Origin of the sequence: Actinomyces sp. ph3 (genome assembly GCF_000308055.1) — a bacterium.
Taxonomy (GTDB): Bacteria; Actinomycetota; Actinomycetes; order Actinomycetales; family Actinomycetaceae; genus Pauljensenia.
Genome location: NZ_CAGY01000001.1, coordinates 1 through 771,476, shown reverse-complemented (window position 1 = coordinate 771,476; position 771,476 = coordinate 1). Strand labels below are relative to the sequence as shown.

General features: G+C 55.5%; 687 protein-coding genes, 23 tRNA genes, 4 pseudogenes and 1 riboswitch. Of the genes and pseudogenes, 407 read left to right on the top strand and 307 right to left on the bottom strand.

The genetic code is table 11. From position 1 onward, the window contains the following. Positions 1 to 33: 33 nt before the first annotated feature. The 5 genes from HGAS_RS03570 to HGAS_RS03550 all read right to left on the bottom strand — a co-directional run bounded on the left by HGAS_RS03570 (position 34) and on the right by HGAS_RS03550 (position 5,490). Positions 34 to 504, bottom strand: a complete 471-nt coding sequence (locus HGAS_RS03570) for a response regulator (RefSeq protein WP_019126509.1) — start codon at positions 502 to 504, stop codon at positions 34 to 36. Next, on the bottom strand, positions 501 to 2,603 hold the full coding sequence (locus HGAS_RS03565; RefSeq protein ID WP_019126508.1) for a sensor histidine kinase: 2,103 nt from the start codon (positions 2,601 to 2,603) through the stop codon (positions 501 to 503). Before HGAS_RS03565 ends, HGAS_RS03570 begins: the two co-directional genes overlap by 4 nt. After that, entirely contained in the window at positions 2,604 to 4,016 is a 1,413-nt protein-coding gene (locus HGAS_RS03560; protein WP_026066609.1) for an SLC13 family permease, read from the bottom strand. Between the two features lie 139 nt (positions 4,017 to 4,155). Continuing rightward, positions 4,156 to 4,662, bottom strand: coding sequence for a hypothetical protein (locus tag HGAS_RS03555; protein ID WP_019126506.1), 507 nt, complete (start codon positions 4,660 to 4,662; stop codon positions 4,156 to 4,158). 9 nt (positions 4,663 to 4,671) lie between these two features. Further along, positions 4,672 to 5,490, bottom strand: coding sequence for an HAD-IIA family hydrolase (locus HGAS_RS03550; RefSeq protein WP_019126505.1), 819 nt, complete (start codon positions 5,488 to 5,490; stop codon positions 4,672 to 4,674). Between the two features lie 46 nt (positions 5,491 to 5,536). Between HGAS_RS03550 and HGAS_RS03545 the strand changes: the two genes are divergently transcribed. After that, entirely contained in the window at positions 5,537 to 6,160 is a 624-nt protein-coding gene (locus tag HGAS_RS03545; protein ID WP_019126504.1) for a TrmH family RNA methyltransferase, read from the top strand. Here the strand turns inward: HGAS_RS03545 and HGAS_RS03540 are convergent. The 3 genes from HGAS_RS03540 to HGAS_RS03530 all read right to left on the bottom strand — a co-directional run bounded on the left by HGAS_RS03540 (position 6,157) and on the right by HGAS_RS03530 (position 9,606). Then, complete coding sequence (locus HGAS_RS03540; protein ID WP_019126503.1) at positions 6,157 to 6,906, bottom strand: glycerophosphodiester phosphodiesterase family protein; 750 nt, start codon at positions 6,904 to 6,906, stop codon at positions 6,157 to 6,159. The genes HGAS_RS03545 and HGAS_RS03540 overlap by 4 nt on opposite strands. A 52-nt stretch (positions 6,907 to 6,958) precedes the next feature. Beyond that, on the bottom strand, positions 6,959 to 8,377 hold the full coding sequence (locus HGAS_RS08460; RefSeq protein ID WP_019126502.1) for a DUF4032 domain-containing protein: 1,419 nt from the start codon (positions 8,375 to 8,377) through the stop codon (positions 6,959 to 6,961). 98 nt (positions 8,378 to 8,475) lie between these two features. Then, a complete protein-coding gene (locus HGAS_RS03530) occupies positions 8,476 to 9,606 on the bottom strand; it encodes an ABC transporter ATP-binding protein (RefSeq protein WP_019126501.1) in 1,131 nt (376 codons plus the stop codon). A 209-nt stretch (positions 9,607 to 9,815) separates the two neighbouring features. Here HGAS_RS03530 and HGAS_RS03525 point away from each other — a divergent pair, with 209 nt between their 5' ends. The 8 genes from HGAS_RS03525 (at position 9,816) to HGAS_RS03490 (ending at position 19,551) form a co-directional block, all read left to right on the top strand. Further along, positions 9,816 to 11,696: a serine/threonine-protein kinase gene (locus tag HGAS_RS03525; RefSeq protein WP_019126500.1), complete on the top strand. Its 1,881-nt coding sequence runs from the start codon at positions 9,816 to 9,818 to the stop codon at positions 11,694 to 11,696. 141 nt (positions 11,697 to 11,837) lie between these two features. Beyond that, on the top strand, positions 11,838 to 12,689 hold the full coding sequence (locus HGAS_RS03520; RefSeq protein ID WP_019126499.1) for a DsbA family protein: 852 nt from the start codon (positions 11,838 to 11,840) through the stop codon (positions 12,687 to 12,689). Between the two features lie 232 nt (positions 12,690 to 12,921). Continuing rightward, positions 12,922 to 12,997 (top strand) — tRNA-Thr (locus HGAS_RS03515). A gap of 170 nt (positions 12,998 to 13,167) precedes the next feature. Next, positions 13,168 to 13,533 carry an SdpI family protein gene (locus tag HGAS_RS08940; RefSeq protein WP_019126498.1) on the top strand — a complete coding sequence of 122 codons (366 nt, stop codon included), beginning with the start codon at positions 13,168 to 13,170 and terminating at the stop codon, positions 13,531 to 13,533. Between the two features lie 243 nt (positions 13,534 to 13,776). Beyond that, complete coding sequence (locus tag HGAS_RS03505; protein WP_019126497.1) at positions 13,777 to 15,459, top strand: FAD-dependent oxidoreductase; 1,683 nt, start codon at positions 13,777 to 13,779, stop codon at positions 15,457 to 15,459. After that, positions 15,456 to 15,761, top strand: a complete 306-nt coding sequence (locus HGAS_RS03500) for a metal-sensitive transcriptional regulator (protein ID WP_019126496.1) — start codon at positions 15,456 to 15,458, stop codon at positions 15,759 to 15,761. The genes HGAS_RS03505 and HGAS_RS03500 overlap by 4 nt, the downstream gene beginning before the upstream one ends. 95 nt (positions 15,762 to 15,856) lie before the next feature. Further along, the gene (locus tag HGAS_RS03495; RefSeq protein WP_019126495.1) at positions 15,857 to 16,036 is read left to right on the top strand and encodes a hypothetical protein; all 180 of its coding nucleotides are present in this window, start codon (positions 15,857 to 15,859) and stop codon (positions 16,034 to 16,036) included. Positions 16,037 to 16,200: 164 nt separating this feature from the next. After that, the gene (locus HGAS_RS03490; protein WP_233993688.1) at positions 16,201 to 19,551 is read left to right on the top strand and encodes an RICIN domain-containing protein; all 3,351 of its coding nucleotides are present in this window, start codon (positions 16,201 to 16,203) and stop codon (positions 19,549 to 19,551) included. Between the two features lie 89 nt (positions 19,552 to 19,640). Here the strand turns inward: HGAS_RS03490 and HGAS_RS03485 are convergent, their stop codons facing one another. Beyond that, complete coding sequence (locus HGAS_RS03485) at positions 19,641 to 20,327, bottom strand: uracil-DNA glycosylase (RefSeq protein WP_019126493.1); 687 nt, start codon at positions 20,325 to 20,327, stop codon at positions 19,641 to 19,643. A 121-nt stretch (positions 20,328 to 20,448) separates the two neighbouring features. On the opposite strand from HGAS_RS03485, the gene HGAS_RS03480 reads away from it, so the two are divergent. From HGAS_RS03480 to glmM, 45 genes are all read left to right on the top strand, one after another. Next, positions 20,449 to 21,027, top strand: coding sequence for a LytR C-terminal domain-containing protein (locus HGAS_RS03480; protein WP_019126492.1), 579 nt, complete (start codon positions 20,449 to 20,451; stop codon positions 21,025 to 21,027). Positions 21,028 to 21,093: 66 nt separating this feature from the next. Then, a tRNA-Ile gene (locus HGAS_RS03475) sits at positions 21,094 to 21,167 on the top strand. 250 nt (positions 21,168 to 21,417) lie between these two features. Beyond that, positions 21,418 to 24,903: a DNA-directed RNA polymerase subunit beta gene (rpoB, locus tag HGAS_RS03470; protein ID WP_009408765.1), complete on the top strand. Its 3,486-nt coding sequence runs from the start codon at positions 21,418 to 21,420 to the stop codon at positions 24,901 to 24,903. A 15-nt stretch (positions 24,904 to 24,918) separates the two neighbouring features. After that, positions 24,919 to 28,818 (top strand): DNA-directed RNA polymerase subunit beta', encoded by a 3,900-nt coding sequence (gene rpoC, locus HGAS_RS03465; protein WP_026066607.1) that lies wholly within the window; start codon positions 24,919 to 24,921, stop codon positions 28,816 to 28,818. A gap of 233 nt (positions 28,819 to 29,051) precedes the next feature. Then, on the top strand, positions 29,052 to 30,545 hold the full coding sequence (locus HGAS_RS03460) for an LPXTG cell wall anchor domain-containing protein (RefSeq protein ID WP_020424270.1): 1,494 nt from the start codon (positions 29,052 to 29,054) through the stop codon (positions 30,543 to 30,545). A 420-nt stretch (positions 30,546 to 30,965) separates the two neighbouring features. After that, on the top strand, positions 30,966 to 31,142 hold the full coding sequence (locus HGAS_RS08890; RefSeq protein WP_019126490.1) for a hypothetical protein: 177 nt from the start codon (positions 30,966 to 30,968) through the stop codon (positions 31,140 to 31,142). Between the two features lie 845 nt (positions 31,143 to 31,987). Beyond that, positions 31,988 to 32,362 (top strand): 30S ribosomal protein S12, encoded by a 375-nt coding sequence (rpsL, locus tag HGAS_RS03450; protein ID WP_009408771.1) that lies wholly within the window; start codon positions 31,988 to 31,990, stop codon positions 32,360 to 32,362. Further along, on the top strand, positions 32,362 to 32,832 hold the full coding sequence (rpsG, locus tag HGAS_RS03445; RefSeq protein ID WP_019126489.1) for a 30S ribosomal protein S7: 471 nt from the start codon (positions 32,362 to 32,364) through the stop codon (positions 32,830 to 32,832). The genes rpsL and rpsG overlap by 1 nt, the downstream gene beginning before the upstream one ends. A gap of 82 nt (positions 32,833 to 32,914) precedes the next feature. Continuing rightward, positions 32,915 to 35,038, top strand: a complete 2,124-nt coding sequence (gene fusA, locus HGAS_RS03440) for an elongation factor G (protein ID WP_019126488.1) — start codon at positions 32,915 to 32,917, stop codon at positions 35,036 to 35,038. A 162-nt stretch (positions 35,039 to 35,200) separates the two neighbouring features. Then, on the top strand, positions 35,201 to 36,391 hold the full coding sequence (tuf, locus tag HGAS_RS03435; RefSeq protein WP_009408774.1) for an elongation factor Tu: 1,191 nt from the start codon (positions 35,201 to 35,203) through the stop codon (positions 36,389 to 36,391). Positions 36,392 to 36,861: 470 nt separating this feature from the next. After that, a complete protein-coding gene (gene rpsJ / locus HGAS_RS03430; RefSeq protein ID WP_009408775.1) occupies positions 36,862 to 37,170 on the top strand; it encodes a 30S ribosomal protein S10 in 309 nt (102 codons plus the stop codon). Between the two features lie 11 nt (positions 37,171 to 37,181). Next, positions 37,182 to 37,847, top strand: coding sequence for a 50S ribosomal protein L3 (gene rplC, locus HGAS_RS03425; RefSeq protein ID WP_009408776.1), 666 nt, complete (start codon positions 37,182 to 37,184; stop codon positions 37,845 to 37,847). Between the two features lie 2 nt (positions 37,848 to 37,849). Next, entirely contained in the window at positions 37,850 to 38,494 is a 645-nt protein-coding gene (gene rplD, locus HGAS_RS03420) for a 50S ribosomal protein L4 (RefSeq protein ID WP_026066606.1), read from the top strand. Beyond that, positions 38,491 to 38,796: a 50S ribosomal protein L23 gene (gene rplW, locus HGAS_RS03415; RefSeq protein WP_009408778.1), complete on the top strand. Its 306-nt coding sequence runs from the start codon at positions 38,491 to 38,493 to the stop codon at positions 38,794 to 38,796. Before rplD ends, rplW begins: the two co-directional genes overlap by 4 nt. A gap of 24 nt (positions 38,797 to 38,820) precedes the next feature. Continuing rightward, entirely contained in the window at positions 38,821 to 39,657 is an 837-nt protein-coding gene (rplB, locus tag HGAS_RS03410; protein WP_009408779.1) for a 50S ribosomal protein L2, read from the top strand. A gap of 13 nt (positions 39,658 to 39,670) precedes the next feature. Then, on the top strand, positions 39,671 to 39,952 hold the full coding sequence (rpsS, locus tag HGAS_RS03405; RefSeq protein WP_009408780.1) for a 30S ribosomal protein S19: 282 nt from the start codon (positions 39,671 to 39,673) through the stop codon (positions 39,950 to 39,952). Positions 39,953 to 39,987: 35 nt separating this feature from the next. Next, complete coding sequence (rplV, locus tag HGAS_RS03400; protein WP_009408781.1) at positions 39,988 to 40,359, top strand: 50S ribosomal protein L22; 372 nt, start codon at positions 39,988 to 39,990, stop codon at positions 40,357 to 40,359. Next, positions 40,360 to 41,169, top strand: coding sequence for a 30S ribosomal protein S3 (gene rpsC / locus HGAS_RS03395; RefSeq protein WP_009408782.1), 810 nt, complete (start codon positions 40,360 to 40,362; stop codon positions 41,167 to 41,169). 5 nt (positions 41,170 to 41,174) lie between these two features. Beyond that, on the top strand, positions 41,175 to 41,594 hold the full coding sequence (gene rplP, locus HGAS_RS03390; protein WP_009408783.1) for a 50S ribosomal protein L16: 420 nt from the start codon (positions 41,175 to 41,177) through the stop codon (positions 41,592 to 41,594). Beyond that, on the top strand, positions 41,594 to 41,827 hold the full coding sequence (gene rpmC, locus HGAS_RS03385; protein WP_009408784.1) for a 50S ribosomal protein L29: 234 nt from the start codon (positions 41,594 to 41,596) through the stop codon (positions 41,825 to 41,827). Before rplP ends, rpmC begins: the two co-directional genes overlap by 1 nt. Positions 41,828 to 41,832: 5 nt before the next feature. Then, positions 41,833 to 42,099, top strand: coding sequence for a 30S ribosomal protein S17 (rpsQ, locus tag HGAS_RS03380; RefSeq protein ID WP_009408785.1), 267 nt, complete (start codon positions 41,833 to 41,835; stop codon positions 42,097 to 42,099). A gap of 95 nt (positions 42,100 to 42,194) precedes the next feature. After that, the gene (gene rplN / locus HGAS_RS03375) at positions 42,195 to 42,563 is read left to right on the top strand and encodes a 50S ribosomal protein L14 (protein ID WP_009408786.1); all 369 of its coding nucleotides are present in this window, start codon (positions 42,195 to 42,197) and stop codon (positions 42,561 to 42,563) included. After that, positions 42,563 to 42,997, top strand: a complete 435-nt coding sequence (gene rplX / locus HGAS_RS03370; RefSeq protein WP_009408787.1) for a 50S ribosomal protein L24 — start codon at positions 42,563 to 42,565, stop codon at positions 42,995 to 42,997. The genes rplN and rplX overlap by 1 nt, the downstream gene beginning before the upstream one ends. Before the next feature lie 2 nt (positions 42,998 to 42,999). Further along, on the top strand, positions 43,000 to 43,545 hold the full coding sequence (gene rplE / locus HGAS_RS03365; RefSeq protein WP_009408788.1) for a 50S ribosomal protein L5: 546 nt from the start codon (positions 43,000 to 43,002) through the stop codon (positions 43,543 to 43,545). Between the two features lie 2 nt (positions 43,546 to 43,547). Continuing rightward, positions 43,548 to 43,733 (top strand): type Z 30S ribosomal protein S14, encoded by a 186-nt coding sequence (locus HGAS_RS03360; protein ID WP_009408789.1) that lies wholly within the window; start codon positions 43,548 to 43,550, stop codon positions 43,731 to 43,733. A gap of 62 nt (positions 43,734 to 43,795) precedes the next feature. Continuing rightward, a complete protein-coding gene (rpsH, locus tag HGAS_RS03355; protein ID WP_009408790.1) occupies positions 43,796 to 44,194 on the top strand; it encodes a 30S ribosomal protein S8 in 399 nt (132 codons plus the stop codon). A gap of 15 nt (positions 44,195 to 44,209) precedes the next feature. Next, the gene (gene rplF / locus HGAS_RS03350) at positions 44,210 to 44,746 is read left to right on the top strand and encodes a 50S ribosomal protein L6 (protein ID WP_009408791.1); all 537 of its coding nucleotides are present in this window, start codon (positions 44,210 to 44,212) and stop codon (positions 44,744 to 44,746) included. Beyond that, a complete protein-coding gene (gene rplR, locus HGAS_RS03345; RefSeq protein WP_009408792.1) occupies positions 44,746 to 45,117 on the top strand; it encodes a 50S ribosomal protein L18 in 372 nt (123 codons plus the stop codon). The genes rplF and rplR overlap by 1 nt, the downstream gene beginning before the upstream one ends. A gap of 29 nt (positions 45,118 to 45,146) precedes the next feature. After that, the gene (gene rpsE / locus HGAS_RS03340; RefSeq protein WP_009408793.1) at positions 45,147 to 45,839 is read left to right on the top strand and encodes a 30S ribosomal protein S5; all 693 of its coding nucleotides are present in this window, start codon (positions 45,147 to 45,149) and stop codon (positions 45,837 to 45,839) included. Then, positions 45,839 to 46,021: a 50S ribosomal protein L30 gene (gene rpmD, locus HGAS_RS03335; protein WP_009408795.1), complete on the top strand. Its 183-nt coding sequence runs from the start codon at positions 45,839 to 45,841 to the stop codon at positions 46,019 to 46,021. The genes rpsE and rpmD overlap by 1 nt, the downstream gene beginning before the upstream one ends. A 2-nt stretch (positions 46,022 to 46,023) precedes the next feature. Then, positions 46,024 to 46,503 (top strand): 50S ribosomal protein L15, encoded by a 480-nt coding sequence (rplO, locus tag HGAS_RS03330; RefSeq protein WP_009408796.1) that lies wholly within the window; start codon positions 46,024 to 46,026, stop codon positions 46,501 to 46,503. 251 nt (positions 46,504 to 46,754) lie between these two features. Beyond that, on the top strand, positions 46,755 to 48,047 hold the full coding sequence (gene secY, locus HGAS_RS03325) for a preprotein translocase subunit SecY (RefSeq protein ID WP_026066605.1): 1,293 nt from the start codon (positions 46,755 to 46,757) through the stop codon (positions 48,045 to 48,047). Further along, positions 48,044 to 48,619 carry an adenylate kinase gene (locus HGAS_RS03320; protein WP_019126486.1) on the top strand — a complete coding sequence of 192 codons (576 nt, stop codon included), beginning with the start codon at positions 48,044 to 48,046 and terminating at the stop codon, positions 48,617 to 48,619. Before secY ends, HGAS_RS03320 begins: the two co-directional genes overlap by 4 nt. Before the next feature lie 95 nt (positions 48,620 to 48,714). Beyond that, a complete protein-coding gene (locus tag HGAS_RS03315; protein WP_019126485.1) occupies positions 48,715 to 49,707 on the top strand; it encodes a type I methionyl aminopeptidase in 993 nt (330 codons plus the stop codon). Positions 49,708 to 49,912: 205 nt separating this feature from the next. Next, positions 49,913 to 50,134, top strand: coding sequence for a translation initiation factor IF-1 (gene infA, locus HGAS_RS03310; RefSeq protein ID WP_009408800.1), 222 nt, complete (start codon positions 49,913 to 49,915; stop codon positions 50,132 to 50,134). Between the two features lie 43 nt (positions 50,135 to 50,177). Further along, positions 50,178 to 50,291, top strand: coding sequence for a 50S ribosomal protein L36 (gene rpmJ / locus HGAS_RS03305; RefSeq protein WP_003790577.1), 114 nt, complete (start codon positions 50,178 to 50,180; stop codon positions 50,289 to 50,291). 141 nt (positions 50,292 to 50,432) lie between these two features. After that, positions 50,433 to 50,807 (top strand): 30S ribosomal protein S13, encoded by a 375-nt coding sequence (rpsM, locus tag HGAS_RS03300; RefSeq protein WP_009408801.1) that lies wholly within the window; start codon positions 50,433 to 50,435, stop codon positions 50,805 to 50,807. 55 nt (positions 50,808 to 50,862) lie between these two features. Next, positions 50,863 to 51,270, top strand: a complete 408-nt coding sequence (rpsK, locus tag HGAS_RS03295; protein WP_009408802.1) for a 30S ribosomal protein S11 — start codon at positions 50,863 to 50,865, stop codon at positions 51,268 to 51,270. Positions 51,271 to 51,420: 150 nt separating this feature from the next. Continuing rightward, positions 51,421 to 52,419, top strand: a complete 999-nt coding sequence (locus HGAS_RS03290) for a DNA-directed RNA polymerase subunit alpha (protein ID WP_009408803.1) — start codon at positions 51,421 to 51,423, stop codon at positions 52,417 to 52,419. Between the two features lie 41 nt (positions 52,420 to 52,460). Then, positions 52,461 to 53,042, top strand: coding sequence for a 50S ribosomal protein L17 (gene rplQ / locus HGAS_RS03285; protein WP_019126484.1), 582 nt, complete (start codon positions 52,461 to 52,463; stop codon positions 53,040 to 53,042). 131 nt (positions 53,043 to 53,173) lie between these two features. Beyond that, positions 53,174 to 53,923: an ROK family protein gene (locus tag HGAS_RS03280; protein WP_019126483.1), complete on the top strand. Its 750-nt coding sequence runs from the start codon at positions 53,174 to 53,176 to the stop codon at positions 53,921 to 53,923. Next, the gene (locus HGAS_RS03275) at positions 53,911 to 54,897 is read left to right on the top strand and encodes a tRNA pseudouridine synthase A (RefSeq protein ID WP_019126482.1); all 987 of its coding nucleotides are present in this window, start codon (positions 53,911 to 53,913) and stop codon (positions 54,895 to 54,897) included. The genes HGAS_RS03280 and HGAS_RS03275 overlap by 13 nt, the downstream gene beginning before the upstream one ends. A gap of 225 nt (positions 54,898 to 55,122) precedes the next feature. Further along, positions 55,123 to 55,566, top strand: coding sequence for a 50S ribosomal protein L13 (gene rplM, locus HGAS_RS03270; protein WP_019126481.1), 444 nt, complete (start codon positions 55,123 to 55,125; stop codon positions 55,564 to 55,566). Positions 55,567 to 55,610: 44 nt separating this feature from the next. Next, the gene (gene rpsI / locus HGAS_RS03265; protein ID WP_009408809.1) at positions 55,611 to 56,102 is read left to right on the top strand and encodes a 30S ribosomal protein S9; all 492 of its coding nucleotides are present in this window, start codon (positions 55,611 to 55,613) and stop codon (positions 56,100 to 56,102) included. Positions 56,103 to 56,278: 176 nt separating this feature from the next. Then, positions 56,279 to 57,628: a phosphoglucosamine mutase gene (gene glmM / locus HGAS_RS03260; RefSeq protein ID WP_019126480.1), complete on the top strand. Its 1,350-nt coding sequence runs from the start codon at positions 56,279 to 56,281 to the stop codon at positions 57,626 to 57,628. 31 nt (positions 57,629 to 57,659) lie between these two features. On the opposite strand, the gene HGAS_RS03255 is transcribed toward glmM, so the two are convergent. Continuing rightward, complete coding sequence (locus tag HGAS_RS03255; RefSeq protein WP_019126479.1) at positions 57,660 to 58,685, bottom strand: LacI family DNA-binding transcriptional regulator; 1,026 nt, start codon at positions 58,683 to 58,685, stop codon at positions 57,660 to 57,662. A gap of 107 nt (positions 58,686 to 58,792) precedes the next feature. On the opposite strand from HGAS_RS03255, the gene HGAS_RS03250 reads away from it, so the two are divergent. From HGAS_RS03250 to HGAS_RS03230, 5 genes are all read left to right on the top strand, one after another. Next, complete coding sequence (locus tag HGAS_RS03250; protein WP_019126478.1) at positions 58,793 to 61,639, top strand: glycoside hydrolase family 2; 2,847 nt, start codon at positions 58,793 to 58,795, stop codon at positions 61,637 to 61,639. Positions 61,640 to 61,763: 124 nt separating this feature from the next. Continuing rightward, entirely contained in the window at positions 61,764 to 63,176 is a 1,413-nt protein-coding gene (locus HGAS_RS03245; protein WP_009408816.1) for an extracellular solute-binding protein, read from the top strand. Between the two features lie 76 nt (positions 63,177 to 63,252). After that, positions 63,253 to 64,164 (top strand): carbohydrate ABC transporter permease, encoded by a 912-nt coding sequence (locus tag HGAS_RS03240; protein ID WP_019126477.1) that lies wholly within the window; start codon positions 63,253 to 63,255, stop codon positions 64,162 to 64,164. After that, the gene (locus tag HGAS_RS03235; protein ID WP_019126476.1) at positions 64,161 to 65,093 is read left to right on the top strand and encodes a carbohydrate ABC transporter permease; all 933 of its coding nucleotides are present in this window, start codon (positions 64,161 to 64,163) and stop codon (positions 65,091 to 65,093) included. The genes HGAS_RS03240 and HGAS_RS03235 overlap by 4 nt, the downstream gene beginning before the upstream one ends. An 18-nt stretch (positions 65,094 to 65,111) precedes the next feature. Next, entirely contained in the window at positions 65,112 to 66,545 is a 1,434-nt protein-coding gene (locus tag HGAS_RS03230) for an alpha-L-fucosidase (RefSeq protein WP_019126475.1), read from the top strand. Here HGAS_RS03230 and coaA read toward each other — a convergent pair. Further along, on the bottom strand, positions 66,535 to 67,485 hold the full coding sequence (coaA, locus tag HGAS_RS03225; protein WP_019126474.1) for a type I pantothenate kinase: 951 nt from the start codon (positions 67,483 to 67,485) through the stop codon (positions 66,535 to 66,537). The two genes, HGAS_RS03230 and coaA, sit on opposite strands and share 11 nt — an antisense overlap. A 184-nt stretch (positions 67,486 to 67,669) precedes the next feature. Between coaA and HGAS_RS03220 the strand changes: the two genes are divergently transcribed. The 10 genes from HGAS_RS03220 (at position 67,670) to tsaD (ending at position 77,446) form a co-directional block, all read left to right on the top strand. Next, positions 67,670 to 68,563: a GRP family sugar transporter gene (locus HGAS_RS03220; protein WP_019126473.1), complete on the top strand. Its 894-nt coding sequence runs from the start codon at positions 67,670 to 67,672 to the stop codon at positions 68,561 to 68,563. Between the two features lie 49 nt (positions 68,564 to 68,612). Beyond that, positions 68,613 to 69,533: an ADP-dependent NAD(P)H-hydrate dehydratase gene (locus HGAS_RS03215; protein ID WP_019126472.1), complete on the top strand. Its 921-nt coding sequence runs from the start codon at positions 68,613 to 68,615 to the stop codon at positions 69,531 to 69,533. Positions 69,534 to 69,558: 25 nt separating this feature from the next. After that, entirely contained in the window at positions 69,559 to 70,797 is a 1,239-nt protein-coding gene (alr, locus tag HGAS_RS03210) for an alanine racemase (protein ID WP_019126471.1), read from the top strand. After that, on the top strand, positions 70,797 to 71,345 hold the full coding sequence (gene tsaE, locus HGAS_RS03205; protein WP_019126470.1) for a tRNA (adenosine(37)-N6)-threonylcarbamoyltransferase complex ATPase subunit type 1 TsaE: 549 nt from the start codon (positions 70,797 to 70,799) through the stop codon (positions 71,343 to 71,345). Before alr ends, tsaE begins: the two co-directional genes overlap by 1 nt. Positions 71,346 to 71,354: 9 nt before the next feature. Further along, entirely contained in the window at positions 71,355 to 72,050 is a 696-nt protein-coding gene (tsaB, locus tag HGAS_RS03200; RefSeq protein ID WP_019126469.1) for a tRNA (adenosine(37)-N6)-threonylcarbamoyltransferase complex dimerization subunit type 1 TsaB, read from the top strand. Continuing rightward, positions 72,047 to 72,592, top strand: a complete 546-nt coding sequence (rimI, locus tag HGAS_RS03195; protein ID WP_019126468.1) for a ribosomal protein S18-alanine N-acetyltransferase — start codon at positions 72,047 to 72,049, stop codon at positions 72,590 to 72,592. The genes tsaB and rimI overlap by 4 nt, the downstream gene beginning before the upstream one ends. Positions 72,593 to 72,799: 207 nt before the next feature. Next, positions 72,800 to 73,501 carry a succinate dehydrogenase cytochrome b subunit gene (locus HGAS_RS03190; protein ID WP_019126467.1) on the top strand — a complete coding sequence of 234 codons (702 nt, stop codon included), beginning with the start codon at positions 72,800 to 72,802 and terminating at the stop codon, positions 73,499 to 73,501. 15 nt (positions 73,502 to 73,516) lie between these two features. Continuing rightward, positions 73,517 to 75,523, top strand: coding sequence for a fumarate reductase/succinate dehydrogenase flavoprotein subunit (locus HGAS_RS03185; RefSeq protein ID WP_019126466.1), 2,007 nt, complete (start codon positions 73,517 to 73,519; stop codon positions 75,521 to 75,523). Next, the gene (locus HGAS_RS03180; protein WP_009408831.1) at positions 75,520 to 76,263 is read left to right on the top strand and encodes a succinate dehydrogenase/fumarate reductase iron-sulfur subunit; all 744 of its coding nucleotides are present in this window, start codon (positions 75,520 to 75,522) and stop codon (positions 76,261 to 76,263) included. Before HGAS_RS03185 ends, HGAS_RS03180 begins: the two co-directional genes overlap by 4 nt. A gap of 85 nt (positions 76,264 to 76,348) precedes the next feature. Next, positions 76,349 to 77,446, top strand: a complete 1,098-nt coding sequence (tsaD, locus tag HGAS_RS03175; RefSeq protein ID WP_019126465.1) for a tRNA (adenosine(37)-N6)-threonylcarbamoyltransferase complex transferase subunit TsaD — start codon at positions 76,349 to 76,351, stop codon at positions 77,444 to 77,446. Here the strand turns inward: tsaD and HGAS_RS03170 are convergent. Further along, positions 77,427 to 78,665 carry a class I SAM-dependent methyltransferase gene (locus HGAS_RS03170; RefSeq protein ID WP_019126464.1) on the bottom strand — a complete coding sequence of 413 codons (1,239 nt, stop codon included), beginning with the start codon at positions 78,663 to 78,665 and terminating at the stop codon, positions 77,427 to 77,429. The genes tsaD and HGAS_RS03170 overlap by 20 nt on opposite strands. Before the next feature lie 217 nt (positions 78,666 to 78,882). On the opposite strand from HGAS_RS03170, the gene groES reads away from it, so the two are divergent. Continuing rightward, positions 78,883 to 79,179 carry a co-chaperone GroES gene (gene groES / locus HGAS_RS03165; protein ID WP_009408834.1) on the top strand — a complete coding sequence of 99 codons (297 nt, stop codon included), beginning with the start codon at positions 78,883 to 78,885 and terminating at the stop codon, positions 79,177 to 79,179. A 172-nt stretch (positions 79,180 to 79,351) separates the two neighbouring features. On the opposite strand, the gene HGAS_RS03160 is transcribed toward groES, so the two are convergent. From HGAS_RS03160 to HGAS_RS03150, 3 genes are all read right to left on the bottom strand, one after another. Continuing rightward, positions 79,352 to 80,206: a cytochrome c biogenesis CcdA family protein gene (locus HGAS_RS03160; protein ID WP_019126463.1), complete on the bottom strand. Its 855-nt coding sequence runs from the start codon at positions 80,204 to 80,206 to the stop codon at positions 79,352 to 79,354. After that, positions 80,203 to 80,994 carry a DsbA family protein gene (locus HGAS_RS03155; RefSeq protein ID WP_019126462.1) on the bottom strand — a complete coding sequence of 264 codons (792 nt, stop codon included), beginning with the start codon at positions 80,992 to 80,994 and terminating at the stop codon, positions 80,203 to 80,205. The genes HGAS_RS03160 and HGAS_RS03155 overlap by 4 nt, the downstream gene beginning before the upstream one ends. A gap of 168 nt (positions 80,995 to 81,162) precedes the next feature. Next, entirely contained in the window at positions 81,163 to 81,456 is a 294-nt protein-coding gene (locus HGAS_RS03150) for a WhiB family transcriptional regulator (protein WP_009408838.1), read from the bottom strand. Positions 81,457 to 81,800: 344 nt separating this feature from the next. Between HGAS_RS03150 and HGAS_RS03145 the strand changes: the two genes are divergently transcribed. The 3 genes from HGAS_RS03145 (at position 81,801) to guaB (ending at position 85,746) form a co-directional block, all read left to right on the top strand. Next, positions 81,801 to 82,727 (top strand): MerR family transcriptional regulator, encoded by a 927-nt coding sequence (locus tag HGAS_RS03145; RefSeq protein WP_019126461.1) that lies wholly within the window; start codon positions 81,801 to 81,803, stop codon positions 82,725 to 82,727. A gap of 105 nt (positions 82,728 to 82,832) precedes the next feature. Then, positions 82,833 to 84,125 (top strand): AGE family epimerase/isomerase, encoded by a 1,293-nt coding sequence (locus tag HGAS_RS03140; RefSeq protein ID WP_019126460.1) that lies wholly within the window; start codon positions 82,833 to 82,835, stop codon positions 84,123 to 84,125. Positions 84,126 to 84,228: 103 nt separating this feature from the next. Beyond that, positions 84,229 to 85,746 carry an IMP dehydrogenase gene (guaB, locus tag HGAS_RS03135; protein ID WP_019126459.1) on the top strand — a complete coding sequence of 506 codons (1,518 nt, stop codon included), beginning with the start codon at positions 84,229 to 84,231 and terminating at the stop codon, positions 85,744 to 85,746. Between the two features lie 89 nt (positions 85,747 to 85,835). Here guaB and HGAS_RS03130 read toward each other — a convergent pair whose 3' ends face one another. Together HGAS_RS03130 and HGAS_RS03125 are read right to left on the bottom strand one after the other, a co-directional pair. Next, a complete protein-coding gene (locus HGAS_RS03130; protein WP_019126458.1) occupies positions 85,836 to 86,570 on the bottom strand; it encodes an exonuclease domain-containing protein in 735 nt (244 codons plus the stop codon). A gap of 112 nt (positions 86,571 to 86,682) precedes the next feature. Beyond that, the gene (locus HGAS_RS03125; protein WP_233993687.1) at positions 86,683 to 86,928 is read right to left on the bottom strand and encodes a hypothetical protein; all 246 of its coding nucleotides are present in this window, start codon (positions 86,926 to 86,928) and stop codon (positions 86,683 to 86,685) included. 319 nt (positions 86,929 to 87,247) lie between these two features. Here HGAS_RS03125 and HGAS_RS03120 point away from each other — a divergent pair, with 319 nt between their 5' ends. Further along, positions 87,248 to 88,369, top strand: a complete 1,122-nt coding sequence (locus HGAS_RS03120; RefSeq protein ID WP_019126456.1) for a GuaB3 family IMP dehydrogenase-related protein — start codon at positions 87,248 to 87,250, stop codon at positions 88,367 to 88,369. Between the two features lie 53 nt (positions 88,370 to 88,422). Here HGAS_RS03120 and HGAS_RS03115 read toward each other — a convergent pair whose 3' ends face one another. From HGAS_RS03115 to HGAS_RS08455, 5 genes are all read right to left on the bottom strand, one after another. Next, positions 88,423 to 88,902, bottom strand: a complete 480-nt coding sequence (locus tag HGAS_RS03115; RefSeq protein WP_019126455.1) for a hypothetical protein — start codon at positions 88,900 to 88,902, stop codon at positions 88,423 to 88,425. Positions 88,903 to 90,055: 1,153 nt separating this feature from the next. Continuing rightward, positions 90,056 to 90,397, bottom strand: coding sequence for a hypothetical protein (locus HGAS_RS03110; protein WP_019126454.1), 342 nt, complete (start codon positions 90,395 to 90,397; stop codon positions 90,056 to 90,058). Positions 90,398 to 90,507: 110 nt separating this feature from the next. After that, positions 90,508 to 91,917, bottom strand: a complete 1,410-nt coding sequence (gene fumC, locus HGAS_RS03105) for a class II fumarate hydratase (protein ID WP_019126453.1) — start codon at positions 91,915 to 91,917, stop codon at positions 90,508 to 90,510. Between the two features lie 77 nt (positions 91,918 to 91,994). Continuing rightward, entirely contained in the window at positions 91,995 to 93,329 is a 1,335-nt protein-coding gene (locus tag HGAS_RS03100; RefSeq protein ID WP_019126452.1) for an MFS transporter, read from the bottom strand. A 76-nt stretch (positions 93,330 to 93,405) separates the two neighbouring features. Beyond that, on the bottom strand, positions 93,406 to 93,747 hold the full coding sequence (locus tag HGAS_RS08455; RefSeq protein WP_019126451.1) for a dihydrofolate reductase: 342 nt from the start codon (positions 93,745 to 93,747) through the stop codon (positions 93,406 to 93,408). Positions 93,748 to 93,917: 170 nt separating this feature from the next. Here HGAS_RS08455 and HGAS_RS03090 point away from each other — a divergent pair, with 170 nt between their 5' ends. Both HGAS_RS03090 and HGAS_RS08935 read left to right on the top strand, forming a co-directional pair. Next, positions 93,918 to 95,162, top strand: coding sequence for an MFS transporter (locus HGAS_RS03090; protein ID WP_233993684.1), 1,245 nt, complete (start codon positions 93,918 to 93,920; stop codon positions 95,160 to 95,162). A gap of 4 nt (positions 95,163 to 95,166) precedes the next feature. Continuing rightward, positions 95,167 to 95,250, top strand: a pseudogene (locus tag HGAS_RS08935) (hypothetical protein); the annotation flags it as partial. A 58-nt stretch (positions 95,251 to 95,308) separates the two neighbouring features. Here HGAS_RS08935 and tatC read toward each other — a convergent pair. After that, positions 95,309 to 96,088 carry a twin-arginine translocase subunit TatC gene (gene tatC / locus HGAS_RS03085; RefSeq protein WP_009408876.1) on the bottom strand — a complete coding sequence of 260 codons (780 nt, stop codon included), beginning with the start codon at positions 96,086 to 96,088 and terminating at the stop codon, positions 95,309 to 95,311. Positions 96,089 to 96,125: 37 nt separating this feature from the next. Further along, entirely contained in the window at positions 96,126 to 96,326 is a 201-nt protein-coding gene (gene tatA / locus HGAS_RS03080) for a Sec-independent protein translocase subunit TatA (RefSeq protein ID WP_019126448.1), read from the bottom strand. 166 nt (positions 96,327 to 96,492) lie between these two features. Here tatA and efeU point away from each other — a divergent pair, with 166 nt between their 5' ends. From efeU to HGAS_RS03055, 5 genes are all read left to right on the top strand, one after another. Beyond that, entirely contained in the window at positions 96,493 to 97,365 is an 873-nt protein-coding gene (efeU, locus tag HGAS_RS03075) for an iron uptake transporter permease EfeU (protein ID WP_019126447.1), read from the top strand. Further along, a complete protein-coding gene (gene efeO / locus HGAS_RS03070) occupies positions 97,362 to 98,561 on the top strand; it encodes an iron uptake system protein EfeO (RefSeq protein WP_019126446.1) in 1,200 nt (399 codons plus the stop codon). The genes efeU and efeO overlap by 4 nt, the downstream gene beginning before the upstream one ends. 94 nt (positions 98,562 to 98,655) lie before the next feature. Then, on the top strand, positions 98,656 to 99,999 hold the full coding sequence (gene efeB, locus HGAS_RS03065) for an iron uptake transporter deferrochelatase/peroxidase subunit (RefSeq protein WP_019126445.1): 1,344 nt from the start codon (positions 98,656 to 98,658) through the stop codon (positions 99,997 to 99,999). A gap of 35 nt (positions 100,000 to 100,034) precedes the next feature. Beyond that, positions 100,035 to 100,868, top strand: coding sequence for a class I SAM-dependent methyltransferase (locus HGAS_RS03060; protein ID WP_026066600.1), 834 nt, complete (start codon positions 100,035 to 100,037; stop codon positions 100,866 to 100,868). After that, complete coding sequence (locus HGAS_RS03055; RefSeq protein WP_019126443.1) at positions 100,855 to 101,229, top strand: cupin domain-containing protein; 375 nt, start codon at positions 100,855 to 100,857, stop codon at positions 101,227 to 101,229. Before HGAS_RS03060 ends, HGAS_RS03055 begins: the two co-directional genes overlap by 14 nt. A 96-nt stretch (positions 101,230 to 101,325) precedes the next feature. Here HGAS_RS03055 and HGAS_RS03050 read toward each other — a convergent pair whose 3' ends face one another. The 9 genes from HGAS_RS03050 to pta all read right to left on the bottom strand — a co-directional run bounded on the left by HGAS_RS03050 (position 101,326) and on the right by pta (position 112,238). Continuing rightward, the gene (locus HGAS_RS03050; RefSeq protein ID WP_019126442.1) at positions 101,326 to 102,081 is read right to left on the bottom strand and encodes an ABC transporter ATP-binding protein; all 756 of its coding nucleotides are present in this window, start codon (positions 102,079 to 102,081) and stop codon (positions 101,326 to 101,328) included. Continuing rightward, entirely contained in the window at positions 102,078 to 103,088 is a 1,011-nt protein-coding gene (locus HGAS_RS03045; protein WP_019126441.1) for an iron chelate uptake ABC transporter family permease subunit, read from the bottom strand. The genes HGAS_RS03050 and HGAS_RS03045 overlap by 4 nt, the downstream gene beginning before the upstream one ends. Then, the gene (locus HGAS_RS03040) at positions 103,085 to 104,080 is read right to left on the bottom strand and encodes an ABC transporter permease (protein WP_019126440.1); all 996 of its coding nucleotides are present in this window, start codon (positions 104,078 to 104,080) and stop codon (positions 103,085 to 103,087) included. Before HGAS_RS03040 ends, HGAS_RS03045 begins: the two co-directional genes overlap by 4 nt. An 82-nt stretch (positions 104,081 to 104,162) precedes the next feature. Further along, positions 104,163 to 105,179 (bottom strand): siderophore ABC transporter substrate-binding protein, encoded by a 1,017-nt coding sequence (locus tag HGAS_RS03035; RefSeq protein ID WP_019126439.1) that lies wholly within the window; start codon positions 105,177 to 105,179, stop codon positions 104,163 to 104,165. Between the two features lie 147 nt (positions 105,180 to 105,326). Beyond that, positions 105,327 to 107,408, bottom strand: a complete 2,082-nt coding sequence (locus HGAS_RS03030) for an NAD(+) synthase (RefSeq protein ID WP_019126438.1) — start codon at positions 107,406 to 107,408, stop codon at positions 105,327 to 105,329. An 83-nt stretch (positions 107,409 to 107,491) separates the two neighbouring features. Then, complete coding sequence (locus HGAS_RS03025) at positions 107,492 to 108,226, bottom strand: NAD-dependent protein deacylase (RefSeq protein WP_019126437.1); 735 nt, start codon at positions 108,224 to 108,226, stop codon at positions 107,492 to 107,494. Next, on the bottom strand, positions 108,216 to 109,187 hold the full coding sequence (locus HGAS_RS03020; RefSeq protein WP_019126436.1) for a DUF3800 domain-containing protein: 972 nt from the start codon (positions 109,185 to 109,187) through the stop codon (positions 108,216 to 108,218). Before HGAS_RS03020 ends, HGAS_RS03025 begins: the two co-directional genes overlap by 11 nt. A 214-nt stretch (positions 109,188 to 109,401) precedes the next feature. Continuing rightward, positions 109,402 to 110,595, bottom strand: coding sequence for an acetate/propionate family kinase (locus HGAS_RS03015; RefSeq protein ID WP_019126435.1), 1,194 nt, complete (start codon positions 110,593 to 110,595; stop codon positions 109,402 to 109,404). Between the two features lie 149 nt (positions 110,596 to 110,744). Beyond that, entirely contained in the window at positions 110,745 to 112,238 is a 1,494-nt protein-coding gene (gene pta, locus HGAS_RS03010) for a phosphate acetyltransferase (RefSeq protein WP_019126434.1), read from the bottom strand. 129 nt (positions 112,239 to 112,367) lie between these two features. Here pta and HGAS_RS03005 point away from each other — a divergent pair, with 129 nt between their 5' ends. The 4 genes from HGAS_RS03005 to pgi all read left to right on the top strand — a co-directional run bounded on the left by HGAS_RS03005 (position 112,368) and on the right by pgi (position 118,213). Continuing rightward, positions 112,368 to 112,658 carry a DUF3017 domain-containing protein gene (locus HGAS_RS03005; RefSeq protein WP_019126433.1) on the top strand — a complete coding sequence of 97 codons (291 nt, stop codon included), beginning with the start codon at positions 112,368 to 112,370 and terminating at the stop codon, positions 112,656 to 112,658. A 105-nt stretch (positions 112,659 to 112,763) separates the two neighbouring features. Beyond that, entirely contained in the window at positions 112,764 to 114,104 is a 1,341-nt protein-coding gene (locus HGAS_RS03000; protein WP_019126432.1) for a dicarboxylate/amino acid:cation symporter, read from the top strand. 104 nt (positions 114,105 to 114,208) lie between these two features. Further along, on the top strand, positions 114,209 to 116,503 hold the full coding sequence (locus tag HGAS_RS02995) for a 6-phosphofructokinase (RefSeq protein ID WP_019126431.1): 2,295 nt from the start codon (positions 114,209 to 114,211) through the stop codon (positions 116,501 to 116,503). 42 nt (positions 116,504 to 116,545) lie between these two features. Continuing rightward, a complete protein-coding gene (pgi, locus tag HGAS_RS02990; protein WP_019126430.1) occupies positions 116,546 to 118,213 on the top strand; it encodes a glucose-6-phosphate isomerase in 1,668 nt (555 codons plus the stop codon). A 141-nt stretch (positions 118,214 to 118,354) separates the two neighbouring features. Here the strand turns inward: pgi and HGAS_RS02985 are convergent, their stop codons facing one another. Continuing rightward, a complete protein-coding gene (locus HGAS_RS02985; RefSeq protein ID WP_019126429.1) occupies positions 118,355 to 119,392 on the bottom strand; it encodes a cation diffusion facilitator family transporter in 1,038 nt (345 codons plus the stop codon). A 63-nt stretch (positions 119,393 to 119,455) separates the two neighbouring features. Then, positions 119,456 to 120,496 carry a zinc-dependent alcohol dehydrogenase family protein gene (locus tag HGAS_RS02980; protein WP_019126428.1) on the bottom strand — a complete coding sequence of 347 codons (1,041 nt, stop codon included), beginning with the start codon at positions 120,494 to 120,496 and terminating at the stop codon, positions 119,456 to 119,458. A gap of 140 nt (positions 120,497 to 120,636) precedes the next feature. On the opposite strand from HGAS_RS02980, the gene HGAS_RS02975 reads away from it, so the two are divergent. After that, positions 120,637 to 121,467 (top strand): exodeoxyribonuclease III, encoded by an 831-nt coding sequence (locus tag HGAS_RS02975; protein WP_019126427.1) that lies wholly within the window; start codon positions 120,637 to 120,639, stop codon positions 121,465 to 121,467. A gap of 4 nt (positions 121,468 to 121,471) precedes the next feature. On the opposite strand, the gene HGAS_RS02970 is transcribed toward HGAS_RS02975, so the two are convergent. Beyond that, on the bottom strand, positions 121,472 to 122,014 hold the full coding sequence (locus HGAS_RS02970; protein WP_009408915.1) for a 2'-5' RNA ligase family protein: 543 nt from the start codon (positions 122,012 to 122,014) through the stop codon (positions 121,472 to 121,474). Between the two features lie 158 nt (positions 122,015 to 122,172). On the opposite strand from HGAS_RS02970, the gene galK reads away from it, so the two are divergent. The 11 genes from galK (at position 122,173) to HGAS_RS02915 (ending at position 134,229) form a co-directional block, all read left to right on the top strand. Then, a complete protein-coding gene (gene galK / locus HGAS_RS02965; RefSeq protein WP_019126426.1) occupies positions 122,173 to 123,411 on the top strand; it encodes a galactokinase in 1,239 nt (412 codons plus the stop codon). An 80-nt stretch (positions 123,412 to 123,491) separates the two neighbouring features. After that, positions 123,492 to 124,100, top strand: coding sequence for an aminoacyl-tRNA hydrolase (gene pth, locus HGAS_RS02960; RefSeq protein WP_019126425.1), 609 nt, complete (start codon positions 123,492 to 123,494; stop codon positions 124,098 to 124,100). Then, the gene (gene mfd, locus HGAS_RS02955) at positions 124,101 to 127,733 is read left to right on the top strand and encodes a transcription-repair coupling factor (RefSeq protein ID WP_019126424.1); all 3,633 of its coding nucleotides are present in this window, start codon (positions 124,101 to 124,103) and stop codon (positions 127,731 to 127,733) included. 54 nt (positions 127,734 to 127,787) lie between these two features. Further along, positions 127,788 to 128,360, top strand: a complete 573-nt coding sequence (locus HGAS_RS02950; protein WP_019126423.1) for a hypothetical protein — start codon at positions 127,788 to 127,790, stop codon at positions 128,358 to 128,360. A gap of 222 nt (positions 128,361 to 128,582) precedes the next feature. Then, on the top strand, positions 128,583 to 129,863 hold the full coding sequence (gene eno, locus HGAS_RS02945) for a phosphopyruvate hydratase (RefSeq protein WP_009408921.1): 1,281 nt from the start codon (positions 128,583 to 128,585) through the stop codon (positions 129,861 to 129,863). Positions 129,864 to 130,013: 150 nt separating this feature from the next. Next, the gene (locus HGAS_RS02940; RefSeq protein WP_019126422.1) at positions 130,014 to 130,787 is read left to right on the top strand and encodes an FtsB family cell division protein; all 774 of its coding nucleotides are present in this window, start codon (positions 130,014 to 130,016) and stop codon (positions 130,785 to 130,787) included. 168 nt (positions 130,788 to 130,955) lie between these two features. Further along, positions 130,956 to 131,477, top strand: coding sequence for a DUF501 domain-containing protein (locus HGAS_RS02935; RefSeq protein WP_019126421.1), 522 nt, complete (start codon positions 130,956 to 130,958; stop codon positions 131,475 to 131,477). Between the two features lie 30 nt (positions 131,478 to 131,507). Beyond that, entirely contained in the window at positions 131,508 to 132,488 is a 981-nt protein-coding gene (locus HGAS_RS02930) for a Ppx/GppA phosphatase family protein (RefSeq protein WP_009408925.1), read from the top strand. Between the two features lie 8 nt (positions 132,489 to 132,496). Next, positions 132,497 to 132,570 (top strand) — tRNA-Leu (locus tag HGAS_RS02925). Positions 132,571 to 132,606: 36 nt separating this feature from the next. After that, entirely contained in the window at positions 132,607 to 133,569 is a 963-nt protein-coding gene (locus HGAS_RS02920) for a Bax inhibitor-1/YccA family protein (RefSeq protein ID WP_009408926.1), read from the top strand. Positions 133,570 to 133,830: 261 nt separating this feature from the next. Then, positions 133,831 to 134,229 carry an FKBP-type peptidyl-prolyl cis-trans isomerase gene (locus HGAS_RS02915; RefSeq protein WP_019126420.1) on the top strand — a complete coding sequence of 133 codons (399 nt, stop codon included), beginning with the start codon at positions 133,831 to 133,833 and terminating at the stop codon, positions 134,227 to 134,229. Between the two features lie 71 nt (positions 134,230 to 134,300). On the opposite strand, the gene msrA (HGAS_RS02910) is transcribed toward HGAS_RS02915, so the two are convergent. Then, the gene (msrA, locus tag HGAS_RS02910) at positions 134,301 to 134,927 is read right to left on the bottom strand and encodes a peptide-methionine (S)-S-oxide reductase MsrA (RefSeq protein WP_009408928.1); all 627 of its coding nucleotides are present in this window, start codon (positions 134,925 to 134,927) and stop codon (positions 134,301 to 134,303) included. Positions 134,928 to 135,025: 98 nt separating this feature from the next. Here msrA (HGAS_RS02910) and HGAS_RS02905 point away from each other — a divergent pair, with 98 nt between their 5' ends. Continuing rightward, positions 135,026 to 136,510, top strand: a complete 1,485-nt coding sequence (locus HGAS_RS02905; protein ID WP_009408929.1) for an AI-2E family transporter — start codon at positions 135,026 to 135,028, stop codon at positions 136,508 to 136,510. A 102-nt stretch (positions 136,511 to 136,612) separates the two neighbouring features. Here HGAS_RS02905 and greA read toward each other — a convergent pair whose 3' ends face one another. Continuing rightward, a complete protein-coding gene (gene greA, locus HGAS_RS02900) occupies positions 136,613 to 137,092 on the bottom strand; it encodes a transcription elongation factor GreA (protein WP_009408930.1) in 480 nt (159 codons plus the stop codon). Positions 137,093 to 137,209: 117 nt separating this feature from the next. Further along, positions 137,210 to 137,887: a PAQR family membrane homeostasis protein TrhA gene (trhA, locus tag HGAS_RS02895; RefSeq protein ID WP_019126419.1), complete on the bottom strand. Its 678-nt coding sequence runs from the start codon at positions 137,885 to 137,887 to the stop codon at positions 137,210 to 137,212. A 203-nt stretch (positions 137,888 to 138,090) separates the two neighbouring features. Here trhA and HGAS_RS02890 point away from each other — a divergent pair, with 203 nt between their 5' ends. Then, positions 138,091 to 138,852 (top strand): isoprenyl transferase, encoded by a 762-nt coding sequence (locus HGAS_RS02890; protein ID WP_019126418.1) that lies wholly within the window; start codon positions 138,091 to 138,093, stop codon positions 138,850 to 138,852. A gap of 96 nt (positions 138,853 to 138,948) precedes the next feature. Here HGAS_RS02890 and HGAS_RS02885 read toward each other — a convergent pair whose 3' ends face one another. From HGAS_RS02885 to xseA, 3 genes are all read right to left on the bottom strand, one after another. After that, entirely contained in the window at positions 138,949 to 139,896 is a 948-nt protein-coding gene (locus HGAS_RS02885) for a carbohydrate kinase family protein (protein WP_019126417.1), read from the bottom strand. Positions 139,897 to 139,989: 93 nt separating this feature from the next. Beyond that, a complete protein-coding gene (locus HGAS_RS02880) occupies positions 139,990 to 140,199 on the bottom strand; it encodes an exodeoxyribonuclease VII small subunit (RefSeq protein ID WP_009408934.1) in 210 nt (69 codons plus the stop codon). Positions 140,200 to 140,246: 47 nt separating this feature from the next. Beyond that, positions 140,247 to 141,509, bottom strand: a complete 1,263-nt coding sequence (xseA, locus tag HGAS_RS02875; protein ID WP_019126416.1) for an exodeoxyribonuclease VII large subunit — start codon at positions 141,507 to 141,509, stop codon at positions 140,247 to 140,249. A gap of 111 nt (positions 141,510 to 141,620) precedes the next feature. Here xseA and HGAS_RS02870 point away from each other — a divergent pair, with 111 nt between their 5' ends. Together HGAS_RS02870 and ychF are read left to right on the top strand one after the other, a co-directional pair. After that, the gene (locus tag HGAS_RS02870) at positions 141,621 to 142,673 is read left to right on the top strand and encodes a 4-hydroxy-3-methylbut-2-enyl diphosphate reductase (RefSeq protein WP_019126415.1); all 1,053 of its coding nucleotides are present in this window, start codon (positions 141,621 to 141,623) and stop codon (positions 142,671 to 142,673) included. 79 nt (positions 142,674 to 142,752) lie between these two features. Further along, positions 142,753 to 143,835: a redox-regulated ATPase YchF gene (gene ychF, locus HGAS_RS02865; RefSeq protein ID WP_009408937.1), complete on the top strand. Its 1,083-nt coding sequence runs from the start codon at positions 142,753 to 142,755 to the stop codon at positions 143,833 to 143,835. A 425-nt stretch (positions 143,836 to 144,260) separates the two neighbouring features. Here ychF and HGAS_RS08885 read toward each other — a convergent pair whose 3' ends face one another. The 5 genes from HGAS_RS08885 to HGAS_RS08880 form a co-directional block, all read right to left on the bottom strand. Continuing rightward, on the bottom strand, positions 144,261 to 144,449 hold the full coding sequence (locus HGAS_RS08885) for a hypothetical protein (protein WP_019126414.1): 189 nt from the start codon (positions 144,447 to 144,449) through the stop codon (positions 144,261 to 144,263). 177 nt (positions 144,450 to 144,626) lie between these two features. Beyond that, the gene (locus tag HGAS_RS02855) at positions 144,627 to 145,064 is read right to left on the bottom strand and encodes a hypothetical protein (RefSeq protein WP_019126413.1); all 438 of its coding nucleotides are present in this window, start codon (positions 145,062 to 145,064) and stop codon (positions 144,627 to 144,629) included. A gap of 122 nt (positions 145,065 to 145,186) precedes the next feature. Then, the gene (locus HGAS_RS08630; protein ID WP_019126412.1) at positions 145,187 to 145,591 is read right to left on the bottom strand and encodes a hypothetical protein; all 405 of its coding nucleotides are present in this window, start codon (positions 145,589 to 145,591) and stop codon (positions 145,187 to 145,189) included. Between the two features lie 689 nt (positions 145,592 to 146,280). Then, the gene (locus HGAS_RS02840) at positions 146,281 to 147,426 is read right to left on the bottom strand and encodes a low temperature requirement protein A (RefSeq protein ID WP_019126410.1); all 1,146 of its coding nucleotides are present in this window, start codon (positions 147,424 to 147,426) and stop codon (positions 146,281 to 146,283) included. A 245-nt stretch (positions 147,427 to 147,671) separates the two neighbouring features. Further along, entirely contained in the window at positions 147,672 to 148,304 is a 633-nt protein-coding gene (locus HGAS_RS08880; protein WP_233993682.1) for a hypothetical protein, read from the bottom strand. A gap of 341 nt (positions 148,305 to 148,645) precedes the next feature. On the opposite strand from HGAS_RS08880, the pseudogene HGAS_RS08700 reads away from it, so the two are divergent. The 3 genes and pseudogenes from HGAS_RS08700 to HGAS_RS02825 all read left to right on the top strand — a co-directional run. Next, positions 148,646 to 148,985, top strand: a pseudogene (locus tag HGAS_RS08700) (cytosine deaminase); the annotation flags it as partial. 244 nt (positions 148,986 to 149,229) lie between these two features. Beyond that, positions 149,230 to 149,538, top strand: a complete 309-nt coding sequence (locus HGAS_RS02830) for a DUF1778 domain-containing protein (protein WP_026066597.1) — start codon at positions 149,230 to 149,232, stop codon at positions 149,536 to 149,538. Beyond that, a complete protein-coding gene (locus tag HGAS_RS02825; RefSeq protein ID WP_019126407.1) occupies positions 149,538 to 150,056 on the top strand; it encodes a GNAT family N-acetyltransferase in 519 nt (172 codons plus the stop codon). Before HGAS_RS02830 ends, HGAS_RS02825 begins: the two co-directional genes overlap by 1 nt. A 72-nt stretch (positions 150,057 to 150,128) precedes the next feature. Here HGAS_RS02825 and HGAS_RS02820 read toward each other — a convergent pair whose 3' ends face one another. Both HGAS_RS02820 and HGAS_RS08875 read right to left on the bottom strand, forming a co-directional pair. Further along, positions 150,129 to 150,548, bottom strand: a complete 420-nt coding sequence (locus HGAS_RS02820) for a hypothetical protein (RefSeq protein WP_019126406.1) — start codon at positions 150,546 to 150,548, stop codon at positions 150,129 to 150,131. 212 nt (positions 150,549 to 150,760) lie between these two features. Then, on the bottom strand, positions 150,761 to 150,958 hold the full coding sequence (locus HGAS_RS08875) for a hypothetical protein (RefSeq protein WP_233993677.1): 198 nt from the start codon (positions 150,956 to 150,958) through the stop codon (positions 150,761 to 150,763). 149 nt (positions 150,959 to 151,107) lie between these two features. On the opposite strand from HGAS_RS08875, the gene HGAS_RS02810 reads away from it, so the two are divergent. Together HGAS_RS02810 and HGAS_RS02805 are read left to right on the top strand one after the other, a co-directional pair. After that, a complete protein-coding gene (locus HGAS_RS02810) occupies positions 151,108 to 151,998 on the top strand; it encodes a hypothetical protein (RefSeq protein ID WP_019126404.1) in 891 nt (296 codons plus the stop codon). 152 nt (positions 151,999 to 152,150) lie between these two features. Further along, positions 152,151 to 155,123 (top strand): AAA domain-containing protein, encoded by a 2,973-nt coding sequence (locus HGAS_RS02805; RefSeq protein ID WP_034233582.1) that lies wholly within the window; start codon positions 152,151 to 152,153, stop codon positions 155,121 to 155,123. 53 nt (positions 155,124 to 155,176) lie between these two features. On the opposite strand, the gene HGAS_RS02800 is transcribed toward HGAS_RS02805, so the two are convergent. Genes HGAS_RS02800 through HGAS_RS02790 form a run of 3 tightly spaced genes read right to left on the bottom strand, consistent with a single transcriptional unit; the run spans position 155,177 to position 156,559 of the window. Continuing rightward, positions 155,177 to 155,491: a hypothetical protein gene (locus HGAS_RS02800; protein ID WP_233993675.1), complete on the bottom strand. Its 315-nt coding sequence runs from the start codon at positions 155,489 to 155,491 to the stop codon at positions 155,177 to 155,179. A gap of 47 nt (positions 155,492 to 155,538) precedes the next feature. After that, entirely contained in the window at positions 155,539 to 156,117 is a 579-nt protein-coding gene (locus HGAS_RS02795; protein WP_019126401.1) for a GNAT family N-acetyltransferase, read from the bottom strand. Between the two features lie 16 nt (positions 156,118 to 156,133). Then, entirely contained in the window at positions 156,134 to 156,559 is a 426-nt protein-coding gene (locus HGAS_RS02790; protein WP_019126400.1) for an EamA family transporter, read from the bottom strand. Positions 156,560 to 156,841: 282 nt separating this feature from the next. Here HGAS_RS02790 and HGAS_RS02785 point away from each other — a divergent pair, with 282 nt between their 5' ends. Then, positions 156,842 to 157,459: a GNAT family N-acetyltransferase gene (locus HGAS_RS02785; protein WP_019126399.1), complete on the top strand. Its 618-nt coding sequence runs from the start codon at positions 156,842 to 156,844 to the stop codon at positions 157,457 to 157,459. Between the two features lie 116 nt (positions 157,460 to 157,575). Here HGAS_RS02785 and HGAS_RS08625 read toward each other — a convergent pair whose 3' ends face one another. From HGAS_RS08625 to HGAS_RS02735, 10 genes are all read right to left on the bottom strand, one after another. Continuing rightward, positions 157,576 to 159,963, bottom strand: coding sequence for a hypothetical protein (locus HGAS_RS08625; protein WP_051007840.1), 2,388 nt, complete (start codon positions 159,961 to 159,963; stop codon positions 157,576 to 157,578). A gap of 82 nt (positions 159,964 to 160,045) precedes the next feature. Continuing rightward, positions 160,046 to 161,098: a hypothetical protein gene (locus HGAS_RS02775; RefSeq protein ID WP_019126398.1), complete on the bottom strand. Its 1,053-nt coding sequence runs from the start codon at positions 161,096 to 161,098 to the stop codon at positions 160,046 to 160,048. A 54-nt stretch (positions 161,099 to 161,152) separates the two neighbouring features. Beyond that, positions 161,153 to 162,142 carry a hypothetical protein gene (locus HGAS_RS02770; RefSeq protein ID WP_019126397.1) on the bottom strand — a complete coding sequence of 330 codons (990 nt, stop codon included), beginning with the start codon at positions 162,140 to 162,142 and terminating at the stop codon, positions 161,153 to 161,155. Positions 162,143 to 162,197: 55 nt separating this feature from the next. Next, positions 162,198 to 163,415 carry a hypothetical protein gene (locus HGAS_RS02765; RefSeq protein ID WP_019126396.1) on the bottom strand — a complete coding sequence of 406 codons (1,218 nt, stop codon included), beginning with the start codon at positions 163,413 to 163,415 and terminating at the stop codon, positions 162,198 to 162,200. A gap of 108 nt (positions 163,416 to 163,523) precedes the next feature. Then, positions 163,524 to 164,552, bottom strand: a complete 1,029-nt coding sequence (locus HGAS_RS02760) for a hypothetical protein (RefSeq protein WP_019126395.1) — start codon at positions 164,550 to 164,552, stop codon at positions 163,524 to 163,526. Positions 164,553 to 164,561: 9 nt separating this feature from the next. Then, the gene (locus tag HGAS_RS02755) at positions 164,562 to 165,806 is read right to left on the bottom strand and encodes a hypothetical protein (protein ID WP_019126394.1); all 1,245 of its coding nucleotides are present in this window, start codon (positions 165,804 to 165,806) and stop codon (positions 164,562 to 164,564) included. Between the two features lie 93 nt (positions 165,807 to 165,899). Then, the gene (locus tag HGAS_RS08620; RefSeq protein WP_019126393.1) at positions 165,900 to 166,976 is read right to left on the bottom strand and encodes a hypothetical protein; all 1,077 of its coding nucleotides are present in this window, start codon (positions 166,974 to 166,976) and stop codon (positions 165,900 to 165,902) included. A gap of 176 nt (positions 166,977 to 167,152) precedes the next feature. Continuing rightward, on the bottom strand, positions 167,153 to 168,208 hold the full coding sequence (locus tag HGAS_RS08615) for a hypothetical protein (RefSeq protein ID WP_019126392.1): 1,056 nt from the start codon (positions 168,206 to 168,208) through the stop codon (positions 167,153 to 167,155). A gap of 176 nt (positions 168,209 to 168,384) precedes the next feature. Then, on the bottom strand, positions 168,385 to 169,287 hold the full coding sequence (locus HGAS_RS02740) for a hypothetical protein (RefSeq protein ID WP_019126391.1): 903 nt from the start codon (positions 169,285 to 169,287) through the stop codon (positions 168,385 to 168,387). 113 nt (positions 169,288 to 169,400) lie between these two features. Next, positions 169,401 to 170,117, bottom strand: coding sequence for a hypothetical protein (locus HGAS_RS02735; protein WP_019126390.1), 717 nt, complete (start codon positions 170,115 to 170,117; stop codon positions 169,401 to 169,403). 228 nt (positions 170,118 to 170,345) lie between these two features. Here HGAS_RS02735 and HGAS_RS02730 point away from each other — a divergent pair, with 228 nt between their 5' ends. Further along, entirely contained in the window at positions 170,346 to 171,866 is a 1,521-nt protein-coding gene (locus HGAS_RS02730) for an amino acid permease (protein WP_019126389.1), read from the top strand. A gap of 164 nt (positions 171,867 to 172,030) precedes the next feature. Here HGAS_RS02730 and msrA (HGAS_RS02725) read toward each other — a convergent pair whose 3' ends face one another. Together msrA (HGAS_RS02725) and rpsT are read right to left on the bottom strand one after the other, a co-directional pair. After that, a complete protein-coding gene (gene msrA, locus HGAS_RS02725; protein WP_019126388.1) occupies positions 172,031 to 172,825 on the bottom strand; it encodes a peptide-methionine (S)-S-oxide reductase MsrA in 795 nt (264 codons plus the stop codon). A gap of 174 nt (positions 172,826 to 172,999) precedes the next feature. Beyond that, the gene (rpsT, locus tag HGAS_RS02720) at positions 173,000 to 173,263 is read right to left on the bottom strand and encodes a 30S ribosomal protein S20 (protein ID WP_009408961.1); all 264 of its coding nucleotides are present in this window, start codon (positions 173,261 to 173,263) and stop codon (positions 173,000 to 173,002) included. A gap of 290 nt (positions 173,264 to 173,553) precedes the next feature. On the opposite strand from rpsT, the gene lepA reads away from it, so the two are divergent. The 14 genes from lepA to leuA all read left to right on the top strand — a co-directional run bounded on the left by lepA (position 173,554) and on the right by leuA (position 190,535). Further along, positions 173,554 to 175,413, top strand: a complete 1,860-nt coding sequence (lepA, locus tag HGAS_RS02715; RefSeq protein WP_019126387.1) for a translation elongation factor 4 — start codon at positions 173,554 to 173,556, stop codon at positions 175,411 to 175,413. Next, the gene (gene trmB / locus HGAS_RS02710) at positions 175,410 to 176,282 is read left to right on the top strand and encodes a tRNA (guanosine(46)-N7)-methyltransferase TrmB (protein ID WP_019126386.1); all 873 of its coding nucleotides are present in this window, start codon (positions 175,410 to 175,412) and stop codon (positions 176,280 to 176,282) included. Before lepA ends, trmB begins: the two co-directional genes overlap by 4 nt. A 425-nt stretch (positions 176,283 to 176,707) precedes the next feature. Continuing rightward, positions 176,708 to 177,970, top strand: a complete 1,263-nt coding sequence (locus tag HGAS_RS02705; protein ID WP_019126385.1) for a CynX/NimT family MFS transporter — start codon at positions 176,708 to 176,710, stop codon at positions 177,968 to 177,970. Next, on the top strand, positions 177,967 to 179,232 hold the full coding sequence (hemW, locus tag HGAS_RS02700) for a radical SAM family heme chaperone HemW (protein ID WP_019126384.1): 1,266 nt from the start codon (positions 177,967 to 177,969) through the stop codon (positions 179,230 to 179,232). The genes HGAS_RS02705 and hemW overlap by 4 nt, the downstream gene beginning before the upstream one ends. Positions 179,233 to 179,370: 138 nt before the next feature. Beyond that, positions 179,371 to 180,255 carry a DUF3097 family protein gene (locus HGAS_RS02695; RefSeq protein WP_081581509.1) on the top strand — a complete coding sequence of 295 codons (885 nt, stop codon included), beginning with the start codon at positions 179,371 to 179,373 and terminating at the stop codon, positions 180,253 to 180,255. A gap of 91 nt (positions 180,256 to 180,346) precedes the next feature. After that, on the top strand, positions 180,347 to 181,363 hold the full coding sequence (gene hrcA, locus HGAS_RS02690; protein ID WP_019126382.1) for a heat-inducible transcriptional repressor HrcA: 1,017 nt from the start codon (positions 180,347 to 180,349) through the stop codon (positions 181,361 to 181,363). A 21-nt stretch (positions 181,364 to 181,384) separates the two neighbouring features. Next, positions 181,385 to 182,503, top strand: a complete 1,119-nt coding sequence (dnaJ, locus tag HGAS_RS02685; protein ID WP_019126381.1) for a molecular chaperone DnaJ — start codon at positions 181,385 to 181,387, stop codon at positions 182,501 to 182,503. 16 nt (positions 182,504 to 182,519) lie between these two features. Beyond that, positions 182,520 to 183,335 (top strand): 16S rRNA (uracil(1498)-N(3))-methyltransferase, encoded by an 816-nt coding sequence (locus HGAS_RS02680; RefSeq protein WP_019126380.1) that lies wholly within the window; start codon positions 182,520 to 182,522, stop codon positions 183,333 to 183,335. 1 nt (position 183,336) lies between these two features. Continuing rightward, entirely contained in the window at positions 183,337 to 184,341 is a 1,005-nt protein-coding gene (locus HGAS_RS02675) for a PhoH family protein (protein WP_019126379.1), read from the top strand. Positions 184,342 to 184,344: 3 nt separating this feature from the next. Beyond that, entirely contained in the window at positions 184,345 to 184,794 is a 450-nt protein-coding gene (gene ybeY, locus HGAS_RS02670; RefSeq protein WP_019126378.1) for an rRNA maturation RNase YbeY, read from the top strand. Beyond that, positions 184,791 to 186,101: a hemolysin family protein gene (locus tag HGAS_RS02665; RefSeq protein WP_019126377.1), complete on the top strand. Its 1,311-nt coding sequence runs from the start codon at positions 184,791 to 184,793 to the stop codon at positions 186,099 to 186,101. The genes ybeY and HGAS_RS02665 overlap by 4 nt, the downstream gene beginning before the upstream one ends. 5 nt (positions 186,102 to 186,106) lie before the next feature. Beyond that, a complete protein-coding gene (gene era, locus HGAS_RS02660) occupies positions 186,107 to 187,243 on the top strand; it encodes a GTPase Era (RefSeq protein ID WP_019126376.1) in 1,137 nt (378 codons plus the stop codon). Between the two features lie 162 nt (positions 187,244 to 187,405). Beyond that, complete coding sequence (locus HGAS_RS02655; protein ID WP_019126375.1) at positions 187,406 to 188,695, top strand: threonine/serine ThrE exporter family protein; 1,290 nt, start codon at positions 187,406 to 187,408, stop codon at positions 188,693 to 188,695. Between the two features lie 79 nt (positions 188,696 to 188,774). Continuing rightward, positions 188,775 to 190,535, top strand: coding sequence for a 2-isopropylmalate synthase (leuA, locus tag HGAS_RS02650; protein WP_019126374.1), 1,761 nt, complete (start codon positions 188,775 to 188,777; stop codon positions 190,533 to 190,535). Positions 190,536 to 190,675: 140 nt separating this feature from the next. Here the strand turns inward: leuA and HGAS_RS02645 are convergent, their stop codons facing one another. Then, complete coding sequence (locus tag HGAS_RS02645) at positions 190,676 to 191,644, bottom strand: Dyp-type peroxidase (RefSeq protein ID WP_019126373.1); 969 nt, start codon at positions 191,642 to 191,644, stop codon at positions 190,676 to 190,678. A gap of 83 nt (positions 191,645 to 191,727) precedes the next feature. Further along, positions 191,728 to 192,357, bottom strand: coding sequence for a TetR/AcrR family transcriptional regulator (locus HGAS_RS02640; RefSeq protein WP_019126372.1), 630 nt, complete (start codon positions 192,355 to 192,357; stop codon positions 191,728 to 191,730). Positions 192,358 to 192,442: 85 nt separating this feature from the next. Between HGAS_RS02640 and HGAS_RS02635 the strand changes: the two genes are divergently transcribed. The 3 genes from HGAS_RS02635 to HGAS_RS02625 all read left to right on the top strand — a co-directional run bounded on the left by HGAS_RS02635 (position 192,443) and on the right by HGAS_RS02625 (position 195,183). Continuing rightward, positions 192,443 to 193,432, top strand: a complete 990-nt coding sequence (locus tag HGAS_RS02635; protein ID WP_019126371.1) for a DUF5692 family protein — start codon at positions 192,443 to 192,445, stop codon at positions 193,430 to 193,432. A 174-nt stretch (positions 193,433 to 193,606) separates the two neighbouring features. After that, on the top strand, positions 193,607 to 194,347 hold the full coding sequence (gene recO, locus HGAS_RS02630; protein ID WP_026066592.1) for a DNA repair protein RecO: 741 nt from the start codon (positions 193,607 to 193,609) through the stop codon (positions 194,345 to 194,347). Further along, the gene (locus tag HGAS_RS02625) at positions 194,344 to 195,183 is read left to right on the top strand and encodes an isoprenyl transferase (protein WP_019126369.1); all 840 of its coding nucleotides are present in this window, start codon (positions 194,344 to 194,346) and stop codon (positions 195,181 to 195,183) included. Before recO ends, HGAS_RS02625 begins: the two co-directional genes overlap by 4 nt. Before the next feature lie 102 nt (positions 195,184 to 195,285). On the opposite strand, the gene HGAS_RS02620 is transcribed toward HGAS_RS02625, so the two are convergent. The 6 genes from HGAS_RS02620 to HGAS_RS02595 form a co-directional block, all read right to left on the bottom strand. After that, entirely contained in the window at positions 195,286 to 195,822 is a 537-nt protein-coding gene (locus tag HGAS_RS02620) for a hypothetical protein (RefSeq protein ID WP_019126368.1), read from the bottom strand. Continuing rightward, positions 195,819 to 196,214 (bottom strand): Fur family transcriptional regulator, encoded by a 396-nt coding sequence (locus HGAS_RS02615; protein ID WP_019126367.1) that lies wholly within the window; start codon positions 196,212 to 196,214, stop codon positions 195,819 to 195,821. Before HGAS_RS02615 ends, HGAS_RS02620 begins: the two co-directional genes overlap by 4 nt. Before the next feature lie 44 nt (positions 196,215 to 196,258). After that, positions 196,259 to 197,191: a metal ABC transporter permease gene (locus tag HGAS_RS02610; RefSeq protein WP_019126366.1), complete on the bottom strand. Its 933-nt coding sequence runs from the start codon at positions 197,189 to 197,191 to the stop codon at positions 196,259 to 196,261. Continuing rightward, positions 197,188 to 197,955 carry a metal ABC transporter ATP-binding protein gene (locus HGAS_RS02605; RefSeq protein WP_019126365.1) on the bottom strand — a complete coding sequence of 256 codons (768 nt, stop codon included), beginning with the start codon at positions 197,953 to 197,955 and terminating at the stop codon, positions 197,188 to 197,190. The genes HGAS_RS02610 and HGAS_RS02605 overlap by 4 nt, the downstream gene beginning before the upstream one ends. Positions 197,956 to 198,046: 91 nt before the next feature. Then, positions 198,047 to 199,033 carry a metal ABC transporter solute-binding protein, Zn/Mn family gene (locus HGAS_RS02600; protein ID WP_019126364.1) on the bottom strand — a complete coding sequence of 329 codons (987 nt, stop codon included), beginning with the start codon at positions 199,031 to 199,033 and terminating at the stop codon, positions 198,047 to 198,049. A 33-nt stretch (positions 199,034 to 199,066) separates the two neighbouring features. Then, complete coding sequence (locus tag HGAS_RS02595; RefSeq protein ID WP_019126363.1) at positions 199,067 to 200,083, bottom strand: LacI family DNA-binding transcriptional regulator; 1,017 nt, start codon at positions 200,081 to 200,083, stop codon at positions 199,067 to 199,069. A 170-nt stretch (positions 200,084 to 200,253) separates the two neighbouring features. Here HGAS_RS02595 and HGAS_RS02590 point away from each other — a divergent pair, with 170 nt between their 5' ends. The 6 genes from HGAS_RS02590 (at position 200,254) to HGAS_RS02565 (ending at position 206,276) form a co-directional block, all read left to right on the top strand. Next, positions 200,254 to 201,480: a sugar ABC transporter substrate-binding protein gene (locus HGAS_RS02590; RefSeq protein WP_019126362.1), complete on the top strand. Its 1,227-nt coding sequence runs from the start codon at positions 200,254 to 200,256 to the stop codon at positions 201,478 to 201,480. A 110-nt stretch (positions 201,481 to 201,590) separates the two neighbouring features. Then, on the top strand, positions 201,591 to 203,177 hold the full coding sequence (locus HGAS_RS02585; protein WP_019126361.1) for an ABC transporter permease subunit: 1,587 nt from the start codon (positions 201,591 to 201,593) through the stop codon (positions 203,175 to 203,177). Continuing rightward, the gene (locus HGAS_RS02580; protein ID WP_019126360.1) at positions 203,177 to 204,073 is read left to right on the top strand and encodes a sugar ABC transporter permease; all 897 of its coding nucleotides are present in this window, start codon (positions 203,177 to 203,179) and stop codon (positions 204,071 to 204,073) included. The genes HGAS_RS02585 and HGAS_RS02580 overlap by 1 nt, the downstream gene beginning before the upstream one ends. Before the next feature lie 201 nt (positions 204,074 to 204,274). Beyond that, positions 204,275 to 204,664, top strand: coding sequence for a GntR family transcriptional regulator (locus tag HGAS_RS02575; protein WP_019126359.1), 390 nt, complete (start codon positions 204,275 to 204,277; stop codon positions 204,662 to 204,664). After that, the gene (locus tag HGAS_RS02570; RefSeq protein WP_019126358.1) at positions 204,661 to 205,557 is read left to right on the top strand and encodes an ABC transporter ATP-binding protein; all 897 of its coding nucleotides are present in this window, start codon (positions 204,661 to 204,663) and stop codon (positions 205,555 to 205,557) included. Before HGAS_RS02575 ends, HGAS_RS02570 begins: the two co-directional genes overlap by 4 nt. Continuing rightward, a complete protein-coding gene (locus tag HGAS_RS02565) occupies positions 205,554 to 206,276 on the top strand; it encodes a hypothetical protein (protein ID WP_019126357.1) in 723 nt (240 codons plus the stop codon). The genes HGAS_RS02570 and HGAS_RS02565 overlap by 4 nt, the downstream gene beginning before the upstream one ends. Before the next feature lie 158 nt (positions 206,277 to 206,434). Here the strand turns inward: HGAS_RS02565 and HGAS_RS02560 are convergent, their stop codons facing one another. The 3 genes from HGAS_RS02560 to HGAS_RS02545 all read right to left on the bottom strand — a co-directional run bounded on the left by HGAS_RS02560 (position 206,435) and on the right by HGAS_RS02545 (position 209,634). After that, complete coding sequence (locus HGAS_RS02560; RefSeq protein WP_019126356.1) at positions 206,435 to 207,304, bottom strand: hypothetical protein; 870 nt, start codon at positions 207,302 to 207,304, stop codon at positions 206,435 to 206,437. Positions 207,305 to 207,928: 624 nt separating this feature from the next. Continuing rightward, complete coding sequence (locus HGAS_RS02550) at positions 207,929 to 208,711, bottom strand: hypothetical protein (RefSeq protein WP_019126354.1); 783 nt, start codon at positions 208,709 to 208,711, stop codon at positions 207,929 to 207,931. Next, complete coding sequence (locus tag HGAS_RS02545; RefSeq protein ID WP_019126353.1) at positions 208,708 to 209,634, bottom strand: hypothetical protein; 927 nt, start codon at positions 209,632 to 209,634, stop codon at positions 208,708 to 208,710. The genes HGAS_RS02550 and HGAS_RS02545 overlap by 4 nt, the downstream gene beginning before the upstream one ends. A gap of 162 nt (positions 209,635 to 209,796) precedes the next feature. Between HGAS_RS02545 and HGAS_RS02540 the strand changes: the two genes are divergently transcribed. The 3 genes from HGAS_RS02540 to aroD are packed head-to-tail and all read left to right on the top strand — an operon-like array spanning position 209,797 to position 213,397. Next, complete coding sequence (locus HGAS_RS02540; RefSeq protein ID WP_019126352.1) at positions 209,797 to 211,191, top strand: glycine--tRNA ligase; 1,395 nt, start codon at positions 209,797 to 209,799, stop codon at positions 211,189 to 211,191. Continuing rightward, positions 211,192 to 212,514, top strand: a complete 1,323-nt coding sequence (gene dusB, locus HGAS_RS02535) for a tRNA dihydrouridine synthase DusB (RefSeq protein ID WP_019126351.1) — start codon at positions 211,192 to 211,194, stop codon at positions 212,512 to 212,514. A gap of 25 nt (positions 212,515 to 212,539) precedes the next feature. Next, a complete protein-coding gene (aroD, locus tag HGAS_RS02530) occupies positions 212,540 to 213,397 on the top strand; it encodes a type I 3-dehydroquinate dehydratase (RefSeq protein ID WP_019126350.1) in 858 nt (285 codons plus the stop codon). Positions 213,398 to 213,512: 115 nt separating this feature from the next. Here the strand turns inward: aroD and HGAS_RS02525 are convergent, their stop codons facing one another. The 4 genes from HGAS_RS02525 to HGAS_RS02510 form a co-directional block, all read right to left on the bottom strand. Continuing rightward, a complete protein-coding gene (locus HGAS_RS02525; protein ID WP_019126349.1) occupies positions 213,513 to 213,968 on the bottom strand; it encodes a Dps family protein in 456 nt (151 codons plus the stop codon). A gap of 179 nt (positions 213,969 to 214,147) precedes the next feature. Beyond that, a complete protein-coding gene (locus HGAS_RS02520; protein WP_019126348.1) occupies positions 214,148 to 216,154 on the bottom strand; it encodes a helicase HerA-like domain-containing protein in 2,007 nt (668 codons plus the stop codon). 35 nt (positions 216,155 to 216,189) lie between these two features. Beyond that, positions 216,190 to 216,792 carry a type II toxin-antitoxin system PemK/MazF family toxin gene (locus HGAS_RS02515; protein WP_019126347.1) on the bottom strand — a complete coding sequence of 201 codons (603 nt, stop codon included), beginning with the start codon at positions 216,790 to 216,792 and terminating at the stop codon, positions 216,190 to 216,192. A gap of 53 nt (positions 216,793 to 216,845) precedes the next feature. Beyond that, positions 216,846 to 217,958: a hypothetical protein gene (locus HGAS_RS02510; RefSeq protein WP_019126346.1), complete on the bottom strand. Its 1,113-nt coding sequence runs from the start codon at positions 217,956 to 217,958 to the stop codon at positions 216,846 to 216,848. 59 nt (positions 217,959 to 218,017) lie between these two features. Here HGAS_RS02510 and HGAS_RS08415 point away from each other — a divergent pair. Further along, positions 218,018 to 219,279: pseudogene (locus HGAS_RS08415) on the top strand (deoxyguanosinetriphosphate triphosphohydrolase). A gap of 64 nt (positions 219,280 to 219,343) precedes the next feature. Next, on the top strand, positions 219,344 to 221,302 hold the full coding sequence (gene dnaG, locus HGAS_RS02500; RefSeq protein ID WP_019126345.1) for a DNA primase: 1,959 nt from the start codon (positions 219,344 to 219,346) through the stop codon (positions 221,300 to 221,302). Positions 221,303 to 221,319: 17 nt separating this feature from the next. Here dnaG and HGAS_RS02495 read toward each other — a convergent pair whose 3' ends face one another. Continuing rightward, positions 221,320 to 221,814, bottom strand: coding sequence for a hypothetical protein (locus HGAS_RS02495; protein ID WP_019126344.1), 495 nt, complete (start codon positions 221,812 to 221,814; stop codon positions 221,320 to 221,322). Continuing rightward, positions 221,811 to 222,743 (bottom strand): hypothetical protein, encoded by a 933-nt coding sequence (locus HGAS_RS02490; RefSeq protein ID WP_019126343.1) that lies wholly within the window; start codon positions 222,741 to 222,743, stop codon positions 221,811 to 221,813. Before HGAS_RS02490 ends, HGAS_RS02495 begins: the two co-directional genes overlap by 4 nt. A 142-nt stretch (positions 222,744 to 222,885) precedes the next feature. On the opposite strand from HGAS_RS02490, the gene rimP reads away from it, so the two are divergent. From rimP to infB, 4 genes are all read left to right on the top strand, one after another. Beyond that, the gene (gene rimP / locus HGAS_RS02485; protein ID WP_019126342.1) at positions 222,886 to 223,356 is read left to right on the top strand and encodes a ribosome maturation factor RimP; all 471 of its coding nucleotides are present in this window, start codon (positions 222,886 to 222,888) and stop codon (positions 223,354 to 223,356) included. Between the two features lie 8 nt (positions 223,357 to 223,364). Further along, the gene (nusA, locus tag HGAS_RS02480; RefSeq protein WP_019126341.1) at positions 223,365 to 224,417 is read left to right on the top strand and encodes a transcription termination factor NusA; all 1,053 of its coding nucleotides are present in this window, start codon (positions 223,365 to 223,367) and stop codon (positions 224,415 to 224,417) included. Between the two features lie 19 nt (positions 224,418 to 224,436). Next, a complete protein-coding gene (locus HGAS_RS08695; protein ID WP_233993671.1) occupies positions 224,437 to 224,733 on the top strand; it encodes a YlxR family protein in 297 nt (98 codons plus the stop codon). A 108-nt stretch (positions 224,734 to 224,841) separates the two neighbouring features. Next, the gene (gene infB / locus HGAS_RS02475) at positions 224,842 to 227,718 is read left to right on the top strand and encodes a translation initiation factor IF-2 (RefSeq protein WP_019126340.1); all 2,877 of its coding nucleotides are present in this window, start codon (positions 224,842 to 224,844) and stop codon (positions 227,716 to 227,718) included. Between the two features lie 125 nt (positions 227,719 to 227,843). On the opposite strand, the gene HGAS_RS02470 is transcribed toward infB, so the two are convergent. Continuing rightward, the gene (locus HGAS_RS02470; RefSeq protein ID WP_019126339.1) at positions 227,844 to 229,436 is read right to left on the bottom strand and encodes an aspartate:alanine exchanger family transporter; all 1,593 of its coding nucleotides are present in this window, start codon (positions 229,434 to 229,436) and stop codon (positions 227,844 to 227,846) included. A 487-nt stretch (positions 229,437 to 229,923) separates the two neighbouring features. Here HGAS_RS02470 and HGAS_RS02465 point away from each other — a divergent pair, with 487 nt between their 5' ends. The 4 genes from HGAS_RS02465 to HGAS_RS02450 all read left to right on the top strand — a co-directional run bounded on the left by HGAS_RS02465 (position 229,924) and on the right by HGAS_RS02450 (position 236,212). Continuing rightward, positions 229,924 to 231,687 (top strand): acetolactate synthase large subunit, encoded by a 1,764-nt coding sequence (locus tag HGAS_RS02465; protein ID WP_019126338.1) that lies wholly within the window; start codon positions 229,924 to 229,926, stop codon positions 231,685 to 231,687. Then, positions 231,687 to 232,193: an acetolactate synthase small subunit gene (gene ilvN, locus HGAS_RS02460; protein ID WP_009409027.1), complete on the top strand. Its 507-nt coding sequence runs from the start codon at positions 231,687 to 231,689 to the stop codon at positions 232,191 to 232,193. Before HGAS_RS02465 ends, ilvN begins: the two co-directional genes overlap by 1 nt. Before the next feature lie 2 nt (positions 232,194 to 232,195). Then, entirely contained in the window at positions 232,196 to 233,221 is a 1,026-nt protein-coding gene (ilvC, locus tag HGAS_RS02455) for a ketol-acid reductoisomerase (RefSeq protein WP_019126337.1), read from the top strand. Between the two features lie 621 nt (positions 233,222 to 233,842). Further along, positions 233,843 to 236,212 carry an exo-alpha-sialidase gene (locus tag HGAS_RS02450; RefSeq protein ID WP_026066586.1) on the top strand — a complete coding sequence of 790 codons (2,370 nt, stop codon included), beginning with the start codon at positions 233,843 to 233,845 and terminating at the stop codon, positions 236,210 to 236,212. A 183-nt stretch (positions 236,213 to 236,395) separates the two neighbouring features. Here the strand turns inward: HGAS_RS02450 and HGAS_RS02445 are convergent, their stop codons facing one another. Next, the gene (locus HGAS_RS02445) at positions 236,396 to 236,797 is read right to left on the bottom strand and encodes a hypothetical protein (RefSeq protein ID WP_019126336.1); all 402 of its coding nucleotides are present in this window, start codon (positions 236,795 to 236,797) and stop codon (positions 236,396 to 236,398) included. Between the two features lie 88 nt (positions 236,798 to 236,885). Between HGAS_RS02445 and HGAS_RS02440 the strand changes: the two genes are divergently transcribed. Continuing rightward, the gene (locus tag HGAS_RS02440) at positions 236,886 to 237,398 is read left to right on the top strand and encodes a PH domain-containing protein (protein WP_019126335.1); all 513 of its coding nucleotides are present in this window, start codon (positions 236,886 to 236,888) and stop codon (positions 237,396 to 237,398) included. A 90-nt stretch (positions 237,399 to 237,488) separates the two neighbouring features. Here the strand turns inward: HGAS_RS02440 and HGAS_RS02435 are convergent, their stop codons facing one another. From HGAS_RS02435 to HGAS_RS02410, 6 genes are all read right to left on the bottom strand, one after another. Next, the gene (locus HGAS_RS02435; RefSeq protein WP_019126334.1) at positions 237,489 to 239,249 is read right to left on the bottom strand and encodes a DUF2075 domain-containing protein; all 1,761 of its coding nucleotides are present in this window, start codon (positions 239,247 to 239,249) and stop codon (positions 237,489 to 237,491) included. Next, positions 239,236 to 239,556, bottom strand: a complete 321-nt coding sequence (locus HGAS_RS02430) for a nucleotide pyrophosphohydrolase (RefSeq protein ID WP_019126333.1) — start codon at positions 239,554 to 239,556, stop codon at positions 239,236 to 239,238. Before HGAS_RS02430 ends, HGAS_RS02435 begins: the two co-directional genes overlap by 14 nt. A gap of 62 nt (positions 239,557 to 239,618) precedes the next feature. Further along, positions 239,619 to 240,608, bottom strand: a complete 990-nt coding sequence (locus HGAS_RS02425) for a nucleoside hydrolase (protein ID WP_034233555.1) — start codon at positions 240,606 to 240,608, stop codon at positions 239,619 to 239,621. 2 nt (positions 240,609 to 240,610) lie between these two features. Continuing rightward, the gene (locus HGAS_RS08410; protein ID WP_019126331.1) at positions 240,611 to 241,621 is read right to left on the bottom strand and encodes a LacI family DNA-binding transcriptional regulator; all 1,011 of its coding nucleotides are present in this window, start codon (positions 241,619 to 241,621) and stop codon (positions 240,611 to 240,613) included. Positions 241,622 to 241,645: 24 nt separating this feature from the next. Continuing rightward, complete coding sequence (locus tag HGAS_RS02415; RefSeq protein ID WP_019126330.1) at positions 241,646 to 243,001, bottom strand: MFS transporter; 1,356 nt, start codon at positions 242,999 to 243,001, stop codon at positions 241,646 to 241,648. Between the two features lie 171 nt (positions 243,002 to 243,172). Continuing rightward, on the bottom strand, positions 243,173 to 243,976 hold the full coding sequence (locus HGAS_RS02410) for a hypothetical protein (RefSeq protein ID WP_019126329.1): 804 nt from the start codon (positions 243,974 to 243,976) through the stop codon (positions 243,173 to 243,175). 815 nt (positions 243,977 to 244,791) lie between these two features. Between HGAS_RS02410 and HGAS_RS02405 the strand changes: the two genes are divergently transcribed. The 8 genes from HGAS_RS02405 (at position 244,792) to HGAS_RS02370 (ending at position 255,468) form a co-directional block, all read left to right on the top strand. Next, positions 244,792 to 245,850, top strand: coding sequence for a 3-isopropylmalate dehydrogenase (locus tag HGAS_RS02405; RefSeq protein ID WP_019126328.1), 1,059 nt, complete (start codon positions 244,792 to 244,794; stop codon positions 245,848 to 245,850). A 90-nt stretch (positions 245,851 to 245,940) separates the two neighbouring features. Next, positions 245,941 to 247,092: a branched-chain amino acid aminotransferase gene (locus HGAS_RS02400; protein WP_019126327.1), complete on the top strand. Its 1,152-nt coding sequence runs from the start codon at positions 245,941 to 245,943 to the stop codon at positions 247,090 to 247,092. A 235-nt stretch (positions 247,093 to 247,327) separates the two neighbouring features. Beyond that, on the top strand, positions 247,328 to 248,995 hold the full coding sequence (locus HGAS_RS02395) for an ABC transporter ATP-binding protein/permease (protein WP_019126326.1): 1,668 nt from the start codon (positions 247,328 to 247,330) through the stop codon (positions 248,993 to 248,995). Then, positions 248,992 to 250,797 carry a thiol reductant ABC exporter subunit CydC gene (gene cydC / locus HGAS_RS02390; RefSeq protein WP_019126325.1) on the top strand — a complete coding sequence of 602 codons (1,806 nt, stop codon included), beginning with the start codon at positions 248,992 to 248,994 and terminating at the stop codon, positions 250,795 to 250,797. The genes HGAS_RS02395 and cydC overlap by 4 nt, the downstream gene beginning before the upstream one ends. A 102-nt stretch (positions 250,798 to 250,899) precedes the next feature. Continuing rightward, entirely contained in the window at positions 250,900 to 252,090 is a 1,191-nt protein-coding gene (manA, locus tag HGAS_RS02385; RefSeq protein WP_019126324.1) for a mannose-6-phosphate isomerase, class I, read from the top strand. 68 nt (positions 252,091 to 252,158) lie between these two features. After that, on the top strand, positions 252,159 to 252,839 hold the full coding sequence (locus HGAS_RS02380; protein WP_019126323.1) for a DedA family protein: 681 nt from the start codon (positions 252,159 to 252,161) through the stop codon (positions 252,837 to 252,839). A 72-nt stretch (positions 252,840 to 252,911) separates the two neighbouring features. Then, positions 252,912 to 254,759, top strand: coding sequence for a dihydroxy-acid dehydratase (gene ilvD, locus HGAS_RS02375; RefSeq protein ID WP_034233552.1), 1,848 nt, complete (start codon positions 252,912 to 252,914; stop codon positions 254,757 to 254,759). Positions 254,760 to 254,778: 19 nt separating this feature from the next. Then, entirely contained in the window at positions 254,779 to 255,468 is a 690-nt protein-coding gene (locus tag HGAS_RS02370) for a Pr6Pr family membrane protein (RefSeq protein ID WP_019126321.1), read from the top strand. Here the strand turns inward: HGAS_RS02370 and HGAS_RS02365 are convergent. Then, positions 255,451 to 256,161 carry a YggS family pyridoxal phosphate-dependent enzyme gene (locus HGAS_RS02365; RefSeq protein WP_019126320.1) on the bottom strand — a complete coding sequence of 237 codons (711 nt, stop codon included), beginning with the start codon at positions 256,159 to 256,161 and terminating at the stop codon, positions 255,451 to 255,453. The genes HGAS_RS02370 and HGAS_RS02365 overlap by 18 nt on opposite strands. Positions 256,162 to 256,292: 131 nt before the next feature. Between HGAS_RS02365 and HGAS_RS02360 the strand changes: the two genes are divergently transcribed. The 5 genes from HGAS_RS02360 (at position 256,293) to HGAS_RS02340 (ending at position 258,492) form a co-directional block, all read left to right on the top strand. After that, positions 256,293 to 256,679, top strand: coding sequence for a YccF domain-containing protein (locus HGAS_RS02360; RefSeq protein ID WP_019126319.1), 387 nt, complete (start codon positions 256,293 to 256,295; stop codon positions 256,677 to 256,679). Positions 256,680 to 256,702: 23 nt separating this feature from the next. Next, positions 256,703 to 257,215 (top strand): Cys-tRNA(Pro) deacylase, encoded by a 513-nt coding sequence (gene ybaK / locus HGAS_RS02355; RefSeq protein WP_019126318.1) that lies wholly within the window; start codon positions 256,703 to 256,705, stop codon positions 257,213 to 257,215. Positions 257,216 to 257,392: 177 nt separating this feature from the next. Beyond that, complete coding sequence (locus HGAS_RS02350) at positions 257,393 to 257,671, top strand: type II toxin-antitoxin system RelB/DinJ family antitoxin (RefSeq protein WP_019126317.1); 279 nt, start codon at positions 257,393 to 257,395, stop codon at positions 257,669 to 257,671. Continuing rightward, positions 257,655 to 257,960: a type II toxin-antitoxin system YafQ family toxin gene (locus HGAS_RS02345; RefSeq protein WP_019126316.1), complete on the top strand. Its 306-nt coding sequence runs from the start codon at positions 257,655 to 257,657 to the stop codon at positions 257,958 to 257,960. The genes HGAS_RS02350 and HGAS_RS02345 overlap by 17 nt, the downstream gene beginning before the upstream one ends. A gap of 88 nt (positions 257,961 to 258,048) precedes the next feature. After that, positions 258,049 to 258,492, top strand: a complete 444-nt coding sequence (locus tag HGAS_RS02340) for a bleomycin resistance protein (protein WP_019126315.1) — start codon at positions 258,049 to 258,051, stop codon at positions 258,490 to 258,492. Between the two features lie 66 nt (positions 258,493 to 258,558). On the opposite strand, the gene HGAS_RS02335 is transcribed toward HGAS_RS02340, so the two are convergent. Then, entirely contained in the window at positions 258,559 to 261,321 is a 2,763-nt protein-coding gene (locus HGAS_RS02335) for a DEAD/DEAH box helicase (RefSeq protein WP_019126314.1), read from the bottom strand. 130 nt (positions 261,322 to 261,451) lie between these two features. On the opposite strand from HGAS_RS02335, the gene HGAS_RS02330 reads away from it, so the two are divergent. From HGAS_RS02330 to HGAS_RS02300, 7 genes are all read left to right on the top strand, one after another. Then, on the top strand, positions 261,452 to 262,930 hold the full coding sequence (locus HGAS_RS02330) for an alanine/glycine:cation symporter family protein (RefSeq protein ID WP_019126313.1): 1,479 nt from the start codon (positions 261,452 to 261,454) through the stop codon (positions 262,928 to 262,930). Positions 262,931 to 262,957: 27 nt separating this feature from the next. Further along, on the top strand, positions 262,958 to 263,725 hold the full coding sequence (locus HGAS_RS02325; RefSeq protein ID WP_019126312.1) for a fumarylacetoacetate hydrolase family protein: 768 nt from the start codon (positions 262,958 to 262,960) through the stop codon (positions 263,723 to 263,725). Between the two features lie 214 nt (positions 263,726 to 263,939). Beyond that, positions 263,940 to 264,470 (top strand): hypothetical protein, encoded by a 531-nt coding sequence (locus HGAS_RS02320; protein ID WP_019126311.1) that lies wholly within the window; start codon positions 263,940 to 263,942, stop codon positions 264,468 to 264,470. A gap of 48 nt (positions 264,471 to 264,518) precedes the next feature. After that, positions 264,519 to 264,959: a hypothetical protein gene (locus HGAS_RS02315; protein ID WP_019126310.1), complete on the top strand. Its 441-nt coding sequence runs from the start codon at positions 264,519 to 264,521 to the stop codon at positions 264,957 to 264,959. Next, positions 264,956 to 265,480, top strand: coding sequence for a hypothetical protein (locus HGAS_RS02310; RefSeq protein ID WP_019126309.1), 525 nt, complete (start codon positions 264,956 to 264,958; stop codon positions 265,478 to 265,480). The genes HGAS_RS02315 and HGAS_RS02310 overlap by 4 nt, the downstream gene beginning before the upstream one ends. A 1,214-nt stretch (positions 265,481 to 266,694) precedes the next feature. Then, positions 266,695 to 268,158, top strand: a complete 1,464-nt coding sequence (locus HGAS_RS02305; RefSeq protein ID WP_019126308.1) for a purine-cytosine permease family protein — start codon at positions 266,695 to 266,697, stop codon at positions 268,156 to 268,158. Positions 268,159 to 268,177: 19 nt separating this feature from the next. Further along, positions 268,178 to 268,981 (top strand): purine-nucleoside phosphorylase, encoded by an 804-nt coding sequence (locus tag HGAS_RS02300; RefSeq protein WP_019126307.1) that lies wholly within the window; start codon positions 268,178 to 268,180, stop codon positions 268,979 to 268,981. Between the two features lie 4 nt (positions 268,982 to 268,985). On the opposite strand, the gene HGAS_RS02295 is transcribed toward HGAS_RS02300, so the two are convergent. Beyond that, on the bottom strand, positions 268,986 to 270,149 hold the full coding sequence (locus HGAS_RS02295; RefSeq protein ID WP_019126306.1) for a MalY/PatB family protein: 1,164 nt from the start codon (positions 270,147 to 270,149) through the stop codon (positions 268,986 to 268,988). Between the two features lie 212 nt (positions 270,150 to 270,361). Between HGAS_RS02295 and gltX the strand changes: the two genes are divergently transcribed. The 5 genes from gltX to HGAS_RS08400 all read left to right on the top strand — a co-directional run bounded on the left by gltX (position 270,362) and on the right by HGAS_RS08400 (position 273,527). Next, positions 270,362 to 271,870: a glutamate--tRNA ligase gene (gltX, locus tag HGAS_RS02290; protein ID WP_026066580.1), complete on the top strand. Its 1,509-nt coding sequence runs from the start codon at positions 270,362 to 270,364 to the stop codon at positions 271,868 to 271,870. 142 nt (positions 271,871 to 272,012) lie between these two features. Further along, positions 272,013 to 272,087 (top strand) — tRNA-Gln (locus HGAS_RS02285). A 26-nt stretch (positions 272,088 to 272,113) separates the two neighbouring features. Then, positions 272,114 to 272,186: transfer RNA gene (locus HGAS_RS02280), tRNA-Glu, on the top strand. A 53-nt stretch (positions 272,187 to 272,239) separates the two neighbouring features. Continuing rightward, positions 272,240 to 272,312: transfer RNA gene (locus tag HGAS_RS02275), tRNA-Glu, on the top strand. 75 nt (positions 272,313 to 272,387) lie between these two features. After that, positions 272,388 to 273,527: a glycosyltransferase family 4 protein gene (locus HGAS_RS08400; protein WP_019126304.1), complete on the top strand. Its 1,140-nt coding sequence runs from the start codon at positions 272,388 to 272,390 to the stop codon at positions 273,525 to 273,527. Here HGAS_RS08400 and HGAS_RS02265 read toward each other — a convergent pair. Continuing rightward, positions 273,524 to 274,264: an IclR family transcriptional regulator gene (locus HGAS_RS02265; RefSeq protein WP_009409067.1), complete on the bottom strand. Its 741-nt coding sequence runs from the start codon at positions 274,262 to 274,264 to the stop codon at positions 273,524 to 273,526. The two genes, HGAS_RS08400 and HGAS_RS02265, sit on opposite strands and share 4 nt — an antisense overlap. A gap of 95 nt (positions 274,265 to 274,359) precedes the next feature. On the opposite strand from HGAS_RS02265, the gene leuC reads away from it, so the two are divergent. The 5 genes from leuC (at position 274,360) to HGAS_RS02240 (ending at position 279,685) form a co-directional block, all read left to right on the top strand. Beyond that, on the top strand, positions 274,360 to 275,766 hold the full coding sequence (gene leuC, locus HGAS_RS02260) for a 3-isopropylmalate dehydratase large subunit (protein WP_019126302.1): 1,407 nt from the start codon (positions 274,360 to 274,362) through the stop codon (positions 275,764 to 275,766). Between the two features lie 32 nt (positions 275,767 to 275,798). Next, positions 275,799 to 276,443 carry a 3-isopropylmalate dehydratase small subunit gene (leuD, locus tag HGAS_RS02255; protein WP_019126301.1) on the top strand — a complete coding sequence of 215 codons (645 nt, stop codon included), beginning with the start codon at positions 275,799 to 275,801 and terminating at the stop codon, positions 276,441 to 276,443. A gap of 93 nt (positions 276,444 to 276,536) precedes the next feature. Beyond that, positions 276,537 to 277,859, top strand: coding sequence for a UDP-N-acetylglucosamine 1-carboxyvinyltransferase (murA, locus tag HGAS_RS02250; RefSeq protein WP_019126300.1), 1,323 nt, complete (start codon positions 276,537 to 276,539; stop codon positions 277,857 to 277,859). Between the two features lie 23 nt (positions 277,860 to 277,882). Further along, positions 277,883 to 278,872 (top strand): diacylglycerol/lipid kinase family protein, encoded by a 990-nt coding sequence (locus HGAS_RS02245; RefSeq protein WP_019126299.1) that lies wholly within the window; start codon positions 277,883 to 277,885, stop codon positions 278,870 to 278,872. 90 nt (positions 278,873 to 278,962) lie between these two features. Further along, positions 278,963 to 279,685 (top strand): lysophospholipid acyltransferase family protein, encoded by a 723-nt coding sequence (locus tag HGAS_RS02240; RefSeq protein WP_019126298.1) that lies wholly within the window; start codon positions 278,963 to 278,965, stop codon positions 279,683 to 279,685. A gap of 11 nt (positions 279,686 to 279,696) precedes the next feature. Here the strand turns inward: HGAS_RS02240 and HGAS_RS08610 are convergent, their stop codons facing one another. Continuing rightward, on the bottom strand, positions 279,697 to 280,317 hold the full coding sequence (locus HGAS_RS08610) for an AMIN-like domain-containing (lipo)protein (protein WP_019126297.1): 621 nt from the start codon (positions 280,315 to 280,317) through the stop codon (positions 279,697 to 279,699). 189 nt (positions 280,318 to 280,506) lie between these two features. On the opposite strand from HGAS_RS08610, the gene HGAS_RS02225 reads away from it, so the two are divergent. The 4 genes from HGAS_RS02225 (at position 280,507) to HGAS_RS02210 (ending at position 283,990) form a co-directional block, all read left to right on the top strand. Next, positions 280,507 to 281,643 carry a D-alanine--D-alanine ligase family protein gene (locus HGAS_RS02225; RefSeq protein WP_019126295.1) on the top strand — a complete coding sequence of 379 codons (1,137 nt, stop codon included), beginning with the start codon at positions 280,507 to 280,509 and terminating at the stop codon, positions 281,641 to 281,643. A 9-nt stretch (positions 281,644 to 281,652) separates the two neighbouring features. Then, entirely contained in the window at positions 281,653 to 282,570 is a 918-nt protein-coding gene (locus HGAS_RS02220; protein WP_019126294.1) for an ATP-grasp domain-containing protein, read from the top strand. Between the two features lie 153 nt (positions 282,571 to 282,723). Then, positions 282,724 to 282,796 (top strand) — tRNA-His (locus HGAS_RS02215). 150 nt (positions 282,797 to 282,946) lie between these two features. Further along, complete coding sequence (locus HGAS_RS02210) at positions 282,947 to 283,990, top strand: NAD(P)-dependent alcohol dehydrogenase (protein WP_019126293.1); 1,044 nt, start codon at positions 282,947 to 282,949, stop codon at positions 283,988 to 283,990. A gap of 85 nt (positions 283,991 to 284,075) precedes the next feature. On the opposite strand, the gene HGAS_RS02205 is transcribed toward HGAS_RS02210, so the two are convergent. Next, positions 284,076 to 284,146, bottom strand: a tRNA-Gly gene (locus HGAS_RS02205). 87 nt (positions 284,147 to 284,233) lie between these two features. Here HGAS_RS02205 and HGAS_RS02200 point away from each other — a divergent pair. The 10 genes from HGAS_RS02200 (at position 284,234) to HGAS_RS02155 (ending at position 292,690) form a co-directional block, all read left to right on the top strand. Then, positions 284,234 to 284,307: transfer RNA gene (locus HGAS_RS02200), tRNA-Pro, on the top strand. A 198-nt stretch (positions 284,308 to 284,505) separates the two neighbouring features. Next, the gene (tig, locus tag HGAS_RS02195; protein WP_019126292.1) at positions 284,506 to 285,852 is read left to right on the top strand and encodes a trigger factor; all 1,347 of its coding nucleotides are present in this window, start codon (positions 284,506 to 284,508) and stop codon (positions 285,850 to 285,852) included. A gap of 234 nt (positions 285,853 to 286,086) precedes the next feature. Next, on the top strand, positions 286,087 to 286,695 hold the full coding sequence (locus tag HGAS_RS02190; protein ID WP_009409080.1) for an ATP-dependent Clp protease proteolytic subunit: 609 nt from the start codon (positions 286,087 to 286,089) through the stop codon (positions 286,693 to 286,695). Then, positions 286,695 to 287,342 carry an ATP-dependent Clp protease proteolytic subunit gene (locus HGAS_RS02185; RefSeq protein ID WP_009409081.1) on the top strand — a complete coding sequence of 216 codons (648 nt, stop codon included), beginning with the start codon at positions 286,695 to 286,697 and terminating at the stop codon, positions 287,340 to 287,342. Before HGAS_RS02190 ends, HGAS_RS02185 begins: the two co-directional genes overlap by 1 nt. 195 nt (positions 287,343 to 287,537) lie before the next feature. Then, on the top strand, positions 287,538 to 288,791 hold the full coding sequence (gene clpX / locus HGAS_RS02180) for an ATP-dependent Clp protease ATP-binding subunit ClpX (protein WP_019126291.1): 1,254 nt from the start codon (positions 287,538 to 287,540) through the stop codon (positions 288,789 to 288,791). Positions 288,792 to 288,807: 16 nt separating this feature from the next. Then, positions 288,808 to 289,119 carry a chorismate mutase gene (locus HGAS_RS02175; RefSeq protein ID WP_019126290.1) on the top strand — a complete coding sequence of 104 codons (312 nt, stop codon included), beginning with the start codon at positions 288,808 to 288,810 and terminating at the stop codon, positions 289,117 to 289,119. A gap of 103 nt (positions 289,120 to 289,222) precedes the next feature. Further along, positions 289,223 to 289,714: a hypothetical protein gene (locus HGAS_RS02170; protein WP_019126289.1), complete on the top strand. Its 492-nt coding sequence runs from the start codon at positions 289,223 to 289,225 to the stop codon at positions 289,712 to 289,714. Positions 289,715 to 289,785: 71 nt separating this feature from the next. After that, positions 289,786 to 290,799 carry an efflux RND transporter periplasmic adaptor subunit gene (locus HGAS_RS02165; RefSeq protein WP_051007848.1) on the top strand — a complete coding sequence of 338 codons (1,014 nt, stop codon included), beginning with the start codon at positions 289,786 to 289,788 and terminating at the stop codon, positions 290,797 to 290,799. Further along, positions 290,796 to 291,485 carry an ABC transporter ATP-binding protein gene (locus HGAS_RS02160; protein WP_019126287.1) on the top strand — a complete coding sequence of 230 codons (690 nt, stop codon included), beginning with the start codon at positions 290,796 to 290,798 and terminating at the stop codon, positions 291,483 to 291,485. Before HGAS_RS02165 ends, HGAS_RS02160 begins: the two co-directional genes overlap by 4 nt. A gap of 89 nt (positions 291,486 to 291,574) precedes the next feature. Beyond that, complete coding sequence (locus HGAS_RS02155) at positions 291,575 to 292,690, top strand: ABC transporter permease (protein WP_314967539.1); 1,116 nt, start codon at positions 291,575 to 291,577, stop codon at positions 292,688 to 292,690. A gap of 107 nt (positions 292,691 to 292,797) precedes the next feature. On the opposite strand, the gene HGAS_RS02150 is transcribed toward HGAS_RS02155, so the two are convergent. Together HGAS_RS02150 and HGAS_RS02145 are read right to left on the bottom strand one after the other, a co-directional pair. Beyond that, entirely contained in the window at positions 292,798 to 294,723 is a 1,926-nt protein-coding gene (locus HGAS_RS02150) for an AMP-dependent synthetase/ligase (RefSeq protein ID WP_019126285.1), read from the bottom strand. Positions 294,724 to 294,727: 4 nt separating this feature from the next. Then, positions 294,728 to 296,602, bottom strand: a complete 1,875-nt coding sequence (locus tag HGAS_RS02145; protein WP_019126284.1) for a chloride channel protein — start codon at positions 296,600 to 296,602, stop codon at positions 294,728 to 294,730. 229 nt (positions 296,603 to 296,831) lie between these two features. On the opposite strand from HGAS_RS02145, the gene HGAS_RS02140 reads away from it, so the two are divergent. Beyond that, the gene (locus HGAS_RS02140; protein WP_019126283.1) at positions 296,832 to 297,821 is read left to right on the top strand and encodes a malate dehydrogenase; all 990 of its coding nucleotides are present in this window, start codon (positions 296,832 to 296,834) and stop codon (positions 297,819 to 297,821) included. Between the two features lie 112 nt (positions 297,822 to 297,933). On the opposite strand, the gene HGAS_RS08390 is transcribed toward HGAS_RS02140, so the two are convergent. The 4 genes from HGAS_RS08390 to HGAS_RS02120 are packed head-to-tail and all read right to left on the bottom strand — an operon-like array spanning position 297,934 to position 301,590. Beyond that, positions 297,934 to 298,827, bottom strand: coding sequence for a metal ABC transporter permease (locus HGAS_RS08390; protein WP_019126282.1), 894 nt, complete (start codon positions 298,825 to 298,827; stop codon positions 297,934 to 297,936). Further along, entirely contained in the window at positions 298,821 to 299,693 is an 873-nt protein-coding gene (locus HGAS_RS02130; RefSeq protein WP_233993669.1) for a metal ABC transporter permease, read from the bottom strand. The genes HGAS_RS08390 and HGAS_RS02130 overlap by 7 nt, the downstream gene beginning before the upstream one ends. Next, complete coding sequence (locus HGAS_RS02125) at positions 299,662 to 300,411, bottom strand: metal ABC transporter ATP-binding protein (protein WP_233993668.1); 750 nt, start codon at positions 300,409 to 300,411, stop codon at positions 299,662 to 299,664. The genes HGAS_RS02130 and HGAS_RS02125 overlap by 32 nt, the downstream gene beginning before the upstream one ends. A 9-nt stretch (positions 300,412 to 300,420) precedes the next feature. Further along, on the bottom strand, positions 300,421 to 301,590 hold the full coding sequence (locus tag HGAS_RS02120) for a metal ABC transporter substrate-binding protein (RefSeq protein ID WP_019126279.1): 1,170 nt from the start codon (positions 301,588 to 301,590) through the stop codon (positions 300,421 to 300,423). A 225-nt stretch (positions 301,591 to 301,815) separates the two neighbouring features. On the opposite strand from HGAS_RS02120, the gene glyA reads away from it, so the two are divergent. The 6 genes from glyA (at position 301,816) to HGAS_RS02085 (ending at position 309,904) form a co-directional block, all read left to right on the top strand. After that, positions 301,816 to 303,105: a serine hydroxymethyltransferase gene (glyA, locus tag HGAS_RS02115; RefSeq protein WP_019126278.1), complete on the top strand. Its 1,290-nt coding sequence runs from the start codon at positions 301,816 to 301,818 to the stop codon at positions 303,103 to 303,105. After that, a complete protein-coding gene (locus HGAS_RS02110) occupies positions 303,102 to 304,004 on the top strand; it encodes a bifunctional methylenetetrahydrofolate dehydrogenase/methenyltetrahydrofolate cyclohydrolase (RefSeq protein ID WP_019126277.1) in 903 nt (300 codons plus the stop codon). Before glyA ends, HGAS_RS02110 begins: the two co-directional genes overlap by 4 nt. A gap of 456 nt (positions 304,005 to 304,460) precedes the next feature. Beyond that, positions 304,461 to 305,456, top strand: coding sequence for an ornithine carbamoyltransferase (gene argF / locus HGAS_RS02105; protein ID WP_019126276.1), 996 nt, complete (start codon positions 304,461 to 304,463; stop codon positions 305,454 to 305,456). Between the two features lie 7 nt (positions 305,457 to 305,463). Next, positions 305,464 to 306,402, top strand: coding sequence for a carbamate kinase (arcC, locus tag HGAS_RS02100; RefSeq protein ID WP_009409099.1), 939 nt, complete (start codon positions 305,464 to 305,466; stop codon positions 306,400 to 306,402). A 104-nt stretch (positions 306,403 to 306,506) separates the two neighbouring features. Next, positions 306,507 to 308,084, top strand: coding sequence for a YfcC family protein (locus tag HGAS_RS02095; protein WP_019126275.1), 1,578 nt, complete (start codon positions 306,507 to 306,509; stop codon positions 308,082 to 308,084). Between the two features lie 410 nt (positions 308,085 to 308,494). Continuing rightward, the gene (locus tag HGAS_RS02085) at positions 308,495 to 309,904 is read left to right on the top strand and encodes an amino acid permease (RefSeq protein ID WP_019126274.1); all 1,410 of its coding nucleotides are present in this window, start codon (positions 308,495 to 308,497) and stop codon (positions 309,902 to 309,904) included. A 970-nt stretch (positions 309,905 to 310,874) separates the two neighbouring features. Here the strand turns inward: HGAS_RS02085 and HGAS_RS08385 are convergent. Beyond that, positions 310,875 to 311,252, bottom strand: a complete 378-nt coding sequence (locus HGAS_RS08385; RefSeq protein WP_148331424.1) for a hypothetical protein — start codon at positions 311,250 to 311,252, stop codon at positions 310,875 to 310,877. Between the two features lie 86 nt (positions 311,253 to 311,338). After that, positions 311,339 to 312,724 carry a hypothetical protein gene (locus HGAS_RS02070; protein ID WP_019126271.1) on the bottom strand — a complete coding sequence of 462 codons (1,386 nt, stop codon included), beginning with the start codon at positions 312,722 to 312,724 and terminating at the stop codon, positions 311,339 to 311,341. Between the two features lie 290 nt (positions 312,725 to 313,014). On the opposite strand from HGAS_RS02070, the gene HGAS_RS02065 reads away from it, so the two are divergent. The 4 genes from HGAS_RS02065 (at position 313,015) to HGAS_RS02050 (ending at position 316,535) form a co-directional block, all read left to right on the top strand. Then, positions 313,015 to 313,296: an HU family DNA-binding protein gene (locus HGAS_RS02065; RefSeq protein ID WP_009409106.1), complete on the top strand. Its 282-nt coding sequence runs from the start codon at positions 313,015 to 313,017 to the stop codon at positions 313,294 to 313,296. A gap of 271 nt (positions 313,297 to 313,567) precedes the next feature. Next, complete coding sequence (gene nagB, locus HGAS_RS02060) at positions 313,568 to 314,341, top strand: glucosamine-6-phosphate deaminase (protein ID WP_009409107.1); 774 nt, start codon at positions 313,568 to 313,570, stop codon at positions 314,339 to 314,341. Positions 314,342 to 314,403: 62 nt separating this feature from the next. Then, positions 314,404 to 314,739 (top strand): DUF3039 domain-containing protein, encoded by a 336-nt coding sequence (locus HGAS_RS02055; RefSeq protein ID WP_019126270.1) that lies wholly within the window; start codon positions 314,404 to 314,406, stop codon positions 314,737 to 314,739. After that, the gene (locus HGAS_RS02050) at positions 314,736 to 316,535 is read left to right on the top strand and encodes a DEAD/DEAH box helicase (protein ID WP_019126269.1); all 1,800 of its coding nucleotides are present in this window, start codon (positions 314,736 to 314,738) and stop codon (positions 316,533 to 316,535) included. Before HGAS_RS02055 ends, HGAS_RS02050 begins: the two co-directional genes overlap by 4 nt. Positions 316,536 to 316,637: 102 nt before the next feature. Here HGAS_RS02050 and HGAS_RS02045 read toward each other — a convergent pair whose 3' ends face one another. Next, complete coding sequence (locus HGAS_RS02045) at positions 316,638 to 317,969, bottom strand: nicotinate phosphoribosyltransferase (RefSeq protein WP_019126268.1); 1,332 nt, start codon at positions 317,967 to 317,969, stop codon at positions 316,638 to 316,640. An 87-nt stretch (positions 317,970 to 318,056) separates the two neighbouring features. On the opposite strand from HGAS_RS02045, the gene HGAS_RS02040 reads away from it, so the two are divergent. From HGAS_RS02040 to HGAS_RS02025, 4 genes are read left to right on the top strand one after another with little or no spacing between them, the layout of a single operon-like run. Continuing rightward, positions 318,057 to 318,347: an ATP-dependent Clp protease adaptor ClpS gene (locus HGAS_RS02040; protein ID WP_009409111.1), complete on the top strand. Its 291-nt coding sequence runs from the start codon at positions 318,057 to 318,059 to the stop codon at positions 318,345 to 318,347. Next, positions 318,344 to 318,919: a DUF2017 family protein gene (locus tag HGAS_RS02035; protein WP_009409112.1), complete on the top strand. Its 576-nt coding sequence runs from the start codon at positions 318,344 to 318,346 to the stop codon at positions 318,917 to 318,919. The genes HGAS_RS02040 and HGAS_RS02035 overlap by 4 nt, the downstream gene beginning before the upstream one ends. Positions 318,920 to 318,928: 9 nt before the next feature. Beyond that, the gene (murI, locus tag HGAS_RS02030; protein WP_019126267.1) at positions 318,929 to 319,771 is read left to right on the top strand and encodes a glutamate racemase; all 843 of its coding nucleotides are present in this window, start codon (positions 318,929 to 318,931) and stop codon (positions 319,769 to 319,771) included. Next, entirely contained in the window at positions 319,768 to 320,577 is an 810-nt protein-coding gene (locus HGAS_RS02025; RefSeq protein WP_019126266.1) for an MBL fold metallo-hydrolase, read from the top strand. Before murI ends, HGAS_RS02025 begins: the two co-directional genes overlap by 4 nt. 83 nt (positions 320,578 to 320,660) lie before the next feature. On the opposite strand, the gene rdgB is transcribed toward HGAS_RS02025, so the two are convergent. Next, on the bottom strand, positions 320,661 to 321,296 hold the full coding sequence (gene rdgB / locus HGAS_RS02020) for an RdgB/HAM1 family non-canonical purine NTP pyrophosphatase (protein ID WP_019126265.1): 636 nt from the start codon (positions 321,294 to 321,296) through the stop codon (positions 320,661 to 320,663). Continuing rightward, the gene (gene rph, locus HGAS_RS02015; protein WP_019126264.1) at positions 321,293 to 322,072 is read right to left on the bottom strand and encodes a ribonuclease PH; all 780 of its coding nucleotides are present in this window, start codon (positions 322,070 to 322,072) and stop codon (positions 321,293 to 321,295) included. The genes rdgB and rph overlap by 4 nt, the downstream gene beginning before the upstream one ends. A 27-nt stretch (positions 322,073 to 322,099) precedes the next feature. Between rph and nudC the strand changes: the two genes are divergently transcribed. Together nudC and HGAS_RS02005 are read left to right on the top strand one after the other, a co-directional pair. Then, a complete protein-coding gene (gene nudC, locus HGAS_RS02010; RefSeq protein ID WP_019126263.1) occupies positions 322,100 to 323,134 on the top strand; it encodes an NAD(+) diphosphatase in 1,035 nt (344 codons plus the stop codon). Then, a complete protein-coding gene (locus HGAS_RS02005; RefSeq protein WP_019126262.1) occupies positions 323,131 to 325,200 on the top strand; it encodes an ATP-dependent DNA helicase UvrD2 in 2,070 nt (689 codons plus the stop codon). Before nudC ends, HGAS_RS02005 begins: the two co-directional genes overlap by 4 nt. Here HGAS_RS02005 and HGAS_RS02000 read toward each other — a convergent pair whose 3' ends face one another. Then, positions 325,201 to 325,959: a hypothetical protein gene (locus tag HGAS_RS02000; RefSeq protein WP_019126261.1), complete on the bottom strand. Its 759-nt coding sequence runs from the start codon at positions 325,957 to 325,959 to the stop codon at positions 325,201 to 325,203. It lies immediately after the preceding gene. A gap of 127 nt (positions 325,960 to 326,086) precedes the next feature. After that, positions 326,087 to 327,604 carry a zinc-dependent metalloprotease gene (locus HGAS_RS01995; protein WP_026066575.1) on the bottom strand — a complete coding sequence of 506 codons (1,518 nt, stop codon included), beginning with the start codon at positions 327,602 to 327,604 and terminating at the stop codon, positions 326,087 to 326,089. 166 nt (positions 327,605 to 327,770) lie between these two features. Here HGAS_RS01995 and HGAS_RS01990 point away from each other — a divergent pair, with 166 nt between their 5' ends. Next, entirely contained in the window at positions 327,771 to 328,955 is a 1,185-nt protein-coding gene (locus HGAS_RS01990; RefSeq protein WP_233993667.1) for a PDZ domain-containing protein, read from the top strand. A gap of 8 nt (positions 328,956 to 328,963) precedes the next feature. On the opposite strand, the gene HGAS_RS01985 is transcribed toward HGAS_RS01990, so the two are convergent. Next, complete coding sequence (locus HGAS_RS01985; protein WP_009409123.1) at positions 328,964 to 329,512, bottom strand: PPA1309 family protein; 549 nt, start codon at positions 329,510 to 329,512, stop codon at positions 328,964 to 328,966. A 93-nt stretch (positions 329,513 to 329,605) separates the two neighbouring features. Here HGAS_RS01985 and HGAS_RS01980 point away from each other — a divergent pair, with 93 nt between their 5' ends. Beyond that, complete coding sequence (locus HGAS_RS01980) at positions 329,606 to 332,623, top strand: UPF0182 family protein (protein WP_019126258.1); 3,018 nt, start codon at positions 329,606 to 329,608, stop codon at positions 332,621 to 332,623. A gap of 123 nt (positions 332,624 to 332,746) precedes the next feature. On the opposite strand, the gene HGAS_RS01975 is transcribed toward HGAS_RS01980, so the two are convergent. Further along, a complete protein-coding gene (locus HGAS_RS01975) occupies positions 332,747 to 334,204 on the bottom strand; it encodes a sensor histidine kinase (RefSeq protein ID WP_019126257.1) in 1,458 nt (485 codons plus the stop codon). Between the two features lie 88 nt (positions 334,205 to 334,292). On the opposite strand from HGAS_RS01975, the gene HGAS_RS01970 reads away from it, so the two are divergent. The 4 genes from HGAS_RS01970 to HGAS_RS01955 all read left to right on the top strand — a co-directional run bounded on the left by HGAS_RS01970 (position 334,293) and on the right by HGAS_RS01955 (position 336,868). After that, complete coding sequence (locus HGAS_RS01970; protein ID WP_233993666.1) at positions 334,293 to 334,838, top strand: DUF2505 domain-containing protein; 546 nt, start codon at positions 334,293 to 334,295, stop codon at positions 334,836 to 334,838. A gap of 63 nt (positions 334,839 to 334,901) precedes the next feature. Further along, the gene (locus HGAS_RS01965; protein ID WP_019126255.1) at positions 334,902 to 335,366 is read left to right on the top strand and encodes an OsmC family protein; all 465 of its coding nucleotides are present in this window, start codon (positions 334,902 to 334,904) and stop codon (positions 335,364 to 335,366) included. Between the two features lie 96 nt (positions 335,367 to 335,462). Further along, positions 335,463 to 336,266, top strand: a complete 804-nt coding sequence (locus HGAS_RS01960) for a thymidylate synthase (RefSeq protein WP_019126254.1) — start codon at positions 335,463 to 335,465, stop codon at positions 336,264 to 336,266. Between the two features lie 38 nt (positions 336,267 to 336,304). After that, positions 336,305 to 336,868 (top strand): dihydrofolate reductase, encoded by a 564-nt coding sequence (locus tag HGAS_RS01955; RefSeq protein WP_034233708.1) that lies wholly within the window; start codon positions 336,305 to 336,307, stop codon positions 336,866 to 336,868. Here the strand turns inward: HGAS_RS01955 and HGAS_RS01950 are convergent. Next, positions 336,821 to 338,026, bottom strand: a complete 1,206-nt coding sequence (locus HGAS_RS01950) for a DNA recombination protein RmuC (protein ID WP_034233706.1) — start codon at positions 338,024 to 338,026, stop codon at positions 336,821 to 336,823. The two genes, HGAS_RS01955 and HGAS_RS01950, sit on opposite strands and share 48 nt — an antisense overlap. Before the next feature lie 209 nt (positions 338,027 to 338,235). Between HGAS_RS01950 and HGAS_RS01945 the strand changes: the two genes are divergently transcribed. Then, positions 338,236 to 338,309: transfer RNA gene (locus HGAS_RS01945), tRNA-Met, on the top strand. A 118-nt stretch (positions 338,310 to 338,427) separates the two neighbouring features. Here the strand turns inward: HGAS_RS01945 and HGAS_RS01940 are convergent. Both HGAS_RS01940 and HGAS_RS01935 read right to left on the bottom strand, forming a co-directional pair. Then, positions 338,428 to 339,462 carry a hypothetical protein gene (locus HGAS_RS01940; protein ID WP_019126251.1) on the bottom strand — a complete coding sequence of 345 codons (1,035 nt, stop codon included), beginning with the start codon at positions 339,460 to 339,462 and terminating at the stop codon, positions 338,428 to 338,430. 27 nt (positions 339,463 to 339,489) lie between these two features. Continuing rightward, positions 339,490 to 340,515, bottom strand: coding sequence for a DUF11 domain-containing protein (locus tag HGAS_RS01935; RefSeq protein ID WP_019126250.1), 1,026 nt, complete (start codon positions 340,513 to 340,515; stop codon positions 339,490 to 339,492). A 382-nt stretch (positions 340,516 to 340,897) separates the two neighbouring features. Between HGAS_RS01935 and HGAS_RS01930 the strand changes: the two genes are divergently transcribed. Continuing rightward, positions 340,898 to 341,602, top strand: a complete 705-nt coding sequence (locus HGAS_RS01930; protein WP_019126249.1) for a hypothetical protein — start codon at positions 340,898 to 340,900, stop codon at positions 341,600 to 341,602. A gap of 156 nt (positions 341,603 to 341,758) precedes the next feature. On the opposite strand, the gene valS is transcribed toward HGAS_RS01930, so the two are convergent. Beyond that, positions 341,759 to 344,518 carry a valine--tRNA ligase gene (gene valS, locus HGAS_RS01925; RefSeq protein ID WP_019126248.1) on the bottom strand — a complete coding sequence of 920 codons (2,760 nt, stop codon included), beginning with the start codon at positions 344,516 to 344,518 and terminating at the stop codon, positions 341,759 to 341,761. Positions 344,519 to 344,714: 196 nt separating this feature from the next. Between valS and HGAS_RS01920 the strand changes: the two genes are divergently transcribed. The 6 genes from HGAS_RS01920 to HGAS_RS01895 all read left to right on the top strand — a co-directional run bounded on the left by HGAS_RS01920 (position 344,715) and on the right by HGAS_RS01895 (position 352,380). Beyond that, the gene (locus tag HGAS_RS01920; protein WP_019126247.1) at positions 344,715 to 346,073 is read left to right on the top strand and encodes a M20/M25/M40 family metallo-hydrolase; all 1,359 of its coding nucleotides are present in this window, start codon (positions 344,715 to 344,717) and stop codon (positions 346,071 to 346,073) included. A gap of 165 nt (positions 346,074 to 346,238) precedes the next feature. After that, positions 346,239 to 347,828 carry an ABC transporter substrate-binding protein gene (locus HGAS_RS01915; RefSeq protein WP_019126246.1) on the top strand — a complete coding sequence of 530 codons (1,590 nt, stop codon included), beginning with the start codon at positions 346,239 to 346,241 and terminating at the stop codon, positions 347,826 to 347,828. Further along, complete coding sequence (locus tag HGAS_RS01910) at positions 347,828 to 348,778, top strand: ABC transporter permease (RefSeq protein WP_019126245.1); 951 nt, start codon at positions 347,828 to 347,830, stop codon at positions 348,776 to 348,778. The genes HGAS_RS01915 and HGAS_RS01910 overlap by 1 nt, the downstream gene beginning before the upstream one ends. After that, on the top strand, positions 348,775 to 349,674 hold the full coding sequence (locus tag HGAS_RS01905; RefSeq protein ID WP_019126244.1) for an ABC transporter permease: 900 nt from the start codon (positions 348,775 to 348,777) through the stop codon (positions 349,672 to 349,674). Before HGAS_RS01910 ends, HGAS_RS01905 begins: the two co-directional genes overlap by 4 nt. After that, positions 349,671 to 351,281: a dipeptide ABC transporter ATP-binding protein gene (locus HGAS_RS01900; RefSeq protein ID WP_019126243.1), complete on the top strand. Its 1,611-nt coding sequence runs from the start codon at positions 349,671 to 349,673 to the stop codon at positions 351,279 to 351,281. Before HGAS_RS01905 ends, HGAS_RS01900 begins: the two co-directional genes overlap by 4 nt. Beyond that, positions 351,274 to 352,380, top strand: coding sequence for a peptidase C39 family protein (locus HGAS_RS01895; RefSeq protein ID WP_019126242.1), 1,107 nt, complete (start codon positions 351,274 to 351,276; stop codon positions 352,378 to 352,380). The genes HGAS_RS01900 and HGAS_RS01895 overlap by 8 nt, the downstream gene beginning before the upstream one ends. On the opposite strand, the gene HGAS_RS01890 is transcribed toward HGAS_RS01895, so the two are convergent. The 3 genes from HGAS_RS01890 to proC all read right to left on the bottom strand — a co-directional run bounded on the left by HGAS_RS01890 (position 352,358) and on the right by proC (position 356,497). Beyond that, entirely contained in the window at positions 352,358 to 353,959 is a 1,602-nt protein-coding gene (locus tag HGAS_RS01890) for an MFS transporter (RefSeq protein ID WP_026066571.1), read from the bottom strand. The genes HGAS_RS01895 and HGAS_RS01890 overlap by 23 nt on opposite strands. Positions 353,960 to 354,170: 211 nt before the next feature. After that, positions 354,171 to 355,532 carry a Na+/H+ antiporter family protein gene (locus HGAS_RS01885; protein ID WP_019126240.1) on the bottom strand — a complete coding sequence of 454 codons (1,362 nt, stop codon included), beginning with the start codon at positions 355,530 to 355,532 and terminating at the stop codon, positions 354,171 to 354,173. A 158-nt stretch (positions 355,533 to 355,690) separates the two neighbouring features. Further along, the gene (gene proC, locus HGAS_RS01880) at positions 355,691 to 356,497 is read right to left on the bottom strand and encodes a pyrroline-5-carboxylate reductase (RefSeq protein ID WP_019126239.1); all 807 of its coding nucleotides are present in this window, start codon (positions 356,495 to 356,497) and stop codon (positions 355,691 to 355,693) included. 183 nt (positions 356,498 to 356,680) lie between these two features. Here proC and HGAS_RS08380 point away from each other — a divergent pair, with 183 nt between their 5' ends. The 3 genes from HGAS_RS08380 (at position 356,681) to holA (ending at position 360,006) form a co-directional block, all read left to right on the top strand. After that, on the top strand, positions 356,681 to 357,469 hold the full coding sequence (locus HGAS_RS08380; protein ID WP_081581499.1) for a ComEA family DNA-binding protein: 789 nt from the start codon (positions 356,681 to 356,683) through the stop codon (positions 357,467 to 357,469). A 227-nt stretch (positions 357,470 to 357,696) separates the two neighbouring features. After that, the gene (locus HGAS_RS01870) at positions 357,697 to 358,962 is read left to right on the top strand and encodes a ComEC/Rec2 family competence protein (protein ID WP_019126237.1); all 1,266 of its coding nucleotides are present in this window, start codon (positions 357,697 to 357,699) and stop codon (positions 358,960 to 358,962) included. 72 nt (positions 358,963 to 359,034) lie between these two features. Next, positions 359,035 to 360,006, top strand: coding sequence for a DNA polymerase III subunit delta (gene holA / locus HGAS_RS01865; RefSeq protein WP_019126236.1), 972 nt, complete (start codon positions 359,035 to 359,037; stop codon positions 360,004 to 360,006). A gap of 33 nt (positions 360,007 to 360,039) precedes the next feature. Here holA and HGAS_RS01860 read toward each other — a convergent pair whose 3' ends face one another. Beyond that, positions 360,040 to 360,621, bottom strand: a complete 582-nt coding sequence (locus HGAS_RS01860) for a 1-acyl-sn-glycerol-3-phosphate acyltransferase (RefSeq protein ID WP_019126235.1) — start codon at positions 360,619 to 360,621, stop codon at positions 360,040 to 360,042. 190 nt (positions 360,622 to 360,811) lie between these two features. Here HGAS_RS01860 and HGAS_RS01855 point away from each other — a divergent pair, with 190 nt between their 5' ends. Continuing rightward, a complete protein-coding gene (locus HGAS_RS01855) occupies positions 360,812 to 363,376 on the top strand; it encodes a bifunctional lysylphosphatidylglycerol flippase/synthetase MprF (RefSeq protein ID WP_019126234.1) in 2,565 nt (854 codons plus the stop codon). After that, positions 363,369 to 364,631, top strand: a complete 1,263-nt coding sequence (locus HGAS_RS01850) for an alpha/beta hydrolase (RefSeq protein ID WP_019126233.1) — start codon at positions 363,369 to 363,371, stop codon at positions 364,629 to 364,631. The genes HGAS_RS01855 and HGAS_RS01850 overlap by 8 nt, the downstream gene beginning before the upstream one ends. A 71-nt stretch (positions 364,632 to 364,702) precedes the next feature. On the opposite strand, the gene HGAS_RS01845 is transcribed toward HGAS_RS01850, so the two are convergent. Next, positions 364,703 to 365,542, bottom strand: a complete 840-nt coding sequence (locus HGAS_RS01845) for a D-hexose-6-phosphate mutarotase (RefSeq protein WP_019126232.1) — start codon at positions 365,540 to 365,542, stop codon at positions 364,703 to 364,705. A gap of 112 nt (positions 365,543 to 365,654) precedes the next feature. On the opposite strand from HGAS_RS01845, the gene typA reads away from it, so the two are divergent. Then, positions 365,655 to 367,577 (top strand): translational GTPase TypA, encoded by a 1,923-nt coding sequence (gene typA, locus HGAS_RS01840; RefSeq protein ID WP_019126231.1) that lies wholly within the window; start codon positions 365,655 to 365,657, stop codon positions 367,575 to 367,577. A 45-nt stretch (positions 367,578 to 367,622) separates the two neighbouring features. Here the strand turns inward: typA and HGAS_RS08870 are convergent, their stop codons facing one another. After that, a complete protein-coding gene (locus tag HGAS_RS08870; RefSeq protein WP_019126230.1) occupies positions 367,623 to 367,937 on the bottom strand; it encodes a hypothetical protein in 315 nt (104 codons plus the stop codon). A gap of 52 nt (positions 367,938 to 367,989) precedes the next feature. Between HGAS_RS08870 and fdxA the strand changes: the two genes are divergently transcribed. Both fdxA and dapC read left to right on the top strand, forming a co-directional pair. After that, complete coding sequence (fdxA, locus tag HGAS_RS01830) at positions 367,990 to 368,322, top strand: ferredoxin (RefSeq protein WP_009409155.1); 333 nt, start codon at positions 367,990 to 367,992, stop codon at positions 368,320 to 368,322. Between the two features lie 8 nt (positions 368,323 to 368,330). Continuing rightward, on the top strand, positions 368,331 to 369,473 hold the full coding sequence (dapC, locus tag HGAS_RS01825) for a succinyldiaminopimelate transaminase (protein WP_019126229.1): 1,143 nt from the start codon (positions 368,331 to 368,333) through the stop codon (positions 369,471 to 369,473). 12 nt (positions 369,474 to 369,485) lie between these two features. On the opposite strand, the gene HGAS_RS01820 is transcribed toward dapC, so the two are convergent. Then, positions 369,486 to 370,166 carry a Maf family protein gene (locus HGAS_RS01820; RefSeq protein ID WP_026066570.1) on the bottom strand — a complete coding sequence of 227 codons (681 nt, stop codon included), beginning with the start codon at positions 370,164 to 370,166 and terminating at the stop codon, positions 369,486 to 369,488. Between the two features lie 77 nt (positions 370,167 to 370,243). Here HGAS_RS01820 and HGAS_RS01815 point away from each other — a divergent pair, with 77 nt between their 5' ends. The 6 genes from HGAS_RS01815 (at position 370,244) to HGAS_RS01790 (ending at position 376,641) form a co-directional block, all read left to right on the top strand. Beyond that, complete coding sequence (locus HGAS_RS01815) at positions 370,244 to 371,266, top strand: adenylate/guanylate cyclase domain-containing protein (RefSeq protein ID WP_019126227.1); 1,023 nt, start codon at positions 370,244 to 370,246, stop codon at positions 371,264 to 371,266. Positions 371,267 to 371,359: 93 nt separating this feature from the next. Further along, on the top strand, positions 371,360 to 372,040 hold the full coding sequence (locus tag HGAS_RS01810) for a response regulator transcription factor (protein ID WP_026066568.1): 681 nt from the start codon (positions 371,360 to 371,362) through the stop codon (positions 372,038 to 372,040). A gap of 17 nt (positions 372,041 to 372,057) precedes the next feature. Continuing rightward, positions 372,058 to 373,383: a sensor histidine kinase gene (locus HGAS_RS01805; RefSeq protein ID WP_019126225.1), complete on the top strand. Its 1,326-nt coding sequence runs from the start codon at positions 372,058 to 372,060 to the stop codon at positions 373,381 to 373,383. A 19-nt stretch (positions 373,384 to 373,402) separates the two neighbouring features. Further along, positions 373,403 to 374,398: a UDP-glucose 4-epimerase GalE gene (gene galE, locus HGAS_RS01800; RefSeq protein ID WP_019126224.1), complete on the top strand. Its 996-nt coding sequence runs from the start codon at positions 373,403 to 373,405 to the stop codon at positions 374,396 to 374,398. A gap of 3 nt (positions 374,399 to 374,401) precedes the next feature. Then, positions 374,402 to 376,072: a hypothetical protein gene (locus tag HGAS_RS01795; RefSeq protein ID WP_019126223.1), complete on the top strand. Its 1,671-nt coding sequence runs from the start codon at positions 374,402 to 374,404 to the stop codon at positions 376,070 to 376,072. Positions 376,073 to 376,128: 56 nt separating this feature from the next. Next, entirely contained in the window at positions 376,129 to 376,641 is a 513-nt protein-coding gene (locus HGAS_RS01790) for an NUDIX hydrolase (protein ID WP_019126222.1), read from the top strand. Positions 376,642 to 376,727: 86 nt separating this feature from the next. Here HGAS_RS01790 and HGAS_RS01785 read toward each other — a convergent pair whose 3' ends face one another. The 4 genes from HGAS_RS01785 to HGAS_RS01770 are packed head-to-tail and all read right to left on the bottom strand — an operon-like array spanning position 376,728 to position 382,691. Continuing rightward, on the bottom strand, positions 376,728 to 378,044 hold the full coding sequence (locus HGAS_RS01785) for an LCP family protein (protein WP_019126221.1): 1,317 nt from the start codon (positions 378,042 to 378,044) through the stop codon (positions 376,728 to 376,730). After that, positions 378,044 to 379,309, bottom strand: a complete 1,266-nt coding sequence (locus tag HGAS_RS01780) for an LCP family protein (RefSeq protein WP_019126220.1) — start codon at positions 379,307 to 379,309, stop codon at positions 378,044 to 378,046. The genes HGAS_RS01785 and HGAS_RS01780 overlap by 1 nt, the downstream gene beginning before the upstream one ends. A 36-nt stretch (positions 379,310 to 379,345) precedes the next feature. After that, complete coding sequence (locus HGAS_RS01775; protein ID WP_019126219.1) at positions 379,346 to 380,773, bottom strand: hypothetical protein; 1,428 nt, start codon at positions 380,771 to 380,773, stop codon at positions 379,346 to 379,348. Continuing rightward, positions 380,742 to 382,691 (bottom strand): C39 family peptidase, encoded by a 1,950-nt coding sequence (locus HGAS_RS01770; RefSeq protein ID WP_019126218.1) that lies wholly within the window; start codon positions 382,689 to 382,691, stop codon positions 380,742 to 380,744. The genes HGAS_RS01775 and HGAS_RS01770 overlap by 32 nt, the downstream gene beginning before the upstream one ends. A 118-nt stretch (positions 382,692 to 382,809) precedes the next feature. On the opposite strand from HGAS_RS01770, the gene HGAS_RS01765 reads away from it, so the two are divergent. From HGAS_RS01765 to HGAS_RS01720, 10 genes are all read left to right on the top strand, one after another. Next, complete coding sequence (locus HGAS_RS01765) at positions 382,810 to 383,823, top strand: glycosyltransferase (RefSeq protein ID WP_019126217.1); 1,014 nt, start codon at positions 382,810 to 382,812, stop codon at positions 383,821 to 383,823. Further along, positions 383,820 to 384,683: a glycosyltransferase gene (locus tag HGAS_RS01760; RefSeq protein ID WP_019126216.1), complete on the top strand. Its 864-nt coding sequence runs from the start codon at positions 383,820 to 383,822 to the stop codon at positions 384,681 to 384,683. The genes HGAS_RS01765 and HGAS_RS01760 overlap by 4 nt, the downstream gene beginning before the upstream one ends. 55 nt (positions 384,684 to 384,738) lie before the next feature. Further along, positions 384,739 to 385,905, top strand: coding sequence for a UDP-galactopyranose mutase (gene glf, locus HGAS_RS01755; protein WP_019126215.1), 1,167 nt, complete (start codon positions 384,739 to 384,741; stop codon positions 385,903 to 385,905). Further along, on the top strand, positions 385,902 to 386,780 hold the full coding sequence (locus HGAS_RS01750; protein ID WP_019126214.1) for an ABC transporter permease: 879 nt from the start codon (positions 385,902 to 385,904) through the stop codon (positions 386,778 to 386,780). The genes glf and HGAS_RS01750 overlap by 4 nt, the downstream gene beginning before the upstream one ends. Continuing rightward, positions 386,780 to 387,508, top strand: coding sequence for an ABC transporter ATP-binding protein (locus HGAS_RS01745; RefSeq protein ID WP_019126213.1), 729 nt, complete (start codon positions 386,780 to 386,782; stop codon positions 387,506 to 387,508). Before HGAS_RS01750 ends, HGAS_RS01745 begins: the two co-directional genes overlap by 1 nt. A 30-nt stretch (positions 387,509 to 387,538) precedes the next feature. Continuing rightward, positions 387,539 to 389,545, top strand: a complete 2,007-nt coding sequence (locus HGAS_RS01740; protein ID WP_019126212.1) for a DUF6541 family protein — start codon at positions 387,539 to 387,541, stop codon at positions 389,543 to 389,545. A gap of 92 nt (positions 389,546 to 389,637) precedes the next feature. Further along, positions 389,638 to 391,599 carry a glycosyltransferase gene (locus tag HGAS_RS01735; protein WP_019126211.1) on the top strand — a complete coding sequence of 654 codons (1,962 nt, stop codon included), beginning with the start codon at positions 389,638 to 389,640 and terminating at the stop codon, positions 391,597 to 391,599. Positions 391,600 to 391,814: 215 nt separating this feature from the next. Continuing rightward, a complete protein-coding gene (locus HGAS_RS01730) occupies positions 391,815 to 392,771 on the top strand; it encodes a glycosyltransferase (protein ID WP_019126210.1) in 957 nt (318 codons plus the stop codon). Positions 392,772 to 392,791: 20 nt separating this feature from the next. Then, positions 392,792 to 393,232, top strand: a complete 441-nt coding sequence (locus HGAS_RS01725; RefSeq protein ID WP_019126209.1) for a GtrA family protein — start codon at positions 392,792 to 392,794, stop codon at positions 393,230 to 393,232. A 48-nt stretch (positions 393,233 to 393,280) separates the two neighbouring features. After that, positions 393,281 to 393,961 (top strand): hypothetical protein, encoded by a 681-nt coding sequence (locus tag HGAS_RS01720; protein ID WP_019126208.1) that lies wholly within the window; start codon positions 393,281 to 393,283, stop codon positions 393,959 to 393,961. Positions 393,962 to 394,026: 65 nt separating this feature from the next. Here the strand turns inward: HGAS_RS01720 and HGAS_RS01715 are convergent, their stop codons facing one another. Further along, a complete protein-coding gene (locus tag HGAS_RS01715; RefSeq protein ID WP_019126207.1) occupies positions 394,027 to 394,761 on the bottom strand; it encodes a TIGR03089 family protein in 735 nt (244 codons plus the stop codon). Between the two features lie 273 nt (positions 394,762 to 395,034). Between HGAS_RS01715 and HGAS_RS01710 the strand changes: the two genes are divergently transcribed. The 3 genes from HGAS_RS01710 (at position 395,035) to HGAS_RS01700 (ending at position 399,756) form a co-directional block, all read left to right on the top strand. Further along, positions 395,035 to 395,328: a WhiB family transcriptional regulator gene (locus HGAS_RS01710; protein WP_009409184.1), complete on the top strand. Its 294-nt coding sequence runs from the start codon at positions 395,035 to 395,037 to the stop codon at positions 395,326 to 395,328. After that, positions 395,328 to 398,369: a glycosyltransferase gene (locus tag HGAS_RS01705; RefSeq protein ID WP_019126206.1), complete on the top strand. Its 3,042-nt coding sequence runs from the start codon at positions 395,328 to 395,330 to the stop codon at positions 398,367 to 398,369. Before HGAS_RS01710 ends, HGAS_RS01705 begins: the two co-directional genes overlap by 1 nt. 79 nt (positions 398,370 to 398,448) lie before the next feature. Next, positions 398,449 to 399,756, top strand: coding sequence for a DUF5719 family protein (locus tag HGAS_RS01700; protein ID WP_019126205.1), 1,308 nt, complete (start codon positions 398,449 to 398,451; stop codon positions 399,754 to 399,756). 117 nt (positions 399,757 to 399,873) lie between these two features. Here the strand turns inward: HGAS_RS01700 and HGAS_RS01695 are convergent, their stop codons facing one another. Beyond that, positions 399,874 to 400,293 (bottom strand): metallopeptidase family protein, encoded by a 420-nt coding sequence (locus HGAS_RS01695; RefSeq protein WP_019126204.1) that lies wholly within the window; start codon positions 400,291 to 400,293, stop codon positions 399,874 to 399,876. A gap of 93 nt (positions 400,294 to 400,386) precedes the next feature. Here HGAS_RS01695 and HGAS_RS01690 point away from each other — a divergent pair, with 93 nt between their 5' ends. Further along, positions 400,387 to 400,896, top strand: a complete 510-nt coding sequence (locus tag HGAS_RS01690) for a DUF3499 domain-containing protein (RefSeq protein WP_019126203.1) — start codon at positions 400,387 to 400,389, stop codon at positions 400,894 to 400,896. Positions 400,897 to 400,930: 34 nt separating this feature from the next. Here the strand turns inward: HGAS_RS01690 and HGAS_RS01685 are convergent, their stop codons facing one another. Then, positions 400,931 to 401,770 (bottom strand): RDD family protein, encoded by an 840-nt coding sequence (locus tag HGAS_RS01685; RefSeq protein ID WP_019126202.1) that lies wholly within the window; start codon positions 401,768 to 401,770, stop codon positions 400,931 to 400,933. Between the two features lie 19 nt (positions 401,771 to 401,789). Here HGAS_RS01685 and HGAS_RS01680 point away from each other — a divergent pair, with 19 nt between their 5' ends. Next, on the top strand, positions 401,790 to 402,779 hold the full coding sequence (locus tag HGAS_RS01680; protein ID WP_019126201.1) for a stage II sporulation protein M: 990 nt from the start codon (positions 401,790 to 401,792) through the stop codon (positions 402,777 to 402,779). Positions 402,780 to 402,786: 7 nt separating this feature from the next. Here HGAS_RS01680 and HGAS_RS01675 read toward each other — a convergent pair whose 3' ends face one another. Genes HGAS_RS01675 through HGAS_RS01655 form a run of 5 tightly spaced genes read right to left on the bottom strand, consistent with a single transcriptional unit; the run spans position 402,787 to position 408,164 of the window. Further along, positions 402,787 to 404,121 (bottom strand): DUF58 domain-containing protein, encoded by a 1,335-nt coding sequence (locus HGAS_RS01675; RefSeq protein ID WP_019126200.1) that lies wholly within the window; start codon positions 404,119 to 404,121, stop codon positions 402,787 to 402,789. After that, the gene (locus tag HGAS_RS01670) at positions 404,121 to 405,098 is read right to left on the bottom strand and encodes an AAA family ATPase (RefSeq protein WP_009409192.1); all 978 of its coding nucleotides are present in this window, start codon (positions 405,096 to 405,098) and stop codon (positions 404,121 to 404,123) included. Before HGAS_RS01670 ends, HGAS_RS01675 begins: the two co-directional genes overlap by 1 nt. Then, positions 405,095 to 406,249, bottom strand: coding sequence for a DUF4350 domain-containing protein (locus tag HGAS_RS01665; protein ID WP_019126199.1), 1,155 nt, complete (start codon positions 406,247 to 406,249; stop codon positions 405,095 to 405,097). The genes HGAS_RS01670 and HGAS_RS01665 overlap by 4 nt, the downstream gene beginning before the upstream one ends. After that, positions 406,246 to 406,878, bottom strand: a complete 633-nt coding sequence (locus HGAS_RS01660; protein WP_019126198.1) for a DUF4129 domain-containing protein — start codon at positions 406,876 to 406,878, stop codon at positions 406,246 to 406,248. The genes HGAS_RS01665 and HGAS_RS01660 overlap by 4 nt, the downstream gene beginning before the upstream one ends. Beyond that, positions 406,878 to 408,164 (bottom strand): glycerophosphoryl diester phosphodiesterase membrane domain-containing protein, encoded by a 1,287-nt coding sequence (locus HGAS_RS01655; RefSeq protein WP_019126197.1) that lies wholly within the window; start codon positions 408,162 to 408,164, stop codon positions 406,878 to 406,880. The genes HGAS_RS01660 and HGAS_RS01655 overlap by 1 nt, the downstream gene beginning before the upstream one ends. A 166-nt stretch (positions 408,165 to 408,330) precedes the next feature. Here HGAS_RS01655 and mtrA point away from each other — a divergent pair, with 166 nt between their 5' ends. From mtrA to hpf, 5 genes are all read left to right on the top strand, one after another. Then, the gene (mtrA, locus tag HGAS_RS01650; protein ID WP_009409196.1) at positions 408,331 to 409,014 is read left to right on the top strand and encodes an MtrAB system response regulator MtrA; all 684 of its coding nucleotides are present in this window, start codon (positions 408,331 to 408,333) and stop codon (positions 409,012 to 409,014) included. Positions 409,015 to 409,031: 17 nt separating this feature from the next. Further along, a complete protein-coding gene (gene mtrB, locus HGAS_RS01645; RefSeq protein WP_019126196.1) occupies positions 409,032 to 410,705 on the top strand; it encodes an MtrAB system histidine kinase MtrB in 1,674 nt (557 codons plus the stop codon). A 2-nt stretch (positions 410,706 to 410,707) separates the two neighbouring features. Further along, positions 410,708 to 412,399 carry an LpqB family beta-propeller domain-containing protein gene (locus HGAS_RS01640; RefSeq protein ID WP_019126195.1) on the top strand — a complete coding sequence of 564 codons (1,692 nt, stop codon included), beginning with the start codon at positions 410,708 to 410,710 and terminating at the stop codon, positions 412,397 to 412,399. Between the two features lie 188 nt (positions 412,400 to 412,587). Continuing rightward, positions 412,588 to 413,151, top strand: a complete 564-nt coding sequence (locus HGAS_RS08800) for a hypothetical protein (RefSeq protein ID WP_148331423.1) — start codon at positions 412,588 to 412,590, stop codon at positions 413,149 to 413,151. Between the two features lie 170 nt (positions 413,152 to 413,321). Beyond that, entirely contained in the window at positions 413,322 to 413,978 is a 657-nt protein-coding gene (hpf, locus tag HGAS_RS01635; RefSeq protein WP_009409201.1) for a ribosome hibernation-promoting factor, HPF/YfiA family, read from the top strand. 61 nt (positions 413,979 to 414,039) lie between these two features. Here hpf and HGAS_RS01630 read toward each other — a convergent pair whose 3' ends face one another. Further along, positions 414,040 to 414,825, bottom strand: a complete 786-nt coding sequence (locus HGAS_RS01630; RefSeq protein ID WP_019126194.1) for a FadR/GntR family transcriptional regulator — start codon at positions 414,823 to 414,825, stop codon at positions 414,040 to 414,042. 316 nt (positions 414,826 to 415,141) lie between these two features. On the opposite strand from HGAS_RS01630, the gene secA reads away from it, so the two are divergent. Beyond that, positions 415,142 to 417,949 carry a preprotein translocase subunit SecA gene (secA, locus tag HGAS_RS01625; RefSeq protein WP_019126193.1) on the top strand — a complete coding sequence of 936 codons (2,808 nt, stop codon included), beginning with the start codon at positions 415,142 to 415,144 and terminating at the stop codon, positions 417,947 to 417,949. Positions 417,950 to 418,023: 74 nt separating this feature from the next. Here secA and HGAS_RS01620 read toward each other — a convergent pair whose 3' ends face one another. Then, positions 418,024 to 418,491 (bottom strand): Rv3235 family protein, encoded by a 468-nt coding sequence (locus HGAS_RS01620; protein ID WP_019126192.1) that lies wholly within the window; start codon positions 418,489 to 418,491, stop codon positions 418,024 to 418,026. A 408-nt stretch (positions 418,492 to 418,899) separates the two neighbouring features. Next, a complete protein-coding gene (locus HGAS_RS01615) occupies positions 418,900 to 419,106 on the bottom strand; it encodes a helix-turn-helix domain-containing protein (RefSeq protein ID WP_178706837.1) in 207 nt (68 codons plus the stop codon). A gap of 259 nt (positions 419,107 to 419,365) precedes the next feature. Between HGAS_RS01615 and HGAS_RS01610 the strand changes: the two genes are divergently transcribed. After that, positions 419,366 to 419,827, top strand: a complete 462-nt coding sequence (locus tag HGAS_RS01610) for a DUF6912 family protein (protein WP_019126191.1) — start codon at positions 419,366 to 419,368, stop codon at positions 419,825 to 419,827. 3 nt (positions 419,828 to 419,830) lie between these two features. Here HGAS_RS01610 and HGAS_RS01605 read toward each other — a convergent pair whose 3' ends face one another. The 5 genes from HGAS_RS01605 to HGAS_RS01585 all read right to left on the bottom strand — a co-directional run bounded on the left by HGAS_RS01605 (position 419,831) and on the right by HGAS_RS01585 (position 427,044). Beyond that, entirely contained in the window at positions 419,831 to 422,896 is a 3,066-nt protein-coding gene (locus tag HGAS_RS01605; RefSeq protein ID WP_019126190.1) for an AAA family ATPase, read from the bottom strand. After that, a complete protein-coding gene (locus HGAS_RS01600) occupies positions 422,893 to 424,143 on the bottom strand; it encodes an exonuclease SbcCD subunit D (RefSeq protein ID WP_019126189.1) in 1,251 nt (416 codons plus the stop codon). Before HGAS_RS01600 ends, HGAS_RS01605 begins: the two co-directional genes overlap by 4 nt. Before the next feature lie 72 nt (positions 424,144 to 424,215). After that, positions 424,216 to 425,286 (bottom strand): ribosome small subunit-dependent GTPase A, encoded by a 1,071-nt coding sequence (gene rsgA, locus HGAS_RS01595; RefSeq protein WP_019126188.1) that lies wholly within the window; start codon positions 425,284 to 425,286, stop codon positions 424,216 to 424,218. Then, positions 425,279 to 426,592: a 3-phosphoshikimate 1-carboxyvinyltransferase gene (gene aroA, locus HGAS_RS01590; RefSeq protein WP_019126187.1), complete on the bottom strand. Its 1,314-nt coding sequence runs from the start codon at positions 426,590 to 426,592 to the stop codon at positions 425,279 to 425,281. Before aroA ends, rsgA begins: the two co-directional genes overlap by 8 nt. Next, complete coding sequence (locus tag HGAS_RS01585) at positions 426,589 to 427,044, bottom strand: hypothetical protein (RefSeq protein ID WP_019126186.1); 456 nt, start codon at positions 427,042 to 427,044, stop codon at positions 426,589 to 426,591. Before HGAS_RS01585 ends, aroA begins: the two co-directional genes overlap by 4 nt. A 238-nt stretch (positions 427,045 to 427,282) precedes the next feature. Here HGAS_RS01585 and HGAS_RS01580 point away from each other — a divergent pair, with 238 nt between their 5' ends. The 3 genes from HGAS_RS01580 (at position 427,283) to HGAS_RS01570 (ending at position 429,843) form a co-directional block, all read left to right on the top strand. After that, positions 427,283 to 427,876: a sigma-70 family RNA polymerase sigma factor gene (locus HGAS_RS01580; RefSeq protein WP_019126185.1), complete on the top strand. Its 594-nt coding sequence runs from the start codon at positions 427,283 to 427,285 to the stop codon at positions 427,874 to 427,876. A 387-nt stretch (positions 427,877 to 428,263) separates the two neighbouring features. Next, complete coding sequence (locus tag HGAS_RS08930; RefSeq protein WP_106406425.1) at positions 428,264 to 428,338, top strand: 50S ribosomal protein bL37; 75 nt, start codon at positions 428,264 to 428,266, stop codon at positions 428,336 to 428,338. Between the two features lie 620 nt (positions 428,339 to 428,958). Beyond that, positions 428,959 to 429,843 carry an alpha/beta hydrolase gene (locus tag HGAS_RS01570; RefSeq protein ID WP_019126183.1) on the top strand — a complete coding sequence of 295 codons (885 nt, stop codon included), beginning with the start codon at positions 428,959 to 428,961 and terminating at the stop codon, positions 429,841 to 429,843. A gap of 454 nt (positions 429,844 to 430,297) precedes the next feature. Here HGAS_RS01570 and HGAS_RS01565 read toward each other — a convergent pair whose 3' ends face one another. Continuing rightward, positions 430,298 to 430,900: a GDSL-type esterase/lipase family protein gene (locus HGAS_RS01565; protein ID WP_009409218.1), complete on the bottom strand. Its 603-nt coding sequence runs from the start codon at positions 430,898 to 430,900 to the stop codon at positions 430,298 to 430,300. 8 nt (positions 430,901 to 430,908) lie between these two features. After that, complete coding sequence (locus tag HGAS_RS01560) at positions 430,909 to 434,658, bottom strand: multifunctional oxoglutarate decarboxylase/oxoglutarate dehydrogenase thiamine pyrophosphate-binding subunit/dihydrolipoyllysine-residue succinyltransferase subunit (RefSeq protein WP_051007838.1); 3,750 nt, start codon at positions 434,656 to 434,658, stop codon at positions 430,909 to 430,911. 193 nt (positions 434,659 to 434,851) lie between these two features. Here HGAS_RS01560 and HGAS_RS01555 point away from each other — a divergent pair, with 193 nt between their 5' ends. The 4 genes from HGAS_RS01555 to HGAS_RS01540 are packed head-to-tail and all read left to right on the top strand — an operon-like array spanning position 434,852 to position 438,943. Beyond that, complete coding sequence (locus tag HGAS_RS01555) at positions 434,852 to 436,165, top strand: hemolysin family protein (RefSeq protein ID WP_034233692.1); 1,314 nt, start codon at positions 434,852 to 434,854, stop codon at positions 436,163 to 436,165. Continuing rightward, positions 436,162 to 437,226, top strand: a complete 1,065-nt coding sequence (locus HGAS_RS01550) for a hemolysin family protein (RefSeq protein ID WP_009409221.1) — start codon at positions 436,162 to 436,164, stop codon at positions 437,224 to 437,226. The genes HGAS_RS01555 and HGAS_RS01550 overlap by 4 nt, the downstream gene beginning before the upstream one ends. Positions 437,227 to 437,282: 56 nt before the next feature. Beyond that, positions 437,283 to 438,149, top strand: a complete 867-nt coding sequence (locus HGAS_RS01545; protein WP_019126180.1) for a M23 family metallopeptidase — start codon at positions 437,283 to 437,285, stop codon at positions 438,147 to 438,149. A 2-nt stretch (positions 438,150 to 438,151) separates the two neighbouring features. Next, complete coding sequence (locus HGAS_RS01540) at positions 438,152 to 438,943, top strand: glycerophosphodiester phosphodiesterase family protein (RefSeq protein WP_019126179.1); 792 nt, start codon at positions 438,152 to 438,154, stop codon at positions 438,941 to 438,943. 84 nt (positions 438,944 to 439,027) lie between these two features. On the opposite strand, the gene HGAS_RS01535 is transcribed toward HGAS_RS01540, so the two are convergent. Then, entirely contained in the window at positions 439,028 to 440,443 is a 1,416-nt protein-coding gene (locus HGAS_RS01535) for a sodium:proton antiporter (protein ID WP_019126178.1), read from the bottom strand. 53 nt (positions 440,444 to 440,496) lie between these two features. On the opposite strand from HGAS_RS01535, the pseudogene HGAS_RS08925 reads away from it, so the two are divergent. Further along, positions 440,497 to 441,315, top strand: a pseudogene (locus HGAS_RS08925) (sulfite exporter TauE/SafE family protein); the annotation flags it as partial. A 13-nt stretch (positions 441,316 to 441,328) separates the two neighbouring features. Here HGAS_RS08925 and HGAS_RS01530 read toward each other — a convergent pair. Continuing rightward, positions 441,329 to 441,401 (bottom strand) — tRNA-Arg (locus HGAS_RS01530). Between the two features lie 108 nt (positions 441,402 to 441,509). On the opposite strand from HGAS_RS01530, the gene HGAS_RS01525 reads away from it, so the two are divergent. Continuing rightward, the gene (locus HGAS_RS01525) at positions 441,510 to 441,947 is read left to right on the top strand and encodes a ribose-5-phosphate isomerase (protein WP_019126177.1); all 438 of its coding nucleotides are present in this window, start codon (positions 441,510 to 441,512) and stop codon (positions 441,945 to 441,947) included. A 21-nt stretch (positions 441,948 to 441,968) separates the two neighbouring features. On the opposite strand, the gene HGAS_RS01520 is transcribed toward HGAS_RS01525, so the two are convergent. Then, on the bottom strand, positions 441,969 to 443,198 hold the full coding sequence (locus HGAS_RS01520) for an Nramp family divalent metal transporter (protein WP_019126176.1): 1,230 nt from the start codon (positions 443,196 to 443,198) through the stop codon (positions 441,969 to 441,971). 153 nt (positions 443,199 to 443,351) lie between these two features. Here HGAS_RS01520 and argS point away from each other — a divergent pair, with 153 nt between their 5' ends. After that, the gene (gene argS / locus HGAS_RS01515; protein WP_420705272.1) at positions 443,352 to 444,992 is read left to right on the top strand and encodes an arginine--tRNA ligase; all 1,641 of its coding nucleotides are present in this window, start codon (positions 443,352 to 443,354) and stop codon (positions 444,990 to 444,992) included. A 109-nt stretch (positions 444,993 to 445,101) separates the two neighbouring features. Here the strand turns inward: argS and HGAS_RS01510 are convergent, their stop codons facing one another. The 3 genes from HGAS_RS01510 to HGAS_RS01500 form a co-directional block, all read right to left on the bottom strand. Further along, positions 445,102 to 446,484, bottom strand: a complete 1,383-nt coding sequence (locus tag HGAS_RS01510; RefSeq protein WP_019126174.1) for a dihydrolipoyl dehydrogenase family protein — start codon at positions 446,482 to 446,484, stop codon at positions 445,102 to 445,104. 100 nt (positions 446,485 to 446,584) lie between these two features. After that, a complete protein-coding gene (hrpB, locus tag HGAS_RS08365) occupies positions 446,585 to 449,077 on the bottom strand; it encodes an ATP-dependent helicase HrpB (RefSeq protein ID WP_019126173.1) in 2,493 nt (830 codons plus the stop codon). A gap of 22 nt (positions 449,078 to 449,099) precedes the next feature. After that, on the bottom strand, positions 449,100 to 449,978 hold the full coding sequence (locus HGAS_RS01500) for an aldose-1-epimerase (RefSeq protein ID WP_019126172.1): 879 nt from the start codon (positions 449,976 to 449,978) through the stop codon (positions 449,100 to 449,102). A gap of 186 nt (positions 449,979 to 450,164) precedes the next feature. Here HGAS_RS01500 and HGAS_RS01495 point away from each other — a divergent pair, with 186 nt between their 5' ends. Genes HGAS_RS01495 through HGAS_RS01485 form a run of 3 tightly spaced genes read left to right on the top strand, consistent with a single transcriptional unit; the run spans position 450,165 to position 452,849 of the window. After that, positions 450,165 to 451,490: an aminopeptidase C gene (locus HGAS_RS01495; RefSeq protein WP_019126171.1), complete on the top strand. Its 1,326-nt coding sequence runs from the start codon at positions 450,165 to 450,167 to the stop codon at positions 451,488 to 451,490. A gap of 19 nt (positions 451,491 to 451,509) precedes the next feature. Further along, complete coding sequence (locus HGAS_RS01490; RefSeq protein ID WP_019126170.1) at positions 451,510 to 452,217, top strand: gamma-glutamyl-gamma-aminobutyrate hydrolase family protein; 708 nt, start codon at positions 451,510 to 451,512, stop codon at positions 452,215 to 452,217. Next, a complete protein-coding gene (locus tag HGAS_RS01485; RefSeq protein ID WP_019126169.1) occupies positions 452,217 to 452,849 on the top strand; it encodes a sugar O-acetyltransferase in 633 nt (210 codons plus the stop codon). Before HGAS_RS01490 ends, HGAS_RS01485 begins: the two co-directional genes overlap by 1 nt. A gap of 92 nt (positions 452,850 to 452,941) precedes the next feature. On the opposite strand, the gene pflA is transcribed toward HGAS_RS01485, so the two are convergent. The 3 genes from pflA to pflB form a co-directional block, all read right to left on the bottom strand. Beyond that, a complete protein-coding gene (gene pflA, locus HGAS_RS01480; protein WP_019126168.1) occupies positions 452,942 to 453,823 on the bottom strand; it encodes a pyruvate formate-lyase-activating protein in 882 nt (293 codons plus the stop codon). 140 nt (positions 453,824 to 453,963) lie between these two features. Further along, complete coding sequence (gene grcA2 / locus HGAS_RS01475; protein WP_009409237.1) at positions 453,964 to 454,215, bottom strand: autonomous glycyl radical cofactor GrcA2; 252 nt, start codon at positions 454,213 to 454,215, stop codon at positions 453,964 to 453,966. 72 nt (positions 454,216 to 454,287) lie between these two features. Beyond that, complete coding sequence (pflB, locus tag HGAS_RS01470) at positions 454,288 to 456,408, bottom strand: formate C-acetyltransferase (protein ID WP_019126167.1); 2,121 nt, start codon at positions 456,406 to 456,408, stop codon at positions 454,288 to 454,290. 358 nt (positions 456,409 to 456,766) lie between these two features. Between pflB and HGAS_RS01465 the strand changes: the two genes are divergently transcribed. The 26 genes from HGAS_RS01465 (at position 456,767) to HGAS_RS01335 (ending at position 481,679) form a co-directional block, all read left to right on the top strand. Further along, positions 456,767 to 458,071, top strand: coding sequence for a homoserine dehydrogenase (locus tag HGAS_RS01465; protein ID WP_019126166.1), 1,305 nt, complete (start codon positions 456,767 to 456,769; stop codon positions 458,069 to 458,071). A 20-nt stretch (positions 458,072 to 458,091) separates the two neighbouring features. Continuing rightward, the gene (gene thrB / locus HGAS_RS01460; protein ID WP_019126165.1) at positions 458,092 to 459,054 is read left to right on the top strand and encodes a homoserine kinase; all 963 of its coding nucleotides are present in this window, start codon (positions 458,092 to 458,094) and stop codon (positions 459,052 to 459,054) included. A gap of 246 nt (positions 459,055 to 459,300) precedes the next feature. Further along, on the top strand, positions 459,301 to 460,983 hold the full coding sequence (gene rho, locus HGAS_RS01455) for a transcription termination factor Rho (protein ID WP_051007846.1): 1,683 nt from the start codon (positions 459,301 to 459,303) through the stop codon (positions 460,981 to 460,983). A 105-nt stretch (positions 460,984 to 461,088) separates the two neighbouring features. Continuing rightward, complete coding sequence (locus HGAS_RS01450; protein WP_019126163.1) at positions 461,089 to 462,753, top strand: DUF5129 domain-containing protein; 1,665 nt, start codon at positions 461,089 to 461,091, stop codon at positions 462,751 to 462,753. A 196-nt stretch (positions 462,754 to 462,949) separates the two neighbouring features. Further along, entirely contained in the window at positions 462,950 to 463,171 is a 222-nt protein-coding gene (gene rpmE, locus HGAS_RS01440; protein ID WP_009409245.1) for a 50S ribosomal protein L31, read from the top strand. Between the two features lie 89 nt (positions 463,172 to 463,260). Further along, positions 463,261 to 464,361, top strand: coding sequence for a peptide chain release factor 1 (gene prfA, locus HGAS_RS01435; protein ID WP_009409246.1), 1,101 nt, complete (start codon positions 463,261 to 463,263; stop codon positions 464,359 to 464,361). Continuing rightward, positions 464,358 to 465,227, top strand: coding sequence for a N5-glutamine methyltransferase family protein (locus HGAS_RS01430; RefSeq protein WP_019126162.1), 870 nt, complete (start codon positions 464,358 to 464,360; stop codon positions 465,225 to 465,227). The genes prfA and HGAS_RS01430 overlap by 4 nt, the downstream gene beginning before the upstream one ends. A gap of 6 nt (positions 465,228 to 465,233) precedes the next feature. After that, on the top strand, positions 465,234 to 465,878 hold the full coding sequence (locus HGAS_RS01425; RefSeq protein WP_019126161.1) for an L-threonylcarbamoyladenylate synthase: 645 nt from the start codon (positions 465,234 to 465,236) through the stop codon (positions 465,876 to 465,878). 19 nt (positions 465,879 to 465,897) lie between these two features. Next, positions 465,898 to 467,049 carry a glycosyltransferase family 4 protein gene (locus HGAS_RS01420; RefSeq protein WP_019126160.1) on the top strand — a complete coding sequence of 384 codons (1,152 nt, stop codon included), beginning with the start codon at positions 465,898 to 465,900 and terminating at the stop codon, positions 467,047 to 467,049. Continuing rightward, positions 467,046 to 467,474 (top strand): hypothetical protein, encoded by a 429-nt coding sequence (locus HGAS_RS01415; protein WP_009409250.1) that lies wholly within the window; start codon positions 467,046 to 467,048, stop codon positions 467,472 to 467,474. Before HGAS_RS01420 ends, HGAS_RS01415 begins: the two co-directional genes overlap by 4 nt. A 104-nt stretch (positions 467,475 to 467,578) precedes the next feature. Next, on the top strand, positions 467,579 to 468,466 hold the full coding sequence (gene atpB, locus HGAS_RS01410; RefSeq protein WP_019126159.1) for a F0F1 ATP synthase subunit A: 888 nt from the start codon (positions 467,579 to 467,581) through the stop codon (positions 468,464 to 468,466). 48 nt (positions 468,467 to 468,514) lie between these two features. After that, on the top strand, positions 468,515 to 468,718 hold the full coding sequence (gene atpE, locus HGAS_RS01405; protein ID WP_009409252.1) for an ATP synthase F0 subunit C: 204 nt from the start codon (positions 468,515 to 468,517) through the stop codon (positions 468,716 to 468,718). Next, positions 468,718 to 469,281: a F0F1 ATP synthase subunit B gene (locus tag HGAS_RS01400; protein WP_009409253.1), complete on the top strand. Its 564-nt coding sequence runs from the start codon at positions 468,718 to 468,720 to the stop codon at positions 469,279 to 469,281. Before atpE ends, HGAS_RS01400 begins: the two co-directional genes overlap by 1 nt. Then, complete coding sequence (locus HGAS_RS01395) at positions 469,281 to 470,069, top strand: F0F1 ATP synthase subunit delta (protein WP_009409254.1); 789 nt, start codon at positions 469,281 to 469,283, stop codon at positions 470,067 to 470,069. The genes HGAS_RS01400 and HGAS_RS01395 overlap by 1 nt, the downstream gene beginning before the upstream one ends. A gap of 38 nt (positions 470,070 to 470,107) precedes the next feature. Beyond that, complete coding sequence (gene atpA, locus HGAS_RS01390; RefSeq protein ID WP_009409255.1) at positions 470,108 to 471,748, top strand: F0F1 ATP synthase subunit alpha; 1,641 nt, start codon at positions 470,108 to 470,110, stop codon at positions 471,746 to 471,748. Positions 471,749 to 471,750: 2 nt separating this feature from the next. After that, positions 471,751 to 472,680: a F0F1 ATP synthase subunit gamma gene (locus HGAS_RS01385; protein WP_009409256.1), complete on the top strand. Its 930-nt coding sequence runs from the start codon at positions 471,751 to 471,753 to the stop codon at positions 472,678 to 472,680. Between the two features lie 26 nt (positions 472,681 to 472,706). Next, a complete protein-coding gene (gene atpD / locus HGAS_RS01380) occupies positions 472,707 to 474,155 on the top strand; it encodes a F0F1 ATP synthase subunit beta (RefSeq protein ID WP_019126158.1) in 1,449 nt (482 codons plus the stop codon). A gap of 1 nt (position 474,156) precedes the next feature. Then, positions 474,157 to 474,423 (top strand): F0F1 ATP synthase subunit epsilon, encoded by a 267-nt coding sequence (locus tag HGAS_RS01375; protein ID WP_009409258.1) that lies wholly within the window; start codon positions 474,157 to 474,159, stop codon positions 474,421 to 474,423. 58 nt (positions 474,424 to 474,481) lie between these two features. Further along, on the top strand, positions 474,482 to 474,889 hold the full coding sequence (locus tag HGAS_RS01370; protein ID WP_009409259.1) for a DUF2550 family protein: 408 nt from the start codon (positions 474,482 to 474,484) through the stop codon (positions 474,887 to 474,889). Positions 474,890 to 474,930: 41 nt separating this feature from the next. Continuing rightward, complete coding sequence (gene nucS / locus HGAS_RS01365) at positions 474,931 to 475,629, top strand: endonuclease NucS (protein WP_019126157.1); 699 nt, start codon at positions 474,931 to 474,933, stop codon at positions 475,627 to 475,629. Continuing rightward, positions 475,629 to 476,753, top strand: coding sequence for a DNA glycosylase AlkZ-like family protein (locus tag HGAS_RS01360; protein WP_019126156.1), 1,125 nt, complete (start codon positions 475,629 to 475,631; stop codon positions 476,751 to 476,753). Before nucS ends, HGAS_RS01360 begins: the two co-directional genes overlap by 1 nt. Before the next feature lie 36 nt (positions 476,754 to 476,789). Continuing rightward, on the top strand, positions 476,790 to 477,980 hold the full coding sequence (locus HGAS_RS01355; RefSeq protein WP_026066561.1) for an N-acetylglucosamine-6-phosphate deacetylase: 1,191 nt from the start codon (positions 476,790 to 476,792) through the stop codon (positions 477,978 to 477,980). Positions 477,981 to 478,030: 50 nt separating this feature from the next. Beyond that, positions 478,031 to 478,273: a hypothetical protein gene (locus HGAS_RS01350; RefSeq protein WP_009409263.1), complete on the top strand. Its 243-nt coding sequence runs from the start codon at positions 478,031 to 478,033 to the stop codon at positions 478,271 to 478,273. 115 nt (positions 478,274 to 478,388) lie between these two features. Next, entirely contained in the window at positions 478,389 to 479,750 is a 1,362-nt protein-coding gene (locus HGAS_RS01345; RefSeq protein ID WP_019126154.1) for a hypothetical protein, read from the top strand. 35 nt (positions 479,751 to 479,785) lie between these two features. Further along, the gene (locus tag HGAS_RS01340) at positions 479,786 to 480,766 is read left to right on the top strand and encodes a hypothetical protein (protein ID WP_019126153.1); all 981 of its coding nucleotides are present in this window, start codon (positions 479,786 to 479,788) and stop codon (positions 480,764 to 480,766) included. Positions 480,767 to 480,779: 13 nt separating this feature from the next. Next, positions 480,780 to 481,679 carry a tetratricopeptide repeat protein gene (locus HGAS_RS01335; protein ID WP_026066559.1) on the top strand — a complete coding sequence of 300 codons (900 nt, stop codon included), beginning with the start codon at positions 480,780 to 480,782 and terminating at the stop codon, positions 481,677 to 481,679. A gap of 80 nt (positions 481,680 to 481,759) precedes the next feature. Here HGAS_RS01335 and glgB read toward each other — a convergent pair whose 3' ends face one another. From glgB to glgX, 4 genes are all read right to left on the bottom strand, one after another. Beyond that, positions 481,760 to 483,946 carry a 1,4-alpha-glucan branching protein GlgB gene (gene glgB, locus HGAS_RS01330; RefSeq protein ID WP_019126151.1) on the bottom strand — a complete coding sequence of 729 codons (2,187 nt, stop codon included), beginning with the start codon at positions 483,944 to 483,946 and terminating at the stop codon, positions 481,760 to 481,762. 36 nt (positions 483,947 to 483,982) lie between these two features. Continuing rightward, complete coding sequence (locus HGAS_RS01325) at positions 483,983 to 486,001, bottom strand: maltotransferase domain-containing protein (protein ID WP_019126150.1); 2,019 nt, start codon at positions 485,999 to 486,001, stop codon at positions 483,983 to 483,985. Positions 486,002 to 486,123: 122 nt separating this feature from the next. Next, entirely contained in the window at positions 486,124 to 487,224 is a 1,101-nt protein-coding gene (gene trpS, locus HGAS_RS01320) for a tryptophan--tRNA ligase (RefSeq protein ID WP_019126149.1), read from the bottom strand. Between the two features lie 18 nt (positions 487,225 to 487,242). Next, positions 487,243 to 489,525 (bottom strand): glycogen debranching protein GlgX, encoded by a 2,283-nt coding sequence (gene glgX / locus HGAS_RS01315; protein WP_019126148.1) that lies wholly within the window; start codon positions 489,523 to 489,525, stop codon positions 487,243 to 487,245. Positions 489,526 to 489,630: 105 nt separating this feature from the next. On the opposite strand from glgX, the gene HGAS_RS01310 reads away from it, so the two are divergent. From HGAS_RS01310 to mnmA, 4 genes are read left to right on the top strand one after another with little or no spacing between them, the layout of a single operon-like run. After that, positions 489,631 to 490,440, top strand: a complete 810-nt coding sequence (locus HGAS_RS01310; RefSeq protein ID WP_019126147.1) for an electron transfer flavoprotein subunit beta/FixA family protein — start codon at positions 489,631 to 489,633, stop codon at positions 490,438 to 490,440. Then, entirely contained in the window at positions 490,437 to 491,435 is a 999-nt protein-coding gene (locus HGAS_RS01305; RefSeq protein ID WP_019126146.1) for an electron transfer flavoprotein subunit alpha/FixB family protein, read from the top strand. Before HGAS_RS01310 ends, HGAS_RS01305 begins: the two co-directional genes overlap by 4 nt. Before the next feature lie 9 nt (positions 491,436 to 491,444). Further along, positions 491,445 to 492,629, top strand: coding sequence for a cysteine desulfurase family protein (locus HGAS_RS01300; RefSeq protein ID WP_019126145.1), 1,185 nt, complete (start codon positions 491,445 to 491,447; stop codon positions 492,627 to 492,629). Then, positions 492,626 to 493,792: a tRNA 2-thiouridine(34) synthase MnmA gene (gene mnmA, locus HGAS_RS01295; RefSeq protein ID WP_019126144.1), complete on the top strand. Its 1,167-nt coding sequence runs from the start codon at positions 492,626 to 492,628 to the stop codon at positions 493,790 to 493,792. The genes HGAS_RS01300 and mnmA overlap by 4 nt, the downstream gene beginning before the upstream one ends. Positions 493,793 to 493,829: 37 nt before the next feature. On the opposite strand, the gene HGAS_RS01290 is transcribed toward mnmA, so the two are convergent. Next, positions 493,830 to 493,910: transfer RNA gene (locus HGAS_RS01290), tRNA-Leu, on the bottom strand. Positions 493,911 to 494,001: 91 nt separating this feature from the next. Between HGAS_RS01290 and HGAS_RS01285 the strand changes: the two genes are divergently transcribed. Continuing rightward, complete coding sequence (locus tag HGAS_RS01285; RefSeq protein ID WP_019126143.1) at positions 494,002 to 494,478, top strand: peroxiredoxin; 477 nt, start codon at positions 494,002 to 494,004, stop codon at positions 494,476 to 494,478. Positions 494,479 to 494,630: 152 nt separating this feature from the next. On the opposite strand, the gene HGAS_RS01280 is transcribed toward HGAS_RS01285, so the two are convergent. From HGAS_RS01280 to HGAS_RS01270, 3 genes are all read right to left on the bottom strand, one after another. Next, positions 494,631 to 495,221 carry a hypothetical protein gene (locus HGAS_RS01280; RefSeq protein WP_034233497.1) on the bottom strand — a complete coding sequence of 197 codons (591 nt, stop codon included), beginning with the start codon at positions 495,219 to 495,221 and terminating at the stop codon, positions 494,631 to 494,633. A 37-nt stretch (positions 495,222 to 495,258) separates the two neighbouring features. Then, positions 495,259 to 495,331: transfer RNA gene (locus HGAS_RS01275), tRNA-Lys, on the bottom strand. Between the two features lie 44 nt (positions 495,332 to 495,375). Beyond that, a tRNA-Lys gene (locus HGAS_RS01270) sits at positions 495,376 to 495,448 on the bottom strand. 115 nt (positions 495,449 to 495,563) lie between these two features. Between HGAS_RS01270 and HGAS_RS01265 the strand changes: the two genes are divergently transcribed. Beyond that, on the top strand, positions 495,564 to 496,265 hold the full coding sequence (locus tag HGAS_RS01265) for a metal-dependent transcriptional regulator (RefSeq protein ID WP_026066558.1): 702 nt from the start codon (positions 495,564 to 495,566) through the stop codon (positions 496,263 to 496,265). Positions 496,266 to 496,301: 36 nt separating this feature from the next. On the opposite strand, the gene HGAS_RS01260 is transcribed toward HGAS_RS01265, so the two are convergent. Beyond that, positions 496,302 to 496,742 (bottom strand): HIT family protein, encoded by a 441-nt coding sequence (locus HGAS_RS01260; RefSeq protein WP_019126140.1) that lies wholly within the window; start codon positions 496,740 to 496,742, stop codon positions 496,302 to 496,304. Between the two features lie 133 nt (positions 496,743 to 496,875). On the opposite strand from HGAS_RS01260, the gene HGAS_RS01255 reads away from it, so the two are divergent. After that, complete coding sequence (locus HGAS_RS01255; protein ID WP_019126139.1) at positions 496,876 to 499,809, top strand: leucine--tRNA ligase; 2,934 nt, start codon at positions 496,876 to 496,878, stop codon at positions 499,807 to 499,809. Positions 499,810 to 499,811: 2 nt separating this feature from the next. Next, the gene (locus HGAS_RS01250; RefSeq protein ID WP_019126138.1) at positions 499,812 to 500,942 is read left to right on the top strand and encodes an Fpg/Nei family DNA glycosylase; all 1,131 of its coding nucleotides are present in this window, start codon (positions 499,812 to 499,814) and stop codon (positions 500,940 to 500,942) included. A gap of 76 nt (positions 500,943 to 501,018) precedes the next feature. Here HGAS_RS01250 and HGAS_RS01245 read toward each other — a convergent pair whose 3' ends face one another. The 4 genes from HGAS_RS01245 to HGAS_RS01230 all read right to left on the bottom strand — a co-directional run bounded on the left by HGAS_RS01245 (position 501,019) and on the right by HGAS_RS01230 (position 504,026). After that, positions 501,019 to 501,519, bottom strand: coding sequence for a GNAT family N-acetyltransferase (locus HGAS_RS01245; protein ID WP_019126137.1), 501 nt, complete (start codon positions 501,517 to 501,519; stop codon positions 501,019 to 501,021). Positions 501,520 to 501,628: 109 nt separating this feature from the next. Further along, positions 501,629 to 502,246, bottom strand: a complete 618-nt coding sequence (gene cysE / locus HGAS_RS08360; protein WP_019126136.1) for a serine O-acetyltransferase — start codon at positions 502,244 to 502,246, stop codon at positions 501,629 to 501,631. A gap of 145 nt (positions 502,247 to 502,391) precedes the next feature. Then, positions 502,392 to 503,324 (bottom strand): cysteine synthase A, encoded by a 933-nt coding sequence (gene cysK, locus HGAS_RS01235; protein WP_019126135.1) that lies wholly within the window; start codon positions 503,322 to 503,324, stop codon positions 502,392 to 502,394. A 60-nt stretch (positions 503,325 to 503,384) separates the two neighbouring features. Continuing rightward, on the bottom strand, positions 503,385 to 504,026 hold the full coding sequence (locus tag HGAS_RS01230; protein WP_019126134.1) for a YigZ family protein: 642 nt from the start codon (positions 504,024 to 504,026) through the stop codon (positions 503,385 to 503,387). A gap of 204 nt (positions 504,027 to 504,230) precedes the next feature. Between HGAS_RS01230 and rpmF the strand changes: the two genes are divergently transcribed. Next, the gene (gene rpmF / locus HGAS_RS01225; RefSeq protein ID WP_009409287.1) at positions 504,231 to 504,401 is read left to right on the top strand and encodes a 50S ribosomal protein L32; all 171 of its coding nucleotides are present in this window, start codon (positions 504,231 to 504,233) and stop codon (positions 504,399 to 504,401) included. Positions 504,402 to 504,492: 91 nt separating this feature from the next. Then, a complete protein-coding gene (locus HGAS_RS01220; protein ID WP_019126133.1) occupies positions 504,493 to 505,209 on the top strand; it encodes a DUF421 domain-containing protein in 717 nt (238 codons plus the stop codon). A gap of 114 nt (positions 505,210 to 505,323) precedes the next feature. On the opposite strand, the gene HGAS_RS01215 is transcribed toward HGAS_RS01220, so the two are convergent. The 5 genes from HGAS_RS01215 to HGAS_RS01195 form a co-directional block, all read right to left on the bottom strand. Beyond that, positions 505,324 to 505,983, bottom strand: coding sequence for a LutC/YkgG family protein (locus HGAS_RS01215; RefSeq protein WP_026066557.1), 660 nt, complete (start codon positions 505,981 to 505,983; stop codon positions 505,324 to 505,326). A 7-nt stretch (positions 505,984 to 505,990) separates the two neighbouring features. Further along, positions 505,991 to 507,616, bottom strand: coding sequence for a LutB/LldF family L-lactate oxidation iron-sulfur protein (locus HGAS_RS01210; protein WP_019126131.1), 1,626 nt, complete (start codon positions 507,614 to 507,616; stop codon positions 505,991 to 505,993). 1 nt (position 507,617) lies between these two features. Continuing rightward, positions 507,618 to 508,415, bottom strand: coding sequence for a (Fe-S)-binding protein (locus HGAS_RS01205; RefSeq protein ID WP_019126130.1), 798 nt, complete (start codon positions 508,413 to 508,415; stop codon positions 507,618 to 507,620). Positions 508,416 to 508,775: 360 nt separating this feature from the next. Then, on the bottom strand, positions 508,776 to 509,399 hold the full coding sequence (locus HGAS_RS01200) for a hypothetical protein (protein ID WP_019126129.1): 624 nt from the start codon (positions 509,397 to 509,399) through the stop codon (positions 508,776 to 508,778). Continuing rightward, a complete protein-coding gene (locus HGAS_RS01195) occupies positions 509,392 to 511,062 on the bottom strand; it encodes an L-lactate permease (RefSeq protein WP_019126128.1) in 1,671 nt (556 codons plus the stop codon). Before HGAS_RS01195 ends, HGAS_RS01200 begins: the two co-directional genes overlap by 8 nt. Before the next feature lie 341 nt (positions 511,063 to 511,403). On the opposite strand from HGAS_RS01195, the gene HGAS_RS01190 reads away from it, so the two are divergent. Both HGAS_RS01190 and HGAS_RS08675 read left to right on the top strand, forming a co-directional pair. Then, complete coding sequence (locus HGAS_RS01190; RefSeq protein WP_019126127.1) at positions 511,404 to 511,994, top strand: hypothetical protein; 591 nt, start codon at positions 511,404 to 511,406, stop codon at positions 511,992 to 511,994. 203 nt (positions 511,995 to 512,197) lie between these two features. Beyond that, entirely contained in the window at positions 512,198 to 512,479 is a 282-nt protein-coding gene (locus tag HGAS_RS08675) for a helix-turn-helix domain-containing protein (RefSeq protein ID WP_081581506.1), read from the top strand. Here the strand turns inward: HGAS_RS08675 and HGAS_RS01185 are convergent. Further along, positions 512,441 to 512,513: transfer RNA gene (locus tag HGAS_RS01185), tRNA-Arg, on the bottom strand. The two genes, HGAS_RS08675 and HGAS_RS01185, sit on opposite strands and share 39 nt — an antisense overlap. A 230-nt stretch (positions 512,514 to 512,743) precedes the next feature. On the opposite strand from HGAS_RS01185, the gene HGAS_RS01180 reads away from it, so the two are divergent. The 3 genes from HGAS_RS01180 to HGAS_RS01170 all read left to right on the top strand — a co-directional run bounded on the left by HGAS_RS01180 (position 512,744) and on the right by HGAS_RS01170 (position 516,699). Next, positions 512,744 to 513,676 (top strand): methylenetetrahydrofolate reductase, encoded by a 933-nt coding sequence (locus HGAS_RS01180; protein WP_019126126.1) that lies wholly within the window; start codon positions 512,744 to 512,746, stop codon positions 513,674 to 513,676. A gap of 33 nt (positions 513,677 to 513,709) precedes the next feature. Next, entirely contained in the window at positions 513,710 to 516,019 is a 2,310-nt protein-coding gene (gene metE, locus HGAS_RS01175) for a 5-methyltetrahydropteroyltriglutamate--homocysteine S-methyltransferase (protein ID WP_019126125.1), read from the top strand. A gap of 260 nt (positions 516,020 to 516,279) precedes the next feature. After that, on the top strand, positions 516,280 to 516,699 hold the full coding sequence (locus HGAS_RS01170) for a winged helix-turn-helix domain-containing protein (protein WP_009409296.1): 420 nt from the start codon (positions 516,280 to 516,282) through the stop codon (positions 516,697 to 516,699). 59 nt (positions 516,700 to 516,758) lie between these two features. Here HGAS_RS01170 and ilvA read toward each other — a convergent pair whose 3' ends face one another. Then, positions 516,759 to 518,045: a threonine ammonia-lyase IlvA gene (gene ilvA, locus HGAS_RS01165; protein WP_009409297.1), complete on the bottom strand. Its 1,287-nt coding sequence runs from the start codon at positions 518,043 to 518,045 to the stop codon at positions 516,759 to 516,761. A gap of 105 nt (positions 518,046 to 518,150) precedes the next feature. Here ilvA and orn point away from each other — a divergent pair, with 105 nt between their 5' ends. The 3 genes from orn to ettA all read left to right on the top strand — a co-directional run bounded on the left by orn (position 518,151) and on the right by ettA (position 521,233). Then, the gene (gene orn / locus HGAS_RS01160; RefSeq protein WP_106427361.1) at positions 518,151 to 518,783 is read left to right on the top strand and encodes an oligoribonuclease; all 633 of its coding nucleotides are present in this window, start codon (positions 518,151 to 518,153) and stop codon (positions 518,781 to 518,783) included. Positions 518,784 to 518,916: 133 nt separating this feature from the next. Next, positions 518,917 to 519,456, top strand: coding sequence for a single-stranded DNA-binding protein (locus tag HGAS_RS01155; RefSeq protein ID WP_019126124.1), 540 nt, complete (start codon positions 518,917 to 518,919; stop codon positions 519,454 to 519,456). 94 nt (positions 519,457 to 519,550) lie between these two features. Then, positions 519,551 to 521,233, top strand: coding sequence for an energy-dependent translational throttle protein EttA (gene ettA, locus HGAS_RS01150; RefSeq protein ID WP_019126123.1), 1,683 nt, complete (start codon positions 519,551 to 519,553; stop codon positions 521,231 to 521,233). A 162-nt stretch (positions 521,234 to 521,395) separates the two neighbouring features. On the opposite strand, the gene HGAS_RS01145 is transcribed toward ettA, so the two are convergent. Beyond that, positions 521,396 to 522,352, bottom strand: a complete 957-nt coding sequence (locus HGAS_RS01145) for an acyl-CoA thioesterase (RefSeq protein ID WP_019126122.1) — start codon at positions 522,350 to 522,352, stop codon at positions 521,396 to 521,398. A gap of 141 nt (positions 522,353 to 522,493) precedes the next feature. Here HGAS_RS01145 and HGAS_RS08355 point away from each other — a divergent pair, with 141 nt between their 5' ends. Beyond that, positions 522,494 to 522,778 carry a PTS transporter subunit EIIB gene (locus HGAS_RS08355; protein ID WP_019126121.1) on the top strand — a complete coding sequence of 95 codons (285 nt, stop codon included), beginning with the start codon at positions 522,494 to 522,496 and terminating at the stop codon, positions 522,776 to 522,778. A gap of 43 nt (positions 522,779 to 522,821) precedes the next feature. Beyond that, positions 522,822 to 524,945, top strand: coding sequence for a 4-alpha-glucanotransferase (gene malQ / locus HGAS_RS01135; protein WP_019126120.1), 2,124 nt, complete (start codon positions 522,822 to 522,824; stop codon positions 524,943 to 524,945). Positions 524,946 to 524,948: 3 nt separating this feature from the next. Here the strand turns inward: malQ and HGAS_RS01130 are convergent, their stop codons facing one another. Both HGAS_RS01130 and HGAS_RS01125 read right to left on the bottom strand, forming a co-directional pair. Continuing rightward, complete coding sequence (locus HGAS_RS01130) at positions 524,949 to 525,425, bottom strand: PTS sugar transporter subunit IIA (protein WP_019126119.1); 477 nt, start codon at positions 525,423 to 525,425, stop codon at positions 524,949 to 524,951. After that, positions 525,422 to 525,652 (bottom strand): PTS transporter subunit EIIB, encoded by a 231-nt coding sequence (locus tag HGAS_RS01125; RefSeq protein ID WP_026066556.1) that lies wholly within the window; start codon positions 525,650 to 525,652, stop codon positions 525,422 to 525,424. The genes HGAS_RS01130 and HGAS_RS01125 overlap by 4 nt, the downstream gene beginning before the upstream one ends. 125 nt (positions 525,653 to 525,777) lie before the next feature. On the opposite strand from HGAS_RS01125, the gene HGAS_RS01120 reads away from it, so the two are divergent. The 9 genes from HGAS_RS01120 to HGAS_RS01080 all read left to right on the top strand — a co-directional run bounded on the left by HGAS_RS01120 (position 525,778) and on the right by HGAS_RS01080 (position 535,976). Then, positions 525,778 to 526,785 carry a glycosyltransferase family 2 protein gene (locus tag HGAS_RS01120; RefSeq protein WP_019126117.1) on the top strand — a complete coding sequence of 336 codons (1,008 nt, stop codon included), beginning with the start codon at positions 525,778 to 525,780 and terminating at the stop codon, positions 526,783 to 526,785. Between the two features lie 81 nt (positions 526,786 to 526,866). Continuing rightward, entirely contained in the window at positions 526,867 to 529,263 is a 2,397-nt protein-coding gene (locus HGAS_RS01115) for a TIGR03773 family transporter-associated surface protein (protein ID WP_233993660.1), read from the top strand. After that, positions 529,260 to 530,888: an anchored repeat ABC transporter, substrate-binding protein gene (locus HGAS_RS01110; protein ID WP_034233683.1), complete on the top strand. Its 1,629-nt coding sequence runs from the start codon at positions 529,260 to 529,262 to the stop codon at positions 530,886 to 530,888. The genes HGAS_RS01115 and HGAS_RS01110 overlap by 4 nt, the downstream gene beginning before the upstream one ends. A 59-nt stretch (positions 530,889 to 530,947) precedes the next feature. Continuing rightward, complete coding sequence (locus HGAS_RS01105) at positions 530,948 to 531,850, top strand: choice-of-anchor M domain-containing protein (protein ID WP_233993658.1); 903 nt, start codon at positions 530,948 to 530,950, stop codon at positions 531,848 to 531,850. Further along, positions 531,850 to 532,605, top strand: coding sequence for an anchored repeat-type ABC transporter ATP-binding subunit (locus tag HGAS_RS01100; RefSeq protein ID WP_019126113.1), 756 nt, complete (start codon positions 531,850 to 531,852; stop codon positions 532,603 to 532,605). The genes HGAS_RS01105 and HGAS_RS01100 overlap by 1 nt, the downstream gene beginning before the upstream one ends. Then, the gene (locus HGAS_RS01095) at positions 532,606 to 533,445 is read left to right on the top strand and encodes an anchored repeat-type ABC transporter permease subunit (RefSeq protein ID WP_019126112.1); all 840 of its coding nucleotides are present in this window, start codon (positions 532,606 to 532,608) and stop codon (positions 533,443 to 533,445) included. Positions 533,446 to 533,514: 69 nt separating this feature from the next. Then, on the top strand, positions 533,515 to 535,059 hold the full coding sequence (locus HGAS_RS08350; protein WP_019126111.1) for a sodium-dependent transporter: 1,545 nt from the start codon (positions 533,515 to 533,517) through the stop codon (positions 535,057 to 535,059). Then, on the top strand, positions 535,056 to 535,208 hold the full coding sequence (locus HGAS_RS08670) for a methionine/alanine import family NSS transporter small subunit (RefSeq protein WP_019126110.1): 153 nt from the start codon (positions 535,056 to 535,058) through the stop codon (positions 535,206 to 535,208). Before HGAS_RS08350 ends, HGAS_RS08670 begins: the two co-directional genes overlap by 4 nt. 9 nt (positions 535,209 to 535,217) lie before the next feature. After that, positions 535,218 to 535,976, top strand: a complete 759-nt coding sequence (locus tag HGAS_RS01080) for an HAD-IIB family hydrolase (protein ID WP_019126109.1) — start codon at positions 535,218 to 535,220, stop codon at positions 535,974 to 535,976. On the opposite strand, the gene HGAS_RS01075 is transcribed toward HGAS_RS01080, so the two are convergent. From HGAS_RS01075 to HGAS_RS01065, 3 genes are all read right to left on the bottom strand, one after another. After that, positions 535,962 to 536,822, bottom strand: coding sequence for a TrmH family RNA methyltransferase (locus HGAS_RS01075; protein WP_019126108.1), 861 nt, complete (start codon positions 536,820 to 536,822; stop codon positions 535,962 to 535,964). The genes HGAS_RS01080 and HGAS_RS01075 overlap by 15 nt on opposite strands. A gap of 31 nt (positions 536,823 to 536,853) precedes the next feature. Beyond that, on the bottom strand, positions 536,854 to 537,366 hold the full coding sequence (locus HGAS_RS01070; RefSeq protein WP_019126107.1) for a hypothetical protein: 513 nt from the start codon (positions 537,364 to 537,366) through the stop codon (positions 536,854 to 536,856). 166 nt (positions 537,367 to 537,532) lie between these two features. After that, a complete protein-coding gene (locus HGAS_RS01065; RefSeq protein WP_019126106.1) occupies positions 537,533 to 538,150 on the bottom strand; it encodes a DUF3043 domain-containing protein in 618 nt (205 codons plus the stop codon). A 100-nt stretch (positions 538,151 to 538,250) separates the two neighbouring features. Here HGAS_RS01065 and HGAS_RS01060 point away from each other — a divergent pair, with 100 nt between their 5' ends. The 6 genes from HGAS_RS01060 to HGAS_RS08345 all read left to right on the top strand — a co-directional run bounded on the left by HGAS_RS01060 (position 538,251) and on the right by HGAS_RS08345 (position 542,708). Then, the gene (locus tag HGAS_RS01060) at positions 538,251 to 539,603 is read left to right on the top strand and encodes a dipeptidase (protein WP_019126105.1); all 1,353 of its coding nucleotides are present in this window, start codon (positions 538,251 to 538,253) and stop codon (positions 539,601 to 539,603) included. Continuing rightward, the gene (locus HGAS_RS01055; RefSeq protein ID WP_019126104.1) at positions 539,604 to 540,560 is read left to right on the top strand and encodes a glycerate kinase; all 957 of its coding nucleotides are present in this window, start codon (positions 539,604 to 539,606) and stop codon (positions 540,558 to 540,560) included. Between the two features lie 90 nt (positions 540,561 to 540,650). Then, positions 540,651 to 541,004 carry an iron-sulfur cluster insertion protein ErpA gene (erpA, locus tag HGAS_RS01050; RefSeq protein ID WP_009409320.1) on the top strand — a complete coding sequence of 118 codons (354 nt, stop codon included), beginning with the start codon at positions 540,651 to 540,653 and terminating at the stop codon, positions 541,002 to 541,004. A 10-nt stretch (positions 541,005 to 541,014) separates the two neighbouring features. Further along, complete coding sequence (locus tag HGAS_RS01045; RefSeq protein WP_019126103.1) at positions 541,015 to 541,986, top strand: FKBP-type peptidyl-prolyl cis-trans isomerase; 972 nt, start codon at positions 541,015 to 541,017, stop codon at positions 541,984 to 541,986. 132 nt (positions 541,987 to 542,118) lie between these two features. Continuing rightward, positions 542,119 to 542,514 (top strand): response regulator transcription factor, encoded by a 396-nt coding sequence (locus tag HGAS_RS01040; RefSeq protein ID WP_019126102.1) that lies wholly within the window; start codon positions 542,119 to 542,121, stop codon positions 542,512 to 542,514. A gap of 11 nt (positions 542,515 to 542,525) precedes the next feature. Next, complete coding sequence (locus HGAS_RS08345) at positions 542,526 to 542,708, top strand: hypothetical protein (RefSeq protein ID WP_148331419.1); 183 nt, start codon at positions 542,526 to 542,528, stop codon at positions 542,706 to 542,708. A gap of 67 nt (positions 542,709 to 542,775) precedes the next feature. Here HGAS_RS08345 and HGAS_RS01030 read toward each other — a convergent pair whose 3' ends face one another. Continuing rightward, positions 542,776 to 543,417, bottom strand: a complete 642-nt coding sequence (locus tag HGAS_RS01030; protein ID WP_034233681.1) for a PolC-type DNA polymerase III — start codon at positions 543,415 to 543,417, stop codon at positions 542,776 to 542,778. A gap of 37 nt (positions 543,418 to 543,454) precedes the next feature. On the opposite strand from HGAS_RS01030, the gene HGAS_RS01025 reads away from it, so the two are divergent. From HGAS_RS01025 to HGAS_RS01015, 3 genes are all read left to right on the top strand, one after another. Continuing rightward, complete coding sequence (locus tag HGAS_RS01025) at positions 543,455 to 544,279, top strand: lysophospholipid acyltransferase family protein (RefSeq protein ID WP_019126099.1); 825 nt, start codon at positions 543,455 to 543,457, stop codon at positions 544,277 to 544,279. Between the two features lie 119 nt (positions 544,280 to 544,398). Then, on the top strand, positions 544,399 to 545,613 hold the full coding sequence (locus HGAS_RS01020; RefSeq protein ID WP_019126098.1) for a pyrophosphate--fructose-6-phosphate 1-phosphotransferase: 1,215 nt from the start codon (positions 544,399 to 544,401) through the stop codon (positions 545,611 to 545,613). 2 nt (positions 545,614 to 545,615) lie between these two features. Next, positions 545,616 to 547,031: a class II 3-deoxy-7-phosphoheptulonate synthase gene (locus HGAS_RS01015; protein ID WP_026066552.1), complete on the top strand. Its 1,416-nt coding sequence runs from the start codon at positions 545,616 to 545,618 to the stop codon at positions 547,029 to 547,031. 127 nt (positions 547,032 to 547,158) lie between these two features. On the opposite strand, the gene pknB is transcribed toward HGAS_RS01015, so the two are convergent. Next, the gene (gene pknB / locus HGAS_RS01010; RefSeq protein ID WP_019126096.1) at positions 547,159 to 549,141 is read right to left on the bottom strand and encodes a Stk1 family PASTA domain-containing Ser/Thr kinase; all 1,983 of its coding nucleotides are present in this window, start codon (positions 549,139 to 549,141) and stop codon (positions 547,159 to 547,161) included. Positions 549,142 to 549,237: 96 nt separating this feature from the next. On the opposite strand from pknB, the gene HGAS_RS01005 reads away from it, so the two are divergent. Beyond that, positions 549,238 to 549,588: an Rv2175c family DNA-binding protein gene (locus HGAS_RS01005; protein ID WP_026066551.1), complete on the top strand. Its 351-nt coding sequence runs from the start codon at positions 549,238 to 549,240 to the stop codon at positions 549,586 to 549,588. A gap of 51 nt (positions 549,589 to 549,639) precedes the next feature. On the opposite strand, the gene HGAS_RS01000 is transcribed toward HGAS_RS01005, so the two are convergent. Beyond that, positions 549,640 to 550,731 carry a polyprenyl synthetase family protein gene (locus HGAS_RS01000; protein ID WP_019126094.1) on the bottom strand — a complete coding sequence of 364 codons (1,092 nt, stop codon included), beginning with the start codon at positions 550,729 to 550,731 and terminating at the stop codon, positions 549,640 to 549,642. Positions 550,732 to 550,805: 74 nt separating this feature from the next. On the opposite strand from HGAS_RS01000, the gene HGAS_RS00995 reads away from it, so the two are divergent. Together HGAS_RS00995 and HGAS_RS00990 are read left to right on the top strand one after the other, a co-directional pair. After that, positions 550,806 to 551,207: a universal stress protein gene (locus HGAS_RS00995; protein ID WP_019126093.1), complete on the top strand. Its 402-nt coding sequence runs from the start codon at positions 550,806 to 550,808 to the stop codon at positions 551,205 to 551,207. A 107-nt stretch (positions 551,208 to 551,314) separates the two neighbouring features. Continuing rightward, on the top strand, positions 551,315 to 552,943 hold the full coding sequence (locus HGAS_RS00990; RefSeq protein WP_026066550.1) for an RNA polymerase sigma factor: 1,629 nt from the start codon (positions 551,315 to 551,317) through the stop codon (positions 552,941 to 552,943). A gap of 81 nt (positions 552,944 to 553,024) precedes the next feature. Here the strand turns inward: HGAS_RS00990 and HGAS_RS00985 are convergent, their stop codons facing one another. Genes HGAS_RS00985 through HGAS_RS08340 form a run of 3 tightly spaced genes read right to left on the bottom strand, consistent with a single transcriptional unit; the run spans position 553,025 to position 554,246 of the window. Beyond that, positions 553,025 to 553,492 (bottom strand): YbjN domain-containing protein, encoded by a 468-nt coding sequence (locus tag HGAS_RS00985; RefSeq protein WP_009409332.1) that lies wholly within the window; start codon positions 553,490 to 553,492, stop codon positions 553,025 to 553,027. 16 nt (positions 553,493 to 553,508) lie between these two features. Further along, positions 553,509 to 553,964, bottom strand: a complete 456-nt coding sequence (locus tag HGAS_RS00980) for a YbjN domain-containing protein (protein WP_009409333.1) — start codon at positions 553,962 to 553,964, stop codon at positions 553,509 to 553,511. A gap of 60 nt (positions 553,965 to 554,024) precedes the next feature. Beyond that, on the bottom strand, positions 554,025 to 554,246 hold the full coding sequence (locus tag HGAS_RS08340) for a DUF7455 domain-containing protein (protein WP_019126091.1): 222 nt from the start codon (positions 554,244 to 554,246) through the stop codon (positions 554,025 to 554,027). Between the two features lie 150 nt (positions 554,247 to 554,396). Between HGAS_RS08340 and HGAS_RS00970 the strand changes: the two genes are divergently transcribed. Genes HGAS_RS00970 through HGAS_RS00960 form a run of 3 tightly spaced genes read left to right on the top strand, consistent with a single transcriptional unit; the run spans position 554,397 to position 558,624 of the window. Then, positions 554,397 to 556,505, top strand: a complete 2,109-nt coding sequence (locus tag HGAS_RS00970) for a DNA gyrase/topoisomerase IV subunit B (protein WP_019126090.1) — start codon at positions 554,397 to 554,399, stop codon at positions 556,503 to 556,505. Positions 556,506 to 556,560: 55 nt separating this feature from the next. Continuing rightward, positions 556,561 to 557,580 carry a GNAT family N-acetyltransferase gene (locus HGAS_RS00965; RefSeq protein ID WP_019126089.1) on the top strand — a complete coding sequence of 340 codons (1,020 nt, stop codon included), beginning with the start codon at positions 556,561 to 556,563 and terminating at the stop codon, positions 557,578 to 557,580. 15 nt (positions 557,581 to 557,595) lie between these two features. Further along, positions 557,596 to 558,624, top strand: a complete 1,029-nt coding sequence (locus HGAS_RS00960; protein WP_019126088.1) for an N-acetyltransferase — start codon at positions 557,596 to 557,598, stop codon at positions 558,622 to 558,624. 43 nt (positions 558,625 to 558,667) lie between these two features. On the opposite strand, the gene HGAS_RS00955 is transcribed toward HGAS_RS00960, so the two are convergent. The 7 genes from HGAS_RS00955 to lpdA form a co-directional block, all read right to left on the bottom strand. Then, a complete protein-coding gene (locus tag HGAS_RS00955; protein WP_019126087.1) occupies positions 558,668 to 559,444 on the bottom strand; it encodes an amino acid ABC transporter ATP-binding protein in 777 nt (258 codons plus the stop codon). Next, positions 559,441 to 560,337 carry an amino acid ABC transporter permease gene (locus tag HGAS_RS00950; RefSeq protein ID WP_009409339.1) on the bottom strand — a complete coding sequence of 299 codons (897 nt, stop codon included), beginning with the start codon at positions 560,335 to 560,337 and terminating at the stop codon, positions 559,441 to 559,443. The genes HGAS_RS00955 and HGAS_RS00950 overlap by 4 nt, the downstream gene beginning before the upstream one ends. Positions 560,338 to 560,372: 35 nt before the next feature. Next, entirely contained in the window at positions 560,373 to 561,302 is a 930-nt protein-coding gene (locus HGAS_RS00945; RefSeq protein WP_019126086.1) for an ABC transporter substrate-binding protein, read from the bottom strand. Positions 561,303 to 561,435: 133 nt separating this feature from the next. Continuing rightward, positions 561,436 to 562,131, bottom strand: a complete 696-nt coding sequence (locus HGAS_RS00940) for a DUF4191 domain-containing protein (protein ID WP_009409341.1) — start codon at positions 562,129 to 562,131, stop codon at positions 561,436 to 561,438. 95 nt (positions 562,132 to 562,226) lie between these two features. Next, complete coding sequence (locus tag HGAS_RS00935; protein WP_019126085.1) at positions 562,227 to 562,805, bottom strand: YagU family protein; 579 nt, start codon at positions 562,803 to 562,805, stop codon at positions 562,227 to 562,229. A gap of 194 nt (positions 562,806 to 562,999) precedes the next feature. After that, positions 563,000 to 564,772 (bottom strand): 2-oxoglutarate dehydrogenase, E2 component, dihydrolipoamide succinyltransferase, encoded by a 1,773-nt coding sequence (gene sucB / locus HGAS_RS00930; protein WP_019126084.1) that lies wholly within the window; start codon positions 564,770 to 564,772, stop codon positions 563,000 to 563,002. Between the two features lie 25 nt (positions 564,773 to 564,797). Beyond that, a complete protein-coding gene (gene lpdA, locus HGAS_RS00925) occupies positions 564,798 to 566,171 on the bottom strand; it encodes a dihydrolipoyl dehydrogenase (protein WP_019126083.1) in 1,374 nt (457 codons plus the stop codon). Positions 566,172 to 566,362: 191 nt separating this feature from the next. Here lpdA and HGAS_RS00920 point away from each other — a divergent pair, with 191 nt between their 5' ends. Beyond that, on the top strand, positions 566,363 to 566,893 hold the full coding sequence (locus tag HGAS_RS00920) for a hypothetical protein (RefSeq protein ID WP_019126082.1): 531 nt from the start codon (positions 566,363 to 566,365) through the stop codon (positions 566,891 to 566,893). Here the strand turns inward: HGAS_RS00920 and HGAS_RS00915 are convergent. Both HGAS_RS00915 and HGAS_RS00910 read right to left on the bottom strand, forming a co-directional pair. Further along, positions 566,890 to 567,351: a tRNA (cytidine(34)-2'-O)-methyltransferase gene (locus HGAS_RS00915; RefSeq protein WP_019126081.1), complete on the bottom strand. Its 462-nt coding sequence runs from the start codon at positions 567,349 to 567,351 to the stop codon at positions 566,890 to 566,892. The two genes, HGAS_RS00920 and HGAS_RS00915, sit on opposite strands and share 4 nt — an antisense overlap. 1 nt (position 567,352) lies before the next feature. Beyond that, the gene (locus HGAS_RS00910; protein ID WP_019126080.1) at positions 567,353 to 567,892 is read right to left on the bottom strand and encodes a YbhB/YbcL family Raf kinase inhibitor-like protein; all 540 of its coding nucleotides are present in this window, start codon (positions 567,890 to 567,892) and stop codon (positions 567,353 to 567,355) included. Positions 567,893 to 567,990: 98 nt separating this feature from the next. On the opposite strand from HGAS_RS00910, the gene HGAS_RS00905 reads away from it, so the two are divergent. The 4 genes from HGAS_RS00905 (at position 567,991) to HGAS_RS00890 (ending at position 576,565) form a co-directional block, all read left to right on the top strand. After that, complete coding sequence (locus tag HGAS_RS00905; RefSeq protein WP_019126079.1) at positions 567,991 to 568,461, top strand: hypothetical protein; 471 nt, start codon at positions 567,991 to 567,993, stop codon at positions 568,459 to 568,461. A 1-nt stretch (position 568,462) separates the two neighbouring features. Then, entirely contained in the window at positions 568,463 to 570,037 is a 1,575-nt protein-coding gene (locus tag HGAS_RS00900) for a DNA polymerase Y family protein (RefSeq protein ID WP_019126078.1), read from the top strand. Between the two features lie 26 nt (positions 570,038 to 570,063). Beyond that, positions 570,064 to 573,243, top strand: a complete 3,180-nt coding sequence (locus tag HGAS_RS00895; protein ID WP_233993655.1) for a DEAD/DEAH box helicase — start codon at positions 570,064 to 570,066, stop codon at positions 573,241 to 573,243. Positions 573,244 to 573,304: 61 nt separating this feature from the next. After that, positions 573,305 to 576,565, top strand: coding sequence for an error-prone DNA polymerase (locus HGAS_RS00890; protein ID WP_019126076.1), 3,261 nt, complete (start codon positions 573,305 to 573,307; stop codon positions 576,563 to 576,565). A 6-nt stretch (positions 576,566 to 576,571) separates the two neighbouring features. Here HGAS_RS00890 and HGAS_RS08335 read toward each other — a convergent pair whose 3' ends face one another. From HGAS_RS08335 to HGAS_RS00870, 4 genes are read right to left on the bottom strand one after another with little or no spacing between them, the layout of a single operon-like run. After that, positions 576,572 to 577,867, bottom strand: a complete 1,296-nt coding sequence (locus HGAS_RS08335) for an AI-2E family transporter (RefSeq protein ID WP_019126075.1) — start codon at positions 577,865 to 577,867, stop codon at positions 576,572 to 576,574. Next, the gene (locus HGAS_RS00880) at positions 577,860 to 579,662 is read right to left on the bottom strand and encodes an AMP-binding protein (protein ID WP_019126074.1); all 1,803 of its coding nucleotides are present in this window, start codon (positions 579,660 to 579,662) and stop codon (positions 577,860 to 577,862) included. The genes HGAS_RS08335 and HGAS_RS00880 overlap by 8 nt, the downstream gene beginning before the upstream one ends. 31 nt (positions 579,663 to 579,693) lie before the next feature. Then, complete coding sequence (gene tgt / locus HGAS_RS00875; protein WP_019126073.1) at positions 579,694 to 581,013, bottom strand: tRNA guanosine(34) transglycosylase Tgt; 1,320 nt, start codon at positions 581,011 to 581,013, stop codon at positions 579,694 to 579,696. Continuing rightward, positions 581,010 to 581,687 carry a queuosine precursor transporter gene (locus tag HGAS_RS00870; RefSeq protein WP_019126072.1) on the bottom strand — a complete coding sequence of 226 codons (678 nt, stop codon included), beginning with the start codon at positions 581,685 to 581,687 and terminating at the stop codon, positions 581,010 to 581,012. Before HGAS_RS00870 ends, tgt begins: the two co-directional genes overlap by 4 nt. A gap of 93 nt (positions 581,688 to 581,780) precedes the next feature. Between HGAS_RS00870 and HGAS_RS00865 the strand changes: the two genes are divergently transcribed. Beyond that, on the top strand, positions 581,781 to 583,391 hold the full coding sequence (locus HGAS_RS00865) for an ABC-F family ATP-binding cassette domain-containing protein (protein ID WP_019126071.1): 1,611 nt from the start codon (positions 581,781 to 581,783) through the stop codon (positions 583,389 to 583,391). A gap of 31 nt (positions 583,392 to 583,422) precedes the next feature. On the opposite strand, the gene HGAS_RS00860 is transcribed toward HGAS_RS00865, so the two are convergent. After that, a complete protein-coding gene (locus HGAS_RS00860) occupies positions 583,423 to 585,888 on the bottom strand; it encodes a DNA gyrase/topoisomerase IV subunit A (RefSeq protein ID WP_019126070.1) in 2,466 nt (821 codons plus the stop codon). A 66-nt stretch (positions 585,889 to 585,954) separates the two neighbouring features. Here HGAS_RS00860 and HGAS_RS00855 point away from each other — a divergent pair, with 66 nt between their 5' ends. Together HGAS_RS00855 and HGAS_RS00850 are read left to right on the top strand one after the other, a co-directional pair. Next, positions 585,955 to 586,488: a DUF5998 family protein gene (locus tag HGAS_RS00855; RefSeq protein WP_019126069.1), complete on the top strand. Its 534-nt coding sequence runs from the start codon at positions 585,955 to 585,957 to the stop codon at positions 586,486 to 586,488. Then, complete coding sequence (locus tag HGAS_RS00850; RefSeq protein WP_019126068.1) at positions 586,478 to 587,620, top strand: alkaline phosphatase family protein; 1,143 nt, start codon at positions 586,478 to 586,480, stop codon at positions 587,618 to 587,620. Before HGAS_RS00855 ends, HGAS_RS00850 begins: the two co-directional genes overlap by 11 nt. On the opposite strand, the gene sepH is transcribed toward HGAS_RS00850, so the two are convergent. Further along, the gene (gene sepH, locus HGAS_RS00845) at positions 587,617 to 588,588 is read right to left on the bottom strand and encodes a septation protein SepH (protein ID WP_019126067.1); all 972 of its coding nucleotides are present in this window, start codon (positions 588,586 to 588,588) and stop codon (positions 587,617 to 587,619) included. The two genes, HGAS_RS00850 and sepH, sit on opposite strands and share 4 nt — an antisense overlap. 172 nt (positions 588,589 to 588,760) lie before the next feature. Between sepH and HGAS_RS00840 the strand changes: the two genes are divergently transcribed. From HGAS_RS00840 to HGAS_RS00825, 4 genes are read left to right on the top strand one after another with little or no spacing between them, the layout of a single operon-like run. Next, positions 588,761 to 589,063, top strand: coding sequence for a DUF4193 domain-containing protein (locus HGAS_RS00840; protein ID WP_019126066.1), 303 nt, complete (start codon positions 588,761 to 588,763; stop codon positions 589,061 to 589,063). Between the two features lie 18 nt (positions 589,064 to 589,081). Continuing rightward, positions 589,082 to 589,726, top strand: coding sequence for a DUF3710 domain-containing protein (locus tag HGAS_RS00835; RefSeq protein ID WP_019126065.1), 645 nt, complete (start codon positions 589,082 to 589,084; stop codon positions 589,724 to 589,726). Beyond that, positions 589,719 to 590,096, top strand: coding sequence for an OB-fold nucleic acid binding domain-containing protein (locus HGAS_RS00830; RefSeq protein WP_019126064.1), 378 nt, complete (start codon positions 589,719 to 589,721; stop codon positions 590,094 to 590,096). The genes HGAS_RS00835 and HGAS_RS00830 overlap by 8 nt, the downstream gene beginning before the upstream one ends. Beyond that, complete coding sequence (locus HGAS_RS00825) at positions 590,086 to 590,757, top strand: DUF3159 domain-containing protein (protein ID WP_019126063.1); 672 nt, start codon at positions 590,086 to 590,088, stop codon at positions 590,755 to 590,757. Before HGAS_RS00830 ends, HGAS_RS00825 begins: the two co-directional genes overlap by 11 nt. 8 nt (positions 590,758 to 590,765) lie before the next feature. On the opposite strand, the gene HGAS_RS00820 is transcribed toward HGAS_RS00825, so the two are convergent. Next, on the bottom strand, positions 590,766 to 591,449 hold the full coding sequence (locus tag HGAS_RS00820; protein ID WP_019126062.1) for a potassium channel family protein: 684 nt from the start codon (positions 591,447 to 591,449) through the stop codon (positions 590,766 to 590,768). Between the two features lie 3 nt (positions 591,450 to 591,452). After that, a complete protein-coding gene (locus tag HGAS_RS00815; protein WP_009409369.1) occupies positions 591,453 to 592,103 on the bottom strand; it encodes a potassium channel family protein in 651 nt (216 codons plus the stop codon). A gap of 122 nt (positions 592,104 to 592,225) precedes the next feature. On the opposite strand from HGAS_RS00815, the gene HGAS_RS00810 reads away from it, so the two are divergent. Next, positions 592,226 to 594,214, top strand: a complete 1,989-nt coding sequence (locus HGAS_RS00810; protein WP_019126061.1) for an APC family permease — start codon at positions 592,226 to 592,228, stop codon at positions 594,212 to 594,214. A 14-nt stretch (positions 594,215 to 594,228) separates the two neighbouring features. Next, positions 594,229 to 595,491, top strand: coding sequence for a class I SAM-dependent RNA methyltransferase (locus HGAS_RS00805; protein WP_019126060.1), 1,263 nt, complete (start codon positions 594,229 to 594,231; stop codon positions 595,489 to 595,491). Between the two features lie 112 nt (positions 595,492 to 595,603). On the opposite strand, the gene HGAS_RS00800 is transcribed toward HGAS_RS00805, so the two are convergent. Further along, positions 595,604 to 597,601 carry an alpha/beta hydrolase family protein gene (locus HGAS_RS00800; protein WP_019126059.1) on the bottom strand — a complete coding sequence of 666 codons (1,998 nt, stop codon included), beginning with the start codon at positions 597,599 to 597,601 and terminating at the stop codon, positions 595,604 to 595,606. A gap of 137 nt (positions 597,602 to 597,738) precedes the next feature. On the opposite strand from HGAS_RS00800, the gene dxs reads away from it, so the two are divergent. After that, positions 597,739 to 599,646, top strand: coding sequence for a 1-deoxy-D-xylulose-5-phosphate synthase (gene dxs, locus HGAS_RS00795; RefSeq protein ID WP_019126058.1), 1,908 nt, complete (start codon positions 597,739 to 597,741; stop codon positions 599,644 to 599,646). On the opposite strand, the gene HGAS_RS00790 is transcribed toward dxs, so the two are convergent. Continuing rightward, positions 599,632 to 600,870, bottom strand: coding sequence for an HRDC domain-containing protein (locus HGAS_RS00790; RefSeq protein ID WP_019126057.1), 1,239 nt, complete (start codon positions 600,868 to 600,870; stop codon positions 599,632 to 599,634). The genes dxs and HGAS_RS00790 overlap by 15 nt on opposite strands. A 3-nt stretch (positions 600,871 to 600,873) precedes the next feature. Further along, a complete protein-coding gene (locus tag HGAS_RS00785) occupies positions 600,874 to 601,422 on the bottom strand; it encodes a DUF3000 domain-containing protein (protein WP_081581495.1) in 549 nt (182 codons plus the stop codon). Between the two features lie 162 nt (positions 601,423 to 601,584). Between HGAS_RS00785 and HGAS_RS00780 the strand changes: the two genes are divergently transcribed. From HGAS_RS00780 to HGAS_RS00735, 10 genes are all read left to right on the top strand, one after another. Continuing rightward, positions 601,585 to 601,657: transfer RNA gene (locus HGAS_RS00780), tRNA-Gly, on the top strand. A 1-nt stretch (position 601,658) separates the two neighbouring features. Further along, positions 601,659 to 601,730, top strand: a tRNA-Val gene (locus HGAS_RS00775). A gap of 49 nt (positions 601,731 to 601,779) precedes the next feature. Further along, a tRNA-Gly gene (locus tag HGAS_RS00770) sits at positions 601,780 to 601,852 on the top strand. Between the two features lie 38 nt (positions 601,853 to 601,890). Then, a tRNA-Cys gene (locus HGAS_RS00765) sits at positions 601,891 to 601,961 on the top strand. A gap of 1 nt (position 601,962) precedes the next feature. Continuing rightward, a tRNA-Val gene (locus HGAS_RS00760) sits at positions 601,963 to 602,034 on the top strand. 98 nt (positions 602,035 to 602,132) lie between these two features. Next, positions 602,133 to 602,218 (top strand) — tRNA-Leu (locus HGAS_RS00755). Positions 602,219 to 602,331: 113 nt separating this feature from the next. After that, positions 602,332 to 603,036, top strand: a complete 705-nt coding sequence (locus HGAS_RS00750; RefSeq protein ID WP_019126056.1) for a DsbA family oxidoreductase — start codon at positions 602,332 to 602,334, stop codon at positions 603,034 to 603,036. Continuing rightward, positions 603,036 to 604,058: a GNAT family N-acetyltransferase gene (locus tag HGAS_RS00745; RefSeq protein WP_019126055.1), complete on the top strand. Its 1,023-nt coding sequence runs from the start codon at positions 603,036 to 603,038 to the stop codon at positions 604,056 to 604,058. Before HGAS_RS00750 ends, HGAS_RS00745 begins: the two co-directional genes overlap by 1 nt. 74 nt (positions 604,059 to 604,132) lie before the next feature. Then, complete coding sequence (locus HGAS_RS00740) at positions 604,133 to 605,230, top strand: FAD-dependent oxidoreductase (protein WP_019126054.1); 1,098 nt, start codon at positions 604,133 to 604,135, stop codon at positions 605,228 to 605,230. Between the two features lie 22 nt (positions 605,231 to 605,252). Beyond that, the gene (locus HGAS_RS00735) at positions 605,253 to 605,555 is read left to right on the top strand and encodes a hypothetical protein (protein ID WP_019126053.1); all 303 of its coding nucleotides are present in this window, start codon (positions 605,253 to 605,255) and stop codon (positions 605,553 to 605,555) included. A 69-nt stretch (positions 605,556 to 605,624) separates the two neighbouring features. Here the strand turns inward: HGAS_RS00735 and HGAS_RS00730 are convergent, their stop codons facing one another. Continuing rightward, on the bottom strand, positions 605,625 to 606,542 hold the full coding sequence (locus HGAS_RS00730) for an aldo/keto reductase (protein WP_026066546.1): 918 nt from the start codon (positions 606,540 to 606,542) through the stop codon (positions 605,625 to 605,627). An 88-nt stretch (positions 606,543 to 606,630) separates the two neighbouring features. On the opposite strand from HGAS_RS00730, the gene HGAS_RS00725 reads away from it, so the two are divergent. Further along, on the top strand, positions 606,631 to 607,488 hold the full coding sequence (locus HGAS_RS00725; protein ID WP_019126051.1) for an undecaprenyl-diphosphate phosphatase: 858 nt from the start codon (positions 606,631 to 606,633) through the stop codon (positions 607,486 to 607,488). 26 nt (positions 607,489 to 607,514) lie between these two features. Next, a complete protein-coding gene (locus HGAS_RS00720) occupies positions 607,515 to 608,198 on the top strand; it encodes an HAD family hydrolase (RefSeq protein WP_019126050.1) in 684 nt (227 codons plus the stop codon). Here the strand turns inward: HGAS_RS00720 and HGAS_RS00715 are convergent. Next, positions 608,192 to 609,037 (bottom strand): RecB family exonuclease, encoded by an 846-nt coding sequence (locus tag HGAS_RS00715; protein WP_019126049.1) that lies wholly within the window; start codon positions 609,035 to 609,037, stop codon positions 608,192 to 608,194. The two genes, HGAS_RS00720 and HGAS_RS00715, sit on opposite strands and share 7 nt — an antisense overlap. A gap of 81 nt (positions 609,038 to 609,118) precedes the next feature. On the opposite strand from HGAS_RS00715, the gene HGAS_RS00710 reads away from it, so the two are divergent. The 24 genes from HGAS_RS00710 to HGAS_RS00595 all read left to right on the top strand — a co-directional run bounded on the left by HGAS_RS00710 (position 609,119) and on the right by HGAS_RS00595 (position 632,113). Next, on the top strand, positions 609,119 to 610,153 hold the full coding sequence (locus HGAS_RS00710; protein WP_019126048.1) for a tRNA (adenine-N1)-methyltransferase: 1,035 nt from the start codon (positions 609,119 to 609,121) through the stop codon (positions 610,151 to 610,153). After that, positions 610,140 to 611,654, top strand: a complete 1,515-nt coding sequence (gene arc / locus HGAS_RS00705; RefSeq protein ID WP_019126047.1) for a proteasome ATPase — start codon at positions 610,140 to 610,142, stop codon at positions 611,652 to 611,654. Before HGAS_RS00710 ends, arc begins: the two co-directional genes overlap by 14 nt. Then, entirely contained in the window at positions 611,651 to 613,213 is a 1,563-nt protein-coding gene (dop, locus tag HGAS_RS00700) for a depupylase/deamidase Dop (RefSeq protein WP_019126046.1), read from the top strand. Before arc ends, dop begins: the two co-directional genes overlap by 4 nt. A gap of 2 nt (positions 613,214 to 613,215) precedes the next feature. Further along, a complete protein-coding gene (locus HGAS_RS00695; protein WP_009409389.1) occupies positions 613,216 to 613,401 on the top strand; it encodes a ubiquitin-like protein Pup in 186 nt (61 codons plus the stop codon). A gap of 1 nt (position 613,402) precedes the next feature. Further along, on the top strand, positions 613,403 to 614,803 hold the full coding sequence (locus tag HGAS_RS00690; protein WP_019126045.1) for a proteasome accessory factor PafA2 family protein: 1,401 nt from the start codon (positions 613,403 to 613,405) through the stop codon (positions 614,801 to 614,803). Continuing rightward, positions 614,800 to 615,810, top strand: coding sequence for an FKBP-type peptidyl-prolyl cis-trans isomerase (locus HGAS_RS00685; protein ID WP_019126044.1), 1,011 nt, complete (start codon positions 614,800 to 614,802; stop codon positions 615,808 to 615,810). Before HGAS_RS00690 ends, HGAS_RS00685 begins: the two co-directional genes overlap by 4 nt. A gap of 47 nt (positions 615,811 to 615,857) precedes the next feature. Further along, positions 615,858 to 617,078 carry a chorismate synthase gene (aroC, locus tag HGAS_RS00680; RefSeq protein WP_019126043.1) on the top strand — a complete coding sequence of 407 codons (1,221 nt, stop codon included), beginning with the start codon at positions 615,858 to 615,860 and terminating at the stop codon, positions 617,076 to 617,078. Beyond that, positions 617,075 to 617,605, top strand: a complete 531-nt coding sequence (locus HGAS_RS00675; protein WP_019126042.1) for a shikimate kinase — start codon at positions 617,075 to 617,077, stop codon at positions 617,603 to 617,605. The genes aroC and HGAS_RS00675 overlap by 4 nt, the downstream gene beginning before the upstream one ends. Then, a complete protein-coding gene (gene aroB, locus HGAS_RS00670; RefSeq protein WP_026066545.1) occupies positions 617,577 to 618,656 on the top strand; it encodes a 3-dehydroquinate synthase in 1,080 nt (359 codons plus the stop codon). The genes HGAS_RS00675 and aroB overlap by 29 nt, the downstream gene beginning before the upstream one ends. Then, positions 618,626 to 619,189, top strand: coding sequence for a shikimate kinase (locus HGAS_RS00665; protein WP_019126040.1), 564 nt, complete (start codon positions 618,626 to 618,628; stop codon positions 619,187 to 619,189). The genes aroB and HGAS_RS00665 overlap by 31 nt, the downstream gene beginning before the upstream one ends. Positions 619,190 to 619,215: 26 nt before the next feature. Continuing rightward, entirely contained in the window at positions 619,216 to 619,779 is a 564-nt protein-coding gene (gene efp / locus HGAS_RS00660; RefSeq protein ID WP_019126039.1) for an elongation factor P, read from the top strand. A 2-nt stretch (positions 619,780 to 619,781) separates the two neighbouring features. Further along, on the top strand, positions 619,782 to 620,327 hold the full coding sequence (gene nusB / locus HGAS_RS00655; protein ID WP_019126038.1) for a transcription antitermination factor NusB: 546 nt from the start codon (positions 619,782 to 619,784) through the stop codon (positions 620,325 to 620,327). A 441-nt stretch (positions 620,328 to 620,768) separates the two neighbouring features. After that, positions 620,769 to 621,080 carry an integration host factor, actinobacterial type gene (gene mihF, locus HGAS_RS00650; RefSeq protein WP_009409399.1) on the top strand — a complete coding sequence of 104 codons (312 nt, stop codon included), beginning with the start codon at positions 620,769 to 620,771 and terminating at the stop codon, positions 621,078 to 621,080. A gap of 31 nt (positions 621,081 to 621,111) precedes the next feature. Beyond that, positions 621,112 to 621,669, top strand: a complete 558-nt coding sequence (gmk, locus tag HGAS_RS00645) for a guanylate kinase (RefSeq protein WP_019126037.1) — start codon at positions 621,112 to 621,114, stop codon at positions 621,667 to 621,669. 36 nt (positions 621,670 to 621,705) lie between these two features. Further along, entirely contained in the window at positions 621,706 to 621,972 is a 267-nt protein-coding gene (gene rpoZ / locus HGAS_RS00640; RefSeq protein WP_009409401.1) for a DNA-directed RNA polymerase subunit omega, read from the top strand. Further along, a complete protein-coding gene (coaBC, locus tag HGAS_RS00635; RefSeq protein ID WP_019126036.1) occupies positions 621,950 to 623,188 on the top strand; it encodes a bifunctional phosphopantothenoylcysteine decarboxylase/phosphopantothenate--cysteine ligase CoaBC in 1,239 nt (412 codons plus the stop codon). The genes rpoZ and coaBC overlap by 23 nt, the downstream gene beginning before the upstream one ends. A 5-nt stretch (positions 623,189 to 623,193) precedes the next feature. Further along, a complete protein-coding gene (gene metK, locus HGAS_RS00630; protein ID WP_034233675.1) occupies positions 623,194 to 624,381 on the top strand; it encodes a methionine adenosyltransferase in 1,188 nt (395 codons plus the stop codon). Next, complete coding sequence (locus tag HGAS_RS00625) at positions 624,378 to 624,980, top strand: vitamin K epoxide reductase family protein (RefSeq protein ID WP_019126034.1); 603 nt, start codon at positions 624,378 to 624,380, stop codon at positions 624,978 to 624,980. Before metK ends, HGAS_RS00625 begins: the two co-directional genes overlap by 4 nt. A 61-nt stretch (positions 624,981 to 625,041) precedes the next feature. Continuing rightward, entirely contained in the window at positions 625,042 to 627,003 is a 1,962-nt protein-coding gene (locus HGAS_RS00620) for a primosomal protein (protein WP_233993653.1), read from the top strand. 21 nt (positions 627,004 to 627,024) lie between these two features. Next, a complete protein-coding gene (fmt, locus tag HGAS_RS00615) occupies positions 627,025 to 627,969 on the top strand; it encodes a methionyl-tRNA formyltransferase (RefSeq protein ID WP_019126032.1) in 945 nt (314 codons plus the stop codon). Then, on the top strand, positions 627,969 to 629,444 hold the full coding sequence (locus HGAS_RS00610) for a transcription antitermination factor NusB (RefSeq protein ID WP_019126031.1): 1,476 nt from the start codon (positions 627,969 to 627,971) through the stop codon (positions 629,442 to 629,444). Before fmt ends, HGAS_RS00610 begins: the two co-directional genes overlap by 1 nt. Beyond that, a complete protein-coding gene (rpe, locus tag HGAS_RS00605; protein WP_019126030.1) occupies positions 629,441 to 630,106 on the top strand; it encodes a ribulose-phosphate 3-epimerase in 666 nt (221 codons plus the stop codon). The genes HGAS_RS00610 and rpe overlap by 4 nt, the downstream gene beginning before the upstream one ends. A gap of 34 nt (positions 630,107 to 630,140) precedes the next feature. Beyond that, a riboswitch (FMN riboswitch) is annotated at positions 630,141 to 630,265 on the top strand. 56 nt (positions 630,266 to 630,321) lie between these two features. Next, positions 630,322 to 631,092 carry an ABC transporter permease gene (locus HGAS_RS00600; protein ID WP_019126029.1) on the top strand — a complete coding sequence of 257 codons (771 nt, stop codon included), beginning with the start codon at positions 630,322 to 630,324 and terminating at the stop codon, positions 631,090 to 631,092. A 25-nt stretch (positions 631,093 to 631,117) separates the two neighbouring features. After that, positions 631,118 to 632,113 carry an ABC transporter substrate-binding protein gene (locus HGAS_RS00595; RefSeq protein WP_019126028.1) on the top strand — a complete coding sequence of 332 codons (996 nt, stop codon included), beginning with the start codon at positions 631,118 to 631,120 and terminating at the stop codon, positions 632,111 to 632,113. Positions 632,114 to 632,123: 10 nt separating this feature from the next. On the opposite strand, the gene HGAS_RS00590 is transcribed toward HGAS_RS00595, so the two are convergent. After that, entirely contained in the window at positions 632,124 to 632,471 is a 348-nt protein-coding gene (locus HGAS_RS00590) for a hypothetical protein (RefSeq protein ID WP_019126027.1), read from the bottom strand. A gap of 103 nt (positions 632,472 to 632,574) precedes the next feature. Here HGAS_RS00590 and HGAS_RS00585 point away from each other — a divergent pair, with 103 nt between their 5' ends. The 5 genes from HGAS_RS00585 to HGAS_RS00565 are packed head-to-tail and all read left to right on the top strand — an operon-like array spanning position 632,575 to position 639,520. Further along, complete coding sequence (locus HGAS_RS00585; RefSeq protein WP_019126026.1) at positions 632,575 to 633,492, top strand: helix-turn-helix transcriptional regulator; 918 nt, start codon at positions 632,575 to 632,577, stop codon at positions 633,490 to 633,492. Further along, complete coding sequence (locus HGAS_RS00580; RefSeq protein ID WP_019126025.1) at positions 633,485 to 634,459, top strand: helix-turn-helix transcriptional regulator; 975 nt, start codon at positions 633,485 to 633,487, stop codon at positions 634,457 to 634,459. Before HGAS_RS00585 ends, HGAS_RS00580 begins: the two co-directional genes overlap by 8 nt. 29 nt (positions 634,460 to 634,488) lie before the next feature. Further along, the gene (locus HGAS_RS00575) at positions 634,489 to 637,191 is read left to right on the top strand and encodes a DEAD/DEAH box helicase (protein ID WP_019126024.1); all 2,703 of its coding nucleotides are present in this window, start codon (positions 634,489 to 634,491) and stop codon (positions 637,189 to 637,191) included. Between the two features lie 56 nt (positions 637,192 to 637,247). Continuing rightward, positions 637,248 to 638,762, top strand: a complete 1,515-nt coding sequence (gene lnt / locus HGAS_RS00570) for an apolipoprotein N-acyltransferase (RefSeq protein WP_019126023.1) — start codon at positions 637,248 to 637,250, stop codon at positions 638,760 to 638,762. Further along, complete coding sequence (locus HGAS_RS00565) at positions 638,762 to 639,520, top strand: polyprenol monophosphomannose synthase (protein ID WP_009409417.1); 759 nt, start codon at positions 638,762 to 638,764, stop codon at positions 639,518 to 639,520. The genes lnt and HGAS_RS00565 overlap by 1 nt, the downstream gene beginning before the upstream one ends. Positions 639,521 to 639,591: 71 nt before the next feature. Here the strand turns inward: HGAS_RS00565 and HGAS_RS00560 are convergent, their stop codons facing one another. The 8 genes from HGAS_RS00560 to pepN form a co-directional block, all read right to left on the bottom strand. Beyond that, positions 639,592 to 639,957 carry an RNA polymerase-binding protein RbpA gene (locus tag HGAS_RS00560; RefSeq protein WP_019126022.1) on the bottom strand — a complete coding sequence of 122 codons (366 nt, stop codon included), beginning with the start codon at positions 639,955 to 639,957 and terminating at the stop codon, positions 639,592 to 639,594. Between the two features lie 221 nt (positions 639,958 to 640,178). Continuing rightward, a complete protein-coding gene (locus tag HGAS_RS00555) occupies positions 640,179 to 640,715 on the bottom strand; it encodes a MerR family transcriptional regulator (RefSeq protein WP_009409419.1) in 537 nt (178 codons plus the stop codon). A 127-nt stretch (positions 640,716 to 640,842) separates the two neighbouring features. Then, a complete protein-coding gene (locus HGAS_RS00550) occupies positions 640,843 to 641,601 on the bottom strand; it encodes a MerR family transcriptional regulator (RefSeq protein WP_009409420.1) in 759 nt (252 codons plus the stop codon). Continuing rightward, complete coding sequence (locus HGAS_RS00545) at positions 641,598 to 642,032, bottom strand: FHA domain-containing protein (protein WP_009409421.1); 435 nt, start codon at positions 642,030 to 642,032, stop codon at positions 641,598 to 641,600. The genes HGAS_RS00550 and HGAS_RS00545 overlap by 4 nt, the downstream gene beginning before the upstream one ends. 67 nt (positions 642,033 to 642,099) lie before the next feature. Beyond that, positions 642,100 to 642,897 carry a DUF881 domain-containing protein gene (locus HGAS_RS00540; protein ID WP_019126020.1) on the bottom strand — a complete coding sequence of 266 codons (798 nt, stop codon included), beginning with the start codon at positions 642,895 to 642,897 and terminating at the stop codon, positions 642,100 to 642,102. A 2-nt stretch (positions 642,898 to 642,899) separates the two neighbouring features. After that, the gene (locus HGAS_RS00535; RefSeq protein ID WP_009409423.1) at positions 642,900 to 643,232 is read right to left on the bottom strand and encodes a small basic family protein; all 333 of its coding nucleotides are present in this window, start codon (positions 643,230 to 643,232) and stop codon (positions 642,900 to 642,902) included. A 1-nt stretch (position 643,233) separates the two neighbouring features. Continuing rightward, positions 643,234 to 644,064, bottom strand: coding sequence for a DUF881 domain-containing protein (locus HGAS_RS00530; RefSeq protein WP_019126019.1), 831 nt, complete (start codon positions 644,062 to 644,064; stop codon positions 643,234 to 643,236). After that, positions 644,061 to 646,640 (bottom strand): aminopeptidase N, encoded by a 2,580-nt coding sequence (gene pepN / locus HGAS_RS00525; RefSeq protein WP_019126018.1) that lies wholly within the window; start codon positions 646,638 to 646,640, stop codon positions 644,061 to 644,063. The genes HGAS_RS00530 and pepN overlap by 4 nt, the downstream gene beginning before the upstream one ends. A 78-nt stretch (positions 646,641 to 646,718) precedes the next feature. Here pepN and HGAS_RS00520 point away from each other — a divergent pair, with 78 nt between their 5' ends. Next, positions 646,719 to 648,278 carry a UDP-N-acetylmuramoyl-L-alanyl-D-glutamate--2,6-diaminopimelate ligase gene (locus tag HGAS_RS00520; RefSeq protein ID WP_026066542.1) on the top strand — a complete coding sequence of 520 codons (1,560 nt, stop codon included), beginning with the start codon at positions 646,719 to 646,721 and terminating at the stop codon, positions 648,276 to 648,278. Between the two features lie 37 nt (positions 648,279 to 648,315). Next, positions 648,316 to 649,797: a ribosome biogenesis GTPase Der gene (gene der, locus HGAS_RS00515; protein ID WP_009409427.1), complete on the top strand. Its 1,482-nt coding sequence runs from the start codon at positions 648,316 to 648,318 to the stop codon at positions 649,795 to 649,797. Between the two features lie 84 nt (positions 649,798 to 649,881). Here the strand turns inward: der and HGAS_RS00510 are convergent, their stop codons facing one another. From HGAS_RS00510 to xerD, 10 genes are all read right to left on the bottom strand, one after another. Then, complete coding sequence (locus tag HGAS_RS00510; RefSeq protein ID WP_019126016.1) at positions 649,882 to 650,319, bottom strand: hypothetical protein; 438 nt, start codon at positions 650,317 to 650,319, stop codon at positions 649,882 to 649,884. A 30-nt stretch (positions 650,320 to 650,349) separates the two neighbouring features. Further along, the gene (locus tag HGAS_RS00505; RefSeq protein ID WP_233993649.1) at positions 650,350 to 653,061 is read right to left on the bottom strand and encodes an N-acetylmuramoyl-L-alanine amidase; all 2,712 of its coding nucleotides are present in this window, start codon (positions 653,059 to 653,061) and stop codon (positions 650,350 to 650,352) included. Positions 653,062 to 653,398: 337 nt separating this feature from the next. Next, positions 653,399 to 653,472, bottom strand: a tRNA-Pro gene (locus HGAS_RS00500). An 86-nt stretch (positions 653,473 to 653,558) separates the two neighbouring features. Next, positions 653,559 to 654,272, bottom strand: coding sequence for a (d)CMP kinase (cmk, locus tag HGAS_RS00495; protein ID WP_019126014.1), 714 nt, complete (start codon positions 654,270 to 654,272; stop codon positions 653,559 to 653,561). Between the two features lie 2 nt (positions 654,273 to 654,274). Further along, positions 654,275 to 655,396: a prephenate dehydrogenase gene (locus HGAS_RS00490; RefSeq protein ID WP_019126013.1), complete on the bottom strand. Its 1,122-nt coding sequence runs from the start codon at positions 655,394 to 655,396 to the stop codon at positions 654,275 to 654,277. Between the two features lie 17 nt (positions 655,397 to 655,413). Further along, positions 655,414 to 656,163, bottom strand: coding sequence for a pseudouridine synthase (locus tag HGAS_RS00485; RefSeq protein WP_009409431.1), 750 nt, complete (start codon positions 656,161 to 656,163; stop codon positions 655,414 to 655,416). Continuing rightward, the gene (gene scpB / locus HGAS_RS00480; RefSeq protein WP_019126012.1) at positions 656,160 to 656,741 is read right to left on the bottom strand and encodes an SMC-Scp complex subunit ScpB; all 582 of its coding nucleotides are present in this window, start codon (positions 656,739 to 656,741) and stop codon (positions 656,160 to 656,162) included. The genes HGAS_RS00485 and scpB overlap by 4 nt, the downstream gene beginning before the upstream one ends. Beyond that, positions 656,738 to 657,526: a segregation and condensation protein A gene (locus HGAS_RS00475; RefSeq protein WP_019126011.1), complete on the bottom strand. Its 789-nt coding sequence runs from the start codon at positions 657,524 to 657,526 to the stop codon at positions 656,738 to 656,740. Before HGAS_RS00475 ends, scpB begins: the two co-directional genes overlap by 4 nt. After that, positions 657,516 to 658,382 carry a ParA family protein gene (locus tag HGAS_RS00470; RefSeq protein ID WP_019126010.1) on the bottom strand — a complete coding sequence of 289 codons (867 nt, stop codon included), beginning with the start codon at positions 658,380 to 658,382 and terminating at the stop codon, positions 657,516 to 657,518. Before HGAS_RS00470 ends, HGAS_RS00475 begins: the two co-directional genes overlap by 11 nt. Positions 658,383 to 658,451: 69 nt before the next feature. Beyond that, positions 658,452 to 659,408 carry a site-specific tyrosine recombinase XerD gene (gene xerD / locus HGAS_RS00465; RefSeq protein ID WP_019126009.1) on the bottom strand — a complete coding sequence of 319 codons (957 nt, stop codon included), beginning with the start codon at positions 659,406 to 659,408 and terminating at the stop codon, positions 658,452 to 658,454. 128 nt (positions 659,409 to 659,536) lie between these two features. On the opposite strand from xerD, the gene tkt reads away from it, so the two are divergent. Continuing rightward, positions 659,537 to 661,618, top strand: a complete 2,082-nt coding sequence (gene tkt / locus HGAS_RS00460; protein WP_019126008.1) for a transketolase — start codon at positions 659,537 to 659,539, stop codon at positions 661,616 to 661,618. A gap of 21 nt (positions 661,619 to 661,639) precedes the next feature. Here the strand turns inward: tkt and HGAS_RS08330 are convergent, their stop codons facing one another. The 9 genes from HGAS_RS08330 to uvrC all read right to left on the bottom strand — a co-directional run bounded on the left by HGAS_RS08330 (position 661,640) and on the right by uvrC (position 670,883). After that, on the bottom strand, positions 661,640 to 662,155 hold the full coding sequence (locus HGAS_RS08330; protein WP_267878822.1) for a YdcF family protein: 516 nt from the start codon (positions 662,153 to 662,155) through the stop codon (positions 661,640 to 661,642). 25 nt (positions 662,156 to 662,180) lie between these two features. Continuing rightward, on the bottom strand, positions 662,181 to 662,426 hold the full coding sequence (gene secG, locus HGAS_RS00450; RefSeq protein ID WP_019126006.1) for a preprotein translocase subunit SecG: 246 nt from the start codon (positions 662,424 to 662,426) through the stop codon (positions 662,181 to 662,183). 119 nt (positions 662,427 to 662,545) lie between these two features. Then, positions 662,546 to 663,325: a triose-phosphate isomerase gene (gene tpiA, locus HGAS_RS00445; RefSeq protein ID WP_019126005.1), complete on the bottom strand. Its 780-nt coding sequence runs from the start codon at positions 663,323 to 663,325 to the stop codon at positions 662,546 to 662,548. 3 nt (positions 663,326 to 663,328) lie between these two features. Continuing rightward, a complete protein-coding gene (locus HGAS_RS00440) occupies positions 663,329 to 664,522 on the bottom strand; it encodes a phosphoglycerate kinase (RefSeq protein ID WP_019126004.1) in 1,194 nt (397 codons plus the stop codon). 107 nt (positions 664,523 to 664,629) lie between these two features. Further along, positions 664,630 to 665,637 (bottom strand): type I glyceraldehyde-3-phosphate dehydrogenase, encoded by a 1,008-nt coding sequence (gene gap, locus HGAS_RS00435; protein ID WP_019126003.1) that lies wholly within the window; start codon positions 665,635 to 665,637, stop codon positions 664,630 to 664,632. Between the two features lie 184 nt (positions 665,638 to 665,821). Continuing rightward, positions 665,822 to 666,805, bottom strand: coding sequence for a DNA-binding protein WhiA (gene whiA / locus HGAS_RS00430; RefSeq protein WP_019126002.1), 984 nt, complete (start codon positions 666,803 to 666,805; stop codon positions 665,822 to 665,824). Positions 666,806 to 666,846: 41 nt separating this feature from the next. Then, entirely contained in the window at positions 666,847 to 667,851 is a 1,005-nt protein-coding gene (locus tag HGAS_RS00425) for a gluconeogenesis factor YvcK family protein (protein WP_009409444.1), read from the bottom strand. A 3-nt stretch (positions 667,852 to 667,854) separates the two neighbouring features. After that, on the bottom strand, positions 667,855 to 668,811 hold the full coding sequence (gene rapZ / locus HGAS_RS00420; RefSeq protein ID WP_019126001.1) for an RNase adapter RapZ: 957 nt from the start codon (positions 668,809 to 668,811) through the stop codon (positions 667,855 to 667,857). A 59-nt stretch (positions 668,812 to 668,870) separates the two neighbouring features. Then, positions 668,871 to 670,883, bottom strand: coding sequence for an excinuclease ABC subunit UvrC (uvrC, locus tag HGAS_RS00415; RefSeq protein ID WP_019126000.1), 2,013 nt, complete (start codon positions 670,881 to 670,883; stop codon positions 668,871 to 668,873). Positions 670,884 to 670,993: 110 nt separating this feature from the next. On the opposite strand from uvrC, the gene glnA (HGAS_RS00410) reads away from it, so the two are divergent. From glnA (HGAS_RS00410) to HGAS_RS00400, 3 genes are all read left to right on the top strand, one after another. Next, positions 670,994 to 672,418, top strand: coding sequence for a type I glutamate--ammonia ligase (gene glnA, locus HGAS_RS00410; protein ID WP_019125999.1), 1,425 nt, complete (start codon positions 670,994 to 670,996; stop codon positions 672,416 to 672,418). A gap of 73 nt (positions 672,419 to 672,491) precedes the next feature. Next, positions 672,492 to 674,351, top strand: coding sequence for an AMP-dependent synthetase/ligase (locus tag HGAS_RS00405; protein WP_019125998.1), 1,860 nt, complete (start codon positions 672,492 to 672,494; stop codon positions 674,349 to 674,351). A 33-nt stretch (positions 674,352 to 674,384) separates the two neighbouring features. Next, positions 674,385 to 676,298, top strand: a complete 1,914-nt coding sequence (locus HGAS_RS00400) for an AMP-dependent synthetase/ligase (protein ID WP_019125997.1) — start codon at positions 674,385 to 674,387, stop codon at positions 676,296 to 676,298. A 132-nt stretch (positions 676,299 to 676,430) separates the two neighbouring features. On the opposite strand, the gene uvrA is transcribed toward HGAS_RS00400, so the two are convergent. From uvrA to HGAS_RS00385, 3 genes are all read right to left on the bottom strand, one after another. Then, the gene (gene uvrA, locus HGAS_RS00395) at positions 676,431 to 679,295 is read right to left on the bottom strand and encodes an excinuclease ABC subunit UvrA (protein WP_019125996.1); all 2,865 of its coding nucleotides are present in this window, start codon (positions 679,293 to 679,295) and stop codon (positions 676,431 to 676,433) included. 67 nt (positions 679,296 to 679,362) lie between these two features. Beyond that, entirely contained in the window at positions 679,363 to 681,774 is a 2,412-nt protein-coding gene (locus HGAS_RS00390; protein ID WP_019125995.1) for an HAD-IC family P-type ATPase, read from the bottom strand. Further along, positions 681,771 to 682,772, bottom strand: a complete 1,002-nt coding sequence (locus HGAS_RS00385; protein WP_019125994.1) for a TerC/Alx family metal homeostasis membrane protein — start codon at positions 682,770 to 682,772, stop codon at positions 681,771 to 681,773. The genes HGAS_RS00390 and HGAS_RS00385 overlap by 4 nt, the downstream gene beginning before the upstream one ends. 207 nt (positions 682,773 to 682,979) lie before the next feature. Here HGAS_RS00385 and HGAS_RS00380 point away from each other — a divergent pair, with 207 nt between their 5' ends. Next, positions 682,980 to 683,894 carry a hypothetical protein gene (locus tag HGAS_RS00380; RefSeq protein ID WP_019125993.1) on the top strand — a complete coding sequence of 305 codons (915 nt, stop codon included), beginning with the start codon at positions 682,980 to 682,982 and terminating at the stop codon, positions 683,892 to 683,894. On the opposite strand, the gene HGAS_RS00375 is transcribed toward HGAS_RS00380, so the two are convergent. From HGAS_RS00375 to coaE, 4 genes are all read right to left on the bottom strand, one after another. Next, positions 683,870 to 684,613: a CDP-alcohol phosphatidyltransferase family protein gene (locus HGAS_RS00375; protein WP_019125992.1), complete on the bottom strand. Its 744-nt coding sequence runs from the start codon at positions 684,611 to 684,613 to the stop codon at positions 683,870 to 683,872. The genes HGAS_RS00380 and HGAS_RS00375 overlap by 25 nt on opposite strands. A 90-nt stretch (positions 684,614 to 684,703) precedes the next feature. Further along, positions 684,704 to 686,812, bottom strand: coding sequence for an excinuclease ABC subunit UvrB (gene uvrB, locus HGAS_RS00370; RefSeq protein WP_019125991.1), 2,109 nt, complete (start codon positions 686,810 to 686,812; stop codon positions 684,704 to 684,706). A gap of 153 nt (positions 686,813 to 686,965) precedes the next feature. Continuing rightward, positions 686,966 to 688,741 (bottom strand): glycoside hydrolase family 16 protein, encoded by a 1,776-nt coding sequence (locus HGAS_RS00365; RefSeq protein WP_019125990.1) that lies wholly within the window; start codon positions 688,739 to 688,741, stop codon positions 686,966 to 686,968. A 274-nt stretch (positions 688,742 to 689,015) separates the two neighbouring features. Further along, positions 689,016 to 689,687: a dephospho-CoA kinase gene (coaE, locus tag HGAS_RS00360; RefSeq protein ID WP_019125989.1), complete on the bottom strand. Its 672-nt coding sequence runs from the start codon at positions 689,685 to 689,687 to the stop codon at positions 689,016 to 689,018. A gap of 97 nt (positions 689,688 to 689,784) precedes the next feature. Between coaE and brnQ the strand changes: the two genes are divergently transcribed. Continuing rightward, the gene (gene brnQ, locus HGAS_RS00355; protein ID WP_019125988.1) at positions 689,785 to 691,134 is read left to right on the top strand and encodes a branched-chain amino acid transport system II carrier protein; all 1,350 of its coding nucleotides are present in this window, start codon (positions 689,785 to 689,787) and stop codon (positions 691,132 to 691,134) included. A 231-nt stretch (positions 691,135 to 691,365) separates the two neighbouring features. Here brnQ and rpsA read toward each other — a convergent pair whose 3' ends face one another. Both rpsA and polA read right to left on the bottom strand, forming a co-directional pair. Next, positions 691,366 to 692,823, bottom strand: a complete 1,458-nt coding sequence (gene rpsA, locus HGAS_RS00350; protein ID WP_009409460.1) for a 30S ribosomal protein S1 — start codon at positions 692,821 to 692,823, stop codon at positions 691,366 to 691,368. Between the two features lie 127 nt (positions 692,824 to 692,950). Further along, positions 692,951 to 695,635, bottom strand: coding sequence for a DNA polymerase I (gene polA / locus HGAS_RS00345; protein ID WP_019125987.1), 2,685 nt, complete (start codon positions 695,633 to 695,635; stop codon positions 692,951 to 692,953). 91 nt (positions 695,636 to 695,726) lie between these two features. Here polA and HGAS_RS00340 point away from each other — a divergent pair, with 91 nt between their 5' ends. Further along, positions 695,727 to 696,083 carry a PaaI family thioesterase gene (locus tag HGAS_RS00340; protein ID WP_233993646.1) on the top strand — a complete coding sequence of 119 codons (357 nt, stop codon included), beginning with the start codon at positions 695,727 to 695,729 and terminating at the stop codon, positions 696,081 to 696,083. 45 nt (positions 696,084 to 696,128) lie between these two features. Here HGAS_RS00340 and HGAS_RS00335 read toward each other — a convergent pair whose 3' ends face one another. Further along, the gene (locus HGAS_RS00335) at positions 696,129 to 696,719 is read right to left on the bottom strand and encodes an ANTAR domain-containing response regulator (protein ID WP_009409463.1); all 591 of its coding nucleotides are present in this window, start codon (positions 696,717 to 696,719) and stop codon (positions 696,129 to 696,131) included. Between the two features lie 72 nt (positions 696,720 to 696,791). On the opposite strand from HGAS_RS00335, the gene HGAS_RS00330 reads away from it, so the two are divergent. Then, a tRNA-Leu gene (locus HGAS_RS00330) sits at positions 696,792 to 696,868 on the top strand. Between the two features lie 175 nt (positions 696,869 to 697,043). Here HGAS_RS00330 and HGAS_RS00325 read toward each other — a convergent pair. The 16 genes from HGAS_RS00325 to aspS form a co-directional block, all read right to left on the bottom strand. Next, positions 697,044 to 697,259 carry a hypothetical protein gene (locus HGAS_RS00325; protein WP_233993644.1) on the bottom strand — a complete coding sequence of 72 codons (216 nt, stop codon included), beginning with the start codon at positions 697,257 to 697,259 and terminating at the stop codon, positions 697,044 to 697,046. Positions 697,260 to 697,407: 148 nt separating this feature from the next. Continuing rightward, positions 697,408 to 699,351: an acyltransferase family protein gene (locus HGAS_RS00320; RefSeq protein ID WP_019125985.1), complete on the bottom strand. Its 1,944-nt coding sequence runs from the start codon at positions 699,349 to 699,351 to the stop codon at positions 697,408 to 697,410. A 71-nt stretch (positions 699,352 to 699,422) separates the two neighbouring features. After that, positions 699,423 to 700,871: a pyruvate kinase gene (pyk, locus tag HGAS_RS00315; RefSeq protein ID WP_009409466.1), complete on the bottom strand. Its 1,449-nt coding sequence runs from the start codon at positions 700,869 to 700,871 to the stop codon at positions 699,423 to 699,425. Positions 700,872 to 700,880: 9 nt separating this feature from the next. After that, the gene (gene lgt / locus HGAS_RS00310; protein ID WP_019125984.1) at positions 700,881 to 701,828 is read right to left on the bottom strand and encodes a prolipoprotein diacylglyceryl transferase; all 948 of its coding nucleotides are present in this window, start codon (positions 701,826 to 701,828) and stop codon (positions 700,881 to 700,883) included. Between the two features lie 48 nt (positions 701,829 to 701,876). Then, positions 701,877 to 702,749 carry an indole-3-glycerol phosphate synthase TrpC gene (locus tag HGAS_RS08325; RefSeq protein ID WP_019125983.1) on the bottom strand — a complete coding sequence of 291 codons (873 nt, stop codon included), beginning with the start codon at positions 702,747 to 702,749 and terminating at the stop codon, positions 701,877 to 701,879. Between the two features lie 75 nt (positions 702,750 to 702,824). Then, positions 702,825 to 703,448, bottom strand: coding sequence for a prepilin peptidase (locus tag HGAS_RS00300; RefSeq protein ID WP_233993642.1), 624 nt, complete (start codon positions 703,446 to 703,448; stop codon positions 702,825 to 702,827). 125 nt (positions 703,449 to 703,573) lie between these two features. Then, on the bottom strand, positions 703,574 to 704,422 hold the full coding sequence (locus HGAS_RS00295) for a shikimate dehydrogenase family protein (protein ID WP_019125981.1): 849 nt from the start codon (positions 704,420 to 704,422) through the stop codon (positions 703,574 to 703,576). Then, entirely contained in the window at positions 704,422 to 705,831 is a 1,410-nt protein-coding gene (mltG, locus tag HGAS_RS00290; protein ID WP_019125980.1) for an endolytic transglycosylase MltG, read from the bottom strand. Before mltG ends, HGAS_RS00295 begins: the two co-directional genes overlap by 1 nt. Next, positions 705,831 to 706,301 (bottom strand): Holliday junction resolvase RuvX, encoded by a 471-nt coding sequence (gene ruvX / locus HGAS_RS00285; RefSeq protein ID WP_019125979.1) that lies wholly within the window; start codon positions 706,299 to 706,301, stop codon positions 705,831 to 705,833. The genes mltG and ruvX overlap by 1 nt, the downstream gene beginning before the upstream one ends. Continuing rightward, positions 706,301 to 709,009, bottom strand: coding sequence for an alanine--tRNA ligase (gene alaS, locus HGAS_RS00280; RefSeq protein WP_019125978.1), 2,709 nt, complete (start codon positions 709,007 to 709,009; stop codon positions 706,301 to 706,303). The genes ruvX and alaS overlap by 1 nt, the downstream gene beginning before the upstream one ends. A gap of 104 nt (positions 709,010 to 709,113) precedes the next feature. Continuing rightward, positions 709,114 to 709,737, bottom strand: coding sequence for a 30S ribosomal protein S4 (gene rpsD, locus HGAS_RS00275; RefSeq protein WP_019125977.1), 624 nt, complete (start codon positions 709,735 to 709,737; stop codon positions 709,114 to 709,116). Between the two features lie 120 nt (positions 709,738 to 709,857). After that, positions 709,858 to 711,234, bottom strand: coding sequence for a replication-associated recombination protein A (locus HGAS_RS00270; RefSeq protein ID WP_019125976.1), 1,377 nt, complete (start codon positions 711,232 to 711,234; stop codon positions 709,858 to 709,860). Positions 711,235 to 711,246: 12 nt separating this feature from the next. Then, a complete protein-coding gene (locus HGAS_RS00265; protein ID WP_019125975.1) occupies positions 711,247 to 712,665 on the bottom strand; it encodes a L,D-transpeptidase family protein in 1,419 nt (472 codons plus the stop codon). Between the two features lie 97 nt (positions 712,666 to 712,762). Then, positions 712,763 to 713,380, bottom strand: coding sequence for an L-threonylcarbamoyladenylate synthase (locus HGAS_RS00260; RefSeq protein WP_019125974.1), 618 nt, complete (start codon positions 713,378 to 713,380; stop codon positions 712,763 to 712,765). A 17-nt stretch (positions 713,381 to 713,397) separates the two neighbouring features. Continuing rightward, positions 713,398 to 715,773: a TIM-barrel domain-containing protein gene (locus HGAS_RS00255; RefSeq protein WP_019125973.1), complete on the bottom strand. Its 2,376-nt coding sequence runs from the start codon at positions 715,771 to 715,773 to the stop codon at positions 713,398 to 713,400. 156 nt (positions 715,774 to 715,929) lie between these two features. Further along, a complete protein-coding gene (aspS, locus tag HGAS_RS00250; protein WP_019125972.1) occupies positions 715,930 to 717,738 on the bottom strand; it encodes an aspartate--tRNA ligase in 1,809 nt (602 codons plus the stop codon). A gap of 209 nt (positions 717,739 to 717,947) precedes the next feature. Between aspS and HGAS_RS00245 the strand changes: the two genes are divergently transcribed. Beyond that, on the top strand, positions 717,948 to 719,330 hold the full coding sequence (locus HGAS_RS00245; protein WP_019125971.1) for an MFS transporter: 1,383 nt from the start codon (positions 717,948 to 717,950) through the stop codon (positions 719,328 to 719,330). 12 nt (positions 719,331 to 719,342) lie between these two features. On the opposite strand, the gene HGAS_RS00240 is transcribed toward HGAS_RS00245, so the two are convergent. The 22 genes from HGAS_RS00240 to glgA all read right to left on the bottom strand — a co-directional run bounded on the left by HGAS_RS00240 (position 719,343) and on the right by glgA (position 745,020). Beyond that, complete coding sequence (locus tag HGAS_RS00240; RefSeq protein WP_019125970.1) at positions 719,343 to 721,331, bottom strand: DEAD/DEAH box helicase; 1,989 nt, start codon at positions 721,329 to 721,331, stop codon at positions 719,343 to 719,345. Between the two features lie 191 nt (positions 721,332 to 721,522). Further along, complete coding sequence (gene hisS, locus HGAS_RS00235; protein WP_019125969.1) at positions 721,523 to 722,878, bottom strand: histidine--tRNA ligase; 1,356 nt, start codon at positions 722,876 to 722,878, stop codon at positions 721,523 to 721,525. Between the two features lie 65 nt (positions 722,879 to 722,943). Next, positions 722,944 to 723,687 (bottom strand): MBL fold metallo-hydrolase, encoded by a 744-nt coding sequence (locus tag HGAS_RS00230; protein ID WP_019125968.1) that lies wholly within the window; start codon positions 723,685 to 723,687, stop codon positions 722,944 to 722,946. Next, a complete protein-coding gene (locus tag HGAS_RS00225) occupies positions 723,684 to 724,997 on the bottom strand; it encodes a DUF349 domain-containing protein (protein ID WP_019125967.1) in 1,314 nt (437 codons plus the stop codon). The genes HGAS_RS00230 and HGAS_RS00225 overlap by 4 nt, the downstream gene beginning before the upstream one ends. A 165-nt stretch (positions 724,998 to 725,162) precedes the next feature. Further along, positions 725,163 to 727,469, bottom strand: a complete 2,307-nt coding sequence (locus HGAS_RS00220; protein WP_026066536.1) for a RelA/SpoT family protein — start codon at positions 727,467 to 727,469, stop codon at positions 725,163 to 725,165. Positions 727,470 to 727,511: 42 nt separating this feature from the next. Further along, the gene (locus HGAS_RS00215; RefSeq protein ID WP_009409486.1) at positions 727,512 to 728,054 is read right to left on the bottom strand and encodes an adenine phosphoribosyltransferase; all 543 of its coding nucleotides are present in this window, start codon (positions 728,052 to 728,054) and stop codon (positions 727,512 to 727,514) included. Continuing rightward, complete coding sequence (gene secF / locus HGAS_RS00210) at positions 728,054 to 729,121, bottom strand: protein translocase subunit SecF (protein ID WP_019125965.1); 1,068 nt, start codon at positions 729,119 to 729,121, stop codon at positions 728,054 to 728,056. The genes HGAS_RS00215 and secF overlap by 1 nt, the downstream gene beginning before the upstream one ends. Continuing rightward, positions 729,118 to 731,067, bottom strand: a complete 1,950-nt coding sequence (gene secD / locus HGAS_RS00205) for a protein translocase subunit SecD (RefSeq protein WP_019125964.1) — start codon at positions 731,065 to 731,067, stop codon at positions 729,118 to 729,120. Before secD ends, secF begins: the two co-directional genes overlap by 4 nt. Before the next feature lie 28 nt (positions 731,068 to 731,095). Further along, positions 731,096 to 731,470 carry a preprotein translocase subunit YajC gene (locus tag HGAS_RS00200; RefSeq protein ID WP_019125963.1) on the bottom strand — a complete coding sequence of 125 codons (375 nt, stop codon included), beginning with the start codon at positions 731,468 to 731,470 and terminating at the stop codon, positions 731,096 to 731,098. A 99-nt stretch (positions 731,471 to 731,569) separates the two neighbouring features. Further along, positions 731,570 to 732,604 carry a Holliday junction branch migration DNA helicase RuvB gene (gene ruvB / locus HGAS_RS00195; protein WP_019125962.1) on the bottom strand — a complete coding sequence of 345 codons (1,035 nt, stop codon included), beginning with the start codon at positions 732,602 to 732,604 and terminating at the stop codon, positions 731,570 to 731,572. Further along, positions 732,594 to 733,187 (bottom strand): Holliday junction branch migration protein RuvA, encoded by a 594-nt coding sequence (gene ruvA / locus HGAS_RS00190; protein WP_019125961.1) that lies wholly within the window; start codon positions 733,185 to 733,187, stop codon positions 732,594 to 732,596. The genes ruvB and ruvA overlap by 11 nt, the downstream gene beginning before the upstream one ends. 50 nt (positions 733,188 to 733,237) lie before the next feature. After that, positions 733,238 to 733,867 (bottom strand): crossover junction endodeoxyribonuclease RuvC, encoded by a 630-nt coding sequence (gene ruvC / locus HGAS_RS00185; protein WP_019125960.1) that lies wholly within the window; start codon positions 733,865 to 733,867, stop codon positions 733,238 to 733,240. A 2-nt stretch (positions 733,868 to 733,869) separates the two neighbouring features. Next, complete coding sequence (gene pdxT / locus HGAS_RS00180) at positions 733,870 to 734,466, bottom strand: pyridoxal 5'-phosphate synthase glutaminase subunit PdxT (RefSeq protein WP_019125959.1); 597 nt, start codon at positions 734,464 to 734,466, stop codon at positions 733,870 to 733,872. Further along, positions 734,460 to 735,362 carry a pyridoxal 5'-phosphate synthase lyase subunit PdxS gene (gene pdxS, locus HGAS_RS00175; protein WP_019125958.1) on the bottom strand — a complete coding sequence of 301 codons (903 nt, stop codon included), beginning with the start codon at positions 735,360 to 735,362 and terminating at the stop codon, positions 734,460 to 734,462. Before pdxS ends, pdxT begins: the two co-directional genes overlap by 7 nt. 3 nt (positions 735,363 to 735,365) lie before the next feature. Then, positions 735,366 to 736,127 carry a YebC/PmpR family DNA-binding transcriptional regulator gene (locus tag HGAS_RS00170; protein WP_009409495.1) on the bottom strand — a complete coding sequence of 254 codons (762 nt, stop codon included), beginning with the start codon at positions 736,125 to 736,127 and terminating at the stop codon, positions 735,366 to 735,368. Positions 736,128 to 736,508: 381 nt separating this feature from the next. Continuing rightward, complete coding sequence (locus tag HGAS_RS00165; protein ID WP_019125957.1) at positions 736,509 to 737,180, bottom strand: histidine phosphatase family protein; 672 nt, start codon at positions 737,178 to 737,180, stop codon at positions 736,509 to 736,511. 27 nt (positions 737,181 to 737,207) lie between these two features. Continuing rightward, positions 737,208 to 740,231 carry a bifunctional [glutamine synthetase] adenylyltransferase/[glutamine synthetase]-adenylyl-L-tyrosine phosphorylase gene (locus tag HGAS_RS00160; RefSeq protein WP_233993641.1) on the bottom strand — a complete coding sequence of 1,008 codons (3,024 nt, stop codon included), beginning with the start codon at positions 740,229 to 740,231 and terminating at the stop codon, positions 737,208 to 737,210. Beyond that, complete coding sequence (gene glnA / locus HGAS_RS00155) at positions 740,165 to 741,502, bottom strand: type I glutamate--ammonia ligase (RefSeq protein WP_019125955.1); 1,338 nt, start codon at positions 741,500 to 741,502, stop codon at positions 740,165 to 740,167. The genes HGAS_RS00160 and glnA (HGAS_RS00155) overlap by 67 nt, the downstream gene beginning before the upstream one ends. Before the next feature lie 9 nt (positions 741,503 to 741,511). Then, a complete protein-coding gene (locus tag HGAS_RS00150) occupies positions 741,512 to 742,465 on the bottom strand; it encodes an SPFH domain-containing protein (RefSeq protein WP_019125954.1) in 954 nt (317 codons plus the stop codon). A gap of 36 nt (positions 742,466 to 742,501) precedes the next feature. Continuing rightward, positions 742,502 to 742,933, bottom strand: a complete 432-nt coding sequence (locus HGAS_RS00145) for an NfeD family protein (protein WP_009409501.1) — start codon at positions 742,931 to 742,933, stop codon at positions 742,502 to 742,504. 35 nt (positions 742,934 to 742,968) lie between these two features. Continuing rightward, positions 742,969 to 743,757, bottom strand: a complete 789-nt coding sequence (locus HGAS_RS00140; RefSeq protein ID WP_019125953.1) for an ABC transporter ATP-binding protein — start codon at positions 743,755 to 743,757, stop codon at positions 742,969 to 742,971. A 51-nt stretch (positions 743,758 to 743,808) separates the two neighbouring features. Next, the gene (gene glgA, locus HGAS_RS00135; RefSeq protein WP_019125952.1) at positions 743,809 to 745,020 is read right to left on the bottom strand and encodes a glycogen synthase; all 1,212 of its coding nucleotides are present in this window, start codon (positions 745,018 to 745,020) and stop codon (positions 743,809 to 743,811) included. 118 nt (positions 745,021 to 745,138) lie between these two features. Here glgA and HGAS_RS00130 point away from each other — a divergent pair, with 118 nt between their 5' ends. Continuing rightward, positions 745,139 to 746,377: a glucose-1-phosphate adenylyltransferase gene (locus HGAS_RS00130; protein ID WP_026066534.1), complete on the top strand. Its 1,239-nt coding sequence runs from the start codon at positions 745,139 to 745,141 to the stop codon at positions 746,375 to 746,377. Positions 746,378 to 746,437: 60 nt separating this feature from the next. Here HGAS_RS00130 and HGAS_RS00125 read toward each other — a convergent pair whose 3' ends face one another. From HGAS_RS00125 to HGAS_RS00005, 25 genes are all read right to left on the bottom strand, one after another. After that, positions 746,438 to 746,953: an NUDIX hydrolase gene (locus HGAS_RS00125; protein WP_019125950.1), complete on the bottom strand. Its 516-nt coding sequence runs from the start codon at positions 746,951 to 746,953 to the stop codon at positions 746,438 to 746,440. Beyond that, on the bottom strand, positions 746,950 to 748,218 hold the full coding sequence (locus HGAS_RS00120) for a PrsW family intramembrane metalloprotease (protein ID WP_019125949.1): 1,269 nt from the start codon (positions 748,216 to 748,218) through the stop codon (positions 746,950 to 746,952). Before HGAS_RS00120 ends, HGAS_RS00125 begins: the two co-directional genes overlap by 4 nt. Further along, positions 748,219 to 748,842: a hypothetical protein gene (locus HGAS_RS00115; RefSeq protein ID WP_019125948.1), complete on the bottom strand. Its 624-nt coding sequence runs from the start codon at positions 748,840 to 748,842 to the stop codon at positions 748,219 to 748,221. After that, positions 748,835 to 750,013, bottom strand: a complete 1,179-nt coding sequence (locus tag HGAS_RS00110) for a glycosyltransferase family 4 protein (protein WP_019125947.1) — start codon at positions 750,011 to 750,013, stop codon at positions 748,835 to 748,837. The genes HGAS_RS00115 and HGAS_RS00110 overlap by 8 nt, the downstream gene beginning before the upstream one ends. After that, positions 750,014 to 750,934 carry a hypothetical protein gene (locus HGAS_RS00105; RefSeq protein ID WP_019125946.1) on the bottom strand — a complete coding sequence of 307 codons (921 nt, stop codon included), beginning with the start codon at positions 750,932 to 750,934 and terminating at the stop codon, positions 750,014 to 750,016. Beyond that, complete coding sequence (gene pgsA, locus HGAS_RS00100; protein WP_019125945.1) at positions 750,934 to 751,563, bottom strand: phosphatidylinositol phosphate synthase; 630 nt, start codon at positions 751,561 to 751,563, stop codon at positions 750,934 to 750,936. The genes HGAS_RS00105 and pgsA overlap by 1 nt, the downstream gene beginning before the upstream one ends. Next, positions 751,563 to 752,126 carry an HIT family protein gene (locus HGAS_RS00095; protein ID WP_009409511.1) on the bottom strand — a complete coding sequence of 188 codons (564 nt, stop codon included), beginning with the start codon at positions 752,124 to 752,126 and terminating at the stop codon, positions 751,563 to 751,565. The genes pgsA and HGAS_RS00095 overlap by 1 nt, the downstream gene beginning before the upstream one ends. Before the next feature lie 5 nt (positions 752,127 to 752,131). Continuing rightward, positions 752,132 to 754,120, bottom strand: a complete 1,989-nt coding sequence (gene thrS, locus HGAS_RS00090) for a threonine--tRNA ligase (RefSeq protein WP_019125944.1) — start codon at positions 754,118 to 754,120, stop codon at positions 752,132 to 752,134. Between the two features lie 134 nt (positions 754,121 to 754,254). Continuing rightward, positions 754,255 to 755,274, bottom strand: coding sequence for a lipid II:glycine glycyltransferase FemX (locus tag HGAS_RS00085; RefSeq protein ID WP_019125943.1), 1,020 nt, complete (start codon positions 755,272 to 755,274; stop codon positions 754,255 to 754,257). Between the two features lie 13 nt (positions 755,275 to 755,287). Further along, positions 755,288 to 756,538, bottom strand: coding sequence for a hypothetical protein (locus tag HGAS_RS00080; RefSeq protein ID WP_019125942.1), 1,251 nt, complete (start codon positions 756,536 to 756,538; stop codon positions 755,288 to 755,290). A 74-nt stretch (positions 756,539 to 756,612) separates the two neighbouring features. Then, the gene (locus HGAS_RS00075) at positions 756,613 to 757,095 is read right to left on the bottom strand and encodes a metal-sulfur cluster assembly factor (protein WP_019125941.1); all 483 of its coding nucleotides are present in this window, start codon (positions 757,093 to 757,095) and stop codon (positions 756,613 to 756,615) included. Beyond that, on the bottom strand, positions 757,095 to 757,562 hold the full coding sequence (sufU, locus tag HGAS_RS00070) for a Fe-S cluster assembly sulfur transfer protein SufU (RefSeq protein WP_019125940.1): 468 nt from the start codon (positions 757,560 to 757,562) through the stop codon (positions 757,095 to 757,097). Before sufU ends, HGAS_RS00075 begins: the two co-directional genes overlap by 1 nt. Then, on the bottom strand, positions 757,562 to 758,839 hold the full coding sequence (locus tag HGAS_RS00065) for a SufS family cysteine desulfurase (RefSeq protein WP_019125939.1): 1,278 nt from the start codon (positions 758,837 to 758,839) through the stop codon (positions 757,562 to 757,564). The genes sufU and HGAS_RS00065 overlap by 1 nt, the downstream gene beginning before the upstream one ends. 9 nt (positions 758,840 to 758,848) lie before the next feature. Then, the gene (gene sufC / locus HGAS_RS00060) at positions 758,849 to 759,601 is read right to left on the bottom strand and encodes a Fe-S cluster assembly ATPase SufC (protein WP_009409518.1); all 753 of its coding nucleotides are present in this window, start codon (positions 759,599 to 759,601) and stop codon (positions 758,849 to 758,851) included. Positions 759,602 to 759,661: 60 nt separating this feature from the next. Continuing rightward, positions 759,662 to 760,843 (bottom strand): Fe-S cluster assembly protein SufD, encoded by a 1,182-nt coding sequence (sufD, locus tag HGAS_RS00055; RefSeq protein ID WP_019125938.1) that lies wholly within the window; start codon positions 760,841 to 760,843, stop codon positions 759,662 to 759,664. Further along, positions 760,843 to 762,288, bottom strand: coding sequence for a Fe-S cluster assembly protein SufB (gene sufB, locus HGAS_RS00050; RefSeq protein ID WP_019125937.1), 1,446 nt, complete (start codon positions 762,286 to 762,288; stop codon positions 760,843 to 760,845). The genes sufD and sufB overlap by 1 nt, the downstream gene beginning before the upstream one ends. 39 nt (positions 762,289 to 762,327) lie before the next feature. Continuing rightward, positions 762,328 to 763,020, bottom strand: a complete 693-nt coding sequence (locus tag HGAS_RS00045; RefSeq protein ID WP_009409521.1) for a helix-turn-helix transcriptional regulator — start codon at positions 763,018 to 763,020, stop codon at positions 762,328 to 762,330. A 137-nt stretch (positions 763,021 to 763,157) separates the two neighbouring features. Further along, a complete protein-coding gene (locus HGAS_RS00040; protein WP_019125936.1) occupies positions 763,158 to 763,775 on the bottom strand; it encodes an NUDIX domain-containing protein in 618 nt (205 codons plus the stop codon). A 14-nt stretch (positions 763,776 to 763,789) separates the two neighbouring features. Next, a complete protein-coding gene (locus tag HGAS_RS00035; RefSeq protein WP_019125935.1) occupies positions 763,790 to 764,695 on the bottom strand; it encodes a copper transporter in 906 nt (301 codons plus the stop codon). 12 nt (positions 764,696 to 764,707) lie between these two features. After that, a complete protein-coding gene (gene steA / locus HGAS_RS00030; RefSeq protein WP_019125934.1) occupies positions 764,708 to 765,916 on the bottom strand; it encodes a putative cytokinetic ring protein SteA in 1,209 nt (402 codons plus the stop codon). Then, positions 765,913 to 767,598 (bottom strand): DNA repair protein RecN, encoded by a 1,686-nt coding sequence (gene recN, locus HGAS_RS00025; protein WP_019125933.1) that lies wholly within the window; start codon positions 767,596 to 767,598, stop codon positions 765,913 to 765,915. Before recN ends, steA begins: the two co-directional genes overlap by 4 nt. Beyond that, positions 767,595 to 768,452, bottom strand: a complete 858-nt coding sequence (locus tag HGAS_RS00020; protein ID WP_026066532.1) for an NAD kinase — start codon at positions 768,450 to 768,452, stop codon at positions 767,595 to 767,597. Before HGAS_RS00020 ends, recN begins: the two co-directional genes overlap by 4 nt. Positions 768,453 to 768,466: 14 nt before the next feature. Beyond that, positions 768,467 to 769,318, bottom strand: a complete 852-nt coding sequence (locus HGAS_RS00015) for a TlyA family RNA methyltransferase (protein ID WP_019125931.1) — start codon at positions 769,316 to 769,318, stop codon at positions 768,467 to 768,469. Next, complete coding sequence (locus HGAS_RS08830; RefSeq protein ID WP_019125930.1) at positions 769,318 to 769,455, bottom strand: hypothetical protein; 138 nt, start codon at positions 769,453 to 769,455, stop codon at positions 769,318 to 769,320. The genes HGAS_RS00015 and HGAS_RS08830 overlap by 1 nt, the downstream gene beginning before the upstream one ends. A 2-nt stretch (positions 769,456 to 769,457) precedes the next feature. Next, positions 769,458 to 771,476 (bottom strand): HAD-IIA family hydrolase (locus HGAS_RS00005; protein ID WP_019125929.1); only part of this gene is annotated, 2,019 nt, incomplete at its 5' end.

The window sequence follows — 771,476 nt, the reverse complement described above, 5'->3', positions numbered from 1 at the left end:
CACACTCCAACCGGGGCACTTCAGTCTATTTCGCTACCGAATTGACTCCATGATTCGAACTCCGTCAAGTATGGGCATGTAGGGAAGCGGGTCGATTCCGGTCTCAAGCACATAGTCCGTCAGCTGCTCGCGGACAACGTTTTGAAGCGTTTGTGGATCCCAAGGTTTGGCAATGTAGTAATCCAAACCCGCCTGGTTCAGCGCCTTGATGGTGTCGCTTTGATCGGCCTGTCCTGTGACCAACACCGTGCGAGTCGAACTAAACCTTGGATCTGCAGTCAGCTCAACAAGGAAATCGACACCCGACTTTCCCGGTAGACGATGATCGGAGAGGACCAGCGCAAGCTCATCCCCATCCGACTCAATTTCCTCGACAACGCTCCACGCATCGGAGGCGTCTTCTGCCAATTCCAAACGGACGCGACCGTCAAATTCCTCAAGGTCACGTTCTAGCGCCTGACGAACCTCGGCCTCGTCTTCGAGGGACAAAATGGTCAGCGTCATGATTCCTCCTCGTGAACATGGTGTGCTGGAATAAGGATCCGCATCGTAGTGGATCCCGGGTGAGAGTCAATGAGTAGTCGCCCATCCAAATCAGCGATGATCGAGTGGACGATGGACATGCCCATTCCCAAGCCGAAGCGCACGCGGCCAGCCTTCGTTGTGAAATGTGGTTCCATAATACGGTCCAAAACCTCGGGTGCGATACCGGGGCCGTTATCGCAGATCTGGACCTCGACTTGATCTCCATCCATTGCTACGCGGATGGTAATTCGCGCTTCGTCGTGACCGCGCGCGGGAAGGTAAATTCCCGAGGCCGGGTTGGCTTCTGCGCGCGCCTTGAGGTCTGCGGTCTCGTCCTCGATTGCTTCAGCCGCGTTCACAATGAGATTGGTCCAGACCTGCTGCAATTTGCTGGGGTGGGCTAGGACTGGCTCCACGTCCTCGTATTCGCAGACGACATCGATCCCGTGAACCCGGTGCGAGGTTAATCGCAGCACGTCATCGATTCCGCGCCGAACATCGACCTCTTTACGTTCGTCAGCATCAGGGCGTGCGTAGCCCTTTAGTGACTGAGTGAGTGTGATGATGCGCTCACCCGAGGCTAAAACCGATCGTAGGGAACTTCCCAGTCGAGCTCCTGCCTGGAAGGCAAGCAGCTGCTTGGGATCATCTGCGAGCTTCTGTGCCTGCTCGCGGTCACTCAAACCCGCGCGGACCAGTTGCCGGATAACGCTGCGATCGTGAAGGATCGGCAAGAATTCCTTTTGCAGTTCCCTTTCGCGAGCAGTTGAAAGCGGCGGCAAGTCCATCGCAGAGTTGAGCGCCTTGAGACATGCCTCCGGTTCGGGTGAACTGACAACGTCCTCGGTATCTTCGCGAAGATGCCCGGCCGCCCTCAAAAGCGCGGTGACGGGATTATTGAGCTCGTGGGCGATCCCAGCGCTGAGTTCGCCGAGCATGGCAAAACGCGCACCTTCGACAAGCTTTGCGCGCGTTGCACGCAGGTCTTCCAAGGTAGCCGCCAGTTCTTCTTTCTGGCGCTCCAAGTCTTCGGCCAGCATCGCATTTTCGACGTGAAGGTCCTCGGCGCGCATGAGGCGTCGCGTCAGTGAACGAATTGCCAACGCGGTTAAAACCGTTGAAATTGATGGATCTTCTGTCAGAGCGATCTGAAGCTGTTCGGTGGTTAGACGCACCACTGTTGCTTCGCTTGTCGTCAGCGCGGTGAAAAAGGCACTCTCGCCTCGCGCAAGCGAAATAAGACCAATGAGCGGACCCGAGGTTGCAAGGTGGGCAAGGACCTCGCCATGGCGTGAGTCGCGGTGGAGGGAAACCGTCCCCTCAAGGACCAGGTGAACTGCTTCGACTCTGTGGCCCTGCGTCAGCAGGTGAGTTCCCCGCGGAAGAATGATCCGAGGCCGAGGACCCAGAACCCTCTCGACACCTTCAAGTAATTCGTAGACAACCTGAGCCTCATTGAGATCGAGGCCTTCGAGGATTGGTCCTTGAACCGCAAAAGAAGGTGCACCCTGGATGAGAGCGAGGATCTCACCTCCGCAGTACCCGCATTCCTCGAGGTAACGGCGCATGGTTGAATACGCCTGGCCGGACAGCAAAGGTACTGTCCACGGGGAGCGCACGACGGAGGCTAAATGTCCCGATTCCGTACATACCGCAAGGTCGGTATGAATTTCCTGGTCGGTCACCAGCATCCACTGAGTCGACGCCATGAGAGAGGACGCGCGCGCAGATTCGATCAGGGTATCGACATTGGGGACCTCGCTGGTTGCGACTCCCAGAACCACGTGGTCATCGTCCCCTAGGTCCTCGAGGAAGACGCCTAGATCGTTGAGATCCTGGATGCGATCAAAGCAGAGGTTTGGGAAAGACTGCGTGAGATCACGCGTGAGAGGAGCGGCAATTTGGCGGGAATTATCTCCAACCACTAGGACGTGAATGTGATAGCCCGCCCGGTGCCCACCACTGCGGACATCGGTTCGTTCAAGAACCTGAGCATCTCCTTGCGCAGGGCCTTGCGTCCACCCGTGGGCAAGCCCAGGTGCGCTCGCGGAAGAGGCCTCGGCTGGGGGAAAGGACACCTACATCACCCCGATCGCACCCCAGGTCAAAGGCGCGACGAAGGACAGAAGGACGATGCCGATGACTCCGACGATGACACCAACAATGGCCATTTCCTTTGTCGGGGTGGTTCCTGTCGAGTAGGCGATTGCATTCGGAGGGGTCGAAATCGGCAGGCACATGCCCAGCGAGCAGCCGAGGGCAATGACCATGGCGATCTCTGCGGCGCCCGTCGATACCGTGGCTGCAAGGCCCATACCCATGGGGACCAGAAGGTTCGCCGAGGCCGAGTGCGAGATGACGTTTGAGGTGACCCAGCCGACCAGCGCCAGAACCAGAATCAGCAGTGCACCGGGGATTGAGGCCCACTTGATTGAACCGAGCATCCATTTATCCAAGCCGGTCGCGCTAACGCCGGAACCAAGCGCGATGCCTCCGGCAACGAGCCACAGAACAGGCCAATCCAATGCGCGAAGGTCGTCACCGCTCATCACCTTTGTCATGAGCAGAATGACGACGGGAAGGAAACCAACGATATTGGAGGAGATATGGTGCAGGGATTCGGTCATCCACAGCAGGATCGTCAGGCCTGCGACCGCATAGAAGATGATGGCACTCTTTGACTTCTCGAATCGCGCAGAGGTGTCAATGTCGAACTTTGCATTGGACGGAATGTAGCGCCACGCGATAAATGCCCATGACAAAGCCAGAAGAACCAGCATGAGCGGGACAGCTGCCAGCATCCACTGGAAGAAGGTCACCTTGATGCCCGCGTTTTCAAGGGCACCAAGGGCGATGGCGTTCGGCGGAGTGCCAACAGGTGTTCCCATGCCGCCAACATTCGCAGCAACCGGGATCGATAAGGCGATGCCCGTTCGTGCTTTACCTTCGGGAAGAGCCATGATGACCGGCATCATGACAGCGAACATGGTCGCCGTCGTTGCGGTGTTTGACATGAACATGCTCATGATTGCGGTAATGAGCATGACGCCCATGACGGTCAGTCGTGGCTTGCCGATGAATGGTTTCAGCAGCACTGCGGAGAGTGCACGGTCGACCTTGTACTTCGCGGCTCCGTCGGCAACCATGAATCCGCCCAAGAAGAGAATGATGACTGGGTTGGCCAGAGCTCCGAAGAACTTTGTGTAGGCGGGGGCTTTCTCGGGGATGCTCAAAAGAGCGTGGTCGGAGATGAAGAGGACCTCGAGGAAAATCACCAGGACCGCGGTGCCCGCAAGGGGGACGGCCTCGGTGACCCACAGGAGAATTGCCGCTAAGAAGATCCCAAACATTCGGGTTCCCGAGGCATCGAGGCCCGGCAGCTGGATGAACAGGCAGGTGATGATCGATATCAGCGCGCCCACAGCTCCAAACACCTTGAAGGGACTTAGGCGTTGCTTGGTCGCAGTAAAGTCGGCCGGTCGGGTCGACATGTTCTGCGCGGAGCGCGGGTTAATAGAGACAGATGCAGTACTGCGGTTGCGGCGTACCATGGGCAGACCTCGTTGTCTTCACGGAATGAGTACGCATAATTATATGTCATACATCACGTGATGATGACCATTTTGGTGATCAATCAGCAAGCGCTGGGGCGCAGTAGGTGAGTCCAGCTTTGCCTGCGAAATCCCGCGTCGAGGGGTCGGGGAGAAGCGAAACAATTCCGACCACCGTGGCGCCTGCAGCTTCTACAGCTTCATGAAGCGCACCGGTGTCGACCAATGAAGAGTTCGCTAGAAGGACCGCCGGACGCCCGTGGATGGGAGCGCCGGTGAAAGATGCGTCCGAGGCCGTCGCCTGAGTCGGACGAAGAAGTGTGGCATCCAGATCCAGCCCTCGCCCTCCCGCTGCGTGAATCATCGCGGCAGCAAGTGCGCCGTCACCTTCGGGTGCGATCACCACTTCATAGTCACCGATTGCGAGGTCATTTTCCTCAAGAAGATCAATGAGAACGTGACCGCAAACAGCCGCACCTTGAGCGCTCAAGGAAATCTCATTGAGGTGCACAAGTGGTTCTTCGGTATCCAGTAGTGGTGCGGTGAGGCTGCGTAGGGCAAGGAGCTGAGGATCGTGAGTGACCATTGTTCCCATTCAGTTGGATGCGGGCTGGACGTAACGGATCAGGTCACCAATTCCGTTGTAGATACGGTAGGGACGGTAGGGGAAGTTCGCCACGTCCTCTGAGTGCGTCGAACCCGAGAGCACCAAGAAGGTCCTCATGCCTGCCTCGACACCTGCGCGGACATCCGTATCCATGCGGTCGCCAACCATCGCAGCTTGTTCGGAGTGGGCACCGATCTTGTTGAGGCCGGCGCGAATCATGACGGGGTTTGGCTTACCAACAAAGTAGGGAGCCTTGCCGGTCGCTGCTTGGATCATTGCTGCGATGGAACCTGCTGCGGGTAGGGTTCCTTCATCGGAAGGGCCCGAGACATCCGGGTTGGTTGCAATGAACTTCGCACCGCGTTCGATCAGGCGGATTGCCGTGGTGAGTGCGTAGAAGTCATAGAAACGAGTCTCTCCAAGAACGACGTATTCGGGGTCCTGGTCGGTCATCACGTAGCCCGCGGTGTGCAGGGCCGTCGTCAGCCCCGCCTCGCCAATGACATACGCCGTGGAGTTGGGGGACTGCTGGGAGAGGAAGGCGGCAGTCGCATTGGCAGAGGTCCAAATGTGTTCCTCGGGGACCTTCAGGCCCGAGTTCGCAAGCCGAGCAGAAAGGTCACGGTTGGTGAAGATCGAATTGTTCGTGAGAACCAGGAATGGGATCCCATTTTCTTCCAACGCCGAGATGAAGTCCTGAGCACCGGGAAGAGCGCGATTCTCTTTTACAAGAACGCCGTCCATATCTGACAGCCATGCGCTAATTGGGGGCATATCCGACAGTGCGGTGGAAAGTGAATTCGTCATGCATCTAATGTATCTGTTTGCGGGTTCATTCGGTAGGAAGAAGGCGATGATGGACACAAACTCTCAGCCAGAAGTGGGCGTTGGCCCCTGGCCTGGCGGCCCCGAGAACTGGCCGAGCGATGATGTCTACGATCCCCAGCTCCTTGCCGATGGCGATCGACGTAATGTTGAGGACCGCTACCGCTATTGGAAAATGGAGGCGATCATCGCTGATATTGCTGCCCACGCACTTCCCTTTGAGATTGCCATTGAAAATCTGGGACACGACTTCAATATCGGCTCAATCGTCCGTAGCGCGAATGCTCTGGGAGTTAGTCGCGTACATATCGTTGGAAGGCGACGGTGGAATCGGCGTGGCGCAATGGTCACCGACCGATACCTAGACGTCGTCCACCACAGTGATGTCACGGAATTCGCTGATTCGGTTCGTGAACGAGGATTGTCGCTGGTTGGAATTGACAATGTGCCGGGTTCAATTCCGCTGGAAGGTCACCAGCTTCCCGCTCAGGCATGCCTGGTATTCGGGGAAGAATCCAGTGGTTTGAGCGAAGAAATGCGCGCTCAGTGCGGCGAGATCCTCCACATCACACAGCGGGGTTCGACTCGCTCAATGAACGTGGGCCACGCCGCGGCAATCGCCATGTGGGCCTGGGTGATTCAGCACTCTTAAGCGCGAGCCAGGGCCTCGGCGGGAAAATCTTGTACGCGGTCGGTAAAGATCCCGCTGACACCCCATTTTGCGGCTGTGCGTGCATCCTCAAGGGAATTGACGGTCCAGGCATTCACTTCGAAGCCCGCGCTCAGCATCTCACTCACTTCGACCTCGGTCAGCCCTTCCCAGGCGGGATGGATGGCGCGGCACCCAAGATCGGCAGCCTGACGCCAGGAGCCAGCAGTGACCTCGTCGCGACGGCACAGCCACGCCAGTGGAAGCTCGGGCATCGCCTGACGGACGGCGCTGAGAAGCTCGTGGTCGAAGGAAGAAATCAGCAGCCCACTCTTATTTTTGAAGGACTGTAGTGCAACCTCAAGGTTTTCAACCAATGTATCGCGGCGTTTCCCTGCGGCGCGAGGCTTCAGTTCAATATTGAAGGATGTCTGCGTCGCATTCGCAAAAGACACCACATCGGCCAGCTCAGGAATGCGTTCAAAACGATAGGTCGGAGAAAACCATGCGCCCGCATCAAGTCGGCGCAGTTCCCCGTAGCCCCAGGAATCCCAAGAACCTGAAGAATTCGTTGTGCGGTCGACCGTGTCGTCGTGGATCACCAACAGCGTCCCATCAGCCATGACGCCGACATCGCATTCGCACCAGCGTGCACCAATTTCCGAGGCCTTCGCGAAGGCTGCGATCGTATTCTCCGGTGCAAGGGTCGATGCGCCGCGATGGGCAATAATCTTTGGGAATTCGCTCATTGTGTATCCTTCATTTCTTCACAACACGTGCCGGTAGCGATCTAAGTCGGGTCTAGAAGTAATCGTCGACGGGAATTAATCCAATCCCCGGGACAAATTGCATCTTTGGGCGACCGGGATTCTCTTCGGTTTCATCAGCTTTCCCGTGCATGCCGTCAATTCCCGCGCGCTCTTCTTGGCGGCTGAAACCCTCTTCTTCAGTGAGCGTTTCCATCTCCGAGGCCGCGCCTTCGTCAGGTTGGGCCATCAGTGCCGGATCCAGCAGCATCGCTTCGTCACGCTTGGTCGGAAGAATGCTCTTGACGTAGGACTCAATCGCCTCATCTTGGGGGATATCGCGCCCAGCTTCTTCGGCCAAATACCAGCGGTGCTCAAGGAATTCGTGGAAGATCTGTGCGGGTTCAAGCTTTGCAGCAAGCTCCGCGGGAACAGCGCTGATGACGGGTTCGAAAACTTCGTTCATCCACTCGTGCGCAACGATTTCCAGTGGGGTCTTGTTCTTCCCGGTCATTGCACGGTAGGTCTCGATGTCATTGAGCATTCGCTGCGCCTGATTCTCGCCGACATCCATACCGGTCAAGCGCATGAGCTTTCGGTGATGGTGGCCGGCGTCGACGACCTTCGGGGTGATGATTATGTGGGTACCATCAAGATCCGAAGACATCTGAAGTTCTCCGACCTCGAAGCCCAGGTCATTGAGACGGCGGATACGTTGAGCAACACGCCATTTTTGGTTGGTTTCGATGACTTCAGGGCCCGTGAGTTCATTCCAGAGCTCAAGGTAGCGTGAACGAATACGGTCGCCGACTTCGATGGGGTCTTCTTCGCTGGGGAAGAAAGAACCGGCCTGCAGATCCATGAGCTCACCGATGATGTTGGTGCGCGCTAGATCGACGTCGTACAGGCGCTGCCCTTCGGTTAGGGAAGGATGGATTTCACCGGTTTCTGCGTCGACAAGGTAGGCAGAAAACGATCCGGCATCGCGCCTGAACAAGGTGTTCGACAGCGAAACATCGCCCCAATAGAAGCCCAGAAGATGGAGGCGAACAAGAAGGACGGCCAAAGCATCAATTAAGCGTCCCGCGGTGTCTGGGGTCATGTGCTGTGAGAAGACCGCGCGGTAGGGAAGGGAGAACTGCAGGTGTTCGGTCACCAATACGGCTGCGAGTTCCTCACCAAAAGCATCTCGCCGGCCGCTGACAACAGCCGTGGGGATAACCGAGGGAGCTCCCATTCGTGAGAGGTCGCGAAGGAGCTCGTACTCTTTGTACGCGACGCTTTCCCCGATCTCTTTAACTGCGATCACCCTGTCGGAAAGATTGACGAAGCGAACGACGTGGCGTGAAATGCCGCGGGGAAGTGCGGCAAGGATTTCCTTGGGCCAGTCTTCAAGGGGAAGGTCCCAAGGCAAATCCAGCAGTGCCGGATCAACCGTTGCTGCCGTGATCTCAAGCGTTGAGGGAATGGGCATGGCTCTATTGTCTCATTCATTGCACGATAGGGCACGGGGCCCGCAACCGTGTGGTTGCGGGCCCCGTGTGAGCCTTTTGAATGATCAGAAACTCTTGATCACTCGGGCAGACGATCGCCGGTGGATGCAGAGAAGTTGTGCTGCTGTCCAGCCTTGATGCGAGTGTGGATCACGCCGCCGGGCTTGGGAGCGGTGCGCGGAGGAACGCGGACGATCAGCTGCTCGCCCTTTCCTTCGTTGCCCGAACCCAGGCCGTGGCCGGAGTCTGCGCCTGCGAGGTGGCCGTAGATGTAGGCGTCCGAGCCCAGTTCCTCAACGAATTCAACTTCGATCGGAATGGTGTTCTCGGTGTCCTCAGAAACAACCTCGAGGCCCTCGGGACGGAAGCCGATGGTAATCATGCCTTCGTCTTCGGGAACCATGGCATCCAGCGTTGCCTGGGAGAGCGGAACCTCTGCGGTGCCGAGCTTTGCGACATTGCCTTCAACCTTGAACTTGCCGAGGTTCATGGCGGGGGAGCCGATGAAGCCTGCAACGAATTCGTTGGCCGGGTGCTCGTACATTTCCTGAGGAGTTCCCACCTGCTGGAGCAGACCGTTGTTCAGAACCGCAATGCGGTCACCCATGGTCAGAGCTTCGGTCTGGTCGTGGGTCACGTACACGGTGGTGACGCCCAGCTCACGCTGCAGCGAAGCAATCTGGGTACGGGTCTGGACACGCAGCTTGGCGTCCAAGTTGGACAGAGGCTCATCCATGAGGAAGACCTGAGGCTTACGCACGATTGCGCGGCCCATTGCCACACGCTGACGCTGACCACCGGAAAGTGCCTTCGGCTTACGATCCAAGTAGGGCTCCAGGTCGAGGATGCGTGCTGCTTCCTCAACGCGCTGAGCAATCTCAGCCTTGGGAGTGCCTGCGATCTTCAGTGCGAAGCCCATGTTCTCGCGAACAGTCATGTGCGGGTACAGAGCGTAGTTCTGGAAGACCATTGCGATGTCGCGGTTCTTCGGCTGTACGTCGGTGACGTCCTTATCGCCAATGAAGATACGGCCGGAGTTCACGTCTTCAAGACCTGCGAGCATTCGCAGGGAGGTGGACTTGCCACAACCGGAAGGACCGACGAGAACCAGGAATTCGCCATCCTGGATCTCAAGATCGAGCTGATCGACTGCTGGCTTGTCAGACCCGGGATAGATGCGGGTCGCCTTATCGAAAGTTACAGTTGCCATATTGAACCTCCACCGGCGGTACGTGCCGGACGATCCTTTGTAGAGACCAGACGACAGCGTCTTCACTGCCGCCGCGCTTGCCCCACATCAGATGTGAAGTTCGCACTCGCTCACCATAGCACCGCTTGTCGAACAAATTCCAGCCCGATTTGTTGCCGACAGTGCACTTGAGGCCTGAAATTTGTCAACCATTCGCTAGGCTTGGGGTGATGCGTGAGCAAGAAATGATTGGTGGGTACCGCCTTCTCAAGCGCCTGGGCGCGGGAGGCGCTGCCACCGTGTGGCTTGCCTGTGACGAGGCCGGAGAACGCGTTGCGTTAAAAATTCTTCACCCCGCCTTGGCTGCCGATGAGGGCTATCGTGAGCGCCTCTTACGTGAAGCTCGGACGGTTAACTCGATCCGCGGTGGAGGGGTTGCGCACATCTTAGATATTGAGATCGATGCCACCCAGCCCTTCGTCGTTAGTGAATACATCCCCGGCCCGACTCTGTCCGAACTTCTTGCCAGAGGGGCACTGAACATCGGTGGTGTTGCCGCGATCGGCGGCGCTCTTGCTCAAACCCTTGAAGATGTTCATGCGCGCCGGATTATTCATCGCGACGTCAAAGCCTCCAATGTCATTTGTTCACCCCGCGGCCCCGTACTCATTGACTTCGGTATTGCGATGGGCCAAGACGAGGCCCGGCTGACCCAAACTGGCCTCGTTTCCGGCACCGCGGGCTATACCGCACCCGAATTGCTCAGGGGAGGGCGGGCCTCGGCGGCTACGGACTGGTGGGGATGGACGGCAACTTTGCTGACTGCGCTCACCGGGCGTCCACCCTACGGAGAAGGCGCGACAGAAGGGATTTTGGACCGCGTCCTTAAAGGCGAACCTGATACGCGAGGACTTGATCCGCGAGTTGCCTCGCTCATGCGCATGGCTCTGCATCCCGACGCTCATGTGCGCCCAAGCCCGGATCAGGTAGTTCGAGAGCTGGCGCAGTGGGGCAGGTTCCGCCTCAGCGATATGGCGGTTTATGGCGGCTCTATGGCGTGGGAAGGTCTTAATTGGGCCCGTCTTCTTGCACCTGCAACCTCCTCGCAGGCTCCCACTGTAGTTGCTGGCCTGAGTGAACAAAACGAAGGTGAAGAGCGCTTTGCCTCTGAGAGTGAGCGTACTTCGGTCCTTGAGTCCGCAGACGCGGATGCAACTCGCGTAATGGAGAGCGGTTTTGCTGAAGATCCCTCCTATGTTGATCTCGAGGCCACGCAGGTTTATCCCCAGACCACTGCCGACTCTCGGGGCTGGGAAGGCAGAAATGCGGGAGGGGAAACTGCTTTTTTGCCGCCCGTTGCGCCAACGGCCTCGTCAATGGGAACTAGCTATCTTCCCGCAGAGGATGGATACCGTCAGGCGGCAATCCCCCCGAATGTCGAGTTCGTGACTGAACAACGTCATTACGAGTGGCAGCACCTGAAAACAGCGAATTTCATCGGACTTATTGCGCTGGCTGCGCTTGCTCTTGCACCTATATATATGGGGATCGGCGGGCTCATCTTTGTCGGTGTGATTACGGGTATTTTCGCGGTGCTGGGCGGTGCATACAGATGGCGTGAAAACCGCCGGATCCGCAATCAAGAGGTTCGTTCCAGTGACAACTGGGCAACATTTGGAATGCTTCCCTTTACGGGACTTGGAGCGCTGCTGTCGACAGCCATCGGTCTTTTCCCGGGGACAGCATTGGCTTGGGGGCAGTGGGTTCTCTTCTCACGTGATTTCTACGCGGAGATCGGCTGGTCAATTTATTCGGGCTTTTTTGCAACCAGGTTGGGCAATCCCGGCATTTCGTGGTTCCCTCTGGTTGTGACGGGGCAGACGCCCATTCACTCTGATTCTTGGCTAGCGATGAATCCATCTTGGGTTTTGCTGACGTGGGTGCTGACAACGATTTCCCTGTGGGGAATGTGGGTGATGCCAACGGGGCGTCCGCTTCGTACTGGCCTGAGTGTGGCGGTAAAGGTCTGTGCGCCGCGAGTATGGATGCAGGTCATTCTTGGGCTGATTGGTGTGCTTGCTATCGGTGTTATTCTCGCGGGGAATTTCTGACTGAGAGGTCGTGGATCGGCCGCGGTAGATGATCGTGTCAGCGACCTTGTGGAATTAAACGCGTAGCATCAGCGTTGGCATTGTGCGTCGGTGGGTAATGCTCGCTAGGCTTGGATGCACATCAACAGAAAGGCCCAGATAATGGCAAAGCCGTCTCGCTCGCAGGAAGTGCGTGAGAAAGCTCAGCAGCTGCGTGAGCAACAGGCACGTGCGGATCGTCGAACCCGAAACATCATCATCGGACTGGTCGTACTGATTCTTGTTGTGATCATTGGCGCGATCGCTGCGGTGATCATTCAGTCGAACCATAAGAAGGCTCAGGATAGCCAAGCTGCGACCGCTGCCATCGGTTCCTACGGGGACGGCGGACCGATTGTGGTTTCTCACTTGGGTATTGGAAAGGTTGACGAATCCCTTCCGACGTTGACGGAATACTTTGATTACTCCTGCCACGTCTGCGCAGCCTATGACGTTGCCTTCGGTGAGCAAGTCACTCGAGATGCTCTCGATGGCAAATTCAATATCAAGTATCAGCCGGTGAATACGGTGAAGGCGCCCTATCAGTACGCCGCAACCACCGCTTCTTTGATCGCCGCGCAAAAGGTCGATGCTCAGACCTGGGGCAAGTTCCACAATGCGCTTCTTGCTTACTTCAACGAGGCCTACAACTCGGGTAACGGTTCCGTTGTTCAGGACTTGTCGAAGTCAGCCAAGCAGGTCAAGACCATTGCATCGCAGGTTGGAATTCCCGAGGATGTTGTGAATTCCTTCCCCGAGAATGGCGTTGATGAATACCTGACCAAGACCACTCAGGCGTGGGGAAATGCCACCTACGAGGGTCGCAGTCCCAATTCCTTGGGTACTCCCGAGTTTGTCATCAATGACAAGACCGCTCTGGACTTCTCGAAGCTTGGTGTGACCAAGGTTGATGGTATCTACCCGGCAATTCAGCAGCAGCTTGCTGCCGCGGGAACGGCGTCCGCTTCGAAGTAAGGGCGATGTGATCCCTTAGGGTGATCGCGCTTCGGACCTTAAAGTGTTAGGGGCGCGTGCGTGACATGGTCACGCACGCGCCCCTTCTTTGTAGCTGTGGGGAAGGGCTGTGGGAGCGTAGCGTTTTTGTATTGATGCGCAGCTTGTTTCGAGTGCCTAAAGGTGGCGTGTGAGCCACATTGCGGTTTTTAATTCGTCTTTGTGGCCCCACTCATGGCACACTATGTGGGTTGCCACCTTAGCTCAGTTGGTAGAGCACCCGCCTTGTAAGCGGACGGTCGTCGGTTCGAGTCCGACAGGTGGCTCCATTTTTTTATTCGGGAGACCGACCCCTATTTTTCCCGTGTTTTCAAGCTTTCAAAGTGTTTTTGAATCTCATAAATTTAGGTTGTCGAAGCAGCAATTGCTCCGTTGGCGCGGTAAATTTGCAATTGTCGATCCAGATTACGCAAAGGCGCGCCTAGTTGACAGGAGAGAGATGGACGGACTCATCTCATTTGCTCTAGGACTCTTAACGTTTGTTGCCGCATTCTGCTTGGCTGGTCTAGCGCGAGCGATGCGAAATGACAAGTTGCCTCCGAATATGTGGGCGGGAATCAGGACGAAGGCGGCATTAGAGTCGGAGTCGTCCTGGTATCAGGTTCAACGAGCAGGTTCAGTCCCACTCATTTGCTTAGCCGTTGCTTATGCAGATTCAGGTTTACTCTTTATCCTTCAAGGAATCTACCATGAGACCATTTCTCCACTTATTCCGGTAGGTGTGTTTAGCGCGCAAAGTCTCGTCGGAATTATATGGATATATGTGGCGATCCGTGACTCCGATCCATCGCAAAAGTCGGAGTAGAACCAGTGAGGTCTCCGAAAGAATTAAAAAAGTGAATTCGGTAATCCTTGTGCGTCCAATAATTCCGAGTCAGAAGCGGGACGTTGCTGTGGAGCGTGCTCGAGCGAGCCTATGTGCGTGCGGCAGCCTCTCGAAGGCCATGGAATCTGCTGTATGCGGTGGAACCTTGTTTTCAAATACCCCCTGGGGTATTCTTGGAGGAGGCGAAGAAGACATTCCACCGAGCCAGAAAGTGAGCCGCACATGCGAGTACTCGTCGTCGGGGGAGTCGCCGGTGGCATGAGCGCGGCGGCACGCCTACGCAGGCGCGACGAGGGCGCCGAGATCATCGTGTTGGAGCGCAGCAAATACGTGTCATTCGCGAACTGCGGGCTCCCGTACTACGTCGGCGGCGAGATCGAAGACCCCGCCAAGCTCCTCCTCCACACCCCGCAAACCCTCAAGGCTGCGCTCAACCTCGATGTGCGCATCAACTCCGAGGTCACGGCGATCGACCCGGGTACCCGCAGCGTCCAGGTTACCGACACTGAGACCGGCGAGGCTTACACGCTCACCTATGATCACCTGATCCTTTCCCCCGGAGGGCTGGCCGCCCGTCCGCCCATTGATGGCCTTGACTCCCCGCGCGTGCACACCCTGCGCACGGTCGACGACGCCCTCGCCCTGCGCGAGGCCTCGGGCACGCGCGCCGTTGTCCTGGGTGCCGGGTTCATCGGCATCGAGGCCACCGAAGCCCTCGCGCAGCGAGGCTTCGAGACCCACCTCGTCGAGTTCGCCGAGCACATCCTGCCGCCCCTCGAAGTCGAGATGGCCACGCTGGTCACACAGGAGCTGCGCGCTCTTGGCGTGTGTGTCCATGCAGGCGTTGCTGCCCAGTCCGTCACCCACGGCGACGACCACGACTGCGTGACCCTTTCCGATGGGAGCGTCCTGACCGCCGACGTTATCGTCCTGTCGACCGGCGTGCGCCCCGACACTGCCTTTGCCGAGGCTGCGGGTATCGAGACCAAGCGCGGCTACATTCTGGTCGACGAGCACGGGCGTACCAGCGTGGACGACATCTACGCGGTCGGCGACGGCACGATGGGTCGCGACTACGACCGCCCCGTCGCCCTGGCCGGACCCGCAAACCGCGGGGGACGCCTCGTCGCTGACGCTATTGCCGACGCCGAACATGGCGAGGCTACCGCGCGCCCCATCCCGAAGCCTCAGGGCACCGCGATCGTTCGGATTGGGAGCCTCACCGCCGCCATGACCGGCGCTAACCGCCAGGCCCTCGATGCCTCGGGCGCGGAGTATTTCACGGTGCACACGCACGCTAACCAGCACGCGGGCTATTTCCCCGGCGCCAAGCCCGTGCACATCCTCATGCATGTCGGCACCGGCGGACAGATTCTCGGCGCGCAAGCCGTGGGCACCGACGGTGTGGACCGTCGCATCGACGTCATTGCGACCGCCATGCGGGCCGGCCTGAAGGCGACGGATCTCATCGACCTGGACCTCGCCTACGCCCCGCCCTACGGCCAGGCCAAGGACCCCGTCAACCAGACCGGAATGGTCGCGCACAACGTTCTGACCGGCGAGCTCGTCCTCACCGGCCCGGACGCCCTGACCGAGGACATGCCGGTCCTTGATGTACGCACGGCGGGGGAGTATGCGGCTGGGCACATGCCCAACTCACTCAACATTCCGCACACCCAGCTGCGCGACCGCCTCGATGAAGTCCGCACCTGGGTCGAGGAGAGCATCGGCGACCAGCCCTTCGTCGTAATGTGCGCCGCGGGCGTGCGCTCCTGGATTGGCTACCGCATCGTGCGCCACGCGGGCTTTAACGTCACCATGCTGTCGGGCGGCATCCAGACGCTGCGAGCGTGGCTCGGCGATCGGGCCGAGGCCGTCCTCGTTACGGGGGAAGGACGTTCATGACGACGCGCAAGCAGGTCATCAATCGCTTGAAGCGTGCTCGCGGGCAGCTCGACAGCCTCATTGACCACATCGAGAGTGGAGATGCGAACTGTCGGGACGTGCTGACCCAGTTTGCGGCTGTTAACTCCGCGATGAAACGCGCTAGCTACCTCGCGGTTGCGACGATCATGTCGCAGTGTGCGCTCGAGGATTCCAGCCTCGACAACGATGATGCGCCGACAGCCGAAGCGGAAGAATCTCTAGTCAAAACTGGGAGCATCTCGATCGAAGAACTCGAGCAATTGTTCCTCCGGCTAGGCTGATGCGACAAAGCAATCAGCCTGCCTAGAAAAACCTCATAACACCATGCAGCGGATCCTCTGACGGATTCGAGGTCCTATCAACGAAGGAGACAATCATGTGTCGACCCACCACCTGTGAGGTATGCGGAAAGATCACCTGGAAGGGCTGCGGCAAGCACATTGACTCGGTGAGGGAACAAGTGCCCCCGGATCAGTGGTGCGATAAGGACCATACCGAAGAGGAGTATGCCGCCGCGAAGAAGAAACGCGGTTTCTTCGGTAGCCTCTGCAGCTAGCCCTCGGCCCTTCTCGTATCGACGCGGACCGTGCATGTCAGGATCTTCGACACATTGATTGATTGATCAACTTACCTTCTCTTTCATCGGTAGAATCAACCCAATTCTTCCCTTCTATTTGGACGTATTCCCAGCGTCCGTGCCCCCGAAGGATGGGTTTGATCATGCATCATCAACACGCTCGAGTGCGTTCTGCCTCGATTCGAAAGCTGTCTCTTTCCGCTTTGCTCACCAGCGCGCTTGTATGCGGAACAGGTTTAGCTCCCGCTCTAGCGGAGCCAGCCTCTCCCACTCCCTCTCCCGAGGCCTCGGCGACCACCGGAACAGAAGCGCCCCAGGCAGCTAACGGAGTGGAAACCCCCCAGCCGACCAGCGAGGCCTCTCCTCTACCCTCCGCCCGCAGCGGTCAGGATCGGGCGGCTCGCGGAGCGACTGCCTCGTCGGATATGACCCTGACCAATGAACGCAATACGACGGATGTCGTCATTGAGCTCCCCGAGGGCGAAGCTGGCAAAGAACTCCGCGAAAGTGCGGATACTGTGCACCTGCGCGCAACAATGAGCTACCGCGGGAAAGTGACGCGCGAAATTGATCAGCGGATCTCATTGAAGGACTTTACTGACGACTACTACATTCTCGACTTCAAGAACTTCGGGAAGTTCACTGTTGAACTTTCGACCGAGAAAAATGGGGCGGTAGTCCGTAAATTCCCAAAGCGCACAGTCGGTGTGACCGCGGATAGCTACGTGCTTGCTCCAGTCAGTGCGACACTTCCCGTCGCGATGTTTTCACTGAACCTTTGGGGTAAGGATTCAGTTCGGGGAATCGGCCCTGTCATCGCCATGTTCGAGCGGCCCAATGCCTATGACTGGAATGCGCTGCCTGGCCCAAGAGCTCCAGAGAACGGAGTTTATGCGCTTCCTTACCTGACTGAGCGTGAGAACGCCTTCCAGCCTGGCGGTTTCGACGAGGCCGCGCAGCAGTTCCGTGATCGTATCGACGTGTTTGCTGATTACGTGCGTGATCTGCGTGAGTTGGATCCTTCTTCTGCTTTCCACCTTTACTCAGTCGACCTGTTCCCCAATATGGTCCAGAAGGTCATCTATGCGAACCGGATCCCTCAAGACCAGTACACGATCAACCTCATGACCGATGGAGCGTATTCCTACGTTAAGTTTGCCGATCTCTATCAAGGATCAAACCCGCGAGGAACGCACGAGCGGTTGCTTCGCGAGTGGAAAGAAATGAAGGAACACGCCTACGCCAATGGGCGTGCTGATGCGAAGGCATCCGACCAGGGGAGCACCGCTGACTATCTGTGGGCACTGGTTGATTCTGAGCCGAATGCACACTGGTGGCTGGCTCGCCCGAAGCTCTTGAGTACTTCTGGAGATGGGAACGCTTTTGCAACCCAGGTTCAAAAGTCGCCAAAGGTTCGAGGCGTTAATATCTCACAGCTGCTGAGTGCGAATATCAAGCCCTCGAAGGAAGCGACCGAGCAGTTTAAGGCCCTCTATAACTTCAACGATGGCTACTTCAGTGCCGCGGAACGTGAGGGGAAGGATGTCCTTCTGCTTCTTGGAACGATTCATCCCAATGAACAGGGTTTCGAAGACTATGCCCGCTTTACGAAGAGCTACTACGGGGATCGCTACGCCTACTACTACAAGGGGCACCCAGCGACGCCCACGGAAATGTCAGTTCCCAAGCAAGAACAACTCAAGCGCCTGGGAATGGATGATGTTGATGCCTCCATTGCGGCGGAATTGATTCTGTTCTTTAACCCGGGAATTGATATTGCCGGTTATCAGTCCTCAACTTTTGAGTCGACCCAGCCTGGGCGCTCGAAGGGCGTGTTTAACTACACCAAGGGTGAAGCTATGGCGAAGGCCGATTCACCATACCGTGATCTCGACTTCTGGATTGTCCCGATCGATCGGGCGTGGGACCGGCTGAAGCGCTTGTGTCCAGGTGGACACAGCTGCTATCAGGTGGAGTTCTCTGACGCGATCGCCGCGAGCGAAGGTTATACGCACGCGCTGTGGGATGCCACTGATTCTGTCATCGTCTACTACAAGAAGCAGGGGGATCGTTTCGAGAAGGTCCGCAGTCAAGATGCGATCGGTGAAAAGTCCTCGGTAGAGCCGGGGGAGTACTTCATTAAGTCAGCGCTGGCGGATCACTTGGTTCTGGATGTCCCCGGTGCTAGCCGCGATGATGGTGCGAATGTCCAGCTGTGGGACGCTAATCGAAGCGATGCCCAGAAGTGGCGCGTTTCTTATGATTCGCAGGGACTTGCGACCATCACCAATGTTGCCTCGGGCAAGGTGCTTGATGCCCAATGGGCTTCCTCGCGTCCTGGGACAAATGTTGATCAGTGGAGTTCGAATGGCACGCGTGCGCAGAAGTGGCGCATTACTTCGGGCGATCAGGGACGAATGAAGATCGTCTCAGCTTTGGATCCGGCAATCGTTTTGGATGTTGCGGCGGCCAATGCTTCAGCGGGCGCGAATGTCGGCTTGTGGAATGCAAATGGTTCTGATGCCCAGGAATTTTCATTCATTCCGACGCAGCCCAAGGTTTCCTCCGCGGGGCAGGCAGATATCACCTCGGGCTACTACGAGCTGGCAAGCGTCGTTGATCCCACGAAGGGGATTGATCTGAAAGACTTCGCGATGAACAACGGGGCCCGACTTCAGTTGTGGGGTTCAAGCAAGACCGATAATCAGATCTGGAAAATTAGCCGTGAATCTGACGGCTTCTACCGATTGGTGAATACCTGGTCGAATAAGTCCTTGGATTCCACTGATGGCACTCCGATTCCTGGTACTGAGCTCCAACTGTGGGATACGGACACGTCGAATATGAACCAGAAGTGGGCAATCTTCTCGGTGACGGGAGGGGCGTATATGCTCCGCAACGTTGGGACCGGTCTGGTTGTCAATCTCCGCTGGGGACAAGCGCGTAATGGTATGGGTATTGACGGTTATCTGGCCAATGGAACAACCTCTCAGCAGTGGCGTCTGAACCCGGTCCAAGGACCCCAAGAGATCCTGGACCAGTGGGCGAAGGAGAACCGCAACTTAGTTCCTGATGGTGAGTATCAGATCCGTCCAGTTGTTGCCCCGAATAATCGTGTCGAGGTCCAATGGGCATCTCGGAACGCGGGAGCTCGCGTGTGGTCTTACCACTCCAACGGAAGTGCAGCACAGAAGTGGCGTGTCAGTCACGATGACAAGGGCTACGTGACGTTGACCAACGCGGCTTCCGGGAAAGTCTTGGATGTCTTTGCGGCGTGGAAGAATTGGCCGGCTCGGGTAAACCAACAGCCCCCGAACTCCTCCGCGGCTCAAAAGTGGGTTATCCAAGAGCGAGGCGGCCATAAAGTTCTTGTTTCGGCCCTCTCACCCATGTTGGTCCTTGATCTTGAAGGTGGGCGTAGTCAGAACGAAACAATGGTTCACCTCTATCAGGACAATGGAAGTTTGGCCCAGCGCTTTGATTTCTTGAAGTAGCCAGCCGCTCAGCCAAAATATTGGGGTGCGTTCGCGTCACTATGCGCGAGCGCACCCCTGTTTGTTGTACGTGTCCCGGACGGCGAAATCTACGGCAATCTCCAGTCCACCGGCGCTGCTCCCTGCTTCTCGAGCAGAGTATTCGCTCGAGAAAAAGGCCGTGAGCCAAAGAATCCGCGCCTAGCTGACAGGGGAGAGGGATGCGCAGACTCGATGACTGGCGTGGATCCCAATTGCTCGCGCAGAGATTGTGCATCGCGCCCCCACAAAATTGCGACCAGAGGCAGTGGGTTCCCGGATGTATCCCTGCGGTTGACCAAAGCATCAATTGCGCAGGAGGTGACTTCCTCCCAGCCCATTTTTCGATGGGAACCGGCCTGTCCGGGGCGAACCGTCAACACGCGGTTGAGAAGGCACACTCCCTGCCTAGACCAGGGAGTGAGGTCACCGCTCGTGGGCATGGGAATGCCAACGTCGGTGGTGAGCTCCTTGAAGATATTGCGTAGCGAGGCCGGAAAAGGAATCCCCGGTGCGACCGAGAAACTCAAGCCAATTGCGTGTCCGGGAGTGGGGTAGGGGTCCTGCCCGACAATGAGCACCTTCACCTGGTCAAGAGGATAGGTAAAGGCTCTCAAGACATCGCTACCGGCGGGAAGATAGCCGTGCCCGGCCTCGATCTCCCGACGCAACTGAGCTCCCAATTCATGGATTTTTCCCTCAACCGGTGCCAGTGCCCGCGCCCAAGAGGGATCGATAACCGTATCCAAAGATTCCACGCACCTACTGTAACCGCAGGCGTGCTCAGGCAGGGCCTCGACAATAGGAGGCCTTCAGGGAAATCTAAGGCACGCGGGCAGGGACTATGCGGGAGCGGGGGTATTTCGCTACTCTGAAGCCGTGACTTCACAGTATCCAAAGGACGAATTTGACCGCGCCGGCGAAGACATGCCCCAGGGTATGCACCTTCAGCAGCCCTCGCGATGGAAGAGCGTATGGCCTTTCCTTGCGGTGCTGGTGATTGTTCCCGCTGCCGCGTGGGGGATCAGCCACATCCTGACCTCGGGCGGCGCTCAGCAGAAGGCGACCACAAGCGTCTCGACGACCGCTGCAACGAGCCAGGCCCCCGCCGCCTCTGCGACTACCGAGGCCACCCAGACTCCTTCCGCGGCCCCGACGACCAGCGAGACTCCCTCTTCTTCGCCGTCGATTCCCGTGCGTCACTCCGCGAAGATTTCCGTGCTGAACGGAACCGGAACACAGGGACTGGCAGCGCAGAAGGTTTCCGCGCTTTCCTCCGCAGGCTTTGACGGCGCCACTGCAGCGAACGCACGCGGTTGGGATACCGAAGTAACGACCGTTTACTACGAGGATCCAAACCTCAAGGCCACTGCTGAAGAGGTTGCGAAGGTCCTTGGAATTAGCCGCGTGCAACAGACGCAGACCGGCGATCCGGATGTCGTTGTCGTTCTGAAGTGAGGTTTATTAGCCGCTGAGCAAGGCTCGTGTTGCGCTGAAGGTGAGAGTTCGCGTTACACTTTCAGAGCCCCAATAGCTCAGTCGGTCAGAGCAGCGGACTCATAATCCGTGGGTCGTCGGTTCAAGCCCGACTTGGGGCACGGACCACGTTCTGCGAAGAGCTTCAATGGCTGAAGTTGGACTGAGCGCCAGCTGAACGTGAGGTTGGACATATTGTCCCTAGGGCGTTGCGCCCCTATATCCCTGTGCCTATTATGAGTATTTGCGCTTTATTGTGCCCGAGGTGACCCGTACCCATTCGCTGTAATAGGCGCTGGGCGGATGTGGACGGTGTCAGTTAATGGGCTAAAAGGCGTGTGCGCGCAATGAAAACGCAGGGAAGGACCCCCGTTGGCTGCAAGTACCAACACTGCCAACCAGCCCAAGAACCGCATTTCTTTCGCTAAGCTCCGCGAGCCCCTGCAGGCACCGAACCTGCTCGGCCTGCAGACCGAAAGCTTTGACTGGTTACTGGGAAACGATGCATGGAAAGCACGCGTGGATGCCGCAAAGGCTGCTGGACGCGTGGATGTTCCGGATGTTTCCGGCCTTGAAGAAATTTTCCAGGAGATCTCGCCGATTGAAGACGTGGCACGCACCATGTCTCTGTCGTTCCGTGATCACCGCTTGGAGCGACCGAAGTACTCGGTCGAAGAAGCAAAAGCTAAGGATTACACCTACTCGGCACCCATGTATGTGACCGCCGAGTTCATGAACTACAACACGGGTGAAATTAAGTCCCAGACCGTGTTCATGGGCGATTTCCCGCTCATGACCCCCCGTGGCACCTTCATTATCAATGGCACCGAGCGTGTCGTTGTCTCTCAGCTGGTCCGTTCGCCCGGTGTCTACTTCGAACGTACCTCGGATCGCGGTTCCGACAAGGAAATCTTCAACGCGAAGATCATCCCCAGCCGCGGTGCATGGCTGGAGTTCGAGATCGATAAGCGCGACGCTGTCGGCGTGCGTATCGACCGTAAGCGTAAGCAGTCGGTAACCCACTTCCTGAAGGCAATTGGCCTGACGGAAGGTGAGATTCGCGAGCAGTTCGCCGCGTACCCGATTCTTCTTGAGACTCTTGAGAAGGACACCGCGCGTACCCGCGAAGAGGCACTGACCGATATCTACCGCAAGTTGCGCCCGGGTGAGCCCGCAAACGTCGAGGCCGCTGAAGCGCTCCTGCACAACTTCTACTTCGATCCCAAGCGCTACGACCTGGCAAAGGTTGGCCGCTACAAGATCAACAAGAAGCTTGCGGTTGATTCCCCCGAAGGCACCTCTGAACTGGTGCTCTCGATCAACGACATCGTTGCAACGGTGAAGTACCTGCTTGCTCTGCACGCAGGTGAGAAGACCTTCGCAGGCGTCCGCCACGGCGAGCCCGTTGAGGTCCGCGTTGAGTCCGACGACATCGACCACTTTGGTAACCGTCGTATTCGCGCCGTGGGTGAGCTGATCCAGGCTCAGGTTCGCACCGGTCTTGCACGTATGGAGCGCACCGTCCGCGAACGTATGACCACTCAGGAAACGGACTCTATTACTCCGCAATCCCTGATCAATATTCGTCCCGTCGTTGCGGCAATCAAGGAGTTCTTCGGAACCTCTCAGCTGTCGCAGTTCATGGACCAGAACAACCCGCTGGCCGGTCTGACGCACAAGCGCCGTCTGTCGGCACTGGGCCCCGGTGGTCTGTCTCGCGATCGCGCCTCCATGGAGGTTCGTGACGTTCACCCCTCGCACTACGGACGTATGTGCCCGATTGAAACCCCTGAAGGCCCGAACATTGGTCTGATCGGTTCGCTGGCAACCTTTGCTCGTATCAACCCCTTCGGTTTCATCGAGACCCCCTACCGTATTGTTCGCAACGGACAGGTGACCGATGAGGTCAACTATCTAACCGCTGATGATGAAAAGGGACACTTCATCGCTCAGGCTTCTTCGCCTGTCGACGACGAAGGCCACTTCATTGATGAGCAGGTTCTGTGCCGTGTTGCAGGCGAGGATCCGACGCTGATCGCCCGTGATCGCGTGGATTACATGGACGTTTCCGCACGCCAGATGGTGTCTGTGGCAACCGCGTTCATTCCCTTCCTCGAGCACGACGATGCAAACCGAGCCCTCATGGGTGCGAACATGCAGCGTCAGGCTGTTCCCTTGCTCACCACGGAAGCGCCGCTGGTGGGTACCGGTATGGAACAGCGTGCCGCACATGACTCCGGTGAAATGGTTATCGCTCAGCACTCCGGTGTTGTCACCGAAGTTTCCGCCGACCTGGTCGTCGTGACCACGGACGAAGGTGGACGCGATACCTACCGCCTCGAAAAGTTCGAGCGCTCGAACCCCGGCAACTGCACTAACCAGCGCGTCATCGTTGATGAAGGCCAGCGCGTGGAGGTCGGCGATGTCCTCGCTGACGGCCCCGCTACCGACAACGGTGAAGTTGCACTGGGTAAGAACCTGCTGGTTGCTTACATGTCGTGGGAAGGCCTCAACTACGAGGATGCCATCATCCTGAGCCGTCGCGTTGTTGAAGACGATGTTCTGACCTCGATTCACATCGAAGAATATGAAGTCGACGCCCGCGAAACCAAGCTCGGTGAAGAAGAGATCACCCGCGATATTCCGAACGTTTCGGAAGAGTCGCTGGCTGATCTTGACGAACGCGGCATCATTCGTATTGGCGCCGAGGTCACCGCTGGCGACATCCTCGTCGGTAAGGTCACCCCGAAGGGTGAAACCGAGCTGACCTCCGAAGAGCGCCTGCTGCGTGCAATCTTCGGTGAGAAGGCCCGCGAGGTTCGCGATACCTCGCTGCGTGTTCCCCACGGTGAAGAAGGCATCGTCATTGGCGTTCGTGAATTCAACGACGACGAAGATGATCTCAACCCCGGCGTGCGCCAGACCGTTCGCGTCTATGTCGCACAGCGCCGCAAGATCACCATTGGTGACAAGATGGCAGGCCGTCACGGTAACAAGGGTGTCGTTTCCAAGATCCTCCCGGTCGAAGACATGCCCTTCCTCGAGGACGGAACCCCGGTTGATATCATCCTCAACCCGCTGGGTGTCCCCGGCCGTATGAACGTCGGTCAGGTCCTTGAGTTCCACCTCGGTTGGCTTGCCCACCAGGGTTGGGACGTCTCGGCAGCTGTCAAGGCTGGCGAAGAGTGGACCAAGCACCTGCCCAAGGACGGCATTACCGTTGCCCCCGAGACCCCCGTCGCGACCCCGGTCTTCGATGGCCTCGAGGCCGAAGAGCTCGCAGGTCTGCTGCGCAACGTCAACCCCAACCGCGATGGTGACGTTCTCACCAACGCCGAGGGCAAGGCACGTCTCTTCGACGGTCGTTCCGGTGAACCCTTCCCGTACCCGATCGCAGTGGGCTACGCCTACATGCTCAAGCTGCACCACCTGGTTGACGACAAGATTCACGCTCGCTCGACCGGTCCGTACTCGATGATTACGCAGCAGCCCCTGGGTGGTAAGGCCCAATTCGGTGGCCAGCGCTTCGGTGAAATGGAAGTGTGGGCCCTGGAGGCGTACGGCGCTGCCTACGCACTGCAGGAACTGCTCACCATCAAGTCCGATGACACCACCGGACGTGTCAAGGTTTACGAGGCAATTGTTAAGGGCGAGGACATCCCCGAACCCGGCATCCCCGAATCCTTCCGTGTTCTGATCCAGGAAATGCGTTCGCTGTGCCTGAACGTCGAAGCTCTCGACGCAGCCGGCAACGTGATTGACCTGCGTGAAGAAGATGACGACTTCAATGCGCGTGAGGAACTGGGCATCACTCTTGATGCGCGTCCGAACGCCGCGGCGACCATCGATGCGATCTGATAAGGAGCAATGACTTTGCTGGACGCCAAGACGTTCGACAGTTTGAAGATCACCCTGGCCACGGGCGACGATATCGCCTCGTGGAGCCACGGTGAAGTGAAGAAGCCGGAGACCATCAACTACCGTACGCTCAAGCCCGAGCGTGACGGTCTGTTCGGTGAGCAGATCTTCGGCCCCACCCGCGACTGGGAATGCGCGTGTGGTAAGTACAAGCGCGTGCGCTACAAGGGCATCATCTGCGAAAAGTGTGGTGTTGAGGTCACGCGCTCCAAGGTGCGTCGTGAGCGTATGGGTCACATTGACCTTGCCGCCCCCGTCACCCACATCTGGTACTTCAAGGGTGTTCCCTCGCGACTGGGCTACGTGCTGGATCTGGCTCCGAAGGACCTGGAAAAGGTCATCTACTTCGCTGCCTACATGATCACCGAGGTTGACGAAAAGGGCCGTGACGAGGATCTGATGGATCTGCGTTCTGAGCTCGAGGTCGAGAAGACCCACCTCGAAAACCAGCGCGATGCTGCGATCAACGAATTCGCAGAGCGCCTGGAAGCAGAGATTGCTGAACTTGAAGCAAACGATGCATCCGCAACCGAGATCGAGCGCCGCCGCAAGGCCGGCGAACGCGATATGGCCAAGATCCGTCGTCGTTACGAGGGCGATATCGAAGGCCTGGAGACGGTGTGGGAGCGCTTTAAGTCCCTCAAGGTCGGTGACCTCGAAGGTGACGAGCGCCTCTACCGTGCGATGGTTGCCCGCTATGGCACCTACTTCAAGGGTGACATGGGCGCATCCGCCATCCAGAAGCGCCTGCAGACCTTCGATCTGGAAAGCGAAGTTGAACAGCTTCGTGCAATCATCCAGAACGAAAATGGCCCGCGTAAGACACGCGCCATCAAGCGTCTGAAGGTTATCAACGCGTTCGTAGCTACCGGCAACAAGCCCGAGTCCATGGTTCTGACGAAGATTCCGGTTATTCCGCCGGATCTGCGCCCCATGGTTCAGCTTGATGGTGGCCGTTTCGCGACCTCTGACCTGAATGATCTGTACCGTCGCGTGATCAACCGCAACACCCGACTCAAGCGCCTGCTCGAGCTGGGCGCGCCTGAGATCATCGTCAACAACGAGAAGCGCATGCTTCAGGAATCTGTTGACGCGCTCTTCGATAATGGACGCCGTGGCCGCCCCGTTGCAGGCCCCGGTAACCGTCCGTTGAAGTCGATCTCTGACATGCTCAAGGGTAAGCAGGGTCGTTTCCGTCAGAACCTTCTGGGTAAGCGCGTCGACTACTCGGGTCGTTCCGTTATCGTCGTCGGCCCGCAGCTGAAGCTTCACCAGTGTGGTCTGCCCAAGCAGATGGCTCTGGAACTCTTCAAGCCCTTCGTCATGAAGCGCCTGGTTGAGAAGAACTTCGCCCAGAATGTGAAGGCTGCAAAGCGCAAGGTTGAACGCCAGCGCCCCGAGGTGTGGGACGTCCTTGACGACGTCATCCGCGAGCACCCCGTGCTGCTGAACCGTGCACCTACGCTGCACCGCCTGGGTATTCAGGCCTTCGAGCCCCAGCTCATTGAAGGTAAGGCTATCCAGCTGCACCCGCTGGCTTGTGGCGCCTTCAACGCAGACTTCGACGGTGACCAGATGGCAGTTCACCTGCCCCTTGGCGCAGAGGCACAGGCCGAGGCCCGTATCCTCATGCTGTCGACCAACAACATTCTGAAGCCTTCTGATGGACGCCCCGTTGCCATGCCTTCGCAGGACATGATCATCGGTCTGTTCCACCTGACTTCGGATCCCGATCCGTCGCTTCCGGTTACTCGTGATGAGAACGGCGAGGAAATCATCCCCGTCTACTCAACGGTTGCTGAAGCACGCATGGCCTTCGACAACGGTGATCTTCACCTGAACCAGCGCGCACGTATCCGCTTTGCGGGTATTGTTCCGCCGCTGGATTGGGAAGCACCCGAGGGCTGGAGCGAAGGCGACGACATCATTCTGGAAACCTCTCTGGGCCGCGCGATCTTCAACGAGCAGCTCCCTGTCGACTACCCCTTCGTTAACGAAGTCGTCGGCAAGAAGCAGCTGGGCCAGATCGTCAACACCCTGACCGAGCGTTACCCGAACGTTTTGGTTGCCGACTGCTTGGATGCACTCAAGTCCGCTGGGTTCCACTGGTCGACTTGGTCGGGCATCACCATTGCCTTCTCGGATATTCAGGCATCGCCGAACAAGCGTGCAATCCTTGCCCGTTACGAGGCCAAGGCCGCTGAGATCCAGGATCAGTTCGAGACCGGTATCATCCTCGAGGAAACCCGCTACGAAGAGCTGGTTGATTTGTGGCTGAAGTGCACCGAAGAGGTCGCAGAAGATATGCGCGATCACTTCTCCGCACGTAACACCGTGTACCGAATGGTTTCATCCGGTGCTCGTGGTAACTGGTCGCAGGTTCAGCAGCTGGCTGGTATGCGTGGTCTGGTGTCTGACCCGAAGCAGAAGCTGATCGAGCAGCCCATTAAGGCGAACTACCGCGAGGGCCTGACGGTTCTCGAGTACTTCATCGCTACCCACGGCGCCCGTAAGGGTCTGGCTGATACCGCACTTCGTACCGCTGAGTCTGGTTACCTGACCCGTCGTCTCGTCGACGTCTCGCAGGACGTGATCGTTCGCGAGGCCGACTGTGGCACCCGTCAGGGCGTGCGCATCAAGATCGCGCGGAAGAACTCTGCGGGTGAGTGGGAAGCAGTGGACACCATTGAAACCACTGCCTACGCACGTACTCTGGCCCGCGATGCGGTTGCGGAAGACGGCACCGTCGTCGCCCACGCTGGCGATGACCTCGGTGATGCACAGCTTGCTGAGCTGGTTGCAGCTGGAGTCGAGGAAGTTGTCTGCCGCTCCGTCCTGACCTGTGAGTCTCAGGTTGGCACCTGTGCGACCTGCTACGGTCGTTCACTGGCCACCGGCAAGCAGGTGGATATCGGCGAGGCCGTTGGTATTATCGCCGCCCAGTCGATTGGCGAGCCCGGTACCCAGCTAACGATGCGTACCTTCCACACCGGTGGTGCGGCCTCGGCAGCCGACATTACCCAGGGTCTGCCTCGTGTTCAGGAACTCTTCGAAGCGCGTAGCCCGAAGGTCGAAGCCAAGATGAACGAGGCCGCTGGCCGCGTTCACATTGACGATGAAGATCCCTCGGTACGTCGCATCGTCATCATCCGTGATGACGGTAAGGAAGATTCGGTCGTCGAGGTTTCTCGTCGCCAGAAGCTTCTGGTTGAAGAGGGCCAGCACATCGATGCCGGTACCGCACTGACCGAAGGCCAGCTGGATCCCAAGGAAGTTCTGCGCATCATGGGCCGCAACGTGGCTCAGAAGCAGCTTGTGGACGAGGTCCAGAAGGTGTACCGCGATCAGGGCGTTGGTATCCACTCCAAGCACATCGAGGTTATTGTCCGCCAGATGCTCCGCAAGGTCACCATCCTGGAGCCCGGCGATACCTCCTTCATGCCCGGCGAACTCGTCGACCGTATGGCCTACTTGGCGCAGAACCGCAAGGTTGCTGCTGAAGGTGGCCAGCCTGCATCCGGTCGTCAGATGCTCATGGGTATCACGAAGGCCTCGCTGGCAACCGACTCCTGGTTGTCCGCAGCGTCCTTCCAGGAGACCACGAAGGTTCTGACCGAGGCCGCTATGAACGGCAAGTCGGATCAGCTTCTTGGCCTCAAGGAGAACGTCATTCTCGGTAAGCTCATCCCGGCAGGTACCGGCCTGGCGCGTTACAACAACGTCACGGTTGAGCCCACCCCCGAGGCAATGGCGAACTCGAACTACTCCGAGCTCGATTTCCAAGATGGCCAGGTATCCGCGGACTTCCTGGATGCCCTTGGAGCGATCGACTTCGGTATGACCTTCAAGGAGTAACCGCCTCAGCGGTTTCCTGAAGTTCCCCGGCCTCTTCCGCATAAGCGTGACGAGGCCGGGGTTCCTTGTCGTGTCTGCTTGCTTGCCCTGAGCGCGCCGGGGATGTCTCACGGCGGCGCAGATCAAGCACTGGCGGCGACGATCGAAAATGACAAGTTCAACTATTTGGAAAGCTCACGCGCGGATGCTAGATTGGCCGCATACTATCCGTCAACGCTTAAGGATGTCTCCTCATGCGCCTGTCCAAGAAACTGGTCATTGCAGCGCTCGGCTCTGCGACCCTCGTTCTCAACTCGGTGGCAGCTTTCGCCGCCGGTCCCACGATTGAGGATACGGAAGGGCCGCTTGTCCGGATCGCCATCTCCGACAAGCTCAACTGCTCGATCAACTATCAGGGCGATAGGTACAACGAGTTCTACAACGGTCGATCCCCTCATCAGTCTCCAGCCGACTGTGGAACCTTCCTCGCTGTGGGATCCGAGCTCTTCGGTCCGAAGGAGCTGCATTCGCCAGCTGCGAGGAAGATGGGGACGATCGCCTGGACGCCGGTCTCGCAAACGAAGTCAGGAACGGGTACTCAAGCCGATCCGTGGGTCCTCACGACTGTCGTTCGCGGCGGTGGATTCGAGATCACGCAGACGGACACCTACTCAACGGGCAATGACTTCTACGCGACGACCTCGTCGGTGAAGAACATCTCGGATGCAGCTCAGGATTTTACTCTCTACCACGCGGCGGATTGCTTCCTCCAGGACAACGATTACGGCTTCGGTGAGTACGACGAGAGCACAGGGACGGTCATCTGCCGAGCGAAGGATCCGGAAACCGGCCAGCATACGGATCGTGGTCGAGTTGAGCAGTTCATCCCGACGACCGCCGGTTCGAACTACTACTACAGTTCCTATAACGAGGTCTGGGATAAGCTCAAGGATCGCGCGCCGCTGCCCAACAAGCTCGAGCGAGCAGATTCCAACCGGGACAACGGCATGGCTCTGAGCTGGACTCGTACCCTCGAGCCGAATGCGACGGCCGACTACTCTCTCGTCACCTCCTTCTCGCCGAAGGGCCAGGTCGCGCTGTCCTCCGCGACGTGCGCCGTCGCCCAGCCGGGCGCCGACTCCACCGCGACGCGCACCATCGGCGTGACGATCACGAACCCGAACCGTGATGTCAAGTCGGTTCAGACGGTCATTGCGACCCTGTCGGACGACGCCACCTACGTTCCCCAGTCGGTCAGCGGCGCCCCCGAGCCGACGGTCGCGGGTAAGGTTCTGACCTTCAAGAATCTGGAGCTTCCCGCCAACGGGTCGGTGAAGTTCTCGTTCCTTATTGCAGGCAGCGCTGAGGTTACTCCGCTCGTGAAGATCTCGGGGACGACGACGAGTGGTGCAGCCATCGTCGAGTCCGATACCTCGCAGTCTTCGACGTGCGATTTCCCCGAGCTTCCGACTCCCGAGCAGTCCCAGCCGACTCCTGAGCAGCCGCAGCCCACTGCCGAGCAGTCCCAGCCGACTCCTGAGCATTCGCAGCCTACTGCCGAGCAGTCCCAGCCGACTCCTGAGCAGGTGCAGCCGACTCCTGAGCAGGTGCAGCCCACGGGTGGCAAGAGCACTGAAGGCAACAAGCTTGCCAGCACTGGCGCAAACACCGGAGTTGCCATCGCGCTCGTCGGCCTGCTAGGCGTCGCCGGCGTCGGCCTCGTAGCGGCGAGGCGCCGCGCACACTGATCGGAGATCCGGTCGACAACGTCACAGGGCCCGGTCCCCGCGAGGGGGCCGGGCCCTCGTGCATCCCCTGTGATTGCCGTCGTCGGTGACGGGGCTGATACCGCCGTGGCGCCCCGGTATTAAGCTCCGCGGGCCCGACCTCGGTCAGGGAGCGAGGCTGTCGGGGAGAGAGACTTTCCACGTAGGTGGCGAAGCATGCGGGCGCCAGCTTGCCCACTCTGACAGATTGTGCACGCAATCCGACAGAACGCACGAGGTCCCACATCGAGGGGCCGACCGTGCGGTTGAATAGGTGGTGGCGGTTCCCGTCTGCCCTCTGGTCTGCGGTGCCCCACGTCTATGGAGACACAAACGGGGATGGAAAGGGAGCTGATCCGGCTCTGGGATGCAGGGTTTCGGAACTGAAAGAGGACATCAACAATGCTTTCCATCAACTGGTCTGATGTGTGGAAGATGGTTGAGTCGATCAAGGTCCCCTTGATCGTCATCGGCGTGGTGCTGGCGCTCGCCAGCATCGTCTCCCTCGCTGTCGAAGAACAATCCGACGAGCTCCTTCCTGGACGGCCTCCACAACGTTGGCTTCACCACGAACGATGAGCTGACGAACCTGTACACCTCCTACCGCGCTGAGCGCCCCGAGGTCGGCATGTTCAAGGCCGATTGGTCGCTGCCTGAACCCACGCAGGACAAGTATCGCGGACTTCCTGGATGCCCTTGGTGCAATCGATTTCGGTATGACCTTCAAGGAGTAATCCTGTCGAAGCTGTTTCGGTTGTAATCGAATGGCTTCGTGATTGACGGTCGTAAGGCCCGGTCTGCTTGTGCAGACCGGGCCTTTACCGTTTCTGCGTGGCGGCTAAGACCTTCGTCTGTCTTCTGTCGTCCGAGGTGCGTCGTCCTCCGCCCTTCGCGCTCTGCCCTTCGCACTTCTCACTCCGTACTCCGCCATCTCCTGGTTTAGCTCACTGATTCCGGGCCTATTGCTGTTCTGATGCCGCAGGTGAGCGAGCTAAAACAGGAATGGGTGAGCCAAACCCGGAATGGGGGAGCGAAACCGGGAATGGGGGAGCTAAGACAGAAGTGGTCAGTCCCACAAACAATGTGAACAATCTGGCTTTGACGGGACTGGGAATAGCTGACTATTCTTGAAAGCGGTACCCGTGACTGTGCGGGTTTCCTATGTCCACATTTCGTGTGGACAGTTCCCGAGCGGTTCTTCTCCGTGATCTCATCGCGGTGATTGTGAGCCAAATGTGGAACGCGCGGGCTCCCTCCGTCGGAGCTCCGGGTGTCATTCTCTGACGCGGCAAGGCCTCGTTATCATGGCACACCGGCCCCTGGCGGATCGCTGTGCGCGCTGGGGGATCTAAACAGTCGCGGAAGACTGAGACATGGGTTTAAGGAAATCCTTAAACCGTAGACGGAATTGAACTGGAGAACCAGTGCCTACCATTCAGCAGCTCGTCCGCAAGGGCCGCAGCTCCAAGCGTGCGAAGGTGAAGACCCCCGCGCTTAAGGGCTCGCCCCAGCGTCGCGGCGTGTGCACCCGTGTGTACACCACAACCCCTAAGAAGCCGAACTCGGCTCTGCGTAAGGTCGCTCGTGTGCGCCTTTCGTCTGGCATCGAGGTCACCGCGTACATTCCCGGTGAAGGCCACAACCTGCAGGAACACTCGATCGTCCTCGTTCGTGGCGGTCGTGTGAAGGACCTCCCCGGCGTGCGTTACCGCATCGTCCGTGGCGCTCTCGACACCCAGGGTGTCCGTGGTCGCCAGCAGGCCCGTTCCCGTTACGGCGCAAAGAAGGAGAAGAAGTAATGCCTCGTAAAGGCCCCGCTCCCAAGCGCCCCCTGGTCGACGACCCGGTATACGGCTCAAAAATCGTGACCCAGCTCGTGAACCGCGTGCTCCTCGACGGTAAGAAGACCGTTTCAGAGCGCATTGTTTACGGCGCACTCGAAATGGTTCGTGAGCGCACCGAGCAGGAACCCGTTTCCGTGCTCAAGCGCGCACTGGACAACATTCGCCCGGCCCTTGAAGTTCGCTCCCGCCGTGTTGGTGGCGCGACCTACCAGGTCCCGGTTGAGGTTCGCCCCGCACGTGCGACCACCCTCGCACTGCGTTGGCTCGTGGACTTCTCGCGCCAGCGTCGTGAGAAGACTATGACCGAGCGTCTCGCCAACGAGATTCTCGATGCCTCCAACGGTCTTGGCGCCGCTGTCAAGCGTCGTGAAGACATGCACAAGATGGCTGAGTCGAACCGCGCGTTCGCTCACTACCGCTGGTGATCACCCCTCCCGCTTCGCGATGACCCCATCCGGAGCGGGCAGGATGTTTTAACACCCTCACTTCAAACGAAGGACTGATGTAGTGGCACACGAGGTGCTTACTGACCTCAATAAGGTTCGCAACATCGGCATCATGGCTCACATCGATGCCGGCAAGACCACCGTGACCGAACGTATTCTGTTCTACACGGGCATCAACTACAAGATTGGCGAGACGCACGATGGCGCCTCGACCACCGACTGGATGGAGCAGGAAAAGGAGCGTGGTATTACCATCACCTCCGCAGCCGTGACCTCCTTCTGGAACGGTAACCAAATCAACATCATCGACACCCCCGGTCACGTTGACTTCACGGTTGAGGTTGAGCGCTCGCTGCGCGTCCTCGACGGTGCAGTTGCCGTGTTCGACGGTAAGGAAGGTGTCGAGCCCCAGTCTGAGACCGTGTGGCGTCAGGCTGACAAGTACGACGTCCCCCGTATCTGCTTCATCAACAAGATGGACAAGATGGGTGCGGACTTCTACTTCTCGGTTCAGACCATTCGCGATCGTCTTCACGCAACCCCGATCGTCATGCACCTGCCCATTGGCGCAGAGAATGACTTCGAGGGAACCGTTGACCTGCTCACCATGGAGTCCGTGCGCTACCCCGCCGAGGACGAGAACGGTCAGCCCACCCTGGGCTCCCTCGTCGTTCGTGGCGAGATCCCCGCAGAGCTTCAGGAAAAGGCAGAAGAGTACCGCGAGGCCCTCATGGAAGCTGCAGCGGAAGGCTCTGACGAGCTGACCGAGGCCTACCTTGAGAACGGCGAACTGACCGTTGAGCAGATCAAGCAGGGCGTTCGTGCGCTGACCATCTCCGGTCGTGCATTCCCCGTCTTCTGCGGTACCGCACTTCGCAACATGGGTATTCAGCCCGTGCTCGATGCGGTGATCGACTACCTGCCCTCGCCGCTGGATATTCCCGCGGTTCGCGGCTTCAAGCCCGGACACGACGAAGAAGAGCGCAACGAGGTCCGCGAGGCCTCGGAGAAGGAACCCTTCGCAGCGCTGGCCTTCAAGATCGCAGCTCACCCCTTCTACGGCAAGCTGACCTTCATCCGTGTCTACTCCGGCAAGCTGGAAGCTGGCTCGCAGGTCCTCAACTCGACCAAGGGCAAGAAGGAGCGCATCGGCAAGATCTTCCAGATGCACTCCAACAAGGAAAACCCGGTCGAAGAGGCGCATGCAGGCCACATCTACGCCGTCATCGGCCTCAAGGACACCACCACTGGCGATACGCTCTGCGCGATCGACAAGCCGGTTGTTCTTGAATCCATGACCTTCCCCAAGCCCGTGATCTTCGTGGCCGTTGAGCCCAAGTCGAAGGCTGACCAGGAGAAGATGGGCGTCGCCATCCAGAAGCTGGCTGAAGAAGACCCGACCTTCACCGTCGAGCTTGATGCCGAAACCGGCCAGACCGTCATCGGCGGTATGGGCGAGCTTCACCTCGACATCATCGTTGACCGTATGCGTCGCGAATTCAAGGTCGAGGCAAACGTTGGTAAGCCCATGGTTGCTTACCGCGAAACCATTCGTAAGAACGTCGAAAAGTTCGAGTACACGCACAAGAAGCAGACCGGTGGTTCCGGTCAGTTCGCGCGTGTCATCATCGCGCTTGAGCCCATCCCGGCTGGCTCCGAAGAAGAGTACATCTTCGAGGACAAGGTCACCGGTGGACGCGTTCCTCGCGAATACATCCCCTCGGTTGACGCTGGTATCCAGGACGCCATGCAGAATGGTGTTCTTGCCGGTTACCCGATGGTTGATGTCAAGGCAACCCTGCTTGATGGTGCATACCACGAAGTTGACTCTTCGGAAATGGCCTTCAAGATTGCAGGTTCGATGGCATTCCGCGAAGCCGCCAAGAAGGCTGCAGCGGTTCTGCTCGAGCCGATCATGGCCGTCGAGGTCCGTACGCCCGAAGAATACATGGGCGACGTCATTGGCGACCTGAACTCTCGTCGTGGTGCAGTCCAGTCTATGGACGAGCAGCACGGTGTGCGCGTGGTCCGCGCACAGGTTCCGCTGTCCGAAATGTTTGGTTACATCGGCGATCTTCGTTCTAAGACGCAGGGCCGCGCGGTGTACTCCATGCAGTTCGATAGCTACGCCGAGGTCCCGCGTAACGTCGCGGATGAGATCATCGGAAAGTCTCGGGGCGAGTGAGTCCCACAGGGTTGGATGCGGCTCAGGAACAGCCAAAATTGTTCCTGAGCTGTGACCGACCTGACAAGAATCAATAAACCTGTAGGTCTCATGCCCCATTGGGTGTTATGCTGACACCTAGCCATAGGCTGAGAATTTCTACCCGAGTCCAGGAGGACACAAGTGGCGAAGGCCAAGTTCGAGCGCACCAAGCCGCACGTCAACATCGGTACCATCGGTCACGTTGACCACGGCAAGACCACGCTGACTGCAGCAATCACCAAGGTTCTACACGACAAGTACCCGGATCTGAACGAGTTCACCCCCTTCGATCAGGTCGACAACGCTCCTGAAGAGCGCGATCGCGGTATTACCATTAACGTCTCTCACGTTGAGTACCAGACCGAGAAGCGTCACTACGCACACGTTGACGCCCCCGGCCACGCTGACTACGTGAAGAACATGATCACCGGTGCGGCACAGATGGATGGCGCCATCCTCGTTGTCGCCGCCACCGACGGCCCCATGGCCCAGACCCGCGAGCACGTTCTGCTCGCCCGTCAGGTCGGCGTGCCCACCATCCTCGTCGCCCTGAACAAGGCCGACATGGTTGATGACGAAGAAATGCTGGAGCTCGTTGAGGAAGAGGTTCGTGACCTCCTGTCCTCGCAGGGCTTCGACGGCGAGAACGCTCCCGTCATCCAGGTTTCGGCTCTGAAGGCCCTCGAGGGTGACCCCGAGTGGACCGCCAAGGTCGAAGAGCTCATGGACGCTGTGGACGACTACGTCCCCACCCCCGAGCGCGACATGGACAAGCCCTTCCTCATGCCGATCGAAGACGTCTTCACGATCACCGGTCGTGGCACCGTCGTTACCGGTCGTGTCGAGCGTGGCAAGCTGCCGATCAACTCCGAAGTTGAGATCCTCGGTATCCGCGAGCCCCAGAAGACCACCGTCACCGGCATCGAAATGTTCCACAAGTCGATGGACGAAGCATGGGCAGGCGAGAACTGTGGTCTGCTTCTCCGTGGTACCAAGCGCGACGAGGTCGAGCGTGGCCAGGTTGTGGCCGTCCCCGGCTCCATCACGCCTCACACCGAGTTCGAGGGCCAGGTCTACATCCTGAAGAAGGAAGAAGGCGGACGTCACAACCCGTTCTTCTCCAACTACCGTCCTCAGTTCTACTTCCGTACCACCGACGTGACCGGCGTCATCACCCTCCCCGAGGGCACCGACATGGTCATGCCTGGCGACACCACTGAGATCACCGTTCAGCTGATCCAGCCCATCGCCATGGAGCCCGGCCTCGGCTTCGCAATCCGCGAAGGTGGCCGCACCGTTGGTTCCGGTCGTGTGACCAAGATCCTGAAGTGACTTTGTTGATCGCCTAGCGATCGCTGAATCTTCAGTAGAGCAGGTCCGTTCTTTTGAACGGACCTGCTCTTTTCTTGTCTGAGTGTGGGGAATTGATTGTTTGCCTGCGGGGGAGTGGTGCGCGTGAAGGTGACCGATCTGACTTTGCGACACGCCCGAGTGCGGTGTAGTGTAGATATCCGGTGCGCAACGTACCTCCATTGGAGCAATGCATGCGCACGTCTTCTATGTCAGTGGATTCACATGGGTTTCCTTGGCCTCGAGCTTGAGGAAGCCTGCGTATTTCTGCCAAAATAGAAGGGTTGCCCCGCTAGAGGTGGGGCGGTTAGGCAGTGCAATCACTGCTTAATCGGGCAAAATGCCCAAGATCTTTGGACAAGACGCCGGTCCGCACCGGGCGCTCTCGCTAAGAGCGACACGCCCGGATACGGGTACCGGCGCCGAATCTGTACGAGAAGAGGTAAGACGGCATGGCGGGACAAAAGATCCGCATCCGGCTCAAGTCGTATGACCACGAGGTCATCGACAGCTCCGCGCGCAAGATCGTGGACACCGTGCAGCGAGCAGGTGCCACTGTCGTGGGCCCGGTGCCGCTGCCGACCGAAAAGAACGTGTTTGTCGTGATTCGGTCGCCCCATAAGTACAAGGACAGCCGCGAACAGTTTGAAATGCGTACGCACAAGCGGCTCATCGACATCATCGACCCGACTCCGAAGGCCGTCGATTCGCTCATGCGTCTCGATCTGCCCGCGGACGTCAACATCGAGATCAAGCTCTGAGGACATCTGCAATGACAAAGAATAAGCAGCACGCTGCTGCGCCTGTTAAGGCGCTGCTCGGCCGCAAGCTCGGTATGACCCAGGTGTGGGACGCCGACGGCCGCCTCGTGCCCCTGACTGTCGTGCAGGTTGGCACCAACGTTGTTACTCAGCTCCGTACTGAGGAAACCGACGGATACACCGCTATTCAGCTTGGCTTCGGCGATATCGATGCACGCAAGGTGACCAAGCCCCTGGCTGCTCACTTCGCGAAGGCTGGGGTTGCACCCCGCCGCCATCTCGCCGAGGTTCGCACCTCCGAGGCCGATAGCTTCGAGCTCGGCCAGGAACTGGATGCCTCAATCTTTGAAGCTGGACAGAGCGTCGATGTTTCGGGTAACACCAAGGGCAAGGGATTTGCCGGTGTTATGAAGCGTCACGGTTTCGCTGGCGTGTCCGCATCTCACGGTTCTCACCGTAACCACCGTAAGCCCGGTTCGATCGGTGCTTGCGCAACCCCCGGTCGCATCTTCAAGGGTCAGCGTATGGCTGGCCGTATGGGTGGTGTCCGTCGTACCGTCCAGAACCTGCGCGTTCAGGCCGTTGACGTGGAAAAGGGTCTGCTCCTGATTTCGGGTGCAATTCCCGGACCTAAGAACGGCATCGTGCTGGTTCGCTCCGCTGTGAAGGGTGCGTGATCATGTCTGAAATCCGTACCATCGATGTTCTTGACCTGAAGGGTAAGAAGGCCGGCACCGTCGACCTCCCCGCAGAGGTCTTTGACGTTGAGACCAACATCCCGCTGATGCACCAGGTCGTCGTCGCTCAGCTTGCTGCAGGCCGTCAGGGCACGCACGCAACCAAGACGCGCGGCATGGTTTCCGGTGGCGGTAAGAAGCCGTTCCGCCAGAAGGGCACCGGTAACGCTCGTCAGGGCTCCATCCGTGCGCCTCACTTCACTGGCGGTGGCATTGTCCACGGTCCTCAGCCCCGCGATTACTCGCAGCGCACCCCCAAGAAGATGAAGGTCGGCGCTCTGCGTTCGGCTCTTTCTGACCGTGCACGCAATGGTCGCATTCACGTCGTGACCGCTCTGTTCGAAGGCGAGAAGCCCTCGACCAAGCAGGCACTGGCCGCGGTTCGCGCACTCGTTGCTGACCGTCCGGCACTTGTCGTGCTCGAGCGCGGCGATGAGCTTTCAGCTCTGTCGCTCCGCAACGCTCGCGAGGTTCACGTGCTGTGGGCAGATCAGCTCAACACCTATGACGTCCTCGACAACGAAGATGTCATCTTCACCCAGGGCGCCCTCGAGGCATTCCTTGGCACCAAGGAGGAAACGAAGTGAGCTCGATCGAAGCCGCTAAGAACCCCCGCGACATCATTCTGCGTCCGGTTGTCACCGAGAAGTCCTCGATCCTGATGGATCAGGGCAAGTACACCTTCGAAGTTGATCCTCGCTCGAACAAGACCGAGATCAAGATGGCCGTCGAAGCGATCTTCGGCGTGAAGGTTGCCTCCGTGGCTACGCAGAACCGCAAGGGCAAGGTTTACCGCACTCGCAACGGAATCGGTACGCGCAAGGATGTCAAGCGCGCCATCGTGACCCTGCGTGAAGGCACCATCGACATCTTCGGCGAGCAGGCCTGAGCGTCGGAGAACTAGAGGAAAATCATGGGAATTCGCAAGTACAAGCCCACGACCCCGGGTCGTCGTGGTTCGAGCGTCTCCGACTTCGTCGAGATCACTCGTTCCGAGCCCGAAAAGTCGCTGGTGCGTCCGCTGCACAAGACTGGCGGCCGTAACAACAACGGCCGTGTGACTGCTCGCCACCGTGGCGGCGGCCACAAGCGCGCCTACCGCGTGATCGACTTCCGTCGTCACGACAAGGATGGCGTGCCCGCACGGGTCGCTCACATCGAGTACGACCCCAACCGCACCGCTCGTATCGCCCTCCTGCACTACGCAGACGGCGAGAAGCGTTACATCCTGGCACCTGCCAAGCTCAATCAGGGCGATCTTGTCGAGTCCGGCCCCGCGGCCGATATCAAGCCCGGCAACAACCTGCCCCTGCGCAACATCCCCCTGGGTACCGTCGTCCACGCTGTGGAGCTCTACCCCGGTGGCGGCGCAAAGATTGCACGCTCTGCTGGAACTTCGGTTCAGCTCGTCGCAAAGGAAGGCCGCTTCGCTCAGCTGCGTATGCCCTCCGGTGAAATTCGCAATGTCGAAATCACCTGCCGCGCCACCATTGGTGAGGTCGGCAACGCCGAGCAGTCCAACATCAACTGGGGCAAGGCTGGCCGTATGCGCTGGAAGGGCAAGCGCCCGCACGTCCGTGGTGTTGTTATGAACCCGGTTGACCACCCGCACGGTGGTGGTGAAGGCCGTACCTCTGGTGGTCGTCACCCCGTGTCGCCTTGGGGCAAGCCCGAGGGACGCACCCGTCGTCCGAACAAGGCCAGCGACCGCATGATCGTGCGTCGTCGCAAGACCGGCAAGAATCGCTGAGTAGGAGCTGGGAATGCCTCGTAGTTTGAAGAAGGGCCCCTTCGTCGACGATCACCTCATGAAGAAGGTTGACGCCGCGGTCGAATCCGGCTCTAAGAACGTTATCAAGACTTGGTCGCGCCGTTCGGTCATCACCCCGGATTTCCTGGGTCTGACCATTGCCGTGCACGACGGTCGTAAGCACGTGCCCGTTTTCGTCACTGAGTCGATGGTGGGCCACAAGCTCGGAGAGTTCGCTCCCACGCGTACTTTCCGTAGCCACGACAAGGACGATCGCAAGGGACGTCGGCGCTGAGCCGGCCTTGCGTAACGAAGAAAAGGCAGGATTTCATGGAAGCCAAGGCGCAGGCGCGTTTTGTCCGCGTCACGCCCCAGAAGGCACGCCGTGTCGTGAACGAGGTTCGCGGCAAGGCTGCTTTGGAGGCAGCCGACATTCTGCGGTTCGCCCCGCAGGCCGTCGCCACCGATGTCCGCAAGGTGCTCTTGAGCGCAGTCGCTAACGCGAAGGTTAAGGCTGAAGCCGCTAAGGAGACCTTCAATGAGGCGGATCTTTTGATCCTCGAAGCCTACGTTGATGAAGGTCCCACGATGAAGCGCTTCCGCCCCCGCGCTCAGGGCCGTGCAGGACGCATTCTTAAGCGCACCAGCCACATCACCGTTGTGGTTGGCACTAAGGAAGATCAGAAGAAGGGAGACCGGTAAATGGGCCAGAAGGTTAACCCCACCGGGTTCCGCCTGGGAATCACAACTGATCACCGGTCTCGCTGGTTCTCCGATTCGACGACTGCAGGTCAGCGCTACGCTGACTACGTTGCAGAAGACGTCGCAATTCGCAAGAACCTGACTGAGAACCTTGAGCGCGCAGGTATTGCAAAGGTCGATATCGAGCGTACGCGTGACCGCGTTCGCGTTGATCTGCACACCGCTCGCCCCGGTATCGTTATTGGTCGCCGCGGAGCAGAAGCAGATCGTCTTCGTCAGAACCTGGAAAAGCTCACCGGCAAGCAGGTTCAGCTGAACATCCTCGAGGTCAAGAACCCCGATCTGGATGCACAGCTGGTCGCACAGGGAATTGCTGAGCAGCTCGCTGCTCGTGTCTCTTTCCGTCGCGCAATGCGTAAGGGCATTCAGTCCGCACAGCGTGCGGGAGCCAAGGGCATCCGTGTCCAGGTCTCCGGCCGTCTGGGTGGCGCTGAAATGAGCCGTAGCGAGTTCTACCGCGAAGGCCGTGTCCCGCTGCAGACCCTGCGTGCAAACATCGACTTTGGATTCCACGAGGCCCGTACGACCTTTGGTCGCATTGGCGTCAAGGTGTGGATCTACAAGGGCGATATCACCGAGCGTGAGTTTGCCCGCCAGCAGGCTGAGCAGGCCAACCGTGGTGGACGTGGACGCGGCGATCGTCGCAACCCCCGTCGCGGACAGCGTGGCCAGCAGCAGCACGAGAACACTCAGCAGCAGGCAGCTCCGGCTGAAGCACCTGCCGCTACCGAGACCGGAACGGAGGCCTGAGCCCAATGCTCATTCCCCGTCGTACTAAGTGGCGCAAGCAGCACCGCCCGCACCGCACCGGTTTTGCTACCGGCGGCACGGAGCTCGCATTTGGCGATTACGGGATTCAGGCACTCGAGGGTGCCTACGTCACCAACCGTCAGATCGAAGCTGCTCGTATCGCAATGACCCGTCACGTTAAGCGTGGTGGCAAGGTGTGGATCAACATCTTCCCGGACCGCCCGCTGACCAAGAAGCCCGCCGAAACCCGTATGGGTTCTGGTAAGGGTGCAGTCGAGTGGTGGGTTGCTCCCGTTAAGCCGGGACGCATCATGTTCGAGCTGGCCGGTGTGCCCGAGAGCCTTGCTCGCGAGGCAATGCGCCGCGCCCAGCACAAGCTTCCGATGAAGACCCGTTTCGTGGTCCGCGAGGGTGGTGACAACTGATGGCAGATAAGGGTCTGACCACCGCCGATCTCGACGCCATGGACGATGCACAGCTGTCCAAGGAGCTTGAGAAGGCAAAGGCTGAGCTCTTCAACCTCCGCTTCGCGCAGGCAGTTGGCTCCCTTGAAGACAACGGTCGTATGAAGACTGTTCGTCGCAATATTGCCCGCATTTACACCATCGCGCGTGAACGGGAGCTCGGCTACCGCACCGCACCTGGCACTGAGGAGTGACTAACATGGCAGAAACCACTGTGCGCAACGAGCGCAAGGTCCGTCGTGGATACGTCACCAGTGACAAGATGGACAAGACCGTTGTCGTCGAGATCGAGGACCGTGTGAAGCACGCCCTCTACGGCAAGGTTATGCGCAAGAGCAAGAAGGTCAAGGTTCACGACGAGCACAACGAGTGCTCCGTTGGCGACCTCGTCCTGATTATGGAGACTCGTCCGCTCTCCGCCACCAAGCGGTGGCGCGTGGTCGAGATTCTCGAAAAGGCGAAGTGACCTTCGCCTAACAGACCGAAATCCGTTCGGCAAGGCTCGGCCCCGGAGGTAACTCCGGGGCAGAGAACCGGCTCGACGACAGGAGTCAGTAGAAAATGATCCAGCAGGAGTCGCGACTGAAGGTCGCCGACAACACAGGTGCCAAGGAAATCCTCACCATCCGTGTTCTCGGCGGATCTGGTCGGCGTTATGCCGGAATCGGCGACGTGATCGTCGCCACCGTCAAGGATGCAATCCCCGGCGGAAATGTTAAGAAGGGGGACGTCGTTAAGGCGGTCGTCGTGCGTACGCGCAAGGAGACCCGTCGCCCCGACGGTTCCTACATCCGTTTCGATGAAAACGCGGCAGTCATTCTCAAGAATGACGGTGAACCCCGCGGTACGCGTATCTTCGGCCCCGTGGGCCGTGAGCTGCGCGAAAAGAAGTTCATGCGAATCGTTTCTCTCGCACCGGAGGTGATCTGATGGCAGCGAAGATTCGTAAAGGTGACTTGGTCGAGGTCGTTCGCGGACGTACCTCGGACGAAAAGGAACTCGCAAAGCGCAACGCACGCCGTGCCGAGCAGGGCCTCGAGCCCCTCAAGCCCGGCGACAAGGGCAAGCAGGGTCGCGTTATTCGCGTTTTCCCCGCTCAGGAGAAGGTCCTCGTTGAGGGCATCAACCTGAAGACCCGCCACGTGCGTCAGGGACAGACCCAGGGCCAGGCTGGTGGCATCATCACCGTCGAGGCTCCGATCTCGCTGTCGAAGGTTGCTCTGGTTGATCCTGAGACGAAGCAGCGCGTTCGCGTTGGCTTCCGTGAGGACACCGTTGAGCGTGACGGCCGTACGCGCACCGTTCGCGTTCGCGTCACCCGTGGCGGAGCCCGTCGCGGCATCGAGCAGGGCAAGGAGATCTGATTATGGCCCCGCGTTTGAAGGAAAAGTACAACTCCGAAATTCGCGATGCTCTGCGCGCTGAATTCAAGCACGCAAACCCCATGGAGGTGGGCGGTCTGACCAAGATCGTCGTCAACATGGGCGTCGGCGAGGCTGCTCGTGACTCGAAGGCACTTGAGGGCGCGATCCGCGACCTCACCGCCATCACCGGTCAGAAGCCTCAGACGAGCAAGGCGAAGAAGTCCATCGCACAGTTCAAGCTGCGCGAAGGCCAGGTTATTGGCGCATACGTCACCCTCCGTGGCGACCGCATGTGGGAGTTCCTGGACCGCCTCCTCTCGACTGCGCTCCCGCGTATTCGTGACTTCCGCGGTCTGTCCTCGAAGCAGTTCGATGGACACGGCAACTACACCTTTGGCCTGACGGAGCAGTCCATGTTCCACGAGATCGATCAGGATTCCATCGACCGCGTTCGCGGTATGGATATCACGGTCGTTACCTCGGCCTCCACTGACGAAGAAGGCCGTGCTCTTCTGCGTCACCTCGGCTTCCCGTTTAAGGAGGACTGACCATGGCTAAGACGTCACTGAAGATCAAGGCTGCGCGTAAGCCCAAGTTCGGCGTGCGTGGCTACACCCGGTGCAACCGTTGCGGTCGTCCCCGCTCGGTGTACCGCAAGTTCGGACTGTGCCGTGTGTGCCTGCGTGAGCTCGCCCTTCGTGGCGATCTCCCGGGTGTCACCAAGAGCAGCTGGTAAAACTGACGTCGTAGGTCCCGGTTTTCCGGAGAAACCGCGACGAGGAAGGGGAGAATCCCCAAATGACAATGACTGATCCGATCGCAGACATGCTGACGCGTCTGCGTAACGCGAACCACGCGCGCCACGAGTCGGTTTCTATGCCGTACTCGAAGCTCAAGGCCGCGATCGCGAAGATTCTCGTCGAGGAAGGCTACATTGCCTCCATCGACGTCGAGGATGCCAAGGTCGGCCAGACGCTGGTTCTTACTCTCAAGTACGGCTCGCACCGCGAGGCCGCTATTGAGGGTCTGCAGCGCGTCTCCAAGCCCGGTCTGCGCGTCTACGCCAAGTCCACCAACCTGCCCAAGGTCCGCGGCGGCCTCGGCGTGGCAATTCTGTCCACGTCTTCCGGCCTGCTCACCGACCGTCAGGCAGCCGAGAAGGGTGTGGGTGGGGAAGTCCTCGCCTACATCTGGTGATGAGGAGGCTGAAGAATGTCGCGTATTGGTAAGAATCCGATCGAAATTCCTGCGGGCGTCGACGTCACCATCAATGGTGCAGACGTTACCGTTAAGGGCCCCAAGGGAACACTGAGCCACGTTGTGCCTGAACCCATCAGCGCCGCCATCGACGAAGGCAAGGTCGTTGTGACCCGTCCTTCCGATGATCGTGTTGCTCGTTCGCTCCACGGCCTGACCCGCACCCTGATCGCCAACATGATCGAAGGTGTGACGAAGGGCTTCTCGAAGCAGCTTGAAATTGCCGGTACCGGTTACCGCGTCGTTGCGAAGGGCAAGGACCTCGAGTTCTCCCTCGGCTTCTCGCACACCGTGTTCGTCCCGGCGCCCGAAGGCATCGAGTTCTCCGTCGAATCTCAGACGAAGTTCACCGTGTCGGGCATCGACAAGCAGCTCGTTGGAGAGACCGCCGCTCGCATCCGTAAGCTCAAGAAGCCTGAACCCTACAAGGGCAAGGGTATCCACTACGTGGGCGAGACCATCCGTCGCAAGGTCGGAAAGGCTGGTAAGTGATGGCGTACACAGTCAAGGGCAAAGGCAAGTTCGTCGCTCGCAAGCGTCGCCACCTGCGCCTGCGCAAGAAGGTTCAGGGCACCCCTTCGCGTCCGCGTTTGGTTGTCACCCGTTCGAACCGCCACATGGTCGCACAGGTTGTGGACGATACCATCGGTCACACCCTGGTCTCCGCTTCGACCAAGGAAGCAGCACTCGTTGCCGCTGAAGGGACGAAGAAGGACAAGGCCTACCAGGTCGGCACTCTCATTGCAGAGCGCGCAAAGGCCGCAGGCATCACCGCTGTGGTCTTCGACCGCGGTGGCAATAAGTACCACGGCCGCGTTGCGGCAGTCGCAGAAGCCGCCCGTGAGGGCGGACTTGAGCTGTGACTGAGCCTCGAGGAAAGAGAGATCAACTGATGGCTGCATCGCAGCGAGGCAGGAACGGTCAGGAAGGCGCCGAGCGCTCTGGCGACGGCGAACGCCGTGACCGCCGCTCCGGTCGCGAGAACCGCGACACCCGTCGGGGCGAAAGTAAAGATCAGTACATCGAGCGTGTTGTCACCATCAACCGCGTTTCCAAGGTTGTGAAGGGTGGACGTCGTTTCTCCTTCACCGCTCTGGTTGTCGTCGGTGACGGTGAAGGCACCGTCGGTGTCGGCTACGGAAAGGCCAAGGAAGTTCCCCAGGCTATTTCCAAGGGTGTTGAGGAAGCGAAGAAGAACTTCTTCCGCGTCCCGATGATCCGCCGCACCATCACCCACGTTGTTCAGGGCCGCGACGCGGCAGGTGAAGTTCTGCTTCGCCCCGCCGCCCCCGGTACCGGCGTTATCGCCGGCGGCCCCGTCCGTGCAGTCCTCGAGGCTGCAGGCGTCCACGACGTGCTGACGAAGTCGCTCGGTTCTGACAACGCAATCAACATTGTTCACGCAACTGTTGCTGCACTGAAGCTTCTGGAACAGCCTGAAGCAGTCGCAGCTCGCCGCGGTCTTCCGCTCGAGCGCGTTGCTCCCGCTTCCATGCTCCGTGCACGCGCAGAAGGCGAAGCTGAAAAGCGCGCTGCCGCTGAGGCAAGCGAAGCTGATAAGGCTGCTGCGGGGGTGACTGAGTGATGGCAAAGCTGAAGATCACGCAGGTCAAGTCCAGCATTGGCGCCAAGCAGAACATGAAGGACACACTGCGCACCCTCGGGCTGCGCAAGATCGGCCAGAGCGTCGTTCGTGAGGATGCAGAAACCGTTCGCGGTGCCATCCACACCGTTCGTCACCTGGTTACAGTTGAGGAGGTCGACTGACCATGGCGGACTCCACGAAGAACACCGGTGAGGAGCAGGGTCGCGTCGTTCGACTGCACCACCTGCGTCCCGCCGCTGGTGCAAAGACCGCGAAGACCCGCGTCGGTCGCGGTGAAGGTTCAAAGGGTAAGACCGCTGGACGTGGTACCAAGGGCACGAAGGCTCGTTACCAGGTTCCCGCAGGCTTCGAGGGTGGCCAGATGCCCATCCACATGCGCCTTCCCAAGCTGCGCGGCTTCAAGAACCCCTTCCGCGTTGAGTACCAGGTCGTCAACGTTGGTCGTCTGCAGGAGCTCTTCCCCGAAGGTGGAAAGGTGACTGTTGAGGATCTCGTTGCACGTTCCGCAGTGCGCGACGGTTGGGCAGTGAAGGTGCTCGGCACCGGTGAGCTCACCGTTAAGCTCGATATCGAGGTCGACTCCTGGTCGGCTTCGGCAGAAGCGAAGATTACTGCTGCCGGCGGTTCTATCAAGACCCGCTGAGTGGTGATTGCCACGGGGGTGGCTCGGTTTCCGGGCTACCCCCGTTTCGCTTTCTTGCACGTCGAGGCCGTTTCCCCAGTCGCTGAAGCCCCCGATTTCAGTGGCTCTCCAAGCGGGAGAGGGCCTTTACCCATATCACAGTTTCTCAAGTTCTCTACTTTTGATTCACAGTATCCCTGTCATTTCAGGTAGTCTTTTGAGAGTCGTGCGATCTAAATGGTCGCAATTATTTCGTTACGTAGGAGGAAGCCTTGCTCAGTGCGTTCGCGCAGGCATTCCGTACCCCAGATCTTCGACGGAAACTTCTATTCACGCTATTCATCATGGCGATGTTCCGTTTGGGATCTTTCATCCCAACTCCGGGCGTTGATTCGCAGGCAGTTACCAAGTGTCTTGCTCAGCAGAGTGACGCTTCGCTGCTGGATTTGGTGAATCTATTTTCTGGTGGTGCGCTCCTCCAATTGTCGATCTTCGCGCTGGGCATCATGCCCTACATCACCGCGTCGATCATCATCCAGCTTCTGCGCGTCGTGATTCCTCGTTTTGATGATCTGCACAAAGAAGGGCAGACCGGCCAGACGAAGCTCACGCAGTACACGCGTTATCTGACCATTTTCTTGGGCATTCTTCAGTCCACGACTATTATTTCGCTGGCCCGTTCCGGAAACCTCTTCGCAGGATGCTCTGAGAAGATCATCCCTTCGAATTCGGTGTGGACCTTCCTGCTGATGATGATCGTTATGACCGCAGGTACCGGTGTCATCATGTGGCTTGGCGAATTGATCACCGAACGCGGTATCGGTAACGGTATGTCGCTGTTGATCTTTACCTCTATTACCGCGCGTATGCCTTCTCAGCTTCTGACCATCGGCCAGAGCGGTAAGTGGGGAGCGGTCTTCGCGATCGTCGGCCTGATGCTTGTCGTCTCGATCGTCGTGGTTTATCTGGAGCAGGCTCAACGCCGAATTCCCGTTCAGTACGCAAAGCGCATGATCGGTCGCCGTCAGTACGGCGGTACGACGACTTACATTCCTCTGAAGATCAATATGTCGGGCGTTATCCCCGTCATCTTTGCCTCTTCACTTCTGGCATTCCCTCCGATGCTTGCACAGTTCGGCAGCCAGGACTCCAAGTGGGTTCAGTGGATTAGCGCGAACTTCCACCAGGACGCATGGCCCTACCTGACCAGCTACGCCCTGCTCACACTCTTCTTCACCTTCTTCTACACCGCGATCACCTTCGATCCCGATGAGGTGGCGGATAACATGAAGCGCTACGGCGGCTTCATCCCCGGATACCGCGCAGGCCGTCCTACGGCTGAGTTCCTGCGTTACGTGATGAACCGAATCACGACCGCCGGTGCGCTCTACCTGGTCATCGTCGCGCTCATTCCTTCGTTGGCGATCATTCCGTTGCACATTTCCCAAGGACAGATGCCCTTCGGCGGCACGACCCTTCTGATTATCATCGGTGTCGGCCTGCAGACGGTGAAGGAAATCAACACTCAGCTTCAACAGCATCACTACGAAGGATTCTTGCGATGACCGCTATCGTTCTCCTCGGCCCCCCTGGAGCTGGTAAGGGAACCCAGGCCGCGCGTATCGCCGAGCGCCTGAACATTCCCGCCATCTCCACCGGAGAGATCTTCCGCGCCAATATGTCTGAAGGCACGGAATTGGGTAAACGAGCCAAGGAATACATGGAACGTGGAGAGTTCGTTCCTGATTCGGTAACGAACCCCATGGTGAAGGTGCGCCTTTCCGCACCGGATACCGTTAACGGCTTCCTCCTTGACGGCTACCCCCGCACCCTGGAACAGGCGCACGTTCTACGTGACATGCTTGCCGAACTAGGTGTGAGCTTGGATGTTGTCCTAGAGATTCAGGTTGACGAAGATGAGGTCGTGGCTCGCATGCTCAAGCGGGCGACCGAGCAGAATCGCTCGGATGATACTGAGCCAGTGATTCGCCACCGCCTTGAGATCTACCACGAGCTGACTGAGCCCATGGCAACCTACTACGCCGATCAAGACCTACTTCAGGTCGTTGACGGACACGGTTCGATCGACGAAGTGAGCGAGCGCATTTTCGCCCTTCTCGACGGTCTCAACAAGTAAGCAACACGTACCCTGGCGCTGCTCAGCGCTGATACGGAACCGGGGCGCGGTGGTGAAAGCCATCGCGCCCCGGAGTTTCATCCAAAGGAAGCACAATGTCCCACATTGAATACAAGACTCTTGATCAGATCAAGTGGATGCGAGAAGCCGGGCTGGTTGTTGCGGAAATTCACCGAAGCCTGCGAGAAGCGGCACGTCCCGGCGTAACAACCGCTGAGCTGGATGAGGTCAGCGCAGATGCGATCCGTCGTTGCGGTGCGCGCTCGAACTTCCTCAATTACTACGGCTATCCCGCAACAGTGTGCATTTCCCCCAATGACGTGATCGTTCACGGCATTCCCGACAAGCGCAAGCTTGCAGTCGGTGACATTGTGACCTTTGACTGCGGTGCATGGCTTGAACGAAGTGGCAAACAGTGGCACGGAGACGCAGCCTTCTCGATGATCGTCGGAGATGAATTCACCTCTGATGAAGAGTTCGCGCGTTCATGGGTTCGTCGCCACCAGGGCCCGCGCGCAGGAAAGCGTTGGGGGAGCGCTATCCCTTCCGCTCCTCAAGGCGAGGCGGGGGAACCCGGTTCGGCCTCGGCAGGGGAAGTTTCAAAGCAGGGGAGCGTTGCGCGCAGGCGCGAGCTTGACCTCGTTACTCGTGAGGCGCTGTGGGCGGCGCTTGCCTCGGTTGCTCGTGGAAAGCGCGTGAGCGCAGTTGGCGAGGCCGTCGAGCGCGTCGTTGCCGAGCGTGCGGAGGACCTCGGTTGGGAAGCGGGAATTATCGAGGACTTCACCGGACATGGGATTGGCACCGCGATGCACCAGGATCCGGAAGTTCTGAACTACCGCGTGCGTGGTCTGATGCCCAAGTTGCGTCCCGGAATGGTTCTTGCTGTCGAGCCGATGCTGACAAGCGGAGACATTGAGAATGTCACCGAGAATGACGACTGGACGGTTCGTACCGTTGATGGCTCAGATGCTGCTCAATGGGAGCACACCATTGCGATTTTGGATGACGGCGTTGCGATCTTGAGTGCAGTTGACGGGGGAGTAGCAGGGCTCGCGCCCTTTGGTGTCACTCCTGTTCTGCTCGACTAGTCTCCCGCGCGTGTCTATGTTGATAGCTCGCAAGCATTAAGCGTGAGGCGATAGACACCGCATCCAGCTTTCCAAGAAGGGCCAAAATAGCGTAGGCTCGACCCTTGGACGTGTCTTTGGGGGCAGTATGCCTGCTTTCCGGGACAATCCCGAACGGTCTCAGGCCGTTCGAATCCGAAAAAGTAGTAGAGGATAGACGGAGGATATGGCGAAGAAGGACGGCGTCATCGAAATCGAAGGCACGGTTATCGAAGCCTTGCCGAATGCGATGTTCCGCGTGGAATTGAGCAATGGACACATCGTGCTTGGCCACATTGCCGGCAAGATGCGTCAGCACTACATCCGCATTCTGCCCGAGGACCGAGTGGTCGTCGAGCTGAGCCCCTACGACCTCTCCCGAGGCCGTATCGTCTACCGCTACAAGTGAACACACCGACACAAGCTACCTGCGGGTAGCGGAGGTACACACCATGAAGGTCAAGCCGAGTGTCAAGAAGATCTGTGACAAGTGCAAGGTGATTCGTCGCCACGGCAACGTCATGGTCATCTGTGACAACCCCAGGCACAAGCAGCGCCAGGGCTGAACCCTCGCTGCGATAACGCCGGAGTAATCCGGCAGCATCATTCCACACGCGCTTGCGCGACCCTCGGTTCGGAGGCCGGGGCCGGGTGGCTCACCCGGGAGGAGTGGTGACGACCTCCGATGAACAATTTGGAGCATAAACATGGCACGTATTGCCGGCGTCGACCTCCCTCGCGAAAAGCGTATGGAGATCGCGCTCACGTACATTTATGGAGTTGGACGCACCCGCGCCAAGGAGACCCTCGAGGCCACCGGCGTGAGCCCCGATCTTCGCGTGAAGGATGCCACCGAGGAAGACCTCGTCAAGCTTCGCGAATACATCGAGAACACCTTTAAGGTGGAAGGCGATTTGCGTCGTGAGGTCCAGGCAGACATCCGTCGCAAGATTGAGATCGGATCCTACCAGGGACTTCGTCACCGTCGTGGCCTGCCGGTCCACGGTCAGCGCACCAAGACCAATGCGCGTACCCGTAAGGGCCCCAAGCGCACCGTTGCAGGTAAGAAGAAGGCCAAGTAAGGCCGCTAAGTCCAGCGTGGACTTTTAACACACGACTTCGAAGGAACTGAAACACATGGCTGCAAAGACCACTCGTTCCGGCGCGGGACGCAAGCCGCGCCGCAGGATTTCAAAGAACGTCACTCACGGACACGCGTACATCAAGTCGACGTTCAACAACACTATCGTTTCCATTACCGACCCTACCGGTGCGGTGATCTCCTGGGCCTCCTCCGGCCAGGTGGGCTTCAAGGGTTCGCGTAAGTCGACCCCCTTCGCTGCTCAGCTTGCTGCCGAGGCCGCCGCGCGTCGCGCACAGGAACACGGCATGAAGAAGGTCGACGTCTTCGTGAAGGGTCCCGGCTCCGGCCGCGAGACCGCGATCCGTTCGCTTCAGGCTGCTGGCCTGGAGGTCGGTTCGATCCAGGACGTGACGCCCCAGGCATTCAACGGCGCTCGTCCCCCGAAGCGTCGTCGCGTCTGAGCCCCGGAGGGTGGAGATCCCACGGAAATCCACCCCCCACGTCTGGGCGGGATCACACAAGAATACGTGGCCTCGTCCTTACCTTTTCCCCGCAATGCGGGACCCCGATCCGGCGTCATATGGCGGGCGCCGGGAAGAAAGGACTAAGACGTGCTCATTGCAGAGCGACCCATCCTGACCGAAGAGAAGGTCAGCGAACTGCGCTCCCGTTTCATCCTGGAGCCCCTCGAGCCCGGTTTCGGCTACACGCTGGGTAACTCCCTGCGCCGAACCCTGCTCTCGTCGATCCCCGGCGCTGCCGTGACCTCCATCCGCATTGATGGTGTGCCTCACGAATTCCGGACGATCGAGGGCGTGAAGGAAGACGTTGCCGAGATCATCCTGAACATCAAGCAGATCGTTCTCTCCTCCGAGAACGACGAGCCTGTTGTCATGTACCTGCGTAAGGCAGGCCCGGGAGAGGTCGTCGCAGGGGATATCACCCCTCCGGCCGGCGTCGAGATTCACAACCCCGATCTGCATCTGGCAACCCTTAACGAAAAGGGCAAGCTTGAGATCGAGCTGACCGTCGAGCGTGGCCGCGGCTACGTGTCGGCTGCTCAGAACAAGGATCCCCAGGCTGAAATTTCCCGCATCCCGATCGATTCGATCTACTCTCCCGTTGTCAAGGTGACCTACAAGGTCGAGGCAACTCGTGTTGAGCAGCGCACCGACTTCGATCGCCTGATCATCGATGTTGAGACCAAGCCGGCAATCACCCCTCGTGACGCCGTTGCCTCCGCTGGCAAGACCTTGGTTGAGCTCTTTGGTTTGATGCGTGAACTGAACGAGGAAGCCGAAGGCATTGAAGTCGGTCCCTCGACCACGGATGCCACCCTCGCTGCCGACCTCGCGCTGCCCATTGAGAACCTCGGCCTGCAGTCGCGTTCCTACAACGCACTGCGTCGTCGCGGAATCCTCACTGTTGGCGAGCTCGTGGCTCACTCCGAGGCGGATCTGCTTGACATTCGCAACTTCGGTACGAAGTCGATTGAAGAAATCAAGGAAGCTCTTGCAACCCTTGGGATGACCCTGAAGGATTCCGTCCTGCCCTCCGGTGAGGCCAGCGAATCCGGTTCCATCCACTTCAGCGACGATCAGTCCATCTGACATGCTGCGTCCGATGGACGCATAAATTCCTAGGAGACAAAATGCCCACCCCCAAGAAGGGTGCTCGTCTGGGCGGAAGCCCGGCACACCAGAAGCTGATCCTCAAGAACCTTGCGACTCAGCTCATTGAACACCGCTCGCTTACCACGACCGAGGCCAAGGCTAAGGCCCTGCGCCCCTTCGTTGAGAAGCTCGTGACCAAGGCAAAGCGTGGCGACATGCACGCTCGCCGTACCGTGGCTCGCGTCATCACCGACAAGAACGCCCTGTACACCCTGTTCGACGTCATCGCTCCCGCGCTTGATCCCGAGCGTCAGGGCGGCTACACCCGCCTCACCCGCGTGGGTAACCGCAAGGGCGACAACGCTCCTCTGATGCAGATTGAGTTCTGCATGGAGGCCGTCGAGAAGAAGGCAGTCGTGAAGTCTGCTGAGAAGACCGCCGAAAAGGCCGCTGCAGCCGAGGTTGCAGCAGAGGCTGAGGAAGCTGCAGAAGCCGCTTCCGAGCGCGCCGAAGAGGCTCGCGAAGAGGGCGATCTTGCCATGGCTAACGAGGCTGAAGAAATCGCAGCCGAGGCCGGCGAAGAGGCTGACGCCGCCGAGCAGGTCGAAGAAGAGAAGTGATCTCTTTCGCGTAAGCGACTTGAAAGGGGCCGGTACCACTCGTGGTACCGGCCCCTTTGTCGTGCCGATCCTAGCCTTCATATTTCTTGTCTTTTCAGGATGAAAGCCACAGGTGGCTGTAGCCTGTAACTATGACTCGCGAGATGACACTGGCAGTGGATTGCGGCGGTGGCGGAATTAAAGCTTCCGTCCTTGATGGGCAGGGAACAATGGTTGCCCCGCCAAAACGGACGCCCACTCCCTACCCGCTTCCTCCTGAATTGTTGGTTCAGACGATCATCAACCTTGCCGCTCAGCTTCCAGAAGCTCATCGCGTGACCGTTGGGATGCCGGGAATGATTCGTCATGGGGTTGTTATTGCAACCCCGCACTACATCACGAAGGACGGGCCGCGCTCACGTGTTCTTCCCGAGCTCGTTGAGAAGTGGGATCACTTTGATATGGGGCAGGCGGTTGAGAGTGCTCTTGGCATTCCGACCAAGGTTCTCAATGACGCTGAAGTTGCCGGAGCCGGCGTGATCACCGGACGCGGTCTGGAAATGATCATCACACTGGGCACGGGGCTTGGAAACGCGGTCTTCGATGGTGGGCAGCTTTCGCCACACGTTGAGGTCTCACAGGGGCCGATTCGATGGGGTCTCACCTACGACGATTACATCGGCGAGCATGAGCGACTTCGCCTAGGAGACGTTCATTGGTCTCGCCGCGTACGCCGAGTCGTGGACGGCCTGCGTCCCATGTACATGTGGGATCGTCTGTATCTGGGCGGTGGCAATTCAAAACGAATTGTCCCAACCTACCGTGACCGTCTTGGTGAGGACGTGATCATTGTCCCCAACGATGCCGGCATTATCGGAGGAGTGCGCTCGTGGGAGCTCTAAGTAATTCCCAGCTACGAATCCGTCTGGATCTTGCCTACGATGGCACTTTCTTCCACGGCTGGGCCGCACAAGATGGCCTTCGTACTGTCCAGGGTGTTCTCACCCAGACGCTTTCGACAATTTTGCGCCGTCCTGTGATGTTGACTGTCGCAGGACGAACTGATGCCGGAGTTCATGCACGCCATCAAGTCGCCCATTTTGATTGCGCTTCTGACGCCTTCCAGTCTTTGATACGCGAATCCGACCGCCCCGAAGACGAAGAAGAACTCAACCAGGCCTGCTGCCGCGCACTGTTGCGACGCGTGAACTCGCTTCTTGGTCGTGAATATATCGAGCACATGGCGACAACCGGTCTGAGAGTGCCTCGGGGGACTGCTGATGCCCGTCTCTTGGAAGTAAGCGTGGTATCCGCAGACTTCGATGCGCGTTTCGCAGCGCTTGAGCGCTCCTACACTTATCGCCTCGTCCCCGAGGGGCAACTGCCTCTGGCGCGACGTTGGGATGTGTACGAGGTTGCCCAGCCCCTCGACACCGAGGCGATGAACCGAGCAGCGCAGCCTCTTCTGGGCGAGCACGAATTCCTTGCCTTCTGTCGCCCGCGTGAGGGGGCAACGACAATCCGCGAACTGCGTGAGTTGCGCATTGTTCCCGAGGCCGGGGGGACCGGGGTGCTCGAGTGTCATGTGTGCGCTGATGCCTTCTGCCATTCCATGGTTCGTTCCCTTGTTGGCGCTTTAATTGAGGTCGGTAGGGGAGCGCGCGAGGAAAGTTGGCCCGCGCAGCTGCTTGAGAAGGCCTCGCGCCAGGACGCGGCCCCCATTGCCCCCGCGCATGGGCTGACCCTGGAATCCGTGAGTTATCCTGACGAGGCCGAGTGGAGCGATCAGGTCCACCGGGCGCGCCGTATGCGTGGTTTTGCCTTTGACGGAAGCCTTGAAGAATGGGCCATGGGCGGCAATTGCTGCGCTGGTTGATTCAGAAACGATATGAGGAATAAGCCACACTCTGGTCTGCGCTTTGACCCCGCTGCCTTTTGGCGCATAAACTAACAGGTGCTGTGTGTCAGCTGGACCTCTGGTGCCTTCCCACTCGCCGGAGAAGAAATTCGGCTGATGCCTCGCGGAACCGTTTCATAGCGGGCCGGTGCGTCGAATATTCGATGCTAGGCCCCATGACAGAAAGAATTGAAGGTTACGCCCGTGCGCACCTATTCACCTAAGCCGGCGGATGCCGACAAGCAGTGGTACGTCATCGACGCCACTGACGTCGTCCTCGGTCGCCTGGCGGCTCAAGTTGCCGCTATCCTTCGTGGGAAGCACAAGCCGACGTTTGCCCCTCACCTCGATATGGGCGATTACGTCATCATCATTAATGCGGACAAGGTTGCCCTCACCGGTAAGAAGCTTGACCAGAAGATGGCCTACCGCCACTCCGGTCGCCCCGGTGGTCTGAGCGCAACACGCTATCGCGATCTCATGGCTGAGCGTCCTGAACGCGCAGTCGAGAAGGCAGTCCGCGGCATGCTTCCTCACACCAGCCTCGGCCGCGCGCAGTTCAAGAAGCTGCACGTTTACGCCGGAGCTGAGCACCCGCACATCGGCCAGCAGCCGATTCCCTACGAAATCACCCAGGTCGCCCAGTGAGCGCGTCGCGCTTCTGAGCCCAACGAACTGCACTGAGGAGAACTGTGGCTGAGACCACCGAGATTCTTGAGCTGGATGAGGAAGTTGTCCCCAGCTCCTACACCACAGAGACTGAGTCAGCGCCTGCTGGTGCTGGTCAGTCCATCACCGCGCCCGGCGCGGGCCTTGGCCGCCGTAAGGAAGCCGTTGCCCGTGTTCGCCTGGTTCCCGGCAACGGCCAGTGGACCATTAACGGACGCACTCTTGAAGATTACTTCCCGAACAAGCTGCACCAGCAGCTCGTGAAGTCCCCCTTCACCCTGCTTGATATCGACGGTCGCTTCGATGTGATCGCTCGTATCAATGGTGGCGGCATCTCCGGCCAGGCCGGCGCGCTGCGCCTGGGCATCTCTCGCGCACTGAACGAGATCGATCGTGACGCGAACCGCCCCGCACTGAAGAAGGCTGGCTTCCTGACCCGCGACGCCCGCGCTGTTGAGCGTAAGAAGGCAGGCCTCAAGAAGGCACGCAAGGCTTCGCAGTTCTCGAAGCGCTGATCTTCGCCTTTACTTCAAGGTGTGGCCCCAATCGGAAGATTGGGGCCACATTTTTGTAGTCGAAATGCCTAGTTCTCTGCTTGCTTTCCTGGAATGTTGGTTGCTGGTCAATCGATTGAGTGAACAGTGAGCAGCTAGAATAGCGGTGGATTAATTTTCGAGCGGGAGGTACCCCGATGGCCAGGTTGTTCGGAACAGATGGCGTGCGTGGACTTGCAAATGTCGACTTGACTGCGCCACTTGCCTTGGAACTGGGTGAAGCGGCAGCGCGCCTGACGATTCAGGGACGCCCGGCCTCGGGACATAAACCAAAGGCGATCATCGGCCGCGATACGCGTATCTCCGGCGAGTTCCTGGACCATGCGCTGGCGGCGGGTTTGGCAAGTGCGGGAATGGATGTTGTCCGCGTTGGCGTTGTGACCACGCCGACCGTTGCGCATCTGACGGCCTCATCCTCAGTTGACTTGGGCGTCATGATTTCTGCCTCGCACAACCCCATGCCCGACAATGGCATTAAGTTCTTCGCTCACGGCGGCTATAAGCTTCCCGACCAAGTTGAAGACCAGATTCAAGAGCTTCTCAACACTTCGTGGGATCGTCCGACCGGCGCTGCAGTCGGTGAGGTCGAATACGACGATGACTGGGCAGAAAAGTCCTACATCGAGCACTTGATGGCCTCCTTGGGTACCGATCTTGATGGTCTACGCATCGCGGTTGACTGCGCCAATGGTGGTGCGTCTTTCCTTGCTCCCGAAGCCTTCCGTCAGGCGGGCGCCGATGCCGTTGTCATTAATGCGGCTCCCGATGGGCGCAACATTAACGACAAGGCCGGTTCCACTCATCCCGAGCAACTTCAGGCCCTGACCGTTGCTTCCGAAGCTGATTTTGGTGTTGCTTACGATGGCGATGCCGACCGTTGCTTGGCTGTGGACCGCGATGGCAACATTGTTGACGGCGACAAGATCATGGGCGCACTTGCTGTCCATATGCGCGACGAGGGCCAGCTTGCCAAGGACACCTTGGTTGTCACTGTCATGTCGAATCTTGGCTTGATTCTTGCCATGCAAGAGGCAGGGATCAAGACGGTCCAGACCGGAGTTGGTGACCGTTATGTCCTAGAAGCCATGCTCGAAGGTGGGTACTCGCTGGGTGGAGAACAATCCGGACACATCATCGCGAAGAAGTACGCAACTACTGGCGACGGCATCCTCTCCTCGTTGCTGTTGGCACGCATGGTGAAGGAATCGGGTCGAGATCTGGCCGACCTCACAAGCTTCATCAAGCGCCTTCCTCAGACGCTGATCAACGTTGGGGGAGTGGATCGTTCGCGCGCGAACACCGACCCGGCCGTTCAGGAAGCAGTTGCCGCTGCCGAGGCCGTGCTGGGCAATACGGGTCGCGTCCTGCTTCGTCCCTCCGGTACCGAACCTTTGGTCCGTGTCATGGTCGAGGCCGCAACGCAGTCCCAGGCCGATGGCGTGGCTTCGCGCTTGGCTGATGTCGTGAAGGAAAACTTGGCGCTCTGAAACCGCTGAAGGCTCCGCGGCCTCGGCTCCTTTAGCCTCTACGAGCCACAGATTGTCTCCATACCGCGCGAGTTGGAATGGTGATGGTCTGTGGCTTGGCTTTTCCGCGAGGTTTCTCAACAGCCCTGATGATCGCGTCTACTGCTTGAGAAGTCATTTCGTGGAGTGGCCACTCTACGGTAGTGAGTCCCAGCTCTGAGCTATTCACGGGATCTTGGTTTCCGAATCCAAGGATCGAAAGGTCCTGGGGGACACGCAGGTCGAGTTCTGCTGCTGCCTTGAATACGCCGGGAGCTTGGGAGTCATCGGCAAGAGCAACAAGGCCGATTTCGCTGTTCTCCGAGAGTAAGCGTAAAGCTGCTTGATAGGCGGTTGACGCGTCCCAGTCCGGAAGTGCCAGCATGGCGAACCGCTTCCCAAATGTGGCTTCGAGCGGTTGTTGTCGGGAGTGATTCGTATTTGGCCCGGCAAGGAATACTGCGTGTTGTTTCCCTGATGTCTGCGCGCTGTGGTCGAGGATTTCCTGGACTCCCGCGCATTCGTCAATTCTGACAAGAGCGTGTGCACCTTGGCGGTCGTCGGTGTTAATCATCGACATAGCAACGACGGGAATCCCCAGATTCCCTAAAAGAGTAGAGGCGAAGCTCTCCGCCGAGGTGGTTTCGCGAATAACACCCGCTAATTGGGTATCTCCAAGAACGGCGCGGATCGTCTCTGCGTCAGAAGGGTCCGCACTAGATTGGAACAGTGGAAGCAGTAGGTATCCACGTCGTTGAATCTCAATCATCGCCGTTGTTAAAACGGTGTGGACCACGGGAACGAAGGGGTTGTCGGGGAGTTCAGCCATCAAAAGTGCGATGAGTCGTGAACTTCCACGTCGAAGCGAGCGTGCGGCAGCGTTGGGAATGTAGTTGAGAGTGCGCGCGGCATCTTGGACACGCTGGATCGTCGCGGGTGCAATCTTGACTTCGGGTCCGCGACCATTGAGCACGAGCGATACAGTTGAGGGAGCGACGCCCGCTGCGCGAGCGACGTCTGCCCGTGTGGCTCGATCCATTTCATCTCCCTGGTGCTGAGTCCACCGAATCTGCGTGAATGCAACAACTATAACGTGTTAGTCTAGGTGTGCTACAAGGCGTCGATGTTGACTTACCTGAAAGGCTCATGATGAAGACTACGCCCTCATATGCACCGAGAACAGGGAAACTTGCCTCACCACGTGCATATTTTGCTGATGACCCGGGTGAGTTGAGTCTGGATGGAACGTGGTTTTTCGACTATCACCGCAGTGATCCAAACCCCGATGCCAACCCCGAGTTGGCCTTCGAGCAGCCCTTTGTTCCTGAGACAGAGACTATTGACGTGCCCAGTCATTGGGTCTTGAGGGGAGAAGGTCGCTGGGGTGCTCCCGCCTACACCAACGTTGATTTCCCATTCCCCGTCGATCCACCCTTTCCTCCGGAAGAAAATCCTGTCGGCGACTATTCGCGGCGTTTCACGTGTCCAGAATCCTGGCTTACTTCGGGAGGGCAGGTTCGCCTACGCTTCGAGGGCGTTGAATCCCAGATCATTGTTTGGGTCAACGGCCAATGGATCGGAATGGCCCGGGGTTCACGCCTTGCGCATGAATTCGACATCACCCAGGCACTTGTCCCCGGTGAAAATACGGTGACTCTTCGCGTCCACCAGTTCAGTGCGGGGTCCTATCTTGAGGATCAGGATCAGTGGTGGCTTCCCGGAGTTTTCCGCTCAGTTTCACTGCGATACCTTCCCGACTTCTCCATTGAGGACCTGTGGATCGATACCGATTACGAGGCCGGGCAAGGATTTGTGGCCCTTGAGCTGAGAGTGCGCGGGGCGCAGAGTGAAACGCTTGGTGTGAATCTGGACATCGAGGGCCTCGGTACCTCAGTGCTGACGCTCACGCGAGGGGAGGATGGCCGTTACAGGAGCGAAAACATCGGCCTCGGAACTGTTCAGCCCTGGAGCCCGCAATCCCCGAAACTTTACGCCGCGCGCGTGCAAGCGGTGGGGGAGGGAGGCCGCCTGACGGAAGTGCGTCACCTGCGCCTCGGTTTCCGAAGGATCGAAATTGTTGATGGCGTGCTGCGTGCCAATGGACAGCCACTGAAGCTGAATGGTGTTAATCGCCATGAAATCCGTGCTGATGAGGGGCGAGTATTTAGCGAAGAATTCGCGCGCGCCGACCTTGAACTCATGAAGTCGATGGGAATCAACGCGATCCGAAGCTCTCATTACCCGCCTCACCCGCGCCTGCTTGATCTGGCCGATGAAATTGGGCTGTGGGTCATGCTCGAGGGGGATATTGAAACCCACGGTTTTGAGGGGAACCGTACCTGGATCGATAACCCTACCGACGATCCGCGCTGGGAAGCCTCCTACCTTGACCGCACTGAACGCGCTTTTGAGCGCGACAAGAACCATGCCAGCATTTTCTGCTGGAGCCTGGGGAACGAATCTGGAACAGGTCGCAACCTGGCGGCATCTGCGCATTGGCTCCATGAACGCACCAATGGGCGAGAGATCGTCCACTACGAAGGCGACCACGCCATGGAGTATGTCGATATCTACTCGCGAATGTATCCGACGCTTGAAGAAGTCGCCGCGGTGCTTGATGACACGGATCTGCATGCTCCTGTTGCTGTCCCAAGTCATCCGAGCGCGGCCGTAGATGATGCCGCGAAAGAACGTATTCGCAGCGCTCCCTACATCATGTGCGAGTATCTCCACGCGATGGGAACTGGGCCTGGTGGGGCTGCTGCTTATGCCCAGCAAATGACCCATCCGCGTCATGCGGGAGGCTTCGTGTGGGAGTGGCGTGACCATGCACTGTGGCGCACTCTTCCTGACGGGCGTCGTGCTCTTGCCTACGGCGGCGATTTTGGCGAGGAGGTCCACGACGGGAATTTCGTCTGCGATGGTTTGGTTGATGCGCTTTCGCGTCCCTATGCGGGGACCAGGGCATGGATTCGCGCGCTCGCACCTGATGCGCCGATCCTTCGTGAGCGTGCGCAGAAATCGGGTGGCGAGGCCGAGGAGCGCTTGCGTGCTCTGGCTTCCGCAGCTTCCTCTCTGCTTGCCCCTAGCGAGGCCGAGAGCAGCGCCGTGTTTGACGATCGCGGGCGCGTGGAGTCCGTGGGAGGGCTTCCGATCATGGCGGAGATCAGCGTCTACCGTGCGCCGACCGATAATGATCGCGGGCGCGGTCCCGTCGACTATTGGGGGATTTCTTCTGATGATCTAGGGCCGCTGGGAACGGGGACTGGGCAGTGGGGAGTCTCCCATGCCCAGCGTTGGGAAATGGTGCGTTTGCACCTTCTGCGCAGGACCTGGCACGGAAGCTCGTTTAAGCACGGAACGCGAGTGCTGATTGAACGTTGGGCGCCACCTGCTGCGCAGTTTGGACTTGAAGCACGCTGGACTTTTACTTCCGTAGACGGAGAAAACGAAGGCGCATCTGCGGGTGTTGCACTGCCGGGAAGTCGCCTCCTCGTCAAGGTTGAAATGACCCCCTATGGAGAGTGGCCCGAGCGTATCCCCCGCGCGGGGGTTCGTCTACGCATTCCGGGAACGGGGTGGACGGCCTCGTGGGTCGGGGAGACGGACATTGCTTATACAGATATTCCTGGCGCCAATCCAGATGGTTTTGGGCACGCTGAGCTTGAGGGGCTTTGGGATGTGGGAGTCAAACCCCAAGAAGGTGGACATCGACCGGGATTGAAGATTCTTGAGCTACGTGGGGAAGAGCGTGCACTCATAATCATTCCCCGCAGCGAGATGGGATGGAGTGCATCGCCCTGGAGCGAGCGAGAGCTTGCCCAGGCTGGTCATTGGGAAGACTTGTCGGAATCAAATCGGACTTTTGTCTGGCTTGACGCCGTTCAAGACGGCATTGGGACTCGCTCGTGTGGTCCTGATGCGCGCCCCGAATTCGGTGCTCGTATGGCAGCGCGCACCATGGAATTCATCCTTTGTGTAACGGATCTATAACAATTGTTCGCTATGCAACGTGAAGTCTGGCTGGCAACGGTAGCCTAGGCTTATCAACTAACACGAGATAGTTAGTGATTCGGTATTCATATCGATCTACGACACGAACCAACGGAGGTTTCGCATGTTGAAGAAAAGGATGGCCGCCGGTGTTGTCGCCCTGGCCATGATGAGCACTCTTGGGTTGAGCGCCTGCTCGAACGGCAGCGACTCTTCCTCGAATTCCGCAAGTAGCGGATCGGCATCGGGTTCTATCCCCAAGCCTGATGTTTCCTGCGATATTCCCGCAACGAATCTCGACGATTCGAAGATCGACACCTCGAAGGTCGAAGGTGAAATCACCTTCCAGACTCAGGGCCTCAAGACCGATTTCGGTGACTTCTTCACCAAGAAGATCAAGGAATTTGAGGACGCAAACCCCGGCGTCAAGATCAAGTGGACTGACCAGGCAGGTGGCGCTGAGTTCGACCAGACCATCACCGCACAGGCAACAAACTGCCAGATGGCGGATGTTGTGAACGTTCCTTCCTCGACCATCCTCGCTCTGTCAAAGTCCAACCTCCTCATGGACTTTGATGTGAAGGCTCCCGGTATCGGCGACAAGTTCGTTCAGACTATTTGGGATTCGACCAAGCTTGGTGCAAACAAGCACCACACTGCTCTTCCTTGGTACTTCGGTCCCTACATCACCACCTACAATAAGGAAGTTTTCAAGCGCGCAGGTCTGGATGAAAACACCTCTCCCAAGACCATGGAAGAGATGTTCGACTACGCCGCTAAGGTCGGTGCAGACGGCAAGGGCGATTACGGAATCTACGGCTCCCCGCAGTGGTACATGACCGCCCAGCTGCACGGCATGGGTGTCAACCTCATGAACGCTGACAAGACCGAGTTCAACTTTGCCGACAATGAACAGGCCATCAAGTATGTGACCCGCTTGGCTGAGCTCTACAAGAGCGGTGCAATTCCGAAGGACTCTCTGACCGGTGAACCCGATCCCGGCAAGGCATACGCCGATGGAAACCTCGCATTCGGTACCCCGAATGCCTCCTTCCTGAAGTCCGTGAAGGCCAACAACGCGACCGTCTACAACAACACCGGTGTCGGCCCCTTCCCGACCAACCCCGGAATCAAGCCGGTCTTCGAAGGCCAGTACATCGGCGTGTCCGTCTCGACCAAGAACGCTCCTCTGGCAATGAAGTTCGCCGAGTGGATCACCAACGCTGAGAACGAATACGCATGGACCCACGACGGCGGCGCGATCATCTTCCCGGCAGCAACAAGTGCTCTTGACAAGCTTGTTGCCAACCCGCCGGAGATCGCTAACGACCCGGTCTTCAAGGCTGCCTACGAAGAAGCTGCAAAGGCTGCAAAGGACGCCGAGGCCTACACCGACGTCTTCTACACCACCGGTGCTGTTCAGGACAGCCTGGTTGAGAATGTGAACAAGGCAATCCGCGGAGAGGTAGACCCCAAGACCGCTCTGAAGACTGCACAAGATCAGATGAACAAGAAGCTCAAGGCTCTTGGCGAATGATCTAACCCTTGCCGGGGCGAAACCACAGCGTGTTTCGCCCCGGCAAAACCTCTAAACAGCACCGAAGGACCTGACAATGTCGTCGCGTACAGGACGTGCCCCAAGCCGATCTCTTAATGGGGCAGCGCGTTTCCGCCCGGGATGGATGCCGTGGATCTGGATTACACTCCCGGTCTTGGCAATTATTACTTTCTACATTTATCCCTTCATCACAACGGTTTTCGTGTCTTTCACGAAGACCAAACCGCTGAGGAAAATTGGTCCCTTCATCGGGATCGAAAACTACACCTACGTTCTGAACGACCCGGAATTCTGGGGATCTCTGCGCAACTCACTCATCTACGCGGTCTGCGTTGTTCCTTTGATGGTGCTTCTCCCTCTTCTTCTTGCGCTCCTGGTCAAGTCCTATGTTCCAGGAATCGGATTTTTCCGCGCGCTCTACTATCTGCCGGCGGTTTCCTCGCTGGTCGTCATCTCATTGGCGTGGCGCTACTTGCTCAATGAAAGAGGTCCCGTCAATAACCTCCTGACCTCGTGGGGGATGGATACGGTTCCCTTCCTCTCGAATCAGTGGCTGATCCTGTTCTGCGCCATGCTCATTACCCTGTGGCAGGGCTTGCCCTACTACATGATTCTGTACTTGTCCGCCTTGGCGAACGTTGATAAGTCTCTGTACGAGGCCGCCGAGCTTGATGGGGCAGGAAGCGTCCGTCGTTTCTTCACCGTCACTGTTCCCGGTGTCAAGGTCATGATGTTCTTGGTTGCGACACTGACAACGATTGGCTGTCTCAAAATCTTCACCGAGGTCTATCTGCTTGGCGGAACCGCTTCACCAACGAAGACTTTGACCATGTACATCCGAGACTGGACCGATCCGACGTATGGCTCTCTAGGCAAGGGTGATGCCGCTTCAGTGTGTCTCTTCCTGATCACCTTCGGATTCATTATTGCCTCCCAGAAGCTCCAGAGGAAGGCTGAAGATCAATGAGTACCGCATCTGCAACTAGTGCAGCCACGTCCTCGTCGAAGTTTGCACAATGGCGCAAGGCTCGCAAACTTGAAAATCAGTCACGAAATGTGGCATCGCGCCAGATCAAGGGTTCTCGCCTTGTGCTGCGCTACATCACGCTGGTCGTCGTTGCAATCCTCATGGTCGGCCCGCTTCTGCTTCCTCTCCTTGCAGCATTCAAGGCACCTGGAGAGTCCGTCTTCGGCCAGGGCGCAACGATCTTCCCGCAACATTGGTCATTGGCAGCTTTTGCGACGCTGTTCAAACAAACTGGAATCCTGCGAGCAATCGGCAACTCGGTCATCGTTGCCACACTGACAGTCGTTTCAAACATCATCTTGTCCTGCTTGGGCGGATACATGCTTTCGCGGCGTGGGTGGACTGGCCGCAACATCATGTACTTCGTTGTCCTCTCGGCGATGATCTTCCCCTTCGAATCGATCATGCTGTCCCTGTACTCGATGATGGTCTCAATCGGCACGTACAAGACGCTTACCAGTGTGTGGATGGTCGCCATGATCGGCCCCTTCCAGATCCTCATGATGCGCGCGGCTTTCCTTGGAATCCCCGAAGAAATTGAAGACGCAGCACTGATTGATGGGGCGGGTGAATGGTCGCGTTTCTGGAGGATTTTCCTCCCTCAGGTACGCGGAACTCTCACGGTTGTTGGCCTGACATCCTTCATCGGTGCTTGGTCCGACTTCCTTTTCCCGTTGCTCATGCTTGTTGACAACGATAAGCACACCTTGATGCTGGAACTGACGGCAATTCAAAATTCCGCTCAGGGAACGACGTACCAGTTGGTGTTGGCTGGTGCTGTTGTGGCATTGGTTCCGGTTGTCCTAGTCTTTGCTTTCTCGCAGAAATACTTCTTCCGCGGGATTGAAGACGGCGGTTTGAAGTTCTAGACCTTTAAGGCATAACTCATGAGTGACGAACTGAGTGAAGATTTTGCCCCCGACGCGCTAGAGGCCGCAGGTGCTCTGCGTCAATATCCAGATCCCGGATATATTTGGCCCTCAGACCCGCGTACCCTCGCCGCCCTAGAAAAGTGGAGGGACCATAAGGTCGGTGTCATCATCCACTGGGGAATCTTCTCTCACATTGGACAGGATGGTTCGTGGTCACTGCACCGCCAGCGTTTGGGTGGCTTCACAGATCCGCCTGAAGAATGGACGGGGAGCGACGAGGAATACCACTCCTGGTATTGCGATCAGGCTCGCAGCTTCACCGGAGAAGACTTTAACGCCGAGGAATGGGCATCAGCCTGCGCAAAGGCGGGAATGCGCTATCTGGTCTTTACGACAAAGCACCATGATGGCTATGCCATGTACGACACCGATTTCTCGAACTTTAAGTCAACCAGTGAAGATGCGGGGCTGGGGCGGGACATTGTCCGCGAGATGTTCGATGCTTTCCGTGCATACAACATGGAGACAGGTGTTTATTTCTCGAAGGCCGATTGGAACCATCCAGGATATTGGGATCGTGCACGTACGATCACTGACCGCTATCACAACTTCGATATTGAGACGCACCGCGCAAAGTGGGATTCCTTCGTTCGTTACACCCACAATCAGATCGATGAGCTGCTGCGCAACTATGGCAAGGTCAACGTGCTGTGGCTTGACGCAGGATGGGTCCGCGAACCCGATGAGCCGATCGATATTGATCAGATAGCCGAGCATGCTCGCGAGCTCCAACCCGATATTTTGGTCGTGGACCGTGAGGTTCACGGGGTGAATGAAAACTATCGAACTCCCGAGCAGGAAGTCCCCGAGGATATCCGACTCTATCCCTGGGAATCATGCATCACCATGACTCGCGGGTGGTGTTCGATGCGCCCCGAGGAACCGATCAAGCCCATGCGCCACATCATCTCCAATCTCTTGGCGATTGTGTCTCGAGGCGGCAACTACTTGATCGGGATCGGCCCCGATGCCCAAGGGCGCATGTCGAGTTGGATCGGGCGAGGCCTCGAGGAGCTTGGTAGGTTCTTGGACGTCAACGGAGAGGGGATCTACTCAACTCGTCCGTGGACGGATATCGACCAGGTGTCGGGAGAAGAAGGATGGTCGTGGTACGCGACGCGGCCCAAGGATGATGACCAGCGGGTCTTCTTCTTTGGGATGCCCCCGGCTGCGCCCGCTGACGAGGCCACAGAACTTTCCGTCGAAGAGGCGACTTTTGCCCCTGCTGGCCTTGCGTCAACGTGGCTTGAGATTCCCGGGAAAGTTCTTGAAGCGCGAATCCTTGGGAGCGCCGAACCCGTCATCGTTGAGAATCGTGAAGGCTCATCACGCCTCGTGATCCCACAGACCGATTTGCACTACGCAATCGGACTCGAACTCACCTTCTGAGTCTGAGCGATTCGACTCGGTGATCTGAACCCTTTGTAAAGACCATCGTTGCGCGCTCGCGGGTTGGGGCAATGTTCTCCAGAAGGTTCGGGAGGTTAATTTCTTCCCAAATCGAGCGAGCCGTGGCCTCGGCCTGAGCATCGGTCAGCGAAGCGTAGGTGCGGAAGAAAGAATCTTCACGAGTAAATGCGGTCTGACGCAGCGTGAGGAAACGATCAACGTACCACTGCTCGATGTTGTCTGGTGAAGCATCAACGTAAATGCTGAAATCAAAAAAGTCGGAGACAGCCACCGGCATGACTCCGGGACCCCACTTGGGAGGTTGAAGGACATTGAGTCCTTCAACAATCAGGATGTCGGGGCAATCAACGACAACACTTTCGCCTTCGACGATGTCATAAACGACATGCGAATAGACGGGTGCTTGGACATGACGCTTCCCTGACTTCACCGCCGAGAGAAAAGAAATAAGGGCGGGACGGTCGTAGGACTCGGGGAAACCTTTTCTCCCGAGCAAGCCTTTGGAGCGGAGTACTGCGTTGGGGAAAAGGAAACCGTCCGTGGTGATCAGGTCAACTCGTGGGGTTTTCTCCCAGCGTGAGAGCAAGAAACGAAGAAGGCGTGAAACAGTTGACTTGCCCACTGCAACTGAACCACCGATACCGATGATGAAAGGTACATGAGTGCGGCACGGGCGCATGAGGAAACGTGAACGTTCCTGCTCGATGCGTCGATGTCCCTCAACGTAGAGCTGGAGAAGCGCAGTCAAAGGGCGGTAGATCGCGTCGACCTCGGCAATATCGATGGGATCGCCAAGGGTTGCTAGGCGTGCCAAATCAGTATGCGTCAGCGGAAGGGGAGTGCGGTCTGCCAGTTTGTCCCACTGGGCACGCGAATAGAAGTCGAAGGGAGAATCTTCGGAAGTGGTGCTGTCGCTCACAGTCAATATTGTGGCAAGCCCGTGGGAGCTTAAGCCAATTAATGATCCTGATTCTGTAAAAGTGTTACCTATTGCGCAGGTGAAGACGGCAACTTACATCTTGTGCAATCTCAATCATCTACTAGCCTGAAACAGTTGCCTAAACGGTTGTCTGTATTGACGTAAACGAAAAATGGAAGGTGTCATGATCGACTACTTCATCGCGCTACTTCCGGCTCTTTTCCTTGGCTTTATGTCCATCGTCCTTGTCGCTCAAGGCGGCGATGATCGACAAAAGACCCTGGGAACTTTGGGAGGTGCTTTCCTCTTCTCAGCTCTGGCAACCCCCTTCATCGATGTTCATTGGACAACCAAGACACTGCTCATTTCCTTCCTCTCAGGCTTGATCCTAGGATTCGGGCAGTATCTCCAAATTCTTTGTCTGAAGGTCCTCGGTGTCTCACGCACCATGCCGCTGACGACTGCAGGCCAGATTATCTTCATGTGCCTGGGTGGGATCATTCTCTTCGGTGAGATGAACCATGGCCTTGCGCTTGTCTTTGCACTGAGCTCTATCGCGCTTCTCACCCTGGGCGTCGTCTTCATCTCCAAGACTGAAAAAACTCAGGAGGCAGCCGCCGAAAACGTTGACTGGAAGCGCGGAACAATACTTCTCGTTATCTCAACCGCCTGCCTTGTCGCCTACCTCCTGATTGTTCAAGGCTTCGGCTTGGACGGACGCTCCGTGATCCTTCCTCAATCGGTTGGTTACTTCCTTGTCGGTCTCATCGCAACGATCCCCGCGCTTTCGCCTCAGCTTGGTAAGGAAGACCGCCGCTGGAGCTGGCTCACCGTCCGCCAGATCCTTCCTGGACTCATGTGGGGTGCGGCAATTCTGCTCACTCAGATTTCCTCGTCGCGCATGGGCGTCGCAGTTGCGTTCCCCCTGTCGCAGATGGGCGTTATCATCCAGACCTTTGGCGGGATCTTGATCCTTCACGAGACGCGAACTTCCCGAGAAATGCGCTGGACGATCATCGGAGTCGTTGTCATGGTCATCGGGGTCATCATGGTGGGTGTTGCTCGCTCATTCAGCTAGACCTCGCTCGTGTCGGATGTTCCCGTTGAACACGTGAAACAATGGGCATATGGCTGAGCAGATCCCTCTCTTCGATCCCCAAAGCGCGCGCGAGTTCCTTTTTGCGCCTTCCTCTGACGAGGATAAGTATCGCCGAGGCGTTGTCGGAGTTGTCGCGGGATCTGATACCTACCCGGGTGCGGGGTTGCTGGCAACCTTAGCCGCCTCGAATACCGGAGTGGGCATGGTTCGCCTGAATTCGACCCGCCGCGTAGAAGATCTTGTTCTTCACTACGCTCCCGGTGTTGTGACCGTGGGCGGTCGAATCCAAAGTGGAGTAATCGGTCCGGGGTGTACGAATGAGCGCTACGAGGATTGTCGTGAGCTCGCGCAATTTTGTATCGACTCCAAGCTTCCTCTGGTGATCGATGCGGGTGCGCTTGACTTAGTTAAAGGACTTCGTGACTACGCGGATGCGCATTCACGTTCCCTTTCGCGCACAATCCTCACCCCTCATCACGGCGAGGCCGCGCGTCTTCTCACGCAGTTGGGTAGCCCGCGTTCTCGCGCGGATATTGATGCTAATCCTGCCGCGTCTGCCAAGGAACTTGCCTCGCTCACGGGTGCCATTATCCTTTTGAAAAGCTCGACTACTTTGTGCTCGTATCTCCATCACGACCAGGGGAATCGAACGCAAGAAATCTTCTCGATTCCTCAAGAAACCCCCTGGGCTGGGGTCGCAGGCAGTGGTGATGTGCTTGCCGGGACGGTCGCGGGGATCACTGCGGGGTTCCAGGCACGAGCTGAGCGCCGTCAGGGGAACCCGTCGATTTCCGAGGCCGAATGCGCAAGCCTTGCGAGCCTTGGCGCGTGGGTGCATGCCCAAGCGGCCTTCCGCGCAAGCGTGAGTTCGGAAGGGCATGCACATCCCATTCAAGCTATTGACATTGCTCGCGCTCTTCCGGAAATCATCGGCGGACTGTGTTCCTAGTCCCTGAGAGTGCGATACTTGGGGAGTGGAAACTTCCAAACGTGGATGCGGATACCCCTCGGTAGCATCCGTTGATCTTGCAGCATTCGCGCATAATCTTGCCCATTTGCGAAGCTGCGCCCCGTCTTCTCTGCAGATGGCGATCATCAAGGCAGATGCCTATGGACATGGTTTGCTTCCCCTTGCTCACGCCGCCTTGGGTGCTGGAGCCGATTGGCTGGGCGTCGCTCAATTAGCCGAGGCCTTCGAACTACGTGAAGGACTCGATAGGGCGGGAATCGCGCGTGACAGTGCGCCGATCCTGGCATGGATTTCCACCAGTGGAAGTGATTTCGAATCCGCGATCTGCGCAGATATTGACCTGTCTGTGTCCTGGACATGGGTTCTTGACGAGGTCTGCGCAGCGGCACGTCGCTGCGGGCGCCCCGCAAGAATTCACGTCAAGGTCGACACAGGGATGTCACGTGCGGGTTCGACCTTGGCCGATCTTCCGGAGCTTGCCCAGGCTGTACGAACCGCAGAAGATGCCGGACTTGTCCAGGTTATTGGTGCTTGGAGTCACCTTTCGCGAGCAGATGATCCCAGCGTGGCCGGCGAAGAATCTACACGCCGGCACCGTCAGATTTTTGAAGAGGGTCTGCGCATTCTCGCCGAAGCAGGAGTGCATCCGCAGATTCGCCACCTTGCTGCAACCTCGGGAATTTTGTGGCACCCGGAAACTCACTACGACATGGTTCGCGCGGGGATCGGGATGTATGGACTTTCCCCTGATCCTTCAGTCGCCAGTGCTCAGGAATTGGGACTGACACCGGTGATGACGCTGAGCGCTCCACTAACGTCAGTGAAGGTCATCGAAGAAGGGACCCCGGCCTCGTACGGGGGAACCTGGCAGGCCCCAAGCCGTCGTTGGGTGGGTTTGGTTCCGCTGGGATACGGAGACGGGATCCTACGAGCGGCCTCCAATGGTGCGCCGGTTGCTGTTGAAACTGATTCAGGTCTGGTGAAGGCACAGATCGTTGGCCGAATCTGCATGGACCAATTCATCATCGACCTGGGGCCCGCTGAGGGGCGGGAAGGCACAGCTACGCAAAACAGTGGCAATGCGCCCGCCCAGGTTGGAGATCGAGCAATTCTTTTCGGTGATCCGGCCAAGGGATACCCGATCGCAGATGAGTGGGCCGCGCATGCGGGCACAATCAACTATGAGGTCATTACTCGTTTGGGAGAACGCATCCCCAGGCAGTACGTGAACGAAGAGGAATAATGACGCAAATACAGCAGTACAGCTATCGTGTGAGCGATGCGGAGCAGACTCGCGAGTTGGGTGAGCAGCTTGCGCATCACTTGCGCGCGGGCGACCTCATCATGCTCCGAGGCGGATTGGGTGCCGGTAAGACCACCTTCACTCAGGGGATTGGACGTGGACTTCAGGTTCGAGGGACCGTTGCCTCACCGACCTTCATTGTCGCGCGCGTTCACCCCTCGCTGGTCGGAGGACCCGACCTCATCCACGCTGATGCCTATCGAATTCGCGACCTCGATGATCTTGAGACGCTTGATCTGGATTCAACTATCGATCAGGCTGTGACGGTTGTTGAGTGGGGCGAAGGCAAGACCGAAGCCATGAGTGATGCGCGCCTTGAAATCGAGGTGCGGCGCGCGAGCGGGGGAGAGGCCGCACGTGACGGTGATGTTGTAGACCTCGAGAGCATGGATGACGGTCAACGTATCATCACATTTACGCCCTACTCGCACCGCTGGTACGGTGTCTTTGATGACCTCGCACCACAGTTACGTGCGAGCGTGGAATAGGATCGACTTATGACCGAATTGTGCATTGATACCTCCGGAGCAACTGCAGTAACCGTCGTTGATGACGGAAAGATACTGGGGAGCTCGAGGAATGAGTCGGGTCGTCATCACGCGGAATCAATTACCCCCTGCGTCCTCGAGGCCCTTGAAGAGGCCGGTTTGCCGACCGACGTCGCAAAGGCCGGTCTTGACGCCGTGTGCGTAGGCACTGGTCCTGCTCCCTTCACCGGTCTACGTGCCGGACTTGTTTCAGCACGTGTCTTCGCGAAAGCGGCGGGGATCCCGGTCTACGGCGTTTGCTCTTTGGATGTGATCGCCCGCGCTGCTTTGGATCACTTGTCTCCGGACACTCATGTGTATGCATTGACCGATGCTCGCCGTAAGGAACTGTATTGGGGACATTACCTTGCAGAAGGCCCCGATGATGTTCGTTTGGTCGGACGTCTTGAGGTTGGCTACGCGCGCACCCTGAGCAGTGCCTTGCGTGAACAAGAAGGACTGCTGGTTTCTGATGCGCCGATCCCGGCGCACAGTGTCGATGAACTTGCCGGCGCAGAAATGGGGCCGGTTCTTCCCCTAGATCCTTCAGTCATGGTTCGCATTGTCCGTGCGCGTTTGGCCCGCGGAGGAGAGGATCGTTTGGGTACTGAACCTCTGTACCTGCGTCGCCCCGATATTCATGGACAAGCGCCGGAGCGCATGTGAGCACAGCAGACCCCGGTGCCTCCGCCCAGGGAGCTAAGGAAACGCTGAGCGCGTGCGCGCACAGGCTCGCCCAGGCCTCGGGAGGAAAGCTTGTCGTGTTGGGTCCACAGGACTGGCATGCGGTTATCGCACTGGAACAGGCGATTTTCCCGGAGGACCCGTGGACGCCGGGGATGGTTGCTGAGGAGCTTTCCTCGGGACTGAGCGTCTACTTTGGCGTGTGCGCCGATGCTCCCCAGGGTGAACTTCCTGTGTTGTGTGGCTACGCGGGTGTCAAGATTGGGCTCGATAGCGACGTGATGACCATGGGTGTCCTTCCCGATTTCCGAGGCCGTGGCTTGGGCCGCGCGCTGATGGACGCTTTGCTTGAGCTTGCCCGTCAGCGGGGGAGTGAACGAGTTTTCCTGGAAGTGCGAGCGTCCAATACCCCGGCGATCACGCTGTACGAGCAATCGGGTTTTGAACGTGTCGGCGTTACGAAGGCTTATTTCCGGAACCCGCGCGAAGATGCGGTAAACATGCGTCTTGTTTTCGGCGCATGAAAATACGAAAAATTATGTTGCCCTAATACGGTGTTTTCTGACAGTTTTTGTCGACTTTGTGACGCATTTTTACTGGGCTCCTCCGCGCTGCTATTTCCCTGAAAAATCAGGGTTTTAGGGAAGACTTATCTGACGCTGTGAGCAGATAAGGAGCGCGCGGGCCAGCAGTCCTACGGAAATGACACTCCTTCAGCTTAGGCTTGAGTCATGGCCACAAAAACTGTCGCAACTCGCAAGCGTCGCGCATGGACTACGACCGTCTTCGTCAAGCAACTTATGGCGATCTCCGGCATCGTGTTCGTGCTCTTCCTTCTTTTCCACTCCTACGGCAACCTCAAGATGTTCTTGGGGCAGGAAGCCTACGATCACTACGCACACTGGCTGAAAGAAGAAGCCTTTGTGCCGATCTTCCCTCACGGTGGGTTTATCTGGGTATTCCGCGCAGCCATGGTTCTCATGCTGGTGATCCACATCTGGGCAGCAGCAGTGACCTGGAAGCGCTCACGCCGCGCACGTCGCAGTGCGTACGTCGTCAAGCGCAGTGCAGCTGATGCTTATGCAGCACGCACCATGCGTATGACCGGCGTTCTGCTCTTCTTCCTCATCGTCTTCCACATCCTGCACTTCACCACGGGAACCATCCGTACCGGATTCGTCGCAGACTCCACTCCTTATGAGCGCATGGTCGCGACCTTCCAGAACCCCCTGATGGTTGTTGTCTACCTGATCTTCATTGGTCTGGCAGCACTCCACGTTTCTCACGGTTTCTGGTCGGCATTCCAATCTCTGGGTTGGGTCCGCGGTGGAACCCGCAAGTTCATGGAAGTTCTCTCCGGCCTGGTCGGCGCACTGATCTTCCTGATGTTCGCGCTTCCCCCGCTGGCGATTGTCGCCGGTTACATCTCCTGACAAGGATATTGAGACATGACTGATACTTTGATTCACGGGCTGTACCGCGAAGGCGACGATATCGCCGACACCAAGGCCCCGCTGGATGTTCCCCTCGCAGACGCTTGGGAAAAGCGTAAGTTCACTGCGGCTCTGGTCAACCCCGCAAACCGCCGTAAGCTTCACGTCATCATCGTGGGTACCGGCCTTGCCGGTGGCGCAGCTGCCGCCTCGCTGGGTGAGATGGGCTACAACATCGACGTGTTCTTCTACCAGGATTCCGCTCGTCGCGCGCACTCCATTGCAGCGCAGGGTGGTATCAACGCCGCGAAGAACTACCGCAACGACAACGACTCCGTCTACCGCCTCTTCTACGACACCGTTAAGGGCGGCGACTACCGCGCACGTGAGACCAACGTCTACCGTTTGGCCGAGGTCAGCGCGAACATCATCGACCAGTGTGTCGCACAGGGCGTACCCTTCGCACGTGAATACGGCGGCCTGCTCGACAACCGTTCCTTCGGTGGCGTCCAGGTGTCGCGTACCTTCTACGCACGTGGCCAGACAGGTCAGCAGCTGCTGATTGGCGCCTACCAGGCGCTCGAGCGTCAGGTTGCTGCCGGTACCGTTACCGAGCACTCCCGCCATGAAATGGTCGAACTCATCGTTTCTGACGGCCGCGCTCGCGGTATCGTCGCGCGCGATATGACCACTGGCAAGCTTGAAACCCACATTGCGGATGCGGTTGTTCTGGCAACCGGCGGCTACGGAAACGTCTTCTTCCTGTCGACGAACGCCATGGGCTGCAACGCCACCGCAATTTGGCGTGCATACCGCAAGGGCGCATACTTCGCGAACCCCTGTTTCACTCAGATTCACCCGACCTGTATTCCGCAGCACGGAGATCAGCAGTCCAAGCTGACCCTGATGTCCGAATCCCTGCGTAACGACGGTCGTATTTGGGTTCCCAAGAAGGCAGAGGACTGCGACAAGGATCCTCGCGATATTCCCGAAGAGGATCGCGATTACTACCTTGAGCGTATTTACCCCGCATTCGGCAACCTAGTGCCTCGTGATATCGCATCGCGTCAGGCGAAGAACATGTGTGATGAAGGTCGTGGCGTAGGCCCCGCAATTCGCGAGACCGATGCCGAAGGCAATGATCGCGTCATGCGTCGCGGCGTCTACCTGGACTTCTCCGAGGCCATTGGTCGCTTGGGCAAGGCTGCAGTCTCCGCCAAGTACGGCAACCTCTTCGATATGTACGAGCGCATCACGGGCGACAACCCCTACGAAGTGCCCATGCGTATCTACCCGGCTGTTCACTACACGATGGGTGGCCTGTGGGTTGACTACGATCTGGAATCAAACCTCCCCGGCCTCTACGTTGCCGGTGAAGCAAACTTCTCTGATCACGGCGCAAACCGCCTGGGTGCATCCGCACTGATGCAGGGCCTGTCTGATGGCTACTTTGTTCTTCCGAACACCATCAACGACTACCTGGCACACTGCTTCAATCTCCCCAAGCTGGATGAGTCCTCCGAGGATGTTGTTGAGGCACTGAACTCCGCTCAGGGACGCATTGACAAGCTCATGTCGATCAACGGTTCCCGTTCGGTGGATTCCTTCCACAAGGAACTGGGCCAGATCATGTGGGAATACTGCGGTATGGAGCGTCGCGAAGCGGGACTGAAGAAGGCCATCGAGATGATCCGCAAGCTTCGCGCCGACTACTGGCGTGACGTTCGCGTTCCGGGCAAGTCGATTGGTGAACTCAATCAGTCCCTTGAAAAGGCTGGCCGTGTTGCAGACTTCATGGAGCTGGGCGAGCTTATGTGCATCGATGCCCTGCACCGTGAAGAATCCTGTGGCGGTCACTTCCGTGCGGAGTCGCAGACCCCCGAAGGTGAAGCCCTTCGCCACGATGACAAGTACCTCTATGTTGCAGCTTGGCAGTGGGGTGGCGAGGACCAGCCTCCGATCCTCCACAAGGAAGCCTTGATCTACAACAACATCGAGCTCAAGCAGCGGAGTTACAAGTGAACCTGACACTGAAGATTTGGCGCCAAAACGGACCCGAGGATCCGGGTGCCATGCACGAATACCAAGTCCGCGGCATCTCTGAGGAATCCTCGTTCCTGGAAATGCTCGACGTGTTGAACGAAGAGCTCTTTGCTCGCGGCGAAGAACCGATCGCATTTGACTCTGACTGCCGTGAGGGCATCTGTGGTCAGTGTGGCATTGTCATCAACGGCATTGCCCACGGCCCTGAGGTCACCACGACCTGCCAGCTGCACATGCGCTCCTTCAATGATGGTGATGTCATCACCATCGAACCCTGGCGCGCAGAAGCATTCCCGATCATCAAGGACTTGGTTGTTAACCGAAGCGCCCTGGACCGTATCGTCCAGGCCGGTGGATACATCTCGGTGAACACCGGTGCAGCTCCGGATGCTAACGGCACTCCCGTTCCCAAGCAGGATGCGGACCGCGCGTTCGAAGCCGCTGCTTGCATCGGTTGTGGCGCCTGCGTGGCTGCCTGCCCGAACGCCTCGGCAATGCTCTTCACCTCGGCGAAGGTTACTCACCTGCACCTGCTCCCGCAGGGCAAGCCTGAGAACTACCGCCGCGTTGTCAGCATGCTCAACCAGATGGACGAAGAAGGATTCGGTTCCTGCACGAACATCGGCGAGTGCGCGGCCGTCTGCCCCAAGCAGATTCCGCTTGATGTCATCTCCACGCTGAACCGTCAGCTTGGTAAGGCAGCGCTCAAGGGCGTGTGATCCTTTAAAGGGATCTTTACATCATCGGTGTGGGGACGACCCATTGGGGTCGTCCCCACACCTTTTTGTCGGAATGCGGGGGCGAATGCACCAAGCACAGCAGCGGACTAAACTGGGCCGGGTGAGTGAAAAAGATCCTTTAGTACTGGGTATCGAATCAACCTGCGATGAAACAGGCGTTGCGCTGGTGCGCGGCTGCGACCTTTTGGTCGATCGCACGGCTACATCAATGGATCAATACGCCCGTTACGGCGGAATTATCCCCGAAATTGCTTCACGCGCTCACCTTGAGTCTTTCCTTCCCACGCTTGAAAGCGCCCTTGACGAGGCCGGCGTGACTCTTAACGATGTCGATGCCGTGGCCGTCGCTGCTGGTCCTGGCCTGGTGGGCTCCCTGACGGTTGGTATTTGTGCGGCGAAGGCGCTGGCCTCGTCGATCGGGAAACCACTGTACGGGGTCAATCACGTGATTGGTCACCTTGCGGTCGATAAGCTCGCCGACGGTCCTCTGCCCGAGCGTTTCATTGGCTTGGTCGTCTCCGGTGGGCACTCGAATCTTCTGCTCATCAATGACATCGCAACGGATGTTCGTGAGCTCGGCGGAACCCTTGACGACGCTGCTGGCGAGGCCTTCGATAAGGTTGGCCGTCTCCTCGACCTTCCGTACCCGGGCGGTCCGCACGTCGACCGTCTTTCGCAAAAGGGCGACCCCACTGCGATCCGTTTCCCGCGAGGTCTGGCCGCAGGCAAGGACCAGGAACGCCACAAGTACAACTTCTCCTTCTCTGGGCTCAAGACCGCGGTTGCCCGTTACGTTGAAGGCCTTAAGGAACGCGGCGAGGAGATCCCCGCTGAGGATATTTGTGCGGGCTTTTCCGAGGCTGTCAATGATTCCCTAACGGCGAAGGCAGTTCGCGCTGCACTCGATCACGAGTGCTCGACGATCGTTGTGGGCGGTGGCTTCTCGGCAAATTCCCGGCTTCGTGCGTTGCTGACTGAGCGAGGCAAGGCTGCCGGTTTGGAAGTCCGCATGCCTCCGCTGCGTTTTTGCACGGACAATGGGGCGCAGATTGCCGCCATGGGCTCAGAGCTTGTACGTGCAGGGGTTGAACCTTCAGATTGGGATTTCTCTCCCGATTCCGGTATGCCCTTGACGCAAACCTCTATGCTTCCTCGGCACTGATCCGTCGGGCAATAATTGCCCGGTGCGACTGACCAATTCGAGTGGCGATAACGACTCCCGCTTGGCTCCCCGTGAGTTTGAGAGATCTGCGCAGCGCATCGGGCTGGATGTCGGCCCCGCGTTTCTTGACTTCGACACGTCCAATATCGTGTGCTCGAAGTGCCTGCTGGATATTTTTCGCGCGCAGGTTCACCTGATCGATCACTTCGAATGCTGCGGCGAAGGGAGTTGGCATCAGCTGCGATGCGCTGAGGTAAGCGATAGATTCGCTGATCAGATGCGCGTCAAGGTCTTCACTGAGCTTGGCGACCATTCCGGCGCGAATTACCGCAGAATCCGGCTCGTAGAGGTAGCTGCCGAGCTGCCCGACTATTGCCTGCCTAGCAGGGGAGTCGGCGAAAGGTGTCTCAGGGTCCTCAAGGGTATGGATCTCGTCGCGGGTAATCACGCAAGCCGAGCGTCCTGCCCCTTCGCTGGCTAGGGAAGGGGACCACAGTGCGGCCTCGAGAAGATCTCCATCAACACTGGTCCAGCGCGCGTGGAACCGGGAAGGGATGAGCTCGTAGGGGATACCAGGGGCAACTTTTACCCCTAAGCGCGGGACAGACTGTGCCCAGGACAGAACGCGGTCCAAAGAAGGAGACCAATCCGAGGGCGATGAAATGCGCTTGGAGCCGCCCTGTTTGCCTGTTCTGCGCGCGGGGTCAGCGAAAAGTGCGTCGAAACCTTCCGCCTCGAAATCTTCGGGACCCAGCGTGCTTACGTCGCGTTTCTCAACGCGTGCGGAGGGGAAAGGGGAAAGGTTTTCGCGAGCGGCGGAAAGGGCCTCGTCATTGATGTCGTAGGAGGTAACCCGCATGCCTGTACGCGCGAAAGCAAGGGAATCTGCACCGATCCCGCATCCGAGGTCTCCGATATGCGTTGCGCCGGCTTTGACGAAGCGCGCGGCGTGTTCGCGGGCAAGAACCCATCGCGTTGCCTGCTCATAGCCATCGCGCGTCCACAGCATCGTGCGCGCAAGGGAGCCGAATTTTCCTTCTGCCTGGGTGCGTAACTGCAGTTGAGAGGCGATTGCCGAGGCCAGAGCTGGGTCATCCGTTTGCGCGCGAATTGCCAAACTGAGCTCCATGGGTGAGAGGTGGCGGTATTCCTCGTTTTCTTCCCATTGAGCAAGAAGTTCACGTCCGGGGGAGCAGCAGAGTGGGTCAATGGAGGACATGGTCTCTATTGTTGCGGAATTTCAGGGAATTGGAGAAAAGATATGGGGCGTGTGGGAGGCTGAGTGGAGGCGGTAGACAGCATTGGCACTCAGCTTGCTAGAGTGCCAATCGAGCCCTAGACTGAGTGGGTAAGCACACATGCGATCCCAAACCTGACCCCCGCGACGGCAGGGACGGGATGACATTAATCGTTATGAGAAGAAAGGGAGTGCTGAAATGGCTATCACCATTAAGCCCCTCGAAGATCGTATTGTCATCCGTCAGGTTGACAGCGAAGAGAAGACCGCTTCCGGTCTGTACATTCCCGATGCCGCCAAGGAAAAGCCGCAGGAAGGCGAAGTTCTGGCAGTGGGCCCCGGCCGCGTTGATGACAACGGCAACCGCGTCCCCGTGGACGTCAAGGTGGGCGACCACGTGATCTTCAGCCGTTACGGTGGCACCGAAGTCAAGTACGACGGCGAAGAACTGCAGATCCTGTCTGCACGCGACGTTCTGGCAATTGTCGAGCGCTGAATAGACGTTGATGCATCCGCGTGATGCATGAAGCAGTGAGCCCGGAGTAATCCTCCGGGCTCACTGCTTTTTTATGTTCTGAGCGTGGGTGCTGTGAGCGCTATTTAGCGTGACTGCGCTGCGGCTGACAATGTTAGTGCTGCTGTGCGTCGCGACTGCGTACTGGCAATCGTTAGTCCTGTTGTTCTTCTGAAGGTGTGGAAGAGGGAAGAGAAGCAGAGCGCGGTTTCCAGAGCAAGGCAACAACAGCGCCGATAATGAGTGCTCCTGCAAGGGCGACCACCCATGCGGGTAGTGCCCCAAAAAGGCCCATGATGGATTCTTCCCACGAAGCAAGAGTGTCAATGGAGATGATCCCGCCAAGAGGATTGCTCAAGTCAATTTTGAAAATTGTGACACCCAAAATGATGAGAACCAGTCCAGAGACCACATTCGTCCACGTCGTCTGGCGCTTCAATAGAGTCACGGGTTTTGGACGCACGATCGCTTGGATACGCCCCGCGGAATGCTGCCAGAGTAGTGCGAGCACCAAGAGGGGAAATGCCATTCCTGCGGAATAGAAAATGACTGCGATGATGCCTTCGACGACTGAACCGCCCAAAGAGGAAGTTGCCAGTACTGCTCCAAGGATGGGGCCTGCGCAACCAACCCCTGCAATTCCGTAGGTTATACCCAGGAGGTAGACCGCCCATGCCGTATCGCGTGACCGAGAAGCCTTTTCTAGGGAACGCACGCGGAAAACAGGAACATCCAAGGAGAAGAGCGTGATCAGTCCAGCAATAATCACCAAAAGGGCGATGACTTGGGTAATGAAGGCCGAGTGTTCTCTAATCAGCGCGACAACGCTTGATAAGGCTGCCCCCAGCGGGATCAGAGGAGTGAGTAAGCCCAGCCAGAATATCCCGCAGTGAGCGATCAATTTCTGTGGAGATTGAAACGCATAGGAAAAGAAAGCGGGTAGAAGCATGACGGAGCACGGTGCGAGCAGCGTCAATACTCCACCAAGGAAAGCGATAAGAGGATTCACTTCTTGAGGTGTTCTGCCTGGTTCTGGATGGTTGCACGCACGTAGTCGGCATCGCGGAAGCCCGAGATGAAGCTATCGCCAATGAACATGAAGGGAGTGCCTTGGATGCCGATCTTGTAGGCGTCGTTTTGGGCCTGTTTGACTGCTGCTGCCGTTTCAGGATCGTTGGTATCAGCTTGGAAGCGTGAGATATCGGGGACTCCTGCCTTCTGTGCCAGAGCGGTCAAGGAATCCATCGTGTACTCGGGGTGGCCGGATGGGTTGGCCTCGCCATAGGCTGCGCTCACGAACTCCCAGAAACGTCCCTGGTTGGCTGCAGCGATGCCCGCCTGAGCGGCAAGGGGGGAAGACTTCGAAATTTGTGCCAGATCGCGCCACTCGATTCGCAAGGTACCGTTGTCGACCAGATCTTGCAGTTGTGGTTCGACTTGCTTCGCGAAACGCGTGCAGTAGGGGCAAGAGAAATCAGAGTAAAGCACCATCACGACGGGAGCGTCGATCGACCCCTTTGCTCGTGCATCATTGGCATCACGACGCTGCTGGGAGTGGATGATGTCGAGTCCCTGTTGATCGGTAACAGTTGGTGCGTAGGCTGCTTGTGTTTGCTGTGGGGCGGCGCTGCTTTCCTGTGCTTGCTGCATTGGAGCTGCGCTGGCCGATGCCATCATCTGGGGTTGAGAAGTTGACGGACGGCTGGCCCACCAGACTGCACCAGCAACAAGAACGACAGCACATGCAAGAAGAAGAACGGCAATGATTCTCTGCTTGCCGAGGCCTCGAGATTCCATGGGGCACCTTTCGCATTTCGCAGGGGATGACGGGGATGGGTTTCAGTCTATTCCATAGAGAGTGAGGAATAGAGGAAGAGAACGGGGCTACGGGTTGGTTGACACTAGGTAAAAGAAACTCGCTCGGAACACCGACCCGAGCGAGTTCGAGATGACGTAGTGAGTGTGTCAGGAGACTCGACGAATACGACGGCGCTGAATTTCTTCGCGACGTTCTTCTTCAGTCATGCCGCCCCAGATTCCATAGGGTTCCTGAGCTCGCAGAGCATATTCGCGGCACTGCTCAATGACAGGACAAGTTGCGCAAATGGCTTTTGCGTTGGCGGCACGGCGACGACGGGTTGAACCGCGTTCACCTTCGGGGTGGAAGAAAAGTTCCGTATCGAGGTCGCGACAGGCGCCCTGGTACTGCCATTCCCACGCGTCAATCGACGGGCCTGGCAGTCGAGAGACGTCAGACATGAGTACCTCCATTCATTGCGCTTCCCAGCGCGAGACGTTCTCGGCGAGAAGGACTGCAAGAAGGGTACCGAATTGTGCAAGAGTTATTCAAGGCCCCTTCACGGAATCATAGTTGTTTCACAGGAAACTTCAGATGACCGAAGTGACGCTGAAAACCGCATTATTACGGGAGATAACGAAACGCTGCAGAAATGCTGAAAGCGTAATTTTGTTGCCCGTTACATAGTCGTTCTTAGCTGTCAGCGGACAAAATCTGACCACTCGACTGGAAAAGACAAGAAGGAAAACTGACAATCAATTAGGTAGCATTCACTTAGGTATCCTTCATCACGTCAGGAGTGGTCATGCCCCGTGCACAGCTCGTGCTTCCCGCTGCTCACGATGCGCCGCTGACCGTCACTGCAGTTTCTGCGAAACTCGGTGTTTCGGCCTCGACACTGCGAACGTGGGAAAGGCGCTACGGTCTGGGCCCCGGAGAGCGCTCCGCAGGCAGCCACCGTCGCTACCTTCCGGAAGACGTCGCCAGGCTGACGCATATGATCGAGCTGATTCAAAGTGGAGTCACCCCCTCTGATGCCGCTGCGATCGTTCTTGCTCAAGACAAGGGAGAGTTGGAAGAAGTTCGTCCCCCACGCACGGCAGATGAACTGGTTGTTGCCGCGCGAGCAGGTGATCGGGACCGCCTTGTTCATCTGATCGAAGCCAGCGTCAGTGAAAAAGGCCTGCTTCATACGTGGATGCTTTTGGTCGAACCCGCTTTTGAAGTGATGGCTACCGATTATCACGGCGAAATTCCGGGAATCGCGGGTTCGTCAATGCTCAGCCAAGCGATGTATGACGTTCTTCGCGTCATGTCAGAGCAACGGCCCGAACCTAAGTTCCCGTCTTCGCCCAGCATCATTATTTTGGGCGATCGTGCGCACCTTCTTCCCGCGCATGTCATTGGGGTGGCCCTGCGTTGGTATGGCCCGAATGTTGTGGTGCTGGGAGCGTGTAGCCGCGGCTGGATTGGTGGCCGCGAAAAACTTGATGCTTTTGTTGAAAACATTGATTCACATGTCGCTGCTCTGATCACCATGGGACAGGGTGAGGACTGTAAGAACTTCGTTTCAGCGGCAGTTCACAACCACGGAATTGACGTCATCGAGGTGGGAACTCAATCCCCGCGCGTTCTCGACGACCATGTTCTTCGCGTTCGTACGGTCTCAGCGTGCGTTGAGGAGACTTTGGCCTTGCTCAGTGCGAAGGTCCCCGCAGCTTCCGTTCGCTGAGTTCTTCTGCGTTACCTCTTTCAATTACTGCATGTTCTTGCAACGTGTTAGCGTAGACGCGTATCTATTAGGTCGCGCAGGTGCGGCATGCACAGAGGATTAAAGATGACCCCGTGGGAAGATCGCCAGCTTATCGAAGCCTTCGATGAAGAATTCGAAGAACTTGTTCATTTTGCGGCGGGTTCGGTTGTAGATTGCGGTTTCGGGTACATGGATCGCAATGGGGTAGTGGATCCTTCAAAGCCAGTTGAACTGTGGATTACCGGGCGAATGACCTATGTTTTCGCGCTCGCGGCGCTTAAGGGGTACGACTGGGCAATCCCCTTGGTTGATCATGGTATTCGTTGCCTGACTGAAGGCCCCATGTACGATGCCGAAAATGGCGGTTGGTTCTCCGGGCTCGTGACAGAGATTGTTGAACGCGAGGATGGTCCGCATTGGAAGGCGATTGAACCAGCGAATGACGGCTTGAAGCAGGCATACGCGCATGCATTTGTCATCCTCTGTTCGAGCGCTGCAACAGTGCTTGGCCGTCCGGGGGCCCGCGAGCTTCTTGATCGTGCGCTGGCTGACCAAGAGCTCCACTGGTGGGAGCCTCAGTTCGGCCGCGTCTGTGAATCCTGGAACCGTGATTACACCCGTGGTGAGAGCTACCGTGGTGTCAATGCGAATATGCACACCGTCGAGGCTTACCTAGCTGCTTATGACGCGACGGGAGACCGCATCTGGTTGGATCGTGCACGCGGAATCTGTCGTTTCGTTGCCGAGGTCGCTGAACAGCTGCATTGGCGTATTCCCGAACACTTCGATTCCGAGTGGAACATGCTTCCCGATCACAACATCGATCGTCCTTCGGATCCTTTCCGTCCCTACGGCGCAACCCCCGGACACGGGATGGAATGGGCACGACTGATCCTTCACACCCGTGCGGCCCTGTTGGCTATGGGGGAGAGCGAAGATTGGATGCTTGAAGCTGCTGAGCAGCTTTTCAACCGCGCATGCTCTGATGGCTGGGATAAACATGGCGCCGAAGGTTTTGTTTACACCACTGACTGGGACGGTCGAGCGGTTGTGGATACCCGCATGCACTGGGTGCTGTGCGAGGCTGTCAATTCTGCATGTGTCTTAGGCCGTGTTCACGAAGAGGCCGGAGATGACGCGCGTGTTGCGGAGCTGAGTTCTCTGTATGCGCAGTGGGTCGATTGGGCGGACCGCTACCTTCGCGAGGCCACCGGTCGCTGGATCCACGAAGTCGACGCCTCGGGAGCGGAGTCTGGGACGACTTGGGAGGGGAAAGCGGATGCCTACCACGTTGCGCAGATGCTGCTTCTGCCGCAGGTTGGCAATACCCCGTGCTTTGCTCTTGCCTTGAAGGAGCAGGCAGAAGAAGAGGCGTAGTTCGCTTCTACTCTCACTGTTCTGGGGTGAACTTAGCCACGCATACTGGGTTTTAGGTCAAACCCAGTATGCTCTGGCCCACTTTCGGGCCTAAACTCTGTTCATGGCAGACATTCACAATGATCCTTTTGCTTTGACCGGACTGACCTACGATGACGTTCTGCTCCTTCCTGAACTGACCGATGTTGTTCCCTCTGAGGTTGATACATCTGCTCAGTTGACGAAGAAGATCCGCCTGCGTATTCCCTTGCTTTCTGCGGCGATGGATACGGTGACCGAGGCGCGCATGGCGATTGCAATGGCTCGCCAGGGCGGTATTGGAATCTTGCACCGAAACCTTTCGATTGAAGAGCAAGCTTCCCAGGTTCGTCAGGTGAAGCGTTCTGAATCGGGAATGGTTGAGGACCCGGTGACTATTGGCCCCGATGCCACCATCGAGGAACTGGATCGTTTGTGCGGCCACTACCGTGTCTCGGGCCTTCCTGTTGTTGACGATCAGCAGCAGCTCATTGGCATTATTACGAACCGCGATCTGCGTTTTGTTCCCACCGATCAGTGGGCAACCCTGAAGGTTCGTGATTGCATGACTCCTCGCGAACGTCTGGTGACGGGCAAGGTCGGGACCAGCCGTGAGGAAGCGAAGGCACTGCTTGCGACAAATCGCGTCGAGAAGCTCCCCATCATTGATGAAGATGGGCGTCTGACCGGTCTGATCACGGTGAAGGACTTCGTTAAGACCGAGCAGTACCCGAATGCGACGAAGGATGATCGCGGTCGTCTGATGGTCGGCGCAGCGGTTGGCTACTGGGGAGATACCTGGGAACGCGCCTGTGCGCTTCGCGATGCAGGTGTTGACGTCCTGGTTGTTGATACTGCTAACGGTGGCGCTGCCTTGGCTTTGGAAATGATCCGAAAGATCAAGGCTGACTCTTCTTTCGATGGTGTTCAGATCATCGGTGGCAACGTTGCAACAACCGAAGGTGCTCAGGCCCTGATCGATGCCGGTGTTGACGCTGTGAAGGTGGGCGTTGGCCCGGGTTCGATCTGTACAACGCGTGTCGTTGCCGGCGTGGGTGTGCCTCAGGTGACCGCGATCTACTTGGCATCTCTGGCATGCAAGCCGGCAGGTGTGCCCCTGATTGCTGATGGCGGCCTGCAGTACTCCGGCGATATCGGTAAGGCAATTGTTGCCGGTGCGGACACGGTCATGTTGGGCTCGCTTCTTGCTGGCTGCGAGGAATCACCCGGTGAGGTCGTCTTCACGAATGGCAAGCAGTACAAGCGCTACCGTGGCATGGGCTCCTTGGGCGCGATGAGTTCGCGCGGACGCAAGTCGTACTCGAAGGATCGCTACTTCCAAGCTGATGTCTCTTCGGATGACAAGATCGTTCCCGAGGGCATCGAGGGCCAGGTTCCCTACACCGGTTCGCTTGCTGCGGTTGTTTACCAGCTGGTGGGCGGTCTGCATCAGACGATGTTCTACCTGGGTGCCTCGACGATTGACGCTGTGAAGCGTAATGGTCGTTTCGTTCGCATTACCTCTGCAGGCTTGCGTGAATCGCACCCGCATGACGTTCAGATGACGACTGAGGCTCCGAACTATCACTCTTCGACGAAGTGATTCGTCAGTAAGAAGTCTTTAAGGGCACGGCTTTAAGCCGTGCCCTTAAAGTATTTGGAGCGTGTCCTTATTGCATTTGAGCCGCGCCCTTATTGCATGGGCCAGCGGCGATCGATATGCGTGTCCCTGCCCTTTGAGCGCATGAAATTCTCAAAGTTTTCTGCCCAAGCTGCGTGGGCGTCCTTCTGGAAGGCGTGGATTTCCCGGCAGCCTTTAGATGCACAGTCCGGATATTTCCGGGCAATAGCAGCCAGGACATCAAGGGTCATGATTACGTCGTATTCAGCAGTGTGTGCGTTTTCTGAGACAGGAACGCTGTAAGCCGCTGCCATTAGTGACAGCTGCTTCTTTCCTTTGCGGAAGCGCTCAAGATGGCGGTCCAATACCAGGGGATCAATGATCGGTGCCGGTTCTGGGGTTCCAAGTCTGTCGCACAGTGTTGGGAGCGAGTGACGGCGGAGCTCTTCTTCGAGCAGGGTGAGATCGTAGCTTCCATTAAAGGCAACGACTGGGTAGCCCTGCGCCATGTGCGCTGTCAGTGCAGATGCCACTTCTTCGAGGACTTCTTCGATGGGTCGCCCATGGCTGCGTGCGTACTGGGTGGTAATACCGTGGATTTGTGCGGCTGTGTCCGGGATGTCGACGCCCGGATCAGCTAACCACGTCTTAATAGTGTCGGAATCCGGGGATCCAGATGCGCCTTCGCTGCGCAGAACCAGAGCCGCACTGACAAGACGGTCGCGATGGGGGTTGACGCCTGTCGTTTCGGTATCGAAGCCCAGCCAGGGAAGCTGAGCCCAAGAATGAGGGTGTGTGTCTGCCATGACTTAAGTGTGCATCAGCGCCCTGTCATTTGCGTCCAGTTTTTTCAGTCCGCGGCACATAAAAGTGTCCCGCTTCGACGAAGAAGCGGGACAGAGTGGAACTGGCCAGTGATCAGGGATGCAAAGGCAAGGGGAAGGAGAAACGCGTGTATGCGCAGGGCATCTGAGCGCGATCTCGTGATTCGAGCTTCCGGGGTGCGCGTTCGCTTGTACGGCGCGATACATCCTGACGATTACGGTTTTCCGTGCGTGAACTGCGTCGGAAATCCTTGGTAATGGCAGCTGCTGCTGTCAACATGGTGACCTCCTGCGGATCAAATGACGAACACCGGTAGTAGGTGTATCTCTGTGATGACATACACAGTGTGCCTGTCCGCTCAGCCTGTTTCAAGTGTTTCGTGAAGCGGCTTTTTCGCTTTCGTCTCTAGGGAAAATCGTGATTGGGTAAAGGTGAGGAAGTGGTGAAGTTTACCCAAGGCCACCTCATAAAGAGAATAAAATTAAAGTAAAATTTTTGGGTTTTTTACCATGTGTCCACAGGCGTTTGTGATCGAATGTAAAACCGTATCGTCATGTAGACAATATGTGAAATAGCTTACATTATGTGGCCGGTGGGGCTTCGTGTCTTCCGCCCCTTGGTGACGCGTCCGACGAGATTGTGCGACTAGAATGGCGTCATGGCTAACGAGGTCGAAATTGGTCGAGGAAAACGTGGTCGTCGGGCGTATACCTTGGATGACATTGCACTAGTTTCGGCGCGTCGGACCAGGGATCCTGCGGACGTGAATGTTGGCTGGCAAATCGATGCGTATCACGTCGACGTCCCTATTATGGCCGCACCTATGGACTCGGTGATGAGTCCCGACACTGCGATCCTCTTTGGCAAACTCGGCGGAATTGGGGTCCTGGATCTGGATGGATTGTGGACTCGCTACGAAAACCCTCAGCCAATTTTGGACGAAATCGCGCAGCTACCTGCAGATGGCTCGATTGCGCGTTTGCAGCAGATCTATTCCGCCCCCATTCAAGAAGACCTCATCACCGAACGTTTGCAATATATTCGCAAGGCGGGTGTCGTTGTCGCCGGAAAACTTTCGCCGCAGCGTACCCAGCGCTACTGGCGTGCAGTTGTCGAGGCCGGGGTGGACCTCTTCGTCATCCGTGGGACTACCGTTTCGGCCGAGCATGTTTCATCGCGCGCGGAGCCTCTGAACCTTAAACGTTTCATTTATGAACTCGATGTTCCGGTGATCGTTGGCGGCGTCTCAACAGATACCGCTGCCCTGCACCTCATGCGAACCGGCGCCGCAGGTATTTTGGTCGGCTTTGGAGGGGGAGCGGCGCATGCAACGCGCCAGTCTCTTGGAGTCCATGCGCCTATGGCGACGGCCATCGCAGATGTTGCTGCAGCGCGTCGTGATTACATGGATGAATCGGGTGGACGTTATGTTCACGTGATTGCAGACGGTGGAATTGGGCGCTCTGGTGATATGACACGTGCGATTGCCTGTGGAGCGGACGCAGTGATGATGGGTGCGGCCCTGGCTCGTGCTGAAGAAGCTCCCGGACGTGGGTGGCATTGGGGATCCGAGGCCACGCACCCAGAGCTTCCGCGAGGGCATCGCGTTCGCGTGGGGACCTCGGGTACCTTCAGCGAGATTCTCTATGGGCCATCAACGCGGGCGGATGGAACGCTCAACTTCATTGGCGCGCTTAAGCGGACAATGGCCTCGACGGGCTATTCGGAAGTGAAGGACCTGCAGAAGGCCGAAGTCGTTGTCAGCCCTTACTGGCGCTAATAGATCTGGGTGGTGAACTTGAGCGTTCACCACCCAGAATGACAGGTGTTCACCTATGCTGTCTTTTCGCTTTCCGAGCCAAAAGTCGGCGTGTGGGACTTGAGTTCTCCCATCCTGTATGGAAGGAAAAGGTCGGAGAGAAGCGTGCCTGTGAACAGCCATGGCAGTAGTGCTGGCGCTGTAATGACATCGCTATATTCATTGAGGAATGCGCCAAAACTGGGCATTGCGTTCATCTGGAAGGTTCCAATCAGAACTCCCAGAGTTACGAACGGAATTGCGAAGTTGTAGGCGATCGCAATCCAGCGGATTGACCGTGAAAGTTGGACCAGATTCGCCAGCCTGAGGATCAATCCCGCAAGAGTTAATGCAAACCCAATGATGATGCCCCATGCGAGTGGCTTGGAGAGCCACAACATTGGCTGATCGCTGAACATTCCCTTCAATGAAAAGACGATTCCAAGGGTGCCAAGGAAGAAAAAGACGTAGATCAAGCTATCGAGTGACGATCTCTTCTCGTCGATGATTTTCATTGTAGGATCTCCTTTCTTATTGATAGGGGTTTGGTTCCCATTCGGTGCAGCATGAACCCACCGCATAAATGCAAAGTACCGCTAAGCATTGGATACGCTTGCGGCAAATGTCCATAGCCCAGCCACAGCGGTTCTTTGCGCATCCCCAGTCCAGTGTTTTGCAACGGCCTCTTGGTGCGTCTTGAGGGGTCGTATCGTTTGAAGTTGTACTGATCACTTCAAACGAACTCTCTAGCTTGAGGTTGGTTGAAACTTGAGAGATAGTTTCATTAATTGTTGCCTCTGGATTAGAGGGATTGTAGAGTCGCTGAATTGCGTACGTCCCAGAATGGGTATAGCCGACGAAAGTGTCGAGCTGTAGTTTTCCGGACCCTGACGCGCTTCGGTATCCCTGTGTAACACTAAAGTCGCTAGGCGTGGAGCCCGTAGTAGCTTGTTCCCGTGTCTGAATTACCTCTAATCCGTGGGTGAGTAGTTTGTTTGACTCTTCTAGCTCGTGTCTTGTTAAGGCGCGGGATGCCGAGCAACTTCTTTGTTCAGCTGCGTCCTGAGGGAGGTCGTTTGTAGCTGCAAATGATGGGGGGCGATGAAGGCTAGCGCTGTTGCAATCGCTAGTGCTTTTGTTAACTTCATTGTTTGTCCTTGGAGACGAAAAGGTTGAAATGAAGTGCCAATCTGGCGGTGGCGGCCGGGAAGCCGTGAGAAGATAACAAGTGGCGTGCAGCGATTCTTTGGTGCACCCGTGAATAATTATCCCTGCGAATTTAAGTATTGTCAATGATTTTTGTGCAAATCAGTGTATAAAAACGGGACGGCCACGAAGGGTCATCCCACGAAATAAACAACACGTTACGCCGTTTAAGCTGCCGAATCGATCAGCAGAACCGTGACAGATGGACTGAGAAGAATCAGTGCCATGACAAGGGCATAGCCCAGATTGCGCGCGTAAAATGCGCCGTCCGCTGCTGAATGGTTCCAGATTGCTGTGAAGGGCAGGAAAATAGCCGCAAGTAAACCGGCTACTAGAACGGCAATGCGTAGGCCGGGTAGAGAAAGCCTGTGATTTCAGTCAATTGAAAGTGTACTAATCTTCCCGTAGCTCACGTGGGAGAAAAAGTGATTGAGCGTCAAAGGTCTGGTGTGGAAGCAACAGTTATTGAGCGTCGAAGGTCTGAGCGAAGACCGAAATGCTATCGCGAAGCTTTTTGATGTTCTTGCGGTTCTGCTTCCCCTGGAATGCGGGAGCAAAACCCGTGGCTTCAACGCGCATTGCTACCGATGTGCCCTGCGGGATGGAGAAGGCTGAGATCCAAATCGTTTCACCGTAGGTCAACATGGACATATCGGTTGTTGCCTTAATGTGGCCGGTCGTGGGGGCAACCATATGAACTCCCCAACCAAGTTTTTGTATCTCTTGAACCAGTAAAGGAAACGCATTCTCAAATGGAAGCGCAACAATGAAGCCACCGTCGGTTTGACGTTCAAAAAGTGCCACCAGATTCCTCTTTCCTTCAAGATTTATGTTTGTATTCTATCGCGCAGAACTATGCCCCGGTTTGGACACCGTCCAAACCGGGGCATAAGTGCGAGTTATACCCAGTGGGTTTACTTGTCAGCGGCGCTGGGGTGCGTCATATCCGCGGGAACAACCCATGCATCGAACTCTTCGGGAGTGACAAAACCAAGCTCCAGAGCGGACTCGCGAAGCGAGATGCCCTTGTGGTGGGCGTTCTTCGCGATCTTCGAGGCCTTGTCATAACCGATGTGACGGTTCAGTGCGGTAACCAGCATCAGGTTGATATCCAGGTGGTGCTGAATCTTTTCGCGGTTCGGCTCAATGCCGTATGCGCAGTGGATATCGAAGGAAACGCAGGCATCACCCAGCAGGCGGATCGATTCCAGGACATTCCATGCCATGACGGGCTTGAAAACGTTGAGCTGGAAGTTGCCCTGTGAACCCGCGAAACCGACGGTTGCGTCGTTGCCGAAGACCTGGGTTGCGACCATGGTCATGGCCTCGCACTGGGTCGGGTTGACCTTGCCGGGCATGATCGACGATCCGGGCTCATTCTCGGGGATGATGAGCTCGCCGATGCCGTCGCGCGGGCCGGAAGCATACCAGCGCACATCGTTGGCGATCTTCATGAGTGCATCCGCCAGAACGCGCAGTGCGCCAGAGACCAGCACCAGCGCGTCGTGTGCGCCCAGGGCTGCGAACAGGTTCGAGGCCTGCTTGAACTCAATGCCGGTTTCCTCGGAAATCTTCTTGGCAGCCAGCTGGCCGAATGCAGGGTGAGCATTGAGGCCGGTTCCCACTGCGGTTCCGCCGATGGCCAGTTCGCGTGCACGAGAATCCGCGTAGCGAATGCCATCAAGCGCGAAATCGATTTGTGCAACCCAGCCGGAAATAACCTGGCCCAGGGTAATGGGCGTTGCGTCCTGCAGGTGGGTGCGGCCAACCATGACGACGTCGGCGTATTCCTTTGACTTCTTGTCCAGGGTGTTGCGCAGTTGCTCGACGCGTGGGTACATGGCCTGGAGCTCCTGGACCACGGCAATGTGCATTGCGGTGGGGAAGGTGTCATTCGAGGACTGGCCGCGGTTAACGTGATCGTTCGGGTGAACGGGAGTCTTGGATCCCATGACGCCACCCGCAAGCTCGATAGCACGGTTCGAGATCACTTCGTTGGCATTCATATTGGACTGAGTGCCCGAACCGGTTTGGAAGACAACCAGCGGGAAGTGGTCGTCGAGCTTGCCCTCAATGACCTCATCGGCTGCGCGTGCAATCAGGTCTGCAATATCTTGGGGCAGTTCTCCCAGCTCGGCGTTTGCCAGTGCCGCAGCCTTCTTCAGCGTTCCCAGTGCGCGCACCATAGGGCGGCCCCAGACGAAAGTATTACGGCCGATGTCGAAATTGTGCAGTGAACGTTCGGTCTGTGCTCCCCAGTAACGATCTGCGGCAACCTCAACGGTTCCCATCGAATCTGATTCGGTACGGGTTTCTTGTGCCACAGGTGGCTCCTTCGCGTAGGGCTTACGTACCCTCCTAGGATAGCGCCGCGCGCGCTGTGAGGTGTGGGGCACTCGTCCTAGTCGCGCGCGCGTGCCCCGATGTCCGCTCGGTGCAGGAGCCACCAGGCGCACGCGCACGACAGCGCGACCAGTGAGAGTGCCAGCGCGAAGGGCGACAGCGGCATCCAGCCGTACAGGGCCGTGGCGCTCACGGGGGCCACGATCCACGTGATCGCGCCGGTCGCGTTGATGACGCCGGCGATGCCGCCCTGCTCGCGTGCGCTCACCGCCAGGGATGCGCCCGCCGAGTAGCCGGGGGAGGCCATGCCCGAGGCGACGCCCATCGCGAACGTTGAGACAGCCAGCGCCCACAGCGACGGCGCGATCGTCAGGCACGTGAGGGCCACGAGGGCGAGCGTCATGCCGGCGCGCAGCAGTCTGCGCGGACTCCACCCCAGGCGCGGCACGACGATCAGCTGCATGAGCATGGCGCCAGCGGCGTTGGCCAGCAGCATGAGGGCGGTCACGGAGACGGCGGGCGTGGGATCGAGTCCGCCGCGATCCTGGACGAGAAAACCCATCGTGATCTGAACGACGCCGTTCGCAAAGTAGATGCCGAACACCGAAGCGATCCACGGGGCGATGCGCCGGTCGGTCCACCGCACGCGCGGGGGTAGGTCGGTGGTGGCCGTCGCACCGCTCGCGTAATTTGTCACCGGTTCAGTCGACGAGGCCGGGGCCGCTTGCTCGGATTCCGTGTTCCTGGCCGTCAGGCGGGGCAGGCTCCTCCTTGGGCGCGTCGATGCTCCGTCGCGGGGCAGCCAGAACAGGGCGATGGCCAGGGCGATGAGGACGAAAATCGGGGTGGCGTGCACGGGGCCGAAGATCCAGCAGGCTCCCAGTGCCGAGGAGACGAGGGAGCCGACCATGACTGACAGGTTGATCGTACCGGAAAACGCGGACGTGCCGCGCACGCGCGAGGTCTCGTCGGGGGTCACCTCGGCGACGAGGGCCTGGCCCGTCGGCGGGATAGCCGCGACGGCCGCTCCGAAGAAGGGGCCGCGCGCCGCCATGATGGCGCCCGCCGCGAGGAAAGCGCCGATGTAACCGGCCGCTCGCGCCCACACAGCCGCGGAAAAGAGCGTGCCCGCCGTGAGTGCCAAGAACAGCGCCAACAGGATGACGCGCCTGCGCCCCCAGGCGATCGAGCGGCGCCCCCAGAACTGGCTGAGCGCCGTCACCGCGGCGGCCGCCAAGGACACGGCCGCGCCCACGATCCACTCGGGCAGGTTCAGAGCGCGCGACAGGGGAGCGATCGACACGTTGAGCATGTTCTGCGCCGTGTACGTAAACAGCGCGATCGCCACGAGCGCGCGCAGCGTCGGATTCGTCAGCAAAGGTGATGAGGGCACAGTGCATCCTACGACGAAGGCCCCGCGCGATGCGCGGGGCCTTGCCGGACAGGTATCGAAGCGGGGGGAGCGTCGCTTAGCGCTGCACCCAGGTGCTCACCTTCCAGCGAGCGTCCCCGGAGCGCTCACGCCACTGCGCGTCACTGCGCTCCTCGTCCCTGCGCCACAGCGCCGGATCCAGCGGCGGCGCGTATACGAAGGTCGATCCCTCGGGAGCGCTCGCGGCCACGTCCAGCTCCAGGTCGGTCACCACGGCCTCGTCCAGGAGGGGAAGGGTCTGCGCGTAGAGCTGAGCCCCGCCCGTGATCCAGATGTAGGGGGCGTCCGTACGCGCCGTTTCCTCGCGAGCGATCTGAAGCGCCTCATCGACGGAGGAGACGACGAGAGCGCCCTCGGCGATTTTGTTGATGTCGCACACGCAGAGCTGGTTTCAGACTTTTGGGCTAGTGATGGTTTCCACCCCAGTGCCTCCGGTTATGAACAAGCATCCGGATTGGTTGTTCAGGCGATGAGCTTCCTTCCTGAAATGGCTGCTACTATCCGGTAGATATTAAAAGGGAAACCCGAAGCGCTCATAGGAGAGTGACGATGATGCCAGAACACACGCACTCTCGCAGGAGAAAAGCGCGCGTGGCAATCTGCGCGCTGTTCTTCACCAATGGGCTTCTTATTGGGAGCTTGGTGCTTCGCTTCCCAGAAATCAAGGATGTGTTTGGCCTCTCGGCAAGTGTTTACGGCGCCACGATCGCTCTATCATCGCTGGGAGGAATTCTTGCTGGCCCATTCGCTGCGAAGGTTGTTCGCCGCTTAACATCACGTATTGCGGCCTCACTTTTGACAATTGGGATCGGAATCGCGGTACTGACAATTGGCCTGAGTGCGACTCTGCGTCCCCTAGTTTCCAACGATTCTCTTCTCTCAGTCTCGTTGTATCTGCTTCTTGCGTGCGGATTCTTCTTGAATGGCTGCAGTGATTCTCTGGTGGATGTCGCACAAAATATGCAGGGCTTGCGTCTGCAACGTGAATATCGCCGCCCAATCATCAGTTCATTCCACGGGATGTGGTCCGTGGGTGCGGCTGCGGGTGGAGGCTTTGGAATTCTCACGACCGCCTTGCACATTTCGCTTCTGGCCCACACCCTCATTGCCTCTTTGGGCTGCATTGCACTTGGATTACTTGTTCTTCCCTTTACCCTTCCCGGCGCAGATCCTGACAACTCAGAAGAAACAGATCGAGAGGATCTCTCTCGTGTTCGAACTCGTCCCTTGGCGCCAGCGATTGTTTTGGGATTGCTTGTTGTTTTGTGTATTTCTGGAATGCTCATCGAGGATGCCGGATCTAGCTGGGCGACGCTTTTTATGCGTGATTACGCAAAGACAGGCGCGGCGCTCGCGGGAAGTGGATATGTTGTCCTGTTATCGACTCATGCTCTGGGACGCTTTATTGCAGATCCCTTGGTCGGAAGATTTGGCCCGCGCGCAGTCGTAGCGGGTGGGGGAGCGCTCATCCTTATCGGGATGGGAGGCGGACTGCTCATCGGAACAACCCCAGCCCTGCTGTTCGGTTTTGCGACGGCGGGAATTGGTGCCTCGGCCTCGGTACCTCTGGCCTACAACGCCGCTCACGATATCCGCGGAATGGATCCCGCGGTTGGCCTCACGATTGTCTCTTGGTTGGGGCGCTTGGCTTTTCTTGTCGCACCGCCTCTTGTCGGTGTTTTGGTTCAGCACACGTCTCTGCTGGCAGCAATGCTGGTCATTCCCACCGCGGGCCTTGCATTGATGGCAAGCTCCCTTGTGCTTGCCCCCAGGCAGCTACGCGTGCAAAAGTGAAGACATGGACTTTCTTGGAATCAGTGGACCCGAAGCGATCATCATCGCTGTGGTCGTCCTTGCGGTTCTAGGCCCCAAAGGAATGAGTGAAGCAGCGCGGCGCATCATTGATGTGCACAGGCGCTACCAAGCGCTCACCGCCTCGTTCAGGCAGCAGTCGGATCAAGCGATGGCGCAGCTTCGCGCTTACGCTGACGGCGCCGCGCAAGAAGATCGCGCAGCCAGCACACCCCAATCGCCCCAAAATACAGAGCCAGAAGCGCGCACATCTGAAGAATCATCGACCACAGGTCGGGAAGCGGATTTGTAATCGCGGCGAAGACGGTCGCCCCCACAACAGCCCAGCGCCAATGGCGAAGGATCTGCCCAGTTGAGGCAAGTCCCAAGGCGTGAATCCCAATAATGATCATGGGGAAAAGGAACGACGCGCCGATCACCAAGGTCAGGATCACGACGAAGCTGATATAGGAATCAAAATCCAGCAGCGCGGAGGTGCCTTGGGGAAGCTCAGAAAGTAAAAGGCTGACCGCGTGGGGGAGAAACCACAGCGCCGAGGCGACTCCCGCAAGGAAAAGAATCGCGCTGGGAATTGCGATCAGTGCGGTGCGTCGTTTTTCCGTGCGCGTCAGAGCGGGGGCGATGAAGAGCCAGAGTTGGGTCAGCCACCACGGAGTTGTCAGGATGAAGCCTGCCCAGAGCGCGAAGGTGATGTGGGTCGAAAAGGGGCCGATGATTGTGCGGAAGTTGATTCCCGAGGCCCCGGCTGAGGCGAGTGGACGCGTGAGCCACGTGGTTGCCGGAGTGTAGAGGAACCACGCGCCGATTGCTCCAACGAGGATGCCTGCAAGACTGAGCAGAAGCCGCGCGCGCAGCTCGAGGAGGTGGCGCGTCAATGACATATATGCGTCAGAATCAGCCCGGGTCATTGGTTCGCAGCGAAATGATGGCGCGTTGAGAGGGGAATTACTTCGACGAATCTGTGTTTTCAGGCTCAGACGTAGATGTCTGCTCGCTGGTGGATGAGGAGTCTTGAGACAGGTCGTTCATTTCCTCTTTGAGGATTTTTGCGCTCTTGCCGATGGATCGCGCCAAGTCGGGGAGCTTTTGAGCGCCAAAAAGAACAAGGACAACGATCAAGACGATGATCCAGTGGATGGGACGCATGTTTTCTCCTTCTTGGGCGGCATTCCTGGGATGAGCCTACACCGCCTTTCGTCTGTTTAGCGTGAGAAAGACAACGAAAGGGGGCGTACATAGGTAACACAGGTTATCCTAAGTTCAGTTAATTAGGTTATGAATGGTTGTCGTAAATCATTCGGTTGGGAGATAAATGTTCCTCGCGAACTTCCTGATTGCCCTCAGAGAGGGTGTCGAAGCCGCACTGATCGTCGGAGTTGTAGCGGCATACCTGGTGAAGGTTGGACGCAGGAACCTGCTCCCCAAAGTTTGGTTTGGCGTCATCATTGCCGCAGCGCTGCCCTTAAGCGTTGGTGCGATCATGACCTGGGGGCCCTACACGCTGTCATTCCAGGCGCAGGAAATTCTGGGAGGAACGCTCTCGCTTGTTGCGGTCGCTATGGTGACCTGGATGATCCTCTGGATGAGTTCAAATTCGCGTCAATTTGCGCGCAAGCTTCGTGAGGATACGGCAGCACAACTTGCATCTGGCTCGGAGTGGGGAGTTGTATGGATTGCCTTTATTGCAGTTGCGCGGGAAGGCATTGAAACCGCGCTCTTCGTATGGGCGACAATCAAATCTTCTGCCGAAAATGCAATTGCAGCGCCCGCTCTTGGCGTTGTGACCGGACTTGTGGTTGCCGTTATCATCGGCTGGCTCATCTACACCGGTGCAGCTCGAATTAACCTTTCAATCTTCTTCAATATCACCGGTCTTCTTCTGATTTTCGTCGCTGCAGGAATCGTTTCCTACGGTATCGGCGATCTTCAGGAAGCCTCGGTGATTCCGGGATGGGGAACCCCCATCTATGACATCACCGCATACCTAGATGGCTCGGTCTATTCGTGGCTGACCACCTCCACGTGGTGGTGGACGCTTCTGGAAGCAATGTTCAACGTCAATGCCGCACCCACCCACCTGCAGCTTATTGGCTGGGTGCTCTACATCGTCATTATTCTGCCGCTTTTCCTGGTGCGTTCCGGGATGATCGGCTCACAACACTACACCTCACAAGGAGAGAAATGAACGCCTCCCGCACGCGCCTCGTTATTGGAATTGCGGCTGTTTCAGCACTGGGTTTGAGCGCATGTGTTGCCAACAACCCCTCAAGTTCTTCGGCCTCGGGAAGTGCGGGCGCAAGCGACGCTCCCCTGAGCGTGACCATCACCGATGACACCTGTAAGGTCTCTGCTGCAAGCGTGCCTTCCGGCGTCGTGAACTTCAAGCTGACGAACAACGGAACCGTTCGCAATGAGTTCGAAATCCTTGCAGAAGACAAGCTCCGCATTGTCGGCGAGCGCGAAAACTTGGGCCCCGGAACCTCAGTTGACTACACCGTGACTCTGCAGCCCGGAAAGTACTTCACCGCCTGCAAGAAGAACATGGTTGGTGCACTTGTTGGCGCCACTGAGTTCACCGTGACCGACTCCGGAAAGCCCGTCGAGGTCAGCTCGGACGAGAAGGCACAGATCGATGCCGCCGTCACCAACTACACCGCATACGTCCGTGATCAGTCCGGTCAGCTCCTGGAGCAAACCAAGTCCTTCGCCGAGCTGTACAAGAAGGGTGACTTCGATTCGGCTCGCAAGGCATACGCTCCCGCGCGTATGTACTACGAGCGCATTGAGCCCACTGCCGAGGCCTTTGGCGACATTGACCCCGCTCTTGACCAGCGCGAAGCTGACTGGCAGGAAGAAGGCGCGGACGGAGAATGGACCGGTTGGCACGCGATCGAAAAAGACCTGTGGCGCCCGGATGGCTACCAAGGCCTGAATGAGGATCAACGTTCGAAGATGGCTGACAAGCTGGTTGAGGATACTCAAAAGCTCTACGATCTGGTCTACTCCGACAACTTCAAGATCTCGCTCTCCGATATTTCCAACGGCGCGATCTCGCTGCTTGAAGAGGTTGCCACCACGAAGATCACCGGTGAAGAAGAAGCCTTCTCTCACACTGATCTGTATGACTTCGTTGCAAACGTCGAAGGCGCCAAGGTTGCATACGGCGAGGTTGAAGATCTTGCGAAGGCAAAGGACCCCAAGCTGGCAGGAAAGATCTCCGATGCCTTCACCGAGCTTCAGCACGAGCTCGATAAGCACAAGGACGGCGACGGTTACGTCTCTTACGACACCATCGACGAAGCTGGCCGCAAGGCTCTTTCCGACAAGGTCAACGCGCTGCGCCTTCCCTTGGCTCAGCTGACCGCAGCAATCGTTCAGTAATTACTGAACACAGCGAGTTGGGCGTGGCGCACTTCGGAGGGGTGCCACGCCCAACCGCATCATCAAAATCCATCTGTCATTTAAGGACCCAGTCATGACTCAGCATCACGAAGCAGCTGAAAACAATGGCAATGCCGATCACGAGGGCACCAAAGAAGGACTCTCGCGTCGCCAATTTTTAGGATTAGCCGGCCTCGGCGCACTTACCCTTGGGCTGGGCGGTGGCGGCGGATTTGCCCTCGGTCGCCACGCGGGTGATGGCATCGATTCCGATGTCATGAAGAAGACCTACGAGTTCCGTGGTGAACATCAGCAGGGAATCATTACCCCAGCTCAGCAGCAGATGCACACTGCCGCATTCGACTTAACGACTACGAACCGTGATACGCTCATTGAGCTTCTCCAAGACTGGACCTTGGCCGCTGAACGCCTGACTCATGGCGAACTCGTCAAGGACTACACAACTTCCCTGACGAAGGCGCCGGCCGATACCGGTGAATCGATGGGGCTTGGTCCTGCAGGCCTCACCATCACCTTCGGGGTTGGCAAAACCTTGTTCATCGATGACGAGGGCCGAGATCGCTTTGGTCTTGGCGATAAACTTCCCGTTGCCCTGCGTGATGGAATTCCTCCCATGGCAGCAGAAAAGCTCGACCCCAAGCGCGGCGGTGGAGACCTCATCATCCAGGCCTGTTCCGAAGACCCCATGGTCAATCTCCACGCCCTTCACAACCTCACGCGTATCGCATTTGGTCGCGCGACCATGCGTTGGACGCAACTGGGCTATGGACGAACTTCCTCGACCTCAAAGTCCCAGGAAACGCCTCGTAATCTTTTTGGCTTCAAGGACGGAACCTCCAACATCAAGGCTGAGGATTCCCAGTCGGAACTCGATAAGCACTTGTGGATCCAAGCTGGGGATGATCAAGGTTCTTGGGCAGCCGGTGGATCCTACATGTGCGTGCGCAAGATCAAGATGATGATGGAAGTGTGGGACGAACTGGTCCTGGCTGAACAAGAACAGATCATCGGGCGCGACAAGATCCACGGCGCACCGCTGTCGGGCGGTGAAGAATTCACCAATCCAGATTTCGCGAAGGAAGGACAGCAAGGAAATCCCACCGTTGGATCTTCAGGGCTGGCAATCGCTCCCGATTCGCATGTTGCCATGATGAACCCAAATAACAACTCGGGGCGGCGTATGCTGCGCCGTGGATACAACTACCTTGAAGGTGTGGACTACCTGGGGCGCTTGGATGCTGGCCTGTTCTTCATTGCCTACGTTCGTAACCCCGCTGAGGGTTTCATTCCCGTTTTGGCGAAGATGAAGAGCGATCAACTGACCGAGTACCTCCAGCACTTGGCCTCAGGCGTGTACCTCATGTTCCCGGGCGTCAAAGAAACTGACACCTATGTTGGTCAAAAGCTCTTTGAGTAGGAAGGAATAGTGTGAGTGACAAGGATGTGACTGACATGCCTCAGGAAGAAGATAGCCAGAACGCATTACCGATTTCTCAGCGTCCGGCATCTACTGCACCCGGGCACTGGGTCCTCGCAAGAGTCGGAAAGAAAGTTCTGCGTCCCGGCGGCTTGGAACTGACTCTTCAGATGCTCTCCGACGCGAAACTAACGGGCTCCCGGGTGGTTGAATACGCTCCCGGGTTGGGGCGAACCGCATCGGAAATTCTTGCTGCGCGCCCGGCCTCGTACACCGGGGTCGACAAGGATCCGGTTGCTGCCAAACACGTGAGAGAGTTGGTCGGCACGCGGGGGACAGTGATCAATGCCGATGCCGCTGATACCGGACTGGAGTCGGGCTCTGCCGACGTTGTCGTTGGTGAAGCCATGCTGACTATGCAGGGAGAGAAGTCCAAGAAAGCCATCATTTCCGAGGCCGTGCGGCTGCTGGCACCGGGAGGACGCTATGCGATCCATGAGCTAGCCGTCCAACCCGATAGCATCGACGAAGAATTGCATACACAGATTCGCAAAGACTTGGCGCGTGCGATTCATGTCAATGCTCGTCCCCTCACCTGTGCGCAGTGGTCCCAGCTTTTGGAAGAATGTGGACTGACGGTCGATAGCGTTCACACCGCGCCTATGGCTCTCCTTGATTTTTCGCGGAATATTCGCGATGAGGGTTTTCTTCAAACCCTGCGGATTATTCGAAATGTTCTTTCAGATCGAGAGCTACGTGAGCGTGTGCTAGGAATGAGGAAGACTTTCCGCACCTATCAAGATTCAATGTGCGGGGTGACAATCGTGGCCCACAAGCCACTGAAAGGAGAACGCCATGACGCTCAGTGACGACACAAATCTTGAGGTCCCCGTGCCGATCATGACTGATGTTCAAGACATCGCCTCGATGATCCAGATCAACGAACAGGCCACGGTTTCTCGTACCGTCATGCACTGCGAAGGAATGCGTCTGGTGCTCTTCTCCTTCGATAAGGACGAGATTCTCAGTGAGCACACCGCGGCAATGCCGGTGATTCTTCAGACCCTCGAGGGTGCTCTGGAAATCACAGCTGATGGCCGTACAGTGATTCTGCGTCCCGGTGATGTCATCCACTTTGGAACACGCCTCCCGCATGCAGTGCGCGCATTGGAGCCCTCGAAGTTGGCGCTTTTCATGCTTGACTCGCGCGAGCGTGCGCCTAAGAAGTAAAAGTACTTTGCGCTTGTTGAGGGGGGTGAAGGCCGAGGCCTTCACCCCCCCTCAGTTCACCTCTAAAGGCGCGTGAAAATCGCAGTGCGTTAAGACCTAGAAATAGCTTGCAAGAGGCCCGTCTTCAGTTTTGATGACGTGAACCGGAGTATCGAATACATCAGTGAGTACTTGGTCAGTCATGATCTCTTCGGGAGTGCCCTGGTAAGCAACAGTGCCATCTTTGAGTGCAACGATGCGCGTGGCATAGCGGGCCGCGAAATTAATATCGTGAAGAACAATGACGATCGTGCGTTTAAATTCTTCAGCTGCCTGCCTGAGCAGTTTCATCATTTCAACGCTGCGTGCAATATCCAGATTATTGAGCGGCTCATCAAGAAGGATGTAGTCCGTTTCCTGGCATAAAACCATCGCAACGTAGGCGCGTTGGCGCTGTCCGCCAGAGAGCTGGTCGAGATAACGCGTCTCGATCGAATCAAGTCCCAAGAAATTGATGTAGCGAGTAATGATGTCTTCATCCTGGGCGTTGAGATGCCCATGGCTGTGAGGGAAACGACCGAAGGCGACAAGCTGGCGAACAGTCAGGCGCGAGACGAAGTGGTTCTCTTGGCGAAGAATAGACAAGATCTTCGCCAATTCCTTCGACTTTGTTGTTGATACATCCGCACCGCCGACTGTAATTGTGCCTTCGTCGATGCCAAGGAGGCGGCCAATCATGGTCAGAAGCGTCGACTTTCCGGCGCCGTTTGGGCCGACAAGGGCGGTGATCCCGCCACGCGGAAGCTCAAGGCTAACGGGACCGATGTGGACGGCCTCGGAATAATGCTTCGCGACTGTATTGAGCTGAATCATAGACGCCCCTTCTTCAGAATTGTCACGATGAAGGCCAAGCCACCGATAAATTCAATAATGATTGAGACAACACCCTGTGCGTTAAAGACATGGTTCATCAAGAAATATGAAGCGGAAAGAACCGCCAGTCCCAGGGCAACCGACATTGCGAATAAGTATTTGTGATCGCTGGTTGGTGAGAATTGATAGGAAAGCGTTGCTATCAAGAAGCCCAGGAAAGTCATCGGGCCAACGAGGGCGGTCGATGTGGCGATCAGCAGTGAAACCAGAACCAACACGATGATGCTGGTTTGTTTGTGATTGAGGCCGAGGTTAGTGGCGGTTTCGCGCCCTAATGCGATGACGTTGAGTCGGTTCGACAAAAGGAAAAGGGATACCGCTGCGATAGCAACGATGGGGAGAGCAACGGGGTAGTAGGCACGATCAGCGTTTGAGATCGAGCCGAATAAACGGGCGGTCAAGACGTCGAATTCACTGGGGGTCAATAACCTTTGCATGAAGGTGGCAACGGATCCAAGGCCTGCCCCCAGCATCACTCCAATCAAGAGCATTGCGTGCATTGACGCATGTTGGCTGGTCAAAAGCCACGAATAGAGCAGCAGAGTGAAAAGAACCATCATGGCCAGTTGGAAGATGAACATCGGTAGGTTCTGTGCAGCGTTAAACCCAGCAACACCGGCAAAGAAGATTACGGATGTATTGATCACGCGGTACAGAGATTCAAAACCGAGGATCGAGGGGGTGATAATCCGATTGCCCGCAACGGTTTGGAAGGCGACGGTCGCAAGGCCCTGACATATGGCGACAACAGCAATTGCAAGGATGGAAAACGCGCGTCTTCTGGCGATCGGCCAAAACTTTGGGCTGGTGACAGGAACGGGATTCTTCCACAGCAATAGACCAACACAGCAAATGGCCGCAACGATCAGTGTCGCGGCAAAGAGCAACCACCAGCGTCGCCGCGCAGACGAATTTACAAAGGAAGACGAAGATGAAGAGCGCCTCATTGCAATCCTCCTCTGCGGCTTTGGCGCAGGATGAGTGCGATAAAAACGAAGGCGCCGACAATCCCCAAGATGACAGAGACGGGCATCTCGAAGGGCGAAATGATCGTCCGCGCCAGAAGGTCAGCGATCGTGACAAGTGCGATACCGGAAAGACAGACCCAGGGAAGGTTTTGGCGAAGGTGATCACCCAGAGCCATAGAGATCAGGTTGGGAACGACAAGTCCAAGGAAAGGTAGGGAGCCAACGACAACGGTTACCACGCCTGTGGCCAAGGCGATCAACCCCGTGGCAATGAGGATTACTCGGTGATAGTTCACACCTAAGGTCGTTGCGATATCTTCACCAAGGCCCACCGCTGTCAGGCGATCAGCTAAAACGACAACACCAAGAACTGCAAGTGTGACGATCCACAGAACTTCATACTGGCCGGTATAGACGCTCGTGAAGGATCCCTGGAACCAGACGCTGAGGTTTTGAAGAGTATTTGTCTCAAGGGCAAGGAAGGTTGAAACTGCCGAAACGACCGCTCCCAGCATCATTCCCATGATTGGTACCAGCAGTGAAGAACGCAGCGATACTCTTCGGAGCAAGGCGAAAAACACCATGGTTCCCAAGAAGGCAAAGGCAACTGCTACCGTCATACGAAGAAGGACCGATGCACTGGGGTAAATGATCATAATCGCCAGTAATCCCAAGCCTGCCCATTCGGTGGTTCCCGTTGTCGTGGGTTCTGCGAAGCGGTTCTGAGTAATGATCTGCATAACCAAACCACACATCGACATCGCCGCGCCTGAAAGTATGAGTGCGACGGTCCTCGGGATGCGAACCGTGATGAACATGTCCCATCCGTCATCATGGGACAGAATCGAATATTCCCCGGTGCACAACGAAAGAATAAGAAGTCCAAGGACAATGAACGCAGAGACAAGCAGTGCGATTCGTCGTTTAAAGACCTGGGGTGAGTGCTGGTTTGTCACAGAAATTTGAGCCATAAGTGTTGTGGGTGTGTTGGCCCTCGAAAGGACCAACACACCCCTGTGTTAAGTCTGAGTTCTCAGACGAATCACTGGGAACTTACTTATTTGCTGAAGCCTTTTCGAAGGAATCAGCAATCGAGTTCAAAATCTCCGTGTAGGTGATGATGGACTCGTTCGTGTAGGTGTCATTCGGTGCGTAAACCGTCTGACCCTTCGTCAGGGCAGTGATATTCTTCAGTGCAGCATTCCCATCGATCACGGATTGTGCAGGGGTGTAGCTGCCATCCTTGGAAATCGCGGCGTCGCGGTCAAGAACGAAGATCCAGTCGGGGTTTGCCTGAGCGATGGCCTCGACGGAAATGTCATCACCGGTGTGAGAGTCGGTGCTGCCCTGAACTTCAAGCGCGGGCTTGAGGCCCAAAAGATCGAAGATCGGACCCCATGTGCGCCCCTTGGAAGGAGCAACGTAGCCGATGTTGCCACCGGAAACGTCCACGGCCATGACGGTGGACTTACCGTCGTATGCCTTCTTTGCGCGATTCAACGCATTGTTGAAGTCATCGACCAGCTTCTTCGCGTCTTCTTGATGTCCAAAAATCTCGCCGAGGTCGGTGACCTGACGGATGAGCTCTTCATTAAGAGGCTTACCGTCACGTGGCTCGAGGTTGATCAACGGGACTCCGGGGTTCATTTCCGCAATCTGCGCATCAAATCGAGTGAAACGCTGACCGGAGATGATCAGATCAGGGTTTGACGCCGCAAGTGCTTCAAGATTCGGGTCGCGGTGCATGCCGATGTCGGCGACGGAATCGGTGTTGTATGCCTTGATGGTCGAGGGGATGAGCTTCTTCGGGGCGGCGACCAAGGGCACGTTCCACTGCGCCAGGACTTCGAATGTACGGTTATCAAGGGATGCAACGCGCTGAACGGGCAGCTTGATTTCAACGTTTCCCTGGTCGGATTCGATAGTGACAGAGCTGGGTGCGGAGCTGCTTGAGCTTGCTGCAGCACTTGTTGAGGATTGGCTTGACGAGGCCGTGCCCCCGGAGCAGGCGGTCAGTGCCATCAACGAGGCTGCACCAAGAGCGGTCAGAGACAGGAGCTTACGCGACATGTTTTTCTCCAGCAGAATGTGAGAGTAGCGAGTGTGTAGGCTTTTAATTAAGAAAGGCTTACCTAAATAAAAATAGGTGAGCGTAGAAACCTGCAGCAACTCTTGCGGATCATCTCACTGTTTTGGCGGGCACTCCGTCAGATCGTGCTACTCAATCAGCCCCTGCACTGCAGTGTCCAACTCGCGCAGCCAGGCCTCGGCAGATACATCCGAAGGCATACGCCAGTCCCCGCGCGGGGAAAGCGACCCGCCAGCCATAACCTTGGGGCCATTGGGAAGTGCGCTGCGCTTGAACTGCTGAGTGAAATAACGACGGATAAACAAGCGTTCCCACTTCACGATCTCGTCCAAGGAGTATGAAACCTTGTCCTCTTCGGGGTAGCCAGCTGGCCAGTTGCCGCGAGAAGCATCTGACCAGGCGTGCTCTGCCAAGAATGCAATCTTGGACGGGCGAGCTCCACGTCGAAGCACGTAGTACAGGTTGAAGTCTTGCAGGTTGTAAGGGCCGATCTTGTCCTGCGTGGACTGCATCTTCTGTCCCGGCTTCGCGGGAACGAGCTCCGGAGAAATTTCGGTTCCCAGAATCGACAGTAAAATCTCGCCAACTTCGGGGGAGAACTGGCCGGAAGACACTACCCAACGAATCAAGTGCTGGATCATCGTCTTGGGGACGCCGGTATTGACGGCATAGTGACTCATCTGGTCGCCCACACCGTACGTACACCAACCCAGTGCAAGCTCTGACAGATCACCGGTACCCAAGACAATACCGCCCAGGTGATTTGCGAGGCGGAAAAGATAGTCCGTGCGCAGCCCTGCCTGAACGTTTTCGAAGGTCACGTCATAATCGTCGTGACCATCTGCGTAGGGGTGATCGATATCAGCCAGCATCTGCCTGGCCGCAGGGGTGATATCGATTTCCTTGAAGGAGACTCCCAATCTTTCGCATAGCGCAATCGCATTGGTCTTCGTGCGTGCAGAAGTTGCAAAGCCGGGAAGCGTGTAGCCCAGAATATCTGTACGCGGACGACCCAAGAGGTCCATCGCACGAGCCGCAACGATCAACGCGTGCGTTGAATCCAAGCCGCCAGAAACACCAATGACAACCTTGGGCTGTCCAATAGCACTCAGGCGCTTCGCGAGCCCCGCAACCTGGATGTTGTAGGCCTCGTAGCAGTCCTGCTCCAGCTGGCTCGGGTCGTCGGGGACGAAGGGGAAGCGATCGACCTCGCGTTCCAAACCTAGATCCGTTCGCGGCGGGTTCATCTCAATGGCAATGCTGTAGGGGCGTGGAATCGAGAGGCCGTCGAGCATCTTTTGAGCATTGTCGGTGAAAGAATTCTGGCGCGTACGCTCGGTGCGCAGATGCTCAATATCAACGTCGGCAATGGTGATTTGGGTTCCCGAGGCGAAACGCTCCCCGGCGGCAAGAAGCTGGCCGGCCTCGTAAATCAGGGTCTGCCCGTCCCAAGCAAGGTCAGTCGTTGACTCACCCGGTCCGGCGGCGGTGTAGACGTAGGCGCAGGCGCAGCGCGCGGAGGTCGACTGTGCCAAGAGCTTGCGTTCGTCGCCTCGTCCGACAGTGATGGGGGAGGCGCTCAGGTTGAGCAGCACGGTTGCGCCTGAGAGCGCAAGGAGTGAAGCGGGGGTGACGGGAACCCACATGTCTTCGCAGACTTCAATACCCACACACAGCCCCGGGATATCGGTGACATCGATCGTCACGGAGCCAAAAGGCAGCAGGGGAGCATCCCCCGTGTAGGGCTCTGTTGGGGCCCACGGAGCTTGAAGAAGATCGTTATCAAAGCTCGGCGGAGTGACGAAATGACGCTTTTCGTAGAACTCGCGGTAGTTCGGAAGATAGGACTTCGGGATGACGGCAAGTGCACGGCCTTGGTGAATTGCAACCGCGCAATTGTAGAGGGCTGCTCCCTTGCGCAGTGGCGCGCCGACGACGATCAGGGGGAGGAGATCTGCACTGGCAGCAATGATGGTGGTGAGTGCGCGCTCGACCTCATCAAGAAGAACATCTTGAAGGAGAAGATCATCGATTGCATACCCCGAAACGCACAACTCAGGGAAGAGTGCGATCGAGACGCCGCGTTCATCGCAGCTTCGCGCGGCTGCAATGATTTCTTCAGCATTGGCCAGTGGCTGTGCGGGATGAACGGGGAGCGTCACTGCCGCCACGCGCGTAAAGCCCTGGTCGTAAAGGGAATGGAAGTTCATGGCTTTCCTCCTGAGTCGCTAGGGCTATTGTCGCCTACTTGGGCGGCTTGTGCCTTCCCGAGGCCGTAGCCGGGTCAGTGTGTCTAGTTCAGTTCCTTTATCACAGCTTCAAAAGACTGAGCGACGGGGTCGCGGATGATGAGGTCTGCGTCGGCATCGGCATTTGTTGGTGTCGCGTTCATCAAGACCAGGTGTGAACCCGAGAAATAGTTGAGCAATCCGGCCGCGGGATAGACGACCAAAGATGTTCCAGCCACGATCAAGAGATCGGCGTGCGCAATCGCATGCACGGCACCACTGATGACATCCTCGTTCAGTGCTTCGCCGTACATGACGATATCGGGACGGAGCTGTCCGTGGCAGCGCCGGCAGGTCGGGACTAACTCCTCAAAGGCCTCGGGAATAGAAAAAAGGGGATAGCCGGCCCCACAAGCGGTGCACAGAAGGTGCTCCCAATTCCCATGAAGCTCCCAAACTGTGCGTGATCCTGCGCGCTGATGAAGGCCGTCGATATTTTGGGTGATGACGCATTCGAGAAGCCCATCTGACTCGAGCGTGGCAAGGGCGCGGTGGGCGCCATTGGGTTCGACCGGCTTGTGTACCTCGCGGAACCACTCCCAATACGCCTCGGGATGAACCGAGAAGAAATCGATACTGAGAACCTGCTCCAGGGGGATTGTGCGCTTGTGGAAGTAGAAGCCGTTCGCGCCGCGGAAATCTGGAATTCCTGACTCTGTGGAGACTCCCGCGCCGCCGAAAAATACCGTCGAAGGAGAGGTGTGAATCCAATTCGCAAGGGTTGAGATATCACTGGTCATATGTGCTCTTCTCGCTATGTGTTTGACGTATTTCAAGTGCTATGGGAGCGCTTGCTTTTGCGTGAATAAGTTGGAGTTTGCGGCGATCATCTTCTGACAGTTGCGGACTCGCCTTGAGGAAGGGACGGCTGTGACTGAGTAGTTCCGAATGACGAATGTTCTCAATGCCGCGCGCATGGAATTGCAGAGTTGATTCATAAGTAAAGCTACCGCGAAGTTGCTCGCGGAAAGTATCCCCAACCCACGCATAGGGACTCGAAGAATTGAGCTGATAGTTGCATGCGCGGCCGATGAGGGCAGCAATCCAATCGGCGCATTGAATATTTGATGACAGGTCAGAATCGATATATGCAGGGGCTTCTAAAATGCGCCGCATTTCTTGGTGTTCTTTCATGCGGGCATAGATATTTGCATAACTGCGAGCAACTTGTGCTTTTCGTTGGCTTTCATTAATCATGTCTTGGAACAAGAGAATATTTTGATTCTTGTAATCCGCGTGTGTGCACAGGCGGTTGATCGTCTCAGCAAGACATTGGAGTGTTCGCTCTTCTATACGTGACCGAGTCTCGGGGCTGCCGGGGGCGCTTCCCCACACCTGTCCGGGTGTACCGATCGCCTTTTCGCGAACGAAATAAAACAGACTCCCACCGGCAGTGGGCAGTTTCTCTAAAAGATCACGAAGCGCGAGTATTTCTCTGCGTCCTTTCGTGCGTTCCATCGCCCCTTTTTGGAATAGCTCGGCACCCTTCCTTTCCCAAGTAGGAATGAAATTATCTGTGGGATGAAGAAACGAAAAAAATTCCCTTTTCGTTTGCATGACTTGCCGAGAGAAATCATGAACCCGTTCTTCAGGAACGACAAAACCTGCGTATCCGAATACCGGCGAGGTTTTGAACTTGGCATGGTCGTATGAAACGAATGCTCCAGGTTCGCCAACTTCGTCAATATAGGCAATGAGCATGCCTTCTCCTCACTGAGAACAAACGCAAAAACCCACGCCGCACAATGTGCGCGCGCGGGTCCGCGGATTGGCACTCTGCGAGGACAAGCTCGCCGTTACCATTTGTCAATCTAGTTCAGCTGAAGGTGAGTGTCAACGCCTGTGGATAGACGCCGAGGCCGGGGTGCACATGGCAGCCCCGGCCTCGAATTGCGATGAAAAGTCGCGTCTAGACTCAGATCAGCGTCAGAGCCTGACGTGCGATTGCCAGCTCCTCGTTGGTGGGAACAACCATGACGGTGATCGAGGAATCATCGGTCGAAATGGTTGTGGGAGCAGAGAAACGCTGGTCGTTGATCTCGTTATCGATACGCACACCGAAGGGGAGCAGACGCTCGCAAACTTCGCGGCGCAGATCAGCATCGTTTTCGCCAATGCCAGCGGTGAAGGTAATGACATCCAGGCCGCCAAGTTCGGCGGTGTAGGAACCGATGTACTTGATGATGCGGGTGACGTAGATGTCCAGGGCCAGGCGTGCGCGGCGCGCAACCTCGGGATCCTCGGAATCAACCATGTCGCGGACTGCGCGCATGTCGTTTTCGCCGGTCAAGCCCTTCAAACCCGACTGCTTGTTAAAGAGGTCATCAACCTCGTCGGCGCTCCAACCGGTCTGACGCTGCAAGTGGAAAACAACGGCGGGATCAATGTCACCGGTGCGAGTTCCCATGACCAAGCCCTCGAGAGGGGTCAAGCCCATAGAGGTGTCAATGGGGCGGCCAGCCTTAACGGCAGAGACGGATGCACCATTGCCCAGGTGCAGAACGATCTGACGCAGAGCGTTATCGCCCAGCAGGGAGGCGACCTTTTCGGAAACGTACTGGTGAGAAGTTCCGTGAGCGCCGTAACGACGGACTGAATACTTCTCGGCAACTTCCTGCTTCAACGCGTAGGTTGCGGTGTCCTCAGGCAAGCGCTGGAAGAAAGCGGTGTCGAAAACCGCGACGTGAGGAGTATCGGGCATGAGCTCGCGAGCAACATCGATGCCCTTGAGGTGCGCGGGGTTGTGCAGGGGAGCCAGTGCGCACAGCTCATCGATGAGGTCACGAACTTCGTCGGTGATCAGAGCCGGACCGTCGAAGTACTTACCGCCCTGAACGATGCGGTGACCAACGGCCACGATGTTGGCCTCGGCAAGAGAGGGACCGACCTCATCGAAGAGGCGCAGAACTTCGCGCATGCCAACTTCATGATCAGCAATGGGCTCGTTCACATCGACGACCTTCTCGCCGTACTTGTGCTGGATGTGGCCCTCGGATTCGCCGATGCGCTCAACCAAGCCCTTGGCGATCGCATCGCCGTTGTCGGGGTTGATGAGCTGATACTTGATAGAGGAAGAACCAGAGTTAATAACAAGAACGGTGTCGGTCACGACGTGCCTTTCTAAGAATCACCTGCGAGGCCGCGGTGTGCGGGGCAATGTAATGCATGGATGAGTGGTCTGATGAGTGCAGTTTACGCGTGGAAGTGATGGAGACGGAATTCGGGGGTGTGGGATTGTCCCCACACCCCCGAGAATTCTCAGCCCTGCGCCTGAACGGCAGTTAGGGCGACGGTGTTGACGATGTCTTCAACCAAAGCGCCGCGTGAGAGGTCGTTCACGGGCTTGTTGAGTCCCTGCAGAACCGGGCCGATTGCGACCGCACCGGAGGAACGCTGAACGGCCTTGTAGCCAATATTTCCAGCGTTGAGCGAGGGGAAGATGAAGACGTTCGCGTGGCCGGCAACGGGGGAGTCGGGAAGCTTGACCGAGGCGACGGCCTCGTCAACGGAAGCGTCAAACTGGATCGGTCCTTCGAGGGCCAGATCGGGGGCCTTTTCGCGAGCCAAGCGAGTGGCCTCGACAACCGCGTCCACGTCCACGCCCGAACCGGAGGTTCCGGTCGAGTAGGAGAGCATTGCAACCTTCGGATCGAGGCCGAACTGGCGCGCGGTTGCAGCCGAGGAAATCGCGATATCTGCCAGCTGCTCGGGGGTCGGGTTGGGGTTGACGGCGCAGTCGCCGAATGCCCACACGCGATCCTTCAGCAGCATGAGGAAGACTGAAGAAACGATCGAGACGCCGGGAGCGGTCTTAATGATCTGGAAGGAAGGAACGATGGTGTGAGCGGTGGTGTGGATTGCACCAGAGACCATGCCGTCGGCGTCGCCCATGTGGACCATCATCGTGCCGAAGTAGGAGACATCGCGAACCTTGTCGCGAGCCTGCTCGATGGTCACGCCCTTCTTGGCGCGCAGGCGTGCGAATTCCTCCGCGTAGCGCTCCGCGTATGCGGGGTCGTCAACGGAAACGACGGTAGCTGCCGAGACATCCAGGCCAAGCTCCGCAGCGCGTGCGTTGATTGCCTGCGCATCGCCGAGCAGTACCAGATCGGCAATTCCACGTTCAAGAACAATGGCTGCTGCGCGCAGGACACGATCGTCTTCCGGTTCGGGCAAGACGATGCGCTTGCGGTTGGAACGTGCGCGGTCAATAAGATCCGCCTGGAAGGAAAGGGGGGTAACAACCTGGGGAGCTTCCAGTGCCGAGGCCGCATCCAGAGTTTGTGCGTTGAAAGGCAGTTCGAGAACGGGAAGTTGAGTCTTAACGTGCGAGGCGACTGCTGAGGGGAGAGCAACCGCTGCGAGGCGAGTTGCGTGCTGACGCGCGCGACGATCAAGAACCTCGATCTCGCGTTCAATAAGTTCGGGGGAGGCGCCTTCGGTATCGAAAGCTGCGATGACGCGAGCGTTGGTCGATGCCGCCACGTCGAGGTTCCATCCCAAGGTGTCGAAAGTCGAAACGGAGCCTTCGGGGAGTGCATCGATCAGGACAATATCCTCTGTGTGGCTGCGGATATCTTCCACGACGCGGGGGAGGGCTTGCTCGGGGTCGGAGGTGATGGCCTCGGAAGTGGAGGTACCGGCGGCGCTCACCCGTGCCAGCGTTGAAGCGGGGACAAGCGCTGCGAAGTCGTCACTGACCTGTGAGGCGGCTTCTGCCTGGGCGGCAATGACGATAAAACGGGTGCTCACGTCTACTCCTTTATATCGGTATGTATTTTTGGCTGGATTGGTTAACAATCAAGTGAGCCGACGGGTCTATCGTAGTCCGCTCATTTAAGTGCGTCGCGCTTATGTCTGCTTTCGCGATACCCTGAAGGCATGGAAGATCAGTCCTCGGGATCGACAGGTGGAGTCGCTACCTTAGTGAGCGTTGCCTTCGTTGTCCTTGCATGCGTGCTGATTACCCTTCTTGCTGTTTTTAATCACCCGCACAAAGCTGTCCTGGTCCTGGTTGTGACGATGTTCATCATGGCGGTGATGCGTGCGGTGTGGCCTGGGCGTCCCTGGTTCGCTTCAAGGCGTCGGTGGGCGGATGTTGGATTGTATGTCCTGCTTGGGGCCGTGATTTGGTACTTCTCGCCCTACACTGCAACGCTGGGGCTCGGGTGAATGTGACGCGGTAGACAAAGCGTCCATAATGTGGTCGATGGTGACTTCTTAGGCGAAAGCTGTCACTCTTGCCAAGTCCGTACTTCTTTATACGAGGTTTGAGCAATGAGAAAGTTTCTTGAACAGAGCGGCATCCTGATCTGGGTGCTGGTAGCGATCGTTCTGGCATTGGTTCTGGGATCTGTCACTATTGGTGATTCCCACATTATGCCGTCGGCACTGGGCGATGTCTTCGTAACTTTCTCTACTATTTTCGGGCAGTTCCTGTCCTTCTCAATTCCGCTCATCATCATCGGCCTGGTGACCCCGGCAATCGCTGACCTGGGTAAGGGTGCAGGCCACTGGCTGGGTCTGACTGCGGCTCTCGCCTACGCCTCGACAATGTTTGCAGGCTTCCTGACCTACGGAGTGTGCGCCTACTTCTTCCCGAAGGTTCTTGTTGGGCAGCTGACTCAGGTCGAAACTCCGAAGGAAGTCCTCAAGACCTACTTCACCATCGAAATGCCTCCGGTCGTTGGTGTGATGACCGCGCTCTTGCTGTCCTTCGTCGTCGGCATTGGCCTGTCCTTGGTGCCTCGGGGCGTTCTGCGCAAGGGCTTTATTGAGTTCCGTGCGATCATCACCCGCTTGATCGAGAACATCATCGTTCCTCTTCTTCCCCTGCACATCTTCGGCATCTTCTTGAACCTCACCTACACCGGCGAAGCGGTTCACATCATGCGAACCCTGATCCGCGTAGTTGTCATTGTTCTGATTCTGGAAGTAGTCATTCTGCTCACGCAGTACTTTGTTGCCGGTGCGGTTGGTCGCGTCAACCCCTTCAAGGCCATCTTCACCATGCTTCCCGCGTACCTGACCGCTTTGGGAACCTCGTCCTCGGCAGCAACGATTCCTGTCACCTTGCGCCAGACCCGAAAGAATGGCGTGTCCGATGCTGTTTCTTCGTTCACGATTCCTCTGTGTGCAACGATTCACCTGGCCGGTTCAACCTCGAAGATTTTCGCCTTTGCCTTTGCGATCGTCTACACCCAGGGCATGACCGTGACCACCACGCAGTGGGTCGGATTCATCTTCATGCTCGGCATCACCATGGTGGCGGCTCCGGGCGTCCCCGGCGGCGCAATTATGGCCGCTACCGGTATCTTGCAGTCGATGCTGGGCTTCGATGATTCTGCGGTTGCCCTGATGATTGCCACCTACATTGCTCTTGACTCCTTCGGTACCGCAACGAACGTGACGGGTGATGGCGCGATCGCGATCATCATGGACCGTCTGACCGGCGGCAAGCTGGGTCCCGAGGGCGATTCCGAACACACGCGTGAGCTGGCCTTTGACGGTATGGCCTACCTGCATAAGGTTTCGGTCGAGGGTGTTGTGACCAAGGAAGAACTTGCGGAATCCGCGGCTTTGAACGGCGTAACAATCACCGAAAGCCCGCGTTCCTGAACGTTTTTTCACCCGGGATCTAGGGTGGATGCAACTGCGTGCGTTAAGCAATAGACTTAAAGCAGTTGTTCACCGATGATCACTGTGGAAATGGAGCACGACTCGTGGAGCAAGTGAGTGTCACAAGCGCGTCCGAGCCCGTAAAGATTGGTATCCTCACCTCCGGTGGCGATGCCCAAGGAATGAACGCTGCGGTTCGTGCGGTTGTCCGCACCGCGCTGGCACGTGGCGCTCAGCCCTACGCAATCCTCGACGGTTGGGCGGGAGCAGTTAAAGGCGGAGCTTCCATTCGCCAAATGAGCTGGTCGGATGCCTCGGGAATCCTTGCAGAGGGTGGAACCGTCATTGGGACTGCTCGCTGCCCCGAATTTCGTGAATACGAAGGCCGTCACGCGGCAGCCTTGCACCTGATTGAAAAGGGAATCGATCGCCTGGTCGTCATCGGCGGCGACGGCTCGCTGTCCGGTACGGAAGAGTTCCGCACCGAGTGGTCTCAACACCTCAGCGAACTGGTCGATGAAGGGGCTATCTCTGCGCAGCAAGCGCAGCTGCACCAGCGCCTCTATATTGTCGGCTTGGTTGGCTCTATCGATAACGACATGGTCGGTACCGATATGACTATTGGGGCAGATAGCGCGCTCCATCGCATCGTTGATGCCATCGACCAGATTTCTTCGACTGCAGCCTCGCATCAGCGCACCTTTGTTGTCGAAGTCATGGGACGCCACTGCGGGTATCTACCGCTCATGTCAGCGGTAGCCGGCGGTGCTGACTATGTCTTCACTCCCGAGGATCCGGCACGTGATGGCTGGGAAGATGAAATGGTCGAGCGTCTGAAAGAAGGGCGTGCTGCAGGACGACGTGAATCCATCATCATCGTTGCCGAAGGCGCTACCGACCGCGCGGGTAACCCCATTTCCTCTCAAGACATCGCTGATGCCTTCAAAGAACGTACCGGAGAGGATGCGCGAATCACCATCCTCGGTCACGTTCAACGAGGCGGCGTTCCTTCCGCGTATGACCGTTGGATGTCCACACTCTTGGGCTTTGCCGCAGTCCAAGAGATCTTGAACCCAGCTGATCCTGATGTAGCGACAATTTTGGGTGTCCGCCATAATCGGGTGACCCGAATTCCGCTCATGGAAGCAGTCCATCAGACTCGAGGCGTCAAAGACCTTATCAAGGCTGGGGACTTTGCAGCCGCGCAGGCAGCGCGTGGACGCTCCTTCACCGCGATGGTTGGAATTAACCAGCTCCTGTCGACGCCTCCGACGCTGGCAGAGAATCCCCCCAGCGGATCCGCTAAGCGCGTGGCTATCATCCACGCAGGCGGTCTTGCTCCGGGAATGAATACTGCTGCGCGCGCCGCCGTCAGGCTTGGTATCGCCAAGGGCTGGACCATGCTTGGCATTGAGGGCTCTTGGGCAGGTCTTGCTGATAATCAGGTTCGCGAGCTGACGTGGGATGACGTTGAAGGATGGGCATTCCACGGTGGTGCTGAACTTGGAACGCGCCGCCCCGTTCCCTCAGTGAACGAGTACTACGCCTTGGGACGCGCAATCGAACGCAATGAAATTGACGCCCTCTTGGTGGTCGGTGGTCTTAATGCATACCTGGCCGTCAAGGAAATGACCTCGGAGCTCGATCGCTACCCGGCTTTCCGTATTCCCATCGTTCTGATTCCAGCCTCGATCGACAATAACCTTCCCGGCGCTGAACTGGCGATTGGCACCGATACCGCACTGAATAATGCTGTGTGGGCATTGGATCGTATTAAGGAAAGCGCGGCTGCCTCCAAGCGCTGCTTCGTCGCAGAACTCATGGGGCGACGCTGCGGCTACCTCACGCTCATGTCAGGAATCGCCTCGGGCGCCGAATACGCCTATTTGAATGAGGAAAACACGACCCTGGCAGAGATTGACGAGGATGCGCACCGCCTGCGTGAAACTTTCGAGGCCGGTCGCCGTCTATTCCTTGTCGTTGTGAACGAGGAAGCAGACGCGCATTACAACCGTGAGTTCCTTGCGAATGTTTTCGAGGCCGAAAGTGACGGGCTCTACGACGTCCGTTCCTCTGCGCTTGGACACCTCCAGCAGGGCGGTGCTCCCAGCCCCTATGACCGCCTTCTTGCGACTCGCTTAGTCTTTGCCGCTCTGGGTGAATTGGACAGCCAGTTCTCGCAGGGACGTTCGCAGGCTGTCTACATCGGCGACGTGGGCAATACAATCCAGGTCCGTCCGGTAGATCGAATGTTTGACGATTTGGACATGGCAAATCGTCGCCCCTTCGATCAGTGGTGGCTTGATCTTCGCCCGATTCTCACCGCAGTGTCCATGCAGTCCCAGCCGCGAGAGCTCGAGCCGGTGACTATCATGCAAGCAGAAAGCTTTAATCACTAAGCGGGAAATTCCCGTGACCGTCGATCATCAGGAGAAAGCACGATGAGCGCAATTGACCCGACGACAACCCCCGCTTGGGCAGCACTGGATGAGCATGCAGAAGTGTTCAACCCCGATCTGCGTAGCTGGTTCCAGCAAGACCCAGAGCGCGCCCAGAAGTGGACGAAGAAAGTCGGGGACCTGTACATCGATCTGTCCAAGAATCTGATTAACGAAGAGACTCTCAATCAGCTTCTTGAACTGGCAGATCAGACCGAGGTCTTTCCTCTTCGTGATGCCATGCTTCGTGGTGACCGCATCAATGTCACTGAGAACCGTTCGGTCCTCCACACCGCGCTGCGTCGCGCTCCCGGTGAGGAACTGATCGTTGACGGACGCAATGTCGTTGCAGATGTTCGCGAGGTTCTAGATCGCGTCTACTCCTTCGCCAACCGTGTGCGCAGCGGAGAATGGCTCGGCGTCACCGGTAAGCGTGTCGCAACCGTTGTCAACGTGGGTATTGGCGGCTCTGATCTGGGTCCCGTCATGGCATACGAAGCCTTGAAGCCCTACGTCCAAGAGGGATTGGAATGCCGTTTCATTTCCAATATCGACCCGACCGACGTGGGAGAGACCACCAAGGATCTGGATCCCGAAACCACTCTGGTGATCGTAGCCTCGAAGACCTTCACCACTTTGGAGACCATCACCAACGCCCATGCGGTTCGTGACTGGTTCTTGAAGTCGCTGCGTGAAAAGGGTGTCATCGGCGATGACCCCGAACAAGAAAAGGAAGCAATTTCCAAGCATTTCGTTGCTGTCTCGACCGCGCTGGACAAGGTCGCAGAATTCGGTATCGATCCGGCAAACGCCTTCGGTTTCTGGAACTGGGTTGGCGGCCGTTACTCGGTAGATTCTGCAATTGGAACCTCCCTGGCGATCGCGATCGGTCCTGAGCACTTCGAGGAATTCCTTGGAGGCATGCGCACGATCGATCAGCATTTTGCTTCGGCAGCGCCCAAGGATAATGTTCCGCTTATCATGGGCTTGCTCAACGTTTGGTATTCAAACTTCTTGGGTGCGGACACCCATGCAGTGCTCCCGTACTCGCAGTACTTGCACCGTTTCCCCGCATACCTGCAGCAGCTCACCATGGAGTCGAATGGCAAGTCCGTGCGTCGCGATGGAAGCCCGGTCTTCTATGACACCGGCGAGGTCTTCTGGGGTGAGCCCGGAACGAATGGTCAGCATGCTTTCTACCAGCTGATTCATCAAGGAACCCGCATGGTTCCCGCAGATTTCATTGCCTTCGCTCAGCCTTCGTGGCCGATTCGCGACGCTGATGCCGATATGCACGAGCTGTTCTTGTCGAACTTCTTCGCTCAGACCAAGGCCTTGGCTTTCGGTAAGACCGCAGAAGAGGTTCGCGCTGAAGGCACTGCAGAAGAACTGGTTTCTGCCCGTGTCTTCACAGGCAACCGTCCCACGACCTCGATTATGGCGCCCGCGCTGACCCCTTCGGTTTTGGGACAGCTCATTGCGCTCTATGAGCACATCACTTTCGTCGAGGGTGCGGTCTGGGGACTGGATTCCTTCGATCAGTGGGGCGTTGAGCTGGGCAAGGTTTTGGCCAAGCAGATTCTTCCCGCGATCGAGGGCGATCAGGCGGTCTTGGACCAACAGGATTCCTCAACTCGTTCGCTCATCGAGTTCTACCGCGCGAACCGCTGACATTGAACTAAGTTCGCGTCTGGGGGCCGTGGTCATTGCCGAGGCAGTGGCTGCGGCCCTCGCTTATGCGCGCACAGTGCCGTGTGGGTGTCTGTCCCTGAGCAGCTTGGGAGAAGTGGAGGGCGTAGAGCCGAAAAGGTTTTAGTGCTGAAGATGCTCGTGTTGTGCGTGAGAGATTGATTCGACCTGGAAGGTTGAGTGCGCGATTTCAACGGGGAAATGGTGCATCGCGCATTCGTTCAGTGAGTGAATGATCTGGTCTCGTTGGCTGGCGGTGACGGCCTCGGCAACCTCAATATGTGCGGTGACGGTGATGAGGTTCGAAGCCACTGAGCTCACGTGAAGGTCATGGACCTCCTCGACCAAGGGAATCGAGAGCATGTGCTGGCGGACCTGTGCAAGATCGATTTCCTCGGGCACTTCCTCCATCAAAATTCGCAGAGTGCGAAGTAGTAGCATGCAGGCTCGCGGAGCCATAAGCAGTGCGATGAAGATCGAGGCCACGGCATCTGCGCGATTCCATCCGCCGATCAATTCAACGATTGCAGCAATGATGACCGCCAGGGACCCCAAGGCATCATTGGCCACTTCAAGAATGGCAGCGCGCATATTGAGCGAAGCGTGGCGTCCACCGATCAGGACCAAGAGTGAGAGCGCGTTCGCCACCAAACCTAAAATTCCAACCCACAGCATGGGTGTTGCATGGACCTCAACGGGGGAGAGCAAGCGCTGAATGCCTTCAACCGCAACCAAAAGACTGATGATGACCAACATGCCAGCTTGGAAGGCTGCGGCAAGAACTTCCGATCGTGCCCATCCCCATGTCCGCCGGTTATCGCGGGGACGCAAAGCAAGCGTTGTCGCGATAAAAGCGATGACGAGCCCGGCAGAATCAACCGCCATGTGTCCGGCATCGGCCGCAAGAGACAAAGAAGATGTGAAGAAAGCGGCAACAAGTTCTGCGATGAAAATCGTCCCTGTAATTGCCAGCGCAATCGCAAGCCTCTTTCGAGAGGCAGCATGTCCGTGCGAATGATCGTGACCGTGGGAATGCGTTGTGGATTCAGTGCGTCCGTCAATGGTGTTCAGTGACTCTGCACAGGGATCTTCCTTCACCCCGGGTACACACGGAGCCGCCAGATGTTCGTCTTGGGGAGAAGGAGTGAGTGAAGAACGCATGAGGCAAGCATAGCGCCCTGTCTTGACTGAAGACAGGGCGCTGAGAGTTGACGGAGCTGGTGATTAGAGTGTCAACATCACCTTTGTTGCGCGGCGCTCGTCCATTGCGGAATAACCTTCGGCGGCTTGCTCAAGCGGCAGGACTAAGTCGAAGACGGCACCCGGGTTGATCTCACCGCGGTAGATCAGATCAATCATGGTCGGCAGGTACTTGCGCACGGCAGCGGGACCGCCGAACATGTGCACCTCCGCACTAAACATGCGACTCATGTCTAGGGAGACGCCGTGGGGAACGCCCACGAATGACAGGTGGCCACCGGGGCGCACGCAGCCCAGAGCTTGGTCGAAGGATGCTTCGTTGCCCACCGCCTCGACGACGCCGTCAGCGCCCAGGCCGTCGGTCATTTCCTTGATGCGTGCGATGCCCTCTTCACCGCGCTCTTCGACAATGTCGGTTGCGCCAAATGTGCGGGCCAGTGCCTGACGATCCGCATGGCGCGACATCGCGATGATACGGGACGCGCCCAGCTGTTTGGCAGCGATGATCGCACCCAAGCCCACGGCACCGTCGCCCACGACAACAATGGTCTTCCCGGGGGCGGCCCCGGCCTCGTCGGCGGCAAACCAGCCGGTGCCGAGGACGTCGGAAGCAGCTAGGAGCGAGGGAAGCTGCTCGGGTGTGGGGGCTGCGGGCGTCTTTACCAGGGTGCCGTCCGCGAGGGCCACGCGAGCGTACTCGGCCTGGGTGCCGCCCGCGCGCGTGCCGACGAAAGGATCTCCTTGGGCGGCGGCGGTCGCGCAGCGCGAGGGGTATCCGGCGCGGCAGATTTCGCACTCACCGCAGGAAATGCAGAAGGAACCGACGACGAAGTCGCCGGGCTTGACGGTTGTGACGGCGGAGCCAACCTCTGTGACCGTGCCGACGTACTCGTGGCCCATGCGCCGTTCGTGGACGGGCTGAGCACCGCGGTAAGGCCACAGGTCCGAGCCGCAGATGCACGTGGCCGCCAGCTTGATGATGGCGTCAGTGGGTTCCAGGATGGATGGCATCGGCATGTCTTCGACGGTGACGTTGCCGGGTTCGTGCATGACTACAGCGCGCATGACTCTCCTTGGGTAGAAGGATCTGTGCCCATAACGCTAGTTCGTAAATAGCTGGGTCTGCAGTTGATAGAGTGCGATTTCACTGAAGGCAAAGATTGCTCTCTCAGCCTGCTGATTCGTAAGCAAGTACACTGAAGCCCATGGCTTTCACTGTTACCAGCGTTAATGTCAACGGAATCCGCGCCGCACACCGCAAGGGCATGATGGAGTGGCTCGACGCCAACCCCTGTGATGTTCTTCTTCTCCAAGAAGTCCGTGCAGATGAAGAGATCGCCACCGAACTGCTGGGTGATTCGTGGGAAAGCATCATTCTTCCCTGCCGAATTAAGGGACGCGCTGGCGTTGCAGTCGCAGTACGCAAGGATAGCGCTCATATCAGTGGAGAACCGCGCCTTTTTCTTGATGATCAGGAAACCGATGTCGATTCGGGACGCTGGCTAGAAGCAGTGGTTGAAACCAAGGCGGGGCGCGTCCGCGTTGTTTCGGCCTACTTCCACTCGGGCGAAAAAGACACCCCCAAGCAGGACGCGAAGATGGCTCACCTTCCGCGCATTGGTCAGCGCATGGGAGAGCTTCTTTCCGAGGCCGAAGCGGGTTCTCCGGACGTCTTGGGAACCGTTGTGGCTGGAGATTTCAATATCGTTCGCACCAGGTCCGATATTAAGAATTGGACGTCAAACCACAATAAGCGTGCGGGCGTACTCGATGAGGAAATTGCATTCCTTGATCAGTGGCTTGACGCGGGGTGGCACGACGTCATGCGCGACCTTGCTGGAGATGTTCAGGGACCCTACACCTGGTGGTCCCAGCGCGGTCAGGCATTTACCAATGACACCGGTTGGCGCATCGATTACCAGTTCGCAACACCCGCACTGGCTGCAAAGGCTCAGTCTTTCTCAATCGGCCGTGCGGCCTCGTACGAGGAACGCTGGAGCGACCACGCCCCACTTTCGGTGAGCTACGAACTCTAAGAACTCAGGCGCTCTCGAAATCAAAGAGGGCCATGGAGGAGTAAACGCCGTTCTCATCCACGCGATCTAAGCGGAATCCGGGAACCATCCACGAGGCCTCGTCGCAGGGGCCCAAACTCATTGCGCGATCAAGGAGCGCGTCGGAGACACCCTGCGCCAGGGTCACGTGAGCGTGATAGGGGAAGCGTGCGGGTGCATCCAAGGGACCCGAGCGAATATCTTCGGCCAACATCGTGCACTCGCGCTCGCCCTCGGCAAGGGAAAGGTAAACCACGGGAGAAACGGGACGGAAAGTGCCGGTGTCTCCCAGGGTGACGCGGAAAGGCGTGTAACGCTGAGCGACGCCGCGAAGGTGTTCGATCACTTCCTCGCGACGTTCCATATCCACCGCTGTTGGCGGAAGAATCGTGATGTGCGCGGGCACTTTCGTACCCTGATCATCCCCAAGGCTTACGCGGATATCGGTAAGAACGCTTACCCATGGTTCAGGCAGGGCAATAACAACGCCCAGCCATTCTTGGCCCGGTAAGCGCTGTGGAAGATACATTGAACTACCTGAAATGGGGAATAGGAACCTGCTCATGGTACATGGACGTAGGGGTCCGAAGCACATTGAGCTGGCAAAGATCGTTGCGTAGAGAACTGCCTGAATAGGCTAGGCTTGTCGGTAGTGTACGAGTTTGAAACACCCAAGGAAGTGTGCACGTGGAACTGTCATGGTCAGCGGCTTTAAGCGCCGAAGAAGGACGCAAACTAGCTGCTCAGCTCTTTGAAGAAACTTTTGGCTACCAGCCCCAAGATGTCTGGTCTGCCCCTGGGCGTGTCAACGTCATTGGTGAGCACGTCGACTACAACGGTGGTCCCTGCTTGCCAATCGCGCTGCCGCATCGGGCATTCATTGCCTATGCCCCCCGCGAAGACCGTTTGTTGCGCTTGGTCTCGCCCCAGACTCGCGAGGCCGTCGATGAGTTGGACCTAGACCGCATTGCTCCGCGCGGCTGCGAGGGCGAAGTAAGCGGCTGGGCCGCGTATCTTTCTGGCGTTGCCTGGGCCCTTGAGAAATCGGGGTACGGTCCGCTTCATGGTTTCGACGCCGCGCTCTACTCGTGCGTGCCCCGCGGTGGCGGGCTTTCATCCTCGGCTGCGCTTGAGTGCGCGATGGCTGTTGCGATCGACGAGGCCGAGGGGCTGGGTCTGGCTGGAAACGTGAGCCAGCCCAATGACGCCGGTCGAACAATACTTGTCGAGTGTGCTCGCATGGCAGAAAATCAGATCGCAGGCGCGAACACCGGCGGCCTGGACCAGACTGCTTCACTGCGTTGCCAAAGCGGACACGCGCTGGCACTGGATTGTCGAGATATGAGTGTTGAGCACATTCCTTTCGATCTGGAATCGCAAGGGCTTGCTTTACTGGTCATTGATACCCGTGCTGCTCATTCACTCGCGGACGGGCAGTATGGTCAGCGTCGTGCCGATTGTGAAGAGGCCGCACGCCAGTTGGGCGTTGATCAGCTTGTTGACGTCGAGGACCTCGAGGCTGCCACTCAAGCTTTGAGTGATGAGCGCTTGATCAAGCGTATGCGTCACGTTGTTTCTGAAATTGCGCGCACCCGCGCCCTTATTGAGCTCCTTAAAGAGGGGCCGCTTGAGGGAGAGCGCCTCAAAGTTGTCGGCGCCCTCATGAATGATTCGCATGACTCACTGCGCGATGATTACGAGGTGTCGTGCCTGGAGCTCGACGTTGCCGTTGACGCCGCGCGAGCAGCCGGGGCCTACGGAGCGCGGATGACCGGTGGTGGCTTTGGTGGAAGTGCAATTGCGCTTGTTGACCGCGAGCGCCTAGAGGAAACCGCACAGGCGGTCGCGCAGGCTTATAGCGAACGTGGATTGGATGCCCCGGCATTCATTGTCGCTGTACCTTCCGAGCCGGCCGGCAAACTCTGATTCCTCTGATTGACGCATGAGCGAGGTGTGCCACCTCTTTCCTGGACGCAGATGCAGGAAGGGGGTGGCACAATCGTTCTATGACTTCAACGGATCCCTGGATGGTTGTCGGCCTGGGTAACCCTGGCGCGCAGTACGCCAATACCCGTCACAATGTCGGCCATATGCTCATCGATCTTCTTGCCCACAATGCGGGAGTGCAGCTCAGTTCACACCGCTCGGGAACCCACTGTGCGGATATTCGGCTGGGAATGCTCCCCGGAGGGATCCCCGGACCCCGCGTTATTGTCGCAACCAGCGATTCCTACATGAACACCTCCGGCGGCCCCATTGGTCGCCTTGCAAAGTTCATGAATGTTGATCCCTCACATCTTCTGGTTGTCCACGATGATCTGGACCTTCCGGCTGGCTCATTGCGCTTGAAGACAGGCGGTGGCGAAGGTGGGCACAACGGCTTGAAGTCGATCTCCCAGGTACTGGGGACAAAAGACTACAACCGCCTACGTATCGGGATTGGACGTCCGTCGGGACGTATGAATCCTGCTGACTACGTCTTAGCGCGGATGAATGGCAGCGAGCTTGATGACCTAGCCGTCACCATCGCCCAGGCCGCTGATGTTGTCGAAGATATTGTGACCACCAGTTTCAGTGAGGCGCAGCAGCGCCTGCACACGCGTCAGGGAGCCTAAGTGCCACAGTTTTCTGCTCTTCTTCCCGTCTTTGCTCAGGATGAGGCGCTTCATCGCGTCCTTGAATCCATCGATCACGGTGAATCAGGATGTGTTGTTGCTCCTGCGGGTGCGCGCATTCCTCTGATCGCATCGATGGCTCAACGCCGGGATAAGACAATTTACGTCGTCGTTCCTACGGGACGTGAAGCAGAAGAAACCGCAAGCGCTCTGCGCGCATGGGTTGAAGACGTCGAGGTTTTTCCCTCATGGGAAACGCTTCCTCATGAGCGCCTGTCGCCACAAGTCGACACCATGGCGCAAAGAATTGCCGTCCTACGTCGTCTGATCCACCCGCAATCGGGAGACGAACATGCCGGGGCGCTGAATGTCGTTGTCATCCCCGTTCGCGCTCTCATGCAGCCCATCATTCACGGGATCGCGGACCGCGCCCCCGTACGTGTCAAAGCCGGGGATATCGTCGATCTGCCCAACCTTGCCAGGGAGCTTGAAAACCTGGGTTATACGCGCGTCGATATGGTTGAGCAGCGCGGACAGTTCTCGGTTCGCGGTGGCATTCTCGATGTTTTCCCACCTCAGGAAGCGCACCCCCTGCGTATCGAATTGTGGGGGGATGAGGTCGATGAGATCCGCGCCTTCTCACTGTCAGATCAACGAACATTGGGAGTTGTTGATTCGGGTGTCTGGGCTGTTGCCTGCCGCGAATTACTGCTGACGCCGCAAGTTCGTGCAAAGGCCCGTAGCGAGATGGATCGCCTACCTGGCGCCGCAGAGATCCTCGAGCTTGCCTCTCAGGGGATTGCGGCTCCCGGCCTCGAATCTTTGGCACCGATCCTTGTCGGTGGAATGGATTCCTTCCTCGACCTAATCCCCGCGGGCGGATTATTTGTCGCAATCGATCCCGAACGTATTCGCGCTCGCGGCGCTGACTTGGTTGCAACTACCGAAGAATTTCTCTCTGCCGCATGGTCACAGGCCGCAGGTGGGGGAGCGGTCCCTCTCGAGGCGGGCGATGCCTCTTTCATTCCCCTAGAGGAAATTTGGGGAGCGCAGGGACGCCCGTGGTGGGAACTGACGGCGCTTCCCCCGGCTGAACTTGCCGAGGCCATGGCCAAGAATTCCCACGGCCTCGGGGAAGAGGCCGAAAGCGATGTCGCATCGGGAGCGCTGCTCAAAAAGGAAGCGCACTCGGTCATCGTGTCGGATACCTTGGTGGCGCTTGGTGCGCGCGATGTTCGCCCCTACCGAGGGGACTACACTCGCGCACTTGAGGATATTCGAACGCTTATTCGCAGCGGATGGACGCTTATCTTGGCCGCAGAAGGTGAAGGTCCGGCACGGCGTTTGTATTCGATTGCAACCGATGCGGGAATCGGAAGCCGAATTGTTCAAGAAATCGATCCCACGCAGGATTCATCGGTTCTTGATGTTGTGGCGGCTCCCCGCACGAAGGGCTTCGTCGCGCCGGATCTGAAACTGGCGATCATCTCTGAATCGGATCTTTCTGGGCGAGTTGGTGCAACGACTCGCGATATGCGCAAGATGCCCTCGCGGCGACGCAAGGGTGTTGACCCGCTCAGCCTGCATTCGGGCGACTACATCGTCCATGACCAGCATGGCATTGGGCGCTTCATTGAATTGGTGTCCCGAACCGTTGGACGCGGTGATGGCCAGGTGACCAGGGACTACCTGGTCTTGGAATACGCGCCCTCGAAACGCGGCCAGCCCGGAGACCGGCTATTCATCCCCACAGATAGCCTGGATCAGATCTCGAAATACACCGGCTCTGATCAGCCCGCACTGACCAAGATGGGCGGTGCCGACTGGGAGAAAACAAAAGCTAAGGCGCGCAAAGCTGTTAAGGAAATCGCGCAAGAGCTCATCCGTCTGTATGCCGTCCGTCAGGCGACGAAGGGGCATGCCTTCGGTCCAGATACCCCTTGGCAACGTGAATTGGAAGATTCCTTCCCCTACGTCGAGACTCCCGATCAGCTGGTCACTATCGACGAAGTCAAGGCGGATATGGAAAAGCCGATGCCCATGGACCGTCTACTGACGGGCGATGTTGGCTATGGAAAGACCGAAATTGCAGTGCGCGCGGCTTTTAAGGCGATTCAAGACGGGAAACAGGTCGCGCTACTGGTTCCAACGACCCTTCTGGTTCAACAACATGCGGAAACTTTTGCGGAGCGTTACGCGGGATTCCCGGTGACGATCGGTACCCTCTCGCGCTTCTCAACGCCGAAGGAAGCAGAGAAAGTCAAGGAAGGCTTGGCCTCGGGAGGAGTGGACCTGGTGATTGGTACCCACTCCCTGCTCAGCGGTGCCGTTGCTTTCAAAGACTTGGGTCTGGTCATCATTGATGAGGAACAGCGTTTTGGCGTTGAACACAAGGAAACGCTTAAGGCGTTGCGCGCGGATGTTGATGTTCTCTCGATGTCGGCAACGCCTATTCCCAGAACTTTGGAGATGGCGGTTTCGGGTATTCGTGAAATGTCGATCCTCCAGACTCCTCCCGAAGAACGACAGCCCGTCCTGACCTTTGTGGGTGCCCACACCGATGCGCAGGTTAGTGCAGCGATTCGCAGGGAACTCCTGCGCGATGGGCAGGTTTTCTACGTCCACAACCGCGTGGATTCGATTTCTTCGGTCGCAGCACATATTCAAGAGCTTGTTCCCGAGGCGCGAATTAGGGTCGCTCACGGAAAACTCAACGAACATCAGTTGGAAAGCGTCATCGTTGATTTCTGGAACCACGATTTTGACGTGCTGGTGTGTACGACCATCGTGGAAACCGGCCTGGATATTTCCAATGCGAATACATTGATCGTGGACCGCGCGGATACCTTTGGTCTGTCCCAATTGCACCAGTTGCGTGGGCGTGTGGGCCGAGGCCGCGAGCGCGCTTATGCGTACTTCTTCTATCCCTCGGATCGCCCGCTTTCAGAAACCGCCCACGAAAGGCTGCAAACGATTGCCCAGAACGCTGATCTGGGGGCGGGGCTTGCCGTTGCCCAGCGTGATCTTGAGATCCGAGGCGCCGGTAACCTTCTGGGAGGCGCTCAATCTGGACACATCGAAGGCGTGGGCTTTGACCTGTACGTCCGGATGGTTGCCGATGCGGTTGCGGCCTTCAAGGGGCAACGCAAGGAAGAGAAGAAAGACCTGCGCCTAGACGTGACCGTTGATGCGCATATTCCCGAAAGCTATATTTCCGCAGAACGCTTGCGTTTGGAGGTCTACGGCAAGATCGCTGCGGTGGAAAACAGTGAGCAGGAAAAGGACCTGCGCGATGAAATTACAGACCGCTACGGGCCCATTCCGCCTCAGGTGGACTTGCTCTTCGAAATTGCGCGCCTACGTGCTCTTCTTCGACAGATCGGAATCGACGAAGTCGCCACACAGGGCAAGTACCTGCGTATTCACCCGATCGAATTGAAGGAATCTCAGGCGCTTCGTCTGAAGCGTTTGTACCCCGGTTGTGTCGTTAAAGCTGCGGTTCGCCAGCTTTTGGTTCCTCTCCCCATGACGGCGCGGGTTGGGGGAGTACCTTTGACCGATCACGCCTTGATTGAATGGATCGAGAACCTTCTGACAAAGGTTCTGAATCCGACCGTGGCTTCAAAGCGCTGATGAGAGCGCTACACTGACACTGACTACGAAGTGAAAGAACCGGAGGATATTTTCATGGTTTCACGTGCGCGCGCATCAAAGGCCGCGATCCTTCTTGCCGTGTGTGGTTTGGGACTCGGAGCTTGCTCTGCTCACCCGGGAACCGCCGCAATCGTTGGAGATACGCGTATCAGTGAAGCCGATGTGAGCTTGACCAGTCAGCAGCTCAGTGGGCTGCTTGGTCAAGATGTCGATGCCTCACGGTTGCTTCCGACTCTGAACCAGAACCTGGCCATCGGCAAGGTTGCCGAGAAGAACGGCATCACGGTCTCTGACCAGGAAATCACTGACAGCCTTGCTGAGATGGGACAAGAAGTTGTTCAGCGTGGTGGGAAGAGCACGCCCATTACGAATCCCAGCCCTTTGCTGAAGACCATCATTAAGAACTCGATCGCCCAGCAGAAGCTGCGCTCTTCTGGGATGTCTCAAGAGCAATTGGCCCAGGCGAATGCGGAATTGGCAAACACGATCCAGACAACCAAGGTTGAAATCAACCCCCGGTACGGCACCTTGGATCCGCAAAGTGGTTCGCTGACTCAAGGTGTTTTCGCTGACGTCATCCGCGCCAATAGTGGAGCACAGCGGTAGCTCGACGAAGACTGATCGATCGTCTAAATGTGATGTATCGCCCACCCTTCGGGGTGGGCGATACGGCATTTATGGGGACCTATGTCTAATTTCCGCCAAATAACGAATGAATGCCGTCATGAATATGCAGCGGTGTATGGGTGTAGCAGTTCTGCTTGAGCTTCGAATGTACTAGCGTTAGACACGACAGTAGTCACGTAGTTAATCGATTGGAGAATTAACGTGGCAAGCATTGAAGCAATCGGAGCTCGCGAGATCCTTGATTCCCGCGGTAACCCCACCGTCGAGGTTGAGGTCGTCCTTGAAGACGGCACCTTTGAGCGCGCAGCAGTTCCCTCTGGTGCATCCACCGGTGCATTCGAGGCCGTTGAACGTCGTGATGGCGACAAGGGTCGTTACCAGGGCAAGGGCGTTCAAGACGCCGTTGACGCCGTGAACGAGATCATCGCCCCCGAACTCATTGACGAAGACGCATCCGATCAGCGTCGTATCGACGAGATCATGATCGAGCTGGACGGCACCCCGAACAAGGGCAAGCTCGGCGCCAATGCAATTCTCGGTGTCTCCCTTGCTGTTGCAAAGGCTGCAGCTGAGTCCGCAGGCCTGCCCCTGTACCGTTACCTGGGTGGCCCCAACGCTCACATCCTTCCCGTTCCCATGATGAACATCCTCAACGGTGGTTCTCACGCAGACACCAACGTTGACATCCAGGAGTTCATGATTGCTCCTCTGGGCGCACCGACCTTCCGTGAAGCCCTCCGCTGGGGCGCAGAGGTCTACCACACCCTCAAGGCAGTCATCAAGGAACGCGGTCTGTCTACCGGTCTGGGCGACGAGGGCGGCTTCGCGCCGAACCTCTCCTCCAACGCCGCTGCGCTGGACCTGATCATCGAGGCCATCGAGAAGGCTGGCTTCAAGCCCGGCACCGATGTTGCACTCGCACTGGACGTTGCTTCCTCTGAGTTCTTCAAGGACGGCCTGTACCAGTTCGAAGGCGAAGGCCGCTCGACCGACTACATGGTTTCCTACTACGAGAAGCTCATCCGCGACTACCCGCTGGTCTCCATCGAAGACCCGTTGTCGGAAGACGAATGGGATGCATGGACCGCACTGACCGCAGAAATCGGCAACCGCGTCCAGCTCGTTGGCGACGACCTCTTCGTCACCAACCCCGAGCGTCTGCGCAAGGGTATCGAGCTGCACGCAGCAAACGCACTGCTGGTCAAGGTGAACCAGATCGGTTCGCTGACCGAGACCCTGGACGCCGTGGAAGAGGCACACCGCAACGGCTACCGCTCCATGACCTCGCACCGTTCCGGCGAGACCGAGGACACCACCATTGCTGACCTCGCAGTTGCCACCAACTCCGGTCAGATCAAGACCGGTGCTCCGGCTCGTTCCGAGCGCGTCGCGAAGTACAATCAGCTCCTGCGCATCGAAGAGGATCTCGACGATGCAGCAGTGTACGCGGGTCGTTCCTCCTTCCCCCGCGCTTCCTTCTGAGAAGAACGCACTGACACGCTCCTAGAAGCGTGAATAAGGGTGGGTGACGAGAAATCGTCACCCACCCTTCATTTTGCGATCCGTCCCTCATTTGCTACCACGCGAGTTTTAGAGTCGACCCGAGTGCCCGATGTAAGGCACCATAGGGACATGGCTCAGAAACCGAAAAAGGGACGACCGGTCGTTCCAAGCGCCCGCAGGCGGCGCAGCGTCTCTGAGCCCGATGCGCAACGGCGGCCTCGGCAAGGAAGTCGAAATCCTCTGCGTTCTTCTGCGCCAGGCTCCCAGGCCTCGACTTCAGCGAGCTCTTCTCGCCCGCAAGGCGGAAGGAAGGAAGAGCGAGCGGCCCGGACGCGTACTTCTGCGTCTGCAACAGCGCAGCGCCCTGCCTCCCTGTCCTTTGGTGGTATCGAAATCTCTCTGAGGATCTTGGGACTTCTTCTTTTGGGTGCTCTCCTTGCCCTTCTTCTGGTTCCCTCATTTATGCAGCTGTGGAGCCAAGAACGCGAATTGTCTGCGATCAAAAATAAGGTTCAACAGACGCAAGCTGATAACGACGCCAAACGTCAGCAGCTTCAACTTTGGTCGAATCCGCAATACATTGCTTCTCAGGCGCGCGAGCGTTTGGGCTACGTGAAACCCGGAGAAACTCAGTATTCGGTTCTTGATCCGGGTAAGGACTATCAGGATCAGGCTCAGGTTGCCGCCGCGCGTGAAGCTGGGCCGGCCCGCCCGTGGATCCAGGTTTTTTCGCTCACCGTCGAAGAGGCAGACCACCCAACGGGGAATATCCAAACCGCGCAGACTGCGGGAGGCAATTCTTCGACCTCTCCCAGTCAGACTCCCCAGCCCAGCGAAACGGCCGGTACGGAGCAGGGTGGTGGCGCCTCGCAAACCCCAAGCTCGCAGGGGTCGGGAAATTAACTTCTTCTTCAGCGTTCACACCGGGCGGACGGCCTCGTAAAGTGGGCATATTCATCCCGGGTGAACTGTGCAGGTGGCAGCCCATTTCGTGTCTTTTTTCATTGGGCTTACTGCCGTCATCTGCCCGTGATCGAGTAAAATAAACCGGGTTTATTCGAAAGGTGAGGAATGATGAGCGCCATTACGCCGGCGAGCGACGCCGATCTTCAGGTCCTTGAAGAACAATTGGGACGCGTTCCGCGCGGCGTTGTTGGGATTGCAGCCCGCTGCGTGTGTGGAAAACCCACAGTCGTGGCAACCGCGCCTCGCCTTGAAGACGGAACGCCTTTCCCCACGACTTTCTATCTGACTAGCCCCGGCGCTGTCCGTGCGTGCTCGACCTTGGAAGCAACCAAGGTGATGGAGGAATTCAACCAGGACCTTGCCGAAGACGAGGAACTGCGCGCGGCCTATCAGCATGCCCATGAGGCCTACATCGCAGCGCGCGAGGAATTGGGCGCGCAGCTGAAACTTGATGTGCCAGAAATTCATGGGGTCTCTGCTGGCGGAATGCCGACCCGCGTCAAATGCCTGCACGCACTGGTTGGACATGCCTTGGCTGCTGGTCGCGGCGTGAATCCGATCGGGGATCGCGCGCTGGATATGATGCGTGAGCGCGGACTGTGGGACACGGCCGCCTGCACCTGCTGACTGACAATACGACTAAGAAAGAATGAGATCATGACGCGGGTAGCGGCAATTGACTGTGGAACAAACTCAATTCGACTTCTAGTGGCCGATGGCGTGCTTAAGGGCGATGCCATTGCGCTGGGCGATTTGACGCGCCAGATGCGCATTGTGCGCCTCGGGCAGGGCGTTGATCGAACGGGACGACTGGCTCCCGAGGCGATCGAGCGGACACTTGCCGCAGTGCGTGAGTACAAGCGCATGATTGACAATCTCGAAGCCGAAGAGATTCGTTTTGTTGCAACCTCTGCAATGCGCGATGCGGAGAACCGCGATGAATTCATTGAACCTGTGAAGGAAATCCTTGGCGTTTATCCCGAGGTCGTTCCCGGAACCGAGGAAGCCGCTCTCTCCTTCGCCGGTGCAGCCAGTGGCGTCGTTGGCCAAGAACGCGGCAGGGTACTTGTTGTTGATATCGGTGGGGGATCGACCGAAATGGTCGTGGGAACTTTGGGAAAGGGAGTTACCGAGGCTTATTCGGCAGATATGGGCTCCGTCCGCGTGACGGAGAAGTTCTTCGCTTCTTGCGCCAGTGACCAACCGATTCCCGACGGGGTGCAGGCGCAGGCAAGTGAGTGGATTGATGCTCGCCTTGACGAGGCCGAGGAGGTCGTTGATTTTTCTTCGGTCCGCGCCGTAGTTGGTGTCGCCGGCACCATCACGACGATTGCTGCGCATGCTTTGGGTTTGAGTTCCTACCAGCCCGAAAAGATTGACGGTGCTTTCTTGAGCCACGAGGCCACCGATTCCTCTGTGCGTTTTATGCTTGAGCAACCTCTTGCTGTGAAGGCCGCTCTGGGCTTTATGCCTGAGGGGCGTGCTGACGTTATTGCAGGCGGAGCGCTCATTTGGAAGCGTGTCATGGATCGAGTGACTCTTCGCTGTGAGAGTAGCGGACACGAAATCGCGGGCGCGTTGGTCTCAGAACACGATATCCTTGACGGTATCGCACTTTCGATGCTCAATCGTCGATAGTGGGCTGTGCCCCCATAGCCCAATTGGCAGAGGCAACCGACTTAAAATCGGTGTGTTGTCGGTTCGAGTCCGACTGGGGGTACTCAATAGAACAGGAACCGAGGGAAAGGAAACTAACATGTCAAACCCTGTGTTCTCAAAGATGGAGCGCGATTGGTCGCGCGCTGATTCGACTCCCGCTGGCTACCCGACCATGCCCGGCTACCAGCCAACGAATGCTCAGCCTTCTGGAACAACAGTGCTGGACCCGCAGCGCTACCCCTATGCTCAGCAGCAGGCCTCGGCGCAAACCTCTGCGCAGAACCCCTACGGTGCGCCAAGCGGGGCCCCGGCGGTTGATCCTTCGGCCTACGCCGATATGCAAGCCGCATACCAGGCGCCCTCTGCAGATGCCGTTGACCGCGGTCGCATGACCTACGATGATGCGCTGATCAAGACGGGCATCACTTTCCTGGTCCTGCTTTTGGGCGCAGCTCCGGCATGGATTCTGACGCTGACAAGTCCGCTTCTGGGACTCGGTCTTGCCGTTATTGGCGGCGTGGTTGCCTTCATTCTTGCTATGGTCAATATTTTCTCCAAGACCATCCGACCCGCACTGATCATCGCCTACGCCTTTGCTGAAGGACTCATGCTGGGTGCCATTTCGGCCGTCATGGAAATGGAATACCCGGGTATCGTCGCTCAGGCATTTATCGCAAGCGTTGTGGTTACCGGCCTGACCCTGGTGCTTTTTGCCTCGGGCAAGGTCCGCAACTCGCCCAAGCTCATGAAGTTCACGCTGATTGGTATCTTCGGCCTGCTGATCACCCGCATTGCAAATGCAGTGCTGGTTGCCTTTGGCTTGATGGCGCCCATTGATTCGATGTACATCATGGGTATTCCGCTGGGAATCGTTGTCTCGGTGGTTGCTGTTTTCCTTGCGGCGATGAGCCTCATTAGTGATTTCGATACCGTGAAGCAGGGCGTCGAACGAGGCGCTCCCGCAAAGTTCGCATGGTACTGCGCCTTCGGCATCATGGTGACGGTTGTTTGGATGTACATGGAGATCCTGCGCATCCTGGCAATTCTGGATCGTCGATAAGCTCGTTTGACGTTTAACGTTTGAAAGGGGCCGCTCTCACATAGAGGCGGCTCCTTTCCTATGCGCGGTGCATTCTTCCGCTGACCATCGAATGCTGCGTTGAAGTATGAATATGCCTGTTTGTCCAGTGAATCTAGGTTGATCTTTGGGAACATTTGTGCAATTTAGGGATCGCGTATCCTATCTCGCGCGCCTGGGTTGTGGGAATGTTTAACTAGAGCGTCACCATTTTTCCCCACTGTGATTCCCCAAGGAGGAAGCATGGAAAACATGAACGTCAGCGGCGAGTTCGGCCGCAAGCCCACTCTGGAATTTACCGATTCGACCCCCAGCGATGAACTGCTGGTTGAGGTTCTTCATGAGGGTGATGGCCAGGTTGTTGAACCCGGCGATACGATCCACTGCCACTACCTGGGTCAGGTATGGGATGGCAATGTTTTCGATAATTCCTATGATCGCGGCGCACCCCTGAGCTTCCAGATCGGCGTCGGCATGGTCATCCCCGGCTGGGATGAGGGCCTCGTGGGCAAGCGCGTGGGCGACCGCGTCCTGCTGTCCATCCCCGCTGAACTCGGCTACGGCGAGCGTGGCGTCCCGCAGGCGGGCATCCCCGGCGGCGCGACCCTCGTGTTCGTCACCGACATCCTCGGCGTGAACTGATCTCATCGCCAATGCGGGGCGGGTCGGCACATTCGTGCCGACCCGCCCCGTCCTATGCTCGCAGTACCCGTTTATTTGTGGGGGAGCGCCGGGCACGCGATGCCCGTGCGTGCGTGGCACTCGTAGCCGCCCGGGTTCTTGAAGAGGTACTGCTGGTGGTAGTCCTCCGCGTACCAGAAGCGCGCGGTGGAGTCCCCGTCGGGTGCGGCAGAAATGTCGGTCTGGATCGGGCCGAATCCCCGTTCGGTGAGCACCTCCTGGTAGGCAGCTCGCAGAGCCATCGCATCGTGCAGCTGGCTCTCAGTGGTCGTCCAGATCGCAGAGCGGTACTGGTCGCCGATGTCATTGCCCTGGCCGCCCACCTGCGTGGGATCGTGGATCTCAAAGAAGAGCCGAACCAGGTCAGCAGCGCTGGTGAGCGCGGTATCGAAGACGACGCGCACGGTCTCCGCGTGACCCGTCGAATGTGAGCACACCTGCTCGTACGTCGGGTTGGGCGAATGCCCGCCCATGTAGCCCGTCGCCGTGGTGACGACGCCGGGTGTATTCCACAGGGCCTTCTCGACGCCCCAGAAACACCCTGCGGCCAGGTAGATGACCTCCTGGCCTGTCCCGGCCTCGGCCCTCATGTTCGACCCAAGGACCGCGTGCGTTGTGGGATGAACATCCGTCTGCGCGAGCGTGAAGATATTTCTCATATCTGACAGTATGCGCTTCGTGTGCGCACATGGCGCGGTGCGCGAACGGAAATGGGGGAGTGGGGGGTACGCTTAGGGAAGAATGAAAAGGAGGGACCGTGGCCGATACTCAGGAACAGCCGCGCTGGAAACTATCCGACCTCATGGGCAGGCTTTCTGCGGCGCTGCCCGCGAAGCACACTGACGAACCCACGCCCGCTCCCGTCATGGTGTCGGTACGCGAGGAGCGCGAAGACGAGCGCGATGTCGCCGTGGCCGTCCCGCGCACCCTGCGCGTGGCTGCGGCATTCTCGTGGCGCACTCTGGTCGTCGCCGGCCTGGTCTTGGCTGTGCTGTGGGGCATCGCGCGCCTGACGATCGTCATCATGCCGGTCGCGATCGCGCTGACGGTGGCGGCGCTTCTCGAACCCCTCGTCTCCTGGATGCGCCGCCGCCTGCACTTTCCCTCGTCACTGGCCGCAACCGTCGGCCTGCTGGTCTTTTTCGCTGTCGTTGCTGGTGCACTGAGCCAGGCTGCCGCCGAACTCATCCAGCAGGTGCCGCAGCTGGCCTCGGAGGCCGCGGACGGCTTCCGCAAGCTGCTTGACGCGATTGCGCATAACGAGTTCTTGCAGGACGGCCCTCTCAAGATGGACACGACCGTCCTGACGAATGTGGCCGAGCAGCTGGGTTCCGAGCTGGTGAACTGGCTGAATAGCAATAAGGAAACGCTGGCGACCGGCGCCCTGAGCATCACATCGTCAGTGGGCACGCTGGCGACCTCCGGCCTGACGATGCTCTTCTGTCTGTTCTTCTTCCTCAAGGAGGGGCGCTCGATCTGGCTGTGGTGTGTGCGCCTGCTGCCCGCCCCCGCCCGCGTTCCCGTTCATGAGAGCGCAATCCGCGGCTGGGCGACCTTCGGCTCCTACGTGCGCACGCAGATCCAGGTGGCGGCCATCGACGCGATCGGTATCGCGCTGGGCGCGTTCTTCCTGGGCGTGCCCCTGGCCATCCCGATCGGTGTCATCACCTTCTTCGCCGCGTTCGTGCCCATTCTGGGTGCTCTGACGTCCGGTGTCATCGCGGTGCTGGTGGCGGCCGTGAACGGTGGCCTGACGAAGGCCATCATCATGCTGGTGATCATCCTGGTCGTCCAGCAGGTTGAATCCAACATTCTGCAGCCCTTCATGATGTCGAACGCGGTGTCCCTGCACCCCGTCGCCGTCATGCTCGTCATCACCGCGGGTTCGGCGATCGCTGGTATCGCTGGTGCGGTCTTCTCGGTGCCGATTGCGGCGTTCATCAATGCGACCGTCATGTACCTGCACGGGTATGACCCGATGCCCGAGCTCGCGACTGCGTCGGATCGCCCGGGTGGTCCTCCCGGCGCCCTCGAGGAGGAGATCGCAGCCTCCTACGCCGGTAAGCCCGACACGCGTCCCTACGTGGCTCGCGCGGAGTCGAGCGAGGACGAGGTCGTGGCGTCCGTGGATCTTCACGTCGAGGCCCGCGTCGAGTCGGAGGGCGACGCGACCCGGGAGGAAACGTCGGCTGATGAGAAGCAGAAGTCGGGGGCGCCTCCGATGCCCCACGTGGAGGCGTAAGGCTTCCTTAGCCGCATATGCAAGAGCGGGTCCCACCGGTTGGTGGGACCCGCTTCGCGTTGATTGAGGGGCGAGGCCGCGCGGGCCTGGCCGACTGCGGACTCAGCCTTCGAAGGGCGTGGCGTCGAGGATCTCGACCTCGATCATACGGCCCGTGGGGGCCTCGTAGGTCAGGGTGTCGCCCTTGCGGTGTCCGATGACCGCAGCGCCCAGCGGAGCCTGCGAGGAGAAGACCTGCACGCCAAGGTCGCCGCCGGCGTCACGTGAGCCCAGAAGGAACTTCTGTTCGCGGCCAGCAACCATGGCGGTCACAACCATTCCGGGCTCAACAACGCCGTCATCGGCAGGAGTTTCGCCGACCTGCGCATTACGCAGCATCTCTTCCAAGCTCTGAATGCGAGTCTCGTTCAAGGACTGTTCGTTGCGCGCAGCGTGGTAACCGCCGTTCTCGCGCAGATCGCCTTCTTGGCGCGCGGCGTCAATGAGACGTGCGATTTCGGGGCGGCGTACCTCGACGCGCTCCGTCAGCTCCGCCTGGAGCTTGTCATACTGGGCTTGGGTCAGCCACTGGGTATCAGCCATTACTTTGCCTCCGACATGTGTCGATGAGTATCGACGTGTGCTTTGACTCTACAGATTTGACAGCCTACCAGCCTTAAAGGCGGTGCGGGCGCATTTGCGCTATCTGTGGAAAAAGAATTACAAGACAGCGAGATACACGGCTACGCAGTGGCACGCCCACGCGAGCACGGTGCACAGGTGAAAGATCTCGTGGAAGCCAAACCAACGCGGTGAAAGGTCCGGTTTCTTCGTCGCGTAGACCACTGCGCCGATTGTGTACAGAATTCCGCCTGCAAGAAGCAGCCACACGATCACAGCGCCACCCAAGGCCCAAAACTGCGGTAGATACCAAACCGCAACCCATCCCAGAGCAACGTAGATCAGTGTTGCCAGCCACCGCGGTGCGGTCGGCCAAAAGAGATTGAGCAAAATCCCCAGGAGTGCCCCGCCCCAGACGATGGACAAGATTGTCACTGCCTGGTCATGGGGGAGGATCGCAATGGAGAGGGGAGTATACGTACCTGCGATCAGAAGGAAGATGTTTGAGTGGTCAAGGCGGTTCCACACGATTTCCCAGCGCGGGGACCAATAGAAGCGGTGGTAGAGCGCAGAAATCCCGAAGAGAATCAACGAGGCCGCAAGGTAGATTGCAGACCCGCCTTTGGTTGCGCCGGTGGGTGCAAGGCAGGTGAGGACAATCGAGGCCGCCAAAGACAGCGGTGCGGCGACAAGGTGAATCCAACCCCGCAGGTGGGGCTTAACCGATATCTTCTGTCCGGGAAACCACTGAGTGGGTTTGAGGGAAGCGATTTTCATGAGTGCCTCCACGAAAGATCAACCTACGCATGCGTAACTTACTACACCGTAGGGTACGCCAATTTAAAGGGAAAGGCAGCAGTCTTCCGCTGATTGTGAACAGTCAGACTGGATGTTTGCATGAGGAAGAAATATGCGATGAGCGTCATATTCGCGATACTCTTAACCCATGTTGACGCGCTCACGCGTGGGAGGGTTTAGCAGTGTCACAGTGGAATGTGCTTTACGACGTTTATGAAAAGCGCCTTCGTGCGTCTTTGTTGGGGCGTCCAATTCCTCGCCACGTCGGCGTAATTTTGGATGGGAATCGTCGCTGGGCCAAATCGATTGGCTTCACCGCGTCCCAGGGACACCGTGTTGGTGCAGGGAAAATCACCGAATTCTTGGGTTGGGCCGAAGAAGTAGGCGTTGAAATCGTCACCTTGTGGATGCTTTCGACAGATAATCTATCTCGCCAAAGTGATGAGCTCTCTGAGCTGCTCGCGATTATTTCCCAGGCTGTTTCGGCATTGAGCCAGGCCGGTAAGTGGCACCTGCGAATTGTTGGTGACCTACGACTGCTTCCTGAAGATATCGCCAATTCTCTTCGTCAGGCTGCTCAGGAAAGTCCCTCAAAGAGCGCTTTGAGTGTCAACATTGCGGTTGGCTACGGCGGTCGTCATGAGATTGTCGAGGCCGTGCGTGAGGTGATCCGTGACGCTGGGCAGCGGGGTGAGAGTCTTGAAGAACTTGCTTCGCGTTTGAAGGATTCGGACATTGCCGAACACCTGTATACCGGTGACCAACCCGATCCGGATCTTGTCATTCGAACCTCTGGCGAACAGCGACTGTCAGGCTTCATGATTTGGCAGTCTGCACACTCTGAGTTTTATTTCTGCGAAACCTATTGGCCAGATTTTAGGAAGATTGATTTCCTTCGCGCGCTTCGTGCCTACGCCCAAAGAGAGCGGCGGATGGGGAAGTAGTTCCCTGTGTGAAGGTTTCGGCTTGATACAGCGGGGGCGCGGATCTTTTGATCCGCGCCCCCCCTGCGTCTTTCAACGCCTTACGATTGAATCGTCTCAGGCTAGGAACTCAGCGAGTTCAGAGAGCCACGGGGGGTTCGCTCCCGCACGAGAGACCGTAATATCGCCAATTGTTGCCGCACGCTCCAAGATGAAGTCGACCTTTGAGGCATCCAAATCACGCAGAGCGGGACGCGACATGGCACCCACCAGACCGAGCGACCACAGGGCATCAATCAGGCCTCCCATGAAGGAGTCGCCTGCGCCAACGGTGTCTTCGACCTTGACATCTCCGGCGGGGATAGAACGGCGAACACCACTGGAGGTGAATGCCGCTGCGCCTTCCTTGCCCTTCGTGACAACGATGAGCGAGGGACCTGCGGTGAGCCAATCGCGGACTACATCCTCAATTTCGCGGCCGTTGGTGAGCCAGGCGATATCTTCGTCGGACACCTTGACGACATCAGAAATACCGATGAACTTGTTGACGGTCGCCAATGCTTCTTCAGGTGTTCCCATGAGAGCGGGGCGAGCATTGGGATCATAGGTGATGATGGCGTGCTGGCGTGCGGTGATCATTGCATCCAAAACGGCGTGTGCGCCGGGCTCGATCACTGCAGCAATGGAACCGGAGTGGACGATTCGAGCCTGTGTGGATACGGCGATGGGGCTATTTGGACACCAATCAAGATCAAAGGTGTAGGTTGCCGCGCCCTTTTCGTTGAGCTTTGCGAGTGCGGTCGGAGTGTGATCAGCACCGAAGGACTCCTCAGTGATGACAACGTGCGAGGCCGTGAAGTGTTCTTCGAGGATGTCTCCGCGTTCATCGTGTGCCAGCCACGTTTGCAGGCCAACGTTACGGCCCAAGCGTCCGAGCGTCATTGCGACGTTTGCCGGTGAGCCCCCGGGGATCTCAACGGCCGCGATAGGGCTGTCTGCGGGGACCACGATATCCATCAGGGCTTCTCCGATGGAGAGGATGTGGGGGTCGGTTGCGAGGTCCATGTTTCCTCCTGTTTCCAGACCACGTCGGCTGGTTTCCTCGAACAATTGACGTTCTCAGTCTAACCAATCTCTGGGGTCCTGGGCGACGGAGAATTAATTTTCTGTTCCCTGTTCCATCCGTTGGGTTGCTGCGTCCAAAATCGAGCGGCAGCGGGTGGCAAGGGCTTCGCCGCGTTCCCACATGGCAAGAGTGTCTTCTAAGGGTGCCTGTCCGCTTTCCAGCGTCTTCACGATGGCGATCAATTCATCGCGCGCTGCTTCATACGACAGGGATTCCGGTGCCGGGAGTGTATTTTCTGCCATGTGATCCTCCAAGTTGGGTGGCTGTTTTGGTGAGAAAGTCGGACGGTTTATTCGTTTGCCTGCGCTGCGTTACTTGTCGCTTGGGTGGAGCCAACGACTTGGGCGACCAAGCGGCCCGAGGCAAGGATGCCTTCGACCAAAGTGCCCTTCGGGACTTGCGAGGCGTCGCGAACCAATTCGCCAGAGGGAAGCTTGAGCATGGAATACCCGCGTTCCAAAGTGGCCTGCGGTGAGAGCGCACGCAGGGTTGCCGAGGCCTGAACGATTCCTTGGCGTTCCTCGCTTAGGCGTCGCTCTATCCGGGAACGCAAATTTGTTACCGCTGAATCGATGAGGACGCGATGAGGTTCCAGCGTTGCTGCCGGTGTGAGGAAGATGGGACGCGAAACGACAAGATCCAAATGATGACGTTCTTGTGTCAGTCTGCGCTCGATTGCATTGCGCATTGCTTGAGAAGCAGCAGCCAAACCCTCAAGCTCTTGGGCAAGGTCGGGAACAATGCGTCTGGCCGCATCCGTCGGAGTTGAAGCGCGGAAATCTGCCACATAATCCAAAAGTGGCGCATCGCCTTCGTGCCCGATTGCCGACACCAGGGGAGTGGAAGCGGCTGCAGCGGCACGTACCAAGGCCTCGTCAGAGAAGGGAAGAAGATCCTCAACGGAACCGCCGCCTCGGGCAACAACAATCACGTCAACTTCGGGGATTTGATCGAGCTCGGCAATGGCATCGCTGACTTCGCGCACCGCGTACTGCCCCTGGACCGCGACCTCACGGACCTCGAACCGCGCAGCGGGCCAGCGTGCACTTGCATTTACAATGACGTCATCTTTTGCCTTCGCATTTCGCCCGCACACAAGGCCAATAACGCGCGGAAGGAAAGGAAGAGGTTTCTTACGTCCTTCGTCAAAGAGGCCTTCGGCTGCGAGTATTTGACGCAGGCGTTCAATTTGAGCCAATAGATCGCCCAGACCTTGAAGGTGAACCTCGGCTGCTTGGAGGTTCAAGCTTCCGCTGCGTTCCCAAAAAACAGGCTTGACGCGCGTGACGACTTTGACGCCTTCTTCAAATCCTGCGCCAACGGCAGAAATGACATTCGGGAAAGCTGTAACGGTCATCGAGGTGTCAGATTCGGTGTCGCGCAAGGTGAAAAACGCCATGCGCGAGCCCGGGCGCGGGTTGTATTGGACGACCTGTCCTTCCACCCAGAGCGAAGACATCCGATCAACGTAGATCTTGATGTTCTGCGTGAGTCTACGCAGCGGCCACGGGTTTTCGCGCGTCGTATCAGCAGCTTTTGCTGCGGGGGGCATGTTCTCTGACACGAAATAAGCATGACACAGGCAAGGGGCATTTGCGTCCAGACTGGGAAGGAAAAGAAATTATGGTTCGCAGATGCACATGGCGGCCTGTACGGTTGATCTATGACTCATGACGACACCCTTCGTACTAGCGAAAGCGATTCCCGCGTCGAAGGTGGGAAGATCCTGCTTGCAGCGCCGCGCGGTTATTGCGCCGGTGTTGACCGTGCAGTTGATGTCGTAGAGAAAGCACTGGATTTGTACGGCGCCCCCGTGTACGTGCGCAAAGAAATCGTTCACAACAAATTCGTTGTGGAATCCTTGAGCAAGCGCGGGGCAGTCTTTGTCCAAGAAACCGATCAGGTCCCCGAAGGCGCGCGCGTAGTCTTTTCCGCACATGGAGTTTCCCCGCAGGTTCATGAGGTCGCAGCGCAGCGACACCTAGCAACCATTGATGCGACATGCCCGCTGGTGACCAAGGTGCATCGCGAGGCCGTGCGTTTCGCGAAGGATGATTACGACATTATTTTGGTGGGCCACGAAGGTCACGAGGAAGTTGAGGGGACCTTTGGTGAGGCCCCGGAGCATATTCAAGTCGTTGGAAGTCCTGAAGAAGTCGACAATCTGGTTGTTCGTGACCCCGAGCGCGTCGTGTGGATTTCACAGACGACCTTGTCGGTTGATGAGACTCGCCAGACTGTTGATCGCCTGCGCGAGCGTTTCCCCAAACTTGTTGATCCGCCCTCGGATGACATTTGCTATGCGACACAGAACCGACAGGGGGCCGTGAAGGTCATTGCTCCGCTGGTTGATGTCATGGTTGTCGTGGGCTCGGCGAATTCTTCGAACTCGGTACGTCTGGTTGATGTCGCGCTCGAATCGGGCGTTCCAGCTGCCTATCGCATCGATAAGGCCGAGGAACTACAAGAAGAATGGTTTGCGGGAGCCTCGACGGTCGGTCTGACTTCCGGTGCGTCGGTGCCCGAGATCCTTGTACGCGATGTTGTCGCCTGGCTGCAAGAACGCGGTTTTCCCACCGTTGAAGAGGTGCGAACCGAGACGGAGACGACGACCTTCGCGCTTCCACGCGATCTGCGTTCGGACCTTAAGGAAGCTGGTCACCTTGATAATCGCCCTCACGCGCGCCGTACTGCGGGGCCTGATCACACCAGCTGAGCGCAAGTTCACCCGCTTTTTCACGCACTTTCTAAGCGCGGGCGAACGGGAGTGCGGCCTCGTCGGATAGGATAGGGGCGTGTCTTTAACTATTGGTATCGCCGGCCTGCCCAACGTTGGCAAGTCCACTCTGTTTAATGCTCTGACCCGCGCGACCGTTCTGGCTGCAAACTACCCCTTCGCAACCATCGAACCGAATGTGGGTGTCGTTCCGCTTCCCGATGCGCGTTTGAACAAGCTCGCCGAGATCTTCGGTTCTCAGCGCATCATTCCCGCGACCGTTTCTTTCGTTGATATCGCGGGTATTGTGCGTGGTGCGTCTGAGGGTGAGGGCTTGGGTAACCAGTTCCTTGCGAACATTCGCGAGGCCGACGCCATTTGCCAGGTGACGCGCGCTTTTTCCGACCCTGACGTTGTGCACGTTGATGGCAAGGTTGATCCTGAGTCGGATATTGAAACCATTAAGACCGAGCTGATTCTGGCTGACATGCAGACGCTTGAGAAGCAAATCCCGCGTCTGGAAAAGGAAGTTCGCGGCAAGAAGACCGAGGCAATTGTCCTGGAAACTGCGCGCGCAGCAATGGAACTGCTTGAAAAGGGCGAACTGCTCAGCGGCCCCGCGGGGGCAAAGCTTGATCAGGATGCACTCAAGTCCTTCCAACTGATGACCTCTAAGCCCTTTATCTTCGTGTTCAATATGGATGCCGAAGAAATGGACAACAAGGAACTGCAGGACGAGTTGCGTTCGCTTGTTACCCCCGCTGAAGCGATCTTCTTGGATGCACAGTTCGAGTCCGAGCTTGTTGAGCTGGACGAGGATGACGCGCGAGAAATGTTGGCGGAGTCCGGCCAGAGCGAATCCGGCTTGGATAAGTTGGCGCGAGTTGGCTTCGATACCCTTGGGCTGCAGACCTACCTGACCGCTGGTGAGAAGGAAGCGCGCGCCTGGACAATCCACAAGGGCGATACTGCTCCCAAGGCTGCCGGCGTGATCCACACGGACTTCGAGAAGGGCTTCATTAAGGCTGAGATCGTCTCATACGACGATCTGATCGAGGCTGGTTCCATGGCTGCTGCGAAGGCTGCCGGCAAGGTCCGCATGGAAGGTAAGGACTACGTCATGCAGGACGGCGACATCGTGGAGTTCCGCTTCAACGTGTGAGTTCTTTGAAACGTAGTGGTGGCCGGGGCGTGTGCCCCGGCCACTTCTGTTTTGTATCTGACCTTTCTCAAGGGGGGGGCACGAAACCCGTTGGAAGAGCCGATCAGAATCTCAGGACGCCCTCACAAACCCCGCCTTCTCGGGCGTCGTTTTAAAATATGAATCACCTGCTTGCGCAGAAAGTCGCAATGGTCCGCCAGACTTCTGAGCGGTGCAGGCTTTGTTGTTCTCCGTACCTAGCCTCGACCTCCATACCTGACCTCGGTTCTGCACGAGAAAACGCTGTCATTCTGGCTGTTGACTTCCTCTTCAAGGCGTAGCCGCTGGAAGCGGTGACCAACGTCATCCTCAGAACATCCCATTCAGGGTGACAGTCTTGCTGATTGGGGTTCGCTGGTGTGAGGGAGTATGCACATCCATCGCGTCTACAGGCTCGCTTGGGTGATGTAGCCGTGCTCGTAGCGGTTCTTCATCTGCTTGAGCGCAACGAAGCCGAGAACAAGGCCGATAATGTTCACCGCGACGACGGGGATGGAGAAGAATTCGGCCACGAAGATGAAGCTGATCGGAGCCAGGTCCAGCCAGTGCTCACCGCTCGGAATCAGCACGTTCACCAGCGTCCCGAGGATGACTAGCGCGAAGATAACAAGCCCGGTGATCCCGAATCCGCGGCACGCTGCCCCTAAGGCTTTGCCCGGCTACGCGCAGGTACGCCGGACTGCTGGGGAACCTGCGCCGGATACCCGTTCAAGCCGGGGCCGGTCGAATATGGAGTCGTCACAGGTAGTCCTTCATTTGTCGAGGGCAATGGGACAGAGGCGTCCGGGATAAATTAGGCCCCCCATCAACCAGAGGATGGCCGTGATCTCGGCAACCAGAAACACAATCATCGGGGCTGCATTCATCCAAACCCCAACCTTGTACATCCTCTCGTGACGTGGGTCCTGCACCCGCTTGCGCCCATTCAAGCCGAGGATGAGACCGATGACGTTCATGATCGCGCCCGGGATGTAGATCGTCCCGGAGATGGCAATGAAACTGAAGGGAGCGAGAGCTTGCTCAACGGAATCTTTCGCACTAAATGCGGGATACACTCCCGAGAACAGTCCGCTAGCACAGAGGATGAGTCCAATAATCCCCAGGCATATGGAGGCCACGCCGAGGCCTTGGCCGGGTGGAGCCGCAACCTGCGGCGCCGGCTGCATGTCGGCGTAGGGGTTGCCCGGCACGGTACCGGGGTAGATCGGTGCGTTTCCGGGGTTGCCAGGCAGACCGGAATCGGGAGATGAGGCATTGTCATCATCGGTCCTTCAGTCGTTGTTCGTTGCGTCTGAGTACCCACCGGATGGGGTCACCGTGAGCGGCTCCGGGCCGCATACACCAAGATGAGCCCAGAGACCACCAGCATCAGGCCAAAGGGGACCACGTATAGAAGAAGTGCGACGCCGGCCCAGGCGAGCCCGTCGCCACTATCCCCATGGTCTCCAGGGATGAGATCAATCGCGATACAGCCAACGATCGACGCCACGATGATGACTGTGCCGAAGGCGGTCAGAATGATGCCGCCGATGCTCCGCCTCTTCTTCGGGCGAGGCGCGGGTTCCTGGCCCCAATAACCGTGCTGCGCGTCAGGCACATACCCCTGACCCATCGCACCGTTCATAGGCTGCGCGTCCCATTGAGTGGGAGCCGCGTACTCCGGAGGATACCCCGGAGCGGGATGCAAGTCCGGGAGGTGTGGATTCGGGGTTGTCACGGTCGGTCCTTCACGTGTTGATAGGTGCCACCCATGCGGGCTGCAATCACAATCCTAAAGGAGCGCATGCTCACGCCACGTATCGACAGTCACGGGACCCGACACACAGGCTCGTCGTTTGGTGCGGCCCCGCTGCTCGCACCCACATCACCCGCTTGGCAATTCCGACGCAGTACGCAAGGAGCACTGTCGGCAGACCAAAAAGCGCGCATGGGATGAGAAGAAGACCCGAAAGCAAGTATTGACCATCGCCATTATCCGAATGATCCACAGGCTCTAAATTAATCAGGAATGTCATGATGCTCGGAGCAAGGAGCAACAACAGCCCAATGACAGCAAAGAGGATCCAAATTTTGGGGACCCACGGCTTCTTTGGAAGAGGTTGCGTCGGCGGTGGTTGCAACACCATTGCCCGTTTCGACCAAGCAGGATGAGGCAACACACCATGAGGCACCCCATCGTGCGTGGTACCGGTGGCCGCCACCCCTACATGAATTTGTAAGAACCTTTCGCATTGAAAACGAACAGGATGTTAAAACTCAGCTGATTTCAGGGAATTACTTTTAGGTACTTTCAATGTCAGGATTTTAAAATGAGGTAAAAGCGAGACAATAACTAATGACTCCCATTTGGTTCTAAAATCTACGATACCTACGGAAGTTGATAGACGAATAATAGCCAAATTTAGTTTAGAAGAACCCCCAGTAAGGCACGGAATACTGTTTAGTACGTATAACCCAGAAAGAAATAAAATGACTAGCTATAGCTAGAGTAAAAATGGTTGCAACACTCAGCACTGTTATAGGATTAGAAGCGAAAACCAAAGAGACAATCAAGGCAGTTAGATAGAGTGTCGCTTGAGCACAGTAGTAACTTCTTGGATAGCGAAGATAGTTTTTGTTATAGGGCCCATTTGCTAGGACAGCAGCTTGGAAGAGGCCAATTCCGATATAAAAGAGGCTGATTGCAACGAGAAGATTAGCCTCAGGATTCAGAAGAAAACCCATCGAAACCGTCATCAACATAAGCCCAATGAAAATAGGATAGTGACTATAAATTATAAATACTCCCTTTTGATTGGATCCTTCATCAATAGCATGGTCAAATTCACCAAAATAAAACAAGAACAGGGAAACCATGATAACGAAATTAAGAACCGAATAAATCGAGAAATCCTCGATTGTAAAGAAGCTAACTAGCCCAACAACCATCTCTCCAAACGTAATGATGACAAGAAGGGAGACGCGCTCGATTAAATGGGGAAGATTTACCTGGAAATGCTCATCTTTAGTAATCAAGAAAATTGGCACAATAAATGTTAGCAGAATACTAGCAATAAAGATATAGACTCCAACGTAAATAGGGAAAAGAGCTGCCAGATAGACTCCTAAACTTTGTAGACCTGTTAACCATAGAAAACCTTTGATACTTTCCCGATCAGTATTATCGGTTGATTCTCTAAAAAACTCAACCAAATATTGAAGAAATAGGGTAAGGGTTAAAGTACCAACAGCCCAACAGGTATAATAGAACCATTGTTGCCAATTGTATCCAATCATATTGGATATAAAGAGCATAAGTCCCATGTTGATAAACATGATTACCATATTAAATAACGAGTTCGTTCCATAGCGATTGGTATAAATGGTTTGAATCATCCAGGAATTGATGACAACCAAGACAGAGATGAAGAAATCAAGTAAAGAATCCCAAGCCAAAATACCGTTATGAAGCGGGTGAATTAAAGCAGTTGCTTTTGAAATTGCAAAAACAAACACTAGGTCATAAAATAGTTCTGAAAATTCTACACGTTTATGCTTAACAAGAGTTCCCATCTTATGACCTTTCTATTTTATAAGTACAATTTATTATAATAGAAAATGGTACTTGCTACAATAAAACAAGGTTCATATTGGGTATGAACTGTTCTTTTCTGAGAAGTTGGCGCAATGGCTGCGATGAGTAGCGCGGCCCCACAGGCCCCCTCCGCGTGCGAGTACTGGGAAGGCGATCGGTACGCGGTGTCTCCATCGACTTATGCGGTGTGAATGGCGCACTCCTACCACCCATGAGGCGAGGATCACACGTTTTTACTTTCGAGATTATCCGGGTAACACGGGTCGGCCCCGGCCTCGTCGAGAGGGATGAGGCCAAGGCCAGGACATGCGTCAACGCTGAAGAGGGTTACTCTCGTCCCTCGCGTACGCTCGCGAGGATGCGGCGACGCAGCGGGACGGTTGCCTCGGAGGCGACGACTACGGTCCATGAAGCCGCGCGGGGACCCCATAGAGGACAGAGCACGCACCTGATCGGCAGAGTCGAGGACGCGAATCGACTGGTTGACCGCGGTCGACACGGCGCCCAGGGCGAGGGTGATCGCGAAGGTCAGCAGCATACCCCTGTTGATATCGCCGATGACTACGAGCGCAACCTCGTCGGTCCTCTCCCCGCTCATCGAGATCGCGGAGGAGGCCGGGTACATGATGTACACGAGGAACCCGACGAGGGCCACCGCCCCGAAGGAGCGCCAGAAGGTCCGTGGGTCGTCGGCCATGCGGCTCCCGGCCACCATCATCTGAGGGGTGCGCGCCACGGAGGCCATGATGCGACCCATGAGGCTGATCGACCAGACGCCCACTAGGTTGACGATCAGGAAGATAGCGCCCATGAAGCCCATGAACACGGCCATGCCGATCGCTGGTCCCAGACTCATCGCAGCCGTGCCGACGCTTAGCCACACCACAAGGAGGACCAAGCCGAGGACGGGGCCGACCGCGCTCACCCGGCCCGCCTGCGTACGGCGCGCGACGCCCAGGGGTGTGATTGCGACTGTGCGCATGGCTAGCCACGAGGACAGGGCGGCCAGGAGGATCATAGCGAGCCCCTCGACGAGGAGGGCAACGACCCCCAACCCACATCTCGCCGACCCCCATCGGGCGGCCCTGGAAGGACAGGGCGCCCCACGCGGGAAGCGTGACCGCGTACAGGATCGAGCCGACGACAACACCGACGGCCGCAAACACGCAGGTTTCGAGGATGCAGGCGAGCTTCGTCATCCACCTGGGCGAGTCCCACTCCGAGGCCGGATGGTCCGAGACGCGCACGACCGCACTGGCCGACCTGTGGAAGAGCGAGCACTCCTCGTCGTTCACGGCGATGCGCTCGCGTGGGTGCGGCTTCTCCTCGACGCAGTTCGTCGATCAGCTGGGCGTCATCGGACCCGACTGTCACGTCGCCCACGGCGTGTACATACGTGCCGATGACCGCCGGTGACTGCGCGCCCGCCAGACGGCCGTGGCGCTGTGCCCGCGCTCGAACCGGGGTGATCGGCCTGGGCGCGCCGCGCGGGAGCCGTCATAGCGCCTCTGTGATCATCTTCCTCCTTGGCCGCGACGAGGAGGCCCGCTGGCACCTGGCAGCGCATCTTCGCCCGCGGCGACTGCGCGTTGACCTCATCTCTGCGCGACCAAAGCACTAGCTAGCGCGCTAACGTACAACGCCTTGACACTACATAACCCTCTCACATGTATGGGGCAGAACACTTTGAAGGACACTAACGGAAGTGGTTCTTTGTATAGATCTATGCTATGTTAGGCAGGTGTACGGATAAACTCCGTACAGAAGAAAGAGAGACTCCAATGAGCACCATGAAGACACAGCGCCTGGACCTGCGCCTCACCAAAGAACAGGATGCACTCATTCGTCGAGCGGCTGAACAGGATGCCCGTAGCATCAGCGATTTCGTTCTCTCCACTGCAACACTGGAAGCGCAGCGACGTCTTGCCGACCAGCGCCTCTTCTTCATGAACGACGAACAATACGCCCGCTTCGAAGAAATTCTGCAGGCGCCGCCGACGGACGATCCCAAGCTGCGCAGGCTCTTCGAGCGCCCGTCGCCCTTCGGCACGCACATCAATCTGACCACTCCACGCACCTCTGATCAGTGATGTACGTATCAGTTCTGCAAGAACCTCGTCTTCTTGAACACAAAGACGACCGATCACGATTCCAGTCGGGCGACACCGAGATCGACGATTGGTTCCACCGCTTCGCATGGCAGAACCATCGAGAAGGTAACACTCGCGTTTTCGTCACGAGGCAGGAACCAGAGACGCTTGGTTTCTACGCCCTGTCTATGGGAGCAGTAGAACGCAGCACACTCCCAGATGCCCTCAAACCCGGTCGACGCCCGGACCCGTGTCCCATCCTTCTCCTCGCGCGGCTTGCCGTCGATCGACGCGTACAGGGAAACGGCATCGGTGCAGCGCTCCTCAAGGACGCCCTCTTGCGAGCCTACAAGCTCAGCAACGACGTCGGTTTTGCTGCCCTCCTGGTCCACTGCGCGGACGACCGGGCACGTGAGTTCTACCTCCACCAGTCCTCGCAGTTTGTTCCCTGCCCGGGGGCAGACAACCACCTCATGCTGCCGCTACGCGCACTCCGGGAGTTCATAGACGCTCTGTGAAGCACTTCGATTAGGCGCCAACATGTGAGGGCCCGGGATCGATACCGATCCCGGGCCCTCACAGGGTTAGATTCAGTTGGCGCCCGGCGTGATAACGACGGTGATCTCGGTGCTGATGCCGTCCGGATCGGTCAGGGTCACGGTGATCGGGTCGTCGTCCTCGCCCAGCGCACGCAGCGGGTGCAGGGTGACGATGTTCTTCTCGGACTTGCCCACCTCAAGGGCGGTCGGGTCAGAGACCTCGATCGTCCACTTGGCGGCCTTGTCGGAGTCGGCCAGCTTGACCTTCAGGTCGTGCTTCTCGGGGACCTTGATCCCGTGCTCGTCGATCTGAGCGATGGGACGCTCGACCGTCTTGACGTCCTTCGGGGTCACGTAGGAGTGAGCGGAATCGGAATCGGTGGCGCAGCCGGTCAGGGCGGTGACGCCCAGGCCGAGAGCCAGCACTGCAGTAAGGACGGAACGCTTGTTCATAAGCACAATACTAAGCATCCATCCTCACAGATATGCATCACAAGGTCTGTTTTGGGACGATGTCACATCATCTCACGTCACATGGACCAGACCAGCGCTCCCGATTCCACGTCCGCCCAGTACGAGCTGGCAAACTCCGCCCGCTGCTGCGGGAACTGCAGCTGCGGGCTGTGCGTGCCCCCTCGGATGATGCTTTCGCGGGCCCCCAGGTCGGCGGCCTCCTCGGCGTATCACGAGGGCGGCCAGATCTCGTCCTGGTCCCCGTACAGCATGTGCACGGGCACGCGCCCGGTGGCCGCGAGCGCGGGCGTGTCGGGGCGCAGCTCGGCCAGGATGCGGGCGATTCCGACCAGGTTTTTCGAGGCCGTATCGAGCGCGCGAATACGTTGGAATTCCGCCCATCCGACGCCGGGTTCGTCGAAGTTCATGTCGGGGAAGTAGGTGCGCAGCACCTGCTGGCGCGCGCCGGGCCCGTGGGCAGGGGGTCGAGGATCGGCGCTATCCGACGAAGCGTGAGTAATGCCTACTTCCAGTAGAATCGCACTACCTGTTTTCGATGTGAGTGATAAGAGGCAATATGAGCCAGGAGAAAGAACCTTTGTTCTCCGAAGAAGCCGCGCATGGCTATCAAGAAGATGAACTTCTTGACGCTCCCGTTTTTGAAGGTGAACTCATTGAAGATGATGAAAATGGCCCGCTGCTTTCTGAACTCTCAACGGAGGAGGGACAAGGGGCCTCGGTCTATGCGGTCTTCTTTCTGAAGAAGCTCGTGCGCATTCGGGGAGTGCGGATCTCCCGTGAAGACTTCCTGCGCCAAGAGCTTCAGAAAGCCCACTTGAGTGAGTCGCAGATTGAAGAGGCTATTGCCAGTGATCCGATCTCAGCGGGAATTTCTCAGAAACGTTTGGACAAATTGGCCAATGACGCGATTTCTTATGAAACGAAGAAATCGACCGCTCTCTCATTTGTCGCTGGTATTCCGGGTGGGCTCGCAATGGTGGGGACCGTTCCCGCTGACTTGGGGCAGTACTACGTTCACTCGCTTCGGATCGTGCAAAAACTTGCCTATTTGTATGGATGGAAAGAATTCCTGGCTGATCCAGAAGATGTTGATGATGAGACCATTGCACAGATGGGCCTCTTCTTCGGCGTCATGCTGGGAGTTGCCGGGGCTGCTGAATCGATGCGAGATTTTGCTCGGATGATCGTTGCTCCTGCCATTGAAAAGCGAGTTGCGCGCAAGGCCTTGATGAAGGGGACCTGGTATCCGGTCGTCAAGAAATCGCTCAAGGTCATCGGAATTTCCGTGACGAAGCAGGGCTTCACCAAAACAATGTCGAAGATCCTTCCGCTTATTGGCGGAGTGATTTCGGGTGGCATGACTTTCGTTTCGCTTCAGACTCAGGCCAATCGACTCAAGCAACACCTGCGTCAGCTCCCGCCTCCGGGTGCTGACGCTGAGGGCTGAAAAAACAGTAGAATATTGGCTCTTTCTTTCTCCCAATGAGTGTGTCCCGGTTGGGGAAAACTTTTACCTTGGAGTTTTCTAAGAAGAAGATGGAAAAAAATTAAAACGGTTCGTTGGTGCAAGTGCCCTTCATATTCTGAATACGACGACGGATGGAGGGCGATGAAGCCATGGACCAAACAAAAGAACACATCTTGATAAGGTCGAACGGTAGTCAAAATTTTTTCGACCGGACCGACGATGTTGTCCGTTGGGAAGATCGTGGTGACTATATTGAAGTGTTCTATATGGGTGTCCATGCCGTGGTTCCTCCCAGCAGCGGATACAAGTATCGTCGCGAGAACGTTCGTATCTATACCCAGATCAGTGAACATGACATTCATCCTCTTGATGAGGTCAAAGTTGACGGAGCAATCTGGACAAACGTCACCAAGATCTGGGTTTTGAGTTGGGAGGGGACGCCGTCCCAAGTTCGATACACAATTGCCTGTATAAACAAGAACGGTGAAATAAAGCTGCATCGCAGGGCCGCGGGGCAGTTAGATGTTCGTGAAGCGAGCGCTGCGCAGATTAAGTCGCAACTAGTCATTGATTATGTCTGCGAAGAAGTATTCGACTATGCGCACAGGCAAGGTGCTGAACTTTGCATCAATGACAAAGGTTATGAAGAGTGGTTTGGGGAGGGCGAGGCGGGGATAGCTGCGCAGCTCGCAACGATTTGGCAGCGGCTACCTCGTGCCCCAGAGGGATCTGCGCTCGAGGCGTTTCTGAGCGGGAATTGCGATGCAACAACAGGTGCTTCTGCGGAGGTCGTCATGCCTTTCCGTTCTAATTTTGATCAACGGCTGGCTATCAAGTCTGCTCTGAGGCATCAGATTTCGATTATTGATGGACCTCCGGGAACAGGCAAAACGCAAACAATCTTGAACCTCATTGCAACGCTTATATGGCAGGGGAAAAGAGTAGGGATTGTAGCGGGAGCTAATTCTGCGGTACAGAATGTCGTCGACAAGCTCACTGAGGAAGGGTATGGCTTCCTTCTCGCAAACCTGGGAAATAGAGAGCATGTTGACCAGTTTTGGGAAGATCAGGAAAAGCTGCAGAAATTGGAAGAGGAGTGGCGTTCAGCTGTGCTTTCTGATGTAGACACGACGCTACTACCAATGTTCAGAGAACGCCTACGCCAAACTGAAAATTCTTTAGTCTCATCGTGGGTCAGTTCACGAGAAATTCCGCGTTTGCGCGCACAACTGAGGGAGATAGAGAGAGAACGAGGAATCTTTGAAGAAAAACTCAGTCGTAGTGGTCTTGAATTGCCAGACCTCTCTGACTACGTATTTGCGCATGCCGATGCCGCTCTCATTGGCGATTTATTAGCATGCGCACTTGTGCAGCCGCGTCTTCCACGAGGAATAAAAGGTCTAATAGAAAGATGGCGGCGTTATCGAACCTACGGATCGCTTAAGGGGCTAGATCTTAGTGATGCAAGCGTGCAGTCCGTCATTCAATTGTTGCTTTACCAGGTTGTGGAACGTGAAGCGGAAGAACGCCTGAATGTTGAGTTAGAAAAATCGTCAGATAATCAGAACGATCAAGTCGGCAGAAGCTATCGCGACTATGCGCGAAAAGTTTTTAATGCTTCCTTACTGCGGCGTCTTGCCTCAGATGAAGAAAATGTTTTAGACGAGAGTGAGCGTATCAATGAACAGACAGAGGCTTTGCTGAATCGCTTTCCGATTGTTGCATCGACCTGTTTTTCAATTCGTAACAACTTAGCGAATGATGTGCTTCTCGACTGGATCATCATCGATGAGGCCTCGCAAGTTATTCTTCCTCAGGGATTAGCCGCACTTTCCAAAGCTAGAAATGCGGTGATCGTCGGAGATGAGAAGCAGATCGGACCGATTTTAAGCGGGTGGGAAGAGAGCGAATATGAGCCTCCGAATGAACGGTTTGATGTACGAAAACTGTCATTGCTGACAGCGACCAAAATGCTGGCGTATAGCGCAAATGTTCCCAGTACGTTATTGACTGAGCACTATAGGTGTCACCCAGCGATCATCGAGTTTTGCAATCGCATGTACTATGACGGCCAATTGGTGGCAATGTCTGAGCCGAGCGAAGATGCACCGTCGCCGTTTCAAGTTGTTTATGCGGCACCAGGACATCACTCGCGAACATTGCATGGCGAGCGAAAGAGGAATAAACGTTATTCTCAGCGTGAAATCGATATTATTGCGGAACTCAAAGAAATGAGGGTGCTCCGCGAAGACCTTGATCTTGACGGTGTAGACGCATCAGGAGACTTTCTACTGGGAGTCGTCACTCCTTATCGCGAACAGGCGAACCGAATTGCGGAGCGTCTAAAAGGAGAATTGCCTGCACCGAACGATCCCCGCTTGCTAGTCGAAACCGCACATAAATTCCAAGGCCGCGGAGCTGGAATCGTCGTGCTATCAACGGTGCTCGATAGCGAGGATGAAGCAGCCCGAAACGAGTATTACGATGACGACCGCCTAACGAATGTTGCAGTTTCGCGTGCCAAAGAGCAGCTCATCGTCGTGACAACGGGAAATGGAGTCCGGAAGAGTCGCAACATGAGAGCATTGCTTGACTATATCGAGACCTACGATCCAAGTGCAGTTACTCATTCAGAAATCGTCTCAGTCTTCGATGTTCTTTATCCGACCTATAGCGCTTCGCTTGAACGTTATGCCCGTGCGAAAAGTAAAGGAAAAGGAGAATCTCCTGCTGAGAATATTGCATTCGAGCTGTTAAAGGAGATTCTTCAAGTACCGCGTTATTCGGCCTTTAAATGCCAGATGCATCTACCTCTACGCGATATCTTACCAAACACGGAAAAGCTTGAAGACGAGCAACGTGCTTTTGTCTATACCGATAGTGCGATTGACTTTGGCATAAGTTCGAAAGTGAGCTCTCGCTTACTCCTTGCTATCGAAGTTGATGGAGTTGCTTTCCATGAAAACAATCCTGAACAGTTGAGAAGAGACAGAATGAAGGATGAAATATTGGGTCTCTATGGGGTTCCGGTTTTGCGACTTCCGACGAATGGGTCAGGAGAAGAGAAACGTATTCGCAAGGCCATGGACGCATTGCTTGAGTAGCGTTGCAAGCTGCCCGAAGACTAAAGGCTGTGGACGCGGAACAGTGATGCAGCCTACTTCCCTCTAAACACCCTCCACGCCCCGCGAATCAGAGGAATCTGAAGCGGCAGTCGAGCATACGCAAGTGCCTGTGCGCCCGCAGGCTTGCCTTCCTTGCGATAATCCACGGCCATCTTGATGTTCGCGGGGAAGACCGCGACATACAACGCGCTCGCGGCCAAGCCGGCCAGTCGCCTCGTCAATGGAAGTGCAAGGCCAGCGGCAATTGCCAACTCGGCCGCGCCGCTCACCAAGGTGTAGGTTCGCGCATTCCCGGGAAGGCTACGTGGCACAATCGCGTCGTAAACCTGCGGCGCCTTGAAATGCATAACTCCTGCTCCTGTGAGTAAAAGTGCATGCCAGTGTGCTGTTTTCATTAGAACTCCTGAACCGCGGCATCGCGCCGCAAAATGAACTCGCGGTCAGCGTGATCGCCGACCATGAATGAGTACTCACCGACCTTCGTGAAACCGTAGCGACCGTACAACCTCTGTGCGCCGTAGTTTTCGCTCCATGCGCCAATCCATAGTGTTCGCGGCCCGTCTGCCTCGAGCCAATTCAGCGCATGTTCAAGCATCCGTGAACCGCGCCCGCCACCTTGGTATTCCCGCAGCAAATACAGGCGCTGCACTTCTCCGTCGCCCTCCTTGACCTCGGGGTGGGGCAGGTGCGCGGGGCAAACCGTCACGTAGCCGATCAAGGTACCATCCGAGGCCTCGTCGACACGAGTGGGGGAGGGAGCGCTGTCGGCATCCAAGGAAGGCTCCTCGAAAAGCAACCAGGTCGCGCGCTTCGGATCCGCGAGCTCTGCGCGAAGGACCTCGGGGGAGTAGGCCTCGTGAATGAAACGTTCAAGGTCATCGGGTGCGTAGAGGTTGCCAAAAGTCTGCGTGAAGCACATAGACGCAAGCGTGGATAGAGCCTCTGCGTCTTCGGGTGTTGCGCGGCGCAGCATAATTCCCCTCCTTGGGCTAGCCGATGACCATCAGTACGGCCCCGGCACACATACCAGTGATCCCTAATAGATACCGTCCCGAGATGCCTTCACGCAATAGGAGTGCCGAGAATGCAACCGTCACCAGTATTGAAAGCTTGTCGATGGGGACAACGATGGATGCGGGGCCTTCCTGGAGCGCTCGGTAGTAGCACAGCCACGAGGCGCCGGTTGCAAGCCCGGAGAGGAAAAGAAAGAGATACGTGTGGGGTGTAATGGCGGTGAGCTCAGAGGCGAAGTGGCCTTTGATGCTGATGGCCGCCACAATCCAAGCTCCCAGGAAAACGACAGAAGTTCTCAATGCGGTGACAAGTGTTGAATCGTGACCGTGGATTCCAAGCTTCGCAAGTGCAGCGGTGATGCCAGCGAAGAATGCTGAACCTAATGCGAAGAGAAGCCACATATTTTCAGGTTAGCGCTAGTCAGAGGTCGTGAGCTTGTTGCTGTGGGGGTAGGTGTTGGTTTTGTTGAGAACCGCCACAGAGCTGCTAGGAAGTGCGATCGGATACTCGCCTGAAATTTCCTCAAAAAATTCCCGATACATTTATGAATGCAAACTGTTGCGAGTGCGCTGTTCTGCCTTCATACTGACTCTAGAAAGAACGGGTGCAGGTTGATGCATTAGCCTCAAAACCTCAGTATCCACTCCTACTCAGACATGAGGAACCGACGATCGGGGAAGGCCATGCACGTTTATTCTGCGCGCGAGGATCAGGTAGATAAACTCGCTGATCTCGCGGGTGCAGCCTTCGAAAATTACCCTCTTCACACGGCGGTGAAAGGGTTACTTGCTGAACCCGAAAAATTTTCCGACTGGATTCGTGATCTCCACGGCGTCATGATTCGCGTATTCGTGCGTTATCACACGGTTTTGGTCTTAGAAGATCAGGGGAGAATCCTTGGCGTTGCGCTGCTGAACCGCCGCCCGCCAGGGCTGCTTGAGTACTTGCGCTACTGCAGGCCACTCTTTGGGTACATGCGCTTTGATCGCTTGGTGCGTTTCTTCTCTTTTACCGAGGCCGCCGATTCAGTTGTCCGCAAAGCATCTGATTTTCAGTGGTTCCTGACGGTGATCGCAGTTGATCCGGAATTTCAACACCGAGGTCTTGGGCGGCTTTTCCTTGAACGTGGGATTGAAGGATATATCCGTTCCCATGGGGGAGGCTGCCTCGCATTTATTACCTGTACCCCAAGGAATGCGCACTTTTATTCGAGTGCGGGATACCGGATCGTTGGTGAGCACTCGGTGTCTTTAGATGGGAACGATGTGCCGGTGTGGTCTTTTGAGAAGGTAATCGAGTAGAGGTCTTCTGGCGCGTTCTTAATGGAGGGAAGAGTGCGTTAAAGGTTTCTGCAAAGAGGTTGAGGGCTTGGTATCACGTGATACCAAGCCCTCAACCTATCCTTGAGCTCTCGTACTCATTGTTGCTGCGTGGGTCCCTGCGCCCAGGGATTTGGCTGCTGGCCCTGTTGCCATTGCTGTCCTTGACCGGGCTGCTGGCCCTGTTGCGGTTGGCCGGGCTGGCCTTGCTGCCCATTCTGAGCGCCTTGACCGTTTTGCGGCTGCCACTGCTGGCCTTGTTGCTGTCCGGGGCCGTAGGGCTGCTGTGCGGGTTGTCCACCCCACTGCTGTGCCTGCTGAGCGGACTGCGCCTGCTGCCATTGCTGCCACTGCTGACCTTGCTGTTGTCCAGCGCCGTAGGGCTGCTGTGCGGGTTGCCCGCCCCACTGCTGGCCCTGCTGTGAAGCAGGTCCGTAGGGATTGCGAGAAGGCTGGCCGCCCTGCTGCCACTGCTGCTGAGCTGGTACCTGGCTCTGCGACTGCCATTGCTGGGTCTGGCTGGGCTGCTGGCCCTGTGCAGGTTGCTGTCCCCACTGCTGAGGAGCACCGTAAGGGGAACCCTGAGCCTGGGGCTGCTGGCTTTGTTGCGGAGCCGGTGGAACAATACTTTGACCGCGGAAGCTCATACCTTGCTGTTGTGGCTGTTGTTGCTGTTGGGGAGGAAGCGGCTGCCCCCATTGCTGACGAGGCGCCTGCTGCTGGCTGGGAATGGGAGCGTATCCCTGCTGTCCCCATTGTTGCGGTGCGGGTTGCTGCTGCTGTGGCCGTTGTCCCCACTGCTGTGGCGCTGCCAGAGGTGCACTTTGAGGTGCCGGGGTCTGTCCCCATTGCTGCGGGGCAGGCTGGGGCGCGGGGGACTGGGCAGGTTGAGGCTGCGTCCACTGCTGCTGCGAGCCTTGCCCAGGCTGCGGCTGAGCAGCTGGTGCCTGAGTGGGTTGAACAGCTGGTGCCTGGGTAGGTTGAGCCTGGGTAGCTTGCACAGAAGGAGCCGGAGCGGCTGGCGCCTGAGTAGCTTGCGTAGAAACAGTTGGTGCCGGAGCAACTGGCGTGGGGGTCGAGGCCGCTGCAGCCGCTTGCTCGTCCACGTGGGGCTTCGCCTGCACGGGTTCAGTCGTCGGTTGTGCGGAAGGTGCCGATTGCTTCGGTGTTTGAGCTTCAGGCTGGGAAACCTCAGAATGACGGGCGGGAGAAGGCTCTGACTTCGGTGCCGGAGGAATGTGCACTGCAGGTGCCTGGGGCTGTTTCTGCGGTGCAGCAGCTTGCGTTGTTGCCGTTTGAGACTGCGCCGCGGGAACCTGAGTCTGAGGCTGCGCGGCCTGTTGCTGAGCAGCCGGAACGGCAGCCTGGGCAGCAGCGGCTACGGGCTGAGATGCAGCCTGAGCTGCAGGGGCCGCGGGCTGAGCCACAGGAGCTACAGATTGAGAAGGGGCCTGGAAAGTAGCGGGAGCGGCACTCTGAGGAGCTGTGCCCAGCGGAGCCGAACCCTGAGGAATCGCACCGGGTGCGCTGCTCTGCTGACGAGCTGCCTTAGCTGCTGCCTTTGCACGCTTTCGCTCATCGCGCTCGCGACGCTTATCCTCACGAGTACGTTCGCGCCTTGGTGAAGCTGCTGCCTGTGCCTGTTCGTCTGCCGATGCTTGGTCAGCATTCTTAGACGCGGAAGAAAGGCGGCGAAGAACGAAAATAACGAGTGCTCCAACCACCAAGACACCGGCTACAACGCCACCGATAATCCAGATCAGTGACGATGAGGACGAAGAAGAAGTCGGAGTCGAAGGAGCGGTGCGGTTGCGGTCAGGCGCACTTGGTTCAGGAGCGGGCTCGGGCAGTGGGTTGAGGGTAGGAATATCAGTTCCAAATTGCCCATTCACTGTCGCGGGGCCCTCATAGGACTTCGTCTTTTTACCGTGGACTGCCACCTTTCCGGTGGGCTTTTGCCACGTCACGATCTGGTTAACCGGCGAGTATTCGTCGGTGCCACGCTTTGCGCGGTCTTCATCGTGGAACTGGGCACCTTCGGAGGCAGTATCAAGATCGAATACCAGTGGGCGGATATTGATGAAACCAATATCGCGCTGGCGGCCCAGGAAGTCAGTTTCTTTCATCAGCTGGTCTGCGGAATAGACCAAGGTGAAATCGCCCTGCTCGGTCAGCGAATAGTACTTCCCGACGGCATCTCCGCTTTCGAAGGGAGGGAAGACCGAGCATCGAGTGAAGTTATCACCCTGCGTGAATTCGATGCGATAGTCGCCATTCCCATTCGAGAAGGATTTACATTTTCCCTCATCGATTTGCTTGGAACGGTCGTAAATGTCGAAGGCCTTGCCGACGCTTCCCTTGTTATAGACGCTCAAACTCACGGAGACGGTCAGATCTGAATTAGCTGCGTGTGCTGTCGTTGCTGTTGGGAGCACGAGCGCTCCGGCAAGCACAAGTGCGGCTGCCGTCGAGTACAAACGCTTCATTGAGACATCCTTCGAAATTGAATCAAGCTGCTGCAAGCATATCGAATTGTTTTAGTGTGGCAAAAATGCTGAAGCAGAGTGCTTAGCTAGTTGGCGGTCCGTAGGGATTTCGCGGTGAATCTCCAGGGGCTCCGGGGAATTCAGTGGATGCGGAACCCGGTTTTTCGGAGCGTCCCTTGCCGTCGCCTGTTGCATCCGATTCGCCTTCCCAATCCGTCGCGAAAGGATTTGGGGAAGTGCGAGCAGAAGACCCCATCGCGCTTGGAATAGAAGAGGAACTGAAGGGGGACGGAGGTGTGGGAGTCTTCGTTTTGGCCTTGCGCTTCTGACGTCTGTCGAACCATGTACGCAAGAGAATGATCACAGATGCCGGAAATAAGATGCACAACGTCATCGCCAGAACCAGTCGTGTGAATGTTCCTGGGGAAGAGGATGATTCTGCTTGAGTCGTGGGTGAACTTGTAGCGCTAGCGCGACGCGCGTACGACGCGTCTTGAAGACTCGTTGGCAAGGGGACTGCAACAACCCCATTGAAGTTTTTACGTTCGATGGTGTGGAAATTCGCGGCTTTCTCTACAATCCCCTCAGCAGCGAAGGTGGGTGTGTGAATATTTAGCCACTCCACGGTACTGAAGTTAGGGTGGCTGTCATCCATCTGAGCGCCGCTACTGGTTTTAATGAAACGCATGTAAAACCCTGAAAGCGTGACACTCTGACGTGAAACGACTGTATTTTCGGGAAGAGCCAAAGACAGCTTCTCCAAGGTCAGTGGTGAAGTAGCGAATGTTAACTTCCCGTCTTCGTCGATGCCGACATAGGGATTCGCGTATCGGTTAAATTCCGTGCGGATCGTGCAATCGTTCGAATAGGTTGCTTGGGTAAAGGCCACCGAGGACCAATCCAGCGCAACGGGAGAAGCCTGGCAAGCCTCTTCAGTCAGCGTCTTCGAAAAATCATGCACCGTAACTTCGTGCGTGACCGAATTTGGTTGCTGAATTGTGAAGACTTCGTCAATTTTTGCTTCGTTTTCGGCGCTATAACCAGGGGTAGCGGCAAAAAGTGACAGGGCGATCACAGAAGCGCACACAGCCGCCCCAGTCTGGAGGCGGTGAAGGTGTCGGTGATAGGGGTGCATAAATTTCCTCAAGGTGAGCTTTGATTCAAGGATGCGCGTGCAGTGCTGCTCGATTTAAGCCGAAGGGTTACGCCACTCCGAATCGAAAGGATTGTGGGGTTCTTGAACAGTCGGGGTAGGCGTGGGGGGTGTCGAAGACTGGGCTTGGTAGTCGGAGGAGGCAAGGGTCCCCGCCTGAGTCTTATTTCGTTCTAAACCCTTCTTCAGTAGGCACCACATGCACCACACGAAAAAACCTCCCAGTCCCACGCCGATTACGGGGTTGATGACCCGGTTGATCAGCCACTCAAGACTAAAGGGTGATGGCGAGCTTGCTGTAGACGAAGGAGTGTATGAGCTTGCTGTAGCTGAAGGAGTGTATGGAGTCGGCGCCGCAATAGTGCGTGAATGCGGGAAATCTGTCATTTCGGTCGGTACTGGAACGGCCGTAAGCTCGTTGAAATCTTTGCGCTCAATCGGGTGGAAATAAGAAGAAGAACCTTGGATATATCCTTCGGCACCCACGATCGAACCGAGGTCATTAATCCATCTCACCGAATCGCTCGTAGGATCGCTCTCGACAAGTTCCGAGCCTTTTGTGCCCTTTGTGATGGTTAGGTAGGGGCCGGTGAAGTCAACTCGACGTGCTATCACGGAAATGTCTTCGGGAAGGCCAAGGGCGAGGTCTTTGAGCTCCAGCGGAGCCGCAGCAAAGGTCACCTTTCCATCCTGATCGACGCCAACGTACGGGTTTGTTGCACGCTTGAAATCCGTAGTAATTTCGCATTGGTTCAAATATGAGTCATCGGTGAATCGAGTCTGAGACCATTGCTGGACCATAGGAGATGCGTCGCAAGCGTCTTGGGTGAGCGTCTTTGAATAGTCGATTACCGTAATGGAGTGACTGACGTTGCCGTCCGACAAAATCATGAAAAACTCTCTGATCTCTGCCTGATTGCGAACAGCATGAGTGGGTGTTGCCCCGAATAAGGAAGCGGAAATCATGAGCGCACAGGCAGCGATACTGAGCAAAACGTGACTTCGTCTGGAAATAGATGCTCTCATGAGTAATTCCTTAGTTTTCGCGATTTCCTGCGGCTGTGATTGCGTAAGTCTGAAGTCATTCCTCGGGCGGCGCAAAACGATTGCGTCCTTCTGAGGCTTTGTGCGACGCTGTCCCGCCCTGCGTGGAAGAAGATGGTCGGAAAGGATCATCCGCGGCCTCGGCTGCCGACGCTGCCTCGGGAATCGAAGGAATGTCCGGGGTGCTGGACGCAGACTCTAAGGAGAAAGGATTGCGTTCCAGCGGGGTAGGGGATGGGGAGGGCTCGGGATGGGGGAGCGCTGTGGAGGCCTCGGCCTCGGTAACAGGCTGTGAACTTACATCAAAAAGATTCTCTGAGTTTGGCTGGGCAGGCGGCCGAGCTGGTTCGTAGTACTGGGGAATACTCAATGGCGACGGCTCTGCTTTCTTTTGCTTCTTCCTCTTCTTCTTCTTTTTGAGTGAGTCAAAGCCCCAGACAATCGCGATAAAGATGATGGCTATCGGAAGACCACCGTATTTTTGAAGCGAACTCAAGATGGTGTCAAAAAACGTAATGGCGTCAGGCGTGGAGCTTGAATTCTGCGAACTTGTTGCACGTCGCGACGCGGCTTTGGACGGAGCCGAGGTCGCTTGATTGACGGTAGTGAGGTCACTAGGAACATCAACTGGTGAAATACCCGCGCGCTCCATGCGGTTAATCGGTTGGAAATTTGAGTGCACCTTGAGCGTGCCAATAGCTGCGACGGGAGCATTCAGTGCATCGCCGCTCCACTGAACAATGACGGTGTGATTGCCGCCATCGGTAATAATACCCTGCGATGAAATCTGGGTAACTGCGGCGTTCGGTGCGCCTAAACTGATGGAACGCCTGCCTTTGATATCTGTATCAGCAGGGAAAGAAAGATGGAGGTCCTCAGCAGTTACCGGGCGTGCGGCAAAGGTGAAATCGCCCTGTTTATTGATCGCTAGGTAGGGATTATTGCCCATGAATTTTGCGCTAATCCTGCAATATGACTGGTTATTGTCATTTGAGAAGGTTGTTTCCGCGCCGAGGTTCGTCTGGGGCAGAGAATGGCATGCCTCTTCGGTCATTGTGTGAGAGGAATCCGCGATGTTGAGCTCATAGCTGATGAATCCGATATCGCTGAAGGTGAAGCTCTCGAAAATGGTGACATTGGCATTGTCAGCAAGTGCAGGTGTCGCCATCAGGGTGGACGCACCGCCGGCAACGAGGAACGTACAGGCTGACATACCCAGCAGGCGCGCCACGCGTCGCATCAGAGTAGATCGCATATGAGTCCTTCCAAGATCGTTGCCGAGGCTGTGGCCAGTCTAGTGGGAGTGTGCCCTCCTGTGTGGGGTGAGGTAGGTGAGCACTCCCGCTGTGCCAGTAGAAAATGCTCAGTTCTTTGGCGGCTCAAACGGGTTGTGCCAGCCGCTTGAAGAAGGAGAAGGCAGTTGCGCGCCGGCGGAGGGCGAACCCTGGTAGGGCGAAGTCGGTGCTGATCCAGCCTGTGGGCCCATGCTGGGCGGCGTATAGGGGCATCCGGGCGTCGTTGAGCCATATGGTTGGGGGATTGATACTCCGGCTTGGTATGAGCTGAAACCGCTTTGGTAGTAGGCGGTCTTCTTTTTATTCCTGCGTGAAATCAAAACTGCAGAAATAAGCACGAGAACGACGATGATGAATAGAGAGGAGAAGAGAACCAAACTCATGCCAGGAGTTCCAAAGAACATGCGCCCTAGCCCGCCGGTTCCTGTATCGCTGGACGGGGTCGTCACATTGGGGGCCTGAAGATCAGTGGGTACTTCAACAGCGCTAATGCCGTTAAAATCCTCGCGTTCTTGAGCGTGGAAACGGTCGTCGATTTCCACTGTTCCTTCGGCAGCGACCACTTCCTCAGAAACCTCATCCCAGTGAACGGTGTCGCCAGAATCATCGCGACGCACCGAGGCGCCTTCGCTCACACGTGATGTATTCAGGTTCCTCCCCGTCAAAGAAAAGCGATGCGAAGAAACAGTGGTATCGCTGGGAAGACCAAGGTTGAGGTCTTCAATTTTCACTGGTTTTGCAGCGAAAGTGAGGTGCCCACTTGAGTCAACCGCCACATAGGGATTCTTGTGTCGGTTGAAATCGGTTTCGATGTGGCAATAGTTGTAAGAAGAATTGGCTTCGAATTCGACAACCGACCATTGTTGAGCCAAGGGGACTGCCTCGCAGGCAGCTTCGCTCATAGTTTGAGTGCGGTCAAAGATCGATAGCTCGTATTGGGAGCGTCCGTTATTGCGTGCGTAAACGCTTTCGCTAATCGAGACCTCTTGCTCTTCAGCATGAGTAGGGGCGGGCAAACCAATTGCGGCAAGGAATCCACACGCTAAAGCGCAGGCAAGGAAAGAGCGCGCTGTGGGCCTCGGGAAAGAAGAAGGCATCAGATACTCCTAGAGGGAATTTCGCCAGTCGGTCGAGTACGGGTCTGGTGCTGAATCGGCGGCTTCCGCGGGACTTGCCGCTGGAGGCAGGGAAGAAGCGGGGTCAGGGGACGGCGCATAAGGGTTGTACGGCTCCGAAGATGGAGCAGGGGAGGGGGAAGGTGGAATTTGCGAGGTCGGCGTTTGTGAGGCCGAGGCCGGCTTGGAATCGCTGGGTGCGGGGCGGGGATCGGCGGGCACAGTGCCGCGCGGCGTGCTGGTTGAGGGGGCCTGCGATCCCGTTGAGAATGCGCTGGTAGAGGCATCCTTTCCGCTCACGCTGAAGGGGCTTGGCGTCTGTGAAGAAGTTCCCGGCATGCTGTGGGAGGGAAGCGGTGTAGGAACGCGTACTGGGAATCCGCCGCTCTGCTGCTTGTACTTGCGACGCCGGCGAGCGGAATACCTTGCTATAAACGTCGCGCCGCCAAATACGACGATCGCTGGGAGCAAGCGAATGATGAATTGCATGAGGCCGGACATCATTCCCGAGGAGCCTGAGCTCGAACGCGCTGACGTCGAAGAAGAGGATGGGCTGCTAGAGCTGCTTGCGTTTGCTTTGATAGCAGAGGATGCGTCTTGCAAATCGCCGGGCATATCAACGGCTTCGATACCTTGATAGGTCTTGCGTTCTTGAGTGTGGAAATCGTTGTCGGCATCGATAGTCCCCTCAGCGGCAACGACATCCTTTCCGATATTCCTCCAGGAGACGTTATCGCCTGTGCTGTCCTGGCGGGTTTCTGCTCCTGCGTTGACCTTCGTTGCGTGGAACCCTCTTCCGGTGAGGCTCACGGACTGGTAGGTGAGAGTCGTGTCTTCAGGAAGCTCAAGACCAAGGTCTTCAAGTGCGATGGGGCGAGCGGCAAAAGTTACGCTTCGATTCTGATCGACAGCTACATAGGGGTTCACGTGGCGATTGAAATCGGTCTCGATGGTGCATCGAGTTGAGGTTGGAGATGCGCTGAAGGTGACGCGAGACCACTCCAATGCCACTGGAAGAGACTCGCAGGCTTCCTTACTGATGAAGTTGGACTGCTCGATGAGCGAAAACTGGTGAGTGACACGTCCGTCAACTCGGATCCAGAAAGTCTGAGAAATACCGAAACGGTGGCCCGCAGCATGAGCTGATGGAGCATTGATCACTGGCGCGACCATCGCTAAAGCGCACAAACCGGCGAAAGAGATGGCCGCAACTCGCTTTGTCAAAGGGAAAGACATGTCATGCTCCTGTGAGGGGTTAACTGCCATCGGGGCGACCGCGGCTGCGCGCGGTCGCCCCGAAAAGTATTCACAACTGAGAGCGAGCGCTGCTCAGGCTTGTGGGTATTGTCCCGGTTGCTGGCCTTGCTCAGGGTATTGACCTGCCTCGGGTTGCTGGGGTGCCTGCGGGTATTGGCCGGGTGCAGGGTACTGACCGGGCTGAGGCTGTCCTGTGGGTGCAGGGTACTGGCCCGGTGCGGGGTACTGGCCGCCCATGGGCTGGACGGGGTACTGCCCCTGCTCGGGGTACTGCCCCTGCTCGGGGTACTGGCCGGGCTGAGGCTGTCCTGTGGGTGCAGGGTACTGGCCCGGTGCGGGGTACTGGCCGCCCATGGGCTGGACGGGGTATTGGCCGCCTTGGGGTTGGGCCTTCTTGCGGTTGCTCATGACAACGAATGCGCCAATGCCACCGATGACGATGACTGCCAGGACCAGCAGGAAGATCCACCTCGAGCCGGAAGAAGAGGAAGACGAGGTGGACTCAGGTGTAGAGGATGCTTCGCTGGTGGAGTCGGAATCAGCTGAGGCGCTGCTCGTCGAGCCACTCTTCGCTGTCGAACTGCTCTTCGCTGTTGAGCTCGCTGATGAAGAAGCAGCTGCCTTGCCGTTCGTGCTGCCTTCGACCTTGAGCGAAGTCGTCACGTCGGTCCAGGTGACCGTACCTGCAGCTTTGTCGATGGTGCCACCATTGTCAGCAGAGGTTGGAACCAAGCCGCCCGCGAACTTGGCGGTTACTTTTTGGATCTTATCGATCGGCATGGTCCCTGATAGTGTCTTGAGCGCATCGCCACTTTGGGACTTGAAAGTAAATGTGCTCCCCGAAGTTGTGAGAAGTTGTTTAACGTTGCTACCCGAAATCTTCTGGGTCACGTCGCAGATCGTCGATGAACCTTCAGTGCGGAAGGTAGGAGTTGCAGTGCCTCGTCGAGCCTTATCGCAATTCTCCTTGGTGATGATTTCTCCGTTGACATCGATAGTGCTTATTGTGTAACTGGCTTCCGTCGGAGAAGAGAAATCGTAGACCTCTTCCACGGCGATCTCTGGGTCGGCGAAAGCAGGGCCTGCTGTCAACGCAAAAGAGCTTGCAATGGCAAGGATGCCGATAGCTCCAATTGAGCGTCGTTTCATGGGAGTTCCTTTGTTTAGAGGGAATGTATTCAACAGAATAAATGCATTTGTGAATACAGACGAATTGGATGACGTTTAAATTCTGAAAATGCCGTGGCCTGAAGATCGCTGCGAATGTGAATGGGTGGTGTGCAAGCTCTACACACCACCCATTGCAATTATTGGCCTGAAACTGCTCAGGCTTGTGGGTATTGTCCCGGGTACTGGCCTTGCTCGGGGTATTGGCCCGCTTGGGGCTGCTCGGGTGCCTGCGGGTACTGAGTTGCCTGTGGGTACTGTCCCTGCTCGGGGTATTGACCGGGCTGGGGCTGTCCTGTGGGTGCTGGGTACTGTGCGGGCTGAGGTGCCTGCGGGTACTGACCTTGCTGCGGGTACTGGCCGGGTGCGGGGTGCTGACCCTGTTGCGGGTATTGGCCGCCCATGGGCTGGACGGGGTATTGGCCCTGCGGGTATTGGCCGCCTTGGGGCTGGGCCTTCTTGCGGTTGCTCATGACAACGAATGCGGCAATGCCGCCGATGACAATGATTGCCAGGACGAGCAGGAGGATTCCCCTCGAGCCGGAAGATGAGGAAGAGGAGGTGGAGTCAGGTGTTGAGGATGCGGCGGTGGTGGAGTCGGAGTCAGTTGAGGCGCTGCTTGTTGAGCCGCTCTTCGCTGTTGAGCTCGCTGTGGAAGAAGCAGCTGCCTTACCGTCCGTACTGCCCTTTACTTTGACATTAATCTTGACATTGGACCAAGTGACTGTGCCCGTCGACTTATCGATCGTGCCGCCATTATCGGCAGAACTGGGAACCAAGCCGCCAGCGAACTTCGCAGTCACCTTCCCAACGCTGTCAAATTTGTCGTTGGGGAACTCTTTAGACAGGGACTTCAACACGACATCAGACTCGGAAGTGAAGGTGAAGTTGTTTCCAGAGACCTCCAAGAACTCATCGATATCAGTTTCGTTGACCTCGGTGATTACATCACAGACGTTCACTGAGCCTTCTATGTGGAACTTGGTTTTGAGGTCCGAGTTAGTGCTTGAAATGTAGCTGCATGTTTGCTCTGTAATCAAAGTCTTCGAGCTGTCCCTGTAATGCTGGATGTAGCTCAAGTGAGTTGCAGAGGTGAAATCGTAGGTCTCATCCACGCCGAGATGCGGTTCGTCAGCGAAAGCTGGTCCTGTCGCCAACACGAGGCTGGCTGTGAGTGCTAGGGCGCCTGCTGCCCCGATCGTCCGACGCTTCATGAAAGTTCCTTTGTCTAGAGGGAAGCTTGCTCACAGAATAAGCAGTAACTAAGGTCTGTGACGAATTGAGTATCGTTTGAATAACGAAATGCTTTAAAGAAGCTGAATTGAGTGCAAAAGTGTGGTGGGTGGCGCGTATATAACGCGCCACCCACCATATGTATCACGACTATTGCTCAGGCTTGGGGGTACTGACCTGGCTGCTCTCCTTGCTCAGGAACTTGGCCCTGCTCAGGTTGCTGCGGAGCCTGCGGGTATTGATCCTGCGAGGGGGAGACACCTGACTGGGGCTGTTCGGTCGGCGCTGGGTACTGAGCGGGCTGAGGCTGTCCAGCAGCGGCCGGGTACTGCTCGGGGTATTGCCCGGGTACGGGGGGCTGGCCCTGTTGCGGGAATTGGCCTCCGAGAGGCGGGACGGGGAATTGGTCGGTTTGCGGCTGGGTTTTCTTCTTGCGGTTGCTCATGACAACAAACGCACCAATGCCGCCAATAACAACAACTCCAAGGATCAGCAGAAGGATCCACTTTGTCGAGGATGACGAAGATGAATAGATCTTGCCTTCGGTATGTACATCCGTTGACGCATTGATCCAGGTAACCGAATCGCCGGTTGGGGCAATCTGTGTGTCGCCACCGTCTGGAACAACTGCAGACTCGATCCTGTATCCCTTGGGGAAGGTCGCAATCACCTTCATGTTTTCAATGCCCATGCGGGAACCGATACTGCTTAAAACAGTGCGACTTTGTGATTCGAAAGTGAAAGTATCGTCGCTGACCTTCAGGATTTTTGCGACTTCGTCAGAAGGAGCGTCTTGGAAAATTGCGCAGGTAGTGCTGGAATTCACCTGCTTGAAAACTGTATTTGCACCAGCGGATCGCGCCTTCTCGCACGACTCCTTCGTGACCACGGTGCCCGAAGAATCGCTCATCCTCAAGGTGTAGGTCATCTTTGTCGCAGAAGAGAAGTTGTACTCCTCTTCAAGGCTGATGGTGGAATCAGCACTGGCGGTACCTGCAGACAGAGCCAATGCCCCGGTGAGTGCAATTGCTCCAAGAGATCCAAAAATACGGCGTTTCATGAATCGCCCCCTCTATATGTGATGTTTAAAGCGAAGACAGGATACAAAACCAGCGTCAGGTGATCCAGTTTTGTATCGACGTGAGAGTTTTTGAAGTGGGTAAAAGGCCCTAGCTAGCGCTGTTGGTGCTGGGCAGGCCGACAATCCTTCCCCTTACGCAGCCTTACGGTCCAAGCGGTGATGGCAGCAAGGAAGCAGACAAAAATAGAGATGTACTTCCCTGGTACTCCTCGGCTTCCGTCGTCGGACGAAGGCTCATCGCCATTGGTTGATGCCGAAGGAGCTGCTTGTTGGGTAGTGTCGATCTCTCCAGTCGCGCTGACTATAGAAGGTGCGTTGGTCCAATGCACTGCTCGCTTAGCCGGGTCAACTTCTCCTGAAGTATCGGCAGATGTTGGTACGTATCCCTCGGGGAATTGGGCGTTGATGTTAACTGTTGGGCTATCGCCGCTTGTATTAGCCCCATCGGTGATTCCCGCCAAGATTATTGACGTTTGGGATGTGAAAGAAAAACCTGTATCGGTGACGGTCAGGAACTGTGAGAGCGATGAACCCTCATAATCTGCTGAAATCCTGCATGTATGAGCTGCTCCATTGGTCTCAAAAATGGGGGTTTCTCTACCGAGCTGGAGCTTGCTGCACATGTCTTCCGTGAGGGTTGTCCCTGACGTATCGGTGATAGATGCTGTGTAGCTCATGTGTGAAGGCGTGGTGAAGTCATAGCCTTCGTCGACGCTGAGGGTAGGGGCTGCGTAACTTGCACTGCCAATGAAGAGCGCTGAAAGAGACAGACTGCATACCCATAACATCTTCGGAAGGTTTCGCCTCATAATTATTCCAATCATGCAGTTGTAGGATTGATCTGTTTTTCTCAAGGATACTGTGCTTCTTGGGGTTGCTGGTTGAATATGTTGGCGAAGTAACACGGATATAAATTCCGTCACAATCATGTCCAAAAGGTAAACAGTTTGGAAAAAGTGGGTCATTAGATGACATGCTGGTGGAACCAGAGTCGGCGGCGTACGGCCGCAGACTGATAAGCCAAAGGAGAGTGCGGCATGGAAACGCCGAACCCCAGTGCAATGGAAGTGAACCTTGAGACTGACCAGCAGGCACAGTCCAAGGACAAGCCCCAGCGCACGGAACTCAAGCGTGGTTTATCGGCACGCCACATGCAGATGATCGCGATCGGTGGCGCAATTGGTACCGGTCTCTTCGTCGCCTCGGGCGCAACGATCTCAACGGCTGGTCCCGGCGGCGCTTTGGCTGCCTACGCCGTCATTGGCCTCATGGTGCTTCTGCTTATGCAATCTCTTGGTGAGATGAGCGCACACATGCCCGTCGCGGGATCTTTCCAGACCTACGCCACACGTTTCGTCAGCCCTTCATTCGGCTTTGCAATGGGCTGGAACTACTGGTTCAACTGGGCGATTACCGTCGCAGCTGAGCTTGTCGCATCGGGACTGGTCATGTCGTACTGGCTGCCTGATGTTCCCTCGTGGGTTTGGGCAATTTCCTTCCTTGTCTTACTGACTGTTCTTAATGCCTTGAGCGCCCGTGTCTATGGTGAGGCAGAATTCTGGTTCGCCCTGATCAAGGTCATCACTGTCATCATCTTCCTGATTTCTGGCACCCTGATGATCTTCGGAATCTTCAATGACTCTCCGGGAGTGCAGAACTGGACGACCGGCGACGCTCCATTCCACGGCGGATTCTTGGCCATCATCTCAGTCTTCATGATCGCAGGCTTCTCCTTCCAAGGAACCGAGCTTGTCGGTGTCGCCGCAGGTGAATCATCGAATCCTCGCCGCGACGTGCCTCGCGCAATCAAGACCGTGTTCTGGCGCATTATGTTCTTCTACATTGGCGCCATCGCCATCATCGGCACTCTGATTCCTTTCACCGATCCGAACCTACTGCGTGATTCCGCCTCGGATATTGCATACTCGCCCTTCACCCTGGTCTTCGAGCGTATGGGCGTCGCCGCTGCGGCAGCCGTTATGAACGCCGTCATTTTGACCGCAATTCTCTCCGCAGGAAACTCTGGACTCTACGCATCCACTCGTATGCTTCACTCGATGGCACTGAGTGGCCAGGCTCCTCGCTTCTTTGGAAAGGTCACCAGCCATGGCGTGCCGATCTACGCAATGCTCGCGACCTCGGCTGTTGGCGCACTTGGATTCGTTGCAGCACTGGTGAGTGAAGATACCGCCTACACGTGGTTGCTCAACGTTTCAGGCCTCTCCGGATTCATCGTTTGGCTGGGTATTGCGGCATGCCACTGGCGTTTCCGCCGGGCATACGTCAAGCAGGGACGCTCCCTTGATGAGCTTCCCTACAAGGCGCCCTTCTTCCCCTTCGGTCCGATCTTGGCCTTCACCATGTGCTTGATCGTTCTGCTGGGCCAGAATTACGAGGCCGTCTTCCGCGGTCAGCTCCTGCAGGTTGCCTCCTCGTACATCGGCCTTCCGATCTTCTTGCTCATCTGGTTGGGCTACCACTTGGTGAAGAAGGATCGTACCGTCAGCTTGGACGAAATGGACGTTGAGGGCGTGACCATCACGCCTGAAGAGGCATGAGCCGCTAGCTGTTAAACGCAATTCGGGGGAGGCAGTTTCTGCCTCCCCCGAATTATTTGTTCCAGTATTGGAGCTGCTCTCAGTAGAGGAATGAAAGTGCGCCATGAGACCGCGCAGCTCTCTCATTCACAAAACTTCCGCAACCTGCTGCAGTGTATGAATCTCTACTTCGGCGGTTCGACATTCACTTGCGCGGGCGTATTGAGGATTCCCACGGGGCAGCTCACTCCATTGGGCCCGTGATTGCAATAGCCATCGGGGTTCTTTTCTAGGTAGGCCTGATGGTAGTCCTCGGCCAGGTAGAAAGGGCCACCTGACTGAGCAAAGCAGGCCCCGGCCTCGCCAATCGTTGTATAACAGCGGGCCCCCGGCACTGCGCGTTCCAACTCAGCCACCCACGCAGCGCGCAGAAGCGACGCCACCTCAGCCTGCCTCGGCGTCGTCACCCAAATCGCGCTGCGGTACTGAGTGCCCACGTCGTTCCCATGGCGGTTGGGGCGGGTGGAATCGTGGTTTTCAAAGAAGGTCTTGATCAGGCTCGCTCCGCCTTCGCCGGTTACGGAAGGGTCGTAGACAACAGCAACGGTCTCGGCGTGGCCAGTGCGTCCCGTACAGACCTCTCGGTAGGTGGGGTTTGCATTCCCGCCACCCATGTAGCCGACGGCCGTTGCCCACACGCCTTTTTGGCGCCAGAAGATGCGTTCAACGCCCCAGAAGCAACCCGCGGCAAGGTAGAGCACCTCGAAGCCGGTAGGAACCGGATCGGTCGCGCGTGTTCCGTTTACCGGGTGAAGTTCAAGCGCATCCAAGATTGGATGCCTGCCACCTGGAATGTCTGCGGGAAGAGTGCCCGCAGTAGGGGAGTCTAGGTAGCGCTCGGCGCCCTCTGGTAGACGAGGCCAGTCTTGGTGTGGCCCTGCAGCGAAGTGCTGAGTAGTGGGTGAAGGATTAGTGGTCATCTTCGGCTCCTTCAATGTGTGGCGGGCAAGGTGCAAACTGCCACGGAGAGATTGGTGTATCTGCCTCGTATTTTATGGCGATATCTATGCTTTGGCAGATAAAGATACTTAAGCCTTGGTTGATAAAAATGTGGCCCCTGCAGTTTCCTGCAAGGGCCACATCAAGCGATTAAATCAGCCGAGCGACTGGACGCGACGGGCAAGCTTGGACTTGCGGTTCGCGGCCTGGTTGCGGTGAATAACGCCCTTCGAGACGGCCTTGTCGAGCTTACGCGATGCGACGCGCAGAGCTTCAATAGCTGCTTCCTTGTCGCCAGCCTCGACGGCTTCGCGAGTCTTGCGCACCAGGGTCTTCAGTTCAGACTTGACTGCCAGGTTGCGCTGACGGCGCTTCTCGTTGGTGCGGATCCGCTTGATCTGAGACTTAATGTTCGCCACAGTCGGATTACTCCTTGGTCTTTCGTTCGTACAGGTCGGTGAGGGCTGTGTCAGTGTCGGGACTGGGGCATGGGGACACCCGCAAACGACTCTAACCAGACCCCCTGCCCGACCAGGCTGGGAGTCCGAAGGACAACTCTAGCAGAAATCGAAGCGCAGAACGACCTCCGATATCCCCATAAAAGCCCGATAAATGGTGAGAACGCACACCCTATCGGCGTGGAATTGGCACCCCGGTGCTTACTAATGGGACGATAGATCAGACGTCACAACCCTTCCGGAGGTCTTGCTTGTCCCCGATTCCTACTCCTGAGCAGCTCGCGCAGATCCAACCCGCGGCCACTCCGCAGGAACGTATCCGTAATTTCTGCATCATCGCTCACATCGATCACGGCAAGTCCACTCTGGCTGACCGCATGCTCCAACTCACCGGTGTGGTCGCCAGTCGAGATATGCGCGATCAGTACTTGGATCGTATGGATATTGAGCGCGAACGTGGCATCACCATCAAAAGCCAGGCCGTGCGTATGCCGTGGGCTTATGAGGGTGAACCTTTTGCGCTGAATATGATCGACACCCCCGGACACGTCGACTTCACCTACGAGGTTTCGCGATCTCTTGCCGCATGTGAAGGCGCGGTTCTCCTTGTTGACGCCGCACAGGGGATTGAGGCCCAGACTCTGGCAAATCTCTACCTAGCCATGGAAAATGACCTCACGATCATCCCAGTGCTGAACAAGATCGACCTTCCCGGAGCTCAGCCTGAAAAGTACGCCCAGGAAATTGGCCAGCTCATTGGCGTCGACCCCGAGGAAGTTCTGCGAGTTTCAGGCAAAACAGGTGAAGGTGTTCCCGCCCTTCTTGATCAGATCGTCCGTCAGATTCCCTCGCCTTCGGGTAACCCCGACGCCCCGACCCGAGCGATGATTTTCGACTCTGTCTACGACACCTATCGAGGCGTTGTTACCTATGTCCGAGTTGTCGATGGCATGCTCTCCACCCGCGAGCGCGTCCGAATGATGTCGACGGGCGCGACCCACGAGCTTCTTGAGATTGGTGTTATTTCACCAGAACCAACGCCTTCGCAAGGAATTGGTGCAGGTGAAGTTGGCTACCTCATCACCGGTGTGAAAGACGTTCGCCAATCCCGTGTTGGTGACACCATGACTTCCGCAGTTCGCGGCGCCGAGAAACCGCTGGCCGGTTACCGTGATCCACGGCCCATGGTTTTCTCGGGCATCTACCCGGTCGATGGATCGGATTTCCCGGATCTGCGAGACGCGCTTGAGCGCCTTCAGCTCAATGACGCTGCGCTCACCTTCGAACCCGAATCCAGTGCGGCACTGGGCTTTGGCTTCCGATGCGGCTTCCTGGGCCTTCTCCACCTTGAGATTGTCCGCGAACGCTTAGAGCGTGAATTCAAGCTGGACCTGATTGCCACAGCACCGAACGTTGTCTACAAGGTCGTTGCTGAAGATGGGACCGAAATCCAGGTCGATAACCCCTCAGAATTCCCCGAGGGGAAGATTTCTGAGGTCCGTGAGCCAGTTGTTAACGCGACGATCCTGACTCCGACTGAATTCACGGGCACGATTATGGAGCTGTGCCAAGATCGCCGTGGAACCATGCGAGGAATGGACTACCTCTCTGAGGACCGCGTTGAGTTGCACTATCAGCTGCCCCTGGCAGAGATCGTCTTCGATTTCTTCGATCATCTGAAGTCACGCACTCGCGGTTACGCATCGTTGGACTACCACGAAAGCGGCGAGCAGGTTGCCGACCTAGTGAAGGTCGACATTTTGCTCAACGGTGACCGCGTGGATGCCTTCAGTGCGATTGTCCACAAGGATCAGGCCTATGCCTACGGTCTGCGGATGACGAAGCGCTTGAAGGAACTGATCCCTCGTCAACAGTTCGAAATCCCTGTCCAAGCTGCAGTGGGTGCGCGCGTCATTGCCCGCGAGAACATTAAGGCTCTTCGCAAGGACATGCTTGCCAAGTGCTACGGCGGCGACATCACCCGTAAGCGCAAGCTGCTGGAGAAGCAGAAGGAAGGCAAGAAGCGTATGAAGTCGATCGGGCGCGTGGACGTGCCCCAAGAGGCCTTCATTGCTGCATTGACCTCTGACGTGCCCACCGGAAAGAAATGATCGTGGCAGAGGATAACGAGGCTGTGGGCGGGGCAGCAGCACAGGCTGCTGATATCGCTCAGTCCGCCGGCGCCAATATCCGCAATGGTCGCCGACCGGGAGACGCGCCCGAGGGCACCGTCTTCATGAGCCGGACCAAATCCTTCACTAGGCGCAGTCGTGAGCTTCCCCCAAACCTTGCGCGGACGTGGGATGCTCACGCCGAGCGTTACGTCATTGAGCCTCGCCGAGGTATTGGTTACACGACCGTTGCCGAAGATTTTCGACTTGACCCCGTGGAACTATTCGGTCGTAGTGCTCCGCTGACTTTGGAGATCGGCTCGGGAACGGGCGAACAGATCGTTGCTGCGGCTGCTGCTCATCCCAATCGTGATTATCTTGCGCTCGAAGTGTGGGTTCCCGGGATTGCCAAGTTGGTTTCAAAGGCTGTAGAAGCCGGCGTCGACAATATTCGTGTTCTCGAGGCCGATGCTGCCCAAGCCCTTCCCTTCCTTTTAGCGGATGCGAGCCTTGATGAGGTCTGGACGTTCTTCCCTGACCCGTGGCGAAAGGCGCGTCACCACAAGCGGCGACTTGTCAGTGATGAGTTCGCTAGAGAAGTTGCCCGAGTCCTTCGTGATGGGGGAGTGTGGCGTCTTGCAACCGATTGGGACAATTACGCATGGCAAATGCGTGATGTCGTCGAAGCCTGCCCGCTTTTTGAAAATCCCTATCGAGGGCAAAGACCTGATTCAGAAGATCCCGAACCTGAGCGCGGCGGATTTGCTCCCCGCTACGAGGGGCGAGTCGTTACCCATTTTGAAACCCGAGGCATTGACGCGGGGCGCAGGGCTCATGACATCGTCGGAGTCCGCGTGCCTCGACAATGATGACGATCGGAGCCCAAATTGTTGCGCGATCATCATCCTTTCCTCCCATGTCACAAAGAGATTCGCGTGACATTCTGGGTGTCAATATTTCACGTGGTTGACAAAGTTTTATATGCTGTCTGGTGCATTGAGCTTTCACCTTGCGTGAAACGCCGGCTTCCTCTTCGCGATAGGCGGATCTGCGAAGAGTGGAGATGCGTTCTCTCGAGAACGCGCGGGGCGGGGCTTCCTCGATGAACCGAGAATTCCCCGCCTCGGTCCGCAACGTGTGCCCGCTTCCTCGAAAAGAGGAAGCGGGCACGGTCTTATTCATTTGGAGTTGTGCCCCCTGTTTCGGAGGAATCTGTACGCTAGGTGATTTCCACCGCGAACTGTGAAAACATTGCTGATGGGTGTGTACGGTCACAACGAAGAAAGAGCTTGCCGTGAAACAGGGTACTTACGCGCGATTTTTCCAGCGTAGGTTCGTGTGGATCCTCATCATTCTCAGCGCCTTCATCCTTCTTGCCGGATCATTGCGAGGAGGCATCACCGCGCTGCCTCCGATCATTGACGTTGTCCAAAGAGAATTGGGACTTTCTGCGGCCCAGGCCGGCTTGGTCACTTCTATTCCCGTCTTCTGTTTTGGCTTCTTCACCCCGCTGACCTCGATTGTTCTTCGCCACTTTGCGCTCAACCAAGCCGTTTCTCTTGGATTAGCAATCGTTATTGTGGGTGCGATTGTGCGCTCTCTGGGATTGAGCTCAACCCTTTTTCTTGGGACCTTCCTGATCGGCCTTGGAACAACCGCGGGAAATCTTGTCATCACCATGCTGATCAGCAGGGACTTTCGCCACCGCGCAGGGATCATGACTGCCGTTTACTCCACGATGATCGATGTGACGATCGCGGCCTCGACGGCTTTTACCTTTCCCCTGGTTGCCTACATCGGTTGGCAGGGCGCTGCCGGTGTATGGGGAGTCGGTCCAGCTCTACTTGCGCTGGTAGCTTGTTTGATTGTCTATCCCCTCAAACACCCAGGGATTAGGCCGTTTTTGGCACGCAAGGCCGGTTGGAAGGTCCGCTCAGACGATGTGCTCGTCACCACTGAAGCGGTCACGGCCTCGGAAATCTATCGCTGGCCAATCGCTTGGCTCATGGCGCTTGCTTTCGCAATCAATACTTTCTGCTATTTCGGTGTTGCCGCGTGGTTGCCGCGAATCTTGGCAGAAATGCTGCAGATGAACAGCGCTGATGCCGGATTTGCGGCCTCGATCTACCACGTCATTGGAGTCATCGCGCCTCTGACAATGATGGCCCTTCAGCGATTGATCCGCGGCCAAACCTCGACAATCCTGGGGATCGTCTCTTGTGCATGGCTTCTCATGCCCCTTGGGATGCTTCTGCTTCCCTCCCTGTGGGTTGTGTGGAGCGCGTGCGGGGGACTGGGTCAAGGTGCATTCTTCTCAATTACCTTTACGCTGGTTATTGAACGCACGACCACCACAGCGCAGACACGAACGCTTTCGGCACTCGTCCAAAGCCTTGGTTATGGTCTTGGTGCGTTGGGACCGTGGGCTATTGGGCGCATGTTCGATCTGACAGCGAGCTGGTTTTGGCCCTTCATTGTGTTGACAATACTGACAGGAAGCCTTGTTGTGATTTCTCAAGTTGTTGCCCGCTCGACCTCCAGGCCGCACTCGCGATGAGCCCAGCACAGCCCGACGGTCAGCCCTGGGATTTACGCGGCGTACTTCTTCCGCAGCTCGCTGAAGCAAGCGCTGATCGCCCATTGTCGATCTATGTCCATATCCCTTTTTGTCAGGTCCGTTGCGGCTATTGCGACTTCAACACCTACACGGTGGGCTTCGGTCCCGGTGCAGACCGGGTGAGCTACGACTCCAGCGCGCTCGCGGAAATGCGCCTAGCCGCGCGAATTCTCAGCGACGCTCAGATGCCTGCGCGCCCGGCCTCGAGCATTTTCTTTGGAGGGGGAACCCCCACCCTTCTTGACCCCGCCGCCCTGGCCCGCCTGCTTGAGGGCATTCGCCAGAACTTTGGGATTGCTCCCGGTGCAGAAGTCACGGTGGAAGCCAATCCCGAAAGCGTTGACGAGGCGGTTCTTGAAAGTCTGCGTGAGGCCGGGTTTACCCGCGTGTCATTTGGCATGCAATCCGCTGTCCCCACGGTTTTGCGCACGCTGGACCGTCGCCATGACCCCACAAAACTTCCCGGACTGGTTTTAGCTGCTCGTCAGCTGGGTTTAGATGTCTCTGTTGATCTCATTTACGGTGCTCCGGGCGAAAGCCTGCAGGATTGGGAAGTTTCTCTTCGCGAGGCCATCGCAATGGAACCGGATCACATCAGTGCTTACGCGCTGGTGATTGAAGAGGGAACCAAGATGGGAGCGCAGGTAGCCCGCGGAGAGCTCCCCATGCCAGACCCCGACGATGAGGCCTCGAAATACGAAATTGCCGATCGCCTGCTGGGCGAAGCTGGATACGTCTGGTATGAGATCTCTAATTTTGCCCGGAGGGAATCGGGAGAAGAAGGCCCCTCGACCCAGCTTCGTCATGCCTCGAAACACAACCTTGCCTATTGGCGTGACTGGGATTGGTGGGGGTTCGGACCCGGAGCACACTCACATGTCGGTCGCTACCGCTGGTGGAATGTCAAGCATCCCTCTGCCTATGCGCAACGCGTTACTCAGGGGTTTTCCCCCGCGCAGGCAGGTGAAATTCTTGATGCGCAAACACGAGAAATGGAACGTGTTCTGCTTGCAGTGCGCACCAGCGAAGGCGTGGACGCGCCTCGCGCTGGGGCAGAGCGCGACACTTTCCTTCAAGCGCTCCCGACTTTGGCCTCGGAAGGCCTCATCGAGTCAGCACCCGCTGCCCAAGGCCGCGCGATCGTCACTCTTCAGGGACGTCTACTGGCGGATTACGTGACTCGGTGCCTCTTGGGATACTGAATCCCATCGGTTACTGAGTCCCCTGGGTTACTGAGCCTCTGTGGCTACTCAGTTAGGAGTCGCACAACTTCTCTGCATCCGAGTGTTGAAGCCTGCTTAGAGCACTCGCACTCATAGTGTGGTGCGGTGACTTCAGATATGTACGGGACAAATATCTTTGAATTCGACCCGCACCGCGATGGACCGGGTGCTCGACGACCGCGCTCAGTGGAGGTGCCCATCGAGTACGGCATGGTGCTTGAGGACATTTCCAGTGGATGGGTTGGTGCGGTAACTCGCGTCGAAAAATCCGGGGGAGTGCACCTGGTCGAGCTTGAAGACCGTCGAGGCCGGAAGCGTTCTTTCCCCCTGGGAGGCGGGTTTTGGCTGGAGGGTAAGCCGATTATTGCGCTCCCTCCGAAGGCTGCTCCCGCTCAAAAAGCTCCTGCGCTCACCACTGCGGGTGGTCGTGCGCTGACGAATTCGGGGTCGATCGCACCTGAGAAGCGTGTGGCTCGGGTTGCCAGGCAATCGCGCATCTGGGTTGAGGGTCGTCACGATGCGGAACTGATCCAGCACGTGTGGGGCGAGGATCTGGCCGATGTCGGCGTTGCTGTCCAGCTTCTAGAAGGTGTGGACCACTTAGAGGAAATCCTTGAGGTTTTTGGACCCACGAAGACCGTCCGTGCAGGAGTCCTGGTTGATCACCTGGTCCCGGGCTCCAAGGAATCGCGCATTGCCGAGGCCGTTTCGGCCCGTTGGGAAGACGCGGTGTTGGTCGTCGGGCACCCCTTCGTTGACATTTGGCAAGCTGTGAAGCCGCAGCGCCTGGGGCTTCAGGCCTGGCCGGATGTTCCCAGAGGAACCGACATTAAGCACGGAACCTTGGAATATTTGGGGTGGCCGCACGCAAACCAGGCGGATATTGCTCAGGGCTGGAAGCGGATCTTGTCAACCGTTCGTAACTACAAGGATCTTGAACCGGCACTTTTGGGTCGGGTTGAAGAGCTTATTGATTTTGTGACGCAGCCGGGGCTGGAATAAGTCGGCGGAAAGTATTGATGAGGGGACGAAAAAGGTAATCCCGCGGTAAACTGGCACTCAGATAGTGTGAGTGCCAAATGAGGGAGGATGAATGAACGACCGTCGTCTGGACGTTCTGCGTGCCATCGTGTCCCAGTATGTCCACACACGCGAACCCGTCGGATCTAAAGCGATCGCGCAATCTCAAGACCTCGGCGTATCTTCGGCGACTATTCGCAACGATATGGCCGTCCTTGAAGAAGCTGGGCTGATCTACCAACCTCACACCAGTGCAGGACGTGTCCCAACGGATAAGGGCTATCGCGCCTTCGTTGATCAGCTGTCCACTCTTAAGCCGATGAGCGCGGCAGAACGCCAAGCCGTCGAGAAATTCCTGGCACATGCGCAGGATTTAGACGATGTCGTCATGAATACCGTGCGTTTGCTTGCTCAAGTGACGCATCAGGTGGCGCTCATTGAATACCCCGTTCATTCGCGCTCGACGCTCAGCCGAATTGAATGCGTTGATCTGTCGGATCAACGATTGCTGGTTGTTGTCATTACCCAGCAGGGCAAGGTTTTTGAACGCCTTCGTGAGATGCCTCAGGACGTCACTCAAGATGATCTTTTGGCTGTCCGCGCGGTTCTTAATGCTGCTTATCAGGGGATGAGTGCCGCTCAGGTGCGCGCGCATTGCGAGACGCTCTCTCAGACCCTTCCCCCGACGCTGCTTGCATTTGCAACAGAGATTAGTGACACTGTTGCGACCTTGCTTCAAGGGGAGCCCTCCTCGCGCATCGCAATGGCAGGAATGTCGAATCTTGCGCGCAGCGGTGTTGATTTCCACGATATTGCACCGGTCTTGGATGCTTTGGAAGAGCAGGTTGTCCTTCTTCGTCTTTTTGCTGAGATGGATGAAGGCAACGGCGATGTTCACGTCTCCATCGGCTCTGAAAACGGCCACGATGCTTTCGTTGAAACTTCTCTTGTCTCCGGAACCTACGCTTCCGGGGAAAACTCCGCGCACCTGGGGGTTCTTGGCCCCACGCGCATGGACTACGCCTCGACAATGTCCACGGTCCGCGCCGTGGCCTCGTACCTCTCTAAATTCCTGAATTCCACACACTGAACGGGTTACAAAAGGACATTCGTGAACGACGATTACTACGCAATCCTTGGAGTCTCTCGCGACGCTGACCAGAGCGAGATTAAGAAGGCCTATCGCAAGAAGGCCCGCGAAACTCACCCCGATTACGGCGGGGATGAGGAAGCCTTCAAGGCGGTGTCGGTTGCTTATGAAACCCTCTCCGACCCAGAAAAACGTCGCATGTACGACATCGGTGGTCCCGATGCTGCGCGTGGTGGCGGCTACGGTGCAGAGTCCTTCGATTTCGGTGACATCCTGACGACAATGTTCGGCGGAGCCTTCGGTGGCGGCTTTGGCGGAAACCAAGGACCGGCCTCGCGTACTCGCCAGGGCCGCGACCAGCTGACTCAGGCTGCCATTACCTTGAAGGATGCCGCTTTTGGTGCTCACCAGCAGATTTCGCTCAACACCTATGTGACCTGCGAAGTGTGCCACGGAGCCATGTGCGAACCGGGAACCGAAGCGGTGACCTGCACGACCTGTAAGGGACAGGGATACTCGATCCAGCAGCAGCGCACCATGCTGGGAACCATGCAAACTCAGGTTCCCTGCCCAAGCTGTCAGGGTTATGGAACCGTTATTGAACACCCCTGCCACGAGTGCTCCGGTCAGGGACGCGTTCGTGCGCATCGCACCTTGACCATTGATATTCCAGCCGGCGCGGGTGACGGAATGCGCCTGCGTCTTGCCGGACAGGGCGAGGCCGGTCCCGGCGGTGGTCCCAACGGTGATCTCTACGTCGACATTGTTGAAAAGCGCGATCCTACTTTTTCGCGTCAGGGGGACGATCTGTACATGACGGTGACCGTTCCCATGACCGCAGCTGCCTTGGGAAGCACCTTTGAGCTGGAGACCTTGGATGGAGCCCAATCGGTGACCATTCAGCCCGGTACGCAGCCCGGCGATGAGGTTCGCTTGGATGGACTGGGTGTTGGACACCTCCAACGTCCCGGTCGCGGAGACCTTCACGTCGCAATTAACGTCGAAATCCCGCGCAAACTTGATGACCGCTCACGCGAGCTCCTCGAAGAGCTCTCCCAGGTTCGCGGAGAAGAAAGCGTCCGTCCTGAAAAGCGCGGATCCTCCTTCTTCGACAAGCTTCGCGAAACCTTCGGCGCCTAGTTAGGACATTACCTGTATGACGCTTCCGGTTTTCATCGCTCCCGACGCGGATGCATTACGTGCCTGCGCACGGGGAGATTCCTTCGTTCTAGACGGGGATGAAGGTTTTCATGCGGCAACCGTTCGCCGGATCGATGTCGGAGCCATGCTTGATGTCGTTGATGGGGCGGGGCTTCGTGCCCGCTGCACGGTTATTGATCGCGCCAAAAAGGCCCTGACGCTGAGCATTGGCCACCTTGAGCGTGAGGATCAGCCTGAGGTTGAGCTGCTGTTGATCCAAGCCCTATCGACGGGTGGACGCGATGAAATGGCCATCGAAATGGCAACGGAAGTTGGCGTTGACGCAGTAATGCCGTGGCAGGCAAATCGCAGTGAGGTCCGCTGGAAGGGCGAAAAAGCCGCGAAGGGTATGCGAAAGTGGGAATCCACCTTGCGATCAGCGACGAAACAATCGCGGCGCGCATTTATCCCGCGCCTTGAAGAAGCCCGTTCATCTGCTGCCTTAGCGCAATGGATTGCGCAGACCACTCAAGACGGCGCCTGGGTCCTGGTCTGTCACGAGAGCACCGATCGCCGCCTGAGTGAACTCCTGCCCGAGCTGCGCGAGCTAAGCGCCCGCACCTCGTCGGCCTCGGCCCCCGAGTCCCAGCCTTCTTGTCCTCCCAAGATTGCCGTCATTGTTGGCCCTGAAGGTGGGGTTGACCCCGATGAGCTTTCTCTTTTCGAGGCCGCCGGAGCGAAAATCTGCCTGCTGGGAAATACCGTCCTTCGCGCGTCAAGCGCCGGACCCGTTGCGCTTTCACTGATCAGCGACGCTATTGGGAGATGGTGACATGGACGCCAAACGAATCGATATTCCCCGCGGCGTGGATCCCGTCGTACTTTTTGGAACTTCAGACCGCGTTTTGCGAGCTCTTGAAAACGGCTTCCCCCAGGTTCGCTTCACCTTACTCGGCCGCACTTTATCCATGATTGGCCCCGAAGGAATTGTGGATATGACCGCTCAGCTGGTCGAAGAGCTGATTGAACTTGCTCGAGATGGGCATTCTCTTGACGCCGACGGCGTTGAACAGGCGATTGCCCTGCTCATGACGGCTAGCTCCACGGAACGCCCCCAAGAAATTCTGCGCTCGCGGGGACGGTCCATTCGACCGCAATCTGCCGGGCAAAAAGCATATGTCGAGGCGATTCAGCGTTCGACCGTCGTCTTTGGATTGGGGCCGGCCGGTACCGGAAAGACCTACCTTGCGATGGCCCAAGCGGTATCCTCTTTGCTTTCCGGACAGGTGCGCCGAATTGTCTTGACCCGCCCAGCGGTTGAAGCGGGAGAAAACCTGGGCTTCCTTCCGGGCACGCTCACGGACAAGATCGATCCCTATCTGCGTCCCCTCTACGACGCGCTGGGAGACATGATGGATCCGGATGCGCTGCCAAAACTCATGGCCTCCGGTGCGGTTGAGGTCGCGCCTTTGGCATATATGCGCGGACGAACGCTTAATGATTCATTCATCATCTTGGATGAGGCTCAGAATACGACGCTTGCACAGATGAAGATGTTCCTGACCCGTCTGGGCTTCAACTCAAAGGTTGTTGTTACCGGTGATGCCTCACAGATTGACCTAGCGGGGGAGCGCTCCAGCGGCCTCTTGGTCATTGAAGATATTCTCAGTGGCATCGATGACATAGAATTTTGTCATCTGACAAGCGCCGATGTTGTGCGTCATCGCCTTGTCGGCCAGATTATTGACGCATACGAACGTTGGGACGAATCCATGGCCAGCCTTAAAGCACGCCGTGACCGTTCCCTGCACACCCGTACCCGAAACAATGGACGCTGAGTCATGACTGAAGTTCTTAACGAAACCGACTACCAGATCGACTGTGAAGAGTTCGTGCGCTTGGCCGACTTTGTGCTCAGTGCCATGCATGTCTCCACAGAGGTCGAACTCAATATCATTTTCATCGACCCTGAGCCCATGGAAGAACTCCATGTTCGCTGGCTGGATCTGGAAGGTCCGACCGATGTCATGAGCTTCCCCATGGACGAGCTTCGTCCTGGCACTGCCGATCACCCAACTGAGTCGGGAACCCTGGGCGATATTTGCATCTGCCCGCAGGTTGCAGAGCAGCAGGCTCGCCAAGCCGGGCATTCCTCGGTTGAAGAGATGCTCTTCTTGGCAACCCACGGGATGCTTCACCTTCTGGGCTATGACCACGCAGAACCCGAAGAAAAAGAAGAAATGTTCACCCTGCAACGCCAGCTCCTCTTGAGCTTCCTCGCACAGCGATGATCGAAGCTGCTATCCCCGTCGCGGGGATGAGTATCCTTGCCGCAATTGCTCTTGTGAGTGCAATGATTTTTGCGGCAAGTGAGTTTTCGATCGCTAAGCTCACCCACGCTGCGGTTGAAGACCTGATCGAGGACGAGAAGAAGAACGCACGAGCCCTGTTCAAACTGGTTGATCAGCGTCGCTTGGTTATTTTTGTCCTTCGAGGCGTCCGCACCTTCCTGCAGGTTGTCTTTGCTGTTTCAATGGCGACCATTGCTCTGCATTTTTCACACTACTGGTGGCTGGGCGGGCTGGTCGCGATCGTCGTTGTGACCATTGCGCAATTCCTTGCCAACAGCATCATTGCTACGCGCTGGGCACAGCGCAATCCCACTGGTATCGCGCTCTTCTTCACACCCCTGATGAGCCGTTTGGTCGCAATCGCACATTTCTTCTCGCCGGCCGCCCAGAAGGTCAAGGCCTATCTTCCGCAGTCTGAGCGAACCGAAGCTGAGATGCGTGCAGACATGGCAGATGAACTGCGTGAAATGGTTGATCGCGTTGGCGAAACCGAAGGCTTCGAAGAAGAAGACCGAGAGATGTTGCGCTCGGTTTTTGAATTAGGGCATACCTTGGTTCGTGAGGTGATGGTCCCGCGGACCGAAATGCTGACGATCGCATTCGATGTTCCGGCTCGGAAGGCATTACGCCTCTTTGTACGCTCCGGTTTCTCGCGTCTGCCCGTTATTGGAGAGGACACCGACGATGTCCGCGGAATTTTGTTCTTTAAGGATGTCGTTCAGCGCCTTGAAAACCATGATGGAGAACATGAACTTCGCGCCGATCAGATGATGCGTCCCGCTGAGTTCACCATCGAAATGAAGCCGGTTGATGACCTGCTGCGTCAGATGCAATCCGAACACTTCCACCTGGCCATGGTCGTCGATGAATATGGCGGGATCTCGGGCCTCGTTACCCTCGAAGACATCATCGAAGAAGTCGTCGGTGAACTCACCGACGAACACGATCGCAACACCATCGAGCCCGAAGAAATTTCCCCGGGCGTCTGGCGCGTTCCTTCGCGTTTCTCCATTAGCGAGCTCGGAGAGCTGTGGGGATTGGAACTTGAAGACGAAGACGTCGATTCCGTTGGCGGCTTGCTGGCCAAAGCGATTGGCCGTGTCCCGCTTCCGGGGGCAACAGGCGATATGCTCGGTGTGCACATGGTTGCCGAAGAAGCCCGAGGCCGCCGTCGCCAAGTTGGCACAATTGTCTGTTCCTATGTCCCTGAAATCCAGACCGAAGACTCTGAAGATCACCAGGAGTGAGAAAGATGCATTTCCCCAGCGATGATGAATTGATGGCCGGTCCGAACGCCTTCGAAGGCGTGGATCTCGATGCTCTTGAACTTCCTGATGAGGACTCGCAGGACGATGAAGACGTCGATGCTGAGCTTGACGAGGCCGATGATGAGCGTGCCCACGACGTTGAGGATTCCGTCCAATCCTTGCGTCAACTCCGCGCAGAAACAAATGCGGGCGCAGACATCATCGTTCCCGACTTCCCAGAAGATTTTCGCGCGGGCTTCATCTCCATTGTTGGCCGTCCCAATGTCGGAAAGTCGACGCTGACCAACGCCCTTGTCGGCCACAAGGTCGCCATCACCTCGGGCCGCCCCGAAACGACACGTCATAACATCCGCGGGATTGTCCACGGCGAAAACTACCAGCTGGTGTTGGTCGATACGCCCGGATACCACCGTCCGCGCACTCTGCTGGGTAAGCGCCTCAATGACATGGTTCGCGAGGCCTTGGCCGAAGTCGATTGCGTCGTCTTCTGTATGCCCGCGGATCAGCGCATCGGACCGGGAGATCAGTTCATTGCTCGAGAGCTGCGTTCTGTCCGACGCCCAGTGATCGCGGTTGCAACGAAGTGCGATAGCGTGCCGCGCGAACGCGTGCTTGAACACCTCTTGGCTATTGAAAAGCTGGGGGAGTGGAGCGCGATTGTTCCCGTCTCTTCCTTCAAGCACGAAGGTATTGATCGCCTGCGTGAAGTTTTAGCAGAAAAGGTTCCGCTCTCACCGCCCCTGTACCCGCAGGACGATATCTCCGATGAATCACGCGAAACGATGATCGCGGAATTCATTCGCGAGGCCGCGCTGGAGGGAGTCCGTGATGAGCTTCCGCACTCGCTTGCTGTGAAGGTTGAAGAGATTATTGAACGCCCCAAGCGCGAGGGTGATGATCGTCCGCCTCTGCTGGATATCCATGTCAATGTCTACGTCGAACGCGATTCCCAAAAGGCCATCATTATTGGCAAGAAAGGTTCGCGTTTGAAGGAGATCGGCACCCGGGCCCGAGCGTATATTGAAGAATATCTGGGGCGCCGTGTGTACCTCGATCTGCATGTGCGTACCGCAAAGGACTGGCAGTCCGACCCGAAGATGCTTCAGCGTTTGGGCTTCTAATACCTGAACGTGGGGGATGCAACAAAAGGATCCTGACCAGGGTCCTGAGCTTTGCTGTCTTCTTCGTGGCATGCTTATCCCGTGAGCGAAAATCCCCAGAACCCTAACGCCTCAGCGCCTTTACCGTTTGACCAGGACGACGCGTCACTGACTGTGCACCGCATGGCTGCACATGATCGTCTGTCCCACCAATCCCGAGTTGTCTTGCGCCTTGGCCAGATGCTTCTTTCTGCCGGCGCGGGCTCGTACCGCGTGAAGGCCTCGATGCGGACCTGTGCCGAGGCCGTTGGTATTGAGAAGCACCATGCTCAGGTGACCTTTACCGAGATCGTTGCAACAGCCTATGCGAATGGTACTTTCCGCACCGAGCTTGCTGAGCAGCGTCTTCTGGGAGTGAATGCGGACAAGATTGACCGCATTACAAACTACTTGGCATCCATTGAAGGCAAGCAGATGCTTGTTGAGGATGTCGATAAGGCTCTTGACCGGATCGAACGTGTGAAGCCGCTGTATGGCTGGCTGGCGAATGCGCTTGCTTCTGGTTTAGCCTGTGCGGCCTTCTCTTTCCTCAACGCCGGGGGATGGGTTGAGTGCTCTGTCGTGGCAATTGCAGCCTTCTTTGGGCAATTCCTCCGTCGCCAGATGCTCAAGCGACACATGAACCACTTTGGTGTGTGGATGCTCTGTGGTGCAGTTGCTTCCGCTGTCTACATTCTGTGCGTCTATCTGGCTCAGAAATATCTGGGTATTGAACCAACGCACCAAGCAGGCTTTATCTCCGCCCTACTCTTCTTGGTTCCTGGCTTCCCATTAGTGACAGGAATTATTGACCTAGTCCGTCACGATTTCGCGGGTGGTATTCAGCGAATCGTGTATGTTGCAATGCTCGTGGTCTCTGCTGGCGTTGCGGTATGGACAATTTCGGAGGTCTTCAATTGGTCGGTCACTCCGCGATATATCGTTGAACTTCCGCCGATCATTCACTTTGCATTGCGCTTCTTCACCAGCTTCGTTGCGGCGTATGGCTTCGCGATGCTCTTCAATTCTCCGCCTAAGGTATGCACAGCCGCGGCTCTTATCGGTGCGGTGATTAATACCGGTCGTATCTTCCTTGCGGTTGTCCTGGGGGTTCCGGTCCCCGCGGCAGTTGGGCTTGCAGCGCTAACAGCGGGTCTTCTTGCGGCAGCAGTTGCAAACCGCACGCGCTTCTCGCGCGTGACGCTCTCCGTTCCCGCGGTGGTCATTATGATCCCGGGTGTGCCCCTGTACCGTTCACTCACCTACTTGAACAATGGGCAGACCATGGACGCATTGGCGCAGCTCTTTACGGTCCTCTTCACGATTGTCGCGATTGGTATCGGCCTGGCGATTTCGCGAATGCTCACAGACCGTGCGTGGCTCATGGAGAAACCAGTGAGCGTCCCGAAGCTTGAGGAATACGACGCCGAGTAAAGGCGAGCACGCCAAGTAAACACTGTCCACCATGTGCACTCAAAGTGCCAGTATCAGTGGGTCTTCATAGACTGAAGGTGTGAAGACTACATCGAATGTTCCTCGTCCTGCAGGTTCTGGAATGCCCACGGTCAAGTACCGAGCATTCCTCGACACGAATCCTGTTGACCTTCCTGATCGGCAGTGGCCCTCGAAGCGTATCACCCATGCGCCTCGGTGGATGTCAACGGATCTACGCGATGGAAACCAGGCTCTGATCGAGCCCATGGATCCGGCACGTAAGCGCAAGATGTTTGATCTTCTTGTTCGCATGGGATACAAGGAAATCGAAATTGGATTCCCCTCGGCTTCACAGACTGATTTCGATTTTGTTCGTTCTCTGTTGGAAGATGACGCCCTTCCCGAGGACGTCACCATTTCGGTGCTTACTCAGTCGCGCCCCGAGCTCATTGAGCGTACCGTCGAATCGCTGATTGGCTTCCCCCGTGCGACCGTGCACTTGTACAACGCAACCGCTCCGGTTTTTCGTGAGGTTGTCTTCCACGCAGACCGCGAGCAGACCATTGAGCTCGCTCGCTTTGGTACGCGTGAAGTTATTGCGCAGGCAGAACGCCAACTGGGTGACGAGACCATCTTTGGCTTCGAATATTCACCCGAAGTTTTTATTGATACCGAGCGTGATTTCGCACTGGAAGTGTGCGAAGCCGTTATGGATATCTGGCAGCCACAAGAAGGCCGCGAGATCATCCTCAACCTGCCCTCGACCGTTGAGCGCGCGACCCCCAATGTCTTCGCCGACCAGATCGAGTACATGTCGCGTAACCTTTCCCGACGCGAGCACATTGCGCTGTCTGTTCACCCGCACAATGATCGTGGAACCGGTGTCGCCAGTGCTGAACTTGCACTCCTCGCCGGCGCAGACCGCATCGAAGGCTGCCTCCTGGGACAAGGCGAACGCACCGGTAACGTTGACCTGCTGACCTTGGGACTGAATCTTTTCAGCCAGGGAATTGATCCGGGCATCGACTTCTCGGACGTCGACGAGATCCGTCGCACCGTGGAGCACTGCACTCAGATGGAGGCTTCGCCGCGTTCTCCCTACGTCGGAGATTTGGTGTACACCAGCTTCTCGGGCTCTCACCAAGACGCCATCAAGAAGGGTTTTGCTGCTCGTAAGACGAAGGTGGACGCCGCAGGGGGCGATGAGAACGCAGTGGTTTGGGAGCTTCCCTACCTGCCCATCGATCCTCATGACGTTGGACGCTCCTACGAGGCCGTTGTCCGCGTGAATTCCCAGTCCGGTAAGGGTGGGGTTGCCTACCTCATGTCGCGGGCACACAACCTGGAGCTGCCTCGCCGCCTGCAGGTGGAGTTCTCGCGAATTGTCCAGCGCCATACCGACACTTACGGCGGCGAGATCAACGCAGAGACGCTGTGGAAGATCTTTGCGGACGAGTATTTGCCAACAAGCGCAGCTCCCGGCCTTCAGTCGTGGGGACGCTTCGAATTGCGTAAGTCCCAAGTGGGAACGGTCGACGACGAGCATGTTGAATTGCACGCAGAGCTCACGGACAACGGTGTGCTCACCGCAATCGATGCAAACGGAACCGGCCCAATTGATGCTTTCGTCTCAGCGCTGCATCGATTCGATTTGGACGTTCGCGTCTTGGACTACTCCGAGCACGCAATGAGCCAAGGACGAGATGCGAAGGCTGCCTCCTACGTTGAAGCAGCTGTTGACGGAAAGATCGTCTGGGGCGTTGGAATCGACTCTTCGATTACCCGCGCATCGTACAAAGCCGTGATCTCCGCAGTGAACCGTGCACTTCGAGATCAGTAAGTAGGTTTCGTAACCAATGCGCACTTTGTGGTGAGTGAGTAACCGCCAGCGCAGCGTATAGGTGAGGGGGCATCGCTAAGATGCCCCCTCACCTGTTTTTCTCCTCGCTCATGCAGGGAAAAGAAGTCTTACGCGGAAGCTTAGTTGGCCTCGTTCGAGGGGAAATCGCCAGCGGCAATCTCATCAAGAAGGTCAAGGGAAGGAATGAAGAATACCTGGCCGAAGAGCACATGCGAGAAGGTCAGCAGGTAGTCCTTCTTCGCGACCATATTCGTGATCATGCCCTTGGTGACGCTCCAACGCGCAGAGTAGCCGATGAAGTAGGTGCCGGTGACACCTGCAGCGGGGTCAGAAAAGGGCACGTTCATGCGAACGATCTTGTTTTCTTCACCATCGACGATGAACTTTGAGGAAACGTTGTGTGCGTTTGCTGCCTTCGCGTCATCATCAAGCTCAAGGTCGGTGAACTTCTCGCGTCCGATCGCACGCTCTTGCTCAGCGGTGCCCAGTGAGCGCCACGCATCCATGTCGTGAATCCACTTTTGAGCAAAAGCGTAGGAACCTCCTACGAATTGGGGGTCCTCGTCGCCAATTTCTGCCCAGAAGGGGGCATCGGCATTTGTTGGATTTTCAGTGCCGTCAATGAAACCGATGATTGCTCGGCCTTCGAGGTAACGGAAGCCGTGAGTCTCGTCGACGACCGTTGCGAAGTCCTTGAAAGACAAACGGTACTGCTCGGCTACCTCGTAGACCACGGCCTCGCGCTGTGCGCGAATGTGAAGGAAGAGGTCAGCATCTTCGCCGATGCCTTCAGGCATGGCAATGGAAGGATCGTCCTGATTGGTCAGTCCGGTGAATTCCTCAAGTTCCTTCGGGCGGGGTGCGCCCGGGAAGAGGTAGTCCCAGCCCTTACGGCTTACTCCCACTGCAACGCGCAGGTCGTCATTCTGGGCTCGGATATTCATCGAACGGTTGATCGCCTGGCTGCGATCAGCGAAGTCACGGAAGGCCTCTAGTTCTGCGTCCTGATCCTTGCGATTGAATCGTAGATAAACGAAGAGAACGCACTCACCGGCATCTTTGTACACGTCTTGGGGATGGGTTGACATAGTGGCCTCCACTCGCAGTTTTTATTCCTCTTCGATGATAGGCCGCTTGATGTATCGAGGCTGGGGGGATGCAGGAAGGGAAGTCAGCGCAGCGGCGGGGGCGGAGTGGTGGAATAACGTTTCAAGGCGGTAAGAACGCTTCCACGCATGATGACTTCGATGTTCTCCACCAGAATGTATGGATCAGTGCGCATATCTTGGTTTAGCCAATGTAAGACATGCGCGACGACACTCAAGGTGAAGTGGTCGATGATGAAATCACGGTATTGGGCGGAAAGAGGCGAAAAAACTGGAGTTGTGGTGCTGTCATCGCCGGTGCGCTCAGGTGCTTTCCCTTCAAGCTCAGTGATAATCGCAGCCATCATTTCGCGGAAGGCCCGATAAAAGAATTCTTCCACTTCTTTACGGCTGAGCGAGGACACGACAGCGTAGGTCTGCTCGCGGTGCTGACGCATATAGACCAAGAGATCACATAGGCCGTCTGACCATTCCTGGTAGGTCGCATGAGCCATGATGTGTGCGACGATCTCTCGTTCGAAAACCCAAGCCCCCAAGGACATGACATCGGGGAAGTGATAGTAAAAAGCCTGCCTAGTGACACCGGCGATTTCGGTAAGGCGACGGACCGTGACCTTTGTAATCGGTGTTGAACGCAACTCGTCTTTGAGGGCAGCACCAAGCTTCTCGCGGGTGTTTTCTGCGCTTGTAGACATGACTTCCTTGATGGGATCGATTGTGTTCAGGCATGCGTATGAGCCGCACTCCTTTGAGTATTAGACACTTTCGAAATGATGTCCAATGACTCCTGCTGAAAACAACCTTAATGTTTCCTTATCAGCTTATTTCACCAAAGGAGTTGGAGAGTTGTTCCTCTTTGAATCGATCCCCTGGTATTCCTGGCTCGCCTGGTTTGGAGTCCTTGCTGCTCTGATCATTGGCAACGAGATCACCCGTCGCTGGAAGTGGGCAGGAATTGCAGTATTTATCGTTCTTCCCCTTGTTCTGACAATCTTCGTTTGGCCCACAACAGCGGGACCGGATTCCTCAACGGGGACCTGGTTCCACTGGGTCAAGGTCTACTCCGCCCTTGCCGGATGTCTGGGCTTCATGGCAATCCGTTACATTCCCAAGTTGCAGACCAACCGGTGGGCGCTTGCCTTCCCGCCGGCGATCTTGGCCATTAACATCACCGAGGCCTGCATCCGTGATTTCCAAGTCGGTGCTATGGGTGTGCGTGAGATGGTCGACGGAGTCTTCATGGTTTCTGGCCCCTGGAACTATATGAACGGTATCGCCGGTCTGCTTAACCTCCTGACGATCTGTGGGTGGTTTGGAATCTTTATCTCTCGCGATAAAGAAAAGGACATGATCTGGCCCGACATGTTGTGGTTCTGGATCATCGCCTACGATCTGTGGAACTTTGCCTACGTGTACAACTGCGTGGGAGACCACTCCTTCTACGCGGGCGCAGCTCTGCTCATCTCTTGCACTATCCCCGCCTTCTTCATTAAACGAGGCGCGTGGCTCCAGCACCGTGCGCATACCCTCGCACTGTGGATGATGTTCACCATGGCAGTTCCTTCCTTCGTGACTTCGTCGAAGTTTGCGGTTAACGCTTCGCATAGCGACGCGGCTCTGATGACTGTTTCTGCGATCGCACTCGCGGCTAACGTGGCTGTTGCGGTCTACCAGATCTACGTCATTGTTCGTGGGCGTAAGAACCCGCTGCGCGATGAGCTCTACACCGACCTCGAGGCATACAAGAGCGTTCGCGAGGCCAATATCTGAGTGGTCGTCGCGCCACTATTCGCGATCTAGATCCTTCAGATACTCCACATCTATTCAGACGATGCAGGATCTGTAATCACACAGGCATGTTGCGCTTGGGGTCACTTCGGCCCCAAGCGCAATTTTGTGTCGCGGCGGGCCTGCTCTGGCAGTGAATGTGAAAATAAGAAGGTGATCAGGAGTTACAGGGACGAGGCCGTGGTTTTGCGCACGCAAAAACTGGGCGAAGCCGACCGAATCATCTGGCTCCTGACCTCTGAACACGGCCAGATTAGAGCGGTTGCAAAAGGTGTACGGCGAACAACATCGAAGTTCGGCGCCCGACTTGAGCCCTTCTCTGTTGTTGATATTCAGCTTCACCGCGGGCGGAGCCTCGACACGATCATTCAGGTAGAGACAATTGCCTCACACGGGGAACTGCTTGCAGCGGATTACGAGTTGTACTCGCGTGCCTCGGTCATCGTCGAAACCGCAGATAAGCTCTCAAGCGATGGAGATGATGGAACTCACCAGCAGTACCTGCTACTGGTCGGAGCTCTCCACGCGCTTTCTCATCGCCGGCACGACCCGGCTCTGATCTTGGCCTCGTACATGCTTCGCGCCCTGGCGATCGCCGGGTGGGCGCCATCGTGTTACGACTGCGCAGTGTGCGGCAGCGAGGGGCCGCACCTTGGTTTTTCTATTACTGAGGGTGGTGCCGTGTGCGATAACTGCCGTCCGCCAGGTGCCTCGCTTCCCGCTCCCGATTCGATGGAGTTGATGGGCGCTCTTCTCAGTGGTGATTGGGAAAGCGCGGATAGCGCGCCGACATGGGCGCGCAGCGAGATGATGGGCCTTGTCTCTAGCTACACTCAATGGCATATCGAACGTCGACTGAAATCACTGCAACTCCTGGAAAGGAGCCCGCACGCATGAGCCCCGAATTTGCACAACTGACGCCCATGGAACGCGCTCCCAAAGACCCACGTCAGCCGGTTGCAGGACCCGGCCAGTGGCCTCGGCAAGCACCCGAATTTGCGGCCGGGGAAGTACCCCGCCACGTCGCTATCATCATGGACGGAAATGGGCGCTGGGCCAATGAACGGGGGCTTGCGCGCACAGAAGGCCACCGGGCCGGCGAGTACGCGCTTCTCGACACAATCGCTGGAGCCATCGATGCCGGTGTGCGCTATCTATCCGTCTACACCTTCTCGACGGAAAACTGGAAGCGTTCGCCCGCAGAGGTCCGCTTCATCATGAGCTACGCCAGTGATGTCTTAGCTCGGCGAACGGACCTGCTGAATGAATGGGGAGTGCATGTCCGCTGGAGCGGTCGCGAACCAAAACTGTGGAAATCGGTCATTCACGCTTTGGAACGTGCGGAAGAAAAGACGCATGACAACACCACTTTGGATTTGGTGATGTGCGTGAATTACGGAGGTCGTGCGGAAATCGCCGATGCAGCCCGCTCAATTGCTCAAGATGTTGCCGCAGGGCGTTTGTCGCCGCGCGGAGTAAATGAACGAACTTTCGCTCGGCACCTGTACCTGCCCGACGTTCCCGATGTTGATTTGATGATCCGAACTTCGGGGGAGCAAAGGCTTTCGAACTATATGCTCTGGCAAATGGCCTATGCGGAGTTCATGTTTAGCCCGAGGCCGTGGCCGACCTTTGACCGCGAAGCTCTGTGGGACTGCCTACTTGAATACGCCGGACGCGAGAGGCGTTTTGGTGGTGCACAGGACCTAGTGGCTGGCGGGGCTGGCGACTAGTCGAGGCGGGGTTAGTGCTGAGCCGTCCGCTTTCTGCCGCCTCATCCGTGCTCTGCGCTAGCTCCGCACGAAGTCGGTGAATGTCACAGGCTATGGCGTGTGTTATTCCACGGCTTCCTGTGTCAATTCGGTGTGAAGGTGTTCGTGCCGCTGCCCGCGTCCGCGGCGTCGCTTCATCAGCACAACTGCGGTGATAATCGCTGCGATTGCCGCTAGTCCCAGCCAACCCCACACTGAGCCCGCCGCCGCGCGAACAACTGCCATCCACACTGCGAGCATTCCCAGGCCGTACATAATCGACCACGCAATGCAGCCTGGAATCATGGCAAGCGTGTACTTCTTCCACGACATGCGGACGACGCCTGCTCCGGCATTGACCGCAGTTTGTACGCCAACAGTCAGGAAGCACAGCGGGATGATGATGATTCCCCACTGCTCGAGCAGTCGAGCACCGTACTTCGGGACAGGCCCTTCAAACCAAGCAGCGATCTTTCCTCGCAGGCCGTTCTTCCCCGCTGAGGCCAACGCGCCTTTTGCTGCACCGCGCCCCAGCCAATAGGTCAGCTGTGCGCGATGAAAAACAACGAAAAACAGGAAGATAAAGAGCGGCAGTCCCGAGGATGCCCACGAGGGTGTCAATTATTTGCCTTTCGCGTGCATTCAGAGCAGAGCCCGAATAGCTCAATTGAGTGTTCAATCTGAGTGTATCCGTGCGAGGTGGCCACCGCAGAGATCCATTTTTCAAGCTCACCCGTCCCAAGGTCTTCAGCACGCCCGCAGTTGCGGCAGACCAGGTGGTGGTGATGCGCTTGAGTGTCGCACTTTCGGTAGAGCGCCTCGCCTTCGGCGGAACGTAGAACATCGACTTGGTGGTCTTCAGCCAGCGCCTGGAGGTTGCGATACACGGTTGCCAGACCGATTTTGTGCCCGCGTGCGGTCAGGTCCTCAAATACCTTCTGCGCACTGCGGAAGTCGCGGTGCTCGCTGAGGTTGTCGAAAACCGCCTGGCGTTGCTTGGTCATTCGCTGCATGGCGTCCCTTTCATTGACGAGGCCTGTGGTGAGATTTCTTTTCCCTACCCGCGCGCGGTGGTGGTGTCCGCACGATCTCTTGGCGAGGCCTCGGGATGTTCCGCGGGCGCGGATAGTTCACGCATTCGCTGCTTGCGACGGAAGTGATCACGCAGCCCTCGGATTCCGTATCCAACAGCATAGAGAGCAATCGCGGCCACAACAATCGTTGCACCGGGGGAGAGGTCGATGTAGTAGGTCAGGGCGAGTCCTCCCAGACAGAGGAGCGCTCCCAAGACCATTGCATAAGCCATGGTGCGTCGGAAGGAATGAGCCCCTAGTTGTGCGATGGCAACAGGGACAACCATGAGGGCTGAAACAAGAAGCGAACCAACAATTCGCATGGCAACGACAACCGTCAGAGCAGATAAAATCGCGATGAGCATAGTGAGCGCGCGAACAGGAAGCCCGGTAGAGCGAGCGAATTCCTCATCATTTGTCACCGAGTAGAGCGCTGGAAGCAGGCCGATGCCGATCACGACAATGACCAGTGCGAGCAGGCAAATTGACCAGACATCACTGCTTGAAACCGTTGAAATTGAGCCGAAAAGATAGGCATTGAGCTGGGATGATGTTCCATTTGCCAAGCCAATCAGGAGTACGCCTCCGGCAATCCCGCCGTAAAAGAGCATGGCAAGTGCAACATCAGAAGAGGTGCGACCAGACTGTCGGACGAGCTCTATAGTGATCGCGCCAAGCAAAGACACGACTAAGGCTCCGGGGATTGCCCATTGATCGTGTGGCGTGACATTTGCGGCGGTTCCGGCAAGCCACCCCAGTGCAACCCCTGTCAAGGAGATGTGGCCGATTCCGTCACCGAGCATTGCGAGGCGTCGGTGCACCAGGTAGGTTCCGACGATCGGTGCGCATAATCCAACGAGGAGTGCGGCAAGAAGGGAACGTTGCATCAAGGGGGATGCAAGCATGTCGAGGATCATCGGCTCCCCTCCATTTCGTGGTGGTCGGCCGTGTTGCAGTGGTCAGAGTGAGGGTCACGCAAATCGCTTCGCGCGGGCCCATCGTAGGTGAAGTGTCCCGAACGGATGTGGAGTTCACGGTCAAGGACCGGAGCAAGTTCGCCCAGTTCATGAAGGACCAACAGGATCGTTACGCCCTCGTCCTTTGCGGCCTGGCAGATGTCGGCCAGTCTGCTCCTTGAAGAGGCATCGATTCCGGCCATTGGTTCGTCCATGATAAGAAGCTCGGGCTTTCGGACCAATGCGCGCGCGATCAGAACGCGCTGCTGTTGCCCGCCGGAAAGAATGTGGAGTGGGTCCTTCGCGCGATGCGCAAGGCCGACGGAACGCAGTGCTTCCAGTGCCTTCGCTCGGTCACCGCGAGAGTGCCACCACTTGCGAGTTCCCAGGAGCCCGGAGAGAACGACTTCGATGCATGACGAGGAGATCGCACCACCGGAGGATGCGCGCTGGGGAACGTAGCCAATACGCTGCCATGGAATCGCGGAACGTTTGCGGATCGAATTTCCGAAAAGCGTGATATCGCCCGAGGAGATTGGTGCAGTTCCAAGGATCGCCTTCATCAGCGTGGACTTCCCGGCACCATTTGGACCGGTCACTGCGACGCATTGCCCTTGGGGAATCGATGCTGTGATGCCGTGAAGAATGAGGTCGTGGTCCCAGGCGACGTGGACATGGTCCAGTGAAATCACCGGGGCAGTAGAGATATTGAATGTCGTTCCCATTAGTGTCGAGTGTAGTCGTTGGGGCGGCATGGTTCACTGTGGAATCATGCCGCCCCAACGTGGAGAAATCAGTTGGCTTGTAGTGAAGTGCTTACTCGCAGCTCAGAGCCTTCCGCAGTGCTTCAAGGTTCTCATTCATCACTGCTTCGTAGTCCTTTGAGTCATCAGCCTGAGACTCGATGGGATCGAGAACTGCAGTGGTGATTCCCAGGTCCTTGGCTAGGGTTTCAGCAACCTTGGGGCTCAGGAGCTCTTCGGTGAAGATCGTTGTGATTCCCTTGGCTTTGACCGCGTCCGAAATCTGCTTGAGGCGAGCGGGGGAAGGGGTGGAATCGGGATCGAGGCCGGACAGTCCCAACTGGGTCAGGCCGGTGCGGTCCGCAAGGTATCCGAAGGCCTCGTGAGAGGTGACGAACTCCTTGTGCTGGCACTTTGCGGTGCCGTCAACGAGCTTCTTGCTCAGTGCTTCCATCTGAGACTTCGTGGTTGCAGCGTTCTTCTTGTAGGTCTCTGCGTTGGCGGGATCGGCTTGAGCAAGAGCGTCCCCAATCTGGGTTGCTGCGCTGGCCATGCGCGTGGGATCCAGCCAGAAGTGTGGGTCGGTTGAGCCGTGATCGTGCTCATGTTCGTGAGCTTCTTCGGTCTTTTCACCGTCTTCAGCGACGTCCAATTCGCTTTCGTGCTTTTCAGCGTCAACCAGATCAACGCTGCCGGAAACGTCGATGACGGTCTTGGGGGCGTTCAGCTCAACTGCCTTGTCAACAGCGGATTGGAAGCCCTTGAGGTAAACGACAGCACCTGCCTGGGAGAGCTGCTGAACCTTTTGGTTCGACAGTTCGAGGTCGTGAGGCTCTGCTCCTGGAGGAGTCAGGGATTCGACGTCAACCAGATCGCCGCCGATTTTCTGGGTGAGGTACTGGAGTGGGTAGAAGCTGGCCATGACCTTCATGGGAGAAGCGGAAGCTTGGGAGCCGGAGGCGCTTGAGGAAGGTGAGGAAGCCGAAGAAGAACATGCGCTCAGTGCAAGCGCTGCGGCGGCGGTAACGGCAAAAACAGTATGTGAACGCGAAAAACTCATGATAATCATTATCAGAGTAAGTGATAATGATTGTCAAAAGCGAGCGTGTCCCGTAGAGCTGCGCACAACAAGGTCGGGAGTGAAGGCAAAATCTTGGTGCTGCTGCGGATTCTGGGACTGAATTGCATCAAAAAGTGACGATACGGCCGAATGTGAAATTGCCTGCACGGGTTGTCGAACCGTCGTGAGTGCGGGGGAGAGGTGGGGAATGAGGAAAGAGTCGTCAAAGCCGATCACTGAAATGTCCCCGGGAACGCTGAGGCCTCGAGATTGGATCGTTCTGATTGCCCCCATCGCCTGGAGATCTGAGCCGGCAATGATGGCCGTGATTCCGGCGTCGATCAGCGCGTGAGTTGCCGAGGCCGCGGCCTCGTAGGTGTAGAAGGTCTCGATGATCGTGGGTGTGGTGATCCCGAATTCTTGCGCCATTACTTGGCGGAAAGCCTCGGCCTTACGTCGTGCGGGGACGACGTGGTGGCGTCCACCCAGCATGGCAATCTTCCGGTGCCCCAGTTCCTTGAGGTGTTGGATGGATGCGCGGATTCCAAGTGCGTCTTCCGTTGAAAAATCGGGGGCTTGGACTTCCTTTCGCGCGCCATTGATGGTGACGAAGGGCATGTGGATCTGTGAAAGATTCGCATAGCGACTCAAGTCTGCTTGAAGGTCTGCGTGTCGGCCGGAGACGAAGATTAATCCTGAAACTCCTCGCGCAAGAAAAGCTTGAGTGTGTTCCTCTTCGCTGGTGGTTCCCGGAGTCTGCGAGGCGATGAAGGCCTGGCCTCCCGCCCTATCGACCTCGGAATGAAGGGTGTGGGCGAAAGTGGCAAAGATGGGGTTTGTAAGTTCTGGGACGATCACTCCGATGATGAGGCGATTGTCGTCAGCCAGCATGCTGGGACGTTCGTAGCCGAGCTCGTCGATTGCGGTCAGAACTCGATATCGAGTGTCGTCTGAGACCTGCCCGACTCCGTTAAATACGCGAGAAACTGTGGCAATGGAAACACCGGCATGTGAGGCGATATCCGCCATGCGGGTGCGGTTCTTCGACATCGAAGTGCCTTTCAGAAGGGGGCAAGTGTGATGGTTGGGATCTGGGGTAAAGATATCATTTCTCTAACAATCCTGAAAAGGCTTGCTGAAAATGATTTTCTGCGGCTACAGTGTCCTTAAGTGCGAAGTACAACTGTGTACGAGCAGAACTCAATTGATCAGGAGTTGACATGCGACGAGGCATCGCGATGTTCGGCGTTTTAGCAGTTACAGCAACGCTTGCAGCGTGCTCCAATGGAAGCTCGAGCTCTTCGAGCAGCCAGTCTGCATCCGCAAGTTCCGGTTCTTCCGTCGGTTCCCTGACGGTCTGGGCCGACGACACCCGTTACTCGCAGATTCAGGAACTGGCCAAGGACTTCACCGCAGCCACCAAGGTGGATGTTCAGGTTGTTCAGAAGTCTGAGACCGACATGGACCAGGAGTTCATTAGCCAGGTTCCGACCGGCAATGGCCCTGACGTTATTGTTATGGCCCATGACAAGCTCGGCCAGATGGTGAAGAACGGCGTTGTTTCCCCCGTTGACTTGGGAGAGGCAAAGTCCAAGTTCTCCGAGGCAGCAGTTCAGGGCGTGACCTACGACGGCAAGACCTACGGCGTGCCCTACGCAGTCGAGTCTGTTGCACTGGTTCGTAACAACAAGCTCACCACTGACACCCCGAAGACCTTCGACGAAATGATTGCATCGGGTAAGAAGGCCGGTTCGGAGTACCCCTTCGTTGTTCAGATGAGCACCGACGGTGACCCCTACCACCTCTACGCTTTCGAGACTTCCTTCGGTAACGAGGTCTTCAAGCAGTCCGCTGACGGCTCCTACACCTCCGATCTGACCCTGGGCGGCGAAGGCGCATCTGAGTTCACCCAATGGCTCAAGGCGCAGGGTGAAGCAAAGACCCTGAACCCGAATATCACCGCTGACGTCGCCAAGGATGCATTCCTCAAGGGCAACGCGGCTTACATGGTGACCGGCCCTTGGAACGTCACCGCTGCTAAGGCTGCCGGACTTGACGTTTCTGTCCTTCCGATTCCTTCTGCTGGCGGTAAGGAAGCTAAGCCCTTCGTTGGCGTCCAGATGTTCTACCAGAGCTCCAAGACCCAGAACCAAGTTCTGGTCAGCAAGTTCTTCCAGTACCTGGAGACCAAGGAAGCACAGTCCAAGCTGCAGGAGCTGGGCGGACGCGTTCCGGCAATGACCGAGGTTGCTAACTCCCTGAGCGATGAGAACCTTAAGCAGTTCGCAACCATCGCAGGAAACGGCCTCCCCATGCCGGCAATCCCCGCAATGGGTTCCGTCTGGGATTACTGGGGCAAGACTGAGGTTTCCATCGTGAATGGTGCCGATCCCGCATCCACGTGGGAGACCATGGTCAACAACATTCAGACTTCCATCAACAAGTAGTGAGGTCTCACGGTTTTGCGGGCGCCAAAACGGGGCGCCCGCAAAACCCATACCTGAGCATTTTGTGCTCATGGTCCCTTAATCGCTGTTCAAGGTAACGAAGGACCACAATGCCTGCAGCTTCTTCCTCGAATACCGTTCAGAAGGACCGTACCTCGCATGCGCGTGACGTCATGCGACCCGGTTTTATTGCAAAACTCATCATTATGATGCTCATTGACGCACTGGGCATCTATGGAATCATGGCGGCATGGGCCGTCAATTCTCGGATCGTCATCGGCGTGATGGCGGTCCTGCTCATCATCGTTAACTGGGTGTATTTCTCGAAGAGGGCAGTTCCTGCCAAATATCTTCTTCCCGGCATGGTCTTCCTTTTGATCTATCAGCTCTTCGTCATGGGCTACACCGGGTATGTTTCTCTGACTAACTACGGGGATGGCCACAACTCGACAAAGGCAGACGCGATTGAAGTTGCTCTTTCGGCGAACCGCCAGCGTGTTGAAGGAGCTCCAACTGTTCAGACCGCAGTCGTTGAAGACGGAAACGAGCTTGGTCTGGTCATTGCGGATCCAACAAGTGGCGAGCTGAAGCTTGGAACGGCAACCAAGCCCCTCCAGAGTGTCCAGGGTACGGTCACTTCAATGGGTATTACCGAGGTTTCGGGCTATGAAGTCCTCGACCTAGCTGCTCTTGCCGGCCGCCAGGCGGAAGTTTCTAAACTGACGGTCCCCGTAAGCTCTAACCCGAATGATGGCTTCTATCTGACGACGGATGGAACTTCTGGCTACCTCGCCAAGTCCACCTTCACCTACGACGAAGCCGCCGATACTTTGACGAACACTGAGACGGGCGTCGTTTACAAAGCGAATAACCAAAAGGGCGTCTTTGAAGATAGTCAGGGAAACCAGCTGCCGACCGGCTGGCGAGTCTCTGTCGGCGCCTCGAACTACACTGCTATGTTCAAGGATTCCGGGCTGGTCAAGCCCTTCCTGAATTCCTTGGTCTGGTCCTTCGTTTTTGCTATTGGCTCGGTGCTGACGACTTTCGCCTTCGGATTGGTCCTTGCGCTGATCTTCTCGGATCAGCGCATCCGAGGCCGAAAGATCTACCAGTCGCTCATGATCCTTCCCTATGCCTTCCCAGCCTTCCTGGCGACCCTGGTGTGGAAGGGTATGCTCAACGAGGAATTTGGCTTCATTAACAAGGTCTTGCTCGGTGGGGCAGAGATCCATTGGCTGACCAATGGGCTCATGGCTAAGGTCGCGATCCTCGGTGTGAATCTCTGGCTCGGCTTCCCCTATATGTTCCTCGTCTGCTTGGGTGCGCTTCAGTCTCTTCCGGGAGACGTTGAAGAAGCCGCGAAGATGGATGGCGCATCTGGATTGCGTACCGTGTGGTCAATTAAGTTGCCGCTGGTTTTGCAGTCCACGACCCCGCTGCTGATTGCTTCCTTCGCATTTAACTTCAACAACTTCTCGTTGATTTACATGCTGACGAAGGGGGGCCCGGACTTCGATGGTGTGGCCTATGGCTTGGGGCAGACTGACATCTTGATCTCGATGGTCTACAAGATCGCCTTTGCCGATGGTGGATATAACTACGGTCTGGCATCGGCCATGTCGATCTTCATCTTCGTGGTGGTTGGCGTGATTGCCTGGCTTGGATTCCGTCAGACGAAGGCATTGGAGGAACTGTGATGGCTGCACAAAGTAAAGAAAAGGCACAGTTGACAACGCTCCACGGCTTACGTTGGTTGAAGGAAGTTGGCTGGAAGCACGCCGTTGGTATCGCTGTCATCATTTACTGCGTTATTCCGCTGCTCTACGTGCTCTCGGTGTCTTTCGTTCCGAATGCTGTTATCAACGCTCCGTTGAGCCTGTCGAATGGAATCTCCTTCGATAACTTCAAGGCATTGGGTTCAGATCGATACAGCATGTACTGGCAGTGGATTTTTAATTCACTGGTGGTCTCGACCGTCACAGCAATTGGAACAGTTCTCATGGGTGCGGCTGCTGCCTACGCCTTCAGTCGCTTCCGTTTCCGAGGTCGTCGCGGAACCCTGACCTTCCTGCTTCTGGTTCAGATGTTCCCCCAGATGCTGGCATTCGTGGCTCTGTTCCTGCTCTTGCTGGGAATTAAGGATATCTTCCCGGTTCTGGGCTTGAACTCGAAGCTCGGCCTGATCTGCGTCTACCTCGGTGGCGCATTGGGTTCGAACACCTTCCTGCTCTTTGGTTTCTTCAACTCCGTTCCTCGTGAACTTGACGAGGCCGCAGAGATTGATGGCGCATCGCATGCCCAGACTTTCTGGACCATCATCATGCCGCTGGTTCTTCCTGTTCTGGCAGTCGTTGGCCTGCTGAGCTTCATTTCCAGCTTCGGAGACTTCGTCATTGCCAAGGTTGTTATGCAAACCCCTGATCAGTACACCCTGGCCGTGGGCATGTACAACTGGGCAGCCGATGACCGTAACGCCCCGTGGGGTGTCTTCGCGGCTGGTTCGATCATCGCCGCAATTCCGGTGATCTTGCTCTTCCAGTACCTGCAGAAGTACATCGTTTCCGGTTTGACCTCTGGTGCGGTGAAGGGCTAAGCGCCCGCTTCTCGCCAACCTGGCCCCGGCCTCGTTCCTCATTGTGGGGACGAGGCCGGGGTTCTTTTTCTGCGTGAAAGCGGGGGGGGGGAGGAGGGCGGTGCTACGTAAGAGATTTTGATCGGGGACTTGACAGGTTGGTTAGTTCTATGGTTAATTAGTCATGTAATGAACCACTGAAGCTGAAGGGAGGGATTGCGCATGGCACCCACATTCGTCTCGGGGATCCCGATCTACGTCCAGATCGCCGACGACATCCGCGCGCAGATCCTGCGCGGCACCCTGCACGCCGGGGATCAGCTCACCTCCACCACGGAGTACTCCGCGACCTACCGCATCAACCCGGCCACCGTTGGCAAGGCCTTCGCAATCCTCGTCGATGAAGGGCTCGTCGAAAAGCGACGCGGCATCGGCATGTTCGTCGCTGAGGGAGCTCGCAACGCGCTCGTCGCCGATGGGCTTGCGACCTACGTGGAGGAAACCCTGAACCCCGCCGTCGAAGCGGGCCTGGCCCTGGGCCTCGACCTCGACGCCATCATCGACCACGTCCGCGCCTACAGCGCTGACACGACTGCCAAGGACAACTCATGATCACCCTCAACTCCATCAGCCACACCTATCCGGGTGAGGCAGCACCAGCCCTGCGCGATCTCTCCCTCACTCTCGGAGAGGCCACCGTCACCGCCTTGGTCGGCCCCAACGGCTCGGGCAAGACGACGCTCATGCAGATCCTCGGCGGTCTGCTCCCACCTTCATCAGGAAACGTGTCCATAAATGGGACGAAGGTGAGCTCTAACGACCTGCTCGGGTACTCGATTATGGCCTCCTCCGACAGGGACTTCGACAACTCTTCGGCTGCTGCGCTGGTCGCCTATGCCTCGCTGCGTCAGACGTGGGATCAGAAACTTTTTGACCACTACGTCCAGCGTTTTGACTTTCAGCTGAAGGGCCGTAAGAAGTTGCGCAAAATGTCTTCGGGGCAGGCTGCCATCTTGACCGGTGCTGTCGCGCTGGCCTCGGGCGCGCCCATCACTGTCCTTGATGAGATTCAGGCTCCAATGGACGTCCCCACCCGATACGCGTTCTACGAGGAGCTACTCACCCTAGCCGGCGACATCATGGAGGGGCGTCGGCCCTGGCGCACCTTCCTCATCTCTTCGCACATGGTGTCCGAACTTGAAAACGTTGCCGAAGACGTCGTAGCTCTCAAGAACGGACGCCTGCTCGCCCACGAGAGCGTTGACGAGTTCACTTCGCGTATCTGTGCGATTACCGGTAACGCCGCTGACGTGGAACGCTTCCTGACCGATCATTCCGATATCGCCGTCATTACTTCTCGCGCGCTTGGGTCCGCACGAGAAGTCATCGTGGACCTGCGTGGTCGTGGTGTCGCTGACCATGAGATTGCATCCCACTCCCTGACCGCTTCGCCCTGTTCTTTCCAGGACGCCTTCGCCTACCTCATCCAGGAGAACGACCAATGAGCACTGCAACCCCAGACCTCATCAAATCCTCCCCCTCGCCCCTGCGTATTGGGCTTGTTCGCTGCCGATTCACTGTCGTGCTCTACCTGCTGGTTGTGGGCCTCCAGTTCCTCACCAACTTGGCGATCAACGGCATCGTCTACCTCTCGGTCTCCGACATCAACAAGTACGCTGAACAGTCCGCCACAAACTCCGCTTTTGTCACAGGTACTTTCCTCTTTGTTTGCGGGCTCGTCAGCGCTACCGTCGACTTGCGCGCTTCTGCTCTTAGCGGTGGCTCGCGCACCGCACTCACCGCAGCGAGTTACGTGCATTCCATTATCATCATTGGCTTGGGGTCTCTTATCTGGTGGCTTCTTATCGCAATCCATCCCCTGCTCTTCTTCATGGGGCGCGGCTCCTTTCCGCTCGGCGTCGACACGTGGTTATTTGTTGTCTTTGCTTGGGTCGTCTGCGATGGGGCCGGACGTTTCATCGGAGGAGTTTCTCGTTGCATCGGCTCGACCTGGAAGAGGACTTTCGCGCTCATGCTCGCAATCCCGCTGGGTATCTGTAGCATCGGCGTGCCGATCACTTGGGTGATTCTCACGCTTGTCCACAAGTCAGGCTATCTGCCCCCGATGGATCCGGCCTTTTGGCTGCTCGGTCTTATTTCGGCAGCAGTTCTCGTCGCGGGCTGGCCCCTGACGGCATCCGGCCACATCCGGCGCGTCGGCTGAAAGGCACATCGGCCAAATGAGTGTGGGGAGCAACTACAGCTGCTCCCCACACTCATTTCTCTGGCGTCACTCTACTCTGGTTGGTTCTGATCATGGAGAGGTTATCTTCTTCTGCGCGAGAGGTGTTGATACCTCGATGGCTGATCGATTTTGAGTGTTCATTGCGTAATTTTCAGAGTATTGATCACAGTGAAGATGTCAGAGACACACGTTGGGAACAGGTGTGTTGTTGTGGTTAGCGTTGCCGTGAAGCGGAGAGGCACCGGTGCAGCGGGTGTTGTCCATTGGAACTGGATACTCGTAAAAGATGTCCCCTCATCAATGTATATTCCAGTGCACATGATGCCTCCTGGTGGGAGGGGACTAGGAATCTCTTCGAGGGTGATCCACCCGGGGATTATGTTCCTTAAAGCTCGTGTGAGATCACCTATTTGAGGAAGAGTGTTGGTAGGTGAAGCTGTAAGGATGATCGTAGAGGCGAAACATGCGTTGGGATCATCTGGGCCTGTGAGCGCGAGAAGCAGTGTTTCTCGTGTGGTTTTCTGAATTGCAGAGGTGGGAAGCGAGTGCCACCTACTAGGTGCTGTGCATGTTGCGCTGAGTGTCACGGTGGTGTTTTCGTTCAGGAGCATCGAGATTTCAGCAGCAGCGGAGCTAGCGGGGATGATTTTTCCGTTCTCGTCGATGAGCCCGCGGCGTTTGTGCCATTGCCAGTTCGCATCAACGCAGTGAGGAACTGGGAGGGGAAGGAAGTAAACTGCCGCAATGGCGAAAAGGAAGTATCCAAGTAGCCTTACAGACTTGTAGGCCCACTGCGGTACTCCACAGAGCTCTGCTAAAACAGACAGACATACTATGAGGCCACCAAAGCAGAACAGAGGAATTCGTACCGAGAAACCACGAGTTAAATGGCTTGCTGATGAAATGGTGCGCCAGAAAACTGCAAGCGGTGAGTCGGTATAGGTTTCGACCCACCATATGAACAAACCGATACTCACCACGGTGAGCGGAATAAGGGCTACGAACATGATTTATCCAAAGGAATGTTCGATTGCATAGTCGGCTCCATCAGTTCCTATATTTGTTACGAAAGTTTCTGTTCTCTCTGCAAAATAGCCTCCGACTATTCCATCGATAAATCCCCCGATAATGATTCCGGGAACTCCGCCGAATGTTCCTATTACGGCCCCTATTTTGGCGCCGCCTATGGCACCTCCGTATGCGCTCAATCCAGAAACGCTTTCTTTGATATGTATCTAAAGCGCAACCCTCAAGGCGTTTTAGATCATTACTGGCGTCAGAGACGCATGATGCGATCTGCTGTTCGATGGCGCGTCGCTGCGTATACAACTGAGGGTACGCGCGGTATGTCCATTGGGCAAGGACTTCAGCTTAGAGCTCCCTGTGAATCTTAAATTGGATGAGCTCGCTGTTTTCAGGGAATGCTTTAAAAGTGTGTCCTCCCTTCTTGTTGATGAACTCGTGCTGTTCCTGCCATTGATAGTTCGCATAGATACAGTGAGGAATCGAGAAGAGAAGGAAATTCCAGAGGAAAGGAACTGCAGTCTCAGGCTCGCAAATCATGAGTTGGATAAATCTTCTAACTCAACACACTATTGATGAGAAGAACTTTTTAGCTGAAACGATATTGACTACGCGGCGAAGAAGCGTGCCAACTGACTCCACAACTCGGTGCGGGTGCATCGCGAGAGAGGAATTGTTGTTTTGTCCTCCGCAACAGTGAAACTGGGCATCAGCGGTGGGAAATATGTTGGAATTGAGGAAGACTCAACCAGGTATAACGCTGAAGGAACAGAGAGCGTACTGATTGTCTGCCGGGCCCGGTACCCATCTGTAGTGCACTCCCACTGCGTCCATGTGTGATACTCCCACTGGCCCTCTCTGACCTGTCGCAAAAAGGAAGACCGCTTCTTTTCTGAGCTCACATCTTCGTAGAGGATCCTTTGAGCATCCTCCACGTCACCGCGGTGGACTGCTTTGAGGAAAGCAGAAGAGATTCGTTTCGGCCCATCAAATCGATTTTTTCGCGATGGGAAGGGCGACCTCTCAGCGATGAAACGTGGAAGATCCTGGCTCTTATGACAGAAAACTTCCGCTGTTTCGCAATCTCCTACAGTTTGAACAATCGCGCTCTGTTCAGCGGCGAAGAAATAGCAAAAACCGTGAAGAGGATTGGGGTGAAACCGTGGCGATAGGGAGAGGTGACTAAGAGGAGTCTTGGCTTCGCCGATCGCAGCAAGCGCTTTCCTCGCCTGGGTACGCAACTGGCCATCGGCCTCGTAAATAGTGTCGAGGCCCATCTGGGCTTCCCCCGACAAACCTTCCCGCGCGGAATCTGCAGGACCCGCGAGGGCAATGAACGCGGGAACCGAGGCGGTCGGTAGGCTGAGGGGAGCGGAGAAATAAGTGCTCACGATGCCACGCTCATCTTCGTCACCATCGTGCCCATATCCTTGAAATGCTCGGGAAACATGCGCGTCGTTGTTGTTGCTGTGGCGGTGATCCTGACGAATGTCGACGAGTCGAGTTTTTCACTCCATGACCATTGAATTGCAGTGAAGGAAACACCTCCATCGGTGTAGGTACCCGTGCACATGAGGGAGGCTTTCGGCTTACTCTGCGTGATCTCGTCAAGCGTGAACCACCCCGGAATCTGCCGTGCAATTGCCTCGCTCAAAGTTCCCAGAGGCAGACGTTGCTCGCTGCTGGCCGGAGTCGCGCAGATTGACAGTGTTGATGGCCGCAGATTCTTGTAATCCATAGGTCCTTGGGCGACCAGAACAACGGGGGCCAAAGGAGTAGGCGTGAGATAAGAAGGCATTTCCTCAACGCGCTGCCAGCCTAGAGGAAGGCCAATACGAGTCGAGAACTCTCTTTTCTGGCTACCGCCCAGCGTGAGTTCTGTAGTTGTACGAAGCGTGCCGCCTCGGGGAAGAAGGTTTCCTAATTCGTCAACAAGCCCTTTACGGGCGTTGTCGTACCACCGCGGATCCAGCCACGTCGGAAAATTCAGAGGGAGATGGCACAGGGGAATAAGAAGGACTGAAGCGATTGTGAGCCAGCCAAGGGCAAGAACGATATCCGTGCTAAAGCCGTGTTGCCGGGCAAAAATTGCCATTCCGCCAAGTAACGCAGTTAATGTCCATGCGCATAATCGCAGGAAATTTGCCGGATCTAATGTGTGGACGTTCGTCAAGGGCCAGGCTCGCTGCGCTAAACGCGACTTACTGAATGCGACAAAAAGTATGAAAAGAAGACGCAGAGCAAAAGCAAGAACCCACACGATCACTATCTCGCGTGGGAAGGCGTAGGCCAAGGTCGTGATCACCGTGTGCACGCATCGATGCTATGACAGGGAACAAGAGCAAATCAATTCACTGAAATTTCACCAATCGTTGGCGCGCCTGGCAGTCCCCAAGCTCCCTATGCGTACAGCGGCTAAAATATGCACAGACCACTGCGCCAGCCAGGTGCGGTGAGCCCTAATAAAGGAGTTTTCGTGGCACAGCCATCCACCTCTCGTCTTGATTCAGTTATTTCTCTTGCCAAGCGCCGCGGCTTTGTTTTCCCCTGCGGTGAGATTTATGGCGGTACTCGCTCCGCCTGGGACTACGGCCCGCTGGGTGTAGAACTCAAAGAGAACATCAAACGTCAGTGGTGGAACTACATGGTTCGCCGCCGCGCAGACGTCGTCGGGCTGGACTCCTCGGTAATCCTGCCCCGCGAGGTGTGGGTTGCATCCGGACACGTCAAGGCCTTCACCGACCCGCTCATCGAGTGCCAGAACTGCCACAAGCGTCAACGCGAAGATCAGCTCATTGAAGAACTGGCTGATAAGAAGGGTGTTGACGAATCTTCCTTGTCGCTGGAAGACGTAGCTTGCCCCAACTGTGGTGTTCGTGGTCAGTGGACCGAACCCAAGGCATTCTCGGGCCTGCTCAAGACCTTCCTTGGTCCCGTTGATGACGAGGCCGGCCTGCACTACCTGCGCCCCGAAACCGCACAGGGAATCTTCATCAACTTCGCCAATGTCATGACCGCGGCACGTAAGAAGCCGCCCTTCGGCATCGGCCAGATCGGCAAGTCTTTCCGCAACGAAATTACCCCCGGTAACTTCATCTTCCGTACCCGCGAATTTGAGCAGATGGAACTTGAGTTCTTCTGTGAGCCCGGAACTGATGAAGAGTGGCACCAGTACTGGATCGACTACCGCAAGGCGTGGTACGTCGGCCTGGGTATCGCCGAGGAAAACCTGCGCGAGTACGAGCACCCGAAGGAAAAGCTTTCGCATTACTCCAAGCGCACCGTTGACCTGGAATACCGCTTTGGTTTCCAGAACTCTGAATGGGGCGAACTTGAGGGTATTGCCAACCGCACCGACTACGACCTCGGTGTTCACGCTGAGGCCAGTGGCGCCAAGCTCGACTACTTCGACCAGGCGACCGGCGAACGCTGGACCCCCTACGTCATCGAGCCTTCCGCCGGCCTGACCCGCTCCCTCATGGCCTTCCTCATCGAGGCCTACCACGAGGACGAGGCCCCCAACGCAAAGGGCGGCGTTGATAAGCGCGTCGTCCTCAAGCTTGACCCGCGTCTGGCCCCCGTCAAGGTTGCTGTCCTGCCTCTGTCACGCAAGGACGAACTGACCGGCCCGGCACAGGAACTGGCTCAAGAGCTGCGCGATCTGTGGAACATCGAGTACGACGATGCCGGTGCTGTTGGCCGTCGCTACCGTCGCCAAGATGAAATTGGTACGCCTTTCTGCATCACCTACGACTTTGATTCCGTTGAGGATCACGCTGTCACCATTCGTGAGCGTGACTCGATGGAGCAGGTCCGTATCCCGCTCGACCAGGTCAAGTCCTACCTGATTGAGCGCTTGGGAGTTTGCTGAGTGACCTCGCAGTCTCACGCTAGTGGCCCAACCTGTTTGCAGGTTGGGCCACTGCGGCTGTTTACTCCCGTCGTTTTGGCCCCGATGGCCGGAGTGACGGATGCCCCCTTCCGTCGCCTGTGCCGCATGTTCGGTGAAGAGGCCTTGGGTGGACCTTCGCCCCTGACCGGCACGCCCAGCCCAGCCGCTCTTCCCGGCGTCGCCGAAAGCGCTCGCCCAGCCGAGGCCTCGGAAATCGGGAAAGAAAGCGGTGCGCGCGAAGAACTGACGCCCCACGTCGATGCGCCTGCGGGTCTGTACGTCATGGAGATGGTGACCTCGCGAGCCCTTGTCGAGGGCAATGCGCGCACGATGGCGATGATTCGCCCAGATCCCGCCGAGCGCGTGCACTCCGTGCAACTGTACGGCGTGAACCCGCAGGTTATGGCGCGCGCAACCCAGATCATGATCGAAGGCGAATACGCCGATCATATTGACCTCAACTTCGGTTGTCCCGTTCCCAAAGTGACGCGCAAGGGCGGGGGAGCGGCGCTTCCGTGGAAACGTGATCTGTATACCGACTTGTTGCGCGCTGTTGTCACGCAAGCGCGCGTGAGTGGGGATGCACGTGGCCGTGAGATTCCGGTGACAGTAAAGATCCGCATGGGAATCGATAGCGAGCACGAGACCGGCCTTGAGGCCGCGCAGATCGCCCAGGAACTTGGTGCGGCGGCCGTGACCGTACACGCTCGCACCCAAACTCAGCACTACGCGGGCCAAGCGCATTGGGACTACATTGCGCGCGTCAAGGAAGCCCTGGATATTCCGGTCTTCGGTAATGGTGACGTTTTCGAGGCCGCGGATGCGATCGCGATGATGCGTCAGACCGGGTGCGATGGCATTTCTGTTGGCCGAGGCGCGCAGGGGCGGCCGTGGATTTTCCGTGATATCGTTGCCGCCTACCACGGGCGGCCTGCCTTCCCTTCACCTTTACTTCACGAGGTTGCCGCTATCATCGAAACCCATGCGCGCTGGTGCGTGGAAGAAGAAGGCGACGAGGACCGCGCGATGCGCGAAATGCGTAAGCACATCGGCTGGTACCTGCGTGGTTTCAAGGTGGGTGGGCCGCAGCGCCACGCGCTGGGGATGGTCTCTACGCTTGATGAACTGAGCGATCGCCTGACCGATTTGGATCTCGATCAAGATTTTCCCGAGGCCGCGCGTGGGCCTCGTGGGCGCGCTGGGGGAGAGAAGACCCCGCACCTGCCCGATGGGTGGTTGGAACACCGATACTTGACCGACGCCGAGCGGGCGTCGATTCATCATGCAGAAGTTGGCTACTAAAGGGCTGCTTAGTAGAGGGGACGTCATGGAGCCTGTTGTTATTGGACGCAGTGATTTGGGCGAGGCCTACGGCGCAGCACCTTCGGGTGTGGGCGCGGGATTGCTTGACCCCGCGGGTGCTATTCCCCAACGAGGCCGAGTGCTTCTGGGCGGTGGGCAGCCGGTAGTTTTCATTGTTCCCCTGATGGCGGGGGATGCGCGTGGAGTCCTTGAACAGATCGAGGCCGCCGTATCTGAGCCGCACGATATGTTCGAGTGGCGCGTGGACTACTTAGACGTCCTAACGGGGCTTTCAGGTGAAGAACTGAGTGACCAGGCCCGCGAAGAGATTTCGAAGTCTGCTGCAGAGATCTTGGGTGCTTCTGATGTGCCTGTTTTGGCTACTGTTCGCACAGTTGCTCAGGGTGGAAAGGCTGAAGTTTCAACGCCGGTTTATGGCCAGATCATTGAGCTGCTGGCCGAGTGTGGGATGGATGCGGTAGACGTGGAAATGGCTCCGGCTGCGCCAGCATTGACCGAGAAGGCCCACGTCGCTGGCGCGAAGGTCGTCATGTCCTTCCATGACTTTGAGGTGACTCCCGAATCAGAGATCATGCGGGAGCTTTTGGAAACCATGGCAGTTTTGGGCGCGGACGTCGCAAAGCTTGCGGTTTTGGCCAATTCGGAGCGAGATGCACTCAATGTTGAATTGGTGCAAAGGTGGGCAGCTGAGTACGTGTCGGTTCCCTCAATCGTTTTGGCGATGGGTGAGTTCGGCCGTCAGACGCGTGCAACTCAGCCGGAAGATGGGGGAGTTGCCTCTTTCGTTGCCGTGAGCGGACGTGAGAGTGCGCCCGGTCAATGGGGAGCACAGGAATTGGCGGAGAGGCTTGGACGCGAATAAAGGTCCTCGCGAATGCTTTTCAGGGGAGAAATATCCCTTGAGGAGTACCTGAGACTGAAAGACAAAACTGGGGCGCCTCCGAAGAGACGCCCCAGTTGAAGTCAGATTCAACTAATCAGTTGAGATCCTTGGTCGCTGCGCGCAGCATCCAGGCCTGCTTCTCTAGGCCGGTTGCAATGCCGGTCAGCAGGTCGTTGGACAGGTGATCGTGCTCGTCAACGGGATCAAGGGTTGCCTTGATGCGCTCGGAGGTTGCTAGCAGGTGCTCTTCGTAGAGGCGAGCAGTCTTATCGGTGGGCAGGAAGCCTGCCTCGAGGGGCTCAACCAGTGAGGTCGCTGCAACGGTCGCTGCACGCGCATCGGGTGAAACCTCGATGGCGGCCATACGTTCAGCAACATCATCAGCGGCAAGGCGAACCTCGTCGATGATTTCATCCAGGTGCAGGTGGAGCGAACGGAAGCCGGGGCCTTCGATGTTCCAGTGTGCCTGCTTGCCCTGAAGCGACAGAGCGGTCAGATCAACGAGAGCCTGCTGAAGAGCTGCTGCAACAACGGGGTGTGCGTGAGTCATATTGTTCTCCTAAAACCTATCTGAACGTGCGGCCCGTTGTAGGACGCACCCTTGCTATCACTTCTGACAACTCCATTTTTGACGATTACATTCCCTTTCGCACCATAAGGTGAAATATCCGACAAGGGTTGTGACACGACATCGATAAAGCGTCCAGAAGTGCTCAAAAATCGCGGAATTTACTTAAACAGTGTTCCCAAAATCGAACGCGTCAGCGAGCGTGCTGCAGTCGTTCCAACGGACTTGACCGTCGACTCAATCACACGCTGCGTGGCGCGCGCACGACGTTCCTCAGCCTTTTCGGCCTCGCGACGCTTACGCTCTTCGGCCTTCTCGACCTCGCGCTGCAAGCGTTCAAGTTCCTTCTGGCGCGCTGCCTCTTCCTTCGCTGCCTGCTTCTCGGCTTCCTTCTGTGCCTTCGCTTCTTCAAGCTGACGCTGCGCTTCGGCGGCCTTTTCTTCCGCGGCTTTAGCGGCATCTGCAAGACGGGCTTGCATCAATTCGAATGCCGATTCGTTATCGACCGCGTCGCGGTAACGCGACAGGAGCGGCGAGGAATTGATGATTGAAGAGACAACACCGGGATCGGCGGGGCCCATCACAGCGGCGGGTGCATCCAGCATGGTCGGAGCCACCGGGGTCGGGCGTCCCTTCTCATCCAGTACCGTCACGACAGCCTGACCAGTACCCAGCGAAGTCAACACCTCAGTCAGATCCAGGGGAGAAGTTGGGAAGGTCGAAACTGCCTTCTTGAGGTTTGCTGCATCGTTTGGAGTATGCGCGCGCAGTGCGTGCTGAACGCGTGAACCAAGCTGAGCCAGAACCTCGTCGGGAACATCGGTGGGGGACTGTGTAACAAAGACAATTCCCACGCCCTTGGAACGGATCAGACGCACTGTCTGCACGACTGCCTGGAGGAACTGCTTCGAGGCATCGGTGAAGAGCAGGTGTGCCTCGTCAAAGAAGAAGACCAACTTAGGCTTATCGGGGTTGCCCACTTCCGGCAAAGTTTCGAAGAGCTCAGCCAAGAGCCACATGAGGAAGGTCGAGAACAAAGCGCCCTGGCTGCCCAAGTCGGGTAGTTCCAGCGACGAAATGACGCCGCGACCGTCCATTGACACGCGCATAAGGTCAGCGATATTGAAGGCCGGCTCACCGAAGAATACATCGCCGCCCGATGCCTCCAGAGCAGCAAGCTCACGCAGGATCACGCCTGCAGTTGCCGGTGAAACACCGCCGATTCCCTTGAGTTCTTCCTTGCCTTCGTCATTGTTTGTCAGGTAGTCAATGACCGAGCGCAGGTCCTTCAGGTCAATCAGCGCGAGCTGCTGACCATCGGCCCAGTGGAAGATCAACTGAAGGGCTGAGGCTTGAGTGTCGTTCAAGCCCAGTACGCGCGAAAGCAGAAGGGGGCCAAATTCGGTGATGGTTGTGCGGATCGGCACGCCTTCGCCGCGGCCACCCAGAGTGAGCAGTTCCGTGGGGAATGCTTTGCCTTCCCAGTTCTGGCCAATGCTTGCGCAGCGTGCAAGGAGCTTTTCAGAAGAGGTACCCGCCTGAGCTAGACCGGTGAGGTCACCCTTGATATCGGTGACAAAAACGGGGACTCCCGCTTCCGAGAGACGCTCGGCCATCAGTTGGAGGGTTCGCGTCTTACCGGTACCGGTAGCGCCTGCAACCAAGCAGTGACGGTTCATGAGCCCCAACGGAATTCCGACAGGTGCACCGGGAACCGGAGTATCGCCATCCAAGAAAGCACCCAGTCGCATTGAAGGCGAGGTAAAGGAGTAGCCCGCGCGGACCTGCTCTGCGTAGCCCTGCAGTTCGCCTTCGCTTGCCGAGGCCTGGGCCGGCTCAGCGGAAGCGGCTTGGGCAGGTGCAGCTGGGGCAGCCGGCGCACTTTCCGCAGGCGCAGCTTCCGGGGTTTGGGCGGGAGCGGCTTCGGAAGGAGCTGTCTGCTCAGCCAAAGCGTTATCGAGGGCTGCCTGCGCGGCCTCGGCCTTCTCGGTTGCTGCATCGGCAGCGGCGGCCTGGGACGCGGCCTCGTTCTGGTCGCCCTGGCCACCTTGAGCGGCAAGAGCAGCATCGAGAGCAGCTTGTGCAGCCTGAGCCTTTGCGGCAGCTGCTTCGGCGGCTGCCTGCGCGGCCTCGGCCTTCAGGCGTGCAATTTCAGCGGAATCGGTCATTGTGGGTCCTCGCAGTGTTGTGGTGGAAGTGGTCGTTAGGCATTCCAGTGCTGACGCAGCGCGTCGCACACGGCATTGTAGGTTGAGTGGTCTACGGTCGCTCCCTCGCGGCGAACATCGCCGGGGGCAACAATGAGTAGGCGGTCCAGGCGCACTTGACTGGGGCGGCCCTGCGGATCCCATGCGCCGGTTCCGATCGGGAACCAGTAGCGTCCCCAATGCGCCTCTTGCTCGGCATCTTTGCGGTGGTCCTTGGACGTTAACTGGGCAACAACAAGCCCCTGCTGTACTCGCGAAAGCACGACAACGGGACGATCCTTGCCCTGGGTTGGGTCCTCTTCATAGGACACCCACGTCCACACGACCTCGCCGGGATCGGCATCCCCATCGGGATTTGGTTCGTATTGGAAGGGAGGGAGTCCGTGTTCGCGAACGTCCCACACTTTGTTTCCCTTCCCCGAGGCCTGGGCTGTGGAGGAAGAAGTACGTGCGGTGTGTGAACTGCGTGAAGAAGAGGAAGAACGGGAGGAGGATCGTGACGAGGAACGTTTGCGTCCCTTCGAGGAACCCATTTCCTCTTTCATACTTTGGCCTGCGGCCTGGATAAAGATCGCGAGAAGTCGCTTAATGAAGTCCACGTGGTCTCCAGGTTTGATGGAACAATACCCTAAGTCTAAAGGGACGGAGGCTCTTATTCCGTGGCAAAAATGCGAGGTCGAACGCGTGCGGTTTCAAACCATGCGCATTGGCCGGGTGCAAGAGGAGTGTCGCTGTTGAGCTGAGTGGGTAAAACCCCCGTTGAGACAAGCGGTCGGTGCTCTGAAGGCACAACGACAGTGGAGTCCGAGGCGTTGAAAACAACCAAAACTTGAGCGCTCATATGGACCAGGCAATCAGGTCCAGCCCAAGAGAGGCCTCGTACATGAGCAAGGGATCCAGTTCCCATTCCGTGCTCAGCTCGGGTACGCAGCGCCTGCTGGATTAGCAACGCAAAGGAAGAAGGAACGGCATCGCTTGGTGGCGAATCAAAGTAAATGGCTCCAGGAAGGGCGAGTGCAAACAGAGTTCGCGCACGATGGAGCTCGCTATCCTCGTAGGGAAGAGCTGGCCATGCAGCCACGTGTCCCAAAGGATCACGGTTCATAAAAGTATTGGCGATGGCATCGCACAGCTGCGGGTTCTTCCACTCGATGTCGAGAAAAGTGTCATTGCGCAGGTGGTGGAACCAGGACTCTTGAAGAATTTCCTTCAGATCCGCATCATCCATATGCGGCAGGCTGGAGGTGAGGATAGGCAGAGTATCCGTATTAGCAACCTCGGCCATCACCAGGCGAAGTAGATGCATGAACTCTTGGCGCTCAGATGAATGCGGTCCGTAGTGTGTGAGCGGCAAAGTCCCAAGATCGATCCCGTCGGCTTCTGCATCAACGCATGCCCGCACGCGGCCAAGCAGCGTTGTTACCGATTCATCGCTGGAATAAGGCCCGTTGAAATCGCGCGTATTCCATTCAGCAGAGGCGGGAAGATGGACGATGATCTTGATGCCGACCCTATGGAACTTCCTGACAAGAGCAGCGAGTTCCGGATTGACTCCCCAGATCATTTGGGGAATCGGGGAAATGAGTAGCGCATCTACGCCCACTCGAGCGAACTGAATCGCTTCCTTGCTCAGCAGCCGAGCAATCTCATGGTCAATGCGCTGGGGGATACGGCAAATTGCAGGTGAATGCCACCACGGGTGTGTGCCTTTCCGGGCAGCATGAACCAACGTCGTTACTACCTGGGTCCCCTTCGCTGCATTCACAGCACTATTCTTGCAGTTTTAGGCATCGAAAGGGTAGTTGAAGCAGTTAGGCTTATCACGTGCACACTCAGTATCCGTATAGCTCCGCAGACCGTGACCGTTACGTTTCAGAGACTCAAAAGTCCTCTGTTCGTACAGATTTTGAACGCGATCGAGCCAGAGTGTTGCATTCCTCAGCGCTGCGACGTTTGGGCGAAAAAACGCAGGTCCTGGGGCCAACCTCTGATGATTTCGTGCGTACGCGCCTGACCCATTCCCTTGAAGTTGCACAGGTGGGACGCGAGCTGGGGAAGGAACTGGGGGCCAACCCCGATGTTGTTGATGCCGCATGCCTGTCCCACGACCTCGGCCATCCGCCATTTGGACACAATGGTGAACGTGCGCTTAATGAACTTGCAGCTGAGATCGGTGGCTTTGAAGGGAATGCGCAGACACTGCGAATCGTTGCGCGCCTTGAACCAAAGGTCATCGCTGAGGAAGGCCCTGCTGGCCTGAATCTTACGCGCGCAACCCTCGATGCGATTTGCAAATACCCCTGGGCGAAGGGTGAAGGCCCGAACCGGGAAAAATCCCTGCGGAAGTATTCGGTCTACGACGATGATCGCCCGACTTTTGAATGGATGCGTGAAGGCGTAACTCCCGGGGCACGCTGCCTGGAAGCTCAAATCATGGATCTTTCCGATGACATCGCGTACTCGGTGCACGACGTCGAAGACGCGGTTGCACCGGAAAGATGGATCTTGAGCACTTGCGCAGCGATGCACACACCCAAGGTGTCATTGACTCGACGATGAAGTGGTATGGGACCTCGGTTTCTGAAAATGATCTCATTCAGGCATTTGAGCGCCTGGTGACCATGCCCGAATGGCTCAGTGCTTTCAGTGGCTCCTATGCGGATTTGGCCGCCTTAAAAGACCTCACCAGCGAGCTGATCGGCCGATTCTGTAACGCGACAGTTGCGGCCACCCGTGAACTTGCAGGAGACGAACCCCTGGGCCGCTACCGTGCGGAACTTGTTGTTCCTGCGCAAACCCGCGCTGAAATCCAGGTTCTCAAGGGCATGGCTGTCCACTACGTCATGAGCCCACGCGAAAGCGAACCTGTGTACTACCAGCAGCGCACGCTGCTCAATGACCTGGTTGATACTCTTATCAACGCCGGCCCCGAATACCTTGAACCTCCTTTTGCCGCTCAATGGCGCGCAACCACGGATGAGGGGAAGCGTTTGCGGGTCGTTATCGACCAAGTCGCCTCGTTGACAGATATCTCAGCTTCACGCTGGCACGCGAAGCTGTGCGGGATGCTGTCCTCGCAGCTTTAAACAGCGCTCCGCTGCCAATCCACATGCCCCTGCTAAGGAAGTGTCCACTCGCTAAACTGAACTCATGGCCGGCCTGATCCTCAAAGAAGACATCGCCGCCGTACGTGATGCCTCGCGCATTGAAGAAATCGTCGGCGAGCGCGTCGCACTGCGCCCTGCGGGTGTTGATTCTTTGAAGGGCTTGTGCCCATTTCATGATGAACGCACGCCCTCGTTCCATGTTCGTCCCTCCCAAGGGTTTTGGCACTGTTTTGGCTGTGGAGAAGGTGGGGACGTCATCAGCTTTGTTCAGAAAGTTGATTCTCTTTCCTTTACCGAGGCCGTGGAAGCCTTGGCCCTCAAAGCTGGGATTACTTTGCGTTACGAGGCCGCGGGAAGTGGGACTCTTCGCCGCGAGGAGCCGGGTCGCCGCCAGCGCCTTCTTGATGCGCACCGCGTGGCTGAGGAGTTTTATCAGGCACAGCTCACTTCCCCCGAAGCGCATCTTGGGCGTCAATTTTTAGGACGCAGGGGCTTTGATGAAGCGATGTGTCGGCACTTTGGGATTGGTTACTCTCCGGCCTCGTGGGATGCGCTGACGCGCCACCTTCGTTCGAAGGGGTTCACCGATCAAGAGATTGAAACTGCCGGTCTGGCGACTCGGGGTAACCGCGGACTTTATGACCGTTTCCGTGGAAGGCTGATGTGGCCAATCCGCGATATTACGGGCGCGACTGTTGGTTTTGGTGCCCGGCGTTTGAACGATGAGGACAAGGAATCCCCGAAGTACCTCAACACCCCTGAAACACCGATTTATCACAAGTCCCAAGTCCTGTACGGTTTGGATCTTGCGAAGAAAGAAATTACTCAGGGACGCAAGGTTGTCATTGTTGAGGGCTACACCGATGTCATGGCTGCCCATGCTGCGGGAGTCGGGTGTGCGGTTGCAACCTGTGGCACCGCTTTTGGGGAAGAACACGTCAAGATTGTTCGCCGACTCTTGGGAGATACCGCCGATAGTGCAGCGGGAGTCGTTCTAAGCAATGGGAAGACCCATGGCGGTGAAGTGATCTTCACCTTCGATGGTGATGCGGCTGGTCAAAAAGCTGCGCTTCGTGCTTTTGATATGGATCAAAACTTTGCCGCGCAGACCTTTGTTGCCGTCGAGCCCCATGGAATGGACCCCTGCGAATTGCGCATGGCTCAAGGCGAGCGCGCGGTTGTGGAACTGGTGAACTCTCGGACTCCGCTTTTCGAGTTCGTCATTCGCTCCGTCCTGCGCCAATTGGACCTCAGGACTGCGGAGGGGCGCGTTAAGGCCCTTCGAGCCGCGGCTCCCGTGGTTGCTCGCATTCGTGACCGCGCCCTCCAACGCGAATACACCAGGTCGCTTGCCGGCTGGATTGGAATGGATATCTCCGAGGTCGCGCGCGCGGTGCGCTCCTCTGGGAACTCACGCCCCGCTCCGAACGGACGCGGAGCGACTCCCGAGGCCTCGGCCCCTATGCCCGCAAGGCGCGGTCCGGAAGACCCCGTGTCAAAGATTGAACGCCAGGCCCTGGAAGCGCTGGTTCAATACCCCATGTACGTGGTGGGTTCGGGATTTGAAGAACTCGGGGGAGAGGCATTCTCGGTTCCCTCTTACCGCGCTGTTCACGACGCGATTCGAGCCGCAGGCGGTCTTGACGCCTTCATCAAACTTTTTCGGCAGGCCGAGGAACACTTCGGAAAAGGGGAGAAAGCCGTTCAAGCTGCGACTCGTGCCTTCGTCGATGACGTGCGCGAGCTGATGATTCCCGAGGTTGCAGCGGTTTTGATGGAACTTGCGGTTGCCCCGTTGCCGCAGGATCGCGAGGACCAGCTTCGCGCATACTGTCGCGGAGCGATGGGGGCAATGGTGCGTTTGGATGTCACGCGCAGACTGGCTGATGCGAATGCGAACCTTCAGCGCCTGAGCGAAGATGATCCGCAGTACACCCAAGCATTCCGAGAGCTGATGCGTCTGGAAGAAGTACGGCGCCGCTTTACCGAACGCGCGCAATAGCCTTCGAGCAGCAGGTGCTACTCCAGTCCAACGCTTTCTCGCAGCTGACGTTCGAATGAATGAGCCACTGCGATTCCTTCATCATCCAGTGGGCCGTTGGCCGAGAGGACGGAGAATAGCTCACCGTCTTCACGCCTGCGAATTTGTCCGGTGATCACCGTTCCAGAAGGAGCCGTGACATTTCGGACAACGACCTGCGTGCGGTTCACCTTCTCAGAAAGGTCTTCCATAAAAGGACGCATTGACGAGTCGCTGGATTTCAGAGTCAAAGGAGTGCGGGAAGGATCCACCCAGGTCACGCGAAGTTCCTGCTTTTCGCCGTTCCATCGCGCGTTTTGGATTTCGTACCACATTCCCGAATCAACAACGTGATCATCGTCGATCAGGATCAAAGCAAAACGTCCCGAAACCAGAACCCTCGAATCGGAGAGCTCAATATGGGGCGAATTGGCATCCCCTGTGGGAACAACGCCTTGCCAGGCCAGTTTTGTGTTGTCACTTTCCGTGCTCATTGAAGTGTCACCACCGCTGGAATCGAGACGCCGGGAGCTTTGGCCCACAGGCGAACATCATCCAGTGCGGCGCGAGCGCCGAAAAGTCGCACATCCTGGGAGTCTGAAGCGAAGAGATTGATATCCGCACGCATTGATGCTTGAGCAAGAGAGGCGGGGGAGTGATCAGGCATCGAACAGCGCAGCTGGCGTGTGTCTTTGCTTCCGCGTTCCAAAGAACGTGAAGCCCGATCAAGAAGCGCGTTTTCAATGGTTTCTGCCGATGAGAAGTCCTCGCTTGCCACCGCGGACTTCGGCAGTGTCTGAGCGATGCAATCCCAATTGGCTGTTGTCGAAGCGGCCTGTTCCGAGTTCGCAAAAGCAGAAGTCGTCTGCGAAGGCTGGGGGAGGGCTAAATCTGAAGAGGTGCCGGTTCGGACAATCCACGAAGGGGTCTTTCCGCTTTGGCCGATCAGTCGCTGGGCCAGCGCATCAACATCGTGCTCGCCCTCATCGAGGTTGATCGCGTAGGCATTCGCCAATTGCACTGCCGAGGCGTAGCGCCCAAGTGCGACTGCGCCAAGCTGGCGTGCTTCTTCGCTCGAGGTCATGGTCGGGTTTGCCGCGGTCTGAAGATCCCGGCGAGCCGAGATGACTAGCCAGGAGACGAAATCCTTCACCGTATAGGGAGCTTCTGCAATCGCCTCGGGTTGGGGGAGTGAAGCGGCATCCTCGCGGCCCTTCCAGGGCTCCCATACTCCTCCGAGGAATTCCAAGCGTTCCCGGGAACTCGTTGCTACGGCCTCGAGAGCGGAAGAGCAAGAGGCGCACTGGGTGGCAAGGGAAGCAAGGGAATGAGCGCGATCGGCGGCCGCGGCCTCGGTGCGCGCGGAGGTGTCACGAGAGAGTGCGAAACCGGTCAATGCGGGCAGGCTACTGGGGGATTCCACGTGGATTCCACACGCTCCAAGGCAAAGAGCACAGGCAGCAACGAACGCAGTGAAGAGTTTCGGGTGTTTCACAACAACATCATCCCATGGTCAAAAGACGAGTACGATTGCCTAGAATACCGTGTCGCGTGAAGGAGTGAAGGTGGCATCCACACAGATTGAAGAACAAGTCCGTGCGCTGGTTGAAGGTATTGTCACCGGGGCCGGAGCCGAACTTGATGCGGTGACTATTCTCAAGCAGAATGGCGCCTTGGTCTGCCGAATCACCGTCGAAGAGCCCCTGGGAAGCGAAAAGCTATCCTCTGATGCGCTCGCGGATATCTCACGCGCGATTTCCAAAACTATGGATGCCGCTGACCCGATTTCTGACGCATACATGCTGGAGGTCTCCACTCCGGGTCTCGAACGCGAATTGAAGAAAGCTGACCATTGGATGCGCCAAATTGGCGGATTGGTCAGCGTCAAGATGCGAAATGGTGACAAATTTGTGGGACGGGTCAGCAATGCCGACGATAAAGGCGCTACTGTAGATACTGGCGCTGAAAGCCACACAATTGCATATGACGAGATCAAGAAGGCGCGTTCGCGCGTCGACTTCGGCTCGTGGGAATGAGGGACGCTATGGAAATCGATATGACCGCCCTGCGAATGGTCGAACATGAGAAAGGGGTATCGCTCAATACCCTTGTTGATGCCATCGAAGAGGCATTGCTGAAGGCGTACCACAACATCCCCGGCGCAATTGCAAAGGCTCGAATTGAGATCGATAAGCGCACGGGTCGCGTGACCGTTATGGCCACCGAAGAAGACGAAGAGGGTAACCCCATCGGCGAATTCGATGACACCCCCAAGAACTTCGGCCGCATTGCACAGTCCACCGCGCGTTCCGTCATCATGCAGCGCCTGCGCGATGCTGATGATCAGCGTGTTTTGGGTGACTTTGCCGGCAAGACCGGTCAGATTGTGACCGGTGTCGTGCAGCAGTCGCGTGACTCGCGTATGACCACCGTGAAGCTGGCCGATGATTTCGAGGCCATTCTTCCCGATTCGGAGAAGGTCCCCGGAGAGGACTACTCGCACGGAACTCGCCTGCGCGCACTGATCGTTTCCGTCGAGCGTACCGACCGCGGTGCTCGTATTACCCTTTCGCGCACCCACCCCGGTTTGGTCAAGGGACTGTTTGAGCGTGAGGTTCCCGAAATTCAACAGGGACTGGTTCGGATCAAGGCCATTGCCCGCGAGGCCGGTCACCGCTCGAAGATTGCCGTGGTTGCTACTCGCGAAGGTGTGAATGCCAAGGGCGCGTGCATTGGCCCGATGGGTTCGCGTGTTCGTGCGGTGATGACGGAACTTGGCGGCGAGAAGATCGACATCGTGGACTGGTCTGAAGATCCGGCACGTTTCGTTGCAAATTCGCTGTCTCCGGCACGTGTGGCCCGAGTTGTCGTTCACTCCGTGGAGCAGCGCACTGCAACAGCTATCGTTCCCGACTTCCAGCTTTCGCTGGCAATTGGTAAGGAAGGACAGAACGCTCGACTTGCCGCGCGTCTGACCGACTACCACATCGACATTCATTCCGATACCGAGAATGGCGAAGAAGGACTGGCATCGCGTTCGTCCACACCTGATGACGTGATCAGTCGCTCACAATCCGATGGCTTGGAAGAGGACTGACTCGGCTAAGCTTAAAGGCGTGTCTGACTCCACTCTGATGCTTCGCACCTGTGTGGGGTGTGGATTACGCGCGCAACGTGCGGAACTCATCCGTGTTGTTGCGACCTCTGACGGGGATCTGCATGTTGATCACCGTCGTCAACTTCCCGGTCGGGGAGCGTGGTTTCATCCCGAGGCCCGCTGCCTAGACCTCGCCCGCCGCAAGCGGGCGCTCGGGCGTTCACTGCGTCGATCAGTAGAAATGACTGACGAACAGTGGGCTGAACTGGGGAAGGAAATTCTGTCTGCGGCGCACAGGGCGCCGGACAACGAGTAGCGAAAGCGGGTTGAAAGCCCATGGGCACCCGATGAGTACCCAGCGATGAGCTGCCTGCATTATCAGTGATACGTCTCCGTTCGGGGACGTTCCCGAACAAGGAGAAAAGTGGCAAAACTGCGTGTCCACGAGCTCGCCAAAGAGCTCGGAATCCCCAGCAAGGAATTGCTGGCCTACCTGCGAGACAAGGGCGAATACGTTAAAGCTTCTTCGTCCGCACTTGAACCGCCCGTAGCGCGTGAAGCGCGCGAGCACTTTGAAAAGCTTTCCGGTTCAGCATCGGGTGACGCTAAGAGCGCCCCGAAGAAGGCAGCCCCCAAGCCCAAGGCAAAGGCTTCCACCAAGACCGCTGAAACCGCCTCGGCAGCACCCGCACAGGACGACGCTCCTGCATCTGCCGAAGCTCCCAAGCCTTCTGCTCATAAGCCTGGGCCTCGTGCGCCCAAGGCAGCAGCACCAAAGGCCACAGCTTCCGAAAAGGCCGAAGCTGCCCCCCGTGCTCCCAAGCCGGCGCCGCGTCAGGCTCGTGGAAGCAGCGAGGAAGCCCCCAAGCCTGCAGCTGGCGCTCCGAAGCCCGGAGCTCCTCGCGCCCCGCGTCCCGGTGGCTCTGCAGCCAAGCCGGGTGCGCCTCGTCCCGGAGCACCCCGTCCCGGCGGCCCTCGCCCCGGAAACAACCCCTACGCATCCAGCCAGGGCATGCCCCGTCCCGGTGGCAGCCAGGGTGGTCGCGGTGGAAACCGTCCCGCACGTGGCGCACAGGGCGAACGCCCGGCACGTCCCGGTGGTGCTCAGGGAGCACGCCAGGGTGGGCCTCGTCCGCAGCGCAGTGGTGCACCTTCCGGTGGCGGCCCGCGTCCGAACCCGGGAATGATGCCCGGACAGGCGAACTTCGCTCGCTCGGGTGGTCCCGCACCTTCTTCTGAACGTCCTCGTGGTGGCCGAGGCCGCGGTACCCGTCCGGGTGGCGGTAACGGTGGCGGCCAGGGTGCTCCCGGAGCAAATGCCGGTGGCGGTTTCGCTCCGCCGCGCGGTGGTCGCGGTGGCGGCCGCGGTGCAACGCCGGGTGCATTCGGTCGCGGTGGCGGCAAGAGCTCGCGCGGACGTAAGTCGAAGCGCGCAAAGCGTCAAGAGTTTGAACAGCAGAACGCACCCGTCATTGGTGGTGTTTCGATTCCTCGCGGTGATGGACAGCAGATCCGCATCCGTCAGGGTGCCTCTCTTGCTGACTTCGCTGAGAAGATCAACGTTAATCCCGCAGCGCTGGTGACCGTCCTCTTCCACCTGGGAGAGATGGCAACCGCTACGCAGTCGCTGGATCAGGACACCTTCGAAGCACTGGGCGCAGAGCTCGGCTACGACGTCAAGGTTGTTTCGCCTGAAGACGAGGATCGCGAACTGCTCGAGTCCTTCGACATCGACCTCGAAGCCGAAGAACTGGACGATGCAGAAAACATGCAGCCGCGTCCCCCGGTCGTCACGGTCATGGGCCACGTCGACCACGGTAAGACCAAGCTGCTCGACGCAATCCGTCACACCGACGTTGTCGACTCTGAGCACGGTGGTATTACCCAGCACATTGGTGCCTACCAGGTGCAGGTGAAGTCCGAGGATGGAACTCCTCGCCGTATCACCTTCATCGATACCCCCGGTCACGAGGCCTTCACCGCTATGCGTGCCCGTGGTGCGCAGGTCACCGATATTGCGATCCTCGTGGTTGCAGCGGATGACGGTGTCATGCCTCAGACTGTTGAAGCAATCAACCACGCGCAGGCCGCTGGCGTGCCGATCGTTGTTGCAGTCAACAAGATCGATAAGGAAGGCGCGAACCCCGATAAGATTCGTGCCCAGCTCACCGAATATGGCCTGGTTGCCGAAGAGTACGGTGGCGACGTCATGTTCGTCGACATCTCGGCCAAGCAGCGCAAGGGTATCCGTGAGCTTCTCGAGGCCGTGCTGCTGACTGCTGATGCAGCGCTGACCCTTGAAGCGAACCCCGATACCGATGCCCGCGGTGTCGCTATCGAAGCGAACCTGGATAAGGGCCGCGGTGCAGTGGCGACCATGCTGGTTCAGCGCGGTACCCTGCGCGTCGGCGATTCCCTGGTTGTCGGTTCCTCGCACGGCCGTGTTCGTGCGATGTTCGACGACAGCGGTAACGATGTCGCCGAGGCCGGACCCTCGACCCCCGTTGCAGTGCTGGGCTTGACCTCGGTTCCTCGCGCTGGTGACTCCTTCTTGGTCGCCACCGATGACCGTACTGCCCGCCAGATCGCTGATAAGCGCGAGGCCGCAGAACGTCAGGCCATGCTGGCCAAGCGCCGTAAGCGCGTCTCCCTTGAGGACTTCGATAAGGTCCTTAAGGAAGGCGAGGTCGATACCCTCAACCTGGTCATCAAGGGTGACGTCTCCGGTGCTGTTGAAGCCCTGGAAGACTCGCTGCTGCGCATCGATGTGGGCGAAGAGGTTGCTCTTCGCATCATCCACCGCGGTGTTGGTGCAATTACCCAGAACGACGTCAACCTGGCAACCGTGGACAACGCGGTCATTATTGGCTTCAATGTCCGCCCGGCTGAACGCGTTCAGGAACTGGCCGATGCCGAGGGCGTCGAGATCAAGTACTACAACGTCATCTACTCGGCGATCGACGATGTCGAGGCCGCGATGAAGGGCATGCTCAAGCCGATCTACGAAGAGGTCGCACTGGGCAGCGCGGAGATCCGTCAGGTCTTCCGTTCCGGCAAGTTCGGCAACATCGCAGGTTCGATTGTCCGCAATGGCACCATCAAGCGTGGAACCAAGGCTCGCCTGGTCCGCGACGGTGTGGTTGTTGCAGACAACCTGGAGATCGCATCGCTTCGCCGCGAGAAGGACGATGTCACCGAGGTCCGCGAGGGCTACGAATGTGGTATCACCTTGGGTTACAAGGACATTCAAGAAGGCGACATTATCGAGACCTGGGAAATGCGCGAAAAGCCGCGTGACTGAGGTCTTCGCTGAGACAAGGGTTTGGGCCCCGCACCTGCTGGTGCGGGGCCCAAACTTTAGTTTTCTGAGCCGCTGTTTCGAGCGCGGCGTGATTGAATGCTCTCGAAACAGCAGGGAGGGTGCGACTACATGCCGCCCATGATCTGTGCGACGAGGATCTTGCCGATCATGGCAACGGGGTAGACCAGCGCATAGCCCAAGGAGACGCGCGGATCCATATTCGTTCGAGAGTTTGCGAAGGCAAGGACTGCAGGCTGTGTTTGAGCACCAGCGAGTAGACCAGAGAGCTTCGTTCCCCCCATCTTGAACAACCAGCGCATGACGACGTACAGGCCAATGGCCATGATCGAGGTCATGATGATTCCCAGCAAGAGGATCTGCAGCCAGGTTCCAGAGGTGAAGGCCTTTTCGATCTGTCCACCTGCGTTAGCACCCGCTTGTGCGAGGAAGACCAGAAGGCCGAACTCTGCCAGAACCTGACCGGCCGTGAACGGCATTGCGGTCACGAAGGGACCAATGCGTCCCAGACGTCCGAAGATCAGGCCGACGATCAACGTTCCAGCAGCCGAACCAATCGAGAAGTATGCGCCGGTTGGGGTAAAGATCGGGATTTCACCAATGAGAATGCCCAGTGCCATGCCGACGCCCAGAGCGATTGGGTTCAGGTCGGAGAGGCCTCGTGCAGAGTCACCAAAGAACTTCGTAATCTCGCGCATCTTTGAGGTGGGTGCCACGACACGAACGCGGTCGCCCTGCTGAAGGATCAGTCCGGGTTCGGCGATCATATCGACATCGCCTCGGCGCACACGGGAAATTGTTGCGGAGTATTTATCCGCCAGGCCCAGTTCTTCAACGGTATGACCGGCGAGCTTCGGGTTAGAAATCGTCACGCGACGGAAATCCAAGTAGGCGCGGTCTTCGATCAAGGAGTGCGATGAGGGGTGACCGAGTTCAGTTGCAACTCGGGCAACCAACTCACGCGGGCCAACGACGGTCACCAAGTCGCCCTGGTCAAGGGTGTCGTTCATCGAAGGACGCATGATGGGGCCGGTTTCGCCTCGGCGTAGACGCGAGAAGGTCACCTTTGAACCCATCATTGTGTGGATATCGCCGATGCAGGGATGGTCTCCGCGTTCGACGCGAATCGTACGGTTCGCCAGGGGAGAGGGGGCATCTTTATCGCGCTTGCCATAAGAAAGGGCTGCTGCAGAAGCGATGAGCATTCCGACGACGCCGAAGAGGTAAGCAATCGAATAACCGACCGTCGCAAGGTCCAACTTTCCCGAGGCCTCGCCAGCAGCGGCCAAGGCGGGAGTGTTGGTTACCGACCCGGCGAAGGTGCCCGCGATGAGTGCGGGGTCCATTCCCCACATGCGGCCGATAACTTCGCCGGCGGCTGCGGATACTCCGTAAAGGGCAACCATGGCCAAAATTGGTCCGACCGCGCTCTTGATGTTGTGGAAGAAGGAAGCGCCGGAGTTCATACCGATAGCGAAAGCGAAGAGCGCAAGGCCAAGTGTGCCCAGCTCTCGGGTGACGCGTAGGTGAATTCCGTAGGTTTCAGCCCATGCGGACAGGATGATTGCAAGGAAAAGGACAGCTGCTGCGCCCAGTCCGATGCCCTTGATCTTGATGTGGCCAAAAGCCATTCCCACGCCAATGAGGAGGAACAAGAATAGGACGGGCTGATCAGCAAGCTTGGTAAATAAGATCTCCACTGTGAGGGCTCCATTGTCTGGTGATCAGGATTTTTTCTATCCGTTTTCAGTATCTGACTCTTCTGGAAAAGGACAAAATGGGCGATTCGCAAGATTCTGCGGAAATGGTGCTAATTGCTCTTAGCTCACGTCTGACAAATTTTCGATTTTGAGGCCAAGGTCCCAGTTATCTTGCACTGTGAGATCAAAAGGCCGATGGTGACGCAAGCCCGTACGGTTAGAGACGTGATGAAGCTTCGCATTTCAGGAATTCTCGTCTCGGTCATCGTACCCAGGCGTGCGATTCCTGCCGTGTGAATTGTCGGATGGAACGCACGCCACAATCCCCGCGCACTTGCGCTACGCGTTTTCGGCCTCGGGAACAGAGAAGAACGCGCCCGCACCTGTGAAGGGGATTTTTTCATGCCAACACCCCATGATTCGCGCAAGGAATTGCGGCGCAAACCGTGCTCCTTGAAGCGGAAGCGTAGAACCGACTGGAAGGCTGATGATGACTGAAGAACAACGCCAGGTCATGACCGGCGCACAGGCCATTGTGAATACCCTTGAAGCCCTGGGGGTCACCGACGTTTTCGGTATGCCCGGTGGCGCAATTCTTCCCACTTTTGACCCATTGATGAGCTCATCACTGCACCACATCTTGGTTCGCCATGAACAGGGCGCAGGACATGCCGCGCAGGGTTATGCGCTGGCAAGTGGAAAGGTCGGCGTTGCCATCGTGACCTCGGGTCCGGGTGCAACGAATACTTTGACAGCAATCGCAGACGCGAATATCGATTCGGTCCCGGTTGTTGTGATCTCTGGCCAGGTCGGCGCATCGCTGATCGGAACTGATGCATTCCAGGAAGCTGACATCGTTGGGGCATCGATGCCCTTGGCAAAGCATTCCTTCCTGGTCACTCGCGCGGCCGAGATCCCTCAGCGTCTGGCTGAAGCCTTCCATATCGCCTCGACCGGTCGCCCCGGTCCGGTCCTCGTGGACATCACCCGTTCGGCTCAGGTTGAAGAATTTGAATACCAGTGGCCGGTTGAGCTGCAGCTTCCCGGCTACGAGCCCGCATTCGAGCCCGTTCCACGCCAAATTGCTCGCGCCGCCGAGGAAATTGCGCAGGCCCAGGCTCCCGTGCTCTACGTCGGCGGTGGCCTCGTCCGCGCCCGCGCCGAAGAAGTACTGCGCACGCTGGTGGAACTGTCCGACGCGGCCGTCGTGACAACGCTTCCCGCGCGTGGAGCCTTCCCTGACTCTGACCCGCACAACCTCAAGATGCCGGGAATGCACGGTACCGTTCCCGCGGTTGGCGCATTGCAACGTGCAGACTTGATTGTGGCTCTGGGCGCGCGCTTTGATGACCGCGTGACCGGCCAGCTGGACTCCTTCGCGCCTCGCGCGCGGATTGTGCACGTCGATATCGATCTGGCCGAGATGTCGAAGAACCGCTACGCAGACGTGGCCGTGGTTGCGGATTTGAAGCCCGCCTTGGCTGCCTTGAATGCTGCTCTTCCCGAGGCCTATGAGCGCTTGGGGCGCCCGGACCTGTCGGGATGGTGGCGTTACCTTAACCGTCTGCGTGAGAAGTACCCGCTGGGGTGGAGCGAGCCGACCGACGGTTTCATGGCTCCCCAAGAGGTGATCTCGAAGCTTTCGGAAATTGCTGGTCCCGATGCGATCTACGTGACCGGTGTGGGCCAGCACCAGATGTGGGCCGCTCAGTTCCTTCAGTTGGAAAAGCCTTCCCACTTCATTTCTTCATGTGGTTTGGGAACCATGGGGTACTGCATCCCCGCAGCGATGGGCGCGCAAGTGGGCGCCCCCGAATCGGTCGTCTGGGCGATCGACGGTGATGGTTCCTTCCAGATGACGAACCAGGAACTGGCAACCTGCACTGTGAATGGAATTCCTGTGAAGGTCGCCCTGATCAACAATTCCGTGTTGGGAATGGTCCGCCAGTGGCAGACACTGTTCTACGGTGAGCGCTACTCGAACACGACCCTGAACCCGCAAGATGGTGAGCAGATCCCGAACTTTGAGATGCTTGCTCAGGCCTATGGAATGGCCGCGCGGACCGTGCGCAATGCTGAAGAGATTGACGAGGCCATTGAATGGGCCATGTCAATTAACGATCGTCCAGTTTTGTTGGACTTTAGGGTCTCTAAAGATGCTATGGTGTGGCCGATGGTTGCAGCCGGCGTCCCCAATGACGATATCCGATACGCGCGAGATATCGCCCCCGACTGGGAGGTGGAAGACTGATGAGGCATACGCTTTCTGTTCTGGTGGAAAACAAGCCCGGCGTGCTGACCCGTGTTTCCGGTTTGTTTGCTCGCCGTGCTTTCAACATCAAGTCATTGACGGTGGGGGAGACCGAGCATCCCGATATTTCCCGCATGACCATCATTGTTGATGCGGATACCGCCCCCATTGAGCAGGTCAAGCGCCAACTGGGCAAGCTGATTAATGTCCTGAAAATCGTTGAGCTTAACCCTGACGAGGCCGTCGAGCGTCGCATGCTGCTCATGAAGGTTCGTGCCGATGAGACGTGCCGGACCTCGGTGCTGCAGATCGTGGATTTGTTCCGCGCACACGTCGTTGATGTCCATCCCGAAGCGGTCGTTATTGAATCGATCGGTTCACTACCCAAGCTGGAGGCGCTGCTGCGGGCACTTGAGCCCTACGGCGTCACCGAACTCGTTCAATCGGGCGCCGTGGCGATCGGCCGCGGTGACCACTCGATTACGGATCAACTAAAGGAGAATTAACAATGGCAGAGATCATCTACGATGACGGCGCGGACCTGTCGCTGATCCAGTCCAAGAAGGTTGCCGTTATTGGCTACGGCTCACAGGGACACGCACACGCGCTCAACCTGAAGGATTCCGGCGTTGACGTGGTCGTTGGTCTGCGTCCCGGTTCCTCCTCCTGGGCCAAGGCAGAGGCCGCTGGCCTTGAGGTGAAGGATGTTGCCGAGGCCGTCGCCGAGGGTGACGTTGTCTCCCTGCTCCTGCCCGACCAGGTTCAGCGTTACGTGTACGCCGAGCAGGTCGCCCCCAACCTGAAGGAAGGCGCTGCACTTCTCTTCGCACACGGCTTCAACATTCGCTACGGCTACATCGAGGTCCCCACCGGCCACGATGTCATCATGGTTGCCCCTAAGGGTCCGGGCCACAAGGTCCGCGAGACCTACACCCAGGGCAAGGGCACCCCGGACGTCGTCGCCGTTGAGGTTGATGCTTCCGGTCAGGCTTGGGACCTGGTTCTGTCCTACGCAAAGGCAATCGGTGGCACCCGCGCCGGCGTCATCAAGACCACCTTCACCGAAGAGACCGAAACTGACCTCTTCGGCGAGCAGGCAGTTCTGTGTGGCGGTGTCTCCCACCTGATCCAGGCTGGCTTCGAGACCCTGGTTGAGGCTGGCTACCAGCCCGAGATCGCCTACTTCGAGGTCTGCCACGAGATGAAGCTGATCGTCGACCTGATCAATGAGGGTGGCATCACCAAGCAGCGTTGGTCCTGCTCTGACACCGCTGAGTACGGCGACTACATCTCCGGCCCGCGCGTCATTGGCGAGTCTTCCAAGCAGGCTATGCGCGACATCCTGACTGATATTCAGGATGGCACCTTCGCGCGCCGCTTCATTGAGGACCAGGACAATGGTGCTCTTGAGTTCAAGGCTCTGCGCGCCGAGGAAGAGGCCCACCCGATCGAGGCCACCGGCCAGAAGCTGCGTAAGGCTTTCGGTTGGACCCAGGCCGATGAGGACTACACCGAAGGTAGCGCAGCTCGCTGAGCTGATGTGGTCTAAGGTTTGGCCGACTTGCTAACTTCGCCTAACTACTGATTAAGACAGAGGTTTTAATCAAAGGGCTACGGGCCGGTGCGTTAGCACCGGCCCGTTGGCTTTTCACATGCGCACTGGCCCACAGCGTTTTTGTGTACGAGCGCGGGGCCGCCAGTCTCTCTCCGTCTCGCGCTCGTCCGGCCTCGCCCTTCCTTCCCGAAAAGACACAGGAAGTCGGCGGATGTCATGCCTTGTAGCCTGTGTCTTTTGTTGACTTCGTGTGGAGGGTGGGGGAGAGGCCTTGGACAAGCTGCGTCATTTCTCGACTTTGTGTGACAAACCCACGCTGTTTGCCCGAGGAAGCGAAGAAAACCGCGGGCTAGCTACGAACAACGTGTGCTTATTGAAGCTTTCCTGTGTCAAAGCCATCTTCACATGCGCACCACCACCCTTATTCGCACGCACATCAACAAAATTCGTGTGAATACCCTGAAAATGATCAGGAAATAGTCTGATGTAACTGTTGGGAGATTCTGGGAATTCGTAAGATGACTTACGTGATGGCTGAGAGCTGACTCACGTGTCGCTTTTCGGTTTCACATCCATATCATTCATCCAGAAGGACCAAAGATGACCCTCCGTCGATATGGGCGGGCCCTGGCAGCCGTCTCAGGTGCGGCACTCATGTGTGCTTCGCTCTCCGTGCCGGCACTGGCAACCCCCGAAACTGACACACAAACTGGCGATGCAGCCACGGCCTCGGCAAGTGAAGCAACTCCGGCTCCCATCACCGTTACCGCAACCCGAACCGACAAACTGGGGGACAAGGTCTACGTAGGGGACACCCTCACGTATACCTTCACCTACACGAACCAGACTGATGGTGCTCTGACCGTATTCCCGAAGGAGTCGAACCTTTCTGGCGTGCTGACGACCGGCGCGCCGAACTGCCGCTGGCACAATCTTTCTGCACACACCACCAAGCAGTGCACCAGCGCGACGCACACGGTGACCGAGGCCGACCTAGCAGCCGGTTCCTTCACCCCGACCTCGGCCTGGGCGGCGACCCGTGACCGCAATGGCAACGACGTGATCACCGGTGGAATTTCCGCCAATGCCGAGGCCGTCACCGTTCTTCCCGGCTCTCGCGCACCTGAACCCGACCCGGTGGAAACCCCCAAGGACTACGCGATCGGCGAGGTCGCTCGCCTGGCCTCGCCCGGGGTGGCGGGCTTTAAATGCCACCGCATCCCCGCGCTGACCACGGCCGCCAACGGTTGGATCATCGCCGCGTGGGATGGACGCCCCGAAACCTGCCAGGACGCACCCCAAGCAAACTCGATCGTCTACCGCATTTCGAAGGATGGCGGTAAGTCGTGGACGCCGATTCAAACTGCTCTGGCTGGGACGCCCGGGGCGAATAAGGTCGGTTTCTCTGATCCTTCTTTCGTCGTCGATCGAAGCACCGGGACAATCTTCCTCTTCTCGGTGAAGTCCTTTGATGCGGGACTTTTCCAGTCGCAGCTGGGAACCGATCCCAACGCGCGCAACATCCTTCACGCACATGTTGTCGAGTCGCACGACAATGGTCAGACGTGGGGGAACCCTCGTACGATTACTGATCAGGTGACGCAGGGACATGACGACCAGTGGTTTACTCGTTTTGCTTCATCTGGTGAGGGCATTCAGCTGCGCTACGGCGCGCATGCCGGTCGCTTGATTCAGCAGTACGCGGTCGCGAATGCTGGTAGCACTTCACTGATGGCAGTTTCCGTGTACTCCGATGACCACGGCGTCACCTGGAAGCCGGGGGCACCTAGCGAGGGCAGCGCTGATGAGAATAAGGTTGTCGAGCTCTCCGACGGTCGCCTGCTGCTCAACTCGCGTACTCAGGGAACTGCGGGCCAGCGCCTCGAGGCAATTTCCTACGATGGCGGCCAAACCTGGGGACCCTTCCGCCACAACTGGGACCTGACGGATCCTCGCAATAATGCCTCGATCATTCGCGCATACCCGAATGCGCCGCAGGGGTCGGCGCCTGCGCGCGTTCTGCTCTTCTCGAATGCGGATTCGTCGACTGCCCGCGCGAATGGAACTATCCGTGTGTCCTACGACGATGGCTTCACCTGGAATGAGGGTAGGGTCTTCGAGAGCGGCGACATGGCCTACTCGACCCTGCATGCACTGAATGATGGAACTTGGGGCCTGCTGTATGAGACCGGTGGGTACAAGAACATTGATTTTATGCGCGTTGATGCTGCCTACCTGGGTTTGACGGACCCGGGTGAAGACGTCGCACCTACTCCGCAGCCGACGCCTTCGGTAGACCCGCAGCCCACGCCCACGCCGGCTCCGACGGTAGAGCCGACACCGGCTCCCACGGCGGAACCTGCTCCCTCGGTGGACCCGACTCCGGCTCCCTCCCCGTCAGTCGATCCGATGCCTGCCCCTCAGCCCACTCCTGATCCCGAACCGACCCCGGCTCCCGATCCCGCGCCTTCCACAACTCCTGCGCACTGGGTGAACACCGCCGACGGCTGGAAGTGGCAGCTCGAGGATGGCAGCTTCGCGGCCTCGCAAAGCGTCGTCATTGGCGATGCGACTTACCGTTTCAATGCCGACGGAATCATGGTTACCGGTTGGGACCAGCAGGACGGAAAGTGGAGCCACTACACCTCCTATGGTGCGCGCACGAATGGTTGGTTCGAAGAAGCAGGTCACTGGTACTACTTCGATCCGAGCACGGGTGTCATGAAGATCTGGTGGGCGCAGATTGATGGCCACTGGTACAACTTCGGACTTGATGGCCGCATGGTGACCGGATGGAAGAATCTCGATGGGCACTGGTACCGCTTTGGAACTGACGGTCATATGGCCACCGGATGGCAGCGTATCGGCCTGTCCTGGTACTACTTCGGCACCGATGGCCAGATGCGTACCGGCTGGCAAAAGATTGATGGCCGCTGGTACTACTTCGCTCGTACTGGAGCGTGGATCTGATGATCGCCTGATCAGCCGTTGATATACGAGGCCGGGGCCGGGGAGTGCGATTATGCTCCCCGGCCCCGGTGTCTGTTGAGGTCGCTATCGGGGGCAGGTAAGCAAGTCCACGTTCCGTGCCCTCGGTTCCTTCGGTCGAGGGATTGCTATCGGGGGCAGGGAAGCGAGGGGAAGGAGAGGGGGCTAAGCCTCGTCGGCGGAGGAGTGGTCTTCTTCGATCGTCGCCAGCGCAACCTGGGTCGCACCTGCTCGCGCGTTCCAGCCGAGGACTCCGACGGTGAGCGCACCCATCACAAGGAAAATGAGGCTGGTTGAGGTTGAGCCAGCGGAGTGCATGAAGGCCATGGTGATGACGGCGATTCCTTGCGCGGTGCCCAGGACTCCGCCCATGAAGAGGAGGACCCAGACGGCTTGATGGCCGGCGTTCCATGCGTGTGAGCCGACCGGGATATCGCGCAGATAGAGGCCAAGGGGAGGGCGGACGGCTTGGTTGCGGACCAGAAGCCCGGTCACAAAGAGGTGGAGGCCGGCAATGACAACGATAAGTGCGGCGCAAACCAGAATGATAGTGACCAGGGTGTTCATGTGTTTCCTCTCGACTGCTTCAGCCTAGCAGGATCGTGGGGCGAGGAAATTTCCAGAAGGTTTCTTCGCGGTCTGGCAGAATGAGGCCATGGGTTTGTCGAAAAAGCTCTTGAGTAAAGATGAAGTCGTTGTTCGCCACATGCATACGCACATCAAGGTACTGCTGTGGAGGATCGTGGCGGTTGTATTGCTGCTTGCTGCCGCGATTGTTGGATCGGTGTTTGTGCCTGTGGACTCTCGGAAATGGGCGCTGTCGGCGATTTGGATCGTCTTTGTGATCGTGGCGATTCCGCTGTTCGTCGTTCCTTGGCTGAAATGGTTGTCGGCGACTTACACGGTGACGACGAAGCGGATCATCACGCGCTCGGGCATTTTCCAGCGAGTGGGACATGACCTTCCGCTCACGCGTATCTCGGATATCCAGATGGTCAAGGATCTGAACGATCGCCTGTTCGGATGTGGAACTTTGGCCTTGCAGACCTCGGCCGATGACCCGCTGCTGCTGCACGATGTGCCGAATGTGGAGATCGTGCAGGTGGAGATCTCGAACCTGCTGTTCAACGACGTTCAAGGAGCAATCGACGCCGACCCGAATTCGTGAGGGTAGGACCGCTAGAACGTGTGTCCGAGAACTGACGACTAATCGACAGCTCTCGGACACGGTGCTTTTTAGAGGGTTCTGACCGAAGTTTTAGGCACCTTGAAGACGCTGGCGGAGGGTGCTTGCTCCGGCGTAGATGTAAGTTCCGCGGATTCCGCGCGTGAGTAGAACGCGGTAGCAATTGCGGATGTAGCGGAGCAGATCTTCATCAGTGGTTTTGCGCTCTGACGGATTCAGCGCCATAGCAACGTCTGCTTTCCCGCGTTTATCGGCGTAGCGCTCGCGGTTTGCGCGTAAGAAACCATGCTCGTCGACTTCGATGTCCGGCCCGATGATTACACCGGCATAGTTGAGGTCAAAGCCCTGCAATGTGTGGATCGATCCGACCTCATCAGAGCTACCTCTGCCAACCCAGTCTTTATCGGTGCTGTTCCAACGCAGTGGTCGTGCGCCCGGAATATTAATATCGAATAGTTCCTTGTTGGTTTTCGATACCCACTCCCACGCATATCCAGCTGCCAGACGTGAAAGCCCGAATTCCTTGTCTTTCTTCTGGATTTCTTCGATCATTTCATCAAGGTCGGTGAATACTCGTAGTTCGTACCCATCGATTGTGGGAATTTCAATTGGGCTTTGAGGCCCAATGGCTAACAGGCGATCAAGAAAATCCCCATATTCCGTGGAGTCGCCCTGGATACGGAGCTGTGAGTGGAGCGTGTGGATTCGACCAGAAGCACGACTTGAATCAAGGCAGGCGTTAATCTCATTTGGTGTGAGGTCTTGAGGGCGAACACTCTGTTCAGGATCGAGCAGCAAAATAAGGTGATCGCATTGTTTCCTCAGCCAGTCCAGCTGGCTGTGGCCGGATTCGGGATCTCCGAATAGTCGGGCATTGATCTCTTTATAGCGCTTTGTCATCATTCCGCTCGACTGCGCTGAAAAACGGTTCAGTCGATGCGCCTCATCGACGATGAGGATGTCGTAGTGCTCGTCTGAGTCTCCAACGTCGAAAGGCGTGAGCACCATTTCTCGGCTTAAGGAAGATATTTTCGAGAAGACGTGTTTTACCGAGGCGCGCAGGGCTTGCTGGGGGACAACTAAGCCAATTTTCTTGTCAAGGAAAAGCTCTCGGTATCCTTCTTGATAGTAGTCGTCAAAAACCGATTCACCTTCAGGGTGTTGCTCGCAAGATCCCAAATCAGAGAGCAGTTTCGTTAGGAAGATACCGACAATGGTTTTCCCGGTTCCTGCGCTCCCTTGGACAACATGGACTGAAGGTTTGTCTTCCTCAAGTGACTGCCACAAGTCGTCGATGATTGCTTCAGTAACCAGAACTTGATCTTCATTCAGTGCTTTGTAAGGTGAGTACTTGAATAAATTGCTATTTCGGATATCCAGGGCGCTTTGATCAAATAAACCAAGTACACGGAGGTTCTCAACAATCTGATCGAAAGTAAGTTGATATTCTGCTCGGTCGAAGTAGTCATAGTCTGCGATTCCGGCATTGCTATTGATAACTTCGAATTTTCCGTCCCCGGAGAACAACATGATCAATTGGGACTCAAGATCGAGACAAACAGACTTATTGAAGGTGTCATCTAAGATCACACGGATTTCTTCAAGTCCATCTTTCTGTGGATTTTGAAGGTGCTGTTGTGTGCGATTAAGAAAATTGAGAGTTTCCCCGACGTAAAGACGCTCATTGTCGTTGATGATGTAAACGACGGGCCAGTTTTGCAGATGTGAATTGGCATCATCTTTGACCGCGTCAACTCCTTCATTACTGAATGAGAACTGGCGAATCTGGATGTGCCTGCGAGCTTGCGCGATCTGCTGTTTAGAGCTGGTCATACTTCACGCTGCTCCCACGCGATTTTTCAACTGGATACTTTTGGGCCGTCACAGCAAGCTTCTCCAAGACAATCTGATCGGGTTCTAGCCCGACCTTCATCGCGAGAAAGTAACAGTAGGTCAGGACGTCGGCGAGCTCTTCCTTGACCGCCTGGGGATCCCCATCGGAGGACCACTGGAAGCACTCCAAGAGCTCCGCGGCCTCGATAGAAATTGATTTCGCCAAATTTTCGGCCGTGTGGAACTGGTCCCAATCGCGCTCCTCAGAGAACGCGCGTAATTTCTGTGCAACCGCATCGTCAAGCATGCTTTCACTTTACTGTGAAGCACCCCCATCTGCGGGCAGTTTGGCGCGGGTGAATCAAAAACCTAGTTCCGGCCGGCGATGACTCGCTCCAAAGCTCCCAGCAAACCCTCGTTATCCACCGCAGTCACAACCCTAACCAGGCGTCCGTCTGCACAGCGCATCAGTTTTCCCGCCGCGTTAACCGCACAATGAGCATCCTCCATTGTGACCAACTCAGGATTTGTCAGCGCAAACAGCGTCACTAAGTCGTGAACCCACATGCCATCAACCGGGCGGGTCTGCTGAGAAAAAGCAAGCCATGGATTAATCCAGTGTTGAAGCGCCTCGGCCAAATCCTTGTCCGCACAAGCCTTCAATATGCGCTCCCAGCGCTCTTCAGACATGTGAGTCGTCCGAGTCGTATCCAAAGGAATAACGGTTAGCGGTATCGCACTATCGAAAACAATCTGTGCAGCCTCGGGGTCGACAGCAAAATTCGTATCCACAAGACCGTCAAAACCAAAGCAGCCGCCCATTAGTACGATCTGCTCAACCAGCTCGCTGCACTCAGCATGCGCCACCAACAAACGTGCGATATTCGTCAGCGGACCGATCGCAACAATCGTTACCTTCTGGCTCGCCGATGTTGCCGCAGCGGCCGATGCAGCGTCCGCAACATCGCGGAACAAGTTCTCGGCCACGGCCTCGTCAAAGGAGGAATTCCCATCGCCCGCAACGGGAACGAATCGTCCGTCTCCCCACGCGTTTACTCCCTCTGGGCTCGAGGCGTACTGCTCGCGCTGCTGGTCCCAACGTTGCGTGCTCGCCTGCAAAGGACAAGTCGAACCCTGCTGAATGCGTGGGGGAGTCTGGCCGATAGGCGTCGCGCGATCAACGATCTTTTGAGCGCACTGTGCTCCTGTATCAGAAGGCGTGTTACCGAAAACCGTCCACACGGCCCGGCAATCCAACTCAGGATGGCGCAGCGCATACACAAGAGCTAGTGCGTCATCAACATTCGCGCCCGGGATCCCATTTCCGGGATCACAGTCGACAATGATCGGAAGAGACATCATCAATCCTTGGAAAAATACGAGCATCCGCAGCTCGCCCGCTTCGTTAAGCGGGAGGTCACGCTCAGGTCGCGCGCGCGATCCGTTCCAGTGACAAAGTCGGCAATCGCCTCGGCCTGTGAGCTCACGGGGACGTCCACACTGGTTACTGGCGGCCATAAAAATTCAGACAGTGCCGTTCCATTGAGAACAACAACCGCGATATCTTCAGGTACGGCGACCCCCGCGCGATGGAGTTCACGCAACAAACCCGTAGCCTGCAATTCGTTCGAAACAACCACCGCGTCGGCACCCGAATCGATCAAGGCCTGAGCAGCCTGAACGCCACCGGCGCGAGTAAACGGTCCATTAATGACTACGCCCTCGTCGAGCCCAGCCTGACGCAAAGCCAAACGCCACCCACGAATACGCTCGCGGGCATTGTGGCGTCCCTTAGGGCCAGCAACCATTGCCACACGAGTCCTCCCGTGCTGCAGGAGGTGCTCAGTCGCAATGCGTGCAGCCTCCTGTTCGTCAGCGACGAGGCGGGTGATCCTCGAGTGGTTTCCCATGCGCTGACCGTCGGGTTCGTTGAGTAAAACCACTGGGAACGAGGCGTCCTCAAGAAGATCCAGAGGGAGCGGTTGAGTGACGCCGTACCAGGCGAGCCCCGCGATCTGCTGGCGACGGAAGGCCTCGAGAATCGTCGACTCGCGGTCCTGGTCATCATGAGAATCTCCGACAACCAAAACCATGTCCCTGCGGAAGAATTCTTCTTCGAGGCGTTGGGCAAGCTCGGCGAGGTAGGGGTTCGCGAGGTCGGGGACGAGGAGCGCAAAGAGATCGCTGCGGCCTCGTGAAAGAGACTGCGCGGAGGCGTTCGGGCGATACCCCAATTGCTCGATCGCCTCGAGGACGCGTTTGCGGGTTTCGGGGCGGACATTGCGAGGCCCACCGTTGACGACGTAACTGACTACCGCAGTTGAGGTGCCGGCAAGTCGAGCGACATCGTCGCGGGTGGGCTGCTTCGCCATGTCTATTCGCTCCTTTGGGAGGTGTTAGATTGCGTCCTCAAGGAGAGTGAGGTCGCGGCCGCGGGTCTCGGGAGCAACGAAAGTGGTCGCAAAGCCGATGAAGGCTGTAACCGCAAAGTAGGTTGCCAGCGGGATCCACGAATTAAAGGTTGCAAGGAGCGCCGAGGCGACCATCGGAGCGGTGCCGCCCGAGAGGATCGATCCGAGTTCCTTGGCAACAGCCATTCGTGAGTAACGGTGCTGAACGCCGAAGAGCTCGACGCCATAGGCAGCTTGAACACCGAAGATGCCCAGCGATCCCAGCCCCATACCTACAACGATAACGGCGCCAACAGTCCATGGGTCCTTAGATTGCAGAAGAGCAAAGGCTGGGAAGGCGTAGAGAACGAGGAGCGCGCAGAAGACACGGTACGTGATGCGGCGACCGAAACGATCCGAGAGCCACCCGGAGAAGGGGATGATGGCAAAACCGAGGAACGAGGCGACCAGAACAGCGGTCGTCGGAACGGCTTTCTCCATGGCCAGAGCCTTGACGACGTAGCCAACGAGGAAGGACTGGGCGATGTATGAAGGTCCATTTTCGCCGATACGCAGGCCGAGCATGACGAAGAATGCGCGCCAGCCGCCTTCGTGAGCGTCAAGACCGGCTTCGACAACAGATTCTTGCTCGCGCTTCTTGCGTTCTTTGAATGCGGTGAACACGGGGCTTTCCTGCATGGAACGACGCAGGAAGATTGCGAAGAAAGCGATGAAGATCGAGATCAAGAAAGGAATTCGCCAGCCCCACGTCATGAGCTGTTCCTTCGGCATGGTCAAGACCAGTAGCCAGACTGAGGAAGCAAGGAGCGTGCCCGTGTTGGAGCCAACGCCGATGAGTGAAGCGACTACGCCTCGGTGCTTGACGGGGGAGAACTCGGCGAGCATGACTGCGCCACCGGAGAGCTCGGCACCTGCACCGAATCCCTGGCAGAGGCGCAAGAATACGAGCAACGCCGGGGCAAGCCAGCCAACCTGGCGGTATGTGGGGAGCAAGCCCAGCGCAGTGGTTGAAACGCCCATGAGTCCGACGGTGATAACCATGATGACCTTGCGTCCATGGCGGTCGCCGACACGGCCCAAAATAATGGCGCCCAGTGGACGGGCGAGGAAGCCGACGGCGTAGGTCGCGAAGGATGAAAGTAGAGCGATGATTGGGGTCTGCTCTGGGAAGAAGACATCGCCGAAGACAAGGCCGGCGGCGAGTCCGTACAGGGCGAAGTCGACGTATTCCATTGTCGTGCCCAGCCAGACTGAGAAGATGTTGAGCCAGAAGCTCTTTCGGCCCTCAGGGGTTTGGAAATTCAGGTCCGATGCCTGAAGCTCCTCATTCGATTGTGCCATTAGCTGCCTCCTCGCAGCGTAGGTTGGTAGGTGAGCGTTCCGGTCGGTGTATCCGGTGACGATGGCCACGATTCTACGCGTGTAGATTCTTGGGGGTCAAGAGGCGACTCCTGCCTGTATTTTGGGGCGAACTTGGAGATCATGCTGCATTCGTGGGGGGCGCGGTTGTTACTACCTGTCGTTCGGTTCATAGGTGGTTGTCCATGAGTCTTCTTGGGTACCGCCGCCCGCCCCATCCTGTCCATGCCACTCGTGGCCTCGAAAGCGCCGTCCTTCACCATCGCAACGCTCGCTTGGAGGCTCCCACAATAGCGCGAAACGAGCGGGAATAGGCTGCGAGGCTACCCCGATCGTAGAGCTAATCCGACCTCGCAGCGCATTCCAATCATTGAAATCTATCCAATTGACTCGAAGGAAACGCCAGCCTTGGTCTTGCAGAGCTTGCTCGCGTTGAAGCCACGAGCGTTTTGCGCGGTCGAATTCTCCCTGTGTTGAACCCAGTTTCTCGATCCCATCGAACTCGATGATGAGTTTGCAATGTGGAATTGCGATGTCGGCAAAGAAGCGTCGGCCACCTGCTGAGAGCTCATATTGCGTCGAAACCTCGTAGGGGCATAGCGCTCGAACCACCCAGGCCAGTGCGGCCTCGGCAGGGTTGTCGCAACCCGGATCAATCGAAGTCAGAATCCGTCGAGCGCGGACACAACCTCGGTGACCTCTTTCCCGTTCCAAACGCGAAAGGAGCTTCTCTCGAATGACTTCGGCACGGCCTCGGCACGCATCTTGCGAGAAATTACTAAACCCAGACCACTTGTGGAGGGCGCTGCATCCCAGGGCGAAGGCTTGAAGCGCATCATCGTGCATCGCGCAGCGGATGAGCGCATCGTAGGGGTGCTCGGTCATCAATCCTGAAACCTGCGTGCGTTCCGAGGTAATCGGGGGAGTGCGCCGATAGACTCGCAGGGCCGCGGGCACGGAGATTGTTCCGCATCTGCACGGAGGAATGAGCTGGCTTGTCCGGCGCTGCGGCTGATACAACTCAACGTTTGGGTTTGAGATCCAGCCTTGTACCCCGTGGAGTAGAAGCGATGAGCTGCCAACGACAAGTGGTGTCGTTTTTCCTTGCTGTACTGACGCAATGATTCGTGCCAGTGCAATTGACTCCCAGATTTCCCATGGCTTCGCCTGACTGAGGTCGAATGGCAACCGGACATGGGCGCCGCGGTGTAAGCGCAATTGCCCTTTGAGATGGGAACTTTTGGAGGAGCTCCCGCGATGGCTCAGGGTTACATGCGGCAGTTGCGTGCTCATAGTGGACAGTGTGGGGCGAGGGAGGCGGATGTGTGTTTTCCTGCCGAAAACATGTGGATGAATCGTTGCAATCCAGCGTTGTGGAAAAGTTTGTTGCGTGCGAAGCGGATCTTTTGGGTGGTGTTCGGGCGGTATAGCGCTATTTCGCGGTTCGTGTGTGGCGTCTACGGTGGAATCCGGTGACTTCGAGGCGGATTGAGACTGGTTGGAGTGCTCCGTGCCGGGTATTCGCGGCAAAGTCTGGCTATATCGGAGCGGATTGACACTGGTTGGCGCGATTGACACCGCTTGGAGGACTGGCATTGCGGTTTTTGGGCTATGCGATGCCGCCAAGTGGGGACAATACCGCCGTGTGGTGTCGATGCCGCCAAGTGGCGCCAATGCCTGCAGGACCATAGCTTGGGATGAGACCCCGCCCCACGCACCCCGAAATATGGACACCTTCTGCCGACCCGCCGCCCCCGCGCAACAATGGCAACATGACAAATCTGAAACTCGCAGTAATCCCCGGTGACGGCATCGGGCAGGAAATCGTCCCCGAAGGCATCAAGGCTCTGGAAGCTGTCATTCCCTCTGATGTCACGCTGCAGTACACAGAATTCGACCTAGGCGCGCGCCGCTACCACCGCACCGGTGAGATCCTGACCGACACGGACCTCGAGGTCATCGACCAGCACGATGCCATCCTCTTGGGTGCGATCGGCGATCCTTCGGTTCCCTCAGGTGTTCTTGAGCGCGGCCTGCTCCTCAAGCTCCGCTTCTCGCTGGACCACTATGTCAATCTGCGCCCCTCGCACTACTACCCGGGCGTCCCGACCCCGCTGGCCAACCCCGGCGACATTGATTTCATCGTCGTGCGCGAGGGCACTGAAAGCCTTTACGCCGGAAACGGTGGAACCCTGCGTAAGGGCACGATTCACGAGGTCGCACAGGAGATTTCCGTCAACACGGCCTTTGGCGTGGAGCGCCTGGTGCGCTACGCATTCGAACAGGCAGTAGCCCGTCCGGCTCACCACCTCACCCTAGTCCACAAGCACAATGTTTTGGTCTTCGCCGGTGGCCTGTGGAGCCGCATCGTCGAGGAAGTGGGCCGCGAATACCCGCAGGTCCGCGTTGACTACTGCCACATTGACGCTGCAACGATCTACATGGTGACTGATCCGGGCCGCTTCGATGTCATCGTCACCGATAACCTCTTTGGCGACATCTTGACCGATGAGGCGGGAGCCGTCACCGGTGGTGTTGGTCTTTCGGCCTCGGGAAATATCAACCCCGAAGGTGCACACCCCTCAATGTTCGAGCCCGTCCACGGCTCGGCGCCCGACATTGCGGGCCAGGGCAAGGCAGATCCGAGCGCAACGATCGCCTCTGTTGCGCTCATGCTCAATCACCTCGGCTATGCCGATCAGTCGCGCGCGATCATGGACGCGATTGAAGAAGACATGCGCAATCGTGCGGCCGCTAATGCCGCTGGCGACCCCTTGGTCCGCACGACCGAGCAGATCGGAAACGACCTGGTCGCGCTGATTCGCCGCTGACGAGGCCACGGGTCAGATGGCGGACCACCTAATGCTTGCCCCCCGCAAGGGGAATATTCTGAAGCTACTTCAGCTTTTGAGGAGGACACGATGACAGAAACGCAGCACACTCCCACCGAATTGGAGCGATTGGGGGAGGAGCCTCTGCCTTCGGCAGATGAACTGGCTGGTCGTTTCCCGCTGACCCAGAACCAGAATCCGGCTCCGCAGGCGGATTATGAAAAGGCCATGGAAGAACTGAACTTCGGAACAGTTTTCACCGATCACATGGCACACATGCGCTGGACGCCTGAAACCGGATGGGGCCAGCGCGAGGTCATTCCCTTCGGTCCTCTTGACCTCTCCCCGGCAGCCGCTGTCCTTCACTACGGCCAGTCAGCCTTCGAAGGCATCAAGGCCTACCGTCACTCCGACGGCAGCATTTGGACATTCCGTCCCGGTTTCAATGCCGCGCGTATGAACCACTCGAATTGGCGTCTGGCTATGCCGCAGATGGACCGCGAGGACTTTGTTGCCGCGCTGGTGAACTACGTGCGTGCAGATGAAAAGTGGGTTCCGGGTACTGAAGGTTCCTCTCTCTACCTGCGTCCCTTCACTTTCGCTTCCGAGCCCTTCCTCGGCGTGCGCTCCGCCCACCAGGTTGATTTCTACGTCATCGGCTCTCCGGTCGGCCCCTACTTCAAGTCGGGCACTCAGGCCGGTGTCTCCATTTGGGTTGAGAAGCACTACCACCGCGCCGGCCCCGGTGGAACCGGTTCGGCAAAGGCCGGCGGTAACTACGCGGCCTCGCTCCTCCCGCAGAACCTGGCCGCAGAGCGCGGTTTCAAGCAGGTCTGCTACCTGGATACCTACGAGCACAAGTACCTCGAAGAGCTCGGCGGCATGAACATGTTCGTCGTCATGGCAGATGGAAGTGTGCGTACCCCCAAGCTCACCGGCGTGATCCTCGAGGGTGGCACCCGTAGCGCGATCTGCCGACTGCTGCGTTCGCGTGGTGTGCCGGTAACCGAGGAGTCCATCGCTCTTGCCGACTTGGTTGAGGGTATTAAGAATGGGTCGGTCGCTGAGATCTTCGCCTGTGGTACCGCCGCGGTCGTGACCCCGATTGCTCGCCTTGCGTCGGATGATTTCGACGTCGAGCTTCCCGCGGGTCCCGTCACCCACCAGATCTGGAAGGACATCACGGATATCCAGATGGGCCGCGCGGAAGATCCCTTCGGCTGGATGTACCGTCTGGCCTGACCCGATTGGCGAGGCCGTGGCCGCCTTCCCGCGCTGCTGAGCGTCGGTGTGTCCGCAGTTTTGCGTCGTAAAACTTCAGTTTGTGGGGGCGTTCGGAGTGATCCGAACGCCCCTCACGCGTCTTCGGTATGAAGCTTTCCCTTCTATATGACTTTCTGTCATTAAGAAGCTAAGGTAGTCCTAAGTAGCGTCATAATGAAATGACGTCATATAGCCCAATGAGGAGAGCGAATCGATGGGACCCGCGTCCAACGCCTCGCCAAGCGCGCTGCCGCAGCCATACCCGAAACAGCGGCTTACGACTGTGATCGAGATCGTTAAGAATCTGCTGCCCGCGATGTTCCTGATCATCCTCTATATCGAGCTCGGTTCGGTCATTGACGCTCTCATCAACGGCAAGGTCAGTCTCCTGTCACTGGGGTGCCTTGCGCTCTTTGCCTTAGCAGCAGGAATGATGGCGTTTAGCGCCTCATTCTCGGGCGGTACACGCCTGCGCACAGAAGAACCGCGTCTACGTCACGCCATGGTCGCCCAGGTATTCCGCTTGGGAGTCAGCGAGCGCACGAAAGAACGCTCGGGTCGCATCGTTAATACTGCGACCGATGGTGTTGAGCGCAGCTCCAATTATCGAGGCACCTTCATTGCACCCATGCTGGCCTCGCTGATCACGCCGATCATGGTCGTTGCAGTCGTATTTACTTTCGACTGGGTATCGGCCGCGGTCCTAGCAATCTCCATTCCCGTTGTTCCCCTTACTGTCGGTGCTTTCCAAAGGGCATTTCGACCGGTTTCCACACGGTATCGTGCGTCCTCTCGCGCGCTTGCCGCTCAAGAACTAGACGCGATCCAGGGGCTTTCAACGCTGTCCTACATCGGCGCTGGAAAGCGCGTGGGCTGCACCCTTGCACAGGCCGCAGAAAACGTTCGCCGCAAAGTTATGCGCTATCTTGCCGGAAACCAGATGGTCCTGCTGGTTGTCGACGGTGTTTTCTCACTGGGAATGATTACCGGTGCGACAGCTCTTGCCTACTGGCGCCTGAGTGGCGGTCGCTTCAGCGTGGGCCAAGCTATCACGCTTGTTCTGCTCTCCTCGATCATGCTCGACCCCCTGGATCGAATCGGCCAATTCTTCTACATCGGCATGGGTGGAATCGCTGCAACCCGCGAAATCAAGCGCTTCACCAGCGAAACCCCAGAGGTGATCGACCCCGCAGAACACGGTGCTTGTGCTCCCACAGTCCTTCCCGCACCCGGGGAAGTGCGCATCGACAGCGTCTCCTTCGCTTACGAGGCCGATACCCCGATTCTGCGCGGAGCTTCCCTTCGTGTCGCCCCCGGTGAGCACATTGCGATCACGGGTACCTCGGGCGCTGGAAAGTCAACGCTCTCAAGCCTGATCCAGGCACACCACCGTCCCACCGAGGGATCCATCTTCATCAATGGCGTTGATATCTCCCAGGTGCCCCTGCAATGGGTTCGTTCGCAAATTGCCGTCGTCGAACAGACCACCTACCTTTTCTCTGACACGTTGCGCGCGAACATCTTGATCGCCAACCCCGCAGCGAGCGATGAGGATATCCTCACGGCATTGCGCACCGTCGGCCTCGACGATCTTCTGGCGAGGCTTCCCGAGGGCTTGGATACCCGCGTCGGTGACAAGGGGCTGGCTCTCTCAGGCGGTGAAGCGCAGCGCGTCGCACTTGCCAGAGCGTTTATCAAAGACGCCCCAATCCTTCTGCTCGATGAACCCACTGCACACGTCGATCTGGAAAGTGAAAGACAGATTCTTAACGCCATCGATACCGTTGCACGTGGGCGTACGACCATCACAATCTCTCACCGAGGAGCAACGATTGCCCACGCAGACCGCCAGGTTGAACTGAAGGAAGGGGAACTTCGATGAACCCCCAGAACTTCACGCGCATGGACCTCTCGCGCCGCCTCATTCGCGTCGCTCGTCCCGTCCTTTTCCCGCTTGTTTTCTCTCTACTTGCGCGTATTGTTGCGCTGGTCTTGGGGATCGCGCTCTTTGCGGTGGGAACATGGGCATTGGGCTCCTATGCCTCGGATCCGGCCTCGGTCACCCTGTCATGGGTGGTGTGGGCGCTGGTGATCATGTCCCTGCTCAAGGCCCTGTTCCGCTACCTTGAGCAATACGCGGGACACTACGTTGCTTTCCGTTCTTTGGCTCTCCTGCGCAACTACTTCTTTGATTCGCTGGAACCTCAAGCTCCGGCGATGACCGAGGGCGCAGACACCGGTGACCTTTTGTCGCGAGTCACGAAAGACGTCGATCGCGTTGAGGTCTTCTTCGCTCACACCCTGGTGCCCCTGGCAACGGCGGTGATCGTTCCCATTGGGACTGTCGTGTGGATGGGCGTGGCAATCTCGCCGCTCAATGCTCTTGTTCTGGCACCTTTCCTTGCCCTGGCAGGGATTTGTGTTCCGACCGTCGGTGGCAAGACCACTGACGAAGCTGCGCAAGTGCTTCGCGCGACTCGCGGTAGGCTCTCGCACCACGTCACCGACTCGGTTCAAGGCGTGCGCGAAGTCATTGCTTTCGGTGCGCAGGAACATCGCATGAAGGAAATGGCAGACGAGCTGGAAGAATACATTTTCCAAGCTCAGCACAAGACCTCTTTCTGGATTGCCGTTCGACGAGGCTTTAACCAAGCACTGCTTCCCCTGGCTGTTGTCGCTCAGATCCTTGTCGCCTACTCGGCTTACCCCTCGGGCAAACTGAGCATCGCGCAGGTCACCATGTCCTTGGGCGTTGCGCTGGCCTCTTTTGCACCGGTTTTGGCGGTTGAGGATCTCACCGCGGATCTGGACCAGGCCTACGCCTCTGCGGCGCGAATCTTCGCAGTGACCGATCGCGAACCACTGGTTCCCGATCCGCAGGCCCCTCGCCCCATCGCTGGCAGCGGTGATCTTCAGATTACGGGCGTGGACTTTACCTACCCGCAGGTTGCTATTGCTTCAGGCCTTCAAGATGACTCAGAAGGATACGAGAACCATCGCCCTCAAGTCCTCCACGACGTGACTGTCACTATTCCTGCCGGCTCAACAACCGCAATCGTCGGCGCATCGGGCTCGGGTAAGTCGACGCTTGCTGCTCTACTTGCTCGCGTGTGGGATCCGGACTCCGGTTCAATCAGCATCGGGGGAGTGGACCTGCGTGAGGACACTCAAGATCACATTCGTTCTGTTGTCACCTTGGCCCCGCAGCGCGCGCACGTCTTCAACGATTCAATTCGCGCAAACCTTCTTCTTGCCCGCCCCGAGGCAAGCGATGCCGAACTGAAGGACGCACTGGAGGCGGTTGACCTCAGCGAGTGGGTCGCCTCGGAAAACGAAGGAATCGACACCAAGGTCGGCGAAATGGGCGAGCGCATCTCCGGCGGACAACGCCAGCGTCTGGCCCTTGCCCGCGCGCTCCTGCGCGAAACCCCCATCATGATCCTTGACGAGGCCACCTCCCAAGTTGACCGCGAAACCGAAGCCCGCGTCCTGGCGGGGATTCGCCGTCGCACCAGCGATAAGACCTTGATTGTTGTTGCGCACCGCCTGGACACCATTCGCGATGCGGATCAAATCATCGTTATGGATTCGGGGCGCATTGTTGAAGTTGGAACTTGGGATCAACTTTATGAATCCGGCGGTGCCCTGCGCGCTTTGGCGGACCGTGAAGAAGGTGCACGCTAAACTTTTCACAGATACCACGCGTTTTGTGAAGAAATAACGCCATAGTTCATCTGTAACAACGCGCGGATACGTCACTGTTACAGAGAAGTTGAGGAGACCGGGATGCAGCAGCTTCAGGGCTGGCGCAAGTTTGACGATTGGGGCTCACAGAGCGCAATCGCAGAATTCTTGGGCGAAACTCCAGGGCCTCGGCCTGTTTCTGAACTCTGGTTTGGTAATCACCCAGATGGCCCAACCCTCCTCCAAGACGGTTCAACTCTGGGCGACCTCATCGCACAGGATCCGAAGAAGGCCTTGGGATCGGGAATCCTCTACGCCTTTGGAAGCAATCTTCCCTTCCTCATGAAGGTCATCGCACCCGATGAGACGCTCTCTCTTCAGGTTCATCCCACAAAGGAAATTGCTCGAGAAGGCTTCCTGCGCGAAGAAGTGCTGGGAATCGAGCGCACCGCTCCGAACCGTTCCTATCGGGATATGAACCATAAGCCCGAAATGCTCTACGCTTTGACCGATTTCGAGGCCCTCATTGGTTTCCGGGTTCCTCGAAAGGCACGACGGCTTCTGGAAGGCCTCGAGGGAGAGCTGGCAGAGCTTCTTCGCCGGCGACTCAAGCTCTCAACCGTGCGCGGGGGCCTGCGTTCCTTGGCCTCGTGGGTTTTCGATATCGATTCACCCGTTACCCCAGCCTTGGTCGAGGAATTTGTTGCTGCCTGCCGCGCGCGTCTGGAATCAGGAAATTCTCCCTCGCTTCGTGCCGATCAATTGGTGTGCGAGTTGGAAGCTGTGCACGGTGGTGATTCTGGAATCATCTTGGCATTCCTGATGAATCCCGTTTCGCTTCGTGCCGGTGAGGCTGCGTATATTCCGCCGCGCCAGATCCACGCCTACCAGCGCGGTTTGGGAATCGAGGTGATGGCGGCCTCGGATAACGTCATTCGAGCGGGACTGACCCACAAGCATGTTGACAGTGCACAACTGGTTGAAATTGCCGAGTTCTCTGCGCTCCCTCCCGTCCGTTTGGCTCCCGAGCATCCCAGCCCACACTCGGATCGCTTCCTCGCTCCCGCGCAGGAATTCGAGCTGACCGTGACGACCTGCACCCCTGACCTCAGCAATCTTCGCGTTCCGGGTGAAGGGCCTCGTATTGCAATGGTGACCCGCGGACGCTTGAGTTTGTCGACCGAGGCCGGGGAGTGCACCCTGGGCCGTGGCGAGGCGGTTTTCATCTCCGCATCCGAACGCCAGCTGCGTATTACAGGTGAGGGTGAACTGGTTCAGTGCTCCGCGCCGTGATTGGCTTTCACAGCCCACGCAAAGGGTGAACAAAACTCTTCCTTGTCTTGTGCGGCGATGCTACAGGCATGAGTAATCTTCTTGAACCTATTGTCCAAGCCGTTGTTTCGCTTGTAGGTGCCCTTGGTGCCCCCGGAGTGGGAATTGCTGTCGCAGCAGAAAACCTTTTCCCACCGATCCCTAGCGAAGTGATCCTGCCTTCCGCGGGCTTTGCTGCGGCCTCGGGAAGTATGGGATTGGTGAGCGCAATTGTATGGGCAACGATTGGATCGGTTGTCGGCGCATTGGCGCTGTATGCACTGGGCGCGTGGTTTGGTCGCGCGCGCTTCTACTCCTTGGCCTCGAAGATTCCCTTCGTCAAGGAAGCAGATATCGAACGCGCCGAGGCGTGGTTTGTGCGCCGAGGCCCGCTGGCAGTTCTTCTGGGACGCGTCGTTCCTGTTGTTCGTTCCTTGATTTCTATCCCGGCCGGTATCGAACGGATGAAACTTCTGCCCTTTACTCTGTGCACGGCAATTGGTTCGGCCCTGTGGAATTCCGTTCTTATTGGTGCCGGATATGCGCTGGGCGCGAACTGGGCGATCGTCGAAGAATGGATTTCGCGATACCAACTTATCGTTTTTGGTCTGGCCGGCATTGCTCTGGTCGTGTGGATGGTCAGGAAGTGGACAGTGCGTAGACCCCGTGAAAGTGCAGTGAAAGCGCGCCATTGCGGTGAAAACGTGCGCAATGCCTCATCCATCTCGTGAACCTAGCGAGCCGTTGCCCGGAGGTCGAACTAGGGTTGAAGGCGTTACAAATTCGCCATAGGGGAGAAATCCATGAGTAAGCCTTTGCGCTCAGCAACATCGACTCAAGGACGCAACATGGCCGGAGCACGTGCGCTCTGGCGTGCGACCGGAATGACGGATGGGGATTTCGGCAAGCCGATTATCGCGATCGCCAACTCCTACACCCAATTCGTTCCCGGCCACGTCCACCTTAAGGACATGGGCGACTTGGTCGCCGGAGCGATTCGCGAAGCAGGCGGTGTTGCGAAGGAATTTAACACCATCGCTGTTGACGACGGCATCGCAATGGGCCACGACGGCATGCTCTACTCGCTGCCTTCACGCGAGGTTATTGCAGATTCGGTTGAGTATATGGTCAACGCTCACCGTGCCGATGCACTGGTGTGTATCTCGAACTGCGACAAGATCACCCCCGGTATGCTCATCGCCGCCATGCGTTTGAACATCCCGACGATCTTCGTCTCGGGTGGCCCAATGGAATCCGGTGCCTCGATTGAAGGCGTTGTGGAACACCGCCTTGACCTCATTGATGCCATGGTCATGGCCGTTGATGACTCGGTGTCCGATGCTGAGCTGGCACGCGTCGAGGCGAATGCCTGCCCGACCTGTGGATCCTGCGCTGGCATGTTCACCGCAAACTCCATGAACTGCTTGAACGAGGCCATTGGCCTGGCACTCCCCGGAAACGGCACCACCTTGGCCACCCAGGTTGAGCGAAAGAAGCTCTTCCTGGAAGCCGGCCACCGCATTGTCGATATGTGCCGTGCGTACTACGACAATGATGATGATTCGGTTCTGCCCCGTTCCATCGCTACCAAGCACGCCTTTGAGAACGCAATGAGCTTGGATGTTGCGATGGGCGGCTCGACCAACACCGTTCTTCACATTCTTGCGATCGCCCACGAGGCCGGGGTGGACTTCACCTTGGACGATATCGATGCGATTTCGCGTCGCGTTCCCTGCCTGTGCAAGGTGGCCCCGAACTCAACGAAGTACCACATCGAGCACGTCCACCGCGCTGGCGGTATTCCCGCACTCCTGGGTGAGCTCAACCGCGCCGGTTTGCTGCAGCGTGATGTGCACTCCGTCCATGCTCCTTCCTTGGAAGAATGGCTTGCCCAGTGGGATATCCGCAGTGGCAGCGCGAGCGACGAGGCCAAGCATCGTTACCTTGCGGCGCCCGGTGGCGTGCGCACGACCCACGCTTTCTCGACCGCAAACCTTTTCGAGTCCTTGGAAACTGACTCCGAGAATGGCTGCATCCGCGATGTCGAGCACGCATACACAAAGGACGGCGGTCTTGCGGTCCTTTACGGCAACATCGCCGAGAATGGCGCGGTTATTAAGAGCGCGGGTATCGATGAGTCGCTCTTCCACTTCGTCGGCCGTGCTTTCGTTGTCGAGTCTCAAGAAGAGGCTGTTGAATCGATTCTGAGCAAGAAGGTTCAGGAAGGCGACGTCGTCGTCATCACCTACGAAGGCCCCAAGGGCGGACCGGGCATGCAGGAAATGCTCTACCCGACCTCGTACCTGAAGGGACTGGGTCTGGGTAAGAAGTGCGCACTGATCACTGATGGCCGTTTCTCCGGGGGTACCTCCGGTATCTCGATTGGTCACATCTCTCCCGAGGCCGCTGCCGGCGGTGCGATTGGCTTGGTTCGCACGGGCGATGAGATCGAGATCGATGTCAACAAGCGTCTGCTTCGTGTGAATGTCAGTGATGAAGAACTTGAGCGCCGCCGCGAGGAGATGGGTGCCACTCCGTGGAAGCCTTCCAAGCCTCGTTCGCGTCACGTCTCTGACGCTTTGAAGGTCTACGGAATGCTTGCCGCATCTGCCGATAAGGGCGGCGTGCGTATTCTGCCCGATTGGGCCTGAGCGCGTGAAGGATAAAGCGATGACCTTAGCGACCTTTGGCCGTTGGGCCTATTTGCTTGTCGCGATTGCCGCGTGGGTGGGTGTCGTTTTCACCCTGGTTATTACCGGTGTGGATGGATATTCTCGCGAGGCCGTGGCCCGGCCCGGGATGTTCGGTGGAGCTCCCTTTGGCTGGGCCGGCTTCGGCCAGCGAATGATTGAATGCCTGTCCTATTTCACTGAGTGGTCAAATATTCTGGTCGCCATTGTCGCGACGTTGATCGTGTGGAAAGGTCCTGACATCGGTTCGTGGGGACGTGCGCTTCAGTTGTGCGCCCTCATGATGATTACTGTGACGGCGATCGTCTACCACTTCTTGATTCGCCCCACCGAAGTACTCAGCGGCTGGTCGGTGTTCACGAACCCGCTCCAACACGTTGTTGTTCCGGCGCTAATGATTCTGGCAGCTCTACTGTGTGGACCTCGTGGCGGGTTAGATGCTTCGGTTGTCCTGAAAGCCCTTGTGATCCCAGTGATTTGGGTGGTCTACACCTTAATTCGCGGGGCTTTTGTCCACCAGTATCCGTACGATTTTGTAAACGTGAGCGTCCTGGGTTACCAGCAGGTGCTGATTAACATCGTTGCGATTTTGTGCGGTGCTCTGGTATTTCTTGCGGTCATCGCCGGAATTGACTGGGGTGTGGGGAAGGCTCTACCCGCGCGCAACTAAGCGACGCGGACCAAAGACTGCGGTCCCTACACGGACGATTGTTGCACCTTCTGCGATCGCCCATTCCAGATCATGGCTCATTCCCATGGACAGTTCCAGCTTGTTTGCCGAGATTGCAAGTTGTTGCGCGGCGGTGTCGCGGAGCTCTCGCAGGAACGCGTAGCCGCGGCGAACATCTGCGTCAGCGGGAGAGTTGAGGCCGACGGTCATCAGGCCCGCGAACTTGAGGTGCGTAGAGGCGGCGACGGCCTCGGCTATCGAGGAAAAATCAGCAGGAGAGCAGCCGTGTTTGGTGTCTTCGCCCGAGACGTTGACTTCGATGAAAACCGGGAGTTCTGTGGTCGCTCGTGAATCGATTTTCTGTACTAGGGCGACAGAATCAATCGATTCAATCGCGTCGACACAGGAGAGCGCCTGGTTGATTTTATTGGACTGGAGCGGCCCGATCAGGTGAATCTGAGCACCCGGGACCTCACGGATTGCGTCTACGGTTGCTTTCGCCTCTTGCACTCGGTTGTGTCCCAAGAGGATCGGCTGTCCCAGGTCGCTCAGGGTTTGGGCGGCTTCACGGCACTCATCGGGGGTACGCGTCTTCACTGCGAGTTCCAAGGCCACGCGATCGGTGCGCCCGGCGGCTTGGCGTGCGCACTCAATTCGGTCAAGGGCCTCGGCAATCGCTGAAGGAATAGTCATAGCATCAGTGTAGCCACACGACTCAGGGGCGAATCAGGGGAAGATCAGGGCAAAAAGCGCAGCTGAACCACGCGGTGACATGGCAGACTTGAGGTAACTCGAAAGTGAAGAGGAAAAGCGAAAGGATGCACATGCGCTTCTTGCTGAATGTGATTTGGTTGGTTTTCGGTGGTTTCTGGCTGTTTGTTAACTATATTCTGGCCGGAATTGTTGCCTGTATTTTCATCATCACCATCCCCGCAGGCGTCGCAAGTTTCCGCATTGCAAGCTACGTGCTGTGGCCGTTTGGGAAGCGAGTTGTCCCCATTCCTGGCGCAGGTGCGGGATCTGCATTGATGAATTTCGTGTGGTTCATCATTGCAGGGGTCTGGCTGGCAATCGGACATATTCTGACTGCTTTTGCACAGGCAATCACGATCATCGGTATTCCCTTGGCGATCGCCAATCTGAAGCTCATCCCGATCACCTGCTTCCCCTTCGGCAAGATGGTGATTGATGATCCCACTGCTGCGATCTGATCTCAGGTCCCTACACTGGAGGTATGGCTCGCAAACACTCTAAAGATCACGCTTCAGGACCCACTCACGCAATTGAGGAATTGAACGAGGCCGGGGTTCCTTTCGTTGTTCACGAGTACGAGCACGATCCTTCCGCGCGCGCCTACGGCGAAGAAACCGTTGAGAAATTGGGGATTGACCCGGCAATTGCTTTTAAGACCTTGATGGTCAAGCTTGAGCCAACAGGGGAGTATGTCGTGGGTTGTGTTCCCGCGCTTGCTCACCTGTCAATGAAGCTCATTGCCAAAGCTGCCGGAGCGAAGAATGCTGCGATGGCTGATCCTGCTGTTGCGCAGCGCCGCACGGGCTATGTCGTTGGCGGGATTAGTCCTTTGGGGCAAACGACAAAACATCGAATCTTTATTGATTCCTCATGTTTGGATCATGAAACGATGCTGGTATCGGGTGGTCGCAGGGGAGTGAGCGTAGAGCTGAGCCCGCTTGACCTAGCGGAAATTGTTGGCGCCGAGGTCGTCGATCTTGCAGCCCAGGCCTAATCGTCCGGAGTGGCGCACTTTTGCATTTTCATTGCGCTCTCTGACTGATGCGATCGAACTCGGGAAAGTGTATGACACGTTTACTCTTGAATAAGGGAAGATATATGTCACATGACGTACATTGTGTTGGCATTGTAAGATTTCTGTTGTACATCTGTTTGTTGAAGGGGCTGAGTGATGAAGACTGCAACACTTAACATGCGCGTGGACCCGAGTGTGAAAGAAGAGGCTGAACGGGTGTATGCCCAGTTTGGGATGAACCTCACCGACGCAGTTAATGTGTTTCTACACAAATCGATCATGGAAGGTGGTTTGCCCTTCGAACTGCGCCAGCCTCGTTTCAATGCTGAAACTGAAGCTGCGATGCGTGAAGCTCGTGAAATTGCTGCCGGACGTGTCACTGCTAGTCGCTATGTGTCGGCATCGCAGGCGTTCGCTGATGTCGATGGTGAGTAAATCTCAACAAGGGCGACGGGCCCTTGTGATGACAAGTCAGTTCAAGAAGGATTTGAAGCGGGCTCGTAAACGGGGGCTTCCAATTAGGGAACTTGAAGCGGTCATCGACGCGATCCTTGAAGGCGCAGACTTGCCTCCTAAGCACCGTGACCACCTTCTGAGCGGTGATTATGCGGGGTTTCGTGAGTGTCATATTCAACCGGATTGGTTGCTGATCTACCTAGACGAACCTGAGCTTTGCGTAGTGACAGCAATTCGTACAGGTTCCCACTCAGATCTGTTTCAGTAACCGCCTTGCAAATCGCGGGAATCAAGATTGTCCTACAGGCATGACCGAGTTCACCTTCTGTATCCGGGCTGCCTGCTAGAGTGTGGCCATGACCTGCGAACCCGGCCTCGTTCCAGAACTTTCTGTCACCGATTATGAGGCCTCCCGGCATTTCTGGTGCGATTTGGTCGGTTTTTCTCTCCGCTATGAGCGACTCGAGGAGGGATTTGGGTACCTCGTCTTGGGCAATGCGCACCTGATGCTCGACCAGATCAACCGGGGGAGGACGTGGGAGACCGGCGCCCTTGAGCCACCGCTTGGTCGCGGGATCAACTTCGAGGTGCAGGTCGAGAATCTGGATACCGTATTGTGGCGTATCACGAACGCAGGGTGGCCAATCTTTGTTGATCCCGAAGAGAAGTGGTATCGGGCAGGCGATATTGAGATCGGCGTCCGCCAGTTCTTGGTTCAGGATCCCGACGGGTACCTTCTACGTCTTCAGCAGGAGATTGGCGAGCGTCCTGTGAGGGAGAGCGCACGCCGCAAGCTATGAAGCTGCCGAGGCAGTGGCTGAGAGCTATGCCGAAGCCAGAGGCCGTGCAGGTATCGAAGTAGGCACCTACCGCGCATCGACCGTGAGCACGGTCAGAACCACCCGCTTTTCCTTGTCCGAGGCAGCCAGATCCACGAGCGCGGCAATGCGCCAGTCCATATTGTCTTCCGGATCCGTGATGGTCTGAGTTGCCAGCCAGACCGAGCCGGCGGGAGCGCCATCGACAGCCCGAGCAAAGGCCTCGAAACGACTGCGCTGATTGGCGTTATCCCTGACAGAGAAGGGCATCAAGGCCAAGACATCTTCGCCGCTGACCTGTTCCTCCAATGCGCATAGCGCTTGGGAACGCGCACCTTGATTGATGTCGATCCAGTCATGTTCTGCCCAGTAGCGTTCCAGGGCATGATCCCAATCATCACCAGTCCACGGTGCCACCTGAGCAAAGAGCCCGTCGTTATCTGCGGCCTGCGCAGTTGCTCGCTCGAGTCCATCGACATCATCACGACTCATCAACTCAACAAAATTAAAGAGCGTCCGACGTACGGTATTGCGGAAAGCATGACGATTTGCCGTGAAAGCAATTGCGCCGGACTCATCCGCACCAAAAGCGCGCTCAAGCCCAACAGCAGAAGGTTCCCCTTCGGCCGGGGCTAATTCTTTCCCGTTCATCATTGCTTCCCACTCATCCAGAAGAGAAGAATCAACGCTGCGGATTAGATCGGCCAACCACGAGATCATGGCCTCAAGTTCCTCGGTCATGATTTCTTCCGGGATCACTTGACGCATCATCCGATAGGCATCACTGAGATAGCGCAAAATGACACCCTCTGAGCGCCCCACGTCGTAACGGGAAATGAGCTCGGTGAAGGTCATGGCGTTTTCAATCATCTCGCGAATGACCGACTTCGGTGAGAGTTCAAGATCTCCCACCCACGGGTTTGAACGCGCATAGACACTAAAAGCGGGGGAGACGAGCTCTTCCAACGGCTTTGGCCACGAGATCTCTTCTAGGGCAGCCATGCGCTCGTCATACTCCATGCCCTGCGCCTTCATGGATGCAACGGCCGCAGCCTTCGCCTGGTTTTCTTGCGCATACAGCAGGGGCCGGGGATCCTCAAGCACGGCCTCGACAATGGAAATCACGTCAAGGGCAAAGGTCGGCGAATCGGGGTCGAGCAACTCAAATGCAGCCAAAGCGAAGGGAGAAAGCGGCTGATTGAGCGCAAAATCATCCGGCAGGTCCGCAACCAATTGCAGCCTGGAGACACCCAACTCCTGAGCACGGGAACTGGAGAGATGCTCAACAACCCCGGCTTGAAGCAGAGAAGTATAGATATCTGCAAGATGACGGATATGCGGATTTGCTGGAAGCGGCTGGTCATCATTGTGCAATGCCAAGTAGACAAGGTGCTCTGCAGGATCTCGCCCAGCATCGGCTGCTCCGCCCAGTACGTTGAGAACAGTGGAGTGAGTCATCTCGAAGTGAGACTGCAAAGCTTCAGGGGCCGCATCGCGTAGGCGCTCAAAAGTCGAACGCGACCAGGTGATCTGGCCTTCCTTCGGACCGCTGCGCTTTTTGGACGCCTTCTTCTTTGCGCGTTTTGCTTCGCGCTCATCACGAGCCGCCTCTTGAGCAGCTGTTAAACGAGCGCGCTCGCGGGCCGTCTCAACTTCGTGCTCGGGGGCCAGAACTCGGACAAAACCAACGGTGTCAAAACCCGCACGTCCCGCGCGCCCGGCAATCTGGTGGAATTCGCGCGAACGCAAGTGTCGCATCTTGCTGCCATCGAACTTCACCAGGGAGGTCAGCAAAACCGTGCGAATAGGGACGTTGATACCGACTCCAAGGGTGTCGGTTCCACAAATAACCGGAAGCAGCCCCTGTTGGGTCAGGCGCTCAACAAGTCGGCGATACCTGGGCAGCATTCCCGCGTGGTGAACGCCAATGCCGTGGGAGAGGAGTCCGCGCAAAGTCTGCCCAAAACCCTTTGTGAAACTCACTGACGAGAGTTCGCGTGCGATTTGGCTGCGGACCTCGGGTGAAACCAGCTTGCGGTCCATCAATGACGAGGCCGTATCAACCGCATCTTTTTGCGAGAAATGAACGATGTAGATCGGGTGGCGTCCCTCTGAAAGTAGGCGCTCGACCGTGTCCTGAAGGGTGTCAACAACATAGTCGTATTCCAAGGGAACAGGACGCTGTGCATCGGTAATTTCCACCGTCGGCCGTCCCGTGCGATCCGTCCATTGCTTGCGAAAAACAGTCGTATCACCAAGCGTCGCGCTCATTGCAATGAACTGTGGGCGCGTGAGTTCAAGGAGTGGAACCTGCCAAGCCCAGCCTCGTTGGGGATCAGCATAGAAATGGAACTCATCCATGACGATCATGTCTGCGTCTAAAGTCGATCCCTCGCGCAAGGACTGATTCGCCAGGATTTCCGCAGTACAGCAAATAATCGGAGCGTCTGCGTTCAATGAGACATCGCCCGTCACCATCCCGACATTGTCGGCGCCGAACAACGACACCAAGTCGAAGAACTTTTCTGAGACCAGTGCTTTCAAAGGCGCCGTGTAGTACGAGCGGCCACCATGCGCCATGGACACAAAATGCGCGGCCAGAGCAATCATTGACTTGCCAGAGCCTGTGGGCGTTGCTGCAATGACGTGGTTTCCCGACAAAATCTCAATCAAAGACTCATCTTGGTGTCGGTAGAGAGGACGCCCCGTTGATGATGCCCACGATGAAAATGCCTCATAGAGGGCATCATCGTCGGCCAGTAAACCGCGATCTTCCAGATCGTCGAGGAGTTCGTTTAACGGAGCGCTCATGCTTCTATCTTCCCAGACCTCCCCGCATCTGCGTCCAGTTTGCGGCTAAAAGCGAAGAAGATTGCCCCATCGCGATAGACTTCGAGGCGCTGACCCACAACCTTGTTGAAAGTAGATAGCGGAGGAACGAATGGCGGATCTGGCACAGTCCATCCAAAACATCGCAGACTGGATCACCTTGCACCTGACCGTGTGGATCCTGATTGGCACGGGACTTTACCTCACAGTGCGATCCCGATTCATGCAGATTCGTCAATTCCCCGAAATGATTCGCTCAATTTCGGGTTCTCGCGGTGGTGCAAAGGGTGGGATTTCCTCCTTCCAGGCATTCACGATTTCCTTGGCCGCGCGCGTGGGCGTCGGTAACGTCTTTGGCGTGGCCGTTGCGCTGCTCATGGGCGGTCCAGGTGCGATCTTCTGGATGTGGGTTGTTGCCTTGGTCGGTATGTCGACCGCCTTTTTCGAGGCCACGCTTGCGCAGATCTTCAAGGTTCGTTCCGCTGACGGAACCTTCCGCGGAGGCCCTGCCTACTACATTGCGCTAGGCATGAAGAATAAGGTTTTGGCAAGCATCTTTGCTGTCATCACGGTTGTGACCTGTGCGTTCGTTATCACCTCCGTGCAGTCCAACGCGATCGCCACGACTCTTCTGGGCGCGCTCAGCCCCTCGAGCCGCGAACCTCTGCCGGGACTGGGTGGCCTTTCCAGCGCACACCTGGTCATCGCAGCACTGCTCTTTGTCTTCTCGGCCATGGTGATTTTTGGCGGAATTAAGACCGTGGCTCGCGTGACCGAATGGATGGCACCGATTATGGCGACTGTTTATGTCGTGATGGTCGCTATCATCTGCGTGATGAACCTGCCCAAGTTTGGTTCTGTTCTGGGACAAATCTTCGCAAGTGCGTTTGCCCCGCAACCGACGCTTGCAGGCCTCGGCGGCGGGATTATCGCTGCGGTCATCAACGGTACGAAGCGTGGCCTCTTCTCGAACGAGGCCGGTCAGGGTACTGCTCCCAATGCGGCTGCAACCGCCACCGTCGCTCACCCCGTTCGTCAGGGCCTCATCCAGTCTCTGGGCGTTTTCGTTGACACGATCATCGTGTGTACCGCAACGGCTTTCGTCATCTTGATTGCCGGCGAAAAGGTCTGGTCGAACCCCGAGGCAAACCCCGCGAACCTCACGACACTTGCTGTGGCCGACCAGCTGGGGCAGTGGACCATCATGCCGATGTCGATTCTGATCTTCGTGCTTGCATACTCCTCGATCATTGCGGCCTACGTCTATTCCGAAATCAATCTGTCCTTTGTCGTGAAGTCGAAGGCTGCGACTTGGACTGTTCGAGTGATCTCCGTTGCCTCGGTCGTGATCGGTTCGCTGACAACTCTGGATCTTGTATGGAATTCCGTCGATATCGCGATGGCCATTATGACCTTGACGAACTTGGTCGCCTTGATTGTCCTTGCACCGTGGGGCCTGGGTGCTCTTCGTGACTACGAGGCCCAGCGTCGTCGTGGCATCGCAGATCCTGTCTTCATTGCGCAGGGTAATGACCTTCTTCCCGGCGACCTTCCCGGTGATATTTGGTCTGCAGACCCCGCTTCGCGTTAGGCTACTGGCAAGACTTAGGAGGTCGCGATGCGCATCGCTCGTTTCTCGCAAGGGAGCTCTATCCACTACGGGGCTTTGGAAGATGAATCGACCCGGATTGTTGGTTTGAAGGGTGATCCTTTGTTCTCGCCGGTCGAACCCTCTGGCCAGATCTTTGAACTGGATGAAGTTCGCTTGCTTTCTCCGGTGATTCCTCGATCGAAAGTCATTGGTCTGGGCGGAAACTACCCGGCTCCTGGCGAGCAGCGCAGTGAGGACCCGGCGCGTCCCTCCGTCTTCTTCAAGCCGAATACCGCCGTCATCGGCCCGGATGATCCGATTGTCTTCCCCTCGTGGGGTCAGGAAGTCTTTTACGAGGCCGAGCTTGCCGTGGTCATTAAGACGCTGGCAAAGGATGTCAGCGTTGAAGATGCTTCTTCTGTGATCTTGGGTTACACCTGCGCGAATGACTTGACCGCTGCGGATGCAGCTCGCGATGACGGGGGAGCACTTGGTCGCGCGAAGAGTTGGGATACCGCGTGTCCGCTGGGCCCGTGGATCACTGTTGGCGGAGATTTTGATCCCGATAATGCTGAAATTTTGGTCCGCATCAATGGGGAAGAACGCGGGAGCGGAAGCACCTCTCAAATGGGATACTCCGTTGCGCGGATTGTTTCCTATGTGTCGGGTATCTGCACCCTTCTTCCGGGTGATGTCATCTTGACCGGTACCCCGGCCGGCGGACCGCTGAAGCACGGTGAACGCGTCGAGGTTGAGGTCGCGGGAATTGGAACGCTAACAAATCTGGCGATGTAGTCATTATTTCTTCTCGCAGTCTTTCTTTGGGGTGGCCGTTTAACACGGCCACCCCAAAGTTTTTGATGACCGCATTCTGACGTCTAATCTGTTGAAATTTGGTAGAGAACTGGTCTGTGGATGTAGCGTAAAAGCATGGCAGCTTTGTCAGGTTTGAGTGGATTCGAAAGACGCTACGCATCGATGGAAACAAGGATGCCTGAGGAGGTGCCTGATGGACTTTGCTGATCGCCTCGCTGAGGTGCTTTATGACGCCTGGGGTATGAAGATCACTGGGAGCTTCGCCGCTGCCGGTGGGCTTGTCTTCAACGACGGAGTTTTTGCCGCTCCCCACGAAGAAGCTGATTGCCAAGAGGGTAAATATTCCTTCTACTACTGCGAGCGCGCTTCCCGAGGTGCTCCTCTGTTCCAGACGACTAATCGGCACGTTTTCGACCACTGTGTCCTTCAGAACTATGGAAACCCTCTGCGCATTCGATACGGTTTTCCCAAATTGACACTGGGAGACAGTGCTTCGATCCGTTCGGGGTGGACAATGGTTCACACGGGTTCTTCACTTCGACATGATTACCTTGGAATTCGCTCAGATGATGGGAACTTCTATCCGTGCGAAACGAGCGATTTTCGCCTGCTCGCGGGGCTCTCTCACGTGGTTGAGTATTCGCCTTTGGATGTTTTGGAGTGCTACTTGCGTGAGGATGCCGCGCCGCTTTTATCACAGTGGCTTTCGAAGCCCGCGGGATGACATTTTCGTGGCATATGATGGGAAACATCTCGCGGAAAGGTGAAATTCATGGATTCAACGATGACTCCAGAGCCTAAGGAACCGCAGGGTCCTTGGCGTTGGTTGATGGATAGTGAAGAAGTCAGTTCTTCACTGGTGCGTTCCAGCATTGAGCAGTTCACCAGCTTGGAGGCCTGCACCTCTAAGTACGGCGACATGGTCGACATGATCGGCTACCCCTACCTTTCGCGCGTGTGGCAGGTTGATCCCAATGGCAAGCCCTATTCTTTCCAGCAGCGCTGCCTGGCAATCACCGATGTCCACTCGCCCTACTACGCGTACACGATTGCGGATCTTCCCGCATATGCGTTGATCGTGACCGGCCTGACTGCGCCGAACTTCGGTGCGAAAGGCGGCGCGCGGGAAGTGCGTTTTATCTACGGTGGCGAGCTTCTCACGGTTGCCGAGTGCGTTGAACTGGGAATCTTGAAGGGACGATCTCTGTCATGAGTACTACCAGTCAACTGATCGAATTTGCTAAATCCTCCGGCGCTTTCTGGATGAATCGCGGCACTGGTATTGCGCTGACGTGGGATAGCGGTATTTACTGGCATAACTTGTGGACCGAACACGATGATCAGGGCACTTTGCTGTACAAGTATGGTCCCAGTGAGCGTTGGGAGGATCGTTCGACTTTCGTTGCTTCGCCCTTCGAGGATTGGACGGCGAAGGGCGCGATTATCCACGTGGGCGAGTTTGCACGTAGCTATCTGGGTTGGGATCCGATCATTATTCCGCAGGTTGATTCTGATCCCGTTGCTCATCCTTACGTCTATGTGCAATTCTTCCCGTGGGTTGGAGGGCTTGAACTGGGTGGAAAAGTCCTGCCTTTGACCGTGCGCACAATGTTCCCTACCCATCGAGAACTCACTGCCTTCGCGCACATTGCAACCCTTGATTCGCAGACGCTCCTTGATGCGTATATGTCTGAAGATGGTGGCGCCTTGCGGAATTGGGCTCGCCGTAGTTAGTTTCTCGATTTTCGAGGCCGAGGCAGCCGGGTGGACATGTTGAGTTCGCCCGGCTGCTTTTCCGTTTTGTGAAGGTTTTCTGGACCTTCTTTTGAATTTTGAGATTGTAGGGGCGTGGTTGTAGCGTGGGAGTATGGACGAGAGCTTTGGTTCAGACCGCGTTGGAGGTCCGAATGGAAAGTTTCTTGGCGCTGTTGAAGACGGTCGCGTCACCTCTTTTGAAAAACGGGGCTTCCCCCTGCTTCAGTGCATCGACCCTACTATCAGTATGTTTTTACCGGCCATATGCCTGAGGGCTGGCAGATTGAGCACGGGATTGCTGCATCGTGGGAAAGCGAGTGCGGTGGGGTGCGTCAATTGAGAATCCTTAATGAATTCGGGAAACCGGTCGGAGTATCAGAACTGATAAGAACTGGCATTTTAAAAGGCGTGGAGGTGCCTGTTGGATTTTAGTGAGCGTCTTGGTCAGGTAATTTATGCTACTTGGGGTTTTAAGGCGACCGGTAACTTGGAGAAAGAGGGTTTCCTTGATTTTAGTCCTCCTGGGCCACCTGACGAACCTGAAGTTGCTGATCTTCGCGACGGAATCTATTCGTTTTATATGTATGAGCGTAATCAGCGAGGTGCTCCGGTTTTTCAGTCGAGTAGTTTGCATGCGATGGAGCATTGTTTAGCTTTGAACTATGGGAATTCTCTTCGTGAAAGTTTGGGGTTTCAGCCTGTTTGTTTGGCTCGTGATTTGAAGATACGCGTTGGTTGGTCCCTTGTGCCGGTTGGGGACGGGAGGCGACCTGGTTATTTAGGTATTCGTTCTGAGAATGGAGTTTTCTATTCGTGTAGAACGTATCAGAGTTGGTTGCTCTTATGCCTGTCTTATGTGGTTGAGTATTCGCCTTTGGATGTGTTGGAGTGCTACCTACGCCCTGATGCTGGTCCGCTCCTGACTCAGTGGGTTGACCGTGAGTGGAAGCCTGAGGAGGATGAATAGGGCTTCTTTATTGAGGGGACAGTTTTCTCAGCGTGGAGGTGCCTGTTGGATTTTAGCGAGCGTTTCTCTCACGCCGACGCAGCATCTCTTCCTGCGAAGGTGTGGGCAATCCCTCGAATCAGTTTCGTGAGCATCTGCCCTTCGGCTGCTTGCTTTCCCTATAGTTCATAGTGTGGATTGAGAGCCACATGAACTGCGGTAACACGAATGCAGAGGAGCATTGTTCATGAGTGAGACCACTCAGGTTTCGTCTGGTCTAAACATCGAGATGGCCGGCCTAGATGTGATCCCCGAATCCGAAAGAAAAGGCACACCATCGTCCTTATTCATGCCTTGGTTTGCCGCTAATATCTCTGTCCTCGGTATTTCCTGGGGTTCGTGGGTGTTGGGCTTTGGCCTTTCACTCACGCAGGCGATCCTTGTGAGCGTGGTTGGCGTTGCACTCTCATTCCTTCTGTGCGGACTGATCGCTATCGCCGGCAAGCGAGGATCTGCACCAACCCTCGTGCTCTCTCGCGCGGCATTCGGATATAACGGAAACCGTATCTCCGCAGCAATCTCCTGGATCCTCACTGTTGGGTGGGAGACCTTCCTTGCCATCATGGCGGTTCAGGCAACCGCGACCGTCATGGGAGCGCTTGGTTTTAGCAACCACCTGCTTGCACAGATCATCGCCTTGGTCGTCGTTGTTGTCCTTGCAGCAGGAGCGGGCATCCTCGGATTTGAAGCGATCATGAAGGTCCAAACGTGGATCACCTGGGCGACGGCAATCCTGACGATCGTCTACCTTCTGCTCTCGGCCTCGACAATCAACTTCGCGGTCCTTTCTGCGCGTCCCGCTGCCCCCTTCGCAATGCTCCTGGGGGCAATGTGCATGCTCATGGTTGGTTTTGGTTTTGGATGGATTAACGCAGCAGCGGACTATTCGCGCTACCTTCCTCGCAAGGCCTCAACCGCCGGTGTCGTCGGCTGGACGACCGCAGGTGCCGCGCTGCCCGTCATTATTTTGGTGATCTTCGGTGTGCTGCTGGTTGGATCCAACTATGACACCCTCTCTGAAGCCATCGGCAACGACCCGATCGGCGCGCTGACAACAATTCTTCCGACCTGGTTCCTCATCCCCTTTGCGATCGTTGCAATCCTTGGCCTTGTCGGTGGAATCGTTATGGATATCTATTCTTCTGGGCTCTCGTTGTTGGCAACTGGCGTCCCGGTGACCCGCCCCGTAGCCACCGCAATCGACGGCACCATCATGACCATCGGAACGATCGTCGTTGTTTTCTTCGCCGATTCTTTCCTCACTCCTTTCACCGCCTTCCTGACAACCCTTGGCGTTGTTATTGCGACCTGGGGTGGCGTCATGCTTGCCGACATCGCGCTCCGCCACCAGGACTACGACGAGCCCTCACTCTTCACATCAACGGGACGCTATGGTTCCGTTAACTGGGGAGCTATCGCCACGCTGGCTGTGGGTTCCTTCGTTGGCTGGGGCTTCGTCGTCAATGCGAACGCCACGTGGCTTGCGTGGCAGGGCTATCTCCTTGGCCCACTCGGAGGCCGAGAGGGAGATTGGGCTGGTTCCAACATTGGGATTCTTCTTGCCCTTCTCGTGGGGTTCTGCGGATATTGGCTGACCAGTGCGCGCCGCGTTCGTGCGCAGGAAGCCACCCCTTCCCACACACTCGGCTAAATGTTGAGGAAGGTGTGCTTTGACAGCTGATTCCCGTTTCTCTTCTGTTCTTTTCGATCCCGAGGCCACTGCCGCCGCGGAGCAGATTCGTTCCCTTTGCGGGGGAGTGCCCTTCGCATTGGTCGTCTTGGGGTCGGGCCTAGCGGATGCTCTTAACGAGCGGTGGGGAGTGCCATCGGCCTCGAAGCCTTTGGGCTCGCTTCCTGGTGTGAGCGCCCCGGTTGCGGATGGACACCTCAATGAACTTCGTGTCTACATGCGCGAATGCGGCCCCGTTGTGGTCGCAAGTGGACGAACTCACCTGTACGAGGGACACGGGCCTCTTGCTGTTACCGCGCTGATCCGTGCGGCCGCGTGCGCGGGCATCAAACGCGCAATTGTGACCAATGCAAATGGCTGCCTGCGCGACTGGTCGCTGGGTGATGTCATGGTCATTACAGACCACATGAATCTCAGCGGTTCCTCGCCATTTGACGGGCCTCTGTTCGTCGATATCTCACAGGTTTGGGACCGTCAAATGAGCAAGAGGATGCGTGAGCACTGTAGTCGAGAGGGAACCTACGCCCTCCTTCGCGGGCCTGAGTACCAAACAGGTGCAGAAAGCCGAGCCTTAGCGCAATTAGGCGCTGACTGTGTTGGAATGTCGACCGTACTTGAGGCAATAACCGCCCACGCACTTGGAGTCCGTGTCGCAGGTATGTCTGTTGTCTCAGACTTGTCTTTCGCTCAGGTGCAAACCGATCCGCAGGACGTTGTGGATGCCGCGCGAAAGGCATCCACAACGGTCGTTGCCGGAATCGAGGCAGCTCTGGCTGCGGAGTGAAGGACTAAAGAACGTCCAAAACTCGAGAAACCAATTCTTCAGTAACCTGCGGTGAACACGCCAGGTTCACGCGCACCCACTTCGAGTAGCGCTCACCCAAGGTGATCCCTTCGTTCGTCGCGATGTGCGCACGTTGGAGCAGAGTCTTGGAAGGGTTGGGGCCCAACTCTGGGTAGGCCTCGAAACCCCACCACGTCAGGTAGGTTGCCTGCGGGGGACGGAAGTCGATCTCGGTGGGGGTTAGCGCCTCGTTAACGGTTCGGATATTGCCCTCGATCACGGAAAGGACTTCGTGCTGCCAGTCATCACCGTTTGTGTAGGCCTCGATCGTCCCAAGCGCGCCAATTGTTGAGGTCGAATGGGGGAGCTTCTCCTGGCACAGGCGATCCCAACGCGTGCGCAATTCCTGATCGGGAACGATGACCTGAGCATTCGGTAGCCCGGCAATATTCCAGCCCTTTGTTGCCGCAGTTGCGGTGATCGTATGTGCTGCAAATTCTGCGCCCAGCCGCGCATAGGAGGTAAAGCCTCGGCCACCCAAAACCAGAGGGGAGTGGATCTCATCCGCGAAGATCAAAGCGTCGTACTGAGACACCAGCATCTGCAAAGCTCGCATCTCGGACTCTGTTAACACGCGCCCCACGGGGTTCCACGGATTGCAGAGAATCACCAGGCCAGCCCCGGCCTCGAGACCTGCCTTAATCCCTTCGAGGTCAAGGGTCCACCCACCCGGGTACGCATCATCGTGCAACGAGGGCACGTCGATGACCGGGTGCCCCAGCGCGGGAGGAATTGTCAAGAATGGCATGTAAGCGGGGGTTGGCACGATAACCGCTGATCCTGGGCGCACCAGATACTGGATCATTACTTCCAACGCTGGAAGGACAGCGGGCGCCATGCGAATTGAGTCGACATCAAGATCCCAGCCGAAGCGCTTCTTTTGGAATTGAGCCGTGGCTTGGGCAACCTCTGGCGCAAGCCAACGGGGGTTGTAACCAAGCAAACCCTCGCGGATAGCGCGGGTCATTCGTTCCTCGACACAGGGAGCGGTCCCGAAATCCATCTCTGCAACCCAAGCGCCCAAGACGTCGCTGCCGTCCGTGGGCTTAACTCCCGTCCATTTCAGTGAACCGATGCGACGGAGTTCCTCAGCGCTGCAAAAATCCATGCGAAAACTTCTTTCCAAACGTGCCCAAAAAGGCAAAGTGTGTGAGCTACCTCCCAGTGTAAGGGGAGTGCTGATAATTCGGAATTCGCCTTCATGGTGTGAGCGAAGGTAACAGTGCGGGCATCCCTCAATGGGGGAGAGCCCATGCTCACTCCTCTCACACCCATTGAATTGACGCGAGCGCAATAAGAAGGGGGCTAAACTAGGGGATTATGAGTGTGACTACTGCAAGTGGCGCCGATGTTCGCGTCCGATTCTGCCCCTCGCCAACTGGAACCCCCCACGTGGGAATGGTCCGTACCTGCCTCTTCAACTGGGCATACGCGCGCCATACCGGAGGCACCTTCGTCTTCCGCATCGAAGACACCGATGCTGCCCGCGATTCTCAAGAATCTTTCGACCAGATTCTTGACTCACTGAGCTGGCTGGGACTGGACTGGGATGAAGGCGTCGGTAAGGGCGGCCCGCACCCGCCGTACCGCCAGAGTGAGCGTATGGACATCTACCGCGATGTCGCCGCGAAGCTGCTTGAAGCCGGTTACGCCTACGAATCCTTCTCAACTCCAGAAGAGGTTGAGGCTCGTCACCTGGCCAAGGGTGAAGACCCCAAGCTCGGTTATGACGGTTTTGACCGCGACCTTAGTGAAGAGCAAATTGCTGCCTATCGCGCCGAAGGTCGTCAGCCGGTTCTGCGCCTGCGCATGCCCGACGAGGACATTACCTTCACCGACCTGATCCGCGGTGAGATCACCTTCAAGGCCGGCTCGGTCCCGGACTACGTGATTGTTCGCGCCAACGGTCACCCGCTGTACACGCTGGTCAACCCCGTTGATGATGCACTCATGGAGATCACCCACGTCCTGCGTGGTGAAGATCTGCTCTCATCGACCCCGCGCCAGATCGTTCTCTACCGTGCGCTGGAAGAACTGGGCATTGCCAAGTTCATGCCTCACTTCGGTCACCTGCCCTACGTGATGGGTGAAGGAAATAAGAAGCTGTCCAAGCGTGACCCCGAATCGAACCTGCTTCTGCACCGCGAAGCCGGAATGATTCCCGAAGGCTTGAACAACTACCTGGCACTGCTGGGTTGGTCGATCAGCCCCGATAATGACGTCTTCTCCATGGAAGAGATGGCCGCGGCCTTCGATATCACCGATGTGAACCCGAACCCGGCACGCTTCGACCACAAGAAGTGCATCGCGATCAACGCCGAGCATATCCGTCTGCTTGCTCCGGATGATTTCCGAGGCCGCATCGTCCCCTTCCTCCACCGTGAGGGATTGGTTTCAGCTGACTCCTACGAGGAGCTGACCGCTGACGAACAGAAGATCATGCAGCACGCCTCTCCGCTCATCCAGACCCGCATCCAATTGCTGGGTGAGGCTCCTGGAATGCTGGGCTTCCTCTTCACTGAAGACGATGCACTTGAGCTGGATGAAAAGTCCGTATCGAAGCTCAAGGAGAATGCGCCTGAGGTTCTGGACGCGACAATCCATTACATCGAGAACTACGACGGCCCCTTCACAACCGAGGCTCTGGAGCATGCCCTCCGTGAGCTGATTGTTGAAGGTATGGATATCAAGCCTCGCGTGGCCTTTGGTCCGATTCGCGTGGCCGTCACCGGTCGCCAGGTTTCCCCGCCGCTGTTTGAGTCCATGGAGATCTTGGGCCGCGAGAGCGTGTTGAACCGTCTGCACGCCCTGCGTAACCAACTGGGCTGAGCATCTGACTGACACCTAATCGCAGGTGCGTGGTGATCAAATATGATCAGTGCCACGTGCCTGCGATTTGGCATCTGAAGCGCATTTGAGTATTCTTTTCTCTTGTCGCCGCCTTGGGTTTAGGCCCGAGCGGATTGCGCCATGGGGTATGGTGTAATTGGCAGCACGAGTGATTCTGGTTCATTTAGTCTAGGTTCGAGTCCTGGTACCCCAGCCATCGCAAAGCTTTTTGCGAGTTGAAAGGCCCCCATCGTCTAGCGGCCTAGGACGACGCCCTCTCACGGCGTTAACACCGGTTCAAATCCGGTTGGGGGTACAAATCCTGTTCATGCCTCGGTATGACGGGAATAGCGCACGTAGTGGCGCGCCGCCCCCATCGTCTAGCGGCCTAGGACGACGCCCTCTCACGGCGTTAACACCGGTTCAAATCCGGTTGGGGGTACAGATACCAGCAGGGCTTCGGCCCTGCTTTTTTGTTAGCTGCGCTGCTGCCCTTGGCATCTGCAAGAATAAAAGCATGCGCATTGTTTTGGTCTCTGACACCTTCCGCCCGACTATGGGAGGAATTGAAACCCAGGTCGGTGCGCTTGCCGACCATCTTCATACCCGAGGCCACGATATCGTCGTTCTGACCTGCACTCCCGAGGGCGATGTGCCTTCCACATGCCCCTATCCGGTGCTGCGTTCTTCGTGGCGTAATCCTTTCAATGCGCCGATTGATCCCAAAGCACCCCGTCGCTTTACTGACTTCATTCGTCGTTTTAATCCCGATGTCGTTCACTATCACATGGGAGAGCTGACCCCGGTTGTTCAGTCGGTTCTGTTGAACCTAAGGGATTCGAGGATTCCGCAGGTCGTCACTGTTCATTCCTTGTGGGACCCCCGCGTGACAATCCCCGCCTTCCGTGCCATCGCAAGACGTACAGGGCTGGCGCAGGCTCCGATTATGTGGACAGGTGTCTCTGAACTGGTCAATGAGCAAATTCGCCAGGTCTTGGGGCCAGACATCTGTGTTTCGACCTTGCATAATGGTGTCGATGTTGCGCCTTGGCAGCGCCCGCCTGTTGCCCACCAGGGCATTGTCGCGGTGACCGCCACGCGTTTTGCCCCGCGTAAGCGCGTGGATGCCCTGATCGATATCCTCTCCGAAACTCGTCGCCGTTGGGATTCTTATTCCCGAGGCCACGCCGGTGATTTCCCCCTGCGTGCAGTAGTTGCGGGTGAAGGTCCGCTTTTTGACGGTGTTCAGCGCCGCGTTGAGCGCAGTGGGCTGGGGGATTGGCTGCTTCTTCCGGGCCGACTGAGTGCGACGCAGCTCCAAGACCTGTATTCGCGTTCGGATATTTTCCTTGCGCCTTCGGTGAAGGAATCTGCTTCTATCGCTGGACGCGAGGCCTTGGCCTCGGGGCTTGCAGTAATGACACGTTCACAGTCTGGACTTGCAGAAGTTGTTGAAAATGGCATCAACGGTTGGTGTCTTGACAACGATGACGAGATGATCGAAGCGCTCTTATCCGTGCTTGAGACTCCTGCGCAGCTTGAACATATTCACGAGCATAATCGCAGTGAAGATTTCCCCTTCACGTGGGCGAAGGTCATTGAGGCGACGGAAAACTACTACCGCCAGGCTCAGGAACTGGCCTCGACGGAGGCTTAGTCTTCCATTCCTTCTGCGGAGCGCAAGAAATCGGAAAGTCTATTAGCTGCAGCAACGGCAGAGGGGCCGTGCTGACGGCCAGGCTGACGTCCCATGCGCTCAACAGGACCCGAAATGGTCACTGCGGCCAGCACGCGACCCGAAGGGCCACGAACGGGGGCGGAAACTGAAGCAACGCCGGGCTCGCGTTCTGCAACCGACTGTGCCCAGCCTCGGCGACGAACTTGGGCGAGCATCGTCGCGTTGAAGGAAGCGCCGTAGAGGCCTCGGTGAAGGCGGTCGGGTTCTTCCCATGCAAGAAGCACTTGGGCAGCGGAACCTGCCTTCATGGTCAAAGTCGCACCAACGGGGATGGAGTCGCGAAGACCCATCTCGCGTTCAGAGGCTGCAACGCAGACTCGGAAGTCACCTTGGCGGCGGAAAAGCTGAGTGGATTCCTTCGTGTGGTTGCGAAGGGCAACGAGGACCGGCATTGCAGCTGCAAGAAGGCGATCTTCACCCGCAGAGGAAGCAAGTTCTTGAAGGCGAGGTCCCAAGACGAAACGTCCCTGCATATCGCGTGCAACGAAACGGTGATATTCCAGTGCAACTGCGAGGCGATGCGCAGTGGGGCGCGCCAAACCTGTTGTTGCAACCAATTGGGCCAGGGGGGCCGGGCCTGCTTCAAGTGCGCTCAAAACCAGTGCAGCTTTATCCAGAACGCCGACACCACTTCCAAAGGCTTCTGAGTCCTCCATGAACACATTCTCACATCTCAGTAAATGAGATATCAAGTCCAACTCTCCAGGAAGTGTCAATCATGGGAAGAAAGAAGTCGATGAAGGAGCGGGAAATGAGCGGAACGCTGGCCGAAAAGGTTTGGGCTGATCACGTCGTAGTGCACGGTGAAAACGGTGCGCCCGATCTGCTGTACATCGACTTGCATCTAGTCCATGAGGTGACCAGCCCGCAGGCCTTCGATGGCCTGCGCATGGCCGGACGCCAGGTTCGTCGCCCCGACCTCACGATTGCAACCGAGGACCACAACACTCCTACGGTCAATATCGACCTTCCGATCGCTGATATCACCAGTCGCACACAGATCGACACCCTGCGAAAGAATGCCAAGGAATTCGGTATCCGCCTGCATTCGCTGGGCGATGCCGACCAAGGAATCGTTCACGTCGTTGGTCCCCAATTAGGACTCACCCAACCCGGTATGACCATTGTTTGCGGTGATTCGCATACATCAACCCACGGAGCATTCGGTGCGCTGGCAATGGGGATTGGTACCAGCCAGGTCGAACATGTTCTGGCGACTCAAACACTGCCGATGGCTCCTTTTAAGACCATGGCTATCACCGTCAATGGCTCCTTGCCTAAGGGGGCCACCGCGAAGGACATCATCCTTGCTGTGATCGCGAAGATCGGAACCGGTGGGGGACAGGGATACGTCCTTGAGTACCGTGGCCAGGCAATCCGCGAGCTCTCGATGGAAGGTCGCATGACGATCTGCAACATGTCCATCGAAGCGGGCGCCCGTGCGGGAATGGTTGCCCCCGATGAAACGACCTTCGAATACTTGAAGGGACGTCCGCACGCTCCCGAAGGCGAAGAATGGGATCGCGCCCTGGAGTACTGGAAGACCTTGCACTCTGATGAAGATGCAGTCTTCGACGCTGAGGTGGTCCTGAATGCTGAGGATCTGGAGCCCTTTGTTACCTGGGGGACAAACCCTGGGCAGGGTGTCCCGCTCTCGGGCAGCGTTCCCAACCCCGATGACTTTGAAGACGAAATCAAGCGAGCCGCAGCACAGAAGGCTCTGGATTACATGGGGCTCGAGGCCGGCACCCCGATGCGCGACATCAAGATCGACACAGTTTTCTTGGGGTCGTGCACCAACGGGCGCATTGAAGACCTGCGTGCCGCTGCAAAGGTCATTGAGGGCCACACCAAGGCTCCGGGGCTGAGGATGCTGGTTGTCCCAGGTTCTGCTCGCGTGCGCCTGCAAGCCGAAGCTGAAGGCCTAGACAAGATCTTCACTGAGTTCGGTGCGGAATGGCGTAATGCCGGCTGCTCGATGTGCCTGGGAATGAACCCCGACCAGCTTGCTCCTCAGGAGCGTTCGGCCTCGACGTCAAACCGAAACTTTGAGGGCCGCCAAGGAAAGCTTTCGCGGACCCACCTGGTCTCTCCTCTGGTTGCGGCAGCCACCGCTATTCGCGGCACCCTGTCCTCTCCGGCCGACCTGGACGACTAAGAATTCGCTGATACACATTCGAAGGAAAACTCATGGAAAAGTTCATTTCGCACACGGGTATTGGCGTTCCGCTGCGCCGTTCAAATGTTGACACCGATCAGATCATCCCCGCGGTTTTCTTGAAGCGCGTGACCAAGACTGGATTTGATGACGCTCTGTTCTATGCATGGCGTCGCGATCCAGAGTTCATCTTGAACCGTGAACCCTACAACCAGGGCAGCGTTCTGGTTGCTGGACCTGATTTTGGCACTGGCTCCTCGCGTGAACACGCGGTCTGGGCACTGCGTGACTATGGCTTCAAGGTTGTTTTGGCTCCGAAGTTTGCCGATATTTTCCGCGGAAATGCAGGAAAACAGGGCTTGGTGACAGGAATTATTAGCGAAGCAGACTGTGAGAAGCTTTGGGATCTGCTCGATGCTAATCCCGGTGCTGAAATCACCGTTTCGCTTGAGGACAAGACCGCGACCTTGGGTGACTTCACCTGCACTTTCGATATTGATGATTATGTGCGCTGGACGCTCATGGAAGGTCTGGACGATATTGCCCTGACCCTTCGTCACGAGGCCGAGATCACCGCTTACGAAGAGCGTCGTCCTTCCTTTAAACCGAGGACTCTGCCGGCCAAGACTTTGCCTTCGAAGCCGGTCGTTTCCGCCCGTCCTGCCGAAGGTGAGTAATTCGCCACGCGCTCAAGATGCGTTAAGCGCACGCAGATGAGGGCGTGCTGCTCTAAAGTGGTCACAGAAGTCGACAGCTAGGAGAGCATCACTATGTCCTCGAAACTTCGAGTTGAAGGTGGCCACCCCCTTGAGGGGACCATTACCGTCCGCGGGGCGAAGAATTTTGTCCCCAAAGCAATGGTTGCGTCGCTGCTCGCAGATACTCCCTCCGAGCTGTACAACGTTCCCTTGATTCGTGACGTTGACGTCGTTTCTGACCTGCTTTCTCTTCACGGTGTCAAGGTTGATTACGATCAAGAGCGCGGTTCGCTGCGAATGGATCCTTCGCAGGTTCGTATTGCCTCGCGCTCGGACATCGACACCCTTGCCGGTGCCTCGCGTATCCCGATCTTGTTCTGTGGTCCGCTTCTTCACCAGCTGGGTGAAGCCTTCATTCCTGAGCTGGGTGGCTGCGCGATTGGTGGCCGTCCCATCGACTTCCACCTGGAAACTCTGCGTAAGTTCGGCGCAATCGTTGATAAGCAGCCTGAAGGGGTCCATATCAAGCGCCCCACATCCGGTCTTCACGGCGCGATTATTGAGCTGCCCTTCCCTTCCGTTGGCGCAACCGAGCAGACTCTGCTGACTGCGGTTCGCAATGATGGAATTACTACGCTGAAGGGCGCTGCCATCGAGCCGGAAATCATGGACCTCATCAATGTTTTGCAGAAGATGGGTGCCATTATTTCTGTCGATACTGACCGCACCATCCGTATCGAGGGTGTGGAGTCCCTGAACGGGTACCGTCACACCGCTTTGCCCGATCGTATCGAGGCCGCCTCTTGGGGTGCTGCAGCTCTTGCGACCGGCGGTGATATTTACGTACGCGGCGCGCATCAGCCTGATATGACGACCTTCCTCAACACCTTCCGAAAGGTCGGTGGCGCGTTTGATATCGATTCAGAAGGTATTCGTTTCTACCACCCGGGTGGTGAACTCCATTCCATCGCTTTGGAAACCGCGGTTCACCCCGGCTTCATGACCGACTGGCAGCAACCGTTGGTTGTCGCTCTCACTCAGGCAGAGGGCCTGTCTATTGTCCACGAAACGGTGTACGAAAACCGTTTCGGTTTCACCTCTGCGCTGCGTCAGATGGGTGCGAATATCCAGGTGTATCGCGAGTGCTTGGGCGGAACCCCCTGTCGTTTTGGTCAGAAGAACTACTACCACTCAGCAGTTATTTCGGGACCGACTCCTCTGCATGCCGCAGATATTGTCGTTCCGGACCTGCGCGGCGGATTCTCACACCTGATTGCAGCATTGACCGCAACCGGTACATCGACTGTGTCAGGAATTGATGTCATTTCTCGCGGCTACGAGCACTTTATTCGCAAGCTTCGTGAGCTCAATGCTCGCGTGGAATACGAAGACTGACAACCCTTTCGAAGGCCACAGTCGTGGATCAGCCATCCCAACCCAAACTGAAGCTATTTGTTTCTGCCCTTTCTGGGAAAGGCCGCGCACTACGTCGGGCCCCCAAGGTAGCGGCACTTTTACGCTCCCAAGGGTGGAACGTCGATGTTCGAGTCACTCACCGCTCGGATGATCCGGCAGCTTTGGCGGCGGCATGCACCAATCACTGGGTTGCAGTTTTAGGTGGCGATGGCTACATCGCTCGCATTGCGACTCAGGTTGGGGCGCGCGGGGGAGTGGTGATTCCGCTTCCCGGAGGAAGAGGAAATGATCTGTGCCGTTGCCTCGGAATTGGGACGGACGCGGTTGCGCATGTGCGGAGCCTGCCACCGGCCTCGGAAATCTGTGCTGAAGGCGCGGGGGAACATCCTCGGATCAGAGGCGTCGACGCAATGCAGGTGCGCGCACTCGATGGGGTAAATGAAGGGCAAGACGTTGCTGGGCAACGACCGTCGTCGCCGGCCACGGGCCTCGAAGAAAACCCAGCTCAGGTGCTGGGAATTATTTCTTTCGGCTTAGATGCCTTGGCCAACCAGATCGCAAATGACACCTCTTTTGCATCGGGCACTTTCGCTTACGCCTGGGGCGCCTTGCGTGCCCTTCAGCAGTTCCAGCCCAAAACAATGGAAATTGAAGTAGATGGCGTGCGAAGGCGAATCCGGGGCTGGCTTGTTTCAGTCTCCAATTCCGGATGGTTCGGTGGCGGGATCAATATTGTTCCCAGCTCCAATCCCAGTGACGGTCGTCTGGAACTTCTCACTGTGGACCCAGTACCCAAGCATCATGCGATCCGCGTTCTTGCACGGGTTCTTGCGATGCGAAAAGTTGATGATCCGATCCTTCACGTCGAAGAAGTCACCAGCGTCAAGATTTTGGATAGTGCTGGGTTAGTTGCAATGGGAGATGGTGACCAAGTGGGAGAAGGCCCACTTGAAATCTCGGTCAGCCCTCGGGTTTTCCGCGTCTTTGTTTGAAGCAGTCGTAGTTAGCGCGAACTTGTAGCTTGTTCCAGCGCTGTCTTGCTGATCTTTGGCCCCAGCACCTTGCTTGGATAAACTACACACATGACTCACCGACTCACAGGTTTCTACCGTTTCGCGCGAGGCGTTTTCCGCAGCTTTATGGTCCCGTGGATGAAGATTGACGTCGAAGGTCTTGAAAATCTTCCCAAGGACCGCGGATACCTGCTGGTATGTAACCACCTGTCAAACATTGATGCGGTCTGCTTGCTGTGGGTCATGATGAAAGCGGATGTTCCCGTGCGCATTATGGCCAAGTCAGAGCTATTCAAGGTTCCACTTTTGGGTGGGGCCATGCGTCGGATGCAATTGCTTCCGGTCGATCGAAAGTCGAAGGAACCCGGGGCGATTTTGGCCTCGGCAGCGAAGGCGCTTCGCGATGGTGAGTGCGTGGCAATTTACCCCGAAGGCACCTTGACCACTGACCCCGAGGAATGGCCGATGCGCATTAAGACCGGTGCTGCGCGTCTTGCTCTGGACACTGGGGTTGATGTTATTCCCTTCATTCACTGGGGAGAACAAAAAATTATGCGTTCGGGATCGGCGCTGATCGATTTTCGTCCCCAACGCAAAGTGAGCGTCCGTATTGGCCAGCCAATCGACCTGGATGACCTTCGCCACGACACCGGTTCTGCTGATCATCACGCTGTTGATGAAGCGACCGCACGTATTCAGCGCATATTGATCGATCAGGTTGCCGCTCTTCGCGGAGAAGATGCCCCGCAGGGAGTGTGGGATCGCAAACTGAAGAAGCGTGTAGAGATCTAAACCCTTACTTCTTACTTCGCGATATCAATCACGACGCGCGAGGGGCTGCTCAACGCGCTTAAAGTGACCTCGCGCTTGTGATCCATCCCGATCACGATGTGCGTATTCGCTTCAAAGCTGCCGTCCTCGCGTACGCGAATCGGCCCGACTTCCTTGGTTTTTTCGCCCTTGTAGTAGTCCTTTTGAAGTTCCTCGCTGACGGGCATGGCTCCGCCTTCCAAGGACAACTCAAGGTAGATGGGCGTCCCTAGATCGATTGGATCGCCTTTGCCCTGTGTCGCTGGGGAAGTTGTCCACCCGCCTTGCCATCCCACATCGTCGCTTCCCGTGAACTCAACGACGACCCTGTAGAAAGTATCGTGTTCGCCCACGCGTAGGTCGTGGAAGACGGGTGCGTGATTAGCGTCCTCTTTGCCCTGCGTGAGGCTTGCCTTTCGCGAGGGAATTTGATCCCAATTCTGAAGCGTTGGGCTGGAAGAAGGCGTGGCCTCGGGAGTAGGGGAGGAAGACGCGCTTTCGCTTGCCGAGGCCGTGGCTGAGCTGCTTGCCGAAGGCGCGGGAGTGGGGGAGCATCCGCTGAGCGCGGCTAGAAGGACTAGGGCGCATAGAGATGAAAAATGACGCGTCTTCACAATCTCCTCCTTGAGCGATCTACGAGTTTGACTTCCCTCATCCTAATCTGGGCGGAGGAGATCGGGGAATGGAACCTTGACCTTTGGCGGAGTCGATACAGGATTGAAACCCTGGGTGTGTTCAACATCGAATGACGCGGGCATGAGAAGAATGACGCTACGGGCTGGCCACGCGGTAGGGTTAAGGCCATGAGTGAAGTCAAACGTCCTCGCGTCCTCGTTGTTTTCGGCGGACGCTCCAGCGAACACCTGGTGTCTTGCGCGACCGCTGCCGGTGTTCTTCATGCGATCGATCGCGAACGCTTCGATGTGCTCGCGGTTGGAATCACCCGAGACGGCCAGTGGGTACATGTCGATAGCAACCCTGAGCTCGTCGACCTGCGCACGGCCTCGAATACAACTATTGAGCCGGGACTCAGTCGCGTGAGCCTGCTTCCGGGACTTGCTCGTTTGGTTGAAACCACCTACGATCGCACTCCCGAAGACGATGATGCACGGATTGTCAGCGTTGAGGATCTGGGTGTTGTCGATGTTGTGCTTCCGCTTCTGCACGGTCCTTATGGCGAAGACGGAACGATCCAGGGCCTCTTTGAGATGGCGAATGTGCGTTACGTCGGCTGTGGCGTGACGTCCAGTGCGGTTTCAATGGATAAGCACCTAACGAAGACTGTCCTTGCCGAGGCCGGGATTGCAGTTGGCCGATGGGAACTGGTCACCGAGAAAGAGTGGTCCCGCGATCCCCAGGAGGTGCGCTCGCGGATTGAGGCCCTGGGCTATCCGGTCTTCGTCAAACCCACTCGCGGTGGTTCCTCGGTTGGGATTTCGCGCGTGGATTCCCCTGATCAGCTGGACCTTGCCATCAAGGAAGCAGCCGCAAACGACCCTCGAATCATCGTCGAGGCGATGGCCCATGGCCGTGAGGTCGAGTGCGGTGTGCGCGTTCCTGCCGGAGGCGACTCAATGGCAGCACCCCTGGGTGAAATTGGTGTTCCTGAAGGCGAGTTCTATGACTACGCCCTGAAATACGTCGATACCGATGCCATTTCCTTGATGTGCCCCGCGGATGTTCCAGAAGAAGATGCGACGCGTATTCAAGAAACCGCACTCAAGGCTTTCGAGGCCTTGGAGTGTGAGGGCCTGGCCCGCGTCGATTTCTTCTATAACGATGCAACCCACGAGATCATCGTGAATGAAGTAAACACCATGCCCGGCTTTACTCGTTTGTCGTTGTATCCGCGTGTGTGGGGCGAAGCGGGACTGAGCTACACCGAATTGGTGACCTCCCTGTTGGAGGAAGCCATGAGCCGCCCCTTGGGACTAAGGTAAGATATTTTTATGACGAAAAAACCCAAGGTTACCCTTGTCACCTCGGAGAATATGCCCGAGCTTTTCTCCGATGAGAGTGGACTTCCCGACGCTCTTGCAGAGCGCGGAATGGACCCCCAGATTGCTATTTGGAATGATCCCACTGTCGACTGGGATGCAGCGGGGGTCTGCGTGATCCGATCTGTTTCGGATTATGCGACGCAACGCCAGGAATTTATTAACTGGGCAAATTCAGTACCGCGTCTGCTCAACCATGCGGATGTCATGGAGTGGAACACTGACAAGCACTACATGAAGGATTTGGAGGCCTTGGGGCTTCCTGTTATTCCTACGACGTGGCTTGAGCCCTCGCACGGTTTTTCGAAGCATCAAGTTCACTCACGCTTCCCGGCTCTGGGTGACTTCGTTGTGAAGCCTGCGGTTTCTTCGGGTGTGCGCGATATTGGTCGTTACACCGCTATCGATACCTCACAGCGTCAAGCGGCTTTGGCTCAAACCATGGAGCTGCTTGATGAAGGCCGTTCTGTGATGCTTCAACGCTACCTAGAAGATATTGACGTCCACGGTGAGGTCTCGCTGGTCTTCTTCAACGGTTTGCTTTCCCACGCAGTTGAGAAGCGTGCGGTTTTGCACCCTTCTTCGGTCACGGATCCTTCCATGCACGAGGCCGTGGTGACCGCTCGTCCCGCAGACACTGCGACTTGGCAGTGGGGTGAGCAGATCCGTCAAGTCCTGCATGAGTACATGCGTTCGCGTTTGGGACGCGATGAACTGCTCCTCTACAACCGTGTGGACCTGGTTCCCGATGGTGAGGGCTCCTTCCGAGTGATGGAGGTGTCCTTGGTGGACGCGGACCTCTACCTGGAAGCAACACCCGATGCGCTGGGTAACTTCGCTGACGCGATCTCTACCCGTGCCTTCTGGTGAGATCTGAGATCTTGTTCTTGATCCTCCCTCGTTTCCTCGTGAAACGGGGGAGGATGTCTATTCGTGGCAATCGCCACGCTTCGCTTTTCGATTTCTCACTTGGCATGCCCAGATGTTAGAGTTTCTCCGTTGCGTTTTTCGCAGCGCTCAATGGTGGCTGTAGTTCAGTTGGTAGAGCACCTGGTTGTGGTCCAGGACGTCGCGGGTTCGAGTCCCGTCAGCCACCCGGTTTAACCCTCAGGACCATAAGGTTCTGAGGGTTTTTCATATGTTCTGAGTGTTAGCATGTGTGCAATGTGCGTGCGCAAGAGAGCTTCCCACACGTTTAGTGTTTCAGGGGTGCTCAGCGCTGGGAGGACAAACAAAGGAGCCTAGGATGCCTCAAGTCCGTGCCTATGCCTGTGATGATGCGCGATCGCAGTATCACCCCATGATGATTGATATTCGTGAACCCGGACCGGGTGAAGTACTTTTCGACATCAAATATGCGGGAATCTGCCACTCTGATATTCACACTGCGCGCAGTGAGTGGGGACCGATTCCCTATCCCTTCGTCGGCGGACATGAAATTGCTGGCGTTGTGACCAAAGTTGGCGAAGGCGTCACCAAATTCAAGGTAGGGGACCGCATCGGTGTTGGTTGTTTACAGGGGTCGTGCAAGGAATGCGAGTACTGCACTGACGGTCACGAGCAGTTCTGTGACAATCCCCATGCCTATTGGACTTTTCGGGCGGGCCCAGATGGGAAGCCAACTTATGGTGGCTACGCCCAAGCAATGACGGTGCGTGAAGACTTCGCCTGTCATGTACCCGATGCTGTGGCCTTGGAGCATGCTGCGCCACTGATGTGCGCCGGGATCACCATGTATTCCCCGCTGCGGCGATGGGGTGCAGGTCCCGGAAAGAAAGTCGCCATTGTCGGTATGGGCGGCTTGGGGCACATGGGTGTTCAGCTCGCCGCAGCGATGGGCGCAGAAGTTTCTGTGATCTCACATGGTCGTTCAAAGGAAGCCGATGCACGTCAGTTTGGTGCCACTGCTTTCTATGCAACTGCAGAAGAAGGCACCATAGAGTCTCTGGCCTCGTCTTTTGACCTCATTATTTGCACGGTGAGTGCGGATGACCTGGATTACCCGGGACTAATCCGCGCACTCAAGCCTTTCGGTGTCTTCGTTGACGTGGGCCTGCCCGAGAACCCGATGGTGATCCCCATGCGAGCTGTGGTCAACGGAAACAAGGTTGTTGCAGGATCGCAGATCGGCGGTATTGATGAAACTCAGGAGATGCTGGAGTTCTGCGCTCAGCACGGCGTGCGTCCCGTGGTTGAAATCATCGACGGTGATTCTATTACCGAGGCCTATGACAAAGTTGTGGCCTCAAAGGTGCGCTACCGCTTTGTGATTGATACATCGACGTTCTAACTCGATCTTGGCCAAGCGGTCCTCTGGAGAAGGATACGCGGCAAAACAAAAGGAGCCCCGGGAAAACCGGGGCTCCTTTTTTCAGAGCGGGTGACGGGAATCGAACCCGCACCATCAGCTTGGAAGGCTGAGGTTCTACCATTGAACTACACCCGCGTGCGGATCGATATTACCTGATTATTTCTGCGATTGCGAAATTTAGGGTGAAGTCCCGTATTATTGGACGCGCAGACGTTCGTCTCACGGGGTGTAGCGCAGCTTGGTAGCGCATCTGCTTTGGGAGCAGAGGGTCGCAGGTTCAAATCCTGTCACCCCGACTTTTTATTGCCAACGCCGCTGTGGCCTCGTAGATGAGGCCACTTGAGCGGCAAATGAAAGAACATCGTGCTGGCGATGATGGCCGGCGGAAAATGTGAAAGCGCACAGCCAGCTAGCAGCTTTGGCGTGAGCTGTTGTAGGCTAGTTCAGTTGAAATACGCGCATTTTGCGCCCAAGAAAAGACCTGGAGAATCCACGTGAAGAGCACTGTTGAGACCCTCGAGCCCACAAAGGTTCGTCTGACTGTTGAAATCCCCGTTGAGGAACTGAAGTCAGAGATGGACAAGGCGTACAAGAGCATCGCCAATCAGGTGTCCATTCCCGGCTTCCGTAAGGGTCACGTTCCCGCTCGCATCATCGACCAGCGTTTCGGCCGTGCAGCCGTCATCGAGCAGGTTGTCAATGAGGTTCTTCCCGGTCAGTACTCTGCTGCTGTTTCCGAGAACGAACTGCGTCCCATGTCCCAGCCCGAGGTTGAGGTCACTGAGATCCCCTCAACCACCGGTGAACTGACCGGCCAGCTGGTCTTCACCGCTCAGGTTGACGTCGTTCCCGCATTCGATATCCCCGAATACGGCAAGGACACCGTCATCGAGGTTGATCCCGTTGAGGTTACCGACGAAGACGTTCAGGAAGAGCTTGACGCGCTGCGTGGACGTTTCGCATCCCTGAAGACCATCAAGCGTCAGGCCAAGACCGGTGACTTCGCGACCATCGATCTGGTTGCCACCATCAATGGTGAAGAGGTCGACTCCGTTTCTGACGTTTCCTACGAAATTGGCTCGGGCACCATGCTTGACGGTCAGGACACCGCGCTGCGTAAGACCCACGCAGGCGACGTCGTCACCTTCACCTCGACCCTCAAGGGCGGCGAGCACGAAGGCGAAGAAGCAGAGGTTACCCTGACCGTTAAGTCCGTCAAGGAGCGCGAGCTTCCCGAGGCCGACGACGATTTCGCTCAGATGGTTTCCGAGTTCGACACCATCGACGAGCTGAAGGAAGACCTCAAGAAGCAGGCGGCACAGACCAAGCAGTCCCAGCAGGCACTGCAGGCACGCGATCGCCTGGTTGAGAACCTCCTGTCCCGCACCGAAATTCTTCTTCCCGAGTCGGTCATCGAGCACGAGCTCAGCCACCGCGTTGCAGAAGATGCTTCCGCAAAGGCAAAGAAGGAAGCTCGCGAGGCCATCGAGAAGGAATACCGCACCGAGATCCTGGCTGAAGAACTCGCCAAGAAGAATGAGGTTCAGGTCGGACAGCAGGAGCTCTTCGATTACGCAATCCAGATGTCCCAGACTTACGGCATGGACATCAACCGCCTCTTCTCTGACCCCCAGCAGATCTCCGCTGTTGTCGCCGATCTTGGCCGCGCAAAGGCCCTGATCGAGGTCCTCAGCGAGGTTACCGTTAAGGACACCGCTGGCAACGACGTTGACCTCTCCGAGTTCCTCGGTAAGGGCGACGAAGAAGCAGCCGCCGAGGCCGCAGCTGAGACCGTTGCAGAGGTCGAGGAAGCTGCTGCTGAGATCGCCGACGAGAAGTGAGTGATCTCGAGCGTCGCTAGGATTTCCGCTTCGCGGAATTCATGACTGAGATGTGGGCCGAAACCAAATGGTTTCGGCCCACACTGCATAACGGCTTCGATGTTCTGGTCTTTTCCATGCGCCCTGAGCGAAAAGACTGCTTTTAGAGCGCCAAGTCTTCGATGAACCGATAAGTTTGGATCCAGTGAGGTTTCATGAGTGGAACCGGACCCTCAATTTGTAAGGAGAGCGTGAATGGCTATTCAAGCCTCGGGCGGAAATGAAACGCCCATGGGACTGGGAGATTCGGTCTACCAGCGCCTGCTGAAAGAGCGCATCATCTGGCTCGGTGGCGAGGTGCGAGACGATAACGCAAACGCGATCTGTGCGCAGCTCCTTTTGCTGGCTGCAGAAGATCCCGAACGCGATATCTACCTGTACATTAACTCTCCTGGTGGTTCCGTGACCGCCGGTATGGCTATCTACGACACCATGCAGTACGTGAAGCCTGATGTCGTCACCGTTGGCATGGGCCTTGCAGCGTCGATGGGGCAGTTCCTGTTGACCGCTGGCGCTCCCGGAAAGCGTTACATCACGCCGCACACTCGTGTTTTGCTCCACCAGCCTTTGGGAGGCGCGGGCGGTAGCGCAACGGATATTCGCATTAACGCGGATCTGATCTTGGGCATGAAGAAGGAACTGGCTCAGATCACCGCATCGCGCACCGGTAAGTCTGTCGAGCAGGTTGAGGCAGATGGCGATCGCGACCACTGGTTCACAGCTCAGGAAGCACTGGAATACGGCTTTGTCGATCAGGTTATCGACAGCCCGCAGGAAATTGGCAACCGTGGAGGAGAAAACTGATGAGCACTCAGCCCTATTTCGACGCAGTTGCCCGCCAAATGCCTCAGGCGCGATACGTTCTTCCGAACTTTGAAGAGCGCACTGCATACGGTTTTAAGCGTCAGGACCCTTACGCGAAGCTTTTTGAAGACCGCATTGTCTTCTTGGGCGTGCAGGTTGATGATGCAAGTGCGGATGACATCATGGCTCAGCTGCTGGTTCTTGAATCTCAAGATCCCGATTCGCTGATCACCATGTACATCAATTCGCCCGGTGGCTCATTCACCGCAATGACCGCGATCTACGACACGATGCAGTACATCAAGCCGCAGGTCCAGACGGTTTGCTTGGGCCAAGCAGCATCTGCCGCTGCTGTCCTCTTGGCCGCCGGCTCTCCCGGAAAGCGCCTTGCTCTTCCCAACGCTCGCGTCCTGATCCACCAGCCCGCGATGGAAGGAATGCAGGGACAGGCCTCGGACATCCAGATCATTGCGGATGAAATTGACCGCATGCGTCTGTGGCTCGAAGAGACACTCTCTGCTCACTCGGGTAAGCCGGTCGAGGAAGTTCGTCGCGATATTGAGCGCGATAAAATCCTCACCGCCGCTCAGGCTGAAGAATACGGTTTGATCGACCAGGTTTTGGCTTCTCGTAAAGCGCAGAACTAGTTGACAAGTTTGCGACTGCAAACAATCGCCGTTTAAGGCAAACGGGAGAGAGCGCTTCGGCGTTCTCTCCCGTTCCTATTGAATGACCGGTCTTACACTACGGATTCCGCGCGTCAATTCGCTGTTAGCGACCGCGTGAATTAGGCTAGATTCCAGTAAAAGCCCAATTTTTGGGATAGTTTTCAGGAGGCGCAGGTGAGTCGTTTAACCGACGGAGCAGAGGCCCTGAAGTGCTCGTTCTGCGGAAAGAGCCAGAAACAGGTCCGCAAGCTCATTGGTGGATCCGGTGTCTACATCTGCAACGAGTGCGTTGATCTCTGTAATGAAATCATTGCCGAGGACTCCGAGCCGACAAGCCAGCCTTCTTCTCTGCCTCTACCCAAGCCTCGGGAAATCTATAACTTCCTTGACTCCTGGGTCATCGGCCAGGACCGTGCGAAGCGTGCACTTTCGGTGGCTGTGTACAACCACTACAAGCGCGTCCGTTCTCGTGAAGCTGGCAATGAAGAAGATATGTATGGCACGAAGTCAAATATCTTGCTTCTCGGTCCTACGGGTACGGGTAAAACTCACTTGGCTCGTTGCTTGGCGCGTCTGCTGGATGTGCCTTTCGCAATCGTTGATGCGACAGCTCTGACCGAGGCCGGTTACGTCGGTGAAGACGTTGAAAATATTTTGCTTCGCCTGATTCAGGAAGCCGGCGGAGATATTAAGAAGGCTGAACGCGGCATCATCTACGTCGACGAAATTGACAAGATCGGACGTAAGGGAGAAAACGCCTCCATCACGCGTGACGTTTCTGGTGAAGGCGTGCAGCAGGCTCTTCTGAAGATTATCGAAGGAACGGTGGCTTCGGTGCCTCCGCAGGGTGGTCGCAAGCACCCGCACCAGCAGTTCTTGGAGATTGATACCTCTGGAATTCTCTTCATTGCTGCGGGAGCATTCGCGGGGATTGAAGAAATCGTCAAGGCTCGTTTGGGCCAGCGTTCCACCGGTTTCGGTTCGGAATTGAAGTCTTCCGCTGAGATGGGCGATCTCTACGAGTCCGTTACCGCTGAAGATCTTCACAAATTCGGCATGATTCCGGAATTTATTGGTCGTCTTCCCGTACTGACCTCGACTAAGGAACTTTCTGAGGAAGATCTGGTTCGCGTGTTGACCGAGCCAACGAATTGCTTGGTCTCTCAGTATCAGCACCTCTTTGAACTTGATGGAATTACCTTAGAGTTCACTCACGATGCACTTCTTGCAATCGCCGAGCTGGCAAATCAGCGCAAGACCGGTGCGCGAGGTTTGTCATCAGTCATGGAAGCGACGCTGTCTGACCTGATGTTCGACCTTCCCTCCCGTGATGATGTTGCGCGCGTGGTGGTGACCCGTGATGCTGTCCTTGGACAGGGAAGCGCTGAGTTGTACGAGGCCGAGCCCGCTTCCGTACAGAGCGCCTAAGTAAGTTGGGGGAGTAGTGGCAGAGAATCAGCTACCGAGTGAACTGATCGAAGCGCGTAAGACGATCGATAATATCGATGCTGCTCTGATTCACATCCTTGCTGAACGCTTTCGTTGCACTCAAAAAGTGGGTGTCATCAAGGCTGTTCATGAGCTTCCGCCCGCCGATCCTGCCCGTGAACAGGTCCAGATTGCACGTCTTCGGGCGCTCGCTGCAGAGTCTGGTCTGGATCCAGATTTTGCCGAAAAGTTTTTGAACTTCATGGTTAAAGAAGTTATTCGTCACCACGAGGATATTAAGGCCGCATACTCGCAGTCAGAATTGTGATCCTTTCATCCTTAATGGAATTGATTCTCACGGACTCCTGATGTAGGATGTTATCAATTCGTTATCAAACGATGCGAAAATGTTATAAACAACAGGAGATTCGATGCAGAATCCTCGTCCCTCCCGTCGGCTTGCGCTGTGTGCGCTCGCCCTGACCTTCCTCCTCGCATCCTGCAGCCAAGGGGGAACAACCTCATCCCAAACAACACAGGCGCACGGTAAAGGCTCATCAAGCACAGCTAGCGCGGCCTCGTCCACTTCAAAAGACCCCAATATTGCATTCGGACAATGCATGCGGGCACAGGGCTACGATGTCCCCGATACCGGCCTTACTCCCGATCAGATAAGCGACACTTCTGATGCATTTAACGGTGCGATCAACAAGTGTATGCAAGAGGTTTCTTCTCTGGTTGGAGAGCAAGATGACCTCACCAATGATGCTGCTACACGCCAATTGCTGGTTAAGGGGGCACAGTGCCTCAGAGATCTTGGCTATGACGTCAAAGACCCCAAGCCCGGTGAAGGCGTCAGTATCCAAAATATTCCCAGTGACGCCGTCAACAAGTGCTTTGGGAACCCCAGGGGTGGGAAGTGAAAATCCATCCTTTCATCTCATCGCATCGCGGTAGTGCACGTGTCCTAGCTGCGGCGATTGCACTCGCATGTATGAGCGGTTGCGCACATAGCTCTGGAGCAGCTTCAGATGCAGCTGAATACTCGGGTGCAAGCGCGGAGATTACTCGCGGTGATCTGGTCGGGGAAACAACTGTCCAGGGAACCCTTCATTACGCGGACTCCTACACACAGAAATCTGCCTTTGATGGTGTGATCACGGCTCTTCCCACCCCGGGTTCGACGATCAAACTTGGTGAACGCATCTACACGGTTGGAGGTCAGAGCTCCTATCTCCTTCACGGAAACACGCCTGCCTGGCGTACTTTTGAAAATGGAATGAGCGACGGTGAAGACGTCAAGCAACTAGAAGAGTCTCTTGCAAAGTTGGGACATTTCACGGCAGAAGCTGACTCTCACTTCGATTGGCGCACCCAAGCAGCGATCAGCCAATGGCAAAAGTCTTTGGGGATTGCACGTGATGGAGTCCTTCCGCTGGGGCAGGTTCTCTTTGCTTCGGAAGATCTTCGAGTTGGCGCGCTTAAAGCGCGGGTCGGTGATAGCGTCGCAAATGGAACAGAACTATTTGCGGCCTCGTCTTCCAGGCAGATTATTTCGGCAAATCTCAAGCTCTCCGATCAGGCACTCGGTGTCGTTGGGAGCGCGGTGACGATTCGTCTTCCGGGAGCACAAACAACGAAGGGCACAATCTCCTCTGTCGAACCCCCGAAAGAAAAGACCAGTTCAGAGGGTGCGGATCAGCAGGGAACTACAAAGGATCGCATCATTCCGATCACTGTAACCCCCGATGACCCTGCAGCGACAGAAAAGCTCCAAGAGGCCTCGGTGTCGCTGGGTATCACCTCGCAGACGAAGAAGGATGTCCTTTCTGTGCCGCTGGGAGCTCTGGTGGCCATCACGCCTGATCAATTCGGAGTCGAGGTCATCGGTGACGATGGAAAGACGACTCGCGTTCCAGTGCAGACAGGTTTATTTGCCGGGGATCGCGTTGAGGTTGCCTCTGATGATCTGCATGCGGGACAACGCGTGGTGGTGCCGAACCGATGAGTTCACTGCTAGAAGTGCGCGAAGTTCGTCGTTCATATGGATCGCCGCCGGTTAACGCCTGTGATGGGGTGAGTCTGAGCGTCAGCAGGGGAGAATTCGTTGCAATTGTCGGACCATCGGGCTCTGGGAAATCAACATTGTTAAACCTGATCGGTACCCTAGATCGGCCTGATTCAGGTTCGGTAATGATCGATGGTATGGATGTTTCTTCCCTCAATGATGCTGAACTATCGGGTGTTCGTGCTTCTCTCATTGGCTTTGTTTTCCAGCAATTTCACCTCTCTCCGGGAGTGAGTGCCTTGGATAACGTTGCCGATGGCCTGCTTTATCGTGGGATTCCACGGGCGCAACGCCGCGAAAAAGCACGTGAAGCCTTGGAAAAAGTGGGACTCGGTCACCGTATTGAGCATCGTCCCCATCAAATGTCTGGAGGCGAGCGCCAACGCGTTGCGATCGCACGAGCTCTTGTAGGGGAGCCGGCCCTTCTCTTGGCTGATGAACCTACGGGAAATCTTGATTCACGTTCGGGGGATGCGATCGTTTCACTGCTTCGCGAGTTAAACGATGCGGGGACGACCATCATCGTTATTACTCACGACAACGATCTTGCTGCCTCTCTTCCCAGACAAATCATGATCCGTGATGGTCGGGTTGTCTCGGACTCCGGTAGTGAGGTGATCTTGTGAGCGGCGACAGCACTCAGATTGTTCATTCCTCACGTTTACGAGGCAGTGATGTTGCGCGCCTTGGGGTCAGCGGTTTGCGTGCGCGGCCGATGCGCGCTGTTCTGTCCGCCCTGGGTATTGCCATCGGTATCGCTGCGATGGTCGGCGTTGTCGGTGTTTCGGCATCCTCTCAGGCTCAACTCCATGAGCAGCTTCAGGCTCTGGGCACCAATATGCTGACGGCTCGCTCTGGTGCAGATCTATCGGGAGCCAATCTTGTCCTACCCGAAGATTCAGTCGGCCGAATTCGGATGATTCCAGGTGTGAAGGATGCCTCTTCAACCTCCACGCTTTCGGGTGTTTCGGTGTATCGCTCGCGCCTGATTGACCCGAATGCAACGGGCGGAATCCTCACGATGGCCGCACCGACCAACCTCCTTGACGTTGTTTCGGGAAAAATTGCTCGTGGAGCGTGGCTGAATGAAGCGACATCGCAGTATCCGGGAGTGGTTTTGGGAGCCCAGACGGCCAGCCTCTTGGGCGTGACCAGTCCGGGTGGCCAGGTCTGGCTTGGGAATACTTCCTTTACAGTGCTGGGCATTCTTGAACCTGCCCCTTTGGCAGAAGAACTTGATCATGCAGCCCTCATTGGTATTCCCATTGCCCAGAAGCTGTTTGGCGCAGGCCAAACGCCAACGACTCTCTACGAGCGCTCTGAGGATTCTCAGGTTGAGCAGGTCAGAGAACTTCTTGGTCCAACCCTTGCCCCGCAGGGCGCGACTGGGCTGAAAGTTTCACGGCCTTCGGATGCCCTTGCCGCGCAAAATGCTGCGGATCAAACTCTGACAACTCTGCTTGCGGGGGTTGGATCAATCGCGCTGCTCGTGGGCGGAATCGGGGTCGCGAACACCATGATTATCTCGGTGCTTGAAAGACGTCGAGAGATTGGCCTGAGGCGCTCACTGGGGGCGCGTCGCGGACATATTTGCATCCAATTCCTTGCCGAGGCCTTGATCCTCTCCTTCCTCGGTGGCTGCGTTGGATGCGTCATTGGAGCACTTGTCACCTGGGGGATGTGTATCGCATACGGGTGGCCCGTCACCATCGCGTGGTATGTCATTGCCGCAGGTTTGGGTGCTCCCTTAGCGATTGGAGCAGTTGCGGGACTCTATCCTGCCCTGCGTGCGGCTCACACGCCGCCAACCGCTGCTCTGGCCTCGCAATAAGTTGAGCCCGGTGCATCGCTTCTCCTCAAGCGATGCACCGGGTAGAGCCGTGAATTCGTAGTGATCTTTTGGGCTGGGCACGTCTATCACGGGCTTGGCCCAGTTCCTTATTCGCTTTGAACAGGGCCACCGTAGATGCTGTCAATCACCTCTGCATAGCGCTGAAGAACTGCCTTGCGTTTGACCTTGAGAGAAGGGGTGAGAAGTCCATTCGCCTCGGTGAAATCACTTGTGAGGACGTGAATCTTTCGAATCGATTCCGCGCGTGAAACATGTTCGTTCGCGCGCTCAACGGCGCGTTCCAGAGCTGAAAGCACCTCGATATTCGTGGCAGCCTCACTGATTGACATGGGAGGCAATCCGTGGTTTTGGAGCCACAATTGAAGCATTTCTGGGTCGAGAGTGATGAGTGCCGAAATGAAGGGACGCTTATCACCCACAACAATCACCTGTGAGATCAAAGGATGGCCACGCAAGGGATCTTCCAGTGACGCGGGAGCGACGTTCTTTCCACCAGCGGTGACAATGATGTCTTTAGCGCGACCCGTAATTCGGACGTAACCATCGCGGTCAAGCGAGCCTAAATCACCGCTCTTAAACCAACCGTCCTCGGTAAAGGCCTCGGCAGTTGCCTCGGGATTGTTGTGGTAGCCACGGAAAACTGATGGCCCCTTAATAAGGATTTGTCCTTCTTCGGAGATACGCACCGATAGGGGAGGAAGCGCTGGCCCAACGGTGCCAATCTTTGACAAGCGGGGTGTGTTCACGGAAAGAGGACCCACAGTTTCTGTAAGGCCGTAGCCTTCCAAAACGGGAAGTCCAAGTCCGGTATAGAAATGGGCAAGTCTTTGCGATAGGGGAGCACCACCGGAGATGATGTAGCGGGCGTTGCCGCCGACAAGCTGCAGAATCTTCGAATAAACCAAGCGGGTAGCGGCAGCGTGCTGCATCTTCAGTCGGCGTGAGGGGCCTTCGGGAGTTTCAAGTGCCTGCGAGTATTCGACAGCGACGTTTGCAGCCCAGCGGAAAATCTTTTGCTTTCCGCCGCGACCGGCCTTCGCATCTGCTGAGTTGTAAATCTTCTCAAGGACACGAGGAACAACAAGCAGATATGAAGGTTTGAAGGTCGCCAGGTCCGAGAGCAGATTCTTGATATCAGGGGTGTGGCCAAGGATTCCTTCGCCGCTGAGTTGGAATACCTGTAGGAAACGCGCGAAAACATGGGCGAGGGGAAGGAAAAGGAGCAAACGCGAATCCTGTCCCATGGCGATTTCGGGCATCCACGCATGGGAGTTGAGCGCGAGCTCGGTAAAATTGCCGTGGGTGATTTCAGTGCCCTTCGGGCGTCCCGTTGTCCCCGAAGTGTAAACAATTGTTGCCAGGGTATCGGTAGTCAGTGCTTGAGTTCGGGCTGCAACAGACGCGCGTGGCACCGTGATACCCGCATCTCGGATGGTCTGCATTGCTTCCGCGTCAAGGGAGAGCACGGTGATGTCATCTTTACCAAGACGGTGACACGCGTCCAGCGCCAGTTCACGCTGGGTGACTGTTTCCGTCACTATTGCACGGACGTCTGCATCTTTGATGATGTACTCAATCTGTTCGCCCGAGGATGTTTCATAAATTGGAACGGGGAGTAACCCCGCGGTCCATGCGGCAAAGTCTAGGAGCGTCCACTCGTAGCGTGTTCGTGACATGATCGCGATTGCATCACCGTAGTTGAGCCCCAGACCGATGAGTCCAGCTGCGGTGGTCTGGACGTCTTCGTAGAACTCTGCTGCAGTCATGTTCTGCCACGTCGACCCCATTTCGAGCTTGCGTGCAATCAGCGGGCGTCGGGGTGCACGCTGGACGCGCTTGGCCAGAAGGTGGGGGATTGTCGTGTGCTCATCAATACGAACCAAGACGGGCGCATGCCATTCCAAAGCGTGGGTTTCACCGTCGATAACGTCTTCGTTACCTGGGGCGGGCTCTGCGGGTAAAACGCTGGTGTTCTCGGCTGGAAGTTCCGTGTGTGCGGGTGTTTCAGACATGCCTTCAGTCTACGTGGCCAGAAGCGTGGGAATGGTGTTCTTTCCAACGAGATCCCCATGATGTCTTCTGCCCTGCTGCGATGGCGCGCTTTTGTTGCGCAGCAATTTCCTTCACGAGGCCCTGCTGGGTGATCCATCCCAAGAGATGAGGAGTGGTGGGATCCTCGTCCACGACCGCGAGCGCCCACGGATTATCGTCTGCGCTCATGCGAGAAAGGATCTGGGAGGGGCGAGCTGACTGGGGGAATGAAGAAGACGTGTCTAGAGCAAGAGAAGAGATTCGCGTGTGCGGGGGAAGGTCTCGTGAAAGGAAAGAAGTGAGTTCGTTTACCGTGAGCATCCCCAAGTAACGGGGCTGATCACGATAGCGATCCGTCGCGGCGATGACAGGAAGAGATGGGACAGATGCTGCTTGGAAATACTCCTGCGCCTGTAGAAGCGTCATGTCCTCAGTTAATACTCGCTTTGGCTTTGTCATGAGTTGACGCGCGCTTCGGCGGCCAAGCAAGGTGTCGTCGACGGGTTCGTGGAGGACGTCACCTCGGCGGCGAAGCTTTTCTGTGTAGATCGTTGAACGGGTAAAAAGCCGCGAAGTGAAGGTGGCAATGATGACAGCGAGCATCATTGGTAAAACCAGAGAGTATTGACCGGTCATCTCGACGATGATGAGAACCGCGGTCATTGGTGCGCGTGCTGCTCCAGCAAAAGCTGCTCCCATTCCGATGACACCAAAGATCGCGCTTTGAGAAACTGCCCAAGGGGAAACGAGTTGACCGAAGATCATCCCCGTCATTGCTCCCATAAAGAGTGTTGGGGCAAAAACTCCTCCTGATCCGCCGATGCCGATGGTGTAGGAGGTATAGAGAATTCTTCCGATTAATAGAAGAACGAGGAAAGGTATCGAGTAAGAGCCAAAAATCGCGGAAATTTCGATGGGGTAGCCCGAACCGTACATGTAGGGGAAAGCGATGAGTGCACCTCCCAGAGCGATGCTCAAGATACCTGCGCGGCACCAGTTGGGGAGGGGGATATGCGCCCAGAGGGCATCAATCCAGTCCTCGCTGAGATAAAGGAACTTTGAGAAAGCGAGTCCGACAAGTCCCGCGATGACACCGAGGATGGCGACCCAAGTGATATCGGGAAGTGACTGCAGGGGGAAAGTCCCACCTAAATCAATGAGGGGGTGATCTCCAACGGCGGCCCGCGTGACCAATGAGGCAAGGACAGAGGAAACGACAACGTAGCCAAAGGCCTCGGCAGTGAATTGGGTAAGGATCACTTCCAATGCAAAGAATGCGCCAGCTAGGGGAGCATGGAAAGTTGCTGCGATTCCGGCCCCGCTGCCGCAGGCTGCTAAAAGGATCACTCGTTCCTTGGGAAGATGCAGGAGTGAGGCAAAAGATGATCCCAAAGATGCACCGATCTGGACGATGGGGCCCTCTCGCCCTGCAGAACCGCCGCCTCCGATGGTCAGGGCAGAGGCAAGTAGCTTGACGAGCGCGACTTTTGCAGGGATGTAGCCTCCTTTTTGCTGGACGGCCAGCATGACCTCGGGAATCCCGTGTCCCTTTGCAGAAGGGGCAAAACGCGAGATGAGCGGTCCGTAAATGAAAGCCGAGATTACGGGAGCAATGAGGAGGAATATCCAAGCCGGAATGCCAAGGCGTCCGTGTGCCTGGCCGATGTGCTGCGTGTAGTCCCAGTAACCGGTACTGACCCAGGTCCACGCGCCAATCATGAGATTGAAAAGGACTGCTGCCGATCCGGCGATTGTGCCAACAATTGCTGCGGCAATAGCGAGCGCGCTTCTATGCGCGGTGCACATGCGGCCGATGTGCGAAGCAAAAGTGTCTGAGGCTGAAGTCTGAGGATCGCTCACCTAGATATAGTAGGTCTGCTCACCTGCAGCTGCGTGGGACTTGAGTGTTTGTGAATCGCTAAAAGAATGCCTGTGATGGAGATCATAGGGAGAAATGCTGGATTCCTGTCGTACTTGGGACTGCTGACACCGCGAATTAGTCCTTCGAGGCAATAGGCTTGAGGAGTAACGATCATCAGGTCGTTGCGGCGAAGGATTGCCGCACGAAATAACTGAAGGAGTGCCCACAATGGCAGAACCTCGTATTGTCACCGTCACCGGTGCAGCCGGAAACATCGGTTACGCCCTTCTTTTCCGCATCGCTTCGGGAGCCGTGTTCGGTCCGGATACTCCCGTTAAGCTCAACCTGCTGGAGATCCCCCAGGGCGTGAAGGCCGCTGAGGGCACCGCAATGGAGCTTGATGACTGTGCATTCCCGTTGCTCGCAGGCGTGGATATCTACGATGATCCCAAGGCTGCCTTCCAGGGCACTAACGCTGCCTTCTTGGTTGGCGCAATGCCTCGCCGTGCTGGCATGGAGCGCGCTGACCTCCTCGAGGCCAACGCCGGTATCTTCGGCCCTCAGGGCAAGGCCATCAATGACGGCGCTGCTGAAGACGTGCGCGTTCTGGTTGTTGGCAACCCCGCAAACACCAACGCAACCATCGCAGCTCACGCAGCCGGTGACGTTCCCGCATCGCGCTTCACCGCAATGATGCGTCTGGATCACAACCGTGCAATCTCGCAGCTGGCACACAAGACCGGTGCAGCTGTTGCCGACGTGAAGAACTTGGTCGTGTGGGGCAACCACTCCGCAGATCAGTACCCCGACGTCTCCTACGCAACTGTTGCAGGCAAGGCAGCAACCGAGCTTGTTGACGAGGCCTGGCTTGCAGATTACTTCCGCCCGACCGTTGCCAAGCGCGGCGCGGCGATCATTGAGGCACGCGGTGCATCCTCTGCTGCATCTGCCGCAAATGCCGCAATCGATCACATGCACGATTGGGTACTGGGAACCCCCGCCGGAGAGTTCACCACCGCTGCAATCATGTCCGATGGCCAGCACTACGGTGTTCCCGCAGGCCTGTGCTTCGGCTTCCCTGTCACCTCCGACGGTGGCGAGTGGAAGGTTGTCGAGGGCCTCGAGGTTTCTGAGGCAACTCGCGCTGGCATTGATCACAACATTGCTGCTCTCCAGGACGAATACAACACCGTCAAGGAGCTCGGCTTCATTAAGTGAATCTCGCCGAAACTTACGGTTTGATCAAGAGTCGGTTCGCCTGACTTTCTTGGTCTAACGGCTTGAGGGGCGCCGCATTGCGGCGCCCCTTTTATCTACTCACGCGTTGCTTTCATGCCTCATTTCTCTGGCGCATAACGCGCCGCCGCGCTGGGGTTGAGCCGGTTTTTAGCCTCGAGGCCAGAGCCTCCCAAGTCACGCACCCGCAGAAGAAAATTCCTGCCGCTAAAGCAATGCATCCTCCCGTTGATAGCTCGAAAATAAGGGAAATGCCGAAACCGCAGGCGGAAATTGCAAGAGCCGCGAGCGCTGAAGCGACCATTAAGACTCCGGGTCGGGCAATAAAACGCATCAAACCGGCACTTGGCGCAATAAGTAACGCCAAGGGGAGTAGGGTACCGACCGCGGGAATCATAACGATGACACAAACCGTGATAAGAGCCGAGATAAGCGCGTCGGTTAGCGCAAAGGCGCTGGGGGAGGAACGAAAGGCGGCTCGGTACCCCTGTGCGTCGAAAGACAAGAGGAGAATGTGGCGTCCGCGCAGGGCAAGAACGCATAGCGCGCAGATCATTGCGATGCCCGCAAGCACAATATCCACCGGAGTAACGGTCATGATTGACCCCGTAAGGAAGCTCGAAATCTGCAGGGGCAAGGGTGCAAACCACTTTGAGAGGAAATAGCCCAGGGCAAAACTGAAGGTCAAGACGACCCCGGCGGCGGCACCGCCCGAGACTCCTGGGATTCGTGCCAGGGCGCTCATCAACGCTGAAAGAGGCAAACATAATCCAAGAGCGCCCAAGAATACACACAGCGCAAGAATGCTGTGATCCTTGGTGAAAACGGATGCGCACACGACACCGATCACCGCGCCCGGAAAGGCTCCGTGCGTGATTGACTCAGCAAAGAACACGCGGCCGCGCAGGACAGTCATTGTCCCAACAATTCCGGAGAGAATTCCTAGCAGCGTCAGTTCTAACAGGGGAAGGAGAAGGATCGCTAACATGTCCGAACTCTCTTTCGTGCACCGTGTATTCCGACGATGAGCGCGCACAAAGCGACCTGGGTAAGTGCAACTGAGGCTTGGGGTGAAGTAGGTCGGGAAAGGGGAATCAAAAGAGTCGCCATCCCCAGCGCGCCACCCGCGCAGGAAAGAAGTACTGAATAGGCCAGCATCTGCCTCGGCGATGAGGAAAGAAGGCGGGCAGCGAGTGCGGGTACAACGAGGTACCCCACGACCAAAAGAACACCGATCGCCGAGGCCCCCGCGACGACGATCGCGCACATTGCAGCGTTGAGGCAGACATCGCACAGCGTCGTGGGTACTCGCGCGGCGCCAGCTCCCGCCCTGTCAAAGGCGCACATGAGCTGAGCACGCCACGAAAGAACGACTAGGACGCAAGCGAAAAGGCAAAACACGAGGGAAATTGCCATGCGCTGGGGCGTAACCTCCAGAAGGCGTCCAAACATCAAGGCCTCCATTTGGCCCGACATATCGCCCTTTTTGAGGGAAATAATGACGCCGAGCGCAAAGAAAGAGGTCAGGACAACTGCCGCAGCGGCCTCGTGCGCACGGTGTCGCATTGCCCAGGTCAATGCGGCAGCAACGAATATTGCGCAAACTCCTCCGCCCGCGGGGATCCAATCGATACCGCCGAAAACCGCGCCGACGACGATCCCCGGGAAGATTGAGTGGACCGAGGCCTCGGCGCCGAATTGCCAGTTGCGCAGATTGACCAGGGTTCCAACCGCGCCCGCTGCAATCCCGAAGAGAACAAGGAAGAGCAGGGGGCGGAGGAAAAAGGGAGAGAGCCACAAGGGCGGAGCACTTGCGATCGCACTAAACATTGTGGATCCCGCCGAAAGCTTCATTGATGATTTCCGGACGGAAAACCTGGGAGGTTGGCCCATAGGCAACTTGGCGCCCAGCCACAATCAGGCTCTCATCGCACACTTCGGTTGCGACCCGATAGTCATGGGTTGAGATCATGAACGCTGTTCCCTGAGCTTTTGCTTGGCTGATGAGCGAGAGAAGAGCTTCGCGGTTGGGCTCATCCAAACCGTTGAAAGGTTCGTCAAGCAATACCAGTCGAGGCTCAGCAACCAATGCGCGCGCGACCAGAACGCGCTGGCGTTGCCCGCCGGAAAGGGTCCCAAAGCGCTCGCGGGAACGCTCGACTAAGCCAATCTGTTCTAATGCTGCACTGACCGCTTCTTTCTGTTCACGACTGAGCGGATGTAGAAGCTTAGCCTTGGGGTACATTCCCATCTCGACGACCTGACGAACGCTGATGGGGAAACTCAAGTCGATATCACTGTTTTGTGGGACGTAGCCCAGGAAATCCAGCGGGCAGCTCACTTCTCCAGAAATGACTTGAGCGCTTCCCAAGAGTGCTCGCATGAGCGTTGTCTTTCCCGATCCATTCGGGCCGATCAAAGCGAGGGCATGTCCGGGGCTGAGCGAGAGGGTGATTCCCGTCAGGACCGGTGTCTGGGAGTAGCCGATGCTGGCACTTTTGGCTGAGAAGACAGTGGTGCCAGCATCGCGGCCCTCGTCAGGCTCCGAAAACATATGAGCGTCTGCGTTCATTATGCTCGCTTAACGCTTGAGCTCTGAAGGCAGGGGAGCGATCGTTCCATCCCAGGCTTTTGTCATGGTTGTGACGTTATGGATGATCGACCCGATGTAGGTTTCGCCTTCACTGCCCACGGGCCCAAGGGAATCTCCGTAGAGTGCGTCGTCGCCAATGATGGCTTTGACTCCCGCGGCGCGTGCAATCGTTTCAATTGACTTCGAGTTATTGGAGTTCTCTGCGAAAATCGCGCTCGCTCCAGATTTCTTCACTTCCTCGCTTGCCTGTGCGATGTGCTCAGCGGTTGCATCCTGTTGTTCATTGAAATCAGAAAGTGCTGCACCGATGAAACGAATGCCGTAGCGTTTCGACAAATATCCGAAGGCATCGTGGGAGCTAAAGAGGACGCGCTTATCGGCGGGAACGCTGTTAAAGCTGTCCTTCGCCCACGCATCGAGGGAATCGATACGCTTTGCGTACTCTTCGGTTGCCGTCCTGTATGCCTCGGCGTGATCCGGGTCTGCTGCTGAGAGGAATTCGCCGATGTTGCGGACCTGCAGGGCTGCGTTCGCTGGAGAGGTCCAGACGTGAGGATCGTAGGCGAACTCCGGCTCGCTCTCTCCTTCTTCCGGCGGGAAAGGCCAAGGTGCGGCCTCGACAGTGTGCGTGCCTCGCGAAACCGAGTAGGGGAGTTGCTTGTCGCGCTGTTCCTGACCCTGGGGATCCTTGAGGTCGGCGGCAGTGAGAATTCCCGAGGTCACTCCCATCGTTCCCTTGAAACCAGAGGCGCTCACGGCCTGATCCAGGAAGTGCTCGAGGTCGACGCCCGAGACGAGCAGGACTTTCGCCGACGCAAGTGCTTGCAATTGCTGGGGAGTCATTTCGTGCTCGTGTGCCGAGGCGTTGGGGGCAAGTAGACACGTGAGCTGAACTTTTGCGCTGGCTTGCTCGGCGGGGGCCCCAATATGGGATTGCGTTCCAGTGGCGTCAGTTTTATCGAGCGAGATGGAGTTTTGTGCCGAGGGCTGCTGCGCAATTTGGGTGACATAGTCGCAGATCTGGGTGGTGCTTGCGACGAGGGAGAGTGAGGTGGAGCCCGACTGTGAAGATGCAGTTGAGCACGCGGCGATCGAAGTCGCACCCAGTAGGCAGACTGCTGTGGCGGCAAGGAATGAACGCGAGTGAACGGCAGACATTGAAGTTCCTCTTCATTGGGGTGTTATCTAATTATGGCTTTCTTTGTCAAAGAGTTCGCATAGCCGAACTTTGAGAAAGGTTATCGTAACTAAGTGAATTTAGCTAGGCCTTAGTTCCCACAAAACGGACGATTTTGGACGAAACCTCGGAAGTGGCCTCGTCGTGGGGTAAAGTAAAGGCAAAATTCGGGGATTACCCGGCTCACGACTTTGCAAGGACTCGCAATGGATACGCTCAATGACCTCCCACTGCGCCAGCTCGATCCCGAAATCCAGGCGGTTTTGGATAGCGAATTGGAACGCCAGCAGCACACGCTGGAAATGATTGCCTCGGAAAACTTCGTTCCGCGAGCGGTGCTTGAGGCGCAAGGCTCCGTCCTCACAAACAAGTACGCGGAAGGCTACCCGGGCCGTCGCTACTACGGTGGATGTGAGTTCGTCGATGTTGCGGAATCTCTGGCGATTTCGCGTGCAAAGGAAGTCTTCCAAGGCGCGGACTACGTCAACGTCCAGCCTCACTCAGGTGCTCAGGCAAATGCTGCAGCCCTCATGGCGATGGCAAATGTTGGCGATACGCTGCTGGGCCTATCCCTGGCGCATGGTGGCCACCTCACTCACGGTATGCGCCTGAACTTTTCAGGCAAGAACTATCATGCAGTTGGCTACGAGGTCGATCCTCAGACGATGCGTATTGAACCCGAAAAAGTTCGCGAGGCTGCACTGCGCGAGCGCCCGCGAGTGTTGATTGCGGGATGGTCGGCTTACCCGCGTCACCTGGACTTTGCAGCATTCCGCGAAATTGCCGACGAGGTCGGAGCTGTGTTGTGGGTTGATATGGCCCACTTCGCGGGCTTAGTTGCCGCTGGTTTGCATCCCTCACCGGTTCCTCACGCAGATATTGTGACCACGACTGTTCATAAGACTTTGGGCGGGCCTCGTTCGGGAATGATCCTGTCCTCGCGGGGGGAGCAGTGGGGCAAGAAGCTTGATAGCGCGGTCTTCCCCGGCCAGCAGGGTGGTCCGTTGATGCATGTTGTTGCCGCGAAAGCCATTGCGATGAAGGTTGCTCAGACCGAGGAATTCCGGGATCGCCAGCAGCGCACCTTGGACGGCGCTCAGGCCATTGCAGAGCGTCTATTAGCTCCCGATGCTCAGGCCGCAGGGATTCGCCTGGTGACGGGTGGTACCGATGTGCACCTCGTTCTGGTTGATCTAGTGAACTCTTCGCTGGATGGACAGCAAGCTGAGGACCTTCTCCATGAGGTTGGTATTACGGTCAATCGCAATGCCGTGCCTTTCGATCCTCGCCCGCCTAGGGTGACTTCGGGCCTTCGTGTTGGAACTCCCGCGCTTGCGACGCGTGGGTTTAGCGTTGCTGATTTCGAAGAGGTCGGTGACATTATTGCTACGGCTCTGATTCAAGGGGCCAGTGGACAGGTGGAAGTTGAGGCTCTGCGTGCGCGAGTACGCGCTCTGACGGATGCCCATCCTCTCTATGCGGGCCTGAATCAATGAGGGCTCCGTGGGAAGGCGATGCTCGTGTTCTGGACGGCACAGCGTGCGCGGCTCAGATCAAAAATGAACTTCGTGCAAGGGTTGAAGTTTTACGCGCTCACGGAGTTGTTCCAGGGCTTGGAACGATCTTGGTCGGCGAGGATCCGGGGTCCGTTGCCTATGTTGCTGGAAAGCATCGGGACTGTGCCGAGGTGGGAATTGAATCGATTCGCGTGGATCTGCCTGCCCATGCCAGTGAGGATCAGATTCTCGAGGCCGTGGCTGCTCTGAATGCAGATCCTCCCTGCACGGGGTTCATCGTTCAGCTTCCCTTGCCGCGTGGAGTGGACACGAACCGTGTCCTCGAGGCTGTGGATCCTGACAAGGATGCCGACGGTCTTCACCCGACAAATCTCGGCCGATTGGTGCTGCGGGGGAGTGAAGCTATTACCTCTCCTCTGCCATGTACGCCGCGTGCAGTCATTGAGTTAATTCAGCGCAATGGGATCGATCTTAATGGTGCCGATGTGTGCGTTGTTGGACGCGGAGTTACTGTCGGTCGATCAATTGGGCTGTTGCTTACGCGTAAAGACATCAACGCGACGGTGACAATCTGTCATACCGGAACACGGGATTTGGCAGCGCATACGCGGGCGGCGGATGTCGTTGTTGCTGCCACGGGCTATGCGGGCTTAATCACTGCGGATATGGTTCGTCCCGGTGCCGTTGTGCTGGATGTGGGCGTTTCTCGCGTCGTCGATCCGGAAAGTGGGAAGGCGCGCTTGATGGGTGACGTCGCCGACGGTGTTGACCGCGTCGCAGGTTGGCTCTCACCAAATCCTGGGGGAGTGGGGCCAATGACGCGCGCGCTCTTGCTGATGAATGTCGTCGAGGCTGCGGAGCGCGGTACAAACGCGTGAATTTTTATCTGAATAGGTGCAAATAGTCAAGCTTTCATTATTGCTTTTATTAAAGCTTAGCTTTGTGGAAGCTTGACTATTTTCCTTTCAGTCTGTCATTAAACTTGAGCTAAGTTGATTCAATGTTCTGTGAATTCTGCGGCGGCTTTGTTTGCTCTTCTTCTCAAAGAGTTGGTTTGAAGCGAAAAGTTATCAGTTCTGGAATTTAGTCTGAGTTTTTCTGTTGCATGCTGCTGTAGCGCTGCTCGTCTTGAAGCTTGAGGTAAGCGAGATTCTTCAGAAGGATTCTTGGTTGCAGTTTGAAAAAAAGTTTACTTAACGGCCTCTAACTATTTGTTTTGAGCCTTGCATTTTTTGGGGTATACGTGTAGCTTTCCTGTGAGCAGGCTTACAACCTGTTATCCGGTACCAAGGTGGTTGCCGGTGTTTTCTATGAATTGTCAGGAAGGACAAGTCATGCCAGTTAACTTGAGTGGACGTCATTTTCTCAAGCTTCTCGATTTCACTTCTGATGAAGTTCGCTACCTCATCGATCTCTCGAGCCAGTTCAAGGCACTGAAGCTTACTGGGACGCCCCACCGTTACCTCGAAGGCAAGAACATTGTTCTGCTGTTTGAGAAGACCTCCACGCGTACTCGTTGCGCATTCGAGGTTGCCGGTATGGACCTTGGTATGGGCGTCACCTACCTGGATCCGGGCAGCTCTCAGATGGGCAAGAAGGAATCCATCGAAGACACCGCACGTGTCCTCGGCCGCATGTACGACGGTATTGAGTACCGTGGTTTCGCTCAGGAGATCGTTGAGGATCTTGCTGCGAACGCCGGCGTTCCCGTGTGGAACGGTCTGACCACCGAGTTCCACCCGACTCAGATGATTGCCGACATGCTCACCGTTCAGGAGAACTTCCCCCAGGGAATCAAGGGCCTGAAGTTCGTGTTCATGGGCGATGCTCGTAACAACGTTGCTAACTCGCTGATGGTTGTTTGCTCGAAGCTCGGTCTGCACTTCGTTGCATGTGGCCCGAAGGACCTTATGCCCGCTGACGAGCTTGTTGCACAGTGCCGTGAGATCGCCGAGGAGACCGGTGGAAGCATCACGCTGACCGATGACCCGGTTGAGGCATGCACTGGTGCTCACGTGGTTTACACCGACATCTGGGTTTCCATGGGTGAGCCGGCGGAGCTGTGGGAGAAGCGCATCAAGGAGCTCAGCCCCTACCGCGTGACCGAGAAGCTTATGGCCCTGACCGATTCCGAGTCGATCTTCATGCACTGCCTGCCCTCTTTCCACGACACCAAGACCACAATCGGCGCAGATATCGCCGAACGTTTCGGTGTCACCGAGATGGAAGTTGAGGATGCGGTGTTTGAGTCCTCGAAGTCCCGTGTCTTTGATGAGGCGGAAAACCGCATGCACACCATCAAGGCCGTGATGTACGCAACCTTGAAGTGAGGTTGTTGTGGGACAACGACTTGTAATTGCACTTGGTGGTAATGCCCTTGGCAATACCCCCGCTGAGCAACTTGAACTGATCAAGGAGACCGCTCGGACCATTGTTGATCTCGTTGAGCTTGGCAATGACGTGATCGTTACGCATGGTAACGGTCCCCAGGTCGGAATGATCAAGGTTGCAACCGATAACTCGGCAACCAAGGTTGGCGGCACTCCCAGCATTCCGTTCCCGGAGTGTGGCGCTATGTCGCAGGGCTACATTGGTTACCATCTTCAGCAGGCGATTGATAATGAACTTGCTGTTCGTTCTATCGACCGCCACTGCGCTTCAGTCGTGACGCAGACTGAGGTTAACGCAGATGATCCTGCGTTCTCTAAGCCTTCAAAGCCCGTGGGCGCCTTCTTTACCGAAGAAGAGGCCAAGGCTCTGATGGAAGAGACGGGTAACACTTACGTTGAGGATGCCGGCCGCGGATGGCGTTGGGTGGTTGCTTCCCCGCTGCCGACTCGGATCGTGGAGATTCCCGTTGTTAAGTCATTGATCGATGCTGGTCATATCGTTGTTGCCGTTGGTGGCGGCGGTATTCCGGTTGTGTCGACCGATGAAGGGTTCAGTGGTGTTCCTGCAGTGATCGATAAGGATCGCTCGGCAGCGCTGCTGGCACAGGAAGTTAATGCTGATCTTCTGGTTGTACTGACCGCAGTTGATCAGGTTGCAATTAACTTCAACAAGCCGGATCAAGAGAATCTGGCGACGATGACGCTCGCAGATTGCCATCGTTACATCGATGAAGGCCAGTTTGCGCCTGGTTCAATGCTCCCGAAGGTTGAAGCCTGCATGGGATTTGTTGAAGGCAGCGCTGGAAAGAGCGCCCTGATCACCTCACTCAAGCGCGCAAAGGAAGCGCTTGCAGGTGAAACGGGTACTCGCATTCTCGCGGAGTAGTGCTCACGCGTGTTGCTGCCTCCACTTGATGAAATATGAGTGGAGGCAGCAACGCGTTGCACTTTTTTATACCTACAGCGTTGTAAAGGACATTGGAGTCTGTAATGACATCAACAGCAGTTGCGGATTCGCAAGCTACTCCGCAAGCAGAAGCGCCAAAGCGGCGTTTTAAACTACATGTGCCTACTGCATTCACCATCCTCTTCATTCTTACCGTGATCGCTGTTGCGGCAACATGGATGGTCCCAGCAGGTTCTTACTCGAAGCTGGCATTCGATTCTTCGAGCCAGATGCTTCAGGTCACCTCTCCTCAAGGTGAAGTTGAGAGTCTTCCCGCAACACAGGAACAACTCGATAAGCTCAACGTTAAGATCGGCATTGAAAAGTTCACCGGTGGATCGCTGAAGAAGCCAATTTCGATCCCCGGAACCTACCAGCGTCTCGATTCGACTCCCCAAGGAATTGCAGATATCACCCAAAGTATGGTGACCGGTACAATTGAAGCTGCCGACATCATCGTCTTTATCCTTGTTCTTGGTGGTCTGATCGGTGTCGTCAATGCAACTGGCGCCTTTGAGGCCGGCCTTCTAGCACTAACAAAGAAGACGAAGGGACGCGAGTTCGCGCTCGTCTTCATGGTCTCACTCCTGATGGTCCTCGGTGGAACAAGCTGCGGCCTTGAAGAAGAGGCGGTGGCGTTCTATCCGATCCTTGTTCCAGTCTTCTTAGCGCTAGGATATGACTCGATCATCTGTGTCGGTGCCATATTCCTAGCGGGCTCGATGGGAACAACCTTCTCGACCATCAATCCCTTCTCGGTGGTCATCGCGTCTAATGCTGCTGGCATTGTCTTCACTGAAGGCTTGGCTTGGCGTGTTTTTGGATGCGTCGTCGGCGCTGCAGTCGTCATTGGCTACTTGTGGTGGTACGCAAAGAAGATTAAGGCTAATCCTGCAGCATCCTACACTTGGGAAGACCACGAAGAGTTCAACGCTCAGTGGGCCCTGAAGAGCACCAATGAGGGCTTCGAGTTTAACTGGCAGAAGAAGCTCATCCTTATCCTCTTCGTTGCAGCATTCCCGATCATGGTGTGGGGTGTTATGAGCCAGGGCTGGTGGTTCCCGACCATGGCCGCATCCTTCCTTGCAATCACGATTATCATCATGCTCCTTTCGCTCTTCGGCAAGAGCCGTCTGAACGAAAAGGCTCTGGTTGATGCATTCACCGAAGGTTCGTCGAGCTTGGTGGGCGTCTCTCTGATTATCGGTCTTGCTCGTGGTATCAACTACGTCATGGAGCAAGGCAAGATCTCGGATACGCTGCTGTACTACTCCTCGAATATGGTTGAAGGTATGAGCGGCCCGCTGTTCATCTTGGCGATGCTCGTGATCTTCTTCTTCCTTGGATTTATCGTCCCGTCCTCTTCGGGCCTTGCCGTTCTCTCGATGCCAATTTTCGCTCCTTTGGCCGATACCGTTGGTATTCCTCGTTGGATCATCGTTTGTGCTTACCAGTGGGGTCAGTACGCGATGCTCTTCCTCGCTCCGACCGGCTTGGTTATGGCAACGCTGCAGATGCTCGATATGAAGTACTCTCACTGGCTTAAGTTCGTCTGGCCAATGGTTGCTTTCGTCCTCGGCTTCGGTGGCCTCATGCTTGTCGCTCAGGTTTTGACCGCCTGAGAGACTGAGCAGATACCCAACACTCAACCTGATACAACCCGGTAATTTTCCCGGTTGTGCGGTCGTAAGCAATGGGTACCTCCCTCGACTTTGGGGGAAAAGGAGAAAGAAGAAGGCTCGGGGTCTGTGTTCGGTGTTGCGACGACACAGGCCCCGAGTCCTTTCTATAGCAATGCTGCGCTTCAATGAAGATGCGCGGCACGAAGTACGTCCCTCTTTCACCAAAGGTCAATTCGATTGCTCTCGTGAGCCATTAGATATGAGCCACGATAATTCTGAGGAATTCGATGATGAATGAATCGCGTTCTTGTTCAACACTCAGCACGTCTGAGACTCAACATTTACCTGTTTCCGATTCGGCCCCTGACCATGAACGTACCGATTTAGCGCACGGGTTAAATCGGAGACATATGCAGATGATCGCTATTGGAGGTGCGATCGGAACTGGCTTGTTCGTCGCATCTGGAGCGACTGTATCAACTGCTGGTCCAGGTGGTGCTCTGGTTGCCTACGCTGCCGTAGGCATCATGGTTTTACTTGTTATGCAGTCACTCAGTGAGATGAGTGCTCATATGCCTGTTGTGGGCAACTATCAAACTTATGCATCTCGTTTTATTAGTCCCTCGTTTGGCTTCACAATGGGGTGGAACTCTTGGTTTAACTGGACAGTGACGGTATCAGCGGATCTTGTAGCCGCGGGTATTGTGATGTCCTATTGGTTTCCGGATGTGCCTGGCTGGGCGTGGGCCGCAGGATTCTTGCTACTCTTGACGCTCCTCAATGCTTTGAGTGCACGTATCTATGGTGAGGCAGAGTACTGGCTAGCAGCCATTAAAGTCGTCACAATCATTATTTTTCTTATCGCAGGAATTGCAATGATTGCGGGTGTACTGGGATATGGCTCGCCTGGACTCGCAAACTGGCGGATTGGTGATGCGCCCTTCCATGGAGGAATTCTCCCCATGGTTTCAGTATTTATGATCGCGAGCTTTTCCTTCCAAGGAACTGAACTCGTTGGAGTTGCTGCTGCGGAATCAGGGAATCCTCGTCGAGATGTTCCACGTGCGATTAAGTCGGTGTTTTGGCGAATTATGTTCTTCTATATCGGCGCGATCGCAATTATTGGAACCCTTATTCCATTCACCGATCCAAATCTGTTGAGAAATACCGAATCGGACATCGCCTATTCGCCATTTACCTTGGTGTTTGATCGCCTAGGTATTGCTGCAGCAGCAGCTGTTATGAACGCAGTGATCCTTACCTCTATCCTTTCAGCAGGAAATTCAGGCTTGTATGCCTCATCGAGGATGCTGCATGCGCTTGCAGTAAATGGCCATGCTCCGAGGATGTTCTGCCATGTAACGAAGAAGGGCGTCCCGAGGAATGCGATGCTTGCGACGATTGTGGTTTCAGCACTCGGTTTCTGTACCGCACTAGTCGGAGAGGGGACTGCCTACAGTTGGCTTGTCAGCATTGTTGGTGTTTCAGGTATTTTCATGTGGTTGGGGATTTGTGCCTGCCACATTCGCTTCCGTCGCGCGTACCTACTTCAGGGCTACAAACTCGACGACTTACCTTATCGTGCGCCTTTCTTCCCCCTCGCTCCCATTCTTGCATTCGTCATGTGCCTGATTGTCCTTGTCGGGCAGAATTACGAGGCCGTTCTCGCTGGAAACGTATGGGACGCCGTTTCCTCCTATATTGGGGTTCCTTTATTCCTTGGAGTCTGGTTGGGCTACCACCTTGTGAAAAAAGATCGCATGACTCCGCTCGCTGAACTTGATGTTCGGGGAGTCTCCTTCCAAGAGGCCAGTGAATAATTTCCCTTCCGTAGCGAGAGCTGGCGCTTAGTAGATGCAAGACAGCGCCGAGGCCTGAAAACCACATGGATTTTCGAGGCCTCGGCACTCGCTTCTGCTTAGTATTCCGTGTCCGCTAGCTTTAACGCGTGAATTGATTGCCGAGGCCGGGGGTGCGGGGCGGACACAGGTGATAGTGAACGTGTTCTGAGTAGCCGTAGTTGTGTCAGCTTTCTATTGGAATGGTTGCGTTTTTGGTTAAGAGATGAGCTCAGTGCCAAATGCTGTTTGCGCCACGGTGCATTTCCTTGCCATCGTTCGCCCAGCAACGAGTAGGGTCGCTTCCGAGACTTCCAGAGCAGGTCCATCCCAAGCTTGGGTCCTCGGTGTGGGTTTCAGCCCAATAAGACTGACCGGAGGAGGACAAACCGCCCTGAGAGGCAGTAGTGTAACCGGTTGACTGCGAGGCAGCGCCGCCACCGTTTGAACGCGAGCGGGCTTGGTGTTTGAGGATTGAGCCGCCCGCTCTATTTCCTATGTCGTGGTTTTGTCTGATTCTGAGTTCTTCGTCGCCGAGGAATGACTTTATCGAGAATCCAGATGATGGCGCTTTGGACGAAAGAAACCTCTGTCACGATGTAGGCAATGGTCATAAGTGTGGGGAGAAAGAAGAATGTGATAGCGACCCTGGATAGGTGAAAGGTACACTCTGATGCGCAAAACAAGAGTGCTTTCGCGTGTGCCAACGAATAGATGCTCAGCGCGGTGTAGGGGAGGATCCCCCATTTATTGACAATGTTCTGTTTCTTTTGGGTGGAATAGTCTGTTTCTTTAAGGGCCCATAAAATCAAGTACTTAAATGCTGCAATAGTCAAAAAGCCAATGAAAATTACCACGAGTGCGACGTCGGAATCGTGGGATAGGGATGATGGCCAGAGCGCGGACGGATTCATGATTCAAGCATAAGTCGCTGTCGCAGTACGGGGGTTTCCTAGTGGTCATCTTGGGGTGGGAGTGTTTGGCCTGGCGGTAGGCGTTTTTTGGCGTTGTCGAGCAGATTGGGGTCGGGTGTGAAGCAGAAAATGATGGTTTCTGGCGAGTTGCCCCAGCGTGAAAGAGTGATGCCGGTGAGCTCGAAGGTCCCGGTGCCAGGTATTGTGACAGGCTCTCCTTCAATGAGGTCACCGTAATAACCAGGTAGTGGAGGATCGTATCCCCACCCGCCCTCTAGAGCTGTTTTCATTCTGCCGTTTTCAATCCAGGCTCCTGAAAAGACAAAACTCGGATCGATGCTTCCTCGGACTGGGTGGAAGACGGTGTTGGAATGTACTGCGACTGTTTTGCAGGGTTGTGACATGGGTTCCTTCACTTCGTAATGCTGTGTGCATCCGCCAAGTAATAGTGGGATTGTGAGAGTGCTGCTCAGAAGCAGGGCTGTTGGGTGTCTCTTGACCATTACGGAATTTCTCCGATCGTGATGTAACCAAAGTACTTCTCAAATTCACTCCACGACATCGAGAACTCACCGTGCAAAATCGGACTTTGGTGACTTGTGCCAGAGTTTCTGCCGTGTGGATTGACGAGTGTTAGAGATGTTTCATTCGCGCTCATGATCATGTACGAATGCCGTGCATAGAGATCAATTCTGCGGGGGTGTCCATCAATTGATACTTCTGCCGGTTGGGAATTCTCATTTCCAAATATCGGTGCGTACACCGTTGCTGTAGTTACGGGCTTTCCCGACTGGAGTGCCTCTACAACTTCTTGGCGTTCCTGCGCATCGTAGTTTAGACCTGACCCGAAAATGCTCTTGATTGATGCCTCTTGATAATTGACTAAATGGCTTCCACGCCCCGTGACTCGCAGCAGTCCTTGGCCATTGGTGTTGGAAGTGATGCCATCCCCATTGAGAAAGGAACTCTCATTGACGCCCCCAGGTGTGAGCTGGGCATATGCTTTTTCATAGATGCTGACGACACTGGCGAATCCTCCTGAGTTTGCTCCATTTGCATAAGTCTCACGTACCAATACGAGTGAATAACTTCCTTGTGAGGGGAGTAGTGGATTGTCATAGATGCGCACCATGTATCCATCTACTTGACCTGAAGAATTGAAATGTTGAGTTACTCCCTTCGCCAGCTGTTCCTGTCCTTTTGGGGTGTTCATAAGTGCAAGAATTGCCGAAATAAAATAGCAGTCACCAATCGCTCCCTGTCGCACTTGACGAAGGTTGTAGTTTCCACTCTTCAATAGGGAGAGTTCTGTGTTGATTCGGGAGATATCCGCTTCGTTGAGCCGTCGTGTACGCGAGGGGTCCTTACTTGTTCCCGCTACTGATCTATCGCGCGAGACAGGTTCGAGCCTCAGTGCCTCACGCAATGCTCGTGATAAAATTTCGGCCGCCCATTTCAAAGATTCAATGCGGACGTAGTAATCGTGGGCGATCGATTCGGATTCGTGCGAAAAGCTCGCGTAGATGACCGGACGATCTTCCTTTGAGGCGGCCTCATAGATTCGATCCATTTCTGCCAGTCGGGGGAGCAATCGGTTGTGGACGTAGTGTTTGGCGCTTGCGACTTCACGAGCATAGCCGGCGATATCGGATGCAGCTGCTTCAAGCCCCTCATACAGGTGCGTGAAACGACATTGTTGTCTATTCGCCGACTCTTCAAAGGCTTCTCGAGAACGCCCGGTCCATATCGTTGTTTTCTGTATCGTTGTACGGAACTCGTCGCCGAGAATCTGCACTGCTTCCGCTTGGTCATGAATTCGAGCTGCAAGGTGATCTATTGCAGAAAGATCCCCGGGGACGTCCCCGATGAGTGAAGAGAAAACCCCCATAGCAACCATCCTCCAACCGGTCTTCGTCGACTAGTTCGCATACTACCGTCCTATGCGCCAGTTTGAAGGCCTTTTTGATTAACCGGCACAGAGCCGTGAACAACTAGTTTTTGAAGTGCAAGAAGAGCAAACCTGTGTTGCTCGACACAAAAAATCCCTAAAAAAGTCCAAAAAATTAAGACACGCCCTTAAAAGTCGCGGAAAAACTGACAAAAGTGCCATTTATTCCTTAATCTGTTCCCTGAAGCCACCGAAGTGGCATCCATAACCGACAAGAATGAGGTTTTTCAATGTCCGTCAACCGCACTGAACTTGTTGCCAAGATCGCCGAGCGCGCCAACATCTCGAAGGTCCACGCTGACGCCGCCCTTGCTGCGTTCCAGGATGTCCTGGTCGAGTCCCTGTCCAAGGGTGAGACCGTCAAGGTGACCGGCCTGCTCTCCGTCGAGCGCGTTGAGCGTGCAGCACGCACCGGCCGCAACCCCCGAACCGGCGAAGAGATCAAGATCCCCGCAGGCTTCGGCGTCAAGCTCTCCGCTGGCTCCACCCTGAAGAAGGCTGTCGCCAAGTGAACTCAGCCTTGCGCTGAAAAACACTGAAACTTCGATGCGTTTAATGCATCGATAATTTCACTCTCGTGTGTGCCCCGGTCCCCCGACCGGGGCACACACGCGTCTCAACACCGGGAGCTGAGATAGCTCGCTTGGCAACAGAGCTGGGTGTAAGCTGAAGGCGCACAAACTGTACACACAGGCGTGTTCGTTGCTTGGCCTCGAAACCCCATACTCTTGCGGCCACAGCTCTGTCCGCGCCTCGCGATCCCAACATCAATGAGGAGTTCCAATGCGGATTGCCATCTTGCCCACGCCCGAAGATATTGCCGTCGTCGCAGCCGATCGCATTCAAAGTCTTCTGGAGCGCAAGCCTTCTGCAGTACTTGGTCTTGCGACGGGCTCGACTCCGCTGCCTCTGTACGATGAGCTGACCAAGCGTTACGAAGCCGGCGAAATTTCTTTCGCGAACACTCAGTCTTTCAACCTTGACGAATACGTTGGCCTGCCCGAAGATCATCCCGAGGGCTACGCGAACTTCATTCATCGTTTCCTCGTTGATCGCGTTGATTTCCCCAAGGGGGCGGCACACGGCCCGAACGTCTGGACCGGTGACAATGACCAGGCCGCGGCTGACTACGACAAGGCGATTCGCGATGCCGGCGGCATTGACCTCCAGATTCTCGGAATTGGCGCAGACGGACACATCGGCTTCAATGAGCCCGGTGGATCCTTCGCCTCGCGCACTCACGTCGATGTCCTGACCGAACAGACTCGTCGCGATAACGCTCGTTTCTTCGATGGCGATATTACGAAGGTTCCTACCCACTGCATCACCCAGGGCCTGGGAACCATCATGGAGTCCGGAGAAGCCCTGCTGATTGCAACCGGCGCGGGAAAGGCCGAGGCCGTGCGTCAGCTGGTTGAGGGTGCGATTTCTGCCCGCTGGCCCGCCACCATTTTGCAGATGCATCCCAATGCCATTGTCCTTCTGGATGAGCCCGCAGCTCAGGGCTTGGAACTCGCGGATTTCTACCGCGAGGTGTGGGCTAAGCATCAAGCGTGATTCCCGTGTTTGCGGCCGTTTCTGATCAACATCGGAAGCGGCCGCGTCCTACAATAGGGGACATGTCTTTTCTTGATGAACCCCAGGGACCTTCCGCGCCTCAAGGCCCGCAAACCCAGTCGTCGACAGGCTTGCTTGAGCGCACCGAGGTTGAACAAGAGAAGAGCCCAGGAGATGGCGATCGCTTCGCGCACTTTGTCCGCCGTGATAAGGCTGACTCTTCAATGATTACCGGCCAGCCGGTGGTTGCGCTGTGCGGGAAAGTCTGGATTCCCACTCGAGATGCCTCGAAATACCCCGTCTGCCCGACCTGCAAGGAATTGCGTGATTCCATGGGTAAGAATGGCAGGAATTGGCCATTTTCTGATGGAAGCGGCCAGGGAGGTTCCGCGGAGTGAGTCCCACTGCGCAGGGGCCATCGCACGTATCTTCTTCCGCAGCCACTTCTCTTCCGCCTGCTTTCCCACGCCGAGCCCCCTGGGGAACAGCCGGAAGTCTTCGCGCGTGGCAGGCTGCAGCCTTGGAACAATACATGGCGGCGTCACCGCAAGACTTTCTTGCGGTTGCTACCCCCGGTGCGGGTAAAACGACCTTCGCTCTTCGGATTGCCGTCGAGCTCATGGGCGCCGGCGTTGTTGAGAAAGTTACGGTCGTTTGTCCGACCGAGCATCTCAAGAGCCAGTGGGCCGAGGCCGCTGGGCGCGTTGGGATCCACATCGATCCCGCGTTCTCGAACTCTCAAGGCATGGCGGGTTCACACTTTGACGGTGTAGCTGTGACTTATGCACAGGTTGCCTCGAATCCCATGGTTCATGCCGCCCGCACGCGCCTTCACCGCACCTTGGTGATCCTTGACGAGATTCACCACGCAGGTGATGCACTTTCGTGGGGCGATGGTGTTCGTGAAGCCTTTGACGAGGCCACGCGTCGCCTTGCGTTGACCGGTACTCCTTTCCGCTCCGACACTTCTGCGATTCCTTTTGTGCGCTACGAAGAAGACGATGAGGGGATCAAGCGCTCTAAAGCCGACTTCACCTACGGCTATGGCGATGCCCTTCGTGACTTCGTCGTTCGTCCAGTACTCTTCATGTCCTATTCGGGGCAGATGTCTTGGCGAACGAATGCGGGCGATATTTACACCGCGCGTCTGGGTGAGCCCCTCACCAAAGACCTGATGAAGCAAGCATGGCGAACGGCACTCGACCCGAAGGGGGAGTGGATCAGCGCAGTGTTGCAAGCAGCTGATCAGCGCTTGGAGGAAGTCCGGCGCCAGGTTCCCGACGCCGGCGGTTTGGTGATTGCCGCAGATCAAGAGAAAGCTCGCGCCTACGCTCGCCAACTACGAGCAATTACGGGGCAACGTCCAACCGTTGTCCTCTCCGATGACGCTGATGCATCTGAGCGCATCGACGAATTCCGTCAATCGACCGATAAATGGATGGTCGCTGTGCGTATGGTCTCCGAAGGCGTGGACGTTCCTCGCCTGAGTGTGGGGGTGTACGCAACCAACGCCTCGACTTCTCTTTTCTTTGCGCAGGCGGTTGGGCGTTTTGTGCGAGCCAGGCGCCGAGGCGAAACCGCGACGGTCTTCATTCCCTCCGTCTTGCCCTTGCTGAATTTGGCCGGGGAGATGGAAGTCCAGCGCGATCATGCACTGAACCGGCCTCCCTCGAAAGAGGGGGACATGTGGAACCCCGAAGACGCCATGGTTGCTCAGGCAAATAAGAGTGAGAGTGCCTCGAGTGATCTTCTCAATCAATTCGAGGCCTTGGGTGCCGATGCGCAATTTGATTCCGTGCTTTTTGATGGTGCCGCGTGGGGGACCGAGGCCGATGTCGGTTCCGTCGAGGAACAAGAGTATTTGGGAATTCCGGGCCTCCTAGAACCTGAGCAAGTGACCACTCTGCTTCGAGCACGCCAAGAAGAACAGCTGGCGACTCAGCGACGTGAAGCGAGTGCGCGGCGGGCACGCGAAGAAAATGCCAATATCCCGGCACACCGACTGCGAGCAGCTAAGCGCAAGGAACTTTCTCGCTTGGTGTCCTCGTGGTCTAGGCGTTCGGGACAACCTCACGCAAGTATTCACGCAGAACTACGACGTAGGGCTGGTGGACCAGAAATTGCCCAAGCGACGACGGAGCAGATCGAAGCCCGTATTGCTCTGTTGCGTGAGTGGTTTGTCGGCCGCGGGTAGGCATTTATTCGAGGCTGGTTAACTGAAAGACGATATACGGCTGTGGGGGCTGCGGTGAATTCTTTCACCGCAGCCCCCACAGCCGTCAATAATGTTGAGTGCTCAGATGTAACGCGTTGGAATTGCAGGTTCACCTTCCGATAAGCGCCATGCCTGGTAAGGAAGCTCATTACGTGAACGCAGGTGACGTGCCTGGGCCTCGGATAGCGCCTGAGAGCTCCACGCTTCGCTTTGGATTTCTCCATCGACGATCAGTGGAACTTGAAGGGGACGGGCGCCGTTTTCTTCGAAGAAAACAGAAGCCTCTTCAGCGCTTCCGGTGAACAGGATTTCTTCGCTGGCGTAGCCGTCCTCGTCGTAAAGGCGACCCGCATACTTCTTACCGGCAACGGTGTTCTTTGAAGCAGACTTCTTCGCAACACCCACCATATTTCCGTCACTGTCCTCGCGGGATACGAGCTTGTATACCAAGGCCGCGGTGGGGACGCCGGAACCGGTAATCAGACGTGTGCCAACACCGTAAGAATCGACGGGAGCGGCTCCCAAAGCTGCAATGGCATACTCGTCGAGATCGGAAGTCACGGTGATCTTCGTGGAGGTCGCACCGAGCGCATCCAGTTGTCCGCGCACCGTAAAGGCCTGAGCGACGAGGTCGCCGCTGTCCAAACGTACAGCGCCCAATTCTCCGCCTGCAGCGCGTGCGGCCTCGACGGCTGTCTTGACGCCCTCGGTGACGTTGTATGTATCGACCAGGAGAGTTGTATTCGGGCCAAGGGAGGCGATCTGAGCATCGAATGCTTGGCGCTCACTGTCGTGAAGCAGGGTGAATGCGTGGGCGGCAGTACCGATCACCGGGATTCCGTAGCGCTTGCCGGCCTCGAGATCCGAAGTGCCCGCGAAGCCGCCGATAACGGAGGCACGTGCTGCAGAGACAGCTGCGCGCTCGTGGCCTCGGCGTGCACCCATGTCCAGGCAGGGGCGTCCGTGCGCGGCAATTGTCATACGCGAAGCAGCAGAGGCGACTGCGCAATCGTAGTTGTAGATCGACAAAAGAAGTGTTTCCAGAAGGGTGCACTCGGCGAAGGTACCTTCAACGGTGAGTAGGGGAGAGCCCGGGAAATAGCACTCGCCTTCGGCATAGCCTGAAATATTCCCGCGGAAACGGAAGGTTGACAAGTACTCGAGAGCTGTATCAGAGACAACCTTCTTTTCGGCCAACCACTGGATTTGCTCAGGGGAGAACTCAAAGCGGTCCAAGGCCTCGAGAACCCGTCCCGTCCCCGCAACGACGCCGTAGCGGCGGGTAGCGGGAAGGCGCCGACCAAAGAGCTCGAAAACGCAGTGTCGATTCGCAGTCCCCGACTTCATGGCGGCGTCGAGCATGGTCAATTCGTACATATCCGTCAGAAGCGACGTTTCAAATGATGCAGGCATATCTCAAATTTAATCGCCTTCGTGGAAATATGTGCAAGAAATGCCAAAAATGCAGACAGGAGGGCATTTCATGCGTAGGCTTAAGGTATGTCGGGCGTTCCTGTGACGGCGAAAAATCCCAATGTCGGGACCGTAAAAGCGTCGGTGCCGAGGTGGAACCTCATTGTCTGGGATGACCCGATTAACTCATTGGACTACATCGCCGAAGTCCTTCACCGGCACTTCGGTTACCCGCGTCCTACGTGCGAAGCACTGACTTTGCAAGTGCACAGTGATGGACAGGCCATCATCGCCACTGGGCTACGTGAACGCGTCGAAGCAGACCTACAAACACTCCACGATTACGGAGTGCAATCAACATTGGAGCGTGTCACGTGATCGGCCCCTTTACCGTCTCACGACGGGGGATTAGCGCACCGATCGGAAGGGACTACAACCTTCTGATCCAGCAGCTCATCCACGAAATCCTTGTGGTCTTAGACGACCCGGGGGATTTCCCTATGTTCCTTTCCGCTGCAACCGGACTTGAGAGCGAACGTGCAGCAGCGATTGATCCTGCTCTGGATTTCCTTCTTCCCCCTATGAGCACGGATCCCCAAGAGGCGGCACGCTTGCGTGCGCTAACCGAGGACACGCTGCGTTCACAAAAATCTCAGCGACTTCGTACCGTGTGTAACCAACTCAACGATGTGCTGGTTGACGGAACAAACTACCTTGTTCTGGACGAAGAATCGACGTGGAATTGGCTTGGTGCCCTTACCGATATGCGCCTTGCTTTGGCTGGAGAACTGGGCATTCATAACGATTCTGACGTGATTCGGATCGAGACAATCGCTCAGGAAAAACCCGAGGGGACACGCGAGCAAAGCGCTGCCGCGATCTACCTACTGATCACATGGTGGCAAGAGTCACTGCTCAAATCTGTGCATCTCCAGGGTGAAGCGAGTTAGTTTCGTTGTATGGATAACGCGCCGATTGGTATTTTCGACTCTGGTTTAGGTGGACTCACGGTTGCGCGTGCCGTCATTGATCAGCTGCCAGACGAGGACATCGTTTACCTGGGGGACACGGCTCACGCTCCCTATGGTCCGCGTCCGATCGCCGAAGTTCGCCAATTGACGCTGTGGGGGCTTGACCGCCTTGTCGAGGCCGGAGCAAAGGCTTTGGTCATTGCATGCAATACTGCAACCGCTGCTGCGCTGTCGGACGCGCGGGAACGGTACTGGGTGGGCCGGCACATTCCCGTCATTGAGGTCGTGACCCCTGCCGCGCGTGCTGCTGTCGTTGCAACGCACAATCACAAGATTGGCGTGATTGGAACTCAGGCAACCATCCAATCGGAAGCCTATGTCAATGCTCTTGCTGCAGTTCCTGGTCTTCGAGTCTTCCAGCAGGCGTGCCCGCTTTTCGTCGAATACGTCGAGGCTGGGCAAACAGCAGGTCCTGAGCTGGAGGGTATTGCCCGCGAATACCTTGCTCCCCTGAAAGAAGAAGGTGTCGATACCCTGATTCTGGGCTGCACCCACTACCCGCTTCTTACCGGAGTTATCGGTCGAGTGATGGGGGATAACGTTCGTCTGGTTACCTCCTCGGCCACAACGGCGAATGTCACTTACAACGAGTTGGTTGACCGCGATCTGCTCCATGCGCCGCGCCGCGGCGCAGGTGATGAACCGCAGCACCAGTTCCTCACCACCGATGCTTCGTCGCGCTTCCCGATTCTTGCCCGCCGTTTCCTTGGGCCTGAGGTTCAAAGCGTGAGTGAAGTCCCATCCCTCCCGCTAGAAGGAGATGCTCAGTGAGGCTTCGTATCATCGGCTGCACGGGTTCAATGTCTGGACCTGATTCACCTGCATCCTGCTACCTGCTTCAAGCTCACGGTCCCGATGAAAGAACTGGGAGGCAGCGAACCTGGAACCTTGTCTTGGACATGGGGCCAGGATCTTTCGGTGAGTTGTGGCGTTACATTGAGCCAGCAGATCTTGATGCGGTGATTTTCTCGCACTGTCACGCGGACCACATGGGAGATGTGATTTCTCTGCACGTCTACCGGCGCTGGGGACCTGGTGCTTATCGTGATCCCATGGTTCTTGCAGGGCCGGCATGCTTACCGGACCGTGTTCGCCAGATCGACGGTGCTGACGAAGATGAAACCTATTCGACAGAGTTCATTTTCAAGGAACTCAAAGATGCTCAGAGTTGGTCTTTTGGTCCCTTCACCGTGAGTGCAGCGCAGGCATGGCACTCTGTACCAGCCTTCGGTGTTCGCATCAGCGGCCCTTCTGGTTTTTTAAAAGACGATACCTCTGGATCGCGCAGCACTTTCTTCTACACCGGCGATACTGATCTGTGTGACAGCATCGTTGAAGGCGCTCGCGGGGTAGATCTTCTTCTCAGTGAAGCAGGTTTTACTGAGGAAGACACCGTCGAGGGGATCCACATGGATGGTAGCCGTGCAGGTACCCTTGCCGCGCGTGCTGAAGTTGGTCGTGTCATTCTTACTCATATCCAGCCGTGGAATAATCCCGAGGCTACACGTTGGCAGGCACAGCAGGTCTACAGCGGGAACGTGGAGCTTGCGACGACCGGTATGTCTGTCGATTTCTAGAACGCGTAGGTACACCGATTCCGGGAAAAAGAAACGCGTAGCCGGAATCTCATCATCCGACTACGCGTTTTCCTGTGCGTTGCTTAGTTGCCTGCTAGAACCTCAATAATTCGCGGCGCAAGCGCGCGAAAAGCAATCCCGCGGTGGCTGATTGCATTCTTTTCCTCTGCAGTGAGCTGTGCTGCAGTGCGATCCATACCCGAGGGAATAAAAATTGGATCGTAACCAAATCCCCGCTCGCCTTGCGGAGCGGTCGTCAGGTGTCCTTCGACGCGTCCGAGCTCAACGAACTCAGTGCCATCGGGCAATACTAATGCTGCTGCGGAAACAAATGCAGCGCCTCGTAAGTGAAGCGGAACGTCGCTGAGCTGCGCAAGGAGTAACTCAAGGTTCGCACGGTCATTTCCATGAGCTCCGCTCCATCGGGCAGAGAAGATCCCGGGCGCGCCACCCATGATGTCAACGCACAGCCCGGAATCATCGGCGAGCGCAGCGATTCCAGTTGCTGCGCACAAAGAGCGAGCCTTGATCAAAGAGTTTTCGGCAAAAGTAGCGCCGTCTTCAACGGGCTCGGCGACATCGAAGTCGCTCATCCGTGCGATTCGACCGGCTCCCTCGGGGAGGAGGGGAGCGATGATTGCCTCGAGCTCTGCAACCTTGTGTGCATTTCCGGTCGCAAAAACCAGGCGAGGCGCATTTGCGCTGTGCACGGAGCTCACAGCGTGGCCTCGGAAGAAACGGTGACTCCCGGATCCGCTGCCAACGCGCGTGCCTGGAGGTCGCGAATCTGAGCATTACCGGCGGTTGCCAAGTCAAGAAGCTCGCCAAGTTCGGTGCGGGAGAAGAGCGCGTGTTCAGCGGTTCCCTGAACCTCAACGAAAGAACCCGAACCAGTCTGGATGACGTTCATATCTGTCTGCGCGCGCACATCTTCAACGTAGGGAAGATCGAGCATGGGGGTGCCATCGATGATGCCGACGGAAATCGCGCTTACCGAATCAGAGAGGACCTTCTGCGGAGAAGAAGCGGCGATGATCCCCTTTGAGATTCCCCAAGAAATCGCCTCGTAAAGCGCAACATAGGCGCCGGAAATTGAAGCGGTTCGGGTACCGCCATCGGCTCGCAAAACATCGCAGTCAAGGACCAGAGTGTTCTCTCCGAGCGCCTTGATATCAACGATCGCGCGAAGTGAACGGCCGATAAGACGCGAAATCTCGTGGGTGCGGCCGCCGATCTTTCCCTTGACGGATTCACGCTGAGAGCGCTCGGAAGTAGCTCGCGGAAGCATTGAATACTCTGCGGTTACCCAGCCCTCTCCGCTGTCGCGCTTCCAACGGGGGACGCCCTCGGTGAGCGAAGCAACGCACAGAACGCGCGTGTTCCCGCATTCGATCAGTGCGGATCCTTCGCCGGTTCCTGCCCAGGAACGAGTGATAGACATGGGGCGAAGCTGTGAGGGGGTGCGCCCATCGGCGCGAAGCTGAGAAGTAGTCATGACTCCAGCCTAACGCGCATTTGCGTTGTGACTGAAGCGAAGGACGGCTACGGTTACATCATGCCCCATTTTGACACGGTTACTGGTCTTCCTTTCGCCAATGAGCAGCTCTATTTCCCGCATGAACTGAGCGCATGGGCCCCGCGGATGACGCACAAAGGTGGGTACGAGGCAGTACGTGCTTCCTTAGCGCCCCACGCGCGTTCTTTGCGGGTTCTGGCAATGACCACTCAGGGGATGGTTGCGCTTACTTCCGATGGGAGCACTCCACTGCGAGCCGCGGATATTGGTCCTGCAGTTGAGGATGCGGAACGCGTGCTCTTTGGTGGGGTTGATTCTTCCGGTGTTGCGCGCTTTATCGCAATCCTTGACTCTCAAGAAGATTGGGGTGCGCTTGTTGAAGGAACTCACTCCCTCGCGGCCACTAGCGTAGCGTCGGCAGATCCTCAGTGGCTGTCTCTTCGGTATGAGGCAGCACTCCTTGAAGCTGCTGACTGTTCATCATGTGCGCGTGCCTTAGCCCTTCTGCGTTGGCATGAGCGTACGCGTTATTGCCCAAGGTGTGGCGGGAAACTCCAACACGAAAATGGGGGAGAGGCTCAACGGTGCGTCCAATGTGATCGCCTCGAATATCCCAGGCAAGATCCCGCAGTGATCGTTGCAATCACCGATGAGAAAGATCGTTTGCTGCTTGCACATAACCGGTCATGGAAACCGCGTTTCATGTCGCTTATTGCTGGTTTTGTTGAGGCAGGAGAAGCTCCTGAGCATGCGGTAGTTCGGGAAGCAAAAGAAGAGGCCTCTTTGGATGTTAAAGAGGTCCGCTATATTGCGACGCAGCCTTGGCCTTTCCCGCGCTCGGTCATGATTGGCTTTACCGGGAAAGTTTCTGGTACTCCGGATCCCTCTCCAGATATGGAAGAGGTGGATGCCATGAAATGGATGACGCGCGCGGAACTTATTGATGCGGTCAACAGTGGCGAGCTGGAGATCCCTACCCATACCGCGATCGCTCGCATGATGATCGACACTTGGTTGCATGCGGAAGGTGATGCACTGTGAGCGTCCAAGATGACGAACGCGCTGAACATCTTCTTGAAGCACTGGATCCCGATCAGCGCAGTGTCGCGCAATTCGTCTCTGGTCCAATGGCGGTGCTTGCGGGGGCTGGGACGGGTAAGACGCGAGCGATTACCTATCGCATTGCCTATGGCGTTGCACGCGGTGTCTACGAACCGACAAATGTCTTGGCAGTGACCTTCACGAAGAGAGCTGCAGTTGAGATGCGTGAGCGTCTGACAGCACTTGGGGTTCCCGGCGTCCAAGCACGGACTTTTCACTCGGCCGCCTTGCGCCAGCTCCAGTATTTTTGGCCAAGTGCCATCGGCGGGAGCATGCCACCCCTCATTGAGCACAAAGCATCCTTGATTTCCGCAGCTGCCGCACGAATCGGTATCCGTGCAGACAAAGCGCTCGTTCGCGATTTAGCCGCCGAGGTTGAGTGGTCGAAGGTCTCCATGCTCGATGCTGATGCCTATGCCGAGGCCGTTCGCACCAATAGGCGAACGCCGCCGGGTGACCTTAGCGTTGACGATGTTCTGGCACTGATGGACGCCTATCAGGAGGCCAAAGAGGACCGGGGGGTTCTCGATTTTGAAGATGTCTTGGTGCTGACGGCAGGAATCTTGCAGGACTATCCAGCTATTGCTCAACGGATTCATCGTCAATACCGCAGCTTCGTCGTCGATGAATATCAGGATGTCTCTGCCCTCCAACACCATGTTCTCAACCTTTGGCTTGGTGGGCGCCATGATATTTGCGTTGTTGGTGACGTTGCTCAGACTATTTATTCTTTTGCGGGTGCCTCACCGCGCTACCTTCAAGACTTTGCACAGGAGCACAAGGGAGCTCGCGTCGTGCAATTGGTTCGTGACTATCGGTCGACCCCACAGATCGTGAGTGCAGCGAATACCCTGATGAAGGGCGAACACTCGTCTGTTCTTAAAGGCGCCGTGAAATTGGTATCTCAGCGGGATAACGGTGTCCCTGTCGACTATCAGAGCTATGCGGACGACAATGCCGAGGCCGTGGGAATCGCGCGGCGGATCCGGGGGCTCCACGATGATGGAGTTTCGTATTCCTCGATCGCAATTCTTTATCGAACCAATGGCCAGTCAGAAAATTTCGAAGCCCAGCTGAGCGAGGCCGGCGTTCCCTTCCTGGTCCATTCTGGGATGCGCTTTTTTGAGCGCGAAGAGGTCCGCCGCGCGATGTTTCTATTAAAGAAGCAAGCGACAACTTTGCACAATCAAGGAATTGACGAGGCTGATGTTGTTCACTTGGTTGAAGATCTTCTTGGAATCGCTGGATGGTCCCCGCAGGCACCACAGGCTCAGGGCGCGGTTCGAGAACGATGGGACAACCTCAATGCCATTGTTGAAATGGCACGATCTTCTACCAATAACTCTTTCATTGGGTTCGTCAATAATCTTCTTGAGCGTGAGGTCTCACAAGCTGCCCCAACCACGGAGGGGGTCACACTCTCGACCCTTCACGCGGCAAAAGGACTGGAGTGGGAGCACGTTTTCCTTGCTGGGGTGAGTGAAGGGCTTATTCCGATCTCTCTTGCGCAGGGCGAAGATGCAATTGAGGAAGAAAAACGTCTGCTCTACGTGGGAATGACACGTGCTCGGGATCATCTTGCGATCTCGTATTCGCGTTCGCGTCACGGCGGGGGAAACCGCCAGCGTTCCCGCTTCATGAAGGATCTGTGGCCTCGAGAAGAACGACGCCAAGCCGGAGTTTCTTCAACGCGCGCAGGTACGTCTAAACGCAGCGCGGCCAAGGCAGCCCATGCTGAATTTGAGGAGAGTAATACTCCGGAGGTTGTTGAACTCTTCGAACGTTTACGTGCATGGCGAAAAGCTGAGGCAGAGGCTCGATTAGTTCCGGCTTACGCTGTTCTTACCGATAAGACCTTGAGAGATGTCGCTATCGCTCAGCCCAAGACGCTGACTCAGCTTCGGGTTATTCGCGGAATTGGCGAAGTGAAAATCGACTACTTCGGGCCTCAAATTTTGGCAATTATCCGCGGCGAAGAAGTCCAAGTGGAAACAGAGCAGGCGTAACTATGAGGCAATGCGGTAGCGGTGATTATGACTGAGCATGTCGAATTCGCCGATACTCGTAGACAAAGTAGCTGTTGTCAGCGAAGGCGCCGGAGACTGTGAGACTGCTGCACTGGTGCAGCCACAGAGAGGATCATTATCGACCTCGATCCATGAAACCTCTCCTTCTGTCGTGATGCGTAGAAAACGGTTCATGCTCGATCGTCGGTCCATGCCGAAGCGTGCAAAGTCGTAAATCATCAAAGAGAGCCAAGCTGCAGCCATGTGAGTGAGCCAGGGGAGTGGCGTTTCAAAACGCCATAGTTCAAGGTCGCGACCGAGGTTAGGAAGTGAATGGTGGTCGGATTGTGTGGTCTCAAGACAACGCGCACAGCAGGTGACCCCCGGCACTACCAGCGGACCGATGTCCCAGTAGCTCTCATTCCTGCAGGTGAGGAGATGCGGGATATCGCAGTGCATCATTGCGTCCGCCTTCTCGAGATCATGGGAACCCACGGAAGCGATAATTCCCAAATCGATAGGGGAGTACGAACTGCAATAGCGCAGATGAGGATAGTGCTTAGCGAGGTGTGAGCGAAGGGCTTGCGAACGTCGTGGAAACAGGCGTTCCTCCGGAAGAAGGCCTGCTAATTCAGCACTCAGTCGACGTGAATCAACAAGACGAAGTCTAAGCTCAGGCAGGGTTTGAATGATGAGTTCTACTGCCGCGATGGTCACGGGGTCAATTCCGTTAATTTCGATACTCAGGGGGCTTGCCATTTTTCCTCCGCACTGTGGAATAGGGAATTCCTATTGTGCGTGGGAGATTGCACTTATGGGCAAGAACTAAGAATCTGTGGAAAACTCCGATGAGGCCTTCAGCCTGTGGATTATTTGGTCAATAAATTCAGGATTGGGACTCCGGCCCATTATCTGAAGATTGATCGTCATCCGAAGCGTTACCTTCGCCCTCAGATGCGTCTCCAATATCAAAACCTGCCTTACGCAGGGTATCTGCCTCGGGGTCAATCGTGGGATCAAGCCCCTCAGCCCATCCCATTGAACCATCCAATAGCGACTCAAGTGCCTGGTCGATATCGGCGCTGGCCTCGGCCTCGGCGCGTCGAAGCGAAACAAAGGTTTCTGGAGAATCGAGCTCATTGCTATTGGGAATCAAATCGGGGTGGGCCCACAGCTTTTCGCGGGCTTTGCTGCCCTCTTCTTGAGTGACCAATTGGAAGAGCTTGGCTGCATCGCGAGCACGACGCGGACGCATCTTTAAGCCAATTAAGCTTCCAAGAATCTTCTCGACGGGACCGCCCAATGCCCGCCGACGGCGCATCAGCTCGCGCAGCTGCTCGAGGTGGGGAAGATAGGGGCGTGCTGCCTGTGAGGTGACAACATCCACCCAGCCTTCGATCAGGGCAAGAAGATTTTCCACACGTTCTAATGCTGCACGTTGTTCGGGCGTCGGTGCGGCTGCGAAGATCTGTTCGTTCAGCGAATCTTCATTGAACTCAGGGTTCGCTGGGTCAAGACGAGTCGCGGCCTCGGCGACGGCCTCGCTATCGATCGCAATATGCTGCGCGTATCGCTCGACTGCACGCGTAAGATCACCAGCCAGCCAGGCAACACCGGCGAAGAGACGATGATGTGCGCACTCGCGCAAAGCAATGAACTGAAGCACTTCTTCGAAGGGAATTTCAAGTTCATCAGCGAAATCTTCGATATTACGAGCGACGAGGGCTGTGGTCGAACCATCCGCAAGGGGAATACCGACGTCTGTTGATCCCAGAGCGCTTTGAGCAATCTGGCCCAAAGCCATTCCAATTTGGCTTGCAAAAAGGAACGAGGACATCTTGGGCAAAATATCGCGAGTTGAGTTAAGAAGACTTGAAATATCTGGAACCGAATCTGACAGCGAGGGATCAATATCCGCGATGTGCTTTTGCTGCTCATCGAGGATACTTTCAAAGGCCTGAGCAACATTTGCAGCAACCGGTTCGCAAATACGCTTCCATACCTCAGCGGTGCCATCAATCCATTCGGAGCGAGTCCATACCTGACGATTGACGTTGCCGGGGCCAAATTCGACAACAGCATCTAGCCACAGGTCAGCAACAGACATTGCTTCGCGAGTTCGTTGAGCTTGCGCTGCGGTGACGGCGGTTTCTTTCGAATCCCAAGATTTCGTGTGTGCGACTTGTAAGGCGCTCTTCCAATCAACAGGACCGCTGGCAGGGCCGTTCATCATCATCGCGAATTGAGTGAGCGCCTGCTTCATCATGTAGGGATCAGGGAATTGACTGTTGAGGCTTTCGGGGTCAATGCCTCGGGCGCGCATGGATTCCATTGCAGCGCGAGCGGCCTGCTCGCCCAGCAACTGACGTAGGAACTCTTCCATGTTCGACTCGTTGTCACTCATATCACGAGCCTAATAGTCAAGGAACAAGAAGTACTAGAGATATCGCGCTCTTTCCGCTCAACTTTGCTCATAGCGCAATTAGATGGGGAGTGAAGATGCCTCCTCTTTCTTCAGTTTTCATGACTTTTCAGGACACGAAGTGAGCAGCTGAGAGACAATGGCAGGTATGAATGACAACGAAGACCTCGAATTTGAAGAGACCGACACTACGCAACGCAGTGAGCGGACTCTTCGATGGCTTCGTCGTCTAACCGCTGGCGTAGTGGCGTTGACTTTGGTCATTATCGCCTGCACTGTAATCCCGCTGCCCTACGTTGCAAGGCTTCCCGGACCAACGGTTGATGTCCTGGGGAAGACTCAGGATCAGCAGGGTGGCTTGATAGAGATTTTGTCGATCACGGGTACCAATCCACAAACTGGCGAAGAAATCACGAACCCCGACCCCACCGCCCCCAAGGAAGGCGGGCAACTCCGCATGGTGACCGTCACGGAAATGGGAGGGCCGGGCAGGCGTCTCAATGTCTTTGGATGGATTCAAGCGAAACTGACGCCGGCCTCGGAAATGATCCCGTACTCAAAGGTTTACCCAGCGAATGTGACCCGTGAGCAAGTGGATAACCGGAACGCTCATCAGATGGAGAACTCGCAGTACTCCGCTCAGATCGCCGCGCTCGCGGAACTGGGATGGAAGGTACCCGCAACCGTGTATATCTCCGGTGCGGTCGAGGGCTCAGATGCGGTTGGAAAAGTTCAAGACTCTGACATTTTGGAGTCGATCCAGACCCCCGATGGGGTGGTGCACCCGATTGAAACGGCGGCAGATCCCTTCGTGATCATGCATTCTGTTGCTCCTGGCTCCACCGTTACGATCACCCTGAAGCGTGAAGACGTCGAACACACAGAGACAATCGTCACATCTGCGCCTGAAGATGGATCTCAGGGCTCAAAAATGGGAATTTATCTGGGTGTTAAGGCCGATATTCCCGTAGAAATTAACTTCGCTATGAAAGATATTGGCGGCCCTTCGGCGGGAATGATGTTCTCGCTGGCAATTATTGACCGCTTGAGTGAAGGAGACATGACGGGAGGCCAATCAATCGCGGGTACTGGGACGATTTCCTACGACGGTACGGTTGGGCCAATCGGTGGGATCGCACAGAAAATGCAGGGTGCAAAGCGCGATGGGGCCAGCTGGTTCCTTGCACCGGAAAGCAATTGCGATCAGGTGATCGGGCACGTTCCCGAAGGGCTGCGTGTCGTTCGCGTTTCGACCCTTCATGAAGCGCACGAGGACGTGGTCGCGATTGGCCAGAATCGTGGGGATTCCCTACCAACCTGCGAGGCGAAGTAACAAAATTTTCAGTCCGAGAGCGAGGCCAGAAGAGCGTCGGTCAGGCTGGGAACCAAACGTGATCCTTGGCCGACCTTGTCATCGCTATCGAAAGTGCGGGCACGAAGGGCACTCCATGTTTCGCCACTGCGCAATGCTCCCGCGGCGATACGGACATCAGTAGCTTGGGGATGGTTTGAGATGAAGGCAATGGCTTCTTCGGGATCTGCTGGGGCCTGAGCCTCGACTTCAGGCGGAACAATGACGCGTTCGACGCTTAAAGCTGCACCCACGACCGAAGGGGGCCAGGCAAGATGAGCGAGCATTTCTTCGAGGTCGTCTCCTTGGAAGTCCTCTTGGATGATTGCGCTGAGGTGCTCGTCCGTCCCATCCCATTCCTTGCGGAGTGCGTCCTTGAGCTCATCGGGTAGATCGGGCTGCTCGAGCAACATTGCGGTGTGAACCAAAGCGTAGAGAGAAGGCGCGTGGTCCCAGCCCACGACCGATGCTGCTTTTTCGATGTCAATAACAACGTGCGCAAGAGCAATTTGACGTGCAGTAGGAGTCAGTTCAACCATGGTGTCATTTTCCCATAGGCGAAAGACAGACGCAGATGCATGAGTCTCTCGTTAGAATAGGAACACTGTGATCACTCTTCGAGAGGATGTCTTGTGAGCGATTCTCCGTTCTTTCCTGACCATCAGCCAATTCAATTGCCCAAAATTGAGATCCGACGCCCAAAGGTGGGGCCGGGGGCAATTACCGTTATGGTTCTGGTGCTTCTTGGACTTTTTGTCTACGCGGCTTCTTCATTCTGGACTGAAATTTTGTGGTTCCAGCAGATGCACGCGACTCGGATCTTACTGACGCGTTGGGGAGTGATTGCAGGCTTAGCCGTCGTCGGTGTCGTCTTGTCAGTCGCTGTGCTGCGCATCATGATCGGCCTGGCCCATCGTCACCGTGTATCGTCAAAGCGCGGCGAAGCCGCCGCGAATCTGAGGCAGTACCAAGACGCTATCGAGCCTTTTAAGAAGTTTGCCTTCTGGCTGGTTGCATTGGTTCTGGGTATCCCTGCAGGCCTTCGTCTTGCGGAAGGCTGGCAGACAGTCCTCACCTGGCTCAATGCGACGCCTTTTGGAAAGACGGATCCGATTTTTGGCTGGGATATCTCTTTCTTCGTTTTCACTCTTCCATTCTTGGAGCTCGTTGTTTCCTTCCTGCTCCATTTGGTGTTCCTTTCGCTCATCGTCTCGATCGTTGCCTCGTACCTCTACGGTGGTTTGCAGGTGGTACCACGTCCGCACGCGACTGTGCCGGTGCGTCGTCACCTGGGGATTTTGGCCGCGATTGCCTCGGTGATTATCGGTGTGCAGTACTGGATTGGACGGTACTCGCTGCTGACTCAGAGCGGTGACAATATTGATGGCGCAATGTATGCGGATGTCAATGCAACGCTTCCCGCGCACTCGATCTTGGCTGCTATTTCCATCGCTGTTGCCGCTTTGTTCCTTGTGGCCGCATTCAGGGGAACGTGGCGCCTTCCAACGATCGGCGTTGTGGTTACAGTCGTTGCGGCATTGGTGATTGGTGGCGCATACCCGGCGTTGATCGAACAATTCCGTGTACGCCCAAATGCGCGTTCGCTGAACGCCCAGTATATTCAGCACAATATTGATGCGACCTTGGAAGCTTACGGGCTCGATGATCTGGACTATCAGACCTACGATGCGACGACCACCGCTCAACCCGGGCAGCTTCGTGAAGACTCCGAGTCAACTTCACAGATTCGTCTTCTTGACCCTCAGGTGATTCGCAAGACTGTCCAGCAGTTGCAGCAGTCGCGTCCCTACTACTCCTTCGATTCCGGTTTCTTCGTCGACCGATACACCATTAACGGTGAACGTCGCGATACCGTTATTTCAATGCGTGAGCTGAACTTGGCAGGCCTGTCTCAAGAACAGCAGAACTGGGTGAACCGTCATACCGTTTACACGCACGGTTTCGGTGTTGTAGCTGCCTACGGTAACACCATCACCTCTGATGGCCTTCCCGCCTACTGGGAGCAGTCCATCCCCTCAAAGGGAGAGATTGGCGAGTACGAGCCTCGTGTGTACTTCTCGCAGTCGGCCCCCGACTATTCGATCGTCGGCGGCCCTGAAGGAACTCCTAACCAAGAGCTCGACTACCCGGATGACAACGCGCCTGGCGGCCAGGTCTCCACGACCTTCAAGGGTAATGGCGGTCCTTCGGTTGGGAACGTTTGGAATAAGCTTCTGTACTCGATTAAGTTCGGGTCAACCGATATCTTCTTCTCCTCGCAAACGAATCAGGAATCGCAGATTCTCTACGATCGTGATCCGCTTCTTCGCGTTGCAAAGGTTGCTCCCTACCTGACACTGGAACAGAAGGCATACCCTGCCGTTGTCGATACGGATGGTGACCCCTCGACGCCCAAGCGCCTTGTTTGGGTTGTCGACGCATACACGACAACGGATTCCTATCCTTATGCTCAGCATCAATCGCTGTCGTCCAGCACGGTTGATTCGCGTTCGCAGTCGGTGGGGCAGTACATCCAGGAAAACTCCATCAACTACATGCGTAATTCTGTCAAGGCGATTGTTGATGCCTACGACGGATCGGTGCGTCTCTTCCAGTGGGATGAAAAAGATCCCATTCTGTCGACGTGGATGAAGATTTATCCGGGAAGTGTCGAATCGAAGCAGAATATTTCCGCTGACCTCATGGGCCATCTGCGCTACCCCGAGGATATGTTCAAGGTCCAGCGTGACCTGCTGACCTCTTACCACGTGCGCGATGCCTCTGATTTCTACACCGGTGGTGACCGCTGGCGCCTTGCTGAGGAAACCTCTACAGCCGCAACTGCAAATGGGGCATCGACTGCTACCATGAGCAGCGCGCAGCAGCAGGCAGTCCGCGTGCAACCGCCGTATTACCTAACCATGCAGATGCCAGGGCAGCAGAGCGCAGAATTCTCATTGACCTCCGTTTTCGTTCCGGGTGGGGAATCCAAGCGCGAGGCCATGGCTGGATTCCTCGCGGTTGATTCTGAAACCGGAAGCGAGGCCGGCAAGGTTCGTGAGGGCTACGGCAAGCTACGGCTGATTGCGCTTCCGTCTTCGACGACGGTCCCCGGTCCGGGACAGATCCAGAACGCCTACGACACCAATCAAACGATTGCCTCGCAGCTCAATGTTTTGAACCTGTCTGATTCCACGGTTATCAGGGGTAACTTGTTGACTCTGCCCGTTGGTGGTGGCCTGCTCTACGTCCAGCCGGTCTATATCCAAGGTTCGGGTGGAGCAAACTACCCGGTCTTGCGTTTTGTGCTGACAGCCTTCGGTAACAGAGTTGGTTTTGCGCCCACACTGGCAGAATCCCTTGACCAAACCTTCGGCGGTGATTCCGCTGCGAAGGTCGCCGGCGGTGATCAATCTACCGATAAGAATAAGGGCGGTGGCGATCAACAAAACCAGGCTGAAAGTGAGCCCTCCAAGCAGCTTGCTTCGGCACTTCAAGATGCTAACCAAGCCATCCAAGATGGTCAGAATGCACTGAAGAACAACGACTGGGCAGCCTATGGCGAATCACAGAAGCGTCTAAATGATGCTCTGACGAAGGCTATCGACGCCCAAAAGAAGCTGGATGCCCAAAGCGGCTCTGGTTCCTGATAGCTCAATTTGAGTAAAGGCGTGGGTCCGGGTGAGGAATACTCACCCGGACCCACAGTCGTTTCACGTCGGGTGTCGTCGACATGCAGGAGAATGGAAGCGGTTTTTCGCTATGTTGGGCTCTTAGTTATTCAGGTGGGCCCTGATGACGACGGTAGTTCCGCATTCGGCTCCTGGCAGCCATTCAATATTTCCTTGAAGTTCTGAACGGACCATTTGGCTGACAATCTGAGTTCCCAGACCGGTCATCGCCCGCCCGGGTTGGATTCCTGCCCCGTTGTCTGAAACAGTGACCGTGAGCTGGCTGTCATTACGTTCAGCATGGACTTGAACCAGCCCGTCCTTGTCGGCAAGTCCGTGCTCAACCGAATTTGACACAAGTTCATTCAAGACCGTTGCCATTGCCTGAGCCTGAGGGGCCTCAAGGCTACCGAATTCTCCAGTTGTCACTACGTCAACGGAATGATCGGTTGAGGCAACCGTACCTGCCATGCGGACGATTGTTCGTGCGACCTCGTCGAAATCTACCTGTTCATTAACATTTTGAGAAAGAGCCTCGTGGACGGTAGCGATCGCTTGAACACGGCGTTCGGCCTCTTGAAGTGCCGTTTGAACACTTTCGGAGTCAGAACGACGTGCTTGGAGACGCAATAGCGCGGAAACGGTTTGCAGGTTGTTCTTCACACGATGGTGAATTTCGCGAATCGTTGCATCCTTCGTCATCAATTCCTGCTCGCGTCTACGCAGTTCGGACAGATCGCGAGTCAAAATGACAGCGCCCAAACGTTTGCGTCCGTTAAATAAAGGAAGAGCGCGCATTGTGACCGTTGAGCCCTGAACACTCAATTCAACGCGCCAAGGCGCACGGCCCATAACAACTACTGCTAAGGACTCTTCAACGATTGTCGAGTCAGAAACAACGTCGGTAATGCGTTGCGCAAGCACCTCTCCAAGAACAGATTCCCGAATTCCTAAACTACGCAAGCACGAGGTCGCATTCGGGGTTGCCTGTAGAACCTTGCCCTCAGGGTCAATCAAAATGGCACCGTCCTGGACGCGAGGAACGCCGTGTCCAGTGATTGTCGGGGCAGAATCGTAGGGATACTCACCGCGAGAAATCATTTCGCAGAGGACATCCGCGGCGTCTCCAGTCCACGTGTCAAAACCTTGAACAGAGCGGGGGGAAGAGAGATTTGCTTCGCGGGTCAGTACAGCAACAACCTCGCCCTGGTAGGGGATTGGAACGCAGGTCTCCATCATCGAGTACGTGCCAGCCCAGTGCGCCGCAGTTGGTCGAACGACTTCGCAGGTTTCCATGGCGCGACGAAGCTCAGCCTCGCGAGCAAGCGGCAGATAAAGGCCTCGTGGATCCTCGGCGTGCACGGTAACAGACGTCGATGGACGGCAACTTTCAACTGCAATAAACCGATTGTCATCTGTGGGAAGCCACAGAACTAAGTCCGCAGCGGCAAGGTCAGCGATGACCTGCCAATCTTCAAGAAGCCGATGTAATAGCTCGATCGCACCTGTGGGAATGGGAGTAGCAGATGCAGATTCAGCGATCTGGGTCAGTGTGGGCATGTATTCACAATAGCGTCATAGCGGAAGTTGTGAGAATCATCGGACGGCGAGGATACAATCACAGCGATGGTGTTTGCCTTCTTCTTAGGTGAACTTCAAGAAACTCGAAGATAGGATCGGCATGCAGTTCAATGGGGATGCACAGTATCAATGCTCACCTGAGGCATTCGTCGAAATCAGTACAACTCCAGGCTTTGTCACTGAAAGAATCGGGCCTCTTTTGAAGGACCCGATCATTGAGAATCCTCAGCAACGGGCCGTGAGCGCGTGGGGCTGCGTCAACCCCGAGGTGGTCCCTGCGAAGGTGCGAAGTCTTGTCGCCGATAAGGCACGTGTTGAATACGACGAAGTATGGACTCAGGTAGCACCGGGTGAGTTTCGAGCAAAGTGCACACTTGCCGTTAAAGGACTACCGGTTTCTGCTGAATTTACCCAGACCGTGACAGCTGTCAGTGGGGATGTGAATCAATGTCAGTGGCATGTGGATGGCGACTACCATGTGCTTATTCCGCTTATTGGGCGAAGCGTTGAAAACACCGTTTCTGAGCGTCTTGCTCAGGCTTTTGAGCGGGATCGACGCATCGTGAATAACTGGCTGATCGCTCATGCGGGCGAGTACCCAATTGCACAGTAGCTGTGGAATAAATATTTGTGATTATTGGTTGCACTGGAACAACAACAACACGAAGGACAGATCATGGCAGAAGAAATCGAAGAAACTACTCAATCTGTGCCAGCGACCTCGGGCCCCTCAAACCCCTTGTACCTAGAACGTACCGGGGTCCGTCAGTACGTTGCGCGTAATGCCCGAGGCGCTGAGGTCTTGGTAGGGGATGGTCCGGGACGCTTTAGCCCCGGGGATCTTCTCAAGCTCGCGCTCGCAGGATGTAATGCGATGTCCTCTGATGCGCGTTTTGCTGCGGTTCTGGGTGACGATTTTGCTCAGATTGCCGGAGTTTCAGCCGAGTACGACGAGGCCGAAGACCGCTTCACTTCGATGGAAATCGAGCTCCTTCAGGATCTCTCAGCGCTCAGTGAGGAAGAAACTGCTTCGCTTCTTCGACGTGCCGAGGCCGCAATCGAGCGTCGCTGCACTATCGCACATACGATTTCTCACCCGGTCCCGCACACTCTGCACATTGCTTCGGAGCGGGTTCGCTAATTCTGAGAGTCGGTCGGCTTTTCGTCGGTGCCTACCACTAGGCTTGTAGGTACCGACGAAAAGAGTGACCTTTGGGACAGTTGGAAAGGAACAGCAGTGAACCAGATTGATCGACAGTACGAGGATCTGCTGGCGAAGATCATGCGCGAGGGAACCGAAAAGTCTGATCGCACCGGCACGGGTACTCGTTCGCTTTTTGGTGCCCAGCTGCGTTATGACCTTTCAAAGGGATTCCCACTGATCACGACCAAGCGTGTCCACATGAAGTCGATCATCGGCGAGCTTTTGTGGTTCTTGAGTGGTGATTCCAATGTTCGCTGGCTTCAAGAAAACGGCGTGCGGATTTGGAACGAATGGGCCGATGAAAATGGTGATCTCGGGCCGGTTTATGGTGTCCAGTGGCGGCGCTGGAATGCTGGTGATGGGCGTGAAATCGACCAGATTTCCCAAGTTTTGGAGACTTTGAAGACCAATCCTGACTCTCGCCGAATGATTGTGTCTGCGTGGAATGTCGGAGACTTGCCGAAGATGGCTCTGGAACCGTGTCACGCATTCTTCCAGCTGTATGTTGCTGATGGCCGTCTCTCGCTTCAGCTCTACCAGCGCAGTGCAGATATGTTCCTTGGCGTTCCTTTCAATATCGCCTCCTACTCGCTGCTCACTCATATGTTTGCCCAACAAGCTGGCCTTGAGGTGGGAGACTTTATCTGGACTGGCGGCGACTGTCACATCTATTCCAACCACGTGGAGCAGGTTACTGAGCAACTCTCGCGTGAACCCTACCCCTTCCCAACTTTGAAGCTCCGTAAGGCTGATTCGATGTTCTCTTACGGCTTTGATGATGTCGAGATCGTCGGTTATGAGCATCATCCGACGATCAAGGCGCAGGTGGCCGTGTGAGTGTCGTGGAGGCAACATCCTTCGCATCGAATCCTTTTATGGAGACGGTAACAGGGGGAAAAGTCCCCGTTGCTTCGATTTGGGCCCAGGCAGAAGATGGTTTTTTAGGCTCCGGTAAAGACTTACTCTGGCGGGTTCCCGACGACTTTGCTCACTTTAAATCAGCGACTATGAATAGCCCGATCATAATGGGGCGTTCATCGTGGGATGCTTTGGGTCGCCCTCTTCCAGGACGGACGTCGATTGTTGTGACTCGCGACCCTAGCTTGGTTATTGACGGCGCTGAAGTCGTCCATTCGATTGACGAGGCCTTACTGTGCGGGCAAAAAGATGCTGCCTTGCGTGGAAGCGAACGCGTGTGGGTGACAGGTGGTGCGCAGATCTATAGCCTGGCTATGGATGTTGTTGATGAGCTTGTTGTTTCTGTGCTCGAGTTGAAGGAAGAAGCGCAGGCGCGTGTTGGCTCTTGTACCAGTGGCGTGTACGCCCCTGAGATCGATCCTTCCACCTGGAAATTAGATACCGAGGCCAGCGATGCCCAGTGGCGCGGTCCTTCAGGAGATGCCCTCCGTTGGCGTATCCAAGTTTTCCGTCGGATCTAGGCGACTAGGCTTCTCAGGGCTTTTCCCCGCTTGGCTTCTCTCGAATAGATCATCGTCCAAAGAGCGTGCTTCTACTTTGACTGTATCGAGCGGTCTGGATTCAGTACTCAATCCCGATAATTTCCGTGCGCTGACCAGAGCGCGAGACTCGAAGGACGCTAGGAAGGAATTCCACGACTGAGAGGCGTTATTGAGCGCACTGCTCACTTTTGTCGCATGTTTTCCTAGTGTTTGAAGGCGTTCGTAGAGTTCTTGAGAAAGTTGGATAATCTCATTGGCTTGTGAGGACAAGTTTTCCTGACGCCATGTGAAAGATACCGTTCGAAGAATTGCCCACATTGAGGTGGGGGATGCAAGGACGACATTCATTTCAAGTGCATCATGCATGAGAGATGGATCGTAGCGTAGTGCGGCGGACAGGATTGACTCTGCGGGTATGAACGCAATGACGTAGTCGGCAGAGTAGGGGAGTTCCTTCCAATATTCTTTTTTGGCCAGTTCGGTCACGTGTCTGCGAAGGGACTGGGCATGGGTGAGCATGAGTTCTTCGTAAGACTCCGTGGGCTTTGCTGAAGAATCCGAATCGCTCTTGTCCTGTTCTTCTTCCCGGCCCTGTGCATCGAGGAAAGCGCTAAGGGGGACCTTTGAGTCAATGGGGATGCATTTGTCTTCTGGCAGAAGGATTAACATATCTGGGCGTTTAGTGCGCTGGGCGAGCGAGACCTGGGTGTTGAAGTGCACGTGCTCAAGTAGCCCTGCAGATTCAACTAAGGAACGTAATTGAGCTTCACCCCACGTACCGCGCAGAGGTGAGTGCGATAAAGTTCGAGATAGCTCATCAGCGGATTGACGGAGACGCTCTTCTGAAATGCGGGTCAATTGAAGCTGTTGCCCCAGTGCTGCTAGTTGTGCCGCATGTTGGCGTTCAAGTGAGGTCACCGAAGTCTGCAGGAGCCTCATTCCTTCGTTGATGGGCATAAGGCTTTGCATCAGGCGTTGATGATTGATGGACTCATGTTGGAATGCTTGGTTTTGTGAATCAGTGAGGTGGGATTGGATATCGCGTTGTTCATCGAGTCGGGCGCGTAATTCTGTTACCTGTGTCTGTGCGCTAACGAGCTTTTCAGATAGGTCGAGGCGCGTCTGTGTCTGTCCCATTCTTTTACCGAGTACCCACGATGCGCTGCACAGTAAGAGGCATAAAACGATTGTGAAGAAGCTCGAAGAAGTCATGCCCGCATATTAGGTGGTGGCACCCTCAGTTCCATCCAGTTTTGAAGTGTCTGTAGGAAAGAGCGCATGACTCATCTCACCCCTGCTCGATTTGTGTCATTTGGCTAATAGAGGGTACCTTTTATAGGTACCGACGCGGGGTGGAGCAGTTCGGTAGCTCGCCGGGCTCATAACCCGGAGGTCGCAGGTTCAAATCCTGTCCCCGCTACTGACGACCCGGTCTCATCAGAGACCGGGTCTTTTGTGTCTCCATATCGCTCGCGCCTAGCAGACAAACACTGAGGTCTACGCTTCATGCGTAGACCTCAGTGTGATGTAGGAGAGCGTTAGCCGAGCTTGCGCTTACGCGACGCGTAAACACCTGCAGAGCCGGTAAGCAGTGCTGCTCCCGCAAAGAGTGCCAAAGGAGCGCCTGTACGTGCCAGCGGTGTCTTCGGAGTAGGAGAAGAGGTGCTGGGAGTTGGCGTGGTCGTGCTGGCGCTCGGGGATGGCGTCGTCGAAGTGGTCGACGGGCTAGGCGAAGGTGTCGTCGTCGAGGTGCTCGGAGACGGCGTCGGCGTAGTCGTCGAGGGCGTCGGTGAAGGAGTGGGAGTCTCGCAGACCTCGGTCTCGACGATCGGCTCGTACTGAGCGTTTGCAGCCTTAGGGGCAACTGTGATGTTTGCGGTCCACATGTCGACCGAAGACTTTCCGTTCTCAGACTTGAAGTTGGAGATGATCGCGTTGTTCGAAATCTCTTCTCCTGCACCCTTTTCGTTCACACGGCCCAGAACGTAGAGCGTACCGTAGTCGAGGTAGGCAAGTTCACCCGTCCCAGTGTTCCACATTGCACCGCAGTAATTGTAGGAACCAAAGGTATTGGAGCTTTCACAGGGGAACTTCAACTCGCCAGAATAATCCGGATTTGGATCGAAGCTTTGCCCGTAGCGCACCCACAGGTGGTCAGTCGGTGCGACGGTGTAGAAGTCCGTCGTGCACCTTCGTGTCCACGAGTTCTGGTAGGTAATCTGCTTGGGAAGGCTGTCGAAAACATTAATGTTATTGACAACGCCTCGACCACGGTTCAAAACGTTGATGCGATAGACAACGTAGTCGCCCACGTTGAATTCACCGATCGGACCATCCGCAGTCGAATCCAAAGCAACGGGAAGACCGTTTGCATCAAAGACTGGTTTTCCGTTCTCCATCTTGACGTGCGCAGCATCCTTCATGACGATGAGATCAGCACCATCGTTAGGAGCGGCATCTGCTTGATGATGTGAGGCCGAAGCGCCCACGATTCCCAGTGCAACGCTTGCGCTTACGAAGGTGGCAAGAAGTGTGCGGCGGCGCTTTGCGCGACGTGCCGTCAGGTGTGACATAGAGGTCCTTTTCCTTGGCGAGCGGAATCAGTCGAACTTTCGCCTGCGTGAGGCAAAAACAAATCCCGAAGCTGCGGTCATGAGTGTTGCTCCCCCAATGAGAGCCAAAGGCACACCGGTACGTGCAAGCAATGGCTTGTGTGATTGTGATGGCTTAGGAGCAGGGGAAATAGGTGAAGTTGTCTCGGTCGTTGCCGAGGGAGAAGGAGTGGTTGAGCTTGTCGAGGGAGAAGGCTGCGTTGTACTCGCCGAAGGAGAAGGTGAGGTTGTTGAAGGCGACGGAGTCGGTTCAGGTGCGCAGGGGGATGGATCGATGATCGGTTCAACCTGAGCATCAGCAGCCAAGGGCGCGACCGTAATGTTGGCAGTCCAAGACTTAACTGGCGTCTGCGCATTCGGATCGGAAAGATCGCCAATTGTCGCAGTATTGGACACTGTCGTTCCAGCGGCCTTCTTATTCACGCGCCCCAGAATATGCAGCGTGGAGTAGCCCATGTAGTCGAGTCCGTTATCGCTCGACCATTCTCCTGTGCAGTGATCAAAGGATTCCTTGCTGGTAATCCCGCCACCCGTACAGGGGAAAGTGACGCTTTGTTCTGCAGGGGAAGCGGGTGTTCCATCTTCGCGAACCCACAGGTGGTCTATAGGCGCAACTAACATCATTTGGCAGCGGCTGACCCAGGAATTCTGGTAGGTAATACCTTCGGGAAGCTGATCCTGAACCTTGAAGTGAGCCAGCGTTCCTTGGCCGCGGTTGAGAATATTGACGCGATAGAGAACATAGTCGCCAACGTTGAAGTCGCTGATCGGGGCGTCTGCAGTGGAATCGAGGGCAATAGGAAGACCGTTACTTCCATAGGCAGGTTGTGCGCCCGACATCTGAACATGGGCGGCATCCTTTAAAAGGATGAGATCGCTGCCGTAGCTGTCAGCTTGTGCGCGAAGTCGGGTAGACGAAACACCGAGGAAACCACATGCAATTGCTGCACTTAATAGCGCAGTAAAAATGACTCTGCGGCGGCGATGCTGCCGTGTGAAGGACAAGAATGCCATCGATGATTCCTTTAGTGCGTTCTGCTGTCAATATACCTGTCAACTGTACCGGTTTTTTGGCGCATAGTTCAAGAAAATTGTTAGGGGCTGTGGCCGATCGCTCATCCTGTTCTTTTCACTGTTATGGGGGGCTAAGAGTGTGGTGATTGGAATCTGTATCTGCTTGCGATGCTGTTGTTTAAACGTCAGATTATCGTCTGATGTCTCACATCTGGCGTGGAAATTTTCTTCTAGCAAAGATGCTTTGACCTGCTGAAATACGCGAATTGAAGGCTAATTTAGGTTGCTATGGTTGTCGTTGTGGTTGCAACAAGTTAGAAAAACAGCCATATAGCATGTGGATGTTGAACTGACACCAGAAAAGGAAAATATAGGAAATAGTGTGAGCGTCTCGTACACGACAGAAACCCTCCCATCAATTGTTGGTCAGGTTGTGCCAACGAAATCTGAATCTATGAAGTATCGCATTAAAGGCGCCGATTACTATATCGACTGTAAAGATGATTGCCCGATCCCAACGACAGTTGACCGTATCGTCATCAATAAAGGTTCTAGGGCGTGGGCCGGATTGTTTTTTGCATTCTCGGTCTTGATGTTTTCAGCTTTTGTCACCTCTGCTTTCCGAGGCGAGTCATCGCTTCTTCTTACCGTGGCAACTGTCGCAACTGTCGTATTTGCCTTCGTAGGTATCCATTTTCTACCTCGGAAGAACTTCATCAGCCGTGATGGTTTTGAAATCGGTGGCTTTTTAAGTACGAAGCACTTTCCTTGGCCGACTTCTCGAACCAGTTTCTTCGTACATGATTCTCGAACTGCTAGTCGTCTGTCCGCTAGTTCGCGACAGGTGCAGACGCTCAGCGTCACGCTGATCAGTGATGCGGGGAAACAGATTCCTTTGGGGATTAGCTTCACGGGCCCAAATACTCATGAACTTGAACGCCAGGCGGTGATCCAGTGTTCACGTATCTGGGACTGGGGTGTTGCTCGAGGTTTCACCGCAGGCTCAGGTGACTATGTTGCGCTTAATGGCCTTGGAAAACAGCAGGTACTTCGAATGAGGCAAGAAGACCGTTACGGCCTTCGTTAGGGATTGTCCATTTACGTGTGTAATGAGGACTCGGAGCGTAGCAACTCTTATCCGTTGGGATATACAAAACGCGCGGGGAATTGAACGCTTCCCCTCCCTCTGAAAATAAGGGTGTGGGCCCGGCAGTCGCCGGGCCCACACCCTTATACCTAGGACTTAGTCCTTCTTCTTAGCCGGGGCTTCGCCCAACTCGAAGGAAGCAACACGGATGGTACCTTCATCTTCGCTAGAGTCTGCCGAGGCCTCGAAATGAGCAGGTCCCTGAATCTTCGTTGCTGCCGCAAGGTCTTCCAGAACATCCTCAAGCAGGGGAATGGTCTGCTCAGGAGCAGACACCGTCACTTCGAGGAATGGGGTCCTGGGGGAAACCTTTGCTTCGGACTTCACGCGGCGCAGGACCACCAGTGCCTCAGAGGCAACACCCAACAACACGCTGGAAGCATCTTCGATAGCGCCTTCAACGGTTCCATCCGGAGTGACCTCGAGGTCGGAAGCAGTCGGCCATGCAGCCTGGTGGACGCTACCTTCGCGATACCAGCTCCACACCTCTTCGGTAACGAAGGGCAGGTAGGGAGCAAGCAAGCGAACGAAGGTATCGATGGCAATCGCCAGCGCTGCGCGGGCAGAAGCAGAAGCCTGATCGCTCCACTTGCCCTCGCGGTTGTAGGCGCGTTCCTTGACCAGCTCCAAGTAGTCGTCACAGAAAGTCCAGAAGAAGGACTCGGTGACTTCCAGTGCACGAGCATGCTCGTAATTTTCCAGAGCTGTGGTCGCAGAAGAGACAACCTCGCGCAAAGCCGCGAGCATTGAGCGATCCAGGGGCTGGACGACATGCGTGATGTCCAGATCCAGATCTGCGTCCCCGCCCATTGTGAGTGCGAACTTCGAAGCGTTGAGTACCTTGATGGCCAGGCGGCGGCCAATCTTCATCTGCGATTCATCAAAAGCAGCATCCAAGCCCAGTCGAGCTGAAGCCGCCCAGTAACGCACAGCGTCCGAGCCGAACTTCTCGAGCAAGCCCATGGGGGTCACAACATTGCCCTTAGACTTCGACATCTTCTTGTGATCCGAATCCAAGATCCATCCGGAAAGACCAGCGTGTGCCCAGGGGAGTGCACCAAATTCCAGATCGGCGCGGACAACCGTTGAGAACAGCCAGGTGCGGATGATGTCCTGACCCTGCGGACGCAAGTCCATCGGGTAGGTACGAGAGAACAGGTCCTCATCCTCAAGCCAACCGCAGGCAATCTGCGGGGAGAGAGACGAAGTCGCCCAGGTATCCATGATGTCGAGTTCGCCCACGAAACCGCCGGCAACTCCGCGCTGATCCTCGGTGTAACCCGGAGCAGTATCCGACGAAGGATCGACAGGAAGCTGATCTTCACTGGGAGTGATGATCTGTGTGTAATCGACTTCGCCATTGTCATCAACGCGGTACCACAGGGGGAAGGGGACGCCGAAGAAACGCTGACGGGAAACCAGCCAGTCGTTGTTAAGGCCGCGCACCCAGTTCTCGTAGCGCACGCGCATGAAATCAGGGTGGAACTCCAGTTCCTTACCGCGCTCGATGAGTTCCTCGTTCAGGTCCTTGCCAGTTGCAGGATTGACCCACGGCTTGCCACCATTGCGGATGTACCACTGACGCGAAGTGACGATCTCCAGGGGCTTGTCGCCCTTTTCGAAGAAGTTCGTCTGGCGCATCGTCTTCTGAGGTTCGCCGCGCATCTCGCCGCTGGCCTCGAGGCGCGCCACCAGGGCCTCGCGAGCAGAGAAGGTCGTCTTCCCCGCAAGCTCAGCGAAGGCCTCGCGACCCTCATCGGTGGTAATCCACTCGGGGGTTTCGGTCTGCAGGCGGCCGTCCTTGCGCAAAACTGTGCGCAGCGGAAGATTCAGGTCGCGCCACCAATCGATATCGGTCGTGTCACCGAAAGTACAGCACATGGCAATACCGGCACCCTTGTCCATCTCCGCCTCGGGGTGAGGAAGAACAGGGACCTCAACACCGAAAACGGGGGAGGCGACTGTGGTGCCAAACAGAGGCTTGTAGCGCTCGTCGTCGGGGTGAGCGATCAAAGCTACGCACGCGGGAAGGAGTTCGGGACGAGTCGTCTCAATGCAGACATCAACACCGTTCTCAACTGGCGCACCGGCTGCAGCGGCCTCGGCAGCGCGCGCGGGGTCGGTGATGTGGAAGGCGAGGCGGTGGTAGAAGCCCGGGTATTCGCGGCTCTCAAGCTCGGCCTGAGCAACTGCGGTCTGGAAGGTGACGTCCCACAGGCCAGGAGCCTCGGCCTGGTAGGCCTCGCCGCGCTCGAGATTGCGCAGGAATGCAGCCTGGGCGACCTTGCGGGCACGAGTACCGATGGTCTGGTAGTTCTGAGTCCAGTCAACCGACAGACCCAGGTGGCGCCACAGATCTTCGAAGTGCTTCTCATCTTCAACGGTCAGGCGCTCGCACAGTTCCACGAAATTACGACGCGAGATCGGCACCTGATCTCGAGCCTTGATGGACTTGCCTTCGCCTCCAACATGAGGGGGCTCAAAGTTTGGATCATAGGGGAGGGTCGCATCGACGCGAACCCCGAAGTAGTTCTGCACGCGGCGCTCGGTGGGCAGGCCATTGTCGTCCCAGCCCATAGGGTAAAAGACCGACTTACCCTGCATTCGCTGGAAACGTGCGACGACATCGGTGTGCGTGTACGAGAACACGTGGCCGACGTGAAGCGAACCCGAAACCGTGGGCGGGGGAGTGTCGATCGAGTAGACCTCTTGGCGGGGGCGGCTTCGATCAAAACGGTAAGTTCCCTGATCTTCCCAACGCTGGTTCCACTGTGCTTCGAGGCCTTCAGTGGCGACCTTGTCCGGCACCTGGGGTGCGGGCAGCGAGGTTGGTTCGGCCTGGCGCTGAGCGCTCATACGTATTCTCCATCCGAGTCGTGGACTTATTACCGTCCAAGCCTACTTTTCTCGGCCATATCGGTCCAGTGCGCACACCGGGGGCGCCGACTCCTTGCTGCTGTAGCATCCGCTCTCTTCGTGATCTGCAAATGCGCCAGTAGTCATGCTGAGTAGTCTTAAAGCAAGAGAAATGACCTTATGACAAGGAGAATCGATGAATACGCCCGCGCACCACGACATCGGTGAGGAAACTATCGATCTCCTCCAACGCCTCATCGCACTTGGTTCCGTCAATGACCTCACCCCAGATTCGGGACAGGAAATCAAGGCTGCCAATCTTTTTGAAGACTACTTTGCCGGCCTTCCCGTAAGTCTTGAACGCATCGAACCTCACCCCGGGCGTACAACTTTGGTTGTTACCTTGCACGGCACCGATCCTTCAGCGCAGCCCCTGACTTTCCTTGGACACACCGATGTTGTCCCCGTTGATGAGAAGCACTGGACCCATCCGCCCTTTGCAGGTGAGATCAGTGAGGGAAGTATTTGGGGACGAGGAAGCGTCGATATGCTTCACTTGACCGCTGCGATGGCAGTTGTCACCCGACGCCTTGCCGAAGAAGTTTCCCGAGGTGGGGCTCGCCCCGCGGGAACCCTGACCTTCGTTGCCGCTGCGGACGAAGAGGCACGAGGCGGACTCGGGGTTCCGTGGATTGGTGAACACCGCGCGGATGCTTTCCCCTGGGAAGCCCAGCTCTCTGAGATGGGAGGCGCTCATATTCGCGGCGCTCGCGGCGGAGACAGTGTTGTTGTCATTGTCGGCGAGAAGGGGGCTGCTCAGCGTCGCCTTCATGTGCGCGGAGATGCTGGACACGGCTCGATTCCTTTGGGACGCGTAAGTGCAGTCGAAATGCTCGCTCAGGTTTCGCGAGCCCTGTCGCAGGCGCAGTGGCCACAGGCAAGTGACGAGATTTGGGCTGGATTTGTCCGCGCATTTGAATTTGATTCAGAACTTGAAGAATCTTTGATTAGCGGTACCTATCGCGGAGACTATGGTGAATTCGGTGACCTTGCGGCATATGCCCACGCAGTCTCGCATATGACCGTTGCACAAACGGTTGTCCGCGCTGGTGGTCCTATTAACGTTCTCCCTTCCTCCGGGGAGCTGGAACTGGATATCCGTACCCTTCCCGGGCAAAGCGATGACGATGTTGATCGCGCGATCACCGAGGCTTTGGGAGAGCTCGCTGAGCACGTGACGATCGAGCGCCTGTTGAGCGAGCGGGCCACGGCCTCGTCAATTGAGACGAAACTCTATCGAACAATCGAAGAAGTTCTTCGTGAAGCGCACCCCGGCGCAGTCGTGGTCCCCATCCTCTTCCCGGGAGGGTCAGACCTCAGGGTCGGCAGGCGCAAGGGGGGAGGGGGCTACGGTTTTGGATCATGTGCTTCCGGGGCGACGCTCGGCGAGGTTTATTCGCAACTTCATGCGCACGACGAACATATGCCCATTGAAGACGTTGCCTCGACCGCGCGTGAGCTAGAACGCCTCGTTCGCCTCTATATTGGCGAATAATTCCAGCACGTTTGGGGAATTTCTGCGCATTGGCTCCTGCCCAGTGAATGTGAGATTTGCTGTTACAAACGACCAGTACGTGGCACAACTCGCCAAGGGAGCTGTTGACCCATATCGTTATGTTTGTGCACTTCCGTGCGCGCCAAAGGAACAAAGGAGAATTGGATGCCAGCATCACGCATCACCATGAAAGCAGCCGCTCTTGTCTCAGCCGCTGTCCTTATGTGTACCTCGCTGGCAGCCTGTGCGCCGAAGAATGCCTCTTCGACGCAATCCTCGAGCAAGGCAGGGACAATTACGGTCGGTCTCCCGGGTTCTTTGTCGACCCTGGATACCGCCCACGAAACCGGAATTATCAACTACTACGTTGCACAGGTGACCTCTGAAGGTCTGCTCGCTGTCGATAAGGATGGCAGGCTGGTTCCGGCAATTGCGACGGCTTACCACACGGATGATGCGAAAACCTGGGTATTCCAGATCCGTCAGGACGCGAAGTTCCAAGACGGTAACCCCGTGACCATTGAAGATATTCTCTTCTCGATCAACATTGCTAAGAATCCCGAAAAGTCGCCTTCTTCGGCCGTGTACTGGACGGCAGGTATCGAGGCCGCGCAGACCGGAGAGTGGGAAATTACCATTACCCTTCCTTCTCCGGCTGAGAATTTCGGGTGGACCGTGACGGCAAACGGTGGCCTGTGGATCACCGAAAAGTCCTTCTACGAGGCCGCACAGTCCTATGGTTCCTCCAAGGATCTCATCATGGGTACCGGCCCCTACAAGGCGACCTCTTTCCAGCCCGATTCGAAGGCCGTTTTTGAAAAGAGCGGTACCTGGTGGGGCGGCGATACTCCTGCACAGAAGATCGAGTTTGATTTCTTCTCAGATGAGAATGCTCGACTCTTGGCTCAGCGAAGCGGCCAGATCGATATCGCCACGCAGCTTCCCACCGATCAGGTCTCTCAGTTTGAATCCATCGATGGGGTCAAGGTTCTCACCGAATCTGACCGTTCCTATGTGGGTCTGACCTTTGATCAAGGCGTGGCACCTTTCGACGACATTCATGTTCGTAAGGCTGTCGCTCATGCCGTTGACCGCAAGGCAATCGTTGAATCTATCCTTAAGGGACGAGGAGAGGTTGCGACTGCAATCGAACCCAATGACCAGCTGGGCAGCGAGATCGGCATCGATAAGGCGCGTGAGCTTCAGGCACATCTGCCCATCGATTCCTTCAGCATGGACCAAGCACGTGCAGAGCTTGCACAGTCTAAGGTTCCCAACGGTTTTGATACGGAACTGACCTACCCCGCATCGATCCCCGAGATGGGCTCTGCGGCGCTGGCAATCGCTGATAACCTCAAGCAGATCGGCATCAACGTCACGGTAACTTCCAAGCCCATCGAAGAATGGATCTCTAAGGTGGGAACTGGTGAGTACGGTCTCTACTACATGAGCTACACCTCAACGACCGGTGATCCCGCAGAGGTTGCAGGCTGGTTGCTCGGACCCGATAACCCCGCACGCTACAAGAACGAACAGGTTCAGGGTCTCATCGCCTCTTCCACGGCTGAGACGGATCCGTACAAGCGTGTTGAGCAAATCGTTGCAGCAGAAAAAATCGCTCAGGAAAACACGATCTACTCGCCGATCTGGTGGGGCAAGACCTCGACCGCATTCTCGAAGACCGTTACACCGAATAACTACACGTCCTACTTCTTCATGACCCCCTGGGCCGCGTCCCTGAACGTCACGAAGTGATGGCACATTTCTTCGCACGACGCCTCGCGGGGTTCGCGGCGGTGTTGCTGGCCTTATCCTTCATCATCTTCTCTTTGCTGGACTTGGTTCCCGGAGACCCGGTGAAGATTCTGGTTGGCACTCGCCGCCTCACCCCCGAGGTGCGTGCTGCTATTACCGCCCAATACGGGCTGGATGAGCCGCTACTTTTGCGCTATTGGCATTGGTTGCTTCGAGCGCTCACGGGGGATTTTGGCAACTCCGTGCGCTCTGCAACTCCCGTTACTGACGTCCTCGCCTCACGCGTTGGATTAACCACGATGCTGACTCTGATGGCATTTGTTTTGGCCATCTGCGTCGGTGTACCACTGGGAATTTGGGCTGCTCGATGTGCCGGGAGCTGGGTGGACCGCTCCATTATCGGCTGGAGTGTGGTTGGTATTTCTGCACCGGGTTTCGCCTTGGGCCTTGTGCTGCTTTATGTTTTCGGACTCATGCTGGGCTGGTTCCCGATTTTCGGAGCAGGTGAGGATTTCCTGGATTCCTTGTGGCATCTTGCTCTACCGGCGATTGCACTAGCCACGGGCATCGGCGCAATGATTATTCGAATTACTCGCGCCGCAGTCGTGGCGGAACTCAGCCAGGATTATGTGACCTTCGCGCGCTCGAGGGGTCTTCCTTCGCGGCGTATCACTCGCATGTACCTGCGTGCGGCTTCCTTACCGATCATTACCTCCGCGGGTCTGATCTTGGGGACTCTTTTTGGCTCAACGGTTTTGGTTGAAGAAGCCTTCTCTCTTCCCGGGCTGGGTCAGCTTTTGGCCGATTCGATTACGTATAAGGATGTGCCTGTCGTCCAGGCGATTGCGCTCTTGGTAGCAGTGATCATCATCGCGGTGACATTTATTGTCGACCTTGCAGCTTTCATTGTTGATCCGCGTCAAAAGCTTGAAGAGGGAGGTGTCGCATGAGCGATCGCGCACCGTCTCAGGGCGCCGAGGCCAACGCCGAAGTTCCCGCTGGACGTTTCCGTTCCTCAGCACGAGGCCTTGCCCGCGCAATGCGATCAGTCCCGGGCTCCGTCGTTCTTTCCTTCATTATTTTGATCGCAGTCGCAGTATGCGTCTTTTTCTCCCCACTGATCGTTCCCAATGCTCTGGGGCAAGATGTTTCTTTAGGGGTGAGCCCGGCGGGGACTCCCGGTCATATTTTTGGAACCGACAAAGTCGGACGTGACATTCTCGCATTGACGATTGCGGGTGCACGCTCCGCTGTCATCGGTCCGCTGGTGATTGCTGGCGGTTCGATGATCTTGGGACTGATTTTTGGAATGACCGCCGGCTGGTGGGGAGGCTGGTGGGATGCCCTTGTATCTCGTTCTTGCGAAATCCTGCTCTCAATGCCGGTGACTCTGTTGGCAATCGTCGTTGCAGGCGTAATTGGTGGTTCCTATTGGGTTACGGTCGGCGTACTGATCATTTTGTTTGCGCCTTCCGATATCCGGATGATTCGTGCCGCCACTCTTCAACAAAAGCCACAGCCCTATATTGAATCTGCGCAGGTTCTGGGCTTGTCTTCGCCTCGTATCCTCGGAGTTCATATTCTGCCGAATATCACTCCTATCGTGTGGGCAAACCTCTTTGTCAACGTTGCTTTTGCGCTTGTGTCGCTCTCTGGACTGTCATACCTAGGATTTGGTGTCGGTGCGCAAGACGCAGACTGGGGACGTCAGCTTGCCGATGGACGTTTTATTCTCAACCAGAATCCTGCGGCCTGTGTTGTCGCCGGCCTTGCCATCATCATTACGGCAACCGCAATCAATATCGCAGGTGATTGGTGGAGCGAAAGGCAGGAGGTGCGCTCGTGAGTGAGAATCAGGGCCTTATTGCCTCGCATATTAGCGTCACCCGAGATGACGGGCAGATCCTTGTTGATGATGTCTCGATTCACGCAGAAGCCGGACGCACCCTAGTTATCGTGGGTGAGTCAGGTGCCGGAAAATCCATGCTTGCACGAACCATTTGTGCGCTCACTCCCCATACTTTGAGCGCCCAAGGGCAAGTCACCTTGGGTGGACGCGAGTTTGATATCGTCCGTCAGGCGCGTGCCTTTAAAGCACTTCGGGGCAAAGGGATTGTCTGGCTTCCGCAAGATCCTTTTACCTCGCTGTCTCCTACCCAGCGTTGTAGCACACAGATTATTGCCGACACACGTTTGCCGAAGCACGCGCGGGATGAACGTGTTCGTGAGCGTCTTCGCGAAGTCGGACTTCCTGAACGCGTTGCTCAGGCTTACCCCCAAGAACTCTCGGGAGGTATGCGCCAACGTGTTGCGATCGCTGCAGCCCTAGATTCTTCACCCGGAGTTTTCATTGCGGATGAGCCGACAACTGCTTTGGATGTGACGACTCAAAAGGAAATTCTTGATCTTCTGAGTGAACTGCGTGAAAGCCGATCGATGGCCCTCATCCTGATCACTCACGATCTTGCTTTGGCACGCGAATACGGCGATGAAGTGGTTGTGATGCGCCACGGGAAGGTTGTCGAATCGGGAAGCGTTGAGAAAGTATTTACTCACCCCGAAAACGACTACACTCGTCAGCTCGCAGCCGCCGAGCCTCGACTGGATGGTCCAAATCCCCGTTCTTTCACGGGAGAATCCCAAGCGGACACCTCTTCGGATACTGCCTCGGAAAAGAATGATGTTGCGCCTGCTTTGGTTGATGCACGGGACTTAGTCAAAATTTTCCGCGGACGCAGCCGCAGGGATCAGCATGTGGCAGTCGATGGAGTTTCGCTCTCTATCGCACACCAAGAATCCGTTGGAATTGTTGGTGAATCCGGATCCGGGAAGACCACCCTTGCACGTCTGATTATCGGTTTGGAAAAGCCAGATTCTGGAAGTATCGACGTCAATGGCACACCACGGGAGAAATTACGCGGTGCCTCTGAAGGTGGACGCCCCCCAATGGGGATCGTTTTCCAAAACCCGTATTCTGCCCTCAATCCGGCACGCACTATCGGCGCTACCCTTGCTGAGGCTCTGCGCGTAGGTGGTCGTTCAGCTAATGAGGTGTCGAGCCTCTTGGAGTCTGTGGGCCTTCCGGCCTCCTACGCAAAGCGCTATCCCGCGCGCCTTTCTGGCGGGGAACGGCAGCGTGTTGCCATCGCCCGTGCTTTGGCGACGCGACCGCAGCTCTTGATTTGCGACGAGGCGGTCTCAGCCTTGGATGTGTCTGTACAGGCCTCTGTTTTGGAGCTTTTGCTCCAACTTCAACACCAGCAGGGCTTCGCATTGCTTTTTATCACTCACGACCTTGCCGTGGCGCGCCAGATGTGTGATCGCCTTGTTGTGATGAAGGATGGACGCATCGTTGAGGAGGGTGCAACCGAGGATATCCTTCATTCACCAACCCAGGAATACACCCGGGTCTTGCTTGCCGCAGTACCTGGCCAAGGGAGCGACGATGACTGAGACGATTTCGCAGATACCGATTGAATCTGGTGACAACAGCTACAAGCGTCTGCTCGCTTTAGGCGTTCCTGAAGAGCGCGCGAAAGATTGGGCGCGTCTTGGCCCCAAGATGCGTGCGACCTTGTGGACTAATGGGTCGGTGGGAGTATGGGAAGTCCACCGTGAACTCTCTGCGCATCTGCGCATTGCAGGATGGACTCTTCTCAATAACGCTCAGGTGGTAGGTGAAGCCGAACAAACCCGTCGCCTGCGCGAGATTGTATTGGGACTCTGTGATGAGATGCGCTCGCGTCGCTTCCCGCTGATGAAAGCTGACTCATGGGCGGATGAGGGGATTTTTGTTGATGTCCTCCGCTCGATTGGTTTTGAGCAGGTCACGATCAACGGGAACCCCCATCCCATTGAAAATGACCGAGATTACTCCCATAGTGGCTGGCTTCTATGGAACCCTGATTTTGCACGAGAAAGTGCGAATTTGCTAGTCCCTCCCTACGAACACCAGAAGACGGATTTTACCTGCGGTCCAGCAAGTGCTCTTATGACACTTGGCGAAATCGAAGGAGATCCGCACACTGATTTCGTCAATGAACTGGATCTATGGCGTCAGGCAACCTACTCGGGGGGAGTCGGCCACTTTGGCCTGGCCTCGGCACTGGCGGACCACGGCGCACAGGTTGAAGTTCTTGCAACGACTTCTGAACCCATCGTGGGGATTTCAAAAACCACGATGCTGGGCAAGCGGGCGCGGGTCGCTCTTCACAGCGAACATATGACTCGTGCACGCGAATTGGGAGTTTCTTCCCAGGTGAGGGAACTGTCGGTAGAAGACATCACTTCAGCCTTGGACGCAGGTAAGCATGTTATTGCCCTTGTAGACCTTGCCCCGCTTAATGGTGAAGATACCCCGCACTGGCTGCTGATTTGGGGGCGTGTCGGAGACTTCTTCTTGATTCACGACCCTTGGTACGACGAGGAGTTTGGGGAGACATGGGTGGAAACCTATGTCCAGCCCCTCCATACACGCGACCTATGGGAGGCGGCGCAGTGGGCTGATGACACCCATGAGCGCGCGCTCCTTACAGTCCGTACTTCTCGCTGAAGTTCTTCTCGAAGGTCTCCAAAGAGATTCCACGGGTCTCCGGGACGATAAAGAGATAGAAACACAGGGAAACCACGTTGATCAATCCGAAGATCGCGTAGGTCCATGTCGCACCCAGGTGAGTAATCATGACGGGGAAGACCCAGGTCACCACTGCGTTCATCAGCCATCCGCAGCCGACCGCAAAACCCTGAGCAACGCCTCGAATCCTCGATGGGAAAATCTCTGATACCAGAACCCAGTTGACTGTTCCTGACTGTTTGGCGAAGACGAAAAGCGAAACGAGGACGACAACCAGCCACGGAAGGTAGGCGGGAATCGAAGCCGAAATGCTGCCATCAGCCTGTACGTAAGGGGATATGCCCACGCCGAAGATGATCGCCAGGCTGAAGAGCGAAAGAGTCACGCCTGTTTCTTGGTAAATACCGACGTGACGACGCGCGAGCTTTGACACCAAATAGAGGCCGAAACCTGCACCCGCACACGCGACCGCGCCCGTAATGACATTTAAGGTAATCGAATCAGCGGCCGAGAAACCTGCCGCAGCGAGGATCTTGGGGAGGTAGTACATTGCGGTATTAATACCGGTCAGCTGATCGAAACAGGCGAGGCCAACACCGATCAACAGCAGGCGCCGGGTCCAGGCCACCGATGCTGTGCGTCGAAGTGACCAGTGTCCCTGTGCGTCTTCTCTTTGCTGGAGTTGGGCGATTTGCGCGATCTCCTCGCTGAGGTTATCGAGCTTGGGATCGCGAATTCGCTTAAGCGCCCCAATGGCCTCGTAATAGCGATCTTTCGAGGCGTACCAGCGCCCTGACTCTGGCATGAGACGCATACCCAGCCACAGGCAGACTGCTGGGATCGTTGCAAGAACGAGCATCCAGCGCCAGGCCATCCCATCACCGGCAGTAATGACCGCGCTGCTCACGTTTTGAACCTGATCCCAGGAATACCACTGTCCGGCAGTGAGAGTCCCCGAAGGGTCTTCACTGACGTAGACCTGGGGGCCTCCGTGCGCGCTAGAGAGGATCGCGTTCATCGAGTAGGCCAGCAATTGTCCGGCGACGATCATGAACTGGTCAAGTGCGATCAGAGATCCGCGCACGCGCGTGGGCGCAGATTCGGCTAGGTACACGGGGACTGTCGCGGAGGCGCCGCCAACAGCAATGCCCAAGATGAAACGGAAAAGATAGAGTACTGCGATATTTGGGGCAAAGGTACAGCCCAAAGTTCCCAGAACAAAAATGCCCGCAAGGAGCAAGATGTTGTGGCGTCTTCCGTAGCGGTCGGAGAGGCGCCCGCCGGCGATTGCTCCGATTGCTGCGCCTAGGGCAAGGCAGGCCCCTACCAGGCCCTCTTGGAATTCATTAATTCCGAGGCCGCCGGCAATGCGCGGCATATACATGTAGGGCAGGGCTCCAGCAATAACGCCCGTGTCATAGCCGAAAAGAAGAGAACCAAAGGTTGCGACCCCCGCAAGGAAGGCGATCGAACGCTTGGGGCCGGATGCCGGAGTCTCATCAATGAGTTTCTCCAAATCCTTTTGGCTTGACCGTGTAGCGGGCGAAGTAGAAGTCATGGGGTCTATTGTGCAACTTGGATCGCGTGTACATGCAAGTTTTCAGCAAAATGTGCAAACGTTCATTGGCAATGAACGGGTGACCATGCCGACGGAAGATAAATCCTGCATATAACGCGGCGGATAAGAAACCTACCGGACTAGAGACGGCGCGAGGCCGGGGAAGCGCGTACGCTCACCCCGGCCTCGAGAATAGGGATCGTGATCTTATTTAGAGGACCATCGCCGCAATCCATCCGCCAATCAAGTGCGGAACGTTGTAGTGCAAGAAGGTCGGGATCACCGTGTCCCGCATGTGGTCGTGCTGACCATCGACGTTGAGTCCCGCTGTCGGGCCGAGCGTCGAGTCTGATGCGGGTGAGCCGGCGTCACCCAGCGCTCCAGCGGTGCCGATGATCGCCACCGTTGCCATGGGGGAGAAGCCCAGCGTGAGACACAGAGGCACGTAGATCGCAGAGATGATCGGCAGGGTCGAGAAGGACGAACCGATACCCATGGTGATCACGAGGCCGACGAGGAGCATGATGATTGCCGCAAGGACCTTTGAACCATTGAAGAGTGCTGCGGTTCCATCAACCAAAGGCTTAATCTGACCGGATTCGTTGAGGACTGAGGCGTATCCCTGAGCGGTGATCATGATCAAGCCGATGAGGCTCATCATCTTCATGCCGCCGCTGAAGACATCGTCAGCCTGCTGCCAGGGGACAACACGCATGAAGAGCATCATACAAAGACCCACCAAGGAACCAACGAGTAGCGGATCGGCCTCCGAATCCATTCGCGTGAGCACGGTCTGAATGACGAAGCACACGACAAGGGCAGCCACCGCGGCCCAGACCTTCTTCATGTCAATCGGCTTGTCTTCAGAAGAGGCGAAGGAGGAGTCACGCTGTTCGTAGGTGCGCGGCTTGCGGTAGGTGAAGAGAAGTGCGATCGCACAACCGATTGCCATTGAAGCCGCGGGAATCGCCATTGCTGCCATGGGGTTGACAGAAGACACGTCCATGCCGGCGTCGTTGATGTTCTTGTAGAGAATGTCGTGCAAGAAGATTCGCCCGAAGCCGATGGGGAAGAACATGTAGGCAGTGACGATACCGAAGGTAATTGCACAGGCAATCATGCGGCGGTCCATCTTGAGCTCATTCATCACGCCAATGAGTGGCGGAATAAGGAGCGGAATGAAGGCGATGTGAATGGGGATCAGGTTTTGGCTCATGACACCCATGATGAGGACGCCTCCGACGATTCCCCATTTGGCGCCGCGAGCAACTCGCGCGGAGCTCGCTGCATCCGCGTTGCGCATGCGGTTCACGATTGTGCGTGCGAGCAGGGCAGGTAGGCCTGAGTGAGCGACCGCCATAGCAAAAGCGCCGAGTAGGGCATAGGAGAGGGCGATTTTCGCGCCTCCTGCCAGGCCGGTTTGGAAAGCGACCATCGTGCCAGAGATTCCCATTCCGGCGACAAGGCCGGCGACGATCGAGGCGACAAAAAGAGAGATTACGACGTGCACTCGAGCAAGGCTCAGAGCCAGCATGACGATCACCGAGAGGACGACTGCATTCAACAAAAGCATGACTATTCCAAGAAATTATGTGTGAAAAACTGATGTGGATAAGGAGCAAAAGCTTCAGTCGGGTGCGAAGTTAAAAACGGGATGCGCGAGCTTAAGTGAAGGCTGCGACAAATCTTCGCGGGCGCGGGAGATTATCCTGACGGCGTCTCGTGACGACGTCAGCCAAGATGATGGTCGCGCTCAACAGCAGCGTCGACCGCCGCGACGATCGCGGAGGAAAGACCTGCCTCTTGGGCGGCGAGGAGACCAGCAATAGTGGTGCCACCCGGAGAAGAAACCCGATCAATAAGGTTTGCGGGTACTTGCCCATTCTCGAGGCCGCGAAGCAGCAATTGTGCGCTTCCTGCAAAAGCTTGGGCGACGATGCGCGTCGAATCAGCCTTGGTGAGGCCGTGGTTGACGCCGGCCTCGGCCATGGCATCGATCATGCGGAAAATCCACGCAGGAGAGGAAGAAGCGATCGCTGTAAAAACAGGGAAGTACTTCTCATCTAGCACGATCGTTTGGCCAACCGAATCCAGAAGTTTACGCGCCGCAGCAAGCTGTTCGTCCGTTGTCCCTACCGGGCAGAGGGCACTCATTGACTGGCCGATCTGCGCATTGACATTGGGCATCACGCGGACCAAGGGAATGGCTGCTCCAAAATCCGAAATGATCTGATCTGTTGTACGGCCCGCGGCAATAGAAATGACGCAGAGTTCCTTGGCAAAAAGAACAGTCTCGCGGATCTCACGAATGACCTCCGACTGGACATTCGGTTTCACTGCAAGGACCAAAAGATCACTCTGCTGAGCAACCAGACGGTTTGATGCGAGTGCAACGCCTCCCAGCTCATCAGCCAAGTCCTCTGCGGCTTGGTGGTGTCGATCAGCGAACATCAGATCCGAGCCGCTGAAGCCAGCGGCCACGGCACCGCGTGCAATAGCTGAGGCCATTGCACCTGTTCCGATGAAGCCGATACGCATGACAGTCCTTGAGTGAGAAGGTGTAGATCTTGGCGTTATTTTAAACACACTTTACGTGTTGATGGCAACAAGGGGTCATTCTTTGTAACGCAAAGCTATCCACAAAAGATGTGAATCAAGGATTCATCCACAGAAGCACCCAAGCACCAAGAACTGGAGTCGAGCGACGGACACACTGAAGGCATGGATTCACACTTTCATTCTCATCTGAGCCGTAGAAGACACTTGGAACGCTTAGTCTTTGCCTCTCAGTCTTCTGAGGCCGATCAAGAAGCAGATAGGAGCGCCGATCGAGAAGCTCCTTGGGATGATGAGGGCCAAAGACAAGGCCTGCGCTGGATCTGGCGGTGGCGTAGCGCTCGAGTATTTATTGTGATCTGCCTATTTCTCGCCCTAATAGCAGGGGCTGTCCACACCTGGAATAGTCGCGTAGAAGAAGACAATCTGTTGGCTTCTGATGCCGAATCTCCGAGTGCACATACCGACAGCGCCGGTTCTATCTCTTCCTCGAGCTCAGGTACTGAGGGCTCCGGTGGGGTCGGAAGTGGACTTAGCGGGCAAGTGATGGTTCATATGACAGGAGAAGTGCGCGCTCCTGGAGTTGTCCGTGTCAGACATGGCTCTCGGGTTTCGGAGGCTGTCGATCAAGCTGGAGGTTTTACGGAAGACGCGGACCGTGACAGCGTTAACCTGGCCAGGTTGGTCGTTGATGGTGAACAGATCAAGGTTCCTTCTCTGAACTCCTCAAAGGCGCAGGATGAAGCTCCGTCGGGTCAAGCTGCAGCCTGTATTGATGTCACTCAAGCAGATGCCCAAACGCTACAGGGACTTGATGGGGTTGGACCGGCACTGGCCGCGCGTATCGTCACCTATAGGAAGTCTCATCCGATCACACGTGTGGACGACTTAGCTGCAGTTCCAGGAATTGGAGCTTCGATACTGGAGAAAATCCGAATTGGTGCCTGCTCGTGAGGGCTTTATCTATTGATATCCGCTTAGTGCCCTTAGCGATTTCATCCTGGCTATGCACCTGGGGTGCGCTGAACAGGGCTCCGCTTCTTATATACACCGGGATATGCATTGCTTTCCTCTTCCCCCTGCTTCTAACCTCAGGAGGACTCCAGGGGTTAGGGAGAGAACGGGTTAGTAAATGCGCTCCTCTTCTCATTGTCACGATATGCCTGTGCTGTACGTGCATTGTGATCTCTTCAAGTCGCGCAACGAGCTGGGAAGACGAAGCGGGGCAGTTATGCCAGCAAGGAAAGGAACTGCGAGATGCTTCCTTTGTTCTGCTTGGTGAAGTGCGTGAGGGAAGGAATACAACAAACAAGAGAAATCAAGCGAGTTACTACGCTCGTGCCCGTTTTCTTGGTAGCAAAGAACACCTGGGTTTTCTCCTTGTATCCACGCGCGAATCTTTGAGAACACTTCGACGCGGAGATCGAGTTCTTGCTAGTGGGACATGCGATCTTCATTGGGCTCACGGCATTCCAAACGTCGGCGCACTTCGAATCAAATCGTGGGAGCGTCTTCTCCCAAACGATCACTGGACTCGTATTTCTCAAAGCGTCAGGAGGAACCTCGAGAAGATCGTTGTGACATTGCCAGAGCACGCACGTGCATTGATACCAGGAATGGCGCTGGGAGATGACCACCAAGCCGGTACTCAAATGCGTGATGATATGAAGACCGTGTCATTTGCGCACCTCACAGCAGTGTCAGGTACTCATATGTCGATTTTGATGATGACAGTTGGTCTTCTTGCAACAAAGAAACGTCGCATAGCAATCATTACCCAATTTTCAGTTCTGGTGATTTTTGCTGGACTTGTTGGCCCCGCTTCTTCGGTACTGCGTTCTTTTGCCGTTAGCGTTATTGGTTTTATTGGAATATGGAGTAATAGGGAAGGGGGAATTTACTCATCCTTGAGCACTGTCATTATCCTTGCCTGCCTGATATCGCCCTACGATGCGTGTGCCTTGGGTTTTACACTCTCTGTGCTTGCAACCTGGGGAGTAAGCGTTCCTGCACGTTGGATTGAGACCGGTGCATCCCAAGTGGCTCCGATTCCGCAACGGATCCAGTCTCTGGTTGGCTGGAGCAGCAAACTCATCAGCGTCCCACTGGGAGCCCAGCTAGCCACGCTCCCGATCATGCTGTCGATGAACTCATGGGTCAGTCCATGGGCAATACCCGCTCAGCTACTTATCGCACCATTGGTGACACCAGTGACTGTAGGGTGTTTTATCTCGGCACTTGCAGCTCAAATATGGCCCGCTCTTGGCTATGTATGCGCGTGGCTGACATCTTGGGGAACAGGGTGGATATCAATGGTTGCCTCCAGATTGTCTGCACTCCCAGGTGCGCGGATCGCGGTGGGAGAGTGGTCTGGTCTTATTACTGCGGTGATCCTTCTCCTGCTGATCTGGGTGGTGAGGGTAAAAATTCGGCGCTTCTCCTCGTAGAGGCAAAGAGAACATGCCACACTTAGAGGGCATTGATTAAGAAATGATGGTGACGATCAGCAAAGGAGAGCTATGGCAGCCAAAACACAAGCGGCACCGGTATCTCCAACACTTGCACCGCTCGTCCTCATCAAAGGAAGCGAAAGCTTACTGGCAGATCGCGCATTAAGCGAGTTACGTCGCCAAGCACATGAGGTTGATCCTGCCCTCGAACGAACAGATCTATCAGCCGGTACCTATCAAGCGGGACAACTCGATGTTTTAACTTCACCTTCGCTTTTTGGCGAAAGCCGAATGATCATCATTTCCGACCTTGAGAATATGACAGACGCCTTAGCGGCTGACCTTCAGGCATATGTATCCGCCCCTGCGGACGATGTGTGGATTTTCATGCGCCATCCGGGCGGCAACGCCCGCGGGAAGAAGCTGCTCGACGCGATTGCCAAGGCCGGATTCCCCGTGATTCCTGCAGAACCTTTGAAGAATGATCGTGACAAACTCGACTTCGTCCGCTCTGATGTACGACAAGCTCATCGCAGCATAGAAACTGAGGCAGCTCAGGCTTTGGTGGATGCCCTAGGTAATGATCTGAGTGCGCTCGCGGCTGCTGTGGCACAGCTCCTCAGCGATGTTGAGGGCAAAATTACGCTTGATGCCGTGCGGAAGTACTACTCCGGACGTGTTGAAGCAACAAGTTTTGAAGTCGCTGATGCGATTATCGATGGACGCGCCGCACGGGCTCTGACTTTGGTTCGCCATGCCTACGCGACCGGAAGCGCACCCGCGCAGCTCGTTGCCGCAATTGCAACGAAATTTCGGGCAATGGCCAAAGTTTCTGCTTCTTCGGGACGAAAGAACTTGGGGATGTCACCCTGGCAGGCAGAACGAGCCCGACGCGAACTTCGCGCATGGCCCGACCCCGCTTTGGCCTCGGCAATCACTGCAATTGCGCAAGCTGACGAAGACACAAAAGGCGCGTCGAAGGACCCGCAGGGCGCGGTTGAGAAACTGGTCATGACCCTGTGTCGGCTTCACCGCGGCTAAAGCACTGACTTAAGTGCAAAAATTCGGGGAACTTTAGTCTTCAGAGTCTTCGTGGCGCAGCCGCGGGACGCAGGTGTTTTCTGGGCGAATCCCCACCAGCCCACTGTAGAAATCGCGGATTTTGTCCATGTCGTTACGGCGATTGCCAGTGAGTCGCATCGGCTCACCCCACCCATAGCGACGCTTCGCACCATCGATGAAACCGGGAACAATCGGAAGATCAGCTTCCATCGCAATTCGGTAGAAACCAGATTTCCAATAGGGACGAACGGAACGGGTTCCCTTCGGGGTAATGACCAGAACGAAATGCTCCTTGGATTCGGCAAGGGAAATGATGTGGTCAACAAGATGCCCCGGATGTTCGCGGTCAACGGGAATCCCGCCAATCGCCTTCACGAAACTTCCAATAACAGGGACATCGGTGAGATTCTTCTTGACCAGGAAGGACACTGGACGCTCGACGGCCCACATCGCCATCACCATGTAGAAGCCGTCCCAATTTGACGTGTGAGGCGCACCGATGACCAAACAGCGATCGGGAAGAGGGAACTCAGGAGCGAAAGTCCATCTTGATAGATGCATGACTGTGTGAGCCAGTGCTTTACGCAATCCCATGTGCGTCCTTTCCTTGTTCTGCCGCAGTTAGTGTACGTGGGATTGACGGAGTTGGGCCTCTCCATGTGAGTGATCCCCCTGAAATTGTCCCTGATTGCACCCTGATAATGGCCTTCTTCGAGTTGAGTTGAGGGCGGCAAGATCTAAGATCAAAAAAGAGAATTGAAGTTTGTCTGCCAGAAGGAGTTTCATGAGTGTCGAAACCGAAGCCAAGGCTGACGAGGCTCCTCAGACGCGTCCGGCATCAGCTTTTTCGCGTGTCTGGAGTCGAGGCGTCCCGCTTCTCCTCAACTGGTTTCGGACTGCTCCATGCTCGATCATCCTGACGCTGATTATCATGCTTGTTGGGATCGCTGCCCACTTTAGCCACGGTCATTGGAATCAATCTCTTGCCGCGCAGGGCGGTGCAATTCGGCCGTTCACCATTGTGACGACGGTTGTGTGGAGTCCGTCGATTGGCATGATGATCAATGCCGCTCTCATGATGGCGATCATCGGCAGCCTTCTTGAACGTTTCCTCGGCTCGCGAATTTGGCTTCTTTCTGCGGTCATCTCCCTTCCCATGTCTTTAGCGGGGATGTGGGCTTTCGTCGCTCTAGTAAAGGGAATCTCTCAGAGCGGTCTGTACCCGCTGGTCAGTGGTCCGTTGACAGGAGCGAGCCTGATCCTCACTGCCTTGCTTGGAACCGCGAGCGCAAAGATGGATCGCCTATGGGCGTGGCGTACTCGAATCGGCGCCCTTGTCGTCTTGGGCGCTCTCTTGGCATTTTCTTCGACTGCGGGTGCACTGGCACGTCTAATCGCTTTCCTATGCGGGTGGATCATCGGTGGTTTCACGATTGGCTGGTCGAACCGAGGACGTTCGATGCTGGGAATTGGAGATCCGGTCCGTCGAGTGATCCCCTTGGTGATCACTGCCGCTACCTTGGGAGCGGTGAGCTCGATCTGGAATTTCAGCAGCCATGGTTTCCTAGCTTTTGATCGCGCTGCTTTTTCTCCCGAGCTTGCCATCCAGCAGTATATGTGGGCGCTGTGCCAGCAAAGCAGCGATCCCATGAGCTGTGTCAAAGAGATTTACGGCAATTCTTTGATGCTTTATGCGCCGTTAATCTTGGCCTCGATTCCTTTCGTGGTTCAGTTGGTTTTGGCTTTTGGACTTTTCCGAGGCCGTCGTGGCGCTTGGGTGGGCACGCTACTTCTTCAGAGCGTGCTCGCGATTATTGGCGTCGCGCAGATCATGGTTTTCGCGCTTTCGGTGAATGAAGCACAGGGATTCGACGGCGATGACTTATTTATCGCGCCAATTCACATGAGTAAGCTTCTCATCAGCGTTGCTTTCCCCCTGGCGACGCTTCTGCTGACCGCATGGAATTCCTCTGCGTTCCAGGTACGCATTGCCCGACGCTACTGGGGACACAGTGCATGTGTCATTGCTGTTGCTGCTGTGATTGGCACGCTCGTTGCGCTTGCCATTGGGGTTTTAATTCCCGACCAGTTTGTTCCCGAAGCGGATTTACTAAGTCTTTTTGAAGCCTACGTTGTCTCATACGCTCCTGCTGGTGCACAGTGGCTCATTGATACTCCGATCTATGCGACAACCTTCCTTGCCTCGATTTCGACAGTCTGGATTCCCACGCTGGTGTGGATTGTCATTGCTGTTTGCCTTCTTAAGGTTTTCCTTGCACCGGTTGAGCTGCAGCATGATGCTCGTGACGAGTTAATTGGTCTTCTTCGCCAGCACGGCGCAGGCTCTTTGGGGTGGATGCTCGCATGGCCGGGAAACTCCACGTGGATTAGTCCTGACCAACGCGCTGCAGTGTCCTACCGTCAAGAATCTGGCGTGGCGCTGACACTGACGCAATGTGCCGCAGCGGATGAGGATATTCCAGCAGTGATTTCACAATTCGCACGCTTTGCAAGCGATGCAGCACTGACCCCGGCGTTCTATTCGGTCCACGAAGAGTGGGCGCGAGAAGCGCATCGTTTAGGCTGGTCCACCGTCAAGGTTGCTGAGGAAGCCATCATTGATCTGGGTGATCTTGCCTTCAAGGGTAAGAAATTCCAGGATGTACGCACCGCTTTCAATCATGCAAAGCGCGAGGGAATCCGAGCCGAATGGGCGTCATATCCAAGTCTGTCCCCTCAACTGAAGCAACAGGTTGATGCGATCTGCCAGGCATGGGCCGACGAAAAGGCCCTTCCTGAGATGGGCTTTACCCTGGGCGGTCTGCGCGAAATTAATGATTCGGATACGCGCCTTCTACTGGCTCTTGATGAAGAAGAGCGTATCCATGCGGTGACCTCGTGGATGCCCGTCCACTCGGGTGGCAAAGTGATCGGCCTGACCCTAGATGTGATGCGTCGAGATGACTCTGGTTTCCGTTTGGCCATTGACTTTCTCATTGGCCAAGCTGCTCTTCTTGCACAAGATGAGGGACTTCAGTTCATTTCCCTGTCCGGTGCACCTCTAGCAGAATCGGGCCAGTGCGAGGAGAGCGCAGAACTGGCAGATTCACGCTTCGCTTTTGCCCCCGTTCTTGATGTGATGGGGAGCGTGATGGAACCCGTTTATGGTTTCCGCTCCTTGCTTGCCTACAAGAAGAAATTCCAGGTTCGTTTCGTCCCCCTGTATCTCGCAATTCCCGATATCGCGAATGCGCCTGCAGTCGGTCTGGCAATTGCTCATGCTTATTTGCCAAACATGAGTGCAGTCAGTGCTGTGGGGGTCGCGGCAAAGCTGGTGTCACGTGATTAGTTTCCTCAAGCTATTTCCACTTCTGCGCGTATGGATTCTGCCGATCGCTGCAGCCTTGATCCTTGCAGCCGCTGCCTGGGTGTGGTTTTTTGTTATGAAGCCGCTTTCCCTCAAGGCGCGCTTTGTGAGCGCTTTTGGCGGTGCCATCGTTCTTGTCATTGTTCATCACCTTGTCGAAAGGGTTTGGCATCCGGTCGCCGAGGGATTGGGACGCGTGACATGGCTGTGGGCGGCGCCAGCCCTTATTGCTGCGGTGATGATTATCGTTGCCCTGTTTCGCCGCCGTCACTGGATTCGTCGCTTTCTAGCTGGGGTGTGCGTGTGGATGCTCATGGCCATTGGAGCTGCACTGGGGATTAACTATCATTTCGAGGCCTATCCCACCATGGCGGAAGTCGTTGGTGGGGGAGTACAGACAATTTCTTGGGATGAACTAAAAAGCCCTGATGATGCTGCCGCTCTGGCGCGCAGTGCAGAGGGGGCGTTTGTCCGTGTGAACATTCCCGCCTCGGATTCCTCTTTCACCCCTCGGCAAGCCATTGTTTATCTTCCACCGTCGTATTTCAAAGATCCCAGTGCGCAGCTCCCGGTCATTGTGCTGATGTCTGGCCAGCCCGGTACGCCTCAAGATTGGCTTGTTTTGGGCAAACTTCCCCAGACGATGGATCAATTTGCATCGCGGCATGATGGTCGTGCTCCCATCGTTGCTGTTGTGGATGTCTACGGCAGTCAAACAGCGAATCCTCTGTGCTCCGACACCTCGCATGGGAAAGTTGCGACCTATGTGCAAAAGGATGTCCCGGGCTGGCTGCACACTAATCTTCCCGTCTCTTCTGATCCGGGACAGTGGGCCGTTGCTGGTCTTTCATCGGGAGGGACCTGTGCGCTCCAAGTGGTGACCCGCGCTCCCGATTTGTATCGCAGCTTCCTTGACATGTCAGGCGAAGCGCATCCGCAACTCGGTAATGAAGAGCGAACGATTTCGGATGGATTTGATGGCTCTCGAGAGCTCTATGAAGCGAATGATCCCGTGCATCTGATGAGCCACAATCGCTATGAGCAAAGCGCGGGCATTATCTCGTGGGGCGACTCTGATACCGCCTTTAAAGAAGGTCTCATCGAGGTCGATCACGCCGCGGAGAAATCGGGGATGAGCATTGAGACGCGAACCTATCCGGGCGGACACTCCTGGAAGGTGTGGAGCGCGGCCTTCGAAGACGGATTGCCGTGGCTCGCACAGCGTTTCGGGCTGTAGGAACCACGGCAATCGAGAGAGATTTTCGTCTACCTGAGGATGCTCACGGCTTGCATCAGTGAAGATCTCGCCTATACGAGTTCTTCCACCTTGATAGTCAAGGACATCCAGTGAGATTGTCCCGGGCGAAGAAGTAGTGCATTGCGACGGACGTTGCCTGCTTCGACGCAGACGAAGTGTTTCCAGTCCTCGTGGTGCATGTCCGCAGCTTTGGATTCGGCAGGATTCCAGACGATTGTCGATGCAGAATGTTCTTTTTCGATGATGATCCGTCGTTTGAAACCCGGATCTTCAATGATTGCTCCATTGCTCGTATCGAAGATCGAATCGACACGACCCTTAGTGAAGGTCAGTGGACCTTCGTGAATACCTTGTGTGTCGCGGACAGTATCCAGTTCCTTTGCTCCCTCTAGCCCGTGAATGCAAACCTCACGTACGTCGGAAACATTGAAATAGGAGTGCAAGGCTTCATCGACGTAGAAGGCTTCGTCATCGGTGTTCTTCATCGAAAGCACCAGGTGAAGTTCCTGCCCGAAAGTGATCTCAAGTTTCGAGGTGAAGCGATGGGGGAATTTCGCCATCTCAGCGTTTGTGGATGGTTTGTAAACGAATTCAAGAACTGCATGGGAATCGCTACGTTCAATCAGTTCCCACGTTGCATTTCTGAGGAATCCGTGGTTTTGTGCTTCGGATCCGGGTGCAGCCAGGGAAGCTGTTGCAACACCAAACCACGGTGCACAAATCGGAATCCCTCCCCGTGCGGGCGTCGATGCCCAGGGCAGGGAACGTTCGGAGAGCCAGAGTACAGGCTCGGTGCCAGAAGGTTGCCATGTAAGGACTTGGGCACCTGAATCTGAAAAGCTCGCATCACAGCAGTCATTGCTGGCGCGATAGACGCGTCGGTTTGTCATTGGACAAGGATAGCGCGAGTAACGCCTCACACATAGCCCTCCGAACAAGGGAATTCCTCAAAAACGGCGATAAGCTAGCTGTGATACGCGTCGAGAATGTATAGGGAGCTTTATGACCATCCGCGAAGATCTACGAAATGTCGCGATTGTTGCACACGTTGACCATGGCAAGACCACCTTGGTTGATGCGATGTTGTGGCAGTCGGGTGCTTTCAACGAGCGCGATACGGTTGAGAAGACCGGCGAGCGCGTGATGGATTCGGGCGATCTTGAACGCGAAAAGGGCATTACGATTCTCGCCAAGAACACTGCGGTCCACTATCGCGGTCCCGCCGCTCAAAAGCTTGGGATCGAAGGTGGCGTGGTCATTAACGTCATCGACACCCCCGGACACGCAGACTTCGGTGGCGAAGTCGAACGAGGCCTATCCATGGTTGACGGCGTCGTTCTGCTTGTCGATTCCTCTGAAGGACCTCTCCCGCAGACTCGTTTCGTCCTTCGCAAGGCCCTTCAGGCCCAGCTTCCCGTCGTGATCGTTGTCAATAAGGTTGACCGTCCCGATGCGCGTATTGATGAGGTCGTTTCAGAAACCCAGGACCTGCTTCTCGCATTGGCTGAGGACCTCATGAGCGAAGGCGTGGATGCCGATGTTGACTCGCTGCTGGATGTCCCCGTTGTCTACGCCTCGGCAAAGGCAGGGAAATCCTCGCTGACCAACCCCGGCGACGGCAATATCCCCACCGAGGATCTCGAGCCTCTCTTCGAGACGATCCTTCAGCGTATTCCCGGCCCCGAATATGAGGAAGGTGCACCCCTGCAGGCGCACGTGACGAACCTCGACGCCTCGCCCTTCCTTGGCCGCCTCGCCCTGCTGCGTATTCACAACGGCACTCTGCGTAAGGGTGAAACTGTTGGTCTGGCTCGCCACGACGGAACGATTAAGCCTGTTCGTATCACCGAGCTTCTTCGCACCGAAGGCCTGGAGCGTCTTCCTGCTGAAACCGCTGAGCCCGGCGATATCGTTGCGGTAGCCGGCATCGAAGACATCACTATCGGTGAGTCTCTGGTTGACCTCGATGATCCGCGCCCATTGCCTTTGATCACCGTTGATGATCCCGCGATCTCGATGACGATCGGTATTAACACTTCTCCCATGGCTGGACGAGTCAAGGGCGCAAAGGTGACTGCGCGCCAGGTGAAGGATCGCTTGGATCGCGAACTGATCGGTAACGTTTCCATTCGAGTCCTGCCCACCGAGCGTCCCGATGCATGGGAAGTTCAGGGACGTGGCGAACTCGCTCTGGCAATTCTTGTTGAGCAGATGCGCCGTGAAGGCTTCGAGCTCACCGTTGGTAAGCCGCAGGTTGTCACCAAGACCATCGACGGCGTGCGCAGTGAGCCCATGGAACGCATGACCATTGATATCCCCGAGGAATACCTCGGCTCGGTCACCCAGCTGATGGCTCAGCGCAAGGGACGTATGGAGACCATGGCCAACCACGGTTCGGGCTGGATTCGCTTGGAATTTGTTGTTCCCGCCCGAGGCCTGATTGGCTTCCGTACGCGTTTCCTCACCGAGACCCGCGGCACCGGTATCGCTTCGTCCATCGCCGAGGGCTACGCACCGTGGCAGGGCGCAATTGAGCAGCGCTTGACTGGCTCGCTTGTTGCTGACCGCGCAGGCCAGGCGACACCCTACGCGATGACGAACCTTCAAGAGCGAGGCTCCTTCATTGTTGAGCCGGGTTCGGAGGTCTATGAAGGTCAGGTTGTTGGTGAGAATCCTCGCGGCGAGGATATGGATGTCAATATCTGCCGCGAGAAGAAGCAGACCAACACGCGTAGTGCGACCGCTGATGTTTACGAGTCCTTGACACCTTCTCGCAAACTCACCTTGGAAGAGTCCCTAGAGTTTGCGGCTAACGACGAGTGCGTTGAAGTGACTCCCGAGGCCGTTCGCGTGCGTAAGGTCGTCTTGGACGCCCAAGAGCGTTTCAAGATTGCCGCTCGCGAGCGTCGTCAGAACAAGGACTAAGTCCCCTCGGCCCTGATAGACCTTCTACGCCAACTGAAGTTCAGATTAGATCTGCGGTGGGGGAGGGACGCGCTTTCCGGTGACCATGGTTCGCGCATCGACGCGAACCTGGCCGCGTCGGGTCTCGATGATCACGTGGGTTGGGGCAGCTTCGATGAGCGTTCCCAGCGCATCGTGTAGACCATCGTCTAGCCGATAGCGGACGACCACGCGGGAGCCCACTCCCAATTGCATCCACGGAAGATTGGGAATTGCGTGCGTTTCTTGTCGCGTAAAAGCTTCTGCTTGGGCATGCTCTGCAGGACCTATCTTCTCGCTATTTTCGGGGGAAGAAGGCTGCTCGTTCGCGTGGATCTTCATGTTGGCGATAATAGAATGAAGTGGTTGTCCAACCCAGTCCAAGGAGGAATTAATGACTTACGTCATTGCCCAGCCCTGTGTTGATGTTAAGGACCGGGCCTGCGTTGATGAGTGCCCCGTCGACTGCATTTACGAGGGCGAGCGTACCCTGTACATCCACCCCGATGAGTGTGTGGACTGTGGTGCGTGCGAACCGGTCTGCCCGACCGAAGCAATCTTCTACGAGGATGACCTCCCCAGTGAATGGTCCGATTACCTGCAGGCCAACGCGGATTTCTTCGTTGATCTGGGCAGCCCGGGTGGTGCTCAGAAGACCGGTCCTCAGCCCTTCGATGTTCCGTGGATCAGCGAGCTTCCTCCGCAGAACGAAGATTGGGATAAGTAAGGAAACACATGAGCGTCCTTCCGCGCCCACTTGATCTGCCTTCTTTCCCTTGGGATCAGCTCGCCCCCTACCGTAAACGGGCAGCTGAGCATCCCCGTGGTGTGTGCGATCTGTCGATTGGAACTCCGATTGATCCCACTCCCGCGCTCATTCAGGATGCGCTTCAAGAGCACGCGGATGCGCCGGGATATCCAACCGTGATTGGCACTCCTGAGCTTCGTCACGCAATTCTTGCGTGGGGAAAGCGGCGGAACATGGTGGACGTCGGATTGCAGGGCGTTGTGCCGTCTATCGGCTCCAAGGAAGCTGTCGCATGGCTTCCCTTCCTTCTGGGAGTGCGTCCCGGAGATACGGTTTTATTCCCGCAGGCCTCGTATCCGACCTATGACATTAGCGCGCGTTTAGCGGGAGCGACTCCACTTCCGGTTGACCCGACAGATCCTTCGTCGTGGCCCGATGCACAACTTGTATGGCTGAACTCGCCGGGCAACCCCGATGGCCACGTCCTCACGCTTGATGAGCTGCGTACGGTTGTCCAGTGGGCTCGCAGTCATGACGCAGTCGTGATTTCTGATGAGTGCTACTCGGCTTTGGCATGGGAGGAGCCTTTCCTCAGCGAGGGTGTGCCCTCACTGCTCGATGAACGAGTCTGCGATGGAGATCCTCGTTCGTTGATCGTGCTGTATTCGCTGTCTAAGCAGTCGAATCTGGCTGGTTATCGTGCGGCGTTGATGTACGGGGATCCGCAGCTTCTTGCTCCTGTTATTGAAGTGCGTAAGCACTCGGGGATGATGGTTCCTGCTCCAGTGCAAGCCGCAATGCGCGTTGCGTTGGAGGATACCGAACACGTTGAGGCACAGCGTCAGGTGTATGCGCGCCGACGTGAAATCTTGATCGATGCCATTGCTCGTACTGGCCTTGAGCGTGACAAGGATTCGGCTGCAGGCCTTTATCTGTGGGTGAGGGATCCCCGTGGCGACTTTGATTCCTGGCAGCTCGTTGATGCTTTCGCCCAGCGGGGGATTGTCGTTGCTCCCGGTGATTTTTATGGCGAGGCCGGGGCGGGCTTTGTGCGCGTAGCCTTGACCGCCACCGATGAGCGCGTTGCCGAGGCCGCGAGCCGCTTGATCGCCCAGCCGATCCGAGCGTGACGTTTGACCGGCTTAGTGAGCGTCAGGGCCTTTTCGATCCCAAAGACTGACCCACTGCAATCCCATATCGGCCATCATGGTGCGGATTAAGGGAAGTGAGATTCCAATGACGTTGTGGTGGTCGCCTTCAATGGCTTCGATGAAGGCTCCACCCAATCCGTCGATGGTGAAAGAACCGGCGACTTCTAAGGGCTCGCCGCTTGCTACGTAAGCGCGGGCTTCTTCATCGTTGATCGAGCCAAAGTGAATATCGGTTGAGGATGGACGCGTGTCTTCGCGCAGAACCTTCCATCCGTCCTTATCCCAGCGCATGTGCGCGAGGTAGTGGCCACTCCACAAGGTTGTGTGTGCCTTGGAAAGTGCCTTTACTCGGGCAAGGGCAACTTGGGGATCGTGAGGCTTACCCAGCAACTCCCCACCGGCCTCGAGCATGGAATCACAGGCAACTAGTACGCACTCACCTTCGGGGAGCGAGGCCTCGTCCAGCGATAGCTTTCCCACGCATATTGCCGAAGCCACGGCCCTGCCTTTAGCCTCCGCAAGGGCGCACACTTTCTCAGCGGGGGAGGCGCTTGGGATTCGATCCAAGATTGAATCCTCGTCCACTTGGGAAACTTTGACGATAGGAGTTATCCCGGCTTCCTGGAGGATGCGCCGGCGGGCAGGAGATTGTGAGGCTAATACAAGGTGCATACTATGAATTTTCCCGTGCAGGCTCAGCTTTTCTTCACTACACTAATGTGTGTTAGGCCACATGCGTGGAGGAAGCTGTGAAGGAAGAAGCAGGATTGAGCCACGATTTTTCGACTGCACACACCAATAGCTCTTCCCTCCTTGGTGGTCCGGCTACCCTCACTGTTGATGATCTTGCTCAGATGGCGCAGACCAGCAGCGAGGAAGTTCGCGAATTCTGGGTCGCAATGGGTTTCCCGTCCCCGCGTGCCGAAGAAAAGGTCTTTACGGAAAACGATGCTCGGCTTTTCATTGAATGGTCGAAATTTATTGCTTCGGGGGCTATTGATCAGGCAACCGCGCGTTCGCTTCTTCGCGCGAATTCACACTTAGCTGATCGTTTGGGCTTGTGGCAAGTTGAAGCCTTGGTTGAAGACACGATGCGACGCTACGGCTTAGATGACACCGCGGCACGAATGTATGTCCTCGACCATATTCGTGAGCGTGTGGACATGTTTGATGAACTGCTGCGACATTCGTGGCGGCGTCAATTGGATGCGCTGCTCAAACGGATGGATCATGAGATCGCCACGCGTGGACATGAGGGATTGCAACCGCGATTCCCACTGAATCGCTCCCTGGGCTTTGTTGACATGGTTTCCTACACCTCATCGTCGACGATTCTGGGTGGGCGCCTGGTTGATCTCATTGGCCGTTTTGAGCAGCTTTCGCGTGACGCCGTGACTGACGCGGGTGGCCGCGTGGTGAAGATGATCGGTGATGCGGTCATGTATATTGCCGATGATCTCGAAACGGGCCTTCGAGTAGCGGTTTCACTTATTGAGCAACTGGGCGCTGATGATCAGATGCTTCCTGTTCGTGCGTCCTTCGTGCGTGGCGATGTCTTTTCTCGTTCAGGCGATGTGTTTGGCCCGACGGTGAACTTGGCCTCGCGCCTGGTGGATATCGCTCCAGTGGGCAAAATTTTGATGGATCCCACCACGGCTGCCGCGATTGCCGCGGGTAAAGCGGGGATGGAGTACGACGTAGAAGAGTTCCCAAGCGCAACTTTGCGCGGTTTTGGAACGATTTCGCCCTATCTTCTGACCTACCGTCGCTAAAAGGCTGCCTGCTTTTTTACCTGATCTTGTGATTTCATCCCATTTAGGTCAAGAAATGTACAAGAGATCCCTGAAATCCGGTATGCTGTTTCCGTGACTACAGTGCTTCTCGTTGAAGATGATCCGGCTATCGCTGGCCCGCTTACCCGCGCCCTCGCACGTGAAACCTACGATGTGCGCGCGCATGACCGCGGCCGGAGCGCACTCGAAGATCTTGAGGGTGTTGACCTGGTTGTTCTTGACCTAGGTCTTCCCGATATGGACGGTCTGGATGTTGCAAGGGAAATTCGTTCCTCTGGTTCCTCCGTGCCGGTTCTCATCCTTACTGCACGAGCCGACGAAGTTGACATGGTTGTCGGTCTTGATGCTGGTGCAGATGATTACGTCACCAAGCCTTTCCGCTTGGCAGAGCTCCTTGCCCGCGTCCGCGCACTGCTGCGCCGTGGTGGTGGCGAGGTTGCAGACGGCGATCTTGTTGTTCAGGACGTCCGTATCGATGTAGCCGCACACCGTGCTTATGTTGCAGGAAAAGAGCTCTCGCTGACAGCAAAGGAGTTTGAACTCCTGCGCGTTCTGGTTCGCGAGGCTGGAAACGTCGTTCCGCGCGACACCCTGATGCGTGAAGTTTGGGGAAATGGCCTGAGCGGTTCGACAAAGACACTGGACATGCATGTGTCCTGGCTTCGCCGCAAGCTTGGCGATGATGCAGCATCTCCGCGCTATATCACCACTGTTCGCGGAATGGGTTTCCGCTTCGAAAAGCCAACTGCCTAAATCTCTGAAGGTCTGTCATGCGTAGACGTGCTGCGCGAATGATTTTGACCGCGGTTGCGGTTGTCGCACTGATTTTCGGTATCCCCGCGGCTGTGGCGTCTTCTTTGATCGTCTGGAATTCGCAAACGACGTCGCTGGACGCCCGCGTGCAGACGGTTCAAACCAATCTTGATCGACGACTTCGCACCTCGACTCTGTCTGAAGGTTATGCGCGCATGTGGGCGCAAACCCTTGTGACCAACGGAGAGCCGGCCTACGTCGAAATTATGATTCCCCAGAACCCACAGCCCATTACTCTGGGGGAGAGGCTTCGTGGAATCACTATCACTCGAAGTGCCTCATCACCCGATGGCGTCAAAGTGACGGTCATGATTTCAGCGCGTAACGCGATTCGAAGCATCGTTCGTGTTTCAGGGATTTTCCTTTTAGGGATCCTTGTCTCTTTGGTTGTTGGCTGGGCCCTTGCAGCGCGTTTTTCGCGGCGTCTTTCGGCACCTCTGATCTATCTTTCGGCTCAAGCGGAACAAATTGGTTCCGGACAGGTCCGAGCGCGTGTCAAGCCTTCAGGGATTGAAGAAATCGATCTTGTTCAAGAGGAACTTCAGCGTACGGGCGAAAAGATGGCACGCCGTTTGGCCGCCGAACGTCAGCTGGCCGCCGATGCCTCACATCAGCTTCGCACTCCTTTAACCGCGCTTTCCATGCGCCTGGAAGAAATCGAAATGATTTCGACCGAAGAAGAAGTACAGGAAGAAGCACGTTCATGCCTCGAACAGATTGAACGGTTGACAACGGTAGTCACCGAGCTGCTGGATACAAATAAACGACAGGCATCTGCAACTGAAGCGATCGACGTTCTGGAGGTCTTCAACACCCAGCGTGAAGAATGGGAAGAAGCCTTCGAAAAAGCCGATCGCGTCTTACGCTTCACGGATGAGGCAGATATGCCGATTCTTGCGGATGAGGCCAAGATTGCGCAGGTGCTTGCAACCTTGATCGAAAATTCCTTGCGCTATGGTGCTGGCACGACCTGGGTGCACGCGCGCAATAGCGCTAACAGTCGAGGCGTCATTATCGAGGTCTCCGATGAAGGCGAAGGTGTCGATGCTGAATTGGCCCCCTATATTTTCAAAAATGGGGTGTCGGGTCACGGTTCCAGCGGAATTGGTTTGGCATTGGCGAAGGACCTCATTGAAACGATGGGTGGCCGCATCGAGCTCACTCAGACGGTGCCACCAGTATTCACTCTCTCTTTGGCAGCGATTCCCGCTAGCTATGACCCTGGGCGCGTGATGCCAGAGGGTGCGCTGGTCTCGATGGGGCGGCGCTCACGACGCTTTTAATTGCCGTACACTGAATTCCATGAGCATTCTTGTTACGGGAGGCGCCGGCTACATCGGCGCACACGTTGTTCGTCTTCTGCTGGAACGTGGCGAAAAGGTTGTTGTTGTTGACAATCTGACCACCGGCGCAGCCAATCGAATTGGCGATGCGACACTTATTGAAGTGGATGTCGCACGCGATGAGGCTCTGCCCATCTTGACCCAGGCAATGATCGACGAAGACGTCACTGGCGTTATTCATTTTGCTGCTCAGAAGCAGGTCGGCGAATCTGTTGAACGTCCTGCGTGGTACTACCGTCAAAATATCGGTGGTTTGGCGAATGTTTTGCTGGCAATGGAGGAAGCCGGCGTAAAGAACATGATTTTCTCTTCCTCAGCTGCCGTTTATGGGATGCCTCCGGTTCCCGTGATTCCCGAGGATATTGAGAAGAAGCCCATCAACCCTTACGGCGAGACCAAGTTGATCGGCGAATGGATGATGGCCGATGCTGAACGCGCATGGGGCCTCAACTGGATCGGACTACGTTACTTCAACGTTGCCGGCGCTGGATGGAATGATCTTGCCGATCCCGCATGCCTCAACTTGGTTCCTATGGTCCTTGACCGTTTGGCTCGCGGTGAGCACCCGAAGATCTTCGGAACGGATTACCCAACCGATGATGGAACCTGCATCCGCGACTACATCCACGTCAAAGACCTGGCCGATGCTCACATCTTTGCTCTGGATGCCCTGACGCGCGGCGTTCCTGCACATCGTCAATTCAATGTGGGTACCGGTCTGGGCACTTCGGTCCGTGAGATCATCGATGGTCTTCGCGCGGTTTCCGGCTGGAATTTCCCGGTCGACGAACTCGATCGTCGCGCAGGTGACCCGCCCATGCTCATTGGCGATCCCCAGTCGATTGCTGTGGATTTGGGCTGGAAGGCTAACTACGGTGTCACCGAGATTCTGCAGTCTGCATGGGATGCCTGGCAGGCCGGGCCTCGCGCAATCGAGGTCCCCTCTCAGTCCTGAGCTATGACAGACGCCAAAGCGAAGGCCTTGCCTGCTCGACCGTGGAATTCTTCGACTGTATCTATCAGTGATTTAGATTCTCTTGAGCAGGCGATGGCGTGGCGTTGTCTTGGCCCGCAGGCCGCGCTGCACAGTTTCGTCATGAAGCTGCGTATGGCCTTGCTGAGTGCGGATTACGTCTATATCGATCGTAATCAGCTTCTAGATGGGGTCTGTTTCCTCGCTCTTGGTCCCGATGGGCTTGCCGAGGCCTTGGGCTTGCCCGCGTACCAAGATCTTCCTTTACTCGTGGGCTGTCAGCCTCCCGCGGGCACTCCCGCGGGCTTTGCCCGCCCTGCGAGCGCCGAAGAACGTGCTGAGTGGGCGGATCTTCAACGGCGTCAGGTTGAGCGCGAAGGCTTTGTTTCTGCTGCACGCGCTGTCTTTGAATGTGATATGCCCGCAGATCATTCGGTGGCTGAGGGGCATGCCCAGCTTGCACTGCTGCTCCAAGGGCTGAGCGAAACGGAAACCGAAGAGGGCCAGCCATTCCCGGCCTACTGCTCGGTACCGCGTTCTCGACAAGATCCGGCACGGCTTATTGAGACAGGACGCGATCAATGGGTGCGCGCGATGGAAGGCATGCGTGTTCACCTCATGACCTGGCCTCGAACCCCTAGCGTTGAGGATGCTGATTTCTGGGAGAGTCACGGTCGCCTCGAGGATCTTGAGAATACCGAAGCAGTCGCAATCGCCCGCACCCTGCGGGTCTGGCTGCCGAAGTGGATTGCCAATGACGGTGGGGAAGTGACGCGATCAGCTCGGCGCGGAGATGTTGTCTCACTCCTGTCCCATTGGATGGAAGAAGCCCCGCCGGCAGATCTTGATGCCTCAGAAGGAGAGCTTTATCGTGCTGTGCTCACGGCGCCTCAGGCACGCTGTGCGTTGCGCTGGTTTTCACTTCTTTACGAGGACGCAGCCATGCATCAGCGTCTTGCGCTCCTCGATACCGCAACTTCACGCATGAGTTTCACGATGATCGCCGACGATGATGGCACCGATGATGCGGAAGTCCGGGCACAGCGTCAGTGGGGGATGTGCGTCCCACCGCAGAGCAGAAAGCAATATTGGCGTGCCCGCTTGCAAGAAAATACCCGACTGACACTTGCCCGCATTGGGCTGCGAGTTGCGTCAAAAACTGGCTCTGGCCGTAAGGGAGTTGGGGGAAGCGCGCGTGGACTTAACGTCAACGGGGAAATTACCGAGGCTATGGGAACGCTTTCTCCCGAACAGTACCAGCGCGTGCTGACCCACCCGATGACCGCCAAGGCCCGTGCTGCTCAGCTTGAACTCAGTGCTCTCACAGATGCGCACCCCGCTGAGGAAATCAGGGTAAAGCGGGCTTCGCGTAATGCGTGGCGCTCTCTTGCACTCTTCATTCGAGAGTTTGAAGTTGATCCGGTGGAGTGGCGTAGACGTGTCTTCAGCGGAGTGCTTCGCTGCGTCGCTGTGACCATTTTGGCCTTCTTCCTGACCGCACACGATTCAGGGTGGTTTGGTGAAGATACTCTTTGGATGAATGTCCTGTGGACCGCGATTGCCTTCCTTGCATCCTTCCCGTATTCGGATGTCCGGGAGCTCTTCAAGCTCCGTCCCTCAAGGATGATGTCTGAAATCCGATTGGCTCAGGCCTAAATTCGACGACTCGACAATCTCTCAAAACTCACCCCCATCAGGCACAAGGAGACGCCATGAAATGGACCCAGGTTTGGCACGCAGATAACTTTCCCCTGTGGGTCGAAGGTAACGATGCGACTCCGCGTATGCACCGCGTTTTTATCGGTGGTAATCGCGCCGGAGCGGTTGCGATTGCCCGAAACCAGAACGGTGATTTTGCCCTGGTTCGTCAGCAACGTCTTGCCATCGAGCGTGAACTCTGGGAATTCCCGCGAGGGATGAGCGAGGAAACAGACGCGGATGGGGTAGCGACCGGCCTGCGTGAACTCCTTGAAGAGACCGGATTTTATGGGGAAAACGGACGCTCCCTGGGGAAGATTTATCCCGATTCTGGCATCCTTGCTGGGCATGTCGAAGTTGTCTCCTGCACGGTCCCACCTCAGGAGCGTCAGGCTATTGATGGAGAAGTTGATGCGCTTCAGTGGGTCAGCCTTGCTTCACTCAAAGAGATGATTGCGGGTGGCCAGCTTCAAGACGCCATTTCTCTTGCGGCTTTTTCCATCTGGAGCCTTCGCAACAACTCCTGACCGCTCTTTACGGATGGGCGCAACTTTCGACTATATGACGTGAGTTCCATAGTTGAGATCTGCACTGCGCCTCAACAGCTTCCCGATTATGAGGACTGGGATGCTAGGTCGTCTTTTGTGAGTGTCCCAGCACGAAGCTTGGCGAAGAAATCCGGTGCGGTCGTATCTTCAAGCAGCACCGCACTTCCCGCCGATGTCGCATAGCCCAGCGATTCGATCGGGGGAACACCGGTCATTCCGGAGTTTTGCGCTTCACGGAATGCCAGTACCAAGCGCGCAACGTCAATAACAGATGAGTCCTGATCGACCGTGAATGCGGAAGCGCCAGCTCGTTCAACGCGTAGGGCACTCATCGGGTTGAGTAGCGTTGCCGGTTTCATCGCCTTTGAAACGGTCTTCGACACAACCTGGCGCTGGCGTTCAGCACGTCCGATGTCGCCCCGTGGATCCGAATAGCGCATGCGCGCAAATGCCAGCGCAGTCTTACCGTCGGCATCATGGCATCCGGCTTCCCAATTGAGCTCCGAGCGTTCATCTTCAACGCTGAGATCGAAGCACAGATTCACCCCATCGACTGCGTCGACAATGTTGGATACTCCGCCCATTCCGATCTCTGCATAGTGATCGACGGTAAGTCCGGTGAGCTTTTCGACCGTCTTGACTAGGAGCGCGGGGCCGCCATATGCGTATGAGGCATTGAGCTTGTCCCAGCCATAACCGGGGATTTCGACGTAGGTATCGCGGGGGAGTGAGATATTGCTGGTCTGTCCATTGGGAGCAACGTGAACAAGCATGATCGAATCTGCGCGTTGCCCCTCGGTGTCGTCGGGAACCGAGCCGTCTGCGCGCGAATCTGATCCTGCTAATAGATACGTTGTTCCAGAAGTATTGGCAGCGCCTGATAGCGCATCGATCTTCTTTAAATGCGAGTTGGCATCAAGCATCAGGAAAACAGGCCATGCGAGCATGAGTAGAACGCACGCGACGACGACAAGAGGCCAGCGCCTCTTCTTCCTCTGACGAGGCCTCGCTGGGCCTACGCCTGCGGCTTGACGTGCGCTGGGTTGGGATTGAACAGGTTGGAAGTGTGGGCGTTGCGTTGCAGCCTGCACAGGAGGCCTAGAAGTCGCACCTACGGATTCCCGCGCTGGAGCTGAGGGTGCGTAGGCCGGGGGCTGGGTTCGTCGCGCGCGGGGTGCAAAGGAGGGAGGCATCGCCTCTTCTTGAACGCGGGACGGCTCATCCGGTGTGCTGTGTTGAGCAGCAGAGTGCTGCGCGGACTCAGTGGCAGCTTTGCGGTGGTGGGCAGCCGCCTCTTCATTCTGGGCACCAGCATTTGCGACCTCTGAAAGACGAGGCCGCCGACGTGAAGGATCAGGCTGGAATGAAGGCGGCTGAGTCATCACTTCTCCGGGGGACAGGGCTTTTGAGTTGGCGTGGCGCTTGGAGATTGCGACGCGCTTGCACTGGGTGTTGCGGAAGCAGATGCACTCTGAGATGAGGAAGGCGAGGCCGAAGGATCCTGAGCGGGAGCATTCGTCTGTCCGTCTTCACCGCTGCCATTAGTGAACTCAATGGTCGCAGGGAAGGGCTGGTCCTTGCGGATTGCTTCCCACACCTGGCTGAACTGAGGCTCCAGGTTGATGACTCGGTTCGGGTCAACCGGCGAATACTGATTCGGTGAGGTGATGAACTGAATATTCGAACGATTCACCGAAGTGAGCGAGAGCATCAGGCCCACGTCGGTGTTGATGTTTGACAGGTTCTGCGAAGGCTGCAGAGCTGAAAGACCCTGCTTTGTGAAAGACAGGAGTGAGGGAAGATCGGAAACGAAGTTCTTCGCCATCAACTCGCGCATAATTGCCGCGACAAGCTTCTGCTGGTTGGAGATACGGCCAAGGTCGGAGCCATCCCCAACGGCGTAGCGTGTGCGCGCGTAGGCAAGTGCAGTCTTGCCATCGAGCTTCTGGCACCCTGCTTGAACGTGAAGGTCTGACTTGGAATCATCGATATCTTCGGGGATATCGAACCAAACCCCTCCAAGAGCATCAATCAAGCCGCGGAAACCGTGGAAGTCGACGACGACAAAGCCATCAACCTTCGTTCCGGTCAGTTGCTCAACTGTGGCCTCGGTACAGGCAATGCCACCTGCGATATCGGTGTCATTCGAACCCGTTGAGAACGCGGAGTTAAACATTCCCGTGTAGGCAGAGGATATCGTGCCATCGGAGCGGCGGCATGAGGGAATATCGGTAATCAGATCTCGGGGGATAGAGACGACCTGGATTCGCGAGCGGTCCGCAGAAATATGCATGAACATGGTCGTATCCGAGTGGATAGACGAAAGTTCATCGGGATCACCATTGGCGTCATCGCCTTGGTTCTGCCGTGAGTCAATACCCGAAATCAAGATATTGACGGCGCGGCCTTCGAAAGAGTCCGAGGGTGCTGCGGATTCGGTTGAATTCGCATTTCCAAGACCGTTTGTGTTGATGCTGTTTGCCGAAAGCTGGCTACCAAAGCTGTGATAGACAAAAAACATTGTCCACACCAACAGCAGAACGCAGCTAAAAGCAACCAGTGAAACCACTCGTGCCGCACCGCTCTTGAAAGGGAGCGTCGCAGAGTGCAGGATCGGTCGCGCATCGCGCGGTTGTGGAGTACTCATCGCGTTTATCATATCGTTACTTGAGTTCTCCGCGTGTTATTCCGCAGTAAATTCTCCGATACTCCATTGAATGCCGCCCTGGCTGTTCACATGAGGGATCATCAGTGTGCGTCCACTTGCTGCGACAACGGGACGCGAATATCCGGGGGTTTCTCCCAGACGTGTGATCTGCCCGGTTTCCCATCGACGCAGGTACATCTGTGCATTGTTCGCCTGCGATCCCGCACCCCACGCGATTGCCTCTTCACCGATGGACACCCAAGGAGTTCGCGAGTCGACCATGATCCAGTGCGTGGGGTAGTCGGTGGAAGAGCTGTCCCAGAGTCCAAGGTAGGACGAGGCCGCGGAAGAAGTACTTGAGGGGCTGACGAGGACTGCGTGGTGATCTCCGGCCGCGTAGAGCCCACTGATTCGATAGTCCTGTGATTTGAGGTCGAAGTGTGTGGTGACCTTTGAGAAATCAGTTCCGCTGAGCGTGGCGACGCGAGAGGGCAGAGGCGAGTTCATCGTAGTTGCAACCACGCTGAGCCCATGCTCAGAGACCGCGGGGTAGGCGCCGTAGAGAAGAACTTGCGGCTTGTTGGAGCGCGTTGAATCCTCGAGGCCTTGGGCGATGATCAGTGAAAAATCTCCGTGATCAGTTGAGGCTTTTGCACCGTAAAACGCGTGTGTCTCATCGCTGACAGGAGGAAGCTCACCTGAGCTTCGTGGACTATGAGCGGGAAGATCGCTCCACGTCATTACGGTACGGAGGCGCTGCTCGTCCCTATTCCAGGAGTAAATCGTCCACGGGGCGAAGACATTGTCTTCTTGGTGATCTCCGGTCGAGGACGAAGAAACCTGCCGGCCAAGGAAAGTAATCCAAGGACCGTTTTGTGTTCCATCGAGCGGCTCAACGTAGTTGCCGTCTTCTCGAAGGAGATCGGCAGATAGATCGCGTGCCCCCTGAGGGGTGAGAATTGCGGGCTTGTAGGAGTACAGATCGTTCGGGTCGTTTGTTGAGGACCCAAAAACCTGGGAGTCGTCGATGGGAAGAGAAGGAATCTGCCGGAAATCCCCGCCGAGTGTCCATTTCTCATCTACGGAAGACGCCTGGCTTTGTCCCGATGGAGACAAAGCGCATGGCTCATCACTCGCATGCATTGCGATGATCTCAAAAGGAAGAGAGAGATCGGTGCAGACGTTTTCGTGCGGATCCTCCAGCGAGGACTGCGCAACGAGCGGCTCGAAAACGCCGTTCATCTGACGAGGCGATACCGGTGTGCTCGCCGAGGTGGAAGAATCCCCGCTTCCTCCGCTCGCGCAGCCAGCGAGCGCAAAAAGGGCACAAGCACTGAGGAGAGCAAGGCGACGCAGGGATGCGCGGCCTCGGGAATGAAGATGGGAGCCGGGATGTGGCTGGTTAGCCAGCGCTCCCGGAACGACCGAACCCTCAGCGCGCGGTGTAGATGCCAATGTGTTCACGGCCGTCTCGCTCAACCTCGGTTTGGAGGAAGTTCTGGGTGAATGAGGGCAGGTGGTACCAGAACTGTTCCTCGCCGTTCCACAGGTAGTGAACTCCCGGGTCGGCAATCCGCATGGAATCGGTGTTGGGATCGTAGGAAGTCACAACCATGATGTGGGAGAAGGTGCTATTCGGGTGACCGTTGTAGTGGGGGCCACCTCGACGCTCTTGGGCATCAACAGTGGTGGGGAGTCCCTTACGGAAGGAGTTCTTTACCGAATCTCGAACCTGATCAACCGAAGGAGTGTGAATCGTGGTGTAGGCATCACGGCCCAACCAGCGGTTCATCCCATATTCAAAACGGCGATCGTGGAAGCTTGTGTAGCCGTATCCCACGGTGTTCATGTAATCGCGGCTTGCAACCGCGTCAATGCTGAGCGGTGTTCCCTGCGCGGAGTGGTGCGCACCAATTGCGTTGAGGATCATCCATCCACTGGCCGGACCGCAGAAGTAGTTATTGGGCTGTCCGGCCCAGGTCACATTGAAATCGTTGGTCTTTTCCAAGACCCCGTGCTCGAAGTTTTGCTTCTCACGGTTGCCATCCCAATAGGGCTCTGATGTTGGGTATCCCAGGTGCCCGCGCTCAAAGCCGTGTTGGCCATAAAGGTCCAGCATTGAAAGTGGGACCGCGTGAGATCCTGTGCGAGGGGACCAGTAGATTGTCCCGCCTTGGAAACGTTGGAAGATACCACCATTTGCGGAAGCTGTTTCGTTGGTTAAGGGGTAACCGAGTTCGCCTCGCTCCCAGTTGTAGAAACCGTAGGTCCCCATGATTGCGTCGTGGACGAAATATGAATCCGAACCGGGGTGCCAGTAGGCAGTTCCGCCTTGGAAACGCTGAAAAACACCACCGTTTGCCGAGGGGGTTTCATTGGTCAAAGGATAGCCGTAGCGTCCACGCTCATATTCGGCTGCACCGTACGCTCCCAGCATTGCATCGTGTACGTAGTAGCTGCCAGTGCGGGGGTGCCAGTATGTGGTTCCTCCTTGGAAAGCCTGATAAACACCACCGAGCGCCGCCGGGGTTTCTTCACCCGCAGGGTAGCCCATATGGCCGCGTTCCCAGCCCTGTCTTTCCCACAGATTACGGATGCCACCGGTAACCCTGTGAGCGCCGGTGCGGGAGTGGAAGTAGATTGAGCCGCCAGTGAAGTGCTGGTAGGCCCCTCCATCCGCGGCATCTTTCATTTCATTCGCGGTTGGCCAGCCCAGGGAACGACCTTCTGATTCTGCGATTTCGTAGCGTTCGAGGATCTTGCCCCAGATGGGGTGAGCCCCGCCCTGGCTGCTCCAACGAATTTGGCCGTTCTCGTAAGTTTGAAGCGCGCCGCGAATTCCACCGATAGTCTGGGCTTCTTCATCAGAGGTCGGGAAACCCAGAGGGCCGTTTTCCCATCTTTGTGCGCCGTAGGCACTGTGGATTCCACCGCGCGAGGCATGCGCACCGTATTGAGCGGTCCAGTAGATTTGGCCGCCGCGGTAGAACTGGATGAAAGCCCCGTCGCGCAGGGGGACTAGTCCAGAAGTTGCGGTGCCAAGTACTCGGTTTTCTGCGCCCATGTCCTGCCAGCGCTGGCGGATCTGTTCCTCGGGGGAGAGGGACACATTGTCATCAGTAGCAGAGCGGTCTTCACCATTCGGAATACTTTCCCCGGTCGGAGTGTCTCCCGAGGGTGTCGTGGAGCCATCCGAAGAGGGCACGCTTGTAGATGGGGATGCTTCGGGTGCGGGGGTTTCAGTCTGAGTTGGGGAAGACGCCTGCGTTGATGGGGTGGGAGCGTCGGCCTCGGAAGTGGGAGAGGCAAGCGAAATCGGTGCAATGCTGAGGGCAAACAATGCCGCAGCTGCACACGATGAAGCAAAAAGCGAAGAACGCATTAGTGAATCTCCTGGGGGGCAAAGAGAAACTAACTCTTCAAACACCCTATCCGAATATTATTCAGAATTTATGTGCATTACTTGGCATATACCTCACATTTGCCCGTAGGCTTATCCCATGAGCAATCCAACCGTCATCGCCGTCGTCGTTGCATGGAACCGAGCACAGCTCTTGCGTGAAACCTTGGACGGCCTTGCCTCGCAGACCCGACCATTGGATGGAGTTGTCGTCGTTGACAATGCTTCCAGCGATGAAACTCCGCAGCTCATTGCCTCACATCCTGCCGTCACCAATGTTGTGACCCTTCCCCAAAATTACGGTGGCGCCGGTGGCTTTGCCGCGGGAATTGCTCGAGCGATGACTTTAGGAGCAGACCTCGTATGGATCATGGATGATGACACGATCCCAACTCCTACTGCCCTTGAGGTCTTGCTACGCACTCGTGAGGAATACCCTGGCACACCCGCCGTTTTGGCGTGTCGAGCCGATTGGATTGACGGACGCGAACATCCGATGAATGCGCCTCGCGAACGCTTCTTGATCTCCCGCGAGCTGCGTGAACACGCGGCTGCCGTTGGAGCGCGTCAGATTCGCACGGCATCATTCGTTGCAATCTTGATCGATGCGCGTGCGATTGAAGAAGAGGGGCTACCCGAAGCAGCCTACTTCTTGTGGAATGACGACTTTGAGTACACCGCGCGCCTTCTCAAAGGGCGAGTGGGGCTTTACGTGGATGGTGCACGCGTCGAGCACCGAACGAAGACTTTCGGTAACTCTACTGCTGATCCCGGCCCGCGTTTCTACAACGAAGTTCGTAACAAAGTCTGGGCGCTTGGAACTTCTTCGGGCTTTGGTCTTTTTGATCGATGTGCTTTTGGGGCTGCCACTGTGCTTCGCTGGGCAAAGATGATTGCCGCCTCGGCCGACCGCGAAGCCGCACTCGGATACCTGCGTGAGGGACTTCGTGATGCCTGGCGTCCGCCGCTGCGCTCCAGTGAAATCCTGCATCTGACTGAGGTCGCCGATGAAGTCGCTGCTCTTGAACAAGGTCACCGTTCCTGCGGCTGCGGCTGCCGGTGCTCCTCATCCGGCTCTGAAGCATGTGGCTGCTCAGAGGGGGAGCCTCGATGACAGTCGCTAACTTTTCGGTCCTGCTCCCTGTTTATGCGGGGGATCAGCCGGAGTTCTTCTTCCGCGCAGTTTCCAGCGCGACGCGCGAACAGGAGCTGCGCCCACGCCAGTTGGTCGTCGTGTGCGATGGTCCTGTCCCCGAAGAGATTTCGGAATTTCTCCACCGCGCTGCGCGAGGGGAAGAAACCGAAGTTTTGGGAAACACTGATGTCAGAGTTGTCCGGCTCAAGCACAATATGGGACTGGCGAATGCCTTGAATATTGGCCTGGCGCATTGTTCGTATGAAATCGTTGCGCGCGTTGATGCCGATGATATTTCCCTCCCTCGTCGTTTCACCGTCCAAGTTCCCCTTGTCGAGGCGGGCTTGGGGCTTTTGGGCTCAGCAATTCAAGAATTTAGTGACGACGAGGCCGAGGACGGGATGGTCCGGAATATGCCGGCGAGCGAAGAAGAGATCCGCCGGGTCATTTCCTATCGTTCTCCCTTCGCGCACCCTTCAGTTGTCTACCGCAAGAGCGCAGTTGAATCAGTTGGGGGATATGAGCACCTTCAGCTGATGGAGGATTACCTGCTGTTTGCGCGGATGGTTGCAGCGGGAGTTCCCTGCGCGAATGTGCCGGAGGTTCTTGTTCGATATCGGGTGGGATCCGGTGCATATAAGAGGCGTGGCGGGGCACAGATGTTGCGCTCAGAGATGCGCCTTCAAAACCTTTTCCTCAGTGAAGGAATCGTGTCTAAGGCTCAATACTCGCGAAACCTAGCCATCCGTGGGGCCTATCGGTTGATTCCTACACAACTTCGACAAACTCTTTATCGAGGGGTTGGAAAACTTCGCTGGTTCGTGTCGAAGGGTCAATGACGCGATCTGTCCAGTTCTTTCGCTTATACTGACTGGGATTGAAAGGAGTTCGACCGTGAACTATGACCTCGTTGTCGTCGGATCTGGCCTTTTCGGCCTGACAATTGCTGAACAGGCCGCATCCCGCTGGGGCCTCCGTGTCGCAATCGTTGAGCGTCGCTCGCACCTTGGTGGCAATGCCTACTCTGAGATTGATCCGGAAACCGGTATCGAAGTTCATAAGTACGGTGCACACCTCTTCCACACTTCCAATGAGCGTGTGTGGGAGTACGTCAATCGTTTCACCTCCTTTACCTCTTACGTTCACCGCGTATGGACCACCGTTGACGGCGTTGTCTACCCGATGCCCGTGAACCTGGGAACCATCAACCAGTTCTTCTCCGCCGCCTACGGCCCGGACGAGGCCCGCGCGCTCATTGCCCAGCAGGCAGCAGAAGTTGACGGCCAAGAGATCACCGACTTCGAGTCCAAGGGTGTTTCCTTGGTTGGTCGCCCCCTCTTCGAGGCCTTCTTTAAGAACTACACCGCCAAGCAATGGCAGACCGATCCCAAGGATCTTCCCGCCTCGATCATTTCGCGACTTCCCGTGCGCTACAACTACGATTCGCGCTACTTCAATGACAAGTACGAAGGCCTGCCGGTAGACGGCTACACCGCGTGGATGGAACGCATGGTGGCCTCGGACCTCATTGATGTCTACTTGGACACCGACTTCTTCGATCCCGAGAACCCGCTGAACAAGGCCGCGGTCGTCGGCAAGGTTCCGGTCGTCTACACCGGCCCGGTTGATCGCTACTTCGATTACTCGGCAGGTGACTTGTCCTGGCGCACCGTCGACTTCGAAAAGGAAGTTGTCGACACCGGTGACTACCAGGGCTGCTCGGTCATGAACTACGGCGATATCGATGTTCCCTTCACGCGAATCATCGAATTCCGCCACTTCCACCCCGAGCGTGACTACCAGGATGAGAAGACCGTGATCTTCCGCGAGTTCTCACGTTTCGCTGATCACGGCGACGAGCCCTACTACCCGGTGAACACCGCGCAGGATCGCGAGCGTCTGGAGCAGTACCGTGAACTCATGAAGAATGAAGACCGTGTCTTCTTCGGGGGCCGCCTGGGTACCTACAAGTACCTGGATATGCACATGGCCATCGCTTCGGCATTGACGATGCTCGATAACGAGCTTGCCCCCTTGTTCGAGGATGGGACCACTCGTTGAGTAACATCGCATCACAGCAATTCCAAACCCCGGGCAAGTCATCGGGACTGATCGAGGTTTTCCGTCAGCCCTACCTGACCAGCCTCATCGTTCATAAGGAACTGCGAGCTCGCTATCGCGGCTCGATCTTTGGAATGCTGTGGAGCTACGCGAAGCCTCTGACCCAATTCTTGGTCTTCTACTTCGCGCTTGGCGTTTTCATGAAGATGAACCGCGCCGTAGAGAACTATGTCATTTATATGTTCTCCGGCGTGGTTCTCATGAACTATTTCTCGGAAGTTTTTGGCAACGCAACCCGATCTGTCGTCGGCAATGCTCCGCTGGTGAAGAAGATCTATCTTCCCCGCGAGCTGTTCCCGATGTCAGCCATGTGGGTTGCCCTTGTCCACTTCCTTCCTCAAGTTGCCGTTCTTTTCATTGGGGCGCTGGTTTTTGGCTGGCATCCCACTGTATGGGGAGTTTTGGCAATCCTTGCGGCCTTCCTCATCGTGTCGATGTTCGCACTGGGAATTGGTCTATTTTCCGGCGCACTCAACGTGTTCTATCGAGATTCAGAGAACTTTGTTGACCTGATCTTGATGATGGCGACGTGGGTTTCTCCCGTTCTTTACACGTGGTTTAGTGTGCGTGACGTCTTGGACGCCCACGGCTGGCATTGGTTGTGGTGGGTGTACGAGGCCAATCCGCTGACCATTGCAGTTGAGCTTTTCCACTACGGTTTCTGGCAGCCGACCCTGGTTGATACTGCCGCGAATCCCTATCTTCCCAATTTGGGCCTGTGGACGGGAATCGCTCTTCTGATTTCACTTGGCGCCGTCATCTTTGGCGAGGTCTCTTTCAGGCGCATGGATCCCAAGTTTGCTCAGGAGCTGTGATGACTGAAGTTATTCGCGTTGATGATGTTGTCAAAGAATTCGCACTGCGCAATACGCACACTCTGAAAGACCGTTTGGTCTGGAGCTTGACGGGGCGTCGCAATCAGCTGGTGAATCATTTCCGCGCACTCAACCATGTGAGTTTCTCGGTTGAGCAGGGGGATTCGATCGGTCTGATCGGCTTCAACGGTTCCGGTAAGTCCACAATGCTTAAGCTCATTTCAGGTGTCATTACGCCGGACGAGGGCTCGGTGGGATACCGCGGACGCATGGCCGGCCTCATTGAAGTTGGTGCGGGCTTCCACCCGGACCTGACGGGCCGTGAAAATGTTTTTCTCAACGGCGCAATTCTTGGCATGAGTAAAGAGCAGATCGAAGCTGCTTTTGACGATATTGTCGCCTTTTCGGAGATTGAGAAGTTTATCGACACCGAGGTGAAGTTCTACTCCTCGGGTATGTTCTTGCGTTTGGCTTTCGCCGTTGCGGTCCACACTAGCCCGGATATCTTCTTGGTTGATGAGATTTTGGCTGTGGGCGATGAGCCCTTCCAACGCAAGTGCCTTGACCGTATCCATGAAATGCAAGAGCAAGGGACCTCCTTGGTGATTGTGAGCCACGACCTTGACCTGATTGCGCGCCTGTGCAATAGGGGAGTGCTGCTCCACCACGGTGAGCTTCTTGTAGACGGCACAGCACAAGAAGCAGTCGATCGACTGCGTTCCCTCTGATACCTCGCACCTAGATCAGGAGATAGAAGTATGGGTTGGAGTTCGCTCCTCGTTCCGGCTCTTGTCTTGGCATTGATTCTCTATGTTCCGGGAATCCTAGTGAACGCCCTGCTGTTCCGTTCTCGAGTGCTCACTATTGCTTTTGCACCACTGACTGGCGCAGCGGTATTGGGTGCTGCTTCACTAGTTTCTGGGTTCAAACCCGGAGTCTGGGGCTTAGGGCTTGTTGTCGTGGTGATGCTTGCGACCATGCTTCTCGTTGCAGGACTTTCCTTCCTTGGAGGTCGTCGACCCCACGACTGGATAGCTAGTTTCACCTATCTCTTCTCGCTGTCGAATATGCGTGGTCTACTGGGCACGCTTCTCTGCTTGGGAATTAACGCGGGCGTCGTTCTTTTTGTCTTCCTTCGCTCGTTCCGCTCCGCAGATGCAATTCTTTATTCCTATGACACCCCTTTCCATATGGCTGTCATTCGCTGGATTCTCGACTCTGGCGATGCATCTTCCCTTCACAGTGCGACGGTTGATGGCACGATCGGCTCTCATTTCTATCCTGCGCTATGGCACGGCTGGGTCTCCTTAGCTCTTTCTGTGCTCAACACTTCGATGATGCAGGCAATTAATGCATCGACACTTGTTGTTCTGCTCTTCGTTTGGCCTCTTTCTGCCAGCCTCCTTACTTTTGCGGTCTTCTCGAAGAAATTCGACCTTGCCCCGCAGCTTGCAATTGCGATCGCCGGTCTTTTTGGGTCGTACCCATGGGGCTTTTTAACATTCGGTGTCCTATATTCGAATTTCTTTGCGTACTCGTTAACACCCGCTTATCTCGCCGCGATTGTTCTTCTTGTTCGCGGTCTTCGCTTGAAGACGCTTGCACCAGGTGAACTCATTGCCTACCTTCTTTTGCTAGTTGGAGGCTTCGCAGCGATTGCCCTGGCGCAACCGAACTCTGTTTTCACCATCGCAGTGATGATTTTCCCCTTCCTGTTCTTTAGCGCATGGAAGGTTTGTGCGAAGCGATCGGTATGGCTGGCACTTGGTGTCTGCACTTCACTGCTTGCCGCAGCGGCCGGTATCTGGATTGCGCTCTATAAGGCTCCGTTTATGCGCCGAACCGTCACATGGGTGTGGGATTCTTTCCAAACACCCGCAGAAGCACTTCGCGCAGTCGCAACTTTGTCAATGAATGCGACCGATGGTGAATACGGCGGAGAAATCGTCCTTGCGGTCTTTGTTCTTCTTGGGCTTCTTGTCGCTTTGCTTCGCAAGAAGGCTTGGATCGTTTTCTCTTACCTTGCAGTCGCGAGCCTATACGTACTGTGTGCCGCCTTCGAAGGGCGCTTCCGTAATGTCGCAACTGGCTTCTGGTATCACGATTCATTCCGGCCTGCAGGCGCAATGTGTATCCTTGCGGTTGCTTTGGCAGCCTATGCTCTCTCGTCCTGTATTTCCGCAGTGTCGAAGCTTGTTGAGAACAGTGCCTCGACATCCGTAAAGCGAGGACTCATTGCTGGGACATCAATTGTTTTGATCGCAGCAGTAGTTGTGCTTACTCTTGCATCTTCGAATATCGCGTATCGTGAAAAAATGCTCGCGCAGATGAGTGCTGACGTCGCAACTAAGTACACCGACACCGAAGAACTCGCATTCATGGAGAAGGCCCGCTCGATTGTCGGTACTGACACAAAGGTCATGAATGATCCATTCGACGGATCCATGTTCGCCTACGGTGTCGAAGGACTACCTGTCGTTTTCCCCGCAATGCCTGGGAACTGGATTGGCTCACCAAATCCTGAATCTGAATATCTAAAAGACCACCTCGATGCGGTTGAAACGGATTCAGCTAAGGTCTGTCCGATGCTTCGTAACCTTGATGTGCGCTATGTGATGGTCCTTGAACGTCACAAGCAAATTTTTGATGAACCACACCCGTGGCTAGGAGTTCGGAATATTACTCCCCAGACCCCGGGATTCGAGCCTGTGCTCCAACAAGGCCCCTACAGTCTCTATAAGATCACCGCTTGCGGACTTGGCTAAACGTCAACAAAGCGCCCGCGGTTTGACATAGATTTTATTGGCTTTCCTGTCATAGACTTTGCCCATAATTGCACACAATGAAGGAGTGTCGCGTGAAAGCGAAAACCGAAGCGGTTGCTGAAGGAACTGCAACCGAACAGCAATGGACTCCCGTCCAACGCGTTGTGTTCCCCGGAGAGAGTGACACTTCGTTATGGCCGCTCTACGTCGACTGGGGCGTTGCTCCCTCAAGTGCTGCACTAAGTGCTTCTCAGGGAGATCAGAACGTACTTACACTTCGACAATTTGAAATGCCTCGTGGAGTGGATGCGACTCGTACCTCGATTCTGATCCCGGCACGTGAGCGTCTCTCACTTGCGACTTACTTCAACGCCTTCCCTGCTTCTTATTGGCAACGTTGGACAGATGTTCGTAACATCCGCCTGACTTTGAAGCTCTCGAAGAGGGCGGTCGTTGAGGTTATGCGTTCCTCGGCACGTGGTACCTTCACCCCTGTAGCAACGCGCGCAGGATCTGGCGAGCTGAGCTTTGATATTCCCCTGAACCGTTTTGGTGACGGTGGCTGGATCTGGCCCGAAATCACTGCCCTCAAGGAAGACGTTGAGCTCGAATGGGGAACCTGGTCAGTACCTACGCGTGAAGGTGACCGTCATGCCAATGTGACCGTGGGTATCACCACCTACAACCTTCCCGAAGACTGCTTGACTCAGGCCGAACGCTTCCAAGCAGAACCCGAGGTTCTTGACCACATTGCTGAGATCCTCATTGTCGATCAGGGCAATAAGAACGTGAAGGACTGCGAGCGTTACCCGCGTCTGCAAGAAGAACTGGGAAGCAAGCTCCGTGTCATCGAGCAGGCGAACCTGGGTGGTTCCGGTGGATTCTCCCGCGGCATGTACGAGATGCTCAAGAACCCTGATTCAGACTACGTCCTGCTACTTGACGATGATGCTGTGATCGAGCCTGAAGGCCTGCTTCGTGCGCTTGCTTTCGCAGAGCACACTTTGACGCCAACTATTGTTGGTGGCCACATGTTCAATGCGAATGAACGCACCATTTTGCACTCGATGGGTGAAACGATCGACGCTCACAAGTTCTGGTGGGGAGCTGTCAACCCTGAACTTGCAACAGTTGACTTGGCGCAGCGCACGATCCGCAATGATCCTCGCTTGAACCGCCGTATCGATGTTGCCTACAACGGTTGGTGGATGTGCTTGATCCCCAAGCCCGTTGTTGCTGAGATCGGTCTGTCCCTGCCCTTCTTCATCAAGTGGGACGACTCCGAATACGGTCTGCGCGCAGCAGAACACGGATTCCCGACGGTCTCTCTTCCCGGTGCTGCCGTGTGGCACGTGCCGTGGACCGAGAAGGACGACGGTCTGGACTGGCAGGCCTACTTCCACCAGCGCAACCGTTGGGTTGCAGCTCTGCTGCACTCTCCTTACCCGCGCGGTGCGTCCTTCCCGAAGACCTCGCTGGCCTCGGACGTTCGCGCACTGCTCTCGCTGCAGTACTACAGTGCCGATCTGCGCCGTCAGGGGCTCAGGGATGTTTTGCTTGGCCCCGGCCACCTGCACCCTTCGATGCATACCCGAGCTGCAGAGGCACGCGCAAAGGCAAAGGAATACACTGACGCCCGCCTGATGACTGAGGCCGCAGATTTCCCGGCAGTGCACCGTAAGAAGCCCGCTCCTGTCGGCACCAAGCCTGATTCACGCGCCCAGTTCATGTCAAAGGCAATCGCTGGTATTACCAAGCAGTTCCTGCCTGAAGGCGAACACCGTGAGGACCGTGTTGAGGATGTGCTCTCCAGCACGGATGCTCGTTGGTGGAGGCTTGCAAACCTCAACTCTGCTCTGGTTTCGAACGCGGAAGGTTCCGGTGCATGGCGCTACCAGCGCGATGCCAAGCATTACCGTCGTGCCTTGGCTGAGAGTATTGCGCTCCACGCCGAGCTTATTCGTCGTTGGGCTTCGCTGAGCCGCGAGTATCGGGAAGCTCTTCCCGAACTGGTCTCAGTTCAGGCATGGGAAAAGACCTTCGGATTGAAGTAACCCGTAGCGCAGGCTGTAGTCCTGAGCAATAACGTGGTGGGTGAGGAGCTTCTTCTCACCCACCACGTTTATGTGATGCGCTTTTCTTGTGAAGCTGTCATCGGCGGTAAGTGAAAATATTGCGATTTAACACCAAAACAGACTTGCCGGGGGCGCTATCTCGCTAAATTGCAGTGATCTTCGCTAGGCTATACGCATGAGTGCAGGCTCTGCCTGTGACCCCCGATGTCGGAGAAAAGGAATTCAAGGTGCGTATCGCAGCAATCGTCCCGTGCTACAACGAAGAAGCCGCAGTTGGCACAGTTGTCACGGACCTGAAGAATGCAGTTCCCGGAATTGAAGTCTACGTTTACGACAACAATTCAACCGACCGTACCGCTGAAGTTGCAGCTGCAGCCGGCGCAATCGTCCGCAAGGAAACTCGTAAGGGCAAGGGCAATGTTGTGCGTCGCGCATTCGCAGACATTGATGCCGATGTTTACGTGATGATCGACGGTGATGACACCTACGATGCTGCTGCTGCACCCGAAATGATCGACCTGTTGGTGCGCGAAAACCTTGATCATGTTCTGGGCTGCCGTGTTGACGACAAGGATAATTCGGCTTACCGCCCCGGCCACGCTCAGGGAAATAAGATGTTCAACTCCCTGGTCGGATTCCTCTTCGGCGACACGGTTACGGACATGCTCTCCGGCTACCGTGTTTTCTCTCGTCGTTTCGTCAAGTCCTTCCCGGCGCTTTCTCGCGAGTTCGAGATCGAAACCGAACTCACGGTCCACTCCATGGCGTTGCGCGTTCCTCAGGCCGAGTACGGCGTTGGCTTCAAGGATCGCCCCGCAGGTTCAGAATCTAAGCTGCGTACCTTCCACGATGGCTTCCGTATTCTCGGACTGATTGGCCGTTTGGTTGCACATGAACGCCCCATGGCCTTCTACGGAATCTTCTCTGCAATCTTCATGCTCCTGGCCCTGTGCTTCGGCGCTCCCGTCATCTGGCACTTCATCCAGGCGGGCAATGTTCCCAAGCTGCCCAGCGCTGTACTGGCATCCTCGCTGGTGATAGTTGGCGTCTTGTCCTTCGTTGTCGGATTGCTCCAATCCGGTAACTTGAAGACCCGCCGCGAAGCCATGCGCTTGGCTTACCTGCGCTACTCTTCAGTGCTTCCGAACTGATAAGCGAATTAACGGGCTTTATGAACGTCTTTCAAAAGGCGTGGAAGCGTCTTCTTGAAGCGGGTTCCTTCTACCGTTACCTCTTGGTGGGTGTTGGAACCTCGCTTCTGGACTTTTCACTCTTCTCGCTGCTCTCGGTGGGCTTCGATCTTCCCGTGATTCCGTCGAATATCACCTCGACGATTATCACCGTGTGCGTGAGCTATTGGATTAACCAACACTTTGTCTTCCAAGCAAAAGGTTTTTCCTGGGCCTCGTTCTTTTCTTTTGCGGGATTGACTCTTTTTACGGGAATGGTCCTTCAATCCGCCATCATTTGGGTGATTGTCCACGGTCTTCCCGCACTCGGTTTGGGGATCTCGCTGTCCCTGCTCAAACCTGCCGCGAAGATCGTTGCAATGGGCACCGGAGCGGTATGTAACTACTTGGGATATAGGTTCATTTTTACCCGCAAGAAGTAGATATACTTCCTTCCAACACATCCATACAGCGCTGTTGGAGGTCCCATAATGCGCAATCCCATCATCAAAGTCTCTGCCGTTGCGCTCATCGGCCTGCTCAGCCTTTCCCTGACTTCCTGCAGGACAGGCTCTGGGAACCAAAATGCACAGAGCTCTCCGGAGGCCTCGGCAAGTGGGAACGGAACGCAGGGAAGCGCACAAAGCGAGGCTCCCCAAAGTTCTTCTCCCACGGCCTCGACGCAAAGCACTACGGCGAATGCCCAAGATGGGGGAGTGACCCCAACACTCGGCTCAATTCCTCAGGGCGCAAGCCGATTGGAGGATACGGGGGATTCCAAAGGAATCTGGGTGAATTCACCCTCTGGAAACATCCACTGCTGGTTCGCTAACGATGTTCTGCAACTGTGCATGGTCGATTCCTATCGCGAGGATAAGCCCTACGGTGAGCAAGAATTCTTCCCGGGAACGCAACCACTTGCCAAAGACAATATTCTTTTCGCAGGGCTTTCTAAAGACAAAGAAATCCCCTATATTTCCGCGCGCCGAGATGGGCCGCTTCCCACGAATCAAGGCGAGCGTTTGCGAACCCTTGCCTATGGCGAAACCGTTTACGCGGGCAATGACGTGTGTGCCAGCACAAGCGAAGCGATGGTTTGCTGGGACACTGAAACCGGCGATGGTGCAAAGATCAATCGCTCGGGAACAGAGATCTTCCACCTGAAGAAGTAATGGAGTTTTCACCCGCGCCTCCAAGCGGCAGGTGAGCAGTCCCTTGCACGCAGGGCTTTCAGCTCCTAATCCACGACAAGGCGGACCTTTTCGCTGGCGAAGATCTCCTGCGCCTTTTCGAGGGTGTACTGGAGTTTGTCGACAACCACGACGCTGTGTCCGTCCATCCATAGGTGCGTGAGTAGGGGAGCGCTCGGGAAGCTTTCGCTGTAGAGACCCAGACGCGTGGGTTGTCCCTGTGCCGAGGCCTCCTTGAGAAGAGCCTCTTCGTCAGAATTGATCTGCGCGAGGTAATCCTTTATGGAAGGAGCGCTCTCCAGCGCCTCGTACTCGAATTGATCGCTTTGAGCCATGAGCTCGGACAGCGCGTCAAGGATCCCAGAGGGTAAAGAGCCTCTCCAGCGCATAGCCAGGGGAGCGGTGGAATGGGCTAAGCGCCATGCTGCAGTGCTTGCCTCGAGGGTCGCAAGCTCGTTACTCACGTGCACATCGAAGCTGAAAGCGTTACTGGATAAATGCTGGGAGAAAAGGGTGTTTTCGGTTTGCCAACCCATCAAATCCCCGCTGACCTGCCAAAATGTCGACTGCCAGCCCGCTGGTAGCTCGATCAGAATGCTAGAGGTGCTGTCAGCATTTCCGAACAGGTCGTTGCTGAGGTCGGAAGCAAGTAAATTTGCCATTTTTGAGACCCAGCGAGAGGCGACGGGGCCTGAAATCTCATCTCGAAAACTGTGATAGTGGGTCAAAATTGGATGATTTGCCTGCTGGGTTGTCGAGAGAAAATGTGAGATGGCTTGCATAGAAAAAGGGTAGCGGAAAGGCTGTAAATGTGCTGTTTTTGCCCGATTTTCACAGCGAGCGTCCAGCTTTGTGTTCAGGTTTCATTGAAATTCCGCGGAAAGCCCGGATTTCTGCGCTTTTGGACTTGCATAACGTGTCAATTCGTGCACTGTTTTGGGGCCCTTCGCACGCATTCCCTTTATCCTTAATCCGCTTGACAGGTGGAAACGACACGCGTGTAATTCTCGTATTGACCTTTTTGTTACATCTCATCACACAGAGGGGATACTACCGTGTGGAACATTCTGGGTGACGGCCCTATTGAGTGGTCTGACGCCGATGTTGAAGCTCTTCCCTTCTCTGACGGTCCCCTAGCCTGGCAGCAGCACGCACTGTGCGCTCAGACCGACCCCGAAGCCTTCTTCCCTGAAAAGGGAGGCTCGACTCGCGAAGCAAAGGCCGTGTGCCAATCTTGCGAGGTTCGCCAGCAATGCCTTGAATACGCATTGGCGAATGATGAGCGCTTCGGAATTTGGGGTGGCCTGTCAGAGCGCGAACGTCGTCGACTGCGCCGCTCGGCCATCTAATGGCTCGGGGCATCCCCTTTTCGCGGGGGACAGTCGCAGCCATCGTCGTCGCTCGGGGAATGACCCCCGAGCTGCGTTCGCTTCTTGACGCACTAACCGCGCAGAGTCGCGCAGTCGATCACTTGATCGTCTGTGATGTGCGAGCCCCTCGAACCTCTCCTTTGGCCTCGGGTCAGGTCGTCGTTGCTGAAGACCTCCCCGAAAATGCGCTGCTGATCTCAGTTGGGCGTGCGCGCAACATCAGCGATGCCCTCGCGAAGGCCACCAAAGACCATGCGGCCTCTCAGGTAATCACTGCGAGCGATTGGCTGTGGATCCTCCATGATGATTGTCTTCCGGCAGATACCTGCCTGAGGGAACAGCTTGCAGCTACCGAGGCAGGGGCATCTATTGCAGCTGTAACTCCAAAGGTTTTCCGCGCTGATGGGACTCTTGCTGAAGTTGGAATCCACGCGACAGCCTCTGGAAGGCGAGTTCCGCTCGTCCTAGATGGAGAAATCGACCAAGGACAGTACGACGGTGTTACTGACGTTCTTGCCGGTGGTAGTGCAGGCCTTCTGGTGGCTTCCTCCCTCTTTAACCAGGTCGGTGGTTTCGATCGAGCGCTCGGTCCGTACAACGAAGGTCTTGAGCTCTGCTGGAGGATTCACCGAGCAGGCCACCGCATTGTTGCGGCCCCAAATGCCCATCTCACTCACCTGCAGGTCTCCTCACCGCAAAACCTGCGGCGCGCCTCGGCGCTACGAGCTCGACGTTCCAGTGAGTTCTATTTCGCGACTCTCATTGCAAACCCCCTGCTGCTCATTGTTCAGGCTCTGGCTTCGCTACTCTGGATTCCCCTGAGCTGCCTTGCCTTGTTGCTCAGCGCTCGCCCGCGCGCGGCCTATGCTCGTTTCTTCGCATGGCTCGGCCTCTTTGCTCATATCCCACATATTGTGGCTGCACGGGCGCGTCATGCCCGCTGTGCCAGCCAGCCGCGTTCCTCGCTACGCCCGCTGCTCACTGGACGCTTTGATGCTTCTCGCATTCGCCGAACGCACCGTAGCGCTCACGTTATTGAGGAGCAGGCCTCGTGGAAAGATTCGCTTCTTGAACGTCGGAGCAGTGACCTGGCGCCTCGCGTTGTCACGAGCCTTGCGCTCTTCTTGCTCTCTTTGTGGATCTACCGCTCCGATCTGGGATCGATTAATGGGGGAGCCTGGCTCAATCTTCCCGACCGATTCACTGATCTGTGGACCTACGCTTGGTCGGGCTGGTTACCTTCTGGCGATGGCTCTGCACACGCGGTGGACCCTCTTGTCCAGCTTCTCAGCGTGCTGAGTGCTCCACTTGCGCTTTTCGGCATCGCGCCAACGGTACTGCTCTATGTCTTCCTCGTCCTAAGTCCTGCGTGGGCAGCGTGGAATATGGACGTCCTCAGCATGCGCCTGACATCATCGCGCGCGCTGCGAGTAGCGCTGATGTGTCTGTGGGCCTCTCTTCCTAGTGCTCTTTTCGCAATGACCAGCGGAAGACTTGCCTCCCTTGCCGTGCATGTTTTTATGCCCCTGTGGGTGGCCCTGCTCCTTTCCCTTCCGCGTGATCGACATGCCATCTTGCGCCGCGGGTGGACTTGCGCTGCAATCGTTGGGCTGATTATCACCGCCGCTTACCCGCTGCTTGGCATATGCGCACTTGTGCTTTTCTCGCGCAGCCTCAGCCGCGCCACCGCCGCTCTTCCCGGTCTACTCCTGTGCCTGCCCTTCTTTGTTGATGCAATTCTTTGGCGTGCCTGGCCCGCGCTTCTTGCCCCAGCCGAGGCCGCAGCTTCCTATGAGCGCGCCTCCTTCGGCTTGGGAGCGTGGGGTATTCCCGCAGCTTCTTCTGCCGCGTGGCTTGGCGTCTGCGCGCTCCTTCTCCTTAGTCTCTGGCTGGCAACACTGCTGAGCGTCGGTTGTTTTCTTCTTCATTCCCGAGGCTCTTCCTTCTTCCCGCTTTCTCTTCCGGCGCTCGTGGGTATCGCACTTGTGAGCGGTATTGGTGCATTGGCCCTGTCTTACATTCCTGTCGATTCTTCAAATAGCCCGCTTTTTGCGTGGGGTGGACCGTTGCTCAGCGTTCAGGCATTAGCCCTGATCTGCGCTTTATTGCTTTGTGTGAAAGACAACGAAAAGGAAGGAAAAATTACCCGCACAGGATGGAAACTTGTTGCCTGTGTTGGGTTGATCCCACTCCTTTCAATGGCGGCATCCCCTTGGCTTGAGGTACTACCTTCAGCGCAGTGGAGCGCGCGCTCGACCAGCGAACAGGTGCCTCTTGTTTCCCGCTACGCACAAAATTCTTCGCGCGAGGCTCGGGTTCTTGTCCTCAACGTTGGTGCCGATGGCGACCTCGATGCCCGCCTCTGGCGCGGCGCAGGCCCGCAATGGAGTGAGCACTCCAGCGTGGCCTCGTGGGCGGCTCTCCGTGACAGGATGAACAACATCAGCGATCCCGCGCGGAGTGAATTGGGGGAGACAATCGCGACCTTGGTGTCTTTCCCCGACGATTCTGCTTCCCAGCGTTTAGCGCTTCACGGCGTCGATACGATCATTGTGCACTCCGGGGGACCCGCAGCGCCTTCCATTACACAAACGCTGGACAGTGCGCCCGGTATTGAGAAGATCGGTGAAACCGAGGCCGGGAGCGCATGGAGAGTACGTCCAGATGGACGTAAGCCCGCGCGCCTGTGCCTTGCCTCAGAATCGGCCGATTCCCAGTGCGAAGAGCTCGCAAGCGGTGCTATCGGTGCTCGTACACACGTCTCAGGCCCCGGGGTCCTTCGCCTTGCTGAACGGCAGAACTCGCATTGGGTTGCAACTCTTAATGGACAGCGCTTGAACCAAACTGAAGCAACGAATCAGTGGGGAACGGCATTCTCGCTTCCATCCGAGGGTGAGCTCGTGCTGAACTACCGCTCGAACTGGATTCTGGCGTGGAAAGCTGCGTGCGCGCTTGCCGCCACAGTGATGCTTTGCGGGCTTCTTCGAGGGAGGAAGGACGTGGTAGACGATGGTGAATAGAAAACGCATGCTCACTATTGGTGCCATCCCTGCCTCACTGCTACTCCTAGGCACCGCCTCGTGGGGAATAGGCAGAGTCGTGCCTGAGTCCTCACTTCCTGCGCCCCAGGTCGTTCACGCGCGCCCAGAAACCCTTAACTATGCCTGTCCGGCGGGGATTGTCGACCCATTCCACCTTGATGGAGGTGTATCTGCTGCCTCGGTGTGGAATTCCGCCGGGGAGCGTGAGACCAGTGGAGAATGGACAATCCTGCGTGCGGATGCCTCTGCGCACACCCTTCCCACGACGCTTGGTGTGATGGGCCAAAGCGGGGGAGAGCTTCGCGGTCTGAGTATGACGTCATGCCAATTGCCAGCGAATGACCAGTGGAGCGTTCTGGGATCAAGTACCAGTGGCGAAGACTTGGTCGTGACCTTTGCAAATCCTAATTCCTCGCCTTCTGTGGTCACCCTTGAGGGATACGGAGCAAACGGTCCCATTGATGCCAAACCACACCAGATGACGATTCCGGCCCGCTCCACTCAATCTGTCCTGGCGGGGGGACTCTTCCCAGAAGAGAGTGCACTGGCCGTACATATCCACGCCGATGGTCAAGGAGTGGCAGCCTGGGTGCAAAGCTCTGCAATGCAGGGAGAAGTGCCCAAAGGCGTGACAAGCGTGAGTGGAACAAAGCCAAGGGAAGACCAGCTTTTCCTTGGGCTTTCAAAGCAGGGGAGCAGTAGCCTGCGTCTTCTTGTTCCTCCTTCGGCAGCAGATGACGAGGCCGATACTCACGTCGCCTTGAGCTACACCAGTGACGCTGGCACCTTTAATGTGCCGGGTGGGGAATTGGACGTGAGCGCAGGAACGGTCGTTGACGTTCCACTGAACGGAATCACCGATGAACGCTATACCCTGCGTGTTCATGTCGAACGTCCGCTTGTCGCCCAAGTCGTGACGAATAGCGAGCAGGAAGAATATCCCGGAGGACAACGCTGGGGGATGCGCGCGGGTATGAGCTCTGCCCAGGGACTAGTTCACGCTCAACTACCTTCTGCATCAACAGTGGAGGCGCTGGTTCGTTCACGCTTGAGTTCGACGATTCTACGCGGGACTGCGCAAGAGAGCGGCAGTGGAGTAGGTGAGATTTCTTCTCATCTGTTGCTCACCTCTGTGCATTCTCAAAGTGGCATCCAGCTTCAATTGGGAAATGAACAGGTAACCCTCGAAGCGGGAAAGATGGCGATGCTGGATCTTCCCTCGCAGGAGACAAGCCTAGAGTCTCCCAGCGATGTTGCGATTGCAATTGAGGTAGAAGCAAAAACTCCCAGTGGAGTGCTTCGTGCGGTATGGCCGCTGAGCGCGGATGATGTCGAGCAGGCATCGACATCAATTACCGTTCACTAGTGCGCAAAGAGCGGCCTCGTGCTTAACGTATGCTCGTGCTCAAAGCGTGCCTGCGCCAAGCCTGCGTGTGGCCCTTTTGCCACCTTCTAAAGTGCCAATGCGAGGTCGCCAGAACGCTTAGGAGAGGGAATCAAGTTCCTCTGGTGAGATGTAGAGGATATGCGAGACGCGCTCGGCAATAAGTGCGCGCAATGCCGGATAGAGGTCTGCCGGAGGAATCCTCATGGTGATGGGAAGCCGGTAAAGGACAATGCGGTCTCCCAGCCCCTTACGTCGGTCCGCGGGGAAAACACGGGCTAAAACTACCCCGTGGTCTTCCCAAGGAGCTGGATCTGAGGGAGGAACATCCTCGGTTGCAAACTCGATTGTTGCAACCTCAGGCCAGCGCTCGGTGAGCTCGCTAATCACAAGGGCAACGGTCGAATCAAAAGACTCCCGACGCGTTTTCCACACGGGAAGCCCAGGGAAAAGACGCACATAGCGCGGGGTGCGGCCATGGCGGTCATGGGTGCGGGGAAAAGCTGATGGGAGAGCCATACACATAAGGGTATCGCTCAGCTTCCCGCTCAAGCTGATGACCTGCCGACGAAGGGCACGCAATAGGAATAGAAAATGCCGTATTGTAGAGCGGTGATCTCGGTTCGACACTGTTCTAAGCCCGGCTGCTCAAGGCCTGCTGTAGCTACACTCACCTACGATTATTCGGATTCGACTGCTGTTGTCGGTTCGCTTTCAGCGGCTGCAGACCCCAATGCCTATGACCTGTGTGAGCACCATGCAAACAGTTTGACGGTCCCACGTGGGTGGCAGATCGTGCGCCTTCAGACGACCTTCGAACCGGCACCTCCATCGGGGGATGACCTTATGGCTCTTGTCGACGCTGTCCGCCAAGCCGCAGCACACACCCGAAACCGCTCAGAGCGCGCTGATGTCGCGGAAACCCAGACTCCTGCTCAGCCTGCAGCTGCCCCGAAAACGGCTGCTAGGGCCTCGGCACACGCTGAGCTTGGCCCTTTCGCCCAAGCGACCAGCTCTCACGAGGCCGAATCCTCCAGCCCCCTGGATCCAAATTCGCCGTGGGCCCGTCGCCGGGCTCAGTTTAAATTGATCACCGAGGAGCCTTCTTCCGGTCAGGAATAATTCGATCATGAATAAGAGGGCTGCCTGCGTTGTGCTAGACCTCGAAGGGGACTGCTTCCACCTGTTGCCGGCGGGTTTCAAGGATGTCTTGTCGCTTGAGTTCCTTCGCGTACTCCCGGTCGCGCAGAACGACAAGAACCGCTGCAAGGAAACGCTCGGGGTGAATATTGGTTGGCGGCTTGGGTGAAACAAAAGCCGAAACTCGTCCCGCTAAGGACGTTGCGATCGACAGACGTAGCTGGTCGAGAATCTGGCGATTATTGTGCAGAAAATTCATACACTCAAAGTGCAGTTCATCCGGGATCGGAAGGACCTGTGCGTGAGACGCCCACTCAGCACAGTCGGGAGGCATAACCAGAGGTGGATAGAAGACAGCTTCGGGAACCTGAATAACCATGGTCCCTGCTGCGATGTCCCCCAGGCGTGTTGCTCGCGGCGAAAAGACTGTTGACATGAATGACAACAGGCCTAAGAACATGTAGGTTTCCACGATTGCAGTCATTGCACGGACGAAGGAGTGACGTGCGGTGATAATCCCGCCATCCCGACGCACAACTTTTAGGTTAAAGGCCCACTTGCCAAGGGAATAACCGTGGGTGAAGACCTCGATGACAAAGGGGAGGACTACAAAAGACAAGAAAATAATGATAACGAATATTGCCCTCACCAAGGTTTGTGGAAGGCCTTGATCAAAGGTGACAGTAACAAGAATGCAGAAGAGAACGAAAAAAGCTCCAACATACAGGGTCAGGTCTATGAGGAAAGCAGCGGCCCTGACAAAAGGAGAAGCTGGTTTGAGATCGAGTTTGACGCCCTCACCGCTGATGAAAGATTCATCAGAAATTCGTTGGACGTTTACAGGAAGCTCGCTCATGTATGACACTATATCTTGTATGGATATCGACGCACTAAAAGCTTCACATATGCGCCATTGGAATCGTTTTCATCAATTGGCGCATTCGCGTCAATTGACGGGACCGGAAATTGATGAGCTTTCAGTGCTTTATCGGCAGGTCACCGCTGATCTTGCGAAAGTGCGTTCACAAAACCCGGATCAGGATGTTATTTCATATCTCTCTGGTGAGCTCTTGCACGCACGAGCTCGATTGACAGGAACGTCTGGAGCGAGCCTGTGGGCGATTTCGCGTTGGTTCCGTTATGATCTTCCCGCAGCCCTGTATCGGATCCGCTATGTCACGATTGCGATCATGCTCATTTTCATTGCGATGACAGCGTTGCAGACGTGGTGGATCTTGCGTGACCCCGCTGCTCTCTCCATGCTGGGAAGTCCGGAACAGCTGAAGAACTACGCGACAACACAATTTTCCAGCTACTACAGTCAAGACACCAATGCCTCTTTCATGTCCTATGTGTGGACTAATAATGCCTTTATTGCCTTGCGTGTCGTTGCAGGTGGAATCACAGGGTTCTATCCAATTATGGCTTTGTGGGGGAATGCCCAAAACCTAGGAATTTCCGCTGCGGTTGTCATTCACTATGCCGGCCCCGCGCACTTCTTCAGTTTCATTCTTCCCCACGGCATCCCGGAACTTACAGCAATTTGGATCTCAACCGCAGCGGGCTTACGCCTCTTCTGGGCGTGGCTTGTTCCTGGGCGAAAGACTCGAGGCCAAGCGCTCGGCGAGGCAGGGCGCTCGATGATCACTGTTGGTTTGGGAATGGTGATCTTGCTTTTCTTGTGCGGAGCCATCGAAGGTTTCGTCACCCCGTCTAATCTTCCACTGTGGCTGAAGATCACCTGCGGTGTGACCTTGACCGCGGGCGTGTGGATCTACACCTTCGTGGCCGGTGGACGTGCCTATCGCGCGGGAGTGAGCGGCGACCTTGACGAAGACGCCGGTTACGCGACACCTGTGATCTAAGAAAGGCTTAGAGCTTTCCAGCCTTCTTCAATGCAATGTACGTGTCTGCCAGACGTGCAGGCAAGAAGCCCGCATCACAATCAACGACATAAGCGCCAAGTGCGCGAGCATCATTGGCACCAGCATCAAGGTCGCGGATTGTTGCACTTGCCGCGGCAGCAGTGAAGGCAGAAGCTGCGTCGCTCCAATCGCGTTCCATTCGGCCAAGCTCGGGGTCGCGTGCGCCCGCGACAACTACTCGGTGACGCTTGCTGAGCGCGGCAATTGCCTCGGAAAAATCTGCGTCTGTAGCTGCGGGAGGGATCTCTGTCAGAAGGACGACAAGCCCCGGGTGATGCATACGCTTCTCAACCGAGGAGACGACCATCTGCCAATCCAGTGGGAGAAGGGAAGGCTGGACGCGCGAGAAAGCCTGCGCGGCCTCGCTAATCAAATTCCCCCCACGTGCCTGGGCAAGATCTTCGTGAATACTGCGGTCCAGAGCAAGCAGATGAACTTGATCTCCGGCGCGGTCAGCCAGAACCCCCAGCAAGAGTGCCGCCTCGATCTCAGCATCCAAACGAGGTGCAACCCCCAACTCGACCAGGTCCTTGTCTCCCAAGTCTTTTTCCTGAGGCTCGCCCAAGAGCATTGCCCCCGAACGACCGGTGTCGACAACGATCATGACGTGACGGTCGCGTTCGGGACGCCACGTGCGCACAACCAAATCTTTTGAGCGCGCCGAGGCTCGCCAGTCGATATCGCGCGGATCGTCTCCGCGGACGTACTCGCGCAAGGAATCAAATTCCGTTCCCGGGCCTCGAAGAATCGTGGCAGTTGTTCCCTCAAGCTCATGGAGACGCGCAAGCCGAGAAGGAAGAAGACGCTTCGCGCGGAACGGAGGAAGCGCGGTCAGGGTCAGTGGCGCTGCAATCGAGGTCTGACGGGCGGCCATTCGCAGAGGACCCCAGGAGCGAATCGTCACGTAGTCGGCGCGAACGCTTCCACGACGCTCCAGTTGCAAGATCGTCGTCAGCGGCGTCGGAACATCTGCTTCGAGCTCACACGAATGTGAATAGGGCATGGGGTGTGCCGAGGGTGGCCACGCGTCCCTCACATCGACGCGCATGGGGAGCGCCGAGCGCAGAGAAAGGCGCGAATGGCCGGGAGAATCCATTGCGATAGGAGTGTCAATGGAGCGCTCAATGACCAACTGCCTGGGGGAAGGCGCAAGGTAAGCGTCAAAGGCCCACAGGCATGCGCACAGAACAACCCACCCGACAATGAAACCCCATGTCGGGAAGAAAAACAGTGGAATGACCCCCAAGAAAATGGGGATACTCGCGCGCCAAGACAGTGCCATCAGCGAGGAACCGGGACCTGCTCGAGGATCGAGGCGATGACAGAGTGAGCGTTCAAGCCTTCCAATTCTGCTTCCGCCTTCATGCTCAGGCGGTGTGCAAGAACCGAGTCAGCCATTGCCTTGACATCATCAGGAGTGACGAAAGAACGTCCCTGAAGGAACGCCCAGACGCGGCACACGCGAAGCAATGCGGTTGCGCCACGGGGAGAGACACCGATGCGGACAGCGGGAGAGGTGCGGGTCGCGCGGATCAGATCGACCATGTAGGTCAAAACCGCGGGGGAGACCTCGATGTGTTCTGCCTGTTCGCGAGCCGTCAAGATATCCGAAGCATTTGCGACCGGGTGCAGATCAGCACTGCCCAAATCCAGAGGATTGAAACCATTTTGGTGGCGAAGAAGAATATTGAATTCGTCCTCGCGCGAGGGCAGGGGCAGGTCAAGCTTGAGTAGGAAACGGTCGAGCTGGGCCTCGGGAAGGGGATAGGTGCCCTCGTATTCGACAGGGTTCTGGGTAGCGATCACCATGAAGGGCGAGGCCAGCGGGCGGGTATGACCATCGACGCTGACCTGATGTTCTTCCATAGCTTCCAAGAGCGCAGATTGAGTTTTGGGGGGAGTACGGTTAATTTCGTCTGCTAGAAGAAGATTGGTGAAGATCGGTCCTGGGCGGAACTCGAACTCGCTCTTGCCGTTGTCCCATACCAAAGAACCCGTGATATCGGCGGGCATAAGGTCTGGGGTGAATTGGACACGCGTCATGGTCAAATCGATGCATCGAGCAAGGGTGCGAACCAAAAGCGTCTTTGCAACGCCGGGGACGCCTTCAAGCAAGACGTGTCCATCGGCTACCAGGGCGATGATCAGGCCGGTGAGTGCGCCTTCTTGGCCGACGACTGCCTTGCCAATTTCCGAATGCAGGGAAACCAGAGCGTCACGGGCATCACGCCCCTGGGGCGGTAGTTCGGGGCTTGTCATTGATACTCAATCTCCTGTGTGAGCGCGGATAGTGCTTCGGCCAATTCGACCAGTTCAGAGTTGTTTGTTGGGGGCGGACCCCACAGTAAATCACTCACGCGCGCGGTCAGCAATCCTCGCGCTGCAAGTGCGTGTTCTAGGGTGGCTCGCGGTGCTTTCGGGTCGATTCCCAAACGCTTGGCGATTGTCGTTACGGCCTCGATGCGCAAGAGGCGCGCCGCGTGAGCATGTTGTTTCTGCGTTGCCATGAGACGTCCGCGGCCCTTCGTTGTCTCTGATGAAGGGACATAAGAGGGCAGATCTTCGGGGACCAGACGTCCCAATCGTTGGCCTCGAGAAAAACCGATGACGGTAATTCCGATGCCGATCAGCGAAAGGATTGGGATTAGCCACTGGGGCTCAAGAGTGTCAACCTTGTCGCTGGCTAGGACATTGTCTTTGCTCCCGTCATACCAGTAGATGGTTGGTTTCTGCGCCATCGCATTGATAAGAAGTGCGGCATTGCCATCACTATCAACCCATTGATTTGATGCGATAGCTCCATCGGCGATGATTGCGCGGAAATGATCACCCTCGTTCTTTTCAAGGTAGGCGTAGGCGTCATCTACGGGGAAGCACGTGGTCCATCCAGCTTCGGTAGTGGTAACAAGCTGTCCGCTGTTATTGAGCAGAGTTTGAGCTTTCTGAGCAGGTTCAGATGCGCATTCTGCAGAGAGGATTTTCGTCGCATTTGTCGTCTTTGAAGTCATCACTTCGACGGAAGGGGTATCAAGATCTGAACCGTAGTGAGAGAGAAGATAGACAACTCGATGAACTTTCTCATCGATGGCTTTTGCGGTGGCGTCAGGCATGTAGCCAGGATAGGTAATAACAGCAGTCGAGTCCGGTGTTGAGCGTGCAATGAGCTCGCGTGCGGAGCTGACTTTGACGACCTTAATTCCGTGGTGACGCAGCGTTTGGACAAGAGCTTGAGCGCCAGAATCCCCAGGGTTATTTGGCGAGAGGGTTTCGCTGTCTTTTTGGTAGCGGGGGATCAACGCTGTTGCGATGACAAATAACAGTCCCAAAAAGATGATGATGACCAGCGGACGCATTCGCGTCCAACGCTGGCGAGCAGTCGGCGAAACGACAGTGCTTTGAGTTGCTTTCATGCGTGCACTGCCTGCTTCTTGTTCTGTGAATAGGCAGCAATAAGCTGGTCCATCCCCGCGCAGTCCTCTGCGCTTGCGTGGCCTTCACCGTAACGTACCGAGGCGAAGACGGAAGTCGCGGAGGTAATGGGGGCAGTGAGGAAGGGAAAAGCATTTTGAGCTGCTCGGCCAGCCTCGTCCGCTGTAAGACCGGGAGTATCGCGAAGAATGCCGTCGCGAGCTAGGTAGAGCACGAATAGTCGATAAGACCAGATCAGCGTGGCATCGAGATCTCCGCTTGCGCGAGCCTCGTCAATCCGCTTCATGACATCGCGCAGCGAAAGCGTGGAATCGGAGTCAAACACAGCAGTTCGTCGCATGCGGCGGCGCAGGCGGATCGGGTGGGTGATAACGATGATTGCGATGATCGCGAGAATCACGAACAAGAGGAAGATAAAGAAACCTTCAATGGGGAAACCGACAGGTGCAGCCTTACTGGCGCCGCTCACGAGGTGTTGAATAAGCCAGTTGAAGAAGCGTGATAACGCGGAAGGTGGGGTGGGTAGGTAGTCGGGACGCGAAAGCTCCGCTGACACCCATGCGCGAGCTTCCTCGTCGTCGGGTGTCAGCGGAGCCTCACAGAAAAACATCAGGCGCGAGAAGCTTCCTGAGCAATCATGGGAGCAAGGTTCTCCTTGCGCATGCGCTCATCCAGGTACATCAGAGTGTAGAAGGATGATTGAACCGGGATCACAACTGCCGACAGCAGTGCGCTCAAGAAGGCCGAGAAGGCGACGAGCAAGCCAACCGAGTCAGCTGCAGCGGCTCCAACGCCCAGAATTGCACCGACGATGCCGCCCAGAACTGCGGAGATCAAACCGGTGACGATACCGATGAGCCAGATGCGGCCCAGGATTCGCCAGAAGGAGCCCTTCGACAGAGACCAGGAACGCTTCATGGCATCGACCGGGCCGAGTCCCTCAAGGACGACTGCACTGGAAGTGAATGCGAACTTCACGGTCAAGAAACAGGCGATCACGATCAGAGCAACGATCATGAGGAAGATGATCGCAAAGGCTCCACCAATACCGGCACTTGCAGAATCGTAGCTACGAGCCGAAGCTGCGTTAACAACCACAAGGATGAAGGGGATCATGAAGACCAGCAAGACTACCACGATCGCCACGAATTCAATGATGCCGATGAGAAGGGTTGCCAGAAGAACCGGGACAAAGCGCGGCGAGAAACGGTGCCATGCGTCCGCGGGAGAAGACTTACGTCCGAGGACTGCATCCCACACCGTCAGTGCAAGCATGCCCGAGAGGAACGCGGTTGCGAGCAGGGTAAGCCCGCTTGTTACGAAGGAACCCATGCTGCTGCCCAGCGAGTAGACCAAATCGTTGGCATCTCCGGAGGACAGTGCGCGCGTCAGTGACGACGTCGAAGAGGAAGCGAAGAAAGCCTGAACAAGACCGACGACCGCCATAATCGCAAAGGCGAAACCAAACATGGTTTGCGGGTTGACGCGAACCGCCTGGAAGGCGCCATTGAAGAGCTCGCCAACGGTTAGCGGACGGAGCGGGATAATTCCGGGCTGCGCAACGGTCCATGCGGTGCCGCCCTGAGTCTGGGTGCCCTGCCATGCGGCATCGGGCTGAGGCGCCGCGCCCCACTGCTGCTGGGGCTGTGCGGGCTGCTCGGGTGCTCCCCAAGGCTGCTGAGCCTGCTGGGGCTGTGCGGGCTGCTCGGGTACTCCCCAAGGCTGCTGAGCCTGCTGGGGCTGTGCGGGCTGCTCAGGTGCACCCCAAGGCTGGTGAGCCTGAGGAGTCTGAGGAACTTGGGGTGTTGAGGGAACAGAGCCCTGGGAGGGATTCTGAGAAGAAGATGACTGGGGTGCCCACGGATCATTCGTGGGAACGCCCTGAGGATCAGACATTATTACTCCTATATAGGTGACACGTGTCTTCCTGAATATTGTGCCATGCATTCAACTAATCAGAAAGAACTGAGGAAGTAGTCAGCGAGTCTTCAGCGTTTCTTATGTTGATAAAATTCGCCGCGTCTTTTCGACACACCTGTCAGTTTCGTGACACAATCGTTACATGAGTTCACGGATCCTGGTCGTTGACGACGATGTCGCGCTTTCCGAAATGATCGGAATCATGCTTCATGCTGAAGGTTTTGAGGTTGCTGATTGTGCAGATGGAGCGCAAGCCCTTGATGTTTTCCATGAAGTTTCACCGGATCTTGTCCTTCTGGACCTCATGCTTCCAAACGTCGATGGGATTGAAATCTGCCGTCAGATTCGCCGAGAATCCGACGTGCCTATTGTGATGCTGACTGCTCGATCAGATACAACAGATGTTGTCGCCGGTCTTGAAGCCGGGGCAGACGACTACGTTCCTAAACCTTTCAAGCCCAAAGAACTAGTCGCGCGTGTTCGAGCGCGACTGCGAGGGCGAGATGACAGTGGTGAAGAGCTGGTTCGTCTTGGGGATCTTGTCATCGATGTTCAGGGCCATAGTGTGCATCGTGGTGGCCAAGAATTGCCTTTGACACCACTTGAATTCGATCTGCTCGTGACTCTTGCGCGTTCCCCGTGGAAGGTATTCTCCCGCGAAGAGTTGCTTGAGTCTGTGTGGGGCTACCGCCACGCTGCAGACACTCGCTTGGTGAACGTCCATGTCCAGCGTCTGCGTTCAAAAGTCGAACGTGACCCGGATAATCCCGAGGTCGTTGTGACTGTCCGCGGAGTAGGCTACCGCGCCGGCAACGCCTCGTCATGATAGGTGGAGATGGGGGAGTGCTTTCGACGCCCCCTGTTCCTGAGTCTCATGTTGCGCCACTGGAGCGCATACTTCTTTTTCTTCAACGGCTCTTCCGGCCTCTTCGACAGTGGCGTGGTTGGGAACGTATTTCTCAGTGGGAAGCTCTCAGAGCAATTCGTAATTCCGCTTCTTTGCGTGCGGCTTCCTACCTCGCTGCGGTGTCGATGGTGCTCATCCTTATTGCAGGAACAATTGTTGCGACTCAACTGCGCAGTAGCGTTTTTGAATCTCGACGAACCGCAGTACTTTCAGATGCGGCTTTGCGTTTTTCAACTGCGCAATCGGTTTTTGACCAGTCAACAGCCAGCACTCCCGATCAGATTCAAGAATCAACCCGACAGCTTGCAACCTCCTTACGTGTTTCTGCCTCGGGTACTGGGGCGGTTTCTGTCCTGCTCTTGCGCTCGCAATCGCAATCGCAATCGCTTCGGATCAATGAGATTGTTGACCCCACGGTCTTAGGTGTCATTAGTGAAGAGATGAAAAATGCCGTAGCGGAATCAACGGATCCCCAATGGCAATCAGTCTCAATTCCTTCCGCGCGTGATGCGAACCAGCGCGTACCTGCAATCCTTGTGGGGAGAAACGTTCAGGTACCGCGAGCAGGAACCCACCAGCTGTATATCGTTTATTCGCTTCAAGCAGACCAAGAGCGCATTGACACCGTCATGGGAATCTTGATCTTCGCCGGGATTCCGTTCTTGCTGTTGATTCCGATCATCACCTTCATCTTGATCTATCACATCTTGGGACCGGTACGTCGTACTGCAACAGCGGCAGGAAAGCTTGCTGAGGGAAATCTTGATGTTCGAATTGACAGCAGTGATGCCCGCGGTAGCGATGAGATGGCAAATCTTGGGCGTGCCTTCAATAACATGGCTGAATCGCTTGAGAAGAAAATTGATGAATATGACGAGCTCTCTCGGCTCCAGCAGCGCTTCGTCTCTGATGTCTCTCATGAACTCCGTACGCCGCTGACGACCATTCGTATGGCGGAAGAAATGATCTGGGATCAACGTAAGAATTTTGATCCCGTGACCACTCGGAGTGCAGAACTGCTTCATGAACAGGTTGAGCGCTTCGATTCCATGCTGGCTGATCTCCTAGAGATCTCGCGTCACGATGCGCAATCTGTCGACCTCGCTGCGGAAAGCATTGATCTTCGAGGCTTGGTCACGCGCGTTGTTAACGCAAACAGTGAGCTTGCGCAGCGCTTGGGAGTCGAGGTTATTGTCAATGCGCCGACGCATCATTGCACAGCAGAAATTGATGACCGACGTATTGAGCGTGTCATTCGCAATCTCTTGGTGAACGCTTATGAACACGCAGAATCTCGACCAGTTGTTGTGACCATCGCTTCGAATGAAACCGCTGTCGCGGTACGCGTACGTGACCATGGCGTTGGCATGGAACCGGCAACGGTTGAGCGAGTTTTTGACCGCTTTTACCGTGCGGATCCTGCGCGAACACGAACCACTGGAGGAACAGGTCTCGGGTTGGCCATTTCCTTGGAAGACGTTGTTCTTCACGGAGGAACACTAACTGCGTGGGGTGAGATTGGAGTCGGATCCTCTTTCATGATGACCCTTCCCAAGAAAGTCGGGACAGCAATTTCAAGCGATCCCTTAGAACTGTGGGAAAAGGAGTGAAGATGAATCAGCGACTGTATCTTGCTGTAGTGGCTATTCTCAGCAGCCTTTCTCTGGCCGCCTGCACTTCTTTGCCAACTTCCTCCTCACCTTCGCCTTTCGATGTCGATGCCCCTAATGCTCAGCCGGTTGATTTGGCAGCGGGCGGTCCTGTGGCTGATGCGGATCCGGAAAGCTTGCTCAGCAGTTTTCTTTTGGCCTGTGCCGCGGGAGCTTCAGACGACTACGCAACCGCGCGTCTTTTCTTAACCAGCTCCTCCGCACAGACCTGGGACCCGCATAAGTTAGTGACGATTTATTCGACGGATTCAACCCCGAAGGTGTCTTACTCCTTTGACCCCTCGAAGACGGATACTCTGAATGCATCGATCACGGCTACCGGCGTGGGCTCTGTTGACCAAAATGGTGTCCTTTCCCCGGCAGAAACTTCCTCACTTGAAGCGCGCTTCCACCTGGTTCGTGAGAATGGCCAGTGGCGTATTGACGCGCCTGCGGATGGGGTCGTTGTTTCTCAGGCATCATTTACGGCCTCACACGAGCTTGTTTCGCTGATGTTTCTTTCAGCGACCGGCGATTCTCTGATTGCTGATCCGCGCTGGTATCCCACGCGCCGAGTCGAAACTCATATGCTCGAGGGACTCATCGCTGGACCGCAGTCACATCTCTCCGATGCCCTAGTGAATGCAATCCCCTCGGGCACCTCGATTTCAGCCGGGGGTATTGAGCTCTCTGACCACGTTGCGAAGGTGTCTTTGAATGGAACGCTTCCCAGCGATGATCGTGGAAAACAGTTGATGGCGTGGGAGATTTCCCAAACCCTCCAGCGCTCGGGCCGCGTGAATTCTGTCGAAATTAATGTCGGGGGAGAGGCTCTTCCTTCCTCAGGGCTTCCTTCCCAGCCGTCCTTTGATCTTGATTCAGCGGTTGCTTTGAACTCGAATGGTTTGGTTCGAATTGACGGGCGTAGCGTTTCGACCCGGATTCTTCCCATTGCGCCTTCGTCGTCTGCCTCGCTTCCTGCGGTCTCTCCAACCTCTTCCTCCTTGCTCGCTTGGCGCGAGGATGATCGTCTTGTTCTGGTGGATTCCTCAACCAATGCGACGCGGGTAGTGGACGGGTCTGAAGGTCAGTATTCGCCTTCTATCGATCGTTTCGGATGGGTGTGGGACATTCCTCGGGGAGGGAACTTAAGGGCCTCGCGAATTGACGGGCAGAACTTGGCGATCGCCTCGGAAAATCAATCCCTGAACGGGGTGAGTGCGGTGAGGGTCTCTCCCGATGGCGCGCGCGCACTTTTGCTCCGCCAGGTTGGTGGCTCCACAAGTGCCTGGATTGCCGGAATTGAGCGCCGAGGCAGTGGCGAGCCGATCGCGCTCACTGACCCCGAGCCCCTGGCTGGCTTGTCGACCGGTGTCGATGATGTGTCGTGGGCGGGGCGTTCTACGGTTGTTGCCGTGCGTCAAGGAGGTCTTCGCGCGGGTAATGATCAGGTGGATGAAGTTTCTTTGGTGACCGTACCCGTCGGTGGTTTCCCCTCGGTTCTTGCCCTTCCCACGGGGACTCAGCGACTGAGTGCAGGCTCCTCTTCAGCAACGATGGTGATCCGCGGGAAAGACGGCAATTATCAGGTTCGTTCCGGGGCGCTATGGCAGTCTCTTGAAGGGAACCTTCGCGACGTAAACTTCCCCGGCTGAATCGTTTTCTCCACAGATTGCCTGTGTGGCCAGCGTGTGCTTTCTTTTCGTGTTGATCTTCCTTTATGGGAGTTTTTCACGAGGCCGCGCGGGAGTTGGCCAGTTTGTGTATCCCCAGCAGTTGCGCTGGCTGTGGCGCGTGGGATCAGACACTGTGTGACCAATGTTTTGGGTTATCACAGTCCTTCGTGCCGACATGGGAAGTTATTGATTCGGATTGGGCAGAATATCCGCTGTGGTCGCTGAGTGAATACTCCGGATCAATGCGGTCCATTATTTTGGCCGCAAAACACTCCGGGCGCGTAGATTTGTCGCCTTTTCTTTTCGAATGTGGAAAAACTATCGGCGATGCCCTGGGAAAGAGCGGGATGCTTGAGGTGGGTCAGCCCCATGCATGTTTGTGGATTGTCCCTGCACCATCCAGTTGGAAACGACGTTTCTTTGGTCATCCAGTAACTTCCCATATTGCCCATGGTGTGGCTCAAGGAATTCGTTTATCGGCGCCGGTTCCGGTAGCGGTTCGTGATATCTGCAGGTTAGACCCCTGGGTCTCTTCGCAGGCGGGAAAGAACTCAGATAAGCGCAGAGAAGCTCGCCATGGCCACATGTATGTATCAACACCAATTCCTCAGGATGTGGGACTTGTAGCGGTCGATGACGTTGTTGCAACTGGGGGAACGATGAGCGAATTGTTCCGTGTTTGCGGGAAGAACTGGGTGGCTGGGGCGTGTATTGCACGAGCGCGAAGATAGTGTCGCTCTATGATGCAGATCACCGTATCTGCTATACTCGATGCATCTCTTCCAGTGATGGGTTTCCATCACATGCTGATCGGGGGTGGTAGTTCAAGACACTCCGGGGCAATGACGTCGCCGGGTTTTCGATCGCGACTGTGGTCGCATTTCATGATGTGGAGAGAAATATGGACATCACAGTAGCTGCACGTAATGCAGAGATTCATCCGAACTTCCGCGCATACATCGAGGAAAAGCTTGCGAAGGTTACGCAGTTTTATCCTCGTGCCCAACGGGTTGATGTTGAGTTAACCCACCAGAAGAATCCGCGTCAGGCTGACACAGCAGAGCGGATTGAACTAACAGTCTTTGGTAAAGGCCCAATTATTCGAGCAGAGGCAGAATCTGCAGACCGCTACGCCGCGGTCGATATTGCCGCAGGAAAGCTATTTGAGCGCCTTCGCCGTATGCGTGATCGAGCAAAGGATCACCACCGCACGGAAGAAATTCTGGCTCCCGATTTAGATGTTCTTCCCGCAAGCGTTGGGGAAGAAGAGGAGCTTGCTGAACAGGCTCCGACATCTTTGAAGAGTGCGGGGGATCTGAAAGTCGGAGAAGCTCGCGAGGAGCAGCTGGGAGATAGTCCGATTATCGTCCGCCAGAAGGTTCATGAGACGGTGCCTATGAGCGTTGATGAGGCATTGAATCAGATGGAACTGGTGGGGCACCCCTTCTTCCTCTTTGTCGATGAAGAAACGATGCAGCCCTGCGTCGTCTACCATCGCCACGGCTGGACCTATGGTGTTCTGCGCCTGAACGCGACGGTTCTCCAAACTGGCGAATAATACTCGCACTTGAGGGGTGTGGGGAGTCTGCTTCGGCAGGCTCCCCACACCCCTCAAGTTTTCATTTACCAGCGGATGGGTCTTCTTCTTGCGAAAGAGAACCCAAGGCTTGGTTGAGTGGATCGTAGTGCGCGAAGACAGCGCGACGGTATCCCTCAAGATCGCCATTTTCTGCACTGACCAGCATAGCCTCGTGAGCGCGAGCAGTTTCCGGAAGGCCTTCAAAACCCCGATGGATCTGTGGCAGAGCCATCATGTGAATCATCCACATGGCATTGACCAGCTGCTCGGCAAGGGGGTTGTTGATCTTCTTCAAGAGTTCGGTGTGAAATTCAATGTCTTCGTCCATGAAGAACTCGCTGCGCTGGGCCTTTGAGATCATTTGGTCGACCAGTTGATGAAGATGATCGTCATGCGTGCCTTGAAGCGCCTGGATTGCCTCGCTTGCCAAACCTAAATCCAAAACTTGGCGGACCCGCAAAACCTGGGACAAGGCCTCGGCGGAATCAGGAGCGGTAGAGGAGCGAAGGAAAACGGTCTTGATCAAGGGGCGAAGTGTCATGTCGCCGACAAAAGCACCGCGTCCTTGCTGGACATCAACAATCTCAAGAGCCTTGAGCTGGCGCAGTGCCTCGCGTACTGATGAACGTGATACACCTAGCGAATCGCATAGAGCGGACTCTGTGGGCAGAGGATCTCCGGGTTGTAAGTGATTAGCGACGATGTACTGTTCGATCGCTTCCATCGTTGTTTCGGTGCGCGAAAGTAGTGTTGGAGCCGGCGACTGTATCGCGCTCCGGTGTGCGAACACTCCAGCGTCGGGGTGAGGCGATTGAATTTCGGACATGGCTTAGACTCTTTCGCACCTGGGGACCTGCTCCTCGTCGTAGAAGAGAAGATCGCGAGGTTGTGCGCATAGACCCATTTCTACGCGCGTAATTTCCTGACTCGTACAGCGTACCATTGCTTGCGCGCCAAGTTGTCGGATATCAGTTGTCGGGTTGATATTGCATCACTGATGAACAACTTCAGAACAATCGGCTTGCAGAGAAAAATGACACGGTGGCCCGGATGAAGTCGAAAGCGCCGGCGGAAATTCGTAGACTAGGAGAAGTGTGCTAGACGCACGCCCGGATCATCCGGTCACAATCCCAGGAGTCCCCGTGTCCATTATTGACAAGATCCTCCGAGCTGGAGAAGGACGTACCTTGCGTCAACTCGACCGGCTCGCCTCGCAAGTTGATGCTCTTCAAGATGACTTTGAAGCCCTCACCGATGAGGAATTGCGCGGAAAAACAGAGGAGTTCAAAGAGCGCCTCAATGAAGGCGAAACCTTGGATGACATCCTGGTTGAGGCTTTTGCAACCGTTCGTGAAGCAGCGTGGCGTACCCTGCGTCAGCGTCCCTTCCATGTTCAGGTCATGGGTGGTATTGCCCTGCACCGAGGCAACATCGCCGAAATGAAAACCGGTGAAGGTAAGACGCTAGTCGCGACTATGCCCTCCTACCTGCGTGCGCTGACCGGTAAGGGCGTTCACGTCGTGACCGTGAACGATTATCTAGCGAAGTACCAATCTGATCTGATGGCCCGCGTCTACAACTTCCTGGGACTCACCGTGGGCTGCGTGCTGGTTGGACAGGAGCCGGAGGAACGCCGCGAGCAGTACAACGCGGATATTACCTACGGAACGAATAACGAATTCGGCTTCGATTACCTGCGTGACAACATGGCGCAGCGTCCAGAAGATATGGTCCAGCGTGGACACAACTTCGTGATTGTCGATGAGGTCGACTCGATTCTGATTGACGAGGCCCGTACCCCTCTGATCATTTCAGGCCCCGCATCCGGCGATGTCAATCGCTGGTACACGGAGTTTGCTCGCATCGCGAATATTCTGGTTCGCGACGAGGACTACGAAGTCGATGAGAAGAAGAAGACCATCGGTGTCCTTGAACCCGGTATCGACAAGGTTGAAGATCAACTGGGTGTCGAGAACCTCTACGAAGCAGCTAATACTCCGCTGATCGGCTTCCTCAATAACGCGATTCGTGCAAAGGAACTTTTCCATCGCGATCGCGATTACATCGTCGACGGGGGAGAAGTCCTGATCGTCGACGAACACACTGGTCGTGTGCTTCCTGGGCGTCGTTACAACGATGGTATGCACCAAGCGATCGAAGCGAAGGAAGGCGTGAAGATCCAGGCTGAAAATCAGACCCTGGCAACCATTACTCTTCAGAACTACTTCCGTCTGTACCCCGAGGGTTCGCGTTCGGGTATGACCGGTACTGCAGAAACCGAAGCTGCAGAATTCGCCTCGACCTACAAGATCGGTGTTATTCCGATTCCGACGAACCGTCCGATGATTCGTAAGGATCAGGGCGACCTGGTCTACCCGACCGAGGCCGGCAAGTTCCGAGCGATCATTGACGATATTGAAGAACGCCACGCGGCTGGACAGCCGGTTTTGGTTGGTACCGCATCGGTTCAAAAGTCCGAGCTTTTGTCGCGGATGCTCAAAGAACGTAAGATTCCACACCAGGTTCTGAACGCTAAGCAGCATGCGCGTGAAGCTCAGATTGTTGCAATGGCTGGCCGTAAGGGCGCAGTGACAGTTGCGACAAACATGGCCGGTCGTGGTACCGACATCATGCTCGGTGGAAACTCTGAGTTCCTTGCTCAGGCGAACCTTGCTGCTCGTGGGCTGGACCCGAAGGCTGACGCAGAAGAATACCGTCGCACGTGGCCGGAAGCCCTTGCCGAGGCCGAGGCCGCAGTCGAGGCCGAGCGCGAAGAAGTTCGCGAGCTGGGCGGTTTGTATGTGCTGGGTTCGGAGCGCCACGAGTCCCGCCGTATCGACAATCAGCTTCGAGGCCGTAGCGGTCGTCAAGGTGATCCCGGTGAGTCTCGCTTCTACCTGTCGATGGAAGATGACCTCATGCGTCTCTTCTCCTCAGGCCTCGCGCAGCGCATCATGGCCTCGGGTGCTTACCCCGAGGATCAGCCGCTCGAAAATCGTATTGTTACCCGTTCGATTGCCTCCGCACAGCACCAGGTTGAGGCTCGTAACTTCGAGATTCGAAAGAACGTCTTGAAGTATGACGATGTGATGACTGACCAGCGTGAGCTGATCTATGAGCAGCGCCGTCGCGTCCTGCAAGGCGAGGATTTGGGACCTCAGATGAAGGGCTTCATGGAGTCCTTGGTGTCTGGGATCATCGCTGAAAAGACTAACGGTCTGTCGCCTCGTGAATGGAACCTCAAGGAACTGTGGGACACCCTGCGCGGTTACTACCCGCCCTCGGTTACTCCCGAGGAAGTCGAGGAGCAGTATGGCGGGCAGGGCTCACTGACCCGCGATGACTTGATGCGCGAGGTCTTGGGTGACATTGAAACCCAGTACCAAGAAGCAGAAGAGCAGCTTAACCACAACCCTCTGGCCATTCAGCAGCTCGGTGATGAACCGATGCGTACGCTGGAACGACGAGTGGTGATTGCAACTGTTGATCGCCTCTGGCGTGAACACCTCTACGAGATGGATTACCTGAAGGAAGGTATCGGTCTTCGTGCGATGGGTCAGCGTGATCCTCTTGTCGAATATAAGGACGAGGGCGCGCGGATGTTTAACACGATGATGGATCGCATTCGTGAGGAAAGCGTTCAGCAGATCTTCTCCTACGCGCGTCAATTCCAGCTGGCGTATGAGCAGGCTCGTGAGCGCGCGGCGGTTGAAGAGCAGGCAGAGGGTGTATCCGAGGCTCAACTCAGCGAGGATGCGCGCCGTAAAGCTGCTGAGACCGAAGAGCGGGCTATTGAGCGTTCCGCATCCGTTATGGGCGATGTGGGACAGGAAAAGACTTCTGCGCGTCTGAGCTATTCTTCGCCAGATCAAGACGGTGAGACGACCTCAACAACAGAGGGGACCAATCGTGCTCAGCGTCGCGCGGCAAAGAAGCGTAAGAAGCGCTGATCGACCGCTGTGAGATTGTCTGTGGCGGCATGCACCACGCGGTGCATGCCGCCATTGCTTTATCTGCGCTCTTCTTACAGGACGTCCAATGCGGTGACAATCCATCTGTTTTTAAAAGTCTGCAGACGCATGGAGATGACGTGTCTGCCTTCTCCTTGTGCGATGATCACGCAGGATTCGATGACCGTTGCTGAAGTTTGGCTGATATGCCATTGAATGGGGTGGCAGGGCTCGCGTCGAAAGCTTCGTGGATCCCTGTCGATGATGGTGACAAGTCGTTGGTAGAGAGGCGGAACCAACCACCTCCGGAGTTGCTCGTAGGGACGAAGGTGGAGAAGGACCTCCATAATGCCTCGAGCTAGTCCGATCGACCACTGGCATAGGTTCGTAATTTCTTGTTCTTGTGGGATCAGAGGATTATCTGCATTGAGATACGAACTCAGCGTTGTTGGGCTATTGACGGGGGTGTCTCGCGAAAGGTCCCAGCTGATTCGGAAAGCGTGGTCTGCTGGTGGGGTCAGTACTCTCGACTGTCGTGGCATTGTCAAGACTCCTTGGGCGGCTGTATTCATGGGGGAGGCGCCTCGTCTTTGGGGCGGATACTGTGGAGTCTTAAGGAATTAAGTTGAGCTGTCAATCCAACTATAAAATGCTTGTGTATGCGAAATGCCTGCTAACGAAAGCGCTATCGCCCATGGGCAACGCCTGGTTTTATCAATTTTTATACGAAAGTGTGGTCGCTCGAGTAGACGTATGCGTCAGAGGCAACAAAATAAGCATCTTCTCAATCTCAGCAAAAATTGGGAAAACGTGCAGTTACTGATGGGAAAACATCCAGATTTAGGCTTGTGAATAAGCAGTTTTTTGCCGTGAAAAGATCTAGGATTATGCGTCCTTCGCATGAAAAAGTGGGCAGAGGAATCTCTGCCCACATCTGATATCTCCTAGGGTTATGCGGTATGGCTCAAGCGTGCACGTGAATGCTCGTATTGGGTTTGGATAAATTCTTCGAGGACGGATTCTTCAACACGCCACATGCGCTTTCCTCCCAATTGAATGGCCGGTAGCTCGCCGGAATTCACCAGTGAGCGCGCAGCGGAAAGCGTAATGTTGAGTGTCTCGGCGACCTCGGCGAGAGTGAGGAATCGTTGATTCATGCCTTCAATCATGCCATTTTTTTCGGGATTTTTGGAGTCTATAAAGCGATTACTTTTGAGCTATTTGTGCAGATGAAAGCCTATTGATTGCGCTTCGCTGGAATCATGGGTGATCGATTAAGTTCGGACAATGTCACACATGTCAATTCAATTGGTGCCACTTCGTTGCGTTTAATGTCATTTCGTTCTTGTTGAACATGTCTTTAGATGGATACGGGTGGCTTAAGACAGCGCGCACTTTCGTGCATAAACTGGTGCTATGCGAATCTATTACCCCGTTCTTGCTCGCGAATTGGAAGAGGGGAACTTGGCGCCCCGGCCCGCCTACTGCGTTGACCCTTCCTCTTCGCTGCGCGGTGAAGATTTAGAACTTGCCGAAGATGATGCGCGCGACTTAGCTGCCCTCGATTCTTTGGCGCTACTACGCGATGAAGAAGGCGCGCTCAGTCGTTGCATTATTGCTGCAGATATCGAGGGCATTTCCGTTGCGCCCTACGATGGCGAGGTTGCTCAGACACAGCCCTGCGCTCCAGTTCAAAGCCATATTGCCGCCTACTTTATCGATCATCCCGATGCTTCAGAGAAGGTGCGCGCAGTACTTGACGCACAGACTCAAGATGAGGCTGACGAGGCTGTTGCACAGCTGTGGGATGAAAGCATGGAATGGTATGCCCCAGAAGAACGCGAGGACGTGATCCGTATTCTTCGTCAGATGCACTGACGGCTAGGCCCCTCTGATGTTTAGGGTTGAGCCTCGGCCTTCTTTCCATGTGACTTGAATTTGGTCTGCGATCTGCCGTGCCATCTCATCGACGTGACTGATGACGCCAATGCATCGATCGCTTTGGCGCAACGCCAGGAGCTGTGCCATTACAATGTCGAGGGTGTCGAGATCCAAGGAACCGAAGCCCTCGTCGATAAACATGCTTGAAAGCATGATGCCGCCGCTTTCGGCCATAACCACGTCTGCAAGGCCAAGTGCCAATGCCAAGGAGACATAGAAGGTTTCTCCACCCGAGAGAGTTGAAGGCGTACGAGTATCTTCAGCCTCATGATCGAAGATCACCAGGCCTAGACCGTTTTTACGCGATCGTGTTGGGTCCGTATCACTGCGCTGAAGTTCGTAGCGTCCGTGTGAAATCTCTGCTAGGCGTGGATTCGCAGCGGCGATCAACTCTTCAAAACGAGACATGAGGATCCAGGAACTTAGAGGTACTCGATGCACACTGGCTTGGCCATTTCCGCTTGCAAGCTGGGCAAGTCGAAGACGAGGATATCCTTCTTTGAGTGCCTTACCGAGTTCGGCCAGTGCCGAGTGAAGCTGTGTTTCTGAGCGGTGAATACTTTTTGCGAGTGCTTGGATGTCAGCAAAGGTGGAACTGGCGTGGAGTTCCTCTTCTCGTGCCACTTCTCGTGCATTTTCGCATGCATCAAGATCAGGGAGCTCTGCTTTCTCTAAACCAGAAAAACGTTCCGAATTCAAACGCGCCTGAACTGTATGAAGTTCTTGGTGATAGCGACGAATCTGCTGGCTGAGGCCCTCCAGCTGAGGAAGGTCTTTGAGCGATTCGCGAATCTGATTGAGGTCTATATCCTCATCTTTACATCCGGACTCTGAGAACGCGGTATCGAGGTATTCCTGATTGCTCTGGACAAGCTGTGCAGCTTGGTCGAAGGAATTGAGAGCTTGAGAAAAAGCATCTTGATGATCTTGCTTGCGCTCAAGGGCTTCCTTCCACTCTTCAAGCGAGGTGTAGTCACCCAAAGCCTGTGCGAGGGATGCTTCGTATACGCTGACTTGAGCTTTGACTTCCTGGATTCGTGAATTAATATTTGTGAGTTTTTCTTGCGTCGATGCGCGTGCACTCAGGATTTCTTTTTCGCTCTCTGAGGAAGCTTCAAATTCTGCGCTCAGCGACTGATAGTTTTCCGCCAGAGAGCTCAACTGGTCAATGCTTTGCCTGAGGGCATCGCGTTGAATGCGTAGGGATTCGCTATCTGATCCAGCTTGCTCATTGAGCGCGGCAATTTGTGCCACGCATTGCGAGCGCTGGGTACTGAGCTCATGAAGATGCTGATCGGCTTCTTGACGAAGTGCCTCAAGTTCATCAAGTTTCTGGCGACTCATTGTATTGTCGCTATCTGATTGCGCGGGGGCAGGATGCAAGGTTGAGCCGCAGACGGGACAGGGGGTGTCCTCTTCGAGTTCGGCAGCCAGTGAGGCAGCAGTTTCTTGGAGCCATGTCTCGCGTGCGAGAAGAGCAGCGATGCCCCTTTCTCGGGCAGTTCGATGTGCTTTTTGGATTTCCTCAGCCAGGCCGATGAGTTGAGCACGCAGGATATCGGCTCTTTCGGCCGCATCGACGCGTTGCTTCAGTGCGTCGAGCTGAGCTGATGAGGATGCAAGGATAGAACGCGCCTCTTGGCTGGCCTCAATTTTCTGCGTGAGTTCTGCGCGGGTCTTAAGCAGTGCATCTGAGCGCTGTTTCAGCTCTTCGATCAGTTGATGAGCCTGGATTTCTTGGGCGGTCAAGCGCTCATATTCCGCGCGCGCATCGACTAATTGCTGCTGCACGTGACTTGCGCTGCTTACCTTTTCATACTCAGCAAGAAGTTCACTGTTTCCCGCGGATAATTCGGTGTGGGCCTGAGTTGTATCGAAGAGTGCGCCATCCATCCGCTTAGGGAGCGAGATGAACTTTTCTAAAGAGGACGAGGCCTGCGTAAGTTTTGACCTTGCAGAGTCAAATTGCTGCAGGGGCACTTTGAGAGGCTCGAGGCTTCGCAGGTGCGCTTCCTTGACGATAAGGGAGTTAATCTGACTTTCTTGCGATAGGAGTGCGGCCTGCTGGGCGGTTAGCAGCTTGTATTCATTGAAGCGTTGTTGAAGGTCTTGGGCCGCGTTCAACTCTGCGTTTCGTTGGTCAAGAAGGACCTGAGCACTGTCAAGAGCGTGCTGGGCATCATCGCACTGTTTCTTCAGTAATTCATTCAGGTGCCCACTGAGCGTAAGCAGATCTGCGTTTAACTCTTCGTATTCACCGGTACTTTCAAGTTTGTCGCTAAGCTTCGTGAGCTCCTCGGAAAGAGGCTCTCCTAGGGGAGAGTCTGTGATCTGACTCTGTAGCGTTCCCAGAGCACTCAAAAAATCGCGGCGTGTCCGCGTGATGGATTCATCTGCTGACTTTGCTTCTTCGACAAAAGCATTTTGCAGATCTTGAAAATACTGAGTGCCGAAAATATCTCGGAGAATTTTCTCTCTATCCGAGGATTTGGCACCGAGGAAGCGTGCAAATTGTCCCTGTGGAAGAACAACAGTTTGCAGGAATTGTTCCTTCGTCAGCCCGATGAGCGAGGTAATCATTGATTGCGCTTCAGGGATGGAACGGCTCAGGGCTTCGAGTGTTGAAAAACCAGAGGGATCCGAAGGGCTGGGAGTCACCTTCTCGAAGGTGACTGTTGCATTAACCGGGGTCGCACGTCCCTCTTTGACATACTGCGGGGTTCGGCGAACTCGGTAAATCCCAGCAGAAACTTCAAAGACCACTTCCACATAAGAGGGATCATTAGGTGCGCAATACAGCGAACGTAGTCGGTTTTTTGCCCCGTCGTTCCCGCTTGCGACATCTCCATAGAGTCCGAAGACGATGGCATCGATCAGTGTCGATTTTCCAGAACCGGTTGCTCCGCGCAAAAGGAACAGTCCCGCGTCGGTGAAACGCTGGAAGTCAATAAATTGACGTGAAGCAAAGGGCCCGATCCCGCTGAGTTCCAAAGTGAGTAGCTTCATTGGAGGTCTTCTTTCACCTTGCTCACAACCTGATCGATGATGCTGTTTTCTTCTGCTGATACCGGCTGTCCACCCTGTTGAGAGAAAAAGTCTGCAAGGGTCGAACGAATATCCATCGTTGCGAGGTCACGTTGAGGCGCAGCCAAGATGGGTGTATGTGCTGGCGCGTGGATGATCGAGAGCGCGTGTGGGTATGCAGCGCGGAGGCGGGAGACCATTGACTGAGGTCGCGCATCATCGATAACGGTCAGAGACACATAGGATTCCCGATCGATCTGTACCGCTTTTTCAAGAAGAGAATCGATTGAACCTGTGAGGACAACAAGGGGATGTGCGGATGGGATATCAACCGTTGAGAGTGCAAGAGGCATTGAGATACCCGAAATCTCAACCCTTTGAGCATGCGGCATGAGCTTTTCATCTTCCGGATGCGTATCAATGATGACAGCGCTTTTATCCCCGGGAGCTTCTGAAAAAGAATAGGCGATGGGCGAACCAGAATAGCGAATAGGGACCTGAGAAGAGGGGATTACTTGAGGTCGATGCAAATGTCCCAAGGCAACGTAACTCAGTCCAGGAGTTGGTGCTTGGGGATCACCGCCGAAGTTCTCGAAGGTTTCGGCTGATACGGAAGGAACCCCACCAACTTCAATGTTGCGTTCCGAATCCGAAGGCGCAGCGCCGACAATGAAGGCGTGGGCCATCACCACAGCCGGGCGCAAATCCCCTTCGCTGCGTCGTCGCTTGAGATCAGCGCTGATACGTCGCATTGCTGCATCCATTACCGCTTGATGACTGCGTTCAAGCGGCTGATCATTGGGGGATAACGTCGAACGGACCAAATCTGGTTCAAGGTAGGGGATCGGGTAGACCAAAACTCCTGGATCATCACCGGTACCGAGGTATTCGCGGGCGGTGCCAATGTCTTCAACACGTGTACACACCTGGATATTTCCGCGAAGGAAGCGCGAATACATTCCCAGGCGAGCCGCTGAATCATGATTTCCCGATGTAAGTAATACGTGAGTGATGGAGCTGAGTTCTTCAAGAAGGCTCATCACTTCATTGATCTGACCGACGGGAGGAATAGCTCGGTCATAGACATCGCCAGAGATTAAAACCAGCTGGATATTCTGCGTCTTCACGGTGTCGATGAGCCAGCGACCAAAAAGAGCGCGTGCATCACCTAAATCTTGACCGTGGAGACTACGGCCAAAATGCCAATCGGAAGTGTGAAGAATTCGCATGTGCCTAGTATGAACTGCCCCACCAGCATTTTGAGTTACTTTGGAGCAGCACCAGAAAAATTCACCTCGAAATTAGCGTGCAGCCTTTGAAACGCGCATTGCTCCTGCAACCGCGTCCAAAAGACGACGGACGGAAGCAACCCGCGAAGTACGCCTCTGGCGCTCTGCCTCGGCCTCGGAAGGGGAGGAAGGAAGGCTGAAGGGCTCACGCCCCTGTGCCCACGCATCCAGTGCACACGAGGGGGCATCCTTGAGGTGCGTGCACAGCGGGAGGCACCACTGCGCGGCCTCGGCAACATCGGGGAAAACGGCAAGCACATTATCGGTATCGACATGCCCGAGTCCAAAGGATCGTACACCGGGGGTATCAACAATCCAGCCGCCACCGGGAAGCTCGAAAGCTCGTGAAGAGGTCGATGTATGGCGGCCCCGGCCCGTGACCTGATTGACCATTCCCACGCTGCGCTGGGCCTGCGGAATCAGCGCGTTAATGAGCGTTGATTTTCCAACTCCAGAGTGGCCGACCAAAACGGAAAAATGTCCGGCTAGGAGCTCTCTTAATTCATCAAGCCCCTGATCACCGGCTGCAACCGAGGTCACGACTGTTGTCAGATCAAAATCCGCATACGCGCGAAGAAATTCTTCGGCAGGAGCGAGATCAGCTTTCGTCAGGCAAAGAACGGCACGCATCCCCGCCTCGTGAGCGGCTACCAAACAGCGGTCAATCATTCCCATTCGAGGAGGAGGATCGGCTAAAGCTGTCACAATCACCATAATCTGTGCGTTCGCAACGATAATTTTTTCTCCCTTTTGATCGGGAGCATCCTCAAGAGAGCGGCGCAGGACGCTGCTTCTTTCTTCTACAGCGACGATCCGGGCCAAGGTGTCAACGCGGCCGCTGAGATCTCCGGTCAAACGGACACGATCTCCAACGACAACGCTTCCCTTCTTGAGTTCGCGGGCAAGAACAGAGCGCAGGTCGATATCCTCATAGCGAACCAAGTAGCGGCCACGGTCAATACCGATGACCTGACCGATTGGCTTGTTGCCCCAATCTGGGCGAACTTTTGTGCGCGGCCGCGAGCGCTTCCCGGGGCGAACCTTCACGCGCGGATCATCGGTACCGATATCGCGTCTAGACATTTGCGCCTCGATTCTCCAGCATGCTCTGCCACATAGATTCAAAATTCGGGAGAGTCTTTGAAGTGCACGCGATGTCATCAACGCTCACTCCATCGATCACCAATCCGACGATTGCGGCGAAAGTTGCCATCCTGTGGTCGGCGAAGGAGCGCAGCTCGGCGCCATGAAGCGGGCGCGGCGTAATTGAGAGTCCATCGTCAAAAACTTCGACGCAGCCTCCCAGAGATCGAATGGAGTCCGCGATGGCTTCCAAACGATCAGTTTCATGCCCGCGAAGGTGCGCGATTCCGCTAAGGGTAGATGGAGTTTGTGCAAAGAGCAGGAGCGCAGCAAGGGTTGGAACCATCTCGCCCATTGCGGACATATCGCAGGTGATCCCCTGGAAGGTAGCGGGTCCTTGGCCGTGGACAACCAAGGTTCCGTTTTCGCTTCCCTCGACAACAAATCGCGTCTCAATCCCCATACGTGCAAAAAGTTCTGGCCACATTGCTCCCGGCTGTGTGGAACTGACCGGCCAATGGGGGATTGCAAGGCTTCCGCCGCTGAGGATTCCCGCGCACAAGAAGGGACCCGCATTTGAAAGGTCTGCCTCGATTTTGATTTCCGAGGCCGTGGGCTTGCCTCCCTCAATCTTCCATTCGCTTGCGCTGAGCTTGGACCAGGTAATCCCGGTCGCTCGCATCATGTCCAAGGTCATGTTGATATGAGGAAGAGAGATCAGTTCGTGCTCGCTGCGAATGATGGCTCCGCCAAGGAGGGGAGCGATGAGCAGCATCGCAGAAAAGAACTGAGAAGATGCCGAGGCGTCAATGGCGACCGTACCGGGGTGATCACGGACAGGGCCTTGAATGGTGAAGGGGAGGTGACCGTGTTCTCCGTGATAGGTGATGCGTGCCCCAAGAGTTTCGAGGACGTCGAGAAGTGCGCCGAGAGGGCGCGCATAGGCTTGTTTGTCGCCATCAAAGCGCGTGGGGTTAGGGGAGAGCGCAGCTAAGGGAGGGAGGAACCTCATCACAGTGCCGGCGAGGCCGCAGTCGATCTGCCGTTCTTCTTCGGTAGCTGAGCAGTTTTTCATTGGAATTACGCGCGCCGACATCTCACTAATAAATGAGATCTGCGCACCTAAGGTCACTAGGGCCTCGGCAAAGAGATCTGTATCCCGGGAACGCAAGAGTCCGTGGATGGTACAGGGTGAAGAACCGGTTGCTGCAAGGTAGAGTGCCCTGGCAGTTTGAGATTTTGAGCCTGGGATTTCAACCTGGGTGTTGAGTGGTTCGTGTGCGCGCGGTGCGTCCCAGTGCTTCACTGTCCAGAGCCTGCTGTGATTGCCTGCTGAGAAAGTGCGCGGCGTTTCTCATCGCGACGCCAGGCAGCGCTTGGGCGACCGCGTCGGTCCATCCCCGCAAAAACAAGCCCTGCGCAATTTGCGAGCTTGAGACCAAGGGAAGTGCGATCCTCGTGATTGATAATCGCCATGGGAAGGGCAATCCCTGCCAGGAGCGCAGCCGAGGTGCGGGGGGCTTTGCCGATGGCGAAAGTGACGGAGGCAGCCAAGGCTACGCCCGCACTGATGCGTGCGGCGGAACGCAGGTAGGGATCGATGTCATCGATCTGTGTCGAATCTTCAACTTTGTTGAAGAGCGGGCGAAGTCCTTCGAGTTTAGCTGCATGCTGATCCGGGTGGATCAAGGCGTCAACTGCGTCTAGGGCAAGGGGTGCAACCAACAAGGGACGAGCAATACCGCGAAGAATAGACATAGCCTTATTGTGTCAAAAAATCCTCAGGTACACCGGTTTCCACGTCGATAAAGATGGGCAATTTTGGCTGCGGGTGGAATGCGGAGCGGAATAATTAGCTATCGCAGGCGTTGATGTGGATATGCAAAGCGATGTGAGAGTGGCGCAGCGCCCACGGGTTAGGGGAAGGCACAAGCCTCGCCCTGATTTTGCGCGTCCACTTTCCCATCCTAGGTATTCGCGATTAGCCTTGACACCGATGAGTGATACACAAGAAATCAGTCAAGAGGAAAAGGACCGGCTTTTTGCCGAACAGGCCCTTCCTCTGGTCGATCAGCTCTTCGGTGCGGCGCTGGGGATGACGCGCAATCGTGCCGACGCAGAAGATCTCGTTCAAGAGACCTTCATGAAGGCCTACACGAAGTTCCACCAATATCAGCAAGGAACGAACATTAAGGCCTGGCTGTATCGGATTTTGACGAACACGTACATTACCCAGTACCGCAAGGCACAGCGTTCGCCACAGCGTAGCGGTGGTGAAGACGTTGAAGACTGGCAGTTGGCAGCGGCTGCCTCACACGACGAAAAGGGGCTTGTCTCGGCGGAAACCGAAGCTCTGGATAATATTCCGTCAGCGGAGCTTCGTTCGGCTCTTGAAGCTTTGTCTGAAGATCAGCGTGTGGTCGTACTTCTGTCTGATGTTGAGGGTTTTGCCTATAAAGAAATTGCCGAGATGCTTGACATTCCCATTGGAACTGTCATGTCACGGCTTCATCGTGGGCGAAAGAATCTTCGCGACAGCCTATCTGAACTTGCGGCGGAATACGGTATTGGGGGATACCATGCAGATTGATGATCATCGTGCTTGTCAGGAATTACATGACCACCTCTATGAGGTCATTGACTTTCTTGACCGAGAGGGATGCCAAGAGCACATCACGACTGACTGTCTGAAGGATCCCGCTTTGCGCGCGCAGTTGCTCGAACACATTTCGCGCTGCTCCCACTGTCAGGAATCGATGTACACCGAGCGTTATGTTCGCTCGCTACTGGCACATTGTCTTGACGAACCTGCGCCTGCATCTCTTCGAGCACGGATTGTCTCCAAGACCTGTGTGACGGTGAGCTGGAGCTCGACAGAATCGTGAGTTTCGACTCGCAGGGTGCTCTCTGTTTGGAGAAACGCTGTGGGTGTGAAAAACTGTACAGGTTGGATATCTCAGTTTTAGAGGAGACGACAATGTCGAAGAGGGGTCGTAAGCGTCGCGATCGTCGTAAGCACGGCGCGAACCACGGCAAGCGTCCTAACGCTTGAGCCGAATACGTTGCGCGCCCGGACCGGATGGTCCGGGCGCGTTTTGTATGCGCGTTGTTTACGCGTTTTGTTTGCACTGCTAGCGGGAACCAGGTGCGGTTGCGCGAGGCGCGCGTGATGCGAGGGGCGCGCGGGTACGGGACCAGGTGTGCGCCGTGTCTGGGGTGTGTGCCGCTGGATTTGCGTTCCTACAGCACTGGACAACGGTGTGCTCATAGGCTGCCGATCATGCTTGTGCCGCGCGCATGCGGATATATTGTGTGTGCTGGGGCGGTGCTGAGGACGCTCGCGGTGGCGTGGGTAACCCGTTTATGGGTGGTGTCAATCCACGGCCGTCGTTCTGGATAGGAACCACGCATCCGGATAGGTTATTAAGGTATCCGGATGTTCGTAACCTATCCGCGTAGTAGGTTCGTCCGATGGGCTCTCGCCAGATTCCAGCGGCGAGCAGATACGGCTTTCAGCCACCGGTACCTACCACCACTGGTGTTACCTCCCGATAGTCACGATGAACACTCGCAGTGAGAAACGAACCCCTCTCGCGGCGTATCCTAGAACGTGCTGGCGCGAGGGGGTGTCCCGGTGCGTGCACACTGATTCGTCGAAACGAAAGAGGCTCCATGTCCCTCCAGATGCGCGTTGTTCACTTCTGTATGGGGCTTGTGCCTCCGTTGCTACAGAGCGAGACAGCGACTGAGCAGATGGCGCTCCACGCCCCGCAGCCCGCCCCGATGCCTGCACGCATGCGAGGACGTTTCACGGCGACGTGCAACAAAGGCATAACCCGCGTGTTCCCGAAGCAGGGCCTGCGCTCGGGCGGTGTACTCATCTATCTGCATGGTGGAGCGTATGCGTACCCGATGGTCGCTGGTCAGTGGGGTATCGTCGCGGGCCTCATCGACCGCACCGGGCTGCCCGTCATCATCCCCGACTACCCGATCGCTCCCGCGCACACCGCGACCGACGCGTTCGACGTCGTCCAGCCCATCATCGACGAGGCCCAGGCCGAGTTCGGCCGTGTTATCCTCTTCGGCGACTCGGCGGGAGGCGGATTGGCCCTCTCCCTCGCCATGCAGCGACGCGACGCGGGTGCATGGCAGGTGGACGGCCTCGTCCTGTACGCGCCGTGGCTGGACGTCACCATGACGAATCCGCGCATCGAGGATGTGCAGCACCGCGACCGGGTTCTGCGTGTCCCCGGCGCGGCGTGGGCGGGCCGCGCGTGGGCGGGCGACCTGGACCCGGCCGACTGGCGCGTCAGCCCCCTGTACGGTGACCCGGCGGGCCTGCCGCCGATGCGTATTTTCCAGGGGGACGCGGACATCGTTGGCCCCGACGTGATCGAGTTCGCGCGCAAGGCCGCTCGCGCTGGCGTGGACGTGCGCCTGCGCGTGGAGCCGGATGGCTTCCACGTGTATGTCCTGGGCGTTCCGATCATTCCCGAGGCCGAGGCCGCCCTCGACCACAGCGCGCGCTTCATCTCGGGGATCCTCACCCAGCCGTGAGACGACCCGTTTCACGGCTTCGTTGATCGAGGACGACGGTTGCAGGCAACCCCGCGTTGCCCGGTGCCGATACGACTAGTCGAGGCTCGCAGACCAGGGGTCGGCTGGGCGAGGGAGGCGCACGCGATCGCGGCAATCAGGCCGATGACGCAGTAAGCAGCTACCCACACGAGCCGCCAGTAGCCGAAGTGCACGTACCTGCCGATGAAAGCCCCCGCGGCAGGCGCTCGATCATCGACGAGGCCGGGGATGGTTGACGGGACCGGGCGGGGGAGAGGTGGGGTACTGGTTGCTCATGGTCTCACTGACGTGTGTGGGATGGACGAGGCCGGGGCGCGTTCGCGTCACGCCTCACGGATAGCCTTCATGATCCCACTGCGCGGGTAGTAGTCGACGGCAAAAGTCTCTTGGGGGAGAAACGTGAATGACGTGGGTACACACATTCCTCCTGTGCTCACACGTCCGCCGGGGTCGCTCCCGTCCACTCAAACCATCCTTGATGCAGAACAAGCCAAGCCATCAGTGCAAAGCCAGACTGTCCGGGCATCGATGCTCCACGCGCACTGCGTACGGATGAAGACGCCATATCTTCAAACCACTGGTCATGAGCGACGAGGGGAGTATAGGTATCAACAAAGGGGATATCTCTGCGTTCACACACCTGTTGACACGACAGTGAAAGTTCTTTCACCGCAGAGGATTGCACACCGGCAAGCGGAGGTGGGCCAACGACCATCGAGGGGATCCCCAAAGTTGATGCTCGGTCAGTAATATTCGCCAAATTGAGCCGCGATCGTGGAGTTGAAATTCCGGCCGGAATATCACTGCATCCAACAGCAATAATCAGCGCGCAGGGCTCGTCGGGAGCAAAGCGATACACGACCTCATCCTCCCAGCGTGCAGCAAGCTGCGAGGTCGTTTCTCCCGGAACAGCCAAGGTCATGACGGTTGGCGGAGAAGGGAACTCGGAACGTGCCAATACCCTCCCGACCCAACCCAGGCCTCGGGGATCTCCCATGGGGGTAATGAGTTCGTCACCGATAATACAGATTCGCATGATGACCCCTATGCGAAGGCCCGGCGCATGAGCTCCGCGGCCTGTTCGCGATGCAAGCTTGCTCGCCCGGCGGCGGTCGTTGCGCTCTCTGGACGGGAAACCAGAGTTGGCGCAATTCCTAGCTCGGGGAACAAATTCAATGCGAAGTGAGGCCAAATTCCCTGGTTCTTCGGCTCATCTTGAACCCACAGAAGTTCAGCATTCGGGAATGTAGACAGAGCCTGACGGAGCTCCTCAGTGGGAAGCGGATAGAGTTGCTCAACGCGGATAATCGCCGTATTCCATGCACCGTGCTCTTCCCGCTCATGGATCAGGTCGTAGTAGACCCGTCCCGAGCACAAAATCACCCGCGACACGTGGTTTGTATCCACCCGCGAATCGACTTCGCCGTACACGGGAGTGAAGGAGCCGGTGGTGAATTCCTCAAGACGTGATGAAGCGGCATGCAAACGCAGAAGCTGCTTTGGGGTGAAGGCGATGAGTGGCTTACGAGGCCGCTTGTAGGCCTGAGTGCGCAGCATGTGGAAGTGGTTCGCCGGGGTAGAGGGCTGAACGATCCACATGTTGTTTTCTGCGGCAAGCTGCAGGTATCGCTCGATACGCGCCGATGAGTGGTCTGGGCCCTGGCCCTCTTGGCCGTGTGGCAAGAGCATGACCAAGGAAGAGCGCTGTCCCCACTTTGTTTCCGCGGAAGAAACAAACTCATCGATGACCGTTTGAGCGCCAATTGCGAAGTCTCCAAACTGTGCTTCCCACAAAACTAAAGCTTCGGGGCGCTCAATGGAGTAGCCATACTCATAGGCCAATACCGCATACTCCGACAGTGGGGAATCGAAAACATCGAAGTTTGCCTGGTCGGGAGTGAGGAAGTGCAGGGGAGTGAACTCACGACCGTCTTTGTGATCGTGCAAAACTGCATGGCGCTGGACGAATGTCGCGCGTCGTGCGTCCTCGCCCGAGAGGCGAATAGGCGTTCCCTCCATCAGCAAAGTGCCAAAGGCCAGGAGCTCCGCAAAACCCCAATCAATGGGGGCATGGCCGGTCGCCATTTCTTGACGCTTCTGGCATAGCTTTTCAAGCTTGGGATGCACGGTGAAATCAGGCGGGAAATTCACGTAGGCATCACCGATACGCTCGAGTGCCTCGGGGCTGACTGCCGAAGACCAGCCAATCATCATTCCCGCGCCGGGAAGCTGGCTTTCGGGGACCTGCCACTGATCGTCCTCAGAGTGGTGTTCTTGCTGTGGGGCCCAGCCGTGTTCGCGGGTGTGCTCAAGGATTTCGCTGAGCTCAGCCTCGTAGGCGCGGATTGAAGCGCGGGCCTCTTCATCGGTCAGCTGACCACGGCCAACCAGGTTACGGATGTAGACCTCACGGGTGGACGGAAGCTGTGAAATGAGCGAGTACATGACCGGCTGCGTCATTGAAGGATCATCACCCTCATTGTGACCGCGACGGCGGTAACAGGTCATGTCGATGATGACATCCTTGTGGAAAGCCTCGCGGAAATCCAAAGCCAATGCAGCCACGCGGACTACGGCCTCGGGATCATCACCGTTGACATGGAAGATCGGGACCTGAAGGCCCTTGGCCAAATCGGTTGGGTAGCGCGTTGAACGACCCGAAGCTGGACCAGTTGTAAAGCCAATCTGGTTGTTCACAATGACGTGAATGGTTCCGCCAGTGCGGTAGCCGGTCAGCTGAGACATGTTCAGAGTCTCTTGAACGACACCCTGGCCGATGAAGGCAGAATCGCCGTGGATGAGTAGTGGAACCACGGGGAAATCAGGATCACCCAGGACATCTTGCTTCGCGCGAACAATGCCCTCAAGGACACCGTCAGCGGCCTCGAGATGCGAAGGATTTGCCGCAAGAGAAATCTTCGTTGCGACGCCGTCTTCAGAGGAATAAACGCCTTCGGTACCCAGGTGATACTTAACGTCACCAGAGCCCTGGACAGTGCGCGGATCCTGATTTCCTTCGAACTCGGAGAAAATCTGGGCATAGCTCTTTCCGGCAAGGTTTGCCAGAACATTCAAGCGTCCGCGGTGCGCCATCGCAATGGCAACCTCGTGGATCCCGCGGTGTGCGGCCTTATTCAAAATCTCATCCAAAAGCGGGATCAGTGATTCCCCGCCTTCCAGAGAGAAACGCTTCTGGCCCTGGTACTTTGTCTGCAGGAATTCTTCGAAAGCCTCGGCGTGAATGAGCGTTGAAAGAATGCGGCGCTGTTCCTTAGAGGAAGGTGCTTCAAAGGGGCCTTCAATGCGTTCTTGGACCCACTGTCGCTGGTTCGGGTCCTGAATGTGCATGTATTCGATACCGATAGAACGAATATAGGTATCGTGCAGGCGGGCAAGCAGATCGCGAAGTAGCATCTGCTCGCTTCCACCGAAGCCACCCGTGGGGAATGAACGATCCAAGTCCCACACAGTCAAGCCGTAGGTTGAAAGGTTCAAATCGGGGTGGCGGCGGACGCGATAAGCCAGGGGATCGGTATCTGCTGCCAAATGGCCTCGTGAACGGTAGGCCTGAATGAGCTCCGCAATACGAGCGGGCTTGCCCTTTTCGCGCTCCAGATCGTATTCGAAGTCTGCTTCCCACGCGTAGGGAGGAACTGGGATATGAAGCGCTGTAAACACGCGATCGTAGAAACCGTCGCGTCCGCTGAGCTTGAGATCAAGGAGGCGTAAGAAATCACCCGAAGCTGCGCCCTGGATCACGCGATGGTCGTAGGTAGAGGAGATGAACATCGTCTTGCCAATGCCCAAAAGGGCAAGTTTGCGCGGAGAAACTCCAGCAAATTCCGCGGGGTAATCCATTGCGCCTACGCCGATGATGACACCTTGACCATTCATCAGACGTGGGACGGAAGTTGTTGTTCCAATGGTTCCGGGGTTCGTGAGCGTGACCGTTGCGCCCTGGTAGTCCTCAGCGCTGAGTGAGCCAGCTTTCGCGCGTGAAATGATGTCCTGATAGGCCTCGACGAAACCGGTGAAAGTGAGGGTATCGGCATCATGAATCACGGGGACAACAAGTCGGCGTTCACCCGCGTGTTGGATATCGATCGCCAGTCCAAAACCGACGTGTGCGCGTTCGTCGATAGCCGGCTTGCCATCGTTCAGCGAGTAGCGGACATTCATCTGCGGCATTTCGCAGAGCGCCTCGACAATCGCGTAGCCGATGAGGTGGGTAAATGAAACCTTGCCACCAACCGTGCGCGCGAGGTGCGCATTGATGACCGATCGGTTCTCAATGAGGATCTTCGCAGCAATCTGGCGTTGAGAAGTTGCTGTTGGAATGGTGAGTGACTCATCCATGTTGCGAGCCGTTGCGCGAGCAATGCCCTTCAACACATGGAGCTCATCTTGGGTTTCCCCCTGCCCTGACAAAGACGAGGCAATCGGGGAAGTGCGGTGAATACGCGCGTAAGGTGACGAGGCCTGGGCGGATTGTGCTGGAGGGGCGGGAGGAAGATCGGAGCGGGTCACCGAAACTTCGGGCTGCTCTGTTGCCGGATTGTCCTCGTGAGCGGCCAAAGCGGCCTCGGCACTGACGACCGCGGTGGGCTGAGTCGGGAGAGGGGCTTGGCTTCGATGGAGCTGTGCCGGGACAGTATCGCCCTCAAAATAGGCGCGCCAAGACGCATCGACACTGAGTGGATCGGTCAACCACTGCTGACGCATTTGTTGAACCCATTCGTGTGAACGTGGGGAATCCGCCACCGTTACACCATCCTTTTCCCTGAACACGGCCATGTGAGTCTTGACATTATTTTAGGCCCTCACGTCCAGATTGCCCTTTCCTACGTGGGCCTTTCTCACACTTCGAAGATGGGTGAGTCCAGATAGACTGGAAGAACCATGGATAGTGACAGTTGTTGCCCTGACCAAAGTTTGATGCGAGTTCACCACCAAATGGTGGGAGGCCAGCGTGCTTCTTGATATCGCAATGCTCCTTTTAGGAGTGATCCTCACCGCGGGTACCTTCATCTTTGTTTCCGCAGAGTTTTCTCTTGTTGCCCTTGATCAGGCAGTCGTTGAAAGTCGTGCAGCTGCGGGTGACGCCCGGGCACGCCAGGTGGGACAGGCCATTAAGAACCTCTCGACTCAACTTTCGGGCTCGCAGGTTGGCATCACCTTAACGACTATTCTCTTGGGATATACCACCCAATCAGCGCTCGCGGATCTCCTCACCAAGGCTGGCGTCGGCCTCGGGCTATCCACTGCTATTTCTTCAGCGGTTGGAGTGGGTGTCGCAGCGGTCATCATCAATGTCATGTCCATGGTTTTTGGTGAGCTTGTTCCAAAAAACTTGGCGCTGGCCCATCCCCTGAAGACTGCAGGGCGTATCGTCCCCTTTAATACGCTCTTCACCGTGATTTTCAAGCCGGTGATCGTTGTCCTGAATTCCTCCGCGAATGGGATATTGCGTCTTTTGGGAGTCGAGCCCCAAGAAGAGCTTTCATCTGCACGATCGGCATCAGAATTAGCTGCGATGGTTCGCCACTCTGCCCAAGAAGGGACATTGGATACCTCGACGGCCTCGCTATTTACGAATTCCATCCGCATCACTGAACTCACCGCTGTGGACGTCATGACCGATCGCGGGCTTCTTCACACGATTCCCGATGATGCCTTTGCCTCTGATGTCGTCCGCGCCGCGCACGAAACAGGGCACTCTCGTTTTCCTGTGATTGGTGAGGATCGCGACGACATCATCGGTTTTGTCTCATTGCGCAGGGCCGTTGCGGTTCCCTACGAAAAGCGCGATGAGGTTCCGGTCCTTTCATCCTCTCTTTTAGCCGATGCCCCACGCGTACCTGAGACCTTGGATCTGGCGACCCTTTTGGTCCAATTGCGTGAAGAAGGCTTGCAGATGGCAGTGGTCGTCGATGAATACGGTGGTGTCTCTGGAATTGTCACCCTTGAAGACGTCGTCGAGGAGATTGTTGGCGATGTCGCTGATGAGCACGATCAGCGTCGCCTAGGTATTCGTCCTCGCCCCGATGGGTCCTACCTTGTACCGGGGCGTCTGCGTATTGATGAACTCGCGCAGAAGATTAAAATTTTCCTTCCTGATGATGGGCCCTACGACACTCTTGCAGGCCTGATTATGACTGAGCTCGGAACGATCCCACAGGTTGGAGATCGGTGCGTTGTTGCTGGCGTGCGCCTCGAGGTCATTCAGATGATGGGCAGGCGCGTCATGCAGGTGAGCGTTGTTCCGCCCGTTCACGAGGCCGAAGGTGAGGTGCTCCTGTGAATAGCACCCTTGCTTTGGTCCTGACCGTTCTTTTACTAGCGATGAATGCCTTCTTCGTCGCGGGCGAATTCGCGACGACCTCCTCGAGGCGCTCTCAGATTGAACCTTTGGTGGAAGAGGGAGTCCGAGGATCGCGTTATGCGCTCTTTGCCTTAGAGCACGTGTCCTTGATGCTGGCAATCTGTCAGTTGGGCGTGACCGTAGCTTCAACCTCATTGGGCGTGGTTGCTGAACCAACTTTTGCTGCAATGGTTGAGGGGCCGATGGAAAAATGGGGGCTGCCGCATTCGTGGGTGCACGTTGTTGGCTTCACCTTTTCTTTGGTCTTAGTGCTGTTCCTCCACGTTGTTTTCGGTGAAATGGTTCCGAAGAACCTTTCAATTGCGAATCCACAGCGTCTTCTTCTTGTCCTTGCGCCGATTTTGGTCAATATCGGCCATGTCATTCGCCCGATCATTCACGCAATGGATCACCTGGCAAATTGGTTTTTACGCCTAGCGGGAGTCGAACCAAAGTCAGAGATTTCTGCGACCTTCACTATTGAAGAGATGGCGACCATTGTTGAGCATTCTCAGCAAGAGGGAATGATTGATGATGATCTGGGCTTGCTCTCTGGAACCCTAGAGTTTTCCACTGAGAACGCCTCTGATGTCATGGTTCCACTGAGTGAATTGGTGATTCTGAGTGCTGAGTGCACTCCCGAGGACGTTGAGAAGGAAGTCGCGCGTACCGGTTTCTCGCGATTCCCAGTTGCTGACGACTCCGGAGTGCTGAGTGGATACATTCACCTCAAGGATGTCTTGTATGCCGAGGGCACCGAGCGATTCGAACCCGTTACTTCATGGAGAATCCGCAAGATGGAAGCGGTCTCTATGGAAGCTGAGGTCGAAGATGCTCTGCGCCATATGCAGCGCGCGGGCGCCCACCTCGCAGAGGTGATTGGAAAGGACGGAAACGTTCAAGGAGTGCTCTTCCTTGAAGATATTCTTGAGCGTCTTGTCGGCGAGGTCCGCGATGCACTTCAACGCGATTCGCTTCCGGGGGCTCACCGCCAAGCATGAGCGCTAGGACACAAGTACCTGCGTGAGTGAAAAATATTTGGGATGATTAAAAAGTTATGACGACACCAGCACCGAACTTACCCACGAGACGCCAGCGCGCCCACGAGCGCGCACAGCGCGCGCAAGTTGATGCTGCCCAGGTTCTTCCTACTGAACCTCTGGGACGAAAGCGCGGTAGAGCTGGTCGCCTTCTTGTGCGTTCCAGTGTTCTTCTTGCTTTAGGAGCGATGACCATCGCTGTTCCGCTCAGTGGTTTTCTTCGTCCAGACGTTTCAATCTCTATTCCTTCGCGTCAGTTCGGCGCAGCAGTTGGCTCGCAATCGTGGGCCTCTGATTCTGCGGCCGTTTCGCTTTCTTCCGGCCTCAATGCGCAGGTCGATGCCGCTTCGCGATCGCGGGTGCGTTCGCCGCTTATGGTGCAGTGCGTCGGTGATGGGGGCGGTGCGGCTGACGGTACGCGCACTTTGACGAAGGCGGATACGATCTACTGGCCTCTTCAAGAGGGGACCTACCAAATCACCTCGCCTTTCTCGATGCGCATTTCACCCGTCTCGGGAACCATGCTCATGCATGAAGGCGTTGATATGGCTGCCCCGCTCGGCACGCCAATTCATGCGGTATTTACTGGACAGGTGACAGAGGTTTCTGAGAATTCTCGTTCTGGAGCTCTTGTGACGATTCGTCACACTGCCAGTGATGGAAGCGTGTTCTATTCTGCTTACCTTCATCAGTACATGAAGGATATTAAAGTCAAGGTTGGTCAACAGGTTTCAGCTGGAGAACAAATTGGAGCCGTTGGATCAAATGGCTGGTCGACTGGACCTCACCTTCACTTTGAGATTCATAATTCTTCGGATCAACCGGTTGATCCGGAGGTATGGATGGCGGACCATAAAGCGGTCCACATCGGTAAGGAGTGCTAAGCATGTATCGGGTTGTGGGCGATGGACCGATTATTCTTGCGCATCGAGGCGGGGGAGCAGAAGGACCTGAGAACACTCCAGAAGCTTTTGAGGCGCTACGTAATATTCAGGTCTACCACGTTGAAACTGACGCGCATTTAAGCGCCGATGGTCAGGTTGTTCTGAACCATGATCCCGAGGTCGATCGCACGTATCCAGCAAGCGGCAAAATCCGTGAAATGACCTGGAGTGAGCTGCGTGAATTGCGCGGTGTTGATGGTGGGCGGATGATCCGCTTGGCCGAGGCCTTGGATGAGTTCCCCGACATGTATTTCAATATCGACGCAAAGAGTGAGGAAGTTGCGCTTCCTTTGCTTGAAGTTATTCACGAACATGATGCGCTTGGACGTGTCTTAGTCGCTTCCTTTGATGAATCGCGGCTGCGTCGCCTGCGTCGTTTGGAGCCGGGTCTGGTCACATCTGTGGGCGTTGGTGCGGTTACTCGTCTTGTTGCGGCTTCACAGCTCGCTCAGCCGGCCAGACGTCTTCTTGTCCCGGGTCCTCTTGAAGGGGTATGGGCGGTTCAGGTTCCTGAGAAGATGGGGGCGATCCGAGTCGTCGATCGCCGCTTTGTCGCCACTGCACATGCCTTGGGCTGTGCCGTACACGTCTGGACCGTCAACGAGGAAGAACAGATGCATCGGCTGTTGGATCTTGGCGTTGATGGAATCATCACGGACTATCCAACAAAGGCTCGCAAGGTTCTTGAAGAACGAGGCCAGTGGCATCCAATTGCACCGGCAAATGCCCAATAGACGCCGATAGGGAAGTATAAAGTTTGTGGGAGGCACATCAGGTGCCTCCCACAAGCTTGTCTATGACGGTGTTGCCTAAACCGATTAGGCATCAATGCCTTGGGTGCGGGTTGCCAATTCGATGGTACGAGCGCGTGCGATTCGCCAGAATGAAATCCCCACCAATACGACGGCCACTGCGATACCTGCGATGCGGACCCAGCCGCTGCCAATGAAGATCATCGCCATTGCTGCAAGCTCGGGAACAAGCAACATGAATGAATCCACAATGTAACGACCGAAACTGGGCATTTCGACGCCGTCGGCCTCGGCCACGGACTTGACCATGAAGTTCGGACCATTGCCAATGTACGTGATAGCGCCGCATAAAACTGCGCCCAAGGAAATCGGGATCAGATAGGCCTCGGGAACTCCGGCAATGAGCGTTCCATCTCCGCCCAAGGTCTTTGCCATTCCAAAGAAAGTCATGTAGGTCGGAGCATTGTCCAAGATCGAGGACAAGGACCCGGTGAAGACGAAGAAAGTTCCGCGGTTGAGGGGAAGAGAAGGGGCAACTTCTTCGAGAACGCGCAACGCGGGTGCCATGGTCGCAAAGATCCCGATGAAGAGTGCGGCAACTTCGGCAATGGGGGACCACTGGAAAGCGTTTTCTTCGTAGCGGATCTTCTTATTGCCAATGGTCAGTGAGAGTCCGGCGGCAATAAGCATGACGATTTCGCGCCACGGGACCAACTCGGTGCCATGCGCGTGGCCTTCGATGATGGCCTCGGCATCCCACGAGGGAAGGAAAGCAACGGAGCAGATGATCGCTGCGAAGAACAGAAGATTAATTGCACCGTGTAGGCGCAGCGGTTCGATGTCATCGTTGTCCTCTTCGATAGCCAGCTTGGGCTCCGACGCATAGTACAGGCGATCAAGCGAATAGTAAGAGAGGAGCAGGATTCCAAGGACGAATGCCCATTCCTTCCACAGGTTCAGCGTCCACGTGAAGGGAACGCCATTGAGGAAACCAAGGAAGAGCGGCGGGTCACCAAGCGGAGTGAGCAAACCACCGCAGTTAGCGACGATGAAGATCGTGAAGAGAACGGTATGGACCTTGTTGGTGCGCTCGCGGTTGGTGGCAAGCAGGGGACGGATCAACAGCATTGCTGCGCCGGTTGTCCCGATGAAAGATGCCAGGAGGCCACCAATTGCCAAGAAAATGGTGTTGTTCCGGGGGGTTGCTCGAATATCGCCGGCGAGGTGAATACCGCCCGAGACCACGTAGAGCGAGAACAGGAGGCAGATGAATTGGAAGTATTCAATCCCCGTATCAATCAGCGGGCCGCTTCCGGCCTTCCAGAACATCCACAGCGTCGTCGGAACTGCCAAGATCAGTGCGACGGTAAGCTGAGAGGAATTACGCTCCCACCAGTGTGAAGTGGCAGGAATCAGTGGCAAAACTGCGATAGATGCGAGCATTGCGACAAAGGGAAGTAGAGACCACAACGGGTATTCCACAAGAACTCCTTGACGGTGAATCTGGTTGGCAATCGCCTCACTCATCCTAGGCTATGGCGCTGCGCGGGGCAGCGAGTATCTTCCTATCCGATCGGTGCGCCTATTATGGAGTTCGTCAAGGAGGTTCAATGTCCCAGCGTGTGCGTGATGTTGCGCTACTTATCGCTGCCGGTTTATTTGCGGGCTCACTCTCGGGTTTATTTGGAATTGGTGGCGGAACCGTCATTATTCCCGCGCTCATGGCGGTTGGCTATTCTCAGCGCGAGGCCTCGGCCTCAAGTTTGCTAGCCATTGTTCCAACCTGCATTTCTGGGGTGATCTCCTATGCCTCGGTCGGCAGAATCGCGTGGATCCCTGCGCTTTTGATGACCGTGGGTATGTTGATCGGTGTACAAGTAGGAACGTGGATGCTTGCGCGACTGTCTGAGGTCGTCTTGCGCTGGGGATTCGTCGCATTCATCGTGACGTTGATTGTCATACAGGTTGTGTATGTTCCCGCTCGCGAGGGGATTCTCACCGTGACTTTCGCGGTGGGAATAGCGCTGTTCCTGCTGGGATGTTTGTGCGGTTTTCTTGCCGGTTTGTTGGGAATTGGCGGGGGAGCGGTCGCAGTACCCGGACTGACCCTTCTGGGTATGTCTGACCTAGGTGCGCGTGGAGTATCGATGGTTGTGATGCTTCCGGGTGCGCTGAGCGGAACAGTAACGAATTATCGACGAGGCCTTGTCCGCCTTGGACCCGCATTGATCGTTGGCTGCACGGCTGTGTGTGCAGTTCCTTTTGGAGCTTGGTGTGCGACTCTTTTGTCGCCTCGCGTTGATGCCTTGCTTTTTGGTGCGTGGTTTGCGGTGCTCTTGGTGCGTTCCATCATTGTGGCGCGAAAAGTGCCCCGAACAGGATTCGAACCTGCGACCTTTCGCTCCGGAGGCGAACGCTCTATCCACTGAGCTATCGGGGCAACCGCCTCAGTTTATCAGTCTTTAGCCCGAGCTCAAACGCTAGTAGATCCCCGGATCAGGCCGTATCATGAAGGGGTTCCCTCTCTTCAACGTGAATGGAAGTTTACATGCGCGTCCATATTGCAACTGATCATGCCGGATTCGAACTTAAGGAACACCTGGTGAAGGTCCTTCGTGATTCGGGATATGAGGTTATCGATCACGGTGCAACAACCTATGATCCCAACGATGACTACCCGCAGATGTGTATCGAAGCCGCTGAAGGTGTCGTTTCTGATCCCGGCTCTTTGGGTGTAGTCATTGGTGGTTCGGGAAATGGCGAACAGATGGCTGCCAACTTGGTCAAGGGTGCACGTGCGGCGCTAGTGTGGAACGAAGACATCGCAGTGCTTGCCCGTGAACACAACAATGCGAATGTTATTGCCGTCGGGGCTCGTCAGCACTCGAAGGAAGATGCCACCCGCTTTGTTTTGACCTTCTTGGAAACGCCTTTCAGCGAGGATGAGCGTCACAAGCGTCGCATCGCAGTGATGGATGCGTACTAATACTCGGTTGGGTGCTCTCGCTTAGCTTTGACCGGTAACGGTCAGGTAGACCAACAGAATATTGAGAAGAATAATTGCCGCTGCAATCACAGATGCCACTGCGATTGTCAGCGGCTTATTCACATATTCGCCCATGAGCTTCTTGTTTCGCGTCAGATACATGAGCGGCACAATGGCAAAGGGGATACCAAAGGAAAGGGCGACCTGCGAGAGCACCAATGCCCATGTTGGTTCTGCTCCCATTCCCAAGATGATCAGAGCCGGGATGATTGTCACCAAGCGGCGTGCCAACAGCGGGACGTTCACGTGGAGAAGACCGTTCATGATTTCTGAACCCGCGTAGGCACCCACCGAGGTTGACGCTAAGCCTGAGGCCAGCAGGCCAAGAGCGAAGATGGTGGAAACGGTGCCTCCCAGGGCGTTTGCGATCGCGTGGTAGGCGCCTTCGATGGTGTCGGTTCCTTCGACTCCAGACAAAGCCGAGGCAGCAAGAAGGAGCAGGCCAATATTGACGATTCCAGCAATGCTCAGTGCCCACAAGATATCGTGACGAGTTGCGCGAAGAAGCGCACGCTTGTGGGGACGTTCAATTTCGGGATCTGTGTGGTGGTCGTTGACCAAGGAAGAGTGCAGGTAAATCGCGTGCGGCATGACAGTTGCGCCGAGCATCGAGGCAGCGACCAAGATTGAGTCGGTGCCCTTGAATCGGGGGATCAGCCCGCTTGCAACTTCAGACCACTGAGGGGGCGCGAAGAAAAGTCCTGCTAAGAATCCTGCGGTAATGACGACAAGCATCCCGATGATGACTGCTTCAAAAATGTTCTGACGGTGCCCTTGGAAGAGGAGGATAACGATGGATGCGGCGCCAATGATGACACCGGACCACAAGAGGGGAATTCCGAAGAGAAGGTTAAGGGCGATTGCTCCGCCAATAACTTCAGCGAGGTCGGTTGCAGCTGCGACGACTTCCGCTTGGACCCAGAACAGAATTCGATTCTGCGGACGAAGTCGTTCACCAAGGAGTGCGGGGAGTGATTTTCCAGTGACAATGCCCAATTTTGCTGAGAGGTATTGGACAAGCATGGCTGAGAGATTCGAAAGAACAAGCACCCATACCAAGAGATATCCGTAGCGGGCACCCGCAGTGATATTCGCAGCGACATTACCGGGGTCCACATAGGCAATTGCTGCAATAAATGCCGGACCCATCAATGCAAATAGTCGATGCTGCTTGAGACGGTGACCACTCATTTTCTATCTCCACAGATCAAAATCTTCGTATAACCGAACTTTACTCCAGATATTGTGAGGTGTCACAGAGTTTCAGTGTGGCATGGGAGCAATCGAAACGATTACCCTTAAATGGTGACTCCAGAAGAACTTGCATCTCATATCCACGACCTTTTGCTTGCTGAGATCGAGCAGGGCAACTTGTCTCTCGAGCCCGCAGACCTTCCCGAGACGGTGAAGGTCGAGAGGCCTCGTAACCGCGATCATGGCGACTGGGCCAGCAATATTGCCATGCAATTGGCAAAGAAAGCGGGAATGAACCCGCGTGACTTTGCGCAGATCCTCGTGAGCGACCTCAATGAACTCGAGGGCATTGATAGCGCCGAAATCGCTGGTCCCGGCTTCATTAATATTCGTCTTGCCGCTGCCTCTGCAGGCGAGCTTGCCCGCACCATTGTCGAGGCCGGTGGAGCTTTCGGCCGTGGCGAATCCATGAAGGGACTGCACATTAACTTGGAGTATGTCTCCGCCAACCCCACGGGTCCTGTTCACCTGGGTGGTGCACGCTGGGCAGCCGTGGGAGATTCCCTCGCTCGCCTGATGAAAGCATCGGGCGCGAAGGTGACCCGCGAGTACTACTTCAATGATCACGGTTCGCAGATCGATCGTTTCGCGCGTTCTCTCTATGCGCGCGCGATGGGACATGAGGCACCCGAAGACGGTTACGGCGGCCAGTACATTGCCGATATTGCAGCGCAGGTGCGTGAAGATGCTGTCGCAGCAGGGGAGTCCGATCCGGTGACTCTTCCCGAAGAAGAAGCTGTTGAGGCATTCCGCGCACGTGGCGTCGAGCTGATGTTCGATGAAATCAAGCAGCGTCTGCGTGATTTCCGCTCTGAATTTGACGTTTTCTTCCACGAAGATTCGCTCCACAATTCGGGAGCTGTTGACGCCGCAATTGAAACCTTGCGTCAGCGCGGCGAGGTCTTTGACCAAGATGGAGCCGTGTGGCTGCGGACGACCTCTTACGGCGATGACAAGGACCGCGTTCTGATTAAGTCCGACGGTCAAGCAGCCTACTTCGCCGGTGATGTCGCCTACTACCTTGATAAGCGCCGCCGCGGTGCCGATGTTGCCATCTATCTACTGGGCGCTGATCACCACGGCTACATTGGCCGAATGATGGCGATGTGTGAAGCATTTGGTGACAAGCCCGGTGTCAACATGCAGATTCTCATTGGTCAGATGGTGAACCTGGTTAAGGATGGCGTGCCGGTCCGCATGTCCAAGCGCGCTGGAACCATCGTCACCCTTGACGACTTGGTCGATGCCGTTGGCGTGGATGCTGCCCGTTACGCGCTGGTTCGAGTGTCCATGGATTCCAATTTGGATATTGATTTGGATCTATTGGGATCGCGCACGAACGAAAACCCGGTCTACTACGTTCAGTACGCGCATGCTCGTACTCGTAACGTGGCACGAAATGCAGCTGAGCACGGTGTCACGCGCGATGCTGGTTTTAACCCTGCAGCACTGGATACTCAGGCCGATAGCGATCTTCTGGGTGTTCTTGCGCAGTTCCCCGCCCAAGTCGCACAAGCTGCGGATCTACGTGAGCCTCACCGTGTTGCTCGCTACCTGGAGCAGCTCGCCGCCGCTTACCACACCTGGTATGGACAGTGCCGCGTTACTCCTCGTGGAGACGATCCGGTTGATGAAGGCCATGTTGCACGCCTGTGGCTCAATGACGCGGTGACGCAGGTCCTGCGTAGCGGTCTGGACCTTCTTGGCGTTGAAGCTCCCGAACGTATGTGAGCTCAGTCAGATAGACGCAGTTGGCCCCGCAGTTTCATCCGAAACTGCGGGGCCAACCCGTTTCGACCTTTAGATGAATCGCAGATGCTCCGCAGAGCTTGCGTCCAGCTTAGGCAAGAGAATCAAAGAGGATATTGAGTCCTTCTCCCATTGTCGGGTGGGCGATGGGGAGCATGCGGAGCTGCTCGTAGGTCATCCCCGCGCTCATTGCTACTTGAACGGCAGTGATGACTTCACCGGACTGAGGACCGACAAGCGTTGCGCCCAAAATTGTGTGGGTCTTCGCGTCAACGATTGCCTTCCACTTACCGGTCGTATCGCGCATGGTCTTTGCTCGTGGAATTGCCGCAGTATCGATCGAGGCGACAAGGACATCCAGTCCTTGTTCCTTTGCTTGGGTTTCATTCATTCCGATACGTCCAAGCTCCGGTTCAGCGGAGAGAGCCCAGGGGATGAGGCGTCCGGCCTTCGAAGTCCGTGGATCATCCAAGGAGACCCCGTCCATCTGTTCGCGGATGATCCGGTAGTCGTTCCACGAGGCGTGGGTGAACATGGGTGTGCCTGCGCAGTCGCCTGCAGCCCAGACGCCATCGAGATTGGTGCGCAGATGATCATCAACGCTAATGAAGCCTCGTTGATCGAGCGCCACTCCAGCTTCTTCAAGACCAATTCCCTTTGTGTTGGGGATGCGCCCTGCAGCAACCAACACCTTTTCTGCACTCACGCTACTGCCATCAGAAAGCTCGACGGTGATCACACCGTCCTGCTTTGAGCCGGACTTCGCAAGAACACCGGTGAGGATTGTGACGCCTCTATCCTGCAGGCTCTTTTCGTAGATTGCTGCGATATCGGGATCTTCACGGTCAAGGATATGGGGGCCGGAAGCAACAACCGTTACCTTCGATCCGAAGCTTGTCATCATGGATGCAAATTCGATACCGATGTATCCGCCACCAATGATGACAAGTGATGAGGGGATTTCTTCCACTCGCAGGATATCTTCGCTGTCCCATGCTCCAGCTTCCCAAAGTCCAGGAATTGGAGGATGTGCGGGGCTAGTTCCCAGATTGAGTAGGACGCGCTCGGAGTGGAGTTGGCGCAGTGTCCCATCTTCAAGCTTGACTTCAACGCTGTGCGCGTCCAAAAGACGAGCGCTTCCACGCATGAAATCGATTCCTGGCGCAGCGAAGAATTTCTCGTGTGCGGCAACCATTGCCGAGACGATACCTTCCTTGTGTGCGCGCAGCTTTTCTACGTTGATGTAAGCGCCAGCGGTACCCTCGATACCAAAGGTGGCGTCGCTGCGAGTATCTTCCATGCGGCGAGCTGCAGCGACCAAAGATTTGGTGGGGATACACGCCACGTTAATGCAGGTGCCACCGATAAACTGTCGTTCGATCAGGGCAACCTTCCAGCCTTTTTTGGCGCGATTCATCGCCAGTGACTTTCCGGCCTTCCCGCCTCCAACAACAATGAGGTCAAAGTTCTCCACGGTGTCTCCTTTACTGAGTGGAGCGATCCTTCTTACCTCCTAGAACGAAGGCTGAAACAACATCATTCCAACGAAAAGCTGATGGTGAGGCGCTTCACTTTTATCTCGTCGACGCGCGCTTCGTTCGTGCTGTCGGAGCAACCGAGAAGGGGTCTTCAGGCCAATGATGTTTGGTATAGCGGCCTCGAAGCTCAGATCGAACCTGCTGGTAGGGACCTTTCCAGAAGGACTCAAGATCGCTGGTAATGGCCACAGGACGTCCGGCGGGATCCGTGAGTTCGATGCGCAGTGGAAGTCGGCCATCCATGAAGCGGGGAGAATCCGTCCAGCCAAATGCTTCTTGAACACGCAGGGAAACACGTGCCCCCTCGTGATCCCATTCCACGCACCGCTCGGCGCCGGTTGGGATTGTGATCTGTGTTGGTGCTTGACGGTCAAGGTCCCTATTCAATGGCCAGACCAAGAGGGATGTCAGAGCCTCACCAAGGGATAGCTGTGCTAGAGGACGGCCGTCACTCCACTGATCTGCCAAAAATTGCCCGCAGGAAATGATGAAGTGTTCGTCATCAACAAGAGGCCAGGGATCTCCAAGAAACTCTTGGCATTTGAGAATTCTCAGTCGTAGCTGTGATGCGCTCTGGCTCCACGGTAGATCTGCAACGCTCATCTTTGCCAACTCCGCGAGAGCAAAGGAGCGCACTGCCTCTCGATCAGGATTGAGATCGCGGGTACTGCGCAAGGTCACAGCCCCGAGTTTTTCCTCGATCACTGCAAGGATTCGCCCCTGATCAAGCGTCAGGCGCGAAACAGATTTATGAAGATGGGACGCAGCCGTGCAGGCAGTGTCTTGGTCAAGAGGGAGCGCCGAACGAATGATTCCATCGCCGGTGGTTGATTGCAGATCGGCTATTGCAAGCCATGTGCTTCCCTCTAAAGCGGAAGCTTGTGGAAGCGTTGCGCCTACACCAGAAACAAGAAGATATCGGTTACTTCCTTCACGTCGACGTGCAAGACGAAGCGGAAAAGCACGAGAGACAAAATCCGCCATAGCAGCTGCGACTTTCACGCGTGAGTGTGTATCCCAGATTGGGCGGGGAGATTGGCACATGCGCGCGACAGTTTCTTCAATGCGGGCAGCTTGAACACCGCCTAGCGGAAGCGAATATAGACAGCTCAGTAAGTCGCCTCCCTTTGGACGTAAATCTTCAGAGAGCACAGCTGCGCAAAGCGCCGCAATTTCTCGTGGAATCTCATCCTCAAGAGTGCTGAGTGCGTGTGCAACGCGAGGGTCCACCGGGGAGAGCGCAAGTGAACGTCCGTGGGGTAGCGCCTGCCCGGCCTCGTCAATCGCCCCCAAAGCCTCAAGGGAGGAACGCACATACTCCTCGAGGCCTCGGCTGGGGGAATCAAGAAGACGGACAGACGAGAAGTCTGCACGCGACCAACACGCCACAGAAAGCAAGGGGGGAACGGGGTCACAGATCGTGATCTCGGGGGAGGGCTGGGACGAGCGCATTGCCCATCCCGAGGATTCCATGGCACGAATACACACTCCAGGGCCGAGGCGCCCGGCTCGTCCCGCGCGTTGAACCATAGAAGAACGAGGCGAGGGGACCGTAACCAGTGAAGTGGCCTCGCGAGCGGGGGAGAAGCGCGTATGCCTACTCAATGTTGAATCAATGATGATCTGGACTCCTGGGACCGTGAGTGCACTTTCTGCAATAGAGGAAGAGACGATGATTCGCCTCGAAGACGAAGCAGCAAAAATCTCATCTTGCTGTGAAGGAGAAAGCTGGCCGTGAAGCGCAATGACCCGCGCATCCACTTTCTCAAGGAATTCGCAGACCTTGGAGATTTCACGCATGCCTGGAACAAACACAAGCGCGTCTCCGGGGTAACGTTCCAGTGCCCGCGCAGCAAGTACGGCGATATGACGGAGGAAAGGAGTGCTCACCCTCTCGCCCTGGAAATAGTCGACACCGCGCGGCGGCGCTTCCCAGACAATGTCAACTGGATAAAGCTCTTGATTAAGCTCAAAAACCTGAGGCGAAAAATCAGCTAGAAGGCTACGAAGAGCGTCAATATCGACGGTCGCAGACATGATGACCAAGCGAAGGTCTTCGCGTAGAACCTCGCGAATATCACTGAGGAAGGCACATGCAAGATCACTATCGACCGCTCGTTCATGAAACTCGTCAAGAATGACACAACCGATTCCCTGCAATTCTGGGTCAGAGTGAATCATTCGAGTCAAAACACCGGGGGTAACAAATTCAATCCGCGTCGACGCGTTTCGTTCGCTTTGACCGCGGACGCTAAACCCCACAAGGTGGCCCACGCGGTCATCCAATAACTGGGCCAAGCGACGAGCACAAGAACGTGCACTCACGCGCCGCGGAGAGCACACGAGGACTCGCTGCCTGGGCTCAAGAAGCTCGGCGCAGGCAAGGGGAATAAGAGTCGTCTTTCCGCTACCAGCGCTCGCGGAAATAATTGATACGCTGCCTGAGCTGCATGAGCGTAGAAAATCAGGAAGCAGCTGAGAGACGGGCAAATCACTGGCCCGAGTAATCGCATCCTGAAAGCTCAACACCGCTTCAGTATTACATGCTCTCTTACAGACCGCGGATGGACAGGGACAGACGGTGACGTTGGCCAGGGGCCAAAGAGACCAGATCAATTCCCGAATTGAATGCATCGGGCGGGCAGGTCATTGGTTCAACCGCGATGCCTGGACGGCCAAGGGCATCTGCTGTATGGATTTGAACCCACGGTGTATTGGAAGCCAAAGCTGCGCCTTCACCCTGCGCATTCGTCACGCGCACTTCCCAATTCCCTTGAAGGCCGCCGTAACAGTGGTCGATGAAAAGATCGTCAACCATGCGGGGAACGCGGAAGTCATATGCAGCGCTGACCGGGTTGATTCCCGTTGGCAATAGATTCTCGTCGGTGTCGACGATGTGCGAGGCGGGGAGGCTCAGTATCGAGTCATCAGCTGTGGTGCCGCCCAGAAGATAGGGGTGAAGAGAAGCCCCATAGGGCGCGGGAGAATCCCCTAAGTTCTTTGCCGACAACTCAATATTTAGGCCACTTTCAGGATCTAAACGTAGATCGAGGCGTGCTGTGAGAGGCCAGGGATAGGACTCCTGGGCAGCAATAAAGCTTTCTAATCTCACGTGAGATGCCGTAGCGTCAACAATCTCCCACGGAACCCAACCCGCAAGTCCATGCAGCGCCGTGCCAGTTCCGCGGTCATTGATGGGCAGCAGGTATTCCCTGTCATTCCACGAATAACGTCCATCGGCAATCCGATTAGGCCAGGGAAGAAGCATTTTTCCAGACCAGCCGGGCGCAACTTCGGTCACCTTATGAGGAAGAACGAGGTTTCGTCCCTTCCACTTCAAGGAAGAGATCCCAGCACCAACGGTGACGACGCTCAGGGAATAGTCCCCGGCCTCGCACGAAAGTTCGCGACCAGATGCATGGAAACTCATAGCAACACCTCACTGTGGCTTGTACAGAGGAAACTGTACCAGTTCAGTGTAAGTGGGAAAGCACGCGTATCCCTAAGACTTCAGGCCCGCCTCGACCATGGACAGAAAAGGGGAGATGCCCCTCAGGAGCGTAGTATGGAGGAAGCAAAGATGCTTAAAGTACTAGTCAAATGAGAGGACGAGAATATGCCTGAGATCTCCAACGACCTCCTGATGCAGTTGCGCGAAGAGGAAAGTACCAAGGTCGCGCTGGCCAGGAATGCCGCAACCCAAGTTGGAATTGAAGCCGCTTCTTTGAACCGCGAAAAGATTCAGCACACTTCCACAGCTGTTTCACACCGCTTGGATGATTGGAAGGCAACTTCTCAGAAGAAGTCCGGCCGCTGCTGGCTCTTCTCCTCTTTGAACTTCCTGCGCTCGCGGGCGCGCGAAAGCCTGGGGATCAAGAACTTCGAGTTCTCTCAGAGCTACGTATTCTTCTGGGATAAGTTTGAACGCGCCAACTGGTTCCTGACCGACATCATTGCCACTTCGGATGAGCCTGTTGACGGTCGTCTGGTTCAGTTCCTGCTGGGCGATGTTTTGGGCGATGGTGGCCAGTGGGATATGGCTGTTTCGGTCTATATGAAGTATGGCTTGGTGCCCAAGGAAGTCATGCCTGAAAGTGAGGCATCAACCAACTCGCGCCCAATGAACGCGCGCCTGCGCGCAGTACTCCATATTGGTGCGCTTCGTCTGCGCGAGGCCATTGCCGCCGGTGCAAGCGCTGAGGAAGTCGATACTCAGCGTCGCAAGATTTTGGCTGATGTGTGGAAGATTCTTGTTGTCTGCCTAGGCGAGCCGCCCGTGCGCTTTAACTGGCAGTGGCGTGATGATGAGGGCAACTTCCACCGCGACGGCGAGATCACTCCTCACGAGTTCTACGAGCGCCACGTGGGCGTGGACCTGAGCGAGTACATCTGCCTGGTTGATGACCCCCGTCCCGAAAACCCGAAGGGATCGATGGAGACTGTTGAGCACCTGGGCAATGTTGTCGGTGGACGTCCGATTCGCTACCTGAATGCCCCCGTCGAAGAGATTAAGCGCATCGCAGCTGCACAGATCGCTGCAGGTGAGGCTGTCTGGTTCGGTGCCGACGTCTCTCAGCCCTATGATCGAGGCCTCGGTTTCTTTGTGACCGGTATCCATGACTATGACGGTCTTTTTGATGTCGATTTCAGCTCGACGAAGCTTGAGCGGGTGCGCTCGGGTGAGTCGGCGATGGACCACGCGATGCTCTTCACCGGGGTAGATCTTGACGAGGCCGGGCAACCGCGTGCGTGGAGGGTTGAGAATTCCTGGGGTGACGAGCCCGGAGACTCCGGCTTCTTCACCATGGATGACCAGTGGTTCACCGATAACGTTTTCGAGGTTGTTGTGCCTAAGAGTGCGCTTCCTGAAGACCTAGCTGCCGCAGTGGACTCAGAGCCCATCGTTTTGCCCGCATGGGATCCCATGGGAACCCTGGCATAAGTGACGTCAAGGAGACGTGATGACTCGCCCGACCCTTTTGGTCAGTGCCCTGACCGATCACCGTGCCACTTCTCGGGAACAAGCCTTGCTGGAGGCTCTGCAGGGGAGTGTCCTCAGCGCTGCTGTCGCTACCTGGGATGTGCGATTGCACATTGCCGATAGTGATCCTCGCTTGCCCGAGCAGCTCCTTGAAGGCACCGATGCAGTGATCCTCTTGGGAGGACCAGATGTTGCTCCCGAGTTTTATGGCATGGATTCTGGTTACCCCAGAGAAGGTCAGCACTGGCCAGAAGGTGACCGGCGACAAATCGCGTTAGTCCAGTTGTGCCGTGCACGCCATATTCCGCTTCTTGGAATTTGCCGCGGGCATCAGGTGATTAATGTTGCTTATGGCGGCACCTTGATTCAAGACATGGATGGCCATGAGAGCCCGACTCTTCTCGACGACCAGCGTTTTGCGCGCCACCAGGTCGTCATAGATGAAGGATCAGTCCTGATTCGTGCCGGTTTTGGCCATGAAGTCACGGTTAGTTCAGCGCATCATCAGAGTATTGACCGGGTTGGAGATGGGCTGCAGGTGAGTGCGCGTAGCAGTGACGGTGTGATTGAAGCCGTTGAGGATCCCGATAGTCGAATCCTTGGCGTTCAGTGGCATCCCGAGGATCCACGTTCGGATCGGTACTCGATGGAATTGCTGCTTGCGCTATTGCGGAATTGGGATAGCTGATGGGCCAGCATGGAAATTTCGAAGCTGATGGGCGTAACAATTGGGAGCGAATGCTCGCAGGGGACTGGTATATCGGGGATCACCCGAAAATGGCTGAGGTTTCGCAGCGCTCGCAGCGTCTGTTGAAACTCTACGAGCAGGCACTTCCAGAAGACCCTGATATTGCGCACTATCTTCTTGAGCAGATCCTCGGCAGCGTGGGGGAGCGAGTCACAATTCGTCCGCCTTTTCGCGTTGACTACGGATTTAATATCCATATCGGCGAGGGCGTCTGGGTGAACTATGGCTTGACCGCTCTCGATGTTGCCGAAATCCGTATCGGTAATGACGTTCTAATCGGTCCCAATTGTCAGTTGTTGACTCCCGTTCACCCCTTGGAACACGGGCCTCGTCGGGCAGGATGGGAAAGTGCTGAGCCCATCACTATTGAAGATAATGTGTGGCTGGCAAGCGGGGTAACAGTGTGCCAGGGGGTGACAATTAGCCATGACTCGGTAGTCGGAGCCGGATCGGTTGTCACGCGTTCTCTGCCGCCTTATAGCTTGGCCGTGGGTAATCCTGCTCGCGTGATCCGGGAGCTACATGAGGGTGAAGATCCGCACGCTGCCTTGGATGCGCACCTACACGCATGAGGCGCTTTGACCTCACTCGTGAGAACAAAGTAGCCGCCCCTGAATCTAGATGGGATTCGAGGGGCGGTAAACTTTTGTTCGTCAGCGGTTTCTCAGTGGACTTCGAAGCCTAGAGTGCGGAAGTAATCGCGAACCTTATCTGTTGCCTCGGGCGATGGCGGCTTCGTGTCTTCCAGCTTGTATTCGAGTCCCAAGCTCTTCCACTTATCCGAACCAAGTTGGTGGAAGGGAAGGACCTCAACTCGATCGATCACGTTCTTCCAACGCAAGACAATCTCGCCGACTCGACGAATATTTTCCGGGTCATCGGTCAGACCGGGCACTAAGACGAAGCGGATCCAAATTCTGGTCGGACCGCCCCGCTGGGCGATGCGATCACCAAAGTCGATGGTCGGCTGGAGGTCACGGCCAGTGACTTCCTTGTATGTCTCGGGGAAGCCAGACTTTACGTCCAGAAGGACAAGATCAAGGTTGTCCAGCATCTCATCGTCACAGTTGGCGCCAAGGTAACCGGAGGTATCGATGCAGGTGTGGATCCCCATTGCTTTTGTGCCTAGGATAATTCGCTTGGCAAATGCGGGCTGCATGAGGACCTCGCCACCGGAAAGCGTAATTCCTCCGTTGGTCGCTTTAAAAACCCTGCGGTAGCGGCGGATCCTATTCAGAAGCTCCTCATCTGAAATGGGAGCGCCATCCTTCATGAGGAAAGTATCTGGGTTGTGGCAGTACAAGCAGCGAAGCGGGCAGCCGTTGAGGAAGACCGTCATGCGGGTTCCAGGGCCGTCAACGGCAGTGACCAATTCCCAAGAGTGGATTGAACCAAGGGTTCCTTCACGCATTCGAGCCAAGCGATCCGAACGTTCAAGGTCAGTCAATTCTTCCAGGCCTTCAACACCCTGGCCGGCTGTTCGGGCCGTAGGTGCCTGGAAATCCTGATCGCGAAGTAGCTCAGCGCTGCTCATAGTCAAGGTCATTGTGTGCTCCGTGGATTACTACCCAAAGGTTGGTTCCTACCTAGAGGAACGATAGAAAAATGAGAAAAATTTCGTGATCCGCCAGATAAATGAATGGGGCGCGGGCCCTGCGGCCAGCGCCCCATTCATGTCATCTACGCTCAGGCAGAGTGGTGGAAGGTGCGGGAAAGCACGTCCAGCTGCTGCTCGCGGGTGAGCTTCACGAAGTTCACTGCGTAGCCCGAAACGCGAACGGTCAGGTTCGGGTAGTTCTCGGGGTGCTCCATTGCGTCTTCGAGGGTTGCCTGGTCGAGAACGTTGATGTTGGCGTGGTACAGACCAGCGCCTTCCTCACGCTCTTCGCGGGCGGCCTTCATGGAAGCAAGACGCTCTTCGTAGGTCTTCGTTGCCATTTCATTTCTCCTTTTCTTCCGGGTGGGGCCGGATAGACAAGCGGTGTTCCGTTTGCCTAAGACTTGTTTCTATCAGTAACCCTTGGTGGCGTCGACGGCGCAGCAATCGTCGGGGACGAAGCCTGCGTCCAGGATGCCAACCAGGTTGGTGATCTGCTCGTCACGCGTACGTCCAAGGCCCTGAGGGGTAATGGTGTTGGTCAGCGAGATGCCGTCCAGTGCGTCGTTGTAGTCGAGCTTGGCGACCGAGAGCATGGAAGCGACCATGCCGTGGGTATCGATACCGTTCTCGGGGTTTGCACCGGGTGCGAAGGGGGTGCCCTTCTGGTGGCCCGAGGGGAAGGAACCGGTTGCCTTACCGTAAACAACGTTCGAGGTGATGGTCAGCACCGACTGGGTCGGGATTGCATCACGGTACATGGGGATTGCGCGAATCTTATCCATGACGGTGTGAACGACGGTTGCTGCAATATCGTCTGCACGGTCGTCATCGTTACCGTAGGTCGGGAAGTCTCCCTCGGTGCGGTAGTCGACAACCAGTCCGGTTTCGTCGCGAATCGGGTAAACCTTCGCGTACTTGATAGCGGACAGGGAGTCAGCAACGATGGACAGGCCAGCAATACCGCAACCCATGGTGCGAATGATCTCGGAATCGTGCAGCGCCATCTCGACTGCCTCGTAGGCGTAGCGATCGTGGCAGTAGTGGATGATGTTCAGGGCCTCGACGTAGGTGCCAACAACCCAGTCCAGCATCTCTTCGTACTTTGCCCAGACCTCGTCGAAGTCGAGCGGGCCGTCACCCTTAATGGGCTCGTAGCCTTCCATGACTTGCTTTCCGCTCATCTCATCGCGGCCACCGTTGATGGCGTAGAGGAGAGCCTTTGCAGAGTTCACGCGGGCGCCGAAGAACTGCATCTGCTTGCCAACGCGCATGGGGGAAACACAGCATGCGATGGCTGCGTCATCGCCCCAGTGCTCACGAATCTGCTCATCGGATTCGTACTGAATGGAGGAGGTCTCAATCGAGATCAGTGCGCAGAATTCCTTGTAGCCCTTGGGGAGCTTCTCATCCCAGAAGATGGTGATGTTCGGCTCGGGTGCGGGGCCGAGGTTACGCAGGGTCTGCAGGAGACGGAAGGCGGTCTTGGTAACCAAGGTACGTCCGTCTTCGCCGAAGCCTGCATCCGACCAGGTTGCCCAGTAGGGGTCGCCGGAGAAGATCTGATCGTAATCGATCGTGCGCAGGAAGCGGGTAATGCGGAGCTTGATGACCAGAGAGTCGATGATCTCCTGGGCCTCGAGCTCGGTGAGGGTTCCACGATTAAGATCGCGCTCGAAGTAGCAGTCGAAGAATGCGGAGAGACGGCCGATCGACATTGCGGCGCCGTCCTGGGACTTCACGGAGGCCAGGTAGCCGAAGTAGGTCCACTGCACTGCTTCGTGTGCGTTGCGAGCGGGGCCGGAGATGTCGAAGCCGTAGTCGGCTGCCATCTTCTTGAGCTTCTTCAGAGCCTTGATCTGCTCCGAGTGCTCCTCGCGGTAGCGTGCCCAGTGCTCTGAGAAGGGCTGATCTGCGTAGCGATCCTTATCCTTCTGCTTCTCCTCGATCAGGTGGTCAACACCGTACAGTGCAACACGACGGTAGTCACCAATGATGCGGCCACGGCCGTATGCATCGGGAAGACCGGTGATGATGTGGGAGGAACGCGCTGCGCGGATACGAGGCGTGTAGATATCGAAGACCGCGTCGTTGTGGGTCTTGCGGTACTGGGTGAAGATCTTCTTGACTTCGGGGTCGACCTCTTTGCCAGCTTCCTTAATAGCGGTCTCAACCATGCGCCAGCCGCCGTTTGGCATCATTGCACGCTTCAGAGGCGCATCGGTCTGCAGGCCGACGATGACGTCGTCATCATCGCTGATGTAACCGGGCTTGAAAGCGTCGATATCGGCGGGGGTGTGGGTGTCAACATCGAGGATGCGGACCTTGCGCTCCTTGGACAGGTAGTCCTTTTCGAGCGTCTCCCAGACGCGCAGGGTCTTTTCGGTCGGCCCGGCCAGGAAGGAGGCATCTCCTTCGTAAGGGGTGTAGTTGCGCTGGATGAAGTCGCGCACGTCGATTGCTTCGGACCAATGGCCCTTGACGAAACCGTCCCAGGCGTCGGTCGTGACGTCGGCGGTCTGCTGATCAGTCATGTTCCCTCTTCTCGGTTGCCGTGGCTTTCGGACTGAAAACCTCCGGTTGATAAGGCATCGGCCTCATCTTTGGTGCCGTATCGGGCATCTGCTATTAGTCTCTCGCACTTGGTGCATGGACAGCATCTTTATGCCTGTTCTGTGTATATGCCATGTCTAACAATCTGGGACTTTTGTCGCTCCGATCACTCATAGTGTAGGACAAAAGTCCTTTTTAGTCTTTGAGCGCGCTGCAAGTCGTTCATCACTTGATGAGCCTGTGCCTTCAGGGGGTGTGCACAGTAGACTCGTCACTGGTCCACGAGCAATTTCAGCTGACTTTATATACGTGCCGATTTGGCCCCCAAGAGGAGGAAATGTGAATACGACACCATCCACGATCCGTATTGGAGTTTTGGGTGCAGGCACTGTTGGCGCTCATGTGATTCACCTTCTTCAACAGTGGTCGGATGAGTATGAACGTCGTTTGGGTACGCGGCTCGAGGTTCAATCCGTGCTCGTTCGACGCCTAGACGCCAAGCGCGCCTTCCCCATTGATTCTTCATTGCTAACGACTGATCCCTATGAAGTCATTGCGGGGAAAGACCTCGTCGTTGAATTGATCGGCGGGGTCGATCCGGCTTACGAGTATGTCGTGGCTGCCCTGAAGAATGGCAGTGCAGTCATCACTGGTAATAAGGCTCTTATTGCTTCTCGTGGGCCCGAGCTTTTTGCTGCTGCCCGCGAGGCGAATACCCGCCTCTACTTCGAAGCCGCCGTTGCTGGTGCAATTCCCGTGATTGGGGCTTTGACCTCATCCCTACGCGGAGATCGGGTTCGCCAGATTGCTGGAGTCGTCAACGGGACGACCAACTTTATTCTTGATCAAATGACCACTCAGGGCGCGGACTATGGCGAGGCTTTGGCTCAGGCCCAGGAATTGGGTTTCGCGGAGGCTGATCCCAGCGCCGATGTTGAGGGCTATGATGCCTCAGCTAAATGCGCGATTATGTCCTCTCTCTCCTTTGGACGTTGGGTCAGTGTTGAGAGCGTGCCGCGTCAGGGGATTACCGCGCTGTCGACCGATGACATTGCGCTGGCTGGACGTCTGGGCTACGTCATTAAGCTTGTTGCTCGCGCTCAATATGACGAGGAAGCGGGGGAGCCTGTTCTTCGTCTAGGGGTTGAGCCGACTTTCGTTCCTCTCGATCATGCCTTCGCCTCTCTCCACGGTCCGGCCAATGGCGTATTTGTCAATGCCCAAGCTGCGGGAACATTGTCTTTCCTGGGCCTCGGGGCAGGTGGCTTCCCGACAGCCTCGGCTGTTTTGGGGGACATTGTTGCCGCAGCACGTGACCGTCTCAATGGACTGGGGGCGATGCGTGAAGAAGATGAGTTGCCTGTGAAACTCTCGGATAACTGGAGTGTTGTTTCGCCGTTCATTATTCGATTGAGCATTCCGACGACTTCAGGTGTTAGTGAGTCTGTGAGCCGGGTGTGTTCCTCACTCGAAGTGTCGCTACAGGGGATCGATATCGAAGCGGGGGATACTGAAGGAGAAAGCGTTGTGACCCTGACAACCCAGGCAATCACGCGAGACCGCGCCCATGGCCTCGTCGAGGCTCTGGTGAATGAACTCAACGCTCATGTCCCACCCGCAATCTTCCCGCTCCTGGATATCTAAATTCTGGAAAGTGACCCTCCATGCGCATCACTCAAGATTTCGTCGCTGTTCGCGTTCCCGCTACCTCGGCCAATCTCGGACCCGGTTTTGATTCCTTCGGTCTTGCCTTAGACCTGTGGGATGAGGTGAGCGTCCACGCAACCGCCGGGGCAACCCACGTGACTATCGAGGGTCAAGGGGCAGGCGTCCTCGACGAAGGCGAAAATCACCTTGTTGTTCAGGCGCTGCGAATGGGCTTGGATGCAGCAGGTGTTGCGCAGGTTGGTATCCAGATGCGCTGTATGAACCGTATTCCTCATTCTCGAGGCCTCGGTTCCTCCGCCTCGGCAATCGTCGCTGGTCTTGGGCTTGCTCGTGCGCTTATTGGAGATCCCGAGGCGCTTACCGCGGAGGATATCCTTTCGATTGCGACCGAGATGGAAGGTCATCCGGATAACGTTGCCCCAGCCATCTCTGGCGGAGTGACGATCTCATGGATGGATGGTGAGCTGCCGGGCATGCTGCGTCTTTCGGGGGAGGCGCCAATTGAGCCCGTTGCCTTTATCCCTGATTTTGAGCTGGCGACCTCGAAAGCACGTGCTGTGCTTCCACAGCAGGTTCCCTTCGATGATGCAAAATTTAATCTTTCGCGTGCTGGAATCTTGGCTGCAGTCCTCAGTGGGCAAAATCATGTGATTGGTGCTGGGACGAATGTTCATGAACTGCTTATGGCTGCGACTGAAGATCGCCTGCACCAAGACTACCGACGTCAATCAATGCAACCTTCTCATGCCTTGGTGACTTGGCTTCGTGGTGCTGGTAAAGCAGCGGTCATCTCTGGCGCGGGACCGACAGTGCTCAGTCTTGAAAGCATTGATCCCAAGGTTCAAGCCGATGCTCAGGCAGCAGGCTGGGCAGTGCGTCCTTTGAAACTTGCCACGTCGGGTCTTCAAATCACTCGAGGCAATCTTTCAAAGATTAACGGTGGATGCGTATTTGTGTGATTTAGCGCGCAGAGCAAAACTGCTTGCGTGAAAGTAGTGAGAAAACGCGTATTGCTTGCTACTATCGCACTGAAGGAAATCCTTCGATCTCCAAATATGGAAATTCTTCCGTGTTCCTGTTGGGACATGTCCTTTCTATTCATCTCATGTTGATTGAGAAGTTCACCTGGTCTGTTGTGAGACCATGCATGTGAGGATTATCAGTTGAGCAACGATGTGACCACCCAAGAGCGCGAATTGTCGCGCATGAAGTTGGTGGAACTCAAAGCCATGGCCACCGAACTTGGCCTTAAAGGTGTTTCTGCAATGCGTAAGCCCCAGCTGATTGAGGCGCTCAGTGCTGCGCAAGGTAGCGCGCCCAAGCAAGAAGAGGCCCCGCGTTCGCGTCGTCGTCGCGTTGCGCGTGAGGAAGCCAGCGAGGCCCCGCAGATCAATATTGAACTGCCCACTCCTGTTTCGCAGTCAACCTCGGAAGAGCGTCCCTCGAACGACGCTGGCCTTCCGCGAAAGAGCCGTCGTCGTCGCGTTGTCTCCAGTGAAGCTGCAGAACCGCAGACCGTTACCCTGGATCTGCCGACCCCGACCCGTCACGAAGAAGAGGAAAGTGCTCCCGCACCCGCGCAGCACATCGAGATTGCCCTTCCCGATAGTGATGATCCCGAGGCCCGCGATCGTTCCCGTCGCGATCGCGAAGGACGCCGCCGTGGACGCGGACGTGAGGGACGTCGTGAACGCGGTGAGCGCAATGAACGCGTTGAGCGTGGCGAGCGTCGCGAGTCAGCCCCGGTCTCCGAAGAGAATCTTGCACCGATTGCGGGCATCTTGGACGTTCAAGAAAACCACGCATTCGTTCGTACCTCCGGCTACTTGCCCGGGCCCAACGATGTTTACGTTACCCTCGGCAATGTTCGTCGCTGGGGACTGCGGCCAGGTGATGCTGTCGCAGGTGCGGTTCGCGCACCCCGTGAAGGTGAGCGCCAGCGCCAGAAGTACAACGCGCTGGTTCGCGTTGACTCGGTTAATGGCATGAGCATTGAGGACGCGCAGGCTCGCCGCGAGTTCTCCAAGCTCACCCCGATTTACCCCGACCAGCAATTGCGAATGGAGACCTCAGCAAAGGCCTTCACTCCTCGCGTCATCGACTTGGTTGCCCCCATCGGCAAGGGACAGCGTGGTTTGATCGTTTCGCCTCCGAAGGCCGGCAAGACCATGGTTATTCAGCAGATTGCCAAGGCAATCGAATTGAATAACCCCGAGGTTCACCTCATGGTTGTTCTGGTTGATGAGCGTCCTGAAGAAGTGACCGATATGCGCTCCATCGTCAAGGGTGAGGTTATTGCTTCAACCTTTGACCGTCCCGCATCGGATCACGCAATTGTCGCAGAGCTGGCGATTGAACGCGCCAAGCGTCTGGTTGAACTCGGTCAAGATGTCGTCGTTCTTCTTGACTCAATCACCAGGCTTTCCCGTGCCTACAACCTCGCCGCACCGGCCTCGGGTCGAATCCTCTCCGGTGGTGTTGACGCCTCGGCGCTCTACCCGCCCAAGAAGTTCTTTGGCGGCGCACGTAACCTGCGCGAGGGTGGATCGCTGACTATCATCGCCTCGGCTCTTGTTGAGACCGGATCGAAGATGGACGAGGTGATCTTCGAAGAGTTCAAGGGCACGGGCAACATGGAACTGCGTCTGTCGCGCCAGCTTGCCGACCGCCGAATCTTCCCGGCTATCGACATCAATGCCTCGGGAACACGTCGCGAAGAAATGCTGCTTAAGCCCGAAGAACTGCGCATTATGTGGAAGCTGCGCCGCGTTTTGGGCACTTTGGATCAGCAAAGTGCACTGGAAGCAGTTTTGGACCGCTTGAAGGAAACGCAATCGAACGCAGAATTCCTCATGCTGGTTCAAAAGCAAGTGCCTTCTGCCGACTGATCGGCGGGACTTACGGGGACGGAAGGAGAAATCCTTTCGCCCCCGTTTGTTTACTCTTTGACGGTGCGCGTATCCTCAGTGAGTCTGCGTTAGGAGAAAAGCTTCATGTCGAATACACCTCAAGCTTCACCCGGAACTCCCGAAAAATCTCAGAACACGCGTCGACGTGGCGTGATCCGATTAGTGCTTTCGCTAGTGCTGATGGCTGTGTGTCCGCTGTTTTTCCTGAGTTCTTTTATTCAAAACGGGATCAGCGGAGCAAGTAAGGCCGACTTTACGCCTGAGGTCGTTGTTGAAGATCAATCATCAGTCTTCGAAGATGTCAACGGGCAATCCTTGGGTACAGCTATGGAGTCCATTGGATTTCGTCAGCCAATTAAACTGGTGATTCTCTCAACCGATAACGTGCCGACTGGCAATCTCAACGAAGCGGTCTTGAACTATGCCCGTTCAAACCACAAAGAATGGTTATCCGCGAGCCGGGATAAGTGGGCAGACGGCCTGGTGATTCTTGCGGTTTCCCCCAGCTACCGAAAAGTTGGGACGTATTTTGGTGAAGACGTTAAGGTTTCTTCGTCAAAACAAAGCACAATTCAAGAGGCTGCGAAGGATGATTTTCGATCCGGTGAGTGGAGTCAGGGGATGCTCCAGGCAGCTCAGGCGGCTGCCAAATATGTGCCGGACTCTTCCGGTAACGGTGGGGAAGACTCTGTCCCGCCTTTCTATTCTTTCGTCTTGCTGATTGCCGGTGCAGCGAACCTGCTCAGAGGGTTCCGTCTGCGTTCCTTGACAAAGCGGAACCTTCGTGAAGCGCGAGCACACTGGGATGTTGTTCAGGCAGATCGCTACCGTGCAGAGCAAGCATTCGCAGGTATCGGGGATGCGGGCAAATACAAGACCGGACTTGATATGCGCTATAAGCGCTATCAGTCAGATTTCGTCGAGGCCGCGAAAGAATGGGATGAAATCGGTAATCCCACCTTCTTGCAAACTCTCAGCGCAGCGCTCAATAACGCCAGTGCCGACTTGCGTCAGCGTACCGAATCTATGGATGCGAGCGATGACACCTTCGCTGCTGCGGCTGAGTTCTTCAATCTGGGAGCCGGATGGGTTGACGTCTGGATGAAAGAGATTGGCCCGGTCATGGAAGACCTCGAGGTCCTCTGTGAATTGGTGACTTCCGTGAGTGAGGAAATGGGCACTCCAGATGCCATACGTGGTCGTGATGAAATCCTTCAGTGGTCCAGCCAGCAAATGGCGCTGATCGACTCCCTCAAAGAGCAATTGGCAAAGGGCGGTATTACTCCAATCGCTGCTCTTGAGAAGCTCGATGAAATCGCTGAAGGCACCCGCCGTTGGGCAAAGGGAATTATTCTTGCGTCCTTGAAGGCTGATCCCTCCTCGAATAGCGATAAGCGTTACGAGCAGTGGGAGAACTCCCAGAAGGAACGCGAAGCAGCCGATTCTGCCGATTACACCGGGTACTACCACCTGAACGGTGTTCTGCATAACTACGACCCCGCGAAAACTATCCGCTTGAACTCTCAGTCCGCGGGTATCGATCTTGCTGCCTTGAAGGCCGCCGCATTCGGTACCTATGCGGGTCGGAACTCCTCCATGGATAACTGGTACCTCTATCAACCTCTATCGACTGACCGTACGTATTATCAGTCCGCACACACGTGGACACCCAGTAGCGATTCATCGAGTAGCGACTATGGAAGCTCAGGAGGGGGCTTCTCGGGCTCTGGGTCTTCCTCGTCGTTCTAGACCAGAGCATTACCTATTTCACGCACGGCGAATGAACTGAGCGTGAAAAAATAGCGATTCGCATGGCATAATGTCATGTCGGCTTCCGCCTCACCGGAGTGCTTCTTTGAGAGAATCGAAGAAGGTGACTCATTGCCAGATGCAATGAGCGCTGCATTTCGGACCCGGAGCACCAAACGATCCAGGAGATATTTCCATGAAGAAGGGCATTCACCCCGAATATGTGGATACCGTTGTGACCTGCACCTGCGGCAACACCTTCCACACCCGTTCCACCATCACCTCTGGCGAGATGCGCGTGGACGTCTGCTCCGCTTGCCACCCGTTCTACACCGGCAAGCAGAAGATCCTCGACACCGGCGGTCGTGTCGCCCGTTTCGAGGCGCGTTACGGAAAGCGCGTACGCCCCTCCAAGTGAGCTTTTACTCGGCGCCGACGACTTATGGTCGTCGGCGCCGATGTGTTTAAACAGCTACCCTTGAACTACTCCCGCAGGAAGGATCAGACATGAGTGCTCTTGGAGAAGAATTCTCCGCATTGGACGCGCTACTTGACGAACACGCGCAGCTTGAAACTCGAATGTCTGATCCGGAGGTCCTTTCTTCCCCCAAGCTTCTCAAGCAAGTCTCTCGTCGTTACGCGGAGCTTTCGCGCATTAAAGCCGCTGCAGATCAGCTCGAGCACGCGCAGGGAGATCTCGAGGCCGCGAGGGAGCTTGCCGAAGACGATTCCTCTTTCGCAGAGGAAATTCCCGCATTGGAAGAAGCAGAGCGAATTGCTCACGAACATCTTCTGTCTATCCTTGCACCCAGGGATCCCGATGATGCCTGTGATGTCATCTTGGAAATCAAAGCAGGTGAAGGCGGTGAAGAATCCGCACTCTTTGCTGCAGATCTTGCCCGGATGTATCTGCGCTACGCGGATTCGAAGGGGTGGAAGACCACTGAGCTGTCCTCCACTTACACCGAGCTTGGCGGTTTCAAAGAAGTCACCCTTGCGATTAGAGCATCTGGTAACCCCGCACCTGATGAAGGCGTGTGGGCACACCTGAAGTATGAAGGGGGAGTGCACCGAGTACAGCGCGTTCCCGTTACCGAGTCGCAGGGGCGTGTGCATACCAGTGCTGCGGGCGTTTTCGTCATGCCCGAACTTGAAGTCGATGATGAGATTGTCATTGACCCCAATGATTTGCGAATTGATGTCTATCGTTCCTCAGGTCCGGGTGGGCAGTCGGTGAATACCACCGATTCAGCTGTCCGTATTACCCACCTTCCTTCGGGCATCGTCGTTTCCATGCAAAATGAGAAGTCTCAGCTTCAAAATAAAGAGGCCGCGCTTCGCGTTCTTGCTTCGCGTTTAGCAGCTGAAGCAAAAGCCAAGCGTGAGGCTGAGGCCTCGGCACAGCGCCTTTCTCAGGTTCGTACTGTTGACCGCTCGGAACGTGTTCGTACGTACAACTTCCCCGAGAATCGCATTGCTGATCACCGCAGTGGTTTCAAGGCTTATAACCTTGATCAGGTGCTTGATGGCGCGCTTGACCCGGTTATTGAATCTCTTCAAAGCGCAGATGAGGCCGAACGTCTCGCCTCCGCCGATGCACATGTATGAGTTCGCAAGCTGAGCTGATCGCGTGGGGTGCATCCCGCCTGAGCACCCTTGAAGGCGACGAAGGGGGAGCGACTCCAGTAGCCGAGGCGCGCTACCTCTTGACGTGGGCCTTGGGCGTCGATTCTTTGCTATTTGCCCCCCGCGAGGTTCCTCCGACCAACGAGGCCGCCTACCGCGCCGCAGTCACCCAACGTGCCCTTCGCCACCCGCGAAGCCATGTGACCGGTGAAATGTATTTCAGGGGCCTTGTTCTTTCAGGTGGTGAAGGGGTCTTCACTGTCCGGCCCGAAACCGAGATACTTGTCGAACATGTTGAAGAGCTGGCGAGCTCCGGAGCATTTCCTGATGGTGAATGGGTTGATCTGTGTACCGGGTCTGCAGCGATCGCGCTTGCACTTTCTACTGAAACTGGGCACCAGGTGACAGCTGTGGAAATTGACTCAGATGCTTTTGCTTACGCCGAGCGCAACCTCGCTCGATACCCGAAAGCCCAGATTCGCCTCGTCAAGGGCGACGCAACGGCCCCCGACACTATCCGCGACCTCAATGGAAAAACCGCATTGGTCGTGACAAACCCGCCCTATGTGCCAGCTCAGGAAGCGCCGACGCAAATTGAGGCACAGCGGGACCCCGAGCGCGCCCTCTACGGTGGGGGAGACGACGGTACTGAGATTCCTCGCCGGATTATTGAACGTTCGCGTGATCTTCTTGTCAGCGGTGGGATGCTGGCTATGGAGCACTCTCCCTCGCAGGCACAAACGCTTCGGCAAATCGCGGTGATGAACGGATTTGCTCAGGTGCATACCCGCAAAGATCTAAGTGGGGTTGAGCGCTTCCTTATCGCTTGGAAAACACAGAGAAAGTAATTCACAGTGGAACATATTTTTGAGTGCTCTCATGGCTGGGCAAAGGAGGAACTCGACCTCCTTAAAAGCCAGATCTGCGAGGGCGCGTTGGTTGTCCTGCCAACTGATACCGTTTATGGAATCGGTGTATCCGCCGACGATCACGAGGGCGTTCGTCGTCTTCTTGCGGCGAAAGGCCGCGGAGAGACAATGCCGCCTCCTGTACTCGTCGCCTCTGTTGAGCAAGCACAAAGCGTCTCAATTGACCTTGACGAGGATGCCATTGGGCTGATGAAAGCCTTCTGGCCGGGTGCGCTGACTCTGATTGTGCGTGCAAACCCCAGTGTGAACTGGGATCTGGGAAAAACTCACGGTACTGTCGCGCTTCGCATGCCCAATCATCAGCAAGTGTGTGAGCTACTCGAGGCCGTGGGGCCGATGGCAGTGACCTCAGCCAATCTAACGGGAGAACCTCCTGCGACAAATATTGATGAAGCGCTCGGATACTTCCGTGGCACGGTAGACTACTACGTGAATTCGGGGCCGACCCAGAGCGCACAACCGTCCACAATTATCGATTGTGCACACGGACAGGCTCGCGTACTTCGCGAAGGAGCGCTGAGCGTAGAAGATATCGCCAGGGTGCTGGACTACCAGCCCCTAGCTCGGTGAGGGAGGAGACATCGACGCCGTGAAGGTTTATGTCCTGCTGATGGTCGTGGCCGGCGCACTCACTGTGCTGCTGACACCGCTGGTCCGCTGGGCATGCCTGCGTTGGGGGATTGTCCCCAAACTGCGCAGCAGAGATATCCAATCCACTCCGATTCCTCGACTTGGAGGAATCGCGATCACCATTGCTCTGGTGATCACGATGCTCATCAGTGCCCGAATTCCCTATATGGCGCCTCTCTTCGAAACGAATGCTGCCTGGGCTGTTGTCGTGGGAGCACTCGCGATGTGCATACTCGGCGTCGTTGATGATGTTGTGGAATTGGACTGGCTGACGAAACTTTCCGGACAAATCCTGATCGCAGGATCGATGGCCTTCAACGGCGTGCAATTGGTCAGTTTCCCAATTTTTGGCGTCACCATTGGCTCCTCGCGCCTCTCCTTGATGCTTACCGTTTTCCTGATCGTCGGAATCATGAATGCGGTGAACTTCATTGACGGTCTGGATGGTTTGGCCGCTGGTGTTGTCGGCATCGGAGCTGCGGCATTTTTCGTCTATTCCTATGTGCTCACGCGGATCATGGGGGCGGCTTCATACGCGACGACGGCGTCTTTGGCGGTCATTACCTTGGTTGGAGTTTGCTTGGGCTTCTTGTGGTTCAACTTCCATCCATCCTCGATCATGATGGGTGGCGGCTCTGAAACAATGGGCTTGGTTCTGGCCGCTGCGGGAATCATCGTTACGGGCCAGGTTGACCCTTCTGTTTTAGGCGGACAGCAGCTGTTGGTTTCCTTCCTTCCTCTATTGCTTCCTATCTCGGTCATCTGCGTGCCCATTGGAGATCTTGTCGTCACCACGATTCGACGGATGCTCAGGGGGAAGAGTCCCTTCCATGCGGATCGCTCGCACTTCCATGACCGTCTACTTGCTAGGGGACACTCACACCGAGGCGTTGTCGCAATCTTGTGGATGTGGACAGCCCTAGTAGCTTTTCCTCCGGTCGCCATTCTTGTCCATGACTGGAAGCGTGTTGCACTGTGTGCGCTTCCGGCACTGGCCTTGGGCATCTGGCTCACCGCTTCAGAATTCCCCGCTTTTACGCGCGCACGTCGGAGTGCGCGTCAAGATCACGTTGAAGCTACCGCTCCCGAAAGCCCTAAGGAAAATGCATGAGTGATTCTTTGCAGACGCATGAGAAGGATATTCATCTGATCATGCGCCGCCTGTGGGGTGTTATTGCTGCCGGCGCCCTGATTGTCGGTGTATGGCAGGCATGCGTCGGATACAGCCTGCGTAGCTTGCTTCTTCCTGTACTTATGTTGGCATTGGGCGCTGTCACGCATCTGTGCCTTGGCGCCATGATTCGTAGTGATGCAACTACCCGACCGATGTGGATATGGGTTCATATGTTCGGAACATTTGCCATCTTGATCGGTGGATTGTTTCTGAGTAAAGCCTTGGGGGCATCTGCGATTGTTACCGGACTTGTTCTGATTTGTGAGCATTTTGTTGTTTTTGGTGGTCTTGGGGTCGCTTTATCACGCATAATTCGTGAGGTTCCGGTTGAGGAAGAACCAGTGATTGCAGATGTTGATTAGCCGTCGTCGTTGACGCAGGGACAAAACTCGCAGGGATAAGTTATCGATCCCTGGTTAGCTGGGTTACACTGGGTCGGGTTGACCCTAGTGAGGAAGTGGAGCACGTGGAATCGACAGTTCTCGGCGAAGAGAAGGCCACACAGCGCAGCTACGCTATGCCTTTGTGGTACAAGGTTCTCATCGGTATTGTCGCGCTGATTGCTGCCGCAACATGTATTCCCGCTGTTACGCAGGCGCCCCACGCTCCCGGCATCGATGATTTCTTCCCAGATGCATTTTTTGGTGAGGGTACGCTCTTCCAATTCAATCGCTTGACCTTAGTGCGCGTGGTCGCCGGAATTACACTGTGCTTGGTTTTCTGGCTCGGTGCGCGCAGCGTCAAGCTCATGCCAGGACGGGGACAGGTCCTCCTGGAAATGGCAGCCGAGTTTGTTCGTAATGGTATTTCCGTCGCGATGCTGGGTGAAGGCCGAGGCCGTCGTTGGGCTGCCTTTATCGGTGTTGTTTTCTTCGGCGTCCTTTTTATGAATATCCAGGGGATTATCCCCGGGATGAATATTGCAGCGTCCTCTGTGATGGCTGTGCCGATTGTTTTCGCCATCATCGCCTACGTTTCATTCGTGGGTGCCGGAATTAAACAGTACGGCTTCTTCCATTTCTTCAAGTCGCAGCTTTTCCCCAAGGGATTGCCCTGGCCGATCTACTTCCTCATCACCCCCATCGAGTTCTTCTCGACTTTTATTGTCCGTCCCGCAACCTTGGCCATCCGTCTTCTGTGCAACATGATTTCAGGGCACCTGCTTCTTGCACTGACCTATTTTGGAACGTCAAATCTTCTCATCGCTGCGGGTATGAAACAGACTGGTGCCCTCTTAACTGGAGCTGGTGCGGTTGCGGCAACGCTCTTTGAAATTTTCGTCGCTGTCTTGCAGGCATACATTTTCGCCATGCTGACAGCGGTCTACATCAAGCTTTCAGTCGAAGAACACTAAAGGCTTCTTGCGCTTTCGACTGATTCACCAAAGGAAAAGGAAAGAAAAATGACCGGATCCCTTGCCTACATCGGCTACGGCCTGGCTGCAATTGGCCCTGGTATTGGTATTGGCCTCCTCGTGGGAAAGACCCAGGAAGCAACCGCACGCCAGCCTGAGATCGCCGGTAGGCTCTTCACCAACATGATTATTGGTGCAGCACTTGCTGAGGCTCTTGGCCTGATCGGCTTCGTTCTGCCCTTCATCGTCTGATGTTCGCACAGCTTGTTCCTATGTCCGAGGGATCGGTCGGAGGAATTGGCGTTGTTCTGCCTCCTCTCTATGAGATTTTCTGGTCAGCGCTGATTCTTCTGGTCATCCTCTTGGTCGTCGGTTTGTACGCGTTGCCGCGGATCTACTCGATGATCGACCAGCGACGCGACGCCATTCAGGAAGGCCTCGATAACGCTGAGAAAGCTCGCGAAGATCTCTCTCTTGCTTCGCGTAAGAAAGATGAGATGCTTCGCGATGCTCAGGCTGAGGCTCACCAGATCCGTGAAGATGCACGTGCTCAGGCTCAGCAGATCGTCGCACAGGCACGTCTTGATGCGCAGGTAGAGGCACAGCGCGTGCAAGATGCCGCTCAGCGTCAAATTCTTGCCGAGCGGCAGGCCGCGCAGATTAGCCTGCGTAGCGATGTTGGTTTGCTCGCTAGCGAACTCGCAGAGAAGCTCGTGGGTGAGCATCTGGAGAATACTGATCTCACTGCTCGCGTTGTGGATCGTTTCTTGGATGAACTCGAGGCTGAAGAAGTTCCCATTGGCGGTGTGAACTGATGACTCCTGAGTTGTTACGCGAACGTCTTGCGCAGGCGGGCGATGAGCGTATGACGGTAGCGGAAGATCTATTCGGCGTCGCAGACTTTTTGGGAACGAATTCTTCCGTCCAACGTGCACTCACCGACCCTTCGCGAGACCAGAGTGATAAAGACGCTCTTGTTGATCGTCTTTTTGCTCCGGTTGTATCTGCTGTCTCGATTCAGTGTCTGCATGACCTGGTAGCGGGTCACTGGTCCCGTCCGCGTGACATTGTGAACGCTGTCGAAGAAGCAGGCTGCGATGCAGTGCTGCTCAGCGCGCAATTTGATGGGGTATTGGAAGAAACAGAAGCTCAGCTTGTTGCAGTGTCTGTTTTCCTTCAGTCACATCGCGATCTCAGGAATGAACTCTCTGACCTGTCTGCCCTTTCTCCGAAGGGACGCGCAGATCTTGCCCAGACGGTGTTCCAGAGTGTCCTTGGCCAGCCGAGTCTGCGTCTTTTGCGCAGATGCGTGGGACGAACCTCGCATGGCCATCTCTTGGGAAAGCTGCGGGAATTGGCTGTTCGCGCGGCAAACCTCTCCGGTCGACGCTTCGTATTTGTTGAGTCGGCACACGAGCTGAGCGACGACCAGAAGATGCGTCTCGAGAAGATTCTTGAGGCCAAACTGGCCAGCCCCGTTTCGGCAACCTACACGCTGCGCCCTGAACTGCTCGGCGGCCTCGTCATCCGAATGGGGACTGAGCGAGTCGATGCATCACTGGCCACGCGAGTTGGCGCTCTAAAACGTTCGATCGTCGGTTAAGCCCGATGTGTCTGAGGAATAGATAGAAGGAATGCTCAATGGCTGATCTGTCCATTAGCCCCGAGGAAGTACGGGCGGCGCTCGACTCTTTCGTGGAATCGTATCAACCTGCACAGGTTGCGACCGATGAAGTCGGTCATGTTACCGAAACTGCCGACGGTATTGCCCATGTTGAAGGGCTTCCCGGAACTATGGCAAACGAACTCCTGCGTTTCGAGGATGGGACGCTGGGGCTTGCTATGAACCTTGAACAGCGTGAAATCGGTACCGTTGTTCTTGGGGATTTCTCCTCCATCGAAGAAGGGCAGCCCGTTTACCGTACTGGGGAAGTTCTCTCAGTGCCCGTTGGCGATGGCTACCTCGGTCGTACCGTTGACCCGCTGGGCCGCCCCATCGACGGCCTCGGTGATATCACCGACCTGGAAGGTCGACGAGCGCTGGAACTCCAGGCTCCCGGTGTCATGATGCGTAAGTCGGTTCACGAGCCGCTGCAGACCGGTCTGAAGGCGATCGACTCGATGATCCCGATCGGTCGTGGTCAGCGTCAGCTCATCATTGGTGACCGTCAAACCGGTAAGACCGCAATCGCACTGGACACGATCATTAACCAGCGTGACAACTGGCTTTCCGGCGATGTCAACAAGCAGGTTCGATGCATCTATGTCGCCATCGGCCAGAAGGGCTCGACGATCGCTTCGGTTCGCTCGACTCTTGAAGACGCCGGAGCAATGGAGTACACGACGATCGTTGCTTCTCCGGCCTCGGATCCCGCGGGCTACAAGTACATGGCTCCCTACACGGGTAGCGCAATTGGTCAGCACTGGATGTACCAGGGCAAGCACGTCCTCATCGTTTTCGATGACCTTTCTAAGCAGGCCGAGGCCTACCGTGCAGTTTCGCTTCTTCTGCGCCGTCCGCCGGGGCGTGAAGCGTACCCCGGTGACGTTTTCTACTTGCACTCTCGCTTGCTGGAACGCTGTGCGAAGCTCTCCGACGAGCTCGGTGGGGGATCGATGACCGGTCTGCCGATTATCGAAACCAAGGCAAATGACGTTTCTGCCTACATTCCGACCAACGTTATTTCGATTACCGATGGTCAGATCTTCCTTCAGTCTGACCTCTTCAACTCGAACCAGCGACCAGCTGTTGATGTTGGTATTTCGGTCTCTCGTGTCGGTGGTGCCGCACAGATCAAGGCAATGAAGAAGGTCGCCGGTACCTTGAAGCTCACGCTTGCTCAGTACCGTTCGATGGCGGCCTTCGCGATGTTTGCTTCTGACCTTGATGCTGCAACACGTCGTCAGCTCACGCGCGGTGAGCGTCTTATGGAGCTTCTCAAGCAGCCGCAAAACTCGCCCTATGTTGTTCAAGACCAGGTTGCGTCGATCTGGGCCGGCACAAATGGCTACCTCGACGACCTTGAGGTCAGCGAAGTCCTTTCTTTTGAAAGCGGTCTGCTGGACTACTTGCGTGCAAACTCCACGGTGCTTGATGAGATCGCCGCAACCGGTGAGCTCTCGAAGGAAACCGAAGAAGCCATGCGCGCTGCGGTTGAGACCTTCCATGGCCAATGGGTGAGCGCGAAGGCATCACCGGTCTCGCTTGATGACGCTGAGGTGCAGGCCGAGCGTTCTCAGGAAGAAATCGTTCGTTCGCGTCCGGTAGTGTCTGAGGCCTGAGTATGGGCGGACAACAAAGGATCTATAAACAGCGGATTGCATCTACGCAGACGCTGGCTAAGGTCTTTCGTGCGATGGAAATGATCGCGGCATCGCGAATCGGCGCCGCGCGTCGGGCAGCTACTGAACTTGGGCCCTATGAAAAGGCTCTGACTCAGGCAGTTGCCGCCGTCGCTATCCATACTGACCTTGACCACCCGCTGACTCGTGAGCGTCACGATACGCCACGTGTCGCGGTCCTTGTGGTTGCTTCCGATCGAGGGATGGCCGGAGCCTACTCAGCAACGATTCTTCGCGAGGCCGAACGTCTTGTCGAACGCCTCAAAGAAGAAGGAAAAGTCCCGGTTCTGTACACCTATGGTCGACGTGCCCAGGCGTACTTCCGTTTCCGGGGCGTGGAGATCGAAGATTCGTGGGAAGGGGAATCTGATTCACCTTCCGAGGAGATCAGCAATCAGATCGCTCGTGAGCTTCTTGAGCGCTTCACGGATTCAGATCCTATGACTGGCGTGTGCGAAGTTCATTTGGTCTACACGCGGTTCAAGTCGATGATGAGTCAGGTTCCTGAGGTTCGACGCATGATTCCTCTTTCCGTTGTCGATGCTCCTGAAGGGGATCGTGAACGTGATGAGGAACGCGGTGAGCACAAGGTGAATGCCGAACTCTTCCCCGAGTACGAGTTCATTCCTTCACCCGAAGAAGTTCTTGACACCCTGCTTCCGCTGTATGTCTCGAGCAGGATCCGAAATGTTCTTTTGCAAGCCGCCGCATCAGAGTTGGCTTCGCGCCAGCGCGCAATGCATACGGCAACGGATAACGCAGAAGAGCTCATTACGAAATACACGCGTCTGGCGAATTCGGCCCGTCAGGCGGAGATCACTCAAGAGATCACTGAAATCGTGGGCGGTGCCGACGCATTGGTCCAGGGCTGAGGCCCGTGCACATGGAGAAAATAGAAATGACTACTACTTCAACGGGACAGGGACGGGTCGCACGTGTTGTCGGACCGGTTGTCGATGTTGAGTTCCCGCCGGACGCAATTCCTCCCTTGTACAACGCATTGCACGTTGATGTGAATCTTTCCGGGCAGAGCGAAGGTGAATCCGGCGTTCAGACGATCACCCTTGAGGTTGCTCAGCACCTCGGTGACAACCTGATTCGTGCGATTTCGCTCAAGCCGACCGACGGTATGGTTCGCGGCTCGGTTGTCACCGATACCGGTGCTCCGATCTCGGTTCCGGTAGGCGACATCACGAAGGGTCACGTTTTCAACGTGACCGGCGAGGTCTTGAATCTCAAGCCCGGTGAGCATCTGGAAATCACCGAGCGCTGGCCGATTCACCGCCAGCCGCCGGCATTCGACCAGCTTGAGGCTCGCACGAAGATGTTCGAAACGGGCATCAAGGTTATCGATTTGCTCACCCCATATGTTCAGGGTGGCAAGATTGGCCTCTTCGGCGGCGCAGGTGTGGGCAAGACCGTTCTGATTCAGGAAATGATTCAGCGTGTTGCTCAGAACCACGGTGGCGTTTCGGTTTTCGCTGGCGTTGGTGAGCGTACCCGTGAAGGTAACGACCTGATTCACGAAATGGAAGAGGCCGGCGTCTTCGATAAGACGGCACTGGTCTTCGGACAGATGGATGAACCGCCGGGGACCCGTCTTCGTATCGCCCTGACTGGTTTGACCATGGCAGAGTACTTCCGCGATGTTCAGCATCAGGACGTGCTGCTCTTCATCGACAACATCTTCCGCTTCACCCAGGCTGGTTCAGAGGTTTCGACGCTGCTGGGTCGTATGCCTTCTGCTGTTGGTTATCAGCCGAACCTCGCTGATGAAATGGGACAGCTTCAGGAACGTATTACCTCTGCTGGAGGCCACTCGATTACGTCTCTACAGGCAATTTATGTTCCCGCAGACGACTACACCGACCCGGCACCTGCGACGACCTTCGCCCACTTGGACGCAACGACTGAGTTGTCGCGTGAAATTGCATCACGCGGTATTTACCCCGCCGTTGATCCATTGGCATCGACGTCTCGAATCCTTGACCCGGCACTGGTCGGTCGTGAGCACTACGACACTGCTACTCACGTAAAGGCGATCTTGCAGAAGAACAAGGAACTGCAAGACATCATCGCCATTTTGGGCGTTGATGAATTGTCCGAAGAAGACAAGGTCACCGTTGCGCGCGCACGTCGCATTGAGCAGTTCCTCTCGCAGAACACCTACATGGCTGAGAAGTTCACCGGTGTTGAGGGCTCGACTGTTCCGCTTTCAGAGACCATCGAGGCCTTCAAGCGCATTGCTGAGGGCTACTACGATCAGGTCCCTGAGCAGGCCTTCTACAATATTGGTGGCATCGACGATCTTGAACGTCGTTGGCACGAGATCGAGAAGGATAACTGACGTGCCTGCCACCGATAAGTTGCAGGTCGAGATCGTTTCTCACGAAGGCAGGCTCTGGCACGGTAGTGCATCTCAGGTGAGTTTTCCGGCAATGGATGGCTCCATCGGTGTGCTTCCGGGACGACAGCCAGTTCTTGCGGGTCTCGTTCCCGGACGTGTGAGTATCACGACTGAGCAAGGAGTTGTCGACTTCGATATCGATAAAGGTCTGGCTTCGGTAGATTCCGACTTTATTACGATTGTCGTGGAACACGCCTCCCAGATGTGAGTGAGCGGTGTGCGGGCTTAAACTGTCCGCACACCCTCATTGTCTTCAGGAGGTTTTCATGGTTGTGCTGAACATTATCGTGATGCTCCTCCTTGCCCTTTTTGTCTTATGGCTGCTTCTTAATCTGCGCGCGCGTCATCTCGATCAACAAGATGGTGCTTTTCGGGCGTGGGCGCGACTTGATTCGCATTCCGGATGGATGTCAGGAATCGGTCAGTATCAGGGCGATCGCCTGTGTTGGTATCGTTTGGTTGCCCCTTCACTGAAACCGCATGTTGTCCTTCCCCGACATGGACTTGAAGTCTCCCTTCCCCTGCAACGCTCAACCGATGGATCAATGGTTGAGGTCCGCTTGACATCAGGGGATGTTTTTCTGGACATTGCAGTTGAACCACTGACCTATAACGGGCTTGTATCGTGGGGAGAATCCGAACCACCCGCTATCGAACATGGCTCTACGCTCTAGTTTTATTCCCACGACACTGCCAGTTCCCGAAAGGTAAGCTGTTGCGCGTTCTTATCGCTTCATGCACGGTCGATTACTCAGGCCGCCTCAGTGCGCACCTTGACCGCGCAATTCGCCTCATTATGCACAAGGCGGATGGCTCTGTACTGATCCACTCTGATGGCGGTTCATATAAACCACTGAATTGGATGAATGCTCCCTGTACAGTCACCACCGAAATCCCCGAAGAGGGGGAAGAGATGGATGGCGTGACCCAGGTGTGGCAGGTCCAATCCGATAAGACTGATGACCGACTAGTTATCCGTATTCACGAGATCATCAGTGACGTCACCGAAGAGTTTGGTATTGACCCCGGACTTGTCAAAGACGGTGTTGAGACCCACCTTCAAGAACTCTTGGCACAGCAGGTACCGCAGGTACTGGGCGAAGGCTGGGAACTGGTACGTCGCGAATATCCCACTCCCGTTGGACCAGTTGACCTGCTCGTTCGTGATCCACAGGGGCTGCCCGTTGCAATCGAGGTTAAAAGGCGCGGAGGAATGGACGGCGTTGATCAGCTAACGCGCTATCTGTCCCTTTTGGGCCGCGATCCTTTGCTGGATGGGATTAGAGGGGTCTTTGCTGCTCGAGAGATTACGCGGCAGGCCCGTACCTTGGCTGAAGATCGCGGAATTGATTGCCTCATTCTCGATTACGACGCCATGCGAGGTTTTGACGATCCCGATTCCCGTCTCTTCTAATGACTCAAGCTGCACTCAGCCTGAGCCTTGCGCGCATTATTAGCCAAGGCCTCGTCGCAGAAACGGCTGCGGATAATCCCATTGCTGCGGTCGACAATATGCTCGCTTTGCAGGCTCAACTTCCTTCTTCGATTCCCTGGGCGATTAATCTACGCGTCAAACAGCCTTCTATTGGTGCAATTAATGAGGCCTTTGAGTCTGCTGGGCTTGTACGTTCGTGGCCAATGCGCGGAACAATTCATGTCACCAGCGCGAAGGACCATCATTGGCTGCGTCAGGTGCTTCGACATCGGTATCGCGCATGGATGCGTTCCCTTGAGGAAGAGGGACTGACTCGCGCGCGTATTGAGGAAGCTGCGCAGATCGCATATTCGTGCATTACCTCGGCGGGACCTCAAAGCCGTGAAGAACTCTGCGCGGCCTGGGAGCAGGAAGGGATCCGAACGGGTACGCGCCCGCAACGCGAGGCAGCCCTGCGAGCGGGGGAGAAGGGGACTTTCCTTGACCGCCGTAATCTTTTCCTTGCGTTGCATATTGAGGGTTTCCTAGTTGGCGGTCCGAGGCGGGGCAATTCCTTTCTTTTTTGTGATGCGAGGACTTTGCCCGTTGCGGAAGGGGTCGCCCAGGGAGAAGCTGATCACGAGGCCGCGCTGGCCGAGCTTGCGCGTCGCTATGCTTGGGGGCACGGCCCGGTCAGTGTCGAGGATTTTTCTCGTTGGACATCACTAACGAAACGTGAGTCTCGGGCTGCGCTGGAACGTGCGGTGCGATTAAGAAGTGACCGTCCTATCGTTCTCGGTGAATCTGGATATCAACGTGCCGATCTTGACTCGCTGTTGAGCCGCTGCGGAGATGCTGCTCGAGCGCTGTTTTCTTGCCCGTCTTTCGATGAAGTCCATGTGGGATATGCAGACCGCACTAGCTTGGCAACGCAGGAGGCAGAGCGAGCGATTTGCCCCGCAAAGAATGGGATGTTTCGACCAATTGTTATCAAAGATGGCCGGGTGATTGCCGTACAGGATCCGCGCAAAGGATATGCGTTTTTGGATTCGATGCGAGACGAATATGATCAATCTCTGCTGGAAGAAGCTGAAGAAATCGGTGAGTATTTGAGCGGCAAATAAGTGATCGCGCAGCTGAAAATGTGCGAAAATATTCGTATGGATTCACAAGTTATGCGAGGCCGCATCGTCCTGAAAGATTCCATCATTGAAGATGGCGTCATCACCGTTGAAGGCCAATTTATTTCTCATATTTGCCCGGCATCTGATTTTTCTGGCGAGCTTCCGCAGTCAAGTGGCTCTACTTTCCTTCCGGGACTTGTCGATGTGCACTGTCACGGAGGCGGTGGGGAGTCTTTCCCGAATGCAACGACTCCCGAGGCCGCGATGCAAGCCGTCATGGAACACCGTCGTCACGGTACGACCTCGTTGGTCGCTTCGTGCGTCACCGCTGATGCTGATACCTTGAAAGCACGTGCTCGTACCCTAGCTTCGCTTGCCGAAAAGGATGAAATCGCGGGGATTCACTTCGAGGGGCCCTTCGTATCCCATGCGCGTTGTGGCGCCCAGGATCCGACCTACATTGTTGATCCGGATCCCGATCTCACCCGCGAACTCATTGATGAATGCAAGGGATATGCACTTTCAATGACCCTTGCTCCGGAAAAGCCCCGCGCATTTGGAGAAGGTTCTGTTGCTGAAGCGCTGATCGATGGGGGTGCCATTCCTTCGTGGGGGCATACGGATTCGAACTCGACCTTTGCACGTCAAGCTTTGGAATACTCACGTGAGCATTTCGCAAATTCTTCGACTCCTCGCGGCCCTCGTGCGACGATCACGCACCTTTTCAACGGCATGCGTCCACTGCACCACCGCGACACCGGTCCGATCGCAGAATTCCTTTCAGATGCTGCCCGTGGAGGTGCGGTTGCAGAGCTGATTTGCGATAACGTCCACGTTGATCCACTTCTTGTTCGCGATGTCTACGAACTTGTCGGTCGCGATCACGTTGTGCTGATCACGGATGCGATGGCTGCAGCCGGTATGCCTGATGGTTCCTACACGCTTGGTCCTCAAGATGTTGTCGTTCGTGACGGTATCGCGCGCCTGGCTCAGGGCGATTCTATTGCCGGTGGCACTGCGCACCTTCTTGACTGTGTTCGCGTGGCAACGACCTTGGGAGGAATTCCTCTGGTGGATGCTGTCTACATGGCATCAACTCAAGGCGCTAAGATCTTGGGCGATCCGCGAGTGGGCAGCCTTGAGGCTGGGAAATTTGCAGATATTGTCGAGGTGGATCCTGAGCTCAATGTGCGTCGCGTAGTTCGCCGTGGCACAGTAGTTGAGTGAGAGGAAAACGATCTCGTAAGCGTCCATGGGGCGAGAGTCGGCCATTGCAGATGTCGGCTCTCGCCTCAGTTGCGCGCAGCGAAATTGGACCTGATGGCGAGTCCTATCAGGTCCAATATCTTCGTTCTTCTTCGAAGCCCTATACCTGTCCCGCGTGTCTGCAAACAATTGCCATTGGCAGCGCACACGTCGTTGCATGGCCTGAAGAACGTGCCTATGGGTTGGATCAGGGAGTTCGTGCTCGGCGACATTGGCACTTGAACTGTTGGAAACGTGGTCTTCGCCCGGCATAATGGGCGTAATTGGCTACGTGCACGTGGCGTGAGACACCTCCAGTATGCACTCGTGTTGTTTGCCCGTAGAGTTACAACTAGAGGTTGACACTATCCCATTAATAGGAGACTCCGAGTGGACCAGCTCAGAAGATTTTCAGGAGCAGCTGCAGCATGTGCAGTTGCGGTGATTGCTGCGATTGTCGCGGTATTGGCTTTGACTGTGTGGAAGCCAACCCAACAAATTAGTGCGAGTGTTACCCCCCAGCAGCCGGTCGTCATCACCCGCGAGGGACTCTTCCAACTCGAAGGGGGTGAAGTCACCGTTACCGCGGCTTCTGCCTCGGGAAAGCAAGTGACGATGGCGCTGGGTACAGCGGCAGATGTTCGTGCGTGGGTTTCCGATCTGTCCTATGCGGAAATCACTGGCATCTCGGCGAACCGTGAGAATCTTTTGACCGAGGGGCATGACTCCGCAACCTCGTCGCCTTCTCCTTCGCCCTCACCCTCCAGTGAGGCTCCACAAAACCCTGATCAGAATGCTCAGCCTTCGCCTTCTCCCAGCGCGACTCCAACTCTGTCGGCTGCCGGTGGAGATATGTGGCTTGACGAGGCAACCGCTCCTTCGACCGCGACAATGACGCTTCGTGATGTCGCAGCAGGGCGTTCGCTGGTTATTACTTCGGATGGAATGACTCCCTCTGATTTGACGGTCACCATGACCTGGCAGACGCCGCATGCGAATGTTCTAGCAATCACTGCTGGCGTTATTACATTCATCTGTCTTCTCGTTGCCGCTGCCTTGGTCGGCCTTGTTCTTTGGCGTGAACGTCAGGTGGATTCTGAAGAAGGAAAGCGTAAGGAAGACGAAGCAGAAGATGAGGCATCTCAACAGGTAGATCCCGCCTTCTTTGAAACCGACGAAAACTCTGAGTCTTCTGAAGCTGAAAGCGAAACCCTTCAAAGCGATAACGAAGAAGCTGAAGAGTACAGCGACTCAATCGAGGGCGGGGAAACGCCTGATGACGTAACGGCCCAAGATGCTTTCACTGAGGTCGCTGAGCTTGACGAGGAAACGCCAGAAAGCGAATTGCCAGAAGTCCGCACTTCTGAAGAGAGCTTCGAAATTGAAGAGGCTTCCGTCACCGATCGGGATGAATCTTCGGACTCTGAGCCGCGTCGTGGTCGCCACGGCATTGCCTATCACGATGACGAAGTAGACCCACCTGCTCGCGAATCAACAGATACGGGAATTATCGATTTGTCCGCTATTCGCCCGGGTGCAGTTCTTCCTTCGCGCCGCGCGCTGCGTCAGGCACGTGAAAAGGGCGAAGGACGCTTAGTGATTGGTGGCCAGGAATTCGATACTGGCTTGATTCCTCAGGTGGAGAAGGAAGAAGAAGCATCCACCAGTGATGGATCCGAAGAAAAGCGCTCGTGGGGCTCGATCATGGGGAGCTGGATTTCACCGAAGCAACGCGGACAGAAGGGACAGTGACGATGAGAATACGACGGATCCTCCCAGTTCTGTGCGTGCCTGCACTTATTCTTGGGGCATGTAGTAGCCGTGATCTAGTTGCTCCTGAGGTGACATCACAGCCTTCTTCCGCTTCCCCGAACCTAGACTCAGCGCGCATCGAGCGTGTTCTTGGATCCATTCAGGACACCATCAATACTGCTGATGCAACACGCGACCCGGCTGCTCTGGAACCTCGACTTGAGGGTGGGGCATTGCGTATGCGCAGTGACCAGTATGCTGCTGCTAAAGCAACGAATACTGAAGTGCCTAAGCTTGTCGTCAACCAGGGTTCGGTTGCAGTGACAAATTCGGATCAGTGGCCGCGCGCTATCGTGAATGTCTCCAGCCCTGATCAGGCATCTCTTCCTGTACTCGCATTCGCAGTTCAAGACGACGCGCGATCGAAATACAAGCTCGTCGGATGGGCGCGTGCGCTTGGTGGAGCTCAATTCCAGCTGGATAACGTGGAGAAGGGCTCTGCGGCACTTGGTCCTGATGCTCAGGGATTCGTGAAGACCCCGAAGGAAGCACTCCAGGGCTACGTGGACATGCTGAATTCCGGTAATGCCGGTAACGATCAGTATGCGGGTGATGATTTTGCTCGTCGCTATTTGCAGGATGCAAAGAGCTTGAATGATGCGGTTCAGGCTGCTGGAAATGTTCAGGCGCATGCTGATCTCTCGGCTGATTTCCCGATTGTCGGTGTCGAGCTGGTCGACGGTTCAGCTCTTGTTGCCGCTTCATTCACCTATACTCAGACCTATCAGCGCACTGTTGCTCGTTCGACTATGCGCCTTGGGGGAACAACTGCTGCACTGGCAGAAGGTGATGACGATACGGTCAAGGGAAAGGCAACGGCAACCTACAGTGTGACCGTGCTCCTGCACATCCCCAAGGCCGGCTCGGATTCGCAGCAGATTAGCGCCGTTGGCGCAGAACGCGCACTTGGCTCGGTCGTCAAGGATGATGGCGCCGGGAACCCCGATCAACGTTAAGGAGGTCTTCTTCATGAATAATGATGCTCACAATCCTCAACCTGCAGATTCGCACGGTGCACTCGACCTCAGTGCAGCTGCTTCCGCCGCAGGACAGGGAGGCCCCAGCACTTCTCAGCAGCCAAATCGAGAAGGTGGTGCCGGTGGCATCAGCATTCCGCTGATCGATTCCTGCGATGATTCCTCTTTCGAGGCCATTGCCGCGAATTCTCAAAAGGTTCCGGTCGTCCTCGTTCTTTGGGCTGCTCAATCTCTTGAATCTAAACAGCTTCTGGCCACCCTCGAAGAGCTCGCACGTGAAAAGGCGGGTGCCTTCCAGCTTGTTGAGGTTGATGTCCAACAGGCCCCGCGAGTTGCACAGGCATTCCAAGTACAGGTGCTTCCGACTACGGTCGCTCTTGTCGGCGCGCGTCCTGTTCCTCTTTTCCAAGGTGCTGCTGCTAAGGAACAGATTGCCCCTGTTATCGAGGATTTGCTGAGGGCTGCTGGACAGATGGGGGTCACCGGTCGGATTGCTGTGAGCGGATCCGATATTGCAAAACCCATCCCAGAGGAGCATATCCCCGCCCTCGAAGCTGAAGAACGTGGAGATCTTGAAGCTGCGCAGGCTGCTTGGGAGAAGATTATTGAACACAATCCCCGCGATGAAGAAGCAAAGAATCACCGCGCACGGATTAATTTCAAGCTGCGTGAGGCTCAGGAAAACGGTGATCCCTCCGCACAGGCAGATGCGCTCTTCAATGAGGGAAAGACTGCAGAAGCATTTAATGTGCTCCTGCGCCTTATCGAAGACAGCCCGGAGGATCAGCGTGAGGACTACCGTGTCAGGCTGCTGGATCTTTTCCGAATTGCGGGGAATACCCCTGAGGTTAAGGCTGCAAGACGGCGTTTGTCTGCGCTGTTGATGATCTAGAGGCTGTTAACAGACAAGCTGATAAGGGGTGTGGGGAACAGATTAAAATCTGTTCCCCACACCCCTTAGTGCTCAAAAGTTCAGTGCTGAGGTGCCAGCCAGAGAGCACCCAGAGGAGGAACGCGAAGCTCTACCGAGTAGGGGCGTCCATTCCAGGGGATCTCTTCAGCAACGAGCTCGCCGATATTAACGACTCCTGAACCACCATATTGTGGATCATCCGTATTGACGACCTCTTGCCAGGTTCCCGCATGAGGCAGGCCGATGCGGTAGCCCTCGTGGGGGTTACCAGCGAAGTTCACCACGCACACAAGCTCATCCTGAGCGCGGTGGCCGCTAGTGGCCTCGGACTTACGGATATAAGAGATCAGGTTGTGATCGCCATCGGAGGCGTCAATCCACTCGAAACCTGTGTAGGTGTCATTCCACAGTGCTGAGTGGCTGCGGTAGAGCTCGTTGAGGCGCGCAACCAAAGCTGCCATTCCGGCATGGTCAGGCCGATCGTAGAGCCACCAATCCAGGGAGTAGCTTTCATTCCACTCTTGTTCCTGTGCAAATTCCTGACCCATGAAGATCAGCTGCTTACCGGGGTGCGACCACTGGTAGGCGAAGAGCGAACGCAGGCCAGCCATCTGCTGCCAATGATCACCGGGCATCTTGGACACAAGCGCGCCCTTGCCGTGAACAACCTCGTCGTGAGACAGAGGCAGCACGTAGTTCTCTGAGAAGGCGTAAACCAGTGAGAAGGTCAGCTCACCGTGATGCCAACGACGGTTGACAGGATCTTCAGAGAGATAACGCAGGGTGTCATTCATCCACCCCATGTTCCACTTCATTCCAAAGCCTAGGCCGCCACCTGAGGTTGGAGCAGTAACTCCGGGCCATGCGGTTGATTCTTCTGCGATCATGACAATTCCAGGATGCAGACGGTAGGAGGTCGCAGTTGCTTCCTGAAGGAAAGAAATCGCCTCAAGATTCTCACGCCCGCCGTATTGGTTTGGACGCCACTGGCCGTCCTTACGCGAATAATCCAGATAGAGCATGGAGGCAACGGCATCAACGCGTAGGCCGTCGATGTGGAATTGATCAAGCCAATACAGTGCGTTTGCAACCAAGAAGTTTCGCACTTCAGTGCGGCCGAAATTAAAGACGTAGGTTCCCCAATCCGGATGTTCGCCGCGCAGCGGATCAGGATCTTCATAGAGCGGGGTACCGTCAAAGCGCGCCAGTGCCCAATCGTCCTTGGGGAAGTGCGCCGGTACCCAGTCCAAGATCACTCCGATACCTTCTTGGTGGAGACGGTCCACAAGGTATCGGAAATCATCGGGAGTGCCATAGCGTGAGGTCGGTGCGTAATAGGAAGTGACTTGGTAGCCCCAAGACCCACCGAAGGGGTGCTCAGCAAGAGGCATGAATTCGACGTGGGTGAAACCCATCTTCTTGACGTAGGGGATGAGCTCATCAGCCAAACCGCGGTAACCCAGATCCTGCTTCCAGGAGCCTGCGTGAACCTCGTAAATCGACATGGGGCCGCTGTGGGGGTTGGCATCCTCGCGTGCGCGAAGCCAGTCTTCGTCGTTCCATGTGTGGAAGACGTCGGTGACGACCGAGGCCGTGGCTGGGGGAATTTCCGTTGCCCGAGCCATGGGGTCTGCTTTTTGGAACCAGTTCCCCGAAGGTCCTTGGATTTCGAACTTGTAGCGGGCGCCGACACCAACGCCGGGAATGAAGAGTTCCCAGACTCCGGAAGCACCCATTGTGCGCATGGCGTGTCCGGTGCCATCCCAGAAATTGAAGTCACCGACAACGCGCACGGCCTGCGCATTGGGAGCCCACACAGCGAAGGCAACACCATCGACAGGTCCCATGACACCATCAAAATGCATGAGGTGGGCACCCAAGACCTCCCAGAGGCGCTCATGACGTCCTTCGGAGATCAGATAGGTATCCATTTCACCAACGGTTGGGAGGAACCTGTAGGGGTCATCAACGATCTGCGAATGATCGCCGTAGGTCACGCGCAGTCGGTAGTCGGGAATGTCTTCTGCAGCGAAGACGCATACCCAAACACCTCCGTGTTCGTGGGTTGCCGGGTAGGTATGGTCCTGAGTGAGCACCTCGACCGAATCGGCCAGATGGTGAACGCTGCGGATCGTGACAACACCGTCATTGAGGTGTGCTCCCAGCACATCGTGGGGGAGAGGATAGCGCCCTTCGGCTACCGCATCGAGGACGTCTGTGGCCACTGCTGTCGCTTGAGGTTCCATGTGTTCATCATCTCACGTTTAAATAATTTCTAATAATTACTCGGTTTCGATGGCCATGACATGACCCAATCGATCCCAGGGGGACAGGCGTACCCAATTGGTGCGTGACCAGGAGTAACGCTGTCCGTCGAGCTCATCGACCACGGTAAAGTTTGCCGATGATGTCCCCAAGGAGAGTCCGCTCAAATCAATATCGATTTCTCCTTCAACCGTGTTTTCCGGGTCCAAGGAGATCACGACGATGACTGTATCGGGCAATCCGGTCGGTGAGAATCGAGCGGGGACATGCTTGGAGAAGCACAGGATCTTCTCCGAGGTCGTGGGGTGGATGCGAAGATCGTGAAGCTGGCGCAGTGCTGGGTGGCGTTCACGAGCGCTATTGAGAAGTGTGAGTAGAGTCGGGATTCCCGTCTCCTGGGCAAGCTTTGGATCACGAGGCCGGAATTCGTACTTCTCGTTATCGTTGGGTTCCTCGGCACCCTCGCGTTGAATATTCTCAACCCACTCGTATCCCGAGTAGATTCCCCATGAAGGTGCTCCGAGTGCGGCCAGCATCGCGCGAATTGCGAAGATTGCACTTCCCCCAGAGGTCATTTGCGGAGTGAGAATATCGTGCGTCGTCGGCCAGAAGGTTGGACGAATAAGGTGCGCAGTATCGTGTGCGAGTTCCTGAAGATAATCTTCGATTTCTTGCTTTTCGGTTCTCCACGCGAAGTAGGTGTAGGACTGGTCAAAGCCAACCGCGCCCAAGGTACGCATCATTGCGGGGCGGGTGAAAGCCTCGGCAAGGAAAATAACTTCCGGATGACGAGTATGGATTTCTTCTAGGAGCCGTTCCCAGAAAGGAATGGGTTTTGTGTGCGGATTATCGACACGGAAGATCGTCACCCCGTGGGAAATCCACAATTCGAGCATGTTACGAATCGCTGCGTAGATTCCCTCTGGATCTCGATCGAAGTTCAGGGGATAGATATCCTGATATTTCTTCGGGGGGTTCTCTGCGTAGGCGATCGAGCCATCTGCGCGTTGGGTGAACCATTCTGGATGCTCGCTCACCCACGGATGGTCGGGGGAACACTGAAGTGCGATATCCAGCGCAACCTCTAAGCCCAGCTCTTTTGACTGCGCAATGAAATAATCAAAATCATCGAAATCGCCCAGCTCAGGGTGAATAGCATCGTGGCCGCCCTGAGCTGAACCAATGCCGTAGGGGCTGCCGGGTTCACCTCTGTGAGCAACCAGAGAGTTATTCTTTCCCTTTCGATTGGTTAAACCGATCGGGTGAATTGGCGTCAAATAGACGACGTTGAAGCCCATAGATGCAATACGGGGCAGAGCCTCGGTCGCGGTACGCAAGGTTCCCGATACCCAGCGTCCTTTCTTATCCTGGAAAGCACCGTGCGAACGTGGGAAGATCTCATACCACGCACCTGCGAGGGCACGGTTTCGCGCAACGTAGAGAGGGAAACTACGGGTTGACCCGTAGAGGTCGCGGAGTGGGAAATTACGGAAGACTGCGCGCACCGGAGCAGCCAGGCCAGCGGAGAGACGGCGCTGAGGAGTTTGAGTGGTATCGCGTAGGGCCTGTGCGGCAGCAAGTAGGGTTTGAATACCTGCTCGACTTGGCTGCTTTTGAGAAGGATTATTCAGGGCCTCTCCGCGCGCGGCGCGTTCCATCAAGAGCGCGCCTTCTTCGAGCATGAGTTCGACGTCGACCTCAGCTCCAATCTTCACCGAGGCGTCGTGACGCCACGTGGCATAGGGGTCTGACCAGGTATCAATGCGGAAACTCCACTTGCCAACCGCGTCTGGCATCAGCCACGCTTCGTAGCGGTCGAGGCCGGGAGCAATGTCATACATGAGGGCGCGTGAATGGATGGAGCCACCGGGGCGAATGAGAACTGCCTCGGCAGCATAGGCATCATGGCCCTCTCTAAAGACGGTTGCTCGGATAGGAAATGCCTCAAAAACCGTTGCTTTAGCCGGCAAATTCCCGTCCTCAACGACGGGAAAAACTTCAGTGGCCGGGATGCGTGGAAGTAGTGTCTCGTTCACATACTCAAGCCTAATGGATACTGTGACGATCGACATACCCAGGAGGAAAAAAGCTATGAAGGTCCAAAAAGGTGGTGGTTACTTCCGCAGAAGTAACCACCACCTTGAGCGTTCTAAGAAGCTCAGTAGACCATATGCATCGCTTCACGGACCTCGTTCAAGGTCTTCTCTGCACGTTCGTTTGCCTTCTCATTGCCTTGGCGGAGGATCGAGAGCAGGTATCCCGGATCAGCCGCTAGCTCGGCACGACGTGCACGGATTGGTGCAAGCATGTCGTTGAGGGCCTCTGTAACGGTTGCCTTGAGCGCACCGCCGCCACCATCACCGATACGCTCGGCGATGGCTACCGGATCCTCGCCGGTGGCCAAAGAAGCGAGAGTCAGCAAATTGGCTACCTCGGGACGATTCTCGGGATCGAAGGTGATGTGGCGATCTGAATCGGTCTTTGCGCGCTTTAAGATTTTTGCAGTCTCATCTGCGGTCATTGCCAATTCGATCGTGTTGCCGCGAGACTTTGACATCTTCGTTCCATCCGTTCCCAAGAGCAGGGGAGTCTCCGAAAGAAGTGCATCAGGACGGGGGAATACGGCTCGCTTGGGGTCGACGCGACCGTAACGCTTATCGAAGCGCTGAGCAATCAGACGGGTCTGCTCAATGTGAGGGAGCTGGTCTTGCCCAACAGGAACGATATTCGCCTTGCAGAAGAGGATGTCACAGGCCTGGTGTACCGGGTAGGTCAACATCAAACCGGTCATTGCACGACCGTCGGTTGCTTCCAACTCTGCCTTAACCGTGGGGTTGCGGTGCAACTCGGCCTCGGTGACCAGGGAAAGGAAAGGAAGCATGAGCTGGTTCAGTGCAGGAATTGACGAATGATTAAAGATCGTCGTCTTTTCCGGATCCAAGCCAACTGCGAGGTAGTCAGTGACCAAGCCGAGGACGCGTTCTTGAATGGGGCCGACTGCGTCGCGGTCTGTGATGACCTGATAGTCAGCTACAAGCACCCACGTATCGACTCCGCGTTCTTGAAGAAGAACGCGGTTTCGCAGAGTACCGAAGTAGTGACCGAGGTGTAGGCGTCCAGTTGGGCGATCACCGGTAAGCACGCGAAAACGCGTGGGATCTTGGTCGATTGCCTCGTCAATTTCCTTCGAACGTGCAAGAGAGCGCGCGAGGGAAGCATCAGAGGTGGATTGCTCGAGAGTTTCTTCGCTTGTAGTCACCAGCTCAGTTTAGCGTGATCACTGCGCGGGCGAAGAGTCCACGGACGAGAGGTAGATATGCATGCTGAACGGATCCATGGACACCGTCGCATCTGAAGCCTTGTAATCCAGAGTACGTGGCAAGGCCACCGCATCGTTCATCGAGGTCACACCACCATCGTCGATCTGGCTCCATGCGCTATCGAAGACCTGCACCCACTGGACCCCTCGGCCGCGGGGAAGAAGTACATTACGGTCCGCTGTGGTTCCGTTGAAGAGGACAAGAGCATCGCGAGAACGATAGGGGGTGCCTGAACGCAGCATTTGGAATACACGTGAATCGGGCGATGTCCAAACGTCGTCACGCATGGGAACCCCACTCGCGTCATACCACGAGAGGTCAGGAAGCGTATCACCATGGGGCTCGGATCCGGAGAAATACTTCATTGGCCGCAGTGCGGGATGCGCACGGCGTAATGCAAGAAGCCAACGGACGATCTCGAGCTGTTCCTTTTGGAGGTCGGAGAGATCCCAGTCGATCCATGAGATGGGAGAATCTTGGCAGTAGGCGTTGTTATTACCAAATTGCGTGCGGGAAAACTCATCACCCGCAACCAACATGGGCGTGCCAGAGGAAACAAGGAGCGTGGCAAGAAGATTGCGTTGTGAGCGCTGGCGCGCGGGGACAATGTCTTCAACAAAGCCGGTGATATCACGGACATCGGGGTCAACACCCAGAATCGGTGCGGCCAAAGCTCCCTCAAGGCCGTGGTTCCACGAGCGGTTGTTATCCGAACCGTCGCGGTTTTCTTCCAGGTTTGCCAAGTTGTGCTTATGGTCAAATGCCGTAAGGTCGGCCAAAGTAAAGCCGTCATGTGCCGTCACAAAATTGACAGATGCTCCCGGCCCGCGAAGGTATCCGACGCCGTGGCCAAAGAGATCTTGAGAACCCGAAAGACGAGTTGCGAGCTCATTGGCTCCACCAGCCTGTCGTCCCGCACTAAGCTCTCGCAAATCAGAAAGCCAGAAGCTTCGAATGGCATCACGGAAACGGTCATTCCACTCGCAGAAAGGATCGGGGAAATTACCCGTCTGCCACCCGCCTAAACCAACATCCCAGGGCTCTGCGATGAGCTTGGTCTCGCGGAGTAGGGGATCTGCCCCCATCGCAATGAGTAGGGGATGAAGGGGAGTGAAACCGGTTGAAAAACGCCCGATAGTCGCAGCGAGATCAAAGCGGAATCCATCAATTCCCATGCTGGCTACCCAGTAGCGCAGCGAATCCAAAATAAGGGAAATCACCTGAGGATTATCGGTATTAAGTGTGTTGCCACACCCCGTTGTATCGATGATCTGTGAGGGGTAGGCGTCGGTTCGCCTGTAGTACAGAGGGGAATCAAGCCCTCGCAGTGAGAGCGTCGGACCAGTATCTCCGCTCTCACAGGTGTGGTTATAGACCACGTCAAGGATCACTTCAATCCCGGCCTCGTGGAGGATTGAGACCATCCCGCGGAATTCGTCAATCACGGCCTGTGGGCCTCGTGCACGAGCGGCGGCGCTGGCATAGGAAGGCTCAGGGCTAAAGAAGGACAGGGTGGAGTATCCCCAATAATTCGTCAAGCCGCGCTCGACTAAGAAAGGTTCATCAGACTTTGCGTGGATCGGGAGAAGCTCGACAGAGGTCACTCCCAACTCTTTGAGATAACGAACGGAAGCGGGATGCGCAAGACCCGCATAGGTCCCTCGCAGATTGGGAGGAACCTCCGACATGTTCTGCGTGAAGCCTTTGACGTGTAACTCATAGATGACGGTCTCATCCAAAGGAACCTTTGGCTGTGGGGTAATGCGGAATGAGGTGTCAATAACCACGCTATGAGCGTTAAAGGGCGCGGAATCAGTTGTCGAGGGCTCGAGGGGGTAAGAGACCGGGTAGGAATCCTCATCGACTTGGTGCGCGTAGACCTCGGGACGAATGTCGACAGTACCTGCGAGGCCACGGCCATAGGGATCGACCAGAAGCTTGTTTTCGTTAAAGAACAGACCGGCATCGGGATCCCAAGGGCCTTGGGCACGAAAACCGTAGTGGGTTCCAAGGCCGAAACCTTCGATATACCCATGCCAGATGCCGTGATCGGGGCCAAGAAGACGATAACGCTGTTCAAACCCGGTATCCGGGTCGATGACGCAGAAGTCAACCTGGGTAGCACGTGTCGATACCACTGCAACGTTGAGACCTGATCCAGAAACGGTAACGCCCAATTGACGATAGTGAGGATGAGGTTGTGTAACGGCGTGGTAGACGTAATTCGCCTGTTGTGACATTGCCGCCCCTTTTTCTCATGTCAGAACTGAGAACATCATAGTCGTATCCGTCCGGTGGCACACATAGAGCTGCGCGTATCAGCACCGATATGGCACTCTGGATACATGAGGATTGCAGTTCTGGTCAAACAGGTTCCTGATACAAGCTCGGACCGGCGTTTTGAAGACTTACGTTTAGTGCGGGGCGAAGACGATGTTCTCAACGAAGGCGACGAACACGCAGTGGAAGCTGCGGCTGATCTTGTTCGCACTCACGGAGGTGAAGTCATTGCGGTGAGCATGGGGCCAGAAGATGCCAGTGATGCACTGATTCGTGCGCTGGCACTTGGTGCTGATAGTGCTTATCTGCTCTCCGATCCCAAGCTTGAAGGTGCGGATGTCACCGTTTCAGCGCGTGCGCTCGCGGCTTTGCTGACGGTCTTGGCGGATGAGGAACCTTTCGATCTGATCATCGCTGGGATGGCAGCGGCGGATTCGATGACGTCGATGCTTCCCGCGGCGCTTGCGGCGGCTCTTGGCCTTCCCTTGGTTTCGCAGGCTCGAGAGTTAACTGTTGATGTCGAGCACTCACGGCTTAGTGCCTCGCGAAGTGTTGATGGTGTTGATGAATCTCTCGAAGCACCTTTCCCCGCTGTTATTTCTGTTTCAGATCAGCTCAACGAACCGCGTTTCCCCGGTTTTAAGGACCTCAAGGCTGCTCGGATGAAGCCCTTAGTTCGTGCCGAACTTGATGACATCGCCGAGTGTGATCCCAGCGGAGTGCTCTCATCTGTCCTGGCTTCTGGACTCGACGCAATGCCTCTTCGTCTGGAATCGATCGAGGAACATCAACGTGGCGGATCAGGTGAGGTATTCCCCGATACCGGTGATGGTGGCAAGCGTCTTGCGGAATTCATTGAGGAGAAGTTGAAGTGAAGGCTTTGTTGAACTCTGCGGTCGTCGTTCTTGACCTGGTGTCCTCTGAAGGAACAATTGACGCCCGTCACAAGGACATCATTGCTCAGGCTCACGAGTGCTGCGAAGAGCTGCATGCGATTGTCTTGTGCCCCGAGCTCCTTGATTCCCTTGGAGGGGAATTGGGACGAATTGGCGTCTCCTCTGTGATCCCGATTATCTGTCCCGAGGCCGCGCTCACGACATCGGCTTTGCTTTCTTCGCTGGAATCCGCGTATCGAAGCCTGAATCTCCTTGGGGCGCCAATCTTCTTCGCCACGCGTTTCCTTGACCGTGAGTGTGCCGCTTCCCTTGCCGTAATTTTGGGTGGGTGCGCCATTGCCGAGGCCGTCGAGATTCACGTTGAAGAGGATCGTTTGCGCGCGACGACGGATGCTCTTGGTGGCTCGTGGAGGGGAGAAGTCCTTGCCACGGCTGCACCTGCCTGCGTGTGTCTGCGTTCGCGCGGCCTCGTCCCTGAAGAGGTTGAAGGCCAGTGCAAGGTGGCTGAGCCTATTGTACTGTCCTTGAGTGATAAGACCACCAGGGTTCACGAGCGTGCGTACCAAAGTGGAGATGGTCGCCCGAAGGTGACTGAAGCTCAGGTCGTCGTAGTTGGAGGCCGCGGCGCAGGGCAGGACTGGAGTTTGGTCGAAGATCTTGCCGATGCTTTGGGTGCTGGCATCGGTGCAACGCGTGATGCTGTTGATGAAGGCTGGGCGAAGCGCAGCGCGCAAATCGGCCAAACCGGCGTGACGATTGCTCCCAAGCTCTATATCTCTCTTGGTGTTTCAGGTGCAATCCATCACACGATTGGAATGATGTCCTCGGGAACGATCGTTGCAGTCTGTGATGACCCAGATGCTCCGATCTTCGAAATTGCTGATTTCGGAGTTGTCGGAGATCTGTACGAAATTGTTCCCCAAGCGCTGGAGCATATTCGCGCGTGGCGTGCGAATGAGCCCCAGGACAACTGAAAGGCACCCGTGTCGCACTATCTTGATCACGCCGGTTCCACACCCTTGGCACCCGGAGTTCGTCAGGCCTGGCTTGACGCCCAAGACGCTCTCAGTCGGCGTCCTGGAAACCCCGCGGCTCTTCATGCTGGCGGACGTTCCGCTAAGCGTTTGCTGGAGGACGCGCGTGAACGTGTAGGCGCTGCCGTGGGTGTTTCACGCGCGGAGGTTGTTTTCACCTCGGGTGCGACAGAATCAGATGCGCTGGCGCTTGTCGCCGCGTCTCGAGGGATGCGTGAGGCCGACGCAGCGCGCGTTGATGTTTGGATGTCTCCGGTCGAGCATGACGCGGTGTACGAGCAGCGTGAAGTCCTGCGTCGAGAGGGATTTACGCCGCGGATCTTCGCGGTGAATTCTTCGGGGCGTGTGGAGTATTCGGATTTAGGACCAGCAGAATTTGAACGTGCGGCATTAATGTCAATGACGTGGGTGTGTTCTGAGCTTGGAACCATTGAACCTGTGGGCGAATTTGCCAGCTTTGTTCACGACGTGCGGGCAGATCAAGCGCCTCTTCTACATTCGGATGCAGCTCAAGCAATCGGCTACTGCGACGTTAATTTTGCTCAGTCAGGCTTAGACCTATTGTCGATCGGTGGTCATAAAGTCGGTGCTCCTGTTGGCACGGGTGCACTGATCGTTCGTCGAGGGATCAAGATGGTCACTGACCGGCCCGGTGGGGGACACGAACGTGGAATCCGTTCTGGAACCCCCGATGTTGCTGGGGCCTGCGCGCTCGCAGCTGCCCTCGAATTTGCAGTGGAGCATCGCCTCGAGCGTGTCCAACGCGCGCAGAAACTCCGTGAGCGTCTTATTTCCGGCCTCCCTCAGGGGGTGCGTTTAAGTGTTGACCCAGCCACGGCCTCGGCAGCGATTATTCACTTATTGATCCCCACCCACCATCCCGAGGCAGTCCTCTTGGCTATGGATATGGCAGGCGTAGACGTGTCGGCCGGCTCGGCCTGTCATGCTGGAGTGACTCGGCCCTCGCGTGTGGTGATGGCCCTTGGCTACAGTGAAAATCAAGCACTTGGTGTGCTGCGGGTTTCGACGGGAATGGAAACTACCGTAGAAGATATTGATGCTTTTCTTCGCGCACTTCCCGCCGCAATCCGAGCGGGACAGGCATTGGATGAACGAGACAGGATGGATGCATGAGGGTTCTTGCGGCTCTATCGGGTGGAGTGGACTCTGCAGTCGCGGCGGCAAAGGCTGTAGAGGCCGGACACGAGGTCGTTGGAGTGCATATGGCCCTGTCGTCTCAACCCCAAGAATGCCGTTTGGGTTCGCGCGGCTGCTGTTCGGTTGAAGATGCTGCTGATGCTGCTCGTGCTGCCGAAATCATGGGTATTCCATTTTATGTATGGGATCTTGCTGAAGAGTTTGAGCAAACGGTCATCACTGACTTCGTTGAGCAGTACAAGGCCGGACACACCCCAAATCCCTGTGTTCGTTGCAACGAATTCGTCAAGTTTAGGGAGCTTGCCCAGCGTGCTCGAGCACTGGGATTTGACGCGGTTTGTACCGGCCACTACGCGCGTATTGTTCAGACAGATTCGGGTCCTCAGCTCCATCGCGGACGTGACGAGGCAAAGGATCAGTCCTATGTGCTTGCAATTATGGGACCCGAAGAGCTTCCACGTGTGATTTTCCCTCTGGGAGATGCTCCATCGAAATCATGGGTGCGCTGCGAAGCGGAAAGAATGGGGCTGGGAGTATCAAATAAGCCGGATTCTTACGATATTTGTTTCATTCCTGATGGAGATACGCAGGGCTTTCTGCGTTCACACCTCGGGAGCAATCCGGGCGACATTGTTGATACTGAGGGCCGCGTTGTGGGCCGTCACGATGGCTACTGGAATTTCACCGTTGGTCAGCGACGAGGATTGAACTTGGGTAACCCCGCTGCCAACGGGCGGCCTCGTTATGTCGTCGAGACGAAGCCTCAGCTCAACCAGGTCGTCGTTGGTGCCTCTGAATTGCTCTCTATCGACCATATTGATTGTTCTGAACTCGTGTGGCTTGCGCCCGATGATCTGGGAGAGATCGATGAGGTCGCCACACGCGAGTTTGGCCCAAGTCTTGGCCAGCGCTGCCTGAATGAAGTCGATGAGCACGTCGTGACAGCCCAGATTCGTGCACATGGGGTGCCCAGCGTGGTGACCGAGCTTGTTCGCGAGAATGATGAAGACGGAAGCTCACGGCTATCTGTAGCTTTGGCGCAGCCAATCCGCGGTGTCGCTGCTGGGCAGTCTTTGGTTTTGTACCGGGGTACTCGAGTGATTGCCGAGGCGACAATCGAGCGCGCGTACCGCGGGTAGGCGAGCGCGGCCTCGTAGGGGCAAAGGAATTTATCAGTGCGCAAGATGGGACTCGAACCCACACGTCAAAGACACTGGAACCTAAATCCAGCGCGTCTACCAATTCCGCCACTCGCGCAACAGCACAGAGTTTACCTTATCGGAAGGGGTAAGCGCTGAGGATCTATCTTGGATGGGCGCAGGAATGGAACCCCAGCTAAGCTCAGCTTATGACTCAACTTCAGGTGGGGGAGAAGGCTCCCGATTTCACTCTTGAAACAACTCACGGCACGCTTTCCTTGCACGATCTGCTGGGACAGGCGAAGTCAGGTGTGGTTGTTTATTTCTACCCCAAGGCATCGACCCCCGGCTGCACGAAAGAAGCATGCGATTTTCGTGACAGCCTCAATTCCCTTAAAGGCGCGGGGTATTCGGTAATTGGCATTAGTGCCGATTCGATGACTGCTCTTGAGAACTTTGCTTCGCGTCAAGGTCTGAATTTCCCCTTGGCTTCGGATCCCGAAAAGGAAGTTCTTACCCAGTGGGGTGCCTTTGGTGAAAAGAAGAACTATGGAAGGGTTTTTCAAGGAATTATCCGTTCCACAGTTGTTCTTGATCCCTCGGGAACCGTCACCCACGCGCTGTATAACGTGAAGGCAACGGGGCATGTCGCACGTGTGCGGAAGCTACTGGGATTAGATCAATAAAGCTGCTCAACAGGAAATCGGGCCAAACCGCTCCATTGCGATTTGGCCCGATTACTCTGTGGCGTCGGGATAACCTCGAGGCAACTTTGAAAATCCCCGGACTAGCTTGCCAATCACGTAGAAGATGCGTGTTGTGAAGCTGAAGGTTCCCCCTATAGAGAGGTTGCCTGAATCTCCGGATCGAAAAGCGGCACCGGTGAAGGGCGACGTTCTTCTGCTGTAGCAAAGGCCTCTGCTGCGCCAACCACAGTGTGTAGATCGTGCCCATCAAGCATCCACTGTGCCGGAGTTGTTTGCTCTAAGACCTCGAGCGGACGCTGGAACCATGTTGCCGCAGTCAATTGATGCACGCGTCCACGTAGACGCCCGAGCACTTCGGACATGTCATCAATAACCGAGTGGTTAGCCATGAGTTGCCATGTGGGGTAGTACCACATAGTCGTGGGCGATTGAACTGCAAGAATACGGTTTGTTCGCACGGCTTTGTTGATGCCTTGACGCGAGATACCCAGCCAGGCAACGATGTCCGATGTGGTACATACGGGGCCAACGAGCTCGTGAAGACCCGGACGCGGGTCTGTCATAGAACGGATCAGGTGAGTCGCTTGTTCGACGATATCTGGGGTAATCACCGTGCGGCGACGGGCGCTGAGCTGTTGTTCAATAGATGCGAGCAGATCTTTCTCAGAAGAAGTAAGACGACGCATAAGAAGCTCCGAGGATAGTAGGGCACGAATACTCATAGTCGTATCCGACCATTGGCGCCGCCTCGGCAATGGGTGCGTCATGGGGGACTTGAACCCTCAACCCGCTGATTAAGAGTCAGCTGCTCTGCCAATTGAGCTAATGACGCTTGGGTTTATGTGTTAACAGTAGCACATCTATCGACATACTGCGTGCGTCATGAGGGAATTGAACCCCCAACCCGCTGATTAAGAGTCAGCTGCTCTGCCAATTGAGCTAATGACGCGTGTCCTTGGGACAGGAGAAAACAATACATACGTTTTGAGCACTTCGCAAATCAACTCTGCCTTTCTCAAGCCGCAAGGCGGTAGGCTAGGGGAGTGCAAGCAGCTGACATTTTTATGAGCGATAGTCGCTTAGTACGCGAGAACGCCGTTACTCAGGACTATCTCAAGACGATCTGGAGCGCTGAAGAGAACGGGCAAGCCGGTATTGCGGTCCGTCTCCTTGCTTCGCGTGTCGGCGTTGCTGTCTCCACGGCCTCGGAGAAGGTCAAGCGTTTGGTTGCTGAAGGGCTTGCTTTTCACGAGCCCTATGGAAAAGTCACCTTGACTGAGCAAGGGCGTCGACGCGCACTGGAAGTGGTCAGGCGCCATCGCTTGCTCGAAACCTATCTGCATGATGCGCTTGGTTTTGAGTGGGACGAAGTTCACGAGGAAGCGGAAATCCTCGAACATGCAATCTCAGACCGACTGCTCAATCGAATCGATGAGCGCCTGGGTCACCCGGCGCGTGATCCACATGGAGACCCGATTCCTTCTGCAGATGGAATCGTCGAGCTTTTAGCGGCGGTTCCTCTTGTCGAGGTCATCCCGGGAACCAGAGTGTGTATCGCGCGTTTTAGCGACAGTGACGCGGCGAGATTGCGTTCGATTGAAAACAAAGGGCTTGGTCTTGACGATCAGGTTGAGGTTCGTCAGCGTGGCGAGAATGGCGAGCTTGTGCTCAGCGTTTATCCGTCTAGAACTCGCAGTGGGACTCAGAAAAAAGAGCGACGCCTTGAGCTGAGTGCCCAAGAAGCCGCCCTTATTTCTGTAGTGTGATTGCTGCCTAAGTAGCGCTTGCCAAATTGCCTGAGGCTAGTTCAGCGCGTTCATCGACGCTGGAACTTGCGCGCTGTAACCCGCACTGATCAGCTCCCGGCGAAGCTTATCCATGGCCTCGTCAAGCTCGGTATCACTGGCCGGAGCAGCATTACTGAGCAGGACGTCACTTTCTTGACGGAGGGGAATGACATGGAGGTGGGTGTGTGGCACCTCGAATCCAGCGATCACCAGACCGGAGCGCTGTACTCCAAAAGCGACTTCTTGGACGCGTCCAATAAGCTGCGCGACCTTCATGAGATGTTGGCACGTTGATGAATCCAAGGCTGTCCATGAAGGGACGGGGGAGCGCGGAACAACCAAAACGTGCCCGGGACTTGTCGGCTCGATTGTCGCGAATGCGACGCAGATGTCGTCGGCCCACACAAAGCGTCCGGAGAATTCTCCGGAGATGATTTTTTCGAAAACGGTACTCATAGCTCTATTGTCAAGCCCCGGGCCGGTTTTGCCTAGTGGGAATAAACAGGCAAATTCGCGCCAATGCACTAACCTATATAGGGCATAGAACGAGCCTGAAGATTGCGAATTTTCAGGGTAAATGGAGGCAAGGATGAGCGAGATCTCGGCAGGCGAGCCCAATTTCCGTTATACGGCACAGTTGGCCGGTGAGATCGAAAACAAGTGGCAGGACCTATGGGACGAGCGAGGGACATTCTTTGCGGATAACCCTGAAGGAGATCTTGCTGGAGACCTTGCCTCGCGTGATCCCTTCTTCCTCCTTGACATGTTCCCCTACCCCTCAGGTAAGGGTCTTCACGTTGGGCACCCACTGGGCTATATCGCGACCGATACGGTTGCTCGTTTCCACCGCATGCGTGGTGAAAATGTTCTCTACACAATGGGATATGACGCTTTCGGTCTTCCTGCGGAGCAATTCGCTGTTCAAACCGGTCAACACCCGCGTGTAACGACCGAAGAAAATATTGCCAACATGCGACGCCAGCTGCGTCGCCTGGGCCTTTCTCATGACCGTCGTCGTTCGTTTGCAACCACTGATGTCGACTACGTTCACTGGACTCAGTGGATCTTCCTGCAGATCTTTAATTCGTGGTTTGATCCCCAGACGCCCCGTCGTGATGGCCGAGGCCTGGGGGCCGCGCGCCCGATTTCTGAGCTTGTTGCGCAGTTTGAGTCAGGAGAGCGTGAGCTCCCAGAAGAATTCTCCGCTCGATCATGGAATGAGCTGAGCCCGCGTGAGCGTGCGCGCGTTATTGACTCCTACCGACTCGCCTATATTTCTGAGGCTCCGGTCAACTGGTGCCCCGGTCTGGGTACAGTTTTGGCGAATGAAGAAGTGACCGCTGAAGGACGTTCAGAGCGTGGTAACTACCCGGTCTTTAAGCGCTCATTGCGCCAGTGGATGATGCGAATCACTGCTTACGGCGATCGCCTGATCGAAGACTTGGACACCATTGATTGGCCCGAAAAGGTGCGCACGATGCAGCGCAATTGGATCGGCCGCTCTCATGGTGCAGAGGTCGATTTCCGCGCCGTTGGTGATGGCGTGTCAGATAGCGAGTTCACCGTTTACACGACACGTCCCGATACGCTCTTTGGAGCGACCTTCGTGGTCTGGTCTCCCGAGCATCCCCTGCTTGGTGGAACCACTCCCGGTTCTTCCTCGGACCAGGCTGCGCTCAAACTTCCTGCATCTTGGCCGCAAGGAACTCGCCCTGAATGGAGCGCGGGCTATGAAACTCCTGCAGAAGCAGTGGCCGCTTACCGTGCACAGGCTGCCGCAAAGACCCCGGAGCAGCGCGCAGAAGATGCGGGGGAGAAGACCGGTGTTTTCACTGGGTTGTGGGCAATTAACCCCGTGAACCAGAAGCGTATCCCCGTCTTTATTGCTGACTACGTGTTGATGGATTACGGAACTGGCGCCATCATGGCGGTTCCTGCGCATGATGATCGTGACTGGGAGTTTGCGCGTCGTTTCCATCTGGATATCATTCGCACGATCGGTGATGCTGAGGATCCCACGGCCCACGATCTGACTCAGAGCGCCTACACCGGTGACGGTGTTGCTGTCGACTCAGCCAATGAGGAAATCAGCCTCAATGGCCTCGATAAGGATGCTGCTAAAGCAGCGATGACGCAATGGCTGGAATCCAAGGGACTGGGGCGCGCCGCAACAACCTATCGCCTACGCGACTGGCTCTTTAGTCGTCAGCGTTACTGGGGCGAGCCCTTCCCGATCGTGTGGGATGAGGATGGCGTTGCGCACGCGCTTCCTGAAGATATGCTCCCCATCGAGCTTCCTGAAATCAGTGATTATTCACCGCGTACCTTCGACCCCGACGATGCCGATACCGAACCCGAGGCGCCTCTGGGACGCGCTCAGGAATGGGTCAATGTCACCCTTGATTTGGGGGATGGCCCCAAGAAGTACCGCCGCGAGACGAACACCATGCCTCAGTGGGCAGGTTCGTGCTGGTACGAAATGCGCTATACCGATCCGAATAACCCCACGACCTTCGCCGGTGCAGAAAATCTGAGCTATTGGATGGGGCCGCGTGAGGACAAGATCAGTGGTGGAACTGATCTGTACATTGGCGGTGTCGAGCACGCTGTGCTTCACCTGCTCTATGCACGCTTCTGGCAAAAGGTTCTCTTCGATCTTGGATTCGTTCCCGATAGCGAGCCCTACCACAAGCTCTTTAACCAGGGCTACGTGCAGGCTTACGCGTACACCGATACGCGCGGACAGTACGTCCCGGCTGACGAGGTCGAAGGCGATGAGACAAGCGGCTTCACCTGGAAGGGACAGCCCGTCAATCGCGAATACGGCAAGATGGGCAAGTCGCTCAAGAATATCGTCACGCCTGACGAGATGTACGACGCCTACGGTGCGGATGTCTTCCGTGTCTACGAAATGAGCATGGGACCCCTGGATGTTTCGCGTCCGTGGGATACACGTGCAGTCGTCGGCTCGCAGCGCTTCCTTCAGCGCTTGTGGCGAAACGTCCTTGATGAAGAGACGGGCGAGGTCACCGTTAGCGATGAGCCGATGGACAAGAAGACGGCTCGTCTGCTGGCACGTACCATCTCTGAAGTCACCGTTGAATACGAGAACCTGCGTATCAACACGGCGATCGCCAAGCTGATTGTTCTGAACAACCACCTGACATCTTTTGATCGTGCCCCTCGCGTTGCCGTCGAGGCATTGATTCTTATGCTCTCTCCTGTTGCTCCGCACATTTGTGAGGAACTGTGGCAGAAGCTGGGACACGAGGAATCGCTTGCTCGCGTACCTTTCCCGGTCGTGGAAGACGAGTCCTTGCTTGAAGACGACACCGTGACGGCTATTGTTCAGGCCAATGGCAAGCTCCGTGCGAAGCTTGAGGTTCCCGTGTCGATTAGCGAAGATGATTTGCGCGCTCTTGCTCTTGAGCAGGCGCCGATTGTCAAGCTTCTTGATGGGCGCGACCCCTTAAAGGTTATCGTTCGTGCGCCGCAGCTGGTAAACATCGTTCTCCCAAAGTAACCATGCCTGAAGGAGATGCGATCCATCGGATCGCCAACACGTTTTCTGTCCTCTTCCAGGGCAGCCAGGTCGAGACTTCGTCACCGCAGGGGCGTTTTGCCTCATCCGCACAGTTGATTAACCACCACAAGGTTGTCGCTGTGCGGGCGGTGGGTAAGCACATGTTTGTTGGTTTTATGCCGGCCGAGGCTGCCGCCTCTTGTGCTGAGGAAGCGAGGTCTGCGGAGGCTGAGTTTGCCGCTCACTTGGGCAGTCCCGAGGCCGAGGCCGCATTGCCCTTCACGGGATCATCGCCGTTGTGGGGAGAGCACGCTTTCCCCTGTGACGAGGAGCTCCAATGGCTCCATATTCACTTGGGTCTCTATGGGTCTTGGCGTTTTGATGCTGATGAGCGTGCATTTGATGTCCCATCCTCCATTGGAGCGCCACGCACGAACTGGGTGGCAACAAAAGGTCACCGACATGCGGCTCTGAAGTGGGCAAGCTACGCAGACGATACTCTGTACGTCGAAGATAATTTGGCGTCTGGAAATATCCAGAAGCACGGTGAAGAATGGAATGCCCCCGATCCTGTTGGACAGGTTCGCCTGCGCGTGTTGTCTGAGCACGCAGTCGCAGATGTTACCGGTCCGAATCGGTGCGAGCTAATTTCCGATGAAGATCGACGTGTTGTCGAATCCAAGCTAGGGTGTGACCCACTTCAGCCGGGTGCCACGCAAGATCCTGCAACGCGTAAGCGTTTCATTGAGATGATCCGCGGACGTAAACGTCCGATCGGTGAGCTCTTAATGGACCAGTCGATCGCTGCTGGAGTTGGGAATATCTATCGTGCGGAAGCATTGTTCCTGGCCGGTATTTCACCGATGAGGGCAGGTAATCGCCTCTCGGTTCAGCGTGTTGGGCATCTGTGGGATATCGTCTGCGAGCTGATGACGCGAGGCCTAGAAATTGGACGTATCGATACGATTCGCCCCGAGGATCAGCCTGATCCAATTCCAGAAGGCGATGAAGAATTGGCGCGCTGGTACATCTACCATCGCAGCGGACGGCCATGCATTAAATGCGGGACGATGATCAGTGAAAAACTCATGCAAAATCGCCGTCTTTTCTGGTGCTCGAATTGCCAGAACTAAAGCGGTAGGAAGACTTCGCGGTAGGGGACAGCTCAACTAATTGCAAAGTGTTTCCCTGTGCTTGAAGCATTTCTGTCTAGCTTGTGGGGGAGTTTTCGCCTTCTTGGAAGATGTCGTAGATCTGAGGAAGGTGAACATTCGCCTCGTCGATTCTGACGATGAGTGAGGATGCTCCCCAGTCCTTACAGCGACGCGCGCACTCTGCGACTAATGCAGTAGCGATTCCGCGGCCTCGGAACTTTGGGTGAACCATCAGGTCAATGACCTGTGGAAGTCCGCTGGGTTCCTCGACGGGGGGATCGACGACGACGATGATCGCGGCGATTAACTCTCCTTCGATCCAACCGCCTAGGAAAGATCCCTCCAATGGAGTGCCGAAAACCCCGTCAAAGCACAGGCGCATCTCGTCTGTTGCTTCAATATTCGCCTCGATACTTGGGCGGATACCGTATGCGGCTAAAGAAAGCTCAGCAAGTTCCGGGATATCGAAACGTGTCAGTACGCCGATCTCGCACTCTGTTGCACCGCGAAGGCGCGTCAGTGCGTCAATCTGTGCTTGTAGAGAATGTTTATCCATAAGGACAGAATATGTGATCTGTTACACGGGTGACGGCGCGTGAGAAGGTGTGCGGACTCACAGAATTGCATCTGGGAGTTTGTTCGAAAGCTTGACAAATACGAGGAACTTAGATGTACCAGGTGGGATCATCTTCCCAGCAATTTGGGTCGATGATGAGGTCGCGATCGTCCTCCACCATTCGTTCTTCCGGTTTCTGACGTAACTTCGCCGGGACGCCGATTGCAACAGCGTCTTCGGGGACATCCTTGGTGACGACGGCGTTGGCTCCAACTTTGGCGCCATCGCCTACAGTGATTGGGCCAAGAACCTTTGCGCCAGCACCGATCATGACGTGATTGCCAATGGTTGGATGGCGTTTCCCGGGGTTCATGGCGACGCCACCCAAGGTCACCCCGTGGAAGATCACAACGTCCTCACCGACCTCGGCTGTTTGCCCAATCACGACCCCAGTGGCGTGGTCAATGAATACGCGGCGCCCGATGGTTGCCTCGGGATGAATATCAACCCCGGTCGCCATCCGTGCAATTGAGGAAAGGACACGAGCGGGCGTGCGTAGCGCGGGGTGTGACCACATCGCGTGTGTTACTCGGTGAGTCCACAGTGCATGGACGCCGGGGTAGGCGAGTGCGACTTCAAGAGTCGAACGGGCCGCGGGATCACGCCGTTTTGCCGTTCGAAGATCCTCTGCAAGAAGCTGAATAATCTTGCGTGGAGACGAGGCCATGGGTAGTTCTCCGTCAGTTGCTCGTGGTCAGTGTTGCACTTTCGTGAGGGATGAAGTGCTTGGGGGTTTGGATTGTCCTGTGCGTTCTTGGGTGAGAACGCAGAAATGGGGTGGATGAGCCGCGAGCTCATCCACCCCAGACCTGTCAGTCGCGCAGGTTTTCGAAAAGCGCTGTCGAAAGGTAACGCTCACCGGTATCGGGGAGGACCACGACGATTCGCTTACCTTCGTTTTCAGGGCGCTGTGCCACTTGGATCGCAGCGGCAAGTGCTGCTCCTGAAGAAATGCCAACAAGCAAGCCTTCTTCTGCGGCTGCTCGTCGCGAAGTCTCCAGTGCAAGGGGCGTTTCAATATCGATCACTTCGTCAACAACGCTGGGGTCATAGGTCTGAGCGACGAAGTTTGGACCGAGTCCCTGGATCCCGTGAGGGCCTGCCTCGCCACCGGTAAGAAGGGGGGACTCTGCGGGTTGAACCGCAATGACCTTGACATTGGGCTTGAGTTCCTTGAGGACGGCACCCACACCGGACACTGTTCCTCCTGTACCAACGCCTGCAATGAAGATATCAACGTTCTCGTCAGTATCGTGAAGAATTTCTTCTGCAGTCGTACGACGGTGCACGGCGGGATTTGCCGGATTGGTGAACTGTGAGGCGATGATTGATCCGGGGCGCGAATCGCGGATACGCTCAGCTTCTGCGACAGCGGCGGTCACTCCGCCCTTAGGGTCGGTAAGGACCAGTTCTGCACCGAAGGCGCGAATAAGAATGCGGCGCTCAAGGCTCATCGAAGAAGGCATAACAATGACAACCTTGTAACCACGTGCCGCACCGACCATCGAGAGTGCAACACCGGTATTTCCTGAAGTGGCTTCGATAATGGTTCCGCCCGGCTTAAGTTCCCCGGATGCCTCTGCAGCATCAACGATGGAACGAGCAATACGATCCTTGACGGAAGAAGCTGGGTTGAAAGCCTCGACTTTTGCGACGATTTCCGCGCCACCCACATTCAGGCGGTTAATTCGAACCAGGGGAGTGCCACCGATGAGGTCGGTGACATCTGTTGCGATGTTGGTCATGATGTCTCCTAGATGTCGCTTCGTGCTGTGCACGTAACTGCAACTCTATGGGGAGTCACATTATTCCGCGATTTCTATGTAACGTTGTCCCAGGGGGCGAAAAACGTACTGGCCCGAACTGAGCGTGGCAAGCAGGTTCTCGGCGATTTCTAGTTGCTCAGGGGTCATCGCCACGGTGAGTAATACAGAGGATCCCCACTGAGTATCGAGTACGTGCCCGCCTAGTCGGCGTAACTCGCCTTCGATTCGTCCAGCATCGACGGGAGCGAGTTCAGTCTCAACGACTGTCAGCGCCTCCAAGCGCGCGAAAGAGGCCTGAGCGAGCGCCTCACTGGTTGCGCTTGAATAAGCCCGCACGAGGCCGCCGGCGCCCAGGAGAATTCCTCCGAAGTAGCGCGTCACGACGACCGTCACGTTCCATAGTTCATTGCGCTTAAGAACATCCAACATGGGCGTTCCAGCGGTTCCTGAGGGCTCTCCATCATCTGAGGAATGTTGAGAAGGTGAATGGCCTTCTTCTGCGATCATCCATGCCGAGCAGTTGTGGCGCGCCTGCGGATGGGCGTCTTTCACCGAATTAATGAACTCTCGGGCTTCTTCGGGTGTATCTGTCCGAGCGATCGATGCAATAAAGCGCGACCGCTTAATTTCAATTTCGTGGGACAGGCGTGTGCCTGAAGCAAGTACTCGAAGAGAGGACATAGTGTCTTCATTGTTGCATGAGTGATTGCGAGCTCCGGGAATGAGACGAGCTTCGCACGAATAATTCCTTTGGAATATGCGTACTTTTGGCCCGTCGTGCTACAGTGGTCAGGTTGTCGAAAGTCATATCTGTATGACTGCGTATCTGAAAGATGCGCGTCGACGCGGTAAAAACGTCAGAACTAGAAGAGGAGCGGTAGGGTCATGGCAGTTCCCAAGCGCAAGATGTCCCGAGCAAACACCCGCACTCGCCGGTCCGCATGGAAGGCCGATCTCACTGAGCTGAACACCATCAAGGTGGGCGGCCGTGAGGTGCGTGTTCCCCGTCGTCTGGCGAAGGCGTACAAGAACGGCCTGCTGGACGTCGAGGACTGATTCCTCCGTTCGCAAGTTTTTGTGGGGCCCGGTACCGATTGGTGCCGGGCCCCACACTGTTGTTTCAGGTTCAGCGTTCTACGATTGACGCATGTGGAACGAACTCATCCTTGACGCACACTCGATTTACCGGCTCTTCATCGGTATCGTAATTATCTCTGCTCACCTGACTCTGACCAAGAAACAAAGCCTCACCCAATTCACTTCCATTGACTTCATCGGAAACTTCATCCTGGGTGGGATCATCGGCGGCATCATCTACAACCATTCGGTTTCAACTTTCTCCTACGTTGTGCTGCTGCTTGCAACCGTAGGGATGATTTCTCTCTTCAACTTCATTGCCTCCCGCTTCATGCCCGCGCGGCAAATCGTCAAGGGCAAAGCGGTGACTATCATCAATCACGGCCATTTCGTCATTGATTCCCTCGATGATGCAAACAATACTTTTGACATGATTAGCTTCACCGAAGAGCTTCGCTCGCGCGGGATCTTTTCAGTTGAAGATGTTGAGTTTGCACAGTATGGATCCAATGGCTCTTTGACCGTTGTCAAGAAGGGCGATGGAAGCTTGAGCTACGTCTTAGTCTCGAAGGGACAGGTTGTTCAGGATCAACTTGAAGCCTCTGGCCAGAGCAAGGAATGGCTCACGAAGGAACTTGATAAAAACGACATCAAGCTTGAAGATATCTTCTTCGCAGAGCTCGAGGGGCGCGAAAAGATTTATATCGTGATGAATGATATGACGACTCATTCTTTCGCATTCACTCTTGAGAGCTCACAGGAGGATGGGAAGGAAATAACGGAGTAGAGACGTCCATGCTGAGGTACTTCTTCGATTTCCTGTGAATAAGAGAGTAAGTGGTGGGGCGGTCCTTTTGGGGCCGCACCACCACTTAACTACACAGTGTCAGTCGTGGACTGCTTAGTGTGCGATGATCACTCGCAGGTGACGAGGACCGTGAACGCCATTGACTCGAACCAATTCGATATCTGAAGTAGCCGAACCACCAGCGATCCAGGTCGTCGGACGCTCGGGGTGCTCACCCAAGATATCGACGGCCTGTGGGACGGTCGGAACGATCGCGGAGCGCTCGAGAATGGCCACATGAGTATCGGGAACAAGAGTGATGGCGCGGCGTCCTTGATCAGGTTCGCCGTCCAAAATAATCGTTCCCGAAATGGAAATCCCGACGCGAGTGCGGGTCACAACGGCATCGATATCGTCCAATTCCAATGTCGGAATAGCGTTCTCGCGCGAATCTTCACGTACCTTTCGCTTATCGCGTCCAGCCGCCTTCTTGAACTGATCATCGAGGCCGGTGGGAACGACAACCGAGGAAGCCTTGGCCTCGGAAAGGAACTTTGCGATCGCGTCTTCGATCGCCTGATCATCGCGTGCTTCGACAACCTGCGCTGAGTAATCCTCGAGCTTCTCAATCATCTCAGCAACGACTTCATCCGAACCGGGTGCATGCTGGCCTTCGCGGATGTAGTTACGGGGAATCTCGCGGACGGGACGTCCCTCTTGCGAGCGCTCAATGGCCTCGCGCGCACGGGCGAGGATAGCGGTCTTCGCATCCATAACCATCTCAGGCCTCCTCAGTATTCGTGTGAGTAGTCATTCCGTGCTCACTTGCCAAGGGGAGATCCTTTGCCGGCGCATCTGAGCGCGGAGCCGAGGCATCTGAGTCGGGGTGAGTACGCCGCCACCACTGGCGGAATGTTTCCTTCGGAGCGACCGGAATATCGCGGGCAGTAGTCCACAGCGAGGCAGGGAAGGGAAGAGCACCGATCTTTCCCTTCTTCTTGGCAATACGGGTGGCCTTGATACCGGTCGTTGCCAGCTCCCACGCCTTTGAATTGGACATGACAGGAGTGGAAGCACCCATCGCCAAATCCCAGATATCGGGCACGATGCTGTGCTTGACGTCCACGGTACGGGCACGCATATGGAGCAGGATGTTCGGAATCTTGATCTTGACCGGGCAGACCTCGCCACACGCACCGCACAGAGAGGATGCGAAGGGAAGGGTGTGGACGGGATCCTTCTCATCCAATCCCTGAGTCAGCTGCGGCGTGAGGATGGCGCCGATGGGGCCGGGGTAAACCGAACCGTAGGCGTGGCCTGAAGTGTGCTGGTAGACCGGGCAGATATTCATGCAGGAACCACAACGAATGCATGCAAGGGCTTCACGGCCAATGGGATCAGCAAGAGTCTTGGTGCGTCCGTTATCCATCAGGATCAGGTGGAATTCCTGCGGGCCATCACCCGGAGTCACTCCCGTCCACATCGAGGTGTAGGGGTTCATGCGCTCACCAGTGGCAGAGCGGGGGAGAAGCTGGGAGAAGACCTCGATGTCCTGGTAACGAGGAACCAGCTTTTCGATACCCATCAATGTGATGAGCGTATCGGGAAGGGTCAGGCACATACGTCCATTACCTTCCGATTCAAAGACCGACACGGTTCCGGTTTCAGCGACGCCCATGTTGGTACCTGAAACCGCGACCTTGGCGTGCAGGAACTTCTTACGAAGGTGTGCGCGTGCGGCGGCCGTCAATTCCTGAGGATCATCAGAAAGATCACGCGGGGCATCTTCCATTCGATCGAGGAAGATGCCACGAACCTCGGAACGGTTACGGTGAATTGCGGGAACGACAATGTGGCTGGGCATATCGTCAGCAAGCTGAACGATCATTTCTGCCAGGTCGGTCTCGCGTGCGGAAATACCTTCGTCTTTCAGGAACTCGTTGAGGTTCGTTTCCTGGGTTGCCATCGACTTGATCTTGACGACTTCGTCGACGCCCTTGGACTTAATGATGTCCGCGATGATGCGATTTGCTTCATGCTTATCGCGTGCCCAATGGACGATACCTCCGCGGGCGGTCACATTACGCTCGAATTCTTCCAGCAGTTCAGGGAGTCGAGATTCGACCTCAAACTTGATCGCTTCTGCAGCGTCACGCAGGTCTTCCCAGTCTGGCATCTCTGCAACACGCTGACCGCGCTTAGCGCGAATGGTGCGGGTAGCGTGGCCCAGATTGCGGCGCATCTGGGTGTTTGCGAGGGTCTTATGCGCGGCCTCGGGGAAGGTAGGACCCCAGCGAAGAGTGTCTTCGGGGATCTCAACTGTCGTTCGCCATCCTCCGGTGTGAACCGCAGCATTGGAGTCATCGCCCGAGGCGACCCCGGGCATACCGATGAAGGTTTCAGACATTTCAGATCACCTGTGCGCTTTCTGGAGCGAATGAAATGTTGCCAAGGAAAGGCTTGTCCTTAGTGGATGCAAGAATCTCTGCGAGGTGCATGGGGCGGATTCCCGAGTTCAGTCGGGACAGGCCACCTCCGACGTGCATCAAGCAGGAGTAATCACCCATGACCAGAACCTCGGCGTGCGTTGACATGACATTCGAGACCTTATCGGCAAGCATTGCAGTCGAGGTCTCGGAGTTCTTCATGGAGAAGGTGCCACCAAAACCGCAGCAAACCTCAGCATCCGGCAGGTCAACAAGGGTCAGACCTTCCACTGCGCGAAGCAGGCGGTAAGGACGATCACCCACGCGTGCGATACGCAGTGAGTGACAGGTCGGGTGATATGTCACGGTGTGGGGGAAGTATGCGCCGACATCTTCCAGGCCCAAGACATCGGTAATGAGCTCGGTGAGATCGTAGGTGTGTGCGGCAATCTGCTGAGAGCGCTTTGCGAGCTGATCGTCGCCAACGTGCTCAGCAACGAGTTTTTGCTCGTGTCGGGCAGCACCCGTGCAAGAGCCAGAAGGAACCACAATTGCGTCCCATTCGCCTTCAAGGACGGGTTCGAAGGTTCGAACGTGGTTGCGAGTGATCTTGGCGGCATCTTCGAAGTAGCCGGTGTTGGCATGCATCTGGCCGCAGCAGACCTGGCCTTCCGGGAAGACAACTTCATGGCCGAGGCGTTCAAGCAGTGACACTGTCGCCTGGGCTGCCTGGGGGAACATGACGTCTGCCAGGCAAGTTGAGAAGAGAGCGATACGCACTGGGAGATCCTTTCTCGTAGGTGCTATTTCTCAAAGTATGGCTGGGTCTGAGGTCCCAATGGTGGATAACGTGTGAGACCTTTGCTTAGTGGTGGCCAGAATTGTTGATTTCGTGCGGAAAAGTCGCAGAATTTGAACGCTGAGATGACGGCTTCTCTTGAGCTATTTGTCGCGCCGAAAATGCGACTTAAGACAGAGTATCCTTTCCTTTTTCAGTTTTACGACGCTGCGGCGCGTGAAAAACAAAGACCCGGCGTCGTGGGTTCACGAGGCCGGGTAGTAGTTCCCGTATCTGCGAAAGGAAGTCTGTTGGGCTTCTCTTTACTCCGAGAGAGCGCTCAGCTGGGGAAAGGTGTTCTCTTAGCCCCTGATTCCTTCACCAGTGACGATGATGAGGTTACAGTCCGAGGAAGCCGCAAAGCTTGTGATTTCGAATGACCCCCAGTTCGATTGAGTGTTGTTCTTATCAGTTTGGAGCACAGTATTCGCATGATCGGAGGGAACAGTGAAAAAGTGGCAGTTTTGGGGAACGTACTCGTAGAGGCCTGGATAGATACCGGGAAGAAGTGCGTTATTTCCGCCGCTTCCATTGGCAAGCATCTGGATTGTCTCAGGAGGAACACTTGCGACGCCTGTTACCCATAAGTGATGGTCGGGTGAGGGTAAGAGCCACCCCTCTGGGAAATTGGCTGCCACGACGTGTCCTTGCGTTGCACGAAGCCCGGGCATCCGTTCGTTGAAGGAATCGGTGCGCTCTTGGATCTTGAGCTCGCCATCAGTTTCGTAGGTGAACTCGGCAAAACGTGGGTCCTGGGGTAAACGCGATTGCGTGGCGTTTGAACCGAAGGGAATGCATCCCGTCAGAAGCGTGATGATGGCGCTGAGAACTGCCAAGGATCGCAATGGCTTCGGCCTAGCACCTCTCTCTTCAAGTAGACCTTGGGCTCGCAGCCAGACGACTGCGAGCCCAACGATCTTAAGCAACGGGCATATAGGAACCCAAATATCCTTGCGAGGCGAGGAAGATCAAGACGCACAAGATGAGCAGCAATCCGATGGAATAGGGGGCCGCCTTCTTGAGAATTTCTGCTTCGCTTCCGGGCTCGTTGATTGCGGTCGCTGCGATGGTGAGATTTTGTGGCGACACAATCTTGCCGATACCTCCACCAATCGTGTTGCCTGCAAGCAAAGTCGATGGATCGAGTCCCGCGATCTGTGCGGCAGTGGACTGAAGATTGGCGAAAAGCGCGCCGGCACTGGTTGCCGATCCTGCGACAGCTGTTCCCAACCAACCGAGGATGGGGGAGAGGAAGGCGAAGAACACGCCGGTTGTTGCAAGAGCGGTACCGATCGCCCCTGTTTGTCCGGAGAGGTTCATGACGTAGGCCAAGCCCATGACCAAGCAGATCGTCAGGATAGAAATCTTCAAGGTAGAAATTGTTTTGAAGAGAGTTGCAATTCCCTTTGTGAAGGTCATGGGGTAGCGACCGCCCGAACTAGTACGACCGTAAACGAAAGCAACAATGAGAGCAGTGACGAAGATCCACGTTCCAGGGTTGGAAAGGAACTGGAAGGTGTAGATCGTCGAAGAAACTGCCTTGCCTGCAGAATCTACCAATTCTCCGTGTAATCCAGGGACTGGGATCTTGATGTCTGTCGACTTGAAGATGGCATCAATATCGACGCCGATCTTCCACAACTTGGTGATAGCAATGACGACAACAACCAAAACATAGGGGAGAAGTGCCAAGGTGATTCGCGAGGCATTGGGGCGATCCTCTTGAGTGCTCTCAGAACGGTAGTCATCGGGCGTCTTCGGGGTCCACACCAAGAGGAAGATGTAAGAAGCGGCCAATCCCAGAAGTGAAGCAAGGACAGCGGTCAGCTCATAGGAGAACTCTGAGGTGAAGAAATGTCCGGCAGCGGTCGCAACGCCGGAAATCAGAGCGATCGGCCACAGCTGGGCAACGCCTCGGCCCCCATCAAGGATCCACAAGAGGAGGAGAGGAATGAAACAGGCGAAAATCCAAGAAAGGTGACCCATATTGGCTGCAACCACAAGGGGATTTTGGCCACCCAAACGGCCGGCGGTCGTTGTCGGGATTGCCATTGCTCCGAAACCAACGTTGATTGCGTTGCCAACGATGGTCACAACAGCAGCCTTTACCGGGGGAAGGCCAAGTGAGACAAGCATCGCGGCAACGATTGCCACGGGCGCACCGAAACCTGCGAGGCCCTCAAGTAGACCACAGAAAGAGAAAGCAATGATCAGTGCTTGGACTCGAATGTCGCCCTTGCCAATTGTGTTGAAGACAGCTCGCATGTCTTTACTGCGGCCGGAAACCTCGGTGAGGTTATAAAGCCACACGGCGGCGATGATGATGTAGATAATTGGGATCAGAGCGAAGACGATGCCTTGGCCTGCTGCCAAGAGACTCATGCCCAGTGGCATCTTGTAGCCAAAGACGGCAATGAGTAGTGCAGCAACGAGCGAAATCAATGCGCACCAGTGCGTCTTGACTTTAAAAGCGCCTAGAAGAACGAAGAACAGCAGGAGCGGGAGAATTCCCGCAAGTGCCGTTAAAAATACATTTGCACCGATAGCCGTCGTTGACGGCGTAAAGCTTGTGCTCACCAAAGAGAACATGGCTACTCCTGCAACAGTGCGAGTGGGTGATCCTAGCCAGATTCTAGGCCGAAATTCCTATCTCGGTGAGATTTTTAGGAAAGATTCCGGTGAAACTACAGAATAAAGGCAAACTCTAGGCTGTTTTTCGGGGGAAAAGCATGCTAGGGCGAAGCGTCGGATTCGTGCATGGGGACGCGAGGAAATAAAAGGACTGGGAGCTCCTATATTGCGTATATTGCGCGAGAAGCAGCTAATTGAAAGTTGCTCTTTGATGAAGAAATATCGAACGTGTTTATTAAATTTCGTCACTGTCTCTCCGTAGAATTAAGGGAAGTATCGACTGGAGGGGTGGTAGTCTTATGGGCGCAGTCGCCGAAGACATGAAAGCCGCATGGAGTTTTGTCCTAAAGCAAATTCGGAACGGCGATAACGATTGGGATCAGGTGACTGAGCTCGTCGAAGGAACGTTAAACGTAATCACCGTTCTTGAGAATACAAACGCCTCATTTCTCGACGCTTTCGGCGACGTAGTCAAGGACTCCATCAATGCAGGAGAAGATGAGGTCCTCAACTACCCCCGTCATGTTTTGCAAGTCATGCAAGACTTCAACGCTCAATTGAGGGGTAGGACCGTTCAGGGTGTGAAATGGGAAGGAAAACCCTTCCAGGTCATGCCCTTCACTAGAGACGGTGTCGTCGATGTTGAGGCTGCAAAACTTGCGTTCGTCGACTGTAAAAAGGACGTCTGGTTTGGTGAGGTCTTCTTGCATTACGCCCCGATTGTTAACCGCGTCCTCGTCAGCGTTGACGGCACGCACTTCATTGGATGCATCGCAGGAACTCGCACCATGGATGCCCTCGAAATGATCGCCCTTGGTGATAGTGGGACGATCTACACCACGGGTTACCTTAATTCCACGGGTAGGAGTGTGAAAGTGGGTGTGGTCTGACCGTTCGCAGAACAGGAAATGATTACGAGTGATTCGTCTTTACGTTCTTGGGTGAGGGCAGCGGTGAACGTGCGGAATCCGGTGGAGATATCGGTTTTCGTGAGCTGTTCAACGTCCTTGAAATTCTAGATCGGTAAATTAAAGAGCAAGACATAGATTATTGAGATCGCGGTAATTATTCCGTATTGGTATATAGTTTCCATATGAATGCAAGAGGCTTGGTTGATATCGTTGCGTCGAATATTCGCGCCGAATCGGCACGCCGCGGTCTTTATCAGCGTGACATAGCAAATGCGCTTGGACTACAACAGGCGACCGTCTCTAAGAGGTGGCGGGGTGGGCGTGCATGGCCACTTGAAGATCTGCAAACGGTCGCAGAGATCCTTGGTGTTACTGTCGCACACCTCGTAACTGATAACTCAGGCGGTGCACATGCAATCGAATTGCGCCCCCGACAGGACTCGAACCTGCAACCTCGGGATTAGAAGGCCCTTGCTCTATCCATTGAGCTACGGAGGCACGCCTGTCGCAGTGCGATCAGACCTTCATAGTGTACATGTCGTCGACCGTCACACTTTCCCAAGTTGTGGGCCGCGTGTGCGCAAACGCGGGAAACACTAGATAATGACTTCATGCTTGAAAGAATGTCTGGCCTTGGAGGCCTGGTGGGATCGATTCGCTCACGAATGTGCAGCTGAACTGTAATCAGCTGCCGGGGCGCATATCGCGCCAATCTTTCAAGGAAATGTATGTCTCAGCCTTCTGACTGTTCTTCTGATCTGACCACACTGTCATTCGAGGTCATGCCGCCTCGCAAAGAGAGCCTCGTTAAGCCGTTTTGGCAAACCGTTGAACGCTTGCTGTCTGTCTCTCCCGATTTTCTTTCGGTGACCTATGGTGCCGCAGGTCAGGATTGCCACAGTGCTCGAGGGGTTGTTCGTAAGCTTGTGAAGGACAGCCCGGTTCAACCAATTGCTCACCTCACCTGCGTCGGAACGACTCCCAGTGAAGTCAGCGAAGTTGTGACCGATTATCTCAACGCTGGCGTTCGAACCTTCCTTGCTCTTCGCGGTGATCCGCCGGTTGGGCGGCCCGATTGGCAGCCTTCGCCCGGGGGAGTGTCCTCGGCAACTGAGCTTGTGACCTTGATTCGTTCGATTGAGGCTGCTCGTTGTGCGCAGTACCCCGGTGCTGCCCTACGCGCTGCCTTTAAGCCTTTGACGATTGCAGTTGCCACATTCCCCGCGGGTAATCCCGCAGCCGGAACTTCGCCGACTCAGGAGGTTGAGCGCCTTTTGGTGAAGCAATCTGCGGGTGCATCCTTCGCGATCACTCAGCTTTTCTGGGAAGCTGACACCTATGTGAACTTCCTTGAGAAGGCGCGTTCCAACGGCGTGACGATTCCCATCGTCCCGGGAATTTTGCCACCAACCGATATTCGGCGAGTCAATCGCATGACCGAACTGACCGGAGTTGTATTCCCCGAATATCTCCGTCGCAAGCTTGAATCTGCGTCCTCGCCACAAGAAATGTATTCCATGGGAGTCGAAATCGGAGGTCGCCTTGCTCGTGATCTCCACGACTCGGGTGCTCCCGGAATCCACATGTATACCTTCAATAAAGCGGCTCCTGCACTCGATGTGCTCGATGCTGCAGGCCTTGTTTCTGCAAGCCAGTGTTGACCCGTCCATTTCACGATGAAAAAGGATAAGTAAATGACTCAATTCCCTACGGCGACCATCCTGGGTTACCCGCGCATCGGTCGTGGCCGCGAGCTGAAGAAGGCGCTCGAAGCCTACTGGGCGGGCCGTATCTCCGCCGATGAGCTCCGTGCGACGGAAGCCCAGCTCCGTAAGACGACTCATGACCGCCTCGTCGAGCTTGGCCTCGGCAAAGATGATGCGTCGATCCCCGAAACTTTCGCACTCTACGACCAGGTTTTGGATGCGATCACTCTTCTGGGTGCGGTTCCCGAGCGCTACCGTTCCTTCGAAGGCCTGGATCTGCACTTCGCCCTGGCTCGTGGCAACGCGCAGGTTGCACCGCTGGAGATGACCAAGTGGTTCGATACGAACTACCACCACTTAGTTCCCGAAATTGGCCCAGATACTCCGATTTCTTTTGCTGATCACACCATTGTCGATCGCTTCCTTTCTGCAAAGGAAGAGGGCACCATTGTTCGCCCGGTACTCGTTGGTCCCGTGACCTTCCTTGCCGTCGCGAAGGCTGACGAGGCGACTCCGGATTACAACCCCTTCGAACGCCTTGACGACGTTGTTGCAGCCTACGCCGAGGTTCTTGCCAAGCTTGCCGAGGCAGGAGCGCCCTGGGTTCAGATTGACGAGCACGCACTTGCCTCCGATAACCTCCACGTTGAGCGCGCAACTCTCATTGAGTACTCGACTCGCGTTTTCGCTGCTCTTGCCAAGCTGGAGAAGCGTCCCGCGATCTTTGCTGCAATCGGTTATGGCGATGGCGCACAGGCTGCGGCCTCTCTTGCCTCCACTGGCGTCGAGGCCCTGGGACTGGATCTGTGCCGCGGTTCTCTTCCCGAGGCTGGCTCAGTTGACCTGTCCAAGGTCGCTCTGGTTGCTGGTGTGGTTGATGGTCGTAACATCTGGCGAACCGATTTCGATAGCGCGATCGCTCGTCTTGATGCAGCCAAGGCCTTGAACCCCGCATCGCTCGCCGTTTCGACCTCGACCTCCTTGCAGCACGTTCCTCATGACACCGCACTGGAGAAGTGGGACGACCCTGTGCTCGATGCGAACCTTCACGCCTGGCTTGCCTTTGCCGACCAGAAGGTTGGGGAGGTTGTCACCCTCGCTCGTGGTGTGAGCAATGGTTGGGATTCCATTTCCGAGGCCGTTGAAGCGACCCGTGAGGTTCTGGCTCAGCGCGCTGCCGCACCCGGCGTGGTTCGCCCCGAGTTGCGTGAGCGCGTTGCGCGCTTGACCGAGGCAGATCGTGAGCGTGAAGACTTCGCAGTCCGCGATGAGCTTCAGCGCGAGCGTCTTGGTCTGCCCCTCATTCCGACCACCACCATTGGTTCCTTCCCTCAGACGAAGGAAATTCGTCGAGCCCGCGCCGCTTGGGCCAAGGGCGAGCTCTCTGACGAAGACTACGCGCAGCGTATGCGTGAAGAGATTGAATCAGTGATTCGCCTCCAGGAGAACCTTGGTCTGGATGTTCTGGTCCACGGTGAAGCAGAGCGTAACGATATGGTTCAGTACTTTGCTGAACAGCTTGAAGGTTTCGCTGCGACGAAGAATGGTTGGGTCCAGTCTTATGGTTCGCGTTGCACCCGTCCGTCGATTCTGTGGGGCGATGTTGTCCGTCCTCACGCGATGACTGTTGAATGGGCACGTTACGCGCAGTCGCTGACTGATCACCCGGTTAAGGGCATGCTGACTGGCCCTGTCACCATCATCGCTTGGTCCTTCCCGCGCAATGATCTGCCTTTGGCTGAGGTTGCCGATCAGATCGGTCTGGCTCTGCGCGACGAGGTTACTGATCTTCAGGACGCCGGAATTGCTGTTGTTCAGGTTGATGAGCCAGCACTGCGCGAGCTGCTTCCTTTGGATCAGGCTCGTCACGCTGATTACCTCAAGTGGGCTGTGGACTCCTTCCGTCTAGCGACTGCTGGAGTGCGTCCCGATACTCAGATTCACACTCACCTGTGCTACTCGGAGTTCGGCCAGATTCTTGATGCGATCTTGGGACTGGATGCGGATGTGACCTCAATTGAGGCTGCCCGCTCACGCATGGAAGTTCTTCCTGAGCTTGCAGAACAAGGGTTTAGCCATGGCGTTGGCCCCGGTGTCTGGGATATCCACTCGCCGCGCGTGCCTTCGGTTGAAGAGCTCACGGAGCTTTTGACCTTGGCTGCTGATTCGATTGAGCTGCGTAACTTGTGGTCGAACCCAGACTGTGGCTTGAAGACCCGAGGCTATGCGGAGACCGAGGAGTCCTTGAAGAACCTTGTTGAGGCGACTCGGATTGTTCGTCAGCAGCTTGCGAACTGAGTAGTCCGCTCTTTGTGTGAGGGTGGAAATGCGGGTTTGATTCCCGTGTTTCCACCCTCACATTCTTTCGTTTTGACACATCTGTATCATTCGATAGACTGAAGCCATGACTTTTCACGCGACCATGACCTGCCGCCCCATGTGCGGCTCCATGTGCTCGCGAATGTGTATGTGATTGACCTTTCAACCCGTCAATCGCTACCGCTTAAGGAACCACGCTGACTGTGGTGTGTGCGGTACCAAAATAGTTTGGATACATCATGGCTCTTGTTTACACCCCTGAAACTGTCACTTCTTCTGCTTCCACTTCTTTCGAAGAATTCCTCGATATTTTGGCAGGTCTGAAGCTCTCACCGGCATCGACTCATATCGACCTTGATCACCGCCGCCTAGAGGTGTACGGGAGTTCGGTCAAGCTCTCCAACAGGGAATACGAACTCTTGGCCTACCTTGCTGGACATGCCGATGAGATCGTTTCCCGAGAAGAACTGCTGGAATCGGTGTGGTACGGGGAAGGCCTCGAATCCCAAACTCGCACCATCGATGCGCACATCCGTCGCCTTCGCGCTAAGCTCCCCGAGGCCGATCTCATCTCGACTTTGCGCGGCCAGGGCTACCGTTTCAACTCGACTCCCAACGTCCGCGTCAGCAATACTCGAGTCCATACCCTTGCAGCATAAAAACACCCGGCCAGGAGGGAATTCCCCTAAGTTCCTGCCGGGTGTTCAGGGTGATGTGCTTAGATCACCAAACGATAGATTTCAGAGTCGGGACGCAGTTCTTCAACATGGAGGGGAGAAGCCTCCATGCGTGCACGCAGCCCCGTAATATCCTCTCGATCGGCCAAGTCGATGCCGACCAATGCCGGTCCAGAATCACGGTTGTTCTTCTTCGTGTACTCGAAGTGAACAATATCGTCTCCAGGCCCCAAAACATCTTCGAGGAAGCTGCGAAGCGCACCGGGCTGTTGAGGGAAGGTGACCAGGAAGTAGTGGCGCAGACCTTCGTGTCGCAGTGAGCGTTCCATGATTTCCGCGTAGCGCGTCATATCGTTGTTTCCACCGGAAACAATGGCGACAATCGCTCCTTCTTTTCCTCCAAGCAGTTCATTGCGCTGCTCTGGATCGGAGAAATACATGCGTGCCGCAGCAGAGGCCAAAGCGCCTGCCGGTTCCGCGATCACACCGTCTGAATGGTACAAATCAAGCATCTCTGTACAGACAGCGCCTTCGGGAACGACCAAGATGTCGTCGACCAGCTCCTTAACAATCGAGTAGGGAAGTTCGCCAGCACGCCCGACGGCGGTTCCGTCAACGAAGGGATCAACAGAGGGCAAGGAAACAATCTGATCCGCTTCCATTGCTGCGGCCATGGATGCGGCTCCCCTGGGTTCTACACCGTAGATCTTGATATCGGGGAAACGAGAACGGATCCACGTTGCGATTCCCGAGAGTAAGCCGCCGCCGCCAACTGGCACCAAAACTGCCGCGGCCTCGGAAAGCACCTGCTCTTCCAATTCAACAGCGATTGTGCCCTGACCGGCGATGGTGCAGGGATCATCGTAGGGATGCACGTAGGTGCGTCCCGAATGACGCGCGGCCTCTTGGGCCTGTGCATTGGCGCGGTCGAATGTTCCATCGACAATGACCTGCTCCACCCAGTCGCCGCCAATGGTTTCAATGCGCTGGCGCTTCTGCTTGGGCGTGTTCGAGGGAAGGTAGATGGTGCCTCGCACCTTGAGCTGTGCGCACGCGTAGGCCAAGCCTTGCGCGTGGTTACCTGCGGATGCGCAGACAACACCTCTGCGACGTTCTTCTTCGCTCAGGGTGCTCATTCGGAAATAGGCACCGCGTACCTTAAAAGAACGGCACTTTTGCATATCCTCGCGCTTGAGGTAGACCGGTACGCCAATAAGGTCGCTGAGTCGCTCTGAAAGCATGACGGGGGTCTTCTCTACGACATCACTCAGAATGTCTGAAGCCTGGGCGATGAGATCTGGAGAAAGTGGGAACTGGTCCGTTGTCATGCGTACTCCTCGTGTCGTAGTCAGGTTTATCGTAGCTCAGTGAACCAGCGTGGACTTTGAGAAGCCAGACAGTGAAATCCTATTCATGCGCTTACACTTAAAGCTGTGAGTGATTTGAAAGAACCATTGGTATGGATCGATTGCGAGATGACCGGATTGGACGTCACTCGTGATGCTTTGATCGAAGTAGCGGTTGTGATTACCGATGCGGATCTCAATATTGTCGATCCCGGTATTGACGTCTTGATTACTCCTCCGGCTGAAGCCTTGGAGGGAATGAATGATTTTGTTCGCCAGATGCACACGTCATCCGGCCTCTTGGATGAGCTGCCTTCCGGAACCACTATGGAAGATGCTCAGCAGCAGGTTCTTGACTATATCCGACGTTTTATCCCCACCCCGAAAAAGGCGCTGCTCGCAGGAAACTCAGTGGGGACAGACAAGATGTTCCTTGAAGCCAATATGCCCTTGGTGATTGATTACCTTCACTACCGTCTGGTTGATGTTTCCTCGATCAAGGAATTGGCTAAGCGCTGGTACCGCAAGGCTTTTGAGGAAGCTCCCGTTAAGCACGGCGGGCACCGCGCCTTGGCAGACATTCTTGAGTCAATTCAAGAACTCGAATACTATCGCCGAGTTCTTTTCCCACATGAGCCAATTACTCGCGAACAAGCCCGTGAGGTTGCGCGCGAAGTTGTTGAACTTGGTATTCCAAAGATTGGCGAAGAAGAGAACTAATCACCATAGTTATCCACAGAATGTACCGGTGTCGGCGTTTTCCACAGACGCTGCTACCGGTCTTTCTTTAGGTCCTTTTCCCCTGCACAGTGGGGACATCCCCATTTTGGGGGTTTCAAGGAAAGGACAAATAATGGATAACCAAGGAAGCGTTGTTCTTCGCGGTCGGATCGGCTCGGATCTGAGCAGTATGAGTGCGCAAAACGGAACTAAAGGTTTGCGCTTTAGAATGGCTGCTCCGCAGTGGCGCATCACGGATGCGGGCCAATACGAAGAGCGTGAGCCGAAGTGGTACACAGTGTGTGTATGGGATCGTTTAGCGCAAAATATTGCGCGAAGTGTCCAGAAGGGGACTCCCGTGATTGTCTGTGGGCGCCCCAGTGCTCGCGGATGGTTAGGTCCAGACCAGCAGGTACGAAGCGAATTGGTCATTAACGCCAGTTTTATGGGAATCGATTTGGTGTTTGGTCCGGCTGTCGCGCTCAAACCTCAACATCCAAGTAACAATGTCGCAGAGTCTTCAACTGCTCCAGCAGAAGAGTTTGCGGTGGACGCGGGAGAATCAGAACAGGGTTCTTCTGAAAGCCAACATGTTCTGACGCAAGACGCTGATCTGACTCATGATCGTTGGGAGAACAGTGCGCAATCAGCTGATGAAAGTGATGCGGCATAGTCCTCGTAGATGTCAAAAACATGCGCCGTGCCTTAGCATTAAGGGGTCTGCCGCATAGTCGGCGTTATGTCACGTGATCCTGAACGGAGAATCCATGGCGGAGTTCATCTACCAAATGATTAAGGCTCGTAAAGCCATTGGTGACAAAGTCATCCTTGATGATGTCACCATGGCTTTCTACCCGGGTGCGAAGATCGGTATGGTCGGACCTAACGGTGCCGGCAAGTCCTCGATCCTCAAAATTATGGCTGGCTTGGATGAGCCCAGTAATGGCGAGGCGCGCCTGAGCCCCGGTTACACCGTCGGAATCCTCATGCAGGAGCCCGAATTGGATGATTCCAAGACCGTTCTTGAGAACGTGCGTATGGGTGCGGCTGATACATTTGCCAAGCTCGCCCGTTTCAATGAGATCTCTGAAGAGATGGCCAATCCTGACGCCGATTTCGATGCTCTCATGGAAGAGATGGGCAAGCTTCAAACAGAGATTGATGCTCTCAATGCGTGGGATATCGATTCGCAGCTCGAGCAAGCGATGGATGCGTTGCGCTGCCCGCCGCCAGATCAGCTTGTCAGTGTCCTTTCCGGTGGTGAACGACGCCGAGTAGCTTTGTGTCGTTTGCTTATCGAGGCACCCGATCTTCTGCTTCTTGACGAACCGACAAACCACCTTGATGCTGAGTCAGTTCTTTGGCTGGAAAAGCATCTGTCGACCTACCCGGGTGCAGTGATCGCTGTGACCCACGATCGCTACTTCCTCGACCACGTCGCGCAGTGGATCGCTGAGGTCGACCGCGGTCACCTGTACCCCTACGAAGGTAACTACTCGACTTACTTGGAGACGAAGGAAAAGCGTCTTCAGATTCAGGGCCAGAAGGATGCCAAGCTCGCTAAGCGCCTGAAGGAAGAACTCGAGTGGGTTCGAACCAGTCCCAAGGGACGCCAAGCAAAGTCGAAGGCGCGTCTGGAGCGCTACGAAGAAATGGCTGCCGAGGCCGAACGTAGTCGAAAGCTTGACTTCGAAGAGATCCAGATTCCGCCGGGGCCTCGCTTGGGTAACATCGTCATCGAAGCAACGAACCTTAAGAAGGGCTTTGGCGATCGCGTTTTGATCGATGGCCTGTCTTTCTCGCTGCCGCGAAACGGTATTGTCGGTGTGATCGGTCCCAACGGCGTCGGTAAGACCACTCTGTTTAAGACCATTGTTGGACTTGAACCTCTTGATGGGGGAGAGCTCACCATCGGTGAAACCGTCAAGCTCAGCTATGTCGACCAGAACCGCGCGGGTATCGATCCCAACAAGACTCTGTGGGAAGTTGTCTCCGACGGCTTGGACTACATTCAGGTGGGCAATGTCGAAATGCCCTCGCGTGCTTATGTTTCTGCCTTTGGTTTCAAGGGCGCGGATCAGCAAAAGCCCGCGGGCGTTCTTTCCGGTGGTGAACGTAACCGACTGAATCTCGCGCTCACCTTGAAGCAGGGGGGAAACCTCTTGCTGCTGGACGAACCGACCAACGACCTCGATGTTGAAACTCTGTCCTCTTTGGAAAATGCGCTTTTGGAATTCCCCGGTTGTGCAGTGGTCATTACCCACGATCGTTGGTTCCTTGACCGCGTGGCAACCCACATTCTTGCGTGGGAGGGAACGGAAGAGAATCCTGCCTCGTGGTACTGGTTTGAAGGTAACTTCGAGTCCTACGAGAAGAACAAGATCGAACGTTTGGGCTTGGATGCAGCAGCGCCTCACCGCGTGACGCACCGCAAGCTCACTCGCGACTGATCCAAGGGTTAAAACTCAATGGGAGGGGACGGCTAAGCCGTCCCCTCCCATGCTTTTGACGTCCGTCTATAAAATGAATCCGTGTAATTTCTGCCGTTGGCTGTGCTTGTGCCGGATCGCTGTGCTTGTGCCGCGGCGCCTGTAACTGCGTACGGATTAGCTCTATGCCATGCCACTCATCGGTTTACCAGTCTTGGGATCGACTCCAAATCCCCAGTGGCTTGATGTGTGTCCTTCAGTAGGAACTCGTAGCATTGCCTCTTGAGTGGCGTGAGCGACAAGGACCCCCGCCTCGGTGAAGATTGAGCATTCGACCAGCACTCGGCCGTTTACGACTTGAGTGCAGCGCTGGTCAAAGAGAAGCCAGTCATTGATGTCAACATCGTGATGGAACCACATCGCATGATCTAAAGATGCTGCAACCAATCCGGGGGTCATCCATGACATTCCCAGAACGCGTAGTGCAGGTTCGAGCATTACTTGGTCGACGACATAGGTCAGAAGAGCGCGATGAACGTGCTGAGTCGTTTCAGAGGGAATCTCGGCTCGGGGCTTCATCCACAGTCTTTGCGCCGGCAGTTTCTGCGGGTCCGCTTTTGTGTAGAGACTTTGGCCGATATGACGCACGTCGAAGGCGGCAGTTTTCCCAAGGAACTTCCCAACGGGATGATCCATGAGACGGAAGATCTCCAAGGCTGATCGACACTCACTTGCTGCGGGTACATCGGGCGCCTCGGGGGAATAGGAGGGCGCTGCCTCGGGACCTTGGAAAGAGACACTCATTGTGAGAATCTCTCGAGTGTCTTGGAAGCAAGATACGGAACGGTTGGAAAACGAACGACCATCAAGAACGCGTGTGACGTCGAGGCTGAAGGTCTTTTCAGGATCTCCACCGCGGACAAAATAAGCATGGAGAGAATGGGGAAGCCTCTCAATGGGGACAGTCGCACTTGCTGCCAGCAGTCCTTGGGCTAAAACCTGACCGCCGTAAACCCTGCGCACCTGAGGGAGTGAACGCGCAATAAACGAATCATCGCCGTTTTCCTTCAGGCTAAGAATTCTTAAGACTGAAGCGACCGGTTCAGTCGAAATTGTGGGAATAGGCAGCGGCGTAGTCATGGCTATATTGTCTCTAACTTTTCGTCTAAAAAGCAGTGCATTTCTGTATCACAAGTTGCAGAAAGTGACGTATTGCACCAAATTGTGTCGCTCATATATATTATGAGGGGTAGGTCACTTGTTTCTGAAAGGGGATTAGGCGTGGAAACGGCATCGCTTCTTCTCCAGTCTCTGGGGGGAGCATCAAATATCCAAGATATTGAACCGTGCATGCTGCGTATTCGGATTGAAGTGAAGTCTCCTGAAAAGGTTGATGACATGGGCCTTCGTCTACCAGAGGTCCTAGCAGTTGTGCGTTCGGGGCATGTGATCCAAATTGTTCTCGGAGCAGGGGCTGGAAAGATCGCCTTGCAGATGCTTCACCTGTGTCTACCGCAAGGTGTGTCTGCTGGCACACAAAGATCGGTCTCACCTGCTCTTCTCTAGCCCATAAAATAGAGGGGCATTGCTGTATTTCAGAGGGGACCTTATGGCAAGTCAGACGGTAACAGAGCGCCTGCGTGAACTCGCTGAGACTGTTGGGGTCTCTACCGGTTTCTGGGATTGGTATGGAAACTGGAAGCACGTTGAAGATGCCTCCCTCGTCGCAGTGTTGAATTCGTTGGGTTTCTCGCTTTCTTCAGAGCCTTCGCATGGTGAGATTGATGAAGCTTTCCGCCACAATGAGGATCTTGTCTGGTTGGCACCCCTCCCTCCCACTACGGTGTGTCGCCAGGGGAACGAGGCGGAGATCCCTGTTCACGTTCCTCACGGGATGGGCGTTTGGTGCCACGTTGAGACCGAAGATGGGCAGCATCACGAGCTTCAGCAGCTTGATCGTTGGATTCCGCCGCGTATGGTCGATGGAAATCTGATTGGGCGTGCCACCTTTAAAATTCCGAATTGGTTGCCTCTTGGGTGGCATCGAATTGTTGCACGCCATGAAGATGGAAGCGAATGCTCGTCAACCTTGGTGGTTGTTCCTCAGCGACTTTCTAGCCGTCTCGATGATGGTCATAAGCGCTGGGGAGTTGCGGCTCAACTGTATTCGACCCGCTCTAGCGGCTCCTGGGGAATGGGAGATACGCAGGATCTGGCGGATCTAGCCGCGATCGTTGCGCGTAATGGTGCAAACTTCCTGCAAATCAACCCCCTTCATGCTCCGCAGCCCGGATTCCCGCAGGAGAATTCGCCTTACCTTCCCGTGTCGCGTCGTTGGGCAAGCCCCCTCTACATTCGTCCTGAAGCCATCGATGAGTATGTGCACATGGACAGTAAGGAACGCGGGGTTGTTACGCGCTATTTGCATGCCTCCCGTAGCCATGAGGATATTGTCGACCGCGACCTCTCATGGAAATCAAAGCTCAAAGCGCTGCGTAAAATTTTTGAACTCCCTCGTTCGATTAGCCGTCAGGCGCAGTTTGAACGTTTCTGTGCTCAAGGCGGAGAATCCTTAGAGAATTTTGCTCTGTGGTCTGCTTTGGTCTTTGAAAATGGCGATATTAACCTTCCCGAGCGCTATGCCTCCATTGATGCTCCGGGTGTCGAGCAAGCGCGTCAGCGTCTCGCCTCTGAGATCGAGTTTTGGCAGTGGTGCCAGTGGATTGTTTTCGACCAGTTGATCCGCGCTCAAGAAGGTGCTCGCCGTTTGGGAATGGACATGGGGATCATGTCTGACCTAGCGGTGGGGGTGCATTCGAAGGGCTCGGAAATTTGGTCGATGCCGGATGCCTTCGCCCCTGGTATGAGCGTTGGTGCGCCTCCGGATATGTACTCTCAGCAGGGGCAAAATTGGGCGCAGCCTCCGTGGTCACCTCGCTCCCTTGCACAAATGGGATATGCACCGCTTCGGGATATGTTGCGCTCTGTGCTCTCGTACGCGGGAGCAGTGCGTATTGACCATATCCTCGGTCTCTTCCGCTTGTGGTGGATCCCTGAAGGGATGGGTGCTCAGGCTGGTGCCTACGTGTCCTATGATCACGAGGCCATGGTGGGCATTGTACTGCTCGAGGCCCAGCGGGCCGGTGCGGTTGTCATTGGCGAAGATTTGGGAACCGTTGAGCCCTGGGTTCGCGGTTATCTCAATGATCGTGGAATCTTGGGTACTTCCGTTCTGTGGTTTGAGAAGGACGGCAGTGGATGGCCACTATGGCCGGATCACTACCGCCGCTCTTGCCTTGCGGCAGTAACAACGCATGATTTGCCTCCGACATTGGGCTACCTAGAAGGTGCTCACACCGAACTGCGCAATGAGTTGGGACTCTTGGTCGAAGACCTTGACCAGGTTCGCGATGCGGATCGCATCGAGCGCGAACGAATGGTCTCGCGCCTGAAAGAAGGCGGCTTCATTCACGAAGATGACCCCAGTGAGGAAGAACTTGTTCTTGCGATGCACGCTTACCTTGCTGCCTCTCCTGCACTTCTTTTGGCTGTCTCTTTGGTGGATGTTGTTGGTGAGAAATTACCGCAGAACCTTCCTGGTACGAATGCTGAGTATCCGAATTGGTGCGTTCCACTTCATGCCTTTAATGGCAAAGAAGTCTTGATTGATGACATGGCGCATTGTGACCGTGTCAAGCGATTCTTGACCAGCGTGGACCGCTATATTCGCTAGGATTTAGCTGCTCTTTGGTGCCCTGCGTACATCTGCGCAGGGCACCAAAGCATCTAGGCGTGAACCAGACGCGGTTAAGAGTTCGCACAGTGTCTGTGGCGGTTGCATAGCGATGATAACGACGTCAAGCGCGTATCCTGCTTGCTGCGCTGGACGAAGATCCCACGTAATGAGTGGCTCTCCAGCAGCGACCTGCTGTCCTAATTGATGGAGTGCTGAAAAGCCTTCGCCTTTGAGCTGTACAGTGTCAATCCCCGCATGAATCAAAATGTTGAGGCCGTCGGGCGTTGTCAGAGCGCATGCATGAGGAAGCTGGTGACTGAGTTTCCCAGCTGTGGGCGCGAGTATCTCGAGGGTGTCAACCTCGTCGGGGATAATTGCGAAACCCGGCCCCATGATTTCTTGGGCGAAAACTGGATCTGAGAGCTCGGCGAGGTTTCGCAGGGTTCCAGGGATGGGGGAGAGGAGCTGAAGACTCACTTCAGTGTGTTAATTTCCTCTGCGATTTCCTCTGCCTGTGGACCCATGACGATCTGTGCGTGCGAGCCAACGACGACGACACCGAAGGCGCCTGCCTTGCGCAATGCGGCCTCGTCGATCTTCGAATCATCTTTAAAATCAACGCGGATTCGGGTGATGCAATGCTGAAGGTCGGTCAGGTTATCCCAGCCACCCAGTGCATTCAGGATTTCTTGTGCTTGGCTCATAATTGCCTCCCCATTGCGAATTAGCCCTTCCATCAAGGATAGCCCGAAAAGCACCATGTTTTCATAATATTTCGCTAAGAAAGAGCGCTTCATGCACTATCATTCAACAGGTGGAACCAAGTTTTGTGCTCACCGTTGTCATTCCTTCGTATAACGCTCAGGATTACCTTGATCGTGCAGTCTCCTCAGTGCGTGGATTTGACCAGGTTGAGGTGCTCATCGTTGATGATGGATCAACCGACGCCACTGCTGCGATTGCTGATGGATTGGTCCAATCGGATCCAGATCATATCCGAGTTATCCATCAGAAGAATGCTGGCCACGGCGGCGCTGTTAATGCTGGTATTGCAGGTGCTCGTGGGCGCTACCTTAAAATCCTCGATGCAGATGACTGGTTGGATCGCTTGGCGCTTAAGCGCGCCCTTGAACGCTTGGAGCTTCGCGAAGCGCAGGGTGAACCATTAGATCTTTTGCTTGCCAATTACGTGTATGAGAAGCAAGGAAAGAGCCATAAAGCAGTCATCCGCTACGGAAATGTGATGCCTAGGGATCGCGTAATCTCATGGGATCAGATTCGTCGTTGTCGGTACGACCAGTATCTGATGATGCACGCCTTAATCTTGCGGACAGATTTGGTTCGTCGCTCTGGTCTGGTCCTCCCTGAGCACACCTTCTATGTTGATTTCATTTACTCTTTTGTTCCGGTCATTGATGTTCGTACTTTTGAGTATCTCGATGTCGATCTCTACCGCTATTTCATTGGGCGTGACGATCAATCGGTCAACGAGCAGGTCATGATTTCGCGTGTTGATCAATTGCTGCGAGTGAATTCGGCGATGGTCGATGCTATTCCAGCTCCTGATGAGGTTCCACCTCATCTGTACCGCTATCTTGTGCACTATCTGCGTATCAACTGTGTCATCTGCACGGTGATGCTTTTGCGCTCGGGAACTGAGGAGAATCTCGCTCGTAAGGACGAGCTTTGGGCGCAGCTTCAGATGAAAAAGCCGGAAGCTTACGACGCGGTACGCAAGGATCTGCTTGGGCGCCTGATTGCGATGCGCTCAAAGCCGGGACGCGCCGTGATTATGGCTGGTTATCACATTTCTCAATGGGTGTTGGGATTTAACTAGAGCTACGCACTCCATTTGACTTGAGGCGTGACTACCCTCTTTAATGGGAATGAGAACGATTATCATTCTAGAGAGATGGTCATGTCATCATTATGCCGCAGGACAACACGTGCCCTGTTTTCGCTATTGATCACTATTGCAGTGATGAGTGCGTGGATTCTTCTTCCAGCCCCGACTCAAGCGGAGGCTCTATCCTCCTCCCAAGACGAGCACCTTTTAAGCGATAGTCTTCAAGTCTCGACGTGCCTTGAAGATAACAACGAGGCACCGAAGTCTCTGTGTACTACTGGAGAAAAGGGCGAAGAGTCTCCCCTTCATGATGGCGCACTTCGACTTCGAACCACCCAAGTTCCTCGCGACACTGATCGCGAAATTGATGGGGGTTATGAACTCGCTGTTCATTTCAACCCTTCTGTGTTTACAGCGGATTCGCAGTATTCCGTTGAATTAAGCGCACGAGCAGGTGCTGCAGATCTGGATAAAATTGCTCCGCACTCACTGAGTTTTGATTCCCCGGAGCATCTCGGTCGTGGAAGCGCGTTTGAAGAAGAGATCGACGGCACCGAGGAACTCTTTCGAGGATTTGTTCTCGAGGCCAGGGGAGAGGACTTCGCAGCTGGCCCCCTGCATGCACGTTTTGCTGAGCTTGGTATTCGCTCGCTGCGTCTTCGCATTCAGGAAGTAATCCCGGGGCAGGAGCCTCGTCTTATCGCCGAGGCCGAGTTCAGCGCGAGCATTGAAGCTCTCCAGGCCCAGACGCAAGAGCCCGAACAGAGCACTGACGTCTCGTCCTCGAAGAGCAGTGAAGAGCAAGAATCTGTACAAAGTGGGGGAGCCCCGCTCCCTGAGGCAAGAGAAGCTCGCGACGCTTCACTGGCCTCGTCAATGAGTGCGCACACCCAAGCGGCTCCTCGCGTGAACTCTAGCGAGCGTCGTCTTGTTCTTGACCACGGGCATATTGACCTCTTCTACATGACACTTGATGATTCGGGACTGCCCGTATTGAAGGTGGTGGAAGACGTCACCGGATCGGGGGTTCAACACGAAGCTGAAGAACTCCGCTTGATCGTTCCTTCCTCTGCTCTGACGCACTCGCTTCCTCAAGACATTGTCGCCGGTGGCACTGGATATTTCCTTCCGCAAACTCAAGATCCAACTTTGCCGTGGCCCGGATGGGATGTTCTCTCTCTTGCACCAGCAGGATTTGAACGCGTTGAATTTGATGTCAGCTACACCCATCCCAACGGTGGACGTATTTCACTGTGGACCGAAGACTTCCTTTCGGGTCGTAGTTCGCGACTGCGTTCGGGAGGATTTGAGCTAGATCCACATGGCTCAACAATTGCTCAAGATTATCTTTCGCACACGCATGCCAATTGGGTCTTTTCTCAAGCAGGAATCTATGAACTGAGCGTTCAAGCGCGTGCATATCGAAATGACGGTTCTTTTGAAACGACACGTAGCGCTGCGTACCTCATTGAGGTAGGAGGCACCCAAGGGGTGTCGACGCCGCAGAACTCAGCTGTTCAAAGCGGCGGGGTACTTCCCCCAGCGGTTGAAGAAAGCGCTGCAGGCGGCGAGGAAGAATCACTCACGCGTGATGCACCACAGCGCGTTGGGTCTGAGCGCTGTATTGCAACTCGTATTACCCGTGAAGCAGATGAAGATGAAGTCTCACGTATCCGCAGCGATAGCGAAACTCCCAATCAGGCAATTACGACCCTGAATGTTCAGGTTGGTAGTGAAGGCGGAATTACTGATGGGCACTTTGATCTGGGACCGGCCATTGAAAACGGTCAATTAGTCGCGCGAATTAAAGATGACCGATCTGTCCCTGCGGTGTGGAAAGACCCCGCATCAATGACCTTCGCGCTGGGAGAGAAGGCAAAGATCAAGGCTCCTGAAGCTCTGAGCTATGCCGCGGATCCCGGGCAGGACGTGTGGATGATTCCCGCTACCCAGATTCGAGGGGTCCCGTGGCTCGGGATGAATTCACAGCGTGAAGAAATCGTGACTGAGACCAGTGGGCAGGTCCGTTTCTCTCTTCTTGATGTTCAAGGCCCCGGAAATGTTGCAGTCTTTGAATCGGGAAGCCTGGGGGCAGGAATTGGCACTCACGTTTTCGACGGTGCAGGAACGAGCTACACCCTGCCTGCCAACACTCATGCTCACCAAAACTGGGTCTTTACCGAGCCAGGCTCCTACCAACTCACGATCGCTATGAATGTCACCCCTCGTGGCGAGGACTTGCGTGGAAGCGGGAGTGGAGCGGCTGGGTCCTTGATCGCAGCCGGTGGAACAGGGGAGCACGGACGTCCTCTGGTTTACGCAATCGTCGGCCGCACGGCCTCGGGACAACCGTGCAGCCTAGCATCAACGGGTGTGGGCGCGGCAGAGCTTGCTCCCATAATCCTCGCGGCCCTCCTCATGGGATGCGGGTGCGTCATGGTCTCAACTCGCATGCGGGTGAGGCAGTGAAGATTGCGCGAATTGCAGTAGTAGCTCTTACATGCGTACTTGCTGCAGTAACTGGAGGATGCGCGCCGCATGTCGATGCCTCATCACAGCGACTGAGTATCGTAGCCACAACTGGGATCTTGGCTGATTTAGCACGAAATGTCGGTGGCGACTATGTCGATGTTCATCAGCTGATTCCCAACGGTGCAGATCCACATTCCTGGGAACTGAGCCTGAGAGGAATCCGCGATATCGCCTACGCGGATATTGCCGTCACGAATTACCTGATGCTCGAAGACCACTCGGTGATTCGCGCGCTCGATGCGAATCTTCCCAAGGACGCTCTTTCACTGTCCTTGGCGGAAGAAAGCGCAAAGTTTGGCGGTAGCTTGATTCCTCTTGTTGAAGATCGCTCCCTGGACACTCCCTGGCTTGGGATGCGAGTCTACGGTGACGGAAGCCAGAGTGGGGCAACGCGATCGTCCCAAGTTGAACTCTCTGTCACTGATGTTGAGGGGCCGGGGTACGCATGTGCTTACATCACGACAAGTTTTGGAAGTCCCGAGATTGCCTTTGCCTCTCGAGATGGTTTTGATGCCGGTAATCATTGGGCAACCGATACTTCGATTCTGCCCGTTGGGGCACACCAACACATGAGCTGGGTTTTTACTCAGCCCGGTGTCTACACGCTGCATTTACGAGCGCGCTTGCGGGTAACTGCTGACGCGGAGCCCATTGAGCTTCCTGCCTCGCAGGTGACTTTTGCGGTGGGAATTGATTCAGAGAAAGTTGCCCAGGAACGTGGTCTCTTTCTTCTCCGACGAGGCCACAGCGACATCACCGTGGACCTGAAGTCTCGCGCATTAACCCTGATGGTTGACCGAGAAAAAGACGGTGGAGTACCTGAGGGGGCGCCACTACGCGAAGCCGTTGAGGAAAGCAACGGCTTACCTTCAACTCTGGCCTCTTTGGATATCGAGCGCGTGCTGATTGATGTTCCATCACGTACTTTGCGCGAGATTCCCAAAGGTCGGGGATGGGAGTTCATCGGGTCGGGTGATGGTCAGGCCTATGTTCTGCCTCAAGCAGTGCTGGGCAAACACGTCCACGGTGACATTGATCCACATGCATGGCATGACATTCATAATGCGCAGGCTTATGTACGAGTCATTGAGAATGCACTATCAACGCGCGATCCTGAGCACAGTGCGCAATACGCAGCCAATGCCTCGGCCTATATTGCGAAACTCGATGAGACTGATCGCGAGGTTTCACAGACGATTGCAGGCATCAATCCACTTGATCGCAAGCTAGTCACTACGCACGATGCATATGCCTATCTTGCACGTGCTTATGACTTTGAAATCGCAGGTTATCTGAGTGCTCAGGACGGGACCGAGGCCTCAATTGCCGATCGCAAACGCATCGCTGAGACCTTGAAGAATATGAAAATATCCGCGGTTTTCTTGGAACCGCAAAAGCGTAAGCGTCACCCTGTGATTGCGCAAGTTGCGGAAGAAAACGGTGTTCGAGTCTGCGGGCTGTATGGCGACACTTTGGATGAAGACGCCCCGACGTATATCGACATGATGAAAGCGAATGCACGCTCACTGTCGCGGTGTTTAGGAAAGGATCACACATCATGAAAAGGAATGGCGCGAAAAATTTAGCGCGGGTGATATCGGCGCTCTTTGTCAGTATTGCTGTGAGCGCCAGTGTCGTACTGCCAGCGGCAGCGGATGATCCTCTCACTCAGCACGTAGATTCCTCAGAACAAGTGGTGCGCGAAGAAGCGACGATTGAACGCGGTCACGTTGACTTGGGCCCAAAGATTGTTGATTCGAAACCTGAGATTCTGGCACGTGATGACTCAGGAGAAACACCGATCTGGCGTCCTTTGGACACTCTTGTATTTCGCGTGAGCGATTCGGGCCGGCTTCAGGTCCCCTCAGACCCCAGCTATGCATTCCTGCACGCGCATGAGGGAGAGTCGTACTGGGTCATTCCCCAGACTCAAAACCCCAAGGTCGTTTGGCTGGGATGGAACACTCAAGACCCAGAACTCATTAAGGTTATGGGCAGTGGCGCAACAATGACACTGGGCAACCTTCAGGGCCCCGGTCAAGCCTGGCTTTTCCTGCAAGATGGGGCTTTCGGGGCACCGACAGTCTTATATGACTCTTCTACTTCCTCCCAATCAGATATCTGGGTCGAGGCAAATACACACGTTCACGCGAACTGGGCGTTTTCTGCTCCGGGGGCTTACGCACTCAGCGTGCGCTGGTGCTTTGGGGACAAAGAGACACCGCAATGCGTGGCAGATACTCTTCGGTTTGTCGTTGGCGATGAGGCAAAGGTTGAAGAAGCCCGTGCACTCGCGCCAAGTGCGCTCGCGGCCTCGACGAAAGAGGGGACGCACACTGCCAAGCCGCAGGCACCGCGTGAACAAGGCGGAAATAGCGAGTATCTGATCTATGGAGCGATCTGTCTGGCCTTGGGCGTGATTGCTTTTATCGTCGTTGCGCATCGGACGAAGAAGTCTCAAAAACAGATTGAGAAAGCTCGCGAGGATGTTTCTCGTGACTTCGGGGCGGAAAGTGACGTCTGATGGGTACTGAGAATTCGGTTTCAGCACTCGATATCTGCAACTTGGACGTGTCCTATCCCGGACGTGAGGTACTCAAATCGGTCTCACTCACCGTTGCTCCCGGGGAGTTTTGTGCGCTCATTGGTCCCAACGGTGCCGGAAAGACGACTCTTTTGCGCGCAATACTCGGCGTGATTCCTTCCCGCTCGACTCACATCACCTCAATGGGCGTCCCGCTTCAGCCCCGTTCAGTGGGCTATGTTCCGCAGCGTCATGAGTTTGCCTGGGATTTTCCTATCAGCATTCGTCAGGCGGTTCTCAGTGCGCGAGCTCGCCGGATTGGATGGGGAGGCCGGGCAAAGATCGACGACCATCGCGCCGTCGAAGAGGCACTGCATCAGGTTGGACTGGCGCAGCTCGGAGATCGAGTGATTGGGGAACTTTCGGGTGGCCAACGTCAGCGAGTGCTGGTTGCTAGGGCTCTTGCATTACGCCCGCAATTGCTTCTATTGGATGAACCCTTTACTGGACTGGATATGCCGACTCAAGAAAGCCTGATGGACGTATTCCGCAGGCTCGCACTCAGCGGTTGTGCCATCCTCATGACAACCCACGACATTCTTGGGGCTATTGATGCCTGTGATCGGCTTTTCTTGTTGAACTCGACCGTTGTTGCCTCGGGGAAACCAGAAGAAATTCGCGATCCTCAGGTGTGGATGCGCACCTTTGACATTCGCCCATCAAATCCTCTGCTCAAGGTCCTGGGGGTGATCTGAGTGCTGAGTATCATTGACTTTCTTCACGATCTGACGAATCCAGCATTGGCTTTCTTACCCCGTGCCATTCTTGTCACCTGCGTTGCAGCCTGTGTATGCGCAGTAGTCGGGTGTCATGTTGTTTTGCGCGGGATGTCTTTCATTGGAGACGCCGTCGCTCACTCGGTTTTCCCCGGTCTTGCAATCGCTTTTGTCTGCTCAGGATCCCTGGTCTTGGGAGGAACGCTTGCTGGTGTGGGTACCGCTGTGCTCGTTGCACTTCTTTCCCAAAATAGGCGTTTGAAGGAAGATTCAATCATTGGTGTTCTTTTCGTTGGCGCCTTTGGTTTGGGATTGGTCATCATTTCTTGGGCTCCGGGATATGCGGGGTCTCTCCAAGATTTCCTTTTTGGCTCGCTGACAGGCATTCCGGCTTCTGAAGTACCTTTCGTACTGGTTGCATCTGCATTGATAGTGGGAGTTTTTGCTTTCTTTCACAAAGAGGTTGTTGCCGTCAGTCTTGATCGAGAGAGCGCTCGAGTCGCCGGATTGCCGGTAATGGCTCTGGATCTTTTGGTCTATATCAGTGTTGCCGGTGCAGTCGTGATCTCCGTCCAGATCATTGGCAATATCTTGGTTCTTGCCCTACTCATTACCCCGGCGGCAAGTGCTCGGCTTCTAACAAATTCACTGGGTGCGATGATCAGAACTGCTCTTGTCATCGGTGTGCTCAGTTCTCTGTGTGGTATTTACCTCTCCTGGTCCTTGGATCTTCCGGCGGGAGCATCAATTGTCTGCGTTGTTACGCTCGTTTTTATTGCTGCGTGGGTTTATCGATCCTGCCGGTCTCGTTTCGCATAGTGGAAAAGTATTGCTCGGCTCCTGAGACGTCACTAGGTTTGGGCCTGTATTAAGGAAGGAAACGTCTACATGAGCACGGCAGCATCTCCTGCGAAACGTCGCACGCGCGACACATGGACCAGCCAAACTGGCTTTTTAATGGCGGCTATCGGTTCCGCGATCGGCTTGGGTAATATCTGGCGATTCCCAGGTGTTGCGTACACCAATGGCGGGGGAGCGTTCCTTGTTCCCTACCTCGTCGCTTTGCTTTTCGCTGGTATTCCGATCCTTTGGCTCGAGTACGCCGTTGGCCATAAGTTCCGTGGAACCCCTCCGTGGGCTTTCCGCCGCATGAACGCTAAAGGAGAGTTCCTCGGCTGGTTGTGCGTGTTCATCTGCTTCGTGATTATTACCTACTACGCCGCGGTTGTTGCGTGGTCTGGAAGCTACGTCTTCTATTCGATTACCGAGGCCTGGGGTGAGGATTCGCAGACGTTCTTCCTTTCTTCTTTCCTGGGAACCGTCGGTTCTGATGAATTCTCATGGACTCCAGTAGCGGCAGTTGCAATCCCGCTTGTCTTGGTATGGGCATGCATCTTGCTCATCGCTTCTTTTGGTGTCGCACGAGGGCTTGAGAAAGCCAATAAGATTTTCCTTCCTCTTTTGGTTGTCCTCTTCCTTGCTCTTGTTGTGCGTGCCCTCTTCCTGCCGGGTGCACTGGAAGGCCTGAGTGCTTTCTTCACACCCAATTGGAGTTCTCTGACTCAACCCAAGGTGTGGCTCGCCGCATTTGCTCAGATTTTCTTCTCGCTCTCGGTTGGCTTTGGAATCATGCTGACCTACGCCTCGTATCTCCAGAAGAAGTCGAACGTTACCGGAACTGCTTTGGTCGCTGGTTTTGCTAATTCATCCTTCGAAATTCTTGCTGGTATCGGAGTGTTCTCGGCCCTGGGATTCATGGCTCATTCGCAGGGAGTTACGGTTTCTGAGTTGAAGGGACTGACCGGTCCGATTCTTTCCTTTGTTACCTTCCCGAAGATTATTTCGATGATGCCGGGCGGTCCGCTTTTTGGAGTCCTGTTCTTCTCTTCGCTTGTCCTTGCAGGCATCACCTCTCTGCTCTCGCTCTTGCAGGTGGTTTCTGGTGCAATTCAAGATAAGTTTGCCTTGACTCCTGCGAAAGCTTCGCTCGTCATGGGAATCCCAACAACGATTATTTCTTTGGCGTTCTTCGCGACACGTTCGGGTCTGAATACCTTGGATATCATTGATAACTTCATCAACAATGTGGGAGTTGTTGGTTGTGCGATTGCCATGGCGCTCTACACCGCACTTGTGCGCCCCAGGCTTCGGGGGCTGCGTAGGCACCTTAACTCTGTTTCAGCACCTTCGATTCCTCCCGTATGGGACTACCTCGTTGGTATCGTCATTCCCTTGGTGCTGGCGTTCATGCTGGTGACCTCTGTGATTTCAAGCATCAGTGAGGGCTACGGTGGCTACGCCGGATATCTTGTGAACATCTTCGGGTGGGGATCTGTTGGTTTCGCGCTCCTCGCATCCGCAATCCTTACCCTGATGCCCTGGTCGCATCCTCATCGTTCAAGCACGTCGTCAACATCTAAGGAGATCGCATGACCCCCGCTGCTATCATCATGATGATTGTGACGATCCTTCTGGTATGGGGAGGGCTTGTTGCTTCACTCGTGATGCTTCGACTCCTGCCGACTCCTGGCGAGGACGAGGCTGAAACGACTGCTCCTGTTGCGGAGCCCCACTCGCGATAAGGAGATAGCATGCGCCTCGTAGCTTTCGACCTTGATGACACCCTGGCACCGTCGAAGTCTGCGCTTCCGGAGCCGATGGCCAATCAACTTCGCGCACTGCTCGAGTGTGTCCCAGTGTGTGTGATCTCTGGCGGAGAGTTTGGGCAGTTTCGCACCCAGTTATTGGACAACCTCGGCGCTTCTTCTTCTGAATTGAAGAACTTGCATCTCATGCCCACCTGCGGGACACGCTACTACCGTTGGAATGAGCAGGATGCTCAGTGGGAGCAGGTCTATGCCAATGACCTGACTACAGAGCAGCGTGAGCGCGCGATTGCCTCGCTCGAACGCCATGCGCGTGAGCAAGGAGTCTGGGAAGCCCATCCTTGGGGTGAAATCATTGAGGACCGAGGCTCGCAGATTACCTTCTCAGCGTTGGGGCAGCAAGCTCCACTAGAGGCGAAGCGCGCGTGGGACCCGACAGGCGACAAGAAGCGGGCTCTTCGTGACGCGGTCGCAGAGGATCTTCCAGACCTTGAGGTGCGTGGGGGAGGATCAACTTCGGTTGATATCACTCGTCACGGAATCGATAAGGCATACGGGATGGGCAAGCTAGTTGAGATCACTGGAATCGCACCAGAAGATATGCTCTTCATTGGGGATCGCCTAGACGAGGCTGGTAATGATTATCCAGTGAAAGCTGCCGGATACCCGACCCTCGCCGTGAGTGGTTGGGAAGAATGCGTTGATGTGATTGCGGATATCGTGAAGGAACTACGCACGAGGTAGTCGCGTTGCCCACAGGGCAACCGCACTTGCTGCAGCAACATTGAGCGAATCGACGCCACCCATCATGGGGATACGAACAACGTAATCGGTGCGTGACAGGGTGCTCTTCCTAAGACCATCCCCTTCTGTTCCCATGACCAAGGCAATACGTGAATCTTTGGCTGTCATCACGGGCATCGTCACGAACTCATCAAGGCTGACGGAGTTATCACTCAGGGCTAGAGCTGCCAGAGAAAATCCTGCTGCGTGCAGATCATCGTTTGCTGGCCAGTCTTCCAATCTGGTCCATGGGACCTGGAAGACCGTTCCCATTGAGACTCGAACGGAGCGCCGATACAGAGGGTCTGCACATTCTGGAGTGACAAGAACTGCATCCGCCCCAAGCGCGGCGGCGCTTCTGAATGCAGCACCCACATTCGTATGGTCGACCAGATTTTCAAGGATCAGAATACGCTTGGGGCCATCTCCCAAAGAGGATAGAAGATCAGCCACCGAAGGCAAAACAGGTCGTTGCATTGAAGCGAGCGCACCACGATGAAGATGGAATCCTGTGATGCTCTCCAGAATCGGTTCAGGAGCGATGAAGACGGGTACCTCGCCGCCTTCCTTGGCTCCTAGGAAACGCTCCAGGAGTGGTTCTAGGTCAGGAAGCCAGCGCGGAGCCATGATGAGTGAGCGTGGGCGATGTCCGGCCTCGAGAGCACGGATAATGACATTCGTTGACTCCGCCATGTATAGGCCGCGTTCGACTTCCAAACTCTTACGAAGGTGGACATCGGTCATTGACGTGTAGTCGGCCAGGCGCGGATCCTCTTCTAGCGAGGCGGATGTCAGATGAATGAGCATTCCTTTATTGTGCCACTCTCTCGTTGGGCGCTCAGTCCCACCAGAGCCACCAGCCAGGGCCTCTGGTCTCATCGAGACATGTGATGGGCTCGCACTCATCGGGGCGGCAGTAACCGTCGAACCCCAGTTGTTCCTGGAGTTTTTCCCAGATTCCGTCTTCATAAATCAGCGCCCACGGGCTTTCACGGTAGCTCAGCGCTGATTCGTCTTCAATGAAGAGAGAATCGATGCTCATCCTCTCATCCCATCGTGGTGCAAGAACGAGGTAGCCTCCCAAAGAGATACGAGGATTGTGAAGTGCCGCCGTAAAAAAGAGCTCCAGTGGGGGAGCGTTATTCTGCCGATCCTGCAGGTTATCCGGAGGAAGAAGCGGACGGATCTTTTCGATTCGCGGGCGATCTAACCCCGAGAATCTGAAGAAATCAGAGGTGACCTGGGTATCGGTGAGCGGCCAGAGAATTTTAACCAGTCCACTGTTTTCAACCCATCCGGGTTCTCCGTAGAGCGGAGGAATACTTTCAAGGGCCGACGAGTGATGCGCCATCATTGTTCCTTTCATAAGCTTTTTGCATCACGAGTCTCCCGCTGCATTGATGCCGGAGTGTGGCCCTTAAGAAATCTGTGGAAAACGCCGAGTAGATGGCTGCCTTGTGGATAAAAAGAGGGGTACAGGCAAATAACCTGCACCCCTCTAAAACGAGATTATGAAGTTATCTCTTTGGGAACTGCCCGCGCTCGACCTGAGGACGAGGCGAACGCCATGGACGCAGCATGATTGCGCGCGAGAATGCGTAGAACCACATGCGGCGAGGCATGGGCTCGCGCGGGTAAACCTTACGAAGCTGACGCTTGATGCGCTGCCACACGATGCTGGTCTCGACGATCGCGACGAAGAACAGGCCGTACATAATCACCATGACAATGAAGAGCGCGCGCTGTCCGGCAGCCGATGTGGAGGCGAAGAAAGAGACGCCGAAGAAAACGACGAAGAACAGAATCATCACTGGGAAGACGAACTCTGAGAAGGACCAGCGAGCATCGAGCCAGTCGCGAGTAAAGCGCCTGATCTTGCCCTTGTCACGCAGCGGCATATAGCGCTCGTCGCCGGTGATCAGTGCTTCTTGCTGGAGGCGGTCTTGTTCAAGACGCATTGCGCGAGCGCGCTCACGCGCAGCCTTCTTGGCAGCCTTACGATCCGCAACAATCAAGGAATGATCATTACGCGCCTGCGCCTGCTTACGCGAAGGCGTCGGACCGCTCTTCGAACGATCGTTCGCCGTCTGAGGCTGAGGAGTTTCTTCGGATTCTGACTTCTTTGAGCTCAACACGTCTCTAAGGGTAATAGATCGATAGCGCGATCGGCACATTCTTGCCCGCTAAGAATGGATTCATGCGAGCAGATACCTGTAGAAGAGATACTCTTGTCTTATGAATATCGATGAACTTCGCGAGCGCCTTGACGCTCTCTTCCCGCAATTGGTTGATGAGCTGTCTCAGCTCGTGGCCATTCCTTCCGTCTCTTCGGATCCGTCTCACGCTGTGGATGTTGACCGTTCCGCTGAGCATATTCGTTCTCGCTTTGAAGCCCTTGGCCTGGACGCTCAGATTCACTCAGTGACGACTCCTGAAGGAGTTCAAGGCAAGCCGGCAATCCTTGCTCGTTCCCCTCATATTGAGGGCGCGCCGACGGTCCTTCTTTACGCTCACCACGATGTCCAGCCAACTGGAGATCTCGCACGTTGGCACTCAGACCCTTGGACAACCGTTGTTAAGGGTGATCGCATCTATGGACGCGGAACTTCTGACGATGGCGCGGGCATCATTGTTCACCTCGGGTCTTTGAGCCTTCTTGGTAAGGATCTGGGCGCGAATGTTGTTGTCTACATCGAAGGCGAAGAAGAAATCGGCTCACCCTCTTTTACTCACTTCCTTGAGACCTACCGCGACCAGCTCGAGGCCGACGTCATTATCGTGACCGACTCGGATAACTGGAAGCCTGGCGAGCCTGCTGTCACGACAAGCTTGCGTGGTAACTGCGCTTTCACTGTTGATCTGACTGTGGCTGATCATGCTGTTCACTCAGGTATGTTTGGCGGCCCGATGATCGATGCTCCCACCTGTGCGGCTCTGCTGATTGCTTCGCTCTATGACCAAGACGGCAACATCGTCGTTGAAGGTTTGGGTGGAGATGACCACGCAGAGGTTGATTGGCCCGAAGACGAATTCCGCGCGGCAAGCGGAATGCTCGATCAGGTTCGACTTGCTGGTAGCGGAGATCTCGCAGCGCGTACCTGGACGAAGCCTTCCGTGTCGCTGATTGGCTTTGATACGACCAGCGTTGCGAATTCATCGAATACGATCATTCCTCACGTTCGCTTCCGTCTGTCGATGCGCACGGTTCCCGGTGTCGACCCGCGTCAGGCGATGGATGCGATTGAGAAGCACCTTCGTGAGCACGCCCCCTTCGGTGCACGTATCGAAATTTCTGATCGAGATCTTGGCCCCGGATACCTTGCCGATGTCGATTCCCCGGTTTCGCATCTGGTCAAGCAGGCCCTCACTGATGCTTGGGGCGTTCAAGCGGTCAATATCGGTGTTGGCGGTTCTATTCCCTTCATTTCCGAGTTCCAAGAGACCTTCCCTCACGCTCAGGTCGTCGTCACCGGCGTTGAAGATCCGCTGACGAATGCTCACTCTGAGGATGAATCTCAGTCACTTCCCGATCTGAAGAACGCTGTCTTGGCCGAGGCACTGGTGCTGTCTCGCCTGGCCGAAAAGTAAGTGGGACGCGCGTTCATCACGGGGCACTGGGGGCAGGAGAATGATCCTGCCCCCGCGCTTCGTACGCTCGCTCAGAGCTTTTCTGCTGGTGCACCTTCGTGGGAAGTTTCCTTTGCACCCTTTGGGCCCGGTCAAGCCTTTGCCGAGGCCATGGCAAGTAATCCGCGTTTTTGTGTCCTAAGTGTGGGGGATGGGGATTCCCTTCACGAGGCCGGGCAGCGCTTTCGCGAGCTACTAGAAGAGGGCAAAGTCCCGGTCCTTGAAGGTGGCCACCTTCAAGCAACTGACGGTGGGATGAGCTTTCTTGAAGGCGTTTCTGGAGCCATGCGAGGAGCGAATGAACCAGTAGAGACGTGGTTTACGCGTGCAATTGAGCGTGCACAAAACGTCGTATTAGGTCAGGAGTTTTACGCCGCCTACTCGACGTCACGTCCGCTCTTTGGTCCTTCTTCGACATTGGCTCTCGAGCCAGATTTGAGTCTTCGAGGCACTAGCAATACAGATTTTCATCGGCTGTGGGCCGAGCTGCTTCACAAGACAATGCGCCCGCAACTTGCAATCAATGGACAATCGGCCTCGGTAGTGGAACCCGGAAGGCTTCCGGGTTCAGGGGCCAGTGGGGGCGCTGCGACGATTATCGGCATTCTTGGTGGTCGTCTAGTGTCTGATGGTGATTTTTTGCTCCACCACACCGACTGCAAAACCAAGATCGAGGCATCTGACCTACTGATCATTTGTGAACCTGAGCTGCATTCACCGGCCTTGGCCGAATCGAGCCTTGATCTATTAACTGAAATAGCATCAGAATCGGCCATTCCCGTTCTTGCTATTGGCCTGCATTCCACACTATCGGCACATGAACGGGCCCAGTGGGGGATTCATGGGATTCTCGTTGACGAAACCGGAAACCTTGATGCTCTGGGACGTCGTGCTGCTCGTACATGGGCTAGGCAGTGACAATTCGCTCTCAGCTTTGAAGATGGCGCTCGTGCGTGAGTAGCCTTAGGCTAGAGATTATTCCTATAAGAAAAGTATTAAAGGAGCAGCATGTCTGAGAACACGACTGAGACTGCAACCCACGACGTCATCCTGACTGATGTCGCAGCACAGAAGGTCAAGAGCCTTCTTGAGCAGGAAGGCCGCGACGATCTGCGTCTGCGTGTCGCCGTTCAGCCCGGAGGCTGCTCTGGCCTGATCTACCAGCTGTACTTCGACGATCGTTTGCTCGATGGTGACGCTGTCCGTGATTTCGATGGCGTTGAGGTTGTTGTCGATCGCATGAGCGTTCCCTACCTCGCAGGCGCAACCATTGACTTCTCTGACACCATTGAGCGCCAGGGATTCACGATCGATAACCCCAATGCGCAGAACACCTGTGCATGCGGTGAGTCTTTCGCCTGATCGGAGAATTGTGAAGAAGCTACCTGCTATTGGTGCCATCCTGCTGACCTGCACTCTTGCTCTTGGTGCCTGCTCGGGCCAGTCAAAGGACTCTCAATCGGCATCACCTTCGGCCTCGGCAAGTGCAACCCAGTCGCCTTCAAGCTCCGAGGAGACACCTCAGGTTGATCGAAGCGGCCAGGGTAATTTCCCCGAGGTAAGTGGTGATTTCGGTCAGAAGCCCGAAATTAAAGCCGGATCTGGCAGCGTGGGCGATGCGATTTTGGTGAAAACCCTCCACAAGGGCGATGGGGCAAGCGTCGGCCTCGATGACATCGTTCAGGTCAACTATGCAGGTGCGCTCTTCAGCGATGCCAAGGTTTTTGATTCTTCTTTCCAAGAGGGTCGCACTCCCATCGCGTTCAGCCTCAACCAGGTGATTAAGGGATGGAAGTACGGTCTTGCGGACGCACATGTCGGCGATCGTGTTGAACTCGTCATCCCATCAAAGTGGGGTTACGGCGCTCAAGGTTCAGGTTCTTCAATCCCTGCAAATGCCGACCTCGTCTTCGTTGTCGATATTTTGGGAACTGTTAACCCGAAGGATACCTCTCAGCTCACAAGCGCAACGCTGACCGGAAATGAACTTCCAGCAGGCATTACTGTCAGTGGTGATCTAGGTAGCCAGCCCACGATTACCTGGGGACAGAGTGCGCCCACAGAGACCTCGAAGGTCGTCATTGCTGAGGGACATGGCGACAAGGTCGCTGTTGGTTCGACAATTCTTTATCAGGGTGTCGGAACCGTTTTTGGTAACGAAGCTCAAACACAGTCGACGTGGGGACAACAAGGTGCCCAGGTTGTCAGCGTGAAGGACGGTAATCAGCTAATCGGCTTTACCGCGGGCTCGCGGGTCCTCCTCGTAGCTGCTGGCAATGAGGCACAAGGGCAGCCGCCGCAGGCGATTCTCGTTGACATTCTTGCTGTCATCCCCGAGAAGTAGTTTGAAGATCTGAACTACTGGCGATAGAGCAAACAACACGTGTGGGGAGCTGAGGTTTCAGCTCCCCACACGTGTATCCAAAAGCGGTTAGAATACCCAGAGTAACGATCTCTTAACGTTGAGGAGCGCATCGTGAGTGAAACACCCGTGAAAGTTCTGGTCTTCAGTGATAACTCGTCCACTCGCCAGGCAGTGATCACAGGTGTCGGTTTCAAAGCATCGAAGGATACGGCTCCCATTGAATGGCTTCAAGCTGCCACGAAGTTCGGTGTTCTTGAGTTGGTGGACAATAACTCGGATATTGCAGTCCTTGTTCTCGATGGAGAAACTCAAAAGGAAGGCGGCATGTCTGTCGCGAAGGAGCTCGCTGGTACCCGCCAGGATGTTCCTCCTATCCTGATGCTCACGGCTCGTCCTCAAGACGACTGGCTGGCCACATGGGCAGGTGCCAGCCGTATTGTCAGCGCACCATTTGATTCACAGGAGCTTCAAGAAGCCCTCGCGGAACTTCTGCGTCAGCGTCGCTGAAGCTGGTGGCAGTGCGCTCGGACGAAGAAGTGAAGGAAATGACCTGCTCTGAGCGGATTCAAGCTCGTGGATACACGCGTGCAAAGAAACTCTGGAGAATCGGTTTTCAGCAAGAGATTCCTTACGATCTTCTGCGCGAGATGATTCAGCTCAACATTGCTCAGAAAGCTGACTACACCCGCTTCTGGCGCTGAACATACTGAAAACAAATAAGCGCGAAACTCGTCCCTTTTCAACGCAAAGCACACGCGGCCTCGGGAATTATGAGGATAGAGGATACGCAGGGGAGCAGTAGGCGAGTGGGTCTTTCTCAAGACTTTCTGCGTATTCACACAATTTGAAGAACAACATGCCCGTGGCCAATGCGTCGTCCAATGCACGATGCTGACCGCCACCTAACTCAAAGTGCTCGCGTAGTGTCGTGAGCTTGTGATTGGGTACCTCAGTTGGAAGCAAGGCACGAGCCATTGACAGTGTGTCGATAGGCTGAAAATGGGGCAGTGGCATACCGCAGGTCCGTTGAGCTCGCTCAAGGAACCCCCAATCGAAGGCGACATTGTGTGCGATGAGGCCTGCGATCTGTTCCTGATCGCATAGATGCTCTGCCCACTGGCAAAAATGCGAAAACACCGTGTGAAGGTCCGGAGCGTGGGCGAGCGTTTCATCGTCGAGTCCCGTCAACGCAGTGATGAACGAAGGCAAGGGGCTTCCGGGGTTGATAAGTGCTGAAAAACTATCGACAAGCTCACGGTTTTCGTAGACTGCTGCCCCGATTTCAATGATGGTGTCGCGAGAACTAAGTCCAGTTGTTTCTAGGTCTACTACCAGCCATTTAGCTTGATTCCAAGCTGGGATCATTGCGGTTTTTGGCCGCTCGGGCTGTACAGTAGAACCATTGGTCATAACCACGATGCTAGCGGTTGATCCGGGTGGAGGAAACATGGGTCTGTATCAAGCACTGAAGCTTACGGGCACTCCGATTCTCAAGGCTGCGTATCGTCCGTGGATCCGCGGGAAAGAAAACATCCCAGAAAGCGGTCCGGCGATCCTCGCTTCTAACCACAACGCTGTCTGGGACTCCGTTTTTCTACCCATGATGATTGACCGTGAGGTTGTGTTCATGGGTAAAGCCGATTACTTCACGGGTACCGGTCTTAAGGGTTGGGCAACCAAGGAATTCATGCGTGCTGTTGGCACAATTCCCGTCGATCGCAGTGGTGGTCGTGCATCCGAGGCCGCATTGAAAGCCGGACTTAAGCGCCTGGGTGAAGGTGAACTTTTTGGAATTTACCCCGAGGGAACTCGTAGCCCCGATGGACGTCTGTATCGCGGGAAGACTGGTGTTGCGCGTTTAGCACTCTTATCCGGCGCTCCCGTTATTCCTGTGGCGATGATCGGCACACATGCGGCCCAGCCAATCGGGCAGAAAATTCCTTCGAGAACCAATATCGGAATGGTCATCGGGGAGCCCTTGGATTTCAGTCGCTACAAGGGACTGGATAAAGACCGCTACGTTCTTCGTGCGATCACCGATGAAATTATGTATAACCTGATGCTCCTCTCTGGTCAGGAGTACGTCGATCTCTATGCTGCTGATGTGAAAGCGCAGCTTGCCCAGGAAGGCGCTTTTGACGGCCCGGTACCCTCGAACGGGAAGAGCGCGCCCGGTGGGCGTGAGGCCCCTGAGGTTCAGGTTCCAACCGCGCCCGAAGAAGACCTTGAACAGATCCCCGAAGAAACAGATGAGTCTGGGGATCAAGACTAATAGCGATATCGCCGTGTCCCAGAAAAAGGCCAGGTGCGGCGAAGGACCTACACTCTCGATAAGATAAGTATCTGGCGCGCTTCTCTTGCTGCGCGTGAAGAAAACTGAAAGGTTGACTCATGACGGTTCGTCGTGTTGCTCTCTTGACCGCTGGTGGCTTTGCCCCCTGTCTTTCGGCTGCTGTTGGTGATCTCATCGAGCGCTACACCCAGGTTGCTCCCGAGGTAGAAATCATCCTTTACCAGTACGGCTACCACGGCCTTCTGACCGGCAACTATGTTGTCGTCGACGAAGAAGGACGCCGTAACGCAGGTATTCTTCGCGAGTTTGGTGGTTCGCCCATCGGTAACTCTCGCGTCAAGCTGACCAATGCAAAGAACCTTGTCGACCGAGGCTTGGTTGAAGAAGGCGTTGACCCGCTTGCATTTGCTGCCGAGCAGCTGCGCAAGGATGGCGTTGATGTTCTGCACACCATCGGCGGTGACGACACAAACACGACCGCAGCAGATCTTGCAGCTTACCTGCACGAGCACAACTACGAACTCACCGTGGTTGGCCTTCCTAAGACCATCGATAATGACGTTGTTCCGATCCGTCAGTCTCTGGGCGCTTGGACCGCGGCGGACGAAGGCGCACGTTTCGCATTTAATGTGATCGGCGAACACCGCTCGAACCCCCGCATGCTCATTGTTCATGAGTGCATGGGACGTAACTGTGGCTACCTGACGGCAGAGACCGCTCGCCGCTACCACGAGCTGCTCGGCACCAAGAACTGGGCGCCTTCCTTGGGCTTGACCCGTGAGCGTTGGGATGTCCACGGCGTTTACGTTCCCGAGGCCGCTCTTGACATTGCCGGTGAAGCTGAGCGCCTCAAGGCGATCATGGACGAGCAGGGTAACGTCAACATCTTCCTGTCAGAAGGTGCAGGCCTTCCCGAAATTATCGCCGAGATGGAAGCCAATGGCGAAGAGGTTCAGCGTGATCCCTTCGGCCACGTCAAGCTTGACACCATCAACCCCGGCCAGTGGTTTGCGCGCAAGTTTGCAGCGCTTATTGGCGCCGAAAAGGTGATGGTTCAGAAGTCCGGTTACTACTCACGCGCGGCAGCAGCACACGAGGAAGATCTTGCACTGATCAAGCAAATGTGTGATCTTGCCGTCGAGTGTGCACTTCGCGGTGAAAGCGGTGTTATCGGTCAGGATGAAGAGAATGGCGACCAGCTTTCTGCGATTGCCTTCCCGCGCATCGCCGGTGGCAAGCCTTTCGACATTACACAGCCGTGGTTCACCGATCTGCTCTCGCAGATTGGCCAGCCTGTGTCTGCAGCGCAGTGACGATGGCTTCATCTTCTTTCCCGGGGCGTGGCGATTTTTCGCTGCGCCCCGGCGCACCTGAACTCTTCGCCCCTGCCGCTAGTGAAGAATCTGCTCCCTGGGAATCTTGGCGTTCCAAGCGCGCGCTTCAACAGCCGAGCTACCCAGATCCCGAGGCCCTCGACTCCGTATTGGCTGAGTTGCGTCGTCAACCCCCCTTGGTTTTCGCCGGCGAGGTAGACGACCTGCGAACGAATCTCGCTGCCGCCTCTCGCGGTGAGGCCTTCGTCCTCACGGGTGGCGATTGCGCTGAGACTTTTTCCGAGGCAACAGCTGACCATCTGCGTTTGAAGATCCAAACTCTTCTTCAGATGGCCGTCGTCTTGACCTATGGCGCGTCTTTGCCTGTGATCAAGATTGGGCGCATTGCGGGCCAGTATGCGAAGCCGCGCTCTTCAGATATGGAGACCCGTGGAGACGTCACGCTTCCCTCATACCGCGGAGATGCTGTCAATTCCTTCGAATTCACTCCCGAGTCGCGCATTCCAGATCCCACGCGCTTGTTGGATTTGTATCATCATGCCGCATCGACGCTGAATTTGATTCGTGCCTTCACTCGCGGTGGCTATGCTGACTTGCGGCTGGTGCATCACTGGAATCGTGGTTTTACTGCTAATCCGGCTTATGCGCGTTATGAGTCTCTTGCTGAGGAGATTCACCGTGCAGTGAAGTTCCTTGAGGCAGCAGGTGTGTCCAGTGCTGCCCAGATGCGTAGCGTTGATCTCTTCTCCTCGCATGAAGCTTTGCTTCTGGATTATGAGTCCGCGATGACCCGAATCGATTCACGCACCGGGGATCCTTACAATACTTCCGGTCACTTCTTGTGGATTGGTGAACGTACTCGTGGCGTTGACGATGCGCATGTTGAATTGCTTGCGCATGTGCGTAATCCGATCGGCGTCAAACTTGGACCGACGACATCGATTGATGATATGCGCCGTCTGGTTGACCGTCTGAATCCGGAGGGCGAAGAAGGGCGCTTGACCTTCATCACGCGTATGGGGGCGGATAAAATTCGCGATGCATTACCTCCTCTCTTGGAGGCACAAGCGCGTGATGGACGCCCTGTTACCTGGGTGACCGATCCGATGCATGGAAATACGATCACCTCATCGACGGGTTACAAGACACGACGCTTTGAGACGATCATGGATGAGGTCACTGGTTTCTTTGAGGCCCATCGCGAAGCTGGAACGGTCCCCGGCGGGATCCATGTCGAGCTCACAGGGGATGACGTTACAGAGGTTCTTGGTGGCTCTGAGCAGCTTGATGAAGAAGCTTTGCGTGATCGCTATGAGACGCTAGTGGATCCGCGTTTGAACCACCAGCAGTCTTTGGAGATGGCATTCCAAGTCGCGGAGTACTTAAAGAAAGAGTAGCTGAATCTGATCGCTATTCCGCTTGAATTTCTGCAAAGAGATTATGGGTGAGGGGTGAAGAACGAATGTTCTTCACCCCTCACCCATAGGTAAAACTAGGCTTTAATACTTCCCGGCCGTGAACAGACTAGACAATCGTCAGTGTCACTGTGGTTCCTCGAGGAACGACCGTTCCAGCGGCGGGATCGGAAGAACGCACAGTTCCGAATAGTCCACCCATAAAACGTTCAACACGGACCTGAAGGCCGACGCGCTCGAGGGCCGCACGAGCCTGACTTTCTTGAAGTCCTTGAACAGTGGGGATCTCTACCGTTTCAGGACCCTTGGAGACCGTGTATTGGACTTTATCTCCGCGATGAAGAGTTGTGCCCGCAGCAGTTTCTTGGGAAATGACGGTTCCCTGAGCAACTGTCGATGAGAATGCCTCAGTTTCCTCTGCGCTCAGTCCCATCGATTCAAGTGTTTGGCGGACTTCACCGGCACTCTTGCCTTTAATATCGGGAACCGTCAAGGGCTCGCGGCCCTTGGAGACGACAATATCAACCTTTGTATCGTGACGAACCGATGCTCCCGCTGGGACAGATTGCGAGATGACCTTGCCCTTCTCAACATCTTCGGACCAGTCTTCGCGAACATCGCCGACTGCCAGTCCCGCGGTCGTCAGCGCATTCTTCGCTGCGTCTGTTTCCATGCCACTGAGGTTTGGTGCGTTACGCATGTCAACGCCCTTTGAGACGACCAAAAGGACCTCAGCACGTTTGTGGACAGCTTCGCCGCTTCCCGGTGTCGATGAGATGACATTTCCTTGAGAAACGATATCCGAGAAATCTTCACGTTCTTGGAAATTGAGATGCAGTGAACGCAGATCATTCTCGACATCAGAAACAGCGCGTCCATCGGTGACGGGCATAGTTAAGTACGAACCCGGCCCGTATTCATGCCACCACCAAAAGCCTCCGATGACACCAACAATGAGCAGGGAAACAATCAGGGCGAGAACTTTGCCAAAGCGCTTCCGGGTGCGTGCCTGTGGCGCAGCGTGGGCAATGCCGCCAGAGACATGAACGATAGCTTGCGAGGTCGCTGGGAGCTTTTGTGCCGGAAGGGGAGAAGTCAACTCGACAAGCCCCAGCGCGGTCGTGCGCTGTTCGTTGTCCTCAGTGGCATCAATAGCTGCACGCCGATTCATTAGCTCTGCTGGCAGTGAGGTGCGTGCCCGCATCACCAAATCAAGGGCCTCTTGAGCATCAACTGGGCGGTCCTCGGGGTCCTTAGCGGCAAGCGATGCAACAAGGTCATCAATTTCGCGTGGGATCCACGGCTCAACTTCAGAAGGAAGCGGGACAGAGTCGTTCACATGGTGATAAGCCATCTGCATGGGATTTTCGCCCTGCCACGGAACTGAGCCCGTGAGCATTTCGTAGAGCATGATCCCAACGGCATAGATGTCACTTCGCGCATCGCAGGTTCCAGTAGTCGCGATCTCTGGCGCCATGTATGCGACCGTTCCAAGCATCGAACCGGTCGTAGACATTGATACTTCTGAGGCCGCACGTGCAAGACCGAAATCGGTAACGCGAACAGGGCCTTCACTGGGCACCAAAACATTTTCGGGCTTGATATCGCGATGGATCACGCCAACTCGATGCGCAGAACGAAGTGCCTCAAGAACATCTTGCGTGTACTGAAGGGCCTGAGCGAGGGTAAAGGCGCCCTGTGCCTGCAAGAGCGCACGGAGGTTGGTTCCGTCGATAAGCTCCATCACCAGGAAGCCCTGGCCGTGAATTACTCCCTGATCAAAAACCGAAACGACTCCCGGCGAAACGATTCGCGCGGCTGCCCGGGCCTCGCGCCTAAAACGCGCAACGAAATCAGCAGATTCTGCCAAGTGTGGGTGCATGACCTTGAGCGCAACTGGACGGTCCAAACGCTCATCGTGCGCAACGTAGACGGTAGCCATACCACCGCGCGCAAGGCGGGCTTGGATCCGATATCGCTCATCGACGAGCAGGCCGATCAATGGGTCAGAAGGCGCAGATGAACCCTGGCCGGCAGTGCCATTTTCGGCATCGCTGCGGTCCTCGGGGTCAAATTCTGTCTCAGAAGTCATCGTTAGGATTTTACTGGAGATTTCAGGTGATGCGCGCAGGAAAGCCCGCGAGCCGTGCTGGGGCGCGAATCCCTTCCCGCGCTATATCATTGTCCCATGAGTGAAGCTGTTTCCCTTCTGTCCGTTCAAGAGGTTGCACGCAGGCTTGGTATCGAGCCTCGCCGAGTTAAGCAGTTGGTCCGCGACCATATCCTCTTTACCTATACCGATGGAGCAGGAAACTCTGGGATTCCCGAAGAAATTCTGGTCAAGACTGATAACGGATACGAACCCCTTTTCAATCTTCCCGGAACGCTCACTTTGCTTGCAGACGGTGGTTTTAGCCCCGAAGAGGCTGCTCGCTGGCTCTACACCGAGCATGAAGAACTAGGGGAGACACCAATGTCTGCTCTTCTAGGTGGGCGCCACCACCGCGTGAATCGCATTGCCTCTGTTCTGGGATTCTGACCTTTACGGGTAATCCCGATTTGAAGTTCTGAGTGCTCTTGGAACTTGCGCTTATTTCGAGCGCTTGATGAGCATTGCCGCAACCTCGCTCAACAGCTGGCGCTGATCGGCATTGAAATTACTGGATTCCAACGCAAGGAAGCCCTCTGCCTCGAAAGTCGAAATGACTTCTTCGTGGCGACGACGACCCCGACGCTTCACAATCGCGCGAAGTTCTTCGAGTTCCTCCTCGCCGAGCTCAGGATTGCCGAGGCCGTGGGCAAGCTTTGCCCGCTCGCTCGCATTTGCTTCTTGCCAGGTGAGGGCAAGGAGATAGGTACGTTTTCCTTCGCGTAAGTCATCTCCTGCGCTCTTACCCGTAACTCGTGGATCTCCAAAAATTCCAAGGTCATCATCACGCAGCTGGAAGGCATGACCCCAGGGGCTAAGGATCATTCGCAGTGAATCGGTATCTGATCGGGATGCGCCCAATGCGAGGGCCCCAAGGGTTGCCGGGATGACGACCGAGTAGTTAGCGGCTTTGTGAGAGACGATTGTCAGTGCAGTCTGTGCGTTAATTGCCTGCGGGTCATTAACATCCAGTGGTCGTTGTTCAGCGGCGATATCAAGGAATTGCCCAATTGCGACTTCGGCATGCATCTGCGCATAGAGCTCCATAACACCATCGCGGTAGTGGGGGATTGCCTCGCATTGGCGAATCATTGCCAGTTCAGCTGCGGAGAATAGGAAATCGCCAGCGAGGATTGCGGAACTAACCCCGAAATCTTCGCTATCGCCTCGGGACAAAGCGCAGCGGTGATGCGCCGTGAACGCCGCATGCGCGGAGGGGCGACCACGACGCGTGGGTGCGTGATCAATGATGTCGTCATGGACCAGAGCGCTGGCTTGGTAGAGCTCCAATGCTGCGCCAAGATCGTCTAGATTGAGCGTCTGCAGAGGTGAATGATTCGCAATACTGCCGCCGACAAAAGCAAGGAATGCCCGGAAACGTTTGCCTTCCTCAAGACTTGAATGGGCTACCTGAAGAAGTGAGGAGATCTGAGCGGCTGGCGCGATTGTGTCAGCAAGGTCTTGGAGAACGGTGTGGGCACGCTCCTCGATCCGTGGTGCTAAGGCCTGAAGCTGCTCGCTCAATGAAGTCATGTGACCAGTCTATAGAACAATTAGACGTCTTTAAGTCCCTGCTCTTATGATGAAAATGCAATCAAGGAGGTTTCGTGGCAATTGTTTTGAGCTACTACGGGAATCGCGAGTCTGATGCTGCGCTGGATCAGGCAGTACGTTTGGCTTCCTGGATGCGGACATCATTGATGATTGTTGTCGCATCTCACGAGTGTGGGGGCACCTTTGCTGACGAGAATTCAGCTGAAGCGCATTTATGGGAGCGCCTAGATGGAAGCGAAGTCTCTTTTGAGGTCATGCGGTGCCGACGTGACATGTCAATGGCGGAAACCGTGCTTGATTGGGCGCGTAGGATCGACGCGGATATGATCGTCATCGGTTTGCGACCTGGTGGTTCGAAGAACGCAACAATCGGAAATACAGCGACTCAGATTCTGCTTGATGCGCCCTGTCCGGTGATGACATCTTCGTGGCGTTTTGAGGATGTGAACGCCTAGTTTCACCCTTATTTTCGCAGCTTCAAGCTGCGCGAGTGACAAAGGGATAGTTATAATTGTAGGCAGTCTGTCGCCGTCCAGTGGATTGGCGGCTCATTTGTCAACCCATGAAAGGGATTCGAGTGTCTCCATCTCGCGCTACCAGCGCCCGCGATACTGAAGATGAAGCCCCTGAGGTCAAGAAGGCGACGCGTACGCGTCGCTCGTCAAAGACTACATCGGTAGAAGCCCAAGCGGAAGAGGCTGAAGCGCCAAAGAAGGCTGCGAAGGCGAAGAAGACTAAGAAGACCGCATCTACCGCCACCGATTCTGCCGCCGCAACGGAAGAGAAGGTTCCTGCTAAAAAGCGCGCGGCCAAGAAGGCCACTGCTTCAAAGAGCGCAAAGGATGAGGGCGCTGCAGAGGTAAAACCTGAAAAGAAGCCGCGGACACGTAAGACGGCAAAGAAGGCTGAAGAAAGCACTTCCGCTCAGGAAGCTACCGCAAAGCCTGCGAAGCGGACGCGGAAGAAGAAGGCTGAAAAGGTCGAAGAGGTTCCTCAAGATTCTCAGTCTGAAGAGGTCGAGGATCTCGAAGAGGACATCGTCGAAGAAGCACAACTTGAAGATGTTGAAGATATTGATGCCGATGTCAACGACATTGAAGTAGATGCCGATGACGAGGATGAAGATGACTCAGAGGACAAGGACTCCGAAGATGAGGCTTCGTCGCAGGACCAGGATTCAAAGCCTCAGGCGGTAGCAGCTGTCCGTTCAAAGGGTGGTTTCGTCGTTTCTGATTCTGATGAAACCGATGAACCTGTTCAACAGGTTACTGTCGCGGGTGCAACAGCTGACCCTGTTAAGGACTATCTCAAGCAGATCGGTAAGGTCTCGCTTCTTAACGCAGAGCAAGAAGTTGACCTTGCCCGTCGAATCGAAGCTGGTCTGTATGCCGAAGAATTGCTGAAGACTACTTCCAACGATTTGACTTCTCGCCAGCGCCGCGAGCTTCATATCCTTGCCCAGGATGGTCAGCAGGCAAAGAACCACCTTCTCGAGGCGAACCTCCGTCTTGTTGTCTCGCTGGCAAAGCGCTACACCGGACGCGGAATGCAATTCCTGGATTTGATTCAGGAAGGCAACCTTGGCCTTATTCGTGCGGTTGAAAAGTTCGACTACACGAAGGGCTATAAGTTCTCAACCTACGCGACTTGGTGGATTCGTCAGGCGATTACGCGTGCGATGGCAGACCAAGCGCGTACTATCCGCATCCCCGTCCACATGGTCGAAGTGATTAATAAGCTTGCGCGTGTTCAGCGTCAAATGCTTCAAGATCTCGGTCGCGAACCCACTCCTGAAGAGCTCGCTAAAGAACTGGATATGACTCCTGAAAAGGTTGTCGAGGTTCAAAAGTACGGACGTGAGCCGATTTCTCTGCACACCCCTCTTGGTGAGGATGGCGATAGCGAGTTCGGAGATCTGATCGAGGATTCTGAAGCTATTGTTCCTGCAGATGCTGTGTCTTTCACTCTGCTTCAAGAGCAGTTGCACCGAGTTCTCGACACACTCTCCGAACGCGAAGCAGGCGTCGTTTCGATGCGTTTCGGTCTTGGAGATGGACAGCCTAAGACTCTTGATGAAATTGGCAAGGTCTACGGAGTGACGCGAGAGCGTATCCGTCAGATTGAATCTAAGACGATGTCGAAGCTTCGCCATCCCTCTCGTTCGCAAGTCTTGCGTGACTATCTCGACTGAGAACTAGATACATGTGAGTGTGGGCCGGAAACCTTCAGGTTTCCGGCCCACACTCACATGTGTTTCAACTGATGTCAAGTATCAGTCTTCGTCGCTTTCCTTTGGAATACCGAGGGTCTCGCGAATGTGATCGAAGAGCGACAGCGATGTTGCGATTGCGCAATTGACATGCTGGAGAAGCTGCGCATCGGTTGCGCCGTGCTCGTAATCAACATTGACCTCGGTCATGATGCGAAGAGGTCCTGCCTCGCTGGGGGCATAGAATGCCTTCGGCCAGATGCGGTCACGGTGCCAATCTTCGATGACGCTTGCGAGTTCATCTTCGCGTTCAGCGGGAACCTCTTCGGCCATACGTGCGGTGACCTGCAAGATTTCCTGATCCTGCCCCATGAAGAGGAAGAAGAACGGCGCGCCGTCCCAGCGGCCGCAAACGTCGTCATCATCATCGCGGCCGTAGTACCAACCCTGGCCGTCGAAGATCTTTTCGATGCGTTCCTTGGAGATGGGGCGTACTGAGTCGCCCGTTTCAGCGGAATCAAACCAACCCATAGTGACGTCCTTCCTCTCAGAGTCCCAGTGCCTTGGCAAGTTCGTTATAGAACTCTTGGCCAGTTCCCAGTGCGCATGCGATCTGTTGGTTCAGCTGTGCGTCAGTTGCGCCGTGTTCCCAATCGACCGAGTTCTCGCAGAAAATGCGAATCTCGCCTTCGTCATTGATGCGATGGTAGGCCTTTGGCCAGAGCTTTTGGCGGTGCCACTCGCGGATGAACGCGCGGACCTCCTCAAGACGCTCGATCGGAATCGAGAGGTGCCACATGGACTGAATGTGGAGAATCTCCTGGTCCTTGCCACGAAGCATGAAGTAGTAGGTGTCATCATCCCAGGTGCCGCCGAGATCATTATCCGAATCGACGAAGTAGTGCCATCCGCGTTCTTTGAAAAGAGCGATGAGCCTTTCCTGAGAGATCGCCGGAGTCAGCGGAGCGCTCTCTTCCGGTTTTGGCCGTGAAAACAGACCCATGTGTATGTCCTCCTTGGAAGGGAAATTTCACCACAATGGTAAACGAATGTGATCTAAAAGTCAGCTCTGCTGGGTGGCAAACTCGCGCTCATCAATGATGTCCAGAGCCTTTGGGGTAATTGCCTCGAGGTGCTGGTTCGCATGATGAGCGCAGAAGTTGAGCGTCCCCGTAGCTAAGGTCACGCGAACCCACGCACGAGCACCGCATTGATCACAACGGTCTTGAGCGGTAAGGATAGGGGGAAGGGTCTGGCGTGAATTCTCAGTAGTTACGGTATTCATAGAATCTATAAGACCATGCCGGTGCTGTATTTTGCCGAGCTTTTCCGTCTTTTCCGCCAATGGCCGAAAATTTCTCTGGAAAGGGTCACAATTTTGCGCTTTCGGTGCGTAAATACGCGATAAATTGATTGTCCTTCGTACACTATCGGGGTGAGTGAAACCCAAGCCTCAGACTATTCTGCGCGCCACCTTTCAGTTCTTGAAGGTCTGGAAGCTGTCCGCAAGCGCCCCGGTATGTACATCGGTTCGACGGACCACCGTGGCCTTATGCACTGCCTGTGGGAAATTATTGATAATGCCGTTGATGAGGCCCTTGAGGGTTTCTGCGACACAATTGATGTTCGACTGCACCCGGATCATTCGGCTTCGGTTGCTGATAACGGTCGAGGTATTCCCGTCGATGAGGTGCCGGGGGTCGGACTGTCGGGCGTAGAGGTTGTCTTCACGAAGCTGCATGCTGGCGGAAAATTCGGTAGCGGCTCGTATGCTGCTTCAGGTGGCCTTCATGGTGTTGGCGCGTCTGTTGTCAACGCTCTTTCTGCCCGAATGGATGTCGAGGTTGATCGTGGTGGGAAGACCTGGCAGATGTGTTTCAGGCGTGGTGAACCTGGTGAATTTGACGATTCTCGCCAGCGCACTCCAAATTCCCCATTCACACCCTTTACCGATGAATCTCGTTTGAAGACCGTCGGGAAAGTTGCGAAAAAGAAGACTGGTACCCGCGTCCGTTTCTGGGCAGATTTCCAAATTTTCCCATCCGATGAGGGATTTACCTGGGAAACCTTGCTCGCGCGTGCGCGCCAGACGGCCTTCTTGGTACCCGGCCTAACGATTAATTGCTTCGATGAGCGCGGGGAAGAAGTTGTCCACGAATCATTCCGCTTTGATGGCGGCGTGGTTGACTTCGTTGATTGGCTCTCTAACGACGGCGCTGTTACTGACACCTGGCATATTCAGGGTGAAGGAACATTCACTGAGACTGTTCAAGCGTTGGATCCTGAAAGCGGGCATCTTCGTGCTGTTGAAACCGAGCGTATCTGCGAAGTTGATTGTGCCCTTCGCTGGGGGATTGGCTACGATGCGCAGCTGGAATCCTTCGTTAATATCATCGCTACCCCGAAGGGCGGAACGCATGTCGCGGGCTTTGAACAGGCCGTTTTGAAGGTTCTGAGAAGCCAAGTTGATAAGAACGCGCGGAAGCTCAAGGTTAGCGCAAAAGATGGACGCCCAGAAAAGGACGATGTTCTTGCTGGGATGACAGCGGTTGTGACAGTTCGTTTCCCAGAACCACAGTTCGAAGGACAAACCAAGGAAATCTTGGGAACACCGCAGATTCGTACGGTTGTTGCACGCGTTGTGGGGGATTGGCTCGAGAGTAAGTTTGCTTCGTCCAAGCGTGACGATAAGCAGCAGACCAGCGCACTCCTCGAGAAGGTTGTCGGTGAGATGAAGGCGCGCGTCTCTGCGCGCATGCACAAAGAAATTTCCCGGCGGAAGAATGCACTTGAGACGTCTTCTCTTCCTGCAAAACTCGCGGATTGCCGTTCTGAGGACGTTGAACAGACCGAGCTCTTTATCGTGGAGGGCGATTCTGCCCTTGGCACCGCGAAAGCTGCCAGAAACTCGCAATATCAGGCTCTTTTCCCCATTCGAGGAAAGATTTTGAATGTCCAGAAGGCTTCAACTGCGGATATGTTGGCGAACGCTGAATGCGCGAATATTATCCAGGTGATTGGAGCGGGCTCTGGGCGGACCTTCGATATCGAACAGGCGCGGTACGGCAAGGTTATTTTGATGACTGATGCTGACGTCGATGGGGCGCACATTCGCACGCTGCTCCTCACCTTGTTCTTCCGCTATATGCGACCGATGGTTGAAGCTGGTCGGGTCTATGCTGCTGTGCCTCCCTTGCACCGCATTGAGGTAGCGGGTAAAGGACGCAAATCTCGCGAGTTTATTTATACGTATTCAGAAGAGGAACTTCACCGTCAGCTTGCCGCTCTTCGGAAGGCAGGTCGAACCTGGAAAGAACCTATCCAGCGTTACAAGGGCCTCGGTGAAATGGATGCCGATCAGCTAGCTGAAACGACTATGGATCGGGCCCATCGTGCGCTTCGTCGAATCACTTTGGCTGATGAGGCTGCTTTGCGTCAGGCTGAAGATGTTTTTGAGCTCCTCATGGGACAAGTTGTTGGTCCTCGACGCGACTTTATTGTTGAGGAAGCAGCAGGAATTGATCGCGAGCGCATTGACGCATAGGGGCGAGGTCCCACTCAAGTGGGACTGAAGGCCCGTAATCCCGTAGAATATGTGCATGACTGGACTTGCGGAGCGTTTAAAACCGCCCGCGCTCGTCTCTTTTCCAGGTTCTCATCTTGGTCTGCGTTGGCGGTCTCTGATTCCTTCGGATCTTGGGGCTGTCGCTGAGCTGATTCGTCAGGTTGAGAAAGAAGATGACGCGATTTTCAGGACCTCGTCGAAAGAAATCGCTGACCTGGCATTAGGACAGTGCGGTGCTGCACCCCTCGAAGTAATCGTGGGGATTGCCCAGGACCAAGGTATTGTCGCTCTTGGTTCTGTGAAGATTCTGGCCAGCCTAACCGAGGCCGCGGTAGCGATTGTTAACGCGGTGATTCACCCATCATGGCGAGGCCGTGGTGTTGGCCGTTCTCTGCTCCACTGGCAGGACGGGCGTGCACGCCAAATGCTCGTTGAGTATTTCGGTGCCGACTGTGAACTCCCAGCCTCTATTGCTAACTGGGTTGACGGTCATATGACAGATCGTCGTCGTCTGTATATTGCTGCAGGTTTTTACGCTAAGCATATGTTCCAAGTGATGTATCGCGATCTAGAGGGCTCAGAGAGCCGCGGACCGGTACCTGAGGGACTGCATGTTGTGCCTATGAGTGAGGTTTCTTTCTCTAAGCTTCATCACGTACATTCCGAAGTTTTTGCGGATCATCCTCTCACCGAGGCTCGAGATTTTTGGTGGGAGCGTGCACTCGAAGATTACGAGGATCGCTGGTCTTTTGTTGCCCTGAGTGATGATGGTGAAATAGCTGGCTACTGCATGTCTGGTCGCCCAGCAGAGAGCTGGATTGCCCACGGTCGTCTTGAGGCTTATATCAACACCATTGGTGTTGCGCCGGCATATCGCGGAAAAGGCGTGGCCTCGGCAATGGTCTCTGCCGCGACGCACGCTGCTGCTCAAGACGGGATGAGCCGTATTGGGATTGATGCAGATATTAAGAGCCCAACACATGCGCAAGCCGTATATGAACATCTGGGCTTCCTCAATGACCGTACACGTGTCTTTTACAGTATTGATCAGTAGGGCGCGTACTCGTCAATGGCTTCATATCACGTAGATAGGGGAGTCGAGGCATATCCTCCTTTCCCCCAGGAACACCACGGAATCGTCTGGTGTCAGCTGGACGCTCGTGACCTGCATGCACTGAGCGCTCTTTTTGCACGAATGGAGGCAAGGGATAATCCTCCCTATCGCACAGCCTTAGCGGAAGTAGAGGAAATGCTTTCCCCGGCCTCGTTATGGTGGGGGATCGCGGCTTTTGCGACGAAAGGAATCGCGCAGGGGAGAATGGTCGCTTTCGCTCAGACGCGATTGCGCTTTTCAGAGCGTATTGAATGTGTCTGTCAAGGCGGAGTTGACCCCGATTTTCGTAGGATCGGTTTAGGCAGTTCTTTGCTTGAATGGCAAATTGCAGCTGCTCGTTCAATGCTTGAGCGAAATGAAGATAATGGCCAGCGCGCGATCGTGAGCTTCGTCGAAAATTGGCAGGATGAACTTGAGAACGCGCTCAAGGCTCGAGGCTTCCATTGGGAACGCACCTATTACGACCTACGGGCGAAACTCGACCCACTGCCGCAAGCGCCTTCGCTCGGTTCGTATATGACGATCGAGCAGTGGAGCCCTTCATGGGATGATGAGCTGCGACGCGCAGCAAACCTTATTGCGCAACAGCAAGGCCGAGCCGCTCTTACCGAAGAGCAATGGACGATGGGACGTAGTTCTTTTGCTCCCGATTGGTCCTATATCGCGGTGGATCGCCGCTCTGATCGCCCTCGGATTGCTGGTTTTACGCTTGTTTCAAAGTACGAGCAAGATTGGTCTGCACTGGGGTGGAAAGAAGGGTATATCGACCACATCGGTGTTGGAGACGAGTGGAGGAATACCCCGGTTCTTGATGCCTTAGTGGTTGCCTCGATGCACGCACAGGCGCAAGACGGTATGGACCTTATCGCAACGGGAATTGCTCAAACTGAAGGTTCTGCAACGCTATCGGTTTTTGAATATCTGGGTTTTCGAGTCGTTGGTCAGCAGCGACTTTACGCAATAGATATCCCGGATATCTCCTAAGCCTGAACCTTTGAGATATCCGGGATCGCTCGGAACTCTATTGTTAGAGGACCTTTGAGAAGAACTCCTGAGTACGGGGATTTTGTGGATTGACGATTACGTCCTCGGGGCTTCCTTCTTCAACGATTGTTCCGCCATCCATGAAGACGACGTGGTCAGCTACCTCACGCGCAAAACCGACCTCATGGGTGACGACAACCATGGTCATTCCTGCCTTCGCGAGATCCTGCATGACGCTCAGGACTTCGCCAACGAGTTCGGGGTCTAGGGCAGAAGTGGGTTCGTCAAAGAGCATGAGTTCGGGTTTCATCGCCAAGGCGCGAGCAATTGCCACGCGCTGCTGCTGGCCACCAGAAAGCTGCGAGGGATAGTGGTTGAGGCGATCTCCCAAACCAACTAATTCCAAGTACTCCCGGGCTTCCCGTGCAACTTCCTCCTTAGAGCGCCCCAGGACCTGAATCGGGCCTTCCATAACATTCTCTAGAGCAGTCATGTGCGGGAAGAGATTGAAACGTTGGAAAACCATACCGATTTGTGAGCGCTGACTAGCGATTTGCTTGTCTGTTAGGTCGTGCAGTACCCCCGTTGAGGGGTCTTTTCGGTATCCCAAGAGCTCGCCATCAATGAAGATTTCCCCCGCAGAGATTGTCTCTAGCTGGTTGAGACAACGTAGCAGCGTTGACTTACCTGAGCCTGACGGACCCATGATCACGCAGACCTCGCCGTTGGCAATATCGAGGTCTATCCCGCGCAGGACGTGGAGGTCGCCGAAAAACTTATGGACTCCGCGGATTCGAATAAGCGCAGACTGATCTGTCATGGTGTTACCTCAATGAAAGTCGTATCTACAGACTGAGTGTCAGGATCAAATCCTTTGCCGAAGTAAGCTTCGATGTGGCTTTGGATCCACATGAGGATACTGGTGACAACCAAGTACCAAATTGCAGCTGCAATAAGCAAAGGAATTGGCTGGAATAGTTCTTGTCCCTTTTGGTTCGCAACGAAGGTTAGCTCAAGGGTGTAGGGGATTGCGCTGACCAGAGAAGTGGTCTTGAGCATCGAGATCGTCTCGTTACCAATGGGTGGGACAATCACTCTCATAGCTTGAGGCAAGATAATCCGACGGAAAATCTTCCCACGTGACATTCCCAGTGCCGTTGCGGCTTCCCATTGCCCTTTATCCACCGAGAGCAGCCCCGCACGGATAATTTCGGCAAGGTAGGCACCTTCGTTGAGGCCGAGCCCGATAAATGCCATCCAAAATGGTGTGAACCACTCGCGAGTCTCGAAAGAGAAACCGAATTCGGTTCCGGGAATTCCCAAGCTAATTGTCCGGTAGAGAGTAGGTAGTAGTGACCAGAAAATTAGCTGTGTATAAATAGGCGTTCCACGGAAGAACCAAATGTAAGCAGAAGCTACACCGCGCAAAACAGGGTTTATCGACTGACGCATGATCGCCATGGTGATGGCAAGTACCGTACCAAGTGCCATGGATAAAACCGTCAAGACGATCGTCATCATCAGGCCGGTGATGATCATTTTTGAAAAGAGCCATTTCCACACCACATCCCACCTAAATTGCGGGTTTGTGACAAGGATGTAGGCCAATCCCAATGCCAAGAGTCCAACGATAATTGCGCTGATCCAACGACCTAGGTGAAAGACAGGTCGGGATTGGATCAACTCCACCCCGTCTTTGGTCTTTTCGGGCATAACGTGAATTCCTTAGAGATACTAGCGAGGGAATATCAGACCTGAGGGTTAATTTCTGCGGTCTTGAGTGCGCCTTGGTTCGATCCGTAGGTTGCGAGGATCTTCTCGACGTATCCGTTGTCCATCAGGTACTGGACAGCTGCCTGGATGGCCTTCGTGAGTTGCTCGTTGTCCTTAGGGACGATGATTCCCTGAGGTGCAGATTCGACGACATCTCCGACCTGCTCGAGCGAACCATTAGATTGCTCAATGGTGTAGCCAATAACGGGGGAGTCAGCAAGGGTTGCATCGTACTGACCGCTGGCGACACGCACTGCAATGTCAGTTTGAAGGTCGTGAGGCATGATCTTCACAGCCTTTTCACCCTTAGCGGTGCAGTCATTAGACAGCTGAGTGATGTAGTCGAATTGGAAGGTTCCATTCTGGACACCAACAGTTGTTCCACATACGTGCTTTGGATCAAAGTTCTTGGGATTGCCCTTTGCAACTGCGAAAGCAGTACCAGTTTCGATGAAGCTGACCATGTTGACTTCCTTCTCGCGGTCAGCAGTGATCGTGAAGCCGGAAATACCGATATCGAACTTCGAGCCAAGCGAAGGAATGATTGTCGCAAATTCAGCGTGCTCTGTGGTCGCGCCCTTCAGGCCCATGACATGCGCGATCGCATCGGCCATATTGACGTCATAACCGGTGGGGGTGGTGCCATCTGACTTGAAGAACTCTGCCGGTGCATAGTCGATTGATGCGCCGTTCTTCAGCACCCCAGCTTTCTTGATGGAATCGGGAACCAATGCCTCAATTTCAGGGACAGCTTGGATCGATGAGGTATCGAAACTGAGATTCGCTGTCTGAGAGGTGGATGCTGAACCATCTGCTGAAGGCTTTTCGTCGGGGTTTGAGCAAGCTGCGATACCTGCTGCGCTCAGCACCAGAATGGATGGAATTGCAATAAGTTTTGTGTTCATGATGTCTCTCCTTGAGTTCTGATGAAATAAGCATACATTAGAATGCATATTATGCATAAATTGGAACTGGGTGAGCCCTCACACAAAAATTGAGGCCTGTGAACAACTTGGTTCACAGGCCTCAAATGAAAGATCAGCGTCCGCGCAGTGCGCGTCGGTTAGGACGCATCCGGGTCGGATCAATTCCCTTGGGGATTGGTGCAGACGTGCGGTCCAAAGCGCTCAGGCGCTGGTTGACCAGAGGTACTTCATCGCGAGTAAGCGTCTTTTTGAGTGAGCGAAGTTCGCGTTGAAGCTTTGCTAAACGAACCTGTCCCTCTTCGGTACCAACCTGAATGGTGGTTACGGTGACGTTGCGCATGATTCGCTGCGCCTTCTTGCGTTCCTGTTCAAGTAGAGAACGAACACGGGAACTGGGGCCTTCGGAAATGAGCACAATGCCAGGACGGCCGATAAGACGCCAAACAAGATCCTGTTCGGGGTTTGCGGCGATTGGCTGTTGATTGGCAATCCAGCCACTGCGGATGCGGCTAATCACCATGTACACCTGGCCAACAGTCCCCTCGACCTGGGCATATGTTGCGCGTTCGGTAAGAGTCGACAAGATGATGGTCGAGATCAAAACACCGATGAGCAGGCCCAAGAGGATGAGTGAGAACCAGCTACCGTGGATAAGCGCCGCAGCTAGAACTCCAAGTGCGGTTGCGACGACCGTAACGCCGATCATCAGCCAGCCGATCCAAGGGTAGGTGCGTGCGGCAATTCGGTAAGCATCCATCAGATTGTGATAGAAGCGCCGTTTTTTCTGGGGTGTGCTGTTTTCGCTCATAACGGGTCCATCTTAGCGGTTTTTTCGTCTGTCACAGAATGTGAAAGGGGGTGTGGGGATCTTTTGATCTCCACACCCCGATTCGCTTAGCTATCTCAACGAGTTGCTGCGGCCAAGGGGACTTCTGCATCGGGTTCGTGAGTGATGCGGTTACGTAGGTCGCGGCGAACGATTTCGATCGACCACATCCACACAATGTGTCCCAGTGCTTCTGAGAAATGCTCAGCCCAACTCTGTCCACCTTCAACCCAGGGGAAGGGGGATGGGACTGTGCCCATCAGAGGCATCAGGACAAGGTGGAATCCAATCCAGACAAGCAGACCGAATGCGGCACCTTGCCAGAGCTTAATTCCAGGGAAATATTCCGCGACAATGCAGTAGAAGAGCGCAAAGACAATCGCGAAAGAGAAGTGGATGATGAAAGAATAAATCGGCAGGTTATCGTTTCCGTTGAAAGAAACTGTCGTATGAACCTGATCGGGGGTCATCCCGAGCTGCTCGAGGAGCATCTGTGGCGGGTTTGTTGCGTTGCGCTCGGGGGTGCGAGGCGGGAATGGAACTTCCCATCCGAACTTAACGATTGCGGAAAAAAGACCGCCGATGAGGCCGGCGACTGCCGCTGTACCAATACGACGGCGCTTGGGATCAGTCTTTTTGAAAAGGTTTTTGAACATCTTCAGGCATTTCTGTCGATACTGCAGAGTATGGATACCGAGGACGTCGCGAGGCGACGCAACCTCGCGTACCGGTTGACAGTCTCCCACCTTTGAACGTAGATCGCTAGGTAGTGGGCTTGTTGATGGCAAGGTGAAATTAAAGTGGTGGGCAAGCCAAGGCTTGCCCACCACAGTAGTTAGATCAGTGAAGTCTACAGTCCGAGTTCTGACTCGAATGCAGCTTCCTCAAGTCGACGCTTCACATCCATGAGGAAACGGGAGGCGTCTGCACCATCAACTAGACGGTGATCGTAGGACAGTGAGAGGTAAACCATCGAACGGATTGCGATCGAATCGTTGCCGAGTTCGTCCTTAACAACCACGGGGCGCTTCACGATTGTGCCCACGCCCATGATTGCGGTTTCCGGCATGTTGAGCACTGGAGTATCGAAGAGCGCGCCACCCGAACCTGTGTTCGTGATGGTGAAGGTTGAGCCCGAAAGCTCATCAGCACCGATCGTTGCCGAACGTGTACGTGCAGCAAGATCGTTGATTGAACGCGAAACGTCGGCGATCGACATTCCCTGGGCGTTCTTGATGACCGGGACGAGCAGGCCGCGTTCCGTATCTACCGCGATGCCGATATTCTCGTGATCGAAGTACGTTACTTCCTTGTCATTAATCGTTGCGTTGACCTTGGGGTGGAAGCGCAGTGCTTCGGTCGCAGCCTTAACGAAGAAGGGCAGGAAAGTCAGCTTGGTGTTCTCACGCTGAACAAATGCGTCCTTTGCGCGCGCGCGCAGGGCGGCAATCTTCGTAACGTCGACTTCAATGACGGTGGTGAGCTGGGCAGCGGTCGCTAGTGACTCAACCATGCGGCGGGCGATGGTCTGGCGCAAACGCGACATCTTCTCAGTGGTTCCGCGAAGCGGTGATGCCTCACGGCCGGAGAAGACATTGTCGCCAGAGGCTGCGGCGGCGGTGGTCTGAGGTGCTGCGCTCGCTGCAGGAGCTGCAGGAGTTTGTACTGCCTGACGTGCCTTGATTGCGGCCTCGACGTCTTCGCGACGAATTCGGCCACCGATCCCGGTGCCGGTCACCTCTGCAAGCTCAATTCCTGCCTCGCGCGCAAGCTTGCGGACAATAGGCGTCACATAGCCGGTTTGGGAAACCTGTGCGGGAGTAGATGCAGAAGACTGGGCCAGCTGGCCAGTTTCTGCAGTCTGAGCCAAGGAGGCGGGAGTCGGGAAGGGATTTACCGGTGCTGCGGGAGCCGGTGCAGGAGCCTGAGGTGCCGGGGAAGCAGGAACAGGTGCTTGCTGAGCCGGAGCCGCAGGTGCTGCTGCCGGAGCAGCGGGTGCCGCAGGTTCACTGGGGGCAGCCGAGGGAGCCTGAGCAGTAATCACTGCAAGGACAGTGCCAACCTCAACCGTTTCGTCTTCCGGTACGCGAATTTCTGCGAGGAAGCCTGAAGCGGGAGCGGGAACTTCGGAGTCCACCTTATCGGTCGAAACCTCAACCAGCGGTTCATCGGTTTCAACTGCGTCGCCAACAGACTTCAGCCAAGTGGTGACGGTGCCTTCTGTTACCGATTCGCCGAGCGCAGGCATGACGACCTCGGTTCCACTTACCGGTGCCGAGGCCGGCGCAGGAGCGGAAGCAGCGGGTGCGGATTGTGCCTCGGGAGCGGGCGCCGGGGTGGGTGCGCTTTCCTGTGCGGGGGCAGGAGCGTCTTGCGGGGCCTCGGAAGCATCACCGATGAGAGCCAGCTGAGTACCGACCTCGACGGTTTCGTCTTCGGGAACAAGAATCTGAAGAAGGACGCCTGCCACGGGGGAGGGAACTTCAGAGTCGACCTTGTCGGTGGAAACTTCGACCAAGGGCTCATCGAGTGCGACGGTGTCGCCCACTGATTTGAGCCAGGTGGTCACGGTGCCTTCGGTCACCGACTCGCCCAGAGCGGGCATGATCACTGCGGTTGCCATGTTCAATCTCCTTGTCGGTGACAGGTTAGTTGTGTGCGTGGAGAGGCTTGCCGGCCAGAGCCATGGCTGCCTCGCCGATAGCTTCATTTTGCGTCGGGTGAGCGTGGATGAGTGCTGCAAGATCCTCTGGGTAGGCTTCCCAGTTGACCATGAGCTCTCCTTCGCCAACCTGCTCGCCAATGCGCGTGCCAATTCCGTGGAATCCGACGATGGGTCCATCTTCTACGGAAACGAGCTTAATAAAGCCCGTTGCTCCAAGGATATTCGACTTTCCGTTGCCCGCAAGGTTGTATTCGACCGTGCGTACCTTGTCGCCGTATTTTTCGCGTGCCTGCTTCTCGGTCAGACCAACAGAGGCGATTTCGGGTTCGCAGAAGGTTACTCGAGGAATTCCAGACTCGTCCATCATCGTGGGGGAGAGACCGGCGATTTCTTCCGCTACGAAGATGCCCTGCAGGAAGCCGCGGTGTGCAAGTTGAAGTCCGGGAACGATGTCTCCGACTGCGTAGATGTTGCCCACACCGGTGTGCAGTCGCTCGTTGGTGAGAACGAAGCCGCGCTCCATCTTGATACCGGCTTCTTCGTAGCCCAAGCCTTCGGTGACGGGACCGCGTCCAACTGCAACCAGGAGAACATCGGCATCGAAGGTCTTGCCATCTTCTGTTGCGACGTGAACGCCGGAGTCATCCTGTGTCGCGCTGGCGAAGCGGGTATTGGTGTGGAAAGCAATGCCGCGCTTACGGAACGAACGCTCGAGGTGCTTGGAAACGGCCTCGTCTTCGTTATTTGCAAGGTGGGGGAGCGCTTCGATGATTGTGACTTCCGCACCGAAGGAACGCCAGACGGAGGCTAACTCTAGGCCAATGACACCGCCGCCCAATACGACAGCCTTCTGAGGGACCCATTCCATTTGGACTGCCTGATCAGAAGTGATGATGCGACCTGAAATATCCAAACCCGGGATTGAGCGAGAATAAGAACCTGTCGCAAGAATGATGTTGCGGCCAACGATGCGCTGTCCGCCTACCTCGATGGTGTCAGGAGAGGCCAAGCGACCCCATCCCTGGATGACGTCTACGCCGCGAGACGAAAGCAGGCCCTGTACGCCTCGGTACAACTTATTAACAATGGAATCGCGATACTGGCCGACCTTTGCCATATCGATTCCCTGGAAGCTCGCCTGGATTCCGAAAGCGTCGGATTCACGGACGGTGTCAGCAGTCTCTGCTGCGTGCAGGTAAGCCTTGGTCGGGATGCAGCCACGGTGGAGGCAGGTTCCACCAACCTTGTCACCTTCGATAAGGGCTACTTTCAATCCCAGCTGGGAGGCGCGTAAAGCCGCGGCATAGCCACCTGAACCCGCACCCAGAATCACGAGGTCGTATACAGACTCGCTCACGTGTTCCACTCCTTGATAATGAAGAGAACGGACCTTCAATGTCCGACTTAGGTCCCATTCTTCCACTACTCACTGCTTTTGTCCGTCACAAAATCGTCTACTTGGCGGTTAGACAGCACACATGTTTTCATGCAAAAAGTCGTGGGGAGCGGCGCGGAGCAACTAGTATGGCAGTGGATTAAGGAGGAAAGGTGAGCGAAGCGGTTCACGAGCAATCTCAGGATAATCGCCCACCCGCACGCGGATCGGGACGACTGATTATTGCCCTGTACTGGATTTTTAGCGTCACTGTCACTCTTCGAGCTCTTGCTGATTCCTATTATCTGCGGGAGATACCGTTGTGGGCGCGCATCGTTGCAGTGCTTATCGGTGCGATTTATGTAGTTGCTGCTATTAGCTTGACGCACAATGGAAGGCGTATGCGCATCCTTGGGTGGTGCATGATCGCTCTGTGCCTTATCGGACCTTTTGCATGCGGCGTAGCTGGAGCTTCCTTGCCCTCAATGAGGCTGATGCCGAATGCTTGGAATGCTTTCGGCGCCGACTTCGCCTATCTCCCACTGGTCGTTGCCGCTATCGGTGCCATATGGATGTGGCTATCGAATCCGCGCAGGATTGTCGAAATTGCCGAGCAGGTAGAGCGACCCGGTAAGGGCATTCTTTCCTCGAAAAAATCAGAGGCCCCAGAAGAGGTGGATGAGGCGGAAGCAGCCCGCGGCTAGATTCCCTTCGGGAACCCCAACTGGCGCCAAGCCTCGTAAAGAGCAATCGATGCGGAATTTGCAAGATTGAGTGAACGCACTCCCGGGAGCATCTGAATGCGCACCCATTGAGTGACGCGTGGATGAGTCATTGCCCATTCAGGAAGACCGACCGATTCGCGGCCGAACAGTAAGCCATCTCCATCGGCGTAGTGAACCTCGCTGTAATGATCTGAAGCATGTCCGGTAAATGCCCAGATGTGCCCGGGAATTTCGGCTAGCGCGTCTTCAAAATTGGAGTGGACCTTGACGTGTGCCAGATCGTGGTAGTCCAATCCTGCGCGCTTGAGCTTGGTGTCGGACATGTCGAATCCCAGTGGTTCAACTAAGTGAAGAAAAGCTCCGGTGCACGCAGCGAGGCGAATTGCGGCGCCGCTATTTCCTGGGATTTCAGGTTCAAGAAAAATAATGTGAAGCATGTCAGTTCGATGGTGTTTGGTACGTTGCGGTCAAGGTTGCGCGGGCGATGGTGTGTTCTAGGGCCTCGAATGAATACATCGCCAATGAGGTGTCGTCATCGCAGCCTAAGGTTGGAATATCTAGGGCGTGAACGGAAAAGATATAGCGGTGGGGACGGTCACCTGCTGGCGGTGCGGCGCCGAAGTATGAATGATCGCCGTGATCCCCTCGAAGGTGGAAAGCGCTTCCATCAAGTTCAAGATCGGAACTGCCAGCTCCGCGCGCAAGAGATGTGCATGAGACGGGGATGTCGATCACCATCCAGTGCCAAAAGCCTGATGGTGTGGGGGCATCTGGATCAAAACAGGAAACAAAGAAGCTTTCCGTCTGATCGGGGAAGCCGCTCCACTCTAAGTGTGGTGAGATGCTGCCACCTTCTGCTGTGTGCAGCTTTGGCATGGGGAGGCCATTGCTTAGATCTTGCGACACCACGGTAAATGTTGCGCTGGGGGGAAGCCCTTCGTACGGGTTGGGGGCAAGAGGACGATCAAAGAGGCGCATGCTCATATTCTTTCACTTCTTCAGAAGGAACCAAAGTGGACGCAGATGATGGAGGGGTGCATACACTAATAGAACACTTGTTCGATTGAGGTGATTTTATGAAGCGTTTAGACCTTGCTCGTCAAGTTCTACGTGATACCGAAAATCGCCTGGGACTTGAGAAAAGTCAGGCTTTTTCAGATCTTTCATCGCGCTGTGTGGGGGTCTGGGAATACGGCGGGACTTACCCGCAATTGATTCGTGTCATTCTTTCTCTTGGCATCGAAGAGGCTTGCTGCGCTTTCATTGGAAGTGATGATTTTGGCTGGGAATATGCCTTTAAACAGGGATTGAATCTGGCGCGTTGCCTCTACGTTCCCTCCTCCTGTGCGGATGCGCAGGTAATCTCACTTCTTCTTCCGCATTGTCGATTGGTCTATGTGGACCGTTGCTCATTAGCCCTTCGTGATATGCGGCGTTTGGGTGCCCAGGTGCGAAAAGAAGAAACAATTTTGCTGACTAAGTACCCATGGGTTGGCTTCAGTCGCCCGTGGGGAGAAGACTTTGATATTTATCAAAAGGCGGGATGATATGCGCTGTCTCATGGTGTGGATTCCCAACTGGGAAATTAATGCTTTGGTAGTCGATATTCCTCCGGGGACTCATGGAGCAATTGAAGAGCGTGGATTTCTTAAGACAGTGACTCCCTCTGCATGGAAATGCGGTGTGCGACAGGGGATGCGCGTGTCGATGGCGCGTTACCTATGTCCAGATCTCCTTATTGTTCCAAGTGATCCGCGTAGAGAATTGAACTCTTTCGAAGTAATTGTCCAAGCTTGCGAGCAATGGGTTGCAGGTATCGCCTGTGTGCGTCCGGGGCTGGGATGGGCCCCTGCCGCTGGAGCGGCTCGGTGGAGCGGCAGTGAAGAACAGCTGGCTGAAAATATTGTTGATTCGATTTCTCGATGGAGTGGATCAGAAAGCAATGTGGGGATAGCGTCCGGCCCCCTTGCAAGTTATGCGGCGGCAAGGCGCGGAATTATTGTGCCCCCAGAGCGGACTCAAGAGTTTCTTGACCATATTGATCTTGCTCAGTGTCTTCCATTATTTCCCCAAAAACAGCACGAACAGCTCCAACAGGTCATTGATACGTGCCGCTCAGTGGGAGTGATGCATGGGCGTGATTTGATGCGCATGGGAGAACGTGCTCTGTATACACGTTTTGGGGATATCGGTCAGCAGCTCTACGAATTATTTAGCGGGAAAGATCTTTGGATTCCGAAACATGAAATTCCTGTACGTGAAGTGCAAGTGGATGAGGAGTGTGAGGAAAGTATTGAGAATGAAGAACAGGCTGCTTTCTGTTCGCGCCGTTTAGCGCGTCAAATCTGCGAAAAGCTTGAAAGAGAGCAGCTGCGTTGCTCGAGTATCGTGATCACTGCGCACGATCAGAGCTATGAAACTTACGAAAGACAATGGTGGGGAATCGATGGGGATGAAGAAGAAATTGCAGATCGTATTCGCTGGCAGCTTGTAGCTTGGCTTTCTACTTCCACTACCGAGGAGGGGCTGATTCGCATCAGCGTTCAAGCCTTGCATTGCATCCCTTCAGCAGGAGTGAGCACTCTATGGAGAACACATCGCTCACCAAAACGCGATTCGGCCCTTCGTAAAATTTGCGCTTATAAAGGCGAAGATGCTGTTCGTGTTCCATGTCTAATTCCGGGGTATACCCCCATGCAAAGAGCAGGATTTACCTGTATTGATCAAAGGGTGACGAGCTCCGGTGATCTCCTTTATCCTGAAGGCGCAGTGGAAGAGGCTCCCTCGAAGGTGTACCCCACGCCTCTTCCGGCTTTTCTTTACGCTCAGTCTTCTTTGCAAGAGCATGTGCAAGTGGCAGTTAGTGATCGTTCTACGCTCACGCATAATCCCAAAGAAATTGTTGCAGTAATTTCGGGGCGGCAACACCGATACGGGGTGCTTTCCTGGAAAGGTCCATGGAGTATGCCGCACTCGTGGTGGCAAGAGACGGCCGAGGCTATTGCCCATGCCCCCTGTACGCACTACCTCAGAGTGAGTTGTGAAAATTCCTCGGATCTTCTGCTGATGTGGGAACAAGGCTCTTGGAGCGTTGCTGGAATGTATGAAGATCGTCAAGGCTAATCATTCAGATGGATTATCCTGAAGGGATGGGTACGTCACCGATTCGTCAAGCTCTTCGCGCCTGCAGTGAAGAAGATGCAGTTGCACTTCTTGGGCACGCCTTATGGGCGCAGGCGGCTCTTGCAGATGGGCGCGGTGATGTTCAGGAAATAGCTTGGAGCGATACCGAGGCTTCGGCCCGCGTCCGCGCACCGGGCGTCATGTACCGAAGCGTCATTCGTTACGTAGATTCCTCAAAGACGCATCTTCATTTGACGTGCTCTTGTTATCTTTCAGGTGCTTGTGTCCATGCAGCGGCCTTGCTTCGACGTGCTCGGCGTGAATGCGGCGAAGATCCTGCAACTCAAAATCCGGCAGGCGTGGTGTGGATGGGCGAGTTTGAAAGCTTGTTATCCACAGATGGCGCTCAAGCTATGGGGCTTATTGTTGACGCTCACGATCCTGCTCAACCGGTATGGCTGACTCCGTTGGTCCTTGTGCGCAATCAAGAAGCTCGTCGTCTCAGTTGGTCTGAACTTGCACAGTCTCACTGGAGTGGTCTCTTAGATACGCTTTCGCCGCATCACCTCACAAGCTTGCGACGTCTCTACCAAAGCAGTAGAAAATCGAGTGAATATTCTCCTGGCAGCTATGACGTCTCGCTGGAATCACTGGGTCGCAGCGCACCCATCTGGCTCTATGAGCTTCAAAAATCGGGGGTTGTGCTTCTGACACCACAACTCCATCGATTCGACTTTCAGATGAATTCTTTTGCTGCTGCGATTGATATGAACCTAAGCAGAAAAGGACTTGAAGTCTGCTATAAAGACGAACAAATTGACCGGACTGGTACAACGCTGCCTTTTCCGCGACGTGCTGATGAGATGGGACTGACCTTCATTAATGGAGGAGAAGGTGCAGTTGCAGATCCCATCGATCAACAAGAGCTGGCCCCCCTCAATGAGGTTTGTGTTCGCATTCCAATGTCTGCAATTGGAGATTTCATCAGGAATGAACTTGCCGCACTTCGTGCACACTACCGATGTATATCCTCGATGAGGACTTTCCCCTTTGATGAACTCCTGCCACAGTTGCGACTGTGCCTGCGAGAGCGGAATTCGCAGTTTGCCTATGTATGCTGGGCGGTGGATTACAGCTTAGAAAAGAAGCGGTTCCGCTCTTATTTGCCTCCGCAGACAAAAATTAGTCATCTGAGCGATTCTCTTGCTCGTGACTTTGATGCTGCCCACGCAGCATTACGCGCTTACTTTCCTGCGGCCTCGCTGGCGCCAACCCTTCACGAACTGCTCATCCCGCTTCCGCAAGTCCCCGAGCTGCTTCGTGCATTAAAAAATAGCTGGCCGCTGGATTCGGTGACCTGGGATATTGATCAGCATCTTGAAGAGACTCGCATCGTTGACGAGAAGCTGCAGATTAACGCACAGATTCAGGCAACGGATTCTCCGGACTGGTGGAATTTGCGCGTTACTGTTCGCGTCGGAGATGAAGAACTACCGATCTCTCGCGTCCTCAGTGCGCTCTCTGAGGACCGGGACTATATTCGCCTCGATAATGGTCGTTGGCTCCATCTTGAGGGCGTCGATATCGATCGCTTACGCCTACTTCTCCGGCAGGCGGCGCAACTTCACCGATCGCGTTCTCTCGATAATATTTCGCTGACAACCTCCCAATTTGGACTCTGGGAAAACCTGAGTGAGTTCGTCGATACGCGTGAAGCGGATCGGCAATGGCGAACACGCATTGACGGTCTCAGAGACTTGGCCAAGGAAGAAATAAAAGCGCCCATCGAGGATGAGCCAGGAATGCGTCCTTATCAGGCGATGGGCATGCATTGGGTTCTCAATAGAATTCGGGCAGGTTTCGGTTGTGTCCTTGCCGATGATATGGGACTTGGAAAGACCAGGCAGATCCTGGGGGCAATTGAAAAGTTTCGACGTCATACCAGCCATCCCGTTCTGGTTGTCGTCCCCACCAGTGTCATGTCGAGCTGGCGGGATGAAGCTGAAAGTTGCTTCCCGGAAATGGCGCTCTGTCTCATTCAATCAACCTATGCGCGTGACCCACAGGGATGGAATGGCTTGGATCGTGCGGATGTTGTTGTCACCTCGCATACGCTCTTTCGTATCGACTGTGAGCATTGGAAAAATAGAGAATTAGCGGGCGTCGTCATCGACGAAGCTCAAGCCGCCAAAAACCCTCGCACGCAACTGTATCGATACCTGAAAGATCTACCTGTTGCCTGGCGTGTGTGCATCAGTGGAACTCCAATTGAAAACTCTCTTGAAGATCTCTGGTCACTCATGTCTTTAGCAGTCCCGGGACTCCTCTCAAGTCATTCTTCTTTCAATGAGAAATTCCGGCGTCCGATTGAAGCAGGACGTTCGCCTGATCTTCTCAATCTTCTACACTCACTGATTGCTCCGTTTGTTCTCCGGCGAACGAAGGAAGAGGTCGCGCCCGAACTGCCTGAGCGTGTTGAAACTCTTCTTCCTGTGCCGCTGGGGCGCAAACAGCGACAAATTTATGACCGCTATTTGACCCGCGAGCGCGCACGCCTTCTTCATCTTGAGCTCGAAAATGACACTCGTGAACGATTTGAGGTTTTGGCTGCACTTACGCGCCTTCGTCAATTATCTTTGGATCCTGCCCTGGTTGATCAGCGGTATGACTCTGTCGGCTCGGCAAAGATTGATCTGCTATGCGAGCACTTGGAGCAGATTCTCCCGCTGGGGCATAAAGTCTTGGTTTTCAGTCAATTTGTTGCTTTCTTGGAGCGGATTCGTCGTTCCTTGGATCAACGTGGGATTGTCTCCCTTCTTCTTGAAGGGAAAACGCGTAACCGTCATGCAGTGATCGATGAATTCCAGCATGGAGACGTGCAGGTGTTCTTAATTTCCCTCAAGGCTGGGGGAGTGGGGCTTACCCTGACTCAGGCGGATTATGTCTACATGATGGACCCGTGGTGGAATCCTTCAGTTGAGGCGCAGGCGGTGAATCGTGCGCACCGTATTGGTCAGGATCGTAGGGTAAATGTCTATCGCTTGGTTGCTCAAGACACTATTGAAGAAAAGGTGTGTCAGCTTCAGGCCCACAAACAGCTGCTTGTTGACAGTGTTGTGGGGCAAAACTTAGGAGAAGGGCGTAGTTCCACTGATATTCAGCAGCTACTTAAGCTCATCCAAGAAGAGCGGGATGGGCGCGTTTAGCTCGATCTTTTCTTGAGGTAAATTCACTGCATATCGAACATATGTTCGATATGCTGATTGGGTGGGATCCCATCACTTCGCTGAGCTACACGCGCATTCGTACTTCACTTTTCTTGAAGGGGCAGATGCGCCAGAGGACTATGTTTCTTCGGCGCAAAATCTGGATCTTAGTGCTCTTGCTCTGCTGGAAGTAGATGGAATGTATTCCCTTATTCGGGCTTTACAGGCAGCAAAAGAATCTTCTTTTCCCCTTCTTATTGGCAGTGAATTGACTCTAGATGCGGGGCAATTCTCCCGATATAGCTCATCAAAAGAAGTCGCTCAGGGATGGGGTTTACCCAAGGGGTGGGAAGATCGTGGAATTCGCCTTCCTATCCTTACGACCTCGGCGCAGGGATATCGGGATCTGTGTCATCTTATGAGCGAGTACACGCTGACGCACGATGCCCAGGAAAGCCCGGCCCACGGCCTCGGCAATATTGCTCAGATGGGGGATATACGTATTTTGACGGGAGGAAGCAGGGGGCCTCTGCGACGGATTTTGCATGCGCAGGGGCATACGCAGGCCGATCGTTTCCTTAAGGATCTCATCGCTCTATTTGGGCGTGAACGTATTCTTCTTGAGAGTGTGTTGATGCCTGGACAAGACGATCTTGGCCGCGAGCTTGCTGAACTTGCGCAAGCTAATTGCCTGACTCTTGTCGCAAGTGCTGCTCCTGTCATGGCCTATCCGCAATCGAAATATCGAGCAGATCTTTTGTGCTCATTGAGGCAGGGGCGCAGTCTTGATGATCTTCAGTATCGAATTCCCGCACAGTACGCCTTCCTGCGAAGTGCCGAAGAAATGCTGGCTCTGCATCGTAGTGCACCTCAGGCAGTGAACAATGCCTTCGAATGCGCAAATGAGTGTTATTACCCCTTATCTTTCGATTCTTTGGATCTTCCTGATACGGAAGTTCCTCCGGGGCATACAACGATTTCTTGGCTTAGGGAGCTCACCTATTCTCGGGCAGTGGAAATTTACGGTGAGCGCAGCGCTCATCCGCAGGCGTGGCAGGTTATCGATCATGAGCTGGCAATTATCGAAAAACTAGATTTTGCGGGCTATTTCCTGATTGTTCATGACATCGTCGATTTTTGTCGTTGCTCTGGGATCATGTGTCAGGGTAGGGGATCAGCTGCAAATTCTGCTGTCTGCTACTGCTTGGGTATCACCGCTGTTGATGCGATCATGCATCATATGCTTTTCGAACGATTCCTTTCTCCGGGGCGATCGGGGGCTCCCGATATCGATATTGACATTGATAGCGCACGTCGTGAAGAAGTCATTCAATATGTGTATCGCCGCTATGGGCGAAGACGTGCCGCGCAGGTCGCGACCGTGATTACCTATCGTTCGCAACTGGCCTACAAGGATGCCGCTCGAGCTTTGGGGATTGCGTCTGATAGCGTGCCTACTCGCGCTCAGCGTCGTGAGCGCTCCCAAAGCAGTGACTCGCCTGCTTCACAAGAGATGCTTGGAACCTGTGCGCAGCTTCTGAGCGGTCTTCCGCGTCATATGGGCATTCATTCGGGGGGCATGATTTTGACGAAGCAACCTGTGAGCGAGGTGTGTCCAATCCGTTGGGCTCGAACAAGCGGGCGCAGCGTTATTCAGTGGGATAAAGAAGATTGCGCTGATGCCGGACTGGTGAAGTTTGATCTTTTAGGTCTGGGGATGTTGGGGGCTCTCGGAGGAATCTTTGATTCTCTTCAAGAATCGGGCGTGAGAAATTCTCGGGGGAAAGTTCTTTCTTTATACGAGCTCGAAGATGAAGATCCTCGAGTGTATGACCTCCTGTGTGCCGCCGATACAGTAGGGGTTTTCCAAGTGGAATCACGGGCACAGATGAATGTGCTTCCCCGGCTTCGCCCTCGGTGTTTTTATGACATTGTCATTGAGGTTGCTTTGGTGCGTCCGGGGCCGATTCAAGGAGAGGCCGTCCATCCCTACCTGCGTCGTCGCCGGGGGGAAGAGAAAGTGAGCTATCTGCATCCACTTCTTCGTCCTGCTTTGGAAAAGACCTTGGGAGTTCCCCTGTTCCAAGAACAGATGATGCATATTGCTATGGATGTTGCAGGCTTTAGCGCTACGCAGGCGGATGAGCTCAGGCGTGCCATGGGTTCTTCGCGCAGTATCCAAAAAATGCAGAAGCTTCGTGAGCCTTTCATGAAGGGTCTGCAGCAGCGCGGTATTCCTCAAAATGTCTGCGAGGAAATTTTTACTCAGGTTCAAGGATTTGCCGATTTTGGTTTTCCCGAATCGCATGCCTTTTCTTTTGCCTACATCGTGTACGCATCGGCCTGGCTGAAGGTTCACTACCCCGAGCATTTCTATGCGGGGATTTTGTCTCATCAACCGATGGGCTTTTATTCGCCTTCCTCACTCATTCATGATGCACGAGGCCATGGCCTGCTTGTGTGCCCGCCTGACGTTAACCTTTCGGCTGAGAAAACCCGGGTTCTCCCCGTCAATGAAATTGAGCGTGTCATTGGTGCGCAGGCGCTTGCCGAGGCGCGTGGAGAGGTAGTCCCCGGAAAAGAGGGATTGGTTGATTCTCATGCGCAGTGGGGGATCGTGATAGGGCTTGATGCTATTAAAGGGCTTGATCGGTCTCGTATCCAGAGGATTGTACGCGAACGCCAGGATGGCTTGTATGCAAGTTTCGAACAGCTGGCATCTAGAGCTAGGCTCCGCAGCGTTGATCTGGAAAAGATCGCCCAAGCGGGAGCCCTAGATTCTTTGGGATATGAGCGACGCGAAGGAATCTGGGCAAGCGGTAGCTTGGGACAAGACGGAGGAGATTCTGAGGAATATCAACCAATGCTCGATGGTTTTGGCTTGGAATACCATCTTCCCGAGCTTCCGTCTTTGGATGATTTTGCCCGTATCAATCTGGACTATGAGTCCATGGGGATGTCGCCAAAACAGCATCCTCTTGAGCTTCTTCGCCCCGAGATGAATACTCAGGGGGTGACGCCTGCCTGTCGGGTTACCGCGTGTGAGAACCGTGCTCGCATCAGAGTAGGAGGAATTATTACCCATCGTCAGCGTCCCAGTAGTGGCGGAGGAGTCCTTTTCCTGAGCGTAGAAGATGAAACCGGAAGCGTGAACGTTACGGTCACTGAAAACACGTGGCGACAATTTCGCCAAGAGGTGATGGCTCCGGCGGTTATTGTCGACGGCTACTGTGAAAACCTGTATGGGACACGAAGCGTACGCGCCTTCCGTATCTATCCGATGAATACGGAGCTATGCGTGCGCTCACGCGATTTTCGCTAGGCGGGGTTATGCGCGCTCACGAGGCACGTAGAGTTCAGAGAAGATTGACCAAATCACCGAAATGATCGGGATTGCAATGATTGCTCCCAGCAGTCCAGCGGTGAAGGTTCCCACCATGACACCAATACCCACGACAACGGGGTGCAAGGATACCTGGTGCCCCATGATGAGTGGTTGAAGAATATGGCCTTCGATCTGGCCAATCAACGCGATACCCAAACCAACAATTGCAGCGGTAACAATGCCCTTGGCTGCGAGAGCAACGATCATGGCAAGGATCATCGCTGTTGGAGCACCAATAAGCGGAATGAAGGCACCGATGAAAACCAAAATTCCCAGCGCAGGAGCTACGGGGACTCCCAGTATCTGCAAGAAGATGGCTGCAAATAGACCATCTGTTCCAGCTACCAGCATGGTTCCACGTGCATAGCCGGAGAAGGTTGCCCATCCTGCTTGCGCTGCACGGTTTGTCACCGCTCGCCGGTGATAGGGAAGAAGCGCGACAAACCATGACCACATCTGGTTGCCGGAGTGCAAGAAGAAGATTGTGATGAAGAAGGCAAGGACGAGGACCGAAGCAACGACAGCCGCACTCGATACATTCGCCACAGTCTCGCTGAGCAATCCCGACCAATTAGAGGCAAGGAATTGCTTGCCTTGGTTCATCAGGGTTTCATTCAGATGAGTGAGATCGTTGATGGGGATTTGGAAAGGGAGTTTGAGATGGGAAACCAGATCAGAGACCTTAACAAGCCCGTTTTCGACCTCGACAAGAAGGTTTGGCCATTGGCCAGCGATCGAGGTAATCACCAGTGTCATGAGTGCGACAAAAGTGCCGATAAAAGCCAGAAGAGAGGCAAAGACAGCTAGCCATCGATTCAACCAGCGGCTGAGGAAATTTGTCAGGGGATTCAATATTGCGGTTAGAAGAAGTGCAATAAAGATCGCCACGAAGACAGGGGTGGCCTGAGCAATTGCGAAAACCACTGCAGAAATGACGATGATGACGCCGATAATTGCCCACGAGCCTACTCCCGCTTGGGCAAGCCAGCGGGGTACAAGAGGCTTACGGGTCGTGCCGTTGAGAACTCGGCGGCTACTTGAGGGGGTGCGCGTAGGCGGGGTCCACTGGACTCTCGGCGGAGCCTGGTGGTGTCGAGGCGTCGCCTGAGTTCCGCTGCGCGCCTTGAGACGTGCAGCAGTATGCGATCCCAGTCGTTGGGCTCCTTGGGAGAGAGAAGTGACAAGCGCCCGTGAATGACGAATCAGGCGCGTGCTCTGGCGCTGAGGCTTCTCAGTCATTCTCGTCGCTCTTCTGCTCTGTTGCAGTATCGCCAGGGGAAAGGCGCTCACTTACTGCTGCCGCGGCCTCGCCGATTGCTCTTTGAGCGCTTTCAATCATTCGGTTTGCTGGGTCAAGCAGCTGTTCCTTGACCTTGCGGCGCATGACTTTACCCAGTGGATTTCGGGGGAGGTCAGTGATGATCGCAATCTGACGCGGAAGGGCGTAGTGAGAGACATATTTCTCGGCCCATGCACGGACTTGTGCAAGAGTGATCATCGGCGCGTCATCTTCTAAGATCAACGCTGCGGTGACCTCTTCGCGTGCTTCACCTGCGGGAAGTCCAACCACTGCAACATCCTTGACGCCGGGCATCGAGCGAATTGCTGCTTCGACCTGTGAGGGGTAGACGTTGAAGCCACCCGAAAGGATCAGCTCTTTCTTGCGATCGGACATCACAAGGAAACCATCCCTATTGATCGCAACGTCGCCGGTACGTAGCCATCCGTCTTCAGTGAAAACACGAGCAGTCTCTTCGGGGGCATCAAGGTAGCCGCTGAAGACCTGAGGGCCTTTAACGATGATCTCACCGGGAGTGCCGTCTTCAACATCGATGCTGGGGTCTTCAAGGTCGACCAAGCGGACATCGGTCGAGGGAAATACGACTCCTAAAGCGCCGTGGTACCGGTTATCGGCAAGGGGTGAGCCGGCGATAACGGGAGAGGTTTCGGACATCCCGTATCCCTCGATAATCATCCCATCGGTTGCCTCTTCCCATTGCTGAGCCAAGGTCTTCGAGAGGGGCATCGCGCCGCAAATCGACCACTTGATCGTCTTCAGAGAGACGTTCTTTTCAGCAGCGCGAGTCATTACGCGTTCGAACATCGGGGGAACTCCGACAAAGAACGTTACAGGTCGGCGCTTATGCGCTTCCAATGCCAAATCGACGTCGAACTTTGGAAGGAGCAATTGCGTGGCAGCAAGATGAACTGCCGCGCACATGAAGAAGGTCAATCCGTAGGCGTGGAAGTAGGGCAATAGTGAGTAGAAGGTTTCAGCACCTTCGTGAAGCTTCCATACCCACATGCGGCATTGATTGACATTTGTTCCAATATTGCGGTGGGTGAGAGGAACTGACTTGGGAACGCCATTCGTGCCACCGGTATGAAGGATGACCGCTAAATCATCACCGGTTGCTTGGGGAGTATCAGGATGAACCAGTCGTGCGTGAGCGACTGCCTGATCCCATGAACGGGCATCTTTAGGGCGCGCGGCACGCATTTGTTCGCGGGTCTGTCGTGCTCGTTCAATTGGAAGGCTTAAGAGCATTCGCTGTGAGCGCGGCATCCCGGCTGAGATATCGACAGTGAAAATCGTATCCAGCGATTTATCACCCTCGCGAATAAATGCGTCAACCGATTTTTCCCAAACGATTGCAACTTTCCCGCGGTGGCGATCGAGTTGCTGGTGGATTTCTTCAGCGGGTGCCAGTGGATTGTGCTCGGCAGCGACGACACCAATACGCATGCAGGCATAGAAAGCAACTAATGCCTGTGGGCAGTTGGGAAGACAGATGGCACAGACATCGCCACGGCGCAGGCCTGTCTCAATGAGTACTTGTGCGGCCCGAAGCACCTGAGCATAGAGCTGAGCGTAAGTCAGCGTAGCGCCAAAGTAGTCGACTGCAATGCGCTCGGGGTAGAGCCGCGCGGAGGTCTCCAGAAGAGTGATCAACGATGTATCCGGCACGGGTACCTCTAGTGGCGTTCCCGGGTCGTACTGCCTGCGGGATTGCAATGTGAGGTCTGAAACCATGTCCACTCCTAGTAGAAAACTACTACTTACGTTAGCGTAGGTTAGCGCGCGTGGCGCCTGAAAAACGCCCAAGCATTTCCTCTTTAAATGCTGAGTATTCGCCGTTGTCAATGGACTCTCGAATGGCATCAACCAAGCGGACGGTAAACCACTCGTTATGAATCGTTGTCAGCGTCGAGGCCAAGATTTCCTTCGCCTTAAACAGGTGGTGGACGTATGCGCGGGTGTAATGAGTGCAGGTATAGCAACCGCAGCCATCGACCAGGGGAGTGAAGTCACGCTTGAAGCGGGCGTTTGTAATATTGAAACGACCGTCGGGGGAGTAGATTGCTGCATTTCGCGCAACGCGAGAAGGGTTCACGCAATCAAAGGTGTCTGCGCCGGCCTCGACGCCACGGAAAAGATCGTCGGGTTCGGAAATCCCCAGAAGGTGGCGAGGGCGATCCTCGGGGAGCTCAGAACTCACCCAAGAAACGATTGTTCCCAGATTTTCCTTCTGCAGTGCGCCGCCAATACCGAAACCATCGAAGATCTGACCGTTAACGTCCATCTCAGCCAAGGTGCGCGCGGCATGTCGGCGAAGATCCTCGTATTGCGCTCCCTGCACAACGCCCCAGAGCTGTTGGTAGGGCTTTCCGACGCGCTCGTTGGTGAGACGCTGATGAATCGCCAAACACTGACGGGCCCATTCATGGGTACGTTCAAGGGACTCTTCTTGATAGAAACGAGGGTGAAGCAGTGAGGTCAGCTCATCGAAGGCGAACATGATGTCTGAGCCCAATTCGTGCTGAATACTCATCGAGACTTCGGGGGAGAAACGGTGCTTCGAACCATCGATGTGGCTAGAGAAAATTACTCCCTCTTCATCGACAACAGCACGTGAAGCTTTGACAGCCTGCTTATTGAGCTTGGGATCATCGAAACTTGCTTGACCGCTGAACTCGGCTGAAAGCACTTTCTTAAACCCTGCGCCCAAAGAAAGAACCTGGAAGCCGCCGGAATCCGTGTAGGTCGGGCCATCCCAGTTCATGAAGGAACCGACGCCACCGGCCTCGTCAACAATGTCTGAACCCGGCTGCAAATAAAGGTGGTAAGCATTGGCAAGTACAGCCTGTGCACCAAGATCACGCACCATCTCAGGGGTCAGGGCCTTGACATTCGCTTTTGTCCCGACAGGGATGAAGGCAGGAGTTGAAATAGTGCCGTGCGCGGTGTGAATCCTGCCCGTTCGACCCAAGCCTGAAGCGTAGTCAAGATGCGTTCGGCAATCGAAACCGCGGTCGCGATCTGATGTCGGGAACGGACCAGTGAACTCGGCTGGTTTACTGAGCCAATTTGAGGAAGCGCTCATGCCAAGACCTCATCACTCTTCAGGTGCTCGACGCGGCGCACCAATGCAATCACGCGGTAGGTAATGGGTAGGAAGACAACTTCAATACCGACCTTGTAGACATAGCCGGTAACGATGTAGTTCACGAATTCCATTCCGGGGATGATGCCCGCAAAAGCGATCGTGCAGAAAATTACGGTATCGAAAGCTTCACCAACCAAGGTTGAGCCGATTAGACGCGCCCACAGGTGCTTGGCACCCCAACGCTGCCTGATTTTCACCAAAACGAGCGAGTTCATGAGCTGGCCGACCAAATATCCACCGATTGATGCGGCAACGATGCGCGGGACAAAGCCGAGGACTGCGACGAATGCTTCCTGATTCTCGTATCCAGGACCAGCTGGAATTGACTGGACGACCCAGAAGGTCAGCGAAGCCAAGAGAGACGCGGCGAAGCCCATGATGATGACCCTACGCGCCCGTGCAAAGCCATAAACCTCAGAGAGGACGTCACCAAGAATGTAGGTGAGCGGGAAGAGGACGGCACCGCCATCGAAAACCAGATGGATTGGACCCGCATCAAGCGCCGTGACTTTCGTTGCTGCGATATTCGAAATCAAAAGGAAAGCAACGAAGCTAACAGCAACAATGTCGTACACACGAGGCTGTGCGCTGCGTTCGGCGTGCTCGGTCATCAATCTCAACTTTCTATGCGCGTAAGTTAACCCTTCTATTGTGCCTGCTTGGTGCGTGAGCACGCGCGCTGGGCACCCCGTTAGAATGACAGAGTGATCAACGTTTCTCACTTTTCCTTGCGGATCGGTCCGCGCGAGCTCATTTCAGATGTCTCTTTCAGGATTGATAAGGGCATGTGCATTGGATTAGTTGGTCGCAATGGTGCGGGTAAAACAACGACAATGCGGCTTCTGGCCGGAGAAGAAGACCACGGCGCTGCCCAATATGAAGGCACGATTACACGTAACGGAACGGTCGGATATCTTCCCCAAGATCCGCGCGAAGGTGATCCCGATCAGCTTGCACGCGACCGAATTATTTCGATTCGCGGTATTGACGCGATCATTAAGAAAATCAAGCGTGCCGAACACGAAATGTCGACGACCGAAGGTACACGCCAGCAAAAAGCCATGGAGCGTTACGTTCGTCTGGACCATGAATTTACTCAGGCTGGAGGTTGGGCGGCGAATGCGGAAGCCGCGCAAATTGCCCACTCCTTAGGCTTAGATGATCGCGTATTGGGACAGACTCTCTCAACACTGTCGGGTGGTCAGCGTCGACGAGTTGAACTTGCTCGCGTGCTTTTCTCGGGTGCGGATACCCTTTTGCTTGACGAACCGACAAACCACCTTGATCACGACTCGATTCTGTGGCTTCGCGATTGGATCAAGACTTTCCCCGGCGGTGTCTTAGTGATCTCCCACGACGTCAAACTTCTGGGTGACACTGTGAATCAGGTGTTCTACCTGGACGCTAATCGCGCGCATGTCGATATTTATCATTTGGGATGGGCTGCATACCTCAAACAGCGTGAGGAAGATGAGAGGCGACGCCGAAAAGAACGCGCTGTCGCGCTAAAGAAAGCCGAACAATTGCGCGCACAGGGTGAAAAAATGCGCGCAAAGGCCACCAAAGCCGTCGCTGCTCAACAGATGCTTCGCCGTGCTGAAGAGCTGGTCGCCTCTGTTGGAAGCGAAGAGGTCCAAGAAAAGGTTGCGCGGCTGCGTTTCCCCGAACCTCTTCCCTGCGGAAAAGTGCCGCTGAGTGCACAGGGGCTGTCGAAGAGCTACGGCTCTTTGGAAGTTTTTACCGGTGTTGATCTTGCCATCGACCGCGGTTCGAAAGTTGTCGTCCTGGGGCTTAATGGTGCTGGTAAAACAACTCTTCTTCGCCTACTTGCCCGCGTTGAAGAACCTGATAGCGGAATTGTTGAAGACGGCCATGGCCTCAAGCTTGGCTACTACGCTCAGGAACACGACACCTTGGATATGAATGCCACTGTTAAGGAAAACATGGCTCATAGCGCCCCGGGGTTTGACGATACGCATGTTCGCAACGTCTTGGGTCAGTTCCTATTCAGTGGAGATGACGTCGATAAGCCGACACACGTACTTTCGGGTGGAGAAAAGACTCGCCTAGCGCTGGCAACCTTGGTTGTCTCGGGTGCAAACGTTCTTCTTTTGGATGAACCGACGAACAACTTGGACCCCGCCTCGCGTGAAGAAATTTTGCACGCGCTCCATTCCTACGAGGGTGCCGTAGTTCTGGTTACCCACGATCCGGGTGCAGTGACAGCCCTTGCCCCCGAGCGCGTACTGGTTCTTCCCGATGCCGATGAAGATCTTTGGGATGATTCCTATCTGGACTTGGTGACACTCACCTAAGCCCAGATAGAACAAACACGAGGCCGCTATCTCAACCGATAGTGGCGATTGCGTGCGTAATCGGGGTTCCCGAGGCGTCGCGGCGCTCGTCGAGCGCGGGAAGCTCCACCGGAGTTCCATCGGCCGAGGCTGCGCGTGGGTTATCCCCAACCCAGGCGATATCCAAGCGGTCCTCTCCACGAAGGAAACGCTGGACGCGTACACCTTGGGTGCCTCGTCCCTTGTAGGGGTACGCGGCTAGGGGAGTGACCTTCGCGGTTGTTTGTCCCGTCCCCGGGAGCGCTCCAGCGGCACCGGCCACGGTAACGACCACGGCCTCGTCGGGGCTACTCACCGACCAGAAGCCCAGCACGTTCGCCTCATCTGAAAGCTTCATCCCTGCCATTCCCGAGGCCGTGCGTCCCTGTGGGCGGACCTTCTCGGCCGGAGTGCGAAGAAGCTGAGCGTCGGAGGTGATGAAAACAAGGTCGGAGGTGTCGCTGCTGGGGCCGAATCCAACCAGTTCATCTCCCTTTTCAAGTGAAATAACTTCCCATTCATCGCGCTGAAGTACATCGGGCTTCAATCGCTTGACGACGCCCATACGTGTACCCATTGCCATGACGGTATCTGCTTCGGGATCAAGCAGACCGACTGCAGGCGCATCGGTATGGATGAGCAGAGCACTGGGAGTTGCAGCCGCGAAGGACAATCCAGTTTCAAAGCGCGGAAGCGCAGGAAGATCAACGACGTCAATGCGGTGTGCAAGGCCATCGGAGGTGACGACTGCGATCTGCGAACGAGCGGAGGTCGAAAGCTGTGCGCGGATTCCATCGTGCGATGCGCGAGGGCCAGCTTCGATTGGATCTGCACCTTCTACTCTGGCGAGCGATCCTGCCGCTGAGAGGACAACAACACACGGATCATCGGGAACTTCGAGCGACATTGTCGTCGCTTTTCCAGTTGCAGCTGGGATCGCAGCGAGTGCTGCGCCGGGCTGCGCTTGGTCAACCTGGGTGCCGGTTGCTGAAAGAAGAAGGGTCCGACGAGGCGTTCCCAAGCGTGCTGCAACTTCTGAAAGTTCCTGGCTGATGAGCGCGTAGAGACGATCTTGAGAGGCCAAGATCTCTTCCAACTCTGCGATCTTTGCATTGAGCTCATCGCGTTCAGTTTCGAGTTCGATACGAGAGAACTTTGTGAGTCGACGCAGGCGCAATTCAAGAATGTGGTTTGCCTGGACTTCAGAGAGATCGAAAGCAGTCTGGAGGCGTTCGCGGGCGGTTTCGACGTCATCGGAAGAACGGATGATGGCAATAACGTCATCGATATCGAGAACCGCAATGAGCAAGCCCTCAACCAGATGCATGCGATCACGACACTTTCCAAGGCGGAAGTTGCACCGACGAGTCGTGACATCGATTCGATGGTCAAGGAAAACTCGGAGCATATCTTTGAGCCCCAGCGTCCTTGGTTGGCCATCAACCAATGCAACTGCGTTGATCGAGAAGGAATCTTCTAAAGGGGTGCGAGCATAGAGCTGTTGGAGTACTGCTTCGGGGTTGAAGCCGTTTTTGATCTCGATGACCAAGCGCAGGCCGTGAATGCGGTCGGTGAGGTTCTGTACTGCCGAAATTCCCTTCAAACGACCTGCAGAAACATTTTCTTTGATCTTCTCAATGACCTTCTCGGGTCCGACCATATAGGGCAGCTCAGTGACGACAAGGCCCATCTTTCGTGCGGTGACACGTTCAACCTGAACCTTTGCGCGAGTCTTGAACGCGCCGCGGCCAGTTTCGTAGGCATCCTTGATCCCCTCAAGGCCAACGATTACGCCGCCTTCTGGTAAGTCTGGGCCGGGTACATAACGCATGAGGTCAGCAACGGAAGCATCGGGATGCTTGAGAAGATACTGCGCTGCTGCAATTGTCTCTGAAAGATTGTGGGGTGCGATATTCGTTGCCATACCCACAGCGATACCTGAAGCGCCATTGACGAGAAGCTGAGGGAAACCGGCAGGGAGGACCTCCGGCTGCATGAATTGATTGTCGTAGTTGGGAACAAAGTTGACGGTGTCTTCATCAAGGGATGCGACCAAGTCCAAGGCTGCTGGAGCCATCCGCGCCTCGGTATAACGCGCGGCAGCGGGACCGTCGTCAAGGGAGCCGAAGTTTCCGTGTCCATCAACCAAGGGCAGACGAAGGTTGAAGGGCTGGGCCAATCGAACCAGCGCGTCATAGATTGCCGAGTCCCCGTGAGGGTGCAGCTTACCCATAACCTCGCCGACAACTCGCTGAGACTTAACGTGACCGCGATCGGGACGGAGGCCCATTTGGTCCATCTGGAAAAGGATGCGGCGTTGAACGGGCTTCAAACCGTCGCGTGCGTCAGGGAGAGCGCGTGCGTGGATGACAGAAACAGCGTATTCGAGGAAGGATCCCCTCATTTCTGTCGAGACATCGATTTCTGTGATGTTCTGATCAGCATCGGGGAGATTGAGCTTTTCGTCCTTCGTTCGCATGGGTCGATTCTCTACGAAATTGGCGTAAAACCGCCAGGTACACGCCGCTCTTGATAGAATTAGACGGTGAAATTAGATCGCGATATCGAGCGTGCTGGCTTCTTCCCTGACCTTGCAATTCGAGCCGTTCATCGCTTACTCGGCAATGAAGAGGTCCGTGCGTCGCTTGTGCAGGTTGAAGCGGCATTCGATCGCGGGTCAATGTTCCGCCACTTAACAGTTCTTGTTCTGACTCAGCGTTGCTTCATTCAGGTACACGTAGATGAGGGAGATAACCACAGTGCTGTTGTAGTTTCGGCTGCCCGTCCTATTCGTGCGATATCGGGAGTTTCAGTTCAAGAAGTCATTGCTGATCCCACTCAGGGACACGAGGTGTCTGAGATGACGATCAGCATCGATATGGGCTCTCAAAAGCGCAGCGATATTGAACAGCTCCGCTGCGATGATCCGACATGCCAAGCCGATCATGGTTTCATGGCCCGTAGCTATCCCGATGATATTTCTCTTCGAGTCTCGCAGCTGGCAGATGGCTCGCGTACATATACGGACGCTCAAGTTTTGGTTGATGCTCTTCTTGAGGTGGTCCGTAATGCTCAATGACCATCTCCGGGCTACAGGAGCCTCCTTACCGAGCGCGGATGATTTTCGTCTGACGCAGGTGATTCCCGCAGTGATGGGAGCAGTTGAACCCGAATTATCGCTCGCTCGGCCCGATCTTTCCTCAAGTTTGGGACTGGAACGAGCCAAAGCCGCAGTAGTCATTCTGGTTGACGGCCTGGGCTTCATTCCTCTAATGGATCACTTAGGACACGCGCGAAACCTTCGTGGATTCCGGGATCAGATCCACACTGCTTACTCGGTTGTCCCATCGACGACTGCTGCAGGTATTACCGCCTGCGGAACGGGTCAGCTTCCTGGTCGCACCCGCATGGTTGGTTACAGCGTCCTTCATGGCGAGCGCCTCTTTAACCTGCTTGCCTTCACGGATGGGATCGATCCAATGCAGTGGCAAGAATGCCCGACCTTCTTCGAAGAGCTTTCTGCTGCTTCGGTCCCGTGCGCGACCATCCTTCCAGCCAAGTTTGCTGGTTCTGGACTCACTTCAGCCGCTCTTCGAGGTGCTCGTTTCGTGCCGGCTACGTCATGGGAAGAACGGTGCCAGGCGGCAATTGACCAGATTCGCTCTGGCACGAAGTTGGTATATCTCTATTGGTCTGATATCGATGCCGCCGGTCATGCTCACGGGGTTGGATCAACTCAGTGGAGTGATGCCTTAGAAGACTTCGATGCGGGACTTGGACGTTTCCTGAGCTCGCTTCCAGACGATGTTCGCGTTGTTCTCACCGCCGACCACGGCATGGTGAATATTGATTTTGACCGGCTCTATAACATCGCCGAGCTATCTCCCTTAAGTCAGGGCGTGCGCGCAGTCGCTGGGGAAACACGAGCAGTTCATGTTCACTGTCTTCCGGGTACGAACGAACTGCAGGTACGTAACCGTTGGGAAGAATTCCTTGGCGAAGATGCATGGGTAGTGGGAGCTGATGAACTACCAGAACTGATCGGTACGGGACCAGGTCTTGCCGAAACTGGTGATTTCGTTGTCTTCTCACGAGGCCGTGGTGGGATAGTCGATAGCCGCACTCAAAGCTCGGGAGCTATGACACTGATCGGCGTCCACGGCTCTCTAACACCCGATGAAATGCTGATTCCGCTAGCGGTGCTTGCTTAGGGACGCGAGCCAAAAACGATCTCGTCCCAGCTTGGAACGGAACGCCTCTTTGACTTTTTCGCAGCAGCGGGAGCTTGAGGAATATCTTCAAGCTGTTCAAGCGGCAGGGGTTGATCTTCAACGGCCTCTGTTGTTTCCGCAGATTCTTTTACCTCTGAGGAACTCTTTCGTGCCTCGGTTAAAGAATGGATACGCGCTGCCAAAGATTCAACCCCGGCGGGCAGATGGGGACGCTCCTCTGAGATCTCCTCTTCGTCTTCCTCATCATCGAGCTCATACTCAATTTCTTGGGGCTTTCCGCGTTGAGCATTGAGCTGCTCGACCAGTGCTTCACGTTCTTCGATATCAGAGCGATCCACAGAGAAAACGGGGGCCGGAACAGGAAGTGAAGTAAAACTCTGGACTCCGGTCGGGGAGGCGGTCTCGGTCAGCCAACGGGCTTCCTCGTCAATGGCCTCGAGATGGCCGGAAGCCTGTAAACGCCACTGCGCACCGTGCTCGACGGCACCCTGAATGAAAGTCAAGTGAATGACCCAAGGGGAATCGGCCTGGCGCGATGCTGACCAATGCAAAGAATCTGGGGAAACTCCTCGGGCTGCCAGACGGTCAACAACCAAGTCTCCCATAACAGGCGAATCAGGAAGATTTCCAATAGGGCTGGAAAGGGCGCGCTGAAGTGCATAATCCTTCTCTGCCTGAACGGGAGCTTCGAAGCGAGTGATTTGCGAGACCTCAACATTGTGTTCGCGTGCGATATCGACAGCTCGTGCACCAGAGCGAAGCAAGGCTTGGATTTCACGAGGACGCAAGGGCTTATCTTCGGTAATCGCCTCGATCCGCGGACGATCGCGACGGACGGCACCTCGCAGTTCGTCTGTGATCGGGGTGGTGTAACGACGGCCTTCACTATCTGTGAATACCAGTGTTTCTTCGTCAGCACCTACTCCGAGAAGATCAAGATCGATCATCGCTTTTCCTCCTTGCTTCGTGGTCAAATTTTCTCAAAGATGGCGTTAAAATCCTTGATTGCCGGGGCGCGTGTCCTTTTCAGTAGCGCGTAAACTTTCAACGTGTTACCCTGCAGCGCAGCGAATGTGTTACGCGGGAGCGCGATACATGATGAGAAAAAGGGAGGACAAGATGGCCACCGATTACGATGCACCTCGTAAGAATGACGACGATGTTGCTGAAGACTCCATTGAGGAGCTGAAGTCGCGTCGCAATGATTCTGGTTCGGCGAATGTCGACGAGGATGAAAATGAGGCCGCAGAGAATTTTGAGCTCCCCGGTGCAGATCTTTCGAAGGAAGAACTGACGGTTCACGTTGTCCCCAAGCAGGATGACGAATTCACCTGCTCGATGTGCTTCTTGGTCCATCACGCTTCTCAGCTTGCCTACGTCGATGACAATGGACAGCCCGTCTGCACTGAGTGTGCTGGCTGAGCGTGAGATAATTCAGTTATGTTCGGACGTTCACGCAAGGAAGACACTGTTCAAGAAGAGGTAGAAGAGGAAGTACGCCCCCAGCTCTACGACGAGTCAGAACTGTGGCAGATCCCCGGCCCCCGCGAAGAATACGAAGTTGATACCTCGGTCGATTATGTTGACCTAGGTTCACTGCGCATTCCTGCCGTACCTGGAATGCAGATTCGTGCACAAGCTGGCGAAGATGGTCAAAGCATCATTCGAATTATGTTGGTGCTCGCTTCTTCGGGGCTCCAGTTCTCTATTGCCGCTGCGCCGCGTTCGGGTGGAACCTGGGATGAACTTCGTCCGCAGATTCGCGCCGCCTATGAAGAGGGCGGTAGTACTGTTCGTGAAAAGCACACTCGCTATGGTGATGAGCTTGAAGTTGATGAGGCAGTGACGCTTCCCGATGGGAAGAAGGGCACCACGCGGACCCGAATTATCGGACGTGAGGGTGACCGTTGGTTCGCGCGAATCGACATGGTCGGTCCTGCAGCATTGGGCGGTCAAGAAGCTGATGACTTCGAGGAACTCATCGACCGCGTTGTTGTCGTCCGCGGCGACGAACCTCGACCGCGACTGGATCTATTGCCACTTCATCTTCCCGATCAAAGCGCAACACGAGTTCCCAATGTTTAAGAAACTCATCGATCGCGCAGTGAAAAGGCTTTCACTGAGTCGTGAAGACATCGACGCCAACGATGAGAAACAGAGCCGGGAAGAACGCGGGCGTTTAGCCGTTGCCGACGTTCAGGATCGTCAAAAAGCGGTTCTCTTTGGGACGATTCAATCGGTCACCTACTATCCGGAAATTATTCGTCCGCTGATTGATGCCACTCTCTTTGACGGAACGGGGACAATTGTGCTTCGCTGGCCGGGACGCAGTGATATCCCCGGTATGCATGCGGGAGTTCACCTCGAAGTCGAGGGAACAATTGGTGTCAGTAATGGGGTAAAAGTGATGACGAACCCGCTCTACCGTCTGATTGCAGAGGACAATGTCGAATAACCGATACGCGTGGCTTTCCCAAGATGAGTTTTCGGCCTCCGACGTTCTTGGGGGAGCGCGAGGTATTGCCGAGGCCGTGGTTCCCGGCCTCGTATTCTTAGGCTGTTACCTAGTCAGTGGTGCGCTGCTGTCCTCCGCGATCGCATCGGCATTGTGCTCAGTGCTATTTGCAATCATCCGTCTCATTCAGCGCCAGTCGATTGTCCAATCTCTATCAGGACTGCTTGGGGTTGGGATTGCTTTGGTATGGGCACTGGTTTCGGGGAAGGGAATTAACTTCTTCACCTGGGGCCTTGTGACAAACGCAGCATGGGCATTGGTCTTACTGGTCAGCTTGGTTATTGGGTGGCCGCTAGTTTCGGTACTTTTTGGACTCTTAACCGGGCGTTCCATTCGTTGGGTGAAAGAGCCGGAGTCGCGCGATCTCGCAGCTAAATGCGTGTGGCTGACCTTGGCATGGTCTGCAGTCTTCATCATCCGCCTGGCTGTTCAGGTACCCCTGTGGCTGAGTGAACAAGTCGCATGGCTTTCAGCAATGAAGATCGCGCTGGGAATCCCGCTTTTTATTCCTGTTGCCTGGCTGACCTGGTGGCTCTTGAAGGATGATTTCCGCCTGCATCATGCGCGTTCCGATTCTGCGCAGGATTCTGAAAAAGACTAGCCCTCTATCTAGGCCTCGGTTTCCACTTCCTGTGTCAGCATGCGGTTCAATGCGGTGAGAACCTGACCTCCGCGATCTGAAATCAACAGGACGAGTTCATCCCCAGCCTGATAGGAATCATCCGCCTGAGGTGCAAAAGGTGCACCATCGCGTAAGAGCGCACTCAAGACAACACGAGGTGGGAATGCGACATCGCCAATGCTCCTGCCAATGATTGGGGAGTTGTCCGGCAAGACGAAGGCGTACATCGCTGCCTGTGCAGAATGGAAGGCGAAGAGCTTCACCGGGGTTCCGACAGAGATCGCTTCCTCGACCAAAGCAGTCATGATTCGCGGAGTCGAAACTGGAACGTCCACGCCCCAGGAGGCGTCAAACAGCCATTCGTTCTTTGGATTGTTTTGGCGTGCAACAACACGTGGGACAGCGAACTCGGTCTTTGCAAGAAGCGAAATGACCAAATTTGCTTTGTCGTCACCGGTTGCTGCCAAGACGACATCGGCATCACGCACGCCCGCTTCCGAAAGCGCTTCGGGCGAGCACGCATCGGCAAGAATCCATTCGGCGTCAGCTACTGAAGCGACACGCAGCTGGTCGGGTTTCTTATCGATTAAGGTCACGTCGTGACCGTGATCGAGTAGTTCAAGAGCAACCGAACGTCCCACGGAACCGGCGCCGGCGATAACAATCTTCATCTCTTAGTCCTCAAGGCGTGGTGCGCGTGTCAAGATGTCACGCAGGGGGAGTGGGTCTTCACCAGAGATTGCGAAATACAACTGGTCATGTTCCTGAATAACCAACTCTGGACGGGCGGGAAGAATTGTTCCTAGGCGGGAGACGAAGGCAATCCGCTCACCCGTCAAGTTCTCGACTGTCGGGAAAGAAAGTCCGTACCAATCAGCGATTGGAGTGGCGGTGACCAAAGAAACCAGTCCGGAGGGATGCGTCCATGTCACTGCGGCATCAGGCGGCATCAGGCGGCGAAGCACCGATTCCGTCGTTCGTTTGACTGTAGCAACTGTGGGAATTCCCAGACGTTCGTATACAAAGGCTCGTTCGGGGTCATAGATTCGAGCAACAACACGCTCGACATGGAAAGTCTCGCGTGCGACACGGGCGGCAATAATGTTCGAATTATCGCCATTTGATACCGCAGCAAAGGCGTAGGCATCTTTAATTCCCGCTTGTTTTAAGGCATCGCGATCCATGCCAAGTCCAGTGACTCGGCGGCCCGAAAAATCCTGAGGAAGGCGTTGAAAAGCCTTGGAATCAGAGTCAATGACTGCGACGGAGTGGCCTTGCGCATCCAAAATAGTGGCAAGACTGGCGCCGACTCGGCCGCATCCCATAATCACAAAGTGCACACTCCAACGCTACTCGCACAAAGCGGTCATGGCATCTGTTTGACTCAAAAGTTGCTCTGTACGCGTCCAAAAGTGACGCTCTGTCATCCAGAGGATACGCTTAAGAGGTGTCATCATTCGTTGAGTCCGCAAAACGCGTTTTAATCGGACGTCCTATTCGTTCCAAGGCGGCGGCCCGTCAACTTCTCCCAAAGAGGCTTGCTCTTCCGATCTATGCTTCTGATGCGCTTTCGTCTGTTGCCTACGCACCGGATGAAATTCTCCTCACACTTGCATTGGCAGGCTCTCTTGCTCTCATTAAGTCGGTGTGGGTCGGTGTAGTTGTCGCCTGCGTTTTGGCTGTCGTTGTTCTGTCTTATCGGCAAACCGTTCATGCCTACCCTTCAGGCGGCGGGGACTACGAGGTCGTCACGACGAATCTTGGTCCCAGCTGGGGACTACTCGTGGCCTCGGCACTTCTTGTCGACTATGTATTGACTGTAGCGGTGTCAATCTCTTCCGGCGCAAACTACCTGACCACGATCTTCCCGGGTCTGCGTGGTTCAGAAGTTCCCATTGCGGTTGGACTAATTATTTTCCTTACTTTGGTCAACCTGCGAGGAACGCGAGAAGCGGGGACAGCATTTGCGATCCCAACCTATGCCTACATGATAGCTATTGCAGTGATGATCATTGTTGGCTTCGTCCGTCTGTTCATGGGGAATCTTCCCATGGCGGATAGCGCTGCTTATGACATCCATGCAGCAAGTTCTCACCTTGATGGGCTGACCGGTTTGGGTGGGGTTTTCTTGCTCATGCGTGCTTTCTCTTCTGGCTGCGCGGCCTTAACGGGGGTTGAAGCCATTTCAAACGGCGTCCCGAACTTTAAGCGTCCTAAGTCGCGCAACGCAGGAATTACCCTGCTGATGCTCGGAGGTATCGCCGCTTCGATGATGATCTCCATCCTCGTATTAGCGCGTTATACGGGGCTGCAGATGGTTGACGATACCTCGATGGTTTATCTCCACGGTAGCGCCCAACCTGATGTGCACTTCGCTCCGGTGATCAGCCAATTGGCCTCGACGATTTTTGGCGACGGCTCGCTTCTCTTCATTTTCGTGACCGCAGTGACGGGCTTTATTTTGATCCTTGCGGCAAACACCGCTTTCAACGGCTTCCCAACCCTGGCCTCGGTTCTCTCGCGTGACTCCTTCCTGCCTCGTCAGCTTTACAAGCGTGGTGATCGCCTGTCGTACTCCAATGGCATCATGGCCCTCGCTGTGGGCGCCTCGGCATTGGTGATTCTTTTCGATGCAAGCGTCACCCGATTGATCCAGCTCTATGTAGTCGGTGTTTTCGTTTCGTTTACGCTTTCCCAACTGGGAATGATCCGCCACTGGAATAAACGCCTGCGCCTTCCACAAAATGGCAGTGAACGCAGCAAGGTGCTTCGCTCGCGTTCTGTGAACATCATCGGCTTTATGATGACCGGATTCGTTCTTGCTGTCGTTCTGGTCACGAAATTTACTCACGGTGCTTGGATCACCGTTTTGCTTATCGCTCTGGTCTTCACCATCCAGCGTTTAATTCGCCGCCACTATGACACCATTCGTGGCCAGCTGCGGGTAGAGGATTGGCATACGCGGCGTGCGCTGCCTTCACGTGTTCGCGCTTTGGTTTTGGTCTCGAATTTATCGAAGCCTTCAATGCGTGCCATTGCGACGGCACGCGCGCAGGCTCCCATCAATTTGGAAATTGTTTCAGTCGTCTCGGACCTCGAGGAAGAAAAGCATATTCGTCGCGAATGGAAGGAATCAGGTCTTCCTGTTCCTTTGACGCTCGTCGCCTCACCATTTAGGGACATCACACAAATCGTCATTTCTTATGTACGTTCAAGGCGTCAGCGGTCGCCAGAAGAAATGCTGGTTGTGTATATTCCAGAGTTCTTGGTTCGACACTGGTGGGAGAACATTCTCCATAACCAGATGGCGTTGCGGTTATCTCGATCTCTTCTACGAATCCCCGGCGTTGTTCTTACCATCGTCCCCTGGAAGCTTGGCGAAGACATCCAGGTCGATGGAACCCAGAGTGTCAATGATCCATTCAAGCGCCAGTGAGGAGAGGTCTACATATGAGCGATTCTGGTGAACTCATCGAGCTCACGATTGGTGCGCCTGCGCATGGTGGTGCCTGCGTCGCACGCGATGATTCCGGACGTGTGGTTTTTGTTCGATTTGCCCTTCCAGGTGAGAAGGTGCGTGCACGTGTCATCGATTCACATAAGCGTATGTTGTGGGCCGAGGCCGTTGAGATTCTTGAGCCCAGCCCTGATCGAATTCCCAGCGTGTGGCCAGCAGCTGGCCCCGGTGGCGTAGGTGGGGGAGAACTCTCCTTCGTCACTCCCGAAGGCGGACGTCACTGGAAAACCGATGTTCTAGAAGACCAATTGCGGCGTATTGGCCGTGAGCGTGTAGCCGAGCAGGTCGAGGCCATTGGGGGAGTGAGCGTTCAGCCGGCACCCGGTGATGAGAACCGTGAAGAACTTCTGGGACGACGCACGCGTATCGAATGCGTCGTGAATAAAGCTGGCCGACTTGGTATGCGCCGCTATCGCTCGCATGAGATCCAGGTACTGGAGTCTATGCCTTTAGCTGCCGAGGAGATCAATAAACTCGATGTCTGGGAGGGGAATAAGGTTTTTTCTCACCTTCCCGAGGGCTCGCGCGTCCGTTTGATTGCTGCTCCCGGTCAGCCGGCACTGATTTGCACGGATGAGGGCTGCTGGGATGCCCAAGGAGATGCGTGGAAGGGACCCGTAACGTGGACAGTTTCCCGCGAAAATGGAGCGGATCAGTATCGCGTTCGGCCTCAAGGTTTTTGGCAAACGCATCGTCGTGGAGCCGAAGTTTTAGCCCGAAACGTTGAGGATATCGTCGCCTGGCTCGGTGCTTCCCGGATGATGGAGCTTTACTCGGGGGCAGGACTCTTTTCGCTGCCGTTGTCGCGCCTTGTGGGCAGCGCTGGGCGCTTGGTTACCCTTGAAGTTGACGAGGCCGCCGTTGCCGACGCCGTGGCAAACGTTGGTAGTGACGTGCTTGACGCTTTCGTTGGCGACTGCGATGCACCTGCAGTGCGCGAACTCAATAGCGAATTGGGGGGTGCGGAGATTATCATCGCTGATCCTCCAAGATCCGGAGCTGGCAAAGAAGTCTGTCATGCGATGGCCAGTACCGGGGCAGAGCACATTCTGCTTGTGTCCTGTGATCCTGCCGCAGCTTCACGTGACCTGCATGATCTTCTTGAGGAGGACTACAGGATCGCCGATATGCGTGCCTGGGATCTCTTCCCCTACACGCACCACTTTGAAGTGATGACGTTACTGGAGAGGATCTAGAGTTCGTCGCTGGACTTAGGTTGAGGAAATAAGCCCATTAGTTGGATGCAGTTGGGGGCAGGCCCAGAGCCTGCCCCCCCAACTGCATCCAACTCGTCTACTAGGATGAGTTTTAGAGGTTTTCGATCTCGAGGTTCACGGGTACCTTTGCGTTGAGCTTCCAAACTTGCGAGTAGAAGCTGAGTTCGCTTTCCCACGAATCCTTAATATGCGCTGCTGAACGGAATCCGTGGCCTTCACCGGAGTAGAGACGCATAGCCACGGGACGGCCGCTGTCACGGAGGGCCTTGAACATGGACTCTGCTTGCGAGGGAGGAACGACCTTATCTTCTGTACCCTGCAGCAATAGAAGTGGTGCGTGGATCTGATCGACCTTGTTGATCGGAGACCGCTCGGCCCACACGGGATCAGAAAGATCATCCGATCCAATAAGGAATTTATCGTAGTGCGACTCGAACTTGTGAGTGGTTGCTTCGAGCAACTTGAGGTCACCAATACCGAAGAGCGAAGTACCAGCGGTGAAAACATCGCTGTCAGCAAGAGCTAACAAAACCGTATAACCACCTGAGGAGCGACCTCTGATCGCGATGCGCTGAGGATCAGCTAGTCCTTGGGAAACCAAGTATTGTGCACCTTCGGCACAATCTTGCACGTCAAGGACACCCCAGTGCCCATTCAGACGTTGACGGTACTTCCGTCCGTAGCCAGTGGAGCCGCGGTAATTGACATCAAGAAAGGCAAATCCACGGGAGGTCCAGTATTGCACAGCGATTGATAGCCCCGGACGAGCAGAGGATGTCGGACCTCCGTGAACATTGACGAGGAGCGGAGGAAGGGAACCCTCAGGAGCAGTGAACTCGGGGTTCTTCGGTGCGTAGTAGAAACCGTGGACAGTCTCTCCGTCGCTACTGGTCCATGAAACTGCTTGAGCGACAGAAATCAGATCTTCGCTCAGGTGCTCTTGAGAAGAAGATCGGAGTACTCGAGATGCCCCACCAGAGACCTCAACGATTGCGGGTTCGTGGGTTGCGCAATCCGCAAGGGTCACTACACGGCCTTCGTAGCAGGCAACATTTCCGGTTGGCCACCACGGGGTACGCCACTCTTCGCACATACCGTTATCCAAGCGAACAGTGCCCAGATGCCACGTCCCGTTTTCTGCCCATGAGCAAATGAGGTTTTCGTAGTCGAAGTTATCGTAGGAATGAAGGCCAAGCTGCCAGTGAGGATGCGAGAATGCACGTGCACTGGGATGCAAGGGGCGTGTGCGAAGACGCGTCATCCAGGCGAATTGATCTTCGTCATCATTCCACTGGAACCCCTCTGTGCGATAGAGATTCGCCCAACCGGAGGAGTCATCGACGTGGATTAGATCCCCATTTAGGGTCCAACGTGGTTCATAAACGCAGACTTCTGGCTTATCAACCAAAATCAACGAGGCTGCGATCTTGCCCTCAAAATCCAGTGAGCCAACGTGGAGGGCGGAGCGTGTCCATGCCATGTTGGGGTGGTTCCATGAGAGCCATGCGAGTTTGGTTCCATCGGGACTCAAGGTCGGCGATGAGACGAAGTCAGATCCACCAAAAATCGGGATGATTTCGAAAGCATTGCGCGCTGCGCGTCCATCCAGGGGAATTGCGACAAGCGAATTAACTGGTTCACCGGGATTCGAATGATCTTCTGCGACCGCATAAACCAAACCGCGAACGTCGGCGATTTCGAAGTCGCCGTAGCGAACTTTACCCAAAGGAGTGAGCGGGACCAACTGGCGCCTCGGATCGCGGGTGTTAAAGGCGTAGACACGACCGTCGAAGCCATCAGAAAAGACGATGAAGCCGTCAGAAACTGCGTATGCTCGTCCGCCATATTCATGGACACGGGTGCGGACGTCAGGCAGACGGATACCATCAATGAGCGGAAGAACTTCAGAGATTTGCCCCATAGAATCCGCGCGCAGAAGAGTATTTCGACCGTTATCGCGGGGGTTACCTTCAACCCAGTAGGTATCGGTTTCGTCGACGCGAACCTGTGACAGCTGCACTGATGTCTGAGTGTAGGAATCGGCTTCGACCGGAGAGTCCCACTGTCCATACGGACGTTGCACGCTCATCGTGTCTCCTTCTCTATACGTCAAGTCGTCGCTCCTTCATTCTAATTCCTGCATTGATAACGTGCTTTGAAGTCCGATTGCACTACTTAGCGCGCATCATTCGGCTCATCAGTCACCATGACACTAGAATCTTGTCCATGACCCATGCCCAAAATCAGACCTCTTTATTGAGTACGATTTCTTCGCCCAGTGACCTGAGGCGTGTCCCAGCGGCAGAATTGGACGATTTAGCGGCACAGATCCGTGCGAAGCTCATCGAAGATGTCTCAAAGACAGGCGGGCACCTTGGGCCAAATTTGGGCGTTGTTGAATTGACTATCGCTCTTCACCGCGTTTTTCGTTCACCTGCAGACACGATCGTCTTCGATACTGGTCATCAGACTTACGTTCACAAATTGCTTACGGGACGCCAAGACTTTTCGAAGCTTCGACAAGAAGGTGGCCTCTCGGGATATCCCAGTCGCGAAGAATCCGTCCACGATGTTCTTGAAAGCTCGCACGCATCTTCATCTCTGTCGTGGGTTGATGGTATTTCCCGCGAAAAATCTCGACGCGGTGATCCGACATGGACGATCGGCATTATTGGCGATGGCGCACTGACAGGTGGAATGGCTTGGGAAGCGTTAAACAATATTGCTTCCGATCACAAGCGACGTGCAATCATCATCGTCAACGACAATGGGCGCTCCTATGCGCCAACTATTGGTGCCGTAGCTCGTCATCTTGATCTTCTACGTTCTTCTCGAAATTACGAAAAGGCGCTGTCGTGGGGTAAGCGGACTCTGATGAATTTTGGGGAACCTGGACGCGCAACCTACGGAGCTCTTCACGGCCTCAAAAGCGGTATTAAAGACGCGCTCATTCCGCAGGCGATGTTTGAGGACCTCGGACTGAAGTACCTCGGACCTGTGAACGGTCACGACATTGCAGCGATGGAAGAGATCTTCAATCGCGCACGAGCCTTGCACGAGCCCGTCCTGATCCATGTCATGACGCAGAAGGGACGTGGCTACACCCCTGCGGAAGAAGACATTGCAGATCGATTCCATGCAGTGGGGAAGATCCATCCTGAAACTGGACTTCCTATCGCGCCTGCACGTTTTGCGTGGACCAGTGTGTTCGCCGACGAAATTCGTCAGATCGCGCATGAACGCGAAGATATTGTGGGCCTAACAGCTGCAATGATGCTGCCTGTCGGCCTCGGCCCTTTCAAGGACGACTTTCCTTCACGCGTAGTTGATGTGGGGATTGCAGAACAGCATGCGGTTGCCGCCGCCGCTGGAATGGCTTTCGCCGGGGCACACCCGGTTTTTGCGGTGTACGCGACCTTCCTGAATCGAGCATTTGACCAAATCCTTATGGATGTTGGGCTTCACCACTGCGGCGTGACCTTTGTTCTTGATCGAGCTGGAATTACTGGTGATGACGGGGCATCCCACAACGGAATGTGGGATATTTCGATGCTAAATTCCGTTCCCGGCTTGCGTCTTGCTGCCCCGCGTGACGAGGCGACGCTACGCGAAGAATTGCGCGAAGCCGTAGCGGTAGATGATGGGCCGACAGTCCTTCGTTATCCGAAGGGTGCCTTAACTGATCCTATTGTTCAGCTTCGGCGTGTAGGTGGCTGCGATGTCCTCAAAGACTGGGATGAGGGCGCTGAAGTCTCAAGGGTTTGCATCGTTGCCTTGGGCTCGATGGTCCCAGCTGCCATGGAAGCAGCTGCTCTTCTTGAGAATGATGGCTTGGCGAGCGTACGCGTGGTTGATCCCCGCTGGGCTCTTCCAGTTCCCGAGGCCTTGGTTGGTCTGGTCGAAGGCGCTGAGCTTGTGCTCAGCGTCGAGGATGGCTTAGTTGATGGCGGATTTGGGTGGTCGCTGCGTGATCTGCTTTCTTCGAATGTATCAACGCGTTCGATACCAGTCGTCACCGCAGGTATTCCAAAGGAATTTCTTCAACAGGCTAGCCGAGCGAGTATTGTGACGGCCCTTGGTCTTGATGCACAGGGTCTCAGTGAAAGAATCCGTCACGCTTTAGCGGGAGAGTAGATCGGTCAGGGCGCTCGCCATCAACGAGATCTGCCAGGGGCGTGCACCCTGTGCGGTGAGGAATTCATCGACAGGCATACCCAATCCCTGTTGGGTGTGTTCCCAAGCCAAAGCGCGCTGAACCCGTGGTTCAAGGACAATTTCTGGACTAATTTCTAGGGTTTCGGCTTGCTTAGCAACGGCCTCGCGAACCTCAAGAAGAAGCTCGTGTGCTTCGGCATGAATACGTTGCCAATGCCTGACGCTAGGAGTATGTCCGTCGTCTTCCGTTCGATGTCGGGGTGGAAGTTGGTTTTCTGGAAGGGCTAGTGCGCGAGTGACTGCATCAAGGAAATGCTGCGCGTAACGTCGCGCCTGAGGTGAACGGAATTCGGCAATCGAAAGAAGATTGTGACGTGTCCTTGGCGGACGTTGAGCGGCATGGATGATTCCGCTGTTTCGCACCAAGCGCCCGGGAGCCAGGTCAATTTCGCGCGCAATCGCATCGCGCTCGATCCAAAGCTCGCGCGCAATTGCGAGAGCTCGTTTGGACGTTAACTTCCCAATGCCGGAAATCGAACGCCAACGATCTTTTTTCGGTAAAGGAGGTGCGGCCTCGGCAATGTGTGAAAACTCCTGCTGCGCCCACGAGGTGCGGCCAAGGTCATCCAAGCGCTCTTCAAGGGAGTCTTTAAGAGCAGTCAGGAGCTCAACATCAAGAACCGCGTATCGCAGCCAATCCTTCGGAAGAGGGCGCACCGACCAATTTGAGGCCTGATGATCTTTCACGAGTGTCAGTCCCAAGACTTGCTCACAAACTGCGGAGAGTCCGAAGTGAGTCATTCCCAGCAAGCGTGATGCGACTTGTGTATCGAATAGTGCTGGAATTTCCAGGCCAAGCTCACGCAGGTTTGGGAGGTCCTGAGAAGCGTCGTGCAGAATCCATGTCGAGTTCATGCTTGCTTGAAGGCACTCAAGGTGGGGGAGAGCGGCAGTGTCAATCAAGAATGAGCCGACGTCCTCGCGTCGCAGCTGGAGGAGATAGGGGGAAGAACCGTAGCGAAAACCTTGAGCCCGTTCAACGTCCACTGCAACAGGAAAGGAAGATGCGGAGAGGTCCTCAGCGGCCTGATCCAAGGCGCTTTGAGTGTCGATAATTTCTGGGATTCCATCGCGAGGGAAAGCGATGAGCTCGGGGTCCTCGCTGTCTCCCACGGCGATGCCGTAGGGATTTTCAATGAGCACGTTCTATGCCCTCTCGAGGAATCGTTGATTTTCAACACCGGCGATACGACACATGAGGTCTTGCCACGCCAGAAGGTGCTCGCCAATCCAGGGGGTATTTGGCGTGAGCGAAACGCGAATCTCAACAGCGAGTGTCGACCCCATGAGGATCAGACCTCCAAAAGATTCGCTCACTTCTTTGCTCACAGTGCCCGTAAGATCATGGAAACCAGCGCCGCGCTCTTCGAGACAGTCGTGAGTCCAGTTCCACAGTGCTTCAGAAAGCAGGGGATCGGAGCTCATGTCGGCATCAATTTGTGCGCGGAGCTGTGCGACAAGTCGGAAAGGCCCGTTCCAGCCCATTTGTCCGTTGGGATCGTGGAGGATCACAAAACGGCCGAAAGCAAGGGCTTCGTCGTGGGCGGTTTGTGTCGTGCGAAGTGCGAGTGCAGCGGTGAAAGGAGCAAGTGCGCGCGGTGCGGGAACTTCCTCAATTTCGACGTGAGGATGAACAGCACTACGTAATGACATGAGTGCTGTTCGGAAATCCTCGGGTGGTGCCACTTCGATCACGTTCTCGACTTTATGAGTCCGTCTGATCAGGCAGTGTAAGGCGCGCCGCCGTGCGCTGAAAAAATCAGGTGTGAGCGGGGACACGCCGTCTTGATTTGTGTTCCAGGTGCAAACCCTGTTAGCCTTTCATCCGTTGCGAAACCGTTCCGGCGGTTTGATAACGCGGATGTGGCTCAGTTGGTAGAGCATCACCTTGCCAAGGTGAGGGTCGCGGGTTCGAGTCCCGTCATCCGCTCGGGCGATTGGCGCAGTGGTAGCGCGCTTCCCTGACACGGAAGAGGTCACTGGTTCGAACCCAGTATCGCCCACTGTCGTTATCTAACGACGGACAAGGCCCCAGTCCGATAGGGACTGAGTGCGGATGTGGCTCAGTTGGTAGAGCATCACCTTGCCAAGGTGAGGGTCGCGGGTTCGAGTCCCGTCATCCGCTCTAACCTTCCGAAAATCCTTGAGGTTGAGGTTGGATAGGGTGGGTTGGCCGAGAGGCGAGGCAGCGGCCTGCAAAGCCGTATACACCGGTTCGAATCCGGTACCCACCTCGGGCGATTGGCGCAGGGGTAGCGCGCTTCCTTCACACGGAAGAGGTCACTGGTTCGATCCCAGTATCGCCCACGGAAATTTTATAACGCTCTGGCGAATGTCGATTTGTGACTGGTGTCCATGCGTGTTAAAGTTTCCAAGCCGCAAAGCTTTGGCTTTGTGAGTCACCTGCGCGGGTGGCGGAATAGGCAGACGCGCTAGCTTGAGGTGCTAGTCCTCGTATTAGAGGGTGGGGGTTCAAGTCCCCCTCCGCGCACAGCTCCCGGGGATCTTCGGATCCCCGGGATTTTTCTTTGCACTGGTAAGTCCTCAATACGCAACGTAACCTGTGCATAGGCGAACGTGCTCTTATCCCCGAGGAGAGACTTCATGCATGTTGACGTATGGGCAGACTTTGCATGCCCTTGGTGTTACCTCGGTATCCATCATCTGCGTGATGCTCTCACGCGTTTCGAACATCGCGATCAGGTCGAGGTTCGTTTCCACTCCTATTTGCTTGATCCTGAGCAGTCTGCTGTCCTTGAAATGTCCCAGGCAGATTTCCTGGTCCACACGCATCCAGGCATGAGTCAAGAGGAAGCTGCTGATGCTCTCATTCACGTCGGTGAGCTCGCTCGTGCCGATGGAATTTCTCTAGATTTTGATTCCTTGATCGTTGCGCCGACCTCGTTCGCGCATAAAGCGATGGCGGCTGCGCGAGAAATGGACGAAAAATCCGGAGTGACGAGCGGGGCAGGGACGTATCAATTTGCATATGCCGAAGCCTTGTTCCGTGCTCGTTTTGAGATCGGTTTGAATCTAGCGGACCCGGATGTACTGATTGGCTGTGCACAGGATGTACGGATTCCCGAAATGCTGGTTGTTGACGCTCTGAGCGACCCTGTCGCCTCGTCTGAAGTTTTCTCGGACTACCAGATCGCTGTACAGATGGGAATTGACACTATTCCGACCTATCTCTTCGACCGGAGTCTTGTTGTCCAGGGATTGCACGATACCGAAGCGATGAGGCGAATTCTGGAAACTGCGTGGGAACAGGGCCACCCGAATGCATCAACACAGGAGGAAACACACTGATGGAACCCTTTGACGTTCACGGTCAAAATATTGTCTTAGTCCCGCTGTCTGCAAACGATGCGGCGGACCTTACTGACGCATTGCAGGATCCAGTTTTTCACGAAACAACGTCGATTCCCTATCCCTACACTCTGTCGATGGCTGAAGAGAATCTTGCAAAGGTGCCTTCGAAGTGGGAGCAGGGAAGTGCTGATTGGGCGATTCGCAGCGCCCATGATGGACGTTTCCTTGGGCGCATCGAGCTCATTCGTAATACTCATTTTTCTGACCGTTATGAAGTCTCGTACTTTGTTCGCCATGACGAGTGGGGAGAGGGCGTTGCAACAGAGGCTGTGTCCCTTGCTCTAGATACGGCATTTGAGAAATTTGGCGCTTCTCGAGTTGAGTGGGCGGCGTACGTAGGAAATTGGGGATCCTGGAAGGCCGCGTGGAAGAACGGTTTCCGCAAGGAAGGCATTGCGCGCCTTCCCGGCTACGAGGCCTGGGTAGGAGGCATCCTTGCCACTGACCCGCGCACGCCTGCAAGTCCGTGGGATGGACCTAACGCCGGCGCGCCAGAAGTCTTGGATTCATCTCGCCCACAAGCTCTTGTCCAGCAGTTTCACGCAACTTACTTCATGCCCGACCGTGTTCGTGATCATCAAGAGCCAACTCTTGACTATGAGCGTCTCCACATGCGCGTGAGCTTGATCCGTGAAGAGTTCGCTGAACTGCTCGGGGCCTTGTATGGAAAGGAAGCGCGTGCAATCGTTGAAGAAGCGACACAACGTGCGATGGAAGCAGATGACGGAACGCGAGACATCATCGAAACAGCTGATGCTTTAGGCGATCTGGTCTACGTCATCTATGGCATGGCCCTGGAATCTGGAATCGATTTGAATCGTGTCCTTGCGGAAATTCAGGCGTCTAATCTGTCGAAGCTTATGCCCGACGGCAGCGTGAAACTCCGTGAGGATGGCAAGGTATTGAAGGGGCCAAACTTCTTCACACCGAATATTGCTCGAGCCCTTGGTCAGGAATAACACACTTTTTGCACTCGTTGCTTCCTGTGTTTTCAGGGACAATGGGTGGTAACCAACGAGAGAAGGAGAGCACTGTGGCCCGAGTCGTCGTTGTCGGTGGCGGGTACGGTGGTGTCACCGTCGCCAAGGGACTTGATCCTCTTGCCGAAGTCATTCTGGTCGAGCAAAAAGATCAGTTTGTTCACCATGCTGCGGCTCTGCGTGCCGCAGTCGATGAGGCATGGCAGCATTCAATTTTCATGCCCTATTCGAATCTTCTGAGCAATGGGCGGGTCATTCACGGAACGGTTTCTCAGGTTGAAGGGACTCGGGTTCATATCTTCGGTCAGGACCCGATCGATGCCGACTACGTTGTTCTGGCAACAGGTTCAACCTATCCATTCCCAGCAAAGTACTCGGCTTCGCGTTCTGATGTTGCCAAGGCGCGCCTGAAGCAGTTGCATTCCTACCTTCATGGTGCTCGCTCCGTGCTCTTGGTAGGTGCCGGAACTGTCGGTATTGAATTTGCAGGGGAACTGCGCAATGCCTTCCCGGACCTGGAAATTACCTTGGTTGAAAAGCAATCTGAGCTTCTCCCGACTCAGGGTTTTGCTGATGAGTTGCGCGATCAGGTTCGCGAGCAACTGAAGGAGCTCAATATCCGCCTCATTGAAGGCTCGGAGCTTGCATACCTTCCGCCATTCAATGTTGGTGAGCTTGGCCGTTTCGTCGTTGAAACGAAGGACGGTCATCGTATCGAAGCTGATATGTGGTTCCAGTGCTATGGTGCCCGTCCGAATACCGGTTATGTTGCAGGTACCGAGCTGCAGTCTGCAGTTCGCCCAGACGGCGCTCTTAAGGTAGAACCAACGCTTCAAGTCGTAGGCCAAACCAATATTTACGCGATCGGCGACGTTACGGATGTTCGCGAATCAAAGCGTGCTGATGCCGCTCGAGCACAGGCGCGCATCGTGATCTCGAATATCTCTTCACAGCTGTCCGGTAAAGAACCGCAGGCAACCTACAACCCCAGTGACGAATGGGTGATCTTGCCGCTGGGACCTGAGCACGGCGTATCCCAACTTCTCGATTCACAGGGTAATTCGCGTATTTTAGGCCCCGATCAAACAGCGGAGATTAAGGGCGCTGATCTGATGGTTTCGGTTATTAGGTCCCAGCTGAACTTGCCGTAGACATCGTGTAGGATGTGTGACTATGACCACGAAACCTCGTCTTGTCCTAGATCAGCTGATTGCCGCTTTCGAGAATCACTACGAGGTGGCTTCCTCTGATCAAGTCGATGAACAGGCACTTATCGATGCCGAAGAAGCTCTCCGTGATGCCTTCTTCACCTACGATGACGTGCTTTTCACGCAGTTCGAAGTCGAGCTTCCTTTCGACCTCATTGTTTCTGATGAGGAAGACGAGGATGAAGATTTTGACGACGACGAAGACGATGAAGAAGTCGACGATGACGATGAATTTGTCGACGTTGATGAGGATGAAGACGAAGACTAGTCGGTCAAGTTGTCTTTAAGGTGTGCGGGCAGTCGCAACTGCCCGCACACCTTTATTTAATGCCCGCTTCTATCTAGCACTCACTTCACTTAATACCTGGCGAATCGGAAGTGGAAGGTCAATGCGTCCATTGAGTATCTGCTCGAGTTGTACCAGGTTTTGAGGCCCGATGATTGCGCTTGTCACTCCCGGTGTGCCCTCTACCCATGCCAAAGCAACGTCAGCGATCGAACATTCCAGCCCATGTGCCGCCTGAGATAACGCTTCGACAATCGGAAGACTGCTCTCCAGGTATGGCTCAACACTTGAACGCAGATGTGCGGATGCGGCTCGTGAATCAGGTGGTGTTGTATGGCGATATTTTCCTGTAAGGACGCCTCCGGCAAGCGGTGAATGTGCGAGGAATCCAAAGCCGTTGTCTCGTGCTCGCTCGAGCAGGGGAGAGGAGCATAAAAGCGAGTGTTCTTCTTCGACGGCGGCTAGAGGAAGTCGATCTGACTGTGCCCACATGAGTGCGCAATCCCAGGTGTCGCGGTGACTTAGCCCAAGGTAGTGCGCGCGTCCGCTGGAATAGGCCCATTCGAGCGCCGATAGAGTTTCCTCGAGCGGAATTCCTGTAGGGGACGGAGTTGCTAACCAGAGGTCAACGAAATCTGTTTCGAGAATCGCAAGTGTTGTATCTAGGCAGCGGAGCATATCTCCCCGAGAAGCAGAGAGCTCATTGGCTCCTTGAGAGAAACGCATTGCACCACGCAATGCAATCCTGACTCGGTGACGGCCAACGGCGCGTAAGGCCTCGGCAAGAACGCTGAGAGCGCGTCCGGAACCGTGGAGAGGGCTCACTTCTACGAGAGTCCCTCCAGCGTCAACAAAGGATTTGAGCATTGCGCATGCCTGATCTTCATCTGTGTCGCGTCCCCAAGTCAGTGTTCCCAAACCCAGACTGGACACAGAAAGTCCATGTGTTCCACATTGACGAATCTCCATAGAGATAAGCCTAGAACGCGCAGGCTATGACGGCATACACATGCCCATCTTTGGCTAGCCTCAGGCCAAGCGCCGTAGAGTTGGGGATATGAACTGGCTTGATGCAATCATCCTTGGACTTGTTCAGGGCCTGACGGAGTTCCTTCCCGTTTCGTCCTCCGCGCATATTCGCATTGTCGGTGAGCTTACGGGCTCAACCGATCCGGGTGCTGCTTTCACCGCAATCACACAAATCGGTACGGAGCTCGCGGTTGTCATCGTCTTCTGGAAGGACATTGTCCGCATCCTCAGCGCTTGGTTCCGATCTTTGCCACTTGGTGCAAAGGAAAATCGAGTACCCTCAAGTGATCCAGATGCGCGAATGGGTTGGATGATTATCGTCGGTTCCCTTCCGATTTGTATTTTGGGTCTTCTTTTCCAAGATGCGATTGATACGGGCTTGCGTAACCTGTGGATCACTTCGGCGATGCTGATCATTTTCGGCCTGCTTTTGGGATTTGTCGATCGCTATGCACCTCAAGAGCGCGATCTGAAATCGATGACGTGGAAGGATGCCCTTCTCTACGGCCTCGCGCAGGCAATGGCCCTGATCCCAGGTGTCTCTCGTTCAGGTGGAACGATTACCATGGGGCGTTTCTTGGGCTATACCCGTGAAGCCGCTGCCCGCTATTCCTTCCTTCTGGCAATGCCGGCTGTGTGGGCTTCAGGGCTCTACAAGGTGGCAAAGGTCTTGACCGGCAGTGAGACCATTGCTGTTGGCCCGACAATCGCTGCAACAATCATTGCCTTCGTGGTCGGCGTCGTTGTGATCTTGTGGTTCCTGAAGATTATTTCCACTCAGTCCTATGCACCTTTCGTTTGGTATCGAATCGCAATTGGTATTCTTGTAGCTCTTGGTCTGTTAAGCGGTCTGCTTTCCCCCTTGGGAACAATGCCCGCTGCGTGAATCTTGTGTGAAGGACTTACGAAAGTATGACTCTGCCTGAGGCAATTCTCTTCGATATGGATGGCACCATCGTCGATACCGAGCCCCTGTGGGAAGGCGCGGAAGGACAGGTGCTCGCCGAGATGGGGACACAGATGACCCCGCAGATGCGCCAAAAGATGTTGGGGTCTACTTTGCCGCGGATGGTGGCAATTTTGCGTTCATTTGCCCGCAATCCTCTTGACGAGGCCGTGGTTGCCGATCGTGTTGAGCAGGGAGTCATCGATCGCCTCGACGCGGGATTGCCCTGGAAAGTCGGTCTGGTTGAACTCCTTGCTTGGTGCCATGAGCACTCAATTCCGACAGCGGTCGTTACAGCGACACGACGGCGAGTGGCATCCAGGGTCCTGGAGCATGTACCCGCAAAACCCGGTTTTACGAATGCAATTTACGGTGATGACGTCTCGGAAGGAAAACCCTCACCAGAGGGGTACCTCAAGGCTGCTGAGCTTCTTGGAGTTGATATCCGTCGCTGCATGATTGTCGAGGATTCGCCGGTTGGTCTTGAAGCTGCTTCTGCCAGTGGCGGAGTGGCCGTCGCGATCAAGGGGGCGGCGCCCGAAGAGTTCGCCGCTGATTTTCCCTATATTCGCGAGCTTAGTGACCTCAGTGAAAGTGTCATTGAGTCGATTATGGAAGGGCAACGGCCGAACTTCGTTCGCGCTTACTGATCAGATTGCCGCGGACCCATTGCCAGTAAACGTTCCAGACCGCTGGTTGGGATCTCAGGTGTAGTCCCATCAAACAGCGGACACATCGAACGCACCCCACACCAATTGCACAGCGGGTTTCGTCGTGGGGCAAAATAGCCCTGCAAAGCGTCCCTTCTCATTGATTCCCAGGTCCGGGAAAGTTCTTCACTAAAGCGAGAAATATCAGCGGAATCAGGATCAAAGGTCAGTACCTTCTGAGAAGCGAGATAAACCAACTGTGTACGCCTCGGCAGTCGCTTTGTGAGAGAAAGCAAGAGGGCGTAAAAACGCATCTGAAATAATGCTTCCTCTTGAAAACGCGGGGAAGGAGCCTTCCCGGTCTTGTAGTCGATGACCCTCAGATCTCCGTTGGGTGCTTGGTCGACTCGGTCAATGTAACCAAGGAGATTCACTCCTTGCGAAGTTGTTGCCTCGACAAGGGCTTCGGTAGACAGCGGTTCAAGCGCTTGAGGATCTTCGATCGCAAAATAGTTAGTGATCATCGAATGCATTCGTTCGCGCCAGCGTTCGAAGTCCGTATGGTCTGAAAAAAGATTCATGACACTTGGGTCGCCAGCAAGAGTCTTTTCCCATTCGGTACGTAAAAGCTCGATAGCGAGTGTCTCATTGCGTTCTTCCCTTGGCATGGCATAGAGGTTTTCCAAGGTGGCGTGAACTGTTGTCCCAAGAAGTGTTGCTTGCGTTGGAGGTTCTTTAACGCGGTCGACGACATGCAGGCGAAACTGCAGTGGGCAGCGCTGGTACTCTTTGGTGCGGCTTGCAGAAAGTGCAGGTCGGCTTGGGAGTGAATTCCTCATACATCTACCGTAACCAGTTCCACCTTTTCGCGCGGGGTTTAAACAGGCAGTTCATCCATGTGCCGCGGTAGTGTAGAGGCGATGAGCACACATGAACATGAAGCCCAGGGCCTTGGCCAAGAACGACACCGTGGTCCTCTCCGAGAAGGGGAGCGTGTCCAAATCCGCGACCCGAAGGGGCGTTTGCACACCGTTATTTTGGTTTCTGGTGGTCGTTTTCAGTCCAATCGTGGCTTTATCGATCACGATGATTTAATTGGACGCCCTGATGGTCAGGTCGTCACCACCGAAGAGGGCCGTCAGTTCCAAATTCTGCGCCCGCTTCAAGTTGACTATGTCATGTCAATGCCCAGGGGTGCTGCAGTCGTCTACCCGAAAGATGCTGGGACGATCGTTCACTACGCAGATATTTTCCCCGGTGCAGTAGTTGTCGAGGCCGGCGCTGGGTCGGGTGCTCTATCGATGGCTCTTTTGAACGCAGTAGGGGAGCGCGGCAGGCTGATTTCTGTCGAAAGGCGCGAAGAATTCGCACAGATTGCACGCGATAACGTTGAACTGTGGTTTGGCGCTCCGCATCCGGCGTGGGATCTTCGGGTCAATGATCTGGCAGATGAGCTCAATGCTATGCCTGAATCGAGTGTTGATCGTGTAGTCCTTGACATGCTCGCTCCCTGGGAGAACTTGGATGCGGTTGCACACGCGCTTGTTCCCGGCGGTGTTCTGTGCTGCTACATCGCGACCGTGACTCAGATGTCCCGGTTGATCGAAGATCTTCGTTCCTCTGAGAACTTTACCGATCCCGTCGCGTGGGAGACACTCTCGCGTGAATGGCACGTCGATGGCTTGGCTGTACGACCCGAGCATCGAATGGTTGCCCATACAGGATTCTTGATGATTGCCAGGCGTCTTGCTCCGCAGACTACCCCTCAGGAACGCTCAACGCGTCCAGCGAAAGCTGCTGAAGGCCTCGAAGGGGCGTGGAATAGCGAAGATGACTGGAGCGAGCAGAAAGTGGGTCTTCGCGTCAGCTCGGATAAGAAAATTCGTAAGGTCAAAAGGGACCTCGACGCTAAGGCGCGGGCATGGGTAGAAGGGCGTAGTGATGAGCAACAGTGACGCTGCACTCTCAATTCTTGAGCAGAAGAATGCCCATCTGAGTGCGGCTCTTACTCAGGCGCGTCAAGAACTTCTCCGCCTGAGGGAACAACTCAAGCATTTAAATCAACCACCGCTGACCCTGGGAGTTTTGCATCGCGCGCAGCCGTCTTCGCGTGTTCTTGAAGTCTATGTTTCGGGCCGCCTTATGCGCCTTGCGGCGGATACTTCTCTTGACATCACATCAATCTCACCGGGGCAACAGGTTCTTGTTGACGACAAGATGATTGTTGTCGGGATCGGCGAGTATTCGCGAACCGGTGAGCTCGCGCAGGTTGCGGAACTTATTGGGGTGGATCGCGCTGTAGTGACTGCCGAGGCCGGAAGCCATCGCATTGTTGAACTTGCTGGTCCGCTACGCCACGGCACTCTTCGGCCCGGAGAGAGCGTCTTGGTTGACCCTCGTACTTCCTTTGCCTATGAACGTGTTATTCGCCAAGACGTCGAGCAGCTTCTCACTCCTGAAATTCCCGATGTTACTTTTGATGACATCGGCGGACTTGATGCTCAGATTGAGACAATTCGGCAGGCAATTGAACTTCCCCTGCGCCATCCCGAGCTATATCGGCAATACGGTTTGCGGCCGACAAAGGGAATTTTGCTCTATGGGCCCCCGGGTTCAGGAAAGACGCTGATCGCCCAGGCGCTAGCACGATCATTACGCGAGTTTAGCTCTTCAGGTGAAGGCTATTTCCTCTCAATTAAGGGTCCTGAACTTCTCACGAAGTTCGTTGGCGAGACAGAACGGCAGATCCGTGCAATTTTCGCGCGGGCTCGTGCCTTGGCTTCGTCGAAGGTCCCAGTCGTGATCTTCTTCGATGAGATGGAAGCTCTTTTCAGAACACGCGGTACTGGAATTTCTTCCGATGTCGAGACGATGGTGGTTCCACAGCTGCTCGCTGAAATGGACGGTGTCGAAAGTCTTGACAACGTAGTCATTGTTGGTGCCTCAAACCGGGCTGACATGATCGATCCCGCGGTCCTTCGCCCTGGAAGGCTTGATGTACGCATCCGCATTGATCGCCCAGATGAACGTGCAGCGAAGGATATTTTCAGAAAGCATCTCGACCACTCTGTGCCGCTTGCACAAAACGTTCAGCAGCTCAGCCATGACGAGATGATCGACAGGGCAGTTGCTAGCCTTTATCGACGCGATGACAATTCGGCTTTGCTGTCTGCGCGCAGTCATTCCGGTCAGGAACGCATCATCTATCTTGCCGATATTGTTTCGGGCGCGATGATTGCAGGAATTGTGGAGCGTGCGAAGAAATACGCGATCCTTGATGCAATCGAAAACGGTACGCAGGGGATGACGCTCGACCACGTAATGCGCGGCCTCGGCGATGAAATTCGCGAATCAATGGAACTGGCGACCCGACAGGCTCCAGCGGACTGGGCACGCACGATCGGTCTGGATCAAGATATCGCTGATATCCATCCCTTGAAGGAGAACCAGCAATGAGCTCTCATATGGTGATGAGTACCGAGACTGAATTCGGTATTTATACCCCGGACAATCCTGGAGCCGATCCGGTTGACCTATCCTGCCGGATAGTTGATGCCTACTCGGCTCTCTCGCGCCGCGGTACACCTACGGAGGGGAGCCAGCCGGTTCGCTGGGACTATACGGCTGAAGATCCTTTGAATGACTTGCGCGGTATGAGGCTCTCGCGTGCAGCTGCAGATCCTTCGATGCTGACCGATGACCCCTATCACCTTGCTCCTTCGGGTGGAAGTGAAAGACTTCCCTTGCCTCGACAGTCAAGTGGCTATTTGCCCGCATCGGTGTCATCTGTGCTGACAAACGGAGCCCGTCTCTACGTTGATCATGCTCACCCAGAATATTCTGCGCCTGAAACCCTCAGCGCACGCGATGCTGTCCTGTGGGATCGCGCCGGCGAGGTCATTGCTCGACGAATGATGTCAGCAGCTCGTGAGCGCGGAGACGAGATCGTGTTGGTGAAGAACAACACGGATGGTAAGGGTGCGGCTTACGGCACCCACGAGAACTACCAGATTAGCCGTCGTATTGATCTAGACGACCTTATCCGAGGCCTCACCCCGTTTTTCGTAACCCGCCCAGTTATTTGTGGTGCGGGACGCGTTGGAATCGGTCAGCGCAGTGAATTTGCCGGTTTTCAGATCTCGCAGCGAGCTGACTTTGTCGAAAATGAAGTTGGCCTAGAGACTACCTTTAACCGTCCGATTATCAATACTCGCGACGAGGCTCATGCGAACCCAGCCTACTTCCGTCGCCTTCACGTGATCGGCGGAGATGCGAACCAATTTGATTCTTCCCTCTATCTTCGCCTGGGAACAACCGGCTTAGTGCTCAAAGCAATTGAGGCCGGCCTCGGGATGGAATGGGATGCTCTTGCGATGGATGATCCGGTCCAAGAAACCTGGAACATCAGCCATGACCCGACGCTGACTTACAAGGCTGGGCTTGCCGGAGGTGCGCGAAGCGCCCTCGACATTCAAAAGATCTATGTCGATTTGGTCTCTGAGACATTCAACCGGGCAGGTATTGAACTGAGCGCAGATGAAGAACTCGTCCTGAAGTACTGGGATGACGTTCTTACGCGTATGTCTGAGGAGCTATTTAGCGTTGCCACCGAGGTTGAATGGGTTGGGAAGTATCAGCTTCTCGATCGTCAGCGCCAGCGTCTGTCAACCACGTGGGACGACCCTAAGCTTGCTGCGATGGATCTGCAGTGGGCGGATTTGCGTGAGGATCGTTCTCTGGTGGCTGCGCTTGATCGGGCCGGTCGTGTTAAGCGGATGTTCACTCCTGAGGAAGTTGAACATGCTGCAGATTGGGCGCCAGAAAATACTCGTGCTTACCTGCGTGGATATGCAGTGCGGAACCTTCCAGGACTGATCGCTGCATCGTGGACATCTTTGTGTGAAGCGCAGGGTGATCAGATGATTCGCCGTCCTATTGTTGAGGCTGCCGGTGTTGATCCGTCGGTCCTTTCCGATCTTGAGCACGGTACATTAAGCCGTGTAGAACAGGAGTAGATATGAGTCTTTCGCAATTGTTTGCAGGTGGCGCTGGCCATGAGGATGACGAGGCTGCGGGTCAGGTACAAGCTCAGGCTTCGGCCCAAAGTGATTCTCTAGACGAGCTTCTTGATCAGATTGATACCGTCCTTGAAACGAATGCTGAGTCTTTCGTCCAGGGCTTTGTTCAAAAGGGAGGCCAGTGAGGTGAAGCGACGGGTCATCGGAATCGAAACAGAGTACGGGCTAACCTGCGCAACGCGCTCTGGGGCTCGTGCTACTCACGATGCCGATGCTGCTGCGCACCTGCTTTTTGACCCCTTCGCACAGGGCGGTCGGGCTCCTAACCTGTATCTGCGCAACGGTGGGCGACTCTATCTTGATGTTGGAGCACATCCCGAATATGCAACTGCAGAGTGCGACACTCTTCTTGACCTTCTCGCACAGCATCGTTGCGGTGATGAGCTACTGAATCAGCTTAATGACGCTGCGCGTAGCTCGCTTAGTCAGCTGCCGGATCCCGAAGAAATTTACGTTTTTCGAAATAACGTTGATTCAGAGGGCAATAGTTTTGGGTGCCACGAAAACTACCTTCTGCACCGTCGTCGAGATTTCCGACAAGTTGCGGATGGACTGGTCGCCTTTTTTGTCACGCGCCTAATCCTTGTCGGTGCGGGACATCTTCGTAGGCAGGGGGCCCAACTTAGTTACTGCTTCTCCCAACGAGCCGAACAGATGTGGGAAGCTGTTTCCTCTGCGACAACGCGTACACGGCCAATTATTAACACCCGCGATGAGCCACTGGCTGATGCAGGTCAGTACCGGCGTCTTCACGTAATCAGTGGAGACACGAACGTTTGTGAGGCAACCACTTTCCTCAAGGTTGGCATGACCGCCTTGGTTCTTGATGCCGTCGAGGAAGGTATGGACCTTAAAGATTTGGAACTTGCTGATCCAATGATGGCAATCCGTCAGATCAATCATGATCTTTCGGCACAGACCAAGATCGCTATGGTCAACGGACCAGATTTAAGCGCTGTTGAGATCCAAGAGCGCATTTTGCAGCGCGTTATCGACGTGTTGAAGATTGATCGCACCTCGGACTCGCTAGAACCTACCACCCACTCGATTATTGATCTGTGGCAACGAGGGATTCATGCACTCCGTAGCCAAGACTGGTCGGGGATTGATCACGAACTCGATTTCGCAATCAAGTACCGTTTGATCCGCGAGTACCTCAAACGTAAGCAAACTACGCTTGATGATCCCCGCGTTGCACGGCTTTTGCTCTCGTATCATGACATCGGTCCTCATGGTTTGCGGCAAGCTTTGGAACGTACTGGAGCAATGCGCCGCATGACCACGGATGAACAGGTGAGCAATGCATGCGTGAGCGCTCCCCAGACAACGCGTGCCCACCTTCGCTCGAAGGTCATCAATGCCGCTGAAGAGGCTGGCGTTGAACTTGCTCTCGATTGGGTTCGTGCGTCACGGATTGACGATCCGAATCGCTACGTTCTGATGAACGATCCTTTTGCGACATCGTCATTGGCGGTCGATGAATTTATCTCCGGCTTTGTTTCACCACACGAGGTATTTCCTGCATGAGCGGAAAACACCTTTCTTCGCGACTCCATCCGGTCGCTCAGGAACACGGAGAAGAAACGGGGCAGGCAGGAAAACCTTCGCGCCGCAGCGGCCGTCAGATTTTTGTTGCCTTTTCCGTATTGTTCCTGATCTGCGCGCTCATTCTTGGATTGATCTGGTTCCTTCGTCCTTCTTCTGAGGAGGCCTTGGAATGGCAGCCGCCTCGCTCGGTATTGAGTGCAGTTGAGGTGTCTGGTCGTGTTGGTGCAACACCGACACTTAAACTGAGCCAGCCCCTTCAAATTGTCAGCACAAAACACCAGATCTTGTCGCAGGGCGACGGTCGCGCCATTACAGCGGGAACACCGGTCCTACTCTCAGTGACAGTATTTGACTCAACAACGGGTGAGATTCTGTCTCCGAACGGGCGCCCGCGTCTTATTGTCGGACGCGCCGATGATGACTCCCTTGGTGCTGATATGGCACACGAAGTCAATGGACGGGCCGAAGGAAGTCGCCTGCTCGTCGCGCGTCCACTTCCCTCAGTTTCTGACAGCACGGCTTCTCCCACACCAACTGCCCGCTCAACCAAGGGTGAAATTGTCGTCATAGATATTCTCCCGACTTTGGCCTCGGGGCAGGCATCTGCCCAAGCCAGCGGTTCGGGCCCGCTTGAAGTGACGATGCGAGATGAAGGCCCCGTCATTAAACATGGGGATCAACTTCCCACCGGCCCGACAACGCAGCCGCTCCTCACGGGTGCCGGTGCTCAGGTGCGTTCTGATGACGACATTGTCGTTCAGTACTTTGTTAGCGGGTGGACTGATGGAATTGAGCGGCAATCTACGTGGCGTACCGGCGTGCCAGAGAGGGTTCGGCTCAGTGAACTCATGCCTGGACTTCGTCCGCTTCTTATTGATCAGAAAGTCGGCTCTCGGCTAGCGATTACTTTGCCTCCTGATCAGGCGACCGGTGACGATACCTTGTGCATCGTGATTGATATTTTGGCAACCACCCCAACCTCATAATGTGGTTGCTCTCGAAGCGTTCGCGCTGGTTATGAGAGACTACAAACATGCTCAGATGGCTTACTGCTGGTGAATCACACGGTCCTGCGTTGGTTGCTACCCTTGAGGGCCTTCCTTCAGGTATCGAGCTTACGACCCAGATTATTCGCGATGCCCTTGCGCGTCGGCGCTTAGGAGCCGGTCGTGGCGCTCGCCAAAAGTTTGAGGCCGATGAGGTCCGTATCCTTGGTGGAGTACGTCATGGTCGAACCACCGGTGCGCCGATCGCCATTGAGATTGCAAATAGCGAGTGGCCTAAGTGGGAGAAGGTCATGTCCGCCGATCCCGTCACGCGTGAAGATCTACTGATCGACGCTGGCAAGGGGGACGAACGTGAGGTTGCGCGTAATAAGCCCTTGACGAAGCCTCGCCCGGGTCATGCGGACCTGCCCGGGGTTCTTTCCTACGACCTCGCGGAAATTCGTCCCGTACTTGAGCGCGCAAGTGCGCGAGAAACTGCAGCTCGGGTTGCCCTTGGCGCCTGCGCCGAGGCCTACCTTCGCCAGCTTGCTGGAATTCAGTTAGTTTCCCACGTGGTTGCTGTTGGCCCTGTTCAGGGGCAGTCAGGTGCCCTTCCATCACCTGAGGACGAGGCTGCACTGAACGCTTCGCCCATGCGCTGCCTAGATGCTCGCGATGAGGCGCGTTTCCTTGAATGCGTTGAGGAGACACGCTCCTTGGGAGATACCGTTGGCGGTGTTGTTGAGGTTGTTGCATGGGGCGTTCCGATCGGTGTTGGTACGCATGTCCAGGCGGATCGCCGGCTTGATACTCAATTAGCCGCGGCATTGATGTCGATCCAGTCTGTCAAGGGCGTCGAAATCGGTGATGGCTTTGCACAGTCGCGTCTTCGCGGTTCACAGGCTCATGATGAGATTGAGCGTGTCGATGGACGCGTTCAGCGTAGCTCGAACCATGCCGGTGGTATCGAAGGTGGGACATCCAATGGTCAGCCGATTGTCGTCCGTGCTGCTTTCAAGCCAATCTCAACGGTTCCTCACGCCTTGAAAACAATTGATCTGGCCAATGGAGAGGAAGCTCGGGCACTCCACCAGCGCTCTGATACCTGCCAGGTAGTTCCCGGCGCTGTTATTGCCGAGGCCGAGGTCGCCTTGGTTCTTGCGCGCGCGATAGCTGACCATGCCGGAGGCTACTCCCTCTCAGAATGCGCGCGTAATCTCTCCGCGTATCTTTCTCGTATTGATGAACGTCTGGGGAATGCGCTGTGACCAGACAGCAGATCGTTCTTGTCGGCATGCCTGCCAGTGGAAAGAGCAGAGTAGGACGGGAACTTGCGTTGGCTCTGGGGCTTGAACATCGTGATTCAGATGCCTTGATTGAGGAAACTACCGGCCGCAAAATTCCGGAGATTTTCTCAACCGATGGTGAGGAATACTTCCGACAGCTTGAAGAAGAGGTTATTAAGCAGGCTCTGAGCTATCCGGGGGTTATCTCCTTAGGCGGGGGAGCACTCACCCGAAAAGCGACCCGTGAACGCTTGCGCAACTGCTTCGTGGTCTATATCAAGGCGGAACTCCCAGAATTACTCCGCCGATCTCAGGGGTCGGATCGCCCTCTGCTCGCGGGGGATGCACAGGCGCGTCTTGAAGAGCTATGGGAAGCACGTAAGGAATATTTTCCGGAGGTTGCCTCGCTAGAGGTTCAAACCAGTTCAGAACCTGTTATTCATGTTGTTGAGCAAATTCTTCGAGAAGTTGGTGAAGACGATGAGCGTGACGATTCCAGTCAACGTTGATACCCCCTACGACGTCGTTATCGGAAGGAATCTGGCGAAGGAAGTCCTTCAGCAGGTCTTACGCGAAAATACGACGAAGCTTCTCATCGTTTGCGCACCACACGTGAGTAATTACGCTCTTGAATGTGCATCTCAGCTTGAAGGCTTAGGCTACGAGGTTTCTACACAGATTCTTCCAGATGGGGAAGAGGCTAAGACCATTGAGGTCATGGCCTCCCTGTGGGACGGCGCCGGAAAATTCAGACTCGGACGCGCGGATGCAGTGATTGCCGTCGGTGGGGGAGCCTCAACAGATGTTGGAGGATTCCTTGCTGCTTCATGGTTGCGTGGCATTGATTTCATTGCAGTGCCCACAACCTTGCTCGGGATGGTTGATGCCTCGGTTGGAGGCAAGACCGGTATCAATACTCCCGTAGGTAAGAACCTTGTTGGCGCCTTTCATTCTCCGCGGCGCGTTGTCGTTGATCTTGATCGCCTCGAAACTTTGAACCACGACGACTATCGTGCGGGACTTGGTGAGGTTGTTAAATACGGTTTTATTTCAGATCCCGCGATCCTTTCGATCGTCGAAGCTAATCCCGAGGCTGTCTATGATCCCCGTTCTGAGGAGATCGCTGAACTCATTGAACGATCCATTGCCGTTAAAGCTCGAGTAGTGAGCGCTGATCTTCATGAGAGCGGTCCCCGTGAATTCTTAAACTACGGACATACGCTGGCACATGCGATCGAAAAAATTGAGAACTTCCACTATCGCCACGGTGAGGCAGTGGCTATCGGTTGTGTGTTTGCAGCTCATCTAGCGCAGCGTCGGGGGATGCTGAGTGAAGCCGAGGTTCAACGTCATATTGAGGATTTCTCTGTGCTTGGACTTCCAACCTTTTATGAGGGTGCGTCGATTGACGCATTGCTTGAAGTGATGCTTTCGGATAAGAAGGTACGGGCCGGAGTTTTGCGCTTCGTTCTTCTAGATGGAGTGAACCATCCTGTTACTGTGAAGGTAAATCCGAAGGAAGTTATTGATTGCGCTCTCTCGATGGGGATGCGACAGTGAATGGGCGTGTGCATCCGACCTTGGTTCTTGTTGGGACCTCTGGAAGCGGAAAAACCTGCGTTGCACAGGAAATTGCAAAGACCTGTGGCTTAAGAGTGCAAGAAGATCAAGAACTTCTTGAATCCGCATATTCGCGATCATTTGATGAATTAGTGCTGGACGAGCACTTCCCGTTGCAAGAAGCGCTGGAGAGCGCTGGAATCCAGCTTTTGTCCGATGGCTGCGATATTGCCGTGTTGTCGCCCTCGCAGGTCAATAGTTCTCGGATTCTTTCCAAGCTTTCGCAGCTGATCGATGAAGGTACTTCAGTTGTGCTTCTGAGGACTTCCATCGATGAGGCTGCGCGTCGCGTGGGACTCAATGCGCCGCGTTCTGTGGGATTGGGGACCCCAAGAGCGCTATTTGCCGCGATGAGTCGGCAATTGGATAGCACTTACCAAGATCTCGCCACTTTCTCATGTGATACTGGCGAAAATACGGCGCGTGAGGTAGCGGATACCATCATTGCAGCGTGTAAGATAGCCACGGTTTAAGCTCACCCGATTGGGAGGATTTTATAGTGGCAACGACAAATGATCTGAAGAACGGCACCGTCATGGTGATCGACGGCCAGCTCTGGCAGGTTGTCGAGTTCCAGCATGTCAAGCCGGGTAAGGGCCCCGCATTCGTTCGCACCAAGATCAAGAATGTCCTCTCTGGCAAGATCGTTGATCGCACTTTCAATGCGGGCATGAAGATCGAGACTGCGACGGTTGACCGTCGTGATATGACCTACCTCTACCAGGATGGTACCGACTACGTCTTCATGGATTCCTCTACCTACGAGCAAATCAATGTCCCTGCAGAGGTTGTCGGCGACGCTGCTCATTTCATGGTCGAGAATCAGGATGTGATTGTTTCTCAGCATGACGGTCAGGTTCTCTTCATTGAACTTCCTGCGACGGTCGTTTTGACGATTGCGCACACCGAGCCCGGTTTGCAGGGTGACCGTTCTTCCGCTGGTACGAAGCCTGCAACGCTCGAAACCGGTTACGAGATTCAGGTTCCACTCTTCATGGAAGAGGGCACCCGCGTGAAGGTTGATACCCGCGATGGTTCCTACTCCGGCCGCGTGACTGACTGATAATGTCTCACAAACATCAGTTCACTTCTCGTACCAAAGCACGTAAGCGTGCCGCTGATGTCGTCTACGAGGCAGATCAGCGTGGCATGGGGCGTAATGCCACTGTCTTGCGTGATCTCCTTCGTGAGCGCAAGGTCATTACAGCAGCACTGACACCTCTCCCGGATTATTCGATTCGTATGATCGAAGGTGTCGCCGACGAGCTGTACCGGATTGATCGTTTGATTGATACTCATGCTCGTACCGGCCTTGATCGAATTCCCGCAGTCGATCGCGCAGTCCTGCGAGTCGCAGTCTGGGAAATGCTGTCTAACTCTGAAGAGGTTCCTCCCGTTATTGCAATCGACGAGGCAATTTCAATTGTTAAGTCGATTTCAACGGAAGAATCCGCAGGCTTTGTGAATGCGATTCTTGATGCGATTCGTCAAGATATTGAGTCTCCTTCATGGTCTCGGCACTCAAGCGAGGTTGACAATGGCAATGAGCCTGATGAAGAACTCAGTGCGGATGAACTGACAGAGCTAGATGATCTTCTCAACGAATACTGAAATAGTGTGAGTGGTAAACGGGGGTGCCTACAGGTACCCCCGTTTATGACACTCCGAACACATCAATCAGGGTGTGATGTTTAACACAAAAGACTGTGAAGGAAGTTGTTCCAATTTTTCACACTCGCACTTCTCTTTAATTCCTGCTATAGCCACCTGTTCGGATTTCAGTTTGTTTTTGCGATGCTCTAAGAGTTTCCCGCCCTGCAGGTCACAGGCAGTTTCTACTTCAAAATTGATGGCAAGAGTTTCCCCGCAGTGAAACGGATACTGAGCAATCACGTTCTTAAACGCACATCAGTATTGATGTTTTTTTGAATGAGTCCTCACTCGTTTTTTGCCCGTGTTGCGCGCATCGTCGGTTGCAGTTGCACCAAAAACTATCAAAATAGTGCGATGCTTATTCCTGTCAGGGGAATCTAGAAAAAGGAGCGTAGTGAGATGGCACTGCCAGATCTGACTCCGCAACAGCGAGCCCAGGCTCTTGAGAAGGCGACGCGCGCTCGTCGTCGGCGCGCTGAGGTGAAGGATGCGCTCAAATCGCGAAAGATTACTCTGTCTGAAGTCATCGACATGGCTGCAACAGATGATGCAATCGCGAAGATGAAGGTGCGTTCTTTACTGGAAGCCCTGCCTCGAGTCGGTGTAAGTACTGCGGAAGCATTGATGAATGAGATCAAGATTGCGCCTTCAAGGCGTGTTCGAGGTCTTGGTCAGGTGCAGCGAGAAGAATTAATTCGTCGCTTCGGCTGAACTTTTAAGCCAGCTGTGGCAGCATACAGGCATGTCTTCATCTACGGTTACTGTCATTGCAGGTCCCACGGCTGTTGGTAAGGGAACTGTGATCGCGCGCTTACGCGAGCTATTTCCTGAAGTTGAACTCTCGATTTCGATGACAACGCGTCCTCCGCGACCGGGAGAAATCGACGGGGTGCACTACCACTTTGTCAGTGAGGACCAGTTCGCCCAGCTTATTGATTCCAAACAAATGCTGGAGTGGGCACTCGTTCACGGGAAATATCATTACGGAACACCGCGTGGTCCAGTTGATGGTGCAGTTCGACGCGGAGTGCCTTTCCTGCTCGAAATCGATGTTGCTGGTGTGCGTCAAGTTCGTAAATCACTTCCGGACGCTCGCTTTGTTTTTATCGCACCGCCGTCGTGGGAAGAGCTTGTCTCTCGCTTAGTCGGTCGCGGTACTGAAGACCCCGCTGAACAAGAGCGACGTTTGCGTACTGCAAAGGTCGAGCTTGCAGCTGCAGATGAGTTTGATGTCACCATCGTTAATGATGATTTGGAGCTTGCTGTCCATGAACTAGCCCATGTGATGGGGCTAGAATAGAAGCCGGTTCTTGCCAGTTACACAGGAGAGATTTGCATGTCCGGAATTGTTGCGCAGCCCGAAGGCATCACCTACCCGCCGATTGACGACCTGCTGGAGCACGTTGATTCAAAGTATGCCTTGGTGATTTTTGCTGCCCGTCGTGCTCGTCAGATCAACTCCTACAACATCCAGCTTGAGCAGAACATGATCCAGTTCGTCGGACCTGTTGTAGAAACTGAAGTCGACGAGAAGCCCTTGGCGATCGCGCTTCGTGAAATTGATGAAGGCCTGTTGACCCTTGAGTCAGCACCCCAAGCCTGATCAGCAGCCCGCTCACATCGTTCTCGGTGTGTCAGCGGGCATTGCTGCATATAAAGCCGTTTTCCTTTTGAGAATCCTTCAAAGAGACGGCTTCCGTGTCCGCGTTGTTCCAACACCTTCTTCGCTTGAGTTCGTTGGGCGAGCAACCTGGGAAGGGCTCACCCTCGAGAGCGTGAACACCGATGTTTTTCACGGTGGGGGAGCAGACCATGTCGAGTTAGCGCGGGGTTGTGCCGCTATTGTTATTGCACCCGCTACAGCTGATGTTATTGCTCGGATAGCGAATGGTCAGGCCGATGACCTTTTGACAACCACTGTTCTTGCCAGCGATTGCCCTGTAGTTATTGCACCTGCTATGCACACGCAAATGTGGCGCGCGGCCGCAACGCAGGAGAATATTGCCCGGCTTCGGAAGCGCGGATATATCGTTGTCGGCCCGGAAGATGGTGATCTTGCTTCCGGTGACCACGGGGCTGGTCGGATGAGTGAGCCCGAGGTTATCGCAGCGCACGTGCGTAAAGCGTATGGCGTATCAGGTGACCTTGCGGGAAAGAAAATTCTGATCACCGCCGGTGGAACTCGTGAAGCGATTGATCCAGTCCGCTTCCTTGGTAACCGCTCGAGTGGCCGACAGGGAATCGCAATCGCCCGCGAGGCCCTTAGTCGCGGGGCCGAGGTTACTTTAATAACTTCCAATATCGAGGCTGCTCTTATTCCTCAGGGGTGCAGCGTGATCGATGCTCCTTCCGCTCAAGACGTCTATGACGCTGTGATGTCTCATCTTGGGCACAGCAATGCATTGGTCATGGCGGCTGCGGTTGCTGACTACCGCCCACGGGCGGCCTCGGCCTCGAAAATCAAAAAAGAAGAGAACGAATCAGCGCCACCTCGGATCGAACTCACGGAAACGACTGATGTTCTACGCAGCGTGAGTTCGTCTCCCGACCGCCCACGCGTGGTCCTTGGCTTTGCTGCTGAGACCGGCGATCAAAACACCGTACTGTCCTATGGGGCGGCGAAAGCCAAGCGTAAAGGTGCGGACTATCTTGCTGTGAATGCAGTGGGTGCAGATATCGGATTTGGCGATGTTCCCAACTATGTATATGTCCTGAACCAAGAGGGGTCGGTAGTGACCCAAGGTGGGGGAACGAAGGCAGATGTTGCCCGAATCCTCATTGATCTCATTTCACAGCGGTTCGATACGATGGAGGCGTGAGCGATATGCGTAAGTACTTTACTTCTGAATCCGTAACCGAAGGTCACCCCGATAAGGTCTGTGACCGAATTTCTGACTCGATTTTGGACGCCCTACTTGAGGCCGATCCTCAGTCGCGTGTTGCTGTGGAAACAATGGTGACAACCGGTTTGGTTCATGTGGCCGGCGAAGTTTCAACCAACGCTTATGTTGAAATTCCGCAGATTGTCCGCGAACAGATCCTCGAAATCGGTTACGACTCATCCCGTAAGGGATTCGACGGCGCTTCCTGCGGTGTTTCCGTGTCCATTGGTGCCCAAAGCAGTGATATCGCAGATGGCGTGGATCATTCCTTGGAGACGCGTTACGGTTCAAATGAGGATCGTCGTGAGGCTCAGGGCGCGGGTGACCAGGGCATGATGTTCGGCTATGCCTCGGATGAAACTCCTGATTTTATGCCTGCTCCAATTTGGCTTGCGCACAAGCTAGCAGAGCGTCTTGCTGCAGTTCGCCATCAAGGACTTGCTCATGGTCTTCGTCCTGACGGAAAGACACAGGTCACTCTTGCTTATGATGAGCAGGGCATTCCTCGCGAGATCGATACGCTTGTCATTTCGACTCAGCATGACCCCGAGCTTGGCGTGAGTGAACTCGAAGAGCAACTGCGTGAACTGGTTGTTTCTCCTGTGCTCGAAGAGACGGGCTTGGGGCTTTCAACTGAAACAATGAAGCTTCTTGTTAATCCTTCTGGGCGCTTTGTTATCGGTGGACCTGCTGGCGATGCCGGTCTGACCGGACGCAAGATTATTGTTGACACCTACGGAGGCATGGCTCGCCACGGAGGCGGTGCTTTCTCTGGCAAAGATCCGTCAAAGGTTGACCGTTCGGCTGCATACGCGGCGCGTTGGATCGCTAAGAATATCGTTGCCGCAGGCTATGCAAGGCGCTGTGAGATTCAATTGGCCTATGCAATTGGTCGCGCGCATCCGGTCGGACTTTATGTCGAGACCTTTGGTACCGGAACTGTGAGTGATGACGTTCTTACCGATGCCATCACTCAGTGCTTTGATCTTCGCCCTGCGGGAATCATCGAAGACCTTGATCTTCTACGTCCGATTTACGCGAAAACCGCTGCTTACGGTCACTTTGGTCGTCCGATTTTCCCCTGGGAGCAGACGGATCGCGTGGCTCGTCTCCAGGAAATTCTTCAATGAGTGCCGCCCCTTGCGCCGCCCGCCCGATAAACCGCGGAACCGCCATCGAAATGGCGGTTTCGGGGATCATCGGTTTATGCGCGTCCTTCGTCCTCTCGATCGAGGCGTGGCAGTTGGCGGCGGATCAGGGACGAACATTTAGCTGTGACGTTTCTTCGGTTCTGTCGTGTTCTGCGGTCGCAGCCACTCCGCAGGCTCGAGTGTTGGGATTCCCAAATGCCTTTTTGGGGATCTTTTTCGAGGCCGTCGTCTTGACCGTTTCCTTCGCTCTCATTGCAGGGGTACGTTTTCCGAAATGGTATTTCCTGGGGGTTGAAGCTCTCTATACCATCGGCCTGCTCTTCGCATATTGGCTCTTCACGCAATCGTATTTCGTCATTCACGTTTTGTGTCCTTGGTGTTTGCTCATCACAATAACGACGACGCTTGTGTGGTTTGGACTTACACGAGTATGCATTTCTCAGGGAGTACTCCCCGCACCTGCGTGGTGGAAGTCTGTGATGAAGGCCGGTGGAGACTGGCTGGTCGTCGTCCTCGTTATTGCAGCTGTTCTTGCGATGATCGTTGTGCGATACGGTTCAGTACTTTTCGGTAATTGATCAGTTGGTGCTCAATCGGTCTTCAAATGCCGGTTCAATGTGTTGAACTAGGTGTATGGTGATGGACGCGTTGCCCCTTCCGGGTTTTGAATCAGACCGTGATGTACCACGGTTGATTGCGCATGTCTATGTTGATTCTGACCTTTCACACCTTGATTACCCGCTGGATTATCTCGTCCCCACCCAATGGGAGTCGATGGATCTCACTGGATTTATCGTGCAGGTTCCCCTTGCGGGACGAAAACGAATTGGATGGGTCGTTTCGTGTGAAAAACGCAGTAACATCGACGCGGCCATCCGCGAAATTATCGATGTTGTTTCGACTATTTCAGTCGTTTCACCGAAGACTTTTGAATTAGCTTCCTACATAGGCAAGCGTTTTCTCTCAACCGCTTCTACGGTCTTGAGCATTGCCATTCCCACAAGGCGTGCACGGGTTGAGCAAGAATCAATGTCCTCAAGGCCTGCTGAGTTGAAGATCGGGCAGGGAGATCCCTGGGAAGCTTTTGAACTTGGCCATGCATTTCTTGAACATGTGAGTCAGGGTGAGTGCCCGCGCGCCGTATGGACATCAATTCCGGGACGATCAGAATCTGAAATTGCCCATCTTATTGCTTCTGTTCAGAAAGCCGGAAAGACGGCTCTTATCGTTGTGCCGACTTCTCGAGTTGCCGGTGAACTAGCTTCTTCGTTGTCTACGATTTTTGACGCATCGATCCCCATTTACACCACAGAGCAGACGGCCAGCGAGCGCTACCGTTTGTACCTTCAAGCGAAGATGGGGACGCATCGCGTCATCGTTGGAACGCGTTCAGCGGTGTGGCTTCCCATGAAGGACCTCGGATTGATCGTTATCTGGGGCGATGGGGATGACCATCTTCGTGAACCGCGCGCTCCGCGCACTGATGCATTGGACGTGGCGGTTGCACGTTCACATCTTGAACATGTCGCTCTTGCTGTTGGAAACTACTCTCGCTCGGTAAAAGCGCAGTATCTTGTCGAACGCTCCTGGGCGATTTCTCTTACTCCACAACGTGAGGTATTGCGAGCATCGACGGGACGTTTTGTCGTCGCTGATTCTTTTGATCAGGAGCGGCAGGGAAAGTCTGCTTTTACTTATCTACCACCGGATGCATTCTCCTGTATTCGTGCGGGATTGAAAGAGGGACCCGTTCTCATTCTTTCTGCGCATTCGGGATATATCCCTGTCGTCGGTTGTTCTCGCTGCGGAAGGCCTGCCCGCTGCGAATACTGCTCAGGACCGCTTCAATTAGAGGCTGACCATTCGATAGTGTGTTCATGGTGCGAACGCAAGACCGAGAATTGGTCGTGCCTTAAATGCCAGGGGACAACCCTTAAATGGTGGCGCCTTGGCTCTGAGCGCATCGGCGAAGAAATCGGTCGTTCTTTCCCTCAAATTCCCTTAACCATCACTCAAGCGAATGACGAAACGCGTCCGCGTGTTGGTCCCGAAGCACGGATAATTGTCTCTACTCCTGGCGTGGAGCCCAAAGCTCAGGACGGCTACGCGGCAGTAATTATCCCCTCAGCTGCGGCGCTTGCCTCGAGGCCCGAGATGTGGGCCCCAGAAGAAGCGCTGCGCAGGTGGCTGAATGCCGGCGCACTGACCCGTCCTCACGCTCGAATATGGGTCTCTACTGGGGTCGAACACGCGCTTGCGCAGGCACTCATTAGATGGAGTCCCGAAGACTATATTCAACAGCTTCTTGATGAACGCAAGGTTCTTCGTTTCCCACCAACTGCATCAATCGTTGCAATCGACGGACCTCTTGACCAAGTGAATGCTTTTTGTCAGGATCTCCCTGCAGAGCTAATCGGTATTGTTGATGCGCCTTCGGTTGGAAAGATCGGTCATCGTCCGGATGACCGGCGCGCTCTTATTCGCTGTGCGACAGCTGATTATCCTCAACTCGCACAAGTACTTCGCGAACGTAATGGTGTGCGTTCGGCACGTAAACGCTATCCGCTTCGCCTCACCTTAAATCCTCCTGAGCTGTTCTAGACAAGCCGATACACTATGAGCGTGCGTATTGTTTTTGCAGGTACCCCTGAGCCGGCGTTACCGACCCTTGAAGCCCTGATTTCCTCGCCACATGAGGTCGTTGGCGTTATTACTCGTCCTCCAGCAAAGAGCGGTCGTGGGCGCCATCTAGTCCCATCGCCCATTGCGCAGCGTGCAAGTGAAGCTGGAATTGATCTCTTCGAAACCTCGTCTCTTAAAGGAGACGAGGCCTTGGACCGCATTCGTGCGTGGAATGCTGATATCGCGGTTGTCGTCGCCTATGGCGCTCTGATTCCTCTGCGTGTGCTTGAGGCTCTTCCGCATGGTTGGCTCAATCTTCATTTCTCAGATCTGCCATTCTTCCGTGGTGCAGCTCCCGTGCAGTGGGCAATCCTTTCGGGGTTGAATGAAACTGCATCTAGCGTTTTCCAGCTAGAAGAGGGGTTGGATACGGGTCCCGTTTTTTCTCGCAAAAAGGTCGAGATCGCCGATCAGACCAGCGGTGAGCTCCTCGATGAGATGGCGCGTTTAGGCGCTCAGCAAGTTGTCGATGTGGTGAATGCAATTGAGGCCGGACAAGCTCTTGCACAACCACAAGTCGTACCAGAGGGTGTGGAACTCAGCTATGCCCGGCGCTTGGAACCCAGTGATGGTGCTGTCTCCTTTGATGAGAGTGCCCGCCAGACGTGGCTGAGAATCCGCGCAGTGATTCCCAGCCCAGGTGCATATACGGAGTTTCGTGGGCAACGACTCAAGCTAGGTAAGGTTTCTTTGACCGATGTTCCCACCCCCGGCCCTGGCCGTCTCATCGTTTCGAAGAAGAGCGTCCTTGTTGGTTGCACGGACTTCTGTCTCGAGCTTGGTCAGGTTGCTCCTGCCGGGAAAAAATGGATGGATGCAGCTGCATGGGCACGCGGCGCCCGATTGGACAGTGATGCTCGACTCGGTGAAGGGATAGCGCTCTGATGGCAACTCACCGTTATTCCGATGGATATCGTTCCTTCCGCGAAGCGGATCCTGCCCGCCAGGTTGCCTTCGAGGTCCTAACACTGGTGCGCAATGAGGATGCCTACGCAAATCTGGTTCTTCCAAAAGTTCTGAAATCTTTTGAAGGACAGGCGCATCTCGATCAACGTGACCGAGCTTTCGCTGTTGAACTCACCTACGGCACCCTACGCGAACAGGGATTCCTTGATTGGGTGATCTCTCGAAACTCTTCCCGTCCGCTTTCCGATATCGAAGGCGGCATCGTCGATATCCTGCGTCTTGGCGTTTATCAGTTGCTGCGCATGCGGGTTCCCGACCATGCTGCGGTTTCGCAAACCGTTGATCTTTCGCGGCAGTATCTCAGTGCCGGTCCAGCAAAGTTCATTAATGCTGTTTTGCGTTCTGTGATCCGTGAGGGTGACGAGGCAAGGCAGGAAGCTTTGAATGAACTTCCGGAATCAGAACGCCTGGCGATCGAATACTCTCATCCGCAATGGATGGTCGAGGAATATTGTCGTGCGCTCGTTGCCAATGGTTGTTCCAGTGAAGAGATTACGGAGCTTCTGGCTGCTAACAACCAGGCACCCTACGTTTCTCTCGTCGCACGCCCAAGCCTCATTGAGGTTGATGAACTTGCTGATCAGTGTCTTGATCACTTGCGAACTCGTATCGCTGATGGCGAGGTATCTCCCTACGCTGTTCTTCTCGAGTCCGGGGATCCAGCCCGTATTCCTGCAATCAGGCAGAGACGAGCAGCGGTTCAGGATGAGGGTTCTCAACTAGCCGGGATTTTGGCAGCTCAAGTCCCCGTGACGGGGAAAGATCAGAGCTGGCTCGACCTTTGCGCAGGTCCCGGAGGTAAAGCGGCGCTGGTCGCTTCATTAGGTGTTGAACGAGGCGCTCAGCTTGTCGCCAACGAGGTGCACTCTCATCGAGCGCGACTCGTCGAAAAGACCCTCGAACTCCTTGATAACACTGAAGTCGTGTGTTCCGATGGAACACGCTTTGGCGGTGAGGGCACACGCTGGGCTTTAGAGTCTTTCGACCGTGTCATTATTGATGCGCCGTGCTCTGGCCTTGGATCGATGCGTCGTCGACCGGAATCACGTTGGCGCAGAAATCAAGATGATGTCTCGCAGTTGGTTTCCCTTCAGGCGGAGCTACTCGATCGAGGAATCGAATTGACCAGGCCTGGGGGAGTGACTGTTTACATCACCTGCTCGCCGGTAGTGCAGGAAACTCTCGATCAGATTTCACGTGTTCTCTCCACGGGACATGTCGAGCTGGTGGATCTGCATCCTGTGGCCTCGCAAATTACTCCCAGGCCCCTTAACCTTCCGCAAGCAGAAGGAATTGCTGCTCGAACAATTCAGCTTTGGGAACACCGTAACGAAACTGATCTTATGTTTATTGCTGCTCTCCGAAAACTTCCAGTAGCTCAGGAGCTCTCATGACCACGCCGCTCATTTCGCCTTCGATTCTTAATTGCGATATTGCCAGACTTGAGGACGAACTGAAAAAGATTTCCAGTGCTGATATCGCTCATGTAGATGTCATGGACAATCACTTTGTCCCGAACCTCACGTGGGGTCTTCCCGTCGTGGAGGCCTGCGTCAACACTGGCATCTTGCCCATTGATGCTCACCTGATGATTGAAGATCCAGATCGGTGGGCACCTGCGTACGCAGAAGCCGGTTGTGCGTCGGTCACCTTCCATGCCGAGGCCGCTTCCGCACCGATCCGCACGGCTCGGGAAATCCGACGTCTGGGTGCCCGTGCTGCTCTTGCGCTCAAGCCTTCGACAGACATCGCGCCCTACGTCGATATTTTGCCGGAATTCGACATGATCTTGATTATGACGGTTGAACCAGGTTTCGGCGGTCAAAGTTTCCTTGAATCGATGCTTCCAAAGATCCAACGAACGCGGGATGCCATCGCCTCAGCATCTTTGGATATCTCGATTCAAGTTGATGGGGGAGTCTCGCGTAAGACTATTGAACGTGCTGCTGACGCGGGCGCAACAAATTTTGTTGCAGGATCGGCAATCTTCCGAGCCGACGATGCCTTTGAGGAAATTGCAACACTGCGTTCTCTTGCGCAATCGCATATGCACTGAAGATGACACTCGCTTCCGCGCGTGCCAGAATAACTATGTACTTCGGGGTCGGTGTAAGTCCGAGCCGGCGGTGAAAGTCCGCGACCCGCATCATTCGATGCGGTTGAACTGGTGTAATTCCAGTACCGACAGTTAAAGCCTGGATGGGAGAAGTAGTTGAGTGGGCCTAGTGTCTGCTGAGCGGCTGCATAGCTCGAAGTGCGGGAAGGATTACCGTGAGCCGTCGAGCACCTCGCCGCTTCACCGTTATCGCCCCGCTTATTGTCATCGTCTGCTTAGTCTTTTTTTGGTGGGCGATCACCGCATTTAGCGGGATTCAAGCGTGGCGTCTTCCTTCGCCGTACGCCGTCCTCGCCCGAGGATACTCCCTTGTTCAACAGCCTTCGCTTTGGCTCGCTTTCGCGCGAACTGGAGTCGAGGCCCTAGTCGGTGGATTCATTGGTGTGTGCGTTGCACTTCCATTGAGCTACCTGATCTTCCGTTTCCGTACCATCGCCGAGGCTATTGAACCCCTTTTAGGGACCTCGCAGGCTTTACCCGCCGTTGCCTTGGCACCATTTTTGGTCCTCTGGTTCGGCTACGGGTTGATTCCAATTTCGATGCTTTGCGCATTGATTGCTTTCTTCCCTATTCTCATCTCCTCCCTGGTTGGCTTACGCTCCTTGGACCGCCAAGTATGCGAGGCGGCACAGCTTGACGGGGCAGCAGGGATCACGATGGCGGTGAAGATTGAAATTCCACTTGCATCACCAGCGATTCTTGCCGGCATTCGCAATGGCTTTACTTTGTCCATTACAGGTGCTGTCGTCGGGGAAATGGTGATGGGAGGAAAGGGGCTGGGAATGCTCCTTTCTCAGATGCGCACGAATGTCGATACTGCAGGAATGTTTGTTGTGATTCTTCTTCTGTGTATACAGGCAGTTGTCATCTACACACTCATGTCCGCATGGGAAAAGCGCTCACGCGTGATGGTTGAAACAGATTAGGTGCGACATACTATTGGAGAGCATTATGCGTCCTATTGTTCGTGGAATTGCCGGTTTACTTACGGCAGGATTTGTGATGAGTGGTTGTTCCAGCACCTCGTCATCATCTGACACGACCGTTATTGGTTTGACCTATGTGCCAAATGTTCAATTCTCCGGTGTCTACCTTGCCGAGGATAATGGCGATTACTCCAAGGAAGGAGTAAAGGTCGATATCCGCCATCATGGCAATGATGAAGGAGTATTTACCGCTCTTGTGAGCGGACAAGAACAACTTGTCCTCGCGACGGGCGACGAAGTAGTTCAAGCCAGATCACAGGGCATGGATGTGATTTCGGTGGGCCAATACTACCGTGAGCAGCCCAACGTGATCTTGACCCGTGCCGATACCGGAATCAAGAGCGTTAGTGACTTGAAGGGGAAGAAAGTAGGAATCCCAGGAGAATACGGATCTTCATGGCTCGCCCTTCAAGCCTACTTAGCCAGCGCCCACATGACGACATCTGACATCAGTGTTGTATCCATTGGTTATACCCAAGTTTCTGCATTGAATAATAAAGACGTTGATGCAGTTGTCGGCTTTGCAAACAATGATGCTGTTCAGCTTTCTGCTGCTGGCGTCGATACCCGTGTTGTTGACTGTGATTGCACCATTCCTTTGATTTCGGCATCTCTGGTCACGACATCGAAGTGGGCGAAGGAAAATCCTGAAAAGCTGAAGAAAATTCTTCACGCAACACAACAGGGGATGACAGCTGCGGTCGAGCATCCAGATCAAGCATTTGCTGCCACTGAGAAGCGTGACACTACCCTGACTGATGATAAAACGCGCTCCACAGCCACCCAGATTCTCAATGCGACGAATCTACTGATTTTGGGAGCGAATTCGAAGGTTTCATTGGAACAAGATCAAAATCGCTGGCAAGAGATGATCAACTTTATGTCGTCAAATTCGGGGCTTCTCGAGCACGAAGTCACTCTTGATCAAGTGATGACAAACGATTACATCCCGCAGTCGTAGTTTTGCGGCTTCAAGATAGTGATTCCCTCAGCTTGCCGATTTTCGGGCTGAGGGAATCACTTTCTTCGGTAATTCCGAAGAGTTTGCAGAAGAAGGCCTCAATTTCGACCAACGCGCAATGAATGTAGATATCAGCGCGATCCAACAATGCAATCACCTCGTTATGCGGGATGAAATCAATATGAATCTGAGCTGCTAGGGGAGTGGCTAGTTTGCGTAGATCGCGCTCCAGCGGATCGCTACCGGCAAGATAGAGATCGATGTTGTGAGAGTGGCGACCACCACAAAAATCGCGGGCGCAACGAGCAAGCCAATTAGTGGCATTCGTAAAATCGCTTGCCGATAGAAGAATTCGCATCTTGTTCTCCGCGTGTATTGGTGAACAGTGTGTTTAGTAGCTGCAAGGTCTTTCGCGCACTAGGCTAAAGCGTGCATCGATTTTGTCACAAGGAGGGGGCATTGTGGAGAGCAACGATACCAGTGTGCGTATCCTCGACCTGCTCTTTGAACTGACGTATGCAGAACGCGGGCGTTCGCGTTCCCAGATTCGCAGGTTGACGCATTACCGAAAATTGAGTGACACCGCGTTCGATTCAGCTTTCACTCGCGATAAAGAGACGCTTAAAAAAATTGGTGTTGACATTGAGGTTCAACCGCGTGGCGATGAGCTCGTTTACCGCTTACGCCGGTCAAATTCTGAGCTGCTTAAGCTCTCCCTCGAAGAACTTTCGCTGCTCGACTTAGCCTCGACAGCATGGAATGATCCGTCAACAACTGAGCTTGCCTCGACAAAGTTGCGGGCATCTTCCATAGCAAATCGCAAGTCTTCGATTGATTTTCATCTCTCGGGCGCTGAACATGTCCTTCCATTATTCCAAGCGATCACTTCAGCGAGCGTTGTTTCCTTTGCATATAGAAGTCCCAGGGGAACCGATAATCGCGCTGTGGAGCCATGGAATCTCCTCATTTCTGGTTCAGCAATATATCTTCAAGGCTATGACCTTGACCGAGGCGATGAACGTAGCTTCAGGCTTTCGCGCATTCTGCCTCCGATCGAGGTGCTTGGAGAGCCCGGCGATGCTTACCCTCGTCCCTCGGACCGCCCAACGATCGGTATTTCACGTCCACTTGAGCCGAGCTTCTTAGCCAGAGTAGGCAGTGAAGCGTGGAAGAGCGCACTGCGCGACGATAAAGCTACAGGGGCAGACACGGACCAATGGCAACGCTTCCGCGGCCACGTTGCTCCTTACAGTTTCTGGACCCATTTCATCTTGTCTCATGCTCACGATGTTGTCCCTCTCGGGCCGACTGAGTTTGCCTCGGATTTACAGAACAAACTCCAGAGTGCGTTGTCTCTGAACGGAGGCCAAAATGCCTGAAGAAGCTCCAGTTCAGGTCGCACGGATCCTCGCCATGGCCTCGTGGATTATGGATAATCCTGGCCACAATGTTCGTCAGATCGCTCAGCATTTCGGCCGAAGTTCACGCCAAGTTCGCCGCGATTTAGAGTACATGGGGCAAATCGGCGACTCGATGATTGATCGTTCCTACGGGCTGGATTGGGATCTGTATGAGACAGAGGGAGTGGTGGTTCTTCGCGGAAGTCAGACCCCCTCTCTTCCTAAGCTCACCCCTGCCGAGGCCGCGGCTCTCCTAGTTGCGTTACGTGCTCTTGCGCCTTACCTCAGTGACTCTGAGGAAGAGGTTTTGCTGAGTACTGCTGCAAAACTTGCTTCTCGTGCAAGCCAAGACGAGGGAGAAGCGCAAAACAGTTCTGAGGTGATTCACCTTGAGCAGGAAAGCTTAAATTCCCTCGACACACAGCAAGAGATTAGCGCTCAACACGTTATTGGTCTGCGTAATGCGATCGATGAGTTGCGCGAGGTGTCTTTTGAGTACCTCGGTGTTGAAGGATCTTATACTCGCTGTGTCTATCCGCTTAGACTCAAACACTTAAGCACCGGATGGATTCTTGATGCATGGGATCCAACTCGGGAAACTCACAGGAGCTATCGCGTAGATCGGATGAATAATCTTGTCATCGGTGAGAAGCACCCGAGGGTATCAATTCCTTCTGAGCCTGCTCCTTCAACGCTGACGCTGACGATCTCCTCAAATGCGCGATGGATATGCGAGGACTTCGAATCTACTGTGATTTCTGAAGATGCAGAGATGATCACATGTTCCTTGCCTATTTGGAACGAGGAATGGATCCTTGCGCTGCTGTGTGATATTTCGGCCGATATCATTGAATGTCCGTCGGAGTGGATGCAGCGCGTCAGTGAGTACGCTCGGAGCGCGATGGAAATTTGGGAAGAGGCCAAGATGATCAGGAGCGAGGCGTGAGTCCAAAGCGAAAGAGACGCCGCGCGAGTATGGAGGCCGCCGAGCCACAAGAATCTTCCTGGTCGCCAGCAGAGGGAATGGCACAGTTTCGACAGCAGCAAAAGATTGATCGATCTTTCAGAAGCCGCTACGTAGAGGGCTTGAGCTTCACCCTTGATCACTTCCAAATCGAAGCAATGGATGCTTTAGAAGCTGGCCACAGTGTGCTGGTTGCAGCACCTACCGGCGCTGGGAAGACAGTTGTTGGCGAATTTGCCGTCGCGCTTTCGCTTTCGACGGGTTCGCGCGCCTTCTACACAACACCGATTAAGGCGTTATCAAACCAGAAGTTTACTGATTTTCAGAAGCGCTATGGCGAAGCGCGCGTTGGTCTATTGACTGGGGATACGTCGATTAATCCAGATGCTCCCATCATCGTCATGACGACAGAGGTCCTGCGCAACATGATTTATATGGGAGCAGACCTCAGTAACTTAAGTCATGTTGTGCTGGATGAAGTTCATTATCTAGCCGACCGTTTTCGTGGACCTGTCTGGGAAGAGGTGCTGATCCATCTTCCTCAACATACAAAGGTCATTGCTCTTTCTGCGACAGTGTCGAATGCCGAAGAATTCGGAGAATGGATTGGCCAAGTTCGGGGTTCTTGCGATGTCATTATCTCCGAGACGCGACCGGTGCCTTTATTCCAACACATGCTTGTCGATGGAGAACTTTACGACGTCTACGCGCCATCACGACGTGGTTCTGGGCAATCTCAGCGTTTGAACCCAGAACTGCTCTATGCCTGCTCTCCGCAAGGTCGACGCGCTCATCAACGGCGTTTCCGTTCACGTCCAGCGACTGTCATTACCCTTGATCGTGCCAATCTGCTTCCCGCAATTGTTTTTATCTTTTCGCGGGCTGGGTGTGAGGATGCTGTTCGCGAAGTGATCGCCTCGGGTGTCACTTTGACGAACCGATCTCAGGCAGAGCAAATCCGGCGTATCGCAGAGGAAGCTACGGCGATGATCCCTCCAGAGGATTACGCAGTTTTAGGTATTGACTCTTGGATTAAAGCTCTGGAACGAGGCATCGCGGCTCACCATGCCGGTTTGCTGCCCCTGATGAAAGAAACCGTTGAAAAGCTGTTTTCAATGGGGCTTATTCGTCTTGTTTATGCGACAGAAACACTTGCGCTGGGAATCAATATGCCTGCGCGTTCGGTGGTGATTGAGTCGCTCCAAAAATGGAACGGTGTCGAACACGTACGCTTATCTGCGGGTGAGTTTACGCAGTTATCTGGCCGTGCGGGACGACGCGGTATCGATGTTGAAGGGCACGTGGTTGTCAGCGGACGTCGGGATATCGCCCCCGAGGAAGTTGCCGCTTTGGCCTCGAAACGAACATACCCGCTGGTTAGCGCTTTCCATCCGACCTACAACATGGTTGTTAATCTTCTGGCGCATTCGACACGTAAGGCGACGCGCAAGGTCCTGGAATCCTCGTTTGCACAATTCCAAGCCGATTCTTCGGTTGTCCATCTCGCCCAAAGCGCACGCGCGTTAGAGCGTGAATTGGATTCCCTGGGAGAGGGAGTCGATTGTTCACGCGGGAACGCTCAAGAGTATTTCTCCATGCGTGATCGGCTCGCGCGTTTGGAGAAAGAAGCCTCACGAGAGCGTAGCCTCCAGCGAAAGGAACAGGATCAGGAGGTTTTCCGTTCACTGAAACCCGGGCAGGTTTTCGATATTGGTACTAAGCGGAAAGCGCATCGTTACCTGGTTTTGGAGCTTCAGCATTCCGCTGGCCTTCGCCCGTTGCTTCGTACTTTGGGCGCCGATGCTAGGTTGCATACTCTGAGCGTAGATGACCTCTCGGGTGCATTTGAGCTCGTTGCGCACCTTCGTGTTCCTCCTTCCGAGGCCTTACGCCGTCATCGTGGACGTGAGGAATGGGCACAGCGGATCCGGACCCTTCGATCTGAGCACAAAGGGGGCAAGAAAGCTCTTGACTCGCTGCCGATAGATGCAGAGATTTCTCAGCTTCGCATGGCGATTAAGTCGCATCCCGTACACTCGTGTCCACATCGCGAGGAACATGCACGTGCCGGTCACAACTGGGCGCGAAAAAATGCTGAGTACGAGAAGCTTCTCAAACGAATCGATGGACGCACGAACTCGGTTGCACAACAATTTGATCGAGTGTGCGAAGTCCTCGATCGAATGGGGTTCTTGAAAAATGATCTCGTAACAGATTCCGGACAGCTGCTGCGTCGTATTTTTGGCGATCGAGATCTGATCGTTGTTGAAGCCCTTAGACGAGGTGTGTGGGATCGTCTTTCGGCTCCCGAACTCGCTGCAATCGTTTCGACGTGTGTCTACCAATCTCGAGGCGAAGAATCAGCAGCGGTTGAACCCTGGACTGCTGCGTCAAGCGCGTTGGCGCAGGCGTGGGAAGAAACTCTTTCGTTGTCACAGGCGGTGATGTCGGTGGAGAAGAGTGTTGGGGTTCCTCAATCCCCAGAACTCGATCCGGGGCTTGCACAGGCTGTAATGGCATGGGCCAATGGGGCAACTTTGACGACCGCCATCTGGGGGACGCCTCTTCTCGCAGGTGACTTTGTCCGTTGGATTCGGCAGGTAGTAGATCTGCTCGACCAAATTGCCCATGTTGCGTCTGCAGAAACTTCAGCGGTCGCTCGTCAGGCGCGCAGACTGATTCTGAGAGGAGTTGTCTCTTGGGAAGGGGAGTAAAGACAGCGACTCAGAAAAGGCTAAAGCGTGGGTTTAAAGGTAGCGCTATTGACCTTGTGCTTTGCTTAATTGCCGGTATTGGTCTGTGGGCAGCCTTTCCCGATATTTCACTTCCTCTTGTGATAATCCCGTCCTTTGCATTGCTTCTTTCTCGTGTTGATCGCGTCGGTGCCTGGCGGGCCTTCGTCTACATGCTGATTTGCGGGATGGCTTTCTGGCTTTTGCTTATTCCGTGGACTATTCAGGCGACGGGCGGTAGCAAGCTGCCATGGATTGCGTTGAGTTTTGTGGAAGCATTCTTCTTCGCTGTGTGGGGCGCACTTGAGAGTGGTCTTATGCGGCTTTCGTGGGCGAACTCCGCTGCGGGGCAAGCGTTTGTTACTGCTGTTTCTTGGGTCGGTATAGAACAACTTCGTTCTCATTTTCCGTGGTCGGGCTTCCCATGGGGAAATTTGGCGTACCCTCAAGTTGCGACGCCTTTGGGGCGTCTTGCTCCTTGGGGTGGGGAAGTACTTGTGAGCGCTGTGGTTGTCTTCTGCGCAGTGCTTCTACGACGAAGTTTTGATTTTTCGCGTGAGGATCGACATTGGTATTCGCGACCTTTGTGCTTTGCGTCTGCGTGTGCCTTAGTCATTATTCCCATGGCACTTCCTCTGCATGCCTCTCAAGAAGAAGGATCGATCAAGGTTGCTGCAATCCAAGGAAATATTGAGCTTCCTGCCCTAGAGACATACTCTCAGATTGGGAAGGTTACTGGAAACCATGCGCGATTGACCAGTGAGCTTGCACAAACGGGGGAGAAGGTCGACCTAGTCGTCTGGGGCGAGTCTTCAACTGACCGCGACCCCAAATATAACCGGCTGATAGCGGACCTTATTTCTACCTCGGCAAAGGATATTGATGCGCCAATTCTTGTCGGGATCACACGTGTAGATCAGGATCGTCGATACAACTACATGGGAGTCTGGTACCCAGATACTGGACTGAGCGAATCCTATTACGGCAAACAGATTCCGGTACCTTTTGGGGAATACATTCCGGCACGATCACTTGTTTCGCGGCTTGCGACCGAGGCGGCCCAAGTAGGGATTGATCTTGAAGCGGTCAATAATTCATCGCGTTTCGATGTTCAGTTAGAAGACGGTCGCACTGTCCCTCTTGCACTTGGAATCTGCTTCGAAGTGGCTTATGAAGATCTCCTTGCCGAAGGCGTGAATTCTGGTGGTCAAATCATTGTGATCCCCTCCAACAACTATCACTTTGGGACCAGTGCGGAGGGCGCACAACAGGCGCAGATTTCACAATTTCGGGCGATCGAATTTGCTCGCTCGACTGTGCAAGCATCAACGACTGGAAACTCCGTCCTTGTCAGGCCGAATGGAAGCCTTCTTTCTCAAAGCGGACGGATGCAATCAGCAACGCTCACTGGTGACCTGCCTCTTCGAAGCTCATTGACATGGGCAGCACATTTTGCGCCGTATTCCGCTAAAATTAGCTGGGTGCTCACTGGAATTCTTCTGGTTGCACTCGCATTTCAAACCATTTCTCGTTCACATAGAAAGCGCCGCTGATGACCGACTCGATGATGTATGAAACCGGCAGGGGAGTGGTGGCGGTTATTCCCACCTATTGCGAGGTTGAGTCTTTGCCAGGTCTTCTCACGCGCATTCATCAGGTGCTCCCGGAGCTCAACATTCTTATTGTTGATGACTCTTCTCCCGATGGAACGGGAGAATGGGTCCAAGAGCGCATGAAAACTGATTCGCGCCTTCATCTTTACACGCGGCCTGCAAAGTCCGGTCTTGCAACTGCATATGTTGAGGGACTCGGACAAGCCCTCGAAATGGGTTTCGATTTCCTCATCCAAATGGATGCAGATGCATCGCACCGTCCAGAAGACCTGCCCAAACTACTTGTACGAATGGCTGGACCTGATCAACCTGATATGGTCATCGGTTCGCGGTGGGTTCCGGGTGGAAAAACGAATGGCTGGGCACCCTGGCGGGTTGCACTGTCACGTGCAGGCAACGCGTATATCAATTTCTGGTTGGGAACTCGAATTAAAGATGCAACGGCGGGCTTGCGTGTTCACCGAGCCTCTTGGCTGCGTGAGACTGGCATTCTCCAGAAGGTTTCAACGGTTGGTTTCGGTTTCCAAGTTGAAATGACGACTCTCGCTGAGTCTATGGGGGCGACGATCGTCGAAGTTCCTATTACCTTCGACGAGCGAGAACTTGGGGAATCGAAGCTCTCTGGTGCGATCTTTGTAGAAGAGCTGGTCATGGTGACGAAGAACGGTATTAAGCGCAAATTCTCGTCTCGTCGCTGAAAAAGGCAGAAAGATAATGTGGGCCCGCCAAGGTGGCGGGCCCACATTATGTCAAGTTATTCAGAAGTCGATCAGCCTTTGCGGTAGTGGCCCTCTAGGCGCAGCTTGCCTTCGCGTAGAAGAGCGAGCTGTTCTTGAAGAACCTCGTTAAGCTCTTCAATCGAACGACGCTCAAGAAGCATGTCCCAGTGAGTACGAGCGGGCTTAGCGGGCTTTTGTTCTTCGTCTTCCGTTGCCTCGCCGATAAGCTCAGCCATTTGTCCGCATTTGCATTCCCACGTTGCAGGCGGTGTTGCTTCGCTTGCGAAGGGAACTTCAAATTGGTGTCCGTTTGTGCACAAGTACTTTGCTGTGAATCGATCAGCGAAGACAACACCATCTTCAGATTCCATCGACTTAGCACCGATTTGCATTCCGCGTAACGCGCGATCTGCCACCTTGATCCTCCCGCAGTAATAATCGAATAGTAGAAGTTTAGCTGATAAAGGGCTGAGCAGTGTTCTAACTATGCTTTCAGCACATTAGCCGCGATCCGATAATGTACATTATGTCAAGTAATGGGAATCTGGAAACGGCTCCAAAACGCATAGCTGATGAAGCCACTCTCCCATGAATATGTGTATGAGATGTTGGTGTTTGAGTGAGCCGGGCGAAGTGATTAAGAAACCGAACGCTTCATTGCACGACGGGCTGCAAGTTCATCAACAAGGACGTTTTCTTCAGCTCGCTCGCTAGGAAGTTCAGCCAGAGAACCTTCGAGTTCACGCCAGACGCGACCGACAGCGATTCCAAACACGCCTTGACCGCCTTGAAGAAGGTCGATAACTTCATCTGTCGAGGTGCACTCGTAGACCGATGCACCGTCACTCATCAAGGTGATCGAGGCAAGATCATCAACACCGCGACGGTGAAGTTGAGTCACTGCAGTGCGGACTTGCTGAAGAGATACCCCTGCATCAAGCAGCTTCTTGACGATCTTCAGGACAAGAATGTCCTTGAATGAATACAAACGCTGAGATCCCGAGCCTTTAGCCGCACGGACTGAAGGCTGAAGCAAGCCGGTGCGCGCCCAGTAATCAAGCTGACGGTAGGTAATTCCAACTGCCGCACAGGCAACAGGGCCTCGGTAACCAACATCGTCACCATCGCGCCCCTCCAAAGGGTCGCCAAAGAGCATAGGCTGACGCCCCTGCATGCTACCCAGCGGTTCTGCGCTCACGAATGCTCCTTGCTTGAGGAATGACCGAACTGAAATTAGATTACGAAGTTGAAGCTTGCCGGTCAATAAACGACACGGCGAGCCTTCAAGTTCAAGTTGAAGGTTACACCCCTCCGTCGGTCAATTGTGACAAAGCTACTCGCAACATCTCGTGATGAAGCTGCGCAAACCTCTCCCCTAGCTCCAGGCGTCGGCTGTTCTGCCGTTCGCGATCAATCGCTCGATCACGAGGAGTCTGGGATAGGACTGTCTGATCGATAAGATCAGCGCTTCGCTCAGCGCCGTGACGTACCGAGCGCAAGGTACGAGCGTCAACTCCCAGGGCCTCGAGCTCACGAATCTGCAAAATTACCTGAACACTTCGCGAGGGAAAATAACCAGCAATGTCGGGAGTGACCAAACCAAGAGACACATAGCGTTCAATCGCTGCAAGTTCGCATCCCGTCAGATCCGCAAGGTCTGCAGCGGGAATCGAGCGACGATTTCCCAAAGAAACAACTTTGCCTTCTGAAGCAACGACCTGGGCTGCGCGTCGACGGGAGACTTCGTGCCCCGCATCAAGTGCTCGAAGCTGATCACGGATTACATCAAGAGGCGAATAGGAATCGCGCTGAGAAGCCAAAACGTAGCGGAGACGTTCAAGGTCAGCTTGGGAATACTTACGATACCCAGCAGAAGTACGTGCAGGGACTACAAGCCCCTTGTCTTCAAGGAAACGTACCTTTGACTGCGTGATTGCAGGAAACTCAGCCTTGAGGCGTTCAACCAGCTGACCGATTGAAAGCTCTGGCTCACGACTAATTCCGCGCGGCCAGGGTTCAACAATTTCTTCCGAGGCCTTGCGCTGAGCGCGCGCACTCATTGGGCGTTAGGTGAGGGCTGGTAGGTCAGGCGGTACTTGCCAATCTGTACCTCGTCTCCAGCGTGGAGCTCAACCTGCTCAACACGTTCACGATTGACATAAGTACCATTGAGCGAGCCAGAATCGCGGACGGTATGTCCGCCATCGCGAGACAGGAACTGGCAGTGCTTACGCGAGACAGTGACGTCGTCCAAGAAGATATCTGCACGAGGCGAACGACCTGCGTTTGTTACTTCCGCATCCAAGAGGAATCGTGCACCCGAATTAGGCCCGCGTTGAACAATGAGAAGTGCAGAGCCGGCAGGAAGAGCATTGACTGCGTCCTGATCGCGCGCCGACAAAGGCATAGGCGCGTCAGCGACTTCCTCAACAGTATTCAGGCTGAAGACCGAAGTTGCAGTCGGGTCAAACTCTTGGCTCTGGTTTTCCATTACTCGCTCCAGTTCTGAGGGACAATAGCAACAGTATAGTGTGGCGGCCTTGTATTCGCGAAGGCTTTTAACCGATTTGCTTTGCAAATTCCGGTGATTTGGGTGTCGAAATCGAGGTGATCTTCAGATCTTTCATCTGCGTGATTGTTACTGAAGCACCCTTTGCGCGCATCTGAGCCGCACTACCTGCTTGAATTTCTAGAGCCGTAGAAATGGTCTGTGAATCACCAATGACTTTCAATACGTAGGGGCTTGATAGGGCCTGTCCGTCCACACTGATCACTCCCCCGTCACTGGTGAAACTTGACGATACAGTGACGCGATGGCCGTTAATTTCAGAGGCCTCAGAACCCGCATTTCGGAGTTCACCCAGCGCCATCACAAAATGCGTTGCACTCAAAGAATGTGAGGGATCGCTGATAACCATCTCGATTCCAGGACCGTGGACAGCGACTTGCCCCGAGTTAATTTTGGCCTGCTCTTCAGCTTTCTTCGCGGCATTCGCTGCGGCCTCTTCTTTTTGAGACTCGTCCTCAAGCTGACTGACTTGGGATTCGAGCTTCCCGCGTTCAACACGAAGGTTTTGTTCCTGGACAGAAAGATTGTCGAGGAGTTCAACCAGTTCTTCCTGACTAAGCGAGGTGAGCGGGTCTGTTCGTTGCGCTCGAACTTGAGTGACTAAGGCAATCCCAAGAATTAGGCAGATCACAAAAAGTAAAAGATGCGTTCCTCGAGGCATCGCTAATATCGCTGCTTTGAGGCGCGCCCCCAAGGGTTTTACCGAGGAATCGACGGTTGCCTTCTCCCCCGCTTCACCCATTTGAGCCTGAGCAGTCGCTTGGGTCTTCTTCGCGTGCTGTCCCATTCTCAGGCCTTAAAAATCAAACGACGGATTGAAGCAGTGTTCGAGAAAATACGAATTCCAAGAACTACAACGACTGCAGTTGTCATGGCCGAGCCAACGCCCAACTGCGTCCCCAAGAACACCAATAGGCAAGCGACCACGACGTTCCAGAAAAAGGACATCACAAAAACGCGGTCTTGAAATGTCCCTTCAAGCCAAGCTCTGCCTGCACCGAGAAGAGCATCGAGGCCAGCAACAACAGCGACCGGCAGGAAGGGCTGAAGCCACGTGGGGACAGTTGGGTCGATGAGGACGCCAACGACAATTCCAAATATCAGACCAAGAACTGCTAACACCTTAGTGCCCCTCTTCGATGGTCTCACTCCAACGAGTTGACCGGTTATCGCGTGCGTTGAGCGTCATTTCTTTAACAGACTGCGCACTCAGTTTAATTCCTGTGAGGGATTCTGCACTGGACAAATAATCCCCCGTTGAGCCGCGAACCAATGACAATGACAAGGTATTCGCATCACCAATTGCCTCGATCGTATACGGTGAAGAAATCGGATTGACGTCAACCAAAATCGCTGAACCTGCAGTTCGGATAAAAGAACCGGGACCGATTCTTTGGCCGTTCACACTCACTGCTTCAGCCCCGGCACCCCACAGAGCATTGACAACCATTCGAATATCTTGGTCACGTACCTGTCCTTGACCGTTTTGGCGTGAAGACACGGCATTTGCAGCATCGGTAAGCGTAACTTTCAGTCCCGGCCCACTTACTTGAGTATCAGCATTTGCTAGGGCTGTTGCAGCATTTTCGTGAATACTGCTTTGTCCCTGCTGAGCTGATAGTTCTTTTACATGTGCGCGAAGCGTCGCAACTTCATCTCTCATTTGAGTGATCTGCTGCGTTTGCGTTTGAGCGTGGCTCAAAAGAGATGAGTGCACATCCCCTTGCGCTTGGGCGCGCAAACCACTGATTGCAAACCCCGCACCAATGCCCAATGCGATTGCGATGAGAATCGTGATGGTCCGATGGAAAACCGAAGTTACGCCGCGACTAGCTTTCTCGTGATAGGTCCCGTATCCAGCATCCAAGGGGTTCTCAAGGATTGCCTTCAAGAGGGACATCGATGCAGCGGGATCATTACCTGCCGACGACGAGGAGGCATGCTGATTACTCATTGCCACTGCTTCTGACGGGAATAGGCCCGCTCAAGATCATCGAGCTTCTCAATGACTAGGCGTGTGAGTGCGGGTGCGACCTCTGAGTGCTCGTCGAGCCAGATCTTTGCAGCCTCAATTGGATCCTCGTCTAGGCTTTGACACTCAACATCAATAGACATCGGGAAACCGCCCTCAACAAAACGAATCCCGAGTCCCATTGATGAGTTCTTCCAAAATGGGAGCAGCTGATTGAAGTACTGCGTGACATAGCCGGGGCTACTCCACGTTGAATCGTTCAGGCCTTGCAATGAAGCACTTAAATCAAGGTTCGACATTGCCGATCCGTGACAAATTTCGTTCCAAACCTGCGAACGAATATCAGCGTTTGGAAGCGCCGCACGCGAGCGAATCCAGCGGGTACGGTTCTCCCCCGTCGGTGAGGCCTCGAGCCAGGAATCCAAATCTTTCTCGGTGACGAGGCCTCGCGCGGCGCAAGCCCGGCGAAGATCCCACGCGCTTTCTTCCCCCTCGATGAAGGGAAGTCGATCGCTGTGACGTCCGTGGGCGAGTTCAAGCACGGCCTCGGTATAGGTCTCATCTGAGCATGCCATCCAGACGTCAACAAAAAGACGAAGGGCAGCGCGGCCTCGGTCACGGGAAGCATGACGCATAAACTCAGCAAGCGTGTTGAGGATCTCGCGATCGCAACGATCCCGTGAACTGCGAGGAAGGAAGGAACGGGCGACTCGGATTGTCGCCAGTAGACGCTCGAAAATGGCATCTTCGCTTTCCTCAGCCATATGGGTAAGAGCTGAGTGAATGTAGTCACGCGGATCCAAGTCGCCGCCACGCAGTGCACTAAAGAGATTGGACCAAATGACGGCGCGAGTAATAGGACGTTCAATGGTCGACACGTATGCGAGCGCAGTTCGCATCGAATGCTCATCAAAGCGCGAAATCGCATAAGTCAAGTCGACGTCATTCACGACCACCAAATCAATGTCTTGTGCACTACCAGCTTCAGCAAGCTCCGGGGGGACCTTAACGGCAGAATCGGCTTCCTCTACGCGGACGCGCAAATGGCACTTTTCCCTCAAAACACCGTTATCTGCTGTCCAGAATGAGACTTCAAGGCTGTGCGGACGAGCAAGCCCTTCCTGGTGCATATGGAGGCCTGTCAGACGCCCTGCATCATCACTTGTCCAGCTGAGTGAAAGAGTAGAAGGGCCTGTGGTGAGGAGCCACGCGTCCTTCCACTTCCCAAGATCTTCACCACTGGCTTCTTCCAATGCCCCCAAAAGATCCTCGAGACCGGTTGAAGAGTTAGCAAATCGCTGGAAATACAGTCGCACACCCTTGTAGAAGGTCTCTTCACCAACCCACGCGACAAGCTGCTTGAGGACTGCTGCCCCCTTCGCGTAAGTGATACCGTCAAAGTTGTTTTTCGCAGCAGGGATATCAGGGATATCTGCAACGATGGGGTGCGTTGTCGGGTACTGGTCCTGGGCAAGTGCCCAAGCCTTACGACCAATGGCAAATGAGGCCCACTCCCCCGTGTAAATTGTTGCCTCAGCGGCAGTTGTCGTTCCCTGGTTCTCCGCAAAGGACTCTTTTAGCCAAAGATTTTCCCACCATGCCGGAGTAACCAAATCGCCGAACCACATGTGGCACATCTCGTGGAGGATTGTGTTCGCACGTTTTTGCCGCAGTGCAAATGACGGCGTATCACGGCTCAGATAGTTCTCATTGAAGGTGATACACCCAGGATTTTCCATTGCACCCAGATTGTATTCGGGAACAAAGATCTGGTCGTAGCTTCCCCAGGGGAAGGTGTAGCCATAATGTTTGTGATAGTGATCTAAACCGGCCCGCGTGACAGCTAGGATGTCATCGCTATCCATTGAATCTGCTAATGCCTGACGGCAGAGCAGGCGAAGCTGCAGTGTTGCAGTGTTGCCATCGCCTGCGCTTCCTTCCCAGCTCCCGCCCTGGGCGACCGCCCACTGGCCCGCAACGACCGCTGTAATGTAGCTTGACAAAGGCTCAGTGGTCGTGAAATCCCACAGCGTGATGCCGTTGCCGCAATCCTGAGAGCTTCCAATCCCATTGGAAGTCACAACCCACTCGTTTGGTGCATAGACGTGGAAAGTCCACGTGGGTTTTATATCAGGTTGATCGAAGCAAGGCCACGCGCGGTGGGCATCTTCAGGCTCAAATTGCGTGTAAAGGTAGTAGCGTCCATCCTCGGGATCGTGATAGCGATGCAACCCCTCCCCCGTCGTCGAAAAGCGACAATCAGCTTCAACGGCAATCGTCACCTCTCGCTTGGTCGGAACTCCGCTGATATCGAGGCGTTCACCGTCGTAGGTGAATTGATCGGATGCTAAAGGAACATCATCAATCGAAACCGTCTGGACCTCACCAGCGACATCGACAAAGAGCGTCGGTTCCTGAGAGACAAGGGTCATACGTGAGAGAACGCGGTACGAGCTTTTCTCACTTGCCGCTTCTTCGAGGTGAAGTGTGACATCAATGTGGCGGACTGTAACAACGGTTGAACGGTGACGTGCATCTTCACGAGTCAGGACATACATGCCCTCATTTTAGAGAAATTTTGTGTTGACGTGTCGATGAAGAAGCTTTTCGCGGAGCAAGCGGATACTCTAAAAGTCATGACTTATGCCACCGATATTCGTCCGATTACCTCGCCAATTCCACTCTCTCAGGCACTCGAGGGGGTTCAGGGGCTTGATTGGTCGCTGTGCCCTGATACCGAACTTACCGTTTCTGGTGTCAGCGTTTCATCGATCGATATTGAAGATCATTGGCTCTTTGTTGCGATTCCTGGGCTGGTTCAGCACGGTATTCGCTTTCTCCATGCTGCCGTCGAAGCTGGTGCCACAGCAGTTGTTACAGATCGCGAAGGATCTGAACGCGCACGTGAAATGAACCCTGATATTCCGATCGTTATTGTTGCGGATCCGCGTCGTGCGAGCGCAACTATCGCGGCGAATATCTATCGCCATCCGGCCTCGGCACTCAAAACTGTGGCTGTAACCGGGACGAATGGAAAGACCACAACAACCTACCTTCTGCGTTCGATTCTGCGCAGTACCTTCAACGATCCTGCACTGTGCGGGACTGTTGAGATCCGTGTTGGTGACCTCGTCATCAATTCAGAGAAAACCACTTCCGAGGCTCCTGAGGTCGCGCGAATTCTTGCACTTGCTCGCGAGAAAGAATGCGGCGCAGCGATTGTTGAGGTCTCAGCGCATGCGCTGAGTTTGAACCGTGTTGACGACATTATTTTTGATGTCGCTGCATTCACGAATCTTCAGCATGATCACCTCGATTACTACGGTGATATGGAGCATTATTTCGAGGCCAAGAAGAGTTTGTTCACTCCTGCGCACTCGCGTTGCGGTGTCGTCTGTGTTGATGATGAGTGGGGCCTTCGCTTGGCCCAAGAAAGCGAAGTGCCCGTTACTACTGTTTCAGTGTTTTCCCATCGCGAGGCCGATTGGACCGTTCGTCGCATTAACTTCGATCGTGCGATCCCCGCTGTCACCTTTGATCTGGTGACCCCTCAGGGCGATGAACGCCTCATTCGGATGCCGATGCTCGGTGAAGTTAATGTCCAAAACGCCGTCGTTGCACTGGTTGCAGCACTGAAGCTGGGATGTGAGTTCGAAGCAGCAGTTTCGGCTCTTGAAGGTGCGGAACAGATTCCCGGCCGTATGACCTCCGTTAATCCTGATCCAGGCGCACAGCCACTTGTCATTGTGGACTTTGCACATACTCCAGAGGGACTCGATTGGACACTCAAATCCGTCCGCGAGTTAACTCGTGGCAAGCTCGTTTTAGTGTTTGGAACCGATGGCGATCGCGACGCGACAAAGCGTGAGCCTCTAGCCGAAATTGCTGCTCAACTTGCTGACGTTTTATGGGTGACCGATGAGAATCCGCGTACTGAAGATGCCTCATCTATTCGCCAGCAACTCCTCAACGGAATTCGGCGTGTTCGTCCTGATTTCCATGACGTTACTGAAGTGACCACATGCCGCCGTGACGCAGTCCGTCAGGCAATTCTCGCGGCAGACGCGGGAGATATCGTCGTCATTTCCGGAAAGGGTGCCGAGTGGTATCAAGATATCCAGGGAATCAAGCACGTCTATAACGATGTACCCGTTGCTCGTGAAGTCTTGGAACAAGACATTCGCGCGCGCCTGTAACGCGCTTGTCATCACTGACTACCGATAGGATAAGGACGTGACTGAAGAATACCTCGAGAACACAGAGCCCTTCGACGAAGGTCAAGCAGAGCTACGCGCACGTGCAATGCGTGACTCCCTCGACCAGTTTGAGCTTGATGACGAAGATCTTGCCCTGCTCAACGGGGACTTCGAGAATTCTGATTCTCAGGACAGTGAATTCGGCCTTCCCGTTTTGGCAGTGATCGGGCGCCCCAATGTCGGCAAGTCAACGTTGGTGAACCGCATTATTGGTAGGCGTGAAGCAGTTGTTCAAGACACCCCTGGTGTTACGAGAGACCGCGTATCTTATCCTGCCGATTGGGCAGGTCGTCACTTCACCCTTGTCGATACGGGCGGCTGGGAAATCGATGTCAAGGGAATTGACCGTTCGGTCGCAGAACAGGCAGAAATCGCGGTTGATCTGGCAGATGCCGTGCTGTTCGTAGTCGATGCGACTGTTGGTATGACAGATACGGATGAACGTATCGTCTCTATGCTTCGTAAGAGCGGTAAGCCCGTCGTTCTAGCGGCGAACAAGGTTGATTCTGCGATGCAAGAAGCTGAAGCGGCCTACCTGTGGTCACTCGGAATGGGTGAGCCCTACGCTATTTCTGCACTTCACGGCCGCGGTACCGGTGATCTTCTCGATGCTGTGATGGCTGTGCTTCCTGAAGTGTCTTCAGTGGCTTCAGCGCTGCCTGTGGGCGGCCCTCGGCGAGTTGCTCTGATCGGACGTCCGAACGTTGGTAAATCCTCGCTGCTCAACGCTCTGGCTGGTTCTGAGCGTGTTGTTGTCAATGAGCTTGCTGGTACGACTCGTGATCCAGTTGATGAGCTCATCGAGCTTGACGGGCAGCAGTGGTGGTTCGTCGATACCGCGGGCATTCGCCGAAAGATGCACCGAACCACTGGTGCTGACTACTATGCGTCAATTCGAACCCAAGCAGCCCTTGAAAAGGCAGAACTTGCGTTGATTCTTTTCGACGCCTCAGAGCCGCTGACAGAACAAGACATTCGAGTCGTGCAGCAGGCAGTTGATGCCGGCCGTGCAGTGGTCATCATCAACAACAAGTGGGACCTGGTTGATGAAGAACGCCAAGCTCAGCTTCGTTCAGAGCTCGAACGAGAGCTTGTTCAAGTCTCATGGGCGCCGCGAATTAACGTGTCAGCGAAGACAACCTGGCATATTAACCGCCTAACTCGTGCGATGGAGACTGCACTGGATAGCTGGGAAACACGCATTCCCACTGGCCGCCTCAATGCCTTCTTGGGTGAACTGGTTGCAGCGCATCCGCACCCCCTTCGCGGAGGGAAGCAACCTCGAATCCTCTTCGCGACCCAGGTGTCGAATATGCCTCCACGTTTCGTCATCTTCACAACCGGGTTCTTGGATCCCGGATATCGCCGATTCATTGAGCGTCGTCTGCGCGAAGACTTTGGATTTGAGGGCTCCCCTATCCAGATTTCGGTACGTGTACGCGAGCGCCGTCGCCGCTAGGCTCTCAAAGAGTTATTAAGTGGTGCGGCCTCGCCCAACGGGGAGGCCGCACCACAAGTTTTACCTACACGCATTCACATGTGATCAGTCATCTTCTTTGGAAAGCTCGATCTTGTACCGGAAGATTGTGCTCATATACGTCCCTGTGCGCCGATTAAGAGATGCTGTGGCATCGATGAGGGGTGTCATTGATCCAGCCCTTCGCGAACGAAGATCTTTCAGAATAGGCATCGCATAGTATGCGTTCTTCTTGTTCTCCAGATCCATGAACCACTGTCCACCCAGATGATGCCGGTAGGTCTCGCCGATATACACCGTGAGTAGATCGTGCATCCGCGGATCGTTAATGAGGTCTTGAGGCGATGAGTAATGCGCAAGCATCCACTCTTCGAGGGCATCAATGGACTCAACTGAGAAGTCAAGATTCAGACCGTTTTCTTTTGCGAATGTATCGGTCATGTAGTCCAACTTGTCAGAAATGAAGAAAATCCATTCCTGAAAGTCTTCTTGCGTGTACGCCATTATTGCCTCATCTACGCCGTCAGGGCTTAGTTATGAGGCGATTCTACCGCCCTCATAGTACTGAACTCGAGTACCTGAGGACCAGAATTCATCACTGGTGGGATACCCATAGCTTCCGCGTTCATATCCAGCTCGGCCGTACTTTACAAAGATCTCGCCTCGTACAAAGTGTGAGCCGCTTGTTGCACTCCAGTAGGCAGTCCCCTTATCAAAGACTTGGAATACTCCCTTACCTGAAGGTGTCTCAGCTGTAGTTGCAACACCCAAGAAGCGTGCACCGCCAAGATCTCGATATGCGTTTGCAATACCAGTCCCGTAGCGCAGGACATAGGTTCCCGCACCTGCGCTCCATGTGATGACGCCGCCCTCAAACTCCTGTGCGCGACCGGAACCTGCCGAGTACTCATCACTGACGGGGAAACCAAGAAAACCGCGTTCGTATCCCTTGCTTCCGTAGGCGTTGAAGATCCCTACCCGTACAAAATGAGTACCGCCTTGAGGGGTCCAGTACGCCGTGCCGTTATCGAATACTTGGTAGACGCCCTTACCTGAATGGGTCTCGGAGGTGCGCGGTAAACCGACAACTTTTACCCCACCAATCTCGCGGAAAGCGTTTGCAATACCAGTCCCATAACGCAGGGTGTAGGTCCCTGAAGTCGAGGAGGTAATGACGCCACCTTGGAATTCCTGAATCCGCCCCGAATCCGTGGAGTATTCGTCGCTTATCGGATAACCTAATGAGCCGCGTTCATAGCCTGCTTGTCCATATGCTTTGAAGATTTCTCCGCTGACAAAGTGGGTACCGCCTTCCGCTGTCCAATAAGCGGTTCCCTTGTCGAATACCTGAAATACTCCCCTTCCGGAGCGTGTTTCAGCACTTGTTGCTGCGCCAAATTTCCTTGCTCCGCCCAAAGTGCGGTACGTGTTTGCAGTACCTGTTCCGAATCGCAGAACGTAGTTTCCTGATCCAGAGGTAGTGATCACTCCACCTTCGAATTCTTGTACGCGTCCAGAACCTGCAGAATACTCATGACTCGTCGGAAATCCTAAGAAGCCACGTTCGTAACGGTTGTCACCGTATGTGCGGAAGATTGATCCGGAGACAAAATGTGCGCCAGTCTTTTCGGTCCAGTAAGCGGTACCTCGTTCGAAGAGCTGGTAGACCCCGCTACCGCTTGATTCTTCCTCGCTCTTTGGATCACCCATGAGGGAATGATTTTCATTCCAGAGTCCTCGAATCGCTCCCTTAACGGAGTAGGCCACCGAACGATCCGAGGTGTTCGTAGTCGTTGCACGACTGCCATTTTGGGCAATTTCGCGGATTTGCTGGAGCTTTGCGTAGCCGGCATCACCAGGGCAGCTTGTCGGGTAAGTATCGCGGTGACCAGAAATGCGAGGTAGATTCACTGCGGTTCCGGCGCGATATTTAGGGTTTGAACCCAGCGGCTTAAATTCAGCCTTCTCTGACATATTATTGACACCTGCTCGACGCAATTGCCAACCTGCCAAAGCACCGACGGTGTTCAAGGTTGCCTGCGAGGGAGCCTCATTTTGGTAGGTACCCATCATCGAGATGCCCATTGTTCCAGAGTTGAAACCCTGATCATGAGCTCCAGCGACCATCTTTCCCGAAGGAGCGGATAAGGTGCCTTTACGTCCTTCAAAAGCACGTCCCCATTTGTCGACGAGGAAGTTATAGCCGATATCTCCCCAATCAAGAGTCACTGCATGGTAGTGATAGATTCCCCGGACAATGGATGCAGATTGATCCATGGAGTAGTTATTGGTACCAGCCGTGTGATGAATGACAACATGGCGGGTGTTATAGTACTCGGGATCCCAGTCAAGATAGGACTCGTCTGCGCCCCATCCAGCCCGACTTGTTACGGCAATGGGAAGCCCATTCGGCTGAGCGGTCTTGGGGAATGCGCGGCTCAGCTGCGCACCGCTGCGACCGATTGCGATTCCACTACCGACTCCTGGATAAACAGTTTGAGTTGATTCCTCGGCACTGTCCTCGCTTGAAGCAGGGGTTGGTATTTCAGCTTCAGGCTCTGCGCTCTGGCTATCAGCCTCAGTGTTCTGCTCGGGCAGAATTAGCGAAGTAAAATCGTTACCTTCAGCCTGCACGGACTCGAGATTAAGATCTGTGCCTTCCGCAGCCGTTGTTACAACATCGTCTTCTGCCAGTGTTGTTTCGCCTTGCGGGTTATCGGGAATCATTGCGACTTCGAGATCAGCAGGAAGATCGTCTTCGTCTCCAGTTACGCGAATCTGGATACCATCGGCTCCCGCGGTAATGAAAGGATCCGTACCACCGCGTGCTTCAGTACCGTCAGCACGGTCTTTTCCTGCTCCCCCATCCTTATCAGTGAGGTACCACTGGCTCCACTGGCCATTCTCGCGTACCCGAATAAACATCTGGGTATTGGCAGAAAGCGCGCTTTCTCCACTCCAAGACAAACCGGTCACCATAAAAGGATCGACAGAGATCGGTTCGGTCAAGATTGCTGCATCATCACTTGGATCAAAAGAAGATGTGCCCTGCGATTGCAACGTGGCGCGTGAGAACCGTTTTAAAGAATGCCCATTTCCAATTCCAACATTCTCGAGGCCTGCTTGGGCAACGCGGGTAGGTTCTCCTTGCGAACTCGTGAGAGTGATCTTTTGTACGGGGTGTTCGCGAATTGTTGTCGTCCCTGTAAGGGTGATCTGGTGATCGCTAGTAGGAGCATTCGCCAAGGCTATTCCTTGTGGGAACACAAGGCTCAAGAATGCAGCACTTGCTGTCAGGGAAACTACTCGCATAGATAAACTCCGTCAGTGATGATGGTTAGTCACTTTCGTAACACTATACACATTTGCCACATCCGTAACATCAAAAAGTGCACTCATTCACAGGATTTCTTCAGTCAATTTCGTTGAATATAAGCGAAGATCTCACGGTTCATCGGAATGCTCTAGCTGTTCTTGCCTAAGAAAAGAATGAGAGTTATTGCCGTCAATTGGGCGTAAAACTTCACGCAAAAGGCGGCTGAGAATAAAAAATCAGGATCGGAAAACCGATCCTGATTACCTGTCGGGCTGGCGGGATTTGAACCCACGACCCCTTGACCCCCAGTCAAGTGCGCTACCAAACTGCGCCACAGCCCGTTTGATCACCTAAATTTTGGCGACTCGGATAGTCTAGCCCAAGTCCTACCGAAAATTCCAATTGAGTACGGCGACCCCCGTCACATTCAGTTGTGGTTTCCACTCATGCCTGCTGGCAGAAGTGAAATAACCGCCTCCAAGACCCCCTCAATATCAAGATCCGAGGTATCAACCAGCTCAATTCCAGGACCCGGATTCGTAAATTCACTGACAGTTGAATCAGCTGCATCACGATCGACAATCTGAGAACGAACTTTCTCTAGGCTCTCAGGGCTGTCATCGCCAAATAGCTCCTTAGCCCTCCGCTTCATCCGCGCAAGCGGTGAAGCAACAAGCAAAACTCTCAAATCGGCCTCAGGGTATACAACAGTGGTGATATCGCGTCCTTCCGCAACCATTCCACTTCCGTTTGCAGAAGCTTCGGCCATGCGTTGACGCTGATGCTCGACCATCCATGCGCGAACTAAAAGGTTCGTGGAAATCTTCGAGACTGCCTCGGAAACGGTAGAGGATCGGATTAACGAAGTGACCTCGCGATTTCCAACAAAGAAATGAGGATCATCAGGATTCGAATCGGCGTGCAGATCAAGAGAAGGAAGCAAGGCGGCAACAGCATCGTGATCGTCTAAAGCAACGCCTGACTCTAAGGCAATAAGAGTCAATGAACGATACATCGCCCCGGTATCGAGGTAGCCAATGCCCAGGCGACGAGCAAGTAATTTAGCAATCGTTGATTTGCCAGAACCCGCAGGTCCATCAATTGCAATTGTCAGTCCGTGAGGGGAAAGACCGTCAGACATTATTAATCTCCACTTCCGGTATTCCACCCGCGTTCCTGCAGCTGGCAGATGGTCGAAGAAACGATAGATGGATCGAGACTGAGTCGGGCAACACCCATTTGAGCGCCTGCAGAGTGCTCAAGGGCGAAGTCTTCAATATTTACGCCGATCTCACCGAGATCTGCGAATAGTCGACCGAGAGAGCCAGCAGTATCAGGAACAAATACATCGAGAACAACGTAGCGGGTTGGCGCTCCACCGTGTTTACCCGGAATCCGCGCGACTCCCCTATTGCCCTGATCCATCACACGATAGACAGCTCCAACGCTCCCACCTTCAAGAGGACCTTCCTGCGCGGCGGCATCTAGATGCGAAATCAAATCATCGAGATCGCCGCGAATATCCTTCAACACCTTGACAACGGGACCAGCATTACCCGCCAAAATAGCGGTCCACAAACGAGGATCGGAGGCGGCAATTCGAGTTGTATCACGCAAGCCTTGACCCGAAAGTGAAAGGGCTGAAACGGGGGCATCTGCGAGCCGAGCAGCAAGCATTGACGAGACCAACTGAGGTACGTGCGAAATTAGCGCAACGGATTGATCATGCGTCGAAGCGTCCATCTCAATGGGGAAGGCTCCCACATCCCCCGCAAGCGAACGAATCCGCATCACTGCATCAGGAGATGAAGTCGGGCTAGGAACAATCACCCATGGCCTGCCGTAGAAAAGATCTGCGTCTGCCGCACCTGCGCCACTACGCTCGCGACCTGCCATCGGATGAGAACCCACGTAGCGGCTCGTGATATCGAGGCCGCGACGCTCTGCTTCCTCGACAACTCCCTCAAGGACAGCCAACTTTACGGAAGCGACATCGCTGACGACGGCCTCGGGATACCGAATCAACGCATCCACAACACAAATATCAGCAACGTCAGGAGGAGTTGACACAATCACCAGCGACGGAGAGCAGTGATCATCCGGACCGATCAGAGTACCAGCGCCCAAATCCTGCGCTAAGCGTCCAGCCGTTGGAGAGGAATCACGAAGAAAAACCTCAACTCCCCCACTACGAAGTGCAAGCGCAAGAGAAGTGCCCAGAAGACCCGTGCCGATAATCAGGACGGGGCCGCGGGTCGTGCTCACGTGAGATGGCACAGGACTCACAAGCCAACTGCGTCATAGAGAGCAGCAAGCTGCGGGCCCTTGACGCGACGCATTGTTCCGGGTTGTAGGTGTTCCAGGCGAATAGGCCCAAACTTTGTACGAACGAGCTCGCGAACTGGGTAGCCCACCTCATCCATCAGACGGCGGACAAGGCGGTTACGTCCTTCATGGACGACGATTTCAACAGTGGTGATATCACCGTAAGTTTCCATGGTGCGGAAAGAATCAACCGCAATCGGACCATCTTCCAATTCGACGCCTTCGAGCAGACGACGGCGGACACCCGGCTTAACTTCGCCGTGAACACGCGCGATATAGGTCTTAGGAATCTCGTAGGAGGGGTGGGTCAGTCGGTTCGCAAGCTCACCATCATTCGTCAGTAAAAGCAGCCCAGATGTATCGATATCCAAGCGGCCCACGTGATACAGACGCTCAGGGTAATCAGCAACAAGATCCGCTAGCGTCGGACGCCCCTCCGGGTCTGACATGGTCGAAACCATGCCAACAGGCTTATTCACAGCCATGACGATCGGACGATTCTCTTCCAAAATAATCCGCTTACCATCGACGTGGATTGCCTGACGCCTGGGGTCAACACGCATACCTTGACCGCGAACCACCTTGCCGTCAACTGAAACACGGCCTTGGGCAATAAGCTCTTCTGCTGCCCGTCGAGAAGCTACCCCCGCACGTGAGAGTACTTTTTGCAGGCGAATGCCGTCTTCACTATAGGAATCGTTTCTCACAGTGTCTCCTCAAGTTCGTCCAGCTCGTCCGAAGCCGGAAGGTAGGGGGCTAATGGTGCCAATTCGTCAAGGGAATTCATTCCCATTCGTTCAAGAAATACTTGGGTCGTCCCATACAAACGAGCCCCCGAAGAAGATTGGCCAACTTCCTCAATGAGTTCACGTGCACTCAAGGTCCGAACCACTGCATCAACATTAACGCCGCGAATTTGAGAGATCCTCGCACGCGAGATCGGTTGACGATAGGCAATAACCGCAAGTGTTTCCAGAGCAGCTTGTGACAGTTTAGATTGTCCTGATCCAACAATAAACTGGGAAACAAGCGACTCCCAGCGAGGAGCAGAATAAATTCGCCATCCTCCACCTAGACGCCGAAGTTCAAATCCGTGTTCACGGCCGCCAGAGCGTCCAGCGTATTGCGCAGAGAGCGCTTCAAGCACGTGCTCGATATCTTCAGCAGATACATTGAGAACACCGGCAAGCTGTTGAGCAGTAACAGGTTGATCGACAACCATCAAAATTGCTTCGATGGGAGCGAAGAGAAGTTGAGTCTCAGCGAGGTCACGTGCATCGCTCATACGTCCTCCTCCCATTCATCGACCTTTGGGTCATTCCCATTCCATACAAGTTCCAGTGTTGAAAGCGCCTCTTCCTGCTGGAACTCGATCGCTCGGCGCCTGTACAACTCTAAGATAGCGAGGAAACGCGAGACAACAACAGCCGTATCGCGCGCGTCCGAGATGAGCTGAGAAAAGGTTGCGTGGCCATAAGCACTTAGATACGCGATGACGACCTTTGCTTCCTGAGCAACCGGCACTGCAGCTGAATGGAGGTGCGTCACTTCGACGGTCGGCGGCTGAGCACTGAGCGCGTCCGCACATGCACGAGCAAGATCCTCAGCGCCTACTTCCCATCGAAGTTCCGGAAGAAGTCGAGTGAACTGAGGTTCAAGCGCAACACTGCGCGGGATTAAACCCACATAGGCATCAAGCCGTTGTGCGATCTCCCCCGCAGCTAGCTTGAATGCCCGATATTGAAGCAAACGACTGAAGAGCAGGTCACGTGCCTCGAGGTCCTCACTACTCAGCGATGATTCCTCTTCATAATCAGGAAGCAAACGCGCTGCCTTTATATCCAACAGTGTCGCAGCTACGACAAGGAATTCACTGGTCCGTGAAAGATCAGGAAAGGCATGCATATGTGCAATGAACTCATCGGTCACTTCGGCAAGGGCAACCTGAGTGATATCAAGCTTCTTCCGAGAGATCAATTGGAGCAGAAGGTCGAAAGGACCTTCGAAGACTTCAAGCGAGACTTGAAAATCATCAAGTGCCGCTTGAGTCCCGTCATATTCAGGCGACATCTCCACGCGCGATGATCTCTCTGGCCAAACGTCGGTAGGAACGCGCGCCCGGGTGGTTCGGCGCGTAGCTGGTAATTGGCACTGTCGCGACTGAAGCATCGGGGAACTTCACAGTACGCGCAATCCGTGTTGTGAAGACAAGGTCACCAAAGGCCTCGTCAAGTCGCTCCAAAACCTCACGGGAGTGCAAGGTGCGGGTATCAACCATCGTCGCCAGAATTCCGTCGATCTTCAGGCGCGGATTAATTCGATCGCGCACTGTTTCGATGGTTTCGACTAGCAATGCGACACCGCGAAGAGCAAAAAACTCCGCTTCCATAGGAACAATCACACCGTGTGCCGCGGTCAAGGCATTGACGGTGAGTAGTCCAAGCGAAGGCTGGCAGTCAATCAAAATGACGTCGTAGTCATCGACGACCGGTCGAAGAACACGCGAGAGTGCTGATTCACGCGCAACCTCGTTAACCAACTGAACTTCGGCGGCCGAAAGATCGATATTTGCAGGAACGATATCGAGGTCGGGAATTGAGGTGTGGCACAGGGCCTGATGAATATCTTCCTTCGGATTCATCAGGAGGTTATAGATTGTGTGTTCCATATCCAGGGTATTGATACCCAAGCCAACAGATGCGGCGCCTTGAGGATCGAAGTCAACAATCAGAACACGACGTCCATATTCAGCTAGCGATGCTGCAAGATTGATGGTTGTCGTTGTCTTTCCAACCCCACCTTTTTGATTACACATCGCAATAATGCGTGCGGGTCCATGCCCGGTCAGTGGTGCCGGGACGGGGAAATCATTTTCTTCGTTGGCAGGAAGATCCCCGGTAAGCGTTGGCTGAGATGGATTCGTCACGTTCCCTATCTTAGTGCATTGCTCCACACAATTCCGCCCTACCCCGCTTAAGTTGTGAGCTCGCTTGTCTTATTGGGATTGCGAGGCCGAGGTTGTGAGATCGCTTGGATCGAGCTGCGCGCGCGGATGGGCAGTTCGGTACATTTCCTTAAGGGTCGCAATCGTCACCTTGGTATAGATTTGCGTCGTCGAGACAGAGGAATGCCCAAGCAATTCTTGTACGTCTCGGATATTCGCTCCGCCTTCTAATAAATGTGTGGCAAAGGAATGTCGCAAGGTATGTGGAGAGACGGGCACCTCAAGCTGCGCGAGCGTTGCAGCGCGTTGAATGATGTCCCAAGCGGACTGACGCGAAAGTGCGCCTCCCCTATTGTTGAGGAAGACGTTCGGGCAGCCTTTCCCTTTTGAAGAAAAGAAGGGACGCGCACGCACAAGATAGGCTTCAAGAGCCTGTTTTGCCATAGACCCCAAGGGAACAAGTCGTTCCTTACGTCCCTTTCCAAACAGGCGAATGATCGGAAGTTCTTCATTAAGGTCGAGGTCATCAATCGCCATTGAAACGGCTTCGCTCACGCGGGCACCCGTTGCGTAGAGGGTTTCAAGCAGGGCTCGATCACGAAGTGAACGCGGATTATCCCCGGTACCCGCCGCCTCGAGCAAGGCTTCAACTTGCTCGACTGTTAGAGCTTTCGGAAGGTGCTCAGCAACTTGAGGAACACGAACTTGGGCGCTGGGATCCTGCGCACTGTGGCCTTCTCGAAGTGCGTATTTGTGGAAAGAACGAATTGCCGCTAATGCGCGCGCCACGGAGGAGGGTGCTGCAGCATGTCCGTCTTTCACCTCGCTAAGTGACGCAAGAAAGTCCTCAATCGAACTCTCGGTGATCTGATCGCATTGATCAACGCCACGTGCCTCTAGGAAAGCGCAATATTTTTGTACATCGCGCCGATAGTTGGAGACAGTATGCGGGGATGCGCCCTTCTCGACACTCAGGAAAATAAGCCATTCTTCCTGAACGCGCTCCATTTGTTTAGCCACGGGGTCATTGTATTTGCGCCCGACTGATTTACTGCATATTCGCTGTTAGAGCGCGGCGAGCGGCTACACTTAACCCTGCAGGGAAGCCATCTTACCGATTGCCAGGAGGTCCAATCGTGCCCGCGTCTTGGAATGAGCTCGATAGCCGCGCTATTTCCACCGCCAAAATTCTTGCCGCTGATGCAGTTGAACGTGTCGGAAATGGACACCCGGGAGCAGCGATTTCGCTTGCTCCTGCGGCGTATGCGCTCTACCAGCATCACCTTCGCCTTGACCCGTCAGACCCACACTGGCTGGGCCGCGATCGTTTCATTCTTTCGTCGGGCCACTCTTCACTGACTCAATATCTCCAGCTCTATCTTGCGGGAATGGGCGTTGAACTTGAGGACCTGAAAGCCCTGCGTACCGAAGGCGCACTCACCCCTGGACATCCCGAGTTCGGGCATACCCCGGGTGTTGAACTCACAACTGGACCGCTGGGAACCGGTCTTGCTTCCGCTGTTGGTTTCGCGATGGCTGAGCGTTTTACCCATGGTCTGCTTGATCCCGAGACTCCTCATGGTCAGTCGATTTTTGATCATTGTGTTTACGTCATTGCCGGTGACGGCTGTCTTCAAGAGGGCGTTTCCGCGGAGGCTTCGTCCCTTGCGGGAACACAAAAGCTCGGCAACCTCATTGTTTTATGGGACGATAACCGCATCTCGATCGAGGGCGATACCGATATCGCATTCAGCGAGGACGTTCTCAAGCGCTACGAGTCCTATGGTTGGCACGTCCAGCGCGTGAACTGGTTGAGCGAGGATGGCTCCTACGTTGAAGACGTTCAAGCCTTGGATGAGGCTTTGGATGCCGCTCGTGATAACACCGACCAGCCCTCGATCATTGCGCTACGGACGGTTATTGGTTGGCCGACTCCCGAAAAATCCAACACCGGAGGAATTCACGGTGCCAAACTCGGCGAAGAGGCACTTCGTGGATTAAAGCTCGCATTGGGAGCCGATCCGGATGCTCACTTCGCCGTCGATGAAGAGGCCGTTGCGCATTCTCGCAATCAATTTGCTCAGCGTGCACAGGCACTCCGTAACCAATGGAATCAGCGTTTCGAGCAGTGGAAGGACGCAAATCCCGATCGAGCGGCTCTTCTTGAGCGCCTTCGTCAGGGAGGACTCCCCCAGGGGTGGGAAAAGGCGCTCCCCGAATTCCCAGCGGATAAGGCAATCGCAACCCGCTCGGCCTCGGGAAAGGTACTGAACGCTATCGCACCGGTGCTTCCTGAACTCTGGGGTGGCTCCGCTGACCTCGGTGGATCAAATAACACCTTCCTCAATGGATTGACCTCATTCCTTCCGGAAGGGACGTACTCGCGTTCCTTTGAAGCTGACCCATACGGCCGCAACCTCCACTTTGGTATTCGCGAATTTGCGATGGCCTGTGCGATGAACGGTATCGCGGCTGATGGTCTTACTCGAGTGTATGGCGGCACCTTCTTTGTGTTCTCGGACTTTATGCGCGGTGCGGTTCGCCTTGCCGCTCTCATGGACCTTCCCGTCACCTATGTTTGGACACACGATTCAATCGGTGTTGGCGAAGATGGACCCACACACCAGCCCATTGAACATCTTGCTTCCTACCGTGCGATTCCAAATCTTGCAGTGATTCGCCCTGCGGACGCAGCTGAGACTGTCCAGGCATGGAAGAACATCCTCGAGCAGCATCATCCTGCAGCTTTGGTCTTAAGCCGACAGAACCTTCCTAATCCCGCCCGTGGTGAAGGAAGCGAGCTTGCTGATGCTCAAGGTGTTGCCCGCGGTGCCTACATTCTCGCCGATTGCGAAGGCACTCCCGAGGTTATTTTGATGGCCACGGGTTCAGAGGTAGCACCTACTTTGGAGGCTCATCGCCTGCTGAAGGGCGAGGGAGTTGCCTCGCGCGTTGTCTCGGTTCCGTGCATTGAGTGGTTTGAGAACCAGGACGAGGCCTACCGCGAGTCGGTCCTCCCCTCGGCGGTTCGCGCGCGCGTGGCTGTCGAGGCCGGCATTGCGCTTCCTTGGTACCGCTGGGTTGGTGAGGCCGGACGGATCGTCTCCCTCGATCACTTTGGCGAGTCCGTGGACGGCGCCCGACTGTTTGAGAAGTACGGCTTCACGCCTGAGAACATTGCGGCACAGGCTCGCGAGAGTATCGCTGCCGCTCACTAAGGGGTACTTCTCCCCCGCTTTCTAATTCGAGAATATCAACGAGCCGAGATACGGCGATAGGACACTGGCTGCCCAGATCATCGTGATGATGACGTAGGGAAGCCAGTGTTCCTTTGTAATAGCTATAAATTCGCGAATAAACGCAGTTGGAAAGTAATAGCCAGCCGTCTTCGAACCGATGCCGTCACCCTTGAGCCCAACTTTTGACGCATAGAGTGACGTTCGGAAGACGTGGTAGTCAGATGTGACAAAGGCGCAGCGGTATGCTCCTAAACCTCGTGCTTCCAGAAGATGCTTGGCAAATAGAAGATTCTCCATGGTTGTGGTTGAACGGTCTTCAAGAAGGATTGAGTCCTGTGGGACGCCACGTGAAGATAAATAGCGGGCCATGGCTTCAGCTTCAGAAATGACTTCGTCACTTCCCTGCCCACCCGAGGGAATAAGAATCGCATGTGCGCCCTGTGCTTTCCATAGCTCTAAAGCCTTATCGATTCGTCCTCTAAGCAGGGGTTCAAACACAAACGCCGCGCTTAACAAAAGCGCGGCGTTAAAAGACTTCCGTTCAGGAAGCGAACTTCATCAGCACTCCCATACCGATAATGCTCACAACCCAGATCAGGAGGATTGCTAAGGTGATGCGGTTCAGGTTCCGCTCTGCGACGCCAGAAGAACCAGCCGAAGAAGAAATTCCGCCACCGAACATATCGGAAAGGCCGCCACCCTTACCCTTGTGCATCAGAATCGTCAGGGTCAGCAAAATGCTGGTCAGGGTGATGATGACGATGAGTGTAATGTTCAGTGCCGCCACGTTCGATTTTCCGATTCTTTCAGAGACTTCAACGGTTTGTAGTCTAGCGAATAATGCTTGGTTAAGGCCAGCTGGGCACCGAAGTGTTGCGCACTTCGGTGCCCAGAGCCTTTAAAGGATCACAGCTCCTGGAAGCGAGCCATCGCGGCGAAGGAATCCGCCTTCAGCGATGCGCCACCAACAAGCGCGCCATCAACATCGGGCTGGCTCATGAGCTCCTTGATGTTTCCGGGCTTTGCCGAGCCGCCGTAGAGGATACGGGTGGAGTCAGCGGTTGCGTCGCCGTAGTCAGCACGCAGTGCCTCGCGGATCGCACCGCAAACTTCCTGTGCGTCATCGGCAGTAGCAGTCTCGCCGGTACCAATTGCCCAAATGGGTTCGTAGGCGATGACAATCTTCGCGACCTCGTCGGCGGTGAAGCCTTCGAGTGCTGCACGAACCTGACCGAGAACGAACTCGACGTGGGTTCCAGCCCTACGAACCTCAAGAGCCTCGCCGCAGCACAGGATCGGAGTCATGCCGGCATCGAATGCCTTGCGAGCCTTTTGGCCGACAAGTTGATCGGACTCGTTGTGGTACTCACGACGCTCGGAGTGGCCAACGACCACGTAGCTGCATCCAAGCTTGGTCAGCATCTCAGAGGAGATCTCACCGGTGAATGCACCATTGTCGTGGACAGAGATGTCCTGTGCGCCGTACTTGATCTGAAGATCATCGGCGTCAACAACGGTCTGCACGGTACGAAGATCGGTGAAGGGAGGGATCACCAGGACCTCGCAACGCGAGTAGTCAAAGTTGTGGTCGGAAAGTTCCATGGCCAAGCCCTGGACCAGGTGATTTGCCTCGAGGTGATCGAGGTTCATCTTCCAGTTACCTGCCATCAAAGGGGTACGTGTCATTGTTCAGTCCTCCAGTACTGCGATACCGGGCAGAACCTTGCCCTCGAGCAGTTCGAGAGAGGCGCCACCACCGGTGGAAATGTGAGAGAAAGTAGATTCGTCAAAACCGAGGTTACGAACGGCGGATGCGGAGTCTCCACCACCGATAACGGTGAATGCGGTTCCTTCGCTCATTGCACGTGCGACTGCCTTTGTTCCCTCTGCGAATGCGGGGAACTCGAAGACGCCCATGGGGCCGTTCCACACAACGGTCTTCGCAGAAGCAATTGCTTGAGAGAAAATCTCGCGGGTCTTCGGGCCGATGTCGAGGCCCATCTGATCTGCGGGAATTGCGTCAGAACTTACAACGGTTGCGGGCGCGTCTGCTGCGAACTCAGGAGCAACAACAGTGTCGACGGGCAGAAGAAGTTCGACGCCATTCTTCTTTGCGGTCTCCATGTAACCCTGAACGGTGGGAATCTGGTCTGCCTCAAGAAGAGACTTGCCAACTTCGTAGCCCTTCGCAGCAAGGAAGGTGTAGGCCATGCCGCCACCGATGATGAGCTTATCCGCCTTCGAAAGCAGATTAGCAATCACGCCGAGCTTGTCGGAGACCTTCGAGCCACCCAGAACGACAACGTAAGGACGCTCCGGATCATTAACTGCCTTACCCAGGGACTCGATTTCCTTAACGACCAGCAAACCTGCTGCACTGGGCAGAAGCTTGGCAACGTCGTAGACAGAGGCTTGCTTACGGTGAACAACACCGAAACCATCGGAAACAAAAGCATCGGCGAGTGAAGCGAGCTGCGTGGCGAAGGCCTCGCGCTCTGCATCGTCCTTCGAGGTTTCTGCAGCATTGAAGCGAACGTTCTCGAGAAGAACGATTTCACCGGGCTTTGCGGCCTCAACTGCAGCGTGTGCTCCTTCACCGACAGTATCGGGAGCAAGAGTGACCTTGACACCGGTCAGCTCGGCAAGGCGGGTGGCAACGGGTGCAAGCGAGAATGCGGGGTTGACTTGGCCCTTCGGACGACCGAGGTGAGCGGCAATGATGACCTTTGCACCTGCATCCAAAAGAAGCTTGATCGTCGGAAGTGCCGCGCGAATACGGCCATCATCGGTAATGTTCTGATCAGCATCGAGGGGAACATTGAAGTCCGAACGGAGCAGAACGCTCTTACCGGAAAGATCACCCAGGCTATCAATTGTCCTCATGGGAATCTCCTTAAATAAATAAAAAATTGAGACGCTAGCGAACTGGGCCCGCATACGCTTTCACGTACACGGGCCCAGTAACTAGCAGATCATGCTCTATGCGAGGATCAGGCCAGCTTGGAGCCAACCAGCGAGGTCAGGCGAACGAGAGCGTTCGAGTAGCCCCACTCGTTGTCGTACCAAGAGAGAACCTTCACCAAGTTGCCGATGACCTTGGTCTCGGTTGCATCGAAGATCGAGGTGTGGGGGTTGCCCACGATGTCGGTGGAGACAATCGGATCTTCGGTGTACTCAAGAACACCCTTGAGCTCGCCCTCGGCGGCAGCCTTCACGGCAGCCTGGATAGCCTCAACCGAGACCTCCTTCGTTGCAACGAAGGTCAGGTCGGTCAGCGAGCCGGTCGGGGTGGGAACGCGAACTGCGAGTCCGTCGAACTTGCCCTTGAGCTCGGGCAGAACCAGAGCAACAGCCTGAGCCGCACCGGTCTTGGTGGGGATCATGTTGAGGGCTGCTGCACGTGCACGACGCAGATCCGAGTGGGGAGCGTCGAGAACGCGCTGGTCGCCGGTGTAGGAGTGGATGGTGGTCATGATGCCGCGCTCAATACCGAAGTTCTCGTGGAGAACCTTGGCCAGAGGAGCAAGGCAGTTGGTGGTGCACGAAGCGTTGGAGATGATGTTCATCGTGGCGGGATCGTAATCACCGTCGTTCACGCCCATGACGAAGGTGCCGTCAACGTTCTTTGCAGGTGCCGAAATGACGACCTTCTTTGCGCCAGCTGCGATGTGTGCAGCTGCCTTCTCGCCATCGGTGAAGAAACCGGTGGACTCAACGACAACCTCAACACCGAGCTCGCCCCAAGGCAGGTCGGCAGGATCGCGCTGTGCGAGAACCTTGATGTGCTTTCCGTCAACGATGATGCCCTCATCGTCGTAGGAAACCTCACCATTGAAGCGACCCATGATCGAGTCGTACTTCAGCAGGTGTGCCAGAGTCTTATTGTCGGTCAGATCGTTAACTGCAACGACCTCGAGGTCTGCGCCCTGCTCAATTGCAGCGCGGAAGAAGTTACGACCGATGCGGCCAAAGCCGTTAATGCCAACGCGGGTGGTCACTGTTGTCCTCCTGCTTGTGCCCCCTGCGGGACACGCTTTCTGTATCAACCATGAAGATGCGGTTTGCATCTATGGCCCGCAGTTCTCTGCGGTTCCAGTACCTCTAATCTACACCTTCGCGGTCCGAGATGAGGGTGAACTAAGTCCTTAGAGATCTGGCCCACATTATGCTGAAAGAGAGATCTCAGTCACCGTCGAGCATATCCAAGGTCAGGGCAGATTCGGTATCGGGAATACCTCGTTCATGCGCGACCTTATCGGCCATAGCCAAAAGACGGCGAATACGCCCTGCAACCGCGTCCTTTGTCAGCGGCGGATCGGTATGTTTGCCCAGCTCCTCAAGGGAAGCCTGCTTGTACTGGATGCGCAACTCCCCCGCCTGCCTCAGGTGATCTGGGACATCGTCGCCCAAAATCGCAAAAGCCCGCTCGACCCTCGCGCCGGCCGCGACCGCGGCGCGCGCGCTACGACGAAGATTCGCATCATCAAAGTTTGCTAAGCGGTTAGCTGAACCCCGGGCCTCGCGACGCTCACGCCTCTGCTCCCAAGCAACATGAGTAGCAGGTGCACCCAGCGCACGGATAAGCGCACTAATGGCCTCGGAATCACGAGCAGTGACGCGATCAGATCCGCGTACTTCCTTCGAACGAACAGTAGCTCCGAGCTTACGGGCGAGCCCCACCATCGCGAGTGCGACCTCGGGTCCCGGGCATGTAATTTCCAAAGACGAGGAGCGTCCAGGCTCGAGAAGAGAACCGCGGGCAAGAAATGCGCCGCGCCACACAGCCGCGGCCTCGTCTTTACCGGAAGCAACCAAAGTCGCAGGGAGCCCGCGCACTGGTCTTCCCGCCCCATCGACGAGGCCGGTGAGTCGAGCAAGTTCATCAGCTCGGTGCACGACGCGTACGACGTAACGCTTGCCTCGGCGCAGCGACGAACCCGAAACGACAACAACAAAGGACTCAACGTTGTACAAGCTGGTCAGGAATGTACGAAGACGACGTACTGCTACGGAAGAATCCAACTCCGCTTCGATAAGGATCCGACCACCCACGAGGTGTAGACCACCTGAGAAACGAAGAATCGCACATACCTCCGCGGCCATCGCAGATTGCGAAGGAACCGCGCTACGCGCTAATTCGTCTTTCATATCCGATGTGAGGGACACCTTGTCTCCTTATGTCAGGGTGCACTGGAACGAGGAAGATTTTACGGGAGCCAGGTTTCGCTGCGGCCAACTTCGCCAAGAAAACCATCAAAAGCATCACGCAATGCCGCTGCAAGTCGTAAAGGATCATGATGGGCTTCGCCATCACCGGTGCGAACTTGACGCAAAAGCACACGTGCGCCTAGCGCATCGGCAGCCTCGGCAAGATCATCAATATCGTCAGTCGTTGTCGGATCGGCGATCACCACATCCAGTTTGAAACTGGGAGCATATTGAGCGATCGCTCGGACATGATCAGCAGTTGTCATTGACTCTGTTTCGCCACGCTGACGTTCAAGGTTCAAAATCAGTGCACGGTGAGCTTCGGTCGTCACCAGTGCACGGTGAAGATCAGGAACCAGTAGGTGAGGAATTACCGAGGTGTACCAAGAACCGGGACCAAGAACAACCCAATCGGCTTCCGAAATTGCATCGGTAACTGCTGCGGGAACCTTTGGTTCTTCTGGACTGAGGCGTACTGCCTCAACATCACCCGGTGCAATTGCGACTTTCGATTGTCCTTTAACGGTGTAGTGTCGCCCGTTATCATTCATATCCGCTTCAATACTCAGCGGGTCTGTCGACATCGGGAGAACGCGCCCCTGCGCACCCAAGAGACGGCCAACAAAATCAAGACCTTCAACCGGGTCGTCAAGAAGCTGCCACAATCCAGCAATCACAATATTGCCGACTGCGTGACCATCCATCGGACCACTGGTCTTCAAGCGCATCTGGAAGACATCGCGCCAAGTCAAACCCCATTCAGTTTCTTCACACAAAGACGCTAAAGCCATGCGTAAATCACCAGGAGGAAGAATTGGCATTTCTGCGCGAAGTCGGCCCGAAGACCCACCATCATCGGCAACGGTGACCACGGCTGTGAGCTGACGTGTAATGTGTCGCAGTGCGCGCAGAGTAGCGGATAGTCCGTGTCCACCACCTAGAGCGACAACACGGTTATTCGATTCGCCGCGCTGCATCCACCCTGCAGCATCAACGTAGGTCATCGACTATTCCTTTCCCATATCGCGATGCATGATTCGCACATTGAAACCATGCTCGCGCAGCCTGCGGGCGATGAGCTCTGCGCTCGCCACTGAACGGTGCTTCCCGCCCGTACACCCAACTGCAATTGTTGTGTAACGCTTGAGTTCACCAATATACCCCTTCAGCATGGGTGCAAGAAGATCGGCGTAACCAACAACGAAGTCGCGGGCACCAGGCTGGGACAAGACGTAATCTGCAACGGGTTGGTCTTTACCCGTCAAATGACGCAATTCATCAACCCAGTAGGGGTTCTTTAAAAAGCGGACGTCAAGAACGTGGTCAGCATCCAAAGGAAGACCATGTTTGAAACCAAAGGATTCAACGGTGATACGGAGCGGCACATCGCCTGCCTGAGCAATCACATCACGGATGTGACGCGTCAGGTCATGGACCGACATCCTGGACGTGTCAATGATCGTATCTGCGAAACGACGCAGAGGAGCAAGCGCGCGCTCTTCGGCTGTGATCCCATCAAGAAGAGTTCCGTCTCCCTGAAGCGGGTGAGGGCGGCGATTTGATTCATAACGCCGGACAAGAGTGTCCGTCGAAGCCTCAAGGAAGATTACTCGATAAGCAACCCCCAACTCTTTAAGCTGTTCAAGGGCACGAGCAAAATCAGCAAAGAACTCACGTGAACGCACGTCAACAACGACAGCCAGTCTGTGAACTCCCCCGCCAACGGGACTCATCATGCCAACCAGCGCTGGCAGCATTGCCGGTGGAAGATTGTCAACGACGTACCAATCAAGATCTTCGAGTGCACGGGCAGCACCAGTACGCCCTGCTCCTGAGCACCCGGTGATGATCACAACCTCGTTTCCACCCTCATCGGCAACATCTGGGGCAATCTGATCGAGAAGTGGGATACCTCCGGGCACAGTTTCCTGCGAAGTGTCGGGTGGGATGGGAGTTTCGCTCATACCCCTATGGTGCCATTGATCAGCGAATCTTTCCCGGTTTTACCTCAGACAGTTTGACGCTATGACGAAAGCGGAGAATCCGGATTGAGCGCCTGCCAAATAACGCTTCCCAAGGAGGGACCGATCCCATTCACTTCTGCGATTTGTTCAGGCGTAGCCTCACGAATTTTCTTGACAGAACCGAAGTGACGTAAGAGCGCTTTCTGGCGTGAAGGACCAACTCCTGCAATTCCATCCAGTACCGAACGCTGCTGATTCTTCGCGCGCCGTTTCCTATGCGCTGTGATGGCGAATCGATGGGATTCATCTCTTAGATACTGAAGCATATAGAGAGCTGCAGAGGTACGCGGGAAGATCAGCGGGAATTCCTCGCCGGGAATCCACACTTCTTCGAGCCTCTTTGCAAGGCCGATCAGGGGAATATCAATTCCCATTGAGTCCAAAGCATCGCGGGCAGCATTAACCTGCGGCAAACCACCGTCAACGACTACTAAATCTGGTCGATAGGAAAAGCGCCGTGGCCGTCCGTTAGCATCAACCGGACCGGATTCAAAGGCGATGCCTTCCTCATCTTCACCATCTTCGCCATTTTCTTCAGCAAGGAGCCTACGGAATCGGCGACGAAGGACCTCGTCCATCGCCGATGTATCGTCAGGCGTCCCCTCACCATTTTCGCCGTGAATATTGAAGTGGCGATACGCGTCCTTCCTTGGCACTCCATCTTCAAAGACAACCATTGAACCGACCTGAAGCTGGCCCTGAGTGTGCGAGATGTCGTAGCACTCGATGCGCAAAGGAGATGCTGGAAGATCAAGGTATTCGGCAAGCTCGTCCAGGGCTTGACCGCGCTGAGCAAGATCGCCACTACGGCGCGTCTTGTGAAGAACTAACGCCTGCTTGGCATTCTCTTTAACGGTCTCCATAAGCTGAGCCTTCGGACCGCGTTTGGGGACATGGATGTCGACCGCCGCTCCCCTTTTTTCAGAGAGCCACTCAGCAATTGTGCCCTTTTCGGTAGGCATCACACTCACCAAAATCTCACGCGGCACCGCTCGAGTCGGAGTATGAATCACGTCATCGACTGATAGTGCCTGAGCCTGTTCAATGCGTCGTTTCCTACCCTCAGGAACATCTGGCAGTTCGGAATAGATCTGTTCAAAGAGCCTGGCCATGAGTTCGGCTTCACTGGCATCATCATCGCGCGAAACTACCCAACCTCGAGTGCCACGAATACGACCTCCACGAACATGGAAAACATGCACCGCGGCATCAAGCTCATCACTGACTAAGGCAAAAATATCGGCGTCGGTTCCATCGTTTAAAACCATCGTGTTGCGTTCTAGAACCGTCTCTAGAGCACGCAGATCATCGCGTTTCTTTGCAGCCGTTTCAAAATCGAGCTCAGCACTAGCTTGCCGCATTTCAGACTCGACTTGGCGCAGGATAGGGCTTGCCTTTCCCTCAAGAAAGTCACACATTGACTGCGCTAAAGCGCGATGTTCGGATTGAGAAATACGGCCAACGCACGGTGCCGAGCACTTGTCTATATACCCCAGGAGACACGGACGTCCCTGAGCTTGAGCGCGCCGGAATACCCCGGCAGAACACGTTCGAACTGGAAAAACTCGGATCAGGAGTTCAATGGTGTCGCGGATGGCCCAAACTTTCGTATACGGACCAAAGTAACGTGTGTCTTTCCTGCGCGCTTCTCGGGTGACTTGGACGCGAGGGAAACGCTCCCCCATACTCACCGCGAGATACGGATAGGACTTGTCGTCCTTAAACATGACGTTAAAACGCGGATTGAATTCCTTGATCCACGTAAATTCAAGGGTAAGTGCCTCAACTTCATTACCAACAACCGTCCACTGCACCGAGGCAGCGGTTGTGACCATTTTCTGGGTACGCGGATGAAGATTGGCAAGGTCTTGAAAGTAATTGGTCAGGCGCGCTCGAAGGTTCTTTGCCTTACCAACATAGATGACTGCGCCCTGTTCATCGCGGAACCTATAGACTCCTGGGTCTGTCGGGATCTCGCTTGTTTTCGGTCGATATGTCGAAGGATCAGCCACGCCCCTAGCCTAACCGGGCATTCAATGTGCCGCTTGCTCTGCATGGCATTAGAAAACTTTTGGTCTGAGGTTTATCATTTCTTGAAGGTATTGCTGCGGAAAGGTTTGCCATGTTTACCCAGGCCCAAGAGGTTATCGACTTCATCGAAAAGGAAGAAATTGCGTACATCGACGTACGTTTCTGTGACCTTCCGGGAGTCCAACAACACTTCACTATTCCCGCCAGCGAACTTCAGGCCTCGGTCCTCAAAGATGGACTGATGTTCGACGGTTCTTCGGTTCGTGGCTTCACGCAGATTCACGAATCAGATATGAAGCTGATCCCAGATATTACCTCTGCTTTTGTCGACCCTTTCCGCGCCACTAAGACACTCGTCATCATTTTTTCCATCGTCGACCCATTCACTGATGAGCCTTTCTCACGCGACCCCAGACAGGTTGCTGCGAAGGCAGAGGCCTACTTGCGCTCCACAGGCATCGCCGACACTTGTTACATCGGCGCAGAAGCAGAGTTTTTCGTCTTCAACGATGTGCGTTACCAAGTGAGTCCTCAATCAACCTTCTACGCCCTTGACTCCGACGAGGCCTACTGGAACACAGGACGCACCGAAGAAGGCGGGAATCTGGGATATAAAGTTGCGCTGAAGGGCGGTTATTTCCCTGTCTCCCCCAGTGATGACTTCACCGATCTTCGCGATGAGATGTCTAACCTCCTGACCGAGGTTGGACTCAAGCTTGAGCGTGCACACCACGAGGTTGGCTCGGGCGGCCAGCAGGAGATCAACTACCGCTTCGATACCTTAACAACTGCCGCAGACGACATGATGAAGTTTAAGTACGTCATTAAGAACGCTGCGCGCGCCGCGGGGCTGTCGGCAACCTTCATGCCAAAGCCTCTATTCGGTGATAACGGTTCGGGAATGCACACCCACCTATCCTTGTGGAAGGACGGCGAGCCTCTCTTCTATGACGAACGAGGCTACGGTTCTCTTTCCGACACCGCTCGCTGGTTCATCGGTGGACTTTTGGAGCACGCGCCTGCTCTGCTTGCCTTCACAAACCCCTCGGTCAATTCTTTCCGCCGACTTGTCCCCGGCTTTGAAGCACCGATTAACCTTGTCTATTCGGCACGTAACCGTAGCGCCTGTATTCGCATTCCCGTAACTGGTACTTCGCCTGCCGCCAAACGCATTGAATACCGTGTTCCTGATCCCAGTGCCAACCCCTACTTGTCCTTCTCAGCCTGTCTTATGGCCGGTATCGACGGGATCAAGCGCCGTATCGAACCAGCTGCACCCATTGATAAGGACCTCTACGAACTTCCGAGCGCTGACTACGATTCCATCGCGAAGCTTCCTTCAAGTTTGGAAGCGGCTCTTGAGGCACTTCGTAATGACTATGAATTCCTCACCGAAGGGGATGTCTTCACTGAAGACCTGATCGAAACCTGGATTAACTATAAAGAAACGGTGGAGATTGCCCCAATGCGTGCCTACCCGCATCCCTACGAATTTCAGCTGTATTACGATCTGTGAGCTAGATAGCCGCCATTAGACGCTATATTCATAGTGTCAGCTCATGTAACTGCAGGTCCGAAACGGAGACATCATGAAACGCATGCGTGACGGTTCGTATACGATCAAGCCGAAATTTAAGCTCCCTTCGCACGAGCTGCTCCCTGACCTGCTCGCTGCACGTGCCGAGGCTCATCCTGATCAGGTCGTTATTGAGACACGTTCGTCCGTTGGCGCAAGCCGGAAGATCACTGCTTCGGAACTTCAACGTCAGGTCGAATACACCGCCTGCGGCCTTGTCGGCCTCGGTATCGAAGCGGGTGACTCGGTCGCGATTCTCGCCTCCACATCCATGGAGTGGTTGCTACTCGACCTTTCTCTTCTCTCGATTGGGGCCGTCACGGTCCCGATCTATGAGTCTGATTCAGCCGCGCAGATCCACCACATCCTCGAAGACGCGCACGTCGTTCAGGTGTTCACGGCGACGACGCAACAGGCAGAATTAGTTCGAAGTGTCGCTCCCGCTTTCACGCGCTCAATCGACAGTTTCGATCAGGGAGCATTACGAACCATTGCTCGCGCTGCTAAGCACGTGTCAATCGACGACGTTACAACTCGCCGTTCTTCACTGGACTCTTCATCGATCGCGACAATTATCTATACCTCCGGAACCACCGGCGTTCCTAAGGGTGTTGTCCTCACCCACGCAAACTTCCTTGCGACGATTGCAGGCGCACGTCAGGTTGTTGGCGATATCGTTGACTCGTCTGATACACGACTACTCCTCTTCCTTCCGGTCGCGCATGTTCTTGCACGCCTCGTTATGCACCTCGTGCTTTCTGGAGCGGGTGTCCTTGGATTCTCGCCAAATATTAAGAATCTGCTGCCCGACATTCAGGCTTTTAAGCCCTCCGTTCTACTCGTCGTACCGCGTGTGCTCGAAAAGGTCTACAACGCCGCCTCCGCGAAAGCCGGCGGCGGAATCAAGGGCAAGATGTTCGCTTGGAGCGCCAAGCAGGCTCGCACATATGCACTCGCACAAGAGCGTACTTTCGGACCTTCTCTACTGAAGAAGGCACGCCACGGCATTGCCGACGCACTCGTTCTGAAGAAGATTCGTTCGATTCTTGGCCCGAATCTTCGCTACATCGTTTCCGGCGGGGCGCCTCTAGCGACCGACCTTGCTCAGTTCTATTCGGGTATGGGTATCACCCTTCTCCAGGGCTATGGCTTATCCGAAACGACCGGACCGATCGCCGTACAGCATGTCGGTAAGAATCCCGTAGGTACCGTAGGTCTGCCCCTTCCGGGAAACTTCATCAAGATCGCAAAAGATGGAGAAATCCTTGTTAAGGGTGTTTCTGTCATGCCCGGCTACTATCACCTGCCTGACCAGACTCACCAGGTTATGCCCGATGGTGAGTGGTTCCATACCGGTGACTTGGGATCTATCTCAAAGAGCGGCCAGCTTTCAATCACCGGACGAAAGAAGGAACTCATCGTCACCGCGGGTGGCAAAAATGTTTCTCCCGAGGTTTTGGAAGATTCACTGGCAACCCACCCCTTAATTGCAAACGTGATTGTTGTTGGCGACCAACGGCCATTTATCGGTGCGCTCTTTACCCTTGACGCTGAGATGCTTCCGGATTGGCTCCGTAAGCACGGACTCCCCCGTTGTTCTCCTCTCGAGGCCGCCCAACTTCCCGAAGTGCAAGCCTCACTCCAGCGTGCAGTAGATCGCGCAAACAAGGCAGTCTCTCGCGCGGAGTCCATTCGCAAATTCCGAATTATTGATGCGAGCTTTACTGTCGAAAACGGCTACGTGACCCCCTCGATGAAGCTTCGTCGTGGGAAAGTACTTCATGATTTCGCAGATGAAGTTGACGAACTTTACGGTGGTCCACTTGAAGCTGCCCCGGCAAAGCGCCGTCGGTTCTTTCGACGTGCACGATAGTCGCTGAACTCAATACAACTGAAAGGGATACTCATGACAGTACGCAGGCTTGCAGATGGCTCTTGGGAAGCGATTGCAACTCGCGAGGCGAGCCCCGAGATGAATTTGCCGTCAATGCTTCGCCTGCGTGCTCAAGAGCACCCTGGTCAGGTTGCAATTGAGCGTCGTTCGCCTGTGGGTACTTGGCGCCCGGTTACCATTGATCAGTTCCTTTCGGATGTTGATTCGATTGCTCGTGGCCTCATCGCGCTGGGACTTGAAGCAGGTGAGCACCTGGCGATTTTGGCGCCGACATCGTACGAGTGGGCTCTCATCGACGTCGCTGCCCTGTCCTGCGGTGCGATCACTGTCCCGATCTACGAAACCGATTCTGCCGTCCAAATTGAGCACATCCTCAAGGACGCAGATATCCGCATCGTCATTACCGCGACGACTCAGCAGGCCGAACTTGTTCAGTCAGTAAAGACAGATTCAGTTCGTCATCTCCTCTCGCTTGATAAGGGAGCTCAGCGCGATCTTGCCCAAGCCGGGCTCAATGTTCCAATTGAAGAAGTGCGCCTGCGGACCGAGGCCGTCAAGCTTGAGGATGAAGCCACCATCATTTACACCTCCGGAACCACTGGGGTCCCTAAAGGCGTTGTTCTGACACATGGGAACTTCATCAGCCCCATGCTTCAGGCTTACGATTTCCTTCCTCTTCTGATCAATGATCCGCGCTCTCGTTCACTGCTGTTCCTGCCCGTGGCTCACGTACTCGCACGCTTCGTGATGTACTGCTTGCTCTCGGGACAGGGAGTCGTAGCCTTTTCACCAGATACGCGCAACCTGGTTGATGATATTGCGACCTTCAAGCCTTCAATGCTTCTGGTTGTCCCGCGCGTCTTGGAGAAGGTCTATAACGCGGCATCAGCCAAGGCCGGTGGCGGTTTCAAGGGACGAATGTTCTCTTGGGCAGCAAAGCAAGCGCGCGCACTTTCGCAGTCTCGTGCCTATGTGGATACTCCTCTTCCCGAGTCCTTAGTTGCTGGTCCCCTACCAGACACCACGCCCGTGCCCGACGCCTCGGCAATTCCTTCTCCCGGCCCCTCCACTCTCTTAAAGATTCGCGGACGTGTTGCTGACGCATTGGTTCTCTCAAAGGTCAAGGCGATTCTTGGGCCGAACCTTCACACGATCATCTCTGGAGGCGCTCCCCTCGCCCTCGACCTCGCAAACTTCTACCGAGGCCTCGGACTGACCCTGCTCCAGGGATACGGGCTCTCCGAGACGACCGGTCCCATCAGCGTCGAGATCCCCCAGGATTTCCCGCCGGATAGCGTTGGCTTTGTTTGGCCCGGTAACCAGGCAAAACTGGCCAGCGACGGGGAACTTTTAGTCCGCGGAATTTCAGTTTCCCGCGGTTACCATAACCTTCCCGAGGCCACCGCTGAGGCCTTCGTTGATGGCTGGTTTAAGACCGGGGATCTGGCCTCAATTGATGATCGAGGCCACATCCGTATCACTGGCCGCAAAAAGGAGCTCATTGTCACTGCAGGTGGGAAGAATGTCTCTCCAGAAATTTTGGAAGATGCCCTCTCAACCCATCCGTTGATTGCCAATATCATCGTTGTTGGTGACAATCGCCCGTATATCGGAGCGCTAATTTCACTCGACACAGAAATGCTTCCTGAATGGCTTCGCGCCCACGGGCAACCCGTCGTAGATGCTGCTCAGGCTGCAGAGCTACCTGCGGTGCGTGAATCTCTAGAACGCGCGATTGCGCGGGCTAATAAGCAAGTCTCTCGAGCAGAATCGATCCGCCGCTACCGTATCGTGAACGCAGCCTTTACGGTTGAGAACGGATATATGACGCCATCACTGAAGCTCAAACGACGTCGGGTTCTTGCTGATTTCGCGGATGAAGTCGAAGCACTTTATGAATCGGGAACAACCCCCGAAGCTCAGTGAGCCTTGCCAAGATCATTGCGTATGATTTTCTGAAGCGAGAACACTGCTTGTAAAGAGTTGTGTGGGCTCCCCTTTCGGGAAGCCCACACAACTCTTTACAACTCAGCTTTCCGGCGCAAGTCGGCCTTCCTGCTACTTCGACTTCGCTCCGTGCTGTTCTGAGGCCTCGAAAATCTCCGCAAGGAACTGACCAGTGAATGATTCATGAACCTTGGCAACTTCCTCAGGGGTTCCTTCTGCAACGACGGTACCGCCACCGCTACCTCCCTCGGGACCCATGTCAATGACCCAGTCGGCACTCTTGATCACGTCAAGATTGTGCTCGATGACGATCACCGTATTGCCCTTATCGACCAGGCTCTGAAGAACTAGTAATAGTTTCCGAATATCTTCGGTGTGCAGACCCGTAGTTGGTTCGTCTAGGACATACACCGTCCGGCCCGTTGAGCGACGTTGCAGCTCCGATGCGAGCTTGACGCGTTGTGCCTCTCCACCGGACAGAGTTGTGGCAGCCTGACCAAGTCGCACGTAGCCCAAGCCAACTTCAACCAAGGTGTTCAGGTGACGGGCAATACGCGAGATTGGGGCAAAGAACTCAGCGGCCTCGGCAATAGGCATATTGAGGACATCTGCGACACTCTTACCTTTGTAGAGGATCTCCAATGTCTCACGGTTGTAGCGTGCACCATGGCAAACCTCGCAGGGGACGTAAACGTCCGGAAGGAAGTTCATCTCGATCTTGAGGGTTCCATCACCCTTACAGGACTCGCACCTTCCCCCCTTCACATTGAAGGAGAAACGCCCAGGACCATAGCCACGAAGTTTCGCCTCAGGAACTTCAGCAAAAAGCTTACGGATTTGATCCCAGACCCCTGTGTAGGTAGCCGGATTAGACCGCGGTGTGCGGCCGATCGGCGATTGGTCAACATGCACGACCTTATCGAGCCCCTCAGTTCCTACGACGGAACGATGGCGTCCCGGGACAAGGCGGGCACCGTTCAAACGGCTGGCTAAGGATCGATAAAGAATTTGATTGATCAGGGTAGATTTACCCGAGCCCGATACGCCTGTCACCGCAGTGAAAGTCGAGAGCGGGAAGGACACTGTGACGTCTTTGAGATTGTTCTCGCGTGCACCCTTCACCGTAATCTGGCGCTTGGGATCACGCTCCCGGCGGGATTGAGGGATAACAATCGAACGCTTTCCACTGAGATATTGCCCCGTCAACGAGCGTTTATTCTCTTTCAGCTCTTCAAGAGTTCCACTGTGAACGATCCAGCCACCGTTTTCACCGGCCCCCGGGCCCACATCAACGATCCAGTCAGCAGCCTCAATGGTTTCTTCATCGTGTTCGACAACGATCAGGGTATTTCCGAGGTTGCGTAGGTGTTCCAAGGTCGCAATCAGCTTGCGGTTGTCACGTTGGTGAAGACCAATTGAGGGCTCATCGAGGACGTACAAAACCCCTACAAGGCCGGAACCAATTTGGGTTGCCAAACGAATTCGTTGAGCCTCACCACCAGAAAGGGTTGCAGCCCCGCGAGAGAGCGTCAGATATGACAGGCCTACATCGACCAAGAACTTCAATCGAGCTTGAATTTCTGTCAGAATCGGAGCAGCAATGACAGATGAACGTTCTTCCAAAGTAACGCTGTCGAGAAAGTCTTTCGCATCGCGAATCGACAAATCCGAAAGCTGTGCGATTGACAGATCACCAATGGTTACCGCCAAAACCTCAGGACGTAATCTGGCTCCTTGGCATGCGCTACAGGGGACTTCACGCATGTACGAATCCATACGATCAACGACCAGCTGCGATTCAGTCTCTTCTTTTTTACGCTGGATATAGGTGAGTGCGCCCTCGAAACCAGTCGTATACGAACGTTCGCGACCCCAACGGTTACGGAATTTAACTTTTATTTCGTAGTTTCGACCGTTGAGGATTGCATCCTTAACCTTCTTGGGAAGATCTTTCCACGGGGTCTCCATAGAAAAACCAAGCTCTTTTGACAGGGCTTCCAAAAGGTGGCGGTGATACTTAAAATTCGAGTTCCAAACAATCACTGCGCCTTGATTGAGCGAGAGTTCCTCATCTGGCACAACAAGTTCGGGATCGACTTCGAGTTTGGAGCCCAAGCCCGAGCACTCAGGACACGCGCCGTAGGGTGCGTTAAAGGAGAAAGTTCGCGGTTCGATTTCATCCAATGTCAAGGGATGGTCGTTGGGGCACGAACGCTTTTCAGAGTATTTGCGTCGACGATCAGGATCTGACTCATCCAAATCAATGCAGTCGATGATCACCAAGCCGTCCGAAAGACGAAGTGCTGTTTCAACGGAGTCGGTCAATCGTTGACGGACGCCCTCACGTACGACAAGACGGTCGACAACAACTTCGATCGTGTGCTTGAGCTTCTTTTCCAGCGGCGGGACATCCTCAAGTCGAAGCAATTGCCCGTCGACGATTGCTCGCACATAGCCAGATGCCTTGAGTTCCTCGAGAAGATCCTGATATTCGCCCTTGCGCCCTCGCACAACAGGCGAAAGAACCTGGAAGCGGGTTCCTTCAGGAAGAGAGCGAACACGATCAACAATCTGTTGGGGAGTCTGAGCTTGGATACGAGCTCCACATTCTGGACAGTGGGCTACCCCCGCGCGCGCAAATAAGAGGCGCAAATAGTCATGGATTTCGGTAATCGTACCGACTGTCGAACGCGGATTACGCGAGGTAGATTTCTGGTCGATTGAGACTGCTGGAGAGAGTCCCTCGATAAAATCAACATCAGGCTTATCCATCTGTCCCAAAAACTGACGCGCATATGAGGACAGCGATTCAACGTATCGTCTTTGCCCTTCAGCAAAAATCGTGTCAAATGCAAGAGAAGATTTTCCCGATCCCGATAGACCGGTGAAAACAATCATCGAGTCACGGGGAAGATCAAGGTCAACACCCTTGAGATTATGCTCGCGGGCACCACGGACAATTAACTGATCATGCACTCCACTAGTTTACGTGTTGACGCATTGCTTTGGTCGAACATGTGTTCTTTTACGCTTTGCTTCACGTTTAGTCTATGGAATGTCCTTCGGACTCAGCTTCGCGAAGCTTACCCATGTAGAGCACCCGCGAGAATGCCTCGATCACGAGGCCGGCAGCAAGTCCTGATCCGATAATCGCCAGCCACAGCGGGGCCGGGGGCCATTGGAAGGCAAAGAAGGCTCGCGCAAAGGGAAGGAGAACACCTAAAACCCCGGCTACAGCCATAGCGCAGATCAAGGCTACGCGCCACGGTACCAGCGGCCTCGCTGTGATCGACAAAAGCCACAATCCTGCAATCAGAACCGTCATTGCGGCAGCGGTAGAACCGAGTACCGTGCCGTTGCCGACCGAAGAATAAACAGCAAGAGCCGCAACTCCCAGGACGATGCCGCTCGGAATTGCCAGCGACAAAGTTCGCGACAAGAAACCTGGGACATAACGCCGATTGTTGGGGCCTAAGGCAATGAAGAACGCGGGAACACCAATAGTCAGAGTGTCAACATACGTAAAATGCCGCGGCAAGAAGGGATAACGCCACGCGAAAATTGCACTAAGAATGACGAATAGTGTCGCGTAGGTCGTCTTTGCCAAGAAAAGCGATGACACACGTTCCATATTGGCCATGATGCGACGTCCCTCGGCCAAGACACTGGGAAGCACCGAAAACTTTTGATCAACCAAAACCAACTGTGAAACAGCCTTAGTTGCTGCTGCGCCATTCCCCATCGCGATGCCTAGATCAGCATCTTTAAGTGCGAGAGCGTCATTGACACCATCACCCGTCATGGCAACACAGTGCTTCTGAGTTTGCAGGGCCTTAACCAACGCACGTTTCTGTTCGGGTGTAACACGTCCAAAAACATCTGTTGCCTCAACGATAGAGAGGAACTCAGCAGACGTTGGGTCCTCGGGGAGATCCCGAGCATCAAATGCATGAGGAGCGTCACCATTAGGTGAACGCAATCCGACCTGTGCGGCTAGCGCAGCAACCGTAGTTGGACTATCACCCGAAATGATGCGTACACGAACACCCTGGCGGCGGAAGTAAGCGAGGGTTTCGGTTGCATCATCGCGCAAGTCTTCTTCCAAAACCAAGAGGGCGAGAGGAGAGGGATTTGCCGGAAGGGTCTGGTCTTCAATGGCCTCGTCATAGCGAACGACAACTAATACTCTCAAGCCCTCACTGGCATAAGAACGAATATCAGCTCGAAGACTTTCGAGGTTTTCAACGTGATCAATGAGCATCTCAGGGGCGCCCATAACAATTGATGCACTTTGCGTGACCCACGCTGCCCATTTACGTTCAGAGGAGAAGGGAATAGTCCGCGAAGCTTCAGTATCTACTTGAGGAAGCTCTCCCCTATCGAGCAAATAGTCTTTGACCGCCCGCGCGGTTGCATTTGTCTCATCGTCGTTGAGCATCCACAGCGCACGGAAAAGCTCGTCTTCTCGCTGTCGATCAAGGATCTCCAAAGAGCGCAATCGAATCCCACCGGTTGTGAGCGTACCGGTTTTATCTAGGCACAGTGCATCAACACGAGCCAAGACTTCAACTGCAGGGAGCTCCTGGACAAGAGCGCCTTTCCGCGCCAGAGTTGCTGAACCGATCGCGAAGTTCATGGAGGTGAGAAGTACCAATCCCTGCGGGATCATTCCGACGACACTTGCAACAGCAAGAACCAATGCGTGTTGCCACGCGTAGGGAGTGCCGCCTCCTGCAATCCGTGTTTGCGACCAGAGCGTCAGAAGAATAATTGGAGGAAGTGCGATCGAGATGACACGCAGAATCTTATTAATACCCTGTTGGATCTCCGAAGTGGCAAGAGAGAAAGTCCGTGCATGACGTGCAATACCCTGCGCGTACAGGTCCGAACCTACTGCTTGCACATGCATTACTCCAGACCCGGAAACGACGGATGTTCCAGCGAGGACACGATCGCCGACCTGCTTAAGAACCGGGCGAGATTCGCCAGTCAGCATCGATTCGTCGATTTCCAGACCGGAAACTTCTAGGACCTCACCGTCAGCCGCGATTTGATCGCCGAGTGAAAGCTCGACAATATCGTCAAGAACAATGCGTTGAACGTCGATCTGCTCGGTACGCCCATCGCGTCGCACCTTCGCCCGTGGGGCGTCAACGATTGCAAGATCATCCAAAGTTTTCTTTGCACGGAGCTCAGAAAAAATTCCAATAACCGCGTTGATGATCATGATCGCGCCGAAAACAGCATCCTGCCAGGACCCGAAGATGATCACGATGACCATTGCGATACTCAAGATCGCATTAAAAAGCGTTAAGACATTTGCGCGGATAATCGATGCCAGCGATCGCGATGAAGGGAGCTTAGTGATGTTCAGCTTGCCTTGTTCTTCGCGGATTTTTACTTCGGATCCACTAAGTCCCTGAGCAGGGTTAGGAGCTTGTGCAGCAATGGTCATCGGCCGTTACTCCTCGAGGAATCGCGCTTCGAATAAATGAGCGAGGCAAGAACTGTCGTGATGAGTGTCCCTGCAATGACAGCAAGTGAGACCGGGATTCCGATTTCCGGAATCCCATGAATGGGTGCACCACCGTTAAGGAAGGGCAATGAGTTTTCGTGGAGTGCATGGAGAATCAGCTTCACCCCAATGAAGCCCAAGATCACTGCAAGTCCGTAGTTGAGGAAAACAAGCTTTTCGAGAAGGGCATCGATAAGGAAGAAGAGCTGTCGAAGCCCCAGCAATGCAAAAGCATTGCATGCAAAGACCAAATACTCCTCTTGAGTGAGGCCAAGGATCGCAGGAATCGAGTCGAGCGCAAACATCAGATCCGCGGATCCAAGCGCCAGAACGACAAGGAACAAGGGGGTGATGGATGTGTGACGATTATGGCGATAGAAGAAGCGGTCTCCGATGTATCCATCAGTCACAGGAAGAATGCGTCGAACGAAGCGGATAAAAGCATTCTCTTGAATTTCCCCAACTTCTTCCTCTTCACCGGAAGCGCCTTCGCGGGCCTGTGAATATGCCGTCCACAGCAGCCATGCACCGAAGAAGAAGAACATCCAGGTAAATCGATTGACCAGGGTGACACCGACGATGATGAAAAATGCCCTAAAAATCAGTGCAAGAATGATTCCAGCTAGAAGTGCTTTCTGCTGAAACTCCCTCGGCACCTTGAAGGACGCCATGATAATGACGAAGACGAAGAGGTTGTCCAGCGAAAGTGACCACTCCATCATGTAGCCGCTATAGAACTGGATGGCGTAGGTTGCCCCGTAGATCGCCCAAATCGCTAGGCCAAACATGACCGCAAGAGTAACGTAGCCCAATGTCCACGCTGTTGCTTCTTTCATAGAAGGTGCATGGGGCTTACGCACGTGTCCAATGATGTCAGTGGAAATTAGGGCGATAACAGCGACGGCCAAGCCGATCCAGCCGAGGATATGTACGTCCACGAATGACCTTTCAGGCAGAGACTTGAGGTCTCTTCCCACCCAAAATTGGGCAGCAACACCGGGTATCTAGGAGATACCGCGTTGACGATGGTGCTCTTTTTGGGATTACTCCCCTCGCGACTAGCGTAACAAACGATTCCGCTCACATTCTCTGTCAGATCACAAGTCGTTAAGAGCTTCACACGCAAGTGCTTTAGACTCAACAGAGTGAGTGTTCAAAATCGTGCAGCCCAAGTGTCCCGACTGCGTCGCCTAAAGGAGACCCTTTTCGGGTCAACTCAGGCACCTTTTGAACTGCCAGTCGTCCAAGCCTGTGCTTTTGATACAACAAAACTCGCGCACACTGCCGGCGTTTCCAGACTTGCTGAATTGGGACGGCGTGAGGTTCGTGAACTCACACCACAGACACTGTCAACAACCGATGATTTTTACTCTGAAGTACGTGATGCTTTAGAGCACCGCGCTTTGATCTGGTTGATTGGGCCTATTGACACTGAGCAACTGAAGGAACTCGCGGGTCCGCTATTCGACCTCTTCGTCAACGTCGGTGCGCAGCACTCTGAGACGCAGACTGTCTTCGGGCTACGGGTCAGTAACGTTGTTCATCAGCTACTCCCCGATGCAAGCTTCAGGGCGGCATTAGGAGGCATGAATGCAACACGAACCCCACACAGCCTCGCCCATCAAATTGAGGCAGCGGGGGTAAAGGTTTTTAAACGTTCCCTGATCACACGAATTCTCAAAGACCCACGTTTCTGGGTGTACGCAGTAGTCTTCGTGTACTCCTCACTTCGGGCACTTCCAGTCGTTTTTGTCCCGCAATTCCACGGCTCTGTGGTGGTCTTGTGGGGAATCGATGTACTGACCGCAATCCCCTACACCTGGGGAATTCTCGCGATGTTGACAGCATCGAGGCCATTGGAACGTTACAGCGGTGCAATTGTCGCATTGACAACCTTCATGGCACCCTACGTTTATTTCTGGGTACACGGACGCGGATACCCAGGTTCGGTCATTATCATCGTGGGCCTCATGATTGCGGCATCTCTTGCCACCGAGGTTTGGCGCGGGATTCAGAACACGCGCCTTGTCAAGCGTTACTCTGCGTCACGAAATTCTTGAGGAATTCCCTGAATCGAACGCACAGCGCTCACGACAAGAATCCAGATCCCCGCAACCCACCAAATACCCGTGAGGATAAATGGGCGCAGGGGTGCGTATGCGACAAGCACAGCCGTTGCCGCAACCCATACCAGTGCCGCGACGATGTTAAGCACACGCAAACGACCGACCCTGAAGGGGTGGACAAAAGCAATCGGGGCAACCGTAAGGATTGCCAAAATTACGGTCGCAATGAAGTTAAAAAGAGCGCCGGTTTGGAAAATCCACATAATTGCAGCAACCACATTCCATGCCGCGGGAAAACCCATGAAGTAGTGGTCTGGTGTCTTCAATGAGACATTGCAATAACAAAACATTGAGGAGAGGCACACAATTAAGGCAGCGACGATGCCTAGCCCGCGGGATCCAAACGGCAGGTAGAAGACCATGAACAGCGCCGGAATGAAGGTCCAGGTCAGGTAGTCGACAATATTGTCCAAAGTCGCTCCGTCAAAACCGGGAGCGTATTCAGTGACGCGAACAGCACGCGCAAAACTCCCGTCAACTGCATCAACAAGAAGCGCGATTCCCAACCACATCCACATCTGGCGGATATGTCCCTCGTAAAGAGCAATTGTCGCCAAAGACGCCCACAGCACACCGGTGAGTGTGAAGAGGTGCGCAGACCAAGCAAGGGCGCGTTTGGCAAAAGGAACGGGACGCGCTTGCGTATGCGCCATCGTAGACACAGTCGACTCCCAGAATTGAGAACTTAGAACACTACTATCTTAGTGCCTTTACTCAAAGGCACTAACCAATTTCCACAAAGATTAGTTTGCAGCTTTCATTGCACGAAGCTCTTTCTTAAGTTCAGCGAGCTCATCACGTAGGCGAGCAGCAAGCTCAAACTGGAGGTTCTCTGCGGCTTCCATCATTCGAGAACTCAACTGGGCAATAAGATCCTCAAGGTCATTTTGTGCCATGTTGGCAAGTTCTTCTCGGCTCCTCGGCACATCCTCAATAGCCTCCGAGGCCATCGCATCTGCGCGGATATCTGTAGCCGGCCGCTCGCGACGGTATCCGCCTTCGAGGAGCTGCGCAGTATCGACCTCTTCGCGAGCCAGCATGTCGGTGACGTCTGCGATCTTCTTTCGCAGTGGTTTGGGATCAATCCCGTGCTCACGGTTATAGGTCAGCTGGATCTCACGGCGTCGCTCGGTTTCGTCTATTGCTGCGCGCATCGAGTCAGTGATGTTATCGGCGTACATATGCACTTCACCCGAAACATTACGTGCGGCTCGTCCAATAGTCTGAATGAGCGATCGGGTTGAGCGTAGGAATCCTTCTTTATCGGCATCCAAAATTGACACGAGTGAGACTTCGGGCAGGTCCAACCCCTCACGAAGCAGGTTAATACCTACTAAAACGTCAAAGACTCCAAGGCGAAGTTCACGTAGTAATTCAACGCGCCTTAAGGTGTCGACATCAGAGTGCAGGTATTCGACCTTCACTCCCCTTTCACCCAAGTAAGTTGTCAGATCTTCAGCCATCTTCTTGGTGAGAGTTGTGACCAAAACACGCTCGTCACGCTGGGTGCGCTCTTGGATCTGCTCGAGCAAGTCATCAACCTGACCTTGAGTCGGTTTAACAATAACTTTGGGATCCACAAGGCCAGTCGGACGAATGATCTGTTCGACGACACCATCAGAACGATCCAGTTCATACTGCCCGGGAGTTGCCGAAAGATAGACGGTCTGACCAATACGCTGCGTAAACTCATCCCATTTCAGTGGACGATTATCCATCGCCGAAGGGAGGCGGAAACCATAATCCACCAAGGTGCGCTTTCGGGACATGTCACCCTCGAACATCGCCCCAATTTGCGGAACCGTCACGTGGGATTCATCGATGACCAGAACAAAATCATCAGGGAAATAATCAAGCAGAGTATTCGGAGGTGTACCCGGGCCACGTCCATCAATATGACGCGAATAGTTTTCAACTCCCGCACACGTGCCTATTTCCTTGAGCATTTCGAGGTCGTAGGTTGTTCGCATCCGAAGACGTTGGGCCTCAAGCAGTTTTCCTTGGGATTCAAACCATTCGAGGCGCTCTTCGAGTTCTTCCTCGATAGAGGCGATCGCGCGTTTCATTCGTTCCTCGCCGGCAACATAGTGTGATGCCGGGAAGAGGTAGACATGATCGACTTCCTCGATCACATTCCCCGTCACGGGATGGAGTACTGCCAAGGAATCGATTTCATCGCCGAACATTTCAATCCGGATTGCCAGTTCCTCGTACACCGGAATGATCTCGATCGTGTCTCCACGAACCCTAAAGGTTCCGCGTGTAAATCCGATATCGTTCCGCGTGTACTGCATACCGATGAAGGCGCGGAGGAGATCATCGCGCTCAATGCACATTCCGCGACTCAGCTCGATCATCCGTGCAACATACTCTTCAGGCGTACCCAAACCATAGATACATGAAACAGAGGAAACAACGACCGTATCTCGACGCGTTAATAGTGAGTTTGTTGCGCTATGGCGCAGTCTCTCAACTTCATCGTTGATCGATGAATCCTTCTCAATAAAGGTATCGGTTTGAGGGACGTAGGCTTCGGGCTGGTAGTAGTCGTAATAGGAAACGAAGTATTCAACTGCATTATTGGGCAGCAGCTGGCGAAACTCCGCTGCTAGCTGCGCTGCCAAGGTTTTATTGGGCTCAAGCACCAAGGCTGGGCGTTGAACTTCTTCGATCAGCCAAGCAGTCGTTGCGCTCTTACCGGTTCCTGTCGCACCGAGAAGAACAATGTCTTGTTCACCCGCGCGCAGGCGTTCTGCAAGCTCATGAATCGCCTTCGGCTGATCACCGGATGGCGTGTATTCAGAAATAACCTCGAAGGGGTGTTCCGCACGAATAATAGGACTTTGGCTCACCCCTAAACGCTACGTCATTTCAAAGACGAACGCGCCGTGAACGGATACCTGAGTAGATGTCAGTGGCTCATATTCCTGAGCTCGTACACCTTTCGGGTACACGTCCACGGCGCTAATCGCAGTGAAACGCTTGATGTCAAACGGATCTAGTGATTATTCCTTCACACGACGCTGGGAGGCAATCATTGCGACACCGCCAACAGCAAGTGCTCCGGCGAGAATCAATGACCAGAAGGAGCCACCCGTTTGTGCCAAGGCACGAACAATCGCGGGCTTTTGCTCGGTTATCTGTGCGGTCGATGCGGCAGGTGCAGCATCTCCGACAGTCAGAGTATTACCGACGCTCTCAGCTTCTGGGGCACGATCACGTACCTGGTCCTGCGGATCCTCAGAGATCTGAGACGAGGAATCACTTGGAGCCGCAGACTCCGTAGTGCTAGGCGAAGTCGAAACATCGTTATTCGGAATTGAGACAGCGCTGTGAGTCTGCGTTGCTACCGGGCTTGGTTCAGTCTCAATCGAGCGACGGACTCGCCTGCGGGAATTAGCATTTGAGTCGGCAGTCGGCTTGGGTGCCTCGGTTGTCGCGGGCGGAGCCACGGGCTGAGGTGCAACAACATTTGCGTTCGGTACTGGAGTTGTTACAACGGGATCCGGGGTGCTTGCAGTCGGTACAACTGGCTGAGGTGCGACAGATGTCGGTTGCGCCGTCGGCGCTACGGGAGCTTCGGTAGTGGCGCTAGGAACGACCGGTTTTGGCGCAACAACAGGAGCTTCCGGTGTCGGGGTTACAGGGGTCTGAGTTGTCGCACTAGGAGTAACCGGAGACGGAGCCTGAGTAGTTGCCTCCGGAGTCGGTGTCGTCACTTCAGGTGCACTTGTCGTAGGAGTCGGTTCAGGAACAGTGCTCGTTGCCGGTCCCTTCTTCCATACACGCACGTAATCGACGAGCATGTCAGAACCATTTCCCTTGTACGCATCGATGTACTTCGTTGCATCCGTATAGGTTGTATCGCCCGTGTCGGAAGCAAGGAACGTTCCACCAACCATCTGGTTTAGGCGCAAGATCATGCCGTTAGCGTCATTCACGAAGGGATTGCTCCCCTTCACCTTGTCATAAGTAACGGTATGCGCCTTACGTCCGTCCAGGTAGAAGGTGATTGCACGACCGTTCTTCTCAACACCATATGTATGGAACTGACTCTGCGATGAGCCGTCACCGCCCAGTTGTCCCTGATGTTGTTCGGTCTTCTGTGGGTTACCAACGCGAGGTGTATGAACGTTCGCTTGGAGGTAGTGCGGATCCCAGCCCTTTGCTTCAACGACATCAATTTCGCCGTGTGCGGGGAAGCTAATTGGATCTGTGCCCGTCATCCAAAATGCGGGCCATGATGCGACTGCTGTGGGAAGCTTGATTCGGGCTTCAGCGTAGAAGTCGCCGTAGGCCGCCCACTTCACTCCCTTGTTATCGCGAGTTTGAACCATCGCAGAGGTAAATGGAGCCTTGTAAGAATCAGTCTGCCCCTTGGAGGTACGTTTGCATTCTCGATCAACGGTGACCATGGAATGCGTATTACGATCCCACTTCTGCGTCTTTGGCTCATAACGCGCGGTCAGGTGAAGAACACCACCTGAAACGCTGACATTTTCCTTAGCATCGGAGTACTGGGCTTGAGAATGAGCATTGGGATCGAAGCAACCTAGCGCCAAACCCCATTTCGAGGTGTCAAGCTCACTCCCGTTAAATTCGTCCTGGAAGGTCAGAGTGTTGTATCCCAGCGCGCGTACTTCATCAGGTCCAGGCACTTCGTCGCCGGCCCACGCAAGCGACAGGCCGCCCAATGTCATTCCTGCGCCAAGAGTCAGTGCACCAAGAGTGCGCACTGCCCTACTTCCAACAAAAGTACGCTTCGTCTTCAACAGCGCCATTTATCCTCATCTCTGCGGTAAATGTCGGCTGGTCTGTTCGCTTTCCGATGTAGAAGCTCTTCGTCGCCTCCACGAGGAAGACGGTTATCTTTGCCGCAAGCGACTTCCACAATATCCGACTTCAAGCATCCCAGTCACAACCGGTCTAGTTTCTCGTACACATCAATGTTTACGTATCAAACTGGTTGTTTCTGGGTGTTTTCCGGGTTATTTATTGAGCGTTACCCGTTGAATTCATGTGAAAGCTGAAGAAATACTGAAGAAGTTTGAACAACTAGTGCACACGTGTCAACCAAGACGAATAGACTTGGTTGGAGACATCGGCAAGGTCTTCTTGATTGCCGAGGTTCTCAACCCAGATGCTTGCTAACTTCCGGCGCTCGCTATCCGAAATTTGCGAGCGAATGCGAGATCGAGCATCTTCTTCGCTCAGACCTCGAGATATTAGCCGGCTAACGCGCACTTCTTCTGGTGCGCTGACCATAATCACTGCGTCAAAGAGCGATGCATCCTCATAGGTCGTCAGAAGAGGAACATCATACAGCGCGCAACTTCCCTGGGGAGCAGATTTGAGTCGTTCCCAAGCAAGAGCCGAGATCGCAGGGTGCGTGAGCGAGTTCAACAACAAAGTCGATTCTGGTGAAGAGAAGGCTCTTAGCGCGAGAAGGCGTCGATCCAGTGAGCGATCTGGGAGTGCAAGGTCAGCTCCAAAGTTCTTCAACACAGCCTCGTACACGGGATGGGAAGGCAAAAGAACTTCGCGAGCCAGTTGGTCCGCGTCGACGACAAAGACGCCGAGGCCGCGCAAGACGTGGGCAATCGTGGACTTTCCCGCACCGATTCCTCCGCTGAGAGCCAGAAAAAGCGACGGTCCTTGGGTGCGCGCCTGCGGTATCGGGCGAAGAAGATAAGCGCTCGCGCCTCCGGATTGAATGACAGTCTTCACATCTGAAGACTAGAACAGTGAACACAGCTTGGCACAACAGGCATGAAGTGAAAGAATCGCGATAGAAATTATTACTTCTACGGCTAGAAGCAGAATAGTGACTCAAACAGCAACAACACAGACGAAGCGTCCTCAAGGAATGGGACTGCTCATCGCCACCTCCCTCACCTTGTTTTCAATGTTTTTTGGTGCGGGAAACTTAATCTTCCCGCCCATCATGGGCGCCAATTCCGGATCGAACTTTAACCCAGCCATGATCGGCTTCCTGATCGGCGGTGTGGCTCTTCCCGTCATCGCGATTATCGCAATCGCACTGTCAGGAACTGATCTGCGAGACCTTTCTGGACGAGGCGGAAAGGCATTTGGAATCACTTTCTCATGCATGGTCTACCTGTCGATCGGCGCGTTCTACGCACTGCCCCGTACAGGCGCAGTTTCCTTCTCGACGGCTATTGCACCAATTATTCATTCGACTTCGTTCATGAGCTCGATGATCTTTAATGCACTCTTTTTCGGAGTTGCGCTTTTTCTTTCCTGGAATCCTCGTCAGATCGTCAATCACCTCGGTAAGATCCTGACGCCTGTTCTTCTGGTTCTCCTTGTTCTTTTGGTTTTCCTGTCGCTGGCAAAACTTCCACCTTCTGAGGTTGCTCCCGTCGGACAGTATGTCCACGCACCTTTGACTGCTGGCTTATTCGACGGATATATGACCATGGATTCGATTGCTGCTCTGGCATTCGGAATTATCGTCGTCGCTTCATTTGATCAAGGAGAAGGGGGAATCAGCGGAGCAAAGCTCATCCGTCGAACCAGCGCGGCAGGCCTTATTGCGGGTATTTTGCTCGGTTTGGTCTATGTCGGTTTGGGTTTGATTGGACACGTGATTCCCGGCGGACAGAACTACACCGACGGAGCCACTCTCCTTGCCGATGCCTCTCATATAACAATGGGTACAGCTGGGCAGCTCGTTTTTGGGCTCATTGTGCTTACCGCATGTATGACGACTGCCGTCGGATTACTCGCTGCAACTTCAGAGTTCTTCGAAAGATTGCTTCCGAAGATCACCTACAAAATGTGGCTCGTCAGCTTTACGATTATCTCCTTCGTGCTGGCATCCTTCGGACTCTCAACGGTTCTTAAGGTTGCGGTTCCAATCATTACCTTCCTCTACCCCATCGCTATTAGCATCGTCTTCATTACGATCCTGACCCATCCCCTTCACTACTCAATGCAGGTTCGCTGGACCTTCCGTCTTGGCGTGTGGGTTGCAAGCATCTGGTCATTTCTCACAACAGTGATTTCCTTTGGCACACTGGACTTCATTGCGCCTCTCATGGCTTGGAGTCCGGGGCAAGACCTTCAAATCGGTTGGATATTACCGACCGTTGTCGCAGCATTGATCGGCTTCATGATCGATCTGGTCTTTTCGAAGCGAACCCACGTCTAGCATCCATTGCTAATGACGATGGCCCGTCTCGATCGAGGCGGGCCATCACTCTTAACCTCAATGAGCTGAACCGATGCATTCCTAGGCCTGAGAGGCACACTCTGGATCCAAATAACTGCTCTATTCGATATTGACTCCGACCCATACCGTCGGCTGAACAACCATAAAAAACTGAGGCCCCGGTTTTCACCGGGGCCTCAGAACTGACTATGAGCGCTTAGGCGCTGTGATTCAGTTGTTGGTCAGCTTCTCACGAAGTGCTGCAAGTGCCTCGTCGGAAGCGAGGGTGCCTTCGGAGTCGACCGGGGTCGAGTACGAAGCCTGCTCTTCGACTGCGGGAGCTGCTTCGGCGTCCTCTTCAAGGGCCTTTGCAACCTGAGCCTTGTGGGCTTCCCAGCGAGCCTGAGCCTGTGCGTACTGAGCTTCCCAAGCCTCGCGCTGAGCCTCGTAGCCTTCCATCCATTCCTGGGTTTCGGGATCGAAGCCTTCGGGGTACTTGTAGTTGCCCTCTTCGTCGTACTCAGCGGCCATGCCGTAGAGCGAAGGATCGAACTCTTCAGAGTTGGGATCAACGCGCTCGTTGGCCTGCTTCAGCGACAGGGAGATACGACGACGCTCGAGGTCGATGTCGATGACCTTGACGAAGACCTCGTCGCCAACCTTGACGACCTGCTCGGGCAGCTCGACGTGACGCTGAGCAAGTTCGGAGATGTGAACCAGACCTTCAATTCCATCTTCAACACGCACGAATGCGCCGAAGGGAACGAGCTTGGTGACCTTGCCGGGCACGACCTGGCCAATAGCGTGGGTACGTGCGAAGGTCTGCCACGGATCTTCCTGGGTAGCCTTCAGCGAGAGCGACACGCGCTCGCGGTCCATATCGACATCGAGCACCTCGACGGTAACTTCCTGGCCAACCTCGACGACCTCTGAGGGGTGGTCGATGTGCTTCCAAGACAGCTCGGAGACGTGAACCAGGCCGTCGACCCCACCGAGGTCAACGAAGGCACCAAAGTTAACGATGGAGGACACGACACCGCTGCGAACCTGACCCTTCTGGAGGGTGTGCAGGAAGTTGGTGCGAACCTCAGACTGGGTCTGCTCGAGCCATGCGCGGCGAGACAGAACAACGTTGTTACGGTTCTTATCCAGCTCGATGATCTTGGCCTCGATCTCACGACCGATGTAAGGAGCAAGATCGCGAACGCGACGCATTTCAACGAGGGATGCGGGGAGGAAGCCACGCAGGCCGATATCAAGGATCAGGCCGCCCTTGACGACCTCAATGACGGTACCGGTAACAACGCCGTCTTCTTCCTTGACCTTCTCGATCTGTCCCCATGCGCGCTCGTACTGTGCACGCTTCTTGGACAGGAGCAGGCGGCCTTCCTTGTCCTCCTTCTGGAGAACCAGGGCCTCGATCTGATCACCAACGGCAACCACATCATCCGGGTTGACATCGTGCTTGATGGAAAGCTCGCGAGAGAGGATGACACCCTCGGTCTTGTAGCCAATGTCAAGAAGGACCTCATCGTGGTCAACCTTGACGACAGTGCCCTCGACGATGTCGCCATCGTTGAAGTACTTGATGGTCTCGTCGATAGCGGCGAGCAGGTCCTCGCGGGACCCAATGTCGTTCACTGCAACCTGGGGTGTAGAAACTGCCGGCTGCGAGTTGGTGCTGGTCATGTAGTTGTGTTCTCCGAAACGGACGTGTTACTAGATATGGACAATTGCGGCTGCACAGTGCAAATGGCTATTGCACGTAGCAGTACCTTGAGCATTCTAACAGAATAGGGCTAAAAGTCCACCTCTCCTAGTGCGCCGCATCCTTCCATGTCTCACCGACACCGATCGCCACTTCAAGTGGCACCCTCAACTTCATGACGCCTTCCATTCCCTCATGAACAAGTTGACGAAGTTGTTCTTCCTCACCTGGAGCAATCTCGAACAGTAGTTCATCATGGATTTGAACGAGCATCCGCGACGAGAGATCACTGTGATCAAGACGATTTTGGACATCGAGCATAGCCATTTTGACGATATCTGCGGCACTTCCTTGGATTGGAGCATTCAATGCGGCACGCTCAGCCATGTCACGGCGCGTCCTATTTGCTGAGTGAAGATCAGGCAGATATCTGCGACGACCGCAGATAGTTTGAGTCCATCCATCTTTACGCGCCTGATCAACGAGACTTTCAAGGTAGTCACGAACTCCCCCGAAACGCTCGAAATAGCGATCACGCAAATCCGAGGCCTCGTGAACAGGAATCTGAAGCTGCGCTGAAAGACCATAAGCTGACAGGCCGTAGGCCAAACCGTATGAAGTTGCCTTAATGCGAGAACGCTCTTCGGGCGTCACATCTGCCGGATCTACGCCAAAGACCATGGCTGCCATGGTGCGGTGAAGGTCTTCCCCAGAATTGAAGGCCTCGATCAAGCCCTGGTCCTTGGACAGATGCGCCATGATGCGCATTTCAATCTGCGAGTAATCAGCGCTCATCAGGTCAACATAGGGCCGCTTCGCGACAAAACCAGCGCGGATACGCAAGCCATCAGCAGAACGCGCTGGAATATTCTGCAGATTCGGATCCGAAGAGGCAAGACGACCCGTCGCAGCCGCGGTCTGAGAGAAAGTGGTATGAATGCGCTGATCGTCCCCAATGCAGGCGTTCAGGCCATCAACCATCTGGTTGAGCTTAATCCGGTCACGGTGTACCAAAAGATGGCGCAGAAATTCGTTCCCCGTACGCTCAAACAGATCTGTTAATGCTTCAGCATTAGTTGTGTATCCGGTCTTGGTCTTCTTTGTTTTTGGCAGGTCGAGCTCTTCAAAGAGAACCGCCTGAAGTTGCTTAGGAGATGAGAGGTTTACTTCGTGCCCCAAGACCTCCCACGCACTGCGTTGCGCAGACTCAACATCAGAGGCCAGCTCATGCGAGAGTGAGCGGAGGAATTCCTCATCAACGCCGATTCCATAGTGTTCCATCTGCGCCAGTAAACGCGCGATTGGCAGTTCCAGTTGTTCGAGGAGACGAGTTTGCTCACTCTCTTCCAACTTCGACATGAGGATCGCTGCAAGCGGATGCATACGCCCGGCAGCCATTCCCAGCTCGTGTGCTCGCTCTTCAGTGATACCCATGTCGAAGAGCGTCGTCTCATTCTTCTTCTCTTCTTCATCAATACCCAAGTAACGAGAGAACAACTGGGAAAGCCTGTAACCGCGGTGCTCAGAATTGACTAAATATGCGGCGAGAAGCAGGTCGCAACAAGGATCACCAAGTTCCCACCCTCGCGCTCGCAAAGCATGGATACTGCCTTTGAAGTCGTAGACAATGAGGCCATCTTCTGAAATAAGCGATGCGAGTTCAGCATCTTGCTGAGCTGTAAGCAGTGTCGGGTCGATGACAAGTGCCTCGTCGGCAGTAGCAAAAGTAAGGGCGTTTACCTCCGCACCATTGACTTTCAATACGCCATCGACAAAGAGGGAGAGCTTCCCCGGATGGTCCTGACGCCACTGACTGAGCTTGGTCCGATCATCGGCAAGCGTCACCGATACTTCGTGCGCTGTCACTTCAGATTGAGAAACACTCTGTTCTTCGTTCTGCTCCGCTTTTCCAAGGCCGATACTCGAGACTGCAAGGATCTTAGAGCGGAGCGAACGAAATTCCAGCGCATCACAGAGAGCCGCAAGCGCCTGCCGATCTGTCACGTCACGACGCAAATCATCCAATTCGCATTCGAGATCCATATCAGTCAGGAGGTGATTGAGCCGGCGATTTCGGCGCACATCTTCGACGTGCTCTCGAAGAGCCTCTCCCCGCTTCCCTGTCACTTGGTCAGCGTTCTCTAACAGATTATCGAGGCCGTCAAAGCGGTTAATCCATTGAGCTGCGGTCTTGGGACCGACCCCAGGGACCCCCGGAAGATTGTCCGAGGCCTCGCCAACCAAAGCGGCAATTTCTGGGTATCGGTACGGAGGGACGCCATACTTATCCTCAATACGCTCCGGAGTCATTTCACGAAGATCACCCGGAGTTAATCCGGGATAAAGGACTGTAACTGTATCGGTAACTGTCTGGAAGCTATCGCGATCTCCGGACACGACGAAGACACGCATGTCTGCCTGTGCGCCACGATGAGCAAGAGTTGCTAGAAAATCGTCTGCCTCAAAGCCCTCTCGAGAGAGCGATCGAATACCCATCGCTCCAAGAAGATCCCTAATGAGTTCAATCTGTCCTTTGAATTCCTCAGGGGTCGCATCACGAGTTCCCTTATATTCGGGATATTCCTCTGTCCTGAACGAATGCCGGGAAACATCAAAGGCGACCGCAACATGGCTCGGCTGATATTTCTCGAGAATCTTAATCAGCATCGAGGCAAAGCCATATACCGCATTCGTATGCTGTCCTTGTGCAGTCACAAACTTCTCTACAGGTAGGGCATAGAATGCACGAAAGGCCATTGAATGACCATCGATAACAAGCAGGGTCTCCTTCATAGAAGACACACTACGGCGAGAGGACAGGATGCACACCTCGAATGGCGAAATTGGTCTACCCCAAAGCTGGCAAGACACACTGATGCATCGGATGGGCATGCGTATTATTTCGCAAAGCCCGGAGCATACCGTTATCGAGATGCCCATTTCTGGTAACACCCAGCCCCAGGGCCTTCTCCACGGCGGTGCCAGTGCGGCCTTGGCTGAGACCGCCGCTTCACATTCTGCGATCCTCCACGCTCAAAGGCTTTTTGGAGAGAATGCTGTCGCAGTCGGCGTCGAACTCAATATCTCTCATTTGAAAGCTGGCCGAGGATTACTGATCCGAGCAACCGCTGAGGCACTCCATCTCGGACGAAGCTCAACAGTTCATACAGTCCGTATTACGGATGAAGATCACCAGCTCATCGCCATTGCGCGCGTATCCAACCGGGTTCTCAACAAGTAAAAAGGGCGCGGGTATTACCCGCGCCCATTCGACGATCGAAGGTTCTTAACCCTCTACCTGGTTAATAACCGCGTCTGCGACTTCACGCATGGAAAGGCGTCGATCCATAGAGGTCTTTTGGATCCAACGGAACGCATCGGGTTCCGTCATTCCCATGTTCTTCATAAGAAGGCCCTTAGCGCGGTCAACACGCTTACGTGTTTCAAAACGGTCGGCTAGGTCAGCAACCTCTTCTTCAAGAGATTCAATCTCTTGATGACGAGAAAGCGCAATCTCCACAGCAGGGATCAGATCGGCTGGCGTAAACGGCTTGACAACATACGCCATTGCTCCAGCGTCGCGGGCACGCTCAACAAGTTCAGTCTGGCTGAAGGCAGTGAGCATGACGACCGCACAAGAAAGCTCGGCAAGGATCTTCTCAGCAGCAGTGATACCATCCATCTTCGGCATCTTGACGTCCATCACACAAAGGTCAGGCTCCAACTCAAGGGCAAGCTTCACAGCTTCTTCACCGTTCGAAGCCTCGCCAACAATTTCAAAGCCCGCACCGCTCAGCGTCTCAACGATATCCAGGCGGATTAGTCCTTCATCCTCCGCAACAAGTACCCGTCGCGGCTCAGTAGCTTCTTCACTCATGTCGTCTTCCTTGTCCGATAGTTTGTCACAAGCGCTGGTTATATCTTATCCTTATTACCGCACTTGCGTGCTGCCCCGATAGCCCAACTGGCAGAGGCGGTCGGCTCAAACCCGGCTTGTTGTGGGTTCGAATCCCACTCGGGGTACCAGGATGTCTAGATCTGACACCTTGCGGCTTAAAAGTTTCCGATGCTTTTGAGCCGCTTTTTCTTTGGGATCATGCGGTTTAGCGCTGTGGAAATTGCAACAAAAAAGACTGTTAATGAATCAACTCCGCCAACCGACATGGTTGACGGAGTTGACCTTAGAGAGACAAATCACATCTCAGGCAGCGGGGATAAGTTCCAAACCCAAGAACTCTGCAGCTCGATCACGCATTTCAGGACGTGCCAGATTATCGAGTGCTTCTTGAATTCGCTGATCGCTCCAGTCTGAATACCAGGGGCGAACGGCATCGCTGAGTTGAGCCACTGGCAGATTCAGTGCTTGCTGGCGACCATGAGCCGCGCGGACCGAGATTTTCGTATTGAGTTGATTCATTTCTTCCTCCTCTTCATTCTTCATCTGTATCTACGGATATGCGCTCAAGGTGCGCAGGCAATCGCTTGTAGATACGTTCAAGGCATGAGCCTTATATGTCATCCAACGTGGATGAACCAACAAGTATTCCACAATGAGCAGAATATGTCTAATTATCCTGCCCCATGAGGCCGTATTCGATCATTCGCACATAGGCTTTACGACCATCTTCTGTTAGATGCTGTCCATCATCGTAGAAATAGTCGTCATGGCCCTCACTGAACTTATACCAATCGAGAATACCTACCTGGGGATACTTCTCAGCGAGCTTGTACATCAACGCATTATTCTCATCCTGGAAAGGATGGGGTGCTCGTACGGTAACGAAGAAGACTGGTCGCTCCCCCGCCGCCTCGATGAGCGGGGCCGCAGACTCCACAGAGGTGATCGGCCCATTACCACCAAGTGCAACAATCACCGGCGTCCCATCATGCCCTTGTGCAAGATCCTCACGATAAACTGCAATCCCCTTCTCGAAGGAACGCCCAACCTCCGTGTCGGTAAAAGAATCGGGAAATACCGCCGGTATCCAGTAATAACTTGCACCTTCTGCTACTGAATCTCCGATCAGCACAAAGGGCACAGAACACGTGCCCTCTTCATCAGAACACTGCCATTGCGAGGGATCATAGTTATCGGGGATAACTGCAGCCTGCGGCTCGATTACCTTTCCATTCTTCTCATGGAAACGAGGCTGAACTGGCGTTGGAGTCGCTGACGTTTCCGTTTGAGCCGCAGAAGGCTCAGCTTGTGAAGCAGAGGGAGTGGGCGAGGCAAGAGTTGACGAAACTTTCTTCGACCCAGACTCTAAAACATGACTGGGAACGCAAGCTGTCACGAGGCTCAAGGTTAAGCCACCAACGAGTAGTGACGCACATGCTCGTACACGACGACTTTCTTGCTTCCCTCCGCGAAGCGCTCGCCAAGTCTGCGAGCTCCCCCACGATGGCGCTTTCTCAACAAAGCGGTAGGCGGCCTCGACAACACAGAGGAAAACTGTAAGTTCAAGAACCCATCCCCACCATGGAAGTGCAGAGGTTCTGCGCGCAGGGTTCATCAGAAGGATTAATGGGTAGTGCCAGATATAGGCACTCATCGAACGTGAAGCAATCAGCTGAATCGGACGAAACGAGAGCAGCCGAGAAAAAGCTCCGGGAAGCATCGCACCACAGATCAACAGCGCGCTCACCAAGGCCGAAAGGAAAAAACCACCGCGATAGAGCCAGGTCATATAGCCGCGTGCATAAATCGATACGAGGACAAGGAAAGCCAGACCAAACCACGATGAAAGCGAGAGAAGGCTACGCACGCGAGGAGATGCATTCAGAACATAAAAATCGACATAGGCAAGCGCCATACCGACTAAAAGTTCAGCCAGACGCGTATCAAGACCGTAGTAGACACGAGAAGAATCTGTACCGGGTGCAAAGAGAAGCGCCATTTCAATGGCAGAAGCACATGCCAAAACGATGAGAGCAATGGATGCACGCAACCGTGAGCGGAAGAGCTCTCTGAGCAATAAGACAATCACCGGAGCCAGCAGGTAAAACTGCATGATCACCGCGACAAACCAAAGATGAGTCAGAGGTGAGGGTAATCCCGCCTGAGCAAAATACGGAACTTGACGAAAGATGTAGAACCAGTTTGAGAAAAACGCAAGCGCCGGGATGGCATCGTCGTGCATCTTCACGAGTAACGATGGAGAAAACACAAACGATGCAATGGCTGAAAAAGCGGTCACAACCACCATTGATGGCCAAAGGCGAGAGACGCGCCGAATAAGGTAGCGTCCAATCGCAATCTCATTTTCAGCATCCAATTCGCGAAGAAGCGAACGGGTGACAAGGAAGCCGGAAATCGCAAAGAACAATGTGACTCCGATGAAGCCTCCTGGAGCAGGTGAAGTCGGCCGGAGATGGTAAAGAATTACCGCAATGATTCCCAGAGCCCTAAGGCCATTAACACCGGTCAGATAAGAAGTATTCTTCTGCGCGGTTTCACTCGCGATATTGGTATCGCTGTCGTCGTGAGATAACCGTGGCACCGATGTCATGGCTCAATAAACTCCTCAGAGTACGAGGGTGGGTAGACCTCCCGGCCTGCCCACCCTCTGATCTACAGATACTAAGCGTCGCTACGCGATCCACCGATCGCGTAGTCAACCTCATCTCCCAAGCGATGGACGCGCAGGAGATTGGAGGAACCGGGGGTCCCCGGCGGCATGCCAGCGACGATCACCATTTCATCGCCGACCTCTGCAAGACGTGCAGATTGGGCGACCTGATCTACCTGCCACACCATATCGTCTGTGTGGGTTACCTCAGGGACGCGGTAAGCGTGGATGCCCCAAGACAAAGCCAGTTGACGGCGGGTGGACTCCAATGGAGTGAAGGCAAGCATCGGGATAGGTGTACGCAAGCGAGAAAGCAGACGAGCAGAGGTTCCCGATTGAGTGAAAGTCACAAGATAACGGGCATCAAGCTTCTCAGCAATGATCGCGGCGGCACCACAGATTGCTGACGCGCGATCCAGCTCAATGGGCGTCATTGGTGCAATGCGCTCTCCGCCATTTTCTTCTGTTGCCTCGATAATACGGGCCATGGTTCGTACTGCTTCGATCGGATAAGCACCAACCGAGGTTTCACCAGACAGCATAACCGCGTCGGCACCGTCAAGAATCGCGTTTGCGCAGTCAGACGCTTCTGCACGAGTCGGTCGAGGATTCTTAATCATCGAGTCCATAACCTGCGTCGCAACGATCACAGGCTTAGCCGCACGGCGTGCGAGCTCAATCGCGCGCTTCTGAACAAGCGGAACGTCCTCAAGCGGCATCTCAACACCGAGATCGCCACGCGCGACCATAATTCCGTCGAAAGCATCGACGATCTCAGAAAGAGCTTCTACGGCCTGAGGCTTTTCGATCTTAGCGATGACCGGAAGACGCTTCCCACATTCATCCATAATTGCATGAACGGAATCGATATCGGCTGCAGAGCGGACGAAAGACAACGCAATGAAGTCCGCGTCAGCCTTGATACCCCAGCGCAGGTCTTCTTCGTCCTTCGCACTCATCGCGGGGACCGAAACGGCGACACCAGGCAGATTCAGGCCCTTGTGGTCAGAAACATAACCGGGGACCTCCACGCGAGTAACGACATCGGTATCAGTAACCTCGATAACTCGAACTGCAACGTTACCGTCGTCAATCAGCAGACGATCACCGGGGGCGCAGTCACCAGGCAGTCCCTTAAAGGTCGTGCCAACGAGTTCTTTGGTTCCCGGAACATCGCGGGTAGTGATGGTGAAAGTATCACCAACTTCGAGATACTGTGGTCCCTCTTCAAAAGTTTCAAGGCGAATCTTGGGGCCTTGAAGGTCAACAAGAACGGCGATGCCTCGGCCTGAGTTCTGAGCAGCACGACGAACGCGCTCGACGACTTCCTCATGCTCTTCGGCTGTGCCGTGGGAACGGTTAATACGGGCGACATCCATGCCGGCATCAACCAGAGCCTGGATCTGTTCAGCAGAGGCTGTCGCGGGTCCAATAGTGCATACAATCTTTGCTCGACGCATGTTTCTATCCTAACGTGCCTTGGTCTCTTCGACAGGGCGACTTTCCGGTGACATAGGAGTATCGCCCTTGTCTCCATCAGCCTTCTGAGTAGTGGAATCTTCATCCTGGTTATCAGCTGAATTGGAAGTCGCGGCCAGCTCAGTGGGTTCAACTCGAGTGGAAGCAGAACGTCGACCAGCGATAATAAAACTCACCAAGCCCAGCAGGAAGACAATGATTGAAGTCCATACGTTGATGCGCAGTCCCAAGAAATGATGCGCGTCATCAATGCGCAGCATCTCAATCCACACGCGCCCAAGTGTGTAAACCATGATGTACGAAGCAAAAAGCTGCCCCGACTTCACCTTGATTCGACGATCGATCAGCAGAAGAACTGCTACCCCAGCTACATTCCATAGGCATTCATAAAGGAAGGTTGGGTGAAAAAGAGTTCCTGGAGCATAACCCGAGGGCAGATGCGCATTGTCAATGCTCAGTCCCCACGGAAGAGTCGTCGGTGCTCCAAAGAGCTCTTGATTGAACCAATTCCCCCAGCGTCCAAGCGCCTGTGCAGCCAGAAGGGGAGCAGCAAGGGAATCTGCAATCGGACCCAAGCGCTGGCCTCGGTGACGAACTACCAGCCAAGCAGCGAGCGCTCCGCCTGCGACCGCACCCCAAATTCCCAAGCCGCCGTTCCAAATCGCGAAGGCCATGAGCGGCTTTCCGCCCTGGCCAAAATACGCATCTGGTGAAGTGATCACATGATAAATACGAGCACCCAGAATGCCAGCGGGAACTGCCCACAGCGCCACATCATAAAAAAGGTCTGGGTCTCCCCCGCGTTTCTGGTAACGCAGAGCGGACCAATAGACGGAAATGAGAATCGCACAGGCGATGATCAAGCCATAAGCGCGAATCGGAATCGGGCCAAGATGCCATACACCGTTACTCGGCGATGGCAAAGCAAGAGCGCGCATGAAAACTATTCCTCGTGAATAACAACTATTTCTCCCTACCTTAGTAGATTATTCACGTCGAGTATCACTCCAGCTTCCATCACTACCACGATGTGCCTCACGAATACGCATTCGCCGATCAGCAAGTAGCGACGGATGATGACCAGCGCTCACCATTTCAGCTACAAGTTCTTCGGGATTGTCACTACGCATGAGCGCTTCACCTACAAGAACTGCATCCGCTCCTGCTCTCGCGTATTCGAATACATCTCTCGGGCCCCGGACACCAGATTCCGCAATAGCCAATACTCCACTTGGAACCACATCAATAACTTCATCGATGACGTGACGATCAACGTATCCCGACGCGAGATCTCGAGCATTAACTCCGATCATGAGTGCCCCTGCTTCAAGTGCCCTCAAGGCATCAAGACGCGAGTGTGTCTCGACAAGCACGCCCATGCCAAGAGACTGAGCGCGTTCAAAAAGACCATTGAGTGCCGCTTGCGAAAGAAGCTGGGCAATAAGAAGCACAACGTCAGCTCCATTACGGCGCGCTTCAAATAGCTGATATGCCGACAAGATGATGTCCTTACAGAGAACAGGAGAGGTTGTCGCTGCCTTTACTCGAGCAAGGTCGGAATACTGTCCGTGAAAGTAAGAAGATTCGGTGACGACGGAAAGCATAGCCGCTCCCCCACACTCAAAAGCCTGTGCCAGCGGTGCAGGATCATCAACCGTCGAATACACCCCCCAGGGTGATGCGCGCTTAATCTCAGCAATCACAGCGGTTGCCCCATCAGAACGTAGGAATTCCTCGGGGTGTCGAAGAGGGTCAGGAACGTTCTCACATTGCCGCTTTAAATCATCCAAGCTGAGGTGTTCTTCGCGTAAGGCGCGCTGACGCTGTATGTTTGCGATGACCTCATCAAGTCTGAGCACCGCCACCTCCTTGTGTGAACTCTCAATCTGATGCTAGTCCTCAATTGAGAAAAAGAGGTAATCGCACGCTTCTAGCTAAATCCCAAGATGAAGCAATAGTGAAAGATCGGTAGAAACATCACTCCACAGAAGGAAGCTCAAGAGAGTAGAGCCGATCATCCAGGGGCCAAAAGCAATCCGGGAACGGGTACCGGCTTGGCCGCTCACAATTTTCCACAGCGCCGCGCAGGCAGCTGAGACAATCGAGACCAAGAGTCCGAAGAGCGCAGCATGCCAACCAAGAAGCCCAAGCAGTGAACCAAGGATTGGTGCAAGCCGAAGATCTCCCCTACCAAAACCGCCTTTGGGAAGCGTGCCCAGCCATAAAGGCAGAGTCCAAATTAAAGTCCCAAAAACTACCTGCGCAACAAGTAGATAAGGCTGTGGGTGAAAATAGATTGTCACTCCGATGCCGCTCAATACACCACAGGCAAGCGCAAGAACGTACGGAGTGGGAAGTCTATGCGTGCGCGCATCAATATAGCCAAGCAGGGTGCCCATCATCGTCAGCGACACTACAGCGGGCGATGCGGGTCGTGTCTGAGCTCCCACAAGCACGACTGCTCCCACAAGCACAGCTGCCCACACAACACCATTTCGTTTGAGCGGAGTTAGCGATGCTTCGACAAAGTAGCGGCGCTGAATCGCCCACCCAGACACACTGAGCCACACAGCATACGTGATCCAGACAATGACAGAAAGAAATAAGTTCCACTCTGCGGCGCCTAAGGACTTATCCGCGATCCTTGTCAAGACAGGAAAAAGTATCGGGAGCGTACCCATACTTAATTCTTCCCGAGTAAGTCAAAGACAGCAGATACCGCATGATCGTCGGCGTCTAAACCTGTCATCAGCTTAAATTGCATTAGCGCCTGATACACAAGCATGTCTACCCCAAAGGCAACGGGTATTGAACGTTCTTGACACATTGCGATAGCGGGAGTGACTCGCGGCGCATAGCAGACATCAAGGAAACTCGCCTTCTTCGGCATTGATGCGAGCTGCGATACATGTGCATCAAGAGCGCCCGAAGGCAGTGTCGAAACGACCACGTCCGCAAGTGAACAACAACTTGAAAGCTCGTCGCGCTGCATCAAATCATGACCGTGGTAGCTCACGCCAAGATTGAGAGCAGCGCGGTGAAAATCAACAGGAACTTTCCCGTTATGGAAAGCGCGAGCTACAACATGTACCTCTGCAAAACCCAATGAGACAACAGCGGCAAGTGCTGATGCTGCCGTTGCTCCCGAACCAATAATGACCGCTCTTCCGCGACTGTCTAGGCCCGAGCGGCTTCTACTAAGCTCAATCGCCCGGCTCATTCCATAAACATCAGTATTGAAGCCGGTCTTCAAGCTTCCAGTCGGGATAAGGGTATTGACCGAATTCAATGCTTCAGCTTGAGGATCGACGACATCAAGAAGCGGGATTACTGCCTTCTTGCACGGCATCGTAATAGAAACACCGACGCATTCATCATCAATGGAAGAGATCCACTGGGGCAAGGACTCTGCAGTGACTTCATGTTTCTGGTAGGTCCATCCATTCAGTCCTGCGTAATCCCACAAGCAGCGATGGATCAGTGGAGACAACGAGTGCTCAATAGGTGATCCAATGACGCACGCCCAAGGCATCAGCACTTCCCCTGATGGGTTGAACAATATTCCTCAAGAAGCTTCGTATTCTGGGTTTGCTCATCATGGGTTGCGGCAAAGAGAGTTTCGCCAGAGTCCAGATCAACAGTCACGAAGTACAGCCAATTCCCCTCGGCGGGGTGAATTGCCGCATTAATGGCCTGGCTAGACGGCTGAGAAATAGGTGATGGGGGAAGCCCCGGATTTCGATAAGTGTTATATGGATTATCAGCTGCGAGGTCCTCAGCAGTGGGAATACCGCCGGTTTTTCCAACTCCATAAAGAACAGTCGAATCCATTTGCAATAGCCCGCGGGTCTCGCCATTTGTATCGGCTAGACGGTTGTCAATAACCCGCGACACCATCGGTAGGTATTCAGGATTTCGAACCTCACGCTCAAGAATCGATGCCTTTGTAAGGACCTTCTCCCGATCTGCCGCAGACACACCGAGGTCGTCAAGCTGCTTCTTAGTTGCAGCCACCATTTGAGTAATTAATGACTCAGCGGTTTCGCCCTCTGCGAGCTCATAGGACCCGGGTGCCAGCCATCCTTCAACATTTCCATTTGCTTCAGCGGGCAAACCAATAGTTGTTGCATCCGCCATTGCAGTTTTTACCTGGTCAAGTGGAATATCGGTCACTAAGGCAATCTGTTCTGCGACCTGTTCCTTTGTCTGTCCGGGTGTAACAGTCACCGTATTATCCATGCGATTCGCATCATCAAGGAGCGCGGCAATTGCACCCGATGCGCTCATCTCTTTCTTCAAGGTGTAGCTACCTGGACGAATACCGACAGCGGCCTTATTGGCCTCAAACGCACGAATAAAAGCTGATAGCGACTTAACCACACCGGCATCGACAAGTCGTTGTCCAATCTGCTGGCCCGATTCACCGTCATAAATTGTGACGACAACTTGACCATTTCCTGGACCCGGGAAATCATCAGCTGCGGTACTTGACGAAGAGGAACCTCGAAGCTGTGTGTAGGCAAGATAAATTCCACCAGCACAGAGCGTGAGAGTCAGAAGAAGAACGATGAATGTACGAATTGAACGACGACGCCTGCGTTTGCGAACTGCACGCCGTTCTTGTGCAAGGCGCCGGCTCCGCATTCCAGTCGTCTCGGACGCTGTCTCTTCTTGCGCTAGACGTCGAGTACGACGTGTCGGAAGACCGGCGGGCACAGCCGTTTCTGGAGCAGGAGCCGCGTGGCTACCCGGACGAAGAATCTGATCAAAGTCAGTGTCCTTCGCAGGTGAGCGAGCAGAGGAGCGAGATGCCTCAATGCTTACGCTAGGCTGGGTTTCCTCAACATGAACCTGCGATTCGGGAGGCGCAGATTCTTGCGCGCGACGTTGGTGAATGCTCGCTCGCTTGGGGAAAGGATATCCGGGCGTATTGTCGCTCATCACTGTCCTTCCTCAAGGACAAGTTCCTTTCCAGGAGCTCGTCCGCTCATTCGTTCCATTTCCAAAGCTGTTTCCAGAATAATAGACGCAGCCACCTGATCAATCATCTGACGATGTTCACGCCGTTCAACTCCGGCTTGGAGAAGACGCTCATGCCCTTCGTGCGAGCTTAGGCGTTCGTCGACTAAGCACACACGACACTCAGGTAAAACCATCTTAAGCTTTCGTGCGTAGCGACGTGCGCCCTTTGCTGAAATTCCTTCGCCACCGCGCATATGTCTTGGTAAGCCAACGATTATTTCAATGACCTCAAGCTCATTGGCATAGCGAACGATCTCTTTAATTTCCGAGGCGTCGTCTTGGCGTGGCAGTGTTTCGAGAGGAAGGGCCAGGATGCCCCCCGCGTCACTACGCGCGAGGCCGACCCTGACCGTCCCGACATCGACAGCCAGACGAACTCCCGGCCGCATCACAGCTCTTTAATCTGCTCGTTCACATCCGCCAATGCGTCGTCAATTGCAGCGGGGTTTGACCCACCACCCTGAGCAAGGTCATCACGACCCCCGCCGCCGCCACCGAGAATCTTTGCGGCGCGACGAACAAACTGTCCCGCGCGTGCACTGTGCTGACGCGCTAGATCGTTCGTTGCAACAGTCACCATGGGCTTACCGTTAATAATTGCCGCAAGAGCAACCAAAACTGGGCCATCGTTCCCCAGGCGCTCACGCACGTCAGTTGCCATTGCTCGGAGCTCATCTGCCGTACCAAGAGCACCAACGGGCGCAACAACCGAAGTAAATTTACCGATCTTACGGGCATTCTGCGCAAGAAGAGCAGCTTCGGCGAGAGCCTGTTGTTCGCGAATCTTCTGAAGCTCCTTCTCCGCGTCACGAAGACGAGTCATGACAGACTCAAGTCGTGTCGTGAGTTCATCTGGGCGACCACCCAGCATGGAAGTCAGTTGCGAAACTAAAGCGTGTTCCTTCGCCTGGAAGGAATAGGCCCCATCACCGACAAGCGCATCGATTCGGCGAACACCCGAGCCAATGGATCCTTCACCCAAAACGGTGATGCGTCCAAGGTGGCCGGTGGATGGAACGTGAGTACCACCGCAAAGCTCACGATCGAAGTTGTCACCGATAGTGACCACACGGACCTCAGAACCGTACTTCTCACCGAAAAGCGCGATCGCGCCCGAGCGCTTGGCCTCGTCGAGAGACATGACCTCAGTGGTCACAGGAAGATTTTCTGCAAGCTTTTCGTTAACAAGGCTTTCGATTTCGTTCAGCTGGCCTTCGCCAAGCGAACTTGAGTTCGTGAAATCAAAACGCAGACGTGAAGGAGAGTTCTCGCTACCTGCTTGTTCTGCGTCTTTGTTAACAATGCGTCGCAGGCCCGCATAAACCATGTGGGTTGCAGTGTGAGCGCGGGCGATAGCGAGTCGACGTTCAGTGTCAATCTGCGCGAAGGCCTTCTCCCCCAGCGTCGCAGTCCCCTCAGTCAGGGTGCCACGATGTACGGAAAGACCGCGCACAGGAGCCTGCACGTCATGAACCTCGATCACACCGCCATCAGCAAGTCGAATGGTGCCGTGATCTGCGAGCTGACCACCCATCTCCGCATAGAAGGGAGTTCGGTCCAGGATGATTTCAACTTCAGCAGGCGCACTAACCGCAGGGGTTGGAACGCCATCAACCAACAGGCCTGCTACTTGGGCGTCCGAGGCGCTCTCTGTGTAGCCAACAAAAGTTGAACCGCCGCCGAGTTCCTTTTCGATGTCGTGGAAAATACGAACGTCGGTGTGGCCAGTCTTCTTCGCACGAGCATCAGCACGCGCGCGTTCCTTCTGTTCCTCCATAAGCGCGCGGAAAGCAGCCTCATCAACATGAACGCCCTGTTCCGATGCCATCTCCAGAGTCAGGTCAATCGGGAAGCCATACGTATCGTGTAGTGAAAATGCCGCTTCACCAGAAATCATCGGGGCACCCGGAGCAGCCTTTGCCTTCTCAACCGCGGCATCAAGAATGGTGGTGCCCGCAGTAAGAGTACGACGGAAGGCGTCTTCTTCCGCATATGCAACTTCAGAAATCGTTCCCCAATTCTCTTCGAGTTCAGGGTAGGAAGCCTTCATCGCGTCCTTCGAAGCGGTCAGCAGCGTCGGCATCGTAGCCGTATCAACACCAAGCAAACGCATCGAACGGACGGCGCGTCGAATGAGGCGGCGAAGCACATAACCGCGGCCGTCATTTCCAGGACGAACGCCATCACCAATCAGCATCAGTGAAGAGCGTACGTGATCAGCAACCACGCGAAGACGAACGTCATCGTCGTAGGCAGCACCGGCCTCGGGGCCTGCGGCGCCGAGACCGTATTGCTTACCGCTCATCTCTTCGGCGGCAGCGATAACGGGATAAACCTCGTCAATCTCGTACATATTCGGTTTGTCTTGCATGACGAAGGCCAAGCGTTCCAAACCGGCACCGGTATCGATCGCTTTCTGGTCAAGCTCACCCAGCAGCGGGTAATCCTTACCGCTTCCCTCGCCGCGCATGTACTGGTCAAAAACCAGATTCCACAGCTCAAGATAGCGGTCGCCACCCGGGTCCACATTGCCCCCCACGGCCTCAGGACCAAAAGCAGGACCGCGATCGTAGTGCCACTCGCAGCAGGGACCCGCAGGACCAGGCTGACCGGTGTCCCAGAAGTTCTCTTCGCGGGGTAGACGCACAATGTGGCGAGGATCCATTCCGACCTCCTTGGTCAGAACATCGAATGCCTCATCGTCCTTCTCCCAAATGGTGACCCACATGCGATCGCCGTCGAGGCCATACTTGCCTTCCGATTGCGAACCAGTGAGCAGATCCCACGCGAAGTGAATAGCGCCTTCCTTGAAGTAATCACCGAAGGAAAAATTACCGTTCATCTGGAAGAAGGTACCGTGACGGGTCGTGCGACCGACGTTGTCGATATCGTTCGTACGAATGCACTTTTGAACGGATGCAGCCCTGGGCCAAGGCGCCGGTTCAACACCGGTGATGTAAGGAATGAAGGGCACCATACCAGCGATGGTGAACAAAATAGAAGGCTCAGGAGACACCAAAGAAACAGATGGACGAATCTCGTGTCCTTGTGATGCAAAGTAGTCAAGCCAACGTTGACGAATTTCAGAAGTGCGCATAGTACCCCATAGTAGTGGACATCAATAAGAATCGTGTATTGACAAGACGACTCGACAAAAGAACAAGACCCCGAGGGAAACCCTCGGGGTCTTGGAAGACACACTCAGCGCGAGTAGTGTTCGACGACCATCTGCACGTCGCAGGTGACGGGAACTTCAGCGCGCTTCGGGCGACGCACCAGCGTTGCCTTCAGACGAGCAATGTCAACGTCCAGGTAATCGGGAGTTGCGGGAAGAGCTTCCTGGTTGATGCCTTCAGCTGCAATCTCGAAGGGGACGCTGGTCTGAGACTTCGGCTTGACCTGCAGGGTCTGTCCCGGCTTCACGCGGAAGGAAGGACGATCGACGATCTTGCCGTCAACCATGATGTGACGGTGAACGACGAACTGACGTGCCTGCTGGATGGTGCGAGCAAAACCTGCACGCAGCACCAGAGCGTCAAGACGCATTTCAAGGAGCTCGACCAAGTTCTCACCGGTAAGGCCAGCAGTACGACGTGCTTCTTCGAAGATGTGACGCATCTGAGCCTCACGAATGCCGTACTGAGCGCGCAGACGCTGCTTCTCCTTCAGACGAACAGCGTAGTCAGATTCCTGGCGGCGACGGGTACGACCGTGTTCGCCGGGACCATACGGACGCTTTTCGAAGTAACGAACAGCCTTCGGGGTGAGAGCAAAGCCCAGCGCGCGGGACTCGCGCACCTGCTTGCGTGAACGATTGTGAGCCATTAAATGACCTTTCCTGTCTCTTATGTCGCATTCGCAAAGCGAATGCGGGGCCAACTCCAGGCACAACGCCGTCGGCTAAGACCCCAGGTACACGTTGCCCGTTAAGGCAACCGGATCAGTCTAACGTACTTTAAGCAATTCGCGAAGCGCAGCTAAGCGTTTCGTGAGCATAGCCTCATTGCCATTCGTTGTCGGACGGTAGTAGGACGTCCCACGAAGATCCTCAGGAAGATAGTGCTGAGCCGCGACATGATGAGGTGCATCGTGCGCATAAATATAGTCAACGCCGTGACCAAGAGCTTGAGCGCCACTGTAATGAGCGTCCCTGAGATGCATAGGAACTGGCCCACCTTTCCCTTGACGAATATCCCTGAGAGCTTCGTCAATAGCAAGGTAAGCGCGATTAGACTTCGGGGCAGCTGCTACCGCAATTACGGCTTCACTGAGAATAATTCGCGCCTCTGGCATTCCGACCATTGCAACCGCTTGCGCTGCAGAAACAGCTGTAGTGAGAACCTCGGGTGCGGCCATTCCGACATCTTCCGCGGCGCAGATCATGACGCGTCGTGCGATAAAACGCGGGTCTTCCCCAGCTTCAAGCATTCTCGCGAGGTAGTGGATAGCCGCATCAACATCAGATCCACGCATCGACTTTATGAAAGCGCTTGCCACGTCGTAGTGCTGATCTTGATCCCAACGCACTAAGGCCTGATTAGCAGCATTCTCAACGTCATCGATTTCGATTTCCCGAGGCTCGCTCCCCTCTTCCGCTAGCTCGCCTTCTCCCCCGCGCTCAAGGCACGAGGCCGCTGCAGCCTCGAGAAGAGTCAGGGCCTTACGAGCATCTGCGCCTGCCAAGCGCAACAAGGCTGAGCGGGCATCTACAGATAGGGAAAAAAGAGATTTCAATCCCGATTCACTTGTTAAGGCACGATCAAGAAGAATGGAAAGATCTTCACTGCTTAACGCATGAAGAGTAAGAAGTAAGGAACGAGACAGAAGCGGAGAAATCACCGAAAAAGATGGGTTCTCTGTCGTTGCAGCTACTAGGGTTACCCAACGATTTTCAACAGCTGGAAGAAGAGCGTCCTGCTGCGATTTTGAAAAACGATGAACCTCATCAACAAAAAGGATCGTTTCCTCTCCTGTTATTGTCAGGCCTCGTCGAGCCTGTGAGATCACATCGCGCAGGTCTTTTACTCCGGAGGTAACTGCCGAAACCTCGCAGAACCTCCGGCCAGAAGCACGCGCAATCAGGTAGGCAAGAGTGGTCTTTCCGGTTCCCGGAGGCCCCCATAAAATCACAGAGCTTAATCCCGCAGGGGAATCAGTAGATGGGGTCAGAAGTCTACGCAGAGGTGATCCCGGCTTAAGAAGGTGCTGCTGGCCAACAATCTCATCAGCGCTTTGCGGACGCATCCGAACCGCAAGTGGCGCATGGTCGTCAACTACCGGAGTCCCGAAATCTTCGATCCCCTGCGTATCAAAGAGATCCATTTTCACTCCCCTTTAGTAGTGGCTGATGACAACCGTCCCGTTATCCGCCCAATCATAAATCCAGTGTGCGCCCTCAACCGGCATATTCACACACCCGTGAGAGCCACCGTAACCAGACCATCCGAAAGAGGAACGCCACGGAGCACCGTGGAGCGCATACCCCGCATAGAAATAGGTCACCCATGGAACGCCTTCTGTGCGGTAATTGGTTCCATCTGCATTTTCACCTTCCATTGTCTGAGAGGCGTATTGCAAATAGACATGGAACTTACCGGTTACGGTCGGAGTATTGGGCGCACCCGGGACCATCGGGGTTGGACCGTGAACTATTGTCCGACCTTCATACGCAGAAACCGTGTTCTTTGCCAAGTCGATATCGATCCATTTTTCACCGGCCGAGGCCTGATAAACATCGTCACCGTAGCCGTCAGGGATATCTTGGCGATCATACTCAGGCTGAATCTTGTCGTAATCAAAGTCGCCCGAATAGGATTTCCCGTTATTGAGGGCATCCTCAATTCCAGAAATCACAGACTGTGTATTGTTCGCGCGATAACCAACCGTGCCAGCCTTGAGCACACCAACAACGTCACCACGGCTATTAACACCCTGAATTCCTTTTTCGGATTCAACGTTCGTCGATTTTGCAAGATCATTCACCCAAGCTGATAGTGCCTCCGAATCAAGCACAGCAGCACGATCACCCTCTGGGCTCACCTTGACCCATTTCATCTTGTCGGCCTTCGAGGCAGTGAAATCATCAATACCGTCAGTGATCGTAACGCTAGGAGCAATCAGTGATTGCGCTTGAGTGAGCGCTTCTTCAGCCCTCTGAGTATTAATCTTCGGTTCTTGGACCTCAACGGTGATAGTTCTTGGAGAAGAACCCAAATCTTGGGCGACTTCCTGTTGGACTTTCGCAAGATCAGCCGCATTCAACGCAATACCTTCATGAGAGGGAATCACGCTGAAACCTGATCCATCTTCCTTAGGTGACAGAACTGCATCACTCACAGGGGTCCCGACGCGCTTCGTTAAAGAAGCCCCAAATCGAGAAAGTTGGGAGTTATCGAGTTGAACGACAGGGGTGATCGAGCGAGAGCGGAAGATCCCGACGAACCGGGAGAGCAAACCTGAGTTCTCCGAGAAAGCAGCATCGACTGTCGCGGGGATATCAACAGTGATCCCTAAGTCCTCCAAGGTAGCCTGTTGTGTCGTATCGCCCAACTGCAAAGTAACTTGAGCGGACTCGACGCGTTGTTTCAAAGCGTCGTTAACCTGAGCTCGCGAGGACGAAGAGAAAGACTGACCTGCGATTGATGTGCGCGGAAGCGCATGCGCAGAATAAAACCAGCCTGAGAACACCAAACCGGCGCACAGCAGGCCGCATAGACCAAGGAGTGTCCACACTTTGAGGGAAAGCTTCTTCATAGCTCTCTCATGCTACCGGTTCTTCGAGCGGAAGCACGGCGACAAAAGGGATAAGAAAGGCAATAGAAGCGTGATGCTGCTTACGCAGCCTTGGAGGCTACTCCCATAGACTTGTATCCCCCGCGCCGTGTCGGGCGACTCGTCCCACTCCATCCGTATAGTCGATAACCGATGTTGCTTCGTCTCCTCCTACTGGAGCCACGACCACCAAATCGACAAGTGAACCGATTTTGTCATCGACCTCGAAGCCATCACTCATCACCTGATCTTCACCCGGAAGGATGAGCGATGAAGCAACTAAGGGCTGCCCCAGCGCAGCAAGAAGAGACTGAACAACACGGTGGTCAGGGATCCGTACCCCGATGGTGTGTTTCTTTTTATTCAGCGTCATTCGGGGAACTTCTTTTGTCCCGGGAAGGATGAATGTATACGGACCGGGAGTTGTTGCTTTCATTGCCCGGAATTGCGAATTGTCCATGATGACCAAATCGCCCAGACGCGAGAAAGCATCACAAAGCAACGAGTAATTGTGTTTGTCATCGAGTTTGCGAATCTGTCGAATTCGATCGATTCCCGATTTGTTGCCCATAAGACAGGCAAGCGCGTAGCCAGAATCTGTCGGCAGTGCAATCAAACCACCTTCGCGAAGAACGCCAACAACACGATCAATAAGTCGTGCCTGAGGATTCACTGGATGAAGCTCGACATAGGACATGATCTGCTCCCGATACTTTAGAGATCTGATGCAATTGCGATTTGGAAAAGTGCCTCACGCAAATCTGGGGCAACGCCTGAAGCACTTAAGGCGGCAAAGAAGGCACCACGACCTTCATTCCACGTAGAGTCGAGACGTGTGAGGGTCTCAACCTCACAACGCGCGTGAGTCAAAATCCGACGAATCTGCTCTGAGCGTTTAACCTTTTCACTCATCAGCTTCGGTTCCAGCTCAAAACTGGCGCCCGTGCGCGTTTCAATAAAACCAAGCTCAGTCAATTGACTATCGATTCCATGCCCATAGGTGCGAACGAGAATTTTCCGTCGCGCAGGGATCGAGCCAAGATCCCCGTCAGCACCATGAATGGTGAGTCTGTGGTGAGCATCGTCCCATTCAAAGCGCGTACGAACAAGAGAAGTGTCGCTATCTCGATCTTCGACCAGCTCATAGCTTGCATCCGCGCCACAAACGAGCAGTAGCTCAATTTCCTCAGGATTACCGGTAGCAACATTAGCCTGGCGTCCAAGCATTCCCAGTGTGCCTTCACTATCGGGAGCAGCCGCACTTCCACAAAGTGGAATGATTGATCCACTTCGCGCAAAGAGCGGGGTCCGCGACAGCTCTGACCACAGCGAAAGCTTTCGATTGCCCTGATAGGCGATATTCGTCATGAGATCAACCCACATGCCCTCTGGTAGCCACGCTTCAGACCGCCCACGGCACGAGGCTTCAGAGAGCTGTTCAGTGACTGGAGCAGCGATCAGTTCACGCCCAAAGCGGAAGCAATTTGGGACCTCCCAAGCCTGAGCGTGACCATCATGCTCCCAATACATCGGACGAATGAGTGGGAGAAGCTCATCACGACCGTGGAATTGTTCGGAGTGAAGATACCCGACCAATCGGTGTCTGAAACGCAGGTATTCCTCTTGAATCGCGCAATGAGGTTCTTCGAAAACCCATGGTTCCTTTCGCGTGAATGGATTATTTGATGAGTGCAGACGCATGATTGGGCTAAATACACCACTTTGGATCCAACGGGTCTCCAATTCTGGATCACGTACGCCAAGCATGTGCCCACCGATATCATGACTCCACCAGCCATAGCCGATATTTGAGGCGGTGGCGGTAAATTCAGGCTGGAACTTCAACGATTCCCAGGTGATGTAGGTATCTCCCGAAAAACCCAGAGGGAAGCGCTGAGACCCCGGTCCACAATAGCGAGAAAGCGTAAGCCCTCGACCATGTCGATGAGCATTATCAAGATAGTGATAGTGGTTCAGAACCCACAATGGGTCAAGCCCAGGCACGCTTGAATGCTCTCCTTGTTGCCAGTCAACCCACCAGAAATCAACCCCTTGATATTCAAGCGGGTGCAAAATCTCTTCAAAATATGCCAACATAAATTTGGGATTAGCTGGTTCAAAGAGGATTGTCTTTTTACTTCCGGGGTCTACGCCCATTCTTTGAGCTAAGCGCTCATACCCCTCTTCAAAGTAACGAATGCCATCAGCGGGGTGAAGATTGAGTGAGGTGTGAAGACCACGCTCGTGCAGAGCATCAAGGAACTTTTTTGGATCCGGGAAAAGCTCAGGATCCCAGGTGTAGCCAGTCCATCCTGACCCAGCTCCCGCGGGAGGGTTGGTGATGTGCCAATCCATATCGATGACAGCGACTGCAAGCGGAACATCGTGACGAGCAAATTCACTCATCACTTCCAAATATTCCTCATCTGAGTAGCGGTGATATCTACTCCACCAATTTCCTAAGGCATAGCGGGGCAGAATCGCTTGAGGGCCACTTAAACGGTAGAAGGAACGCACGGCCTCGGGAAAATCTGGTCCGCAAGCGAAAACGTAAATGTCCAGGTGCTCCGGACGCGCTGCCAGGAAGACTCCATCGCTAGAGACAGGGCAGGTGTCATCAATCAACGAGGTTATGCCACGGCCATCGACGACTCCTTTATCCAGTTCACAGCGTCCATCGACCGTGTCCAATGTTCTGGTCGTCCCACGCAGGTTTCTCCCTTGAATCCAGGGAAATTCTGCGTCAGTCCCCCAACGCCAGGTTCCACCCCAGCTATCTTCTTCCCTTACTTGAGCCCACAATCCATTGGAGCTGGGTTCCTTGCCGTCATAGTGGAAGGACATATGTGCAGTCTCAATAACTGTGCCGCCGACTTCGTCATGGTCGATGCGCAGATCCTTCACAGGTAGGCACTTGCGCCATGCCATCATCTGTGTCGGTCCATCCAGGAATTCACCGCTCGGATCCCATTCAAGACGGATCACAGTGTCTGAAAGAATTTCGATCCTCCACTGTGGACCTTCAATCACTTGATCGGCGGGAGGCGCCTGAATCGGTGAAGGTAGCAAATGGGGTGGAAGAAGCGCCATTACGTATCACTCCTGAGGAATCGGCATTGAGCCCTGTTGACTACCAAGATTAGCCTCTCGATCCCCGATCTGCCTATTCACTGAGCAATAAATTCCGGGGTGGTTGATGCGCATCAACCACCCCGGAAACTTGCTAGAAATTAGCCGAAAAGACCTTTACTTTTCAGAGCTATTCTCAGAGTCCTCTTCACCGCGCTTCTTCGGCTTCGCATCCACTCCGGCCTCCTTGCGCTGTGCAGGAGTAATGGGTGCAGGAGCATCGGTCAGCGGGTCGTATCCGCCACCCGACTTCGGGAAGGCGATGACATCGCGAATTGATTCAGACTTGGTGAGGAGCGAAACAATTCGGTCCCATCCGAAGGCGATGCCGCCGTGCGGAGGAGCTCCGAACTTGAATGCATCAAGAAGGAATCCGAACTGGGTTTGCGCTTCTTCCTCGCCAATACCCATGACCTTGAAGACGCGGTTTTGGACATCACGTCGGTGAATACGGATCGAGCCACCGCCGATTTCATTGCCATTGCAGACAATGTCATAGGCATAGGCCAAAGCATTTCCGGGATCTTGGTCGAAAGTATCCAACCATTCAGGCTTTGGTGAGGTGAAGGCGTGGTGGACAGCGGTCCAAGCGCTGTGTCCAAGAGCAACATCGCCTTCGGCCTCGGCATCCCCGGTCGGCTTGAAGAGAGGCGCATCGACAACCCAGGTAAATGCCCATGCATCAGGATCGATCAGGTTACAGCGCTTTCCGATCTCGAGGCGGGTGGCGCCAAGCAGCTCGCGCGAGGCGGTGGGCTTACCAGCAGCGAAGAAAATGCAGTCACCGGGCTTGGCGCCAGTGGCCTCGGCGAGGCCAGCGCGCTCAGCTTCGGTAATGTTCTTTGCAACCGGGCCGCCAAGGGTGCCTTCTTCATCAAGAGTGACGTAAGCCAGGCCCTTGGCGCCGCGCGCCTTGGCCCATTCCTGCCACTTATCAAAGGTACGACGAGGCTGAGAACCGCCACCGGGCATGACGACAGCACCGACGTAAGGTGCCTGGAAGACTCGGAACGTCGTGTCCTTGAAGTAGTCGGTCAGGTCAACAAGCTGATATCCGAAACGAAGATCAGGCTTATCAGAGCCGTACTTTTCCATCGCGTCCTTGTAGGTCATGCGAGGAATCGGGGTCTGGAGATCGTAACCGATGAGGGCCCAGACATTCTTCAAGATCTCTTCTGCAACGGCGATGACGTCGTCTTGGTCGACAAAGCTCATCTCAATATCAAGCTGGGTGAACTCCGGCTGACGATCCGCACGGAAGTCTTCATCACGATAGCAGCGTGCAATCTGGAAATAACGTTCCATTCCGGCAACCATCAGCATCTGCTTGAAAAGCTGCGGGGACTGCGGCAGCGCATACCAAGAACCGGGTGACAGGCGTGCAGGAACAATGAAGTCACGCGCGCCTTCAGGGGTGGAACGTGTAAGCGTCGGCGTTTCAATTTCGACGAAATCGTGAGCGTAGAGAGTATCGCGAGCAGCGCGCGAAACCTTCGAACGCAAGCGCAGAGCGTACTGCTCAGGTTCACGACGCAGATCAAGGTAGCGATACTTCAAACGCGTTTCTTCGCCGACATTGCCTGAATCTTCCGCGTTGGAGGACACCTGGAAAGGAAGCGGCGCAGAAGTATTGAGAATCTCAATATCATCGCCCATGACTTCAATAGCACCCGTTGCGAGATTCGGGTTCTCATTGCCTTCGGGACGAGCACAGACCTCTCCGGTCACTTTCAAAACGAACTCGCTGCGCAATTCGTGGGCAACACGTTCATCGCGAACGACCACCTGCGCAATTCCCGAAGCATCACGGAGATCGATGAATGCAACACCGCCGTGGTCACGACGTCGATCGACCCATCCGGTCAGGGTGACGGTTTGGCCGACAAGGTCAAGGCCAAGCGTTCCAATATTGTGAGTGCGAAGCACTGGTTTTCCTTTCGTTGGTACCATCCGCGAGACGAGCGGCGGCACGGACATAATACCCCCATTGCTCCCCCACTCCTCGATCAACGAGTCGATACCCTGAGTTCATTCGTTTGTTTTCATTCAGCAATAATCCGCCGTACCAACAATCGAGGCACACCTTCTGCAGACACTGGCCATGGTCTCAAGCGAAATATGCAAGGATTAATGTCATGTCCCCACGTCCCCGAGGTGAGGCATGGTCAAGTGCGGAAAAGGAACTCATGCTCTCCTCCGTCATCTTGATTACGCTTTCCGCTTTTGAATCGCTCGCAACGACCACGATCATGCCGAACGTCGTTGCCTCTTTCCATGCAGACTCTTGGTTCGCAGTTTCTTCAGGTGCTGTTCTGATTACAAACTTGATTGCAAATGTCCTAGCAGGAGGCCTCAGCGATGCGTTGGGCGTCAAAAAAGTGTTTGCCTGGGGGTTAGGGCTTTTCTGCGTTGGACTGTTAGTAAGTGCTCTCGCTCCCCATATCGCAGTATTCGTTCTCGGTCGGCTCATCCAGGGCATGGGTGGAGGATTTATCATCGTCCCGCTCTACGTCCTTATCGGAGCAATAGCCACTCCCCTGCACCGTCCACGCTACTTTGCAGCCTTCTCCCTATCTTGGGTCTTCCCTTCCCTCGTAGGACCTGCCCTTGCCGGAATAATCGTGACATATATTGGATGGAGAGTGGTTTTTGGTGTAGCCCCTCTCCTCGCAGCATTAGGTGCGATTCCCCTTCATTCAGTTCTTAAAAATTTCTCGATCCCATCTCAAGGACTTGCACCTTCTTTGCGCTTCGTCCGACTGGCGCTAGGCAGCGGTATAGGCGTTTTCCTTTTACAGATTTCGGGTACGTTTACTTCGATCTGGGCAATGGTGCTTGTGGGCTCTGCGGGCCTGACGCTCTCCGCAATAACTCTTCCGCGCCTTCTCCCGCCTGGCTCTTTTAGTCTGAAGCGTGGCATCCCAGCACTTGTCGTTACTCGTTTGCTCATGATGGGAGCGGTAACAGGCGCAGAAGTTGTATTGCCTTTACTTCTTCAACGTGTTCAGGGCTGGACTCCGAGTTCAGCCTCCCTCGTCGTTACTGCAAGCGCTCTATCGTGGGCTGCCGGCTCGGTCATCCAATCCCATATCCATGTTGGCAAGAACCGGCTTAGACTCCCACGAATCGGAATGGTCTTTGTTGTCATTGGCCTCGCTCCACTAACATTGCTTCTCCAGACATCCGCCCCTCACTGGCCAATCTTTATCGCCTGGCTCCTTGCTGGACTTGGCGTTGGCCTCACACACTCTACGATTTCAGATCTCACGCTAGGGTCAACCGATCCTTCTATGCACGGACGGGCCTCCTCTTGGCTTCAGGTCGCAGACTCGGCCGGTGCAGCCGTCGAGCTTGCTTTCGTCTCTCTTGCCCTGGCGCTATGGAATGCCATCGGTTTCACAGGCCCTATTGCTTATCTCCCTGCAACCGTTATCGCGCTCGGAATTGCTGTTGTCGGCGTGATTGCATCAATGAGAACGCGCGAGGAAGATCTCCTCCCCCGCGCGTGCGCTCAGTGATGTAGTTGTCGCTTAGCGCCCGAAACGGCGTCCCTTCCCCAATTTCTTCGAGGCCGACTTCCGTTGAGGCAGCGTGGCTCGCCCACCCCTAAACGAGGACTTTTCGCCAAAGTCACGACCGCCTCGGCGATCATCACGACGATGATCATCTCCATGGCCTAAACGGTGCCCACGTCCGCGGTCCGTGCGAGACTTCGCTAAGTCTCGGGAGTCTTTTCGTGAAAGCACAGCCTTCTTCGGGGAATGAGCCTTCCCATCGGGTCCCTCATCAACGCGGATTCTCAGTGCACGTCCTGAAACATGCGCCTTTGAAATCCGAGCCATGGCATCCGGACGAAGGTCTGTATGAATTTCGACAAGAGAGAAGGTCGGGTAGATATCAATATGACCGATATCTGCACCGGAAATACCACCTTCACCGGTGATGGCTCCGACAATCGCACCGGGCTTGACGCGGTCCTTCTTACCCACTTCGATGCGGTAGCGCGTACCAGTTCCGACTGCGTGTCGAGGTGAAGCGCCCTGTTTACGCGCCTTGAGCGGACGGTCGTTGTCGCGTCCTCCCTCAAAGTGAGCGCGTGCAAATTCGCCCGATTCATCAAGTTCTTCTTCGCGGCGAATCTTTCCACTACCACGACGGTCTTCAGCAATACGCGCAGCAGGTCCTTCATCCCCCACTGCCTGGGCAAGAAGCGCGGCTGCGATGTCTTCAATATCCAACGAGGTCGTGTCATGAACCTCATCAAGAAGCTGCCGGTAAAGATCAAGTCGTCCACGTTCAATACGCGCGCCGATGGCATCCAAGATTCTGCTCGCTCTGAACTGTGAAACGGCAGCGGGTGAAGGAATCTCGACCTCTTCCATGGGGGTGCCGGTCAGCTTCTCGATCTTGCGAAGTCGGCCATGTTCCCGAGGCGTGAAGAAGCTCAATGAGCGCCCTTCACGCCCGGCGCGCCCAGTACGTCCAATTCGGTGTACATAAGCTTCTGCTTCGCGGGGAACGTCAAAGTTGACGACCAGACCAATTCGTTCAACATCGAGGCCTCGAGCGGCAACATCGGTTGCAACCAGAACGTCGAGGGAGCCGTTCTTTAGACGTTCCACCATGCGTTCGCGTTCAGTCTGTGCAACGTCACCCGAAATACCTGCGGCCTTAAACCCTCTCGAATTCAGTTCAAGAGCAATTTCCTCGACATCCAGACGCGTGCGGACGAAGACAATTGCAGCATCAGATTCTTGCGCGCTCTGGTGTTGAGCTCGAGTAGCAAGAACACGCGAAAGCGCACCAATCTTGTGCTTGTAAGGAACGACAGCATAGGTTTGGTGAATCGTATCAACCGTTGAAGACTCTTCAGAAACGGCAATCTTCAGAGGATCCTTCAAATGCGTTTGCGCAATTTTTTCAATTGCGGCTGGCATTGTCGCTGAGAAGAGGGCTGTCAAACGATCATCAGGCACTGAAGCGGTAATAGTCTCGACATCTTCTGCGAAGCCCATGCGGAGCATTTCATCTGCTTCGTCAAGCACCAACATGACGACGTTACTGAGATCCAACGCGCCTTTATCGATAAGGTCAATCACACGTCCGGGAGTACCGACAACCACCTGCGCACCGCGCTTAAGCGCACCAATCTGAGGTCCATAGGCGGAGCCTCCATAGACGGGAACGACATCGATATCGCGGCTCTGAGCGGCAAAATCAGAAATCGCTTGAGCAGATTGCATCGCCAATTCGCGCGTTGGCGCGAGAACAAGTGCCTGTACATGACGTTGATCTGAATCAATCAAAGCCAAGAGCGGCAGGCCAAAGGCCGCGGTCTTTCCAGTACCTGTCTGAGCAATTCCAACGACATCATGGAAGTCAAGAAGCGCTGGGATTGCCTCAGCCTGGATAGGGGTTGGAACCTCATAGCCCATGTTTGTGATGGCTTTGAGGAGATCATCAGGCAGTCCAAGATCTGCGAAAGTAGTCTCGGTAGCGTTTTCGGGTGCAGTGGACACAGTTTTCCTTACAATTAGCGTCGCTCAGGGTCGACTTCACGGATGAAGCGCGACCCCACACCGTTTTCACCGCCGAGGCTATGCTCGACCACCATTGGGTAGCGCCTCGTTGCCTAGCAAGGCTATCAGGTCATTGCCCTAGAAACAGTAGTGCCTTCGGTGAGATCGCACACCGAAGGCACTAAAACGACTCAGGAATCCAATTCTTCTGTAGGTCGGATCGCAGGACGCACATCATCTTCAGGAGGTTGCCAACTGTAGATATCAGCCTCAACCTGTTCCCCTGAGCGAATGTCCTTCACCGTATCAGCTTCTCCATCCGAACCGGGGAACCATACGAATGGGATTCCTCGTTTATCAGCGAACTTAATTTGCTTGCCGAATTTTGCGGCGCTAGGTGCCACATCGGTTGGAATACCGCGCCTGCGCAAGATGGTTGCCAAGGCATTGCAGTGTCTGCGCTCTGACTCATCGGCTACGGCAATAACGACACAGGTCGGTACCTTTCGCGAAGCGGAAACCATATCCTGCGAAAGAATTCGCGAGACTAGCCGAGAAACACCAATTGAAAGCCCTACTCCCGGGTAGGTCCGCTTCCCGTCCTTAGCAAGTGAGTCATACCGCCCACCGGAGCAAATGGAGCCGAGATCCTCATGGCCCACAATTTCGCTTTCGTAAACCGAACCGGTGTAATAGTCGAGGCCACGAGCAATCTTGAGGTCAGCGATGATGACTCCCGGCATTGCAGCGTTCGCTTCGTCAACAAGAGCACAAAGCTCAGTCAGCCCTTGATCAAGAGTTTCACTGGAAACCTCCAAAGCAGCAACTTCCTGCTGAAGCTGTGAAGCATCTTCGGTACGAATCTTCGCCATACGTAGAAGAACGTCAATCTGCTCGGAGTTCAATCCTGCTTCGGTAAGTTCTTCCCTCACGCCCTCTGGACCGATCTTGTCGAGCTTGTCTAGGCCCCGAAGTGCCGATTCAACGTCGCTCACGCCAATTCCTTCACAAACGCCCTGAACAACCTTGCGGTTATTCACCAGAACGTGAACAGGCGGAATCGGTAAAGACATCAAGGCCTCGGCCATGACAAGAGGAAGATCGACCTCGTAGTGGAACGGCAACTCCCCCAAGCCGACGACATCGATATCAGCCTGAGTAAACTCGCGGAAACGACCGTCCTGCGGGCGTTCTCCGCGCCAGACCTTTTGAATCTGGTAACGCTTAAAAGGGAAATCAAGCTCGTTTGCGTTCTCAATGACGTATCGTGCGAAGGGCACTGTTAAATCAAAGTGAAGGCCCATCTGACGTTCTTTGGAAGAGCGCTGTCCTTCATCTTTCAGTGCCTGTAGGCGATCCAGAACATAGATTTCTTTCGAGGTTTCACCCTTGGATTGAAGCTGTTCAAGTGTTTCAACCGCTCGAGTTTCAATGCCCGCAAATCCATGGAGCTCAAAGACAGAACGGATGTGATCGAGAATCGCTTGTTCAACGATGCGGCCCTGTGGGAGCCACTCGGGAAATCCTGAAAGTGAAGTACGTGCCATAATCCCTATTCTTTCACGGAGGAGCTCAGCTGTCGGCCCGAGCCATGGGGGCGACGAGAGAGAAATTAACCGATGCTCTTCGCACGACGTAGATAGGCATTATTTGCCAATTCATCACCCATCGTCGTCGCTACAGAGTGCCCGGGGAAAAGAATCGTCTGCGGATCAATAACATTTGCAAGGGTTCGCAAAGTATGCCGCATCTGGGTCTCGTCACCGCCAGGCATATCAGTTCGTCCTACTGAACCGGCAAAAATAACGTCGCCACTGAGCGCCCACGGAACAACAACCCCCGTGTCTAGTGCGCGGACGCCGTTCCAATAGACAGTGAGTACCGAAGCACCCAAAAAAAGCGCCGAACCTTCAGTATGCCCGGGAGCAGGAACCATCCGGAGAACAAGTCCGGGAACATACTCAAAGGAGTCGACCGGGCATTCTTTGATGACTGAAGGCTTACGCCATCCTTCACTGACTTCTTCCGGAAGCGGGAGCGAAACGTAGGAGGCTGGATCGTCAAGGCGGTACGCATCGGGTCCCGGGATCCAGACGGGTGCAGGTCCCTCAGGCGCCCACGACGCAACCTCAGCGCAGTCCCACACGTGGTCAGCATGACCATGCGTTGCTAAAACAGCAGCAACGTATGCCCTGTCTTCCTCGAGCGCCTGACGAATTTCTTCACGTACGCCGAAAGAAGGATCGACAACAAGCGCTCCCACTTGCCCGTCTCCCTGAGACTGCGGCGTAATCACGCAGCAATTCGCGCCGTAGAAGGGAGTGGGAATGACGTGGATTCGAATGTTCTCGTTCACGACAGCGACGAGGAAATCTGGTCGAACCAAGCCTGCTTCGTTTCCAGTGCCTGCGTCAGCTCGCGAACCTTCGCTTCATCACCCGAAGTCTTCGCCTCTTCAAGGTCAGCGCGCAACTGATCGAGCTGTTCTTCAAGCTGACCGAGCATCCCCGTTGCACGAGCACGAGTCTCCGGGTTCGTGCGGCGCCATTCAGCTTCTTCAGCCTTGCGAAGCTCATCCTCAACTGCACGAAGTCGGGCTTCGACCTTACGGAAGTGCTCTGAAGGAACACGACCAATCTCAGCCCAACGATCCTGAATCGACCTCAAAGCAGCCTTGGCCTCTTCATGGTTAGTAATTGGCAGAAGCGCTTCTGCTTCCTTCAGGAGGTCTTCTTTCGCGCTCAGGTTCGCCTGGTACTCGGAATCAACGGCAAGATCGTTGCGGTGACGCGCATCGAAGAATGCCTGCTGGGCAGCGCGGAAACGCGCCCACAGTGCGTCATCTTCACGACGAGAAGCACGCGGTGCGCGCTTCCATTGCTCCATCAATTCACGGAAGGCATTGGAGGTTTCACCCCAATTGGTTGAGTCCTTCAAGGCTTCTGCACGAGCAATGATTTCTTCCTTGACGCGCTTTGCCTGCCCTTGTCGCTCATCGAGCTCAGAGAAATACTGACGACGACGACGATCAAATTGCGTACGAGTCGCAGAGAAGCGCTTCCACAGCTCGTCTTCTGCAGCCTTGTCCAAGCGCGGTCCACGACGCTGGAGTTGCTTCCATTCTTCAAGCAAATCGCGCAGGACCTGTCCCGATTGCTTCCAGTGAATCTTGCTGGACTCTTTAGCAAGGATCGCCTCCGCGCGCTCAACAAGAGCAGTGCGCTCTTCCAGAGCGTGTTCCTTTGCGAGGCGACGTTCTTCCTTCGCTTCTTCCTTACGAGCCTGCGCCCTTTCCTCTACAGCTTGGACGCGGGCGCGCAGTGCCGGAAGATCGCCAATAGCATTTGGCTGTTCAACAGCTTCCTTGAGGGTGGCAAGAGTCTGGTCGATCTCCTTCGGCCCAAGGCTTGCCAAACGGTCTTCAAAGAGTTTGATTGTTGCTTCGAGGTCCGCGTAGCGACGCGTGTAAAGCGCGAAAGGATCCGATGGAAGGCCCTCGGGGAAAGATCCGATCATTCGCTCAGTATCACCGTCTTGAACCCACACATTTCCCTGGGAATCAATTCGACCAAAATCGATCGAAAGCTCGGTCGTTCCGGCCGGTTCGACAGTACGTGCAGCGGCGACTTCAGGCTCAGTGGCCTGGGTTTCAGGCGAAGTAGTCACGATATTCCTTCGAGGTTGGGACAGTTTCCCATCCGACGCGATGTGTGGATTTTCCACACAGGCATACCTTCAGCGGTACATGCTCCATCCTAAAGGAAAAAACCGCCAATCTCATAAAAAATAGGGTGACGTCTCACGAGGATGCCTCAAAATGAGACAGCGTTACTAATTAGCGGAAGTCGAAACACGTACCGCCTCGAACACTCCATCCACACGCCGGAGCGCGGCAAGAACCGCATTCAAATGGCTCATTTCAGCCAAATGGAAGCTGAATCGCGCAGTTGCCACCTGGTCTCGAGTTGAAACGGTAGACGCAGAGACAATATTGACTCGATATTCGGTCATGACTTTGGTGAGATCTGCGAGCAACCCGGGACGGTCCAGAGCTTTCGTCTGAATTTGGACGAGATACTGTGCCTGAGAATGCTCGCTACTCCACGAAACCTGTACAAAGCGCTCCGGATGCAGGCCTTCCAGACGTACCGCATTGGGGCACAAGCGCTGGTGAACGGAAACACCTTGACCGCGGGTAATGAAACCAACGATGTCATCACCGGGAACTGGTGTGCAGCACCGCGCAAGTTTTACCCATACGTCATTAGCGTTCATCCCATCAACGCTCACGCCTTGTCCCTTCGCGCTGAGCTCAGGGGCTGAATGAAGGTGAGCACCCGGGGTGACTGCCTCGGAGAGGGTTTCTTCAGTGCCATCTCCCCCACCGAGATTTTCAACAAGCTTCGAAACAATATTCTGCGCAGAAATATGGCCATCACCAACGGCTGCGTACAGACCCGAAATATCTGGGTACCCCAGCGATGTCGCGACTGAAAGAACAGAATCATGGTTCATCAGACGCTGCAAAGGCAAGTTTTGTTTGCGCATTGCGCGCGCAATACTTTCCTTACCTGCCTCTACTGCTTCTTCTTTTCGTTCCCGAGAAAACCATGCTTTGATCTTTGACCTCGCGCGTGGCGAAGCTACAAAAGCAAGCCAGTCGCGCGAAGGTCCAGCTTTATCCGACTTTGAAGTGACGACTTCGACGGTTTGCCCGGACTCAAGTCGAGTATTAAGCGGGACGAGGCGGCCGTTAACCTTTGCGCCAACAGTCCGATTTCCAACCTCCGTGTGCACAGAGTAGGCAAAGTCCACGGGAGTTGCCCCACGAGGAAGTACGACCACTTCGCCCTTAGGAGTGAAGACATAGACTTCGTCGCCGGAAATCTCATAGCGAAGCGAATCAAGGAATTCTTCGGGATCCCCCGTTTCACGTTCCATATCAACCAGTGCGCGCAGCCAGTTCATCTGTTCATCAGCGCTCATCCGGTCAGAATCTAATGAGTTGGCATTCGGATTCTGCTTGTACTTCCAGTGTGCCGCGACGCCATGTTCTGCATGTTCGTGCATCTCATAGGTACGAATCTGAATTTCAACCGGTTTGCCACCCGGGCCAATGACCGTTGTGTGCAGGGACTGATAGAAGTTGAACTTCGGCATCGCAATGTAGTCTTTGAAGCGCCCCGGAATTGGATTCCATCTTCCGTGCAGAGCCCCTAGAACCGCATAGCAGTCGCGGACGGTTTCGACCAAGACGCGCACCGCGACAAGATCAAAGATCTCATCAAATGCCTTATTGCGGACGATCATCTTTTGATAAATCGAATAGTGATTCTTTGGTCGCCCGGTCACCGTTCCCTGTGTACCTGAACGTCGCAAATCTTCTTCGATCTGAGAAATTACTTCGCGTAAGTAAAGATCACGCTCAGGTGCTCGTTCCGCAACCAGATGATCAATCTCTTCATAAATTTCGGGATAGAGGATCTTGAAAGAGCGCTCTTCCAGTTCCCATTTGATCATATTCATCCCGAGGCGGTGCGCTAGGGGTGCGTAGATCTCAAGAGTTTCGCGTGCCTTCTTCTTCGCTGATTCAACAGGGACAAAACGCCAAGTACGAGCGTTGTGAAGACGATCGGCAAGTTTAATGAGGAGCACTCGAATATCGCGGCTCATCGCGATAATCATCTTGCGCAGGGTTTCAGACTGCGCGCGTTCGCCGTAACGAATCTTATCGAGTTTGGTGACCCCATCGACCAACTGAGCAATAGCGGGGCCGAAATCAGCTGTGAGCTGCTCAAGACTGTAGTCGGTATCTTCAACCGTATCGTGAAGAAGAGCTGCAGCAAGCGTAGGTGAAGTCATGCCAACTTCAGCCAAAATTGTCGCTACCGCAACGGGGTGAGTGATGTACGGTTCGCCGCTCTTACGCATCTGGCCGCGATGCGCTTTCTCGGCTGTCGCATAGGCGCGCTCAATCAGAGAAACATCCGCTTTGGGATGGTTGGCGCGAAGGGCACGAACCAAAGGCTCGATCTCTGGCGTCGTCATCTTCGAACGAGCACCGAACCACACCAGGCCTGAACGCACACGTGACCCGGCCGCAGGTGGCCGGGTCACGTTGTCATTTTGCTCACTCATTCCTCAATGATACAAGCGATCAGTAGGAATGAAAGCCGCAACTTAGAAAACGACAGCAGTTTCAACCTTAACGTGAGGTTCAAGCTTGGAACGTCCGCCAAGAGCTTCAAGTTCCAAAAGAATTGCGACGGCCTCTACCTTCGCACCACACTGCTCTAGAAGCCTGACAGAAGCTGCTGCCGTCCCGCCTGTAGCCAAGACGTCGTCAACGACTAAGACACGCGCGCCTTCTTCAACGAGGCCTGGATTAAGCTCCATCCGAGCCTTACCGTATTCAAGCTCGTAATCGATGCCAATCACCGGACCGGGGAGCTTCCCTCCCTTTCGCACAGTAATCATCCCAATACCGAGCGCAGTTGCCAAAGGTGCTGCAAGTATAAAACCGCGAGATTCCAGGCCTGCAACCGCGTCGATACGCCCGCGGTAGTGGTCAGCCAGCAAGCGAATCAATTCGGCGAAGGCGTGGCCATCCGCCAAAAGAGGAGTGATATCGCGGAAAAGCACACCTTCCTCAGGGAAGTCTTGTACTTCGCGGAGATGGGTGCGAACGAGTTCGCTAACTTCTGCTCCGAGCTCTGCGCTCATCAGCGGGCCTTCTTCCTCTTGGGTTGGGCTTCATTTCCAAGGCGACGACCAGGCTGGACTGGCGCCACACGTACATCGTCACCGGTATGACCTTCACGTTCGCGTCGCTTCGCCACCAAAGCATCGTGCGCCTTGGTTGACGAGCGACGTTCTTCCAGCATAACCAACAAAGGCGAAGCGATGAAGATCGAGGAATATGTTCCGACGATCATACCGACGAACAAAGCAAGAGAGATGTCGGTCAATGTGCCTGCGCCCAGAAGAATCGAACCGATGACAAGAATTGAGCCAACCGGAAGCAAAGCCACGATTGAGGTATTGAGCGAACGCACCATTGTCTGGTTCACAGCAAGGTTGACCATGTCGCCAAAGGTGTAGCGATTTTGATCGTTAATACCCTTCGTGAGTTCTCGAACCTTATCGAACACCACGACGGTGTCATAGAGCGAATAACCCAAAATCGTCAGGAAGCCGATAACTGTTGCTGGCGAGACCTCGACACGAGTAACTGCGAAGAAACCAAGGGTCGTCGCAATATCGTGGAAGAGCGCGAAAATCGCAGCAACGGACATCGTCCAGGATCTGAAGTATGCAGCCATTAGCACTGCGACAAGCGTCAAGAAGATCACAAGCGATTGCGCAGCTTTAGCAGTAACATCGCGTCCCCAGGAAGGACCGATAGATGCAGACTGAACATCCTTCGCATCGACCTTGTAGGCGCTTGCAAGAGCTTCGCGAACCTCGAGTGTCTTTTGCGAATCCAGAGATTCGGTCTGAACTCGGATGCCATCAACGCCAACAGAAGAAACGCGTACTTCAGACGCAAGGTTTCCCTTCTGGATCGCATCGTATGCGGGCTGCTGAGAAGTCTCAGAAAGACCCGTCAAAGTGAATTGCGAACCACCGGTGAATTCGAATGACCGATTAAGCCCAAAGATTCCAATGAGAATCGCACAAATAGCGATCACAGCTAGGGCTGCTCGAACAAAAATCCGACGCTTCGGGACAATCCGATAGGACTTCTCACCCGAATAAAGGGCATTACCCCACTGGGCATAACTCATCATTGCTCTTCTCCTGCCTGCTCGGAAGAAGTGTTGTCCTCGGCATCTTGACTCCCCTGCTCAGCCAAACGTGCTGCACGCTTACGTTCTGCCAAAGAGAGCGGCTGGCCTTCAGCATTGGTCTCGGAAGTGCCGCTAGCGGAACCAGCACCCGAAACCACCACGCGGCCTCGGCCGGCATAGGTAACCGCCGATCGGGCACCGAGGTGCTCGGGATCAAGTCCAGAGAGCTTATGTCCCCCACCGAAGAACTCGGTACGGATGAGCAACTCCATCATCGGATGTGTGAAGAGGAAGATCACGATCAGGTCGACAACTGTTGTCACGCCAAGGGTGAATGCGAAGCCCTGAACGCCGCCAACGGCCAAGATGTAAAGAACCACTGCGGCAACAAGATTAACCGCATCCGAAACCAAAATGGTTCGCTTGGCACGATCCCAACCTTCATCGACAGCGGCGCTCAGCGGACGACCATCACGCACTTCATCTCGAATACGCTCGAAATACACGATGAAGGAGTCTGCCGTCACGCCTACTGAAACGATCAAACCGGCGATACCCGCAAGCGACAGGCGGTATCCAACTGCCCACGACAAGACCGTGATTACCAGGTAGGTCAAGCACCCCGCGACGACAAGCGAGCCAGCGGAGATGATTGCCAGGCCTCGGTACTGCCAAATCATGTAGAGGACAACAAGGACCAGACCAACCAAGCCCGCCCACAGGCCCTTCTCCAAGTGCTCGGAGCCAAGGGTTGCGGAAATCTGCTGCTCAGATTGGACCTCGAAGTTCAACGGGAGCGAACCAAAACTCAGCTGGTTAGCAAGCGCAGCAGCACTCTTTGCAGTGAAGTTACCGGTAATCTGTGCGGTACCCGTTGGAATTTCGGCATTCATCGACGGCGCAGTGATGACTTGACCGTCCAGAACAACAGCGAAGTGATTCCGATCCGGCTTGCCGTAGTTCCTCCCGCTTTGGGTGTCATTGCGCAGATCGTAAAGACGCTTTGAAGCCTCAGCGAACTGCTTGGTTCCCTCAGCGTTAAAGGTCAGATCAACTCCCCACTCACCAGTGGAGTGTCCCTGAGAGTTCATGACCATTCCAGCAGTAGCTTTGGAGAGCTCCGAACCTGAAACGTCAACGGGACCCAGCAGGTACTTAATCTGTCCGTTTGAATCACATGCTGCATAGGGCTTATCGGCAGGCGCTTCGATGCGGCCGCCGCGGCCGGTCGTGCAGTCAAGAGTGTACAGATCGTAAATAGCTTGCTCGGTTGCCCACTTCAGGTCTGAGTTGTTCTGAGGCTGCTCAGTGGGAGTATCCGAGAGCTGACCATCCTTATTCTGATCGGCCAGTTCTTTTGCTCGCTCAGGGCTTAGCGCGGTGCTGACAGTTGAGGGGCTTGCCGAGGCCGAGGGAGATGCAGATTCGCTAGGCGCGGCAGACTCGGACGCTGAGGGCGTTGAGCTTGCCGGGGCCTCAGGATTGTTCACCTGCGTCTGGTTACTAGAATCGGTCGCGCTCGGGGTCGGGTTACTTTGCGGCTGAGTGGCGGGAAGCATTGCTAGAACCGGACGGAAATTCATCTGAGAGGACGAGCGGATCAGGTTCAGAGTTTCCTGCGAAGGAGTACCTGGAATCGACACCGAGATATTCGAGGAACCCAGGGAAGAGATCTCGGACTCGGACACACCTGAGGCATCGATACGCTGACGAATGATATTGATCGCCTCGGTAATGTCGTTCTCAGTAACCTCGCGATCCACCCCTCCAGAAGCAACCGGAGTCAGGATCAACTGCGTACCACCCTGCAAGTCCAACGCAAGCGAGGGAATATATGAAGCACCTTTATTCGTCAGTTTTCCGACAACAAGAGATGCCGTACCAAGAACAAAAATAAAGATTAGAGTAAATAGAGCGCGCCAAGGATGGCGCTTTTGAGTTGTCACGATGGTCTACCTTTAGTTCCCCTTGGGATCACTTCGTCTCGGCCGAGTCGTCCTGCGAATCCAAGCCAAGAACCGGCTCTTCTTCAGACTCGCCAGAAGCGTCGTCTTTCTCTGCATCAGTGCTCTGGAACGGAAGTTCCTCAGCCACGTCCAAAATTGCCCGCTGATCCCAATAAGTCTCGTGGCCACCGGGGGTCTCAAGAATGACGATCTCACCATCTTGGTCAACGAAACGACCCCAGAATCCAGAACGCAGACGAACCCAGGCGCCGGGAACCATCATTTCCTTACGACGTTCTTCAGCTTTCTTTTCCTGTTCAGCCATACGCTTTCGAGCACGGCTATTGAAAATAAACATGGCGACAAGCATCAGGCCGATGAAAATCAGGAACGGTGTACTCACGATCTATCTTTCTTCTTGGGGCAGGAACGCATGAAAGCTATCCGCATACAGTGTAATAGGAAGCAGCGCATTTGGGTGACATCCCAATATAAAACGAGATTACTCAAAAAGAACGGATTCAGCCGGCGGCGTTAAACCAAGGTGTTTCCATGCTTTAGCAGTTGCCATCCGACCGCGTGTCGTCCTCAGGATGAAACCTTCACGAACCAAATAGGGCTCTGCGACCGTCTCAACGGTTTCCGCTTCCTCGCCAACAGTTACTGCAAGAGTGGTAAGACCAACCGGTCCTCCCGCAAATCGGCGGCACATTGCGTCAAGAACAGCACGATCCAGACGGTCCAGGCCAAAAGCATCGACCTCAAAGAGCTCAAGAGCGCCTCGCGCCGCTTCAAGCGTGAGCTGACCATTGCCTCGAACTTGGGCGTAGTCAACGACACGACGCAGCAACCTATTGGCAATTCGAGGAGTTCCCCTGGAACGAGAAGCGATTTCATGGGCTGCTTTCGCATCAATAGGAGTTGAGAGAAGCTCTGCAGAACGCCGGACGACCATTTCAAGGTCTTCCGTCGAATAAAACTCGAGATGAGCGGTGAAACCAAAGCGATCACGAAGCGGTGCAGGAAGAAGGCCAGAACGAGTTGTCGCACCAACAACAGTAAAAGGCGGTAGGGTCAGCGGAATCGACGTCGCTCCCGGACCTTTACCTACGACGACGTCAACCCGGAAATCCTCCATTGCGAGGTAAAGCATTTCCTCGGCAGTGCGGGCAAGACGATGAATCTCATCAATGAAGAGAACATCGCCTTCCTGCAGCCCGGATAAAATTGCAGCTAAATCACCAGCATGCTGAATCGCCGGTCCTGAAGTGAGGCGCAATGATGTCCCCATTTCAGCAGCGATGATCATTGCCAGTGTCGTCTTACCTAATCCAGGAGGTCCTGCTAGTAAAACGTGGTCGGCACTCGCGCCACGAGCCCGCGCAGCATCAAGCACTAACTGAAGCTGATCACGAACAACCTTCTGACCAACAAATTCGCTCAAACGCTTGGGACGAAGAGCAGCCTCAGCAGCCCTCTCAAGTTCTCCCGCATCTGGCGCGACAATGTTAACGGAGGCCTCGAACTCATCGGCCATTTGCGCCTCCCAACTTAATCAATGCTGCACGTAGAAGATCCGAAGCGTTGAGACCATTTCCGCCTAGCTCGGCCAGCGCAGCGTCTGCCTTTGCATCGTTCCATCCCAAGCCAATCAACGCTGCCTTCACCTCTGCTTCGACTACTCCCGACATCGGTGCCGAGGCCTGAGGAAGTTCAGCCGGCACTCCGAGCTTATCGCCCAACTCCACAAGCATGCGCGAGGCAACCTTCTTACCAACTCCGGGAATCCTGGCCAGAGCTGCGGCATCTTGATCTGCCACAGCGCGCCGTAGATCATTCGGGGTGAAAACAGAAAGAGCGGCCAGGCCAATCCTGGGGCCGATACCGCTGACTGACATGAGGATTTCGAATACTTCGCGCTCTTCTTCAGTCTTGAACCCGTAGAGCGTTAAAGAATCTTCACGAACAATCAGATGGGTATAGAGCTCAACATCATCACCTTTGTGGAGCTCACTAGCAAAAGGTGGAGTCACGAAGACCTGAAAGCCGATGCCTCCGTGTACAACAACGACGTCACCCACACCTACGCGTGCGATATTGCCGAGAACTCGGGAAATCATGCTTTCACCTCAACAATGCTCTTGATGGGACCGAACATACGTACGATACCCTAGCTACGGCGACGACGGGGATCGACCGCGCCGGTTCGGCGCTGCGCAGCTTGAGCCTCTGCCCACATTTGTTGTGCTGGAGTCAGACGTCCCCTAGCCGAAAGCTTTCCTGACTGAGAAACAGCAACTGTAGAGTCTCCCCGAGCTCCAAGCAGTCCAGTCCCCCGCCATGCGTGGCAGATTGCAATCGCTAATGAGTCAGCGGCATCAGCGGGCTTCGGGGGCTTATCCAAACCCAGAATACGAGCAACCATGTGCTGAACCTGCGCCTTATCAGCATTACCATTCCCTGTCACTGCACTCTTAACTTCTGAAGGAGTATGTATTGCCATAGGAAGTCCAGCGCGTCCCGCAGCTGCAAGTGCAACTCCCATAACCTGCATAGTCGTCGAAACCGAACGAAGATTGTCCTGAGCGAAAACCTGTTCGATGGCAACAACCTCAGGTTCGTATAGGGAGATCACATGATCAATCGCATCGGCGATCTTGGCTAAGCGAAAATGCTGGGCAAGTTCGGTTGAAGACCGGGCAACTCCGACAAAAACCATCGATGCACGCCGAGAAGGATCGACGTCAACAACACCCAAGCCGCAGCGTGTGATACCCGGATCAATTCCCAAAACCCGCATGATTAAGATTCCTGCTGAACCATCCGTGTAAAGAGCTCGTGGAAGCGCCAGTCCGTACCGATCTCCGGGTGGAAGGAGGTTGCGAGCGCCTGACCACTGCGGACAGCAACAATTGGACCATCGGAAGTATTTCCGGCACGCGCGAGTACGTCCACAGACGCGCCCACTGACTCAACCCAAGGCGCCCTAATAAAGACGGCGGGGAAAGGCTTCCCTTCGATACCTTTGATATCAAGCTCTTCTTCGTAAGAGTCCACCTGACGGCCAAAAGCATTCCGGCGCACAACCATGTCGATGGCGCCAAATGAACGCTGATCATCCCTGCCATCAAGAATCGAAGTCGCAAGCATGATCATTCCCGCGCATGTCCCATAGACCGGCATTCCATTTGATATCTGCTCAGCTAACTGATCAAAAATGCCGAATGAAAGCAGCAGATTAGACATAGTTGTCGATTCGCCGCCTGGAATTACCAAACCGTCAACAGAGGCGAGTTCCTCGCTACGTCGCACTAGGACAGCGCGGGCGCCGGATTCTTCCAGCGCCCGCACATGTTCGGCGACATCACCCTGAAGGGCGAGAATGCCAATATTTACCATCCGCGTTCAGCCAATCGATGGTCAACGGGAAGGTCGTCGACGTTTATGCCAACCATTGCCTCACCAAGCCCACGCGAAACTTCTGCAATAACCGAAGGATCATCGTAGAAAGTCGTCGCCTTGACGATAGCGGCCGCACGCTTCGCAGGATCACCCGACTTGAAAATGCCGGAGCCGACAAACACGCCTTCGGCACCAAGCTGCATCATCATGGCAGCGTCAGCGGGGGTGGCAATGCCACCAGCCGTGAAGAGCACGACGGGGAGGCGACCCTCGCGGGCGACCTCGGCGACGAGCTCGTAGGGTGCCTGAAGTTCCTTGGCCGCGACGTAGAGCTCGTCCTCGGGCAGGGATGTCAGGTGGCGAATCTCGTCGCGAATCTTACGCATGTGCGTGGTCGCGTTGGAGACGTCGCCGGTGCCGGCCTCGCCCTTAGAACGGATCATGGCAGCGCCCTCGTTGATACGGCGAAGCGCCTCACCGAGGTTGGTCGCACCACAGACGAAGGGAACGGTGAAGTTCCACTTGTCGATGTGGTGGCTGTAGTCGGCGGGGGTCAGCACCTCGGACTCGTCGATGTAATCAACGCCAAGCGACTGAAGAACCTGTGCTTCAACAAAGTGACCGATGCGAGCCTTTGCCATGACCGGGATCGAAACGGCATTAATGATGCCATCAATAAGATCCGGGTCAGACATGCGAGCAACGCCACCCTGCGCACGAATATCCGCCGGGACACGCTCGAGTGCCATAACTGCAACGGCACCGGCATCTTCAGCGATCTTTGCTTGCTCAGGGGTAACGACATCCATGATGACGCCGCCCTTGAGCATCTGAGCCATTCCGCGCTTGACCTGAGGGGTTCCGACCTCACGAGTTGCCGTCTGCTCAGTCATCACTCACTCCTCTTCTTCCAGCTGGGCCTGCACCTCATCGGAAAGAGACATATTGGTGTAGATGTTCTGCACATCGTCAGAATCTTCAAGTGCGTCAATGAGCTTATTAACCTTGAGCGCACCTTCAAGATCGAGTTCAACTTCGGTGGACGCTACGAATTGAACTTCCGCCGAGTCATAGTCGATTCCCGCTTCTTGCAGCGCCTTGCGGACTGCAACGACATCGCTGGGCTCACACTCAATAACAAAGCCCTCGCCGAGGTCTTCAACCTCTTCAGCGCCAGCGTCAAGAACAGCTTCCATGATGCTGTCTTCGTCTACACCGTCTGCAGCGGGCACCTCAATGACACCACGCCTCGAGAACAGGTAGGCAACCGAACCGGGGTCGGCCAGCGAGCCGCCGTGACGGGTGAATCCCAGACGAACATCGGATGCCGCACGGTTACGGTTGTCAGTCAAACACTCAACCAAGAAGGCGACACCGTTAGGGCCGTAGCCTTCGTACATAATGGTTTCGTAGTTTGCGCCACCGGCTTCTGCACCCGAACCACGCTTGACGGCGCGATCGATGTTATCTGCGGGAACAGAGTTCTTCTTTGCCTTCTGGATGGCATCAAAGAGGGTGGGATTTCCGGCGGGATCACCACCACCGGTACGAGCAGCAACTTCAATATTCTTAATCAGTCGTGCGAAGAGCTTACCGCGCTTGGCGTCAATCGCCGCCTTCTTGTGCTTGGTAGTCGCCCACTTAGAGTGTCCCGACATTACTTCTCCCTTTTGGGCTGGATTAATACTGTGCCAGTTTACAGCTCATACCCTCACTTCCCCACCGGGCGCGCGTTTTATGGGACAATGCACCTCGCCAGTATGGTGGATGTTCGCCGAAAATTCGAGCATTGACTTGGTTCTTCTAGGAGGGAACATGTCTTTAGGACGCGGTATCGAGCACTGCGTATGCTCTGCAAGAGAGTGCGAGAATTCGGCGGTTTTCATCATCGAATGGTCGAATCCGAAGATTCATACCGGTCGTACTAAGAAGTGGCTTTCATGCGAAGAGCATCGCCAATTCCTTATCGACTACCTCAGGTATCGAAACTTTCCCTATGAGGTGCGCACTTTCAATCCACCACAGACTGGAGCCCCGTCTCAGTCACCGCGAAGTTGATCCCCGTCCCAACTGATAGCAGAAAGAGAAGCGAAAACCCCCTCACTGCTGAGGGATCGAATTTCTTCGATATCAACATCAAACACCGCGATTCCGGTATTTGACATGAAGCGAGTGAGCGGAATTCCCCGACGAATATCCTCACTGAGATACGCAGAGATCACACGAATCAGACCTCCGTGCGCAACAAGTGCTCCAATCCCCTGATCCGCAGCAACGCTGTAAGCACGTTCCATCACGGCTTGAATCTCGGGGATGACGCGTCCGAGAAACTCGTAACCGTCCTCAGCACCGGGCATACGATGCGAAAAATCTCCCTGCATCCACGCTGCGCAGGCTTCCACGTAAATCCTGATTGCAACGGGATCGCATGACATCTCAAGATCGCCGGCACTCACTTCACGAATCTGTGCCGTCACTACTGGTGTTAGCCCAAAAAGCTCACACAACGGTTCCGCAGTCTGTTGCGTTCGTTTCATCGCAGAGACAGTGAGCGCATCCAATTGCCCCGCCACTTCACGCACAAAACGTTCTTTCAGGCTCTCAGCCTGCGAGAGCCCGAGTTCGGTCAGCGGCAAGCCCGGGAGGCGAGTATCCAAGGAGGCTGTGATGTTTGCTGGAGTTTGTCCATGTCTAATTAATGCAAGCTTCATGCCGCTCCCCTATTGCTACGCCTAATTTCACGAGATATTCCAAAACAGTTTCTCAAATACCTCCCGCATTTTACGTGAGGAGGTCAGCCATTTCGTCGTCATTTCTTCACGCTGATCGCGCGAATAACCCATGAGCATAGCCATCGCCACAAGTTGCTCAGTATTTGAGGGAATAACATCATTTTTCGAGGCAGAAGGGCCTGCGGCGATAACCCGGGCGCGCCTCAGTTCTTGCCCAAATTCCCAAGTCGAGGCAGCGCGTTGATACTCGCTTTGAGTGAGTTTTCCTCTGTGGAGTAGTTCCAGCAAAGCTTGCCTTGTGGAAGATGTTCGAAGGTCACGGTCCTCACTCCCCGACTGTAATTGCAGTAGTTCGACAAGCCATTGGATATCGGAAAGGCCTCCGGGGCCTAGTTTGATGTGCATCCGCGGGTCAATGCCCCCGGGAATTCTTTCTCGTTCGACACGGACCTTCATTAATTGAATATCACGGGTTTCATCATCGCTCAAAGGTGAGCGGAAACAATATGTTTGCGCAAATTGATACAGCGCATCTGCTGTGTTCCCGGCCCCAAGCGGGCGCAGACGAACAAGCATTTGTTTTTCCCACACCTGTGCCCAGCGTTCGTAATACTCGGTATAGGAGTCGAGAGTGCGTACTAAGGCTCCGTTTTTTCCCTCGGGACGCAGAGCAAAATCCAAAGCTACGGGTAGAGCTCGGCTCGAGGTAGAAAACAATTGCTTAAGCCGCGTGATTCGATCATGCGCACGACGTAGAGCACTGGCATCACAGCTATCAGCAACGATGGCAAGAACATCCAAATCCGATGTATAGGACAGCTCCCGCGCCCCATAACTACCCAAGGCACACAGTTCGATGTGCAAATCCGGAATGCGCTCTTCACTCTCGTCAAAAAGATCGAAGGCTTCGAGGGCCGAGAGCACACAGGCATCGGCAACAACACAGAGGTCCCTACCCACCCCTTCTTTTGAACCCGTGGCCTCGCGAAGCGCAATACGCAAAACTTCACGCGTGCGAATAAGGCGAATCTTCTCAATCGCCTCGTCAATGCTCCCAGCTCTTCCCGCGACCGAACGCATTTGGCGGGAAAGTACGTCGAATGAAGGCGTTGCAAGCAATTCAGCTGAATCAAGCCACGAGACGGCCTCTGGGAAAAGACGGATCAGGGAACCAATCCACGCGGATGCAGAAAGAACCCGACACAGCTGCGAGGCCGCATAATCGCTATCGCGTAGAAGTGCCAAATACCAATGAGAATCACCAATCTCATCGGAAAGAACTCTGAAATTAAGCAAGCCCATATCGGGATTAGCACCATCGGCAATCCATGAGAGCAATACGGGAAGAAGATGACGCTGAATCATCGCACGCCTGGAAGTTCCCGCACATAGAGACTCGATATGTTTGAGGGCGCTGCGCGGGTCCAAGTAACCGATCGCTCGCAGACGATCCATCGCAGCTTGGTCATCAAGATGAATGAGATCCTCATCCAGCCGGGCACTTGCAGCAATAATTGGCCGGAAAAATACCGAATGGTGAAGCTCTCGCACTCGCAAACGAAGTGCTCGAAGGTGCTCGTGAAGCTGCTCAACTGTGGCGGGCGCTGCGTGAAGCGAACGCAGAAGGCGTTCGAGCTGACGAAGACCACTGGGAAGCGTATGGGTTCGGTGCATCCTGAGCAGCTGGGAGCGGTGCTCAAGGATACGCAAAAACGCATAGGCTTCCCGAAGATTAGCAGCGTCCGCACGCGCAATATATCCTCGTGCACTTAATGCCTCGAGTGCACCAAGAGTCGATCGCTGCCTGATCTGGATATCGTTTCTCCCGTGGACTAGCTGCAGAAATTGAATCGAAAATTCGATATCACGCAGTCCTCCCACGCCCAGCTTTAACTCGCTGTCACGCACCTTTGGCGGCACTGAGTTTTCAACTTGAGCGCGCATCGAACGAACGTCATCGACAAAACCTGGACGCGCCGAGGCTTCCCAAATAAAGGGCGCAGCATACTCAAGAAAACGCGCCCCAACTTCCATATCGCCAGCACAGGGACGTGCTTTCAGCAGCGCCTGGAACTCCCAGTTTTGCGCCCAGCGATCCCAGTAAGCACGGTAAGAATCAATGGTGCGCACAAGTGCTCCATCACGGCCCTCCGGACGTAAATTCGCATCTACGCTCCACAGCGGCGCCTCTTTACTAGGACTGGAGCAGATGGATGCCACCAGGCTTGCAATACGCGTTGCGCGCTCAAGGCGTAAACGAGTGAGCTCTGCGTCTTCCGTGGGTGCACTATCCGCAAGCACGTACATGACATCAACATCGGAAACATAATTGAGCTCACCTCCCCCAGTCTTTCCCATTGCGATAATGCACAAAGGCACCTCAGCATCGGGGGCTTCAAGAAGGCGAGCAATATAGAGCGCTCCTTGAAGAGCCTCGTCTGCAGCCTCTGAGAGACGTGCGGTAATGGATTCAACATGATCGGGTGCGTAAGCGTTCTCGGCCAGAAGATCATCCGCAATGATGTCAAAAAGCCTCCGCCGATAGACCATTCGAAGGTACGAGGCCGCCTCTTCCCAGCGTGACTCAGGAGCCTCGTCCGCAGCCGTCGCAGGCCATCCCTTGGGTAGCAGTCGGCAAAGTTCGTCGGTTATACAAAGCTTTGTCGCACCGGGAGCATCTGGAAGGAAAAAATTCGGGTGCTGGAGAAGATAATCTCCCCACCACGATGAGAAACCGAGAACTACAGCAAGGCGCCTGGCACTGGCGGCATCATTTTGAAGCAGGCTGATCAGCGAAGGACATTCATCGTGTGCTCTTGCGCAGAAAACCGCAAACTGTTCAATATCCGCACATATTTCGAGTGAGTCAATATGCTCGGTATCGCTCAAACCAGAAGATTCGAGGAGTGCCCGAATGCGTTCAGGTTGAGTCACACCAAAACGGCGTAATTCACGATCAGAGATCATCCATTGACCTTGAGGAATTGACGGAGTTCTGCCGGAGTAATCTGCCGACGGTACTCGCGCCATTCATTCTCTTTTTCACGCAGAAGGTGCTCGAACACCTGCTCGCCCAACGCCTCGGCAACTAAATCCGATGAACGCATTGCGCGCAGGGCATCAGAAAGCGACGAGGGCAGCGGGTGGATGCCTAAAATCTGACGCTCTGTTTCGCTGAGTTGCCAGACATTATCTTCTGCTTCTTCAGCGAGAGGCATTTTCTTTTCGATACCGTCAAGACCGGCGCTAATTAGCACAGCGAGTGCGAGATAGGGATTTGCTGCAGGATCAAGTCCCCTGTATTCGATTCGTGCGCTGCTCTTCTTCGAAGGCTTATATACGGGAACGCGAACGAGCGCCGAACGATTATTGTGACCCCAACAAATATAGGAGGGCGCTTCTCCCCCGCCCCATAGACGCTTGTAGGAGTTCACATGCTGATTGGTAATCGCAGCTATCTCGCGCGCATGGTGAAGCAAACCGGCAATGAAATAGCGACCAATCTCGGAGAGCTGGTAGCGTCCAGAGGGATCGTAGAAGGCATTTTCATCCCCTTCGAATAGCGAAAGGTGGGTGTGCATTCCCGATCCAGGGCGATTAATGAAGGGCTTTGGCATGAAGGTAGCGAGCATCCCCTCAGCCAGCGCTACCTCTTCAATCAAGGTCCGGGCGGTCATGATGTTATCGGCCGCATGAAGAGCGTCGACCGCACGAAGATCAACTTCATTTTGGCCAGGCCCACCTTCATGGTGCGAGAACTCTACCTGGATCCCCGTCTCTTCTAAGGCACGCACGATCTTCCGGCGAAAATCGTTAGATAGCCCGCGAGTCACATGATCGAAATAGCCAGCTTGATCAACCGGTTCTAGATGATTGATATCGACCGGCTGACGAAGAAGATAAAACTCAATCTCCGGGTGGGCGAAGACTGAAAAGCCCATCTCCGAGGCGCGCTGAACTGCACGCTCGAGCGCGCCTCGGGGATCGGCTGGTGATGGCAAGCCATCCGGGGTGAGGACATCACAGAACATCCGCCCGTGAACATCAGTGCCATCTTTTGTATGCAAACGTTGGAAAGTTGCAGCATCAGGACGCAAAAGCATATCGGATTCGTAGACACGAGTTAGACCTTCAATGGAAGATCCGTCGAAACCGATTCCCTCGCTAAAAGCCTCCTCGAGCTCTCCGGGGTCAATTGAGACCGATTTGAGCACTCCAGCGACATCCGTAAACCACAAGCGGATTAGGCGGATATCTTCCTGGGCAACACTACGAAGGACCTGTTCCTGCTGCTGTTTCATCTGCTTACCTTAGGAGCGACCAAAACCCTTGGAGATGGCATCCAGTGCACCGGTGAGATCTGAAGGAAGAACCCACAACTTTGAAGCCTGGCCATTAGCAATACGAGGCAGCATCTCCAAGTACTTGTAGGACAGCAGTTCAGGAGTTGCATGTCCCTGATTGATCGCATTGAAGACGACAGAAATTGCTTCAGCTTCGCCCTCTGCGCGGAGGATCTGCGCTTGGCGTGCACCTTCAGCCTGAAGAATCAGTGCTTCCTTTTCACCACGTGCCTGAAGCACTTGAGCTTCTTGCTGTGCTGATGCTGCAAGGACGGCAGCCTGCTTCGCGCCTTCTGCCTTCTTAATTTGTGCCTCGCGCTCGGCTTCAGCGGTCAAGATCGTGGCGCGCTTCGTACGCTCAGCTGTAATTTGCTGCACCATTGCAGAGAGAACATTCGGCGGTGGTTCAATTGACTTGAGCTCGACGCGTGTCACGCGAATACCCCACGGGCCAGTTGCTTCATCAAGCACACCACGAAGTTGCTTGTTAATGGATTCACGGCTGGTCTGAGTTTCTTCCAGATCCAAGGAACCGATGAGGTTACGAAGAGTAGTTGCAGTCAGCTGCTCGATCGCCTGCAGGAAGTTAGCGACTTCGTAGGTTGCACTACGAGGATCGGTAATCTGGAAATAGATGACCGAATCAATTTCAACCATTGCCTGGTCTGCAGTAATCACTGACTGCGAAGGGAAATTCACAACCTGTTCGCGAAGATCGATGCGTGCGGCAACGCGATCGACGAAGGGAACAAGCAGGTGAATACCACCGTGCAGAACGGAACGGAAACGACCAAGTCGTTCCACAACGTATGCTTCAGACTGCGGGACGATACGGACAGCGCGAGCGATAGCGATCATGACGAAAATCGCCAGCACAACACCGACTATCATTACGATGCTCCCGATGGGATCTTCATTCATCAATCCCTCCCCTTTCTATGAGTAAACCGGATGAAATTAAGAGTGAAGCGGTTGAACAACTGCGGTGGCACCGTCGATCGCGACGACAGTCACCTCGGTGCCGACAGGAATCAGGCCTTCGGAACTTCGTGCGCTCCATTCACCACCTGAAAACTGAATTCGGCCGTCACGATCGCCGACCAACTGGGTGACATAACCGGTCTTGCCGATCAAGGCATCCGCGTTGGTTCGCACATCCTCACCTGAGCGTTGAATACGCCCTTTCATCAACGGACGAAGAGCGAAGATCAAAAGTATTGAAACAACGACGAAAACGACGATCTGAGCTAAGGTCCCTCCACCAAAGAGCGCGACAAGACCCGCCGCGATTGCAGCGATGGCAAACATTAGGAAAACGAAGGTAATAGTCAAGACCTCGATGATGCCAAAGACGAGCGCAGCAAGAAACCACATCCACCAGGTAATCATTGCTTTTCACCTACTTCTGTGTACCGGAAAATTGATCAACGGGGTAATCCACGGGCGAACCAACGGCCGTTTTCGTTTTCAACGCTGAGTGCTAGTTCGAAGGCATCCGAAAGTACCCGGCCATTTAGCACCTCATTAACAGTGCCGGCAGCGAAGATTTCTCCGTCCTTCATCACAGCTGCGTGCGTAACCCCCTGTGGAATTTCTTCAAGGTGATGCGTCACCAAAATAACCTGAGGGGCATTCTTCCCAGCGATGATCTCTTCCATGGCAGCAATGAGAAGCTCTCGCGCTCCAAGGTCGAGGCCCGCAGTTGGTTCATCAAGAATGAGTACTTCGGGATCCGACATCAAACCGCGTGCGAGAACGATCCTCTGGCGTTCACCCTCAGACAAGGTGTGGAAAGGACGCTCCTCGAGGTGATCAACACTAAATAGACCGAGCAAGTCACGGGCACGCTGGGTATCGATATCTTCGTAAGTCTCTGCAAATGGTGCGGAGACCCCCCAAGCGGCTGAGCGCACCACATCAATCACACGCATACTTGGACGTAGTCGTTGGGTGGTCGACAAAGATACTAACGAGCAGCGTGATGCAAGTTCTTGGGGCTGGAGATCAGTGACCGAACTACCATCAAAACGAACACTTCCGCTTGTCGGTTGAACTTTTCCGCTCGCAACGCGAACGAGAGAAGTCTTTCCTGCCCCATTTGCACCCAGAACGGCCCACTGCTCGCCGCGATGGGTATTCCACGTGATGTTATTTAAAATCTGGGTTTCGCCACGCGTTAAAGCAACATCATCGAGCTCAATTACCGTATTCATTGTCTTAGTATCCCGCAGCTCACAGTAGGTGTCCTCTTCAAAGTCATCAGCTCAGTGAACGAGCTTCTGATAAAGGGCAACAGTCTTATCACCGATCGCATCCCACGAGAAATAATCACGTGCATGACGCAACCCTGCTTGCCCCATTTGATGAGCCTTTTCAGGCGACGACAGCACCTCGATCAAGCGATCAGCCATATCACTTTCGAATTGCTCAGGATCCAACGGAGTCCCAGTCCCGTCATGAAGCTGCTTGATCGGCACAAGATAACCTGTCTCACCATCAACAATGACATCTGGAATACCGCCCGTTGCTGTTCCAACAACAGGTAAACCAACAGCCATAGCTTCCAAATTGACGATGCCAAGAGGTTCATAGATCGAAGGCGTAATAAAGACAGTAGCGGCATCCAAGAGCGCAATAAGATCGGCGCGAGGTAGCATTTCGGAGATCAAAACGACACCATTGCGACTATTGCGCAACTCGGCCACCAGTCCTTCAACTTCGGCGGCAATCTGCGGAGTATCTGGCGCACCAGCGCACAAGATGACCTGGACTTCCTCGGGAAGACGACGCGCGGCGCGCAGGAAGTACGGCAGTCCCTTCTGGCGAGTAATCCGCCCAACGAAGATCACTGAAGGCCTGTCCGGATCTACCCCCCAGTGCTCAAGGACCTTAACCTGATGTTCTTTCTCAGCATCGGTTGTTGGAATATGCCATTGAGTCAGATCAATTCCGTTATGGATGACATGAACGCGGTCGGGATCCACGGCGGGATAGGCGCGCAAAATGTCCTCGCGCATTCCGTGTGAAACTGCAACAATACCTGCCGCAGCCTCGTAGGCAGAACGCTCAACGAAAGAGGAGACGCGGTACCCGCCACCGAGCTGCTCGGCCTTCCACGGGCGCAGTGGCTCCAGCGAATGAGCCGTCACGACGTGGGGAATATCGTTCATCAAGGATGATAGGTGCCCGGCGAAATTTGCATACCACGTATGCGAGTGCACCAAATCGGCGCCAACTGTATCTGCAGCGATGGCAATGTCGACGCCAAGCGTACGCAGAGCAGGGTTGGCATGTGCCAGCTCCGGTAGATCCGAATATCCAAGGACTTCTCCCGCATCTTCACGGGGACCGTCAAAAGCATGAATACGAAGCTCATCCACCCGAGAGCGGAGAACCTTAGCTAATTCAGTAACATGAACTCCCGCGCCTCCGTAAACATGTGGCGGGTATTCTCTGGTCAACAAGTCAACGCGCATGTGAGCTCCTTCGACGCACGGGTGCTTCTAGCTTAGCGGAAATTTCTCTCTCAATATGTTCTTCACCACGTTCTAAAATCCGCAACCAAAATCATGAATTTACGCATACTCTAGAGCCATGGCTAAAAATCATATTCTCGCGATCGTTCTAGCCGGAGGCGAAGGTAAAAGGCTAATGCCTCTCACCATGGATCGGGCAAAGCCGGCCGTTCCCTTCGGTGGTCATTACCGACTCATTGATTTCTCACTATCGAATATGGTCAATTCTGGCTATATGAAGATCGTTGTACTGACTCAGTACAAGTCGCATTCACTGGACAGGCACGTAACCCGGACCTGGTACACCTCTCCCCTGCTTGGCAATTTCATTGCTCCAGTTCCTGCCCAACAGCGTCGTGGGCCACACTGGTACCTGGGAAGCGCTGATGCGATTTACCAGTCACTCAACATCGTTGATGATGAAAATCCCGACTATATTGTCATCACTGGCGCTGACAATATTTACCGCATGGACTTCTCACAGATGGTCCAGCACCACATCGATTCCGGGCTTCCCGCGACCGTCGCAGGAATTCGCCAGCCCATCGAAGTCGCATCGGCCCTCGGTGTAATCGAAGGCAAGGATGGCCACGTCGATCGCTTCGTTGAGAAGCCTCAAAATCCAGTTGGCCTCGAGGACGATCCCACCCAGGTTCTTGCCTCAATGGGCAACTACGTCTTCACGACTCAGGATCTGATCGCCGCGCTTCGAGAAGATGCTGAGGACCCCCTGTCGAAGCACGATATGGGTGGGAATATCATTCCCTGGTTCGTTGAGCGTGGCATGTGCGGCTACTACGACTTCAAGGACAACGATGTTCCCGGTTCGACGGATCGAGACCGCGATTACTGGCGCGATGTCGGTACTTTGGACGCCTACTACGAGGCAAATATGGACCTCATTAGCGTTCATCCAGTCTTTAATCTCTATAACAGGGATTGGCCCACGATGACGCTTTTGGACGGCTCATTGCCTCCTGCAAAGTTCGTTTATGGAGACGAACATTCGCGTATGGGACACGCAGTCGACTCCTTCGTTTCACCCGGGGTGATTATTTCGGGTGGCGAGGTCTACCACTCGATTGTTTCTCCAAATTCCTATGTCCATTCATGGGCACAAGTCACTGACTCAGTGATCATGCACGGTGTGCGTGTCGGCCGTTCCTCGCAGGTCGTAAAGACAATCCTGGACAAGAACGTCGTCGTTGAAGAGGGCGCGATTGTCGGTGTCGATTTGGAACACGATCTCGAGCGTGGCTTCACGGTGACGGAATCAGGAATTACCGTCGTCCCCAAGGGAACAATTGTGACCCGATAGTTCGTAAGAACTGAAAGTTAGCCCCCTGCGATGATGACTCACGCAGGGGGCTAACTCTAGTTATTCAATGACGCTTACTGTTCCATCCCATCCGTGAAGACATTGCCCAATAAGATCGCACAGTGAGCGTGGGTATACCTCATGGTTCTCGGCATATTTCTCGAGCTCGTCAAGATCCCACCAACGGTATTCATCGATCACTCGTTGTTCTTCTGGGGTCCAATGAGAATCGCTCAGAGGCTGGGCTTGAACGCGTGCCCAGAAAATTTCTTCATCTTGGCGAGCAATGAGACTCTTAAAGTCGAATACTGCCTGTCGGTGAGCTACCGGCCCAATAAGTTCCTTCTGATTGAGTTGTATACCGGTCTCTTCAAAGACCTCTCGTAGGGCAGTTTCTTGGCTTGTTTCTCCGTCCTCGACTCCCCCACCAACGGTGAACCACCATGAGCGCGTCGGATTATCAGCATCGTGACCTCTCACAAGAAGAACGCGATTGCGTTCGTCGATGAGGATTACCCGCGCTGCCTCTCGATGTGGGAAGCCTTGCTCATCACGAGGCCACTGTAGAACGCTCACGCGCCCACCCGACGTGCCGCTTGCGAAAGTTCCGTCAGCGAGAGGAACTTCTTCCGCGCTTCCACTGCTTTCGTAAGCAGTTCACGATCGTAAGCATCGCGTGCGGGGTCTTCACGCTTTCGTAGCGGACGCGCATACTCATCAAGACCAATGGCGGCAAGAGAATTCAAGAAGAAGTTCATTGCCTTACGTGCCTCTGAACCTGCGCTAGCAGCCCACTTGACAGCATTTCGACGCTGCGCACGGTCAGTAACCATTTGAAGCTCCACAGGAAGCACCCAGCCTTGAACGACATAGGGAGTTAGCCCCTGCTGGATATGTTTTGCTTCACGTGAAGATTGCGTGATCAGATAGATGAACCAACACGTAAAAAGCGGAACCTCGATGGTGATGTAGGAATGGAACCAACCTCCGATACCGTTATTACTCGCAAGAAAATTCCATAGGCCATGGAAGAACACCGCGGTTAGGTAACCAAGGAAGACTCGAATAGTGCCCCACAGCGCGCCGTAGCGGCGAATCAAAACAAGTGCGATGGCCATTCCAGTAAACGAGGTTGCCATCGGATGGACGAATGGCGAAAGGATCCCTCGGGTAAATACCGTCGTTGTCAGCATAAACGCACCCGAAGAGCTCGTTCTCAGGAAGTACTGAATATTCTCAATGAAGGCGAAGCCGGCACCAACAATTCCACCGCAGATCAGACCGTCAAGCCGCGAATTGATGGAATTTCGACGTGCAAGGATGAAGATGATGACACCAATGCCCTTGAAGAATTCTTCAGCAACCGGCGCAACAAACACAGCAACAATGACCGCTGCGGAATCTTGATCACCGAGTGTGCGAGCAATATCTAGATTTAGGGTGCTATTGACAACCAACGAGGAAAGCGTTGCAACACCTGCTCCCCAAATGAAGCAGATGAAATTAGATTTCCAGCCCTCACGCTCCCAGCGATCAAGGTAGCTCAGCACTCCGAGGACGATAACAAGCGGAATTAATGCCAAAGCCGTCATGACTGCAGCGGAGACGACACCACCGGTACGAACGTAGGTCACCATGAGCACGATGACACCGACGGTTCCCAAAATTGTGAAGATAATTTCAAGGAAAGGCAAGGAACGGACGCGTTGAGGAATTCGCCATGTGGGAGCTTGTGCGGGTGCTGGGTCGTCAGGACCGAACAGTTCAGCTTCGGTCGTTCTGATCTTTTTCAGCCGATAGTCCTCACCGGGACCTCCCCAACGCGGGTGTGTTTCACTCATTTAATAGCCGTATCCATCTTCAATCGTGTCGTCATCAAAATCAATTGTCTGAGCCATTGGCGCATGTCCCGCAAGATGCGCAATCCGCACCCAGCTTTTCTCACGAATCTTATGGGTCTGCGTAACGTAGAGGTTATGCATTGATCGTGCTAATTGGACTTTATAGGAGGCTTGGTCTAGTTCGCGAAGTTCGCGAGACCAATAATCATCGGCATCAATCTCTTTGCGGAGCTTAACATTAAGCGCGCTTCGAAGAATTCTTGAAAGTTGCGACTGAATATCGAAAAATTCGATGACCTTTTCACGCGTTTGGGTGTCGCGGATGCTTGCTTCGCTTGTTCGCCGGTCAAGTCCGTCGGCAACAAGAGGAATCATCTGCCGGCGCGCTCTTGTCGAGGCCTCCCGGATCTCTTGAGATTCGTCAGAGGTGAACCCCGGATAGTCAGCGATCCTCTCGCTATAGCGTGCACGTTCATCAAGAAGAAGTGCCAGCGAATCCCTCGTCGTTAAAATCCGCCAATGAAGACGATCAAGTCGTGTTGCAAGAATTGCTGATTGACGCACAAGAAAGGCCAGTGCGACCAAAACAAGAACCAAAAGAACAAGGGTCAAAGTATTACTCATCGTCTTCGGCCTCGTTCCTGCCACGAATAAGATCAAGCGTCGTCGGGTCCGAGGGCTGCGCTTGCGCAGAGGCTAAGACGGTCTGATACAAGGCTAGGACTTGGTCGGTGACCGTATCCCATCCATAACGGGAACTCGCCGCTTCTCCACGGCGTGCAAGCGTTGCGAGTTCCTCAGAATCACGAAGAAGTCTGACTAGTTGGCGAGCCAGGTCCTGACTATTTCCGGTCTCGAATAGCGCGCCTACTTCTCCTTGTTCAAGGACTGCCCTGAAGGCCTCGAGATCAGAGGCAAGTACTGCACAGCCGGCTGCCATCGCCTCGACAAGAACAATCCCGAAGGATTCTCCACCGGTTTGGGGAGCAACATAAACACTTGCTCCCTTCAGTAACGAAGCCTTATCTTCATCGCTTACACCGCCAAGGAACTCGACTGAATCCCCGAAACGCTCCAATTGTGAGCGGTATTCATGTGCGTTTCCTCGTCCAGCAATAAGAAAGCGGGCACCCGGGATTTCTGAAAGCACCGTTTCGATCGCTGCAGAGAAGACTGGCAGCCCCTTCCGAGGCTCATCAAGACGGCCGAGGAAAACAACGACCGGGCGCTGTGGAGTTGCTTCCCATTCGGGTTTGATCTGGGCTTGCTCGAAGAAATGAGTATCAACCCCATTGGGGATAATCACTGCATCGCCACCATTATGTTCAACAAGCGTCCGGCGCGCTTCTGCTGAAACAGCAATACGGGCAGCAAGTTTCTCCAATAGCGGGTCGAGCGCGGAGGAAGAAACGGAACGAGAGAAGGAATAGTCCAATGCTGCGTGGAAAGTTCCAACAACCGGAATCTCTGCCGCACGCAACGCCAGCATTGAAATAGAGGGGACTTCTGGTTCGTGGACATGAAGAAGATCAAAGTTGCCTTCATCAATCCAACGCTTCGTACGCATGTTAGCCAAGGGGGTAAAGGAGAGACGGGCTACTGAACCATTAAAAGGAACAGCAACCGATGAACCGACGGTAGTAATCCACTCGGGCAAGTCATCGGTATTTTTCGCCGGAGTAAGAACACTCACCTCGTGTCCCCGCTTCATAAGCTCCAGTGCGAAATCACGGATGTGGAATTGAACGCCACCGGGCACATCCCAGGAGTAAGGGTTAACAATACCGACTCTCACCTATTCTCCTTTCTGTGCCGCGCGCTTACGCGCCCGGGCCAAACGCTCCGGATCTAAATCCTCAACAAAAACTGCTTGCATCATATGCCACTCACGAATCCGACGTTGAAGAAGTGGAAGAAGCGCAGTCACCCATTTCTGGGTGAGCTCAGGTACGTCGCTGTCCTCGACCTGTGGATCGTAGAGATTCTCAGTAACTTCCAAACGCACAAATTCTGGGGTGCCAGAAGCATCGACATCTGACACAACCCCAGCTATAAGCGGGGCGTTGAGCGCTCGTGCAAGCGCTGCTGGTCCCGCAGCGACCAAAGCAGGCTTGGTACCGAACTCAACCTCAATACCGGTTCCGGAAATATCGCGATCAGCAAGAAGCGGGATCACAAGATTTTTCCTGCCCTTTGCTTGCTCAAGCAAGGAGTGAAAAACACTATCTCCCGGTGAAACTCCGATGATCTCCATCCCGACGTCCGTGCGCAGTTTCAAGAAGGCATCGAAGAGCTCAGGAGGATTCAATTTCTCGGCAACAGTAAGTACGGAAATACCCTGTGCACACACAGCCGCACCGACGCGATCAAAGGTTCCCGCATGCGGTAAGGCCAAAACAACTGGACCTTCGCCGGCAAGACGAAGGAATTCTTCTGCCTGGCTGAGATCAACCCGCGCACGAAGCTTTTCGCCAACGCTACCGCCAAAACTCAACTGCTCGACATAAGCATTGATATGCGAGCGCACGGCATCTCGAAGCTCGCGTCGCGAAATCTTACGCCCTAAAACACGCTCATGGTTGGCTCGCATTCTGCGCACGCTGGAGCCATTGAGCAGACACATGAGATCGGCTCCACGTCTGCCCAGCCATGTCACGAAGGAGAAAGGTAGACGAGGAACTATTCGGAAAGCCCATACCAAGGCACGCCCTGACATTAGGACTCCTGGGATGAGGAGAGATGCTTCGCTGTGAAATGCACCCGCTGAATAACAGTAACGATCGATGCAAAAGCAACCCAGCACAAACTTGCTGCGAAGAATACTGCGGGTGCGCCCCACCCGTATAGCGCAGCTCCCAACAAAGCAACGATGAGACGGTCCGTCCGCTCAGCAATACCGACCTTTGCGATAACCCCGATTGATTCAGCACGTGCTCGCGAATAGGACACGGTAGCTGCACCAACGATCGTAATAAGGCCTGCAACGATCGATACAGTCCTCGATGGCGAGCTTTCCATACTGAAAATTGCGAAGGCAGTCAATGAACCGAAGACCGCTCCATCGCCCAGCCTGTCCATTGTCGAATCCAAAAAAGCACCAAATGGCGATGATGTCCCACTCATTCGCGCGAGAACACCATCAATCGAGTCGCAGAAAAGAACAACAGCGAGAGCAAGGGCGCCTTGCCAAAGGTAGCCAAAAGGAAAGGTCGTAACAGCAACTGCGATTGTCACAACGGTTCCGACAATAGTCACCATATTGGGAGTGATGTGCGCTGCTACGAGCACTCTTGCGACAGGAGTAAAAATAGCTTTCGTTATCGAGCGTCCGTGGTTACCAAGCACTATTCCTCCGATGATATGGGCCATGCAGCGGCTAACCGAGCACGCGCGTCCTCAAGTAGTTCAGGCACTGCCTTGGTGCGGGCAATAATTGGGAAGAAGTTTGCATCTCCAGCCCACCGAGGAACAACATGCTGATGAAGGTGGGCAGCGATCCCCGCACCTGCAACATCGCCTTGGTTCATACCCAAATTGAATCCTGCGGGATTCGCCGTCGCACGCTCCACACGCATCGCAGTGGCCGTCAAACGACCGAGTTCGATACGTTCTTCGTCAGTAAGATCCGTGTAGTCAGAGACATGGCGGTAGGGGCAGACCAAGAGATGCCCGGAGTTGTACGGGAAGAGATTCATCAGAACGAAACAGCTCACACCGCGATGAACGATGAGTCCCTCTTCGTCTGTGCGCGATGGTGCAACACAAAAAGGACACTCTTCCGACGAGGAATCGGCAGGCTTGTGATCGCCATTAATGTAGGCCATTCGGTACGGCGTCCATAAACGATCGAAACCGTCGGGAACGCCAGCAAACGCCCGGGAATCCTCGGTCGGAAGAGTATCACTCATTGTTATCAGTCCTCAGCGCTGGGATCAGCGTTATTGCGGGTCGCGATGTGGTGAGCAATACGCTCAACCGCCTCGTCAACGGGAACTCCATTGAGCTGGGAGCCATCGCGGAAGCGGAAGGAGACTGCCTGCGCTTCTTGGTCTTCCCCGCCCGCAATCAAGGTGAAGGGAACCTTTTGCTTTGCAGCATTGCGAATCTTCTTACCAAAGCGATCATCAGAGTGATCAACTTCGACGCGAATCCCACGTTCACGCAAACGCTGCGCAACCGTATCAACGTAGTCGTCGAAGGCCTCGGCAACGGGGACCAGGCGCACCTGCACCGGGGAGAGCCATGCGGGGAAAGCACCGGCATAATGCTCAGTCAAAACACCAATGAAGCGCTCAATCGAACCAAACTTCGCGGAGTGAATCATGACCGGCTCGCGGTGGCTTCCGTCGGGAGCGGTGTATTCCAGGCCGAAACGGTGGGGTTGGTTAAAGTCGTACTGAATAGTCGACATCTGCCAGGTGCGACCGATTGCATCCTTAGCCTGAATCGAAATCTTCGGGCCGTAGAATGCCGCGCCACCCGGATCGGGAACGGTTTGCAGACCGGTCTCTTCAGCGCAGCGACGCAGAATTTCAGTCGCTTCTTCCCACTGTTCATCCGTGCCGATGAACTTATCCTTCTTCTTTCCATCGGTATCGCGGGTGGAAAGCTCCAGATAGAAATCGCTCAATCCGAAGTCACGTAGAAGCTTCAAAATGAAGTTCAGGAGATGCTTAATCTCATCTGCTGCCTGCTCAGGCATCACATATGAGTGCGAATCATCCTGGGTGATGGAGCGAACGCGAGTGAGCCCCTGAAGAACACCGGATTTCTCATTTCGGTACACAGTACCGAATTCGAAGAGACGCAGGGGAAGCTCGCGGTACGAACGGCCTCGGCTCCTGAAGATTAGGTTGTGCATGGGGCAGTTCATGGCCTTGAGGTAGTACAGCTGGCCATCATCATCCATCGGAGGGAACATGCCATCCGCGTAGTACGGAAGGTGTCCCGAAGTATGGAAGAGTTCTTCCTTCGAGATGTGCGGGGTACCCACGTAAAGGAAGCCATTTTCAATGTGGGCTTCGCGGACGTAGTCCTCCATGACGCGCTTAAGCACACCACCCTTGGGGTGGAAGATCGGCAATCCCGCACCCAGCTCTTCTGGGAAGGAGAAGAGATCAAGTTCAGCACCGAGGCGACGGTGGTCGCGTCGTTCCGCTTCCTTGAGTCGCTCTTGGTAGGCGACAAGGTCATCTTTCGAGGCCCAGGCAGTTCCGTAGATTCGCTGCAGTTGATCACTAGCCTGGTCGCCGCGCCAGTACGCCGATGAAGACTTGGTCAACGCAAATCCGTTGCCAATGAGTTTTGTTGAAGGCAGGTGGGGTCCACGGCAGAGGTCTTTCCATGCGGTGGTTCCATCACGGCGGACATTGTCGTAAATAGTGAGTTCCGAACCGCCAACCTCGACGGAGGCGTCCTGCGCTCCCCCGCCCTTGGTGCTAATCAGCTCAAGCTTGAAGGGTTGATCAGCAAGTTCTTCGCGTGCTTCTTCTTCAGTGACAACACGGCGACGGAAAGCCTGGCCTTCCTTCACAATGCGCTTCATGCGCTTTTCAATATCGCGCATGAGCTCAGGGGTGACGGAATCAATATTCCCGAAGTCATAGTAGAAGCCGTCAGTGATGAAGGGGCCAATTCCCAAATTGACATCGGGGAAGATCTCTTGGACTGCCTGCGCCATAACGTGAGTGCAGGAGTGACGCAGGATCTCTAGGCCTGCTGGGGAATTCAGAGTGATTGCTTCAACAATTGCATCGGCAGGAATTTCGCGGGAAAGATCCCATGCGTTCCCATCAACCGTCATCGCGACGACATCACTGCGGGATTCGTAGTACTGCGTTCCGGTGCAGCCTTCTTCAATTTCGACCGCAACACCATCAATAGTTGCGTTGATAACAGGCACGAGCTGTGCTCCTTCGGGTTCTGGCGACTTGCGCCATCTCTACCCACTGACTGCACGCATACGATGGCGTGTCAAACGCTCTTTCGAGAATCAGCAGGCTTGGACCCTTCTATCGTAGCCGCCTCGCCCCAATGTCACGAACGAAGAGCACGCTTAATTGAGAGCAGATTTCGTAAACCTGCATACAGACGCGGGCGCAGAGGCAGATCCCATGCTCCCGGGACGTCTGTATACCCCTGAGCAAAACTCAACTTGTATTTCCCGACTGTAAATAGTTCGGGAACACGAGGCGAGTGAATTCCCATCAGGTCGATACCGCCATTGACGTCAAGCTCAGGTCCCAAGATGATGGCACACTGAACATCAAGCTCAGGCATTGCTCCCAATTTACGGGCCTTCGCGGTCGTTGCGCCGTAATAGCATTCAGCCTGACGGTCATTGATAAGGATCAAATTCCATGCGACCACTTCCCCATCGACTCGAAGCACGAAGAGGCGTGAATGCTCGGGGCCAAGGACTTTCAGCATTGTTGAGTAGACCTCAGCCGGGTGAGGACTGAAACCATCGCGTTCAGCAGTCTCTTTCAGCACCTCGTAGTACTCAGTGAAATCCTCCGCGGCCTGAGCATGCTCGTCAGCGATCGTTGTTTGAACTTCAGACAAGGCCTTGCGCGAACGCCGAAGCTGACGCCGACCTTCCTTCGTCATATCCCCAAGGATCTTTTCCTCATCACCGCCATAGGAACGAATGATGACGGTGCGGTCATAGGTAATAATCTGCATGACATCGCGAAGATCGGAGTCATTAAAGATCGCATTCAGGCGAATAAAAACGATCGATGAGTCTTTCTGACGAACGTAACGTCCAAGCGCATCACGGAAAGCACGTTCGCGGCTCGGTGTGGCCTCCTTAAGCCACACCGGTCCGTGTTTCGCCCAAAGGTAGCGCGCACCTCGCATTGAGTACTCATAGAGCGCAACAAGAGCGATGCGCTTGCCATTTTCCGAATACTCGAAACGTCCCCAGAGCTTGCGCCCCTCAACGGCCTCGTACTGTTCCCAAATTGCGGACTGTTCAATGGGCAGAGGAGTCACTCCGGCCGCGCCAATACGCATTTCCTCAGCAGTGATCTCACGTAGCTGTGTATCTGTCATAAGAAAAGTCCCCTTAGAATGAACGGTCGTTCGCTTGAGGATAGTACCTATGGAACTTTCGGTAGTGATTGAGCTTTTGCAGGTGAAGAGTCAGCGAGCGGCGTAGATCCGAATCAGCTGAGTAGAAGAGCGGGTCGAAACGCTTCCCCTCTCGAATCAAACTACGCACTCGCTGGGCAAGCTCGGGCTCTCGGATGTATCGCAGGAGCAATCGATCGGGAACCATCGAATAAAGGATTTCCTCATTTACTTCTTCAGGGCTGTGTTCCACACCGCGAACAAGATCATCAACCATTGGAATCATTGGGTTATGCCCCGCAGCGGTCATGTACCACGAGTTCCGCCCGATTCGAGGATTCACTTCAAAGAAGAGCGCGCGACCATCACGGGGATCAATCTTCACATCGAAGTTCGCGAAGCCACGATAGTTAGCTGCTTCAAGAATACGTCGCGCATCCTCCCACAGCTGGGGAAACGCCTCGGTAATCATTGCAACGGGATTACCGATCATGGTTGGCGCATGATCTTCCAAGAGGACTCGTGCGGAACCAATCAAAGTCATATGCCCGTGAGAGTCGACATAGGCGGTCACTGAACGCATCTGCGTGTTATCTCCAGGAATCAGTTCCTGAACAACAAAGTCACCGCGGAAGCCAACACGTCCCAGAAGATCCCAGAGGTCGTTCAGTTCCTCTTGGCTCTCGACAAACCAGATCTTGCGTTTTCCTTCGAATTCCAAGGCGTCATAATCATTTCCGCGCGCGGCTTTTGCCACCACGGGGAAACTAAACGGAATTTCGGGACGCACTGGAGCCTCGGCAGAAAAATCACGGAAGGACACCACACGCGTTGCCGGCGTAGGTACCCCCAGCTCATCACAGAGCTGAGCAAAGGCACCCTTATCCGTCACACGATCGATAACGTCCATCGATGGAAATGGAAGTGCGTAATGTTGGCTCAGAGCGTCCCAATGACGCGCAACAAATTCAGAATGAAGGTCATGATTAGCGACAAGGACCAGAGCACGATCCGCGTAGGTATCGGCGAGTTTCCCAAGCGTTGCGAGAAGTTCCTCATCGGAAGCATGCGCAACGATCGGCTCAACCCGACAAAAAGCTGAACGTGAGATCGCAACAGTCGGCGCATGAGACAGCACAATCGAAGTTGCGCCATAGGCCTCGTGGAAAGAACGCGCAAGAGCATAAACTCCAAAATCTCCGCCCAAAAGTACAGGCTGCACAACAGGAGCATCGGCCACAGTCATCGCTTCTCTTTCCTCTGGTACAGGTGAACCCCTCCAGCATAGCGGAAGGGGTTCACGGACACGTCACTACTCGCTCAGACGTTAAAACCAATTGCGCGGAGCTGTTCGCGGCCATCGCTTGTAATACGATCTGGACCCCAAGCGGGCATCCAGACCCAATTGATCAAGACATCATCCGAGAGCGAAGCCAGTACCATCTGCGCCTGGCGCTCGATAATGTCAGTCAGGGGGCATGCCGCTGAGGTCAAGGTCATGTCAATGACAATTGAGTCATCCGTCGCAACCTTGAGACCGTAGACCAAACCAAGGTCAACAATATTGATGCCTAGTTCGGGATCGATGACGTCCTTGAGTGCCTCAAGAACATCAAGGCCGGCAATGCTCCCGCCTTCAATGATGTCAGTTCCTTCGACATTGAATACATTCGCCGAGGCCGCATCGGGTGCAGAAGCAGAACCCTGCTCGGGCGTGGCAGAGCTTGCAACTGCAGAAGGCGCAGGGGCAAAGCGCTGCTCGACAGCATCAGTTTGTGCCATCGGGTTGGAAGATGTATCCATTACTCGTTTTCTCCTGCAATATCGGTTCCGAGCTGCGCGAGAGCATCGCGCAATGCATACCATCCAAGGAGTGCGCACTTCACACGATTCGGGAACTGCGAGGTTCCCTCCAATGCAGCGGCATCACCAAGGAGGTCGAGGGTATCGTCATCCACGCCCAGTCCGCGTGAATGCATCATTTTTTCCATGGCAGCATAGAGCTCACGGACATGCTCCAGATCAGCTCCGCTCACCATGTCAGAGAGCATTGAAAGGGATGCCTGCGAAATCGAGCAGCCATCTCCATCCCAAGTCAGCGCCTCGATCTGACCGGAGTCAGACAGAGTGACACCCAGTGTTGTCTCGTCTCCGCAAGTCGGGTTCACTTGATGCGATGAGGCTGCAAGACTTGAGGGATCACCAGTCCCGTGGCGCTCACGCGCATGGTCAAGAATGACCTGCTGATACATCTGTTCAAGGCTTGACATCATTTGCCTCCGAAGTAGGAACGAACCTGTCCTAAGGCCTCAATGAAACGATCAATCTCTTCGCGAGTTGTTGTCGGTCCGACGGATGCCCGCGTCGAAGAACGGACTCCGAAGAAGTGGTGCAACGGAATCGCACAATGATGACCAACTCGCACGGCTATGTCCTGCGAATCCAAGACTTGCCCAACATCATGAGGATGCACGCCCTCCACGGCAAATGCGACGACACCGATCCGCTCTTTATCCGCTCCCGGTCCCAAGACGCGAACACCGTCAATACCGGAAATGCCTTCCAACATGTAGGAAGTCAGAATGCGTTCGTGCTCAGCAATGCGTGCCATACCGATACCGCTGAGGTATTGAAGAGCGGCACTCCAGCCAACGATCTGAGCGATCGGCTGGCTTCCAGCTTCAAAACGCTCGGGGGCAGGCATGAAAGTCGAGGACTCCATTGTGACATCCTCGATCATCGAACCACCGGTCAGAACTGGCGGCATCTGTGAAAGAAGTTCGCTTCTCCCCCACAGCGCTCCAATACCGGTTGGCCCCAGCATCTTATGCGATGAGAAGACCGCAAAGTCGACTCCAAGTTCCCTGACATTGACCGGCATATGTGCGCTGGACTGACAGGTATCAAGAAGTACAAGAGAGCCGCATTGGCGTGCGCGCGAAACGATCGGCTCAACGGGTGAAACCGCACCGGTCACATTCGACACATGTGTGAAGGCAACCAGACGCGTGTGTTCATCGATTACCCCAAGAGTCTCACAATCAATCCGGCCATCTTCATGAAGGTCGAGCCAGCGAAGCTCCGTCCCAGTTGCAGCACAGAGCTGCTGCCATGGAACTAGGTTTGCGTGATGCTCTGCTCGGGTAATAACAATGTTATCCCCCGCCGAAAGCTTGACAGGAGACGGCTTTGCACTGCTGTCTTGCGATGCGTTTCGCATTGCCAGTGCAACTAAATTAATTGCCTCTGTCGCGTTCTTTGTCCAAACGATCTCATTGACGCGACCGCCAATAAAATCAGCCAGAATCGAGCGTCCTTCTTCGAAGGCAGCAGTCGACTCATCACCCAGCAGATGCGTCCCACGATGTACTGCGCCATTACTGGTGCGGTAGAAATTACTGATCGCATCGATGACCTGCACGGGCTTTTGCGAAGTCGCGCTGAAATCAAGATAGGCAATGGGCTTGCCACCGCGGCCGACCCTCCCGAGGATGGGAAAGTCGGCGCGCAGTCGCGAGAGCTCTTGAAGCGAAAAGTCTTCAGTCACCGAGAAAGCTCACTTCTCCAGGTAGGAATCGTAGCCGTTCTCTTCCAGCTCATCAGCAAGTTCAGGACCGCCCTGGGCTGCAACCTGGCCGTTGACAAAAACGTGAACGTGGCTGGGCTTGATGTAGCGCAGAATACGGGTGTAGTGCGTAATGAGCATAACTCCGCAGCCGGTATTGCCATGGACGCGATTGACGCCCTCAGAAACGATGCGAAGAGCATCGACATCCAAACCAGAGTCGGTCTCATCAAGGATCGCGAAGGAAGGCTTGAGCAGTTCCATCTGGAGAATCTCGAGACGCTTCTTCTCACCGCCGGAGAAGCCAACATTAACGTCGCGTTCTGCGAAGGAAGGATCCATCCGCAGATTCTCCATAGCCTGGTTCACGTCCTTCACCCACTGACGAATCTGGGGCGCATGACCGTCAACTGCGGTCTTTGCTGTACGCAGGAAGTTCGAAACCGAAACACCAGCAACTTCAACCGGGTACTGCATTGCCAGGAAAAGGCCAGCTTTCGCGCGCTCATCCACGCTCATGTCCAGAATCGAAGCATCATCGAGGTAAGCTTCGCCACTGGTGATTTCGTAGGCGGGGTGTCCTGCAAGAGCGTAGGCAAGAGTTGACTTGCCCGAGCCGTTGGGGCCCATGATTGCGTGAATCTCACCGGAATTAATGGTCAGGTTCACGCCCTTCAGGATTTCCTTCGGTCCCTCAGCGGTCTCAACGGATGCGTGAAGGTCTTTAATAGTCAAAGTCGACATTTTTTCTCCTCTTCGGCGCTAGACGCCGCACTGTAGTTGTCGTCCTACTGTCGTGTAGCCTCAGGCGCCAAGAGCGGCGCGTTCCAGTTCCTTTTCAATTGCGTTCATCAGGTGTTCTTGAACCTGCGGAACGCCGATTTGTTCAATAAGTTCGGCGAAGAATCCGCGAACGACCAAACGACGTGCACCAGCTTCGTCAATGCCGCGGCTCATCAGGTAGAAGAGCTGTTCATCATCAAAGCGTCCAGTTGCGGATGCATGTCCAGCACCGACGATTTCACCGTTCTCAATTTCGAGGTTAGGAACGGAGTCGGCCTTCGCTCCTTCACTCAGTACGAGGTTACGGTTGAGCTCGTAGGTATCGGTTCCATCGGCAGCCTCGCGAATCAGGCAGTCCCCGATCCACACAGAGTGTGCGTCCTTCCCCTGAAGTGCCCCCTTGTATGTCACGCGGGAGTAGCAATTTGGCTGCGAGTGGTCAACGAACACTCGGTGCTCAAGGTGTTGTCCAGAGTCGACGAAGTACAGACCGAGCATGGTCAATTCGCCGCCAGGACCGCGATAATCAGTATCAGAGCAGATACGTACAAGGTCACCACCAAGGCTAACGACGATGTGGCGAACCTTTGCATCGCGTCCAATCGCAATGCGGTGATTCGATGCGTGTACGTAGGTGTCGTCCCATTCCTGAATCGAAACGATTGTCAGATCCGAGGCGTCACCCGCCTCAATCTCAACTGTCTGGTTGAGCGCACCTTGACCGCCGCCTCGGTGATTAATAACAACGGTTGCGGCAGACTGGCTTCCAACACTGACAAGCAGGTGCTGGACGCGGGCATGCTCATCACCGTCAATATCAATCATGACGGGATCGGTGACCTCGGTACGCGGAGGAACAGTGACGATTTGTGCGCGGGTGAAAGCATTCCACGCAACAACCGACGTGCGGTCGCCAGGGGCGAGAACGCTTCCCAGACGCGAATCATCGCGCCCGACTTCTTCAACAGTCACTTCAGCAGGTGCGTTCACCTGCAAGCCCAGGGGCTGCGACTCAAAGAAGTTGGGATCAAATAGTTTTTCAATTCGACGAAGCGGAGTAAAACGCCAATCTTCCTCGCGCCCATGAGGCGCAGGAATCTCTTCAAGAGAGAAAGAAGTGGGGCGATCGCCTCGGGACGAATGTGCTACGGGTGCCCCCGCTCCGTGAGAATGCGGACGGGCAGCGGTCTCTTGGGTCGTCATCAGCCAACAGATCCTTCCATCTGCAACTCAATGAGTCGGTTCAATTCAAGGGCATATTCCATGGGGAGTTCCTTGGCGATCGGCTCAACAAAGCCGCGGACGATTGTCGCCATCGCCTCGTTCTCATCCAAACCGCGACTCATCAAATAGAAGAGCTGATCGGCGGAAACCTTAGAAACAGTTGCTTCGTGTCCCATTTCGACGTCATCAGTACGGACATCGACGTAGGGATAAGTATCAGTACGCGACACCTTGTCCACAAGAAGCGCGTCACAGAGCACGTTGGACTTCGAGTGGCGGGCACGTGCATTGATCTGAACAAGACCGCGGTAGGAAGTGCGGCCGCCACCACGAGACACCGACTTCGACACGATCGAAGAAGAAGTGTGGGGTGCCATGTGGACCATCTTTGCACCGGTGTCTTGCTGCTGCCCCGGACCAGCGAAACCAATAGAGAGAGTTTCACCGCGAGCATGCTCACCCATCAGGAAGCAAGCAGGGTACTTCATCGTGATAGCAGCACCCATATTGCCGTCAACCCATTCCATGGTGCCGCCCTCGTCGACCATTGCACGCTGAGTCACGAGGTTCAGCACGTTTGTCGACCAGTTCTGCACCGTGGTGTAACGAACACGCGCATCCTTCTTCACGAAAATCTCAATGACACCTGAGTGCAGAGAGTTCTCATCGTAAATAGGAGCGGTGCAACCTTCGACGTAGTGAACGTAGGAACCTTCGTCAGCAATAATCAGGGTTCGCTCGAACTGTCCCATTGCCTGGGTGTTGATACGGAAATAGGCCTGAAGAGGAATGTTGACGTGTACACCCGGCGGGACGTAAACGAAGGAACCACCAGACCATGCTGCGGTATTCAGAGCGGAGAACTTATTGTCTCCAGCCGGAACGCACTTACCGAAGTACTCTTCGAAAATCTCCGGATGCTCACGCAAACCGGTGTCGGTGTCAGTGAAGATCACGCCCTGCTTCTCCAAATCGTCTTGGATCTGCTGGTAGACGACCTCGGATTCATACTGAGCAGCGACGCCGGAAACCAGGCGGTTCTTCTCGGCCTCGGGAATACCCAGACGATCGTAGGTATGACGAATTTCTTCGGGGAGGTCTTCCCAGTCATTCACCTGACGATCGGTGGGACGCACGTAGTACTTGAAGGCATCGAAATCGACACCCGAAAGATCAGGACCCCACGTCGGCATCGGCTTACGCTCGAATAACTCAAGCGCCTTCAAACGCCTTTCGCGCATCCACTGCGGTTCGTCCTTTACATCAGAGATAAAACGGACAACCGACTCGTTAATACCAAGGGGGACATCTTTCGAATAGTCATCGTTATCGTGCCACCCGTACTCGTATGCGCCGATGGAGCTGATGATCTCATCGTCACTCATCTGAGTAGTTGCGTCGGTGACCGGTGGTGACTGGGTCATATTTTTCCTCGTCAATTCGGTTATTTCAGTGATGCGCTGCTACTTGCGAAGAGCAGCTCGCGCCGCGGGAGAGATGACAGGTGCAGAAACCGGAATATTGGTTGTGCACACGTGTTCCCCACCCGCAAGTGTTGCAAGTCGTTGAACGTGAACATTGAGCAGTCGCGAAAACGCGGCAGTCTCAGCCTCACACAGCTGTGGGAAGTCGCCAGCAACCTGCCTAATCGGGCAATGCCCCTGACAGAGCTGGACAGCATACCCACCTCGGCCAATATCGCGAACCGTTGCCGCGTAGCCATCTGCAGTGAGTGCGTCTGCGAGAGCTTGAGCTCGCAGCCTCGGGTCACTACCTGCCTCACGAACCGTAGCCGCATAGCGCCTTTCGATTTCTCGAGAGCGAGCCGCAGCAAAAGAATCAATCGCTTCTCCCCCGCCAACTTGCCCAAGGTATCCGAGAGCTTTAGAGGCAAGGTCTGAGTAACTTTCAGCAAGTTTTTCGTGCGCCCGAGCAGTGGCAACATAGTGGCGTGCAGGACGTCCGCGCCCGCGTCGCCCTACCTGTCCCGGTTCGTGCTCAGCAATTTCGTTATCGGAAAGCAAGATGGTGAGGTGACGACGCACTGCCGCAGTCGTCAGTCCAAGAATGCGCGCAATTGTCGAGGCGGTTACCGGCCCCTTCTCAACAACAAGGTCACGTACCTGCTGCCGGGTGCGCGCATCACTGCTCTCCACGCTGCCCTCCAAGCGAATTACATTCACAACTCTTGAATCTCATGAAAAGCATACGCTCTTTATGAAACATTTTCGTTGCGAAATACCGCCCGATTTGCGCGACTCGCATCACAAGTCTTAGGTCCAAGGTCCTTCGGTCAGCGAAGCCATTGAGATGAGAGGCTACGAAGCTGCCAGCCGCGACGACGTGCCGCATCTGTTGCAAGAACGGCAGACACAGTTGACGCATTATGAAGGCGCCCATCAAGTGCCGCGGTCACCGCCTCATCAAGACTCACCCACTGGTATTCAAAATCAGCTTCTTCATCCTCACGGTCAAAAGTTTGACCTGTCGGCGCCAGGCCTCGCGCAAGGAAGATTCGAATTGATTCAGACGAACATCCTGGAGAATTGAAAATATCGAGAAGAACGTCCCAGTGTTTGGCAGTCAAATCAGCTTCTTCAGCCAATTCTCTCTGAGCACCAATCAGTGGGTCTTCTCCCGGAATATCAAGGAGTCCGGCAGGCACTTCCCAGAGTTTTGCGCGGACCGGATGACGATACTGACGTTCCAGAAGAATTTCCTCGTTGCCCTCGTCTCCGCGTAGCGCGACGATTACCACTGCACCAGGATGTCCCATGTATTCACGAACAATGGGTTGTTCAGAGTGCGCAAGAGTTAGCTCATCACGTTGGATATCAAAGACTTTTCCTTCGAAAACGGTCTGAGACGACACTACGCGAACAGGGACATGCTCATCTTGAAATTCACTCACGGTTCTATTGTCCCTCACTGAGCGGGAGGGAAGATTGAGGTCGCGCCGCTACCGACACCGAAGGAACGGGCACTCGCGTGAGCATCCTTAAGGGCCAAGACCGCAGAAATCGTTCCCTGTGTCGTTCCAACCTGATCAACGGTCGTTGCCGCAACGTTTGCATTGCGTAGGGCACTAATGGTCGAACGATCACTTGAAGCATCGCCAAAAATAACGCCACCGAACGGCGCATTACCAATCATCTTCGCCAAGCCTTCCCAAGATGCTTGCGAAGCCAAAGGAGCAGCCGCAGAAGTCTCATTCGTAGAGGTCGTGTTTGCTCTGGGACCAATGACGATGATTGCCTGCGCTCCCCCCTGAGGATCTTTCGAAATCTTCATAACGGGAGTGTCTCCACCCGTGAGGATTTGCTTAACAAGATCAGGCTCAGATCCGGATTGAGTCAACGACGACACGATCGCCTGCGCAATCACTGCCTCGGCGCCTGCATCTGCTGGCAAACCGCTCAAGTGCGAGGCAAGAGGCGTCGACAATGTACTACGGAAAGTCGCAGAATCTGCGCTCAGCCACGTATTCGTCAACTCGGCCTCGCCCGAAACCTGCGCGCCAGCCTGTCCGAGGGTTTGACGCATTGAGTCGACATCCGCAGAATCTGTTCCCGGCACCGTTACTAGCGCAACCGAAACCCCGTTCAGAGAACCATTGAGTCGGCTCTGTGCGAGTTCAGAAACAGCACGTGCTTCAATCTTGCCGTTGTTCTGTGCCTGGGCAAGCGCTTCATTCGACGAGGCCGTGGTGGCATTTGATGCCAGACCTGAAGAAATTCGCGACTGAAGCGGTCCCGCACCGAGGACAACGCCTAGGCACAGCGCAACAAACACCGCGATCAAAGAAACAATGTGATAGCGAAAATTCACCATGAGATATCTTCCTTAAGCAGTGAGTGCGCCAGCCCAGTTGGCTAGCTCAGAGGTTGCTGAATTCGTCGGGGACCACAGGTGCGAAACCCAATCCCACACACCGGTAAATAGGTCGTGTCCCCATGGAGTTGACCAGAGCGCAATACCCATTGAGATTAGAAGGACACATGACAAGAGGAAAAGCGAGCCACCGCGGATACGGCTTCGATAAGTAGCGCTGACAGCACGCGCCGGAATCAAAAGATCACCGGCTCGCAAACGGATCAAGAACGCGGGAGTGACAACCGAACGCGAGAGCTCTAGATAGTCCTCAAGCTCGCGAGTATCCCCCGCAACAACAATCGCAGCAGGATCCATAAAGCTCAAAACGCTGATCGCAACATCAACTGCTGCTGCGGTGAGATCGACCTGGTGATAATCGATCCCCATACGATTGAGACGATCACGCCCCTGATCACCATCGTGAGCACGCGGAACGACAATTTCGGCACCGCTGCGCAGGATCCTGTCTGGCACCTCAGTCATATCACCGACGATGATTGCCGGCTTAAGATGCGCACGACGCGCGCGAAGCGCACCACCCTCAACAGCAACCACAATAGGCTGCGTGTCACGGATCCACTGACGAAGGTCTTTCAATTGCTGGCTGGATCGCGGCGAATCACAAACCAGAAGAACCTGCTGACCCGCAATCTTTGTAGACAGCTTCGGATAGCCTTCGCCGTGAAGAACCGCAGCGCCTTCATTTTCTAGGAATGCCGCAGTGGACGCTTCAAAAGCCTGAAGCTGGTCGGAGATAGTCTGATCAGCATCGGGAAGCTCATCCTCTAGCGGAGAGCGGGAATCATATCGGTTCCCTTGCGCGATTCTCTTTCCCTTACTTTGAATTTCAGAACCAACGATCCTCACTGTATCGCCGTCTTTGAGGGCCCACACATCTGGTCCGCAATCATCAATTAGCACAATGCCCGCGTCAAGAAGTGCCTGGGGTCCGCGGCTTCGAACACGACCGGTCACTGAAAGCTGTGCATTAATCACAAGTTGCGCGCCGCTTTCAATAAGAAGCTCCGCATCTGCCTGAGTGAGATCGTTGTCCTCAATCAGTAAAAAATCACCGTTGTCGAGCTGAGGAACCTTCTGGTGCAGGTCTCTGGCGATCCATACGCGTCCCTCAATCGAGGTAGCATCGCTACCTGAAAATCCTGATTTTTCTTCCGTCACGCCTTCGATTGTGGCATGTCCTGGCCAAGGAGCTCATAAGCATGTCGGCGCGCCGCCTCAGAGTGCGCATCCCCACTCATCATGCGCGCAAGTTCAGCGGCGCGTTCTTCACCTTCAAGCACGCGGATCGAGGTCCGGCCATCCAACTTCTCGATGTAGAGATGATGATCAGCATAGGCAGCAACCTGTGCAAGGTGAGTCACGACAATAACTTGATGATGATCAGCAAGCCGAGCAAGACGAGCGCCGACCTCCACTGCCGTTTTCCCACCAATTCCAGAGTCAACCTCGTCAAAAATGAAGGTCACGTCACTGTCGGGCTCCCCCAAAATCACCTCTAAAGCAAGCATGACGCGGGAGAGTTCGCCTCCTGAAGCACCCACACCTAGGGGCCTCGGCGGTGCTTGCGGGTGTGGTTGGAGGAGCATCACGGGGTCTTCAAGACCATGAGACTGCGGGGTATGTTTTTCCCAATCGACACTAAAAGACGCATCAGGCATCGAAAGAGAGTGAAGTTCGTGTGTCACCTTTGAACTGAGCTCTTCCGCCAAAAGCCTGCGCGAATGGGCCAGCGCTTCACCAGCCACAAGTACCTGGTCTTGAGCCTTCTCAAGTTCCTTTTCGACAACCTCTGGACTGTCGTGCTGCGCAGTGAGAGCATCAAGGCGCGAACGCGCTTTCTTCTCCCACTCGAGAAGTGAGGGAATGTCGCTTGCTCTTCCCTCCATCAGTTGACGCAGGGAGGATCGTCGGGAGTGCAACGCAGCCAAAGCCTCGGGATCGGCTTCAACAGTTGAGAGGTAGTGCGCAAGATCATCACGGACACTGGCCAGTTCCATTGAGGACTGCTTAAAGCGCTGCCCAATAGAGGCAAGTGCATGGTCTACACGCGCCCCCATTCGAAGCGAATCAAGTGCGCGACCAATCAAATCGAGGATGCCATCGGTATCCTCATCACCATCGAGGAACTCAACTGCAGCGCCCACATGACGGCGGAGATCTTCCGTGTTGGTCAGGCGTTGAATCTTCGAAAGGATCTCTTCTTCTTCGCCTTCTTGGGGTTTGAGAGAATCAAAAAGTGCTAGCGCGCTCAAAAGCTCAGTAATTTCTTCCTGTCGCTCACTGGATGAACGCCTCAGCTCACGCAAACGCGAACTAAGATCGACGGCTTTCTTCCATGCCGCACTGTACTCATTGATCAGTTTCTGGTGCTCGTCTCCACCGTAGGAATCCAGAGCTTCTCGTTGAGCGCTCGTCGAACGAAGACGAAGCTGATCTGATTGTCCATGAATAGTGACTAGTGAACCAACGATCCTCGAGAGCGCAGCTGCGGGCATCGCGCGCCCTCCAAGGGCAGCACGCGATCGTCCGTTCCTCGGGATCGTCCTCGAAACATAAAGGAGATCATCGTCGAGCTGCGCACCCATCTCTTCCAGTTCTTCAGCAAGAGCGCGCGGAACCGAAAAAACCCCGTCGACACTTCCACGATCAGAGGCACTTTCATCGCTGCTCTGACGAACGATCTGGGGGTCGGCTCGTCCCCCTAAGAGCAAGTTCAGGGAGGTGAGAACCATGGTCTTACCCGCACCTGTCTCTCCGGTCAACACGGTAAAACGTGGACCGAAATCGACATGAGAGCTTTCGATAACTCCCAGGTTTTCGATATCCAAAGACTCGATCACTTAGCGCTTCCTTCCGGGTTTCTCCATCCACGGACAGGCAAGTTAAACTTCGTCACCAGACGCTCAGCGAAAGGAGTGTGCTCCATTCGAACCAAGCGCACTGGGTTTTGCGATACTCGTGCGACTACTGAGGTACCGGCAGGTGCAATCGTTCGACGAAGGCCATCGCACCAGACTTCAGGGGCACTCCAGTGCTCTTCATTAATCACAACTTCAATCGTGGAGCCGGGACCGACGACAAGTGGTCGGGTGAAAAGCCCGTGTGCTGCAATCGGAGAAATCACAACAGCTTCCGTATCGGGCCACACGACTGGACCTCCGGCAGAGAAAGAGTATGCGGTCGATCCCGTGGGTGTCGCGAGGATCATCCCATCTGCACCATACGTTGAAACATCCTGGCCATCGACAACCAATACGAGGTGTACCGGGTGCGCAGGATCGGTGTGCTTCACAACCGCATCATTGAGCGCCCAATCGGTGATGAGATTTACGCCGGGGAGCTTGATGGAAATATCCAAAGTTGAGCGTTTTTCCTCGTGGTACTCCCCCAACGCAAGGCGATGCATCAGAGTAGGAATCGACTCAGGCGAGGCCTCGGCGAGGAAACCCATGTGGCCAGCATTGATCCCGAGCAGGGGAATATTGAAGCGCCGAGCTGATTCAGCAGCCGCAAGGATGGTGCCATCTCCACCCATCGCTAGGACCAGATCAGGTCCATGATCATTGGTGAGTTTGTCTGCCTCATCTTCACCAATAACTTCAATTCCAAGTTGCGTGAGCTCACGCACCGCCACTTCAGTTGCGGCAATAGCAGCGGGGCGTTGAACGTGCCGAACCATGAGAATTCTTTTCATGAATACCCCTCTCCCTATGCATTCTTGTGCATGTGAGTGCCAATACCGCGCCCCGCAGGACCTTCATTAATGGCCTTTTGAATCGCTTCAGAGATCTGAGAATCCTCAAGGGCTTCAGGATGGTTTGCACGCATGGAAACAAAGTACTCGACATTCCCGGATGGGCCGGGAAGCGGAGAGGCCTGAACAGCGGCAATTCGCAAGCCGAGGCCTCGCGCACAGTCGATCACCTGAGTAATCGTTTCGCGGTGATGATCAAGGTTCCGAACGACCCCACCGCTACCCAATCGATCTTTTCCAATCTCAAATTGTGGTTTGACCATTAAGAGGAAGTCAGCATCGGGCGCGGCAACACTCACAAGGGCCGGAAGAACGAGTGTCAAAGAAATGAAGGAGAGGTCACCAACAACCAGTTCTGGGGCTGGGAGGATATCTCCGGCCTTCATTAGGCGCACATTCGTTCGATCCATGACTTCGACCCGCGGATCACTCTGAAGACGCCATGCTAGTTGCCCATAACCCACATCGACGGCAACAACGCTGGCTGCCCCCCGACGAAGAAGCACGTCAGTAAAACCGCCGGTAGATGCTCCTGCATCCATGCATCGACGTCCCTGAACAATCGGCGCATGTTCACCCAATGCATCCAAGGCACCCGCAAGCTTAAAAGCTCCGCGAGAAACATAATCGGGATCATCGCCCTGAGTGATCACCAATGCCTGAGCTGGATCCATTTGACGAGCAGGTTTCTCAACAACCTGCCCATCAAGAAGAACCCGCCTCTGGGCAATGAGTTCTTGCGCATGAGAACGCGAACGGACCATCTTACGCCGAACAAGCTCAGAATCGATACGCCGTAATTTCATCAGCTTAGGCGTCCTTCTAGTTCACCACGAAGGCGTTGATCGAGCTGTTGAAGCAGTTCGATCTGCTGCGCGACGGGAAGCTCATCAAAGTTATCAGGCAATGATGAGCCACCCGCCTCGCTTGCCTCTAAGGACACGATCAGTCGTCCTCTCCGTCAAGATCGCTGGTCTGAGCCAGGAGCTCTTGGAGGTCCTCTTCACCGGGGAGGAATTCTACGGTTTCAGCCACGCGTGAGACATTCTCTTCGGAAGTAACTCCTTCTTCAGATTCCTCGGCTGGCTCATCAAGAGCTTCGAAGTAACCCGAAGGATCATCATTAGGTACTACCGTCAAAGTCGGGCAAACAATATCAAGCTCCGAGGGTGAATCCCATGCGGCCGCTGCAAGAGCACGATAGGAATCCATACTGATGACGGCTCCCTCTCGCAACTCAACGTCGTCAAGAGTCAAGTGTCCATCACGACGTAGGCGTGCAACCTGAGAGATACCGCAAGTCCATGTTCCGTCTGCATGGTGCTTGGGCGAAGGATGCTCTTCAAGTAGTCCACGCATATCCAATGCAAGGTAGCTTGGGCGCTGTCCGCGAGGCGCACAGATCACTGCTCGGGCATCGTGAACACCAGTAAGCACATGGAGCGCAGGAATGCCTGCAGCAACCGCGCCAAGGATATCGGTTTCAAGTCGATCACCGACTGCAATTGGGTTTTCGCTCTCGATTAGTTCAGCGCCACGCTGGTAGATTCCGGGTTCCGGCTTTCCAGCAGCAATCGGACGCTTGCGAGTTGCATAGCTGACTGCGCGTACTAATGCACCGTTGCCCAGTGCGAATCCGCGTTCCTGCGGAAGCGTTGCATCCAAGTTGGTTGCAAAGAACTGAGCACCGCGCTCCAAGGCAAAAGCGGCCTCAGTAAGCTGGGCCCACGTAACAGACGCATCAAAGCCCTGAACGACTGCAGCAGGCTCGTCGTCTGCGCTCTCAACCAAGACATAGCCGGCCTCGCGAAGTGCCTGACGCAGCCCCTCGCCACCAACAACGTAGACCGATGCACCCTCTTCAAGGTGTTCGCTCATCACTGCGATGACATCCATCGCAGAGGTCATAATGTCAGACGGCTTTGCTTTGAAACCAAGCTCGTCAAGCTGAGCAGCAATCATCGCGGGGGTGCGTGAAGCGTTATTGGTGACAAAACCAATCTTCAGACCAGCTTCACGAGCCTCTTCGGCTGCCTGTGCGGCATGCTCGATTGGAAGCTTACCCGCGTACGCAGTGCCATCCAGGTCCAGAAGGGCAGCATCAAAATTCGTGTACAGAGCGCCCTTCGAGCCCTTGAGGGGCGAGCGACGATCATCCACATCGGCATCTGCAAAGAGGCCGACATCGACGATATCCGGGTCCTCTTCCACTTCTGGAATTTCAGCTTCTACCTGAGCTGCTTCTTCTTCACGTCCAAGTTCACGAAGACGATCTGCCTTAACCGACATAAGACGGCGAAGGAATTCAGGATCTCCATCTGCACCGAGTGCAGCAATCGCATCGTCAACGATGACAAGGCCAACTTCGTTTTGTCCCAGATCGGCACGTGCACCAGAGGAAACAAGCACAAGTTCGACTTGTTCTGCAAGATCGAGCTGGGAGGTATCAGTCTGGTCGATAATTTCGATCGCGCGCTCTGGGCGTCCCAATCCGCGTTCGCAGTCTGCTTCGATGGCGCGCAAGGAAAGATCACCGCGGAGGCGTCGCATAGCGCGAACCTCGCGCAGCGCTTCCTCGTAATGGCCAGCAGCGTAAGCAGTCAGGGCCGAGGCCTCGCGCACAACGTCGACGCGTCCCGCACGTGAAGCTGCCGCTTTTGCGTGCTTATAAGCAAGCTCAGGATCGAGGTCAATCAGCTGACCTGCCATCACAAGGTGGCGGGCGACGATATCGCGGTTGATTCCAGAAAGCGTAGAGAGTGCGCGCAGCGCATCTTTATCAAGTTCTTCAGCGGAAACGCCTGCGGGAATCGTAGGTTCGTCACCATTGGGCGCGGTGTATTCATCGCGCGAACGCGGGGCGCTCGAACGCTGGGTGTCACGGAAGTTACGTCCTCCGCGCTGATCGCCACGCTCGTTGCGGTCAAAGCGACGATCCGAACGCTGACCATCACGACGATCGCG

Coding starts and splice junctions, on each gene's coding strand:
- HGAS_RS03570 (WP_019126509.1), bottom strand. CDS start 504: ATGACGCTGACCATTTTGTCCCTCGAAGACGAGGCCGAGGTTCGTCAG.
- HGAS_RS03560 (WP_026066609.1), bottom strand. CDS start 4,016: ATGTCGACCCGACCGGCCGACTTTACTGCGACCAAGCAACGCCTAAGT.
- HGAS_RS03555 (WP_019126506.1), bottom strand. CDS start 4,662: ATGGTCACTCACGATCCTCAGCTCCTTGCCCTACGCAGCCTCACCGCA.
- HGAS_RS03550 (WP_019126505.1), bottom strand. CDS start 5,490: ATGACGAATTCACTTTCCACCGCACTGTCGGATATGCCCCCAATTAGC.
- HGAS_RS03545 (WP_019126504.1), top strand. CDS start 5,537: ATGATGGACACAAACTCTCAGCCAGAAGTGGGCGTTGGCCCCTGGCCT.
- HGAS_RS03540 (WP_019126503.1), bottom strand. CDS start 6,906: ATGAGCGAATTCCCAAAGATTATTGCCCATCGCGGCGCATCGACCCTT.
- HGAS_RS08460 (WP_019126502.1), bottom strand. CDS start 8,377: ATGCCCATTCCCTCAACGCTTGAGATCACGGCAGCAACGGTTGATCCG.
- HGAS_RS03530 (WP_019126501.1), bottom strand. CDS start 9,606: ATGGCAACTGTAACTTTCGATAAGGCGACCCGCATCTATCCCGGGTCT.
- HGAS_RS03525 (WP_019126500.1), top strand. CDS start 9,816: ATGCGTGAGCAAGAAATGATTGGTGGGTACCGCCTTCTCAAGCGCCTG.
- HGAS_RS03520 (WP_019126499.1), top strand. CDS start 11,838: ATGGCAAAGCCGTCTCGCTCGCAGGAAGTGCGTGAGAAAGCTCAGCAG.
- HGAS_RS08940 (WP_019126498.1), top strand. CDS start 13,168: ATGGACGGACTCATCTCATTTGCTCTAGGACTCTTAACGTTTGTTGCC.
- HGAS_RS03505 (WP_019126497.1), top strand. CDS start 13,777: ATGCGAGTACTCGTCGTCGGGGGAGTCGCCGGTGGCATGAGCGCGGCG.
- HGAS_RS03500 (WP_019126496.1), top strand. CDS start 15,456: ATGACGACGCGCAAGCAGGTCATCAATCGCTTGAAGCGTGCTCGCGGG.
- HGAS_RS03495 (WP_019126495.1), top strand. CDS start 15,857: ATGTGTCGACCCACCACCTGTGAGGTATGCGGAAAGATCACCTGGAAG.
- HGAS_RS03490 (WP_233993688.1), top strand. CDS start 16,201: ATGCATCATCAACACGCTCGAGTGCGTTCTGCCTCGATTCGAAAGCTG.
- HGAS_RS03460 (WP_020424270.1), top strand. CDS start 29,052: ATGCGCCTGTCCAAGAAACTGGTCATTGCAGCGCTCGGCTCTGCGACC.
- HGAS_RS08890 (WP_019126490.1), top strand. CDS start 30,966: ATGCTTTCCATCAACTGGTCTGATGTGTGGAAGATGGTTGAGTCGATC.
- rpsG (WP_019126489.1), top strand. CDS start 32,362: ATGCCTCGTAAAGGCCCCGCTCCCAAGCGCCCCCTGGTCGACGACCCG.
- rpsJ (WP_009408775.1), top strand. CDS start 36,862: ATGGCGGGACAAAAGATCCGCATCCGGCTCAAGTCGTATGACCACGAG.
- rplC (WP_009408776.1), top strand. CDS start 37,182: ATGACAAAGAATAAGCAGCACGCTGCTGCGCCTGTTAAGGCGCTGCTC.
- rplD (WP_026066606.1), top strand. CDS start 37,850: ATGTCTGAAATCCGTACCATCGATGTTCTTGACCTGAAGGGTAAGAAG.
- rplB (WP_009408779.1), top strand. CDS start 38,821: ATGGGAATTCGCAAGTACAAGCCCACGACCCCGGGTCGTCGTGGTTCG.
- rpsS (WP_009408780.1), top strand. CDS start 39,671: ATGCCTCGTAGTTTGAAGAAGGGCCCCTTCGTCGACGATCACCTCATG.
- rplV (WP_009408781.1), top strand. CDS start 39,988: ATGGAAGCCAAGGCGCAGGCGCGTTTTGTCCGCGTCACGCCCCAGAAG.
- rpsC (WP_009408782.1), top strand. CDS start 40,360: ATGGGCCAGAAGGTTAACCCCACCGGGTTCCGCCTGGGAATCACAACT.
- rplP (WP_009408783.1), top strand. CDS start 41,175: ATGCTCATTCCCCGTCGTACTAAGTGGCGCAAGCAGCACCGCCCGCAC.
- rpmC (WP_009408784.1), top strand. CDS start 41,594: ATGGCAGATAAGGGTCTGACCACCGCCGATCTCGACGCCATGGACGAT.
- rpsQ (WP_009408785.1), top strand. CDS start 41,833: ATGGCAGAAACCACTGTGCGCAACGAGCGCAAGGTCCGTCGTGGATAC.
- rplN (WP_009408786.1), top strand. CDS start 42,195: ATGATCCAGCAGGAGTCGCGACTGAAGGTCGCCGACAACACAGGTGCC.
- rplX (WP_009408787.1), top strand. CDS start 42,563: ATGGCAGCGAAGATTCGTAAAGGTGACTTGGTCGAGGTCGTTCGCGGA.
- rplE (WP_009408788.1), top strand. CDS start 43,000: ATGGCCCCGCGTTTGAAGGAAAAGTACAACTCCGAAATTCGCGATGCT.
- HGAS_RS03360 (WP_009408789.1), top strand. CDS start 43,548: ATGGCTAAGACGTCACTGAAGATCAAGGCTGCGCGTAAGCCCAAGTTC.
- rpsH (WP_009408790.1), top strand. CDS start 43,796: ATGACAATGACTGATCCGATCGCAGACATGCTGACGCGTCTGCGTAAC.
- rplF (WP_009408791.1), top strand. CDS start 44,210: ATGTCGCGTATTGGTAAGAATCCGATCGAAATTCCTGCGGGCGTCGAC.
- rplR (WP_009408792.1), top strand. CDS start 44,746: ATGGCGTACACAGTCAAGGGCAAAGGCAAGTTCGTCGCTCGCAAGCGT.
- rpsE (WP_009408793.1), top strand. CDS start 45,147: ATGGCTGCATCGCAGCGAGGCAGGAACGGTCAGGAAGGCGCCGAGCGC.
- rpmD (WP_009408795.1), top strand. CDS start 45,839: ATGGCAAAGCTGAAGATCACGCAGGTCAAGTCCAGCATTGGCGCCAAG.
- rplO (WP_009408796.1), top strand. CDS start 46,024: ATGGCGGACTCCACGAAGAACACCGGTGAGGAGCAGGGTCGCGTCGTT.
- HGAS_RS03320 (WP_019126486.1), top strand. CDS start 48,044: ATGACCGCTATCGTTCTCCTCGGCCCCCCTGGAGCTGGTAAGGGAACC.
- HGAS_RS03315 (WP_019126485.1), top strand. CDS start 48,715: ATGTCCCACATTGAATACAAGACTCTTGATCAGATCAAGTGGATGCGA.
- infA (WP_009408800.1), top strand. CDS start 49,913: ATGGCGAAGAAGGACGGCGTCATCGAAATCGAAGGCACGGTTATCGAA.
- rpmJ (WP_003790577.1), top strand. CDS start 50,178: ATGAAGGTCAAGCCGAGTGTCAAGAAGATCTGTGACAAGTGCAAGGTG.
- rpsM (WP_009408801.1), top strand. CDS start 50,433: ATGGCACGTATTGCCGGCGTCGACCTCCCTCGCGAAAAGCGTATGGAG.
- rpsK (WP_009408802.1), top strand. CDS start 50,863: ATGGCTGCAAAGACCACTCGTTCCGGCGCGGGACGCAAGCCGCGCCGC.
- rplQ (WP_019126484.1), top strand. CDS start 52,461: ATGCCCACCCCCAAGAAGGGTGCTCGTCTGGGCGGAAGCCCGGCACAC.
- HGAS_RS03280 (WP_019126483.1), top strand. CDS start 53,174: ATGACTCGCGAGATGACACTGGCAGTGGATTGCGGCGGTGGCGGAATT.
- glmM (WP_019126480.1), top strand. CDS start 56,279: ATGGCCAGGTTGTTCGGAACAGATGGCGTGCGTGGACTTGCAAATGTC.
- HGAS_RS03255 (WP_019126479.1), bottom strand. CDS start 58,685: ATGGATCGAGCCACACGGGCAGACGTCGCTCGCGCAGCGGGCGTCGCT.
- HGAS_RS03250 (WP_019126478.1), top strand. CDS start 58,793: ATGATGAAGACTACGCCCTCATATGCACCGAGAACAGGGAAACTTGCC.
- HGAS_RS03245 (WP_009408816.1), top strand. CDS start 61,764: ATGTTGAAGAAAAGGATGGCCGCCGGTGTTGTCGCCCTGGCCATGATG.
- HGAS_RS03240 (WP_019126477.1), top strand. CDS start 63,253: ATGTCGTCGCGTACAGGACGTGCCCCAAGCCGATCTCTTAATGGGGCA.
- HGAS_RS03235 (WP_019126476.1), top strand. CDS start 64,161: ATGAGTACCGCATCTGCAACTAGTGCAGCCACGTCCTCGTCGAAGTTT.
- HGAS_RS03230 (WP_019126475.1), top strand. CDS start 65,112: ATGAGTGACGAACTGAGTGAAGATTTTGCCCCCGACGCGCTAGAGGCC.
- HGAS_RS03220 (WP_019126473.1), top strand. CDS start 67,670: ATGATCGACTACTTCATCGCGCTACTTCCGGCTCTTTTCCTTGGCTTT.
- HGAS_RS03215 (WP_019126472.1), top strand. CDS start 68,613: ATGGCTGAGCAGATCCCTCTCTTCGATCCCCAAAGCGCGCGCGAGTTC.
- tsaE (WP_019126470.1), top strand. CDS start 70,797: ATGACGCAAATACAGCAGTACAGCTATCGTGTGAGCGATGCGGAGCAG.
- tsaB (WP_019126469.1), top strand. CDS start 71,355: ATGACCGAATTGTGCATTGATACCTCCGGAGCAACTGCAGTAACCGTC.
- HGAS_RS03190 (WP_019126467.1), top strand. CDS start 72,800: ATGGCCACAAAAACTGTCGCAACTCGCAAGCGTCGCGCATGGACTACG.
- HGAS_RS03185 (WP_019126466.1), top strand. CDS start 73,517: ATGACTGATACTTTGATTCACGGGCTGTACCGCGAAGGCGACGATATC.
- tsaD (WP_019126465.1), top strand. CDS start 76,349: ATGCACCAAGCACAGCAGCGGACTAAACTGGGCCGGGTGAGTGAAAAA.
- HGAS_RS03170 (WP_019126464.1), bottom strand. CDS start 78,665: ATGTCCTCCATTGACCCACTCTGCTGCTCCCCCGGACGTGAACTTCTT.
- groES (WP_009408834.1), top strand. CDS start 78,883: ATGGCTATCACCATTAAGCCCCTCGAAGATCGTATTGTCATCCGTCAG.
- HGAS_RS03155 (WP_019126462.1), bottom strand. CDS start 80,994: ATGGAATCTCGAGGCCTCGGCAAGCAGAGAATCATTGCCGTTCTTCTT.
- HGAS_RS03150 (WP_009408838.1), bottom strand. CDS start 81,456: ATGTCTGACGTCTCTCGACTGCCAGGCCCGTCGATTGACGCGTGGGAA.
- HGAS_RS03145 (WP_019126461.1), top strand. CDS start 81,801: ATGCCCCGTGCACAGCTCGTGCTTCCCGCTGCTCACGATGCGCCGCTG.
- HGAS_RS03140 (WP_019126460.1), top strand. CDS start 82,833: ATGACCCCGTGGGAAGATCGCCAGCTTATCGAAGCCTTCGATGAAGAA.
- guaB (WP_019126459.1), top strand. CDS start 84,229: ATGGCAGACATTCACAATGATCCTTTTGCTTTGACCGGACTGACCTAC.
- HGAS_RS03130 (WP_019126458.1), bottom strand. CDS start 86,570: ATGGCAGACACACACCCTCATTCTTGGGCTCAGCTTCCCTGGCTGGGC.
- HGAS_RS03125 (WP_233993687.1), bottom strand. CDS start 86,928: ATGTCATCACAGAGATACACCTACTACCGGTGTTCGTCATTTGATCCG.
- HGAS_RS03120 (WP_019126456.1), top strand. CDS start 87,248: ATGGCTAACGAGGTCGAAATTGGTCGAGGAAAACGTGGTCGTCGGGCG.
- HGAS_RS03115 (WP_019126455.1), bottom strand. CDS start 88,902: ATGAAAATCATCGACGAGAAGAGATCGTCACTCGATAGCTTGATCTAC.
- HGAS_RS03090 (WP_233993684.1), top strand. CDS start 93,918: ATGATGCCAGAACACACGCACTCTCGCAGGAGAAAAGCGCGCGTGGCA.
- tatC (WP_009408876.1), bottom strand. CDS start 96,088: ATGACCCGGGCTGATTCTGACGCATATATGTCATTGACGCGCCACCTC.
- tatA (WP_019126448.1), bottom strand. CDS start 96,326: ATGCGTCCCATCCACTGGATCATCGTCTTGATCGTTGTCCTTGTTCTT.
- efeU (WP_019126447.1), top strand. CDS start 96,493: ATGTTCCTCGCGAACTTCCTGATTGCCCTCAGAGAGGGTGTCGAAGCC.
- efeO (WP_019126446.1), top strand. CDS start 97,362: ATGAACGCCTCCCGCACGCGCCTCGTTATTGGAATTGCGGCTGTTTCA.
- efeB (WP_019126445.1), top strand. CDS start 98,656: ATGACTCAGCATCACGAAGCAGCTGAAAACAATGGCAATGCCGATCAC.
- HGAS_RS03060 (WP_026066600.1), top strand. CDS start 100,035: ATGCCTCAGGAAGAAGATAGCCAGAACGCATTACCGATTTCTCAGCGT.
- HGAS_RS03055 (WP_019126443.1), top strand. CDS start 100,855: ATGACGCTCAGTGACGACACAAATCTTGAGGTCCCCGTGCCGATCATG.
- HGAS_RS03050 (WP_019126442.1), bottom strand. CDS start 102,081: ATGATTCAGCTCAATACAGTCGCGAAGCATTATTCCGAGGCCGTCCAC.
- HGAS_RS03045 (WP_019126441.1), bottom strand. CDS start 103,088: ATGAGGCGCTCTTCATCTTCGTCTTCCTTTGTAAATTCGTCTGCGCGG.
- HGAS_RS03040 (WP_019126440.1), bottom strand. CDS start 104,080: ATGGCTCAAATTTCTGTGACAAACCAGCACTCACCCCAGGTCTTTAAA.
- HGAS_RS03035 (WP_019126439.1), bottom strand. CDS start 105,179: ATGTCGCGTAAGCTCCTGTCTCTGACCGCTCTTGGTGCAGCCTCGTTG.
- HGAS_RS03030 (WP_019126438.1), bottom strand. CDS start 107,408: ATGAACTTCCATTCCCTTTACGACCAGGGCTTTACGCGCGTGGCGGCA.
- HGAS_RS03025 (WP_019126437.1), bottom strand. CDS start 108,226: ATGACCAGTGATATCTCAACCCTTGCGAATTGGATTCACACCTCTCCT.
- HGAS_RS03020 (WP_019126436.1), bottom strand. CDS start 109,187: ATGCTCATTGCCTATATTGACGAAGTTGGCGAACCTGGAGCATTCGTT.
- HGAS_RS03005 (WP_019126433.1), top strand. CDS start 112,368: ATGGAAGATCAGTCCTCGGGATCGACAGGTGGAGTCGCTACCTTAGTG.
- HGAS_RS03000 (WP_019126432.1), top strand. CDS start 112,764: ATGAGAAAGTTTCTTGAACAGAGCGGCATCCTGATCTGGGTGCTGGTA.
- pgi (WP_019126430.1), top strand. CDS start 116,546: ATGAGCGCAATTGACCCGACGACAACCCCCGCTTGGGCAGCACTGGAT.
- HGAS_RS02985 (WP_019126429.1), bottom strand. CDS start 119,392: ATGCGTTCTTCACTCACTCCTTCTCCCCAAGACGAACATCTGGCGGCT.
- HGAS_RS02980 (WP_019126428.1), bottom strand. CDS start 120,496: ATGCGCGCTGTAGTCATGCACGAACCCGGCAACGTCACCGTCGAAGAC.
- HGAS_RS02975 (WP_019126427.1), top strand. CDS start 120,637: ATGGCTTTCACTGTTACCAGCGTTAATGTCAACGGAATCCGCGCCGCA.
- HGAS_RS02970 (WP_009408915.1), bottom strand. CDS start 122,014: ATGTATCTTCCACAGCGCTTACCGGGCCAAGAATGGCTGGGCGTTGTT.
- pth (WP_019126425.1), top strand. CDS start 123,492: ATGACTTCAACGGATCCCTGGATGGTTGTCGGCCTGGGTAACCCTGGC.
- HGAS_RS02950 (WP_019126423.1), top strand. CDS start 127,788: ATGGTTTCACGTGCGCGCGCATCAAAGGCCGCGATCCTTCTTGCCGTG.
- HGAS_RS02940 (WP_019126422.1), top strand. CDS start 130,014: ATGGCTCAGAAACCGAAAAAGGGACGACCGGTCGTTCCAAGCGCCCGC.
- HGAS_RS02935 (WP_019126421.1), top strand. CDS start 130,956: ATGATGAGCGCCATTACGCCGGCGAGCGACGCCGATCTTCAGGTCCTT.
- HGAS_RS02930 (WP_009408925.1), top strand. CDS start 131,508: ATGACGCGGGTAGCGGCAATTGACTGTGGAACAAACTCAATTCGACTT.
- HGAS_RS02920 (WP_009408926.1), top strand. CDS start 132,607: ATGTCAAACCCTGTGTTCTCAAAGATGGAGCGCGATTGGTCGCGCGCT.
- HGAS_RS02915 (WP_019126420.1), top strand. CDS start 133,831: ATGGAAAACATGAACGTCAGCGGCGAGTTCGGCCGCAAGCCCACTCTG.
- msrA (WP_009408928.1), bottom strand. CDS start 134,927: ATGAGAAATATCTTCACGCTCGCGCAGACGGATGTTCATCCCACAACG.
- greA (WP_009408930.1), bottom strand. CDS start 137,092: ATGGCTGATACCCAGTGGCTGACCCAAGCCCAGTATGACAAGCTCCAG.
- trhA (WP_019126419.1), bottom strand. CDS start 137,887: ATGAAAATCGCTTCCCTCAAACCCACTCAGTGGTTTCCCGGACAGAAG.
- HGAS_RS02885 (WP_019126417.1), bottom strand. CDS start 139,896: ATGGACCTCGCAACCGACCCCCACATCCTCTCCATCGGAGAAGCCCTG.
- HGAS_RS02880 (WP_009408934.1), bottom strand. CDS start 140,199: ATGGCAGAAAATACACTCCCGGCACCGGAATCCCTGTCGTATGAAGCA.
- xseA (WP_019126416.1), bottom strand. CDS start 141,509: ATGCCCCCCGCAGCAAAAGCTGCTGATACGACGCGCGAAAACCCGTGG.
- HGAS_RS02870 (WP_019126415.1), top strand. CDS start 141,621: ATGACTCATGACGACACCCTTCGTACTAGCGAAAGCGATTCCCGCGTC.
- HGAS_RS02840 (WP_019126410.1), bottom strand. CDS start 147,426: ATGGGAACTCTTGTTAAGCATAAACGTGTAGAATTTTCAGAACTATTT.
- HGAS_RS08880 (WP_233993682.1), bottom strand. CDS start 148,304: ATGAGTCTGGGACCAGCGATCGGCATGGCCGTGTTCATGGGCTTCATG.
- HGAS_RS02830 (WP_026066597.1), top strand. CDS start 149,230: ATGAGCACCATGAAGACACAGCGCCTGGACCTGCGCCTCACCAAAGAA.
- HGAS_RS02825 (WP_019126407.1), top strand. CDS start 149,538: ATGTACGTATCAGTTCTGCAAGAACCTCGTCTTCTTGAACACAAAGAC.
- HGAS_RS02820 (WP_019126406.1), bottom strand. CDS start 150,548: ATGCTTAGTATTGTGCTTATGAACAAGCGTTCCGTCCTTACTGCAGTG.
- HGAS_RS08875 (WP_233993677.1), bottom strand. CDS start 150,958: ATGAACTTCGACGAACCCGGCGTCGGATGGGCGGAATTCCAACGTATT.
- HGAS_RS02810 (WP_019126404.1), top strand. CDS start 151,108: ATGAGCCAGGAGAAAGAACCTTTGTTCTCCGAAGAAGCCGCGCATGGC.
- HGAS_RS02805 (WP_034233582.1), top strand. CDS start 152,151: ATGGAGGGCGATGAAGCCATGGACCAAACAAAAGAACACATCTTGATA.
- HGAS_RS02800 (WP_233993675.1), bottom strand. CDS start 155,491: ATGCATTTCAAGGCGCCGCAGGTTTACGACGCGATTGTGCCACGTAGC.
- HGAS_RS02795 (WP_019126401.1), bottom strand. CDS start 156,117: ATGCTGCGCCGCGCAACACCCGAAGACGCAGAGGCTCTATCCACGCTT.
- HGAS_RS02790 (WP_019126400.1), bottom strand. CDS start 156,559: ATGTGGCTTCTCTTCGCATTAGGTTCAGCATTCTTCGCTGGCATCACC.
- HGAS_RS02785 (WP_019126399.1), top strand. CDS start 156,842: ATGCACGTTTATTCTGCGCGCGAGGATCAGGTAGATAAACTCGCTGAT.
- HGAS_RS08625 (WP_051007840.1), bottom strand. CDS start 159,963: ATGAAGCGTTTGTACTCGACGGCAGCCGCACTTGTGCTTGCCGGAGCG.
- HGAS_RS02775 (WP_019126398.1), bottom strand. CDS start 161,098: ATGCACCCCTATCACCGACACCTTCACCGCCTCCAGACTGGGGCGGCT.
- HGAS_RS02770 (WP_019126397.1), bottom strand. CDS start 162,142: ATGAGAGCATCTATTTCCAGACGAAGTCACGTTTTGCTCAGTATCGCT.
- HGAS_RS02765 (WP_019126396.1), bottom strand. CDS start 163,415: ATGCGATCTACTCTGATGCGACGCGTGGCGCGCCTGCTGGGTATGTCA.
- HGAS_RS02760 (WP_019126395.1), bottom strand. CDS start 164,552: ATGCCTTCTTCTTTCCCGAGGCCCACAGCGCGCTCTTTCCTTGCCTGC.
- HGAS_RS02755 (WP_019126394.1), bottom strand. CDS start 165,806: ATGTCTTTCCCTTTGACAAAGCGAGTTGCGGCCATCTCTTTCGCCGGT.
- HGAS_RS08620 (WP_019126393.1), bottom strand. CDS start 166,976: ATGAAACGACGCTCAATTGGAGCTATCGGCATCCTTGCCATTGCAAGC.
- HGAS_RS08615 (WP_019126392.1), bottom strand. CDS start 168,208: ATGAAGCGTCGGACGATCGGGGCAGCAGGCGCCCTAGCACTCACAGCC.
- HGAS_RS02740 (WP_019126391.1), bottom strand. CDS start 169,287: ATGAAACGCCGTATTTTTGGATCTCTTGGAGCAATTGCACTCACCGGG.
- HGAS_RS02735 (WP_019126390.1), bottom strand. CDS start 170,117: ATGAGGCGAAACCTTCCGAAGATGTTATGGGTATGCAGTCTGTCTCTT.
- HGAS_RS02730 (WP_019126389.1), top strand. CDS start 170,346: ATGGAAACGCCGAACCCCAGTGCAATGGAAGTGAACCTTGAGACTGAC.
- msrA (WP_019126388.1), bottom strand. CDS start 172,825: ATGACCACTAATCCTTCACCCACTACTCAGCACTTCGCTGCAGGGCCA.
- trmB (WP_019126386.1), top strand. CDS start 175,410: ATGATCGTGGCAGAGGATAACGAGGCTGTGGGCGGGGCAGCAGCACAG.
- hemW (WP_019126384.1), top strand. CDS start 177,967: ATGAGCCCAGCACAGCCCGACGGTCAGCCCTGGGATTTACGCGGCGTA.
- HGAS_RS02695 (WP_081581509.1), top strand. CDS start 179,371: ATGTACGGGACAAATATCTTTGAATTCGACCCGCACCGCGATGGACCG.
- hrcA (WP_019126382.1), top strand. CDS start 180,347: ATGAACGACCGTCGTCTGGACGTTCTGCGTGCCATCGTGTCCCAGTAT.
- HGAS_RS02680 (WP_019126380.1), top strand. CDS start 182,520: ATGACGCTTCCGGTTTTCATCGCTCCCGACGCGGATGCATTACGTGCC.
- HGAS_RS02675 (WP_019126379.1), top strand. CDS start 183,337: ATGGACGCCAAACGAATCGATATTCCCCGCGGCGTGGATCCCGTCGTA.
- ybeY (WP_019126378.1), top strand. CDS start 184,345: ATGACTGAAGTTCTTAACGAAACCGACTACCAGATCGACTGTGAAGAG.
- HGAS_RS02665 (WP_019126377.1), top strand. CDS start 184,791: ATGATCGAAGCTGCTATCCCCGTCGCGGGGATGAGTATCCTTGCCGCA.
- era (WP_019126376.1), top strand. CDS start 186,107: ATGCATTTCCCCAGCGATGATGAATTGATGGCCGGTCCGAACGCCTTC.
- HGAS_RS02655 (WP_019126375.1), top strand. CDS start 187,406: ATGGCTGCACATGATCGTCTGTCCCACCAATCCCGAGTTGTCTTGCGC.
- HGAS_RS02645 (WP_019126373.1), bottom strand. CDS start 191,644: ATGTCAACCCATCCCCAAGACGTGTACAAAGATGCCGGTGAGTGCGTT.
- HGAS_RS02640 (WP_019126372.1), bottom strand. CDS start 192,357: ATGTCTACAAGCGCAGAAAACACCCGCGAGAAGCTTGGTGCTGCCCTC.
- HGAS_RS02635 (WP_019126371.1), top strand. CDS start 192,443: ATGACTCCTGCTGAAAACAACCTTAATGTTTCCTTATCAGCTTATTTC.
- HGAS_RS02625 (WP_019126369.1), top strand. CDS start 194,344: ATGAGCCCCGAATTTGCACAACTGACGCCCATGGAACGCGCTCCCAAA.
- HGAS_RS02615 (WP_019126367.1), bottom strand. CDS start 196,214: ATGCAGCGAATGACCAAGCAACGCCAGGCGGTTTTCGACAACCTCAGC.
- HGAS_RS02610 (WP_019126366.1), bottom strand. CDS start 197,191: ATGATCCTCGACATGCTTGCATCCCCCTTGATGCAACGTTCCCTTCTT.
- HGAS_RS02605 (WP_019126365.1), bottom strand. CDS start 197,955: ATGGGAACGACATTCAATATCTCTACTGCCCCGGTGATTTCACTGGAC.
- HGAS_RS02600 (WP_019126364.1), bottom strand. CDS start 199,033: ATGAGTTTTTCGCGTTCACATACTGTTTTTGCCGTTACCGCCGCCGCA.
- HGAS_RS02595 (WP_019126363.1), bottom strand. CDS start 200,083: ATGTCGAAGAACCGCACCCGCATGGCGGATATCGCCTCACATGCCGGT.
- HGAS_RS02590 (WP_019126362.1), top strand. CDS start 200,254: ATGCGACGAGGCATCGCGATGTTCGGCGTTTTAGCAGTTACAGCAACG.
- HGAS_RS02585 (WP_019126361.1), top strand. CDS start 201,591: ATGCCTGCAGCTTCTTCCTCGAATACCGTTCAGAAGGACCGTACCTCG.
- HGAS_RS02580 (WP_019126360.1), top strand. CDS start 203,177: ATGGCTGCACAAAGTAAAGAAAAGGCACAGTTGACAACGCTCCACGGC.
- HGAS_RS02575 (WP_019126359.1), top strand. CDS start 204,275: ATGGCACCCACATTCGTCTCGGGGATCCCGATCTACGTCCAGATCGCC.
- HGAS_RS02570 (WP_019126358.1), top strand. CDS start 204,661: ATGATCACCCTCAACTCCATCAGCCACACCTATCCGGGTGAGGCAGCA.
- HGAS_RS02565 (WP_019126357.1), top strand. CDS start 205,554: ATGAGCACTGCAACCCCAGACCTCATCAAATCCTCCCCCTCGCCCCTG.
- HGAS_RS02560 (WP_019126356.1), bottom strand. CDS start 207,304: ATGTTCGTAGCCCTTATTCCGCTCACCGTGGTGAGTATCGGTTTGTTC.
- aroD (WP_019126350.1), top strand. CDS start 212,540: ATGGAGCCTGTTGTTATTGGACGCAGTGATTTGGGCGAGGCCTACGGC.
- HGAS_RS02525 (WP_019126349.1), bottom strand. CDS start 213,968: ATGACTCACGCACACCCCGTTGTTGCAGCAGCTCTTCAGCAGGCTCTC.
- HGAS_RS02520 (WP_019126348.1), bottom strand. CDS start 216,154: ATGACCGATTCCGCTGAAATTGCACGCCTGAAGGCCGAGGCCGCGCAG.
- dnaG (WP_019126345.1), top strand. CDS start 219,344: ATGGCCGGCCTGATCCTCAAAGAAGACATCGCCGCCGTACGTGATGCC.
- HGAS_RS02495 (WP_019126344.1), bottom strand. CDS start 221,814: ATGAGCACGGAAAGTGACAACACAAAACTGGCCTGGCAAGGCGTTGTT.
- nusA (WP_019126341.1), top strand. CDS start 223,365: ATGGAAATCGATATGACCGCCCTGCGAATGGTCGAACATGAGAAAGGG.
- HGAS_RS02465 (WP_019126338.1), top strand. CDS start 229,924: ATGATGACTGAAGAACAACGCCAGGTCATGACCGGCGCACAGGCCATT.
- ilvN (WP_009409027.1), top strand. CDS start 231,687: ATGAGGCATACGCTTTCTGTTCTGGTGGAAAACAAGCCCGGCGTGCTG.
- ilvC (WP_019126337.1), top strand. CDS start 232,196: ATGGCAGAGATCATCTACGATGACGGCGCGGACCTGTCGCTGATCCAG.
- HGAS_RS02450 (WP_026066586.1), top strand. CDS start 233,843: ATGACCCTCCGTCGATATGGGCGGGCCCTGGCAGCCGTCTCAGGTGCG.
- HGAS_RS02445 (WP_019126336.1), bottom strand. CDS start 236,797: ATGAACACCCTGGTCACTATCATTCTGGTTTGCGCCGCACTTATCGTT.
- HGAS_RS02440 (WP_019126335.1), top strand. CDS start 236,886: ATGGGTTTGTCGAAAAAGCTCTTGAGTAAAGATGAAGTCGTTGTTCGC.
- HGAS_RS02435 (WP_019126334.1), bottom strand. CDS start 239,249: ATGACCAGCTCTAAACAGCAGATCGCGCAAGCTCGCAGGCACATCCAG.
- HGAS_RS02430 (WP_019126333.1), bottom strand. CDS start 239,556: ATGCTTGACGATGCGGTTGCACAGAAATTACGCGCGTTCTCTGAGGAG.
- HGAS_RS02425 (WP_034233555.1), bottom strand. CDS start 240,608: ATGTCTCTTCCGATCATTGTCGACTGTGATCCCGGAAATGGGATCCCG.
- HGAS_RS08410 (WP_019126331.1), bottom strand. CDS start 241,621: ATGGCGAAGCAGCCCACCCGCGACGATGTCGCTCGACTTGCCGGCACC.
- HGAS_RS02415 (WP_019126330.1), bottom strand. CDS start 243,001: ATGGCACAATCGAATGAGGAGCTTCAGGCATCGGACCTGAATTTCCAA.
- HGAS_RS02405 (WP_019126328.1), top strand. CDS start 244,792: ATGACAAATCTGAAACTCGCAGTAATCCCCGGTGACGGCATCGGGCAG.
- HGAS_RS02400 (WP_019126327.1), top strand. CDS start 245,941: ATGACAGAAACGCAGCACACTCCCACCGAATTGGAGCGATTGGGGGAG.
- HGAS_RS02395 (WP_019126326.1), top strand. CDS start 247,328: ATGGGACCCGCGTCCAACGCCTCGCCAAGCGCGCTGCCGCAGCCATAC.
- cydC (WP_019126325.1), top strand. CDS start 248,992: ATGAACCCCCAGAACTTCACGCGCATGGACCTCTCGCGCCGCCTCATT.
- manA (WP_019126324.1), top strand. CDS start 250,900: ATGCAGCAGCTTCAGGGCTGGCGCAAGTTTGACGATTGGGGCTCACAG.
- HGAS_RS02380 (WP_019126323.1), top strand. CDS start 252,159: ATGAGTAATCTTCTTGAACCTATTGTCCAAGCCGTTGTTTCGCTTGTA.
- ilvD (WP_034233552.1), top strand. CDS start 252,912: ATGAGTAAGCCTTTGCGCTCAGCAACATCGACTCAAGGACGCAACATG.
- HGAS_RS02370 (WP_019126321.1), top strand. CDS start 254,779: ATGACCTTAGCGACCTTTGGCCGTTGGGCCTATTTGCTTGTCGCGATT.
- HGAS_RS02365 (WP_019126320.1), bottom strand. CDS start 256,161: ATGACTATTCCTTCAGCGATTGCCGAGGCCCTTGACCGAATTGAGTGC.
- HGAS_RS02360 (WP_019126319.1), top strand. CDS start 256,293: ATGCGCTTCTTGCTGAATGTGATTTGGTTGGTTTTCGGTGGTTTCTGG.
- ybaK (WP_019126318.1), top strand. CDS start 256,703: ATGGCTCGCAAACACTCTAAAGATCACGCTTCAGGACCCACTCACGCA.
- HGAS_RS02350 (WP_019126317.1), top strand. CDS start 257,393: ATGAAGACTGCAACACTTAACATGCGCGTGGACCCGAGTGTGAAAGAA.
- HGAS_RS02345 (WP_019126316.1), top strand. CDS start 257,655: ATGTCGATGGTGAGTAAATCTCAACAAGGGCGACGGGCCCTTGTGATG.
- HGAS_RS02340 (WP_019126315.1), top strand. CDS start 258,049: ATGACCTGCGAACCCGGCCTCGTTCCAGAACTTTCTGTCACCGATTAT.
- HGAS_RS02335 (WP_019126314.1), bottom strand. CDS start 261,321: ATGAGCGCTCCGTTAAACGAACTCCTCGACGATCTGGAAGATCGCGGT.
- HGAS_RS02330 (WP_019126313.1), top strand. CDS start 261,452: ATGGCGGATCTGGCACAGTCCATCCAAAACATCGCAGACTGGATCACC.
- HGAS_RS02325 (WP_019126312.1), top strand. CDS start 262,958: ATGCGCATCGCTCGTTTCTCGCAAGGGAGCTCTATCCACTACGGGGCT.
- HGAS_RS02320 (WP_019126311.1), top strand. CDS start 263,940: ATGGACTTTGCTGATCGCCTCGCTGAGGTGCTTTATGACGCCTGGGGT.
- HGAS_RS02315 (WP_019126310.1), top strand. CDS start 264,519: ATGGATTCAACGATGACTCCAGAGCCTAAGGAACCGCAGGGTCCTTGG.
- HGAS_RS02310 (WP_019126309.1), top strand. CDS start 264,956: ATGAGTACTACCAGTCAACTGATCGAATTTGCTAAATCCTCCGGCGCT.
- HGAS_RS02305 (WP_019126308.1), top strand. CDS start 266,695: ATGAGTGAGACCACTCAGGTTTCGTCTGGTCTAAACATCGAGATGGCC.
- HGAS_RS02295 (WP_019126306.1), bottom strand. CDS start 270,149: ATGGATTTTTGCAGCGCTGAGGAACTCCGTCGCATCGGTTCACTGAAA.
- gltX (WP_026066580.1), top strand. CDS start 270,362: ATGAGTGTGACTACTGCAAGTGGCGCCGATGTTCGCGTCCGATTCTGC.
- HGAS_RS08400 (WP_019126304.1), top strand. CDS start 272,388: ATGCGCATTGTTTTGGTCTCTGACACCTTCCGCCCGACTATGGGAGGA.
- HGAS_RS02265 (WP_009409067.1), bottom strand. CDS start 274,264: ATGGAGGACTCAGAAGCCTTTGGAAGTGGTGTCGGCGTTCTGGATAAA.
- leuC (WP_019126302.1), top strand. CDS start 274,360: ATGAGCGGAACGCTGGCCGAAAAGGTTTGGGCTGATCACGTCGTAGTG.
- leuD (WP_019126301.1), top strand. CDS start 275,799: ATGGAAAAGTTCATTTCGCACACGGGTATTGGCGTTCCGCTGCGCCGT.
- murA (WP_019126300.1), top strand. CDS start 276,537: ATGTCCTCGAAACTTCGAGTTGAAGGTGGCCACCCCCTTGAGGGGACC.
- HGAS_RS02240 (WP_019126298.1), top strand. CDS start 278,963: ATGACTCACCGACTCACAGGTTTCTACCGTTTCGCGCGAGGCGTTTTC.
- HGAS_RS02225 (WP_019126295.1), top strand. CDS start 280,507: ATGAGTGAAGTCAAACGTCCTCGCGTCCTCGTTGTTTTCGGCGGACGC.
- HGAS_RS02220 (WP_019126294.1), top strand. CDS start 281,653: ATGACGAAAAAACCCAAGGTTACCCTTGTCACCTCGGAGAATATGCCC.
- HGAS_RS02210 (WP_019126293.1), top strand. CDS start 282,947: ATGCCTCAAGTCCGTGCCTATGCCTGTGATGATGCGCGATCGCAGTAT.
- HGAS_RS02190 (WP_009409080.1), top strand. CDS start 286,087: ATGGCTATTCAAGCCTCGGGCGGAAATGAAACGCCCATGGGACTGGGA.
- HGAS_RS02185 (WP_009409081.1), top strand. CDS start 286,695: ATGAGCACTCAGCCCTATTTCGACGCAGTTGCCCGCCAAATGCCTCAG.
- HGAS_RS02170 (WP_019126289.1), top strand. CDS start 289,223: ATGCAGAATCCTCGTCCCTCCCGTCGGCTTGCGCTGTGTGCGCTCGCC.
- HGAS_RS02165 (WP_051007848.1), top strand. CDS start 289,786: ATGAGCGGTTGCGCACATAGCTCTGGAGCAGCTTCAGATGCAGCTGAA.
- HGAS_RS02160 (WP_019126287.1), top strand. CDS start 290,796: ATGAGTTCACTGCTAGAAGTGCGCGAAGTTCGTCGTTCATATGGATCG.
- HGAS_RS02155 (WP_314967539.1), top strand. CDS start 291,575: ATGCGCGCTGTTCTGTCCGCCCTGGGTATTGCCATCGGTATCGCTGCG.
- HGAS_RS02150 (WP_019126285.1), bottom strand. CDS start 294,723: ATGTCTGAAACACCCGCACACACGGAACTTCCAGCCGAGAACACCAGC.
- HGAS_RS02140 (WP_019126283.1), top strand. CDS start 296,832: ATGGCAGAACCTCGTATTGTCACCGTCACCGGTGCAGCCGGAAACATC.
- HGAS_RS08390 (WP_019126282.1), bottom strand. CDS start 298,827: ATGTTAGCGATCCTTCTCCTTCCCCTGTTAGAACTGACGCTGCTAGGA.
- HGAS_RS02130 (WP_233993669.1), bottom strand. CDS start 299,693: ATGAAGCTTTCGGCGGGATCCACAATGTTTAGTGCGATCGCAAGTGCT.
- HGAS_RS02125 (WP_233993668.1), bottom strand. CDS start 300,411: ATGAACGCAGACGCTCATATGTTTTCGGAGCCTGACGAGGGCCGCGAT.
- HGAS_RS02120 (WP_019126279.1), bottom strand. CDS start 301,590: ATGTCTGCCGTTCACTCGCGTTCATTCCTTGCCGCCACAGCAGTCTGC.
- glyA (WP_019126278.1), top strand. CDS start 301,816: ATGGATACGCTCAATGACCTCCCACTGCGCCAGCTCGATCCCGAAATC.
- HGAS_RS02110 (WP_019126277.1), top strand. CDS start 303,102: ATGAGGGCTCCGTGGGAAGGCGATGCTCGTGTTCTGGACGGCACAGCG.
- argF (WP_019126276.1), top strand. CDS start 304,461: ATGCCAGTTAACTTGAGTGGACGTCATTTTCTCAAGCTTCTCGATTTC.
- HGAS_RS02095 (WP_019126275.1), top strand. CDS start 306,507: ATGACATCAACAGCAGTTGCGGATTCGCAAGCTACTCCGCAAGCAGAA.
- HGAS_RS02085 (WP_019126274.1), top strand. CDS start 308,495: ATGCAGATGATCGCTATTGGAGGTGCGATCGGAACTGGCTTGTTCGTC.
- HGAS_RS02070 (WP_019126271.1), bottom strand. CDS start 312,724: ATGGGGGTTTTCTCTTCACTCATCGGGGACGTCCCCGGGGATCTTTCT.
- HGAS_RS02065 (WP_009409106.1), top strand. CDS start 313,015: ATGTCCGTCAACCGCACTGAACTTGTTGCCAAGATCGCCGAGCGCGCC.
- nagB (WP_009409107.1), top strand. CDS start 313,568: ATGCGGATTGCCATCTTGCCCACGCCCGAAGATATTGCCGTCGTCGCA.
- HGAS_RS02055 (WP_019126270.1), top strand. CDS start 314,404: ATGTCTTTTCTTGATGAACCCCAGGGACCTTCCGCGCCTCAAGGCCCG.
- HGAS_RS02045 (WP_019126268.1), bottom strand. CDS start 317,969: ATGCCTGCATCATTTGAAACGTCGCTTCTGACGGATATGTACGAATTG.
- HGAS_RS02040 (WP_009409111.1), top strand. CDS start 318,057: ATGTCGGGCGTTCCTGTGACGGCGAAAAATCCCAATGTCGGGACCGTA.
- murI (WP_019126267.1), top strand. CDS start 318,929: ATGGATAACGCGCCGATTGGTATTTTCGACTCTGGTTTAGGTGGACTC.
- rph (WP_019126264.1), bottom strand. CDS start 322,072: ATGACTACTTCTCAGCTTCGCGCCGATGGGCGCACCCCCTCACAGCTT.
- HGAS_RS02000 (WP_019126261.1), bottom strand. CDS start 325,959: ATGGCAAGCCCCCTGAGTATCGAAATTAACGGAATTGACCCCGTGACC.
- HGAS_RS01995 (WP_026066575.1), bottom strand. CDS start 327,604: ATGAGTGACAACGAGTCGAACATGGAAGAGTTCCTACGTCAGTTGCTG.
- HGAS_RS01990 (WP_233993667.1), top strand. CDS start 327,771: ATGAATGACAACGAAGACCTCGAATTTGAAGAGACCGACACTACGCAA.
- HGAS_RS01985 (WP_009409123.1), bottom strand. CDS start 329,512: ATGGTTGAACTGACTCCTACTGCACGTCAAATTGCTCTTGCGCACGTT.
- HGAS_RS01975 (WP_019126257.1), bottom strand. CDS start 334,204: ATGCCCACACTGACCCAGATCGCTGAATCTGCATCTGCTACTCCCATT.
- HGAS_RS01965 (WP_019126255.1), top strand. CDS start 334,902: ATGGCAGAAGAAATCGAAGAAACTACTCAATCTGTGCCAGCGACCTCG.
- HGAS_RS01955 (WP_034233708.1), top strand. CDS start 336,305: ATGGAGACGGTAACAGGGGGAAAAGTCCCCGTTGCTTCGATTTGGGCC.
- HGAS_RS01950 (WP_034233706.1), bottom strand. CDS start 338,026: ATGGGACAGACACAGACGCGCCTCGACCTATCTGAAAAGCTCGTTAGC.
- HGAS_RS01940 (WP_019126251.1), bottom strand. CDS start 339,462: ATGTCACACCTGACGGCACGTCGCGCAAAGCGCCGCCGCACACTTCTT.
- HGAS_RS01935 (WP_019126250.1), bottom strand. CDS start 340,515: ATGGCATTCTTGTCCTTCACACGGCAGCATCGCCGCCGCAGAGTCATT.
- valS (WP_019126248.1), bottom strand. CDS start 344,518: ATGAGCGCTCAGCGCCAGGCCGAACCAACCTCGCTGCCCGCACCCCAG.
- HGAS_RS01920 (WP_019126247.1), top strand. CDS start 344,715: ATGAATACGCCCGCGCACCACGACATCGGTGAGGAAACTATCGATCTC.
- HGAS_RS01915 (WP_019126246.1), top strand. CDS start 346,239: ATGCCAGCATCACGCATCACCATGAAAGCAGCCGCTCTTGTCTCAGCC.
- HGAS_RS01910 (WP_019126245.1), top strand. CDS start 347,828: ATGGCACATTTCTTCGCACGACGCCTCGCGGGGTTCGCGGCGGTGTTG.
- HGAS_RS01905 (WP_019126244.1), top strand. CDS start 348,775: ATGAGCGATCGCGCACCGTCTCAGGGCGCCGAGGCCAACGCCGAAGTT.
- HGAS_RS01895 (WP_019126242.1), top strand. CDS start 351,274: ATGACTGAGACGATTTCGCAGATACCGATTGAATCTGGTGACAACAGC.
- HGAS_RS01890 (WP_026066571.1), bottom strand. CDS start 353,959: ATGACTTCTACTTCGCCCGCTACACGGTCAAGCCAAAAGGATTTGGAG.
- HGAS_RS01885 (WP_019126240.1), bottom strand. CDS start 355,532: ATGCTTTTGTTGAATGCAGTCGTCCTCTCGGTGATCGTCATGCTGGCT.
- proC (WP_019126239.1), bottom strand. CDS start 356,497: ATGCGTATCGGCTTCATCGGAACAGGTGCAATGGCCTCAGCTATTGCA.
- HGAS_RS08380 (WP_081581499.1), top strand. CDS start 356,681: ATGGATTCACACTTTCATTCTCATCTGAGCCGTAGAAGACACTTGGAA.
- holA (WP_019126236.1), top strand. CDS start 359,035: ATGGCAGCCAAAACACAAGCGGCACCGGTATCTCCAACACTTGCACCG.
- HGAS_RS01860 (WP_019126235.1), bottom strand. CDS start 360,621: ATGGGATTGCGTAAAGCACTGGCTCACACAGTCATGCATCTATCAAGA.
- HGAS_RS01855 (WP_019126234.1), top strand. CDS start 360,812: ATGAGTGTCGAAACCGAAGCCAAGGCTGACGAGGCTCCTCAGACGCGT.
- HGAS_RS01845 (WP_019126232.1), bottom strand. CDS start 365,542: ATGACAAACCGACGCGTCTATCGCGCCAGCAATGACTGCTGTGATGCG.
- typA (WP_019126231.1), top strand. CDS start 365,655: ATGACCATCCGCGAAGATCTACGAAATGTCGCGATTGTTGCACACGTT.
- HGAS_RS08870 (WP_019126230.1), bottom strand. CDS start 367,937: ATGAAGATCCACGCGAACGAGCAGCCTTCTTCCCCCGAAAATAGCGAG.
- fdxA (WP_009409155.1), top strand. CDS start 367,990: ATGACTTACGTCATTGCCCAGCCCTGTGTTGATGTTAAGGACCGGGCC.
- dapC (WP_019126229.1), top strand. CDS start 368,331: ATGAGCGTCCTTCCGCGCCCACTTGATCTGCCTTCTTTCCCTTGGGAT.
- HGAS_RS01820 (WP_026066570.1), bottom strand. CDS start 370,166: ATGCACCTTGTATTAGCCTCACAATCTCCTGCCCGCCGGCGCATCCTC.
- HGAS_RS01805 (WP_019126225.1), top strand. CDS start 372,058: ATGCGTAGACGTGCTGCGCGAATGATTTTGACCGCGGTTGCGGTTGTC.
- galE (WP_019126224.1), top strand. CDS start 373,403: ATGAGCATTCTTGTTACGGGAGGCGCCGGCTACATCGGCGCACACGTT.
- HGAS_RS01795 (WP_019126223.1), top strand. CDS start 374,402: ATGACAGACGCCAAAGCGAAGGCCTTGCCTGCTCGACCGTGGAATTCT.
- HGAS_RS01790 (WP_019126222.1), top strand. CDS start 376,129: ATGAAATGGACCCAGGTTTGGCACGCAGATAACTTTCCCCTGTGGGTC.
- HGAS_RS01785 (WP_019126221.1), bottom strand. CDS start 378,044: ATGACTCAGCCGCCTTCATTCCAGCCTGATCCTTCACGTCGGCGGCCT.
- HGAS_RS01780 (WP_019126220.1), bottom strand. CDS start 379,309: ATGAGTACTCCACAACCGCGCGATGCGCGACCGATCCTGCACTCTGCG.
- HGAS_RS01770 (WP_019126218.1), bottom strand. CDS start 382,691: ATGCGTTCTTCGCTTTTTGCTTCATCGTGTGCAGCTGCGGCATTGTTT.
- HGAS_RS01765 (WP_019126217.1), top strand. CDS start 382,810: ATGAGCAATCCAACCGTCATCGCCGTCGTCGTTGCATGGAACCGAGCA.
- HGAS_RS01760 (WP_019126216.1), top strand. CDS start 383,820: ATGACAGTCGCTAACTTTTCGGTCCTGCTCCCTGTTTATGCGGGGGAT.
- HGAS_RS01745 (WP_019126213.1), top strand. CDS start 386,780: ATGACTGAAGTTATTCGCGTTGATGATGTTGTCAAAGAATTCGCACTG.
- HGAS_RS01740 (WP_019126212.1), top strand. CDS start 387,539: ATGGGTTGGAGTTCGCTCCTCGTTCCGGCTCTTGTCTTGGCATTGATT.
- HGAS_RS01725 (WP_019126209.1), top strand. CDS start 392,792: ATGAACGTCTTTCAAAAGGCGTGGAAGCGTCTTCTTGAAGCGGGTTCC.
- HGAS_RS01720 (WP_019126208.1), top strand. CDS start 393,281: ATGCGCAATCCCATCATCAAAGTCTCTGCCGTTGCGCTCATCGGCCTG.
- HGAS_RS01715 (WP_019126207.1), bottom strand. CDS start 394,761: ATGCAAGCCATCTCACATTTTCTCTCGACAACCCAGCAGGCAAATCAT.
- HGAS_RS01705 (WP_019126206.1), top strand. CDS start 395,328: ATGGCTCGGGGCATCCCCTTTTCGCGGGGGACAGTCGCAGCCATCGTC.
- HGAS_RS01695 (WP_019126204.1), bottom strand. CDS start 400,293: ATGGCTCTCCCATCAGCTTTTCCCCGCACCCATGACCGCCATGGCCGC.
- HGAS_RS01685 (WP_019126202.1), bottom strand. CDS start 401,770: ATGAGCGAGCTTCCTGTAAACGTCCAACGAATTTCTGATGAATCTTTC.
- HGAS_RS01680 (WP_019126201.1), top strand. CDS start 401,790: ATGGATATCGACGCACTAAAAGCTTCACATATGCGCCATTGGAATCGT.
- HGAS_RS01675 (WP_019126200.1), bottom strand. CDS start 404,121: ATGGCACTGTCTTGGCGCGCGAGTATCCCCATTTTCTTGGGGGTCATT.
- HGAS_RS01670 (WP_009409192.1), bottom strand. CDS start 405,098: ATGACAAGCCCCGAACTACCGCCCCAGGGGCGTGATGCCCGTGACGCT.
- HGAS_RS01665 (WP_019126199.1), bottom strand. CDS start 406,249: ATGAAAGCAACTCAAAGCACTGTCGTTTCGCCGACTGCTCGCCAGCGT.
- HGAS_RS01660 (WP_019126198.1), bottom strand. CDS start 406,878: ATGTTTTTCTGTGAGGCTCCGCTGACACCCGACGACGAGGAAGCTCGC.
- HGAS_RS01655 (WP_019126197.1), bottom strand. CDS start 408,164: ATGTCTGATCCTCAGGGCGTTCCCACGAATGATCCGTGGGCACCCCAG.
- mtrA (WP_009409196.1), top strand. CDS start 408,331: ATGAGTTCACGGATCCTGGTCGTTGACGACGATGTCGCGCTTTCCGAA.
- HGAS_RS01640 (WP_019126195.1), top strand. CDS start 410,708: ATGAATCAGCGACTGTATCTTGCTGTAGTGGCTATTCTCAGCAGCCTT.
- hpf (WP_009409201.1), top strand. CDS start 413,322: ATGGACATCACAGTAGCTGCACGTAATGCAGAGATTCATCCGAACTTC.
- HGAS_RS01630 (WP_019126194.1), bottom strand. CDS start 414,825: ATGTCCGAAATTCAATCGCCTCACCCCGACGCTGGAGTGTTCGCACAC.
- HGAS_RS01620 (WP_019126192.1), bottom strand. CDS start 418,491: ATGCCACGACAGTCGAGAGTACTGACCCCACCAGCAGACCACGCTTTC.
- HGAS_RS01615 (WP_178706837.1), bottom strand. CDS start 419,106: ATGAATCAACGATTCCTCACTCTCGCCGAGGTCGCCGAGACACTCAAC.
- HGAS_RS01610 (WP_019126191.1), top strand. CDS start 419,366: ATGCGAATCTATTACCCCGTTCTTGCTCGCGAATTGGAAGAGGGGAAC.
- HGAS_RS01605 (WP_019126190.1), bottom strand. CDS start 422,896: ATGAAGCTACTCACTTTGGAACTCAGCGGGATCGGGCCCTTTGCTTCA.
- HGAS_RS01600 (WP_019126189.1), bottom strand. CDS start 424,143: ATGCGAATTCTTCACACTTCCGATTGGCATTTTGGCCGTAGTCTCCAC.
- rsgA (WP_019126188.1), bottom strand. CDS start 425,286: ATGTCTAGACGCGATATCGGTACCGATGATCCGCGCGTGAAGGTTCGC.
- HGAS_RS01585 (WP_019126186.1), bottom strand. CDS start 427,044: ATGTCTATTCTTCGCGGTATTGCTCGTCCCTTGTTGGTTGCACCCCTT.
- HGAS_RS01580 (WP_019126185.1), top strand. CDS start 427,283: ATGAGTGATACACAAGAAATCAGTCAAGAGGAAAAGGACCGGCTTTTT.
- HGAS_RS01570 (WP_019126183.1), top strand. CDS start 428,959: ATGTCCCTCCAGATGCGCGTTGTTCACTTCTGTATGGGGCTTGTGCCT.
- HGAS_RS01565 (WP_009409218.1), bottom strand. CDS start 430,900: ATGCGAATCTGTATTATCGGTGACGAACTCATTACCCCCATGGGAGAT.
- HGAS_RS01560 (WP_051007838.1), bottom strand. CDS start 434,658: ATGGCCGTGTTCAGGGAAAAGGATGGTGTAACGGTGGCGGATTCCCCA.
- HGAS_RS01555 (WP_034233692.1), top strand. CDS start 434,852: ATGCTCCTTTTAGGAGTGATCCTCACCGCGGGTACCTTCATCTTTGTT.
- HGAS_RS01545 (WP_019126180.1), top strand. CDS start 437,283: ATGACGACACCAGCACCGAACTTACCCACGAGACGCCAGCGCGCCCAC.
- HGAS_RS01540 (WP_019126179.1), top strand. CDS start 438,152: ATGTATCGGGTTGTGGGCGATGGACCGATTATTCTTGCGCATCGAGGC.
- HGAS_RS01525 (WP_019126177.1), top strand. CDS start 441,510: ATGCGCGTCCATATTGCAACTGATCATGCCGGATTCGAACTTAAGGAA.
- HGAS_RS01520 (WP_019126176.1), bottom strand. CDS start 443,198: ATGAGTGGTCACCGTCTCAAGCAGCATCGACTATTTGCATTGATGGGT.
- HGAS_RS01500 (WP_019126172.1), bottom strand. CDS start 449,978: ATGAGTTTCCATGCATCTGGTCGCGAACTTTCGTGCGAGGCCGGGGAC.
- HGAS_RS01495 (WP_019126171.1), top strand. CDS start 450,165: ATGCCTGAGATCTCCAACGACCTCCTGATGCAGTTGCGCGAAGAGGAA.
- HGAS_RS01490 (WP_019126170.1), top strand. CDS start 451,510: ATGACTCGCCCGACCCTTTTGGTCAGTGCCCTGACCGATCACCGTGCC.
- HGAS_RS01485 (WP_019126169.1), top strand. CDS start 452,217: ATGGGCCAGCATGGAAATTTCGAAGCTGATGGGCGTAACAATTGGGAG.
- pflA (WP_019126168.1), bottom strand. CDS start 453,823: ATGACCTTGACTATGAGCAGCGCTGAGCTACTTCGCGATCAGGATTTC.
- grcA2 (WP_009409237.1), bottom strand. CDS start 454,215: ATGGCAACGAAGACCTACGAAGAGCGTCTTGCTTCCATGAAGGCCGCC.
- pflB (WP_019126167.1), bottom strand. CDS start 456,408: ATGACTGATCAGCAGACCGCCGACGTCACGACCGACGCCTGGGACGGT.
- thrB (WP_019126165.1), top strand. CDS start 458,092: ATGCGCATCACTCAAGATTTCGTCGCTGTTCGCGTTCCCGCTACCTCG.
- rho (WP_051007846.1), top strand. CDS start 459,301: ATGAAGTTGGTGGAACTCAAAGCCATGGCCACCGAACTTGGCCTTAAA.
- HGAS_RS01450 (WP_019126163.1), top strand. CDS start 461,089: ATGTCGAATACACCTCAAGCTTCACCCGGAACTCCCGAAAAATCTCAG.
- rpmE (WP_009409245.1), top strand. CDS start 462,950: ATGAAGAAGGGCATTCACCCCGAATATGTGGATACCGTTGTGACCTGC.
- prfA (WP_009409246.1), top strand. CDS start 463,261: ATGAGTGCTCTTGGAGAAGAATTCTCCGCATTGGACGCGCTACTTGAC.
- HGAS_RS01430 (WP_019126162.1), top strand. CDS start 464,358: ATGAGTTCGCAAGCTGAGCTGATCGCGTGGGGTGCATCCCGCCTGAGC.
- HGAS_RS01415 (WP_009409250.1), top strand. CDS start 467,046: ATGAGTGATTCTTTGCAGACGCATGAGAAGGATATTCATCTGATCATG.
- atpE (WP_009409252.1), top strand. CDS start 468,515: ATGACCGGATCCCTTGCCTACATCGGCTACGGCCTGGCTGCAATTGGC.
- HGAS_RS01400 (WP_009409253.1), top strand. CDS start 468,718: ATGTTCGCACAGCTTGTTCCTATGTCCGAGGGATCGGTCGGAGGAATT.
- HGAS_RS01395 (WP_009409254.1), top strand. CDS start 469,281: ATGACTCCTGAGTTGTTACGCGAACGTCTTGCGCAGGCGGGCGATGAG.
- atpA (WP_009409255.1), top strand. CDS start 470,108: ATGGCTGATCTGTCCATTAGCCCCGAGGAAGTACGGGCGGCGCTCGAC.
- HGAS_RS01385 (WP_009409256.1), top strand. CDS start 471,751: ATGGGCGGACAACAAAGGATCTATAAACAGCGGATTGCATCTACGCAG.
- atpD (WP_019126158.1), top strand. CDS start 472,707: ATGACTACTACTTCAACGGGACAGGGACGGGTCGCACGTGTTGTCGGA.
- HGAS_RS01370 (WP_009409259.1), top strand. CDS start 474,482: ATGGTTGTGCTGAACATTATCGTGATGCTCCTCCTTGCCCTTTTTGTC.
- HGAS_RS01360 (WP_019126156.1), top strand. CDS start 475,629: ATGACTCAAGCTGCACTCAGCCTGAGCCTTGCGCGCATTATTAGCCAA.
- HGAS_RS01355 (WP_026066561.1), top strand. CDS start 476,790: ATGGATTCACAAGTTATGCGAGGCCGCATCGTCCTGAAAGATTCCATC.
- HGAS_RS01350 (WP_009409263.1), top strand. CDS start 478,031: ATGTCGGCTCTCGCCTCAGTTGCGCGCAGCGAAATTGGACCTGATGGC.
- HGAS_RS01335 (WP_026066559.1), top strand. CDS start 480,780: ATGAATAATGATGCTCACAATCCTCAACCTGCAGATTCGCACGGTGCA.
- glgB (WP_019126151.1), bottom strand. CDS start 483,946: ATGGAACCTCAAGCGACAGCAGTGGCCACAGACGTCCTCGATGCGGTA.
- glgX (WP_019126148.1), bottom strand. CDS start 489,525: ATGTCACAACAGGCGAATTACGTCTACCACGCCGTTACACAACCTCAT.
- HGAS_RS01310 (WP_019126147.1), top strand. CDS start 489,631: ATGAGGATTGCAGTTCTGGTCAAACAGGTTCCTGATACAAGCTCGGAC.
- mnmA (WP_019126144.1), top strand. CDS start 492,626: ATGAGGGTTCTTGCGGCTCTATCGGGTGGAGTGGACTCTGCAGTCGCG.
- HGAS_RS01285 (WP_019126143.1), top strand. CDS start 494,002: ATGACTCAACTTCAGGTGGGGGAGAAGGCTCCCGATTTCACTCTTGAA.
- HGAS_RS01280 (WP_034233497.1), bottom strand. CDS start 495,221: ATGAGTATTCGTGCCCTACTATCCTCGGAGCTTCTTATGCGTCGTCTT.
- HGAS_RS01265 (WP_026066558.1), top strand. CDS start 495,564: ATGAGCGATAGTCGCTTAGTACGCGAGAACGCCGTTACTCAGGACTAT.
- HGAS_RS01260 (WP_019126140.1), bottom strand. CDS start 496,742: ATGAGTACCGTTTTCGAAAAAATCATCTCCGGAGAATTCTCCGGACGC.
- HGAS_RS01255 (WP_019126139.1), top strand. CDS start 496,876: ATGAGCGAGATCTCGGCAGGCGAGCCCAATTTCCGTTATACGGCACAG.
- HGAS_RS01250 (WP_019126138.1), top strand. CDS start 499,812: ATGCCTGAAGGAGATGCGATCCATCGGATCGCCAACACGTTTTCTGTC.
- HGAS_RS01245 (WP_019126137.1), bottom strand. CDS start 501,519: ATGGATAAACATTCTCTACAAGCACAGATTGACGCACTGACGCGCCTT.
- cysE (WP_019126136.1), bottom strand. CDS start 502,246: ATGGCCTCGTCTCCACGCAAGATTATTCAGCTTCTTGCAGAGGATCTT.
- cysK (WP_019126135.1), bottom strand. CDS start 503,324: ATGACCAACATCGCAACAGATGTCACCGACCTCATCGGTGGCACTCCC.
- HGAS_RS01230 (WP_019126134.1), bottom strand. CDS start 504,026: ATGTCCTCTCTTCGAGTACTTGCTTCAGGCACACGCCTGTCCCACGAA.
- rpmF (WP_009409287.1), top strand. CDS start 504,231: ATGGCAGTTCCCAAGCGCAAGATGTCCCGAGCAAACACCCGCACTCGC.
- HGAS_RS01220 (WP_019126133.1), top strand. CDS start 504,493: ATGTGGAACGAACTCATCCTTGACGCACACTCGATTTACCGGCTCTTC.
- HGAS_RS01215 (WP_026066557.1), bottom strand. CDS start 505,983: ATGGATGCGAAGACCGCTATCCTCGCCCGTGCGCGCGAGGCCATTGAG.
- HGAS_RS01210 (WP_019126131.1), bottom strand. CDS start 507,616: ATGTCTGAAACCTTCATCGGTATGCCCGGGGTCGCCTCGGGCGATGAC.
- HGAS_RS01195 (WP_019126128.1), bottom strand. CDS start 511,062: ATGTTCTCTTTGGTGAGCACAAGCTTTACGCCGTCAACGACGGCTATC.
- HGAS_RS01190 (WP_019126127.1), top strand. CDS start 511,404: ATGGGCGCAGTCGCCGAAGACATGAAAGCCGCATGGAGTTTTGTCCTA.
- HGAS_RS08675 (WP_081581506.1), top strand. CDS start 512,198: ATGAATGCAAGAGGCTTGGTTGATATCGTTGCGTCGAATATTCGCGCC.
- HGAS_RS01180 (WP_019126126.1), top strand. CDS start 512,744: ATGTCTCAGCCTTCTGACTGTTCTTCTGATCTGACCACACTGTCATTC.
- metE (WP_019126125.1), top strand. CDS start 513,710: ATGACTCAATTCCCTACGGCGACCATCCTGGGTTACCCGCGCATCGGT.
- HGAS_RS01170 (WP_009409296.1), top strand. CDS start 516,280: ATGGCTCTTGTTTACACCCCTGAAACTGTCACTTCTTCTGCTTCCACT.
- ilvA (WP_009409297.1), bottom strand. CDS start 518,045: ATGACAACGGACCAGTTCCCACTTTCTCCAGATCTCATCGCCCAGGCT.
- HGAS_RS01155 (WP_019126124.1), top strand. CDS start 518,917: ATGGATAACCAAGGAAGCGTTGTTCTTCGCGGTCGGATCGGCTCGGAT.
- ettA (WP_019126123.1), top strand. CDS start 519,551: ATGGCGGAGTTCATCTACCAAATGATTAAGGCTCGTAAAGCCATTGGT.
- HGAS_RS01145 (WP_019126122.1), bottom strand. CDS start 522,352: ATGACTACGCCGCTGCCTATTCCCACAATTTCGACTGAACCGGTCGCT.
- malQ (WP_019126120.1), top strand. CDS start 522,822: ATGGCAAGTCAGACGGTAACAGAGCGCCTGCGTGAACTCGCTGAGACT.
- HGAS_RS01125 (WP_026066556.1), bottom strand. CDS start 525,652: ATGAGCCAAGCACAAGAAATCCTGAATGCACTGGGTGGCTGGGATAAC.
- HGAS_RS01115 (WP_233993660.1), top strand. CDS start 526,867: ATGTCATCATTATGCCGCAGGACAACACGTGCCCTGTTTTCGCTATTG.
- HGAS_RS01100 (WP_019126113.1), top strand. CDS start 531,850: ATGGGTACTGAGAATTCGGTTTCAGCACTCGATATCTGCAACTTGGAC.
- HGAS_RS08350 (WP_019126111.1), top strand. CDS start 533,515: ATGAGCACGGCAGCATCTCCTGCGAAACGTCGCACGCGCGACACATGG.
- HGAS_RS08670 (WP_019126110.1), top strand. CDS start 535,056: ATGACCCCCGCTGCTATCATCATGATGATTGTGACGATCCTTCTGGTA.
- HGAS_RS01080 (WP_019126109.1), top strand. CDS start 535,218: ATGCGCCTCGTAGCTTTCGACCTTGATGACACCCTGGCACCGTCGAAG.
- HGAS_RS01075 (WP_019126108.1), bottom strand. CDS start 536,822: ATGCTCATTCATCTGACATCCGCCTCGCTAGAAGAGGATCCGCGCCTG.
- HGAS_RS01070 (WP_019126107.1), bottom strand. CDS start 537,366: ATGGCGCATCACTCGTCGGCCCTTGAAAGTATTCCTCCGCTCTACGGA.
- HGAS_RS01060 (WP_019126105.1), top strand. CDS start 538,251: ATGAATATCGATGAACTTCGCGAGCGCCTTGACGCTCTCTTCCCGCAA.
- erpA (WP_009409320.1), top strand. CDS start 540,651: ATGTCTGAGAACACGACTGAGACTGCAACCCACGACGTCATCCTGACT.
- HGAS_RS01030 (WP_034233681.1), bottom strand. CDS start 543,417: ATGACCAATGGTTCTACTGTACAGCCCGAGCGGCCAAAAACCGCAATG.
- HGAS_RS01025 (WP_019126099.1), top strand. CDS start 543,455: ATGGGTCTGTATCAAGCACTGAAGCTTACGGGCACTCCGATTCTCAAG.
- HGAS_RS01020 (WP_019126098.1), top strand. CDS start 544,399: ATGACGGTTCGTCGTGTTGCTCTCTTGACCGCTGGTGGCTTTGCCCCC.
- HGAS_RS01015 (WP_026066552.1), top strand. CDS start 545,616: ATGGCTTCATCTTCTTTCCCGGGGCGTGGCGATTTTTCGCTGCGCCCC.
- pknB (WP_019126096.1), bottom strand. CDS start 549,141: ATGACTTCTGAGACAGAATTTGACCCCGAGGACCGCAGCGATGCCGAA.
- HGAS_RS01005 (WP_026066551.1), top strand. CDS start 549,238: ATGAGTGAAGCTGTTTCCCTTCTGTCCGTTCAAGAGGTTGCACGCAGG.
- HGAS_RS01000 (WP_019126094.1), bottom strand. CDS start 550,731: ATGACTTCATTGAGCGAGCAGCTTCAGGCCTTAGCACCACGGATCGAG.
- HGAS_RS00990 (WP_026066550.1), top strand. CDS start 551,315: ATGAAAGGGATTCGAGTGTCTCCATCTCGCGCTACCAGCGCCCGCGAT.
- HGAS_RS00985 (WP_009409332.1), bottom strand. CDS start 553,492: ATGGGTTGGTTTGATTCCGCTGAAACGGGCGACTCAGTACGCCCCATC.
- HGAS_RS00980 (WP_009409333.1), bottom strand. CDS start 553,964: ATGGGTCTGTTTTCACGGCCAAAACCGGAAGAGAGCGCTCCGCTGACT.
- HGAS_RS08340 (WP_019126091.1), bottom strand. CDS start 554,246: ATGAATACCGTAACTACTGAGAATTCACGCCAGACCCTTCCCCCTATC.
- HGAS_RS00965 (WP_019126089.1), top strand. CDS start 556,561: ATGACTGGACTTGCGGAGCGTTTAAAACCGCCCGCGCTCGTCTCTTTT.
- HGAS_RS00960 (WP_019126088.1), top strand. CDS start 557,596: ATGGCTTCATATCACGTAGATAGGGGAGTCGAGGCATATCCTCCTTTC.
- HGAS_RS00955 (WP_019126087.1), bottom strand. CDS start 559,444: ATGACAGATCAGTCTGCGCTTATTCGAATCCGCGGAGTCCATAAGTTT.
- HGAS_RS00950 (WP_009409339.1), bottom strand. CDS start 560,337: ATGCCCGAAAAGACCAAAGACGGGGTGGAGTTGATCCAATCCCGACCT.
- HGAS_RS00945 (WP_019126086.1), bottom strand. CDS start 561,302: ATGAACACAAAACTTATTGCAATTCCATCCATTCTGGTGCTGAGCGCA.
- HGAS_RS00940 (WP_009409341.1), bottom strand. CDS start 562,131: ATGAGCGAAAACAGCACACCCCAGAAAAAACGGCGCTTCTATCACAAT.
- HGAS_RS00935 (WP_019126085.1), bottom strand. CDS start 562,805: ATGTTCAAAAACCTTTTCAAAAAGACTGATCCCAAGCGCCGTCGTATT.
- sucB (WP_019126084.1), bottom strand. CDS start 564,772: ATGGCAACCGCAGTGATCATGCCCGCTCTGGGCGAGTCGGTGACCGAA.
- HGAS_RS00915 (WP_019126081.1), bottom strand. CDS start 567,351: ATGCTTCACATTATTTTTCTTGAACCTGAAATCCCAGGAAATAGCGGC.
- HGAS_RS00910 (WP_019126080.1), bottom strand. CDS start 567,892: ATGCGCCTCTTTGATCGTCCTCTTGCCCCCAACCCGTACGAAGGGCTT.
- HGAS_RS00905 (WP_019126079.1), top strand. CDS start 567,991: ATGAAGCGTTTAGACCTTGCTCGTCAAGTTCTACGTGATACCGAAAAT.
- HGAS_RS00900 (WP_019126078.1), top strand. CDS start 568,463: ATGCGCTGTCTCATGGTGTGGATTCCCAACTGGGAAATTAATGCTTTG.
- HGAS_RS00895 (WP_233993655.1), top strand. CDS start 570,064: ATGGGTACGTCACCGATTCGTCAAGCTCTTCGCGCCTGCAGTGAAGAA.
- HGAS_RS08335 (WP_019126075.1), bottom strand. CDS start 577,867: ATGACTGAGAAGCCTCAGCGCCAGAGCACGCGCCTGATTCGTCATTCA.
- HGAS_RS00880 (WP_019126074.1), bottom strand. CDS start 579,662: ATGGTTTCAGACCTCACATTGCAATCCCGCAGGCAGTACGACCCGGGA.
- tgt (WP_019126073.1), bottom strand. CDS start 581,013: ATGAGCGCTTCCTCAAATTGGCTCAGTAAACCAGCCGAGTTCACTGGT.
- HGAS_RS00870 (WP_019126072.1), bottom strand. CDS start 581,687: ATGACCGAGCACGCCGAACGCAGCGCACAGCCTCGTGTGTACGACATT.
- HGAS_RS00860 (WP_019126070.1), bottom strand. CDS start 585,888: ATGCGAACGAAGGACGAAAAGCTCAATCTCCCCGATGCTGATCAGAAC.
- HGAS_RS00850 (WP_019126068.1), top strand. CDS start 586,478: ATGCTCAATGACCATCTCCGGGCTACAGGAGCCTCCTTACCGAGCGCG.
- sepH (WP_019126067.1), bottom strand. CDS start 588,588: ATGATCGATCTTGATCTTCTCGGAGTAGGTGCTGACGAAGAAACACTG.
- HGAS_RS00840 (WP_019126066.1), top strand. CDS start 588,761: ATGGCCACCGATTACGATGCACCTCGTAAGAATGACGACGATGTTGCT.
- HGAS_RS00835 (WP_019126065.1), top strand. CDS start 589,082: ATGTTCGGACGTTCACGCAAGGAAGACACTGTTCAAGAAGAGGTAGAA.
- HGAS_RS00830 (WP_019126064.1), top strand. CDS start 589,719: ATGTTTAAGAAACTCATCGATCGCGCAGTGAAAAGGCTTTCACTGAGT.
- HGAS_RS00825 (WP_019126063.1), top strand. CDS start 590,086: ATGTCGAATAACCGATACGCGTGGCTTTCCCAAGATGAGTTTTCGGCC.
- HGAS_RS00820 (WP_019126062.1), bottom strand. CDS start 591,449: ATGAAGATTGTTATCGCCGGCGCCGGTTCCGTGGGACGTTCGGTTGCT.
- HGAS_RS00815 (WP_009409369.1), bottom strand. CDS start 592,103: ATGGGATGCGGCCGAGTCGGCGCCAGTCTTGCCACTATTTTGGATGCG.
- HGAS_RS00805 (WP_019126060.1), top strand. CDS start 594,229: ATGAGCGATTCTGGTGAACTCATCGAGCTCACGATTGGTGCGCCTGCG.
- HGAS_RS00800 (WP_019126059.1), bottom strand. CDS start 597,601: ATGAGCGTGCAACGTCCGTATGGACAGTGGGACTCTCCGGTCGAAGCC.
- dxs (WP_019126058.1), top strand. CDS start 597,739: ATGACCCATGCCCAAAATCAGACCTCTTTATTGAGTACGATTTCTTCG.
- HGAS_RS00750 (WP_019126056.1), top strand. CDS start 602,332: ATGCATGTTGACGTATGGGCAGACTTTGCATGCCCTTGGTGTTACCTC.
- HGAS_RS00745 (WP_019126055.1), top strand. CDS start 603,036: ATGGAACCCTTTGACGTTCACGGTCAAAATATTGTCTTAGTCCCGCTG.
- HGAS_RS00735 (WP_019126053.1), top strand. CDS start 605,253: ATGACCACGAAACCTCGTCTTGTCCTAGATCAGCTGATTGCCGCTTTC.
- HGAS_RS00730 (WP_026066546.1), bottom strand. CDS start 606,542: ATGGAGATTCGTCAATGTGGAACACATGGACTTTCTGTGTCCAGTCTG.
- HGAS_RS00725 (WP_019126051.1), top strand. CDS start 606,631: ATGAACTGGCTTGATGCAATCATCCTTGGACTTGTTCAGGGCCTGACG.
- HGAS_RS00720 (WP_019126050.1), top strand. CDS start 607,515: ATGACTCTGCCTGAGGCAATTCTCTTCGATATGGATGGCACCATCGTC.
- HGAS_RS00715 (WP_019126049.1), bottom strand. CDS start 609,037: ATGAGGAATTCACTCCCAAGCCGACCTGCACTTTCTGCAAGCCGCACC.
- HGAS_RS00710 (WP_019126048.1), top strand. CDS start 609,119: ATGAGCACACATGAACATGAAGCCCAGGGCCTTGGCCAAGAACGACAC.
- arc (WP_019126047.1), top strand. CDS start 610,140: ATGAGCAACAGTGACGCTGCACTCTCAATTCTTGAGCAGAAGAATGCC.
- dop (WP_019126046.1), top strand. CDS start 611,651: ATGAGCTCTCATATGGTGATGAGTACCGAGACTGAATTCGGTATTTAT.
- HGAS_RS00695 (WP_009409389.1), top strand. CDS start 613,216: ATGAGTCTTTCGCAATTGTTTGCAGGTGGCGCTGGCCATGAGGATGAC.
- HGAS_RS00685 (WP_019126044.1), top strand. CDS start 614,800: ATGAGCGGAAAACACCTTTCTTCGCGACTCCATCCGGTCGCTCAGGAA.
- aroC (WP_019126043.1), top strand. CDS start 615,858: ATGCTCAGATGGCTTACTGCTGGTGAATCACACGGTCCTGCGTTGGTT.
- aroB (WP_026066545.1), top strand. CDS start 617,577: ATGAGCGTGACGATTCCAGTCAACGTTGATACCCCCTACGACGTCGTT.
- nusB (WP_019126038.1), top strand. CDS start 619,782: ATGTCTCACAAACATCAGTTCACTTCTCGTACCAAAGCACGTAAGCGT.
- mihF (WP_009409399.1), top strand. CDS start 620,769: ATGGCACTGCCAGATCTGACTCCGCAACAGCGAGCCCAGGCTCTTGAG.
- gmk (WP_019126037.1), top strand. CDS start 621,112: ATGTCTTCATCTACGGTTACTGTCATTGCAGGTCCCACGGCTGTTGGT.
- rpoZ (WP_009409401.1), top strand. CDS start 621,706: ATGTCCGGAATTGTTGCGCAGCCCGAAGGCATCACCTACCCGCCGATT.
- metK (WP_034233675.1), top strand. CDS start 623,194: ATGCGTAAGTACTTTACTTCTGAATCCGTAACCGAAGGTCACCCCGAT.
- HGAS_RS00625 (WP_019126034.1), top strand. CDS start 624,378: ATGAGTGCCGCCCCTTGCGCCGCCCGCCCGATAAACCGCGGAACCGCC.
- HGAS_RS00620 (WP_233993653.1), top strand. CDS start 625,042: ATGGACGCGTTGCCCCTTCCGGGTTTTGAATCAGACCGTGATGTACCA.
- HGAS_RS00610 (WP_019126031.1), top strand. CDS start 627,969: ATGGCAACTCACCGTTATTCCGATGGATATCGTTCCTTCCGCGAAGCG.
- rpe (WP_019126030.1), top strand. CDS start 629,441: ATGACCACGCCGCTCATTTCGCCTTCGATTCTTAATTGCGATATTGCC.
- HGAS_RS00595 (WP_019126028.1), top strand. CDS start 631,118: ATGCGTCCTATTGTTCGTGGAATTGCCGGTTTACTTACGGCAGGATTT.
- HGAS_RS00590 (WP_019126027.1), bottom strand. CDS start 632,471: ATGCGAATTCTTCTATCGGCAAGCGATTTTACGAATGCCACTAATTGG.
- HGAS_RS00580 (WP_019126025.1), top strand. CDS start 633,485: ATGCCTGAAGAAGCTCCAGTTCAGGTCGCACGGATCCTCGCCATGGCC.
- HGAS_RS00575 (WP_019126024.1), top strand. CDS start 634,489: ATGGAGGCCGCCGAGCCACAAGAATCTTCCTGGTCGCCAGCAGAGGGA.
- HGAS_RS00565 (WP_009409417.1), top strand. CDS start 638,762: ATGACCGACTCGATGATGTATGAAACCGGCAGGGGAGTGGTGGCGGTT.
- HGAS_RS00555 (WP_009409419.1), bottom strand. CDS start 640,715: ATGCAGGGGCGTCAGCCTATGCTCTTTGGCGACCCTTTGGAGGGGCGC.
- HGAS_RS00550 (WP_009409420.1), bottom strand. CDS start 641,601: ATGAGTGCGCGCGCTCAGCGCAAGGCCTCGGAAGAAATTGTTGAACCC.
- HGAS_RS00545 (WP_009409421.1), bottom strand. CDS start 642,032: ATGGAAAACCAGAGCCAAGAGTTTGACCCGACTGCAACTTCGGTCTTC.
- HGAS_RS00540 (WP_019126020.1), bottom strand. CDS start 642,897: ATGGGACAGCACGCGAAGAAGACCCAAGCGACTGCTCAGGCTCAAATG.
- HGAS_RS00530 (WP_019126019.1), bottom strand. CDS start 644,064: ATGAGTAATCAGCATGCCTCCTCGTCGTCGGCAGGTAATGATCCCGCT.
- pepN (WP_019126018.1), bottom strand. CDS start 646,640: ATGTATGTCCTGACTCGTGAAGATGCACGTCACCGTTCAACCGTTGTT.
- HGAS_RS00520 (WP_026066542.1), top strand. CDS start 646,719: ATGACTTATGCCACCGATATTCGTCCGATTACCTCGCCAATTCCACTC.
- HGAS_RS00510 (WP_019126016.1), bottom strand. CDS start 650,319: ATGGCGTACACGCAAGAAGACTTTCAGGAATGGATTTTCTTCATTTCT.
- cmk (WP_019126014.1), bottom strand. CDS start 654,272: ATGTCTGACGGTCTTTCCCCTCACGGACTGACAATTGCAATTGATGGA.
- scpB (WP_019126012.1), bottom strand. CDS start 656,741: ATGAGCGATGCACGTGACCTCGCTGAGACTCAACTTCTCTTCGCTCCC.
- HGAS_RS00475 (WP_019126011.1), bottom strand. CDS start 657,526: ATGTCGCCTGAATATGACGGGACTCAAGCGGCACTTGATGATTTTCAA.
- xerD (WP_019126009.1), bottom strand. CDS start 659,408: ATGGAGCGCGTTCAGGAAGAATGGCTTATTTTCCTGAGTGTCGAGAAG.
- tpiA (WP_019126005.1), bottom strand. CDS start 663,325: ATGACACGTACCCCTTTGATGGCAGGTAACTGGAAGATGAACCTCGAT.
- HGAS_RS00440 (WP_019126004.1), bottom strand. CDS start 664,522: ATGAGGACAATTGATAGCCTGGGTGATCTTTCCGGTAAGAGCGTTCTG.
- HGAS_RS00425 (WP_009409444.1), bottom strand. CDS start 667,851: ATGACCTACGTTGATGCTGCAGGGTGGATGCAGCGCGGCGAATCGAAT.
- rapZ (WP_019126001.1), bottom strand. CDS start 668,811: ATGAGCGAAACTCCCATCCCACCCGACACTTCGCAGGAAACTGTGCCC.
- glnA (WP_019125999.1), top strand. CDS start 670,994: ATGTTTACCCAGGCCCAAGAGGTTATCGACTTCATCGAAAAGGAAGAA.
- HGAS_RS00405 (WP_019125998.1), top strand. CDS start 672,492: ATGAAACGCATGCGTGACGGTTCGTATACGATCAAGCCGAAATTTAAG.
- HGAS_RS00400 (WP_019125997.1), top strand. CDS start 674,385: ATGACAGTACGCAGGCTTGCAGATGGCTCTTGGGAAGCGATTGCAACT.
- HGAS_RS00390 (WP_019125995.1), bottom strand. CDS start 681,774: ATGACCATTGCTGCACAAGCTCCTAACCCTGCTCAGGGACTTAGTGGA.
- HGAS_RS00375 (WP_019125992.1), bottom strand. CDS start 684,613: ATGGCGCATACGCAAGCGCGTCCCGTTCCTTTTGCCAAACGCGCCCTT.
- HGAS_RS00365 (WP_019125990.1), bottom strand. CDS start 688,741: ATGGCGCTGTTGAAGACGAAGCGTACTTTTGTTGGAAGTAGGGCAGTG.
- rpsA (WP_009409460.1), bottom strand. CDS start 692,823: ATGACCAGCACCAACTCGCAGCCGGCAGTTTCTACACCCCAGGTTGCA.
- polA (WP_019125987.1), bottom strand. CDS start 695,635: ATGAAGGAGACCCTGCTTGTTATCGATGGTCATTCAATGGCCTTTCGT.
- HGAS_RS00340 (WP_233993646.1), top strand. CDS start 695,727: ATGGGCATGCGTATTATTTCGCAAAGCCCGGAGCATACCGTTATCGAG.
- HGAS_RS00335 (WP_009409463.1), bottom strand. CDS start 696,719: ATGAGTGAAGAAGCTACTGAGCCGCGACGGGTACTTGTTGCGGAGGAT.
- HGAS_RS00325 (WP_233993644.1), bottom strand. CDS start 697,259: ATGAATCAACTCAATACGAAAATCTCGGTCCGCGCGGCTCATGGTCGC.
- HGAS_RS00320 (WP_019125985.1), bottom strand. CDS start 699,351: ATGACATCGGTGCCACGGTTATCTCACGACGACAGCGATACCAATATC.
- pyk (WP_009409466.1), bottom strand. CDS start 700,871: ATGCGTCGAGCAAAGATTGTATGCACTATTGGACCCGCGACAGCCTCT.
- lgt (WP_019125984.1), bottom strand. CDS start 701,828: ATGCGCGCTCTTGCTTTGCCATCGCCGAGTAACGGTGTATGGCATCTT.
- HGAS_RS00295 (WP_019125981.1), bottom strand. CDS start 704,422: ATGCCTTGGGCGTGCGTCATTGGATCACCTATTGAGCACTCGTTGTCT.
- mltG (WP_019125980.1), bottom strand. CDS start 705,831: ATGAGCGACAATACGCCCGGATATCCTTTCCCCAAGCGAGCGAGCATT.
- ruvX (WP_019125979.1), bottom strand. CDS start 706,301: ATGCGGCCGGGAGTTCGTCTGGCTGTCGATGTCGGGACGGTCAGGGTC.
- alaS (WP_019125978.1), bottom strand. CDS start 709,009: ATGCGCACTTCTGAAATTCGTCAACGTTGGCTTGACTACTTTGCATCA.
- rpsD (WP_019125977.1), bottom strand. CDS start 709,737: ATGGCTCACAATCGTTCACGCAAGCAGGTGCGCGAGTCCCGCGCGCTG.
- HGAS_RS00270 (WP_019125976.1), bottom strand. CDS start 711,234: ATGGATCTCTTTGATACGCAGGGGATCGAAGATTTCGGGACTCCGGTA.
- HGAS_RS00265 (WP_019125975.1), bottom strand. CDS start 712,665: ATGAAGAAGCTTTCCCTCAAAGTGTGGACACTCCTTGGTCTATGCGGC.
- HGAS_RS00260 (WP_019125974.1), bottom strand. CDS start 713,380: ATGTCCTATGTCGAGCTTCATCCAGTGAATCCTCAGGCACGACTTATT.
- HGAS_RS00255 (WP_019125973.1), bottom strand. CDS start 715,773: ATGGCGCTTCTTCCACCCCATTTGCTACCTTCACCGATTCAGGCGCCT.
- HGAS_RS00245 (WP_019125971.1), top strand. CDS start 717,948: ATGTCCCCACGTCCCCGAGGTGAGGCATGGTCAAGTGCGGAAAAGGAA.
- hisS (WP_019125969.1), bottom strand. CDS start 722,878: ATGGCACGTACTTCACTTTCAGGATTTCCCGAGTGGCTCCCACAGGGC.
- HGAS_RS00220 (WP_026066536.1), bottom strand. CDS start 727,469: ATGAGTGAGCAAAATGACAACGTGACCCGGCCACCTGCGGCCGGGTCA.
- HGAS_RS00215 (WP_009409486.1), bottom strand. CDS start 728,054: ATGAGCGCAGAGCTCGGAGCAGAAGTTAGCGAACTCGTTCGCACCCAT.
- secF (WP_019125965.1), bottom strand. CDS start 729,121: ATGATGAGTTATGCCCAGTGGGGTAATGCCCTTTATTCGGGTGAGAAG.
- ruvB (WP_019125962.1), bottom strand. CDS start 732,604: ATGGCCGATGAGTTCGAGGCCTCCGTTAACATTGTCGCGCCAGATGCG.
- ruvA (WP_019125961.1), bottom strand. CDS start 733,187: ATGATTTCCCGAGTTCTCGGCAATATCGCACGCGTAGGTGTGGGTGAC.
- ruvC (WP_019125960.1), bottom strand. CDS start 733,867: ATGCGGGTTTTGGGAATTGATCCGGGTATCACACGCTGCGGCTTGGGT.
- pdxT (WP_019125959.1), bottom strand. CDS start 734,466: ATGGTAAATATTGGCATTCTCGCCCTTCAGGGTGATGTCGCCGAACAT.
- pdxS (WP_019125958.1), bottom strand. CDS start 735,362: ATGACTGAGCAGACGGCAACTCGTGAGGTCGGAACCCCTCAGGTCAAG.
- HGAS_RS00170 (WP_009409495.1), bottom strand. CDS start 736,127: ATGTCGGGACACTCTAAGTGGGCGACTACCAAGCACAAGAAGGCGGCG.
- HGAS_RS00165 (WP_019125957.1), bottom strand. CDS start 737,180: ATGAAGCTTGCATTAATTAGACATGGACAAACTCCAGCAAACATCACA.
- HGAS_RS00160 (WP_233993641.1), bottom strand. CDS start 740,231: ATGGCGCGAGTACCGTCGGCAGATTACTCCGGCAGAACTCCGTCAATT.
- glnA (WP_019125955.1), bottom strand. CDS start 741,502: ATGAAACAGCAGCAGGAACAGGTCCTTCGTAGTGTTGCCCAGGAAGAT.
- HGAS_RS00150 (WP_019125954.1), bottom strand. CDS start 742,465: ATGAATGAAGATCCCATCGGGAGCATCGTAATGATAGTCGGTGTTGTG.
- HGAS_RS00145 (WP_009409501.1), bottom strand. CDS start 742,933: ATGATTACCTGGTGGATGTGGTTTCTTGCTGCGCTCGTCTTTGGCATC.
- HGAS_RS00140 (WP_019125953.1), bottom strand. CDS start 743,757: ATGAATACGGTAATTGAGCTCGATGATGTTGCTTTAACGCGTGGCGAA.
- glgA (WP_019125952.1), bottom strand. CDS start 745,020: ATGCGCGTTGACTTGTTGACCAGAGAATACCCGCCACATGTTTACGGA.
- HGAS_RS00130 (WP_026066534.1), top strand. CDS start 745,139: ATGGCTAAAAATCATATTCTCGCGATCGTTCTAGCCGGAGGCGAAGGT.
- HGAS_RS00120 (WP_019125949.1), bottom strand. CDS start 748,218: ATGAGTGAAACACACCCGCGTTGGGGAGGTCCCGGTGAGGACTATCGG.
- HGAS_RS00115 (WP_019125948.1), bottom strand. CDS start 748,842: ATGAGTAATACTTTGACCCTTGTTCTTTTGGTTCTTGTTTTGGTCGCA.
- HGAS_RS00105 (WP_019125946.1), bottom strand. CDS start 750,934: ATGTCAGGGCGTGCCTTGGTATGGGCTTTCCGAATAGTTCCTCGTCTA.
- HGAS_RS00095 (WP_009409511.1), bottom strand. CDS start 752,126: ATGAGTGATACTCTTCCGACCGAGGATTCCCGGGCGTTTGCTGGCGTT.
- HGAS_RS00085 (WP_019125943.1), bottom strand. CDS start 755,274: ATGACAGATACACAGCTACGTGAGATCACTGCTGAGGAAATGCGTATT.
- HGAS_RS00080 (WP_019125942.1), bottom strand. CDS start 756,538: ATGACTGTGGCCGATGCTCCTGTTGTGCAGCCTGTACTTTTGGGCGGA.
- HGAS_RS00075 (WP_019125941.1), bottom strand. CDS start 757,095: ATGGATACATCTTCCAACCCGATGGCACAAACTGATGCTGTCGAGCAG.
- sufU (WP_019125940.1), bottom strand. CDS start 757,562: ATGTCAAGCCTTGAACAGATGTATCAGCAGGTCATTCTTGACCATGCG.
- sufC (WP_009409518.1), bottom strand. CDS start 759,601: ATGTCGACTTTGACTATTAAAGACCTTCACGCATCCGTTGAGACCGCT.
- sufD (WP_019125938.1), bottom strand. CDS start 760,843: ATGACGACCCAAGAGACCGCTGCCCGTCCGCATTCTCACGGAGCGGGG.
- sufB (WP_019125937.1), bottom strand. CDS start 762,288: ATGACCCAGTCACCACCGGTCACCGACGCAACTACTCAGATGAGTGAC.
- HGAS_RS00035 (WP_019125935.1), bottom strand. CDS start 764,695: ATGGTGAATTTTCGCTATCACATTGTTTCTTTGATCGCGGTGTTTGTT.
- HGAS_RS00020 (WP_026066532.1), bottom strand. CDS start 768,452: ATGAAAAGAATTCTCATGGTTCGGCACGTTCAACGCCCCGCTGCTATT.
- HGAS_RS00015 (WP_019125931.1), bottom strand. CDS start 769,318: ATGAAATTACGGCGTATCGATTCTGAGCTTGTTCGGCGTAAGATGGTC.